This window comes from Oceanomicrobium pacificus, assembly GCF_009833495.1.
GTDB lineage: Bacteria > Pseudomonadota > Alphaproteobacteria > Rhodobacterales > Rhodobacteraceae > Oceanomicrobium > Oceanomicrobium pacificus.
The window spans coordinates 111373-1002172 of record NZ_WUWG01000001.1 but is presented as its reverse complement, the minus strand read 5'-3'; the positions used below and the strand labels follow the sequence as shown (position 1 = coordinate 1002172).

At 65.4% G+C, this 890800-nt stretch carries 870 protein-coding genes, 9 tRNA genes, 1 other RNA gene and 1 riboswitch (2 of these 881 running past the window's edge); of the genes, 508 read left to right on the top strand and 372 right to left on the bottom strand.

Going from position 1 to position 890800, the window contains the following annotated elements; genetic code table 11:
• The 3 genes in view from GSH16_RS04935 to GSH16_RS04925 are tightly spaced (each overlapping or abutting the next) and all read left to right on the top strand, a layout consistent with a single transcriptional unit that may run on beyond the window.
• Positions 1 to 1385, top strand: partial view of an L-fucose/L-arabinose isomerase family protein gene (locus GSH16_RS04935; RefSeq protein ID WP_160852477.1) — the 3' portion only. The gene continues 4 nt to the left of window position 1, outside the view; 1385 of the gene's 1389 nt are visible here — the last part of the coding sequence; the start codon falls outside the window, past its left edge; its stop codon occupies positions 1383 to 1385.
• A complete protein-coding gene (locus GSH16_RS04930; RefSeq protein WP_160852475.1) occupies positions 1382 to 2482 on the top strand; it encodes a Gfo/Idh/MocA family protein in 1101 nt (366 codons plus the stop codon). Before GSH16_RS04935 ends, GSH16_RS04930 begins: the two co-directional genes overlap by 4 nt.
• Entirely contained in the window at positions 2479 to 3408 is a 930-nt protein-coding gene (locus tag GSH16_RS04925; protein ID WP_160852473.1) for a hydroxyacid dehydrogenase, read from the top strand. Before GSH16_RS04930 ends, GSH16_RS04925 begins: the two co-directional genes overlap by 4 nt.
• Here GSH16_RS04925 and GSH16_RS04920 read toward each other — a convergent pair.
• Entirely contained in the window at positions 3405 to 4157 is a 753-nt protein-coding gene (locus GSH16_RS04920; protein ID WP_160852471.1) for a GntR family transcriptional regulator, read from the bottom strand. The two genes, GSH16_RS04925 and GSH16_RS04920, sit on opposite strands and share 4 nt — an antisense overlap.
• An 80-nt stretch (positions 4158 to 4237) precedes the next feature.
• Here GSH16_RS04920 and GSH16_RS04915 point away from each other — a divergent pair, with 80 nt between their 5' ends.
• From GSH16_RS04915 to GSH16_RS04905, 3 genes are all read left to right on the top strand, one after another.
• Positions 4238 to 4525, top strand: coding sequence for a UxaA family hydrolase (locus GSH16_RS04915; RefSeq protein WP_160852469.1), 288 nt, complete (start codon positions 4238 to 4240; stop codon positions 4523 to 4525).
• 10 nt (positions 4526 to 4535) lie between these two features.
• Positions 4536 to 5711 carry a UxaA family hydrolase gene (locus GSH16_RS04910; protein WP_160852467.1) on the top strand — a complete coding sequence of 392 codons (1176 nt, stop codon included), beginning with the start codon at positions 4536 to 4538 and terminating at the stop codon, positions 5709 to 5711.
• 79 nt (positions 5712 to 5790) lie between these two features.
• Entirely contained in the window at positions 5791 to 6792 is a 1002-nt protein-coding gene (locus tag GSH16_RS04905) for an Ldh family oxidoreductase (RefSeq protein WP_160852465.1), read from the top strand.
• Between the two features lie 15 nt (positions 6793 to 6807).
• On the opposite strand, the gene GSH16_RS16065 is transcribed toward GSH16_RS04905, so the two are convergent.
• From GSH16_RS16065 to GSH16_RS04890, 3 genes are all read right to left on the bottom strand, one after another.
• Positions 6808 to 7815: a BamA/TamA family outer membrane protein gene (locus GSH16_RS16065; RefSeq protein WP_160852463.1), complete on the bottom strand. Its 1008-nt coding sequence runs from the start codon at positions 7813 to 7815 to the stop codon at positions 6808 to 6810.
• Between the two features lie 100 nt (positions 7816 to 7915).
• A tRNA-Leu gene (locus tag GSH16_RS04895) sits at positions 7916 to 8001 on the bottom strand.
• Positions 8002 to 8046: 45 nt separating this feature from the next.
• Positions 8047 to 8793, bottom strand: a complete 747-nt coding sequence (locus GSH16_RS04890) for a competence/damage-inducible protein A (RefSeq protein WP_160853035.1) — start codon at positions 8791 to 8793, stop codon at positions 8047 to 8049.
• A 104-nt stretch (positions 8794 to 8897) separates the two neighbouring features.
• Between GSH16_RS04890 and map the strand changes: the two genes are divergently transcribed.
• Positions 8898 to 9713, top strand: a complete 816-nt coding sequence (gene map / locus GSH16_RS04885) for a type I methionyl aminopeptidase (protein WP_328803163.1) — start codon at positions 8898 to 8900, stop codon at positions 9711 to 9713.
• Positions 9714 to 9895: 182 nt separating this feature from the next.
• Positions 9896 to 10657 carry a RadC family protein gene (radC, locus tag GSH16_RS04880; protein ID WP_160852461.1) on the top strand — a complete coding sequence of 254 codons (762 nt, stop codon included), beginning with the start codon at positions 9896 to 9898 and terminating at the stop codon, positions 10655 to 10657.
• Between the two features lie 8 nt (positions 10658 to 10665).
• Here radC and GSH16_RS04875 read toward each other — a convergent pair whose 3' ends face one another.
• From GSH16_RS04875 to secA, 3 genes are all read right to left on the bottom strand, one after another.
• On the bottom strand, positions 10666 to 12240 hold the full coding sequence (locus GSH16_RS04875) for a phosphate ABC transporter substrate-binding/OmpA family protein (RefSeq protein WP_160852459.1): 1575 nt from the start codon (positions 12238 to 12240) through the stop codon (positions 10666 to 10668).
• Positions 12241 to 12312: 72 nt separating this feature from the next.
• Positions 12313 to 14370: a hypothetical protein gene (locus GSH16_RS04870; RefSeq protein ID WP_160852457.1), complete on the bottom strand. Its 2058-nt coding sequence runs from the start codon at positions 14368 to 14370 to the stop codon at positions 12313 to 12315.
• Between the two features lie 250 nt (positions 14371 to 14620).
• Positions 14621 to 17326: a preprotein translocase subunit SecA gene (gene secA / locus GSH16_RS04865; RefSeq protein WP_160852455.1), complete on the bottom strand. Its 2706-nt coding sequence runs from the start codon at positions 17324 to 17326 to the stop codon at positions 14621 to 14623.
• Between the two features lie 251 nt (positions 17327 to 17577).
• Here secA and GSH16_RS04860 point away from each other — a divergent pair, with 251 nt between their 5' ends.
• The 4 genes from GSH16_RS04860 (at position 17578) to GSH16_RS04845 (ending at position 20522) form a co-directional block, all read left to right on the top strand.
• Complete coding sequence (locus GSH16_RS04860; protein WP_160852453.1) at positions 17578 to 18435, top strand: peptidylprolyl isomerase; 858 nt, start codon at positions 17578 to 17580, stop codon at positions 18433 to 18435.
• Positions 18436 to 18446: 11 nt separating this feature from the next.
• A complete protein-coding gene (argJ, locus tag GSH16_RS04855) occupies positions 18447 to 19715 on the top strand; it encodes a bifunctional glutamate N-acetyltransferase/amino-acid acetyltransferase ArgJ (protein ID WP_160852451.1) in 1269 nt (422 codons plus the stop codon).
• Positions 19712 to 20110, top strand: a complete 399-nt coding sequence (locus GSH16_RS04850; RefSeq protein WP_160852449.1) for a (deoxy)nucleoside triphosphate pyrophosphohydrolase — start codon at positions 19712 to 19714, stop codon at positions 20108 to 20110. The genes argJ and GSH16_RS04850 overlap by 4 nt, the downstream gene beginning before the upstream one ends.
• A gap of 136 nt (positions 20111 to 20246) precedes the next feature.
• Entirely contained in the window at positions 20247 to 20522 is a 276-nt protein-coding gene (locus GSH16_RS04845) for a hypothetical protein (RefSeq protein WP_160852447.1), read from the top strand.
• A 4-nt stretch (positions 20523 to 20526) separates the two neighbouring features.
• Here the strand turns inward: GSH16_RS04845 and hemH are convergent, their stop codons facing one another.
• Both hemH and GSH16_RS04835 read right to left on the bottom strand, forming a co-directional pair.
• On the bottom strand, positions 20527 to 21642 hold the full coding sequence (gene hemH, locus GSH16_RS04840) for a ferrochelatase (RefSeq protein WP_205523961.1): 1116 nt from the start codon (positions 21640 to 21642) through the stop codon (positions 20527 to 20529).
• 144 nt (positions 21643 to 21786) lie between these two features.
• Positions 21787 to 22650: a methyltransferase domain-containing protein gene (locus GSH16_RS04835; RefSeq protein ID WP_160852443.1), complete on the bottom strand. Its 864-nt coding sequence runs from the start codon at positions 22648 to 22650 to the stop codon at positions 21787 to 21789.
• Positions 22651 to 22689: 39 nt separating this feature from the next.
• Here GSH16_RS04835 and GSH16_RS04830 point away from each other — a divergent pair, with 39 nt between their 5' ends.
• Genes GSH16_RS04830 through GSH16_RS04815 form a run of 4 tightly spaced genes read left to right on the top strand, consistent with a single transcriptional unit; the run spans position 22690 to position 25056 of the window.
• Entirely contained in the window at positions 22690 to 23439 is a 750-nt protein-coding gene (locus GSH16_RS04830) for a ComF family protein (protein WP_160852441.1), read from the top strand.
• Positions 23440 to 23495: 56 nt separating this feature from the next.
• Entirely contained in the window at positions 23496 to 23753 is a 258-nt protein-coding gene (grxC, locus tag GSH16_RS04825; protein ID WP_160852439.1) for a glutaredoxin 3, read from the top strand.
• 4 nt (positions 23754 to 23757) lie between these two features.
• Complete coding sequence (locus tag GSH16_RS04820) at positions 23758 to 24594, top strand: carbon-nitrogen hydrolase family protein (protein WP_160852437.1); 837 nt, start codon at positions 23758 to 23760, stop codon at positions 24592 to 24594.
• A 9-nt stretch (positions 24595 to 24603) separates the two neighbouring features.
• Entirely contained in the window at positions 24604 to 25056 is a 453-nt protein-coding gene (locus GSH16_RS04815; RefSeq protein ID WP_160852435.1) for a MarR family winged helix-turn-helix transcriptional regulator, read from the top strand.
• Positions 25057 to 25075: 19 nt separating this feature from the next.
• On the opposite strand, the gene ubiG is transcribed toward GSH16_RS04815, so the two are convergent.
• Positions 25076 to 25837 (bottom strand): bifunctional 2-polyprenyl-6-hydroxyphenol methylase/3-demethylubiquinol 3-O-methyltransferase UbiG, encoded by a 762-nt coding sequence (ubiG, locus tag GSH16_RS04810; RefSeq protein WP_160852433.1) that lies wholly within the window; start codon positions 25835 to 25837, stop codon positions 25076 to 25078.
• Positions 25838 to 25887: 50 nt separating this feature from the next.
• Between ubiG and pip the strand changes: the two genes are divergently transcribed.
• A complete protein-coding gene (gene pip, locus GSH16_RS04805) occupies positions 25888 to 26877 on the top strand; it encodes a prolyl aminopeptidase (RefSeq protein WP_160852431.1) in 990 nt (329 codons plus the stop codon).
• Positions 26878 to 26920: 43 nt separating this feature from the next.
• A complete protein-coding gene (locus GSH16_RS04800; protein WP_160852429.1) occupies positions 26921 to 27298 on the top strand; it encodes a VOC family protein in 378 nt (125 codons plus the stop codon).
• A gap of 10 nt (positions 27299 to 27308) precedes the next feature.
• Here GSH16_RS04800 and GSH16_RS04795 read toward each other — a convergent pair whose 3' ends face one another.
• From GSH16_RS04795 to GSH16_RS04780, 4 genes are all read right to left on the bottom strand, one after another.
• Positions 27309 to 29342, bottom strand: coding sequence for an NADPH-dependent 2,4-dienoyl-CoA reductase (locus tag GSH16_RS04795; RefSeq protein ID WP_160852427.1), 2034 nt, complete (start codon positions 29340 to 29342; stop codon positions 27309 to 27311).
• Positions 29343 to 29448: 106 nt separating this feature from the next.
• A complete protein-coding gene (locus GSH16_RS04790) occupies positions 29449 to 30084 on the bottom strand; it encodes a DUF6478 family protein (RefSeq protein ID WP_160852425.1) in 636 nt (211 codons plus the stop codon).
• An 18-nt stretch (positions 30085 to 30102) separates the two neighbouring features.
• A complete protein-coding gene (gene ilvD, locus GSH16_RS04785; protein ID WP_160852423.1) occupies positions 30103 to 31836 on the bottom strand; it encodes a dihydroxy-acid dehydratase in 1734 nt (577 codons plus the stop codon).
• A gap of 469 nt (positions 31837 to 32305) precedes the next feature.
• Positions 32306 to 33049, bottom strand: coding sequence for a LuxR family transcriptional regulator (locus GSH16_RS04780; protein ID WP_160852421.1), 744 nt, complete (start codon positions 33047 to 33049; stop codon positions 32306 to 32308).
• Positions 33050 to 33175: 126 nt separating this feature from the next.
• Between GSH16_RS04780 and GSH16_RS04775 the strand changes: the two genes are divergently transcribed.
• From GSH16_RS04775 to GSH16_RS04765, 3 genes are all read left to right on the top strand, one after another.
• Positions 33176 to 34093, top strand: a complete 918-nt coding sequence (locus GSH16_RS04775) for a CPBP family intramembrane glutamic endopeptidase (RefSeq protein ID WP_160852419.1) — start codon at positions 33176 to 33178, stop codon at positions 34091 to 34093.
• 73 nt (positions 34094 to 34166) lie between these two features.
• Complete coding sequence (accD, locus tag GSH16_RS04770; RefSeq protein ID WP_160852417.1) at positions 34167 to 35138, top strand: acetyl-CoA carboxylase, carboxyltransferase subunit beta; 972 nt, start codon at positions 34167 to 34169, stop codon at positions 35136 to 35138.
• A complete protein-coding gene (locus GSH16_RS04765; protein WP_160852415.1) occupies positions 35135 to 36418 on the top strand; it encodes a bifunctional folylpolyglutamate synthase/dihydrofolate synthase in 1284 nt (427 codons plus the stop codon). The genes accD and GSH16_RS04765 overlap by 4 nt, the downstream gene beginning before the upstream one ends.
• A 58-nt stretch (positions 36419 to 36476) precedes the next feature.
• Here the strand turns inward: GSH16_RS04765 and trxA are convergent, their stop codons facing one another.
• The 8 genes from trxA to regB all read right to left on the bottom strand — a co-directional run bounded on the left by trxA (position 36477) and on the right by regB (position 48289).
• Positions 36477 to 36797: a thioredoxin gene (gene trxA / locus GSH16_RS04760; RefSeq protein WP_160852413.1), complete on the bottom strand. Its 321-nt coding sequence runs from the start codon at positions 36795 to 36797 to the stop codon at positions 36477 to 36479.
• Positions 36798 to 36860: 63 nt separating this feature from the next.
• Positions 36861 to 40271: a double-strand break repair helicase AddA gene (addA, locus tag GSH16_RS04755; RefSeq protein ID WP_160852411.1), complete on the bottom strand. Its 3411-nt coding sequence runs from the start codon at positions 40269 to 40271 to the stop codon at positions 36861 to 36863.
• On the bottom strand, positions 40268 to 43261 hold the full coding sequence (gene addB / locus GSH16_RS04750; protein ID WP_160852409.1) for a double-strand break repair protein AddB: 2994 nt from the start codon (positions 43259 to 43261) through the stop codon (positions 40268 to 40270). Before addB ends, addA begins: the two co-directional genes overlap by 4 nt.
• Entirely contained in the window at positions 43258 to 43956 is a 699-nt protein-coding gene (locus GSH16_RS04745) for a nucleotidyltransferase family protein (RefSeq protein ID WP_160852407.1), read from the bottom strand. Before GSH16_RS04745 ends, addB begins: the two co-directional genes overlap by 4 nt.
• Complete coding sequence (locus GSH16_RS04740) at positions 43953 to 45020, bottom strand: aminoglycoside phosphotransferase family protein (protein ID WP_160852405.1); 1068 nt, start codon at positions 45018 to 45020, stop codon at positions 43953 to 43955. The genes GSH16_RS04745 and GSH16_RS04740 overlap by 4 nt, the downstream gene beginning before the upstream one ends.
• Entirely contained in the window at positions 45020 to 45502 is a 483-nt protein-coding gene (gene tsaE / locus GSH16_RS04735; RefSeq protein WP_160852403.1) for a tRNA (adenosine(37)-N6)-threonylcarbamoyltransferase complex ATPase subunit type 1 TsaE, read from the bottom strand. The genes GSH16_RS04740 and tsaE overlap by 1 nt, the downstream gene beginning before the upstream one ends.
• Before the next feature lie 41 nt (positions 45503 to 45543).
• A complete protein-coding gene (locus GSH16_RS04730; RefSeq protein ID WP_160852401.1) occupies positions 45544 to 46797 on the bottom strand; it encodes a PAS-domain containing protein in 1254 nt (417 codons plus the stop codon).
• A 46-nt stretch (positions 46798 to 46843) separates the two neighbouring features.
• Positions 46844 to 48289 (bottom strand): sensor histidine kinase RegB, encoded by a 1446-nt coding sequence (gene regB, locus GSH16_RS04725; RefSeq protein WP_160852399.1) that lies wholly within the window; start codon positions 48287 to 48289, stop codon positions 46844 to 46846.
• Positions 48290 to 48417: 128 nt separating this feature from the next.
• Between regB and GSH16_RS04720 the strand changes: the two genes are divergently transcribed.
• From GSH16_RS04720 to GSH16_RS04710, 3 genes are all read left to right on the top strand, one after another.
• Complete coding sequence (locus GSH16_RS04720; RefSeq protein WP_160852397.1) at positions 48418 to 49038, top strand: SCO family protein; 621 nt, start codon at positions 48418 to 48420, stop codon at positions 49036 to 49038.
• Positions 49039 to 49114: 76 nt separating this feature from the next.
• Positions 49115 to 49669 (top strand): ActR/PrrA/RegA family redox response regulator transcription factor, encoded by a 555-nt coding sequence (locus GSH16_RS04715; RefSeq protein WP_160852395.1) that lies wholly within the window; start codon positions 49115 to 49117, stop codon positions 49667 to 49669.
• Between the two features lie 7 nt (positions 49670 to 49676).
• Positions 49677 to 50117 carry a DUF1801 domain-containing protein gene (locus tag GSH16_RS04710; RefSeq protein ID WP_160852393.1) on the top strand — a complete coding sequence of 147 codons (441 nt, stop codon included), beginning with the start codon at positions 49677 to 49679 and terminating at the stop codon, positions 50115 to 50117.
• Between the two features lie 91 nt (positions 50118 to 50208).
• On the opposite strand, the gene GSH16_RS04705 is transcribed toward GSH16_RS04710, so the two are convergent.
• Positions 50209 to 50370, bottom strand: coding sequence for a hypothetical protein (locus tag GSH16_RS04705; RefSeq protein ID WP_160852391.1), 162 nt, complete (start codon positions 50368 to 50370; stop codon positions 50209 to 50211).
• 313 nt (positions 50371 to 50683) lie between these two features.
• Between GSH16_RS04705 and rimP the strand changes: the two genes are divergently transcribed.
• The 4 genes from rimP to infB are packed head-to-tail and all read left to right on the top strand — an operon-like array spanning position 50684 to position 56131.
• On the top strand, positions 50684 to 51259 hold the full coding sequence (rimP, locus tag GSH16_RS04700) for a ribosome maturation factor RimP (RefSeq protein WP_160852389.1): 576 nt from the start codon (positions 50684 to 50686) through the stop codon (positions 51257 to 51259).
• On the top strand, positions 51256 to 52896 hold the full coding sequence (nusA, locus tag GSH16_RS04695; protein WP_160852387.1) for a transcription termination factor NusA: 1641 nt from the start codon (positions 51256 to 51258) through the stop codon (positions 52894 to 52896). Before rimP ends, nusA begins: the two co-directional genes overlap by 4 nt.
• 41 nt (positions 52897 to 52937) lie before the next feature.
• Positions 52938 to 53588, top strand: coding sequence for an RNA-binding protein (locus tag GSH16_RS04690; RefSeq protein WP_160852385.1), 651 nt, complete (start codon positions 52938 to 52940; stop codon positions 53586 to 53588).
• An 8-nt stretch (positions 53589 to 53596) separates the two neighbouring features.
• Complete coding sequence (gene infB / locus GSH16_RS04685; protein ID WP_160852383.1) at positions 53597 to 56131, top strand: translation initiation factor IF-2; 2535 nt, start codon at positions 53597 to 53599, stop codon at positions 56129 to 56131.
• 71 nt (positions 56132 to 56202) lie between these two features.
• On the opposite strand, the gene GSH16_RS04680 is transcribed toward infB, so the two are convergent.
• Positions 56203 to 57174, bottom strand: a complete 972-nt coding sequence (locus GSH16_RS04680) for an endonuclease/exonuclease/phosphatase family protein (protein ID WP_160852381.1) — start codon at positions 57172 to 57174, stop codon at positions 56203 to 56205.
• A 121-nt stretch (positions 57175 to 57295) separates the two neighbouring features.
• On the opposite strand from GSH16_RS04680, the gene hslV reads away from it, so the two are divergent.
• The 5 genes from hslV to GSH16_RS04655 all read left to right on the top strand — a co-directional run bounded on the left by hslV (position 57296) and on the right by GSH16_RS04655 (position 62536).
• Positions 57296 to 57856, top strand: a complete 561-nt coding sequence (hslV, locus tag GSH16_RS04675; RefSeq protein WP_160852379.1) for an ATP-dependent protease subunit HslV — start codon at positions 57296 to 57298, stop codon at positions 57854 to 57856.
• On the top strand, positions 57849 to 58367 hold the full coding sequence (locus GSH16_RS04670) for a GNAT family N-acetyltransferase (protein WP_160852377.1): 519 nt from the start codon (positions 57849 to 57851) through the stop codon (positions 58365 to 58367). Before hslV ends, GSH16_RS04670 begins: the two co-directional genes overlap by 8 nt.
• Positions 58360 to 59667, top strand: coding sequence for an ATP-dependent protease ATPase subunit HslU (hslU, locus tag GSH16_RS04665; protein WP_160852375.1), 1308 nt, complete (start codon positions 58360 to 58362; stop codon positions 59665 to 59667). Before GSH16_RS04670 ends, hslU begins: the two co-directional genes overlap by 8 nt.
• A 106-nt stretch (positions 59668 to 59773) precedes the next feature.
• The gene (locus GSH16_RS04660; RefSeq protein ID WP_160852373.1) at positions 59774 to 61267 is read left to right on the top strand and encodes a DUF2125 domain-containing protein; all 1494 of its coding nucleotides are present in this window, start codon (positions 59774 to 59776) and stop codon (positions 61265 to 61267) included.
• Positions 61268 to 61309: 42 nt separating this feature from the next.
• Positions 61310 to 62536: an MFS transporter gene (locus GSH16_RS04655; RefSeq protein WP_160852371.1), complete on the top strand. Its 1227-nt coding sequence runs from the start codon at positions 61310 to 61312 to the stop codon at positions 62534 to 62536.
• On the opposite strand, the gene GSH16_RS04650 is transcribed toward GSH16_RS04655, so the two are convergent.
• The 3 genes from GSH16_RS04650 to GSH16_RS04640 are packed head-to-tail and all read right to left on the bottom strand — an operon-like array spanning position 62519 to position 64873.
• Positions 62519 to 63148 (bottom strand): Smr/MutS family protein, encoded by a 630-nt coding sequence (locus GSH16_RS04650; protein WP_160852369.1) that lies wholly within the window; start codon positions 63146 to 63148, stop codon positions 62519 to 62521. The genes GSH16_RS04655 and GSH16_RS04650 overlap by 18 nt on opposite strands.
• A 4-nt stretch (positions 63149 to 63152) precedes the next feature.
• A complete protein-coding gene (gene mltA, locus GSH16_RS04645; RefSeq protein ID WP_160852367.1) occupies positions 63153 to 64205 on the bottom strand; it encodes a murein transglycosylase A in 1053 nt (350 codons plus the stop codon).
• Positions 64202 to 64873, bottom strand: a complete 672-nt coding sequence (locus GSH16_RS04640; RefSeq protein ID WP_160852365.1) for a Tim44/TimA family putative adaptor protein — start codon at positions 64871 to 64873, stop codon at positions 64202 to 64204. The genes mltA and GSH16_RS04640 overlap by 4 nt, the downstream gene beginning before the upstream one ends.
• Positions 64874 to 64990: 117 nt before the next feature.
• Between GSH16_RS04640 and GSH16_RS04635 the strand changes: the two genes are divergently transcribed.
• Positions 64991 to 65500, top strand: a complete 510-nt coding sequence (locus tag GSH16_RS04635; RefSeq protein ID WP_160853031.1) for an FxsA family protein — start codon at positions 64991 to 64993, stop codon at positions 65498 to 65500.
• Positions 65501 to 65587: 87 nt separating this feature from the next.
• Positions 65588 to 66082, top strand: a complete 495-nt coding sequence (secB, locus tag GSH16_RS04630; protein ID WP_160852363.1) for a protein-export chaperone SecB — start codon at positions 65588 to 65590, stop codon at positions 66080 to 66082.
• A gap of 69 nt (positions 66083 to 66151) precedes the next feature.
• On the opposite strand, the gene dnaQ is transcribed toward secB, so the two are convergent.
• The 5 genes from dnaQ to GSH16_RS04605 are packed head-to-tail and all read right to left on the bottom strand — an operon-like array spanning position 66152 to position 69692.
• Entirely contained in the window at positions 66152 to 66850 is a 699-nt protein-coding gene (dnaQ, locus tag GSH16_RS04625) for a DNA polymerase III subunit epsilon (protein WP_160852361.1), read from the bottom strand.
• The gene (gene coaE, locus GSH16_RS04620; RefSeq protein WP_328803160.1) at positions 66843 to 67454 is read right to left on the bottom strand and encodes a dephospho-CoA kinase; all 612 of its coding nucleotides are present in this window, start codon (positions 67452 to 67454) and stop codon (positions 66843 to 66845) included. Before coaE ends, dnaQ begins: the two co-directional genes overlap by 8 nt.
• The gene (locus GSH16_RS04615) at positions 67451 to 68281 is read right to left on the bottom strand and encodes a shikimate dehydrogenase (RefSeq protein WP_160852359.1); all 831 of its coding nucleotides are present in this window, start codon (positions 68279 to 68281) and stop codon (positions 67451 to 67453) included. Before GSH16_RS04615 ends, coaE begins: the two co-directional genes overlap by 4 nt.
• Positions 68278 to 68877 carry a Maf family protein gene (locus GSH16_RS04610; protein WP_160852357.1) on the bottom strand — a complete coding sequence of 200 codons (600 nt, stop codon included), beginning with the start codon at positions 68875 to 68877 and terminating at the stop codon, positions 68278 to 68280. Before GSH16_RS04610 ends, GSH16_RS04615 begins: the two co-directional genes overlap by 4 nt.
• Positions 68874 to 69692 carry a pyruvate, water dikinase regulatory protein gene (locus GSH16_RS04605; RefSeq protein ID WP_160852355.1) on the bottom strand — a complete coding sequence of 273 codons (819 nt, stop codon included), beginning with the start codon at positions 69690 to 69692 and terminating at the stop codon, positions 68874 to 68876. The genes GSH16_RS04610 and GSH16_RS04605 overlap by 4 nt, the downstream gene beginning before the upstream one ends.
• 455 nt (positions 69693 to 70147) lie before the next feature.
• Here GSH16_RS04605 and hemJ point away from each other — a divergent pair, with 455 nt between their 5' ends.
• The 7 genes from hemJ to GSH16_RS04570 all read left to right on the top strand — a co-directional run bounded on the left by hemJ (position 70148) and on the right by GSH16_RS04570 (position 77670).
• Positions 70148 to 70603, top strand: coding sequence for a protoporphyrinogen oxidase HemJ (gene hemJ, locus GSH16_RS04600; RefSeq protein ID WP_160852353.1), 456 nt, complete (start codon positions 70148 to 70150; stop codon positions 70601 to 70603).
• 123 nt (positions 70604 to 70726) lie between these two features.
• A complete protein-coding gene (gene rho / locus GSH16_RS04595) occupies positions 70727 to 72010 on the top strand; it encodes a transcription termination factor Rho (RefSeq protein ID WP_407941048.1) in 1284 nt (427 codons plus the stop codon).
• Between the two features lie 77 nt (positions 72011 to 72087).
• Complete coding sequence (gene mnmE / locus GSH16_RS04590; RefSeq protein ID WP_160852351.1) at positions 72088 to 73404, top strand: tRNA uridine-5-carboxymethylaminomethyl(34) synthesis GTPase MnmE; 1317 nt, start codon at positions 72088 to 72090, stop codon at positions 73402 to 73404.
• Between the two features lie 2 nt (positions 73405 to 73406).
• On the top strand, positions 73407 to 75284 hold the full coding sequence (mnmG, locus tag GSH16_RS04585) for a tRNA uridine-5-carboxymethylaminomethyl(34) synthesis enzyme MnmG (RefSeq protein ID WP_205523958.1): 1878 nt from the start codon (positions 73407 to 73409) through the stop codon (positions 75282 to 75284).
• Positions 75284 to 75925, top strand: a complete 642-nt coding sequence (gene rsmG, locus GSH16_RS04580) for a 16S rRNA (guanine(527)-N(7))-methyltransferase RsmG (protein ID WP_160852347.1) — start codon at positions 75284 to 75286, stop codon at positions 75923 to 75925. The genes mnmG and rsmG overlap by 1 nt, the downstream gene beginning before the upstream one ends.
• A gap of 34 nt (positions 75926 to 75959) precedes the next feature.
• A complete protein-coding gene (locus tag GSH16_RS04575) occupies positions 75960 to 76736 on the top strand; it encodes a ParA family protein (protein WP_160853010.1) in 777 nt (258 codons plus the stop codon).
• Positions 76737 to 76758: 22 nt separating this feature from the next.
• On the top strand, positions 76759 to 77670 hold the full coding sequence (locus GSH16_RS04570; RefSeq protein ID WP_160852345.1) for a ParB/RepB/Spo0J family partition protein: 912 nt from the start codon (positions 76759 to 76761) through the stop codon (positions 77668 to 77670).
• Here GSH16_RS04570 and GSH16_RS04565 read toward each other — a convergent pair.
• The 4 genes from GSH16_RS04565 to rph are packed head-to-tail and all read right to left on the bottom strand — an operon-like array spanning position 77667 to position 80525.
• On the bottom strand, positions 77667 to 78032 hold the full coding sequence (locus GSH16_RS04565; protein ID WP_160852343.1) for a YbaN family protein: 366 nt from the start codon (positions 78030 to 78032) through the stop codon (positions 77667 to 77669). The genes GSH16_RS04570 and GSH16_RS04565 overlap by 4 nt on opposite strands.
• A complete protein-coding gene (gene hemW / locus GSH16_RS04560; protein WP_160852341.1) occupies positions 78032 to 79201 on the bottom strand; it encodes a radical SAM family heme chaperone HemW in 1170 nt (389 codons plus the stop codon). Before hemW ends, GSH16_RS04565 begins: the two co-directional genes overlap by 1 nt.
• A complete protein-coding gene (rdgB, locus tag GSH16_RS04555) occupies positions 79194 to 79808 on the bottom strand; it encodes an RdgB/HAM1 family non-canonical purine NTP pyrophosphatase (RefSeq protein WP_160852339.1) in 615 nt (204 codons plus the stop codon). The genes hemW and rdgB overlap by 8 nt, the downstream gene beginning before the upstream one ends.
• Before the next feature lie 3 nt (positions 79809 to 79811).
• Positions 79812 to 80525: a ribonuclease PH gene (rph, locus tag GSH16_RS04550; RefSeq protein ID WP_160852337.1), complete on the bottom strand. Its 714-nt coding sequence runs from the start codon at positions 80523 to 80525 to the stop codon at positions 79812 to 79814.
• A gap of 128 nt (positions 80526 to 80653) precedes the next feature.
• Here rph and hrcA point away from each other — a divergent pair, with 128 nt between their 5' ends.
• The 3 genes from hrcA to GSH16_RS16060 are packed head-to-tail and all read left to right on the top strand — an operon-like array spanning position 80654 to position 83480.
• Positions 80654 to 81724 (top strand): heat-inducible transcriptional repressor HrcA, encoded by a 1071-nt coding sequence (gene hrcA / locus GSH16_RS04545; protein ID WP_160852335.1) that lies wholly within the window; start codon positions 80654 to 80656, stop codon positions 81722 to 81724.
• A gap of 16 nt (positions 81725 to 81740) precedes the next feature.
• A complete protein-coding gene (gene grpE, locus GSH16_RS04540; RefSeq protein WP_205523956.1) occupies positions 81741 to 82358 on the top strand; it encodes a nucleotide exchange factor GrpE in 618 nt (205 codons plus the stop codon).
• 9 nt (positions 82359 to 82367) lie between these two features.
• Positions 82368 to 83480, top strand: coding sequence for an AAA family ATPase (locus GSH16_RS16060; protein WP_160852333.1), 1113 nt, complete (start codon positions 82368 to 82370; stop codon positions 83478 to 83480).
• Here the strand turns inward: GSH16_RS16060 and mutS are convergent.
• On the bottom strand, positions 83477 to 86167 hold the full coding sequence (gene mutS, locus GSH16_RS04530; RefSeq protein WP_235912930.1) for a DNA mismatch repair protein MutS: 2691 nt from the start codon (positions 86165 to 86167) through the stop codon (positions 83477 to 83479). The genes GSH16_RS16060 and mutS overlap by 4 nt on opposite strands.
• A 178-nt stretch (positions 86168 to 86345) precedes the next feature.
• Between mutS and GSH16_RS04525 the strand changes: the two genes are divergently transcribed.
• Positions 86346 to 88604 (top strand): NADP-dependent malic enzyme, encoded by a 2259-nt coding sequence (locus GSH16_RS04525; protein WP_160852331.1) that lies wholly within the window; start codon positions 86346 to 86348, stop codon positions 88602 to 88604.
• 63 nt (positions 88605 to 88667) lie between these two features.
• Here the strand turns inward: GSH16_RS04525 and dnaJ are convergent, their stop codons facing one another.
• Both dnaJ and dnaK read right to left on the bottom strand, forming a co-directional pair.
• Positions 88668 to 89819: a molecular chaperone DnaJ gene (dnaJ, locus tag GSH16_RS04520; RefSeq protein ID WP_160852329.1), complete on the bottom strand. Its 1152-nt coding sequence runs from the start codon at positions 89817 to 89819 to the stop codon at positions 88668 to 88670.
• A gap of 70 nt (positions 89820 to 89889) precedes the next feature.
• Complete coding sequence (gene dnaK / locus GSH16_RS04515; RefSeq protein WP_160852327.1) at positions 89890 to 91812, bottom strand: molecular chaperone DnaK; 1923 nt, start codon at positions 91810 to 91812, stop codon at positions 89890 to 89892.
• 271 nt (positions 91813 to 92083) lie between these two features.
• Here dnaK and GSH16_RS04510 point away from each other — a divergent pair, with 271 nt between their 5' ends.
• Entirely contained in the window at positions 92084 to 92695 is a 612-nt protein-coding gene (locus GSH16_RS04510) for an alpha-ketoglutarate-dependent dioxygenase AlkB family protein (RefSeq protein ID WP_328803189.1), read from the top strand.
• A gap of 9 nt (positions 92696 to 92704) precedes the next feature.
• Here the strand turns inward: GSH16_RS04510 and GSH16_RS04505 are convergent, their stop codons facing one another.
• On the bottom strand, positions 92705 to 93082 hold the full coding sequence (locus GSH16_RS04505) for an acyl-CoA thioesterase (protein WP_160852323.1): 378 nt from the start codon (positions 93080 to 93082) through the stop codon (positions 92705 to 92707).
• Positions 93083 to 93213: 131 nt separating this feature from the next.
• Here GSH16_RS04505 and GSH16_RS04500 point away from each other — a divergent pair, with 131 nt between their 5' ends.
• Positions 93214 to 93432, top strand: a complete 219-nt coding sequence (locus tag GSH16_RS04500; RefSeq protein WP_160852321.1) for a WGR domain-containing protein — start codon at positions 93214 to 93216, stop codon at positions 93430 to 93432.
• A gap of 15 nt (positions 93433 to 93447) precedes the next feature.
• On the opposite strand, the gene GSH16_RS04495 is transcribed toward GSH16_RS04500, so the two are convergent.
• The gene (locus GSH16_RS04495) at positions 93448 to 94272 is read right to left on the bottom strand and encodes an ABC transporter permease (RefSeq protein ID WP_160852319.1); all 825 of its coding nucleotides are present in this window, start codon (positions 94270 to 94272) and stop codon (positions 93448 to 93450) included.
• Between the two features lie 98 nt (positions 94273 to 94370).
• On the opposite strand from GSH16_RS04495, the gene cysQ reads away from it, so the two are divergent.
• The 7 genes from cysQ (at position 94371) to GSH16_RS04460 (ending at position 102174) form a co-directional block, all read left to right on the top strand.
• A complete protein-coding gene (cysQ, locus tag GSH16_RS04490; protein ID WP_160852317.1) occupies positions 94371 to 95171 on the top strand; it encodes a 3'(2'),5'-bisphosphate nucleotidase CysQ in 801 nt (266 codons plus the stop codon).
• Positions 95171 to 95971: a 3-deoxy-manno-octulosonate cytidylyltransferase gene (locus tag GSH16_RS04485; protein ID WP_160852315.1), complete on the top strand. Its 801-nt coding sequence runs from the start codon at positions 95171 to 95173 to the stop codon at positions 95969 to 95971. Before cysQ ends, GSH16_RS04485 begins: the two co-directional genes overlap by 1 nt.
• Positions 95968 to 97215, top strand: a complete 1248-nt coding sequence (locus tag GSH16_RS04480; RefSeq protein WP_160852313.1) for a glycosyltransferase family 2 protein — start codon at positions 95968 to 95970, stop codon at positions 97213 to 97215. Before GSH16_RS04485 ends, GSH16_RS04480 begins: the two co-directional genes overlap by 4 nt.
• Before the next feature lie 68 nt (positions 97216 to 97283).
• Positions 97284 to 98162 carry a UTP--glucose-1-phosphate uridylyltransferase GalU gene (gene galU / locus GSH16_RS04475; RefSeq protein ID WP_160852311.1) on the top strand — a complete coding sequence of 293 codons (879 nt, stop codon included), beginning with the start codon at positions 97284 to 97286 and terminating at the stop codon, positions 98160 to 98162.
• A gap of 31 nt (positions 98163 to 98193) precedes the next feature.
• Positions 98194 to 99402: a glycosyltransferase family 4 protein gene (locus tag GSH16_RS04470; RefSeq protein WP_160852309.1), complete on the top strand. Its 1209-nt coding sequence runs from the start codon at positions 98194 to 98196 to the stop codon at positions 99400 to 99402.
• Between the two features lie 34 nt (positions 99403 to 99436).
• A complete protein-coding gene (locus tag GSH16_RS04465; protein WP_160853004.1) occupies positions 99437 to 100447 on the top strand; it encodes a glycosyltransferase family 2 protein in 1011 nt (336 codons plus the stop codon).
• The gene (locus GSH16_RS04460; protein ID WP_160852307.1) at positions 100447 to 102174 is read left to right on the top strand and encodes a DUF5927 domain-containing protein; all 1728 of its coding nucleotides are present in this window, start codon (positions 100447 to 100449) and stop codon (positions 102172 to 102174) included. Before GSH16_RS04465 ends, GSH16_RS04460 begins: the two co-directional genes overlap by 1 nt.
• 77 nt (positions 102175 to 102251) lie before the next feature.
• On the opposite strand, the gene ptsN is transcribed toward GSH16_RS04460, so the two are convergent.
• The 9 genes from ptsN to GSH16_RS04415 form a co-directional block, all read right to left on the bottom strand.
• The gene (ptsN, locus tag GSH16_RS04455) at positions 102252 to 102716 is read right to left on the bottom strand and encodes a PTS IIA-like nitrogen regulatory protein PtsN (RefSeq protein WP_160852305.1); all 465 of its coding nucleotides are present in this window, start codon (positions 102714 to 102716) and stop codon (positions 102252 to 102254) included.
• A gap of 38 nt (positions 102717 to 102754) precedes the next feature.
• Entirely contained in the window at positions 102755 to 103330 is a 576-nt protein-coding gene (hpf, locus tag GSH16_RS04450) for a ribosome hibernation-promoting factor, HPF/YfiA family (RefSeq protein ID WP_160852304.1), read from the bottom strand.
• Positions 103331 to 103792: 462 nt separating this feature from the next.
• Positions 103793 to 104548 (bottom strand): LPS export ABC transporter ATP-binding protein, encoded by a 756-nt coding sequence (gene lptB, locus GSH16_RS04445; protein WP_160852302.1) that lies wholly within the window; start codon positions 104546 to 104548, stop codon positions 103793 to 103795.
• Complete coding sequence (locus tag GSH16_RS04440) at positions 104545 to 105057, bottom strand: LptA/OstA family protein (protein ID WP_328803158.1); 513 nt, start codon at positions 105055 to 105057, stop codon at positions 104545 to 104547. Before GSH16_RS04440 ends, lptB begins: the two co-directional genes overlap by 4 nt.
• Positions 105058 to 105092: 35 nt before the next feature.
• A complete protein-coding gene (locus GSH16_RS04435) occupies positions 105093 to 105719 on the bottom strand; it encodes a hypothetical protein (protein WP_160852298.1) in 627 nt (208 codons plus the stop codon).
• Positions 105720 to 105734: 15 nt separating this feature from the next.
• Entirely contained in the window at positions 105735 to 106709 is a 975-nt protein-coding gene (locus tag GSH16_RS04430) for a KpsF/GutQ family sugar-phosphate isomerase (RefSeq protein ID WP_160852296.1), read from the bottom strand.
• A 28-nt stretch (positions 106710 to 106737) separates the two neighbouring features.
• Positions 106738 to 107349 carry a ribonuclease D gene (locus GSH16_RS04425; RefSeq protein ID WP_160852295.1) on the bottom strand — a complete coding sequence of 204 codons (612 nt, stop codon included), beginning with the start codon at positions 107347 to 107349 and terminating at the stop codon, positions 106738 to 106740.
• A gap of 67 nt (positions 107350 to 107416) precedes the next feature.
• Positions 107417 to 107503: transfer RNA gene (locus GSH16_RS04420), tRNA-Leu, on the bottom strand.
• 82 nt (positions 107504 to 107585) lie between these two features.
• Entirely contained in the window at positions 107586 to 108164 is a 579-nt protein-coding gene (locus GSH16_RS04415; protein WP_160852293.1) for a hypothetical protein, read from the bottom strand.
• Positions 108165 to 108270: 106 nt separating this feature from the next.
• Between GSH16_RS04415 and GSH16_RS04410 the strand changes: the two genes are divergently transcribed.
• Positions 108271 to 109260 carry a complex I NDUFA9 subunit family protein gene (locus GSH16_RS04410; protein ID WP_160852291.1) on the top strand — a complete coding sequence of 330 codons (990 nt, stop codon included), beginning with the start codon at positions 108271 to 108273 and terminating at the stop codon, positions 109258 to 109260.
• Between the two features lie 12 nt (positions 109261 to 109272).
• On the opposite strand, the gene GSH16_RS04405 is transcribed toward GSH16_RS04410, so the two are convergent.
• Positions 109273 to 110076, bottom strand: coding sequence for an undecaprenyl-diphosphate phosphatase (locus GSH16_RS04405; RefSeq protein WP_160852289.1), 804 nt, complete (start codon positions 110074 to 110076; stop codon positions 109273 to 109275).
• A 203-nt stretch (positions 110077 to 110279) separates the two neighbouring features.
• Between GSH16_RS04405 and GSH16_RS04400 the strand changes: the two genes are divergently transcribed.
• The 8 genes from GSH16_RS04400 (at position 110280) to GSH16_RS04365 (ending at position 122946) form a co-directional block, all read left to right on the top strand.
• On the top strand, positions 110280 to 111722 hold the full coding sequence (locus GSH16_RS04400) for an NAD(P)-dependent oxidoreductase (protein WP_205523954.1): 1443 nt from the start codon (positions 110280 to 110282) through the stop codon (positions 111720 to 111722).
• A 62-nt stretch (positions 111723 to 111784) separates the two neighbouring features.
• Positions 111785 to 116317, top strand: coding sequence for a glutamate synthase large subunit (gene gltB, locus GSH16_RS04395; protein ID WP_160852287.1), 4533 nt, complete (start codon positions 111785 to 111787; stop codon positions 116315 to 116317).
• 164 nt (positions 116318 to 116481) lie between these two features.
• Positions 116482 to 117258 (top strand): monofunctional biosynthetic peptidoglycan transglycosylase, encoded by a 777-nt coding sequence (mtgA, locus tag GSH16_RS04390; RefSeq protein WP_160852285.1) that lies wholly within the window; start codon positions 116482 to 116484, stop codon positions 117256 to 117258.
• Positions 117259 to 117313: 55 nt separating this feature from the next.
• Positions 117314 to 117979, top strand: coding sequence for an FtsZ-binding protein FzlA (gene fzlA, locus GSH16_RS04385; protein WP_160852283.1), 666 nt, complete (start codon positions 117314 to 117316; stop codon positions 117977 to 117979).
• A gap of 1 nt (position 117980) precedes the next feature.
• Positions 117981 to 119036, top strand: coding sequence for a tRNA epoxyqueuosine(34) reductase QueG (gene queG, locus GSH16_RS04380; protein WP_160852281.1), 1056 nt, complete (start codon positions 117981 to 117983; stop codon positions 119034 to 119036).
• Positions 119033 to 119899, top strand: a complete 867-nt coding sequence (locus GSH16_RS04375; protein WP_160852279.1) for an SDR family oxidoreductase — start codon at positions 119033 to 119035, stop codon at positions 119897 to 119899. Before queG ends, GSH16_RS04375 begins: the two co-directional genes overlap by 4 nt.
• A gap of 186 nt (positions 119900 to 120085) precedes the next feature.
• On the top strand, positions 120086 to 122236 hold the full coding sequence (locus tag GSH16_RS04370) for a YjbH domain-containing protein (protein ID WP_160852277.1): 2151 nt from the start codon (positions 120086 to 120088) through the stop codon (positions 122234 to 122236).
• Entirely contained in the window at positions 122233 to 122946 is a 714-nt protein-coding gene (locus GSH16_RS04365) for a YjbF family lipoprotein (protein WP_160852275.1), read from the top strand. The genes GSH16_RS04370 and GSH16_RS04365 overlap by 4 nt, the downstream gene beginning before the upstream one ends.
• Positions 122947 to 123133: 187 nt before the next feature.
• Here the strand turns inward: GSH16_RS04365 and GSH16_RS04360 are convergent, their stop codons facing one another.
• Both GSH16_RS04360 and GSH16_RS04355 read right to left on the bottom strand, forming a co-directional pair.
• Positions 123134 to 123346 (bottom strand): hypothetical protein, encoded by a 213-nt coding sequence (locus GSH16_RS04360; RefSeq protein ID WP_160852273.1) that lies wholly within the window; start codon positions 123344 to 123346, stop codon positions 123134 to 123136.
• Positions 123347 to 123596: 250 nt separating this feature from the next.
• Positions 123597 to 124181 (bottom strand): L,D-transpeptidase, encoded by a 585-nt coding sequence (locus GSH16_RS04355; protein WP_160852271.1) that lies wholly within the window; start codon positions 124179 to 124181, stop codon positions 123597 to 123599.
• 168 nt (positions 124182 to 124349) lie between these two features.
• Between GSH16_RS04355 and GSH16_RS04350 the strand changes: the two genes are divergently transcribed.
• Complete coding sequence (locus GSH16_RS04350) at positions 124350 to 124826, top strand: CAP domain-containing protein (RefSeq protein ID WP_160852269.1); 477 nt, start codon at positions 124350 to 124352, stop codon at positions 124824 to 124826.
• Positions 124827 to 124900: 74 nt separating this feature from the next.
• On the opposite strand, the gene GSH16_RS04345 is transcribed toward GSH16_RS04350, so the two are convergent.
• Positions 124901 to 125404 carry a L,D-transpeptidase family protein gene (locus GSH16_RS04345; protein WP_160852267.1) on the bottom strand — a complete coding sequence of 168 codons (504 nt, stop codon included), beginning with the start codon at positions 125402 to 125404 and terminating at the stop codon, positions 124901 to 124903.
• A 213-nt stretch (positions 125405 to 125617) separates the two neighbouring features.
• On the opposite strand from GSH16_RS04345, the gene GSH16_RS04340 reads away from it, so the two are divergent.
• A complete protein-coding gene (locus GSH16_RS04340; RefSeq protein WP_160852265.1) occupies positions 125618 to 126646 on the top strand; it encodes an AraC family transcriptional regulator in 1029 nt (342 codons plus the stop codon).
• A 9-nt stretch (positions 126647 to 126655) separates the two neighbouring features.
• Complete coding sequence (gene cls / locus GSH16_RS04335) at positions 126656 to 128122, top strand: cardiolipin synthase (RefSeq protein WP_160852263.1); 1467 nt, start codon at positions 126656 to 126658, stop codon at positions 128120 to 128122.
• Positions 128123 to 128150: 28 nt separating this feature from the next.
• Here cls and GSH16_RS04330 read toward each other — a convergent pair whose 3' ends face one another.
• The 4 genes from GSH16_RS04330 to GSH16_RS04315 all read right to left on the bottom strand — a co-directional run bounded on the left by GSH16_RS04330 (position 128151) and on the right by GSH16_RS04315 (position 132853).
• Positions 128151 to 129269 (bottom strand): glycosyltransferase, encoded by a 1119-nt coding sequence (locus tag GSH16_RS04330; RefSeq protein WP_160852261.1) that lies wholly within the window; start codon positions 129267 to 129269, stop codon positions 128151 to 128153.
• A gap of 52 nt (positions 129270 to 129321) precedes the next feature.
• The gene (locus tag GSH16_RS04325) at positions 129322 to 130365 is read right to left on the bottom strand and encodes a glycosyltransferase family 2 protein (RefSeq protein ID WP_160852259.1); all 1044 of its coding nucleotides are present in this window, start codon (positions 130363 to 130365) and stop codon (positions 129322 to 129324) included.
• Between the two features lie 3 nt (positions 130366 to 130368).
• Positions 130369 to 131430, bottom strand: a complete 1062-nt coding sequence (locus GSH16_RS04320; protein ID WP_160852257.1) for a glycosyltransferase family 2 protein — start codon at positions 131428 to 131430, stop codon at positions 130369 to 130371.
• Between the two features lie 121 nt (positions 131431 to 131551).
• Complete coding sequence (locus GSH16_RS04315; protein WP_268893923.1) at positions 131552 to 132853, bottom strand: oligosaccharide flippase family protein; 1302 nt, start codon at positions 132851 to 132853, stop codon at positions 131552 to 131554.
• Positions 132854 to 133093: 240 nt separating this feature from the next.
• Here GSH16_RS04315 and GSH16_RS04310 point away from each other — a divergent pair, with 240 nt between their 5' ends.
• On the top strand, positions 133094 to 133588 hold the full coding sequence (locus GSH16_RS04310) for a GFA family protein (RefSeq protein ID WP_205523953.1): 495 nt from the start codon (positions 133094 to 133096) through the stop codon (positions 133586 to 133588).
• Positions 133589 to 133642: 54 nt separating this feature from the next.
• Here GSH16_RS04310 and GSH16_RS04305 read toward each other — a convergent pair.
• Positions 133643 to 133717, bottom strand: a tRNA-Gln gene (locus tag GSH16_RS04305).
• Between the two features lie 92 nt (positions 133718 to 133809).
• On the opposite strand from GSH16_RS04305, the gene GSH16_RS04300 reads away from it, so the two are divergent.
• On the top strand, positions 133810 to 135009 hold the full coding sequence (locus tag GSH16_RS04300; RefSeq protein ID WP_160852251.1) for a BaiN/RdsA family NAD(P)/FAD-dependent oxidoreductase: 1200 nt from the start codon (positions 133810 to 133812) through the stop codon (positions 135007 to 135009).
• Between the two features lie 15 nt (positions 135010 to 135024).
• On the opposite strand, the gene kdsA is transcribed toward GSH16_RS04300, so the two are convergent.
• The 3 genes from kdsA to GSH16_RS04285 are packed head-to-tail and all read right to left on the bottom strand — an operon-like array spanning position 135025 to position 137984.
• Complete coding sequence (gene kdsA, locus GSH16_RS04295) at positions 135025 to 135858, bottom strand: 3-deoxy-8-phosphooctulonate synthase (RefSeq protein ID WP_160853000.1); 834 nt, start codon at positions 135856 to 135858, stop codon at positions 135025 to 135027.
• Positions 135859 to 135867: 9 nt separating this feature from the next.
• A complete protein-coding gene (locus tag GSH16_RS04290; protein WP_160852249.1) occupies positions 135868 to 137310 on the bottom strand; it encodes a capsule biosynthesis protein in 1443 nt (480 codons plus the stop codon).
• A 20-nt stretch (positions 137311 to 137330) separates the two neighbouring features.
• A complete protein-coding gene (locus GSH16_RS04285) occupies positions 137331 to 137984 on the bottom strand; it encodes an ABC transporter ATP-binding protein (protein ID WP_160852247.1) in 654 nt (217 codons plus the stop codon).
• Positions 137985 to 138190: 206 nt separating this feature from the next.
• On the opposite strand from GSH16_RS04285, the gene GSH16_RS04280 reads away from it, so the two are divergent.
• Together GSH16_RS04280 and GSH16_RS04275 are read left to right on the top strand one after the other, a co-directional pair.
• Positions 138191 to 138805 (top strand): uracil-DNA glycosylase family protein, encoded by a 615-nt coding sequence (locus GSH16_RS04280; protein ID WP_160852245.1) that lies wholly within the window; start codon positions 138191 to 138193, stop codon positions 138803 to 138805.
• A gap of 47 nt (positions 138806 to 138852) precedes the next feature.
• The gene (locus GSH16_RS04275; RefSeq protein WP_160852243.1) at positions 138853 to 139638 is read left to right on the top strand and encodes an SseB family protein; all 786 of its coding nucleotides are present in this window, start codon (positions 138853 to 138855) and stop codon (positions 139636 to 139638) included.
• Between the two features lie 10 nt (positions 139639 to 139648).
• On the opposite strand, the gene GSH16_RS04270 is transcribed toward GSH16_RS04275, so the two are convergent.
• The 7 genes from GSH16_RS04270 to GSH16_RS04240 form a co-directional block, all read right to left on the bottom strand.
• Entirely contained in the window at positions 139649 to 140587 is a 939-nt protein-coding gene (locus GSH16_RS04270; protein WP_160852241.1) for an NAD(P)-dependent oxidoreductase, read from the bottom strand.
• 9 nt (positions 140588 to 140596) lie between these two features.
• The gene (rodA, locus tag GSH16_RS04265) at positions 140597 to 141736 is read right to left on the bottom strand and encodes a rod shape-determining protein RodA (RefSeq protein WP_160852239.1); all 1140 of its coding nucleotides are present in this window, start codon (positions 141734 to 141736) and stop codon (positions 140597 to 140599) included.
• Positions 141733 to 143685, bottom strand: coding sequence for a penicillin-binding protein 2 (mrdA, locus tag GSH16_RS04260; RefSeq protein WP_160852237.1), 1953 nt, complete (start codon positions 143683 to 143685; stop codon positions 141733 to 141735). The genes rodA and mrdA overlap by 4 nt, the downstream gene beginning before the upstream one ends.
• On the bottom strand, positions 143682 to 144221 hold the full coding sequence (locus GSH16_RS04255) for a rod shape-determining protein MreD (protein WP_160852235.1): 540 nt from the start codon (positions 144219 to 144221) through the stop codon (positions 143682 to 143684). The genes mrdA and GSH16_RS04255 overlap by 4 nt, the downstream gene beginning before the upstream one ends.
• Positions 144221 to 145123 carry a rod shape-determining protein MreC gene (gene mreC / locus GSH16_RS04250; protein ID WP_235912928.1) on the bottom strand — a complete coding sequence of 301 codons (903 nt, stop codon included), beginning with the start codon at positions 145121 to 145123 and terminating at the stop codon, positions 144221 to 144223. The genes GSH16_RS04255 and mreC overlap by 1 nt, the downstream gene beginning before the upstream one ends.
• Positions 145124 to 145187: 64 nt before the next feature.
• Positions 145188 to 146228 carry a rod shape-determining protein gene (locus GSH16_RS04245; RefSeq protein WP_160852233.1) on the bottom strand — a complete coding sequence of 347 codons (1041 nt, stop codon included), beginning with the start codon at positions 146226 to 146228 and terminating at the stop codon, positions 145188 to 145190.
• Positions 146229 to 146475: 247 nt separating this feature from the next.
• On the bottom strand, positions 146476 to 148050 hold the full coding sequence (locus GSH16_RS04240) for a 2-isopropylmalate synthase (protein ID WP_160852231.1): 1575 nt from the start codon (positions 148048 to 148050) through the stop codon (positions 146476 to 146478).
• Positions 148051 to 148287: 237 nt separating this feature from the next.
• Here GSH16_RS04240 and GSH16_RS04235 point away from each other — a divergent pair, with 237 nt between their 5' ends.
• Positions 148288 to 148974, top strand: a complete 687-nt coding sequence (locus GSH16_RS04235; protein ID WP_160852229.1) for an SDR family NAD(P)-dependent oxidoreductase — start codon at positions 148288 to 148290, stop codon at positions 148972 to 148974.
• The gene (locus tag GSH16_RS04230) at positions 148971 to 150497 is read left to right on the top strand and encodes a cryptochrome/photolyase family protein (RefSeq protein WP_328803157.1); all 1527 of its coding nucleotides are present in this window, start codon (positions 148971 to 148973) and stop codon (positions 150495 to 150497) included. Before GSH16_RS04235 ends, GSH16_RS04230 begins: the two co-directional genes overlap by 4 nt.
• Before the next feature lie 6 nt (positions 150498 to 150503).
• Here the strand turns inward: GSH16_RS04230 and GSH16_RS04225 are convergent, their stop codons facing one another.
• Positions 150504 to 151883 (bottom strand): MORN repeat-containing protein, encoded by a 1380-nt coding sequence (locus GSH16_RS04225; RefSeq protein ID WP_160852994.1) that lies wholly within the window; start codon positions 151881 to 151883, stop codon positions 150504 to 150506.
• Positions 151884 to 152158: 275 nt separating this feature from the next.
• On the opposite strand from GSH16_RS04225, the gene GSH16_RS04220 reads away from it, so the two are divergent.
• The 3 genes from GSH16_RS04220 to GSH16_RS04210 are packed head-to-tail and all read left to right on the top strand — an operon-like array spanning position 152159 to position 156651.
• On the top strand, positions 152159 to 153817 hold the full coding sequence (locus GSH16_RS04220) for an NAD+ synthase (protein WP_160852227.1): 1659 nt from the start codon (positions 152159 to 152161) through the stop codon (positions 153815 to 153817).
• A gap of 57 nt (positions 153818 to 153874) precedes the next feature.
• On the top strand, positions 153875 to 155203 hold the full coding sequence (gltX, locus tag GSH16_RS04215) for a glutamate--tRNA ligase (protein ID WP_160852225.1): 1329 nt from the start codon (positions 153875 to 153877) through the stop codon (positions 155201 to 155203).
• Positions 155204 to 155238: 35 nt separating this feature from the next.
• The gene (locus GSH16_RS04210) at positions 155239 to 156651 is read left to right on the top strand and encodes an MATE family efflux transporter (protein WP_160852223.1); all 1413 of its coding nucleotides are present in this window, start codon (positions 155239 to 155241) and stop codon (positions 156649 to 156651) included.
• 26 nt (positions 156652 to 156677) lie between these two features.
• Here the strand turns inward: GSH16_RS04210 and GSH16_RS04205 are convergent, their stop codons facing one another.
• Positions 156678 to 157334 (bottom strand): peroxiredoxin, encoded by a 657-nt coding sequence (locus GSH16_RS04205; protein ID WP_160852221.1) that lies wholly within the window; start codon positions 157332 to 157334, stop codon positions 156678 to 156680.
• A 95-nt stretch (positions 157335 to 157429) separates the two neighbouring features.
• Positions 157430 to 158686: a PP2C family protein-serine/threonine phosphatase gene (locus GSH16_RS04200; protein WP_160852219.1), complete on the bottom strand. Its 1257-nt coding sequence runs from the start codon at positions 158684 to 158686 to the stop codon at positions 157430 to 157432.
• Positions 158687 to 158839: 153 nt separating this feature from the next.
• On the opposite strand from GSH16_RS04200, the gene GSH16_RS04195 reads away from it, so the two are divergent.
• Positions 158840 to 160705: a glycosyltransferase gene (locus GSH16_RS04195; RefSeq protein ID WP_160852217.1), complete on the top strand. Its 1866-nt coding sequence runs from the start codon at positions 158840 to 158842 to the stop codon at positions 160703 to 160705.
• The gene (locus GSH16_RS04190; protein WP_160852215.1) at positions 160702 to 162045 is read left to right on the top strand and encodes a DUF3131 domain-containing protein; all 1344 of its coding nucleotides are present in this window, start codon (positions 160702 to 160704) and stop codon (positions 162043 to 162045) included. The genes GSH16_RS04195 and GSH16_RS04190 overlap by 4 nt, the downstream gene beginning before the upstream one ends.
• 25 nt (positions 162046 to 162070) lie before the next feature.
• On the opposite strand, the gene GSH16_RS04185 is transcribed toward GSH16_RS04190, so the two are convergent.
• A complete protein-coding gene (locus tag GSH16_RS04185) occupies positions 162071 to 163180 on the bottom strand; it encodes a hypothetical protein (protein WP_160852213.1) in 1110 nt (369 codons plus the stop codon).
• The gene (locus GSH16_RS04180; protein WP_235912925.1) at positions 163177 to 164784 is read right to left on the bottom strand and encodes a DUF3131 domain-containing protein; all 1608 of its coding nucleotides are present in this window, start codon (positions 164782 to 164784) and stop codon (positions 163177 to 163179) included. Before GSH16_RS04180 ends, GSH16_RS04185 begins: the two co-directional genes overlap by 4 nt.
• A 270-nt stretch (positions 164785 to 165054) precedes the next feature.
• On the opposite strand from GSH16_RS04180, the gene GSH16_RS04175 reads away from it, so the two are divergent.
• Genes GSH16_RS04175 through GSH16_RS04160 form a run of 4 tightly spaced genes read left to right on the top strand, consistent with a single transcriptional unit; the run spans position 165055 to position 168340 of the window.
• Positions 165055 to 166335 (top strand): acyltransferase, encoded by a 1281-nt coding sequence (locus GSH16_RS04175; RefSeq protein ID WP_160852210.1) that lies wholly within the window; start codon positions 165055 to 165057, stop codon positions 166333 to 166335.
• Positions 166336 to 166375: 40 nt separating this feature from the next.
• Positions 166376 to 166738 carry an STAS domain-containing protein gene (locus tag GSH16_RS04170; RefSeq protein ID WP_160852208.1) on the top strand — a complete coding sequence of 121 codons (363 nt, stop codon included), beginning with the start codon at positions 166376 to 166378 and terminating at the stop codon, positions 166736 to 166738.
• Positions 166735 to 167883: a sugar phosphate nucleotidyltransferase gene (locus GSH16_RS16055; RefSeq protein ID WP_160852206.1), complete on the top strand. Its 1149-nt coding sequence runs from the start codon at positions 166735 to 166737 to the stop codon at positions 167881 to 167883. Before GSH16_RS04170 ends, GSH16_RS16055 begins: the two co-directional genes overlap by 4 nt.
• A 1-nt stretch (position 167884) precedes the next feature.
• Positions 167885 to 168340 (top strand): ATP-binding protein, encoded by a 456-nt coding sequence (locus GSH16_RS04160; RefSeq protein WP_160852203.1) that lies wholly within the window; start codon positions 167885 to 167887, stop codon positions 168338 to 168340.
• A 13-nt stretch (positions 168341 to 168353) separates the two neighbouring features.
• Here GSH16_RS04160 and GSH16_RS04155 read toward each other — a convergent pair whose 3' ends face one another.
• On the bottom strand, positions 168354 to 168833 hold the full coding sequence (locus tag GSH16_RS04155) for a CAP domain-containing protein (protein ID WP_160852201.1): 480 nt from the start codon (positions 168831 to 168833) through the stop codon (positions 168354 to 168356).
• 146 nt (positions 168834 to 168979) lie between these two features.
• On the opposite strand from GSH16_RS04155, the gene GSH16_RS04150 reads away from it, so the two are divergent.
• Positions 168980 to 169055 (top strand) — tRNA-Ala (locus GSH16_RS04150).
• Between the two features lie 396 nt (positions 169056 to 169451).
• Here GSH16_RS04150 and GSH16_RS04145 read toward each other — a convergent pair.
• Positions 169452 to 170420, bottom strand: a complete 969-nt coding sequence (locus GSH16_RS04145; RefSeq protein ID WP_328803156.1) for a helix-turn-helix domain-containing protein — start codon at positions 170418 to 170420, stop codon at positions 169452 to 169454.
• On the opposite strand from GSH16_RS04145, the gene GSH16_RS04140 reads away from it, so the two are divergent.
• Positions 170379 to 171134 carry an amidohydrolase family protein gene (locus GSH16_RS04140; RefSeq protein WP_235912924.1) on the top strand — a complete coding sequence of 252 codons (756 nt, stop codon included), beginning with the start codon at positions 170379 to 170381 and terminating at the stop codon, positions 171132 to 171134. The two genes, GSH16_RS04145 and GSH16_RS04140, sit on opposite strands and share 42 nt — an antisense overlap.
• 196 nt (positions 171135 to 171330) lie before the next feature.
• On the top strand, positions 171331 to 172524 hold the full coding sequence (locus tag GSH16_RS04135) for a carbohydrate porin (RefSeq protein ID WP_235912923.1): 1194 nt from the start codon (positions 171331 to 171333) through the stop codon (positions 172522 to 172524).
• Between the two features lie 439 nt (positions 172525 to 172963).
• Here the strand turns inward: GSH16_RS04135 and GSH16_RS04130 are convergent, their stop codons facing one another.
• From GSH16_RS04130 to GSH16_RS04120, 3 genes are all read right to left on the bottom strand, one after another.
• A complete protein-coding gene (locus GSH16_RS04130) occupies positions 172964 to 173698 on the bottom strand; it encodes a hypothetical protein (protein ID WP_205523952.1) in 735 nt (244 codons plus the stop codon).
• A 66-nt stretch (positions 173699 to 173764) separates the two neighbouring features.
• Positions 173765 to 175231: a sensor histidine kinase gene (locus GSH16_RS04125; RefSeq protein ID WP_328803155.1), complete on the bottom strand. Its 1467-nt coding sequence runs from the start codon at positions 175229 to 175231 to the stop codon at positions 173765 to 173767.
• The gene (locus GSH16_RS04120; protein ID WP_160852195.1) at positions 175228 to 175899 is read right to left on the bottom strand and encodes a response regulator transcription factor; all 672 of its coding nucleotides are present in this window, start codon (positions 175897 to 175899) and stop codon (positions 175228 to 175230) included. Before GSH16_RS04120 ends, GSH16_RS04125 begins: the two co-directional genes overlap by 4 nt.
• A gap of 203 nt (positions 175900 to 176102) precedes the next feature.
• On the opposite strand from GSH16_RS04120, the gene GSH16_RS04115 reads away from it, so the two are divergent.
• Positions 176103 to 177557: a DegQ family serine endoprotease gene (locus GSH16_RS04115; RefSeq protein ID WP_160852192.1), complete on the top strand. Its 1455-nt coding sequence runs from the start codon at positions 176103 to 176105 to the stop codon at positions 177555 to 177557.
• A 111-nt stretch (positions 177558 to 177668) separates the two neighbouring features.
• Here GSH16_RS04115 and GSH16_RS04110 read toward each other — a convergent pair whose 3' ends face one another.
• On the bottom strand, positions 177669 to 178682 hold the full coding sequence (locus tag GSH16_RS04110) for an asparaginase (protein ID WP_160852190.1): 1014 nt from the start codon (positions 178680 to 178682) through the stop codon (positions 177669 to 177671).
• A 177-nt stretch (positions 178683 to 178859) separates the two neighbouring features.
• Here GSH16_RS04110 and GSH16_RS04105 point away from each other — a divergent pair, with 177 nt between their 5' ends.
• Complete coding sequence (locus GSH16_RS04105; protein ID WP_160852188.1) at positions 178860 to 179402, top strand: invasion associated locus B family protein; 543 nt, start codon at positions 178860 to 178862, stop codon at positions 179400 to 179402.
• A 111-nt stretch (positions 179403 to 179513) separates the two neighbouring features.
• On the top strand, positions 179514 to 180695 hold the full coding sequence (rlmN, locus tag GSH16_RS04100) for a 23S rRNA (adenine(2503)-C(2))-methyltransferase RlmN (RefSeq protein WP_160852186.1): 1182 nt from the start codon (positions 179514 to 179516) through the stop codon (positions 180693 to 180695).
• 5 nt (positions 180696 to 180700) lie between these two features.
• On the opposite strand, the gene GSH16_RS04095 is transcribed toward rlmN, so the two are convergent.
• The 4 genes from GSH16_RS04095 to GSH16_RS04080 form a co-directional block, all read right to left on the bottom strand.
• Positions 180701 to 181603 carry a DMT family transporter gene (locus GSH16_RS04095; RefSeq protein WP_160852183.1) on the bottom strand — a complete coding sequence of 301 codons (903 nt, stop codon included), beginning with the start codon at positions 181601 to 181603 and terminating at the stop codon, positions 180701 to 180703.
• Entirely contained in the window at positions 181600 to 182730 is a 1131-nt protein-coding gene (locus GSH16_RS04090) for a TauD/TfdA family dioxygenase (protein ID WP_160852181.1), read from the bottom strand. The genes GSH16_RS04095 and GSH16_RS04090 overlap by 4 nt, the downstream gene beginning before the upstream one ends.
• Positions 182731 to 182994: 264 nt before the next feature.
• A tRNA-Arg gene (locus tag GSH16_RS04085) sits at positions 182995 to 183071 on the bottom strand.
• 8 nt (positions 183072 to 183079) lie between these two features.
• Entirely contained in the window at positions 183080 to 183391 is a 312-nt protein-coding gene (locus GSH16_RS04080) for an ETC complex I subunit (protein ID WP_160852179.1), read from the bottom strand.
• Between the two features lie 309 nt (positions 183392 to 183700).
• On the opposite strand from GSH16_RS04080, the gene uvrB reads away from it, so the two are divergent.
• A complete protein-coding gene (gene uvrB, locus GSH16_RS04075) occupies positions 183701 to 185860 on the top strand; it encodes an excinuclease ABC subunit UvrB (protein ID WP_160852176.1) in 2160 nt (719 codons plus the stop codon).
• 22 nt (positions 185861 to 185882) lie between these two features.
• Here the strand turns inward: uvrB and GSH16_RS04070 are convergent, their stop codons facing one another.
• Both GSH16_RS04070 and GSH16_RS04065 read right to left on the bottom strand, forming a co-directional pair.
• Positions 185883 to 186230: a hypothetical protein gene (locus tag GSH16_RS04070; protein ID WP_160852174.1), complete on the bottom strand. Its 348-nt coding sequence runs from the start codon at positions 186228 to 186230 to the stop codon at positions 185883 to 185885.
• 30 nt (positions 186231 to 186260) lie between these two features.
• Positions 186261 to 186578 carry an antibiotic biosynthesis monooxygenase family protein gene (locus GSH16_RS04065; protein ID WP_160852172.1) on the bottom strand — a complete coding sequence of 106 codons (318 nt, stop codon included), beginning with the start codon at positions 186576 to 186578 and terminating at the stop codon, positions 186261 to 186263.
• 140 nt (positions 186579 to 186718) lie between these two features.
• On the opposite strand from GSH16_RS04065, the gene GSH16_RS04060 reads away from it, so the two are divergent.
• Positions 186719 to 186988 (top strand): hypothetical protein, encoded by a 270-nt coding sequence (locus tag GSH16_RS04060; RefSeq protein ID WP_160852170.1) that lies wholly within the window; start codon positions 186719 to 186721, stop codon positions 186986 to 186988.
• A gap of 73 nt (positions 186989 to 187061) precedes the next feature.
• Here the strand turns inward: GSH16_RS04060 and GSH16_RS04055 are convergent, their stop codons facing one another.
• From GSH16_RS04055 to GSH16_RS04045, 3 genes are all read right to left on the bottom strand, one after another.
• On the bottom strand, positions 187062 to 189356 hold the full coding sequence (locus tag GSH16_RS04055; RefSeq protein ID WP_160852168.1) for a glycosyl hydrolase family 28-related protein: 2295 nt from the start codon (positions 189354 to 189356) through the stop codon (positions 187062 to 187064).
• Between the two features lie 197 nt (positions 189357 to 189553).
• Positions 189554 to 189967, bottom strand: coding sequence for a DUF4864 domain-containing protein (locus GSH16_RS04050; protein WP_160852165.1), 414 nt, complete (start codon positions 189965 to 189967; stop codon positions 189554 to 189556).
• A 53-nt stretch (positions 189968 to 190020) separates the two neighbouring features.
• Positions 190021 to 191607 (bottom strand): lysine--tRNA ligase, encoded by a 1587-nt coding sequence (locus GSH16_RS04045; RefSeq protein WP_160852163.1) that lies wholly within the window; start codon positions 191605 to 191607, stop codon positions 190021 to 190023.
• A gap of 144 nt (positions 191608 to 191751) precedes the next feature.
• Here GSH16_RS04045 and GSH16_RS04040 point away from each other — a divergent pair, with 144 nt between their 5' ends.
• The gene (locus tag GSH16_RS04040) at positions 191752 to 192192 is read left to right on the top strand and encodes a tellurite resistance TerB family protein (protein WP_160852160.1); all 441 of its coding nucleotides are present in this window, start codon (positions 191752 to 191754) and stop codon (positions 192190 to 192192) included.
• A gap of 27 nt (positions 192193 to 192219) precedes the next feature.
• Here GSH16_RS04040 and dacB read toward each other — a convergent pair whose 3' ends face one another.
• Positions 192220 to 193746: a D-alanyl-D-alanine carboxypeptidase/D-alanyl-D-alanine endopeptidase gene (gene dacB, locus GSH16_RS04035; RefSeq protein ID WP_160852158.1), complete on the bottom strand. Its 1527-nt coding sequence runs from the start codon at positions 193744 to 193746 to the stop codon at positions 192220 to 192222.
• Between the two features lie 39 nt (positions 193747 to 193785).
• Complete coding sequence (locus GSH16_RS04030) at positions 193786 to 194385, bottom strand: nicotinate-nucleotide adenylyltransferase (RefSeq protein ID WP_205523951.1); 600 nt, start codon at positions 194383 to 194385, stop codon at positions 193786 to 193788.
• Between the two features lie 164 nt (positions 194386 to 194549).
• On the opposite strand from GSH16_RS04030, the gene ettA reads away from it, so the two are divergent.
• A complete protein-coding gene (gene ettA, locus GSH16_RS04025) occupies positions 194550 to 196205 on the top strand; it encodes an energy-dependent translational throttle protein EttA (RefSeq protein WP_160852154.1) in 1656 nt (551 codons plus the stop codon).
• A gap of 93 nt (positions 196206 to 196298) precedes the next feature.
• Here ettA and GSH16_RS16050 read toward each other — a convergent pair whose 3' ends face one another.
• Positions 196299 to 198761 carry a mechanosensitive ion channel domain-containing protein gene (locus GSH16_RS16050; protein WP_160852152.1) on the bottom strand — a complete coding sequence of 821 codons (2463 nt, stop codon included), beginning with the start codon at positions 198759 to 198761 and terminating at the stop codon, positions 196299 to 196301.
• A gap of 285 nt (positions 198762 to 199046) precedes the next feature.
• On the opposite strand from GSH16_RS16050, the gene leuC reads away from it, so the two are divergent.
• The 4 genes from leuC to GSH16_RS04000 are packed head-to-tail and all read left to right on the top strand — an operon-like array spanning position 199047 to position 203052.
• Positions 199047 to 200450 carry a 3-isopropylmalate dehydratase large subunit gene (leuC, locus tag GSH16_RS04015; RefSeq protein ID WP_160852150.1) on the top strand — a complete coding sequence of 468 codons (1404 nt, stop codon included), beginning with the start codon at positions 199047 to 199049 and terminating at the stop codon, positions 200448 to 200450.
• A gap of 12 nt (positions 200451 to 200462) precedes the next feature.
• Positions 200463 to 201068, top strand: coding sequence for a 3-isopropylmalate dehydratase small subunit (gene leuD / locus GSH16_RS04010; protein WP_160852147.1), 606 nt, complete (start codon positions 200463 to 200465; stop codon positions 201066 to 201068).
• 51 nt (positions 201069 to 201119) lie between these two features.
• Positions 201120 to 201926 (top strand): hypothetical protein, encoded by an 807-nt coding sequence (locus GSH16_RS04005; protein WP_160852145.1) that lies wholly within the window; start codon positions 201120 to 201122, stop codon positions 201924 to 201926.
• A gap of 10 nt (positions 201927 to 201936) precedes the next feature.
• Positions 201937 to 203052: an endonuclease/exonuclease/phosphatase family protein gene (locus tag GSH16_RS04000; RefSeq protein WP_160852143.1), complete on the top strand. Its 1116-nt coding sequence runs from the start codon at positions 201937 to 201939 to the stop codon at positions 203050 to 203052.
• Here the strand turns inward: GSH16_RS04000 and GSH16_RS03995 are convergent.
• On the bottom strand, positions 203009 to 203986 hold the full coding sequence (locus GSH16_RS03995) for an NAD(P)H-binding protein (RefSeq protein WP_160852140.1): 978 nt from the start codon (positions 203984 to 203986) through the stop codon (positions 203009 to 203011). The genes GSH16_RS04000 and GSH16_RS03995 overlap by 44 nt on opposite strands.
• 140 nt (positions 203987 to 204126) lie before the next feature.
• On the opposite strand from GSH16_RS03995, the gene GSH16_RS03990 reads away from it, so the two are divergent.
• The 4 genes from GSH16_RS03990 (at position 204127) to GSH16_RS03975 (ending at position 207019) form a co-directional block, all read left to right on the top strand.
• Positions 204127 to 205032 carry a LysR family transcriptional regulator gene (locus tag GSH16_RS03990; RefSeq protein ID WP_235912922.1) on the top strand — a complete coding sequence of 302 codons (906 nt, stop codon included), beginning with the start codon at positions 204127 to 204129 and terminating at the stop codon, positions 205030 to 205032.
• Between the two features lie 58 nt (positions 205033 to 205090).
• On the top strand, positions 205091 to 206200 hold the full coding sequence (leuB, locus tag GSH16_RS03985) for a 3-isopropylmalate dehydrogenase (protein ID WP_160852136.1): 1110 nt from the start codon (positions 205091 to 205093) through the stop codon (positions 206198 to 206200).
• Between the two features lie 153 nt (positions 206201 to 206353).
• Positions 206354 to 206430: transfer RNA gene (locus GSH16_RS03980), tRNA-Pro, on the top strand.
• A 118-nt stretch (positions 206431 to 206548) separates the two neighbouring features.
• The gene (locus GSH16_RS03975; RefSeq protein ID WP_160852133.1) at positions 206549 to 207019 is read left to right on the top strand and encodes a VOC family protein; all 471 of its coding nucleotides are present in this window, start codon (positions 206549 to 206551) and stop codon (positions 207017 to 207019) included.
• 6 nt (positions 207020 to 207025) lie between these two features.
• On the opposite strand, the gene GSH16_RS03970 is transcribed toward GSH16_RS03975, so the two are convergent.
• The 3 genes from GSH16_RS03970 to GSH16_RS03960 all read right to left on the bottom strand — a co-directional run bounded on the left by GSH16_RS03970 (position 207026) and on the right by GSH16_RS03960 (position 208323).
• Positions 207026 to 207520 carry an SRPBCC family protein gene (locus GSH16_RS03970; protein WP_160852131.1) on the bottom strand — a complete coding sequence of 165 codons (495 nt, stop codon included), beginning with the start codon at positions 207518 to 207520 and terminating at the stop codon, positions 207026 to 207028.
• Positions 207517 to 207894 (bottom strand): ArsR/SmtB family transcription factor, encoded by a 378-nt coding sequence (locus tag GSH16_RS03965; RefSeq protein ID WP_160852129.1) that lies wholly within the window; start codon positions 207892 to 207894, stop codon positions 207517 to 207519. The genes GSH16_RS03970 and GSH16_RS03965 overlap by 4 nt, the downstream gene beginning before the upstream one ends.
• 69 nt (positions 207895 to 207963) lie before the next feature.
• Positions 207964 to 208323 (bottom strand): hypothetical protein, encoded by a 360-nt coding sequence (locus tag GSH16_RS03960; RefSeq protein WP_160852126.1) that lies wholly within the window; start codon positions 208321 to 208323, stop codon positions 207964 to 207966.
• A gap of 123 nt (positions 208324 to 208446) precedes the next feature.
• Between GSH16_RS03960 and GSH16_RS03955 the strand changes: the two genes are divergently transcribed.
• The gene (locus tag GSH16_RS03955) at positions 208447 to 209469 is read left to right on the top strand and encodes an aspartate-semialdehyde dehydrogenase (protein ID WP_160852124.1); all 1023 of its coding nucleotides are present in this window, start codon (positions 208447 to 208449) and stop codon (positions 209467 to 209469) included.
• A 73-nt stretch (positions 209470 to 209542) separates the two neighbouring features.
• Here the strand turns inward: GSH16_RS03955 and GSH16_RS03950 are convergent, their stop codons facing one another.
• Positions 209543 to 210196 carry a carbonic anhydrase gene (locus GSH16_RS03950; protein WP_160852122.1) on the bottom strand — a complete coding sequence of 218 codons (654 nt, stop codon included), beginning with the start codon at positions 210194 to 210196 and terminating at the stop codon, positions 209543 to 209545.
• Positions 210197 to 210358: 162 nt separating this feature from the next.
• Between GSH16_RS03950 and GSH16_RS03945 the strand changes: the two genes are divergently transcribed.
• Complete coding sequence (locus GSH16_RS03945; protein WP_160852119.1) at positions 210359 to 211750, top strand: leucyl aminopeptidase family protein; 1392 nt, start codon at positions 210359 to 210361, stop codon at positions 211748 to 211750.
• A complete protein-coding gene (locus tag GSH16_RS03940; protein ID WP_160852117.1) occupies positions 211737 to 212579 on the top strand; it encodes a C40 family peptidase in 843 nt (280 codons plus the stop codon). The genes GSH16_RS03945 and GSH16_RS03940 overlap by 14 nt, the downstream gene beginning before the upstream one ends.
• Before the next feature lie 7 nt (positions 212580 to 212586).
• On the opposite strand, the gene GSH16_RS03935 is transcribed toward GSH16_RS03940, so the two are convergent.
• Complete coding sequence (locus GSH16_RS03935; RefSeq protein ID WP_235913015.1) at positions 212587 to 212937, bottom strand: DUF2794 domain-containing protein; 351 nt, start codon at positions 212935 to 212937, stop codon at positions 212587 to 212589.
• 613 nt (positions 212938 to 213550) lie between these two features.
• Here GSH16_RS03935 and GSH16_RS03930 point away from each other — a divergent pair.
• Both GSH16_RS03930 and GSH16_RS03925 read left to right on the top strand, forming a co-directional pair.
• Positions 213551 to 215134 carry a gamma-glutamyltransferase family protein gene (locus tag GSH16_RS03930; protein ID WP_160852113.1) on the top strand — a complete coding sequence of 528 codons (1584 nt, stop codon included), beginning with the start codon at positions 213551 to 213553 and terminating at the stop codon, positions 215132 to 215134.
• The gene (locus tag GSH16_RS03925) at positions 215134 to 215595 is read left to right on the top strand and encodes a GNAT family N-acetyltransferase (protein ID WP_160852111.1); all 462 of its coding nucleotides are present in this window, start codon (positions 215134 to 215136) and stop codon (positions 215593 to 215595) included. Before GSH16_RS03930 ends, GSH16_RS03925 begins: the two co-directional genes overlap by 1 nt.
• Positions 215596 to 215632: 37 nt before the next feature.
• Here GSH16_RS03925 and hspQ read toward each other — a convergent pair whose 3' ends face one another.
• Complete coding sequence (gene hspQ, locus GSH16_RS03920) at positions 215633 to 215959, bottom strand: heat shock protein HspQ (protein WP_160852109.1); 327 nt, start codon at positions 215957 to 215959, stop codon at positions 215633 to 215635.
• A 103-nt stretch (positions 215960 to 216062) separates the two neighbouring features.
• Here hspQ and GSH16_RS03915 point away from each other — a divergent pair, with 103 nt between their 5' ends.
• Together GSH16_RS03915 and GSH16_RS03910 are read left to right on the top strand one after the other, a co-directional pair.
• On the top strand, positions 216063 to 216944 hold the full coding sequence (locus GSH16_RS03915) for an AEC family transporter (RefSeq protein WP_160852984.1): 882 nt from the start codon (positions 216063 to 216065) through the stop codon (positions 216942 to 216944).
• Positions 216945 to 217023: 79 nt separating this feature from the next.
• Positions 217024 to 217593 carry a transglycosylase SLT domain-containing protein gene (locus GSH16_RS03910; protein ID WP_160852106.1) on the top strand — a complete coding sequence of 190 codons (570 nt, stop codon included), beginning with the start codon at positions 217024 to 217026 and terminating at the stop codon, positions 217591 to 217593.
• A gap of 39 nt (positions 217594 to 217632) precedes the next feature.
• On the opposite strand, the gene GSH16_RS03905 is transcribed toward GSH16_RS03910, so the two are convergent.
• Complete coding sequence (locus tag GSH16_RS03905; protein WP_160852104.1) at positions 217633 to 217926, bottom strand: hypothetical protein; 294 nt, start codon at positions 217924 to 217926, stop codon at positions 217633 to 217635.
• A gap of 90 nt (positions 217927 to 218016) precedes the next feature.
• On the opposite strand from GSH16_RS03905, the gene GSH16_RS03900 reads away from it, so the two are divergent.
• Complete coding sequence (locus tag GSH16_RS03900) at positions 218017 to 218934, top strand: LysR family transcriptional regulator (protein WP_160852102.1); 918 nt, start codon at positions 218017 to 218019, stop codon at positions 218932 to 218934.
• Here GSH16_RS03900 and GSH16_RS16045 read toward each other — a convergent pair.
• The 6 genes from GSH16_RS16045 to hemE form a co-directional block, all read right to left on the bottom strand.
• On the bottom strand, positions 218927 to 219877 hold the full coding sequence (locus GSH16_RS16045; RefSeq protein ID WP_160852100.1) for an OmpA family protein: 951 nt from the start codon (positions 219875 to 219877) through the stop codon (positions 218927 to 218929). The genes GSH16_RS03900 and GSH16_RS16045 overlap by 8 nt on opposite strands.
• The gene (locus GSH16_RS03890; RefSeq protein ID WP_160852097.1) at positions 219874 to 220449 is read right to left on the bottom strand and encodes a peroxidase-related enzyme; all 576 of its coding nucleotides are present in this window, start codon (positions 220447 to 220449) and stop codon (positions 219874 to 219876) included. Before GSH16_RS03890 ends, GSH16_RS16045 begins: the two co-directional genes overlap by 4 nt.
• Entirely contained in the window at positions 220446 to 221195 is a 750-nt protein-coding gene (locus tag GSH16_RS03885) for a GNAT family N-acetyltransferase (RefSeq protein WP_160852095.1), read from the bottom strand. Before GSH16_RS03885 ends, GSH16_RS03890 begins: the two co-directional genes overlap by 4 nt.
• 163 nt (positions 221196 to 221358) lie before the next feature.
• Positions 221359 to 222528 carry an NAD(P)/FAD-dependent oxidoreductase gene (locus tag GSH16_RS03880; protein ID WP_160852093.1) on the bottom strand — a complete coding sequence of 390 codons (1170 nt, stop codon included), beginning with the start codon at positions 222526 to 222528 and terminating at the stop codon, positions 221359 to 221361.
• A 37-nt stretch (positions 222529 to 222565) separates the two neighbouring features.
• Entirely contained in the window at positions 222566 to 223372 is an 807-nt protein-coding gene (locus tag GSH16_RS03875; protein WP_160852091.1) for an NAD-dependent epimerase/dehydratase family protein, read from the bottom strand.
• 3 nt (positions 223373 to 223375) lie between these two features.
• On the bottom strand, positions 223376 to 224410 hold the full coding sequence (hemE, locus tag GSH16_RS03870) for a uroporphyrinogen decarboxylase (protein ID WP_160852088.1): 1035 nt from the start codon (positions 224408 to 224410) through the stop codon (positions 223376 to 223378).
• A 145-nt stretch (positions 224411 to 224555) separates the two neighbouring features.
• On the opposite strand from hemE, the gene hemC reads away from it, so the two are divergent.
• The 3 genes from hemC (at position 224556) to GSH16_RS03855 (ending at position 226668) form a co-directional block, all read left to right on the top strand.
• Positions 224556 to 225485: a hydroxymethylbilane synthase gene (hemC, locus tag GSH16_RS03865; RefSeq protein WP_160852086.1), complete on the top strand. Its 930-nt coding sequence runs from the start codon at positions 224556 to 224558 to the stop codon at positions 225483 to 225485.
• A gap of 188 nt (positions 225486 to 225673) precedes the next feature.
• On the top strand, positions 225674 to 226234 hold the full coding sequence (locus tag GSH16_RS03860; RefSeq protein WP_160852084.1) for a cysteine dioxygenase family protein: 561 nt from the start codon (positions 225674 to 225676) through the stop codon (positions 226232 to 226234).
• A gap of 143 nt (positions 226235 to 226377) precedes the next feature.
• Positions 226378 to 226668: a DUF6150 family protein gene (locus GSH16_RS03855; protein WP_160852081.1), complete on the top strand. Its 291-nt coding sequence runs from the start codon at positions 226378 to 226380 to the stop codon at positions 226666 to 226668.
• 8 nt (positions 226669 to 226676) lie between these two features.
• Here the strand turns inward: GSH16_RS03855 and GSH16_RS03850 are convergent, their stop codons facing one another.
• Positions 226677 to 227138 (bottom strand): Lrp/AsnC family transcriptional regulator, encoded by a 462-nt coding sequence (locus GSH16_RS03850; RefSeq protein WP_160852079.1) that lies wholly within the window; start codon positions 227136 to 227138, stop codon positions 226677 to 226679.
• A gap of 147 nt (positions 227139 to 227285) precedes the next feature.
• On the opposite strand from GSH16_RS03850, the gene GSH16_RS03845 reads away from it, so the two are divergent.
• Genes GSH16_RS03845 through GSH16_RS03825 form a run of 5 tightly spaced genes read left to right on the top strand, consistent with a single transcriptional unit; the run spans position 227286 to position 231352 of the window.
• On the top strand, positions 227286 to 227588 hold the full coding sequence (locus GSH16_RS03845; protein ID WP_160852076.1) for a DUF2849 domain-containing protein: 303 nt from the start codon (positions 227286 to 227288) through the stop codon (positions 227586 to 227588).
• 3 nt (positions 227589 to 227591) lie between these two features.
• Positions 227592 to 229265 carry a nitrite/sulfite reductase gene (locus GSH16_RS03840; protein WP_160852074.1) on the top strand — a complete coding sequence of 558 codons (1674 nt, stop codon included), beginning with the start codon at positions 227592 to 227594 and terminating at the stop codon, positions 229263 to 229265.
• On the top strand, positions 229255 to 229998 hold the full coding sequence (locus GSH16_RS03835; protein WP_160852072.1) for a phosphoadenylyl-sulfate reductase: 744 nt from the start codon (positions 229255 to 229257) through the stop codon (positions 229996 to 229998). Before GSH16_RS03840 ends, GSH16_RS03835 begins: the two co-directional genes overlap by 11 nt.
• A gap of 31 nt (positions 229999 to 230029) precedes the next feature.
• Positions 230030 to 230485, top strand: a complete 456-nt coding sequence (locus tag GSH16_RS03830) for a DUF934 domain-containing protein (protein WP_160852069.1) — start codon at positions 230030 to 230032, stop codon at positions 230483 to 230485.
• Between the two features lie 54 nt (positions 230486 to 230539).
• Positions 230540 to 231352, top strand: a complete 813-nt coding sequence (locus GSH16_RS03825; RefSeq protein WP_160852067.1) for a ferredoxin--NADP reductase — start codon at positions 230540 to 230542, stop codon at positions 231350 to 231352.
• 35 nt (positions 231353 to 231387) lie between these two features.
• Here the strand turns inward: GSH16_RS03825 and GSH16_RS03820 are convergent, their stop codons facing one another.
• From GSH16_RS03820 to GSH16_RS03810, 3 genes are all read right to left on the bottom strand, one after another.
• Complete coding sequence (locus tag GSH16_RS03820; RefSeq protein ID WP_160852065.1) at positions 231388 to 233175, bottom strand: ABC transporter ATP-binding protein; 1788 nt, start codon at positions 233173 to 233175, stop codon at positions 231388 to 231390.
• Positions 233176 to 233330: 155 nt separating this feature from the next.
• On the bottom strand, positions 233331 to 234533 hold the full coding sequence (locus GSH16_RS03815; RefSeq protein WP_160852062.1) for an ROK family transcriptional regulator: 1203 nt from the start codon (positions 234531 to 234533) through the stop codon (positions 233331 to 233333).
• Entirely contained in the window at positions 234530 to 236203 is a 1674-nt protein-coding gene (locus GSH16_RS03810; RefSeq protein WP_328803152.1) for a CRTAC1 family protein, read from the bottom strand. Before GSH16_RS03810 ends, GSH16_RS03815 begins: the two co-directional genes overlap by 4 nt.
• Before the next feature lie 198 nt (positions 236204 to 236401).
• Between GSH16_RS03810 and xylF the strand changes: the two genes are divergently transcribed.
• From xylF to GSH16_RS03765, 9 genes are all read left to right on the top strand, one after another.
• Positions 236402 to 237433 carry a D-xylose ABC transporter substrate-binding protein gene (xylF, locus tag GSH16_RS03805; protein ID WP_160852060.1) on the top strand — a complete coding sequence of 344 codons (1032 nt, stop codon included), beginning with the start codon at positions 236402 to 236404 and terminating at the stop codon, positions 237431 to 237433.
• Between the two features lie 178 nt (positions 237434 to 237611).
• The gene (locus GSH16_RS03800) at positions 237612 to 238880 is read left to right on the top strand and encodes a sugar ABC transporter permease (protein WP_160852058.1); all 1269 of its coding nucleotides are present in this window, start codon (positions 237612 to 237614) and stop codon (positions 238878 to 238880) included.
• Position 238881: 1 nt separating this feature from the next.
• Positions 238882 to 239652, top strand: coding sequence for an ATP-binding cassette domain-containing protein (locus GSH16_RS03795; RefSeq protein WP_235912921.1), 771 nt, complete (start codon positions 238882 to 238884; stop codon positions 239650 to 239652).
• Positions 239649 to 240956 carry a xylose isomerase gene (gene xylA / locus GSH16_RS03790; protein WP_160852055.1) on the top strand — a complete coding sequence of 436 codons (1308 nt, stop codon included), beginning with the start codon at positions 239649 to 239651 and terminating at the stop codon, positions 240954 to 240956. The genes GSH16_RS03795 and xylA overlap by 4 nt, the downstream gene beginning before the upstream one ends.
• A 75-nt stretch (positions 240957 to 241031) precedes the next feature.
• Positions 241032 to 242213, top strand: coding sequence for a M24 family metallopeptidase (locus GSH16_RS03785; RefSeq protein ID WP_160852053.1), 1182 nt, complete (start codon positions 241032 to 241034; stop codon positions 242211 to 242213).
• A gap of 229 nt (positions 242214 to 242442) precedes the next feature.
• Entirely contained in the window at positions 242443 to 243402 is a 960-nt protein-coding gene (locus GSH16_RS03780) for a TAXI family TRAP transporter solute-binding subunit (RefSeq protein ID WP_160852979.1), read from the top strand.
• Between the two features lie 107 nt (positions 243403 to 243509).
• Positions 243510 to 246254 (top strand): TRAP transporter permease, encoded by a 2745-nt coding sequence (locus tag GSH16_RS03775; protein ID WP_160852051.1) that lies wholly within the window; start codon positions 243510 to 243512, stop codon positions 246252 to 246254.
• 12 nt (positions 246255 to 246266) lie between these two features.
• Positions 246267 to 246698, top strand: coding sequence for a universal stress protein (locus tag GSH16_RS03770; protein WP_160852049.1), 432 nt, complete (start codon positions 246267 to 246269; stop codon positions 246696 to 246698).
• 38 nt (positions 246699 to 246736) lie between these two features.
• Positions 246737 to 248062 (top strand): aspartate aminotransferase family protein, encoded by a 1326-nt coding sequence (locus GSH16_RS03765; protein ID WP_160852046.1) that lies wholly within the window; start codon positions 246737 to 246739, stop codon positions 248060 to 248062.
• A gap of 3 nt (positions 248063 to 248065) precedes the next feature.
• On the opposite strand, the gene GSH16_RS03760 is transcribed toward GSH16_RS03765, so the two are convergent.
• Entirely contained in the window at positions 248066 to 248968 is a 903-nt protein-coding gene (locus GSH16_RS03760; RefSeq protein ID WP_160852044.1) for a ribokinase, read from the bottom strand.
• Between the two features lie 80 nt (positions 248969 to 249048).
• Here GSH16_RS03760 and GSH16_RS03755 point away from each other — a divergent pair, with 80 nt between their 5' ends.
• The 11 genes from GSH16_RS03755 to GSH16_RS03705 all read left to right on the top strand — a co-directional run bounded on the left by GSH16_RS03755 (position 249049) and on the right by GSH16_RS03705 (position 261885).
• Positions 249049 to 249900, top strand: a complete 852-nt coding sequence (locus GSH16_RS03755; protein WP_160852042.1) for a YbaY family lipoprotein — start codon at positions 249049 to 249051, stop codon at positions 249898 to 249900.
• A gap of 147 nt (positions 249901 to 250047) precedes the next feature.
• Positions 250048 to 251193, top strand: coding sequence for an efflux RND transporter periplasmic adaptor subunit (locus tag GSH16_RS03750; protein WP_235912919.1), 1146 nt, complete (start codon positions 250048 to 250050; stop codon positions 251191 to 251193).
• Positions 251194 to 251198: 5 nt separating this feature from the next.
• Positions 251199 to 254375 carry an efflux RND transporter permease subunit gene (locus tag GSH16_RS03745; protein ID WP_160852038.1) on the top strand — a complete coding sequence of 1059 codons (3177 nt, stop codon included), beginning with the start codon at positions 251199 to 251201 and terminating at the stop codon, positions 254373 to 254375.
• Positions 254376 to 254442: 67 nt separating this feature from the next.
• Complete coding sequence (lspA, locus tag GSH16_RS03740) at positions 254443 to 254943, top strand: signal peptidase II (protein WP_160852035.1); 501 nt, start codon at positions 254443 to 254445, stop codon at positions 254941 to 254943.
• A 56-nt stretch (positions 254944 to 254999) separates the two neighbouring features.
• A complete protein-coding gene (locus tag GSH16_RS03735) occupies positions 255000 to 255533 on the top strand; it encodes a DUF3035 domain-containing protein (protein ID WP_160852033.1) in 534 nt (177 codons plus the stop codon).
• A gap of 71 nt (positions 255534 to 255604) precedes the next feature.
• Positions 255605 to 257488, top strand: a complete 1884-nt coding sequence (gene mutL / locus GSH16_RS03730; RefSeq protein WP_160852031.1) for a DNA mismatch repair endonuclease MutL — start codon at positions 255605 to 255607, stop codon at positions 257486 to 257488.
• Positions 257485 to 258663 carry a DNA recombination protein RmuC gene (locus tag GSH16_RS03725; protein ID WP_407941044.1) on the top strand — a complete coding sequence of 393 codons (1179 nt, stop codon included), beginning with the start codon at positions 257485 to 257487 and terminating at the stop codon, positions 258661 to 258663. The genes mutL and GSH16_RS03725 overlap by 4 nt, the downstream gene beginning before the upstream one ends.
• Before the next feature lie 218 nt (positions 258664 to 258881).
• On the top strand, positions 258882 to 259502 hold the full coding sequence (locus tag GSH16_RS03720) for an autoinducer binding domain-containing protein (protein WP_160852028.1): 621 nt from the start codon (positions 258882 to 258884) through the stop codon (positions 259500 to 259502).
• Positions 259503 to 260252: an acyl-homoserine-lactone synthase gene (locus GSH16_RS03715; RefSeq protein ID WP_160852026.1), complete on the top strand. Its 750-nt coding sequence runs from the start codon at positions 259503 to 259505 to the stop codon at positions 260250 to 260252.
• Between the two features lie 401 nt (positions 260253 to 260653).
• Complete coding sequence (locus GSH16_RS03710) at positions 260654 to 261274, top strand: class I SAM-dependent methyltransferase (RefSeq protein ID WP_160852024.1); 621 nt, start codon at positions 260654 to 260656, stop codon at positions 261272 to 261274.
• Positions 261271 to 261885 carry a sulfotransferase family 2 domain-containing protein gene (locus tag GSH16_RS03705; RefSeq protein WP_160852022.1) on the top strand — a complete coding sequence of 205 codons (615 nt, stop codon included), beginning with the start codon at positions 261271 to 261273 and terminating at the stop codon, positions 261883 to 261885. The genes GSH16_RS03710 and GSH16_RS03705 overlap by 4 nt, the downstream gene beginning before the upstream one ends.
• 84 nt (positions 261886 to 261969) lie before the next feature.
• On the opposite strand, the gene GSH16_RS03700 is transcribed toward GSH16_RS03705, so the two are convergent.
• Positions 261970 to 262045: transfer RNA gene (locus tag GSH16_RS03700), tRNA-Lys, on the bottom strand.
• A gap of 158 nt (positions 262046 to 262203) precedes the next feature.
• On the opposite strand from GSH16_RS03700, the gene dapF reads away from it, so the two are divergent.
• Both dapF and mtaB read left to right on the top strand, forming a co-directional pair.
• The gene (gene dapF / locus GSH16_RS03695; protein WP_160852975.1) at positions 262204 to 263040 is read left to right on the top strand and encodes a diaminopimelate epimerase; all 837 of its coding nucleotides are present in this window, start codon (positions 262204 to 262206) and stop codon (positions 263038 to 263040) included.
• Positions 263037 to 264311: a tRNA (N(6)-L-threonylcarbamoyladenosine(37)-C(2))-methylthiotransferase MtaB gene (mtaB, locus tag GSH16_RS03690; protein ID WP_160852019.1), complete on the top strand. Its 1275-nt coding sequence runs from the start codon at positions 263037 to 263039 to the stop codon at positions 264309 to 264311. Before dapF ends, mtaB begins: the two co-directional genes overlap by 4 nt.
• On the opposite strand, the gene GSH16_RS03685 is transcribed toward mtaB, so the two are convergent.
• Complete coding sequence (locus tag GSH16_RS03685; RefSeq protein ID WP_160852017.1) at positions 264308 to 264976, bottom strand: TetR family transcriptional regulator; 669 nt, start codon at positions 264974 to 264976, stop codon at positions 264308 to 264310. The genes mtaB and GSH16_RS03685 overlap by 4 nt on opposite strands.
• A 131-nt stretch (positions 264977 to 265107) precedes the next feature.
• Here GSH16_RS03685 and GSH16_RS03680 point away from each other — a divergent pair, with 131 nt between their 5' ends.
• Genes GSH16_RS03680 through GSH16_RS03665 form a run of 4 tightly spaced genes read left to right on the top strand, consistent with a single transcriptional unit; the run spans position 265108 to position 269154 of the window.
• Positions 265108 to 265560 carry a (2Fe-2S)-binding protein gene (locus tag GSH16_RS03680; RefSeq protein WP_160852015.1) on the top strand — a complete coding sequence of 151 codons (453 nt, stop codon included), beginning with the start codon at positions 265108 to 265110 and terminating at the stop codon, positions 265558 to 265560.
• A 3-nt stretch (positions 265561 to 265563) separates the two neighbouring features.
• Entirely contained in the window at positions 265564 to 267840 is a 2277-nt protein-coding gene (locus tag GSH16_RS03675; RefSeq protein WP_160852013.1) for a xanthine dehydrogenase family protein molybdopterin-binding subunit, read from the top strand.
• Between the two features lie 40 nt (positions 267841 to 267880).
• Positions 267881 to 268519: an FMN-binding negative transcriptional regulator gene (locus GSH16_RS03670; protein ID WP_160852010.1), complete on the top strand. Its 639-nt coding sequence runs from the start codon at positions 267881 to 267883 to the stop codon at positions 268517 to 268519.
• A 23-nt stretch (positions 268520 to 268542) separates the two neighbouring features.
• Positions 268543 to 269154, top strand: coding sequence for a glutathione S-transferase (locus GSH16_RS03665; protein WP_160852008.1), 612 nt, complete (start codon positions 268543 to 268545; stop codon positions 269152 to 269154).
• Here GSH16_RS03665 and GSH16_RS03660 read toward each other — a convergent pair.
• Complete coding sequence (locus GSH16_RS03660; RefSeq protein ID WP_235912918.1) at positions 269130 to 270446, bottom strand: mechanosensitive ion channel family protein; 1317 nt, start codon at positions 270444 to 270446, stop codon at positions 269130 to 269132. The genes GSH16_RS03665 and GSH16_RS03660 overlap by 25 nt on opposite strands.
• A gap of 80 nt (positions 270447 to 270526) precedes the next feature.
• Positions 270527 to 270811 carry a DUF1330 domain-containing protein gene (locus GSH16_RS03655; RefSeq protein ID WP_160852006.1) on the bottom strand — a complete coding sequence of 95 codons (285 nt, stop codon included), beginning with the start codon at positions 270809 to 270811 and terminating at the stop codon, positions 270527 to 270529.
• Positions 270812 to 270866: 55 nt separating this feature from the next.
• Between GSH16_RS03655 and GSH16_RS03650 the strand changes: the two genes are divergently transcribed.
• On the top strand, positions 270867 to 271829 hold the full coding sequence (locus GSH16_RS03650; RefSeq protein ID WP_160852004.1) for a LysR family transcriptional regulator: 963 nt from the start codon (positions 270867 to 270869) through the stop codon (positions 271827 to 271829).
• Positions 271830 to 271832: 3 nt separating this feature from the next.
• Here GSH16_RS03650 and GSH16_RS03645 read toward each other — a convergent pair whose 3' ends face one another.
• A complete protein-coding gene (locus GSH16_RS03645; protein ID WP_160852002.1) occupies positions 271833 to 273308 on the bottom strand; it encodes an NAD-dependent succinate-semialdehyde dehydrogenase in 1476 nt (491 codons plus the stop codon).
• A 193-nt stretch (positions 273309 to 273501) separates the two neighbouring features.
• Between GSH16_RS03645 and GSH16_RS03640 the strand changes: the two genes are divergently transcribed.
• From GSH16_RS03640 to GSH16_RS03620, 5 genes are all read left to right on the top strand, one after another.
• Positions 273502 to 273990, top strand: coding sequence for a hypothetical protein (locus GSH16_RS03640; RefSeq protein ID WP_160852000.1), 489 nt, complete (start codon positions 273502 to 273504; stop codon positions 273988 to 273990).
• Positions 273991 to 274035: 45 nt separating this feature from the next.
• Positions 274036 to 274467, top strand: coding sequence for a c-type cytochrome (locus GSH16_RS03635; protein ID WP_160851998.1), 432 nt, complete (start codon positions 274036 to 274038; stop codon positions 274465 to 274467).
• A complete protein-coding gene (locus GSH16_RS03630; RefSeq protein ID WP_160851995.1) occupies positions 274464 to 275000 on the top strand; it encodes a cytochrome c in 537 nt (178 codons plus the stop codon). Before GSH16_RS03635 ends, GSH16_RS03630 begins: the two co-directional genes overlap by 4 nt.
• A 318-nt stretch (positions 275001 to 275318) precedes the next feature.
• On the top strand, positions 275319 to 276227 hold the full coding sequence (locus GSH16_RS03625; protein ID WP_160851993.1) for a hypothetical protein: 909 nt from the start codon (positions 275319 to 275321) through the stop codon (positions 276225 to 276227).
• A 178-nt stretch (positions 276228 to 276405) separates the two neighbouring features.
• Positions 276406 to 277695: a metal-dependent hydrolase family protein gene (locus tag GSH16_RS03620; RefSeq protein ID WP_160851991.1), complete on the top strand. Its 1290-nt coding sequence runs from the start codon at positions 276406 to 276408 to the stop codon at positions 277693 to 277695.
• Positions 277696 to 277957: 262 nt separating this feature from the next.
• On the opposite strand, the gene GSH16_RS03615 is transcribed toward GSH16_RS03620, so the two are convergent.
• Together GSH16_RS03615 and GSH16_RS03610 are read right to left on the bottom strand one after the other, a co-directional pair.
• Positions 277958 to 278033 (bottom strand) — tRNA-Ala (locus GSH16_RS03615).
• Positions 278034 to 278118: 85 nt separating this feature from the next.
• On the bottom strand, positions 278119 to 278448 hold the full coding sequence (locus GSH16_RS03610) for a TIGR02300 family protein (RefSeq protein ID WP_160851988.1): 330 nt from the start codon (positions 278446 to 278448) through the stop codon (positions 278119 to 278121).
• A gap of 189 nt (positions 278449 to 278637) precedes the next feature.
• Between GSH16_RS03610 and GSH16_RS03605 the strand changes: the two genes are divergently transcribed.
• Together GSH16_RS03605 and GSH16_RS03600 are read left to right on the top strand one after the other, a co-directional pair.
• The gene (locus tag GSH16_RS03605; protein ID WP_160851986.1) at positions 278638 to 279891 is read left to right on the top strand and encodes a polyhydroxyalkanoate depolymerase; all 1254 of its coding nucleotides are present in this window, start codon (positions 278638 to 278640) and stop codon (positions 279889 to 279891) included.
• 20 nt (positions 279892 to 279911) lie between these two features.
• Positions 279912 to 280622, top strand: coding sequence for a M48 family metallopeptidase (locus GSH16_RS03600; RefSeq protein ID WP_160851984.1), 711 nt, complete (start codon positions 279912 to 279914; stop codon positions 280620 to 280622).
• A gap of 4 nt (positions 280623 to 280626) precedes the next feature.
• On the opposite strand, the gene GSH16_RS03595 is transcribed toward GSH16_RS03600, so the two are convergent.
• Positions 280627 to 281343 (bottom strand): SH3 domain-containing protein, encoded by a 717-nt coding sequence (locus GSH16_RS03595; RefSeq protein WP_160851982.1) that lies wholly within the window; start codon positions 281341 to 281343, stop codon positions 280627 to 280629.
• Positions 281344 to 281443: 100 nt separating this feature from the next.
• Between GSH16_RS03595 and GSH16_RS03590 the strand changes: the two genes are divergently transcribed.
• Complete coding sequence (locus GSH16_RS03590) at positions 281444 to 282094, top strand: GntR family transcriptional regulator (protein WP_160851979.1); 651 nt, start codon at positions 281444 to 281446, stop codon at positions 282092 to 282094.
• Positions 282095 to 282155: 61 nt separating this feature from the next.
• Here GSH16_RS03590 and lpdA read toward each other — a convergent pair whose 3' ends face one another.
• From lpdA to mdh, 7 genes are all read right to left on the bottom strand, one after another.
• Positions 282156 to 283544: a dihydrolipoyl dehydrogenase gene (lpdA, locus tag GSH16_RS03585; protein ID WP_160851977.1), complete on the bottom strand. Its 1389-nt coding sequence runs from the start codon at positions 283542 to 283544 to the stop codon at positions 282156 to 282158.
• 63 nt (positions 283545 to 283607) lie between these two features.
• Positions 283608 to 283994, bottom strand: coding sequence for a hypothetical protein (locus GSH16_RS03580; RefSeq protein WP_160851975.1), 387 nt, complete (start codon positions 283992 to 283994; stop codon positions 283608 to 283610).
• Positions 283995 to 283997: 3 nt separating this feature from the next.
• Positions 283998 to 285545, bottom strand: coding sequence for a 2-oxoglutarate dehydrogenase complex dihydrolipoyllysine-residue succinyltransferase (odhB, locus tag GSH16_RS03575; RefSeq protein ID WP_160851972.1), 1548 nt, complete (start codon positions 285543 to 285545; stop codon positions 283998 to 284000).
• An 11-nt stretch (positions 285546 to 285556) separates the two neighbouring features.
• Positions 285557 to 288502, bottom strand: coding sequence for a 2-oxoglutarate dehydrogenase E1 component (locus GSH16_RS03570; RefSeq protein ID WP_160851970.1), 2946 nt, complete (start codon positions 288500 to 288502; stop codon positions 285557 to 285559).
• Between the two features lie 110 nt (positions 288503 to 288612).
• A complete protein-coding gene (gene sucD / locus GSH16_RS03565) occupies positions 288613 to 289494 on the bottom strand; it encodes a succinate--CoA ligase subunit alpha (RefSeq protein WP_160851967.1) in 882 nt (293 codons plus the stop codon).
• A gap of 3 nt (positions 289495 to 289497) precedes the next feature.
• Positions 289498 to 290694, bottom strand: a complete 1197-nt coding sequence (gene sucC / locus GSH16_RS03560) for an ADP-forming succinate--CoA ligase subunit beta (protein ID WP_160851965.1) — start codon at positions 290692 to 290694, stop codon at positions 289498 to 289500.
• A 289-nt stretch (positions 290695 to 290983) separates the two neighbouring features.
• On the bottom strand, positions 290984 to 291946 hold the full coding sequence (gene mdh / locus GSH16_RS03555) for a malate dehydrogenase (RefSeq protein ID WP_160851963.1): 963 nt from the start codon (positions 291944 to 291946) through the stop codon (positions 290984 to 290986).
• A gap of 177 nt (positions 291947 to 292123) precedes the next feature.
• On the opposite strand from mdh, the gene GSH16_RS03550 reads away from it, so the two are divergent.
• Positions 292124 to 292876, top strand: coding sequence for a sulfite exporter TauE/SafE family protein (locus GSH16_RS03550; protein WP_328803151.1), 753 nt, complete (start codon positions 292124 to 292126; stop codon positions 292874 to 292876).
• Positions 292877 to 292879: 3 nt separating this feature from the next.
• Here GSH16_RS03550 and GSH16_RS03545 read toward each other — a convergent pair whose 3' ends face one another.
• Positions 292880 to 293191 (bottom strand): hypothetical protein, encoded by a 312-nt coding sequence (locus tag GSH16_RS03545; protein WP_235912917.1) that lies wholly within the window; start codon positions 293189 to 293191, stop codon positions 292880 to 292882.
• 214 nt (positions 293192 to 293405) lie between these two features.
• Here GSH16_RS03545 and GSH16_RS03540 point away from each other — a divergent pair, with 214 nt between their 5' ends.
• The 9 genes from GSH16_RS03540 (at position 293406) to GSH16_RS03500 (ending at position 300198) form a co-directional block, all read left to right on the top strand.
• On the top strand, positions 293406 to 294284 hold the full coding sequence (locus tag GSH16_RS03540) for an HpcH/HpaI aldolase/citrate lyase family protein (protein WP_328803150.1): 879 nt from the start codon (positions 293406 to 293408) through the stop codon (positions 294282 to 294284).
• A 42-nt stretch (positions 294285 to 294326) separates the two neighbouring features.
• Entirely contained in the window at positions 294327 to 294890 is a 564-nt protein-coding gene (locus tag GSH16_RS03535) for an NnrU family protein (RefSeq protein WP_160851958.1), read from the top strand.
• A gap of 15 nt (positions 294891 to 294905) precedes the next feature.
• The gene (locus GSH16_RS03530) at positions 294906 to 295109 is read left to right on the top strand and encodes a DUF1737 domain-containing protein (RefSeq protein ID WP_160851956.1); all 204 of its coding nucleotides are present in this window, start codon (positions 294906 to 294908) and stop codon (positions 295107 to 295109) included.
• Positions 295109 to 296143 carry a MaoC family dehydratase gene (locus GSH16_RS03525; RefSeq protein WP_160851954.1) on the top strand — a complete coding sequence of 345 codons (1035 nt, stop codon included), beginning with the start codon at positions 295109 to 295111 and terminating at the stop codon, positions 296141 to 296143. The genes GSH16_RS03530 and GSH16_RS03525 overlap by 1 nt, the downstream gene beginning before the upstream one ends.
• A gap of 211 nt (positions 296144 to 296354) precedes the next feature.
• Entirely contained in the window at positions 296355 to 296741 is a 387-nt protein-coding gene (sdhC, locus tag GSH16_RS03520; protein WP_160851951.1) for a succinate dehydrogenase, cytochrome b556 subunit, read from the top strand.
• 10 nt (positions 296742 to 296751) lie between these two features.
• Positions 296752 to 297132, top strand: a complete 381-nt coding sequence (gene sdhD / locus GSH16_RS03515; RefSeq protein ID WP_160851949.1) for a succinate dehydrogenase, hydrophobic membrane anchor protein — start codon at positions 296752 to 296754, stop codon at positions 297130 to 297132.
• 12 nt (positions 297133 to 297144) lie between these two features.
• A complete protein-coding gene (sdhA, locus tag GSH16_RS03510) occupies positions 297145 to 298953 on the top strand; it encodes a succinate dehydrogenase flavoprotein subunit (RefSeq protein WP_160851947.1) in 1809 nt (602 codons plus the stop codon).
• Between the two features lie 37 nt (positions 298954 to 298990).
• The gene (locus GSH16_RS03505) at positions 298991 to 299419 is read left to right on the top strand and encodes a hypothetical protein (RefSeq protein ID WP_160851944.1); all 429 of its coding nucleotides are present in this window, start codon (positions 298991 to 298993) and stop codon (positions 299417 to 299419) included.
• Entirely contained in the window at positions 299419 to 300198 is a 780-nt protein-coding gene (locus tag GSH16_RS03500; protein WP_160851942.1) for a succinate dehydrogenase iron-sulfur subunit, read from the top strand. Before GSH16_RS03505 ends, GSH16_RS03500 begins: the two co-directional genes overlap by 1 nt.
• Positions 300199 to 300255: 57 nt before the next feature.
• On the opposite strand, the gene deoD is transcribed toward GSH16_RS03500, so the two are convergent.
• From deoD to GSH16_RS03485, 3 genes are all read right to left on the bottom strand, one after another.
• Positions 300256 to 300966, bottom strand: a complete 711-nt coding sequence (gene deoD, locus GSH16_RS03495; protein ID WP_160851939.1) for a purine-nucleoside phosphorylase — start codon at positions 300964 to 300966, stop codon at positions 300256 to 300258.
• 63 nt (positions 300967 to 301029) lie between these two features.
• Entirely contained in the window at positions 301030 to 302400 is a 1371-nt protein-coding gene (locus tag GSH16_RS03490; protein WP_160851937.1) for a hypothetical protein, read from the bottom strand.
• Between the two features lie 188 nt (positions 302401 to 302588).
• A complete protein-coding gene (locus GSH16_RS03485; RefSeq protein ID WP_160851935.1) occupies positions 302589 to 304574 on the bottom strand; it encodes a protein meaA in 1986 nt (661 codons plus the stop codon).
• Positions 304575 to 304838: 264 nt separating this feature from the next.
• Here GSH16_RS03485 and ccrA point away from each other — a divergent pair, with 264 nt between their 5' ends.
• The gene (gene ccrA, locus GSH16_RS03480) at positions 304839 to 306128 is read left to right on the top strand and encodes a crotonyl-CoA carboxylase/reductase (protein WP_160851932.1); all 1290 of its coding nucleotides are present in this window, start codon (positions 304839 to 304841) and stop codon (positions 306126 to 306128) included.
• Between the two features lie 83 nt (positions 306129 to 306211).
• Positions 306212 to 307726 carry an AAA family ATPase gene (locus GSH16_RS03475; RefSeq protein ID WP_160851930.1) on the top strand — a complete coding sequence of 505 codons (1515 nt, stop codon included), beginning with the start codon at positions 306212 to 306214 and terminating at the stop codon, positions 307724 to 307726.
• Here GSH16_RS03475 and speB read toward each other — a convergent pair.
• A complete protein-coding gene (gene speB, locus GSH16_RS03470) occupies positions 307703 to 308668 on the bottom strand; it encodes an agmatinase (protein WP_160851928.1) in 966 nt (321 codons plus the stop codon). The two genes, GSH16_RS03475 and speB, sit on opposite strands and share 24 nt — an antisense overlap.
• Positions 308669 to 308752: 84 nt before the next feature.
• On the opposite strand from speB, the gene GSH16_RS03465 reads away from it, so the two are divergent.
• Both GSH16_RS03465 and GSH16_RS03460 read left to right on the top strand, forming a co-directional pair.
• Positions 308753 to 309490: an SDR family oxidoreductase gene (locus GSH16_RS03465; RefSeq protein WP_160851925.1), complete on the top strand. Its 738-nt coding sequence runs from the start codon at positions 308753 to 308755 to the stop codon at positions 309488 to 309490.
• A gap of 102 nt (positions 309491 to 309592) precedes the next feature.
• Entirely contained in the window at positions 309593 to 310393 is an 801-nt protein-coding gene (locus tag GSH16_RS03460) for an ion transporter (protein WP_160851923.1), read from the top strand.
• Positions 310394 to 310396: 3 nt separating this feature from the next.
• On the opposite strand, the gene GSH16_RS03455 is transcribed toward GSH16_RS03460, so the two are convergent.
• The 11 genes from GSH16_RS03455 to GSH16_RS03405 form a co-directional block, all read right to left on the bottom strand.
• The gene (locus GSH16_RS03455; protein WP_160851921.1) at positions 310397 to 311167 is read right to left on the bottom strand and encodes a TIGR02186 family protein; all 771 of its coding nucleotides are present in this window, start codon (positions 311165 to 311167) and stop codon (positions 310397 to 310399) included.
• Positions 311167 to 312081, bottom strand: a complete 915-nt coding sequence (locus GSH16_RS03450; RefSeq protein WP_160851919.1) for a sulfite exporter TauE/SafE family protein — start codon at positions 312079 to 312081, stop codon at positions 311167 to 311169. The genes GSH16_RS03455 and GSH16_RS03450 overlap by 1 nt, the downstream gene beginning before the upstream one ends.
• Before the next feature lie 93 nt (positions 312082 to 312174).
• Entirely contained in the window at positions 312175 to 312972 is a 798-nt protein-coding gene (locus GSH16_RS03445) for a purine-nucleoside phosphorylase (protein ID WP_160851917.1), read from the bottom strand.
• A 60-nt stretch (positions 312973 to 313032) separates the two neighbouring features.
• Positions 313033 to 314004, bottom strand: coding sequence for an ABC transporter permease (locus GSH16_RS03440; RefSeq protein WP_160851914.1), 972 nt, complete (start codon positions 314002 to 314004; stop codon positions 313033 to 313035).
• On the bottom strand, positions 314004 to 315101 hold the full coding sequence (locus GSH16_RS03435) for an ABC transporter permease (RefSeq protein WP_160851912.1): 1098 nt from the start codon (positions 315099 to 315101) through the stop codon (positions 314004 to 314006). The genes GSH16_RS03440 and GSH16_RS03435 overlap by 1 nt, the downstream gene beginning before the upstream one ends.
• Positions 315098 to 316687: an ABC transporter ATP-binding protein gene (locus GSH16_RS03430; RefSeq protein ID WP_160851910.1), complete on the bottom strand. Its 1590-nt coding sequence runs from the start codon at positions 316685 to 316687 to the stop codon at positions 315098 to 315100. The genes GSH16_RS03435 and GSH16_RS03430 overlap by 4 nt, the downstream gene beginning before the upstream one ends.
• A 15-nt stretch (positions 316688 to 316702) precedes the next feature.
• Positions 316703 to 317704 carry a BMP family lipoprotein gene (locus GSH16_RS03425; RefSeq protein WP_160851907.1) on the bottom strand — a complete coding sequence of 334 codons (1002 nt, stop codon included), beginning with the start codon at positions 317702 to 317704 and terminating at the stop codon, positions 316703 to 316705.
• 160 nt (positions 317705 to 317864) lie between these two features.
• The gene (locus GSH16_RS03420) at positions 317865 to 318320 is read right to left on the bottom strand and encodes a GNAT family N-acetyltransferase (protein WP_160851904.1); all 456 of its coding nucleotides are present in this window, start codon (positions 318318 to 318320) and stop codon (positions 317865 to 317867) included.
• Positions 318310 to 318963: a tRNA (adenosine(37)-N6)-threonylcarbamoyltransferase complex dimerization subunit type 1 TsaB gene (gene tsaB, locus GSH16_RS03415; RefSeq protein ID WP_160851902.1), complete on the bottom strand. Its 654-nt coding sequence runs from the start codon at positions 318961 to 318963 to the stop codon at positions 318310 to 318312. The genes GSH16_RS03420 and tsaB overlap by 11 nt, the downstream gene beginning before the upstream one ends.
• Positions 318953 to 319513 carry a NifU family protein gene (locus tag GSH16_RS03410; protein WP_160851900.1) on the bottom strand — a complete coding sequence of 187 codons (561 nt, stop codon included), beginning with the start codon at positions 319511 to 319513 and terminating at the stop codon, positions 318953 to 318955. The genes tsaB and GSH16_RS03410 overlap by 11 nt, the downstream gene beginning before the upstream one ends.
• A 105-nt stretch (positions 319514 to 319618) precedes the next feature.
• Positions 319619 to 320077, bottom strand: coding sequence for a universal stress protein (locus tag GSH16_RS03405; protein ID WP_160851898.1), 459 nt, complete (start codon positions 320075 to 320077; stop codon positions 319619 to 319621).
• A 214-nt stretch (positions 320078 to 320291) separates the two neighbouring features.
• Between GSH16_RS03405 and GSH16_RS03400 the strand changes: the two genes are divergently transcribed.
• On the top strand, positions 320292 to 320951 hold the full coding sequence (locus tag GSH16_RS03400) for an outer membrane protein (RefSeq protein WP_160851896.1): 660 nt from the start codon (positions 320292 to 320294) through the stop codon (positions 320949 to 320951).
• A gap of 123 nt (positions 320952 to 321074) precedes the next feature.
• On the opposite strand, the gene trpS is transcribed toward GSH16_RS03400, so the two are convergent.
• On the bottom strand, positions 321075 to 322103 hold the full coding sequence (gene trpS, locus GSH16_RS03395; protein ID WP_160851894.1) for a tryptophan--tRNA ligase: 1029 nt from the start codon (positions 322101 to 322103) through the stop codon (positions 321075 to 321077).
• Between the two features lie 84 nt (positions 322104 to 322187).
• Between trpS and GSH16_RS03390 the strand changes: the two genes are divergently transcribed.
• Positions 322188 to 322880, top strand: coding sequence for a rhomboid family intramembrane serine protease (locus GSH16_RS03390; protein ID WP_160851891.1), 693 nt, complete (start codon positions 322188 to 322190; stop codon positions 322878 to 322880).
• 3 nt (positions 322881 to 322883) lie between these two features.
• On the opposite strand, the gene murJ is transcribed toward GSH16_RS03390, so the two are convergent.
• Genes murJ through GSH16_RS03375 form a run of 3 tightly spaced genes read right to left on the bottom strand, consistent with a single transcriptional unit; the run spans position 322884 to position 328424 of the window.
• Positions 322884 to 324431, bottom strand: a complete 1548-nt coding sequence (gene murJ / locus GSH16_RS03385) for a murein biosynthesis integral membrane protein MurJ (RefSeq protein ID WP_160852967.1) — start codon at positions 324429 to 324431, stop codon at positions 322884 to 322886.
• Positions 324432 to 324433: 2 nt separating this feature from the next.
• Positions 324434 to 327232, bottom strand: a complete 2799-nt coding sequence (locus GSH16_RS03380) for a [protein-PII] uridylyltransferase (RefSeq protein ID WP_160851889.1) — start codon at positions 327230 to 327232, stop codon at positions 324434 to 324436.
• Positions 327233 to 327236: 4 nt separating this feature from the next.
• Positions 327237 to 328424, bottom strand: coding sequence for a penicillin-binding protein activator (locus GSH16_RS03375; RefSeq protein ID WP_160851887.1), 1188 nt, complete (start codon positions 328422 to 328424; stop codon positions 327237 to 327239).
• A 110-nt stretch (positions 328425 to 328534) separates the two neighbouring features.
• Here GSH16_RS03375 and rsmI point away from each other — a divergent pair, with 110 nt between their 5' ends.
• Genes rsmI through GSH16_RS03355 form a run of 4 tightly spaced genes read left to right on the top strand, consistent with a single transcriptional unit; the run spans position 328535 to position 331741 of the window.
• The gene (gene rsmI / locus GSH16_RS03370) at positions 328535 to 329395 is read left to right on the top strand and encodes a 16S rRNA (cytidine(1402)-2'-O)-methyltransferase (protein ID WP_160851885.1); all 861 of its coding nucleotides are present in this window, start codon (positions 328535 to 328537) and stop codon (positions 329393 to 329395) included.
• A gap of 7 nt (positions 329396 to 329402) precedes the next feature.
• A complete protein-coding gene (locus tag GSH16_RS03365) occupies positions 329403 to 329774 on the top strand; it encodes a YraN family protein (RefSeq protein WP_160851882.1) in 372 nt (123 codons plus the stop codon).
• 60 nt (positions 329775 to 329834) lie between these two features.
• Positions 329835 to 330782 carry a glutathione synthase gene (gene gshB / locus GSH16_RS03360; protein WP_205523950.1) on the top strand — a complete coding sequence of 316 codons (948 nt, stop codon included), beginning with the start codon at positions 329835 to 329837 and terminating at the stop codon, positions 330780 to 330782.
• A complete protein-coding gene (locus tag GSH16_RS03355; protein WP_160851880.1) occupies positions 330779 to 331741 on the top strand; it encodes an alpha/beta hydrolase fold domain-containing protein in 963 nt (320 codons plus the stop codon). Before gshB ends, GSH16_RS03355 begins: the two co-directional genes overlap by 4 nt.
• Here the strand turns inward: GSH16_RS03355 and GSH16_RS03350 are convergent.
• The 4 genes from GSH16_RS03350 to cobU form a co-directional block, all read right to left on the bottom strand.
• Entirely contained in the window at positions 331722 to 333224 is a 1503-nt protein-coding gene (locus tag GSH16_RS03350) for a YifB family Mg chelatase-like AAA ATPase (protein ID WP_160851878.1), read from the bottom strand. The genes GSH16_RS03355 and GSH16_RS03350 overlap by 20 nt on opposite strands.
• An 86-nt stretch (positions 333225 to 333310) precedes the next feature.
• Positions 333311 to 334024 (bottom strand): glutathione S-transferase, encoded by a 714-nt coding sequence (locus tag GSH16_RS03345; RefSeq protein WP_160851875.1) that lies wholly within the window; start codon positions 334022 to 334024, stop codon positions 333311 to 333313.
• Between the two features lie 104 nt (positions 334025 to 334128).
• On the bottom strand, positions 334129 to 334716 hold the full coding sequence (locus tag GSH16_RS03340) for a histidine phosphatase family protein (protein WP_160852963.1): 588 nt from the start codon (positions 334714 to 334716) through the stop codon (positions 334129 to 334131).
• Entirely contained in the window at positions 334716 to 335276 is a 561-nt protein-coding gene (cobU, locus tag GSH16_RS03335) for a bifunctional adenosylcobinamide kinase/adenosylcobinamide-phosphate guanylyltransferase (protein WP_160851873.1), read from the bottom strand. The genes GSH16_RS03340 and cobU overlap by 1 nt, the downstream gene beginning before the upstream one ends.
• Before the next feature lie 132 nt (positions 335277 to 335408).
• On the opposite strand from cobU, the gene coaBC reads away from it, so the two are divergent.
• Genes coaBC through GSH16_RS03320 form a run of 3 tightly spaced genes read left to right on the top strand, consistent with a single transcriptional unit; the run spans position 335409 to position 337842 of the window.
• The gene (gene coaBC / locus GSH16_RS03330) at positions 335409 to 336605 is read left to right on the top strand and encodes a bifunctional phosphopantothenoylcysteine decarboxylase/phosphopantothenate--cysteine ligase CoaBC (protein ID WP_160851871.1); all 1197 of its coding nucleotides are present in this window, start codon (positions 335409 to 335411) and stop codon (positions 336603 to 336605) included.
• Positions 336605 to 337090, top strand: a complete 486-nt coding sequence (dut, locus tag GSH16_RS03325) for a dUTP diphosphatase (protein ID WP_235912915.1) — start codon at positions 336605 to 336607, stop codon at positions 337088 to 337090. The genes coaBC and dut overlap by 1 nt, the downstream gene beginning before the upstream one ends.
• A 2-nt stretch (positions 337091 to 337092) precedes the next feature.
• Positions 337093 to 337842: a HesA/MoeB/ThiF family protein gene (locus GSH16_RS03320; protein WP_160851868.1), complete on the top strand. Its 750-nt coding sequence runs from the start codon at positions 337093 to 337095 to the stop codon at positions 337840 to 337842.
• A 12-nt stretch (positions 337843 to 337854) separates the two neighbouring features.
• Here GSH16_RS03320 and GSH16_RS03315 read toward each other — a convergent pair whose 3' ends face one another.
• Both GSH16_RS03315 and GSH16_RS03310 read right to left on the bottom strand, forming a co-directional pair.
• Positions 337855 to 338619: a phosphatase PAP2 family protein gene (locus tag GSH16_RS03315; RefSeq protein WP_160851866.1), complete on the bottom strand. Its 765-nt coding sequence runs from the start codon at positions 338617 to 338619 to the stop codon at positions 337855 to 337857.
• A gap of 17 nt (positions 338620 to 338636) precedes the next feature.
• Positions 338637 to 339623 carry a 2-hydroxyacid dehydrogenase gene (locus tag GSH16_RS03310; RefSeq protein WP_160851864.1) on the bottom strand — a complete coding sequence of 329 codons (987 nt, stop codon included), beginning with the start codon at positions 339621 to 339623 and terminating at the stop codon, positions 338637 to 338639.
• Between the two features lie 228 nt (positions 339624 to 339851).
• Between GSH16_RS03310 and GSH16_RS03305 the strand changes: the two genes are divergently transcribed.
• Positions 339852 to 340460 (top strand): SH3 domain-containing protein, encoded by a 609-nt coding sequence (locus tag GSH16_RS03305; protein ID WP_328803149.1) that lies wholly within the window; start codon positions 339852 to 339854, stop codon positions 340458 to 340460.
• Positions 340461 to 340485: 25 nt separating this feature from the next.
• Here GSH16_RS03305 and irr read toward each other — a convergent pair whose 3' ends face one another.
• Positions 340486 to 340926 carry a Fur family transcriptional regulator Irr gene (irr, locus tag GSH16_RS03300; protein ID WP_328803148.1) on the bottom strand — a complete coding sequence of 147 codons (441 nt, stop codon included), beginning with the start codon at positions 340924 to 340926 and terminating at the stop codon, positions 340486 to 340488.
• A 227-nt stretch (positions 340927 to 341153) separates the two neighbouring features.
• Here irr and fabA point away from each other — a divergent pair, with 227 nt between their 5' ends.
• Genes fabA through GSH16_RS03285 form a run of 3 tightly spaced genes read left to right on the top strand, consistent with a single transcriptional unit; the run spans position 341154 to position 343766 of the window.
• Positions 341154 to 341660 (top strand): bifunctional 3-hydroxydecanoyl-ACP dehydratase/trans-2-decenoyl-ACP isomerase, encoded by a 507-nt coding sequence (fabA, locus tag GSH16_RS03295; RefSeq protein ID WP_160851862.1) that lies wholly within the window; start codon positions 341154 to 341156, stop codon positions 341658 to 341660.
• 40 nt (positions 341661 to 341700) lie between these two features.
• Positions 341701 to 342927 carry a beta-ketoacyl-ACP synthase I gene (gene fabB / locus GSH16_RS03290; RefSeq protein ID WP_160851859.1) on the top strand — a complete coding sequence of 409 codons (1227 nt, stop codon included), beginning with the start codon at positions 341701 to 341703 and terminating at the stop codon, positions 342925 to 342927.
• 47 nt (positions 342928 to 342974) lie between these two features.
• Complete coding sequence (locus tag GSH16_RS03285) at positions 342975 to 343766, top strand: enoyl-ACP reductase FabI (RefSeq protein ID WP_160851857.1); 792 nt, start codon at positions 342975 to 342977, stop codon at positions 343764 to 343766.
• 83 nt (positions 343767 to 343849) lie between these two features.
• Here the strand turns inward: GSH16_RS03285 and GSH16_RS03280 are convergent, their stop codons facing one another.
• Positions 343850 to 344257 (bottom strand): Rid family hydrolase, encoded by a 408-nt coding sequence (locus tag GSH16_RS03280; protein WP_235912914.1) that lies wholly within the window; start codon positions 344255 to 344257, stop codon positions 343850 to 343852.
• Positions 344254 to 344640, bottom strand: coding sequence for a VOC family protein (locus tag GSH16_RS03275; protein ID WP_160851855.1), 387 nt, complete (start codon positions 344638 to 344640; stop codon positions 344254 to 344256). The genes GSH16_RS03280 and GSH16_RS03275 overlap by 4 nt, the downstream gene beginning before the upstream one ends.
• A 139-nt stretch (positions 344641 to 344779) precedes the next feature.
• Between GSH16_RS03275 and GSH16_RS03270 the strand changes: the two genes are divergently transcribed.
• Genes GSH16_RS03270 through GSH16_RS03255 form a run of 4 tightly spaced genes read left to right on the top strand, consistent with a single transcriptional unit; the run spans position 344780 to position 348354 of the window.
• Positions 344780 to 345472, top strand: coding sequence for a haloacid dehalogenase type II (locus GSH16_RS03270; RefSeq protein ID WP_160851852.1), 693 nt, complete (start codon positions 344780 to 344782; stop codon positions 345470 to 345472).
• Positions 345469 to 346302, top strand: a complete 834-nt coding sequence (locus tag GSH16_RS03265; protein WP_160851850.1) for an alpha/beta fold hydrolase — start codon at positions 345469 to 345471, stop codon at positions 346300 to 346302. The genes GSH16_RS03270 and GSH16_RS03265 overlap by 4 nt, the downstream gene beginning before the upstream one ends.
• Positions 346299 to 347276, top strand: a complete 978-nt coding sequence (locus GSH16_RS03260) for a threonine ammonia-lyase (protein WP_160851847.1) — start codon at positions 346299 to 346301, stop codon at positions 347274 to 347276. The genes GSH16_RS03265 and GSH16_RS03260 overlap by 4 nt, the downstream gene beginning before the upstream one ends.
• Positions 347269 to 348354, top strand: coding sequence for an NAD(P)/FAD-dependent oxidoreductase (locus tag GSH16_RS03255; RefSeq protein WP_160851844.1), 1086 nt, complete (start codon positions 347269 to 347271; stop codon positions 348352 to 348354). The genes GSH16_RS03260 and GSH16_RS03255 overlap by 8 nt, the downstream gene beginning before the upstream one ends.
• Here GSH16_RS03255 and GSH16_RS03250 read toward each other — a convergent pair.
• The gene (locus GSH16_RS03250) at positions 348351 to 350903 is read right to left on the bottom strand and encodes a GcvT family protein (protein ID WP_160851842.1); all 2553 of its coding nucleotides are present in this window, start codon (positions 350901 to 350903) and stop codon (positions 348351 to 348353) included. The genes GSH16_RS03255 and GSH16_RS03250 overlap by 4 nt on opposite strands.
• 154 nt (positions 350904 to 351057) lie before the next feature.
• On the opposite strand from GSH16_RS03250, the gene GSH16_RS03245 reads away from it, so the two are divergent.
• Positions 351058 to 353085 carry a M3 family metallopeptidase gene (locus GSH16_RS03245; protein WP_160851840.1) on the top strand — a complete coding sequence of 676 codons (2028 nt, stop codon included), beginning with the start codon at positions 351058 to 351060 and terminating at the stop codon, positions 353083 to 353085.
• A 4-nt stretch (positions 353086 to 353089) separates the two neighbouring features.
• Here GSH16_RS03245 and GSH16_RS03240 read toward each other — a convergent pair whose 3' ends face one another.
• Together GSH16_RS03240 and GSH16_RS03235 are read right to left on the bottom strand one after the other, a co-directional pair.
• Positions 353090 to 353962 carry a cation diffusion facilitator family transporter gene (locus GSH16_RS03240; RefSeq protein WP_160851838.1) on the bottom strand — a complete coding sequence of 291 codons (873 nt, stop codon included), beginning with the start codon at positions 353960 to 353962 and terminating at the stop codon, positions 353090 to 353092.
• Positions 353963 to 353966: 4 nt separating this feature from the next.
• The gene (locus tag GSH16_RS03235; protein WP_235912913.1) at positions 353967 to 354830 is read right to left on the bottom strand and encodes a hypothetical protein; all 864 of its coding nucleotides are present in this window, start codon (positions 354828 to 354830) and stop codon (positions 353967 to 353969) included.
• A 232-nt stretch (positions 354831 to 355062) separates the two neighbouring features.
• Between GSH16_RS03235 and GSH16_RS03230 the strand changes: the two genes are divergently transcribed.
• From GSH16_RS03230 to GSH16_RS03135, 21 genes are all read left to right on the top strand, one after another.
• Positions 355063 to 355497 carry a MucR family transcriptional regulator gene (locus GSH16_RS03230; protein WP_160851836.1) on the top strand — a complete coding sequence of 145 codons (435 nt, stop codon included), beginning with the start codon at positions 355063 to 355065 and terminating at the stop codon, positions 355495 to 355497.
• 105 nt (positions 355498 to 355602) lie between these two features.
• Complete coding sequence (gene miaB, locus GSH16_RS03225) at positions 355603 to 356925, top strand: tRNA (N6-isopentenyl adenosine(37)-C2)-methylthiotransferase MiaB (RefSeq protein WP_160851834.1); 1323 nt, start codon at positions 355603 to 355605, stop codon at positions 356923 to 356925.
• A gap of 110 nt (positions 356926 to 357035) precedes the next feature.
• The gene (locus GSH16_RS03220; protein ID WP_160851832.1) at positions 357036 to 357677 is read left to right on the top strand and encodes an OmpA family protein; all 642 of its coding nucleotides are present in this window, start codon (positions 357036 to 357038) and stop codon (positions 357675 to 357677) included.
• Positions 357674 to 357976, top strand: a complete 303-nt coding sequence (locus GSH16_RS15765) for a hypothetical protein (protein ID WP_205523949.1) — start codon at positions 357674 to 357676, stop codon at positions 357974 to 357976. The genes GSH16_RS03220 and GSH16_RS15765 overlap by 4 nt, the downstream gene beginning before the upstream one ends.
• Positions 357977 to 358085: 109 nt before the next feature.
• Positions 358086 to 359102: a PhoH family protein gene (locus tag GSH16_RS03215; protein WP_235912911.1), complete on the top strand. Its 1017-nt coding sequence runs from the start codon at positions 358086 to 358088 to the stop codon at positions 359100 to 359102.
• On the top strand, positions 359099 to 359608 hold the full coding sequence (gene ybeY, locus GSH16_RS03210) for an rRNA maturation RNase YbeY (protein WP_160851827.1): 510 nt from the start codon (positions 359099 to 359101) through the stop codon (positions 359606 to 359608). Before GSH16_RS03215 ends, ybeY begins: the two co-directional genes overlap by 4 nt.
• 39 nt (positions 359609 to 359647) lie before the next feature.
• Positions 359648 to 360553 (top strand): hemolysin family protein, encoded by a 906-nt coding sequence (locus tag GSH16_RS03205; RefSeq protein WP_160851825.1) that lies wholly within the window; start codon positions 359648 to 359650, stop codon positions 360551 to 360553.
• Between the two features lie 90 nt (positions 360554 to 360643).
• A complete protein-coding gene (lnt, locus tag GSH16_RS03200; protein WP_160851822.1) occupies positions 360644 to 362143 on the top strand; it encodes an apolipoprotein N-acyltransferase in 1500 nt (499 codons plus the stop codon).
• A gap of 59 nt (positions 362144 to 362202) precedes the next feature.
• Complete coding sequence (metK, locus tag GSH16_RS03195) at positions 362203 to 363369, top strand: methionine adenosyltransferase (RefSeq protein ID WP_160851820.1); 1167 nt, start codon at positions 362203 to 362205, stop codon at positions 363367 to 363369.
• Positions 363370 to 363459: 90 nt separating this feature from the next.
• A complete protein-coding gene (locus GSH16_RS03190) occupies positions 363460 to 364320 on the top strand; it encodes a bile acid:sodium symporter family protein (RefSeq protein ID WP_160851818.1) in 861 nt (286 codons plus the stop codon).
• Positions 364321 to 364377: 57 nt separating this feature from the next.
• Positions 364378 to 365145 carry a tRNA (guanosine(46)-N7)-methyltransferase TrmB gene (gene trmB / locus GSH16_RS03185; RefSeq protein ID WP_160851816.1) on the top strand — a complete coding sequence of 256 codons (768 nt, stop codon included), beginning with the start codon at positions 364378 to 364380 and terminating at the stop codon, positions 365143 to 365145.
• 31 nt (positions 365146 to 365176) lie between these two features.
• On the top strand, positions 365177 to 366526 hold the full coding sequence (gene aroA / locus GSH16_RS03180; RefSeq protein WP_160851814.1) for a 3-phosphoshikimate 1-carboxyvinyltransferase: 1350 nt from the start codon (positions 365177 to 365179) through the stop codon (positions 366524 to 366526).
• Entirely contained in the window at positions 366523 to 366888 is a 366-nt protein-coding gene (locus GSH16_RS03175; RefSeq protein ID WP_160851812.1) for a GFA family protein, read from the top strand. Before aroA ends, GSH16_RS03175 begins: the two co-directional genes overlap by 4 nt.
• The gene (gene cmk, locus GSH16_RS03170; RefSeq protein WP_160851809.1) at positions 366885 to 367529 is read left to right on the top strand and encodes a (d)CMP kinase; all 645 of its coding nucleotides are present in this window, start codon (positions 366885 to 366887) and stop codon (positions 367527 to 367529) included. The genes GSH16_RS03175 and cmk overlap by 4 nt, the downstream gene beginning before the upstream one ends.
• Positions 367530 to 367638: 109 nt before the next feature.
• On the top strand, positions 367639 to 369321 hold the full coding sequence (rpsA, locus tag GSH16_RS03165) for a 30S ribosomal protein S1 (protein WP_160851807.1): 1683 nt from the start codon (positions 367639 to 367641) through the stop codon (positions 369319 to 369321).
• 17 nt (positions 369322 to 369338) lie between these two features.
• Entirely contained in the window at positions 369339 to 370250 is a 912-nt protein-coding gene (gene sppA / locus GSH16_RS03160) for a signal peptide peptidase SppA (protein WP_160851805.1), read from the top strand.
• Between the two features lie 92 nt (positions 370251 to 370342).
• Entirely contained in the window at positions 370343 to 370624 is a 282-nt protein-coding gene (ihfB, locus tag GSH16_RS03155) for an integration host factor subunit beta (RefSeq protein ID WP_160851803.1), read from the top strand.
• 25 nt (positions 370625 to 370649) lie between these two features.
• Complete coding sequence (locus tag GSH16_RS03150) at positions 370650 to 370985, top strand: lipopolysaccharide assembly protein LapA domain-containing protein (protein ID WP_160851800.1); 336 nt, start codon at positions 370650 to 370652, stop codon at positions 370983 to 370985.
• Positions 370986 to 371058: 73 nt separating this feature from the next.
• Positions 371059 to 371697 (top strand): phosphoribosylanthranilate isomerase, encoded by a 639-nt coding sequence (locus GSH16_RS03145; protein WP_160851798.1) that lies wholly within the window; start codon positions 371059 to 371061, stop codon positions 371695 to 371697.
• Positions 371697 to 372923 carry a tryptophan synthase subunit beta gene (trpB, locus tag GSH16_RS03140; protein ID WP_160851796.1) on the top strand — a complete coding sequence of 409 codons (1227 nt, stop codon included), beginning with the start codon at positions 371697 to 371699 and terminating at the stop codon, positions 372921 to 372923. The genes GSH16_RS03145 and trpB overlap by 1 nt, the downstream gene beginning before the upstream one ends.
• Before the next feature lie 125 nt (positions 372924 to 373048).
• Positions 373049 to 373354, top strand: a complete 306-nt coding sequence (locus tag GSH16_RS03135) for a hypothetical protein (RefSeq protein WP_160851793.1) — start codon at positions 373049 to 373051, stop codon at positions 373352 to 373354.
• A 3-nt stretch (positions 373355 to 373357) separates the two neighbouring features.
• Here the strand turns inward: GSH16_RS03135 and GSH16_RS03130 are convergent, their stop codons facing one another.
• The 3 genes from GSH16_RS03130 to GSH16_RS03120 form a co-directional block, all read right to left on the bottom strand.
• The gene (locus tag GSH16_RS03130; RefSeq protein WP_160851791.1) at positions 373358 to 374578 is read right to left on the bottom strand and encodes a serine hydrolase domain-containing protein; all 1221 of its coding nucleotides are present in this window, start codon (positions 374576 to 374578) and stop codon (positions 373358 to 373360) included.
• 71 nt (positions 374579 to 374649) lie between these two features.
• The gene (gene pth / locus GSH16_RS03125; RefSeq protein ID WP_160851789.1) at positions 374650 to 375378 is read right to left on the bottom strand and encodes an aminoacyl-tRNA hydrolase; all 729 of its coding nucleotides are present in this window, start codon (positions 375376 to 375378) and stop codon (positions 374650 to 374652) included.
• Positions 375379 to 375479: 101 nt separating this feature from the next.
• A complete protein-coding gene (locus GSH16_RS03120; protein WP_160851787.1) occupies positions 375480 to 376139 on the bottom strand; it encodes a 50S ribosomal protein L25/general stress protein Ctc in 660 nt (219 codons plus the stop codon).
• A 251-nt stretch (positions 376140 to 376390) separates the two neighbouring features.
• Between GSH16_RS03120 and GSH16_RS03115 the strand changes: the two genes are divergently transcribed.
• Positions 376391 to 377554 (top strand): alpha-hydroxy acid oxidase, encoded by a 1164-nt coding sequence (locus GSH16_RS03115; protein WP_160851784.1) that lies wholly within the window; start codon positions 376391 to 376393, stop codon positions 377552 to 377554.
• Positions 377555 to 377584: 30 nt separating this feature from the next.
• On the opposite strand, the gene trpA is transcribed toward GSH16_RS03115, so the two are convergent.
• Together trpA and GSH16_RS03105 are read right to left on the bottom strand one after the other, a co-directional pair.
• Positions 377585 to 378376 (bottom strand): tryptophan synthase subunit alpha, encoded by a 792-nt coding sequence (gene trpA, locus GSH16_RS03110; protein WP_160851782.1) that lies wholly within the window; start codon positions 378374 to 378376, stop codon positions 377585 to 377587.
• An 81-nt stretch (positions 378377 to 378457) separates the two neighbouring features.
• Positions 378458 to 378859 carry a VOC family protein gene (locus tag GSH16_RS03105; RefSeq protein ID WP_160851780.1) on the bottom strand — a complete coding sequence of 134 codons (402 nt, stop codon included), beginning with the start codon at positions 378857 to 378859 and terminating at the stop codon, positions 378458 to 378460.
• Positions 378860 to 378998: 139 nt separating this feature from the next.
• Between GSH16_RS03105 and ychF the strand changes: the two genes are divergently transcribed.
• The 4 genes from ychF (at position 378999) to GSH16_RS03085 (ending at position 383375) form a co-directional block, all read left to right on the top strand.
• Positions 378999 to 380096, top strand: coding sequence for a redox-regulated ATPase YchF (ychF, locus tag GSH16_RS03100; protein ID WP_160851777.1), 1098 nt, complete (start codon positions 378999 to 379001; stop codon positions 380094 to 380096).
• Between the two features lie 75 nt (positions 380097 to 380171).
• Positions 380172 to 381668: a calcium-binding protein gene (locus tag GSH16_RS03095; protein WP_160851775.1), complete on the top strand. Its 1497-nt coding sequence runs from the start codon at positions 380172 to 380174 to the stop codon at positions 381666 to 381668.
• 150 nt (positions 381669 to 381818) lie between these two features.
• Positions 381819 to 383252 carry an MATE family efflux transporter gene (locus GSH16_RS03090; protein ID WP_160851765.1) on the top strand — a complete coding sequence of 478 codons (1434 nt, stop codon included), beginning with the start codon at positions 381819 to 381821 and terminating at the stop codon, positions 383250 to 383252.
• Positions 383253 to 383285: 33 nt separating this feature from the next.
• Positions 383286 to 383375: transfer RNA gene (locus tag GSH16_RS03085), tRNA-Ser, on the top strand.
• An 892-nt stretch (positions 383376 to 384267) separates the two neighbouring features.
• Here the strand turns inward: GSH16_RS03085 and GSH16_RS03080 are convergent.
• From GSH16_RS03080 to GSH16_RS03060, 5 genes are read right to left on the bottom strand one after another with little or no spacing between them, the layout of a single operon-like run.
• On the bottom strand, positions 384268 to 385026 hold the full coding sequence (locus GSH16_RS03080; RefSeq protein WP_160851763.1) for an SDR family NAD(P)-dependent oxidoreductase: 759 nt from the start codon (positions 385024 to 385026) through the stop codon (positions 384268 to 384270).
• 25 nt (positions 385027 to 385051) lie between these two features.
• Positions 385052 to 385873, bottom strand: a complete 822-nt coding sequence (locus GSH16_RS03075) for an ABC transporter permease (RefSeq protein ID WP_160851761.1) — start codon at positions 385871 to 385873, stop codon at positions 385052 to 385054.
• Positions 385874 to 385880: 7 nt separating this feature from the next.
• Positions 385881 to 386732, bottom strand: coding sequence for an ABC transporter permease (locus GSH16_RS03070; protein ID WP_160851760.1), 852 nt, complete (start codon positions 386730 to 386732; stop codon positions 385881 to 385883).
• Positions 386733 to 386769: 37 nt separating this feature from the next.
• The gene (locus GSH16_RS03065) at positions 386770 to 387933 is read right to left on the bottom strand and encodes an ABC transporter substrate-binding protein (protein WP_160851758.1); all 1164 of its coding nucleotides are present in this window, start codon (positions 387931 to 387933) and stop codon (positions 386770 to 386772) included.
• A 34-nt stretch (positions 387934 to 387967) separates the two neighbouring features.
• Positions 387968 to 389080 (bottom strand): ABC transporter ATP-binding protein, encoded by a 1113-nt coding sequence (locus tag GSH16_RS03060; RefSeq protein WP_160851756.1) that lies wholly within the window; start codon positions 389078 to 389080, stop codon positions 387968 to 387970.
• Positions 389081 to 389221: 141 nt separating this feature from the next.
• On the opposite strand from GSH16_RS03060, the gene GSH16_RS03055 reads away from it, so the two are divergent.
• Positions 389222 to 389983 (top strand): helix-turn-helix transcriptional regulator, encoded by a 762-nt coding sequence (locus GSH16_RS03055; RefSeq protein WP_160851754.1) that lies wholly within the window; start codon positions 389222 to 389224, stop codon positions 389981 to 389983.
• A gap of 99 nt (positions 389984 to 390082) precedes the next feature.
• Here the strand turns inward: GSH16_RS03055 and GSH16_RS03050 are convergent, their stop codons facing one another.
• Positions 390083 to 390991 carry an SMP-30/gluconolactonase/LRE family protein gene (locus GSH16_RS03050; protein ID WP_160851751.1) on the bottom strand — a complete coding sequence of 303 codons (909 nt, stop codon included), beginning with the start codon at positions 390989 to 390991 and terminating at the stop codon, positions 390083 to 390085.
• Positions 390992 to 391099: 108 nt separating this feature from the next.
• On the opposite strand from GSH16_RS03050, the gene GSH16_RS03045 reads away from it, so the two are divergent.
• The 7 genes from GSH16_RS03045 to GSH16_RS03015 all read left to right on the top strand — a co-directional run bounded on the left by GSH16_RS03045 (position 391100) and on the right by GSH16_RS03015 (position 397439).
• The gene (locus GSH16_RS03045; RefSeq protein ID WP_205523948.1) at positions 391100 to 391816 is read left to right on the top strand and encodes a FadR/GntR family transcriptional regulator; all 717 of its coding nucleotides are present in this window, start codon (positions 391100 to 391102) and stop codon (positions 391814 to 391816) included.
• Between the two features lie 14 nt (positions 391817 to 391830).
• A complete protein-coding gene (locus GSH16_RS03040) occupies positions 391831 to 393033 on the top strand; it encodes a mandelate racemase/muconate lactonizing enzyme family protein (protein ID WP_160851747.1) in 1203 nt (400 codons plus the stop codon).
• A gap of 26 nt (positions 393034 to 393059) precedes the next feature.
• On the top strand, positions 393060 to 394034 hold the full coding sequence (locus GSH16_RS03035) for a sugar ABC transporter substrate-binding protein (RefSeq protein ID WP_160851745.1): 975 nt from the start codon (positions 393060 to 393062) through the stop codon (positions 394032 to 394034).
• A 71-nt stretch (positions 394035 to 394105) separates the two neighbouring features.
• Positions 394106 to 395092, top strand: coding sequence for an ABC transporter permease (locus tag GSH16_RS03030; protein WP_160851742.1), 987 nt, complete (start codon positions 394106 to 394108; stop codon positions 395090 to 395092).
• A complete protein-coding gene (locus tag GSH16_RS03025) occupies positions 395089 to 395823 on the top strand; it encodes an ATP-binding cassette domain-containing protein (RefSeq protein WP_160851740.1) in 735 nt (244 codons plus the stop codon). The genes GSH16_RS03030 and GSH16_RS03025 overlap by 4 nt, the downstream gene beginning before the upstream one ends.
• Positions 395824 to 395833: 10 nt before the next feature.
• Entirely contained in the window at positions 395834 to 396595 is a 762-nt protein-coding gene (locus GSH16_RS03020; protein WP_160851738.1) for an SDR family oxidoreductase, read from the top strand.
• Positions 396573 to 397439, top strand: a complete 867-nt coding sequence (locus GSH16_RS03015) for an aldose 1-epimerase (protein WP_160851735.1) — start codon at positions 396573 to 396575, stop codon at positions 397437 to 397439. The genes GSH16_RS03020 and GSH16_RS03015 overlap by 23 nt, the downstream gene beginning before the upstream one ends.
• Before the next feature lie 231 nt (positions 397440 to 397670).
• On the opposite strand, the gene fcl is transcribed toward GSH16_RS03015, so the two are convergent.
• From fcl to GSH16_RS03000, 3 genes are all read right to left on the bottom strand, one after another.
• Positions 397671 to 398630: a GDP-L-fucose synthase gene (fcl, locus tag GSH16_RS03010; RefSeq protein ID WP_160851733.1), complete on the bottom strand. Its 960-nt coding sequence runs from the start codon at positions 398628 to 398630 to the stop codon at positions 397671 to 397673.
• A 4-nt stretch (positions 398631 to 398634) separates the two neighbouring features.
• Positions 398635 to 399756, bottom strand: a complete 1122-nt coding sequence (gene gmd / locus GSH16_RS03005; protein WP_160851731.1) for a GDP-mannose 4,6-dehydratase — start codon at positions 399754 to 399756, stop codon at positions 398635 to 398637.
• 388 nt (positions 399757 to 400144) lie between these two features.
• Positions 400145 to 400891 (bottom strand): glycosyltransferase family 2 protein, encoded by a 747-nt coding sequence (locus GSH16_RS03000; RefSeq protein ID WP_160851729.1) that lies wholly within the window; start codon positions 400889 to 400891, stop codon positions 400145 to 400147.
• A 335-nt stretch (positions 400892 to 401226) separates the two neighbouring features.
• Here GSH16_RS03000 and GSH16_RS02995 point away from each other — a divergent pair, with 335 nt between their 5' ends.
• From GSH16_RS02995 to GSH16_RS02930, 14 genes are all read left to right on the top strand, one after another.
• Positions 401227 to 402027 carry a GntR family transcriptional regulator gene (locus tag GSH16_RS02995; RefSeq protein ID WP_160851726.1) on the top strand — a complete coding sequence of 267 codons (801 nt, stop codon included), beginning with the start codon at positions 401227 to 401229 and terminating at the stop codon, positions 402025 to 402027.
• 91 nt (positions 402028 to 402118) lie between these two features.
• Complete coding sequence (locus tag GSH16_RS02990) at positions 402119 to 403924, top strand: ABC transporter substrate-binding protein (protein WP_160851724.1); 1806 nt, start codon at positions 402119 to 402121, stop codon at positions 403922 to 403924.
• A 58-nt stretch (positions 403925 to 403982) separates the two neighbouring features.
• A complete protein-coding gene (locus GSH16_RS02985) occupies positions 403983 to 404978 on the top strand; it encodes an ABC transporter permease (RefSeq protein ID WP_160851721.1) in 996 nt (331 codons plus the stop codon).
• Entirely contained in the window at positions 404971 to 406131 is a 1161-nt protein-coding gene (locus GSH16_RS02980; protein WP_205523947.1) for an ABC transporter permease, read from the top strand. Before GSH16_RS02985 ends, GSH16_RS02980 begins: the two co-directional genes overlap by 8 nt.
• Positions 406128 to 407123 carry an ABC transporter ATP-binding protein gene (locus GSH16_RS02975; RefSeq protein WP_160851719.1) on the top strand — a complete coding sequence of 332 codons (996 nt, stop codon included), beginning with the start codon at positions 406128 to 406130 and terminating at the stop codon, positions 407121 to 407123. Before GSH16_RS02980 ends, GSH16_RS02975 begins: the two co-directional genes overlap by 4 nt.
• A complete protein-coding gene (locus tag GSH16_RS02970; protein ID WP_160851717.1) occupies positions 407116 to 408126 on the top strand; it encodes an ABC transporter ATP-binding protein in 1011 nt (336 codons plus the stop codon). The genes GSH16_RS02975 and GSH16_RS02970 overlap by 8 nt, the downstream gene beginning before the upstream one ends.
• Positions 408127 to 408136: 10 nt before the next feature.
• A complete protein-coding gene (locus GSH16_RS02965; protein WP_160851715.1) occupies positions 408137 to 409120 on the top strand; it encodes a hypothetical protein in 984 nt (327 codons plus the stop codon).
• A gap of 105 nt (positions 409121 to 409225) precedes the next feature.
• On the top strand, positions 409226 to 410044 hold the full coding sequence (locus GSH16_RS02960) for a phytanoyl-CoA dioxygenase family protein (protein ID WP_160851712.1): 819 nt from the start codon (positions 409226 to 409228) through the stop codon (positions 410042 to 410044).
• A gap of 148 nt (positions 410045 to 410192) precedes the next feature.
• A complete protein-coding gene (locus GSH16_RS02955; RefSeq protein ID WP_160851710.1) occupies positions 410193 to 411005 on the top strand; it encodes an SDR family NAD(P)-dependent oxidoreductase in 813 nt (270 codons plus the stop codon).
• A 4-nt stretch (positions 411006 to 411009) separates the two neighbouring features.
• Positions 411010 to 412236, top strand: a complete 1227-nt coding sequence (locus GSH16_RS02950; RefSeq protein WP_160851708.1) for a Gfo/Idh/MocA family protein — start codon at positions 411010 to 411012, stop codon at positions 412234 to 412236.
• The gene (locus GSH16_RS02945) at positions 412236 to 413243 is read left to right on the top strand and encodes a Gfo/Idh/MocA family protein (protein WP_160851706.1); all 1008 of its coding nucleotides are present in this window, start codon (positions 412236 to 412238) and stop codon (positions 413241 to 413243) included. The genes GSH16_RS02950 and GSH16_RS02945 overlap by 1 nt, the downstream gene beginning before the upstream one ends.
• Positions 413240 to 414064 (top strand): sugar phosphate isomerase/epimerase family protein, encoded by an 825-nt coding sequence (locus GSH16_RS02940; RefSeq protein WP_160851704.1) that lies wholly within the window; start codon positions 413240 to 413242, stop codon positions 414062 to 414064. Before GSH16_RS02945 ends, GSH16_RS02940 begins: the two co-directional genes overlap by 4 nt.
• Positions 414061 to 414966, top strand: a complete 906-nt coding sequence (locus tag GSH16_RS02935) for a nucleoside hydrolase (RefSeq protein ID WP_160851702.1) — start codon at positions 414061 to 414063, stop codon at positions 414964 to 414966. Before GSH16_RS02940 ends, GSH16_RS02935 begins: the two co-directional genes overlap by 4 nt.
• Positions 414966 to 415946, top strand: coding sequence for an acetylxylan esterase (locus tag GSH16_RS02930; protein WP_205523946.1), 981 nt, complete (start codon positions 414966 to 414968; stop codon positions 415944 to 415946). The genes GSH16_RS02935 and GSH16_RS02930 overlap by 1 nt, the downstream gene beginning before the upstream one ends.
• A 6-nt stretch (positions 415947 to 415952) precedes the next feature.
• Here GSH16_RS02930 and GSH16_RS02925 read toward each other — a convergent pair whose 3' ends face one another.
• Positions 415953 to 416804: an aldo/keto reductase gene (locus GSH16_RS02925; RefSeq protein ID WP_160851698.1), complete on the bottom strand. Its 852-nt coding sequence runs from the start codon at positions 416802 to 416804 to the stop codon at positions 415953 to 415955.
• A gap of 338 nt (positions 416805 to 417142) precedes the next feature.
• On the opposite strand from GSH16_RS02925, the gene GSH16_RS02920 reads away from it, so the two are divergent.
• The 11 genes from GSH16_RS02920 (at position 417143) to GSH16_RS02870 (ending at position 430625) form a co-directional block, all read left to right on the top strand.
• The gene (locus GSH16_RS02920) at positions 417143 to 418162 is read left to right on the top strand and encodes a sugar ABC transporter substrate-binding protein (protein WP_160851695.1); all 1020 of its coding nucleotides are present in this window, start codon (positions 417143 to 417145) and stop codon (positions 418160 to 418162) included.
• A gap of 114 nt (positions 418163 to 418276) precedes the next feature.
• Complete coding sequence (locus GSH16_RS02915; protein ID WP_205523945.1) at positions 418277 to 419803, top strand: sugar ABC transporter ATP-binding protein; 1527 nt, start codon at positions 418277 to 418279, stop codon at positions 419801 to 419803.
• Complete coding sequence (locus GSH16_RS02910) at positions 419800 to 420825, top strand: ABC transporter permease (RefSeq protein ID WP_160851693.1); 1026 nt, start codon at positions 419800 to 419802, stop codon at positions 420823 to 420825. The genes GSH16_RS02915 and GSH16_RS02910 overlap by 4 nt, the downstream gene beginning before the upstream one ends.
• A 5-nt stretch (positions 420826 to 420830) precedes the next feature.
• Entirely contained in the window at positions 420831 to 421865 is a 1035-nt protein-coding gene (locus GSH16_RS02905; RefSeq protein ID WP_160851691.1) for an ABC transporter permease, read from the top strand.
• Positions 421862 to 422833 (top strand): sugar-binding transcriptional regulator, encoded by a 972-nt coding sequence (locus GSH16_RS02900; protein WP_160851689.1) that lies wholly within the window; start codon positions 421862 to 421864, stop codon positions 422831 to 422833. Before GSH16_RS02905 ends, GSH16_RS02900 begins: the two co-directional genes overlap by 4 nt.
• Positions 422826 to 423833 (top strand): aldo/keto reductase, encoded by a 1008-nt coding sequence (locus tag GSH16_RS02895; protein ID WP_160851687.1) that lies wholly within the window; start codon positions 422826 to 422828, stop codon positions 423831 to 423833. Before GSH16_RS02900 ends, GSH16_RS02895 begins: the two co-directional genes overlap by 8 nt.
• A gap of 59 nt (positions 423834 to 423892) precedes the next feature.
• Positions 423893 to 425605, top strand: a complete 1713-nt coding sequence (locus GSH16_RS02890) for a glycerol-3-phosphate dehydrogenase/oxidase (protein WP_160851685.1) — start codon at positions 423893 to 423895, stop codon at positions 425603 to 425605.
• The gene (locus GSH16_RS02885) at positions 425596 to 426438 is read left to right on the top strand and encodes a class I fructose-bisphosphate aldolase (RefSeq protein WP_160851683.1); all 843 of its coding nucleotides are present in this window, start codon (positions 425596 to 425598) and stop codon (positions 426436 to 426438) included. The genes GSH16_RS02890 and GSH16_RS02885 overlap by 10 nt, the downstream gene beginning before the upstream one ends.
• A complete protein-coding gene (locus GSH16_RS02880) occupies positions 426431 to 427948 on the top strand; it encodes an FGGY-family carbohydrate kinase (RefSeq protein WP_328803146.1) in 1518 nt (505 codons plus the stop codon). Before GSH16_RS02885 ends, GSH16_RS02880 begins: the two co-directional genes overlap by 8 nt.
• Positions 427945 to 428955: a zinc-binding alcohol dehydrogenase family protein gene (locus tag GSH16_RS02875; RefSeq protein WP_205523944.1), complete on the top strand. Its 1011-nt coding sequence runs from the start codon at positions 427945 to 427947 to the stop codon at positions 428953 to 428955. The genes GSH16_RS02880 and GSH16_RS02875 overlap by 4 nt, the downstream gene beginning before the upstream one ends.
• Before the next feature lie 17 nt (positions 428956 to 428972).
• Positions 428973 to 430625, top strand: a complete 1653-nt coding sequence (locus GSH16_RS02870) for a GMC family oxidoreductase (protein ID WP_160851679.1) — start codon at positions 428973 to 428975, stop codon at positions 430623 to 430625.
• Between the two features lie 134 nt (positions 430626 to 430759).
• Here GSH16_RS02870 and GSH16_RS02865 read toward each other — a convergent pair whose 3' ends face one another.
• On the bottom strand, positions 430760 to 431809 hold the full coding sequence (locus GSH16_RS02865) for a hypothetical protein (RefSeq protein ID WP_160851677.1): 1050 nt from the start codon (positions 431807 to 431809) through the stop codon (positions 430760 to 430762).
• A gap of 319 nt (positions 431810 to 432128) precedes the next feature.
• Here GSH16_RS02865 and GSH16_RS02860 point away from each other — a divergent pair, with 319 nt between their 5' ends.
• On the top strand, positions 432129 to 433271 hold the full coding sequence (locus GSH16_RS02860) for an efflux RND transporter periplasmic adaptor subunit (protein ID WP_160851675.1): 1143 nt from the start codon (positions 432129 to 432131) through the stop codon (positions 433269 to 433271).
• A gap of 33 nt (positions 433272 to 433304) precedes the next feature.
• Entirely contained in the window at positions 433305 to 436442 is a 3138-nt protein-coding gene (locus tag GSH16_RS02855; RefSeq protein WP_160851673.1) for an efflux RND transporter permease subunit, read from the top strand.
• A 21-nt stretch (positions 436443 to 436463) separates the two neighbouring features.
• Here GSH16_RS02855 and GSH16_RS02850 read toward each other — a convergent pair whose 3' ends face one another.
• From GSH16_RS02850 to GSH16_RS02840, 3 genes are read right to left on the bottom strand one after another with little or no spacing between them, the layout of a single operon-like run.
• Positions 436464 to 437735 (bottom strand): L-fuconate dehydratase, encoded by a 1272-nt coding sequence (locus GSH16_RS02850; RefSeq protein ID WP_160851671.1) that lies wholly within the window; start codon positions 437733 to 437735, stop codon positions 436464 to 436466.
• Entirely contained in the window at positions 437732 to 438790 is a 1059-nt protein-coding gene (locus GSH16_RS02845) for an aldo/keto reductase (RefSeq protein ID WP_160851668.1), read from the bottom strand. The genes GSH16_RS02850 and GSH16_RS02845 overlap by 4 nt, the downstream gene beginning before the upstream one ends.
• A gap of 11 nt (positions 438791 to 438801) precedes the next feature.
• Positions 438802 to 439503, bottom strand: a complete 702-nt coding sequence (locus GSH16_RS02840; RefSeq protein ID WP_160851666.1) for a GntR family transcriptional regulator — start codon at positions 439501 to 439503, stop codon at positions 438802 to 438804.
• A gap of 225 nt (positions 439504 to 439728) precedes the next feature.
• On the opposite strand from GSH16_RS02840, the gene GSH16_RS02835 reads away from it, so the two are divergent.
• From GSH16_RS02835 to GSH16_RS02820, 4 genes are read left to right on the top strand one after another with little or no spacing between them, the layout of a single operon-like run.
• Positions 439729 to 441204, top strand: coding sequence for an ABC transporter substrate-binding protein (locus GSH16_RS02835; RefSeq protein WP_160851664.1), 1476 nt, complete (start codon positions 439729 to 439731; stop codon positions 441202 to 441204).
• A 56-nt stretch (positions 441205 to 441260) separates the two neighbouring features.
• Entirely contained in the window at positions 441261 to 442349 is a 1089-nt protein-coding gene (locus GSH16_RS02830; protein WP_160851661.1) for a carbohydrate ABC transporter permease, read from the top strand.
• Positions 442346 to 443389: a carbohydrate ABC transporter permease gene (locus GSH16_RS02825; RefSeq protein ID WP_160851659.1), complete on the top strand. Its 1044-nt coding sequence runs from the start codon at positions 442346 to 442348 to the stop codon at positions 443387 to 443389. The genes GSH16_RS02830 and GSH16_RS02825 overlap by 4 nt, the downstream gene beginning before the upstream one ends.
• Before the next feature lie 4 nt (positions 443390 to 443393).
• Positions 443394 to 444473: an ABC transporter ATP-binding protein gene (locus GSH16_RS02820; protein ID WP_160851657.1), complete on the top strand. Its 1080-nt coding sequence runs from the start codon at positions 443394 to 443396 to the stop codon at positions 444471 to 444473.
• Positions 444474 to 444547: 74 nt separating this feature from the next.
• On the opposite strand, the gene GSH16_RS02815 is transcribed toward GSH16_RS02820, so the two are convergent.
• Genes GSH16_RS02815 through GSH16_RS02805 form a run of 3 tightly spaced genes read right to left on the bottom strand, consistent with a single transcriptional unit; the run spans position 444548 to position 447291 of the window.
• Positions 444548 to 445318 (bottom strand): 3-ketoacyl-ACP reductase, encoded by a 771-nt coding sequence (locus GSH16_RS02815; protein ID WP_160851655.1) that lies wholly within the window; start codon positions 445316 to 445318, stop codon positions 444548 to 444550.
• Positions 445319 to 445338: 20 nt separating this feature from the next.
• Positions 445339 to 446493, bottom strand: a complete 1155-nt coding sequence (locus GSH16_RS02810) for an acyl-CoA dehydrogenase family protein (protein ID WP_160851652.1) — start codon at positions 446491 to 446493, stop codon at positions 445339 to 445341.
• Positions 446494 to 446535: 42 nt separating this feature from the next.
• Entirely contained in the window at positions 446536 to 447291 is a 756-nt protein-coding gene (locus GSH16_RS02805) for an SDR family NAD(P)-dependent oxidoreductase (protein WP_160851650.1), read from the bottom strand.
• Between the two features lie 331 nt (positions 447292 to 447622).
• On the opposite strand from GSH16_RS02805, the gene GSH16_RS02800 reads away from it, so the two are divergent.
• The 25 genes from GSH16_RS02800 to GSH16_RS02685 all read left to right on the top strand — a co-directional run bounded on the left by GSH16_RS02800 (position 447623) and on the right by GSH16_RS02685 (position 476730).
• A complete protein-coding gene (locus GSH16_RS02800; protein WP_160851648.1) occupies positions 447623 to 448642 on the top strand; it encodes a LacI family DNA-binding transcriptional regulator in 1020 nt (339 codons plus the stop codon).
• 324 nt (positions 448643 to 448966) lie between these two features.
• On the top strand, positions 448967 to 450229 hold the full coding sequence (locus GSH16_RS02795) for an ABC transporter substrate-binding protein (protein WP_160851645.1): 1263 nt from the start codon (positions 448967 to 448969) through the stop codon (positions 450227 to 450229).
• 108 nt (positions 450230 to 450337) lie between these two features.
• On the top strand, positions 450338 to 451288 hold the full coding sequence (locus GSH16_RS02790; protein ID WP_160851643.1) for a carbohydrate ABC transporter permease: 951 nt from the start codon (positions 450338 to 450340) through the stop codon (positions 451286 to 451288).
• A complete protein-coding gene (locus GSH16_RS02785) occupies positions 451285 to 452166 on the top strand; it encodes a carbohydrate ABC transporter permease (RefSeq protein ID WP_160851641.1) in 882 nt (293 codons plus the stop codon). The genes GSH16_RS02790 and GSH16_RS02785 overlap by 4 nt, the downstream gene beginning before the upstream one ends.
• A 3-nt stretch (positions 452167 to 452169) precedes the next feature.
• Positions 452170 to 453357: an ABC transporter ATP-binding protein gene (locus GSH16_RS02780; protein ID WP_160851639.1), complete on the top strand. Its 1188-nt coding sequence runs from the start codon at positions 452170 to 452172 to the stop codon at positions 453355 to 453357.
• Positions 453358 to 453467: 110 nt separating this feature from the next.
• A complete protein-coding gene (locus GSH16_RS02775; RefSeq protein WP_160851637.1) occupies positions 453468 to 455057 on the top strand; it encodes a GMC family oxidoreductase in 1590 nt (529 codons plus the stop codon).
• 37 nt (positions 455058 to 455094) lie between these two features.
• Positions 455095 to 457188, top strand: coding sequence for an FAD-binding protein (locus GSH16_RS02770; protein ID WP_160851635.1), 2094 nt, complete (start codon positions 455095 to 455097; stop codon positions 457186 to 457188).
• A 100-nt stretch (positions 457189 to 457288) separates the two neighbouring features.
• The gene (locus tag GSH16_RS02765) at positions 457289 to 458293 is read left to right on the top strand and encodes a LacI family DNA-binding transcriptional regulator (RefSeq protein WP_160851632.1); all 1005 of its coding nucleotides are present in this window, start codon (positions 457289 to 457291) and stop codon (positions 458291 to 458293) included.
• A 406-nt stretch (positions 458294 to 458699) separates the two neighbouring features.
• Positions 458700 to 459680 carry a TRAP transporter substrate-binding protein gene (locus GSH16_RS02760; protein WP_160851630.1) on the top strand — a complete coding sequence of 327 codons (981 nt, stop codon included), beginning with the start codon at positions 458700 to 458702 and terminating at the stop codon, positions 459678 to 459680.
• A gap of 73 nt (positions 459681 to 459753) precedes the next feature.
• Positions 459754 to 460242, top strand: coding sequence for a TRAP transporter small permease (locus GSH16_RS02755; protein ID WP_160851628.1), 489 nt, complete (start codon positions 459754 to 459756; stop codon positions 460240 to 460242).
• A gap of 1 nt (position 460243) precedes the next feature.
• Entirely contained in the window at positions 460244 to 461527 is a 1284-nt protein-coding gene (locus GSH16_RS02750) for a TRAP transporter large permease (protein ID WP_160851625.1), read from the top strand.
• Between the two features lie 54 nt (positions 461528 to 461581).
• A complete protein-coding gene (locus GSH16_RS02745; RefSeq protein ID WP_160851623.1) occupies positions 461582 to 462238 on the top strand; it encodes an RraA family protein in 657 nt (218 codons plus the stop codon).
• A gap of 3 nt (positions 462239 to 462241) precedes the next feature.
• Positions 462242 to 463318: a glycoside hydrolase family 88 protein gene (locus GSH16_RS02740; protein ID WP_160851621.1), complete on the top strand. Its 1077-nt coding sequence runs from the start codon at positions 462242 to 462244 to the stop codon at positions 463316 to 463318.
• A complete protein-coding gene (locus tag GSH16_RS02735) occupies positions 463315 to 464088 on the top strand; it encodes an enoyl-CoA hydratase/isomerase family protein (RefSeq protein WP_160851618.1) in 774 nt (257 codons plus the stop codon). The genes GSH16_RS02740 and GSH16_RS02735 overlap by 4 nt, the downstream gene beginning before the upstream one ends.
• 3 nt (positions 464089 to 464091) lie before the next feature.
• Entirely contained in the window at positions 464092 to 465255 is a 1164-nt protein-coding gene (locus GSH16_RS02730) for a CaiB/BaiF CoA transferase family protein (RefSeq protein ID WP_160851616.1), read from the top strand.
• Positions 465256 to 465490: 235 nt separating this feature from the next.
• Positions 465491 to 467071, top strand: coding sequence for an ABC transporter substrate-binding protein (locus GSH16_RS02725; RefSeq protein ID WP_160851614.1), 1581 nt, complete (start codon positions 465491 to 465493; stop codon positions 467069 to 467071).
• A gap of 146 nt (positions 467072 to 467217) precedes the next feature.
• Entirely contained in the window at positions 467218 to 468783 is a 1566-nt protein-coding gene (locus GSH16_RS02720; protein WP_160851612.1) for an ABC transporter substrate-binding protein, read from the top strand.
• A 79-nt stretch (positions 468784 to 468862) separates the two neighbouring features.
• Positions 468863 to 469849, top strand: a complete 987-nt coding sequence (locus GSH16_RS02715) for an ABC transporter permease (protein ID WP_160851610.1) — start codon at positions 468863 to 468865, stop codon at positions 469847 to 469849.
• 38 nt (positions 469850 to 469887) lie between these two features.
• Entirely contained in the window at positions 469888 to 470808 is a 921-nt protein-coding gene (locus tag GSH16_RS02710; protein WP_328803188.1) for an ABC transporter permease, read from the top strand.
• On the top strand, positions 470805 to 471779 hold the full coding sequence (locus GSH16_RS02705; RefSeq protein WP_160851605.1) for an ABC transporter ATP-binding protein: 975 nt from the start codon (positions 470805 to 470807) through the stop codon (positions 471777 to 471779). Before GSH16_RS02710 ends, GSH16_RS02705 begins: the two co-directional genes overlap by 4 nt.
• A complete protein-coding gene (locus GSH16_RS02700; protein ID WP_160851603.1) occupies positions 471776 to 472741 on the top strand; it encodes an ABC transporter ATP-binding protein in 966 nt (321 codons plus the stop codon). Before GSH16_RS02705 ends, GSH16_RS02700 begins: the two co-directional genes overlap by 4 nt.
• A gap of 210 nt (positions 472742 to 472951) precedes the next feature.
• Positions 472952 to 473356, top strand: coding sequence for an SxtJ family membrane protein (locus GSH16_RS02695; protein ID WP_160851601.1), 405 nt, complete (start codon positions 472952 to 472954; stop codon positions 473354 to 473356).
• Positions 473357 to 473383: 27 nt separating this feature from the next.
• The gene (locus tag GSH16_RS15760) at positions 473384 to 473527 is read left to right on the top strand and encodes a DUF5989 family protein (RefSeq protein ID WP_205524025.1); all 144 of its coding nucleotides are present in this window, start codon (positions 473384 to 473386) and stop codon (positions 473525 to 473527) included.
• Positions 473528 to 473530: 3 nt separating this feature from the next.
• A complete protein-coding gene (locus tag GSH16_RS02690; protein WP_160851599.1) occupies positions 473531 to 475366 on the top strand; it encodes a carbamoyltransferase family protein in 1836 nt (611 codons plus the stop codon).
• A gap of 44 nt (positions 475367 to 475410) precedes the next feature.
• Entirely contained in the window at positions 475411 to 476730 is a 1320-nt protein-coding gene (locus tag GSH16_RS02685; protein WP_160851596.1) for an SGNH/GDSL hydrolase family protein, read from the top strand.
• A gap of 6 nt (positions 476731 to 476736) precedes the next feature.
• On the opposite strand, the gene GSH16_RS02680 is transcribed toward GSH16_RS02685, so the two are convergent.
• Positions 476737 to 477429, bottom strand: a complete 693-nt coding sequence (locus GSH16_RS02680) for a type 1 glutamine amidotransferase domain-containing protein (protein ID WP_160851594.1) — start codon at positions 477427 to 477429, stop codon at positions 476737 to 476739.
• A 268-nt stretch (positions 477430 to 477697) separates the two neighbouring features.
• On the opposite strand from GSH16_RS02680, the gene GSH16_RS02675 reads away from it, so the two are divergent.
• Entirely contained in the window at positions 477698 to 478627 is a 930-nt protein-coding gene (locus GSH16_RS02675; protein WP_160851592.1) for a BKACE family enzyme, read from the top strand.
• A 10-nt stretch (positions 478628 to 478637) separates the two neighbouring features.
• Here the strand turns inward: GSH16_RS02675 and GSH16_RS02670 are convergent, their stop codons facing one another.
• The 10 genes from GSH16_RS02670 to GSH16_RS02625 all read right to left on the bottom strand — a co-directional run bounded on the left by GSH16_RS02670 (position 478638) and on the right by GSH16_RS02625 (position 488424).
• Entirely contained in the window at positions 478638 to 479375 is a 738-nt protein-coding gene (locus GSH16_RS02670) for a proteasome-type protease (RefSeq protein ID WP_160851590.1), read from the bottom strand.
• Between the two features lie 13 nt (positions 479376 to 479388).
• The gene (locus GSH16_RS02665) at positions 479389 to 480198 is read right to left on the bottom strand and encodes a transglutaminase family protein (protein ID WP_328803145.1); all 810 of its coding nucleotides are present in this window, start codon (positions 480196 to 480198) and stop codon (positions 479389 to 479391) included.
• Positions 480191 to 481132, bottom strand: a complete 942-nt coding sequence (locus tag GSH16_RS02660; protein WP_160851588.1) for an alpha-E domain-containing protein — start codon at positions 481130 to 481132, stop codon at positions 480191 to 480193. Before GSH16_RS02660 ends, GSH16_RS02665 begins: the two co-directional genes overlap by 8 nt.
• 3 nt (positions 481133 to 481135) lie before the next feature.
• Positions 481136 to 482554, bottom strand: a complete 1419-nt coding sequence (locus GSH16_RS02655) for a circularly permuted type 2 ATP-grasp protein (protein ID WP_160851585.1) — start codon at positions 482552 to 482554, stop codon at positions 481136 to 481138.
• A 73-nt stretch (positions 482555 to 482627) separates the two neighbouring features.
• On the bottom strand, positions 482628 to 483416 hold the full coding sequence (locus GSH16_RS02650) for an HpcH/HpaI aldolase family protein (RefSeq protein ID WP_160851583.1): 789 nt from the start codon (positions 483414 to 483416) through the stop codon (positions 482628 to 482630).
• Positions 483398 to 484687 (bottom strand): metal-dependent hydrolase family protein, encoded by a 1290-nt coding sequence (locus tag GSH16_RS02645; RefSeq protein ID WP_160851581.1) that lies wholly within the window; start codon positions 484685 to 484687, stop codon positions 483398 to 483400. Before GSH16_RS02645 ends, GSH16_RS02650 begins: the two co-directional genes overlap by 19 nt.
• Before the next feature lie 19 nt (positions 484688 to 484706).
• The gene (locus GSH16_RS02640) at positions 484707 to 485894 is read right to left on the bottom strand and encodes a M24 family metallopeptidase (RefSeq protein WP_160851579.1); all 1188 of its coding nucleotides are present in this window, start codon (positions 485892 to 485894) and stop codon (positions 484707 to 484709) included.
• 13 nt (positions 485895 to 485907) lie between these two features.
• Positions 485908 to 486330: a cupin domain-containing protein gene (locus GSH16_RS02635; protein WP_160851576.1), complete on the bottom strand. Its 423-nt coding sequence runs from the start codon at positions 486328 to 486330 to the stop codon at positions 485908 to 485910.
• 28 nt (positions 486331 to 486358) lie between these two features.
• Positions 486359 to 487198, bottom strand: coding sequence for a phosphoenolpyruvate hydrolase family protein (locus tag GSH16_RS02630; protein WP_160851574.1), 840 nt, complete (start codon positions 487196 to 487198; stop codon positions 486359 to 486361).
• On the bottom strand, positions 487198 to 488424 hold the full coding sequence (locus GSH16_RS02625; protein WP_160851572.1) for a Tm-1-like ATP-binding domain-containing protein: 1227 nt from the start codon (positions 488422 to 488424) through the stop codon (positions 487198 to 487200). The genes GSH16_RS02630 and GSH16_RS02625 overlap by 1 nt, the downstream gene beginning before the upstream one ends.
• Positions 488425 to 488771: 347 nt before the next feature.
• Between GSH16_RS02625 and GSH16_RS02620 the strand changes: the two genes are divergently transcribed.
• The 6 genes from GSH16_RS02620 (at position 488772) to GSH16_RS02595 (ending at position 494487) form a co-directional block, all read left to right on the top strand.
• Positions 488772 to 490079 carry an ABC transporter substrate-binding protein gene (locus GSH16_RS02620; protein WP_160851570.1) on the top strand — a complete coding sequence of 436 codons (1308 nt, stop codon included), beginning with the start codon at positions 488772 to 488774 and terminating at the stop codon, positions 490077 to 490079.
• An 81-nt stretch (positions 490080 to 490160) separates the two neighbouring features.
• Complete coding sequence (locus GSH16_RS15970) at positions 490161 to 491066, top strand: carbohydrate ABC transporter permease (RefSeq protein ID WP_160851568.1); 906 nt, start codon at positions 490161 to 490163, stop codon at positions 491064 to 491066.
• Position 491067: 1 nt separating this feature from the next.
• On the top strand, positions 491068 to 492027 hold the full coding sequence (locus GSH16_RS02610; protein WP_160851565.1) for a carbohydrate ABC transporter permease: 960 nt from the start codon (positions 491068 to 491070) through the stop codon (positions 492025 to 492027).
• On the top strand, positions 492024 to 492317 hold the full coding sequence (locus GSH16_RS15755; protein WP_205523942.1) for a hypothetical protein: 294 nt from the start codon (positions 492024 to 492026) through the stop codon (positions 492315 to 492317). The genes GSH16_RS02610 and GSH16_RS15755 overlap by 4 nt, the downstream gene beginning before the upstream one ends.
• The gene (locus tag GSH16_RS02600) at positions 492317 to 493417 is read left to right on the top strand and encodes an ABC transporter ATP-binding protein (protein ID WP_160851563.1); all 1101 of its coding nucleotides are present in this window, start codon (positions 492317 to 492319) and stop codon (positions 493415 to 493417) included. The genes GSH16_RS15755 and GSH16_RS02600 overlap by 1 nt, the downstream gene beginning before the upstream one ends.
• On the top strand, positions 493417 to 494487 hold the full coding sequence (locus tag GSH16_RS02595; RefSeq protein ID WP_160851561.1) for an ABC transporter ATP-binding protein: 1071 nt from the start codon (positions 493417 to 493419) through the stop codon (positions 494485 to 494487). Before GSH16_RS02600 ends, GSH16_RS02595 begins: the two co-directional genes overlap by 1 nt.
• On the opposite strand, the gene GSH16_RS02590 is transcribed toward GSH16_RS02595, so the two are convergent.
• The 4 genes from GSH16_RS02590 to GSH16_RS02575 form a co-directional block, all read right to left on the bottom strand.
• Positions 494478 to 495476: an NAD(P)-dependent oxidoreductase gene (locus GSH16_RS02590; protein ID WP_160851559.1), complete on the bottom strand. Its 999-nt coding sequence runs from the start codon at positions 495474 to 495476 to the stop codon at positions 494478 to 494480. The genes GSH16_RS02595 and GSH16_RS02590 overlap by 10 nt on opposite strands.
• Before the next feature lies 1 nt (position 495477).
• Positions 495478 to 496167, bottom strand: coding sequence for a FadR/GntR family transcriptional regulator (locus GSH16_RS02585; RefSeq protein WP_160851557.1), 690 nt, complete (start codon positions 496165 to 496167; stop codon positions 495478 to 495480).
• 3 nt (positions 496168 to 496170) lie between these two features.
• Positions 496171 to 497340 (bottom strand): mandelate racemase/muconate lactonizing enzyme family protein, encoded by a 1170-nt coding sequence (locus tag GSH16_RS02580; RefSeq protein ID WP_160851554.1) that lies wholly within the window; start codon positions 497338 to 497340, stop codon positions 496171 to 496173.
• 80 nt (positions 497341 to 497420) lie between these two features.
• Complete coding sequence (locus GSH16_RS02575; protein ID WP_160851552.1) at positions 497421 to 498308, bottom strand: sugar phosphate isomerase/epimerase family protein; 888 nt, start codon at positions 498306 to 498308, stop codon at positions 497421 to 497423.
• 295 nt (positions 498309 to 498603) lie between these two features.
• On the opposite strand from GSH16_RS02575, the gene GSH16_RS02570 reads away from it, so the two are divergent.
• Positions 498604 to 499458, top strand: coding sequence for a sugar phosphate isomerase/epimerase family protein (locus GSH16_RS02570; protein WP_160851550.1), 855 nt, complete (start codon positions 498604 to 498606; stop codon positions 499456 to 499458).
• A 4-nt stretch (positions 499459 to 499462) separates the two neighbouring features.
• Here GSH16_RS02570 and araD read toward each other — a convergent pair whose 3' ends face one another.
• Positions 499463 to 501205, bottom strand: coding sequence for an L-arabinonate dehydratase (gene araD, locus GSH16_RS02565; RefSeq protein WP_160851547.1), 1743 nt, complete (start codon positions 501203 to 501205; stop codon positions 499463 to 499465).
• Between the two features lie 248 nt (positions 501206 to 501453).
• Between araD and GSH16_RS02560 the strand changes: the two genes are divergently transcribed.
• From GSH16_RS02560 to GSH16_RS02540, 5 genes are read left to right on the top strand one after another with little or no spacing between them, the layout of a single operon-like run.
• On the top strand, positions 501454 to 502710 hold the full coding sequence (locus GSH16_RS02560) for a metal-dependent hydrolase family protein (RefSeq protein ID WP_328803141.1): 1257 nt from the start codon (positions 501454 to 501456) through the stop codon (positions 502708 to 502710).
• A 16-nt stretch (positions 502711 to 502726) separates the two neighbouring features.
• Positions 502727 to 503119 carry a hypothetical protein gene (locus GSH16_RS02555; RefSeq protein WP_160851545.1) on the top strand — a complete coding sequence of 131 codons (393 nt, stop codon included), beginning with the start codon at positions 502727 to 502729 and terminating at the stop codon, positions 503117 to 503119.
• Positions 503116 to 504009: an efflux RND transporter periplasmic adaptor subunit gene (locus tag GSH16_RS02550; protein WP_160851543.1), complete on the top strand. Its 894-nt coding sequence runs from the start codon at positions 503116 to 503118 to the stop codon at positions 504007 to 504009. Before GSH16_RS02555 ends, GSH16_RS02550 begins: the two co-directional genes overlap by 4 nt.
• A 58-nt stretch (positions 504010 to 504067) precedes the next feature.
• The gene (locus GSH16_RS02545; RefSeq protein ID WP_160851541.1) at positions 504068 to 505405 is read left to right on the top strand and encodes a metal-dependent hydrolase family protein; all 1338 of its coding nucleotides are present in this window, start codon (positions 504068 to 504070) and stop codon (positions 505403 to 505405) included.
• A 16-nt stretch (positions 505406 to 505421) separates the two neighbouring features.
• Positions 505422 to 505805 carry a nuclear transport factor 2 family protein gene (locus tag GSH16_RS02540; protein ID WP_160851539.1) on the top strand — a complete coding sequence of 128 codons (384 nt, stop codon included), beginning with the start codon at positions 505422 to 505424 and terminating at the stop codon, positions 505803 to 505805.
• 3 nt (positions 505806 to 505808) lie between these two features.
• Here GSH16_RS02540 and GSH16_RS02535 read toward each other — a convergent pair whose 3' ends face one another.
• The 3 genes from GSH16_RS02535 to GSH16_RS02525 are packed head-to-tail and all read right to left on the bottom strand — an operon-like array spanning position 505809 to position 508842.
• Positions 505809 to 506954, bottom strand: a complete 1146-nt coding sequence (locus GSH16_RS02535) for an ABC transporter permease (RefSeq protein WP_160851537.1) — start codon at positions 506952 to 506954, stop codon at positions 505809 to 505811.
• Positions 506951 to 507880 carry an ABC transporter ATP-binding protein gene (locus GSH16_RS02530; RefSeq protein WP_160851535.1) on the bottom strand — a complete coding sequence of 310 codons (930 nt, stop codon included), beginning with the start codon at positions 507878 to 507880 and terminating at the stop codon, positions 506951 to 506953. Before GSH16_RS02530 ends, GSH16_RS02535 begins: the two co-directional genes overlap by 4 nt.
• On the bottom strand, positions 507877 to 508842 hold the full coding sequence (locus tag GSH16_RS02525; RefSeq protein ID WP_160851533.1) for an HlyD family secretion protein: 966 nt from the start codon (positions 508840 to 508842) through the stop codon (positions 507877 to 507879). Before GSH16_RS02525 ends, GSH16_RS02530 begins: the two co-directional genes overlap by 4 nt.
• A gap of 129 nt (positions 508843 to 508971) precedes the next feature.
• On the opposite strand from GSH16_RS02525, the gene GSH16_RS02520 reads away from it, so the two are divergent.
• Together GSH16_RS02520 and GSH16_RS02515 are read left to right on the top strand one after the other, a co-directional pair.
• Positions 508972 to 509424 carry a potassium channel family protein gene (locus GSH16_RS02520; RefSeq protein ID WP_160851531.1) on the top strand — a complete coding sequence of 151 codons (453 nt, stop codon included), beginning with the start codon at positions 508972 to 508974 and terminating at the stop codon, positions 509422 to 509424.
• 163 nt (positions 509425 to 509587) lie between these two features.
• A complete protein-coding gene (locus tag GSH16_RS02515) occupies positions 509588 to 510412 on the top strand; it encodes a bifunctional allantoicase/(S)-ureidoglycine aminohydrolase (RefSeq protein ID WP_160851529.1) in 825 nt (274 codons plus the stop codon).
• A gap of 240 nt (positions 510413 to 510652) precedes the next feature.
• Here the strand turns inward: GSH16_RS02515 and GSH16_RS02510 are convergent, their stop codons facing one another.
• From GSH16_RS02510 to GSH16_RS02495, 4 genes are all read right to left on the bottom strand, one after another.
• Positions 510653 to 512077, bottom strand: coding sequence for a uracil-xanthine permease family protein (locus GSH16_RS02510; protein ID WP_160851528.1), 1425 nt, complete (start codon positions 512075 to 512077; stop codon positions 510653 to 510655).
• Positions 512078 to 512135: 58 nt separating this feature from the next.
• Positions 512136 to 512621 carry an ureidoglycolate lyase gene (locus GSH16_RS02505; RefSeq protein WP_160851526.1) on the bottom strand — a complete coding sequence of 162 codons (486 nt, stop codon included), beginning with the start codon at positions 512619 to 512621 and terminating at the stop codon, positions 512136 to 512138.
• Entirely contained in the window at positions 512621 to 514042 is a 1422-nt protein-coding gene (gene puuE / locus GSH16_RS02500) for an allantoinase PuuE (protein ID WP_160851524.1), read from the bottom strand. The genes GSH16_RS02505 and puuE overlap by 1 nt, the downstream gene beginning before the upstream one ends.
• 112 nt (positions 514043 to 514154) lie before the next feature.
• Complete coding sequence (locus tag GSH16_RS02495) at positions 514155 to 515081, bottom strand: LysR family transcriptional regulator (protein ID WP_160851522.1); 927 nt, start codon at positions 515079 to 515081, stop codon at positions 514155 to 514157.
• Positions 515082 to 515191: 110 nt separating this feature from the next.
• On the opposite strand from GSH16_RS02495, the gene GSH16_RS02490 reads away from it, so the two are divergent.
• Positions 515192 to 516448 (top strand): urate hydroxylase PuuD, encoded by a 1257-nt coding sequence (locus tag GSH16_RS02490; RefSeq protein WP_160851520.1) that lies wholly within the window; start codon positions 515192 to 515194, stop codon positions 516446 to 516448.
• Here GSH16_RS02490 and GSH16_RS02485 read toward each other — a convergent pair whose 3' ends face one another.
• From GSH16_RS02485 to GSH16_RS02445, 9 genes are all read right to left on the bottom strand, one after another.
• Positions 516449 to 517690, bottom strand: coding sequence for a DUF2254 domain-containing protein (locus GSH16_RS02485; protein WP_160851518.1), 1242 nt, complete (start codon positions 517688 to 517690; stop codon positions 516449 to 516451).
• Entirely contained in the window at positions 517687 to 518625 is a 939-nt protein-coding gene (locus tag GSH16_RS02480; RefSeq protein ID WP_328803139.1) for a mechanosensitive ion channel family protein, read from the bottom strand. Before GSH16_RS02480 ends, GSH16_RS02485 begins: the two co-directional genes overlap by 4 nt.
• Positions 518626 to 518692: 67 nt before the next feature.
• Positions 518693 to 520099: a TRAP transporter large permease gene (locus GSH16_RS02475; protein WP_160851516.1), complete on the bottom strand. Its 1407-nt coding sequence runs from the start codon at positions 520097 to 520099 to the stop codon at positions 518693 to 518695.
• A complete protein-coding gene (locus GSH16_RS02470; RefSeq protein WP_160851514.1) occupies positions 520099 to 520782 on the bottom strand; it encodes a TRAP transporter small permease subunit in 684 nt (227 codons plus the stop codon). The genes GSH16_RS02475 and GSH16_RS02470 overlap by 1 nt, the downstream gene beginning before the upstream one ends.
• Before the next feature lie 86 nt (positions 520783 to 520868).
• Positions 520869 to 521876 carry a type 2 periplasmic-binding domain-containing protein gene (locus tag GSH16_RS02465; RefSeq protein WP_160851512.1) on the bottom strand — a complete coding sequence of 336 codons (1008 nt, stop codon included), beginning with the start codon at positions 521874 to 521876 and terminating at the stop codon, positions 520869 to 520871.
• Positions 521877 to 522028: 152 nt separating this feature from the next.
• On the bottom strand, positions 522029 to 523378 hold the full coding sequence (locus tag GSH16_RS02460; RefSeq protein WP_160851510.1) for a sigma-54-dependent transcriptional regulator: 1350 nt from the start codon (positions 523376 to 523378) through the stop codon (positions 522029 to 522031).
• A complete protein-coding gene (locus tag GSH16_RS02455; RefSeq protein WP_160851508.1) occupies positions 523375 to 525186 on the bottom strand; it encodes a sensor histidine kinase in 1812 nt (603 codons plus the stop codon). Before GSH16_RS02455 ends, GSH16_RS02460 begins: the two co-directional genes overlap by 4 nt.
• 8 nt (positions 525187 to 525194) lie before the next feature.
• Positions 525195 to 526538: an 8-oxoguanine deaminase gene (locus GSH16_RS02450; protein ID WP_160851506.1), complete on the bottom strand. Its 1344-nt coding sequence runs from the start codon at positions 526536 to 526538 to the stop codon at positions 525195 to 525197.
• A 67-nt stretch (positions 526539 to 526605) separates the two neighbouring features.
• Positions 526606 to 526935, bottom strand: a complete 330-nt coding sequence (locus tag GSH16_RS02445) for an ArsR/SmtB family transcription factor (protein ID WP_160851504.1) — start codon at positions 526933 to 526935, stop codon at positions 526606 to 526608.
• 194 nt (positions 526936 to 527129) lie between these two features.
• Between GSH16_RS02445 and GSH16_RS02440 the strand changes: the two genes are divergently transcribed.
• The 5 genes from GSH16_RS02440 to GSH16_RS02420 all read left to right on the top strand — a co-directional run bounded on the left by GSH16_RS02440 (position 527130) and on the right by GSH16_RS02420 (position 531138).
• Positions 527130 to 527993, top strand: coding sequence for an MBL fold metallo-hydrolase (locus GSH16_RS02440; RefSeq protein ID WP_160851503.1), 864 nt, complete (start codon positions 527130 to 527132; stop codon positions 527991 to 527993).
• A gap of 4 nt (positions 527994 to 527997) precedes the next feature.
• Entirely contained in the window at positions 527998 to 528423 is a 426-nt protein-coding gene (locus GSH16_RS02435) for a YeeE/YedE family protein (protein WP_160852939.1), read from the top strand.
• Positions 528423 to 528848: a DUF6691 family protein gene (locus GSH16_RS02430; RefSeq protein WP_160851501.1), complete on the top strand. Its 426-nt coding sequence runs from the start codon at positions 528423 to 528425 to the stop codon at positions 528846 to 528848. The genes GSH16_RS02435 and GSH16_RS02430 overlap by 1 nt, the downstream gene beginning before the upstream one ends.
• A gap of 13 nt (positions 528849 to 528861) precedes the next feature.
• A complete protein-coding gene (locus GSH16_RS02425; RefSeq protein WP_160851499.1) occupies positions 528862 to 529287 on the top strand; it encodes a TIGR01244 family sulfur transferase in 426 nt (141 codons plus the stop codon).
• 117 nt (positions 529288 to 529404) lie between these two features.
• The gene (locus GSH16_RS02420) at positions 529405 to 531138 is read left to right on the top strand and encodes a SulP family inorganic anion transporter (RefSeq protein ID WP_160851497.1); all 1734 of its coding nucleotides are present in this window, start codon (positions 529405 to 529407) and stop codon (positions 531136 to 531138) included.
• Positions 531139 to 531158: 20 nt separating this feature from the next.
• On the opposite strand, the gene GSH16_RS02415 is transcribed toward GSH16_RS02420, so the two are convergent.
• The 7 genes from GSH16_RS02415 to GSH16_RS02385 form a co-directional block, all read right to left on the bottom strand.
• Positions 531159 to 532304, bottom strand: a complete 1146-nt coding sequence (locus GSH16_RS02415; RefSeq protein WP_160851495.1) for an iron-containing alcohol dehydrogenase — start codon at positions 532302 to 532304, stop codon at positions 531159 to 531161.
• Positions 532301 to 533689, bottom strand: a complete 1389-nt coding sequence (locus GSH16_RS02410) for an aldehyde dehydrogenase family protein (RefSeq protein WP_160851494.1) — start codon at positions 533687 to 533689, stop codon at positions 532301 to 532303. Before GSH16_RS02410 ends, GSH16_RS02415 begins: the two co-directional genes overlap by 4 nt.
• 74 nt (positions 533690 to 533763) lie before the next feature.
• Positions 533764 to 535134, bottom strand: a complete 1371-nt coding sequence (locus tag GSH16_RS02405; RefSeq protein WP_160851492.1) for a glutamine synthetase family protein — start codon at positions 535132 to 535134, stop codon at positions 533764 to 533766.
• A 140-nt stretch (positions 535135 to 535274) separates the two neighbouring features.
• Entirely contained in the window at positions 535275 to 536309 is a 1035-nt protein-coding gene (locus GSH16_RS02400; protein ID WP_160851490.1) for a TRAP transporter substrate-binding protein, read from the bottom strand.
• A gap of 87 nt (positions 536310 to 536396) precedes the next feature.
• A complete protein-coding gene (locus tag GSH16_RS02395) occupies positions 536397 to 537719 on the bottom strand; it encodes a TRAP transporter large permease (RefSeq protein WP_160851488.1) in 1323 nt (440 codons plus the stop codon).
• Entirely contained in the window at positions 537719 to 538225 is a 507-nt protein-coding gene (locus GSH16_RS02390) for a TRAP transporter small permease subunit (RefSeq protein ID WP_160851486.1), read from the bottom strand. Before GSH16_RS02390 ends, GSH16_RS02395 begins: the two co-directional genes overlap by 1 nt.
• Complete coding sequence (locus GSH16_RS02385) at positions 538218 to 539060, bottom strand: N-formylglutamate amidohydrolase (protein ID WP_160851484.1); 843 nt, start codon at positions 539058 to 539060, stop codon at positions 538218 to 538220. Before GSH16_RS02385 ends, GSH16_RS02390 begins: the two co-directional genes overlap by 8 nt.
• 163 nt (positions 539061 to 539223) lie before the next feature.
• Between GSH16_RS02385 and GSH16_RS02380 the strand changes: the two genes are divergently transcribed.
• Positions 539224 to 540108, top strand: a complete 885-nt coding sequence (locus tag GSH16_RS02380; protein ID WP_328803137.1) for a MurR/RpiR family transcriptional regulator — start codon at positions 539224 to 539226, stop codon at positions 540106 to 540108.
• Here GSH16_RS02380 and GSH16_RS02375 read toward each other — a convergent pair whose 3' ends face one another.
• Together GSH16_RS02375 and gltS are read right to left on the bottom strand one after the other, a co-directional pair.
• The gene (locus tag GSH16_RS02375; RefSeq protein ID WP_160851482.1) at positions 540109 to 541590 is read right to left on the bottom strand and encodes an aminotransferase class V-fold PLP-dependent enzyme; all 1482 of its coding nucleotides are present in this window, start codon (positions 541588 to 541590) and stop codon (positions 540109 to 540111) included.
• Positions 541591 to 541720: 130 nt separating this feature from the next.
• The gene (gltS, locus tag GSH16_RS02370; protein ID WP_160851480.1) at positions 541721 to 542917 is read right to left on the bottom strand and encodes a sodium/glutamate symporter; all 1197 of its coding nucleotides are present in this window, start codon (positions 542915 to 542917) and stop codon (positions 541721 to 541723) included.
• 175 nt (positions 542918 to 543092) lie between these two features.
• Between gltS and argE the strand changes: the two genes are divergently transcribed.
• Together argE and GSH16_RS02360 are read left to right on the top strand one after the other, a co-directional pair.
• Complete coding sequence (gene argE / locus GSH16_RS02365; RefSeq protein WP_160851479.1) at positions 543093 to 544277, top strand: acetylornithine deacetylase; 1185 nt, start codon at positions 543093 to 543095, stop codon at positions 544275 to 544277.
• Between the two features lies 1 nt (position 544278).
• Complete coding sequence (locus GSH16_RS02360; RefSeq protein WP_160851477.1) at positions 544279 to 544875, top strand: DUF3726 domain-containing protein; 597 nt, start codon at positions 544279 to 544281, stop codon at positions 544873 to 544875.
• Between the two features lie 9 nt (positions 544876 to 544884).
• On the opposite strand, the gene truA is transcribed toward GSH16_RS02360, so the two are convergent.
• On the bottom strand, positions 544885 to 545691 hold the full coding sequence (gene truA, locus GSH16_RS02355) for a tRNA pseudouridine(38-40) synthase TruA (protein WP_160851475.1): 807 nt from the start codon (positions 545689 to 545691) through the stop codon (positions 544885 to 544887).
• 123 nt (positions 545692 to 545814) lie between these two features.
• Between truA and GSH16_RS02350 the strand changes: the two genes are divergently transcribed.
• The 4 genes from GSH16_RS02350 (at position 545815) to ileS (ending at position 551957) form a co-directional block, all read left to right on the top strand.
• Entirely contained in the window at positions 545815 to 547239 is a 1425-nt protein-coding gene (locus GSH16_RS02350; protein WP_160851473.1) for a YcjX family GTP-binding protein, read from the top strand.
• Entirely contained in the window at positions 547236 to 547841 is a 606-nt protein-coding gene (locus GSH16_RS02345; RefSeq protein ID WP_160851471.1) for a GNAT family N-acetyltransferase, read from the top strand. The genes GSH16_RS02350 and GSH16_RS02345 overlap by 4 nt, the downstream gene beginning before the upstream one ends.
• Positions 547834 to 548841 (top strand): YcjF family protein, encoded by a 1008-nt coding sequence (locus GSH16_RS02340; protein ID WP_160851469.1) that lies wholly within the window; start codon positions 547834 to 547836, stop codon positions 548839 to 548841. The genes GSH16_RS02345 and GSH16_RS02340 overlap by 8 nt, the downstream gene beginning before the upstream one ends.
• A gap of 209 nt (positions 548842 to 549050) precedes the next feature.
• Positions 549051 to 551957, top strand: coding sequence for an isoleucine--tRNA ligase (ileS, locus tag GSH16_RS02335; protein WP_160851467.1), 2907 nt, complete (start codon positions 549051 to 549053; stop codon positions 551955 to 551957).
• Between the two features lie 75 nt (positions 551958 to 552032).
• Here the strand turns inward: ileS and GSH16_RS02330 are convergent, their stop codons facing one another.
• The 6 genes from GSH16_RS02330 to fsa form a co-directional block, all read right to left on the bottom strand.
• The gene (locus tag GSH16_RS02330; RefSeq protein ID WP_160851465.1) at positions 552033 to 552740 is read right to left on the bottom strand and encodes a CDP-alcohol phosphatidyltransferase family protein; all 708 of its coding nucleotides are present in this window, start codon (positions 552738 to 552740) and stop codon (positions 552033 to 552035) included.
• Positions 552737 to 553591, bottom strand: coding sequence for an amino acid ABC transporter permease (locus GSH16_RS02325; protein ID WP_160851463.1), 855 nt, complete (start codon positions 553589 to 553591; stop codon positions 552737 to 552739). The genes GSH16_RS02330 and GSH16_RS02325 overlap by 4 nt, the downstream gene beginning before the upstream one ends.
• A gap of 46 nt (positions 553592 to 553637) precedes the next feature.
• A complete protein-coding gene (locus tag GSH16_RS02320; RefSeq protein ID WP_160851461.1) occupies positions 553638 to 554429 on the bottom strand; it encodes a transporter substrate-binding domain-containing protein in 792 nt (263 codons plus the stop codon).
• Between the two features lie 88 nt (positions 554430 to 554517).
• Positions 554518 to 555468, bottom strand: a complete 951-nt coding sequence (locus tag GSH16_RS02315) for a tyrosine recombinase XerC (RefSeq protein WP_407941043.1) — start codon at positions 555466 to 555468, stop codon at positions 554518 to 554520.
• Entirely contained in the window at positions 555465 to 556181 is a 717-nt protein-coding gene (locus GSH16_RS02310) for a DUF484 family protein (RefSeq protein ID WP_160851459.1), read from the bottom strand. Before GSH16_RS02310 ends, GSH16_RS02315 begins: the two co-directional genes overlap by 4 nt.
• Before the next feature lie 33 nt (positions 556182 to 556214).
• Positions 556215 to 556868, bottom strand: a complete 654-nt coding sequence (gene fsa, locus GSH16_RS02305) for a fructose-6-phosphate aldolase (RefSeq protein ID WP_160851457.1) — start codon at positions 556866 to 556868, stop codon at positions 556215 to 556217.
• A gap of 120 nt (positions 556869 to 556988) precedes the next feature.
• Here fsa and GSH16_RS02300 point away from each other — a divergent pair, with 120 nt between their 5' ends.
• From GSH16_RS02300 to GSH16_RS02285, 4 genes are all read left to right on the top strand, one after another.
• On the top strand, positions 556989 to 559178 hold the full coding sequence (locus GSH16_RS02300; protein ID WP_160852933.1) for a primosomal protein N': 2190 nt from the start codon (positions 556989 to 556991) through the stop codon (positions 559176 to 559178).
• 116 nt (positions 559179 to 559294) lie between these two features.
• Entirely contained in the window at positions 559295 to 560410 is a 1116-nt protein-coding gene (gene hisC, locus GSH16_RS02295) for a histidinol-phosphate transaminase (protein ID WP_160851455.1), read from the top strand.
• Positions 560407 to 561384, top strand: coding sequence for a prephenate/arogenate dehydrogenase family protein (locus GSH16_RS02290; RefSeq protein WP_160851453.1), 978 nt, complete (start codon positions 560407 to 560409; stop codon positions 561382 to 561384). The genes hisC and GSH16_RS02290 overlap by 4 nt, the downstream gene beginning before the upstream one ends.
• A gap of 52 nt (positions 561385 to 561436) precedes the next feature.
• Positions 561437 to 562045, top strand: coding sequence for an extensin-like domain-containing protein (locus GSH16_RS02285; protein ID WP_235912980.1), 609 nt, complete (start codon positions 561437 to 561439; stop codon positions 562043 to 562045).
• Positions 562046 to 562066: 21 nt separating this feature from the next.
• On the opposite strand, the gene GSH16_RS02280 is transcribed toward GSH16_RS02285, so the two are convergent.
• A complete protein-coding gene (locus GSH16_RS02280) occupies positions 562067 to 563080 on the bottom strand; it encodes a DUF2125 domain-containing protein (RefSeq protein ID WP_160851449.1) in 1014 nt (337 codons plus the stop codon).
• Between the two features lie 67 nt (positions 563081 to 563147).
• Between GSH16_RS02280 and GSH16_RS02275 the strand changes: the two genes are divergently transcribed.
• A complete protein-coding gene (locus GSH16_RS02275; protein WP_160851447.1) occupies positions 563148 to 563684 on the top strand; it encodes a gamma-glutamylcyclotransferase in 537 nt (178 codons plus the stop codon).
• Between the two features lie 23 nt (positions 563685 to 563707).
• Here GSH16_RS02275 and GSH16_RS02270 read toward each other — a convergent pair whose 3' ends face one another.
• Together GSH16_RS02270 and GSH16_RS02265 are read right to left on the bottom strand one after the other, a co-directional pair.
• Positions 563708 to 564181, bottom strand: a complete 474-nt coding sequence (locus tag GSH16_RS02270; protein ID WP_160851445.1) for an NfeD family protein — start codon at positions 564179 to 564181, stop codon at positions 563708 to 563710.
• A gap of 4 nt (positions 564182 to 564185) precedes the next feature.
• Positions 564186 to 565109: an SPFH domain-containing protein gene (locus GSH16_RS02265; protein ID WP_160851444.1), complete on the bottom strand. Its 924-nt coding sequence runs from the start codon at positions 565107 to 565109 to the stop codon at positions 564186 to 564188.
• Positions 565110 to 565314: 205 nt separating this feature from the next.
• Between GSH16_RS02265 and GSH16_RS02260 the strand changes: the two genes are divergently transcribed.
• The 4 genes from GSH16_RS02260 to GSH16_RS02245 are packed head-to-tail and all read left to right on the top strand — an operon-like array spanning position 565315 to position 569906.
• Entirely contained in the window at positions 565315 to 566625 is a 1311-nt protein-coding gene (locus tag GSH16_RS02260) for a biopolymer transporter ExbB (protein WP_160851442.1), read from the top strand.
• A 3-nt stretch (positions 566626 to 566628) separates the two neighbouring features.
• Positions 566629 to 568356 (top strand): peptidoglycan -binding protein, encoded by a 1728-nt coding sequence (locus tag GSH16_RS02255; protein ID WP_160851440.1) that lies wholly within the window; start codon positions 566629 to 566631, stop codon positions 568354 to 568356.
• 45 nt (positions 568357 to 568401) lie between these two features.
• On the top strand, positions 568402 to 568899 hold the full coding sequence (locus tag GSH16_RS02250; RefSeq protein ID WP_160851438.1) for a GNAT family N-acetyltransferase: 498 nt from the start codon (positions 568402 to 568404) through the stop codon (positions 568897 to 568899).
• A complete protein-coding gene (locus GSH16_RS02245) occupies positions 568896 to 569906 on the top strand; it encodes an NAD(P)-dependent alcohol dehydrogenase (RefSeq protein WP_160851437.1) in 1011 nt (336 codons plus the stop codon). The genes GSH16_RS02250 and GSH16_RS02245 overlap by 4 nt, the downstream gene beginning before the upstream one ends.
• Positions 569907 to 569982: 76 nt before the next feature.
• Here GSH16_RS02245 and clpA read toward each other — a convergent pair whose 3' ends face one another.
• Together clpA and gloB are read right to left on the bottom strand one after the other, a co-directional pair.
• Positions 569983 to 572301: an ATP-dependent Clp protease ATP-binding subunit ClpA gene (gene clpA / locus GSH16_RS02240; protein ID WP_160851435.1), complete on the bottom strand. Its 2319-nt coding sequence runs from the start codon at positions 572299 to 572301 to the stop codon at positions 569983 to 569985.
• Between the two features lie 174 nt (positions 572302 to 572475).
• Positions 572476 to 573243 (bottom strand): hydroxyacylglutathione hydrolase, encoded by a 768-nt coding sequence (gloB, locus tag GSH16_RS02235; RefSeq protein ID WP_160851433.1) that lies wholly within the window; start codon positions 573241 to 573243, stop codon positions 572476 to 572478.
• 68 nt (positions 573244 to 573311) lie between these two features.
• Here gloB and GSH16_RS02230 point away from each other — a divergent pair, with 68 nt between their 5' ends.
• The 9 genes from GSH16_RS02230 (at position 573312) to GSH16_RS02190 (ending at position 582429) form a co-directional block, all read left to right on the top strand.
• The gene (locus GSH16_RS02230; protein WP_160851431.1) at positions 573312 to 574136 is read left to right on the top strand and encodes a class I SAM-dependent methyltransferase; all 825 of its coding nucleotides are present in this window, start codon (positions 573312 to 573314) and stop codon (positions 574134 to 574136) included.
• Between the two features lie 309 nt (positions 574137 to 574445).
• Positions 574446 to 575006, top strand: coding sequence for a F0F1 ATP synthase subunit delta (locus GSH16_RS02225; protein WP_160852931.1), 561 nt, complete (start codon positions 574446 to 574448; stop codon positions 575004 to 575006).
• Positions 575006 to 576544 carry a F0F1 ATP synthase subunit alpha gene (atpA, locus tag GSH16_RS02220; protein WP_160851429.1) on the top strand — a complete coding sequence of 513 codons (1539 nt, stop codon included), beginning with the start codon at positions 575006 to 575008 and terminating at the stop codon, positions 576542 to 576544. Before GSH16_RS02225 ends, atpA begins: the two co-directional genes overlap by 1 nt.
• 30 nt (positions 576545 to 576574) lie before the next feature.
• Positions 576575 to 577450: a F0F1 ATP synthase subunit gamma gene (locus GSH16_RS02215; RefSeq protein ID WP_160851427.1), complete on the top strand. Its 876-nt coding sequence runs from the start codon at positions 576575 to 576577 to the stop codon at positions 577448 to 577450.
• Between the two features lie 19 nt (positions 577451 to 577469).
• Positions 577470 to 578894: a F0F1 ATP synthase subunit beta gene (gene atpD / locus GSH16_RS02210; protein WP_160851425.1), complete on the top strand. Its 1425-nt coding sequence runs from the start codon at positions 577470 to 577472 to the stop codon at positions 578892 to 578894.
• Between the two features lie 18 nt (positions 578895 to 578912).
• Complete coding sequence (locus GSH16_RS02205) at positions 578913 to 579311, top strand: F0F1 ATP synthase subunit epsilon (protein WP_160851423.1); 399 nt, start codon at positions 578913 to 578915, stop codon at positions 579309 to 579311.
• A 122-nt stretch (positions 579312 to 579433) separates the two neighbouring features.
• A complete protein-coding gene (locus tag GSH16_RS02200; protein WP_160851422.1) occupies positions 579434 to 580402 on the top strand; it encodes a DUF2332 domain-containing protein in 969 nt (322 codons plus the stop codon).
• A 109-nt stretch (positions 580403 to 580511) separates the two neighbouring features.
• Positions 580512 to 581432: a hypothetical protein gene (locus GSH16_RS02195; protein WP_160851420.1), complete on the top strand. Its 921-nt coding sequence runs from the start codon at positions 580512 to 580514 to the stop codon at positions 581430 to 581432.
• A gap of 43 nt (positions 581433 to 581475) precedes the next feature.
• Positions 581476 to 582429: a cation transporter gene (locus GSH16_RS02190; RefSeq protein WP_160851418.1), complete on the top strand. Its 954-nt coding sequence runs from the start codon at positions 581476 to 581478 to the stop codon at positions 582427 to 582429.
• 12 nt (positions 582430 to 582441) lie between these two features.
• On the opposite strand, the gene GSH16_RS02185 is transcribed toward GSH16_RS02190, so the two are convergent.
• Entirely contained in the window at positions 582442 to 583458 is a 1017-nt protein-coding gene (locus GSH16_RS02185) for a ribose-phosphate pyrophosphokinase (protein WP_160851416.1), read from the bottom strand.
• A 128-nt stretch (positions 583459 to 583586) separates the two neighbouring features.
• On the opposite strand from GSH16_RS02185, the gene GSH16_RS02180 reads away from it, so the two are divergent.
• Positions 583587 to 584183, top strand: coding sequence for a 2-hydroxychromene-2-carboxylate isomerase (locus tag GSH16_RS02180; RefSeq protein ID WP_160851415.1), 597 nt, complete (start codon positions 583587 to 583589; stop codon positions 584181 to 584183).
• Positions 584184 to 584186: 3 nt separating this feature from the next.
• Here GSH16_RS02180 and GSH16_RS02175 read toward each other — a convergent pair whose 3' ends face one another.
• The 5 genes from GSH16_RS02175 to GSH16_RS02155 all read right to left on the bottom strand — a co-directional run bounded on the left by GSH16_RS02175 (position 584187) and on the right by GSH16_RS02155 (position 588205).
• On the bottom strand, positions 584187 to 585239 hold the full coding sequence (locus GSH16_RS02175; protein ID WP_160851413.1) for a threonine aldolase family protein: 1053 nt from the start codon (positions 585237 to 585239) through the stop codon (positions 584187 to 584189).
• The gene (locus tag GSH16_RS02170; RefSeq protein WP_160851411.1) at positions 585239 to 585694 is read right to left on the bottom strand and encodes a YcgN family cysteine cluster protein; all 456 of its coding nucleotides are present in this window, start codon (positions 585692 to 585694) and stop codon (positions 585239 to 585241) included. The genes GSH16_RS02175 and GSH16_RS02170 overlap by 1 nt, the downstream gene beginning before the upstream one ends.
• 52 nt (positions 585695 to 585746) lie before the next feature.
• A complete protein-coding gene (locus tag GSH16_RS02165) occupies positions 585747 to 586691 on the bottom strand; it encodes a bifunctional riboflavin kinase/FAD synthetase (protein WP_160851409.1) in 945 nt (314 codons plus the stop codon).
• A 29-nt stretch (positions 586692 to 586720) separates the two neighbouring features.
• Positions 586721 to 587176, bottom strand: coding sequence for a MaoC family dehydratase (locus tag GSH16_RS02160; RefSeq protein ID WP_160851408.1), 456 nt, complete (start codon positions 587174 to 587176; stop codon positions 586721 to 586723).
• Positions 587177 to 587332: 156 nt separating this feature from the next.
• Positions 587333 to 588205, bottom strand: coding sequence for a TIGR01459 family HAD-type hydrolase (locus GSH16_RS02155; RefSeq protein ID WP_160851406.1), 873 nt, complete (start codon positions 588203 to 588205; stop codon positions 587333 to 587335).
• Between the two features lie 223 nt (positions 588206 to 588428).
• Between GSH16_RS02155 and groES the strand changes: the two genes are divergently transcribed.
• Both groES and groL read left to right on the top strand, forming a co-directional pair.
• On the top strand, positions 588429 to 588716 hold the full coding sequence (groES, locus tag GSH16_RS02150; protein ID WP_160851404.1) for a co-chaperone GroES: 288 nt from the start codon (positions 588429 to 588431) through the stop codon (positions 588714 to 588716).
• A 42-nt stretch (positions 588717 to 588758) separates the two neighbouring features.
• On the top strand, positions 588759 to 590411 hold the full coding sequence (gene groL / locus GSH16_RS02145; protein ID WP_160851402.1) for a chaperonin GroEL: 1653 nt from the start codon (positions 588759 to 588761) through the stop codon (positions 590409 to 590411).
• A gap of 72 nt (positions 590412 to 590483) precedes the next feature.
• Here groL and GSH16_RS02140 read toward each other — a convergent pair whose 3' ends face one another.
• Positions 590484 to 591155: an outer membrane protein gene (locus tag GSH16_RS02140; protein ID WP_160851400.1), complete on the bottom strand. Its 672-nt coding sequence runs from the start codon at positions 591153 to 591155 to the stop codon at positions 590484 to 590486.
• Positions 591156 to 591339: 184 nt separating this feature from the next.
• Between GSH16_RS02140 and GSH16_RS02135 the strand changes: the two genes are divergently transcribed.
• The 3 genes from GSH16_RS02135 (at position 591340) to GSH16_RS02125 (ending at position 592802) form a co-directional block, all read left to right on the top strand.
• Complete coding sequence (locus tag GSH16_RS02135) at positions 591340 to 591537, top strand: DUF3955 domain-containing protein (RefSeq protein ID WP_160851399.1); 198 nt, start codon at positions 591340 to 591342, stop codon at positions 591535 to 591537.
• Positions 591534 to 592379, top strand: coding sequence for a DMT family transporter (locus GSH16_RS02130; RefSeq protein WP_160851397.1), 846 nt, complete (start codon positions 591534 to 591536; stop codon positions 592377 to 592379). The genes GSH16_RS02135 and GSH16_RS02130 overlap by 4 nt, the downstream gene beginning before the upstream one ends.
• Positions 592380 to 592490: 111 nt before the next feature.
• On the top strand, positions 592491 to 592802 hold the full coding sequence (locus GSH16_RS02125) for a YegP family protein (protein WP_160851395.1): 312 nt from the start codon (positions 592491 to 592493) through the stop codon (positions 592800 to 592802).
• A gap of 67 nt (positions 592803 to 592869) precedes the next feature.
• Here the strand turns inward: GSH16_RS02125 and GSH16_RS02120 are convergent, their stop codons facing one another.
• The 3 genes from GSH16_RS02120 to GSH16_RS02110 all read right to left on the bottom strand — a co-directional run bounded on the left by GSH16_RS02120 (position 592870) and on the right by GSH16_RS02110 (position 594730).
• Positions 592870 to 593934, bottom strand: coding sequence for a 5-(carboxyamino)imidazole ribonucleotide synthase (locus tag GSH16_RS02120; RefSeq protein ID WP_160851393.1), 1065 nt, complete (start codon positions 593932 to 593934; stop codon positions 592870 to 592872).
• A complete protein-coding gene (gene purE / locus GSH16_RS02115; protein WP_160851392.1) occupies positions 593927 to 594412 on the bottom strand; it encodes a 5-(carboxyamino)imidazole ribonucleotide mutase in 486 nt (161 codons plus the stop codon). Before purE ends, GSH16_RS02120 begins: the two co-directional genes overlap by 8 nt.
• Before the next feature lie 99 nt (positions 594413 to 594511).
• Entirely contained in the window at positions 594512 to 594730 is a 219-nt protein-coding gene (locus tag GSH16_RS02110; protein ID WP_160851390.1) for a YdcH family protein, read from the bottom strand.
• A gap of 198 nt (positions 594731 to 594928) precedes the next feature.
• Here GSH16_RS02110 and GSH16_RS02105 point away from each other — a divergent pair, with 198 nt between their 5' ends.
• On the top strand, positions 594929 to 595345 hold the full coding sequence (locus tag GSH16_RS02105; RefSeq protein WP_160851388.1) for an Hsp20 family protein: 417 nt from the start codon (positions 594929 to 594931) through the stop codon (positions 595343 to 595345).
• 13 nt (positions 595346 to 595358) lie between these two features.
• Positions 595359 to 595583 (top strand): DUF1150 family protein, encoded by a 225-nt coding sequence (locus tag GSH16_RS02100; RefSeq protein ID WP_160851387.1) that lies wholly within the window; start codon positions 595359 to 595361, stop codon positions 595581 to 595583.
• Between the two features lie 86 nt (positions 595584 to 595669).
• Here GSH16_RS02100 and GSH16_RS02095 read toward each other — a convergent pair whose 3' ends face one another.
• Together GSH16_RS02095 and trxB are read right to left on the bottom strand one after the other, a co-directional pair.
• Positions 595670 to 597376, bottom strand: coding sequence for a bifunctional sulfate adenylyltransferase/adenylylsulfate kinase (locus tag GSH16_RS02095; RefSeq protein ID WP_160851385.1), 1707 nt, complete (start codon positions 597374 to 597376; stop codon positions 595670 to 595672).
• Between the two features lie 132 nt (positions 597377 to 597508).
• Positions 597509 to 598450: a thioredoxin-disulfide reductase gene (gene trxB, locus GSH16_RS02090; RefSeq protein WP_160851383.1), complete on the bottom strand. Its 942-nt coding sequence runs from the start codon at positions 598448 to 598450 to the stop codon at positions 597509 to 597511.
• Positions 598451 to 598644: 194 nt separating this feature from the next.
• On the opposite strand from trxB, the gene GSH16_RS02085 reads away from it, so the two are divergent.
• On the top strand, positions 598645 to 599142 hold the full coding sequence (locus GSH16_RS02085; protein ID WP_160851381.1) for an Lrp/AsnC family transcriptional regulator: 498 nt from the start codon (positions 598645 to 598647) through the stop codon (positions 599140 to 599142).
• Between the two features lie 24 nt (positions 599143 to 599166).
• On the opposite strand, the gene GSH16_RS02080 is transcribed toward GSH16_RS02085, so the two are convergent.
• From GSH16_RS02080 to lgt, 4 genes are read right to left on the bottom strand one after another with little or no spacing between them, the layout of a single operon-like run.
• Entirely contained in the window at positions 599167 to 600342 is a 1176-nt protein-coding gene (locus GSH16_RS02080; RefSeq protein WP_160851379.1) for a M24 family metallopeptidase, read from the bottom strand.
• Positions 600343 to 600350: 8 nt separating this feature from the next.
• Complete coding sequence (gene pgeF, locus GSH16_RS02075; protein WP_160851378.1) at positions 600351 to 601112, bottom strand: peptidoglycan editing factor PgeF; 762 nt, start codon at positions 601110 to 601112, stop codon at positions 600351 to 600353.
• Positions 601109 to 602161 carry a class I SAM-dependent methyltransferase gene (locus GSH16_RS02070; protein ID WP_160851376.1) on the bottom strand — a complete coding sequence of 351 codons (1053 nt, stop codon included), beginning with the start codon at positions 602159 to 602161 and terminating at the stop codon, positions 601109 to 601111. The genes pgeF and GSH16_RS02070 overlap by 4 nt, the downstream gene beginning before the upstream one ends.
• The gene (gene lgt / locus GSH16_RS02065) at positions 602158 to 603057 is read right to left on the bottom strand and encodes a prolipoprotein diacylglyceryl transferase (protein ID WP_456238552.1); all 900 of its coding nucleotides are present in this window, start codon (positions 603055 to 603057) and stop codon (positions 602158 to 602160) included. Before lgt ends, GSH16_RS02070 begins: the two co-directional genes overlap by 4 nt.
• Positions 603058 to 603245: 188 nt before the next feature.
• Between lgt and GSH16_RS02060 the strand changes: the two genes are divergently transcribed.
• From GSH16_RS02060 to GSH16_RS02035, 6 genes are all read left to right on the top strand, one after another.
• Entirely contained in the window at positions 603246 to 603497 is a 252-nt protein-coding gene (locus tag GSH16_RS02060) for an accessory factor UbiK family protein (RefSeq protein ID WP_160851374.1), read from the top strand.
• Positions 603498 to 603766: 269 nt separating this feature from the next.
• On the top strand, positions 603767 to 604270 hold the full coding sequence (locus tag GSH16_RS02055) for a type III secretion system chaperone family protein (protein WP_160851372.1): 504 nt from the start codon (positions 603767 to 603769) through the stop codon (positions 604268 to 604270).
• A 55-nt stretch (positions 604271 to 604325) separates the two neighbouring features.
• On the top strand, positions 604326 to 605150 hold the full coding sequence (gene proC, locus GSH16_RS02050) for a pyrroline-5-carboxylate reductase (RefSeq protein ID WP_160851371.1): 825 nt from the start codon (positions 604326 to 604328) through the stop codon (positions 605148 to 605150).
• Between the two features lie 90 nt (positions 605151 to 605240).
• The gene (gene phaP, locus GSH16_RS02045) at positions 605241 to 605702 is read left to right on the top strand and encodes a TIGR01841 family phasin (protein ID WP_160851369.1); all 462 of its coding nucleotides are present in this window, start codon (positions 605241 to 605243) and stop codon (positions 605700 to 605702) included.
• A 124-nt stretch (positions 605703 to 605826) separates the two neighbouring features.
• The gene (locus GSH16_RS02040) at positions 605827 to 606165 is read left to right on the top strand and encodes a tRNA-binding protein (RefSeq protein WP_160851367.1); all 339 of its coding nucleotides are present in this window, start codon (positions 605827 to 605829) and stop codon (positions 606163 to 606165) included.
• A 12-nt stretch (positions 606166 to 606177) separates the two neighbouring features.
• Entirely contained in the window at positions 606178 to 607146 is a 969-nt protein-coding gene (locus GSH16_RS02035) for a 2-hydroxyacid dehydrogenase (protein ID WP_160851365.1), read from the top strand.
• Positions 607147 to 607158: 12 nt separating this feature from the next.
• On the opposite strand, the gene GSH16_RS02030 is transcribed toward GSH16_RS02035, so the two are convergent.
• Entirely contained in the window at positions 607159 to 607761 is a 603-nt protein-coding gene (locus GSH16_RS02030; RefSeq protein ID WP_160851363.1) for a thymidine kinase, read from the bottom strand.
• 197 nt (positions 607762 to 607958) lie between these two features.
• Between GSH16_RS02030 and GSH16_RS02025 the strand changes: the two genes are divergently transcribed.
• Positions 607959 to 609110, top strand: a complete 1152-nt coding sequence (locus tag GSH16_RS02025; protein WP_160851361.1) for a Hint domain-containing protein — start codon at positions 607959 to 607961, stop codon at positions 609108 to 609110.
• A gap of 24 nt (positions 609111 to 609134) precedes the next feature.
• Here GSH16_RS02025 and GSH16_RS02020 read toward each other — a convergent pair whose 3' ends face one another.
• Positions 609135 to 609836: a hypothetical protein gene (locus GSH16_RS02020; protein ID WP_235912908.1), complete on the bottom strand. Its 702-nt coding sequence runs from the start codon at positions 609834 to 609836 to the stop codon at positions 609135 to 609137.
• Between the two features lie 146 nt (positions 609837 to 609982).
• Between GSH16_RS02020 and GSH16_RS02015 the strand changes: the two genes are divergently transcribed.
• Both GSH16_RS02015 and GSH16_RS02010 read left to right on the top strand, forming a co-directional pair.
• Positions 609983 to 610927 (top strand): DMT family transporter, encoded by a 945-nt coding sequence (locus tag GSH16_RS02015; RefSeq protein ID WP_235912906.1) that lies wholly within the window; start codon positions 609983 to 609985, stop codon positions 610925 to 610927.
• Between the two features lie 80 nt (positions 610928 to 611007).
• Positions 611008 to 611391, top strand: a complete 384-nt coding sequence (locus GSH16_RS02010; protein ID WP_160851359.1) for a DUF4870 family protein — start codon at positions 611008 to 611010, stop codon at positions 611389 to 611391.
• A 13-nt stretch (positions 611392 to 611404) separates the two neighbouring features.
• Here GSH16_RS02010 and GSH16_RS02005 read toward each other — a convergent pair whose 3' ends face one another.
• The 5 genes from GSH16_RS02005 to GSH16_RS01985 all read right to left on the bottom strand — a co-directional run bounded on the left by GSH16_RS02005 (position 611405) and on the right by GSH16_RS01985 (position 617822).
• Positions 611405 to 612988, bottom strand: a complete 1584-nt coding sequence (locus GSH16_RS02005) for an ABC transporter ATP-binding protein (RefSeq protein ID WP_160851357.1) — start codon at positions 612986 to 612988, stop codon at positions 611405 to 611407.
• On the bottom strand, positions 612985 to 614097 hold the full coding sequence (locus tag GSH16_RS02000) for an ABC transporter permease (RefSeq protein ID WP_160852925.1): 1113 nt from the start codon (positions 614095 to 614097) through the stop codon (positions 612985 to 612987). The genes GSH16_RS02005 and GSH16_RS02000 overlap by 4 nt, the downstream gene beginning before the upstream one ends.
• Entirely contained in the window at positions 614097 to 615179 is a 1083-nt protein-coding gene (locus tag GSH16_RS01995; RefSeq protein ID WP_160851356.1) for a microcin C ABC transporter permease YejB, read from the bottom strand. The genes GSH16_RS02000 and GSH16_RS01995 overlap by 1 nt, the downstream gene beginning before the upstream one ends.
• Positions 615180 to 615194: 15 nt before the next feature.
• Entirely contained in the window at positions 615195 to 617084 is a 1890-nt protein-coding gene (locus GSH16_RS01990; RefSeq protein WP_160851354.1) for an extracellular solute-binding protein, read from the bottom strand.
• 222 nt (positions 617085 to 617306) lie between these two features.
• Positions 617307 to 617822, bottom strand: a complete 516-nt coding sequence (locus tag GSH16_RS01985; protein ID WP_160851352.1) for a c-type cytochrome — start codon at positions 617820 to 617822, stop codon at positions 617307 to 617309.
• Between the two features lie 182 nt (positions 617823 to 618004).
• Here GSH16_RS01985 and GSH16_RS01980 point away from each other — a divergent pair, with 182 nt between their 5' ends.
• On the top strand, positions 618005 to 618880 hold the full coding sequence (locus GSH16_RS01980) for a prephenate dehydratase (RefSeq protein ID WP_160851350.1): 876 nt from the start codon (positions 618005 to 618007) through the stop codon (positions 618878 to 618880).
• 25 nt (positions 618881 to 618905) lie between these two features.
• On the opposite strand, the gene nudC is transcribed toward GSH16_RS01980, so the two are convergent.
• Complete coding sequence (gene nudC / locus GSH16_RS01975; RefSeq protein WP_160851348.1) at positions 618906 to 619871, bottom strand: NAD(+) diphosphatase; 966 nt, start codon at positions 619869 to 619871, stop codon at positions 618906 to 618908.
• A 128-nt stretch (positions 619872 to 619999) separates the two neighbouring features.
• On the opposite strand from nudC, the gene GSH16_RS01970 reads away from it, so the two are divergent.
• Together GSH16_RS01970 and ffs are read left to right on the top strand one after the other, a co-directional pair.
• Entirely contained in the window at positions 620000 to 621118 is a 1119-nt protein-coding gene (locus tag GSH16_RS01970) for an NAD(P)/FAD-dependent oxidoreductase (protein WP_160851346.1), read from the top strand.
• Positions 621119 to 621127: 9 nt separating this feature from the next.
• An RNA gene (gene ffs / locus GSH16_RS01965) (signal recognition particle sRNA small type) lies at positions 621128 to 621226 on the top strand.
• 14 nt (positions 621227 to 621240) lie between these two features.
• Here the strand turns inward: ffs and GSH16_RS01960 are convergent.
• A complete protein-coding gene (locus GSH16_RS01960) occupies positions 621241 to 622311 on the bottom strand; it encodes a rhomboid family intramembrane serine protease (RefSeq protein WP_160851345.1) in 1071 nt (356 codons plus the stop codon).
• Between the two features lie 104 nt (positions 622312 to 622415).
• On the opposite strand from GSH16_RS01960, the gene GSH16_RS01955 reads away from it, so the two are divergent.
• The 4 genes from GSH16_RS01955 to recR are packed head-to-tail and all read left to right on the top strand — an operon-like array spanning position 622416 to position 626343.
• Positions 622416 to 624233, top strand: coding sequence for a DNA polymerase III subunit gamma/tau (locus tag GSH16_RS01955; protein ID WP_160851343.1), 1818 nt, complete (start codon positions 622416 to 622418; stop codon positions 624231 to 624233).
• 3 nt (positions 624234 to 624236) lie between these two features.
• The gene (locus GSH16_RS01950; protein ID WP_160851341.1) at positions 624237 to 624584 is read left to right on the top strand and encodes a YbaB/EbfC family nucleoid-associated protein; all 348 of its coding nucleotides are present in this window, start codon (positions 624237 to 624239) and stop codon (positions 624582 to 624584) included.
• A 27-nt stretch (positions 624585 to 624611) separates the two neighbouring features.
• Positions 624612 to 625736 (top strand): beta-ketoacyl-ACP synthase III, encoded by a 1125-nt coding sequence (locus GSH16_RS01945; protein WP_160851339.1) that lies wholly within the window; start codon positions 624612 to 624614, stop codon positions 625734 to 625736.
• Between the two features lie 13 nt (positions 625737 to 625749).
• Positions 625750 to 626343 (top strand): recombination mediator RecR, encoded by a 594-nt coding sequence (gene recR / locus GSH16_RS01940; protein WP_160851338.1) that lies wholly within the window; start codon positions 625750 to 625752, stop codon positions 626341 to 626343.
• Here the strand turns inward: recR and GSH16_RS01935 are convergent.
• Positions 626340 to 627332: a DMT family transporter gene (locus tag GSH16_RS01935; protein WP_160851336.1), complete on the bottom strand. Its 993-nt coding sequence runs from the start codon at positions 627330 to 627332 to the stop codon at positions 626340 to 626342. The genes recR and GSH16_RS01935 overlap by 4 nt on opposite strands.
• A gap of 137 nt (positions 627333 to 627469) precedes the next feature.
• Between GSH16_RS01935 and GSH16_RS01930 the strand changes: the two genes are divergently transcribed.
• From GSH16_RS01930 to GSH16_RS01915, 4 genes are all read left to right on the top strand, one after another.
• Positions 627470 to 628318, top strand: a complete 849-nt coding sequence (locus tag GSH16_RS01930) for a peptidyl-prolyl cis-trans isomerase (protein ID WP_160851334.1) — start codon at positions 627470 to 627472, stop codon at positions 628316 to 628318.
• Positions 628315 to 629337 (top strand): HupE/UreJ family protein, encoded by a 1023-nt coding sequence (locus GSH16_RS01925; RefSeq protein WP_235912905.1) that lies wholly within the window; start codon positions 628315 to 628317, stop codon positions 629335 to 629337. Before GSH16_RS01930 ends, GSH16_RS01925 begins: the two co-directional genes overlap by 4 nt.
• Before the next feature lie 97 nt (positions 629338 to 629434).
• Positions 629435 to 629758 carry a TraR/DksA family transcriptional regulator gene (locus tag GSH16_RS01920; RefSeq protein ID WP_160851332.1) on the top strand — a complete coding sequence of 108 codons (324 nt, stop codon included), beginning with the start codon at positions 629435 to 629437 and terminating at the stop codon, positions 629756 to 629758.
• A gap of 12 nt (positions 629759 to 629770) precedes the next feature.
• The gene (locus tag GSH16_RS01915; protein ID WP_160851331.1) at positions 629771 to 629968 is read left to right on the top strand and encodes a hypothetical protein; all 198 of its coding nucleotides are present in this window, start codon (positions 629771 to 629773) and stop codon (positions 629966 to 629968) included.
• Between the two features lie 48 nt (positions 629969 to 630016).
• Here the strand turns inward: GSH16_RS01915 and GSH16_RS01910 are convergent, their stop codons facing one another.
• Positions 630017 to 630280: a spike base protein, RCAP_Rcc01079 family gene (locus GSH16_RS01910; RefSeq protein WP_160851329.1), complete on the bottom strand. Its 264-nt coding sequence runs from the start codon at positions 630278 to 630280 to the stop codon at positions 630017 to 630019.
• Between the two features lie 308 nt (positions 630281 to 630588).
• On the opposite strand from GSH16_RS01910, the gene gap reads away from it, so the two are divergent.
• Positions 630589 to 631584, top strand: a complete 996-nt coding sequence (gene gap, locus GSH16_RS01905; protein WP_160851327.1) for a type I glyceraldehyde-3-phosphate dehydrogenase — start codon at positions 630589 to 630591, stop codon at positions 631582 to 631584.
• A 64-nt stretch (positions 631585 to 631648) separates the two neighbouring features.
• Here gap and GSH16_RS01900 read toward each other — a convergent pair whose 3' ends face one another.
• The gene (locus tag GSH16_RS01900) at positions 631649 to 632128 is read right to left on the bottom strand and encodes a tetratricopeptide repeat protein (RefSeq protein ID WP_160851325.1); all 480 of its coding nucleotides are present in this window, start codon (positions 632126 to 632128) and stop codon (positions 631649 to 631651) included.
• A 16-nt stretch (positions 632129 to 632144) separates the two neighbouring features.
• Here GSH16_RS01900 and GSH16_RS01895 point away from each other — a divergent pair, with 16 nt between their 5' ends.
• A complete protein-coding gene (locus GSH16_RS01895; RefSeq protein ID WP_160851324.1) occupies positions 632145 to 633473 on the top strand; it encodes a cytochrome-c peroxidase in 1329 nt (442 codons plus the stop codon).
• Here the strand turns inward: GSH16_RS01895 and GSH16_RS01890 are convergent, their stop codons facing one another.
• Both GSH16_RS01890 and GSH16_RS01885 read right to left on the bottom strand, forming a co-directional pair.
• Positions 633474 to 634817 carry a GH1 family beta-glucosidase gene (locus GSH16_RS01890; protein ID WP_160851322.1) on the bottom strand — a complete coding sequence of 448 codons (1344 nt, stop codon included), beginning with the start codon at positions 634815 to 634817 and terminating at the stop codon, positions 633474 to 633476. It lies immediately after the preceding gene.
• A 34-nt stretch (positions 634818 to 634851) separates the two neighbouring features.
• A complete protein-coding gene (locus tag GSH16_RS01885) occupies positions 634852 to 635880 on the bottom strand; it encodes a LacI family DNA-binding transcriptional regulator (RefSeq protein WP_160851320.1) in 1029 nt (342 codons plus the stop codon).
• 224 nt (positions 635881 to 636104) lie between these two features.
• Between GSH16_RS01885 and GSH16_RS01880 the strand changes: the two genes are divergently transcribed.
• From GSH16_RS01880 to GSH16_RS01820, 13 genes are all read left to right on the top strand, one after another.
• Positions 636105 to 637373: an ABC transporter substrate-binding protein gene (locus tag GSH16_RS01880; protein WP_160851318.1), complete on the top strand. Its 1269-nt coding sequence runs from the start codon at positions 636105 to 636107 to the stop codon at positions 637371 to 637373.
• Positions 637374 to 637552: 179 nt separating this feature from the next.
• Positions 637553 to 638578, top strand: a complete 1026-nt coding sequence (locus GSH16_RS01875) for a carbohydrate ABC transporter permease (protein WP_160851316.1) — start codon at positions 637553 to 637555, stop codon at positions 638576 to 638578.
• An 11-nt stretch (positions 638579 to 638589) separates the two neighbouring features.
• Positions 638590 to 639756, top strand: coding sequence for a carbohydrate ABC transporter permease (locus tag GSH16_RS01870; RefSeq protein ID WP_160851314.1), 1167 nt, complete (start codon positions 638590 to 638592; stop codon positions 639754 to 639756).
• A gap of 3 nt (positions 639757 to 639759) precedes the next feature.
• Entirely contained in the window at positions 639760 to 641412 is a 1653-nt protein-coding gene (gene bglA, locus GSH16_RS01865) for a beta-galactosidase BglA (protein WP_160851312.1), read from the top strand.
• Positions 641413 to 641422: 10 nt separating this feature from the next.
• Positions 641423 to 642523: an ABC transporter ATP-binding protein gene (locus GSH16_RS01860; RefSeq protein WP_160851310.1), complete on the top strand. Its 1101-nt coding sequence runs from the start codon at positions 641423 to 641425 to the stop codon at positions 642521 to 642523.
• 169 nt (positions 642524 to 642692) lie between these two features.
• On the top strand, positions 642693 to 643604 hold the full coding sequence (locus GSH16_RS01855) for a carbohydrate kinase family protein (protein ID WP_205523937.1): 912 nt from the start codon (positions 642693 to 642695) through the stop codon (positions 643602 to 643604).
• Positions 643605 to 643608: 4 nt separating this feature from the next.
• On the top strand, positions 643609 to 645069 hold the full coding sequence (gene zwf / locus GSH16_RS01850) for a glucose-6-phosphate dehydrogenase (protein WP_160851307.1): 1461 nt from the start codon (positions 643609 to 643611) through the stop codon (positions 645067 to 645069).
• Positions 645066 to 645758, top strand: coding sequence for a 6-phosphogluconolactonase (gene pgl / locus GSH16_RS01845; protein ID WP_328803134.1), 693 nt, complete (start codon positions 645066 to 645068; stop codon positions 645756 to 645758). The genes zwf and pgl overlap by 4 nt, the downstream gene beginning before the upstream one ends.
• A 12-nt stretch (positions 645759 to 645770) precedes the next feature.
• On the top strand, positions 645771 to 647573 hold the full coding sequence (edd, locus tag GSH16_RS01840; protein ID WP_160851303.1) for a phosphogluconate dehydratase: 1803 nt from the start codon (positions 645771 to 645773) through the stop codon (positions 647571 to 647573).
• Positions 647561 to 648229, top strand: coding sequence for a pyridoxamine 5'-phosphate oxidase family protein (locus GSH16_RS01835; RefSeq protein ID WP_328803133.1), 669 nt, complete (start codon positions 647561 to 647563; stop codon positions 648227 to 648229). The genes edd and GSH16_RS01835 overlap by 13 nt, the downstream gene beginning before the upstream one ends.
• Before the next feature lie 43 nt (positions 648230 to 648272).
• Positions 648273 to 648920 (top strand): bifunctional 4-hydroxy-2-oxoglutarate aldolase/2-dehydro-3-deoxy-phosphogluconate aldolase, encoded by a 648-nt coding sequence (eda, locus tag GSH16_RS01830; RefSeq protein WP_160851301.1) that lies wholly within the window; start codon positions 648273 to 648275, stop codon positions 648918 to 648920.
• A 5-nt stretch (positions 648921 to 648925) separates the two neighbouring features.
• Positions 648926 to 650551, top strand: coding sequence for a glucose-6-phosphate isomerase (pgi, locus tag GSH16_RS01825; protein WP_160851299.1), 1626 nt, complete (start codon positions 648926 to 648928; stop codon positions 650549 to 650551).
• Complete coding sequence (locus tag GSH16_RS01820; protein WP_160851297.1) at positions 650548 to 651201, top strand: pseudouridine synthase; 654 nt, start codon at positions 650548 to 650550, stop codon at positions 651199 to 651201. Before pgi ends, GSH16_RS01820 begins: the two co-directional genes overlap by 4 nt.
• 3 nt (positions 651202 to 651204) lie before the next feature.
• On the opposite strand, the gene GSH16_RS01815 is transcribed toward GSH16_RS01820, so the two are convergent.
• From GSH16_RS01815 to rbfA, 5 genes are all read right to left on the bottom strand, one after another.
• Positions 651205 to 652107 carry an ROK family protein gene (locus GSH16_RS01815; protein ID WP_160851296.1) on the bottom strand — a complete coding sequence of 301 codons (903 nt, stop codon included), beginning with the start codon at positions 652105 to 652107 and terminating at the stop codon, positions 651205 to 651207.
• A gap of 141 nt (positions 652108 to 652248) precedes the next feature.
• Positions 652249 to 654369, bottom strand: coding sequence for a polyribonucleotide nucleotidyltransferase (pnp, locus tag GSH16_RS01810; protein ID WP_160851294.1), 2121 nt, complete (start codon positions 654367 to 654369; stop codon positions 652249 to 652251).
• A 220-nt stretch (positions 654370 to 654589) separates the two neighbouring features.
• Positions 654590 to 654859: a 30S ribosomal protein S15 gene (gene rpsO, locus GSH16_RS01805; protein ID WP_160851292.1), complete on the bottom strand. Its 270-nt coding sequence runs from the start codon at positions 654857 to 654859 to the stop codon at positions 654590 to 654592.
• Positions 654860 to 655046: 187 nt separating this feature from the next.
• A complete protein-coding gene (truB, locus tag GSH16_RS01800) occupies positions 655047 to 655961 on the bottom strand; it encodes a tRNA pseudouridine(55) synthase TruB (RefSeq protein ID WP_160851290.1) in 915 nt (304 codons plus the stop codon).
• A gap of 13 nt (positions 655962 to 655974) precedes the next feature.
• On the bottom strand, positions 655975 to 656406 hold the full coding sequence (gene rbfA / locus GSH16_RS01795) for a 30S ribosome-binding factor RbfA (protein WP_160851289.1): 432 nt from the start codon (positions 656404 to 656406) through the stop codon (positions 655975 to 655977).
• A 122-nt stretch (positions 656407 to 656528) separates the two neighbouring features.
• Here rbfA and dapB point away from each other — a divergent pair, with 122 nt between their 5' ends.
• On the top strand, positions 656529 to 657338 hold the full coding sequence (gene dapB, locus GSH16_RS01790) for a 4-hydroxy-tetrahydrodipicolinate reductase (RefSeq protein ID WP_160851287.1): 810 nt from the start codon (positions 656529 to 656531) through the stop codon (positions 657336 to 657338).
• Positions 657339 to 657353: 15 nt separating this feature from the next.
• On the opposite strand, the gene GSH16_RS01785 is transcribed toward dapB, so the two are convergent.
• Complete coding sequence (locus GSH16_RS01785) at positions 657354 to 657638, bottom strand: hypothetical protein (protein WP_160851285.1); 285 nt, start codon at positions 657636 to 657638, stop codon at positions 657354 to 657356.
• Positions 657639 to 657784: 146 nt separating this feature from the next.
• Between GSH16_RS01785 and GSH16_RS01780 the strand changes: the two genes are divergently transcribed.
• Positions 657785 to 658618: an SDR family oxidoreductase gene (locus GSH16_RS01780; protein ID WP_160851283.1), complete on the top strand. Its 834-nt coding sequence runs from the start codon at positions 657785 to 657787 to the stop codon at positions 658616 to 658618.
• Between the two features lie 21 nt (positions 658619 to 658639).
• Here the strand turns inward: GSH16_RS01780 and smpB are convergent, their stop codons facing one another.
• Genes smpB through dapA form a run of 3 tightly spaced genes read right to left on the bottom strand, consistent with a single transcriptional unit; the run spans position 658640 to position 660526 of the window.
• Entirely contained in the window at positions 658640 to 659119 is a 480-nt protein-coding gene (gene smpB, locus GSH16_RS01775) for an SsrA-binding protein SmpB (RefSeq protein WP_160851281.1), read from the bottom strand.
• 1 nt (position 659120) lies between these two features.
• Complete coding sequence (locus GSH16_RS01770; protein ID WP_160851280.1) at positions 659121 to 659651, bottom strand: AAA family ATPase; 531 nt, start codon at positions 659649 to 659651, stop codon at positions 659121 to 659123.
• Entirely contained in the window at positions 659648 to 660526 is an 879-nt protein-coding gene (gene dapA, locus GSH16_RS01765) for a 4-hydroxy-tetrahydrodipicolinate synthase (RefSeq protein WP_160851278.1), read from the bottom strand. Before dapA ends, GSH16_RS01770 begins: the two co-directional genes overlap by 4 nt.
• A 152-nt stretch (positions 660527 to 660678) precedes the next feature.
• Between dapA and GSH16_RS01760 the strand changes: the two genes are divergently transcribed.
• Positions 660679 to 662685: a lytic transglycosylase domain-containing protein gene (locus GSH16_RS01760; RefSeq protein WP_160851276.1), complete on the top strand. Its 2007-nt coding sequence runs from the start codon at positions 660679 to 660681 to the stop codon at positions 662683 to 662685.
• An 81-nt stretch (positions 662686 to 662766) separates the two neighbouring features.
• Positions 662767 to 662949: a hypothetical protein gene (locus GSH16_RS01755; protein WP_160851275.1), complete on the top strand. Its 183-nt coding sequence runs from the start codon at positions 662767 to 662769 to the stop codon at positions 662947 to 662949.
• Between the two features lie 6 nt (positions 662950 to 662955).
• Here GSH16_RS01755 and GSH16_RS01750 read toward each other — a convergent pair whose 3' ends face one another.
• Positions 662956 to 663885 carry a DMT family transporter gene (locus GSH16_RS01750; RefSeq protein WP_160851274.1) on the bottom strand — a complete coding sequence of 310 codons (930 nt, stop codon included), beginning with the start codon at positions 663883 to 663885 and terminating at the stop codon, positions 662956 to 662958.
• Positions 663882 to 664583 carry a tRNA (5-methylaminomethyl-2-thiouridine)(34)-methyltransferase MnmD gene (gene mnmD, locus GSH16_RS01745; protein WP_160851272.1) on the bottom strand — a complete coding sequence of 234 codons (702 nt, stop codon included), beginning with the start codon at positions 664581 to 664583 and terminating at the stop codon, positions 663882 to 663884. Before mnmD ends, GSH16_RS01750 begins: the two co-directional genes overlap by 4 nt.
• 52 nt (positions 664584 to 664635) lie before the next feature.
• Here mnmD and GSH16_RS01740 point away from each other — a divergent pair, with 52 nt between their 5' ends.
• A complete protein-coding gene (locus tag GSH16_RS01740) occupies positions 664636 to 665730 on the top strand; it encodes an NAD(P)/FAD-dependent oxidoreductase (RefSeq protein ID WP_160851271.1) in 1095 nt (364 codons plus the stop codon).
• On the opposite strand, the gene GSH16_RS01735 is transcribed toward GSH16_RS01740, so the two are convergent.
• Entirely contained in the window at positions 665715 to 666545 is an 831-nt protein-coding gene (locus GSH16_RS01735) for an FAS1-like dehydratase domain-containing protein (protein WP_160851269.1), read from the bottom strand. The genes GSH16_RS01740 and GSH16_RS01735 overlap by 16 nt on opposite strands.
• A 78-nt stretch (positions 666546 to 666623) precedes the next feature.
• On the opposite strand from GSH16_RS01735, the gene GSH16_RS01730 reads away from it, so the two are divergent.
• Positions 666624 to 667025, top strand: a complete 402-nt coding sequence (locus tag GSH16_RS01730) for a VOC family protein (protein WP_160851267.1) — start codon at positions 666624 to 666626, stop codon at positions 667023 to 667025.
• Between the two features lie 6 nt (positions 667026 to 667031).
• On the opposite strand, the gene GSH16_RS01725 is transcribed toward GSH16_RS01730, so the two are convergent.
• The 7 genes from GSH16_RS01725 to GSH16_RS01695 form a co-directional block, all read right to left on the bottom strand.
• Positions 667032 to 667604 (bottom strand): NADPH-dependent FMN reductase, encoded by a 573-nt coding sequence (locus GSH16_RS01725; protein WP_160851265.1) that lies wholly within the window; start codon positions 667602 to 667604, stop codon positions 667032 to 667034.
• Positions 667605 to 667676: 72 nt separating this feature from the next.
• Positions 667677 to 668285 (bottom strand): cob(I)yrinic acid a,c-diamide adenosyltransferase, encoded by a 609-nt coding sequence (gene cobO, locus GSH16_RS01720; RefSeq protein ID WP_160851264.1) that lies wholly within the window; start codon positions 668283 to 668285, stop codon positions 667677 to 667679.
• A 38-nt stretch (positions 668286 to 668323) separates the two neighbouring features.
• Positions 668324 to 668767 carry a GFA family protein gene (locus GSH16_RS01715; protein WP_160851262.1) on the bottom strand — a complete coding sequence of 148 codons (444 nt, stop codon included), beginning with the start codon at positions 668765 to 668767 and terminating at the stop codon, positions 668324 to 668326.
• Positions 668764 to 672522, bottom strand: coding sequence for a cobaltochelatase subunit CobN (gene cobN, locus GSH16_RS01710; protein ID WP_160851260.1), 3759 nt, complete (start codon positions 672520 to 672522; stop codon positions 668764 to 668766). Before cobN ends, GSH16_RS01715 begins: the two co-directional genes overlap by 4 nt.
• Positions 672522 to 672995, bottom strand: a complete 474-nt coding sequence (locus tag GSH16_RS01705; RefSeq protein WP_160851258.1) for a GNAT family N-acetyltransferase — start codon at positions 672993 to 672995, stop codon at positions 672522 to 672524. Before GSH16_RS01705 ends, cobN begins: the two co-directional genes overlap by 1 nt.
• Positions 672992 to 674074: a cobalamin biosynthesis protein CobW gene (gene cobW / locus GSH16_RS01700; protein ID WP_160851256.1), complete on the bottom strand. Its 1083-nt coding sequence runs from the start codon at positions 674072 to 674074 to the stop codon at positions 672992 to 672994. Before cobW ends, GSH16_RS01705 begins: the two co-directional genes overlap by 4 nt.
• A gap of 75 nt (positions 674075 to 674149) precedes the next feature.
• Positions 674150 to 674797: a HupE/UreJ family protein gene (locus tag GSH16_RS01695; protein WP_160851254.1), complete on the bottom strand. Its 648-nt coding sequence runs from the start codon at positions 674795 to 674797 to the stop codon at positions 674150 to 674152.
• Positions 674798 to 674905: 108 nt separating this feature from the next.
• Positions 674906 to 675124: riboswitch (cobalamin riboswitch) on the bottom strand.
• A gap of 204 nt (positions 675125 to 675328) precedes the next feature.
• Here GSH16_RS01695 and smc point away from each other — a divergent pair.
• Positions 675329 to 678787: a chromosome segregation protein SMC gene (smc, locus tag GSH16_RS01690; RefSeq protein ID WP_160851252.1), complete on the top strand. Its 3459-nt coding sequence runs from the start codon at positions 675329 to 675331 to the stop codon at positions 678785 to 678787.
• 84 nt (positions 678788 to 678871) lie between these two features.
• The gene (locus GSH16_RS01685; RefSeq protein ID WP_160851251.1) at positions 678872 to 679249 is read left to right on the top strand and encodes a hypothetical protein; all 378 of its coding nucleotides are present in this window, start codon (positions 678872 to 678874) and stop codon (positions 679247 to 679249) included.
• On the opposite strand, the gene GSH16_RS01680 is transcribed toward GSH16_RS01685, so the two are convergent.
• Positions 679215 to 679556: an ArsR/SmtB family transcription factor gene (locus tag GSH16_RS01680; RefSeq protein ID WP_235912904.1), complete on the bottom strand. Its 342-nt coding sequence runs from the start codon at positions 679554 to 679556 to the stop codon at positions 679215 to 679217. The two genes, GSH16_RS01685 and GSH16_RS01680, sit on opposite strands and share 35 nt — an antisense overlap.
• Positions 679557 to 679852: 296 nt before the next feature.
• On the opposite strand from GSH16_RS01680, the gene GSH16_RS01675 reads away from it, so the two are divergent.
• The 5 genes from GSH16_RS01675 to GSH16_RS01655 all read left to right on the top strand — a co-directional run bounded on the left by GSH16_RS01675 (position 679853) and on the right by GSH16_RS01655 (position 682443).
• Positions 679853 to 680209, top strand: coding sequence for an AtpZ/AtpI family protein (locus GSH16_RS01675; RefSeq protein WP_160851247.1), 357 nt, complete (start codon positions 679853 to 679855; stop codon positions 680207 to 680209).
• Between the two features lie 56 nt (positions 680210 to 680265).
• On the top strand, positions 680266 to 680979 hold the full coding sequence (locus tag GSH16_RS01670) for a F0F1 ATP synthase subunit A (RefSeq protein ID WP_160852919.1): 714 nt from the start codon (positions 680266 to 680268) through the stop codon (positions 680977 to 680979).
• A gap of 46 nt (positions 680980 to 681025) precedes the next feature.
• Complete coding sequence (locus GSH16_RS01665) at positions 681026 to 681262, top strand: F0F1 ATP synthase subunit C (RefSeq protein WP_160851245.1); 237 nt, start codon at positions 681026 to 681028, stop codon at positions 681260 to 681262.
• A gap of 110 nt (positions 681263 to 681372) precedes the next feature.
• Entirely contained in the window at positions 681373 to 681909 is a 537-nt protein-coding gene (locus GSH16_RS01660) for a F0F1 ATP synthase subunit B' (RefSeq protein ID WP_160851244.1), read from the top strand.
• A gap of 3 nt (positions 681910 to 681912) precedes the next feature.
• The gene (locus GSH16_RS01655) at positions 681913 to 682443 is read left to right on the top strand and encodes a F0F1 ATP synthase subunit B family protein (protein ID WP_160851242.1); all 531 of its coding nucleotides are present in this window, start codon (positions 681913 to 681915) and stop codon (positions 682441 to 682443) included.
• Between the two features lie 77 nt (positions 682444 to 682520).
• Here GSH16_RS01655 and GSH16_RS01650 read toward each other — a convergent pair whose 3' ends face one another.
• Both GSH16_RS01650 and GSH16_RS01645 read right to left on the bottom strand, forming a co-directional pair.
• Positions 682521 to 683306, bottom strand: coding sequence for an FCD domain-containing protein (locus GSH16_RS01650; RefSeq protein ID WP_160851240.1), 786 nt, complete (start codon positions 683304 to 683306; stop codon positions 682521 to 682523).
• A gap of 116 nt (positions 683307 to 683422) precedes the next feature.
• A complete protein-coding gene (locus GSH16_RS01645; protein WP_160851238.1) occupies positions 683423 to 684334 on the bottom strand; it encodes an amino acid ABC transporter substrate-binding protein in 912 nt (303 codons plus the stop codon).
• Positions 684335 to 684567: 233 nt separating this feature from the next.
• Between GSH16_RS01645 and GSH16_RS01640 the strand changes: the two genes are divergently transcribed.
• The 8 genes from GSH16_RS01640 (at position 684568) to GSH16_RS01605 (ending at position 693435) form a co-directional block, all read left to right on the top strand.
• Positions 684568 to 685632, top strand: a complete 1065-nt coding sequence (locus GSH16_RS01640) for a LacI family DNA-binding transcriptional regulator (protein ID WP_328803132.1) — start codon at positions 684568 to 684570, stop codon at positions 685630 to 685632.
• 48 nt (positions 685633 to 685680) lie between these two features.
• Positions 685681 to 687033: an ABC transporter substrate-binding protein gene (locus GSH16_RS01635; protein ID WP_160851235.1), complete on the top strand. Its 1353-nt coding sequence runs from the start codon at positions 685681 to 685683 to the stop codon at positions 687031 to 687033.
• Positions 687034 to 687094: 61 nt separating this feature from the next.
• Positions 687095 to 688333: a carbohydrate ABC transporter permease gene (locus tag GSH16_RS01630; protein WP_160851233.1), complete on the top strand. Its 1239-nt coding sequence runs from the start codon at positions 687095 to 687097 to the stop codon at positions 688331 to 688333.
• Complete coding sequence (locus GSH16_RS01625) at positions 688330 to 689562, top strand: carbohydrate ABC transporter permease (protein WP_160851231.1); 1233 nt, start codon at positions 688330 to 688332, stop codon at positions 689560 to 689562. Before GSH16_RS01630 ends, GSH16_RS01625 begins: the two co-directional genes overlap by 4 nt.
• 5 nt (positions 689563 to 689567) lie before the next feature.
• Entirely contained in the window at positions 689568 to 690827 is a 1260-nt protein-coding gene (locus tag GSH16_RS01620; protein WP_160851230.1) for an MGH1-like glycoside hydrolase domain-containing protein, read from the top strand.
• Complete coding sequence (locus tag GSH16_RS01615) at positions 690824 to 691882, top strand: ABC transporter ATP-binding protein (protein ID WP_160851228.1); 1059 nt, start codon at positions 690824 to 690826, stop codon at positions 691880 to 691882. The genes GSH16_RS01620 and GSH16_RS01615 overlap by 4 nt, the downstream gene beginning before the upstream one ends.
• A gap of 200 nt (positions 691883 to 692082) precedes the next feature.
• Positions 692083 to 692520, top strand: coding sequence for a hypothetical protein (locus GSH16_RS01610; protein WP_160851226.1), 438 nt, complete (start codon positions 692083 to 692085; stop codon positions 692518 to 692520).
• Positions 692521 to 692652: 132 nt separating this feature from the next.
• Positions 692653 to 693435, top strand: coding sequence for a DUF2189 domain-containing protein (locus GSH16_RS01605; RefSeq protein WP_160851224.1), 783 nt, complete (start codon positions 692653 to 692655; stop codon positions 693433 to 693435).
• Positions 693436 to 693475: 40 nt separating this feature from the next.
• Here the strand turns inward: GSH16_RS01605 and GSH16_RS01600 are convergent, their stop codons facing one another.
• A complete protein-coding gene (locus GSH16_RS01600; protein WP_160851222.1) occupies positions 693476 to 693925 on the bottom strand; it encodes a hypothetical protein in 450 nt (149 codons plus the stop codon).
• A gap of 138 nt (positions 693926 to 694063) precedes the next feature.
• Here GSH16_RS01600 and GSH16_RS01595 point away from each other — a divergent pair, with 138 nt between their 5' ends.
• Positions 694064 to 695215: a zinc ABC transporter substrate-binding protein gene (locus GSH16_RS01595; RefSeq protein WP_160851220.1), complete on the top strand. Its 1152-nt coding sequence runs from the start codon at positions 694064 to 694066 to the stop codon at positions 695213 to 695215.
• 11 nt (positions 695216 to 695226) lie between these two features.
• On the opposite strand, the gene choV is transcribed toward GSH16_RS01595, so the two are convergent.
• From choV to choX, 3 genes are all read right to left on the bottom strand, one after another.
• Entirely contained in the window at positions 695227 to 696273 is a 1047-nt protein-coding gene (gene choV / locus GSH16_RS01590) for a choline ABC transporter ATP-binding protein (RefSeq protein ID WP_160851218.1), read from the bottom strand.
• A complete protein-coding gene (gene choW / locus GSH16_RS01585) occupies positions 696270 to 697109 on the bottom strand; it encodes a choline ABC transporter permease subunit (protein WP_160851217.1) in 840 nt (279 codons plus the stop codon). The genes choV and choW overlap by 4 nt, the downstream gene beginning before the upstream one ends.
• A gap of 103 nt (positions 697110 to 697212) precedes the next feature.
• Positions 697213 to 698142: a choline ABC transporter substrate-binding protein gene (choX, locus tag GSH16_RS01580; RefSeq protein WP_407941042.1), complete on the bottom strand. Its 930-nt coding sequence runs from the start codon at positions 698140 to 698142 to the stop codon at positions 697213 to 697215.
• A 91-nt stretch (positions 698143 to 698233) separates the two neighbouring features.
• Between choX and betI the strand changes: the two genes are divergently transcribed.
• From betI to ureC, 12 genes are all read left to right on the top strand, one after another.
• Positions 698234 to 698806 (top strand): transcriptional regulator BetI, encoded by a 573-nt coding sequence (gene betI, locus GSH16_RS01575; RefSeq protein WP_160851215.1) that lies wholly within the window; start codon positions 698234 to 698236, stop codon positions 698804 to 698806.
• A complete protein-coding gene (betA, locus tag GSH16_RS01570) occupies positions 698806 to 700467 on the top strand; it encodes a choline dehydrogenase (RefSeq protein ID WP_160851213.1) in 1662 nt (553 codons plus the stop codon). Before betI ends, betA begins: the two co-directional genes overlap by 1 nt.
• 340 nt (positions 700468 to 700807) lie before the next feature.
• Positions 700808 to 702088, top strand: coding sequence for an urea ABC transporter substrate-binding protein (gene urtA, locus GSH16_RS01565; protein ID WP_160851211.1), 1281 nt, complete (start codon positions 700808 to 700810; stop codon positions 702086 to 702088).
• A 73-nt stretch (positions 702089 to 702161) separates the two neighbouring features.
• A complete protein-coding gene (gene urtB / locus GSH16_RS01560; RefSeq protein ID WP_160851209.1) occupies positions 702162 to 703772 on the top strand; it encodes an urea ABC transporter permease subunit UrtB in 1611 nt (536 codons plus the stop codon).
• Between the two features lie 3 nt (positions 703773 to 703775).
• Positions 703776 to 704900, top strand: a complete 1125-nt coding sequence (gene urtC / locus GSH16_RS01555; protein ID WP_160851207.1) for an urea ABC transporter permease subunit UrtC — start codon at positions 703776 to 703778, stop codon at positions 704898 to 704900.
• Complete coding sequence (gene urtD, locus GSH16_RS01550) at positions 704897 to 705640, top strand: urea ABC transporter ATP-binding protein UrtD (RefSeq protein WP_160851205.1); 744 nt, start codon at positions 704897 to 704899, stop codon at positions 705638 to 705640. Before urtC ends, urtD begins: the two co-directional genes overlap by 4 nt.
• 1 nt (position 705641) lies before the next feature.
• On the top strand, positions 705642 to 706337 hold the full coding sequence (gene urtE, locus GSH16_RS01545) for an urea ABC transporter ATP-binding subunit UrtE (protein WP_160851203.1): 696 nt from the start codon (positions 705642 to 705644) through the stop codon (positions 706335 to 706337).
• Positions 706338 to 706358: 21 nt separating this feature from the next.
• Complete coding sequence (locus GSH16_RS01540) at positions 706359 to 706661, top strand: urease subunit gamma (protein ID WP_160851202.1); 303 nt, start codon at positions 706359 to 706361, stop codon at positions 706659 to 706661.
• A 24-nt stretch (positions 706662 to 706685) separates the two neighbouring features.
• Positions 706686 to 706844 (top strand): hypothetical protein, encoded by a 159-nt coding sequence (locus GSH16_RS15750; RefSeq protein ID WP_205523935.1) that lies wholly within the window; start codon positions 706686 to 706688, stop codon positions 706842 to 706844.
• Complete coding sequence (locus GSH16_RS01535) at positions 706841 to 707146, top strand: urease subunit beta (RefSeq protein ID WP_160851200.1); 306 nt, start codon at positions 706841 to 706843, stop codon at positions 707144 to 707146. The genes GSH16_RS15750 and GSH16_RS01535 overlap by 4 nt, the downstream gene beginning before the upstream one ends.
• The gene (locus GSH16_RS01530; RefSeq protein ID WP_160851199.1) at positions 707146 to 707547 is read left to right on the top strand and encodes a lysozyme inhibitor LprI family protein; all 402 of its coding nucleotides are present in this window, start codon (positions 707146 to 707148) and stop codon (positions 707545 to 707547) included. Before GSH16_RS01535 ends, GSH16_RS01530 begins: the two co-directional genes overlap by 1 nt.
• A 16-nt stretch (positions 707548 to 707563) precedes the next feature.
• Positions 707564 to 709276, top strand: a complete 1713-nt coding sequence (gene ureC / locus GSH16_RS01525) for an urease subunit alpha (RefSeq protein WP_160851197.1) — start codon at positions 707564 to 707566, stop codon at positions 709274 to 709276.
• 79 nt (positions 709277 to 709355) lie between these two features.
• On the opposite strand, the gene GSH16_RS01520 is transcribed toward ureC, so the two are convergent.
• The gene (locus GSH16_RS01520; RefSeq protein WP_160851195.1) at positions 709356 to 710414 is read right to left on the bottom strand and encodes an ABC transporter ATP-binding protein; all 1059 of its coding nucleotides are present in this window, start codon (positions 710412 to 710414) and stop codon (positions 709356 to 709358) included.
• A 10-nt stretch (positions 710415 to 710424) separates the two neighbouring features.
• The gene (locus GSH16_RS01515; protein ID WP_160851193.1) at positions 710425 to 711225 is read right to left on the bottom strand and encodes an IclR family transcriptional regulator; all 801 of its coding nucleotides are present in this window, start codon (positions 711223 to 711225) and stop codon (positions 710425 to 710427) included.
• Between the two features lie 130 nt (positions 711226 to 711355).
• Here GSH16_RS01515 and GSH16_RS01510 point away from each other — a divergent pair, with 130 nt between their 5' ends.
• From GSH16_RS01510 to GSH16_RS01470, 9 genes are all read left to right on the top strand, one after another.
• Entirely contained in the window at positions 711356 to 712594 is a 1239-nt protein-coding gene (locus GSH16_RS01510; RefSeq protein ID WP_160851191.1) for an ABC transporter substrate-binding protein, read from the top strand.
• A 116-nt stretch (positions 712595 to 712710) separates the two neighbouring features.
• Positions 712711 to 713610 carry a carbohydrate ABC transporter permease gene (locus tag GSH16_RS01505; protein WP_160851189.1) on the top strand — a complete coding sequence of 300 codons (900 nt, stop codon included), beginning with the start codon at positions 712711 to 712713 and terminating at the stop codon, positions 713608 to 713610.
• Position 713611: 1 nt separating this feature from the next.
• Positions 713612 to 714460: a carbohydrate ABC transporter permease gene (locus tag GSH16_RS01500; RefSeq protein ID WP_160851188.1), complete on the top strand. Its 849-nt coding sequence runs from the start codon at positions 713612 to 713614 to the stop codon at positions 714458 to 714460.
• A complete protein-coding gene (locus tag GSH16_RS01495) occupies positions 714457 to 716544 on the top strand; it encodes an alpha-galactosidase (protein ID WP_160851186.1) in 2088 nt (695 codons plus the stop codon). Before GSH16_RS01500 ends, GSH16_RS01495 begins: the two co-directional genes overlap by 4 nt.
• On the top strand, positions 716541 to 717317 hold the full coding sequence (locus GSH16_RS01490; RefSeq protein WP_160851184.1) for an SDR family NAD(P)-dependent oxidoreductase: 777 nt from the start codon (positions 716541 to 716543) through the stop codon (positions 717315 to 717317). Before GSH16_RS01495 ends, GSH16_RS01490 begins: the two co-directional genes overlap by 4 nt.
• Positions 717314 to 718234: a 2-dehydro-3-deoxygalactonokinase gene (locus GSH16_RS01485; RefSeq protein ID WP_160851182.1), complete on the top strand. Its 921-nt coding sequence runs from the start codon at positions 717314 to 717316 to the stop codon at positions 718232 to 718234. Before GSH16_RS01490 ends, GSH16_RS01485 begins: the two co-directional genes overlap by 4 nt.
• A 1-nt stretch (position 718235) precedes the next feature.
• Complete coding sequence (locus GSH16_RS01480; RefSeq protein ID WP_160851181.1) at positions 718236 to 718847, top strand: 2-dehydro-3-deoxy-6-phosphogalactonate aldolase; 612 nt, start codon at positions 718236 to 718238, stop codon at positions 718845 to 718847.
• 5 nt (positions 718848 to 718852) lie between these two features.
• Positions 718853 to 720778 (top strand): beta-galactosidase, encoded by a 1926-nt coding sequence (locus GSH16_RS01475; protein ID WP_160852915.1) that lies wholly within the window; start codon positions 718853 to 718855, stop codon positions 720776 to 720778.
• 68 nt (positions 720779 to 720846) lie between these two features.
• Entirely contained in the window at positions 720847 to 721749 is a 903-nt protein-coding gene (locus GSH16_RS01470; RefSeq protein ID WP_160851179.1) for a DMT family transporter, read from the top strand.
• A 58-nt stretch (positions 721750 to 721807) separates the two neighbouring features.
• Here the strand turns inward: GSH16_RS01470 and GSH16_RS01465 are convergent, their stop codons facing one another.
• The 5 genes from GSH16_RS01465 to GSH16_RS01445 form a co-directional block, all read right to left on the bottom strand.
• Positions 721808 to 722977, bottom strand: a complete 1170-nt coding sequence (locus GSH16_RS01465) for a Gfo/Idh/MocA family protein (protein ID WP_160851177.1) — start codon at positions 722975 to 722977, stop codon at positions 721808 to 721810.
• Positions 722974 to 724032, bottom strand: coding sequence for a sugar phosphate isomerase/epimerase family protein (locus GSH16_RS01460; protein ID WP_160851175.1), 1059 nt, complete (start codon positions 724030 to 724032; stop codon positions 722974 to 722976). The genes GSH16_RS01465 and GSH16_RS01460 overlap by 4 nt, the downstream gene beginning before the upstream one ends.
• Before the next feature lie 77 nt (positions 724033 to 724109).
• The gene (locus GSH16_RS01455) at positions 724110 to 725060 is read right to left on the bottom strand and encodes a substrate-binding domain-containing protein (RefSeq protein WP_160851174.1); all 951 of its coding nucleotides are present in this window, start codon (positions 725058 to 725060) and stop codon (positions 724110 to 724112) included.
• A 108-nt stretch (positions 725061 to 725168) separates the two neighbouring features.
• Positions 725169 to 726194 carry an ABC transporter permease gene (locus GSH16_RS01450; RefSeq protein WP_160851172.1) on the bottom strand — a complete coding sequence of 342 codons (1026 nt, stop codon included), beginning with the start codon at positions 726192 to 726194 and terminating at the stop codon, positions 725169 to 725171.
• Entirely contained in the window at positions 726187 to 727716 is a 1530-nt protein-coding gene (locus GSH16_RS01445; RefSeq protein ID WP_160851170.1) for a sugar ABC transporter ATP-binding protein, read from the bottom strand. The genes GSH16_RS01450 and GSH16_RS01445 overlap by 8 nt, the downstream gene beginning before the upstream one ends.
• 136 nt (positions 727717 to 727852) lie before the next feature.
• On the opposite strand from GSH16_RS01445, the gene GSH16_RS01440 reads away from it, so the two are divergent.
• Complete coding sequence (locus GSH16_RS01440; protein WP_160851168.1) at positions 727853 to 728941, top strand: LacI family DNA-binding transcriptional regulator; 1089 nt, start codon at positions 727853 to 727855, stop codon at positions 728939 to 728941.
• Here the strand turns inward: GSH16_RS01440 and GSH16_RS01435 are convergent.
• Positions 728926 to 730098: an acyl-CoA dehydrogenase gene (locus tag GSH16_RS01435; RefSeq protein ID WP_160852913.1), complete on the bottom strand. Its 1173-nt coding sequence runs from the start codon at positions 730096 to 730098 to the stop codon at positions 728926 to 728928. The genes GSH16_RS01440 and GSH16_RS01435 overlap by 16 nt on opposite strands.
• A gap of 504 nt (positions 730099 to 730602) precedes the next feature.
• Between GSH16_RS01435 and GSH16_RS01430 the strand changes: the two genes are divergently transcribed.
• The 6 genes from GSH16_RS01430 to GSH16_RS01405 all read left to right on the top strand — a co-directional run bounded on the left by GSH16_RS01430 (position 730603) and on the right by GSH16_RS01405 (position 736950).
• A complete protein-coding gene (locus GSH16_RS01430) occupies positions 730603 to 732210 on the top strand; it encodes a peptide ABC transporter substrate-binding protein (protein WP_407941052.1) in 1608 nt (535 codons plus the stop codon).
• Positions 732211 to 732286: 76 nt separating this feature from the next.
• Positions 732287 to 733210 (top strand): oligopeptide ABC transporter permease OppB, encoded by a 924-nt coding sequence (gene oppB, locus GSH16_RS01425; protein ID WP_160851164.1) that lies wholly within the window; start codon positions 732287 to 732289, stop codon positions 733208 to 733210.
• Positions 733211 to 733243: 33 nt separating this feature from the next.
• Positions 733244 to 734152, top strand: a complete 909-nt coding sequence (locus GSH16_RS01420; protein ID WP_407941051.1) for an ABC transporter permease subunit — start codon at positions 733244 to 733246, stop codon at positions 734150 to 734152.
• Positions 734153 to 734161: 9 nt separating this feature from the next.
• Positions 734162 to 735148, top strand: a complete 987-nt coding sequence (locus GSH16_RS01415; protein ID WP_160851161.1) for an oligopeptide/dipeptide ABC transporter ATP-binding protein — start codon at positions 734162 to 734164, stop codon at positions 735146 to 735148.
• On the top strand, positions 735145 to 736122 hold the full coding sequence (gene oppF, locus GSH16_RS01410) for a murein tripeptide/oligopeptide ABC transporter ATP binding protein OppF (protein WP_160851159.1): 978 nt from the start codon (positions 735145 to 735147) through the stop codon (positions 736120 to 736122). Before GSH16_RS01415 ends, oppF begins: the two co-directional genes overlap by 4 nt.
• Positions 736123 to 736215: 93 nt before the next feature.
• The gene (locus GSH16_RS01405) at positions 736216 to 736950 is read left to right on the top strand and encodes a hypothetical protein (RefSeq protein WP_235912903.1); all 735 of its coding nucleotides are present in this window, start codon (positions 736216 to 736218) and stop codon (positions 736948 to 736950) included.
• Here GSH16_RS01405 and GSH16_RS01400 read toward each other — a convergent pair whose 3' ends face one another.
• Both GSH16_RS01400 and GSH16_RS01395 read right to left on the bottom strand, forming a co-directional pair.
• Positions 736951 to 737745 carry a glycosyltransferase family 25 protein gene (locus GSH16_RS01400; RefSeq protein ID WP_160851156.1) on the bottom strand — a complete coding sequence of 265 codons (795 nt, stop codon included), beginning with the start codon at positions 737743 to 737745 and terminating at the stop codon, positions 736951 to 736953.
• Between the two features lie 10 nt (positions 737746 to 737755).
• The gene (locus GSH16_RS01395; protein ID WP_235912901.1) at positions 737756 to 739249 is read right to left on the bottom strand and encodes a carboxypeptidase M32; all 1494 of its coding nucleotides are present in this window, start codon (positions 739247 to 739249) and stop codon (positions 737756 to 737758) included.
• Between the two features lie 123 nt (positions 739250 to 739372).
• Between GSH16_RS01395 and GSH16_RS01390 the strand changes: the two genes are divergently transcribed.
• From GSH16_RS01390 to GSH16_RS01375, 4 genes are all read left to right on the top strand, one after another.
• A complete protein-coding gene (locus tag GSH16_RS01390; RefSeq protein ID WP_160851154.1) occupies positions 739373 to 740101 on the top strand; it encodes a GNAT family N-acetyltransferase in 729 nt (242 codons plus the stop codon).
• Between the two features lie 64 nt (positions 740102 to 740165).
• Complete coding sequence (locus GSH16_RS01385) at positions 740166 to 740750, top strand: FMN-dependent NADH-azoreductase (protein ID WP_160851152.1); 585 nt, start codon at positions 740166 to 740168, stop codon at positions 740748 to 740750.
• A gap of 97 nt (positions 740751 to 740847) precedes the next feature.
• The gene (locus tag GSH16_RS01380; RefSeq protein ID WP_160851150.1) at positions 740848 to 741426 is read left to right on the top strand and encodes a nitroreductase family protein; all 579 of its coding nucleotides are present in this window, start codon (positions 740848 to 740850) and stop codon (positions 741424 to 741426) included.
• A complete protein-coding gene (locus GSH16_RS01375) occupies positions 741423 to 742145 on the top strand; it encodes an EI24 domain-containing protein (protein ID WP_328803131.1) in 723 nt (240 codons plus the stop codon). The genes GSH16_RS01380 and GSH16_RS01375 overlap by 4 nt, the downstream gene beginning before the upstream one ends.
• Here GSH16_RS01375 and GSH16_RS01370 read toward each other — a convergent pair.
• From GSH16_RS01370 to GSH16_RS01360, 3 genes are all read right to left on the bottom strand, one after another.
• Positions 742129 to 742395, bottom strand: coding sequence for a DUF1467 family protein (locus GSH16_RS01370; protein ID WP_160851148.1), 267 nt, complete (start codon positions 742393 to 742395; stop codon positions 742129 to 742131). The two genes, GSH16_RS01375 and GSH16_RS01370, sit on opposite strands and share 17 nt — an antisense overlap.
• A complete protein-coding gene (mce, locus tag GSH16_RS01365) occupies positions 742392 to 742796 on the bottom strand; it encodes a methylmalonyl-CoA epimerase (RefSeq protein WP_160851146.1) in 405 nt (134 codons plus the stop codon). The genes GSH16_RS01370 and mce overlap by 4 nt, the downstream gene beginning before the upstream one ends.
• Before the next feature lie 126 nt (positions 742797 to 742922).
• Positions 742923 to 743309 (bottom strand): DUF1761 domain-containing protein, encoded by a 387-nt coding sequence (locus GSH16_RS01360; protein ID WP_205523932.1) that lies wholly within the window; start codon positions 743307 to 743309, stop codon positions 742923 to 742925.
• A 330-nt stretch (positions 743310 to 743639) separates the two neighbouring features.
• Between GSH16_RS01360 and GSH16_RS01355 the strand changes: the two genes are divergently transcribed.
• From GSH16_RS01355 to GSH16_RS01345, 3 genes are all read left to right on the top strand, one after another.
• On the top strand, positions 743640 to 744107 hold the full coding sequence (locus GSH16_RS01355) for a (2Fe-2S)-binding protein (RefSeq protein ID WP_160851144.1): 468 nt from the start codon (positions 743640 to 743642) through the stop codon (positions 744105 to 744107).
• An 87-nt stretch (positions 744108 to 744194) separates the two neighbouring features.
• Positions 744195 to 746564, top strand: coding sequence for a xanthine dehydrogenase family protein molybdopterin-binding subunit (locus GSH16_RS01350; RefSeq protein ID WP_160851142.1), 2370 nt, complete (start codon positions 744195 to 744197; stop codon positions 746562 to 746564).
• Between the two features lie 12 nt (positions 746565 to 746576).
• On the top strand, positions 746577 to 747365 hold the full coding sequence (locus GSH16_RS01345; protein ID WP_160851140.1) for an FAD binding domain-containing protein: 789 nt from the start codon (positions 746577 to 746579) through the stop codon (positions 747363 to 747365).
• 56 nt (positions 747366 to 747421) lie between these two features.
• Here the strand turns inward: GSH16_RS01345 and GSH16_RS01340 are convergent, their stop codons facing one another.
• Complete coding sequence (locus GSH16_RS01340) at positions 747422 to 748015, bottom strand: TIGR04282 family arsenosugar biosynthesis glycosyltransferase (RefSeq protein ID WP_160851139.1); 594 nt, start codon at positions 748013 to 748015, stop codon at positions 747422 to 747424.
• An 88-nt stretch (positions 748016 to 748103) separates the two neighbouring features.
• Here GSH16_RS01340 and GSH16_RS01335 point away from each other — a divergent pair, with 88 nt between their 5' ends.
• The gene (locus GSH16_RS01335) at positions 748104 to 748682 is read left to right on the top strand and encodes a DUF4136 domain-containing protein (RefSeq protein ID WP_160851137.1); all 579 of its coding nucleotides are present in this window, start codon (positions 748104 to 748106) and stop codon (positions 748680 to 748682) included.
• A 21-nt stretch (positions 748683 to 748703) separates the two neighbouring features.
• Here GSH16_RS01335 and dapE read toward each other — a convergent pair whose 3' ends face one another.
• The gene (dapE, locus tag GSH16_RS01330; RefSeq protein ID WP_160851135.1) at positions 748704 to 749864 is read right to left on the bottom strand and encodes a succinyl-diaminopimelate desuccinylase; all 1161 of its coding nucleotides are present in this window, start codon (positions 749862 to 749864) and stop codon (positions 748704 to 748706) included.
• Between the two features lie 128 nt (positions 749865 to 749992).
• Here dapE and GSH16_RS01325 point away from each other — a divergent pair, with 128 nt between their 5' ends.
• Entirely contained in the window at positions 749993 to 751603 is a 1611-nt protein-coding gene (locus tag GSH16_RS01325; RefSeq protein ID WP_160851133.1) for a choice-of-anchor L domain-containing protein, read from the top strand.
• 87 nt (positions 751604 to 751690) lie between these two features.
• On the opposite strand, the gene GSH16_RS01320 is transcribed toward GSH16_RS01325, so the two are convergent.
• The 5 genes from GSH16_RS01320 to dapD form a co-directional block, all read right to left on the bottom strand.
• A complete protein-coding gene (locus GSH16_RS01320; protein ID WP_160851131.1) occupies positions 751691 to 752365 on the bottom strand; it encodes an HAD hydrolase-like protein in 675 nt (224 codons plus the stop codon).
• Positions 752358 to 752696, bottom strand: coding sequence for a hypothetical protein (locus GSH16_RS01315; RefSeq protein ID WP_160851129.1), 339 nt, complete (start codon positions 752694 to 752696; stop codon positions 752358 to 752360). The genes GSH16_RS01320 and GSH16_RS01315 overlap by 8 nt, the downstream gene beginning before the upstream one ends.
• Before the next feature lie 38 nt (positions 752697 to 752734).
• Positions 752735 to 753163 (bottom strand): thioredoxin family protein, encoded by a 429-nt coding sequence (locus GSH16_RS01310; RefSeq protein ID WP_160851128.1) that lies wholly within the window; start codon positions 753161 to 753163, stop codon positions 752735 to 752737.
• A gap of 27 nt (positions 753164 to 753190) precedes the next feature.
• Positions 753191 to 753937: a cytochrome c biogenesis CcdA family protein gene (locus GSH16_RS01305; RefSeq protein WP_328803129.1), complete on the bottom strand. Its 747-nt coding sequence runs from the start codon at positions 753935 to 753937 to the stop codon at positions 753191 to 753193.
• 64 nt (positions 753938 to 754001) lie between these two features.
• On the bottom strand, positions 754002 to 754829 hold the full coding sequence (gene dapD, locus GSH16_RS01300; RefSeq protein ID WP_160851126.1) for a 2,3,4,5-tetrahydropyridine-2,6-dicarboxylate N-succinyltransferase: 828 nt from the start codon (positions 754827 to 754829) through the stop codon (positions 754002 to 754004).
• 115 nt (positions 754830 to 754944) lie between these two features.
• On the opposite strand from dapD, the gene GSH16_RS01295 reads away from it, so the two are divergent.
• Positions 754945 to 755778 carry an LOG family protein gene (locus GSH16_RS01295; RefSeq protein WP_160851124.1) on the top strand — a complete coding sequence of 278 codons (834 nt, stop codon included), beginning with the start codon at positions 754945 to 754947 and terminating at the stop codon, positions 755776 to 755778.
• Positions 755779 to 755802: 24 nt separating this feature from the next.
• On the opposite strand, the gene GSH16_RS01290 is transcribed toward GSH16_RS01295, so the two are convergent.
• The 4 genes from GSH16_RS01290 to GSH16_RS01275 all read right to left on the bottom strand — a co-directional run bounded on the left by GSH16_RS01290 (position 755803) and on the right by GSH16_RS01275 (position 759580).
• The gene (locus tag GSH16_RS01290) at positions 755803 to 756702 is read right to left on the bottom strand and encodes an esterase-like activity of phytase family protein (protein WP_160851122.1); all 900 of its coding nucleotides are present in this window, start codon (positions 756700 to 756702) and stop codon (positions 755803 to 755805) included.
• Positions 756675 to 757556, bottom strand: coding sequence for a penicillin-insensitive murein endopeptidase (gene mepA / locus GSH16_RS01285; protein WP_160851120.1), 882 nt, complete (start codon positions 757554 to 757556; stop codon positions 756675 to 756677). The genes GSH16_RS01290 and mepA overlap by 28 nt, the downstream gene beginning before the upstream one ends.
• Before the next feature lie 24 nt (positions 757557 to 757580).
• Positions 757581 to 758915, bottom strand: coding sequence for an MFS transporter (locus tag GSH16_RS01280; protein WP_160851118.1), 1335 nt, complete (start codon positions 758913 to 758915; stop codon positions 757581 to 757583).
• 77 nt (positions 758916 to 758992) lie between these two features.
• A complete protein-coding gene (locus tag GSH16_RS01275) occupies positions 758993 to 759580 on the bottom strand; it encodes an acyl-CoA thioesterase (RefSeq protein ID WP_160851116.1) in 588 nt (195 codons plus the stop codon).
• 205 nt (positions 759581 to 759785) lie between these two features.
• Between GSH16_RS01275 and GSH16_RS01270 the strand changes: the two genes are divergently transcribed.
• Together GSH16_RS01270 and GSH16_RS01265 are read left to right on the top strand one after the other, a co-directional pair.
• Positions 759786 to 760073, top strand: a complete 288-nt coding sequence (locus GSH16_RS01270) for a YggT family protein (protein ID WP_160851114.1) — start codon at positions 759786 to 759788, stop codon at positions 760071 to 760073.
• Between the two features lie 17 nt (positions 760074 to 760090).
• Complete coding sequence (locus tag GSH16_RS01265) at positions 760091 to 760387, top strand: DUF167 domain-containing protein (protein WP_160851112.1); 297 nt, start codon at positions 760091 to 760093, stop codon at positions 760385 to 760387.
• Here GSH16_RS01265 and GSH16_RS01260 read toward each other — a convergent pair.
• Positions 760384 to 761025, bottom strand: a complete 642-nt coding sequence (locus GSH16_RS01260; protein WP_160851110.1) for a VOC family protein — start codon at positions 761023 to 761025, stop codon at positions 760384 to 760386. The genes GSH16_RS01265 and GSH16_RS01260 overlap by 4 nt on opposite strands.
• Before the next feature lie 77 nt (positions 761026 to 761102).
• Entirely contained in the window at positions 761103 to 761765 is a 663-nt protein-coding gene (gene msrA, locus GSH16_RS01255) for a peptide-methionine (S)-S-oxide reductase MsrA (RefSeq protein WP_160851108.1), read from the bottom strand.
• A 184-nt stretch (positions 761766 to 761949) separates the two neighbouring features.
• Between msrA and GSH16_RS01250 the strand changes: the two genes are divergently transcribed.
• Both GSH16_RS01250 and GSH16_RS01245 read left to right on the top strand, forming a co-directional pair.
• Positions 761950 to 762273, top strand: coding sequence for a chorismate mutase (locus GSH16_RS01250; RefSeq protein ID WP_235912899.1), 324 nt, complete (start codon positions 761950 to 761952; stop codon positions 762271 to 762273).
• A 68-nt stretch (positions 762274 to 762341) separates the two neighbouring features.
• Positions 762342 to 762677 carry a carboxymuconolactone decarboxylase family protein gene (locus GSH16_RS01245; RefSeq protein WP_160851106.1) on the top strand — a complete coding sequence of 112 codons (336 nt, stop codon included), beginning with the start codon at positions 762342 to 762344 and terminating at the stop codon, positions 762675 to 762677.
• 3 nt (positions 762678 to 762680) lie between these two features.
• Here GSH16_RS01245 and GSH16_RS01240 read toward each other — a convergent pair whose 3' ends face one another.
• The 4 genes from GSH16_RS01240 to GSH16_RS01225 form a co-directional block, all read right to left on the bottom strand.
• Positions 762681 to 762968, bottom strand: a complete 288-nt coding sequence (locus GSH16_RS01240; RefSeq protein WP_160851104.1) for an SCP2 sterol-binding domain-containing protein — start codon at positions 762966 to 762968, stop codon at positions 762681 to 762683.
• Positions 762969 to 763058: 90 nt separating this feature from the next.
• The gene (locus GSH16_RS15835) at positions 763059 to 763535 is read right to left on the bottom strand and encodes a GNAT family N-acetyltransferase (protein ID WP_160851103.1); all 477 of its coding nucleotides are present in this window, start codon (positions 763533 to 763535) and stop codon (positions 763059 to 763061) included.
• Positions 763532 to 764755 carry an argininosuccinate synthase gene (locus tag GSH16_RS01230; RefSeq protein ID WP_160851101.1) on the bottom strand — a complete coding sequence of 408 codons (1224 nt, stop codon included), beginning with the start codon at positions 764753 to 764755 and terminating at the stop codon, positions 763532 to 763534. Before GSH16_RS01230 ends, GSH16_RS15835 begins: the two co-directional genes overlap by 4 nt.
• A 102-nt stretch (positions 764756 to 764857) precedes the next feature.
• A complete protein-coding gene (locus tag GSH16_RS01225) occupies positions 764858 to 765088 on the bottom strand; it encodes a hypothetical protein (RefSeq protein WP_160851099.1) in 231 nt (76 codons plus the stop codon).
• A gap of 570 nt (positions 765089 to 765658) precedes the next feature.
• Between GSH16_RS01225 and GSH16_RS01220 the strand changes: the two genes are divergently transcribed.
• Both GSH16_RS01220 and GSH16_RS01215 read left to right on the top strand, forming a co-directional pair.
• On the top strand, positions 765659 to 766813 hold the full coding sequence (locus GSH16_RS01220) for an iron-containing alcohol dehydrogenase (protein ID WP_160852901.1): 1155 nt from the start codon (positions 765659 to 765661) through the stop codon (positions 766811 to 766813).
• A 78-nt stretch (positions 766814 to 766891) separates the two neighbouring features.
• Positions 766892 to 767674 carry an alpha/beta fold hydrolase gene (locus GSH16_RS01215; RefSeq protein ID WP_160851097.1) on the top strand — a complete coding sequence of 261 codons (783 nt, stop codon included), beginning with the start codon at positions 766892 to 766894 and terminating at the stop codon, positions 767672 to 767674.
• Between the two features lie 60 nt (positions 767675 to 767734).
• Here GSH16_RS01215 and GSH16_RS01210 read toward each other — a convergent pair whose 3' ends face one another.
• From GSH16_RS01210 to GSH16_RS01195, 4 genes are all read right to left on the bottom strand, one after another.
• Positions 767735 to 768913 carry an acetyl-CoA C-acyltransferase family protein gene (locus GSH16_RS01210; protein WP_160851095.1) on the bottom strand — a complete coding sequence of 393 codons (1179 nt, stop codon included), beginning with the start codon at positions 768911 to 768913 and terminating at the stop codon, positions 767735 to 767737.
• A gap of 100 nt (positions 768914 to 769013) precedes the next feature.
• Positions 769014 to 769940, bottom strand: coding sequence for an adenosylcobinamide-phosphate synthase CbiB (gene cbiB / locus GSH16_RS01205; RefSeq protein ID WP_160851093.1), 927 nt, complete (start codon positions 769938 to 769940; stop codon positions 769014 to 769016).
• Complete coding sequence (gene cobD / locus GSH16_RS01200) at positions 769927 to 770901, bottom strand: threonine-phosphate decarboxylase CobD (protein ID WP_160851091.1); 975 nt, start codon at positions 770899 to 770901, stop codon at positions 769927 to 769929. The genes cbiB and cobD overlap by 14 nt, the downstream gene beginning before the upstream one ends.
• 17 nt (positions 770902 to 770918) lie before the next feature.
• Positions 770919 to 771299 carry a DUF1636 family protein gene (locus tag GSH16_RS01195; protein ID WP_160851089.1) on the bottom strand — a complete coding sequence of 127 codons (381 nt, stop codon included), beginning with the start codon at positions 771297 to 771299 and terminating at the stop codon, positions 770919 to 770921.
• A 152-nt stretch (positions 771300 to 771451) separates the two neighbouring features.
• Here GSH16_RS01195 and GSH16_RS01190 point away from each other — a divergent pair, with 152 nt between their 5' ends.
• Positions 771452 to 771991 (top strand): hypothetical protein, encoded by a 540-nt coding sequence (locus tag GSH16_RS01190; RefSeq protein WP_160851088.1) that lies wholly within the window; start codon positions 771452 to 771454, stop codon positions 771989 to 771991.
• Here GSH16_RS01190 and GSH16_RS01185 read toward each other — a convergent pair.
• The gene (locus GSH16_RS01185) at positions 771988 to 772980 is read right to left on the bottom strand and encodes a glutathione S-transferase family protein (RefSeq protein WP_160851086.1); all 993 of its coding nucleotides are present in this window, start codon (positions 772978 to 772980) and stop codon (positions 771988 to 771990) included. The genes GSH16_RS01190 and GSH16_RS01185 overlap by 4 nt on opposite strands.
• A 317-nt stretch (positions 772981 to 773297) precedes the next feature.
• Here GSH16_RS01185 and GSH16_RS01180 point away from each other — a divergent pair, with 317 nt between their 5' ends.
• From GSH16_RS01180 to cobM, 7 genes are all read left to right on the top strand, one after another.
• Complete coding sequence (locus GSH16_RS01180; protein ID WP_235912897.1) at positions 773298 to 773552, top strand: DUF6732 family protein; 255 nt, start codon at positions 773298 to 773300, stop codon at positions 773550 to 773552.
• Positions 773549 to 774676: a sirohydrochlorin chelatase gene (locus GSH16_RS01175; protein ID WP_160851084.1), complete on the top strand. Its 1128-nt coding sequence runs from the start codon at positions 773549 to 773551 to the stop codon at positions 774674 to 774676. The genes GSH16_RS01180 and GSH16_RS01175 overlap by 4 nt, the downstream gene beginning before the upstream one ends.
• Before the next feature lie 959 nt (positions 774677 to 775635).
• Entirely contained in the window at positions 775636 to 776268 is a 633-nt protein-coding gene (locus tag GSH16_RS01170; RefSeq protein ID WP_235912967.1) for a precorrin-8X methylmutase, read from the top strand.
• 3 nt (positions 776269 to 776271) lie between these two features.
• Positions 776272 to 777471, top strand: a complete 1200-nt coding sequence (gene cbiE, locus GSH16_RS01165) for a precorrin-6y C5,15-methyltransferase (decarboxylating) subunit CbiE (RefSeq protein ID WP_160851082.1) — start codon at positions 776272 to 776274, stop codon at positions 777469 to 777471.
• Positions 777468 to 778172, top strand: a complete 705-nt coding sequence (gene cobI, locus GSH16_RS01160) for a precorrin-2 C(20)-methyltransferase (protein ID WP_160851080.1) — start codon at positions 777468 to 777470, stop codon at positions 778170 to 778172. The genes cbiE and cobI overlap by 4 nt, the downstream gene beginning before the upstream one ends.
• Positions 778169 to 779962: a precorrin-3B C(17)-methyltransferase gene (cobJ, locus tag GSH16_RS01155; RefSeq protein WP_160852895.1), complete on the top strand. Its 1794-nt coding sequence runs from the start codon at positions 778169 to 778171 to the stop codon at positions 779960 to 779962. The genes cobI and cobJ overlap by 4 nt, the downstream gene beginning before the upstream one ends.
• Positions 779959 to 780729 carry a precorrin-4 C(11)-methyltransferase gene (cobM, locus tag GSH16_RS01150; RefSeq protein ID WP_160851078.1) on the top strand — a complete coding sequence of 257 codons (771 nt, stop codon included), beginning with the start codon at positions 779959 to 779961 and terminating at the stop codon, positions 780727 to 780729. The genes cobJ and cobM overlap by 4 nt, the downstream gene beginning before the upstream one ends.
• 63 nt (positions 780730 to 780792) lie before the next feature.
• Here the strand turns inward: cobM and sbmA are convergent, their stop codons facing one another.
• Positions 780793 to 782079, bottom strand: coding sequence for a peptide antibiotic transporter SbmA (sbmA, locus tag GSH16_RS01145; RefSeq protein WP_160851076.1), 1287 nt, complete (start codon positions 782077 to 782079; stop codon positions 780793 to 780795).
• 190 nt (positions 782080 to 782269) lie between these two features.
• Here sbmA and GSH16_RS01140 point away from each other — a divergent pair, with 190 nt between their 5' ends.
• The 4 genes from GSH16_RS01140 (at position 782270) to GSH16_RS01125 (ending at position 785591) form a co-directional block, all read left to right on the top strand.
• Positions 782270 to 782623, top strand: coding sequence for a hypothetical protein (locus tag GSH16_RS01140; protein WP_160851075.1), 354 nt, complete (start codon positions 782270 to 782272; stop codon positions 782621 to 782623).
• Between the two features lie 140 nt (positions 782624 to 782763).
• The gene (gene dgcN, locus GSH16_RS01135; protein WP_160851073.1) at positions 782764 to 783765 is read left to right on the top strand and encodes an N-acetyltransferase DgcN; all 1002 of its coding nucleotides are present in this window, start codon (positions 782764 to 782766) and stop codon (positions 783763 to 783765) included.
• 3 nt (positions 783766 to 783768) lie between these two features.
• Positions 783769 to 784734, top strand: coding sequence for an N-acetyl-D-Glu racemase DgcA (gene dgcA / locus GSH16_RS01130; RefSeq protein ID WP_160851071.1), 966 nt, complete (start codon positions 783769 to 783771; stop codon positions 784732 to 784734).
• A 2-nt stretch (positions 784735 to 784736) separates the two neighbouring features.
• Positions 784737 to 785591 (top strand): D-amino-acid transaminase, encoded by an 855-nt coding sequence (locus tag GSH16_RS01125; protein WP_160851069.1) that lies wholly within the window; start codon positions 784737 to 784739, stop codon positions 785589 to 785591.
• A gap of 91 nt (positions 785592 to 785682) precedes the next feature.
• Here the strand turns inward: GSH16_RS01125 and GSH16_RS01120 are convergent, their stop codons facing one another.
• Positions 785683 to 785982 (bottom strand): DUF1244 domain-containing protein, encoded by a 300-nt coding sequence (locus GSH16_RS01120; RefSeq protein ID WP_160851067.1) that lies wholly within the window; start codon positions 785980 to 785982, stop codon positions 785683 to 785685.
• On the bottom strand, positions 785975 to 786739 hold the full coding sequence (locus tag GSH16_RS01115; RefSeq protein WP_160851066.1) for an N-formylglutamate amidohydrolase: 765 nt from the start codon (positions 786737 to 786739) through the stop codon (positions 785975 to 785977). The genes GSH16_RS01120 and GSH16_RS01115 overlap by 8 nt, the downstream gene beginning before the upstream one ends.
• Before the next feature lie 207 nt (positions 786740 to 786946).
• On the opposite strand from GSH16_RS01115, the gene pyk reads away from it, so the two are divergent.
• From pyk to GSH16_RS01090, 5 genes are all read left to right on the top strand, one after another.
• Entirely contained in the window at positions 786947 to 788395 is a 1449-nt protein-coding gene (gene pyk / locus GSH16_RS01110) for a pyruvate kinase (RefSeq protein WP_160852893.1), read from the top strand.
• Between the two features lie 131 nt (positions 788396 to 788526).
• The gene (rpmI, locus tag GSH16_RS01105; RefSeq protein WP_160851064.1) at positions 788527 to 788727 is read left to right on the top strand and encodes a 50S ribosomal protein L35; all 201 of its coding nucleotides are present in this window, start codon (positions 788527 to 788529) and stop codon (positions 788725 to 788727) included.
• Positions 788728 to 788741: 14 nt separating this feature from the next.
• The gene (gene rplT, locus GSH16_RS01100) at positions 788742 to 789104 is read left to right on the top strand and encodes a 50S ribosomal protein L20 (protein WP_160851062.1); all 363 of its coding nucleotides are present in this window, start codon (positions 788742 to 788744) and stop codon (positions 789102 to 789104) included.
• Positions 789105 to 789255: 151 nt separating this feature from the next.
• Entirely contained in the window at positions 789256 to 790329 is a 1074-nt protein-coding gene (pheS, locus tag GSH16_RS01095) for a phenylalanine--tRNA ligase subunit alpha (RefSeq protein ID WP_160851060.1), read from the top strand.
• A complete protein-coding gene (locus tag GSH16_RS01090) occupies positions 790326 to 790733 on the top strand; it encodes an ASCH domain-containing protein (RefSeq protein ID WP_160851058.1) in 408 nt (135 codons plus the stop codon). The genes pheS and GSH16_RS01090 overlap by 4 nt, the downstream gene beginning before the upstream one ends.
• A gap of 24 nt (positions 790734 to 790757) precedes the next feature.
• On the opposite strand, the gene GSH16_RS15965 is transcribed toward GSH16_RS01090, so the two are convergent.
• Positions 790758 to 791132, bottom strand: a complete 375-nt coding sequence (locus GSH16_RS15965) for a hypothetical protein (RefSeq protein WP_160851056.1) — start codon at positions 791130 to 791132, stop codon at positions 790758 to 790760.
• Between the two features lie 252 nt (positions 791133 to 791384).
• Between GSH16_RS15965 and pheT the strand changes: the two genes are divergently transcribed.
• Positions 791385 to 793793 carry a phenylalanine--tRNA ligase subunit beta gene (gene pheT, locus GSH16_RS01080; RefSeq protein ID WP_160851054.1) on the top strand — a complete coding sequence of 803 codons (2409 nt, stop codon included), beginning with the start codon at positions 791385 to 791387 and terminating at the stop codon, positions 793791 to 793793.
• A gap of 5 nt (positions 793794 to 793798) precedes the next feature.
• Positions 793799 to 794248: a YtoQ family protein gene (locus GSH16_RS01075; protein WP_160851052.1), complete on the top strand. Its 450-nt coding sequence runs from the start codon at positions 793799 to 793801 to the stop codon at positions 794246 to 794248.
• A 70-nt stretch (positions 794249 to 794318) separates the two neighbouring features.
• On the opposite strand, the gene GSH16_RS01070 is transcribed toward GSH16_RS01075, so the two are convergent.
• Positions 794319 to 795020, bottom strand: a complete 702-nt coding sequence (locus GSH16_RS01070; protein WP_160851050.1) for a glutathione S-transferase N-terminal domain-containing protein — start codon at positions 795018 to 795020, stop codon at positions 794319 to 794321.
• Positions 795021 to 795141: 121 nt separating this feature from the next.
• Positions 795142 to 796260, bottom strand: coding sequence for an alanine dehydrogenase (gene ald, locus GSH16_RS01065; protein ID WP_160851048.1), 1119 nt, complete (start codon positions 796258 to 796260; stop codon positions 795142 to 795144).
• Positions 796261 to 796399: 139 nt separating this feature from the next.
• On the opposite strand from ald, the gene GSH16_RS01060 reads away from it, so the two are divergent.
• Positions 796400 to 796861 (top strand): Lrp/AsnC family transcriptional regulator, encoded by a 462-nt coding sequence (locus GSH16_RS01060; RefSeq protein ID WP_160851046.1) that lies wholly within the window; start codon positions 796400 to 796402, stop codon positions 796859 to 796861.
• A gap of 18 nt (positions 796862 to 796879) precedes the next feature.
• Here the strand turns inward: GSH16_RS01060 and GSH16_RS01055 are convergent, their stop codons facing one another.
• Positions 796880 to 797203 carry an AzlD domain-containing protein gene (locus GSH16_RS01055; protein WP_160851044.1) on the bottom strand — a complete coding sequence of 108 codons (324 nt, stop codon included), beginning with the start codon at positions 797201 to 797203 and terminating at the stop codon, positions 796880 to 796882.
• Positions 797193 to 797915 carry an AzlC family ABC transporter permease gene (locus GSH16_RS01050; RefSeq protein ID WP_160851043.1) on the bottom strand — a complete coding sequence of 241 codons (723 nt, stop codon included), beginning with the start codon at positions 797913 to 797915 and terminating at the stop codon, positions 797193 to 797195. The genes GSH16_RS01055 and GSH16_RS01050 overlap by 11 nt, the downstream gene beginning before the upstream one ends.
• 72 nt (positions 797916 to 797987) lie before the next feature.
• Here GSH16_RS01050 and GSH16_RS01045 point away from each other — a divergent pair, with 72 nt between their 5' ends.
• Genes GSH16_RS01045 through GSH16_RS01030 form a run of 4 tightly spaced genes read left to right on the top strand, consistent with a single transcriptional unit; the run spans position 797988 to position 801275 of the window.
• Positions 797988 to 798857: a formate dehydrogenase accessory sulfurtransferase FdhD gene (locus GSH16_RS01045; protein WP_160851041.1), complete on the top strand. Its 870-nt coding sequence runs from the start codon at positions 797988 to 797990 to the stop codon at positions 798855 to 798857.
• On the top strand, positions 798854 to 799489 hold the full coding sequence (mobA, locus tag GSH16_RS01040) for a molybdenum cofactor guanylyltransferase MobA (RefSeq protein WP_160851039.1): 636 nt from the start codon (positions 798854 to 798856) through the stop codon (positions 799487 to 799489). Before GSH16_RS01045 ends, mobA begins: the two co-directional genes overlap by 4 nt.
• Positions 799486 to 799995 (top strand): molybdopterin-guanine dinucleotide biosynthesis protein B, encoded by a 510-nt coding sequence (gene mobB, locus GSH16_RS01035; RefSeq protein WP_160851037.1) that lies wholly within the window; start codon positions 799486 to 799488, stop codon positions 799993 to 799995. Before mobA ends, mobB begins: the two co-directional genes overlap by 4 nt.
• On the top strand, positions 799992 to 801275 hold the full coding sequence (locus tag GSH16_RS01030; RefSeq protein ID WP_160851036.1) for a molybdopterin-binding protein: 1284 nt from the start codon (positions 799992 to 799994) through the stop codon (positions 801273 to 801275). Before mobB ends, GSH16_RS01030 begins: the two co-directional genes overlap by 4 nt.
• Before the next feature lie 3 nt (positions 801276 to 801278).
• On the opposite strand, the gene GSH16_RS01025 is transcribed toward GSH16_RS01030, so the two are convergent.
• Together GSH16_RS01025 and greA are read right to left on the bottom strand one after the other, a co-directional pair.
• Positions 801279 to 802403: a hypothetical protein gene (locus tag GSH16_RS01025; protein WP_160851034.1), complete on the bottom strand. Its 1125-nt coding sequence runs from the start codon at positions 802401 to 802403 to the stop codon at positions 801279 to 801281.
• A 79-nt stretch (positions 802404 to 802482) separates the two neighbouring features.
• Complete coding sequence (gene greA, locus GSH16_RS01020) at positions 802483 to 802953, bottom strand: transcription elongation factor GreA (RefSeq protein ID WP_160851032.1); 471 nt, start codon at positions 802951 to 802953, stop codon at positions 802483 to 802485.
• A gap of 230 nt (positions 802954 to 803183) precedes the next feature.
• On the opposite strand from greA, the gene GSH16_RS01015 reads away from it, so the two are divergent.
• From GSH16_RS01015 to GSH16_RS01005, 3 genes are all read left to right on the top strand, one after another.
• Entirely contained in the window at positions 803184 to 804839 is a 1656-nt protein-coding gene (locus tag GSH16_RS01015; RefSeq protein WP_160851030.1) for an electron transfer flavoprotein-ubiquinone oxidoreductase, read from the top strand.
• Positions 804840 to 804934: 95 nt separating this feature from the next.
• A complete protein-coding gene (locus tag GSH16_RS01010; protein WP_328803128.1) occupies positions 804935 to 806647 on the top strand; it encodes a tetratricopeptide repeat protein in 1713 nt (570 codons plus the stop codon).
• Positions 806637 to 807503, top strand: a complete 867-nt coding sequence (locus GSH16_RS01005) for a 4-(cytidine 5'-diphospho)-2-C-methyl-D-erythritol kinase (protein ID WP_160851029.1) — start codon at positions 806637 to 806639, stop codon at positions 807501 to 807503. The genes GSH16_RS01010 and GSH16_RS01005 overlap by 11 nt, the downstream gene beginning before the upstream one ends.
• Here GSH16_RS01005 and GSH16_RS01000 read toward each other — a convergent pair.
• The gene (locus GSH16_RS01000; RefSeq protein WP_160852889.1) at positions 807500 to 808438 is read right to left on the bottom strand and encodes a polyprenyl synthetase family protein; all 939 of its coding nucleotides are present in this window, start codon (positions 808436 to 808438) and stop codon (positions 807500 to 807502) included. The genes GSH16_RS01005 and GSH16_RS01000 overlap by 4 nt on opposite strands.
• A gap of 114 nt (positions 808439 to 808552) precedes the next feature.
• Between GSH16_RS01000 and GSH16_RS00995 the strand changes: the two genes are divergently transcribed.
• The 3 genes from GSH16_RS00995 (at position 808553) to GSH16_RS00985 (ending at position 809990) form a co-directional block, all read left to right on the top strand.
• Positions 808553 to 808774, top strand: coding sequence for a putative signal transducing protein (locus GSH16_RS00995; protein ID WP_160851027.1), 222 nt, complete (start codon positions 808553 to 808555; stop codon positions 808772 to 808774).
• A gap of 12 nt (positions 808775 to 808786) precedes the next feature.
• The gene (locus GSH16_RS00990) at positions 808787 to 809560 is read left to right on the top strand and encodes a tRNA1(Val) (adenine(37)-N6)-methyltransferase (protein WP_160851025.1); all 774 of its coding nucleotides are present in this window, start codon (positions 808787 to 808789) and stop codon (positions 809558 to 809560) included.
• A gap of 259 nt (positions 809561 to 809819) precedes the next feature.
• Positions 809820 to 809990 carry a YdcH family protein gene (locus GSH16_RS00985; protein WP_160851023.1) on the top strand — a complete coding sequence of 57 codons (171 nt, stop codon included), beginning with the start codon at positions 809820 to 809822 and terminating at the stop codon, positions 809988 to 809990.
• Between the two features lie 3 nt (positions 809991 to 809993).
• Here GSH16_RS00985 and yddG read toward each other — a convergent pair whose 3' ends face one another.
• Genes yddG through gcvA form a run of 3 tightly spaced genes read right to left on the bottom strand, consistent with a single transcriptional unit; the run spans position 809994 to position 812574 of the window.
• The gene (yddG, locus tag GSH16_RS00980) at positions 809994 to 810839 is read right to left on the bottom strand and encodes an aromatic amino acid exporter YddG (protein WP_160851022.1); all 846 of its coding nucleotides are present in this window, start codon (positions 810837 to 810839) and stop codon (positions 809994 to 809996) included.
• Positions 810836 to 811576, bottom strand: a complete 741-nt coding sequence (locus tag GSH16_RS00975; protein ID WP_160851020.1) for a type 1 glutamine amidotransferase — start codon at positions 811574 to 811576, stop codon at positions 810836 to 810838. The genes yddG and GSH16_RS00975 overlap by 4 nt, the downstream gene beginning before the upstream one ends.
• A gap of 50 nt (positions 811577 to 811626) precedes the next feature.
• Entirely contained in the window at positions 811627 to 812574 is a 948-nt protein-coding gene (gcvA, locus tag GSH16_RS00970) for a transcriptional regulator GcvA (RefSeq protein ID WP_160851018.1), read from the bottom strand.
• Between the two features lie 119 nt (positions 812575 to 812693).
• Here gcvA and GSH16_RS00965 point away from each other — a divergent pair, with 119 nt between their 5' ends.
• Complete coding sequence (locus tag GSH16_RS00965; protein ID WP_160851017.1) at positions 812694 to 812870, top strand: hypothetical protein; 177 nt, start codon at positions 812694 to 812696, stop codon at positions 812868 to 812870.
• Positions 812871 to 812931: 61 nt separating this feature from the next.
• Here the strand turns inward: GSH16_RS00965 and phbB are convergent, their stop codons facing one another.
• The 4 genes from phbB to GSH16_RS00945 form a co-directional block, all read right to left on the bottom strand.
• Positions 812932 to 813657 carry a beta-ketoacyl-ACP reductase gene (gene phbB / locus GSH16_RS00960; RefSeq protein WP_160851015.1) on the bottom strand — a complete coding sequence of 242 codons (726 nt, stop codon included), beginning with the start codon at positions 813655 to 813657 and terminating at the stop codon, positions 812932 to 812934.
• Between the two features lie 105 nt (positions 813658 to 813762).
• Positions 813763 to 814938: an acetyl-CoA C-acetyltransferase gene (locus tag GSH16_RS00955; RefSeq protein WP_160851013.1), complete on the bottom strand. Its 1176-nt coding sequence runs from the start codon at positions 814936 to 814938 to the stop codon at positions 813763 to 813765.
• A 105-nt stretch (positions 814939 to 815043) separates the two neighbouring features.
• Complete coding sequence (locus GSH16_RS16040; protein ID WP_160851011.1) at positions 815044 to 816273, bottom strand: alpha/beta fold hydrolase; 1230 nt, start codon at positions 816271 to 816273, stop codon at positions 815044 to 815046.
• Positions 816274 to 816283: 10 nt separating this feature from the next.
• Entirely contained in the window at positions 816284 to 816502 is a 219-nt protein-coding gene (locus GSH16_RS00945) for a hypothetical protein (protein ID WP_160851009.1), read from the bottom strand.
• 123 nt (positions 816503 to 816625) lie between these two features.
• Here GSH16_RS00945 and phaR point away from each other — a divergent pair, with 123 nt between their 5' ends.
• Complete coding sequence (gene phaR, locus GSH16_RS00940) at positions 816626 to 817240, top strand: polyhydroxyalkanoate synthesis repressor PhaR (RefSeq protein WP_235912896.1); 615 nt, start codon at positions 816626 to 816628, stop codon at positions 817238 to 817240.
• On the opposite strand, the gene GSH16_RS00935 is transcribed toward phaR, so the two are convergent.
• Positions 817237 to 818028 carry an EAL domain-containing protein gene (locus GSH16_RS00935; protein ID WP_160851005.1) on the bottom strand — a complete coding sequence of 264 codons (792 nt, stop codon included), beginning with the start codon at positions 818026 to 818028 and terminating at the stop codon, positions 817237 to 817239. The two genes, phaR and GSH16_RS00935, sit on opposite strands and share 4 nt — an antisense overlap.
• Positions 818029 to 818290: 262 nt before the next feature.
• Here GSH16_RS00935 and GSH16_RS00930 point away from each other — a divergent pair, with 262 nt between their 5' ends.
• Positions 818291 to 818878, top strand: coding sequence for a DNA-3-methyladenine glycosylase I (locus GSH16_RS00930; protein ID WP_160851003.1), 588 nt, complete (start codon positions 818291 to 818293; stop codon positions 818876 to 818878).
• On the opposite strand, the gene GSH16_RS00925 is transcribed toward GSH16_RS00930, so the two are convergent.
• Positions 818857 to 819456 carry a TlpA family protein disulfide reductase gene (locus tag GSH16_RS00925; protein WP_160851001.1) on the bottom strand — a complete coding sequence of 200 codons (600 nt, stop codon included), beginning with the start codon at positions 819454 to 819456 and terminating at the stop codon, positions 818857 to 818859. The two genes, GSH16_RS00930 and GSH16_RS00925, sit on opposite strands and share 22 nt — an antisense overlap.
• 32 nt (positions 819457 to 819488) lie before the next feature.
• Between GSH16_RS00925 and argH the strand changes: the two genes are divergently transcribed.
• The 4 genes from argH (at position 819489) to GSH16_RS00905 (ending at position 825366) form a co-directional block, all read left to right on the top strand.
• Positions 819489 to 820880 (top strand): argininosuccinate lyase, encoded by a 1392-nt coding sequence (argH, locus tag GSH16_RS00920; RefSeq protein WP_160850999.1) that lies wholly within the window; start codon positions 819489 to 819491, stop codon positions 820878 to 820880.
• Between the two features lie 136 nt (positions 820881 to 821016).
• Positions 821017 to 821337 (top strand): DUF2834 domain-containing protein, encoded by a 321-nt coding sequence (locus GSH16_RS15820; protein ID WP_328803126.1) that lies wholly within the window; start codon positions 821017 to 821019, stop codon positions 821335 to 821337.
• 20 nt (positions 821338 to 821357) lie between these two features.
• Positions 821358 to 822626 carry a diaminopimelate decarboxylase gene (gene lysA / locus GSH16_RS00910; RefSeq protein WP_160850995.1) on the top strand — a complete coding sequence of 423 codons (1269 nt, stop codon included), beginning with the start codon at positions 821358 to 821360 and terminating at the stop codon, positions 822624 to 822626.
• Positions 822627 to 822663: 37 nt separating this feature from the next.
• Positions 822664 to 825366 (top strand): TIGR02302 family protein, encoded by a 2703-nt coding sequence (locus GSH16_RS00905; protein WP_160850993.1) that lies wholly within the window; start codon positions 822664 to 822666, stop codon positions 825364 to 825366.
• Between the two features lie 91 nt (positions 825367 to 825457).
• On the opposite strand, the gene GSH16_RS00900 is transcribed toward GSH16_RS00905, so the two are convergent.
• Entirely contained in the window at positions 825458 to 826585 is a 1128-nt protein-coding gene (locus GSH16_RS00900) for a zinc-ribbon domain-containing protein (protein ID WP_160850991.1), read from the bottom strand.
• A 176-nt stretch (positions 826586 to 826761) separates the two neighbouring features.
• On the opposite strand from GSH16_RS00900, the gene GSH16_RS00895 reads away from it, so the two are divergent.
• The 3 genes from GSH16_RS00895 to GSH16_RS00885 are packed head-to-tail and all read left to right on the top strand — an operon-like array spanning position 826762 to position 829115.
• Entirely contained in the window at positions 826762 to 827439 is a 678-nt protein-coding gene (locus GSH16_RS00895; protein WP_160850990.1) for a cell division ATP-binding protein FtsE, read from the top strand.
• A complete protein-coding gene (locus GSH16_RS00890) occupies positions 827436 to 828332 on the top strand; it encodes a cell division protein FtsX (RefSeq protein WP_160850988.1) in 897 nt (298 codons plus the stop codon). The genes GSH16_RS00895 and GSH16_RS00890 overlap by 4 nt, the downstream gene beginning before the upstream one ends.
• 12 nt (positions 828333 to 828344) lie before the next feature.
• A complete protein-coding gene (locus GSH16_RS00885; protein WP_160850986.1) occupies positions 828345 to 829115 on the top strand; it encodes a lysophospholipid acyltransferase family protein in 771 nt (256 codons plus the stop codon).
• 18 nt (positions 829116 to 829133) lie between these two features.
• Here the strand turns inward: GSH16_RS00885 and GSH16_RS00880 are convergent, their stop codons facing one another.
• Both GSH16_RS00880 and GSH16_RS00875 read right to left on the bottom strand, forming a co-directional pair.
• On the bottom strand, positions 829134 to 830093 hold the full coding sequence (locus GSH16_RS00880) for an acetyl-CoA carboxylase carboxyltransferase subunit alpha (RefSeq protein ID WP_160850984.1): 960 nt from the start codon (positions 830091 to 830093) through the stop codon (positions 829134 to 829136).
• 84 nt (positions 830094 to 830177) lie between these two features.
• Positions 830178 to 830615, bottom strand: coding sequence for an Lrp/AsnC family transcriptional regulator (locus GSH16_RS00875; protein WP_160850983.1), 438 nt, complete (start codon positions 830613 to 830615; stop codon positions 830178 to 830180).
• Between the two features lie 131 nt (positions 830616 to 830746).
• Between GSH16_RS00875 and rocF the strand changes: the two genes are divergently transcribed.
• The 3 genes from rocF (at position 830747) to GSH16_RS00860 (ending at position 833852) form a co-directional block, all read left to right on the top strand.
• Positions 830747 to 831679 carry an arginase gene (gene rocF / locus GSH16_RS00870; RefSeq protein ID WP_160850981.1) on the top strand — a complete coding sequence of 311 codons (933 nt, stop codon included), beginning with the start codon at positions 830747 to 830749 and terminating at the stop codon, positions 831677 to 831679.
• Between the two features lie 11 nt (positions 831680 to 831690).
• Positions 831691 to 832737: an ornithine cyclodeaminase gene (locus tag GSH16_RS00865; RefSeq protein WP_160850979.1), complete on the top strand. Its 1047-nt coding sequence runs from the start codon at positions 831691 to 831693 to the stop codon at positions 832735 to 832737.
• 104 nt (positions 832738 to 832841) lie between these two features.
• Positions 832842 to 833852 carry a DMT family transporter gene (locus tag GSH16_RS00860; protein ID WP_160850978.1) on the top strand — a complete coding sequence of 337 codons (1011 nt, stop codon included), beginning with the start codon at positions 832842 to 832844 and terminating at the stop codon, positions 833850 to 833852.
• On the opposite strand, the gene GSH16_RS00855 is transcribed toward GSH16_RS00860, so the two are convergent.
• Positions 833839 to 834798 carry an L-malyl-CoA/beta-methylmalyl-CoA lyase gene (locus GSH16_RS00855; RefSeq protein ID WP_160850976.1) on the bottom strand — a complete coding sequence of 320 codons (960 nt, stop codon included), beginning with the start codon at positions 834796 to 834798 and terminating at the stop codon, positions 833839 to 833841. The genes GSH16_RS00860 and GSH16_RS00855 overlap by 14 nt on opposite strands.
• Positions 834799 to 834909: 111 nt before the next feature.
• Complete coding sequence (locus GSH16_RS00850) at positions 834910 to 836085, bottom strand: MalY/PatB family protein (RefSeq protein WP_160850974.1); 1176 nt, start codon at positions 836083 to 836085, stop codon at positions 834910 to 834912.
• A gap of 112 nt (positions 836086 to 836197) precedes the next feature.
• Between GSH16_RS00850 and def (GSH16_RS00845) the strand changes: the two genes are divergently transcribed.
• Genes def (GSH16_RS00845) through GSH16_RS00830 form a run of 4 tightly spaced genes read left to right on the top strand, consistent with a single transcriptional unit; the run spans position 836198 to position 838428 of the window.
• Entirely contained in the window at positions 836198 to 836716 is a 519-nt protein-coding gene (gene def / locus GSH16_RS00845) for a peptide deformylase (protein WP_160852887.1), read from the top strand.
• On the top strand, positions 836716 to 837225 hold the full coding sequence (def, locus tag GSH16_RS00840) for a peptide deformylase (RefSeq protein ID WP_160850972.1): 510 nt from the start codon (positions 836716 to 836718) through the stop codon (positions 837223 to 837225). Before def (GSH16_RS00845) ends, def (GSH16_RS00840) begins: the two co-directional genes overlap by 1 nt.
• Positions 837225 to 838142 (top strand): methionyl-tRNA formyltransferase, encoded by a 918-nt coding sequence (fmt, locus tag GSH16_RS00835; protein WP_160850971.1) that lies wholly within the window; start codon positions 837225 to 837227, stop codon positions 838140 to 838142. Before def (GSH16_RS00840) ends, fmt begins: the two co-directional genes overlap by 1 nt.
• 43 nt (positions 838143 to 838185) lie before the next feature.
• On the top strand, positions 838186 to 838428 hold the full coding sequence (locus GSH16_RS00830) for a hypothetical protein (protein WP_160850969.1): 243 nt from the start codon (positions 838186 to 838188) through the stop codon (positions 838426 to 838428).
• Between the two features lie 2 nt (positions 838429 to 838430).
• Here the strand turns inward: GSH16_RS00830 and rnhA are convergent, their stop codons facing one another.
• The 5 genes from rnhA to GSH16_RS00805 all read right to left on the bottom strand — a co-directional run bounded on the left by rnhA (position 838431) and on the right by GSH16_RS00805 (position 841656).
• A complete protein-coding gene (gene rnhA / locus GSH16_RS00825; protein WP_160850967.1) occupies positions 838431 to 838904 on the bottom strand; it encodes a ribonuclease HI in 474 nt (157 codons plus the stop codon).
• Between the two features lie 14 nt (positions 838905 to 838918).
• On the bottom strand, positions 838919 to 839389 hold the full coding sequence (locus GSH16_RS00820) for a DUF3429 domain-containing protein (protein WP_160850965.1): 471 nt from the start codon (positions 839387 to 839389) through the stop codon (positions 838919 to 838921).
• Positions 839386 to 840336, bottom strand: coding sequence for a 4-hydroxy-3-methylbut-2-enyl diphosphate reductase (gene ispH / locus GSH16_RS00815; RefSeq protein ID WP_160850964.1), 951 nt, complete (start codon positions 840334 to 840336; stop codon positions 839386 to 839388). The genes GSH16_RS00820 and ispH overlap by 4 nt, the downstream gene beginning before the upstream one ends.
• Before the next feature lie 88 nt (positions 840337 to 840424).
• Entirely contained in the window at positions 840425 to 841081 is a 657-nt protein-coding gene (locus GSH16_RS00810) for a uracil-DNA glycosylase (protein WP_160850962.1), read from the bottom strand.
• On the bottom strand, positions 841081 to 841656 hold the full coding sequence (locus tag GSH16_RS00805; protein ID WP_160850960.1) for a LabA-like NYN domain-containing protein: 576 nt from the start codon (positions 841654 to 841656) through the stop codon (positions 841081 to 841083). Before GSH16_RS00805 ends, GSH16_RS00810 begins: the two co-directional genes overlap by 1 nt.
• Before the next feature lie 114 nt (positions 841657 to 841770).
• Here GSH16_RS00805 and folK point away from each other — a divergent pair, with 114 nt between their 5' ends.
• From folK to GSH16_RS00740, 13 genes are all read left to right on the top strand, one after another.
• Positions 841771 to 842379 (top strand): 2-amino-4-hydroxy-6-hydroxymethyldihydropteridine diphosphokinase, encoded by a 609-nt coding sequence (folK, locus tag GSH16_RS00800; RefSeq protein ID WP_160850958.1) that lies wholly within the window; start codon positions 841771 to 841773, stop codon positions 842377 to 842379.
• Positions 842380 to 842490: 111 nt separating this feature from the next.
• Positions 842491 to 842844, top strand: a complete 354-nt coding sequence (gene rpoZ, locus GSH16_RS00795) for a DNA-directed RNA polymerase subunit omega (RefSeq protein ID WP_160850956.1) — start codon at positions 842491 to 842493, stop codon at positions 842842 to 842844.
• 45 nt (positions 842845 to 842889) lie between these two features.
• On the top strand, positions 842890 to 845031 hold the full coding sequence (locus tag GSH16_RS00790; RefSeq protein ID WP_160852886.1) for a RelA/SpoT family protein: 2142 nt from the start codon (positions 842890 to 842892) through the stop codon (positions 845029 to 845031).
• A gap of 65 nt (positions 845032 to 845096) precedes the next feature.
• Complete coding sequence (locus tag GSH16_RS00785; protein ID WP_160850955.1) at positions 845097 to 845753, top strand: DUF2062 domain-containing protein; 657 nt, start codon at positions 845097 to 845099, stop codon at positions 845751 to 845753.
• Between the two features lie 51 nt (positions 845754 to 845804).
• Complete coding sequence (locus GSH16_RS00780; RefSeq protein ID WP_160852884.1) at positions 845805 to 846563, top strand: pyridoxine 5'-phosphate synthase; 759 nt, start codon at positions 845805 to 845807, stop codon at positions 846561 to 846563.
• Complete coding sequence (locus GSH16_RS00775; RefSeq protein WP_160850953.1) at positions 846560 to 847036, top strand: hypothetical protein; 477 nt, start codon at positions 846560 to 846562, stop codon at positions 847034 to 847036. The genes GSH16_RS00780 and GSH16_RS00775 overlap by 4 nt, the downstream gene beginning before the upstream one ends.
• On the top strand, positions 847033 to 847437 hold the full coding sequence (gene acpS, locus GSH16_RS00770; protein WP_160850951.1) for a holo-ACP synthase: 405 nt from the start codon (positions 847033 to 847035) through the stop codon (positions 847435 to 847437). The genes GSH16_RS00775 and acpS overlap by 4 nt, the downstream gene beginning before the upstream one ends.
• A 118-nt stretch (positions 847438 to 847555) precedes the next feature.
• Positions 847556 to 848341 carry a signal peptidase I gene (lepB, locus tag GSH16_RS00765; protein ID WP_160850950.1) on the top strand — a complete coding sequence of 262 codons (786 nt, stop codon included), beginning with the start codon at positions 847556 to 847558 and terminating at the stop codon, positions 848339 to 848341.
• Positions 848342 to 848367: 26 nt separating this feature from the next.
• Positions 848368 to 849027: a ribonuclease III gene (gene rnc, locus GSH16_RS00760; protein ID WP_160850949.1), complete on the top strand. Its 660-nt coding sequence runs from the start codon at positions 848368 to 848370 to the stop codon at positions 849025 to 849027.
• Positions 849020 to 849940, top strand: coding sequence for a GTPase Era (gene era / locus GSH16_RS00755; RefSeq protein ID WP_160850948.1), 921 nt, complete (start codon positions 849020 to 849022; stop codon positions 849938 to 849940). The genes rnc and era overlap by 8 nt, the downstream gene beginning before the upstream one ends.
• A 10-nt stretch (positions 849941 to 849950) precedes the next feature.
• Complete coding sequence (locus GSH16_RS00750; RefSeq protein WP_328803186.1) at positions 849951 to 850280, top strand: DUF1491 family protein; 330 nt, start codon at positions 849951 to 849953, stop codon at positions 850278 to 850280.
• 10 nt (positions 850281 to 850290) lie between these two features.
• The gene (recO, locus tag GSH16_RS00745) at positions 850291 to 851028 is read left to right on the top strand and encodes a DNA repair protein RecO (RefSeq protein WP_160850946.1); all 738 of its coding nucleotides are present in this window, start codon (positions 850291 to 850293) and stop codon (positions 851026 to 851028) included.
• 3 nt (positions 851029 to 851031) lie between these two features.
• Entirely contained in the window at positions 851032 to 851712 is a 681-nt protein-coding gene (locus GSH16_RS00740) for a DNA-3-methyladenine glycosylase I (protein ID WP_160850945.1), read from the top strand.
• Here the strand turns inward: GSH16_RS00740 and GSH16_RS00735 are convergent.
• Both GSH16_RS00735 and GSH16_RS00730 read right to left on the bottom strand, forming a co-directional pair.
• Positions 851700 to 852116, bottom strand: coding sequence for an META domain-containing protein (locus tag GSH16_RS00735; RefSeq protein WP_160850944.1), 417 nt, complete (start codon positions 852114 to 852116; stop codon positions 851700 to 851702). The genes GSH16_RS00740 and GSH16_RS00735 overlap by 13 nt on opposite strands.
• Positions 852113 to 853798: an acyl-CoA dehydrogenase family protein gene (locus tag GSH16_RS00730; protein ID WP_160850943.1), complete on the bottom strand. Its 1686-nt coding sequence runs from the start codon at positions 853796 to 853798 to the stop codon at positions 852113 to 852115. Before GSH16_RS00730 ends, GSH16_RS00735 begins: the two co-directional genes overlap by 4 nt.
• Before the next feature lie 186 nt (positions 853799 to 853984).
• Here GSH16_RS00730 and GSH16_RS00725 point away from each other — a divergent pair, with 186 nt between their 5' ends.
• Entirely contained in the window at positions 853985 to 854755 is a 771-nt protein-coding gene (locus GSH16_RS00725) for a sulfite exporter TauE/SafE family protein (RefSeq protein ID WP_160850942.1), read from the top strand.
• Positions 854756 to 854770: 15 nt separating this feature from the next.
• Here GSH16_RS00725 and GSH16_RS00720 read toward each other — a convergent pair whose 3' ends face one another.
• Entirely contained in the window at positions 854771 to 856306 is a 1536-nt protein-coding gene (locus GSH16_RS00720; RefSeq protein ID WP_160850941.1) for a gamma-glutamyltransferase, read from the bottom strand.
• A gap of 28 nt (positions 856307 to 856334) precedes the next feature.
• Entirely contained in the window at positions 856335 to 857939 is a 1605-nt protein-coding gene (locus GSH16_RS00715) for a phosphoenolpyruvate carboxykinase (RefSeq protein ID WP_160850940.1), read from the bottom strand.
• 326 nt (positions 857940 to 858265) lie between these two features.
• Between GSH16_RS00715 and GSH16_RS00710 the strand changes: the two genes are divergently transcribed.
• The 6 genes from GSH16_RS00710 to GSH16_RS00685 are packed head-to-tail and all read left to right on the top strand — an operon-like array spanning position 858266 to position 862778.
• Positions 858266 to 858970: a response regulator transcription factor gene (locus GSH16_RS00710; RefSeq protein WP_160850939.1), complete on the top strand. Its 705-nt coding sequence runs from the start codon at positions 858266 to 858268 to the stop codon at positions 858968 to 858970.
• Between the two features lie 5 nt (positions 858971 to 858975).
• Complete coding sequence (locus GSH16_RS00705; RefSeq protein ID WP_160850938.1) at positions 858976 to 860718, top strand: stimulus-sensing domain-containing protein; 1743 nt, start codon at positions 858976 to 858978, stop codon at positions 860716 to 860718.
• Between the two features lie 32 nt (positions 860719 to 860750).
• The gene (locus GSH16_RS00700) at positions 860751 to 861164 is read left to right on the top strand and encodes an HPr kinase/phosphorylase (RefSeq protein WP_160850937.1); all 414 of its coding nucleotides are present in this window, start codon (positions 860751 to 860753) and stop codon (positions 861162 to 861164) included.
• Positions 861165 to 861193: 29 nt separating this feature from the next.
• Entirely contained in the window at positions 861194 to 862108 is a 915-nt protein-coding gene (gene rapZ / locus GSH16_RS00695) for an RNase adapter RapZ (protein WP_160850936.1), read from the top strand.
• Complete coding sequence (locus GSH16_RS00690) at positions 862105 to 862521, top strand: PTS sugar transporter subunit IIA (RefSeq protein WP_160850935.1); 417 nt, start codon at positions 862105 to 862107, stop codon at positions 862519 to 862521. Before rapZ ends, GSH16_RS00690 begins: the two co-directional genes overlap by 4 nt.
• Complete coding sequence (locus GSH16_RS00685; RefSeq protein ID WP_160850934.1) at positions 862518 to 862778, top strand: HPr family phosphocarrier protein; 261 nt, start codon at positions 862518 to 862520, stop codon at positions 862776 to 862778. The genes GSH16_RS00690 and GSH16_RS00685 overlap by 4 nt, the downstream gene beginning before the upstream one ends.
• 19 nt (positions 862779 to 862797) lie before the next feature.
• Here GSH16_RS00685 and GSH16_RS00680 read toward each other — a convergent pair whose 3' ends face one another.
• From GSH16_RS00680 to GSH16_RS00665, 4 genes are all read right to left on the bottom strand, one after another.
• Positions 862798 to 863367 (bottom strand): YceI family protein, encoded by a 570-nt coding sequence (locus GSH16_RS00680; protein WP_160850933.1) that lies wholly within the window; start codon positions 863365 to 863367, stop codon positions 862798 to 862800.
• A 108-nt stretch (positions 863368 to 863475) separates the two neighbouring features.
• Positions 863476 to 864057: a cytochrome b gene (locus tag GSH16_RS00675; RefSeq protein WP_160850932.1), complete on the bottom strand. Its 582-nt coding sequence runs from the start codon at positions 864055 to 864057 to the stop codon at positions 863476 to 863478.
• Between the two features lie 21 nt (positions 864058 to 864078).
• Positions 864079 to 864669 carry a YceI family protein gene (locus GSH16_RS00670; RefSeq protein ID WP_160850931.1) on the bottom strand — a complete coding sequence of 197 codons (591 nt, stop codon included), beginning with the start codon at positions 864667 to 864669 and terminating at the stop codon, positions 864079 to 864081.
• Between the two features lie 155 nt (positions 864670 to 864824).
• Positions 864825 to 865700 (bottom strand): 3-hydroxybutyryl-CoA dehydrogenase, encoded by an 876-nt coding sequence (locus GSH16_RS00665; protein ID WP_160850930.1) that lies wholly within the window; start codon positions 865698 to 865700, stop codon positions 864825 to 864827.
• Between the two features lie 159 nt (positions 865701 to 865859).
• On the opposite strand from GSH16_RS00665, the gene GSH16_RS00660 reads away from it, so the two are divergent.
• The 6 genes from GSH16_RS00660 to GSH16_RS00635 all read left to right on the top strand — a co-directional run bounded on the left by GSH16_RS00660 (position 865860) and on the right by GSH16_RS00635 (position 874552).
• Positions 865860 to 866849, top strand: a complete 990-nt coding sequence (locus GSH16_RS00660) for an SH3 domain-containing protein (RefSeq protein WP_160850929.1) — start codon at positions 865860 to 865862, stop codon at positions 866847 to 866849.
• Positions 866850 to 866865: 16 nt separating this feature from the next.
• On the top strand, positions 866866 to 867135 hold the full coding sequence (locus GSH16_RS00655; protein WP_160850928.1) for a hypothetical protein: 270 nt from the start codon (positions 866866 to 866868) through the stop codon (positions 867133 to 867135).
• A 99-nt stretch (positions 867136 to 867234) separates the two neighbouring features.
• Positions 867235 to 870129, top strand: coding sequence for a zinc-dependent metalloprotease (locus tag GSH16_RS00650; protein ID WP_160850927.1), 2895 nt, complete (start codon positions 867235 to 867237; stop codon positions 870127 to 870129).
• 85 nt (positions 870130 to 870214) lie between these two features.
• On the top strand, positions 870215 to 870952 hold the full coding sequence (locus GSH16_RS00645; protein WP_160850926.1) for an ABC transporter ATP-binding protein: 738 nt from the start codon (positions 870215 to 870217) through the stop codon (positions 870950 to 870952).
• A 4-nt stretch (positions 870953 to 870956) separates the two neighbouring features.
• Positions 870957 to 873317, top strand: coding sequence for an ABC transporter permease (locus tag GSH16_RS00640; protein WP_160850925.1), 2361 nt, complete (start codon positions 870957 to 870959; stop codon positions 873315 to 873317).
• 2 nt (positions 873318 to 873319) lie between these two features.
• Positions 873320 to 874552 (top strand): efflux RND transporter periplasmic adaptor subunit, encoded by a 1233-nt coding sequence (locus tag GSH16_RS00635; protein ID WP_235912895.1) that lies wholly within the window; start codon positions 873320 to 873322, stop codon positions 874550 to 874552.
• A gap of 19 nt (positions 874553 to 874571) precedes the next feature.
• On the opposite strand, the gene GSH16_RS00630 is transcribed toward GSH16_RS00635, so the two are convergent.
• Positions 874572 to 875519: an MliC family protein gene (locus tag GSH16_RS00630; protein WP_160850923.1), complete on the bottom strand. Its 948-nt coding sequence runs from the start codon at positions 875517 to 875519 to the stop codon at positions 874572 to 874574.
• A 154-nt stretch (positions 875520 to 875673) separates the two neighbouring features.
• Between GSH16_RS00630 and GSH16_RS00625 the strand changes: the two genes are divergently transcribed.
• Positions 875674 to 877227, top strand: coding sequence for a phospholipase D family protein (locus GSH16_RS00625; protein ID WP_160850922.1), 1554 nt, complete (start codon positions 875674 to 875676; stop codon positions 877225 to 877227).
• On the opposite strand, the gene GSH16_RS16035 is transcribed toward GSH16_RS00625, so the two are convergent.
• Genes GSH16_RS16035 through GSH16_RS00610 form a run of 3 tightly spaced genes read right to left on the bottom strand, consistent with a single transcriptional unit; the run spans position 877187 to position 879678 of the window.
• The gene (locus GSH16_RS16035; protein ID WP_160850921.1) at positions 877187 to 878578 is read right to left on the bottom strand and encodes a sensor histidine kinase; all 1392 of its coding nucleotides are present in this window, start codon (positions 878576 to 878578) and stop codon (positions 877187 to 877189) included. The genes GSH16_RS00625 and GSH16_RS16035 overlap by 41 nt on opposite strands.
• A complete protein-coding gene (locus GSH16_RS00615; RefSeq protein ID WP_160850920.1) occupies positions 878575 to 879234 on the bottom strand; it encodes a response regulator transcription factor in 660 nt (219 codons plus the stop codon). The genes GSH16_RS16035 and GSH16_RS00615 overlap by 4 nt, the downstream gene beginning before the upstream one ends.
• Positions 879235 to 879258: 24 nt before the next feature.
• Positions 879259 to 879678: a PepSY domain-containing protein gene (locus GSH16_RS00610; protein ID WP_160850919.1), complete on the bottom strand. Its 420-nt coding sequence runs from the start codon at positions 879676 to 879678 to the stop codon at positions 879259 to 879261.
• Between the two features lie 383 nt (positions 879679 to 880061).
• Between GSH16_RS00610 and GSH16_RS00605 the strand changes: the two genes are divergently transcribed.
• The 3 genes from GSH16_RS00605 to GSH16_RS00595 are packed head-to-tail and all read left to right on the top strand — an operon-like array spanning position 880062 to position 882723.
• Positions 880062 to 880418, top strand: a complete 357-nt coding sequence (locus GSH16_RS00605; protein ID WP_160850918.1) for a TadE/TadG family type IV pilus assembly protein — start codon at positions 880062 to 880064, stop codon at positions 880416 to 880418.
• Positions 880418 to 881761: a TadE/TadG family type IV pilus assembly protein gene (locus GSH16_RS00600; RefSeq protein ID WP_160850917.1), complete on the top strand. Its 1344-nt coding sequence runs from the start codon at positions 880418 to 880420 to the stop codon at positions 881759 to 881761. Before GSH16_RS00605 ends, GSH16_RS00600 begins: the two co-directional genes overlap by 1 nt.
• Positions 881762 to 881805: 44 nt before the next feature.
• Complete coding sequence (locus GSH16_RS00595) at positions 881806 to 882723, top strand: hypothetical protein (protein ID WP_160850916.1); 918 nt, start codon at positions 881806 to 881808, stop codon at positions 882721 to 882723.
• A gap of 101 nt (positions 882724 to 882824) precedes the next feature.
• Here GSH16_RS00595 and GSH16_RS00590 read toward each other — a convergent pair whose 3' ends face one another.
• The 5 genes from GSH16_RS00590 to GSH16_RS00570 form a co-directional block, all read right to left on the bottom strand.
• Entirely contained in the window at positions 882825 to 883592 is a 768-nt protein-coding gene (locus GSH16_RS00590; RefSeq protein WP_160850915.1) for an HpcH/HpaI aldolase family protein, read from the bottom strand.
• Positions 883593 to 883622: 30 nt separating this feature from the next.
• Positions 883623 to 884534, bottom strand: coding sequence for an NAD-dependent epimerase/dehydratase family protein (locus GSH16_RS00585; RefSeq protein WP_160850914.1), 912 nt, complete (start codon positions 884532 to 884534; stop codon positions 883623 to 883625).
• On the bottom strand, positions 884531 to 885373 hold the full coding sequence (locus GSH16_RS00580) for a glycosyltransferase (protein ID WP_328803185.1): 843 nt from the start codon (positions 885371 to 885373) through the stop codon (positions 884531 to 884533). The genes GSH16_RS00585 and GSH16_RS00580 overlap by 4 nt, the downstream gene beginning before the upstream one ends.
• Before the next feature lie 17 nt (positions 885374 to 885390).
• A complete protein-coding gene (locus GSH16_RS00575) occupies positions 885391 to 886611 on the bottom strand; it encodes an NAD-dependent epimerase/dehydratase family protein (protein ID WP_160850913.1) in 1221 nt (406 codons plus the stop codon).
• Between the two features lie 217 nt (positions 886612 to 886828).
• The gene (locus GSH16_RS00570; protein ID WP_160850912.1) at positions 886829 to 887608 is read right to left on the bottom strand and encodes a methyltransferase domain-containing protein; all 780 of its coding nucleotides are present in this window, start codon (positions 887606 to 887608) and stop codon (positions 886829 to 886831) included.
• A 175-nt stretch (positions 887609 to 887783) separates the two neighbouring features.
• On the opposite strand from GSH16_RS00570, the gene GSH16_RS00565 reads away from it, so the two are divergent.
• Entirely contained in the window at positions 887784 to 888887 is a 1104-nt protein-coding gene (locus GSH16_RS00565; protein ID WP_160850911.1) for an AI-2E family transporter, read from the top strand.
• Positions 888888 to 888893: 6 nt separating this feature from the next.
• On the opposite strand, the gene GSH16_RS00560 is transcribed toward GSH16_RS00565, so the two are convergent.
• Positions 888894 to 889280, bottom strand: a complete 387-nt coding sequence (locus tag GSH16_RS00560) for a DUF302 domain-containing protein (RefSeq protein WP_160850910.1) — start codon at positions 889278 to 889280, stop codon at positions 888894 to 888896.
• A 145-nt stretch (positions 889281 to 889425) separates the two neighbouring features.
• Between GSH16_RS00560 and GSH16_RS00555 the strand changes: the two genes are divergently transcribed.
• On the top strand, positions 889426 to 890800 hold the 5' portion of the coding sequence (locus GSH16_RS00555) for an aldehyde dehydrogenase (NADP(+)) (RefSeq protein WP_160850909.1). The gene runs 137 nt beyond the window's last position; 1375 of the gene's 1512 nt are visible here — the first part of the coding sequence; its start codon is at positions 889426 to 889428; the stop codon falls past the right edge of the window.

Below are 890800 nucleotides of genomic sequence, written 5' to 3'. Positions count from 1 at the left end.
AGATCGGAGTGCTGCCGCTCGCGCGATCGACCTTCGATGTCGCCTATGCCGAGGACCGTCTTGCCGCGATGCTGGCACATCTGGATGGAACTGATCACGAGTTGACCGGATCACGTACGCTTCTGATGGAGCCCGATGCGTCCCGCGCCGCGCTCGACGCGCTTTTGGCCGATCCGCCAGACCTGATCCTTGTCCTGCAAGTCACCTTCACCGATGCCGCTTTCCTGATGGAGGTGGCGACGCGCACCGACCGGCCGCTCGCGATCTGGGCCGTGCCAGAGCCGCGGCAGGGCGGCAGGCTGCGGCTCAATGCCTTTTGCGGCCTCAACCTCGCGTCCCACGCGCTGGGACGGAACGAGCGCGGCTTTTCCTGGCTCTACACCGATCCGGACGCGCCGGACACGGGTGCCGCATTGGCCGAACTGCTCGCAGGCGAGCGACAGGTGCAACCGCGCGCGCTTGCCGACGCAGCACCGCCGGACGGAGAATTGCCGCGAGAGCTTCAAAATCTGCGGATCGGGCGGATCGGCGCCCATCCCGACGGGTTCGACACCTGTGCCTACGATGCCGATGCGCTGCGCAGCCTGATCGGGGCGGAGGTGGAACCGATTCCGCTCGACGGGCTGTTCGATGCCGCCAAGGCGCTCGCGCCGGAGGCGACCGCCGGGATGCAGGCGCGCGCCGCGGACGGCACGACCGGTCTCGACGCGCTCGACGCCGGTGAGTTGGACCGGTCGCTGCGTCTGGCAGAGGCCCTGCGCCGGTTCGGGCAAGACCGCCGCCTCGACGCGCTGGCGATCCGCTGCTGGCCGGAGACATTCACCGAATATGGCGCGGCGCTCTGCGGTCCGGCCGCGCTCATGGGGGAGGCCCGTCTGCCCTGCGCCTGCGAGGCCGATGTCTATGGCGCGGTCACGCAACTCATCCTGCAGCATGTGGCGGACGCGCCGGTCTTTCTTGCCGATCTGGTGGATGTCGACACCGCCGACGACAGCGCGGTCATCTGGCATTGCGGACAGGCCCCGCGCGACATGGCGGCGCCGTCGGGCGGCGTCTCCTCCACCGTGCACACAAATCGCAAGATGGCGCTCCTCTTCGAATTCGCGCTGAAACCCGGCCCTGTCACCGGTGTCCGGTTGAGCCAGGCACGCGGCCGCACGAGCCTTATCCTTGCGCGCGGGGAGATGCTCGACCGCCCGCCGGCCTTCACCGGCACATCCGGCACACTGCGCTTCGATTCCCCTGCAGGTGCAGTCATGGCCGACGTGATGGACAGCGGGCTCGAACATCACATGGCCTTTGCCTATGGCGATCATACAGCGGCGCTTGAGCATATCGCCGCCGCACTCGGCCTGCCGGTGACCTATCTGGGACACCGGCCATGAGCGGGCTGCGCTACGGGATCATCGGCGCAGGCATGATGGGGCAGGAGCATATCCGCAACATCGCTCTGCTCGAAGGCGCCACCATCTCGGCCGTGTCCGACCCCGACCCGGGCATGCGATCTGCGGCCCGCCATCTGGCTGGCGGGGCGGACGCCTTTTCCGACCACCGCGCACTCCTGTCGGCGGATGTCTGCGATGCCTACCTGATTGCCGCACCCAACGACCTGCACCTGCCGATCCTGCGCGACGTGCTCGCCACGCCGAAGCCGGTGCTGGTGGAAAAACCGCTCGCCATCCGGTCGGAGGATTGCCGGACCGTGATTCAACTTGCCGTGGGGCGCACGGCGCCGGTCTGGGTGGCGATGGAGTATCGCTACATGCCGCCGGTGGCCCAACTGATCGCGGATGTGCATCGCGGACGGGTCGGCGACGCGCGGATGATGGCGATTCGCGAGCACCGCTTTCCCTTCCTGTCCAAGGTCGGCGACTGGAACCGGTTCAACGCCCGCACCGGCGGCACGATGGTGGAGAAATGCTGCCATTTCTGGGACCTGATGCGGCTGGTGCTGCGCAGCGATCCGGTGCGGGTCTATGCCTCGGGCGGGGCGGATGTGAACCATCGCGACGAATCCTATGACGGTCAGCGGCCGGACATTCTCGACAACGGGTTCGTCACGCTCGACTTTGCCAATGGCAGCCGCGCGATGCTCGATCTGTGCATGTTCGGCGAAGGCAGCTACTGGCAGGAGGAAGTGAGCGTCACAGGGCCCTTGGGCCGGATCGACGCCCGTGTGCCGGGACCGGCGCGCTTTTCCGCCGACGGGGAGGAGCGCGCCTCGGAGGTCGAGTTTTCAGACCGTCAAACCAAACGGCAGGAGAAAGCTGTAATCGAGGTCGATCCGCGCATCCTGCAGGCGGGTGACCATCACGGCTCCACCTTCTACCAGCATCAGCGGTTTGCCGATCTGGTCCGCCGGGGCGACGGCCAGCCGGAGGTCGGGCTGGAAGACGGGTTCTGGTCGGTGCTCGTGGGCGAGGCGGCGGAGGAGAGCGCCCGCACCGGACAGGCCGTTTCACTGGAGGGGCGTGGCCCATGATCCTGATCACCGAATTCATGGATGACAGCGCCGTTGCCGCGCTGCGCAAGCAGCACAGCGTCGACTATGCGCCGGAACTGGCCGACGATCAGGCCGCGATTCCGGGCCGGCTGGCCGGATGCCGCGCGCTCATCGTGCGCAACCGGACACGGGTGACGCCGGCGTTGCTTGAGGCGGCGCCGGACCTGACCTGCGTCGGGCGGCTCGGCGTCGGGCTCGACAATATCGACCAGAGCGCCTGTGCCGCGCGCGGGATTGCTGTCTTCCCTGCCACGGGCGCCAATACACGGTCGGTCTCCGAATATGTGGTGACGAGCGCGATGATGCTCCTGCGCGGCGCTTACATGATGGGGCCGGAGATGCGGGCTGGTGACTGGCCGCGCGGGACGGCGGCGGGACGCGAGGTGGCGGGCCTGACGATGGGCCTTGTGGGTTTCGGTGCGATCGCGCGCGACACGGCGACACTGGCACAGGCGCTCGGCTTTTCCGTGGTTGCCCACGATCCGATGGTCGCGCCCGAGGACCCGGCCTGGGCGCAGGTGACATCCCTGCCGCTCGATGCGCTTCTGCACCGGGCCGATGTGCTCAGCCTGCACGTGCCCCTGACAGACGGGACGCGGCATCTGATCGACGGGGCGAAGCTCGACCGGTTGCCGCCACAGGCCGTGGTCATCAACGCCGCGCGCGGCGGTGTGCTCGACGAGGACGCGCTGGTAGCGCGGCTCAGGAGCGGGCGGCTCGGCGGGGCTGCACTCGACGTGTTCGAGGCCGAACCGATGACCGCGGAGACAGGTGCGGGCTTTCCCGACATGCCGAACCTCATCCTGACCCCGCATATTGCGGGTGTCACCAAACAGTCGAACAAGCGGGTCTCCGACCTGATCGCGCGCCGCGTGGCCGACCATCTGGCGGCGCTGCCGGACTAGCGGCTGAGGCTCACCGCATAGCGCCCGGCATCCGTCAGGTAGTAGCTGAGCCGCCGCTCCACCGGATCGCCGGCCGGATCGAAACTCGTGCGCCGCACTTCCAGAAGCGGCGTGGCGGCCGCGACACCGAGCGCCTGCGCCTGTTCGGACGTGGCGCAGACCGCTGCGAGCGCTTCATCCATAGCGGTGATCGACAGCCCGAACCGGTCCTGGAAATAGGGGTAGAGCGAATTGGGCAACGGTCCCTCGGGGAGCGTGAACGCACCGCCCGGACTGCCGCCGGCCAGCCGCCCGACCGGCAGCCAGATCAGTTCCAGCGCCAGCGGTGCACCACGCGCCTGACGCACGCGGCGGATATGGAAGAGCCTCTCCTCACCGGGCCAGAGCGCATGATCGGCTTCGGTGGGCGTGCTGAAGGCCAATGTTTCGCTGAGCGGTTCGGGCACCAGCATCCGGCCCTTGTCGTCGCGCATACGGAAGAAGGCGAAAAGCGCCTCCTCCTCGGTTGTGCGGGCCACGACCGTGCCGCGCCCGGGTGCACGGGTCAGCAGCCCGCGCGCTTCGAGCGCGCCCAGCGCCTTGCGGATCGTGCCCTGGCTGACGCCGAACTCCTCTGCCAGATCGAACTCGTTGGGCAACCGCATCCCCGGCGCCCAGATCCCCGAAGCGATATTTCGGATCATCAAGTCCGCCGCTTGCCGATAGAGCGGTTCCGCCGCCAGTTTCATGCTGCCTTCGCCGTTTGCCATGCACCCTCTCGACCGCGCGCGCCTTTTGCGCTACTTCTTATATAAGATATAAAAACTATCATCACAATCGGGAGGTGACGATGACCCATCCGCAACTTCTGGTCCATGACCGCGACGACAATGTGGGCGTCGTCGTGGTGGAAGGCCTGACCGCCGGCACCGACATGCTCTGCGTCGTGACCGCTGACAATTCCGACTTCCGCCTGACCGTTACCGACGATGTGCCGATCGGCCACAAGGTCGCGCTGGGCGATCTGTCCGAAGGCGACACGGTTATCAAATACGGCGCGGATATCGGCCGGATGGTCGGCCCCGCCGCCAAAGGCAGTCACGTGCATACGCACAATCTCAAGACCAAGCGCTGGTAAGGGGGCGATCATGGGCAATTCGGACCAGAAAATTCAGGCCTGGCGGCGCGAGAATGGCCGCGTCGGCGTGCGCAACCATGTCATCATCCTGCCGGTGGACGATATCTCCAACGCAGCCTGCGAGGCGGTGGCGAACAATGTGAAGGGCACGATGGCCCTGCCCCATGCCTATGGGCGGCTCCAGTTCGGCGCCGATCTGGACCTGCATTTCCGCACCATGATCGGCACCGGCGCCAACCCCAATGTGGCCGCCGTGATCGTGATCGGGATCGAACCGGACTGGACACAGGTGATCGTCGACGGGATCGCGGAGACGGGCAAGCCCGTGACCGGCTTTTCCATCGAGCAGAAGGGCGATTTCGAGACGATCCGGCAGGCGAGCTGGAAGGCCAAGGAATATGTCCATTGGGCGACGGAATTGCAGAAGGAAAGCTGCGACCTGTCGGAGCTGTGGGTGTCCACCAAATGCGGGGAAAGCGACACCACCACGGGTCTCAGTTCCTGCCCCACGGTCGGCAACATGTATGACAAGCTGCTGCCGCACGGCCTGACGGGCGTTTTCGGCGAGACCTCCGAGATCACGGGCGCCGAGCATATCTGTGCCAAACGCGCCGCCACGCCCGAAGCGGCCGAGAAATTCATGAAGACCTTCCAGGCCTATCAGGACGAGGTGATCGAGGCGCACAAGACCTCCGACCTGTCGGACAGCCAGCCGACCAAGGGCAATATCCTCGGCGGGTTGACGACGATCGAGGAAAAGGCGCTCGGCAATCTGGAAAAGATCGGCCGGACCTCGCGCTATATCGACGTGCTGGAACCGGCAGAGGCACCGGCCATGGGCCCGGGCCTCTACTATATGGACACCTCCTCGGCGGCGGCGGAATGCGTCACCCTGATGGCGGCGGCAGGTTATGTGATCCACACGTTCCCGACCGGTCAGGGCAATGTCGTGGGCAACCCGATTGTTCCGGTCATCAAGATTTCCGGCAACCCGCGCACCCTGCGCACCATGGGCGAGCATATCGACGTGGATGTGACGGGCGTGCTGACCCGCGAACAGACGATCGATCAGGCCGGAGATGCGCTTATCGACATGATCCGGCGCACCGCGAATGGCCGCCATACCGCCGCCGAAGCGCTGGGCCACCGGGAGTTTGTGATGACCAAGCTCTATCGCAGCGCTTGACCATTTCGACCGGTCCGCTACGACGCGGATGCGCCCCGAAGAAGACGGGGCGCATCACCAGAAAGGCGGATGCAGACGCATGGACACCGAGACCATCTTTCCCGACGAGGGCCGCGCGCTGATCGCCCGCACGCTGGTAGCCCATGATGTAAGCCCCGCCAATGCCGCCCGCGTGGCGCAGGCGCTCGTTCAGGCCGAGGCCGAGGGCCTGTCAGGCCACGGGTTTGCCCGTGTGGCGGCCTATGCGGCGCAGGCCCGGGCGGGCAAGGTGCGCGGGCAGGCCACGCCCGCCGTAACGCGCCCCCGGCCCGGCACGATCTGCGTCGATGCCGGCCTCGGTTTTGCCTATCCGGCGCTCGACGCGGCGCATGATCCGCTTGTGTCTGCCGCGCGCGAGCTTGGCATAGCCTGTGCGGCCATCGTCAATTCGCACCATTGCGGCGCGCTCGGCCAGCCGGTTGAACGGCTTGCCGAAGCCGGGCTGATCGGACTGATGATGGCCAATGCGCCGGCCTCCATGCCGCCCTGGGGCGGCAGCGAGCCGCTCTTCGGGACCAATCCGATCGCCTTTGCCGCCCCGCGCCACAACGGCGCGCCGCTGGTGATCGACCTGTCGCTCTCGAAAGTGGCACGCGGAAAGATCATGGCGGCGGCGAAGCTTGGCAAGCCTATCCCAGAAGGCTGGGCGGTGGACCGGGACGGCCGGCCCACGACGGATGCCAAGGCCGCGCTTGACGGGGCGATGCTGCCCGCGGGCGGCGCCAAGGGCGCGGCGCTGGCGCTGATGGTGGAGATTTTTGCAGGCGCACTTGCCGGTCCGCATTTCAGTTATCAGGCCGCGTCCTTCTTCGATGCGGAAGGTCCCGCGCCCGCCGTCGGCCAGTTCCTTATCGCGATAGACCCCGGCGCATCGCGCCCCGAGGCGCTCGACCGGATTACCGCGCTCTTTGCAGAAATCGACGCTCAGGACGGCGCGCGCCTGCCCGGACGGCGGCGTCAGGACGGACGCACGGATGCCGACCGCAACGGGCTTCAGGTCCCCAGGGCGCTTCTGGATGAAATCCGCCGGATGGCCGGCTGACCTGCCTGTGCGGCGTCAGAACCGCTGCCCGACATAGACATAGGTGGTCAGGTCGCCATCCACATTGGCCGCCGCGTCGATGGAGAAATCGAGGCCGAAATCCTTGGACAGGCGGAAGCGGAAACCCGCGCCGCCCGCCAGCGCCGGATCACGCGACCCGAAACTGCCAAAATCTGCCGCGGTCTGGCCCGCGCCGACAAAGGCTGTGAACCCGATCCGCTCGGTCAGGCGGCTGCGGAACTCGGCCTGCGCGGACAGAAGCGCATAGTCGCGGAACTGGCCGACCGGATAGCCGCGGAACCCGTCGGTTCCGCCGATGGTGCAAAGCTCGTAGAAGGGCGCGTCACCGTCGACGCCGCAGGCCGCAAGGCGTGTGGCGACCATCATGTCCGGCCCGAATGGCAGGTAGTTTTCCATCCGCGCCGAGGCGACGGTGAAATCGAGCGTGTCGCTTTCGAGCGGCGCGCTTTGCAGCAGCTCCAGATCGGCATGGAACCCGTCGGTCGGGTAGAAATCATCGTCGCGGAAATCAAGCTCCACCGTCGGCCCGGCCAGCAGGCTCTCCACCCGCGGGCGCAGATCGGGCGGCAGGCCGCTGCCGAGATCGAGGTCGATCTCGCTGTCAATATAGCGGGCCTTCAGGCCAAGAAGGATATCGGGGGTAAATCCGTAGGCCGCCGTCACCTGGGCAAAGAGCGCATCCTGCGCGATCGGCAGCCGCAGGTCACTGCGCCCGATACCGAAGAAATCATAGTTGACCTCGGCCTTCCCGAGCAGGAGGCCGAGCCGCCAGCGCCCGTCTCCGAACCCCGTCTGGGTGCCGAACCCGTACCCCTGACTGCCATTGTTAGTCCGGAACCCGCCAATGCCGAGATAGGATTTCGGCGAGTCCGCGTCGAGTTGGTAGAGATACCCCACCACCCCGGCCAGACCGGTGCCGATGGTCGGGTTGTTGATCGGGATCGGCGCGACGATCACGTCGCCCTGCCGGAAGCCGTACCGGCTTTCGTCGAGACTGCGCACCGTTGGCAGGGTGGCATTGTAGATCGCGTCATTGGCCTGCGCCGCCGGCGCCGAAATGCCAAGCGCCAGAAGCGCGGCGCCCAGCAGGCGCGTCAGGAATTGGTGCCCGCTGCCGGACTCGAACCGGCATGACCGAAGGTCGAGGGATTTTAAGTCCCTTGTGTCTACCAATTTCACCAAGCGGGCCTTTCGCTGACGGATCAGTGTCTTGGTGTCCTAGCCGGTGGCGGGTCAGGGGGCAAGCGCGGCAACATCGGCCGCCGCGGCCTCCACCGCGGCTTCTGGCAGGCCGCGCACAACGACAACTGCGCCGTAGCTGCCCTCACGGATATAAGGATAGGACCCGATCGACAGGGCCGGATGGCGCGCGGCCACCTCCGCCAATGGGCCGGCCAGTTCGCCCTCCGGCAGGGCGATGTCGACAGAACGCGACGCGACCGCCTGCCCGTGGCGCAATGTCGGCAACACCGCATCGAGCATCGCGTTGAAGACCTTGGGCACCCCGGCCATCACATGCACATTGCCGATCCGGAACCCCGGCGCCTTCGACACCGGATTGTCGATCAGCGTCGCCCCGTCGGGAATGCGCGCCATGCGCAGCCGGGCCGGGTTCAGGTCGCGCTCCGGATCGGCATAGTTGGTGGCCAGGATCGCGCGCGCATCCTCGCGCACATCGATGCCCACACCGAAGGCCGCCGCAATGGCATCCGCAGTGATATCGTCATGCGTCGGGCCAATCCCGCCGCTGGTGAACACATAGTCGTAGGACCCGCGCAGCGCCGTCACCGCCGCGACGATCGCCGGTTCCTCGTCCGCGACGACCCGCACCTCTGCCAGCCTGATGCCGGCTGCGGTCAACTGGCCCGCCAGATGGTGCATGTTCGCGTCCCGCGTGCGGCCCGACAGGATCTCGTCCCCGATCACCAGCATGGCCGCGGTCGGGTTGGTGCCGCCTATGCTCTGTCCCGTTTCCGTCATGTCCGCCCCTTTCGCATGGCCGCCATGCAGCCCGATGATGCCCATTTGATAAACCGCTCTGCGGGGATTATGTAGGCTTCCGGAACGCAAAAAGGAGAGCGCGCGTGAAAGGTCCGTCTCATGGCCGTCTGAACAAGGACGGGATCACCCTGCACGACCCCGAGGATTTCGAGGGTATGCGCCGCGCTGGCAAGCTGGCGGCAGAGGTGCTCGACATGATCGCCGATCATGTGCGCCCGGGCGTGACCACGGCGCATCTCGACCAGCTCTGCCATGATTTCATTCAGGATCACGGCGCGGTTCCGGCCACGCTCGGCTACAAGGGCTATGCGCATTCGAGCTGCATCTCCATCAACCATGTGGTCTGCCACGGTATCCCGTCGGCCAAGGTGCTCAAGGATGGCGACATCCTCAATATCGACGTGACCGTGATTCTCGATGGCTGGTTCGGGGACACGTCGCGCATGTATGTGGCCGGCAAACTGTCCCGCAAGGCTGAACGGCTGGTCGACGCGACCCATGCCGCGCTCTTCAAGGGGATCGAGCAGGTCCGCCCGGGCAACACGTTCGGCGATATCGGCGCGGCTATTCAGCGCTATGCCGAAGCGCAGGGCATGTCTGTCGTGCGCGATTTCTGCGGTCACGGGCTCGGGCGCGTCTTCCATGCCGCGCCCAACGTGCTGCATTACGGGCGCTGGGGCACCGGTCCGGAACTGGAACCCGGCATGTTCTTCACCATCGAGCCGATGGTCAATCTCGGCCGGCCCGACACCAAGGTCCTGTCGGATGACTGGACCGCCGTGACCAAGGACCGGTCCCTGTCGGCGCAGTTCGAACATTCGATCGGCGTGACCGAGGACGGGTGCGAGATCTTCACCCTGTCTCCGGCCGATCTCTTCCAGCCGACCAAACGCGGTTAATCCCCGATTAACCCCTGACCGCCACTCTGGGTGGCGGCCGGGTGGTCACCATTCCTGTGCACCACGCGCCGCTCTGCGTCCCGCTTATGTCTCGTTGGCATCAGCGCGGCTGCGGAACTGCGCACGCCCGGTCGTGATGCCTGATTGTTTGCCCGTTCGTTTGACAGTTGGAATGCCGCCTGATGGCCCGCTCCGGATCCGGATCAGACAGGACCGACCCGCCCCTGCCCGGTCTGAGCGACACCGGCGCTGCCGGATCATTTGCGTCCGACCCCCAGATGCACCAGCAGCATCGAGAACGGTTGCGGGCCAAGCTGATGCGTGCGGGGCCGGAGGCGCTTGCCGATTACGAGCTTCTGGAACTGGTGCTGTTCCGCGCCATTCCGCGCCGCGACGTGAAACCGCTCGCCAAGGTTCTGATGGGGCGGTTCGGCAATTTCAACCATGTGATGAGCGCGCCGGTGCGGCAGCTTGAACGGGTGCCGGGCGTCGGCCCCGCCGTCATCCGCGAGTTGAAGATCGTGGAGGCCACGGCACACCGGTTCGCGCAAGCCGGCATCCTCGGGCAGGAGGTCCTGTCCTCCTGGGATGCCGTCGTCGCCTATTGCCGCGCACGCATGGCCCACCTCCCGACGGAGGAGTTCCGGATCCTTTTCCTCGACCGGCAGAACGTGCTCATCGCCGACGAGGCACAGCAGAAAGGCAGCGTCGACCATGTGCCGGTCTACCCGCGGGAGGTGGCCAAACGGGCGCTGGAACTGAACGCGTCTGCCCTGCTTCTGGTGCACAACCATCCGTCAGGCGACCCGCGCCCCAGCCAGGCCGATATCAAGATGACGCGGCAGGTGGAACAGGCGCTTTCAGCGCTCGGCATCACGCTTCATGACCATCTGATCGTCGGTAAGGCCGGGGCCACGAGCCTGCGCAGCCTCGGCCATATCTGACGCCCGTCTCAGATCTTGTCGCGGATCCAGACCTCGACGCGGCGGTTTACGCTGCGCCCGCGCTGGGTCTCGTTGCAGCCGAGCGGCGACAGTTCGCCGAAAGCCTCGACCGACAGGGTCTGGTCGGCCAGCGTGCCCTCGCCCGCCGCGATCACCAGCCCCTCGCGCACAAGTTCGGCACGGGCCCGCGATAGCACGAGGTTGCGCCGCGCATCACCGACCGTGTCGGAGAAGCCGATCAGCATGACCTCTTTTTCCGCATAGATGCCCGTCGCCAGATCGGCCGCAAAACGCTTGATGTCGGCCTTGGCCTTGGTGTCGAGCACCGCGCCGCCGGGCAGGAAGCGGAACGTGTAGGACAGCCGGTCGGCACCGACGAGCGTCTCGGTCATCTGGCGCAGCCCGTCGAGCGAGACCGACCCCGTCCGGTCGAGGATGGCCGCGGCGAACCGGAACCCCTGATCGCCGGGCGAGGAGACCGTCACCGCCTGATCGACAAACCCGCTATCGGCAATGACCGGCTGGGCCGCATCCGACAGGGCATAGTCGACAAAGTCGCGCGCCGCAGCCGGCAGTTTCTCGTCCGGTCCGTAGATGTAGATGCGCCGTGTCAGCGGATATTCTTCGGTCTGGATGGTAAACGGCGTCGGCGCGGTGCGGATATCGCACACGCCGCGGATCGCCAGCGCCTTGGCATTGCGCTCGGCCGAGAAACTCGTCACGCCGATGCCGAATTCATCATTGGCCACGGCGTCCGACACGTCCTGATCGCTCGCCAGCGCCACGGCGCCCGCGGACACAACAGTGTTTTCCGGCGTCATGATCAGGTCGTTGAACGCCTCGATGAGGCCGCTGTCAAACTCCCGCACATAAAGGGTGATGGGCGCATCCGGTCCGCCCAGATCCGACCAGTTCGAAATCTGGCCCGAGAAGACAAGGGCGATTTCCTTCTCGCTGATCGACTTGAGCAGATTGTCCTGATGGGTGACGACGATCAGCCCGTCGAGCGCCAGCACGTTTTCACGTCCCTCGGCGGCGGGATTGCCCTTGCCGGCAGCCTCGGATGCGGCAATCTCCTTCTCCCGCACCGGGCGGGTCGTGATCGCCATATCCGCCTCGCCCGCTATCAGCGCCTCGATCCCGCCGGTCGAGCCGACCGGATCGATGGTGATCTGCGCGACCGGATCGGGCGCGGCGCCTTTCAGGTCGAAACGCGTGCGATTGCTGCCGGCTTCGGCCGTCTGCATCAGGTCCGTGTCGGACTGGAACGCATAATCCTCGGCCAGCGCGGGCAGGAGGCTGGCGCTGATCGACCGCGATCCGGCAATGGTGAAATCGGTGCGCTCGGGGATGATCTCGGGGCAGGGGGCGCCGGTACATTCGACCTGCGCGGCATCGATGGTGATCGTGCCGATCGCCGTATCGATCTCGTAATTCTCGCCGTCATAGCCAAGGAACTCGCCCGACACTTCGATCGTCCCGTCGAAGGACCGCAAGGTCACCGTCTCGGCCAGTGCCGGCATGGCCAGCGCCAGCGCGGCTGCGGCCACGGCGCCGCGCCATGTGGTGGAAATTCTGCTCATCTTAACCCCCAATAATCGTCAACTCGCGTTGCCCGCGATGTTCCGGTTCAGCGTGGGGGCGTTCTTTCCGGGTCAGCGACCGGCGACGCGGATATCCTTGACCGCATTGCGCACAACGAACCCGCTGGCCCCTTCGCCGCATTCCCGCAACGAGAACAGGATATCACGCTGGTCCGGTCCTGTCCCGTCCTCGACGCGGATCACGTTGATGCCGATCTCCTGACCGCAGGCCGAGCCGCCATTGGCGACCTGCAGGGTCATCGTCACCACGCCGCGATCCTGACGCGAGGAGAGCGGCAGCGTGTAGACCTGTGCGCGCTCCAGTCCCTCTTCGCCCAGTTCCATCAGGAAGCCACCACCGCTGCGGCGGGCTTCGCGGTAGGAACTCGGCTTACCGGCCCAGACATGGCCTTCGCTGTTCGGGCGGGCGCCAAACTCCAGCGCATGCAGGTCAAGCTGCGCATCGCCGTTCCACGCCACCACGACACGGGCCAGACGGTCGATATCGTCGATATAGACGTCGCGTTTGGCCGCCGCACCATCGTCGAAACGCACCGACACGGTGGCGTCCTTGGTGAGTGCGGGCAGGTCCATCGCCAGATGGCCCTTGGAATTGGTCCGCTCGGTGATGACCATGCCGGCATGTTCGATATGCAAAAGCGTCGAGGGCCGGCATTTGCTGTCGAGATCGAGCGCGATCATCCCGCCGGAAACGGCATGCAGGTCCAGATCGACACGGCAGTCGGGTGCATCGGCCACGGCATCGCGGGTCGGCAGCGCGTTGGGATCGACGGCAGCCACGTCAAAGCCGGCCTCAGAGGCGGGAATGATCTCGATCTCGATTTCCGGCTCGCCGGCATCGGCCAGTTCGGCATCCGCCGCGCTGTCCTGCACCAGCGCGCCACCCGGATCGGCCGGAGTTGCGGGCACGCTGTCTGACAGGGCGGCCACCTGCTGTTCTTCCGCTTCGGGCAGCGGGGCGGGCACCAGATCGGCCACGAAAAGCCCGTCCGTCTGGGACTGTTCCAGACCCGGGGTCTGGCTCATCCGGGCGCGGGCCTGCAATTCGTCGCGGGTCAGCGGCACGATGATCTGGGCAGCGGTTTCGGTCGGCATCGCCTCTTCAGGCAGTTCGGCCGCAGTCAGGCGCACGGCCTCGGTCCGCGCATTTTCGGAACTGACAGTGCCGGTGTCGAGCGCCGGCTCGTCATCGCCGAAGAACGAACCAAAGGCGCTGGCGGTGCGGGCGAAGAAGCCGCTTTCGGCCTCAGCATCCGCTTCCGGTGTCACGACATTCGATTCGCCCACGGATGCCATGACCGTCGGGCCGGCTTCCGCACTGTCGGTCGGTGCGATGACGGGGGACTGTTCGGGTGCGGGCTGCGCGGCGGCAAGCGCCTGCGGTGCAGCAGGCGGCGCAATGGCCGGCGCTTCGAGCGAGACGGCGCCGAAGCTCGGCGTGGCCATATCGTCGGGCGGCGCGATCAGGCCGCTTGCGGCGGCCGCCACCTGTGTCGGGGCCTGCGGGTTCTCCTGCTGCGCCACGGCCTGATCGGGCTGGTCGACCACGGGGGCGACCGTATCGGGGCGGGTCCGGATTGCCGCCATGGCTTCGGACGGCGAAATCTCACCCACGTTCGACGGCGCGGCGAGGCCCGGCGCGGCCGGGGCTGCGGCCTGCGCGCCGATCTGGACATTTGCGGTGGTCTCGGTCACCGGCGCGGCCGCCTTGGCCGAAACGTCGGCCGAGGCGACCTGCGTCGTGTCGGGAATGACATTGAGCACGACCTGTGCGGTCGCCTGACTGTCGCCGCTGCCGACGCCATAGGTCAGGACGGTACGGCCCTCACACCCGTCGGATTGCGAGAAGACGAGCGTGCCGTTCACGATCTGGGCCGTGCCACAGGCGGGACCATCGACGATCACCGGCTGCCCGCCGAGCAGGGCCATTTCCTCGCCATTGTCGTTGGAAAACACGTCGAGCTTGGCCTCGCGGCCCGCGCGAACGGTATAGGCATCATCGGTCAGAACACCCGGCGGCTCGTCCTGAAACGATGCCATGATCGGTTCGGAAAACTGCGCCAAGGTGCCGATCCCTACGGTCAGCACCAAGCCTGTCAGCAATGTCATGGTGCGATCGTCGAGGCGCACGGGGGGACTCCAAACCTGGTTCGGACCCTTCAGATACTAGTTAATTTATCGATCAGAAACAGGGGCCTAGTGCCATTGTGCGCTATGTGGGTGTTTGGTGCAACACACCGCAACACCTAGGGGACACAAGGGCGGTTCTTCAAGATTTAGTCGCAAACTGCGGCGGTTTCATGGCGGCGCGCCGAATCAGCGCACCACCCTGTTCATCGCCCGTTCACGCAGCCGGAGATCAGGCCGCGCCGTGGCAATGCTTGTATTTCTTGCCCGACCCGCAGGGGCAGGGTGCGTTGCGCGGCGTATTGGCCCAGGCCGGATCGGCCGGCAGGCTGGCCGGGTCGGCATCACCGCCTTCGGCCGCACCGCTGGCGGCGTCGGCGGCTTCGAGCGCGGCCGCGCTCTGGGCCGCAAGCATGGCACGCTGTTGCTCGATCAGTTCCTGCTGCTCTTCCTGCGTCAGCACTTTCACATGGCTCAGCTGGCCGGTCACATCGGAGCGCAGCTTGTTCAGCAGCCCTTCAAAGAGCGTGAACGCCTCGGACTTGTATTCGTTGAGCGGATCGCGCTGCGCATAGCCGCGGAAACCGATGACCGATCGCAGGTGGTCGAGCACCAGCAGATGTTCGCGCCAGTGCCGGTCTATCGTCTGCAGCAGAACCTGCTTCTCGATCACGCGCATCGTCTCCGGCCCGTAATGGGCGGCTTTCTGTGCCATCAGCTTGTCGGCCTCGCCGGTCAGGCGCGCGCGCAGCTCGTCCTGATCGACGCCATCTTCCGCAGCCCAGTCCTCGATCGGCAGATCAAGGGCCAGATGCTTCTGCACATCGGCCTTCAGACCCTCAACATCCCATTGTTCCGAATAGGTTTTCGGCGGCGCATGTTCGTCGACCAGATCCTCGATCACCTGATGGCGCATATCCTGCACCACCTCCGACAGGTCCTTCGATTCCATGATTTCGCGGCGCTGCGAGAAGATCGCCTTGCGCTGGTCGTTCATCACGTCGTCATATTTGAGCAGGTTCTTGCGGATGTCGAAGTTGCGCGCCTCGACCTTGCCTTGCGCCCGCTCAAGCGCCTTGTTCACCCACGGGTGGACGATGGCCTCGCCCTCTTTCATCCCGAGCCGCGACAGCATCTTGTCGAGCCGGTCCGACCCGAAAATCCGCATCAGGTCATCTTCAAGGCTGAGGTAGAAATCGGTCCGGCCCGGATCGCCCTGACGGCCTGAGCGGCCGCGCAGCTGGTTATCGATCCGGCGGCTTTCATGGCGTTCGGTGGCCAGAACGAAAAGGCCGCCGGCTTCCAGCGCCTCTTTCTTCAGACCGGCGATCTCGGCCTCGACCTGCTGGCGGATCGCGGCAGGGTCGGCGCCCTCGCCGGCCGCCTCGATCTCGTGCAGCACCTTCATGTCGGGGTTGCCGCCAAGCTGGATGTCGGTCCCGCGGCCCGCCATGTTGGTGGCGATGGTCACGGCGCCCGGCACGCCGGCATCGGCAATGATTGCGGCTTCCTGTTCGTGGTAGCGCGCGTTCAACACGTTATGCGGGACGCCTTCGGCTTCCAGCATCTTGGAAATCAGCTCGGACTTCTCGATCGAGGTCGTGCCAACCAGCGTCGGCTGGCGGCGCGCATGGGCGTCCTTGATCGCCTCGACGATCGCGGTGAATTTCTCCTGCGCGGTGCGGAAGACCTGATCGTCATTGTCCTGACGCTGGATCGGCTTGTTGGTCGGCACCTCGACCACGCCAAGCCCGTAGATTTCCTGAAATTCCTCGGCCTCGGTCATGGCCGTGCCGGTCATGCCGCCGAGCTTGTCGTAAAGGCGGAAATAGTTCTGGAAGGTGACGGAGGCGAGGGTCACGTTCTCCGGCTTGATCTCCACGCCTTCCTTGGCCTCGATCGCCTGATGCAGCCCGTCAGACAGGCGGCGGCCGGCCATCATGCGCCCGGTGAACTCGTCGATGAGCATCACCTCGCCGTTGCGGACGATATATTCCTTGTCCTTCTGGAACATCTTGTGCGCGCGCAGACCCTGATTGAGGTGATGCACCAGCATCGTGCTCTCGGGGTCGTAGAGCGTGGCGTCATCCTCCAGCAGGCCGGCATCCTTCAGACGAACCTCAAGGAACTCGTTGCCCTCTTCTGTCAGCGTCACGGCGCGGGACTTCTCGTCCATCTCGTAATGCTCTTCGGCAAGCTCGGGGATGATCTTGTCGATGGTGATGTAGAGCTGCGACTTGTCCTCGGTCGGACCGGAAATGATGAGCGGGGTGCGGGCCTCGTCGATCAGGATCGAGTCAACCTCGTCGACGATCGCGAAATAATGGTCGCGCTGCAGGATCTGGTTGAGCTCGGACCGCATATTGTCGCGCAGATAGTCGAAGCCCAGCTCGTTGTTGGTGGCATAGGTGATGTCCGCCGCGTAGCCCGCGCGCTTATCCTCTTCCTCCATGCCCGGCACGGCAAGACCAGTGGTCATGCCGAGCGCCGAATAGACCTGGCCCATCCATTCCGCGTCACGCTTGGCCAGATAGTCGTTGACCGTCACCACATGCACGCCGCGCCCGGTGAGCGCGTTGAGATAGACCGGCAGGGTCGCCATCAGCGTTTTGCCCTCGCCCGTCTTCATCTCGGAAATGTCACCGCGATGGAGGAAGATGCCGCCGATCAGCTGCACGTCGAAGGGCCGCATCCCGAGCGCCCGCACCGCCGCTTCGCGCGCATTGGCGAAGGCCTCGGGCAGCAGGTCGTCCAGCGTCTCGCCCTGTGCCAGACGATCCTTGAATTCCTGCGTCTTTTCCTTGATCTGCGCGTCGCTCAGCGCCTGGAACTCGGGCTCCAGCTCGTTGATCCGGGCCACCAGCGGGCGAACGGATTTGATCAGTCGGTCATTCGGTGTGCCAAAAACCGTTTTGGCGAGCGTTCCAAGGCCCAGCATCGAAACTCCGTTCCGCGTTCTAAAGACCCGTGGCGGCCGCCAACAGGCTGTTTCCGAACCGTGTCGCCCGCCTGCGGTCGCAAGACTGCTTGTGACCCCGGCCCGCCTGTCCTAGATGTGACAGGGTCCGCCGCACGGCCGTTCGTTCGCGAATGGATGTAAGCGGCAGGTCTGACAGTGTCAACGGCACCCTGCCGCGACGCTCCAAGGCAAAAACGCCCGCACCAGCAGGGCAGCAACAGGAGAACCCCATGCGCAACCTCATCGCGGCCGGCTGCCTTTGTGCCGCCACCGCCCTCGCCCTTCCGGTCACCGCACAGGATACCGACTATTCGGCCGACACGGTCCTTGCCACCGTCAACGGAACCGAAATCACGCTGGGCCATGTGATTGCGCTGCGCTCCAAACTGCCGCAGGACTATCAGAGCATCCCCGACGAGATCCTCTTTCCCGGCATTCTCGACCAGCTGGTCGACCAGACGCTCCTGAGCCAGAAAATCGAGGAAGAGCGCGGCGGCGTGCCGACCGGTGTGCGCCTCTCGACCGAGAACGAGCGCCGCGGCCTGATGGCGGCACTGGCACTGCGCGAGCTGGAACCGCCCGCGCCGAGCGACGCGGAACTGCAAGAGGCCTACGAGACCTACATCCTGTCCGAGGAGCCCACGCCCGAATTTAACGCCTCCCACATTCTGGTGGAGAGCGAGGACGAAGCTGCCGCGATCGTGGCCGAGCTTGAGGGCGGCGCGGATTTCGCGGAACTGGCGATGGAGAAATCGACCGGCCCCTCCGGCCCCAATGGGGGCGAGCTTGGCTGGTTCGGCCCGGGCATGATGGTGCCGCCCTTCGAGGAGGCCGTGATGGCGCTGGAGGCAGGCGGCATTTCCGCCCCTGTCCAGACCCAGTTCGGCTGGCATGTCATCAAGCTGAACGACCAGCGCATGACCGAGCCGCCGTCGCTCGAAGACGCCCGCCCCGAGCTTGAAAACCTGCTCCGTCAGGAAGGGGTCGAAGCGGCGCTGGACGAGATCCGTGAAGCCGCAGAGATCACCCGTGACCTCGAGGCCGTGCCCGCGGATGCATTCCGCAATACTGACCTGATCATCGACTGACGGGGCCGCAGATGGCGACGATCGACAAAGTCTCCCCACTTGCGCCGAAAGGCGGGTTTCCCGACCTGCCGGCAGTGGGCGGGGTCCGGTTTTCCACCGTAGAAGCCGGTGTGCGCTACAAGGGCCGCCCGGATGTGATGCTGGCGGCCATCGATGCGGGTGCGACCATGGCGGGTGTGTTCACCCGGTCGCTGACCCGCGCCGCGCCGGTGCTCTGGTGCGAGGATGCCCTCGCGCGCCTGCACCGCGACGGACCGGAAAGCGCGGACAAGGGGTTTGCGATCGTCGTCAATTCCGGCAATGCCAATGCCTTTACCGGCGCGCATGGCCGCAAGGGGGTCGAGGCCACGGCAGCTGCGGCGGCTGAAGCGCTCGACCTTCCGGCCAGCCATGTGTTCCTGTCCTCGACCGGCGTGATCGGCGAGCCGCTTCCGGCAGAGAAGATCACCGCGCGAATGGGCGATCTGGCCGCTGCACTGTCGGGCGACGCGATCGAACCCGCCGCGCGCGCCATCATGACGACCGATACCTATCCGAAAGGGTCGGGCGAGACGCTCTCGCTCGGCGGAACGGACGTGCGCATCACCGGTATCGCCAAGGGATCGGGCATGATCGCTCCGGACATGGCGACGATGCTCGTCTACATCTTCACCGACGCGGCAGTGGCCGCGCCGCTTCTGCAGGAGATGCTGCGCGACCTAACCGACCGCAGCTTCAACTGCATCACGGTGGACAGCGACACCTCCACCTCCGACACGCTCCTGCTCGCCGCCACCGGTGCGTCGGGCATGGACCCGATCACCCGGTCCGACGACCCGCGCGCACCGCATTTTAAGGCCGCGCTCGGCCGGGTCATGCTGGACCTTGCGCATCAGGTGGTGCGCGACGGTGAGGGCGCGACGAAATTCGTCGAGATCGACGTGACCGGCGCCGCGTCGGACGCGGAAGCCCATCAGGTCGGCATGGCCATTGCCAACAGTCCGCTGGTGAAAACCGCCATCGCGGGCGAGGACCCGAATTGGGGCCGTATCGTCATGGCAGTCGGCAAATCCGGCGCCGAGGCCGACCGCGACCGCCTGACCATCCGGTTCGGTGACCTTCTGGTGGCCGAGAAAGGCTGGGTGGCGGAGAGCTACCGCGAGGAAGACGGCGCCGCGATCATGCGCGAGGACGAGATCACGATCCGGGTCGATCTGGGCATCGCGGACGGCCATGCCACGGTCTGGACCTGCGATCTGACCCATGCCTACATCTCGATCAACGCGGATTACCGCTCGTGAAGATGCTGCTGGTCTCGGCCGTGGCGCTCATCGATGCGGACGGGCGGGTGCTGCTCGCCCAGCGCCCCGAGGGCAAGTCGATGGCGGGCCTCTGGGAGTTTCCCGGCGGCAAGGTCGAGCCCGGAGAGACGCCGGAAGCCGCGCTGATCCGCGAGTTGCACGAGGAACTGGGCATCGACACATGGGAAAGCTGTCTGGCGCCGCTCAGTTTCGCCAGTCATGCCTACGAGTCGTTCCACCTGCTGATGCCGCTTTTTGCCTGCCGCAAATGGAAGGGCACGATGCAAGCGCGCGAGGGCCAGACCCTCGCCTGGGTCCGGCCGAACCGGCTGCGCGACTATCCGATGCCGCCCGCCGACCTGCCGCTCATTCCGGTGTTGCGCGACCTCCTCTGACCGTGTCGCGATAACCACATGTGCGACCGGCTACAGAATATTAGCCAAATTGCAGCCACAATCATTTGCATAGTGAAGGCTGTCCCGTTGCGCGGCATGGGCCGGCGCGACACCCCCGAACGGGCTGAACCGACTGATGACACGTAATTTTCGCCTGATGGCCCTTGTCGGCCTGACGCTCTGCACCGGCAGCCTTGCCGGGGCCGCGCCGATTCTCCTGCCGGGCACGACGGGGGCGAAAACCATCACGGTCGCCACGGATGCCGACCCGACATCCGTTTTGCGCGCGGGTGTGGATGACCTGCATCTGCGGCTCGAAGACAGCCGGGGGGAAAGTGTGACCGCCGCCCGCGACGCGGTCGATTTCCTGCACCGCGCCGGCAACTGGCTCTTCGGTCCGGCAGAGGGCTGACTGCTCAGCCCGCTTTCGGGCTGACCCATCCGGACAATTCACGCGTCACGATATCCGCCATCATGGCGACATGCGCATCGCTGTCATTGAGGCAGGGGATGTAGGTGAAGCGGGTGCCACCAGCTTCCTCGAAGCTTTCCTTGATCTCCTCGTTGATCTCTTCGAGCGTCTCCACACAGTCGGAGGAGAAAGCCGGTGCGATGATCGCGATATCCTTCTTGCCCTCTTCCGCAGCGATCCGCGCCACCTCTTTCACCGTATAGGGTTTCAGCCACTCTTCGCGCCCGAAGACCGACTGGAAGGTCGTGCGCACCTCGCCCGTCTCCCATCCGAGCCGTTCGGTCAGAAGGCGCGTCGTCTTGGCACACTGGCAGTGATAGGGATCGCCCTGCATTAGGTATCGGATCGGCATCCCGTGGTAGGAGGCCACCAGCAGGTCGGGCCGCCGGTCAAGCTTGGCATAGGCCGCCTCCACCGACCGCGCCAGCGCATCGATATACAGCGGATTATCGAAATAGGCCGGGACGGTGCGGATCGCGGGCTGCCAGGCAAGCTCCATCAGAGCGCGGAAAGCCTGATCGTTGGCGGTCGCCGTCGTGGCGCCGGCATATTGGGGATAGAGCGGGAAGAAGAGGATCCGCTCGCAGCCGGCCTTCTGCATCTTCTCCATCACCGACTTTGTCGATGGATTGCCGTAGCGCATGCAGAATTCGACCATCACATCATCGCCGAACAGGTCCGCCATCCGCTCGGCCAGCCGGTCGCGCTGCGCCCGCGTCGTCGTCAGGAGCGGGCTTTCGTCCAGTTCCTCGTTCCAGATGCCGCGATAGGCCTCGCCCGAGGAAAAGGGCCGCTTGCTGAGGATGATCAGTTGCAGGAGCGGCTGCCATTTCCAGCGCGCGATATCGATGACGCGCCGGTCGGACAGGAACTCGTTGAGATAGCGCCGCATAGACCAGTAGTCGGTCGCGTCCGGCGTGCCCAGATTGGCGATCAGGACGCCTGTTCTGGCGCGCGGGACAGGCGGGTGGTCCGACGGGGCATGGGCCAGACGCCCCGCGCCCGGGTGATCGATCTCCGGCGTCGCCGTCTCGTGCTTCGGTCCTGTCTCGCTGTTCATGGTCATCCCGTCTCAGGCGCTTGTCGCGCTTTTCCTTGCCCTAGCATTGGTTGCCGGACCGTCAAAGCGGGTTTCGGACGGCAGGACCGCGCGGATCACTCTGGAGGGGTGCGCAAATGGCCGCAGGCGAGTGGACGGCACCTGTCAGCCGCCCGCCTTCTCGCCGCCAGATTGCTCGACCGTGCCCAGCGCATCGGCCAGCCGCGCCGTTGCGCTGCCCGGCCGCAGCGGTTGCGGCTGATCCGCCGACGGCGCCCAGCCAGTCAGGAACACAAGCTCGAATGTCGCGATGACCCGGCCCGAGCCACCCGGTTCGGCGAAATGCCGACCATAAATCTCGACCGCGCTGGCAAGTGTCGTGCGGCGCAGGAACTGCTTGCGCCGCGCGGCCATCACGTTTGTCTCTCCCATGGCGCGCAGGTCCTGCATCAGATGCAGGGCGGACTGGTAGCTCACCGTCAGCGTGTCGCTGTCCGCGACCGGCAGGGCCAGGCCCGCGCGCTGCAAGAGGCCACCCAGATCCCGCAATTCGCCCATCGGCGCGACGCGCGGTGACAGGCCGCCCTCGCAAAGGGTTTCCGCCTCGGCCATGGCACGACGAAGTTCCGACAGGGTCTGTCCACCGAAGAGCACGGCCAGTGCCAGACCGTCGGGGCGCAGCGCACGGCGCATCTGCACAAGCTGACCGACGGGATCGTTCGCCCAGTGCAGCGCCAGACCGTGGACGATCAGGTCCAGAGACCCCTCTTCAAGATCGAGCAGGTCGGTGTCCGACAGTGTCGCAACGGTGCCTACGGACGGAACGCTGCGAAGTTCGTCCGCCCAGAGCGCTGCCTTTGGGCCGATCACCGCGCAGTCCTGAAATGACTTGTTAACCTCGTTCAGTCTTTCTGAAACCTGCGCGGCAGCCGCCTCGTGCAGGAAAGTGGCAGACGCAGGGCCACGCGCCGCGCGGGCGCGGCGCTGATCCAGAAGGGTGCGGTCGAACAGATCGGGCGGTCGTGTCATGTCCCCCGTCTAGCCCGCGCCGATAGCGGAGGAAAGCCCATGCTGCACACGTTCGCGGGACCGGCGCGCCTGGGGCTGAACCTGATCTTCCCCCCGCGCTGCATGGCCTGCACCGCGCCGGTCGGCGGCCCCGGCGGGCTCTGTCCCTCCTGCTGGCGGGACCTGACGCTCCTGTCCGGCCCCACGTGCGACCGCTGTGCGGTGCCGGTTCTGGCCGATGCACGCGCTCCCGGGGACGCACCGCTGCTTTGTGACAGCTGCACCACCGCACCACCAGCGTGGGACCATGCGCGGGCGGTGCTTCTCTATGGCGGGACAGGGCGCGCACTGGTGCTGGCGCTCAAACATGCCGACCGGCTCGACATTGCGCCGGTGCTTGCCCGCTGGATGGCCCGCGCAGCACCGGACCTGCTCTCGCAGACCGACCTGATCCTGCCGGTGCCGCTCCACTGGCGGCGGCGGCTTGGCCGGCGGGCGAACCAGTCGGCGGAGCTTGCCCGCCACCTGTCGCGCGCAACCGGCTGCCCGTGGTCGCCTGACCTGCTCCGCCGGTGCCGCTCCACGCCGAGCCTTCAGGGTCAGGACCGCGCGGAACGGCAGCGCACGGTCGAAGGCGCTTTCGTCATCCGCGAACGGCAGGCGGGCCGGATCGCGGGCCGGACCCTCCTTCTGATCGACGATGTGATGACCTCGGGCGCGACACTCGCCGCCTGCACCCGTGTCCTGAAAGGCGCAGGCGCGGCGGGCGTCTCGGTTCTGGTCGCGGCACGCGTTGAACGGCCGGTCTGACGCCCTATATTGGCGATGGTGAGCCCGCACCGGGACCGGACCAGAGGACTGCCAGAATGAAATCCGTCGAGCTATATACAACGCCCATCTGCGGCTATTGCGCCGCTGCGAAACGCCTGCTGAACGGCAAGGGTGTCTCCTACGTTGAAATCGACGTCATGCAGAATCCCGAGGCACGGGCCGAGATGGTCCAGCGCAGCCAGGGTGGCCGGACCGTGCCGCAGATTTTCATCGGCGACATGCATATCGGCGGCTTTGATGACATGAACGCGCTCGACCGCGCGGGCAAGCTCGACCCGCTTCTGGCGGCCTGACGCGATGCGCGCCGGGCTCATCCAGCTGTCGAGCGGGGAGGAGCCGGCCGCCAACATCACCCACTGCACCGAACTGGTACGCGAAGCCGCCGCAGGTGGTGCTGAGGTTCTGCTGACGCCCGAAAACAGCAACCTTCTGACCGCCGACCGCGCGCTGCAGCGCCGGATCGTGCTGCCCGAGGGCGACGATCCTTTCGTGGCCGCCATGCGCGAATTGGCGGCGGACCTGTCGGTCTGGCTGCTTCTCGGCTCGGTCGCCGTGCGCGGCGATGATCCCGACCGCCATGCGAACCGGTCGCTCCTGATCGCGCCCGATGGCCGGATTGCAACGCGCTATGACAAGATCCACATGTTCGACGTCACCCTCGGATCGGGGGAGAGCTACCGCGAAAGCGATGCCGTGGCTCCGGGTGACCGGACCGTGCTGGCGCATGCCGCCGGTATGACGCTTGGCCTGACGATCTGCTACGACCTGCGGTTCGGTCTGCTCTACCGGATGCTGGCGCAAGCAGGCGCGCAGATCCTGACCGTGCCGTCCGCCTTCACCCGCCCAACCGGAGAAGCCCATTGGGAGGTGCTGTTGCGCGCCCGCGCGATCGAGACCGGTTCCTATGTGCTTGCGCCCGCGCAATGTGGCGTGCACCGGTCGGCCAATGCGCCGGACCGCAAGACCCACGGCCACAGCCTTGCCGTAGACCCGTGGGGGCAGGTGATCGGAGATGGCGGAACCGCGCCCGGCGTCACGCTGGTTGAAATCGACCGCCAAGCGGTGGATGCTGCCCGCAGGCGCATTCCCAGCCTGATCCATGACCGCCCGTTGCCCGCGCCGGAGGGCGTCTGAGGGACCCGCATGAACCAGACCACGGTCAATGACCCGCTCGTCATTGCACTCTTCAGCGAGATCGCCGCAACCGAGCAGCTTGCCCGCACGCGGCTTTCCCGCGCGCTGCCGCCGGGGATGGAACTGTCACATTTCATCGTGCTGAACCATTTCGCCCGGCTGCGCGGCGAGAAGACCCCCGCACAACTGGCGCGGATCTTCCACCTGACAAAGGGCGCCATGACCAACACGCTGAGCAAGCTGGAACGGGCGGGCTATGTGCATATCCGCCCCGACTGGGACGATGCGCGGCGCAAGCTCGTGTCGATCAGTCCCGCAGGCCTTGCGGCGCGGGAAGCCGCCGTGTCGGCCATCTCTCCGGTGTTCGAGGACATGATGCGCAAGCTCGGTCCGGAAAAGATCCGCGCGGCGCTGCCGTTCCTGCGCGAGCTGCGCGAACATCTTGGCGATGGTCTGGACTGACGACGCCTGATCGGGGGCGCTATGCGGCGGGCCGGGTGCTCGCGGTGACGTAATTCACGCTCAGGTCCCGGTCGGACAGGCGCCATGACCAACTGATCGGGTTGAAGACAAACCCGGTCCGGTCCTCGGGCGTCAGGCCCGCGCGGCGCAGCAGGTCGAACAACTCATCGGGCGTGATGAACTTGCGCCAGTCATGCGTGCCCTTGGGCAGCCAGCGCATCACATGTTCCGCCCCGATGATCGCCATGGCAAAGCTTTTGGGATTGCGGTTGATCGTGGAGCAGATCATCAGCCCGCCGGGCTTCAAAAGGTCGTGACAGGCGTTCAGGTAGCCCAGCGGATCGGCCACATGCTCGACCACTTCCATGTTCAGCACCACGTCGAACTGCTCGCCCGCCGCGGCCAGTGCCTCGGCCGTTGTATGGCGGTAATCGATCGCCAGACCCGACTGTTCGGCATGGACGCGGGCGACGGGAATGTTGCGCTCCGCCGCATCTGCGCCGACAACCTCCGCACCGAGCCGTGCCATCGGCTCCGACAGCAGCCCGCCGCCACAGCCGATATCGAGAATACGCAATCCTTCAAAGGGCTTGGGCGCTTTCGGGTCGCGCCCGAACTCGCCTGCAATCTGGGTCACGATATAGTCGAGACGGCAGGGATTGAGCATGTGGAGCGGCTTGAACTTGCCGTTCGGATCCCACCATTCCGCGGCCATCGCCTCGAACTTGGCGACCTCGGCCGGATCGACCGTGCCGGAATTCTGGGATTGCGTTGCGCTCATGGGTCCAACCTGCCATTCTTGATCCGTTCATTACAGGACATAGTGCATCCATGCGAGAAAACGCGCGCCAAATTGGCGCAGCCCTGCGCCGCACCGTCTATCCGCCCGTCGCACCGTTTCATCAGATGATGATGGATGTGGGCGACGGCCACCGGATCTATGTCGAGCAATGCGGCAATCCCGATGGCGTGCCGGTGCTCGTCCTGCATGGCGGGCCGGGCGGGGGCTGCTATCCCGGCATGCGGCGCTTTTTCGATCCAGACCATTACCGGATCGTGCTGTTCGACCAGCGCGGCTGCGGGCGGTCCACCCCCCATGCCAGCGTGGAGCACAACACGACATGGGACCTCGTCACGGATATCGAGGAGATCCGCGCGGCCCTTCGGATCGACGCCTGGCTCCTGTTCGGTGGGTCCTGGGGCTCAACGCTTGCACTTCTCTATGCGCAGGCCCATCCGGACCATGTTCTGGCGCTGGCGCTGCGCGGCATCTTCACCATGACACAGGCGGAACTCGACTGGTTCTACGGCGGCGGGGCCGGACGGTTCTTCCCCGAAGCCTGGGCCCGGTTCATCGCCCCGATCCCGGAGCAGGAACGCGGCGACCTGATCGCGGCCTATCACGCACGGCTTTTCGGTGACGATCCGCGCGAACTGATGCGCTGCGCGACGACCTGGTCGGCCTGGGAAAGCGCGCTCGCCGTGCTGGAGGGCGAGGGGCGGACCGCCGGTCCCGGCGGCGACTATGCCCGCGCCTTCGCCCGTTTGGAAAACCACTATTTCACCCATAATGGCTGGCTGGAGGAAGATGGCCAGATCCTGCGGGACATGGACCGGATCGCGCATCTGCCCGGCCATATCGTGCAGGGCCGATACGACATGATCTGCCCGCCCGCGACTGCCGTGACGCTGGCCGACCGCTGGCCGGCGGCACGTCTGCATATGGTGGGCGCGGCGGGCCATGCCCTGTCGGAGCCGGGCATCACGGCCGCACTCGTTGCGGCGATGGAGGAACTCAAAGGCGTGGCCGAGCGGGGCTGAAACGCCGCCGGTCCCGCCCGATTGCGTAGCGAAGGAGGGACCGATGGAAAAGGTAGACGGGTTCGGGGGACTGTTCTTCCGCGCGAAAGACCCGGCCGCGCTGGCCGCATGGTATCACGAGCATCTGGGGATCGATCCGGTCCCGTCAGACTATGAGAGCCGGGTCTGGGAACAAGCCGCGGGGCCGACCGTCTTCGCGCCGTTTCCTGCGGACAACGACTATTTCGGCAACCCTGCGGCGCAATTCATGCTGAATTTCCGCGTCCGCGACCTCGACGCGATGGTGGCGCAACTGACCGCAGCAGGCATCGAGGTTACGCCGCATCCCGAACCCCTGCCGAACGGCCGGTTCGCGCGGCTGGCCGATCCCGAGGGCACGCCCATCGAGCTTTGGGAACCGGCGGACCCGTCCGCCGGCTGACCCGCGCGGATCAGAGCGTGGCGGCGAGCCGGCTGCCCTGATCGATCGCGCGTTTCGCGTCCAGTTCGGCGGCCACATCCGCGCCGCCGATTACATGCACTTCCGTACCGCTGCCGGCCAGCGCGTCGGCGAGGCTGCGCTCCGACAGTTGCCCGGCGCAGAGCACGATCGTGTCGGCTTCGACGAGCGTCGGGCGCTCGCGGGCCTCGCCGAAGGAAATATGCAGGCCATCCGCGTCGATCCGCTCGTAATTGACGCCCGCGACCATCTCTACATCCTTCATTTTCAACGCGGCACGGTGAATCCATCCGGTCGTCTTGCCGAGCCGCTTGCCGGGCTTCTCCGCCTTGCGCTGCAGAAGCGTCACCTTGCGCGCCGGTGCCTCGGGCTGCGGCCCTTCGGGTGCAAGCCCGCCGCGCACTTTTGCCGGATCGCTGACACCCCATTCCGCGCGCCAGAGCGCCGGATCTTCGGTCGGCGAAGTGCCTTCATGGACGAGGAACTCCGCCACGTCGAAGCCGATCCCGCCAGCGCCAACGATGGCGACCCGGTCGCCCACCGGAACCTTGTGGCGCAGCACGTCGATGTAATCGACCACGTTGCTGCCTTCCTGTCCGGGGATCTGCGGGTCACGCGGCACAACGCCCGTGGCAATCACGACCGCATCGAAACCGTCCAGCATCTCTGCCGTGGCTTCGGTGCCAAGCTGCAATTCGATCCCGCGCCGCTCGACCATCGTGCGGTAATAGTCGACAAGTCCGTGAAACTCCTCTTTGCCGGGGATCTGCTTGGCCATGTTGAGCTGGCCGCCAAGCTCCGCTGCGCGGTCAAACAGCGTGACTGCGTGCCCGCGTTCCGCCGCGACGAGCGCGGTCGAGAGGCCCGCAGGCCCGGCGCCGACAATGGCAATCCGGCGCGGCGCTTCCACCGGCGCATAGACAAGCTCCGTCTCGTGGCAGGCCCGCGGGTTGACGAGGCAGGAGGTCAGTTTCATCGAGAATGTATGGTCAAGGCAGGCCTGATTGCAGGCGATGCAGGGCGCGATCTCGTCGGCGCGGTCCTCCGCTGCCTTGTTGACGAAATCGGGGTCGGCAAGGAAAGGCCGCGCCATCGACACCATGTCCGCGCAGCCGTCCGCCAGCACCTCTTCGGCCACGTCGGGCATGTTGATCCGGTTGGAGGTCACGAGCGGCACGGAGACCTTGCCCATCAGCTCCTTCGTGACCCAAGCAAAGGCCTTGCGCGGGACCGAAGTGGCGATGGTCGGCACGCGGGCCTCGTGCCAGCCGATACCGGTGTTGATGATGGTCACGCCGGCCTCTTCCACGGCGCGGGCAAGCTGGACCACTTCCTCATGCGTGGAGCCGTTCGGGATCAGATCGATCATCGACAGGCGGAAAATCAGGATGAAATCCGGTCCGACCGCGTCGCGGCACCGGCGCACCACCTCCACGGCCAGGCGCATCCGGTTCTCGTAGGACCCGCCCCAGCGGTCGGTCCGCTTGTTGGTGTGGGTGACGAGGAACTGGTTGATGAAATAGCCCTCGGACCCCATGATCTCGACCCCGTCATATCCGGCCTCGCGGGCGCGGGCGGCGGCGGTCGCGATATCGGCGATCTGCTTCTCGATCCCCTCTTCGTCCAGTTCCTTGGGCGGGAAGGGCGAGATCGGGGATTTGACGGGCGAGGGGGCAACCGCCTTCGGCGAGTAGGCATAGCGGCCCGCATGCAGGATCTGCATGGCGATCTTTCCGCCGGCTGCGTGGACCCGGTCGGTCACCTGCCGGTGATTGTAGATGTCGGTCTGCGAGAAGAGGCCGGACGCGCCGGGGAAGACCGCGCCTTCCTCGTTCGGGGCAATCCCGCCCGTGACGATCAGCCCGACACCGCCGGCAGCCCGCGCCGCGTAATATTCCGCGATACGGTTCCAGTCGCCCACCTCTTCGAGATTGGTGTGCATCGACCCCATCAGCACACGGTTCTTCAACGTGGTGAAGCCGAGGTCGAGCGGGGCGAGGAGATGCGGGTAACGGCTCTCGGTCATGGTCGGTCCTCCGATCAGGGTCGCGGGGCGGTTCTGGCGCCACCTTTCCCGAAATGCCCACCGGAGTCACGCCGGACGCGGCGTCAGACCGCGCAGCAACCCCACGTCAGAGCGTGGCGCGCGGATGCCGCTGAAGGGCAATATCCTCGACCGCCAGATGGTCCGCCAGCGGCGCCTCGAAGATCAGGTCGATCCACGCCTTGTCCAGAACCCGATTGTCGAATGCCATGTAGAACAGGTCGAAGGCAAATCGCGCGTCCGGTGCTCCTGCGGGCCAGGCTTGGGTCTGCTCCCCGACATTCGGACCCCAACCGAGGTTGAGCCGCAGGAAAACCGGCGCATCGGGGACAGTGCCAAGGTCCACATCGATGCTGAGGATATCATGCCGCGTGATCCGCGCCGCGTCGGCCAGTGGCAAAGCGCTGGATAGCGACAGGTAGCGCGCCGCGCCCGGGTCGGTGAGGTGCAGGTCGATCCCGAACGCGCCGCTCTGGGCCGGCCGCTGCGACAGGCTGGCGGTCAGTCTTGGATCATCGGAATGGAGCGTGACATCTCCCGACAGGGCCTGCCATGGCTGGAACCCGTCCTGAGCGGCGGGTTTGCGGGCAGCGGCCCAGAGGTCGGGCCGCCAGCCCCAGATCAGACCCGGAACCGGCGCACAGCCCGTCAAAGGCGCGGGCATATGCTCCGGATCGGGCACGGGCTGCGGCGGGCGACGCCGGGAAAAGGGCCAGAGCGCCACGCCACCGCCCTCCTGCGATCAGAGATCGGCGTAGACGTGTTTTTCGGCTGCGCCGCCCGGATGGGTCACCGCGCCGCGATAGGTCTCGCCCACCTGCTGGGCATATTTCCACAGCGCGCCGGACGCATAGATCGTGTCGCGCGGACCGCTCCAGGCGTCCTTGCGCGCGGCCAGTTCCTCGTCCGACAGCGCCACGGAAATCTCTCCGTTGCGGGCATCGAGCGTGATCATGTCGCCGTTCCGGATCAGGGCGATCGGACCGCCATGCGCCGCTTCGGGGCCGACATGCCCGACACAGAAACCGCGGGTTGCGCCCGAGAACCGGCCGTCGGTTATGAGCGCCACTTTCTTGCCCATGCCCTGACCGGACAGGGCGGCGGTGGTGGCGAGCATCTCGCGCATGCCGGGACCGCCCGACGGACCCTCGTTGCGGATGACGATCACCTCGCCTTCCTCATAGGCGCGCTCCTGCACGGCGGCGAACGCATCTTCCTCGCATTCGAACACCCGCGCCGGACCGGTGAAGGTCAGCTGATCCTCGGTCATGCCGGCGATTTTCACGATAGCCCCCTGCGGGGCCAGATTGCCCTTCAGGCCAACCACACCGCCCGTCTTGGAGATCGGCGTCTCCACCGGATAGATCACCTTGCCATCGGCTTCGCGCTCCACAATGTCGATCTCTTCCCCGATGGTGCGGCCGGTGACGGTCATGCACTCTTCGTGGATCAGACCCGCCTTGCGCAACTCCTTCATCACCACCGGCACGCCGCCGGCTTCGTAGAGGTCCTTGGCGACATAGGCGCCGCCGGGCTTGAGGTCGACGAAATAGGGCGTGTCGCGGAAGATCTCGCACACATCATCGAGGAAGAACTCGATCCCAGCCTCATGCGCGATGGCCGGCAGGTGCAGGCCCGCATTGGTGGACCCGCCGGTGCAGGCCACAACGCGGGCGGCATTTTCCAGCGACTTGAGGGTCACGATATCGCGTGCGCGGATGTTCTTCTCGATCAGGTTCATCACCGCGCGGCCCGAAGCCTCGCTATACTGGTCGCGGCTCTCGTAGGGCGCGGGCGCGCCCGAGCTGTTGGGCAGCGCCAGACCGATCGCCTCGGACACGCAGGCCATGGTGTTGGCGGTGAACTGGCCGCCGCAGGCCCCGGCGGAGGGGCAAGCCACGGCTTCGAGCTTTTCCAGCTCGCAGGTGGACAGGTTGCCGGCCTGATGCTGGCCCACGGCCTCGAACACATCCTGCACGGTCACGTCACGGCCCTCGTAGCGGCCCGGCAGGATCGACCCGCCATAGACGAAGACCGACGGCGTGTTGAGCCGCACCATCGCCATCATCATGCCGGGCAGCGACTTGTCGCAACCGGCCAGCCCGACGATCGCGTCATAGGCGTGGCCGCGCATGGTCAGCTCGACCGTGTCGGCAATCGCCTCGCGGCTGGCGAGCGAGGACCGCATCCCCTCATGCCCCATGGCGATCCCGTCAGTGACGGTGATGGTGGTGAATTCGCGCGGCGTGCCCATGGCGGTCTTGACGCCGAGCTTGACCGACTGTGCCTGACGGTTGAGCGCGATGTTGCACGGCGCGGCCTCGTTCCAACAGGTCGCCACGCCGACGAGCGGCTGGTGGATCTCGGTCTCCGACAGGCCCATCGCGTAAAGGTAGGACCGGTGTGGTGCGCGGGCCGGACCCTCGGTCACGTGGCGGCTGGGCAAACGGGACTTGTCAAATTTCGGGGCGTCCATCGCGCGGGTCTCCTGTCAGTCGGACTGTGCTGAGACGTGCTTAGGCGAGCCCATACCAAATCTCAAGGGAGATGGCGGTGCGGGACATGTATGGATGGGGTGTGATGACGGGCTCCGAAGGAAAAGTGGGGCAAAGGACCCAACGGAGCCCGCCACTGCTCGTGCCTCACTAACCTTGCGGCCAATGCGCACTGACAGGCGCGCCCGGCAAACGGGAACAGGGAAAACCCGCTTGCCGGTAAAGACGCTGGTCGGCGGCGCGAAGCGGGAGATCCTACCGAGGGGAGAGGCGGATCAATCCCGGTCCGGGCGAAAGTTCGCAGGCTGTCCGCCCGTCTGTCTTGCGCCCCGATCAGCGTCTTGCAAGGCGCATATATGGGCCGGGGGACCGGGCAGACAGCCCCGCGCATCGGGCCACGCAATCGCGTGACAGAACCATGGATGTCGGATGTCGGGAATTCGGGCCGGTTCAGACTTCGCCGTGGATCAGGCCGGAGCCGAGCCCGCGAATGGCCGCCGTCACCCTGTCGGACGTGCCGAGCTTGAGGAACACGCGCCGCAAATAGGCGTCGACCGTGTGGACCGATACGCCCAGGATCGTGGCAATGTCCATGTTGCTCTTGCCGCGCGCGACCCATTCGAGCACTTCATTCTCGCGCCGTGACAATTCCACCACATTGGGCCGGATCTCGTTCAGCATCTCGCAGTAGCGCAGGTGGCCAAGCTGGCAGACCCATTGCATCTCGCGCACCTGTTCGGGCGGATGCTCGGTCGGGTCTGCACCGAAGCCGAGCCCGAAATAGCCGTTGCGCCCCGCCGGTCCGAAAACCTGCACCGCCAGCCCGTCGCAATGGATATAGGCCCGAGCCTCCGCCAGATATTCGCGCTCCTCGGGACCGAGCTGCATCTCGGCCAGGATCTCGCTCCAGCGGGCGGGCCGGGTCGCGGTCTTGGCGAATGCCGGGATCGGATCGACCTGATAGAGCCGCCGCTGGGTGTAGATCCCGACCCATTCGGGCGGGAACCCCTCGGCCACGACCAGAACCTGCCCCTGATCGTCCGCGCCGACGGGCGGCAGGTGGTGGTAGCTGACCATGTCGATCCGCTGGGACGCGAAATAGGCAATGGTCAGGGACCACAATTCGGAAGGTGCCTCAGCGCTCTCCACCGCGGCGACATAGTCTTCCAGCGCAGTTCTGTTCGGCAAAGTCACCGGCGATCCCCTCATCGGCTCCGGACCCTGTATAGGGCAAAGGCTCGCCCGCTTCGAGTTGATTTGACCCGCCGGAAGTGCAACTCCTTGCGATGACGCTTTTTCCGTTCCGAAAGGCACCGCCCCTTGTCCTCGATCTTTCCCGGCCAATCCCCTGCCTTCGACGCCTATGTCGACCCCGCCCGACCCCGTGCCGAACTGTGGCGCACGCTGCTCGGGCTGGTGCTGATCGTCATCGGCTGGATCGCGATGGCGGCAGGGCTCGTGATGATGGCGCGGCTCGGCTCGCGGCTGCTGGGCACCGACGATCTGGTGGCGCGGATGATGACGGACGCGGACGGGCCGGGCGTGACGGCGGCCTTTCTGGCTTCCTTCCTCGCGCTGACCCTGTCGCTGATGCTGGTGATGCGGGTGCTCTTCCGGCGCAGCCTGCTGACGCTGATCGCGCCGTCGCGGCGGGTGAATTGGGGGCTATATCTCAAGGGTGTGTTCTTCGTGGCCGTCTTCGGGTTGCTGACCACGGGGCTTGCCTCGCTCGCCGATCCGCCGAACCAGCAGATGGCGTTCGGGCGGTGGCTTCTCTGGGCGCCCTTGGGTCTGCTGCTCCTGATGCTGCAGACCGGCACCGAGGAACTGCTTTTCCGTGGTTATTTCATGCAGCAGCTGGGCGCGCGGTTCCGCTCACCCTGGCTCTGGTGGGTCTTACCGTCGCTCCTCTTCGGGCTGCTGCACTGGAACCCCGGCACTTTCGGGGCCAATGCGCCGCTGGTCGTGCTCGCAGCATCGGTTCTGGGGCTGATCCTTGGCGATGTGACGGCCCGGACCGGCTCCCTGTCGCTCGCCATGGGCCTGCATCTGGCCAACAATCTCTCGGCGGTGCTGATCGTCGGGATGCCGTCGCAAATCTCCGGCATGGCGCTCTTTCTGGCCGATGTGGACATGAGCGACACGGCGGCTGTGCGCACCGGACTCCTGATCAATCTGGCGACTATTCTGGTCGCCTACGGGATTTACCTGATGGTCATGGCCCGCCGCCGGACCTGACGCGGCAGCGATTGCTTTTGCGCCTCTCAACGACTATCTACGGCCCGTCACAGGAAAGAAGAGACTGCCGGACATGAACTGGATTTCGAACTATGTTCGCCCGAAGATCAATTCGCTGTTCTCGCGGCGCGAGATCCCGGACAATCTGTGGACCAAATGTCCCGAATGCGGGCAGATGCTGTTCCACCGCGAACTGTCCGAGGCGCTGAACGTCTGCCCTTCCTGCGACCACCACCTGCACATTTCCCCGCGCGAGCGGTTCGAGGCACTGTTCGACGGCGGCGTTTTCGTCGAGATCGACGTGCCGCAGCCGATCGCCGACCCGCTTCAGTTCAAGGATCAGAAAAAATATCCCGACCGGCTGAAGGAAGCGCGGCGCAAGACCAACGAGGCCGAGGCGATGCTGGTCGCCGAGGGCAAGATCGGGGATCTGCAGATCGTCGCGGCCGGACAGGATTTTAGCTTCATGGGCGGGTCCATGGGCATGTATGTTGGCAATGCGATCATCGCCGCCGCCGAACGGGCGGTGAAGAAGAAATGCCCGCTCATCCTCTTCTCGGCCGCCGGCGGCGCGCGGATGCAGGAAGGTATCCTGTCGCTGATGCAGATGCCGCGCACCACGGTCGCGGTCGAGATGCTGAAGGAAGCCGGCCTGCCCTATATTGTAGTCCTGACCCATCCGACCACGGGCGGCGTCACGGCCTCCTATGCGATGCTGGGCGATGTGCAGATCGCGGAGCCGAACGCGCTCATCTGTTTCGCGGGACCGCGCGTCATCGAACAGACGATCCGTGAAAAGCTGCCCGAAGGGTTCCAGCGGGCCGAATATCTGCTCGACCACGGGATGCTTGATCGGGTGACCCACCGGCAGGAACTGCGGCGCGAGCTGATCACCATCGCGCGGATGCTGATGAACCAGCCGCCGGCGGTGGTCGCGAACCTGCCGAGCCCCGAAGTGGCGGCCGCCGTGCCGGCCGAACCGAAGGCCGAGGCGGCGCCGAAAGCCGCCGCGCCCAAGGATACGGACGCGAAGCCCGCATCGTGAGCAGCACCACCAGCGACGCCATCCTCGAACGGATGATGGCGTTGCACCCCAAAATCATCGACCTGACGCTCGACCGGATGCACCGGCTGCTGGCGGCGCTCGGCCATCCCGAGCGGAACCTGCCGCCGGTCATCCATATCGCGGGCACGAACGGCAAGGGCTCGACCCAGGCCATGATCCGCGCCGGGCTCGAAGCCGCGGGATTGCGGGTGCATGCCTATACATCACCGCATCTGGCGCGATTCCACGAGCGGATCCGGCTCGCCGGCACGCTCATATCCGAGCCGGACTTGCAGGCCGTGCTCGACGAATGCCTTGCGGCCAATGGGGACGCGCCGATCACCTATTTCGAGATCACGACCTGCGCCGCGCTGCTGGCATTCTCCCGCGTGGACGCCGACGCGACGCTGCTGGAAGTGGGGCTCGGCGGGCGGCTTGATGCGACAAATGTCGTGGACGCGCCGCGTCTGACGCTGATCACACCCGTGTCGCTCGACCACCAGCAATATCTGGGCGACACCCTGACCGAGATCGCGGGCGAGAAGGCGGGCATCCTGAAGGCGGGCGTGCCTACGCTCATCGGCCCGCAAGCGGCGGAGGCGGAGGACGCGATCCTGCGCCGCGCCGCAGCGGTGGGTGCGCCGGTGACGCTCGCGGGGCAGGATTTCCAGACATGGGAAGAACGCGGACGCATGGTCTATCAGGACATGGACGGGCTCCTCGACCTGCCATTGCCGGTCCTGCCCGGCGCACATCAGGTCGGCAATGCCGGCCTTGCCATCGCCGCTTTGCGCGCGCTGGGGCTGACCGACGAGCACGTCGCCGAGGCCGCCATCCGAAAGGCCGAATGGCCGGCGCGGATGCAGCGGTTGCGCAAGGGGCCGCTTGTCGACGCCGCCACGGCGGGCGGTGCCGATCTCTGGCTCGACGGCGGGCACAATCCGGCCGCCGGCATCGCGCTGGCGGAAACCCTGTCGCGGCTGGAACCGCGCCCGCTGCACCTGATCTGCGGAATGCTCAACACCAAGGATGTCACCGGCTACCTCGCGCCGCTGGCCCCGCTGACCGACCGTTTGCACGCTGTGTCGATCCCGGGCGAGGCGGCGACCCTGTCGGCGCGGGAAACAGCCGATGCTGCCCGCGCCGTTGGCATGGAGGCTGTTTGCGCGCCATCCGTCGCGGATGCGGTGGGCCAGATTGCGGACACGGCGCCGGGCGCCCGCATCCTGATCTGCGGATCGCTCTATCTTGCCGGTCGAATCCTGCGCGAAAACGGCTAGCCAAACGAAAAACGGGAGCCGAAGCTCCCGTTTCCCAAATCCACCGGTCTGACCGGGATCAGAGCGCGCTCTTGATCCAGTCGTTCAGCGCGGCCTTCGGGGCAGCGCCGGTCTTGTTGGAAAAGACCTGACCGTCCTTGTAGAGGAACAGCGCCGGAATGCCGCGGACGCCAAGCTGGCTCGGCGAGACCGGATTTTCATCGACATTGACCTTCACGACCTTGATCTGGCCTGCATATTCGTCGGACAGCTCTTCCAGAGCCGGACCGATCTGGCGGCAGGGGCCACACCACTCCGCCCAGAAATCCACCACGACGGGGATATCCGATTTGACGACTTCCGCCTCGAAACTGTCGTCGGTCACCTTGACCGTTGCCATGGGAGTGCCTCCTGCATTGCCCGTATTGCGTTGAGCCGAATCTAGGTATCCCGACTGAAAGGGTCAAGGAGTGGCAGCCTTGCGCAGGGCGCAGATCACATCTGCGTGCGGCAACGGCATCAGCGTGGCGGTCCGAGTCCAGAGGATGGCCGTCTCCACCCTGCGATCGGGATAGATCAGGCCGAGAGCCTCGGCATAGGCGCCCATCTGTCGCAACAGCGCGTCCGGTACCTCCGCCGCACTGTCCGGCACGTCCCGGTTGGTCTTGAAATCGACCGCCATGACGCGGTCGGACGCCACCAGAAGCCGGTCGATCCGCCCCAGGATCGGGGTGCCGCCCAATGTATCGAGCGGTGCGGTCACGGCGACTTCCGGCAGGCTGTCGGGGCCGAAAACCGCGCCGAGCGCCGGATCGGCCAGAACGGCCAGCGCCTCGTCCATGACCTGTTGCTGCCGGTCCTCCGGCACACCAGCGCGGGCAAGCAGACGCCGTGCCGCCGTTGCATGGGTGGTCCGCGCCTGCGGGTCGTGCGGCAGGGTCTCCAGAAGCAGGTGCACCCACGTGCCGTGATCAAGCGCGGCGGCGCGCAACTCCGGATCGGGCAGGGCACCGCCCGCGGCAATCACATGCGCGCCCCCCAGATCCGACGGCGCGCGCGGGGCCGGCCGGCCCGCAACAGGCGGAGCAGGCGCGTCGATCCAGCGCGGCAGAATCACAGGATGTTCATCCCCGCCGAGGGGCGGTGTGTCCTGCGCGGCAGGCGCGTCCCCGGCGGCATGTGTCTCCAGCAAGCGCACCGGCCCGTCGATGCCCGGCACCGGATCGGCCTCCACCGCGCCCAGCGCCGTCATGGCGGCCTCGACCAGCTGGTACCAGCCCGGTTCGGCGCTGGCGCTCTGCATCCCGCCACCGCAGACGATGAGCCAGTTCTCCGCCCGCGTCAGAGCCACATAGAGAAGCCGCAGCGATTCCCGCCGCTCGCGGTCGCGGCGCTCGACCTCCATGTCCCGCAGCGGCTGCGGACTTTGCGCATCGGCCATCGTCCAGACCGGCATATCCGCTGCGAGTCGCCCGACGGCCGGTTTGGACGAGGCCCGCCGCTGGGCGGTGTCCGGCAGGAAGACGATCTTCGATTCCAGCCCTTTCGCGCCATGCACCGTCATCACCCGCACCTCGCGCTGGGCGCCGTCCGACAGCCGCTTCACCTCGATATCGTCGGAGGTGATCCAGGCAAGGAATCCCGTCAGCGAGGGCGGCTCGACCTGCTCGTAGGCCAGCGCCTGGTTGAGCAGTTCGTCGAGCCCGTCAGCCGCGACCTGCCCCATGCGGGCCAAGATCCGCCGCCGCCCGTCATGATGCTGCAGGAGCCGGTCGATCAGGTCATAGGGCCGCTCGAAATCAACCCGGTCGCGCAGGTCGCGCAAAAGCGCATGCGCGGCCGGATAGCGGTCCTTCGCATCCTGCACAGCGCGCCAGAGCGTGCGCTTGCCGCGCCCATGTGCCAATTCAAACAGATCCCGCTCGTCCAGCCCCAGAAGCGGCGAACGCAACGCCTCGGCCAGCGCCAGATCGTCCTCCGGCAGGGCCGCGAACCGCAGGAGCGAGAGGATATCGCGCACCGCCAGTTCGTCGGTGATGCGCATCCGGTCAGCCCCCGCAACGGGAATGCCACGGGCCTTCAACTCGCGGATCAGGTCATGGAAGAGCGCCCGCCGTTTCTGCACAAGAATGACGATGTCGCCGGCATGGACCGGACGGCCCGCACCGGGCAGGGCCGTATCCTCCGCCAGCATGGCTGCAATCCGGTCCGCAACCGCGCGCGCCACGACACGCTCGGGCGCATTGCGCGGACGCTGATCCACCGGCTCGAACCACGGCGCCTCCTCCTCGGCATCGGGTTTCGGGACGAAAGGCCACAACTCGACCCGCCCGGGCCGGCTGTCATGGAACGCGCGATGCTCGATCTCGGCCTGCTGGACAGCGATATCCTGCCCTTCAAACACCCGGTCCACCAGGTCCAGCACCACCGGCGCAGAGCGGAAACTGTAGAGCAGATCGGTCAGTTGCAGCGTTTCCCCGATATCGTCGAGCGCTGCGCGGAACCGCTCCCGCTGCGCCCCGAATTCGACCGGATCGGCCCCCTGGAAGGAATAGATCGACTGTTTCTCGTCGCCGACGACGAAAATCGTGCGGGCAATGTCACGTGCACCGGCGCCGGCGAAGAAATCGGCGGTCACCGCCTGCACCACCTGCCATTGATCCGGGCTCGTATCCTGCGCCTCGTCGACAAGGATATGATCAATCCCGCCATCGAGCCGATAGAGCACCCATTCGGCCATGTCGGACCGGGTCAGCAGCGCCGCGGCGCGGGCGATCAGGTCGTCATAGTCGAGCAGACCCTGCCGCGCCTTCACCGCGTCATATTCCGCCACGAACGCCCCGCCGAACGCATGCAGGCAGAGCGTGCGCTCCACTGCGGACAGGGCCAGCCGGTCGGCGCGCGCGCGCTCCACCCGGTCCGCCAGCGCATCGAGCGCCGTCGTATCGTCCGGATGGGCATCGCGCAGCCCTTTGGTGGGAAATTTGCCGGCCTTGGAGCCGAAGGGCACTTTGGCGGACCCTCCGGTCAGCAGGATCCCCTCCAGCCCCTGCAATAGCCCCATATCCGAACCGGCGCCCAGCGCGTCGGCCAGTTTCGCACCCGCCTTGGCATCATTCGTGGAGGAGCCGAGCAGGCGCGTCTGCCACCGCGCGAGCAGCGCCCGTTCGCTGCCGTCAAAAACACCGCGGAGCAGGTTGTCTTCGGTCACGCCATCGGCCAGCCCGAAAGCGCGGCGGACCGTGGCCGGGTCTGGCAGGTCACGGAAGGCAGCGGCATGGGGCAGGATCGCGGCGATGAGCGCGTGCGGGTCGTCGCCCGACAGGTGCCGCGCCATGCCGTCGAAAATCGCGCGGCGGGCCGGATCGTCGGCCATCGCCTCCAGTATCTCGTCGCTGATCTGCACCTTGCGGCGCGGATCGATGAGCTGGAATTGCGGCGGCAAGCCGGCTTCGAGTGGGAAGCGCCGCAGGATGGCATCGCAGAAAGCGTGGATCGTCTGGATTTTCAACCCGCCCGGCGTCTCCAGCGCCTGCGCAAAGAGCCGCCGCGCCGCGTCGAGCGCATCCCTGTCGAGCGCCCTTGGGTCCTCGCCCAGTTCCACAAGTTCCGCGCGCAGATCGTCCTCGGACATCATCGACCAAGTGCCAAGCTGCCTGTAGAGCCGGTTCTGCATCTCGCCCGCGGCCGCACGTGTATAGGTCAGGCAAAGCACCTTGCGCGGATCGGTGCCGTTCAGCAAAAGCCGCGCCACCCGTTCGGTCAGAACGCGGGTCTTTCCCGATCCGGCATTGGCCGACACCCAACTCGACCGACCGGGTGTCGCGGCCACATGCTGGGCCAGCCGCGCGGCATCGGGTGCGGAGCGGGTCACAGCGGCACCTCCACCGGATCGTCGCCATCATCCCATTCACCGCGCCGCGACAGCTGATCATAATCGCTGTCATAGGTGATCTTGTGCGGACGCGTCCGCGCCGGATAGGGCTGTGCCGGGTCCTGATAGGCCGTCAGAAGCCGCACAAGGTCCGCCCGATGGGTTTCGATCTCGTCTGGCGATGCGTCGAGACGGCGGAGCGACCCCGTCCCGCCGAGCCCGATATATTCGAGCCGCCCGACCGGCGTCGCCGCCAGCGTGTCAAACCCGCCGGCCTGGGCGATCAGCGCTTCGAGATAGAGCTGCTTGTCGAACTGGCGCACCTGCGCGTCCGAGGGCGGCGTTCCGGTCTTGTAGTCGAAGATCGCGAGCGACCCGTCCGCCAGAAGGTCGATCCGGTCGACCCGTGCTTCCAGCGTGAAGGGCGCCGACAGGCCCGAGACCGCCCAGCGCCCCCAGACCTCCTGTATCAGGACCTTGCCGTCCGCGCGCCGCTCGGCCTCGGTCGCCACGAACCATGGCGCGATCCGGTCGAGCCGCGATTTCCAGATGCGGCGCACCGCGGGCCAGGGCACGATCTCTTCCAGTGTCTCTGCCGCGATCCGGCGGAACCGGTCCACCTCGACCTCGGGCGGCTCGTTCTCAAACGCCGCGACGCATTTCTCCAGCACCTCATGCAGGGTCGTGCCGCGTTCCAGTGCATCCGGCTCCTTGCCCGGCGGCGCCACCGCCCGCAGGTTCAGCACGTAGCGCGCATAGATCGAATAGGGGTCACGGATCAGCGCCTGAATGCGGGTGGCCGACAGCTTGTCGGGCCGCGCCGCGCGGGGGGGACAGGGGGCCGGGCGCGGTGCGGCGGGCACCTCGGCCAGCGGCCTGTCGACAGCGGCCGCAAGATCGGTCCAGACCCGGCCACGCGCGCGCAAATCATCCATATGGGACCAGGCGCCCGCACGCCCATCCGCGACGGCGATCCGGTCGATCCCGTCGACAAGATTGCCGAGCCGCACGAGCCAGCGCGCGGCCACACTCGGCGCCTCGGCCTCGCGGACCGATCGCGTCAGGACCACCTCCGGCGCATTGGCGGCCTGCTGGAAATCATGGGCCGCGAGCCCGATACGGCGTTCGGGCAGCGGCAGGTCCAGCTGCCGCCGCATGTCGCGGTTCATCCACGGATCGACACTCGTGCTGCCAGGCCAGACGCCTTCGTTCAATCCGCCGAGGATCATCACCTCCGCGGTTCCCACGCGGGCCTCCAGCGTGCCCCAGATCGACAGGAGCGGATGGGTCTCGAACGCTTCGTCGCGCACGTCCTGCGCCGACAGCAGCCGGTTCAGAAGCACATCGAAGTCGCCGGCCGACATAGGTGCCCCGCGGTCGCCTGCCTCCTCGAGTTTGCGCAGGACCTCCGCGGCGCGCGCGCCGGCCGCCTTGTCCCAGAGGCTGACAACCGCATCCGGACCGGGTTCCGCGCCGCGGGACAGTGCTTCTGCCGCGACCCGCAGGCGGGCAGCATGTCCGCCCACATTGAGCTGCGCATCACCGGCAAGCGGATCGAGGCTGGCCGCCAGATGCGCCGCCCAGGCGGGCGCTTCCTCCATCCGGGCCTTCGGACTTTCCGCCCAGGCGCGGAGCGCCGCGCCGTCGATGAAAGGCGGTCCGCCGCGCAGGAAACTCAAGTCCAGCCGCCGCGACAGGACGAGATGCCGCCGCCGCGCGTCGCGCAGGCCGCCGACCAGCGGACTGCCGAGGATCGGCAGGAGCGCGTTCGGCGTCAGCCGCCGGCCCGCCAGCGCGGCCAGTTCGCGCAACAGAAGGCCCGGCGGGGTCAGAGACAGGGGCCGCCCGGCGGAATCGTCGGGCACGATCTGCCAGCGGTCGAGCATGGCGGCCACTCGGCGTGCAAGAACACGGTCGGGCGTGATGAGCGCCGCGGAGCGCCCGTCCTCTGCGGCGGCCCGCATCCGGCAGGCAATCGCACCGGCTTCGAGCCTTGCGGTATCGGCCTCGACCAGCGTGACGCCCGACAGGCTCGCATCCAGCGCGTCCGCATGGGCCGGCCCGTCGCGCATCCACTGTTCGGTCACCGGCGCAGGCCGGAGCGACAGCGACAGCAGCGCCGCCCGGTCAGGCACAGGAGAAGCGACAGGCCCAAAGGCGGGTAGCGCGGCCATATCCACGCCGAGCCGCCGGCCGAGGCGGGCAAATCCGAATTGCGGATGGTCCTGCTCGCCATCGATGGCCTGCCACTGATCGGGGCCCTGTTGCATGTCCACGCCGGGCAGGATCACCGCGCCCTGCGGCAGGTTTGCGACGATTTCCATGAACCGCGCCGTTGCGCCGCGCGACCCTGTTGATCCGGCAATGAGGATCGGTGTGTCCGGCGGCTCTTCCGCCCAGATCCGGCCCAGCGCCTCGACCAGCCGGCGCTGGCGGTTCTGCCCCGACGGATCGGTTCCGGCCTCGTCGCCATCGTCCGAACCGGCAAGGATTTTCAGAAACGTCAGGCTGCGCTGCCAGTGACCCGACTGGTGGCCGACATCAAGGGTCTCGAGCCGTGACAGCGGCACGGCCTCTCCGCCCAGTTCGTCCTGAAAGAGCGCGATGCTCTCGGCCAGATCGAACCGCGCGGATTGCGGCGCCAGATCGGGTTCCAGATCCAGAAGCCGCGCCACCAATTGCGACATGTCGAGCATCCGGTGCAGCGGATCGGGTGGCGACGGCAGGTCGACAAGCAACGGCACATCCGCCTCGAGATCTTCCAGAACCCGGACCTGCGGCAAGAGCGCCGCGCCACCTGCGACGAATGCGGCTTCGAGCGCGCGGGCCGCTCGCCGCGTGTTGAGATAGATGCGCACCCGCGCCGCGGCTTCGGGCGGCTGGCCTTCGAGTCTTGACCGGAGCCCGTCATAAAGCGCCTGCGTCGGATCGCAACCAAGCGGCAGGCCGAAGAGGCGCGGTCCCTCCTGATCGGGGAACAGGCGGGTCATCGGGCCAGCTCCGCTTCGGCAAGCGCTATGCCCTCGGGCCGTCCGACATCGACCCAGCCGCCCTCATGGGTGATAGCCCGCAAGGTGCCGTCCGCGATCATCGAATCCCAGAGCCGGTTGAGCGAGAAGGCGCCCGGCGGCATCGCGGCGAGCCGCCCGGTCCGCAGAATCTGCGTGCCGCCATAGATAAAGGGGGCAGTCGGCGCATCGCCGCGCCGTCGTGGCAGGCCGTCATCGACAAAGAAATCCCCCGGCGCGACATGGCCTGCGGCGCGAGCGCGCGGCACGACCATGAGCACGGCTTCGGCTGCCGGATCGGCCTCCATCGCCGCGATCAGCCGCGGCAACGGGTTCGGACCGGTCCAGACCGTGTCGGGGTTCAGCGTCATCACCGGATCAGCTTCCAGAAGCGGCAGCGCCCGCTGCAAGCCGCCGCCGGTTTCCAGAATTTCGCCGCTCTCGTCAGAAAATCCGAGCGTCGGTGCGGCCCTGCCAGCCAGATGGTTGCGGATCATCTGCCCCTTGTAATGCAGGTTCAGAACGGCCCGCGTCAGACCCGCTTCCGTCACCAGATCGAGCGCATGGTCCAGAAGCGGTCGGCCGGCAACCTCGACAAGCGGCTTCGGCCGGTCGGCCGTCAGGGCGCCCATGCGGGTGCCGAACCCCGCGCAGAAGATCATCACCGGCGGCGTCATCCGGCCTCCGCCACGCGGCGCCGCGCGCGGATCCGGTCCTGCCGTTTTGCATCGGGCGGCGGGATCAACGCCCGGACCCGCGGCGCGAGGTCGCGCAGCACGGGATGGGCAAGGTCGGTTTCGATATGGGTCCAGACACGCGGCATTTTCGACAGGTAGCCCGCCTTGCCGTCGCGGGTCGACAGTCGCGCGAACAGACCGAGAATCTTGAGGTTCCGCTGCAGCCCCAGCACGGCCATGTCGGCCAGCACGTCCGCCTCTGACCGGCCGCTCCGGTCGAGATATCGGCGGATCATCCGGTCGCGCAGGCCCGGTGACAGGTCGCGCCGCGCATCTTCGAGCAGCGAGACGAGATCATAGGCCGGGTGGCCGGCCAGCGCGTCCTGATAGTCGAGCAGCCCAACGGCGGCGAGTTCGGACCGGTCCGGCAACCAGATCAGGTTCTCCGCATGATAGTCGCGGTAGATGAGCACCGGCGGCCTTGCCGCGCGTTCAGCCACAAGGTCCGACAGGGCGGCATCGAGCGCGTCCCTGTCGCCGGTGGAACCCCCGTCCTCCGGATCGAGATACCAGTCGAAGACGAGCCGCCATTCCCGCCGGTAGGTTGCCATATCATAGGGCGGCAACCTGTAGGCAGGTGCCGCGTCCAGCCCCGGCAGGTCCGGCAGGGGCAGGTCAACGGGGCATGGCCGGTCCTGCAGCGCGGCCAGAAGGTCGATGGCGCGGCTGTAGCTGGCCGCCTCGATCGCGGGATCCACGGCCACCCGCGCGACAAGCGCATCGCCCAGATCCTCCAGTAGCAGAAACCCGTTGTCCGGATCGACGACAAGCGGCGCGGGCACGCTCCAGCCGGTTTGCCCCAGCCATTGGCCGACCGCAAGAAAGGGCCGCAAGTCGGCCGCAATACCGTCTTGCGGCGGACAATCCATCAGGATCGCGCGGCGGTGCCCGTCCGACAGGCGCGCATATCGGCGGGTGGACGCATCACCGGTCATCGGATCGACGGTCGTCCCCGACCAACCGGCCTTCGACAGGAAGCGGGATTGCGCGGCCATGCGGTCCATCAACGGGCCCCTCCGGCAGTCAGGGCAGTGACCGCGGCGTCCCACCCCGGTCCGGTCGCCGTGATATCCAGCCCACGGCGCCCAACTTGCGCATCGATATCGAACCGCAGATCCAGCCGACGCGCGGGCAAGAGACCGCCCAACCGGTCTGGCCATTCGATCAGGCAGATCGCCGTATCGAATGCCTGATCGAGGCCCAGTTCGATTGTCTCGTCAGGGTCGGTCAGCCGGTAGAGATCGACATGCCAGATCTCTGTCTCCGCCAGATCATAGACCTGAACCAGCGTGTAGCTTGGCGAAGGCACATCTTCCCAGCGATCCTCGGCGTCCAGCCGCGCCTGGATGAGCGCGCGCGCGAAATGGGTCTTGCCGGCACCGACCGGTCCGGTCAGGCAGATCGTATCACCCGCACCCAATAGCGGTGCGAGCCGCACGGCGCGCGCGGCAGTGTCGTCGGCATCGGTCAGGGTGGTCTGCGGCACAGTCCGGTCCGGTCAGGGTTACTCCGCCCTTTGTGACCGTTTCACCGTGACGTTGCAACATTGTGCAGGGCCGCGACACGCACCGATCCGGTATCCCGGCGGCGCGGCGCAAACTGGCAGAGCAACGCCCCGTCAGGCAGATCCTGCATCCGCAATTCGAAACAGCGCTGGCCCGCCATGAGCCGCACATTGACCGGATGACCCGACCGGCCGCCGAGAAGCCGCGTCTCGGCCTGCTTGTCGAGCCGCTCGCCCGTGGCTTCCTGCAAGACGGTGAGCAGGTCCGTCGCCGTGGCGGTCGGCAGAACGGGATCGGTGCCGAGCAGCTGTGCCAGCAGGTCCAGTTCACCACCGGATTCGACCAACCCGCCGGTCTGGTCGAAGACGAGAAACGGCTGGCGCAAATGCGTCAGGATCGCCCGCAGCCGGCCGACCTCGCTGTTATGATGGCGCTCCGCGTCGATCCGTTCGGAAATATTCTCGAAATGAAAGGCCACCGCATCCTGCGGATGGGGCTGGCCCGAGACGCGCAGGATGCGCCCGTCCGGCAGGGACCAGTCCTCATTGTAGCGGCCCCGTTCGGCCTGCGACTCGAGCGCCAGCAACTGGTCGCGCCAGCCAAGGAAATCGCGCGGCTCCGGGATCAGCCGGTTCTGCCGCAGATTGTCGATCCAGTCCTCCAGCGTCGGGCGCTCCGCAAGCCAAACCGGATCGTGGCGGAACATCTCGGCCAGTGCCGGATTGAAGAGGCTGAGCCGCCGGCTCGCGTCAAAAATGGCCAGACCTGTATCGAGATGCGCGAAGGTTTCGGTGAGCGTGGTCATCATCTCGTCGAGATTGCGCTCCGCCCGCACCCGCGCGCTGATATCGACCGCGCGGTTGAGCGTGATCCCGTCGCGGCGGACATGGTTGCGCACCTGATAGACGCGCGCACCTGTCGGACCATCCATCTCCACCCGGCGACGTGTCTCTTCCGCAGAATCGGGCACGCGGCCCGCCGCGTCGAGCCGGTTCTGGTCCACGACCGGAAGGGTCCGCCAGGCCCGGTTGCCCCAGCCGACACTACCCCCCGAAGAGACCTGCCAGATCGGTTCGGGATAATTCTCGATCTCCTGCACCAGCACCGAGACGTCGATCATCCCGTCGGCGGTCCGCAGCGGCCGCTCCCCGCCGTTGAAAAGCAACAGAGCGGCGACCACCACCACAATGGTGATGGCAAGCACAAGCAGTCCGATCTGGGCATCGTTCAGGGTGGCCAGAACAGGCGGCCAACTTGATACAAGCGCGTGCGACATTTGCTGCCCCGAATGCACGTCGCCCCCACGGCTCCCACGGTCGGTCTCAAGTGTTAACGAAAGATGAACTCTCGTTGGGCGGGTTGTCGCCAAGGGCTGCGCGCGTGCGCTCCCGACCGGCCACGATCTGGTCAAGCGGCCAGAGCACTTCCACCACGGCACCGGGTGGCCGCGCGAGGTCCACCGGACCGGTCTGCATCTCGGCCGCCATGCGCGGGCTCTCCGCCCCGTTGGCAAAGGTCAGTTGCGCGCCGGTCCGCTCCAGAAGCGTCTTGGCAATGAACAGGCCCATGCCCATGCCCTCATAGCCCGGTCGGCGCTCGGACACCCGGCCGCGCCGCACCCTGCGCAGAAACGGCTCCCCGATCTGGTCGATCTGATCGAGCGGATAGCCCGGCCCGTCATCGCCGACGGTGATCCGCAACTGCGTGTCGGTCCAGTCCACGTCGATCCAGACGGTCGAGGCACTGAAATCGACGGCATTCTGGACGAGGTTGCGCAGCCCGTGGATCAGTTCGGGCCGGCGCGCGATCTCCGGTTGGTCGCGCCCGTCCTCGGGGCCCGGCACGGTCCCCGCGACACGGGTGACGATCTCTTTCCCGCGGTCGATATGGGGCTCGGCGGCTTCCTCGATCACCGCCAGTACGGGCGCATGGTGCAGGTGCGAATCATCCTTCCCCGACCGGCCCATGTCGCGCAGGATGTCGCGGCACCGGTCGGCCTGGCTGCGGATCAGCTCCGCATCCTCGCGCAGGTCCGGCCTGTCGGCCAGTTCCTCGGCCAGTTCCGCGCTGACCAGCTTGATCGTCGCAAGCGGCGTGCCGAGTTCATGCGCGGCAGCCGCGACAACGCCGCCCAGCGCCGTCAGCCGTTGCTCGCGGCCCAGCGCCATCTGCGTCGCGGTCAGCGCCTGCGACATGGAGAAAATCTCTGTCGTGATCTTGCGGGCATAGGACGCCACGAAAATCACCGAGATGACGAGCGCCACCCAGATGCCGTTGATGAAAAGGCCCGGCAGTTCCAGAACCGCACCCGACGCATCGACAAGCGGGCGGTTGTAGACCGCCAGCGCCGAGATGAGCAGGATCGCCAGCAGGCTGACCGCAACCGTCGGACGGGCCGAAAGCGCGGTCGCGGAGATGGCCACCGGCGCCAGCACCAGCATCGCGAACGGATTGGAAAGCCCGCCCGTCAGGTAGAGCAGCGCCGCCAGTTGCACGAGGTCGAACATCATCGACAGCATCGCATCGCGCTCGCGCAACCGTTTGGTGCGCGGCAGCAGCAGCGTCGCGATGATGTTGAAGGTCACGGATGCCAGCACCGCGATCAGGCAAAGGTCGAGATCGAGCCTGATGCCCACGATCTGGCTGGCCACATAAACAGCGGCCAGCTGGCCCGCCACGGCGAGCCAGCGCAACAGGATCAGGGTCCGCAATCGAACCCATTCCCCACGGGCGGCATTGAAGCTCGGTATGATCGTCGGTTCGGCCATCCGCCCTGTCTATCCGAGCGGTCCGCCTTCACAAAATGGTTTCAGCCTGCGACGCCGGCGCAGCTTGACCTCGGCCCGCGCATGTTGGAGAGCGGGCCCGAATGACACGCAGCCTGACGGAGGCCCCGATGACACGCACAGCAGCCCTGCTTGCCGGAACCGCACTTGTGGTGGGCCTCGCCGCGACGGCGGCGGTTGTCCTCTGGCCGCGCGACGCCGACCGGTTTGCCGACTGCCGCACGGCGGCCATCGCCGGCGGTGCAGCGATCGGAGGACCCTTCACACTCACCGACCATACCGGCCGCGAGGTGACGGAAGCGGATGTCATCACCGGGCCGACGCTGGTCTATTTCGGCTATACCTACTGCCCCGATGTCTGCCCGCTCGACACGACCCGCAATCTTGACGTGGTCGACCGGCTGGCCGAACGCGGAATGGAGGTGAAGCCGGTTTTCATCACGATCGACCCGGCACGCGACACGGTCGAGGCGCTGGCCGAATATGTGGGCTACCTGCATGAGGATCTGGTGGGTCTGACCGGCACGGACGACCAGATCGCAGCCGCCTCGAAAGCCTACAAGACCTATTACGCGAAAAACGGTGAGGGCGAGGATTACCTGATGGATCATTCCACCTTCACCTATCTGATGGATCCGGAAGAGGGTCTTCTTGCGTATTACCGGACGGCCGGGCAGGAAGAGGCGGACGCAATGGCCGAGAATGTGGCCTGCTACGTCGAACGCCTCTGAGGATTGCGATCACGCACAGGTTTGACCTGAACCCGCCCGCCGCCTATTGATGACGGAAGAAGATTTGAGGTGAGGCATGGCAGACCCTGCAGCCCTGGACATCGGTCCGGACCCGACACTCCTGTTGATGGATGATGACGAGCCGTTCCTGCGGCGGCTGGCGCGCGCAATGGAAAAGCGCGGCTTCGACGTGAAGACCGCGCTCAGTGTGGCCGAAGGCACCGCGATCGTGGAAGGTGGCGCTCCGGCCTATGCCGTGCTCGACCTGCGGCTCGAGGATGGCAACGGGCTCGACGTGGTGGAAAAGCTGCGCGAGAAACGCCCTGACAGCCGCATCGTCGTGCTGACCGGATATGGCGCGATCGCCACGGCCGTTGCGGCCGTGAAATTCGGCGCGACCGACTATCTGTCGAAACCGGCCGACGCCAACGACATTACAAACGCGCTTCTGGCGGGCGAGGAAGACAAGCCGCCGCCACCGGAAAATCCGATGTCGGCCGACCGCGTCCGCTGGGAGCATATCCAGCGCGTATTCGAACTGTGCGACCGCAATGTCTCGGAAACCGCACGGCGGCTGAACATGCACCGGCGGACCCTGCAGCGCATCCTCGCCAAACGCAGCCCGCGCTGACGGTTCGGTGGCCGGTCTCAAGACCCGCCCCACCGACCGGTCCGTGCCGGACTATCTGGCCGGCGTCGCCCATGCGGCGCGGCGCGCGGATGCCGAAGCACTAACGGCAGACATGGAAGCGGTCACCGGCATGCCGCCCGTCCTCTGGGGCGACAGCCTGATCGGCTTCGACCGCTATCTCTATGAACAGAAGAACGGCATGCGGGCGATCTGGCCGGTCACGGGGCTCGCGCCGCGCAAGACCAATCTGGTCGTCTATATCATGCCGGGATTCTCGCGCTATGGCGCGCTGCTGGACAGGCTCGGCCCGCACAAGACGGGGGCATCATGCCTTTATCTGGGGCGTCTGTCAGGGATAGACCGGGATGTGCTGAATGAGCTGGTCGCGCGCTCTGTCGAGGACATGCGCGCGACCTACCCCACCGGCATGACCCTCACCGCGGACTGAATGCAGTCGACCCCCGATGCGGTGCGGGGCATGCAAGGCCCGTCCGGTCGGGCCCCGAAATTCTCTGGATCGTTCGGAAACGGATCGCGGATCAGGCGCGCTCGGCGGCCGCGTCTTTCAGTTCCATCAGGCGCTTGGTCTGGGCCAGGCGATAGCTGAACTTGTCCAGCGCGGTCTGGTTGCGGCGGGCAAAGAGGATGCCGGACAGCATGTTGGTCGGTTCGGCGATCAGGGTTTTGACGATATGCGACATGACGCAAAGCCTTTTCAAATCTTGTTACTCACTGGTGTCGGCCCCCGTCGCCACCGTTTACAGCTTCCTTTTCGCTCCGGAATTGGCGCGCAATGGGATGAAATTGTGACCATTTCTGGATCGGGTCGCTTTTTGTCTGCCTGCGGCGCGGTTCCGTGGAAGGGGGGCGAGGCCAGCGCCCGCGCGTGATCCCCTTGTCTTCCGCGGGATTCGGGCGTATATGCCTTGCCAACAGCGGCGGGTGGCTTCCAACCCCACCCCCACCGGAACATGTCACGGGCCGCGGGCCCGTTTTTTTGTTTTTAGAGGATCCATGTCCGATCTGATCGCCAAAGCTGCCGTCGACAAGAAGCTCGCCGCGCTCGTCACCCCGACGATCGAGGGCCTGGGCTATGAGCTTGTGCGCCTGCGCTACATGGGCGGCAAGAAGCCCGTTCTGCAGGTCATGGCCGACAAGCCCGACGGCGGGATCGAGGTCGATGATTGCGCGAAAATCTCGCAAGCCCTGTCGGCGGTGCTCGATGTCGAGGACCCGATCGAGGCCGAGTATGCGCTTGAAGTGTCGTCGCCCGGCATCGACCGGCCGCTCACCCGGCTGAAGGATTTCGAGGCTTTCGCCGACTATGAGGCGAAGATCGAGACCGAGGAACTGATTGACGGGCGCAAGCGCTTCAAGGGCGTTCTGCGCGGGGTCGAGGATGACGAGGTTCTGATCGAGATCCCCGAGGGCACGATCGGACTGAAATTCGACTGGCTGGCCGATGCCAAGCTGGTCCTGACAGATGACCTGATCGCCGAGATGCTGAAGGCCCGCAAGGATGCCGGCATCATCGACGAAAACGCATTCGACGAAATAGAAACTGACGACAGCGAAGAGGACGCATCATGAGTGTAACGTCGGCAAACCGGCTGGAGCTGCTGCAGATCGCAGATGCCGTGGCCCGCGAAAAGCTGATCGACCCGGCACTGGTGATCGAGGCGATGGAAGAGAGCCTCGGCAAGGCCGCACGGTCGCGCTATGGCGCCGAATATGACATCCGCGCAAAGATCGACCGCAAGACCGGCGAACTGGCGATGACCCGCGTGCGCGACGTGGTCGAGGAAGTGGAGAACCACTTCACCGAGATGACCGTCGAGGAAGCCGGCGCCTATCTTGACGATCCGAAGGTCGGTGACCAGGTGATCGACCCGCTGCCGCCGATGGATTTCGGCCGGATCGCGGCCCAGTCGGCCAAGCAGGTCATCATGCAGAAGGTCCGCGAGGCCGAGCGCGAGCGCCAGTATGAAGAATTCAAGGATCGCGTCGGCACCATCATCAACGGCACCGTCAAGCGCGAGGAATATGGCAACGTCATGGTCGATATCGGCCGCGGCGAGGCGGTTCTGCGCCGCGACCAGAAGATCGGCCGCGAGGCGTTCCGCATCGGCGACCGCGTGCGCGCCTATGTCCGCGACGTGCGTTCCGAAGTGCGTGGCCCGCAGATTTTCCTGAGCCGCACGGCGCCGGAATTCATGGCCGAACTGTTCAAGATGGAAGTGCCCGAAATCTATGACGGCATCATCGAGATCAAGGCCGTGGCCCGTGACCCGGGCTCGCGCGCGAAGATTGGCGTTGTCTCCTATGACAGTTCCATCGACCCGGTCGGCGCCTGCGTCGGCATGCGCGGCAGCCGCGTTCAGGCCGTCGTGAACGAGCTTCAGGGCGAGAAGATCGACATCATCCCGTGGAACGAGGATGCCGCGACCTTCCTTGTGAACGCATTGCAGCCCGCCGAAGTGGCCAAGGTTGTCATCGACGAGGATGCGGAGCGGATCGAGGTTGTCGTGCCCGACGACCAGCTGAGCCTCGCCATCGGCCGCCGCGGCCAGAATGTGCGTCTGGCCAGCCAGCTGACCGGCTTCGACATCGACATCATGACCGAGGCCGAGGAAAGCGAACGCCGTCAGGCCGAGTTCGCCGAACGCAGCCAGCTGTTCATGGAAACGATGAATGTCGACGAGATGGTCGCACAGCTTCTCGTCTCCGAAGGCTTTGCAACTCTCGAAGAGGTTGCCTATGTAGAGCTTGACGAACTGCTCTCCATTGACGGGTTCGACGAGGCCACCGCAGAGGAACTGCAGGCCCGCGCCCGTGAAAGCCTCGACGAGATCAACGCCAAGGCACTCGAAGCCGCCCGCGAAATGGGCGTCGAAGACAGCCTTTTCTCTTTCGAGGGGCTGACGCCGCAGATGTTCAAGGCGCTGGCCGAGGACGGGATCAAGACGCTTGAGGATTTCGCCACCTGCGCCGACTGGGAACTGGCCGGCGGTTACACGACCGTCGACGGCAAGCGGGTCAAGGATGACGGTGTGCTGGAATCCTTCGACGTGTCGCTCGAAGAGGCGCAGGAACTGATCATGCGCGCCCGCGTGGCGCTCGGCTGGGTCGATCCCGAGGAACTGGCGGCCGAGGAAGCCGCACAGGCCGAAGGCGACCAGTCCGAGGCCGAAGGCGAAGGTGACGCCGCCGAGGGTGAGGACGCCTGAGCATCGCGACGGACCGGCAGAGCGAGGACGGGGATCGCGCGATGAGCCGCGGCGGACGGACAAAGGATCGCAGCACGCCCGAGCGGCGCTGCATCGCGACCGGAGACACGGCGCCCAAGGCGGGTCTGATCCGTTTCGTCGCCGCGCCTGACGGGCAGGTCGTGCCCGATCTGTCGGGCAAGTTGCCGGGCCGCGGGCTCTGGGTTTCGGCTGACCGCGCCGCGATCGACCTGGCGGTGCGCAAGGGGCTTTTTTCGCGCGCGGCGCGGCAGAAGCTCGACGCGGACCCGGATCTGGCCGACCGGGTGGAGTCGCTTCTGGCGCGGCGGGTCATCGATCTGCTGTCGCTCGGACGCAAGGCCGGACTGGCGGTGGCGGGGCGCGAAAAGACCCGCGATGCGCTCGTTTCGGGCGACGCGGCCCTGCTTGTGCAGGCCCATGACGGGTCGGCACGCGAAAAATCGGCATTCCGGCCCCCGAACGGGCCGGAATCCCACGTGACATGCCTTTCGGCCAAGGAATTGGGCTTGGCCTTTGGGCGCGAAACTGTGATACATGCCGCGCTGAAGGCCGGAGGGATCACGAAAACGCTCCGCGCCGAGGCCATGCGCCTCGCGGGACTGCGACAAGGCCAGGGCCAGGGGGCCCCGGCAGGACGGACGGACCGGACAGGCTCCGGCGATGAAGGATAGAGATACGCATGAGTGACAAGACCGGCAATGACGGCAAGGGCAAAACGCTCGGACTGCGCGGCGGTGGCACGGAAACCAGCCACGTCCGCCAGAGCTTTTCGCATGGCCGCAGCAAATCGGTGACCGTGGAGCGGAAACGCAAGCGCGTGGTCGTTCCCAAGCCCGGCGCGGCCGGGTCGGGTCAGGGTGGCGGCCGGTCCAAGGGCGGAAAGCCCGCGGTCCCGGACGTGGAAATGCAGCGACGCCTGAAGGCGCTCGAGGCCGCGCGCGCCGAGGAACAGGAGCGCAGCGCCCGCGAACGCGAGGAAGAAGAGCGTCGCAAGGAAGAGATGGACCGCCTGCGCGCCGAGAAGGAGCAGCGCGAGGCCGAGGAGCGTGCCCGCGAGGAAGCGCGTCTCGCCGCCATCGAGGAAAAACGCCGCAAGGCCCAGGAAGCCACGGCCGAGAAGGCCAGCGGCTCCGCCAAGCCCAAGCAGCGCCGCGCCCCGGCAGAGGAAGCCGCGCCCGATCCGGCAGCCGCCCAGGCCCAGGAAGCCCGCGTGGCATCCGGCAAGGTTGCGCCCAAGACCGGCCACGGCACCGCGCCGAAGAAGGAAACCAAGGAAGCCCCGCGCAAGCCGGCCCGTGGCAAGGGCGATGACAATCGCCGCCGCGGCAAGCTGACGATTGCGCAGGTCACCGGCGGTGCCGCCGGTGGCCGCCAGCGGTCCATGGCCGCGATGAAGCGGCGGCAGGAGCGCGAGAAGCGCAAGATGTCCGGCGGGAGCCAAGAGCGGGAAAAGGTCATTCGTGACGTTCAGATCCCCGAGGCGATCACGGTTCAGGAACTGGCCAACCGTATGGCCGAACGTGTCGCGGCAGTCGTGAAGGCGCTGATGACCAACGGCATCATGGCCACCCAGAACCAGACGATCGACGCCGACACGGCGGAACTGATCGTCGAGGAATTCGGCCACAAGCCGGTTCGCGTGTCCGACGCAGACGTGGAAGATGTGATCGTCACCGAGGAGGACCGGGAGGAAGATCTCCAGGCCCGTCCGCCGGTCATCACGATCATGGGCCATGTCGACCACGGCAAGACCTCGCTGCTCGACAAGATCCGTCAGGCCAATGTTGTCTCCGGTGAGGCCGGCGGCATCACCCAGCATATCGGCGCCTATCAGGTGACGACCGAGGGCGGGGCCGTGCTCAGCTTCCTCGACACGCCGGGCCACGCCGCCTTCACCTCGATGCGTGCCCGTGGCGCGCAGGTGACGGATATCGTCGTGCTCGTCGTCGCCGCCGATGACAGCGTCATGCCGCAGACCATCGAAGCGATCTCGCACGCGAAAGCGGCGGGCGTTCCGATGATCGTCGCGATCAACAAGATCGACCGGCCGGCCGCGGACGTGAACAAGGTCCGCACCGAACTGCTGCAGCATGAGGTGATCGTGGAAGCCATGTCGGGTGACGTGCTCGACGTGGAAGTCTCCGCCCATACCGGCGAAGGCATCGACAAGCTCTTGGAAGCGATTGCGCTGCAGGCCGAACTGCTCGACCTGAAAGCCAATCCCGACCGCGCGGCCGAAGGTGCCGTGATCGAAGCGCAGCTCGACGTGGGCCGCGGTCCGGTCGCGACCGTTCTGGTCCAGAAGGGCACGCTGAAGCGCGGCGACATTTTCGTCGTCGGCGAACAGTGGGGCCGGGTCCGTGCGCTCATCAACGACAAGGGCGAGCGGGTCGAGGAAGCCGGACCGTCGGTGCCGGTCGAGGTGCTCGGCCTGAACGGCACACCCGAAGCCGGTGACGTGCTCAACGTGGTGCCCGACGAGGCCCGCGCGCGCGAGATTGCTGCCTATCGCGAAGGTCTCGCCAAGGACAAGAAAGCCGCTGCAGGCGCGGGCACCTCGCTCGACCAGCTGCTCGCGCAGGCCAAGGCCAGCGAAAATGTGTCGGAACTGCCGATCGTCGTGAAGGCGGATGTGCAGGGCTCGGCCGAGGCGATCGTCCAGGCGATGGAGAAGATCGGCAACGACGAGGTGCGCGTGCGCGTGCTCCATGTCGGCGTCGGAGCCATCACCGAAAGCGACGTGACGCTTGCCGAAGCCTCCGGCGCGCCGATCATCGGCTTCAACGTCCGTGCCAACGCGCCGGCCCGTGAAAGTGCCAACCAGAAGGGCGTGGAAATCCGCTACTACTCGATCATCTACGATCTCGTGGATGACGTGAAGAAAGCGGCCTCGGGCCTCCTGTCCGCCGAGATCAAGGAAACCTTCATCGGCTATGCCGAAATCAAGGAGGTCTTCAAGATCACCGGCGTCGGCAAGATCGCAGGCTGTGTGGTCACCGAGGGCGTTGCCCGCCGCGACGCCGGCGTGCGCCTGCTGCGCGACAATGTGGTGATCCACGAAGGCAAGCTGAAAACGCTCAAGCGCTTCAAGGACGAGGTCAAGGAAGTCCAGTCCGGTCAGGAATGCGGTATGGCCTTCGAGAAATACGAAGACCTGCGCGAAGGCGACGTGATCGAGATTTTCGAGACCGAGGAAATCGAACGCGAGCTCTGAGCCCCGCGCGATACGAGATCAGGAAAGGCCCCGCCAGTGTGCGGGGCCTTTGTTGTTGCGCAGGCGGGCTGTCACAGGTCGAGCACCACCCAGGCCGGGTCATGGTCCGACCCGTCGCCGCCATGGCGCGTGCGGCGGTCGATATGGGCCGAGACGAGATGCGGCGCCAGCCCCTGTGACAGCCAGATCTGGTCGAACAGCTCATAGCGCGGCGGCTCCGGTCCGCTCGGGTTGAACCGGTGGGTCCATTGCGGCCGCGCCGGACCCGGCCCTTGCCCCGGCGTCTCGGGCTTCGGCGGGCGGGTTTCTGCGGCCGCGGCCAGCCCGTCGACGAGCGGCTGGCCGTCCACCACCAGCATCGGCGCAAGATCGGCGGAATCCTCGGGGTCGTTCATGTCGCCGGTCAGGATGAACTTGCCGCCCGCACGTTCCTGCCGGCTGATAATGTCGGCCACCATTTCTGCCTGTCGCCGCCGCCGTGCATTGGCCGCCGCCGCACCCGCCACGGGATCCTGATCGTGGGGCACGAAATGGCTTTTCAGATGCGTGTTGTAGAGCGTGAACGCCTTGGATCCGTCCGGTTTCCGGATTTCCACCTGCAAGAGGTCGCGGCCGAAGACGCGGCGGCCCGGATCACCCGGATGCCGCGCGGCCTGATGCGAGGTGATCGGGCCGATCGGCAGTTTCGACAGGATGCCAACATCGATCATGCGCGGATCGTTGCCTTCAACGAGCGCCACTTCCGCATAAAGCCCGTTCAGATTGTCGCGGTTGAACTGGCGCAGGATGTCGACATGCTCGACCTCCTGCACGGCCAGCACATCAAGATCCATGTCCAGGATCCGACGGGCCACTTCCGCCGTCGCATCCGCGGGTTTGGCCTTCACCAGCCGCCCCATGAAGGTGCGCACCGCCACCTGATCGGGCAGGAAGGTCAAAGCGATCCCACCCGCTTCCTGCGGCGGTATCCCGTCAATGTCGGCCTGAAAATTGAACCGTGAGAAGAGGTTGTTGAGGTTGAACGTCCCGACGCTGATCTGCATGTCTGCTCCTTCGCCTGATCCGTGAAGCCGGCAGAATATCACCCAATTGGGCCGGCTTATGTGACGCTTCTGGCAAATTGCGGACAGCAGACATATATCAGCCCGAACGAAGGAGAGGGACATGAGCGAAACGGATCGGTTTCCCGGTTGGCACGGCACCACCATCGTCGCGGTGCGCAAGGGCGGAGAGGTGGTCGTTGCCGGCGACGGGCAGGTGAGCCTCGGCCAGACGGTCATCAAGGGCTCGGCCCGAAAGGTGCGGCGCCTGTCACCCGGCGGGCAGGATGTGGTCTGCGGCTTTGCCGGATCGACCGCCGATGCGTTCACACTTCTGGAGCGGCTCGAAGCCAAGCTCGAAGCGACGCCCGGGCAACTGGCCCGCGCCTGTGTCGACCTCGCCAAGGACTGGCGGACGGACAAGTATCTGCGCAACCTCGAAGCGATGCTGATCGTGACCGACGGGACCGAGTTGTTCGTGCTGACCGGTGCGGGTGACGTGCTGGAGCCGGAAAATGATATCGCCGCCGTCGGCTCGGGCGGAAATTTCGCGCTGGCCGCCGCGCGGGCGCAGATGGACACGGACCGCAGCGCCGAGGAGATCGCCCGCCGCGCGCTCGAAATCGCCGCCGAGATCTGCGTCTACACGAACGGAAACATGGTCGTGGAACGGATCGGTGGCTGACAGGATCAGCTTCAAGCCGGTGCATCGGGATGATTTTCCGCGCCTGCGCGACTGGTTGTCCCTGCCGCATGTGCGCCGCTGGTGGGGCGACCCGGAGCGCGAGATCTCGCTCATCGAGGGCGATCTGGGCAATCCCGACTGCAACGGCTACCTGGTCTACGAGGATGACCAGCCGGTGGGCTATGTGCAGGCCTGGCGCGTCGGCGCCTATGCCGATGCGCCGGAGGAACCTTGGCTCGCCACGCTCGATCCCGATCTGGTGGGCATCGACATTTTCCTCGGCCCGGTCTCGGCGCTTGGTCGCGGGCTCGGACCCGAGGTCCTGAGCGCCTTCGTGGCGAAACTTGTCGACGCCGGCGCCGACCGGCTCATCATCGATCCGGATCTGGCCAACGGCCAGGCGGTCCGCGCCTACGAGAAAGCCGGCTTCCGCCGCTTTGCGTTGGTGGGCGAGGCCGAGGACACGCTCCTGATGGAGCTCAACAAGGAAACGGATAGGCAGAATGACTGATCTGACGCCCCGCGAAATCGTGTCTGAACTGGACCGGTTCATCATCGGCCAGAAAGATGCCAAACGCGCCGTGGCCGTTGCCCTGCGCAACCGCTGGCGCCGCCAGCGCCTGACCGACGAGCTGCGCGACGAGGTCTACCCCAAGAACATCCTGATGATCGGCCCGACCGGGGTCGGCAAGACCGAGATATCGCGCCGTCTGGCAAAGCTCGCCCGCGCGCCCTTCATCAAGATCGAGGCGACCAAGTTCACCGAGGTCGGCTATGTCGGCAAGGATGTGGAGCAGATCATCCGCGATCTGGTCGATGCCGCGCAGATCATGGTGCGCGAGCATATGCGCGAGGATGTGAAAGCCGCTGCCCACACGGCTGCCGAGGACCGCGTGGTCGAAGCACTGGCCGGCCGCGATGCACGCGACCAGACCCGCGACATGTTCCGCAAGAAACTGCGCGACGGTCTGCTTGACGACAAGGAAATCGAGCTTGAACTGACCGACACGTCCAACCCGCTCGGGATGATGGAGATCCCGGGCCAGCCGGGCGCAAACATGGGCATGATGAATCTGGGCGACATCTTCGGCAAAGCCCTTGGCGGCCGGAAGACGCGCCGCAAGATGAAGGTGGCCGACAGTTACGAAGTCCTGATTGCCGAGGAGGCCGACAAGCTGCTCGACGAGGAAAGCGTGACCAAGGCCGCGATCCATGCGGTCGAGCAGAGCGGCATCGTCTTCATCGACGAGATCGACAAGGTCTGTGCCCGTTCTGACGCGCGCGGTGCCGATGTCAGCCGCGAAGGCGTGCAGCGCGACCTGCTGCCGCTCATCGAGGGCACGACCGTCAGCACAAAATACGGGCCGGTGAAGACGGACCATATCCTCTTCATCGCATCGGGCGCGTTCCACATCGCCAAACCGTCGGACCTGCTGCCCGAGTTGCAGGGCCGGCTGCCGATCCGGGTCGAGTTGCGCGCCCTCACCGAAGAGGATTTCGTCCGCATCCTGACCGAGACCGACAATGCGCTGACCCTGCAATACAAGGCACTTATGGGCACGGAAGAGGTCACGGTGACATTCGCCGAGGATGGCATCCGGGCGCTCGCGCGGATCGCGGCGGAGGTCAATACGAGCGTCGAGAATATCGGTGCGCGGCGGCTCTACACGATCCTCGAACGCGTGTTCGAGGATCTGAGCTTCTCCGCGCCCGACCGCGGCGGCGAGAAGATCACCATCGATGCGGCCTTTGTCGAGGAACGTCTCGGCAATCTGGCCCGCTCCACGGACCTGAGCCGCTACGTGCTCTGACAGGCTCGACCCGCTTTCTCAAAAGAAACCGCCGCGGCAATTGCCCCGCGGCGGTTTGCGTTCTACGATCCGGCCAAAACCCGACATGGCCAACAGGATCGATCAGATGACACGAATTGCCGGCGCTCTTCTGGCGCTGTCCCTCGCCTTTCTGCCCGCCACCGCGCCGCAGGCGCAGGAACAGCTGGAACTGACGCTCGACGCCTATGTCGCGGTGATGAAAGCGCAGGGCAATCGCGTCGCTTTCGCCGACAAGTCGGTCGCCGACGATGACAGTGTCACCTATAGCGAATTTTCCTACACATCCGCCGACGGGCAGGTGTCGCTCGACGCACCATGGATCCGGTTCGCCCCGACCGGCACCGAATGGACGACCCGCATCACGCTTGCAGACATGGCAGAACTGACCGTCACGCCACTCAACCCCGACGGGTCGGAAGGTGCGCCGCTGGCGTTCGACCTGGCCAATAGCGGGCTGGAGATCGACACGAACGCGATCGTGCCCGACCCGACCATCCTAGACCGGATCGACGTGGCACTGCGTGCCGGCCAATTGAGCATTGCCGGCGACAATCCCGCTTCACCTTCGCTGAAAATGCTGCTGGCGAGCTTCGAAGCGCTGGAATCGAATTTCTCCTACGACGCGGTCGCGGACCGTGTGGCCGGTGAACTTGTCACCGACACGCTGGCGCTCGATTATGATTTCGCTTCCGAGGTGGAAGGGATGCGGTCGGTTTCCGCCAGCCGGACCGACGATGTACGGCTCGACTATGCGTTCGACATCGGTCGGACCGAGGAAGAGTTCAAGGACTACCTGACGGGCTACATGTCGGGCGAACTGTCGCTCGATGCGGGCAACAGCAGCTATACCGGCACGACCGAGCAGGATGGCAGCAGCTTCGCCTTCTCCGGCACGGCGACCGGATCGCAGCTCGAAGCGGCGATCAAGAATGCCGTCCTGACCTATGCCGGCACGTTCGGCCCTGCCAACTATGCCTTTACACAGACCGGGGGCACGATGCCGCTGCCGCCGATCGATGCGGATATTGGCGGCGGGTTTTTTGACCTGCGCCTGCCGCTGATGACCGGAGAGGGCAGCGACGAGATCCGGCTGGGTCTCGGCGTGTCCAAGGTGGCGCTGAATGACGAGATCTGGGCGCTCATCGACCCGTCGAGCGCAATCCCGCGCGAACCGGCCGATCTGGAACTGCGCCTGAGCGGCCTGAGCAAGATCAACGTGCCGCTGTCGGTCGAGGAACAGATGGACGCCGAGACATTCGGCGAGATCGAGAAACTCGACATCGGCGTGGCCACCCTGTCGGCGGCGGGTGCCAGCGTCGATGCGACCGGCGGTGTCACCTTCGACAATAGCGGCGATGTGCCGAAACCGCTGGGCGATGTGCGCGTCACATTGCGCGGGCTAACCACGCTTTCGCAAGCGCTGGTGCAGGCCGGGATCATCGACCAGATGCAGGCCGGCATGGCCATGGGCATGATCATGGCTTTCGGCAAGCCGGGCGACGGTCCGGATGAATTCGTCACCGACATTACCTTCACGCAGGACGGTATCCTCGCCAACGGCACGCCGATCCCGCAGTAACCCCGCGCCCGGTCCCGGGCGCTCCGCACACAGGCTGACGCCATGTCCTATTTTGCCTTTCTGCGGGCCAACCTCCGTTGGCTCGCGGCCGGCTTCATGCTCATGTTTGCCTCCAGTTTCGGGCAAACCTTCTTCATTTCGATCTTCGCGGGCGAGATCCGCGCGACCTTCGGGCTGAGCCACGGGGCCTGGGGCGGCATCTACACGATCGGCACGCTGGCCTCGGCGGGGCTGATGTTCCTGTCGGGCGGGCTGGCTGACCGGATCCCGCCGAAGCGCCTGACGCTGATGGTGCTGATCCTCTTCATTTGCGCCGCCCTCGCCATGGCGGCAAATCCGGTCGCAATGCTTCTGCCCGTCATCATCTTCGCTCTGCGCTATTGCGGGCAGGGGATGATGAGCCATATGGCCATCGTCAATGTCGGGCGCTGGTTTGCCGCGCGGCGCGGGCAAGCCGTGTCCGTCACCTCGCTCGGCTTTTCCGTGGGCGAGGCATTCCTGCCAATCATCTTCGTGCTCATCATGGGCGTCATCGGCTGGCGCGGCGGCTGGGTCGTGGCCGCGCTGATCCTTGTGGGGCTCTGGCCGGTGCTCGCCGTTCTTCTGCGCGCGGACCGCCAGCCGGTCGGGACCACCGGCGCGGAAGCCGACCAGACCGGTATGGACGGCCGACACTGGAGCCGCCACGATGCGCTCTCGCACTGGCTCTTCTGGATCTGCCTGCCGGCACTCATGGCGCCGCCCGCCTTCGGCACCGCCTTTTTCTTCCAGCAGGTCCACCTGACGGAGGTGAAGGACTGGCCGCTTGAGGGGTTCGTGGCGCTTTTCCCGATCTATACCGGCAGCGGGGTGGCCTCAATGTTTCTGTTCGGCTGGATCGTCGACCGTTTCGGGTCGAGTCGCATCCTGCCTTTCTTCCTTGCGCCGCTCTGCCTCGGGCTGGTGCTGGCCGCACGTGCCGACACACTCCTGTCGGTGCTGCCCGCCTTCCTGTTCCTTGGCATGATGCACGGGATGAACACGGCGCTTTTCGGCGCGTTCTGGCCGGATGTCTACGGCACGAAACATCTGGGATCCGTGCGCGCGGTCGCGAGTTCGCTCGGGGTGTTTGCCTCCGCGATCGGGCCGGGGATCACAGGGTTGATGATCGACCGAGGCATCGGATTCGAAACCCAGCTTCTGATGATGGCGGGCTATTGCCTGATCGTCAGCCTGCCGCTTTTCACCGCGATGATGCGGCTGAGGCGGCACCTAGTCCGTGCGGCGTAGATAGATGTAATAGGCGCCGCCGCCGCCATGCCGACGGTGCGCTGGCGCCAGTTGCAGAACGATCTGGGACAGGGGCGGCTGGTCCACCCAATGCGGCAGGTTGTGGCGCAACACACCGCGTTGCGGGCCGAGGTGATGCGCCTCCGGCCGTGCGGTGTTGCCCTTGCCGGTGATGACGAGCACCAGCCGCATCCGTTCCGCATAGGCGCGCAGAAGAAACCCCTGCAAGGCACTGTGCGCACGGCTCAGCGTCATGCCGTGCAGGTCGAGGCGCGCTTCGGGCCGCAGCTTGCCCTGCGACATCTGCCGGTACCGTTTGCGGTCCATCCCGATGGACGAGGGTGCGGGTGCGGCCATCGGGTCGGGCGCAAGGTTGACGCGCGTGCGCGGCTCCCGGCTGATCGGTGCGGGGCGCAGGCTGATCTGCGGCGGACGGGATTTCGGCTGCGGGTCGGGGATCGGCGGCGGCACGGGCGCGGCACCCGCGCCGGTTTCCGCGTCCGGCGCTGTCAGGCGATTTCGCTGCGCGTCCGAGAGGGGCACCGTGCTGTCGGCCACCTTCGACCAGAGCGCCCGGTCGTCGTCTGACAGTTTCTTGCGCCGGCGCCCCATCGGCTCATCCCCCGAGCCCGAGACGCGCCACCGTGCCGCGCGGCAGCAGAAGCACCATCCGTCCGCCATGCTTGATCCGGCCAGCACGCTGTCCGGCCTCGACACCCGTGCCGAAGAAGAGATCGGCGCGCTGCGGACCCTTGACGGCCGAGCCGACATCCTGCGCCACCATCAGCTGCCGGATCGGGTTGGTCGCGCGGTCAAGCTCGATCCAGACCGGCGCGCCGAGCGGCGTATAGGCCGGATCAACGGCCACGGAGCGCAATGTGGTGATCGGTTTGCCCATCGCGCCGAGCGGCCCGAGAGATTCGTCGAGACCCTTGATCTCGCGGAAGAAGATGAAGGAGGGGTTGTGATGCAGGATGCGGGTGCGAGCCTGCGGGTCTTCCGCCACCCAGGCGCGGATGGCCTGTGCCGAGCCTGACTGGATCAGGCCCTGGCGCAGCATTTCCTTGCCGACGGAGCGGTATTTGTGATGGTTGCGCCCGCCAAAGCCGAGCCGCATCGATCCGCCCTCGACCAGCCGGATACGGCCCGAGCCCTGCACATGGAGGAAAAACGCATCCACCGGATCGCGGAGCCAGACAAGTTCCAGCCCCTTGCCGACCAGCGCGCCTGCTTCAATCTCGGCACGCGTCTTCCACGGCTTGCGGTCCTTCGGCATGTCGGGCGGCAAACGGTAGACCGGATATTTGAACACCGCATCACGCTTGCGCGACCCTTGCAATTCCGGCTCGAAATAGGCGGTGAAAAGGGTGCGGGACGCATTTTCCAGCAGTATCGGCTGGAAGAGCGTCTCGAAAAAGGCTTTCGCATCCGTCACCGATTTGGCCGCCACGCAGGGCGCGGCCCAGTCTTCCGCAGGCACAAGCGCGGTCTTGCGCGGTTTCTTGCAAGTTATCCGGAAAGCGGCAAGCGCGGCGGCATGATCATCCGCCGCCCAGCCGCGCAGATCGTCGAAATCGAGGAGCGAAATCTCCAGATCACCCGCCACGGCGGGCAAACCCGTTCCGGCCAGCGCAGCCGCCAGCAGAAGGCTGCGCAGCCGTCGGATCATTCACCCGTGGCCGTCAGGAGCCAGTTGGGATCGTCGCTGCCCATCACGCGCGAGAAAGTCCAGATGTCACGCTGGCGCCGTGCCGTGGTGGCGTCACCCTCGACAACATTGCCTTCCGCATCGCGCACGACGGACGTCAGCTCGCCCACGAATTTCATCGTGATGTCAGCCTCGCGGCTGTCCTCGTCGAACTTCGCATCGACAAGACGCAATTCGCGAACGCCGATGAATGTCGCATCCACCTCAAGCCCCTTGTCGGCCCGGTCCTCGACCACGGCGCGGAAGCTTTCATAAACTTCCGGCGACAGGAAGGTCTCCAGCGTTTTCAGATCGCCGTTTTCGAAGGCCATCAGGATCATCTCATAGGCCGCCCGGGCGCCATGGGCGAAATCATGCACCCGGAACCCCGGTTCCACGGCTTTCATCTTGGTGATGGCCTGGCCGGCGGGGCCGTCAGCCTCGACATAGTCGGCAATATCATGGTCCACGCCGCCGCCGTCGATCACCTCGAACCGGCCATTGTCGGCGGGGCTTTCGGGGATGGCGGGTTTTTGTGCCTCGGGCGGCGCCTCGAAACCGTCGCGGGTGCCCAGAACACTGCGCAGGCGCAGCACCAGAAAGACCGCGATCGCGGCGAGAATAAGGATCTGGACCATTGCGGATCCCATCGAGAACCTCGTTATTTTGGTTTGCCCGTGGAAGATCGGGCCGTTGGGGCTTATGTAAGCACTCACCATCGGCAAGTCCAATGGATCCGGGGAACAGGAAACAGGAACAGACCCATGATATGGCTCTTTTTCGCATTTGTCGCGGTTCCGATCCTAGAGATCGCGCTCTTCATTCAGGTCGGCGGGCTGCTCGGCCTGTGGCCGACGCTCGCAATCGTGATCCTGACAGCCGTCGCCGGCACGGCGCTGATGCGGCGCCAGGGCCTGTCGACGCTCGCCGAATTGCAGGACAGCATGGAGCGCGGCGGCGATCCGACCGGACCGATCGCCAATGGCGCGCTCATCCTCGTGGCCGGTGTGCTTCTGCTGACGCCGGGCTTTTTCACCGATTCCATCGGCATCGCGCTGCTGATCCCGCCCTTCCGCAAGGCGCTGATTTCATGGGGGGCTTCGCGGGTGGCCGCGCAATCCTATGTCTACATGTCGCACCAGACGGGAACGGGACGCGCCGCGCCGCAGCCGCCGCGCGGGGACAGTTCCACCATCGACGGCGATTTCGAGATCCTCGACGATGTACCGCCTGATGCCCGCCGCGGCACCTCCGGCTGGACCCGCGACCCGCATTGAGCCTTTAAAAACAGGCTGCGCATTGTTCCCCGGCGCCGGGGATGATACACCCAGCGCTGAAAAAATGTTTTGAGCAAGGAACCATCCATGGCCGAAGAGAACGCCGCCCAGCCGGCACAGCAGACCCCGCCCCGCATGAAGGTGCTGACCCAGTATGTCCGCGACATGTCGTTCGAGAATGTCGCCATCCAGAAGGGCCTGAAGGTCGAGAACAATCCCGAGATTTCGGTGCAGGTCAGCCTTGATGCGCGCAAGCTTGCCGACGACCAGTTCGAGGTCATCAATCGCGTGAAGATCGAGAGCAAGGCCGGCGATGCAACCGTCTTCATCCTCGAGCTTGACTATGCCGGCCGGTTCGAGGTGCAGAACGTGCCCGAAGACCAGCTGCACCCGTTCCTGCTGATCGAATGCCCGCGGATGATCTTCCCTTATATCCGCCGCATCGTCAGCGACGTGACCCGCGATGGCGGCTACCCGCCGCTGAACCTCGACAGCATCGACTATCTGGCACTCTACCGTCAGGAACTGCTGCGCCGTCAGGCCCAGTTGCAGGAAAAACAGGCTGACGCGCCGGTCAACTGACCGTCCGCACCTAGACCAAACTCAACAAGGCCGGGCCGTATGGTCCGGCCTTTTGCGTAGCAGCGCCAGTTAACTCGCGGAGAGTTTCTTCCAGAGCGCACCGTCGCCCAGCCCTTCGACAAACGCCTCGTGAGCGGCCTGCTCGTCCGGCGAGAGCCGATCCGGCAGGGGCGCGGGTCGCGCTGGCGGTGTCCAGTCGGCGCTCGGCGCAGCACCCGTATCCGACCGGCTGCTGACGGCCAGTGTCAGGTCAGGCTGGCGGCCCCCGATCAGCTCCAGATAGACTTCCGCCAGAATTTCCGCATCGAGAAGTGCGCCGTGCTTTTCGCGCATGCTGTTGTCGACACCGAACCGGCGGCAGAGCGCATCGAGCGAGTTCTGCGCGCCGGGAAAGCGCCGCCGCGCCATGTCGAGCGTGTCGATCGCCTGATCCATCGGCAGGAGCGGAAGCCCCATCCATTTCAGTTCCGCGTTCAGAAACTTCATGTCGAATGCGGCATTGTGGATGACAAGCTTCGCATCACCCGCGAAATCACGGAATGCCTGCCCGACCTTGGCAAACACCGGCTTGTCGGACAGGAACTCTTCCGACAGCCCATGCACTTCGAACGCGCTTTGCGGCATGTCGCGTTCGGGATTGATATACTGGTGATAGGTGCGTCCGGTCGGCATGTGATTGACCAGCTCGACACAGCCGATTTCCACAATCCGGTCGCCGCCATCGGGGTCGAACCCCGTGGTTTCCGTATCGAGCACGATCTCACGCATCCTGTTGCCCCCCGATTTTTGCAATCACGTCCATTACCGCTTCCCGCGCCGCATTTAGGCCGCCTGACGTGTCGATCACAAAATCCGCCCGCGCCCTTTTTTCCGCATCCGGCATCTGGCGTGACAGGATGGTGTCGAACATCTCATCGGTCATGCCCGGACGCTCCAAAACGCGCTGTCGCTGAACCGCAGCAGGTGCCGTCACGACGAGCACGCCCGACATGCCGGCCTCTCCGCCGGTTTCATAAAGAAGCGGAATGTCACAGACAATGAGGGGCACGCCATCCGCCGCATGCCGGTCCACAAATGCCGCCCGGTCGGCGGCCACGAGCGGGTGCACGATGGCTTCGATCCGGGACAGAAGCGCCGGATCGCCCGCCATGGCGGCCTTCAACGCGCCACGGTCAATGCCCTTTTCGGTTGCCGCGTCCGGCACAAGCGCCGCAAGGGGCGCAACCGCCGCACCGCCTGCCGCGTAGAGCCTGTGAACAGCCGCGTCCGCATCCCAGACCGGCACACCAGCATCACGAAAGAACCCAGCCGTCGTGGATTTTCCCATGCCGATCGATCCGGTCAGCCCGAGAATATAGGGGCTGTCACTCACGCGCCGAGGATCTCGGCCCGAAGCGCCTCATCCACCTCCGGCCGCTTGCCGAACCAGCTTTCAAACCCCGGCACGGCCTGATGCAGGAGCATCCCGAGCCCGTCGACCACGGGCAGACCCTGCGCGCGCGCCTGCGCGAGCAGCGGGGTTTCGAGCGGGGTATAGACGATATCGGTGACGAGTGTCCCGTCGAGTGCGGACAGATCCACCGTCAGGTCCGGATTGCCGACCATGCCGAGCGTCGTGGTGTTGACCACCGTGGCAACCTCGGCCGGCACCGATTTGGCGGCATTCCAGTCCATCACCGTGACCTTCGCTCCGAACTGGTCCTTCAGCGTCTCGGCCCGGGTCCGTGTCCGGTTCGTGAGCAACACCTCCGGCGCGCCTTCGGCCAGCAGCGCCGACACGATGGCCCGCGCAGCACCGCCCGCGCCAAAGACAAGCGCCGGACCCGAGCGGGCCGACCAGTCCGGACTGGATTGCCGGAGATTCTGGATGAACCCGTAACCGTCTGTATTATCTGCATGAATTGAACCGTCTTCGCGAAAGACAATCGTGTTTGCCGCCCCGATCAGCGCCGCGCGGTCCGACACTTTCTGTGCCAGCGCCAAAGCGGTTTCCTTGTAGGGCACTGTCACATTCACACCCTTGAAGCCCAGTTTCGGCAGGACGTGCAGCGCTTCGGCGAAATCCTTCTGCTGGATGGCGAGCGGCACGTAATGGCCCGGCAAACCATAGGTCCGCAGCCAGTAGCCATGCAGTTGCGGCGACCGGCTGTGACCGATAGGCCATCCGATCACGCCGGCGAGGGGCGGTGCTTCGCTCATTCCACAATCACTCCACGCGTCCGCAGGAAGCCGAGCACTTCCAACAGGGGTAAACCAAGAACAGAAAAATAGTCCCCCTGCACCCGCGTGAAAAGCTGAGCGCCGCGCCCTTCAAGCTTATAACTGCCCACTGTGGCCAAGGTGCCATCGCCCTCAGCCGCCAGATAGCCTTCCAGAAACGCATCGGAGAAGGGACGCATCATCAGTTGCGCGCGGCCGATATGCCGCCAGACCGGACGGCCTTCCTCGAAAATCACGGCAGCCGAAAGCAACTCGTGGGTTTGGCCGCGCAAGGTGCGAAGCTGGTCCGCTGCTTCGTCGATCGAACCCGGCTTGTCGAAAATTTCTCCTTTGAAAACAAGTATCTGGTCTGCGCCAAGCACCAGGGCTTCCGGATGCTTGCTGGCCACCCGCATGGCTTTGGTTTCCGCCAGAGTGTCGGCGATGTCGCGCGCCGGGGCCCCTTCGGCGAGCATCGCCGCCTTGATCGCTGCCTCATCCACGCGCGCCACTTGCGTGTCAAACGTCAGGCCCGCGCCGCGCAGCATATCCGCCCGCGCGGCAGATCCGGAGGCCAGGATCAGGGGTCGTGTCATGAGCGGCTCTTTCTCTTGTGCAGCTCACCGCGGATCGCGGCGGCGGTTTCCTCGATCGACCGGCGGGTCACATCCACGACCGGCAGATCGTGGCGTTCAAAGAACAGGCGCGCATTGGCCAGTTCTTCCTGAATCCCCGCGCGATCGGCATAGGTGTCAATCGCCGTTTCCCCGAGCGCCTGCAAGCGGTTCTGGCGCACCTGCACCAGACGTGTGGGACTGGCGGTCAGCCCGATGACCGGAACACCGACCGCAATCGCATCCAGAAGCGCGGGCGGCACCGGCTGGCCAGGAACCAACGGCACGTTGGCCGCGCGAACACCCTGATAGGCCAGATAAATGCATGTCGGCGTTTTCGAGGTGCGGCTGACACCCACCAGAATGACGTCAGCGGTAGCCAGTCTGTCCGACCGCGTCCCGTCATCGGACGACATGGCATAGTCGAGCGCTTTCACCCGGTCGAGATACCCGCGATCCACCTTATACTGCTGCCCCGGCCGGGCCCGCGGCAGGTTTCCGGTCAGATCGGTCAGCGCTTCGAGGATCGGATCCAGCAGCGCCACCGTTCGGATGCCGCGCTGGCGCGCCCCGGTCTCGATCCGGTCAATCAGAACCGGATCGACAAGCGTATAGAGCACCAGATCGAGCGGCGTTTCGGCAAGGGCTGCATCCACCTGCGATCCGTGGCGGATGAACCGATGCACTGACAGGTTCGGCGCCTCGACCCCGAACTGGCTGAGCGCCGCCCGCGCCGCCGACTGGGCCGTGTCCGCGGTGGAATCCGACAAGACGAGGACATGCAAACTCTGGGGCAAAACCGATCCTGTGGACAGTTCCGTGGACATCCTGCGGATCAACTGTGAAGCCGGTGTGGACCAGATCCGCTTTTCTCGACAGTGACGATATTCTGTCGCCGGGTTTCAGACGAGTCCACCAGATTCATTCCTGTGAATCCGGACACAGGGGTCCGGTGTGAACAATTTTCATGTTCCAGAGTCGTTCTTCCCGCGGCGGCCGGAATAGCCCTGAGTCCCGTTTACGTAAGACCCGCTGTTTTTGCTTATAAATCTGACTCTGAACGAAATTTTCGGCTTGTGTTCGGCATCTGCACCCCGGCAGCGCGGAGATGTGAATATGTTGATAACTCGGTGGATAAAGACGGCAAAGGCGGTGATCCACAGGATTCACAGCACCTATCTACAACCACTTCCTTTCTCTCTCTTAGAGTCTGTATAGGTGGATGGGCACCACTTTCCCTAAAGGACCCCCGATGGGCGATTTTCTCAGCACGCTTTACCCTTGGACCAAGGCCCTTCACGTGATCGCGGTCATCTCCTGGATGGCTGGATTGCTCTATCTTCCACGGCTCTTCGTCTATCATGCAGAGAATGCCCCTGCGGGGTCAGAGAAGTCCGAACTCTTCAAAGTGATGGAACGCAAGCTCCTGCGGCTCATCATGAACCCTGCAATGATCGTGACGTGGGTGGCCGGGCTGATGCTGGCCTTCACGCCGGGCATTGTCGACTGGTCGTCCGACATCTGGTTCCATGTGAAATTCGCGGCCATTCTCGGCATGACCTGGTTCCACCACTGGCTCGGCTACCGGCGGAAGGAATTTGAAAGTGATACAAACACGCGCCCGGGCCGTAGATACAGGGTGATGAACGAAGTCCCGACGCTTCTGATGATCGTGATCGTCATCATGGTGATCGTGCGCCCGTTCTGAGCGTGAATTGACATTTCGGGTGATCGGTCACATATAAGGGCCAAGCATCGGGCGTTCTGCCCGCAAAGATGTATTCCCTGACAGTTGACCAGATGGCGCATGCCGCGCCACGAGAGGCACGCAATGGAAGAATTGATGGAGTTGTCGGAACTCTCTCTGGCCGATCTGAAGGCCAAGAGTCCGGCAGACCTGCTGAAGATGGCCGAGGTTCTCGAGATCGAGAATGCCTCGACCATGCGCAAGGGCGACATGATGTTCGCCATCCTGAAGGAAATGGCCGAGGAAGGCGTCGAGATCTCCGGTGACGGGGTGCTCGAAGTGCTTCAGGACGGGTTCGGGTTCCTGCGCTCGCCGGAAGCCAACTATCTGGCCGGGCCGGACGACATCTATGTCAGCCCGAAACAGATCAAGCGCTACTCCCTGCGCACCGGTGACACGGTGGAGGGCGTGATCCGCGCCCCGAAAGAGGGCGAGCGCTATTTCGGTCTGGTGAAAGTCAGCCAGATCAATTTCGAGGATCCCGAGAAAGCCCGCCACAAGATCCATTTCGATAACCTGACCCCGCTCTATCCCGACGAGCGGCTGAAGATGGAAATCGAGGATCCCACGATCAAGGACAAGTCTGCCCGCGTGATCGATCTTGTCGCGCCGATCGGCAAGGGGCAGCGGTCGCTCATCGTGGCACCGCCGCGCACGGGTAAGACCGTGATTTTGCAGAATATTGCCCATTCGATCGAGAAGAACCATCCGGAATGTTTCCTGATCGTCCTGCTCGTTGACGAGCGACCCGAAGAGGTGACGGACATGCAGCGTTCGGTGAAGGGGGAGGTCGTGTCCTCCACTTTCGACGAGCCGGCGACGCGGCACGTTGCAGTGGCCGAGATGGTGATCGAGAAAGCCAAGCGGCTGGTGGAGCACAAGCGCGACGTGGTGATCCTGCTCGACAGTATCACGCGCCTGGGCCGGGCCTTCAACACGGTGGTGCCGAGCTCGGGCAAGGTGCTGACCGGTGGTGTGGATGCCAACGCGTTGCAACGCCCCAAGCGCTTCTTCGGTGCTGCACGCAACATTGAGGAGGGTGGCTCGCTCACCATCATCGCGACCGCGCTGATCGAGACCGGCAGCCGCATGGATGAGGTGATCTTCGAGGAATTCAAAGGCACCGGCAACTCCGAGATCGTGCTCGACCGCAAGGTGGCCGACAAGCGCGTCTTCCCGGCGATCGACATCCTCAAATCCGGCACCCGGAAAGAGGATCTTCTTGTCGACAAGGCGGACCTTACCAAGACCTTCGTGCTGCGCCGGATTCTCAACCCGATGGGCACCACGGATGCAATCGAGTTCCTGCTCGGCAAGATGAAGCAGACGAAGACCAACTCGGAATTCTTCGACTCGATGAATACCTGACGCGGGCATCCGTGCTAGAACCGATACCCGGGCCTGCATGGGCTCGGGTATTTTCTTTTTGAAACAGTGAGTTGAACGTGAATCAGCCGGACACGATCTTTGCCAGGGCTTCTGCCGCCGGTGCCGCCGGCGTAGCGGTTCTGCGCCTGTCCGGCGGGGCGGCCAAGGCTGCTGCCGCGGAATTGGCGGGCGATCTGCCGCCGGCGCGGCAGGCGGGGTTGCGGCTTTTGCGGGACCCGGGGGACGGGTCCGCGATCGACCAGGCGCTGGTTCTTGTGTTCGACGCGCCGGCCTCTTTCACCGGAGAGGATGTGGTCGAGTTCCACCTGCACGGCTCGCCGGCCGTGGTCGCGGCCGTGGGCCGTATCCTGGCGGCGCAGCCCGGATTGCGGCTTGCCGATCCCGGAGAGTTCACCCGCCGCGCGCTCGACAACGGGCGGCTCGATCTGGCGCAGGTAGAGGGGCTTTCCGATCTGGTGGTGGCCGAGACGGAGGCTCAGCGGCGCCAGGCGCTTCGGGTGATGCGCGGTGCCTTGTCGGAGAAAGCAGGCCGCTGGCGGACCGATCTTGTGCGGGCGATGGCGCTCATCGAGGCGACCATCGACTTTGCCGATGAGGAAGTGCCCGAGGATGTGACGCCGGAAGTCGAGGCGTTGATGGCCGCGACCCGCCATGCGTTGGAGGCCGAACGCGACGGGGGGCGCGTGTCCGAGCGCATTCGTGACGGGTTCGAGGTCGCGATTGTCGGCAAGCCGAACGCGGGAAAATCAACGCTTCTGAATGCGATTGCGGGTCGCGATGCGGCGATCACCTCGGAAATAGCGGGCACGACGCGGGATGTGATCGAGGTCCGGATGGACCTGAACGGTTTGCCGGTCACGTTGCTGGACACGGCCGGACTGCGGGACAGTGATGACCGCGTGGAGCAGATCGGCGTGGCCCGTGCGCGTGACCGGGCGGATGCGGCTGATCTGCGCTTGTTCTTGTTGGAAACACCAGATGAGGTAGAGGAACTTGGTGTTTCCTCTAGGGATGGTGACGTGATGGTGCTTGGCAAGGCTGATCTGGGCGGGGAGCAGGTCACGGGCATCGCGCGTGTGTCCGGAAAAACCGGCCTTGGCGTGGATGACCTGCTCGACCGTTTGTCCGAAACCCTGGCCGCGCGGGCCAGCGGCGCGTCGGCAGCCATTCGCCAACGGCATCGCGATGCGCTGGATGCGGCAGCAGCATCTTTGGTTCGGGCCGAGAATCATGTAAGGAACGGCTCTGATTTCAGCGAACTGGCGGCGGAAGACCTGCGGCATGCGGTCCGAGCCCTTGATAGCCTGATCGGCCGTGTCGATGTGGAGCATGTGCTCGACGAGATTTTTGCCAGTTTCTGCCTTGGGAAGTAGGAATGTTTCACGTGAAACAATCTGATTGGGATGTGATCGTGGTCGGTGGCGGCCATGCCGGAGCAGAGGCCGCACAGGCCGCCTGGCGGATGGGTGCGCGCACCCTTCTCGTCACCCATCGCTTTGACCGGATTGGCGAAATGTCCTGCAATCCTGCGATTGGCGGCCTGGGCAAGGGCCACCTGGTGCGGGAGATCGACGCGCTCGACGGCGTCATGGGGCGTGTCGCCGACCGGTCCGGCATCCAGTTCCGTCTGCTCAACCGCCGCAAGGGTCCGGCGGTTCAAGGCCCGCGCACCCAATCCGACCGCAAGCTCTACAAGGCTGCAATGCAGGCCGAGTTCCGCGACCGCCCCGGTCTGACTGTTCTGGAGGGGGAGGTGCGGGACCTGATCCAGACCGGCGCGAAGGTGACGGGCATTTCCATGGCAGACGGATCGGAGCTGACGGCCGCCGCGGTGATCCTGACCACGGGCACCTTCCTGCGGGGCGTCATCCATATCGGTGACGAGACCCGCCCGGGTGGCCGGATGGGTGATGATGCCTCGGTGCCGCTCGCGGACCGGATCGACGCGATGGGCCTGCCGCTGGGCCGGCTCAAGACCGGCACGCCGCCGCGGCTCGACGGGCGCACCATCGCGTGGGACCAGCTCGACATGCAGCCCGGGGATGAGGATCCGGCGCTCTTTTCCTTCCTCTCTGACGCGCCCTTCGTGCGCCAGATCGCCTGCGGGATCACCCATACCAATGGGCGCACGCATGAGATTATTCGCGCCAATCTGGAGCGCAGCGCCATGTATGGCGGGTATATAGAAGGCGTGGGGCCGCGCTATTGCCCGTCGATCGAGGATAAGGTGGTCCGCTTCGCGGAGAAGGAGTCGCACCAGATTTTCCTTGAACCGGAAGGACTTGACGATCACACCGTCTATCCGAACGGGATTTCGACCTCCTTGCCGGTCAATGTGCAGGCGGACTATGTGGCCTCGATCCGGGGGCTTGAAAATGCGACGATCCTCCAGCCCGGATATGCCATCGAATATGATTATGTCGATCCACGCGCGCTGACGCACGGGCTTCAGGTCAAGGATGTGCCGGGCCTTTACCTGGCCGGGCAGATCAATGGCACCACAGGGTATGAAGAAGCCGCAGCCCAGGGTCTGGTCGCCGGACTGAATGCGGCGCGCGCCGCCAAAGGGGCGTCGCCTGTCATCTTCGATCGGGCGGACGCCTATATCGGTGTGATGGTCGATGATCTGGTGACGCGCGGCGTGTCGGAACCCTACCGCATGTTTACAAGCCGCGCCGAGTATCGCCTCGCGCTGCGGGCTGATAATGCGGACCAGCGCCTGACGCCGCTCGGCATCGAATGGGGTTGTGTCGGCGAGGCGCGTCGCGTTGCCTTTAGCGAGAAGCGTGAGGCGCTCGAGCACGCCCGGACCCGCGCGGCGGCCTGTCAGGTCACGCCGCGGGAAGCCGTCGCGGCTGGGATCAAGGTTAATCAGGACGGGGTCCGCCGTTCGGCCCTCGACCTTCTGACTTATCCGGACGTGGAGTTCGAAACGCTCCTGACACTTTGGCCTGACCTGACCGACACGCCGGATCCGATCCGGCGACAGGTCGAGATCGACGCGCGATACGCATCCTATGTCGAGCGGCAGAAACAGGATGTCGCGGCGATGCGCCGGGATGAAGCTCATGAAATTCCAGAGGATTTTTCCTATGAGGGGATTTCCGGCCTGTCGAATGAGCTCGTGTCGAAACTGTCGGCCATTCGCCCTCGGTCGCTCGGACAGGCGGGGCGGATTGACGGGATGACGCCGGCTGCGCTGACCCTTCTGCTCGCCAAGATCCGTCAGGCCGGCGCGCGGCGGAGCGCCTGATGGCCTCTAAGGGTCAGCCGGGCCGGGGGGCCTTCCTCACATCGCGGAATGTTTCACGTGAAACAATTGATCGGCTCGACACTTATGCCGCGTTGCTCGACAAATGGTCCCGCAAGATCAACCTCGTGGCCCCGTCGACGCTGGATGCGCTCTGGACCCGGCATTTCGAGGATAGCGCCCAATTGTTCGACCTCGCACCGGACAGGACCGGCCTGAACTGGGTCGATCTGGGGTCCGGAGGGGGGTTTCCGGGGCTGATCGTGGCGGCTTTGGCGGCGGATGCGGGGCGCGACTGGTCTTTCACGCTCGTCGAGAGCGACACGCGGAAATGCGTTTTCCTGATGACAGCAGCGCGCGAGATGGGCCTCGACGTCGCGGTCAAAACCGAACGGATCGAATCCGTGCCGCCGTTGCAGGCCGATATCCTGTCGGCAAGGGCGCTGGCGTCGCTCGACCAGCTGCTGGACTTTGCCGAACGGCACCGCAAGCCGGAGGGGATCTGCCTTTTCCCGAAGGGTGCGCAGCACGAAAGGGAATTGACCGAAGCGGGCGCCCGTTGGCATAGTTCGGTGACGACAATTCCCAGCACAACCGACCCCCGGGCGGTCATCCTGCGCATAGGAGAATTCCACCGTGTCTGAGGCACAGAAAACCGGTCCGAACGGGCCGCATGTCATGGCTGTTGCCAATCAGAAGGGCGGGGTGGGCAAGACGACAACGGCGATCAACCTCGGCACGGCCCTGGCGGCGGTCGGACGCAAAGTACTGCTCGTTGATCTCGACCCGCAGGGCAATGCCTCGACCGGACTTGGCGTCTATGCGCAGGATCGCGGGCCGACCACTTATGATCTGATCATCGGCGAAGCGGACTTGCCGGACGTGGCTGTGCCGTCGGGTGTGCCGAACCTCGATCTGGCACCTGCCACGGTGGACCTCAGTTCTGCAGACGTCGAACTGGTGACGGACCGGCAGCGCGTGCTTCGGCTGCGCAATGCGCTCGGCCGCGATACGGCTCTGGCGCAGGGCTATGACTATATCATCATCGACTGCCCGCCCTCGTTGAACCTGCTGACGGTCAACGCGCTGGTGGCCAGCGATTCCGTCCTTGTGCCGCTGCAATGCGAGTTTTTCGCGCTGGAGGGCCTGTCGCAGCTGATGCTGACGATCCGCGAAGTGCGACAGACGTTGAATCCGAAGCTGCGCATACAAGGTGTTGTGTTGACCATGTTCGACATCCGCAATAACTTGAGTTCACAGGTGGAAGAGGATGTGCGCGAAAATCTTGGAAAACTCGTCTACGAGACGAAGATTCCGCGCAATGTTCGGCTGAGCGAGGCGCCGTCCCATGCGGTGCCGGCGCTCATTTACGATCACACCAGCAGCGGTGCGGTTGCCTATCAGAAACTGGCGGCGGAACTGCTCCGCCGCATGAAGGACAGCGTGGCTGCCTGAGCAGCCGGCGCGAGGAGGGGGCATGAGCCAGAAACCAGCGAAAAAGGGTCTCGGCCGGGGTCTGTCGGCCCTTTTGGCGGATGTGGACCTTGGCGGGGATGCGGGCGCGAACACGCCGGCGCAGGCGACCGGCGGGGCTCCCCGTGGCGAGCTTCGTGTGCCGATCGAGCATCTGTCGGCCAATCCGGACCAACCGCGCCGCGACTTTTCCGAGGCCGATCTGGCTGACCTGACCGCGTCGATCAGGGAGAAAGGCGTCTTGCAGCCGCTGATCGTCCGCCCGGATCCGGGCGCGGAGGGGCACTATCAGATCGTCGCGGGCGAGCGACGCTGGCGGGCCGCGCAGCGGGCGCAACTGCATGACCTTCCTGTGCTTGTGCGCGATCTCGACGACACGGAAGTGCTCGAGGTCGGGATCATTGAGAATATCCAGCGCGCGGACCTGAACGCGGTGGAAGAGGCGATGGGCTATCGCCAACTGATGGACCGGTTCGGGCACACGCAGGAGAAGCTGGCCGAAGCACTCGGCAAGAGTCGGTCGCATATCGCGAACCTATTGCGGCTTTTGAACCTGCCGGAGCCGGTTCTTGCGCTTCTGCGCGACGGTCGGCTGTCGGCCGGTCATGCCCGCGCACTGGTGCCTGCTGACGACCCGCATGCGCTCGCGCGAGAGGTTGTGTCGCGGGGCCTGTCCGTGCGCCAGACCGAGCAGCTGGTGAAGGCCGAAGGGGCACCGAAACCGGCGCGCAAGACCGGCGGCGCGCCAGCCAAGGATGCCGATACGAAGGCGCTCGAAGAAACGCTGAAACTGTCTGTTGGCCTGCCGGTGGCGATCCATCACAAGCCCGATAGCGAGAAGGGCGAATTGCGGATCAGCTACAGTTCGCTCGACGAACTCGACGCGCTTTGCGACAAGCTTTCACAGGGCGGCTAGTTGCGCGGTTTTTCCGGGCGTGTCCAGATGAAGATGGACACGCCGGCCAGAACAACTATCTGAATTAAAAGTATTTTTACCCCTGCGCCGAAGATCGCAGCGAGCAGGAACGCCGCCAGGATGGACAGGCTGGCGAGCCATTTCACCCGTCTGCGGATAACGCCGTTCGCCCGCCAGTCATGGATCGGCGGACCAAGCTTCGGGTGGCCGAGCAGCCAGTCATGCACCCGCTCAGAGGAGTTTCCGAACCCGATGGCTGCCAAAAGCAGGAACGGCACCGTCGGCAGGAGCGGGAGCGCGATGCCGATGACGCCGAGCAGAAGTGCCACGCAGCCCAGCAGGAACCAGGCCGCCCGCAACATCAGGCCACCCGGTCGAGCATCAGCTCGCGCAGGATCGCGTTCAGGACAGGCCGGCCTGTATCGGTCGCCCAGAGCCGCGCGTTTGACCGGCCGATGAACCCCATCTCCTCCAGATCGCGCAGCACGCGGTCGTCGAGCGGTGCGCCGCGCAGCGCGTCGAGCCGGTCAAGTTCCACGCCCTCGCGCAGGCGCATGGCCATCATGAGATATTCGTCGGCGCAGTCTTCAGGCGACAGTTCCATCTCGTCCGCGACCGCACGGCCCGTCGATTCCACGGCGTCGAGCCAGGCCCCCGGTGCCCGCAGCGCGGCTTCCGCACGGCGCGTGCCGCCCGCACTCAAACGGCCATGGGCGCCCGGACCGATGCCCAGATAGTCGCCATAGCGCCAGTAGATCAGATTGTGCCGGCTCTCGGCACCCGGGCGGGCATGGTTCGACACTTCATAAGCGGGCAGGCCGGCAGCCGCACAGATGTCTTGCGTATCGTGATACATGTCCGCCGACAGCGTATCGGGCGGCAGTCCTCGCAAGCGCCCGCGCGCATGCAAGTCCCCGAAACGCGTGCCATCCTCGATGGTCAACTGGTAGAGCGACAGGTGATCGACCGCCATGGTCAGGGCCTCGCCCAGTTCCGTCCGCCACGCGTCGCGCGTCTGGTTCTGGCGCGCATAGATCAGGTCGAAGCTCACACGATCGAACAGGCCGCGCGCGATATCGAAGGCCGCGCGCGCTTCCGCCGCGCTGTGCAGCCGGCCCAGAGCCTTCAGATCGGCATCATTGAGCGCCTGCACGCCCATCGAGATCCGGTTGACGCCCGCCGCCGCATAGCCGCGGAACCGTCCCGCTTCGACCGATGTCGGGTTGGCTTCAAGAGTGATTTCAATATCTTCTGCGGGCGCGAAATGGCTGGTTGCCGCGTCGATGACGGCCCCCACGAGCGCCGGGTCCATCAAGCTCGGTGTGCCGCCGCCGAAGAAGATCGTATCGAGCCGGCGGGGGCCGATCCGCGCGGCTTCAACCTCCAGATTGCGCAACAGGGCGGCCTGCCACCGGCTTTGGTCGACCGTGGCACTGACATGGGAATTGAAGTCGCAATAGGGGCATTTGGCCTGACAGAAAGGCCAGTGGACATAGAGCCCGAACCCGGCCGCCTGCAAGTCCTCAGCCACGGAAACAGCCGTCAACGAGCAGGCGGAACGCCTCCGCCCGATGGCTCATCGCATGTTTCTGCGCCGGGTCCATTTCACCAAAGGTTTCCGCGTGGCCATCGGGCTGGAACACCGGGTCGAAACCGAACCCCTGTTCACCGCGCATCGGCCAGACGACGCGGCCCGACACCTGACCACGGAAGATTTCGTCATGGCCGTCGGGCCAGGCGAGGCACAGCGTGCAGACAAAGCGAGCGCGGCGCGGCTCGGGCGCAGCTTTCTCTTCCAGAAGCCGCCAGACCTTTTCCATCGCCATCGGAAAGTCCCGGCCGTTGCCTGTTTCCGCCCAGTCGGCCGTATAGACACCGGGCGCATTGTCGAGCGCCTCGACCTCGATGCCGCTATCATCCGACAGGGCGGGCAACCCGCTTTCACGGGCCGCAAAATGCGCCTTGATCCGCGCATTGCCGGCGAATGTGCTTTCGGTTTCCTCGGGTTCCGCCAGCCCAAGATCGCCCGCAGAGGTGCAGGCGACGCCGAACGGCTCGACGAGTGCCGCGATCTCTCGCAGCTTGCCGGCATTGTGCGAGGCAATGACCAGCCGGTCGCCGGTGAAGCGCCGCACCATGGCTCAGGCCACCGCGTCTTTCTGCGCGGCCACCAGAACGTCGCGCCCGGCTTCGGCCAGATCGAGCAGCTGGTTGAACTGGTCCCGGCTGAAGGTCGCGCCCTCGGCGGACCCTTGAACCTCGACCAGTCCGCCGCTGCCGGTCATCACGAAATTGGCGTCGGTGCCGGCCTCGCTATCTTCTGCATAGTCGAGGTCGAGAACCGGCGTGCCGCCATAGATACCGCAGGAAACAGCGGCAATATGATCGGTCAGCGGATCGGTTTTCACATCGCCCGCGTCCATCAACTTGTTCACGGCCAGCCGCAGCGCAATCCAGCCGCCGGTGATCGAGGCACAGCGCGTGCCGCCATCGGCCTGGATCACGTCGCAATCGACGGTGATCTGACGCTCACCAAGTGCGACCCGGTCAACACCAGCGCGCAGCGAACGACCTATAAGTCTCTGAATTTCTTGAGTTCTTCCGGACTGCTTGCCCGCTGTCGCCTCCCGCCGGTTGCGGCTGTGAGTGGCGCGGGGAAGCATGCCATATTCCGCCGTCACCCAGCCGAGCCCGCTGTTGCGCAGCCACGGCGGGACGCGCTCCTCAAGCGACGCGGTGCAGAGCACATGGGTGCCTCCCATGCGGATCAGGCAGGAGCCCTCGGCGTGGCGGGTGATCCCGGTTTCAACGGTGATCTCGCGCATGGCGTCGGGCTGGCGGCCGGAAGGGCGCATCGGTCTCTCCTTTGTCTGGACGTGCTCCTGCCTCTTATCGGGCGGGGCCGCGTTGGTCCAGCATTCCCTGTCTGGACGGCTGCGCCGGGGGATGGTCTAGTCGTTGGAAAATACCTATCTGATTGACCATGAGCACAGAGAAGACACCCCTGTCCGAGTTGAACGACCGCAGCCGCGAAGTGTTCCGGCGGGTCGTCGAAACCTATCTGGCCTCCGGCGAGCCGGTGGGCTCGCGCACCCTGTCGCGAGCGCTTGAAGAACAGGTCTCCGCCGCGACCGTCCGCAACGTGATGCAGGACCTGGAATATCTTGGCCTGCTCGGCAGCCCGCATGTCTCCGCCGGCCGCGTGCCGACCGATCTGGGCCTGCGCCTCTTCGTCGACGGGCTTCTGGAAGTGACTGACGTGAGCGGGTCCGAGCGCGACCAGATCGACCGTTCGCTCGGGTCGACCGGCCCCGACGCGGTGACCGACGCGCTCGACCGCGCCGGCACGCTTCTGTCGGGGCTGACCCAGGGGGCGAGCCTTGTGCTGGCCCCGAAGGAAGAGGCCCCGATCCGGCATATCGAATTTGTCTCTCTCGCGCCCGACCGCGCGCTCGTCGTGCTGGTCTTTGCCGGCGGTCAGGTGGAGAACCGGGTTTTCAAACCGCCGCTCGGGCTGACACCTTCCGCGATGCAGGAAGCCGCGAACTTCCTCAATACCGTGCTCGAAGGGCGCACGCTGGCCGAGGCACGCGGGATCATCGCGAAAGAGATCAAGAGCCAGCGTGCCGCGCTTGACGAGATCAGCCAGCGCCTGGTGGAAGAGGGCGTCGCCACCTGGGCCGATGCCGGAGAGGATCGCGACCGTCTGATCGTGCGGGGGCGCGCCAACCTGCTGGATGAGGCCCGCACCGAGCAGGACCTTGCCCGGATCCGGATGCTCTTTGACGATCTGGAACGCAAGCGCGACCTCGAACAGCTCCTGTCGCTCAGCGAAGGCGGCGAGGGGGTGCGCGTTTTTATCGGCTCGGAGAATAAACTCTTCTCACTTTCCGGTTCCTCTCTGGTCGTTTCTCCCTATATGAACACCGAACGCAAAATCATCGGCGCTGTGGGGGTGATCGGGCCGACCCGGCTCAATTACGGACGCATCGTGCCGATCGTGGATTACACCGCCCAGCTGATCGGAAAACTGGTTTCCCGGCAGAGCGGCTGACGGAAAGAGGCATCAGATGGCCAAATCGAAAGATATTGACGAGATGATCGAAGACGCGTTCCTCGACGCGATCGACGAAGAGGAACAGGAAGAGGATCCGGTCGAGGCTGCGGAAGAAGAAGCCGCGATCGAAGCGGATACGATCGAGGCGCTGGTCACCGAGCGGGACGAGTTGAAGGACCGGCTTCTGCGCGCCTATGCGGAATCGGAAAACATGCGCAAGCGTGCCGAACGCGACCGCCGCGACGCGGAGCTTTATGGCGGCTCGCGCCTGGCCCGCGATCTTCTGTCTGTCTATGACAATATGGGCCGCGCGCTCGACCTTGTGACAGACGAGATGCGCGAAGTCGCAGGTCCGGTGCTCGAAGGGATCGAACTGACCCAGCGCGAGCTTCTGTCGGTCTTTGCCAAGCACAAGATCGACCGTGTGGCTCCGGAACTGGGCGACAAGTTCGACCCCAAGAAGCATCAGGCGATGTTCGAGGCTCCGGTACCGGGCACCAAGGCGGGCGAAATCATTCAGGTGATGACCACCGGTTTCATCATCGGCGACCGGCTCCTGCGCCCGGCGCAGGTCGGGGTCAGCTCCGGCGGGCCGGACCTGCCCAAGGATGCCGGCGACACGGACGCCTGACCGCGGCGCGTGATCGGGCATCTCCGCATACGGGGCTATCGCTCGATCCGCGCGCTCGACCTGCCGCTGTCGCCGCTGACGGTCATCCTTGGCCGCAACGGGGTGGGCAAGACAAACCTCTATCGCGGGCTGGAACTGGTGCAGATGGCGGCATCGGGCCGGCTCGCGACCTCGCTCGCCGCCGAGGGTGGCATGCCGCTCGCGCTCTGGGCAGGTGACGGCCAGCATGCGGGAGAGGATGCCACCGAGAAAGCCCGCGCAATGCGCAGCGGGCCGCGCCGGATCGAGCTTTCTGTCGATATCGACCATCTGCGCTACGACATCGCCATCGGAATGCCGAACCGCATTTCCGATCCGGCTTTGCCGCTCGATCCGGTGATCCGTGAGGAACGGATTTCCGCGCGCGCCGGCGGGCGGCGTGTGACGATGCTGGAACGGAAAGGGCCGGCCCTGTCACTGCGCGACGGCGACGGCCGGATGCAAAGTTTCGCCAGCGACCTTCTGATGGGGGAAACTGCGCTTGCCATGGGCCTGCCGCCCGAAGCGCGCCCCGAAGCGCTGGCGCTCCAGAACGAGATCCGCGGCTGGCGCTTCTACCACCAGTTCCGCGCCGACCCGGCATCGCCCTTGCGCCAGCCGCAATTCGCTCTTTGTGCTCCGAGCCTCGACAGTGACGGCGGCAACTGGATCGCCACGCTGATGACGCAGGCCGATCTGGGCGAGCCCTATCCGATCGACCGGGCCGTCGATGCGGCTTTCCCGGGTAGCCGCCTGACGATCACGAGCGACGGCACGCGGGCGGAACTGTCCCTGCAGATGCCGGAGTTCCACCGGCCCTTCTCGGCGCTCGAACTGTCGGACGGGATGTTGCGCTACCTCTGCCTTGTCGCGGCGTTGACGGCCTATCGCCTGCCGCCGGTCATCGTGCTGAACGAGCCGGAGACGAGCCTGCACAGCGGTCTGATCGGGCCGCTTGCTGCGCTGATCGCCGAGGCGTCGGAACGGTCGCAGATCATCCTCGTGACCCACAGTCCGGAACTGGCCGAGCGGCTCGATCTGGACTGCGCGGCCGATGTGTTGCGGCTGGTGAAGGATCGCGGCGAAACGCGGCTCGACATCTAGCCGCCGGTCCCGCGCCCTTCGTCCGCATCGAGCGCGGCGCGCAACTCGTAGATCAGGTCGAGCGCCTCGCGCGGGCTGAGAAGGTCCGGCTGGATGTCGCGCAACCGGCTTTCCAAAGGTCCTGGCGCGGAGGACGCGGGCGCAGCAGGGGCCGCAGGCGGCGCGGCCGAGAAGAGCGGCAGGTCGTCCACCAATGTCCGCACCTTGCCACCGCCATCGCGGTCATTTTCTTCCAGCGCGTCGAGGATCGCACGGGCGCGGTCCACCACGGCGGGCGGCAGCCCCGCCAGCCGGCCGACCTGCACGCCGTAGGACCGGTCGGCGGCACCGGCACGCACCTCGTGCAGGAAGACCACATCGCCCTCCCACTCGCGCACGGCCACGGTCGCATTGTGGAGCCCGTCGAGCGTCTCCGCCAGCGCGGTCAGTTCGTGATAGTGCGTCGCGAAAAGCGCGCGGCACCGGTTGCCGTCATGCAGATGTTCCAGCGTCGCCCACGCGATCGACAGCCCGTCATAGGTGGCCGTGCCGCGGCCGATCTCGTCGAGGATCACGAGCGCTTTCGGCCCCGCCTGGTTGAGGATCGCGGCGGTTTCCACCATCTCGACCATGAAGGTCGAGCGGCCGCGCGCCAGATCGTCGGCCGCACCCACGCGCGAGAAGATCTGGTCCACAATGCCGATCCGTGCCGCGCGGGCGGGAACGAAACTGCCCATCTGCGCCAGAAGCGCAATCAGCGCGTTCTGGCGCAAGAACGTGCTTTTACCGGCCATGTTCGGGCCGGTCAGCAGCCAGATCGGGCGCGGCTCTGACCCGTCGGCGGACAGATCGCAATCATTGGCGACAAAACTCGCCCCCTGCCGCCGAAGCGACTGTTCCACGACCGGATGCCGCCCGCCCTCGATCTCGAAGGCGCGGCTGTCCTCCAGCACCGGGCGGGTCCAGTCCTCCGCCGCCGCCAGATCGGCCAGCGCGGCAGCCAGGTCAAGCTCGGCCAGCGCTCGGGCCGCATCAGCGATCCGGTCGGCATCGGCCTCCACCGCGTCGAGCAGCGTATCGAAGACCTGCAACTCCAACCCCAGCGCCTGACCGCCTGCATTCACGATCCGGGTTTCCAGATCCGACAGGTCGACGGTCGTGAACCGCACGGCATTGGCCGTGGTCTGGCGGTGGATGAACGTGGCCGAGAGCGGCTCGGACAGCATCTTCTTCGCATGGGTCGCGGGCGTTTCGATGAAATAGCCGAGCACATTGTTGTGCTTGACCTTGAGCGCCGACACACCGGCCTTGTCGGCATAGTCGGCCTGCATCGCCGCCACACGGGCGCGCCCGCTGTCACGCAGGTCCCGCGCCTCGTCAAGATCGGCCGAATAGCCCGCGGCGACGAACCCGCCATCGCGGGCCAGAAGCGGCGGTTCCTCGACCAGCGCGGAATCGAGCAGGCCGGTGATCTGCCCGTGACCGGTCAGGGCGCTTGCAATATCGGTCAGCCCGTCGGGCAGGTCGGCAAGGGCGGACAGGCGGTCCGACAGGATGCCAGCCTGTTTCAGCCCCTCGCGGATCGCCGCCAGATCACGCGGACCGCCGCGCCGCAGCCCGAGCCGCGACAGGGCGCGCTCGATGTCGGGCACTCGCCGGAGCGCGTCGCGCAGCGCATCGCGCAAGCCCGCGTCACCGACCAGATGGGCCACCATGTCGTGGCGGCGGGCCAGCAGACCGAGGTCGGTCGAAGGGCTTGTCAGCCGGCTTTCCAGAAGCCGCGCGCCCGCACCCGTGACGGTCCGGTCCACGGCCTGCAACAGGCTGCCGTCCCGTCCGCCGGACAGGGACCGCGTCAGTTCCAGATTGCGCCGCGTGGCCGCATCGATCTGCACCGCTTTCCCGGCACTTTCGCGCTGCGGCGGGTGCAATCGTGGCAACTGCCCGCGCTGGGTAATGTCGAGATAGTCGACCAGCGCGCCCATCGCGCCCAGATCCGCGCGGGAAAACTGTCCGAACGCATCGAGCGCGCCGGTGCCGAAGAGCGTGTTGAGCCGTCCTTCCGCCGCCTGGCTGTCGAAACTCGCCGGCGCCAGTTCGGTCAGCGTGGCGCCGGCCTCCTCGACCTGTTCGCGGATCTCTTCCGCCAGAGGCCCTGTCGCGAGAAGCTCGCGCGGGGACAGTCTTGCCAGCATCGGGCCGAGCATCGGGCGCGGGCAGGGTGCCACGTGAAACGCGCCGGTCGACATGTCGGTCCAGGCGAACGCGTGGTCGTCGCGGACCTTGGCATAGGCTGCGAGGTAATTATGGCTCCGTGCGTTGAGCAAACTGTCCTCGGACAGGGTGCCCGGCGTCACCAACCGCACCACGTCGCGTTTCACGACCGATTTCGAGCCGCGTTTCTTTGCCTCGGCGGGGCTTTCCAGTTGCTCGCAGACCGCGACGCGGAACCCTTTGCGGATCAGCGTGAGCAGATAGCCCTCGGCCGCATGATGGGGTACGCCGCACATGGCGATATCCTCGCCCCTGTGCTTTCCGCGCTTGGTCAGGGCAATGTCGAGCGCTTCGGCTGCGGCCACCGCATCGTCGAGGAAAAGCTCGTAGAAATCGCCCATGCGATAGAAGAGGAGCGCGTCCGGATAGCGGCTCTTGATCTCCAGATATTGTGCCATCATTGGGGTGACAGCGGAAGATTTGGTGGTTGCCATGGGTGTCCGGTGCGTCTGCTCTGTGCCTGTCCTGACTAGCAAATCCCGCGCCTGAAAGGAACCGAAAGCGCGGCCTGTCCGCCTCGGGCGGCGCTTGGTTAACCTTGCCCCGCGCAAAGGCCTTCACTATCCCTGACACAAGGCCGGTCAGCGGCCGCGACAGGGAGACGACAAGGCCATGGCCAGCAAGCAGAAATTCACCGCTGAAGAGGCGCTCGCCTATCACCGCAATCCCGCCCCCGGCAAGCTGGAGGTCAACGCCTCGACCGCCATGACCACCCAGCGCGACCTGTCGCTGGCCTATAGTCCGGGCGTGGCCGTGCCGGTGCTTGCCATCGCCGACGATCCGGGCACGGCCTATGACTACACGACCAAGGGGAACATGGTGGCCGTCGTCTCGAACGGGTCCGCGATCCTTGGGCTGGGCAATCTCGGCGCGCTCGCGTCCAAACCGGTGATGGAGGGCAAGGCCGTCCTCTTCAAGCGGTTTGCGGATGTGAACGCGGTCGATATCGAACTCGACACAGAGGACCCCGAAGCGATCATCGAGGCGGTGAAGCTGATGGGGCCGACCTTCGGCGGCATCAACCTCGAGGATATCAAGGCGCCGGAATGTTTCATCATCGAGCAGCGTCTCAAGGAAGAAATGGATATTCCGGTCTTCCATGATGACCAGCACGGCACGGCGGTAATCTGCGCGGCCGGCCTCATCAACGCGCTGAAACTGTCGGGCAAGAAGATCGAGGACTGCCGCATCGTCCTCAATGGTGCGGGTGCAGCCGGCATTGCCTGTATCGAGCTTCTGAAGGCGATGGGCGCGCGGCATGACAATTGCATTGTCTGCGACACGCGTGGGGTGATCTACCAGGGCCGCACGGACGGGATGAACCAGTGGAAATCGGCTCATGCCGCGCGAACGGAAGCGCGGTCGCTCGAAGAGGCGATGAAAGGCGCGGACGTGTTCCTCGGCGTGTCGGCCAAGGGTGCGGTGACGGCTGAAATGGTCGCCTCCATGGCGCCAGATCCGGTGATCTTCGCCATGGCCAATCCGGATCCGGAAATCACGCCGGAGGATGCGCATGCGGTGCGCGAGGATGCGATCGTGGCGACGGGCCGGTCGGATTATCCCAACCAGGTAAACAATGTGCTCGGCTTTCCCTACCTCTTCCGCGGGGCGCTCGACATCCATGCCCGCGCCATCAATGACGAGATGAAGATCGCCTGTGCACAGGCGCTGGCCGAACTGGCGCGGCTCGACGTGCCGGACGAGGTGGCAATTGCCTATGGCAAGAAACTGGCCTTCGGCCGCGACTATATCATCCCGACGCCGTTCGACCCGCGGCTCATCCATGTCGTGCCGCCCGCGGTGGCCCGCGCCGGGATGGATACTGGCGTGGCGCGGCGACCGATCGAGGATATGGACGCCTATGAACTGACGCTGAAGTCACGGCTCGACCCGACGGCGGCGATCCTGCAGGGCCTCTACACGCGGGCGCGGCGCGAACAGGCACGGATCGTCTTTGCCGAGGGCGATGACGAGCGCGTGGTGCGCGCCGCCGTGGCCTACCAGCGCGGCGGGCTGGGGCAGGCGGTCGTCGTGGGCCGCGAGGATGAGGTGGCGGGCTTTCTTTCCGCCGCCGGAATGCCCGAGGCCGTCAACGAGATCGAGATCGTCAACGCGGCCACCATTCCGAACCTCGACGATTATAAGGCGTATCTCTATGAGCGGTTGCAGCGCAAAGGCTATGACCAGCGCGACTGCCATAAGCTGGCCAGCCGTGACCGGCATGTCTTCTCGGCCCTGATGGTCGCCCATGGCGATGCCGATGGTGTGGTTACGGGCGCAACGCGCAAATCCGCTCATGTGCTGCGGCTCATCAACCATGTGTTCGACGCAACCGCCGGCGACGGCGCGGTCGGCGTCTCTGCCGTTCTGTTGCGCGGGCGGATGATCCTTATTGCCGACACGTTGGTGCATGAATGGCCCGATGCCGAGGATCTGGCCGATATTGCCGAGCGGGCGGTGGAAGTGGCGCGGAACCTCGGCCTCGACCCGCGCGTGGCCTTCGCGAGCTTCTCCAACTTCGGCTATCCGGTGTCGGAGCGGGCGGTGAAAATGGAACATGCGGCCCGTGTGCTCGACACGCGCGACGTGGATTTCGAATATGATGGCGAGATGACGGTGGACGTGGCGCTCAATCCGGACGTGATGGCGCAATATCCGTTCTGCCGCCTGTCGGGTCCGGCCAACATCCTCGTGGTGCCGGCCCGCCATTCGGCGTCGATTTCGGTCAAGCTGTTGCAGGAGATGGGTGGCGCGACCGTGATCGGTCCGATCCTGACCGGCATCCACAAGCCGGTGAAGCTCTGCTCCACCACATCGACCGTGAACGATATCCTCCAGATGGCGGTGCTGACGGCCTGCAAGGTCGGCTGACGGAACGCAAACGGCCGCACCCGTCGGGGCGCGGCCGTCCTGAATGTCAGTATCGCGTGGCGGTCAGGTTTTCATCCCGTCCCAGAACCCTTTCACGCGGGAAAAGAAGTCCTGGCTCTGCGGGCTGTTGTTGCCGCCAATCTCGTCGAACTTGCGCAGAAGCTCTTTCTGCTCCGCGCTGAGGTTGACCGGTGTTTCCACCGCCAACTCGATATAGAGGTCGCCCGTGCCTTGCCCGCGCAGGGCCGGCATACCCTTGCCGCGCAGGCGCAGCTGCTTGCCGGACTGGACGCCCGAAGGCACTTTCACCCGGCTGCGGCCGCCATCGAGTGTCGGGGCCTCGATCTCTCCGCCGAGCGCCGCCGTTGTGATCGCCACGGGGATCCGGCAATAGAGGTTCGGACCTTCGCGCTCGAAGATCTCGTGCGGCTGGACCTCGATGAAAATATAGAGGTCGCCCGACGGTCCGCCGCGCGCACCGGCCTCGCCTTCGCCGGCAAGCCGGATCCGGGTGCCGGTCTCCACCCCTTTGGGGATGTTGACGTTGAGCGTGCGGTCCTTCTGAACCCGTCCCGCGCCGGCACAGGCCGAACAGGGGTTCTTGATGATCTGGCCGCGGCCCGAACAGGTGGGGCAGGTGCGCTCCACCGTGAAGAAACCCTGCTGAGCGCGCACTTTGCCCATGCCCGAACAAGTCGGGCAGGTGCTCGGCTCCGCGCCGCCTTCGGCGCCGGTGCCATTGCACGTGTCGCAGGCGACGGAGCCGGGCACGGTGATCGTGGCCTGCTTGCCGTTATAGGCTTCCTCGAGCGTGATGCGCAGATTGTAGCGCAGGTCGGAGCCGCGCGTGGCCCGTTGGCCGCCGCCGCGACGCCCGCCGCCCATGAAATCGCCAAACAGGTCGTCAAACACATCCGAGAAGGCCGACGAGAAATCGCCCTGCTGGCCGTGGAAACCGCCACCCTGTCCCGCGCTCGCACCGGTGCCACCCTCGAAGGCGGCATGGCCGAACCGGTCATAGGCGGCCTTCTTCTCCGCGTCCTTGAGGATATCGTAGGCCTCGTTGACCTCCTTGAAATCCTCTTCGGCGGTGGGATTGTCGGAATTGCGGTCCGGGTGCAGGGCTTTCGCCTTGGCCCGATAGGCTTTCTTCAGCTCGTCCGCCGAAGCGCCCTTGGACACGCCCAGTACATCGTAATAATCGCGTTTTGCCATGCATCCGTCTCCTGGAAACGGCAGGCCGGTCCGCCGGAAAATGGCGGACCGGCCCGGTTACCTGTCCGGATCAGGACTTCTTGTCGTCGGACCCGAGATCTTCGAAATCGGCGTCGACAACATTGTCGTCACCATCTTCCGAAGCGCTCTCGCCCTCGGCCGCTTCAGCCGCCTGGGCTTCCTCGGCCTGGGCCTTGTAGATGGCCTCGCCGAGTTTCATCGCGGCTTCGGTCACATCCTGAGCGCGTGCCTTGATCTTCTCGGCATCGTCGCTCTCCATGGCCTCTTTCAGCACCTTGATCGACAGTTCGATCGCCTCGATCGTGGTCGGATCAACCTTGTCGCCATGCTCCTCCATCGATTTCTCGGTGGTGTGGATCAGGCTCTCGGCATGGTTCTTCGCCTCGACCAGCGCCTTGCGCTCGCGGTCGGCCTCGGCATTGTCCTCGGCTTCCTTGATCATCGACTGGATGTCGTCATCCGACAGACCGCCGGAGGCCTGGATGGTGATCTTCTGCTCCTTGCCGGTGCCCTTGTCCTTGGCGGACACGGACACGATGCCGTTGGCGTCGATGTCGAACGTGACCTCGATCTGCGGCAGGCCGCGCGGCGCGGGCGGAATATCTTCCAGATTGAACTGGCCGAGCATCTTGTTGTCGGCCGCCATTTCACGCTCGCCCTGGAAGACCCGGATCGTCACCGCGTTCTGATTGTCTTCGGCGGTGGAGAAGACCTGGCTCTTCTTCGTCGGGATCGTCGTGTTGCGGTCGATCAGGCGGGTGAAGACGCCACCGAGCGTCTCGATGCCGAGCGACAGCGGGGTCACGTCGAGCAGGACCACGTCCTTCACGTCGCCCTGCAGAACACCGGCCTGAATGGCGGCGCCCATGGCGACAACCTCGTCGGGGTTCACACCCTTGTGCGGCTCCTTGCCGAAGAATTTGGTGACTTCTTCCATCACCTTCGGCATGCGGGTCATCCCGCCAACGAGCACAACCTCGTCAATGTCGCCCTTGGACAGACCGGCATCCTTCAGCGCGGCCTGGCAGGGTTTCAGCGACTTGGCGATCAGGTCCGATACCAGCGATTCCAGTTTCGCGCGGGTCAGTTTCATGACCATGTGCAGCGGCTGGCTGGTTTTCGGGTCCATCGAGATGAACGGCTGGTTGATCTCGGTCTGGGTCGAGGAGGACAGCTCGATCTTCGCCTTCTCGGCGGCTTCCTTCAGACGCTGGAGCGCCATCTTGTCCTGCCGCAGGTCGACGCCGTTCTCTTTCTTGAACTCGTCCGCGAGATATTCGACGATCCGCATGTCGAAGTCTTCACCGCCGAGGAACGTGTCGCCGTTGGTGGATTTCACTTCGAACAGGCCGTCGTCGATTTCCAGGATCGACACGTCGAACGTGCCGCCGCCAAGGTCATAGACGGCGATGGTCTTGCCACCTTCCTTGTCGAGGCCATAGGCCAGCGCGGCCGCGGTCGGCTCGTTGATGATGCGCAGCACTTCCAGACCGGCGATCTTGCCGGCATCCTTGGTGGCCTGACGCTGGGCGTCGTTGAAATAGGCGGGCACGGTGATGACGGCCTTGTCGACCTTTTCACCGAGGTAGCTCTCGGCGGTTTCCTTCATCTTCTGCAGGATGAAAGCAGACACCTGGCTGGGGGAGAATTTCTCGCCGCGTGCTTCGACCCAGGCGTCGCCATTGCCGCCGTCTACGATCTTGTAGGGCACGAGGTCCTTGTCCTTCTCGACCATCGGGTCGTCGAGCCGGCGGCCGACGAGGCGCTTGATCGCGAAGAGGGTATTTTCGGGGTTGGTCACGGCCTGGCGTTTCGCGGCCTGGCCGACAAGGCGCTCGTCATCGGTGAAACCGACGATGGACGGGGTGGTGCGGGCGCCTTCGGAGTTTTCAACAACCTTGGCCTGGGTGCCGTCCATGATGGCGACGCAGGAGTTGGTGGTGCCGAGGTCGATACCAATAACTTTCGACATGTGTCTTCCTTTCTTGCGGCGATGTGAGGTGCCGGGTCCGGGTTCGGCCCCCGGCCTCCATCCCAAGGGTGGGCTGCGCTCTCGCGCAATTGTGAAGTTTGGACGGTATATAGGTGTCACAATTGAACGCTGCAACCGTGCGGACGCCGCGTCTGCCCGGGTTTTTTTGCTCATTTCGCTGCGCCGTCAGCATCTGTCGTGGCACGCGTGGCTTTCGACAGATTCAATGCGTGCCCGGGCAGCCGGGCGCAAGAAATCGGACCGGAAGGAGGTGCCCTTGTCTGACGCGATCGACCTCAATGGCGTGACGGTGCTGAAAGGCCGCCTCGATCGCGCGGCGCAGGCGTCCCTTGTCGAGGAGGTGCGCACTATAGCCCGCGCCGCACCGCTCACGGCCTACGAGACGCCCGGCGGGCGGCGCATGTCCGTCCGGATGACGGCGGCGGGTCGCGTCGGCTGGGTGTCGGACCGGAGCGGCTACCGCTATGCGCCAACCCATCCGTCCGGCATACCCTGGCCGCCGATCCCGGCATCCATCCTGTCGATCTGGCGGGCGGAAACCGGCGTGGATCGCGATCCGGATTGCTGCCTCGTCAACTATTATGCCGAGGGTGCGAAGATGGGCATGCATCAGGACCGGGACGAGGGCGACCTCTCATGGCCGGTCCTGTCGATCTCCTTGGGCGATACGGCCCGGTTCCGTGTTGGTGGCACGACGCGCGGCGGGCCGACGCAATCGCTACTGCTGGAAAGCGGTGATGTGGCGCTTCTGTCGGGCGCCGGGCGGCTCGCCTATCACGGGATCGACCGGGTGCTCGACGGGTCGAGCCGATTGTTGCCGAACGGCGGCCGGATCAACCTGACGCTCAGGGTCGTGGCCTGACCGCTCCGGTCAGGGCAGCGGGCGTTTCGCGCCGTTCTCGTCCACCGCGACGAAGACGAACCGCGCTTCGGTCACCTTCACTTCCCGTTGCGAGGGCTGGCGCGTGACCCAGACCTCGACCCCGATCTGCATCGAAGTCGTACCTTCGCCCAGAAGCCGCGCATAGATCGACACGACATCCCCGACATGGACGGGCTTGTGGAAGGTCATCGCCTCCACCGCGACGGTGGCCACACGCCCGCGCGCCCTTGCCCGCGCCTTGACCGAGGAGCCCAGATCCATCTGCGCCATCAGCCAGCCGCCGAAAATGTCCCCGTTGGCGTTGGTGTCGGCCGGCATGGCAAGGGTCTGGAGCGTCAATTCTCCGATCGGCGTGTCGGCGGTCATGTTCGGTCCTTCTGCTCTGGTCGGGCGCATGTCCCGCCACCCCGACGTTGCCACCGGACCCGCAGCCGATCAAGGGCGCGGGCTTGACCGCAGGAGGGGCGATTCCTAGACTCGCGCCCATGACCCGCTGCGTGCTACATTCCCCGTCAGACACGGCCCGTCCGCGCTTCGTTTCGGTGGAGATCATGCCGAACCTGTTCGGCGAATATTCGGTGGTGCGCGAAAGCGGGATCGTGGGCTGCATGGGCCAGCAGACAGCCGCCCTGTGCGAGGACTTGCTGACTGCATCCCGCCGTGCCGATCAGGTGCGCGAACGCTGCCTGAAACGCGGCTATGTCCGGCTGAACTGACAGCGCCAGTGCCGGTCAGATCGACCGCGCCCCCCAGCTCGCCGACACGTTCCGCCGCAACCAGAAATCCCCCAGCAGACCCAGCACCACTACCGTTGCGGTGAAGACCGCCGGATAGGTCAGGTTCGAATAGTGCGGGAAATAGTTCACGAAAGCCGCGCCGCGTGCCTGATCGATCGTGTGGAAAAGCGGGTTCCAGTCGAACCAGGCGACCATTTTCGCGCCCATCAGGTTCGCGGGCACCAGCTTGCCCGAGGTGATCATGTTGGCGCGGCGGTAGATCATGGAGATCATCGACACGGCGCGGGGGGCCAGCGGTTTGAAGGCGCGGAAGATCATTCCGATGGCGCAGCCGCTCGACCAGCTGAGCAGATAGGGCAGGATCAGACCGCGCGCGTCGTGAATTTCCAGCCCGCCGCGCAGCACATAGACCATCAGCACAAGCACGAGGAGCGCAATGGTCTGCTGATAGAGCACGCCGAGCGCGGCCGAGATCATCGAGATCAGGGTTGTCATCGGCGCGTGGAGCATCATGACCGACGTGGCGGCATCGGCCCCCATCATCGCCTGGATCGATTTGTTGTGGGTGAGGAAGAGGAATATCCCCGTGAGCAGAAAGACCACGAAATCGCCGCGGATCATCATGCCGCGCAGGCCAAGGAACGAATACATCGCAAAGAAGATCGCGACCATCAGCAGGGTCTGGACGATCGGGATGATGATGCCGAGCGTGGCATTGCCGCTCGACTTGCGCACGTCGCGCACGACGGAATGGTAGACAAGCTCCACCAGCGACACGGCGCTGTCGATCAGGTTCCTGTTTCTCAGCTTGCCTTGCATGCGCTATACCCTGCGGAAACGGCGGGCCGTTCGGTCCGCGAGTGTAGCTGTGCGGGCGTTAAAGGACAATTGCGCCGCATCGGAACGGGGAATTGCGGATGGATTATGCGGAGCTGAGCCGCGTGCTGCGGCGTCTGGCGCTTGAGGCCGGCGACCTGATCATGGAGGTCTATGGACGGGACGATTTCGACGTGCGGGCCAAGTCGGATGACAGTCCGGTCACCGAAGCGGATGAAGCCGCAGACCGGCTGATCAGCGCGGGCCTGCGCGCGGCCTTCCCCGACATCGCTCTCGTGACGGAGGAACAGGCGGCGAGCCATTCTGTCACCGCGACCACTTTCCTGATCGTGGACCCGCTCGACGGCACCAAGGAATTCATCCACCGCCGTGGCGATTTCACCGTCAATATCGCGCTTGTCGAGGAGGGCCGCCCGACGCGCGGCGTGGTCTATGCCCCGGCAAAATCCCGCATGTTCTGGACCGATGCGGAGGGCCGGACGGTCGAGGAACTGGGTCCGTTCGACAAGGACCGCGTCGGGGAAACACGTCCCTTGTCGGTCACCACGCCCGACAACGGGGCGCTCACCGTGGTCGCATCGAAGTCGCACCGCGATCAGGCGACGGACGATTATATCGCCAAATATGCGGTTGCCGATTTCACCTCGGCCGGATCGTCGCTGAAATTCTGCCTTGTTGCAGCGGGAGAGGCGGATCTTTATCCGCGGCTCGGGCGCACCATGGAATGGGACACGGCCGCCGGACAGGCGGTTCTGGCAGGCGCCGGCGGACAGGTCGTCCGGTTCGACGATCACAGCCCGCTCGGCTACGCCAAGTCCGGGTTCGAGAACCCGTTCTTCATCGCCTATGCGCCGGGCGTCGAGCTGAAGGCAGCAGGCTGATGCCGGTCCTCCTTGTCATTCCCGCCCGCTATGCCTCGACCCGCTATCCGGGCAAACCGCTGGTCGAACTGACCGGCGCGACCGGAGAGGCCCGCTCGCTCATCCGCCGCAGCTGGGATGCGGGCATGAGCGTCAGCGGGATCGACCGCGTCGTGGTGGCGACCGACGATGACCGCATCCGCAGCGCCGCAGAGGCGTTCGGAGCAGAGGTCGTGATGACCTCGTCCGATTGCGTGAACGGCACCGAACGCTGCGCCGAGGTCGCCGCGAAGCTGGGTGACGCCTACGAGATTGTCGTCAATTTGCAGGGCGATGCACCGCTGACACCGGCATGGTTCGTCGAGGATCTGGTGGCAGGTCTGCGGGCGGACGGTGCGGCCGAGGTCGCCACACCGGTTCTGCGCTGCGACGCAGATGCGCTCAACGGGTTTCAGGAAGACCGGGAGAACGGCCGCGTCGGCGGCACGACCGCCACTTTCGACGTGAACGGCCGCGCGCTCTATTTCTCCAAGGAGGTCATCCCCTATACCGGTCGCCGGTTCGAGGAGGGCGAGCTCTGCCCCGTCTTCCACCATGTCGGCGTCTATGCCTATCGGCGCGACACGCTCCTGAAATATCCGGACTGGCCGATGCGGGATCTGGAACGGTGGGAAGGGCTGGAACAGCTTCGGTTCATGGAACATGGCCACGCGGTGAAATGTGTCGAGGTGGAAGGGCGCGGCCAGAAATTCTGGGAGCTGAACAATCCGGTCGACGTGGCGCGGCTGGAAGGCATCTTCAAGGCTCAGGGCATCGCGTGACGCCGCTGCCGCCGGTCTCTCTGGTGATTGTCAGCCGGGACCGGGCGGCGGAACTGGACCGGCTCCTGTCGGCGCTGCGGTTCCAGACCGTCGGCAATGTGGATCTGGTCCTCGTGACCAACGGGCCTGCGCCCGACGGTCCGGCACCGGCATTCCGCCACATCCGGTTTGACGCGGCGAATATCGCTGCGGCGCGCAATCGCGGCTGGCAGGCGGCGCGCGGGGACCTCGTTTTCTTCATCGACGATGACGCGATCCCCGAGCCGCGCTGGCTGGAGCGGATGATCTCCGGCTTTGCCGACCCGTCTGTCGGGCAGGTGGGGGGCCGGACACTGCGCCGCAACGGGGTCGACATACAGTTCGATGCCGCGCTTGTCGGCCCGGGCGGGGCCGACCACCCCGCGCCGCGCGGCCGCGGCAAGGTGCGGGTCCTGAACCCGGCCAACGGGCTCTTTCCACGCGTCATGGGCACCAATATGGGATTCCGGCGCGACACGCTGCTGATGCTCGGCGGTTTCGACGAGGGCTACCGTTTCTTCCTCGACGAAACGGACCTGTCGCTGCGCCTCGGACGCGCGCGCTGGGCCACGGCCTATGTGCCGTCGGCGCAGGTCCAGCATTTTTCCGCGTCGAGCAACCGTCGCTCGCCCGCCCGTGTGCCGCGTGACCTGACCGAGATCGGCGCGAGCATGGGGCTTTTCCTTGCCCGCCATGCCGGCGCGCATGTCGATGCGGCACGGGACCATTTCCTTGACCGGCAGGAGGTGCGTTTGCGGCGCTTCTTCGCGCTGGGCTACATGTCGCCTGCCGCGCTCGCCGCGCGGCGGCGCGAATTGCGCGATGGGTTGAAGGCGGGTGCAGACAGGGCCCGGACGCCGCCGCCGAGTGCGCTGGACCTGCCAGCACCGTCCGGCGCCCGCCCGGCCACGATCCGCAACGTCCGCGAGGTTGCGCTTGTTCCCGCGGGCCCGCGGTCCCGCCGGGCGGCACGGGCCGAAGCAGCACGGCTGGCGGCGGACGGCATCGCGGTGACCTGTCTCGATTTCCGCCCGTCTCCGCTCTTTTTGCAGGTTCGTTTCGATCCTGCCGGATTTTGGTCACATCGCGGCGGTATCTGGGGGCGTGGGAATCGTCGCGATCCCCTCATCGCTGTTGGCGGCCGGACCGGACGGGTCCAGCGGGAATTGGCCCGCCTTGCCGGACAGCGGAAATTTTCGGAAATCCTAACGGATTTCGGCAATTGATGTCATGAGTAGGGGCAGCCTGTCCCGGCAGGGGCGGACGCCGCCGCGCGTTATTGGGGTTTGATAGAATGAAAAAAGTCACCAAGGCCATTTTTCCGGTTGCCGGTATGGGCACGCGGTTTCTGCCCGCCACGAAAAGCATCCCGAAGGAAATCCTTTGCCTCGTCGACCGGCCGTTGATCCAATATGCGATCGATGAGGCCCGCGCCGCCGGGATCACCGAGTTCATCTTCGTCACCTCGCGCGGGAAATCCGCGCTGGAGGATTATTTCGACGGCTCGCCCTATCTGGAAAATATGCTGCGCGAGAAGGGCAAGACGGATCTTCTGACCGCTCTGCAGGAAACCGACATGGAAAGCGGCGCCATCGCCTATGTCCGCCAGCGGGAAGCATTGGGCCTTGGCCACGCTGTCTGGTGCGCGCGGCGGCTGCTCGGCGACGAGCCGTTTGCCGTGCTTTTGCCGGATGACGTGATCTGCGGCGCGACCCCCTGCCTACAACAAATGGTGGAGGCCCATGCAGAGGTGGGCGGCAATATGGTCGCCGTGATGGAAGTGCCCGAAGAGCGGACATCGGCCTATGGCGTGGTGGACGCGAACGGCCATGACGGGACGGTCGTGCCGGTGAAGGGGATGGTGGAAAAACCGGCGCCCGGCACGGCGCCGAGCAATCTCGCCGTGATCGGCCGCTATATCCTGACGCCGGCGGTCATGTCGGCGCTCGACGCCAAGCAGACCGGCGCTGGCGGGGAAATCCAGCTGACCGACGCGATCGCCAAACAGGTGGACACGGCGGACGGCGTGACCGGCTTCAAGTTCGAGGGCCAGCGGTTCGATTGCGGCTCGAAAGCGGGGTTCCTGCAAGCTACGGTCGCTTTCGGGTTGGAACGCGCCGATCTGCGCGACGAGTTTGGCGGGTTCCTGAAGGACCTCGCCACGCGGATCTGACCGCGCGGTCGGCGCAACGCGCGGGGGCGGAATGCAGGGCCGGTTGCTCGACATCACGCGCATGGCGAACCGCGCCGACCTGCGGCACGCCACCGGCATCGACCGGGTCGAACTGGCCTATGCCCGACATCTGAGCGACGGCGCGGCACCGGCCTGTTTCCTCTGGCGCGGCCCGCGGCGCTGGGCGCTTCTCGACGCAAGCGGACTGGCGGCCATGCTGGCCGTTCAGTCCGGCCACATGGATATGGCACCGGACCTGCTCGGGCGGATCGACCGGCGGCTCGGGCGGCGCACGGCGCTGCGTGCGGCCGCGGAAAGCGCGGTCCGCCGGCAAGCGCTTTCTCTCGGACCACCGGACCGTGTGGCGCGGCAGGCCGGTCGCAGGCTCGGGCAGGGGTTCGAGTTTCTCTCGGTCGGGCACGCGCCGATCACGGCAGTTGCATATGCGCGATTGCGGCGGGCCGGCGCGGGGCGGATCAGCACCATGGTCCATGACCTCATCCCGCTGACCCATCCCGAAGAGTGCCGCCCCGGCACAGCGGAGAGGTTCCTGCGCTTTCTCGACCCCGCGCTTGCCGCCTCGGACCGGATCATCTGCAATTCGTGCGCCACGCGGGACGCGTTGCAACGCATGCGCGGGGCGTCGGGATTGCCGGACCTGACCGTGGCCCATCTCGGCACCGATCTGCCGCCGCGCGCCGCCGCTCCTGATCCGGGGGACCGGCCCCTGTTTGTCATCCTGTCCACCATCGAGCCGCGCAAGAACCACGCGCTGCTCCTCGACATCTGGGAGCGGTTCGCGGCAACACTGCCGGCCGACGCCTTGCCCCATCTGCACATTGTCGGCCGGCGCGGTTGGCGGAACGAGGACCTGTTTGCACGGCTCGATGCCTCGCCGCTCGTCGGACAGTGCATTTTCGAGCATGGCGACCTCGGCGACGCGGCGCTGGCGCAACTGCTCGACCGGGCAACAGCACTATTGATGCCGAGCCGGGCGGAGGGGTTCGGCTTGCCGGTGGCAGAAGCCCGGATGCGCGGCCTGCCGGTGATCGCGTCCGATCTGCCGGCTTTGCGCGAGGTGGGCGGCGATGCGGCGCTTTACATCCCGCCGGCGGAGCGCGACACTTGGGCAGCCGCCATTCTGGAGGCCGCGACGGCAGATCGCGGACCGGACATGGCCGCAGGCGGGTCGGGGGACTTTACCTGGGCCGCGCATTTCGAGCAGGTGTTCGGACCGTGACGGCAGCAGCGCCAAACGGGCCGGCCGGGTGGATGTGACGATGCTGCAAGCCTATTCCCTGCGCATGGAGCGCCGCATGCGGCGGCTCCGCTCAGCCCGCAAGTCCCGCGAGCTTTCGCTTGTGGCCGACCGGCGGGCCACGGTCGCGCGGGGCGACATCCTGCTCTTCGCCACGCTCCGCGACGAGCGGATCAGACTGCCCTATTTCCTGCAATATTACCGCGATCTCGGGATCGACCATTTTTTCATGGTCGACAACGGTTCCTCGGACGGCAGCGACAGCTATCTTGCCGCGCAGGAGGATGTGACGCTCTGGCGGACCGAGGGCAGCTACAAGAAATCCCGGTTCGGGGTGGACTGGCTGAACTACCTGCGCAACCGCAATGCCAGCGGACACTGGGTGCTGACCGTCGATGTGGACGAGTTCCTCGTCTATGCGCATAGCGACACAAGGCCCCTGCGGGCGCTGACCGACTGGCTTGACACATGCCAGCTGCGCGCCTTTGGCACGTTGCTCCTCGACATGTATCCGCGCGGCCGCGTGTCGGAAACCGTCTATCGCGAGGGTGACAATCCGTTCGCGCAGCTGCGCTATTTCGACAGCGGTAACTATCTCTACCGGCGCAACCCGCGCTACCAGAACCTCTGGTGCCAGGGCGGGCCGCGCCAGCGCGCCTTCTTCGCCGACGCGCCCGAAATGGCGCCTGCGCTCAACAAGGTGCCTCTGGTGCGCTGGTCGCGCGGCATGACCTATGTGAGTTCCACCCATATGCTGCTGCCGCGCGGGCTGAACCGGGTTTATGACGAATGGGGCGGCGAAAAACCCACCGGATGCCTCCTTCACGCCAAATTTCTGAACATTTTGAACGATAAATCCGTGGAGGAACTGGAACGCAGGCAACATTATGCGGCGAGCCGGGAATATCGGGCCTATCTGCGGCAGGACGGGCTTGGGCGCAGCCTCTGGACAGAGGAGTCCAGCACCTACAAGGGCTGGCGCCAGTTGGAAGAGATGGGCCTGATGTCGGCAGGCGGGTGGGTGTGATGCAGATCGGGATCGTCATTCTGGCGCATGAACGGCTCGACCGGGCGGCCGATCTGGCGCGCGCTCTCGCAGCCCAGGGCGCGGCGGTTGCGCTTCATGTGGATGCGGCGACACCGTCCCGCGATTTCGCTGCCATGCAGGATCGCGTGGCCGGATCCAACACCGTGCATCTGGTGCCGCGCCGCCGCTGCGACTGGGGGCAGTTCTCCATCGTGCAGGCCACGCTCGACAGCGTGGCGCATCTCTTCGAGCGCGCACCCGACGTCACCCATGTCTGCCTGATCAGCGGCGCATGCCTGCCGCTCCGGCGCCTGTCCGCGCTGGAGGCGCATCTGGCCGCGCATCCCGATACGGATTTCATCGAAAGCTATGCTGCGCGGGACGGCAACTGGGTGCTCTCGGGCCTGGGCGAGGAACGGTTCACCCTGCGGTTCCCCTTCTCGTGGCGGCGGCAGCGCTGGCTCTTCGACCGCAGCGTGGATGTCCAGCGAAAGCTGGGAATAACACGCCGCGTTCCCGATGGGCTCGACCCGCATCTCGGGTCGCAATGGTGGTGTCTGACGCGCCCGACGCTCGATGCCATCCTGTCGGACCCGCAGAAGCCGCGGTTCGACCGGTTTTTCCGCCAGTGCTGGATCCCCGACGAGGGCTATTTCCAGACCCTTGCACGCCGCCATGCCCGCCGGATCGCGGGGCAGAACCTGACATTCTCCCGCTTCGATGCCGAAGGCCGGCCGCATGTTCTCTATGACGATCATGAAGAGGCGCTGGCGCGCAGCGGTGCCTTTTTTGCTCGCAAGGTCTGGCCCGATGCGACGCGGCTCTATGCGCGGTTCCTTGCACCGCCGGCGGCAAATGTCAGCGATCCGGAGCCGGACGCGGCCGTCCGGCACGCCTTTGTCTCGGCCCTGCAGGCCTCGGCGCGGCGCCGTTGCGAGGGGCGCGACGGGCTGGTGATGATGGGGCGCTGTCCGGCCGGCGCAAGCCCGCACAGCAAGCGTCTGGCCGGACCGGTCGCGGCCTTTCTTGGTCATGGCGTTCTGTTCGAGGGATTTGACGGCTGGCTGGAAGCGCATAGCGGCACAGAAGCCCATGGCCGGATTTTCCGCCCGCGCGATGTGGAACTGAGCCACGGACGGCCGCGTGATGCGGGCGTCCTGCGCGCCTCTGCAGCTCAGCGGGATATCGACCCGCAGGCCTATCTGCGCGCGCTCGTCTGGAACGGCCGCGATCGACACCAGAGCCTGCAACTGGCAGCAAGCGACCTGACCGAAGGGCGGCTTTTTCTGGCGTATCTGCCTGATCTCGATCTGCATGCGTTGCACGGCGCGTGGCTTCTCGACATGCTGCAATTGCCGCGTTTGCCCGACGATGTGCTGGCCAGCCAGGCGCGCACCGCCCAGCGGCGAGAGAAACGGTTCCTAAGCCTTTGCGCCGACCTCACGCAGCAGCGGCAGCGCCGTCCGCGCATCCAGCCGCTCGCAGATGCGATCGCTGCACCCTATGACTGCCTGGCACCGCTGCCGGCCGCGATCCAGCGGAGTGGAGCCTTCCAGCCGATCCTGATGCCGGAATTGGCCGACATGTCAGGTCTGCCAGATCTGCTCGACCGCCTTCACCGGCTCGGGATCGACACGCGCGATGCGGGCGATTGCCGGGCTGCGGTCGCGTTGCGCCAGCGGACGCCGCAACCGGCGGCGCGCTGGCTCGCGGTGGCCGGCGGCTGATCAGGCCACATCAGCAGACACGAAAAAACCGGCCCGAATGGGGCCGGTTCTCCATGTTCTCGGCGGTTCGAACGGTGTCAGGCGGCCTGCGAAGCCTGCGGCTCGGTCAGGATCGCGAAGAGCGCACCCGCATCGTCGGTGGAGCGCAGCTTGATGCGGATATCGGCATCGCGCAGCGTCCGCGATACACGGGCCAGCGCTTTCAGATGGTCCGCGCCCGCATGCTGGGGGGCAAAGAGCGCGAAGACCAGATCGACCGGCTGGCGGTCGACACTGTCGAAATCCACCGGCTTGTCGAGCCGTGCGAAGACGCCGACGACACGGTCGAGATCGGGGATGCGCGCATGCGGGATGGCCACGCCATGACCCATGCCGGTCGGGCCAAGCGTTTCACGCTCCATCAGGGCGGCGCAGACGGTCTTCTCGCACAGTCCGTAGCGTTCGGACGCGATCTCCGCCAGCTCCTGCAGGAGGCGCTTCTTGCTGGTGGCCTTCAGATGCGGATGAATCGCATCCGGCGACACAATTGTCGTAAGCTCCATCGCTCGATGATCCTCGTCACACCCGTCTCGCGGGGTGCTTAGCTATTGTTGGGGTCGATCCAACCGATGTTTCCATCGTCTCTCTGGTATACCACATTCACGTTGCCAGAGGACTCGTTTCGAAACACCAGCATCGGGGCGCCGGCCAGTTCCATTTGCATGACGGCCTCGCCAACCGAGAGGGATTGGACCTGGGTTTTGGTTTCCGCGATGATGATCGGCTGGAGGCTTTCAGGCTCCTGGCTCTCTTCCTCGTGGCTGGTGCCGGCAAGGACATAGGCCGCCGCGTTCATCGCTTCGATCGGGTCGGGGCGCGACCGGTGATGGTCCTTCAGCCGGCGCTTGTAGCGGCGCAGCTGTTTCTCCATGCGGTCCAGCGCGCCTTCGAAACTGTCATAGACTTCGTTGGCGGCGGATTTCGCTTGGGCGGACATGCCGGTCGACAGGTGGACGGAGGCATCACAGATGAATTCGTGGCGGTCCTTGGAAAAGGTCACGACAGCTTCCACCGGGCGCTCGGCATATTTGCCGACCACTTCAGTAAGCCTGTCTTCCACATGGGTCCGCAACGCATCACCCACGTCGATCTGTTTTCCGTTAACCTGAATTCTCATGATCTCTCCCCGCGATGGTCCGAACGAATGCCCGGTTGGGTTTCTGGGATCGGTCCCGCGGCGCGGCGGAACCTATGAGCAGACCTTCCAACTGTCAACCGCGGGTGGATTTCGATCACGATCCAAGCCGCGGTGCCCGGAATTCCGGGTCCGTCAGTGTTTTGCCCGTCGGACAATCAGACTCAGTTTGCGCATAAGATGAAGGTAGTCACACCACCCCCGGAGCGCAATATCCCGCAGACCGCCGGCTGCACCGCGCCAGTTTGCTGCGCCTGCGCAGGCCGACGCGCAGGATTGTAACCCGCGCCCTGAAAACAAGTGCTCCAGACCTGATGCAGGTGCGAGCGCGACACCCCGGAAGGCCAGCGCGGGCCGTGCATAAATTTCGACTGAAACAGTCTTTCACCTGCCGGCACGGCCGCGTGTGCAACCGCTGCGCGAATGCGGACCGATGATTCGATCTCAGATGCGGAAACTGTCGCCCAGATAGACGCGGCGGACATTGGCATCCTCGACCACATCCTCGGGCGTGCCGCTCATCAGGACACAGCCGTCATGCAGGATATAGGCGCGATCCACGATCTCCAGCGTCTCCCGGACATTGTGATCGGTGATGAGCACCCCGATGCCGCGGTCCTTCAGGTGCGACACCAGCCCGCGGATCTCGCCCACAGCAATCGGATCGACCCCGGCGAAAGGTTCATCAAGCAGCACATAGCTCGGCTGGCCGGCCAAGCAACGGGCGATCTCCACCCGGCGCCGTTCGCCGCCCGAGAGCGACAGGGCCGAGGCGCGCCGAAGGTGGGTGATGGAAAACTCCGCCAGCAATTCGTCGAGCATCTCTTCCTGCCGGCTCTTGTCGGATTCCGACAGCTGCAGGATGGCGCGGATATTGTCTTCCACCGAGAGGCCGCGAAACACGGAAGCCTCCTGCGGCAGGTAGCCGATGCCGAGTTTCGCGCGGCGGTACATGGGCAGGAGCGTCACGTCGCGCCCGTCGATCGTCACCGTGCCCTTGTCGGGCGGCACCAGTCCGGCCACGGCATAGAAACAGGTGGTCTTGCCCGCGCCGTTCGGGCCCAGAAGCGCCACCACCTCGCCGCGGTTCAGGTCCATGCTCACATCGCGCAGAACGGGGCGCTTCTTGTAGCTCTTGCCAAGGTTGCGCACATGCAACCCGCCTTCACCGTCGGCGGCGACAAGCTGCGGGCGGCTCACTGGCTGTCCTCGTCCGATTGCGGCTGGAACACGGTGCGCACGCGGCCTTCCATCCGCGCGGTGCCGCTGTCGAGCTGGATCGTCAGCGCCTCGCCCGAGATCACGTTGGGGCCTTGGGTCAGGATCACCGCGCCTTCCATTGTCACCGTGCCCGCCGACACGTCATAGGTGGCGCGTTCCGCTTCGGCGGCTTCCGCACCATTGGTCAGTGTAACCGCACCGCTCGCCACCAGATGGGAAATGCCGCCCGCGCCTTCGGCCTCGGCCTCGTCGTCAGACAGGTAGAACACGTCGACCCGCGCGGCGCTCAGGACCATGTCAGCCTGCTGCGCGAGCACATTGCCGGTAAAGACAGCGGCACCGGTGGCTTCGTCCACCTCCAGCAGGTCGGCGGTCACCTCGACCGGCGCGGAAGCGTCATGGTCCTCCCCCCCAAAGCCGAGCTGGATGCCCTGCGCCCATACAGGTGCTGACGCGAAGAGCGCCGCGACGAGACCAATCAACTGCATCAGCCGCATCACGGGCTGTCCTCCGGAGCAAAACATCATCGGGACCGGTTCGGTGTGAAGACGAGCTTTACGTTGTTTTCGAAGCGAATCACATTTTTTTCTGCTTCGAAATCCGCCCCTTCGCCGGACCGGATGGAGAAGGCATCGGACGAGATCCTGCCCATCGGGGCCACGGCCGTGACCGGGTCCGGACCCGTGATGACCCCGGCCTCCAGATCCGCGTCAATGCGGTCTGTCGCCAGATCATAGCCCTCGTCCGTTGTCAGACGGACCGCGCCCTCAAACTGCGCCTTCTGGGTGCCGAGGTCGAGTTCGGCACTGTCGGTCCGCAGATCGAGCCCCTGACCGTTGGCGAAATCGATCCGGCCGCGCAGGTTGCTGGCCACAGCCCGCTGGACCATCAGACTGTCCGGCACCACCGTGTCCGCGGTGAAACGGAACAGATCGCCGCGCGCATTCTGTCCGGTCAGCACCGGTGAGGTGACGCTCAGGCCCTGCTGCATGGCTTCGAGGTCGGCTTCGGTGAAACTCAGCCCGATCCCGTCGAAATCGTCGCGGGTGGAGACAAGGAACAGGGTCGAGAGGATCAGGATCGCCAGTAGCGGCAGGCCGATCTTCGTCGCGCGGACGAAGCGGGAGTAGGCGCCGGGGCTTTGTCGCATGGCCGCGCCGCCGGCTCAGACGAGCCCGGCGCGCAGGCAGTCATGCACATGCAGGATGCCGGAGGCGTAGCCGGGCCGGTCCGGGTCCTCGGCAAAAAGCGAGGTGATCTTCTTCTCGTTCATGATGCCGAGTGCCTCGCTCGCCAGTGCGGTCGTGGCGACGGTGCGCGGGCCACGGGTCATGACATCGCCGGCCTTGCGATCGAGAAGCCCCTCCATGCTGCGCCGAAGGTCGCCGTCGGTGATGATGCCCGCCAGTTTTCCGTCCGCCGAAGTGACACCGGCCACGCCGAATCCCTTCTGGCTGATGGCGATCAGCACTTCGGGCATCGGCATGGTTTCGGGGACGAGCGGCAGCGCCTCTCCGCCATGCATCAGGTTCGCGACCGTGGCGAGCCGCGCGCCGAGCTGCCCGCCGGGATGGAAGGAGCGGAAATCGTCGGGTGTGAAATGCCGGTGGTCCATCAGCGCGACGGCCAGCGCGTCGCCGAGCGCCAGCGTCAGGGTGGTGGAGGTTGTCGGCGCCAGCCCGTTCGGGCAGGCCTCGGGCGCCTGCGGCAGCACGATGGCAATGTCGCTTTGTTGCAGAAGCGTGCTGTCGGCACGGCTTGCCACACCGATCATCGGGATGTCGAAACGGCGGGTGTGTGCAATGATGTCGGCCAGTTCCGGTGTTTCTCCGGAATTGCTCAGCACCATCACCACGTCGGCGCGCGTGACCATGCCAAGGTCGCCATGGCTGGCTTCGGCCGGGTGCACGAATTGTGCAGGGGTGCCGGTCGAGGCCAGTGTCGCGGCGATCTTGCAGCCCACATGACCCGACTTGCCCATGCCCGACACGATCACCCGTCCCTTGCAGTCGAGGATACATTCCACGGCCTGCACGAAACTGTCGCCCAATGCATCGGCAAAGGCGGACACGGCCGCGCCTTCGGTGGCGAGCACCCGGCGGCCGGATTCGATCAGGGTGGCGCTGTCGACCTCGGTCATCGGAAGCTCCTGCGGCTGGCGCGTCTGTTCAGTGGGAAAATATGTCCTCTTCCGGCCAGCCTTCAAGGTCAAGCCGGGCCCGGTGCGGCAGGAAGCGGAAACAGGCCGCTGCCAGTTCCGTGCGGCCCTCGCGTTCCAGACGGATGTCGAGCGCCTCGCGCAGCCGGTGCAGATAGAGCACATCGGACGCCGCATAGGCGACTTGCGCATCGGTCAGTTTTGCTGCGCCCCAGTCGGAGCTTTGCTGCTGTTTGGAAATGTCGATATCGAGCAATTCCTGCAGCAGGTTCTTCAGCCCGTGACGGTCCGTATAGGTCCGCACGAGTTTCGAGGCGATCTTGGTGCAATAAACCGGCGCCGCCAGCACACCGAACCGGTGCTGCATCACGGCAATATCGAAGCGGCCGAAATGGAAAAGCTTCAAGACGTTCTCGTCACCGAGCAGGCGGGCGAGATTCGGAGCTTCGGTCTGGCCCTGATGGATCTGCACCAGATGCGCGTCCCCGTCGCCGGCCGACAATTGCACGACGCAGAGCCGGTCGCGATGCGGGTTCAGCCCCATCGTCTCGCAGTCGATGGCGACCACGTTGCCGAGGTCGAGATCGTCCGGAAGGTCTTTCTGATGTACGAAATTTGCCATTGCACTTGGTCCTGCTGACGTTCCCTGATCGGAACCGCCTGTGCCAGTACTCGACCCTGAGGGAGGGTGGTGCCCAGGAGAAGACTCGAACTTCCACGTCCATACGGACACTAGCACCTGAAGCTAGCGCGTCTACCAATTCCGCCACCTGGGCAGGTGCCGTTTCGTAGCGGCGGATATATGCGGGGCGAAAACCGGTGTCAACGACCGAATTGGGCGGTTTGCGGCTTTTCCGGTCACGGGCCGTCCGGACCGGCGCGGAGCGCCTGCCGCCCCTTGCGGCCAAGATGGGCCGACAGGCCGGCAATGGCCAGAAGGGCCGCAAGGACGCCCGCCCATTTGGCGACGGTGAAGAGCGATGTCACGCCAAGGGGCACCATCGGCGCGTCCGGATAGGAGATGAGCAGCGCCGCGATCTGGGCATTTTCGGCAAGATCGAGCAGGAGCGGCACGAGCATCAACAGCTGACCCGCGTGGCGAACGCGGGCGCTGATCCCTGCGCGGCGCGCGAACCATGTCCAGACCGACCAGAGGGCGGCTGTGTAGATGAGCGGGAACGGAAGGTCATAGGCAAGGAACCGGCGCAGATAGATTTCGCGCCCCGTCTCGCCCAGACCGGAGAGGAGCGCCTGCACCTCGCGCGGGCTGTAGCCGGTCACCCGCTCGTCGAGAAGCGGCAAGCCGGCGATCCGGTGCAGCTCCGCCACGGGTCCGGTCAGCATCAGAACGGCCCAGATCGCGGTTATCCCGACGGAGGCCAGTGCGATTCGTCCCAGACGGCGCGTGGCGGGGGCTTCGGGTCGGGTCTGCGGCATCTCATGCTCCACTGCGGCAACAATCGCCGGGGCGCGGCGGAAAAGCGCCTTGTTCGCTTGGCCGGTCGGCTGTATCTGGAGGGCATCAAATGTTGCGGAGGCCCCAATGTCCAGTGCTGCCCCTCTCGTCACGATTTTCGGCGGGTCCGGTTTCGTCGGGCGCTATATCACCCAGCGGATGGCTCGTGCCGGCTGGCGCGTGCGCGTCGCCGTGCGCCGCCCCGAGGAAGCCGGCTTTGTCCGCCCCTATGGCAGCGTCGGTCAGGTGGAGCCCGTTCAGGCCAATATCCGCGACGAGGCATCGACCCGCGCGGCCATTGCCGGCGCGCAAGCGGTGATCAACTGCGTCGGCATTCTGGCCGAGGACAAATGGCAGAAATTCGAGACGGTGCAGGCCGAAGGCCCGGCCCGCGTGGCACGTCTGGCCGCTGAAGCCGGCGTTGAGCGGCTCGTGCAGATCTCCGCCATCGGCGCGGACGGGGACAGCGACAGCGCGTATGGCCGCTCCAAGGCCGAGGGCGAGGCTGCCGTGCTCGACGCATTCCCGGGCGCGGTCATCCTGCGCCCGTCCATCGTTTTCGGCACCGAAGACGGGTTCTTCAACAAATTCGCCGGCATGGCGCGCCTGTCGCCGGTCCTGCCGGTTGTCGGTGCGGACACGAAATTCCAGCCGGTCTTCGTCGATGATGTCGCCGCGGCCGCGGCTGCCGCCGCGCAAGGCACGGGCGCGGGCATTTACGAGCTTGGCGGCCCGGACGTGGAGACGTTCGATGAGCTGATGCAGCGGATGCTCAAGGTGGTCCAGCGCCGCCGCATCCGCCTGCATGTACCGTTTTTCGCGGCGCGGATCCTTGCCGGTCTGCTCGATTTTGCCCAGACGGTGACCTTCGGGCTTTTCAAGAACACGATGGTCACCCGCGATCAGGTCAAGCTTCTGAAGTCGGACAATGTGGCGTCGGGTGCGCATCCGGGACTGGAGGCGTTCGGTATCGAGCCGACGCCGATGGATGCGGTGCTCGACACCTATCTCTACAGCTACCGTCCCTACGGCCAGTATGCCGAGATCACCCGTTCGGCCAAGAACCTCAAGGCCTGACCGGCGCGCCGGTCAGCCGTAGGCGATCAGCAAGAGCACCGCGCCGAGCGCGAAACGGTAGATTACGTAAGGCGTGTAGCTGACGCTGCGCAAAAGCCGCATCATCAGGGACAGCGCGACGAGCGCCGCGCCGCAGGCCATGGCGGCGGCAATGGCCGCGTCGCGCCAGATCCCGGCATCGCCCTCTGCCGCCAGATCGGCGCCGAGCAACACGCCCGACGCAATGATCGTCGGGATCGACATGAGCATCGCGATCCGTGCCCCGTCCTCGCGCCGGTAGCCGAGCGCCCGTGACCCGGTGATCGCCGCGCCCGAGCGGGACGTGCCGGGAATGAGGGCCAGCGCCTGCCAGAGCCCCATGCGCCAGGCATCGCGCAGGCTCCAATCCTCCTGCCGTTTTTCCTGCGCGCCGCGCTGGTCCATCAGCCAGAGCAGCACGCCGAACAGGATCATCGCCCAGCCGATCACGGCAACGGAGCGCAGATGCAGGTAGAGGCCCGTCACCTTCAGGACCAGACCGCCGATCACCACGGGGATAGTGGCGATGACCAGCCCCAACGCCAGACGTGCGCCCGCCGTGCCGGTCCGGCCGCGCAAAAGATCAGCGGTGCCGCGCAGTGCCTGTGCCACCTCTGCGCGGAAGAACAGGATGACGGCGACGAGCGTGCCGACATGCACGGCCACGTCGAGCGCGAGACCCTGATCATCCGTGCCAAGCAGGCGCGGCAGCAGGATCAGATGGGCCGATGAGGACACGGGCAGGAACTCCGTCACGCCCTGCACCAGTGCGAGAATCAGCAGGTAGAGCAAGGACATCAGGGCGCGCTCCGGCGGTCGCGGAAAATTAGGTAAACTTTTATGACATAAAAAATTGGCAAATCTGCCATACTCTGCCCGATCCAGCCGGAATTATGATATATAGGTCAGTTTTGCTGACTTTTATTTGTCCGACCCGCAGAGTAAACACGGCTCCAAACGGGACACCCCCCTTCTACCATACCTTCGGGAGGACAGGCCATATGGGCCAGCAGCGGATGCTCAAATTCGTCGATGTCGAACGCGATATGCCGGAAAAGCGCAGCGCGGAAGACCGCCGCGACGACCATCACGAGATCTATCGCCAGTTTGCGGACGAGAAGGCCAAGGAGCAGGCCGCGCGCTGCTCGCAATGCGGCGTGCCCTATTGCCAGTCGCACTGCCCGCTGCACAACAACATCCCCGACTGGCTGCGGATGACGGCCGAAGGCCGCTTGCGGGAGGCCTATGACCTGTCGCAGGCCACCAACACATTCCCCGAGATCTGTGGCCGCATCTGCCCGCAGGACCGTCTGTGCGAAGGCAATTGCGTCATCGAACAGTCGGGCCACGGCACCGTGACCATCGGCGCGGTGGAGAAATACATCACCGACACGGCTTGGGAAGAAGGCTGGGTGCAGCCGGTTACGCCTGCGCAGGAACGCGCCGAGAGTGTCGGCATCATCGGCGCCGGTCCGGGCGGACTTGCGGCCGCCGACATGCTGCGCCGTCAGGGCATTCAGGTAACGGTCTATGACCGCTACGACCGCGCCGGCGGGCTGCTGACCTACGGCATTCCGGGGTTCAAGCTGGAAAAGGACGTGGTCATGCGCCGCAACGACCAGCTGGAAAAATCCGGCGTGAGCTTTGAACTCAATTGCGAGATCGGCCGCGACGTGAGCTTTGCCGAATTGCGCGACCGTCATGATGCCGTGCTGATCGCCACCGGCGTTTACAAGTCGCGGGATCTCGGCGGTCCGGGTGCCGGACTTCCGGGCATCGTGCGTGCGATCGACTATCTGACCGCATCGAACCGCGTCACCTTCGGCGACAGCGTGCCCGAATATGACAGCGGCGAGTTGAATGCATCGGGCAAGAAGGTCGTCGTGATCGGCGGCGGCGACACGGCGATGGACTGCGTGCGCACCGCCGTGCGGCAGGGCGCGACCAGCGTGCAGTGTCTCTACCGCCGTGACCGCGCGAACATGCCCGGATCGGTACGCGAAACCGCGAATGCCGAAGAGGAAGGCGTCGAGTTTGTCTGGCTCTCTGCCCCCAAGGGTTTCACCGGCGATGACAGTGTCATTGGCGTGAAGGTTGCCAAGATGCGGCTCGGGGCACCGGACGCATCGGGACGCCGCGCGCCCGAGGAAGTGCCCGGCGCCGACTGGACGGCCGAGGCCGACCTCGTCATCAAGGCGCTCGGCTTCGAGCCGGAGCCGCTGCCGAGCCTTTGGGACGCGCCGGGTCTGGAAGTCACCCGCTGGGGCACCGTGAAGGCCGATTTCCAGACCAAGCGCACCGCACTCGACGGCGTCTATGCCGCCGGAGACATCGTGCGTGGCGCCTCGCTCGTCGTCTGGGCGATCCGCGACGGACGCGAAGCGGCACAGAGCATCATCGACGATCTCGACCGCCGGGCCTCGGTGCCCGTGGCGGCGGAATAACAGGATAGCGGGCCGGGCGCGTCGCCGGAGGCGGCACGGCGCTCGGAACAAGAGGGTAGAACATGACCAAATTCGATCGCGACTGGGCGCTGCGCCACGAGGCCGAACGGGCAAAACTCGCCGAAATCGGCATGTACCGGCAGGAAGATGAACATTCCTCTTGCGGCGTCGGTTTCGTGGTGGCCGAGGATGGCAAGCCGCGCCGTCAGGTGGTGGAGAACGGGATCAACGCGTTGCGTGCAATCTGGCATCGCGGCGCGGTCGATGCCGACGGCAAGACCGGCGATGGCGCGGGCATCCATGTCCAGATCCCTGTCGACTTCTTCAAGGATCAGGTCCGCCGCACCGGCCATGAGCCGGGCGAAGAAATGCTTGCCGTCGGCATGGTCTTCCTACCGCGTGCTGATTTCGGCGCACAGGAACGCTGCCGCACGATCGTCGAATCCGAAGTGCTGCGGATGGGCTACTATATCTATGGCTGGCGCCATGTGCCGGTGAACACGACCGTGCTGGGCGTGAAGGCCGCCGCCACCCGCCCCGAGATCGAGCAGATCCTGATTGCCAACTCCAAGGGCGTCGACGAGGAAACGTTCGAGCGCGAGCTTTATGTCATCCGCCGCCGGATCGAGAAGGCCGCCGGACAGGCGCAGATCAACGGGCTCTATGTCTGTTCGCTGTCCTGCCGGTCGGTCATCTACAAGGGCATGATGCTGGCCGAGCAGGTGTCGGTCTTCTATCCCGATCTGGAAGACGAGCGCTTCGTCTCCGCCTTCGCGATCTACCATCAGCGCTACTCGACCAACACATTCCCGCAATGGTGGCTGGCCCAGCCCTTCCGGATGCTTGCCCATAATGGCGAGATCAACACGCTGAAGGGCAACTTGAACTGGATGAAGAGCCACGAGATCCGCATGGCCTCGGGGACGTTCGGCGACCTGGCCGAAGACATCAAGCCGATCGTGGCCAACGGCTCGTCCGACAGTGCTGCGCTCGACAGTGTCTTCGAGGTGATGGTGCGCGCCGGCCGGACCGCGCCGATGGTGAAGACCATGCTGGTGCCCGAGAGCTGGTCGCACAGCGAGACCTCCATGCCGAAAGCATGGCGGGACATGTATTCCTATTGCAACTCGGTCATGGAGCCGTGGGACGGCCCGGCGGCGCTGGCTATGACCGACGGGCGCTGGGTTTGCGCGGGGCTCGACCGGAACGGTCTGCGCCCGATGCGCTATGTGGTGACCGGCGATGGGCTCGTGATTGCCGGCTCGGAAACCGGCATGGTTCCGGTGGACGAGATGGGCGTGCGCGAGAAGGGCGCACTCGGCCCGGGCCAGATGCTTGCCGTCGACATGGTAGAGGGCCGGATCTGGCGCGATGGCGAGTTGAAGGATTCGCTCGCGGCCTCCCTGCCCTTCTCCGACTGGGTGGCGTCGATCACCGATCTCGAAGAAACCATGGCCGAGAAAGAGGAACTGGCGGAGTTTTCGGGCGCCGAATTGCGCCGCCGCCAGCTGGCCGCCGGCTATTCCATCGAAGAGCTGGAGGTGATCCTTCACCCGATGGCCGAGGATGCAAAAGAGGCGATCGCGTCGATGGGCGACGACACGCCCGCGGCCGTCCTGTCGAACCGTTACCGGCCGCTCAGCCATTACTTCCGGCAGAATTTCAGCCAGGTGACCAACCCGCCGATCGACAGCCTGCGCGAATATCGCGTGATGAGCCTGAAGACGCGTTTCGGCAACCTGAAGAACGTGCTCGATCAGGACAGTTCACAGACGGAGATCCTGACGCTCGACAGCCCGTTCGTGTCGAACGCCGGCTTCAAGGCGATGCAGGACTATTTCGGTGAGAGCGCCGAGGTGCTCGACTGCACCTTCCCCGCCGATGGCAGTTCTTCGGAGCTGCGCGAGGCGCTGGACGGTCTGCGCGCAGCGGCAGAAGAAGCCGTGCGCGCCGGGGCCGGCCACCTGATCCTGACCGACAAGGGCCAGAACGAGGACCGCGTCGCGATCCCGATGATCCTTGCCACCTCGGCCGTGCACAGCTGGCTGACGCGCAAGGGGCTGCGGACCTTCTGCTCGCTCAACGTGCAGTCGGCGGAATGTATCGACCCGCATTATTTTGCCGTGCTGGTTGGTTCCGGCGCGACGACGGTCAACGCCTATCTGGCACAGGATTCGCTCGCCGACCGGATCGAGCGCGGCCTGCTCGACATGTCGCTCGACGAAGCCACCGCGCGCTACCGCGAGGCGATCAACCAGGGCCTTCTGAAGATCATGGCCAAGATGGGCATCTCGGTCATTTCCTCCTATCGCGGCGGTCTGAACTTCGAGGCCGTGGGCCTCAGCCGCGCGATGGTCGCGGAATATTTCCCCGGCATGGTCAGCCGGATCTCGGGGATCGGCGTCGCAGGTATCCAGAAGCAGGCGCGCGCGGTCCATGCACGCGGCTGGAAAGGCGGCCAGGACGTGCTGCCGATCGGCGGGCTCTACAAGGCGCGCAAGTCGGGCGAAACCCACGCCTGGGAAGCGCAGACCATGCATATCCTGCAATCGGCCTGTGACCGTGCGAGCTTCGATCTGTGGAAACAATATTCCGCAGCGATGCGGGCCAACCCGCCCATCCACCTGCGCGACCTGCTCGATTTCAAACCGGCCGCGAAGCCGATTCCGATCGAGGAAGTGGAAAGCATCACCGCGATCCGCAAACGGTTCGTGACCCCGGGCATGAGCCTCGGCGCCCTGTCGCCCGAGGCGCACAAGACGCTGAACGTGGCGATGAACCGGATCGGCGCCAAGTCCGACAGCGGCGAAGGCGGCGAGGATCCGGCGCATTTCACGCCGGAAAGCAACGGCGACAACCCGTCCGCCAAGATCAAGCAGGTGGCCTCCGGCCGGTTCGGCGTCACGGCCGAATATCTCAACCAGTGCGAGGAACTGGAAATCAAAGTGGCCCAGGGCGCCAAGCCCGGCGAGGGCGGCCAGTTGCCCGGCATCAAGGTGACCGAACTGATCGCGCGGCTGCGCCATTCGACGCAGGGCGTGACGCTGATCTCGCCGCCGCCGCACCATGATATCTACTCGATCGAGGATCTGGCGCAGCTGATCTACGATCTGAAGCAGATCAACCCGCGCGCCAAGGTCTGCGTGAAGCTCGTCGCCCAGTCGGGTGTCGGCACGATTGCCGCGGGTGTCGCCAAGGCCAAGGCCGATGTGATCCTGATCTCGGGCCACAATGGCGGCACCGGTGCATCGCCCGCGACCTCGATCAAATATGCGGGCCTGCCCTGGGAAATGGGCATCACCGAGGCGCATCAGGTGCTGTCGATCAACAACCTGCGGGACCGCGTGACGCTGCGCACCGATGGCGGGCTGCGCACCGGGCGTGACATCGTGATCGCCGCGATGATGGGGGCCGAGGAATATGGTATCGGCACCGCCGCGCTCATCGCGATGGGCTGCATCATGGTGCGCCAGTGCCAGTCGAACACCTGCCCTGTGGGCGTTTGTGTGCAGGACCCGCGTCTGCGCGCCAAGTTCACCGGCACGGCGGACAAGGTCGTCAATCTCATCACCTTCTATGCGCAGGAAGTGCGCGAGGTGCTCGCCTCGATCGGTGCGCGGTCGCTTGACGAGGTGATCGGCCGCGCCGACCTGCTGACGCAGGTGAGCCGCGGGTCGGCCCATCTCGACGATCTCGATCTGAACCCGCTTCTGGTCTCTGTCGATGAAGGCACGGCCACGGTCTACGACCGCGCTCGCGACCGCCAGCATGTGCCCGACACGCTCGACGCGCAGATCGTCAAGGATGCCGGACCGTTCTTCTCCGACGGGGAGAAAATGCAGCTGAGCTATGCGACCCAGAACACGCTGCGCACCGTCGGCACCCGCGTGTCGAGCCATATCGTCAAGCGGTTCGGGATGCGCAACGACCTGCAGCCGGATCATCTGACGGTGAAGCTCGAAGGCTCCGCCGGCCAGTCGCTGGGCGCTTTCGGCGCGCCGGGGCTGAAGATCGAGGTCTCGGGCGATGCCAACGACTATGTCGGCAAGGGCCTGTCGGGGGCGACCATCGTCGTGCGTCCGCCGCTCGGCAGCCCGCTCATCCCGCATGAGAATACGATCATCGGCAATACGGTGCTCTACGGTGCAACCGCGGGCCGGCTCTTTGCCAATGGCCGCGCAGGCGAGCGTTTCGCCGTGCGCAACTCGGGCGCGGAGGTCGTGATCGAGGGCTGCGGCTCCAACGGTTGCGAATATATGACCGGCGGCACGGCGGTGATCCTCGGCTCCGTGGGTGAGAATTTCGGCGCCGGCATGACCGGCGGCATGGCCTTCATCTACGACCCAGACGGGAAGCTGTCGGAATATATGAACCCCGAAACGCTGGTTGACGTGCCGGTCACCGTAGATCATTGGGCCGAGCGGCTGAAAGCGCTGGTCGAGGCCCATTATGAGGAAACCGGCTCGCCCAAGGCGCGGGAGATCCTGCGCCACTGGGAGGAGGAACTGCCGGCCTTCCGCCAGATTTGCCCGAAGGAGATGCTCCATCGCCTGCCGGTGCAGATCACGCAGGAAGAAGCGCAGGCCAGCGCCTGATCTTGGCTCCGGACCTGGGACATTGTGGCCGCGCGGCATCGCTGCGCGGCCACTGTCGTTGGGGCGATTGCGGCCAGCGGTTCAGGCGCTAACCTGACCGCCTTGCCCACCGCTCCCCCGCGTTTCCCTTCCACCGATCAGTGACCGGAGATCCCGAACCGCCCATGGGCCGCGCCAAGAAAGCCCCGTCCCGCACGCATCGCAAGGTCGTGCAGCGCCGCCGCAAGCGCATCCGGCAATTGCGGGCGCGGCGCGGCTGGCGCGGGCTGTTGCGGTGCCTGCGGATCTGGCTTTTCCGTGTCGCGCTGGCGGTGTTCCTGATCGTGCTGGCGCTGCGCTGGATCAACCCGCCCGTCACATATCTGATGGTGCGCGACTATCTGGAGCATGACCGGCTGGAGAAAAGCTGGCGCAGTCTGGACGAGATGACGCCTTGGCTGCCCCTTGCCGCAGCCGCCGGAGAGGATGCCAATTTCTGCACCCATCACGGGTTTGACGTGGCCGCGATCCGCGCGGCACTGGCCGATGAGCGTCGCTTGCGCGGCGGCTCGACGATCAGCCAGCAGACGGCGAAGAATGTTTTCCTCTGGCCCGACCGGTCATGGCTGCGCAAGGGGCTGGAAGCCGGATTCACCGGTTTGATCGAGCTCTTCTGGCCGAAAGCGCGGATCATGGAGGTCTATCTCAACGTGGCCGAATTCGACGCGGGTGTGTTCGGCGTGGAGGCCGCTGCGCAGCATTATTTCGGTGTCAGCGCGGACCAACTCAGCCTGCGGCAGGCCAGCCTGCTCGTCGCGATCCTCCCGGCCCCCAAGGCGCGCTCCGCAAGCCGCCCGACCGATTTCATCAGCCGGCGCGCCCGCCAGATCGCCGCAGGGGCGGAAACCCTGCGAGTCGATCCGCGTGGCGACTGTTTGCGCATCCCCGACACATCCGGTTGAAAAGCCCTGCGGGCGTAGGCATTAAGGGGGTCTCAACCCCGGATCGGACCTGCCCATGCGCCGCCTCTACCACATGCCGCTCTCCCCCTTCTGCCGCAAGGTGCGCCTTGTTCTGGCGGAAAAGAAGATCGAGGTTGAACTGGTCGAGGAACGCCCGTGGGAAAAGCGCATGGATTATCTGCGCCTGAACCCGTCGGGGCAGATCCCGATGCTGCGGCTCGACGGGCTGACGCTGGCCGACAGTTCCGCCATCTGCGAGTATCTGGACGAGAAATATCCCGCGCCGCCGCTCCTGCCGCGCAACCCCGCCGACCGGGCCGAGGCGCGCCGGCTGGCCGCATGGTTCGACGACAAGTTCCACCATGAGGTGACGAAGAACCTGCTCTACGAGCGGGTCAACAAGCGGATTGCCAAGTCGGGCTATCCCGACAGTGCGGCAATCAAGGCCGGGGCGAAGAACATCAAATATCACATCGATTATATCGGCTGGCTGATGGACCAGCGCCGTTGGCTGGCGGGCGACGAGATGAGCATCGCCGATTTCGCCGCCGCGGCGCAGCTGTCCGCACTCGACTATATCAACGATGTGGACTGGGCGCGGTCGCCCGCGATGAAGGACTGGTATTCCAAGATCAAGTCGCGCCCCGCCTTCCGCACACTGCTTGCCGATCTGGTTCCGGGCTTCCCGCCACCCGCCCATTACGCGGATCTGGATTTCTGAGATGGCGGGCCAGCCGACACTGGCCGATCGCATCCGCGACGAAGCGCTGGCGCTGGGCTTCACCGACATGGGCATCTGCCGTCCCGACGCGATCCCGCAGGCGGCCGGTCGGCTGAAAGGCTTTGTCGAGGCCGGATATCACGGCCAGATGGGCTGGATGGAAGAGCGGATGGGCTGGCGCGGCGATCCGGCGGCGCTCTGGCCCGAAGCGCGCTCGGTCATCATGCTGGCGGAAACCTATACGCCCGACGAGGACCCGCTGACGCTGCTCGATATGCCCGAGCGGGGCAATATCTCGGTCTATGCGCGCAATCGCGACTATCATGATCTGGTCAAGAAACGGCTGAAGCGGCTCGGGCGCTGGCTTCTGGCGCAAGGGGAGGCTGACGGGGCTGCGATCAAAGTCTTTGTCGACACGGCACCGGTGATGGAAAAGCCGCTCGGCGCGGCGGCTGGCCTTGGCTGGCAGGGCAAGCATACCAATCTCGTGAGCCGGTCGCTCGGCAGCTGGTTTTTCCTCGGCGCGGTGTTCACGACGGTCGAGTTGCCCGTCGACGCGGCGGAGGTCGACCATTGCGGCAGCTGCCGCCGCTGCCTCGACATCTGCCCGACGGATGCATTTCCCGCACCCTACCGGCTCGATGCGCGCAAATGTATTTCCTATCTCACGATCGAGCATGATGGTCCGGTCGATCCCGACCTGCGCCCCCTGCTCGGCAACCGGATCTACGGCTGCGACGATTGTCTGGCCGTGTGCCCGTGGAACAAGTTTGCGGAAACCGCGCAGGAGGCCGGCTACTGGGCGCGGGTGGAACTGACCCGCCCGAAACTGACCCATCTGGTCGCGCTCGACGATGCGGGCTTCCGGCAGGTGTTTCGCGGCTCGCCGATCAAGCGGATCGGGCGCAACCGGTTCGTGCGCAACGTGCTCTACGCGTTGGGCAATTCCGGCGATCCTGCGATGCGCCGCGCTGTCCGCCCGCTGTGCGACGATCCCGACCCGGTGGTGGCCGACGCTGCGCGATGGGCCATGGACCGCCTCGGGGGGGATGCATGAGCCATCTCCTCTCGTTCGGCCACGGCTATTCCGCGCAGGCGCTCGACCGGATCCTGCTCGGGCGGGGCTGGCAGGTCACCGGCACGACCCGGTCGGCGGAGAAAGCTGCCACGCTGCGGTCGCGGGGCGTTGCGCCGGTCATCTGGCCGGGCAGTGACATGGGCGCGCATCTCGACGGCGCCACGCATCTGCTTCTGTCGGCCGCGCCGACCGAAGCGGGTGATCCGGTGCTCGGCGCATTGGGCGACGCGATTGCAGCCCGCGCGCCACGCCTCGAATGGGTCGGCTACCTGTCCACAACGGGCGTCTATGGCGACCGCGATGGCGGTTGGGTCGACGAAGGGTCGGACCTGCGCCCCTCCACCCGGCGCGGGCGCTGGCGGCAGGACGCAGAAGCCGGCTGGCAGGCGCTCGCCGCTCAAAGCGGGCTGCCGCTCCATATCTTCCGGCTGGCCGGCATCTACGGTCCGGGCCGCGGCCCGTTTGCCAAGGTGCGCGCGGGCACGGCGCGGCGGATCGTGAAGCCGGGCCAGGTGTTCAGCCGCATCCATGTGGAGGATATCGCCCAGGCGCTCGCGGCCTCCATCGACCGGCCGCGACCGGGTGCGATCTATAACCTGTGTGACGACGATCCCGCGCCGCCGCAGGATGTGATCGCGGAGGCCGCGCGGCTTCTTGGCTGCCCGCTGCCGCCCGAAGAGCGGTTCGAGGCGGCGGAGATGTCCCCCATGGCGCGCAGCTTCTATGCGGAATCCAAACGGGTTTCGAACCGTCTTCTGAAAGAGGAGCTCGGCGTGACCCTGCGCTATCCGGGCTACCGGACGGGGCTGGCCGCGCTCCTGAAAGCCGCTCCAGACGGCTGAAACCGTGGCAAAACGGCTCCGACTGTCGCGAAACTGGGACAGATCGCGCCGATCACGGACAAGTCGCTTGCCCCGGCGCGCATCGCGATGCCAAATGAGCGGATAACATTCGACCGGGCGCAGAGCAGGCGCGGCCCGGCTTGGGGAAACAGGCAGGAGCCCGGCGAGAACAGCCGGGACAGGGGCATGAACCATATGAGACGAAAATCCGCGTTGCGGGTGGCGTTCCTGACGACCGCCAGCCTTCTGGCCGGCACGGCGGTTGCGCAGAACAGTCTGACCGGCGTCCGAAACTCTCTCTCCCTGATGGGCAATACGGGTCTGATCGACATGCCCTCGGCCGAGGTGCAGCCCGATTTCGAGACCAGCTGGTCCTTTTCGGGATTTTCGAACACCCGCCGGGCGACGCTGAACTTTCAGGCGATCCCCAATCTGGAAACCACCTTCCGCTACACGCAGGTTGAAGAGTGGAACCCCAACGGGTCGCAGACCTTCCGGCCCGGCTTCGATCTGAAATGGCAATTTTTGGAAGAGGACCGTCAGGGATGGCGGCCGGCCATGTCCGTGGGCTTGCGCGACTTCATCGGCGAAAGCGTCTACGGGTCGGAATTTGTCGTGGCGACCAAACATGTGACCGACTCGCTGAAGGTCACCGGCGGCCTCGGCTGGGGGCGGCTCGGGTCGCTCAACGGGTTCGACAATCCGATCGGGCTGATCTTCCCCAACGCAAATGATCGTCCGGTCAATGACGGCTCGTCGGGCAGCGTCCGCTGGGACACGCTCTTCCGTGGCGATGCGGCCTTCTTCGGCGGCGTCGAATGGCGGACGCCTGTCGCGGGCCTCAACGTGAAGGCCGAATATTCGTCGGACGCCTATACGCAGGAGCAGCTCTATAGCGACTTCGAGCGTAAATCCCCCTTCAATGTCGGGATAGAATACCAGCCGGGCAACCGGTTCGCGCTCGGCGCCTACTATATGTATGGCAGCGCGGTCGGCCTGCGGCTGACCCTGTCGGGCAATCCAAATGATCCGGTAACGCTTCAGGATTTCGGTGCCGGCCCGCCGCCGATCAACCGCCGGAACCCCAAGGCCGTCAACCAGACCGACTGGGCGCAGAACCCGAAGTCGCAGGAACGGTTGATGAAAGCCCTGTCGGAGGCCGCGCGGTCGCAGCAGATCGCCATCGTGAAGGGTGACATCGGCGCCCGCGAGGCGGAAATCCAGATCGCCAATGGCCGGTTGCGCAACCATTCCGAAGCCATCGGCCGCGCTGCCCGGCTCATGGCTATCGGCATGCCGCCGTCGGTCGAAACCTTTCGGATCACCATGGTCGACAATGACGTGCCGATCACGACGGCTGTCATCAAGCGCAGTGACCTCGAGGCGCAGGTCGATACGCCCAATGCGGGGATCAAGAGCTGGGAGACAACGGTTCTTGAAGATGGCAAGACCCTCAAGGGCGACGATATCTGGGATCCGCGCGACTATCCGCGCTTCCGCTGGTCGTTCAACCCGCGCATTCCGCTGCAATTCGGCTTCGGGGACGAACCGGTCCGCTACGATGTGGTCCTCACCGGCCGCGCCCGGGTCAATATCGCTCAGGGCTTCTCCATCGCGGGCCAGGCGTCGCAGCGTGTCTTCGGGACGCTCGACAACCCGCCGGATGCCCGGCCGGAGGACAATCTCTATCCGGTCCGCTCCAACAGCTTCCTCTACCGTGCGCAGGCCGGCCCGTCGCTTGACCGGTTGACCGGCGACTATGTGTTCAAACTCGCACCGGCCATCTACGGCAGCGTCACCGGCGGCTATCTGGAACGCGGCTATGGTGGCATCGCGGGGGAGGTCCTGTGGAAACCGGTCAGCCAGAACTGGGGCATCGGCGCCGAGATCGCCTATGCGCGGGAACGCGACTATTACTCCAAGCTCGGCTTCAACGATTATGACACGATCACCGGCTTCGCCAGCTTCTACTGGGATCCGGATTTCTATGGCATCCAGACGCGCGTCGATGTGGGCCGCTATCTGGCCGAGGATTGGGGTGCGACCATTTCCGTGTCGCGCCGCTTCATCAACGGCTGGGAGGTTGGTGCCTTCTTCACCAAGACCGAGGCGTCGAAGGAAGAATTTGGCCGCGACGGGTTCGACAAGGGGATCAGGGTGCGTATCCCGCTCGGCTGGACCTTGCCGTTCGAGAGCCGCTCGACCATCGGCGCAACGCTCAATTCGCAGGATCGCGATGCGGGCGCCCGGCTGCGGACACCGAACAATCTCTACGGGATCGTGCGGGAATATGAGGCCGGCGATCTGAAACAGGGCTGGGGAGGGTTCTGGCAATGAGGTATCTCGCAACAGCGATCTCTCTGCTGGCGCTTGCCGCCTGTTCAAGCGGCGGCCGCGTCGATCCGGTCTATTCGGCCGTCGGTGGCGCACTTCTGGAGGCCACGGGCATCCGCGGCGAGGGTGGCGGCGAAGGGGGTGGCGGCGGCCAGCCCCGAGGCCAGCGTCTGACGCGGGCCAGCATCGAAGCTTCGGGCCTCGCCATGATCCGTATCCGGGTCGGCGAGGAGGAAGGCTTCAACATCATGCTGGCCTCGGCCAAGAACGGGCCTTATCTGACCCATGTGTCGAAGTTCCAGCAGAGCGTCACGCTCAACGGCGGCTGGGTCACCGGCACGCGCGGCATCGGGCATGACCTCATGTCGGCCACATCGTCGAAGAACGATCCGGTCAAGGGGCAGATGCCGCCGGGCCAGTGGGAAGCGCAGAAGATCGAACGCGAATATGAGTTCCCCGGCGTCGGACCGGCGGGGCGGCGCGTGCGCGTCGACTGTTCCTTCGAGGCGATGGATCAGGGCGAGATCACGATCGTGGAGCGCAGCTACTCCACCGTGCGCTTCATCGAGACCTGCGAGGGCGAGGAGATCACCTTCCAGAACACCTATTTCGTGGACGGGCGCGGCAGCGTCTGGCGGTCGCGCCAGTGGATCGGCTGGCGGCTTCCGCCGCTCGATGTGGATATTCTGGAGCCCTATACCGGGTCGCGCTGACCCGGAGCGGCCTCACTGCCGAACCAGATGCCCGGACGACCCTGTCGTGCCGGGCATTTTCTTTGCCTGCGCTCTGCCCGTTCATGTGCCTCTTGTGGATGCCGGCGCGCAGGTGCCTGACATGCAGGCACAAAAAAACCCGGGCTGCGGTACAGCCCGGGTTCTTCTATTCAGTGAGTCGAACGACTTAGGAGTCGTCGTCGTCGTTGTTCTGGGTCACGGCATAGGCCACAGCGGCCAGTGCGAGAACCGGGATAACCCAGCCCCAGGAACCAGCGGACGAACCTGCCGGCTCTTCAACAACAACCACTTCTTCCATCGGCTCTTCGAAGGTCATGTTGCCTGCCAGAGCAGAGGTAGCAACCAGAGCGGCTGCAGAGGTCAGAACGATTTTCTTCATCTCAATCTCCTGTTTTCTTGTGACATCGACAGCCAAAAAATAGACGGTCGCGGGTCGATCAAGTTTGCCTACGCATCAAATTCTAAAGCACGGAAACGCGTTTCACGCAAGAACCGGCTTCGACAGAAAACGCCAAACCGCCCTCTAAGGTCCCGATTTTGGCGCATTTTGCCCGGTTTTGGGCCAGAGCGTGATTTTTTTGCATCGGTTTTTCCACAGCCCTGCATCTGCTCCCCTGCCTCCGGCCTCTTCAGATGACGCGCACCTGTGTGCCGACTCCAACGCGCCCGAACAGGTCGGCAATATCCTCGTTATAGAGCCCGATACAGCCGTTCGACGATTGCCGCCCGATCTTGCGCGTGTCGTTGGTTCCGTGGATCCGGTAATAGGTCCATCCGAGATAGAGCGCATGCGTCCCGAGCGGATTGTCCGGACCGGGCCCGACATAGCGGGGCAGCGTCGGATCCCGACGCAACATGTTGGCGGTCGGCCGCCAGTCCGGCCCGACGCGTTTCTGCACGACCGAGGTCCGGCCGCGCTTCGTCAGGGACTCGGACAGCGGCACGCTTGTTGGGTAGATCTTGTAGAAACCCGGCGCCCAATAGTGGAGTGATCGGGTCTGGGTATCGACCAGAATTTTGCCGCTGCCGATCGAGCTGAAGTGATTCTGCCACCTGTGGGTGGAAAAGCCCGAGATCCGCCTTCGGATGGTTCCGGCCGACTGGGCCTGTGCGCCTGTCGGCAGGGCGATTTGCGTTGCGATTGCCAGAGCCGCTCCGGTCCGCAGAAAATTGCGGCGGCTGACTGCGGTCCGGGTGTCGGTGTCATGGACCATGATCCTGTCCCCCCAATACGGCAGTAAAGGCGCCATCTTAGGTTGCAGCCCCCCTTGTGGCAATTGTCACGCAGGTTGCACGGAACCGGCGGAAATCCCCGCGCGGGGTTTGTGTTTCCGCCAGCAACAGGCTAGACCCCAAGAAAATAAAGGATTTCGGGTGACGGTATGTTTTTGATTCGAGCCTTTCTCATCGCGTCCGCATTGATCCTCTCTGCCTGTGCCAGCGGCACGGGTGGCGGCATGATTTCCGGTGCGCAGACCGATTCGATCCGCATCAAGATGCAGGACAGTGTGAACGCGCTGCGCTCGGCTTCCGGGCTGACGCCGCTCACCTATTCCGCGGCGCTCAATGCCGCTGCGGCGACCCATGCGCGCGACATGTCGGTGCAGCAGCGGGCCTGGCACTTCGGATCGGACCGCACCTCGCCGCAGGACCGTGCAACCCGGGCCGGCTATCCGGGCCTCATCCGGGGCGAGGTGATCTCCGAGAGCTCCGACGCGGTGCTGACGCTTCTGGAAAGTTGGATGGCGACGAGCACCACGCGCAACATCATCATGGACCCGGCCGGCAATGCGATGGGCTTCAGCTGGTTCCAGGAAAGCAACGGCAAGATCTGGTGGGTGATGATGGTGGGCGGCTGACCGCCCCTTCCATCACCGCAGCAAAAAGGGGCCCCGTGCGGCCCCTTTTCTTTTTGTCTCATCTTTCGCCGGCGTCAGGGCTGGATGAAGACCGGTGTGCCGACCGGAACATAAGACCAGATTTCCCGGATCTGCCGGTCGCTGACGGCGATACATCCGGCCGTCCAGTCCGACCGGTCGCGGTCCGCGCGACGGTTCGGACCTCCGTGGATGAAAATGTCCCCGCCCGGATTGACGCCCTTGGATGCCGCCCGCGCCACGTCCATTTCGTTGGGATAGGAAATGCCGAGGCTCAGCCAGTAGGCCGAATTGGGATTGCGGCGGTCGATGATGTAGCTGCCCTCCGGCGTGCGCCCGTCGCCGCGCGCTTCCTTGTGCCCCTCGGGTGTGAAGCCCAGATGCATCTTGTACTTCTTGAAGGCCACACCGTCGCGCACCAGAAGAAGCTCGCGCTCGGTCTTGCGGATCAGCACCATGTCGGCGGGATTGCGCGACATGGGCGGCACGCGCTGGGCACAGCCTGCAAGGATGACGAGCGCAAGTGCGCTCAGAACGATGGATATACGGAACCTGCTCATGTCCTGCTCTCACTCAATAAACGCATGGCGGTTGATCCGCCTTTGTGGGCAAGAAAATGCCAGAATCCGCGCCCTTTCTCAAGCCGGCAGGACCCCGCGCCGGCCCCGAAACCGTTCACATTTTCAGCATCAGCGCCAAAGCGGCCCCGGCCCGTTGCGCTGGACAGGCGCAAACCAGCCCGTATTCTGACGCGGAAGCCTTGGGGGAAGTGCATGCAGGCCGACATTCGCGTCACCAACAAATGGCTGCTTCATGTCGCGGCTTACCTGCGCCGCGAGGGACAGGGTGCCGTGCACGAAGCCGCCCTTCTGGATGCCGACCTGTCGCCCGAGGAAGCGCAACTCGATGAGCCGCTCGCCATCCCGTTGCAAAAGGAAATCGCCTATTTCGAAAGTGTCGCGCGGCGGACGAGCGATCCGATCTTTGCGGTCAACGCCTCGCAGATGCCGTTCGACCAGCTGGAATTGCCGGGCTATGTGCTGAAATATTCGCAGGACCTGCGCAGCGGCATCCGGCAGGCCTCGCGCTTTTCCCGTATCGTCGACAAGTCGACCAAGGTCACGCTCGTCGTGGCGGGTGACGAGGAGATCGTGCGCCTCGACGTGATCAACGGCCTTCTGTCGCTGGCGCGGCACCATCGGGAGTTTCAGGTCTTCCTTGTGCTGGCCATGATGCGCCGGATCACCGGACAGCCGATCCGCCCGACAGAAATCACCTTCCGCCATGACCGCCGGACCGGTGTGGCCGAGATCGAGCGGATAGCCGGCTGTCCGGTGCGCTTTTCAGCCGGACAGGTCGAGATGCGGTTCCGGCCCGACACCCTGTCCACCCCGATCCGGTCATACGATCCGTCGCTCTGCGACATCCTGATCGCCCATGGCGAAACGCTTCTGGCCGAACGCCGCCGCGACCAGCCCGACCTGCGCTCCGAGGTCGAGGCGCGGCTGGTGGCCGCCCTGCCCGACAAGCTGCTCGATGCGGATACGGTCGCGGCCGACCTCGGCATGAGCCGCCGCACCCTGTCCCGCCGGCTCACGGCGCTGGGTCTCAGTTTCCGCAGCATCGTCGAAGAGCTGCGCTACGCGCTCGCGCGGCGCTATCTCACCGATCCCGGTTTCTCGCTGGCGGAAACGGCCTTTCTCGTCGGCTATACCGATCAGGCGAGCTTCACATCCGCCTTCCGCCGCTGGTCGGGCAGCACGCCCGGCCAATGGCGGCGCGAACTGGCCGAAACCGGATAGGCGCCGCCCATGATCGATGTCATCACCCATCCCTCGAGCCTGCTTGTCGTTCTGCAGTTTGCCGCGCTTGCGGCGGTCGTGATCCGGGTGATCATGCAGCGGCCGGGCCCGGGTGTGGCTTTGGCCTGGCTCCTGCTCGTCGCGATCCTGCCGCTGGTGGGCGCGCTTCTCTATTTCCTGATCGGCGAGCGGCGCATTCATGGAGACCGGCTCGCACGGATGGACGAGCTGCGCGCGGAATATGCCGCCCTGACGGAAGCGATGCGCACCTCTGGCATGCATGATGTGGACTGGTCTCGCCATCCGCCTGCGGCCAGACGGCTCGACCGGATCGGTGGGCGCATGACGAACCTCTTCGCGGTGACCGGCAGCGATCTTGTGCTTTATGACGACACGCAGGAGATCCTTGCGGCGATCGCGGCGGATGTGGATGCGGCGCAGACCAGCATCCTGATGGAGTTCTACATCTGGAACGAGGGCGGATCGGCCGACAATGTGCTCGAGGCCGTGAAGCGCGCCGCCGCGCGCGGCGTGACCTGCCGGCTCCTGATCGACGCGCTGGGCGCGCGGCCCTGGTGGCGCAGCGACCAGATCGAGGACCTGCGCAGCGCCGGGGTGCAGGTGCTGCAGGCCCGCCCCGTTGGCACCTTCCGCAAGTTTGTCGGCCGCACGGACCTGCGGTTGCACCGCAAGATTGTTGTCGTAGATGGCCGGGTCGCCTGGACCGGATCGATGAACATGGTCGATCCGGGTTTTTTCAAACAGGATGCCGGGGTTGGCGAATGGGTGGACGCGATGGTCCGCGTGCAGGGGTTCGCGGTCGCTCAACTGGCCGCCGTGATGCTCGGCGACTGGCTGCTGGAAAGCCCGGAATCGCTGTCCGAGACAGTGGCGGATGCGGGGCTTCACGGGCTGACCGGCGTGGGCGACACGGACCTGCAAGTCCTGTCATCGGGTCCGGGAGAGTCGGATGATGCGCTCCTTCTGATGCTCAATGCGCTCATCCACGGGGCGGAAGAAACGCTGACCCTGACCACCCCCTATCTGGTGCCTGACGAGTCGCTCCTGCGGGCGCTCCGCGCGGCCTCGCTCCGCGGCGTGCGGATCACCCTCATCCTGCCTGCTGCGGTCGACAGCGTGATGACCCGCTATGCGAGCCGCTCCTATTACGATGACCTGATGGACGCGGGCGTGGATGTCTGGCTCTACAATGGCGGGCTCCTGCACACGAAATCGATCCTTGCCGACGACCGGATGGCAATGTTCGGCACGGTCAATCTAGACATGCGCAGCCTGTGGCTGAACCACGAGGTTGCGCTCTTCGTCTACGGGCCGGAATTCGGAAGCGACCTGAAGGCGCTGCACGACAGCTACCTGGCCGACGCGACCCGCCTCGACCCGAACACATGGCTCCGCCGTCCGGGCTGGGAGAAGTTCAAGGAAAATGCCTTCCGGATCGCCAGCCCGCTCTTGTGAGGGGCGGGCTTCTCGATTGGCATGGCCCTCAAGCGAGGAGCGTATCTGCGAACCTCGACCAGGAATAGTGATCCGCATCAGCCGCGATGTTCGGCCGGAGCGCGCGCGCTGTCTCCGCCGTCACCTCTTTGTCGAGGATCTGCGTCAGCATCGGGACATCGCCATTGTCGAAAAGCCATCCGGTGTGTCCGTGCCGCACCCGGTCATTCAAGCCGGGAATGTCGCTGGAGATGATCGGACGCCGGTAATGTTGGGCCAGTGCATGCACACCGGACGCGCTCGCGCTGCGATAAGGCGTCACCACCGCGTCGCAGCGATGGAAATATTCGGCGGCCTCTTTGTCCGACACGTAGCGCGCGACCAGTTCCACCCGATCCGCGATCCCAAGCCGCGCGATCAGCGCTTCCGTCTCCTCGCGCCCGGACCAGAATTCACCGACGATCGACAGGTGGATATCCCTGTTTTCCGCGCGCGCCATTGCCTCCAGCAATAGGTCCAGCCCCTTGTAGGGCCGCACGATGCCGAAAAAGAGCAGCTCGACGGACCCGCGGCGCGCCAGCCGCCCCTTGGCTTCGGGATAGTCATCATAGAGCGGGTGCGGAGAGACGCGGGCCGGCACATCCGGAAACTGGGAATGAAGCGCTTTGAACAGGTTGGAATTGTGGGTCAGAAAGTAGCTTGATTGCGACAGCTGGAACCGCGAGACGCCCGCTTTCCAGCGGCTGGTCTCATGGTCCTCGGCATTGTGAACGATGGTGGCAATCCGCGTCCCGCGCCGCCGCAGAGATCGCGCGACATAGCCGAGGCCCGGCGCGACAAAGAACGTCCATGCGGGGAGAACCAGAAGCTCTGGCCGTTTCGCGGATATCTCCGCTGCCGTTCTGCGCCAGCTCAACGGCGAAACGGAATTGAGGCTGTATCTGGTGCCCAGCGGCGAGGCATAGGTGCGCACGTCCGCAAGCGTGTCCGAAGCGCCCGGAAACAGCAGCGGCGGATACTGTTTCGAGAAGGAAAACACCGAAAGGTCCACATCGGCGCGCGCGGCCAACTCGCGCGCCAGTGCCGTGCTGTGCCGCGCGATACCGCTCCGGTAAGGGGCCACGGGTGCAAGCAGGCACACGGGTCTGGGGCGTTTCGCGTCACTCATGTGCGCAATCCACAGACAAGCGTGTTGGCAATCGAATGTTGGCTGACCGGCATCAGGTCTTCGCTATGCCTTTCAATGATTTCAGGGCAAGGCGGGGTTGCCGCGCCACTTCCGAGACGAGGTAGGGAAGATGGCGCCGGCCGTGAAGCAAAAAAGCCTGAACGGTCGAGTATCCTCGGATACCTTCGCCGCGCGTCAGGCAGGCATCGGCAAGAAGGCTTGCGGTCATGCGCCGGAGCCAGCTCCGGTGGCCCGACGTCGGCGCGCTGTCCAGATCATGCTGCAAAAGCGCATCGCAGCCCGCCACCGCAGCCCTGATCATGTCGGGATCTGCCTTGCGCTGGTAGGTGAACATCTGCAGGAGCGGCTCGAGACCCTCGACCAGAGGAGCCGGCAGGCGTGCGTTCAGGTTCCCCAGGGACGTGACCCTGCTGTATTTGACCTGCTCGAGCCGTTGCAGCGCCGTATTGGCGTTTGCGTGGCGGCGATATTTCACGAGCGGTTCCCCGAATAGATGCATCTTCCCATGTGCGCTCAGGGTCGACCAGAAGGCAAAATCCTCGGCCGTCGGGAAGGACTCATCGTAAAAATGCCGGTCCCCGTTGCGCTTCACTCGCCTGAAGAAATAGGTCGGAGCTGCGGCCGGCGGATAGAAGCCGTTGACCCATCTGATCTGCCAATCGTCCAGCGTCCGGTTGCTGACGCGGATGGTGCGGCCGTTTGCGTCGATCAATCTGTACCCGCAGGCGACCGCTTCATGGTCCGGATGGTTTTCCAGAAATTCAACCTGACGCTCCAGCCGGTTTGGCAGGCACACATCGTCTGCGTCGAGCCGGGCGACATATTTTCCGGTGGCGGCATGCAGGCCGACATTCAACGATCTGGTAACACCAAGGTTCTTCTCGTTTTTCAGCAGGCGGATGCGGCGATCTGCCAATTCGAAATCCGCCAAAATCTCTGGGGTTGAATCTGTGGATGCGTCATCGACGACAATGAGTTCAAAATCCGAAAACGATTGAGAAAGAACGCTCTCCATCGCTTCGCGAATAAAGTCCGCACCATTAAATGCAGGTATAATTACAGATACAAAAGGCATGTATCAAAAGCTAAAATTTTTTGTGATTTTTCTCATACGGAAAAACAAAAACTCCCTCTCTTCAATAATTCTTGCCGTCAGCGACAGGACATATTCACGGCAATACCACAAGAAAGCTGCAAAGGTGGCCGGGTGACGAATGGCTTTTCCGCGGACGAGGAAAGCATCAGTCAGCAGTCCGGCTGTCAGCTTTTTAAGCTGTCTGGACTGTTCCTTCTGGTCGCCCGTTTCGATCCGGATCATCTGCCTCATGGCGACCGCACCGATCCGGATAGAGTTTGAAGTTGCCGCCTCTCCGAGAAAGTAGCTTTTCGAAACAGAGTCCCACCCTTCGATGGTTGAAGCCGGCATTGTGCTCATATGAAAATCCCTCGCAAATGCGTAGCCATTCTCGCGCTGAACGGTTCGGTTGTTGCTCGTGATGTTTGCATCATGCGTCCGGTAACTGATCAGCGTCTCCGGCAGGACGCAGGCCTTGCCCGCCGCTATGAGCCGCAAACAAAGTTCGTAATCTGCCGCCACCCTCAGGTCATCCCGGTACCGAACCGGCGTCCCGTCCGGAAAAGCGGCCCGGAAGCACATGCTGGGATGCTCGACCGCCATACGGAACCGAAACACCCACCGGACGAGCGGGTCTGCGGCGCCTTTCAGTTTCCGGTAGCGGACCGCGCCGTTCTCATCGATCGACTCGTAGCTGGACGCGACAAGCATGTGATCGGGATGCGCGTCCAGAAATCCGACCTGCTTGGCCAATCGGTCCGGTCGCGAGATATCGTCTGCATCCATTCGCGCAATGAGCGGCGCCGCGGCCAGTTCCAGGGCCCGGTTTGCACTGGCATAGGCCCCGACATTGCTATCATTGCGGATGACGCGAACGCGGTCATCGCGTGCCGCATATCCTGCGAGAATCCCCTGCGTCCCGTCGGTCGAACAGTCATCGACGGCAATGATCTCGAAGTCTTGCAGCGTCTGGGCCAAAAGGCTGTCCATCGCCTCCGGCAGGTACCTTTCGGCATTGTAGGCGGTCAGGATGACGGATACTCGAGGGCTCATGCCGGCTTTCACGTTCGTTCTGATTGCCTTTCAGGACGCTGTTGCCGCAGGAAATACAGCGGCTGTCCAGCCCTGCCTTTGCGGCGCGTGGGTCGCCCCTTGACGATGATGGAGACCGGGCAGGACCGTCAATTCATTTCTGGCGCACCATGAACTGCAACACCGACGGGTCGAACCGCAGCTGCGACCTGACGGCCGCATAGAGGAACAGGTTGGACGCTGCGATCCCCGCGACCAAGGCCCAAACCGCACCGGCGACGCCCATGTCCGGTATCAACAGGAAACCGACCAGTAGATGAACCAGCAACGCCACGAACTGGCCGGCGAGTGCCGTTTTCGTCGCGCCCGTCATGGTCAGCAGAATGGCGACGGGCCCGCAGGCGGCGCTGAAAACCTGCGCGGCGACGACAAGCCAAAGGAAGCTTGCGCTAGTGACAAACGCCTTGCCGAAGACCAGAAGCAGGATCGGGCCGGAGCCTGCGATGAGTATGCCGAGGACCGCCGTTACAACGGTGGTTGCGACCGTGAAATAGCGCGTGAGCTTCCGGAGTTGCTCATTGTCGCCCCGACTATGGCAGGCAGCGATGCGCGGCGCATAGCGCATGCCGACAGCCTGCACCCCGATCAGGATAAGCGGTGCGATGCGGGCAATGGGCTGGTAGAGGCCTGCAGCTTCCGCCCCGGCCAGAGATGCCAGCAGGATCGTATTCAACTCGATCTGCAAGATCGCCAGAATCGACAGTCCGGCGAACGGGAGCGCAAGTCGGATGTCTGACACCTCCACCTTGCCCGGCCAGCCGATCAGGCCTTTCGATTTCATCATCAGGAAGGTCGACAGCGCGACCAAAAGCAGAACCGTGGCAGAGGCCAGCAGGACCGAAATCGGTCCGAATTGCCGGCCGCTGGCGAGCATCGCCAGAATGACGAGCGAGACAAGCGCCGGGCGGAGAACGTCAATCGGACCCTGGGAGAGCAGGACATTCTGGTGGCCTTGGGACACGCCACGCAGAAACAGCAGAACCGCAATCGGCGTAACAAGAATTGCCGACAGCACGGACACAGCGCGAATATCGTCGTCGACAATGTCCGACCCGAGGAAGGTCACGGCAATCAAGGCGGAAACAACGATTGCCGAAACGAGTGTCGAGGACAGGGCAGACCCGAGAAACTTCGCCAGAGTCTGCGGGTCGCCTCTGACCTGAAGAAAGGCGATCTGTCGAACGGCCAGCTTCCCCAAACCGAGAGTTGCAACGGTCGCGGCCACGGTCGCGACCGACAGGCCGAATGCCAGCGTTCCGTATCCTTCCGGCCCCAACAGGCGTGCCGTCAGGACAGCCTGACCGAACAGGATGCCGATCGAGATCATACGCGTGACAATGCTCGTTATGGCCCCTCTGGCGATGGGCCCTTGAAGCAATTCCCGTGATCTCGACATTCTGGGCGTCATGCGTCTGGTATCATTGGCATCAGGATGGTGTGCGCTCCTGACTCACCTACCAGCTATCTGGGCGGAAATCGTTAGGCAATTTCGTGGCGGCCGGTATCCTCTTTTGTCCTTCCCCTTTGAAACCGGGCCATAAAGCCGGGCACAGAAACGGGACATTGGATGGCGCAGACCCTGCTAGAATGACCAATGCGCACGCGGCGTGTATCGGTCATTTTTGGAGGGGAAGAGATGGAAATCCATGAGGGCGGATGCCTCTGCGGACAGGTCCGGTTCCGGACAGCCGGCCAACCGCTTCGGGTGACGATCTGCCATTGCCGTTTCTGCCAGAAGGCGACCGGATCAGCCTATATGGTCGAACCGATCTTCAATGCGGGCGACCTTGCCATCACCGCGGGCGCGCCCAAGACGTTTGACCGGGTATCGGAAGGGTCGGGCCAGGCGGTTCACGTCCATTTCTGCGCGCGATGCGGCACCAAACTCTGGCTGAGCTTCGACCGGTTCGCGGACGTGGTGGGTGTCTATGCGGGCGTGTTCGACGACCCGTGCTGGTTCGAGATCAGCCCGGCCACGGCACGGCACATCTTCGTGGATGCTGCACGCGAGGATAGCGTCCTGCCGCCCGGCTTTCCGGTCTATCGCCAGCATGCCGTCACGAATGACGGCGCACCCTGTGAAGCAACCGTCCATGACGGATTTCACTTGGTCGGGAGAGGAGGTCGCTGATCGCTGTCTCCAACAGCCGCACCAGTCAACGCTGGAACCGATGCTCGGGAAAACTGGCTGGGGTGGTAGGATTCGAACCTACGGTACACGATACCAAAAACCGTTGCCTTACCACTTGGCTACACCCCAGCAGCAGCGTCTTCATAATCAAGTGCGGGTGCGGCTTCAAGCCGGAAACGGGGCGGCTTGCGGGGCAGGGCGCGGCGGTTTAGGCAGGGCGGATGGCACAAGCGCAGGCAGAAGCGGACAGGTTCGACGCGATCGTGATCGGCGCGGGTGCGGCCGGACTGATGGCAGCCGCCACGGCGGCGCAGCGCGGGCGGCGGGTGCTGCTCGTCGACCATGCCCGCAATCCGGGTGAAAAGATCCGCATTTCCGGCGGCGGACGCTGCAATTTCACCAATCTCGGAGTCGAACCGGCACGCTTCCTGTCGGGCAATCCGAAATTCTGCATCTCGGCTCTGAAACGCTACACCCAATGGGATTTCATCGATCTCGTGACGCGGCACGGGATCGCTTGGCACGAAAAGACGCTCGGACAGCTTTTCTGCGACGGCTCGGCCCGACAGATCGTCTCGATGCTGGTGGGCGAGGCGCAAGCCGCCGGCGTGCGGCTCATCCTCGGCCGATCCGTCTCGGATATCACGCAGAGCGACGGCACCTATCGCGTCACGCTGGACGGCGGCACCGTCTCCGCGCCGAAACTCGTTGTCGCCTGCGGCGGCAAGTCGATCCCGAAAATGGGCGCATCGAGCTTCGGATATGAGGTCGCTGCGCGGTTCGGCGTTCCGGTGACGGAGACGCGCCCGGCGCTCGTTCCGCTCACCTTCGCGCATCAGGAACTCGACCATCTGAAGCCGCTTGCGGGCCTGTCCTGCCCGGCGCGGGTCGGTTGCAACGGCACCACATTCGACGAGGCGCTCCTCTTCACCCATCGCGGCCTGTCCGGCCCGTCGATCCTGCAGATCTCCTCCTACTGGCGCGAGGGCGACAGCCTGCGGGTGCAACTTGCGCCCGAGACGGACATTGCAGATGCGTTGCGGCTGGCGCGCAGCCGGCGGGGCGGGCAGATGCCCGCGACCGTCCTCTCGCGGATCCTGCCCGAACGGCTCGCGCAGCATGTCTGCCAGCGCTGGGGCGGCACCGGCCGGATCGGGGACCAGAGCGAGACGCAGATTACAGCGCTTGCCGATGCGGCGGCCAACTGGGTCGTGACGCCGGTCGGATCAGAAGGGTACCGCACCGCGGAAGTCACGCTCGGCGGTGTCGATACGGATGCGCTCGACAGCCGCACGATGGAGGTCCGCACCGTCCCGGGGCTCCATTTTATCGGCGAGGTGGTGGACGTGACCGGCTGGCTCGGCGGCTACAATTTCCAGTGGGCCTGGTCGTCCGGCTGGGCGGTCGGGCAGGCGCTCTGACGCCGCGCCCGGCGCTCAGAGCCGCAGCGGGTCGGCTTTGGCGAGCGTGTCGAACTGCATCAGGCTGCCGACAAGCGCGTCCATCCGGTCGAGCGGGATCATGTTCGGCCCATCCGACGGCGCATTGTCCGGATCTTCGTGGGTCTCGATGAAGACGCTGGCGATGCCGAGGCTGACCGCGGCGCGCGCCATGACCGGCGCGAACTCGCGCTGTCCGCCCGACGAGCCGCCCTGCCCGCCCGGCTGCTGGACCGAATGGGTGGCGTCCATGACGACGGGAAAGCCGCTCGCCGCCATTTGCGGCAGGCTGCGCATGTCGGCGACCAGCGTGTTGTAGCCGAAACTCGTGCCGCGCTCGGTGAGCAGGATCCGGTCATTGCCCGAACCGGTGATCTTGTCGATCACGTTGGGCATGTCCCACGGTGCGAGGAACTGGCCCTTCTTGACGTTGATCGCGGCACCGGTCTTCGCCGCCGCGACCAGAAGGTCGGTCTGACGGCAGAGAAAGGCGGGGATCTGCAAGACGTCGATCGTGTCCGCCACGGTCGCGCATTGCTCTTCGGTATGGATGTCGGTGAGGACCGGGCAGCCAAGTTCCGCCTTCACGGCCTCCATGATCCGCAGGCCCTCGTCGATCCCGACACCGCGCTTGCCTGACAGCGACGTGCGGTTGGCCTTGTCGAAGGACCCTTTGAAGATGAACTGCGCACCGGTGCGGGCACATATCTCCTGCACCCGCGTCGCGATCATCAGCGCATGGTCACGGCTTTCGAGCTGGCAGGGACCGGCGATCAGGGTCAGGGCTTCGTCATTGCCGACCGAGACATTGCCGATGGCGACGGTTTTCATTTCCGGCATTCAGACACTCACTTGTTCGCGCAGGACCGACACGGTCAGGCTGACAAGAATGTAGATGGCAAAGAAGATCAGGAATGCCAAGAGCGTGTTTTCCAGCCGCTTCGGGTGGCTCGCCACATCGGGCGCGATCGGGGCGACCCCCATCGACAGGTAGAGCACCTGCCTGTTGGCTTCCACGCGGGAGGTTTCAAGCTGGGCCACGGCCTCCTGCAACAGAAGCTGGCGGGTGGCCAGTTCGGCCTCGGCTATGCGCAATTCCGCCGTCACGCGGGCGAGCGACTGGCTGCCCTCTCCGGTTTCCGTCAGCTGGCCGCGCAACGTGTTGATCCGGTTCTCCAGCCGCGCGATCTCCCCTTCGGAGAAGGCCACCCGAGCCGCATTGGGGCGGGCATTGGCCTGGATCTCCGCCAGGGTCAGATACTCCTGCTCCAGTTCCAGTTCCAGCGAGTTGATGACCGACATGCGCGCGGTCAGCTCCGCTTCCGAGCTGACGACGCCCAGTTCCTCTTGCAGGGACAGGACGCGGGCCTGCGCATCGCGCATGTTCTGCTCGGCCCGGTCGACGCTTTCCAGCGCGCCCTTCATCTGGTCGTCGCGCACCCGCTGAGAGCTCTGGTCGACCTTTTCCTCCGCATAGGTGATGAGCGCCTCGGCAAACTCCTGGCTTTTTTCGGGCGAGGCCGCTTTCACGCTCATCTTCACGATCCCCTCGGACGGGTCGAACCCGACGGTGACCGCGTCCTCATAGGTCTTGAACGCATCTTCCATCGACGCATCGGCCGGCAGGCGCTGGATCGGGTCGATGCTTTCCTGCTTGTAATGGTCGATGAATGCATGTTCCCCGTCGAGTCGCAGCATCGCCTCGCGCGAGGTCAGGTAGCCCTGCACCTGCATCGAATCCTTGGAATTGGCGAAACCGGTGCCCGACAGAAGGCTGGAAAACCCGGCAACCTGGTTCGGGCTGCCCGACTGGTGGATGACGAATTCGGTCTTCGTCTCGTAAATGTCGGTCGCGATGTTGAAATAGTAGTAGCCCACGACAGCCGTCGGCAGAAAGACGAAGAGCGTCAGGCGCAGCAGCATCCGCCGCAGACGGCTGCGCCGGCGCTTGACCAGATCGCGCTGGATGCGGGCTATTTCCGCCTCGCGCTGGGCGTCGGTCTGAAGAAGCGCATCGACCTTGTCCTGCGGCAGCATCACCTGCCCGGTCTCGGCCGTGCCGTCCTGCACCACGTCGGGCGTATGTTCGAGCAGATTGCGCCGTTTGGCCGACACGTCGATGCCGCGGTCGAGCAGCATCCGGTAGGCTTCCCGCCCGTTCTCTGGGTCGAGTCCGTTCTGGCGCGCAATCCGCAGTGCGCGGCGGAAATCGCGCGGTTTCAGGCCCGGCGGAAGGTCCTGCCGGGGCTGGTCATTTCCCTGCGGTTGCACATCATCGGGCATGGATACATCCCTGTCGTCTGTCACTGATCATACTGATACATGAGTTTGGCGCTACCAAGGCTGTCGAACATATGCAGCTTGCCATCCCGCAAGACGGCGGCAGTGCGGCAGAATTTCTCAAGAATATCAGCCTGATGGGATACGATGACCACCGTGGCGGTTTTCAGCCGCTGTTGCAGGATCTGCCCCGCGCGCTGGTTGAATGCGGCATCCGTGGTGCCGGGCATGCCTTCATCGATCAGGTAGATGTCGAAATCGAGGGCGAGCAGGAGCGAGAATGTGAAACGTGCCCGCATGCCCGAGGAGTAGGTGGCGATCGGCATGTCGAAATATTCCTCGATCGCGACGAGGTAGCGGCAGAAACTTTCCACATAGTCGGCGTCAAGTCCGTAGAGCCGCGCCACGAAGCGGGCATTTTCCGCCGCCGAATGGGCCGGGTTCACCCCGCCCATGAACCCGAGCGGGAAGGAGATGCGCGACGAGCGGATGATCTGCCCCTCATCCGGTTTTTCCAGCCCGGCCATCATGTTGATGAGCGTCGATTTTCCCGTGCCGTTGGGTGCCAGAATGCCCATCGAGCGGCCCAGTTCGATCCGGAAACTCGCCTGGTCGAGGATGACCTTGCGGCGGGTTCCGGTCCAGAAGGACTTGCTGACATTCTTGAACTCGATCATCGGGCGTCAGTCTATCGTTTTACAATCACGCGGTCAGGCTATCGGTCGAACCATTGCGGAAGCTTGAAGACCGGACCGGCCCCGTTGAACCCCGGTTCTCCGGCCTGACGGGCTGCATCCTGCACCGGACGCGGCGCGAAGGCCATGGCGCAATGCGCCGGCTTTCTCAGTTTGCACGGTCCTGTGGCCTCGCGTAGACCGGACGGATGCAGGGTGATCTTGACCATTTCGAAGCGGAGATATCCCGCTGCCGGATTTGTGCGGACCGGTTCGCCGCCACCCGCACGGCGCATGTGCCAAGGCCGGTGACGCGCCTGTCGGACCGCGCGCCGATCCTGATCGCGGGGCAGGCACCGGGCGCACGGGTGCATAACAGCGGTCTGCCCTTCGACGACCGGTCGGGCGACCGGTTGCGTGACTGGCTCGGCGTCGACCGCGCGACCTTCTATGATCGCGATGCATTTGCCATCCTGCCTATGGGCTTCTGCTTTCCCGGCTATTCAGCCAGCGGGTCGGATCTGCCGCCGCCGAAAATCTGTGCAGCCACCTGGCGGGACCGGGCGCTGGACCTGATGCCGCAGATCCGGCTGACGCTCCTTGTGGGCGGCTATGCGCAGGGCTGGCATATGGCGGGCGACCGGCGCAGTGTCACGGACCGGGTGGCAGGCTGGCGCGCGAACTGGCCCGCGCGGGTGCCGCTGCCGCACCCGTCCTGGCGCAACACCGGCTGGCTGAAGCGCCATCCCTGGTTCGAGGCCGAACTGGTTCCGGCCCTGCGCGACAGGGTCGCAACCCTGTTGCGGACCCCCGATAGGGGTTGATTGCCCGGCGGGCCTGCGGCATCGGTCGGGGGCAAGGAGCCCTGACCATGACCGACACACCGCTCGACCGCGCCCATGCCGCGATGGAGGCCGATCCGGCCAATGATGCCGCGCGGCTGCGCTTCTACGAACGGCTGGCCGACAGCGAATTGCACCTGCTGCTCGATGCCGAGCCCGAAGGCGACCGCGCGCGGCCGCTCGTCTTCGAGCTTGAAAGCGGCCCGACCGTGCTGCTCTTCGACCGCGAAGCGCGCATGGCGGCCTTTCTCGACGCGCCCGCGCCCTATCTGACGCTGTCGGGCCGCGCGCTCGTGACAATGCTCGCGGGGCAGGGCATGGCGCTCGGCCTCAACCTCGGTGTCGCGCCCTCCTCGATCCTGTTGCCGGCCGATGCGGTGGACTGGCTCGCCGCCACATTGCCGGATGCGGGGGAGGCCCTGGCCCTGCGTCCGGCGCGGTTCCTGCCGCCCGGCACCCTGCCTGAAGCGATCCTGACCGCGCTTGATACGAAACTTGCCAACATGTCCGCCGTGGCATCCGCCGCGTGGCTCGTGCAGGCCGAATATGAAGACGGGACGCGGCAGCATCTGCTCGCCCTTGTCGATGTGCCCGAAGGCGCGCAGGACGGCATTTCCAGCGCGGTGGCGGAGGCCTTGCGGTTTTCGGGTGTGGAGGCCGGCAGCCTCGACGTGACCTTCCTGCGCCGCGACGATCCGTTGATGGACCCGCTCGGACGGACCGGCTTGCGCTTCGACCTGCCGGAGTTGCACATGCCCAAAGCCGCCCCCCTGGCGCCCGGCATGGACCCGTCAAAACCCCCGAAACTGACCTGAAACGCGGCGATCAGTAACCGGCGCTGCGGTCGACCTGATGCGCCAGCGGCGCGCCGCGTTCATGGTTTGCAATATTGGCGATCACGCTCTGGGCCGCGGTATCGGGCCGGGTGGCCGACGCGATATGCGGTGTGACCGTGACGCGCGGGTGCGCCCAGAACGGATGGTCGGCGGGCAGGGGTTCGGTGCGGAACACGTCGAGCGTCGCATGGTCCATGCGGCCCGCATCGAGCGCGGCAAGAAGCGCCGCATCATCGACCACCGAGCCGCGCCCCGGATTGATGAAGACCGCGCCCTTCGGCAGCAGTGCCAGCGCATCCGCGTCGAGCAGCCCGTCGGTGGCCGCCGTGGCAGGCAGGAGCGAGACGAGGATCTGCGCCTCGGCCAGCGTTGCCGCCAGCCCGTCCGCGCCGTGGCGGCAGGTGATCCCGTCGAGCCTCTTTGCGCTGCGCGACCAGCCGTGGACGGGAAAGCCCAGCCCGACAAGCGCCCGACCCACAGCCGCGCCCAAAGCGCCGAGGCCGAGCAACCCGACCGGCCGGTGACGGGCCAGGGGCGGCACCACCTCGTTCCGCCAGACGCCATCCTGCCCGAGGATATGCCGGTCCATGCCGAGATGGTGGCGCAGCACATGGCCCGTCACCCATTCCACCATCCCCTCGGTCAGGCCGGGATCGACCATCCGGCAGAGCGGGACGGTCAGGCTCGGCGTGTCGACAATCGATTCGACCCCGGCCCACAGGCTCATCACCGCTTTCAGCCGCGTGTAGGGTGCGAAGTCGCGCAGGCCGCTGTCGGGCGCATAGATGATATAGTCGATCTCGCCGGGCGCGTCGGTGGCGGTGACCAGCCGCGCGTCGAGCCCCTCTTCTGCAATTGCAGCATCGAGGTGTGGGGCATAGTCGGTCCAAGCGTCGCCACCGGCGGCGAAAAGCAGGGTCAGGGTCATGTCGGGGGCCTATCTCGGTCGGTGGATATGGGCGCTTTGCACAAGGCCGAAAGCGCCAAGAAGCACCAGCATGGCCGACCCGCCATAGGACACGAGCGGCAGGGGCACACCGACGACCGGCGCCAGCCCCATCACCATTGCCATGTTGACGGCAAAGAAGAAGAAGAAGGTCGCGCCGAGCCCGCCCGTCAGCAGCGCGCCGAACCGGTCCCTGTTGGTCATCATCGACCAGATGCAGAAGATCACGATCAGCGCGTAGAGCGCCAGCAGGGTGATCCCGCCGGCGAAGCCGAACTCCTCGGCCAGCGTGGTGAAGATGAAATCGGTATGTTTCTCGGGCAGGAAATTGAGGCGGCTCTGCGTGCCTTCCATGAAACCGCGCCCCGTCATCCCGCCCGAACCGAGCGCGATTTTCGACTGGGTGATGTGATAGCCCGCGCCGAGCGGGTCGAGCGACGGGTCGAGGAACGTGTCGATCCGGCGATACTGGTAGTCCTTGATGAGCTGCCAGCTTGTCCCGCGGGAGGACATGACCGCCGACACGAGCCCGACACCGCCGATGATCGCGGCGCTGAAATACCACCAGCTGACCCCGGCGAGGAACATCACCACCGCGGTGCCGGCCACGAGCAGAAGCGCTGTGCCGAGGTCTGGCTGCGACAGGACTAGTGCTGTCGGCACGGCGGTCAGGACAAGCGGGATCAGGACCCAGAGCGGGCGCGACACTTTCTCCGGCGGCAGCCAGTCATAGTAGAGCGCCAGCACCATCACCATCGCGACCTTCATCACCTCGGACGGTTGCAGGCGCATGAAGCCGAGGTCGATCCAGCGCTGGGCGCCCATGCCGACCTCGCCGAACAGCGACACGACGACGAGCAGCCCCAGACCGCCGACATAGGCAAAAGGCGCCACACCGCGCCAGAACATGATCGGCGTCATCGCCACGATGAACATGATCACCATGCCCATGCCGAAGCGGATCATCTGCGGCCGCGCCCAGGGGTCGAAACTGCCGCCCGCGACCGAATAGAGCATCAGGAATCCGAAGGAGGAGACCGCCGCCAGCAGCAGCGCCAGCGGCCAGTTGAGGTAGAGGAGCTTGCGAAAGCCCGTGGGGACGCGCAACTGCTTGTGATCGAAATAGGTCATGCGCGGTCCGGATTGTCGGGCAGGGTTTCCGGATCGCTCTGCGAGACCGAGGGCGCGGCGTCCATATCCTCATGCATCTGGCGGATCTTGTCGCGCTGGCCGGCCGGATAGGCTTCCAGCGGCACCTCGCCCCCATAGAGCGTGCGCAGCATCACGTCGCGCGCGATCGGCGCGGCCGCCTTCGACCCGCCGCCGCCATGCTCCACCACGACCGAGATGGCATAGCGGGGGTTGTCGCTCGGCGCATAGGCCACGAACAGCGCATGGTCGCGGCGGTTCCACGGCAGGTCCTCGTTGCGGGTCACGCCGCGGCGGCGTTCGTCGGCGGTGATGTTGCGGACCTGGCTGGTGCCGGTCTTGCCGCTCATCATCATCGCCTTTTCCGCTATCCGCGATCCGTAGGCCGTGCCGCCCTGCTCGTTGGACACGGCAAACATGCCGTTGCGCACGGCAGACAGAACGCCCGGCGCCAGATCGAGCGGCTTCGGCTCGGGCGCCGGCACGCTCTGCCCGTCGACCGAGCGGATGATGCGCGGCGCCACATCTGTGCCCGATCCGATCCGCGCCGCCATGACCGCCAGTTGCAGCGGAGACGCCAGCACGAACCCCTGCCCGATGCCCGAATTGAGCGTGTCCCCGATCAGCCAGCCCTCGTCGCGGTTGGCCCGTTTCCAGCCCTGCGTCGGCACCAGACCGCGCGACACGGCGGGCAGGGGCAGGTCGTGCTTCACCCCGAGGCCGAGACGGTTCGCCATCTCCGCGATCTTGTCGATCCCGACACGGCGGGCAATGTCATAATAATAGACGTCGCAGCTTTTCTTCAGACTGTCCTTCAGCGCCACATGGCCGTGGCCGCCGCGCCGCCAGCAGTGGAAACGCCGGTTGCCGAGCTGGTAGTGACCCGGGCAGTAGACCGTGTCGCCGATGCCCACGACACCGGCTTCGAGGGCGGCCATCGCCACCACCATCTTGAAGGTGGAACCGGGCGGATAGCCACCCGAGACAGGCTTGTTGGCAAGCGGGCGATACTCGTCTTCCAGCAGCGCCTTCCAGTTCTTCGAGCTGATCCCGAGCACGAAATCATTGGGATCGAAACTGGGCGCGGCAGCCATGCACAGGATGTCGCCGTTCCGCACATCCATGACGACCGTCGCAGCACTTTCGCCCTTGAGCCGCTTCATCGCGTAATGCTGCAGGTCATGGTCGACGGTCAGCGCGGTGTTGGCGCCGGGCGTGCCTGCATTGCGTTCCAGCTCGCGCATGACGCGGCCTGCGGAATTGACCTCGATCTTCTTCGTGCCGGCCTGCCCGCGCAGCGCCGCTTCTTGATCCTTCTCCAGCCCGGTCTTGCCGATCTGGAATTTCGGGATTTGCAGGAGCGGGTCGGGATCGTCGAGCTGTTGCAGGTCCCAGTCGCTCACCGGCCCGACATAGCCCGCCACATGGGCATAGTCGCCGCCCATCGGATAGTGGCGCGACAGGCCGACCTCCGGCGTCACCCCGGGCAGGGCCGGTGCATTGGCCGCGACGCGGCTGAAATGTTCCCATTCAAGCTGTTCGGCCACGGTCACCGGCACGAAGGCGCTGCGGCGGTACATCTCCTTCAGCGCTTTTTCGCGATCGTCCGCATCCATCGGGATGAGCTGCGCCAGCCGGTCGAGCACAAGTTCCGGGTCGCGCGCCTGTTCGCGCACCATCACCACCCGCAGGTTCTGGCGGTTGTCGGCGATCAGGATGCCGTTGCGGTCGGTGATCAGCCCGCGCTCGGGCGGGATCAGCCGGATGGAGATGCGGTTCTCCTCGGCCAGAAGGCGGTATTTCTCCGCTTCCTCGACCTGCAACTGGCGCATCCGCCAGCCCAACAGCCCGACCATGCCGAGCTGTGCGCCGAGCAGGACGAGCCCGCGGCGCGTCACGGACGGGGCGGCGGGTCCGGTCTTCTTCTTCATGGCACCCGCCCCAGACGGTCCGGGCCTCCGACGGCGCCGGGTGTGCGCAGGCGCATGCCGAAGCGCAGCGCCAGCACCATCAGCGGATAGACAAGCGCGGTCTGGACCAGATGCCACAGATAGACGCTCATCGCCGATACCGGCGCGAAGGACAGTTTGAGCGCGATATAGCGGCCGAAGAGCATCGCCGCATAGACGAGCGCCACCATCAGCCACTCCAGTGCGAAAGGCCGGTCGGCCTGCGTGCGCGCCTGCATGCGCAGGAACTCGGTCCCGAGCAGCAATGTCGCCGCGCCGAGCCCCATCGGCCCGCCGAGCAGCACATCCGCGCCGATGCCCAGAAGCGCCACCAGCCAGAGCGGTGCCGTGTCGGGGCGGCGCAGGATCCAGGCGGCAAGAAGCAGGTAGAGCAGGTCCGGCAGCGCGCGGGCGTCGGCTGAGATGCCGAGCGGAGCGCTGTGCACCAATAGGGCGGCGATGCCGAGCGCCGTGACAGAGGCCGTCCGGACCAGTTTGCGGGACCGTGCGGTGGCCATCAGCGCCCCCCGCCGAGCGGACCCGCCCGGCTCTGTTCTTCAGACGGCGGCAGGATCAGATTGCCCGGCCCCTCGATCCGCGGCTGCTCCACGGTGCGCAGCACGCGCAGATATTCCAGCCGGCGGAAATCGGCCGCCGGACGCACCAGCAGCCGCCCGTCGGCGGCGCGCAGCACCTGTCCGACGAGCAGATCGGAGGGAAAGACCCCGCCATCGCCCGAGGTGATGACCCGGTCGCCCGCCTGCACCGCGCTTGCCTCTTCGAGGAACTCCAGCACCGGCAGTCCGCTATTGTCGCCCGACACGATCCCGCGCTGGCCAGACGGCTGCACCAGCACCGGCACGCGGCTGTTGATGTCGGTGATGAAGACGATCCGCGCCGAACGCTGGCCGATGCCCGATATCCGCCCCACAAGCCCCAGATCATCCATCGCGGCCATACCGTCCGAAATCTCGTCCTGCAGGCCGATATTGATAAGAGCGGACTGGTGGAACGGGCTGCCGCTGTCGGTCAGGACCTCGCCCGTCACATAGGACAGGCGCGGCGAGAGCCGCACATTGTTGAGCGCGCGCAGCCGGGCATTCTTCTGTTCCAGCTGGATCGCCACTTCCTGCCAGTCCCGCATCCGTTGCAATTCGCGGCGCAGTTCCTGGTTCTGTTCGTAGACCCGCGCATAGGACTGGAAGTCGCTCACGATGCCGGCCGCGAAGCTGAGCGGCGACAGGGTCCAGTCGAGCAGCGGCACCGCACGGTCCACCATCGCCATGCGGAACCGTTCGACACGCGGACTGTCGATGCGCCAGATCAGGAAGGTGCCGAGCAGAAGCAGGCACAGGCCAGCCAGGAGCAGCCGGCGCAAGACCAGCCAGAATCCCGGAATCGCCTCTGTCTTCGATGACAAGCCTGTCACCTCCTGCTTGCGGCACTGGATGCGGGCGGGCTGCCCGGCACCGGGCGGCCGCCTGTCAGTTGCCGAAGTCTATCACATGAGCGAGCTGTTTTTCGTATTCCAGCGACTTGCCGGTGCCGAGCGCGACGCAGTTGAGCGTTTCGTCGGCGACCGAAATGGCCAGCCCCGTCTGCTCGCGCAGGGCCAGATCCAGATCGCCCAGGAGCGCGCCGCCGCCGGTCAGCATCACGCCGCGGTCGACAATGTCGGCGGCCAGATCGGGCGGCGTGCTTTCCAGCGCCTGCATCACGGCCTCGCAGATCTGCTGCACCGGTTCGGCCAGCGCCTCGGCCACCTGGGCCTGGGTGATCTCGGTTTCCTTCGGCACGCCGTTCAACAGGTCGCGGCCGCGGATCTCCATCGCCTGCCCGCGCCCGTCATCGGGCATCCGCGCGACGCCGATCGAGGTCTTGATCCGCTCCGCCGTGGCCTCGCCGATCAGCAGGTTATGCTGGCGCCGCAGGTAGGAGATGATCGCCTCGTCCATCCGGTCACCGCCGACGCGGACAGAACGGGCGTAGACGATGTCGCCGAGCGACAGGACGGCAACCTCGGTCGTGCCGCCGCCGATATCGACGACCATGTTGCCGGTCGGATCGGTGATCGGCATGCCCGCCCCGATGGCCGCGGCGATCGGCTCCGCGATCAGGCCGGCCTTGCGGGCACCGGCCGACAGGACGCTTTCGCGGATCGCGCGTTTTTCCACCGGCGTCGCGCCGTGCGGCACGCAGACGATGATCTTCGGTTTGGCGAAATTGCCGCGCTTGTGCACCTTGCGGATGAAATGCTTGATCATCTCCTCGGCCACGTCGAAATCGGCGATCACGCCGTCGCGCAGCGGGCGGATGGCCTCGATCGAGCCCGGCGTGCGGCCCAGCATCAGCTTGGCATCCTCGCCCACGGCGAGCACCTGCTTCTTGCCGTCCTTGGTGTGATAGGCGACCACCGACGGCTCGTTGAGGATGATCCCGCGCCCCTTGACATAGACCAGCGTGTTGGCCGTCCCCAGATCGATGGCCATATCCGCCGAGAAGAGGCCCGAAAGTGCACCTAGCATTGATTGTTCGCCTTGTATTTCCTGACCCCCGCGCGGGGTCGCGACTGCTCGATCCTGTATACGGTTCACGCCCGACGAAGGACAAGGCCGGCCGGGGCCCTTCGGGGCCCGTGTGCCGCACCGTCAGGGTGCCGTTCGCGGGATTCTGCCTGTTCGGGGGCTTTTTGCCAAGGAAATAGCGCCCGGACGGGTCTTTGGACCGCCCCGCGCCACGGCAGGACGGCCCCAATTGCGACTCAGCCGCGAATCACTCCGCCGACAGCGCGTCCGGCGCGGTCTTCTCGCGGCGGACGAGCAGCTTGTTGAGCGCGTTGACATAGGCCTTGGCCGAGGAGACGACCGTGTCCGTGTCGGACGACTGGCCGGTGACGATCTTGCCCGCTTCCTCCATCCGCACGCTGACCGTGGCCTGCGCGTCGGTGCCTTCGGTGACCGCATGGACCTGATAGAGCGCCAGCCGCGCCTCATGCGGGAAGAGCTGGTTGATCGCGTTGAAGGTCGCGTCCACCGGACCGTCGCCGGTCGCCGTGACCTGATGGTCGGTGCCGTCGATGGTCAGCGTCAGGTCGGCCGATTGCGGTGCCTCGGTGCCGCAGATGACCCGCAGGAACTTCACCTTGATCCGGTCGTTCGCGCTGTTTGTCGACTGGTCGGTCATCAGCGCGATCAGGTCGTCGTCATAGACTTCCTTCTTGCGGTCCGCGAGCGCCTTGAACCGCACGAACACGTCGTTCAGCTGGTTGTCGCCCAGCTCGTATCCGAGGTCGGACAGTTTCGAGCGCAACGCCGCACGGCCCGAATGTTTGCCCATGGTCAGCGTGGTTTCGGTCAGGCCCACATCCTCGGGGCGCATGATCTCGAACGTGCCGGCATGCTTCAGCATCCCGTCCTGATGGATGCCGCTCTCGTGGGCAAAGGCGTTCTTGCCGACGATGGCCTTGTTGTACTGGACCTGGAAGCCCGACACGGTCGCCACCATGCGCGAGGCCTGCATGATCTTCGTCGTATCGATGCCGGTCCGGTAGGGCATGATGTCATTGCGCACGCGCATCGCCATCACCACCTCTTCGAGCGCGGTATTGCCGGCCCGTTCGCCCAACCCGTTGATCGTGCACTCGATTTGCCGCGCGCCGGCCTCGACCGCCGCCAGCGAATTGGCCGTCGCCATTCCCAGATCATTGTGGCAGTGGGTGGCGATCACGACCTCGTCCATGCCCGGCACACGCTCCAGCAGCATCCGGATGATGTCGGCGCTCTCGCGCGGGGCGGTATAGCCGACCGTGTCGGGAATGTTGATCGTGGTCGCGCCGGCCTTGATCGCGGTTTCCACCACCTGGCAGAGGTAATCCTCCTCGGTGCGGGTCGCATCCATCGGCGACCATTGCACATCGGCGCAGAGGTTGCGCGCATGGGTCACGGTCTCGTGGATCTTGGCCAGCATATCCTCCTTGTTCATCCGCACCTGAAACTCGCGGTGCAGCGGCGAGGTGCCGATGAACGTGTGGATGCGCGGCTTGTTGGCGTTGCGCACCGCTTCCCAGCAGCGGTCGATGTCGCGCAGGTTGGCGCGCGCCAGCCCGCAGATCACCGTGTTGGGGGCGGCCTTGGCGATCTGGGTCACGGCCTCGAAATCGCCGTCGGAGGCGATCGGAAATCCGGCCTCGATAATGTCGACGCCCATCTCGTCGAGCAGGCTGGCAATCTCCAGCTTCTCCTCGAGCGTCATGGTCGCGCCCGGCGACTGTTCCCCGTCGCGCAGCGTCGTGTCGAAGATCAGCACGCGATCCTGTTCGCGCGCGGTCGTGTTGGTCTGGTCGGTCATGTCCGTAAATCCTTAGCTTCTGTCCCGGAGGGTGTCCTTTGGCGCGTCACGAGGTCCCCTGAGCGCGCGCGCCAAGTCCCGGCACGCTCAGAGGCGGCTAAGGAATAGAAGAGCGGCGGCCGGGCGCTGGGCGTCCCGCCGGTCGGTCGTGCCGATATGCTCTTCGATCCACATGCGGGGCATCATACGTAGGAAAGTCGAAAGATAAAGCCGAACTTGACGCAACGGAGGGTGAAAATGACGGAATCCGCTGTGCTGCGCGGCCGCGCGCTGGTGATCGGGGCGTCGGGCGGCATCGGTCGCGCGGTTGCCGACGCTCTTCAGAATCGTGGCGCGGAGGTAACCGGCCTCAGCCGGTCGCAGGACGGGCTCGACCTGACCGATCCCCGATCCGTTGCGCGCGCGGCCCAAGGTCTCGACGGCAGGTTCGACCTGATCTTCAATGCCACCGGCGGGCTGGAAATCGGCGGCATCGGGCCGGAGAAGAGCCTTGCCCAAATCGAGGCGGATGCGATGGCGGCGCAGTTCGCGCTCAACGCCATTGGCCCCGCGCTCCTTATGAAACATTTCCACCGGCTTCTGCCGCGGGACCGGGCCAGCATCTTCGCCTCGCTCTCGGCGCGCGTCGGCTCGATCGGCGACAACCGGCTGGGCGGCTGGACGAGCTATCGCGCGGCCAAGGCGGCGCAGAACCAGATCATCCGCACCGCGGCGATCGAGATCGCGCGCAAATGGCCCAAAGCCGCCGTGGTCGCGCTCCACCCCGGCACGGTGGAAACGCCGCTCACGGCAGACTATGCCGCCCGCCATCCCACCGTGGCGCCCGCCGAGGCCGCATCCAACCTGCTGGCCGTGATCGACGGGCTGCAGGCGCGAGACAGCGGCCGGTTCTTCGCGTGGGACGGGTCGGAGATCCCCTGGTGACCCGGCTTGTCCTCGTGCTCGGCGACCAGTTGACGCCCGACCTGTCCGCGCTCGCGGAAGCCGACAGGGCGCGGGATGTTGTCGTCATGGCGGAGGTCGCGGCAGAGACGGAATATGTCTGGCACCACCGGCAGAAGATCGTCCTCTTCCTGTCGGCCATGCGCCATTTCGCACAGGAGCTGGAAGAGGCGGGCTGGAAGGTCGCCTATACGCGGCTCGACGATGAAGGGAACAGCCAGTCGATATCGGGCGAGCTTTTGCGCCGGGCCGAGGAACAGGGCGCCGGAGAGGTCCTGACGACGCTCTGCGGGGACTGGCGCCTGCGGACCGAGATCGAGGACCTGCCGCTTTCCGTCACCGTGCTGCCCGACCGCCGCTTCATCTGCGACCGGCCCCGTTTCGAGGCCTGGGCCGAAGGGCGCAAGTCCCTGCGGATGGAATATTTCTACCGCGAGATGCGCCGCGAAACCGGTCTGCTGATGGATGGCGACAAACCGGCCGGTGGCGAATGGAACTATGATGCGGAGAATCGCAAGCCCGCCTCGGACGATCTGTTCATCCCGAAACCCTTCACCGTCAGCCCCGATGCGGTGACGCAGGGGGTGATCGACATGATTGCCGACCGCTACCCGGACGGCTACGGCACGCTCGACGGGTTCGGTTGGGCGGTGACACGCGGCGATGCCGAAGCCGCGGCCGTGCATTTCTTCGCAGAGTGCCTGCGCGATTTCGGGACCTATCAGGACGCAATGCTGCAGGGCCAGCCGACGCTCTGGCACGCGGTCCTGTCGCCCTATCTGAACCTCGGCCTTCTGGACCCGCTTGACCTGTGCAAGCGGGCCGCGGCGGCGTGGGAAGCCGGCGACGCGCCGCTCAACGCGGCGGAGGGGTTCATCCGCCAGATCCTCGGCTGGCGCGAGTTCGTCCGCGGGGTCTATGACCTGCAGGGGCCGGACTATCTGACATCCAATGCGCTGGGCCAGAGCCGCGACCTGCCGGAGTTCTACTGGACGGCGGACACGGAGATGGCCTGCATGGCCGATGCGCTCGGCCAGACCCGCGACCGCGCCTATGCGCACCATATCCAGCGGCTGATGGTCACCGGCAATTTTGCGCTGCTGGCCGGGATCGACCCGGCGCAGGTCCATGCCTGGTATCTGGCGGTCTATGCCGATGCGGTGGAATGGGTGGAGGCGCCCAACACGCTGGGGATGAGCCAATTTGCCGATGGCGGGCTCTTCGCCTCGAAACCCTATGTCTCGTCGGGCAAATATATCGATCGCATGTCGGACTATTGCAGCGGCTGCACCTATGCCGTGGGTCAGCGCGCCGGAGATGGGGCCTGTCCGTTCAATGCGCTCTACTGGTATTTTCTCGACCGCCAGCGCGACCGGATGGAGGGCAATCCGCGCATGGCGATGATCTACCGGACATGGGACAGGATGGCGGAAAAAGACCGGGCCGATGCGCTGGCATCGGCCCGGGACATTCTCGACCGGCTCGACCGGGGGGACCCGGTCTGAGCGGACCTACTGGCTGTTGGCCGCCGCCGCGTCAGCTGCTTCGGCCTCTTCCTGCGTGGCCTGTTTGCCGTTCGCCCAGTAGCCGTCATATTCCTCGCCGGTGGCGTATTTCATGACGCCCTTGCCCTGACGCTGGCCCTTGGCAAAGCGGCCCGAATAGACGTCGCCATTGGGATATTTGGCTTCGCCCTCGCCGTCGATCTCGCCGCCTTTCCAGGCGCCGGTATATTCGAACCCGTCGGGCATGGTGATGGTGCCGACCCCGTCACGCTGGCCGTTGGAGAAGGCCCCCTTGTAGACCGTGCCGTCCGCATAGGTTGCGACGCCTTCGCCGTCGCGCAGACCGTCCTTCCAGTCACCGGAATATTGATAACCGTCCTCATAGGTCATCTTGCCCTTGCCGTGGTTCTTGGCGTTCTTGAACTCGCCTTCATAGACCAGACCGTTGGCATAGCGCGCGATACCGGTGCCCTCGATGATGCCGTTGTTCCACTCGCCTTCGTAGGAACCGCCATCGGGATAGGTGATCTTGCCGGTGCCATGGGCCACATCGTTGAGGAAGCTGCCCTCATAGACCGACCCGTCAGGATAGGTGACCTTGCCCTGGCCCTCGATCCGGCCGTCGACCCATTCGCCGTCATAGACATAGCCGTCCGCGCCGCGGAACACGCCCTGGCCGTTGCGCTTGTCACCCGAGAAGCTGCCTTCGTAGACGTCGCCGGACGCATATTTGGCAATACCCTGACCTTCGCGCTGGCCGTTGACGAGTTCGCCTTCATACGTGTCGCCATTGGCCTGCACGAGAATCCCCGTGCCATTGATCTGGCCCTCGCGCCATTCGCCGGTATAGCTCAGGCCGTCAGGCAGGGTCAGCGAGCCGGTGCCGGCGCGGATGTCGCCTTTCAGCTCGCCTTCGTAGATCGCGCCGTCGGGATAGACGATCTTCCCCGATCCGTCCTTCAGCCCGTCGACCCATGTGCCCTCGTAGCGGTAGCCGTTGGGGCTGGTCATCACGCCGGTGCCATGATGCACCGCATCCTTGAACTCGCCCTCATAGGTGACGCCGTTGGCATAGACGGCGATGCCGGTGCCGTTGATCTTGCCGTCGGCCCACTGGCCCTCATAGGTGCCGCCGTCGGAAAAGACGATCTTGCCCTGGCCCTCGGGCCGGCCGTTGACGAAGCTGCCCGTATAGACCGACCCGTTGGGAAATTTCGCGACGCCGTCCCCCTCGATGCGCCCCTCGACCCAAGTGCCGGTATATTCGTAGCCGTTGGGCAGCCGGTAGGTGCCCTGGCCATGCTGCTGTCCGTTCAGGAATTCGCCTTCATAGACACCGCCGGTGTCATATTGTTTGGTCTGAACCGTGGTCTCGTTCTGCGCCATGCCGGAACCGGCAGTGGCGAGCAGGACGGCAAGAACCACAGATGAAGTGGGGACTGGTTTTTGCACGTTTACTCCCTTGGGCCCGAAGGCCGAATTAGGTCTTGCTCGATACGGGGTCGCCGCTTTGGCCGGACTTTAGGGTCTGGGCTTGGGGCTGACAACGAATTTATCCTTTGTGAAAGGGTGGTTTCAGCGGCCTGTGTTGTAAATGCCTTGTCATTCCGCCCGCCACGATTGTATGCCCCAAGGCACGTCCCAACGGTCGGAGTTCCCGCGTGACCAACCGCTTCCGCATCCTGATGTGCCAGCTCAATCCGACCGTCGGTGATCTGGCGGGCAATGCCGCGCAGGCGCGCGAGGCCCATGCCCGCGGCACCGCTGCCGGTGCCGATCTGGTGGCCCTGCCGGAAATGTTCCTCTCGGGCTACCAGACGCAGGATCTGGCGATGAAACCGGCCTTCTGCGCCGCAGTCAAAGCCGGGCTGGAGGCGCTCGCCGCCGACGTCGCCGATGGCCCGCCGCTCACCATCGGCGGCCCCTGGATGGAGGGCGGGCGGCTCTACAACGCCTATTTCCTCTTGCGCGACGGCAGGATCGACGCGGTGATCCGCAAACACGAGCGCCCCAACACCCATGTGTTCGACGAGGTGCGTGTCTTTGACGAGGGGCCGATTTCGGGGCCCGTTTCCATCGGGCCTGTCCGCGTAGGCTTTCCGATCTGCGAGGATGCATGGCACCGCGATGTCTGCGAGACGCTGGCCGAGAGCGGCGCGCAGATCCTGATGGTGCCGAACGGGTCGCCCTATTATCGCAACAAGCTCGACCGCCGCGTGAGCATCATGGTCAGCCGGGTGATCGAGACCGGATTGCCGCTTGTCTATCTCAACATGGTGGGCGGGCAGGATGACCAGATTTTCGACGGCGGGTCTTTCGTGCTCAACCCCGGCGGGCAGCTGGCGCACCAGATGCCGGTCTTCGACACGGGCGACCGCTTGATCGCGTTCACCGAAACCGCCGAAGGCTGGCGCGCGGATGCCGGCGACCGGCTGACCTACCCGGACGAATGGGAGCAGGATTACCGGGTCATGGTCACGGGTCTGCGCGACTATTTGCGCAAGACGGGCTTCGGCAAGGTGCTTCTGGGCCTGTCCGGCGGCATCGACAGCGCGCTTGTGGCCACCATCGCCGCCGATGCAATCGGGGCGGAGAACGTGCGCTGCGTGATGCTGCCGTCCGAATATACCTCCGCCCATTCGCTGGAGGATGCGGCCGCACTTGCCGCTGCGCTGGGCTGCCGGCTCGACGAGGTGTCGATCGGAAGCGCGCGGGCTGCCGTCACGGAAACACTCGCGCCGCTCTTCGAGGGGCAGGAGCCGGGCCTGACGGAAGAAAACATCCAGTCGCGCCTGCGCGGGCTCTACCTGATGGCGCTGTCCAACAAGTTTGGCGAGATGCTGCTGACCACCGGCAACAAGTCGGAGGTCGCGGTCGGCTATGCCACGATCTATGGCGACATGGCGGGCGGCTACAATCCGATCAAGGACCTGTACAAGACCCGCGTCTTCGAGACCTGCCGCTGGCGGAACCGGAATTTCCGCGACTGGATGATGGGTCCGGAAGGCGCGGTGATCCCCGAGCGGATCATCACCAAGCCGCCTTCGGCCGAGTTGCGCGAGGACCAGAAGGACGAGGACAGCCTTCCGCCCTATGAGACGCTCGACGCGATCCTCGACCTGCTGATCGAGCAGGATGCGTCCGTTGCTGATTGCGTGGCCGCCGGGCACGATCCCGAAACGGTGCGCCGCGTGGAGCATCTGATCTATATCTCCGAGTATAAGCGGTTCCAGTCTGCGCCCGGCCCGCGCCTGTCGCACAAGGCCTTCTGGCTCGACCGGCGCTATCCGATCGTCAACCGGTTCCGCGACCCGTCCTGACCGTTCATTGCCCCGGCCCGCCGCGCGGCCGGACCGAACTCCCAAAGGGGACCCGCCATGACCACCACCCGTTTCGCCCCGTCGCCCACCGGCTATCTGCATGTCGGCAACCTGCGCGCGGCGCTCTTCAATGCGCTGATTGCCCGCAAAGCGCCGGGGGGGCGGTTCATCCTGCGCCTCGACGATACGGACCCGGAGCGGTCGACGGACGCGTTCAAGGATGCGATCCGCGAGGACCTGCGCTGGCTCGGGCTCGACTGGGACGAGGAAGTCATCCAGTCCGACCGGCTCGACCGCTATGCCGCGGCCGCCGACCGGCTGCGGGCGGACGGGCGGCTCTATGAATGTTTCGAGACGCCGGTGGAACTGGACCTGAAACGCAAGAAGCAGCTCGCGATGGGCAAACCGCCCGTCTATGACCGTGCGGCGCTGGCACTCAGCGACGCAGAGAAGGATGCGCTGCGGGCCGAGCGTCCGTCACACTGGCGTTTCAAACTCGATCATGACCGGATCGAATGGGACGATGCGATCCTCGGTCCGCAATCGGTGGATGCGGCGAGCCTGTCCGATCCGGTGCTGATCCGCGGCGACGGGCAGGTGCTCTATACGCTTGCCTCCGTTGTCGATGACAGCGAGTTGGGGATCACGGATGTGGTGCGCGGCGCGGACCATGTGACAAACACCGCCACCCAGATCCAGATCATGGACGCGCTGGGCGCAACCCCGCCGCGGTTCGCGCACCATTCCCTCCTGACCGGTCCGGGCGGGGAGGCCTTGTCGAAACGACTCGGCACGCTGGCGCTGCGCGACCTGCGGGCCGCCGGTGTCGAGCCGATGGCACTCCTGTCGCTGATGGCACGTCTTGGTTCCTCCGATCCGGTGGACCTGCAGACCGAACTGGCCGCGCTTGCCGACGGGTTCGACCTGTCGCGGTTCGGGGCGGCCCCGACGAAGCTCGACCCCGACGACCTGCCGGCCCTGTCGGCGCGGCTTCTGCACCAGTTGCCGCTGACGGCGGTCGCGGACGACCTGGCCCGTGCCGGCGTGCCGGACGATCTGGCCGCCCCGTTCTGGGATGCGATCGGAGAGAATGTCGCCACACGGGCCGAAATCGCGGATTGGTGGGCGCTCTGCCGCGACGGCACGGCACCGGTTGTGGCCGATGAGGACCGCGACTTCGTCGCAACCGCGCTGACACTCCTGCCCGAACAGCCCTGGACCGAGGCCACATGGTCCGACTGGACGGGTGCGGTGAAAGCCGCGACGGGCCGCAAGGGCAAGGGACTCTTCCTGCCGCTGCGCCGCGCGCTCACCGGACGCGACCATGGGCCTGACATGCGCAAGCTGATGCCGCTCCTGATGGCGCCGCCGCAACAGGCAGGCTAGGCTCGGCCGGACGCGCGAGCGAAAGGGGGGCGGTCATGGCGCAGGACGGACAGAGCGAACGGGCGGTCTTCTTGGACGGCAGCCTGATGCGCCACGTCTCCACCATGTCTTTCACAGCCTCGATCGGGCTTCTGGCGATCTTTCTGGTCGATTTCGTCGACATGATCTTCATCTCGATGCTCGGCAATGACGCGCTCGCCGCCGCCATCGGCTATGCCGGTGCGATCCTCTTCTCGACCACCTCCGTCTCGATCGGTGTCTCGATCGCGGCCGGCGTGCTGATCGCGCGGTCGCTGGGCGCGGGCGATCTTGAGCATGTGCGCCAGCGCGCGACAAACATCATGGTCTTCGGGGTGGTGGTCGGCATCCTCGTGGCAGGGCTCGTATGGCTGAACCTGCGGCCCCTGCTCGCGCTGGTCGGCGCGACAGGGGAAACCGCCGATCTGGCCCTGCGCTACCTGCGGATCATCATTCCCTCCATGCCGCTCCTGATGGTGGGCATGGCCGGCGGCGCGATCCTGCGCGCGCATGGCGATGCGCGGCGCGCCATGTATGCGACCGTTGCGGGCGGAGCGGTCAATGCGGTGCTCGATCCGATCCTGATTTTCGGGCTGGGGCTGGGGCTCGACGGGGCGGCCATCGCCTCGGTGCTGGCGCGGGTGACGATCCTGTTCGTCTCGCTCTATCCCGTTGTCCGCCACTATGGCGGTTTCGCGCGGTTCGACGGGGCGGCGCTCCGGGCCGATATCGCGCCGATCGCCGGTCTGGCCGTGCCCGCGATCCTGACCAATCTGGCAACGCCGGTCGGCACGGCCTATGTGACCCGCGCCATGGCGGCCTTCGGCGAGGATGCGGTCGCGGGCATGGCGATTGTCGGGCGGCTGACGCCTGTGGCGTTTTGCGTGATCTTCGCGCTCTCGGGCGCGATCGGGCCAATCGTCGGCCAGAATGCAGGTGCCGGCCAGTTCGACCGGGTGCGGTTTGCCTATCGCGAGGGAATCCTCTTCACCGGCCTCTACACGCTGGCCGTCTCGGCAGCCCTGTTTGCCCTGCGCGAGCCGCTGGCCGCCCTGTTTCAGGCCGAAGGGGAGACGCGGGTGCTGCTCTTCCTCTTCTGCGGGCCGCTGTCGCTGGCCTGGTTCTTCAACGGGGTGATCTTCGTCGGCAATGCGGGGTTCAACAATCTTGGCCACCCGTTCTACTCGACGCTCGTCAACTGGGGGCGGAACACGCTCGGCACGGTGCCGCTCGTCTGGCTCGGCGCGCAGTGGTTCGGCGCGCCCGGTGTGTTGATCGGCCTGATGGCCGGCGGGGTGATTTTTGCCGCGCTATCGGCCCTGATGGTCCGCCGCGTGATTGCGGAAAGCGCGGCTGGCGGGACGGCGGGGCCGAAACACCGCTTCTCTGCCCGCATCCGCTGGCTGCAGCTGTTCGGTCACCGGCGCTGACGCGCCGGTGCCGTGGCCCATGCCCGTCAGCCGGGCTGCTTGGTCTTGCGCAGGTAGGGCAGCACGGTCTCGAAATCGCCGAACCGCTCGGCCGCTTCCTCGTTCGATACGGCAGCGGTGATGATCACATCCTCCCCCTGCTTCCAGTTGGCGGGCGTTGCCACCTTGTGGTTTGCCGTCAGCTGGATCGAGTCGATCGCGCGCAGAAGCTCGTCGAAATTCCGGCCCGTGGTCATCGGGTAGGTGAGCGAGAGTTTGATCTTCTTGTCCGGACCGATCACGAAGACCGACCGCACCGTCTGGTTGTCCGCCGGTGTGCGGCCTTCGGACGTGCCGGATTCGCTGGCGGGCAGCATGTCATAGAGCTTCGCGACCGCCATGTCCGTGTCGCCGATCATCGGGTACCCGACCGCGTTGCCGGAGACTTTCTCGATATCATCCTTCCATTTGCGATGATCCTCCACCGGATCGACGGAAATGCCGAGGATCTTGGTGTTGCGCGCCTTGAATTCGTCATGCAGTCCGGCCATCACGCCAAGCTCGGTCGTGCAGACCGGCGTGAAATCCTTGGGATGGCTGAAGAGCACGGCGTAGCCGTCCCCGATCCAGTCGTGAAAACGGATCGGGCCATCGGTCGTATCGGCGGTGAAATCGGGAGCGGTATCGTTGATGCGCAGGGTCATGTGCGTCCTCCTGTCAGATGGCGGGCTACCGGCTGCGACGGCCGGCGCCCTTGGGTGTGTGTCCGATTCTCTAGGTGACCGTTCGCACCCGGCTTTCAAGGATCGCGCAGGAACAAAATCGCGGAAATATCATCGCTGTCTTCTGCCGCCGGGCAATGGTCGCGGAGCCGCGCATGGAGCCGGTCGAGCAGTCCGGGGGCGCGGAAATCCGCACCCGACAGCAGCGCGATCAGTCCGGCCTCTCCCAGTTCCGCGCCCTCCCGGTCGAGGCACTCCGTCATCCCATCCGAGACGAGCAGCAAACCGCCGCCCGGAGGCACCCGGGCAGTGAACATCTCGAACGGGACATGCTCCACCAGCCCGATCGGCGCGCCCCCGTCGCCGATCGGCGTGATCGCCCCGTCCGGGTGCAACAGGAGCGGGTGCGGATGCCCCGCCTGCACCAGCCGCGCCGCGCCGCTATCGAGGTCGATATCGGCATAGGCGAGCGTGAAATAGAGGTCCGTGTCCAGTTCCTGGAACATCCGCTCCGACAGGCTGCGGGCAATCGCGTCGGGGCGGCGCAACCCCGGCGTGCCGTCCGCCCTGATTTCCACCGCGATATTCTGGCGCCGATTGTTGGGGCTGAAATAGTTGGACAGGCGCGCGGTCAACAGCGCCGAAGGGATGCCGTGCCCGGACACGTCGATCGCATAGATGACGACCTGTTCGCGGGTGATCTCGAACGTGCCGACCAGATCGCCGCCGATATGGTGCGCGGGCTGCAATAGCAGTTCCACCCGCCCGCCGCGGACCTCGATCGCGCGCTCGGGCACCAGCGAATGCTGGAGCCGCGCCGCATCCTCCAGATCGCGGTCGATCCGGCGGTAGAGCGCCTTGACTTCATGGAGGGCCTTCTCTGCTTTCAGGCGCGCGGCCGACAGCGCGTCGCGCGCATCGAGAATGCGCAGCCCGGCCCGGACGCGGGCATGGAACTCCGACGGGTCCACCGGTTTGCGCAGGAAATCGTCCGCGCCCGCATCGAGCCCCATGGCCGGGTCTGACTTTTCCTCCCGCGCGGTGACGAGGATGACATAGCCCTGTTTCTCGGGCGGATGCCGGCGATAGGCGCGGCAGAAGTCGAGCCCGTCCATATCGGGCATCATCCAGTCGCTCAGCACCAGATCGACGGGCGTTTGCGCCACCAGATCGAGGGCGGCGCGTCCGCTCTCCGCCTCCTCCACGGCCAGACCGCGCCCCTCCAGCAGGTAGCGCATCATCCGGCGCTGCGAGGCGCTGTCATCGACGACGAGCACCCGGCGGGGCGCATGCGCCATGGCTGCCCCATCCTCCTCCTGCGTCTCATCCGACATGCATGCGCCGCTCCTGCCGCTCTGCCCGGCTAGGACCGGACCGCCCGCATCCTGCGGCGGCATCGTGAACAGGCGGTAAAACGACACGCGGCCTTAAATCTTGATTAGGAGATCGCGCGCCACTCTCGCATCAGGGAAGGAGGGCGCGACAGGGTGACCGAGCAGAGCGAGACACATCTTTATTGCCGCGCGTTCGAGGACCGGCGCCCCCCGCCGCCGCTGCGCTATTCGCGGCGGCATGAGGCCATCTGGCAGGTGCTGGCCGCTGCTGCGGGCGGGCTCGGGCTCTGGTATCTCGTCTGGCGCTGGACGGCGTCGCTGAACCCCGATGCGCTCCTTTTCTCGCTCGCGGTCGTGATGGCGGAAACCTGTGCCTTCATCGGCATGTGCCTCTATTTCCACAATCTCTGGTCGATGCGTGACCCCGCGCCTGCACCCCCGCCGGAGCGGCGGTCGGATCTGGTGCCCGGCGGGGGCGACGGTCCGGTGTCCGTCGATATTTTCCTGCCGACCTATGACGAGGCGCCCGAGTTGGTCCGCCTGTCGATCCGCGATGCCTGCGCGGTGGACCGGCCGAACGGGCTTCGGGTGACGGTTCATGTGCTCGATGACGGCAACCGCGCCGCCATGGCCGCCGTCGCGGCCGATGAAGGCGTGAACTACATCACGCGGGACAGCAATATCGGCTTCAAGGCGGGCAACCTGCGCAACGCGATGGAGCAGACCCATGGCGATTTCATCCTGATCTGCGATGCCGACACACGCGTCTTTCCCCCGATCCTCGCCCGGACACTCGGCTATTTTCGCGATCCTGATATGGCTTGGGTGCAGACGCCGCAATGGTTCTATGACCTGCCGCCCGGCCGCCCGCTTGATGTGGTCTGGGACGGGCTACTGGGGGCGTCCGGGCGCTGGGCGGCGAAGGGGCTTCAGGCGGTGGTCGGAACGGTACGGCTGGGGGAGGACCCGTTCATGTCCGATCCGAAGCTGTTCTATGACGTGATCCTGCGCCGCCGGAACTGCGTCTATGGCTCTTTCTGCTGCGGGGCCGGCTCGCTCCACCGCCGCGATGCTGTGATGGAGGCGGCGCTCCGCGCCTGGGCCGACCAGATCGAACAGAGCGTCAGTGCCGTCACGCGGGAGGTCGCGCATCCGGAACTGCTGGCCGACCTGGAAGGGTCGCTGCGGCAGGCCCATGCGCTCGACACAGAGATGACGCCCTACAAGTTCCACGTGTCGGAAGATATTTTTACGTCGCTCATCCTGCATGCCGACACCGATCGCGCCTGGAAATCCGTGCTCCACCCGGAACCGCTCACGCGCATGCTCTCGCCGCTCGACCTGCAAAGCTGGGCCGTGCAGCGGTTCAAATATGCCGGTGGCACCATCGACATCATGATGCACGAAATGCACCTGTTCCGGCGCGGCCTCTCCCTGCGGCGCTGGCTCATGTATGGCATGACCTTCTGGTCCTATCTCTCGCCGCTCTGGACGGTGGTCTTTCTGGCCGCGCCGATGATCGCCATGGCCACCGGCGTGGCGCCGGTCGCCGCCTATTCCACGACATTCTTCCTGCATCTTCTGCCCTTCCTTCTGATGCATGAACTGGCGCTTCTGGTCGGCACATGGGGGGTGGAAACGACGCGCGGGCGCAAACTTGCCATCGCCTTCTTCTCCTTCAACCTGCGCGCGCTCTGGACCGTGGCGCGCGGCCAGAAGATCAGCTTTCCGACCACGCCCAAGGAGCGTCAAAGCGGGGATTTCGTGCATCTGGCACTGCCGCAGATCGCGGTCATCTTCCTGACGGTTTCGGCCTTTGCGATCGGACTTGCGCGGGTCATGCACGACCCGAGCGGGGAAGCGGTTGCCAATCTGACGGTCAACGGATTCTGGGGTTTCAACAATATCGCGGCGGTCTGGGTGATCGTGCGTGCCGCGCTTTGGGTGCCGGAGCGGGACCCGGTGATGCAGGCTGCGCTCGCGCCCGCCGCGCCGGATGGGGAAAGGCTGGCTGCATGAGCTTTCGGGACGGGCTGTTGCGCGCGCGCGGGCAGATCACTTTCATCACCGGGCTCCTGCTCGCGGTGGCCGTCGTCTTTGCCATCGAAGCCGGGTCCCGGACCCTGCCATCCTATCTGTCGGCACAGCCCGAGATCGCACTGCGCGACGACCCGCTGCCCCTGCCGGCGCCGGCGCCCCTCTCCGCCCGCGACCGGGAAGCAGCGGCGCGCGCATGGCGCTATTTCGAGGCCAATATCCAGCCCGACACGGGGCTTGCCAATGCGGCGGACGGGTATCCGTCCGCGACGCTCTGGGATCAGGGGTCCTTCCTGCTGGGGCTCGTCGCGGCCGAGCGGCTTGGCCTGATCGACCGTGCCAGCTTTGATGCGCGGGCCGCACAGGCGCTCGACAGTCTCGCGCGGATGCCGCTTTTCGACGGGAAGCTGCCCAACAAGGCGTTCGACACCCGCACGCTGGCGATGACCGACTATGACAACAGCCCCGCGCCGGAGGGGATCGGCTGGTCCGCCATCGACGTGGCCCGGATTTCGGTCGTGCTGAACGTGCTGCTTTACGACTATCCGCAACATGCTGCATCGGCGTCGGCGGTGCTGGCCAGCTGGGATCTGCCGGCCATGCTGCATGGCGGTCAGTTGATCGGGACCCGCAGGGCGGAGGATGGCAGCATCGAATATGTGCAGGAAGGGCGCCTCGGATATGAGGAATATGCCGCCCGGGCGGTCGCGCTTCTGGGGCTCGACGCGCTGACCGCGCTCCGCGTCGACGATTACCTCAAACTGGTGGAGATTTCGGGGGAGGAGATTGCCGTCGATAGCCGTTCGCACCTGCTCTATGACGCGCACACGTATGTGGTGAGCGAACCCTATCTGCTGACCGGTGTGGAATTCGGCTTCGACCAGACGAGCCGCGAACTGGCCGAACGCGTCTATCGCGCGCAACTCGGCCGCTATACGGAGACCGGCATCCTGACCGCGGTGAATGAGGACAATGTCGATGAGCCGCCCTATTTCGTCTACAACACCGTCTATGCGGACGGGCAGGCATGGAACGCGCTGGGCGAGGACGGGTCGCCACAGGACGCGCTGCGCGCGGTCAGCACCAAGGCCGCATTCGGATGGGAGGCGCTCTACCAAACCGACTATGGCGCGCTGTTGCGGGACCATGTGGAGCCGACGGCCACGGAATACGGTTTTGCCTCTGGGATCTACGAGCGCAACGGCGCGGTCAACAGCGTGGTGACGGCCAACACGAACGGCATCATTCTGGAATTGCTGCTCTACAAGGCCGAAGGGCCGTTGATCGCGGGCCGGTTCGGGCGGCGGGGCGCGCCCGACTGACAGGGCCGGTATACGGTGTAGCCGGCTAGTTTTCCGTGTCCGGCGGGCCGCTTCCGTGCCACCGTCCCACGAGATCCTTCAGCAGATCGAAACTGGCAGCATCTTCCGCATCCGGCCAGAGGCGTGCTTCGAGCGGCGCGAGCGGGACCGGAGACGCACAGTCCGGATCGCCTGCCGGCCCGATCCGCCCTTCGGCATCGAAAACGAGCGGCGGTGGCGCGCAAGGCGCGGTGAGCGCATCCGTCGAGAGGTCCGGGTCGCGGGACAGGGGCGGCGCGCTCGGCGGCTGCGGTCGGGGCAACATGGCCAGCCGGCTCCGTTCCGGCTCCGCGCCTGCGCGCGACACGGTCAACCCGGCATGAAGCGCGTCCGACAGGTCCGGGACAGGTCCGAGCGTGACATGGAGGTCAGGCGCGTCCACCGGATCGGCGATCAGGGCCTGCAACCCGTCGGGCGGCGCGCCCTCCGGCTCTGGCGGATCGGCAGGCACACCGCCATCGAACCAGCCCGGCCAGGCACCGAACGGCGGCTTGCCGGAAACGGATTGCCCCGCCCCGGCCCAGGCCAGCCAGGCGAGTGCGGGCAGGAGCGCGGCCGGGTCGACCGGATCGTGGAGCCCCGGATCGGGCGCGGGCACCAATGCCCGCGCGGCCACCAGAAGGCTCAGGTCTGCCGGGTCGACCGGGCCGGCCGGCAGGATCCTGTCCGCCACACCGGGGATGTGCAGCCGCAGCGCAGGTGACAGACCATCGGCCACCGCAATGGCCCAGATCCCTTCGCCGTTGACCCGCACCCTGAGCGCGCCGAAATCGGCGGTGCACTGCCCGTCGCCACCCGCGCAGGTGAGCCTTGCCAGCGGCCGGTAAGGATCGTCGCGCCAGATGGCGCCGATCCCGTCTGCGCCGAACCGGTAGCTGAGCGCGCCGATGCGCCCCGTCTGGACGGTGGGCGCCCCGCGCGCGCCGCGCAATTGCACATCCTGTTCGACCGCGCCGGTCGCGAAGGGCAGGCCGGTGTCGAGGGCGGTTGCCCCGTCCGCTCCGCCCCCGTCATCGCCGCGGACCGGACCGGCCAGCAGGGCAAGAAGCGGCAATGTGGCCTGTATCAGTGGCCGGCGCCGGGCGCGTATGCTCATCTTGTGCGCGCAGCCGGACTGTCGGCCTGCAAGGGCTGCGGGGCCGAAGAGAGCCGTGCCGGCCCGGCCTCAATAAGTGGCAGGTTCCGGGCCTCCCGTATGCCGCGGCCGCGATAGGCGGTGTACCAGACCTCGGCACCATCGGAGCGCGGCGGCGTCAGGATCTTGCCCTGCGCCTTGTACAGGAGCGCGGCCAAGAGAATACCGTTATTGTTCGCGGTCTGCAGGATGATCGGCCCTTGCCCGCGTTCGTAGAGCCCTTCGTAGAAACCGCGCTCCGGATCGCGGAGCGAAATGGTCGCGCCATAGAGCGCATCCGTATAGGGCGTGTCCCAGAGCGCCCAGAGCCCGAGCGCCGCCTTGGTCGCAATGGCGGCATGGTCCGGCGCATAGTCGCCGCTCGGGGTGACCGTGTTCCACGCGTATCCGTCGGAAAAGATCGTGTCATAGGTGAAATAGGGCGGCCCTTTGACATTATGTTCGGACCGGGCGGTCAGGAACCCTTCCTGCTGGTAGCGCGCTTCCTGCACGCGGTAGATCCGGTCCGCAAACTCGGCTCGCCATCCGTCTGTATGGACGGCGTCCGAGCTTGTTTCATCCTGCGGCAGGTCCCAGTTCAGTTCCATCCCGTCGAGAATATAACCTTCCGTCACCACGTAATTCTGGGCATGGAAGACGCGGGGATCGCGCCCGTCATAGGGGACGTCGACCTCATAGATTTCGGCGGTCTGGTAGGGCTCGGGCCGGTGCGCCGCCGCGGCGTCGAAGCCCCAGAGCGCAAACCCCTTGGCGGCATATTCCTCATAGCCGAGGCGCCCCTCCTGGTCGTATTTCGTCTCCCCGCTGTTGCGGTCGACGCGGGCGCCGTAGAGCGTGCCTTCCGCATCGATGACGTTGGAATAGTCCCAGCGCAGCAGCACCGCGTCGATCGTGTTGCCGAAATGCGGATAGCGGTTCTTCACGATCCGCATCCAGACGAGGAACCGGCCGATATCGAGCGCGGAGAACCCGATCTCGCCCGCGGCATTGGTGTAGTCGACCTTGGCGCCGGTCTCGGTGTGGTAGACCTTGTTGGGCAGTTCGCCACGGAACAGATCGAGCGTCGCGAATGTGGCAAGGAGCTTGTACATCCGGCTGTCGAACTCGGCCCGTTCGATGATGCAGAGTTCATAGGCCGCGACGAGGCCCGAGATGTAGGAGGCCGTGTCCCAGAGCGTCGTCGACGGATAGCTGCCGACGGAATTGGCGAGGCCCGTCGACTCCTGGGTGAATGTTTCGAAATAGGTCCATGCGACGCGTGCGGCGGCCAGTTCCTCCTCCGTCAGGGGGCCGCTGCGGGACCGGTAGGGCCGGACATAGGCACCGTCGTCGCGATAGCCACCCGCCAGCCGTGAGCGCGCCGACCGGGCGGGCGGCGCGCCGCGGTCGCAATCCGCCGCCTGTGGGCTGCCAGCGGTGCCAGCGGGACCGCCCAGACCAAGAACCGGGGGGTGGCTGGCGATCGAGCTGGCAAGGAGCGACACCGTCCCCGCCGCGAGCAGCAGCAGGATCACGAATCCCACACCCAGCCAGACAAGGCGCGACATGTATCGAATGGCAGGCATCTTCCCCTCCGCCTTTCAGAACCCCGGTGACCGCGCCGTGGCGCGGACCGCCTACCCCTAGAGCCAGCGCTGCGTTCTGCGGCCACCGGGAGGACAAGACTGGCGCTGTGAGAGTAAAGGATCGGATAACGGCCGCCGGAGAAAGAGCGAAACAAGTTTATGAAAATTATAGATAAATAGAGGTCTCCCGCGGTGCGCGCGAAAGGGTTTGGTAACCGAAGAGCGGCAGCCTTGGTTGCCTGTTTCGTGAGCCGACCGAGGGAGCCATTCGTGCCGAAGCCCGGCCATATTCCGGACACCGACCCGCGACGGGGGGCAACTGCCGTGCCGGACAGTCTGATGGCCGCCGGCGCGGCGGGCGTGGCGCCTGATGCGCCGCCGGCGACAGCGCAGGGGCGGATGGTCTGGCTCGATGTGCTCCGGCTGATGGCCGGGATCTCGATGGTCGGCCTCCATGCAAGCTCCGACTTTGCCGGCCAGCCCTTTCCCGACTATCCACCGGATGAGCGCATCGTGCCGGTGCTTTTCCGCTCGCTGGTCTACATTGCACGGACAGAGCTCTTTCTGGTGATCTCGCTGTTCCTTGTCACGCTGGCGCTGGACCGCCGGCCGCGCCCCTATCGGGTCATGGTGGGCGAACAAGCCCGCCGCCTGCTCGTGCCCTTCGCTTTCTGGGTGCTCTTCTACGCCTTCTACCGGCTCATCAAGGCCGATGCGTTCGGATATGCAGACGCGATCCGCGCGCAACTGGCCGATCCCTGGTCGTGGCTCGGCTATGTCCTGCTGGGCGATGTGCAGTATCACATGCATTTTCTGCCGACGCTTTTCGGCCTGATGCTGATGGTGCCGCTCTACCGGGTCGCGGTGCGCATGCCTGCGGTCGGGCTGGCGATTCTGCTCTGCCTCTTCGCCAAGCGGGAGATCGAAATCTGGCTCTGGAGCAGCCTCGCGGACGCACCCTATTTCGACTATCTGCTGCGCTTCGTCAAAATCCTGACCTATGGCGGCTACGGCCTGGTCGGCGCGTCCTTCTATGGCATCATCCGGCGCGGATACACGCCGGACGCCGCGCGCGACTGGGCGCGGCTGGCGCTTTTCGCGGGGCTGCTGCTCTACGGGCTGAAGCTGGTCTATTCCGCCCGCGTCGTGGCCGCCGGCGACTGGCAATACGGGTATGCCCCGGCCTATTGGGCCGATTTCCTGATGCCGGCAGTGCTTTTCGGCGGGGTCATGGCCCTGTCGTGGAAAAGCTGGCCGCCGATCCTGCACCGGCTCGCGCCCTACAGTTTCGGCATCTATCTCGTTCATCCGGCCTTCATGGATCTGGTGGAAATCCGGATTGCCGGGCTCGACCTGACACCAACCGCGCAGGTGGGCGCAAAATTTTTCGGCGCGCTGGCCTGCACCAGCATCGCGGTCGCGATCATCGCGCGTGTGCCGCCGCTCGCCTGGACCATCGGCCTCGGTCCGCTGAAATTCTGGCCCTCGCCCGCGACCATCAAACCCGACCGGAACCGCCTGTCCGAGCCTGCGCCGCGGCAGGCCGAGTGACTGAGCCGGCCCTGCCGGTCGCCAATTGAAAGGAACATCCATGTATCTCGATCAGGAACATCAGGTCGACACGTTGATCCTGTCGCCGCGATTGGCCCGGCTCGATGCCTCTGTGGCGGTCGACGTGCGCAATGCCGCCCTGCCGCTCATCGATACGGCCACGGGCGACATCCTGCTCGATCTCAGCCAGGTCGTTTTCATGGATTCGAGCGGCCTCGGGGCGATTGTCGGCATGATGAAACGGGCTGGCCGCGAGCGTCGGTTCCAGCTTTGCGGACTGACACCGGGGGTGGAGAAAGTGTTTCGCCTGACGCGGATGGACCGCGTGTTCGAGATCAGCAGCACGAGGGCCGAGGCACTGTCCGGCGAAGCCGCCGCCGGTGCACCCGGCGCAGGCGGGTGAGGGCGGTCCTTCTTGCGGCAGGCGAAGGCAGCCGCGTCCGCCCGCTGACCGCGGATACGCCGAAGCCGCTCCTGCCGATCTTCGACCGTCCGATCGCGGATCATCTCCTCGGGCGGCTCGCGTCCTGCGGCGTCACGGAAGTGATCGTCAATGTCGCCCATCACGGCCAGCGCATCATCGATGCGCTCGGCACGGGGTCTCGGCACGGGCTCTCCATTGCCTATTCGCGCGAATATGGCTGGGCGAGCGGCGGCACCGTGCCGTCACCGCTCGGATCGGCCGGTGCGCTCCGCCGGATCCATGACCGGATCGCACCGTTCGACCAGCCCTTCATCGTGCTGTGTGCCGACGCACTCATCGATGCCGACCTGTCGGCTGCGATGGACCGGCACCGGGCCAGCGGCGCGCAACTGTCCATCCTCGCGCAGGAGGTGCCGGATTCGGATATTCCCAAATACGGGATCATCCGCGCGCGGCGCACCGGACGCGTGGAGGGATTTCAGGAGAAACCGAAGGTGGAGGATGCGGCCAGCAATCTCGCCAATGTCGGCATCTACATCATGTCGCCGGAGGTACTGTCGCATCTGCCGCAGGGCGGCACACCCGATATCGCGCAGGATCTGATCCCGGCACTCCTTGCCGCCGGCGTGCCGGTCAAGGTGGACCGAACGCCGTTCCAGTGGATCGATATCGGGTGCATCCGCGATTACGGGCAGACGATCGCGCGCGCGCTCCACGGCCGGATTGCGGGCCTGTCCCCGCCGGGCCATCAGGTGGGCGAGGGACTGACGCTGGCGCCTTTCGCGCAGGTCGACCCGGAGCGGTTGAACTGGCGCGGGCCGCTCTTTGTCGAGGCCGGCGCGCGGATCGACCCCGCGGCGCGGATCGAGGGACCGACATGGATCGGAGCGGATTGCGTCATCGGTCCGCGCTGCCACGTCTCGGCCTCGATCCTGCGGCCGGGCGTGCGCCTGTCACCCGGCGCCATCGTGGCCGACCAGCTGGTTGACCCGAACTGGAGCGTGACCATGCCGCTGGCGCGCGACGGCGGGGGACCTGCGCCGCCGCTCGACCGGAGCGGCCCTGTCTGGCGTGGCAAACCCGCCCGACCGTTACGGCTGGCCGCATCGGCGGCCAACGCCTGACATGCGCACTGATCCCGCCCTGCCGCGCCATTTCGACTGGCAGTTCCAGTCCGACCTGCGCCGGGTCTCCGAAATCGCGGCGGCCATCGGGCGGCTGATCGCGCGGACCCCGGCCTGGGCGGACCGGCAGGAAGAGGTGGAACTTGTCTCGGCGGAACTCCTCACCAACCTGTCGCGTCACGCCTATGGCGGAACCGCAGGGCCGATCGACTTGACGATGACGCTGGCTCCGTCCTTCCTGCGGTTGCGCAGCGAGGACAGGGGGAGGCCCTTCCGCGCACCGGACGCGAAACCTCCGGCGGAAAATCCAAACAGCTCTGGTACGGAGACCTTGCGCGAAGGGGGGTTTGGCCTGTCGATCATTCACGAGATCGCCGACACGGTCAGCTATGCCCGCAACGGCCAGCGCAACATCTGGACACTCACGCTGGTGCGCGAACGGGCAAAGGCAGGCTAGGGGAAAACCGGCGTCAGGTGCGCCCGAAGGTCTGGACCGCGTAGATCATCCCGTCCGCGATCATCACGCCACAGCCGAGGTCGCGCGCCTTGCGCGACGCCATGTTCTTGCGGTGGCCGGGCGAATTGATCCACTGGCCGACGAGCAATTGGCCGACATTCGGCTCCGGCGCGCCGCGATAGGTGCGTCCGGCGATGTTCTCGGCAATATACATGGCGCGATAGCCGGCCGCGCGGGCGCGCAGCATCGGCCGTTTCCCGTCGACCGAATGTCCGAACCGGTTGGTGCGATGCATATATTCTGCAAAATCCTGTGCCGAACGGGTCAGCGCGCGCGATTGGGCAAGGTTTGACAGCCCGTTCTTGCGCCGCCACTGGTTGGAATAGAGGAACATCTCCTGCGCTACGGCCCGCGCGGCCTCTGCCTCGGAGGCAAAGAGCGACAGCGCCGGCAGGGACAGCACACCTGTCAAAGTCTCGCGTCGGGTCAGCATGGGGGGCGGGGGTCCTCCTGTTGCATTGCGTTGAATATGGCGGCCGGAATCGACGAAACCAAGGTGCAAATGTGGCGCGCAGGCGGCATTCCGCCAACCGTGGCTGACTTGACAGCCCGTCAAGTTGCAGTGAAAAGGACGCTGTCGGGGCCGTAGCTCAGTTGGGAGAGCGCGTCGTTCGCAATGACGAGGTCAGGGGTTCGATTCCCCTCGGCTCCACCATCCACCCTAATAATTTCAATGACTTAATTGGTGTTTACTCGTTGCGCCCATCATGACACACCTCGTTTTCTGGGTGGTGTAGATAGTGGTCTGCTGTCAGCGCCATGATATCTGCGCCCCACCCTCCGGATCAGCTTAGATGCAGGGTCGGTTCTTTGGTTGGACTCAGTGACTGCAAAAAAAATTGCTTCCCGAATATTAAGGTGATAACAATAAATATTACATTCGTGAATTTATCAATGGATATCAATCTCAAATTTTGAATTACTTGATATATTTTCTATATACGTATACTTTTATTATTTTTTTCGCCGGCACGCTGAAAATTTCGCTGATTGAGTGCTTTCTAATTTGGTGTTTCGCCTCAATGATAGATTCTTATTGGATCTAAGATCTTCAATCACCTTCACGCCTCCACCGCGAAGGCGCCAAACCCGTCCACCGTCGGAACGCACGGGAAAAATTGGACACGTCGGTGTAGCCGAGCCTGTCCGATATCTCCTCTACTGACATGGCCTGCGCGTCCAGCAGCTCGCAAGCCAGTTTCTGCCGCTCTTCCTCGATCAGGTCGGACAGGCCGGAACCACGATCGCGGAGGTATTTCTGCACCGCGCGGCGGTTGAACCCCATCTGGGCAACCAGCGCCGGCACACCTAAACCGGGATCAGCCATGTTGGAACGGATGTTCGAGCGGATGGCCGCGATCAGCGACTCCGAAGGCGGTTTGTTGGTCAGGCGCGGCGATGCCGCGTCGCGGTCTTGACGGATGGGCAGCACCAGCCATTCGGACGGGAAGGAAAAAGCAAACTTCCGGGCATCCCCCTTCATCAGCGCGCACTGACCCAGTGCCGGTATGCGCGCCACCTCGGGGGCACAGACCCGGAAGAGCATCTCCCTGTCCTGAAAGCCGTCGCCCAATACAAGTCGGAAGATGTTCACGAAGAGGCCAACCGACAGAGCGTCGATCTGCGCTGGGCTGTCGGCCGGCATGAAGCCGCGGTCGCGCTCGAACCAGGACGTTTCCGCACCGATCCGGAGGTGAAACTCTACGCGCGTCGTGAACCTCTGCGCGTCGAGCAGAAACCGCGAGAAGAACTCGACCATCACGTTCGATGCCGAAAATGCATCCGCAATGACAGGCCATTTGACGATCCGCGGATCCAGTCCGAGCTTCACCCCCAGATGGGGATCGCCCAGTTCCTGTGCCGCCAGTTCCGCAAACCGGTAGATCGAATTGGCCGGCGCAAGGGCAGACGGATCGGCAAGCATGTCCGCCGTGCCGCGCGGCAGAATTTCCGTGCCGGCGCCACCCAGATCAAGGTGATGGCCGGCGGCGGGGTTGCCAGCCAGTTCGACCCGATCCACGCCACCCAAATGTCGGTCGAGGAACTGGAGGCCATTGTCGAGGTGGCGAAGGACTATGGCAGCTATGTGCTGGTCCATGCCTATCACGACCGGTCCGTGAACCGCGCCATCGACGCCGGGGTGCGCGTCATCGATCACAATTTTCTGGTTTCGGAGGAGACCATCATCCGGATGAAGGAGGAAGGCGTGGCGCTGTCGGCGCAAGCCGTCATGTCGCTCGAAGCCTTTGCCGACCCGGAAGGCATCACCTTCTTCAGCGCCGACCAGAAGGCCAAGGCCAAATCCGTGAATGCCGGTGCGCAGCAGATGTTCGAATGGGCGATCAAGCATGATGTGCTCATCGTGACCGGCGGCGACATGTTCGGCCCTGACGTGGTGCGGCAGGCCGAAAATGTGCTCTGGTTCAACAAGGTTGCGAACAACAACCTGCTCTCGCTCAAAACGGCCACGTCGAACGCGGCGGAAGTGCTGAGCTGGAGCGGCGGGATGAATCCCTACAAGGACGGGACGCTCGGCACGATTGCAGAGGGCGGCTATGCCGACATCATCCTTGTCGATGGCAACCCGCTGGAGGATCTGGACGCGATCCTGCGCCAGAATGTGGATTTCGTGATGAAGGACGGTCTGGTCTACAAGAACTGGCTGCCCGACGAGAACGCGCCCGCTTTCCAGCCGGCCGGTCCGCAACGCGATGCCTATTTCGGCAATCTGTGAGGTGGGCGGGCCGCGCTAGTTTCGGCGCGCCCGCCATTTCTGCCGAGTTGGGGGAACCGGCCAACGGTGAACATGTGTCCACCCGTCCGGATGTGGAGCCACGCGTCCGTCTCGACGGAGCCCGACTGTCTGGCCGGCAACCGATCCGCAGTCCCGAGGACAGTCTGCACCACGACGGAAACGAACTGGAGTGATGATGACCCAAAGGTTCCTTCTGGCCCTTGCCTTGCTCCCGGCGGCTCTCATGCCGGCGGCGGTCCAAGCGCAAGGCGGGCTTTCCGGCCCTTCCTCGGTCGCGGCGGACCTGACGCCGGGCGATGGCCTGACCGATCCGCAACCGCGCAGCGATTTCCCGCGAAGCGTTATGCAGGAGGGGTTTGCCTGGAAGGACGGGCTTGCGGAACAGGGTCTCCGGTTCAATCTCGATTATCTCGCGCTCGGCCAGTGGAGCGACAGCGACCTCGGGGAAGATCGCGCCGGCGGTGGCATCCTCCGGTTCTATGGGGCCTGGCAGGCGACGGACACCGGCAGCCTCACCTTCAAGGTCGAGAACCGGCAGGCCTATGGCGCGGTGGCGCCGCAGTTCCACGGCTTCGAGACCGGCGCGCTTTCCATTACCGGCACCGCGTTCAATGACAGTGGCACGATACTGACAAACCTGTTCTGGACCCAGCGCGACCCGGACGGACGCTGGACCCTGCAATTGGGCCAGATCGACGTGACGGATTTCCTTGATGTCTACGGAATGGTCAGCCCCTATACCGCCTTCCAGAACCTTGCCTTCAACACCAACCCCACGATCAACGCACCCAATCCGGGCCTCGGCATCGCCGGTGGGGCAAGGATCGGGGACAATTTCTATGCTGTCGGCGCAATCGCGGATGCCAATGGCAACCCGGCCGAGCCGGATGCACAAGTTTTCCGGACCGGCGAGACGTTCAAATCCCTCGAACTCGGCTACACGAGCGGGTCCGACCGGCTCTATTTCGACAATATCCACCTCACGGCATGGCAGTCGGATGCGGCCGAGGACGGCTCCCGCGCAGAGGATAAGGGGCTGGCCCTCTCAGCCGCCTGGTTCATCGACAACCAGTGGATGCCCTTCCTGCGCGCCGGCTGGTCGGACGGCACGGCGGCGCTCTACGAACGGTCCCTCTCGACCGGGTTGGGCTGGTATCGCCGCAACACGGACCTCGCCGGGATCGGCTTCAACTGGGCCGAAGCGCGCGGGATCGAGGACACACAGTTCACATCGGAGCTTTTCTATCGTTTCAACATCTCGCCCGATGTCCAGATCACCCCATCGATCCAGTATATCTCGAACCCGCTCCTCGATCCGGCGTCGGATAACCTGACGATCCTCGGTTTGCGGGCGCGGGTTGTTTTCTAGCGCCAACTCCGATCTTCGCTTGAGCTCCCTCCCACGAGGAATCCAATTCTGAACCGGGTAAGAAATGGTGATGCCAATTGATCGGCACGCTGGTTTTTTTCAGAATATTTCGTTTCAGAACGCAACGTGACGGCCAGATGGCCACGTGGGTGTGCAGAAGAGAATTTAGGGCGAGCCATGTCGCAAATCGGCCATGAAAGGCGCGAACGTTTATGTTGCGCATATTGGCTGGCGGAAATGTCGGATAATCCGTTTTGTTTTAGGCATCCAAATTCCGGGACGAGGCATGCTTCCGAATTTGCTGGCAATCCATAGTGAAAAGCTTGGTCGCCGGATCGTGGCTGCGCTCATGCAGGTGCGGCCTCTCAAGCCTTAAAATCCTTGTGTTGCCGGTACAGGACCGAAAGTTCGGAATGTTCCGACCAACCAACCGATCCCCTCAGAACTCGCGTCTGTAGGAGATGCCCAGCCGGTCGCGGCTGCCGAAACTGTTGTCGATGACGCTCGCGAAAACGGACAGGGTGTCCTGCTCCGTGAAATGGTAGGACAGGCCGGTGCCGAGCGATATGCCGGTGAAATCGTCGGTGCCCACAGTGCCCACGGCGCCGCTCAGAAGCGTGAACTGTTCGTTGAACGGATAGATCGCGAAGAGGCCGGTATAGCCGCTGCGGCTGTTCACATCGACGAAGAACGGGTCTTCGATGCCAAGGGCGGACACCACGACCTCGCCTTCCGTGTAGGTGTAGCCGAACGGTACGAAAACCTGCCAGTTGCCGGTCCGGACACCCATGGCCGTGACGGGGATGAAGCCGCCGAGCGAATAGCGCGTCTGCGACGCTTCATTGTCGAACTCCAGGCTGGAGGCCGAGAAGGTCACGATGCCGAACGGAAAGAGGTAGGACGCGCCGAGCGACCATTGCCCGCTCTCGGAGATGCGCGCATTGACCTTTGTGGCCGGACCGAAGGCCAGTGACCCGGAAATCGCCGCCTCATCGGTGTAGGAAATGCCGGCCTTCGTGGCGATCTTCGTCGGATCGTCAGAGGATTTTTCCTGCTCTTGCGCGGACGCGGTCGTCGCGCAGATGGCGCCGGCCAGCGCCAGTGCCGCGCAGCGACCTGATACCGCTGCGATAGGAACATCTGGACGACATGCGAAAGGCTTGTTGCTGGACACGGGGACGCACCTTTGATCTGTTGCCGGGGTCGGGGGAGTGTGCACGCAGGCAGTGACCCCACCTTGTCACAAGTTCGTGCCCGCCGCCAATGCATCGCGGCCTGCCGCCCGGTCGGGTGGGTGCGCCCCGCCGAACCGCACGGTCACGCGCAGGCCCGGCCCATTGTCCGACAGGTTGATCGTCGCATCATGCAGCCGCAGGATCGCCGCAACCAACGCAAGACCCAGGCCGCTGCCTTCGGTCGAGCGGCTCTTTTCCAGCCGGAAGAACCGGCGGAACACATCGTCGCGTGCCTCCGCTTCGATGCCGGGGCCCGTGTCGGCCACGCTGACCTCGACCGCATCGCCGGTGCGTGCCAGCGCCAGAGTGATCTCCGCGGGATCGGGGCAATGCCGGATCGCGTTCTCCACCAGATTGGTGATGGCCTGCGCGAGCATGTCGCGGTCGCCGGTCACATGCATGTCGCCCGTGCCATCCGCGAACCGGAACCGGTGGCCCTGATCCTCGGCCACCGGCAAGAGCATCTCATGCAGATCGGCGCAGAGCTGCCGCAGGTCCACCGCGTCGAGGCGCGGCCGTGCCCGCCCGCTCTCGATCTGGCTGATCCGAAGCACCGCGTTGAAGGTGCGCACCAGCGTGTCGAGTTCGGCCACGGCCAGATCCAGTTCCTGCGCCGCGCCTTCGGGCAGGTCATCGCGCACCAGAAGCGGCTCCAGCCGCGCCCGCAACCGCGTGAGCGGCGTGCGCAGATCATGCGCCACATCGGTGGAGACCTGCCGCAAACTGTCGACTGAGCGGCCCAGACGGTCGAGCATGTCGTTCATCGCATCCGCCACCCGGCTGATATCGTCGGGCCAGCCCGGGTCATAATCGAAGCGCAGTGCCATATTGCCCGCCGCCACCTGATCGAGCATCGCGTTGAGCCGCGCAATCCGCCGCTCCGACCGCCGCCCCAGCCAGAGCGCGATCAGGACCGACAGGGCCAGCGCCGCCCCGAGGCCCCAGGCCAGCGTCTGGATCACGATGCGGCGCGTGTCGGCGATCCAGCGCGTGTTGCGTGCGGTCAGGATCCAGCCGGCCGGAATCTGCAGACCGTAGGCGGCAAAATTCTGCCCCTCGATCCCCGGCGGGGCGCCGACAAGCGAGATGTCCCGCCCGGCCACGAGGTCGCGGGAACCGGTGAAGGGCTGGCGGACGGAAAAATTGCCGAAGACCGCCGCGCCGCTGCGGTCGATAAAGAGGTAGAGGTTGCTGAAATCCCGGGTCGTGATGACGTTGGTCGCGATCTGGGCATGCAGTTCCGGCAGGCCCGCCACCTGATAGGTGGCGGCCAGATTTTCCGCCATTTGCTGCGCGTCCGCGCGGTGCCGCCCCGCCAGTTCGCCCGACAGGAGCAGGAAGGATACAGCCGCGGCGGTCAGGGTGGAGACGACGAAAAGCGCCGACAGGGTCAAAGCCAGCCGCATGGAGGACGAAGCCGCCCAGGCGGGCACGCGCGTGCGGCGGCCGCCCGCCTCCGCCGTCCCGCTCACGCGCGCACCATGTAGCCCGCGCCGCGCACCGTGTGCAGGAGCGGCGTGTCGAACGGTTTGTCGATCTTGGCGCGCAACCGGCTGATATGCGTCTCCACGACCGATGTCTGCGGGTCGAAATGGAAGTCCCACACGGCTTCGAGCAGCATCGTACGGGTCTGCACACGCCCCGCATTGCGCATCAGATGTTCCAGAAGCCGGAATTCACGCGGTTGCAGGTCGATCTCCTGCCCCTCGCGGGTGACCTGCCGGCGCACAAGGTCCATCCTCAGCGGCCCCACTTCCAGCACCGTCACCTCGCCCTGTAGGGCGGGCCGGCGTGCCAGCGCCTGAATGCGCGCCGACAGTTCGGCAAAGGCAAAGGGTTTGACCAGATAGTCGTCGGCTCCGGCCTGCAGCCCCTCGACCCGGTCATCCACCCCGTCCATCGAGGTGAGGAACAGGATCGGCACCGCGACCTTGGCCGCGCGCAGCGCGCGCAGCGCGGCCAACCCGTCCAGTTCCGGCATCATCCGGTCGAGCAGGATCAGGTCGTAATTCTGCAAGGTCGCCTGCACCAGCGCGTCGCGCCCGGTGCCCACCACATCGAGCGCGTGGCCCTCGGCGGTGAGCCCGTCGCGAATGTAGCGCGCGGTCTGCGCATCATCTTCGGCCAGCAGGATCTTCATGGGAATTTGCTAGCATGTCCGCGCCCGATTGCGAGCGAATTTCCCGCGCTTTCCATGGCGAAACCGTGCGGAAACGGCGAAATCGGGCGTTTCTTACGAAACTGTAATCCTGCGGACAGGACGGCGAAACCTCGGCGGCGCATCTATCAGCCAAAGCCGGGATGACACCCGGTCCGTCTGACGCAATGAGGAACCAGATTCAGATGACACAGATCCCGACCCTGACCAAATCCGTGCGCGCGCTCGCCGTGGCCTCGGCACTCGGCCTGACCGCGCTGACCAGCACCACGGCCATTCCGGCCTATGCCCATGTGCCTGAAGGCGGTTATGCCGACCTTGTGGAACAGGTCTCCCCTGCCGTGGTCTTCATCGAAGTGACCTCCACCAAGCCGACCCCGGCGGCCGGTCGCGCCATTCCCGATCTTCCCTTCCCGCCGGGTTCTCCGTTCGAGGAGTTTTTCCGCCAGTTCGGCAATCCCGGCATGGGCCAGCCCCAGCAGCCTGCCCCGGCCCGTGGCCTCGGGTCCGGTTACATCATCTCCGACACGGGCGAGATCGTGACCAACAACCATGTGGTCGAAGGCGCGACCGAGCTGAAGGTGACGCTCGAGGACGGCCGCGTGTTCGAGGCAACGCTTGTCGGCTCCGACCCGATGACTGATATCGCCCTCCTGCAGATCGAAGGCGCGGAGGACCTACCGACCGTGCCCTTCGGCGACAGTGACGAGCTGCGTGTGGGCGATGCGGTCGTGGCGGTGGGCAACCCGTTCGGTCTGGGCGGCACCGTGACTTCGGGCATCGTCTCCGCGCTTGGCCGGAACATCAATTCCGGCCCCTATGACAGCTACATCCAGACCGACGCAGCGATCAACCGCGGCAATTCCGGCGGCCCGCTCTTCAACGAGGATGGCGAGGTCGTGGGCATGAACACCGCGATCTTCAGCCCGTCGGGCGGCTCGGTGGGCATCGGTTTCTCGATCCCGGCCAAGACGGTGCAGGGCATCGTCGACCAGCTGCGCGACACCGGCACGGTCGAACGCGGCTGGCTCGGGGTGCAGATCCAGACGGTGACGCCGGACCTGGCTGGTGCCATGGGCCTCGACACGGCGCGCGGCGCGCTCGTCTCGGACGTGCAGCCCGACAGTCCGGCCCTGAAGGCCAAGCTGAAATCGGGCGACCTGATCGTCGCCGTTGACGGCCAGCCCGTCGAAGAGATGAGCGACCTGCCCGGTCTCATTGCCGCGATCCGTGCCGGCACCACGGCGGAGCTGACCATCATTCGCAATGGCGAGGAGATGGTCCTGCCGGTGGAAATCGGGAAACTTGCGGCTGCGGAGTCCGGCGCCCCGGCGCAGGTCGAGCCGGCCAGTTCGCCGCTCGGCATCACCGTGGAGCCGCTGACAGCCGATCTGGCGCGGCAGATGGGCCTCGATGAGGACACGTCCGGCGTGCTTGTTGCCTCCGTGGCGCCCGATGGGCCGAACGCGGGCAAGCTTCTGCCCGGCGACGTGATTGAGGAAGCCTATGGCAAGCCGGTCACCTCGCCCGCCGATCTGGCCGCAGCGATCAAGTCGGCCGATGCACAGGACAAGGTGCTCCTGCGGGTGAACCGTGGCGGGAACGCGCTCTATGTCGGTGCCGAAGTCGCCGTGTCCTGACGCACCCGGTACCGGCATCGGGCCGGATCCGGAGCAGGGATCCGGCCAGCGACCGGGTCGGCGGGTCAGTCCCGTCGGCCCGGTTGTCGTTCCAGCAGGCGGCGAGGCCCCTCAGAGCGCCGCGCCGCCTGCGAAAATTTCCTCCGACGCGGTGACATGACCGACAAGCAGGTCGCGGCGGTTGCGCAACTCGGCCTTCATCCGGCGCTGCACCGCCGGATGGTCGGCCTCGATCTGGCTGAGCCGCACCAGAAGCGCCGCAATGGCCGCTTCGGACGCGCGGGTCGCGCCATCCTCCACCTTCAGCGCAATCCCGAGCCCGCGGTCGGGCAGGATGCCCAAGTAGACCCCTTCCGCGCCCGTCTTGATGACCGTGCGCCCGTCCATCGCCGCAACCAGTTCCGAACAGCCGCGCCCCTCGCCCGCGATCAGGAGCGGGTGCCGCCCCATGGCCGCAACCAGCCGTTCGGCCGCTGCCGCGCGCACAGGGCGCAGGCCCGACGTGTCGGCCATCCGCGCGGCGGCGCGCGCAAGACCGGTCAGGCTTGTCGTGAAATTGGGCGCCGAACAGCCATCGATCCCGTAGCCCGCGCTGCGCTCGCCGGTCATGTCCTCGAACGCGTCGCGGACCGCCAGCTGCACCGGATGGTCCAGTTCGCAATATTCCGGTCCGGCCTGAAGATGCTTCGACAGGGTCAGGAAGCCCGCATGCTTGCCCGAACAGTTGTTGTGGCACTGGCAGGGGGCGGTGCCGTCGGCACGCAGCCGGTGGCGCTCGGTCCGATCGCCGGGCATCTGGATGCCGCAGCGCAGGTCCGCCTCGCTCATGCCAAGCCCCTTCAGCCAATCCTCGACACGGGTGACATGCATGGCCGCACCGCTGTGCGAGGCACAGGCGAGCGCCAGATGTTCCGACGTCAGCCCCGCCCGGTCCGCCGCGCCGCTTTCCACGAGCGGTAGCGCCTGGATCATCTTGCACGAGGAGCGCGGATAGATCACCGCTTCCGGGTCGCCCCATGCAGCCACCGTGTCCCCGCCTGCCGTGCAGATCACCGCATGGCCGCGGTGCCGCGACTCGATCCGGCCGCCGCGCCAGACATCGGCCAGTATCACGGGTTCGCTCATCTCGTCTTCCTTTCGATCGCGCTTCACAAGCCTGCCAGCAGGTGCATTGGGGGTGGAAACATCTCTTGCTTTCGGGGTAAATACAAGCAGGCAAGACATGGCGCGCCGGTCCGGCAAAGACCCGATCACGGGCAGGGACCCCAGCACGCAACCGAACCTCTGGAGGCTGAGTAGTAGATGACCCGATCCACCCGCAATCCGGCCCGTTCCCTGTTCCGCACGCTGGTGCTGGCTGCCGGTCTCGGCCTTGGCGCCGGGGCCGTGTCCGCGCAGGACGCCACCCAGTTCAACGATTGGTACGCCAAGAAAACGGGCGCGCCGGTGGAATGTTTCATCGTTTCCGCACCCTCGTCGAGCACCGCCAAGCGCAACGGTTCCACCGTGTCGGTGCGGCGCGGCGATATCCGGCTCTATGTGGTTCAGCGTCCCGGCAGCAACGTGACGGAGGTCAGCTTCGCCGCCGGCTACCCGCTGCGGCAGGGCAGCACCGTGAAGATCATCATCGATGACGAGGAATATTCGCTTTATCCCGACAGCAGCGTCGATGCCGAATGGGCCTGGGGCGACCCGAACCGCGAAGCTGCGCTCATCGCCAAGATGAAAGCCGGTATCACCGCAAGAGTTGTCGGCGTGTCCTCCCGCGGGACCACGACGACCGACAGTTTCTCGCTCAAGGGCTTCACCGCCGCGATCGAGAATGCCGCGAACATGTGCAAATAGGGCACCTCTGGCATCTGCCCGCCGTCAATGCTATATAGATGGCTGTTCACGCCCTCCGGCATCCGGGGGGCGTCGTCATTTTCACGCTTTGAGATCCGCCGGAGCCCCGCCATGTCCGCCACTGCACCGATCACGCAGGACCTTCTGACCATTCCCCGCAAGTCGGAGGAGGGCGCGCGCCCGAACCTGATCGGGATGACCCGCGACCAGTTGCGCGCGGCCCTCATCGAAGCGGGCACGCCAGAGAAACAGGCGCGGATGCGCGCGGGGCAGATTTGGCAATGGCTCTACGTGCGCGGCGTGCAGGATTTCGACGAGATGACGAACCTCGCCAAACCGTATCGCGCGCTGCTTTCTGAGGCGTTCGACATTGCCCGCCCCGAGATCGTCACGCGTCAGATTTCCGAGGATGGCACCCGCAAATACCTTCTGCGGATCGCCGGCGGGCACGAGGTGGAGGCCGTCTATATCCCCGAGGAGGATCGCGGCACGCTCTGCATTTCCAGCCAGGTCGGCTGCACGCTCACCTGTTCCTTCTGCCACACCGGCACGCAGAAACTGGTGCGCAACCTGACCGCCGCCGAGATCGTCGGCCAGATCCTTGTTGCGCGCGACGATCTTGGCGAATGGCCGAAAGCGGGCGAGCGCCCGTCGGACCGCCGGCTTGTGTCCAACATCGTTCTGATGGGGATGGGCGAGCCGCTCTACAATCTCGACAATGTGCGCGATGCGATGCAGATCGCGATGGACAATGAGGGGATTTCCCTCTCGCGCCGCCGGATCACGCTCTCGACGTCGGGCGTCGTGCCCGAGATCGCCCGCGCGGGCGCGGAAATCGGCTGCCTGCTCGCCGTCAGTTTCCACGCGACCACCGACGAGGTGCGCGACAGGCTGGTGCCGATCAATAAGAAATGGAACATCGAGACGCTGTTGCAGGCATTGCGCGACTATCCGCGCCTGTCCAATTCCGAGCGCATCACCTTCGAATATGTGATGCTGAAGGATGTGAATGACAGCGATGCGGATGCGCGGCGTCTGGTGAAACTGATCGCGGGCATTCCGGCCAAGATCAACCTGATCCCCTTTAACCCGTGGCCCGGCGCGCCCTATGAGCGGTCGGACTGGGACCGGATCGAGGCCTTTGCGGAGATCGTGAACAAGGCCGGCTATGCCTCGCCCGTCCGCACGCCGCGGGGCGAGGATATCATGGCGGCCTGCGGGCAGCTGAAAAGCGCGACCGAGCGCGCGCGCAAAAGCCGCGCCCAGATTGCCGCGGAAACCGGCGCAGCCTGATCCCGTCAGCTCTGTCGTGCGGCCCTCTGGGCTGCCCGGCGCTCGAAATGCAGAACGGCGAGGCCGGACCCGGTGATGAGCGCCGTGCCCGCCAGCGCCCGCCAGCTCGGAAAATCGCCCCAGACCAGGTAGCCCAGCAGGATCGCCCAGACGATCGAGCTGTACTGGAACGGGGCGACCAGCGACGAGGGCGCGATCGAGACCGACTGGTTCATCAGATAGTGTGCTGCCAGCGCCACCACGCCCAGCACCGCCATCTGCCCGAAGACCAGCGGTGATGCGGCGACATAAGCAAAGGGCAGGGTCGCGGCACCGGCCAGCCCCACGACCAGAGTCTGGAGCGCGAGCAGCCCAACCGCATCGCTGTGGCGCAGCATCCGCGTGAGCACCAGCATCCCCGCGAGCGACAGCGAGCCTGCAAGCGCCACGAGCGCCGGCAGCGACAGGGCCGCGCCCGAGGGCGGGAAGACAAGCACCACCCCGACCAGCCCGAGGAGCACCGCCGTCCAGCGGCGCGGTCCCACAGGCTCGCGCAGGACCACCGCCGACAGGATCGTCAGGAAGAGCGGCGAGGCCATGTAGAAGGCGAACACATCCGCGAGCGGCAGGTAGCGCACCGACCAGTAGAAGCAGGCCGGCTCCGCCGCGACGAGCGCCAGCCGAAGGGCCGACAGGGCGGGATCGGCCTTGATCTGGGCCACCAGCGCGCGCGGCTTCAGACGGCCGATCAGCGCCAGCAGGGCCAGCGCGGCGGCACTGCGCACGGCAAGGATCTGGCCCACCGGCATATCCGCCACCACCCATTTCCCGAGCGCGTCATTGGCGGTGAACAGGAACATCGCGAGCAGCATGAACGCGATCCCGATCTCCGCATCACGACGGCTCGGCGTGGCGGGCAGGTCGCTCATGCGGCGGCCGGCCTGTTCAGCGCAGCTGTCAGGATACGCAACCGGCTGTCCCACTCGCCGCGGTCGACATAGGCGCCCCGCAGGTGCCGCCGCCCTGTCGCGGGGTCAAACGCGCTCCGCCCGTGCAGCACGCGGCGATTGTCGAACACGACCATCTCGCCCGCGGCGAGCTTCAGTTCCAGCCGGAAAGCCGGGTCGCGCGTCAGCGCCATGAACCGCCGGTAGGCGGGGTAGAAGCGTGTCATCTCGTCTAGGCCCATATCGGCTATATCTGCGATATGGGCGTTGTAGCAGACCTCGCGCAGCCTGCCATCCCGGTCGCGCACCAGCACCGGCTTGCGGCTGCGAATGTCGAATTCCGAATCGTGGAACCGGAACGGAATGGCGATGTCGGCGAGCGCATCGGCGGCGTCTGGTGCCGCATTTGCCAGCGCTTCGGCCAGCGCGAACCCGTCGGCAAAGACCGATCCGCCGCCTTCGGCCTCGTTGGCGAGGCAATGCAGGAACTGCATGCCGGGCGGCAGATCCTGATTGGGCAGGTCCGTGTGCAGCGGCAGCGCATCGGCCGTGTAGGCCAGATTGTTGGGATCGGGTTTCGACATGACCTCGAAGGTCCGGCCGAAATTCGTCTCGCGCAGGAAACCGACCCGCCGTGCCACATCGAGCCCGGCCTCCCGGTCGTCGGCAAGCCCGGTGACAAGCGCCAGCCCGACCCGCTTGACCGCAACGATCCAGTCGAGAAGCGCCGCATCATCGGTGAGCAGGTCACAGGCCGCGGCGCGCGGAATGCCCGCCGGGGTCAGATCTGCCGTCCAGACATGCGGGGCGACATCCGCCGGATCGGGGCGCCTGTGCCCGGGCCTATGCGCGGCCAGCCAGTCGAGTGCGACACGTGTCTCGGCCCCGTCCGGCCAGAACAGGTGCAACATCCCGTCCGCCACCGAGGCCGTTTGCGGCGCCAGATCGGGCGGCACGCTCAACAGATCGAAACTCCGCTCGCCGGTCTGCGGATGGAAGCCGGCAGGGTCATTGTCCCGCAGCCAGAGATAGGGGTAGGCATCGGCCGTGCCATCGGGCCGGATAAGGCGCAGGCATCCCTGCGCTGGATCGAAGCGAATTTCCGTCATGGTCGGTCTCACATCCCGTGGCCCGCGCGGGGGCAACCCCGGCTGCGGGCGGTCAGTATCACGCGCCCGCAGGCGCGGCGAACCGGGTTGCGGGCGGCGGCCACCAGTCATGGACCTTGCGGTGCGGCGCGCCGGGATGGCGCCCAATGGCCGCGGCCTCTGTGTGCGACATAGACATGGGGCCCATTGGAGGGCGCGATCGGCGGTCGCGCAAGCTTTTTGCGCCCTGCGGGATGCGCGGTCAGCGGCTAGGAATCTGGGAAATGGCGACCCCTGAAGGACTTGAACCCTCAACCTGCTGATTAGAAGTCAGCTGCTCTATCCAGTTGAGCTAAGGGGTCGCAGACCGTCAATGCGTCCAGGCGTTGCGACGGTTGGAGGCGAAATTGTCACCATAGCCGGCGCGGCGCAGAATGTGCTTGCGCGGCTTCGGCTCCTCGATCCGGTAGGCGATCCCGTGCCGCTCGGCATAGGTCACCGCGGCATCCTTGCTGTCGAACCGCAGCGTCACCTGCCGGTTCATGTCGCCTGAACCGGTCCAGCCCATCAGCGGATCGATGCGCTTGGCCTGCTCCGGCACGAATTCGAGAAGCCAGACATGCGTCTTGGCCTGACCGGATTGCATGGCGGTTCTGGCGGGCTGGTAGATACGGGCGAGCATGGGACGGAATCCTCTCGGTCAATTCTGACCGCTTATCGCCAATTTGTGGGGCTGTTTCAAGCGGCGCGGAGCCGCATCCGCGGGCTTTCGGGTCCGCCGGTCGACCACGCTATGGGTGCGAGGTGTGCTTGGTGTGGACTGCGCAACCAACCGGCGGAATCCGACTATGCGAACAGATTGCGGTTAAATCAACCTAAAAGTGTGCGCTCCTGCCAGACCCTGTCAGTAGACCGCCTTCCGGTTGCGCGCATCGGCCTTGAAAATCGGCGCGTCGGGCCCAACTATGGGGCTTCGGAACAGGGGGTGAACATGGCGAGCGACACGGCTTTGGCGGAACCGGCACGCAGCAAGCTCGAGGGCGGCCGCGAGATTGTTCTGCATACCGAGTTTTCCCCTGCGGGCGACCAGCCCACGGCGATTGCCGAACTGACCGGCGGCATCCGCGACGGCGAGCAGAATCAGGTGCTGCTCGGCGCGACCGGCACCGGCAAGACCTTCACCATGGCCAAGATCATCGAGGAGACCCAGCGCCCCGCGATCATCCTTGCGCCGAACAAGACGCTCGCGGCCCAGCTCTATGGCGAGTTCAAGGGCTTCTTTCCCGACAATGCGGTCGAGTATTTCGTCAGCTATTACGACTATTACCAGCCGGAAGCCTATGTGCCCCGGTCCGACACGTTCATCGAGAAGGAAAGCCAGATCAACGAACAGATCGACCGGATGCGCCATTCGGCCACCCGGGCGCTGCTGGAACGCGACGATGTGATCATCGTCGCCTCGGTCTCCTGCATCTACGGCATCGGTTCGGTGGAAACCTATACCGCCATGACGCAGGACCTTGTGCCGGGCCGTGACTATGACCAGCGCAAGATGATGGCCGATCTGGTGGCGCAGCAATATCGCCGCAACGATCAGGCGTTCCAGCGCGGCAGCTTCCGCGTGCGTGGCGACAGTCTGGAAGTGTGGCCCGCCCATCTGGAGGATCGCGGCTGGCGCTTCTCCTTCTTCGGCGACGAGCTGGAAAGCATCACCGAGTTCGACACGCTGACAGGCCAGAAAACCGACGAGCTGGACAAGGTCCGCATCTACGCCAATTCGCATTACGTCACCCCGCGTCCGACGCTGCAGCAGGCGATCAAGGGCATCAAGGCGGAGCTGAAACTGCGCCTCGACCAGCTGATCGCCGAGGGCAAGCTTCTGGAGGCCCAGCGGCTGGAGCAGCGCACCAATTTCGATCTGGAAATGCTGGAGGCGACCGGCTCCTGCAACGGGATCGAGAACTATTCGCGCTACCTGACGGGCCGTGCTCCGGGCGAGCCGCCGCCGACGCTGTTTGAATATATCCCCGATAATGCGATCGTTTTTGCCGACGAAAGCCATGTGTCTGTGCCGCAGATCGGCGGCATGTATCGCGGCGACTACCGGCGCAAGTTCACGTTGGCCGAACACGGGTTCCGCCTGCCCTCCTGCATGGACAACCGGCCGCTCAAGTTCGAGGAATGGGACGCGATGCGCCCGCAGTCGATCTTCGTCTCGGCCACCCCGCAGAAATGGGAGCTGGAGCAGGCGGGCGGCGTCTTTGCCGAACAGGTGATCCGCCCGACGGGCCTCCTCGACCCGGAGGTGGAAATCCGCCCCGTGGACACGCAGGTGGACGATCTGCTCGACGAGATCCGCAAGGTGGCGGCGGCGGGCAACCGCGTGCTCGTCACCACGCTGACGAAACGGATGGCAGAGGATCTGACCGAATATCTGCACGAACAGGGTATCCGCGTGCGCTACATGCATTCCGACATCGACACGATCGAGCGGATCGAGATCCTGCGCGACCTTCGGCTCGGCGCGTTTGACGTGCTGATCGGGATCAACCTCCTGCGTGAGGGGCTCGACATTCCCGAATGCGGGCTGGTGGCCATTCTCGATGCGGACAAGGAAGGGTTCCTGCGCTCCGAGACCTCGCTCGTCCAGACGATCGGCCGCGCCGCGCGCAACGCGGACGGGCGGGTCATCATGTATGCCGACCGGATCACCGGATCGATGGAACGTGCCCTGTCGGAAACCAACCGCCGGCGCGAGAAGCAGATGGCCTACAATGCCGAACACGGGATCACGCCCGAGACGGTGCGCAAGAATGTCTCGGACATTCTGCAGGGACTGTACGAGGGCGACACGGATCAGGCCCGGATCACCGCCAAGGTCGATGCGCCGCAGGTCGGTGCGAACCTGCAGGCCCATCTCGACGGGCTGCGCAAGGACATGCTGAAGGCGGCCGAGAATCTCGAGTTCGAGGAAGCCGCGCGGCTGCGCGACGAGATCCACCGGCTGGAAGAAGTGGAACTGGCCGTCGCCGACGACCCGCTCGCCCGTCAGGCCGCCATCGCCGCCGTGTCGGAAAGCAAACCGTCAGCCCGCTCAACCGCCGGCCGCCCCGGCCAGCGCGGCGGGAACGTGAAGCGGCGGAAACGGTAGGTGATCCGCTCTCCGGAGCGCCCTACCTGATCCAGTCGTCCACGATGCCGATGGCCTCGACGACCGTATTGGTATCGTCGATCACCTCGTAAATCTCGTTGTCGAGCCGGACATATTTGTGCCCGGGCTTCAGCGGATCGAGCTTCCATTTCGACAGATCGTCGATTGTCACCCAGTCGAGGTCGGCGGGCAGCACGTCGCCCTTCAGCCATTTCTTCGCCTGCCCGGGCGGGATCGGTTTCGCGCCGCTCGGGGTGAGTTGCCGTTTCACCTGGCCGGGCGGCACCGGCTTGTTCTTCTTGTCCTTGGCCAGAGCTGCCGGTCCGGCGGCCAGTGCCACCATCAGCAGCGGTGCAATCCATTTCAGCATGGCAATTTTCCTCCGTAATACGCTCAAAGCCTAGAACACCGCGCCCACGTCATACATGACCGGCTCGAAGCTCTTGCACAGTTCATTGAAGCTGCGGTTGCGCTTGCGCATTTCCGCGCTGCGCAGCATCGCCAGAAAATCCTCCCGCTTCTGCCATTGCGAATAGTTGGCGATGCGGGTCTGGGCGTCGTTCACATGCAGGCCGGCCCCGATGAAGCCCGGCTGATGCCGGATGAAGGCGTCATAGGCGTCCTTCAGCGCGTCGAGCAGATCCTGACAGGTGCCTGGCGTCACTTCGAAGGTCGTGATCACTGTCTGGCAGTCGCGGTCGGTCGAGATCGAAAGCATGGGCGTCCCTCCTCTGGCCGGCAGAATAGCAGCTTTTTAACCCTATTGCGTCTTTCCGTCACTGGTGCGTCAACCAAAGGTGACTTGGCGGCGGGCGGCGGGCGCGGATAGGTTGAAGCGAACCGCGAAAGGAGAGCGCCATGCGCAGACCGATCCTTCTGACCCTGTCCGCCGCCGCCTGCACCGCCTTCACCGCGCCGGCATCCGCCCAGTCGTGGCAATGCACGCAGCTGGAAATGACGATCAAGCTGAAGCCGCAGGAATGCGGGCTCTACTCGCTCAGCCAGCAGACCCATATCAAGGGCATCATCGAGAACCCGAAATTCGGCTACAATGACAAGAAGCGGCGCGTCGACAGGATCAAGGCCGACCCGCAGGGCCCGCGCGCGACCGGACAGCCGGCGGGCTGACCGGCGCCAAACGACGGCCGGTCAAACTCTTGGCGGAACCGCCCGCGCGACATCCGCGTGGGCGGTGTCCGTTCTAGCGGGCGAGGTCGCAGCGCAGTTCCACGAGCGCGCGCCCCTTCACCGCTTCCGGCCAGCGCAGGGTTGCATCCTGCCCGCCCGCACCGGCTTCAAGCTCCAGCGCGGGGGACAGGAACCGGTCCTGATTGCCGCCCGTCTGCAGAATGCCCACAACCGTGACAGCCCCCGCCGACCGGCTGCGGCCAAGGAACGGCAATGCGCCGAAACTCGGAACCGTCCAGCTGGTTTGCGCCACCGTCTGCGTCACGTTGAGTCTCAGCGGCGAGGCCGAGCGCGTATCGACGCCGGAGAAGCTGTTGGAATGCATCTCCAGATTGCGGGTCAGCGTCACATCGACCGTGCCGCGGCTGTCGTCGATATCGTCCACGCGCGCGATGGTTGTGGTGAGCGACTTGAACGCGTTTCCGGTGATCGTCAGCCCGTCGATACGGTGGCCGGTTCCGTAGGGGGCCAGCCGGATGAAGGTGAACCAGTTCGGTGCGCCATTGGCGGTGAAGATGTTGCCGGTGATGGCCAGCGACCCGATGGATTCGGTGTTGGAGCCATAGTTCGGCGTGCTGTCATGCTCGTTGTTCACCTCGATCCAGCTGTTGTCGATATAGTTGCCGCTCAGGATCGTCTTGGAATTGACCGCGTGCAACAGCAGCCCCGCCGTCCGGTCGGGCGTGCCGCTCGCGTCATTCTGCCAGAAATGGTTGCCCTGGATGATATGCCCGCCGCCCAAGATCGAGGCAAAATGGCGGAACCGGACGGCGCGGTTGCCGCGGATCTTCATATCGTTGCTGTTGGTGTTGAGCGCCACGCTGGAGCGGTTCGCGACATCGACATCCATCTCGTCGGACAGGAACTCGTTATGGTTCACCGACATGCCGTTGCAGCCCGATCCGATCGAAGTGATGCCGCGGTCCTTCACGCCGGCGAACCAGCAATGTTCGATATGCCAGGCGATCCCGTCTTTCGGCAGCATCAGCGCGCTCGCCCGCCCGTTGCAGGCAAACTCCACCCCGTCGATGGTGAAGCGGGTCAGCCGCGTGAAGCCGGAGAAGTCGAGCAGGTAGCGGAACCGGGTGAACGTGTAGCTCTGGCTGCCGGCGGCCCCGTGCAGGCGGCGCGACAGGGTGACGGTCTGGGCGGCGACATTCTTGTCGGTCACATAGACCTCGCGCCCGACGCCCTGACCGGTGACGAGCGACCCGATCTCGATATTGGCGACATTGGTGACATTGGTGATCTGGTAGCTGTTCGACACGGCATAGCTGCCGGTGGAACTGGTCGAGCCCACGGTCCAGCCGCTGCCGTTCACCGCCTCGATCTGGCCGTTCACCAGGGCGCGGCGGCTGTTGAAATTGTCGACATTGCCGACGGCAGCATGCACGTCGAGCGGGGCGGAGAGCTGCACGCGGCGCCCCGACAGGTCGAGCGACGCATGGTCGGAATAGTTGAACAGCGCCTGGAAGGCTTTCTTCAGCGCCAGCGTCTCGTCATCGAACGCCTCGACATATGTGGCTAGGTCGAGGTTGCGGGTGAGGGAGAATACCTCTGCATCGGGCATCGAGATCGTGCCCTGGAAACGCACCGGCGCCGTCATGGTCACCGACTGGGTGAGCCGGAACGTGCCGTCAGGCACCAGCACCGTGCGCCCGTCAGCGGCCGCATCTGCGGCAAGAAAGGCGGCGCTGTCATCCGTCACCCCGTCGCCGAGCGCGCCATAGTCGCGCACATCCACCCAGTCCATCAGGTCACGGTGGAAGACCGAGGTCAGGTCCTCGACCCGGATCGATTCGATGCGGATGATCCCGCCATTGGCGCCGGTCAGGTCGATCCCGAAATGCCCGTATTCGGGCGTGACGCCCCAGGGCATATCGACGCCGCCGCGCGCGCCCGACCCGATCAGGGCCGAGACGGTGAAGACCTTGCCATAGGCGTCAAGCTGGACCGACGGACCCGATTGCGGGATGCCGCCGACCATCGATCCGCCGCTTTGCCCGGGCCAGCCGCCGATGCGCACGGCCGGCAGGGGCCCGGAAATGACTTTCAGCCGGGCCGACACCCGCAGATAGCAGCCGGCGGCAATGGGAATCTCGCCCTTGTAGCGCACGCCTTGAACGGAATCGGTCTTTTCCAGTTCCAGACAGGTGCCGAAATCGGCGTCTGCTGCGACAAGACCCGCATCGAGGTCCATGTCGTAGGCGGGCGATCCGGGCGTGCCATCGGTGCGGGACCAGTCGGCAAGGCCGGCGGAAAAGGGCGGGGGCATCAGGTCGAGACCATCGGTCACGGCTTTGTTCATCTGGGCAGACCTCCTTGGTCGGTCCCCGGGAACAGATGGCCGGATCAGCCGCGCGATTGCGGTTTCCGCCCGCCTCCCGGGCGGACCGGAATGGGTGGGAAACTCGCATATGCGTTTGGCGCGCGGCCAACGGGGGCGGGCGCTACCACAAATTGCGTTAAATTGGAGTTAGTCAGGCAGCGATACCTTGCCCGAGATCAGACGCCCTGCTGCGCGTCGCGTTCCAGCGCCACCCCGTCGATCCGCCATGCGCCGCCGTCACGGATCATCTGGTAACGCGCGATGTGCAAGCGTCCGTCCGCGTCGGTGAAGAGCACGCGCTGCACCCATCCGTCCGGCGCCTCGATCAGCGGCGCAAACTGCACGGACGCCGGACGCCAGACCATCGGATAGCCCTCGCGGACCATCTGCCCGAACCGGTCGGGTGTGCGGAAAATGCGCCGGATGTTGGGAGAAGCGAAGGTAAAGGCCGTGTCGAAATCATCGGCACGGAACGCGTCGATCTGCGACAGGATCACGGCTTCGATGGCCGCCGGATCGTCGGCGCGGGCCGGATGGCTGAAGCTGAGGCCCGCCAGAAACAGCATGGCGGCAATCATCGGTCGAAACATGTGAACCCCCTGTCTGGCGCAGAAATCTGCCAGACAGGGGGCACACAGACAATTCACGCTTCGGTGCGCAGGCTCCCGTCGAGGCCGCGGTCGATGAGCGCCATGGTCTCGGGCAGGCCGTAAAGCGCGATGAACCCGCCGAAGCGCGGCCCCTGGCTGGCGCCGAGCAGCACTTCGTAGATCGCCTTGAACCAGTCGCGCAGCGGCTCGAACCCGTGCTCCTTGCCGACCGCAAAGACCATGGATTGCAACTCTTCGGCGTCGAGCGGGCCGGTCCACTGGCCGAGCCGTTCGCGCAGGTCGAGAAGTGCCGCCGTTTCCTGTTCGGTCGGCGCGCGGAACTGTTTCGCGGGCTTCACGAAGTCATGGTAGTAGCGCACCGCATAGCCCGCCGCCGCATCAAGGCCCGGATGGGTCTCGGGGGAGGCGTCGGGCGCATATTTGTTGATGAACCCCCACATGGCGTCCTTGTCCTCGGCCGAGGAGGCAGAGGCGAGGTTCAGCAGCATCGCGAACGGCACCACCATGTCGCTCTGCGGGGGCTGGCCCGCATGGATGTGCCAGGCCGGATTGGTCAGCCGTGCCTTGTCATCCTGATCGGGGAAGGCCCGCAGGTGCTGGTGATATTCGTCCACCGCCTTGGGAATCACATCGAAGAAGAGCCGCTTGGCGGTCTTGGGCTTCTGGAACATGAACAGGCTGAGCGATTCCGGGCTGGCATAGGTCAGCCACTCCTCCATCGACAGGCCATTGCCCTTCGACTTGGAGATTTTCTGGCCCAGTTCATCGTTGAACAGCTCGTAGGTCAGCGTCTCGGGCGCAGGCTTGCCGAGCGCGCGGCAGATCTTCTTGGCCTGCGTCACGCTGTCGATCAGGTCCTTGCCCGACATTTCGTAATCCACGCCCAGCGCGGCCCAGCGCATCGCCCAGTCGGGCTTCCACTGCATTTTCACGTTGCCGCCGGTGACCGGAACTTCGACCCGCTCGCCGTCCGGCTCCTCATAGACGATCGTGCCCTTCTCGACATTGCGCTCCAGCGTCGGCACCTGCAGCACGTGGCCGGTCTTGGGGCTGACGGGCAGAAAGGGAGAATAGGTCGCCTGCCGCTCCGCGCCGAGCGTGGGCAGCATGATCTCCATGATCTTTTCATATTCGGCGAGCGCCTTCAGAAGCATCTCGTCGAACCGGCCCGCCCGATAATATTCCGTCGAGGAGGCAAATTCATATTCGAAGCCGAAACTGTCGAGGAAGGCACAGAGGCGCGCATTGTTATGCGCCCCGAAACTGTCATGCGTTCCGAACGGGTCGCGCACATCGGTGAGCGGCAGGTTCAGGTCCTCGGCCAGCGCCTCGCGGTTCGGCACGTTGGTCGGCACCTTGCGCAGCCCGTCCATATCGTCCGAGAAACACAGGAGTTTGGTGGGAATGTCGCTGATCGTCTCGAAGGCGCGGCGCACCATCGTGGTGCGGGCCACTTCGCCGAACGTGCCGATATGCGGCAGGCCGGACGGGCCGTAGCCGGTTTCGAACAGCACATAGCCCTTCTCCGGGGTCTTGCCCTGCACGCGTTTGAGCAGCTTGCGCGCTTCTTCGAAGGGCCAGGCTTTGGACTGCATCGCAAGATCACGTAGATCGGACATTTTTATCCCCGCAGGAATCACCCCCGGATGCCTATCATCCGGCGTTCATGATCGCCGCTTCCTATTGAACCGCTTGGGTCGGGTCAATATTGTCGGGCGCAACAGGCGGGCCAGCGGCACCGCCCATTTGCGAAGGGACACGCCATGGCCGACACCCAGTCTCCGCCGATCATTTTCACCGCGCAGGATGCGCTGATCGCCATCATGATCGCCCAATCCGCCTCGGACGAGGACATGACCGCCATCGAGCTCGTCTCGATCAACCGGATCGTGGAATATCTGCCGGTCTTCATCGGCTATGACACGGACCGCATCCGCACGGTGGCGCAGGTCGTGTTCGACCTGTTCGAGGAAGAGGACGGGCTCGACGCGCTCTTCGGCCTGATCGGGCCGGCCCTGCCGGGCGAACTGTCGGAAACGGCCTATGCGCTGGCCTGCGACGTGGCCGCGTCCGACGGCGAGTTGCACGAGCCGGAGATCCGTTTGCTGGAGGAAATCCGCTACGCGCTCAATATCGACCGGCTGCATGCTGCCGCGATCGAGCGCGGCGCGCGGGCCCGCCATCTGCCGATGCCCGCATCCTGATCCATCCTGCCCCCGTCACAGACGGCGTCAGCCATACATGTCGATCCAGCGCCGCAGGAGCAGCTGTTCCTGCCCCTTGGCCTTGCTCGACCAGCTGCGCGACCCGCGCGGGCGGAACCCTTCCTGAGAGGGATTGGCCGCCCGCAGGTCGAGATCGGCGGCAAAGATCGCGAAACCGAGCGTCTTTTCGCCCGACCGGATCAGCCCCGACAGGCCGCGGGTAAAATGCATCGTGCCGGTCTTGGCCTTCACGAAGGCCCGACCGGCCGCATATTCGCCGCCCGATCCGTCGGACACGCGATGCGTCCGCATCAGCTCGATCAGCGCCGCGCGGTCTGCGGGCGACTGCATCGAGCGGACCATATCCATCGCGGACAGGCGGCTCTGGTCGGACAGGCCGGAATGGTTGACGAGCCCGACATTGGCGCCGCCGAGCCGCGTTGCCATCCAGTCCGACATGGCCGCGCCGGATTCCGCGATGCTGGTGATCCCGGCGCCATTGTTGATGCTGGCGCTCATCCCCACGACCTCGGCCGTCAGGTTGGTCGAGTAGATCAGCATCGAGCGCAGGATGCGCGAGAGCGGGATCGAATGGTGCTCGGCCACAACCTCGCCGCCCATGGCGACCGGAGACAGGATCGCGTCGGGCAGGCGCAGCCCGTACTGGCTGGCGACCGCGCGGAACGTCTCTCCGGCGTAAAGCTCGGGCGTGCGCACCGGCAGCCACTGGCCGCCGGCCGATTTCAGGGCGGGCCGCGCCACCGTCCAATGGTCGCGGCCCTCGATCGAGCGGTAGTTGAAGACCGGCGACGCCCGGTCCACCGCGTCGATCCGCACGGTGCGGATGTCGGGCTGGTGGCGCTCGGCCTGCGCCTTCAGCGTGAGAAGCAGGTCCGCGCCGGGTTTCCACTGGAAAAACACCCGGTTGAAATTGAGGTTCAGCCCGCCAACGGACGGGTTGTAGCTCGCTGATGCAGGCTGGGTCGGGTCGATATGGCGGCTGAAGGGCAGGGCCGAGCCGATGACGATGAAATGACCGTTCACGCCATGGATGCCATTGGCCACCACCTGCCGCGCCAGAAGCGCAAGGTGGTCGCTGTCGAGATGTGGGTCCGCGCCGCCCACCAGCACCAGATCACCGTTGACCCGCCCGTCCTGCACCGGACCGGTGGCGAGGATGCGGGTGCGGAACGTGTGGTCCGGCCCGAAACTGTCGAGCGCATACATGGCCGTCACCGCCTTGGCGACGGAGGCCGGTGGCAGGGTCTTGGCGGGCTGGTGGGTTTCGAGGATCTCGCCGCTGTCGAAATCAATGAGCGCCACGCCGGTCTTGTCGGCAAGGCCCAGCCCCTCCATCACGCTGCCGAGCATTTGCGGCGCAGCTTTCGGACCACCGCCGCGCGGGATCGGGCGGTCAAACCGGAGGCTGGCCGCCGATGCCGCACCGGGCAGGGCCACCGTAGCGGCCCCGAGGCCCGCCAGAACATGTCGACGGGACAGGCGGCGCTTGCGGCCGGGCTGTTTCTGGTCGGGGGCGGGTCTGGATCGCGTCATGGGACCGGATAATGCGCCCCGTCCGCAGCCCTGTCCAGTTCAGCGGGGCCAGTGTCCGGCGTCACGAATCCGTGTGGAGCTTTCCTGCACCATCCGCCCGGTCAGCAGGGTCCAGGCCGGCGCCTCGGCAAAGGGCAGGCCGCGGGCGCGGCGCGCATCGCGGCGGTAGCGGGCGTATCGGCGCGCGGCGGGCGACAGGCCAGCCCGGATCTGTTCGCCGGGACGCGAGAGCACACCGATCGGCACATTTTCCATGATCCAGTCCCAGCTGTCCCACTTGTGGAACTGCACCAGATTGTCGGCCCCCATCAGCCAGACAAAGCGGGTGCCGGGATAGTGCCGGAATATCCGGTCGAGCGTCTGGGCGGTGTAGCGGGTGCCGATCCGGGCCTCCAGATCGGTGATGACGACCTTGGGATGGTCGATGATCGCGTGACAGGCCGCCATCCGGCGCTCCAGGCTTGCCGGCCCTTCCGCTTTCAGCGGGTTGCCGGGTGACACGAGCCACCAGACCTGATCGAGATCGAAACGCCGCAACGCCCAGCGGGTGATATGCACATGTCCCGAATGCGGCGGATCGAAAGATCCCCCCAATAGGCCCACGCGCAGGCCCGGCTCAGCAATGGGAAAGCCGTGCATCACGGGTCCGCCCTGGTTCTCGTCTCGTGCCGCCGATGGGCGGATAACCCCTCTTACGGTCCCCGCGGCTGCTGTCAATGCGCAGCCGCGTTGCGCCCGTGCGTGGCTTTCGCTAAAACGCGGCCACTTCTTCACCCGATCGCATGGCAAAAGGACGTAGTTTCATGGCCGCTTACCAGTATGTCTATCACATGGACGGGGTCTCCAAGACCTATCCCGGTGGCAAGAAATGCTTCGAGAACATCCGCTTGTCCTTCCTGCCCGGCGTGAAGATCGGCGTCGTGGGCGTCAACGGCGCGGGTAAATCCACCCTGATGAAGATCATGGCGGGGCTCGACAAGGATTTCACCGGCGAGGCCTGGGCCGCCGAAGGCGCAAAGGTCGGCTACCTGCCGCAGGAGCCGAAACTCGACGAGAGCCTGAATGTGCGCGAGAACGTGATGCTCGGCGTGGCCGAGAAGAAGGCGGTGCTCGACCGCTACAACGAGCTCGCGATGAACTATTCCGACGAAACGGCGGAAGAGATGGGCAAGCTGCAGGACGAGATCGACGCGCAGGATCTGTGGAACCTCGACGCCAATGTCGACATCGCGATGGAAGCGCTGCGCTGCCCGCCTGATGATGCCGATGTCTCGACCCTTTCGGGCGGTGAGAAACGCCGCGTCGCATTGTGCAAGCTGCTCCTCGAAGCGCCTGACATGCTGCTCCTCGACGAACCGACCAACCATCTGGATGCGGAAACGATCGCCTGGCTGCAGAAGCACCTGATCGACTATAAGGGCACCTGCCTGATCGTGACCCACGACCGCTATTTCCTCGACGATATTACCGGCTGGATTCTGGAACTCGACCGTGGCCGCGGCATCCCCTACGAGGGCAACTATTCCGCCTGGCTGGAGCAGAAGGCCAAACGGCTGGAGCAGGAAGCGCGCGAGGACAGTTCCCGCCAGAAAACGCTGGAGCGCGAACTGGCCTGGATCCGGCAGGGCGCTAAGGCGCGGCAGGCCAAGCAGAAGGCCCGTATCAACGCCTATAACGAACTGGCGAGCCAGTCCGAACGCGAGAAGGTCGGCCGCGCGCAGATCGTCATCCCCAACGGGCCGCGGCTCGGCTCCAAAGTGATCGAGGTGGAGAACCTCTCCAAAGGGTTCGGTGGCAACCTGCTGATCGACGACCTGTCCTTCTCGCTGCCGCCCGGTGGCATTGTGGGCGTGATCGGGCCGAACGGCGCGGGCAAGTCGACGCTCTTCCGGATGCTCACGGGGCAGGACGCGCCCGACAGCGGCGAGATCAGCTATGGCGACACGGTGAAGCTGTCCTATGTCGACCAGTCGCGCGATGCGCTCGATGACAAGAAAACCGTCTGGGAAGAGATTTCCGACGGGCAGGACATCATCAAGCTGGGCGACGCGGAGATGAACAGCCGTGCCTATTGCGGGGCGTTCAACTTCAAGGGCGGCGACCAGCAGAAACCGATCGGCCTTCTGTCGGGCGGTGAACGCAACCGCGTGCACATGGCCAAGCTGCTGCGCTCGGGCGGCAATGTGCTCCTGCTCGATGAACCGACCAACGATCTTGATGTGGAAACGCTGCGCGCGCTTGAAGATGCGCTGGTGGATTTCGCGGGCTGTGCGGTTGTCATCAGCCATGACCGGTTCTTCCTCGACCGGATCTGCACCCACATGCTGGCCTTCGAGGGCGACAGCCAGGTCGAATGGTTCGAGGGCAATTTCGAGGATTACGAGGCCGACAAGGTCCGCCGACTGGGGCCGGATTCGATCGAGCCCAAGCGGATCAAATACAAGAAATTCGCCCGCTGATATCCGGTTCCGCACGCGCTGCCGGAAGGGTGCTGTCAGCCTGACCGGGGCGCCGCCCGGCCCGGATCGACCGGGCCCGGCCGGCGGGCGGGCCTAGCGCCCGCCATCGCCCCCGTCCCCACCGTCGTCGCCCGGCGCGTCGGTCGCTTTCGACACATTCGGCTTCTTCGACTTGCCGGGCCGCGGCTGGGTGGCGGTGACCTCCGTTGCCGGATCGTCGCCATCGCCGGCCAGATGGGCTTCCAGCTGGATCGGGATCGGCGGCATCGCGTCCTTGTCGTCGGCGCGATAGTAGATCGTCCGGTGCGGATAGGGGATTTCGATGCCGCGCTCGTCGAATATCTTCTTCAGCCAGCCGTTGTAGGCCCGCCCCGTAGCCCATTGCCGCCCGGGTACGGTCTTGATGCGCGCCCGCAGTACCACGGCGCTGTCGCCGAAGGTTTGCAGGCCAAACCATTCCATTTCGTCGAGGATGTCGTTGCCGACATCGGGGTCGTTGCGCAAGTGCTGGAACGCGTCGATCATCGCGGTCTTCACATTGTCCACTTCCTCGCCATAGGCGACGCCCATGTCGCAGAGGAAATAGGAGAAGTCCTTGGTGAAGTTGGTCACGAGGTCGACCGACGAGAAGGGGATGATATGGAAGGCCCCTTCGACGTCGCGCAGGCTGACCGACCGCACCGTCAGCCGTTCCACCGTGCCGGTAATGCCGGCCACCTGCACCACGTCACCCACATTCATGGAGTTTTCCAACTGGATGAACACACCGGTGATGATGTCCTGAACCAGCTTCTGCGCACCGAAACCGATGGCGAGGCCCAGCACACCGGCCGAGGCAATGAGCGGCGCGAGGTTGATGCCCATCTCCGACATGATCGACATGAGCGCGAGCACGACGATGGTGATCGTCGCCGCGTTCTTCACGAGGCTCAGGATCGTCATCCGTCGCGAGGAGACGATATGCCCGTCAGACGGGTTCAGCCGCGCGTCGATGAAGGCATTGACCGCAGCCCAGATCGCCAGCGACGTGATCAGGATCATCGCAATGCTGAAGATCGACCGCGACACTTTCTGGCCGATGGCCGAGGAAAGCCAGCCGCTGAGGTCGATCAGCCCGAACACGTCGAGCGCGATGCCGAAGACCAGCAGAAGCACGACCGCCCGCAGGATGCGCAACGTGCGCGGGATCAGGTAGTTGAGCTGACGCTCCAGATTGGGCGCCACGTCGCGGACCGTATGCGGGATGCGGACGCCGCGCTCGATCCATGTCGTCATGGCGGTCAGCACGTTGATACCGATGATGAGAAGGAACAGGTTGGTGAACGTGTTCCCGATCATGTTGCCGATCACCTCGTCGGACTGGGTGAGGATGATGAGGACCCCACCCACCAGATAAGCCAGCGCGAACCAGTGCCAGTGGGTGGCGAACCAGTGGGTCAGCTTTTCCTGCGGCTTCTCCACCTTTCGCGGCGACATCCACGCCGCCACATCCTCGCGGTATTTCAGCACCCGCTGCATCACGATGAAGGTGACGACGAGCCCGGCAAGGATGGTCACACCGCGTCCCGTCTGCGGCAGGCCGCGTTCATTGAGGAACGGGACCAGCATCATCCGCGTGTAGCCCATGATGTAGATCATCTGGCTCACCAGCCGGAACAGGACCGAAGCCGCCGCGGTGGGGATGGTGAAGAGCCGCAGGCCCGGCAACGACGGCGCAAGGATCATGCGGGCGAAGGCCCGCATCAGTTCGACAACGAAGAAGGCGATCGTGAAATGGACCTGCACCGGATAGAGGTCGCCGTTCGCGTCCGTATTGGTGAGCGCGCCGAGGAATCCCGCCATCGTCGCGACCGTCACGGCAATCACGGTCAGAAGTGCCGCGACGATGCTGATCAGGAAGGTGATGATGATCCCGTGCTTCTTCGCCTTCTCGTTGAGCCAGGCCCGCGCGCGCCGGTTGATCCGCGTCAGCGGAAAATAGACCGCGAAAGCCGCGAGGGCCATCGGGCCGAGCCGTGACAGCGTGTCCTGGAAGAATTGCGCGTTCAGTTCGCTGACGATATCGGCGGCGGCTTTCGGGGCGGCGAGCAGGGTCGCGATCGCATCGGTAACGACATCGCTTGTTGTCGTCAGGGCCGTAAAGAGCCGTTCGCGCAGCACGGTGCCGACCTTGCGGAAGAGCTTCTCTGCCGGTGGCTCATAGTCGCCGGCGGCTGCGTCGCCGGAGCCGGAACCGTCACTTGTCTGCTGTTCAAGCTCGTTGATCAGTTCCTGCCGCGCCTGATCGTCCTTGAGGATGTCGAGCAGCTGTTCGGTCGGCGTCGCGGCACTCTCGCCCGATCCGAGCTCGCCCGATGCGCCGTCGCCTGATCCATCCCCGGATGCGCTGCCGCTGCCGCTTTCGCCGCCCGCTCCATCGCCGGATCCGGATTGCGAACCGCCGCCGGTCAGTTGGTCGAGCCCGGGAATCGGGATCTGGGCGGAGGCGCGTTCCGGCGCAAAGCCCGCGCCGGCAGCAAGGATGATCAGCAGGCAGAAGAGGCGGAAAAGCACCACAGGACGCGGCTCCGGTCAGGTTGTCGATTGCCGTCCTGCATGGCCCAAAGCCCCCGCCGCGTCAATTGCGCGGCCATGCGCGACCGCTTGCCCCTAGGGCCAAACGGCGCTAGATCATCCCCATGAGACCGGTATTTGACCTTGATGACAGGCAGCGGCTCCCTTGGCGGTTCTATGCGCAGGGGCTGGCGCCCCTCGCCGGTGCGTGATGCGTCGCGCGCCCATGGCGGGCGCGCATCCGATCCCGATTGACCCAGAAGACACACGGATTCCACGGAGACTTCCATGTCCAGCCCGAAAACCCTCTATGACAAGATCTGGGACGCGCATGTCGTCTCTGAAGCCGATGACGGCACCTGTCTGCTCTATATCGACCGCCACCTCGTGCATGAGGTCACCAGCCCGCAGGCCTTCGAAGGTCTGCGGATGGCCGGCCGCCCGGTCCGCGCACCGGAGAAGACCGTCGCGGTTCCCGACCATAACGTGCCCACCACGCCCGATCGCGTGAACGGCATCGACAATGAGGAAAGCCGCATCCAGGTCGAAGCGCTGGAAAAGAATGCCGAAGAGTTCGGCATCGAATATTACGGCGTGAACGATGTGCGTCAGGGCATCGTGCATATCATCGGCCCCGAGCAGGGCTGGACCCAGCCCGGCATGACCATCGTCTGCGGCGACAGCCACACCGCGACCCACGGCGCGTTCGGCGCGCTGGCGCACGGGATCGGCACCTCGGAGGTCGAGCATGTGCTCGCGACCCAGACGCTGATCCAGAAAAAGTCGAAGAACATGAAGGTCGAGGTCACGGGCGAGTTGCCCGCAGGCGTCACCGCGAAGGACATCACCCTGTCGATCATCGGCGCGACCGGCACGGCCGGCGGCACCGGTCATGTGATCGAATATTGCGGCGAGGCCATCGAGGGCCTGTCCATGGAAGGGCGCATGACGCTCTGCAACATGGCGATCGAGGGCGGTGCCCGCGCCGGTCTGGTGGCGCCCGACCAGAAGACCTACGACTATCTGAAGGGCCGTCCGCACGCGCCGTCGGGCAGCGACTGGGACGCGGCTCTGGCCTATTGGAAGACGCTCTATTCCGATCGCGGTGCACAATATGACCGCGAACTGGTGCTCGACGCGGCAGAGATCGCGCCGGTCGTCACCTGGGGCACCAGCCCCGAGGATGTGCTGCCGATCACCGCGAAAATCCCCGCGCCCGAGGATTTCGAGGGCGGCAAGCGCGATGCCGTGGCCCGGTCGCTCGAATATATGGGTCTGACCCCGGGCACCGCGCTCGAGGATGTGGCCATCGACACCGTCTTCATCGGGTCCTGCACCAATGGCCGGATCGAGGATCTGCGCGAAGTGGCGCGGATCGTGGAAGGCAAGAAGGTCAAGGATGGGCTGCGCGCGATGGTCGTGCCGGGATCCGGCCTCGTGCGCCAGCAGGCCGAGGAGGAAGGCATTGCCGAGATCCTCAAATCGGCCGGCTTCGAATGGCGGATGGCCGGCTGTTCCATGTGCCTAGCAATGAACCCCGACCAGCTGGCTCCGGGGGAGCGCTGCGCCTCCACCTCCAACCGCAATTTCGAGGGCCGGCAGGGTCGGGGCGGACGCACGCATCTGCTCAGCCCCGCCATGGCCGCTGCCGCCGCCCTGACCGGTCGCCTGACCGACGTTCGCGCGCTCTGAGGAGATCGGAAAATGGACAAGTTCACCACGCTCACCGGGGTTGCGGCACCGATGCCGCTGATCAATGTCGACACCGACATGATCATCCCCAAACAGTTCCTGAAAACCATCAAGCGCTCGGGTCTGGGCAAGAATCTCTTTGACGAGATGCGCTATGATGATGACGGCAACGAGATCCCCGATTTCGTGCTCAACAAGCCGCAATACCGTAATGCGCAAATACTCGTCGCCGGAGAGAATTTCGGGTGCGGGTCTTCGCGTGAACATGCGCCCTGGGCACTGTTGGATTTTGGCATCAGGTGTGTCATTGCCCCCTCGTTCGCGGATATCTTCTTTAATAACTGCTTTAAGAACGGTATCTTACCCATCGTCCTTCCTCAGGAAGAGGTGGACAAGCTGATGGCGGATGCCGAACGGGGCGCCAACGCCGTGCTGACGGTCGATCTGGAAAACCAGACGATTCAGGGGCCGGACGGTGGCGAAATTGCCTTCGAGGTCGACGCTTTCAAGAAAGAGTGCCTGTTGAACGGGTTGGACGATATCGGTCTGACCCTGCAAAAAGTCGATCAGATCGACGCGTTCGAGGCTCAGTACGCCAAACAGGCACCCTGGCTGTAAACCGGTCGCGACAACAACGCCTGTCGTGACCCGAGGGATGGGGAGCGACAGGTGTTCAAGCGTCTACCGGGCGCATTTGCCCGCGCCGTGCTGGTGGTCATCGTCCTGTCGATGCCAGCCTTCCTGCTGCCGGACATCAGCCGTGCGGCGCAGGAAATCTCGCTCATCATCGGCGGGATCGTCGCGGCATTCACGCTTTTCGAATATGCCTCGACCCATCCGGGTCTGGTCGATTTCCGCTTTGCCCCGCCCTACAACCGGATCCGCTTCTTCACCTTCTCGCTGCAGGTGCTGCTGCTGGTGTTTCTGGCCCGCGCGACGATGGAGCTCGATCCGTTCTCGCCCGACATTATCGCCTTTGCCGACTGGTGCGCCTCGCTCCTGAACTTCCCGCTCTCGCCCGTGAACATTGCCGTCGCGATGGTGGGGGATGACGGGGATGCCGATTTCCGCCTGCTGATCGAGCGGGCGGCGGCCCTGTCCTATGCGGTCGCCTTCTCCTCGATGATCTTCTTCGCGCTGGTGCTCTGGCTCTTCAAATGGCCGGTCGGGCGCGACAATTTCAACCTGTGGGTCAACCTGCCGACATTCGAGCCGGCTTCGGGCCATGATGTGGAGCGCCGATTGAACCGCGACGGGATGATCAACATCCTCGTCGGCATCGGCCTTCCCTATGTGATTCCCGCTTTCGTCTCGCGGGCATCGGGCTGGTTCGACCCGTCGGTGCTGGACAACAGCCAGCCGCTGATCTGGGGCTGCACGATCTGGTCCTTCCTGCCCGCGAGCCTCGTGATCCGTGGCGCGGCGCTGCTGAAAGTCGGCTATCTGGTGCGCCGGTCGCGCCCGACAGGCGGCTAGGCGGCCCCGGATGGTCCTGCGGGTCGGGCATCTGCTGCGCGGCCTGCTGCTTGCACCGTTCCTCCTGTCGATCGATCCGGTCAACGCCGGCGCCGACACGCTGCGCGTCGCCACGTTCGATGCCGGCCTGTCACGCGCAGGACCGGGGCGCTTGATCCGCGATCTCCAGCGCGATGAAAATCCCGCGCTGGCGGCGCTCTTCGAGACGATCGAAACGGCAGGGGCCGACATTCTCCTTCTGACCGGCACGGATCATGATTTCGAAGGTCGCGCCGCCGCGCTTATCGCCCGGCGTGCGGGCTTTCCGGTCCATCTGTCCGTGCCGCCCAATGCAGGTGTGCCAAGCGGCCATGATCTTGACGGCGACGGATCGGTGACCGGCGCGGCGGACGGGTGGGGCTACGGGCGGTTCCCCGGCCATGGCGGGATGCTGCTCCTGTCGCGCCATCCGTTCGTGGCGGGCAGCCTGCGCAGCTATCAGACCTTCCGGTGGGCCGATCTGCCGGATGTGCCGATGCCGGTGCAGGCGGACGGGACGCCGTTTTTCACTGCGGAAGCGGACGAGGCGCTGCCGGTCAGTTCCAACGGACTCTGGACGGTGCAAATCGACCTGCCGGCCGGTCCGGTGACGCTGGTTGGCATCTCTGCCAGCACGCCGGTCTTCGACGGGCCGGAGGATGCGAACGGGCGGCGCAATGCGGCCGAACTGACGCTCTTGCGGCAGATTCTCGACGGTGCGCCAGTGCCCGATGATGCCGGCAGCACGGCACCATTGGACGGTGGACCTGTTATTCTTGCGGGAAAACTCAATCTCGACCCGCTGGACGGGGCCGGCCAGCGCGCGGCGGTGCAGGCCCTTCTGAGCCATGCGCGGCTTCAGGATGCCGGACCGGAAGGGCCGCCACCGGCGGTACCCGACAAGGACCATGCGGGCGATCCGCGCCGGGACACGGCGCGCTGGGCCGCACCGCCGGACGGACCGGGTGCGCTGCGGGTCGACTATGTGCTGCCCGACCGTCGCCTGTCCGTGGCGGGGGGCGGCATCGTCTGGCCATCGAGACCAGACGATGCCGGTCCGCGTTTCACGCGGCACGGGCTCCTGTGGCTCGATCTTGTGCTTCCGTGACCGGCGCGCTGTCGAGACGCGGGGCAATCGCGTCCGCCAACGCCGTGACGAGGGGCGTCGGGCGGAACCCCGGCAGGGCAGTGGCGAGCGGGTCCGGCGACAGGCGGTGCGGCACACGCCAGAGATAGCGCATTTCCAGCACTTCGCGCATCATCCGCGAGAAGGGCGCGGCCGCGTAGAGCGCCGGCCAAGGGAAAAGGCGCCGCCGCACCAGACGCCCTGCGGCATCCTCGAGCGCCGCGCGCAATTCTTCCCCGGTCAGCGTGAAACCCGCAAACGGCATGTCGGTGAAAGGGGCCCAATCGGCATGATCGCGCGCCAGCGCTTCGGCGGCACGGGCCAGATCTGGCAGATAGGCCCAGGCATGGGCGCGGCCCATCGGTCCGGGATAGGTGAAGCGGCCTGCGCCGATCTGTTTGGTCAGGATCGAATCGAACCAGTTGCCTGTGGTCTCGGCCTCGATGAAGTCACCGGCGCGCAGGATGAGTGTGCGCAGGCCCGGCGCGCGGCGGAATCGCTCCTCCATCTCGACGCGCAAACGTCCTTTGCGGGTGGTCGGGGCGTGCGGCGTGTCCGGTCCGAGCCGGTCCGGCATCCCGGCGCCGAAATTGTAGACATTGCCGGGGATGAGCACTGCCGCGCCGCTGGACTGGGCGGCCGCGATCACCGCTCCGGTGATGGCGGGCATCTGACGTTCCCATGCGGGATAGGGCGGGTTGATCGCATGGACGATCACGTCCTGACCCGCCGCCGCGCGGGCAAGGGCCGGCAGGTCCGTGACGTCGGCCGTGACCGGCGACACCCCGGCGGGCAGCGATGCGCGGGCAGGGTCGCGGACGAGTGCGGTCACGGTCCAGCCGCCGTCGAGAAAGGCGCGGGTGGTAGCACGGCCGAACCGGCCGGCAGCACCGAGAATGAGGACATTGCGGGTCATGGTGTGGCTCCCTTGATGAGCGTCGGGGCTGCCCCCGACCTGATACATCCAGAGTTGTCCATTCATCCAAGAATAGAAATTGCCGTGATGTGACGATATGATATTCAGAAATGAATAAGTACGAGCCGATAGGAGCCGCGATGGACTGGAATCTCGTGCCGGCCTTCCTTGCCGTTCTCGACGAAGGGTCGCTCTCGGGCGCGGCTCGGCGGCTCGGGGTGAGCCAGCCGACGCTCGGGCGGCAGGTCCGCGCTCTGGAACAGGGGCTCGGAACCACGCTCTTCCGCCGCCATGCACGCGGCCTGTCGCCGACAGATGAAGCGCTCGATCTGCTGCCGCAGGCGCGCCGGATGGCGGATGCAGCGGCGCGGCTTGCGCGCGCGGCGGAAAGCCGCGAAACGGCACTGACCGGAACGGTGCGGATCACCGCGAGCGTCTTCGTCTCCCACCATATCCTGCCGCCAGTAGTCGCCGGGATCCGTCGGTCCCTGCCCGAGCTGGAGCTGGAAATCGCCCCGTCCGACAGTTCGGAGAACCTGCTGTTCCGCGAGGCCGATATCGCGCTGCGCATGTATCGTCCGACACAACTCGATGTGGTGGCACGGCACTTAGGCGACCTGCCGCTGGGGCTCTTCGCGCACCGCTCCTATCTGGACCGGCGCGGACGGCCCGAGGACCCCGCGGCGCTCTCCGGCCATGACCTGATCGGCTACGACCGCTCGACGCTGATCATCGACGGGATGCGCGCGATGGGCTTCAATGTGGACCGCAACTTCTTCGGCCTGCGCTGCGACAGCCAGACCGTCTATTGGGAACTGGTGCGGGCAGGTTGCGGCATCGGCGCCTGCCAGAGCGGCGTGGCGATGCGGACCGACGGGATCGAGCAGGTTCTGCCGGAACTGGTCATCCCGCCGCTGCCCGTATGGCTGACCCTGCCCGAGCCGCTCCGCCACGTGCCGCGAATCCGCGCGGTGGCCGATGCGCTGGCGGACGGTCTGGCGCCCTGGTGTGCGCGCACGGGAGCGTCAGGCGGGCCTGCGGCTTGACCCGACGTGAGCGACGGGCTAGGCGGTTTGCAACTTAGTCCAGCTGACGAGGCATCCCATGAGCAACCCCTCCCTCCTGATCCTGCCCGGCGACGGGATCGGACCCGAAGTCATGACCGAGGTTCGGCGCGTGATCGACTGGTTCGGCGCCAAGCGGGGGCTTGCTTTCGATGTGACCGAGGACCTTGTGGGCGGCGCGGCCTATGACGCGCATGGCACGCCCCTGACCGACGAGACGATGGCCAAGGCGCAGGAGGCCGACGCGGTCCTGCTCGGCGCTGTCGGCGGCCCGAAATATGACGAACTGGACTTTTCCGTGAAACCCGAGCGCGGCCTTCTGCGGCTGCGCAAGGAAATGGACCTGTTCGCCAACCTGCGTCCGGCACAATGTTTCGACGCGCTCGCCGACTTTTCGTCGCTGAAGCGCGATGTGGTGGCGGGGCTCGACATCATGATCGTGCGCGAACTGACCTCCGGCGTCTATTTCGGCGAACCGCGCGGCATCACGCCCGACAATGAGGGCGGACGCATCGGCGTCAACACCCAGCGGTACACGACGGACGAGATCCGCCGCGTGGCGCGGGCCGCGTTCGAACTGGCCCGGCGGCGCAACAACAAGGTCTGCTCGATGGAGAAGGCCAATGTGATGGAGAGCGGCATCCTCTGGCGCGAGGAAGTGCAGCATGTCCATGACGAGGAATATCCCGATGTCGAGCTGAGCCACATGTATGCCGACAATGGCGCGATGCAGCTTGTCCGCTGGCCCAAGCAGTTCGACGTGATCGTGACCGACAATCTCTTCGGCGACATCCTGTCCGACTGCGCGGCGATGCTGACAGGCAGCCTCGGGATGCTGCCCTCCGCCAGCCTCGGCGCGCCGCAGGAGAACGGTCGCCCCAAAGCGCTCTACGAGCCGGTACACGGCTCCGCGCCCGACATTGCGGGCCAGGGCAAGGCCAATCCGATCGCCTGCGTGCTCAGCTTCGCGATGGCGCTGCGCTATTCCTTCGACCAGGGCGCGGAAGCCGACCGGCTGGAAGCGGCGGTGGAGAAGGTTCTGGCCGATGGCGTGCGGACCGCAGACCTGATGCAGGCCGAGGGCGGCAGCCCGGTCTCGACCACCGGCATGGGCGACGCGATCCTCGCCGCGCTCGACGCGAGCCTCTGACACGGAGTGTGGCCGGAGCCGGCATCGCGCCGGCTCTGGCCACCTGTGCCCTGCAGGGCGCGGGACATGGGCGGCCGCTGACAGGAATCCGCAGGCCGGTCAAAAAGAGGATTGAACTCGGGGCGAAAGCAGCGTAGATGCTCGCCTCGGTCACGGAGTGTAGCTCAGCCTGGTAGAGCACTGTCTTCGGGAGGCAGGGGCCGGAGGTTCGAATCCTCTCACTCCGACCATTTCATTCGACATGTTGGGTTTCCGCAGGCGATACAATCATCGCCTTTCGGCGGGATTGCGCGGGGTTCGCACTTTTCCGCTATGCTGGATGGACCGGACGCAATTGCGGAGGATCCCATGGCCATCACCAGCGGCGCGCATCACCTGACGCTCTTCACCGCCGATATCGGGCGGCTGATCGCCTTCTACGAGACCCATTTCGACGCCGAGACGCGCTTCGACATATCGGAGCCCGGGCCGGGTGGCGCAGCGGTGCGCCATGCGCTCATCGACCTCGGGCAAGGGTTTGCGCTGCATCCGTTCCAGATGCCGCAGCCGACCGGTTTCGAGGCCGGCTCGACGGAACTTGGCCGGCGCGGCCATATCGACCATCTGGCGCTCAAGGTCGATGACGAGGAGAGCCTGCAGACCCTGCGCCGCCGGCTGGTGGAGGCCGGTGCTTCGGACGGGAAGATCACCGATTTCGGCGCGGTGCGCCTGATCACCTTCACGGATCCCGACGGGATGGAAGGCGAGGTTGCGCTCTGGACCGGAGCGGAAACGGTGCTGGGGTTTGGCGAGAAACGGGAGGAGCCGTTTCTGGGGTGAGGGGGTTTACTCCATCAACTCCGCCAGAACGTCCGCCAAGATCTCCATCCCTTTGCCCCAGCCCTGGTCGAGGCCGGACATGGCGCCGGCGAAGCAGGCGATTTCGGCGTCTGTGGCCTTATGCGGTGTCCAGGTCAGGCGCAGGAAGGTCTTGTCGCCGCGTGCTTCGAAGGTGACGACCGTCAGGAGGGTGCGGGGCCAGTCGGGCATCATCGGGTTCGGCGCGGGCTGCCAGTCGGCATCCGTCACCGTGTGCAGCCAGACGAGCCGTTCGGGCTCCACCACTTCGGTATAGTCCGCACGCTGGAAATTGGCATTGTCGCCCCAGCGCATCTCGCAAAGCCACGCACCACCCTCGCGCACCGAAAGCGCATGGATGATCGTCTCCACCCCCGGCCCGTACCAGCGGGCGAGCAGTTCCGGATCGGTCCAGGCTTTCCAGACCAGCGCCCGCGGCGCGTCGAAATTCCGTTCAAGCACATAGGTCGGCACGTCGGTCATGTCCCTGTTCCTTCCTCGGTCGGGTCGGTTGTTGCCTTCAGTTCTTCAAGCAGGTCATCGAGCCGGTCGAGCCGGCCGGTCCAGACCCGCTCCAGCGCCTCGATCCAGCCGATGGCGGGCACGAGCGGTGCGGCATCGAGTGTCGCGGGGCGGCGCTGACGGTCCTGCCCGCGGGTCACGAGGCCGGCTCCTTCCAGCACCTTGAGATGTTTGGATACAGCCGGCTGGCTCATCGGCAACGGCGCGGCCAGTTCGCTGACGCTGGCGCTGCCGCGGGCAAGACGTTGCAGGAGCGCGCGCCGCGTCGGGTCGGCCAGCGCCGCGAAAACAGCGTCGAGCTGGTCGTCCTTCTTGTGATGGCTTCCGCTATTCATAACCATACGGTTATATAAAAAACCCGCCAAAGTCAACCGTGGTCGTTGTCCAGTGCGATGGGGCAGGTGTCAGTCGGGCAGGGTCAGGCGGAAGCTTTCTTCCGCCCAGCCGTGGACCGTGTCGCGGGCGCGGATGATCAGATGGTCGGCCCCGTCGGGCACCATCACGCCGATCAGCGACCGGGTGAAGGGCTGTTCGTCCACATGCGGGTGCAGGAGCTTGCGCTGGCCGAGCCCGGTGCCGTCGGGCGCTTCGACGCGCCACGCATCGGCATAATGGTCCCAGCCCGTATCGGCATGTTCAAGGGTGACGGAAATGGTCCAGCCGGCACCCTGCCGCTTGGCGGATGCGTCTAGGATGCGGACCGTGTCGGCAAGGCAGGCGGTGCCCGTTGCCGCCAGAATTGCGGCGGCCAGGAATTGTCTCATTTCGGCACCTCCGCCCCCACTATGGACCGAACTTGCCCTTGCGTCACCCGAGCGCATTTCACAATCGCGAAAGGATAGGTTAGAAGCGCGCGTCCAAAACCCTTATTTCAGGAGAAAACGGAGATGGGTTACCGAATCGTCATCGCGGGCGCCACGGGCAATGTGGGCCGCGAAATGCTGAACATTCTGTCGGAACGCGCGTTCCCGGTCGACGAGATTGCCGTGCTTGCGTCGCGCAAGTCGCTGGGCACCGAATGCAGCTTTGGCGAGACCACCCTGAAGACCGAAGACCTGGACACCTTCGACTTCACCGGCTGGGACATGGCGCTGTTCGCGGTCGGCTCGGAAGCGACGAAGAAATATGCCCCGAAGGCCGCGGCCGCCGGGTGCGTGGTGATCGATAACAGCTCGCTCTACCGCTACGATCCGGATGTGCCGCTGATCGTGCCCGAGGTGAACCCGCAGGCCGTGCACGGCTATGCCAAGAAGAACATCATCGCCAACCCCAACTGTTCGACCGCACAGATGGTCGTGGCGCTGAAGCCGCTCCATGACCGGGCGCGGATCAAGCGCGTCGTCGTGTCGACCTACCAGTCGGTCTCCGGCTCGGGCAAGGGCGCGATGGACGAGTTGTGGAACCAGACCAAAGGCAAATATGTCCCCGGCCAGGAGGTCGAGCCCGACGTCTACACCAAGCAGATCGCCTTCAACGTCATTCCGCATATCGACGTCTTCATGGACGACGGCTCGACCAAGGAAGAGTGGAAGATGGTGGCCGAGACCAAGAAGATCGTCGACCCGTCGATCAAGGTCACGGCAACCTGCGTGCGTGTGCCCGTCTTTGTCGGCCATTCCGAGGCCGTGAACATCGAGTTCGAGGATTTCCTCGACGAGGACGAGGCCCGCGACATCCTGCGCGAGGCGCCCGGTATCCTCGTCGTCGACAAGCGCGAGGACGGCGGCTACATCACGCCTGTCGAATGTGTGGGCGACTATGCGACCTTCATCAGCCGCATCCGTCAGGACAGCACGATCGACAATGGCCTGAACCTCTGGTGCGTGTCGGACAACCTGCGCAAGGGCGCGGCGCTGAACGCGGTGCAGATCGCCGAACTGCTTGGCCGCGAGGTCCTGAAGAAAGGCTGACGTGTGTCAGCCGTACCAATGCAAAAGGCGGCCCCATCGGCCGCCTTTTTTCGTGTCGTCATGTCGCCGGGCGTCAGACGCGCGTAAATTCCTTCTTGTCGGCATCGTAGCATTCAAGGCTGCCGGATCCGATTTCATGCCAGAGCCCGTGGAGCGACAGCTGGCCTGATTCCACGGCCTCCTTCACGAAGGGGAAGGTCATCAGATTCTCGAGGCTGACGAGGATGCTTTCATGCTCCAGCGCCGTCAGCTTCGCCTGCTTGTCGCCCTCGTTCTTCTCGATCCGCTCGAAACCGGGTTTGAGGATGTCCATCCAGCGGCCGACGAAACTGCTTGCTTCCTGCAATTGCGGTGCCTCGCCGGTGCACATCTCGTAGCAGCCCTGCACGCCGCCGCATTTGGAATGGCCGAGCACCACGAGGTTCGACACCTTGAGCGCCGTCACCGCATATTCGATCGCGGCAGAGGTGCCGTGGATCGTCTTGCTCACCTCGAACGGCGGGACAAGGTTGGCGATGTTGCGGTGGATGAAGAACTCACCGCTGTCGGCGCCGAAGATGGAGGTCACATGCACCCGGCTGTCACAGCAGGAAATGATCATCGTGCGCGGGCGCTGCCCCTCGTCGGCAAGTCGCGAGTACCAGGACTTGTTCTCTTCGAATTGCGTGGCCTTCCAGCCCTTGTAGCGCTGGACGAGGAAGCGAGGCAGCGGTTTTGCATGATGCATGGTGCACGGGTCCCTGTATTGAAGTCGGTTCTTGTTGGGCGAAGTAAAGCCCCGTGACAAGGGTTTTCAAGGCCGGTCCGGCGCTCCGCGCGCTGTCGTGATGCGGATTTTCAATCCCCGCCGGAGCAGATACTGTCGGCGCGAACGGCTCAGGAGAGAAGCATGACCCCGACATTCGCACCGGCATCCGCGGACGCGATCCCCCTCACCGCGCTGGCGCCCGATGCGCTGGACGGTTGGCTGGCAGAGGCACCTGACACGCAAGCCGCATGGGTCCGTGCAAGCGGCTTCACCGCAACGCCCGGCAGCCGGATCGTGCTGCCCGCGCCCGATGGCGGGATTGCCGGTGTGCTGGCTGGTCTCGGCGATGCGGCGGCACGGGCGCGGAGCCGCTTTCCGCTCGCCGATCTGGCCAACAGCCTGCCCGAGGGCACCTATGCGCTGGGCGGCGTCGAGGATGCGGCACTGGCGCGCGAGATTGCGCTCGGCTGGCTTCTGTCGAGCTACCGGTTTACCCGCTACAAGCAGGCCAAGCCGGCGCCTGCACGGCTCGTCGCGCCGGACGGTGTCAATGCGGCCGAGACCGAGGCGATCGCCGCTGCGGCGATGCTCAGCTTCGATCTGATCAACACGCCTGCCAACCAGATGACGCCGGCCGCACTGGAGGACGCCGTGACATCGCTCGCGTCCGAATTCGGCGCCACCTGCGCGGTCACCAGCGGCGATGCGCTCCTGACTGAAAACTTCCCGATGATCCACGCGGTCGGACGGGCCTCGGACGTGGAGCCGCGGCTTCTGGACCTGCAATGGGGGCCGGAGGACGCGCCGAAGGTCACGCTCGTCGGCAAGGGCGTCTGTTTCGACACCGGCGGGCTGAACCTCAAGCCCGGCGGCTCGATGGCGTTGATGAAGAAGGACATGGGCGGGGCTGCGAACGCGATCGGTCTGGCGCGGATGATCATGGCGCTGCGGCTGAACCTGCGGCTGAGGTTGCTTGTGCCGGCGGTGGAGAACAGCGTCTCGGCAGGCGCGTTCCGTCCGGGCGATGTGCTCATGTCGCGCAAGGGGCTGACGGTCGAGATCAACAATACCGATGCCGAGGGACGGCTGGTGCTCGCCGATGCGCTGGCGCTGGCAGACGAGGAAGCGCCCGCTGCGATCTTCTGCCTCGCCACGCTGACAGGTGCCGCGCGGGTCGCGCTCGGGCCGGATCTTATGCCCTTCTACACCGATGATGAGGGGCTGGCCGATGCACTCGGCGCGGCATCGCGCGCGGTGGCCGACCCGCTCTGGCGGATGCCCTTCTGGGATCCGTACGAGCCGATGATCGAGCCCGACATTGCCGATCTCGACAATGCGCCAAAGGGCGGGATGGCTGGATCGGTGACGGCCGCGCTTTTCCTGCGCCGGTTCGTCGAGCGGGCCGAACGGTTCGCCCATCTCGACATTTACGGCTGGACGCCCGCGGCCGCGCCCGGGCGCCCGCGCGGCGGCGCGAGCCAGGCGGCGCGCGCGATCCTGCACCATCTGGACGCCACCTATGGCCGGCAGTGACCCGCGCCTGACGGTCGCGCGGCCGGACCTCGCCGCGGCCAGCCTGCGCGGGCTGGTCGACGCCGACCGCTACGTCACGGGACGCCCTGCAATGGTGACGGTGCCGCTTGCCGATCTGCGGGACCGGCCCGACGCGCCCGCCCTGTCGAGCCAGCTTCGCGCCGGTGCGATGGTGACGGTCTACGAGGAGGATGAAAGCACCGGCATGGCATGGGTTCAGGCGGGGGCGGACAGTTATGTCGGCTATCTGGACCGGACCGCGCTCGGCGTGCCAGTGGAACCGACCCACATTGTCCATGTCCGCCAGACCCATGCCTATCCCGAAGCGAATATGAAGCGGCGGCCCGCCCTTGCGCTCAGTCTCGGGGCTGCCGTGACGGTGGTGGGGGAAGAAGGGGATTTCCTGCGCACGGGCTTCGGCCACGTGCCACGCCAGCATCTGGCGCCCATGGGCGCGCTTCCCGACAGCGATCCCGTCACGGTGGCGGAGCGTCTTGTCGGCACGCCCTATCTCTGGGGCGGGACATCGGCCTTCGGCATAGACTGTTCGGGGCTTGTCCAGCTGGCGCTCGCGATGGTCGGGCGGGACGGCCCACGCGATGCCGACCAGCAGGAAGCGGCGGTAGGTGTGCGTCTTGACCCGGACGCGCCGCTGCGGCGCGGCGATCTCGTCTTCTGGCGCGGTCATGTCGGCTGGATGGCGGACGACAGGACGCTGCTCCACGCCAATGCCCACGCGATGGCCGTCAGTTTCGAGCCGCTGCGGGATGCGATGGCGCGGATCAGGGATGCGGGAGAGGGCGACGTGACGGCGGTCCGGCGGCCTTGAGCGGCCCTCAGTCCGCGACGGCGCGGATCAGCTTGCGTTCCAGCACGCGCAGGACGGTCGGCAGATCGTGGCCGCGCTTCAGGATCCGCCCGTCCATCCCGATCACCGCATAGATGCCCTGCCGCTGCGCAAGTTTGGGGCGTTTCTCGATCCGGTAGATCGGATGTTCCGCCGTGTGCCGGAAGATGGAGAAGATCGCCACGTCCCGCAGGGCGGAAATCCCGTAGTCGCGCCATTCCCCGGCGGCGACCATGCGGCCATAAAGCCCGAGGATCACCGCCAGTTCCGTTCTGTGAAAACTGACCGGCAGGGGCGCGGAAGGAAATGTGCTGACGGTGCCTGTTGTTCCGTGATGCATGATCGAAGTGTGCGGAATGCGCCGCGTCATTGCAAGGTCAACATCTGTTGCAGCTTTGCCGCGCCTTCCGATCAGTTTGGAAAGACTGGATTTTTGCCGATGACAGCCGGAATCCGTGGCTGTACCAGTTTGGCCTGTAGCTTTTAAAGCTTCAGACCCGGTGTCCGCCGTCAGCCCCCACCTTGACTGGCAGGCACCGGGTAATTTCTTGGGCGCGACTGCGGCTATTGATTCCCAATAGATTCGCAGTCCCCGTTTCAGCCCCGCTTGGGGCAGGAATTACCGGAAATTGGGCAAAAAAGACCTGAGAACACTGTCAGGTTCACGCTGCGTTCACCTGCGACCACAAAATGACCACAATTTCGGCGCGGTTCGGTCCTGATTGAACGCAATAACTTTCCAAGCAGTTTTCTGCACCGGCGTCGTTTCGTTTTTGCCCCCACCCTAAACGTCACGACGCCGGAATTACCCCCCAACCCCCTCCCCCACACCCCCCTGCCGATAAGCGCCTGTTGCCGGTCTTCACTGCGCCGACGCTTCGGTGTGTTTCGCGTCTGGAAATCGCCCGCCCGCGCCGATACGGTGAGCGCGATTTTTCAAGGATGCCCGACCCATGCGTGATTTCCACCTCCCTGGACGTTCCGTCGTCCTGTCCACCAACGGCATGTGCGCCACTTCCCACCCTCTTGCGGCCAAGGTCGCAGTCCAGATGATGGAGCAGGGCGGCAACGCCATGGATGCGGCCATTGCGGCTGCGGTGCTTCTGGGCTTTTGCGAACCGCAGATGACCGGGATCGGCGGCGACCTTTTCGCACTTGTCCAGCCCGCGGGGGAGGACCGGATCGTCGGGCTGAACGGGTCGGGCCGCGCACCGGCCGGGCTCGACGCCGCACGGCTGCGGGACGCCGCCCACACGACCATGCCGGCCTTTTCGGCCGATGCCGTCACCGTGCCGGGCGCGGTGGATGCTTTCGTGCGGCTCTCGGCAGATTGGGGGCGGCTCGGTCTGAAGACGGCGCTGGCGCCCGCCATCCACTATGCCCGCGCCGGCGTGCCGGTCGGCCCGCGGACGGCGTTCGACTGGGCGCTGGCGGCGCCGGACCTGAAGGGCGCGGCGCGGGATTTCTATCTGGTGGACGGTGCGGTGCCGAAGGTCGGCACGCTCTTCCGCGCCCCGAAACAGGCCGAGGTTCTGGAAAAGATCGCCATGGACGGGCGCGCCGGTTTCTATGAGGGCGAGGTGGCCGACGATATGGTCAATTCGCTGCGTGCGCTCGGCGGCACCCACACGCTTGACGATTTCGCGGCGACGGCGTGCGACTATGTGGAACCGGTGAGCGGCGACTATCGCGGTTATGAACTTGTCGAACTGCCGCCGAACGGACAGGGCGCGACGGCGATCCTGATGGCAAATATCCTCAAGCAGTTCGATATCGGGTCGCTGCCGCCGCTTGGCGCCCGCCGCGCCCATATCGAAGCCGAGGCGGCGAAGCTCGCCTATGACGCCCGCAACCGGTTCATGGCCGAGGCCGACGCACCGGGCGCGCGGCTCGATCACCTGCTGTCGGAAGACACAGCCAAGGCTTTGGCAGGGCTCATCGACCCCGAACGCGCCATGCGGTCGCCGGCTGCGCTTTCCGAACAGGTGCACAAGGATACGGTCTATCTGACGGTTGTGGATGCGGACCGGATGGCCGTGTCACTCATCTATTCCATCTTCCACAGTTTCGGCTCCTGCCTCGCGTCGGAGAGGTTCGGCATCGGCTTCCAGAACCGCGGCGCGGGCTTCACGCTGGAGCAGGGCCACCCGAACGAGGCGGGCGGCGGCAAGCGGCCGCTGCACACGATCATCCCTGCGATGCTGCGCAAGGAAGGCAAGCTTCTGATGCCGTTCGGCGTGATGGGCGGGGCCTACCAGCCGAACGGGCATGTCCGGCTTCTGTCCAACCTTGTCGATTACGGTATGGAATTGCAGGAAGCGGTCGATGCGCCGCGCAGCTTCAACCGCGACGGGTCGATGGAGGTCGAGCGCGGCTATCCCGAGAGCGTGCGCGAACAGTTGGAAGCCATGGGCCACTCGGTGACCATTCCCGAGGTGGCGCTCGGCGGCGCGCAGGCGATCTGGATCGATCCCGATACCGGCCTGCTCAGCGGCGCCTCCGACCCGCGCAAGGACGGTTGCGCGCTGGGCTACTGATGGCGGGCGCGGCTGAATTGCGGGTGGCGGGACCGGCTGATCTGGCGGCCGTTCTGGCCATAGCCGAGGCCGCCTACACGCCCTATGTGGCGCGGATCGGCCAACGCCCCAAGCCGCTCGATATCGACTATGCCGCGCAGGTGGCGGCGGGCGAGCTGCGCGTGCTGGACGGACCGGACGGGCGGCCGCTCGGCTTCATCACCTGGCATGTCCAGCCTGATGGAGACATGCTGCTTGAAAATGTGGCCGTGCATCCCGACGCCCGTGGTCAGGGGCGTGGGCGGCAGATGATCGCCGCTTGCGAAACGGCCGCGCGGGACGCGGGCTGTCCGGCCGTCACGCTCTACACGCATGCACGAATGACAGAGAACCGCGCGCTCTATGCCCGCCTCGGCTACACGGCCATCGCCCGGCGCGAGGATGAAGGATTCGACAGGGTGTTCTTCCGCAAGCCGCTCTGACAGGCATCACCGCCCGTCCAGACTGGCCAGTTGCAGGTCAGTGGTAAAGGGTCGACGAATTGTAGTGGCCGCCGGCCATCTCCCCGAACAGTTCTTCGACCTCGGGATGTTCCACCGGCTCGCCCGACGGGTCGGGCAGCAGGTTCTGCTCCGACACATAGGCGATGTAGTAGCTCGTCTCGTTCTCCGCGAGCAGGTGGTAGAAGGGCTGGTCCTTGTGCGGGCGGATTTCCTCGGGGATCGACTCCCACCATTCCTCGGTGTTGTTGAACTCCGGGTCCACGTCGAAGATGACGCCACGGAACGGGTGCACGCGGTGCTTGACCACGTCACCGATTCTGAATTTTGCCCGTGTTTTCAGCATTTCTATTCAGGACCTTCCTTCTTCGACCTGCCTACTTATCCGCTGGTTGACATATTGTCCACAACGCGGGATTCCAACGGGTGGCGAACAGGGCGGACGCATGCTGGCACTCTTTCTTCAGGTCCTTGAAATCGTGGCCCCCGTGCTGGTGCTGGCGGGCCTTGGCGTGGGCTGGGTGAAGCTCGGCTGGGACTATGATGTGGCCTTCGTCACCCGGCTCTCGATGACCGTGGCGGTGCCCTGCCTGATCCTGACCGCGCTCATCCGGACCGAGATCGACCCTGCCGCTCTGCAAGCCACGATCTATGCCACTATCGCGGGCTACGGGCTGGTGACGGTGGGGGCGCTTCTGCTTGTCCGGCTGGCGCGGCTCGACATTCCGACATTCCTGCCGCCTGTCATTTTCGGCAATACCGGCAATATCGGCCTGCCGCTGGCGCTTTTTGCCTTCGGGCCGGCAGGGCTCGACTATGCGGTGGTGATCTTCGCGCTCATGGCGATCTATTCCTTCACCATCGGCGTCTGGATCGTGTCGGGCGGCGGATCGATCCGGCCGGCGCTGCGTGAACCGATGGTCTGGACCACCGTGCTCGGGCTGGGCTTCATGTTCACCGGCACGGGCCTGCCGACATGGTCAATGAACGCGCTCGACCTGATCGGGCAGATGGGCATTCCGCTGATGCTGGTGACGCTCGGGGTGGCGCTGGCGCGGATGGAGATGCGCGCCTCGGGGCTTGCGCTTCTGATCGCGCCCCTGAAGCTGCTGCTCTGTTTCTCGGCCGCCGTGTTTGTCGGGCGCTGGTTCGATCTGCCGGACCTCGCTTTCGGCGCGCTGGTCTTGCAAATGTCGACGCCGGTGGCGGTCACCTCCTACATGCTGGCGGCGAAATACGGGGCCGGATCACGGGATGTGGCGAGCCTTGTCGTCGTCTCCACGCTCATGTCGATTGTGGCCCTGCCGCTCATACTCGGACTGTTGATCTGACACAGGCTTGATTCGTCAGCCGCTTTTCCGCACAATTGCCTCATAAAAAGAACATCGAGCAATAATTGAGGCAGATGACATGCGACGCATGGCAATCCTTCTGGTGCTTGCCCTCGCATCCTGTGGCGCATCCGGTCCACCGAGCAATCTGGACAATGCATGTGCCATCAAGGACGAGCGACCTGGCTGGCACAAGGCTATGACCCGGACGGAACGCAAATGGGGCGTGCCGGTCGAGGTCCAGATGGCGACCCTCTATCAGGAATCGAAATATGTGCATGATGCGCGCACGCCGCGCAAATATGTGCTCGGGTTCATTCCCAACGGGCGGCGGTCCACGGCCTATGGCTTCTCGCAGGCCATCGACGGGACGTGGGACTGGTATCAGGACGATACCGGCAAGCGGCGCGCGAAACGGACCGACTTTTCCGATTCCTCCGACTTCATCGGCTGGTATATGCACAAGAGCTGGGAAAAGAACGGCATCGCCAAGAATGATGCCTATAATCAGTATCTTGCATATCACCAGGGTCACGCAGGCTATGCCCGCGGCAGCTATCGCAACCAGCGCTGGCTGATCAACGTGGCGCGCAGCGTGCAGGATCGGGCGGTGATGTACGGAACCCAGCTCAACTATTGCAACGGTTGAGCCGGTCGCAGGGCGTCAGGTGACGGGAACCGCCGGGGATCAGCTCCGGCGGAAGAAGTTGCACACGCCGAAGAGGATGAGCGCGTTCAGCAGGATGCAGCCGCCGATCGCCGCCGTGTTGACGATCACATTGTCGCCGAGCACATCGGACAGAAGGATTGTCCAGGGCATGGCCACGGTCACGGCAAAGATGGCCGACAGCGGATCATCGCCCGGATCAATGAAGATCAGGGCCACCGCAACAGCGGAAATCACGAGATAGGCAATGGTCACGAAACGGCACATGCAGGCAGCATGAGTCGCACCGCCGCCCTCTGGCAAGAAAAAATTCACCAAGATTTCATCTTCCGCGACGGTTGTCGTCGGTTGACAATAGGCCGCTCGAAACCATGTTGACGCCATGATGGAAACGAAAGGCTAAGCATGGACCGTTTGAGCGAGATGGAAGCCTTCGTTTCCGTGGTGGATCAGGGCGGCTTCACCGAGGCCGCGCGGCGGCTCGGCATGTCGAAGAGCGCCGTATCCAAACATGTCGCTTCGCTGGAGGACCGGCTCGGCGCGCGGCTTCTCAACCGGACCACGCGCCGCGTCAGCCCGACGGAGATCGGCCTCATCTATTATGACCGTGCGATGAGCGTCCTCAACCACGCGCAGGAGGCCGACGATGTCGTCACCGCCCTGCAGGAAGCGCCGCGCGGGACGCTCCGTCTCTCGGCACCGGTGTCCTTCGGCACCAGCCACATCGCGCCGCTTGTCGGGCAGTTCCTGCTCGACCATCCGGAAATGAAGATCAACATGGAGCTGAGCGACAAGTTCGTCGATCTGGTGGACGAGGGGTTTGACCTCGCGATCCGGATCGGCAGCCTGCCCGACAGCAGCCTGCGCGCCCGCAAGCTCGGTGAGGCGGGCGGCCTGCTCGTCGCGGCGCCCTCCTACATTGAAAAGCACGGTGCGCCGGAACGGATCGAGGACCTCGCCTCGCATACGCTGCTGCACTATTCCAACATGTCGACCGGCAATTTCTGGCGCCTGACCTCGCCCACAGGCGAGGAACGGCAGGTCCGGGTCGGCGGTCCGCTCACCGCGAACAACGGCACGGCGCTGCGGATCGCGGCCGAGGCGGGCCTCGGCATCGCCATGCAGCCGAGTTTCATCCTTGGCGATGCGCTGCAGACCGGCAAGCTCGTGCAGGTTCTGCCCGACCTCGCCAACCCGCTGATCAGCATCTATGCGGTCTATCCGGCGGGCCAGTTTGTGCAACCGAAGCTGCGGGTCTTCATCGACCATCTGGCCGCGGCGTTCAAAGGCCGGACGCCCTGCGACTGGTTCATGCCTATCTGACGACGATCTCCACACGCCGGTTGCGGGCGCGGCCCGCGTCCGTTGCATTGCTGGCCACCGGCGACAGGAATCCTGCCCCTTGCGCGTCGAGCCGCGCGCCATCGATCCCGTGATCCTCGATCAGGGCGCGCCGCACGGCCTCGGCCCGGGCGCGCGACAAGGCGATATTCTGCTCCAGCCCGCCCTGATTGTCGGAATGACCGACCAGCAGGAGCCGCGCATCGGGATTGGCTTCGAGCCACGCGGCCACCGCGCCGAGCCGGTCCTCCGGATCATCGAAGCGCAGCGCTTCTCCGGCGATGAATGCCAGCCCTTCGAGCACGGCAAATCCGTCGCGCGCCAGCTGCTGGTCGAGCGTCGGTGTTTCGACCTCCGCCGGGGCCGTGTCGGCAAGCGGCAGGGTTTGCACGGCCTGCGGTCGGATCTCGGTCGCCTGCGTGTAAATCCCGCGGGGAGAGCGGCTGATGACCACTTCCAGATAGGATGTGCCGCCCGCAAAGGGACGCTTCGCGCTCAGGTAGCGGAAATCGGATATGTCGCTCTCGAACCGCGGCGGCGATTCCACGTCGAGTGCGAAACGGAAATCGAATCCGCCGCAATTTTCCGTGTCACATTCGAAAAGGATCTCGTAGCCGAGCACCCGGGCCTCGTGCCGGGCATATTGCAGCGCCGAGAGCGTGGATCCGTCGCCGCCCTCTCGGCGCCAGATGCGGCGCAGGGTCTGGCCCTCGACCCGTTCCCGCGGAAGCGTGCCGGCCTCGAACGGGCCGGTAGCGAGCGCGTAGCTGTCGAGCCCGCTGTCATGGGACCATGTCTGGACTGACCCTTCCACGGGCCGAAAATCCTGAGCCCGGACCGGACCGACAGCTGCAAGAAGCCCGCAGGTCAGGGCGGCGGCCAGACCCGCCAGCCCCCGCGCCAGTGCCGCGCGATGGCGCGTCACGTGGTCCGTGCCTCGGCGTGATAGTCGCGGTTCGGGCGCATGGCGGTTGCAGAGGCAACGCGGTTCGACATGTTGAAGAAGCCCGCCACATTGGCCACGTCCCAGATCTCCCGGTCGGACAGGCCGGCCTCGCGCAGGCGCGCGCGATCCGCTTCCTCGATCGTGGCCGAGGCGCGGGTCACCAGCACCGCGAAATCGAGCATCGCCTTCTGGCGAGTGTTCAGGTCGGCCATCCGGTAGTTGGTGGCCAGTGTCTCGCCAAGAACCGGGTCGCCCGACAGGCCCCGCACCGCCGCACCATGGGCCACAAGGCAGTAATGGCAGTGGTTCTCCGCCGAAACGACGACCGCGATCATCTCGCGTTCCAGTTTGCTGAGCGGGCTGTCGCCCAGCATCAGCGCATTGTAGAGCGCGGTGAACCCGTCCAGTTGCGCGATGTCATGCGCATAGGCGCGCAGCACGTTCGGCACCAGCCCCAGTTTCTCGGCGCAGAGGTCGAAATAGGCCTGCGTCTCCGGCGGAAGCGGGTCGAGCGGCGGCAGATCTAGGGCGGTCGTCAGGCGGTCGGTCATCGGTCCCGGGGCGGTTGCGTCTGGCGCTGACGATAGTGGTACTGGGCCGCCGCTTCCATCCCCATCGCCCGGTAGAGCCCGTTGGCGGCGGTGTTGGCGCGTGTTGCCAGCAGGCTGAGCCAGCCCGATCCCTGCTCCATCGCCCATTCTGCTGCGGCGGCGGTCACCAGACGCCCCAGCCCGCGGCGGCGGAACCGCGGCGCGACCTCCATCGCGTGAAGCATGGTCACGTCGCCATCGGCAGCGATGAAGGCGCAGGCGGCGGGCTGGTTGTCGCACCGCGCCAGCAGGAAGGTTTTCGGCGCGGTCACCCGCTCCATCGCGGCGATCCGTTCCGGCCCGACACCGCCCGCGGCCCAGATATCGCGCTGGATCGCCAAAGGCGCGTCGCAGCGGATCACGCTGTGATCGGGATGGTCCATCCGCGACAGCCGGTCGGCACTGGCCACGAAAAGCGTGACCGGATCGACGATGCGATAGCCGATCGCGCCCAGCCGCGCGTCCAGCAGCGCATCGCCGTCGCGGATCATGAAGAGCGGTTCCTGACCGATGCCGGACATGGCCTCTTCGGCCTGTTCGATCGCGCGGCTCAGGTCATCGATATCGCGGCGGTTCAGCGTCGCGGCGGAAACACGTTTGCCGCCGCCTTCGCCGCGCCGGATCGTCCAGGGGCCTTCGGTGATCACGTCAGCCGGCGCCCAGGTCCGGTCCACGGCGCGATACAGTTCTTGGGGCGTCGGTGCCATGTCAGGCCCGGCGGCGGCGCGGGCCGCGTCCCTTGGCGGTGTGCATCACGTCGCACATGACGATGATCCTTGCGTTTTTCCCTGATGTTATGCCGCGTTTGCCATGTTGCAAAGCACCATCTGCGCGCTGCGGGATGCGACAAAATCAGCCCGCATCTGCGGTTCAGATGATGTTGCGCTCCACGAGCAGGTCGCCCGCCGCAATCCGGTCGGGGCGGAGCGGCGACAGATCGAGGCTCTGCCAGGTGCCGGTCGCCAGATGTTCCGCAAGCCCGCGGCCGACGGCCGGTGCCTGCTGCAACCCGTGGCCGGAGAAGCCGCAGGCGACATAGAGGTTCGGCACCTCCGCCAGAGGTCCGACCAGCGCATTCGCATCCGCCGTGCACATGTCGTAATGCCCGGCCCAACCCGAGGCGACGCGCAGCCGCTCGAAAGTCGGGATCCGGTGGGCCAGCGCGGGCCAGATGGCTGCCTCGAACTGGTCCCAGTCCGGATCGAAATCGTCCGCTGCCACATCCGGGTCCGGATCGGGCGCGGTGCCGCACAGGAATCCCGTGCCTTCCGGCCGCACGAAAGTGCCCGACGGATCGACGATGAGCGGCAAGCCGGCGGGCACCGGATCGGGGCAGGTGACGAGGAAATTGGTGCGTTTGCGGCGCCTGACCGGCAGGTCGATGCCAAGCGGCGCCAGCAGTGCGGCGGATGCCGCACCCGCCGCGACCAGAACCTGGCCGCAGTCGAGCGCAGCGCCGCCGTCCCGCGTGACGGACACGGCCCGCCCGCCGCGCAGGGTGATCCCTGTGGCGCTGTCCTTCAGGTAGGTGACGCCGGCGGCGCGGGCCTGTGTGCGGAAGAGCGACAGCAGCCCCATATTGTCGAACCAGCCCTCGCCCGTCGCGCCCCAGGCGCCAAGCCGGATATCCGCAACATTCATATGTGGCCAACAGGCGGCGATCCTGTCCGGCTCGAGCAAGCGAATGTCGCCGCCATGCGCCGTCTGCACGCGATGGTTCGCGCGCAGCAGGTCCGCGCCCGCCTCTGTCGCGGCCAGCGTCAGGTAGCCGTTTTCGTGGAACATCAGGTCCTGACCGAGCCGCTCCGGCGCTGCGCGCAGGAAGTCGCGCCCGAAGACCCCGATCGCGACATTGACGGGCTGGGAAAACTGCTGCCGCAGCCCGCTCGCGCTGAGCGCGGTGGCCGCGCGGGCATAGGTCGGGTCGGGCTCCAGCACCGTGATCCGCCCGCGATAGCCCTGTTCGCAGGCCAGGAACCAGGCCGTCGCGCTTCCGGTGATCGCACCGCCGACAATGACAATGTCGGGTGCGCCGCTCATGCGCGGCGCCCTATGCAGGTGTGGCCGGCCCTGTCGCTCACTCCGCGTCGTCGGGATGCGGGAAGTTGGTGAAGAAACCGCCCACATTGCGCACGAGGTCGCTCTCATGGTCGGCCAGCGGCTGGGCCTCGATCTCGTCCCGGAACGCGTCGGCAGTGTCCTGCGGGTCGTAGCCGATATGGGTCGCGTGCGCGTTCGACACGGCCTGCATGCTGTTGGCCGAGGTGCCGAAGATGATCGAATGGCCCGTGCGCGGCGCGGTCAGCGACCGTTCCACCAGCCGCACCGTGTCGGGGAAGCTGAGCCAGGACCAGAGATTGCGCCGCTCTTTCGGAGCATCGAGCGCCGAGCAGATGCGCAGACAGACCGATTCCACGCCGAACTTGTTCCAGTAGAGGCTTGCCAGATCCTCTCCGAAACATTTGGCCATGCCGTAGAAACTGTCAGGCCGGTGCGGCTGGCGCGTGTCGGGCACCTCTTCCAGCCGGTAATAGCCGACCGCATGGATGGAGCTTGCGAAGATGACCCGCTTCACGCCGTTCTTCCGGGCGCCCTCGAACATGTTGTAGGTGCCAGGAATCGTGTCGGTCATGATCTCGTTGAAGCTCTGCTCGCGCGCGACACCGGCAAAATGGACGATCGCGTCCACGTCGCGGGTGATCTCCATCCCGACCTCCGGGTCAGACAGGTCGCACTGGACGAGTTCCTCATGCGCGGCGGCCGTGCCCATGTCGGCCCGGTCGGCCAGACGCAGGTGGGTGGTCAGATGCGCCAGACCGGACCGCAATTCGCGGCCGAGGCTGCCGGCCGCGCCGGTCAGGAGAATACGATTGAACTGCGGCATGACCTACCCCCGGATGGTTTCCAGCATGATGGAGACATGGTCGGGATCGGCGTCGGGCGTGATCCCGTGACCAAGGTTGAAAATATGCGGACCGCCGGAGAAAGCGTCCACGATGGCGCGGGTTTCGCGGCGGAGCGCGTCGCCGCCTTCCACCATCAGAAGCGGGTCGAGATTGCCCTGCACGCAGACATGGGGCTGGAGCGTCGCCGCAGCCCATGCCGGATCGACGCTCGTGTCGAGCGCCAGCCCGTCGACCCCTGTGGCTTCGGCAAAGCCGATCGCATGCCCGCCCGCACCACGCGGAAATCCGATCACGGGCACATCGGCATGCCGCGCTTTCAGTTCGCGCGTGATCCGCGCCACGGGCTCCACGCAGTAGCGCGCGAAATGGCGGCCGGGCATGGTGCCGGCCCAGCTGTCGAAGATCTTCACCACTTCCGCACCTGCCGCGATCTGGCGTGACAGATATTCGATCGTCGCATCCGTGATCCGGTCGATCAGCCGGTCGAACGTTTCCGGATCGCCATAGATCATCCGCCGCGCGGGGGCCTGATCGGGCGTGCCGCGGCCTGCAATCATGTACGTGGCCACGGTCCAGGGCGCGCCGGCGAAGCCGATGAGCGCGGTCTCCGCAGGCAGGGCCGCGCGCAGGTTCGACACGGTCTCGTAGATCGGTGACAAGGTCTCGTCGATCGTGTCGACGCCGCGCAGCTGGTCCATGTCGGCCTTGCCGGTGATGGTGGACAGGCGCGGGCCTTCGCCTTGCACGAAAGTCAGGTCGGCCCCGAGCGCCTGCGGGATCAGCAGGATGTCGGCAAAGAGGATCGCCGCGTCGAACCCGTAACGGCGGATCGGCTGGAGCGTCACCTCGGTCGCGAGATCGGGGTTGTAGCACAGATCGAGGAAGGACCCGGCCTGTTGCCGCGTGGCGCGATATTCCGGCAGGTAGCGCCCGGCCTGACGCATCATCCAGACCGGCGGCACCGGCAGCGTTTCCCCGCGCAGGGCTCTCAGAAGGGTCTTGTCGGCGCTCTTCATCGGCGGCTCCCCATATCATGTCGGGCCGGACCCTACCTGTTGCGCCGCGCGGGCAAAAGGGGAGATTGGGCGCAGACTTCCCCGCCCGGCCTTGCGGCGTGATAGCCCATTGCCGCTTGGCGGTGGCGCGTCTAGGGTCCGCGCCATGACCGACCGACCCGACATATTGCGCATCGGCACGCGCGGATCGCCGCTGGCGCTCGCCCAGGCGCACGAGACCCGCGACCGGCTGATGGCCGCCCATGACATTCCGCAAGAGGCGTTTGAGATCGTCGTCATCAAGACGACCGGCGACCGCGTCCTTGACCGCCCCTTGGGCGAGATCGGCGGCAAGGGGCTCTTCACCAAGGAAATCGAGGATGCGCTGCTGGCGGGCGAGATCGATCTGGCGGTCCATTCGATGAAGGACATGCCGGTCGCGCAGCCCGCGGGGCTGTTGCTCGACTGCTACCTCCCGCGTGAGGATGTGCGCGATGCGTTTGTCGCGCCGCATGCCGGCGCGATTTCCGATCTGGCGCAGGGCGCGACGGTCGGGACCTCGTCTTTGCGGCGGCGCGCGCAGCTTTTGCACCGGCGGCCCGACCTGAAGGTCGTCGAGTTTCGCGGCAATGTGCAGACGCGCATGCGCAAACTGGCCGACGGTGTGGCCGAAGCCACCTTCCTTGCCATGGCGGGTCTGAACCGGCTGGGCCTCAGCGATGTGCCGGCCGCGCCGATCGAGGTGACGGACATGCTGCCGGCGGTCGCACAAGGCGCAATCGGAATCGAGCGGCGGCAGGACGATACCCGTATCGCCACGCTGCTGGCGGCGATTCATGACACGCCGACGGGCCACCGTCTGGCCGCGGAACGCGCGTTCCTAGCCGGTCTCGACGGCAGTTGCCAGACGCCGATCGGCGGGCTGGCGGTGCTCGATGGCGACCAGGTGCACTTGCGCGGCGAGATCATCCGCCCCGACGGGTCCGAATGCTTGACGGAAAGCGGGGCTGCGCCTGTTGCGGATGCAGCACGTCTCGGGGCGGATCTGGCCGCCGCGTTGCGCGGGCGCGCCGGACCGGGCTTTTTCGACGGCTGAGCGAAACGGCCCGCAAACCGGTTGCAGTCGCCGGTGGTGGAGAAGGTCGAATTTGCTCACATCCCGAGGTGTGGGAAATTCGGGATTGCTCCAAGAGCGCCCGACAGCGCGAAGGCCGCGAGCGCCGGCATTGGTTTTCGTGGGTTTCAGGGTACCCTGATGGGCGTTCCAAAGGGGGAGGAGCGTTCATGCCTGCATATTCGGTTCAGGATTATGTCGAGGACATTCGCGCCATCGTCGCGGAAGAGACGGAAGTCGGCGTGATCACCGAGAAGATCAAGCCTCTCGCTTTGCGGCTCGCGTCCGATCGAAGCTGGTTCAAGGACAAGTACCGCTTCACCGACCCTGAACAGGGCGTTGGGCTGCACCTTCTGCATGAAGAGGACAATCACGACCTTGCGGTCTTCGCCATCGCATGGGCACCGGGTCGCGGCGTCGAAGCCCATAATCACAAGACCTGGGCCGTCGTGTCCGGGATCGAAGGCCAGGAACATGAAATCAACTACAAGCGGCTCGACGATGGTTCCAAACCCGGTTTCGCGGATCTTGTTCCGACCAAGGAAGAGACGCTCTATCCCGGAACCGCAGTCTGCTGTCTGCCCGAAGACATACACAGCGTGGTCAACAACGGGGACAAAGTGGCGGTTTCGCTTCATACCTATGGCCGCCACCTGAACCATACGGGGCGCTCAACCTTCGATGTGGACGCGAAAACCGAAACGCCGCTGATCCTCAAGGTCGAGCCGTAAACGTCCGCCGCGTCCCGCACACGAGACATAGGCCCCCGAGCAGAATCCGAGCGCCGATCCGGTCCGTTTTGGCGCGAGCGCGGTCCCGTGTTACCCTTCCCCCGAGGCAGCGTGTCGACCCGGCGAGCATAGGGGGGAAACGGATGACATTGGTCTGCGCGGTATCCAATCCGAATTACGCGGATTTCACGGTGAAAGTGGTGGATGAACCGGCGCTGGCCGACCTGCTCGTCTATCGCGACACGAGCCAGGCGGCGGCGATGAATGACGAGGGGCTCTGGTGTTTCCTGCCGAGCCGCATCTCGGCCAAGACGGCCGTGCATTTCTCCGACCACAATGATTTCGCCGATCTGCGGATCTGCTATGTCGCGGACCGCCACCATGCGGGCTGGCTGAAGAATCACCCGCTCGCGGGGCAGTTGCACCCCGGCTGAGCGCCGCGTCAGAGCGGCAGGGCGGTGGTCGACTTGATCTCTTCCATCGACAGGGTTGCGGTGACGTTGAAGAGCTTCACCTCGGAGATGAGTTTCTGGTAGAATTCGTCATAGCCCTTGGCGTTCGGCACCCGCACTTTCAGGATATAGTCAATGTCGCCCGCCAGCCGGTGCGCTTCCATCACTTCGGGGCGATTCCTTATGACATTCAAGAACTTGTCCTGCCACCCCTCCTCATGCTCCGAGGTCCGGATCAGCACGAAGAAGCAGCTCTCGAACCCCAGCAGGTCCGGGTCGAGGATGACCGTCTGCTTGCGGATCACACCCTGATTGCGCATCTTGCGAATCCGGTTCCAGACCGGGGTCTTGGAGGCCCCCACCCGGCGGGCGATCTCGTCGAGCGGCAGGCTGGCATCCTGCTGCAGTTCCGAGAGGATTTTCCTGTCGATCGCGTCGAGTGAGACTTCCATTGTGCGGCTCCGCCGTATTTGAGAACTGTGTTTTCTTTTCCGGCTTATCCCAGAACAAATCTGCTTATTCAAGGCCGATATGGTGAAAGATTCGGAACAAAGTTCTATATCTGAGGGACTGAACAAGAGCATTTCCGAGGACCCGCCATGGCCCGCGCATTCAAGCCCGCCGTCATCACCGCCAATGACCTTCTGGAAGGGGACGTTGTCTACCTGACCGCGGATTGCGGCTGGACCGGTGACATCGAGGAGGCGTTCGTCGCCGCCGAGGAAGAGGTGGCGCGCCGAATGCTTGCAACAGCGGAAAGCCAGCATTCCCGCGTCGTCGGCGCCTATCTGGCTGAAGTGTCGGTCGGATCCGACGGCCGGCCGAGCCCGGTCCATTTCCGCGAAGCCTTCCGCACCCGCGGCCCGTCCAACTATTTCCACGGCAAGCAGGCGGAGGTCTGACCCATGTATCGCTACAATGATTTCGACCATGATTTCGTCCGCACCCGTGTCGACCAATTCCGCTCGCAGGTGGAGCGCCGCCTTGACGGGTCGCTGACCGAGGACGAGTTCAAGCCGCTGCGGCTGATGAACGGTCTCTATCTCCAGCTTCATGCCTACATGCTGCGGATTGCCGTGCCCTATGGCACGCTCAACGGCCGCCAGATGCGCCAGTTCGCCTATATCGCGGACACGTGGGACAAGGGCTATGGCCATTTCACGACGCGCCAGAACATCCAGTTCAACTGGCCGAAACTGAAGGATGTGCCAGAGATTCTGGACGCGCTCGCCGATGTCGAGATGCACGCCATCCAGACCTCGGGCAACTGCATCCGCAACGTCACCGCGGACCATTTCGCCGGTGCCGCGGCCGATGAGGTCGAAGACCCGCGCCCGACCGCGGAACTGTTGCGCCAGTGGTCCACCGACCATCCCGAATTCCAGTTCCTGCCGCGCAAGTTCAAGATCGCCGTCTCCGGCGCGTCCGAGGACCGCGCCGTGACGCGCGCCCATGATATCGGCCTCGTGCTGAAGCGTGATGATCAGGGCAATCCGGGCTACGAGGTGATCGTGGGTGGCGGACTCGGCCGCACGCCGATGGTGGGCAAGACGATCCGCGAGTTCCTGCCCAAGGCGGACCTTCTGCCCTATCTCGAAGCGATCCTGCAGGTCTACAACCTCAACGGGCGCCGCGATAACAAATACAAGGCCCGCATCAAGATCACGGTGCACGAAAACGGCATCGACAAGATCCGCGCCCAGGTCGAAGAGGTGTTTGCCCGCAATCGCGACGTGTTCACCGGTCCGCCGGCCGACCTGCTGGCCGATATCGAAGCCGCATTCGAGCCGCCGGAGTTCGACAATACGCGCTCTGCAACGCTGGAGGAGGCGCTCAACAGCGACGCGATCCTGCGCAGCTTCGTCGACACGAATGTGGCCGAGCACAAGAACCCGGCCTATGGCATCGTCACCGTGTCCCTGAAACCGGTCGGCGGCACGCCGGGCGATGCCACGTCGGACCAGATGCGCGTGCTCGCCGATCTGGCCGAGCGCTACAGCCATGACGAGCTTCGCGTGAGCCACGAGCAGAACATCATCCTGCCGCATGTGCGCCGCGCCGACATTCCCGCGGTCCACGCCGCGCTGCGCGAAGCGGGGCTCGCAACCGCCAATATCGGGCTGGTGTCGGACATTATCGCCTGCCCAGGCATGGATTACTGCGCTCTGGCCACGGCGCGCTCCATTCCGGTCGCGCAGGAGATTTCGCAGCGGTTCGACGAGTTGAAACTGGAACAGGATATCGGTCCGCTGAAGATCAAGATCTCGGGCTGCATCAATGCCTGCGGTCACCATCATGTCGGCCATATCGGCATCCTCGGCCTCGATCGTGCAGGCGTGGAAAACTACCAGATCACGCTCGGCGGCGACGGGACGGAAACAACCGCCATCGGGGAACGGGTCGGTCCCGGTTTCTCGGCGGAGGCGATCGTGCCGGCCATCGAAACGGTCGTGAACACCTATCTGGCAGAGCGTGAAAGCCCCGAGGAAACCTTCCTTCAGGCCTATCGCCGCCTCGGCGCCGCGCCGTTCAAGGCGGCGCTCTACCCCGATCAGGGAGTGAAGAGCCATGCCGCGTGATACACAATTGGAAACGCCGGTCGCGGACCGCGTCGCCGCGCTGAACCTGAAGGCCAAGGAAGAGACCGCGCTGCAGCGGCTCGACGAAGTGCTGAACGGCAACGCGGTTGGTCGGGTGGCGCTTGTCTCCTCTTTCGGGGCGGAATCGGCCGTGCTCCTGCATCTGGCCTCGCGCCTGCGCAAGGATGTGCCGGTCATCTTCGTGGACACGCGGATGCTCTTTCAGGAAACGCTCGACTACCAGCTGGAACTGGCGGAAGCCTTCGGGCTGACGGATATCCGCCGCATCACGCCGGACAGCGAAGCCGTGCGTCGCGACGATGTGTTCGGACGCCTGCACCTGAAGGACACGGATGCCTGCTGCGCGTTGCGCAAGGTGGCGCCGCTCGACGCCGCTCTGGATGGGTTCGATGCCTGGATCACCGGCCGCAAGCGCCACCAGACGGATGCGCGCCGGAACATGGACCTTTTCGAGGATGAGAACGGCCGCCGCATCAAGGTCAATCCGCTCGCCTTCTGGCAGCCCGAAGATTTGCGCGCCTATATGGACGCGCATGACCTACCGCGCCATCCGCTGACCCGCCGGGGCTTTGCGTCCATCGGCTGCGCGCCCTGCACGCGGCCCGTGGCCGAGGGCGAGGACCCGCGCGCTGGGCGCTGGGCGGGCAGCGACAAGACCGAATGCGGCATCCATTTCGACGAAAACGGGAAAGTCGTGCGTCCGGCGGCCTGAGGCCGCGGCGCACGAGACGAGGAGCAAGACGATGAGCATCATCGTACGGGACGACGGGTTCCATGACGACAATCTGGCCGCCGCGACGGAAGCGGGCGCCTATCTTCTGGTGCCGCTCGAAGAGGTGAAGGCCGCGAACCGCGCCAAGGTGGAGGCACCGTTCGGCGTGATCGTCGACAATGCCACCCCGGCCGCCGAGCTGGTCGATGTGTTCGACCGCGCGGACACTATCCACATTCCCTTCCCGAGCTTTGCCGACGGGCGCGGATTCAGCCTTGCGCGCCAGTTGCGGGCGCTGGGCTATCAGGGCCGGTTGCGCGCCGTGGGCCACGTGATCCCCGACCAGTATCCGATGGCCCGGCGCTGCGGCTTCGACGAGGTGGAAATCTCCGACGATCTGGCCAAACGCGCGCCGCAGGACCAGTGGCTCGCCCGGTCCGACTGGGACCGCACCAGCTATCAGGATGTGGTGGGCCGCGCGGTCTGAGCGCCGCTCCGCCAGATCCGAATGACACGCCCCGCGCAAGCAAGGACGCATCAGATGAACGACCAGACCCCGATCGCCGCAGCCGCGCGGCCGCAGCCCGTATTGCCCGATGCCCAGACCGTGACGGAAGTCACCCACTGGACCGACCGGCTCTTTTCCTTCCGCGTGACACGCCCGCGCAGCCTGCGGTTCCGCTCGGGCGAGTTCGTGATGATCGGCCTTCTGAAGGACGACGGCAAACCGCTCCTGCGCGCCTATTCCATCGCCTCGCCCGCCTGGGACGAGGAACTGGAATTCTACTCGATCAAGGTGCCGGACGGGCCGCTCACCTCGAAGCTCCAGAAAATCGCGGTCGGCGATCAGGTGATCGTGCGGCCAAAGCCCGTGGGCACGCTGGTGCTCGACGCGCTCCTGCCCGCGCAACGCGTCTATCTGGTCGCAACCGGCACCGGCATTGCGCCCTTTGCCTCGCTGATGCGCGATCCTGACATTTACGAGCGGTTCGACGAGGTCATCCTGACCCACACCTGCCGCACGGGTGACGAACTGGCCTACGGGCGCAGCCTGATGGACCGGATCGCAGATGACCCGCTTATCGGTGAGGAAGCGGCCGAGAAGCTCCGCTACTATCCCACGACCACGCAGGAAGACAGCGCGGTGCGCGGCCGCGTGACCGACCTGATGCGGTCGGGCAAACTCTTCGACGATCTGGGCCTGCCGCCCCTGTCGGCGGAAGACCGGGTGATGATCTGCGGCTCGATGGGGCTCAATACCGAAGTGAAAGCGATCTGCGAGGCGGCCGGACTGGAGGAAGGGTCCAACAGCCAGCCGGGCGGATTCGTTCTGGAAAAAGCCTTCGTCGGCTGACGGCGGGCAGGACCGGCAATCGGACGGCGTCGGGGTCAGGCCTCCGGCGCCGTTTTCGTGTCGGCCGCCGGTTCCGCGCCCGTTTCCGCCTCGGCCAGTCCGAGGAAGAGCGACGCATAGAGGGGCGAGCGTTCCGACAGTTCCGCATGGGTGCCCGTCGCCACGATGCGCCCCGCATCGAGCACGATGATCTTGTCGGCCTTCTCGATCGTGGACAGGCGATGCGCGACCACCACGGTGGTGCGGTTTTCCATCAGGCTGTCGAGCGCGCCCATCACGGCGGTTTCCGATTCGCCGTCGAGCGCGGACGTGGCCTCGTCCATCAGGAGGATCGGCGCATCCTTGATGAGCGCGCGCGCGATGGAGATCCGCTGCCGTTGGCCGCCCGACAGAAGGTCGCCGCTGTCGCCCACTTCCGCATCATAGCCGCCCGGCAGGCGTTCGATGAAATCATGTGCGTTGGCGGCCTTTGCAGCGGCTTCCACCTCTGCGTCTGTTGCGTCCGGCCGCCCGAAGCGGATGTTCTCGCGCACCGTGCCTGAGAACAGAAACGTGTGCTGTGCCACGAAAGCCGTGGACCGGCGCAAGCTGTCGAGCGTGACCGTATGGATATCGGTGCCGTCGATGGAAATGGTGCCCGCATAATCCTGCATCATATGCAGAAGCAGGTTCACGATCGTGGTTTTCCCCGCGCCCGACCGCCCGACGAGCGCCACGCGTTCGCCGGGTGCGATGTCGAAGCTCACATCGGTCAGCACCGCGCTCTGGCCGGGATAGGTGAAGGACACATTCTCGAAGCGGATCGCACCTTCGGGGACCTGCAGTTCCGCTGTGCCCGCAAGCGCCGCTTCCGGCTCCATCGTGTCGAGCACCTCATACATCTGCTGCACCGGCACGATGGCCTTCTGCACCTGAAGGTTCATGCGCGCCAGCCGCTTGGCCGGTTCATAGGCGAGCAGGAAAGCGGTGATGAAGGCGACAAACTCGCCGGGGCTCTTGCCGAGCGTCAGGCTCTGCCAGGCCGCATAGACGATGAAGGCCGCGATCAGGATGCCGCCCAAGGTTTCCATCAGCGGGCTGGAAATCGCCTCGGTCCGGGCGAGCTTGTTGATCCGCGCCTCGCGCGCTCGGATCGCCTTGCCCACGCGGCGCATCACCTCGCTTTCCAGAAGGAAGCTCTTGACCACGCGGATGCCCTGCAGCCCTTCGGTGGCCGAAGAGATCACATTGGCTTCCAGATCGCGCTGGGCAGCGGCCAGCTGCTTGATCCGTTTCATGATCCGCGACAGGCCGCCCATCACCAGCGGCGCGATCACAAGTGCGAAGACCGACATGATCGGGTCCTGCGACACCATCACCGCGATCAGCCCCGCAAGCGTCAGCCCGTCGCGCACGAGGTTTGTCGTCACCGTCATCAGGACCGTGCTGGCCGAGGCGGCCGACAGGTTGATCTTGGCCATGAACTGAGCCGGGCTGGCGCCCGAGAAGACAGATGCGCTCTGTGCGAGATAGGCGGCGAACTGGCGTTCCTGCAGGCTGGCGACGATGGCCGCCCTGATCTTTGTCATCAGCACGGTCTGGCCGTAGGTCGCGAAACCGCGGATGATCGACAGGCCGATCACGGCCCCCACCACACCGCCGATCGCGGCCTTGTTTTGCGCCACGAACACGTCATTGACGATTTCCCGCGTCAGCAGCGCCAGCGCGGATGTGGAGGCCGCGATGAGAACCATGGCCACCACAGCCAGCGCATAATTGCGTTTGTGGGCGGGCATGTTTTCGCGCAACAGCCGCATCACGGTCTGCCGGAAACCGGTGTCCATCAATTTGGGGCGATCCGTCGGGGCCACGCGCAGCCTTCCTGTTCCAAAAGGGCGTCCGGCGGTCCAATCTGCCGGACGGTCCGGTCTATTAAGGGCTTTCGTGCGGCCGGTTCAACCTGTGGCAGGCTGCGGCACTGACCGCGCCGGGGCATTGTTCAGCCGGCGGGCTCCTGCAGGATCCGGTCGGTCAGCCCCTCCATGGCGAGCGCGGCAGCCCCTTTGGCCCAGAGCAGATCTTCCCATGTGTGCACGGTGATCCGCGCCGGATCGCGGTCGATATCGATGATGTTCTGTGCCAGCCGCTGGCGGAACGTCTCCTCGAAATAGCTGAAGAAGCGCATCCGTTCGCCCGACAGGATGATCAGTTCGGGATCAAAGATATTGATCACATTGGCGACCCCGAGCGAGAACATTCGCCCCGCGCGGTCGATGATCGACTGGGCGGCGTGGTTGCCGCTCTCGGCCAGTGCGATCAGGCTGTCGATCTGTTGCGGCGCGCCGGTGCCATCCATCTGGTCGGCACCGATGGCCGCCCCCGCCTCGCGCAAAAGGGCATAATCGGCAATGTAGGCCTCCAGGCATCCGCGCTGGCCGCAGCGGCAGAGCGCGCCGTCCAGTTGCACCTTGATATGGCCGAACTCGGCCCCAATGCCGCGCGTGCCGCGGAACAGGCGGTTGTCGAGCACGATCCCCATGCCGACGCCTTCCTCGATCGTCAGTACGATGAAATCCGACATGCCGCGTCCGGCCCCGAACCACAGTTCCGCCAGCGCGGCGAGGTTGGCGTCATTGTCGATCTGGACCGGCACACCGAGCCGGTCGGTCAGAACGTCGCGGAAGGGCACGTTGCGGGTGCTGAGCGTCGGGCTCCAGTGAACCTCGCCGCTTTCGGCATCGACGAAGCCTGACAGGCCGACCCCGATGCTGGCAAGGTCGGCCACATCCTTGCCGATGGGCGCCAGCGTCTCTGTCAGGGCGGCGTGGACGTAATCGGCCATATCGCGCGCGGTGCCGCGTGCCCGGGGCAGGGGCATCACATGGTCGGCCACCAATTCGCCGCCGAAATCGATCACGGCGACGGTGATATGGTTGTTCGAGATTTTGGCCCCTGCGAGCAGAAAGGCGTCCGAGTTGAGGGCGAGCAGCACACGCGGCCGGCCGCGCTTGGTGCCGCTGTCCGGTTCGGCCAGAACCTCGGCCACCAGCCCCTTAGCAAGCAGTTCTGCGGTGACCGTCGTCACCGTGGCCGGGCTGATGCCTGTGTCACGGGCAATATCGACGCGGGCAATGCCCGAGCGCGCGCGGATATGCGCCAGAATGGTGCGGCGCGACCCGCGCGTGTCGGTGCGCGGGCTCACTGGGACACCGCCTGTTTCGCGCCGTCGGGTGCTGCACGCTTGTCAATCCGATGGACCTGTCCGGCCTCCAGTTCCACCCAGTCGCCAAATGTCCCGTCGGGCCAGCGGATCCGCAGGCGTGCCGACCGTGCGTCGCCCAACCCGATATGCAGCGGCAATAGGCTGCCGCCCGCATGGCCCCCGCCGACAAGGCGGGTCCGGCTGCGCGGTCCGAGCGCCGTTTCAACCTCCACCCGCGCGCTCACCGCGAACGGGTTGGTCCCGGTCTGGCGCGGGTCGATGGCAATCCAGTTGCCCAACGCTGTCCGGTTGGCGAAGAAGCGCACCGGCTGGTTGCGGTTCACCGTCAGAATGTCGAGCGCGCCGTTGCCCGTCAGATCCTCGAAAAGCCCGCCGCGCCCTTTCGTATCGACGGCAATGCCAGCCTCGAAGCCGGCCTCAACAAACCCGTCCGGTCCGCCGAGCAGAAGGTTGTCCGGGTCGAAATTGGCCATCTTCGGCATTTCGTCCACATTGCCCTTCACGATGAACAGGTCCGAGTATCCGTCATTGTTCGCGTCGCCGAAGGCCGTGTGCCAGGCGGTGGAGGGGCGCGCATCGGGTCCGGCATAGGGGCGCTGGGCGGTGCTGTTGAGGTCGCGGGCGATATTCTCGAACTTGGGCTGGCCGGAGTCGGGACTTGTCAGCGCCTCCAGCCGGTTGTCGGCCATCGAGGTGACGAGCATCTCGGGCCGGCCGTCACCGGTCAGGTCGTCCGCCGCGATGCCCATGCCCCAGAGCGAGACATCGTCCCAGCCCTCTGCCTTGCCGAAGGCGCGCGCGGTGCCGCCCTCGACCGTCCAGAGCTGTTCGCTCAGGCCGCGGTCGTAATATTCGCGGTCATTGGCGAGCCGCAGGTCGAACCGGCCGGTCCCGCTCCAGTCCACAAAGAGCGCCGAGAGCGTGCAGGCACCGGGGCCGAGCGGTTCGGGCGCGCCGTAGGTCGCAGCGTCCGGTCCCGACGGGCGCAGCAGGTAGTTTTCCTCGCAATTGCCGCTCTTCTGAAGCGGGCGGTCGCGGGGCACATAGTTGCCGATAAAGAGCGTCGGCATCCGGTCGTCGCCGAACCAGTGCGCGGCAAAGGCCGTCGTCCAGTCGGCGCGATCGGGCAGGCCGAATGCCGATGTCGCATCGGTAAAACGGCAGTTGCCGAGCCCGTGCAAGATCATGTTCTGCCCGAAGCGCAGCACGAACAGGTCGAGCTTGCCGTCGCTGTCCATGTCGAGCGGATAGACGCCGGTCGCCCCCGTCACCGGGCGGCGCAGGGCACGGTCGAGCCGCGTGAAGGCCGGGCGGCCGGGCGCGGATGCGTTGCGATAAAGCGCGAGCGGTTCCTCGGCGCCCGCCAGCGCGAGGTCCGCGCGACCGTCATCGTCGCAATCGAACGCCGCCGCGCCGCCGCCGACCACATAGTCGGTGCTGCCGCTGTAGCTATGGGACAGACCTGCGACGCCCGTAGCATCGACATAGTGGGGCACGGCATAGAGCGTGCCGGCCGTGTCCTCATTGGCCGATCCGGGCGTTGAGAGGGTTGCGCACAGCGCAAGCGACAGCAAGGCCGTCCTGCGGGCGCGGCCCGCACGCGCCTGCGCACGCCATTCCTTTTGCAGCGAGTGTCCCCCTCTGGCCACGCTGTCGGTCCTCCCGGTCTGCCGGGGTTCGATGCCCCGGTCTCCGATCAAGACTAGCGCCGGAACCGACGCAAGGTCAAAATAAATTTGACAACCAAATTAAATGGCGCATGCTAGGTGCCGCAGCAATGCAGAATACAGATTCGAAAGAAGGTCCGAAGCATTGCCGTCGCGATTATCGCAACTGGAGGAACAAACATGAAATCCCTGAAGTTTCTGGCAGCAGCCATGCTGTCGGGCGCTGTGGCTACGGCTGCGTTCGCCCAGGATATCACCGTCGGCGTGAGCTGGTCGAATTTCCAGGAAGAACGCTGGAAGACCGATGAAGCCGCCATCAAGGCCGCACTGGAAGCCGCCGGCGCCGAGTATATCTCCGCCGATGCGCAGAGCTCGTCCGCCAAGCAGCTGTCCGATGTGGAATCGCTCATCTCCCGCGGGGCCGATGCGCTGATCATCCTCGCGCAGGACAGCGCCGCGATCGGCCCGGCCATGGATGCCGCTGCCAACGAAGGCATTCCGGTGGTTGCCTATGACCGCCTGATCGAGGATCTGCGCACCTTCTACCTGACCTTCGACAATGTCGAAGTGGGCCGCCTGCAGGCTGCTGCCGTGCTCGAAGCGGCGCCGGAAGGCAACTATGTCATGATCAAGGGCTCTCCGACCGACCCGAACGCGGACTTCCTGCGTGGCGGTCAGCAGGAAGTGCTGCAGGAGGCCATTGATGCCGGCAAGGTCAACATCGTGGCCGAAGCCTATACGGACGGCTGGCTGCCGGCCAACGCCCAGCGCAACATGGAGCAGATCCTGACCGCGCAGGACAATAATGTCGATGCGGTCGTGGCCTCCAATGACGGCACCGCCGGTGGCGTTGTCGCTGCGCTGACCGCGCAGGGCATGGAAGGCATTCCGGTCTCCGGTCAGGATGGCGACCATGCCGCCCTGAACCGCGTGGCGCTCGGCACCCAGACCGTGTCGGTCTGGAAAGACGCCCGTGAACTGGGCCGTCAGGCCGGCGAGATTGCTGTCGAACTGGCCAAAGGCACGCAGATCACCGAGATGGACAACACGGTGAAATTCGTGTCGCCGGGCGGCAACCAGCTGACCGCGCGCTTCCTGGCGCCGAACCCGATCACCCGCGACAACCTCAATGTCGTGGTGGATGCCGGCTGGATTTCCAAAGACGCGCTCTGCGCCGGTGTTCCGGCCGGTACGGTCGAAGTCTGCGGCTGATCCGCTGAACCTCCGGTCCCTGCCCAGGGCCAAATCGGGCAGGGACCGCTTACGCAGGGCGCGGCGGGATCCGACCGGGCCAACCTCCCGGACCGGACCCGTCCGTCCCTGCGTCACTATCAGAATCTAGCGCGACGCACCCCGGTGCAGACCCCAGCCACAGGCGGAGGAACAATTCATGGCGCGCGGCCTCAAATCCTTTTTCCGGCAGCTTCAGATCGACACGCGCCTGCTCGGCATGGTCGGCGCCCTCGTGGTGCTCTGGATCCTGTTCGATCTCGTCACCGGCGGGCGCTTCCTGACGCCCCGCAACCTCTTTAACCTGTCGGTCCAGACCGCGTCCGTGGCCGTGATGGCCACCGGCATGGTCTTCGTGATCGTCACCCGCCATATCGACCTTTCCGTCGGCTCGCTTCTCGGACTGCTCGGCATGATCATGGGCACGCTGCAGCTCAATATCCTGCCCGACATTGTCGGCTCCGGTCACTGGAGCATCTGGATCATCACCTGCCTTGTGGGCATCGCGGTCGGCGCTCTTGTCGGCGCCTTCCAGGGCTGGCTGATCGGCTATCTGGCGATCCCGGCCTTCATCGTGACACTGGGCGGGCTTCTGGTCTGGCGCGGCGCGGCCTGGTGGGTCACCTCCGGCCAGACGGTGGCGCCGCTCGACCCGACCTTCAAACTGCTCGGCGGCGGGGCTGAAGGCACGCTCGGCGCCACCGGCAGCTGGATCCTCGCGATCATCGCGGCGGTGGTTGCGGTCGTGCTGATCTTCCTGTCGCGGCGGCGCAAGTCGACCCACGGGTTCGCCGTCAAGCCGCTCTGGGCGGAATATGTGCTGGCCGGGGTCAGCGTCGCGGTGATCCTCGGCTTTGCCTTCGTGATGAACAGCTACCCGATCCCCGAACGCGCCGCGATCCGGATGATGGAAGCACGCGGCGAGGTGATCCCCGAGGGCGGGCCGACGCTGGTGCACGGGATCGCCATTCCGGTGGTCATCCTGCTCGTCATCGCCATCGCCATGACCGTGGTTGCAAGGCGGACCCGGTTCGGCCGCTATGTGTTTGCCACCGGCGGCAATCCGGATGCGGCGGAACTGTCGGGCATCAACACCAAATTCCTGACGGTCAAGATCTTCGCGCTGATGGGCGCGCTGACCGCCGTCGCGTCGGTGATCGCCTCGGCCCGCCTCGGCGCGGTCGGCAACGACCTAGGCACGCTTGACGAACTGCGCGTCATCGCGGCGGCGGTCATCGGCGGCACGGCGCTCTCGGGCGGGATCGGCACCATCTACGGCGCGATCATCGGGGCGCTCATCATGCAGTCCCTGCAATCGGGTATGGCCATGGTCGGCGTCGATGCGCCGCTCCAGTCCATCGTCGTGGGCGTCGTGCTGGTGCTCGCCGTCTTCATCGACATTGTCTATCGCAAGCGCACCGGAGGCTGACATGGCGACACCACTCGTAGAAATGCGCGACATGCAGATCTCGTTCGGCGGGATCAAGGCGGTCGATCACGTCTCGGTCGATCTTTATCCGGGCGAGGTCGTGGGCCTCCTGGGCCATAATGGCGCGGGCAAGTCGACGCTGATCAAGATCCTGTCCGGCGCCTACAAGGCCGATGGCGGCGAGATCCTGATCAACGGCGAGAAGGCCGTGATCAATTCGCCCCGCGACGCCCGCGCCTACAATATCGAGACGATCTACCAGACGCTTGCTCTGGCGGACAATCTCGACGCGGCATCGAACCTCTTTTTGGGGCGCGAGATCGTCACCCCGCTCGGTTTTGTAGACGATGACAAGATGGAAGCCGAAACGCGCGAGATCATGGGCCGGCTCAACCCGAACTTCGAGAAGTTCTCGGCCCCGGTCTCGGCCCTGTCCGGCGGGCAGCGCCAGTCGGTCGCGATCGCGCGCGCGGTCTATTTCGATGCGCGCATCCTGATCATGGACGAACCCACTGCCGCGCTCGGCGTGCACGAGACGCAGATGGTGGCGGAACTGATCGAACAGCTGAAGGCGGAGGGGATCGGCATCTTCCTCATCAGCCACGACATTCAGGACGTGTTCAAACTCTGTGACCGCGTTTCCGTGATGAAGAACGGCCAGCTCGTCGGGACCGAGCGGGTGGAAGACGTGACCGAGGATGATGTGCTCGGCATGATCATTCTTGGCAAACAACCGGACAAGAACAGAAAAACGGAGGAACCGGCGACATGAGCGACTTCTTCAAGGGCATCGACCCGATCAAATATGAAGGCCCGGACAGCAGCAATCCGATGGCCTTCCGCCACTACGATCCGGACCGGGTGGTCATGGGCAAGCGGATGGAAGACCATCTGCGCTTCGCGATCTGCTACTGGCACAATTTCTGCTGGCCGGGCAGCGACCCGTTCGGCGGCCAGACCTTCGAGCGGCCGTGGTTCGACGACACGATGGAGGCCGCCAAGCTGAAGGCCGATGTCGCGTTCGACATGTTCACCACGCTGGGCGCCCCCTATTTCTGCTGGCATGACCGCGATATCGCACCCGAAGGCGCGACGCTGGCCGAGAGCAACCGCAACGTGGCCGAGATTGTCGACCTGTTCGGCGAGAAGATGGACGAGACCGGGCTGAAGCTCCTCTGGGGCACGGCCAACATGTTCTCCCACCGCCGGTTCATGGCTGGCGCCGCGACAAACCCCGACCCGGACGTGTTCGCCTATGCCGCCGCGCAGGTGAAACATGCGATGGACATGACCCACAAGCTGGGCGGCGAGAACTATGTGCTCTGGGGCGGCCGCGAAGGCTACGAGACGCTCCTCAATACCAACATGCAGGCCGAACTCGACCATATGGGCCGCTTCCTGCAGATGGTCGTCGAGTACAAGCACAAGATCGGTTTCGAGGGCACGATCCTGATCGAGCCGAAGCCGCAGGAACCGTCCAAGCACCAGTATGATTTCGACGTGGCAACGGTCTACGGGCTGCTGAAACGCGCAGGCCTCGAGGATGAGGTGAAGGTCAATATCGAGGTCGGCCATGCCGTGCTCGCCAACCATAGCTTCGAGCATGAGATCGCGACCGCGCAGGCGCTCGGGATCTTCGGGTCGGTGGATGCGAACCGCAACGACTACCAGTCGGGCTGGGACACCGACCAGTTCCCCAACAACGTGCCGGAAATGACGCTGGCCATGTATTACATCCTGCAGGGCGGCGGCTTCACCACCGGCGGGTTCAACTTCGATGCCAAGCTGCGGCGCCAGTCGCTCGACGCGGAGGATCTGATCCTCGGCCATATCGGCGGCATGGATGTCTGCGCGCAGGCGCTCACGGCTGCCGCGGCCATGATCGAGGACGGCACTTTCCCGCGTTTCGTCGAGGACCGCTATGCCGGCTGGCAGAGCCCGGAGGCACAGAAGATGCTCGACGGCACCCACGGGTTCGAGGAAATCGCCGACCGTGTTCATGCCGAAGGGATCAATCCCGAGCCGAAATCCGGAAAACAGGAATATCTGGAAAATATCGTCAACCGCTTCTGCTAAAGCGACTAGGCGAACGGCAAACAGCGGAATAGGCTGGGCAGAAATGCCCGGCCTTTTTCTTTGGAGCCCACGCCAGTGACTGCGCCCGATCTGCCGTTCGACCGTCCGGAATACAACCGCCGCCTGCGCCTTGTGCGGGCCGAGATGGAAGCGCGCGAACTGGACCTCCTGTTCATCGAGGACCCGTCCAACATGGCCTGGCTCACCGGCTACGACGGCTGGTCCTTCTATGTCCATCAGGGCGTGATCGTCCGCCGGACCGGCAACCCGATCTGGTGGGGCCGCGCGATGGATGCAGCCGGCGCGCGGCGCACCGTCTGGATGGGGGAGGAATGTATCGCGGGCTATGATGACAGCCATGTGCAGAACCCGTCCAAACACGCGATGGAGGATCTGGCTGCACGCATCCACGATCTGGGCCTGTCGGCGGCGCGGATCGGGGTGGAAATGGACAATTACTATTTCTCCGCCCGCGCCTTCCTGACCCTGCAGCGCGACCTGCCGAATGCGGTGCTGGTGGACGCGACGGGGCTGGTGAACTGGCAGAGGCTGGTGAAATCGCCGGCCGAAATCACCTTCATGCGCCGGGCGGCGGCGATCAGCGAACATATGGTCGATGGCTGGCTGGACCGTGCCGAACCGGGCATGGCGAAGAACGATCTGGTTGCGGGCATCCTGTCGGATGCGGTCCGCGGCGCGGACGGGCACTGGGGCGACTATGCCGCCATCGTGCCGATGCTGCCGAGCGGGGCCGATGCCGCCGCACCGCATCTGACGTGGAACGGGGCCGCATTGCAGCCGGATGAGGCCACATTCTTCGAACTGTCGGGCTGCTACCGCCGCTATCACGCGCCGCTGTCGCGCACGCTCTATTTCGGCACGCCGCCTGACGAGATGCGCCGCGCCGAAGCGGCCGTGGTGGCCGGGCTGGAGGCCGGCATTGCAGCGGCGCGTCCGGGGGCGACCGCAGGTGACGTGGCCGCCGCGCTTTTCGACACGTTCGCCGCCCACGGGATCGAGAAGGACAGCCGCTGCGGCTATCCCGTCGGCCTGTCCTATCCGCCCGACTGGGGGGAGCGGACAGCATCGTTCCGGCGTGGCGACGGAACGGTGCTTGAACCCGGCATGACCTTCCATTTCATGCCCGGTGTCTGGAGCGACAGTTGGGGGCTGGAGATCACCGAAACCATCCTGATCCGCGAGGACGGCCCGGCGGAGGCGCTCTGCGACCGGCCACGTGCGCTTTTTGTGAAGTAAAGCGGCCCGACGGGGCATTTCACGTCACTTGATCGGGCGGCTAAAGGCTTCTAACGTAAGGTCATCTGCGGCTGACGCAGGAATCTCTGACCCGGCGCAGACCGGGCGTGACACAACAGGGGGATGCGGATCACGAGAATCCGAACAGGCGACCGGCGCGCCCCGCGGGGCACACGGTCTTTCGCCGCATGACTTCCAAGACCGAACATAAATTGCAGGAGAGAGAATGATGAAGCATCTGAAATCACTCGCCCTCGCGACCACATTGGCCGTGTCCAGCACGGCCGTTTCGGCGCAGGAAAAGTTCATCACTATCGGCACAGGCGGCCAGACGGGCGTCTATTTCGTCGTCGGCCAGTCGATCTGCCGCCTCGTCAACCGGGGCACGGCGGAGCACGGGCTGAAATGCACCGCACCGTCGACCGGCGGGTCGATCGCCAATATCAACGCAATCAAGGCCGGCGATCAGGATATGGGCGTGGCCCAGTCCGACTGGCAGTTCCATGCCTATAATGGCAGCTCGCAGTTCGAGGGCGACAAGTTCGACAAGCTGCGCGCGGTCTTCTCCGTGCATGGCGAGCCGTTCACCGTCGTGGCCCGTGCCGATGCCGGCATTTCCAGCTTCGACGACCTGAAGGGCAAGCGCGTGAACGTGGGCAACCCGGGCTCCGGCCAGCGGGCGACCATGGAAGTCGTGCTCGATGCGCTCGGCTGGTCGATGGACGATTTCTCGCTCGCTTCCGAGCTGAAACCGGCGGAACAGTCGGCCGCGCTCGGCGACAACAAGGTGGACGCGATCATCTACACGGTCGGCCATCCGAACGGGTCCATCCAGGAAGCCACGACGACCGTCGACGCGACGCTCGTGCCGGTGACCGGCGCGGCGATCGACACGCTCGTGGCCGACAATCCCTACTATGCCACCGCAACCATTCCGGGCGGCATGTACAAAGGGTCCGACGAGGATGTGCAGACCTTCGGTGTGAAGGCGACCTTCGTCACCTCCGCCGATGTGGATGAGGAAGTTGTCTATCAGGTGGTGAAAGCGGTCTTCGACAATTTCGACCGGTTCAAGCGCCTGCACCCGGCCTTCGAGAACCTCAAGGAAGAGGAAATGATCGCCGACGGCCTGTCCGCACCGCTGCATCCGGGTGCGGAGAAATATTACAAGGAGCGCGGCTGGATGTAAGCCGCGCCGCCGGACCGCAGGCGCGGTCCGGCCAGCATCACGCGGTGCGGCGGCTCTGACCGGCCGCCGCACCGCAGTCGACCAGCCAGCCAAGCAGGAGACAGGCGATGCAGGACACGACCGACCATTCCAAGGACGGGCAGCTCACGCAGGAGGAACTGGACGAACTGGTTGCGGCCTCCGACACTGGCGGGCGGTCGCCCTCGGGGCCGATCGGCACCTTCATCATGCTGGTGGCGCTGGCCTGGTCGCTGTTCCAGCTCTGGTTCGCCTCGCCCATCCCGTTCATGGTCGGGTTCGGCGTCTTCAACGACACAGAGGCCCGGTCGATCCATCTGGCATTCGCCATCTTCCTTGCCTTCTGCGCCTATCCGGCGGTCCGCAGCCGCGGCCAGCTTGTGCTTGGCATCACCGTCCCGGTCGTGCTCGGCATCCTTTTCATGATCGGTGCCAAGGACGGGGTCTCGACCTGGTGGATACCGGTCATCTCGCTCCTGATGGTGGCCGCCGTCATCCTCGGTTCCCCGCATGACAAGATCGCGCCCTGGGAATGGCTGCTCGCCATCGCGGGGGCAGGCTGTGCGCTCTATCTCTATGTCTTCTACCGCGAGATTTCGGGCCGCGTCGGTGCGCCCATCCCGCAGGATTTCGTCGTGGCCGTGGCGGGGCTGATGCTGCTGCTCGAAGCCACCCGCCGTTCGCTCGGGCCGGCGCTGATGATCGTGGCCTCGGTGTTCCTTGCCTATACGTTTCTCGGCCCGAACATGCCCTCGATCATCGCTCACAAGGGCAACAGCCTGTCTGAGGTGGTGAACCACCAGTGGATCACGACCGAGGGCGTCTTCGGCATCGCGCTGGGTGTTTCGACGAGCTTCGTCTTCCTCTTCGTCCTGTTCGGGTCGCTGCTCGACAAGGCGGGGGCCGGCAACTACTTCATCCAGGTCGCCTTCTCGCTGATGGGGCACCTTCGCGGTGGCCCGGCCAAGGCGGCGGTCGTTTCCTCGGCCATGACCGGCCTGATCTCCGGCTCATCCATCGCCAATGTGGTGACCACCGGCACATTCACCATTCCACTTATGAAACGCGTGGGCTTTTCGTCCGAGAAGGCGGGCGCGGTCGAAGTGGCCTCCTCCGTCAACGGGCAGATCATGCCGCCCGTGATGGGGGCCGCGGCCTTCCTGATGGTGGAATATGTCGGCATTCCCTATTTCGACGTGGTCAAACACGCATTCCTGCCCGCCGTCATCTCCTATATCGCGCTCGTCTATATCGTCCATCTGGAGGCGATGAAGGCCGGGCTGGAAGGGTTGCCGCGGGCCTATGAACCCAAACCCATCTTGCAGCGCCTGATCGGGATCGCGTTCGCGGTTGCCGTCATCTGCGCCCTGTCTTTCGGCGTCTATTACGGGATGGGCTGGATCCGACCGACCTTCGGGGCGGCCGCGCCCTATATCATCTTCGCGATCCTGACCGCGGTCTATGTCGGCCTGCTCTATGTGGCGAGCCGCGAGGAGCCGCTGGAACTCGACGATCCCAACGAGCCGGTGACCGCCCTGCCGCTGCCCGGCCCGACGGTGCGTTCCGGCCTGCATTTCCTGCTGCCGGTCGTGGTGCTGGTCTGGGCGCTGATGGTCGACCGTCTGTCGCCCGGTCTCTCGGCCTTCTGGGCCGCAGCCTACATGATCTTCATCCTCGTGACCCAGCGCCCGCTTCTGGCGCTCTTCCGGGGCGACATGTCCTTTGGCGCGGATGTGATGGAAGGGATGCGCGATCTGCTCGAAGGGCTGGTCGCCGGCGCCCGCAACATGATCGGCATCGGCATTGCCACGGCAACAGCAGGCATCATCGTCGGCGTGGTCAGCCAGACCGGCGTCGGTTCCGCGCTTGCCGATGTGGTGGAGGTCCTGTCGGGCGGCAACATCCTTGCCATCCTCTTCCTGACCGCGATCCTGTCTCTGATCCTTGGCATGGGGCTGCCGACAACGGCGAACTATATCGTCGTCTCGGCCCTGCTCGCGCCGGTGATCGTGACGCTCGGCCAGCAGAACGGGCTGATCGTGCCGCTCATCGCGGTGCATCTCTTCGTCTTCTATTTCGGCATCATGGCGGATGTGACCCCGCCCGTGGGTCTGGCGAGTTTCGCCGCGGCCGCCGTCTCCGGCGGCGATCCGATCCGCACGGGTCTCGTGGCCTTCTTCTATTCGCTGCGCACCGCGGCGCTGCCCTTCCTCTTCATCTTCAACACCGAACTGCTGCTGATCGGGGTCGGATGGGTGCAGGGCATTTTCGTCTTCATCGTGGCCACGGTGGCGATGCTGCTCTTTGCCGCCGCCACACAGGGCTTCTTCTTCGCCCGCAACCGGATCTGGGAGACGGTGGCGCTGCTGCTCATCGCCTTCACCTTCTTCCGTCCCGGCTTCTGGATGGACATGGTTTCGCCGCCCTATTCCGAGGAGGATCCGGTCGAACTGGTCCAGACCGCTGCCGACACGCCGGCCGGTTCGGACCTGCGCATCCGCGTGGCCGGTGTGGACGATGTCGGGGAGCCGATCGAGTTCGTGGCGATCCTGCCGATTTCCGACGGCGCGACGGGCGAAGAAAAAATCGACGCAGCCGGCATCCTTCTGCGGGAGGAAGGCGACCAGATGTTCATCGACGATGTGGCCTTCGATTCGCCCGCTGCCAAGGCCGGGTTCGACTGGGACCAGGAGGTGCTTCAGGTGTTGCGCCCGGTCGACCAGCCAAGCAAATACCTGATGTTCCTGCCTGCGCTTCTGGTGCTGGCGCTCATCATCTGGATGCAGCGGCGGCGGGTGGCCGCCACGCCGCGGTCTGACGCGGCCGCAGCCTGAGGGAGGGATCGCATGTTCAAGGATATCCTGCTCGCACTCGACCTGACGCATGAGGAAAGCTGGGACAAGGCCTTGCCCATCGCGGTCGATCTGACCCGCGCAGGCGGTGGCACGCTCCGGGTCTTCTCGATCGTGCCTGATTTCGGCATGACCATCGTGCGCGACTTCTTCCCCAAGAATTTCGAGGAAGACGCGCTGCGCCACGCCAAGGAGCAACTGGCCGAACTGGCGGCGCAGAACATTCCCGATGGTGTCGACTACACGGTCCATATCGGCCACGGCTCGATCCCTGAGCGGATCATGGCCAAGGCTGCCGAACTTGGCGTCGACCTGATCGTCATGTCGGCCCACCATCCGGACCATCATCGCGAGTTGCGCGTCGGCAGCCATGCCGACCGGATTGCGCGCCGCTCGCCCGTCTCGGTGCTTGTCGTGCGCGACTGAGCGTCGGGGCCTCCGCGCCCGGGGGAGGGGCGCAGCCCATGAGCCACGTCTTTCCACGCCATTGCCATGCCGACCTGCCGGCCGCCACGGGCGGCGCGGGCTGCTACATCCATGATGCCGCAGGACGGCGCTGGCTCGATGGTTCGGGCGGCGCTGCCGTCTCCTGCCTCGGCCACGGCGACAGGGCCGTGCTGGACGCGATCAAGGCGCAGCTCGACGCGCTGGCCTACGCCCATACCGGCTTTTTCACCTCCGAGCCGGCCGAGGCGCTCGCCGACCATCTGATCGCCCGCGCGCCCGAGGGGCTGGAGCGGGTCTATTTCGTCTCCGGCGGGTCGGAGGCGATCGAGGCGGCGCTGAAACTGGCACGGCAATATTGGGTCGAGCGCGGCGAGCCGGACCGGCGGCATCTGATCGCGCGGCGCCAGTCTTATCACGGTAACACGCTCGGCGCGCTGGCCGCGGGCGGCAATGAATGGCGCCGCGCGCAATTCTCGCCGCTCCTGATCGACGTGCGGCACATCGCGCCGTGCTACGCCTATCGTGACCAGCGGCCGGACGAGCGTGCCGAGGATTATGGCCGCCGCGCCGCCGACGAGCTGGAAGCCGAGGTTCAGCGCCTTGGCCCCGAGAATGTGATCGGGTTCATCGCCGAGCCGGTCGTGGGGGCCACCGCAGGTGCGGTGCCGCCCGCACCGGGCTATTTTGCCCGCATCCGGGAGATCTGCGACCGGCACGGGCTTCTGCTGATCCTCGACGAGGTGATGTGCGGCATGGGACGCACCGGCACGCTCTATGCCTGCGAGCAGGACGGGATCCGGCCCGACATCCTGTGCATGGCCAAGGGCCTCGGGGCGGGCTACCAGCCGATCGGGGCGATGCTCTGCTCGGGCACGATCTACGACACGATCCGTGACGGGTCGGGCTTCTTCCAGCACGGCCACACCTATCAGGGGCATCCCACGGCGGCAGCCTGCGGTCTTGCTGTGGTGCAGGCGATCGAGGAACGTGGGCTGCTCGACCGTGTGCAGACGCAGGGCGCACGGCTGCAAGCAGCTCTGGAGGACCGGTTCGGCCAGCACCCGCATGTGGGCGATATTCGCGGCCGCGGGCTCTTCCGCGGACTGGAACTGGTCGAGGACCGGGAGACCAAGGCGCCGTTCGACCCTGCTCGGCGGATCGCCGCGCGGATCAAGTCCACCTGTTTCGACGGCGGGCTCGTCTGCTACCCGATGCCCGGAACGATCGACGGCAAGCGCGGCGATCATGTTCTGCTCGCACCGCCCTACATCATCTCGGATACGGAGATCGACGAACTGGTGGACAAGCTCGCGGCGGGAATAGAGGCCGCCCTGTCGGCCTGACGATCAGCCTGCGGCGCGCTGGGCGGCGATCTGGCCCGCCGTCGGGCTGGAGGTCTGCGCGCCTTCGGTGAGGCAGGCAAGGCTGCCGCCGATGATGCCGGTGCGGATCGCCTCCTCCAGTCCCGCACCGCTGCTGAGCGTCGCGCAGAGCGCACCGACGAACGCGTCGCCTGCGCCCGTTGTGTCCACCGGTGTGATCGTGGGGGCGGGGAAAGGCGTCAGCGCGCCGTTTTGCGCCAGAAGCGCGCCCTCCGGCCCGAGGGTCATCACGATGGCCGCGCCGAGCCGCCGCGACAGCGCTGCGGCCACCGCATCGGGCGCGCCGGTCTCCAGACCCAGTTGCGCGGCGACCTGCTGGCCTTCGGTCTCGTTGACGATCAGCACATTGACTAGATCGTAGATCGCGGGGTCGAGCGCCTTGGCCGGCGCTGCATTGTGCACAACCGTCAGCCCTGCATCGCGGGCCAGCGCCAGCGCCTTGCCGATCTCCGCCTCCGGCACTTCGTTCTGGATCATCAGAATGTCGCCCTCGCCTGCAGCGGACAGGTCAAGCTGGCTGGCGGCCACATGGGCATTCGCGCCGGGCGCGACAACGATGGAATTCTCCCCCGATGCGGCAACCGGGATGAGCGCGATACCGGTCGGCGCATCGACCCGCGCGACCGCGCCGAGATCGGCGCCGGACTGTTCCAGCAGCGACAGGGCGATGTCCGCGAACGCATCCTGCCCGACCGCACCGGCAAACCGCACGTCGCCGCCTGCGCGGGCCGCCGCGACGACCTGATTGGCGCCCTTGCCGCCCGGGATCAGGCGATAATCGCTGCCCGAAACGGTCTCTCCCGGTCCCGGAAGATGGTCGACGCGGGTGACGATATCGACATTGATCGATCCCAGCGCATGGATCATCGGGCTGCTCCTCGGATGGCCTGTGGTTCGGGAGCGCACAGTAATGCCACGCCGCGATCGGCTGCAAGAGCTTGAATTTCATGGCCGCGCCCACAGCTATTCTGGCAGACTGGCCCGGGACCGACACCGGAGCCAAGATGGAGGAGATGCAGATGAAACGGATATCGAACCTGTTGCGCGGCGCCTGTATCGCGCTGGCCGGACTGGGCGCGACCGCCGTCCCGGCGCTTGCGGAAATGAGCGAGATCACCGGCAGCGCTGCCTATCGCGAGCGGATCGCCCTGCCGCCGGAGTCGCTCCTGCGGGTCGAGTTGCGCGACGTGTCGAAGGCCGACGCGCCGTCCACGCTGATCGCGGCGCAGACCGTCTATACCGACGGGCGGGTGCCGATCGCTTTCAAGCTGCCCTATGATACGCGGCTCATCAATGACCGCCATTCCTATGCGGTGAGCGCGACGCTGTCCCATGACGGGCAGGTCCTGTTCCGCACCGACACGGTCTATCCCGTCATCACTCGCGATGCTGGCGAGGAAGTGGATCTGCTGCTCGTGAAGGCCAGCGCACCTGCACCTGAAACTGATGCCGCGGCCGGTTCGGCCGCCGACTTTGCCGGCACCTGGCTGGCCGAGGATCTGATGGGTCAGGGCGTGATCGACAATCTGCAAAGCACCCTGGAAATCCAGGCCGATGGCACGGTTGGCGGTCTGGCCGGCTGCAACCGGTTCCGGGGTGACGTGGATATCGAGGGCGCGACCTTCCGCGCCGGCCCGATGGCGCTGACCCAGAAAGCCTGTATTCCGGCCGTGGGCGAGCAGGAACAGCGGTTCATGAAGGTGCTGGGTGCGGCCAACCGGATCGTCATGGACGGTCCCTACATGAAGCTTCTGGCCCCGAACGGCACGGAAATCGGCCGGTTCACCAAGATGAACTGACGGACGCTCGGCGTGCAATCGACTGATGCGGCCAGCTTTTTCGCGCCTCGGGGCGGAAAAGTCTGGCCGCAAACCTGCCTGAACCGTTAGACTCCACCCCGAACGGTCGCAATTTCGGCCAGACTGACGGGGATGGGATTCAGGAAGATGCGGAACAGGATTGCCGGGCTGGCCAGCGCCGGATTGCTTGCCTTTACACTTGCCGCTTGCGATGGCGAGGATGACAGTGCCCAGCAGGAAGAAGCCGCGCCGCCGAAAGTGACGATCGCGGCCGCGTACACCCAGGACGTGAACGAACAGATGAGCTTCATCGGCCGCGGGGAGGCGATCGATGCGGTTGATATCGTGGCCCGCGTGGAAGGGTTCATCCTCGAACAGCCCGGCATCGAGGGCGAATATATCAAGCGTGGCGAGCCCATTTTCCGGATCGAGCGCGACCAGTATGAGGCGACGCTCACCGCGCGCGAGGCCGATCTGGCCCGGGCCGAAGCCAATCTCGACCTTGCCGGGATCGAACTGGACCGCAAGCAGCAACTGGTGAGCAAGGGGGCCGCGCCCGAAAGCGAATTGGATGTCGCGCGCGCCAACGAAAAAGGGGCCGAGGCCGATATTCTGGCCGCGCAGGCCGCCATCGATCAGGCCAAGCTCGACCTCTCCTATACCGAGATCGTCGCGCCCTTTGACGGGCGGCTTGGCCGCGCGCAGCACAGTGTCGGCGATATTGTCAGCCCGACCTCCGGCCCGCTCATCTCGATTGTCCGCGAGGCGCCGATCTACGTCACTTTCTCCTTGTCGGAAAAACAGCTGACCACCGTGCTCGAACAGCTCGACGTGGAACTGGCGGACCTGCATACGAACCGCGCCCAGCCGGATGTGTTCGTCACATTGCCCAACGGCTCGCTTCTGGACGAGGCCGGCAAGGTCGTATTCGCCGACAACCGGATCGACCCGCAGACCGGGACGATTTCCATCCGTGCACAGTTCGAGAACGATCGCGGGCTTATCGTTGACGGCAGCTTCCTCAATGTCTCGATCCAGGCGATCGAGCCGGAGACCAAGCTCCTTGTGCCGCAGGCGGCGGTGCAGCGCGACCAGAAGGGCGATTTCGTTCTGGTCGTGAACCAGCAGCAGATCGTCGAGCAGCGCTATGTCGAGCTTGGCGGCCAGGTGGAGACCAACAGCGTCGTGCGCAACGGCCTGCAGGAGGGTGAAAGCGTCATCGTCGAAGGCCTGCAGCGCGTGCGGCCCGGCGTGCCGGTCGAGACTGTCCTCAACGCGACCCCGACGGAGTAGGCGCGATGTTCTCCTCGATCTTCATCTCGCGCCCGAAGACGGCTCTGGTCATCTCGCTGGTGCTCTCGATCATGGGGGCGATCGCCTATATCGTCCTGCCGGTCGAGCAGTTCCCCGAAATCACCCCGCCCGTGGTCAATGTGAGCGCCAACTATACCGGCGCCAACGCGGAAACCGTGGAAAATACCGTGGCCGCGCCGATCGAGGCGCAGGTCAACGGGGTGGACGACATGATCTACATGTCGTCGGACAGTTCCGCGAATGGCAGCTATTCGCTCAACGTCACATTCGAGGTCGGCACCAATGCGGATATTGCCTCCGTCAATGTGCAGAACCGCGTGGCGCAGGCCATGGCGACCCTGCCCTCGGAGGTGACGGCGAACGGCGTCGTGACGCAGAAAAGCTCGACCAACATGCTGCTGATCGTCGTTCTGACCTCGCCCGAGGGCACCTATGACGAGGTTTTCCTGTCGAATTACGCATCCATCAACCTCAAGGATGCGCTGGCCCGCGTGAAAGGCGTCGGCCGCGCCGACGTGATGACCAACTTCGCCTATGCGATGCGCATGTGGATGAACCCCGACAAGATGACCTCGCTCGGGATCTCGCCGGGCGACGTGATATCGGCGATCCGCGAACAGAACATCGAAGTGTCGGCGGGTCAGCTCGGTTCCAATCCCGCGCCCGAAGGGCAGCAGTTCCAATATACGATCAAGTCGAAGGGCCGTCTGACCACGGCCGAGGAATTCGGCGATATCGTGATCCGGACCGGCGATGCGGGCTCGATCGTGCGGGTGCGCGACATTGCCCGGGTCGAACTGGGCGCCAACTATTACGATGCTTCGGGCCGCTATCAGGGCAAGCCTTCCACCGTGCTCGCCATCTATCAGGCGCCGGGGGAGAATGCGCTCGCCGTCTCCGAAGGTGTGCTGGCCGAACTGGAACGGCTCTCCATCGCCTTCCCTGATGATGTGACCTACGAGGTGCCGTTCAACACGACCGATTTCGTCGAGGCATCGCTGAACGATGTTGTCACCACGCTGATCATGACCTTCACGCTGGTGGTCGCGGTGGTGTTCATCTTCCTTGGCTCGCTGCGTGCGACCGTCATCCCGGCCGTGGCCATTCCCGTGTCCCTGATCGGGACATTTGCCTTCCTTCTGCTCTTCGGCATGTCGCTCAACACCATCTCGCTCTTCGCGTTGGTGCTGGCCATCGGGATCGTCGTCGATGACGCGATCGTGGTGGTGGAAAACGTGGAGCGGATCATTGCCGAGGAGGGGCTGTCACCGGCCGATGCCACACGCAAGGCAATGGGCCAGATCACCGGACCGGTGATCGCGACCACGCTGGTGCTGCTCGCGGTTTTCGTGCCCGTCACATTCATGCCGGGGATCACCGGGCGGCTCTTCTCGCAATTTGCCGTCACCATCTCCACCGCGGTTGTCATTTCCTCGATCAACGCGCTGACCCTGTCGCCGGCGCTCTGCGCGCTGGTGCTGAAGCCGCGCTCCGGGCCGCCGACCGGCTTGCTCGCCAAGTTCGAGGACGGGATCAGCTTCGTGCGCCGCGGCTATGTCGGCATCGTCACCCGTTTCGTGCGCGTGGCGATTTTGTCGCTCGTGGCGATCGGGGTCGTGGTCGCGGCCATGGGCGGGCTGATGAAAGCCACGCCGGCCGGCTTCCTGCCGCTGGAGGATAACGGGTATCTCTTCGTCGACTACCAGTTGCCCGATGCGGCTTCGCTCGGCCGGACCGAGGAAGTGACCGCGCGGGTCGAGGAAAGGATCCTGCAGATTCCGGGCGTCAAGACGACGGTGACGGTGAACGGGTTCAGCCTGTTGAACGGGTCGGGATCCAATGGCGGGATGACCATCGTGTCGCTGATCCCGTGGGAGGAACGCCAGACGCCCGAACTGTCGGCCGACGGGATTCTGATGCAGATACTGGGGCTCGCCAATCAGGAGGTCGCCGCGAGCATCATTGCCTTCAACCCGCCGCCCATTCCCGGACTCGGGATGAGCGCGGGCGTGGAAATGAAGGTGCAGCAGACCGGCGGCGGCACGGCACAGGATCTGTCCGCCGCGCTGGGCTCGCTTGTCTATGCGGTGAACCAGCGTCCCGAGATCAGCCATGCCTATGCCACCTTCCGGGCGAACGTGCCGCAGGTCTTCGTCGACCTCGACCGGGAGAAGGCCAAGACGCTGAACGTGAGCGTGTCCGAAGTGTTCCAGACGATGCAGGCGCATCTTGGGTCCGTCTACGTGAACGATTTCAACCTGTTCGGCCGCGTCTACAAGGTGATGATCCAGGCCGACGGCACCTATCGCGACAAGATCGAGGATATCGGCAACCTCTATGCCCGCAGCACGACAGGCGAGATGGTGCCCCTGTCCACGCTCATCAACGTGGAACGGGTGCTCGGGCCGATGCTGCTCAACCGCTACAACATGTTCCGCGCCTCGACGGTGACGGCGGTTCCGGCGGAGGGCTATTCCACGGGCGATGCGATCACCGTCCTGCAGGAGGAGGCCGAGACTGCGCTGCCGCCGGGCTATGGCTATGAATGGACCGGCACCGCGCAGCAGCAGCTGGAATCGGCGGGGCTGGTCACGATCATCCTCGGGTTGGCGATCCTCTTCGGCTATCTGTTCCTCGTCGCGCAATATGAGAGCTGGACCATGCCGGTGGCGATCCTGCTTTCGGTGACGGTGGCGCTGTTCGGAGCGGTGGCGGCGGTGGCGGTCACCGGCAGCGACATCAACCTCTATACGCAGATCGGGATGATCATGCTGGTGGGGCTGGGCGCGAAGAACGCGATCCTGATCGTGGAGTTTGCGATGGAGCGCCGGCGCGAGGGGCTGAGCATCGCGGAGGCCGCGGCCATGGCGGCGGAACAGCGGTTCCGGGCGGTGATGATGACAGCCCTGTCCTTCCTGCTCGGCGTGGTGCCGCTTCTGGCCGCCAACGGCGCGGGGGCGGCGAGCCAGAAGTCCATCGGCATTGCCGTGTTCGGCGGCATGCTGCTTGCGACCGTCGTGGGCGTGATCCTGATCCCGGTCCTCTATGTGGTGATGCAGTCCGCACGCGAATGGGTAAAGGGCGGTGGCAAGACGCCGCCCGAGACACCACAGGCCGAGGCGACTGCTGCGGACACAAGCCCGGCCTCAGGCAGCGCCTGACCGGTGTGCCTGATTGACCATGCGGCGGGGCTTGCGGGCCCCGCCAGCCACCGCTAGCGTGCGCGCCATGTCCCGCTCCGACCGTCCTGAACGCCCCTATCTGCGCATCGGCCTGATGGCCCTCTTCATCCTCGTGGCCGACCGGATCACGAAACTCTGGGTCGTGGAATGGATGGAACTGGACCGGTTCGGCGTGATCGACGTCTGGCCGCCCTACCTGCGCTTCACCATGGCCTGGAACCGGGGGATCAATTTCGGCCTGTTCGATTCGGACGGCGATATGGGACGCTGGATCCTGATCGGCGTTGCGCTGGCGATCACCGCCGTGCTTCTGGTCTGGGCGCGCTCGGTCCGGGGCTGGCTTGTGCCGCTCTCGATCGGGCTCGTGGTGGGCGGAGCGATCGGCAATGTCTGGGACCGGATTGTCTATGGCGCGGTGGCGGATTTCCTCAACATGAGCTGCTGCGGCATTTCCAACCCTTACGCGTTCAACATTGCCGATATCGCGATCTTCGCCGGCGCCGCAGGTCTGATCCTCTTTTCCGGCAAGGAGGCGAAGGGGGCGTGACCTCGGGCGCAAAAGGCACTAAAGCTTCCATGCTGGAACGCGGAGGAGAAGGCGGCATGCGCGGCGCGAAGCTCTTGGGGCTGATACTGGTGGGGGCGACCCTTATCCTGTCGGGCTGCGACCGCAACGACCCCAACAACAAGCGATTCCTGAAATTCCGCGGCGCGGAGGACAATTCGCCGGACGAGTTCCTTGTGATGCCGCAGAAACCGCTGGAAATCCCCGCCGACCTGACCCGCCTGCCGCCGCCGCGACCGGGGGCGCAGAATCGCGCCGATATCGACCCGATCGCGCTGGCCCAGTCGGCCCTGTCGGGCGCGCCGGCGCGGCCCATCGCGGGCACGTCTGCCGATGCGGCTTTCGTCGCTGCCGCCAGCCGGAACGGTGTCGGGACCAACATCCGTCAGGTGACGGCGGTCGAGGATCAGGCCTATCGTCGCGACAATCCGGGCCGCGTGCTGAACCGGCTCTTCAGCACCTATGACGAATATGAAATCTATCGCGATATGGCGCTCGATCCGGTGGCCGAACTGGCCCGCCTCCGGGCGCTGGGCGTCTACACGCCAGCCGCCCCGCCCTCGTCGCGCTAAGCGGGCTGCGGGTCGTACGCGACCCAGAAAGAGATTTCAGAATCGCATGATCCCATGCTAATTCTTGTGGAATGAACGCATCCACCCACAAGATAGAGGTTTCCCGCGCCCCGATCCGCCAGCTTGACGAAGCGGCGGCGAACCGGATTGCGGCCGGTGAAGTGGTCGAGCGGCCGGCCTCGGCGGTCAAGGAACTGGTGGAGAATGCGCTCGATGCCGGCGCGCGGCGCATTTCGGTCGACTATGCCGATGGCGGCAAGACGCTGATCCGGGTGAGCGATGACGGCACCGGGATACCGGCCGAGGAATTGCCGCTTGCGCTGTCGCGGCACGCCACCTCCAAGATCGACGGAACGGACCTTCTGAACATCCACACATTCGGTTTCCGGGGGGAGGCGCTGCCCTCGCTCGGCGCTGTCGGCCGGCTCGGCATCACCTCGCGCCCGCCGGGCGCGGCGTCGGCCTGCCGGATCACGGTGGATGGCGGGCGCATGTCGGACGTGCTGCCGGCAGCGGGCAATCCGGGCACTGTCGTGGAGTTGCGCGACCTTTTCCATGCCACGCCGGCCCGGCTGAAGTTCCTGCGCACCGACCGGGCCGAAGCGCAGGCGATCGGCGATGTGGTGCGGCGGCTCGCCATGGCGGAGCCGGGTGTCGGCTTCACGCTGCGCGATCGGGGCTCCAACCGCACGCTGTTCCGCGCAGACCCGGAGACGGGAGATCTTTTCTCCGCGCTGCACGGCCGGCTGCGGCAGGTGCTTGGCCCGGAATTTGCCGACAATGCGGTTCGGGTCGATGCCGAGCGCGACGGGGTGCGCCTGACCGGCTTCGCGGCGCTGCCCACCTATTCGCGCGGGGCAGCCGTGTCGCAGTTCCTCTTCGTCAATGGCCGCCCGGTGAAGGACCGGCTGCTGCTCGGCGCGTTGCGGGCCGCCTATTCCGACGTGCTGAGCCGCGACCGCCATCCCGCGGCGGCGCTGTTCGTGACGGTCGATCCCGAGCGGGTCGATGTGAATGTCCACCCGGCCAAGTCGGAAGTGCGCTTCCGCGATGCCGCTTTGGTGCGCAGCCTGCTCATCAACGGGGTGCGTGCGGCGCTGGCAGACGCGGGTCACCGCGCATCGAGCACGGTCGGCACCGCGATGCTGGGCGCGATGCGGCAGGAACCATCCGCCGCGCCGCAAGCGGACGACCATCCGGACACGGCGCCGCGCCGCTACCAGATGCCGCTGGCGGCTCAGGAGCGCCGTGCAGCCCCGCTCCGCCCCGTGCGCGAGGACATGCCGGGCTTCGGCGATGGCGCGGCGCTCTGGTCCGCGCGCGTAGAGCCGGACGGCGCGGACGAAGCGGTGCCGGATACGGATGCGGAGGCCCGTCCGCTCGGCGCAGCGCGGGCGCAGATCCACGAAAATTACATCATCGCCCAGACGCCGGACGGTATGGTCATTGTCGACCAGCATGCCGCGCATGAGCGGCTCGTCTACGAACGGCTGAAAGCCCAGCGGGCGGAGCATGGCATCGCCGCGCAGGCGCTGCTCATCCCCGAGATCGTCGACCTGCCGGAGGCCGACCGGACACGGATTCTCGATCATGCGGAAGAGTTGGCCGCGCTCGGCCTTCAGGTCGAGCCGTTCGGCGGCGGCGCGGTCTGCGTCCAGTCGGTGCCGGCGCTCCTCGGCAAGGTCGACGCGGGAGCGCTTCTGCGCGACATGGCGGATGAACTGGCCGATGCGGGCCGCAGCCAGCTCCTGTCGGACCGGATCGACGCGGTGTTGAGCCGGATTGCCTGCCACGGATCAGTGCGGTCGGGCCGCCGGATGAGCGCCGACGAGATGAACGCGCTTCTGCGCGCCATGGAGGCGACGCCGAAATCGGGCCAGTGCAATCACGGGCGCCCGACTTATGTGACGCTGGGCCTTGCGGATATCGAGCGACTGTTCGGGCGCAGCGGATGACGGGGGTCCTGGACATGATGCGGGCCGATCCGGTGCTGGCCGCGCTCACGCTTGGCGGGGCGGTCCTTTTGTTGCTGTTCCTGATGGTCTGGCTCGTTCTGCGCGCGCAGATCCGTGCCACCTCTGTGCTCACGCCGATGCAGGGCGAGATGCAGGCGCAGATGCAGGCGCTGGGCGAGACGGTCCGCAGCCTGTCGATGGGCCAGCAGCAACTGGCGGGAGGATTGCAGCAGGTGGCCGAAGCGCAGACCCGTGCGCAAAGCCATTTGCAGCAGAATATCGACAGGCGGCTCGAAGAGGTGCAGCGCGGCATGGCAGAGACGCTGCATGGCAGTTCCACCCGGACCGCGCGCTCGCTGGGCGAGTTGCAGCAACGGCTCGAAGTGATCGACCGCGCCCAGTCCAATATCGAGAAACTGTCGGGCGACGTTCTGAGCCTGCAGGATATCCTGTCCAACAAGCAGACCCGTGGCGCGTTCGGGGAAATCCAGCTGAATGACATCGTCTCGAAAGCGCTGCCCGCCGACAGCTACGCGTTCCAGGCGGTGCTCGGAAACGGCAAACGGGCGGATTGCCTGATCCACCTACCGAAACCGCCAGGTCCCATCGTCATCGATTCGAAATTCCCGCTGGAGGCTTACGAGGCCCTCCGCGCGGCGGGATCGGAGGCCGAACGACAGGCGGCGGCGCGGGCGCTGCGCACGGCGGTGCGGACCCATATCAGGGCGATTTCCGAACGCTATATCATCGAAGGCGAGACGGCCGACGGCGCACTGATGTTCCTGCCCTCGGAAGCCGTCTATGCCGAGCTGCACGCGAATTTCGGCGATGTGGTCCGCGAAGGGTTCGCGGCGCGGGTCTGGATCGTGTCACCGACGACCTGCATGGCGACGCTCAACACGATGCGGGCGGTGCTGAAAGACGCGCGGATGAAGGAACAGGCGGGCGCGATCCGCCGTGAGCTCGGGCTATTGCACAAGGATGTGGACCGGCTGGAGGCCCGAGTGGGCAATCTCGACCGCCATTTCGCGCAGGCCGCGAAGGATGTGGACGAGATCAAGATTTCCGCCGGCAAGGCGGGAAAACGCGCCCGCGCGCTCGACCGGTTCGAGTTCGAGGACCTGCCGGGCGCGGACGAGGCCGTGCGCCCGCTGCGGTTGACCCCGCAGGACTGAGTGCAGGGTTGACGGGCGCGGAAACTGTGCAACAGTCTGATCTGCAAGGCCGCGCAAGCGAAACCAAGCTTGCGGCAACGCGTTTCCGCGTCCTAAGGTAGCAAAGACTTAACCAAAAAATTGCAACTTGCCGTGCCTCATGTCCCTTTCCGGCCGGTAGATGCAATGGCAGGTCGCCCCGGTCGATGCCGGCGGACAAGGCCACGGAGCGAAGGTGCATGGACCGACAGGCACTCAAAAACGACTGCTTGGAGATCGTCGCGGCAGCGGCGGATCGCGGCTATGTGCTCTATCTGGGGCACGAGACCGACATCCGCAATGCGCTGTCGACCTATCCCGAGGCCTGGACCGACCGCTATGTGGCCAAGGGTTATTTGGCCGTCGATCCGGTGCTGCAATGGATGAGCGCGCATATCGGGCAGGCGACCTGGGCGCAGTTGCAGGACCAGCAGATCGAGGCTCAGGCCGCCTTTTTCGAGGATGCGGCCGCGCACGGGCTCCAGAACGGCACGATCATCTCCGCGGCGCTCAATGGCGACAAGGTGGCCTGTTCGCTCAGCCACACAGCGGATGCGCTGCCGCAAGACGTGTGTGACGAGATCCGCCGCGCGCTGCTTCTCTACCTCGCCCTGTCGCCCGCGCCGAAACCGCCGTCCGAAACCAAGCCGGAGATCTATTTCCTCAGCGCCTGCTCGCAGGGGCTCACCGACAAGGAGATCGGCCAGATGATGGGCCTCTCCTCGGTCAAGCTGCGCCAGCTCAAACAGGCTGCGATCGAGAAATTCGACGCGAAAAGCCTCGGCCAGGCCGTGGCCTTTGCCGTGGGGCGGATCATCTGAATGTCGTTTCTTGGCCAGAACAGCTTCGCGCTCGACCGCTTCCAGGTGGAATATGGGGACGGCACCGTCTCGCGGGTGATGAGCTTCGATGAGGTGATGGCCTGCCCCGTATCCCGCCACTATTTCCAGCTGCGCCGCGAGGTGTTCGTGGAGGCGATGGAATGGGACCTGCCGGTCACTGAAGCCGGTGAGGAAATCGACCAGTATGACGGCGATGACGCGATCTATGTCATCACCACAAAGGGCGGGGAATGTGTCGGCGGGTGCCGCCTGATGCTCACCAATGCAGTGCGGGTAGGCGACGACGGGCAGCCGGTCACCTACATGATCCGCGATGCGCTGGAAGGCCGCCTGCGCGACATTCCCGAGGATGTCAGCCAGATCAAGCCGGTCGATCCCGGCGTCTGGGAAATGACGCGGGTGATTTCGCAAAATCCCGTGACCTACAAGCTGTTCATGGCTTTCGTGATCGACTTCATGCGCTCGCGCGGGGGGGAGATCTGTATCTTCCTCAGCCGTCCGGCCTCCGCGCCACTTTGCAACCGCTGGGGCTACGAGGTCTATGAGGTCGGCCCGCGTGTCGGGCTCGGACGTGCGCAATTCGTGGCGGTCTGCTGTTTTCTCGCGCGGCCGGATGTGCGTCAGCCTTACGAGGCCTACAAATGCCCGCCGCGCAGCCTGATCGAGCGGTTCGGCACGCCGGTTGCGCAGGCAACACTGGACCGGCTCTACGCGCAACCGGCGGAATAGGTTCCAGACAGGTTTGACAGACAGACAGCGCTGTTGCGTGCTGCGTCACGCTCAGGACACGGACCGGAGAGGGGTGCGTCAGGGCGCAATGCGGTGCCGTTATGCCTCCGGCATTGACGGGCGGCAGGTCTCCGCTCGGAGCGGATCCGCCGGGCAAGCGTCCTTGCTGAGATTTGGTGGCGCGTCTGGCGGAGGCGCGAGCGGTCTGACAGGTTGCGCGGGTGGCCTTCCGAAACGTGGGACTGCCAGATCGCGAAAATTCAAGGGGAGGCGTTTGAAAGGCATCAGTCCGTTGCTTGTCCACGCGCCAATGGGTTTTGTGCGTCTGGCGCGGCACTTTGCCTTGTTTTTTTGCGGCAGGGGTGCCTTCCTGCGGGGGGCAACCAATCCGGGCTTCGATCATGCGGCTTCCTTTCAATTTTTTGCTCATTCGGCGGCGACGACCGTTTTATTCCGGCCCGGAAGTTGCCGAACTGGAACCGGGCATGCTGGAGGGTGCACGGTTGCTGCCGACCCGTGAGGAACTGATTTCGCTCCTGCCGCCTGACGCCGTGGGGGCGGAGATTGGCGTGGCCTTCGGCGATTTCACGAAACGCCTGCTTGAAATCGCCCGCCCGTCGGAACTTCATCTCATCGATCTCTGGCAGGGAGAGCGCTATTCGGCCGGACGGGAAAGCGTGGAGAGACTTGCGGCGAAAGAGCCTGATGGCCGCTGCCGGATCCACATCGGTACGTCGCTGGAAATGCTTGAAAAGCTGCCGGACCGGTCATTGGACTGGGCCTATCTCGATACAGATCACACCTATGCAACGACGGCGGCTGAACTGGCCATTCTGGCCCGAAAGCTGAAGCCTGACGGCATCCTTGCCGGCGACGATTACAGCCATGGAAACCCTGGCGTTGCGTTTGAGTACGGGGTTCGGCCAGCAGTGAACGAATTCTGCCTTCGCGAGGGGTGGAAATTCATTGCCCTGACGATGGAACATGACCGGTTTCCGTCATTCGCACTGAAAAAGATGTGACGGCACTGTTGGACAATCGCTGGTCCTTGTCGCGCGGCAGGCTGCATCTGACCTTCCGGTTGGGCGACAGGACAATAGCCTATGCCTATATTCGCAAGAACGGCTGCTCGACCTTCAAGCAGGCTCTTGGCTACACTTGGGACCAGAGAATAGACGCAGTTTCAGAGGCTTACCCTTACGGTCCGCATGACATCGCGATTTTTGTCTACCGCTGCCCGATGGACAGGCTGGTCAGCATCTGGCGGAACAAGATCCTGACCGATGCGCCCCATGCTGCCGACCTTCAGGCAGATTACCGGTCGACGATGGGGGAAGCGCCAACCTGTTTCGAACGCTTTTGCGACTATGCTGCACGGGGGCGCGATCCGCACCTCTGGCCCCAGTCCGCGCACCTGAAGCGCCTTCGCTATCGACCGATCGCGCTGGCACGTCTCTATGAAGATATGTGCGATCTTGTCGGGCGCGATGCAGCGGCGCCGTTCCGTCACAGGGCCAATGTTTCCAGGAAGGCGCCGGTCCAGATCACCGAGCGGTCGCGCAGCCTTGTCCGGAAGATCTATGCCGCCGACTACAAGCTGGTTGATGCCTGCGAGCGGTTGAGGAACAGGTAGCAGGTCCTCGGGGGCATCGCAGATCATTCGCGCCCGATCACTCGGGTGCTTGCGGCATTTTGCGTGTGCATGCTTTGAAGGAAATGGTGAGCCCGACAGGATTCGAACCTGTGACCCACTGATTAAAAGTCAGTTGCTCTACCAACTGAGCTACGGGCCCGACCGAGGCCGTGATCTAGGCGGTCCTTCCGATGGGGTCAAGAGCGTTTTTTCCGATTTCGGTGAAATCCCGGGCAGCCGGGCCGGTGACGGCGCGGCAGGGGCCCGATGTCGCGGCACTGGCAATCTGCGGGGGGCAGGCGTATATAGCCGCGCATGATGGACCGGAGCACCCAAGCTGGCCTGCCCTTTCGCAAGATGCACGGGCTGGGCAATGATTTCGTCGTGATCGACGCCCGAGTGGGCGACGATCCGATGACGCCTGCGCGCGCGCGGGCGATCGGTGACCGGCATTTCGGTGTCGGCTTCGACCAGCTTGCTGTGATTCTGCCCGACGAGACGGCGGCGGCGCGCGTCGTTTACTGGAACGCGGACGGGACGACGTCGGACGCCTGCGGCAACGCGACCCGATGCATCGCGCATCTTCTGATGGCGGAAAGCGGTGCGGACGCGCTTCTGTTGCGGACCGGGCGCGGGCTTCTGGAATGTGCGGATGCGGGCGGCGGTCTGGTGCGGGTCAACATGGGGCCGCCGCAGACCGGATGGCGCGACATCCCGCTGGCCCGCGACGTGGACACGCTCGCCCTGCCGCTCGACGGGGCGCCCGTGGCGACCGGCATGGGCAATCCCCATTGCAGCTATTTCGTGGAGGCCGCGGATGCGATCGATCTGGCCACACTCGGGCCGGAGACCGAACATCACCCGCTCTTCCCGGAGCGCACCAATGTGCAGGTCGTGCAGGTCACGGGCCCCGACCGGTTGCGGGTCCGGGTCTGGGAGCGCGGTGTCGGGCCGACGCTTGCCAGCGGGTCGAGCGCCTGTGCCGTGACGGTTGCGGCCGTCCGGCGGGGCTTGACCGGGCGCGAGGTTGCTGTGGAACTCGACGGCGGCACGCTGCAGGTCGCGTGGCGCGAGGATGGCGTCTGGATGACCGGGCCGGTGGCCACCGTGTTCGAGGGGCGGCTCGATCCGTCGCTGATGGAGGCGGGGCAATGACCGCGCGCCCGCCGATCTTCGAGACCTTCGGCTGCCGGCTCAATGCCTACGAGACCGCGGCGATGAAGGAGCTGGGCGAGGGCGCCGGACTCGACAATGCCGTCGTGGTCAACACCTGCGCGGTCACCGCCGAAGCCGTCCGTCAGGCACGGCAGCGCATCCGGCGCCTGCGGCGTGAAAATCCCGAAGCGCGGCTCATCGTGACCGGTTGCGCGGCGCAGACCGAGCCCGAGACCTTTGCCGCGATGGACGAGGTCGATCTGGTGATCGGCAATCTGGAGAAGATGCAGCCCGGCACCTGGCAGGAGCTGGGGCGCGGTCCCGATTTCATCGGCGAGACCGAGAAGGTCCGGGTTGACGACATCATGGCCGCGACCGAGACGGCGGGCCATCTGATCGACGGGTTCGGCACCCGCGCGCGCGCCTATGTTCAGGTGCAGAACGGCTGCGATCATCGCTGCACCTTCTGCATCATTCCCTATGGCCGCGGCAATTCGCGCTCGGTGCCGGCAGGCGTTGTGGTCGAGCAGATCACGCGGCTGGTCGCGGCGGGCTATCACGAGGTGGTGCTGACCGGCGTGGACCTGACCTCCTGGGGGGCGGATCTGCCGGCGCAGCCGCGGCTCGGTGATCTGGTGCAGCGGATCCTGAAGCTCGTGCCCGACCTGCCGCGGCTCCGGATCAGCTCGATCGATTCGATCGAGGCCGACCCAGCGCTCATCGAGGCGATCACCGGCGAGCCGCGCCTGATGCCGCATCTGCACCTGTCCTTGCAGGCGGGTGACGACATGATCCTGAAGCGGATGAAGCGGCGGCACCTGCGCGACGATGCGATCCGCTTTTGCGCCGACATGCGCGCGGCGCGCCCCGATATCGTTTTCGGGGCGGATATCATCGCGGGTTTCCCGACCGAGACCGAGGCGATGTTCGAGAACTCGCTGAAACTGGTCGAGGAATGCGGGCTGACCTGGCTGCACGTCTTCCCCTATTCGCCGCGCAAGGGCACACCTGCGGCGCGGATGCCGGCGGTAGACGGGGCAGCGATCAAGGAGCGGGCAGCGCGGTTGCGCGCGCTCGGCGCGGAACGGGTCGCGGCGCATCTGGCGGCGCAGGTGGGGCGGGTCCAGCCGGTCCTGTTCGAGAATCCCCGCATGGGCCGGACCGAAAGCTTCGCCGAGGTGCTGTTCGATGCGGACCAGCCGGTGGGAGAGATCCGGCCGGCGGAGATCCTGTCGGTCGCGGGCGAGCAGTTGCAGGCCCGCGCCGCCTAACCTGTCCGGTCCGGTCCGCTTCCAGCGATATAGCCGCGCAGCGCGGCCAGCGCCGCGCTATGGAACTGGTCTTCGAAGGGCAATTTGAAAGCGGCAAACTCGGGTGCTTCCAGAACGCGGGCCAGCGCTGGTCCGGGATGGGTCATCGGCCAGAGGCCGGCCGCCAGCACAAAGACCATATTCGTCCATTCCGCCGCCGCGTCCGGGCGCAGATCAGGGCAGCGCGCGCAGACGCTGGCGACCGCGCGTTTCTGTTCGGACAGAAGCTGCAGCTTGATGGCCCGCAGCCGTTCGGGCGAGATATTATGTTCCAGCGTCGGCGCAAGGAGCGAGACGAGCAGGCAGAAGCGGGGCCGCGCGACGAACGCGTCCGCGATGCAGCGCGCGGTGGCCTCGGCGCCCCGGTCGGCACTGTCCATGTCGGCCAGCGCGTCGTTCATCTCCGCCATGTCGCTCAGGAGCAACTCGACAAGAATGTCTTCGCGGCTCTCGAAATAGCGGTAGATGTTGGACTTCACGATGCCGGCCCGGGTCGCGATTTCCTGAAGCGTGACCGCTTCGCTGCCCTCCTGGTCAAGAATCGCGCGCGCTGCCGACAGGATATCTGCACGGCGGCGGGCCTTGGCCTCGGGCGAACGGGCGCGCTGGAACGGGGCATCGGTCATGGCTCCGGTCTAGCCCGCGCTCACGAAAAGATCAATAAGTGACCCGCAGTCTCTTATTGACAGGCGCGTGATCGCCGCTAGGTTACATGACCGATGGTCACTTAACCGATTTTCAACCGACGGGGACGCCGATGAAACTGACCGTGAACGGAACCGAGCGCGAGTTCGACGCTCCGGCCGATATGCCGCTACTCTGGGCGCTGCGCGACATTCTTGACATCAAGGGGCCGAAATTCGGCTGCGGCGTCGCGGCATGCGGGGCCTGCACGGTGCTGGTGGACGGGGCGCCCGTGCGCTCCTGCTCTTACGCTGTGGGCGATGTAGAGGGCGCGGTGACGACGATCGAGGGCCTGCCGCAGGATGACCGGTTGCATGCGGTGCAGGAGGCGTGGATGCGCCATGACGTGCCCCAGTGCGGCTATTGCCAGTCCGGCCAGATCATGGCCGCGGTGGCGCTGTTGGAGGAAACCCCCCAGCCCACGGACGAGGATATCGACCTCGCCATGACGAACCTGTGCCGCTGCGGCACCTATCCGAAAATCCGCGCGGCGATCAAGGATGCCGCCGGCATCGTGGAGGGCTGAGCCATGGGTCGAGCCGGAAAGATCACCCGCCGCGTCTTTCTGGGCGTTGGTGCGGTTGCCGCAGGTGCGGTGGCCTTCGGGTACTACAAGTACAAGAAACCCTATGCCAACCCGCTGGAGGCTGCGGCCGCCGAAGGCGATGCGGTCTTCAACCCCTATGTGGTGATCGCGGAAGATGGCACCGTGACCATCATCGCCCCGCGCGCGGAGATGGGTCAGGGTGTGCAGACGACGCTCGCGGCGCTTGTGGCCGAGGAGATGGACCTGACGCTCGATCAGGTGAGTGTCGTGCACGGTCCGGCCAGTGCGGCCTATTACAACGAGGCGATGCTGGTCGAGGGCGGCCCCTTCCCGGTTTTTGACGAGGGCTGGATGGCGGAGATGACACGCTCCACCATGCGGATCATGTCGAAATTCCTTGCCTTGCAGGTCACCGGCGGATCGTCGGCCACCGTGGATGCGTTCGTGAAAATGCGCGAGGCCGGGGCCGCGGCGCGGATCATGCTGGTCGAGGCCGCAGCGGCCGAATGGGGCGTGGCGGCGGACGGGCTTGTCACGGCAGACGGGCAGGTGACCGATCCGGCCAGCGGACAGAGTTTGGGATATGGCCCGCTGGCGCAGGCCGCCGTGGCGCTGGCGCCGCCGGCCGATGTGCCGCTGCGCCCGCGCGCGGACTGGAAGCTTCTCGGACAGTCGCAACCCCGTGTCGATCTGCGCGAGAAGGTCACGGGCGCGCCGATCTTCGGGATCGACGTGGAATTGCCCGACATGCTCCACGGCACGGTGAAAATGTCGCCCCGCTTCTGGGCCGGTGCGGCATCCGTCGATGACAGCGCGGCGCTGGCTGTGCCGGGCGTGCGGGCGGTCGTGCCGATCGAGACGACAACGGGCCGGGGGTTCGGGATCATCGCGGACAATACCTGGGCCGCCTTTCAGGGCGCCGAGGCGCTCGACGTGACATGGGAGGACGCCGCCTATCCGGCCGATACCGAAGGCCAGCGCGCCGCACTCGACGCGGCCTTCGCGGCCGATCCGTCTTTCTCGCTTGGCGGGTCCGGCGATGCCGAGGCGGCGCTTGGTGCCGCGGCTGAGGTGATCGAGGCCGAATATGAAGTGCCCTATCTCGCCCATGCGACAATGGAGCCGATGAACGCAACGGCGCAAATCACCGACGGCAAGCTGGAGATCTGGACCGGCACACAGGCACCGGGCATCGTGCAGATGGCCTGTGCCGGGCTGCTCGGGATCGAGAGCGAGGATGTGACCGTTTACACGACCCGTCTGGGCGGCGGCTTCGGACGCCGCGGGGAGGTCGATTTCCCGCTCTATGCGGCGGCGCTGGCGCGCGAGACCGGTGGCCGTCCGATCAAGGTCACCTGGACCCGTGAGGAGGATACCCGCCACGACACATATCGCCCGATGGCAAAGGCACGCTATCGCGGCGCGCTTGGCGAGGACGGGACGCTGGCGGCGATGGAGGTGCGCGTGGCCTCCCCCTCGATCCTGAAAAGCGTGATGGCGCGGACCTTCCCCAGCCTGTCGGCGGGCGGGCCGGAAAAGATCGTGCTCGAAGGCGCGTTCGACCAGCCGGTCACCGTGCCTGACAGCGCCTATCACGCGCATCTGGCCGATCTCGACATTCCGGTCGGGTTCTGGCGCTCGGTCGGCAACAGTTTCAACGGGTTCTTCCACGAGAGCTTTCTGGACGAGGCCGCGCGGGCCGCGGGCAAGGACCCGCTCGATTTCCGCCTCGCGATGATGGGCGACCCGGCCCATGCACCGGCGCGCGCCGTGCTGGAACGCGTGGCCGACATGTCGGGCTGGGGCGGACCCGCCGTCCCGGGGCGCGGGCGCGGGATCGCCCATACCCTGTCCTTCGGGACATGGGTCGCACAGGTGGTCGAGGTGGAGATGCAGGATGAGGCGGTGAAGATCGACCGCGTCTGGTGTGCCGCCGATTGCGGTCTGGTGCTTGATCCGCAGAATGTGCAGGCGCAGATGATGTCGGGCATCGTCTTCGGCCTGAGCCAGGCGCTCGGGCAGGAGATCACCTTTGTCGATGGCGAGGTGGAGCAGGGCAATTTCTATGATTTCGATGCGATGCGGATGCATCAATGCCCCGAAATCGAGGTGGCGCTGCTGGAGACCGCACCGAAGATGGGGGGTGCGGGGGAACCGGGCACGCCGCCTGCACCGGCGGCACTCGCCAATGCGATCTTCGACGCGACGGGCTTGCGCATCCGCCGCATGCCGCTGTCCCACGAGATTGATTTTGTCTGACAGGCATGGCACCTCCTGAGCATGACTTCAGGAGGTGCCCGTGCATCCCAATCCGATATTCCGCCGCCGTGACCGCGCCGCGCATCTGGAGATGGCGCGCGATCGCGGCTTCGGCGTCCTGACGCTCGGGCAGGGCGACCGCCCGCTTGCCGCGCATCTGCCGTTTCTCCTGTCCGATGACGGGCTCTGGCTCGAAGCACATATGGCCCGCAGCAACCCCGTCCTGCGGGAACTGGATGAACCGCGCGAGGCGCTGCTCGTGGTCAATGGACCGGATGCCTATATCTCGCCCGACTGGTACGGGGTGGAGGATCAGGTCCCGACCTGGAACTACACGGCCGTCCATCTGCGCGGTCCGCTGGAGCGCTGCCCGCAGGAGGAGCTGCGCCCGCACCTGCGGCGGCTTTCCGACGCGTTCGAGACACGGCTCGGGCCGAAGCCGGTCTGGCGGCTCGACAAGGTCGGCGCGGAGGCGCTGGCACGGCTGGAGCGGATGATCGTGCCGGTCCGGATGCATGTGCGCGAGGTCGACGGCACATGGAAACTGTCGCAGAACAAGCCCGATGCCGCGCGGCACGGTGCAGCTGACGGGGTCGCCGGCGGCACACCGGGGCTGGAGACGGGCCGGATTGCCGAAATGATGGCCGACCTGCCGCCCGACGCGACCGACCCTGCCTGAGCGAACCCCGAAAGGAGCCCGACGTGATCCTCTATCACAATCCCGCATCGCCCTTTGTGCGCAAGGTGCGCATGCTGCTTGCCGAAACCGGACAGACGGCGTCGGTCGATCTGAAAAGCGCGGTCGGCACGCCAACCGACAGTGGCACGCTGCCGCTGGCCGAAAACCCGCTGGGCAAGATCCCCTGCCTGGTGCGCAATGACGGGCCGGCGCTCTATGACAGCCGGGTGATCTGCCGCTATCTCGACACGCAGCATACCGGGGCACCGCTCTATCCCGGCGCGCCGCGGCTCTGGGACACGCTGGTGCTCGAAGCCACGGCAGACGGGATCATGGATGCAGCCGTGCTGATGATCTACGAGGGCCGCACCCGCCCCGAGGATCGCCGCCACGCCCCGTGGGTGGAGGCACAATGGGCGAAAGTCACGCGCGGGCTCGACGCGCTCGAAGGGCGCTGGATGGCGCATCTGCGCGGACCGCTCGATATGGGGCAACTGGCCGTGGCCGCAGCCCTTGGCTATCTCGATTTCCGTCATGCGGACCGGGACTGGCGCAGCGGACGCCCGGCGCTGGCCGCATGGGAAGAAGAATTCCGTGCCCGGCCCTCGGTTCAGTCTACGATCCCCGAAGGCTGAGCCTGCGCGCCCTCCGGGAAGACATGCACATCGCGGCGGGGGAAGGGAATTTCCACCCCGTCGCGCTTCAGCGCATCCCAGAGCGCCAGATAGACGTCGCCGCGCACATTGGTGAGTCCCTGCGCCGGATCGCGGATCCAGAAGCGCAGGATGAAATCGATCGAACTGTCACCGAACCCGACAATATGGCAGACCGGTGCCGGACGGGACACGACGCGCCCGACCGTGGCCGCGGCTTCCCGCGCCAGCACACGCACCTGATGCGGATCGCTCGCGTAGGACACGCCGAAATATATATCGAGCCGGACATTGTCATCCGAATGGGTCCAGTTCACCACCTGACCGGTGATCAGGTCCTCGTTCGGGATCAGGAATTCGCGCCCGTCGCGGGTGACGACGGAGACATAGCGGGCGCCGAGCGATGATATCCATCCGAATGTCTCGCCGAGCGAGATAACGTCGCCCGGCTTGATCGACTTGTCGACCAGCAGGATGAGGCCCGAGAGCAGGTTCGACACGACCTTCTGCAGGCCGAGCCCGATGCCCAGTGCCACCGCACCCGACAGGAAGGTGAGCGTCGTCAGGTCGAAACCGATCGCGCCCATCGCGATGAAGAAGGCGGTGACATAAAGCGCCAGCGCGACCAGTTTCTCGGTCAGTACCTTCATCGAGGGCGACATGTCGCCCACGCCCTGCAGGCGCCGGTGAACAAGCTTGCTCAGCCAGTTGGCCAGCAGCATCAGGAGCGCCAGCGTCACAATGCCCTGAAGCACCAGAAGCGCCGTCAGCCGCACCGACCCGAAGCTGAAGGAGATGCTGTCGAGCAGCATCTCGATCTCGCCCCGCAGGTTCAGGATCGCAATCGTCGCCACGATCAGTGCCGTCCATTGCACGACCTTGCGCAACAACCGGTTGCGGATGAGCCGCGAGGCGATGGCAATGACCAGCCATGCGGTGGTCAGGTTGGCGACCAGCACGATCAGGTAGGACCGGCTCGGCCAGGTCACCTCCAGCATGATTGCGGCGAGGATCCAGACAAGGATCACGAAGAAGATCATCCGCAGGCGGCGGGCAAAGACGAGCAGGAACCGCAACTGTGCGGGGCGCATGCCTTTCAGGCTGCGCATCCAGGCGTCGGCCTTGGGGCTGAGCCAGCCTGCGAGCAGGTGCGCCACGGCATGGCAGCCGAGCAGCATCAGCACCTGATAGAGCGGCCAGGGACGGAACAGGCCACGCACGAAGATTTCCGCTTCGTGCCAATAGGGCTGCAACTGGGCGATGATGCTGTCCAAGACGGGCCACTGCTCCTTTCGGCCAATCTTGGACGAGCCGCCGCGTTTGTCCAGTCACATGCGCGGGTTGGACGGCCGGATCAGGCCAGCAGAAGGATCGCCGACTGACCGCTGTCGCGCCGCAGGGCATGAACCTCCGCCAGCGCCGGATCGGCATGCCACGCGCGGGCTGCCGCCGCATCGGGGAATTCGAGCACCGCGGCCAGATCGGCGTCGGGCAGCGCCCCTTCAAGGGTTGCAGGCTTCGGCGCGGCAGAGGCCAGTTTCCCGCCATGACGCGCCAGCGCGGCGGCGGCGTGTGTGCGATAGGCGGCGAGCTTCTCGGGGTCGGAAATCACCATGTGGACGAATGCATGAACGGTCATCTGTCTCTCCTGTTTCGGACTGGATGCAGGATGGCGTCAGGGTGTCCGTGTGAAAATGGACGATTGTGAAGAACATCTGTGCAATAATGAACGGATGGAGAAATGGGATGACATGCGGCTGGTGCTGGAGGTGGTCCGCGCCGGCAGCCTGACGGAGGCGGCCGCGCGGCTCAAGGTCAGCCACGCCACCCTGTCGCGCCGCATTGCGGGCTTCGAGGCACGCAGCGGGCGGCGGTTGTTCGACCGGCAGCGGTCGGGTGTCGTGCCGACGCCCGAAGGGCGCGCCGTGGCCGAAGCCGCACTCCGAATGGAGGATGCCGCCGACCGGCTCGACCGCCTGATGGCGGCCGGGGATCACCGGCTCGAAGGACCGATCACCTTCACCGCGCCGCAACTCCTGATGGAGACCCATCTGAACCGCATTTGCGGCCGGTTTCTCGATGCGCATCCCGGGATCGAACTGACCGTCCTTGCGTCCAACGACATGCTCAATCTCGCAAAGCGGGAGGCCGATGTGGCGCTGCGGGTCACGGCCAAGCCGCCCGACACGCTGGTCGGGCAGCGGCTTTGTCCGCAGCGGACGGGCATTTTCGGCCGACGCGACTATGTCGAGCGGTTGCGCAGTCCGGGCAACCGGCGGGCGGACTGGATCGGGTTCACATGGTGGGGCGGTGTGCCGCCGCGGTGCCGCACTATCTGGCCCGACGCGCGGCTGCACATGCGGTTTGACGATATGGTGGCGGCGCGGGCGGCGATTGCCGACGGGCTCGGGATCGGGCGCATGCCCTATTTCCTCGGAAATGCCACGCCGGGTCTTGTGCCAGTGCCGGAACTCGGGTCCGAGGACTATCCCGATGTCTGGCTCCTGACCCATCGCGACCTGCGACGGGTGGACCGGTTGCTCACCTTCCGGCGTTTCGTGGCCGATGCGATGCGCGCGGTCCGTCCGGCATTCGTTGGTCCGGTCGACAGGGCGGCGGATGCCGCCCCGACAGATGCCGGGGCCGCAAGCGCCTGAGCCTCAGACGCTCATGCAGAGATATTTCATCTCGATATAGTCCTCGATCCCGTGGCGCGAGCCTTCACGACCGAGGCCCGACTGTTTGACCCCGCCGAACGGCGCCACTTCGGTGGAGATGAGGCCCGTGTTGATCCCGACCATCCCATATTCCAGCGCCTCGGCCACGCGCCAGACACGGCTCAGGTCGCGGGCGAAAAAATAGGAGGCCAGACCGAAGATCGTGTCATTGGCCTGAGCGATCACGTCGGCCTCGTCCTCGAAGCGGAAGAGCGGCGCGACAGGGCCGAAGGTTTCGTCCGTCGCCACCTGCATCTCGCGGGTCACGCCGGTCAGGATGGTCGGCTCGAAGAAGGTGCCGCCAAGCGCGCTGGGCTTGCCGCCGGTGGCGACCTTGGCGCCCTTCGACACAGCGTCGGCAATATGTTCCTCGACCTTCTCCACCGCGTCGCGGGAAATGAGCGGACCTGTCGTGACCCCGTCCTCGAACCCGTCGCCGAGCGTCATCTCCTGCACCTTGGCGGCGAGCTTTTCTGCAAACGCGTCATAGACGCCGGCCTGCACATAGATGCGGTTCGCACACACGCAGGTCTGCCCGTTGTTGCGGTATTTGGAGATCATCGCCCCTTCGACAGCCGCGTCGAGATCGGCATCGTCAAAGACGATGAAGGGCGCGTTGCCGCCCAGTTCCATCGACATTTTCATCACCTGCTCGGCGCCCTGCCGCAGCAGGATGCGCCCGACTTCGGTGGAGCCGGTGAAGGTCAGCTTGCGCACGGTCGGATTCTCGCAGAACTCCTTGCCGATCTCGGCACTGGAAGAGGAGGTGATGACCGAGAAGAGGCCTTTGGGCAGCCCGGCGCGTTCCGCCAGAAGCGCCATGGCAAGGGCCGAGAGCGGCGTTTCGGCCGCCGGTTTTGCCACGAAGGCGCAGCCCGCGGCCAAGGCCGGTCCGACCTTGCGGGCGATCATCGCGTTGGGGAAATTCCACGGCGTGATGGAGGCCACGACGCCCACCGGCTGCTTGATGACGATGAGCCGCTTGTCGGGCTGGTGGCCGGGGATCGTCTCTCCATAGACGCGCTTGGCCTCCTCGGCGAACCATTCGATGAAGCTGGCGCCGTACAGGATCTCGCCCTTGGCTTCGGCCAGCGGTTTGCCCATTTCCGCGGTCAGGATCGCGGCCAGATCGTCGGCATTCTCCACCATCAGATCATGCCAGGCGCGCAGGATCGCGGCGCGGTCCTTGCCGGTGCGCGCGGCCCAGTCGGCTTGCGCGGCTTTGGCCGCGTCGATGGCGCGCGCGGTTTCGGCGCGGCCCATATCGGGCACGGTCACGATCACGTCGCCCCGGGCCGGATTGGTCACATCGAAGGTCGCCCTGCTGTCGGCCCCCACCCAGTCGCCGCCCAGATAGGCCGCGTCGCACAGAAGCGTCGGGTCTTTGAGACTGGTCTTGAGATCGGTTTTGTCGAGCATGGGAACCTCCGCTGTCCGGGCGCCGGTCGGGCGCCGTGTTGCCCCCTGTCTAGACCCGCCCCGAAGCGGTTGCAAACGCTGTCGATCACAGCCCCGCGAAGGCCTTGTGTTCACGGCCGAAACGGCTCAAGTTAACGGCACTGTGCCGGGCCTGTTGCCCGCGGTTTCAACAGGATGGAGTTCGCCCGTGTCGATGACTGCGCCACTGATCATCTCGGTTGTCGGTCTGGTGGGGCTGGCGCTCTATATCCTCCTGCGCCGCGAATCGGAGAAGGACGAGGCCGCAATGGCCGATCGTTCCAAACTCTCCAAGGAGGAGAAGGCGCTCCTGAAAGCCTATGCGATGGATTATATCCTGCCGCCGGGACATGAGGATGTGCCGGTGCTGGAACGCGACGGGTTCGCGTTCCGCGACGTGGCCTGGATGGCGACCGAAGCGCCGCTTGACCCGCCCGCCCCGCGGCTGGCCGCGCTGGAGGGTCTTGGCCATGGCAACGGCGTGTCCTTGCTGGCCCGCCTGCCCGACGGGCAGGACGTGACGGTTCCCGCGCGGATCATCGAGCCGGTCGAAGATGGCTATCTGCGGGCCGAAATCCTGCAGAGCGTGAACGAGGCTGTGGGGCTCGAACGCGGTCGCGGCGTGACCATACACCGCAACAATGTGCGGGCGTTGCTCGCGTAGCATTGGTGCCGGGCTGGGTCAGCCTGTCCGGCGCAGGGGACGAAGATGAAAAAAACACTGGTCGGACTGGTGATCCTTGCCTTGGTGGCGGGCGCGGTCTTTCTGGTGCGCGGCGGATCGACGCCTGAAACCGGTGCGGCCAACGCCGCGGGCGGACCGATCGTGGCGGATATCGCCCTGCCTGCGGACCTGACCGAGCTTCAGGCGCGCGGAAAATCGGCTTTCGATGCGATCTGTGCCGACTGTCACGGCGCGAACGGCGCTGGCGTGGACGGCGCCGGACCGCCGCTCGTCCACAAGATCTATGAGCCGTCGCACCATGGGGACATGTCCTTCCTCGTGGCCGTCCGCCGCGGCGTGCGGGCCCATCACTGGGATTTCGGCGACATGCCGGCGGTGGGCGGCCTGTCCGATGGCGACGTGGCGGCCATCGTGGCCTATATCCGCCGCGTCCAGAGGGAGAACGGGATCGAATGATCGGGACACACCGAAAATCCATGCGCCTGCTGGCGCTCGGGCTCTGCCTCTCGGCCGGTCTCGCGAGCGCACATCAGGGCGCGAGCGGGATCGTGAAAGAGCGGATGGACGCGATGAAGGCCATGGGCGCCGCGATGAAGGCGATGGCCCCGATGGCGCAGGGCAACGCGCCCGTGCAGCCGCGCGCGGTGGCTGAACTGGCGGCGCTCCTGCGGGAAAATGGCGGCGCGGCGCTGGTCGCGCAATTCCCCGAAGGCAGCATCGACCATCCGAGCGAGGCGCGGGAAACGATCTGGGACGATCCGGAGCGGTTCGCGGCGCTGGCAGACAGCCTGACGGTGCTGGCAGACGAGCTCGACCGGCTCGCCGGACTGTCAGATATCCCCGTCACCCGCACCATGGCCACGCTGCCCGCACCCGCCGAGCTGGCTAACAGCCGCGGCCAGATGGCCAATGCGAGCCTCGGCGATCTCTTCGTCCAGATAGGCCGAAGCTGCATCGCCTGCCACGAAGATTTCAGGATCAAGAAATAAGGCAGGGAACGGCTTCCGGATCTGGCAGGTCAGCGGCATCGGGGGACGGTGAAGGACAAGGTGCCTTTGACCGGTCCCTGCGACGGGCCTCCTGCCACGGCGCCCATTCGCTGGTGGTCTTGTCACTAACGGACAAGTGATCGCGGTAGACGGGCAGAGCGGGATAGGGTCGCATCTGACGTCGGGGTGGCTGCCAAGGGGCGTTGCACCCTGCTGATAACTCAATAAACTGAACTGACGTGCCGCAATACGCAGCTTGATCCCGTCACACGCCCGAACCGAGCGGTCGAGCGTCGTCCCAAGGAGTTTGATCAGACCGTGACCCAACCAACCGAAGCATCGCGCACCGCACGCAGCGCAACACGCCTGCTCGGCGCCAGCATGAAACACGCAGTTCCGGCCTGCGCTTTGGCTGTTTCCATGCAGGCGGCACCGGTGTTTGCGCAGGACGGGTCGAATCTGCCCCAACTCCAGCGCGAACTGGAGGAGGTCAACAACGGGACCAATCCGACCTTGCTGACCACGCAGACCGGGCTCCAGTACCAGTTCAACAAGATCAATCCCAATCTGGATACGGGCTTGATGGAAGCCTTCTATACCCAGCCCTTCGGCGACGGCACCCGCGCGTTCCGGTTCACGGTTCCCTGGTCGGACAGCGAGTTCAATGCGAACCCGTTCTTCGGCGATGCGACGGCATCCAACGCTGCCAATCCGGATGTCGGGTCGGAATTCGCGCTCGGCGATATCAGCATGACCTATATCGACGTGTTCCACCTCACGGAGAAGAACGGCGCCGCTTACACGGTCGAGCTCTTCCTCGACACCGCCAAAACGGACTTTGCCGGATACGGACAGCTCGCCGCGGAAACGTCGCTCTTCTATGCGTGGTTTCGCGAGGACGGATCGATCTTCGCACCGGCCTGGGTCCAGACATTCGGGCTGGAGGGCGGTAATGACCAAGGGGAAGACGTGAATGTCACGACGGTGGATTTCTATTATGTCCCGAAGCTGCCCAACCCGAGATATTTCTTGACCTTCGATCCGGCCATCATCCACGACTGGGAAAAAGGCGACACATTCGGCAGCCTTCAGGTGACTGCGGGGATGATGACAGGCCGCCTTTTCGGCGGGGATAGTCAGGTCTTCATCAAGCCTGGCGTGCTGATCGGTGGAGAGGCGCCGGCGGACTGGTCGGTTCAGGTCGGCTTCAAGATCCTGAATTTTTGACATCTACTCGGCTATCGGTACCAGAATGACTAGCAGCGACCATTTCAAACGAACCATTTAGGGGATTTCAGATATGAAAAACAAAGCGCTATCATTGTTGCTCTGCAGTACGATCGCGGGCGCGCCGGTCAGCGCAATTGCCCACGATGCAAATCACAGCGTCATCCCGGAAGGTGTGGTGGGTGAAATCGAAACCACGACCACAAAGATCAAATTCGACAATGTGCTCATTCGCGGCGCACAGGTGTTCAACGGCTGCGACGAAGAACTGTCGGATCTCGATGTTCTTGTCAGCGGCAACCTGATTTCCGCCATTGGCACCGATCTGGAAAAGCCTGAGGGCGCGATGGAAATCGATGCCGAAGGCCACACGTTGATGCCGGGCCTGATCGATGCACACTGGCACGGTGTGTTCGCTGAAGCCACGATCGGACAGCTCGCCCTGACCGGAGAGGGGTACTGGAACCTGCTGGCGGCCAAGGCGCAGAACAATGCGCTGTCCCGCGGGTTCACCACCGTACGAGACGTGGCCGGACCGATGTTCGACATTGCCCGCGCGACGGATGAGGGCCTGATAGACGGACCGCGGGTGTTCCCCTCTGGTCCGGCCCTGTCCATCACCGCCGGACACCAGGATTTCCGCATCACGCGCGATGTTCCGACACCGAGCGGCGTCTTGCACTCGTTCGAGCAAGGCAACATGTTCTACCTCACAGATGGCGTGCCGGACGTGCTCAAGCGGACGCGTGAAAACCTGATGCAGGGCGCAACGCATATCAAGCTGATGGCCGGCGGTGGCGTAACCTCGTCCTATGATCCGATCCACACGATCCAGTTCACGAATGAGGAATTCAAGGCAGCGGTCGAAGCCACCGAAGCCTGGGGCACCTATGTCACGACGCATGCCATCAACAACGAAGCTGTGGTCCATTCCATCGAGAACGGGGCAAGAAGCGTCGAGCATGCGCATATGGCCACCCGCGAAACCCTTGAGCTGTTCAAGGAAAAGGACGTCTGGCTGAGCATGCAGCCGTTCCTCGACGATCAGGACGCGCCCGCGCTGAACGATTTCCAGAAAGAGAAATACAAATTTGTCACCGACGGCACGGATTTCGTCTATCGCACGGCCAAGGAACTCGGATTGAAGATCGCTTTCGGGACCGACACGCTCTTCAGCGCCGATCTGGCCAAGCGGCAGGGCGCGGTGCTCGCCAAGATGCAGCGCTGGTTCACGCCCTACGAGACATTGAAAATGGCGACGTGCGACAATGCCGAACTGCTCAAGATGTCGGGCAAGCTGACGCCCTATCCGCTCGGCCCGCTCGGTGTGATCGAGGAAGGTGCCTACGCTGACATCATTCTGGTGAACGGCAACCCGCTGGAAAACCTTGACCTGATCGGCGATGCCAAAGCGAATTTCGGCATGATCATGAAAGACGGGATCATCTACAAGTACGACATGGACTGACCTGTAGAGTTTTGAAAATGGAAGCCGCCTCGGGAAACCGTGGCGGCTTCTTTCGTTTTAGGGCTGTGGTTCTTCTTGGCGCGCCGTCAAAGGCGGACACACAGCACCGCACGCGTCAATGCAATACGGTTCCTCGCCCGTCTTCGGTTCGGTGAAGGGGCACGACGGTCCGGCCGGACCGTTTGCGACGACGTGTTTCCGGCAAAAACATCGGCCATCGACGCCCGAAAGGCGAGCAGGCTGGCGAATTTAGAAGGGTGGATGGTGGAGCCAAGGGGAGTCGAACCCCTGACCTCTTGCATGCCATGCAAGCGCTCTCCCAACTGAGCTATGGCCCCTTCCGACCGCGCATCCGCGCGGTGCGTGTGCTTCTATTTCCGGCCCAAGCGGAGTGCAAGCAGAAAATGCACCCCGCCGCCGAAATCAGGTGTCGTCCTCGTCGTCGCCGGCGACGTCGCTGATCTCCTCGAGATCGACCGTATCGTCATCGTCGTCATCGTCGAGCAGATCATCGTCCAGATCGACATCCGTATCGTCATCATCAACGACCAGATCGTCATCGGTGGACGCGGCCTTGCTGTCATCGGCAACGGCCGAGCCCGTGTCCGACCCGCTGGTCTTGGCTTTGGTCAGCGTGGCCACGTCAAAAACCGACCCGCAGGCGGGGCAGGTCATCGGATCCTTCTGGAGGTCGTAGAATCGCGTCGCGCATTCGGGGCAGGCACGTTTTACACCCCATTCTTCTTTGGGCATGGAACCCCCCAAGTCATTTGCAAAGAGTCGAAAATCCGCTGCGACGTGCCATAGCACGGGCGGATTGTCAAAGCCTTTGCCGTTGTTTTTTTGTCCCGCACGCGCTTGTGCTGCCGCAGCAAACTTGCCGCAGTGCAAAATGCGCTCTAACCTGCACGTAACATTGCTGACATATATCCGGAGCATCGGATGCTGTACCACGCCTATGAACTGACACATGCGGCCATCGGCCCGTTCCGCGCCGCCGCGCGAATGGGGCAGGAGGCGTTCAGCAGCCCGTTCAACCCGCTCTCGGAAACCTATGGCGCACGCGCCAGCGCTGCGGCCTGCGAGATGTTCATCAATGCCACCCGCCGTTACGGCAAGCCGGAATTCGGCATCGAGGATATCGAGGTGGACGGGATCCTGACCCCGATCGTGGAGGATGTGGTCTGGTCCGCGCCCTTCTGCGACCTCGTGCATTTCCGCCGCGATTCCAAGGCGGCCGAGAAGCGCAATGACCCGAAGGTGCTGATCGTCGCGCCGATGTCGGGCCATTATGCGACGCTCCTGCGCGGGACGGTCCAGTCGATGCTGCCCGACCATGATGTCTATATCACCGACTGGACGGATGCGCGCGACGTGCCGCTGGCCGAAGGGCCGTTCGATCTCGACGATTATACCGACTATCTGATGGACATGTGCCGCTTCCTCGGCACGGACGGGGCGCGGCCCTCTGTCATGGCGGTCTGCCAGCCCGGTGTGCCGATGCTCGTGGCCGCCACGCTGATGGCGGCCGACAAGGATCCGGCGCGGCCGGCCTCTGTGGTGCTGATGGGATCGCCCATCGACACGAGCCGTAACCCCAAGCAGCCCAACGAGCTTGCGGTCAGCCGTCCGCTCAGCTGGTTCGAGAACAATGTCATCACCACCGTGCCCTGGCCGAACCGGGGCTTCATGCGGCGCGTCTATCCGGGCTTCCTGCAGCTGTCGGGCTTCATGTCGATGAACCTCGACCGCCATGTCGAGAGCCATATGGACCAGTTCCGCCACCTGATCGAAGGCGACGGGGACAGTGCAGCGGCGCACCGCAAGTTCTATGACGAATATATGGCTGTGATGGATCTGACGGCGGAGTTCTACCTGCAGACCATCGAACGGGTGTTCCAGAAGCGGCTCCTGTCGAACGGCAGCTACATGTACCGCACGCGCAAGGTCGATGTCGGCGCGATCCGCGATATCGCGCTGATGACCGTCGAAGGCGAGAAGGACGATATTACCGGTCTCGGCCAGACCGAAGCGGCGCATGATCTGGCCGTCAACCTGCCCGATGCGCTCAAGACGCATTACGTGCAGGAAAAGGTCGGCCATTACGGCGTGTTCAACGGCTCCCGCTGGCGCCAGCATATCCAGCCGAAGGTCGCAGCCTTCATCGCGGAGCATCGCAAGGACCGTCCGAGCTGAGAGCCGGGCGGGGTCGTGCCGTGACCACCAGTTTCACCATCGGACAGCCGCCGATCCCGATCAGGGTGCGGCGCAATGCACGGGCGCGGCGCCTGACGCTGCGCCTGTCGGCGGCCACCGGTGAGGCGGTGCTGACCATGCCGAGCCGCGCGAGCGCCACGGCCGCGCGGGATTTCGCCATGCGGCAGGAAGGCTGGCTGCGGCGCCAGTTGGCGGACCAGCCGATGCAAGTGCCCGTCCTGCCCGGTGCCGTCCTACCGGTCGCGGGCCAGCCCTGCCGGATTGTCTCCGGCACCGGGCGGCGGATTGTCCATGATGCGGAAGCCGGGACGCTGGCCGTGCCGGGGCCGGACCATCTGGTCCCGTCCAAGGTGAAGGGCTGGTTGAAGGCGCAGGCGCGGACGGCGCTCGATGAGGCGAGCCAGACCTATGCGGCGCGGATTGCCCGGTCCTACACGCGGCTCACCTTGCGAGATCCGGTGTCCCGCTGGGGGTCCTGCACCAGCGACGGGGGGCTCATGTACAGCTGGCGGCTGATGCTGGCGCCCGACCATGTGCTCGACTATGTGGCCGCACACGAGGTGGCGCATCTCGTGCATATGAACCACGCGCCGGCCTTCTGGGACCTCGTTGGGAAGCTGCGGCCCGACTATGCGGGCAGTCGGGACTGGCTCCGCACGAATGGCCGCGCGCTGCACCGTTACAGGTTCACGGCGGACGACGTGGTCTGATCCCTTACTGAGCCGCCGTCAGCAGCGGCGCAGCAGCGGCATCGCCGGTGGTTGCAAGCGCCGTCAGGCCCTGACCGGCCGTGGCTGCGGGCAGTTCGCGCAACTCGGCAAAGCCGCCATGGATCCACATCGGCGTGGAAAGCGGGTCGGTGCGCACTTCGATCCAGACACCGTCCATCAGACCTGTCGGCTCCAGCATGTCGCCACGGCTGGCTTGACCGACGCGTGCCGTATCGACGCCCGGTCCGGCGCGCAGGTTCACGGTCGAACCGGTCACGGCAACCATCTGCTGCGGCTCGTCGAGCGTCTTGCGCGGGGCGTCCAGTCCGACCGACTTGGTGGACAGGGTCAGGATGGAAAGATTCTGCTCCGACGGCTGGCCGGCTTCGGGAATAGCCACACCTTCTGCGGCAGCGAGCGCCAGCATTTCAGGGTCGGACTGAATCTGCGGGAGTTTCGAGGACGGGCGCTTCAAAGGCGCGACCGGCGTGAAGCCTTTGGTCGGCTCGGAGGCGAGTTTCACTGGGACAACATCGGTCGGCTGGCCGGCATCCGCGGACGCGCCACCGGTGGTCGACCCGGCATGGGCCATCCGGTAGAGCCAGGTTTCCGTCTGCGGCACATCCTCAAAGGCGCCCTGGTTCTGGGCTGTCAGGATCAGGGCGAAGAAAATGCCCAGTGCAGTGCCCCATGAAAAGAGATCTGAATAAAAGTCACGCATAATACCACCCAAACAATAAAGTCCTCATGGTATCACAACGCGCCGATTCGGAGTCGGTTCCCGGTCTTGACAATCCCGAATTTGTGATCACAGTCCGGCCATGTCCTTGAAAGAACGCCTACCCGACCCGCAAATTCCGGCCCATGAACGTGTTTACCGCGCCCTCCGGGCACGGATCATGCACGGGGAACTGGCGCCTGCTCAGGCCATGACCCTGCGCGGGATCGCCGGCGAGTTCGACGTCAGCATGACCCCGGCGCGCGAAGCGTTGCGGCGGCTCGTGGCCGAAGGCGCATTGACCGTATCCGCCAGCGGGCGCGTGGCGACCCCGCAACTGGCGCCCGAGCGGATCGAGGAACTCGCGGCCCTGCGCGCCCTGCTGGAGCCTGAACTGGCAAGCCGCGCCCTGCCGCGCGCGCACATCGCACTCATCGACCGGATGCAGGCCATCAACGCGACCATCGGGCAGATGATCACCAATGGCGATGCCACCGGCTATATCCGCTCCAATCTGGAGTTTCACCGCGCGCTCTACCTGCGCGCGCAGGCCCCGGCGATGCTGGCGCTGGTGGAAACCGTCTGGTTGCAGATGGGGCCGCCGATGCGGGCGCTCTATGCCCGCACCTCCACCCCGCAGGCGCCTGCGAACCACCGCAAGATCATCGGCGCGTTGCGCGCGGGGGACGAACCGGGCCTGCGGCTGGCGATCCGGATGGATGTGACGAACGGGCTGCGGATGCTGGTCGCCTGACGGCAAAGCAAAAGCCCCGCCGCTTGCGCGACGGGGCTTCCGGTTTTCGGGACTGCCCTGCTCAGGCGTGGATCGCGCCGTCACCGCAGGCGAGCGCCGCTTCGCGCACCGCCTCGGAGAAGGTCGGATGCGCATGGCAGGTGCGGGCCACATCCTCGGCCGCCGCGCCGAATTCCATCGCCACGCAGATCTCGTGGATCAGGTCGCCCGCGGCCGGTCCGATGATATGGCAGCCGAGCACGCGATCGGTTTCCTTGTCGGCGAGGATTTTCACGAACCCGTCGCCGGCGAAATTGGCCTTGGCGCGGCCGTTGCCCATGAAGGGGAACTTGCCCACCTTGTAGGCGCGGCCCTCGGCCTTCAGCTGTTCCTCGGTCTTGCCGACATTGGCCACTTCCGGCGCCGTGTAGATGACGCCCGGGATCACATCGTAATTCACATGGCCCTTCTGGCCGGCGATGGTCTCTGCCACGGCCATGCCCTCATCTTCGGCCTTGTGGGCGAGCATAGGGCCGTCGATCACGTCACCGATCGCGTAGACGCCATCGACATTGGTGCGCCAGTGCGCGTCGGTCTTGACCTGTCCGCGCTCCGACATCTCCACCCCGAGATCGGCAAGTCCCAGCCCGTCGGTGAACGGTTTGCGGCCTGTGGCCACCAGCACCACATCCGCGTCGAGCACGGCGTCGCTCTCATCCTTGCGCAGCTTGTAGTGGACCTTGGCCTTGCCGCGCGCTTTCTCCACCTTCTGGACGGCCGCGCCGAGGATGAATTTCATCCCCTGTTTCTTCAGGATGCGCTGGAAGGTCTTGGAGACCTCGGCATCCATGCCCGGCGTGATATGGTCGAGATATTCCACCACGGTCACTTCCGCGCCGAGCCGTGCATAGACCGAGCCCATTTCCAGACCGATCACGCCCGCGCCGATCACGACGAGCTTGTTGGGAACCTTCTTCAACTCCAGCGCACCGGTGGAGGTCACGACGGTTTTCTCGTCCACCTCCACATTGGGCAGCGACGCCGCTTCCGAGCCGGTGGCGATGACGATATTCTTCGCCGTGTGGGTCTCCTCGCCCACCGTCACCTCGCCCTTGGCGCTGATCTTGCCCCAACCCTTGATCCAGTCGACCTTGTTCTTCTTGAACAGGAATTCGATGCCTTGCGTGTTGCCGTCGATGACCGACTGCTTGTAGTCGAGCATTTTCGGCAGATCGACCGACGGGCTTTTGCCCATCAGGCCCATCTTGGCGAAATTGTGCTCGGCCTCGTGATAAAGCTCAGAGGCATGCAGCATCGCCTTGGACGGGATGCAGCCGACGTTGAGGCACGTGCCGCCGAGCGCATCGCGCCCCTCGACACAGGCGGTCTTCAGACCCAGTTGGGCGCAACGGATGGCGCAGACATAGCCGCCCGGTCCGCCCCCGATGATGATCACGTCGTAATTGGCCATGACTGTCTCCTCGATCTTGCCCGGGCGGCCCGGCGGCACGCCCCTGTCAGGCTCCGTTCAGTGTTACGTCAGATAGTCTTCCCGCCGAAGATAGGCCAGAACCAGCATCGGCGGGATGAAAAGGACCGCCATCGCAAGGATGGACGGGGTGAGGGGCCGTGCGGCCTCGGCCGCGAGCAGGACGTGGCGCAGCCCGAAATCGAGCGCGAGGCAGGCATACATCCAGAGCGCGAACGCATTGTGTTTCCACATCATGGCAAGGAACAGGAACACCAGCACCGGCGATTGCAGCTTGCCCCAGACCCAGAGCGACTTGGTGGCCCAGTGCGACATGGCATGCATTTCCGCATAGTCGCGCCAGATGGCCGCAAGCGTCCAGACGAGCAGCAGGACGGTCACCGCGATCGTGCCCCGGTAGAGCAGGTTCGCCAGCGACCGTCCGGTCTGCATGGCTCAGAGGTCCATCAGCAGGCGGCGCGGATCCTCCAGCGCCTCCTTGACCCGCACGAGGAAGGTCACGGCACCCTTGCCGTCGACGATCCGGTGGTCATAGCTGAGCGCCAGATACATCATCGGCCGGATCACCACCTGACCGTTGATCGCCATCGGACGTTCCTGGATCTTGTGCATGCCGAGGATGCCCGACTGCGGCGGGTTCAGGATCGGCGAGGACATGAGCGAGCCGTACACGCCACCGTTCGAGATGGTGAAGGTGCCGCCCTGCATGTCGGCCATCGACAGTTTCCCGTCGCGGGCCCGTGTGCCGAGGTCGGCAATCGTCTTCTCGATATCGGCGAATGACATGGCATCCGCATCCCGCACCACCGGCACCACAAGGCCCGACGGTGTGCCCACGGCCACGCCCATATGGACGAAGTTCTTGTAGACCACGTCGGTGCCGTCGATCTCCGCATTGACCTCGGGCACTTCCTTCAGCGCGTGGCAGCAGGCCTTGGTGAAGAAGGACATGAAGCCGAGCTTCACGCCGTGCTTCTTCAGGAACAGGTCCTTGTACTCGTTGCGCAGTTCCATCACCGCGGTCATGTCCACCTCGTTATAGGTGGTCAGCATGGCTGCGGTGTTCTGCGCATCCTTCAGGCGGCGCGCGATGGTCTGGCGCAGGCGGGTCATCCGCACCCGCTCCTCGCGGTCGGCATCCTGTGCGGCGACGGGCGCACGCGGCACGGAAGCCGGCGCTGCCGGAGCGGCTGGGGCTGGCGCCTTGGCGCTGGTTCCTGCGGCAATCGCCTTCTGGACATCTTCCTTCATGATCCGGCCGTCGCGACCGGTGCCGGTGATCTGATCGGCCGACAGACCGGCTTCGGCCATCATCTTCTTGGCCGAGGGCGCGTCCTCGACATCGCCCTTGGCGCTGCCGCCGGACGTGGCGCCGGCCGCGGCTGCGGGCGCTGCCGCCGGGGCGGAGGCCTTGGCCGCGCCGCCGGCCTCGATCACGGCCAGCTGGCCACCCGCCTGCACGGTCGCACCGTCCTTAGCGAGGATCTTGGTCAGCACGCCGGGTGCGGGAGCCGGCACCTCGACCGACACTTTGTCGGTTTCCAGCTCGCAGAGCATCTCGTCCTGCGCGACCGTGTCGCCCTCGGCTTTGAACCACGTCGCCACGGTGGCTTCTGTGACGCTTTCGCCGAGCGCAGGCACCATCACGTCGACAGCCGCGCCGTCGCCGCCCGATGCGCTGTCGGCGGGGGCTGCGAGTTTTTCTTCGGCAGGGGCCGTGTCCGCCGCCTTGACCGCGCCGGCACCGTCGCCCTCGCTCAAGGTCGCGAGCAGCGCGTCGACGCCGACCGTGTCGCCTTCCTTGGCGACGATCTCGGCCAGAGTGCCGGCGGCAGGCGAGGGCACCTCGACCGTCACCTTGTCGGTTTCCAGCTCGCACAGCATCTCGTCCACCGCGATGCTGTCACCGGGTTTCTTGAACCAGGTGGCGACCGTGGCTTCCGTGACGCTTTCCCCCAGAGTCGGTACGCGAATTTCCGTCATGTCTCGGTTCCTCAGGCTGTGAGCGCGTCGTTCACGAGCGCCTCTTGCTGTTGCTTATGTTCACGGGCGAGCCCGGTTGCGGGCGAGGCGGCGGCGGACCGGCCGGCATAGACCGGGCGGCCGTGCTTGGCCTTGATACGGTTGAGCACCCACTCGATGTTCGGCTCGACAAAGGACCAGCCGCCCTGGTTCTTCGGCTCTTCCTGACACCAGACGATCTTCGCATCCTTGAAGCGCGACAGTTCCTTGGTCAGCGAATGGGCCGGGAACGGGTAGAACTGTTCCAGACGCAGCAGGTAGGTGTCGGTCAGGCCGCGAGCGTCGCGTTCCTCCAGCAGGTCGTAATAGACCTTGCCCGAACAGATGACGACGCGCTTGATCTTCTCGTCCGCCACCAGTTCCAGATCGGAATTGCCATATTGCGCATCGTCCCAGAGGACGCGGTGGAAGCTCGATCCGGTCGACATCTCGTCGAGTTTGGACACGGCGAGCTTGTGGCGCAGGAGCGATTTCGGCGTCATCAGCACGAGCGGCTTGCGGAAGCTGCGGTGCAGCTGCCGGCGCAGAATGTGGAAATAATTGGCCGGCGTGGTGCAGTTGGCCACGATCCAGTTGTCGCCCGCGGACATTTGCAGGAACCGCTCCAGACGTGCCGAACTGTGTTCGGGGCCCTGGCCCTCGTAGCCGTGCGGCAGCAGCATCACCAGCCCCGACATGCGCAGCCACTTGGCTTCGCCCGAGGAGATGAACTGGTCGATCATGATCTGCGCGCCGTTGGCGAAATCGCCGAACTGGGCTTCCCAGAGCGTGAGCGCGTTCGGTTCCGCCAGCGAATAGCCATACTCGAAGCCGAGCACGGCATATTCCGACAGCATCGAATCGATCACCTCGTAGCGCGGCTGGCCCTCTTCCATGTGGTTCAGCGGCTTGTAGCGGCGTTCCGTCTTCTGGTCGATCCAGCCGGAATGGCGCTGCGAGAAGGTCCCGCGCGTACAGTCCTGACCCGACAGGCGCACCGGATAGCCCTCGAGCAGCAGCGTGCCGAAGGCCAGCGCCTCGGCCGTGGCCCAGTCGATCCCTTCGCCGCTTTCGATCATCTCGCGCTTCTGTTCCAGAATGCGCAGGATGGTCTTGTGGGCGTTGAACCCGTCCGGCACAGCGGTGAGCGCGTCACCCACCTTGCGCAGTTGGGTCTTTTTGACGGCCGTCTTGCCGCGCTGGTATTTCTCACCCTCTTTCGACAGGCCCGACCAGCGCCCGTCGAGCCAGTCGGCCTTGTTGGGCTTGTAGACTTTGCCGGCCTCGAACTCCTCGTTCAGATGGGCCTGGAAGGCGGCCTTCATATCCTCGATCTCGCCCTCGGGGATCAAGCCGTCCTTGACCAGCCGCTCGGTATAGAGCTGCAGCGTGGTCTTGTGGCGCTTGATCGCCGTGTACATGGCGGGCTGGGTGAACATGGGCTCGTCGCCCTCGTTATGCCCGAAACGGCGGTAGCAGAAGATGTCGATCACGACATCCTTGTGGAACTTCTGCCGGAACTCGGTCGCCACGCGCGCGGCATGGACGACCGCTTCGGGATCGTCGCCGTTGACGTGGAAGATCGGTGCCTCGACCATCAGCGCGATGTCGGTCGGATAGGGCGAGGAGCGCGAATTGTGCGGCGCCGTGGTGAAGCCGATCTGGTTGTTTACGACGATATGGATCGTGCCGCCGGTGCGATGGCCCTTCAGGCCCGACAGGCCGAAACATTCCGCAACCACGCCCTGACCGGCAAACGCCGCATCCCCGTGCAGGAGGATCGGCAGGACCTGGCTCCGGTCCTCATCATTCAGCTGCGCCTGTTTGGCGCGCACCTTGCCGAGCACGACCGGGTTCACCGCTTCCAGGTGGGAGGGGTTCGCGGTCAGCGACAGGTGGACCTCGTTGCCGTCGAACTCGCGGTCCGAGGAGGCCCCGAGATGGTATTTCACATCGCCCGAACCCTCGACCTCGTCGGGTTTGTAGCTGCCGCCCTGGAACTCCGAGAAGATCGCGCGGAACGGCTTGCCCATCACGCTGGCCAGCACATTGAGCCGGCCGCGATGCGGCATCCCGATCACGATTTCCTTCAGCCCGAGCGCACCGCCGCGCTTGATAATCTGTTCCATCGCGGGAATGAGCGCCTCGCCGCCATCAAGGCCGAACCGCTTGGTGCCCATATATTTGACGTGGAGGAACTTCTCGAACCCTTCGGCCTCGACAAGCTTGTTCAGGATCGCTTTCCGTCCGCGCTGGGTGAAGGCGATTTCCTTGCCGAGCCCTTCGATCCGCTCCTTCAGCCAGGCCGATTCCTCGGGGTCGGAAATATGCATGTATTGCAGGGCAAAGGTGCCGCAATAGGTGCGTTTGACCAGCGCGAGGATCTCGCGGATCGACGCGGTCTGGAGGCCCAGAACATTGTCGATGAAGATCGGCCGGTCCATATCGGCTTCGGTGAAGCCGTAGGATTTCGGGTCAAGCTCGGGATGCGGCTCCGGCGGGTCCAGACGCAGCGGGTCGAGATCGGCGATCAGGTGGCCGCGGATCCGGTAGGCGCGGATGAGCATCAGCGCGCGGATGCTGTCGAGCACCGACTGGCGCAGCTGCTCTTCGGACACGGCGGCGCCCATATCCTTGGCCTTGGCCTGGATCTTGTCGCCGATCGCCTTGGCGTCGGCCGGCCACTGGCCGTCAAGGGCTGCGGTCAACTCGTCGGTCGGCGCCGGCGGCCAGTCGGCCCGCGCCCAGGAGGGGCCGGACGCTTCGGCGCGCACCGTGTCGGCACTTTCCTCCAGCTCCGCGAAGAAGCGCTGCCAGCCCTCGTCCACCGCGTTGGGATTGTCCGCGTATCGGGCGTAAAGCTGTTCGATGAACTCCGCATTGTGCCCCTGGAGAAAGGAGGATGCGTGAAAGACCTGGTTCGGACTCTGGTCTGTCATGTCATTGACGGGCGTCGTTGGCGGCGTCCGCTCCCTGAAACGACCCTCTGCGGGCCATGAATGGGTGTCAGGCTGCGCGAAAACGCGCCGCGCAGCCAGTCAGGTATCTGTTACCCGATCGCTTTCAAGACCGCCTCGCCCAGACCGGCAGGGCTGTCGGCGACGACGATTCCGGCGGATTTCATCGCCTCGATCTTGTCCTCTGCGCCGCCCTTGCCCCCGGCGACGATCGCGCCGGCATGGCCCATGCGGCGGCCCGGAGGTGCCGTGCGGCCGGCGATGAAGCCAGCGGTCGGTTTCCAGCGGCCCTTCTTCTTCTCGTCGGCAAGGAACTGCGCGGCTTCCTCTTCGGCCGAGCCGCCGATCTCGCCGATCATGATGATGCTCTCGGTTTCCGGATCGGCCAGGAACATCTCCAGCACGTCGATATGTTCGGTGCCCTTGATCGGGTCGCCGCCGATGCCGACCGCCGAGGACTGGCCGAGGCCGAGGTCGGAGGTCTGTTTCACGGCCTCATAGGTCAGTGTGCCGGAGCGCGAGACAACGCCGCAGGAGCCGCGCTTGTGGATATGGCCGGGCATGATGCCGATCTTGCAGGCGTCCGGCGTGATCACGCCCGGGCAGTTCGGCCCGATCAGGCGCGAGGAAGATCCTTCGAGCGCGCGCTTCACCTTCATCATGTCGAGCACCGGGATGCCCTCGGTGATGCAGACGATCAGTTCCATCTCCGCGTCGATGGCCTCCAGGATCGCGTCGGCCGCGAAGGGCGGTGGCACGTAGATCGCGGTCGCGTTTGCGCCGGTCTGTTCACGGGCATCGGCCACGGTGTTGAAGATCGGCAGGCCGATATGGCTCTGGCCGCCTTTGCCCGGGGTCACGCCGCCGACCATCTTGGTGCCGTAGGCGATGGCCTGTTCGGAATGGAAGGTGCCTTGCGAGCCGGTCAGGCCCTGGCAGATCACCTTGGTGTTTTCGTCGACGAGAACGGCCATGGCTCAGGCTCCCTTCACTGCTTTGACAATTTTCTGTGCCGCATCGCTGAGGTCGTCAGCCGCGATCACGTTGAGGCCGGACCCGTTGATGATGTCCTTGCCCTTCTCGACATTCGTGCCTTCGAGCCGCACCACGAGCGGCACCTGAAGGCCCATTTCCTTGACCGCGGCCACCACGCCCTCGGCGATCACGTCACAGCGCATGATCCCGCCGAAAATGTTCACGAGGATGCCTTTGACGTTCGGGTCGGAGGTGATGATCTTGAAGGCTTCGGTCACCTTCTCCTTGGTCGCACCGCCGCCCACGTCGAGGAAGTTGGCCGGTTCCGCGCCGTAGAGCTTGATGATGTCCATCGTCGCCATGGCAAGGCCCGCGCCGTTGACCATGCAGCCGATCTCGCCGTCGAGCGCGATATAGTTCAGGTCGAACTTGGAGGCCGCGAGTTCCTTCGGATCCTCTTCGGTCTCGTCGCGCAGCGCCATGATGTCGGGCTGGCGGTAGAGCGCGTTGCCGTCGAAGCCCATCTTGCAGTCGAGGCATTTCAGATCGCCGCTGTCGGTCACGATCAGCGGGTTGATCTCCAGCATCTCGCAATCCTTCTCGACGAAGAGCTTGAAGAGCGTGTTGATCAGCTTGACGCACTGTTTGACCTGCGCGCCTTCAAGGCCGAGCGCGAAAGCCACGCGGCGGCCGTGGAACCCCGAGATGCCGGAGGCCGGATCGACGGAGAAGGAGAGGATCTTGTCCGGCGTGTTGGCGGCAACTTCCTCGATATCCATGCCGCCCTCGGTCGAGCAGACGAAGGAAATGCGCGAGGTCTGGCGGTCGACGAGCAGCGCGAGGTAAAGCTCGCGCTCGATGCCCGAGCCGTCCTCGATATAGATGCGGTTGACCTGCTTGCCGGCGGGGCCGGTCTGGTGGGTCACCAATGTGCGGCCGAGCATCTTCTGGGCTTCTTCGGCGGCTTCGGAGACCGACTTGGCCAGACGCACGCCGCCCTTCTCACCGGCTTCCGCTTCCTTGAAGCTGCCCTTGCCGCGACCGCCGGCATGAATCTGGGCTTTCACGACCCAGAGCGGACCGTCCAGTTCGCCCGCGGCGGCCTTGGCCTCTTCGGCCTTCAGAACGACGCGGCCGTCCGAGACAGGCGCACCATACTCTTTCAGCAGTTTCTTGGCTTGATACTCATGAATGTTCATGGAGCCGGTTCCTCTTTTCGCGCAGGCCCCGCCTGCGGTTCCGTTCCGCCCGGTCGGGCGTCTCGCACGAGCCATAGGCGCGTTGCGCGGACCGGGCAAACGAAATACCCCGAAAAACCAAGGAAAGCGACAGGATCGGCAGGTTTGTGATCACAGCAGAAAATCATGTGATCACATAATCAGGGCGCGACAGATCGGGTGATTCGCGCCTTGATGCAAAACGCCCGGCACATTGGCCGGGCGTTGCATTTCTTCGGGTCCGCGCCGGGCATACCGGCGCAGAGGGCGATCAGGCGAGCGAGCCGTCGATGCCCTTGCAGGCTTCCACGAGGCCTTTGACCGCGTCGACCGACTTGTCGAACATGGCCTGCTCTTCCTTGTTGAGCTTGATTTCGACGATTTTTTCGATGCCGCCGGCACCGATGACCGTCGGCACGCCGACATAGAGGTCGCTCTGGCCATAGGCGCCGTCCACATAGGCCGCGCAGGGCAGAACCCGCTTCTGGTCCTTGAGGTAGGCTTCGGCCATCTCGATTGCGGAGGCCGCGGGGGCGTAGAACGCGGAGCCGGTCTTCAGGAGGCCCACGATCTCGGCACCGCCGTCACGGGTGCGCTGCACGATCGCGTCGAGCTTGTCCTGCGTGGTCCAGCCCATGTCCACCAGATCAGGGAGCGGGATGCCCGACACGGTGGAATAGCGGGTCAGCGGCACCATCGTGTCGCCATGGCCGCCGAGCACGAAGGCGGTCACGTCCTTCACCGAGACGGAGAATTCGTCGGCCAGGAAATGGCGGAACCGCGCACTGTCGAGGATGCCTGCCATGCCGCAGACCTTGTGGTGCGGCAGGCCGGAGAATTCACGCAGCGCCCAGACCATCGCGTCGAGCGGGTTGGTGATGCAGATGACAAACGCGTTCGGCGCGTTGTCGCGGATGCCTTCGCCCACGGATTTCATGACCTTGAGGTTGATGCCGAGCAGGTCGTCGCGGCTCATGCCGGGCTTGCGGGCGACACCCGCGGTCACGATGCACACGTCGGCATCGGCGATATCGGCATAGTCTGTGGTGCCGCTCATCGCCGCGTCGAACCCGTCGACCGGCGCGCTCTCGGCAATGTCCAGCGCCTTGCCCTGTGGGGTGCCGTCGGCGATGTCGAACAGGACGACGTCGCCCAGTTCCTTGAGGGCCGCCAGATGGGCCAGGGTTCCGCCGATCTGGCCGGAACCGATCAGGGCAATTTTCGCTCGTGCCATTTTCTGAAGTCTCCCGTGAGCGTGAAAATCGCGCTTGGCGTAGCGGCAAACGGGAATTTTCGCAAGAGCGCGACATGGCGCAGCCGCCGCGCGGCGGATTTGATCTTGACGCAGGGTCAGGATAGAGAAGGGCAAAATCGCCCCGGCAGACCGCCATTTTTTCAGGACATCATCCCCGTGGAACTCGACGCGACCTTCTTCGCCTTCGCGATTCCTGCCGTGCTCTTTGCCGGCATGTCGAAAGGCGGCTTCGGCGGCGGTGCGGCCTTCGCCGCGTCCCCCTTGCTGGCGTTGATTCTGCCGCCGCAATACGCGATCGGGGTGATGCTGCCGCTGCTGATGGTTATGGATGTGACCGCGATCCGCGCCTATTGGCGGCTCTGGGACTGGCGCAATGCCCGCGCACTCATGGCCGGGGCCGTGCCGGGCATCCTTCTGGGCAGCGCGATCTACTCCATCGCCGACCCTGACCTGTTCCGGCTGCTTATCGGGCTGATCGCGGTGGGATTCGTCTGTTTCCAGATCGCCCGGGGCCGGGGCTGGATTTCCGTCGCGCCGCGGCCCTTTTCTGCCATACGCGCGGGCAGCTGGGGCGGTGTGGCCGGTCTGACCAGTTTCATCAGCCATGCCGGCGGCCCGCCGGCGGCGGTGCATCTGCTGGGCCAGAATCTTGGCAAGACCACCTATCAGGCGACGACCGTGCTCACCTTCTGGTGGATCAATCTGGTGAAAGTGCCGCCCTATGCGATGCTCGGCATGTTCAGCCGCGAGAGCCTGACCGCGAGCCTGATGCTTGCGCCTGTCGCGATTCTGGGCGTGCTTGTCGGCGTGGTGGCGCACCGGGTCGTGCCGGAACGCCTCTTCTTCCAGATCACCTACACATTCCTGCTGATCACCGGCAGCAAGCTGATCTTCGATGCACTGACCTGAGGGTCAGACGCCCGGCGTGGTCGGGCGTGCGGCCGTGTCCGTCCAACCATTGCCCGAGGCGACAAGGCAGGACCGGCCGTCGGGGGCCGAGACAAGCAGCGTCCAGCTGCCGGTGGTCGCGGAGGCAAACAGTTCCAGCATCTGCCCGCGTGTCAGGCCCGCACCGACCCGCGCCTCGCCATAGCGGTCGTGAAGCTGGGTGACGATGTCGGTCCGGTCACCGCATTGCCCGCCCTGGGCCTGCGCGGCACCGTGCCAGAAGGCGAGCGCCCCGAATCCGAGCGACAGGGCCAGGCTCATGTGCAGCTTGTTCATCATCGGTCCATCCTTTCCCGCGCGACGTCGAGGCGACGGCACAGGCAAGGAGGTCCGGACCGGCTGCGACCTCGCAATTGCATGTGGCGGCCGGACCTAACAGAATCGGGTTAAGAAATTGCATGTGCAGAGCAGCAATTTTGTGTTGCGACGCAACATCGGTTATGGTTTACAGGTCCTCACGCAATAATATTTCGCCGAGGAGTCTCGTCCTGTGTCGGTTCTCAATCGCCCCCTCCGCTCACTGCTCTACATGCCCGGCTCCCGGGCGCGCGTGCTGGAAAAGGCGAAGGGCCTGCCGGCGGACGGGCTGATTTTCGATCTGGAAGACGCGGTTGCCCCCGACGAGAAGGCGGCCGCGCGCACAACCGTTGCCGAGGCCCTCGCGGCCGGTGGCTATGGCGCGCGCTTGCGGCTTGTCAGGGTGAACGGGCTCGACACGGAATGGGGCGCGGCGGATCTCGATGCGGCGGCCACGATGGCGTGCGATGCGGTGCTGTTGCCTAAGGTCGGCGCTCCCTCTGAGCTGGACGCGGCCGCCGCGCGGCTCGATGCGGCCGGCGGGGAAGGGCGGGCGCTCTGGGCGATGATCGAAACCCCGCAAGGCGTGCTCAATGCCGCTGCGATCGCTGCCCATCCGCGCCTTGAAGGCTTCGTGCTCGGCACCAATGACCTGCTGAAGGATCTGGGTGGACGGGCGACGCAGGACCGGATCGCCCTCATGCCGGCGCTGGCCATGGCGCTTCTGGCGGCCCGCGCGCATGGGGTTGCCTGCATCGGCGGGGTCTATAATGCGTTCCGCGATCTCGACGGTCTGGCGCAGGAATGCCAGCAGGATCGCGACATGGGATTTGACGGAAAAACGCTGATCCATCCCGGACAGGTGGAGGTTGCAAACAGCGCTTTCGCGCCCGACGCGGCGGCGCTTGACGAAGCACGGCGCCAGATCGAGGCCTTTGACGAAGCGGTTGCATCGGGCTCCGGCGTGGCGGTGCTCGACGGGAAGATCGTGGAAAACCTCCATGTGGAAACCGCGCGGACGCTCATTGCACGCGCAGAAGCTATTGCCAAATCGGCTGCGGAAACCGCCTAATGCGCCCCGAGAAACCATAGAAAATATCCGGGGAGCGGAAACATGATCTATCTGGTGGCGGGGCTGATCCTCTGGAGCGGCGCACATCTATTCAAACGCGTGGCCCCGGGCGCGCGCGACGGGCTGATCGAACGGATCGGCGCTGGGCCGGTGCGCGGTGTCGTGGCGCTGTTGCTCCTTCTGTCGGTCGTGCTGATGGTCATCGGCTATCGCAGCTATCTGGCCCCGCAGGTCTATGTGACGCCCGGCTGGACCGTGCATCTGAACAATCTGCTGATGCTCATCGCCGTCTTCCTGCTTGGCATGGGCTCGTCCAAGGGCCGGGCGCGGTCATGGCTAAGGCACCCGATGCTGACCGGTGTGCTCGTCTGGAGCGTGGCGCATCTGCTGGTGAACGGCGATCTGGCCTCGATTCTGCTGTTCGGCTGGCTCGGCGTCTGGGCCATTGTCGAAATGCTGGTCATCAATGCCGCAGAGGGCGCTTGGGAGCGCCCGGCGCCCGGTCCGGCCTCGGGCGATCTGCGGCTCGTCATCATCTCGGTGGTCGTCTTCGCCGTGATCACCACCATCCACTATTTCATCGGGCCATCGCCCTTTCCGACCTGACCGAGAGGAGCTTCCATGCTTGCCTACCGCCTGCTGACCGAGGATGACACATCCGCCTTCTGCCACAAGGTGACCGAGGCGCTCGACAAGGGCTGGTCGCTCCATGGCAGCCCGACCTATGCATTTGACGCCAAGCGCGGCGTGATGCGCTGCGGTCAGGCCGTCGTGAAGGAGGTCGAGGGGCGCTACGATCCCGAACAGAAGCTGGGCCAGCTTTGATGGCGGGCAGCGCGGCAGGCCTGTTTTTCGAGGATTACAGCGTCGGTCAGCAGTTGCATCACGCGGTGCCGCGCACCGTGACGGCGGGGGAGCGCGCGCTTTATACCGCGCTCTACCCGACGCGCGTGGCGCTCTATTCCTCCGACGAAGTGGCGCGGGCGAGCGGTCTGCGCGAAAGCCCGATCGAGGATCTGGCAGCCTTCCATATCGTTTTTGGCAAGTCGGTGCCCGATGTGTCGCGCAATGCCGTGGCCAATCTGGGCTATGCCGAGGGGCGGTTCCACCGGCCGGTTTTCGCGGGCGACACGCTGTCCGCGCGGTCCGAGGTGATCGGGCTGAAGCAGAACAGCAATGGCAAGACCGGGATCGTCTGGGTCCGGACCGAGGGACAGAACCAGCATGGCGAGACGGTCATCGATTTCTGCCGCTGGGTGATGGTGCGAAAGCGTGACCTGGACGCGCCGGCACCGCAGACGGTCGTGCCCGATCTGGCCGGTGCCGTCGCTGTGAGCGACGTTCCGGTGCCGCAAGGGCTCGATTTCACGGGGTTCGACACGGCTTGGACGGGCGATGCGCGGCGCTGGGCCGACTACAAGACCGGCGACGTGATCGACCATGTGGACGGTGTGACCGTCGAGGATGCCGAACATATGATGGCGACGCGGCTCTGGCAGAACACGGCCAAGGTGCATTTCGACAGAAGCGCGCGCCCCGACGGACGGCGGCTCGTCTATGGCGGCCATGTCCTGTCGATGGCCCGCGCACTGGCCCATGACGGGCTGGCAAACCTGCAGATGGTGGCTGCGATCAATGGCGGCGCCCATGCCAATCCCTGTTTCGCCGGCGACCGGATATCCGCTTGGTCGGAAGTGCTCGATGTGGCCGAGACCGGCGCGCCGGGTGTCGGCGCCCTGCGCCTGCGGCTGGTCGCGGTGAAAGATGAAGGACCGGCGGGGGCGTTGCGCGACCCGGACGGGCGCTATCGTGACGGTGTGCTGCTCGATTTTGATTATTGGGGCCTCATCCCGGTCTGAGCGGTCGGAACGGCAATCTGTGATCACAAGAAAAAATCTGTGATCACAGATTGGATCACATTTGCCCGATTCCCGGTGAAAATCCCCGAACCCGCTTGTGTTAGGGGTAGGACTCGTGGGCCAAGCGCGATATTCTCGCGGCGATTTCTGGGTGTCTCCGGTGTGACGGACGGACCCGATCGCAGCGCTGCTCAAACTGGAAGGACAGCATATGGCTGACGTCAATCGCGGAAACCGGCCCCTGTCGCCCCACATGACCGTTTGGAAGTTCCGGGCCAATGATATCACCTCGATCCTGCACCGGATCACCGGGTCGGCCCTGACGCTGGGCGCGGTGCTGATCGTCTGGTGGTTCCTGGCAGCGGCCATCGGGCCGGACTATTTCGCAGTCGCCGACTTTGTGATCACAAGCTGGATCGGAACATTGGTGATGATCGGATCGCTCTGGGCGCTCTGGTACCATACCTGCACCGGCATCCGGCACCTGATCTGGGACACGGGCCGCGGCTATGACCCGGAACTTGTCGCCCGTTCGGCCTGGATCGTGGTCGGCACGTCGCTGGGCCTGACCCTGATCACCCTGATCATTGCCATCTGAGGAGGCGGAGATGAGCTACAAGACAGATCGCGCCCGTGTGTCCGGCCTCGGCTCGGCCAAGGACGGCACCCACCATTTCTGGAACCAGCGTCTGACCTCGGTCGCGCTCATTCCGCTGACGGTGCTTTTCGTCATTCCGCTGGCCTACAATCTGGGCGGCGATCATGCCCGCGTGGTCGAGGCCTATTCCCACCCGTTCAACGCGCTTGTCGCCGTGCTTTTCCTGGTCACCGGCTTCCTGCATCTGCAGCAGGGTCTGCAGGTGGTGATCGAGGATTATGTCCATGGTCCCGCGCTCCGCACCGCGCTCATCGTGGGCAACACCCTGTTCTGCTGGCTCTTCGGCCTGACCGGCGTTTTCGCTGTTGCCAAGATCGCCTTCGGCGCCTGATTGGAGAGATTGATGTCCGCTTACGATCTGATCGAACATGAATATGACGTGGTCGTCGTCGGCGCCGGCGGCTCGGGCCTGCGGGCCACGCTCGGCATGGCCGAGCAGGGGCTGCGCACCGCCTGCGTGACCAAGGTCTTCCCGACCCGCAGCCACACGGTGGCCGCGCAGGGCGGGATTGCCGCGAGCCTCGGCAATATGGGCCCCGACAGCTGGCAGTGGCATATGTATGACACGGTCAAGGGCTCGGACTGGCTGGGCGACACTGATGCGATGGAATATCTCGCCCGTGAAGCGCCGAAAGCCGTTTATGAGCTGGAACATTACGGCGTGCCCTTCTCCCGCACCGAAGAGGGCAAGATCTACCAGCGCCCGTTCGGTGGCCACACGACCGAATATGGCGAAGGCCCGCCGGTGCAGCGCACCTGTGCCGCCGCCGACCGGACCGGCCATGCGATCCTGCACACGCTCTACGGCCAGTCGCTGAAGAACAACGCGGAATTCTTCATCGAATATTTCGCGCTCGACCTGATCATGTCGGAAGACGGCGCCTGCCAAGGTCTTCTGGCATGGAAGCTCGATGATGGCACGCTCCACCTCTTCAACGCGAAGATGGTCGTGCTTGCCACCGGCGGCTACGGCCGCGCCTATTTCTCCGCCACCTCCGCCCATACCTGCACCGGTGACGGGGGCGGCATGGTCGCGCGGCAGGGGCTGCCGTTGCAGGATATGGAGTTCGTCCAGTTCCACCCGACGGGCATCTACGGATCGGGCTGCCTGATCACTGAAGGCGCCCGCGGCGAGGGTGGCTATCTGACCAACTCCGAGGGCGAGCGGTTCATGGAACGCTACGCGCCCACCTACAAGGATCTGGCCTCGCGCGATGTGGTGTCGCGCTGCATGACCATGGAGATCCGGGAGGGCCGCGGCGTCGGACCGGAGAAGGACCATATCTTCCTGCACCTCAACCATCTGCCGCCCGAGACGCTTGCCGAGCGCCTGCCCGGCATCTCGGAATCGGCGCGCATCTTTGCCGGTGTCGACCTGACCAAGGAGCCGATTCCGGTTCTGCCGACGGTGCATTACAATATGGGCGGCATCCCGACCAATTACTGGGGCGAGGTGCTGAACCCGACGGCCCGGTCGCAGGACCGCGTGCAGCCCGGCCTGATGGCCGTGGGCGAGGCCGGCTGCGCCAGCGTGCACGGCGCCAACCGCCTCGGCTCCAACTCGCTGATCGACCTTGTGGTCTTCGGCCGTGCCGCGGCGATCCGCGCCGGCGAGGTGGTGGACCCGAACAGCCCCAATCCGGCGATCAACCGCAAGTCGGTGGACAAGGCGCTCGAGCGGTTCGACGCGATGCGCCACGCCGATGGCGGCACGCCGACGGCGGACCTGCGGCTGAAGATGCAGCGCACGATGCAGCAGGATGCCGCCGTGTTCCGCACCGACAAGACGCTCGCCGAAGGGGTGGAGAAGATGAAGGAGGTCGCTGCCGGTCTCGACGATCTGAAGGTCACCGACCGGTCGCTCGTCTGGAACTCCGACCTGATGGAGACGCTGGAACTGGCCAACCTGATGCCGAACGCGGTGGCGACGATCACCGCCGCCGAGGCCCGCAAGGAAAGCCGCGGCGCCCATGCGCACGAGGATTACCCCGACCGCGACGACGAGAACTGGCGCAAGCATTCGCTGGTCCGCTTCGACGCGAAGGGCAAGGCCAAGCTGACCTACCGGAACGTGCATCTTGATCCGCTGACCAAGGAAGACGAGGGTGGGATAGACCTCAAGAAGATCGCGCCGAAGGCCCGCGTCTACTGACCGGGCCGCCCCCGCGCGGCGACAGGGAGAACCGAGGATGACGAAGACCGCTCTTGCATTGTCCGTGGCCGCCGTGGCGCTGGCCGCCTGCACCGAAGGTGCCGATCCGTTGCCGACAACGATGGCCGAGGTGCAGCGCTACTGCCTGAAGCAGGCCGAGAAGGAGGCCGAGGCCCGCCTTGGCACCGATGTGACGGTGGCGCTCAATTCCAAGGGCCAGTTTGTCGGCACCCAGCGCATCGACGGCATGTCGCGCGCCACGGTGAGCAGCGCCTATTACGAAGCCTGCTACGCCCAGCAGGGCCGCATCGTCCGGTCGGGCGGCGGGACCGAAGTGGCGCCGGGTGTCTTCCTGACCCCGGCCGAGCTTGAAACCTACAACAGCCTGACGCCTGCGCAGCAGCAGCGGGCACAGGAATTCATCCGCAATGGCAGCACGCTGAGCGCGTCGCTGGGAGACAAGTAATGGTGGAACTGACCCTTCCGAAAAACTCGCGCGTGGTGGTGGGCAAGACCTGGCCCAAGCCCGAGGGCGCGACCAACCTGCGCACGTTCAAGATCTATCGCTACGATCCCGATTCGGGCAGCAATCCGCGCGTCGACACCTATTTCGTCGACCTCGACACATGCGGGCCGATGATTCTGGACGCGCTCATCAAGATCAAGAACGAGATCGATCCGACGCTGACCTTCCGCCGTTCCTGCCGGGAGGGGATCTGCGGCTCCTGCGCGATGAATATCGACGGGATCAACACGCTGGCCTGTATCTACGGGCTCGACGATGTGGATGGGGACGTGAAGATCTATCCGCTGCCGCATATGCCGGTGGTCAAGGACCTGATCCCCGACCTGACCCATTTCTATGCCCAGCATGCCTCCATCATGCCGTGGCTGGAGACCAAGACGAACCGTCCGGCCAAGGAGTGGCGCCAGTCCATCGAGGACCGCAAGAAACTCGACGGGCTCTATGAATGTGTGATGTGCGCCTCCTGCTCCACCTCCTGCCCGAGCTACTGGTGGAACGGAGACCGCTATCTGGGACCGGCCGCGCTTCTGCATGCCTATCGCTGGATCATCGACAGCCGGGACGAGGCTACGGGCGAACGGCTCGACGAGTTGGAGGATCCGTTCAAACTCTACCGTTGCCACACGATCATGAACTGCGCGCGGACCTGCCCGAAGGGGCTGAACCCCGCCAAGGCGATCGCCGAGATCAAGAAGATGATGGTCGAACGGAAAATGTAATCGGCTGACCGCCAGAACGATTGAAAAAAAGGGGCCCGTCGCGGCCCCTTTTGTCTGTCAGCTGTCTGCGAAGGCGGCTTCGAGGGAGATCTCGACCATCTCGCCGAAAGACCGCTCCCGCTTGTCTGACGGCAACGCCTCTCCGGTCTTGAGGTGGTCGCTCACGGTCAGCACGGCCAGAGCGCGGGCCTTGTGACGCGCGGCGAGCGTGTAGAGCTCGGCCGCCTCCATCTCGACCGCCAGAACGCCATGCCGCTCCATCTGTTCGTTGAGGTCGGGGCGTTCGTCATAAAAGACGTCCGATGAATAGATATTGCCGACATGGACCGGCCGGTCACGGCGCTCGGCCGCAAGGACAGCGGCCCGCAACAGCGGCCAGTTCGCTGTCGGGGCATATTGCAGTTCGCGCAGGATGCCGCGCGACGGCGTGGAAATGGAGGTACAGCTCATCGCGACCACGATGTCGCGGATGCCCACATGATCCTGCATGCCGCCGCAACTGCCGATCCGGATGAGCGTCCGGGCGCCATAGTCGCGGATCAGTTCGTTCACATAGATCGACAGGGACGGCATGCCCATGCCGGTGCCGTGGATCGTGACAGGGTGGCCCTTCCAGGTGCCGGTGAACCCGAGCATCCCGCGCACCTCGTTCACGAGCCGCGCATCGTCGAGAAACGTCTCTGCCGCCCAGCGGGCGCGATAGGGATCGCCCGGCAGCAGAACGGTTTCGGCAATATCACCCTGCTTGGCGCCGATATGTACGGTCATGATGCGGTCCTCCCTGATGAACCGCTCCAGTCTGCCCGCAGGCGGGCGCGAGGGCCAGTGCGATCAGCGCCCGGCGCGGCCCCGGTCGGTCGTGTCGTCGCTATATGGAATATCGGGCAGGGGCTGGCCTAGCCGCACGAAGCGACCGCCATAGGTCTCGTCGGTCACGAAGAGCCGCATGCGCTGGCCGTTCTCCAGCGGGGCAACCTCCTCCTGCGGCAGGTCGCACACCCGCCAGCGGCGCGGGTCGGCCGGCGGCACACTGTCAACGATCACGACATTGGAACAGCCCCGGCGGCGGCCGAGCACGCGGTCATAGACGGTGACGGGGATGCCCTTTTCCTCGCCCGGCTGCACATAGCTCATGGCCATCGGGACGCCGTAGACGAGCATCGGGCGCAGAAGATAGGCGGAGACAAGGAAGCAGACCGCAAACACCACTCCAAGCCGCACAAACGGGCTTTGCATCGGACCGGTGATGCCGTTCGCGTTGCGCGGCAGCACGGCAATCCCGCAATAGAGGCCAAGCCCCGCGGCAATGTACCAGCGGTTCTCCGCGATGAAGCGGGCATGGTCGGGATCGGGATAATATTGCCCCAGATAGCGGTGGCCGATCGCAACGCCGACGAGCGCGAACCAGGGCAGGAGCAGCAGATTCGACAGGCGCGATCCACCCTTGCGGACCTTCGGCTTGCGGGCCTTTTCCGCACTGATCTGGTGCTGCTGGGACACCCAGCTGTCTACGGCGGTCGACCCGTAGCGTTTCACGTTCCGATCTTCGGTCTGGACGAGATAGCTCGGCTCCCCGTCCGCGCGCGGAACGGTCGGATCGACGGTCACCGGGGCGGACAGGTCCTCGAACCCTTCGGGAATTTCGGTCAGCGACGGATCGGGTTCGGCCGCCGTTGCTGCCGATGCCGCTCCGTCCGTGGACGGGTGGCTCGTATCGACAGTGGCTTGCGGTGCCGTGTCCGCCTTTTTTGCGGCAGGGGCGGTTGCAGGACCCGCGAGACGGCGGGCATAGAAGCCCGGCAGCACGAAAAAGAGCGCTGCGAGAAGCCAGAGCCCGCCCAGTCCCATCAGGATATCGGACCCGGCAAGCGGCAGCGGCGCAAGCGGTTGCAGGGCTTTCAGCGCCAGCAGAGCAAAGACGAAGACGAGCGCCAGCCACAGGAGCAGCGCGAAGCCGAAAACGAGGTCGGAGGAGATTTCACCACGTTTGGCCAGAATCCGCCGCGTCGCGCGCGGGCTGAGGAAAATGGCCGCTGTGATCATGAGCGCGATGCCGAAGCCAATGGCGAGCGGGCTGTCGGGCAGGGCCACCTGTTCGCTCGACAGGAAGGTCAGCGCAAGTGCGCCGAGCAGGGGAACAAGCGCGGCCAGCCCGACAAGACGGGCCAGAAGTGCACCAAGGAAATCGATCAGTCGGGACATGCACCACCAGGGTCGGACTGCAACAAACGGCTTTTGCGCGACTGCCGCCCCACGGCCCGACGGGCCACCCCTGGCATTCGCAGATGCAGCGAAACTAAGCGATTACGGTGATTCCGGCAATGGCAGAGCATGGCGGCAACAGGGCCTGTGGCCGCTGTGCCGCAGCCGTCGGTTCCGACCTTGCCCGGTCAGGCCGCCGCACGGGGCGGGCGGGTGACCGACAGGATGTCGAGCATGATCCGGTTCAGATCGAAATCCTTGGGCGTATAGACCCGCGCGACCCCGCCCGCGCGCAGCGCCTCGGCATCCGTGTCAGGGATGATGCCGCCCGCGACAACCGGCAGATGCCCGAGCCCCGCCGCATCGAGCCGTGCCAGCACGTCGCGGATCAGCGGCACATGGGAGCCCGACAGGATCGACAGGCCGATCACATCGACATCATGCTCGGCGGCGGCCGCCACGATGGCCTCGGGCGTCATACGAATGCCTTCATAGATCACCTGCATGCCGCAGTCCCGCGCCCGCACCGCGATCTGCTCGGCCCCGTTGGAATGGCCGTCGAGCCCCGGCTTGCCGACGAGGAACCGGATCGGACGGCCGCGCGTGTCGGCATCCGCCCCGACGGCCGATTGCACTTCTTCCAGCCCTTCCGAGCGGTTCGACCGGGCGGTACCGACACCGGTCGGCGCACGATACTCCCCATGGACGGCGCGCATGGCCGCGCCCCATTCACCGGTCGTCACGCCCGCTTTGGCGCAGGCGATGGAGGCCGGCATGATGTTGCGTCCGGCCTCGGCATCCGCCCGCAGCTGGGCCAGTGCACCTGCCACGGCTGCATCTTCGCGGGCCGCCCGCCATGCATCGAGCCGGCCGATCTGTTCCGCCTCCACCGCCGGATCGACAACGAGAATGCCGCCGCCGCCATGCAGAAGCGGGCTTGTCTCCCCTTCGGCGAAGCGGTTGACGCCGATCACGACCGTTTCCCCCTGTTCGATCCGCGCGATCCGCGCGGCGTTGCTGTCGACAAGCTGGGTCTTCATATAGTCGATGGCCGCGATCGCGCCGCCCATCGCCTCGATCTGTTTCAACTCGCGCCGCGCGCCGTCGGCCAGTGCGGCCACCTTGGCGTCGACCGCCGGATTGCCGTCAAACAGGTCGTCATATTCCAGAAGGTCGGTCTCCAGCGCCATGATCTGCTGCATCCGGAGCGACCATTGCTGGTCCCACGGGCGGGGCAGGCCGAGCGCCTCGTTCCAGGCCGGCAGCTGCACCGCGCGGGCACGGGCGCGTTTCGACAGGGTCACGGCCAGCATCTCGATCAGGATGCGGTAGACATTGTTTTCCGGCTGCTGCTCGGTCAGGCCGAGCGAGTTGACCTGCACCCCGTAGCGGAAGCGGCGCAGTTTCGCATCCTCCACCCCGTAGCGCTCGCGGCAGATCTCGTCCCACAGGGTGACGAAGGCGCGCATCTTGCACATCTCGGTCACGAACCGGATGCCGGCATTCACGAAAAAGGAGATGCGGCCCACCACGGTCGGGAAATCCTCGGCCGGCACCCGCTCGCGCGCATGGTCGAGCACGGCGATGGCCGTGGCGAGCGCGAAGGCCAATTCCTGATCGGGCGTCGCGCCGGCCTCCTGCAAATGGTAGGAGCAGACGTTCATCGGGTTCCAGCGCGGCACCTCGCGATAGCAATATTCGGCAATGTCGCCGATCAGACGCAGGCTCGGCTCTGGCGGGAACACATAGGTCCCGCGCGAGAGATATTCCTTGATGATGTCGTTCTGGACCGTTCCCTGCAGCTTGGTGATGTCCGCGCCCTGCTCCTCGGCCACAGCGATATAGAGCGCCAGCAACCACGCCGCGGTGGCGTTGATCGTCATGGACGTGTTCATCTGCTCCAGCGGGATCTGGTCGAAGAGCGCACGCATGTCGCCCAGATGGCTGACCGGCACGCCGACCTTTCCGACCTCGCCCCGTGCCAAAACATGATCGCTGTCATAGCCCGTCTGGGTCGGCAGGTCGAAGGCGACCGACAGGCCCGATTGGCCTTTCGCCAGATTGGAACGGTAGAGCGCGTTCGACGCGGCCGCGGTCGAATGGCCCGCATAGGTCCGGAACAGCCACGGGCGGTCGGCCTTCCGCTGGGTCTGCGCGTCGGTCTCTGCGGTCATCCTGTCCTCCGTCCGGCGAATCGATTTTGCACTGCATCCAACATTCTTGCCCCATTTCTATTGCAGCGCAGAAAAATCTTCCAGCAATAAAATTACCAATGATTGCACAGATCTTTCCGCAAATTTCCGCAATGGCAGTCAGATGGGTGCGAAAAAGCCCCTTGCAGCACCCACCGTAAAATGTAATGACAATTTCAGACTTGGAAACGACAGAAAATTACTCAAAATTTTCGCCACAGCGGATTATTCTGGAAGGAGAGCAAAATGGCGCCCCTGGATACGGAGATCACTTCCATGGCCTATGATGCAGTGCAAAAGGACCTGTACGAGATCGGGGAGATCCCGCCGCTCGGCCATGTGCCGAAGCAGATGTATGCCTGGACCATCCGCCCCGAACGGCAGGGCGAGCCGGAGCAGGCCTTTGCCTGCGAAGTGGTCGACGTCCCCAAGCTGGACAGCCACGAGGTTCTGGTCCTCGTGATGGCGGCGGGCGTCAACTACAACGGCGTCTGGGCCGGTCTCGGCAAGCCGATTTCCGTTTTCGACGTGCATGGCGCGCCCTTCCACATTGCCGGTTCCGATGCATCCGGCATTGTCTGGGCGGTTGGCGACAAGGTGAAACGCTGGAAGGTCGGAGACGAGGTCGTCATCCATTGCAATCAGGATGATGGCGATGACGAGGAATGCAACGGCGGTGACCCGATGTATTCGCCGAGCCAGCGGATCTGGGGCTACGAGACGCCCGACGGTTCCTTTGCCCAGTTCACCAATGTCCAGTCGCAGCAGCTGATGCCGCGGCCCCGGCACCTGACATGGGAAGAAAGCGCCTGCTACACGCTGACGCTCGCCACGGCCTACCGGATGCTCTTCGGCCATGAGCCACATGACCTGAAGCCCGGCCAGAATGTGTTGGTCTGGGGCGCATCGGGCGGGCTCGGATCCTACGCGATCCAGCTCATCAACACCGCGGGCGCCAACGCGATCGGCGTGATATCCGAAGAGGACAAGCGCGACTTCGTGATGGGGCTCGGCGCCAAGGGCGTCATCAACCGCAAGGAATTCAACTGCTGGGGCCAGCTGCCCAAGGTCAACACGCCGGAATACAAGGACTGGTTCAACGAGGTCCGCAAGTTTGGCAAGGCGATCTGGGACATCACCGGCAAGGGCAACAATGTCGACATGGTGTTCGAGCATCCCGGCGAGTCCACCTTTCCGGTCTCCACCTTCGTCTGCAAGAAGGGCGGCATGGTCGTCATCTGTGCCGGCACAACCGGATACAACCTAACGATGGACGCGCGCTATGTCTGGATGCACCAGAAGCGCATCCAGGGGAGCCATTTCGCCCATCTCAAGCAGGCGAGCGCTGCCAACAAGCTGATGGTGGAACAGCGGCTCGACCCCTGCATGTCGGAGGTTTTCCCCTGGGCGGAGATCCCGGCGGCCCACACGAAGATGATGCGAAACGAGCACAAGCCCGGCAACATGGCCGTGCTCGTCTCCGCGCCCCGCACCGGTTTGCGCACCTTCGAGGATGTGCTCGAAGCCCGCGGGTGATTGGCCCCACCCGCGCACTGGCGCCCCGCCGCCCTTGCCTTTAGACAGGGCAGACGGGCAGCGGGGCGACCAGGGACGGGTGCATGAAATTTTCCGACGATCAGGCGACCGCGCATGACGCGATCGCGGGCGCGCTCCGCAGTGCCGGTGTCGATATCGACGAGGGTGTCAGCCTGCCCGCGACCGATGGCAAGGCCCGCGTTCTGGCGGTCATGGGCAAGGCCGGATCGGGCAAGACGGTGCTGCTGGCCGAACTGGTGAAAGCCGTCACGGACGCCGGGGTGGACCTTGTCTCCGGCGATTATGAGAACCGCAAGCGCAAGGACCGCCGCACGCTGGCGGTGCTGGCCCCGACAAACAAGGCGGCGAGCGTTCTGCGCGGGCGCGGTGTGCCGGCGACCACGATCCACCGGATCCTCTATACGCCGATCTACGACCCCGATTACGAGAAGGTCGCCGAATGGCTCGCGGGCGATGCCGAGCGGCCCAAGGTCGAGGGGCTGACCGATGCCGCGCTCGACCGTGCGGCGGAATTCTACAAGCTGCACAAATCGATTCCGGGCGCGCTCGCGGCCGCCGGACTGCGCGGGTCGGACTTCATCACCGGCTGGAAACGGCGCGAGGATCCGCTCGATATCGGGTTCGTCGACGAAAGCTCGATGCTCGATGACACGCAGTTCGAGGATCTGCGCGAACTGTTCGACACGCTGGTGCTCTTCGGCGATCCGGCACAGTTGGCCCCCGTGGGGCAGAGCGGGTCCATGTGTTTCGACAAGCTCAAGGACAGCCAGAAGCTGGAACTGCACCGCATCCACCGGCAGGCGGCGGACAACCCGATCCTCGATCTCGCCCATGCGCTGGGCGACGATGCGCTCGATTTCTCGACATTCGAGGATATGGTCGCCGATGCCGCGTCGCGGGACGACCGTGTCGTGCTGGCGCCGCGTGTGGATGCCGATCTGATGGCCCGCTCGCCGGTTCTGGTCTGGCGCAATGCGACCCGCATCCGCCTGATCCATGCTTTCCGACGCGCCTTCGATGCCCCCGAGACCGAGCTTCTGCCCGGCGAGCCGCTCATCTGTGACGGGGTGGAACTGCCGCTCAAGCACCGCAAGAAGCGGATCGATCTGGAGGCGCGCGGTCTCGTGAAAGGGGCGCAGACCATCTATCTCGGGCCGGGGCGAAAACCCGGTTTCAGCCGGTTGCATGTGATCGGCATGGAAGATCCGCGTGTCTCGGTCGCGACCATCATCAAGATCGAGATGCCCGACGAGGAAGAGCCCTTCATCCCTTCGGCCGCGCGGATGGGGGCCGCCTTCCTGCACGGGGCGGCCTGCACGATCCACAAGGCGCAGGGCTCGCAATGGGGCGAGGTGCAGGTGTTTGCGCCCGACCTCTATGCCGCGTCCCGCGCGGGCCGCAGCGAGGCGGGCATCCCGCTTTGGCGGCGGCTCGCTTATGTCGCGATCACACGTGCCGAGCGACGGCTTCACTGGGTGCGCCGCTACGCGCTGCAACGGCCCTCGGCGCCGCTTACCGTCGCGGACCTGCCAAGCGAGCCGGCAACGCTCGAACTACGTCCGACGGATGGCGGCTGACAGGATGCACAGCCATTCGAACAGGAGCGAGGCCGCCAGATAGGCGGTGCCGCCCGACGCATCGAAGGGCGGGGACACTTCGACCAGATCGAAGCCGACAAGGTCGATCCCGTCGAGGGCCCGGATCACCTGTTGCGCCTGAAAGCTGGACGGGCCGCCGATCTCCGGCGTGCCGGTGCCCGGAGCATAGGCCGGATCGATGAAATCAATGTCGAAACTGCCATAGACGGGGCCGGTGCCGATAATGTCCCGCGCCTCGGCCATGACGGCATCCGGCCCGCGGTCGAAAAACTCCTCGATCGTCACGATCCGCACCCCTGCCGCGCGCCCGAAGGCGATATCCTCGCCATCATAGCCGGTGCCGCGAATGCCGATCTGGACCATGCGTTTCGGATCCAATAGCCCTTCCTCGATCGCGCGGCGGAACGGCGTGCCATGCGTGTAGCGGAACCCGCCGAAATAGCTGTCATAAAGGTCCGTATGCGCGTCGAAATGGATCAGCCCGAGCGGCCCGTCCTGTGCGAGCGCCCGCAGGATCGGCAGGGAGGTCAGGTGATCGCCGCCGACCGATGCGGGGCGGATGCCGGCATTTGCAAGCTCGGCATAGAAAGCCGTGATCCGGTCGAGACTGTCCTGAACATCCGCCGGATTGGGGCCGACATCGCCAAGGTCCGCGCAGGCGGTCTGGCCGAACGGGTCGGCCCCCGTCACCGGATGGAGCCTGCGGATCATGGTGGAGGCATCGCGCACCTGCCGCGGCCCGTGGCGCGCGCCGGGGCGGTTCGTGGTGCCGCCGTCCCACGGCACGCCGACCAGACCGATTTGCACGTCTTTGAAGCGCGGATGGCCGGGCGGGACATGGGGCAGGCGCATGAAACTGGGCACGCCCGCGAAGCGCGGCAGCTGGTCGCCCGGCTCCGGCAGGAAGAAACTGTCGGTCATTTCCGTCCTCTGCTGTTGACGTGAACCGGTTTAGCATTGCAGCTTCGCGGCAAACGGCAAGACCGAACAGGGATGGAGTAGACGATGGACAAGGTGGCATTGGTAACCGGCGCAGGGTCCGGGATCGGGCGGGCGGTGACGCGCCGCCTGCTGGAAGATGGCTGGCGTGCGGTGCTGGTCGGCCGGCGGCTGGAGCCGCTGCAGGAAACCGCCGCAGGCAGCGACCGGGCGCTGTGCCTGACCTGCGATGTGTCGGACCCGAGCCAGGTCGAGGACACGTTCGCACAGGCCGTGGACCGGTTCGGGCGGCTTGACCTTCTGTTCAACAATGCCGGCGGCAACGTGCCCCCCGCGCCGATCGACGAAATCTCGGTCGAGGACTGGTACAAGGTGGTCGACGTGAACCTGAACGGCGCCTTCCTCTGTGCCCGCGCCGCCTTCGGCCAGATGCGCAAGCAGTCGCCGCAGGGCGGGCGGATCATCAACAACGGTTCGATCTCGGCGCAGGTGCCGCGCCCCGGATCGGTGCCCTATTCCACGACCAAATTCGCGATCACCGGCCTGACCAAGACCCTGTCGCTTGACGGCCGCCCCTATGACATTGCCTGCGGGCAGGTCGATATCGGCAACACCGCCAGCGACATGACGACGAAAATGGCCGGCGGCGTCCCGCAGGCCGACGGCTCGATCAAGCCCGAACCGGTGATGGATGTGAAGAACGTGGCCGACACGGTGGCGCATATGGCTTCCCTTCCGCTCGACGCGAATATCCAGTTTGTCACGGTGATGGCGACGAAAATGCCCTTTATCGGCCGCGGTTAGGCTTGCCTTCCGCGCCCGGCGCAATCATATCCGCTGCAACGGTGGCGCGGTCGCGGATCGCGGCGGCGGCGATGGGCAAGTGAACGGAAGGGCAGCACAGGCATGACAGCGCGGGAGACGGTGGCACTCTGGCTCGACAGGGCGCAGGTGCGGTATTTCATCCTCGGCGTCATCCTGTTCAATGCGGTCATTCTGGGGCTGGAAACATCCGACGCGCTGATGGCCGATTACGGTCCGGTGCTGAAGGCACTCGACCGCGCCTGCCTCGTGATCTTCATCCTCGAGATCCTGCTCAAGCTCTTTGCCCACCGTCTGGCCTTCTTCCGCAACGGCTGGAACCTGTTCGATTTCACCATCGTCGGCATTTCCATCTTCCCTGTGGGCGAGGGCCTGTCGGTGCTGCGTGCGCTGCGCATCCTGCGCCTGTTGCGCGTCGTCTCGGTGGTGCCGAGCCTGCGCCGTGTGGTCGAGGGGCTCTTCAACGCGCTGCCCGGCATGGGGTCGGTCTTCATCCTGATGGCGGTGCTGTTCTATATCGGCTCGGTCATGGCCACGAAAATGTTCGGTGACGCCTTCCCCGACTGGTTCGGATCGCTCGGGCGCAGCGCCTATTCGCTCTTCCAGATCATGACGCTGGAAAGCTGGTCCATGGGCATCGTCCGCCCGGTGATGGAGGTTTACGCCTGGGCCTGGGCTTTTTTCGTGCCCTTCATCATGGTCACCACTTTCGCGGTGGTGAACCTTCTTGTCGGCCTCATCGTGAACTCGATGCAGGAAGCCCATGCGGAAGAAACCGATCAGGCAACGGGCGCCTATCGCGATGACGTGCTCCACCGGCTCGACGGGATCGAGAAGCAATTGTCGGATATCGCGCGCGCCACGGATGCGGGCGCGAAGAAATAGCGGTCAGCGGCGCAACAGCCGGAAGGCCTCGGACGCGCCCCAGCCGGCCAGCAGCGCCACCGCGAGCGACAGGAGCCCGTAGAGCAGCGGCTGTTCGTGCGCCAGATTGTAGATCCAGCGCTCCAGCCCCGATTTGCGCACCGCGATAACCCGTTCGCTCACGTCCACCACCTCGCCGCCGCGCGCGAGGAAGATGCGCGTGCGATAGTCGCCCTCGACCAGATTGGCGGGCAGGGCGATGTCGGTCCTGAAGAGCGTCTCCTCGGTCAGTTCCACGCCCTCGCCGCTTTCAGAATAGAGCCCGTCGCGGGTCCGGATGCGCACGAGTGCGTCGGTGAAGCTCGACGTGTCGGCCACTTCGGGCGGCGGACCGGCCACCCGCACCACCTGATCCGTGCCGACCCCGTAGCGCAGCTGTTCGGCCGGTGAAATCACCTCGTCGAGCGGGCCGGTCGTGGCGAGCGAATAGAAGCTCGGTGCAAGGTTCACGTCCACCGCGTCGCGGTTGGCCCAGATCCCGAGCACACGCTCCTTGCGCCGCACTGTGACGGGGTTCGACGGCCCCGTGACCTCCACGATCACGTCGAGCGGCCCGTCCTCTACCGGGGCGGGGGCCTCGCGCCCGACCGCACCGAAGACAAGGATTTCCGACCCGTCGAAATTGGCGGTGATCGCGACCCGGTTCTGGCTCAGGCCTGACACAACCCGCTCGGACGCGCCGAGGCCGGAGCCAAGGGCAAGGAGTGCCGCTGCGATGATCCACACACCGCGCATCAGTGCCCCCCGCTGCCGAGCGTGTAGAGCTCGCTCGGCGTCACCACAAGGTCGAACAGGAGCTTGCCGCAGACCGCCAGCACCATGAGCGCCAACAGGATGCGCAACTGTTCGGCCTTCAGCTTGATCCCGATGCGCGTGCCGATCTGCGCCCCCACGACCCCGCCGAGCAGCAACAGCACCGCCAGCGCCATGTCGACCGTATAGTTCTGGGTCGCGTGCATCAGCGTGGTGAAGGCGGTGACGAAGATGATCTGGAAGAGTGAGGTGCCGACGACCACCTTGGTCGGCATGCCGAGCAGGTAGATCATCGCGGGCACCATGATGAACCCGCCCCCGACACCCATGATCGCCGCCAGAATGCCGACGACGAAGCCCACCATCACCGGCGGGATGGCGGAGATATAGAGGTTGGACGCGCGGAACCGCATCTTCAGCGGCAGCCCGTGCACCCATGTGTGGCGCGTGCGCTTGGGCGGCGGGCCGGGGCGCTTGCTGCGCCGGATCGCGTTCAGGCTCTCGATGAACATGAGCGTGCCGATGACGCCAAGGAAGACCACATAACAGAGCGAGACGAGCAGCTCGACCTGGCCGATCTCCTTCAGCGCCTTGAACAGTTGCACGCCAAGCGCCGCCCCGGCGAGGCCGCCGATCAGCAGCACCCCGCCCATCTTGAAATCCACCGTTCGCCGCTTGAAATGCGCCAGCACGCCGGAGAAGGAGGAGGCAACGATCTGGTTCGCCTCGGTCGCCACGGCCACGGCGGGCGGAATGCCGATGAAGAACAGCAGCGGCGTCATCAGGAAGCCGCCGCCCACGCCGAACATGCCCGACAGTACGCCCACGATCCCGCCGAGACCGAGCAACAGGAACGCATTGACCGAAACTTCGGCGATGGGAAGATAGATCTGCATGAAACACCCGCGGTTCGGGATTCGGTCTAGCCTATATTCGCGCGGGCGGTCAGGCCAGCCATGTGCGACAAATCGGAGCGGCGGACGTGCCGCTCAGAGCGCGGCGAGGAAGCCGCGCAACACCTTTTCCAGCTTTGCCGCACCCAGCGGTGCCATGGCCTTGGTATGTTCATGGCTGATCGCCTCGTCGCTCATGCCGGCGGCCATGTTGGTGATGGTCGAGATCGCCGCCGCCCGCAGGCCGAGGAACCGCGCGAGGATCACCTCCGGTACGGTCGACATGCCGACCGCATCGGCGCCCAGCCGGTGGATTGCCCGGATCTCGGCCGGGGTCTCGAAGGACGGGCCGGAATACCAGGCATAGACGCCGGATTTGAGCTCGATGTCGGCCGCATCGGCGGCCGCGCCCAGCTGCTTGCGCCAGTCCGGGTCATAAGCGTCGGTCATGTTGACGAACCGCCGGTCCGTCGGCTCGCCGATCAGCGGGTTCAGGCCCGAGAAATTGATATGGTCGGACAGAAGCATCAGGTCGCCCGGGGGAATGTCGCTGCGGAAACTGCCCGCCGCATTGGTCGCGATCACGCCTTCGGCGCCCAGCCCTTTCAGGACTTCCAGCGGTGTGCGCATTACGTCGGCCTTGCCGCTTTCATAATAGTGCGCGCGCCCGCCGAACACCGCGACGCGCTGGCCTTCCAGCGTGCCGATCACCAGTTTCGGATTGTGGCCCGACACGCCGGCATGGGGGAACCCCGGCAGGTCGCCATAGTCGATGGCGACACCGTCGACAGCGTCCGCCAGATGCCCGAGCCCCGAGCCGAGGATCAGGCCAAGGCGCACCGGCGCATCACCGGCACGGTCGCGGATCAGGTTGAGAAGCGCATCGGTCGACATGGGTCCGGTCTCCGGCAATAGGGCAGAGGCACCGCCCCGGCAGGTCCGGGACGGTGCGGCTCAGCGTTCTTTGGTATAGGGCACGCCGCCGGCTTTCGGCGGGATCGCCTTGCCGACGAAGCCGGCGAGGATCACCACGGTCAGGATGTAGGGCAGTGCCTGCATGAACTGGACCGGGACGATGAAGAGCCCGAAGAAATCGATGTTCTGGTACTTGTTGCCGATCGCCTCCAGCAGGCCGAAGAGCAGACAGGCCCAGAGCGCGTTCCACGGTTTCCACTTCGCGAAGATGAGCGCGGCGAGCGCGATGAAGCCCTTGCCCGCCGTCATGTCCTTCACGAAACCCGCCGCCGATGTGCCGAGCGACAGGTAAGCGCCGGCGACACCGCAGAGCAGTCCGCAGATCAGCACCGCCGAATAACGCAGCCGGATGACCGAAACGCCGGCCGTGTCCACCGCGCCCGGATTTTCACCCACGGCGCGCAGCCGCAGACCGAAGCGGGTCCGGTAGAGCACCCACCACGTGGCCGGAACGGCCAGAAAGGCGACGTAGACCAGCAGGTTGTGCCCCGAGATCAGGTCCGAATAGATCGGGCCGATCAGCGGCACGTCGGCCAGCGCGGATGCGCCCGGCCAGTCGAGCGACTGGAAGCGCGCGTCGCCGCGCAAGGCCGGTGTCTGGCCGCCCTGACGGAACCAGTTCTGCCCGATCAGCGCGGTCATGCCAGAGGCAAAGAAGTTGATCGCCACACCGGAGATAAGCTGGTTGCCCTTCAGCGTGATCGAGGCAAAGCCGTGAATGAGCGCAAGGAACAGCGACGTGCCCACGCCGGCCAGAAGCCCGATCCAGGCCGAGCCTGTGACCGCCGCCACCGCGCCCGCCATGAAGGCTGCGCCCAGCATCTTGCCCTCCAGCCCGATATCGAAAATCCCGGCCCGTTCGGAGAAGAGCCCCGCAAGGCAGGCGAGCAGGAGCGGCGTGGAGAGCCGCATGGTCGAATCGAGCAGCTGGATGATGACATCGATATCCATCACGCGCTCCTGCGGTCGAGTTTCAGCCAGGCCCGGGCCACTGGAATGCGGACCATGTTTTCAAGCGCACCGGTGAACAGGATCACCAGCGCCTGAATGACGACGATCATGTCGCGCGAGATCTTGGGCATCTCGAAGGCCAGCTCCGCGCCGCCCTGATACAGGATCCCGAAAAGGATTGCCGCGAGCAGCACGCCCACCGGATGCGACCGGCCCATCAGCGCCACCGCGATCCCGACAAAGCCCGCGCCCTGCACGGCGTCGAGCACCAGACGCTGCTGGTCGCCCATGACCGTGTTGATCGCCATCAGGCCCGCCATCGCGCCGGACAGGAGCATCGCGATCATCGTGATCTTGACCGGATTGATGCCGGCATAGACCGCTGCCGGTTCGGAGAAGCCGAAGGCGCGGATCTCGTATCCGAGCCGCGAACGCCAGATCAGCAGGTAGGTGAAGACACAGCAGATGAGCGCGAGGAAGAAGCTGATATTCATTGGCGTGCGTGCCATTTTCAGCCCGAACCAGCCCGCCATTTCATGCACGAAGGGGATCTGCGCCCCTTCCTGGAACTTGCGGGTTTCGGTCGCCATCGACCCTTCGACCTTCATCACGTTGACGAGCAGGTAGACCAGCAGCGCCGAAGCGATGAAGTTGAACATGATCGTCGTGATGACGATATGGCTGCCGCGCTTGGCCTGCAGATAGGCCGGAATGGCCGCCCAGGCCGCACCGAAGAGCCCGCCCATCACGATCGCCGCGGGCAGGGAGATCAGCCAGTGTGTCTGGTCAAGCGTCAGCGCCGCGAGCGCGACCCCGATCCCGGCAATGCTGGCCTGCCCCTCGCCACCGATGTTGAACAGGCTCGCATGGAAAGCGATGGCCACGGCCAGACCGGTGAAGATGAAATTGGTCGCGTAGTAGAGGGTGAATCCGATCCCGTAATCGGAACCGAGCGCCCCGCGGATAAGGATCTGGACCGCGCGGATCGGGTCCTCGCCAATGAAGATCACGACAAGGCCGGCCACAAACAGCGCCAGCGCCAGGTTGATCAGTGGGATCAGGCCTATATCGACCCATCTGGGAAGCGTGGTGTTCATGCGCTCTGCTCGGAATTGGGGTCGACGCCGGCCATCAGCAGGCCGAGTTCCTGTTCATTCGTCTCGGAGGTGATGCGCTCACCCGAGATCGTGCCGTCGAACATGACAATCACCCGGTCGGACAGGCCGAGGATTTCCTCCAGCTCGACCGAGACGAGCAGGATCGCCTTGCCCGCGTCGCGCAGCGCCACGATCTGCTGGTGGATGAACTCGATCGCGCCGATATCGACACCGCGTGTCGGCTGGCCGACGAGCAGCACGTCGGGATTGGCCTCGATCTCGCGTGCCAGCACGATCTTCTGCTGGTTGCCGCCCGAGAAATTGGCGGCCTTGAGATAGGGATCGGGCGGGCGGATATCGAACCGCTCGATCTTGCCGCGCGCATCCTCCATCATTGCCGCCTGGTTCGCGAGCCCCATCGGACCGCGGAACTGTTCGGCATTGTGGTAGCCGAAATTGGTGTTTTCCCAGGTCTTGAAGGGCATCACGAGCCCCTTGCGGTGCCGGTCCTCGGGCACATGCCCGATACCGCGCCGCCGCCGTTTGGCGGAGTTGGCGCTGGGCGTGATGTCGATCGGATCGCCACGGAAGCGGACCTCGCCGCCCTGTGCCGCGCGCGTGCCGCCCAGAACTTCGAGCAGTTCCGACTGGCCGTTGCCCGCCACGCCCGCAACGCCGAGGATCTCGCCCGCCTTCAGGTCGAGCGAAATGCTCTTCAGCTTGGCCACACCATTGGCGCGCACGTCGAGATCGCGCACCGACATGATCGTCTCGCCGGGCTGGGCCGGCGTCTTGTCGACCCGCAGAAGCACGCGCCGGCCGACCATCAGTTCGGCAAGCGCGGACGGGTTGGTCTCGGCCGTTGGCACGGTGGCCGTCATCTCGCCGCGGCGCATGACGGAAACCGTGTCGGTCACGGCCATGATCTCGCGCAGCTTGTGGGTGATCAGGATGATCGTCTTGCCCTGGTCCTTCAGGTTGCGAAGGATGCGGAACAGGTGATCGGCTTCGGCCGGCGTCAGCACACCGGTCGGCTCGTCGAGGATCAGGATTTCCGCCTGACGGTAGAGCGCCTTGAGAATTTCCACGCGCTGCTGCAGGCCGACCGACAGATCGCCGACGATCGCGTCGGGATCGACCTCCAGCTCATATTCGTGAGCGAGGTCCTGCAGAATGCCGCGCGCCTTGGCGAGCGAGGGTTTCAGAAGCGCGCCATCCTCGGCCCCGAGGACGACATTTTCCAGCACCGTGAAGGGCTGGACGAGCATGAAATGCTGGTGGACCATCCCGATCCCGGCATCGATCGCATCCTGCGAGCCGGTGATATGCTTGAGGTCCCCGTTGATCCGGATATCCCCGCTGTCGGCGTGGTAGAAGCCGTAGAGGATCGACATGAGCGTCGATTTCCCTGCGCCGTTCTCCCCCACGATGCCGTGGATCGCGCCCTTGGCGACGGTCAGCGAGATGTCCTTGTTCGCTTGAACCGGACCGAAGCTCTTGGAGATGCCGGTCAGTTCGATGGCAGGGGCGACAGGGGCGGGCGCAGCGGCCCGCCCCTGAAGCGTGGTATCGGTCACGTCGGACATGGATCCTGCCGGGCCTTAGCTGACCGGGCAGGAATTGTCGGACATGAAGTCATGGACCGTGATCTCACCGGAGATGATCTTGGCCTTCGCGTCTTCCACGGCGGCACGCATCTCGTCGGAAATCAGGGCTTCGTTATGCTCGTCAACGGCATAGCCGACGCCATCTTCGGCCAGACCCATCACCTGGATGCCCGGGGTAAATGCACCCGCTTCCACATCGGCAAAGGCCTGGTAGACGGCATTGTCGACGCGCTTGAGCATCGAGGTCAGGACCGAACCGGGCTGCATGTAGTTCTGGTTGCTGTCCACGCCGATCGACTTGACGCCGGCATCGGCAGCTGCCTGCAGAACGCCGCGACCGGTGCCGCCGGCGGCCGCGTAGATCACGTCAGCGCCCTGGTCGATCTGGGCTTTGGTCAGTTCACCACCGCGCACCGGGTCGTTCCAGGCCGCAGCCGTGGTGCCGGTCATGTTCTGGAACACTTCCGCGTCCGGGTTGGTGTCCTTCACGCCCTGCACATAGCCGCAGGCGAATTTGCGGATGAGCGGAATGTCCATGCCACCGATAAAGCCGACCTTGCCGGATTCGGAAGCCATCGCGGCCAGAACGCCGACGAGGTAGGAGCCTTCATGCTCGTTGAAGACGACCGACCGCACGTTGGGCTGGTCGACGACCATGTCGATGATCACGAAATCCGTGTCGGGGAATTCGGACGCGACCGTGTCCATCGCGGCGCCATAGGCGAAACCGGCGACGACAACGGGGTTGTTGCCCTGCTGGGCGAAGCGGCGCAGGGCCTGCTCACGCTGGGATTCGGACTGGATTTCGAATTCGCGATATTCGACGCCCTTTTCCTCTTTGAAGCGCTCGGCGCCGTTATAGGCGGCTTCGTTGAAGGATTTGTCGAACTTGCCGCCCATGTCGAAGATGACTGCCGGGTTGAACTCCTCGGCAAAAGCGCCCGTGCTCAGGCCGAGAAGCGCTGCGGCTCCGACGAGTGTTTGGGTGAATTTCATGTGTACGCCTCCACTGCGTGTCAGATTATCTTCTGTTCCAGAGTCATCGGCCAGTTTGACCAAACGGTCAAGGACCAGAAGAGAAAGGGACTTTCCGGCGAGGAGTAAAGCGGGATGGACTTGCAACGGTCAATCTCTTTTTCCCCTCGGGGCCGCAGCGTCAGTTGGGGACGTCGCTCATGTCGCGGGCCGGTGCGGCTGGCGCAATATCCTTGCGCAAAACCAGCGCATCATGGCGCGTGCCGTCTGCCGGGTCGCGGAAATAGCCCGGTCGCAGGCCCGCTTGCGTGAAACCGGTCGCCCTGTAGAGCGCAAGCGCTTCCCCATTGCCGGCCGCCACTTCGAGGAAAATCTGTACAGCGCCTGACGCGCCGAGCCTGTCGAGCCCGTCCAGCAGTATGGCCTGCGCCAGCCCTTGCCGCCGCGCGTCCGGTGCGACGGCGATGGTCAGCAACTCGGCTTCCGTTCCGGTCTGCCGGAACAGGGCAAATCCCTGCGGGCGGGTGATGGCAAGGACGGCCGGGTCGGCAAGAAGGCGGGCGAATTCCGCGGCGCTCCACGGGCGCGGCACGGTGAAGCTGGCTGCGTGGATCGTGGCCATCGCCTCAGGCGTCATCGAGGATCACCGGCGGCGGATCGGCGGGCAGGGCGGCATCGGGTGCGCGCAGGTAGAGCGGCGCTGGCGCCGGCGCATCTGCGGGCGCGCGGCGCGCCAGCCGGACAAGATCGGCCGGCGCGGGCGTGATACAGCGCACCGGGACGGGCCAAATGTCCGCTATGGTCGCCGGAGCATCCGTCAGCCTGAGGCCGGCAAAACCGGGGTCGAGCGAGACTAGCGCGGTCTGGCGCGGATCGCCCGTCGCGGCGCCATCCACGAACGGTTGCACGAACACACGGTCCTGCCGCGCATCGACCATCGCCTCGACGGGGCCGTGCGTGCCATGCGCAATCCAGTCGAGCCGCGAGACGCCGACAGCGCGGCAGCCGAGCGACAGGGCCAACCCGCGCGCGGCGGCGACGGAAATCCGGATGCCGGTGAAATTGCCCGGTCCGGTCCCGACGGCGATCAAGTCCAGATTACGCCATGCGGCGCCTGCTTCGGCAAGCATCTCTTCGAGCATCGGGAAAAGCCGTTCGGCCTGTCCCTTCATCATCGGCTCGATCCGTTCCGCGAGCACCCTGTCCCCCGACAGCAAAGCGGCCGCGCAATGCGCGGCCGATGTGTCGAAGCCGAGGGCGAGGGGCGCGTCAGGTTGCAACGGGCCGGACCTCCAGCACTTCGGGGATATAGTGGCGCAGAAGGTTCTCGATGCCCATTTTCAGGGTCATGGTCGAGGAGGGGCAGCCCGCGCAGGCCCCCTGCATGTGCAGGTAGACCACGCCGCGGTCGAACCCGTGGAAGGTGATGTCGCCGCCGTCCTGCGCCACGGCAGGGCGCACCCGCGTGTCGAGCAGTTCCTTGATCTGGTTCACCACCTCGCCGTCCGGCCCGTCATGTTCGGCATGGCCGACCGCGCCGGACTCGTCCTCGATCACCGGCTGGCCGGACTGGAAATGTTCCATGATCGCGCCCAGCAGCGAGGGTTTGATATGGTCCCACTCAGCCCCATCTGACTTGGTCACTGTCACGAAATCCGGGCCGAGAAACACGCCCGTCACGTCACCGGTCTGGAACAGACGATGCGCGAGCGGCGATTTTTCCGCAGCTTCCGCCGTGGGGAAATCTGCCGTGCCCGCAGGCAGGACGGTCTGCCCGGGCAGGAATTTCAGCGTTGCCGGGTTCGGCGTGGATTCGGTCTGGATGAACATGGTGCGCGAGCCTTTCTTGCGTGAGGTTTAGATGCGCTTTCCGAACAAAAAAGTCAAGTTATCTGGAATCTTTCTAAATCGCCGCGGGCAGAGCGCGCCCGCCCGTCAGGATACGGCGATGATATCTTCTTTGCTCATGCTGCCGGGCACCACGGTCACGGGCACTTTCATGTCGGCGGCCATGCGGCCGGCAAGCTGGCTGACAAGCGGGCCGGGACCGTCGCCGCGCGCGCCAGCGCCGAGCACCAGCACGCCGATTTCGGGATCCTCGCGGATCTGGGCGAGCACTTCGGTCACTTTCTCGCCCTCGCGGATCACCAGTTCGGGGGTCAGCCCCTCCTTGTCCTGCATCCATTTCGCGAAAACGGTGAAATGTTCCTCGATCCGCTCGCGCGCTTCGGCGCGCATGGTTTCGGCCACGCCGATCCAGTGCTGGAACTCCTCCGGCGCGATGATCCCGAGGATCTCGACCGCGCCGCCGGTCTTGTTGGCGCGGATTGCCGCGAACCGGAGCGCATTCAGGAACTCCGGGGAATCGTCCATGACGACCAAGAACTTACGCACAATTTTCCTCCCGCTCGTGCGGGGCGAGTGTGCCGGATCGGTCCTGTCCGATCAAGCGTGCCGCACGGTGGCTTGCCGTCGCAGGCGGCGGGTCCGGTGGTTCACGGATCGCTCAACCCAACGTCACAAGGGTGTGAGGCACGAAACCGAATGGAGGCTGGGGCGTATTGGTTCCATTCGATCCCATTCCGATCCAACTTCGCGGAGAGTTAAAATGTTGAAACCCATTCTGGCGATGACGACCGCCGCTGCGCTCATGCCGGCCGTCGCATCGGCCGATCCGCTCTTCTACAACGGCTTCTATGCCGGTGTGCAGGGCCAGCTGACCTACAAGAATTCGCAGGACTTCACTTTCGCGCCCGGCGCGGACATCAAGACCGACCTCGACACCGGCTATGGTGCGGGTCTCGTGCTCGGCTACGGCTTCGGGGATTTCGGGGCCGGTGGCGCCCGTGGTGAACTGGAACTGGCCTACACCAAGGCTGATGTGGAAAGCCACGCGCTGAACGGCGCCAAGCAGGACGGGTCGCGCGGTACGGTCACGACCACCGCGGCCTTCCTGAACGGCTATTACGACTTCCGCATCGCCAACCCGCGCGTTTCGCCCTACCTCGGCGCCGGTATCGGCTATGGCGAGGTGAAATTCGACGATTACGGGATTCCGGGCGTCCAGGCGCTGAACGACAGCACCCGGACATGGGGTTACCAGCTGATGGGCGGTGTCTCCTATGCGCTGAACGACCGTTCCGCGCTCTATGGCGATATCCGGTTCAAGTCGTTCCCCGGCACGTCGGTCACGTCCGAAGGCGGCGTGAACAATGATATCGACGTGAACTCCACGTCGCTCAATATCGGTGTGCGCTTCGGCTTCTGATCCGCAAACCGTTCGGAGCCGGTTCGCCTGAACAGCCTGCGCAGGCACACCGGTCCAAAGAGTTGCGCCCGCTCCGGTTCCCCCGGGGCGGGCGCATCTTGTTCGGGCGGCGCAGGCGCCGGATCAGATCTGTCGCGGACGCACGAAGCCGACAATGTCATAGGTGCGGTCGAGGATCGGGTCGGCAATCGCCCGAGCCTTGTCCGCGCCCATCGTCAGGATGCGGTCGATCTCTGCCGGGTCCTGCATCAGGTCGGCCATCCGGGTCGAAATTGGCTCCAGCTTCGCGACGGCCAAATCCGCAAGCTTCGGCTTGAACTGGCCGAACTGCGCGCCGGCAAACTCGCCGAGCACCGCGTCGGGCGTGCTGTCGGAGAGCGCGGCATAGATCTCGACCAGATTGCGCGCCTCGGGGCGGTCGTCCAGCCCCTTCACCGTGTCGGGCAACGGGTCGGGATCGGTGCGGGCCTTGCGGATCTTCTTCGCGATCGTGTCGGCATCGTCGGTCATGTTGATCCGCTCCATGTCCGATTCGCCCGACTTGGACATTTTCTTGGTCCCGTCGCGCAGGTTCATCACCCGCGTCGCCGGGCCTTCGATGATCGGCTCGGGCTGCGGGAAGAAATCCGGCACGCCATAGTCGGTGTTGAACTTGGCCGCGATGTCGCGGGTCAGTTCCACATGCTGCTTCTGGTCCTCGCCCACCGGCACGTGGGTCGCGTGGTAGATCAGGATGTCGGCCGCCATCAGCGACGGGTAGGCATACAGCCCGAGCGAGACCTTTTCGCGATTCTTGCCGGCCTTGTCCTTGAACTGGGTCATCCGGTTCATCCATCCGACCCGCGCCACGCAGTTGAAGATCCAGCCCAGTTCGGCATGGGCCGCGACCTGGCTCTGGTTGAAGAGCGTCGAGCGCGTAGGATCGATCCCGGCGGCAAGATAGGCGGCGGCCAGTTCGCGGGTCGCATGTTTCAGGTCGGCCGGGTCCTGCCAGACCGTGATCGCATGCATGTCGACGACACAATAGATCGTCTCCATCTCTCCTTGCATGTCGACAAAGCGCTTGATGGCGCCAAGATAGTTCCCCAGTGTCAGGCCGCCGGACGGCTTGATCCCGGAAAAGACACGAGGCGTGTGGACCGCATCGGTCATGGTGTGGACCCTTTCAATACTGCAACTCGCGACCTTATCGCCGCAGGACGGGACAGCGTCAACAGACGGCGGAGCAGGGGAGTCATGGACGCACAACGCCAGCCGATCTTTCTGCCGGTCCCGTGGCCGGTCTGGCTTCTTGTGGGGCTGATCCTTGTCCCCGAGATCATTCTCTCCGGTGCGGGTTTCGGGCTATGGGGCGGGGCCGAAGGGATCGGCTGGCGGAGCGAGGCGCTCGTCCGGTTTGCCTTCTTCGATGCGCATTTCGAACATGTGCGGCAGACCGGAAGGGACATGGCCGGTCTCGTCACGCGGACCTTGAGTTACAGTTTCGTTCATTTCGCACCGCTCCATGCCGGGCTGGCGGCGGCGATCGCGCTGGCGCTCGGCACCGCCGTGGCGCGTCGGTTTGCGCCCCTGCCGTTCCTGATGCTCCTGATCCTTTCGGCGGCCGCCGGGGCGATGGCCTTCGGGCTGGCCACGCAGGCGCGCGTGCCGCTCGCCGGCGCCTACCCGATGATCTACGGGCTCATCGGCGCCTATAGCTGGACGCTGTTCCTCGCCGCCGGAACCGACCGGCGCAAGCAGGTGGCGGCCTTCCGTCTGATCGGCGTGCTGGTGGTGCTGCAATTCATCTACCGCGCGATCCTTGGGGGCGGGCCGGACTGGGTGGCCGATCTGGCGGCCTTCGGCGCAGGGTTCCTTTTGTCCTTCGGGCTGGCCGATGACGGGCCGGACAGGTTGCGCGGCTGGCGCGACCGGCTGCGCCAGCGCTGAGCGTCAGCCCTTGCGGCGGCGCAGGGCCGTGGCCAGTGCCGCGCGATCGAGACCGCCCAGGGCGATCGCGAAAGCCGCATAGCCGGCCATGCCCGCCGCCACGAGGATCAGGAGCGCCGGGTAGCGCAGCACCGCATCCGCGAGCCATGGCGCGAGCAGCCGTGCGACAGCGAGGAGCAGCCCACCCATCAGCAGGCTTGCCAGCGCAAGGCGCGGCGCACGTCGTCGCAACTCATCGTCGATGCGCGCCGCGTCCCCCATGCCGCGGGCGTTCCACCACAGAAGGCCGGTATTGATCCAGCCCGCAAGACTCGTGCCGACGGCGGCGGCGGTATAGCCGATCACCGGGGCAAGCCCGACGGCCAGCACCACATTCACCAGCATCGCAACCAGCGCGAAATAGAACGGGTGCTTCGTGTCCTCGCGGGCAAAATAGAGCGGCGACAGCACCTTTTGCAGCACGAAGGCCGGCAGGCCCACGCCGTAGATCGCAACCGCAATGGCGGTCTTGACCGTGTCGTCTGCGCTGAAGGCGCCCCGCTCGTAGAGCGTCGAGACAAGCGGCGTCGCGACCACCACGAGCGCGACCGCAGCCGGCAGGGTCAGCGCAAGCGAAAATTCCGCCGCGCGGTTCGCGGCCCAGCGGCTGCCCGGCACGTCATCGGCCTGCAGCCGGCGTGACAGATCGGGCAGGAGCACCACCCCGACCGCGATGCCCACCACGCCGAGCGGCAACTGGTAGAGCCGGTCGGCATAGTTGAGCCAGGCGACTGCCCCGTCGAAATAGGAGGCGACCTGCCGACCGACCACCAGATTGACCTGCACGACCCCGCCGGCAAGCGCGGCCGGCGCGGCGATGATCGCGAGCCGCTTCAGGTCGGGGGTAATCTGTGGCAGGCGCGGGCGGATGCGCAGGCCGATCTTCTCCGCCCCCCACCAGACCAGCGCCAGTTGCACGATCCCGGCCACCGGCACAGACCATGACAGGGCCCAGCCCGTGTCCCAGCCATAGCGGCGGGACATCAGGATCGCCGAGATCAGGATGAGGTTGAGGAACACCGGCGCGGCGGCGGCGAGCGCGAAGCGTCCGGCGGCGTTCAGAACGCCCGACAGAAGGGCCGCGAGCGAGATGAAAAGGATATAGGGGAACACCACCACCCCGTAGCCGACGGCCAGCCCGAACCGTTCGTCGCCGGCAAAGCCGCTCGCGAGCAGCATCACCATCCAGGGCATGAAAAGCTGCGCCACCAGCGTCAGCAGGATCAGGATCATCGCCAGTCCCGACAGGGCGTCGGAGGCAAATTCCTCGGCATCCTTGCCCGCCTCCAGTTTCTTGGAGAACATCGGCACGAACGCCATGTTGAACGCGCCCTCGGCAAAGAAGCGACGGAACATGTTGGGCAGGGTGAAGGCGACAAGGAACGCCTCTGCCACCGCGCTCGACCCGAGTGTGCCCGCGATCAGAACATCGCGCAGAAACCCGAAGAGCCGGCTTGCGAGCGTCCAGCCGCCCACGGTCAGGAACGCGGGCAGAAGGCGGATGCCCCGCACGCTCACGAGATCATCATCTCCACACCCCGCGCGATGGCCGAGCGCAGCCGCTCTTCGATCATCTTCTGTTTCGCCTCGGAATGGATTTTCAGACCGAACAGGTCCTTCACGTAGAACGCATCCACTGCCTGTTCGCCATAAGTGGCGATGATCGCGCTGGAAATGGAGATGTTGCAGTCGGTCATCGTCCGCGCAAGGTCATGCAGAAGCCCAGGCCGGTCGCGCGTGTCCACCTCGATGATGGTGAAAATATCCGATCCCTGATTGTCGAAGGTGATCGCCGTCGGCACTTCGAAATCGCGTTCGCGCTTCTTGACCTTGTCGCGGCTGCGCAATTCGTCGCGCGGCACCACCTCGCCCAGCAGCGAGCGGTCGATCATCCGCCGCAGCCGGTCGAGGCGCTGGGCCTCATAGGGGTGGCCCTCGCCATCCTGGATCCAGAACACGGCCGTCGCCAGCCCGTCATTGGTCGTATAGGTCCGTGCATCGACCACGTTCGCGCCGACCAGCGCGAGCGCGCCTGCGAGCCGCGCGAAGAGGCCCGGATGGTCCTGCATCATGAAGCAGATGCGGGTGGCGTCGCGGTCGAGATCGGGTTCGATCGCGGAGGCAAAGCCGCTGTCCGCCAGCTCCTTCTGGAGCCGCGCGAAGACCAGATGCGTGCCGCCATCCAGCCCGAGCCAGTAGGGCGCGTAATGGCGCTCGATCTCGGCCTCGATCTCGGGGTCCGACCAGTCGCCGTCCAGCTTGGCCCGCAGGTCGGCCTTGGCCTCGACCTCCAGTTCCTTGCGGGTCTGGCTCTCGTGCCCGTCGGTGAGCATGTCCATGGTCTGGGCGTAGAGGTCGCGCAGGAGCATGGCCTTCCAGTTGTTCCACACGCCCGGTCCCACGCCGCGGATATCGCAAACGGTCAGAACGGTCAGAAGCTTCAGCCGCGCGGGGCTTTGCACGATACGGGCAAAGTCGCGCACGGTGCGCGGGTCCGACAGGTCGCGTTTCTGCGCCACGTCCGACATGAGCAGATGGTTGCGCACCAGCCAGACCACCGTGTCGACCTCATGCTCGTCGAGACCGAGCCGCGGGGCGAGTCGTGTCGCGATTTCCGCGCCCACGACCGAATGGTCCTGCGGCAGGCCCTTGCCGATATCGTGGAGCAGGAGCGCCACATAGAGGATGCGGCGATTCACGCCCTTGCTCAGAATGTCGGAGGCAACGGGCAGTTCCTCCACCAGATCGCCATGTTCGATCTCGCTCAGCGTCGAGATGCAGCGGATCGTATGCTCGTCCACCGTGTAGTGGTGGTACATGTTGAACTGCATCATCGCGACGATCCGGCCGAACTCCGGCAGGAAGGTGCCGAGCACGTTCAACTCGTTCATCCGCAGGAGCGCGCGCTCGGGATTGCCGTGGTCGAGCAGGAGCCCGAGGAAGATGCGGTTGGCCTCGGGATCGTCGCGCACCGTGTCGTCGATCAGGTCGAGATTGGCCGCAACCAGCCGCATCGTGTCGGGATGGATCAGGATGCCGGTGCGCAGCGCAACCTCGAAGAGCCGCAGAATATTGACGGGATCGGCCAGAAACGCGTCCGGATCGGCCACGTTGAGCCGCCCGTGCAGTTCCTCGTAGCCTTTCGGCATCTGGTTGCGCCCGAAGCCGATGGCCCGCGCGATCGAGCGGGTCAGGTTCGGGCGCTGCTTCACGTGACGAGCTTCAAGCGCGGCCAGGAAGATGCGGGTCAACTCGCCCACATGGCGGGCATGCGTGTAGTAGAGCTGCATGAACCGCTCGACCCCGCGCTGCCCGTCGGCATCCTCGAACCCCATCGCGGCGGCGACCTCGACCTGCGCGTCGAAAGTCAGTTGCTCGTTGGCGCGGCGGCTCATCAGGTGCAGGTTGCAGCGCACCGCCCAGAGGAACTCCTCGGCTTCGGCAAAGATGCGGAACTCGTCTTCGGTGAAGACGCCGCTGTCGATCAGGTCGGTCGGTTCCTTGACCTGATTGATGTATTTCGCGATCCAGAACAGCGTCTGGAGGTCGCGCAGTCCGCCCTTGCCCTCTTTCACATTCGGTTCGACCAGATAGCGCGATCCGCCCGTGCGCCGGTGGCGTGCAGCCCGTTCCTCGAGCTTGGCCTCGACAAATTCGGGCCCGGTCTTGAGGAAAATCTCGTTCCAGAGCCGCTTGTCGAGGTCGCGGGCAAGCCCTTCGTCGCCGAGCAGGAACCGCTGTTCGAGGAGCGCCGTTCGGATGGTGATATCCTCCCGCGCGAGGCGCAGGCAGTCTTCCACCGTGCGGGTCGCATGGCCGACCTTCAACCGCAGGTCCCACAGCGTGTAGAGCACACTCTCGATGATGCTCTCGCCCCAGGCGGTCTGCTTGTAGGGCGTCAGGAAGAGCAGATCGACGTCCGAGAAAGGCGCCATCTCGCCGCGCCCGTACCCCCCCACAGCCAGCAGGCTGATCCGCTCGCCCGCCGTGGGGTTCGGGTTCGGGTGCAGCCAGCGTTCGGCCAGTTCCATCGTCAGCAGCACGATCTGGTCGGTTAGCCACGCGTAGGAGCGGACAACGGGTGCTGCGTGGAACGGATGCGCGGTCACATAATCCGCAATCATCGCCCGTGCGGCCGTGTTGGCCGCGCCAAGGATTTTCACCGCCGCCGTGCGCAGCGCGGTCAGGTCCTTGGCATCCTGAGCCGCGGCCTCGATCTCGGCGCGCAGCGCGGCACTGTCGAACAGGATGTCAGGCGCCGCGACCAGATCGAAAGGCGTGGGCGGCGACGCCGTCTGGTGGATCGGAGCCATCGCGTCAGGACGCTTCCGCGGCAAAGCTGCGCGGCGCGGGAGCAATCACGGTGGCGATGCCGCCTTCGCCGACCTGCATCACGGCAAGACCCCGCTCGTTGCCGCCATTGTCGCGGAAGCGGAAGATGCCGGTGACACCCGCAAAGCCGGACGGATCGGTGATCCGGTCGGAGGAGAAGGGCGTCTGGTCGCCAGCCGCGCGCGCGTCGCGCAACATGGTGCCGATTGCCGCGATCCCGTCATAGGCCAGACCCGACAATTCATGCGGCGGCACACCGAACTGGCCCTCGTAGCGGGTCGCAAACGCCGCGCCGAGGCCCGGATCGGGCAGGGCGAACCAGCCACCGCGCAGACTCGGCTGCTGCATCACCTCGCGGCTTGCATCCCAGCGGGTCAGGCCGAGATATTGCGCGTCGCGCGGGCTGAGCCCTTCGGCCCGCAGGCTCGATGCAATGAAGGGCAGGCCACCTGTGGGCGTGTCGGTCAGCACCACGGCCTGCGCGCCCTGTGCGGTCAGGCCGGCCGCAATGGACCCCGCAGCGGAACTGATTCCGTTGAAGCTGAGCGGATAGGCGCTGGCGCCGGTGAAGGTCGCGCCCGACCGTGCTGCCGCGGCCTCGACCGCATCGCGGCCAAGCCGGCCTTCCAGACTGTCGGGATGGACCGCGGCCACGCGGCTCAGGCCTTGCCCGACGCCATAGCTGACAACGCGGTTGGCCACGTCCTCGAAGGTGACGCCGAGCAGGTAGAGCCCGTTGCCCGCGATCGCGCTGTTGTTGGACAGGCTGAAGACCGGGATGCCCTTGGGCCGGGCCACCTCGGCCGCGGCCGGTGCAGCGCTGGAGAAGAGCGGCCCGAGGAACACGGTCGCGCCCTCCTCTACCGCTTTCGTCGCCGCCGCGCGCGCGCCTTCGGCGGTGCCTTGGGTGGAATAGGTGGTCAGCTCGATCTCGACGCCCGACAGGTCGGATTGGGCCATGCGCGCGGCATTGACGAGGCTTTGCGCAAGCTGTTCGCGGCTCACATCGTCACTGCCGAGCGGCACCAGAAGCGCCACCTTGACCGGTTTCGCCGGATCGACCCGCGCGCCCGACGTGGGGCCGGTGGCGACATCACATCCCGCAAGGCCGAGGGTGGCCAATGCCAGAAGGGCCGGAACGAGCCGGAAAGGGCGGAGCAGGGTCTGTTTCATGATGCCTCGTCGGTGCTTGCAAGCCCGGGCCGGAGCCCGCAAACTGTGCGCCGCACACTAGTCGGCACCCCCGGTCAAGTAAACGGGCGCCGCGCAGCGAAAGGCCAAGCGTGACCATATCGACACCCGAGCTGACGCCCGGCCTCTATCTTGTGGCAACCCCGATCGGAACCGCGTCGGATATCACGCTCCGCGCGCTCGATATCCTGCGCCATGCCGACGTGATCGCGGCCGAGGATACGCGCAACACGCGGCGGCTGCTCGACCTGTTCGGCATTCCGCTCGGCGACCGCCCGCTTCTGCCCTATCACGACCATAACGGCGCGGCGCAACGGCCGAAGCTGCTCGCCCATATCGCGGCGGGCCGGACGGTGGCCTATGTGTCGGATGCCGGCACACCGCTCATTGCCGATCCGGGCTACCAGCTGGCACAGGCCGTGCGGGACGCGGGCCATCCGGTCACGGCAGCGCCGGGCGCATCGGCGCTGCTGGCCGCGCTTTCGGTCGCGGGGATGCCGACCGACCGGTTCATGTTTGCAGGCTTTCTGCCGAACAAGGGGGCCGCGCGGCGCAGCACGCTGGCCGAACTCGGGCCGGTGCCCGCTACACTCGTCTTCTTCGAATCTCCGAAGCGCCTTGCGGCCACGCTGCGCGACATGGCGGAGGTGTTCGGCCCCGCGCGCGAGGTCGCGATCTGCCGCGAACTGACAAAACGGTTCGAGGAGGTGCGCCGCGGCCCGCTCGGCGACATGGCGGGCGAACTGGCGGAGGTACCGGCCCCGAAAGGGGAGATCGTGCTCGTCCTCGGCCCGCCTGTCGCGCGTGAGGTGACGGATGAGGTGATCGACGAGGCCCTGCGCACAGCGCTTGCAACCGCCCGCGTGAAGGATGCGGCGGCGCAGGTGGCAGCGGAGCTCGGCCTGCCGCGCAAGACGGTCTACAGCCGGGCGCTGGCCCTGTCGGGCAAGTGAGCCGCGCGTGACCGGCACGGGCGCGCATCTGACCGGGGAGGCCGCCGAACGGGCGACCTGCGCGGCCTATGAAGCCGAGGGATATCGACGCGAGGCCGCGCGCTGGCATGGCGGCGGCGGAGAGATCGACCTGATCGTCTCGCGCGGCCCGCTTCTGGTCTTTGTGGAGGTGAAGGCGCGGCGCAGCCTGCGGAAAGCCGCCAACGCCCTGACTGCAGCGCAGAAGCGGCGCATCCTGCGCGCCGCACAGGCCTACCTGACCCAGCGCGACGCCGACCCGGACGAGATCCGGTTCGATCTGGTTGCGGTCGACCCGTCCGGGCGCTGCGCGCGGATCAAAGCGGCGTTTGATGCCGGTGAATTGGGTCTCGACAGTTGAAACATCGCGGCCGCTGGTCCAAGTGAGATCGGAACGGGATAGGCCAAGGACGGACAGATTATGGGATTGAAGGTTGCGTTTCAGATGGATCCGATCGACCGGATCGACATCAATGCCGACAGCAGCTTCCGGCTTGCCGAGGAAGCCGCCGCCCGCGGCCATGAGCTTTTCTACTACACGCCCGACCAGCTGGCCTATCAGGAAGGGCGCATCACCGCGCGCGGCTGGCCGCTCACCGTCCGGCGCGAGGTGGGCAACCATTTCACACTTGGCCAACGGCAGGAGGTCGATCTGGCCACGATGGATGTCGTCTGGCTGAGGCAGGATCCGCCCTTCGACATGGGCTATATCACCACGACCCATCTGCTCGACATGCTGCGCGGCTCGACCCTTGTGGTGAACGACCCGTTCTGGGTACGCAACTATCCCGAGAAGCTGCTGGTCCTTCAGTTTCCCGACCTGACGCCCCCGACCACCATCGCCCGCGATCTCGACACGCTGCGTGCTTTCAAGGAGAAGCACGGCGATATCATCCTCAAGCCGCTCTACGGCAATGGCGGGGCGGGCGTGTTCCGCCTGACGCCGGAGGACCGGAACCTCAATTCGCTGCACGAGCTTTTTGCCGGCATCAACCGCGAGCCGCTCATCGCGCAGAAATTCCTGCCCGACGTCTCGGCAGGTGACAAGCGGGTGATCCTTGTCGACGGGGAGCCTGTCGGCGCGATCAACCGTGTGCCGGCCAAGGGGGAGACCCGGTCCAACATGCATGTGGGCGGCCGGCCCGAAAAGGTCGGCCTGACCGCGCGCGACCGCGAGATCTGCGACCGGATCGGGCCGCTCCTGCGCGAGAAAGGCCAGATTTTCGTCGGCATCGACGTGATCGGCGGCAATCTGACCGAGATCAACGTGACCTCGCCCACCGGCATTCAGGAACTGGAGCGGTTCGACGGGATCAACGTGGCCGCGCAGATCTGGGAGGCCATCGAAGCGCGTCGCGCGACGCGATGAGCTTCCGTCTCGAAACCCTCAACCTCTGGCTTCGCTTCATCCAGAAGCCGCAGCTGATGCGATTGCGCGATCCCCAGCGGTCGCGCGACCTGTTCGAGCGGCAGGCGCGGCGCTATTTCCGCCCGCCCGCGGACATGCATGCCCAGGAGGATGCGCTGCGCCATGACGGGCGGCAGGTGCCGCTCCTCTGGGTCAGCGCCGGGCGGCCCGACCGCCGGCGGGTGCTCCTCTACTTTCACGGCGGGGCCTTCGTGACCGGCAGTCCGCGCACCCATGCCGCGCTGGCCGGTGCCCTGTCGGTGGTGAGCGGTATGCGTGTGGCGCTGCCCGCCTACCGGCTGGCGCCCGACCATCCTGCGCCTGCCGCGCTCGACGATGCGGAGGTCTGCTACCGCGCGCTGCTCGATGCGGGCTATGCGCCGGCCGACATAGCCTTTGCGGGCGATTCCGCGGGGGGCGGGCTGGCCTTGGCGCTCCTGCACCGGCTGCTCGCGCGGTCGCTGCCGGTGCCCGCCGCGCTTCTGCTCCTGTCCCCCTGGACCGATCTGACCGGATCGGGCGACAGTGTCCGGCGCAACGCCTTCGCGGACCCGACTCTGCCGTCCGCGCGCCTGCCCGATATCGCCGCGCTCTATGCCGCTGGGCGGGACCTGACCGATCCGGACCTGTCGCCGCTCTTCGGAACCTATACCGGCGCGCCGCCGGTCATGGTGCAGGTCGGCAAGTCGGAGATATTGCTCGATGACAGTGTCCGGCTGGCGCGGCAGTTGCGCCATGCAGGCGTCGATGTGCGGCTCGATATCTGGCGCAAGGCCCCCCATGGCTGGCAGCTCTTTTGCGGCTGGCTGCCCGAGGCTGACGAGGCGGTGGCACAACTGGGCGCTTTCCTGCGCGACCGGGTGGGTGCACCGGCGTCTTCGCGTGCGGAAGCTCCCACAGCTAGAGCGACCGGTAGCTGATCGCCTCGGCCACATGGGCGCGGTCAACCATCTCTGCCCCGTCGAGATCGGCAATCGTCCGCGCCACCCGCAAGACCCGGTGATAGCCCCGCGCGCTCAGCGACAGGCGCGCGCAGGCGTCCCGCAACAGGTGCAGCGCGGCCTCGGTCGGATCGGCGATGCGCGACAGAAGTTCCCCTTCGGCATCGGCATTGAGCCGCACATGGCTGCGCTCGGCAAAGCGTGCCGCCTGCCGGTCGCGAGCGGCGGCGACCCGCGCCGCAACCTCTGCGCTGCCCGGCCCCTCCGGCGCGGCAGCGACCAGATCGTCGGGCGACAGGGCCGGCAGGTCGATTGTCAGGTCGAACCGGTCGCGCAAAGGACCGGAGATGCGGGACAGATACTGTTCCGAACAGGCCGGCGCGCGGCTGCAGGCGCGTTCGGGATCGCCCAGATGCCCGCACCGGCAGGGGTTGGCCGCCGCCGCCAGAAGGAAGCGGCAGGGATAGCGCAGCCGGGCCGCCACGCGGGCGACTTCCACTTGCCCGGTTTCCAGCGGCTGGCGCAGCGTGTCGAGAATCTCCCGCCCGAATTCCGGCAGTTCGTCGAGGAACAGCACCCCGTGATGGGCGAGCGATATTTCCCCCGGCCCGGCCTTCCGTCCGCCGCCGATGAGCGCCGCGGCGGACGTGGTGTGATGCGGCGCGCGATAGGGTCGGGTCCGGCTCATGCCCGCGCGCGGCAGCTTGCCGGCCACCGACAGGATCATCGACAGTTCCAGCATCTCCGCTGCTGAAAGGGGCGGCAGCAGGCCCGGCAGGCGGGCGGCCAGCATCGATTTTCCGGCCCCGGGTGGGCCCATCATCAACAGGTGGTGGCGTCCGGCCGCGGCGATCTCGAGCACACGCTTCGCGCGGTCCTGCCCGCGCACGTCGCGCAGATCGGGCAATTCCGCGCCATCGGCAAGGGCCGAAGGCTCGGCTGGCGCCAGCGGTGCCTTGCCGGAGAAATGGTTGAGCAGCGCCAGCAGACTGTCCGCCCCGATGACGGATGTGCTGTCGATCCACGCGGCTTCGGCCCCGCAGGCGGCGGGGCAGGCAAAGCTCCGCCCCTCACCTGCGGCTGCGAGTGCCGCAGGCAGCGCCCCCGCGACCGGCAGCAGCCGCCCGTCGAGCGCCAGTTCGCCCATTGCCACGGTCTCGGCCACCAGTTCCGGCGGAATGACCTCCATCGCGGCGAGGATGGCGAGTGCGATCGGCAGGTCGAAATGCGCGCCCTCTTTCGGCAGATCGGCAGGGGCCAGGTTGATCGTCACCCGTTTCGCGGGCATGGCGATGCCAAGCTGGCCGAGCGCGGTGCGCACCCGTTCGCGGGCTTCCGACACCGCCTTGTCCGGCAGGCCCACGACATGGAAGGCCGGCAGCCCGCGGGTCAGCGAACATTCCACGTCGATCAGGCGGGCATCAATCCCGTCAAAGACAACCGACCGCGCCGCCGCGACCATGATCCACTCCCTCTCTCCGCCCGTCCTGACCGCCAAATAGGGGCAAACATGGCAAAGAAAGGGTTAACCGAACGGGCGTATCGGGGTCATATCGCGGGGCAGGGCTCGGGCCAGGGCTGCGGTTCGAGGTCAAGATCATAGCCGGGCTGAACGTATTTCTCCGCCAGTCCGGCCTCGCGCCATTCGCGGAAGGGACCGCTTTCGATCACCCGCGTCACATAAGCCGCGGCTGGCTCGGAAACAGGCAATGCATAGGTGGTGATCCGGCTCGCAACTGGTGCGTAGAACACGTCCGCCAAAGAATAGGCGCCGAAGAGCCAGTTGCCCTCCATACCGGCTGCGTCCCGCGCCGCAAATGCACCGGTCCAGAGCCGGTCGATCCGCTCCACATCCGCCATCACCGCCGCCGACGGGCGGAAATCGGGATAGGTGTGGCGCAGGTTCATCGTGCAATCGGTGCGCAGGTCGGTGAAGCCCGCATGCATTTCGGCCACCATGGACCGGGCCATTGCGCGGAGCGCCGGATCCGCGGGCCAGAAGCCGCGCTCGGGATGCCGCTCCGCCAGTGTCTCGGCCATGGCGAGACTGTCCCAGACCACGCTGCTCTGCCCGCCCGCGTCGATCCGCATCGCGGGCACGAGTTGCGCTGGCTTGTAAGCGTCCAGCATGTCCCGGAAGGCTTGTGATTTCATCCGTGCCCGGTCGATCTCCACCGGCAGGCCGAAGCCCGCGAAGAGGAGCCAGCCGCGCAGCGACCAGCTTGAATTGGTGCGATCCCCGATCGCGAGATGATAGGTCATCATTGGTCCTTTCCCTGTTGCGCCAGAGGCTAGCCGCAGGGCGCGGCACCGGTCCAATCAGCTTTTCTGGTCTTTCGGATCACGCGCCATGATCGGCGTGGCGGTCAGGGGCAATCGTTGACGCGTGCCACACGCCATTGGCCGGGACCGAGCGCGTCGATCCGCGTTACCGACAGATTGTCGATCCGGAAGGAGAAGACCGCAGCGGGCGGCATGCCGGTCGCGATCTGGAGCGCGGCAAGGATGGTGCCGAAATGGGCGTGGACCACAAGGTCCTCTGCTTTGTCTGTCCGGGCGTCGAGCGCGGAGATGCCCGCGGCCACACGGTCTCGGAACAGGTTCCAGCTTTCCCCGCCGGGCGGTGCCGTATCACCGGGCATTTCCCAGAAACGTCGCGACAGATCGGGCGCGTCCCGCGCCACATCGGCGAAGCTCCGGTTTTCCCAGTCGCCGAAATGCATCTCGCGCAGGTCGGGCAGCCGGAGCGCCAAATCGGGTGCCTGCCCGTGGGTCGCTGCTGCTGTCTGGATGCTGCGCTGCAGGGTGGAAGAGGCGACAGTCGCGCCGCCGGGCAGGGCGGCCGCCAGCCGTGCAATCCGGTCCCGGTCGCTCAGATCAGCGGGCAGGTCGGTCCAGCCGACCATGTTGCGCACGCCGGTCGGACCATGCCGCACCCACCACCAGCGGCGCATCAGGTCCACATGGCCGGGTCCGGCCCCTTGAGTGCGATCGGCAGGCCCGCAGCCACGAAGACGACGCGCTCGGCGGCTTCGGCAACCTGCTGGTTGAGCCGCCCTTGCGCGTCACGAAATGCGCGTCCGAGTGGAGTTTCGGGCACCAAACCCATCCCGACCTCGTTGCTGACGCAGATGACGGGCGCACCGGTGCGGCGGGCTGCAGCGGCAAGAAAGGCGTCGGTTTCCCGTGCGATATCCGCCTCGGCAAACATCAGGTTCGACAGCCAGAGCGTCAGGCAGTCGATCAGCACCGGCTGGTCCGGCGCGCAGGCATCCAGCGCGCCCGCCAGGTCGCGCGGCTCTTCGATGGTCACCCAATCCGGACCCCGCCGTGCGCGGTGTGCCGCTATCCTGTCGGACATCTCTCCGTCGAGCGCCGCGCCAGTGGCGATATAGGCCGGTCGCGGTCCCATGGCCGCCACGCGCGTCTCGGCCCAGCCGGATTTGCCGGACCGCGCGCCGCCAAGCACCAGCCCGAGCCGGAAACCGGCCTGTCCGTCCGCGTCGCTGCCCATGATCGCCTGTCCTCTCCCCGTCCGGTCCGCCCCTTTCTGCTAGCAGGTTGGCGGCGGGGCCGGAAGCCCGCGTGCTTGTGTCGCCCTGTCCGATCCCATAGACATCAGGAGAAGTGTCGCAAAGGACGCAGCATGCTGAACGGACGCAGAATTCTTCTGATCATCGGGGGCGGGATCGCGGCCTACAAGGCGCTCGACCTGATCCGGCGTCTGCGCGAGCGCGGCGCGGCGGTCACGCCGGTCCTGACCCGCGCCGGGCAGGAGTTCGTCACGCCCCTGTCGGTGTCCGCGCTGGCCGGCGAGCGGGTCTATACCGATCTGTTCGACCTGACCGACGAGGCCGATATGGGTCATATCCAGTTGTCCCGCGTGGCCGATCTGGTTGTCGTTGCGCCCGCCACGGCCGATCTGATGGCAAAGATGGCGCAGGGGCATGCCGACGATCTGGCCTCGACATTGCTGCTTGCGACCGACACGCCGGTGCTGGTCGCGCCCGCAATGAATGTGCGCATGTGGGACCATGCCGCGACGGCGCGGAACCGCGCGCAACTGGCCGCCGACGGCGTTGCTTTCGTCGGCCCGAACGAGGGCGACATGGCTTGCGGCGAATATGGTCCCGGGCGGATGGCGGAACCGATGGAAATCGTCGAGGCTGTGGGCGCGCAACTGGGCACCGGTCCGCTGGCCGGCCGCCATGTGATCGTGACCTCCGGTCCGACACATGAGCCGATCGACCCGGTGCGCTACCTTGCCAACCGCTCGTCGGGCGCGCAGGGCACCGCGCTGGCGCAGGCGCTTGTCCGTCTGGGCGCGCGGGTCACCTTCGTGACCGGTCCGGCGCGGGCCGCGCGGCCCGTCGGCTGCACGGTGGTGGAGGTGGAAACCGCGATCCAGATGCAGGACGCCGTGACCGCAGCCCTGCCGGCCGATGCGGCCATTTTCGCGGCGGCTGTGGCGGACTGGCGGATGCAGGCGGAGACCGGCTCGAAGATCAAGAAACAGGCGGGCGGTGCGCCACCGTCGCTGGACCTGACCGAGAATCCCGACATCCTGAAGGGCATTGCCGGGCTGGAGTCCGGCCGGCCGCAACTGGTTGTCGGGTTCGCGGCCGAGACCGACGATGTGGTCGCCCATGCCACGGCGAAGCGCGCGCGGAAAGGGTGCGACTGGATCGTCGCCAATGACGTGCGGCCGGAAACAGGGATCATGGGCGGGACCGACAATGCGGTGACCCTGATCACGGAGGACGGGGCCGAGGACTGGCCGCTCATGTCGAAGCGTGACGTGGCGCGCCGGCTCGCCGACCGGATTGCAAAGGCGCTCGGCTGATGCGGGTCGTGCCGGCCCCGATGGATCAGGCCGTTGCCATCGCGCGGCTGCCGGAAGCCGATCCGGCCGTGACGTTGCCCGACTACCAGACGGGGGGCGCCGCCGGCATGGACGTGCGGGCGAATTTCCCGCCGGCCGACCGAGATGCGGGTCTGGTGCTGGCGCCGGGTGCACGCGGGCTGGTGCCGGCAGGCTTCAGGGTCGCCATTCCGGACGGGTATGAGCTGCAAGTGCGTCCGCGCTCGGGTCTTGCGCTCAAGCAAGGGGTGTTCCTGATCAACGCGCCCGGCACGATCGACAGCGATTATCGCGGGCCGGTCGGCATCCTGATCGGCAATTTCGGGGACGCGCCGGTCGCCGTGACCCACGGGATGCGGATCGCGCAACTGGTGCTGGCACCCGTCACCCGTTGCCGCTGGCAGGAAGCCGCCTCGCTTGACGAGACCGCGCGCGGCAGCGGCGGTTTCGGCTCGACCGGCGTCTGACCATGGGATTTACCCCCGAAGAACTGGAACGCTACGCCCGCCATATCGTCCTGCGCGAGGTGGGCGGGACCGGCCAGCAGCGGCTGCGCGACGCGCATGTGCTGGTGATCGGCGCAGGCGGTCTCGGGGCGCCTGCGCTGCTCTATCTGGCGGCGGCAGGTTTGGGACGCCTCACCCTTGTCGATGACGACACGGTCAGCCTGTCGAACCTGCAGCGGCAGGTTCTGTTCCGCACCGGTGATATCGGCCGGCCCAAGGTGGAGGCAGCGGCAGAGGCGCTTGCGGCGCTCAATCCGCATCTGACGCTCCGCGCCGTGCCGGAGAGGTTCGGGGCGGAGACTGGCAAGGCGCTTTTTGCCGGGGTGGATCTGGTCATCGACGGGTCGGACAATTTCGCGACCCGACATGCGGTCAATGCGGCGGCGGTCGCGGCGGGGGTGCCGCTTCTGTCGGGTGCGATGAGCCAGTGGGAGGCGCAACTGTCGCTCTACGATCCGGCACGCGGCGCGCCCTGCTATGCCTGCATCTTCCCCGATGTGCCGGCAGACGGGCTCGTGCCCTCCTGCGCCGAGGCCGGGATCATCGGGGCGCTGCCGGGGGTCATCGGCGCGATGATGGCGCTTGAGGCGATCAAGGCGATCAGCGGTGCGGGCGAGGACCTGCGCGGCACGCTCCTGCTCTATGATGCGCTGGGCGCATCGATGCGGCGGATTTCCGTGGCGCGCCGCGCGGACTGTGCGGTCTGCGGTTAGGGGCGACCTGCCTCAGCCGCGTCGCGGCACCAGTCGCGCCAGATCGCGCCAGAATCCGGCCAGATCCCCCTTGAGCGCGGCCCATGTCAGGCGCGGCATCAGCGCTTCGATCTTCATCAGCCGGTAGAGCGCCCAGATGACAATGGTCGCGATGACCACGGCAAAGATCGTGTCGGACAGGAAATGCCGACCCTTCAACACCCGCAGGCCCGCGCCGAGCAGGGTCAGACCCGTCGCGCCGGCGACCAGCCAGAGTTTCGCGCTGCGCGTTGCCAGCATCGGCGCGATCACGATCACCGCGAGCAGGCAGAGCGTCGCGATGCCCGAGCCTTCTCCGGAGACGAAGGAGCAATTGTGCCCGCACTGGTCGCTCATCACGATCGGCGGCGTGAAGCGCAACTCTCCGCCGAACGCTTCCACGTCGGCGGGACGGGCGCGGCCCCAATTGTTCTTCAGGATCACGTTGACGATCAGGCCGGGGCCGATGGTGAAGGCCAGCAGCACTAAGCCCCAGAGCCGCGCCGGAATGTTGGTCGGGCGCAGGCAGGCGCGCAGGAACAGCGCGAGCGCTGCCGCGATGGTCAGCCCCATGGCCCAGCCGAAAATGGCGCGCAGATGTTCGGCCCATCCGGCGGTGGCGACCGGAAAGCCCGCGCCCTCCCGGTAGAAGAGCCGCGCGACAGCTATGTCGATCTGCGGCAGGGCAAGGAAGAGACACGCGGCCAGAAGTCCCGCGATCACGGCGGCGCGGGCGAGGCTGTCGAGATGGTGCTGCATCAGGTGGCGCTGCGCTGTCAGAGCATCGCCGGCACGACCTGATCCGGCGGTCGGTGGCCATCGGCGAAGGTCTTGATGTTGACGATCACCTTCTCGCCCATCTCGACGCGGCTTTCCTCGGTCGCGGAACTCATGTGCGGCAGCAGAAGGACATTGTCGAGTTCGCGCAACCGCGGATTGACGCTGGCCCCGTGCTCGTAGACATCGAGGCCCGCCCCTGCGATCTGGCCCGCCCGCAGCATGCGGGTCAGCGCATTCTCGTCGATCACCTCGCCGCGCGACGTGTTCACGATATAGGCCGTCGGCTTCATCAGTTGCAGGCGGCGGGCATTGAGCAGGTGGAAGGTGCTCGGCGTATGCGGGGCGTTGACCGACAGGATGTCCACCCGCGCCAGCATCTGGTCGAGGCTTTCCCAGTAGGTGGCTTCCAGTTCCGCCTCGATCTCGGGGCGCAGGCGCTTGCGGTTGTGATAGTGGATCTGCAACCCGAAGGCGCGGGCGCGCCGCGCCACGGCCTGCCCGATCCGCCCCATGCCGAGGATGCCGAGCCGCTTGCCGGTGATCCGGTGGCCCAGAAGGGCCGTGGGCGACCAGCCCTCCCAGTCGCCATAGCGCATCAGCATCGCGCCTTCCTTCAGCCGGCGCGGCACGCCGAGGATCAGCGCCATGGCCATGTCGGCCGTGTCATCGGTGAGCACGCCGGGCGTGTTGGACACGAGAATGCCGCGCTGCAGCGCGGTCTGCACGTCGATATGGTCGAACCCCGCGCCGAAATTGGCGATCAGTTTCAGCCCGTCACCGGCCTGTGCCAGCAACGCCTGGTCGATCCGGTCGGTCAGGGTGGGCACCAGCACATCGGCCCGCGCCATCGCGTCGGCCAGAGCTTCACGCGTCATCGGCGTGTCGCTGTCGTTCAATTCGACGTCGAACAGTTCGCGCATGCGCGTTTCGACGGGTTCCGGCAGGCGCCGGGTCACAATCACCTTGGGTCGCGAAGCGGCCATGATCTTTCCTGATTCACCTGATGTGCCGGGTCTGCTAGGATGCCAGCATAGTCAGACCGGGCGGGGCATAAAACCCGAAAATCCGGCACAAGCAGCAGAGGCAGCCAGGGGAAGCAGGGTCGCGTGAAACAGTCGTGTGCGTCGGGCAGCGTATGCCGCAGCAATGCGGGGGCCACGGGGGCAAATCCAGATCGAAGGAGCGGGACGATCAGTCGCGGCAGTCTGGCGGTGGCCGCGCTGTGCGCGGTTGCGTTTGCCGGGATGTGCGGTGCCTCTGCGTCCGCCCAATCCGACACGCAGGCCGCGGCACCTGCGGCGGAGACCGCGCCCGAGACCCGCCCGATCGCACGGCCCGAGTCGGACGGGTCTGCCGACGCCGCGACCGCTCCGGCCGAAACGGCGCCGACGCGCGGTCCCGTCACCAACCTGCCGATGCCGCGCTATGTGTCGGTCAAATCCTCGCGCGCCAATGTCCGCCGCGGTCCGAGCCGCGCGCATCGGGTCGACTGGATTTTCCGGCACCGAAACACGCCGGTGCGGATCACCGGTGAATACGGGCACTGGCGGCGGATCGTGGACGTGGACGGGGCCGGCGGCTGGATCCACTATGCGCTTCTGAGCGGCACCCGCAGCGCCATCGTTTTGCGCGACGGTCAGCAGATCCTGTCCCAGCCGGGGCAGGGCGGCACGCCGGTGGCGCTTGCCGAACAGGGCGCGCTCCTGCGGCTTCAATCCTGTGACCGGGACTGGTGTTCGGTGCGGGCGGAGGGCATCGACGGCTGGATCGAGAAGGCCGCCATCTGGGGCGTTGATCCGGGCGAGACGTTCGAGAAATAGGCGGGCGCGACGCGCCGCTTCGGGTTCAGCCCTTGCGGCGCAGGCGGATCACGACCTCGATCTTCGCAATCTCGGTGCCCGCGGGCGCGTCCATCATCTGGTGGATCTGCACGGCACCCGCCGGCGCGTCCGTCAGCAGGTTTTCATCTTCCCAGAAATAATGGTCATGCGCGTCCATGCGCGTGTCGAAATAGGAGCGTGTGCCCTCGATCGCGATCTCGCGCATGATCCCGACATCACAGAAGGTGCGCAGCGTGTTGTAGACCGTGGCAAGCGACACGGGCGTTTCGCTGTCCTGCGCGGCCTCATAGAGGCTTTCGGCGGAGACATGGCGGTTCTGCCCGTCGCCGACCAGAAGTTCGGCAAGCGCCAGGCGCTGGCGCGTCGGGCGCAGACCGGCATTCACGAGCCACGCCGAGGCAAGGCGGGTGCTGTCGCCGGAGCGTTTCGCATGCATGTCGGTCATTCAGGCCCTCCCTTCCATCGCCTGCCGGTCCGTGGCGGTCGCCGCGACACCGGACCCGGCACGGGACCGGCCCGCACCGCCTTCTGCGCGACTTTCGCAGCAGATTATGCGATTTTGACGCGGAGGTGAACCTGTGGCGCGGTCGCAGGCACATCCGGCCGCTATTGCGCCCTGTCACGGCGGGGTGATAGGGGTGTCCGATCACGAGATAAGCAGGAGCAGAGCCCATGTCCGATCGTCCCACCAGCATCGATTACGAAGGTCTGATGCAATGCGCACGGGGCGAGATGTTCGGCCCGGGCAACCCGCAGCTGCCGGCGCCGCCGATGCTGATGATGGATCGCGTGACCGAGATTTCCGCGGATGGCGGCGAGCATGGCAAGGGCCATGTGGTGGCCGAATTCGACATCAAGCCGGACCTCTGGTTCTTCGCGTGCCATTTCCTCGGCGATCCGGTAATGCCGGGCTGCCTCGGCCTCGACGCGCTCTGGCAGTTGACCGGTTTCAACCTTGGCTGGCGCGGCATGCAGGGCAAGGGCCGTGCGCTGGGCGTGGGCGAGGTCAAGTTCACCGGCATGGTCACGCCGGACGTGAAACTCGTCACCTATCATGTGGATTTCACCCGCGTCATCGACCGCAAGCTGAAACTCGGCATGGCCAACGGGGTTATGAAAGCCGATGGCGAAACCATATATACCACCACGGACATGAAGGTCGGCCTCTTCCAGGAGTGAAGCAGGCCGGACGGACACAGACTTAGGACAGGAGCCCAGGATGCGGCGAGTCGTCATTACCGGGATCGGGATCATTTCCTCGATCGGAAACAATCAGGAAGAGGTCGCGGACGCGCTCAAGGCCGGCAAGTCGGGGATCGTTTTCGCGCCCGATTATGCCGAGCACGGGTTCCGCTGTCAGGTGCATGGCGCGCCGGATATCGATCTGGCGGAGAATATCGACAAGCGCCAGTTGCGCTTCATGGGCGACGGGGCGGCCTACAACTTCCTGGCCATGCAGCAGGCGATCGAGGATAGCGGGCTGGAAGAGAGCGACGTGTCCAACGAGCGCACCGGCCTCGTGATGGGGTCGGGCGGACCGTCCACCCGCAACTTCTTCGACGCGCACAAGATCGTGGTGGAGAAAGGCGCGCCGAAGCGCATGGGGCCCTTCATGGTGACCCGCTGCATGTCCTCGACCAACTCGGCCTGTCTGGCGACGCCCTTCAAGATCAAGGGTGTGAACTATTCGATCACCTCGGCCTGTTCGACCTCGGCCCATTGCATCGGCAATGGCGTGGAGCAGATCCAGTTCGGCAAGCAGGATATCGTCTTTGCCGGCGGCGGCGAGGAACTGGACTGGACCCTGTCCTGCCTCTTCGACGCGATGGGCGCCATGTCGTCCAAGTACAACGACACGCCCGAGACGGCCTCGCGCCCCTTCGATGCGACCCGCGACGGGTTCGTGATCGCCGGTGGCGGCGGTGTCGTCGTGCTCGAAGAGCTGGAGCATGCCAAGGCGCGCGGCGCCAAGATCTATGCTGAGGTGACGGGCTATGGCGCGACCTCGGACGGCTATGACATGGTCGCCCCGTCGGGCGAGGGCGGCGAGCGTTCGATGAAGCTTGCCCTGTCCACCATCGGCGACCGCAAGGTCAGCTACATCAACGCGCATGGCACCTCCACGCCTGCGGGCGATGTGACGGAAGTGGAGGCGGTGCGCCGCGTCTTCGGCGCGGACAATGTGCCGCCGATCTCGTCCACCAAGTCGCTCACCGGCCACTCGCTGGGCGCGACCGGCGTGCAGGAGGCGATCTACAGCCTGCTGATGATGCGTGACGGGTTCATCGCGGCCTCGGCCAACGTCACCGAGCTCGACCCGGCCTTGAAGCCGGAGGAAATCGTCACCGAGCGGCGTGACAATGTCGCTTTCGACACGGTGATCTCCAACAGCTTCGGCTTCGGCGGCACCAACGCGACGCTGGCGATGAGCAAATACGAAGACTGAGACCACCAAGCGCAACACGGCACAGAAGACCGGAAAGGCTGAGGGACATGGCGGATCTGATGAAGGGAAAACGGGGTTTGGTCACCGGCGTGGCCAATGACCGATCCATCGCCTGGGGCATCGCGAAGGCGCTTGCCGGACAGGGGGCCGAACTGGCCTTCACCTATCAGGGCGAGGCGTTCGGCAAGCGGGTCAAGCCGCTGGCCGAGAGCCTTGGCTCCGATATCGTGCTGGATGCCGATGTGCAGGACGAGGCGTCGCTCGACCGGGCCTTCGACACGCTGAAGGACCGGTGGGGCGGGCTTGATTTCCTTGTCCACGCGATTGCCTTTTCCGACAAGGAGGAACTGACGGGGCGGTTCGTGAACACGAGCCGGGCAAACTTTGCCCGGTCGCTCGACATTTCCTGCTATTCCTTCATCGACCTGACCCGCCGCGCGGTGGAATTGATGCCCGAAAGCGGTGGTTCGGTCATCACCCTGACCTTCCAGGGGTCGCAAAAGGTGACGCCCTTCTACAATGTCATGGGCGTGGCCAAATCGGCGCTGGAAAGCTCGGTGCGCTACCTTGCAAACGATCTCGGGCCGCAGCATGTGCGGGTCAACGCGATCAGCCCCGGCCCGATGAAGACATTGGCCGGCGCAGCGATCGGCGGCGCGCGCAAGACCTATCGCGCGACCGAAGCCAACGCGCCCCTGCGGTCCAATGCGGCTTTGGAAGATGTCGGAGGCGCGGCGGTCTACCTCTTGTCCGACCTGTCAGCCAGCACCACGGGCGAGATCATCCATGTGGATGGCGGCTACCATGTGCTCGGGATGGCGCAGCCGGAGAACCTCTGACGCCGTCTGACAGGCCCCACCAGATCGACATGCGGCCCGGCTTCTGCCGGGCCGTTTCTATTCGGGACGCCGGGTCTGCACCCTCAGCCCGGTGGCACGACCGCGTCCACCTCGATCTCGATCAGCCATTCCGGGTTCACGAACCCGGTCACACCCATGATCGTGTCGACGGGTTTGGCATCAAGACAATAAGTGCGCCGGACCTCCACCGCCTCCCTCCAGTGGCCGAGATCGGTGAGCAGGAGGCGGGTGCGGATCACATGCGCCCAGCCGCTGCCCGCGTCGCGGAGCGCCTGATCCGCAATTTCGAAACAGCGTGTGGCCTGCGCCCGCATGTCGCCCGGACCGACGGTGCGCCCGTCCGCATCGACAGGCGCGGTGCCGCCGATGGCGAGCACGGGACCGACCCGCACCGCGCGCGAGAACCCCACCACATCTTCCATCGGATTGCCGTTGGAGACGCGCTGGCGGTCCCAGAGCGGGCCTGTCATCCGTCGTCGGACGGGGTCATCAGGCCGATCGCGGCGCCGGTCGGGTCCTTGATGATGGCGATGCGACCGACGCCGCCCACATCCCACGGCTCGCGCATGACGGTGCCGCCGCCGCTGCGGGTCTGGTCGACCGCCTTGTCGACATCATCGACCGCGATATAGGAAAACCAGTGCGGCGGGACATCTTCCATGCCCGGCATCTCGGCCATGTTCATCATGCCCGCAACCATGTCATCGCCTTTTTTGGCGACGTAATACATGCCCTCGGGCATCTCCATTCCGTCGACGGACCAGCCGCAGACCTTGGTGTAATAGTCGATGGCCCCCTGCACATCGCGGGTCATCAGTTCCGTCCAGTGTATGCGTCCATGCAAGTCAGACATGTTCAGATCCCCCTTTGGTTTGTACATCCACGCTAGCAGGGTCGCATGAGTCGCACCAAGCGGCTTGATCCGGCCTTGCACAGGGCCGCCGCCCGATGTTGAGTGGGCGCGACCGGAACGAGCGGCACGGGAGTGAGGCATGACAATCACCACCTGCGTATTCGATGCCTATGGCACGCTGTTCGACGTGGCGGCTGCCGCGCGGATTGCGGCGGCGGAGCCGGGGCGTGACGCTCTGGCCGGTGCCTGGCCGCAGATCGCCCGGGACTGGCGGCTGAAACAGCTGCAATACACATGGCTGCGGGCCGTCGCCGATGCGCATGCGGATTTCTGGGACGTGACGGCAGACGGGCTGGACTATGCGCTCGAAGCGGCGGGGTTGGATGGTGACGCAAGCCTGCGCCAGCGGCTCCTCGACCTTTACTGGGAACTGCCCGCCTATCCCGAAGTGCCGCAGATGCTGGCCGCGCTCAAGGCATCGGGCCGGCGCGTGGCGATCCTGTCGAACGGCTCGCCCGGCATGCTGGACGGCGCGGTGAAATCCGCCGGCGTGGGCGCGCATCTCGATGCGGTCCTGTCGGTGGAGAGCGTGGGCGTCTTCAAGCCGCACCGCAAGGTCTACGAGCTGGTCGGCGAGCAGTTCGGCACAGAGCCGGAAGAGGTGCTTTTCGTGTCCTCGAACGGCTGGGACGCAGCCGGTGCCGCGGGCTTCGGCTTTCGCACCGTCTGGGTCAACCGCGCCGGCGAACCGGTCGACCGCCTGCCCTGGCGCCCGCACGCGCAACTGCCGGACCTGACCACGATCCCCGATCTGGCGGAGGTCGGCCTGTGAGCCGCTTCGTCACGCCCGACGGGATCGGGTTGCACTGGGAGGAGGCGGGCGAAGGGGTGCCGGTGCTCTGTCTGCCGGGTCTGACCCGCTCGCTGGAGGATTTCGACGAATTCACCGCTGCCGTGAACGACCGGGCGCGGGTCATCCGCCTGACTTTGCGCGGGCGGATGGGGTCCGACCATGCGCCGGACTGGCGGAGCTACAATATCGGGCAGGAAACGCAGGATGTGCTGGCTTTCCTCGATCACCTCGGGCTCGACCGGGTGGTGGTCGTTGGCACCTCGCGGGGCGGTCTGGTGGCGATGACACTGGCGATGGTGGCGCGCGACAAGCTGGCCGGCGTGCTTCTCAATGATGTGGGTCCGGAGATTGACCGGACCGGATTGCACCGGATCGTGGACTATGTCGGGCACAATCCGCCCTATGCCGACCATGAAGAGGCCGCACGCGGCATGGCCGCGACATTCGGACCGGCCTTTCCCGACTTTACCCATGACCGCTGGCTGCATTTCGTGCGCCGCTGGTGGCGGCAGGGACCGGAGGGGCTCGAGATCACCTACGATCCGAAAATGCGTGACGCGCTGGTGGAGCAGATGCAGGACCTGCCGGACGATATCTGGCCGGTGTTTGATGCGCTCGCGGGCATCCCGCTGGCCATCCTGCGCGGTGAACATTCCGATATTCTGAGCGCGGAAACCTTCGCCCGTATGCAGGCGCGCCGCCCTGACGCGATCGCTGTCACGGTGCCGGATCGAGGCCATGTGCCGGTGCTAGACGAACCCGAGGCGCTGGCCGCCTTCGACCAATTGCTTGAACAGGACATTGTATGACCGACATCCGGATGATCGAGGCCGCCGCCGCGCGGCTGGACGGACACGTGCGGAAGACCCCGCTCCTCACCTCGCCCTTTCTCGACGATCTTGCCGGGCGGCAAGTTTTCGTGAAAGCCGAATGTCTGCAGCATACGGGCAGCTTCAAGTTCCGCGGCGGCTGGTCGGCGATCTCGGCGCTGTCCGATCAGGCCCGCGCCCGCGGCGTGATGGCCTACAGTTCCGGCAATCATGCACAGGGCGTGGCGCTGGCCGCAAAACGCCACGGGGTTGCCGCGACGATCCTGATGCCGGCCGACGCGCCCGCGCTCAAGATCGCCAATACCCGCTTCTACGGCGCCGAGGTCATCACCTATGACCGCGAGACAGAGAGCCGGGAGGAGATCGGAGAGGCGATCGCCGCGGAACGCGGATTGACGCTGATCCGCCCCTATGACGAACCGCTGGTCATCGCGGGTCAGGGCACCTGCGGGCTGGAAATTGCGGCACAGGCGCATGCGGCGGATGCAGGTATCCGCGATGTGCTCGTCTGTTGCGGCGGCGGCGGGCTGACGGCCGGGATCGCGCTGGCGCTGGAAGCCCGTGCGCCTGATTTGCGGGTGCGTCCGGTGGAACCGGACGGGTTCGATGACACGGCCCGGTCGCTTCAGACCGGCACCCGCCAGCGCAACGCGAAAATGGCCGGGTCGATCTGCGATGCGATCGTCACGCCCGAGCCGGGGGAGATCACCTTCCCGACGCTCAGGCGGCTTTGCGGGCCGGGGATCGTCGTGTCCGACGACGAGGTGCTGCGCGCCATGGCGCTCGCCTACCAGCGGCTGAAGATCGTGGTGGAGCCCGGCGGCGCGGTGGCGCTGGCCGCCGCTCTGTTCCATCCCGACGCGGCCGAGGGCGACGCCGTTCTGGCGGTCGCCACTGGTGGCAATTGCGATCCGGCAATCTTTGCCCGCGCATTGGCGACACTCGATGCCTGATAGGTGCGACATCCTGATCCTTGGGGGCGGGATCGCGGGCATGAGCCTTGCGGCACATCTGCCCGGCGGGCTCGATGTGCGGCTCTGGGAAGCCGAGGACCATCTGGCGACCCACACGACGGGGCGCTCGGCGGCCATGTTCGAGCCGAATTACGGCAATCCCGACATCCGCGCGCTGGCCGAGGCCAGTTTTCCGGTGCTCGAGCGCCTCGGCGTCCTGTCCCCGCGCGGCGTGCTGATGGTGGCCAATGACACGGAAGTCGGGGACTTCGAGGCGGAGTTGCAAAAAGGCGTGCTCGACGAGATCAGCCTCGACGCGGCCTGCGGCCATGTGCCGATCCTGAACCGTGATGCCATTGTCCGCGCAGGCTACTCGGCACAGGCGCGCGATATCGACGTGATGGGGCTCTTCGGCCATTTCCGGAAGACCGCGCGTGACCGGGGCGTGATCATCGAGACGGGATGCCGTGCCACGCGGATCGAGGCCGGGTCCGATGGCTGGACCGTCGAAGCGGGCGACCGGGTGGTGACGGCGGGCAAGCTCGTCAACGCCGCTGGCGCATGGGCCGACGATGTGGCCGAGATCGCGGGTGTCGCCCGCAAGGGGCTGCAACCGCTGCGGCGCTCCATCGCCGTGCTTCCACCGCCCGGCGGCCATGATGTACGGCGCTGGCCGATGCTGCTGTCGGCCAGCGAAAGCTGGTACGGCAAGCCCGAGGGCGGATCGTGGCTAGTCTCCCCTGCCGAGGAGATGCCCGTCCCGCCGCATGATGCCTATGTGGAGGATCTGGACCTTGCCGAGGGGTTGGACCGATACGCGGCCCATGTCACCGTGCCGGTCACGCGGGTCAATGCGAGTTGGGCAGGCCTGCGCAGCTTCCTGCCCGACCGGCGTCCGGCGGTGGGGTTCGAGCGCGGCGCTCCGGGCTTTTTCTGGCTCGCCGGACAGGGCGGCTACGGGATCATGACGAGCCCAGCGCTGGGCGCATTTGCCGCCGCTTGCCTGACGGGTGGGAGCCTGCCCGATACAGTCGACCCGGCGGCGCTGGCGCCCGAGCGCCTCGGCTGGACCGCCTAGCCGTCGACGCGAATGCGCGCGTTGGTGGGGTCGTAGGGGCAATCTTCCAGGACGGTCGCAGGCCAGAGTTTGCCCTGCATCATCACCTGCAACGCGGTGCCGGGCGCGGCACGGTCGGGCGTGACATAGCCCATGCCGATGGACTTGCCGAAATGGACGGAATAGCCGCCCGAGGTCAGCCGCCCGACCCGCGTGTCCCCGTCGAACAGCGCCTCGCGGCCCCAAGGGTCGGCATCGTCCGGCCCGTCGACGAGCAGCGTGACGCAGGTCGAGCGAATGCCCTTGGCGAGCATGGCGGCCTTGCCGAAGAATTCCTTGTCGAGGTCGATGAACCGGTCCAGACCGGCCTCGGCCGGTGTCGCGTCACGGCCCAGTTCGGTGCCGAAAGCGCGGTAGCTCTTCTCCTGCCGGAGCCAGTTCTGCGCCCGCGCCCCCACAAGACGCATCCCGTGTTTCTCGCCCGCCTCCAGAAGCGCGTTCCACAGGTAACGCTGCATTTCGATCGGGTGGTGCAATTCCCAGCCAAGCTCGCCCGTATAGGCCACGCGGATCGCGTTGACCGGGCACATGCCAAGCTCGATCTGCCGGGCGGACAGCCACGGGAATCGCTTGTTGGAGAGTGCCGTGTCCGGGTCCGCGTCGCGGATCAGTTCTTTCAGCACGTCGCGGGATCTGGGGCCGGCGATGGCGAAGACGCCATACTGGCTGGTGACATCCTGTACGATGACGGGCACGCCATGCTCGGCGCTGAAATCCTCTGCCGCCTTGCGCAGGTAATCCGCATCATAGGCGGACCAGGCGCCCGCGGAGACAAGGTAATATCTGGTCTCGCCCTGCCGCACGATCGTGTATTCCGTGCGCGTCGTGCCGGCTTCGGTGAGCGCGTAAGTCAGATTGATCCGGCCGACCTTGGGCAGCCGGTTGCAGGTGAACCAGTCGAGGAATGCCGTCGCGCCGTCCCCTGTCACCACGTGCTTGGCGAACGCCGTGGCATCGATCAGGCCGACACCGTTGCGGATCGCGTCGGCTTCCTGACGCGCGAAATCCCACCAGCCGCCACGGCGGAAGGACCGGCTGTCATGGTCTGAAAAATCGGCAAGCGGCGTGCCATATGCGGCAAATGCGTCGGGCGCGTCATCGCCTGACCTGTCGAAGGTGACCGCATAATAGTTCGGACGTTCCCATCCGTTCACGCAACCGAACCGCGCCCCGCTTGCGGCTTGGGCGTCATAAGCCGGTCCGGTGCGCAGCGGACGGCAGGCTTCGCGCTCCTCGTCGGGATGATGCAGCACATAGACATGGGCGTAACATTCCTCGTTCTTGCGCGCTGCATATTCGGTCGTCATCCAGTCGCCGTACCGTTTCGGGTCGAGGCTCGCCATATCGATCTCGGCCTCGCCCTCGACCATCATCTGCGCCAGATAATAGCCCGTTCCGCCGGCTGCCGTGATGCCGAAGGAAAAGCCTTCCGCCAGCCACATGTTGCGCAAGCCCGGAGCCGGGCCGACGAGCGGATTGCCGTCGGGCGTGTAGCAGATCGGCCCGTTGTAATCGTCCTTCAGCCCCACCGTTTCCGACGAGGGAATGCGGTGGATCATCGACATATATTCCTCCTCGATCCGGTCCAGATCGAGCGGGAAGAGGTCGGCGCGGAAACTGTCGGGCACGGCATATTCGAACCGCGCCGGCGCGCCCTCCTCGTATGGGCCGAGGATCCAGCCGCCGCGTTCCTCGCGCACATACCATTTCGCATCCGCATCGCGCAAGACCGGATGCTCGCCATGGGCTTCGCGGTATGCGACGAGCGCCGGGTCGGGTTCGGTGACGATATACTGGTGCTCGACTGGAATGGCCGGGAACTTGATGCCGAGCATCTGCGCCGTGCGCTGGGCATGGTTGCCGGTGGCGGTCACGACATGCTCGGCATGGATCTCGAACGTCTCCTCGCCGGCGAGCAGGTTGCCGCCCTTCTCCACCATGCGACGGCCGCTCACGACCCATTCCGAGCCCGTCCAGCGCATGGCATCGACCTGACAGCGGCGGTGGATCTCCACCCCGCGCTGCCGCGCGCCCTTGGCCATGGCCTGGGTCACGTCCGCCGGATTGATATAGCCGTCGGTCGGGTGGTAAAGCGCCCCGCGCAGATCCTCGGTCCGAACCAGGGGCCAGCGCGCGCGGATCTCGTCGGGCGAGAGCCATTCATAGGGAATGCCGACGGTCTCGGCCGTCGAAGCGTATAGCTCGAATTCGTCCATTCGTTCGCGGCTCTGCGCCATGCGCAGGTTGCCCACGACGGAAAAGCCCGCGTTGAGGCCGGTTTCCTCTTCCAGCGTCTTGTAGAACTTCACCGAATAGTCGTGGATGTGGCTGGTCGCGTAGCTCATGTTGAAGAGCGGTAGCAGACCCGCCGCGTGCCATGTGGAACCGGCGGTCAACTCGTCGCGTTCCAGCAGCATCACGTCAGACCAGCCGGCCCGGGCGAGGTGATAGGCGATCGACGCGCCGATCACGCCTCCGCCGACGACAACTGCGCGCGCATGGGTCTTCATACCGGGTCTCCGCCTCTCATGGTCAGATACCGTTCTAGCGCCCAGAGGCGCCGCAGGTCACCATCTGCCGACAGATCGGCGCACAAATCCGACGCCGCCCCATGGCAAAGCCACCCGGCAGGGGTTACATGCAGGTCAAAGCGAGGAGCACCAGATGACCGCACTTCTGTCCGATTGGGATACACCGTTCGAACTGCCGCCGTTCGACCGGATCGAGACCGCCGATTTCGCCCCGGCCTTCGATGTGGCCTTTGCCGAGGCACGGGCCAATATCTCGGCGATTGCCGACAATCCCGCTGCGCCGACATTTGCCAACACGATCGAGGCGCTGGAGCAGGCCGACGCGACGCTCGACCGTGTCGGCGGCGTGTTCTTCAACCTCGCGAGCGCCCATACCTCGCCCGAGATCCAGGCGCTGCAGCGTGATCTGGCGCCGCGGTTCGCGGCCTTCCGGTCCGAGGTGATGCTCAACAGCGCGCTTTTCCGCCGGGTGGATGATTTGATGCGCGACCGCGCGAAGCTGGGGCTGAGCGCGGAGCAGGACCGTGTGCTGGAGCTGACCCACCGGATGTTCGTACGTGCCGGCGCGCGGCTGGAAGGCGCGGACCGCGAACGTCTGGCGGAGATCATGGGCCGGCTCGCGACGCTTGGCACGGCGTTCTCGCAGAACGTGCTGTCCGACGAGAGCAACTGGTCGATGGCACTGGCGGAGGCCGATCTGGACGGGCTGCCGCAGGACCTGATCGACGCGGCTGCAGCGGCGGCCGCCGAGCTCGGGCAGGAGGGGCATGTCATCACCACGTCGCGCTCGCTCATCATGCCGTTCCTGGCCGCCTCGCAGCGCCGTGATCTGCGGGAACAGGCCTTTGCGGCCTGGACTTCGCGCGGGGCGCGCGGCGGCGAGACCGACAATGGCGCGATCGTTGCCGAGACGCTGGCACTGCGCAAGGAACGCGCCGCGCTCCTTGGCTATGACAGTTTCGCCGCCTTCAAGCTGGAACCGGAAATGGCCGCCCGGCCGGACGCGGTCCATGACCTCCTCTCAGCGGTCTGGACGCCAGCGCGCGATGCCGCCCTGCGCGATGCGGAGGCGCTGACCGAACTGATGCAGGCGGACGGGATCAACGACGCGCTCGCGCCATGGGACTGGGCCTATTACGCCGAGAAGCTGCGCCAGCAGACTTTCGATTTCGACGCCGCCGAAGTGAAACCCTATTTCCAGCTCGATGCGATGATCGAGGCCGCGTTCGACGTGGCGGCCCGCCTGTTTGGGCTGAACTTCCGGCCGCTTGATGTGCCGCTTTACCATCCCGACGCCCGCGCATGGGAAGTGCGCGACGGCGACCGCCACATGGGTGTTTTCATCGGCGACTATTTCGCGCGTCCGTCCAAGCGCAGCGGTGCCTGGTGTTCGCGCTTCCGCGACCAGTCGCGGATCGACGGGCAGGATGTGCGGCCCATCGTGCTGAACGTCTGCAATTTCGCCAAACCGCCCGCCGGCAAGCCCGCGCTCCTGACCTATGATGATGCGCGCACGCTGTTCCACGAGTTTGGCCACGCGTTGCACGGGCTCCTGTCGGATGTGACCTATGCCAGCATTTCGGGCACCAGCGTTGCGCGGGACTTCGTGGAACTGCCGAGCCAGCTCTACGAGCACTGGCTAAGCGTGCCCGATATCCTGAAGACCTATGCCCGCCATGCGGAGACGGGCGAGGCGCTGCCCGACGCGCTTCTGGCCAAGCTGGAAGCGGCGGAGAATTTCGGTCAGGGTTTTGCCACGGTGGAATATGTGGCCTCCGCGATGGTGGATCTGGCCTTCCATTCCGGTCCGGTGCCGCAGGATCCGATGGCGCGGCAACGGGAGGTTCTGGCCGAGCTCGGCATGCCCGATGCGATCGTGATGCGCCACGCCACGCCGCATTTCCAGCATGTCTTCTCGGGCGACGGCTATTCCTCGGGTTATTATTCCTACATGTGGTCCGAAGTGATGGATGCCGATGCCTTCGCGGCATTCGAGGAAACCGGCGATCCGTTCGATCCAGCAATGGCAGCAAAGCTGCGCCAGCATATCTATTCGGCGGGTGGCTCGCGGGAAGCGTCCGAGCTTTACACCGCCTTCCGCGGCGCGATGCCGGGGGTGGAAGCGCTCCTGCGCCAGCGCGGGCTCGACAGGGCAGCCTGACCGCTCAGGCCGGGTCTTTGTGAATGATGACCTCGGCGTCCGGCAGGGCGTCGAGGATATCCTGACGCAGCGCCGCTCCGGTCGCATGGGCGTCGTGCAGCGACCGCGACCCGTCAAGCTCGATATGCATCTGGATGAAGATGCGCGTGCCGGCGCGGCGGGTTTTCAGGTCGTGAAAGCCGAGCACGTCCGGCCGGGCTGCGACCAGCCGCGCGACCGTGTCCTGAACGTCGCGTCCGGCGCCGCGATCCATCAGCGCATCCACCGCGTCGCGGCCGATGGTCCATGCCCCGCGCAGCAGGATCCCCGCAGTCAGCAGCGCCACGACCGCGTCGATCTGCGCCCAGCCGAAACGGCGTGACAGGGCCAGCGCGGCGATCGCCCCGATGCCGGGCAGCAGGTCCGACAGATAGTGCAAACTGTCCGCGGCGATCACTTTCGAGCCGGTCCGCCGCGCCGTGGCCCGCTGGACGAGAACGAGTCCGAGCGTGAGCAGAACAGCCGCCAGCATTGCCAGGATGCCCTCGGTTTCGGCTGTCAGGGGGGCGGGCGCACCCAAAAGCCTGCGAAAGGCCGTGAGCGAGATGGCGATGGCCGACAGGGTCACGAAGGCGGCCTGAGCCAGCGCCGCCAGATCTTCAGCCGAACTGTGCCCGAACCTGTGTTCGTCGTCGGCGGGCCGCGCGGCATAGAGGATTGCGGCCAGCCCCGCACCCGAGACGATGAGGTCGAGCAAGTTGTCGACAAGGCTCGCCGCCACCGACAGGGCTCCGGTCACCCACCAGGCCCAGAGCTTGAGCAGCACGAGCAGCGCCGCGACACAGACCGCCAGCAAGCCGACGCGGGCGTTCAGCCGGTCTGCCGCCTGCCGGTCCATCGGCTCAGAACCACTGGCCGGGTTCCATGAACCCGTGCTCCATCAATTGCATCGAGGACCAGCGGAACGGCTCCGACCCGCTCCAGCGGAAATTGGTCACATGGGCGCGCGAGCCAGGATTGTGGCGCAATGCCTTGGCAACGCGGAACGAGCAGACGCACATGGTCATATTATGGTGCCACGGGCAGGATACTGTATCATGTTCAGGGGTGCGCAGCTGGAAATCCGTGTCGAGTTGCAGGTCCGGGGCGGCGATGAAAAGCGAAATCCGGTCGATGCGCCGCCGGTCCCACGGGATATGTTCCTCGAACCGCCAGCGCAGCCCCCCGTACACGTCCACCTGCTGCGGCAGCGGCACGCCGTCCGCGTGCCGTGTCTGGGCGTAATAGCCGCTCTTGTCGAAACAGGCCCGCGCCCGGTCGACGCCGCCCGGTGCAACCGACAGGTCGTCCGCATAGAGGTCGATCGCGCAGGTGAAGACCGACTGCCGGCGCTCTTCCTCTACGAATGTCAGCGCGTCGCTGATCGAGCGGGTTTCAAGAAACGGGAAGTAGAGATACTCGGCGTTGAAACAATAGTGGATCCAGCGGCCTGCAACGGCGGGAATCACCCTGTTGAGGAGCGCGATACTGTCCTCCAGCCGGGTCAGCCGGTGCGGAACCGACAGGAGCGACACGCCCTCCGGTGCGTCCGGCTCGGGCTGGACCGCCCCGAGCAGCAGGATTTCGGTGAAACCGATCCGGGCAAGATGGTCGAGACTGCTTTTCAGTTCGACCCGGTCTTCCGCCAGCAGAACCGCCAGCGGCGTGCGCGTCGTGGAAGCGGACAGGTGCGACAGCGCCGCGTCGAGGGTCGAGTAAACGGTCATGCTTCCCTGTTGGCACAAGCCGGCATGCCTTGAAAAGAGCGGAGCTTCAGGCGGCTGTTCGGCTGAAATTCGCGCGTTCACAATCACGTTCCGAACAACGTTATTGCTTGGCAGTTGAAATATTCTAGTTCAGACAATATTAGTGACTTAACGAAGAAACATTTTTCAACTTCGTTAATAACCGCAGGGCTATTTTTCCAACCTGCATCGGATAACACGGGAAGGGGTATCCATGGAGACAGAAATCGCTATCGAGAAGGCCGACCTTCTGGCGCTCACGTCAGAAATCGTTTCATCTCACGTTGCCAACAATGCTGTAGATGCAGCACAGCTGCCGGACGTGATCCGGTCGGTCTATGACGCATTGAACGGTCTGGCCGATGTCGGCGCCGAAGAGCCGGTGGAGCTTGTGCCGGCCGTACCGATCAAGAAATCGGTGACCGACGATTACATCATCTGCCTTGAGGACGGGAAGAAGCTGAAGATGCTCAAGCGGCATCTGATGACCGCCTATGGCATGACGCCGGACGATTATCGCGCCAAATGGGGCCTGAAGGCCGACTATCCGATGGTGGCGCCGAACTATGCCAAGCGCCGTCAGGAACTGGCCAAGAAGATCGGACTGGGCCGCAAGCCCGCCAAGGGCGGCCGCAAGAAGGCCAGCTGAGGACGCGCCGCGGGGCTGATTGCCCTTTGCGGCCAGTTTGTGTAGAAGGCGGCGGCCCCACCGATGGTTGGGGCCGTTTCCTTTTCCAGCGCCACGGAGCCGGTCATGTCGGACGCCAAGAAGCTCTTTGTCAAAACCTACGGCTGTCAGATGAATGTCTATGACAGCGAGCGCATGGTCGCGGCCATGGGGGCCAAAGGGTATGAGGAAACCGACCGGCCCGAAGAGGCCGACATGATCCTGCTCAACACCTGCCACATCCGCGAGAAGGCGGCGGAGAAGGTCTATTCCGAGCTTGGCCGCTACCGTGGCCTGAAAGAAGCAAGGCCCGATCTGAAGATCGGTGTGGCAGGCTGTGTCGCGCAGGCCGAGGGCGAGGAGATCATGCGCCGCCAGCCCCTGGTGGATATCGTGGTGGGCCCGCAGGCCTATCACCGTCTGCCGCAACTGACCGATGCTGCAGCGAAGGACGGGCGGGCGATCGATACCGACTTCCCTGAAGAGGACAAGTTCGACCATCTGCCGCGCGGCCCCAAAGCCCGGCGGGCCCCGGCGGCGTTCCTGACGGTGCAGGAAGGCTGTGACAAGTTCTGCGCCTTCTGCGTCGTGCCCTATACGCGCGGGGCGGAAGTGTCGCGCCCGGCAGACCGGATCCTTGCCGAAGCCCGCGATCTGGTGGAGCGCGGCGTGGTCGAGATCACCTTGCTCGGCCAGAATGTGAACGCCTATCACGGCGCGGCCGCAGACGGTGACTGGTCGCTCGCACGGCTCATCCGTGAACTGGCTGCCGTCGACGGGCTGGAGAGGATCCGTTTCACCACCTCGCATCCCAACGATATGGATGACGACCTGATCGCAGCCCATGGCGAGGTCGAGAAGCTCATGCCCTACCTGCACCTGCCGGTCCAGTCGGGCAGCGACAGGGTGCTGAAGGCGATGAACCGCAAACACACGGCGGAGGATTACCTGCGCCTGCTGGAACGGATCCGTGCCGCACGGCCCGACATCGCGCTCTCGGGCGATTTCATTGTCGGGTTCCCCGGCGAAAGCGATGCCGATTTCGAGGACACGCTCGCGCTTTGCCGCGAGGTTGCCTACGCGCAGGCCTATTCCTTCAAATATTCACCCCGTCCGGGGACGCCTGCTGCTGATCGCGCCCATGTGGACGAAGATGTGAAATCGGAACGGCTCCAGCGGTTGCAGGCGCAACTGACAGCCGATCAGGTGGCGTTCCAGCAGTCGATGGTGGGCAAGACCCTGCCCGTTCTGGTGGAGAAACCGGGGCGCGAACCGGGGCAGATGGTCGGACGGTCGCCCTACCTCCAGGCCGTGCATTTCCAGGCTGATCCCGCGCTGACGGGACGGCTCCTTCCGGTCGAGATCCGCGCTGCGGCACCAAACTCCCTGAGCGGAGCGCTTGCAGAATAATCCCCTCGGCTGTTGACCGATTCGCGCCCTCAAATTAACAAATTTGCAGGGGAAGACTGTTCCCGTGGCCGAAACCGGCCATGAGGGATGGGATGTGCAGGTGGGGACCAATGAATTTTTCCAGAAAAGCGAGCCGAGTCGCGCTGACATTTGGCGTGGCCGGAGCTCTTTTATCCGGGGCCGGAGCCACATTCGCAGGCGAACGGATCGCGCCAGGCGGCGTGTCGGCCAAGGCGACAGCCGCCGCGCCGGATCAGGTGGTCGATGAAAATGTCCGCGCGGGCATCTGGGTCGACCCGCAGGGCTGCGAGCATTGGGTGATCGACCGCGGCGCGGAAGGGTACATGTCTCCGCGGCTGAACCGTCAGGGGAAACCCGTCTGTTCCAGCCAGTCAGCCGCCCGGTGCGAGAAAATCGGCCAGAACGCCCTCTTCGACACCAATATCGACGAAGTGTCCGCGGCGGATGTGGACCGGCTGCGCGCTTTCATCACGGCCGGGCTTGGCGGGCGCAGCTGTGCGCTTCTCGTCGATGGCCACACGGACAATGTGGGCAGTGCCAGCTTCAATGAGGACCTGTCGATGCGCCGGGCGCGCGCCGTGGCGGCACTGGCCACGGCACTCGGCCATACGGCAACCGCACGGGCCTTTGGCGAAAGTTCGCCAATGGCTTCCAACGATAACGAATCCGGTCGGGCGATGAACCGCCGGGTAGAACTGTACTGTGCTTGTGAGGGGAGTTCGGGCGAATGAAAAATCTGGTCAAAGGGGCGGGGGTCATGCTGGGCCTGACGCTGGCAGCGGCGGGCTGCACGCCATCCAATTCGGCAAGTGACGCCTATATCGACGGGGACGGGCCGAGCCGGACGCTCGATGCCGGTGTCTGGACCGATCCGGACGGCTGCGATCACTGGATCGCCGATGACGGGGTCGAGGGGTACATGTCGCCGCGGCTGAACAAGGATGGCACGCCTGTCTGTCGTCCTGAAGCGGTGCCGGGCCAGATCACCGGCAACTATCGCGACCTGCTCTTCGGGCGCGCCAACAACTGACCGGCAGCTTGCGGGAAACTCGACCGGCGCACGGGGATTTGCCTTGCGCCGGGTCGCCTGCATGAGGCACCATGATGTCAGGCATTCGAAACCGATCGGGACATTGACATTGGCGCCATCTGCCCTGCCACCGGCCCTCGCTGACGCGGACTCCTCTGAATTCGTCGTCGACTTTCCTGACAATCGCCTGCTGATCGAACTTTGCGGAGAATTTGACCGCAACCTCGCCCAGATCGAACAGGCCCTGTCCATCGTCATCACCCGGCGCGGCAACCAGCTGGCGCTGCATGGCGAACCGGCAGCCTGCCAGCGCGGGCTGGCGGCGCTGAACGCGCTCTACCGCCGGCTCGAACAGGGGCGGCAGGTGGAACCGGGGGACGTGGACGGTGCGATCCGCATGGGCGGCTCAGACGAAGGCACGGGCGCACAGGCCGGCGACCAACTGGAAATGTTCCGTGGCGGCGAGATCGAGATCCGCACCCGCAAGAAAGTGGTCGAGCCGCGGACCAAGGCACAGAAAGCCTATGTGCGGGACCTGATGTCCCATGAACTGGTCTTCGGGCTCGGGCCCGCGGGCACCGGCAAGACCTATCTGGCGGTCGCGGCCGCCGTGGCCATGTTCATCGACGGCTATGTCGACAAGATCATCCTGTCGCGTCCGGCGGTGGAAGCGGGCGAGCGCCTGGGCTTTCTGCCCGGCGACATGAAGGACAAGGTCGATCCCTACATGCAGCCGCTCTACGATGCGCTCAACGATTTCCTGCCTGCGCGCCAGGTCGCCAAGCTGATCGAGGAAAAGCGCATCGAGGTCGCGCCGCTGGCCTTCATGCGCGGGCGCACCCTGTCGAACGCCTTCATCGTGCTCGATGAGGCGCAGAATGCCACGACCATGCAGATGAAGATGTTCCTCACCCGTCTGGGCGAGGGGTCGCGCATGGCGATCACCGGCGACATGAGCCAGATCGACCTGCCGCGCGGCGTCGACAGCGGTCTGGTGGAGGCCGAGCGCGTGCTGCGCAACGTGGACAGTATCAAATTCACGCGGTTTACTGCGGTGGATGTGGTCCGGCACCCGATGGTCGCCAAGATCATCGAGGCCTATGACGCGGATGCGCGCAAGGCATGACACCCCCGCTGGTCGAGATCGACCTGAGCATCGAGGATCCGCGTTGGGACGCCTATGACCTGCCGGCCCTGTGTGCGACAGCGGCGTCGATGGCGCTTGCGGCCGCGCGGGTGCCGGATGCGGGGTATCTTGTTTCCGTCCTTGCCTGTGACGATGCGCGGATCACCGAATTGAACGGCACGTTCCGGGACAAGCCGCGCCCGACGAACATCCTGTCATGGCCGGCCACGGAACTGGCGGCCGGTGCGCCGGGCGACTGGCCGGCACCGCCGCCACCGCCCGACGATTTCGACAATGAATTGGGCGATCTGGCGCTGGCCTTTGAAACCTGCATCGCGGAGGCGGAGGCCGCCGGGCTGCCCGTGGCGCATCACCTAACGCATCTACTGTTGCACGGATGCCTCCATTTGCTCGGCTTTGACCATGAAACCGAGGCGGATGCCGCGCTGATGGAGGGGCTGGAGATCAAGGCCCTTGCAAGCGCGGGCATCGCGAACCCATATTAAAGGAGCCGGCGTCTGGCCGGTCTATTCGGATAAGGAGCCATGGGCGACACGACGGACGGATCTTCTAGCGCAGCGCACAGCGCGCAGCAGGAGACTATCACCGAGGACGGGACGCGCGGATTGCTGAGCCGCGTCTTCGGATTTTCGCAGCCGGAGGACGAGGATCCGGCCCCTTCCACAGGTCAGGTCAACGGCGATCGCGCCGCCCCGCAGGACATGTTCGGCAATCTGCGCCGGATGCAGGACCAGCGGGTCGAGGAGCTTTATGTCCCGAAGGCCAGCATCGAGGCCGTGGAAGTGTCCACGCCGCTCCCCGAGATCGTGGAAGCCTTCCGCCGCAGCGGTTTCACCCGCCTGCCGGTGTTCGAGGACCGGCTCGACAATCCGCTGGGCTTTCTCCACCTGAAGGATCTGGCGCTCAATTACGGGTTCGACGCAGGCGCGCGCGAATTCGACATCCAGCCGCTGATCCGCACGGTGTTGTTCGCGCCGCCCTCCATGCCGTCCTTCGCGCTTCTGCAGAAGATGCAGGCGAGCCGCGTGCACATCGCGCTCGTCATCGACGAATATGGCGGCGTAGACGGCCTGATCACCATCGAGGACCTTCTGGAACAGATTGTGGGTGAAATTGTCGACGAGCATGACACGACCGAGGCCGAGCCGTGGATCATCGAAGCGCCGGGTGTATTCCTCTGTCAGGCCCGCACCCCGTTGGAGATGTTCGAGGCAGAGGCCGGCGTCGATCTGCTGGCCGATGATCTGGATGAGGAAGTCGACACGCTCGGCGGCCTTGTCTTCATGATGACCGGTGCCGTGCCCGCGCGGGGCGAGGTGATCGTGCATCCGGACGGGCACGAGTTCGAGGTGGTCGATGCCGATCCGCGTGCCATCAAGCGGTTGCGTGTGCGCCTGAAACCCGCCGTGCTCGATCGGGCGGCGGAATAGTCGCGCACGGTGGCGGTCGCCCCCAAACCTGACCCAACCGAGAAAGAGACCGGCCCGGCACGGGCCCGCAGGACAGCGGGCGCGCGCCTTGTGGGATTTCTCGGCCCCGTGTTCACTGGTGCGCTTCTGGGCCTCGTGCAGGCGCCGTTCGGGCTCTGGCCGTTCTTTGTGGTGGCCCTGCCGCTTGCCTATGTCGCGATAGCGCGGACAGCGCGCGCGCGGTCGGCCGCCTGGACGGGCTGGCGGATCGGACTTGGCTATTTTGCAATCACCCTTTTCTGGATCGTCGAGCCGTTTCTGGTCGATCCGGTGCGGCACGGCTGGATGGCCCCGTTCGCGCTTGCCGGCATGGCGGGCGGGCTGGCGCTGTTCTGGGCGGCGGGGTTCGCACTGGCGCGCGCCGTCGCGCGGCCCGGCCCGTGGCTGGCGCTGGCGCTGGCCGCCGGATGGGCGCTGTCGGATTTGGGCCGCGCCTGGCTCCTGACGGGCTTTCCGTGGGCATTGCCCGCCTATGGCTGGATCGGGGTGCCACCCGCGCAAATGCTGGCGCTGGCCGGACCGCACGGGCTTGGCCTCCTGACCCTGCTGGCGGGGCTTTTGCCGGCGAGCTTTGCGTTGCGTCGCACCCGACTGGCGGCCGCAGCCTGCGCGCTTGCCTGCGTGGCGCTGCTTTGGGGCTGGGGTGCCGCGCGTATCGCGGACACGCCGGAACCCGCCACGGACGCGCCCGTCTTGCGCATCGTCCAGCCGAACGCGCCGCAGCGGCTGAAATGGGATCCGGACTGGATCCCGACCTTCTACGGCCGACTGCTCGACCTGAGCGCGGCACCTGCCGATCCGCCGCCCGATCTGGTGATCTGGCCGGAGACGGCGGTGCCGGTGCTGCTGGGCCGCAATCCGGAGGTGCAGGCGGAAATGGCGGCGGCGACCGGTGGCGCGCCGCTGGTGACGGGCATCCGGCGGGTCGAGCCAGCGGGCGAGATCTATCGCTGGTTCAACACGCTTGCGGTGCTGGGCGAGGGCGGCGCGGTTCTGACCCGGTTCGACAAAGCGCATCTGGTGCCGTTCGGCGAATATATGCCCTTCCGCCGCACGGCCGAGCGTGCGGGTCTCGGCGCGCTCGTCGGTCTGGCGGGCTCCTTCTCTGCCGGGCCGGGTCAGGCGCGGATCGACCTGCCGGGCGTGCCGCCCTTCCAGCCACTCATCTGCTACGAGGCGATTTTCCCGCAGGAGATGCTGCGCGGGCCCGAGCGGCCGGACTGGCTGCTGCAGATCACCAATGATGCCTGGTTCGGCACCTATGCCGGCCCGTTCCAGCATCTGGCGCAGGCCCGCGCACGGGCGATCGAGCAGGGATTGCCGCTGGTGCGGTCCGCCAATACCGGGATTTCCGCGGTCATCGACGCGTCAGGTGTGCTGGTGGACGAACTGCCTCTGGGCGAGGCGGGGCGGATCGACGCGCCCCTGCCGCCCCCGCGCGCGCCGACGCTCTATGCGCGGGCTTCGGACCTGCCAATTCTCGTCCTGATGCTTCTTCTTCTCGGCCTTTCCGGTGCCATGTCGCGAAAAGCGGTCGCGCGGTCGCGATAGAGCGTTGACGCTTTAATTTTAACTGCGTTACGCATGAGGCCTATCATTGAGGGGATTGTATGACCCGTAAGAACTATTTCTTTACCTCCGAGAGCGTCTCGGAGGGCCATCCGGACAAAGTTTGCGACCGAATTTCCGACGCCGTGCTCGACGCGTTCCTTGCCGAGGATCCCGAGAGCCGCGTGGCTTGCGAAACCTTTGCCACGACCGACCGCGTGGTCATCGGCGGCGAGGTGCGCGGCCCCGAAAGCGTGGTGCTGCACGTGGAGGATATCGCCCGCGAATGTGTCCGTGACATCGGCTACGAGCAGGACGGGTTCCATTGGGAAACCGTCGACATCCAGAACTACCTGCACGAGCAATCGCCGGAGATCGCCATCGGCGTCGATGCGTCCGACACGAAGGACGAGGGCGCGGGCGATCAGGGGATCATGTTCGGCTATGCGGTGAACGAGACGCCGGAACTGATGCCGGCGCCGATCCACTATGCGCATGCGATCCTGAAAAAGCTCGCCGAAGTGCGCAAGAACGGCAGCGAGCCGAAGCTCGGCCCCGATGCCAAGAGCCAGCTGACCCTGCGCTACGAGGATGGCCTGCCGGTGGAGGTTGCCTCCATCGTGCTCTCTACCCAGCATCTCGACGGGTCGATGAGCTCGGGCGATGTGCGCGATCTGGTGGAGCCCTATATCCGCAGCGAACTGCCCGCGGACTGGCTGACCGACAAGACCGTCTGGCATGTGAACCCGACCGGCAAGTTCGTCATCGGCGGTCCCGACGGGGATGCGGGCCTGACCGGACGCAAGATCATCGTGGACACTTATGGCGGCGCGGCCCCGCATGGCGGCGGTGCCTTTTCCGGCAAGGATCCGACCAAGGTGGACCGGTCCGCGGCCTATGCGGCGCGTTATCTCGCGAAAAACGTTGTGGCCGCCGGTCTGGCGGAACGCTGCGTGATCCAGCTGAGCTATGCGATCGGCGTGGCCGAGCCGCTCTCGATCTATGCGGACACATACGGCACCGGCACCGTGTCCGAGGCCGAGATCGAGGCCGCCATCCCGCAGATCATGAACCTGACGCCGCGCGGCATCCGGCAGCATCTGAGCCTCAACCGGCCGATCTACCAGCGCACCGCGGCCTACGGCCATTTCGGCCGCCAGCCCGATGCGGATGGCGGGTTCAGCTGGGAACAGACCGACCTTGTGGAAGCGCTGAAAAAGGCCGTCTGACCGTCGGGTTAACCCTTCGGAAAGGCAGTTAAAACTTTCCAAGACGCCACGCGCATGACACCCTCCCAAAAAGACTTCGGGAGGGTGTTCATGTTGGTCGATGTCGGATTGCCACTGTCGCTGGCAATCATCATGTTTTCCTTGGGCTATGGTCTGACCTTCGGCGATTTCGGCCGCGTGCTGACCATGCCGCGCGCGGTGCTGACGGGGATCGTCGGACAGGTCGTCCTGATCCCACTGGTGGCCGTCGGCCTTTTACAGATCTTCGACCTGCCACCGGCGCTCGCCTTCGGCCTGCTGCTCCTGTCTTTCGCGCCCGGCGGCGTGACCTCGTCGATCCTGACGAAACTGGCGGGCGGGACGGTGGCGCTCTCGATCACGCTGACGGCGGTGGTCAGTCTCCTGTCGGTGCTGACCGTGCCGTTCCTCGTGGCCTGGGCCGCAAGCACGACGCTGGGGGCGGCCGCGCCGCCCATCGACGTGGCCGGCATCGGCATCGCCATGTTCGCGATCACCGCGGTGCCGGTGCTTCTCGGGCTGCTCGTGCGCCATTTCGCGCCCGGTTTCGCAGCACGGACCGAGCGGCTCGTATCGGGCATCGCGCTTGTTCTCTTCGTCCTGATCGTGATTGCGGCCCTCGCGGCCAACTGGACAATCTTTGCGACCAATTTCCCGAAGCTCGGGCCGGTGCTGATGCTGATGAACCTCATCCTGCTCGGTCTCGGGCTGGGGGTTGCACGGCTCCTGCGCCTTGGCGGCGGGGACGGCATGTGCATCTCCATCGAGATGGGGGTGCAGAACGCAACTTTGGGCATCGCGGTGGCGGGGCTCGTCGCGCAGACGGGCGGCATTCCGGACTATGCGCTGCCCTCGGCGGTCTACGGGATCACCATGTATCTGGTTACGGTTCCCGCCGTGCTGATCCTGCGGCGGATTTTCAGCGGCGCTTGACCCGGCGGCCCGCAGGGTGCATTCCGCGGGCCGTCAACAAACGAAGCGGAACTGTCCATGTCCGAAGGATCACACCCCTCCGGCGCCCCGTGGCGCAATTTCTACGGCCGCCGCCACGGCAAGAAGCTGCGCAAGGGCCAGATCGAACATCTGGAGACCACGCTGAAGCGGCTCTCGCCGCCCGGTGTGACGTGGGAGGACAATCCTGACCGCACCCTTCTCGATCTGAATACGCTCTTCGGCGATGACCGGCCGGTCTGGCTGGAGGTCGGGTTCGGCGGCGGCGAGCATATACTGCATCAGGCGAAGGAAAATCCCGATGTCGGCCTGATCGGCTGCGAGCCGTTCGTGAACGGGGTCGCCATGCTGGTGCCGCGCATCGCCGAGGACGGGGTGGAGAACATCCGCGTCCATATGGGCGACGCACGCGACATGCTCGACGTGCTGCCGCTGGCGAGCCTCGACCGGGCGTTCCTGCTCTATCCCGATCCCTGGCCGAAGAGCCGGCACCATCGCCGCCGCTTCGTCGTGCCGGAGAATATCGACCAGCTGTCGCGCGCGCTGAAACCCGGTGCCCGCTTCCATGTTGCGACCGATATTCCCGACTATGTCCGACAGACGCTGGAAGTGGTCGTGCCGCGCGCCGATTTCGAATGGCTGGCAGACGGGCCGGAGGACTGGCGCGAACCATGGTCGGACTGGCACCGGACCCGCTACGAGGCCAAGGCGGTGCGCGAAGGCCGCACGCCGCACTATCTGACCTTCCGGCGGACCGATGCACCGGCGCCGCCCGCGCCGCTGGCCTCGGACGGTCAAACAGGCTAAACCGCTGAAAACTTCGGATACAGGACACTCTATGTCAGGTCACGGTCCCGCGCGCCCCATGTCCGCGCTCGCCTCTCCGCCGCTGCGCGGCACAGCGCATGTTCCCGGCGACAAGTCGATTTCGCACCGCTCGCTGATCCTTGGCGCGCTGAGCGTCGGCGAGACCCGGATTTCCGGTTTGCTGGAAGGGCAGGACGTGCTCGACACGGCCAAGGCCATGCAGGCGTTCGGGGCGGATGTGGTGAACCATGGCGGTGGTGACTGGTCGGTGCACGGCGTCGGCGTAGGCGCGCTGGCCGAGCCAGAGAATGTCATCGATTGCGGCAATTCGGGCACCGGCGTGCGGCTCATCATGGGGATGATGGCCACCAGCCCGATCACCGCGACATTTACCGGCGATGCCAGCCTGCGGTCCCGCCCCATGGGACGGATCACCGACCCGCTGGCGCTCTTCGGTGCCACGGCGCATGGCCGCGATGGCGGGCGGCTGCCGCTGACGCTCGTCGGTGCGGCCAACCCGGTGCCGGTCCGTTACACGACGCCCATGCCCTCGGCGCAGGTGAAATCGGCCGTGCTGCTGGCCGGCCTGAACGCACCCGGTGAAACCGTCGTGACGGAGACCGAAGCCACGCGGGACCATACCGAGCGGATGCTCGCAGGGTTCGGGGCCGATATCACCGTCGAGGAAGACGGCCAGTCCCGCATCATCCGCCTGCAGGGCCAGCCCGAATTGCGGCCGCAGACGATAGCCGTGCCGCGCGACCCGTCCTCCGCGGCCTTTCCGGTCTGTGCGGCACTTCTGGTCGAAGGGTCGGACGTGCTCGTGCCCAATATCGGTCTCAACCCGACGCGGGCCGGGCTCTACACCACGCTCAAGGAAATGGGCGCGGACCTGACTTTCGAGAACCTGCGCGAGGAGGGCGGCGAGCCTGTGGCGGACCTGCGTGCGCGGTTCGGACCGCTCAAGGGGATCGAGGTGCCGCCCGAGCGGGCCGCGAGCATGATCGACGAATATCCGATCCTGTCCGCACTTGCCGCCACGGCCGAGGGCAAGACCGTGATGCGCGGCGTCAAGGAATTGCGGGTCAAGGAAAGCGACCGGATCGACGCGATGGCGCGCGGGCTGGAAGCATGCGGTGTCACCGTGGAAGAGGATGAGGACACGTTCATCGTCCACGGGATGGGACCGGGCGGCGTGCCGGGCGGGGCAACCTGCGAAACGCGGCTCGACCACCGGATCGCCATGTCCTTCATGTGCCTTGGCATGGCGACGCAGAAGCCGGTCAAGATCGACGATGCGGGCGCGATCGAGACGAGCTTCCCGATTTTCATCGACCTGATGGGCGACCTTGGCGCGGTGTTCCGGAGGGAGAATGCGTGACCCATCGCGGCGGCTGCATCTGCGGCAGGGTCCGCTACGAGGTTGACGGTCCGCTCCGTCCGCCCGTGGCGTGCCATTGCGAGCAGTGCCGGCGCGGCAGCGGCCACTACACGGTCTGCACCAGTGCGCCGCGGGATGCGGTGACGATCACCGGCAAACTCAGCTGGTATCAGTATAATGACACCGCGAGCCGCGGCTTCTGCCCGACCTGTGGCGCGCAGCTTTTCTGGTCGAGTACGGCGGATGATACGCTCTCGATCCATATGGGGTGCCTCGACCAGCCGACGGGGCTGGCGCTGTCCGGTCACATCTATGAGACCGAGAAGGGCGACTATTACGAGATCGCGGAGGGGCGCAGATGACACGGTTCACGGTTGCCATCGACGGGCCGGCCGCATCCGGCAAGGGCACAATTTCCCGCGCAGTGGCCGAGACGTTCGGCTTTGCGCATCTCGACACGGGACTGCTCTACCGCGCGGTGGGCAAGAAGGCGCTCACCTTCACCGACGGGCCGCTCGATCCCGACTTGGCAGGCAATCTGGCTGCCCATCTGACAGAGGCCGATCTGGCAGCGGATGACCTGCGCACCGCGCCGGTGGCGCAGGCGGCCAGCCGCGTCGCGGCGATCCCGCAGGTGCGCGCCGCTTTGCTCGACTTCCAGAAACGGTTTGCGCGGCGCGAGGGTGGCGCGGTGCTCGACGGACGCGATATCGGCACGGTCATCTGCCCCGATGCAGAGGTGAAGCTCTTCGTCACCGCCAACGACCGGACCCGCGCGGAACGCCGCTTTGCCGAACTGACCGCCAACGGGCACGAAACCGATCTGGACACGGTGCTTGCAGACCTGCGTGCTCGGGACAAGCGCGACGCGTCGCGCGATGCAGCGCCGCTCAAGCCTGCGCCAGATGCGCACTTGCTCGATACCACGGAATTGTCTATAGACGCCGCTGTCGCCGAGGCGGTGACCAAGATCAAGAAAAGAATCGGGCAGGGTCGGGACTAATCCGGCCCTTGTTTGTTTCTTGAACGGACTTATCTCCGCCTCTGACCCGTGAAATCAAAGACCGGCGGACCCAACCGCACGGCCAGAAAAACATGACAAAGGAATGTGAATGTCTGCAACTGCAAGCATGGACGAGTTTGAAGCTCTCCTGAACGAAAGCCTGGAACTGGCAACGCCCGACGAAGGCGCTGTCGTCAAAGGCACCGTCCTGGCCATCGAAGCCGGCCAGGCCATCGTCGACATCGGCTACAAGATGGAAGGCCGCGTCGACCTCAAGGAATTCGCGAAACCGGGCCAGGATCCCGAGATCGAAGTCGGCGACACCGTCGAAGTCTATCTCGAGCGGGTCGAGAATGCCCGCGGTGAAGCCGTCATCTCGCGTGACAAGGCCCGCCGCGAGGAAGCCTGGGACCGCCTCGAAAAAGCCGCCGAGAAGGAAGAGCGCGTCGAAGGCGCCATCTTCGGTCGCGTCAAGGGCGGCTTCACTGTCGACCTCGGCGGTGCCGTGGCCTTCCTGCCGGGCAGCCAAGTCGATGTGCGCCCCGTGCGCGATGCCGGCCCGCTGATGGGCATTCCGCAGCCGTTCCAGATCCTGAAGATGGATCGCCGCCGCGGCAACATCGTCGTTTCCCGCCGCGCGATCCTCGAAGAGTCGCGTGCCGAGCAGCGCGCCGAAATCGTCGGCAAGCTGAAAGAAGGCGACACGGTTGACGGCGTGGTCAAGAACATCACCGAATACGGCGCCTTCGTCGATCTCGGCGGTGTGGACGGCCTGCTGCACGTCACCGACATGGCCTGGCGCCGCGTCAACCACCCGTCGGAGATCCTGTCGATCGGCGAGACCGTGAAGGTCCAGATCGTCAAGATCAACAAGGAAACCCAGCGCATCAGCCTCGGCATGAAGCAGCTGCAGGCCGACCCGTGGGAGAATGTCGAAGAGAAATACCCGCTGGAATCGCGCCACACCGGCCGCGTGACCAACATCACCGACTACGGCGCCTTCGTGGAACTGGAGCCGGGTGTCGAGGGTCTCGTCCACGTCTCCGAAATGTCCTGGACCAAGAAGAACGTCCACCCGGGCAAGATCGTCTCCACCTCTCAGGAAGTGGAAGTCGTCGTGCTCGAGATCGACACCGCGAAACGCCGCGTGTCGCTGGGCCTCAAGCAGACCCAGGGCAATCCGTGGGACAACTTCGCTGCGTCGCATCCGGCCGGCACCGAGGTCGAGGGTGAAGTCAAGAACATCACCGAATTCGGCCTGTTCATCGGTCTGGAAGGCGATATCGACGGTATGGTTCACCTGTCGGACATCGACTGGAACCGCTCCGGCGAGGAAGCGATCCAGGACTTCCGCAAGGGCGACATGGTCAAAGCCGTAGTCACCGATGTCGACGTCGAGAAGGAACGCATCTCGCTCTCCATCAAGGCGCTCGAAGGCGATCCGTTCGTTGACGCCACCACCGGCGTGAAGCGCGGCGCGGTTGTCACCGTCGTCGTCACCGCGATCGAAGATGGCGGCATCGAGGTCGAGTATGACGGCATGAAGTCCTTCATCCGCCGCTCCGACCTGAGCCGTGACCGTGCCGAACAGCGCCCCGAGCGTTTCTCGGTCGGCGACAAGGTCGACGCCCGCGTCACCAACATCGACAAGAACGCCCGTCGTTTGGGCCTGTCGATCAAGGCACGCGAGATCGCCGAGGAGAAGGAAGCCGTGGCTCAGTACGGTTCCTCCGACAGCGGCGCGTCGCTCGGCGACATCTTGGGCGCAGCGCTCAAGAACAAAGAAGAGTGATGGCGGTTTGAAGCTCGATGAGCTTTGAACAGCAATATCTGGAGGAGCGGCGTCGCAAAGGGCGCCGCTCCGCCTTTATCTGGGGGTTTGTCGCGGCGATCGCGCTCGGCATCTTCCTGTCCGTCCTGGGCGTGATGATGGCCCCGGACGAGACCGAGGGCGATCACATCGCCTGGTATGGCGTGGGCGGGCTCATCACCGATGACCCGTCGCGCGACGATCTTTTTCAAGACATGGCCGAAAGCGACGCCAAGGCGCTGATCCTCCGGATCAACTCGCCGGGCGGCACCACGGCCGGGTCAGAGGCGCTCTTCGCCTCCATCCGCCGCGTGGCCGAGGACCGGCCCGTTGTCGCCGTAATGGGCGAGGTTGCGGCATCGGGCGGCTATATCGCCGCGCTCGGCGCGGACCATATCATTGCCCGCGGCAACACAATCACGGCCTCCATCGGCGTCATCATGGAAGTGCCGGACGTGACCGAGGTGATGGACCGGATCGGCATCGACATGTGGACGCTGCGCTCGTCGGAACTGAAGGCCGAACCGGCCCCATACCGCCCCTACAATCCACGCGCGCGCCAGCTCGATCAGGAGATGATCGAGGAAGGTTATGAATGGTTTCGTGGGCTTGTGGGCGAGCGGCGCGGGCTGGACGATGCCGCGCTCGACGCGGTGGCGGACGGGCGGATCGTCAGCGGATTTCAGGCGCTCGATGCCGGTCTGATCGACGAAATCGGCGGCGAGGCAGAGGCGCTGGCGCATCTCGAATCACTCGATGAGGCACTGGCCGACCTGCCGGTCGTTGTCTGGGAAGTGCCGGTCGAGGAGGGTGCTTTGAGCCTGCTTCTGGGCAAAATCCCCACCGCAGAGGGCCTGTGGCAGCGCTTTTCCACCCTTGCAGGACCGCGGCTCTATTCCATCACCCGGTGATTTCTGCCACAATGCCCGATACTTGCAGGGGAACGGCAGGCAATTTCAAGGCCTCTGGGCAAGTGGGGGCCAATCAGGGAGAGGTGCGTGGAATGATCAAGTCCGAGCTGATTCAGAAAATAGCCGACGAGAACCCGCATCTGTACCAGCGCGATGTCGAGCGCATCGTGAACACATTCTTCGAAGAGATTATCGGCGCCATGTCCGAGGGGCATCGGGTCGAACTGCGCGGCTTTGGCGCCTTCTCCGTGAAGAAGAGAAATGCGCGCACCGGACGGAACCCGCGCACGGGTGCAGCCGTTCATGTCGAAGAGAAGCATGTCCCGTTTTTCAAGACTGGTAAGCTTCTGCGCGACAGACTAAACGAGAAATAACGGATCTAAGTCGGAAAGGGCGCCCATGCGGTACCTGCGGATCGGCCTTCTGGTCGTGGTGATGCTGTTCGTGATCTTCCTCGCGGTGGCCAATCGCGGGATGGTGACGCTGGTGCTGGTGCCCCAGGCGCTGAAATCCGTCTTCCCCTACGACGTGACGCTGCCGCTCTTCCTCGTGATCCTCTTCTCGGTGCTGCTCGGGCTGATCTTGGGCTATCTGCTGGAGTGGCTGCGCGAGCACAAGCACCGCCGCGAGGCTTCGCAGCGCAAGCGCGAGGTGAAGAAGCTTGAAAAGGACATTGACGGTCTGAAGAAGAAGACCGGCCATGAAGAGGATGATGTCCTCGCCCTTTTGAACTGACGGCCGGCGGGCGCAGGACGCGCCCGCAGAACTGGGCCGAAGCGCCCCCGACGGCCACGACAGGAAGACCCCAATGCGCGTGAAAATCTGTGGACTGACCCGTGAAGACACGGTCCTGCATGCGGCCGCGGCTGGTGCGGCTTATCTGGGCTTTGTCTTCTTCCCCCGCTCGCCGAGGAATATCGACCCGGCCCACGCGGCGGATCTGGCGGGCCATGTGCCGCCGGGCCTGTGCAAGGTGGGTCTGGTCGTCAACGCCTCCGATGTGGAATTGGAGGCGCTTCTGGAGACCGTGCCGCTCGACATGCTGCAACTGCACGGCACAGAGACGCCCGAGCGGGTGGGCGACATCCGTGCGCGGTTCGGCCTGCCGGTGATGAAGGCGGTCGGTGTCGCGGACGAGGAAGACCTGCCTGCGATCGCGGACCATGCGGCGGCGGCCGACCAGCTTCTGATCGACGCCAAACCGCCGCGCGATGCGACCCTGCCGGGCGGCAACGGGCTCGCCTTCGACTGGCGGCTGTTGCAGGGCCGCCGCTGGACGAAACCGTGGATGCTCGCCGGTGGACTGACCCCCGATAATGTGGCAGAGGCAATAGGCCTGACCGGTGCGGAACAGGTCGATGTGTCTTCGGGCGTCGAATCCGCGCCGGGCATCAAGGACAATGAGATGATTACCCGCTTCATCGCGGCGGCAACGGGAGACGCCTGATGGCATCCGACATGCGCAATTCCTTCATGACCGGTCCCGACGAGCGCGGCCGGTTCGGCGATTTCGGCGGGCGGTTCGTGTCGGAGACACTGATGCCGCTCATCCTCGATCTGGAGGCCGAGTATGACCGCGCGAAGGAGGATGACAGTTTCTGGGCCGAGATGGACGATCTGTGGAAACACTATGTCGGCCGGCCCTCGCCGCTCTATTTCGCGGAACGGCTGACCGAGCATTTCGGCGGGGCGAAAATCTACCTCAAGCGCGACGAACTGAACCATACCGGCGCGCACAAGATCAACAACGTGCTGGGGCAGATCCTGCTTGCGCGGCGCATGGGCAAGACCCGCATCATCGCGGAAACGGGCGCCGGCCAGCATGGCGTGGCGACGGCGACGGTCTGCGCGCGGTTCGGGCTGAAATGCGTGGTCTTCATGGGCGCGACGGATGTGGAGCGTCAGGCCCCCAACGTCTTCCGCATGAAACTGCTCGGCGCGGAAGTCGTGCCGGTGACTTCGGGCCGCGGCACGCTGAAGGATGCGATGAACGAGGCACTGCGCGACTGGGTCACCCATGTCGACGAAACCTTCTACTGCATCGGCACGGTTGCAGGCCCGCATCCCTATCCGGCCATGGTGCGCGATTTCCAGTCGATCATCGGCAAGGAAACCAAGGAACAGATGCAGGCGCGCGAAGGCCGTCTGCCCGACAGTCTGGTGGCCTGCATCGGTGGCGGCTCGAACGCGATGGGGCTCTTCCATCCGTTCCTCGACGATCCGAGCGTGCGCATCATCGGCGTGGAAGCCGGTGGCCACGGTGTGGATGAGAAGATGGAGCATGCGGCCTCGCTGACCGGCGGGCGTCCGGGCGTGCTGCATGGCAACCGGACCTACCTTCTGCAGGACGATGACGGTCAGATCATCGAGGGCCATTCGATTTCCGCCGGGCTCGACTATCCCGGGATCGGGCCGGAACATGCCTGGCTGCACGATATGGGCCGGGTGGAATATGTGTCGGTCACAGATACGGAAGCGCTCGACGCGTTCCAGCTCTCCTGCCGGACCGAGGGGATCATCCCCGCTCTGGAGCCGAGCCATGCGCTCGCCCATGTCACCAAGATCGCGCCGGACCTGCCGTCCGACCATCTTCTGGTGATGAACATGTGCGGCCGTGGCGACAAGGATATCTTCACGGTGGCCGAGGCGCTCGGCGTCGACATGTCCTCCTGACGGGCGCGCTTACCGGTCGGAACGAATTCGCTGCCGCCGCACGGCGCTTGCACGAATCCGCTTTTCACGGCGGGCCTGCAGGCGTATAGGCAGCGCTTCCGTCAGTATGAGACAAAGGATTCATCATGTCGAATTTCGAGATCGGCGACATTGTCGTCCTCACCGCCGGCTCCATGCGCATGGCGGTCGAAGCAGTTGAGGGCGACGAGGTCAAAACCGTCTGGGCCCATGAAGGCTCGGTCGGACGCGACAGCTTCAACGCGAAGCTGCTGCGCAAATGGGAAGCACGCGAAGATGATCGCGGCGGCCGCTCCGGCGGACGCGACTTCGGCAACAAGGGCGGTGGCGACCGCCGTCCGTCCGACAAGCCGCGCGGCAAGCCCGGCTGGGACGGAAAGCCGCGCGAGAAGAAATTCTTCCGCAAGGACTGAGTGTCAGTTGGTTGCTGCGCCGGATCCGTCCGGGGCAGCAGCCCCTGCCAGCGCGCGGAACGCGGCCATGTTCTGCGCGAAGGCCCCCGGCTCGCGGAACCCGCGATCCGCACTGTTGATCGCGACGACGACCCCGCGGTCGCGGTTGATGTAGATGAACTGCCCGTAAATCCCGCGGGCCAGAACCTCATCCTCGTCGCTGTCCTGCGGCACCCACCATTGATAGCCGTAGCCGATCTCTCCGGGCGCCGTTTTGGCGCTGGGGGCCGTGCTCTCTGCCAGCCAGTTGGCGGGGATGATCTGCGCCGGCCCGCGCCGCCCCTTCTGCAGCACAAGCAGTCCCATCCGGGCATAGTCGCGGGTCCGCAGGTTGAGCCCGCCGAGCACGAAGGCCACCCCCTCGCCGTCCGTCAGATAGACCGGACCGGCCTCGAGGCCGAGCGGGCGGATGAGTTTCTCCTCCATCAGGTCGGGCACGCTGCGGCCGGTTGCACCGCGCAGCACCATCCCGATCACATGCGTGTCGATGGAGACATATTGCCAGGCCTCGCCCGGCGGGCGGTCCTGTCCTTCGAGGCCGGCGGCGAACGCGTCCATCGAGCCGCCAAGGGCCAGCACGCGGCCCATCTTGTTGATGTCGGAATGGAAGTCGAGATAGTCCTCGTTGAAGGTGACGCCGGATTCCATCTGCAGCACGTCGCGGATCGTGGCGTCGCGGTAGGCGCTCTTGGCAAGCAGGGGCGCGTAATCGGTAACCGGCGCATCGAGGCTCTCGATCGCGCCTTCCTCCACCAGGATGCCGGTCAGGGCCGACAGGAAGCTCTTGGCGACCGACCATGAGATGCGCAGATCATCGGCGTCTGTGCCCTGGAAATACTCTTCCGCGACAATCTCGCCATCCTTCAGCACCACAAGGGCGGTGAGGCTGCGTTCAGCCGCCCAGGCGGCAATGTCGAGCGTGCCGCCCGTGCCATCCGGCACCTGCGCGGGCAGGGGCGTGGCCGCCTGTGGCAGGTCCCATGGCAGCTCATTGCCGTTGGTCATCTGCTGGTGGAAGAAGAGCGACGGCATGTCGGAGAAATTCGCGACGATATGCGCCTCGTCGAAGAGCGTGTTGACGGCGAGCAGCCGTTCGATCCGGTCGCGCTGCCAGATGGCCAGAACCGCCAGAAGGGCAAGTGCGGCCAGAAGCACGACAAGCGTGCGCTTGATCCACCGGGGCATGGATCATCCTCCCAAAGATGTTTTGACGGAGCCTAGTCGTCGGAGGGGGGCACCCCAAGCGTGACGCAGCGTCAGGAGAACTTGTCGACCAGCCGCTGGAGCGCCGAACGCGTGTCAGGCTCTGGCTCCGGGGCTTTGGCCGGGCGCGGGTCTTTCGACAGCCGCTTTTCGCCACGCGGCTCATGCGCGCCCGTGTCGGCCTTGTCCGGCTTTCCGCCCGTCGAGGGGCGGGCCGGCGCCAGCCGCCGCGCCACGGCATTCATGAAACGCCCGCCATCGCCTTCGGCCAGATCCGGCGCACCATCGGAAATGCCGCGCAGCAGGTCGTCGAGCCAGGCCTGATCGGCCTTGGTGAAATCCTGCAGCACCCATGCGGAGACAAGTTCCTTGCGACCGGGATGGCCGACGCCGATGCGGACGCGCGTGTAAGCGTCGCTGACATGCTGGTGGATCGAGCGCAGCCCGTTATGGCCCGCATGGCCGCCGCCGGTCTTCACGCGGCATTTGCCGGGCGCGAGGTCAAGCTCGTCATGCAGCACGATCACCTCGTCCGGCCCGAGCTTGTAGAAGCGCATGGCCTCGCCCACGCTTTGCCCGCTGAGGTTCATGAAGGTGGTGGGCTTCAGGAGCAGCACCTTCTCGCGCCCAAGCCGCCCCTCGGACACAAGGCCCTGAAACTTGGCCCGCCATGGTGCGAACCCGTGATCTTCGGCGATCCGGTCGACGGCCATATACCCGACATTGTGCCGGTTGCCTTCATATTTGCCGCCCGGGTTGCCAAGGCCGACCATCAGTTTCATCGCGCGGGGTCCTTCCAGCAGTCGCAAAGAAAAAGGGCGCATCCGCAGATGCGCCCTTGGGGTAGCACGAATGGGCGGCGCCGCAAATCCGGCGCCGGCGCTCAGCCCTCGGACTCTTCAGCCGCCTCTTCGGTGGCCTCGGCCTCGGTGGCTTCGCCTTCACCAGCATCCTCGTCCTCTTCGGAGCGCAGGCTCGACGGGGCGGAGATGTTCGCGATCACGAAATCGCGGTCGGTGATCATCGGGCGGGTGCCTTCGGGCAGCTCGATGTCGGAAATGTGGATCACGTCGCCCACGTCGAGACCGGTCAGGTCCACGGTCAGGTGATCGGGAATGTTGCCCGCGGTCACTTTCAGTTCGACCTCGGAGCGCACGACGGTCAGAACGCCGCCCTTGCGCAGGCCAGGTGCCTCTTCCTCGTTCACGAACTCGACGGGGATATAGAGGTTGATGCGGCTCTTCTCGGTCAGACGCAGGAAGTCGATATGCGTCGGCAGATCCTTGACGACGTCACGCTGCACGGCGCGGCAGATCACGCGGTTGTCCTTGCCGTCGACCTTGACGTTCTGCAGGGTGGACAGGAACTTGCCGGCCCGCAGGCGGGTCAGCAGGACGTTGAAGGGGACGTTGATCGCTTGCGGGTCCGCATTGCCACCGTAGATGACGCCGGGAACCATACCTTCACGGCGTGCGGCGCGGGCGGCCCCTTTGCCCACTCCTTCGCGTGCCGTCGCTTCGAGAATCGGAAGCTCTTTTGCCATTGGCTTTCTCCTAATTGCACAGGCGGGACGATCCTCCAGGGGTGTAAGCGCCCGCCGAAGCCGCGCGTATAGGGGATTCCCGGCCTGTTGGGAAGCCCTAAAACCCTTGATGCGCTGGGCCGCGGCGGGGTGGGGCCGGGCAAGTGCGCGGTGGTGCGGGCTTGATTTGCGATCCTCCACCCGCTATTCGCTGTTTTGGTAAGGTTTCCGAACCAATTTGACCTATTTGCCCCGAACAGGATTTCCCCGACATGAGACCGATCGCCTGTATCGAAGACCTGCGCATTCTGGCCGAGCGGCGCGTGCCGCGCATGTTCTACGACTATGCCGACAGCGGCTCCTGGACCGAACAGACCTACCGCGAAAACGAGAGCGATTTCGCCCGTATCCGGCTGCGCCAGAAGGTGGCGGTGAACATGGAAGGGCGCACGACGGAAGCCACGATAATCGGCCGCAAGGTGGCGATGCCGGTCGCCATCGCGCCGACCGGGCTGACCGGCATGCAGCATGCGGATGGCGAGATCCTCGCGGCCCGCGCGGCGGAGAAATTCGGCATTCCCTTCACCCTGTCCACCATGTCGATCTGCTCGATCGAGGATGTGGCCGAGGCGACGAACACGCCCTTCTGGTTCCAGCTCTACGTGATGCGGGACCGCGAGTTCATCTACCGGCTGATCGACCGTGCCAAGGCCGCCGAATGCGAGGCGCTGGTGCTGACGCTCGACCTTCAAGTGCTGGGCCAGCGGCACAAGGACGTACGCAATGGCCTGTCCGCGCCGCCGAAGTTGACGGTGCGCAACATGCTCAATATGGCCACCAAGCCGCGCTGGTGCATGGGCATGCTCGGCACCAAACGGCGCGAGTTCCGCAACATTGTCGGCCATGTGTCCAATGTCGACGATATGGGAACACTTGCGGAATGGACCCACAGCCAGTTCGATCCGCGGCTCAGCTGGGATGATGTGAAATGGATCAAGGACCGCTGGGGCGGCAAGCTGATCATCAAGGGGATCAACGATCCCGACGATGCGGAGAAGGCGGTCGAGTCCGGGGCCGATGCGATTATCGTCTCGAACCATGGCGGGCGGCAGCTTGACGGGGCGCTGTCCTCCATCGCCATGCTGCCGGAGATTGTGGAACGGGTCGGCGACCGGATCGAGGTGCATTTCGACGGCGGCATCCGTTCGGGTCAGGACGTGCTGAAGGCCGTCGCGCTCGGGGCCAAGGGCACCTACATCGGGCGCGCGTTCCTCTACGGGCTCGGCGCGATGGGCGAGGAGGGCGTGACCAAGGTGCTGGAGATCATCCACAAGGAACTGGAGACGACCATGGCGCTCTGCGGCCGCACCAACATCGCCGATATTGACCGGTCGAACCTGATCCTGCCCAACGAGCGGACCGACATTTTCGCCTGATCCCCGACTGCGCCGGGGCGCGCGCGGCCGTCAGGCGGCGTGCGCGCCGTCGGCAAGGCTGCGCACGAAGCCCAGCACCTCGTCGGTGGATTTCCCGTCACCGACCATCGAGACAATGGCCGAGCCGACCACCGCCCCGTCTGCGACAGAGGCAATGTCGCGCGCGCTGTCGGCGGTCTTGATCCCGAATCCCACGCAGACCGGCAGGCCCGACGCATCGCGGATTCGCGCCACTTCCGGCGCAACGGCATCGGCATTGGCACTGGCCGAACCGGTGATGCCGGTGATCGAGACGTAATAGACGAAGCCGGACGTGTTCTGCAGCACGCGCGGCAGGCGCCGGTCGTCTGTCGTCGGGGTTGCCAGCCGGATAAAGTTGAGCCCCGCCTTCTGGGCCGGGATGCAGAGTTCCTCATCCTCTTCGGGTGGCAGGTCGACGACGATCAGCCCGTCCACGCCAGCGGCGCCGGCTTCGGCCAGAAATCTGTCCACGCCTTTGGAATAGATCGGGTTGTAATAGCCCATCAGCACGATCGGTGTATCGCTGTCCCCCTCGCGGAAGCGGCGGACCAGTTCGAGCGTCCGGTCGAGCGTCATGCCCGCTTCAAGCGCACGCTGGCCGGCCAACTGGATCGCCGGTCCGTCGGCCATCGGGTCGGTGAAGGGCATGCCGAGCTCGATGATGTCCGCGCCGGCACCGGGCAGGCCCTGCACGATCTCCAGCGAACGGTCGAAATCGGGGTCGCCCGCCATCACGAAAGTGACGAAGGCGCTGCGGCCTTCTGCCTGCAGCCGTTCGAACGTGGTGGTGATACGTGTCATCGGGGACCCTCTTTCTGCCTTTGGTTCCACATGCAGAAAGATCGGGGGAAAATCAATCCGGCAGCGCGGGCGCAGCCCGGTTTAATCGCAATTGATCATCCATTGGATGCCGAACCGGTCGCGGCAGGACCCGAACCCCCGTGCCCAGAAGGTGGGCGCGAAGGGCATCTCGACGCTGCCGCCCTCTGCCAGCGCATCGAAGGCGCTTCGGGCCGCTCCAGGGTCCTCGAAGGGCACCTGAACCGACACCGCGCGCGCCGCACCCGTCTGGCCGCTCGGGTCGTCCGATGCCATCAGGAGCGCATCACCGACCCGCAGCCGCACATGCATGACAAGCTCATGCGCGGCTTTCGGCACATGGTCCTTTATTGGCCCTTCCCCGAAGGTGGAGAGCATTTCCAATTCGCCGCCGAAAATCTCGGCATAGCGGGTCATGGCCGCACGGCAGGTTCCCGGGAAAGTCAGGTAGGGATTGAATTGCATCGGATCGCCCCCGTCATGCGTGTCAGAGCCGCCATTCTAGCAGAATGTGAGGGATTCGCGGCCGGTGTCCGCCCGGCACCGCTTGCAAGCCTGCGCCTGCGGGCCTAGAAGCGGCCCGACACGAGACGAGGATCAGGTCATGGGTTTCAAAATGGGTATCGTCGGGCTGCCGAATGTCGGCAAATCGACGCTCTTCAACGCGCTGACCCGCACGGCGGCGGCACAGGCGGCCAACTTTCCCTTCTGCACCATCGAGCCCAATGTGGGCGAGGTGGCGGTGCCCGATACGCGGCTCGACCGGCTGGCGGGCATTGCCAGTTCCAAGGAGATCATCCCCGCGCGGATGACCTTCGTCGATATTGCGGGCCTTGTGAAAGGCGCGTCGAAGGGCGAGGGGCTTGGCAACCAGTTTCTGGCCAACATCCGCGAATGCGACGCCATTGCCCATGTGCTGCGCTGTTTCGAGGATGATGACGTGACCCATGTGGACGGGCGCGTCGATCCGATTGCGGATGCCGAGGTGATCGAGACCGAACTGATGCTCGCCGACCTGGAAAGCATCGAGAAACGGCTGCAGAACCTGTCCCGCAAGATCAAGGGCGGGGACAAGGAAGCCGTGGCGCAGGACCGCCTCCTGCGCGAAGCAAAGGCCGTGATCGAGGATGGCCGTCCCGCCCGCACGGTGGAGGTCGCGGCCGACGATGCCAAGGCCTGGGCCATGCTCCAGCTCCTGACCGCCAAGCCGGTCCTCTATGTCTGCAATGTCGAGGAAGACAATGCTGCCGACGGCAATGCGCTGTCGGCCAAGGTGGCCGAGATGGCCGCCGAGCAGGGCGCGGGCACGGTCGTGATCTCGGCCGCGATCGAGGAGGAGATCAGCCAGCTGGAGGATGAGGAACGCGACATGTTCCTGAGCGAAATGGGGCTGGAGGAAGCCGGCCTCGACCGGCTCATTCAGGCGGGCTACCAGCTTCTCGGCCTGCAGACCTATTTCACCGTCGGCCCGAAAGAGGCGCGGGCCTGGACGATCCGCACCGGCACGACCGCGCCGCAGGCGGCCGGCGTGATCCACGGCGATTTCGAGCGCGGGTTCATCCGTGCCGAGACCACGGCTTACGAGGATTTCGTCGCCTGTGGCGGGGAGCAGAAGGCCCGCGAGGCCGGCAAGCTGCGCGCCGAGGGCAAGGCCTATGTCGTGCAGGATGGCGACGTGATGCATTTCCTCTTCAACACCTGATCCTCTGCGGCGCCGTCCCTTGACGGCTTGTTAACCAGGATTGCCCCACCCTGACCGGATCAGGCGGGGGTGGGGATGGCGCTGCAGTTCACAGCCGGTCAGACGGTTTTCGACGATCACACGCTCCTTTTGGAAGGGGCGAATGCGCTTGGCTTCGCGCGGCGCGGCGGCAGCGACTATCTGATCGTCGGCGCGGGCGCTGTCGGGGCTCTGTCGGTGCTGGAACGGCTGGCCGACGGCAGTTTCGTGCTAAAGTCCGAAATCCCCTACAGCAGTGACAGCGGCACGCGGGTGCTCAACGACATTGCGACCTTTTCCTTCGGGGCGGCGCTGCATGTGCAGGTGGCCGGACGGCGGGATGACAACAGCACGACCTACCGGCTGGAGGATGACGGCTCGCTCACGACGCTGGGCCAGTTTGGCGGCGTGGCGGCCGCGATCAAATGGTCGGAGCTGGCGCTGAGCGGCAGCGGCACGTCAACGGTGCTGACGGTGGCGCAATGGGGCATAGCGGGGTTGCAGCGCTTCACACTCGATGCCGACGGCGTGCCGGAGCATCTCGACACGCGGCCGGACGCGGCCGGGCCGTATCTCGGCGACGTGACCGCGATGGAGGTGGCGACCCTGTTCGGAACCGAGTTCCTCGCCGTGGCGTCGGCGCTGGACAGCGGGCTGCAGCTGTTCGCGCTTGACGGCACAGGCGTGCCGGAGTTGCGCGGCAGCATAGCACCGGGACCTGACAGCCCGTTCGGCCAACCCACGGCGCTCGATCTGGTCGACCATGGTCCGCGGGCCTTCGCCATCCTTGCGGCACATGGCACCGACTCGCTCACTGTTCTGCGCGTGTCCAGCGGCGGCAAGCTGAACCCGGCCGACCACCTTCTCGACGATCTGGTGACCCGCTTCGGCGCGCCGTCGGTGCTGGACCATGTCACCTATCAGGGGCGCGTTCTGGTGGTGGCCGGTGGCGCCGATGGCGGGATGACACTTCTGGAACTCTCGCCGCTGGGCGACCTGTTTCCGCATGCGGTTGTCATCGACGATTTCGATCTGGCGCTGGGCGGTCTGTCGGACATGGTGCTGGAACTGCGCGGCAGTCTTCTTCACATCTGGGTCACGAGCGAGACGGAACACGGGCTGACGGAGTTGCGCGTCGACCTGTCAGGGCTGGCTGCGCCGATCCGCGGGGGTACGGGCAACGACGTGCTTCACGGCAGCGCATCGGATGACTTCATCTTCGGGCACGGCCACAAGGACATGATCTACGGCCACGGCGGCGATGACATGCTGGTCGACGGGCGCGGGCGGGATGCGCTCTGGGGCGGACCGGGCGACGACCTGTTCATTTTCGTGCCGGACGGCTCGATCGACCGGATCCATGATTTCGAGATCGGGCGCGACCGGATCGACCTGTCGGACTATGGCCTGCACGGTATGGGCAGCGTCGTGATCGAGGACCGGCCGCTGGGCGTGTCGATCTGGGCTGACGGCGATCTTCTTCGGGTTGATGCGGCACCGGGGACGGACTTGACCCCCGGCCTTTTCGAGGCCGACGATTTCATTTTCGGATAACAAGTGACCAGGGGCGTATGCCGCGCCGCCCCTTGCCGGGAACGGTTTCCTGTGGCAGAGCCGCAGGGAGGCGACCTGTCCGGGTGATCCGGCCATCGTGCGCCCCCGCGTTCAACCGTTCCCTGACCCCCACGCAACCGGAGCCGGACCATGGCCTCGACAGCAGAAGCACCGCGCACGGCGCCCCATGTCATCGAATCGCCGCTTGGCTGGCGGCGCGAGCTTGCCGCCACATTGCGTCTGGCATGGCCGCTGATTGTGGCCCAGCTGGCCCAGATCGGCCTTGGCACGACCGATGTGGTGATGATGGGCTGGCTCGGGCCGGAGTTTCTTGGCGCCGGGACTCTGGCCAACTCGCTCCTGCATGTCGTCCTCATCATGGGGATCGGCACGGTGCTGGCTGTCTCGCCGCTCCTCAGCCAGGCCATTGGCGGGCGCGACTACCGGTCCGTGCGCCGCACGACGCGGCAGGGGCTCTGGGTGGCCATAGCCTTCACGGCGGTCTTCACGCCGGTCCTGATGCAGCTGGAGATGATCCTGCGGCTCTTCGGACAATCCGAGGATGTGGCGGCCCTTGCCGCGACCTATTCCACCGCGGCGCTCTGGCTGCTCTTGCCCGCTTTGTCCTTCATCATCCTGCGCTCGCTGCTGGCCGCGCATGGCGAGAGCCGGATCGTGCTCGTCGTCACGCTGGTGGGCCTCGTGATCAATGCGCTCGGCAATTACGGGCTCATGTTCGGAAATTTCGGTCTGCCGCGGCTGGAGTTGCGCGGCGCGGGCATCACGACCGTCTTCGTGAACCTCGCCATGTTCCTGTGCCTGCTGGCCTATATCCTGACCCACCGGCGCTACCGCCGCTACCACATCCTCGTGCGGTTCTGGAAACCGGACTGGCCGCGCTTCCTGACGGTGCTGAAGCTCGGGATGCCGATCGGGATGATGCTGCTGGCCGAGACGGCCATGTTCGCGGCTGCCGCGCTCTTGATGGGCTGGCTGGGGGAGGACCATCTGGCCGCCCATGCCGTGGCGCTGCAACTGGCGGCCATCGCCTTCATGGTGCCGCTCGGCCTCAGCCAGGCGACGACGGTGCGGGTGGGGCTTGCCTATGGCCGGCGGCATGAGGCCGATGTGCGGATGGCCGGCTGGGTGTCGATCCTGGCCTGTCTGGGCTTCATGTCCTGCACGGCGCTCCTGTTCTGGACTCGCGCGCCGCAGCTTGTCGGGCTGTTTCTCGATCCGGCAGACCCTGCGGCGGCAACCTCGATCGCGCTCGCGACCGGGTTCCTCGGCGTCGCGGCGCTGTTCCAGCTGGTGGATGGTGCGCAGGTCGCAGGCGCGGCGGCCCTGCGCGGAATGAACGACACGAAGATCCCGATGTTCGTCGCCTTCTTCGGCTATTGGGGCGTCGGCCTGCCAGCGGCCTATCTGCTCGCCTTCAAGGCCGGGCTGGGAGGCACCGGCATCTGGTTCGGACTGGCCGCTGGCCTGAGCGCGGCGGCCGTTATCCTCCTGTCCCGCTTCGCGATCCTGTCGCGGCGGCTCGAATTTGGTCCGGTTGCACCCAAGAGCGCAGAATTGCCTTGAACTTCCCGGCCCACAAGCGATAGACCCGTCCGCGGAGACGTGGCCGAGTGGTCGAAGGCGCTCCCCTGCTAAGGGAGTAGGCGGGAAACCGTCTCGAGGGTTCGAATCCCTTCGTCTCCGCCACTATCTTTCGTCTCAAATCCTTATGTCCAACTCGTGTCGATTTCTGGCGCAACTCCCGTGGCTTACCTCATCGCCATGCGACCAGAGACGCACTTCTCTGGCCGGAAATCACGATCATCGGGCGAACTTCGTTCGCGTTTCTCCGCTGCGCTTCAGTAAACCAGCGGAAGTTAATAGGCGCCAAGGCGTTCAGGGAGAGTTGATCTGCGCGTATCGTTGCCTTGCCTGAGAAATTGTGCGCCAAGGTTTCCTAACATTTTTGCGTTGTGTGTCTCTTCGGCGCTATTTATTTTCTGATCAGCGTTTTAAAATTTCATATATTATAATTAGAAGGGCAAATTTATTATGCTAAAAATAATAATAATGCTTCCTAAAGATTATATAAGTTCAAACATACGCGTAATAATTTTAGCGATAGCAGTTTGGTTATTCATTTACTTTATGCTTTCCGAATTCAGCCATCTAATCGATGTGGAGCGATACAAAGCCCCCCTCGAGTTTTGCCTCTATATCTTACTACCGATCACCTTTGCGATTGATTTCATACAGTTTGCTATTAAGCGCTGGTCAAAATGAAGCTGAAGGCTAACTCGAAGTCTTTCAGGCTGCTGAAAATAACCCTGATATCGATGGAAATCTCCCTTTCAATTCGGCGCAGTCATGTCCGACACAAATACGGTAACGTTTTCATTTTCCGAACCACAAACAAATACCTTCGTCATTGATGCCTCCATCGGGACAATCCCGACCGCAATGTCTGAGTTCGATGCCGAACACAATTCAGGTAAAATTTTTGGCAAAACGCCCGTTTGCCACCAACCGCACGTGACTTTCTTCTGGCTCGACCTGCCAACGGGCCCCATTCAGCGGTCGGCGGGACCCATCTCCCGTCTCAAAGAAACTCGCCGCCGTCGATCACGAAGGCCTGTCCGGTCATGAATGCGGATTCGTCGGATGCCAGATAGACGATCCCGGCGGCGATTTCGTCTGTCGAGGCCCAGCGGCCCATCGGAATGGCCTCGCTGATGTATTTTTCCAGCGATGCGCGGCCGCCCATCTGTTTCTCGAATCCCGCATTGAACGGCGTATCTACGAAACCGGGGCAGAGGGCGTTGAACCGGATCGCCTCGGCCGCATAGTCGGCCGCCATCTGGCGCACCATCGCAACGGCCGCATGTTTGGTCGTGGCGTAGGCGATCATGCCGCGGTCATACTGGACGCCGGAATTTGACGCCGTGACGATCACGCTGCCGCCGCCCTGCGCCCGCATATGCGGGACAGCAGCGCGCGCCGCGATGAAATGGGCGCGCACATTGAGCGCCCAGGATGCATCCATGCCGGACGGGTCCACGTCTTCGAGCGTTCCCTCGACCTGAAGACCCGCATGCGAGTGCAGGATATCGATCCGCCCCAGTTCCCGGACCGTTTCGTCGATCGCAGCTTGCAGGGCGGTGTCGTCGGTCACGTCGAGGGGCAGGGAACGGGCCCGGTGGCCGGCGGCGGTGATCTCCGCCGCGGCGGCATCCGCCAATGCCACATCGCGGTCGGTGACGACCACATGCGCGCCTTCCCGCGCCATGGCCAGAGCGCCCGCCCGCCCGATTCCCGACCCCGCGCCCGTCACGAGCGCGACCTTGCCTGCAAGTCGCATGGTTCCTGTCTCCCTTGTTCTGATTTTATGCGGGTGGCTTCGATGCGCCGCGCCGGAGCAACAGTTGCGCCATCACGAGCAGCAGCAGAGATGCCGCCATGACCATCGTGCCGATGGCATTGATCTCGGGCGTCACACCGCGCCGGATGGATGAGAATATGTAGATCGGCAGTGTCGTTTCCGAACCGGCCACGAAAAAGGCGATGATGAAATCATCGAACGAGAAGGTGAAGCTGAGCAGAAAGCCCGCGAGGATCGCGGGGGCGATCAGTGGCAGCGTGACCTGCCGGAACGTGCCCCAGGGGGTCGCGAACAGGTCCGCCGAGGCTTCGACAAGCGCGCGGTCCATACCCGCAAGACGGGCGCGGACGATGATGATGACGAGCGACATGGTGAACATCGTGTGCGCGGCAACCAGCGTGGGCATGCCCATTGACAGCTGTGGCGGGGTCGCGCCATCGGGCCAGAGCGCGGCCAGAAGCGGATTGAGCCAGCCGAAGACCGTGACGAGCGCAATCAGCGTGGCGATGCCGATGACGATGCCCGGGATCATGATCGCGATGTAGATCAGCGCATCGAAAAGCGTGCGCAGCCATCCCCGGACACCTTGCAGCGCAATGGCGGCCATCGTGCCCAAGGCAGAAGCGAGGCAGGCGGTCAGGAAGGCTGCGATCAGGCTTGTTTCCAGCGCATCCATCACGAACGGGTTGTTCAGCGCCTTGCCATACCATTTGGTGGAAAAGCCCGTGAACTGGCTCGCATGGCGTCCGGCGTTGAAGCTGAACAGCGCGATGATGCCAATCGGGATGTAGAGGAACAGGTAGACGCAAAGTGCGTAGAGGCGCATCGGATCCTCACATCAGGGAGATATCGTCGCGCTGGCCACCCAGACGCGAGATGAATTTCATGTAGACCGAAACCGTGACCAGCATCACGGCAACGAGGGTCATCGCGACGGCAGAGCCGTAGGCCCAGTTGCGGGACTGCAGGAACAGGTCCACGAGCGCATTGCCGACAAAGAACACCTTTCCGCCGCCCAGGATCGAGGGGATCAGGAATTCGCCCATCAGCAGGATGAACACCAGCATGCAGCCGGTTGCGACCCCGGGGATAGAGAGCGGCAAGGTCACCTGAAGGAAGGTCCGCCACGGGGTCGAGCCCAGATCGGCCGACGCTTCGAGAAGCCGTTTGTCGAGCTTGTCGAGGCTGACAAAGATCGGGAAGACCATGAGCGGCAGGTAGCCGTAGACGATCCCGACCAGCACCGCGAAGGGCGTGTTGATCAGGCGGACATCGTCGAGCCCAACCGTTTCGAGCAGCGCCGGCAGCCCGCGGCCGCCCAGGATGAAGATCCATGCGTAGGACCGGATCAGGATCGAGGTCCAGAACGGGACGATGACAAGGATGAGCAGCGATGTGCGCCAGCGGGGCGCACATCGCACGGCCAGAAAATAGGCGAGCGGGTAGGCGATCACCAATGCGGCAATCGTGCCGAGCGGCGCGAGGATCAGCGTGTTCTTGAACGCCGTCCAGCGCGCCGGCAGGTTGGCATATTGCTCCAGTGTGAAGGCGGGAACATAGCCGCCTGCAGCACCGCGTTCGCCAAAGGAAAAGACGAAGACCACCAGCAACGGCAACACCAGCATGACCAGCAGCCAAAGTCCTGCCGGCGTCAGCAAGAGCGCGTTTCTGCCCTTTTGGGTCATATGGTCTTCGTCCTTTTCCCTGTCTCGGCTGGCGGCGTCAGGCCGACTTGAACCGTGCGAGCAGTTCCGCGCGGTTCGGGTCGGTGAGCGTCGCAGCGGCGCCGAATTCGAGCGCGTTCAGGAGGTCGGCGGCCGGGTAGAGGATCGGGTCTTCCAGCAGGTCCGTCGGCAGCAGCGCATTGGTGCGGGCATCTGCGGATGGGTAGCCGTGGGCCAGAACCTCCTTGGCGTTGACTTCCGGGTTGAGCAGGAAGTCGATCAGCGCATAGGCCGCGTCCAGATGCGGGGCGCCTTTCGGGATCGCGTAATAGTCCGACCAGAGCTCGCCACCTTCCTTGCCGAGCACATAGGCGATTTCCGGCATGTCGGTGTTCAGCTGTTTGCCGTCGCCGGTCCAGCACATGGTCATCCAGGCGTCGCCATTGCGCATCGGCGGCTGGTAGTCCGACGAGATCGCGAACAGGTGCGGCTTGGCTTCAAGCAGCAGTTTCTCCGCGTCCGCCAGCTCGTTCGGATCGACCGAGTTGAAGGAGTATCCGAAATATTTCAGCGCGTTGCCGATGGTGGTGAGCTGGTAGTCATGGACCATCGTGCGGCCGGAATAGCCGTTCATGGTCAGGTCCCAGAATTCTTTCCAGGTGGTGGGGACAGGCGCGCCGTCAAGCTTGCTGGTGTTGACCGCGAAACCAGTCGTTCCCCAGTTCTTCGGAACCGCATAGAGCGTGCCGTCGACGGTGCCGGCGTCGGAGAAACGCTGCTCGAACGCAGAGGCGTCGTAGTTCGGCAGGCGCGCGGTATCGAGCGGCGTGATCAGGTCTTCGCCGACATAGGTCGTGATCGTGTAGTTGGTCGGGACGAACACGTCCCAGCCCGATCCGCCGGCCTGCAGCTTGGCGAGCATCTCCTCGTTGGAGCCGAAGACATTGACCTGCACATGCGCGCCGGTGGCTTCGGTGAAAGCCTCGAAATTCATCTCGTCATGATAGTTCGGCCAGGTGGCGAGGATCACGCGGTCGCCAATGTCACCGGCCGCGAAAGCCGGGCGCGGGCGAAGGCCGGGCATGGCAGCGCCGAGCACGGTGGTGGCCACGCCAAGGCCGGTCACGCCGAGGAAGTGCCGCCGCGACACCGAGCCTTTCTGGTAGCGGCGAAGCTCTTCCATGAACTTCTGTTTTGAAATGGTCCCATTATCCTTGGTCATCGAGAGCCTCTCTGTTGTCTGATGTCGGGAGTTTTCATTTTTCCAGGACAAGCTGGGCGGTATCGTTCCAGGAAACGAATGCCTGCTCTCCTGCATTGAACGTTCCCTCGTTCAATTCCGCTTGGCGCGGCACCAGCACGAGGATGTCTCCAAGTGCATCGCTGTGCGCCAGATACTCTGTATGTTCGCCAAGGAAGATCCGGTTGCGGATCGCGACCGGGAAGGCGCTGCCCGTGGCCGGCGCAGCCCGGGTCAGGGCAATCTGTTCGGGCCGGATGCTGACGCAGACTTCTTGTCCGGGCGAGAAGAGCGTGTCGCTTGTGCCCTGAAGGGTCGGTCCGCCCTTGAGCGTCAGTGTGACGCTGTTCCCGGCCGTGTCGGCAACCGTCGCGTCGAAGAAATTGGAGGTGCCGACGAAGCCCGCAACATAGCGGCTGCGCGGCGCGTCATAGAGATCGCGCGGACTGCCGACCTGTACGATCCGGCCACCCTCCATCACGCAGATCCGGTCGGACATGGACAGGGCTTCTTCCTGATCGTGGGTGACGAGGACGAAGGTGATTCCCAGCTGCCGCTGCAGATTTTGCAGCTCGAACTGCATTTCCTTGCGCAGCTTCCGGTCGAGCGCGGCCATCGGCTCGTCGAGAAGGAGCAGTTTGGGCTCGTTCACGATGGCGCGGGCCAGAGCGACACGCTGCTGCTGGCCGCCGGACATCTCCCAGATGCGGCGCGGTCCGAAATCGCCGAGCCGGACTGTTTCCAGCGCCTGTTCAACCTTGGTCGAGATTGTCGAGCGGTCGATCCGGGGGCGGCGCTGGCGCAGCCCGTAGGCAATATTGTCGAACACGCTCAGATGCGGAAACAGCGCATATTGCTGGAAGACCATGTTGACCGGACGGTGATGCGCGTCGAGGTCGTTCACAACCTGACCATCGAGCAGCACCTCGCCCTCGGTTGGCTTTTCAAACCCGGCAAGCATGCGCAGCGCGGTGGTTTTCCCGCATCCCGAGGGGCCGAGGAATGACAGGAACTCGCCTTCGCCGATGGTCAGGTTCAGGTCTTTCGCCGCGACAACATTTCCGAATGTCTTGGTTACTGCGCGGAGTTCCGCGATGTGGCGCGTGGCGGCGCGGTCTTCAAGGCCCATATATATTGCCGTTTTCCCATTGTCTGAATTTCGGGCGCCGGACGGCATACCACTTCAACGGAAAAAAATTAGCAGTTTTCCGAAAGTAATGTATATACCACAAATAGGGTATACGGGGCAGAACCGGGCAGGGAGCAGGAAGTGTACGAGTGGATGGACGAGGCCGGCCGTATCGTCTCGCAGATCGATGATGCCACCTTTCCGAACCAGTTGTCAGCGGGGTTGCGCGCCGTCGCGCCCTTTGACTTCACAGTGGTGTTCGGCCATGTGGGCAAAGAGGCGCCGATTGATCTCCATGACGATTTTCCGCGCAGCAAGCGCCGCATCTTTGTCGAGGATTATCAGGCCGGTCCCTATGTGCTCGACCCGTTCTTTCTGGCAGCGACCGAGCCGGTTGAGCCCGGGCTCTACAGGATGCGGGACATTGCTCCGGACCGCTTCTATCAGGGCGAATATTTCCGGAGCTACTACAAGCGCACCGGCCTTGCCGAGGAGGTTGGATACTTCATCGATGTGCCGCGTGTCGGGATGGTTGTCGTTTCGCTCATGCGGGCGGCAAAACCGTTTTCCGCCAAGGAGATCCGCAACCTGCGCGCGCTGTGGCCGTTTGTGCGCGCCGCCTGCCAGAAACACTGGGCGGACTTTCCGAACATGGCGGATGGACATGGAAGTGTTGACGGGCGCGTCGACCATGCGTTTCAGGCGTTCGGCAAAGGCGTGCTGACGCCCCGCGAACGGGAGGTTGTCGAGTTCACCCTGAAAGGCCATTCCGCCGACGCCGTTGGGGACATTCTGGGGATCTCGCCGGGGACCGTGCGCATCCACCGCCGGAATATCTACGGCAAGCTGCGGATCAATTCGCAAGGCGAACTCTTTTCCCGATTCATCGAAACGGTTCTGTAGAGGACGTGCGCCTTTCCGCCAATGCGCTAAAGGGCTGTGGCGGCGGGTCCTATCTGTCAGGTTCCCCCCGACGGCAGTCGACGCCAGATCAGTCCCGCGTCAGGCGGGCACCGACACGCCGAACTGATGTGCAAGACAGCCTTTGGCGCCGACATCGACCGCGACCAAGGCGCCTTCGGCCGGGCGGTCGCGGAGCGCGTCCGGACCCATCGTGAAACGGGCAGACGTGACGAAGAGCCGGTCAAGGCCGGGACCTCCGAATGCGCAGCTTGTCGGCCAGGTCACGGGCAGATCGACCTCCGACAAAACGGTGCCGGCGGGTGTCATGTGCAGAAGGCTTGCCCCACCCACCACGCGGCAGTTCCAGATATTGCCATCGGCATCCTGAGCCGACCCGTCAGGCAAGCCGCGCGGGTGATCCTCCAGAAGGATTTGGCGGTCGGAGAGCACGCCTGTCCCGGGGGCGCATGCGAAGGAATAGATACAGTTGGTCAACGTGTCGGCAGTGATCAGGCGTCCGTTCGACCAGATCAGAGTGTTGGTGATCCCGAAGGACGGTTCGGAGATTCGCGTCACCCCGCCATCTGCCGTCACTCTGTAAAGGGCGCCGGTCGATGCCGTCAGATCCCTCGGTGAGCCGTCGCGATTCAGGTTGTTCTGCATCGTCCCGACCCAGAAGGCGCCGTCCGGTCCGACAACCCCTTCATTGAGGCGGTTGTCCGGCTTGTCGGGCTCGGGGCGGGCAAACAGTGCGAAGGCCAGATCTGGATGCCAGCGCGCGATGTCGCGGCTGAGGCCGACGACGAACCCGCCATCCGCGGCCAGCCCGATCGAGGTGACGAAGTCCGGCGCAGGCCATGTCCGGTGCCGCGCCCCGTCCGGATCGCAGGCGTGAATCGCCCGGCCCACAATATCGACCCAGAACAGCTGGTTGCGGCGGTGGTCCCAGATGATGCTCTCACCAACCGTATTTTCCACCGCCAGCAGGATTTTGGCGTCTCCGTCCATTCAGGGCCTCTTTTCGAAAGTTTTTGACAGACAGGTATACGGTAACTTATATCCGAAAATATGCAAACCTGTATGATAGGTTTGATCGAGCCAGAAAGAGGAGCGGCGGTGCAAGCAGAGGTGCCACAGGCGAAGGGAAATACCGGACTTGTCGGCGGAGCGATCAGCGCGATCACGGCGCATATCCGCGACGGCGAGCTGTCGCCGGGGGACAAGCTGCCCTCGGAAAGCGTCTTCGCCCGGGACCTGGCGGTCAGCCGGACCGTGGTGCGGGAGGCTTTCCGCAGTCTGGCTGCCATGCGCCTGATCGAGGTCAGCACCGGCAAACGGGCAACGGTCGCCAAACTGGATCACACCGCGATTTCGCCCCTCATCGAACATGGGGTCTCGACCGAGCAGATTTCGATCCTTCAGGTCTATGATGTCCGGCGGACCATTGAGACCCGCACGGCGACGCTGGCCGCCCTGCACCGGACCGGCGCGCAGTCGCGTGAGATCGCGGCCCTCGCGGAGACGATGCAGAACAGCTTCCTCGACCCCGCGGCGATGATGGAGGCCGATATCGGCTTCCATCTGGCCATTGCCCGGGCCGCGAAGAACCCGATCTATCCGCTTATCGTCGGCGCCTTCGAAGGCGTGACCCGCCAGACATGGCCGGTCGGCTGGAAGAGCCGCAGCAGCGAAAGCGAGCAGCATCACATGCTCGACATCCACAGCGATCTGGCGTCGGCCATCGCGGCGGGCAATCCGGAACAGGCGGCCGAACTCATGGCCCTGCATTTTGACGCAAGTGTGCGCGCCCTGCTCGCCGCGGGCATCTCCTGAAGGCATTCGAACTGATGAAGATCACCAAGATAGAAACCATTCGCATCGAAGAGCGGCCCAATCTCTTGTGGGTTCACGTCCATACTGACGAGGGGCTGGTCGGCCTCGGCGAGACGTTCTTCATCGCCGAGACGGTCGAGACCTATCTTCACGAATATGTCGCGCCGCGGGTCATCGGCCGCGATCCGCTGCAGATCGACCTGCTGGCCAGCGAGTTGGTGGGCTATCTCGGTTTCCGGTCGTCCGGAGCGGAAGTGCGCGGCAACTCGGCCTTCGACATCGCCTTGTGGGACCTGTTCGGCAAGGTGACAGGCCAGCCGGTCGCCCAACTCCTTGGCGGGTTCTCCAAGCCCGAAATCCGTACCTATAACACTTGCGCCGGAACCGAATACATCAAGAAGGCGACAGGCCAGCAATCGGACAATTACGGGCTGGCGGCCAGCACCGACTATGACGATCTGAACGGCTTCCTGCACCGCGCCGACGAACTGGCCCTGTCGCTCTACGAGGAAGGCATCACGGCCATGAAGATCTGGCCGTTCGACATGGCCGCCGAAAAGTCGCGCGGACAGTATATATCGGGACCGGACCTTGATGCCGCGCTGGAGCCGTTTCGCAAGATCCGCGAAGCGCTGGGCAACAAGATGGACATCATGGTCGAGTTCCACTCGATGTGGCAGCTGCTGCCGGCCATGCAGATCGCGCGCGAGCTGGCGCCGTTCAAGACCTTCTGGCACGAAGACCCGATCAAGATGGACAGCCTGAGCAGCCTGAAGCGCTATGCAGAGGCCAGTACGGCCCCCATCTCCGCATCCGAGACACTCGGTTCGCGCTGGGCGTTCCGCGACCTTCTGGAAACCGGTGCCGCGGGCGTGATGATGCTCGACATTTCATGGTGCGGCGGGTTGAGCGAGGCGCGAAAGATCGCCGCCATGGCAGAGGCGTGGCATCTGCCCGTGGCCCCGCATGACTGTACCGGACCGGTGGTGCTTGGCGCCTCGACGCACCTGTCGCTGAACGCGCCGAATGCGCTGGTACAAGAGAGCGTCCGGGCTTTCTACAAGACCTGGTACCGCGATCTGGTCACCGCCTTGCCCACCGTCACCAACGGCATGATCACGGTTCCGCCCGGCCCCGGGCTGGGTATGGATCTCAATCCCGAACTTGACAGGGCCTTCACCGTCCTGCGGCGGGAAACAACCGCGTCCGACATCTGACGCATTACTCTGGGAGGAGAAAACTGATGAAGAAACTGCTCGGTGCAACAGCGCTGGCCACCGCGCTTCTGGCGGGGCCGGTCGCGGCGGAGGGGCCGATGAACATCGTGTTCACGCACCATTCCTCTGCATCCAACCCGTTCTGGCAGGCCGTGAAGAAGGGCTTTGACGATGCCTGTGCCAAGATCGAGGCGAACTGCCAGATGATCTTCACCCAGACGGAAGGTGCGATCGACCAGCAGGCGGCGAACATGATGGCCGCGCTGGCCGGCAACCCTGACGCGCTCCTGACCTCGATCGTCGACAATAACGCGTTCGACGACATCATCCAGCGGGCCGTGGACAATGGCGTCATCACCATGGCGGTCAATGTCGATGATACAGAGGGCGCGGACGGCAATGCGCGCGCATCCTTCGTCGGTCAGGGCTTCATTCCGGCCGGCTATTCGCTCGGCAAGAAAATGTCCGAATTCTTCCCCGCCGAAGGGCCGATCAAGGCCGTGGTGGGCATTTCCGCCCCGGGCCAGAACTGGTCCGAGCAGCGCGGTGCCGGCGTGATGCAGTTCCTGGAAGAATTCAAGGCCGCCAACCCTGACCGGGAGGTCGAGATCGTCCGCCTCGACACCGGCACGGACGGTGCTGTCGTGGCCGAACGTGTCGGGGCCTACCTGAACGCAAACCCCGACACGACCGCTTACTTCGATACAGGCCTCTGGCATGCCTACGTCGCTCAAGTCCTGGCAGACCGCGGCGTGGAACCTGGCACAGTCCTGATGGGCGGTTTCGATATCGTAGCCGAAGTGCTGCAGCAGATGGAAGCCGGATACATTCAGGTCCAGGTTGACCAGCAACCCTACATGCAGGGCTTCATTCCGGTCATGCAGGCCTATCTCGCCCATACCGTCAACCTGTCGCCGGCTGATGTCGACACAGGTCAGGGCATTGTTCTTGCAGAAGATGTCCCTGCGCTTTGGGACCTTGCCAAGCAGGGCCTCCGCTGACGGACCGGCCGGACCGCAGGCTGTCTCCGTTGCCTGCGGTCCGGTCCCGCTTTCCCAAGGACCAACCTTTCATGAAACGTTTCCTGAAAATCTATCTGGAGAAGCCGGAGCTGGCCGGCGTGGCGTTCCTTCTTCTCCTGACCGTTGTGTTCCAGGCGCGCTCCGGCGGCGTCTTTCTGAGCGCGGCAAACCTGCAGGGTATTCTCGGCCTGTTGCCCGAGGTCGCGCTCGTCGCCGTAGGCGTGACGCTTCTGATGATCTGCGGAGAGTTCGACCTGTCCGTCGGATCTGTGTTCGCCCTCACCCCGATGGCGATGGCGGTGACGCTGGAAGCGGGTTGGCCGTTCTTGCCCGCCTTCGCACTCGGTCTTTGCGTGGCGCTGCTCGTGGGGCTGGTGAACGGTGTGCTGACGGTCCGCTTTGCCATTCCGAGCTTCATCACGACGCTTGGTATGCTTTTTGTCGCCCGCTCGATCACGGTCGTGATCTCGGGGGGCTTTCCGCCGCTCCTGCCGAACGGCGCCTTTCCCAAATGGCTCTTTGTCGCCTATGTCGGACCGGGCGACATGTTCCGCATGTCGTTCCTCTGGTTCGTGGCGATTGCCGTGCTGGTCACGCTTCTGCTGTCGCGCACGAATTTCGGAAACTGGGTCCGGGCCACGGGCGGTTTCCTTCCGGCGGCGGAATCCATGGGCATTCCGACAAAGCGGGTGAAAGTTGCCTGCTTCATGATCTGTTCGCTGCTGGCCGGATTTGCCGGCTCCTTGCAGGTGATGCGGCTGGGCGCACCGCTGCCGTCGATCGGCGAGGGACTTGAACTGCAAGCCGTCGCGGCGGCCGTTATCGGAGGCACGGCCCTGACCGGCGGGATCGGGACGATCTTCGGCGGCATTATCGGCGCGACGCTGATCCGCGTGATCGACAACGGGCTGGTCCTGTCGCAGGTGGATGCGAACTGGTTCAAGATGGTGCTCGGCGCGCTGACGGTCTTTGCCGTGATCCTGAATGCCTGGCTCCGGCGCAAGGCGAAATCCATCAAGGTGGAGACGGGCAAGTGAGCAACGAACCGATCATCCGGGTCAGGAACCTGCACAAATGGTATTCGGGCGTTCACGCGCTGAAAGGCGTGGATCTGGACTTCCATCGCGGCGAAACCGTGGGCCTTGTCGGGGACAATGGCGCGGGAAAATCCACCCTCATCAACATCCTGTCGGGCACGCAAGCGCCAACGGAGGGAGAGATTTTCTTCGAGGGCAAGAAGGTCCGGTTCAAGGGACCTGCCGATGCGATGGAAGCCGGGATCGAGACGATCTACCAGTACAATTCGATGGTCCCGACAATGTCGATCGCGCGCAACATGTTCATCGGGCGCGAGCCGTTGAAATGGTCAGTTGGCGGGATCGGCATCCTCGACACCAAGAAGATGGCGGCGGAGTCGGTTCAGGCCATCGCGGATGTGGACCTGCATCTGCGCAGCCCCGATGCGCTCGTCGGCGAACTGTCCGGCGGCCAGCGTCAGGGGGTCGCAATCGCGCGGGCGATGCATTTCAAGTCCAAGGTGATGATCCTCGACGAGCCGACCAACCATCTGGCGGTCAAGGAGACACAGAAGGTGCTGGGCTTCGTCAAGTCACTGAAAGAATTGGGAATACCCGGCATCTTCATCAGCCACAACATCCACCATGTCATGGAATGCAGCGACCGGATCGTGGCGATGGCGCGCGGGGAAGTGGTGCTCGACAAGCGCGTGGACGACACGAGCATGGATGAAATTCTGGATGTGCTTTGAGGGAGGGGACATGTCACGACATCAAGGGCGGAAGGTACTTCTGACAGGCGGGCTTGGCTCGCTGGGGCGGGCACAGGCCGCCAAACTGGCCGCGGATGGCGCAAGGGTCACGGTTCTGGAGCATCCCGATATCGAGGATGGCGCGCGGCGCGCCAGCGCGCTCGGGGCCGCGTTCGTCCCCTGCGATCTGAACGATCTGGACGCCGCCAGCGAAACGGTCCGTGCGGCGGCGCGGGATGCCGGCGGGTTCGACATTCTCATCAACAATGCCGCGCTCATCATCAACCGGCCCTATGATGCGTTCACCCTCTCGCAATATGAGGACCAGATCCGGGTGAATAGCTCGGCCGCCTTTGCGCTCACCACCGTCTGTGCGGAACATATGAAAGCGCAGGGGTGGGGCAGGGTGATCAATTTCACCTCCGTGACACTCAAGGGGATCCTTGACGGATATGTGCCTTATGTTGCGTCGAAAGGTGCGCTCCTGGGGCTGACGGTGACGCTGGCACGCGAGCTCGGGGCACACGGGATCACCGTGAACGGCGTCGCGCCGGGTGCCGTGGTCAGCGAGGCCGAGGCACGGGTTTTTGCCGACAAGGCACAGGACTATTCCGACTGGGTGCTGGAACAGCAATGTCTCAAGACGCGGATCGAGCCGGAGGATATTGCCGATCTGGTGTCGTTCCTCGTATCCGACGAGGCACGCCATATCACCGGGCAGAATATCGGCATCGACGGAGGCTGGCAGGGTGGCCGCGCTCCTGGAACTTGAAGATGACCGGTCGAAGGTCGCGCTTGCGCCCGAACTGGGCGGCGCGGTGGCCGGCATGTGGGCCAAGACAGGCGGGCAGGCGGTTCCGGTCCTCCGGTCGCTGGCTGGTGCTGCGTCTTTCGACCTTGCATCGAATGTCCTTGTGCCCTTCTCCAACCGGATCGGCGGCGGAGCATTCACATTTGAAGGCCGCACCTACGATGTGGCTCCGAATCTGGAAGGCGAGGCCTGTCCGATCCATGGCGACGGGTTCCAGCGCGGCTGGCAGGTCGTGCAGACGAGTGCGGCGCACGCCGTGCTCGTTCTCGACAAGGGTGACATCGGACCGTGGCGTTACTCGGCACGCCTCGACTACAGGCTTTCGCACGGTGCGCTCAGTGCCAGTCTGGCCGTGACCAACACCGGCGAACGGCTGCCCTTCGGTGGCGGGTTTCACCCTTGGCTGCCCCGGTATCAGGACACGCGCCTTGCGTTCGAAGCGAAGACCGTCTGGTTGCAGGATGTCCGATATCTGCCAACTGAAGAAGTGCCCGCGGCGGGCGATTGGGACTATGCGCAGGGACGCGCTCTTCCCGAAGGCCTGATCAACAATGCCTTCTGTGCGTGGTCCGGATCTGCCTGTGTGGAGCAACCGGCGCTCGGCATCGATGTTGCGATTACATCGCCTTTGGACACGGCCATCGTCTATTCCCCGTCATCGGCGGCGGATTTCTTCTGCTTCGAGCCGGTCAGCCATCCGGTCGATGCCCACAACATGCCGGAATTGCCGGGGCTGACAGTTCTGGAGCGCGGCGCGTGTCTGAGCCTTGTCATGGAGATAAATTGGGCCGGTCGTGACGCGTGATGATCGGGTGGCCGACCGGCTTGGAGGTGATCCCAAGCGTGCGGTTCCGGCCGATTGACGTGGCTTCATGCGTATCTAAGCCGATGGTTGGTCGAAATTGGGTATTCAACTGACCGGCCGCGCCCGTCACGAGCGTTTTTCACGACAACAAAACCTGCGGCCCAGTCGGGCATTCTCAACCAGACTAGAGGTCGAAGGACATGGCGGTTTTTTGCAGAACCGATGGAAGACCTATCCGGATTGACGTGTGCTCACGGTGTTCAAATACCAGTTGTAGGTCTCGGCGATACCCTGTTCCAAACCAATGTCCGCGCTCCAGCCAAGGCGCTTCAACCGGCTGACATCCAAGAGCTTGCGCGGGGTGCCGTCGGGTTTGCTGGGGTCGGTTTCGATCTTGCCGTCATAGCCAACAATCCGCGCAATCATTCGAGCTAGCTCCAGTATCGTGACATCTTTGCCGCTGCCCACGTTGATGTGGCTGAGCATCGGGTCCGTTTCGCGATCGTATGTTTCCTTGGGCAAATCCAGTACGAAGAGGCTTGCCTTCGCCATATCGCTCACATGGAGAAATTCACGGCGGGGCGTGCCGGTGCCCCAAATCTTAACCTCCGGCAGACCGGACATTTTCGCTTCATGGAAGCGGCGAATGAGCGCGGGCAGAACATGTGAGTTTTCAGGATGGAAATTATCGCCGGGGCCGTAAAGGTTTGTCGGCATGACCGAACGGTAGTCACGTCCATATTGCCGGTTGTAACTTTCGCAGAGCTTGATGCCGGCGATTTTTGCAATCGCGTACGGCTCGTTCGTGGGTTCGAGTTTGCCCGTCAGCAGCGCGTCCTCGACCATCGGCTGAGGTGCGAACTTGGGATAAATGCACGATGACCCAAGCTGCAAAAGCGTCTGGACGCCTGCCTCATGAGCCTGATGGATCACGTTGGCCTCGATCATCAGGTTTTCATAAATGAATTGAGCCGGATATCTTGTGTTGGCGTGGATGCCGCCGACCCTGGCAGCGGCGAGGATTACCTGATCGGGGCGTTCCGAAGCCATGAAATCGCGGACGGCCGCTTGGTGGGTCAGGTCCAACTCTTCGCTCGTTCGGGTGATGATCTTTACCCCGTCGCGCAACGCCAATGCCTGACATATCGCGTTGCCGACCATGCCGCGATGACCCGCTACATAGACCTTCATGTGCTTACCCTTCTGTGCTCACGGGCGTTTCCAGCCCATGGTCCCTCAGGAGCGCATGGCGGCGGGCGGTCTTTAGATCCTCGGCCACCATTTCGGCACACATTTCCCGGGCGGTGATTTCCGGCGTCCAGCCTAGACCTTCCTTGGCTTTGGTTGGGTCGCCGAGGAGCGTGTCCACCTCGGCGGGTCTGAAATAGCGCGGGTCGATACGCATTAATATGTCGCCGACCTTCACCGCCGGTGCCATGTCGGATGTCACCGCTGCAACCGTTGCGATCTCCTCTACGCCGGTGCCGCTGAACGCCAGTTCGATGCCCAATTCGCGCGCGGCCCAGGTGATGAACTCCCTTACGGAATATTGCACACCCGTCGCGATCACGTAATCTTCGGGCTGGTCCTGCTGGAGCATCAGCCACTGCATGCGAACATAGTCTTTGGCATGCCCCCAGTCGCGCAAACTGTCTATGTTGCCCATGTAGAGGCAGTTCTCGATCCCCTGAGCAATGTTGGCGAGCCCGCGTGTGATCTTGCGGGTGACGAACGTCTCCCCGCGCCGGGGGCTCTCGTGATTGAAGAGGATGCCGTTGCAGGCGTAGAGCCCATAGGCTTCCCTGTAGTTCACGGTGATCCAATAAGCATACAACTTGGCCACCGCATAGGGCGAGCGCGGGTGGAACGGCGTGGTTTCCTTTTGCGGAGCCTCCTGCACCAGACCGTAGAGTTCCGACGTGGAGGCCTGGTAGAATCTCGTTTTCTTTTCCAGCCCGAGAAACCGGATCGCTTCCAGCAAGCGCAATGTGCCGAGCGCGTCCACGTCGGCGGTGTATTCGGGAGCCTCGAAACTCACTGCGACATGGGACTGCGCGCCCAGATTATAGACCTCATCCGGTTCCACCTCCCGCAGAATGCGGGTGAGGTTAGACGTGTCCGACAGGTCGCCATAGTGCAGACGGAACCGCGCATTGACGGACTGCGGACCTTCGTAAATGTGGTCAACCCGGCCCGTATTGAACAACGATGCCCGCCGTTTGATCCCGTGAACCACGTATCCTTTTTCCAAAAGGAGTTCGGCGAGATAGGAGCCATCCTGACCGGTGATTCCCGTAATAAGCGCACATTTGGACATTTTTGAATATTCCCAAAGTGATGAGTTCGCTGAATGACAAATGCTACATCTGGAACTGCGAAAAGTATTGCGGAAAGGAGCCGCACGGACTTTCTGAAATAGGAAACCGAATTGAGCAGCGGCATTGTGTTTGGTGCACGTCCGTTCGAATTTGCGATTGTTCTGTTCAGGATTTGACGGTGATTTAAGTGAATCTTGTCCTAACCCGGATCTACGAAACTCGGACTTGAGACGCTCTGAAGCCAAGTCCGATCAGCTGTTCTTGATGGTCAGGGTGGAAAGCGTCGTTGACCGCAACGGCGTGACGGAAGCTTTCCAACCGGCTCAGAGGCAAGGCACGGTTTCAGCTCCCCCTCGGGCCAGACCGTTAAGTCTGATTTGCTCGGAGTTATCGCGGCAAGAATTGTTTCAGCTTTGACACGTTCTTCATCATCAAGGTGATCGGCCCACCCACCCCATTGCGGCGGATCGCGCGATAATCCTCTGTCGATTTGCGCATGATCCGCCCGACGTCGCGGTTGCTTTCGCCGCCGAGCCGCATCTTGTAGAGCACCTCCGGGATGTAAGCGGATCCGGATCCTGTCTGCGAGAAGTACCGCAAAATGAAATCGTAATCCGCAGCGATCCGGAAACCTGTGTCGAACTGTCCGAACCGATCGTAGACCGAACGGCGCAGGTAGAGCGTGGGATGCGCTGGCATCCAGCCCCATTTCAGGCGTTTCGGTGAATAGGGTCCGGTGGCCCAGCGCCGGACGATGCGTGACGTATCTGATTGAGAGACATAGTCGAGATCGCTGTATACAGCTTCGACGGCGGGGTCGGAAAAAGCCTCTGCGATCCGCGACAAGACACCTGGATGTGCCAGATAGTCGTCGCTGTGCAGGAACCCAACCACATCACCGGACGCCTGCGCGATCCCTTTGTTCAAAGCGTCGTAAATGCCCGTGTCCGGTTCACTGACCAGAACCATCCGGTCATGCGCGGCGGCGTCTATGGCCGCCAGTGATCCGTCTTTGGATTTGCCTTCTATGACCAGATGCTCGACGTCCCGATAGTCTTGTATCGCGACACTGCTAATGGCTTCGCCTACGGTGCCCTCGGAATTGTAGACCGCTGTGACAATCGATATTTTCATCGTGCGCGTTCCAAAAGTCGGTTCACCCCAAGACCGAAGTCCATAATGCGTGATCCTCTCACCGTCTGAACCAACTCTAGCCGGTTTTCACGTGAGGCGGGATTGCGAGTGCCAAACTCCTTTGGCGCATTTTCGGGGTGCCTTCTGTAAACCGTTCGGACCGTGTTCTATTTCTTTCCCGACTAAAATTTGGTTTCCGCCGTGTAAAACGCGCGTTTGACCATTGCTTTTGTGTCCAACGTCCCTGCTTTCTCACTGGGAATGATCGCTCCTCCCCCCTATCCCTCCCAGCGCCGATCTGCTAAAGGCATAATGTTATAAAGTGGAGAGTCGCGTTGCCCGACCTGCAAACCGTGGATACGTCGCCGGACATCGAGGTTCGGGCTCTGGACCGCAAGAGCGCGGTGCCGCTTTACCACCAGCTCTTCATCGACCTGCGCCGCCAGATCCTCGACGGGCGCTGGAAGCCGGGGCATCCGTTTCCGAAGGATAGCGACATCGAGGCCGCCTATGATGTCAGCCGTATCACTGTGCGGCAGGCCGTGTCGCAGCTGGTTGATGCGAACCTCGTTCTGCGGTTTCGTGGGCGGGGATCGTTCGTCTCCAGCCTTATCCGCTCTGACGCGCCGGTGAACCACCGCCTGGTGCGCGACGAGATCCGCGCGCTCGGCATGAAGCCGAGCCACAGGAACCTCGGCCCGATCGAGATTTTCGAAGTGTCCGACCTGACCGCCAAGCAGATGCATTGCGAGATCGGCGACGAGGTGCAGATCCTGCAGCGGCTCCATCTGGCTGATGACCGGCCGTTCTGCACGGAATCCATCATGCTGTTGAAGGACCGTTATGACGGGATCTTCGATCGCGTCGTGAGCGGCAAGGAAGAACTGACCGACGCCTACAAGCGGTTCGGTGTGAATGTCGTGAAGAGCGAACAGACCGTCAACGCGATGATGCCATCCGAGGAGCGGCGCGAAAAGCTCGGCATGCCCGATGGTGTGCCGGCGCTGGTGGTGGAGCGAATCGGCTTCCTCGACACCAACGAACCGGTGGATGTGCGCCGACTTTATTATCGCGGGGACCGGTTCTCGCTGCGGCAGGAAGTGCTCTGGCCGTCACCGGAAGACACTCGAATCTAAGCAAAATTCGCTCCCTGAGGATCCTCGGACTTTGGGCTTTAAAAGATATAACTTTATATCTAATATAAGTTTTAGATAAGGGAGGACCACCATGATAAAATCCACGAGCTCGCTGCTCGCCATCCTTGCATTCGCGGGGACTGCCGTTGCGGCCGATTTCAACGAGGCGCCGATGCTGGCCGAGCAGACGGCGTCGGGCGCGCTGCCGCCGGTCGAGGAGCGGCTGCCTGCCAACCCGCGCGTGCTGGAGCCCGTGTCCGAGGTCGGCGTCTATGGCGGCACGCTCACGCGCGGCACGGCCTGGCTCGGAGCCTACCTGACCGAGAACTTCACCCGCGAGCCGCTCTTCATGTGGCAGCTGCCCGACACGTCCGTCGGGGCCCCGGTTCCCAACCTTGCCGAGAGCATCACCTATTCCGAGGACGGCTCCTCGGCCACCGTCAAGCTGCGCGAGGGCATCCGCTGGTCGGATGGCGCGCCGTTCACGGCCGCCGATATCGAGTTCTACTGGAACGACATCATGCTGAACGAGAATGTCGCGGAAAGCTTCCCCGGCATCCTGCTCGTCGACGGCGAGGCGCCGAAGCTGACGGTTCTGAGCGACACCGAAATCCAGTTCGACTTCGGCAAGCCCTTCTATTTCTTCGAAGAGGCGATGGCCTCGATCTGGGAAATCGCATGGCCGAAACATTACATGGGCCAGTTCCATCCCGATCATACGGATGGCGCGACCTATGACGATCTGAACCAGCGGCTCGAATTGCAAAGCGGCCGTGGCAAGGTCACGCTGCAAGCCTGGATGCTCGACGACTATGTCGAGGGCGAGCATTACCGGCTCGTGCGCAATCCCTACTACTGGAAGGTCGACACGGCCGGCAACCAGCTGCCCTATTTCGACCGGGCCAATGTGGAAATGGTCGAGGACCGTCAGGCCGTCGCGCTCGGCAACACGACCGGCAAGTTCGACCTCGACAGCATGTGGGTCGGTCCGCAGCATCTGGGTCTCTTCAGCCAGGCGATCCAGTCGGGCCGCGACATCTCGGTCATCTTCGGTGACGTGCCGGGCATGGCGATCTACTTCAACTTCGACCAAGAGGATGAAACGCTCCGCAACCTGTTCCGCGACGTGTCCTTCCGGCGCGCCGTGTCGGTCGCGATCGACCGGGACGAGATCAACAATGTCTTCTACAACGGGCTCCTGTCGCCCGGCGGCTCGGCCTTCAGCCCGGTCACGCCTTACTTCCGCGAAGAGGACTATGCGCTCTGGGCAAGCCATGACACCGAACAGGCCAAGCAGCTTCTGGCTGATGCCGGCTACAAGGATCTCGACGGTGACGGGTTCGTGGAAACGCCGGACGGCGAGAGCTTCAACATCGTCGTCGATGTGGCGCAGCACGACCTGTATACCGGGATCGTGGAACTGATCGTGACCGACCATCTGGCCGATGCCGGGATCAAGGCCACGATGAACGTGCAGGACCATACCGCCACGCGCGACCGGTTCGACGCGGGCGAGTTCCAGATGCATGTCTGGGACTATGAGGGCTCGTCCTTCCCGCTGGCGCAGAATTTCGACGAGCTTGCCCCGGGGGCGCCCAACATGCCACCGTTCCATCCCAAGGCGAGTTCCGATCCGGTGGATCCGCAGTTCGTGACCTTCGGCGAGCTGATGAACGGCGCGACGACCAAGCCCTTCGAGGAGCGCAAGGTCGACATGCAGGAAGCCAGCCGCCTGATGGCTGACAATGCGTGGATCGTGCATCTGGGCTATTTCGAGCGTCCGTTCATCCACAACAACCGGTTGGGCAATGCGCCGAAACGGCTGACGCGCTCCGATCAGGTCAATGACCAGCCGGCATGGCAGGCCATGATGCTGTTCGACGCGACGCAGAAGTAAGTTCCTCCCTGTCCGTCCGCCCTGCAAAGGGGCGGACGGAACCCAGTCAGGACGCCCAATGTTCAAGAATCCGGTCATCAATCGCATCCTGTCCGCGCTGTTCACGCTCTGGCTGATCTCCGTCATCAGCTTCATCGTGATCCAGCTGCCGCCGGGCGATGTCGTGTCCAACTTCGTGCGCCAGCAGGAACTGATCTCCGGCGCGAGCGTGCCGCCCGAGACACTCGAATTCCTGCGCCAGCGTTTCGGGTTCGGCGAACCTGTCTATGTCCAGTATCTCAAATGGATCGCGGGCTTCCCCAAGGGCGATTTTGGCTTCTCCGTCATCTATGACGGGGCCGAGGTGGCCGATATCGTCGCGCGGCGGATCGGCATGACCCTGCTGCTTGCGATCCTCGCGCTGTTTCTTTCCTGGGGGCTGGCCATTCCGCTTGGCATCTATGCCGCCACCCACAAGAACCGGTTCAGCGACTACCTGATGTCGAACGTGGCACTGTTCGGTCTGTCGATCCCCGACTTCCTGATGGCGGTGGTCTATCTGTTCATTGCGATCTTCGTGATGGGCAGCGACTATACCGGCGGGCTCTTCTCCGAGGCATATGTCGATGCCGCATGGAGCGTCGAGCGGTTCTGGGATTTCCTCAAACATCTTGCGGTGCCGCTCCTCATCCTGTCGATCGGCGGGATGGCCGGCACCTTCCGGATCATGCGGGCCAACCTGCTCGACGTGCTGGGCCAGCAATTCGTGGAGACGGCGCGCGCCAAGGGGCTGCGCGAGCGGGTCGTCATCTACAAGCATGCCGCCCGGATCGCGATCAACCCGCTCATCTCGCGGCTCGGCATGCAGCTGCCGGTGCTCCTCAACGGCACAATCATCATCTCGATCGTGCTCGACCTGCCGACGCTCGGTCCGCCCTTCTATCGCGCGCTCATCGCGCAGGACATGTATCTGGCCGGCACCGTTCTGATGCTGCTCGCCGTGATCCTTCTCATTGGCAACCTGATTGCCGACCTGCTGCTCGCATGGTCCGACCCGCGGGTGCGTGATGGCTGACACTATGACCGATACCGTATCCAACACCCCGGCCACCGCGGCCCCTGCCGCAGAAGCGCCGCTCGCCGAGCACAATTACCAGCTTCTGTCGGTGCGCCAGCTCATGTGGCGGAAGTTCCTCGCCAACCGGCTCGCGGTCCTCTCTGCCCTTGTGCTGATCCTGCTCTATCTGGCGACAATCTTCGCGGGGTTCGTGGCGCCCTACGGACCGCAGAATGGCAAAAGCCGCCTGTCCTATGCGCCGCCGACGCCGATCCAGTTCTGTGACGATGCGGGCTGTTCGCTCCGGCCTTTCGTCCATCCGGTGAAAGCGGAACGCAGCCCGGTCACCTTCCTGCTTGAATTCGTCGCAGATGAGGAGGTGCGCGAATATATCTACTTCTTCGAGCGTGGCGACAGCTACAAGGTGCTCGGCCTTGTGACCTCCGACCTGCACCTCTTCGGATTGCGCAGCGATGATGCGCGCATTGCGCTGCTCGGCCACGACCAGCGCGGCCGCGACCTGTTCAGCCGCATCGTCTATGGGGGGCAGGTGTCCCTGACCGTCGGTCTGATCGGCGTGCTCATCATGGTGATGCTCGGCGCGGTGATCGGCGCCCTGTCGGGCTACTATGGCGGCTGGTTCGACAATTTCGTCCAGCGGTTCATCGAGACATTGCGGGTCTTTCCCGAAATTCCGCTCTGGATGGCGCTGTCGGCTGCGATCCCGCCGCTCTGGCCGCCGGAATGGGTCTATGCGGGCATTGTCGTCGTGCTGGCATTCCTCGGCTGGACCGGGCTGGCGCGCGAGGTGCGCGGCCTGACCCTGTCTCTCAAGAAGCGCGATTTCGTCATGGCGGCGGAAGCCTCCGGTGCCTCGACCGGCTGGATCATGCGCAAGCACCTGATCCCCAATATGCTGAGCCATATCATCGTGACCGCGACCCTCGCAGTGCCGGTGACGATCCTGGGCGAGAGCGCGCTCTCGTTCCTCGGCATCGGGGTGCGGCCGCCGATGATCAGCTGGGGGCTCCTGCTCTCCGATGCGTTCAAGGTGCAGGTCATCGCGCTCTATCCGTGGATGCTCTTCCCGGCCGCCTTCATCTTCATCACGGTCCTTGCCTTCAACTTCCTCGGCGACGGGCTGCGCGACATGGTGGATCCGTTCTCATGACCCTACTCAGCGTGCAGGGACTGCACACCCATTACCATGTCGAACAGGGCACGTTGCGCGCCGTCGACGATGTGAGCTTCGAGATCGCCGAAGGTGAAACCGTCGGGGTGGTCGGGGAATCGGGCTGCGGAAAATCGGTGACGGCACGGTCGATCATGGGCCTGCTGCCCCGCCGCATCGGGGAAATCGCCGCCGGAGAGATCCGCTTTGCCGCACGGGGCGGCACGCTCGATCTGGCGCAGCAGGACCCGCTCGGTCCGGTGATGCGCGACATTCGTGGCAACGACATCGGCATGATCTTCCAGGAGCCGATGACCTCGCTCAATCCGGTCTACACGATCGGGGCGCAGATCGTGGAGGCGATCCGCCTCCATTCCGACCTCAGCAAGGCCGACGCCTGGGCCAAGGCCGAGCAGCTGCTGGAGCGGGTCGGGATCAACGAACCCGCGCGGCGGGCCAAACAGTACCCCCATGCCTTCTCGGGCGGGATGCGCCAGCGCGCGATGATCGCGATGGCCCTGTCTTCCGATCCGCGCCTGCTGATCGCCGATGAGCCGACCACGGCCGTCGACGTGACGGTGGAGGCGCAGATCCTGGCGCTTCTGGAAGAGTTGAAGCGCGAGCGCAACATGGCGCTCATGCTCATCACCCATGACCTGAACGTGGTCGGGGAAATCGCCGACCGTGTGATCGTGATGTATCTCGGCCGCGTGGTCGAGACGACGACCGCCGCGCGGGTCTTCGACGATCCGAAACATCCCTATACGCGCGGGCTTCTGGCCTCGCTCCCGTCGCTGGGGCGCCGCACCCGATTGACCCCGATCGAGGGCACGGTGCCCGGCCCGCACCAGCGCCCGGCCGGCTGCCCCTTCGCGCCGCGCTGCGCGCAGGCGACGGAAAAGTGCAACACCCAGCCGCCTACGTTCAGGATCGATGCGGAAACCTCCGTTGCCTGCTGGCTCTACGATGACGCGGAGGCCGGCCATGCGTGACGAGCAGATCCTTGACGTGACAGACCTGACCCTGCGTTTCGGTGCGGACAAGTCCGGGCAGGGCGGCCTTCTGGCGGTGAACAATGTCAGCTTCGGGCTGAACCGGCAGGAAACCCTGTCGATCGTGGGCGAAAGCGGTTCGGGCAAGACCACGATCGGCCGCTGTATCGCGCGGCTCTACGAGCCGAATGCAGGGCAGATCACCTTCCGGTCGGAGGGCGGTGAGGTCGATCTGACACATATGTCGAAGGCAGAGCTTCGCCCGATCCGGCAGCAGATCCAGATGCTGTTCCAGGACCCCAATGCCTCGCTCAATAGCCGGATGCGGATCGGGGATCTCGTTGCAGAGCCGCTCAACATCCACCGGATCGGCACGCCTGCCGAACGCCGCGACCGGGTTGTCTCGCTCCTCGAGCGGGTCGGGCTTGGCGCGGATACCGTCAACCGCTATCCGCACCAGCTCTCCGGCGGCCAGCGCCAACGGGTCGGGATCGCGCGCGCGCTGACCGTCTCGCCGCGGCTGCTCATCTGCGACGAACCGGTGAGCGCGCTCGACGTGAGCGTTCAGGCGCAGGTCCTGAACCTGTTGCGCGATCTGCAGGACGAGATGGGGCTGTCCTACATTTTCGTCAGCCATGATCTGGGCGTGGTCGATTACATCTCCGACCGTGTGATGGTGCTCTATCTCGGCACGATCATGGAACTGGCGACGCGCGACGACCTGTTTGCCGCCCCGGCGCACCCCTACACGCGCGCGCTGCTCGACGCGATGCCCTCGCGGCGCGACGGACGGCACCGCAAGCGCAAGGTGCTGACCGGAGAAATCGCCGGTCCGACCCTGAAGCGACAAGGCTGCGTCTTTGCCGGACGATGCCCGCACGCGACCGATCTTTGCCAGCGCGAAGCGCCCGTGCTTCGCCCCTGGGCCCGAAACCCTGCGACCAGCGTTGCCTGCCATCACGCCGACGCGCTGGACCTGAGCACAGAAGAAACGACGATTTAGGAACGAGAAAATGACAGTAGAAATCAAACGGGGTTCCGGCTCCGAACGGTGGATCATTGCCGAACTGGGCGCCGCGACGCTCGACGGTCTGGGGCGTGCATTGGTGGTCGAGGATGCGGCGGGCCGCACGCTTCCCAGCCAGCTCGACCTGTTGCCGGACGGATCTGCCGAACTGGTTGTCGATGCAGATGGGGCTGCCGACGGACCGCTCCGCGTGAAACCGGGGCAGGCGCAGACCAAGGCACGGATCGCGGTCGACACGATCGCGGACTATGAGGGGCAGGAGACGCTGCGCTTCCAGATCGACGGCAGCAGCTGGTACTATCACAAGGCCGGCGGCGGCTTTGCCTCGATCATCGATGCGGACGGCAAGGACTGGCTGAGTTTCCGCCCCTGGGGCGGCAGCGACGGGATTTATCGCGGTATCCCGAACCTTGCCTATCCCGACAATGTCTACCACCCCGGCCATTTCAACTGCGAGACGAGCGCACCAATTGTGGGGCCCTTGCGCGCCACGTTCGAGACCTGGTCGAAGGATGAAGTCTGGGGCTGCCGATGGCATATCTTCCCCGACCATGCGGAACTGACGGTGCTGAAGGTCGGCCATCCTTACTGGCTCCTCTATGAGGGCACGCCATCGGGCAAGCTCGACGAGGCGGAAGATTTCTGCATCCGCTCCGACGGGCTCAAGCGGCCGCTGTCGGAAAGTTGGGACGAAGTGCTGCCCGATCCGAAATGGATTGCCTTCGGCAAGGAGGGTCGGGGGCGCTGCCTGTGGCTCTGGAGCCAGAGCCCTGAGAATGCCGGTTGCCGCGACAGTTTCTGGCCGATGGAAAAGAACATGACCGTCTTCGGCTACGGGCGGCACGACATGAACATCTACATGGAACATGTGCCGGCGCGCTTCGCCTTCGGTCTGACCGAGACGCAGGACGCGGTCCGTTTGCGAGCGGCGATCCTGTCGGTCGGTCAGAGCAAGACGGTCTCGCTCTGACCCCGTTCAACCATATGACTCTTGCAAAAGACATAAAGTCATAACATTATACAAAGCATGTCATGATTCGACGCACAGATTGACGAGGACATCATGGAATCCGCAGTGAAAACCCCGGTCATCAGCCATTTCAAGGCCGACTATGCCAATGACGGTGTGGTCATGTCGCCCGAGCAGGTGATCCGCCCCGACGTGGCGGCGGCTGCCCGCGACGCGCTTCTGGCCGTGTCCCGCGGGGAATATGCGACCGGCAAGCCGCCCCTGCCGATGCACGGCTGGACCCCGGATCAGGATCCGACCCACATGGCCACGATCCAGGAGGCCCACCGCGCCAACAAGGCGATCCTTGCCGTGGCCGAGGAGCCTGCATTCGTGAAATGGCTCTGCGATGTGCTCGACGCGGAATGGGTTCAGGTCTGGGGCATCCTTGGCACAATCAAGCCCGGCAAAGGCAGTAAATCGACCTTCGGCTGGCACCGCGACGGACCCTATTGGCGCTGGTTCAAGAACCCGATCGAGACCAATGCCGTCTTCGTGGCGCTGTCGGATTGCGAGGAAGAGCGCGGTGCGCTGCGCTATGTGCCGCGGTCGCATCTCTGGGGCGCGGGCAAGGATGGAAACTTCTTCCACGACCGCGAGGATAGCGACCTTGAATCGCGCCGCAATGAATTGCGCGTGCCCGATGGCGAGACCTGGACGGAATCGGTTGCGGCCATGGGGGCGGGCTATGCCGCCGTTCACAATGCCTACACGCTCCATGCAAGTGCCGCGAACACGCTCGACGAGCCACGCGTCAACCTGACGGTGACGGTTCGGACGAACCGCTCCGAGTTGAACGGGTTCGAGCCGGAGGAGGAAGATGTCTACAACTGGATGCGCGAACAGTGCGATCCGAGCGAATTCTACCCGCTGCTCCGGCCGTGATGCCGGAGGTGCGCGCGATGATGCGAAACACCGGTCGGATCCCAGGGCCGGTTCCTTCGGGGCAGGGGGTGCGTAGTCTCCCCTCTGTGCGCCGCCTGCCCCTTCTTTTCATTTCTTCTGCCACCCTCTGCCACCGGATCGGACACACATGCCAACCGCTTATGTAACCGGCGCTGCCGGCGGGCTCGGAACCGCGATCACAGATGCGCTCGTGAGCGACGGGTATTCCGTTGCCATGTTCGACATCGACCGGTCCCAGTTGCAGGACCTCGCCACCCGTCACGGAGACGCGGTGCGTGCCTTCGAGGCGGATGTGTCCGATGCGGCCAGTGTCGATGCGGCTGTCACGGCAGCCGAAGCGGCCTTCGGTCCATGCGAGTTGCTCGTCAACAATGCCGGCACATTCAGTGTTTGCGCGCCCATGTGGGAATGCGATCCCGACCTCTGGCAGCGCGATGTGCGGATCAACCTGATCGGCACGTTTCTCATGTGCAACCGGGTCACCGGCGGCATGGTCGATCGCAAGCTGGGCCGGGTCATCAACATCGTATCCTCTGGCGGCGTGCTCGACGGCCATCCCTATGGCACGTCCTACGCGGCGTCGAAGACCGGCACCACGCGGATCACCGAAGGACTGGCCATCGAATTGGCCGAGCATGGCTGTCAGGCCTTTGCCGTCGGCCCGCCCGCGGTGGCCACCGCCATGACGAAATGGCTGGTCGAGGACGGGCAGGCGCGGACCTACCGTCCGCTCATCAAGGAGATATTCGAGCGCGGAGAGGACCATCCGCCCTCGGTCGTGGCGGACTGCGTGCTGGCGCTTGCGTCGGGCCGCGCCGACCGGCTGTCGGGGCGCTATTTCCTGCCGCACGAAGATTATGAGGCCGTGATCGACGCGGCGGACGAGGTGCTGGACCGCGACCTTTGGGCGTTGCGCATCACCGGACATGAGAAAGGATGATCCCATGGCGGACAGGAAAGTGAAAATCGGGGTCGTGGGATGCGGCGTGGTGGCTTCGGCCTATTACCTGCCCTTCCTGATGGACCATGAACCGGCCGATCTGGTGGCGGTCTGCGACCTGACCGAGCAGCGGGCTAAGGATTGCGCGCGCCTCTTCGGCGCGAAGGAAATCTACACCGACTATCACGACATGCTGGCGAAAGCCGATATCGAGGCGGTCTGGATCCTGACCGGACCCGGCACGCACAAGGCGTTCGCCGTGGCTGCCGCGGAAGCCGGCAAGCACATCCTTCTGCAAAAGCCGATGGCGACCACAAAGGCCGATGCCGATGCCATCCAGGCCGTCGTGAAAAAGGCCGGGGTCCATTGCCTTGTGGAACCTTCGCAGCAATCGCCCCTTCAGCCGCCATATCCGCGCCTGCGCGAGCTGGTGAAACAGGGCGCGCTCGGCGATCCCTACTGGTTCTCCTTCATCTGGACCGGTCCCGACCATGACAATGGCGGTTTGGGCCACAACCCCTACGGCGCGGCGGCCTTCCTGACCAAGGAAAGCGGCGGGATGCTCTATGACTATGCCTACGGGCCAAGCCAGATCGTGTCGGTGCTCGGGACCTGCAAGTCCGTCATGGCCATGGCGGCGCTTCAGGTGCCCGACCGCCCGATCGTGCCGGAAAGCGACTATACCAACTACCTGTCCAAGGCGACCGACCCGTGGGACGCCAACTACTGGGACGCGGTGGTGAAGGCGCCGAAAACGGATTCCGCCCGCACCGAAGCGCCGGACGTCTACAATATCCTCTACGAGATGGAAGAAGGCTGGATCGGCATGTTCCATGTCGGCCGCCCGTTCCAGCCGATCCCGAAAGGTGTGCGCGGCGGGTCCATGGAAGTGTTCGGCACCGAAGGGAATATCTATTTCGACCCCTATCCGGGCATCCATTCGACCGTGTCCTCGACCAACCGGTCGCTTCTGAACAATCCGGATGAAAACGGCTGGGAGACGCATCCGAAGGATGGCGACCTGTCCAAGGCCAAATGGCCCAAACCGGTGCCGGGCGGGTTCAACTATTACCACGAATCCAGCCGTGAATTGATCGACTGCATCCTCACCGGACGCCGCACCATGATCGACGAAGACTGGGGCGCGCATATCAACGAGATGTTGACCGGCGCGCAGGAAAGCGCGGAGACCGGCCGCAAATACGAGATGCAGACACGGGTGAACTGGTAATGGCTCTGCGCGTCGGAATTGCCGGACTCGGCTTCGGCATCAACCATCTGCACAGCTGCCTGACGCGGGATGATTGCGTCGTGGTCGCTGTCGCGGATGGAGCCGCAGACCGGCGCGCTCCGGCCGAGGCGCTGGGCATCGCGGGCTTCGACCGGGCCGAGGATATGGTCGAGACCGCCGGTCTCGACGCGCTCATCATTGCGACGCCGCCGCACACGCGGGCGGGCACCATCGACGCGGCCAAGGCAAAGGGCGTGCCGCTTTTTCTGGAAAAGCCGATTGCAGGCACGCCGGCGGCGGCCGAGGCCGTGGTTGCCCAACTTGACGGGCACCGGGCCATGATGGGTTTCTCCTTCCGCTTCCACGCGCCGGTCCAGACGCTGCTCGCGCGCATCAAGGGTGCCGACCTTGGCGCGCCGCAGCTCGGGTTCGGCAGTTACATGTTCAACTGGCTGCCGCCGTCGGGCAACTGGCTCTGGGACCGCGAAACCGGCGGCGGGTTCTTCAACGAGAATTCCTGCCACCTGATCGACATTGTCGAAGCGGTCATGGGACGGATCGAACGGGTCTATGCGGAGCCGTTTTATGGCGGCGACCGGCCCGGACCGACCGGTGCGTCGGTCACCTTCGCGATTGAGGGCGGGGCATCGGCTGCGGTGACGATCGGCGGGCATGGCGTTTCCGGTCAGTCGCGCTTCCCGCTTCTCGACGTGACCTTCGAACATGCTCGCGCCCGGCTAATCGGCGCTGACCATAAATGGACAGGGCTGGAACTCGCGGTGGGTCAGGGCGACGTGATGTCGTTCCATGCCGATCCCGAAACGCTCGGGCGCACCCGCTACTCGGCGGCGCTCGACCATTTCTTCGGCAGTGTCCGCGATGGCCGGCCGTTCGAGGCGACGCCCGAGGACGGGGTGCGCGCGGTCAGGGTGGCGGATGCGATCTACCGGTCGATCGATGCGGGCGCTCCGGCAGCGGTTCTTGATACAAAGGAGACCGGCAGATGAGACTTGGGATCGAAGCGGGCGCAGACACAATCGAAGCCGCCGTCGAACTTGGCATCCGCGGCGTGCCCGTCGATGCGGCCGAGCTTGCATCGAAAGGGGTCGGGGCGACCCTGTCAACGTTGAAGAAGCACGGGCTGGAGGTCTGCCAGATCGGCGCTTTCGGGTTCAACCCGCTGTCGGAGGACGAAGCGGCGCAGGAGACCCAGAAGGACCTGCTCAGGGAAGTCATCCCGATGGCCGCGGACACCGGCTGCCCCTATATCGTCATTTGCGGCGGCAACCATCACCCGTCCGGCTTCGGGGATTTCGACCCGCGCAACTGGACCGAAGGTGCGTTCGACGAGTTGGTCGTGACGCTCCAGCCCTTTGTCGCGCTCGCGGCACGGCACGGGGCGAAGATCGCGATCGAGCCCTATCTGAAAACCGCAATCAACCATCCCGAACGGTTCCACCGCCTGCGCGAACGGCTGAGCCACCCCGAGGCGCTGGTGGCCAATGTCGATGTGACGAGCCTCTATGATTTCCGCGACTATGCCCGCCCGGACCAGATCTGCCGCGAGGTCTGCCAGGGTTTCTCGGGTGTCTACGGGCTCGGCCATATCAAGGATATCGGGCTGGAACCGGGCTTTCACCTGCAGATGGGGCTGGCGCCGCTCGGCACCAGCCCGACCAACTGGATCGAGGTTCTGCGGATGATGGAGCCGCATATGCCGAAAGACAGTTGGCTCATCCTCGAACATCTATCCGACATCGAAGAGGCACGGCGCAGCACGGCGAAGCTGCGCGACTATGCCAAGGAAGCAGGAGTGAGCCTGACATGACCCATCGCGCGGCACCCGCCCACCCCGGACGCAAGGTCCGGATGGTGCTCGACACCGACACGTTCAACGAGATCGACGACCAGTTCGCGCTGGTCTACGCGCTCCTGTCGCCGGAGGCCGTGACGGTCGAGGCGATCTACGCCGCGCCCTTTTCAAACAGCCGCGCCGCGACGCCGGGCGAGGGGATGGAACAGTCCTATGACGAGATCCTGCGCCTCCTCTCCCGCCTCGGCCGGGACCATGACGGGTTCGTCTTCAAGGGTGTCACGGACTATGTCGGCCCTGCGAAAGAAGCCCGCGAAGCCCCCGCCGTCGACGATCTGATCGCGCGCGCACGGTCCGCCACGCCGGACGATCCGCTCTATGTCGTGGCGATTGCCGCGATCTCGAACGTGACTTCCGCGCTTCTGAAAGCGCCCGAGATTGCAGGCCGGATCGTGGTTGTCTGGCTCGGGGGGCATGCGCTCCACTGGCCGCACACGCGCGAGTTCAATCTGCGGCAGGATATTGGCGGCGTTCAGGTGCTGCTCGATTGCGACGTGCCGCTCGTGCTCGTCCCCTGTGAAGGGGTCGTCACGCACCTCACCTCCACGCCGGCGGAGATCGAGCGCTATGTCGAGCCGCACGGCGACATCGGTGCGTTTCTTGCGCAACGGTTCAAGGATTACTCCGACGACCATCTGGGCTGGGCGAAAGAGATCTGGGACATGGCGGCTGTCGCATGGCTGGTCAATCCCGACTGGTGCCCGGCGGTGCAACGGTCGCGCCCGATCCTGTCGGACAATGGCACCTGGTCCTATGATGATGACCGCGCGCCGATGCGCTATGTGCGCCATGTTGACCGCAATGCGATCTTCCGCGACTTTTTTCTGAAGTTGCGCGATTTCGCCGGAGTGGAGTGATGCAGTACGACCTGCCGCTGGAGGAACTGCGCCGATACGCGCCGGACCTTTCGGGCATCGTCGCCCCCGACTTCGACACATTCTGGACCGCGGCATTGTCGCGGGCCGAACAGATGGCCGCACCGCCGGTGCTGGAACCGGTCGAGACCGGCATGCCGATGATCGAGGCTTACGACCTGACCTTCTCGGGCTTTGACGGCCAGCCTGTGCGGGGCTGGTTCATCCGTCCGGCAGGTTTGGTCGGGCCGCTGCCCTGCATCATCCAGTATCTCGGCTACGGCGGCGGACGCGGGCGGCCGGAGGAATATCTCCACTGGCCGGCGACGGGCTATGCCTGCCTCGTGATGGACCTGCGCGGGCAGGGGGCCGGCTGGACCGGCGGGCGTGGCTCGACGGGGGCGACGGACGATCCGTCCGGCTCTGGCGGGCCGCAAACGGCGGGCTTCCTGACGCGGGGGATCCGCGCGCCGGAGACGAGCTATTACCACCGGCTTTTCGTGGACGCGATCATGTGTGCCCGTGTTGCATCCCGGATCGACGGGGTGGACCCCGACAATATCGTTGCGTCCGGCGCCAGCCAGGGCGGGGCGCAGGCGCTTGCCGCCGCGGCCTTCGCGCCCGTGGCCGCCGCGCTCGTCGACGTGCCGTTCCTGTGCCATATCGCGCAGGCGATCACGATGGTGGACAGCGATCCCTATTTCGAACTGGTGCGCTACCTGCGCTGGCAGCGCGGGGCCGAGGCGGATGTGATGCGCACCCTGTCCTATATCGACGCGGTCGGCTTCGCCGCGCGGGCAAAGGCCCCGGCGATGTTTTCCGTTGCGCTGATGGACCGGATCATTCCGCCGCGGACGGTATTCGCGGCCTACAATGCCTATGCCGGTGCGAAAGAGATCGAGGTCTACCCCTACGCCGACCATGAGGGCGGCGAGGCGGACCAGTTGCAAAAGCAGCGGCGCTTTCTCTCTGCGCTTCTCTGAACCCGCTCAGCTTTTCGTCGGCAGGGCGACGGGGCCAAGCTCCTGCGGGTGCGGCCCGATCCGGCCCTCCGCGCCCTTGTCGAGCGTCGCGATCCGGTCCATGTCGTCCGCATCGAGTTCAAAGCCGAAAATATCGCGGTTGGCGGCGATGTTCGCGGGCGTTTTCGAGCGCGGAATGGCGACGAGCCCCTGTTGCAGATGCCAGCGCAGGATCACCTTGGCCGCCGTCACGCCATGTTTCGCGGCAATGTCGGTCAGGATCGGGTCCTGCATCATGTGACCCTGTCCCAGCGGGCTCCAGCTCTCGATCGCGATCCCGTTGTCGCGGTGGAAGTCGCGCACGTCGCGCTGCTGGAAATTGGGGTGGAGCTCGATCTGGTTGAGGCTCGGCGCAACGCCGGTCTCGCCGATCAGGCGCGTCAAATGCTCGGGCTCGAAATTGGACACGCCGATCGAGCGGATCCGGCCCTCGTCGCGCAAACGGATCATCGCCTTCCAGCTGTCGACATAGAGGTCTTCCATCGGCACCGGCCAATGGATGAGGTAGAGGTCGAGCGTCTCGAACCCCAGCCGCTCCATCGTCGCGTCGAAATTTTCCAGCGCGCGGTCATAACCGTGCCGGTCGTTCCAGAGCTTCGAGGTGACGAACAACTGGTCGCGCGGGACGCCACAGTCGCGCAGATAGGCGCCGAGCGAGGCTTCGTTCAGATAGGCATGGGCCGTGTCGAAATGCCGGTAGCCCTCCTCCAATGCGCAGCCGATCACGTCGGGCACGCGGTTGTCGGGCAGTTGCCAGGTCCCGAATCCGAGCGCCGGAATGTCGACACCATCGTTCAGCCGGATCGTCGGAATGCGCATCTCTCTACACCATATGTTATAAAGATATAATCTTTAATCTGTATAGCTCGAGCCAACGACAAAGCCAAGCAGATTAGTGGCGGCATCTCTAAGTTATTGAAGTATATGCATTCGTGATCGAAATCTCCCCGCGCTTGAGAGATCGACGCCGTATATGCTGCTTTCCGATTGCTGCCAGAACCGCATGAAATATATTTCAATTATTGACATATAAATCGATTCGCGTGAGCCTCTTTCGTGCGACGCAAGAAATCACGACTCAGGTCATGTCCCTTCTTGTGATGCCAAAAGCGCGCAGGCGAGGAGGCCTGCCGGTCCAGAACAGTGGAGGAAACAACATGCGGACCCAGGGAGTGAAACGGCTGCTGGCAGGGGCGATTGCCTCGACAGCGCTTGTAGCGGGCACGGTCGCGATGGCGGATGACGGCAAGCGGATTGCCTTCTTCGTATCGGACCTGTCCAACGTGTTCCATCAGTCGCAGGCGGCCGAGGCCGAACGCTACGCGAAGGAAAAATACGGGGCCGAGGTCGTCGTCTTCGACGGGCAGGCCGATTCTGCGGTGATGACCCAGAATGTCGACCAGATCATCGCGGGCGGCTTCGACGCGGCCACGCTGCATATCTGGGACGCCGAGGCGGCGACGCCGGGCGTCACTGATGCGCTGAACGAGGGGATCGTGATGACCTCCTTCTTCAGCCCGATCACCGAAACGGGTATCCCGACCGCGCGCAGCGACGAGGCGGCCGTGTCTTTCGAGATGGGTGCCCAGATGGCCAAGGCCTGGAAAGAGGCGCATCCCGACAAGCCGATCGTGATGGTGCAGCTTGGCTGGCCCAACCACACGGAAGTCAATTCCGGCCGCACCGCCCCCTTCGTCGAGGGTGTGCTCTCGGTCGATCCGGATGCGGAAAATCTCGGCGCGCTCGATTCCAGCGCCGGCCAGGAAGCAGCCAAGCAGATCATCGTCGACCTGCTGACCCAGCGCCCGGAAGTGAACCTGATCTATTCCGAAGCGTCGAACCTGACGGTTGGCACCATGGCCGGCCTGTCGCAGCTCGGCCGCGGCAAGTTCGAGGATGGCAAGCCGCTGACCGAGATCGTCGCCAGCGTCGATTTCGACGCGGTGGAGTACGAGCAGGTCTTTGATCCCAATTCGAGCCTGAAAGTCTCCATGGGTCTGCCGCCGGTGGAAACCGCGCAGGGGCGCATCGATCTGATCATGGATGTTGTCGACGGCAAGGTCGCCCCGTCCAATGATCCGGCCGAGGAGTTCTTCTACAAGGCCTACACCATCTCCTACTGGTCGATGGAGCAGGACGAGGCGAAGGCCTGGCTCGAGCAGCAGTTCGGCAGCTAAGCTGGACACGGCAACCGGTCCGGCGGTGACAGTGGCAGTCTAGCCGCAACACCGCCGGGCCAACCGGGACTCCGCGCGCGGCACCGCGCTGCGCCACCGAAGGATCAGGGATCCATGCAAGAGACACCGATCTTGGACAGCGACGGGGCCGCACCTGTCCTGCGCGTCGACAGCCTGACACGGGACTATCCGGGCGTCCGCGCGGTCGACACAGTGAGCTTCGACATCGCTCCGGGAACCGTCCATTGCCTTGTGGGCGAGAACGGCGCCGGCAAATCGACGCTGGTCAAGATGCTGACCGGCGCACTGGAGCCGACGAGCGGCACGATGCAGGTTCTGGGCCGCGACTATGCGCCGGCCAACCCGCAGGAGGCCCGAGACGGCGGCCTCGCAACGTTATTCCAGGAATTGCACGTGGTGGAGGAACTCACGGTTCAGGAGAACCTGACGCTCGGGATGGAGCAGAGCCGCTTCGGCTTCCTCGTATCGAGCGACCTCGACCGCCGGGTGGTGGAGACGTTGAAGGCGATCGAGCCCTCCATCGACCCCAAAGCCCGCGTCTCGGCGCTCAGCGTCGCCCAGAAACAGATCGTGGAGATCGCCCGCGCGGCCTCATCCGGGGCCAGCATCATCATCATGGACGAACCCACCGCCGCCCTGTCGGAGCGTGAAGTGGAACGGCTCTTCGGCGTGATCCGGCGGCTCAAGGCGTCCGGCGTGACGGTGATCTACATTTCCCACAAGCTCGACGAGATTTTCCAGCTGGGCGACATGGTGACAGTGCTGCGCGACGGCAAGCATATCGCCACACAGCCGCTCTCGGAGGTGGACGGCCGGTCGGAGCTGATCGAGATGATGATCGGCCGGACGGTCTTTCAGACCTACGAGCCGCGCACGGCCGTGACCGACGAGGTGATGCTGTCGGCCGAGGGGTTGAGCAACAGGCTCCTGAAAGACGTGTCATTCGCGATCCGCAAGGGCGAGATCGTCGGTTTCTACGGCCTGATCGGCGCCGGCAAGACCGAGATCGCCCGTGCCATTTTCGGCGCCGACCGTGTCTCTGGGGAGATCCGCTTCAAGGGCGCGCCGGTTGCGGCGTCCCCGAAAAAGGCGCTTGCGGCCGGCATTGCGCTCGTGCCCGAGGAACGGCGCACGCAGGGGCTCTTCACCAGCCTGTCGATCCGCGAAAACATCCCCGTCATGAACCTGCGCAACATGTCGGAGGCCGGGCTCTACCGGTCGGGGCTGGAGCGCGACGCGGCGGACGACTACGTCCGCCGGCTCAACATCGCGACCAGTTCGATCGACAAGCACACGGAAAAGCTGTCGGGCGGCAACCAGCAGAAGGTCGTCTTTGCGAAATGCCTCTTCTCCGAGGCGGACCTGCTGCTTCTCGACGAACCGACGCGGGGTGTCGATGTCGGCGCCAAGACCGAGATCTATGACATCATCCGCGACCTCGCCGATGCCGGCAAGGCGGTGGCTGTCTTCTCCTCGGAACTGGAGGAGGTTCTGGGCATCTGCGACCGGGTGTTCCTGCTCTTCGACGGCGCGGTGCAGGAAGAGATCACGAACGGACCGGATGTAGACATTGCCCATATTCTCAACGTCGTCACAGGTGGTCAGGGAGCGGTCCAATGATGAGCGAAACCGTGCCCCGCCCCGCACCCCACACGCGCCGTCGGATGAGCGACGAGAGCTTCATCACGCTGCTTGTCGCGGGTGTCGCGGTGGGGCTGTTCCTCTTTGCATCGCTGATGGTCCCGAACTTCTTTCAGGTCCAGAACATGATCAATCTGGTGACCAACAACTGGGCGGTGATCTCGCTCGGCATTGGCGTCACCTTCCTGCTCGTGTCGGGCAATTTCGACCTGTCGGTAGGCGGCATCGTGGCCCTGTCGGGCGTCTTGTCGGTTTGGTTCGCGCAGGCCGCGGGCGACGGAAACCCGCTCTCGGTCGGGCTCGGGCTGCCCTATCCGCTGGCACTGGCCTGTGCGCTGGCCGGTGCGATGGCGATCGGCGCGCTCAATGCGCTCTTCGTCGTGCGCTTCGGCATCCCGTCGATCATTGTCACGCTCGGCACGATGATGGTGGCCCGCGGCATCGCGCAGGTCATCACCCACGGATCGCAGCGCAACACCAACCTGCCTCCGGAGTTCGGCTATCTTGGCAATCTGAGCATGTTCGGCACATCCGTGAAATTCGCGGTGGTGCTGATGGCGGTCCTGCTGCTCGTCGCGGTCTTCATCGAGAAGCGCATGGTCTTCGGCCGGATCACCTATTGGATCGGCACCAACCCGGTCGCAGCCACCCTGTCAGGGATCGACCGCGGCTGGCACATCACCAAGCTCTACCTGTTCAGTTCGGCCATCGCCGGGATCGTGGGCATCCTGCTCGCCTCGGAATTCAAGTCGGGCTATTCCAACCGCGGCACGCTGATGGAGTTCGACGCTCTGGTGATCGCGCTCCTCGGCGGGGTGGCGATTGCGGGCGGGTTCGGATCGGTCATCGGCATGTTCTTCGGGGCGATCATTCTCGCGGTCGTTACATCGGCTGCGACCGGTCTCGTCCTGTCGCCCGACTGGCAATATATCCTGAAGGCCATTGCCGTTTTCCTTGCCATCGTGGCGCAAACCTGGGCGCTTGCCCGCAGGAACCGGTGAGGCCCATGTCGGACATCCAGACCAGCACCCACGCCCAAACGGGCCTTCTGCCGAAGGTCGGGGCCTTCCTGCGGGACTATTACATCTACTTCGTGCTCGTTGCGGTGGTCCTGCTCCTCAGCACGGCCAATCTCGACAAGTTCGACCTGTTCGAGCGGGGGAATTTCCTCAACAAGAACAACATCATCAACATCTTGCGTGTCTCCGCGCCGATCCTCGTGATCGCGGGTGCATTCACCATGCTGATGATCTCGGGCTATATCGACCTGTCGGTGGGCAGCGCGATGAGCCTCAGCGCGGTCGTCTATGCGTTGCTGGCGATCAACGGCGTGCCATTCCTGCTCGCCTTCGTGCTGACGGTCGTCGTCGGCATCGGGCTCGGCGCGATCAACGGGTTCCTTGTCGTGCGGCTGAAGATCACGCCGGTCATCGCAACGCTGATCACGCTCAGCCTCTACAAGGGTGTGGCGCTCTTGCTGGTCGAGGATGGTGTCTCGGCGATCAAGTCGGGCGGCGGATTGAAGATGCCGGGCTGGTTCAACGGCTATGGCCGTTCGGGGATCTTCCTCGGGCTGCCCGCGGCCTTCTGGGTGGCCATCGCCGTCACGATTGCCTTCGTCGTGATCCAGCGCCGCGGCGTGCTCGGCAAACATGCGGCGGCCACGGGCGGCAACCCGACCGCAGCGAAACTGAGCGGCATCAATACGGGCCGCGTGGTGTTCCTGCTCTATATCCTTGTCGGCGTCACAGCCGCGCTCGCGGGGATCGCCCGGTCGAGCTTTATGTCGCTCGGCGACCCGCTCTCGGGCGACGGGATGGAACTGACCGCGATCCTGGTCGTGCTACTCGGCGGCACCGCCTTCAGTGGCGGCGAGGGGCGGGTCCTGCGGTCGTTCGTGGGGGCACTCATCATCATGGCCCTGACGGTCGGCATGCTGACGCTGGTGCCCGCCTATTACCAGACGCTTGTCATCGGCGCCGCGCTCCTGGCCGCGGCGGCCTCCAACCATGTCATCACCCGGAAAGGCCGAGCAGAATGAGCGCCGCCATGCTGACACCCGAACAGACGTTGCTGATCGCCAAGGTGCTGAAACTGCACTATGAGGAAGGCCATCCGCAGTCCGAGATCGCCAAGGACCTGCGCCTGTCGACCGCCAAGGTGAACCGCCTGATCAAGCAGGGGCGCGACCTCGGGATGGTGCAGATCACGATCAAGACCCCGCTCATGCGGCTCTTCGATCTCGAAGCCCGTCTGACCGAACGCTGGAAACTGCACAATTGCATCGTGCTGCCCGCCGTGACCGGAAGCCCCGAGACGACGCTCAACGAGGTCGGGCGCGGCGCGGCGAGCCTGCTGCTCGACAATCTGCGCGACGGCGACCAGATCGCGATCTCCGGCGGCAAGACGCTGAGCGCGATCATCGCCAACGTGGCGCCGAACCGGACCTATGACGTGAATGTCGTTCCCGCCACCGGCGGGGTGCAGGGGCATCACTATACCGATGTGAACCATATCGCGACCGAGTTGGCGAACCGGCTGTCGGCCCGCGCCACGCTCATCCACGCGCCGCTGCACGCGGAATCGCCCAAGGAGAGGGACATGGTCATGTCGGTCAAATCCGTCCAGTCTGTGATGGACCAGGCCGGGCAGGCGGCGGTCGCGCTGGTGGGCGTCGGCGCCGTGGCGGGCGAGAACCCGACCTATTACGAGGCGCATCCGGTTTCCGCGAGCGAACGCAAGGCGCTCTATGACGGCGGGGTGCGGGGCGAGTTCCTCGGCCATCTGATCGAGGCAGACGGGGCGCTCTCTGCCCACCCGTTCAACTCCCGTCTGGTGGCCCTGTCGCCCGCGCGGTTGAAAAATGTGCCCGTGGCAATCGGTGTCGCCTCGGGACGGGAGAAAGTCGAGCCGATCCGCGCCGTTCTGAACGGCGGCTATATCAACGCGCTCGTCACCGACGAAAACACCGCTACAGCGATTTTGGAGAAGGAACCCGAAGATGCTTGAGACCGTGCGTGACACGCAGTTGAAACGCCCGATCGGCCGGTCGGGGATCGAGGCGACGGCGGTCGGGCTCGGAACCTGGGCGATCGGCGGCTGGATGTGGGGCGGGACCGACGAGGCCGCGTCGATCCGCGCGATCCATGCTGCCATCGATGCCGGCATCACGCTCATCGACACGGCGCCGGCCTATGGTCAGGGACTGGCCGAGGAGATCGTCGGCAAGGCGCTCAAAGGCCGCCGCGACAAGGTCGTGCTGGCCACCAAATGCGGACTGGTCTGGCACACGCAGAAGGGCAACCATTTCTTCGATTGCGATATCGGACCGGTGCACCGCTATCTCGGCCGCGACGGGATCATCCACGAGGTGGAGGAGAGCCTGAAGCGGCTCGGCACCGACGTGATCGATCATTATATCACCCACTGGCAGGACCCGACCACGCCCATCGCCGAGACGATGGAGACGCTGTTGATGTTGAAGGATCAGGGCAAGATCCGCTCGATCGGAGCGAGCAATACGGCGCCCGACGAGGTGCGCGCCTATCTGGCCGCGGGCCAGCTCGATGCGGTGCAGGAGGAATATTCGATGGTCAAGCGCGACCTCGAAGCCGAGATGCTGCCGCTCTGCCGTGAAAACGGTGTGTCGGTGCTGAGCTATTCCTCGCTCGCGCTGGGGCTTCTGAGCGGCAAGATGGGGCCGGAGCGCAGATTCGAAGGCGACGACCTGCGCAAGGACAATCCGCGCTTCTCGCTGTCCAACCGTGAGAAGGTCGCGCGCCTCATGGCGGCGATCACGCCGGTTGCCAGCGCGCATGACGCCTCGCCATCGCAGATCGTGATTGCCTGGACGCTGCAACAGCCCGGCATCACTTTCTCGCTCTGCGGCGCCCGCAACGAACAGCAAGCCATCGAGAATGCCCGCGCAGGCTGTCTGCGCCTGTCCAAGGAGGAGATCGCGGCGATTGACAGCGCCGCCGCCACGCATCTGACCGACCTCGACGGCTAGACCCCGTCCCGACCGACCTTTCAACGCCACCGGACCGCGATCCGGTGAACAGGAGCCCTATGTCTGACACGCGACAGGACAGGATTGACCGGATCGACGCCGATGGTGCGTTCGACGTCGTCGTCGTGGGCGGTGGCGTCAACGGGATCGGGGTCTATCGCGATCTGGCGCTGCAGGGTCTGCGGGTGCTTCTGGTGGAGCGCAACGATTTCAGCTCCGGGTGCAGCGCCGCGCCGTCGCGGATGATCCATGGCGGGCTGCGCTATCTTGAAAATGGCGAGTTCGATCTGGTGCGCGAGTCGCTTGGCGAACGTGACGCGCTGCTGCGCAACGCGGCCCATATGGTGCGGCCTCTGCCGACCGTGATCCCCGTCGCGAGCTATTTTTCCGGTCTGCTCAATGCGCCTGCCACCTTCTTCGGCTGGACCGACCGGCCTTCGGCGCGCGGGGCGGTGCCGATCAAATTCGGCCTCGCGCTTTATGACTGGGTGACGCGGAAGCGGCGGATGCTGCCGCCGCACCGGTTCCTGTCAGCCGCCAAGGCACGGGCCCGCTGGCCGGAACTGACCCGCGACCTGCGGCTCGCGGCGATCTACCACGATGCGTGGATCTCGCATCCCGAGCGGCTCTGCATCGAGATGGTGCAGGATATGGAGACGGCCGCGCCGGATTGTGTCGCGCTCAACTATGCCGAACTGCAACCCGACGGGGCGGGATACATGCTCCTTGACCGGCAGACCGGCAACCGCCTCGCGCTGCAACCGCGCGCCATTGTCAACGCCACCGGCGCCTGGCTCGATGCGACCCGCGCGGCGCTGGGCGCGCCCGAGGGCGACCGGATGGTGTCCGGCACCAAGGGCTCGCACCTCATCCTCGACAATCCGGCGCTGCACGACGCGCTCGCCGGCCATATGGTCTATTTCGAGAATGCGGACGGGCGTGTCTGCATCGTCTTTCCCTATCTGGGGCGCGTGCTGGCAGGATCGACTGATATCAGGGTCCGCGATGCCAGCCGTGTGCGCTGCGAGCCCGAAGAACTGGACTATATCCTCGACAGTCTGCGCCTGATCTTCCCCGGCCTGCCGATCGACGCCGGACAGGTCGTCTTCAGTTTCAGCGGCATCCGTCCTCTTCCCAAGAGCGACCATGATTTCACCGGCCGGATTTCACGCGGGCACTATACGCGCAAGCTCGACGGTCCGGTGCCGCAATTCTGCATGGTGGGCGGGAAGTGGACGACCTTCCGGGCCTTCGCCGAACAGACGTCCGATGAGGTGTTGGCCACGCTTGGCCGCGATCGTCTGGTCTCGACACGCGACCGCGCCATCGGCGGCGGAGCGGGCTATAACGGGGATACCGAAGCGCATCTGGCAGAAACCGGAACGCCGCCCGCGCGGGCCGCGGCGCTCGTCGCCCGCTATGGCGCGCGCGCCGGACAGGTTCGGAATTTCTGCGCGAGTATGCCCGACGACGCCCCGCTTGCGCCGGACTGTGCCTACACAGAGGCCGAAATCGTCTGGCTGATCCGCCACGAATTTGTCGAGTCCCTGTCGGATATCATCCTGCGCCGCACCGACCTTGCGATCACGGGCGCGGTCTCGGCAGAGATCATCGCCCGAGCAGGTGCCATACTGGCGCGGGAACGCGGGATTTCGCCGTCTGACCTGGCGGCCCAGTCGGAGACGCTGATCGGCGATCTGGAGACATATCACGGAGTGTCGCGCGACACTCTCAACGACCGCAACAAGGAACGGAGATTGCAGTGCGTGTAAGTTCGAAAGCCCGGATGAACCGGATGTTCACCAACGGCGGATGCCTCGACGTGGCGGTCGATCACGGGGTCTGCAACGAGCCGAGCTTCATGGTCGGGCTGGAGGATATGGCCGCGGTGATGGACACGCTGATCGGCGCGAAACCGGACGCGATCCAATGTGCCTACGGTCAGGCCGATCTGCTGCAGAGCCGCCCCGAGAAGGACAAGCCCGCGCTCGTCATGCGGATCGATATGGGCAACCCCTACAATGACCAGCGCCACCGCGAGATGTGGTCGATGTTGCAGAACCATGACGAACCGATCATCGGTGCGCTGGAAATGGATGCGGCCGCGGTTGTGGTCAACCTCTTCATGTTGCCCGACGAGCCGGAACTGTTCCGCCAGTGCGTGGAAAACATCAGCCGCGTGCGTGATGCCTGCCAGCGCTATGGCATGCCGCTCATGATCGAACCGCTTGTGATGCTGCCCAACGAGGTCCGCGGCGGCTATCAGGTGGACGGCAATGCGGAGAAGATCGTGACCCTGGTGCGGCTCGCCAGCGAGATGGGCGCCGACATTATCAAAGCCGACCCGACGGAAAATCCGGAGGATTTCAACCGTGTGATCGAGGCGGCCCGCGTGCCGGTGCTCGTGCGCGGCGGCGGCAAGGAAGACCTGAAGACCGTGCTTCAAAAATCCGCGGCCCTGATGGCACAGGGCGCCAAGGGCATGGTCTACGGGCGCAACATCTACCAGCATGACAATCCCAAGGCGGTCGTTGCCGCGCTCATGGCGATGATCCATGACGGTGCGGATGGCGAGGAAGCCTGGGACATTTACAACCGTGTCTGAGGCCGGCGCATATTTCCTTGGCCTCGACGCGGGCAACACGGTCATAAAGGCGGTGCTGTTCGACGGAGAGGGGCGGCAGGTGGCGCGCCACGGGCTCGACGGCCAGTCCGCGACGCCTGCACCGGGCCATGTGGAACGCGACCTGAACGAGCTCTGGGCGAATGCGGGCACGGCGATCCGGTCCTGCATCGCCGCTGCCGGTGTCGATCCGGCACAGATCAGGGCGGTCGGGTGCGCGGGCCACGGGAACGGGCTCTACCTGCTCGACCGGGCCGGTGCGCCGCTTGCGGGGATCCAGTCGCTCGATACGCGGGCCGCCGGACTGGCGGCGGAACTTGTCGCAGACGCAGGCGACGCGCTGCACGCGATCTGCCTGCAAAAGCCCTGGCCCGCGCAGACGCCGAACCTGCTCGCCTGGATCAAGCGCAACCGGCCCGAGGTCTACGCACAGGCCGGCACGCTCCTTCTGTGCAAGGATTTCATCACCTACAGACTGACCGGCGAGCGGGTGAGCGACCTTTCGGATATGTCAGGCTGCGGACTGCTTCAGATGGCTGACGCGACCTATGACGATGCGTTGCTCGACCTCTACGGCCTGTCGGATGCTTCCGCACTTTTGCCGCGTCTTGTCGCACCGCACGAGATCGCGGGCACCGTGACGACGGAGGCGGCGGAGGCCACCGGGCTCGCCGCCGGCACGCCGGTGATCGGCGGCTATTTCGACGTGGTGGCCAGTGCGCTCGGCTCGGGCGTGGTCCGGCCGGGCGAAGCGTCGGTCATTGCCGGCACCTGGAGCATCAACCAGGTCTTTTCCGACACTGCCGTTCGCGACCCGTCCATGTTCATGGTGTCGGCCTTTGCGCCGGACCGGTTCGTCAACATCGAGGCAAGCGCGACCTCGGCCGCCAATCTCGAATGGTATGTGCGCGAACTGGTCGAGCGCGGCGGCCATCACGATGATCCGTTCGGCCAGTGCAACAAAGCGGTCGGCGAAGTCACGCCGCGCCATGACGACCCGATCTTCCACCCGTTCCTCTACGGCTCGGGGGAGGATGCGGGCTTTCGCGCGGGCTTCTACGGGCTGGCGGGCTGGCACGGCGAGGGACATCTGTTGCGCGCAGTGTTCGAGGGCGTGATGTTCGAGCACCGCCGCCATATCGATGTGCTGCGCGGAGCCGGGCTTGCCTTCGATCGTGCGATCCTGTCCGGCGGCGGCTCGCGCAGCCCGCACTGGCCGCAGATCTTCGCCGACGGGCTGGATGTCCCGATCTCGGTGGCCGAGGCTCAGGAAACCGGCGCGCTGGGCGCAGCCATCGGCGCCGCCGTCGCGACGGGCCATGTCGCGGGCTACGAGGACGGGGTCGCGCGGATGACACGGCAGAAGACACATCACCAGCCCGATCCCGCGATGCGGGACCATTATGACCGGCGCTTTGATGCCTATCGTGCAACGACCGAGGCAATGCGGGGCATCTGGGCGCGCCTGCAATCTCAAGGAGCAGCGCCATGAAAGCTGTCGGGTTCCTTTCCTCCAAGCCGGTCAGCGACCCGGACTGTCTGCAGGTGTTCGATCTGCCGGAACCGGACCTCCGGCCGACCGATCTGCGCGTCGCGGTCGAGGCCGTTTCGGTCAATCCGGCAGATGCCAAGGTCCGCCAGCGCACCGCGCCCGATGCCCCGCTCGACGCGCCGCGCATCCTCGGGTTCGATGCGGTCGGCATCGTGGAGGCGGTCGGCGCCGACGTGACCGGTTTCCGGACAGGCGACCGCGTCTGGTATGCGGGCGACGCGAGCCGTCAGGGCAGCAACGCCGAATTGCAGGCCGTGGACCACCGGATCGCAGCGCTTGCGCCGACATCCGTTTCCCCCGAAGCCGCGGCATCCCTGCCGCTTGTGTCGCTCACCGCGTGGGAGATGCTTTTTGACAGGTTGCAGGTGCCGACCGGAAACAGGCCGGGCACGCTTCTCGTCATCGGCGGGGCCGGCGGGGTCGGGTCGATCACGCTGCAGCTTGCACGGCGCCTGACCTGCCTCGATCTGGTGGCCACGGCCTCGCGCAAGGAGAGTGCCGACTGGTGCCGGGAGATGGGCGCCCATGCCACCGTCGATCACCGCGACCTCTTAGCGGCCTATCGCGCATCGGGCCGGAACTATGCCGGGTTCATTGCCCAATATGCGGACCTGTCGCAGCATTGGGCGGCCATGTGCGAGCTTGTCGCCCCGCAGGGCCGGATCGGCACGATTGTGGAGACGCCCGACAGGATCGATATCTCCGCGCTTCAGGCGAAATCCGCTGCACTGATGTGGGAGCTGATGTTCACCCGCTCGGCATTCGGGACGCCGGACATGGCCGAACAGGGGCGTATCCTGTTCCGCGTCGCGCGGCTCGTCGACGACGGGGTCATCCGCACGATCGACACGGACCTGCGTCATGGTCTGACAGCGGAAACATTCCGGGCAGCGCACGAGACGGTCGAAATCGGCGCCATGATCGGTAAGCTGGTCGTGAAATACTGAAAGCGCGGACAGGCATCATGACCGAAGAAGCGACGCTCGAAGGGCGGTACGATTACATCATCGTGGGCGCGGGCACCGCGGGCTGCGTGCTCGCCAGCCGCCTGACCGAGGACCCGGGCACCCGCGTGCTTCTGCTCGAGGCGGGCGGCAGCGACACTTACCACTGGGTGCATATTCCGGTCGGATATCTGTACTGCATCGGCAACCCACGCACCGACTGGATGATGAAGACCGCGCCGGAGCCGGGGTTGAACGGGCGCAGCCTTGTCTATCCGCGCGGCAAGCTTCTGGGCGGCTGTTCGTCGGTCAACGGCATGATCTACATGCGCGGGCAGGCGGCCGACTATGACCAGTGGCGGCAGCTTGGCAATCCGGGCTGGGGCTGGGACGATGTGCTGCCCTATTTTCTGAAGTCGGAGGACCATCACGGCGGCGCAAGCGACATGCACGGCGCGGGCGGCGCGTGGAAGGTTCAGAAGCAGAAGCTCGACTGGGAAATCCTGCGTGCTGTGCAGGAAGGCGCGCGCCAGTTCGGGATCGAACCGCGGGCCGATTTCAACGATGGCAACAATGAAGGGTCGGGCTTTTTCGAGGTCAACCAGAAGGACGGGGTGCGCTGGAACACGGCCAAGGGCTTCCTGCGGCCTGCGATGAAGCGGCCCAATCTGCGGGTGCTGACCCATGCCCATGTCGACCGGCTGATTCTGGAGGACCGGCAGGTCAGGGGGGTCCGCTTCGAGCGTCAGGGCCGGATCTTCGATGCGCTGGCCGAGGCAGAGGTTCTGCTCGCCGCGGGTGCGATCAACTCCCCGAAGATCCTTGAATTGTCGGGCATCGGGCGCGGCGACATCCTGTCCGCGCACGGGATTCCGGTCCGCCATGCGGCACCCGGCGTGGGCGAGAATCTTCAGGACCATCTGCAGATCCGGACCGTCTTCAAGGTGCGGAACACGGCGACGCTCAACACGCTTGCCAATTCGCTCTGGGGCAAGGCGCGGATCGCGATGCAATATGCACTGACACGGTCGGGCCCCATGTCGATGGCTCCGAGCCAGTTCGGCATGTTCACCAAATCGGCGGACCATCTGGAAACACCCGATCTGGAATATCACGTCCAGCCGCTCTCGACCGACCGGCTGGGCGACCCGCTGCATCCGTTCCCGGCGATCACCGTCTCTGTCTGCAACCTGCGGCCCGAAAGCGTCGGCTCCTGCCATATCGCGAGCGGCGCGCGCGCGGCCCAGCCCGACATCCGGCTCAACTACCTCTCGGCCCCGCGCGACCGCGATGTGGCGCTCGCCGCCGTGCGGCAGGCGCGCCGGATCATGACCGCCGACGCGCTCGCCCCCTATGCGCCCGAGGAGATCCTGCCCGGACCGAAGGTCGAGAGCGAGGCGGACCTGCTCGCCGCGATCGGTGATATCGCGACGACGATCTTCCACCCTGTCGGCACCTGCCGGATGGGCGTGGATGCAGAGGCCGTGGTTGACCCCGAATTGCGGGTGCGCGGTCTGGACGGGCTGCGCGTGGTCGACGCCTCGATCATGCCGCGCATCGTGTCGGGCAACACGGCCTCGCCGGTCGTCATGATCGCGGAAAAAGCCGCTGACATGCTTCGCGACCGGACGCGGCAGAGTTCGGCACCAACGCCGCGTGCCGTTCCGGCCTGAGCCGCGGAACCGCGCCCCACTCGACATCACGAGAGGTTCTAGCCGCGCATTCGAAGCGGGATTCCGCGGACGAGATCATCAAGGCCGGCGGCACATTGGCGCGTGCTATACTCCCAGTCGGGACAAGCGCTCCGTCAGAAGCTGTACTTGACAGCGACCTGAAGGCGGCTCGTGTTGAAGCTCGCACCGTCATCCTGTTCGCGGTCACCGACGAAAACCTCGGCCATGAAGGTCGTGTTCTCGATCGGCGTGTAGAAGGCGGACATGTGCAGCGTCGTCAGCGTTTCCGTGTCGACCCCGACGGCTTCGGGAAAATCGACCCAGGTGGCCGTCAGGGCACCGGTCAGCGTGTCGGTGAAATCATGCGTGGCCGACAGCATCGCTGCGTTGACGCGCCCGTGGTCCGCATCGCTCGTCAGGTCGGATTGCGAGAAGCCGACCGACAGGTAATCCGCGATCCCGTCACCGGTGGAGGCCGTGGCCCGCAACGATCCGCCGTCCCATGCGTTCCAGACGCCCGACAGGTTCACGCCCCAGCCGCTCACCTGATCGCCGGCAATTTCCGTATCGCGGGTGATAGCGGACGCGAAGACCGATCCCTGATCGAGCGCATATTTGGCCGACAGGGCGAAAGCCGGATCGCCGTTTTTCTGCACATCCTCCTCCAGCGCGGCGGAGACGGTCACGCGATCGCCGGCCGGCACCGTCACGCGGAACATCGGCACGCGGGCAAAAGGCGTCGCGGCCGATCCCTGAAAGTCGACCGTCTTCGGCAGGACGGCGGTCGACATGAAAGTCGTCCAGTCCTGACCGATGCGCAGCCAGCGCCAGTCGAGATAACCCAGACGCAGGCGCAAACTGTCATCCTCGCCGTAGAAATCGCCTTCGAGCTTGAAGAGCGCCTCTCCGGCATCGACATCCACGCCGATCCGGGTCTCGTTGAGGAACGCATCCTCGGCCGGCCCGTCTGCCGGCCCGTCGGCAAGGCCGATGTCGCGGATCGGGGCGGTGGTGCGCCCGAGCACATACTCATCGTCACCCACGATATCGAGCTTGATATAGCCGTAGGGTGTGACGGTGATACCTTGCCCCACATCGAAGGCGAGCGGCGACCGCCCGTCCTGCGCCTGCACGGCGGTTGCGGCGGCGGTGACAAGAACAAGACTGCTGAGATAGACCTTCATCGCGCGGCTCCCTTGCGATCCGGAAAGGTTGTCGGGAATTAGAGCAAAGCGCGGCCGCATCTTCAAGTTTTCCGGCAGGGGACAGCCCGAAGCGTCGTCGGGCGTTGCGTCCGGGCCACCGGGCTTTGACCGGCTTTGTGACTTGCCGCATTTCGGGTTGGCGGCCATACTCGCCTGACAGAACAGGGGTTTTGAGCGGTGGGCCGCAGGTGCCGATGCGTGTTGTGCCTGATGCGGCCGCCCCCCCGACCGACGCCTTTGAAGACCTGACGGAGAAAGACAGCCGACCGACCACCAGCCGCGGATAGGGGGATGATCCATGACCGCCAGACGCATTTTGCCCAGTGCCGTGATGAGCCTGTTGATCGGTTTCGGGTCCCTGTCCGCGCCGCTTCTCGCCCAAGATGCTGCACAGCCCGCACCTGTTGCGCTTGTCCAGACGGTGGAGGTCGTCAGCCTGCGGCCGTCCTTCAGCCATCCGGCGCGGATCGAGGCGATCGACACGGCCTCCGTCCGGCCCACGATCAAGGCGATCGTGACGGCCCTGCATATCGAGGCCGGCAGCATCGTGGAGGAAGGCGACCTGCTCGTCGAACTGGACGATACGGATTTCCGGATCGCGCTCGCCACGGCGGAGGCCAACCTCAAACAGCAGGAAGCCGCCACGCTGAAAGCCGATCTCGATCTCGACCGCGCGCAGCAACTGGTGAAGAACAACACGGTCTCGCAGCGGGAGGTCGAATATGCGCAGGCGCAGGCTGACGTGGCCCATGCCCGGGTCGATGTGGCCCGCGCGCAGGTCGATCAGGCCGAGGCCAATCTGAAGGATACGAAAGTCTATGCGCCGTTCGGCGGACGGATTTCCGCCGCCCAATATGCGGTGGGGGACCTCTTTTCCCCCGGTGACCCGACCCAGCCGCCCTATATCGCGACCATCGTGCGGCTCGACCCGATCTACGCGGTCGGGCTGGTGGATCAGGCCAACTATTTCACCTTTCTTGCCCGGCGGGTGGCGTTTCTGGAATCGGGCCGGTCGATCCCGCCGCTCGAGATCGATCTGATTCTGCCAGGGGAGAATGTCTATCCGCTCAAGGGGCGGTTCCAGAACTGGGACAATACCGCGGTGTCGAGCACCGGCACGATTGCCGCCCGGATCGAGTTTCCCAATCCCGACGGGGTGCTGCTGCCCGGCCAGACGGTGGTGATCCGCGGGCAGGTGATCGAGCCGATCGAGGCGCCGCTGGTGCCGCAACGCGCCGTGTCGCTCGACCAGCAGGGGCATTTCGTCTGGGTCGTGGACGGGTCGAACATGGTGACGCGCCGCAACATCCAGGTTGGTATCCGCAGCGGTGCCGACTGGACGGTGCAAGAGGGGCTGGATGCCGGTGACAAGGTGGTGGTGGAAGGGCTGCAAAGGATGCGCGAGGGCGTGACCGTCGACCCCAAGCCTTACGAAAGCTGAGCCCGCAACCGGCAACCAGTAGCGGAGACACGCATGGGACCGTCCTTCTTCATTCGCCGACCCAAATTCGCTTTCGTCATCTCGATGTTGATCACGCTCTTCGGTGTGCTGTCGCTGGTCGTGATGCCGGTCGACCAGTATCCGGACATTGCCGCGCCGAAAGTGCTGGTGAAGGCGGTCTATCCCGGTGCCGACGCGCAGACCATTCTCGACACGGTCGGCACGCCGATCGAGGACCGCGTAAACGGCACGGAAGGCATGGTCTACATGTCCTCCAAGGCGGCATCGGATGGCACCTACACGCTCACTGTGACCTTCGAACTCGGCACCGATCCGGATCTTGCCAAGGTGGATGTGCAGAACCGGGTGGCCTCGGCTGAGGCCGGCCTGCCGCCCGAAGTTCGCCAGCGCGGCATTCAGGTCTTCAAGAGCAGCCCCGACATGCTGATGGTCGTCAATATCGTCTCGCCCGACGAGCGGTTCGACGGGGTCTTCCTGTCGAATTTCGCGACGATCAACGTGGAAGGGGAGCTTGGCCGTGTGCCCGGTGTCGGCGTGGCCGAGGTGATCGGCGCGCTCGACTATGGTCTGCGGGCGTGGATCGATCCGTTGAAGCTGGCCAATCACAACCTGACGATCCAGGAGGTCGTCGCCGCCATCCAGGAACAGAATGCGCAGGCAGCCGTCGGCCAGTTCGGCGCGCCGCCGCTGCCCGACGACACCCAGTTCCAGTATGTGCTGACGAGCCAGGGCCGTGTGCAGAATGAGGAACAGTTCGGCGACATCATCCTGTCTGCCACCGATGCGGGGTCGGTCGTGCGCCTGCGGGACGTGGCGCGGATCGAACTCGGCGCGGCAGCCTACAAGGGCTATGGCGAGGTCAACAACGCGCCCGGCGTGTTGCTGGCCATCTACAAGATCTCCGGCTCCAACTCGCTGGAAGTGGCCGAATCCGTGCGCGAGAAGATGGAGGAGCTGAAGGAGTTTTTCCCCGAAGGCGTCGACTATATCATCGGCCATGACACGACGCTCTTCATCGAGGTGTCACTGGAAGAAACCATCCTGACCATGTTCTTCACCATCGCGCTGGTGATTGCGGTGACCTATCTCTTCCTTGGAACGGTCAGGGCGACCCTTATCCCGACCATCGCGGTTCCGGTCTCGATCCTCGGCGCGCTGGCGGTGCTGTTTCTGGCCGGCATGACGATCAACACGGTGACGCTGTTCGCGCTCATCCTCGCCATCGCGATCGTGGTGGATGACGCGATCATCGTGGTGGAGAATGTCGAGCGGATCATGCACGAGGATCCGTCGCTCGATCCGTCCGACGCGGTCGGCAAGGCCATGTCGGAGGTGACGGGTCCGATCGTCGCGACCTCGCTCGTGCTCGTTGCCGTGTTCGGCCCGACGCTCCTTCTGCCGGGGCTGACGGGCCGCATGTTCAGCCAGTTCGGCGCCACGCTGACGATCGCGGTCCTGATTTCCATGGTGAACGCCCTGACGCTGAGCCCCGCGCTCGCGCGCGTGCTGATGCGGCCGGGGCATCACAAGCCAAACATCGTGATCCGGGGATTCAACGCGGTCTTTGCGCGGATCACCGACGCCTATGCGGCGCTTGTCGATTTCCTCTGCCGGTTCATCTGGCTGGGGCTCGCGATCAGCGCCGCGCTCTTTGCCGCGCTCTACCTGCTCTTCACCACGATCCCGTCGAGTTTCATCCCGACCGAGGACAAGGGCTTTTTCATGGTCGATGTGCAACTGCCGAGCGGCGCGTCGCTCAACCGCACCGAAAAGGTCATGGACCGGATGACCGAGATGCTGGGCGCAGAAGAGGCCGTGGAAAACGTATTGTCCGTCAACGGTTTCTCGCTTCTCAACAAGGCGCTGCAATCCAATGCGGGCATGATCATCGTCAAGCTGAAACCCTGGGACGAGCGCGTCACAGAGGAAACGAGCCAGGCCTATCTGCAGCAGAAGTATCAGGGCATTTTCGGCGCCATGCCGGAGGCGCAGGCAATCGTCTTCGGCGCACCCGCAATCCCGGGGCTCGGTGCCGTGGAAGGCTTCTCCTTCGTGCTGGAAGATACGCAGGGCCGCCCGCCCGAAGTGATGGAGAAGGCGCTCGGCACATTGGTGGCAGAGGCCAATGCGACGCCGGAGATCACGCGGGCCTTCTCCACCTTCCGGGCCGATGCGCCCCAGTTCGACCTGCAAGTGGACCGGGTGCGCGCCAAGACGCTCGGCGTCCGCATCTCGGACATTTTCCTGACCCTGCAGGCGCAACTCGGCGCGCTCTATGTGAACGATTTCAACCTGTTTGGTCAGACGTTCCGGGTCATGCTACAGGCTGACAGCCAGTTCCGGCAGGATGAGCGCGCGCTCGACACGCTTTATCTGCGGAACGCCAAGGGCGAGATGGTGCCGATCTCGGCGCTGGTGCGTCCGGTGCCGAAGGTCGGGCCGGATGTGCTTTATCGCTACAACACCTACAATTCGGCGACGATCAACGGGTCGCCCGACACGTCGGCGGGGTTCAGTTCCGGCGCCGCCATGGACAAGATGGAGGAGGTGGCCCGCGCGGTAATGCCCGACGGGTTCAAGTTCGAATGGACGGGCTCGTCTCTGGAAGAGCGGGCCTCGGGCGCGGCGGTGCCGATCGCGCTCGGCCTCAGCCTTGTCTTCACCTTCCTGTTCCTAGCCGCGCTCTACGAGAGTTTTCTGACACCGGTCGCGGTGCTCCTGACCGTGCCCTTTGCCGTTCTGGGGGCGCTGGCCACCCTGATGATCGCCGGGGCGCCACTCAGCCTTTACGGGCAGATCGGCTTGCTCATGCTGATCGCGCTCGCCGCCAAGACGGCCATCCTGATCGTGGAATTCGGCAAACAGCAGCGCGAGGCGGAGGGGCTGGAGTTGCACGCAGCCGCGATGCAGGCTGCGCGGCTCCGGTTCCGGCCTGTGATGATGACCGTTCTGGCCTTCGCGGTCGGGGTCTTCCCGCTGGTGATCGCCACAGGTGCCGGGTCGGCCAGTCGCGTGTCTCTGGGGCTTGCCGTCTTTGGCGGCTCCATTGCCTCGGCTGTGGCCGGATCGATCTTCGGACCGGTCTTCTTCAAGGCCATTCAGGGCCTGCGGGAACGGCTCCACGGCGGGCCGACACCGCCCGTCACCTGATCCACGGCCCCCGCGTGCCCTCTACGCGAACCGGTAGCGGTCCAGACTTTCAGGCTTCATCTCGATGGAAAAGCCCGGTGCCTGCGGTGCGCGGTAGGCGCCGTCCTCCACAATGCAGGGGTCCAGGAAATGCTCGTGCAGATGGTCGACATACTCGATCCGCTTGTCGTCCTTTGTGCCGCTGATCGCGACATAGTCGATCATCGACATATGCTGCACATATTCGCACAGGCCCACGCCCCCGGCATGGGGCCAGACTGGCAGCCCGTGCTTGGCCGCCAGCAGTTGCACAGCCAGCACCTCGTTCAGCCCGCCCATGCGGCAGCTGTCGATCTGAACGATGTCGATGGCCCCTGACGTTATGAACTGTTTGAACATGACCCTGTTCTGGCACATCTCGCCGGTCGCGACCTTGACCGGCGCGACACCCTCGCGGATCGCCTTATGGCCGAGCACATCGTCGGGGCTGGTCGGCTCCTCGATGAAGAAGGGTCTCGCGAAGGCCAGTTCGCGCACCCAGTCGATCGCCTGCGGCACTTCCCAGACCTGATTGGCGTCGATCATGATGACCATTTCCTCGCCAAGCTCCTCGCGCGCGATGGTCAGGCGGCGGATATCGTCGGCCAGATCGCGGCCGACCTTGAATTTCGTGTGCGTGAAACCGGCGGCCTTGGCCTCGCGGCAGAGCCGGCGCAGCTTGTCATCGGGGTAGCCGAGCCAGCCGGCCGAGGTGGTGTAACAGGGATAGCCTTCGGCCTTGAGCGTGGCGATCCGCTCGGCCTTGCCGGCGGCGGCGGCCTCCAGCATCGCACGGGCCTCGTCTGGCGTCAGCGCGTCATGCATGTAGCGGAAGTCGATCAGACGGACGATCTCCTCGGGCGACATCTCGGCCACCAGTTGCCAGACCGGCTTGCCGGCCTCTTTGGCCCAGAGGTCCCACGCCGCGTTGACGACGGCGCCCGCGGCCATATGGATCGCGCCCTTCTCCGGCCCGATCCAGCGCAGCTGGCTGTCGCCGGTCACAAGACGCCAGAACCGCCCCATATCGGCAGCGATCCAGTCAAGCTCCAACCCTGTGACGAGCGCGCCAAGTGCCTCCAGCGCGGTCACGCAGACCTCGTTGCCGCGCCCGATGGTGAATGTCAGGCCGTGGCCTTTGTGCGGGCCGTCGGTTTCCAGCACGACATAGGCGGCGGAGTAATCCGGATCGGGGTTCATCGCGTCCGAACCGTCCAGTTGCGCGGATGTGGGAAAGCGCAGATCGACGGTGCGGAAACCAGTGATGCGGGTCATGCTGCACCTCCCGGGTGCGAAGCGACGGGCAGCGGCGCATCGGCGCGGATCAGCCCTTCGCCCTGCAGATCGGACCAGAGGCCGGACGGGATATCGGTTTCCAGAACCGCCACATTCGCGGCGACCTCCTGCGGGGTCATCGCGCCGGGGATCACGGTTTTCACGGCCGGATGGCCGAGCACGAACTGCAGCGCGGCCGCGATGATCGGTGTGTCATGGGATGCGCAGACCGCCGCGATCCGGCGCACCCGGTCGAGGATTTCCGGCGGCGCATCCGCGTAATTGTACTTGGCGCCCGGCACCGGCCCGGTGGCGAGGATGCCGGAATTGTAGGGGCCGCCCAGAATGATGCCGACATCGCGCGCCACGCACAGCGGCAGGAACGTGTCGAGCGCCTCCTGTTCGAGCAATGTGTAGCGGCCGGCCAGCAGGAACCCGTCGAAATCGGCAAGGCCCAAAAGCCGTTCGCAGACCTGCCATTCATTGACGCCCGCGCCGATCGCGGCGATCTCGCCGGCGCTGCGCAACTCGTCGAGCGCGCGGTAGCCGCCAGCGTCGAACAGTTCGCGGACCCGCGCGTCGCTCGCCTCTTGGCTGCCATGGCTGAACACGTCGACATCATGGACAAGCAGGATGTCGGGTTTCGCCCCGCCCATCCGCATCTGGCTGTCCTCGAAGGACCGCATCACCCCGTCATAGCTGTAGTCGAACTGGATGCGCTTCTGCGGCACGTCGACAAAGCCGCCCGGCGTTGCCTCTTCCGGCAGACAGTCGAGCAGGAGCCGCCCGACCTTGGTGGAGAGCTGCACCGTGTCGCGTCCGAACCGGTCGAGCGCCGTGCCGAACCGCATCTCCGACAGGCCGAGCCCGTATTGCGGCGCCGTGTCGAAATAGCGGATGCCTGCATCATAGGCGGCCTGAAGGGTCGCCTGTGCCTCCGCGTCCGTGATCTTGCGGTAGAGATTGCCCAGGGGCGCCCCCCCGAAGCCCATCGCGGTCAGGGTCACGGGCCGGGCCGTCCGGCCGTTCAGGGTGCGGGTGTCGGTCACGTTCATTGCAGGGACTTTCAGCTGGAAAACAGGTCGGGATAGGCTTCGGCCAGCGGCACGAGCCGGGCCGGCAGTTCGCGCACATGGCGGCGCATCGCCTCTTCGGCGGCGGCAACATCACGGTTGCGGATCGCGGCCACGATCTCGCTATGCTCGGCCACGGTTTCGGCGAGCCGGCCTTCCTCAGGCAGGAGCAGGCGCCGCGCGCGGTCGACATTTTGCGAGACGGCGCGCACGGTCGGCCAGAGCCGCGAGACATTCGTGGATTGCATGATGATCTCGTGGAACGCCGTGTCCGTGGCAATGAACGTGTCATCGTCCATCTCTTCGACCATCTCCAGCTGCACGCCGATATTGCGGTCGAGCGCGTCGAGCATCGCGTCCGTCACATGTTCGGTGGCATGCCGCACGGCGGCGACCTCGAGCGCCTCGCGCAGAAAAGAATCCTCATGGATGGCCGCCACCGAGAGCCGCGACACGCGCGACCCGGACTGCGGATAGATATCGACGAGCCCCTCTCCGGACAGGCGCGACAGCGCGTCCGAAACAGGAGAGCGCGACAGGCCCAGATGCGTGCAGACAGAGGATTTGCGGATCGTTTCCCCGGGCAGGAAATCGAGCCGCAGGATTGCCGATTTCACGGCATCATAGACCCGGTCGGCAAGGGGGCCGTCGAGTTCCTTCACATCCTTCAGCTTGTTTACATCTGCGTCGGGCATCGGATCACTTCGATTTTTCAACTGACATGTTAGTTGACAGAAGATGTTGATACAAGTAGCGTTTTTTCATCGGCGCCGCATATGCCCTTGAAAATCTCCGTTCCGGAGGCGGTAGGACAGAAGCACTGCCCAACATATTGCACGGCGGAAAAACCGTCGGCGACAAGCCCTGTCGAGCACAAGAATCGAAGGGTTTCGCATTGCGAAAAACAGTGGAGGAAGAAGATGTTGAAAAAGCTCATGACAGGGTCGGCGCTGGCGCTGGCGACAGCCCTGACGCCGACCGTCGGGTCGGCTGATGGCCATTATGACGGGGTGGTGATTAACATCCTGACCCGTCCCGGTCCGGTGATCGCCGGCCGAATCGCCGAGCGCGGCGAGGAATTCAAGGAAATGACGGGTGCAGAGGTCCGCGTGGCCGAGGTGCCCTTCTCGGAACTGTTCCAGAAGATCCTGACCGACTGGGCCACCGGCACCAACTCGATCGACGTGGGCGTCTTTGCCTCCGGCTGGGGTGTGGAGCTTGTGTCCGGCGACCTTGTGGCCAATCTCGACCCGTTCATCGAGGCCGATGACAAGATCGACCTGCAGGACATCGCGCCCTATTTCCGCGATTTCAACCAGAAGGTGCAGGGCTCGACCTATTTCATCACGCTCGATGGTGATTTCCAGATGCTCTACTACCGCACGGACGTGCTGGAAGAAGCCGGTCTGGAGCCGCCGAAAACCTGGGAAGAGTATCTCGAGGTTGCGGCCGCGATCCATGGCAAGGACATGAACGGTGACGGCGAGGCCGATTTCGGCTCCTGTATCTTCAAAAAGCGCAACGCGCAGTCCTATTTCGCCGTCCAGTCGATGGCGGCGAGCCGGGTGCAGACCAAGGGCACGTCCGAGGGGCTCTACTTCGACCCCGAGACGATGAAGCCGAAGATCAACAACGCCGCCTGGAAGAAGGCGTTCGAGATCTACAAGGCAACCGGTGAATACGGCCCGCCCGAGGAACTGAACCACGATATCGGCGACACGCGCGCGCTGGCGATCGGCGGCCGCTGCGGCCTGATGATCGACTGGGGCGATATCGGTCCGCTCTCGATCGAAGAGGGCAGCCAGATCCGCGACAAGGTCGGCGCCGTCATCATGCCGGGTTCGACCGAAGCGCTCGACGTGGAAACCGGTGAGTTGAAAGCCTGCGATGCGGATCTCTGCCCGCATGCGGTTGACGGGATCAACTACGCGCCCTTCGCCGCCTTCGGTGGCTGGACCGCCGCGATCTCGGCCACGGTCGACGACCAGAAGAAACAGGCAGCCTATGACTTCCTGAGCTACATGAACCAGGCGGCACAGTCGAATGTCGACGTGACGCTCGGCTGGACGGGCTACAACCCCTACCGGAATTCGCAGCTCGAAAGCACGGCGGCATGGGTCGAAGCCGGCTTCAGCGAGGAAGCGGCCGAAAACTATCTCGGTGCGATCAAGGAAAGCCTGAACCATCCGAACATGGCGTCCGACTTCCGCATCCCGGGTGCACAGCAGTACACCGGCGTTGTGCTCGATCGTGAACTGGCCCGTTACCTGGCGGACGAGATCACCGTCGAGGAAGCGCTCGAGAATATCGAGGAAGGTTGGGAAGAGATCACCGAAGATTTCGGTCGTGAGGAACAGGCCGAGATCTACGCCCTGTCTCTCGGCATCACCAACTAAGAAAACGGGCGCGGGCGGGTCTGTCCGCCCGCGCCCTGATTGCAGGAACCCCGGACATGAATGAATGGCTCGACCGGCATATGGGACGCCTTTTCCTGGCGCCCGCCGTCACCCTCATCCTCATCTTCTCGATTTTCCCGCTGGTGGCGTCGCTGATCCTTGCCTTCTCGCGGCTGCGGCTGCGCGGCGGCGGCTTCACGATGCGCTGGGTCGGATTCCGGAATTTCGAGAAGCAGCTGTTCGGGTCCGAACAGTTCCATCTGCTGGGCACGTTCACGACCGTCTCGATCCTCGGCTGGATCGTCGGACTGGCGGGCACCGGCCTCCTCATCTGGTGGATGGTGCGCTATGCGCGCACCCGGTTCCACTGGGTCGGGTTCCTTGGCCGGATGATCACCTTCGGCATTGCCGTCGGTCTGCTCTGGCTTTTCTGTGCGACGCTCCTGAGCGGCAATCCGTTCGGCACCGTCGGCACCACGCTTTTCTACGTCTTTGTCGGCTGCGGCATCCAGTTCCTGATCGGAACCGCGCTGGCCTTCGCCTGCAGCCAGAAATTGCGCGGGCGCACGACCTTCCGGGTGATTTTCTTCGTCCCGATGATGGTGACGCCGATCGGTGTGGGCTACACGTTCCGGATGCTCGCCGATGTGACCAAGGGCCCGTTCGCGGGCGTCTGGCAATGGGCGGGTCTTGGCGATTTCGCCTGGGCGACCGACCCGTGGGCGGCGCGGATCTTCATCACCGTGGCCGACAGCTGGCAGTGGATCCCCTTCGTCTTCATCATGATGCTGGCCGCTTTCGAGAGCGTGCCGCGCGATCTGGTCGAGGCCGGCGATCTGGACGGTGCGAGCCCGTGGCAGAGCTTCCGCGAGATCACATGGCCGCATGTGATGCCGATTGCCGCCACGGTCATGCTGATCCGCGCGATCGAGGCCTTCAAGATCGTCGATCTGCCCAACATCATGACCTCCGGCGGTCCGGGCATTGCGACCGAATCCGTCAGCCTTCAGGCCTATTACGCCTGGCGGTCCCTCGACCTCGGGCAGGCCTCGGCGGTCGCCTATATCCTTCTCTTCGTCACGGTGGTGATCTGCGTGAGCTTCTTCAACCTTGTCGTCCTGAGCCGCGTGAGGGCCCAGAAATGAGCACGCGTCGACCCGGCCTGTTCGAGCCCCGCGCCATCGGCCAGATGGCGCCGGCCACGAAAATCCTGCTCTACACGATCCTGATCGTCTGGGCGGCTTTCGTGCTCTTTCCGATCTACTGGCTGCTCATCACGTCGGTGAAGACGCCGGCAGCGGTCAATCAGGGGCCGTTCTTCTTGCCCTTCATTGATTTCGAGCCGAGCCTGCACGCGTGGAAGGAACTGTTCGTCATCGACTACGAGGACACGCTCCGCGCTTATATGAATTCGATCATCATCTCGCTGTCGGCCACCGCTCTGTCGGTGCTGGTGGGCTCGATGGCGGCCTATGCGCTGAGCCGCGTGGACTATGCGCCGAACCTGATCACGATCCTCTATTTCGTGGCGCTTCTGGCTGGTGTCGGCGTGGCGGTGGGCATCTATGATGTGGACTGGATGCTGGCGACGGCCGTTGCGGTCGCGCTCTTTTTCCTGCTCGCCCGCGCCGTGGGGCGCATCTACGAGGTGCGGCTGGGCAACGGGGATATCCTGTTCTGGATCATCTCGCAGCGCATCCTTGCGCCTATCGTCGTGGTGGTGCCGATCTACATGATGTTCCAGTCGGTCCGGCTTCTGGACACGCATCTGGCGATCATCCTGACCTATGCGGTGGTCAACCTGCCGATCGTTGTCTGGCTCATGTACGACTTCTTCAACTCGATCCCCCGCGATCTGGAGGAAAGCGCCCAGATCGACGGGGCCACGATGATCGGCACCTTCCGGGAAATCATCCTGCCGCTGTCACGGGCCGGTCTGGCGGCCACGACGCTGCTGGTGATGATCCTCAGCTGGAACGAGTATCTGCTGGCGCTGTTCCTTTCCACGACCAAGGCCCAGACCATGCCGATCCTCGTCGCGGCGATGAATGCCGGCGAGCGCGGCGTGCTCTGGTGGACCATGTCGGTGACCATTGTGGTGATGATCATCCCCGTGGTCGTGCTGGCCGTCATCTTGCAGAAATACATAACCAAGGGGCTCCTCGTCGGGGCCGTCAAAGGGTAGGACCATGAGCAGCGACCACGCAGCCAAAACGATCTCCATCCGGGAGATGAACAAATATTACGGGAACTTCCATGCGCTGAAGGGCCTGTCGCTGGAAGTGGAGGCGGGCGAGTTCCTCGTGCTGCTCGGCCCGTCGGGCTGCGGCAAGTCCACGGCATTGCGGATGATCGCGGGGCTAGAAAGCATCTCCTCGGGCGAGCTTCTGATCGGCGATCAGGACGTGACCGAGGTGCTTCCCAAATATCGCGACATCGCGATGGTTTTCCAGTCCTACGCGCTCTATCCGCACAAGACCGTGGCCGAGAATATCGGCTTCCCGCTCAAGATGGCGAAGGTTCCGCAAGCCGAGATGGACGAAGCGGTGCGCGCCGCTGCTGCGCAGGTGGAACTGGACGGGCTGCTCGACCGGTTGCCGGGGCAGCTTTCCGGCGGCCAGCGGCAGCGCGTGGCGCTTGCCCGCGCGATCATCCGGCGCCCCGCCGTCTTCCTGATGGACGAGCCTCTGTCGAACCTCGACGCGAAGTTGCGGGGCAACATGCGCGCCGAACTGAAACACATGCAGAACGAGCTCGGCATCACCACGATCTATGTGACCCACGACCAGATCGAGGCGATGACGCTCGCGCATCGTGTGGCGATCATGAAGGATGGCGAGCTGCAGCAGCTCGGCACCCCGAAGGAAGTCTATTCCAATCCCGCCAACCTGTTCGTCGCGGGCTTCATGGGCTCTCCGCCGATGAATTTCGTCGAAGGGGAGATCAGCAGCGGCCAGTTCCGCGCGGCGGGCATGTCGCTGCCGGTGACGGGCTTTGCCGACAATGCAGCGGTCACGATCGGCTTCAGGCCGGAAGACTGTCAGGTCGTGGAAGCGGGCACGGGGCAGGTGGATGCGTCCGTCTACACGTTCGAGATGACCGGCGACCAGTCGCTGGTCACGTTCGAATATGAGGACCGGCATCTGGTGGTGAAGATGCCCAAGGATTTCGAGATCGCTTCCGAGAGCCGCGCGGCCATCGCTTTCGATCCGGCCGAGGCCAACTTCTTCGATACCGCATCGGGCAGGCGGCTTCTGCCCGCCGCCTGATTGTTCGCAATCAGAACAAAAAAGGGCTCCGCCACGTGGTTGGAGCCCTTTCCTTTCCAGGGTGTTCCCGGGATCTAAAGTCTTTGCAGCGTCAGCCCGCCATCGGGCCGCAGCGTCTGGCCGACGCAATAGGGCAGTTCGCCATTGGCCGCCGCCGCCACAGCCTTGCCGACCTCTTCAGGCTGGCCGAAACGCGGGATGAGCGTGATCCCGTGATCCTCGATCAGCTTGCCATAGGCTTCGAGCACCGGGCGCGACAGGTCGGTCTCAATGATGCCCGGCTGGATGTCGAACACCTGAATGCCCTCTGGCGCGAGTTTCTGCGCAAAGCTCTTGGCGACCATCCCAGCGGCGGCCTTGGAGATGCAATATTCCGCCTTGTCATGGGAGGCCGCGAAGGCGCTCACCGACGAGATGACGGAAATGGTCCAGGGCAGTTCCGGGTCACGCGCGCGCGCCAGAAGCCGGTTTGCGAAGCACTGGGTCAGGAAGAAGACCGCCTTGGCATTCTTGTCCATCACATGGTCCCAGCTGTCGGCCTGGGTGTCCAGAATGTCGGCCTTGCGCAGGGGGCCGACGCCGGCATTGTTCACCAGCGCACAAAGCGGCCCGCCCAACGCGTCTTCGGCCGCGTCGAGAAGTGCGGCATGGTTGGACGGATCGGACACGTCGCCCGGCACTTTCACCGCCCGCACGCCAAGCGCCTCTATGGCGGCGCATGTGTCCGCCATTGCCGCGCCGTCGCTGCGCCCGTTGACCGCGACATTGAACCCCTTGGCCGCGAGCGCGAGTGCGATGCCCCGTCCGATCCCGCGGCTCGATCCCGTTACGAATGCGTTTTTCATGGTTCCTCCCTTGGGCCCGTTCAGGCGCCGTTCTTGAGCAGTTCGCGCCCGATGATGGTGCGCTGGATCTGGTTCGTGCCCTCGTAGATCTGGGTGATCTTGGCATCGCGATAGAGCCGTTCGACCTCGAACCCCTGAATGTAGCCCGACCCGCCGAACACCTGCAGCGCGTTGGCGCTCTGGGCGACGCACATGTCGGAGGCGAAACATTTGGCAATGGAACAGGCTTTGCCTGCGGGCACCTCATTGTCGAGCCGCAACGCCGCGTCGCGCACGAGCGCGCGTGCGGCCGCGATCTCTTTGGCCATATCGGCCAGCATCCATTGCAGTCCCTGATTGTCGACGATTGGCTTGCCGAACTGCTTGCGCTGCTGTGCATAGTCGAGCGCCGCCTCCAGCCCCGCCTGCGCGATGCCGGTGGCAAGCGCGGCAATGCCGACGCGGCCCTTCTCCAGCACGCTCATCATGATGTAGAAACCGCGGTTCAACTCGCCCAGAAGCGCGTCCTTGGGCAGATGCACATCCGTGAAAGTGAGCGCGCCGATCTGGCTCGCGCGCTGGCCGAGCTTGTGCTCTTTAGGGCCGCGTTCGACGCCGTCCGCGTTCAGATCGACGATGAAGATGCTCATGCCGCGATGGCCGAGGTCGGGATCCGTCCGGGCCAGCACGAAGCCGAGATCGGCCACGGGTGCGTTATGGATCCAGAGTTTCGAGCCGTTCAGCACCCAACCATCCGCCGTCTGCGTCGCGGTGCTGCGCAGGCCCGCCACGTCCGATCCGGCCTCTTCCTCGGTGATGCAATAGGCAATGACCGTCTCTGCCGACAGGACACCGGGCAGGTGCCGCGCCTGCTGGTCTGGCGTGCCGTAGCGGGTCAGAAGCGTGCCGATCAGTTCCACCACGCCGCACTGGTCTGCGACAGATGCATAGCCGCGCGACAGTTCCTCCATCACGATGGAATAGGCGAGCGCGTCCATGCCCGCACCGCCCAGTTCTTCGGGAACGGTGATCCCGAACAGTCCAAGTTCGCCCATCTGCCGGTAGAGGTCGCCCGGGAAGGCCGAACTCCGGTCCAACTCTTCGGCGATGGGGCGGATCTCGCCATCTGCGAAACTGCGCACGCCGTCGGCAAGCTGGGCGTAGGTCTCGGCGTCGTTCTTGGGGAAAAGGATCATTCGTTCACCTGTCGGGCATGGGTCGTCGGGTCAGGGCGGCGCTCAATTGTGCGCGCCGCCGTCGATGAGCAGGGCCTGCCCCGTCATGAAAGCGGATTCGTCGGAGGCAAGATAGACGTAGAGCGGCGCGATCTCCTCGGGTCGGGCTTGCCGGCCGAGTGGCACGCCTTGCGCGATCGCGGCCATCTGCGCCTCGGTCCCGCCGAGATTGGCGATGGCGGCGGCGTTGAACTGCGTGTCGACCCAACCGGGGCAGAGCGCGTTGACGCGGATATTGTCGGGCGCCAGTTCCAATGCAAGCGCATTGGTGAAGGCAACGACCGCGCCCTTGGAAGAACAGTAGGCCGCCAGACCCGCGCCGCCGCGTTTGCCCGCGTTGGACGACATGTTGACGATCGCGCCACCCTGTCCGTGGGCGCGCAGATGCGGGATTGCATGTTTGGCGCCAAGGAACTGGGCGCGGATGTTGATGGCGAAAATCCGGTCCCATGTCTCGACATCGAAGCTGTCGGTCGGTCCGGCGCGCTGCAGGCCGGCATTCTGGCAGAGCACGTCAAGACCGCCAAGCCAGGCGACACCATCGTCGACGAAGCGGCGGATCGCCTCTTCCCCGGCCACGTCGACGGGCAGGAAATGCGCGTTCAGGCCAAGACTGTCCGCAAGGGCCTGCCCGTCCGCGGCGTTCACGTCGCCGATGACCACGCGGGCCCCTTCGGCGACAAAAGCCTCCACCGTCGCGCGGCCGATATTGGTCGCTCCACCGGTGAAGAGCACACGTTTTCCGTCCAGCCGTCCCATGGTTCCGTTTCCTTCCCGATGTCGCACCGTTTCCCGGCGCGCCTGTCTGTTGTGGTTTTTCCCTGCATAGACTTAAACGATTAATCAATCCAGTCTAGAATTGATCTCCAGGTGCGCGGCACGCTCTGTAGACTGCAATTGCGGGACTTTTGCAGAATGCCTGAGCTGTTGAGGCTTTGGCGAATTCGAGACTCGCAACCGAAACGGCCCATAATTCACTAAATTGTTTTATCGATCGATCCCGCGATTCGGACCTCTGCCCGACCTGGCCGTGCGGCGCCTGTTACCGCCGGACTTGTGCGGCGGCCGGTCGCGCCGTAACAGTTAAGCGATGAAAAAGCGTGTCAGTATCAAAGACGTGGCCGATCATGCCGGCGTATCCGTGGCCACCGTCTCGCTGGTGCTCAACGACAAGGGGCGCATTTCGGAGGCAACGCAGCGGCAGGTGCACAAATCCGTGGCCGCGCTGGGCTTCATCCCGAACAAGAGCGCCTCGCGCCTGCGCTCCGGCCGCTCGCTTCTGATCGGGCTCATCGTCAACGACATCTCCAACCCGTTTTTCGCCGAACTGTCGGCGGATGTGGAAAAGGAGGCTTCCGCCAAGGGGTTCCTGCCGGTCATGGCCAACACCGGCGAGGACCTGTCGCGGCAGCAGAAGGTCATCGAGACGATGATCGGGCAGGGTGTCGCCGGCTTCATCATCAGCGCGGTGACCGGATCGGATGCGCAAAGTTTCGCGCTCATCCGCGAGCGGGGCATCCCCTATGTGCTCTGCGTCCGCGACGTGCAGGATTTCGACGCGGATTTCGTCGGGTTCGACAATTTGCAGGGCGGCCAGATCGCGGGTCAGCATCTGGTGGATCTCGGCCACCGCGAGATCGGCTTCATCGGCGGCGAGGCGGCGAACATCAACCGGATGCGCCGTCTTGAGGGCGTGCGCAGTGCCATGGCCTCGGCAGGGGCTGATTTGCCGTCCGAACGGGACATATCGGGCGCGGCCACACAGACTTTCGGGGTCGCTGCGGCCGGGCGGCTGCTCGATGCGGACAGGCCGCCGACCGCGATCGTCTGTTTCAACGACAGTGTCGCTGTCGGGGCCTTTGCCGCCGTGGCGGAGCGGGGGCTGAAGGTCGGGGTGGATGTGTCCATCGTCGGCTTTGACAATGTGCCGGAAGCGGCAGCATGGTCGCCGCCGCTGACAACGGTGGAGCTGTTCCCGCGTGCGGTCGGCGGGCGGTCCGCCCGCGCGTTGCTCGACCGGATCGCCGACCCGTCGGTTGCGGCCGAGCGGGTCTATCTCTCGCCCAAACTCATCCTGCGCAAGTCGACCGGGTCTGTCGCTGACAGTTGACTGGCGCTCCTCGCGGAGGATTCGTCGCGGAGCGATCTAACCCATAGATTCGATCAAACGATTTAACCATTTTATCGCATTGCTGCCTTTGACCAGCCTGCGTCAGGCTTGGTCTTGGCCATCACCCCAATCCGCGCCTGTGCGTTCGGGGGTTGCCATACCCACTTTAAAATAAGCGCTTTCTGTGCCGGAAATGCTACGCGCAGCCTCGCTGGCCGCGTTTCCTGGCCCGATCGCGGTGCTCAATGCGGCTTGACAGAAATCCGACTCAGTTGTTTAAACGTTTTATCGCGCCATTGCGGCGACGACCAACGGGAGGACAAAATGAAATTCTTGCGGACAACCACCGCGCTTATCGCATCCGGCACCATCGCCCTGAGCGCTGCGACGAGCGCCATGGCCGAGGGCAAGCTCGACATCATCCACTGGTGGACATCGGGCGGAGAACTGGCCGGGATCGAACTTCTGCGCAGCAACATCGAAGCCCAGGGCATCGAATGGATCGACGCGGCCTCGGCCGGCGGCGCGGGCACCAACGCGCGCACGCTCTTCCGCACCCGCGTGCAGGCCGGCGATCCGCCGGCAGTGATGCAGGCGCTCGGCACCGAGGTGAACGAATGGGCCGAGACCGGCATTCTGGGCGATCTGACCGCTCTGGCCGAGGAAGAGGGCTGGTACGACCTGGTGCCCGAGCCGCTGCACCCGTTCATGAATGTGGATGGCAGCACCGTGGCCGTGCCCGCCGTCTGGTCGCAGATCAACTGGGTCTGGGGCAACAAGGCGATTTTCGACGAACATGGCGTGGCCGTGCCGCAGACTTGGGACGAGCTTGTCGCCGCGGCCGAAACCTTCAAGGCGGCCGGCATCACGCCCATTGCCCATGGCGGACAGCCCTGGCAGGACACGGCGATCTTCGACGGTATCCTTGTCAGCTTCGACGACCCAGACTTCTACCGCAAGGTGGCGTTCGAGCAGGATCGTGAAACCCTCGAAGGGCCGATGTTCCGCGAGGCGATGGAGCGCCTGCGCTGGTATTCCCAGCAGCTCGACGAAGGCTCGCCGGGCCGCGAATGGACCCAGGCTCAGGCCATGGTCCTGAACGGCGAGGCGGCCATGTCCTGGATGGGCGACTGGGCCAAGGGCTGGCGCGTGGCGCAGGGCCAGCAAGCCGGTGTGGATTTCATCTGTTTCCCGACGCCCGGATCCAACGACATGTTTGTCTGGCTGGCCGACTTCTTCTTCTTCCCCAAGATCGAGGGCGAAGCCGACAATGCCGCGCAGCAGGCTTTTGCCTCCGCCGTCATGGAGCAGCAGTTCCAGCATGATTTCAGTCTGATCAAGAACGGGCTGCCGGTCCGGACCGATGTGGACAATGCCGACTGGGACGATTGCACCCGCGACTCGATCGCGCGGGCCGAACGGGCCAATGCGCGCGGCGGCCTTGTCGCCTCGCTCGGCTTCGCCCATTCGGCGCGCAGCGACGTGCAAGGTGTCTTCCGTGACACGCTGTCGGAATTCGTCAACACGCCCGACATGAGCGTCGATGAAGGGATCGAGATCCTGATCGACGGGCTCGACAGCCTCTGACGCTTCCCCCGGGGCGCCGCCCTCCTGCGGCGCCCTTCTCCTGACCGGGCCGGTGCGGTTCCCTAGGCGCGCTGGTCCGGTTCACGACTTTCCAGCGAAGCACGGACAATGGCAATTTCTGAGCATCTCCCGGCCGCGGCAAAAGCGGCCCCGAAGCCCCGGACCCTGCGCACGGGCACAACATGGGTCGGCCGCAACCTGCCCTGGCTGACGCTCCTGCCCACGGGCATCCTCGGTGCGGTGTTCATCTACGGGTTCATCGCGCTGACGATCTATACGTCTATGAGCGCATCGAAGCTCATCCCCGACTACACGTTCGTGGGGTTCGAGCAGTGGGTGAAGCTCTGGTCGATGCGCCGCTGGGGCATCGCGGTCAACAATCTCTTCGTTTTCTCGGGCCTTTTCATCGCCATCGCGACCGTGATCGGGCTGGTCCTTGCGATCCTGCTCGACCAGCGCATCCGGCATGAAGGCACGATCCGCACGGTGATCCTCTACCCGATGGCGCTCAGCTTCATCGTGACCGGGACGGCATGGAAATGGATCCTGAACCCCGGGCTGGGGATCGAATCGCTCCTGCATGACTGGGGTTTCGTGGAGGCGCAATTCGACTGGCTCGTGCGGCGCGACAGGGCGATCTACACGGTCGTTCTGGCCGCCGTCTGGCAAAGTTCCGGCTTCATCATGGCGATATTTCTCGCGTCGCTGCGCGGCATCGACCCTTCGATCATGCAATCGGCGATGATGGACGGGGCCAGCACATGGCGGATCTATCGCCGGATCATCATTCCGCAGTTGCGCCCGGCCTTCTTCACCGCCGTCGTGATCCTGCTGCACATGGCCATCAAGAGCTATGACCTTGTCATCGCGCTGACCAATGGCGGGCCGGGCACGGCCACCGATCTGCCGTCGACCTTCATGTACGACTATGCGTTCGACCGAAGCCGCATCGCGATCGGCGCGGCCAGCGCCACGATGATGCTCTTCACCATTGCGGCCGTGATCGTGCCCTATCTCTACAGCGAGCTGCGCTCGCACAACCGGAGCCGCACGTCATGAACGATATTGTGCTTGGCCAACGCAGCCTGACCGACCGGCTTTTGCGCGTGGCGCTCTACGGGGTGCTGATCGGCTTCATGCTTTTCTATCTCGCGCCGCTCTACGTGATGGTCGTCACCTCGGTGAAGAGCCTCGAGGAAATCCTTGCGGGCGGATTGATGAACCTGCCGAAGAAACTCGATTTCTACGGCTGGTCGGAGGCGTGGAACAATGCCTGCGTCGGCACGGAATGCCGGGGCATGGCGCCCTTCATGTGGAATTCGCTCATCGCCTCCACCGCGGCCACGATCATCCCGACCGCGATCGGTGCGCTCAACGGCTATGCGCTCTCGCTCTGGCGGTTCAAAGGGTCGGAGCTCTTCTTCGGGCTGCTGCTCTTCGGGGCCTTCATCCCGTTCCAGATCGTGCTCCTGCCGATGGCCTCCTTCCTTGGCTGGATCGGCTGGTCTTCCTCGCTCGTGGGGCTGACCTTCACCTACATCGTCTACGGTCTGCCCTTCACCACGCTCTATTTCCGCAACTTCTTCGTCAGCTTCCCGATGGATCTGGTGAATGCGGCCAAGATCGACGGGATCGGCTATTTCCGCTTCTTCTGGCGGGTCGCGCTGCCCAGTTCGGTGCCGATCATGATCGTCAGCATCATCTGGCAGTTCACCAACACGTGGAACGATTTCCTGTTCGCGAGCACCATGACCAAGCTGGAAAGCGCGACGGTCATGGTTGCACTCAACAATTTCGTCGAGGTCGCGAACGGGGTCAAACGCTACAATGTCGATATGGCGGCAGCCATTATCGCCGGTCTTCCAACCCTCGCTGTCTACCTTGTCGCAGGACGTTACTTCCTGCGCGGGCTGATGGCGGGCGCAGTCAAGGGCTGAACCATGGCTACTCTTGAAATTGTCAATGTACGCAAAAGCTTCGGATCGGTGGAGGTGCTCAAGGGCATCGACATCGCGGCCGAGGATGGCGAATTCCTGGTCCTTGTCGGGCCGTCGGGCTGCGGGAAGTCGACGCTTCTGAACGCGATTGCCGGACTGCAGGCCAATGACAGCGGCGAGATCCGGATCGACGGGCGGGACGTGAGCGGGCTGCACCCCAAGGACCGCGACATCGCCATGGTGTTCCAGACCTACGCGCTCTACCCGAACCTGAGCGTGTGGGAAAACATCGCCTTTCCGCTCGAAGCGCGGGGCGTCAGCAAGGCCGACCGCCGGGCCGAGGCCGAACGTGTGGCGGAGCTTCTGCACCTGACGGACTATCTCGACCGCAAGCCGCGGCAGCTCTCGGGCGGGCAGCGCCAGCGCGTGGCGATGGGCCGTGCGCTGGTGCGCGATCCCCAAATCTTCCTGTTCGACGAGCCGCTCTCGAACCTCGACGCCAAACTGCGCGTCGTGATGCGGACCGAGATCAAGAAACTGCACCGGACGCTCGGCACGACGATGGTCTATGTCACCCATGACCAGATCGAAGCCATGACGCTGGCGACCAAGATCGTCGTGCTGCGCGGCGGCGAGGTGCAACAAGTCGGCGCGCCCGATGACGTCTACAACCTGCCTGCCAACATGTTCGTGGCCGGGTTCATGGGGTCGCCCTCGATGAATTTCATGGAAGGGGTGCTGGCGGCGGATGCCGGTGGCGCGACGCTCGGGATCACCCGGCCCGACGGCGGGTCTGTCAGTCTGCATCTGCCGGTGCCCGATGCGCTTGCCGCCCGCTATGACGGCAAACGCGTCGTGATCGGCGTGCGGCCCGAAGCCATGGTGGATGCGGAATCGGAGACCCGCGACGGCACCTACCAGCAGATCGAATGGCCGCTCGAAATCCTGGAGCCGACAGGCGCCGACACAATCGCGGTGCTGCAGTCGAACCTCACCGGAGGGGAGGAGGAAATGGTCGCGCGCTTTTCCGCCCGCACATCGGCGCGCCCCGGAACGGTGGTGCCGCTCAACGTCGACACGCGCGCGGTGGTGCTTTTCGATCCGGACAGCGAGGAGGCGATTTTCCATGCCGCAGCCAGTGGCTCGGCCCCGCCCGTGGCCCTTGCCGTCGCCAACGGGAGCGGCGCCTGAACGGGTATGGCTGCGCAGCCGCGGGCTTGCCGCGAAGGGGGCTTGTCTGCGACACCGGAGGCAGGGCTATCCTGCCTGGCAGGTGAAGGGCGACGACAGGAACGCAGAGCGTGACACAGGATTATGATTTCATCATCGTGGGCGGCGGCTCCGCCGGGTCGGTTCTGGCCGCGCGCCTGTCGGAGCGGCCCGAGGCCCGCGTGCTTCTACTCGAGGCCGGACCGCGCGACCGGCATCCCTACTACCACCTGCCTGCCGGTTTCGCGAAAATGACGAAGGGCATCGGCAGCTGGGGCTGGAAGACAGTCCCCCAGCGCCACATGAAAGACATGGTGATCCCCTTCACCCAGGCGAAGGTTCTGGGCGGCGGTTCGACCATCAATGCGCAGATCTACACGCGCGGGAACGCGCAGGATTATGACGATTGGCGGCAGATGGGCTGCGAGGGCTGGGGTTATGAGGACGTGCTGCCCTATTTCCGCAAGTCCGAAGACAATGACACGCATGACAACCGCTATCACGGCACGGGCGGGCCGCTCGGCGTCAGCCAGCCGGCAGCCCCGCTGCCGATCTGCGAGGCGTTTTTCGAGGCCGCGGCCGCGCTCGGCATTCCGCGCAATCACGACCTGACCGGCGAAAGTCAGGATGGGGTGGGCTATTACCAGCTCACCCAGCGCAACCGTCGCCGCTCGTCTGCCGCCGTGGCGTTTCTTGGTCCCGCACGGCACCGGCCGAACCTGACGATCCGCACCGGCGCCCAGGTCGCGCGGATCGTGGTGGAGGACGGCCGCGCCGTCGGCGTCGAACTGGCCGGCGACGGCGTGGTCCGCGCCACCGGCGAGGTGATCCTCTCCTCCGGTGCGTTTGGCAGCCCGCGACTCCTGATGCTGTCCGGTATCGGGCCGGCGGACCATCTGTCGGCGCTCGACATTCCGGTGCGCTTCGACCAGCCGTCCGTGGGGTCGAACCTGCAGGACCATCTCGACCTGTTCGTCATTGCCGAATGTTCCGGCCCGCATACATACGACCGGTTTGCCAAACCACATCTGTCTGCGCTGGCAGCACTGCAATATATCTTCACACGGTCCGGTCCCGTGGCCTCCAGCCTCTTCGAGACGGGGGGCTTCTGGTATGCCGACCCGGACGCACGCTCGCCCGACATCCAGTTCCATCTCGGCCTCGGGTCCGGGATCGAGGCAGGTGTCGCGGCCATGCCCGACGGCGGGGTCACGCTCAACTCAGCCTTCATGCGCCCGCGCTCGCGCGGCACAGTGCGGCTGGCATCCGCCGATCCCGCCGCAGCACCGCTCATCGACCCCAATTACTGGCAGGACCCGTATGACCGTGACATGGCCATCCGCGGGTTGAAACTCGCGCAGGAGATCATGGCCCAGAAACGGCTGGCGCCGTTCGTGAAGCAGGAACGCCTGCCGGGGCCGGATGTGCGAACGGATGCGGACTATTTCGACTATGCCTGCGCGCATGCAAAGACCGACCACCATCCTGTCGGCACCTGCCGGATGGGCATCGATGATGCCGCGGTCGTCGACACCGCGCTGCGCTTCCGTGGCATTGACGGGCTGCGGGTGGCGGATGCGTCCATCATGCCCGCGCTCATCTCCTCCAACACCAATGCCGCCACGATCATGATCGCGGAAAAGGCTGCCGACCTTGTGCGCGCAGACCACGGGCTCCAATGACCGGGCGCGCGCCCGCACGACCAGAAGGTTCCGACACGTGACCAATGCCGTTCCCCAAGAGATCCTCGACGCGCTGACCGATGTGGACATGCCGCGCCTGCCGCCGGAAGCGGGGTTCGATGACACGGTCGAGGTCGGTGGCCACAGGCTGCCGGTCCTGTCCTGCGATTGTGTCGTGGTGGGCAGCGGTGCGGCGGGACTGCGCGCCGCTGTCGAAATGAAGCGCCGCGGGGTCGACGTGGTGGTGGTGAGCCAGAGCGCCTGGGGCGGGACCTCGGCCTGTTCGGGGTCGGACAAGCAGACGCTGCACACGGCCAACACGGCTGACCGCGGCGATGACTACAAGGCCATGGCCCGCGCGATTCGCGCAGGTGGTGCGATGGATGAGGACACGGCCTATATCGAGGCGGTCGGATCCGGCCGCGCCATGGCCTCGCTGCAATATCTGGGCCTGCCCCTGCCGCAGGACCGGCTCGGCGGCACGTTGCGCTACCAGACCGACCATGACGAGGTGGGCCGCGCGACAAGCTGCGGGCCGCGCACCTCTCGCCTGATGGTCAAGGTGCTGGCCGAGGAGGCGCTGCGTCTGGGTGTGCCGATCTTCAACCACACGACCGGGCTGACGATCCTGACCGAAGGGGAAGGGGAGGCGCGCCGCGCCACCGGCCTTCTGGCCGCGCGACCGAAAAACCGGTCGGAGGACAATCTCTTCGGGCTGGTGCTGTTTCAGGCGCCGACCTTGGTTCTGGCGGCGGGCGGGCCCGGGGAGCTTTACCGCGACAGCGTTTTTCCAAACAGCTGTTTCGGCTCTCTCGGCATGGCGCTGGAAGCCGGGATCACCGTCACCAACATCACCGAGGCACAGTTCGGGATCAGCACGCGCCGCGAAGGCTTCCCGTGGAACCTGTCGGGCACCTATGTGCAGGTTATCCCGCATGTCTACTCGGTCGATGCGGACGGCGTGGAGCACCATTTCCTCGGCGACTATTACCGGACGACGCAGGAATTGGCCTCCAACATCTTCCGCAAGGGCTATCAGTGGCCCTTCCATGCCTCGCGTATGCTCGATTTCCAGTCGAGCCTCGTCGATCTGGCCATCGCGCGGGAAACGCAGGCCGGCCGGCGGGTCTACATGGATTTCAACCGCAACCCGGAGCCGGTGCCGGGCGACATGCCCTTCAGCCTCGACCGGCTGGATGATGACGTTGCCGCCTATCTCGAAACGGCCGGTGCCGGACAGGCGCTGCCGATCGACCGGCTGCGCCACATGAACCCGCTCGCGATCGAGCTTTACCGCCGCTACAAGGTCGACATTGCGGCCGAACCGCTCGAATTTTCGGTGAACAACCAGCATATGAACGGCGGCGTGAAGGTCGATATCTGGGGGCGCTCTTCCTTGCCGGGCGTCTATGCCGTGGGCGAGGCTGCCGGCACGCACGGGGTCACACGTCCGGGGGGTTCGGCGCTGAATGCCGGACAGGTTTTCGGCACGCGCGCGGCGGAACATATTGCCGGCACGCTGGATGGCGATGCGCCATACTCGGGCGACCCAGTGGCCTCGGCCGGTCCGGCGGTGGCCGCCGTCGAGGCGCTCGTCAATCCCGCCAGTTCCCATTCCGTCCGCGCCGTCCGAGCCGCGGTGCAGGCCCGGATGAGCGACAGGGTCGGCATCATCTGCACACCGGACGGGGTGCGCGCGGCGCGCGACGCGGCGCGGGCGCTGATGGGGGAGATCCGCCGCGATGGGATCAAGATTGCCCGCCCGTCCGAGGTTGGCCGTGCCGTGCAATGGCGGCAAATGGCGCTCGTGTCGGAAGCGGTGACGACCGCGCTCGACCATTACATCGAACAAGGCGGTGGCAGCCGCGGGGCGCGGGCGATCTGTTCGGACGATGGCGATGCCTTGCCGGAGGGGCGTCTCGGCCCGCTGACAGATGTGCGCTTCCGGTCCGAGCGGACCGAAGACCAGAGCGAGCAGATCACCCTGCGGATGGTCGGAGACGGTTTCGAGCTTCGCACCCGCCCGAACCGGGCGTTTGACGAAGAGGCAAAAAGCTTCTTCGAGCGGGACTGGCCCGCCTGGTTGACGGGCGCCATCCATAGCGACCCGGGCGGAGCAGGTGACGGATGAGTGCCGCGCGACACCTGACTGTGCATCGCGCATTTGCCTTTGCGACTAAAAGGTTTAAGTCGTGGGGCCATGACCGCGCGGCGCGGTCCGGAGGCGCGACGTGCAGAAGAAACGGGTAAGCATCAAACAGGTGGCGGAACATGCCGGCGTGTCGGCGGCCACCGTTTCGCTGGTGCTGAACGACAAGGGCAGCATTTCCGAGGAAACCCGCCGTCAGGTGCGCCGCTCCGCCAAGGCGCTGGGCTTTATCCTCAACAAGAATGCCGCGCGCCTGCGATCCGGCCGGTCCTTGCTGATCGGCCTCATCGTCAATGACATATCGAACCCGTTCTTCGCCGAACTGTCGGCCAATGTGGAACTGGAAGCCGCGGGCGCGGGTTACCTGTCGGTCATGGCCAACACGCAGGACGACCTCGCCCGCCAGCAATCCGTGATCGAGACGATGATCGGGCAGGGGGTGGCAGGGCTCATCATCTCGGCTGCGACCGGATCGGACGGGTCTGCCTTCGACGTGATCCGCGAACATGGCATTCCCTTCGTGCTGTGCGTGCGTGACCTGCCCGGATATGGCGCCGATTTCGTCGGTTTCGACAATTTCGAGGCCGGTGTCCTTGCCGGGCGGCGCATTCTCGGTGCGGGGCGGCGCAACATCGCCTTCATCGGCGGTGCCGCGGACAATACCAACCGGATTGGGCGGTTCGAGGGTGTGAAATATGCGATGCGCCAGGCGGATCCCGACCTGACGCTTCTGGCCGATCTGGCCGGACCGGCGACGCGCCAGTTCGGGGACGAGGCCGCCACCGACCTGCTGAACCGCATGCCTGACGTCGAGGGGATCGTCTGTTTCAACGACTATGTGGCCATCGGCGCTTATGCGGCCATCCACGCGGCAGGCCGGAAAGTCGGTTCCGATGTGGCCGTCATCGGATTCGACAATGTCCCGGAGTCCGCGGCCTGGAACCCGCCGCTCACGACGGTTGAACTGTTTCCGCGCGCCATCGGCGGGCGAGCGGCGAAGACATTGCTCGACAAGATCGCGCATGAGAACGCCGCGCCGGAGCGTGTGCGCCTGACGCCGCAACTCTTTCCGCGCAAGTCTGCCTGAACCATTCTGTTGTGGAAAGTGAACGTTTAACTGGATCACGGATTCGGGTGCGCGCACGCGATCCTGGGGGCAGCGCGATTGGCCCGCATCAGTTTTTCGTCGACCCATCCAGTACGGCACGTAGTCGGATATGGCGGCAGTAGTCTGATTTTATTTGATAATATTTCACACAATCGTGCCCCGTCTCGACCGGCCCGACCAGCGCCAATGCGCAATCTTTTCCTTGACTTCAGGCGGGTGATGGAGAATAAAACGTTTAACTAAAACGTTTGAGGGCCATATCTGACAGGCCGCGTTCCCCGCCGGCATCGCATTCCACACATGCATCGCCCCGAATCCGACCGGAACGCCACGCCGTCTGACACGCACATCATCCTGACGAAAAATGAACGCAAGGGAGGAACTCATGTTCATGAAAGTCACCGTCACCGCCGTTGCACTTTGCGGCACGCTCATCGGCGGGTCCATCGCCGCACAGGCCGAGACGCTCCGCGCCTCGCTGATCGGGCCGATCGAGACCGCACAGGGCCAAGGGCTCCAGAAATTCGCCGAACTGGTGAAGGAACGGTCCGGCGGCGAGCTGGAAGTCGAGATCTACCCCGATGGCCAACTCGGCAACCTCGCCGAGAGCGTCGAGCAGGTGCAGAGCGGCATCATCGACATGACCACGGCCGTCCCGAGCATTCTGGCCGAATTCGTGCCCGAGCTTCAGGTCTTCGGCGTGCCCTTCCTGTTCCGCGACTATGACCACTGGACCAAGGTCGTCGACGGCGAGATCGGGGCCGAATTTTCCGAAATGACGACGGCCAAGGCCGACACGGTGATCCTGGGCTATTTCGGCGGTTCGGTGCGCAACCTCGTGACCCGCAAGAAGGTGGAAACGCTCGACGATGCGGCCGGTCTGAAAGTCCGCCTGCACCCGACCGAAGTGCTCTCCGCGGCGTGGAGCTCGGTCGGCATCCAGCCCACCGTTCTGGCCTATGGCGAGATCTATAACGGCCTGCAGCTCGGCGTTGTCGACGGGCTGGAGAACGAGCCGGAATGGGTCAAGCGCATGAAGTTCTACGAACAGGCGCCCTATATCACGCTCACCCAGCATGAAATCGTGACGCGGCCCTTCATCTTCAGCGCCAAGACGATGGACCGCCTGACCGACGAGCAGAAGCAGATCATCCTCGAAGCCGGCGCGGAAGCGGCAGCCTATGAGCGCGAGATCGAGCACGGGCTCGATCAGGAGACGCTCAACGAGCTGATCACCGAGCTTGGTGCCGAGGCGCAGGAGATCGACAAGGACAAGTTCCAGGCCACGGCTGCTGCCGCCCTTGAACCGGTGCTTGAAAATGCCGGCCTGACCGCCACCGTCGAGAAGATCAAGGCCGTCGAGTAAACGTGCCTTCAGGCGAAGCGGCGCATGCCCCGCGCCGCTTCGCCCCCGTCAATTCCTGCAAGCGAGGTCCGTCATGTATGCGGCCACCCTGTCGCTGTTGAAATGGCTGCTGGTCATCGTGCTTGGCCTGCTTGTCATCCTGATCAGCGCCCAGATCATCTTCCGCCAGCTGCCGGTCGGCGCGTCGCTCGGCTGGACCGAGGAGGCCTCCCGCGGGCTTTTCGTCTGGATGGTGATGCTCGGCGCCGCGCTCGGCGTCGCCGAACGGTCGCATTTCGCCATTCAGGCCATCGCGAAGCTCTTTCCCGAGAAGCTCGCCTTCATCCCCCGCGTGATCCGCTTCGGCTGCATGGGTGCGGTGGCGCTCATCTTCGTCATCAAGGGATGGCCCTTCCTCGTGAAGGGGCTGGCGCGTGTGTCGCTCGTCACCGGCCTGCCGCTGACCTGGACCTTCGCCGCGATTTTCGTATCCGGCCTGATGATGTGCATCTTCCTTGTGCACAACCTGTTCCACCCCGCCCCGGACACCTCCGCCGGCGACCCGACCGACAAGGTCTCCTGACATGTCTTTTGAAGTTGTCCTTCTGATCGGCGGCCTGATCGGTCTCGTTGCGCTCGGCGTGCCGATCGCCTTCGCGCTGGCCGTCGCCTGCCTGCCGCTGATCCTGCTCGACCCGCGTCTCGATTTCGGGATCGTCGTGCACCGCTCCTACAATGCGCTCGACAGTTTCCTCTTGCTCGCCGTGCCCTTCTTCCTGCTCGCCGGAAACCTGATGAACGAGGCCCGCGTGACCGAGAAGCTGGTCCGCATGGCCTACGGGTTCGTCGGCCATCTGCGCGGTGGGCTTGCGCATGTGAACGTGCTGGTCTCGATGCTCTTTGCCGGCATTTCCGGCTCCTCCACCGCCGACACGGCGGGCGTTGGCAGCGTGCTCATCCCGGCGATGAAGGAAAAAGGCTATGACGTGCCCTTTTCAGTCGCGATCACGGCGGCATCCTCGGTGATGGGGATCATCATTCCGCCAAGCCTCGTGATGGTGGTCTGGGGCGCGATCACCGGAACGTCCGTGTCCGCGCTTTTTGCCGGCGGCATCCTGCCCGGCATCCTTGTCGGTGTAGGCCAGATGGCGGTGATCGTCTGGCTGGCCAAGCGGCGCGGTTATCCGACCGAACCGCGCCAGAGCCTGCCCGAGGTGGCGAGCAACACCCGCCAGGCGATCCTGCCGCTTTTGATGCCGCTCATTATCCTTGGCGGGATCATGTTCGGCATCTTCACACCGACGGAAGCCTCGATCCTCGCGGTGCTCTACGCGCTCTTCCTCGGTGTTGTCGTCTATCGCACGATCAAGTTCCGCAACCTCTATTCGGTGCTCCTGAACACGGTGCGGATCTCGAGCCTGTCGCTCTTTTGCGTGGCCACGGCCGGCGTGTTCGGCTGGATGTTGGCCTATTACCGCGTGCCCTACGAAATCGCGCAGCTCTCCTCGACCATCGACAACCCGATGCTGCTGCTTGCCGCCATCGCGCTGACCTTCCTCGTGCTCGGCACATTCCTCGACGGGCTGGTGGTCGCGATCATCATCGGGCCGATCTTCCTGCCCTCGATCGCGGCGCTCGGCATCGATCCGGTCCAATACGGGATCATCGCCACCGTGTCAGTGTCGATCGGGCTGGTGACGCCACCCTACGGGCTTTGCCTGTTCCTTGCCTCCACCATCGGCGGGATCGAGGTGGAGGATGCGCTCGCGGACACGCTGATCCTTGTGGGGGTCATGATCGTGATCCTCGCGCTGCTTATCATCTTTCCGCAAATCACGATGTTCCTGCCCGGATTGCTGCTGGGCTGAGGGCAGGCGTGCCGCCCCGGCGTGGCGCTGGAAACCAGAAGAAGGATCTGACCAATGTCTGACGGTGATGCCCCCCGCGTGGCGGCGCTCAAGACCAAATTGAACACGGCGCTGATCGGAGATGTGCTCGACGCGATGGGCCTCACGCACCAGTTCCTGCCGCCGCATATCCGGCCGCTGCGACCCGAGGACAAGCTTGTCGGGCGTGCCATGCCGCTTCTGGAAGCCGCCGCGTTCGACGATGCGAAGCCTTTCGGGCTGATGTTCGATGCGATCGACGATCTGGAACCGGGCGAGATCTATCTGGCCACCGGAGCGCCCTTGCCCTGCGCCATGTGGGGCGGGCTGATGACGACGCTGGCCGCCCGCAAGGGCGCGACGGGGGCTGTGCTGAACGGCTATTACCGTGATACGGCGGAAATCCTGCAGATGGACTTTCCGGTCTTCGGTCACGGCCCCTATGCGCAGGACCAGCGTGTCCGCGGCCGCGTCATCGACTACGGGGTGCGGGTCGAACTGGGCGGCGTCACGGTCGATCCCGGCGACATGCTGGTCGGTGATATCGACGGTGTCGTGGCGATCCCGTCGGATCTTGTGGACGAGGTGATCGAACGCGCGCTTGAAAAGCAGGCCACGGAATCGGCCGTCCGGCAGGACATCCTGTCGGGCATGGGCGCCGCCGAAGCCTTTGAAAAATACGGAGTGATGTGACCCATGCCGGCAGATGTGCAGGACAAGACCCTTTCCCATACCGACCTTGCCCGCCGCGTGGCCGACCGGCTTGTGCGGGACACGGCGAACAGCGACATCATCACCGACTGGGGCGAGGCACTCGCCATGTTCGGCCTGCTCGAATTCGGGCGTCGCCTCGACAACCGCACCTATGTGGACACGGTCGCGGGCTGGGTCGACGGGCACCTGAAGGGCGGTATGAGCCTGCACGACCACTGGCGCGACGCGCTGGAGATCAAGCAGGGCATCCCCGTGACCCATTTTTGCGGCAGCTGGGGGATCATGCTGCTCGCCAAATCCCTGCACGAGGTGACGGGCGACCCGCGCCTTGTGGACCTTGCAAAATTCATCGGTGATTTTGTCACCGACCGCGCGCAGCGCACCTCCGTCGGTGGTCTGAAACATACGGAGGACATTCCGTGGCTCTTTGCCGACACGGTCTACTATTCGATCCCGGGGCTTGTCGCGGCGAGCGAGCTCACCGGTGATCCGCGATATCGGACCGAGGCGCTCAAACAGCTCGATATCCACCTTTCGCATCTGGCGGCCAAAGGGTCGGACCTGTTCCACCAGTCCTTCAATCCCGAAACGGGCGAAACCAGCCCCGGATACTGGGGGCGTGGCAACGGCTGGATCGTGATGACACTGGCGGAGATTGCCGACCGCGTGCCGGAACCGCAGAACGGGCAGATCAAGGCGCAGCTGCAACGCATCTTCGCGGATATCTGGCCGCTCCAGACCGAAAACGGGCTCTGGCGCACGCAGATGGAACGGGCCGACAGCTACGAGGAGACATCCTGCGGGCTGCTCTTTGCCTATGCTGCGCAGCTGGCGTCGTCCAAAGGCGTCGATCTGGGCGAAATCGTACCCGCGTTCGACCGCTGCTGGGACGGGACGCGCCCCTATTTCACCGCGGATGGCGAACTGTTGCAGGTGTCGGGTGAAACCTGGCTTCGCTGGCAGGACCCGAACGGCTATGAATGTATCGAGACCGGTCATCGCCCCTGGGGCACGGGCGCGGTCCTTCTGGCCGCCGCGACCGAGAAAGAGGTGCAATGACCGACAGGCTGCAAATCGAGACTACGGATGGCATCGTCACGATCCGGCTGAACCGGCCGGAGAAACTGAACGCGATCGACCCCGACATGATGGCCGCGCTCGACACTGCCGTCAGCGCAATCGAACGCGATGCCAGCGCCCGCGCCGTGATCGTCACCGGCACCGGCAAGGCCTTCTCGGTCGGGGCGGATATCGGCGCCTTCAGCGCGCTCGGCCCTGCGGATACGTGGCGCGACTGGGTGCGCGGCGGTCACGCGCTCATCGACCGGATCGCCTCGCTCCGCGTGCCGGTGATCGGGGCGCTGAACGGCTACACGCTTGGCGGCGGTCTGGAACTGGCGCTGGCATTCGATTTCTGCATTGCCGCGGACACGGCGGTCTTTGCGAGCCCCGAAGTCCGGATCGGCACGGTCTGCGGCTGGGGCGCGACGCAGCGCCTGCCGAAACTGATCGGCCGCGCGCGCGCGTCTCAGATGATCTATACCGGTGACACGATCCCTGCCGGACAGGCCCGCGACTGGGGGCTGGTGACGGAACTGCATCCGGCCGACGCATTGATGGACCGCGCGCAGGAACTGGCACAACAGATCGCCGCCAATGCGCCGCTTTCGGTGCAGGTGTCCAAACAGCTTGTCGACGGGGCCGGCGGTGTCCTGCTCGGTGCGACGCTTGAAAGCCTCGCCGGCGGGTTCTGCAAGGCCACCGAGGATGGGCAGGAGGGTCTTGTCGCCTTCCTCGAGAAACGACCCCCCAATTACAAAGGGCAATAAGACATGTACGACATGCTCAAGGATATTCGCATCGTGGATTTCACCCATGTCTGGCAAGGGCCGGTTGCGACATTGCTGCTGGCCGACCTTGGCGCGGACGTGATCAAGATCGAACGGCCGGGACGGGGCGACTGGTCGCGCGCCTGGGGGCCTTTCGTCGGCGATGTGAGCATGCCTTTCGCGGGGCTGAACAGGAACAAACGCTCCATCGTGCTCGACCTGAAGGCCGAGAGCGGGCAGGCGGCGCTCGATCGCCTGCTGGAGACGGCCGATGTCGTCGTGCACAATTTCCGCCCCGGCGTGGACCGCAAGATGGGCATCGACTTCGAGACGCTGCACGCGCGCTTCCCGCGGATCGTCCATGCTTCGGCCTCCGGCTGGGGCGAGCAGGGACCGGATGCAGAGCGCGGCCGTGCCGGCCATGCGCAGATGGCCGCGGCCGAAGGCGGGCTCTTCTCCGCCGGTGACGCGAACCGCCTGCCCGCACCGCCGACCGTGTCGGTCGATCACGTCGCAGGACTGGTGCTGGCCAATGCGATCCTCGGGGGGCTGGTGAGCCGCGCCAGCACGGGCAAGGGCTGCCAGGTCTTCACCGATCTGCACAGTGCCGCGCTCACCGCCCATGTCTGGGACGGGCCGCAGGCGCTCAACCCGGCCGCAGCCGATGCGGGCGACGTGAACCTGACCCTGACCGAAAAGACCCTGCCGCATGCCTGGCGGACCGCGGACGGCTATATCGAGATCTCGCCCGTCTTTACCGACAATCCGGTGCAACTGATCTGCAAGGGTCTTGGCCTGCCGGACCTGACGCAGGAAGACCGGTTTGCGACGCCGGTCCTGCAATATGAGAACCGTGACGCCCTGCGCGCCGCGATTGCCGAGCGGCTGGTGCAGAAATCGACCGGCGACTGGCTGCCGGCGCTGGAAGCGCAGGGCATCCTGTGCGCGCGGATCGTCACGCCTGCGGAGGCGCTGACCCGACCCGAGGCGGGCGTGAACGGCATGATCGTGGACGTGACCCATGCCGAAGCCGGGCCGATGAAACTGATCGGCTGTCCCATCCGCACCAACGCCGCGCCGCGCGCCTCGACCCCGCCGCCGATGCAGGGTGAACATACCGAAGAGGTCCTGCGCGAACTGGGTCTGGCCGAAGCCAAACGCGCCTGATTTCCGCGGTTGAGCCCGTCCGGCACAGGCCCTTTGCGAACCACACCGCGCCCCGATACGGGCGCGGTGTTTTCGTTTCAGGGCCTGTGTGTGGTGCGAAACCCAAGCCTGCAAGGCGCGGACCGGGAGGGGCTGCTGGCCGTTACGTAAGGGGAAGGTAAATCTCCGGACCGGGTCTTGTGATTCCTGAAAATTTGGCGAACAGTGTCCGCCGATAACAATAATGGGAGTTCTCATGAAAACCGTATCAAAAGCCGTCATTGCGTCTTTCGCAGTCGCGATGGCCGTTCCCGCAAGCGCCGAAACCCTGCGCTGGGCCCGGGCCGGCGATGCGCTCACCCTCGACCCGCACGCACAGAACGAAGGGCCGACCCATACCATCCGCCACCAGATGTACGAGCCGCTCATCATCCGTGACACCACGGGTGCGTTCGAGGCCGCGCTGGCGACCGAATGGGCGCCGAGCGAAGCCGACCCGAATGTCTGGGTGTTCAAGCTGCGTGAAGGCGTCAAGTTCCACGACGGTGCCGACTTCACCGCCGAAGACGTTGTCTTCAGCTTCGAGCGCGCCAAACAGCCGAACTCGGACATGAAAGAGCTGATCGGCTCGATCACCGAAGTCCGCGCTGTGGACGACTACACGGTCGAAATCGTCACCGATGGTCCGAACCCGATCCTGCCGTCGAACCTGACCAACCTGTTCATGATGGACAAGGGCTGGACGGAAGCGAACGACACGGTCAACGTGCAGGACTTCGAGGGCGGCGAGATCACCTTCGCGACCACCAACGCGAACGGCACCGGTCCCTATGTGCTCCAGAGCCGCGAGCCGGACGTGAAAACCGTCATGGTCCGCAACGAGGATTACTGGGGTCGCAACGACTTCCCGCTGGAAGTGAGCGAGATCGTCTACACCCCGATCCAGAACGCCGCGACCCGCGTCGCAGCACTTCTCTCCGGTGAACTGAACTTCCTTCAGGACATGCCGGTGCAGGATCTCGACCGCGTCGAATCCGCGGACGGTCTGACCGTGAAGCAGGCGCCGCAGAACCGCGTCATCTTCTTCGGCATGAACCAGGGTGCCGACGATATCGAAGCTGACAATGTCGACGGCGCGAACCCGCTCGCCGACGTGCGCGTCCGCAAGGCCATGTCGATGGCGATCAACCGCGACGCCATCCGTCAGGTCGTGATGCGCGGCCAGTCCCAGCCGGCCGGCATGATCGCGCCGCCCTTCGTGAACGGCTGGACCGAAGCGATGGATGCCGAAAGCACCACCGACATCGAGGCCGCCAAGGCCCTGATGGAGGAAGCCGGTTACGGTGACGGATTCTCGATCCGCCTCGACTGCCCGAACGACCGCTACATCAACGATGAAGCGATCTGTCAGGCTGCCGTCGGCATGCTCGGCCAGATCGGTATCACGGTGAATCTCGACGCCAAACCCAAGGCGCAGCACTTCCCGCTGATCACCGACAGCAAGACCGACTTCTACATGCTCGGCTGGGGCGTTCCGACCTACGATTCGGAATATATCTTCAACTTCCTCGTGCACGGTCGTGAAGACGATATCGGCACCTGGAACGGCACCGGTTTCGACAATGACGAAATCGACGCGAAGATCGAATCGCTGGCCTCCAACACCGATCTGGAAGCCCGGAATGCCGACATTGCCGCCATCTGGCGTGTCGTTCAGGACGAGCAGCTCTACATCCCGATCCATCACCAGGTCCTGAACTGGGGCATGGCCGAAGGTGTCGGGATCGAGGTCGATCCCGAAGATCAGCCGAAGGTCAAGTACTTCACGATGAAATGACGTTCATCGCGAAGCGACTGGCATAACATCTGTCCCGGGGAAGCTTGCCTTCCCCGGGATGGTTTTTTCGGGTGGAAGCCCGGAACGGCTTGAATTACACCGCTGCCCCGGTCCGGGTGGTCACTCAACCGAACAGGATGAATCTTATGAAACGAACGATCTTCGCCTTTCTTGCGTCAACCGTTGTCGCGCTGCCCGTCGGGGCGGCGGAATTCACCTGGGCTGAAACCACCGATCCGCAGACGATGGACCCGCATGCCGTCAACTCGACGCCGGTGCTGGGATTCCTCAACAATGTCTATGAAGGGCTGGTGCGCCGCGGCAAGGACATGAGTGTCGAACCGGCGCTCGCCACCGACTGGGAGCCGATCGGCGACGGCGAAGGCTGGCGCTTCACGCTCCGCGAGGGCGTGACCTTCCACGACGGGGCGGAATTCAATGCCGACGACGTCATCTTTTCCTACGAGCGCGCGTCCGACGAAGGGTCCGACACGCGCAGCTGGTTCGCGCCGATATCCGAGGTCGTGAAGGTCGACGATTACACCGTCGATTTCATGACCAGCGCGCCGAACCCGATCTTCCCCTCCTCGATCGCCAACTGGATGATCATGGACAGCGGCTGGGCCGAGGCCAACAATGCCACGCTGCCCGACAAGGAGAATGGCAACTACGCCACGATCAATGCCAATGGCACCGGGGCCTTCAAGGTCACGGCCCGCGAGCCGGGCCTGCGCACCGAACTGATGCCGCATGACGGCTGGTGGGGCGATGTCGAGCACAACATCACCAAGGCCACGCTGACCCCGATCCAGAACCCCGCGACCGCGCTGGCCGCGCTCCTGTCGGGGGATGTGGATTTCATCAACCCCGTCCCGATCCAGGATGTGGCGCGCCTGCAGAGCGATCCGGACGTGAATGTCATCCAGGGCATCGAGGCCCGGATCATCATGCTCGGTTTCCCGCATGAGGCCGACGCGCTGAAATATTCCGCCGAAACCAGCGACAAGAACCCGTTTGCCGATGTCCGCGTCCGGCAGGCCGTGGCCCATGCGGTCAATGTGCCGGCGATCCTGCAGACCACCATGCGGGGCAATGCGGAGCCTGCGAGCCAGCTCGTCTCTCCGGCAATGAATGGCTATTCCGAAGGCCTGTCCGAACGTCCGGCCTATGACCCGGAAAAGGCCAAGGCGCTGCTGGCGGAGGCCGGCTATCCCGACGGGTTCTCCTTCGGGCTGAAATGCCCCAACAACCGCTATCTGAACGACGAGGCCGTCTGCCAGGCGATCACCGGCATGCTGGCGCAGGTCGGCATCACCGCGACGCTCGACGCGATGCCGGTGCAGAACTACTGGCCGGAACTGCGGGCCGACAATTACGACATGTACCTGCTGGGCTGGTCGCCGGGCACGTTCGATGCCGAACATCCGATCCGCTTCCTTGCTGCCACGCCGAACGAGGAGAAGAAACTCGGCTCCTGGAACTTCGGCGGCTTTTCCAACGCGCGTGTGGACGAGCTTCTGCCGATGATCCAGTCGGAGATCGACGCGGACAAGCGGCAGGCGATGCTCGACGAGACGGCCAAGATCCTGCAGGACGAAGTGGCCTATGTGCCGCTTTACGTGCAGCCGCTCGTCTGGGGCACCCGCAGCAATATCGAACTGACCCAGCGGCCGGACAATTTCTTCATCCTGCGGTGGGTCACCGTCAACTGAACATGAAAACCGGTGCCCCGGTCCTGCCGGGGCATCCGCCGGGCGCCTGTCCGGCCTCAAGGAAAGGCAAAACACCTCAATGCTGGCCTTCGTCATCCGCCGCGTCGGGCAATCGATCCTCGTATTGCTGATCGTCGGCCTCGTCGCCTTCTCGATGTTCCGCTTCGTCGGCGATCCGATCGACAACATGCTCGGTCAGGAACGCACCATCGAGGATGTGGAGCGTCTGCGCGCGCAGCTTGGGCTCGACCAGCCTTTCCCGGTGCAATATTTCCGGTTCCTCGAAGGGGCGATCCAGGGCAATTTCGGCGTCAGCTACCGGCAGGGCCGCGAAGTGTCCGAGATCCTACTGGAACGCGCGCCGGCAACGCTGGAACTGGCCTTCGTCTCGGGCGTTCTGGCGATTGCGATCGGGATCATGCTCGGGGTCTTCACGGCGATACGGAGGAACGGCGCCACGGCGCATATCATCATGGCCGCGTCGCTTATCGGCGTGTCACTGCCAACCTTCCTGATCGGAATCCTGCTCATCTACCTCTTCTCGGTGGAGCTGGGCTGGCTGCCTTCCTTCGGGCGGGGGGAGACCGTTTCCATAGGCGACTGGTGGACGACCGGATTCCTGACCGAAAGCGGCCGCAAGGCGCTGATCCTGCCGGCGATCACGCTCGGGCTCTACCAGATGACGCTCATCATGCGGCTGGTGCGCTCTGAGATGCTGGAGGTCTTGCGGCAGGATTACATCCGCTTTGCCCGCGCCCGCGGCCTGAAGGAACGCGCCGTCAACTTCCACCATGCGCTGAAGAACACGATGGTGCCGGTGGTGACCGTGATCGGCCTGCAGCTCGGCGCAATCATCGCCTTCGCGATCATCACCGAGACCGTGTTCCAGTGGCCGGGCGTCGGCCTGCTCTTCATCAACGCGATCCAGTTCGTCGACATCCCCGTGATGGCGGCCTACCTGATGCTCATCTCCGTGATGTTCGTGGGCATCAACCTGCTGGTGGACATTCTTTACGTATTCATCGATCCCCGCTTGCGGGTCGATCGGACAGGGGGCCATTCGTGACCGATACCCAAACAAACCAGGCCGCCCCGCCGGAGGCCGTGGACAAGAGCCTCTGGCAGGATTTCCGCGAGAGCGATTTCTTCTACGCGTTCAAACGGTCGCCCGTGGCGCTCGTTTCCTTCGCGGTGGTCTGCATCCTTGTGCTGTCGGCGGTCTTCGCGCCGCTCATCGCACCGACCAATCCGTTCGACCCTGCGAGCCTGAACCTGATGAACGGCTTCACCCCGCCGCTGGAGCCCAATGCCTTTACCGGCGACGCGTTCCTGATGGGGACCGACGATCAGGGGCGCGATGTTTTCTCCACGATCCTCTACGGGATGCGGATCTCGCTCTTTGTCGGGGCGTCGGCCGTGCTTTTCGCGATGGTGCTCGGGATCACGCTGGGCCTCGTCTCGGGCTATTTCGGCGGCTGGACGGAAACGATCATCATGCGCGTCGCCGACGTGCAGCTGACCTTCCCCTCGATCCTTGTCGCCATGCTGATCTTCGGCATCGCCAAAGGGTTCACGCCGGTCGAATATCGCGACCAGATGGCGATCTGGGTGCTGATCCTGGCCATCGGCCTGTCGGATTGGGTGCAGTTCGCGCGTGTCGTGCGCGGTGCGACACTGGTCGAGAAGAGCAAGGATTACGTGGCCGCGGCGCGGTTGATCGGGCGCAGCCCCTGGGCGATCATGCTCAAGCATATCCTGCCCAACGCGCTGTCCCCGGTTCTGGTCATCGCGACCATCTCGCTGGCGCTGGCGATCATCGCAGAGGCGACGCTCTCTTTCCTCGGTGTCGGCGCGCCGCCGACCCAACCTTCGCTTGGGACCCTCATTCGCATCGGGCAGGGATTTCTGTTCTCCGGTGAATGGTGGATCCTCTTCTTCCCCGCCTGCACGCTGCTTGCGCTGGCGCTGAGCGTCAACTTGCTCGGCGACTGGCTGCGCGACGCATTGAATCCGAGGCTCCGGTGACCACGCCCGTTCTGTCCATTCGCAACCTGTCGGTCGAGATCCCGACCCGGCAGGGCATCCTGAAACCCGTCGACCGCGTCAGCTACGACATTGCCGCGGGCGAGATCCTTGGCGTCGTGGGCGAGAGCGGCGCCGGCAAGTCGATGGCCGGCAACGCGGTGATCGGCCTGCTCAACCGTCCGGCCCACATTGCCGGCGGCGAGATCCGGCTGAACGGCGCGCGGATCGATCCGCTGGAGGGCGAGGAGATGCGCCGGATGCGCGGCAAGGAGATCGGCATGATCTTCCAGGACCCGCTCACCTCGCTCAACCCGCTCCTGACGATCGGCGACCAGCTGACCGAGACGATGCTGACGCATCTGCCGATCGGCCGCAAAGAGGCCGAGAAGCGGGCCGTGGCCGCGCTTGACGAGGTCGGCATTCCCGGTGCGAAGGAGCGTATCGACAGCTATCCGCATGAGTTTTCGGGCGGCATGCGGCAGCGCGTTGTGATCGCGCTCGCGCTCTGTGCCGAGCCGAGCCTTGTCATTGCCGACGAGCCGACCACCGCGCTCGACGTGTCGGTGCAAGCCCAGATCATCGCGCTTCTGAAACGGCTCTGCCGCGAGCGGGGCACGGCGGTCATGCTCATCACCCATGATATGGGTGTGATTGCGGAAGCCGCCGATCGTGTGGCGGTCATGTATGCCGGCCGTCTGGCCGAACTCGGACCCGTCCGTGAGGTTCTGACGGAACCGCGCCACCCGTACACGCATGGCCTGATGGCTTCGACGCCGCTCGCGTCGCAGGGCCAGACCCGCCTGCACCAGATCCCGGGATCGATGCCGAAACTGAATTACATGCCCGACGGTTGCGCCTTCCATCCGCGCTGCCCGCGGGCCGCTGACAAATGCCGCACGGCACCGGCGCCGACGCTCACGGACGGGCGTGCCGCCTGCTGGTTCCCCATGGTGACGGAGGCCGCCGAATGACCGCTCATGTGACTGTTCGCGGCCTGACGCGCATTTTCGACGTGTCGAAACCGCTCCTGAACCGGATTCTGGAGCGGCGCGGAAAGGCCTTCCTGACTGCCGTGTCGGAGGTTGATTTCGAAATCGAGGAACGCACCACCTATGCGCTCGTCGGCGAAAGCGGGTCGGGCAAATCGACCATCGGCAAGATGCTCGTCGGGCTCCTGAACCCGTCGGGCGGTGATGTCGAGGTGGAGGGCGTGAACCTCGCCAAGGAAACCGACGGCGACAAGGTCGCGGAGGTCCGGTCGGACATCCAGATGATCTTCCAGGACCCCTATGCCTCGCTCAACCCGCGCTGGCGGGTGCGCGACATCATTGTCGAACCTGTGGCCTCGAAAGGCGGCGACACGAAGGGGCTGGCAGAGAAACTTCTCGAACAGGTCGGGTTGCATCCGTCGGATGCGGGCAAGTTTCCGCACGAATTTTCCGGCGGCCAGCGGCAGCGCATCTGCATCGCGCGGGCGCTGGCGTCGAACCCGCGGCTGATCGTGTGCGACGAGCCGACCTCGGCGCTCGACGTGTCCGTGCAGGCGCAGGTTCTGAACCTGATGAGCGACCTGAAGGACGAGCTTGGTCTGACCTATCTGCTCATCACCCACGACCTGACGGTCGTGCGCCACATGGCGGACCGGATCGGCGTGCTCTATCTGGGTCGACTGGTCGAGGAAGCGGACCCCGAGACGCTCTTTACCGACCCGAAACATCCCTATTCGCGGATGCTGCTCGACGCCGCGCCGCGGATGGACGGGTTTGGCCGCGAGGTGCCGCCGCCGACGGGCGAGATCCCCGATCCGATCGACCCGCCGTCGGGCTGTGCCTTCCATCCGCGCTGTCCGCTGGCCGCGGATATCTGCAAGGCCGAACGCCCGCAGATGCGGCTGATCGGCACCAGCAAGGTCGCCTGCCACCTGGCCGAGTAGGCGCGCTCCGACGAGGGCATTTGACCCCCCGTGGCCGGACGCTGCGGGGGTGATCTTTTCGTTCGTAGGCCTGCCCCAAGGCTTTTGACTATCGCCGCGGGGCACCTTGGACAGTATGCAATGAGGCACTAAAAAGCGTTTGAAAGCAGGTCTATTCAAAGCGGCTTTTCTGCTTTAAGTTGTTTTCTGCTGTGTTGGGGAACACCTGCTATGAACGACCACAAATCGAACGTGACTGTAGATATGGGATCGGAACGAAACTTCGGTTTTGTTTTTGCGGTTGTCTTCAGCCTGTTTGCTTTTTTTCCCGTGTTGCGCGGCCATGATCCACGCTGGACACTTGCGGCAATCGCCGCGCTGTTCGCCCTTCTGGCCCTCTTTGCGCCGGCGGCCCTCAAATGGCCGAACCGCATCTGGTTCCGGTTCGGATTGATACTCGGGGCCATCATTGCGCCGATCATCATGGCGCTTGTCTTTCTTGTTGCCTTCATCCCGACCGGCCTTCTCCTGCGCCTGACGGGAAAGGACCTCCTGTCGCTGCGGCTGGAACCGGAGGCGGAGAGCTATTGGATCGAGCGGACCACGCCGCCCATGTCGATGCGTCTGCAGTATTAACGAGTAGGATTGAGGTGTTTCATGTCGATGTTCGCTGAACTTTGGGGATTTTTGAGGCAGCGCAAGAAGTACTGGCTCTTCCCGATCGTGATCGTGTTGGCCGTCTTCGGCGCGCTGATCGTTCTCAGCCAGGGCTCTGCCGTGGCGCCGTTCATCTACACGCTCTTCTGATCGATGACCTATATCCTCGGGGTTTCGGCCCTCTACCATGACAGCGCCGCTGCCCTCCTGCATGATGGGACGATCGTCGCGGCGGCCCAAGAGGAACGGTTCACCCGCGTCAAACACGACCCGCGGTTTCCGGCCGAGGCGATCCGCTACGTGCTTGCCGAAGCGGGGATCGGGCTCGAAGACGTCGCGCATGTGGCTTTCTATGACAAGCCGTTCCTGAAGTTCGAGCGGCTGCTTGAGACCTACCTCGCGGTAGCACCGCGGGGCTTCAATTCCTTCCGGATGGCGATGCCGGTCTGGCTGCGGGAGAAGCTGTTCCTGAAGGATCTGATGAAGAAGGAATTGCGCCGGATCGATCCCGGTTTCGACGATGCCAAACTCCTGTTCACGGAACACCATATCAGCCACGCGGCCAGCGCCTTCTATCCCTCGCCGTTCGCGGAAGCCGTGGTCCTGACGATGGACGGTGTCGGGGAATGGGCAACCGCAAGTGTCGCCATCGGGCGCGGCAACGGGCTGGAGATCGTCAGGGAACTGCATTTTCCCCATTCGCTCGGCCTGCTCTATTCGGCTTTCACCTACTATATCGGTTTCAAGGTAAATTCCGGCGAATACAAGGTGATGGGGCTGGCCCCGTACGGCGTGCCGCGATTCAAGGATCTGATCCTTGAGAAGGTGATGGACCTGAAACCGGACGGATCCTTCCGGCTCGATCAGCGCTATTTCAACTACACCGCCGGGCTGACGATGACGAGCAAGGCGATGGAGGACCTGTTCGGCGAACCCGTGCGCCAGCCCGAGAGCGACAGGCTGACCCAGTTCCATATGGATGTGGCCGCCTCGATCCAGGCCGTGACCGAGGAGGTGATGCTGCGCATGACGCGCGCGCTCGCCGCCGAATATGGCATTGCGAACCTGTGCATGGCGGGCGGGGTCGCGCTCAATTGTGTCGCGAATGGCAAGATCTTGCGGGACGGCGCGTTCGAGCATCTCTGGGTCCAGCCCGCATCCGGCGACGCGGGCGGCGCGCTCGGCGCGGCACAGGCGGCGTGGCACATGGAACTGGGCGAGCCGCGTCAACCGGTTGCACCTGATGCGATGCGGGGCAGCTATCTCGGACCCGCCTTCTCCGATTCCGAAAGCGCGGCGGAGTTGTCCGCGGCCGGTGCGCGGTTCGAACAGATGGACGAGGATACGGCGCTCGCCCGTGCGGCGGCCGCACTGGCCGACGGCAAGGCGATCGGCTGGTTCCAGGGGCGGATGGAATATGGGCCGCGGGCGCTCGGCGCCCGGTCGATCCTCGGCGACCCGCGCTCGCCCTCCATGCAGAAGGTGCTGAACCTGAAGGTCAAGTTCCGCGAGAGTTTCAGGCCCTTTGCGCCTTCGGTTCTGCGGGAGGATGTCGCCGACTGGTTCGAGATCGACGATGACAGCCCCTACATGCTCCTCGTCGCCGACGTGCAGGAGGAGATCCGCCGGCAGATGAGCGCGGAAGAACAGGCGCTCTTCGGGATCGAGAAGCTGAATGTGGCCCGGTCCGACATCCCGGCTGTTACCCATGTGGACTATTCCGCCCGCGTCCAGACCGTGCACCGCGACACCAACCCGAAATATCACGCGCTCATATCGCGCTTCAAGGCGCTGACGGGCTGCGGGCTGGTGGTCAATACCTCGTTCAACGTGCGCGGCGAACCGATCGTTTGCACGCCGACGGATGCATTCCGCTGCTTCATGGGCACCGGTATCGACGCGCTTGTCATCGGCAACCTCTATCTTGAAAAATCGGCCCAGGATCCGGCACTCATGGAGAGCTATGAGGAGAAGTACGAGCTTGATTGAGCGGTTATCGGACCGAAGGGCGCTGTCACGGAAACCGGCCACGGATGGTTAGGGACGGCGCGCCATCCCGCGCGGCGCTCTGGCTGTGCCTGCTGCCAGCCGCTTATTTTGCGCTGGTCGCGCTTTATGCCGCCCTGAATTTTTCCGACTACGCATCCGACACGCCGCGCCTGTTGCGCTACATTGTCGGACCGCTCGCGATTTCGGCCATGCTTGTGCTGTGCGCATTTTTCCTTTCATCGGAAGCGGCGCTCAGCGTCGGGATCACGGCCAGTTCGATCCTCTTTGCACTTTTCCTCTTCGAAGCGGTGATGACCTATCGCCTCCTGCCGAAACAGGCCGGACTGGCGGGGATCGTTGACGGGGAACTGGACGCCGATCGGTTTGCCGACGGCTATCCGCCCGCCGTCACGGTGAAAGCCATGAACCGGGACCTCGGCGTCGAGACCCTGTCCGACGCCATCCTGACCGGCATTCCGGAGGCGGAGGTGCTCCTGTGCAGCAAGAATGGTGCGCCTGTCTCCTACCGCGCAGATGCACTGGGGCTTCGCAATCCGGCACCCGAGGCAGACGCGCCTGTGGAGATTTTGCTGCTCGGGGACAGTTTCGCGGAAGGGATCTGCCTGCCTGACGGCACCCATCTGGCGGACCGGATGCGCGCGTCGGGCCTGTCGCTGGTGAATACCGGCAGCCGTGGCATGGGCCCGTTGCTTGAACTTGCAGTGCTCAAACGGTTTGGACCGCATTTCCGGCCTGACATGACCCTGATGCTCTTCTTTGAGGGCAATGACTGGACCAATCTGGAGAACGAGTTGCAGCGATCCTGGCTGTCCTCCGTGCTCGACGGGGACGTGGATGCCGGCCCCGTCAGGATGACCGATGCGCAAGAGCAGGCGGCCCGCGACATGGTCGGCCGCTGGTGGGACGGGTCGGCCGCGTCCATAGGCAGTTTCCTCAAACGCCAGTCGGTGTTGCGGAATTTTCTGGCGCTCCACCACGTCGCAACGGCGCTGGGCCTGCATTATCCGAAGGCGCTGCCCGAAATCCCCGCCTTTGCTGATGTGCTTGTGTCCGCGAAAGAGACGGCGGCGGTCTGGGGTGGCGAGTTCACCGTCATCTACCTGCCGGCTGTCGACCGGTTCGGCGGGCTCCTGCCGCATGATTTCGTGCATGACCCGTTGCGGGAGATGGTGGCGGATGCGGCGGCAGGGGCAGGTGTCGGACTGATCGACCTTGTCCCGCCGTTCGAGGCCACGGGTGCGCCGCGGGACCTCTATGCGGCGGACGCGCATTTGAACGCCGCAGGCGCGCAACTGGCTGCGGACCACATTCTGCGCGCCCTGCGGGACCAGCCGACCAACTAACCGACGTCAGCTCTCGCCGAGCGCCTCGACCATCAGGCGGGCGACCGCGTCGCTCGACATGGGGTTCTGGCCGGTGATGAGGCGTCCGTCGCGGACCGCTTTTTCCGTGAACGTGTCGCCGGCCTCGAAATGCGCACCAAGCTGGCGGAGCCGGCTTTCCAGAAGGAAGGGCACCACCCCGTCCAGTTCGACGGCGCGTTCCTCCGCATCGGTGAAACTGTTGACGCGGCGCCCCTCGACCAGCGGCGCGCCGTGGGCGGTCTTGGCATTCACGAGACCGGCAGGCCCGTGGCAGACGGCGGCGACGATCCCGCCTTGATCGAACACCTGTCCGACCCGCTCGGCCAGTGCATCGCTTTCGGGAAAGTCGAACGCCGTGCCGTGCCCTCCCGGCAGGAAGATGGCGTCGAAACCGGACACATCCGTGTCCGCAATCGCCTTCGTCTCCGCAAGTTTCGTCATCGCGGCTTTGTCGGCAAGAAACCGGCGGACGGGGGCCGGCCGTGCGTCCTCATCCGCGTCGAGGCTGCCCGGGTCCGGGTCCGGTGCACCGCCCGCGATCGATGCGAGCGTGACCTCGTGCCCCGCATCGGTGAGCGCATAATAGGGCGCGGCCATCTCCTCGAAGTAAAAGCCCGTGGGCTTGCCGGTGTCGCCCAGATCGGTGTGCGAGGTGAGGACGAAAAGTATCTTCTTCATGAAAGCCTCCGTTTGAAATCCAAGGGTGCCGCAGGGCAGCTTTCCCAACCAACAGAGCGGGGGCCGGCCAGGTTCCGCCGCGCCCTGTCACAAGCGTGCGATCCCGGCTGGCCTGTCGGAAACCGTTGACGTGGGTGCGTCAAAGCCCTTGACGCAAAAAGGAAACAGCCCGCAGGCTCGGGCAGGATCGGAGGGAATGCCATGACCAGATTGACGGGCAGGAAAGGAATGACCATCGGACCGGACGCGCAGCGGGACGGCGCCAGCCGTGGCTGACCCGCGCAAGGTCATCGTCAGTTGCGCGCTGACCGGCGCCATCCACACGCCGTCCATGTCGCCGCATCTGCCGGTAACGCCGGCGCAGATCATCGCGGAGGGCCGGCGCGCGGTCGAAGCCGGCGCGGCCATCCTGCACCTGCACGCGCGCAACTCCGACACGGGCGCGCCCGACCAGTCGGTGGCGGCCTTCCAGGCGATCCTGCCTGCGCTGAAGGAAACCGGTGCGGTCATCAACATCACCACCGGCGGCAGCCCCTACATGACGGTAGAGGAGCGCACCGCGCCGGCCCGCCATTTCGCGCCTGAACTGGCATCGCTCAACATGGGGTCGATGAATTTCGGCCTCTATCCGATGCTGGCTCGCTACCGCGACCTGTCACAGGCGTGGGAGCGCGAGCATCTGGAAAAGTCCCGCAGCCTTGTCTTCCGCAACAGCTTTGCCGACATTGCCACGATCCTGAACACCGTCGGGGCTGGTGGCACGCGGTTCGAATGCGAATGCTACGATATCGGTCACCTCTATACGCTGCACCATATGATCGCCGGCGAAGGGCTGACCCCACCTTTCTTCGTGCAATCCGTCTTCGGGCTGTTGGGCGGGATCGGCGCCCATGCCGAGGATGTGCAGATGATGCGGCGCACGGCCGACCGGCTCTTCGGCGACCGCTACCTCTGGTCGGTGCTCGGCGCGGGTGCGCACCAATTGCCGCTGGCGGCCATGTCAGCCGCGATGGGCGGGCATATCCGCGTCGGGCTGGAGGATTCGCTCTGGGCCGGTCCCGGCCGGATGGCCAGATCATCCGCCGAACAAGTGGCAGCGGTCGCGTCGATCCTGTCGGGCGTCGGCCATGTGATGGCCACGCCGGACGAGGCCCGCGACATGCTTGGGCTGAAAGGCGACGATCAGGTCAATTTCTGATCCGGAAGGGTCAGGTGTCGATTTCGAGATCCGGCAACTGGTCGAGCGCGGACTTGAGCGCGTCGCCCCATGTGGCCGATATGGTCGCGAGATAGGGATCGTCCGCCTCGAACCGCATTCGGTGCCCCTCGGACAGGCTGTCCTCCTCATAGACCATCAGGTCGAGCGGCGCGCCCACCGACAGGTTGGCCTTGATCGTGCTGTCGAAGCTGACGAGCAGGAGTTTCACCGCCTGCGCTACGCTCATGTCCGGGTCGAAGGCCCGCACGAGGATCGGGCGGCCATATTTGGTCTCACCGATCTGGAAGAAGGGCGTCTCCAGTCCGACCTCGATGAAATTGCCCTCCGGATAGATCAGGAAGAGCCGCGACGGACCGCCCTTGATCTGGCCGCCGAAGACGAGCGTTGCGTGAAAGGCGCTGTCCGCCCGCTGGCCGGTGGCGGCATTCTCGTCGATCACTTCCTTCAGGGTCTGGGCTATGATCCGTGCCGCCTGGAACATTGTCGGCGCCTCGAGGATCGACGGCGCCCGTTCGGCTGGGGCCTTGGTGCGTTCCGCAAGCATACTGACGCAGGCCTGCGTCGTCGCGAGGTTGCCCGCCGTCAACAGCGTCATTGTCCGGTCCCCCGGCACGTTCCAGGAAAACATCTTCCCGAAGGTCGAGATGTTGTCTACGCCCGCATTGGTGCGCGTGTCCGACATGAAGACCAGACCGCGGTTGAGCCGCATCCCGACTGCATAGGTCATTCGAAGGGTTCCGTTACTGCTGCGACACCTCGAGCCGCACCGACAGGTCTTCGCCCGCGGTGCCGGTCCGGCTGCCTATTATCGGTGCGGCCTCGCCATAGTCCAGCCCTGTTGCGACGCGGACGTAGCGGGCATCGGGTGAAATGCCGTTCGACACGTCGAACCCGACCCAACCGATCCCGTCAACATGGGTCTCGGCCCAGGCGTGGGTGGCCTCCTGCACCTCGCGGTCGTTCATCATCAGATAGCCCGACACGTAGCGCGCGGGGCAGCCGAGCGCGCGCGCAGCGCTGATAAACACATGGGCATGGTCCTGACAGACGCCGCGACCGGCTTTCAGCGCATCCTCCGCCGTCCAGTCCGGGTCTGAGGCACCGGTCTCGTAGGTTACGGCCTCGTGGATGAGGTGCGACAGCGCATGCAGGCGGTCGAGCGTCTCGCCTTCGGGCAGGTCGCGCAGGAGCGCCTTCACACCGGCACCGGCCGCCGTCCGGTCGGTTTCGCGGTCGAAGAGCCAGAGCGGCACGGCACCTTCATGCGGGCCGACGATGCCCGACGTGTCCGCAATTTCCACGATGCCGGAGGAGACAAGCTCCACATGGTCGGTGTTCGGTTCGAAACTGACCAGTTCCACCGTGTTGCGGTGGCAATCCTCGAACGCCAGTTCCTTCCGGCCGCCGGTGACCTCCGTCGTCCATTCCAGCACCTTCTGGTTGCGGAAACTTTTCGGCGTCTTGCGCAGCTGTTGCAGGCCGAACGGCACAGGCGCGTCGAAATCATAGCGGGTCACGTGGCGGATGCGCAGTTGCATGGGATCACTCATAGAAACGGTAATCCACTTCGATCTGGCGGCCGAGCTGGCCCAGATCGGAGAGGAACTCCTCGATATATTCGTGCAGGCCGCGCTCGAAGATCGCGTCGATCGACTGGCCCTGGAACCGCTCGTAGAGCGCGGTCGCAAGCCCGGCCGAGGGCGGTTCTTGCCCGTAATCCTTCGTCAGGTAGCCCAGATTTTCGACAATTGAGCGGCAGCAGAAGCTGAGGCTGCGCGGCATCCGCTCATCAAGGATCAGGAACTCCGCGATCTGGCGCGGGGTGGTGCGCTGCCCGTGGGTCATCCGGTAGCCGCCACCGGCCCCGACCGAGCGCAGGATCACTTCCCATTGCACATTGTCGAGCGACGATCCGACGGAGAAGGCCGTCGGCAGCAGCACATAATATTTCACGTCGAGGATGCGGCCCATATTGTCGGCCCGTTCGATGAAATTGCCCAGCCGCAGGAAATCGTAAATATCGTTGCGGAGCATGCTGTTGATGGTTGCGCCGCGCACCAGCGTCGAATGTTCGCGCACCAATTCCAGCACCGCGGGCAGGTCGCGTTCGCCGACCTTGTGCGCAAGGGCCGCATCGATCCGCATCCAGGCGGAATTGACCGCGCTCCACACCTCGTAGGTCAGCGCCGTGCGCACCAGACGCGCATTGTCCCGCGCCTGCTTGATCGAGGCGCGGACCGACGAGCCGTTGGCCGGATCGCGCAAGAGCCAGTCAATCGCATGATCCTTGGTGACCTCGCCATGGCGGGCCGTGTAGCCCTGAAGCGCGCCGGCGGTCTGCAGCACCGACCCCCATTCCTCGTCACTGTCATTCGCGCGTGTCAGCGCCATACGCTGGCCCGTTTCCAGAAGCCGCGTCGTGTTTTCGGCCCGCTCGAGATAGCGCGCCATCCAGAAAAGCCCTCCGGCTGTCTTGCCCAGCATCGCTCAGTCCTCCAGCACCCATGTGTCCTTGGTTCCGCCGCCCTGGCTCGAATTGACGACAAGCGAGCCCTTCTTGAGCGCGACCCGCGACAGGCCGCCCGGTGTGATCTTCACGCCCTCGGGCGAGACGAGCACGAAGGGGCGCAGGTCGACATGGCGCGGGGCCAGCCCGGACCGGGTGAAGATCGGCACCGTAGACAGTGCCAGCGTCGGCTGGGCAATGTAATTGCCGGGCCGCGCCTTCAGCTTGGCGCGGAAGGCCGCGATTTCCCGCTTGCTGGCGGCCGGGCCGATCAGCATGCCGTAGCCGCCGGACCCGTGCACTTCCTTGACCACCAGTTCGGTCAGGTTGTCGAGCACATAGGCCAGCGAGTCCGGATCCGCGCAGCGCCATGTCGGCACATTCTGAAGGATCGCCTTCTCGCCGGAATAGAATTCCACGATGTCGGGCAGATAGGAGTAGATCGCCTTGTCGTCGGCGATCCCGGTGCCCGGCGCATTGGCGATCGTGATCCCGCCCGCGCGGTAGACGTCGAAAATGCCCGGCACGCCGAGCGCGCTGTCGGGATTGAAGTTTAGCGGATCGAGAAATTCGTCATCGACGCGCCGGTAGAGCACGTCGATCGGCTTGTAGCCCTGCGTCGTGCGCATGCAGACCCGCCCGCCCGTCACCCGCAGGTCATGCCCTTCCACCAGTTCCACGCCCATCTGGTCGGCAAGGAAGGAATGTTCGTAATAGGCGGAATTGTAGATGCCGGGTGTCAGCACAGCGACCGTCGGATCGCCTTCGGTCATGGCCGGCGCGGAAGCCGCAAGCGACCGGTGCAGGTTGCGCGGATAATCCGACACGGCCTGCACCTTCGTGGCGCTGAACAGTTCGGGGAACATCTTCAGCATCGTCTCGCGGTTCTCCAGCATGTAGCTGACACCGGACGGCGTGCGGGCATTGTCCTCCAGCACGTAGAACTCGTCCGGTCCAGTCCGCACAAGGTCGATGCCTACGATATGCGTGTAAATGTCACCCGGCGGGGCAACGCCGAGCATTTGCGGCAGAAACGCCTCGTTGCGGGCGATCATCTCGGCCGGAACACGGCCCGCGCGGATGATCTCTTGCCGGTGGTAAATGTCATAGAGGAAGGCGTTGATCGCCTGCACCCGCTGCTCGATCCCGCGCGACAGTTTCTGCCACTCGCGATGCGAGATGATGCGCGGGATGATGTCGAACGGGATCAGCCGTTCTTCGGCCTCTGCCTTGCCATAGACGTTGAAGGTGATGCCGGAGAGCCGGAACACCTCCTCCGCCTCGCGCTGCTTGGCGCGCAACCGCGCCACATCTTCCTCGCCGAACCAACGGCCGATTTCCCGGTAGGGCGCGCGGAGCGTCCCGTCCGGTGCGGTCATCTCGTCAAAAAATTCTGTCATTCTCTCAGCATGGCCAACTTCTCTCCTATTTCAACAGGCGAGTCGGCGGATCGTTCCGAAACCGGTGGATGTTTCAGGTCGCGGTGGCCGCGCGGATCGCTGCGAACCCGTCCCGAAGCGCCTTCTGCAGGAGCCAGATATCGCCCAGATAGGCGACCAACTTGCAGCCCTGCGCATGCACGGCGGCGGCTTCTTCCGCGCTGCCGACCAAGCGGCCCACGGGCACGCCTGCAGCCTGGGCGGCGGCCATGATCCGGTCGACCGCGCCCGTGAAGGCCGGGTCGTCAAAGGCGCCCGGACAGCCGAGCGATGTGCTAAGGTCGAGATGCCCGATCCAGATCGCGTCGAGACCCGCGGTCGCGGCAATATCCTCGCAGGCTGCGACACCCTCGGCCGTTTCGATGAGCGCGACCAGACCGGTTTTCGCGTTGGCCGCGGCCAGCGCGTCCGCCACGGGCGCGGCGCGGTAATCGTCATGGGCCAGTCCGAGCGCGACGCCGCGCCGGCCCTCGGGCGGGTATTTGATCCCGGCGACCGACCGCGCGGCCTCCGCCGCCGAGCCGACCATCGGCACGATCACGCCTTGCGCGCCGATATCCGCAGCGCGCTGCAGGTTTTCCTGGCTGCCCGACGGCACCCGCAGCATGGTCGCAAGCCCGGCCCCGTGCAGGTTCCGCAGGACCTGCGCCGCCGTCTCGAAGGTGAAGCCGCTATGTTCCATGTCGACGAAGACGAATTCGCAGCCCGTCGCGGCAAGGATGTCCCCGATCCCGGGCGTGGCAAACTCGCCGATATAGGTGCCGAGTTTCAGACCATCAGCGGCGACAAGATCGCGAAACCCGCTCATTGCGCGGCCAGCCATGACCGGCCGCCCGCTTCGGCGGTCTGCCCGTTGCCGGTCGCGTGGATCAGCCCGTCCTTCATGATCATGGTGAGCTTCGACTTGTCCTGAAAGAGCGTGATGTCTGACAACGGGTCCCCGTCGATGAGCAGCAGGTCGGCCAGAAAGCCCTCGCGCACCTGACCGATACTGTCGGCCATATCCATCGCACGGGCGCCGATCATCGTCGCGCAATGCAGCGTCTGCGCTTCCGAGAACCCGTAATGTTTCACGAAATGCTCCAGATCATTGGCATTGGTGCCCTGGGGGTTGACCGAGAAGCCGTAGTCGCCGCCGACCACGATCGGTATGCCGCGTTTCATCATCTCGCCATGGGTCCAGCAATTGTCGTCATAGAGGGTCTGCAACTCGTCGATCTGCGGTTGCAGGGCAGGATCGTCGGCAGCCTTCAGCATCTCCAGCGACTTGATGATGACGCCGATGGCCGGGCCGGTCAGCACCCAGTCGCGGGCCTCCTCCAGCATGTCGAGCGCCTCTTCGTCCGCATGGTCGCAATGGTAGATCATGTCGACCCGGTTGCGCACGGCGCGCTTGACCGAATCCGCCGCGCGGCAATGGGCGGCGACCCGCTTGCCGTGGGCATGGGCCGTCTCCACCGCTGCGCGCACCTCCGGGTCCGCCATGACTGTCGAAAAACTGTCCGCGTTGGGCATGAACACGTCGCCCGAGATGTTGAGCTTGATATTGTCCACCCCCTCGCGGATGCACATGCGGACCGTCGAGACGACCTCGTCCACGCCGTCGACCACCAGCCCGAACGTATGGAGCTTCACATGCATCCGGTTGGCATCGCCAAGGCCGCTTGTCACGGTGATCTCGGGGCTGGCGGCGCGGAGCCGCGGGCCGGGGATGCGCCTGGCCTCGATCTCGTCGCGGATCACCGCATCGAGCCGCACCTTGGCGGATGCCGCGCTGTTCACGCTGGTAAATCCGGCCTCCAGCAACTTGCGGGCATTGTGCATGGTCGCGAGCGTGTGTTCTTCCACACCGATCACGGCCAGGTCCATCAGGTCGGCCTGATCGATAAAACTGATATGGCCGTGCCCTTCGATCAGGCCCGGCATCAGAAACGCGCCATCGGCGTCGATCACCTGCGCACCTTCCTGCGGCACCTCATCCGTGCCCCGCATCACGGCCGCAATCCGGTTGCCCGAGACCCGCACATGGCCACGGAACGGCGCGTCGCCGCTGCCGTCGAAGATCATGGCGTTGCGGATGAGTATGTCGGTCATCTGTGCTGCCTCCCGCCGGTCACGCCGGTTCGCTGACGGTCCATCCGCGCCCTTCGGCGCCGAACAGTTCGAACCCATCTTCGGTGACCGCGAGCGTATCTTCCAGCTTTATGAAACCGCGCGTCGGGTGGAGCATGGTCGTTTCCACCGACAGGACCATCCCGGCTTCAAGCGGCCTGTCGGCATCCGTGCCTTCATAGGCGACCGGATGGTTGGTCATCAGGAAGGGCGCCTCGTGCGAAATGAGCCCCATCCCGTGGGCGAAGAAATCGGTCGAGTTGGCATTGGGCTGGCTGGCCATATGGTCGGTTGCAAAGGCGATGGCCTCGCCTCCGCTGGCGCCGGCGCGGATTTTCGAGAAGGCCGCCTGCTGCGTGCTCTCGACCTCGTCGAGCAGGTCCTGCAGTTCGGCATCCGGCTCGCCCAGCACGCCCATGCGGCAGATATCCCCGATATAGCCGTGCAGGTTGCCGCCGGAATCGATCGACAGCACCTCTCCCTCGGCCCATGTCTGCGGGCCGGCGGCGCGGTTGTGGCTCGCGCCGAGCGTCAGCAGGCAATATTCGAACATCAGTTCGCGGCTGGTTTCCTCCTGACGCAGCCGTTCGATGATCTGGTATTTGCTGTCGCCCGCACCCGCGCCGCGGATCGTGGCCTGCATCGAGGCCGAAATCCGCTCCGTTGCCTCACGCAGGAGCGCCAGTTCCCCGGGGCTCTTGCGGGCCCGCAGCCGTTCCAGAACATGGGTCGCATCGGCAATCCGCGCGTCGGGGAATGCATCTCGCAATGTGGCGCCCGCATCGGACGGCAGGAAGGGCGGCTCGACGCCGATCGCGGACGGCGCCACGCCCTGCGCCTTCAGATGGCCGATCGCCGCGCCCATCGCATCAACCGAACCCCAGGCCACGGGCAGGAAATGCGGCACCCAGAACGGATGGTTCTGATGTTCCCCACCCTCCATCTTGTTGGCGACATAACCGGTCTTGTCCGACTGGCCGCGCACATAGGCGAAGACCGGCATGTAGCGGCTGTGCCCGATGGCATCCATCGCGGAGAAGAAGATGAACTGGTACCCGCCGAGCAGGTAGCGGACATTGTGCTTGGACGTGGCCAGAAGCACGTCGATACCGGCTTCCTCCATCAACCGGTCGAGATGGTCGAAATCATAGACGAGCGCGTCGGCGCTGCTGGCGTGCAAGGGTCTCATCGGATGGGCCTCTTCATGTCAGGTCGGCGGCGGGAATGATGTGGAAGTCGGGCAGGTCGCGCAATGCGAGCTCCGGCCCGGCAGGCGCATAGACAAGGAAAATCCGCATTGTCTCGTCGCCAGTATTGAGCGTGGAATGGAAGCGGCTTTCGGGCACGAAGACCGAACAGCCCGGACCGACCTCCCGCGTGACGGGCGTGCCGGTCTCGTCCTCTACCATCTGTTCGCCGCGCCCTTCGAGGATGAAGATGATCTCCTCCGCGCCGGGATGGTTGTGGCGCGCATGGCCCTGTCCGGGCGGTACGGTGACCACACCTGCGGAAAACTGGGTGGCGCCGTTCACCTCCGGCGCGACGGTCAGCGCGAGCCGCCCCCAGTCGAAGCCGAAATTGTCGACATCCTCGGGGTAGTGGAAATAGCGGTCTGTGTCGGGCATGGTCTGTCCTCCTGTGGACTTGGGCCGGTCACGAGCCGTCCGTCGTGATCGACTTGAAAGCTCGGATCTGGTCGCGGATCGCCACCTCTGCGGGCAGGCGTTCGGCGGAACTGGCGCCGTAGAACCCGTGGCACCGGTCGCAATGGCGCAGCACATGGGCCGCGTCCTCGGGCATGGAGATCGGCCCGCCGTGGCACAGGATGATCACATCGGGGCGCACCTCGCGCGCGGCGGCGGCAATGGCGTCGATCTCGGCCACGCAATCGTCCAAACTCTTGGCCGACGTGGCGCCGATCGCGCCCCCCGTGGTCACACCCATATGTGCGACGACAATATCCGCTCCGGCGCCGGTCATCGCGCGGGCCTCCTCGGGGTTGAACACGTAAGGAGAGGTCAACAGGTCCTGCCGGTGGGCTTCCGCGATCATGTCGACCTCCAGCCCGTAGCCCATGCCGGTTTCCTCGAAGCTCTGCCGCATCGTGCCGTCAAAGAGCCCGATCGTGGGAAAGTTCTGGATGCCCGAGAATCCCATCGCCTTCAACTCGGACAGGAACTGCGGCATCAGCACGAACGGGTCCGTGCCGTTCACCCCGGCCAGAACCGGCGTGTCGCGGACCACCGGCAGGACCTCGACCGCCATTTCGCGGACGATCTCGTTGGCATTGCCATAGGCGAGCAGCCCGGCGGCCGAGCCGCGTCCGGCCATCCGGTAGCGGCCGGAATTGTAAATGATGATCAGGTCGATCCCGCCGGCTTCTTCCGATTTGGCGGACAGGCCGGTGCCGGCGCCGCCACCGATGATCGGGCGGCCGGCGTCGATGATCGCGGTCAGGCGGGACAGTATCTCGGCTCTGGGAATGGCGGGCATCAGGTCTGGCTCCCTGTGATCTCGTGATAGGCGGCAAGGGCGGCTGCGGCGAAGTCCGGGTCGTTGATGTGGCAGGGCAGGACTGCCACACGGCGATTGTCGGTCTGCTCCACACTGCGCAGGACGGCGGTAAAGAGCGCCTCGTCGGCAGCGGGGTCGGAGAAGGGCCCGCCCTCCACGTCGAGCGCCGAGACGCCGTTCTGCGGGATCAGGAACCGGACCGGCCCGTCGCAGGCATTGAGCTTCTGCGCGATCCAGGACCCGATCCGGTCGCATTCGGCCGGCGTCGTGCGCATCAGCGTCACATTGGAATTGTGAACGTGGAAGCGGCGCGCGCTGAACCGTTCCGGAACCGTCTCCTGCGCGGCGAAATTCACCATGTCGCACGCCCCGAGCGAGCCGATATAGGGGATGCCCGTCTGCGCCACCACGTCGAGCCGGTCGGGCAGGGCGGGCAGCACGCCGCCGACGAGCAGGTCCGCGATCTCGGTCGTCGTGATGTCGATGAGCGCGTCGATCTGGCCGTCGCGCACCAGCCGTTCCATGATCTGGCCGCCGGTGCCGGTGGCATGGAAGATCATCGGTTCCGCCGCCTCGCCGAGGCCGGCGGCGATGGATGTCACGGCCTCGGTCGTGACACCGAACATCGACAGGCCGACTGTCGGGCGGTCCGTATCGTCGGCCCGCGGTTCGGGAGCCGCGAGCATGCCAGCCAGCGCGCCCGCGCCATTGGCGAGAATCGTGCGTGTCAGCCGGTTCAGGCCGGAAATGTCGGTGACGGAGGGCAGCATCGCGATGTCGGACATGCCGACATAGGGCGCGACATTGCCCGACGCGAGGGTCGAGACGATGAGTTTCGGGACACCATAGGCCAACTGCCGGAATCCCGCCGAGACCATGGCTGTCCCGCCACCGCCCCCGAGCCCGATCGCGCCGCCCACGCGAGGGCCGTTCTTCTGCACATAGGCCTCGAACGCCTGCTGCATCGCGCCGACCGCCGCGCCGCGGTCGGGCGCGCCGAACACTGCCGCCGCGCCGTCCGGGTGGTGCGCTGCCACGTCCCCGGCCGCAATATCCGCCGGCCCGTCATGAGAACGGGTGGACAGATCGACCAGTTGCGCGTCCCATCCGGCGCGCGCCAGCCGGTCGCGCACATAGGCCATTTCCGCGCCTTTCGTGTCGGCGGTGCCCACAACCCAGACATCAGAGGCACTGCTCCGGCTCATGCGGCTGGTTCCTTCTGGCTGATCGTCACGAGATGATTCCCAATCTGGTCCGGCCAGTTTCGATCAATTTTGAACTTCGATCAAGCGGTCCGAGATCAGGTGAAAGGCGCGCAGGCCCTTGTGCATATGCGAAAAACGGCGATGTATGGGCAAATCGAAGCGCTGCGCCCTGTTTCCCCTGCGTCAAGAATCCGTTGACAGGTCGTCCGGATGCACGCTTAATCTGGTCTTACCAAATATGGCACGGAAGCCGAAAAGAGCCCGATGTCCGGATGTCCCGGCATCAGAGGTGGCACAGTGATTTGGTGTTTCTCGGCATTTCATGTCGAAACGGGAGGAGATGAGGAATGAATGCGAAGATCAAAGGGGTGGCCGCCGGTGTCGCGCTGACAGCAATGTCCGCAAGCGCCGCTATGGCCGAAGACCTCGTAATTTTCTGGGCCGAATGGGACCCTGCCAACTTCCTTCAGGAACTGGTCAACGAATATGAGGCCGAGACCGGCATCTCGGTAACGGTGGAAACCACGCCCTGGTCGGACTTCCAGACCAAGGCCTTCACCGAGTTCAACGCCCGCGGGTCCGCCTATGACATGATCGTCGGCGACAGCCAGTGGCTCGGCGCGGCCAGCGAAGGCGGCCATTATGTCGACCTGACCGACTTCTTCGCCGAACATAATGTCGGGGAGATCATGGCCCCCGCGACGGTGAAATATTACGCCGAATATCCGGGCAACTCGGGCAAGTTCTGGGCGATCCCTGCCGAGGGCGATGCTGTCGGCTGGTCCTATCGCAAGGACTGGTTCGAAGATCCCGACGAGATGGCGGCCTTCAAGGACAAGTACGGCTACGACCTTGCAGCGCCCACGACATGGGCCGAGCTGCGCGACATTGCCGAGTTCTTCCACCGTCCCGACGAGGACCGCTACGGCGTCGCGATCTACACCGACAACAGCTATGACGCGCTCGTCATGGGTGTGGAGAACGCGATCTTCTCCTATGGCGGCGAACTGGGTGACTTCGAGACCTACCAGGTCGACGGTATCCTGAACTCCGCCGAGAATGTCGCCGCGCTCGAAGCCTACAAGGAGCTTTACAGCTTCACACCTCCGGGCTGGGCCAAAACTTTCTTCGTGGAAAACAACCAGGCGATCACCGAGGGCCTTGCGGCCATGTCGATGAACTATTTCGCCTTCTTCCCGGCCCTTCTGAACCCCGCCACCAACCCGCATGCGGAAAATACCGGCTTCTTCGCCAACCCGGCGGGTCCGACCGGTGCACAGCATGCCGCGTTGGGCGGGCAGGGCATCTCGATCGTCAGCTACTCCGACAATATCGACGAGAGCTACAAGTTCCTTGAATGGTTCATTCAGGAAGACGTGCAGAAGCGCTGGGCGGAACTGGGCGGCTACACCGCACACGCCGCCACGCTCGAGAGCGAGGAATTCCGCAACGCCACGCCTTACAACGAGGCCTTCTACCAGACCATGTTCAAGGTGAAGGACTTCTGGGCCGTGCCGGAATTCGCGGAGCTTCTGACGGCAGCGAACCAGCGGCTCTATCCGTTCATCGTGGGCGACGAGGGCACCGCGCAGGAAACGCTCGACGCGCTGGCTGCGGACTGGAACGAGACCTTCCAGCGCTACGGCCGCCAGTAATCAGGCTCGACCTACTGAAGGGGGCGGCAGGTCCGCCCCCTTCATCCCCAGAATGACAAGTCCCGGACAGGAGCAGGCACCGTGACGGACAGTGTGATGACCCGGCTCGACCCCAATTCGCGGGCGGCTGCGCGCGGATGGAGCGATCTGACGATCCGCAACCTTTTCATCATCCCGACGATCGCATTCCTGATCATCTTCAACATCTTCCCGCTGCTCTACTCGCTGGGCTATTCCTTCACCGATTTCCGCGCCTCGACCAATGCGCCGGCCAAATTCATCGGGTTGCAGAATTACCGCGAGCTTCTGAACGACGAGTTCATCTGGCGGAATTTCACCATCACGGCAAAATATGTGATCGTGTCGGTCGCGGGGCAGGTGATCGTGGGCTTCGGCCTGGCGATGCTGCTCAACCGCGACATTCCGATGAAGGGCCTGATCACCACGCTTCTGCTTCTGCCGATGATGCTGTCGATGGCGGTCGTGGGCCTTTTCTGGAAGCTGCTTTACGACCCGAGCTTCGGGATCATCAACTACGCGCTGGGCTTGGGCAAATTCGAATGGCTGGCCGATCCGGACATGGCGCTTTACGCGATTGCCATCACCGACATCTGGATGTGGTCGCCCTTCGTGATGCTCCTGTCGCTCGCCGGCCTGTCCGCGGTGCCGAAGCACCTGTACGAGGCCGCCGAGATCGACCGGGCCGGGCCGTTCTACACGTTCTTCCGCATCACCCTGCCGCTGGTGCTGCCGATCCTGATGATCGCGATCATTTTCCGCACGATGGAAGCGTTCAAGACCTTCGATCTGGCTTACATCATGGCCAGCCAGCCGACGACGGAGCTGATCTCCATCCGGCTCTACAAGATGGCCTTCCTCGAATGGCAGACCGGCAAGAGCTCGGCCTTCGCCTATATCGTGCTCGTGATGGTGGTGGCGATCACCAACATCTACGTCAAGTATCTCAACAAGGTGAAGGAGCGCTGAGATGTCGGCCGTTCGCACCCCGCGCGAGGTCCTCCTGAACCGGGTCGCCGTTGTGGCGGTCTTTGTGGCGCTGTTCATCATGCTGGCGCCGATTTACTGGATCGCCTCCACCTCCTTCAAACCCCGCAATCTGGCGACCACCGTGCCGCCCACGATCCTCTTCGAGCCGACGGTCGCACCCTATGTGAAGACCTTCGTCAAGCGCAGCCAGCTGCGCGGCCCGGTGGAGGAAGAGGTCTACGAGGCCGCACCCTGGTGGGAGCAGCTGGTCCTTGACGGTGGCGAGAAGGTCGTCCGCAGCCCATCCGGAGAAGTCAAGCCGTCCGGTTACGGGCAGCGGTTCATGAACTCGCTGATCGTCGCCGTTGTCTCGACCATTTTCGCGGTCTCGATGGGCACGCTGACGGCCTATGGCTTCTCGCGCTTCAAGGTGGCGGGCAAGGATGACTGGCTCTTCTTCATCCTCTCGACCCGCATGCTGCCACCGGTCGTGGTCGCGATCCCCATGTTCCTCATGTATCGTGTTGTCGGCCTCAACGACACGCATCTGGGGCTGATCATTCTCTACACCGCCTTCAACCTCTCCTTCTCGGTCTGGATCATGAAAGGGTTCATCGACGAGATCCCCCGCGAATATGAGGAAGCGGCGCTTGTCGACGGCTACACGCGGATGCAGGCATTCTTCAAGATCGTCCTGCCCGAGGCGATGACCGGCATCGCCGCCACGGCCGTCTTCTGTTTCATCACCGCATGGAACGAATATGCGTTCGCGCTCATCATGACGAACCGCAACGCCCAGACCGCGCCGCCCTTCATCCCCTCGCAGATCGGATCGGGCCTGCCGGACTGGACCGTCATCGCGGCCAGCACGGTGCTCTTCCTGATCCCGGTCGCGATCTTCACCTTCCTTCTGCGCAACCACCTTCTGCGCGGCATGTCCTTCGGAGCGATCCGCAAATGACCTTCAAGGAGATCAACCAGGCCTATCTGGTCCCGCTCGCGCAATGGACGATGATCTTCGGGATCGTGGCACTCTGCCAGCCATGGAGTTCGCTCCTGCACCGCTACGGGCTGACGATCACGCTGATCGGGCTCGTCGGCTTCCTGATCGTGATGCACATCCCGCCGGAGCCGGAGGCCGATCACGGCGACGCGGATGATGATGACGGGATCGACGGACCGATCGACATGCTGGAAATCAACGGAAATGCCCCCGACACGGGGCCGGACAATCGGTCGGGGATCGTCTGATGGCTGAAATCGCGCTGCGCGACGTGCAGAAATTCTTCGGACCGAACCAGGTCATCAAGGACATGAACCTCGTGATCGAGGATGGCGAGTTCATCGTGATGCTGGGCCAATCGGGCTGCGGCAAGACCACCACGCTGCGCGCCATTGCCGGTCTGGAAACCGTGACCGAGGGCACGATCACCATCGACGGGGAGGAGGTGCAGGACCGCCGCGCCGCCGATCGCGACATTGCCTTCGTCTTCCAGTCCTTCTCGCTCTATCCGCATATGACGGTCTACGAGAATATCGCCTTTCCGCTCCGCGCGGTGGGCATGAGCACCGAGGAACGCGACCGCGAGGTGCGCGAGGTGGCCGAGGTCCTGCGGATCACGCCGCTTCTTGACCGCCGCCCGTCGGCCCTTTCGGGCGGAGACATGCAGCGCGTCGCGATCGGGCGGGCACTGGTGCGGCGGCCGAAGGCGCTTCTGATGGACGAGCCGATCGGTGCGCTGGACGCCAAGCTCCGCGAGGAGATGCGCGCCGAGATCAAGCGGCTGCACATGGCGCGCAACTCCACAAGCGTCTACGTGACCCATGACCAGATCGAGGCCATGTCGCTCGCCGACCGGATCGTCATCATGCATGACGGCGTCCTCCAGCAGATCGGCGCACCCGACGAGGTCTACCTGCGGCCGGCCAACCTGTTCGTCGCGCAATTTGTCGGCTCGCCGGTGATGAATGTCGAACCGGTGCAGCTGTCCGCCAATGGCGACGGGGCGCATGTGCATCTGGCCGGCGACGGCACGGGCTTCCATTTTGATGAAGGCCTTCTGTCTGCGGTGCCGCGCGACGCAGGGCGCGTATCGCTCGGCATCCGCCCCGAGGCGGTGCATCTGTCGCATGAGGAGAGCGCGGGCGCGCTCGGCGGCGTGACGACGAATATCGAACCGCTCGGAAGCCATGATATCGTCGATGTGCGCATCGGGGAGGCGCGGCTCCGCGCCCGCACGCCCGCCGGATTCGTTGCCGCCGAAGGCGCGCCGGTCTGGGTCTCTCTCGACACGGGCGAGGCGCATTTCTTTGACAATGAGACGGGCCTGGCCCTGCGGGAGGCGCACTGATGGCCAGCATCACGCTCAGCGGAATCACCAAGTCCTTCGGGGGCAACAGGGCCTTGCGCGGGCTCGACCTCGACATTGCCGATGGCGAGTTCTTCGTGCTGCTGGGTCGCACCGGCGCGGGCAAGACGACGACGCTGCGGATCATCGCGGGGCTGGAGCAGCCCGACAGCGGCACGGTCGCGATCAATGGCCAGGATGTGGGCGGGCGCAATGCGGCGGAACGCGACGTGGCGCTCGTTCTCCAGCAATATTCGCTCTATCCGCGCCTGACGGTGCGGGGAAATCTCGAATTTCCGCTCCGCTCGCGGATCCGCAAATTTTCCGAGGATGAAATCGCGGCACGGGTCGAAAAAGCCGCCCGCACGCTCCAGATCACCCCGCTTCTCGACCGCAAGGTGGAACGCCTGTCCGGCGGCGAGATGCAGCGTGTCTCGATCGGGCGCGCCATCGTGCGCGAGCCACAGGTCTTCCTGATGGACGAGCCGCTGTCCGCGCTCGATGCGAAGCTGCGCGAATCGCTGCGGGTGGAGTTGAAAGCCCTTCATGCCGACCTCGGCGCGACGTTCCTTTATGTGACCCACGATCAGGTCGAAGCCATGTCGATGGGCGACAAGATCGGGGTGTTGCGCAACGGGCAGCTTGTACAGGTCGGCACGCCGACAGAGGTCTATACCCGCCCGCGCAACACGTTCGTCGCCCGCAGCGTCGGCACGCCGCAGATGAACCTGATGCATGCCACGATGGGCGCGGGCAGTGCGCGGATCGACGGGCAACCGGTCGATCTGCCGGTCGCGGTCGGGGAAGGGGAGGCCGGCCGCGCGCTGACGCTCGGCATCCGGCCCGAAGATCTGGTGCTGGAAGGTGGCGCGCCGCTCGAGGCCCGTGTCTTCGACGTGGAGGATCACGGTGTCATCAAGATCCTGACGCTCGATATCGGTCCGGCGCGGCTGCATGCGACCGTGTCGGCCAAGACCCATGTGGCGCTCGACGAGGTCGTGCGGCTGGGCTGGCGTCCCGACAAGGTTCTGCTTTTCGACCGGGCGACCGGCGAAAATCTGGCCTATGGCTGAGCCTTCGGCACGTCGCGGCGGGCCGCGTAGCGCGGCCAGACGTCTGGGTTGACCAGATTGTCCGGCCGTTCGCCGGCTTCGAGCCGCCGGATCTCAGCGACGACACCCTGACCCATGCGCAGCATGCTTTCCTCTGTGATGCCCGCCATATGGGGCGTGAGGATCACCGTGTCGCGGTCAAGGAGCGGGTGATCCGGCGGCAGGGGCTGCCGGTCGAACACGTCGAGCGCGGCCCCCGCGAGATGGCCGCTGTCGAGCGCGGAGAGGAGCGCTTCCTCCACCACCACCGGCCCGCGGGAGACGTTGACGAGCACCGACCCGGGGCGCATCGCGGCCAGTTCCGCCGCGCCGATCAGGCCGCGCGTCGCATCGTTGAGCGGGCAGGCCAGCACAAGCACATCCGATGCCGCAAGCAGGTCCGGCAGCGAACAGGCAGTGACGCCGTCGGGCACCTTGTCGGGACTGCGCGTGTGGCTCAGCACCTGCATCCCGAACCCCTGACCTGCAATGCGGGCAAGTTCACGCCCGATATTGCCCATGCCGACAATTCCGATGGTCCGCCCGGCCAGTTCGCGTCCGGCGTCCGAATGGCGACGGGCGGCCTCCCACCCGTCGCGCCGCAGACCGGCATGGACCTGCGGATAGCGCCGCAGAAGCGCCAGCGCGGACCAGATCGCATGTTCGGCCACTGTCACCGCATTGGCACCGGGCACATTGGCAACCACGATGCCTGCCTCCGTTGCCGCATCGACCGGGATCATGTCGAGACCGGCGCCGTGGCGGACAAGCGCCCGCAAGCCGGTCTCGCGGGCGATGATCTCGGGCGCGATCGGGGCGCGGACGACGATGTACTGGGCGCCCGCACTGTCGCGGGCGATGGCCTCGGGGGTCGGGCGTTCGGCGACGCGGTAGCGGCCGATCTCCTCCAGCGCGGCGGTGACCTGCGGATGCAGGAGGTGGGTGGAGAAGATGACCGGCCGTTCGCCCATGTCAGCTGGATCCGCTCGTGTCGAGCAGTTCCGTCCAGTAGCTCAATGCCCCGCGCAAATGGCTTTGCATCAGCGCCTTGGCCAACTCGCTGTCACGGCGGTAGAGCGCGTCGAAAATCTGCTGGTGCTCCGCATGGCTCTGGGCGTTGCGCTCGGGCTTGTCGAAATAGACCGGCAGGCGCTGGCGGCTCAGCCGGTAGAAAGTCGAACAGATCTCGTAGAAAATCGAGTTCTGCGTGGCGCGCACGATTTCCAGATGGAAGGCATGATCGATCTCGGCCAGTCCGGTGCCGTCCTTGATCCGCTCCTCGGACTGGGCGAGCAGGTCCCGCAGCCGGTCGAAATTTTCCGTCGTGGCGCGTTCGGCGGCAATCTCGGCGGCCTTGATCTCGTGGATCTTGCGAACCTCGACCGCCTCGAACACCTGACGGCGCTCCAGCGGAATTCCGGCCTGCGCATAGAAGGCGAGCGTCTCCAGCCCGGTGCCCTCGGGCGTGAGGTAGATGCCCGACTTGGCGCGCCGTTCGATGACGCGCACCGCTTCGAGGATGGCCAGCGCCTCCCGGATCTGGCCGCGGCTGACGCCGAAATGATCCGCCAGTTCCCGCTCCGACGGGGCCTTGCCGTCGCGTTCCTTGGCCACCGCGACGATATGGGCGGTCAATTCGGGAATGAACTGGTCATGCTGCATCTGTCATCCGGTCCTGGCAAATTTCCGGACCAGATCCCCGGCCATGTCGAGCCCCAGTCCCGGCCCCTCCGGTATCGCGATCTCGCCGTCCGAGACAAGCACCGGCTGCTGCGACAAATCGTGGATCATCGGATTGGCGCCGAGCGAGAACTCCACCGTGAAGCTCGCGGGCGAGGCCGCGCAGACATGCAGACCGGCAAAGAAGCAGGGCGCCCCGGCCCAGAGATGCGGCGCAAGCCGCAGGTTGTGCGCATTTGCGATGGCGCCGATCCGCATCGCTTCGGTGATGCCGCCGCAATAGGCCGGATCGGGCTGGAAGATGTCCGCCGCACGCATGGCGGCCAGACGGGCGAAATCGAACCGTCCGGCCTCGCTTTCGCCAATGGCAACGGGGATGTGGGTGGCCGCGCGCAACTCGGCGATGCCGGCCGGATCGTCGGCCGTCACCGGCTCCTCGAACCAGGCAATATCGCTGTCGGCGGCCAGATGTGCGAAACGCTTTGCCTCGGCCACGGTAAAAGTGCCATGCGCATCGACCATGATCGCCACATCTGGCCCGAGCGCCGCCCGCGCAGCCGCCACACGGGCTGCCGAATGGGCCGGCGAGCGGTCCATCGCGCCGACCCGCATCTTGACCGCGCGGAACCCGCCCGCGTCGATATAGGATTGAAGCTGGTGGCCGATCCCGTCTACATCGGCCCATCCGCCGGACGCATAGGCCGGCAGCCGGTCGGCCTTGCGCCCGCCCAGAAGCCGCCAGACCGGTTCGCCCTGCGCCTTGCCCGCAATGTCCCAGAGCGCGATGTCGATGGCGCTGATCGCGGCCAGCGTCAGACCACGCCGTGCCAGTTCGGGCATCGGGTGGCCCAATCGCCGGGCCTTGTCGGCGCGCACGCCGTTATAGAGGTCCTCCCAGATCCAGGTGATGTCCCGCGGGTCCCGGCCGATGATCTTCGGTCCGAACTCGTGGTTGAGCAGGTGGACGAGCGTGTCGTAATGGCCCGCGCTCCCGGCGGCATTCTTGCCCTCGCCCCAGCCGACGATACCGGTGTCGGTCTCGATGCGCAGGATCGCGGCATCGAAGGTCCGCAGCCGGCCGAAATCGCTGACATGCTGCTTGTCGTCGGCAATGGGGATCTGCACCCACCAGGCCTGCACTGACTTGATCTGCATACGCCCTCCTTGACCGGGCTGCGGCCGGCATGGCCGGACAGGCCGCCGCCCCCGGTCGGGTCCGGGGGCGGGGTGTGCCGCTACTTGATGAGCGGCAGCAGGGTTTCGGCGGTGATCCGCATCTGGTCGGCGTAGAACTCCTCGGTCAGGAGGCTCGACCCGTGATCCTGAATGAACTTCAGCTGCTCGGGCGAGATGTCGACCGGGTTGGTCTCCACCATGTTGGGATAGGGCGCTGCCGGCGTCCGGTCCACAGGCGCGACGAACTCGTTGGTCAGCGCACCGTCATAGCCGATGGATTTCAGCGTCTCGACGATCTTCTTCCAGTCCAGATGCCCGAGCCCCGCGGCAAAACGGTTATTGTCGGCCACGTGGAAATCGAAGAGCCGGTCACCGGCGAGCCGGATCGCATCATAGATGTCATCCTCCTCGATATTGAGGTGAAACGCATCGAGGCAGACGCCGCATTCCGGGCTGACCGCATCGGCCAGCGCAAGGGCCTGTGCCGCGCGGTTGAACAGATAGGTCTCGAACCGGTTGAGCGGTTCAACCGCGATTTTCACGCCGAGTTTTTGCGCATGGCCGAAACATTCTTTGGTCGCGTCGACCACCCAGCCCCATTCTTCCTCGGGCGTGGCGTCGGGCACGACCTTGCCGACAGTGGCGGGGACAAGCGTGACGATCTCCCCCTCCAGTTCCGACACCATGGTGATGACGCTTTTCACATAATCGACCGAGCGGGCGCGTTGGCCCTCATCCTTGGCGGCGAGGTTGCGGTCGCCCAGCGTCAGCGTGACCGCCCCCCAGCAGCGCATTCCGGTTTCCTTCAGAAGCGCCCGCGCTTCCTTGGTGTCATACTGGTCCGGCTCGCCGGAAATCTCGATGCTTTCATAGCCGAATTTCTTGATCCGCCGCACCGTGGTTTCCAACGGTTCGGCGCGCATCCAGTTGTGAGTGGACAGGTGCACGCGCGTTCTCCCTGAATTGTCTCTGTTGGGCGACGGTCGAAATTGCGGCTTTGCGCCCTCCGCCGCCATCTGGCCGGACCAGATTGCGCCAGACCTGTGCGGGCGTCAAGATTCTTCTGCCGGGCGGGACCACGGGGCTCCAACACGCCTCGCTTGACCATGGCTCAATGATTGCGGGGATTTGAAATCCAGTCTGTGCGCCCGGAACTGGCAGGGCGCTAGGCGGCGCAGGAATATTTTGGTATGACCAGATCAGGCGATTTTGGCAGCGCTCTGTGACGCGTGAGGAGGGACCATGAAGATCGGCATGTGCATGTTTCTCTGGACGACTTCGGTCGGACGGGACCACGAACCGCTTTTGCGCGACATTGCAAAAACCGGCTTTGACGGGGTGGAAATCCCGATCTTCGACGGCACGCCGGAGGACTATGCCGCATTGGGCCGAATGCTGGATGATCTGGGTCTGGACCGAACGGCCGTGTCGGCCAACGGTGATCCGGCGCAGAACCTTGTCTCGGCGGATGCGGCTGAGCGGCGGGCGGGCGTTGATCACGTCAAACGGGCCATCGACTGCGCGCAGGCGCTCGGCGCGCCGAAGCTGAGCGGGCCGCTCCATTCGACGCTGGGGCATTTCTCCGGCACCGGTCCGACAGAGGCGGAACTGGCGCGGTCCGTCGCCGCGCAGCGCGAGATCGGGGATCATGCGGCCGGCGCTGGCGTCACAGTTTGTCTGGAGGCGCTCAACCGGTTCGAATGTTACCTTCTGACCACCATGGACGGGCTGGCCGCCCATCTCGACGACATCGGCCACCGCAACATCCGCGCCATGTATGACACGTTCCACGCCAATATCGAGGAACAGGACCCGCTGGAGGCGCTGATCCGCAATGCCGGCCATGTGGCCCATATCCACATATCGGAGAATGACCGCGGCGTGCCGGGGCGCGGTCATATCAACTGGGATGCGACCTTCGACGCGATCGCGGAATCGGGCTATGATGGCTGGCTGACCATCGAGGCGTTCGGGCGCGGCCTGCCGGATCTGGCGGCGGCGACCAAGGTCTGGCGCGACTTTGCCGAAAGTCCCGAGGCCGTCTATCGCGAGGGCTACCAGATGATCCGCGCGCAGCTCGACCGGATCGGCGCCTGACCGGTCAGAAAATGTCCGGCTCGCCCGCCGCCGGTCCGAATCCGGATTCGAGGAAATCGAAATCGCAGCCCTTGTCGGCCTGCGTGACATGGGCGGAGAACATGTAGCCCCAACCCCGTGCGTAGCGCGGTTCCGGCGGGGTCCATGCCGCGCGCCGCGCCGCCAGTTCGGCCTCATCCACCAGCATGTCGAGCCGCCGGTTCGGCAGGTCCAGCCGCACCGTGTCGCCGGTGCGCAGGAGCGCAAGCGGTCCGCCGACATGGGCTTCGGGCGCGACATGGAGCACGCAGGCGCCATAGCTTGTCCCCGACATGCGCGCGTCCGATATCCGCAGCATGTCGCGATGCCCCTGCGCGATGAGCGCCTTGGGGATCGGCAGCATTCCCCATTCGGGGAAGCCCGGTCCGCCCAGCGGGCCGGCATTGCGCAGAACCATGACATGGTCGGGGGTCACGTCGAGCGTTTCATCATCCACCGCGGCCTTCATCTCGGGGTAGCTGTCGAAGACGAGCGCCGGACCTTCATGCACATGGTAGGCCGGGTCGCAGGCGGCGGGCTTGATCACCGCCCCGTCGGGGCAGAGGTTGCCGCGCAGCACGGCGAGCGAGCCTTCGTGATAGACAGGGTTCGACAGGGGCCGGATCACGTCGTCATTGTAGACCTGTGCCCCGTCGAGCCCGGCGCCGAGCGTCTCGCCGGTCACTGTCAGGCAGGACAGGTCGAGCCGGTCCTCCAGCTGTTTCATCAATGCCCGCAAGCCGCCCGCATAGAAGAAATCCTCCATCAGATAGTCCTTGCCGGAGGGGCGGACGTTGGCGATGAGCGGGGTGACGCGGCCAAGGGCGTCCAGTTCGTCCAGCTGAAGGGTGATACCCGCGCGCCCGGCCATCGCGATCAGGTGCACGACCGCATTGGTGGAACATCCGGTCGCCATGGCAACGATCGCGGCGTTGCGGACCGAAGCGTCCGTCACGATCCGGTCGGGCGTCAGGTCTTCCCAGACCATGTCGACGATGCGGCGCCCGCAGGCGCTGCCCATGCGCTGGTGGCCTGCATCCGCCGCCGGGATCGACGAAGCGCCGGGCAGCGTCAGCCCCATCGCATCGGTGATCGCCGTCATGGTGGAGGCCGTGCCCATCGTCATGCAGGTGCCAACCGACCGCGCGATCCCGCCCTGAATCCCGTTCCATTCCACGTCGCTGATCTTGCCCGCGCGGCGTTCGTCCCAATATTTCCAGGCATCCGATCCGGAGCCGAGGATCTGCCCCGCATAATGGCCGCGCAGCATCGGTCCGGCCGGCAGGTAGATCATCGGCACGCCGGCCGAGATCGCGCCCATGACCAGCCCGGGCGTGGTCTTGTCGCAGCCGCCCATCAGCACCACCCCGTCGAGCGGGTGGGACCGGATGATCTCTTCCGTCTCCATCGCCAGCAGGTTGCGGTAGAGCATGGAGGTCGGCTTGGTGAAGCTCTCGTCCACCGACAGGGCCGGCATCTCGACCGGAAATCCGCCCGCCTGCAACACACCGCGTTTCACGTCCTTGACCCGTTCGGGGAAATGGCCGTGACAGCTGTTGAGTTCCGACCATGTGTTGAGGATGCCGATGACGGGGCGGTCGCGGAATTCCTCCTCCGCATAGCCCAGTTGCATCATCCGCGACCGGTGGCCGAAGCTGCGCAGATCGTCGGGCGCGAACCAGCGGGCGGAGCGCAGGTCGGCGGCGGTCTTGCGCGGGCGGTCGGACATGGTTTTCTCCGTTAGGTCAGGATCATGGCCTACGTGATAGCCCGCCGCCGCGCGGCCGGTCACGCAAAAATGCGGCTGCGTTGCCCGCGCGACCTGACGTTGCGCTTTCCTGCGGAATGCGGCGAGGCTATCGTCGGGCTGTTTCCCGATGAATGCATTGGACCAAGGGATAACCCCATGAAACCTGCTTTGTTTGCAACGCCATTGGCGCGGTTTTTGCCGGTTCGGCCCTCGCACAGGATGTTTCGGTGACCGCGATCACCAACGTGAATGTCTTTGACGGCACGTCGGAGGCGCTGGTCGAGGGGGCCACCGTCACGGTGACAGGAAACCTGATCTCCGGCATCGAGGTGGGCGGCGCAGTGCCCGAGGGCGCCACGGTGATCGACGGCGGCGGGCGGACGATGATCCTGGGCCTCATCGATGTGCACTGGCACACGCTCTATTGCTGCGCGGCGCAGAGCACGGTCGTGACCGGCGATATTCTGGAGGTGGCGATTCGCGGGGCAAACGGTTCGGAAGACACTCTGATGCGCGGGTTCACCACGGTGCGCGACGTGGGCGGCAACCCGTTTGCTACCAAGAAGATGATCGATGCTGGCGAACTTGTCGGTCCGCGCATCCAGCCGTCCGGTCCCCCGATCGGCCAGACGGGCGGGCATTTCGATTACCGGCCCTATCAGGCGGTGCCGACCAATCCGGGGGATTCCCAATGGTATTGGTATTCGGTCGGCCTGATGGCGATGGCGGACGGCGTGGACGAGGTGACGCGGCGGACACGAGAGGTGATGCGCATGGGCGCGAGCCAGTTGAAAATCTCCGGCGGAGGCGGCGTCTCGTCGGTCTATGACCCGCTTGACGTGCGGCAGTATACGAAGGCCGAACTGGAGGCCTTTGTCGAGGTGGCCGATACGTACAACACCTATGTTGCCAGCCATATCTTCACCGATGAGGCAGCGCAGATCGCGATCGAGGCCAGTATCAAATCGATCGAGCACGGGTTACTGATGAGCGAGGACACCCTGCAGATGATGAAGGAGAATGACGTCTGGCTTTCGATCCAGCCGCTTCTGGATGACGCGGACGGCTTTTCCTTCGACGATCCGGTCAGCCAGGCGAAATGGATCGCGGTGACCGACGGCACCGATGAGATCTACAGGCTGGCCAAGCAGGTCGGCGTGAAGATCGCATTCGGCACCGACATATTGTTCGACCCTGCGCTGGCCGAACGTCAGGGTGCGTTTCTGGCCAAGCTGCAGCGCTGGTTCAGCCCGTTTGAGACGCTGAAGATGGCAACCTCTATCAATGCCGAACTGCTGGAACTGTCCGGCCCGCGTCATCCCTTTCAGGAAGGGCCCTTGGGCGTGATCGCGGAGGGCGCCTATGCCGATCTGATCCTTGTCGACGGCAACCCGCTGGAGGATATCGACCTCGTGGCCGATCCACATGAGAATTTCGACCTGATCATGAAGGACGGGACGATCTTCAACTACAGTCTCGACTGACGGAGGGCGGTCCGGAATGTCATTCAAAAGGTTGCTCGCGGGCCAGTTGCTGTTCGGCCTCGCCGCCCTTGCCTTCCTGACGGCGAGCCTGATCTGGCGCCAGACCACGGGCGCGCCGCTGAGCGTGGCGCCCGTTTTGCCGTCGATGGCCATGTTCCTCGTCTATCTCGGCATTCTCGATCTCGGGCGGCGCGGATATGTGGGCTGGTACCGGATCGGGATGATCCCCGCGCTGCTTGTCTTTGGCGGCGGGGGTGTCATCGGCAATATTCTGCGCTATCTCGAAGCGGGGCTGGCGGATTATGCCAGTTTGCCCGTATTCGTCATCGCCGTCGGCATCAACAGCTTTGGAACATTGCTGAATCTGTGCGCGGCACTGGGGCTTTTTCAGAAGGACGACCCGTTATGAAAACTGCACTCCCTCGACAGGCCGGATGCGCCAGACCTGCCAACATCGCCGTTCGGCTGCTTGCGGTTCTTGCCTTTGCCGCTCCGGTTGCGGGCGGCCTGTTTGCGCCGGACAGCGCCCGCGCTCAGGACAGGTCTTACGATCTGGTCGAGTTCGACGGCACCGTCGTGCCCGCGCGCGAAGCCGTGGTTACGCCGCTCGTAGACGGCTGGCTGCAATCAATCACCTTCACGTCCGGCGAAATGGTCAGCGAGGGTGATACGCTCTTCGAATTCTTCGAACTGCCGGCGCAGCTGGAGCTCGATCTGGCCAAGGCGCAGCGCGATGCGGCCACGGCCCATCTGCACGAAGCGGAAGCTGACCTGAAACGCGCCGAAGCGCTGAAGGACCGGGACATCGTGGCGCGGGTTCAACTGGAGAAGGCGGAAGCCCAACGCGATATTGCAACCGCCAACCTCGCCGAAGCCGAGGCGCGGGTCGGCTTGGCCGAGCTTGTGCTGACGCAAATGGTGCTGAAAGCCCCCTTCACCGGGATCGTCAGCGCGCCGATGGTGCGTGAAAACGGCTGGCAGGAAGCGGACACTGACAATGTGATGGCCGTGGTCACACAGCTCGATCCCATCCATGTGATCGGCGAAGTGCCCTATGACATCTATGCTGCCCGCAAGCAGATGTTTGACTCGGATGCGGACCTGATCGACGCTGTGGTCCTGTCGATCGTGCTGCCCGACGGCACCCTTTTCGAGCATGAAGGCAAGCTCGTTTCCGGCGGCCATACGTTCGACGAGGAGACGCAGAAAGTCACCGTCTGGGGCGAATTCCGCAATCCTGACCGGTTCCTGCGGCCGGGTCTGAAGGTGTCGCTCCGGTCCCGCGTCGACACGGAATGAACCAAAACGGCCCCGTCGCAAACGGGCGGGGCCGGCACCTGAACCGAGGAGAGACACCATGCTGAAAAACACCGTCATCGCGGCAGGGCTTGGCGCCTGTCTTGCCGCCGCGCCCGCGCTCGCGCAGGACGATGCCACCGGCACGCTCATCACCAACGCGCGCATCTTCGACGGGGTCAATGCCGACCTGATCGAGGGGCAGGACCTGTTGGTGCAGGAGGGCAGGATCGCGGCGATTGGGGCGGACCTCGACGTGCCCGATGGGACCAGGGTGATCGACGCGGATGGCAGGTTTCTGATGCCCGGCTTTGCCGACATGCATGCGCATCTGATGTTCCAGATGCCCTTCGGCGTCGCATTCACTTCGGACCGCGAATATTGGGCCTATGTCGCCTCGACCAGCGCGAAACAGTATCTGATGCAGGGCTTCACGACCGTGCGTGACGTGGGAGGCAACTCCTTTTCTCTCAAACGCGCCATCGACGAGGGCGTTCTTGTCGGCCCGCGCGTCTATCCGTCCGGTCCGATGATCTCGCAAAGCTCGGGTCATTCCGACCACCGGACCGACGCGGAACAGCCGTCTACGCTGGAATTCGACCCCAGCACGCCGATGAAATATTTTCAGGCGGCGATCGCCGACGGTCGCGCCGAAGTTCTGCGCACAGTGCGCGAGGTGTTGCGCCGGCGGGCCTCTCAGATCAAGATTTCCGTAGGCGGCGGGACAGGCTCCTATGCCGACCCGCTCGACACGCTGCAATATACGGCTGACGAGATCCGCGCCGCGGTGGAAGCGGCCGAGGACTGGAACACCTATGTCACCGCGCATGCCTATAATTCCGATGGCATTATCCGCGCGGTCGAGAATGGCGTGAAATCCATCGAACATGGCAACCTTATGAGCGAGGAAGCCATGCGCGTGATGATGGAGAACGACACTTGGCTGTCACCGCAGGTGATCGTCTACACGTTCCATCCCGATGGCTATAACGAGGAGCAGAAAGCCCGGCACGACGAGGCCTATGACGGCATCGACCAGATGTTCACCATGGCCAAGGAACTGGGGTTCGAAAAGATCGTCTTCGGCACGGATGTCATCACCTCGCCCGAAATGCTTGCACGCGCGAACGAGGAGTTCATCTTCCGGACCGAATGGTTCGACAATCTGGAAATCCTGCGGCAAGCCACATCGAAATCGGCGGAACTGCTGAAACTGTCTGGCCCGCGCAATCCCTATCCCGGCGATCTGGGTGTCATCGCGGAAGGGGCCTATGCGGACCTGCTCCTGATCGATGGCAACCCGCTTCAGGACATGTCGGTGATGACCGAATATGAGGAGCGGTTCGACCTGATCATGAAAGACGGCGTGATCTACAAGGACACGCTCGCCGACGACTGAACGGAAGGGAAGGGCAATGTCGGACCCGGCGCGCAACAAGGCCAACGCGATTGCCTTCTACGAGATGATGTTCAACGACTGCCGGCCGCGCGACGCGGTCGCGCAGTTCGTGGGCGACACCTACATCCAGCACAATCCGCATGTGGAGAGCGGGCCGGACGGGTTTATCGCCTATTTCGAGCGCATGGCGCGCGAGCATCCGGGCAAACGGGTCGAGGTAAAGCGCGCCATTGCCGAGGGCGACCTCGTGGTCCTTCATTGCCACCAGATCTGGCCGAACGGGCCGGACTATGCCGGGATCGACATTTTCCGCTTCGACGCACAGGGCCGCGTGGTCGAGCATTGGGACGTGCTGCAGGAACTGCCCGCGACCAGCCGAAATCCCAACGGGATGTTCTGACCGTCAGTCGAGCCGCTTGCGGAACCTCAGCGACGCCACGATCAGCCCCACCAGCGTGAAGGCGCCGAGCCAGATCAGCCCGTCGGCCATGTCCATCAGGGCCGCGTCGCGCAGCACCACGCCCCGGATCATAAGCATGAAATGGGTGGCGGGCAGGAACTGCGCCAGCCATTGCGCGGGCACCGGCATCCCGTCGAAGGGAAACATGAAGCCCGAGAGCAGGATCGAGGGCAGGAGCACGAAGACCGTCATCTGCATTGCCTGCAACTGGTTTTTCGCGATCGTGGACAGGACCAGCCCGAGCGACAGGCTGGCGCCGATGAAGGCCAGCGTGACCACGAACAGCACCCAGAGGCTGCCCTGCACGGCCACGTCGAATAGCACGTAGCCGAGCCCCAGAATGATCGCCACCTGCACCAGCCCGATCAACAGATAGGGGATCACCTTGCCCACCATCAGTTCGATGGGGCGCACCGGCGTGTTGATGAGCATCTCCATATTGCCGCGCTCGCTTTCGCGCACGATGGCGGCGGATGTGAACATGATCATCGTCATGGTCAGGATGATGCCGACGAGGCCCGGCACGATATTCACCTCCGAGCGTTGCTCGGGATTGTAGAAGAGTGCCACCTCGAAGGTCGGCACGGGCGTGTTGACGGACTTGCGGAACAGTTCGCCGAGCGGCATGCCGCGCAGGCCGCGGATGCCGGCCGCGATCATCGTGTCGGACCCGTCGACGATCCATTGCGCGACGGGACGCGCGGCGGGCATGTCGGTCGCCGGCGGCGGGGCGGCGCCGATCGAGGGGCTGCGCACCGCGCGCGACAGCAGGTCGGGCGGGATGATCAGAACGGCCCGCACTTCAGAGACGGTGAGCGCCTTCTCGGCCTCTTCGGGCGTGGCATAGACATGGGTGAAATCCACAACCTGCGTGGCCTCGACCATCTGGGCCAGCGCCCGGCTGAGGCCGGTACGGCTCTGGTCGACAAGCCCCGCAGGGATATGCCGGATGTCGGTGTTGATCGCGTAGCCGAAGAGCAGAAGCTGCACGAGCGGGATCATGATGACCATGCCGAAGGTCATCCGGTCGCGCCGCAATTGCAGCAGTTCCTTCTTCATGATCGCGAGGATGCGGCGAGGCGAGATCATGCGGCCAGCTCCGGCGTTGTGGCGGCCACGAACACATCTTCCAGATTGGGATCGACCTGTTCGGCTGAAACATCTTCACGCGCACCGAGAATTGTCCGCACCACGGCTTCCGGCCGGTCGAGATCGGGCCGCAGCAGCACCCGCAGCCGCGCGCCGATTTGGGCGGTGGACAAGACCTCGGGCGCCGGATCGAGCCGCGCCTTGGCCCCCCGCATGTCGCGGCCTGTCACCTCCACCACCTGCGCGGGCAGGTCGCGCATCAGGGCGGGCGGCGCACCGTCGATCCGCTTCACGCCACGTTCCAGAATGGCGATGCGGTGGCAGCGTTCGGCCTCGTCCATGAAATGGGTGGAAACGATGATGCTCGCGCCCTCATCCACCAGATCGAACAGCTGTTCCCAGAAATTCCGGCGGGTCTCGGGATCGACCGCCGATGTCGGCTCGTCGAGAAAAAGAAGCTTCGGGCGGTGCAGGACAGCCGCGGCGAGCGCCATTTTCTGCCGCTGCCCGCCGCTCATGCCGCCGACCCGCTGGTCGGCCTGCCCGACAAGGTCATAGGTGACGAGCAATTCGTCGATCCGCGCCGACAGGTCCCGCCGCGGGACACCATAGATATTGCCCACGAAGCCGAGATTTTCCCGCACCGTCAGGTCGCGGTAGTGGGAGAAATTCTGCGTCATGTAACCGATCGCCTGTTTGAGCGGCTCCGCATTGCCCGGCAAGTCGGTGCCGAGCACGGTCGCGCTGCCCTCTGACGGGGTCAGAAGTCCGGTCATCATCCGCATGAGCGTCGTCTTGCCGGATCCGTTGGGGCCGAGGAAACCGTAGATCTCGCCGGGCGCGATGCGCAGGTCCACATGGTCGACGGCGGTCTTGTCGCCGAAGCGTCGGGTCAGGCCGCGGGTTTCGACAACCGTCCCGGTCAAGGCATGATCGCCTGTGCCGGCATGCCCACGGGCAGGTCCGCCGCGCTCTCGGGCAGGTCGATCTCGGCCAGATACATCAGGCGGCTCCGGTCCTCCTGATTGAGCGCGTAATAGGGGGTGAAGGCCGGCTCCAAGCTGATCCAGCGCACCGTGCCCTCGAACGGCGCGTCTATCCCGTCGACCCGAACTTCCAGCCGGTCGCCCTCTTTGATGCTGGCGCGGAACGGTTCCGGTACATAAACCCGCGCATAGGGCACCGCGCCGGCCAGAATGATCGCCACGGGGCTGCCGATTGTCACCCGTTCGCCAAGGTTCCACGGCAGGCTGTCGAGCATTCCGTCGCGCGACGCGGTGACGACCAGATCTTCAAGCCGGCGTTCCTCGGCGTTGACGGTTGCCTTGGCGGCGGCCAGTTCGGCCTCGGCGATGCGGATATCCTCGGGGCGCGCGCCGTTGATCAGTTCCTGCAACTGTTCGCGCGCACCGTCCAGTTCGGCCTGCGCCTGATCGCGGCGTGCAAGGTCGCGCAAGAGCCGCGCCTCGGAAATCGTGTCGCGTTCGGCCAGGATGCGGTTGCGCTCGTAATCGTCCTGCGCCTCGGTCAGCGTGGCCTGCGCGCCGGCCACGCGGGACCGCGCAATGGTGATTTCCTCGGGCCGCGCGCCGGTGCGCAGCTTCTCCAGATTGGCCTGCGCGCGCGCCAGTTCGGCCTTGGACCGTTCCACCTGCGCCAGCTGAATCCGGTCGTCGAGCCGCACCAGAACGTCGCCACGCGACACCTTGCTTCCTTCGGCCACCGGCAGGTCGACGACGGTTTCGTTGGCGGTGGCGGTCAGCGCGACACGTTCGCGCGCGAGGATACCAAGTGCCTGGTTCCCGTTCTGCCAAATGCACTGGTCGAGCACGAGGGCAGGCAGAAGGAGCGCCAGCGCAAGACCTGTCGGTGCGAGGGGCAGAGCCATGTCGGAATTCCATGCTTTTGCTTCACTGTCCGGGCAGCGTAGACTGGCGCTGCCTGATCCCGCAAGCCGTTACGATGGAACGGTCTTGCGGGCCTCAAACGGGTGGCGTCCGGACAGGAGACTTTGAACATGATGTCGTTTTTCATCACGCTGGGGCGGCTCCTGTCGGCGATCAAGGCCAGCTGGTCGCGGCCCTATTTCCGGGCCTCGCTCCTGCTCGTCATCGCGGCACTTGTCTCGGCCACGATCTTCTACAGCACGGTCGAGGGATGGGCGCCCGTCGATGCTTTCTATTTCGCGGTGATGACGGCCTCCACGGTCGGCCAGTCGCAACTGGAACCCGCAACCACCATCGGCAAGATCTTCACGACGCTCTATGTCTTTGCCGGGGTCGGCGTCTTCGTCGTTCTCTTCGCCCATTTCGCGCGGGCGATGCTGCATTACGATGGGTCCGATGCAACGGAGCCAAAGGGCAATGGGACCGACCTGCCGGATGAGACCGGCTCAGCCGACAGCCCTGTTGCGCCACGCGCCGGGCCGGCCGGCGGCGATGACCCGGGTGATGGTGACGGCAAATCCTGACCCGCTCCGCGCGACGCTCGCGGCGGGCGGGTGGTCTTCGGTCGGACCGCGCTTGAGACCCGACTTTTCGGCTTTTCAAGCAGATGCTCCGGTCCCCGTGCTGTGGCCTTCTGGTTGCGCCAGCGCCGCCTGCGGCGTTCAATAGGCGGGCAGGGAGGACCCGATGACCGATCACCGCTACCACGTGCCCGCAGGCGGCCTGCCGCCGCAGAGCCAGCTTCTGACCGACCGCGCAATGTTCACCGACGCTTATGCGGTGATCCCGCGCGGCACGATGACAGACATCGTGACGAGCGCCCTGCCGCATTGGGAGGGCGCGCGCTTCTGGGTCATCGCCCGCCCGCTGACCGGTTTCGCGGAAACCTTTTCCCATTATATCGGGGATCTGGAACCGGGTGGCGGGTCCGACCGGCCCGAGACCGAAGCCGGCGTCGAGGCGGCGCTTTTCGTCACGCAAGGCACGCTGGAACTGACGCTCGGCGCCGACGTGCACAGGCTGGAGCCGGGCAGCTTCGCCTATCTGCCCCCGTCGCAGGCCTGGCGCCTGCGCGCGACCGGAAAGGTGCGCGCGGGTTTCCACTGGATCCGCAAGGCCTGGCGCGCGGTGGACGGTCTGGACGAGCCTGCCGCCTTCGTGACACGCGATCAGGATATCGCGCCCACACCGATGCCGGATACAAATGGCGCCTGGGCGACGACGCGGTTCATGGACCCGTCTGACATGCGCCACGACATGCACATCACTATCGTGACCTTCCAGCCCGGCGGCACGATTCCGTTCGCTGAAACCCATGTGATGGAGCACGGGCTCTATGTGTTGCAGGGCAAGGCAGTCTACCGGCTCAACCAGGATTGGGTGGAGGTGGAGGCCGGCGATTACATGTGGCTCCGCGCCTTCTGCCCGCAGGCCTGCTATGCCGGCGGGCCGGAGCCGTTCCGCTACCTGCTCTACAAGGATGTGAACCGGCACATGGCGCTGGGCCTCTGACCCCAACCGGGGCCAGCGGACCGGGCCAGTGACCTCGCCACATCCGACCCGATCCGCCGCACCCGGCGCCCCTCAGCATGGCTTCGGGGAACCTTTGATCACGGTTTCGTGAAGTTAACCGCAAACAGATCATTTTGTTCCGGAGTTTTTCGGACAAGGTTCCGCAGGCGTCGCGTGCGGACATGAAAATGCCCCCGCAACTTTGGTTGCGGGGGCCGGTATTGAACGCTGCGAGCGGGATCAGCCGGGCAGAGAGCCCTTGCTGTCGCCGGCCAGACCGCCGGAGACTTCCTCGGTCGATTCCGCGCTCAGTTCCTGCGGCAGGACGAGGTTCAGCACGATGGCAAGGAAGGCGGCGGGCAGCAGGCCGCTCGTCATCAGGATGCGCAGCGTATCAGGCAGGTACTGCACCGCACCCGGTTCCAGCTGCAGCCCGAGACCGACCGAGAGGGAGATCGCGAAGATCACCATGTTGCGCCGGTTCCAGTCCACGTCCGACAGCATCGAGATGCCCGCGGCCACGACCATGCCGAACATCACGATCACGCCGCCGCCCAGCACCTCGATCGGCACCGTGCGGATAACGCCGCCGACTTTCGGGATCAGGCCGCAAATGATCAGGAAGATCGCGCCGATGGTGACCACATGGCGGCTCATGACGCCGGTCATCGCGATCAGTCCGACATTCTGGCTGAACGAGGTGTTGGGCAGGCCGCCGAAGATACCGGCCACGGCCGTGCCGAAACCGTCGGCATAGGTCGCGCCCTTGATCTCTTCCTCGGTCGCTTCGCGTCCGGCGCCGCCCTTGGCGATCCCGCTCACGTCACCGACCGTCTCAATGGCCGAGATGAAGGCCATAAGGCAGAAGCCGATGATTGCGGCTGCGGACATCTCGAACCCGTATTTGAACGGCATCGGAAGCGCGAAGGCAGAAGCGTTGTTCCACGAGCCTGCGATGCTCGCCACCGGCAGCATGCCGACAAGGATCGCATAGACATAGCCGACGATCAGGCCGACCAGCACGGCCGAAACCGACAGCATCCCGCGGGTGAAGAATTTCAGCCCCAGCGTCACGATGATGACGATGAGCGCAGCCGACCAGTTCAGGAGCGAGCCATATTCCGGTGTGCCGATCGCCGGAACACCGCCGGCGGCGTACTGGATGCCGACCTTCACGAGCGCGAGCCCGATCATCGTCACCACCAGCCCGGTCACGAGCGGCGGCAGCGCGAAACGGATCTTGCCGATCACGGTGCCGAGCGCGGCATGGAAAAGGCCGCCGATCAGGACGCCGGTGAAGAGTGCGGCGAGTCCGTCAACGCCCTTGCCCGCCACCAGTGGGATCATGATGGGCAGGAAGGCGAAACTCGTGCCCTGCACGATGGGCAGCTTGGCCCCGACCGGCCCGATGGACACGGTCTGCAAGAGCGTGGCGACGCCGGCAAAGAGCATCGACATCTGGATCATGTAAAGCAGTTCGGGAAAGTCCGGCGAGTTGGAGCCGAAACCGAACCCCGCCGCGCCCGCAACGATGATCGCGGGCGTGACGTTGGAGACGAACATGGCCAGCACATGCTGGATGCCGAGCGGCACGGCCCGCCCGAGCGAGGGTGTGTAATTGGGATCCTTCAGCTGTTCTGCGGTCCCGATCGATTGATCTGTCATGGGTGATGGTACTCCTGTCCACTGTTGGTGTGCCGGCCGCTTCTTGCGGCGGCCTGCATCAGTCCGGTCCGACCTCCCTTGGTGTATCGAACCAGTATTCCTCGAGATTGCTGCCCGGGCCGATCCGGTCGACAACGGCATAGATCCCGCGGAATTGCAGCGGGGCCAGCACGCCGTGCCAGACCCCGCGATGTAGGTTGATGCCCTGCGCCGCGCCGGTGACGAAGGCCGACACCGGGCCGGGCCGGGCGCCTGCGTCGGGCGCCACGGTCACAAGGAACGGCACCCCGTTCATCGGCACGAAGGCCTGGCTGCCGAGCGGATGGCGCTCCATCATCTCCAGCCGGTAGGGCAGGTGGCGGGGTTCGGCGTCGAAGATGCTGATGCCCGCACGCCCGTCCGCAAAGTCAAGCTGTGCGCGGTCGTGATGGCGACCGCACAGGCCCTGATTGATCATCTTGTCGGGCTGGCCTGCCACCTCCAGCACATCCCCGAAAGCCGCGAATGCGGCTGCGGTGAGCGGCTGGGGGGCGATCCGTGCCATCAGTCGGGCAACAGGCTCTGGAGCCGCAACTGCGCGATCCGCTCCACCTGACGGCAGGCTTCGGCAAATTCGGTCGCGCTGTCCTGATCGAGCCGCCGCTCGAAGGCCGCGCGGATCGACGCCTTGTCATGGTCGCGCACCGCGATGATGAAGGGAAAGCCGTGCCGGTCCACATAGGCTGCATTGAGGCGGGTGAAGGCGTCGCGCTCCGCGTCTGTCAGTGCGTCGAGCCCGGCACTGGCCTGTTCCGACGTGCTCTCGGCTGTCAGACGCTGGGCCTGCGCCAGTTTTCCCGCCAGATCGGGATGCGCATTGAGGACCGCAAGGCGTTTCTCGTCCGGCGCGGCGCGGAAGACGCGCGCCAGCGCGTTGTGCAATCCGTCCGCACTGTCATGCGCTGGCCCCAGTTCCAGCGCATGTGCGCCCTCCGCGATCCACGGCGAATGCTCGAAAATGCCGCCAAATGCCGCGACAAAGGCGTCGCGGTCCATCTGCGACGGGCGCAGCGCGGGCTTCGCGGGCGGATGGGTGCGCGCCCAATGTTCGGCAATCTCGATCCGCCGGGCGAACCAGACATCTGCATGGGACGCAGCGTGGTCGAGGAACCGTTCCAGCGCGCGGATCCGCCCCGGCCGCCCGACAAGGCGGCAATGCAGACCGACCGACATCATCTTCGGCTGTCCGGCCGTGCCTTCGGCATAGAGCGCGTCGAACGTGTCGCGCAGGTAGGCAAAGAACTGGTCGCCGGAATTGAACCCCTGCGGCGTGGCAAAACGCATGTCGTTGCAATCGAGCGTGTAGGGCACGATCAACTGGTCGCGGCCGCCTGCCTCCACCCAGTAGGGCAGGTCGTCCGCATAGCTGTCGGCGACATAGGCGAAGCCGCCCTCTTCCGCGGCGAGCGCTACGGTGTTGGCCGAGCAGCGGCCCGTATACCAGCCGGTCGGGCGCGTGCCCGTCACCTCCTGATGGAGCTTGACCGCGGCAAGCATGTCCGCGCGTTCGGCCTCCGGTTCCGCGTCCTTATATTCGATCCATTTCAGTCCGTGGCTCGCAATCTCCCACCCGGCCGCCTGCATTGCGCCGACCTGTTCGGGGCTGCGTGCAAGGGCTGTGGCGACGCCATAGACGGTGACGGGAATATCGCGGTCGGTGAACAGGCGATGCAGCCGCCAGAAGCCGGCCCGCGCGCCATATTCATAGATGGATTCCATGTTCCAGTGCCGCTGGCCGGGCCAGGGTGCCGCGCCGACGATTTCAGACAGGAAGGCTTCGGATGCGGCATCGCCATGCAGCACGCAATTCTCGCCGCCTTCCTCGTAATTGACGACGATCTGAACGGCGATCTTCGCGCCGTTCGGCCATTTCGGGTCCGGCGGGACCGGCCCGTAGCCGCGCATGTCACGCAGATAGCGGGGCAAGGCAATCTCCTTCGTTTTTAAGGTTATAGACGATGAAAACGGTTTCGGTCTTCTTGATTTTCCGAAAACTCCTGTCGCACCGCAGCGCAGATGACGCCGCTGGCAGCGCCCGTCAGGCCGCGGGGCGCGGTGCCGTTCTGGCCAGTTCCGCGCCGATATGGGCAACCACATGGTCGATGAAGAGCCGGCTCTTCGGATCCTGCTGGCGGTGGTGGCTGAAGAGGCAGGCCAACTGGATCGGCACCGGCGGCGTGTCGGGCAGAACCGGCACGAGCGCGCCGCTGTCGAGATGGTGGGCAACCTCGAACACGGGCTTGAGGATGATCCCGTGCCCGTCAAGCGCCCATTGGGTCAGCACATCGCCATCGTCGCTTTCAAAGGGGCCGGACACCGGCACCTGCCGCACCTGACCGCCCTCCTGAAGCGGCCACTGTCCTTCCGGAGCGCCGGGGTAGCGGAGCGTCAGGCAGACATGGTCGCCGCCTGCCAGATCGTCAGGCGAGCGCGGCGTGCCGTTGGCCGCCAGATAGCGCGGCGCGGCGCACAGGAGCCGCGGACAATCCGCGATCTTGCGCATCCGCAGGCTCGAATCCTCGGGCGTGCCGAGAAAGAGCACCAGATCCAGCCCCTCGGCGGCCGGATCGAGCTTGCGGTCCGACAGGCGCAGCCGCACCGATACGCGCGGATAGGCGGCCTTGAAAGCGGGGATGAGCGGCGCGACGAGCCGCCGCCCGAGCCCCAGTGGCGCGGCCACATGCAGCGTGCCCGAGGGCGCTTGCGTCACCGCACTGATCTCGGCCTCGGCCTCCGCCACACGGTCGAGGATCCCACAGGCCCCGCGGTAGAAGATCTGTCCGGCTTCCGTCGGGCTCAGCATCCGCGTGGTGCGCTGGAAGAGCCGCACAGACAGATGGTCCTCCAACTGCGCGATCCGGGCGGAGGCAACGGCTGCAGAGATGCGCTGGTCGCGGGCCGCGGCAGACATGCTGCCCAACTCGTAGACGCGGACGAATGTGCGGATATTGTCGAGATAGGCCATCGGGGCTGCGCGCTGTTTTATCGGCTTTTTTTGAAGCTGAATGGAGATTTTCTCCATACACTGAAAGCTCGCGCTGCGCTAGCGTGGCGCTGACCGGAACGGAGTGCCGCATGTACGAATTTGCCATCATCTGGGACTGGATCGGCTTTGCCGTCCGCTGGCTGCACGTGATCACGGCGATCGCGTGGATCGGCAGTTCCTTCTATTTCGTCGCGCTCGATCTGGGGCTGCGCAAGGCCCCCGACCTGCCGCCCGGCGCGCATGGCGAGGAATGGCAGGTGCATGGCGGCGGTTTTTACCATATCCGCAAGTTCCTCGTGGCGCCCGAGGCGATGCCCGAACATCTGACATGGTTCAAATGGGAGAGCTATTCAACCTGGCTGAGTGGTGCGGCGCTCCTGATGATCGTCTATTGGGCGGGTGCGGAACTGTATCTGATCGATCCGGCCAAGGCCGATCTGGCGGTCTGGCAGGCGATCCTGATTTCGGCCGCGTCGCTGACCGTGGGTTGGATCATCTATGACCGGCTTTGCAAGTCGGGGCTGGCGGAACGGCCGACGGTTCTGATGGTGCTGCTCTTCGTGCTGCTCGTCGCAATGGCCTGGGGCTATGACCAGATTTTCACCGGACGCGCGGCGCTCCTGCATCTGGGGGCCTTCACCGCGACGATCATGACGGCCAATGTCTTCTTCATCATCATGCCGAACCAGCGGATCGTGGTGGCCGACCTGCAGGCCGGCCGCAGCCCCGACCCGAAATATGGCAAGATCGCCAAGCTGCGTTCTACGCATAACAATTACCTGACGCTGCCGGTCATCTTCCTGATGCTGTCGAACCATTACCCGCTGGCCTTCGCCACCGAGTACAACTGGCTGATCGCGGCGCTCGTCTTCCTGATGGGTGTCACCATCCGGCACTATTTCAACACCCGCCACGCGCGCGCCGGCAACCCGACATGGACATGGGCTGCGACCGTGATCCTCTTCATCGGGATCATGTGGCTCTCGACCGCACCGTTGATGCAGGACGAGCCGCAGGAGGACCTATCCGTGCTGACCGGGGCCGCGCAGCATTTTGCCGAAGCGGACGGGTTCGAGGATGTGACCGATATCGTGCTCGGCCGCTGTTCCATGTGCCATGCCCGCGAACCGGTCTGGGAGGGAATCCACCGCGCACCGAAAGCCGTGCTGCTGGAAACGCCCGTCGATATCGCCCGTGCAGCCGGACCGATCTTCCTGCAATCGGGCGCGAGCCATGCGATGCCGCCTGCGAACCTGACCTACATGGAAGAGGAAGAGCGCCGCGCGATCCGTGACTGGTATCGGGCAGGGCGGTCCACAATGCCATTCCTGATGGCCAGCGACTGATCAGACGGGCGCGTCGGCCTTCGGCGGCGCCGCGATCCGCAGCCCCGCGATCCGGTCGGCCAGGTCTCCCTGGCCGGTGCGATCGAGCAGCCGGTCGAGCAGCATGTTGAAATGATCGGTCGCCAGACGGTCACCGGCCACATAGGCGCGGCTCGCCCCGAGCCCCGCGTCCAGCAGGATGGCCGCGTCGAGCTGGCGGTGGTGCACGCGCCCCGCCGGTGGCACCGACAATCCGCCGCGATGGCAAATTGCGGCCTCCGTTCCGGCATAGAGCCAGTCGAGGCAGGACATGGCGGTGAACGGGTCGTTGACCCCGGGCGAGAGGGCCCGGGCCAGCATCTCCACCAGTTGGGCGACGATGAATTCGAGATTCTGCGCCTCGGTCTGGATATCGCCGAGGATGAAGCTGCCGCGCAATTCCTCCAGCGGATCGTCACCGGGCGCGCTGGCCGTCCAGAGCCGCGCAACCGGCGTGTGGGGGCTGACGAACTGGCCCGGATCGGCGGTGATCTCGACGATCCAGCCTTCCTCCTCCGCCAGCCGGTCAATCCGGTCATGGTCCAGCGTCTGCACATAGCCTGCGCGGTCGAGGCGGACCTCCCTGTCGGGTGCGCGGTCCGGCAGCGCGACGGGTGCGGTCTCCGCCCGGTCGCGGCGGCTGTCGATCAGGGCGCGCACATCCGCGCAGAGCGCCTTGCCGAGTGCTGCGGTGATATTGGCGACATTGATTGTCTCGGGCACATGGTGGACGAAATAGATCACCGTGCCGACCGAAACGAAGGTGAGGCCGAGCGCCACGATGAGCGACAGTTGCGGCACGAACAGGTCCACATCCTCGCCCACCGGGCTCTGGACCGCGCGCAGGATGATGAGCGCATAGACGAAGGTCGAGATCAGGATGCCCAGCGACCATTGGTTTCCCCGGTCGCGCATGAAATTGCCGATGAGCCGCGGACCGAAATTGCCCGACGCGAAGGACACGGCCACAAGCGTCATGGAAAACATGACCCCGGTCACGCCGATCACCGATTGCGAGATGACCGCGAGCGTGGTGCGCGCACCCTCGGCCTGCGTGTCGCTGGCGCTGTCGGGCAGGAGCGTGTCCATCAGTTCCGTATCATGGTCGAACCAGATCGAGAACTGCGCCGCGACAATGGCAAGCACCGTCAGGACGGAGGGGATGAACCAGTAGCTTGCACGGATGTCCTGTGCGAGCTTCGGCAGCCAGCTGAGCGGGTTCATCCGTTGCCCGCCGCCGTGGGTGCGGGCGCATCACCGCCAGACCCGTCCGCGCCATCGCCGCCGCCCGCACCTTGCGCTTCGGGGCGCAGGGGCAGGGGCTCTTTGAAGGTGAGGGTCGTGTAGGGGAAGGGGATCTCGATCCCGGCTTCGTCGAGCGCACGTTTCACGGCGGCCACCACCTGGTCGCGGGAGCGGCGGATATCGACGGGCTTCGACCCCGTCCACCAGGACACTTCAAAGTCGATCGAGGAGGAATTGAAGGTCTTGGCGAAGACCTGCACATCCTTCACATCGTCCCGCACGCTGTCCACGGCCTCCACCGCGTCGCGGATGACGGTGCGGGCATCGTCCACATCCTCGCCATAGGCGACCCCGACAATGATCGTCGTGCGGCGCAATTCGCGATCCGTGCGCACGGTCACGGGGTTCTGGAACAGTTCGTGGTTCGGCATCACGACCAACTGGCCGTCGGTGCGGCGGATGCGGCTGTCACGGATGGTGATTTCCTCGATCTGGCCCTCCACATCCTCGCATTCCACATGGTCGCCGATGGCGAACGGTTCGCGGATCAGGATGAGCAGCCCGGCAAGAAAATTCTCGAACGTGTCCTTGAAGGCAAAGCCGATCGCCACCGACCCGAGGCCGAGCGTGGTCAGCGCGCGGCCGGGTGTGATCGACGGGAAGACAACCGTCAGCGCAACCAGCGTGCCCGCGATCCAGATCAGCAGACCGCTCAACATGGTGAGCACATCGACGAGATTGGTGCGGAACCGCATCCGGCGCGTGATCCGCTCCACCAGATATTTGACGGCACGTGCCGCAAGCCAGGTGATCGCCAGCAGGACAAGCGCAACCGCGAGCCGTGGCGAGGCTTCCACCGCGGCGATCCAGTAGCCTTCCACCTGCTCCTGCAATGTCAGTGCGGCTTCTTCCACCGGGCCCTCCTCCGCGCAACGTCGCAAGACAACGCGCGGAGGGTCGCAGTTGTTCCCTGACAGGCCGTTACCCGATCAGGAGCCCCGGCAGGAAGAGCACGATCTGCGGTAGTGCGATCAGGGTCGCGATGGTGAGCGCATCGGCCACGAAGAAGGGCGAGGCACCCTTGAACACATCCTGCACCGATATGTCGGGTCGGACACCGGCCACCACGAAACAGTTGAGCCCTATTGGTGGCGTGATGAGGCAGAGCTCCGCCATTTTCACCACGATGATCCCGAACCAGATCGCACAGCCGACGCCCGAGACACCGAAGGCGCTGTCCGCCGCGGTCACATCCGGCCCGCCATTGAGCGCGATGACCGCCGGATAGACGACCGGCAGCGTCAGGAGCAGCATCCCGATCGCGTCCATGAACATGCCGAGCACCGCATAGGCGAGCAGGATCAGGATCAATGTCAGCATCGGGCTCTGTTCCAGCCCAGAAATCCAGTCGGCGAACGCGCCCGGCAGGTTGGCAAAGCCGAGGAACCGCACATAGATCAGCACGCCCCAGATGATGGTGAAGATCATCACCGACAGTTTCGCGGTCTCCAGAAGCGCGTCGCGCAGCTGCGGCCAGCGCATCCCCCGCCAGAGCGCCATGCAGAAGACCACGAATGCCCCGAGCGCCCCGCCTTCGGTCGGTGTGCCCCAGGCATCGCCGCCGAACGGGTTGTAGATGAAGAAGATGATGATCACGACGACGAAGAGGATCGGCAGGGCCGGCGGCAGGGAGACGAACCGCTCCTTCCAGCTGAACCCGCCGACCGGCGGACCGAATTTCGGGAAGACGAGCGCCATGCCCACGACCAGCCCGCCATAGATGAGCGCCGAGACCGCACCGGGCAGGAAGCCTGCGAGCAGCAGCATGCCGACATCCTGTTCGACGATGATTGCGTAGATCACGAGGATGGCCGAGGGCGGGATGAGCGAGGCGAGCGTGCCCGCAGACGCCACGACGCCGGCTGCGAACCGCTTGTCATAGCCTTCCTTCAACATCTCGGGGATCGCGATGCGGGCAAAGACGGCGGAGGTCGCGACAGATGCGCCCGAGACGGCGGCGAACCCCGCCGTGGCGAAGACGGTCGACACGGCCAGCCCGCCCGGCAGCCAGCCGACCCAGCGCTTGGCCGCCTCGAACAGCGCCTTGGTCAGACCTGCATAATAGGCCAGATAGCCGATCAGGATGAAGGTCGGGATGAGCGACAGCGCCTGGCTCGCAATCTTCGAATGCGGTACCTGTCCGGCGGTCTTCACCGCCACGCCGAGCGCCCAGGTGAATTGTGCCGGGTCGTAGCCTTTCTTGGCCCAGAAAATCCAGATGAGGCCGGCAAGCCCTGCTCCGGCGGCGGCAAACGCGACGCGCATGCCGAGCACCACGAAGACGAGCATCACGCTCGTGACGACAATGCCGATATCAATCGAGTCCATCAGTCGGCTCCCCGTCCGTCACGCCGGTCACCAACCGCATCCGGCTCTTCGGCTGCCTCGAAGCCCGACACATGGGCGGCCTCGTTGGCCGCGACGGTCGCGGCATCCTCTATGAGCGGCACGGCCACAGGGGCCGGATCGCCCGTCAGGATCGCGCGGCCGTAGCCCCAGAGTTGCAGGACCAGCCGCGCGCAAAGCACCGAGAAGGCCACCGGCACCAGCAGTTTTGCGGGCCAGAGCGGCAGGCGGATGTCGAAGCTGCTGTCGCGGCTCCAGAGCGGTGCGTTGAAATCGAAGCTGCGCTGGAAATGCGCCCAGGAGCCCCAGACCAGCAACACCATCAGAAGAAGAATGACAGCCGTGGTCAGGAACTCGGTGATCCAGAGGGCGCGTCCGCGCAACTGGCCCACCAGAATGTCCATCCGGATATGCCCGCCAAGCCGCTGGCAATAGGCAATGCCGAGGAAGGCGATCAGCGGCATGGCCTGCTCGATCCAGTCGACATAGCCCGGCAGTGGCTGATTGAAGATGTTGCGCCCGCCGACGCTCACCACGGCAAGCAGCATGAGCGAGAATACGGCAAGGCCGCTGATGAGCGCGAGCAGGGTCTCGACACGGAACAAGGCGCGGTCGAGCCGGCTCAGAAGGGTGTCGTCCGTACGGACGGCGGATGCGCCGGCCATGGGCCACCTCCGGTTGGATCGGGAAAGGGGAAACGGCGCCCGGCAGCAAAGGGCCGGGCGCCGCAGTCAGGTCAGACGCCGTGCGATCACTCGCCGATCGTCGCGATCACCAGATCGTAGAGTTCCTGCGCGGGCAGATTGCGGGCGCTGTTCTCCTCGATCCAGGCGGCGGCGGCCGGTCCGGCTACAGCCTCGCGGAAGGCGGCCAGTTCCTCGTCGGAATAGGTGATCTGCTCGATCCCCTTCTCCTCAAGCAGCGGCCCCCAGGCCTTCATCGTCTGGTTGTTGTAATAGTCGACATAATGGGCGAGCGCCTCGTCGACGGAGCTCATCAGCGCTTCGCGCTCCGCGTCCGTCAGGGCGTTCAGCGCGTCGGTGTTCACCACGACCGGGCAGTTGACCGTGCCGGGGTTGAGGTTGGTGGTCCACCAGGTCGCGTTTTCCACGGTGCCGAAGGACATATGCGCGTGCGGGGCGAAGGACACGGCCTTCACCACGCCGCTGTCCATGGCCTGCCGGACCTCGGAGGCGGACATGGAGGTCGGCACCGCGCCGACAGCTGCCATGGCCTTGCCGATGCCGCCAGTGGCGCGCACGGTCAGGCCCTCATATTCGGACAGGGTCTTCGGACCGTCGCCCACGCCGACAATATTGTACTGCGGCAGCGGCGAGGGCATGAGCAGCGTGGCGTTCCAGCGGCCCAGATCTTCCTGTGCGGCGGGGTGGTTGTAGACCGCCATCGAGGCCTCGATCTCCTTCTCCAGCGAATCAACGCCGAGGAAGGGCAGCTCCAGCACGGTGATGGAGGGGTTCTTGTCGGCATGGTAGCCGGCGCAGAACTGGGCCATCTCGAAGGCGCCGATGGAGATGCCGTCGAGATTCTCCGTGTTCTTGGACAGGCCGCCATAGGAGATGTTGAGCGTGAACTCGCCGCCCGTCTTCTCGCTCACCAGTTCGGCCAGCTTTTCCACATGTTCCGTGAAGGCGCGGCGCTTGCCCCACAGGGACACGTTCCATTCGGTGGCCATCGCCTCTGTGGCGAAGCCGAGCGTCAGCGCGCCGATCGCGGCGGTCTTGAGCCAGGTGTTCTTCATTCCGTTTCTCTCCCTTGCAGTCATTGCCGGTCCGCGCGTTGGCGGACGGATGGCCAGACTTTAACCGCAAAACGGCCGGTGCGCGCATGAGATATTCCGCCTGCGGATTTCCGCAGGGCCTGCGGATTTCCGCAAAGTGCCGTCGCGCGGTGTCAGAGGAGTTCGTCTTTGTGGAGCCCGAGCTTCACAATCTTCTCGTTCAGCGTCCGCCGTCCGATGCCGAGCGCATCCGCCACCGCGTCCATGCGCCCGCCCTCGGCACGCAACGCACGGGCGATCATCTGCCGCTCGAAGGCGGCGACGGCCTCGCGCAGGGTCGCGGGCATGTCGCCGAGGTCACCGCCGGGCGACAGGATGTCGGCCACAGGCACCGCCGCGCGGCGGCGCGCCAGCACGGTCCGTGCCGCCACGTTGCGCAACTCGCGCACATTGCCCGGCCAGTCATGGGCCAGCATCGCGGCAATGTCCTCTGGCGTCAGTTCGGGCATGTCGCTGCCCAGCACCTCGGCCTGTTCGGCCATGAACCGGGTGAACAGGAGCACGATATCGTCGCCGCGCTCGCGCAGCGGCGGCAGGTGCAACTCCACCGCGTTCAGGCGGAACATCAGGTCCTCGCGCAGCCGGTTTTCCGCAACTGCACGGTCCAGCGCTTCGTTGCTGGCCGACAGGATGCGGATATCCACGCGTCGTGGGCTGTCGCTGCCGACGGGTGTGACCTCCTGCGTGTCGAGCGCGCGCAGCAGTTTCGGCTGCAGGTCGATCGGGCAGGCGGTCACCTCGTCAAGGAAAAGCGTGCCGCCATCGGCGCGGGCGAACGCGCCCTGTTGCGGGCTGTCGCCACCCACGCGCCCGAAAATACCGGCCTCGAAATGGTCGGCGGGCAGGGCGGCGCAATTGAGCGCGATGAACGGCCCCGCCGCCCGGTCCGACAGGTCATGGAGCGCCCGGGCCACCAGATCCTTGCCCGTCCCTGTCTCGCCCAGAACCATGACCGGCAGCGGCGCATCGGCCAGATCGAGCACTTCGCGCCGCAGATCGCGGATCGTGGGGCTGTCCCCGACAAGCAACCGGTCGAGCCCGCCGAGCCGTGCGAGCCGCGCCCGGAGCCGTGCATTGTCGCGCCCCAGCCGCGCCTGATCGGCGGCATGGTCGAGCACGGTCAGAAGGCGGCGCGGATCGAAGGGCTTTTCGAGGAAACTGTAGGCCCCGGCCTGCATCGCCTCGACGGCCAGCGGAATGTCGCCATGGGCCGAGATCAGGATCACAGGCGGCACGGCGGACGGTGCGTCGCGCAGGCTCTCCAGCAGATCAAGCCCGCTGCCGCCCGGCATCCGCATGTCCGACAGGATCACGTCCGGCGGGTCTGACGGCAGCGCCCGCGCCGCTTTGTCGATGCCTGCAAACAGGGTCACCTTCCAGCCGGCTGAGGTCAGCAGGTCCTCGAGCGCACCGCGCATCGCGCGGTCGTCGTCGATCACGAAAGCGTGGCGGATCATGCTCATGCCGTTGCCCCTTCCTGCTTGTCCCGCTGCGGTGCGGGATCATCCGCCACAGGCAAGGTGACGGTGAAAACAGCGCCGCCATCGGGGCGTTCGGCGGCGGCGAGGTGCCCGCCATGTTCCTTCAGGATCGCCGTCGAGATCGCCAGCCCGAGCCCCATCCCCTCACCCGAGGCGCGGGTGGAATGGAAGGGCTCCTGCAGCCGGTCGAGCGGCTGGTCCTGCAACCCGTGGCCACGATCCGCGACCCGTGCCAGAACAGTGCGGCCGTCCTGCGCCACCTCCAGATCGATCTGCGGATTGTCCTGCCCCCCCATCGCGTCGCGGGCATTGCGCAACAGGTTCACCAGCACCTGTTCCAGCCGGAAGCGCGACCCGCGAACGGCGGCCTGCACCGGCGCGCCGCTGCGCCGGATGGTGACACCCTGCGTCGCGAAATCGGCTTCGACCAGGTCCCGCGCACCGGCAATCACGTCCTCGAAGGGGACCGCGCGCATCGGATCGGTATCGGGTGCGGCGAAGAAACGAAGCTGGCGGGTGATGGCCTCCATCCGGGTCGCGATGCCCGACAGGCGGTCGAGCAGGCGGGGCGTATCGAGCCGGTCGCGCGCCATCTCCGCCGCCGCGATCTGGGTCTTGAGCGCCGCGATGGGCTGTCCCAACTCATGCGTGACGGAGGCCGAGACCTGCCCAAGCGCCGCAAGCTTGCTCGCGCGGTCCAGATCGGCGCGGGTGCGCGCCAGCGCGGCTTCCGCGCGGCGGCGGTCCTCCACCTCCTGCCGCAGGCGCATGTTGACGCGGCTCAGGTCCTGCCGGTCGCGGTCGGAGACGCGGAGCGCCGCGGCGATCCGCTCGGAACGCAGGAAAAGGCCAAGCGCCAGCAGCAGCGCCATCACGACCGCCGCGGCGATGGTCAGGCTCGCGGCCTGCTGCCAGACGCGCGCGCGGTCGGTCAGGAAATGGAGTTGCCAGTCGAGCCGCCCCACAGGCACGCTTGCCTGCAGGTAGCGCCGGCCTTCGACGGTCGGGCCCGTCCGGCCGGGCGTCCAGTCGAGCGGCGCCAGCGGTTCCTGTCCGAACTGGCGTTCCGCGGCGATGTCCGCCCGCCGGGCGGGATCGAGCGGCGTGATGCTGCGATAGGGCCAGTCCGGTTCCGTGGCGAGCACCACGATTCCGTCGCGGTTGGTGACAAGGACCGTCTCGCCCCCTGCCGCCCAGGTGTCGGTCAGCGAACTGAGGTCAAGCTTCAGCGCGATCACGCCCTGAATGTCGCCGGTCGGTCCGCGCACCGGATCGGCCACGAAATAGCCGGGCTGAGAGGTGGTCGCGCCGATGGCGAAAAACTCGCCATGGCCGCCTGCCGCGGCCTCTTTGAAATAGGGCCGGAACCCGTAATTCTGGCCCAGAAAGGTCAGCGGCTCGGCATGGTTCGAGGCGGCGATGGTCAGGCCCGACAGGGACATCAGGTAGATCGCGTCGAGGTCGGACTGGTCGGAAAATGCTGCAAGCCGTTCGTTCAGAATCGTCCGGCTGCGCTCGGCGCCAGTGGCGGCGGCGATCACGAACGGGTCGCGGGCCAGAATGAAAGGCAGGTGCTGGAACCGGTCGAGGCTGCCCAACAGCGTCGAGCGGTAGAGCGAGGCGCGGCTTTCCGCCCGCTGCGTCTCGGCCCGCAGCACATAGAGATAGGCCCCCCAGAAGAAGACGGCGAGCAGCAGAAGCGCGACCGCACCAAGCCCGGCAAACCGCCAGCGGCGGCGCCGTGTCGGGTCTTGCACCGCGCTTGTGGCACTGTCGGACGGCCCCCCCATGCGACCGGCTAACCGGCGAGCCGCGCGACCGCGTCGCGGGCCTGTGCGGCCAGCGCGCGCGGGTCGACGGTGGTGATCCGCCCGTCGGAGACGATTTCCCGCCCCTCGACAATCAGGTCGCGGACGGTGAAGGGCCCGCACAATACAAGAGCTGCCACCGGGTCCCATTGGCCCGCTGCCGCGACCGTGTCGCGCAGATCCCAGACGGCAATATCGGCGCGTTTGCCAACGGCGATCCGGCCGCAGTCGGGCCGCCCGAGCACATCCGCGCCGCCGCGCGTCGCGATCTCCAGCGCCTCGCGCGCGGCCATGGCGTCGGCCCCGTGCGCCACCCGTTGCAGGAGCATCGCCTGCCGTGCCTCCGACAGAAGGTGGGCCGCATCATTGGAGGCCGACCCGTCGACGCCGAGCCCGACTTTCACGCCTGCGTCGCGCATGGCGCGGACCGGCGCGATACCCGAGCCGAGCCGGCAGTTGGAGCAGGGACAGTGGGCGACACCGGTGCCGCTGCGGGCAAAAAGGTCGATCTCCGCCGCGTCGAGCCGCACGCAATGGGCGTGCCAGACATCCGCGCCCGTCCAGCCCAGTTCCTCGGCATAGTCGCCCGGGCGGCAGCCGAATTTCTCCAGACTGTAGGCGATATCCTCCTCGTTTTCGGCCAGATGCGTGTGCAGCATGACGCCCTTTTCGCGCGCCAGAACCGCACTGTCGCGCATCAGTTCGCGGGACACGGAGAAGGGCGAGCACGGAGCGAGCCCGATGCGCAGCATCGCGCCGTCGGCCGGATCGTGATGGGCGGCGATGAGCCGCTCGCTGTCCTTCAGGATATCGGCCTCGCGTTCCACGAGCGCGTCGGGCGGCAGGCCGCCGTCGCTTTCCCCGATGCTCATCGAGCCGCGTGTCGCATGAAACCGCAGACCGACCTGCACCGCCGCCTCGATACTGTCCTCCAGCCGGGTGCCGTTGGGAAAGATGTAAAGGTGATCGGAGCTGAGCGTGCAGCCCGACAGGGCCAGTTCCGCCAATCCGATCTCGGTCGCCAGCCGGAAATCTTCGGGCCGCATCCGGCCCCAGATCGGATAGAGCGTCTGTAGCCAGCCGAAGAGCAGCGCATCCTGCCCGCCCGGCACGGCGCGGGTCAGGCTCTGGTAGAGATGATGGTGCGTGTTGACGAGCCCCGGTGTCACCACGCAGCCGGACGCATCGATGATCCGCGCATCCGCCGCGGTCAGGTCCGGCCCGATTTCAGCGATCACGCCGTCGCGGATCAGGATGTCGAAATCGGCCAATTCGCGGCGGTCATCGTCCATCGTGACCAGATGGGCGGCCTTGCGGATCAGGAGGGTGGTCATGGGATTGCGCGGCTCCGGTTCGTGCTCGCGCGTCAGGAAACCAGCCCGTGGCGGGGCTGGCAAGCGGTCATGCCGGATCGCAGAAGATTTCGTAAAGCGTGGAGATCAGTTTGGCCACGCGCGGATCGGCAAGGCTGTAGAAGATCTGCCGCCCGTCGCGGCGGGTGGAGACGAAGCCCTCCTGCCGCAGCCGCGCCAGATGCTGGGACACGATGGCCTGGCGCGCGCCGGTCTCGGCCTCCAGTTCCGACACGGTGCGCTCGCCTTGCGAAAGCAGACACAGAAGCATCAGCCGCCCCTCATGCCCGAGCGTCTTGATGAATTCGGCCGCCTCCGCCGCTTGCGCGGCCATGGCCGGAGCCTTGTCCTGAATGTCGAGCGCAGCAGAATCGCGCATCGGATGCCTTCCTTTCCTGTGGCGCACACATGCGCCTCTGGGGCGACCGGCGCCCGTCATCGGGACATCACATAGAGATTTCGCTATGATTTTCAATGCCCGCGTTGTGCCGAGCATATTCTGCAAATTTATATATTGCAATATTTCTATCTATGACCATATTGGATCGGGACAGACAACCCATGGAGAGTGACATGGCACCTGAAGTTACCGCCTTTTTCGATGAGGCTACCAACACCGTTTCCTTTGTCGTGAAGGACCCTGAAAGCACGTCCTGCGCGATCATCGACTCGGTTCTCGACTTTGACCACGCTTCGGGCCGGACCGACACGGCCTCGGCGGACGAAATCGTCGCCTATGTGAAAGAGAAGGGTCTCACCGTCGACTGGATCCTGGAGAGCCACGTCCATGCCGACCACCTGTCGGCCGCGCCCTATCTGCAGGAGCGGCTGGGGGGCAAGATCGGCATCGGCGAGAAGATCACCGTCGTGCAGGACACGTTCGGCAAGATCTTCAACGAGGGCACGGAATTCCAGCGCGACGGCTCGCAGTTCGACCAGCTTTTTGTCGAGGGCGACACGTTCACGATCGGTGGGCTTGAAGGTGCGGTCCTGCACACGCCGGGCCATACACCGGCCTGCCTGACCTATGTGATCGAGGATGCCGCTTTCGTGGGCGATACGCTCTTCATGCCCGACTTCGGGACGGCACGCGCCGATTTCCCCGGCGGCTCGGCAGAGATGCTCTACGATTCGATCCAGAAGATCCTCGCCCTGCCGGACGAGACCCGGATCTTCGTCGGCCACGACTACAAGGCGCCGGGCCGCGACGATTATGCATGGGAAACCACCGTGGGCGCGCAGAAGGCCGCGAATGTCCATGTCGGGCAGGCCCGCGACAAGGACGAGTTCGTCAAGATGCGCACCGCGCGGGACGCCCAACTGGGCATGCCGAAACTCATCATTCCCTCGTTGCAGGTGAACATGCGCGCGGGCCAGATGCCCGAACCGGAAGAGAACGGCACCTCCTACCTGAAACTGCCTGTGAACGGACTTTGACATGATCGAGATCGACTGGATTTACGGCCTGATCGGCGGCCTGATGATCGGCGCCGCCGCGGCCACCTTCCTGCTCTTCAACGGGCGGATCATGGGCGCGAGCGGGCTGCTCGGCGGCCTTGTGGACGGCACCGGCCGCGGCAACTGGACCGAGCGGGCGGCCTTTATCGGCGCGCTCGTCGCGGTGCCGGCGGCGGTGACGCTTTTCACCGGTCAGCCCGACACGCATCTGACAAGCAATGTCGCGGTCATCATCGCGGCGGGCCTGCTCGTCGGCATCGGCACGCGCCTCGCCAACGGCTGCACCTCGGGCCACGGGGTCTGCGGGATCTCGCGCCTGTCGCTGCGCGGCATCGTCGCGACCGTTTTCTATCTGCTCGGCGGCGGCCTGACCGTTCTGGCCTTCCGCCATGTTCTGGAGGTGATCTGATGCGCCTGTTGATTTCCGCATTTTCCGGCGGCCTGTTCGGCCTCGGCCTGATGGTGTCGGGCATGACCGACACGACCAAGGTGCAGGGCTGGCTCGACATTTTTGGCAACTGGGACCCGACGCTGGCCTTCGTGCTGGGCGGGGCGATCATCCCGATGTTTTTCGCCTGGCGCTTCGCCGCGAAACGCGAAACGGCCGTGCTCGGGACACCCATCCCGGCGATGCCCGATCCTAAACTCGGGCGCAACCTGACCCTCGGGTCCTTCCTCTTCGGGATGGGCTGGGGTCTGGCGGGCCTGTGCCCCGGACCGGCCATGGCCTCGCTGAGCTACGGCGGCTGGAACGGCGCCCTCTTCCTCGTGGCGATGATCGCCGGTATGGTCGCGGCGGTGCCGGTCAAGTCCCGGCTCGAAGCCCCTGTCTGAGAAAGGAATCCCCATGCTTGTGAAATCCCTGACCGAGACGTTCAGCGTCGCTCCGCAGATCGCGGCGGAAGAGGTGTCGCATGTGGCCCAGACGGGCTTCACCACGCTGGTGAACAACCGCCCCGACGGCGAAGTGCCTGACGGTCTGCAAAGCGCGGACATGGCAGCGGCGGCCGAACGTGCCGGCCTTGCCTACCACTATATCCCGATCGTGCCCGGACAGATGGGCCCGGCCGAGGTGGCGGCACTGCGCGACGTGATCAAGGGCGCATCCGGTCCGATCCTCGCCTATTGCCGGTCGGGCACGCGCTCGGCCACGCTCTGGGCGCTGGCCGAAGCCCCGACCCGCGAGGCGGGCGAGATCGTCGACCGCGCCGCGAAAGCCGGCTACGACCTGAGCGGCATGCAGCCCATGCTGGCCGCGCAGGCCGCCGGCTGAGCCGCTGAGACCGGGCTGCGCCCCTCGCGCGGCCCGCCCCTGACAGACCAAGATATTCCGGCCGGCGCCCGTTCACGCGGCGCCGGACCGCCCCCGCTTTGCGCTGAGGAGCCTATCATGCGCCGTTTCTTTCCCATCCTCGACTGGGCGCCGGGCTACAACCGGCCCGCCTTCGCGCAGGACGCGATGGCCGCGCTCATCGTTACGATCATGCTGATCCCGCAATCGCTGGCCTATGCGCTGCTCGCGGGTCTGCCCGCGGAAGTCGGGCTCTATGCCTCGATCGCGCCGCTCCTGCTCTATGCCATCTTCGGCACCTCGCGGACGCTGGCCGTGGGGCCGGTCGCGGTCGTGTCGCTGATGACAGCGGCGGCGGTCGGCAACCTCGTGGCCACCGGCACGCCCGAATATCTGGGCGCGGCCATTGCGCTGGCGGCTCTTTCGGGCCTGATGCTCGCGGTGATGGGCATGTTGCGGCTGGGCTTTCTGGCAAACTTCCTCAGCCACCCGGTCATCTCGGGCTTCATCTCTGCCTCCGGTCTGCTGATCGCGGCGAGCCAGCTGGCCCATATCATGGGCATCTCTGCCCACGGCCATTCCCTGATCGAACTGGGCGGCGACCTGATCGCGCATCTCGGCGACATCAACCTGCCGACACTCGCCATCGGCGGCGGGGCCGTGCTGTTCCTTGTCTGGGTGCGCGGTGCGCTGAAACCGCTCCTGATGCGGTTCGGCCTGTCTGACGCGATGGCCGGCGGACTGGCCAAGGCCGGTCCGGTGCTGGCGGTGATCGTGACGACCGGGCTTGTCTGGATGCTGGGGCTCGATGCGCGCGGCGTGGCGATTGTGGGCGACGTGCCGTCCGGCCTGCCGACCCCGGCCCTGCCGCCGCTCGATGTGGCGCTCTGGCGCGATCTTGCGGTGCCGGCGCTCCTGATCTCGGTCGTGGGCTATGTGGAAAGCGTCTCCGTGGCCCAGACGCTCGCCGCAAAGCGGCGCCAGCGGATCGATCCCGATCAGGAACTGGTGGCGCTCGGGGCGTCCAACATCGGCTCGGCCCTGTCGGGCGGGTTTCCGGTCACTGGCGGCTTTTCCCGCTCGGTGGTCAATTTCGACGCCGGCGCGCAGACGCCCGCTGCTGGGGCTTTCGCGGCCGTAGGCATGGCGCTCGCGACGCTGTTCCTGACGCCGCTCCTCTTCTTCCTGCCGAAGGCGACGCTCGCGGCCACCATCATCGTGGCGGTGCTGACGCTCGTCGACCTCGGAGCGCTCAAGCGGACGTGGGTCTATTCCAAGGCCGATTTCTCGGCCATGCTTGCGACGATCCTCCTGACGCTCGGGATCGGGGTCGAGGCGGGCATTCTGGCGGGCGTGGTCCTGTCGCTGATCCTCTATCTCTGGCGCACCTCGCGCCCGCATCACGCCGTGGTTGGCCGGGTGCCGGGGACCGAGCATTTCCGCAATGTGGCGCGTCACAAGGTGGAGACCGTGCCGGGCCTGCTGTCGATCCGCGTCGACGAAAGCCTCTATTTCCCGAATGCGCGCTATCTGGAGGATCTGGTCAACGATGCCGCCGCGGCCGACCCCGCGTTGCGCGACGTGGTGCTCATGTGTTCGGCGGTGAACTTCATCGACAGTTCCGCGCTCGAGAGCCTCGAGATGATCGACCACCGTTTGCAGGATGCCGGCATCCGCCTGCACCTGTCGGAGGTCAAGGGCCCGGTGATGGACCGGCTGGAGCGGACGGATTTCCTGTCACATCTGAGCGGGCAGGTCTTCCTGTCGCAGCATGAGGCCGTGACACGGCTGGGTGCGGCCGGTGCGCCCGACCTGAAACTGGCCGGGGCCTGAACGGCCCCGGCGCATGTCGGTCAGATCGACGCCTTGAACAGGTCGCGCGCCGCGTCGAGCGTCAGCTCGACCGGGTTGCCGCCGGCGCTCGGGTCCTCGATGGCCATGGCGGCCATTTCGTCGATCCGGTCGGTGCCCACGCCGAGCGCGGCGAGCCGGTCCGGAATGCCAAGCTCCGCATTCAGCGCCACGACATAGTCGTAGAACCCGTCAAACCCGCCCGCGATGCCCAGATAGGCTGCAGCCTGCGCAATCCGGTCCTCGATCGCGGGCCGGTTGAAGCGCAGCACCGGCGGAATGACGACGGCATTGGTCGTGCCGTGATGGGTGTTGTAGACCGCACCCACGGGATGCGAGAGCGCGTGCACCGCACCCAGCCCCTTCTGGAATGCCACGGCGCCCATCGCGGCTGCGCTCATCATGTGGGCGCGCGCCTCCAGGTCTGTCCCGTCGGCGAAGGCGCGGGACAGGTTCTCCTTCACGAGCCGCATCCCCTCAAGCGCGATGCCCTGGCTCATCGGATGGTAGATGGGGGAAGAGAAGGCTTCCAGACAATGGGCAAACGCGTCCATGCCCGTGCCTGCGGTGATCGCCTTCGGCATGCCGACCGTCAGTTCGGGGTCGGCGATGACGATGGTGGGCAGGAATTTGGGGTGGAAGATGATCTTCTTCACATGGGTTTCGGAATTGGTGATGACGCTGGCGCGCCCCACTTCCGAGCCGGTCCCCGCCGTGGTCGGCACAGCGATAATCGGGGCAATCGCGTCAGCATTCGCGCGCGTCCACCAGTCGTCCACATCCTCGAAATCCCAGACCGGGCGGGTCTGGCCGGCCATGAAGGCGACCGCTTTCCCAAGGTCGAGCCCCGAGCCGCCGCCGAAAGCCACGACGCCGTCATGCCCGCCCGCCTTGAAGGCGGCGACACCGGCGGCGAGGTTCTTCTCGTTCGGGTTCGGGTCGACCTCGGAGAAGAGCGCACGCCCAAGGCCTGCCGCGTCGAGAATGTCGAGCGCGGTGGCGGTGACCGGAAGGCTCGCAAGCCCCCTGTCGGTGACAAAGAGCGGGTTGGAGATGCCTGCGGCCTTGCAGGCATCGCCCAGTTCCTTGATCCGCCCCGCGCCGAAGCGGATGGCGGTGGGATAGGACCAGTTTCCGACCAGATTCATGCGGTGACTTTCTTCAGGTGATAGGATTTCGGACGGGTGAGGTTCTGGAACCCGATGACCGACAGCGAGCCGCCGCGGCCGGTATCCTTGCAACCGGTCCAGCAGAGCGCAGGGTCGAGATAGTCGGCGCGGTTCATGAAGACGGTGCCGGTCTCGATCTGTGCGCCGATCGCGGCGGCGCGCGCGGCATCCTGCGTCCAGAGCGACGCGGTCAGCCCGTATTGGCAGTCGTTCATCAGCTCCAGTGCCTCGTCATCGTTCGACACTTTCATGATGCCGAAAACCGGGCCGAAGCTCTCGTCGCGCATGACCCGCATGTCATGGGTCACGCCGGTCAGGACCTGCGGCATCAGATAGGCACCGCCATCATCTTCGGGGAAAAGCGCGGGGTCGATCATCGCCGTTGCGCCATCAGCCACGGCTTCGGCCACCTGCGCGCGCACCTCGGCCGCGAACCGCTTGTGGGCCATCGGGCCGAGCGTCGTTGCCTCGTCGAGCGGATTGCCAAGCTTGTAGTCAGACACGGTGGCCACGGCCTTCTCGACGAATGCGTCATAGAGCGACTCGTGGACATAGATCCGCTCGATCCCGCAGCAGCACTGGCCGGAATTGTACATGCCGGCATCCACGAGCGTGGCCACGGCCGCGTCGAGATCGGCATCCTCCATCACATAGGCCGGGTCCTTGCCGCCAAGCTCCAGCCCGAGCGGGGTGAAGGTGCCTGCCGCCGCGCGCTCCATCGCCTGACCGCCACCGACAGAGCCGGTGAAGTTGATGAAGTCGAAAGCCCGTGCGCCGATCAGCGCAGACGTGGTCTCATGGTCGAGGAAGAGGTTGATGAACACATCTTCCGGCACGCCGGCTTCGGTAAAGGCCTGCACCATTCGCTCGCCCGCCAGAAGCGTCTGGCTGGCATGTTTGATGACGACCACATTGCCCGCAATGAGCGCCGGTGCGACGGTGTTGATCGCGGTGAGATAGGGGTAGTTCCACGGCGCCACCACGAAGACCACGCCATGCGGTTCGCGGATGATCCGGCGCTCGAACTGGTCGCTCTTCTCGATCACGATGGGGGCGAGCGCCTCGGCCGCGATCTCGCCCATATAGTCGGCACGCTCGACAACGCCGCCGAACTCGCCGCCATAGCGGACCGGGCGGCCCATCATGCGGGCAATTTCAGGCACGGCCTCATCGGTCATCTCGACCAGCCGCGCGACGCCCTTGTTCACGAGCGCGACACGGTCGGCCAGCGGGCGGGCGGCCCATTCTTTCTGGGCGGCGCGGCAATCCGCAATCGCGGCGGCGGCCTCGTCGAAGGGCAAGGCGGGCCGTTCGGCAAAGACGCTGCCGTCAACGGGAGAAATGCAGGTGATGGTCTTGGTCATGGTGACAGTCCTGGATGGGCCGGATGCCTGACATGTGCAGGCAGACGGCGGTCTTTAATTAATGTCGGTCGGGGTCAGCCGCGGTCAAAGCCGCGCAGCCGGTCCCAATCCGTGACCGTGCGGTCGGTCTCTGCCTGTTCCCAGCGCGCCGCATGGACATAATGGTCGATCACATCGTCGCCGAAAGCGGCGCGCAACATGTCGGACCGGTCCAACGCGACGGTGGCATCCCGCAGGGTGCCGGGAATCTCGCGCACGTCCCGTGCTTCATATGCGTCGCCCGAATGGGGCTCTTCAAGCGCCAATTCCTGCTCGATCCCGTCGATCCCGGCGGCCAGCTGGGTGGCCAGCGCCAGATAGGGGTTCAGATCGGCGCCGCCGATCCGGCATTCGATGCGGATCGCCTTGGAATTCTCCCCGCAGAGGCGGAAGCCAGCAGTGCGGTTGTCGTTCGACCAGATCGCCTTGGTCGGCGCGAAAAGGCCAGTGGTGAAGCGCTTGTAGCTGTTGGCATAGGGCGCGAGGAACCATGTGTTGGCGGCCGCATGTTTCAGCAGGCCCGCCACATAATGTTCCATCAGTTTCGACATGCCGAACCGGCCGTCCGGGTCATGGAACAGCGGCGTGCGCCCGTCGTCGGACCAGAGCGACTGGTGCACATGGCTCGAAGAGCCGGCGACCTCGGTGTCATATTTCGCCATGAAGGTGACGGCGCGACCATGCTGCCACGCAATGTCCTTGCAGGCGGTCTTGACGATCGTATGGAAGTCCGCCGTATCGAGCGCGGCGGCATAGCGGATGTTGATTTCCTCCTGCCCGGCATAGGCTTCGCCTTTGGAGTTTTCCACCGGGATACCGGCGCCGAAAAGCCCGTTGCGGATGTCGCGCATCACGGCATCTTCGCGTGTGGTCAGGTGGATCGCGTAATCCTGATTGAACATGCTGAGCGGCGTCATGTCGCGATAGCCGTTGTCGAACAGTTGCTCGAAGCTTTCGCGGAACAGGTAGAATTCAAGCTCGGTCGCCATCATGGGTTTCATGCCCATGTCGGCGAGCCGCGCGATCTGACGCTTCAGCATCTGGCGCGGCGAATGGGGCACCGGCTGGTGGCTGTGATGGTCGAGCATGTCGCACAGGACCATGGCCGTGCCGTCCAGCCATGGCAGGCGGCGCAGCGTGGACAGGTCGGGCTTCATCACATAGTCGCCATAGCCCGATTCCCAGCTGGTGGACTTGTAGCCCTGCACGGTTTCCATCGGCAGGTCGGTGGCAAGCAGATAGTTGCAGCTGTGGGTTTCCTCGTGGCCCGTATCGAGGAAGTTCTGCACGTGGAACCGCTTGCCCATCAGCCGGCCCTGCATGTCGACCTGGCAGACGAGCACCGTATCGATCTCGCCCGCGGCTGCGGCCGCTTTCAACGTGTCCAGAGTCAGGGTGCCGGTCATGGATTGTCTCGCTTGTCAGGGTCGGTATGGGTCCCGCATCGGAACCGTTCGGTGCGGAGGCCCGGCCAAGGCCGGACCTCCGGTTGCTGTGGTGCCTTCGCGCCCCCGCCATCGCAGACGTGGGGGTGCAAGGCTGCCCGTCAGGAGTAGCGGTACGGGCGGCCGGCTTTTTCCATCGAGGCGTTGTAGTCCTTCAGGATCTGCACGATCTTCGCTTTGGTTTCGCTTTCCGCGGCGATCTCGTCCCAGAACACTTTGGCAGCCGATTCGACCTGTGCCCATTCCTCGTCGGGGATAGTGGTCAGTTCCATCTTGGTGCCTTCGGTGCGCAGTTTTGCCTCGCCACCCCAGTACCAGTGCTGGCGGTAATAGTGCGAGCTGTCCATGGTCAGCTTGAGCAGTTCCTTCAGATGCTCGGGAAGCTCCTCGTACCGGTCCATGTTGGCGAAGAAGGAGCCGCACCATGCGCCGGAGATGTTGTTGGTGAGGAAGTAGTTGGTCACGTCGGCCCAGCCGACCGTGTAATCCTCGGTGATCCCCGACCAGGCGATGCCGTCAAGCTCGCCCGTCTGCACGGCCACCTCGATATCTTCCCACGGCAGGGTGACAGGCACCACGCCGAACTGGCTGAGGAACCGGCCCGCGGTCGGGAAGGTGAAGACGCGCTTGCCCTTCAGGTCCTCCAGCGAGTTGATCGGGTCCTTGGTGGCGAAGTGGCACGGATCCCATGCGCCGGCTGACAGGTGCTTCACACCGACCTTGGAATATTCCTCGTCCCAGATCTCGCCCAGACCCCACTGGTTGAAGAGCACCGGCACGTCGAGCGAGTAGCGGCTGGCGAAGGGGAAATAGCCGCCGAACACGGTCACTTCGGTCGGCGAGGCCATGCTGTCATCATCGGACTGCACCGCGTCGATCGTGCCGCGCTGCATGGCGCGGAACAGTTCGCCCGTCGGCACCAGCTGGTCGGCATAGTAGAGCTCGATTTCCATCTGCCCTTCGGCGACCTTGTTGAAGCTGTCGATGGCGGGCTTGACCACATGCTCGGCCAGCGCCGGGCCGGCATAGGTCTGCATGCGCCACTTGATGACGGACTGGCTGTGCACCGCCGGAGCGGCCAGCGTGGCGGCGCCGGCGATCCCGGCGGTTTTCAGGAATTGACGTCTGTTGGTCATTTTTACTCTCCTTGTTGGGTGGGGTCGCCCCCGGGGATTGCGTCGATCCTCCTTGTCGGGCGGCTCCGGTCCGTGCCGGGCTGCCTCTTATTTTCCATAGACGGTCTCCGGCAGCCAGAGCGCGATCTGCGGAAAGACGGTGACCAGCACCAGCCCGAGCAGCATCACCAGCACGAAAGGCACGATGGACCGGTAGATGTCGCCCAAACTCACTTCCGACGGCGCCATGGCGCGCATCAGGAAGAGGTTATAGCCAAATGGCGGGGTCATGTAGGCAATCTGGCAGGTGATCGTGTAGAGCACGCCATACCAGATCAGATCAAAGCCGAGCGCGCCGACAAGCGGCACATAGAGCGGGGCCACGATCACCAGCATCGCCGTATCATCGAGGAAGGTGCCCATGATCAGGTAGCTCAGCTGCATCAGGATCAGCACTTCCCACGGGCCGAGTCCGAGCCGGTCGAGGAAGAAGCCCTCGATCGCGCGCACCGCACCCAGCCCGTCGAAGACGGCGCCGAAACAGAGCGCAGCAAGGATAATCCACATGAACATGCAGGATATCGCGAGCGTCTGGCGGACGGTGGTCTCGAACACCTCCCGCGTCAGGCGGCGCTTGACGATGGCCGCGATGGTCGCGGTCAGCGCCCCGATGGCCGAGCTTTCCACCAGCGAGGTCCAGCCGTTGACGAAGGGCACCATCATCGAGGCGAAGATGATGATCGGCAGAAGGCCCGCGCGCAGCAGGCGCAGCTTCTCCGACAGAGGCACATTGCGTTCCTCGGGCGGCAGGGCGGGGCCAAGCTCCGGCTGGATGCGGCAGCGGATCACGATATAGAGGATGAAGAGCGTCGCCATCATCAGGCCCGGGAAGACGCCCGCGAGCCAGAGCTGGCCGACCGGCTGGCGCGCGATCATTGCATAAAGGACCAGCACGACGGACGGTGGCACGAGGATGCCGAGTGACGAGCCCGCCTGTATGACGCCGGTCACCATCCGCTTGTCATAGCCGCGGCGCAGAAGCTCGGGCAGCGCAATGGTGGCGCCGATCGCCATGCCCGCCACCGACAGGCCGTTCATGGCCGAGATCAGCACCATCAGCCCGATCGTCCCGATCGCCAGACCGCCGTTGAGCGGCCCCATCCAGACATGGAACATCTTGTAGAGATCGTCGGCAATCCGGCTCTCCGACAGGATGTAGCCCATATAGATGAAGAGCGGCAGCGTCAGCAGCGGATACCATTTCATCAGCTTCATCGCGGCGGTGAAGGGAATATCCCCGCCACCGGTGCCCCAGAGCAGGAGCGCCGCGCCGGTGCCGACGAACCCGATCGCGGCAAAGACCCGCTGGCCGGTCATCATCATCAGCATCATCGATGCGAACATCAGAAGGGCGATCATCTCGTAGGACATCAGATCTCGTCTCCGCGGATCTTGGCGATGTCCCGGAAGAAGACGGCGAACGCCTGCAGGATCATCAGGAATATTCCGACACACATCACGATCTTGATGGGCGCCATGTAGGGCCGCCATGCCGAATAGCTGCGCTCGCCATATTCAAGCGCATAGGCGGTCGAGGTCAGGCCGCCATAGAGCAGCACGACAAGATAGAAGATCAGGCACAGGATGGTGATCGCATCCGCCCAGGCCTTGGTCCGGTCCGACCAGCTGCCATAGAGCAGGTCCATCCGCACATTGCTGCCAAGCTGCAGCGAATAGGGGCCGCCGAGAATGTAGTAGGCGACCATGGTGAACTGCGCCATCTCCAGCGTCCAGAGCGAGGGGACGAAGAAGGTCTTGGAGATCGAGGAGTAGAGCAGGATGCCCATCATCACGAAGATCAGATACATCGCGGCCCGGCCCACGGCGCGGTTCACGCGCTCGGCCACGCGGACATAGCTCTTGATCCACTCAGGCATTTCCAGGCTCCGGTGACGGGCTGTCCTGACGCGTCGGCGGCGCCTTGGCGGCAGCTGTGGCAGTGAGGGCCGCTTGCGCGGCGGCGAGCGCAGGCGCGATCAGCCCGGCCATGGCATAAACCGCATCGGCATCGCCCAAGAGGTCGTTGCGGACCTCCAGCATCACGTTGGGCAGGCGGCGCGGCAGCGCGTGGCGCAGGAGCGTATGGGTCACGCCGTCTTCCGGTCCGTAGGGCGCGTTGCGGCGCACGATCCGGCCCTGCCAGTCATGGGCCAGCATCAGGTCCGCTGCACGGCTGTCCGCATCATGGAGGATGCCGATCTCGACCTCGCGCGGCGCGCCGTCATAGACCGGTGTGAAACTGTGCACGGTGACAAGAAGCGGGGTCTTGTGGGCGGCGGCGATCCGTTCGGCGGCGGCGCCGACCGCGGCCTCGAACGGACGGTACACCTCGGCAATCCGCGCCTCGCGGTCCTCGGCGCCAAGATGTGCATTGCCGGGCACGGCATGGATTTCGCTATGTGCCCGCATCGCCTCGGGCGACTCGGGCGGCCGGTTGCAGTCATAGACGAGCCGCGAATAGCTCTGTGCGACGAGGGGCGCGTCGAGCATGGCCGACAGGTCCTGTGCCAGCGCCATCGCGCCCGGGTCCCAGGCCACATGGCTCATCCGGGCTTCGGCCGACAGGCCCAGATCGCCCAGCGCGGCCGGGATCTTGCGGCCCGCATGTTCGCAGACGAGCAGGACCGGCGCGCGCCCCGTCTGGCGCACGATCTGCACCGGTGGCGGGTCCCCGCGACCGAGCAGGCCGTGGTTCGCTTTCTGGCTGTCCATTCCGCGCATGCTGTCCCTTTCGCCCGCAGGTTTCTTCAGCCGGGGTGCCGGTGTCAATTGGTTTCTGAAACTTTCATTACATTTTTCAGGCAAGTGAAAAATATTTGACATCCGTGCACTTCGGGTCGACGCTTCTGGGGTGAAACCACGCGAAGGCGAACCCGTGACAGGCGACCAGATTGCCAGCGAACAGACCATATCGGAAGCGATCCGCAGCCTCATGCCGACGCTGACGCGGGCGGAAAAACAGCTCGCCCATTCGCTTCTGGATAACTATCCCGTCTCCGGCCTCGGCAGCATCACGACCGTGGCCGACAATGCCAAAGTGTCCACGCCGACGGTCGCGCGGATGGTCAAGAAACTCGGATGTTCCGGCTTTCCGGAGTTTCAGGCCCGGTTGCGGCAGGAACTGGAAGCGGCGATTTCCAATCCGATCGCGAAACATGACCGCTGGGCCACGGATGTGCCCGACGCGCATATCCTCAACCGGTTTGCCGATGCGGTGATGGCCAACATGCGCCAGACGCTGGCCCAGCTCGACCCGAAGATGTTCGACGCGGCCGCCGACCTGCTTGCCGAAGAAGCCCATGCCGTTCACGTGGTGGGCGGGCGCATCTCACGCGCGCTGGCGGATTATTTCTTCACCCATATGCAGGTGATCCGTCCCGGCGTGACGCTGGTCGCGAGCAACTCGAACGCCTGGCCGCATTATGTGCTGAACATGCAGCCCGGCGATGTGCTGGTGATGTTCGATGTGCGCCGCTACGAACATGACATCCTGAAACTGGCGGAAATGGCGCAGGCACAGGGCGTGCGCATCATCCTTCTGACCGACCAGTGGGGGTCACCTGCCGCGCGGCATGCCGAATTTTCGTTCAACATCCGCATCGAAGCACCATCCGCCTGGGACAGTTCGGTGGTGACGATGACCGTCGTGGAGACGCTCATCGCCGCGGTCCAGAACCGGCTCTGGGATGACAGCCGCGACCGGGTCAAACGGCTCGAGGACCTGTTCGACCAGACCAAGATGTTCCGCAAGTTCGTCTGATCAGCCGAGGCTGGCAAAAAACCCTTCGGCAAATCCGGTATCCGCACGCAGCGGCTCGGCACGATGTGACCAGCGTGCCGTGCGCGGGTCGAACCGGTACTCATCGGCAAGCGCGGGCGCGATGCGGCTCAACTCGTTCACGGCTGCAATGACGCGCTCGGCGGCGGCATCGCTCATCGCGTAGCTGAGGTTCAGCCGCACCCAGCCGGGCTTGCGGTCTTCTGCCCCGGTCATGATGGCACGGCGGATATCTTCGGACACATCCTGACCGAGCCTGAGAAGCGTATGCGCATACGGTCCGGCGCAGGCGCAGCCGCTGCGCACCTGAATGCCGTAGCGGTCGCTCAGCATGCGGGTGAAAAGCTGGTGATGCACATGGCCACCGGCCCCGTCACGCACGCGGAACGAGTAGATCGGCAGCCGGTGTGCGTAGCCACTGCCGAAAATCTCCAGCCGCGCATTCTGCTGCCAGACCGCATTGGCCCGCGCCATCAACTGCGCCTCGCGCCGGTCGATCGCGGCCTGCCCGATCCGGTCTTTCAGGCCAAGCGCCAGCGCTGCCCGGATATCACCGAGGATGTTGGGCGTGCCGGCTTCCTCGCGCACTTCGAGCGACTTGGAATAGTCATGCGCCCAGGGCGAGACATAGGTCACCGTGCCGCCGCCCGGTGCGGTGGGCTTCAGCGACCGGGCAATGGCCGATTTCACGACCAGAAGGCCCGATGCGCCCGGGCCGCCGACGAACTTGTGCGGCGACAGGAAGACGGCATCCTTTTCCGCCCCCGGCGGGTTCATGTCGATCTCCAGATAGGGTGCACCGGCCGCATAATCCCAGAAGGACAGGGCGCCGTGTGCCTTCAGGATGCGGGTCACGGCATCGACCTCTTCGAGAACGCCGGTCACGTTGGACGCCGCAGAAAAGCTGCCGATCTTCAGGTCCGCGTCGCTGTGGTCGAGAAGTGCGGCGGTCAAGGCCGCCTGATCGAGCCCGCCCGATGGCAATTCGGCAATCTCGACAACCTCTGCGCCCGATTCGCGCCACGGCAGGATGTTCGAGTGATGCTCGTAGGGTCCGATGAAGACGGTCACGCGGCGTCCGCGGGCCAGCATTTCGCGCAGGCCCGACAGGGCGACCAGCCGGTTGACGGCAGCCGTCGCGCCGGCGCCCGTGAAAATCACCGCGTCGCGCGGCCCGGCATTGACGATCCGCGCAATCTCGGCGCGGGCGCTTTCACGCAGCCGCGTGGTCGCCGCACCGCAGCGGGACGCCTCCGAATGGGTGTTGGCATAGAGCGGCAGCACCGCGTCGCGGATGTGATCCTCGATCATGTCGAGCGCGCGGCCGGACGCGGTATAGTCGGCATAGGTGAGAGGCACCGGCCCGAAGGGTCCGTCGAGCATCCGGCCTTCGCCGATCACGCCGGACTGGATGCGGCTCAGGAGCGGGCGGGCGTCGGATGTGGTAGCGGCTTCGGGGTGCATGCGGGTCTCCGGGGCAGTCTGGGTTCAGGTGACCCGACAATGCCGCATGACTGCGCAGAGCATGTCCCAAACATTGGTGGGATTGCCGATTTATTGGGATGAAATCTTTCGTTTCGAAAATTTTCCGGGATTAAAGTATCGCCTGCAGAACAATCGCGTTGGCGATGTCCACGAAGAAGGCGGAGACCAGCGGCAGGATCAGGAACGCCTGCGGCGCCGGTCCGTGCTTCTCTGTCACCGCAGTCATGTTGGCGATTGCTGTCGGCGTCGCGCCAAGGGCGAACCCGCCGAAACCGGCGCTCAGGACCGCGGCATCATAGTTGCGCCCCATCAGCGGATAGACGAGCAGCAGGATGAAAGCGGCCGTCATAACGACCTGCGCGCCGATTGCCATCAGCATGGTCCCGGCCAGATCGGCAATGGTCCAGAGCTGCATCGCCATCAGCGACATGCTGAGGAACAGGCCGAGCGAATATTGGCTGACCAGATTGAGCGCCGGGCTGTTCGCGGCCCGCCCGGACGCCGGCAGCCAGCGCCCGAGCGTGTTGGACAGGAGAATTGCGCAGAGCAGGCAGGAAACGAAGAGCGGCAGGCGGATGCCCGCATATTCGAGTGCCTCGTTCAGGAAAGACCCCGCGATGATCGCGAGATGGAGCGCCAGAAGCGCCCGGAAGAAATCGTCGACGGAAATCACCCGGTCGGTCCCGCCACGGGCTGTCGGTTCCTCGGTGATCGGGTCGAGGTCCGGGCCGTTGAGCCGGTTCCGTGCAATCAGGAAGGTGGCAATGGGCCCGCCGATCAGGCTGGCTGCGACCAGCCCGAGCGTCGCGGCGGCGATGCCGATTTCCATCGCGTTGGGCACGCCGGTGAGCCGTGCCACTTCGGGCGCCCATGCAATCGCCGTGCCATGCCCGCCGAGAAGCGCCGCCGATCCGACAAGGACGCCAAGCTCGCGCGGCTGCCCCGAGACGCCCATCACGGTGATGCCGACAATGTTTTGCGCCACGATGAACGTGACCGTCAGCCCGACGAGGATCGCCAGCGCCTTGCCGCCCGCCAGCAGGTCGCTCACCTTGGCGTTCAGCCCGATGGCGGAGAAAAAATAGAGCAGGAGCAGGTCGCGCGTTTCCATCTCGAAACTGACGGAGATGCCGGTCACAAGGTAGAAGCCGAGCATCGCCAAAGCGGTCAGAAGCCCGCCCGAGACCGGTGCAGGAATTGTGAAGCGGCGCAGGACGGCCAGCCGGCTGTTCAGCCAGATGCCCAGGAAATAGACGACGATCCCGAGCGTCATCGCCATGAAATCGTCCACGACCCATTCGGTCATCCTGTCCTCCGGTCCGATCTTCCTGCCCGCCATAAGGCGGCAGCTTCCCGATTTTGGCAAGGGTGGCGGCGGGTTGCGCTTGCGCCGCCCGGCAAAGCGCCTAACATCGGTCCCCAGACGCGCCCGCTTTCGCGGACCGGCGCGACCCGATTGCCAGCCAAGCCCCGGACCCAGAATGCCTGCTTCATCCGCACCGACCGATCCCGATGCCCGTGCGGCGGCGTTGCTCGCCCATCTGGTGGCCTTTCCAACCGTTTCGGACCGCAGCAATCTCGACCTGATCGCCTATGTGGAGGACTATCTGGCCAGCCACGGGATCAGCGCGACGCGGGTGCTCGACGAGACAGGCGAGAAAGCCGCGATCTACACCCAGATCGGCCCCGACCTGCCCGGCGCGACGGTCCTGTCAGCCCATAGCGACGTGGTGCCGGTGGAGGGGCAGGACTGGAGCTCCGATCCGTTCACGCTGGTGGAGCGGGACGGGCGGCTCTACGGGCGCGGGGCCTGCGACATGAAAGGGTTTCTCGCCTGCGTGCTGAGCCGGGTGCCCGACATGGCCGCCGCCGGTCTGCGCCGCCCGATCCGCATCGCGCTCAGCTATGACGAGGAGGTGGGCTGCCTCGGCGCGCCCCCGATGATCGCCCATATGGCGGCTGCCCTTGGGCCCGCGCGGGCGGTGATCGTGGGCGAGCCGACAGAAATGCGCGTGGTCAGCGCGCATAAGGGCATTGCCGAAATGACGACGCATCTGCGCGGCTACGAAGTGCACAGCTCGCTTGTGCACAAAGGCGTCTCTGCGGTCATGGAAGCCGCCCACCTCATCACATGGCTCGAAGCGCGGATGGCGGCGCTGGCCGCCGCGCCGATGGCTGCGGGCAACGCGGATTTCGATCCGCCCTACTCGACGCTCCATGTCGGCAAGATCCATGGCGGGACCGCGCACAACATCACCGCGCGCGATTGTGCCTTCTCGACCGACATCCGGACCGTGCCGACCGACCGGATCGACGATCTGCTGGCGAAATATCGCGCCGAATGTGCGCGGGTCGCGGCGCGGATGCAGGCCATCCACCCCGAAACAGGCGTCTCGATCGACCTGCATGCCACCGTTCCGGGCTGCCGGCCGGAAGAGGGCGGCGCGGCCGAGGAACTGGCCCGGCGGCTGACCGGTGACAACAGCCGCAACGTCGTCTCTTACGCGACCGAGGCGGGGCAGTTCCAGGAGGCGGGTTTCAGCACCGTTGTCTGCGGGCCGGGGTCGATCGCGCAGGCCCACCAGCCCGACGAGTTCATCACCCGCGCCCAGATGGCGGCTTGCGGCGCGTTTCTCGACCGGCTGATCGCCGATCACGCGGCCTGACATGCTCAAATCTGTTTCCGACATCGAGGCGATGCTGGCGGCGGCGGGCCGCGGCGCGGGCATGACGGACCCGGCCGCGGATTATCTTGCCGCGGCTGTCGGCTGGCTGGCGGCGCGGGATCTCGACGGGGTCGCCGCGGCGGTGACCGCGCTCCAGCCGCGTCCGGCCCCGCATCGCAGCGACAGTGCCGAAACGGTCCGCTTCTCCCCCGCGCCGATCCTGCACACCGCGGGTGTCGCGCTCAACGCGCTCTCGGATGCGGCCCGTTCGGGGCGCACGCTGGAACTTGTGGATGTGGACGCGCCGCTTCTGCTTCTGGGCTATGCGGGGGTGGCCGCATCGCGGCTCGGGCGCGGGCTGGCGCTGCGCTCGCGGGCCTTCAACGCGATGATCGCGCCCGACGGCACCCATTATGTGAGCGGTCCCTACGTGCTGGTGCTCGATCCGATCCGGATCGAATACTGGACGCCCGAGCCCTGGCTCTCGCCGGTGCGGATCGTGACGGAAACGGAAGTGGATCCGCTCGACTGGCTGCGCGCCTCACGTCTCGCCGGTCTGGCGGAAGACATGGCCCCGCCGGACGGGCCGCGCCACTGATGCGGGCGTTCAGCCCGCCGCTGGGTCCGGCGGATCGCCGGAGGGGAAGCCGCTGAAGACCGGATCGGGATAGCGCACCTCGGCCAGATATAGCCCCTGCGGCGGGCTCACGGGACCGCAGGCACGGCGGTCGCGGGCGGCCAGTATTTCCGCCACCTTTTCCGGCGGCCATGAGCCGGAGCCGACGCGGGCCAGCGTGCCGACGAAGCTGCGCACCTGATTGTGCAGGAAAGACCGCGCCCGCACGTGGATCCGTATCTCCTGTCCCTGCGCGAGCGGTACCGCTTCCACGTCGAGCGCATCGAGGGTCTTCACCGGTGACGCCGCCTGACAGAGCGTCGAGCGGAAGGTGGTGAAATCATGCCGGCCGATGAGGTGGTTCGCGCCCGCCTGCATCGCTTCGGTGTCGAGCCTGTGGCCGATCCGCCAGACCCGCCCGGCCTCCAGCGGTGCGGGCGAGCGCCGGTTGATGATCCGGTAGAGATACTGCCGCTCGACGGCGGAGAAGCGGGCGCTGAAATCGTCGGGCACGATGGCGAGGTCGAGCACGGCAACACCGGTGTTCTTCAGATGCGCGTTCAGCGCTTCCATCAGACGGAACGGTGTCCATGGGCGGGCCAGATCGACATGGGCCACCTGACCGGTCGCATGCACGCCCGCATCCGTCCGGCCCGCGGCCGTCACGCCCGCATGGCCCGGTTCGAGCTTCGACAGGGCCGTTTCCAGCGCCGTCTGGACGCTCGGATGATCGGCCTGTTTCTGCCAGCCGGCATAGCCGGTGCCGTCATATTCCAGTTTCAAAGCATATCGTGCCATGCCGCCCCCGTAGCCCGACAGGACCGGTTTGCCAATCCCAAAGCACCGGGGCGCCTGCCCCTGTTCATTGCCGGGGGGCGGCCCTATGTTTGGAACTTCAATCACGGGGAGGCCGCGCAAAACGTGGTTCTGGGACGGGTTACAGATCAGATCGTGCGCGTCATCGAAGATGCGCAGGGCGGGGTGGAGGAATTGCTCTTCGAGCCGGTGATCCGTCTCGGCGTGACCGGCCTGTCGCGGGCGGGCAAGACGGTCTTCATCACCTCGCTCGTTGCCAACCTGATCGATCGCGGGCGGATGCCGCACCTGTCGGCGGCCTCTTCGGGGCGGATCGAGGCGGCCTTCCTGCAACCCCAGCCCGACGATGACGTGCCGCGGTTCGACTATGAGACCCATCTGCGCGACCTGACGGGCAAGGCGCCGCGCTGGCCCGAATCGACGCGCGCTGTCAGCCAGTTGCGGCTGTCGCTCCGGGTGCGGCCCCGCGGGATGCTCTCGGGACTGACGGGCGCCCGGACGGTGCATCTCGACATTGTCGACTATCCGGGCGAATGGCTCCTCGACCTGCCGCTTCTCGACCAGAGTTTCGCCGACTGGTCCGCAAGCGCGCGGGCGCTGGCCCTGTCGCCGGGGCGGGCCGACCATGCCGCCGACTGGATTGCGGTCGATGCGACGGCAGATGGCAGCCAGCCGCTCGACGAGGCGCAGGCGCAAATCCTTGCCGCCCGGTTCCGCGATTATCTGCGCGAAAGCCGCGCTGCCGGTTTTTCGGCCTGTGCGCCGGGGCGGTTCCTGCTGCCCGGTGATCTGGACGGGTCGCCCGCGCTGACCTTCGCGCCGCTGGCGCCACTCGATCGCGCACGTTCGGGCACGCTCTACCGCGAATTCGAACGCCGGTTCGAGGCCTACAAGAAAATCGTCGTCAAACCGTTCTTCCGGAACCATTTCGCGCGGATCGACCGGCAGATCGTGCTGATCGACGCGCTGGGTGCGGTCCATGACGGACCGCAGGCAGTGAACGATCTGGCCGAGGCGATGCAGGATATCCTTGCCTGTTTCCGGCCCGGCCGCAGCAGCTGGCTCGCCTCGATCCTTGGCCAGCGCCGCGCTGACCGGATCCTGTTTGCCGCGACAAAGGCCGATCTTCTGCATCACAGCCAGCATCCGCGTTTGACCCGGATCACCGAGGCGCTGGTGCGCGAAGCCCGCGCACGGGCCGATTTCAAGGGGGCACGCACCGCTGCGCTGTCCTTGGCGAGCTTGCGGGCGACGGTGGAGCAGACTGTGACCCATGACGGGGCGCAACTCGATTGCGTGCGCGGTATACTGGAAGAAGAAGGCACCCCCGCCGCCATGTTTGCCGGCGATCTGCCCGAGGATCCGGCCCATCTGCTGACGCCGGCCGGGCAGGGGGCGGACAGTTGGCTCGATCAGGATTTCACCCTGATGCGCTTTGCCCCGCCGGTCCTGACCCTGCCGCCCGATATGGGTCCGCCGCATATCCGGCTCGACCGGGCGGCCGAATTCTTGCTGGGAGACAAATTGTGAGCCGTTCGATCCGAATCCGCGACGCCATCCCTGAAGATGTGCGCGCCTGCGCCGGTATCCTGCGCGACTGGGCCGATGACACGCCGTGGTTTCCCCACTGGTATACCCATTATGAGGACCGCGCCTTCGTCGCCCGCCATATCGCCGAGAACCGCGTGCGGGTCGCGATGCGCCCCGACGGAATCGCGGGCTTTCTGGTGCTCGAAGGGCAGGAGGTGCCGTGCCTTTACGTCGGGCGTGGCCTGCGCGGGCGTGGCATCGGCGCGGCGCTGATCGACGATGCCAAGCGCCTGTCGCCGGACGGGCTGGAACTCTGGTGCTTCCAGGCCAATCTCGGGGCGCAGAAATTCTATACCCGCGAAGGGTTCGCGGAGGTGGAGCGCACGGATGGGGCGCGGAACGCGGAAAAACTGCCCGACATGCGGTTTCGCTGGGCGCCGGAGCGGCCGAAGGCGGGTGATGGCAAAAAGGACCAGACCGGCAAGGACAAAGCCGCTGGGCCGGATGTGAAACCCGACGGTGAGAAGAAGCAGACGGCACCGGACAGCGGCAAACCCTCGGCACCCGCCAAGCCCGACAGTGGAGCCAAGGGCGATGGCTGAGGCCCGCAAGCCGGTCGTCCTGACAGGCGAGGCGCTGGGCGACACGCAAGGCGTCGATCCCGGCGCCGCGCCCGCAGTGCCCGATCTCGACGGCGCGGATCGGGGCGCGGCCATGGTGGCCGTGACCCGGATCGCGGCCCGCAGGCCGAACCGGTTGGCGCGGCTCTTCTGGGCCAGCCTGTCCGGGCTTCTGGTGATGATGATCGGGCTGGCCGCCTTCGATTTCGTCGCAACACTTCTGGCGCGCAACATCTGGCTCGGACGGCTCGCGCTCCTGCTCGGCGCCGCCGCCGCCGTGACCTTCGTAGCGCTTGTGCTGCGCGAACTGGCGGGCCTCTGGCGTCTGTCGCGGCTCGACGGGCTTCGGCGCGAGGTGGAGGCCGCCACACGGGACGGGGACAAGGCGGCGGCGGAGGCTGTGGCGCGAAAACTGTCGCATCTCTACGAGGGGCGGCCGGACCTGCGCTGGTCGCGGCAGGATCTCGACCGGATGCTGGAGGACCAGTTCGACGCCGATGGGGTGCTGTCTGTTACCGAGACCCGGCTCATGGCCCCGCTCGACGCGATGGCGCGGCGCGAGGTGGAGGCCGCCGCGCGGACCGTCGCCGCCGCCACGGCTCTGGTGCCGCTTGCCCTGGCTGACGTGGCCGTGGCGATGGGCGCCAACATCCGGATGATCCGCCGGCTGGCCGAGGTCTATGGCGGACGGGCGGGCACGCTCGGATCGCTGCGGCTCCTGCGCGCGGTGGCCGCCCATCTGCTGGCCACCGGGGCCGTTGCCGTGGGCGACGACATGATCAGTTCCATCGCCGGCGGCTCGGCGCTCAGCCGCGTGTCGCGCCGCTTCGGCGAGGGGGTCATCAACGGGACGCTGACCGCGCGGGTGGGCGTGGCCGCGATCGAGGTGTGCCGCCCGATGCCCTTTGCCGCCCAGAAGCGCCCGAGCGTGACGGGCATCGTGAAGCGGGCGCTCACGGGGCTTTTCAGCCGAGAGGCGTGAGCCGTACGCCGGCCTGCATCGCCCGCGGCAACTCCACGCTGGAATATCGGGCAGGGGCGGTCTATACAGCCGCCCATGTGGACAGGAACCGGCATAGATTTCCGAATTACTGGCCCGGCGCTCAGCCTCTGAGCGACCGGGGAACAGGCGCATGGGCCGACCGCGCCGACCAACCACCTAGAATTCTCCAGTGACGAGAGAGCCTTGCCATGTGTGCCGACACACCTGATTACAAAGACACGCTGAACCTGCCCCAGACCGAATTCCCGATGCGCGCGGGCCTGCCCAAACGCGAACCGGAATGGCTGGCGCGCTGGGCCGAGATGGACATTTACGGCCGCCTGCGCGCCAAGGAGGGCCGGACCCCCTTCATCCTGCATGACGGCCCGCCCTATGCGAACGGCCATCTTCATATCGGCCACGCGCTCAACAAGATCCTGAAGGACATGGTCGTCCGCTCGCAACAGATGATGGGCCATGACAGCCGCTATGTGCCCGGCTGGGACTGCCACGGTCTGCCGATCGAGTGGAAGATCGAGGAACAGTACCGCTCCAAGGGGCAGGACAAGGACGAGGTGCCGATCAATGATTTCCGCGCCGAGTGCCGGAAATTCGCTGAAGGCTGGGTCGATATCCAGCGCGAGGAGTTCAAGCGGCTCGGTGTCACCGGCAACTGGGACGATCCGTATCTGACGATGAACTATGATGCCGAGGCGGTGATCGCCGAGGAATTCATGAAATTCGTCATGAATGGCAGCCTCTATCAGGGCTCGAAGCCGGTCATGTGGTCGGTGGTGGAAAAGACCGCGCTGGCCGAGGCGGAGGTCGAGTATCACGACCATCAGAGCCACACGATCTGGGTGAAATTCCCGGTCATCCGCGCGGTGGAGAAGACCGGCGCGCGTTCGGACCTGCTCGGCGTCAATGTGGTGATCTGGACGACGACGCCATGGACGATCCCGTCCAACCGTGCCGTCGCCTTCAACCCGGGCCTGTCCTACGGGCTCTACGAGGTCACGGAAGCGCCCGAGGACAATTGGGCGAAGACGGGCGACCGCTACCTGCTCGCCGACAATCTGGCGGCGGATGTGTTCGGCGCGGCACGTGTCGAGAAATACGCGCGCCTGCGCGATGTGACCGCCGAGCAGCTCGACCTTCTGACCTGCGCGCATCCGTTCCGCGGTGTCGAGGGCGCGGATGGCGAATGGGACTATGACGTGCCGATGCTGCCGGGCGACCATGTGACCGACGAGGCCGGCACCGGCTTCGTCCATACCGCGCCGAGCCATGGTGCCGACGATTACATCCTCGGCGTCAAGCACGGGCTGGTGATGACGCACAATGTGCTCGAAGATGGCAGCTTCCGGGAGGATATGCCTTTCTTCGGCGGGCTGAAAATCTTCGACCACAAGGGCAAGGAAGGCAAAGCCAACCGCGCCGTGATCGACAAGATGGTCGAGGGCGACGCGTTGATCGCGCGCGGGCGGATCAAGCACAGCTATCCGCACAGCTGGCGCTCGAAAGCGCCGCTCATTTTCCGCAACACGCCGCAATGGTTCGTGGCGATCGACCGCGAACTGGGCGACGGGCGCGACGAATATGGCAAGACCATCCGCGCCCGCGCGCTGGCATCCATCGACGAACTCGTCACATGGACACCGCAGAGCGGGCGCAACCGGCTCCATTCGATGATCGAGGCGCGCCCCGACTGGGTGCTGTCGCGCCAGCGCGCCTGGGGTGTGCCGCTCACCTGTTTCGTCAAGCGCGGCGCGAAGGGCGCGGTGGAGATCCTGCGCGACCCGGATGTGAACGCGAAGATCGTCGCCGCCTTCCGCGAGGAAGGCGCCGATTGCTGGTTCGACGCGGGCGCCGCCGCCCGCTTCCTGTCGCCCGAGCAACTGGCCGAGGGCTGGGAGAAGGTGACCGACATTCTCGACGTCTGGTTCGACAGCGGCTCGACCCATGCGTTCGTGCTGCGCGACCGCGTGGACGGCACGCCGGACGGGATCGCGGACCTCTATCTCGAAGGGACCGACCAGCATCGCGGCTGGTTCCACTCCTCGATGCTGCAATCCTGCGGGACCAAGGGACGCGCGCCCTACAAGGGCGTTCTGACCCACGGGTTCACGCTCGACGAGAAGGGCATGAAAATGTCCAAGTCGCTCGGCAACACCATCGTGCCCGAGCAGGTCGTCAAGCAGTATGGCGCGGATATCCTGCGGCTCTGGGTGGCGCAGTCGGACTATACGGCCGACCAGCGGATCGGGCCGGAAATCCTGAAAAACGTGGCCGACAGCTACCGCCGCCTGCGCAACACGCTGCGCTTCATGCTGGGCAACCTGTCGGGCTATGATGCGGCCGAAGCCGTCGACCCGTCCGAGATGCCCGATCTGGAGCGCTGGGTGCTGCACCGGCTGGCCGAACTCGACGAGACGGTCCGCAAGGGCTACGCGGCCTATGATTTCCAGGGCGTGTTCCAGAGCCTGTTCCAGTTCTGCACCGTCGACCTGTCGGCCTTCTATTTCGACATCCGCAAGGACGCGCTCTATTGCGACGCGGACGGCAGCCTGCGCCGCCGCGCCGCGCGCACGGTGCTCGACATCCTGTTCCACCGCCTGACCACATGGCTCGCGCCGATGCTGGTCTTCACGATGGAGGATGTCTGGCTCGACCGGTTCCCCGGCAATGACAGTTCGGTGCATCTGGTGGACTTCCCCGACACGCCGCAGGACTGGCGCGATGACGCACTTGCCGCCCGCTGGGCCGCAATCCGCGACGTGCGCCGCGTCGTGACCGGCGCGATCGAGATCGAACGGCGGGAGAAGAATATCGGTGCGTCGCTCGAAGCCGCCCCGGTGGTGCATGTGGAAGATGCCGATGTGCTGGCACAACTGCGCGGGCTGGATTTCGCTGATATCTGCATCACGTCAGGCATCCAGCTCTCAAACGATCCGGTGCCGGGCAATGCGTTCCGCCTGACCGAACAGCCGGGCGTCGGCGTGGTTTTCGAACGCGCGCAGGGCGAGAAATGCCAACGCTGCTGGAAGATCCTGCCCGAGGTCGGCCATACGGCCCATGCAGGCACCTGCAAACGCTGTTCGGATGCGCTCGGCTGACACCGGGCGTCTTCGACCCCGAAAACAGATAGACCGGCCCGATGCGGCCGGTCTTTTTCGTCGTAGAGAGAAATCTTACTCGGCGGCAGTCGGTTTGCGCGCCGGCACAACCTGCATCGCGATGCCCGCAAATGTCAGGTAGAGCGTCGTTGCGATCAGTCCGGCAGCCGCAAGAGGCGGGGTCTCGAAATCCTCCAGCCCGATCCAGAGCGCGATCATGCACCATGCGAGCATCACGGGCAGGGACAGGCGTCGCCAGCGTTCCGTCCGCACCGGATGGATGAATTTCAGCGGCACGAACTGTGCCACGCAGAGCGTGCCGACGATCCCGATGATCGCCCATTCGCTCGGGCGCAGGGCGAAGATCACCAGCATCACCATGTTCCAGCAGCCCGGAAAACCCGAGAAGCTGTTGTCCTCGGTCTTCATCCGTGTGTCGGCGAAATAGACGACACCCGTCGTCACGATCGCGATCGCACAAAGCCATCCGCCCCAGGCCGACATCAAACCGGCCTGCGCCAGCGCATAGGCCGGAATGAACACGTAAGTCAGGAAGTCGATGATCAGGTCGAGCAGCACCCCGTCCCAATGCGGGGCAAACTTCTTCACATGTGCCCAACGGGCGAGCGGTCCGTCGATCCCGTCCACAATGAGCGCGAGGAGCAGGAAGAAGAACATCATCTTCCAGTCGTTTGCACCGGCTTCGAGCATGGCAAAAAGCGCGAGCGCGGCGCCCGAGGCGGTGAAGAGATGGACGCAGAAGGCAAGGGTCTGGCGGGTCATTCGGCAAGCTCTACATGTTGGGCCGCATTCGGGCCAGCCTTATTGCGCCGCGCGGTCCGGTCGCGCAGCCGCCGCTCCAGCGCGCGCAGTCCGAGCGACAGGCCGACCGTCATGATCAGGTAGATGAACGCGACGATATTGTAGGTCTCGAAAAAGCGGAAGGAGCCTGCAGCATAGACCTTGCCCATCTGGGTAATGTCGGCGACGCCAAGCACGGACACAAGCGCGCTGTCCTTGATGAGCGCGATGAAATCATTGCCGAGCGGCGGCAGGATCATCCGGATCGCCTGCGGGAAGACGATGTGCCGGAACCGCTGCCAAGGGCCGAGCCCGAGCGCCTTTGCGGCTTCGATCTGGCCGCGGTCCACGGCCTGAATGCCGGCGCGGAACACTTCCGCGATGAAGGCCGCATAGCCGATGGTGAGCGCAAGGATTGCCCGCCACATGAGCGACAGGTCGCGGGTGCGGATCGGGTCCAGCCCGAGCGGTTCCGCCAGCGCGTTCCAGCCCGCCACCAGTGCCGGCGCGCCGACAAAGGCGATGTAGAACAGGAGCACGAGGATCGGGATGCCGCGCACGATCTCGATATAGAAGCGCGCGATCTGGCGCAGCAGGAGCGAGGGCGACAGCACGCAGACTGCAAGCAGGAGGCCAAGTGCGGATGCCAGCGCGAAGGCGGTCAGCGTGACGAAGATCGTGATGCCCACGCCCTTGCCGACGATCTCCAGGATCTGGGTGTAGATCGGGTCGGACAGGATTTTCCACGTCAGGAACGCGCCGAGCGCGAGCGCGGCGACGAGCCACCATGGAAAGTCACGGTTCGGATCGGAAGGAGAGGGAGACGGCGCCATATCATGCGCCCGGCCACGCGTCGCGGCCGGGCGCTATCCTGTCAGTTCAGCCGCCGAGCTTGTAGTCGAGGAACCATTTCTTGTTCAGCGCGTCGAGCGTGCCGTCGGCCTTCATGTCGGCAATCGCGGCATTGATCGGCGCGACCAGATCGGAACCTTTGGGGAAGATGAAGCCGAAATCCTCGGTGCCCATCGCGTCGCCCGTCAGCTTGAACGTGTCGGGATTGGCCCGCACATAACCCTCGCCGGCCGTGCCGTCGGTCAGCACCACGTCCACGTCGCCCGCCTTCAGGGCCTGCACCGACGCGCCGAAAGTCTCGAACAGCTTGATGCGCGGGTTGGCCTCGTCCCCGTCGAGCATGTCGTAGACCGCGACGTAGAAGGGCGTTGTGCCCGCCTGTGCGCCCACAAGCCCGTCCTCGAACGCGGCGAAACTCGCGCCATCGGTGAACCGGTCCTCGTCCGCGCGCACCAGCATGAACATTTCCGAGCGCATGTAGGCGTCCGAGAAATCGACCTTCTCCTTGCGGTCGTCGCGGATGGTGATGCCGGTCATGCCGACATCATACTGGCCCTCGCTCACCGCTGGGATCATCGCGTCCCAGGAGCTGTTCTCGATCACCACGGTCATGTTGATCCGCTTGGCGATCTCTTCCATCGCATCATATTCCCAGCCGATCGCATCGCCGGTCGCCGGATCGACAAACTGCAGCGGCGGGTAGGCGTTTTCGGTCACCACGACCACTTCGCGCCCCTCCAGATCCGGCAGGTCGGCGGCCAGCGCGGGGCTGAACATCATGAGCCCGGTCAGGGCGGAAAGAATGGGGAGGGTCTTCATCGGAGCGCTCCTTTTGACTGCGTGATGAACCGGGCGCGAGGATGGCAAAGCGCCGTGATCGCGTCCAGCGGCAAATGCTGCTTCGGGCCTATCCGGCGCCCTTGGGGTGGGCGCGTGCATAAATATCCATCAGTCGCGCCTGATCCACGGCCGTGTAAGCCTGCGTGGTGGACAGAGAGGCATGGCCGAGCAGTTCCTGGATGGCGCGCAGGTCGCCGCCCGCTTCCAGAAGGTGGGTCGCGAAGGAATGGCGCAACGCATGTGGCGTGGCCGAGGCGGGCAGGCCGAGTTGCATCCGCGCCTGTTCCAGCACTTTCTGCACCAGCCGGGGGTTCAGCGCACCGCCACGCTGGCCGAGGAAGAGCGGCCCGTCCGGACCCGGATCATGCGGGCAGAGCCGCAGATAGGCATCGACCGCGTCGCGGGCGGCCGGCAGGACCGGCACCATCCGCTCCTTGCCGCCCTTGCCGCGGATCGTCAGCGCTTCGGGCAGCGGTGCGGCGCGGCGGGGCAGGCCGAGCGCCTCGGAAATGCGCAGCCCGCAGGCATAAAGGAGCGTGACCACCGCCACATCGCGCGCGGCGATCCAGTCCTGCGGGTTTTGCAGTTCCACACGGTCGATCAGGGCGCGTGCGGCCTCGGTATCGACCGGACGGGGCAGACGGGCGGCAGGCCGCGGGGCACGGGTCGCGGTCACGGCGGGATTGGTGATCCCCTCGGCCGTGTCGAGCCAGCCGTAGAAGCTGCGCACCGCCGACAGGGCGCGCGCGACCGAGCGCGCCGACAGGCCGCGTCCGCGCTCGCGTGCCAGCCAAGCCCGCATGTCCTGCGTCGTCACTGCCGACAGGGCCGCGCGGCCGGGCCGTGCGCCGTGATGGTCGGTCAGAAAGCCCAGAAATCCCGCCACGTCACGGCGATAGGCGTCGAGCGTGCGGGGCGAGGCATCGCGGGTGCCGGCCATGGCACGCAGCCAGCGGTTCAGGAAATCGTCGGCCGCGTCGGCGGCCGGATGCGGTGCGGGGTCGCCCGGGCCGGTCACGCCAGCCAGCGGCGCAGGACGCGCTCGAAGACCCCGGCAAAGAAGGTCAGAAGATCGCCCCCCTGATCGGGGTGGAACCGGTGCGGGTCTTCCGATCCGAAGGCCAGCAGGCCGGGCTGGAAATCCGGTCCGAGGTCAAGCTGAAGAAGCGCCTCGGACTTGATCCATGTCGCATCGCGCCCGTAGACCGAGCTCTGGTCGGGCGCGCATTGGCGCAGCGTGACTTTGCGGCTGACCACGTCGCGGTCCTGCGTCAGGTAGGCGTCGACGCCGCCGCGCGCCAGCGCGACAACGGTGGATTGCATGTCGCCCTTCGGGCCGAGCGGCGTGCCGGGCGCGACGGCGGGGCTTTCCAGCCCCAGCCGGATCACGTCGACCGACAGGATGTTCGTCACATCATGGCTGAGCGCGGTCAGGAACCCGTTGAAATCCGCCGGGTCGAGCACCGCGAGCACCGCACGGTGCACCTGGTTGGTGCCCGCGAGATTCTCATAGGCAGCGGCAATGACGTTGCGATGGGTGTCTTCCAGCCGGTCGAGCCGGTCTTCCAGCCGGTCGACCAGCACGCCGCGCAGGTCCACGACATTGCGCGCATCGTCGCCGCCCTGTGCCTTGAGGAGCGCCCGCATGACATCCCGATCCTCCAGGATCATGTCGGGATCGGAGAGAATATGCGCGCGGATGGCGCGCAACGCCTCGTCTTTGTCGGCCATGCCTGTCTCCTCGCTGCCCTTCGTCGGCGGGGCTTACAGGATCTTCTGTCCCGTCTTCGCCCAGTCGGCCAGGAAGCTTTCCAGCCCCTTGTCCGTCAGCGGATGATCCGCCAGTTTCTTCAGCACGCCTGGCGGTGCGGTGATGACGTCAGCCCCGATCCGCGCGCTGTCGGTGACATGATTGACGGTTCTGATCGACGCCGCAAGGATTTCTGTGTCGAACCCGTAATTGTCGTAGATGGTGCGGATGTCGGCGATCAGTTCCATCCCGTCGAGGTTGATATCGTCGAGACGGCCGATGAACGGGCTGATGAAGGTGGCGCCGGCCTTGGCGGCGAGGATCGCCTGGTTGGCGGAGAAGCAGAGCGTGACATTGACCATCTGGCCCTCGTCCGACAGCACCTTGCAGGCTTTGAGCCCGGCCCAGGTCAGCGGCACTTTCACGGCGATGTTGCTCGCGATCTTGGCCAGCTTGCGGCCCTCCGCGATCATCTCGTCTGCCTCGGTCGCCGTCACTTCCGCGCTCACCGGACCGTCGACAATGTCGCAGATTTCCTTGGTCACTTCGAGGATGTCGCGACCCGATTTCAGGATCAGCGACGGATTGGTGGTGACGCCGTCGACCATTCCGGTATCGTTGAGTTCCTTGATGGCGTCGATATCGGCCGTGTCTACGAAGAATTTCATGATGTACTTTCCATTTGGAGTTGCCCATCGGGCCCATCGGGGCGGTCCCGCGCGCGCGCACCTTAATCGAAGCGCCGCCGCGATGGAACCGCCCTTGGCAGGGGGGGCGCCTGCGTGAGCATGCCGATCCATTTCGAGGAAGGCGCTCTGGTCGCGGTGCTGACCACACAGCCGCTCGACCGCACGCTCGACTATCGCGCACCGGCAGGCGGGGTGCGGCAGGGCGCCTTCGTCGAGGTGCCGCTCGGGCCGCGCCGGGTGCTTGGCACGGTCTGGGGGCCGGGGGAGGGCGGTTTCGATCCGTCGAAGATCCGCGCCGTCCACCGCGTGCTCGACCTGCCGCCGATGCGCCCCGAGATGCAGACCTTTCTGACGCAGGTCGCGGATTACACGCTGAGCCCGTTGCCCGCGGTGCTCCGGCTGGCGACACGGGTCCCGGGTCTCGGCGACGCGCCGGGGGCGCGCAAGGTCTACCAGCTGGCCGAAGCCGAGCCTGATCGCTGGACGGACGCGCGTCGCCGTGTGGTCGAGACGATGAAAGAGTATGGCAATCTGGGCTTCGCACCGGGCGAATTGGCATCGCTGTCCGGTGTCAGCAGTTCGGTCCTCAAGGGGCTGGAGGCGCAGGGCGTTCTGATGCGGATCGACCTGCCGCGCGACGCGCCGTTCCCGAGGCTCGATCCTGCCGCCCCTGCGCGGGACCTGTCCGAGGATCAGGCGCGGGCCGCGCGGATCCTGCGCGAAGCGGTGCGCAGCCGCCGCTATGGCACGACGCTTCTGAAAGGGGTCACCGGATCGGGCAAGACGGAGGTCTATCTCGAAGCCGTGGCCGCGGCGCTTGAACAGGGCCGGCAGGCGCTGGTTCTGTTGCCTGAAATCGCCCTGACGGTGGAGTTTCTCGACCGTGTGGAACGCCGCTTCGGCGCGCGGCCGGTGGAATGGCATTCGGGCGTGACGCAGGCCGAACGCCGCCGCGCCTGGAAAGCCGTGGCGTCGGGCGAGGCGCAGCTTGTCGTGGGCGCGCGGTCGGCGCTTTTCCTTCCCTTCACCGATCCCGGCCTCATCATTGTGGATGAGGAGCATGACGGTTCCTACAAGCAGGAGGATGGCGTGCTCTACAGTGCCCGTGACATGGCGGTGCTGCGCGCATCCCTGTCGCGCGGGCAGGTGGTTCTGGCCTCGGCCACGCCGTCGCTGGAAAGCTGGACCAATGCGCGGGCGGGAAAATATGCGCGGCTCGACCTGACCGAGCGGTTCGGCACCGCAAGCCTGCCCGACATGCAGGCCATCGACATGCGTGCCGAGACGCTGGAGACGGGGCGCTGGATATCGGAACCCCTCGCGGCAGAGGTCGGCCGCCGGATCGCGGATGGCGAGCAGGCGCTTCTTTTCATCAACCGTCGCGGCTTCGCACCGCTCACCATTTGCCGTGCCTGCGGGCATCAGGTCGGCTGCACCGATTGCGACGCGCGGATGGTCGAACACCGGTTCCAGCGCCGGCTCATGTGCCACCAGTGCGGGGCCACGGCGCCGATTCCGGAAACCTGCCCCAGTTGCGGCGTGGCCGGGCGGCTGGCCGCCATCGGTCCGGGGGTCGAGCGGCTGGCCGAGGAAGCCAGCGGGCTCTTCCCCGATGCGCGGATCGCGGTCCTTTCCTCCGACCTTGCCATGTCGGCCCGCGCGATGAAGCAGCGGATCGACCAGATTGCGGGCGGCGAGGCCGACCTGATCGTGGGCACGCAACTGGTCGCCAAGGGGCACAATTTTCCGCTCCTGACGCTTGTCGGCGTGATCGACGCCGATCTGGGGTTGCAGGGGGGCGACCTGCGGGCGGCGGAGAAGACCTATCAACTGATCCGGCAGGTGGCGGGGCGCGCAGGCCGTGCGGACAAGCCGGGGCAGGCGCTCATCCAGACCCACCAGCCGGACCATCCGGTGATCCGCGCGATCCTGTCCAATGATGACGAAGCCTTCTTCACCGCCGAAGCCGCAATGCGGGAAGCTGCCGCGACGCCGCCCTTCGGGCGGATGGCCGGCGTGGTCGTCTCGGGCACGGATTTGCCGCAGGTGACCGCAGTGGCACGCGAACTGGCACGCCGTGCGCCCCTGCTGTCTGGCGTGGGCGCAACGCTCTTCGGTCCGGCGCCCGCGCCCGTGGCGCGCATTCGCGGGCGGCACCGGATGCGGCTTCTGGTCAAGGCCCCGCGCGGCACACGGCTGCAACCCGCGCTCCAGACATGGCGTGCGGGTCTGAAACTGGGCGGCACGCTGCGCGTCACCATCGATATCGACCCCCAGAGCTTCTACTGAGGCGCGGCGCCCGGTCGGCATCCGTCTGCCGACCGGAGGGCCTTGCGCGCCAAAATGCTGGCCTTGCAGGCGCGGCTTGGCTAAAACCGCGGCAACACCCTCTGAGGCAGAGTAAAATGGGCACGCCGCATCGGACCATCCGGCCGCAACCGGGCATTCTGGATATCGAGCTCTATGTGAGCGGCGAATCCAAACTTGCTGGCGCGCAGAACAGCGTCACCAAACTCAGTTCCAACGAAAATCCATACGGCCCCAGCCCGGCGGCCAAAGCGGCCGTGATCGCGGCGGCGGAGTCGCTGGAGCTTTATCCCGACAGCGGCCATGCGGCACTGCGCGGCGCGATTGCCGAGGTCCACGGGCTCGATCCCGCGCGGGTCATCTGCGGCGCCGGATCGGACGAGATCATCGCCTTCCTCTGTCAGGTCTATGCCGGTCCGGGCGACGAGGTCGTCCATACCGAGCACGGGTTCGCCATGTATCCGATCTCGGCCCGTGCGGCCGGTGCAACGCCGGTCGAAGCGCCGGAGCGCGTGCGGGTCACGGATGTCGATGCGATCCTGTCTGTCTGTACGGACCGCACGCGGCTCGTCTTCATTGCCAACCCCAACAATCCGACCGGCACGATGATCGGGCCGGAGGAGGTCGCGCGGCTGGCCGAGGGCCTGCCGGAGGCAGCACTTCTGGTGCTTGACGGGGCCTATGCGGAATATGTGCGTGACCCGGACTTCGATGCCGGTCGCGCGCTGGTGGAGGCGCGGGACAATGTCGTGATGACACGCACCTTCTCCAAGGTGCACGGGCTGGGCGGTTTGCGCGTCGGCTGGGGTTACGGTCCGGCCCATGTGATCGAGGCGCTCAACCGCGTGCGCGGGCCGTTCAACGTCTCCGCTGCCGGGCTGGCTGCGGGCGAGGCTGCGATCCGCGACCGCGACCATGTCGCGCGCTCGGTGGCGCTGAATGCGCAATGGCGCGACTGGCTGGCGGCAGAACTGGACGCGCTCGGCATTCCGTCCGACCGGTCGGAGGCGAATTTCATTCTGGCCCGGTTCGACAGTCCCGACCAGGCCGGCGCTTGCGATATGGCGCTCCGCGAAGGGGGCGTGCTCGTCCGGCGCGTCACCGGCTACAAGCTGCCTGCCGCCCTGCGCATCACCATTGGCGACGAACTGGCCTGCCGCCGCGTCGTCAGCATCATTGCCGATTTCCTCGGCCGGTCGGAGCCTGCCGCATGAGCCGCCCCCCTTACGATCACGTTGCCTTCATCGGGCTCGGGCTCATCGCCTCCTCCATGTGCCACGCGATCCGCGCCGCCGGGTGGGACTGCACGATCACCGGCACGGCCCGCAGTGCCGAAACCCGCGACATCGCGCGCGAGATCGGGCTCTGCGACCGGGTGACCGACAGCGCCGCCGAAGCGGTAGAGGGCGCCGACCTCGTGGTGCTCTGCGTGCCCGTGGGCGCAATGGGCGGCGTGATGGAGGAGATCGCCCCGCATCTGAAACCCGGCGCCACGGTCAGCGATGTCGGGTCGGTCAAGGGCGCGGTGATCGAGGCCGTGACGCCGCATCTGCCCGACGGGGTCTGGTTCATTCCCGCCCATCCGCTGGCCGGCACCGAACATTCCGGTCCACGCTCGGGGTTCGCAACGCTCTTCCAGAACCGCTGGTGCCTGATGACCCCGATCGAGGGCACGCCCGAGGCAGAGGTCGCGCGTCTCGACCGGTTCTGGACCGGCATCGGCGCCAATGTCGACATGATGGATGCCGATCACCACGATCTGGTGCTCGCCGTCACCAGCCACGCACCGCACCTGATCGCCTACACGATGGTGGGTGTGGCCGATGACTTGCGCCGCGTGACCGCATCCGAGGTGATCAACTATTCCGCTGCGGGCTTTCGCGATTTCACGCGCATCGCGGCCTCCGACCCGACCATGTGGCGGGATGTGTTCCTCAACAACAAGGCGGCGACGCTGGAAATCCTCGGCCGGTTCACCGAGGAATTGTTCGCGCTGCAACGGGCCATCCGGACCGGCGATGGCGACCATCTTTTCGATTATTTCACCCGCACACGCGACATTCGCCGCGGGATCATCGATGCGGGGCAGGATACGGATGCCCCGGATTTCGGACGTGTCGGCCCCGACACGTCCAAAGCCGCCCCGGCGGCAGACACGCCGCCGGCGAAACGATCGCAGGGCGGCTGAACATCTGACGCGGCCGGCGCCAGTCCGGCCCGCAGGACGGAGGAGAGTGACGATGAAGACGGCTTTAGTTTGGCCCCTGCTCGCTGTGCTGGCGCTGGCCGCCTGCGGTGAGGATGACGATTATGCCAGTCGTGATTCGAACGGCCCGATCTGCGGCAACAAGCAGATCCGAGGTGTGAAGGTCGACCCGATCGGCACTGGCGGCGGCTGCGGCATCGCCAATCCGGTCAAGGTCAGTTCGGTGTCCGGCGTGATGCTGCAAATGCAGCCGGTCCTCAATTGCGAGGCCGCGACCGCGCTCAACACCTATGTGCGGGAGGGCGCCAAACCGGCGATCGGCAAGACCGGCGGCGGGCTGCAGAGCATCGATATCGTGGCCCACTATGCCTGCCGGCGGCGCAACAACCTGCCACAGGGCAAACTGTCGGAACATGCGCGTGGCAATGCGGTCGACATTGCCGGCTTCAACCTGCGCAACGGCGAGACGCTGACCGTGCTGGGCGACTGGGCTTCGGGCAAACATGCCAAGACGGTTCAGGCGCTGCACAAAACCGCCTGCGGGCCGTTCGGGACGGTGCTCGGGCCGCGATCGGACCGGTTCCATCGCGACCATTTCCACTTTGACGTGGCGGATTATCGCAGCGGCCCCTACTGCCGCTGACGGATGGAGACCGGGGGCAGCCTAGCGCTGCTGGATGAGGCGCGGCGCCGGGCCGATCGGTACCGGCCCGAGCCGCATCAGCCCGTTCTCGAAGACAAGCGGTGCGTCGAGCGTGTCGGGCCGCCCCGACAGGCGCGCCACGAGCCCCAGTCCGGTTTCGAGCGTCCCCGCAGTGCCGCCGGGGATGGCGCCTGCATCGACCATCAGTTCCAGCATCTGCTTCCACTGTTTCGCCCGCACCGAGAGCGATCCGGTCGGCACGCCGGCGGCATCGAAGGTCAGGCTGCCCTTGGCTTCCAGTTCCAGCTCGCCCCAGATGATCGAGAATTCGTTCACGTCGAGTGCGGTCAGTCCGGGTGCCACGGTTTCTACCGCCTTGCGGTCCCACGGGCCGGTGAAACCGGCTGTGACGAACAGCTTGGCTGATGACAGGGTATCGGGCAGGCGGCCCTTCCGGTCGATGATCTCCATGATCCGCGACGGGAAGCGCAGGTCTGCCGCGTCGAACCCGATATCATGGGCAAAGTCGGTCTCGTAGCGGTCGGGATTGCGTCCGGTGGCGAGTTTGGCGGTGGCAAAACCGGCCGCCCAGCCGTCCGGTGCGGCAATGTCGACCTTGTCCATCTCGATGTTCATCCGCTCCAGCGCCAGACCGGTATCGGGCGTGAAGATCACCGAGCCGCGCATCAGGTCCGAGCGGATATCGACCGGCCCTTCGGGCACCGTGACGCGCTGCTCGTTCGGCCAGACGGCGATCACATGGGTGGGTTTGTAGGCCAGCGACAGGATCTGGAAGAAGGGCGCTTCCCAGAGCCAGCCCTGCGCCGGATCGCCGAGTTTCAGGCCGGTCACGGTTGTGTCGAACCGGTTGGGATAGCCGTTCACGTCGAGATCCTCGCGCTCGGCCACCCAACCGCGCGCGGCCTGTGCGTCGAGCCAGCCGTCGAGCGCGCGCTGATGTGCGGTCGAGCCGATCAGCCACCAGGTGCTCCAGCCGAGCGCCGCCACAAGAACCGCGATGATGAGTGCGCGCATTTTGATCTCCCGCTTGCCTGCCCGACGGACTATATCAGGTGTTCTTCGATAACCATCGGGTGACGGTATGGATGGATTCTGGGTGTTTGGCTACGGCTCTTTGATCTGGCGGCCGGGCTTTGCCTATGCGGAGCGGGAAATCGCACTTCTCACCGGATATCATCGGTCCTTCTGCATGCGCTCGATCCATTATCGCGGCACCGCAGAGGCGCCGGGCCTCGTGCTGGCGCTCGACCCCGAAGCGGGGGCCACCTGTCAGGGTGTCGCCTACCGTGTGGCCGAGCCCGAGGCCGAAGCCGCGCTGGCCTACCTGCGGGCGCGGGAACTTGTCTCCGACGCCTATCGGGAGACGCGGGCGGCCGTGACGCTTGCATCAGGCGCGGAGGTGGAAGCGGTCTGCTACGTGATGGACACGGCGCATGACCAGTATGCCGGCCGTCTGCCGCTCGAGGATCAGGCGGAGATCATCTGTCGCGCGCATGGCTCGGCGGGGCCGAACCATGAATATCTGTCCAACACGGTGGCTTCGCTGGAAGGACTGGGAATCTCCGACCCCGACCTGCACCGCCTGCGGGATCTGGTGGAGGCGCGGCGCGGCGGCTGACCGCCGCGGCGCCACAGGATCTGTCAGGCGGGCAGGGCGCTGACGGTAAGGGTCATGCCGCTTGCTGCTGTGACCTGAACCGTCTCTCCGGGCTGGCTGCCGCCCGCATCATCCCAGACCGCGCGCCAGCGGATGCCGTCGATCTCCACGTGGCCTTCCGCGCCGTCACAGGCGATGACCCGCGCCCGACGCCCGACCATCTGGCCGCTGCGCTCGTTGAGCGCGGGGGACTCGCTCCGGCCGGTGCCGAACCGTGCCACCAGGGCGCGGCCAACGAAGGTGAGCGCCAATGCGCTCAGCGCGAAGATCGTCAGCACCATCTCGCCCGACAGGTCCGGCACCAGCGCGACCACGAGCGCGGTCAGAAGGGCAGCGAGCGCCGGCCAGATCAGGAAGAAGGACATGGTCAGCATCTCCACCGCGCCGAGCGCGATGGCGAAGGCGACCCACCACCAGGGCGAGATACTGGCCAGAGCGGAAAAGAAGCCCGGTTCCATCGCCTTACTCCGACTTCAGGCCGGTGGCCTTGGCGATCTCGGCAATGCCGGCGACCGAGCCGATCAGGCTCGCCGCTTCGAGCGGGATCATCACCGTCTTGGCATTGGGCGATGCGGCCACATTCTGCAGTGCCTCGGTATATTTCTGCGCGACGAAATAGTTGATCGCCTGAATGTCGCCCTTGGCGATGGCCTCGGACACCATGCTCGTGGCGCGGGCTTCGGCTTCGGCCGACCGTTCGCGCGCCTCGGCATCGAGGAAGGCCGCCTCGCGCCGGCCCTCGGCCTCGCGGATCTGGCTTTCGCGCTCGCCCTCGGCTTTCAGGATCGCGGACTGTTTCAAGCCTTCGGCGATCAGAACCTCGGCGCGCTTCTCGCGCTCGGCCTTCATCTGGCGGGCCATGGCCTCGTTGATGTCCGCCGGCGGGGCCAGATCCTTGATCTCCACGCGGGTGACTTTCACGCCCCACGGATGGGCCGCTTCATCGATCACGGTCAGCAGTTTGGAGTTGATCACGTCGCGGTTCGACAGGCTCTCGTCGAGGTCCATCGCACCGATCACCGCACGGATGTTGGTCTGCGCGAGGTTCGACAGGGCGCGTTCCAGATTGCGCACCTCATAGGCGGCCTTGCCCGCGTCGATCACCTGATAGAAGGCCACCGCGTCGGCCAGCACCATCGCATTGTCGCGGGTGATGACCTCCTGGCTGTCAATGTCGAGCACGGTCTCCATCATGTTGATCTTGGTGCCGACCTTGTCGATCAGCGGGATCAGGAACCGCAGACCCGGTTTGAGGGTGCGGACAAAGCGGCCAAAGCGTTCGACAGTCCAGTGCTCGCCCTGCGGGACGGACTTGACCATCAGGAAAATCATCAAAATGGCGAAAACAGCTATGGCAATCGCCGGTGCTCCGAATGCGTCAATCATCCCTACAACCCTCTATTTTTGTTCCATTTACTTTGTATACTTGGGTATTCAATGGCGAATATTCAAGATGCTGCCCCCGCCACGGGGCAGCGCGGGCTTCTCAACCGGCCCACCGGCGTTATAAACTTCCCCCAGACACAATGCTGCCAAAAAATCAGGGCAGAAGAGGCAGGACCACCGAGCGGTCCGGACGACAGGCAGGCAGATGAAACTCGACACACACCACGAGCCGCAATTTTCGCAGCCGATCCGCCAGATCGTGATCATGCTCATGATCCTTGGCGCGGTGACCTTCGGAGGGGTGCTGGCCTATCCCAGCATCGCACCGGTGTTCCTTGCCTCGCCCTACCTGAACGGCGTGATCGTCGCGGTGTTCGTGCTCGGCGTGCTGGCCTGTTTCGCGCAGGTGTTCCAGCTCGTCTCGTCGGTCAACTGGATCGAGGGGTTCGCGCTCAACCGACCGGGCCACGAGTTCATCAAGGCGCCGCTTCTGCTGGCCTCGCTGTCCGCGCTCCTGTCGGACCAGAGGGCGCGCAATGCGCTCACCTCCACCTCGACACGCTCGATCCTCGACAGTGTGGCGACGCGGCTCGACGAGGCGCGCGACATCACGCGCTACATCATCAACCTGCTGATCTTCCTCGGCCTGCTCGGCACATTCTACGGCCTCGCCACGACCGTGCCTGCGGTGGTGGACACGATCCGCACGCTCGCCCCGCAGGAGGATGGTAACGCGCTGGGCGGCTTCTCCATGCTCATGAACGGGCTGGAGCAGCAGCTGGGCGGCATGGGCACCGCATTTGCCTCCTCGCTCCTCGGCCTTGCCGGGTCGCTCGTGGTGGGGCTTCTGGAACTGTTCGCCGGCCACGGGCAGAACCGGTTCTACCGCGAGTTGGAGGAATGGCTCTCCTCGATCACGCGGATCAGCTTCTCGTCCGGTGACGGGGATGACAGCGTGTCGAGCGTGGGAGACCTGATCGAACAGTCGGCCTACCAGATCGAGAGCCTGCGCGACTTCATCCAGCGGGCCGAGGAACGGCGCATCCAGACCGACGGCAAGCTCGGGTCGCTGGCAGACGCGGTCAACGCGCTGGCCATGCAGATGCAGTCCGCCCCGCAGAACCAGCCGCAGTCGGGCCAGCCCGTGGACGCACAGCTTGTGTCGCGGCTGGCAGAGTCTCAGGACCGTCTGGCGGCAGGGCAGGAGCGGTTCTCGGTCGCGCTGGAACGGCTGATCGAGGGGCAGAGCCGGATGGTTGCCGGTCAGGACCATGTCACCCATCTAGAGGATCGTGGCGTGCAGGCCATGGAACGCGTGGCGCGGGTGCTGGAAACCCAGGGCGAGGATACGGGCGCGCTCGACAGCGAGATGCGGATGCGCCTGCGCAATATCGACGTGCAGCTTCTGCGTATACTGGAGGAAATGTCCGCCGGACGGCAGGACACGCTGGCGGAGTTGCGTCAGGACATGGCCGCGCTGGTGCAGGCGCTGCGCAGCGGGCAGACGGGGGGCTAGGCCATGGCGCTCAGCCGCCGCGCGGGCAGCAGGTTTACCGCCAATATCTGGCCGGGTTTCGTGGACGCGATGACCGCGCTCCTGCTGGTGCTGATGTTTGTCCTGTCGATCTTCATGATCATCCAGTTCGTGCTGCAGGAAACGATCACCGGCAAGGATGCGGAGATCATCACCAAGGATCAGGAACTCGGCGCCCTGTCGGACCAGCTTGCCGGACTGGCACAGGCGCTCGGACTGGAACAGCAGCGAACCGACCGGCTGGAGACAGAACTCGGCGGCGTGAACGACGCGCTCGCCGCGTCGGAAGCCGAACGTGCGGCGCAGGCGACGCTGATCGCGACACTGACGCGCCAGACCGAGGAGCAGGCCGGACAGATCGCCAGTTTCGAGGATCAGGTGGCGGGGCTGATCGCGCAGAATGCCGATCTCGACGCGCGCAATGCAGGGCTTGTCGCGGATCTCGACGCAACCCGGTCCGATCTGGCCGAGCGGGAGAGCGACTTGTCTGGCGCGGTGGCGCGCATTGCCGATCTCGAAGCGCTCAATGCCCGCGAGATCTCGCAGAAAGAGGCGCTGCAACTGGCGCTGGCGCAGGCGCGCGCGGAAATCGACGAAGGTGTGGAGGCAGCGCGTCTCGCTGCCGCCCGGCGCGAGGCGCTTGAAGCGCTGGTGGCCGATCTGGAATCCGAGGCCGCCGATCTGGAAACGCGGCGCGCGGCGCTCGACGCGGAACTGGACGAGACCAAGGCCGCGCTGACTGACGCGGAAGCGGCCACGTTGGTCGAGGCTGCCGCGGCCGAGGCGCTGCGGGCGCGGCTGGAAAATTCCTCCGCCGAACTGACCGCCATGACCCTGCGGCTGGAAGCCGAGCGCAAGAAGGCCGAGGAAACGCTCGAACTGTTGGCCGCCTCCCGCGCGGCGGAGGCGGATTTGCAGGCCCTGCGTGACCGCGAACTGACTGAAGCGGAGCGGCAGGCGGCGCTTCTGGCCGAAGCGCAGCGTCTGCTGGCCGAGGAACGCGACATTTCAACCGACAGCGCCCGTCAGGTGGAGCTTCTGAACCAGCAATCGGCGGCCCTGCGCACCCAGTTGCAGGAATTGCAGGGATTGCTGGATGCGTCCGAGGCGGCCGAAGCGGCAGCGCAGGTGCAGATCCAGAGCCTCGGCTCGAACCTCAACGCGGCGTTGGCCCGCGTGGCCTCCGAGGAGCGCAAGCGGGCGGAACTGGAAGCACGCGAACGTGCGCGGCTGGAGGAAGAGGCCAAGGACCTGCGCAAGTTCCGCTCCGAGTTTTTTGCCCGCCTGAGCGAAATCCTCGGCACGCGAGAGGGCGTGCAGATCGTCGGCGACCGGTTCGTCTTCTCCTCCGAAGTGCTCTTCGCACCGGGATCGGACGAACTCGGCCTAGCCGGCCGGCGTCAGGTCAGCCAGGTGGCCGGGCTTCTGCGCGATGTGGCGGCCGAGATACCCGACGGGATCAACTGGATCCTGCGGGTCGACGGCCATACCGACAAGACGCCGCTGGGCCGTGGCAGCCCGTTCGAGGACAATTGGGAGCTGAGCCAGGCGCGTGCGCTTTCGGTCGTGCGCTACCTGATCGAGAATGAGGGCATCCCCGCGAACCGGTTGGCGGCGACGGGCTTTGGCGAGTTCCAGCCGATCGACCCGGGCGACAGCCCCGCCGCGCTGGCGCGCAACCGCCGGATCGAATTGAAGTTCACCGAAAAATAGCCGCAACGCCATTCAGGCGCGCGCGGCAGAAGCGGAGGATGGAGGATGCCTGACACTGCGGTTCGCGCGGCGCGCTCAGACGATGTGGCGGCGTTGCAGGCGCTCTTGGAAACGGTCGATCTGTTTCCGCCGGAGATGCTGCCCGACATGATCGCGCCGGCCCTTGCAGGGGCCGATGAAGAGGTCTGGCTCGTGGCCGAAGGCACAGTCAGTCTGACCGGCCTGTGCTTTGCGCGGGCCGAGGAGATGACCGACGGCACATGGAACATGCTGGCGCTGGGCGTTGGCGGGTCCGCGCAGGGGCAGGGCGTCGGCCGCGCACTCGTCGCCGCGATGGAGGCCGAACTGGCCGAACGTGGCGCACGGCTCCTGATCGTCGACACATCTGGCACCGCCGCATTCGATCCGGCCCGGCGGTTCTATGCACAGGCGGGCTATACCGAGGCGGCCCGCATCCGCGATTTCTGGGCCGAAGGGGATGACAAGGTGACGTTCCTCAAGCCGCTTGGTGCGGGCGTGCCCGGTCAGGCGCACAGGCCATGAAGGCCGCCGTCCATGATGCCTATGGCGGGCCGGAGGTGCTGCGGCTCGACGATCTGCCGGTGCCCGAGCCAAAACCGGGCGAGATTCGCATCCGCGTGATGGCCACCACGGTCAACCGCACCGATTGCGGGTTCCGCGCCGCCACGCCTTTCATCACCCGCGCTTTCACCGGGCTGACGCGGCCCAAATTCCGCGTGCTCGGCAACGAGGTGGCGGGAATTGTCGACAAGCTCGGCGACGGCGTGACGGGCTTTCAGGTCGGGCAGGCGGTGGTCGGCATGACGGGTGACCCCGGCGGCGGACAGGCGGAATACCTGTGCATGAAGGCGAAGGGCGCCGTGGGGCCGAAGCCGCGCGGGCTCAGTTTCATCGAAGCGGTGACGCTGCTCGACGGACCGATGCTGGCCCGCGCCTATGTCAGGGCCATCGCGCCCGCGCGCGGTATGGCGGTGCTGGTCAACGGCGCATCTGGGTCGATCGGGCTCAACGCCGTGCAATGGCTGCGCCACCTTGCGCCAAAGGGCGAGGGGATGGTGCTCGACGCCGTCTGCAAGACCGGCACGGTCGACCTGCTGCACGATCTCGGGGCCGAGCGCGTCTATGACTACAAGCGGGAGGATTTCACCGCGACCGATGCCCGTTACGACGTGATTTTCGACGCGGTGGGCCGCAGCCGCTACCGCTATTGCCGACCGCTTTTGAAGGATGGCGGCACCTATATGTCGACCGAATTGGGGCCGGGCTGCGAAAACCCGCTGCTGGCTTTGCGCAGCGCCGCCTTTGGCGGGCGGAAAAAGATCCGCTTCCCGCTGCCGGGAGCGAACCGCAAGGTGCTCGACGAGATCACTGCGCTGGCCGAAGCGGGTGCGCTCCGCCCGATGATCGACCGTGTGCTGCCGCTGGAGGAGATCGTGGCGGCGACCGAATATGTGGAGAGCGAGGAGAAGGTCGGCACGGTGGTCATCCTGCCCAACCCGCTCGACGAGGATGCAGGCCGCGAAGTCTGAAAAGGCGGCAAGCATCCAATGCAAAAGGGCCGGTCGATGTCGACCGGCCCTTTCGCATTCTTCGGTGCAACTGCCCTCAGTCGGCAGCCAGAAGCGGCGGTCGCTTGGTGGAGATGCGTTTCTGGTCCGGCTTCTCGATCCGCAGATCGAGCGCCCCGTCCTTCACGCCCACCTTCACCAGCCCGCCCTTGGCGAGCTTGCCGAAGAGCAGCTCCTCCGCCAGCGGTTTCTTGATGTTCTCCTGGATCACGCGGGCCAGAGGCCGCGCGCCCATCCGCTCGTCATAACCCTTGTCGGCGAGCCATTCGGCGGCAGCACGGGTCAGCTCGATGGACACGTTGCGATCCATCAGCTGGGCTTCGAGCTGGAGCACGAATTTCTCCACCACTTGCAGGATCACCGGTTTCGGCAGCGCGCCGAAGCTGATGATCGCGTCCAGCCGGTTGCGGAACTCGGGCGTGAACAGCCGTTCGATGGCGGCCGTATCCTCACCCTCGCGCCGGTCTTTGCCGAAGCCGATCGCCGCACGGGCCTGTTCGGCCGCGCCCGCGTTGGAGGTCATGATGAGCACCACATTGCGGAAATCCACCGAACGGCCGTTATGGTCGGTCAGCTTGCCGTGATCCATCACCTGCAGAAGGATGTTGAACACGTCCGGATGCGCCTTCTCGATCTCGTCGAGCAGGAGCACGCAATGCGGATGCTGGTCCACACCGTCGGTCAGCATGCCGCCCTGATCGAAGCCGACATAGCCCGGCGGGGCGCCGATCAGCCGCGAAACCGCATGCTTTTCCATATATTCGGACATGTCGAACCGCAGCAGTTCCACGCCGAGCGTGTCGGCAAGCTGGCGGGCGACTTCCGTCTTGCCGACGCCCGTCGGCCCGGCAAACAGATAGTTCCCGATCGGCTTTTCGGGTTCGCGCAGGCCGGCACGGCTCAGCTTGATCGCGGAGGCCAGCGCCTCGATGGCCGCGTCCTGACCGAAAACCACGCGCTTCAGGCTGCGTTCCAGATCCTTCAGCACCTCCGCATCGTCTTTGGAGACGTTCTTGGGCGGGATGCGGGCGATCTTTGCGACCACGGCCTCGATATCCTTGGCGCCGATCGTCTTGCGGCGCTTCTTCTCCGGCAGGAGCATCTGCGCGGCACCGGCCTCGTCGATCACGTCGATCGCCTTGTCGGGCAGCTTGCGGTCGTTGATGTAACGGGCGGACAGGTCCACCGCCGTCTTGATCGCATCCGCCGTGTAGCGGATGTCGTGATGGTCCTCGAAATAGGGTTTCAGCCCCATCAGGATCTTGGTTGCATCGTCGACCGACGGCTCGACAACATCGATTTTCTGGAACCGGCGCGACAGGGCGCGGTCTTTCTCGAAATGCTGGCGATATTCCTTGTATGTGGTCGACCCCATGCAGCGCAGCTTGCCGCCCTGCAAGGCGGGTTTCAGCAGGTTGGACGCATCCATCGCGCCGCCCGAGGTCGCGCCGGCTCCGATGATCGTGTGGATCTCGTCGATGAAGAGCACCGCGTTGGGATGCGCCTCCATCTCGGTCATCACCGCTTTCAGCCGTTCCTCGAAATCGCCGCGGTAGCGGGTTCCGGCCAGGAGCGCGCCCATGTCGAGCGCGAAGATCACCGTTTCGGCCAGCACGGCGGGGGTTTCCTCATCCACGATCTTGCGCGCAAGCCCTTCGGCGATGGCCGTCTTGCCGACACCGGGGTCGCCCACGAGGATCGGGTTGTTCTTGCGGCGGCGGCACAGCACCTGGATGCAGCGCTCCACCTCATGCTCGCGGCCGATCAGCGGGTCGACATTGCCCTGACGGGCCTTGGCGTTGAGGTCGACGCAATATTTTTCCAGCGCCGTTTCCTCACCCTTGGAGGGATTGTCCTCCACCTGTTCGCCGGTCTCCTCGGTGCCCTGCACAGGACGGGATTCGCCGTAGCTCGGGTTCTTCGCAACGCCGTGCGAGATATAGTTCACCGCGTCATAGCGGGTCATGTCCTGCTGCTGCAGAAAGTAGGCGGCATGGCTTTCGCGCTCGGCGAAGATCGCGACGAGCACGTTGGCGCCGGTCACTTCCGTCCGGCCCGAGGACTGGACATGGATCGCGGCGCGCTGGATCACCCGCTGGAAACCGGTTGTCGGCGCGGCTTCGGAGCCTTCGATGTCGGACACGAGAGCGTCCAGTTCGTCATCGATGAAGGTGGTCAGCGACTTTCGCAGCGCGTCGAGATCCACGTTGCAGGCGGTCATGACGCGTGCGGCATCCGGCTCGTCCACCAGTGCGAGGAGCAGATGCTCCAGCGTGGCGAGTTCGTGGCGGCGCGCGTTGGCGAGCCCCAGCGCCGAATGGATTGCCGATTCAAGTGTGCTCGAAAATGAGGGCATCAAATCTGCCTTTCTATCTTTCCGCGCCCGAGGAATGCCGGGCGCCGGAGGGCATTGTAGCCGGTCCTTATAGACTTCGGATTTATCCCGCCCTCTTCAAGAGAGACTATCACGAAAATGACCTTATTGTGTGCAATTCTCGCGCCACTCGTGCATCGGGCGGCGCGCTGTCGCTCAAAAATTGTTCTTGCGGGTTCGGATTTCTGCAAAGGCATCCGCGTCGCTTGCGTCGGGCATCCCCAGATAGGCCTTCACCTCCGGTGCGACGGCGCGCAGGAAGGGATTCGTGGCCCGCTCCAGCCCCAGAAGCGAGGGCACGGTCGGTGTGCCTTGCGCACGGGCGGCGTCGATCTCGGCCACGCGGGTCTTCAGGGCTGCATTCTCCGGGTCCACCGTCACCGCGAACCGCGCATTGTTCTGGGTATATTCGTGGCCCGAACAGACCAGCGTGTCGTCAGGCAGGGCCGCGAGCTTCGCAAGGCTCGCCCACATCTGCGCCATCGTGCCCTCGAACACCGCGCCGCAGCCCATTGCCATCAGGCTGTCGGCGGTGAACACCACCTTCGAGCCGGGGAAGTGGAAAGCGACATGGTTGATCGTGTGGCCTGACACATCGATGACGGTGCCGGTTTCCGACCCGATCGCGATCTCGTCCCCATCGGCGAGCGCAATATCGAGCGGCGGCAGCCGGTCCGCATCGGCCTTGCAGCCCGCGACCTTGGGGCTATAGGCGTCGCGCAACTCCGGCAGACCGTCCACATGGTCCCAATGATGATGGGTCAGAAGCACGAGGTCGAGCGTCCAGTCGCGGGCGTCCAGCTCTGCCTTGATCGGACCCGCTTCGGGCGCATCGACCAGTGCCGTCGTGCCCGTCCCGGGATCATGTGCGAGATAGGCGTAATTGTCCTCCAGGCACGGAATGGTGACGATTTCCAACGGCATGGCGTGCGTCCTCTCTTTGGTGTAGGTCTGTTCGATACGCGAGCTTAAACTCTTGCCGGGCGGACGCAATGCACCTTGATGTCGTCGATTTGCGCAGCTTCTACTACCGCACGAAACTGGGACGTGCGGTGCAACGCGACCTGCGCTCCGCGCTCGCGGCCCTGATCGGGGAGGATGCGGGCAAGACGGTCGTGGGGTTCGGCTTCGCCGCCCCGTTTCTTCGCCCCTATCTCGAAGCCGGCGCGGCGACGCTCTGCTTGATGCCAGGCCAGCAGGGCGTCATGCCCTGGCCGCCGGGCATGGACAATGTGTCGGTGCTGGTGGAGGAGACCCACTGGCCGGTGGACAGCGGCAGCGTCGACACGCTCATCGTCGCCCACGGGCTGGAAACCTGCGAGCAGCCCGCGATGCTTCTGCAGGAAATGTGGCGGGTGCTCGCCCCCGGCGGGCGGGCCTTTTTCATCGTCCCCAACCGCGCCGGATCCTGGGCGCGGAGCGAACAGACCCCGTTCGGCTATGGCCGCCCCTACAGTTTCCAGCAGCTTGAACGCCAGTTGCGCGACAACCGGTTCGAGCCGCAGACCCACGGGGTCGCGCTCTTCGCGCCGCCGAGCCAGAAACGGTTCTGGCTCAGGGTGGGCGGCCTGTGCGAGCGGATCGGGCGGGGCATGGATTCGAGCATCCTGTCGGGGGCGCTCCTGATCGAGGCCACGAAACAGGTTTATGCCGGCACACGCGACGGCAAGCGCGATCTTGTCCTGTCGCCGCTCGACGTGCTCGAAGGGCTGACGAAACCGCGCCCGAAACCGGCACTCGGGCGGGTCGGCCCGCCTGCAAGCGCGCCGCGCCCGGCGGCCCGCGCGACGCTGCGGCGCGGCTCGGCCACGGGCTGAGCGGACCGCCCCGACCGGTGCCTGGGGACGCGGATTCGCTCCAATTCGCGCCCATATGCGGCAAAAGCTGCCGGAAAACCGGCCCCGTTTGCCCAAAAAAGCCGGTGCAAAGCGTCGCATCCGGCCCGATTCCGGATGAATTTCTATTTTTAACAGTAGGTTAATCGGACAGGAGACGCGCGGGGCAGGGCCTTGCCCGATGCCCCGCCCTCTGCTATCACCGCGCCGAATTTCCCGCGTGAGGCCATCCTCGGCGCGGGTCTCTATTGCCCGCCCGTTCGGTGCGGGTTCAGAATTCGGAAGGTGCGCGTGTCTGATACAGCCTCGATGACGTCTGGAATTGCCGGTCGCTACGCCGCTGCCCTGTTCTCTCTCGCCCAGGAAGAGGGCAAGCTGGAAACGGTGGAAGCAGATCTCAACGCTCTGGCCGAGGCGCTCGACGCCAGCCCCGAGCTGCGCGACCTGATCGCGTCCCCGGTCGTGACCCGCGGAGAACAGACCGCCGTCATGAGCGAACTGGCCAAGAAAATGGGTCTGTCGCAGGAAACCACCAACACGATCGGGCTGATGGGCGCCAAGCGCCGGCTCTTCGTGCTGCCGCAGCTCATCTCCGAGATGAAGGCGCTTCTGGCGGACGCCCGCGGCGAAGTCACCGCCGAGGTGACCGCAGCCAAGAAGCTGACCGCCGCCCAGCAGAAATCGCTCTCCGCCGCGCTGAAGAAGGCCGTCGGCAAGGACGTGACCGTGAATTTGACCGTCGATGAGAAGATCATCGGCGGTCTCGTCGTCAAAGTGGGTTCGAAAATGATCGACAGCTCGATCCGCTCGAAACTCAACAATCTTCAAAATGCAATGAAAGAGGTTGGATAATGTCGATCCAGGCAGCAGAAATCTCTGCGATCCTCAAGGACCAGATCAAGAATTTCGGCAATGACGCCGAAGTCGCCGAAGTGGGCCGCGTGCTGTCCGTTGGTGACGGTATTGCCCGCGTCTACGGTCTGGACAACATCCAGGCCGGTGAGATGGTCGAATTCCCCGGCGGGATCCGCGGCATGGCGCTCAACCTCGAGCAGGACAATGTCGGTGTCGTGATCTTCGGGTCGGACACGGCCATCAAGGAAGGCGATATCGTCAAGCGCACCAACGCGATCGTGGACGTGCCCGCAGGCGATGCCCTGCTTGGCCGCGTCGTCGACGCGCTGGGCAACCCGATCGACGGCAAGGGTCCGATCGAGGCGACCGAGCGCCGCGTGGCCGACGTCAAGGCCCCGGGCATCATCCCGCGTAAATCCGTGCACGAGCCGATGGCCACCGGCCTGAAGGCGCTCGACGCACTGGTGCCGATCGGCCGTGGCCAGCGCGAGCTGATCATTGGCGACCGCCAGACCGGCAAGACCGCCGTGGCGCTCGACACGATCCTGAACCAGAAATCCTACAACGAAGCCGCTGGCGACGACGAGAGCAAGAAGCTCTACTGCGTCTATGTGGCTGTTGGCCAGAAGCGGTCCACCGTGGCGCAGCTGGTGCGCAAGCTCGAAGAAACCGGCGCGATCGAATATTCCATCGTCGTCGCCGCGACCGCATCCGAGCCTGCTCCGATGCAGTATCTCGCGCCCTACGCCGCAACGGCGATGGCCGAATATTTCCGCGACAATGGCCGCCACGCGCTGATCATCTATGATGACCTGTCCAAGCAGGCTGTGGCCTATCGCCAGATGTCCCTGCTTCTGCGCCGTCCGCCGGGACGTGAAGCCTATCCGGGTGACGTTTTCTACCTCCATTCGCGGCTTCTGGAACGTTCCGCCAAGCTGAACGAGGACAATGGCGCCGGCTCGCTGACCGCGCTGCCCGTCATTGAAACCCAGGCTGGCGACATCTCGGCCTACATTCCGACCAACGTGATCTCGATTACCGACGGCCAGATCTTCCTCGAGACGGACCTGTTCAACCAGGGTATCCGCCCGGCCATCAACGTCGGCTTCTCCGTGTCCCGCGTTGGTTCCGCCGCGCAGACCAAGGCGATGAAGTCGGTTGCCGGTTCGATCAAGCTGGAACTGGCCCAGTATCGCGAGATGGCGGCCTTCGCCCAGTTCGGCTCCGACCTCGACGCCGCGACCCAGCGCCTGCTGAACCGTGGTGCCCGCCTGACCGAACTGCTCAAGCAGCCGCAATATTCGCCGCTGACCAACGCCGAGCAGGTCATGGTCATCTACGCCGGTACCCATGGCTATCTCGACAAGATCGCCGTGTCCGACGTGGGCCGTTTCGAATCCGGTCTGCTGACCCATCTGCGGGCCAACAATCAGGATCTCCTCGATTTCATCCGGGACAATGACCAGAAGGTCGCCGGTGAGCTGGAAGAGAAGATCAAGGCGGCCATCGACGCCTTCGCGAAAGACTTCGCCTGATAGTGCCGAGACGAGAAAGGGGATAGGCGCATGCCGAGCCTCAAGGACCTTAAAAACCGGATCGAGAGCGTCAAGTCGACGCGCAAGATCACCAAGGCGATGCAGATGGTCGCCGCCGCAAAATTGCGGCGGGCGCAGGAATCCGCTGAAGCCGCCCGGCCCTATGCCGAGCGGATGGAAGCGGTCCTGGGCAACCTCGCCGCCGGCGCGGCCAACAGCCCGTCGGCACCGCGGCTCCTGAAAGGGTCGGGGTCGGACGAGACCCATCTGCTGATCGTCGCCACCGCCGAGCGCGGCCTGTGCGGCGGCTTCAACGCCTCGATCGCCAAGCTGGCGCGGACCCATGCGGAATCGCTGCTGGCGCAGGGCAAGACGGTCAAGATCCTGACCGTCGGCAAGAAGGGCCGCGAACAGCTGAAACGGACGCTGGCGGATCATTTCGTCGGCCATGTGGATCTGTCGGGTGCCAAGCGCGTGGAATATGCCCATGCGCATGACATTGCCCACACTGCGCTGAACGGCTTTGCCAAGGGCGAGTTCGACGTCGTGACCATCTTCTTCAGCCGCTTCCACAGCGTGATCAACCAGGAGCCGACCGCGCTCCAGCTGATCCCCGCCGTGTTCGATGCGGATGCGGATGTCGGTTCGGCAACGAACTACGAATACGAACCCGAGGAAGAGGCGATCCTGGCCGATCTTTTGCCGCGCTCCGTGGCCACGCAGGTCTTCACGGCCCTGCTGGAAAACGGCGCGTCCGAGCAGGGTGCGCGCATGTCCGCGATGGACAATGCGACGCGCAATGCCGGCGAGATGATCGACAAGCTGACCATCGAGTATAACCGCTCGCGTCAGGCTGCGATCACCAGCGAACTCATCGAGATCATTTCGGGCGCGGAAGCGCTCTGACGACTGGAGAAACATTAAAATGGCAAACGCTGTTGGTAAAATCACACAGGTGATCGGCGCCGTCGTCGACGTGCAGTTCAACGACCACCTGCCCGAGATCCTCAACGCGCTCGAGACCGACAATAACGGTCAGCGTCTCGTGCTCGAAGTCGCCCAGCATCTGGGTGAAAACACCGTGCGCACCATCGCCATGGACGCGACCGAAGGCCTCGTCCGCGGCGCTGAAGTGACGGATACGGGCGGCCAGATCGCCGTGCCCGTCGGTGACGGTACGCTGGGTCGCATCATGAACGTCGTCGGCGAGCCGGTCGACGAGAAGGGCCCGATCGACTCCACGAGCACCCGCAACATCCACGGCGAAGCTCCGGACTTCTCCGAACAGGCGACCGAGACCGAGATCCTCGTCACCGGCATCAAGGTGATCGACCTTCTCGCGCCCTATTCCAAGGGTGGTAAGATCGGCCTCTTCGGCGGCGCCGGTGTGGGCAAGACGGTTCTCATTCAGGAACTGATCAACAACATCGCCAAGGTGCACTCGGGCTACTCCGTGTTCGCCGGCGTGGGCGAGCGGACCCGTGAAGGGAACGACCTCTACTACGAATTCATCGAATCCGGCGTTATCAACGCCGACGACCTGACCAAGTCGAAAGTGGCACTGGTCTACGGTCAGATGAACGAACCGCCGGGCGCGCGTATGCGTGTGGCCCTGTCCGGCCTGACCATGGCCGAACAGTTCCGCGACCAGTCCGGGACCGACGTTCTGTTCTTCGTCGACAACATCTTCCGCTTCACGCAGGCAGGCTCCGAGGTGTCGGCGCTTCTGGGCCGCATCCCCTCCGCTGTGGGCTACCAGCCGACGCTGGCCACCGACATGGGTGCCATGCAGGAACGCATCACCTCGACCAAGAACGGCTCGATCACGTCCGTGCAGGCCATCTACGTGCCCGCCGATGACTTGACCGACCCCGCACCGGCAACCTCCTTTGCCCACCTCGACGCGACCACGGTTCTCAACCGTGCGATCTCCGAGCTTGGCATCTACCCGGCCGTGGACCCGCTCGACAGTTCGTCGCGCATCCTCGACCCGGCGGTTGTCGGCGACGAGCACTATCAGGTGGCCCGCGACGTGCAGCAGATCCTGCAGCGCTACAAGTCGCTTCAGGACATCATCGCTATTCTCGGGATGGACGAACTGTCGGAAGAGGACAAGCTGACCGTGGCCCGTGCCCGTAAGATCCAGCGCTTCCTGTCCCAGCCGTTCGACGTGGCCGAGGTCTTCACCGGTTCGCCGGGCGTGCAGGTGCCGCTCGAAGACACGATTGCCTCCTTCAAGGCGGTTGTGGCCGGCGAATATGATCACCTGCCCGAGGCAGCCTTCTACATGGTTGGCGGCATCGACGAAGTGATCGCCAAGGCCGAGAAAATGGCCGCGGAAGCGGCCTGATAGAAAGGCTCTGACCCCATGGCTGACAAGATGCAATTCGACCTGGTTTCCCCCGAGCGCAAGCTTGCGTCGCTCGAGGCCGATCAGGTGCAGCTGCCGGGCGCCGAAGGCGACATGACGGCCATGCCGAATCATGCGCCCTTCCTGACCACGCTGCGCCCCGGACTGGTGCGCGTCGTGGCCGGGTCGGAGGTGACGGAATATGTCATCACCGGCGGGTTCGCGGAGATCTCGCCCGAAGGTGCCACGATCCTCGCCGAGGAGGCACTGCCCAAGGCCGAGGCCACCAAGGAAAAGCTCGAAGCATTCCTTGAGAAGGCCAAGGCCGATCTGGAGCAGGCCAGCGACGAGGCACGCGAGGCCGCCGCGCTGCGGGTGAACGACCATCACGAGCTGTTCATCCGCCACGCGGTCTGACCGCAGCGGACATTGACAGATTGGACAAGCCCCGCTCCGGCGGGGCTTTTCTTTTCCGCCGACCTCCGTAGTGCCGGTCCAACGTGACTGGAATCGGCCGGCTGTTGCGGCTAGTCAGACCTATGGACGCGCTTTCAGATCGCTACCGGCGGTTCGCCGAGGTGGAGGCGGACGGGGTCTCCCCGCTCTATGCGCGGCTCGCCCGCCATGTGGCCGGATCGCCGTCGGCTCTTTCGTTCCTGATGCAGCTGCCGCCGCCGCGCCGCCAGCCGAACCTCTTCTTTGCGGCCATGCGCCATGTGGCCGGCACGCCTGAGTCTCCGGAAGCCTTTGACGCTGTCCTTCGCGCCCATGGGCCGGAGATCGGACGGATCATGCAGGCGCGCACCACCCAGACCAACGAGCCGGGGCGCTGTGCCGCGATTCTGCCCTCCCTGTCCGCGTTCGCGGGGCCACTGGCACTGATCGAGATCGGCGCGTCGGCCGGGCTGTGCCTTCTGCCCGACGCTTACGGCTATGACTGGCAGCTGGGCACAGGGGAGGCGCACCGGCTTGATGCGCCGGAGCCGGACCTAGCGCCCTGTTTTCCTTGTGATGCGGCAGGGTTTAACGCCTTGCCTGACCGCCACCCACAGATCGTCTGGCGGGCGGGGCTCGACCTCAACCCGCTCGATGTCACCGATGATGCGGATTGCGGCTGGCTGGAAACCCTGGTCTGGCCCGAACAGACCGCGCGGCGCGACAGGCTGCGGGCAGCCATCGCCCTCGCCCGAACGTCGCCGCCACGCATCGAGAAAGGCGACCTGCGCCATGATCTCGACGCGCTGGTGGCAGAGGTTCCGCGCGGCGCAACCTGCGTCATCTTCCACACGGCTGTGCTCTCCTACCTGCCGGACAGGGATGACCGCGCCGCCTTTGGCGCACGCATGGCCAGCCGTGACGCGGTCTGGATCAGCAACGAAGCGCCAGGCGTCATCCCGGGCATCGATCCGGGGCCACCGCCGGTCAAGGGGCAGTTCTGCCTGTCGGTGAACGGCACACCCGCGGCCTGGACCGGACCGCATGGCCAGGCGGTGACGCGGATCGGGTGACAGGCCTGTGGCCATGCGGTCACAGACCCGCGTCGGCCCGCAAATTTTCTTGCCCGATTTGGATCGGAGCCGCAGCCTGATGCGTATGACGGGAAAAAGGATGTCACACATGCCCCTCTCTCGCCTGCTCCTCGCCGCTGCCCTGTTTCTCGGCACTGCTGCGCTGACCGCACAGTCCGGCCGTGCCCAGCCCGCCAATATCGGCCCCTGGGGCGGCGCCTTCCGCCTTGGCACGGTCGCCCAGACACCGGCCGGTCTCGATGGCGGCGGCAGTTTCTCGGTCAACCGCACCTTCATCGAACCTTCCTACGGCTATGCCTGGGACCGCGATACGACGCTCGGCTTCGCGGTCGGGCTCGGCCAGTCGCGCTACGATTTTTCCGACAGCGTGAACGGCGGCGGCGCGCAACCGTGGGAGCGGATCGACGATCTGCGTCTGAGCGGTGTGTTGCGGTTCAAGCCGACAGACAGCACCAGCGCCATCATCATTCCCAGCATCCGCGCCAACTATGAGACAGGTGCCGAGCTTAAGGATGCGACCACCTACGGCGCGATTGCGGGCATCTCATGGGACCTGGGACCGTCGCTGCGGATCGGCCCGGGCTTCGGCGCCTTTTCCGAGATCGGCGGCGGCACCAGCCTCTTCCCGATCCTGCTCTTGGACTGGGACATTACCGACCGGCTGAATTTCGGCACCGGCGGCGGGCTGGCGGCCTCGCAAGGGCCGGGGCTGGCGCTCAACTACAGCGTCAATGACGACTGGACGGTCGGCGTTGGCGGTCGGTACGAGAAGATCCGATTCCGTCTCAACGATCGCGGACCCGCGCCCGGCGGCATCGGCGAGGATGAAAGCTTCCCGCTGTTCCTGACCGTCGAACGCGCGCTCTGGCCGACCGCTGCCATCAGCTTCGTGGCCGGGGCTGAACTCAATGGGCGGTTGCGGTTGGAAGACAGCGCGGGCAATCTCGTGGACGAACAGGAGTATGAGACAGCGCCCTTTTTCGGCCTGACCTTCCGCACCCGCTTCTGAACCGGGGCGGTGGGGCAGCCGGACCGGCGCAGGGCAGGGCCGCGTGACCGACAGATATGAACAGCGCTCGCTGACAGCGGCCAAGTGGATCAACCTGCTGATGGCCATTGCGGGCATCGGGGCGGCCTGGCTCTCCAACTCCTCGGCGCTGCAACTGGACGGGCTCTATTCCGGCGTCGGGTTCATCTCTGCCATTTTTGCCGCGCGGATCGGGGCCAACGCGCTCCGGCCGGCAACACGGCAACGGCCCTACGGCTTTTCCGCCGACGAGGCGATCTATCAGACGTTCCGCACGCTCATTCTGGTGGTGCTGATCGTGGTCAGTTTCGTGTCCGCTGTGACCAACATCGTCAACTACATCCTGAACGGGGAGGGGCGGGACCTCGTCTACGGGCCGATTATCGTCTATTTCATTGGTATCGTGATCCTCTGTTTCGGGTTGGCGGCGTTCCATGCGTACAATCTGCGCAAGTCGGGCGGTCGCAGTGCGATCCTGAAGGTTGAGCGCCAGTCGGCGATTGTCGACGGGCTCCTGTCCCTGGCGACCGGTGTGGCGCTTGTCGGGCTGCCCTATCTCGTCGGCACACCGCTGGAGGTGATCATCCCGGTGGGCGACAGCGTGATCCTCGTCATCCTTGCGCTTGCCATGATCTCCGTGCCGGTGACCGGGTTCCGCGACGGGTTACGCGAACTGGCGAGCATCTCGGCGGCACCGGCCAACGTGCAGGCGATGCGCCGCGCGGCGCGGGCGCCGATGGATGCCGCGGGCATGAAACTCGTTGATCTGTCGGTGACGAAGCTTGGCCGCAGCTTCTTCGTCGCGGCCTATGTCGATCCCGGCGCACCGGTCACGGCCGCGGAGGTCGACCGTCTGGCGCGCGCGCTCGAAAGCGCGGCGGGCGAGGCGATCGGCCCGAGCAAGGTCTATGTGCTGGTGTCCGAACATGGCCGTGCCATGCCCGATCCGGAACCGGAAGCGCCTGCCACCGGCGCCTGATAGGCGGATCCGTCAGGCGTTGGGGTAGAACCGCTCGTAGACCGGACCCAGCGTCTCGTCGTCGAAGAGCGAGGAGACCGAGGTACCCTTGGCGATGTTGAGGATCGCCTGCCCGAAGATCGGCGCGGTCGGCACGATGCGGATGTTGGGCGCGGCTGCGACCGCTTCGGTCGGCTCGATCGTGTCCGTGATGACGAGCGATTTCAGCGCCGATTTGGTGACGCGTTCCACCGCGGGTCCGGACAGGACCCCGTGCGAGATATAGGCGTGCACCTCGGTCGCGCCGCTGTCCTTCAACAGGCCCGCCGCCTTGCAGAGCGTACCGGCCGTGTCGCAGATATCGTCGATGATGATGCAGACGCGGTCCTTGACCTCACCGATGACGGTCATGCTGGCAACCTCGCCGGGCGCGGAGCGTCGCTTGTCGACGATGGCCAGATCGGCGCCGATCCGTTCGGCCAGTTCGCGGGCCCGGCCCACGCCACCGACATCGGGGCTGACGACCGTAATCTTGTCGAGCTTTTTGAAATTGTGCCGGATATCGAGCGCAAAGACCGGAGAGGCATAGAGATTGTCGACCGGCAGGTCAAAGAAGCCCTGAATCTGCGCGGCATGGAGGTCCATCGTCAGGACCCGCTCGATGCCCGCGCCCGCGATCAGGTTGGCGACCAGCTTGGCCGAGATCGGCGTCCGTGCCTTGGTCCGGCGGTCCTGACGGGCATAGCCGAAATAGGGAATCACGGCGGTGATCCGCGCGGCCGAGGACCGGCGCAGCGCATCCGTCATGATCAGCAGTTCCATCAGGTTGTCGTTCGCGGGGTTCGAGGTCGACTGGATGATAAACATGTCCTCGCCGCGGACATTCTCGTAAACCTCGACAAAGACTTCCTGATCGTTGAACCGCTCAACGCGGGCATTTACCAGGCCGACCTGCGTGCCGAGGTGGAAGGACATCCGCTTGGCGATGGACTGGGCAAGGGGCCGGTTGGCATTCCCCGACATCAGTTTCGGTTGAAAGCCTACATTCATGCTCGACTCCTTGGGCCGCGTGATCACGATCGCTTGTGCAGCCCATAGCATCCGGATACCCCCTTGCAAAGTCCAACGGTCGCGCCATTCTGGCGCGGTTGATCAACTCTGGAAGGCAGGATGGCCGCATGGCGCATATCGACTACTATCTCTTCACCCTTTCCCCTTTCACCTACCTTGCTGGCGACGGGCTGGAAAAGGTTGCCGAAAAACACGGCGCGACCATCACCTACAAACCGTTCCAGCTGATGAAAGTGTTCGAGGAAACCGGCACTGTGCCGGTTCCGCAGCGCCATGAAAGCCGCAAGGCCAACCGGCTGCAGGAACTGGCGCGAATCGCCAAGCGCAACAAGCTGCCGATCAACCTGCAGCCGGCGCACTGGCCGACCAATCCGGTGCCGAGCTGCTCGGCCATCATCGCCGCGCAGGAAGCCGGCGGCGGCAATGTCGGCGGTCTGGCGCAGGCGCTCCTGCGGGCCTGCTGGGCCGAAGAGAAGAACATCGCCGAAGACGAGGTGGTGAAGGCCTGCCTCGCCGACAACGGGTTCGATCCCGCAATCCTCGACAGCGCGATGCTGTCTGCCGTGGGCACGTTCGAGCGCAACACCGAAGAGGCGCTGCGTGCCGGTGTCTTCGGCGCGCCGACCTATGTGGTGGACGATCAGGTCTTCTGGGGGCAGGACCGGATCAGCTATCTCGACGATTACCTCGCCGAGCGCGGCTGACCCTCAGCCCGCGAAAGCCGCAAGGGTCCGGTCGATTTCCGCATCGGTCTTGGACCAGTCACAGACGAGCCGCGCCGCAAGAGGCGCGGCTTTTTCGTCCGGCGTGCGGGTGAGATCGGGCCAGCTGTAATAGGTGACGCCGCCGGCTTCGGCCGCGGCGTTGCGCGCTTCCGACAGGTGCAGGAAGATCATGTTGGCCTCGACCGGCGCGAGCAGGGTCACATCCTCCATCGCGCCAAGCCCCGCGGCCAGCCGCGCGGCGGCGCGGTTGGCGCGCGCCGCCAGATCGAGCCAGAGCCCGTCCTTCAGATAGGCCGCCATCTGGGCCGACAGGAACCGGTGCTTGGAGAAGAGATGCGCCCCGCGCTTGCGGCGCAACTCGAACTCCCACGCCAGATCGGGGTCGAAAAGCACCACCGCTTCCACCCCCATGCAGCCGTTCTTGGTGCCGCCGAAGCTCAGCATGTCGACACCGGCCTTCCAGCTCAGTTCCGCTGGGCTGCAGCCAAGCGCCGCCACGGCATTGGAGAAGCGCGCGCCGTCAAGGTGCACGCGAAGGCCCGCGTCTTTTGCCAGCGATGTCAGGCGGCCAAGCTCGGCCGGCGTGTAGAGCGTGCCCATCTCGGTCACGTTGGTGAGCGACAGGGTCGATTTCTGCACATGATGCACGTCAGGCACCCGCGCGGCGGCCAGTTTCAGCGCCAGCGCATCCGGATCCATCTTCCCGTCCTGCCCGTCGACCAGAACGAGTTTCGCGCCGCCCGTGTAGAATTCCGGTCCGCCACATTCGTCGATCTCCACATGCGCCAGCGGGTGGCAGTAGATCGCGCCCCATGGCGGGGTCAGGCAGGCGAGCGAGATGCTGTTGGCCGCCGATCCGGTGGCGACAAGGTAGACCTTCGCATCGGGCGCCTCGAACTGGTCGCGGATCTGCGCCTCGACCTCGGCCATTAGCGCGTCCTCGCCATAGGACCAGGCAAAGCCCTCATTGGCAGCCTGAACAGCCGCCATCACCTCGGGCGCGGCCGGCCCGGCATTGTCCGACGTGAACCACATCAGAACTCTCCTTCGATCACGTAATCTTCGAGGTCTTCCTCATCGACCTCATATTCCGGCACGATCCGGCCCGCCATGGACATGCCGCTCTCGTGCACGCTGTCGGGCGACCCGCTGACCAGCGGGTGCCAGTCGGGCAAGCGCGCGCCGTTGGCCCGTAGCCGGTAGGCGCAGGTTTGCGGCATCCAGTAAAGGTGCCCTTCGAGCGTGTCGGGAGTCAGTTGGATGCAGGTCCGCACCAGTTGCTTGCGGAGCGGATAGTTGCCGCACCGGCAAGTGTCCGGGTCGAGCAGGCGGCAGCCGACATTCGTGTAGGCGACCTCGCCCGTATCGGCATCCTCGAGCTTCAGAAGGCAGCATTTCCCGCAGCCGTCGCAGAGCGCCTCCCATTCCTCGGGGGTCAGCTCGTCGAGCGGGTATTTCGACCAGAAGTCCTTGCGCATCGCCTGTGCCATGGGCGCAGACTGCCCCGCTGGCTGGCGAAGTTAAACCCCGATTCGCGCCGGTTCACGCGCCGGCTGCGTCGAGTGATGCGCGGCAGGCGTCCACATCGGCATTCATCTGTTCGATCAGCGCATCCAGCGTGTCGAACTTCTCCTCCGGCCGCTCGTAGGCCACGAGCGCGACGGAGAGGTCCGCGCCATAGAGGTCGCCTGCAAAGTCGAGCAGGAACACTTCGAGATTGGGCTTGTGGTCGCCGAAAGTCGGACGGATGCCGATCGAGGCGGCTCCGCGATAGCGGCCGGCATTCGGACCGTCCAGCACATCGACCAGCACCGCATAGACCCCGAATTTCGGCAGGTGCAGCCCGTCGAGCGCGATGTTGGCAGTGGGGAAGCCGAGGTCGCGCCCGCGCTGGAAGCCCTTTTCCACCCGTCCCTCGATCCGGTGCCAGTGGCCGAGCATCCGCGCGGCATCGGCGGGCCGGCCCTCGCTGAGCGCGGTGCGGATCGCGGTGGAGGAATAATCCCCGCGCGCGTCGGAGACGAGCGGGGCGGCGGTCACGCCGAAGCCGAGTGCCGGCCCCTTGTCCTGCAGGAGCGCAACATCGCCGGTGCGGCCCTTGCCGAAGCGGAAATCGGCCCCCACCACCAGATGCCGGATGCCGAGCACGCCCGACAGGATGTCTTCCATGAAGGCCTCTGCCGTGAGGCCCGCAAGCGCGCCATCGAAGGGGAGCTCATACAGTTCTTCCACGCCGAGCTTTGCCAGCCGGTGCGCACGGCTGTCCGCATTCATCAGCCGGAAGGCCGGCGCGTCGGGCTGGAAGAAGCTGCGCGGATGCGGCTCGAAGGTGATCGTGCCGAACGGCGCGTCGCGCTCGACGGCGGCCGCGCGCGCCAGCGCCAGCACCGACTGGTGCCCCAGATGGACCCCGTCGAAATTGCCCATCGCGACCGCGGCACCGCGATGCGCGGCGGGCAGGGGATCGAGGGTCGTGTGTCTGTGCATGGGCTGCCCGCGGACCGGGCCCGCGCCTCTCAGTCGAACTTGCGGCTGGGCGCGAGGACAAGCGCCGCACCCTTGAGCACCACCGTATCGCCCACGGCGCATTGGCAATCAAGGGTCACGCGGCGGCGGCCGTGATCGATGGCGGCCACGCGGACCGTGGCCTCCACCCGGTCGCCGGGCCGGACAGGCGCGAGAAAGGCCAGATCCTGCTTGAGGTAGACCGTGCCGTGACCGGGGAGCTGCTCCCCGATCACGGCGGAAATCAGACCGGCAGTCAGCATCCCGTGGGCGATCCGCCCGCCGAAGATCGTGTCCTGCGCATAGTCGTCATCCAGATGCACCGGATTGTGGTCCGTCGAAAGCGCGGCGAACTGTTCGATCTCGGTGTCCCCAATCACCTTCGACAGTGCGCGGCTCATGCCGATCTCCAGATCCTCGATACAGATCGTTCCGACCGGCAGATTGTGCCCTCTCTGGTCCAACATCAGTTCTCCTCCCCAGACACCGCCCGGACCGGGCTGCGACGGCACCACATTTGTGCAACGCACAATGCCTAGCATCGATTCGACGTTCACGCAACAATCTTGCGCAATTTATTTGCGCAAGATTGAACTACCAAGAAATTTTGTGTCGGGAAGGCTTCAGCGAAGGAAGCCGATCGCCGCAGTCGGGGACAGCGAATGAGCCGACAGGAACTGGTCGAGCAGGTCGGCTTCGGGCCGCCCGGCGATCGTGCCGGTTTCGCTGGCGGCCAGGCCGCCGGTGACGAAAAGCGTGTCGAGCCCTTCGCCCACGCCGCCGCGCACATCCGTGGCGATCCCGTCGCCAAGGCAGAGAATGCGGTCATCCTCGACCCCGCCGCCGGCCTCCGCCAGTTTCTGCCGTGCCAACTGGTAGATCGGGGCATGCGGCTTGCCGTAGTAGAAGCTCTCGCCACCGGCCTCGGTATAGGCCGCCGCAATCGCGCCGGCACAGAAGATCCGCTTCTCGCCCACGTCGACCACGATGTCGGGATTGGCGCAGAGCAGCTTCAGCCCGCGATTGACCCCGGTCGCGATGGTCAGGCGGTAATCTTCCGGTGTCTCGGTCTGGTCGTCGAAAAGCCCGGTGCAGATGATCCCTTCGGCCTCCGCCAGTTCGACCCGCTCCACATCGTAGGGCGTGCCGTCGGGCGCAGTGAAGAAGGGCAGGTCTCGCGCAGGCCCGATATGGTAGACGCGCCGGCCGAACTGGCCCGCGGCCATTGCAGCCTGTGCCGCATCGCCGGAGGAGACGATCAGGTCATAGGCATCACGGGGCACGTTCATCCCGTCGAGCTGGGCTTCCACCTCGCGGGCGGGGCGCGGCGAGTTGGTCAGGAGCACCACACGGCCGCCCGTCGCACGGAAGGCCTGAAGCGCGGCGACCGCATCGGGAAAGGCGCGCCGTCCATTGTGCAGGCAGCCCCACAGGTCACAGAAGAGGGCGTCATATTGGCCGGAAATGTCGGCAAGCCGGTCGATGATCCGGGTCATGGAAATCCTTTCCAGAAGGCGCGGTTGCAATGGCTGTTCCAGCACATAGATGCTGCGCGGGGCCATTGCAAAGCGAGACCGGCGATCGGGACGCGAAAACCTGCCCCGCTTTCCCTTGACTCGGGCTTTCACCCCTCCTACTTACCGGCTGTTAGCACTCAAGGGTGGAGAGTGCTAACAGATGACTTTCCACCTGAACGGAATACTCGGAGGAGCAATTTCCATGGCATTCACTCCCTTGCACGATCGTGTACTGGTTCGCCGCCTGGAAGGCGAAGAGAAAACCGCTGGCGGCCTGATCATTCCCGACAGCGCCAAGGAAAAACCGTCTGAGGGCGAAATCGTCGCTGTTGGCGCCGGCGCCCGTGACGACGACGGTGATCGGATCGCGATGGACGTCAAGGCCGGCGACAAGATCCTGTTCGGCAAATGGTCGGGCACCGAGATCAAGCTGGACGGCGAAGATCTGCTGATCATGAAGGAAAGCGACATCCTGGGCATCATCGCCTGAAGTCGCAGACCCCATTCACACACACTATAGGAGCACATGAACATGGCTGCTAAAGACGTCAAATTCGATACCGACGCCCGCAACCGCATGCTCAAGGGCGTGGACATTCTGGCAAACGCCGTGAAAGTCACCCTGGGCCCGAAAGGCCGGAACGTCGTTCTGGACAAGTCCTTCGGCGCACCGCGCATCACCAAGGACGGTGTCTCTGTCGCCAAGGAAATCGAACTGGACGACAAGTTCGAGAACATGGGCGCGCAGATGGTGAAGGAAGTTGCTTCCCGCACCAACGACGAAGCCGGTGACGGCACCACCACTGCGACCGTTCTGGCCCAGGCCATCGTCCGCGAAGGCATGAAGTCGGTTGCCGCCGGCATGAACCCGATGGACCTCAAGCGCGGCATCGACACCGCGGTTGCGACCGTCGTGGCCAAGATCAAGGACAGCGCACGTCCGGTGAACGACAGCGACGAAGTCGCACAGGTCGGCACCATCTCCGCCAACGGCGAAGCCGAAATCGGCCGCCAGATCGCCGACGCGATGCAGAAAGTCGGCAACGAGGGCGTCATCACCGTCGAAGAGAACAAGGGCCTGGAGACCGAGACCGAGGTCGTCGAAGGCATGCAGTTCGACCGCGGCTACCTGTCGCCCTACTTCATCACCAACCCCGACAAGATGGTGGCCGAGCTCGACGACGCGCTCATCCTCCTGCACGAGAAGAAACTCTCCTCGCTGCAGCCGATGGTCCCGCTGCTCGAAACCGTCATCCAGTCCGGCAAGCCGCTCATCATCATCGCTGAAGATGTCGACGGCGAAGCTCTGGCAACGCTGGTGGTCAACAAGCTGCGTGGCGGCCTGAAGATCGCTGCCGTCAAGGCACCGGGTTTCGGCGATCGCCGCAAGGCCATGCTGCAGGACATCGCGATCCTGACCGGCGGCCAGGTCATCTCCGAAGACCTCGGCATGAAGTTGGAAAATGTCGGCATGGAAATGCTCGGCACGGCCAAGAAAGTCCGCATCACCAAGGACGACACCACGATCGTCGACGGTGCTGGCGAGAAGGCCGAGATCGACGCGCGCGTCGCTCAGATCCGCCAGCAGATCGAGGAAACCTCCTCCGATTACGACCGCGAGAAACTGCAGGAACGTCTGGCCAAGCTGGCTGGCGGTGTTGCCGTGATCCGCGTCGGCGGTTCGACCGAGGTCGAAGTGAAAGAGCGCAAGGACCGTGTCGATGACGCGCTGAACGCGACCCGTGCGGCCGTTCAGGAAGGTGTCGTCGTGGGCGGCGGTGTCGCTCTGGTTCAGGCGGCCAAGGCTCTGGCCGACATGACCGGCGAAAATGCCGATCAGGATGCGGGTATCTCCATCGTGCGCCGTGCGCTCGAAGCCCCGCTGCGCCAGATCGCCGAAAACGCCGGCGTCGACGGTGCCGTTGTGGCCGGCAAGGTCCGCGAATCCTCCGACGCGGCCTTCGGCTTCAACGCCCAGACCGAAGAATATGGCGACATGTTCTCCTTCGGCGTGATCGATCCGGCCAAGGTTGTCCGCACCGCTCTGGAAGATGCGGCGTCGGTTGCCGGCCTGCTCATCACCACCGAGGCGATGGTTGCCGACAAGCCGGAGCCGAAAGGCGCGGCTGCTGGCGGCGGCATGCCCGACATGGGTGGCATGGGCGGCATGGGCGGCATGATGTAATCAGCCGCTTCCGCAAGGAACAGGGAAAGGGCTGCCTTCGGGCGGCCCTTTTCTTTTGTCCGATGCGTCCGGTCAGAACCGGTAGCTGTATCCCAGCGTGATCGCGTGGGCCGCATAGGGCGCGTTCACGAAATCGGTCGGAATGAATGTCTGTGTGGTGGAAAAGCTGAGGTCCCGTGTCATCCGGTACCTGTAGCCCAGATCGACAGCACCGGACGGACCGACATCAAATTGCAGGCCGAGGCCAAGTTGCCCCGCAAGCGCCGTGTCGCTGTCGTCGACGAGCGTCACACCGGTTTCGCTCTTGCCGAGATGGCTGACCCGCGCAAAGCCGATCCCGCCGCCCGCATAGGGACGCACCGTCGCGCCGACCGGGAAATCGTACCAGAGGTTCACAGTGCCGAAGAGCGCCGTGAAATCACCGTCATAGGTCGCATAGGGGCTGCCGATCTCTACCGTGTTGTTGCGGCTGTAGGACAGTTCCACCTCCGCCCGCAGGTCGGGTGTGACCCGTGCGCCGAAAGCTGCACCGATCGTGCCGCCGTTGTCTGTCGTGATCGTGCCGTTTCCGACGATCACGTCCGGCACGGTCTGCAGCGCGTCGAAGTCGAAGTCCGGCATGCGCGTCGCGCCGATATAGAGCGTCGCATATGTGTCTGAGAAGCCGAGCGTCTGCGCGGTTCCCGGCGACGGGACTGCCAGTCCGATCGCTGCCAGCGCGGCATATCCGATGGATCGAAACATCTTGAATCCTCCGCTGTTGGGTTGCGGACAAGGCTAGCCCTGCTCTGATCGCACTTCAATCCTCAGGTTGAGCGGCATTCAGACAATTCGCCCGAAAACTGGTCCACGACAGCGTCGCCCTTCCGTCCGGCCGCCGGTTCGGTTACCCCTGCAGTACCCGCAACCGGCCGTAAGAGGTGCCCCGATGTTTTTGCGACTCCTGACGATCCTCCTGCTCGTGGTCGGGCTCCTGTCGGCCATCATCGAACGGCGCTTCGTGAGCGGCATCGACGAAAATGGTGTGGTGCAGGAAAGCTTCTTCCTGCCGCTCTCCTTCATCGCGGGCGGTCTGGGGCTGGTGCTGCTCGTCGTCCTGATCGTGCGCGGACGGGGCCGGGGATGAGCCGAGCCGCGCTTGCCGGCCTGACGGCACTGGCGCTCATCGCCTTTGCTGCCAATTCCGTGCTGACCCGCGCGGCTCTTGTCGGAGGCCAGATCGGAGCACCCGAATTCAGCGCGATCCGGCTCGTGTCGGGCGCGGTGACGCTGGCGCTCCTGCTGGCTCTGCGCGGCAACTGGAACCCGGGCCCGCTGCCCGTGCGGCCCGCTCTGGCGCTGCTGGGCTACACGCTTGCATTCACTTTCGCCTATCTGGCGCTCGATACCGGCACCGGTGCGCTGATCCTCTTCGGCATGGTGCAGATGACCATGTTCGCGGGCGCGGTCCTGTCGGGCGACCGCCCGCCACTGCTCCGCTGGTGCGGGGCGGTGCTCGGCTTTGCGGGGCTGGTCGTGCTCTTCCTGCCCGGCGCCGCCGCGCCCGATCCGCTCGGGTTCGTGCTGATGGCGCTGGCGGGCCTGTCCTGGGGGATTTTCAGCCTGCTCGGCCGCGGGGTGAAGGACCCGCTCCGGGTCACCGGGCTCAGCTTCTGCCTTGCCGCGCCGGTCTCGGTTCTGGCGTGGGCGCTGGCGCCCTCCGGCCTGCCGGTGAGCGGCGCAGGCCTCCTGCTGGCGATCCTCTCGGGCGCGGCAGCTTCGGGTCTGGGCTATGCGCTCTGGTACGCGATCCTGCCCGCGCTCGGCGCCACCCGCGCGGCCGTGATGCAACTGGTCGCGCCGCTCTTGGCGGTTGCGGGCGGGATGCTGTTCCTCTCCGAGCCGCTGACGCTACGGTTCATCATCGCCGCCCTGATGGTGCTTGGCGGCGTTCTTCTCGCCACGCTCGCTGGTCGCCGCGGCGCCTGACACGCAGCGGCTTGCGCTTTCGTCCGGCCCGCGCAATCCTGTGCGCAGGGCAGGGCCGCAATTTCGGCCGCCCGGTGGGGAGTATCAATTTATCAATCAGGGACAAAGCTTATGGCCGGAGAGAATGACAAGTTCGAGGTTTATCAGGACAAGCGCGGCGAATATCGCTGGCGCCGGATCGCCAGCAACGGGCAGATCGTCGGCGCGGCCTCCGAGGGCTACACAAAGAAGGCCGATTGCGAGGCCAACATGAACCGCGGTGCGGTGGCGTCCGACAAGTGGGAATTCTACACCGACAAGAAGGGCGAGCATCGCTGGCGGCGCAAGGCCAGCAACGGCCAGATCGTCGGTGCATCGAGCGAGGGCTACAAGGCCAAGTCCGATGCCGAGGCCAATGCCGCCCGTCAGGGCTATACCGGCTGATCCCGCGTCCGGTCCGGCGCAATAGGCGCCGGGCCGGCGTTTCGCGCAGGCGGCCCCGGTGACGGGGTCAGCCCAGCGGGCGCACCCGGTTGACGTGACCCATCTTGCGCCCGTCGCGGATATCCGCCTTGCCATAGAGGTGGATCGCATCCTGCAGATACTGTTCCAGCCCGTTCAGGTCCTCGCCGATCAGGTTGATCATCTCGACATTGGCAAAGCGTGATCCGTCGCCCAGCGGCATGCCGGTGATGGCGCGGATATGCTGCTCGAACTGGTCGATGGCACAGCCGTTCTGGGTCCAGTGGCCGCTATTGTGCACGCGCGGCGCGATCTCGTTGACGACCAGTCCACGGTCGGTCACGAAAAGCTCCACCCCCATCACGCCGACATAGTCGAGCGCGTTCAGGATCCGGCCGGTGAGCAGCACGGCGTCGAGCTTCAGCGCCTCCGGAATTTCCGCAGGCACCAGCGTGCGGCGCAGGATCCCGTCGCGATGCATGTTCTCCCCGGGGTCGAAACAGACGGTCTGTCCGTCGGCGCCGCGCGCGCCGATGACGGAAATCTCCCGCTCGAAATCGACGAACCCTTCCAGCACGGCCGGCTGGTGGTCGAGCAGTTCCAGCGCCCGCTTGGCCTGATCCGGCCGGTCGATCCGCATCTGGCCCTTGCCATCATAGCCCATGCGCCGGGTTTTCAGGATCGACGGGGTGCCGATCACGCCGAGCGCAGCCTCCAGCATTGGCAGGTCGTCGATCCGCGCATAGGGCGCGGTGGTCAGGCCGATCCCGGTCAGGAAATCCTTCTCGTCGATCCGGTCCTGGCTCACGGACAGCGCGCGACGGCCCGGGCGCACCGGCACGATCGCCTCGATCGCGTCAAGCGCCTCGGCGGGCACATTCTCGAACTCGAATGTCACCAGGTCGACTGCGCGTGCGAACCGCTCCAGTGCGGCGATGTCGGTCCAGGCCCCGCAGGTGACATCGGGCACGACCTGACCGGCGGGCGGCGCATCGGCCGGGTCGTAGATGTGACAGCGATAGTCGAGACGGGCCGCTGCCATGGCGAGCATGCGCCCGAGCTGGCCGCCGCCGAGGATGCCGATGGTGCTGCCGGCGGGAAGGATCTCACTCATCGCGCGGCTCGTCGGGTACGGCGGCGGTCTGGGCGGCGCGCCAGGCGGTCAGCCGTTCGGCCAGTTTCTCGTCCGTATTGGCAAGGATCGCGGCGGCGAGCAGTCCGGCATTGGCGGCACCCGCCGGACCGATGGCCAGCGTGCCGACCGGCACGCCCTTGGGCATCTGGACGATGGAATGGAGCGAGTCGACCCCGCTCAGCGCCTTCGACTGCACCGGCACGCCGAGCACCGGCACCCGCGTCATCGCGGCGAGCATCCCCGGCAGGTGGGCGGCGCCACCGGCACCGGCGATGATGACATGCAGGCCGCGCCCCGCGGCGCTTTCGGCATAGTCCGCCATACGCTGCGGCGTGCGGTGGGCAGACACGATTTTGGCCTCGTAGGGCACCTGAAGCGCGTCGAGCACGTCGGCGGCCTCCCTCATGGTCGGCCAGTCCGACTGGCTGCCCATCACGATCCCTACGCGGGTGACCATAGTCTGCCTCCTTGGCTGTCGCCGGTCCGGGTCCGGCCCTGTCTCTCGGGGCGCACTATAGGCACCGCGCCCCGCGCTGCAAGCGCGCGAAATGCCCGTTCAGGCAATGATGTCCGGGGTCAGTTCATCCTCGATCCGCGCCAGCCGGTCCTTCAGGCCCAGCTTGCGCTTTTTCAGCCGCCGGAGCGCCAGCGGATCGGCGCGGCCCTCCGCGTCCAGCGCGGCAATCGCCTGATCGAGATCACGATGTTCGGCCTCGAGCTGTTCCTTCTCCATCAGCAGGATTTCCTTGCGGTCGAGAATGGGCGGCTCGGTCATGTTCGGGGACGTGTCCTTCTGGTCGTAAGGGCGAAAAAATCCGGCCCGTGGCGGAGGATAGCAACGGCGGCGCCTTTCGCCTAGAGTTGAATGGCGCGGCCCTTGTTTTTCGGGCTGCAAACGCCATATCAGACCCAAGCCGGTTTGCTGCAAAAGCGGGGACCGGACGACCAGTCGCTTCTTGAAAGGACTAGACACATGACGAAGGTTTCCTTTGCGTCTCACCCGTTCCTTCTGGGCTTTGAGCAGCTCGATCGGCTGGTGGAACGAACCGCAAAGACGGGGGCGGATGCCTACCCGCCCTATAATATCGAACAGACCGACCAGAATGCCTACCGCATCACGCTGGCCGTCGCCGGGTTCTCCGAAGACGACCTCTCCATCACGGTGGAGGACAGCCAGCTTGTGATCCGCGGACAGCAGAAGGATACGGGCGAAGGGCGCGTCTTCCTGCATCGCGGCATTGCCGCCCGGCAGTTCCAGCGCAGTTTCGTCCTTGCCGATGGCGTCGACGTCACCGGCGCCCGGATGGAAAACGGATTGCTGCACGTGGATCTGACCCGGCAGGCACCGAGTTCCGTCGTCCAGAAGATTGAAATTCGGAAGAGCCAGTGAAAGGAGGCACTTCATGACCGATTTTGCCACTGATACAGGCCGGCTTGCCGACCGCATCGTCTATGTCCGCGTGGCGGACAATGAACTGATCCCCGACGAATTGAAGCCAGTTTCGGAATCGCAGACGCTCTACACGATCCATGACAGCGTGGGCACGCAGCTCGCCATTGTCTCGGACCGGTCGGAAGCGTTCCGCGTCGCCCGCTTCAATGACATGATGCCGGTCAGCGTGCACTGACTACGCGCATCTGCCGGTAGAGACGAAAACGGGGCCCTGCGGGGCCCCGTTCTGCTTTGGATGGTCGGCTTCGGGCCGCACGTGCGTCAGGCTTTCACGAGCCCCATGCTTTCGAGCTTCAGAAGCACCTGCTGGGCGCAATAGTCGACGTCGAGATTCTCGGTATCGACCACCAGTTCCGCCTGCGTCGGTGCCTCATACGGGTCGGAGATGCCGGTAAATTCCTTGATCTTCCCGGCCCGCGCCATCTGGTAGAGCCCCTTGCGGTCACGGCGCTCGCATTCTTCGAGCGAGGTGGCGACGTGGATTTCCACGAAGGCCCCGTATTGCTCGATATCCTCGCGCACCGCACGCCGGGTCGCCGTGTAGGGCGCGATCGGCGCACAAATCGCGATGCCGCCATTCTTGGTGATCTCCGACGCGACATAGCCGATCCGGCGGATGTTCAGGTCGCGATGCTCCTTGGAGAAGCCAAGCTCCGACGAGAGGTTCTTGCGCACCACATCGCCGTCAAGCAGCGTCACCGGGCGGCCGCCCATCTCCATCAGCTTGACCATGAGCGCGTTGGCGATGGTCGACTTGCCCGAACCGGACAGGCCGGTGAAGAAGACCGTGAACCCCTGTTTGGAGCGCGGCGGCTTGGTGCGGCGCAGTTCCGTCACCACTTCGGGGAAGGAGAACCATTCGGGGATCTCCAGCCCCTCCTGCAGGCGGCGGCGCAACTCGGTGCCCGAGATGTTGAGCACCGTTGCATCCTGCGCCACCTCGTCTGCCGGCTGGTATTCGGCGCGTTCCTGCACGTAGACCATATGCTTGAAGGGCACCATCTCGACGCCGATCTCGCTTTCATATTCGCGGAACAGGTCCTGCGCGTCATAGGGCCCGTAGAAATCCTCGCCCGCGCTGTTCTTGCCGGGGCCGGCATGGTCGCGGCCGACGATGAAATGGGTCACGCCATGGTTGGCGCGGATCAGCCCGTGCCAGACGGCCTCCCGCGGGCCGGCCATCCGCATGGCCAGATTGAGCAGGCTCAGATGGGTGGTGGCCGACGGATATTTGTCGAGCACGGCCTCGTAGCAGCGGACGCGGGTGAAATGGTCGATATCGCCCGGCTTTGTCATGCCCACGACCGGATGGATGAGCAGGTTGGCCTGCGCTTCCTTGGCTGCGCGGAAGGTCAGTTCCTGATGCGCGCGGTGCAGCGGATTGCGGGTCTGGAAGGCGACGATGCGGCGCCATCCCATCTTGCGGAAATAGGCGCGCAATTCGTTGGGCGTGTCGCGGCGGCCGCGATAGTCGTAATGGACCGGCTGCTGGATGCCGGTGATCGGACCGCCCAGATAGACCGGTCCGGCCTGATTGTGCAGATAGTTCACCGCCGGATGGGCCAGATCGTCGGCGCCGAAGACCTTTTCGGCCTCGCGTGCCTTGTCGGGCGTCCATTTGTCGGACACGGACAGGATGGCAAGGATCACGCCTTCCTGATCGCGCAATGCAATGTCCTGGCCCGGTTCGATCGTGTCGGCGAAACTCTGGCTGACATCGAGCGTGATCGGCATCGGCCAGAGCGACCCGTCGGTCAGGCGCATCGTGTCGACCACACTGTCGTAATCGGCTTCGGACAGGAAACCCTTGAGCGGGTTGAACCCGCCATTCATCAGGAGTTCCAGATCGCAGATCTGGCGCGGGGTCAGATCCCAGGAGGGCAGTTCGGCCGCCTCCTGCTTCAGTTTCGCGGCGCTGTCATAGGACACGTAGAGTTCGGAAATCGGTACAAGATTGGGACTGGGCATCACTGCTCTCGCTCTGGTTCGGAGGTCCTGTTTATCGGTCGCCGGCGTAATGCACCCATTTCCGGCCTGCTTCAACCGAAATCAGGGACAATGTTCCAAACACAGGCCCTGATTTCGGCAGATTTCGGGAAATTATTCTTCTTCCGACAGGAAGTGCTCTGCGTCGAGCGCCGCCATGCAGCCCATTCCGGCCGAGGTGACCGCCTGGCGGTAGACCGGATCGGTCAGGTCGCCGGCCGCAAAGACGCCCGGGATCGAGGTGCGCGTGGACCCCGGCGTGACCTTCACATAGCCGCCCATATGCGTCTCCAGCTGGTCTTTCACCAGTTCGGAGGCCGGTGCGTGGCCGATGGCGACGAAGACACCCTTGCAGGGGATCTCCTGCGTTTCGCCGGTCTGGGTATGGCGGACGCGAACGCCGGTGACACCCAGCGGGTCATTCTCGCCCAGCACCTCGTCCAGTTCATGGAACCAGAGGGTTTCGATCTTTTCGTTCTTGAACAGCCGCTCCTGCAGAATTTTTTCCGCCCGCAACTCGTCGCGGCGGTGGATGAGCGTGACCTTGGAGGCGAAGTTGGTGAGAAAGAGCGCTTCCTCCACGGCCGTGTTGCCGCCGCCGATCACGACGATTTCCTGCCCACGATAGAAGAAGCCGTCGCAGGTGGCGCAGGCCGAGACGCCGAAGCCCTTGAATTTCTCTTCCGTCTCCAGCCCCAGCCATTTGGCCTTGGCGCCGGTCGCGAGGATCACCGCATCGGCCGTGTAGGTCGTGCCGGTGTCGCCCTGCGCCGTGAAGGGGCGCTTCGACAGGTCGAGCGAGGAGATATGGTCGGAAATGATCTCGGTGCCCATCGCTTTCGCATGGGCTTCCATGCGGACCATCAGGTCGGGACCCTGCACTTCCGTATCGCCCGGCCAGTTTTCGACCTCGGTCGTGGTTGTCAGCTGGCCGCCCGGCTCGATCCCCTGAACGAGGATCGGGTCCAGCATCGCGCGGGCGCCGTAGACGGCGGCCGTGTAGCCGGTCGGGCCGGAACCGATGATGAGCAGGCGGGTGTGGCGGGTGGTGGACATGAAACACTCTCTTTGCGGCTGTGGTGCTGCCTATATAGGCGGCGCGACCACGCGGGGAAACCCGCCGCGGACGCGCGGGCGGCAGGCTTGCGGCGGGTGCAGGTCTTCTTGTCGAAAGTTGCGGGATTGCGAAATATTGTTGCGCATGACGGCGGTCGTTTGTAAGAAGAGGGAAAGCAGCCAAGGACATGTTGATGCCAAGCACCAAACTCGATCCGATCGACCGCAAGATTCTCGCCGAACTGCAGGCCGACGGGCGCATGACCAATGTCGAACTGTCGCGCCGTGTGGGCATTTCGGCCCCGCCCTGCCTGCGCCGCGTCCGCGCGCTGGAGGAGATGGGGCTTATCACCGGCTACCATGCCTATGTCAACGCCCGCGAATTGGGGTTCGAGGTGCAGGTTCTGGCCATGGTCGGGTTGAACTCGCAGGCCGAATCGGACCTGTCCGCATTCGAGGAACAGGCCCGTGGCTGGCCCCTCGTGCGCGAGTGCCACATGCTCAACGGCGAGATCGATTTCATCCTGAAATGCGTGGCGCCGGACCTGTCCACCTTCCAGCGTTTCCTGACCGAGGACCTGACCGCCGCGCCAAATGTGGCGAGCGTGAAGACCTCGCTCGTGATTCGCTGTGCCAAGGACGAGCCGGGTGTGCCGTTCGACGTGCTCGAGGAACGCGCGCAGCGCAGTTGAGCCGCCGCCGGAGCGGGTCGGCTATCAGCAGATCAGAAGTTCGGTCCCGTGGCGGGATAGCGGTTCCGCGCCCGCCCCGGTGATGACCGAGGTGCGGCCAAGGCACATGGCCTTGCCGCGCGCGCTGTCCATCAGGATCATGTGCAGGAAGAAGACCATGCCGGGCGCCATCACCGTCGGCGCGCCGTCATAGAACATCTGGTCTTCCATCCAGCTCGGCGCGAAGCGCGCGCCGAGCGCGTAGCCGCAGGCATTGAGCCGGTGCGCCCCGAGCCCGGCCGTGTCGAGCACGCTTGCATGAGCGTCAAACACACGGGACATCGGATCGCCCGGGCGCAGAGCGGCCTCGCAGGCGAGCAGCGCATCCTGCGCCGCGGTATGCAGTTCCAGATGCGCCGGGTCGGGCGCGCCGACCACCAGCGTGCGCATCATCGCCGCGTGATAGTGCCGGTAGACCCCGGCCCATTCGAGCGTCAACTGGTCGTCGCCGTCGAGGCTCCGTCGCCCGGTGCGATACCGGCAGAGCAGCGCATCAGGACCCGAGCCGATGATGAACGGATTGCCCGGATAGTCGCCGCCGCCCTGAAAGACCGCACCCTGCATATGGGCAAGGATATGTGCCTCGTCCGCGCCGGCGCTGGTCACGTCGAGGGCGGCATCGAGCGCCTCGTCGGCAAGCGTGGCGGCGGTGCGGACGCAGGCCAGTTCCTCTTCCGACTTCACGAGCCGAAGCGTGGAGACAAGGTCCGATGCCTCGACAAGCGTCGCATGCCCGTCGAGTGCGGCGGTCAGCCGGATATGGTTCGCCGCCGTCAGCCCGTGGGTGTTCGTCTCGATCCCGAGCCGCTTGCCGGTCAGGCCGAGCGTGTCCAGCATCGCCGCCAGATCTGCCGCCGGGTCGGCATCGACGCCGTCGCGCCAGACGCGGATGTCGCGCAGGGTGGACGTCCGCTCCGCCTGCCGCAGATCGGCCGAGCGGGTCAGGAGCGCAGGCGCGGCACCGCCGACCACCAGACACTGGAAGAAACAGTAGCCGAACGTGTCATGGCCGGTCAGCCAGTACTGGCTTTCGGGCGCGAAGATCAGCATGCCGTCGAGCCCGCGCCGCTCCATCTCGCGCGCCAGCAACCCGTTGCGGCGGGCAAATTCGGCATCGGAGAAATGGGTGCGCGGGGGCAGGGCGGTCGGCGCGTCTGGCATCTTGGTCCTCAGATCCGGATGACGGAGATGAGCCGGCCGTAATCGGCCTCTCCGGCATGGGTGGTGCGGCGGTAGGAATAGAACCGGTCCGGATCGGTGAAGGTGCAATGGCCGATCCAGGTCGCGTCCCCCACATCCGCATCGCGGAGCCGCGACAGGCAGAAACCGGGCAGATCGAACATCAGCCGGTCGCCCTGACCACCGGCGAAGAACCGTTCCGCTCCGTCGGCCTCGGCCATGACCGTGTCGAAAAATTCCGGTCCGACCTCATAGGCGCGCTGGCTGATGCAGGGGCCGATGGCCGCCGAGGTCCGCGCGCGGTCCGCGCCCAGATCCTCCATCGCTGCGAGCGTTGCTTCGATGACGCCGCCCACGGCACCCTTCCAGCCCGCATGGGCGGCGGCGACGATCCCGGCATCGGGGTCTGAGAAGAGGATCGGCGCGCAATCGGCGGTCAGGATGCCGAGCGCCATGCCCGGCCGGTCGGTGACCATGGCGTCGGCCTTCGGCTTGCCATTCACCCAGCCGCCGTCCGGCACGACGGCCACGGTCGGGCTGTGGACCTGATGGAGGGACAGAAGCTGCGCGGGCTCCACCTGCATCGCATCGGCGACGCGCTTGCGGTTGACGGCGACAATGTCGCTTTGGTCGCTCGACCCTTCGCCACAGTTTAGGCCCGAAAAAATGCCGGAAGAGGCGCCGCCGCGCCGGGTGAAGAACCCGTGCGGGACCCCGTCAAGCAGATCGGAGGTGAGGATCTCCAACGTCATGGTGCAAAACCTGCCAGCCGGTCAGGCGCGAGGGATGTCACGGCCTGAACCTTGAACAGGTTTCCCATTTCCGCCGGATGGGTCAAGCGCCGATGTTCCGAGGCGATCGCCGCGGACCGGTCCGGCCGGGCGGCTGCCAGCGCCTGCGCGCGCGCCGTGATCCCCAGCCGTTCGAGGAAATGCCCCTGCGTCGTGACCGGCGTGGCCCGCGCCGGTGCAGCGGCAGCGGCGAGCGGTTTGAACCGCACATGCGCGGTCAGGTCGGCATCGCCGGGATGGGCGAAGACCGGCTCCGGCTTATGGTCGCGCAACGCCTGCAGCGTGTCGCCAAGCCCGTCCTCCGCGCCATAGTCGATCCAGAGCGCAGCACCACCCTGCGCCGCAATCCGGGCGCCGGTATTAGCAGCAATCGCCTCCCCCGCCGGGCAGGTCTCGAGGATGCGCCCCTCCGGCTCGATCAGCAGCGCAGGATCCTGTTGCACCGCCGGACCCAAGGTGAAGCGGAACGATACCCCGTCACTGGCAATGCGCCGTTCCTGCCAGCCGAGATCGGTTTTCTGGAATTGCCGGATCGGCAGCGCGTCGAAAAACTCGTTGGCAACGAGCAGCAACGGCATGTCGGGCAGAGTTTCGACATGATCATGCCAGCGAACCTGCCGGTCCCCCAAGGCCTCTTTCTGACGCGCGCGCAGGGCCGGGCTTGTTTCCACCAGATGGACCTGCACCGCTTCGGCAAATCCGGGCACGGCGCGGGCGACGCGCAGAATGTCGGCCATCAGGGTGCCGCGGCCGGGCCCCAGCTCGACCAGTGCCACCGGATCGGGCCGCCCCAGCGCGTCCCATGTCTCCGCCAGCCAAAGGCCGATCATCTCTCCGAACATCTGGCTGACTTCCGGCGCTGTCGTGAAATCGCCTTTTGCGCCGAGCGGGTCCTGCTTACGGTAATAGCCATGTTCGGGATGGCCGAGGCAGAGCGCCATGAACAGGTCCACACCGATCGGCCCGTCTGCCGCGATCCGGTCATGCAGGAGCCGCGCCAGCGCCGTCATGCGGGGCGTTTCGCGGAGACGATGAGCGCGATGCCGATCAGGATCATCGGCAGGGACAGGATCTGGCCCATGGTCAGGCCGAGCGCATCGGGGCCTGTGCCGAACTGGATCGCGTGGCCGAGCGGATTGCCGGCCGACTGGAATTGCGCATCCGGTTGGCGGAACAGCTCGACGAAGGAGCGCGCCAGCCCGTAGCCGAGGAAGAACAGCCCCATGATCCGTCCCGGCCAGTGCAGCCAGTGTCGGCGCAGGATCAGGACGGCCATCAGCGCAAACAGGAGCGCCCCTTCCAGCAGCGCCTCGTAAAGCTGCGACGGGTGACGGGTGCAAATCCCGATCCAGTCGGGCGGGCACAGCTGCGCCGCCGGATCGGGAAAGGCCACCGCCCAGGGCAGATCGGTCGGCCGCCCCCAAAGCTCGCCATTGATGAAGTTCGCCAGACGCCCGAAGAAAATCCCGATGGGCGCCGCGAAGGCCACGGCATCGGAAACCTGCAACAGCGGCACGCCGCGCAGCCGCGCCCAGAGAGCCACCCCGACGATGACGCCCAGAAACCCGCCGTGGAAGGACATGCCCCCGTCCCAGACCCGCAGGACCTGCATCGGATCGGTCCACAGCATCGCGGGCTGGTAGAAGAACACATAGCCGAGCCGGCCGCCGATGATGACCGACAGGATCATCCAGGTCAGAAGGTCTTCGGGCTGTTTCGGTGTCATCGGCGCGGTTGCACCGGGCCAGAGCGCGGGCCGTTTCACCAGCGCCACGATCAGCGCCCAGCCGAGCAGCAGACCAGCAATATAGGCCAGCGCGTACCAGCGGATCGCGAGCGTCATCCCGAACAGGTCGACGGAGAAGAGCACCGGATCGATATCGGGAAAGGGCAGGGCAAGCAGCATGGCGCGGGGCTCCGGTCTGGCGCGGTCGGGTTCCCCCCGTGCTTCCCGTCTGGGCGCAGCAAAGTCAACGCCGGATCGCGGCGCTTGCGGGGGCGCTCCGGTGCCGGCTGCGGCACGTTGCAGGCGGAGTGTCTTGGCATTTGGCGCCGCTGCGCCCATATAGGGAGCATCGGCGCAAGGAGGTTCGCATGCAGACCCGCAACAAATTTTTCGACGATATGTCCCAGCTCATGACCAACGCGATGGGCGTGGCGCAGGGGGCCAAGGATGAGGCCGAAACAGCCATGAAAAGCCTCATGGACCGGTGGCTCGCCGACCGGGATTTCGTCACCCGCGAGGAGTTCGACGCGGTGCGGGCTATGGCCCAGAAAGCACGGGAAGAAAACGAGGCGCTGAAGGCCCGTATCGAGGCGCTCGAAGCCGGATCGAAGGCCGGCTGACCGGCCGGTTTGCGGGCCGGAACCGGCCCCGCCGGACGGCCCGTAGCGAGCGGTTTGAACGATGGTGCGGCGCGCAGGATTGCGTGCCGTTTTTTTGTGCAACGCACCCCCTGTCGTGAAGCTTTCACGAAGTTTGTGCTTTACAGGCGCCAGATTTGCTCCCACCATATCTCGTATGCAGCGGGCGTTCGCCCCTGCTATATAGATAGGCTCCCAGCCCCTAGCGGGGTCCGCTCCGCCTCGGTGCTACAAATTGAGGGGAACCCGGCATGGCAAGCGTTGAGCACTACCTGAACTCCGAAGATCTTCATCCGATCGACATTGTCGAGACACTCGCGGAACATCACGAGTGGGACTTCGACCGTGTGGCGGATGACCAGATCGCGATGGCAATCGAAGGGTCGTGGCGGACCTATTCGCTGTCGCTGGCCTGGTCGGCCTATGACGAGACGCTGCGCCTGATCTGCACGTTCGACATGGACCCGCCGGCGGAGAAACTGGCGCTGCTCTACGAGGCTCTCGACCGTGCCAATGACAAATGCTGGACCGGCGCCTTTACGCTCTGGCGCGAACAGAAGTTGATGGTGTATCGCTACGGGCTGAACCTGTGCGGCGGGGCCTCTGCCTCGGCGACGCAGATCGACGACATGGTGCGCGCAGCGGTGCTGGCCTGCGAGCGGTTCTACCCGGCCTTCCAGCTCGTTTGCTGGGGCGACGAGAGCCCGGCCGACGCGATGGGCGTTGCCATGAACGAAGCATACGGGCGCGCCTGACCGCCGGTCCCTTCCGGCGGCGCTTCGAGGGTGCGCCGCCAACGGGAGCGACCTGATGACCCTCGACCTGATTGCCGACAAAGGCATCGTTCTTCTGGGATGCGGAAAGATGGGATCGGCCATGCTGAAAGGCTGGCTCGATGCCGGTCTGTCGCATGATGCCGTCACCGCCATCGATCCCTATCCGTCAGACTGGCTGAAGGACATGGCCGCCAAGGGCCTGCATCTCAACTGGGACCTGCCGCGCGAACCGGCGGTCTGTCTGCTCGCGGTCAAGCCGCAGATGATGCGCGATGCGCTGCCGCGGCTCGCAGCACTTGGCAATGGTCCGACCCTCTTCATCTCGATCGCCGCAGGCACCACCATCCTGACGCTGGAGGACCTGCTCGGTCGCCGCACGCCGATCGTGCGCGCCATGCCCAACACGCCTGCCGCGATCGGGCGCGGGATCACGGCACTTGTCGGCAATGCCGGTGTGGACGAGGACCGGATGGCACTGGCCGAGGCGCTACTGTCGGGCATTGGTCGCACCGTCCGCCTCGACGGGGAGGCGCAGATGGATGCGGTCACCGCCCTGTCCGGCTCCGGTCCGGCCTATGTGTTCCACCTGATCGAGACGATGGAAGCCGCCGGGATCGCCGAGGGCCTGCCGCCCGCCATCGCCCGCGAACTGGCCGTCGCCACGGTGGAGGGAGCGGGTGCGCTTGCCGCCGCTGCCGACGAGCCGCCGGCAAAACTGCGGGAGAATGTGACCAGCCCCAACGGCACGACAGCCGCCGCGCTGGGCGTGCTGATGGACGAAGAACGCGGGTTCCCGCCGCTTCTGCGCGCTGCCATTGCCGCTGCGCGGAAACGGTCGGAGGAGCTCAGCCTCGAATGATTTTTTGTGCAGTGCAGCATAGGCCTTGAAATATATGTTGCGCTGCACCATATTGAGCCTATCAAAATGATTGGTTCAGGAGACCACCCGATGTTCGACAAAAACAGCTTTCCGTTCGATGCGGAGAAAATGACCGCGTTCTTCAAAGAGAACGATTTCACCAAACACTTCGCCGACGCCAAATTTCCCGGTGTCGATCCCGAAGCGCTGATGGCCGCCCAGAAGAAGAACATGGACGCGCTGGTGGAGGCCAACAAGGCCGCCGCAGCCGGCTATCAGGATCTCTTCGCCAAGCAGGTCGCGCTCTTCGACGAGACCATGGCCGAGGCCCGCAAGCAGATCGAATCCTTCGACGCCAAGGCGCTGAAGCCCGAAGCCGGCGCGGAACATGCCGAGGTCCTGAAGGCCGCCTTCGAAAAGGCGATCGCCAACATGACCGAACTGGCCGAAGCCGCCGCGAAAGCCAACAATGACGCCTATGCGGTCGTGTCGGCCCGTGTGAAGGATTCCGTGGCCGAACTTCAGGCCATGATGGAAAAGTCCGGCAAGTAACTCCCGGAACACACATTGCGCTTTTCGCGCATCAGCCGCTTGCCCTTTGCCGGGCAGGCGGCTTTTTTGTGCGCGTAGAACCGGGCCGCGTCGTCTTGCGTGGCCTGCCCCGGGGGAGCGCGTCATGTCAGAGATCAGCTACGACCAGTTCCAGGCCGTCGACATCCGCGTCGGCACCGTGATCCGCGCCGAACCCTTCCCAGAGGCCCGCAAGCCCGCGATCAAGCTCTGGGTCGATTTCGGCCCCGAGATCGGAGAGAAGAAATCCTCCGCCCAGATTACCGGACATTATGATCCCGACACGCTGCCCGGCCGCCAGGTGATGGCCGTGGTGAATTTTCCGCCGCGCCAGATCGGACCGATGCGCTCCGAAGTGCTGGTGCTCGGCCTGTTCGACGCGGACGGGGAGATCGTGCTGATCGGCCCCGACACGAAAGTGCCGAACGGGCAACGTATGTGCTGAGCCGCCCCTGACATGACCAAGCCCCGCCTGATCGTCACCCGCAAGCTGCCCGATGCTGTCGAAGACCGGCTGAAGGCGCATTTCGCCGTCGCGTTGAACCCGTCCGACCAGCCATTTTCGCAGGAACGGCTGGTGGCCGCGATGCAGCAGGGCGATGCGATCCTGCCGACCGTGTCGGACCGGATCGACGCGCAGGTGATCGAGGCCGCCGGGCGACGCCGTTGCAGGATCATCTCCAACTTCGGGGTCGGGGTCAGCAATATCGACCTGCGGGCCGCCGAATTTGCCGGCCTTCCTGTGACCAACACGCCCGGCGTGCTCACCGATGCGACGGCCGACATCGCCATTCTTCTGATGCTGAGCGTCACCCGCCGCGCCTGGGAGATGGAATCGATGCTGCGCGCCGGCAAGTGGACCGGCTTCGCGCCTGCCATGAACCTTGGCAGCGGGTTGCAGGGCAAGGTGCTCGGGATCATCGGCATGGGCCGGATCGGGCAGGCGGTGGCCGAGCGGGCCTATTTCGGTTTCGGAATGAAGATCGTCTATGTGAACCGCTCCGCCCGCGACCTGCCGCAACTGCCGACAGCGACCGCACTTGGCACGGTAGACGAACTGATGGAACTGTCGGATGTGGTGTCGCTCCATGCGCCGGGCGGGGGGGAGAACAGCCACCTGATCGGCGAGGCGCAGCTGAAACTGATGAAGCCCGGGGCCTTCCTCATCAACACCGCGCGCGGCGACCTGATCGATGAACGCGCGCTGACCAACGCGCTTGTGGAACGCCGGATTGCCGGTGCGGGCCTCGACGTGTTTGCCGAGGAGCCGCGCGTGCCTGCCGTTCTGCGGCGGCTCAACAATGTCGCGCTCCTGCCGCATCTGGGCAGCGCCACGCTCGAGACACGCACCGCGATGGGAATGAAGGCGGCGGACAATCTGATTGCCTTCTTCGACGGAAAGTCGCCGCCCGATTTGGTCGGCTGAAGGGCCGTCCCGTCAGCCCTTGCGCGCGGATTTCGGCAGGTCGCCCGTCGCTTCGCGCCAATGGCGGCGGCAGAGGCTGACATAGGTGTCGTTGCCACCCACGAGGATCTGCGCCCCTTCGGTCAGCGCATTGCCATCCTCATCCTGCCGGATGACCATGGTGGCCTTCTTGCCGCAATGGCAGATCGTGCGGACCTCGCGCATCTCGTCGGCGAGCGCCAGGAGCGTGGCCGACCCGGGAAACAGCTCGCCCCGGAAATCGACGCGCAGCCCGTAGCACATGACGGGCACCCGCAGATCGTCTGTGACGCGGGCCAGTTGCCAGACCTGTTCCTTGGTCATCCACTGCGCTTCGTCGACGAGCACGCAGGCGACGGGACCGTGTTCGAGCCGTCTCTCGATCATGGCGAAAAGGTCGTCGCGCTGGCTGAACGTGTCGGCCTTCTGGCTGATTCCGATCCGCGATCCGATCCGCCCCGGCCCCGACCGGTCGTCGAAATCGGCGGTCAGCAGGTAGGTCTGCATGCCGCGTTCATTGTAATTGTAGGACGCTTGCAGAAGGATCGTCGACTTGCCGGCGTTCATCGTCGAGTAGTTGAAGTAGAGCTTGGCCATGCCTGCGATTTGGCACAGGGCGCGCGACCATGGCAAGCGCTACGGGCGCCAGGCCAGAAATCACCCCGCGCGCGACAAATTTCTGTCCCATTTTCCGGCGATTGGGATACACAGTTCGGAAAGAACGACCGTGCAGAGTTGATGTGCGGCAGTGTGTGTAGAGCGGGTCCTGCGATGGCCTGCGAGTGGGGAAGAGCATGGCAGTCATCACCCTCAATGCCCTTGTGTGGGACATTGACGATTTCACCCTCGTCAGCAACGGCAACCCGGCATTCACGAACACCGGCACGACACCGGCCAACACGCTTGTGAACGGGACGAGCACCGGCGCGTTCCAGCTCGACGCAAGCGCAACGCCCGAAACCGCGAAATTTCGCGATCTCGACGATGATATCGTTGGCAATGCGGATGATAATTTCGGTGACGGCTATCTGGAACTGGCCGGCAGCGGAACGAACTCGAACCTCTATCACATCACGCTGGACGAGGCGCTGACCATCGGGGGGGAGACCTATCCGGCCGGCACCAAGGTGGAGGTGGAGACCCGCTATGTCATCCGCCCCGCAGGTGGCACCGCTGCGGATGACATCACCATCTACACGCTGCGGCTCGATACGAATTTCGATCCGAATTCGGGCACGGGCACGTCCAATTCCGGCACCAACGAGTTGATCGCATCGAGCGCGCCGCTCATCCCCGGCACGACCTACAACGTGCAGTCCGGCTCGGATGGGCCCTATATCGGCGGTGCGAATGATCCGGTCGTGCCCTGTTTCACGCCGGGCGCGCGGATCCTGACCGAGGCCGGTTGGCGCGCGGTGGAGGAGATCCGCGTCGGCGACCGGGTGCAGACCAAGGATAACGGCTTGCAGACGGTGCGCTGGATCGGGCGGCGCGATCTGGGCCGGGCAGAGCTGGCGCGCGACATGGCGCTGGCGCCGGTCTGCATTCCCGCAGGCGCGCTGGGAGCCGGTTTGCCGGAGCGGGACCTGATCGTCTCGCCCCAGCACCGGATGCTGATCGCGGGCCCGTCGAGTGATCTCTATTTCGGAACTCGCGAAGTGTTCGTGCCGGCCAAGGCGCTGCTGGCGACGGGCCGGGCGCGGATGGCGCTGCCGGCGGGCGGCGTCAGCTACCTGCATCTTCTCTTCGACCGGCACGAGGTGCTCTTTGCCGAGGGCAGCGAGACCGAGAGTTTCCACCCCGGCGAGTTCGGCCTGCAGGCGGTGGATGCGCCTGCGCGGGCCGAACTGTTCGCGCTCTTCCCCGAGCTTGATCCGGCGGGGCTTGCCGCTGTGGCCACGGCCCGCACCTGTCTGACCGTGCGCGAGGCGCTCGTCCTCGTCTGATCCGGTCGCGGTCGGCGCCTTGGCTCAGCCCGCGCTGGCAGCCTGCGCAGCCGTGGCGGCTTCGGGGCTGCGGCGCGTCTGCCCCGCTGCACCCGCCCGATGCGGATGTGCCCGCGCGGCGGGGGCGGGCGCCTCGACCAGCTTGCCGCCCTGCCAGCTCAGATCCCAGGATTTCGGCGGCGCCATCCGGGCGCGCAGCCGCGTGACCCGCAGCCGGGCCGGACCGTTCGCGGCCCAGCCGGGGATCGGGTCGGTCTGCCAGCGTGATTCCACCCCCTGCGCGCCCCCGTCACCGGGGGTGAGCAGCAGCCCGAGCGGGGGCAGGGGCGCCAGCGCTCCGCCGGCCTCGGCCGCCAGATGCAGGCGCCGCACCGGGGTCAGCGGCGGCGGTTCGGGCAGTTCGGCCACCACCAGCGGCACGCAACCGGCGCGCAGCGCCTCTTCCATCGACCAGAGCAGATCCTCGGGGCGGCGCGCATCGACGAAGAGCAGTCGCGCGGGGTCGAGATAGGCCCGCATCCCGTCCGCGTTGAGCTTCTCCGCGTGCCAGCCGAGCCGGATCCACAGGACCGGCCCCGTCATCCCGGCAGCGAGCGCCAGCGCCAGCACATGCCGCGCGCGGCCGCAAAATTCATGCGCCCGGCCCGGCGCCAGCGCGCAATCGCCAAAGAGCGGCACTCCGGCAGGCGTCCGGGACAGACGGCGCGACAGGGTCGGTGCGGGCATGGGCGACTCTCCTTCATGTTCGCTAAATGTTCTCATTTTTGACACCCGAAGGCAAGCCGCGCGGAAGCCGGGCAATGCGCAGGAAACGGGATGACAGCTCGCCCGCCTTGCGGCATCACCGGACGAGACCCGCGCAAGGACCGCCAATGACCGAGACCGCTCGCCGCCCCGCCGCACCACCGCCCGCCCGGATGAGCGGCAGCGACTGGGCAATCCTTGCGATCCTCTCGATCCTCTGGGGCGGCTCCTTCTTCTTCAACGGCGTCGCGGTCGCGGCCCTGCCGCCGCTCACCATCGTGATCTGCCGGACCGGATTGGCGGCGCTGATCCTGATGGCGGTTCTGCGGCTCCGCGGCCAGAGCCTGCCGCGCGACGCGATGGTCTGGCGGGCCTTCCTTGTCATGGGGCTTCTGAACAATGTCATCCCCTTCGGCCTGATCGTCTGGGGGCAGGGGCAGATCGCTTCGGGGCTCGCCGCCGTCCTGAACGCGACCACGCCGCTCTTCAGTCTGACCTTCGCGGCGCTCCTGGGCCGCGAGGCGCTGACACCGGGGCGGGTCTGCGGGCTTGCCTTCGGCATCCTCGGTGTTGCCGTGATGCTCGACATCCGCGTCTCCGGCCTTGGTGCGGACCATCCGCTTGCGCAGATGGCCATCCTCGGCGCGGCGATCAGCTACGCCTGCGCCGGGCTCTACGGGCGGCGGTTCGCGGCGCTGGGCGTCACGCCGATGGCGACGGCCACGGGGCAGGTGACGGCGGCGACCCTGCTGCTGGTGCCGCTCGTGCTCTGGGTCGACCGGCCCTGGACGCTCGACCTGCCGGGCACGGGCGTGATCCTGTCGCTTCTGGGGCTTGCCTCGCTCTGCACGGCGCTGGCCTATATCCTCTACTTCCGGCTTCTGGCCTCAGCCGGTCCGACGAACCTTCTGCTGGTCACACTCCTTGTGCCGGTGAGCGCGATCCTCCTCGGCATCGCCTTCCTCGGAGAGGCGCTGACACCGCGCCAACTGGCGGGCATGGCGCTGATCGGCTGCGGGCTTCTGGTCATCGACGGGCGGCTGCCTGCGCGGCTCTTGCAAGGCCTGCGCTGACAGGCGGTGCCGCCGCGTGCTTGCGTGACGGGGCGGCCTTGCTATGCTGCGCCGAAATTCCCGGACAGGAGAGACACGCCGTGACCGACCCCACACCGACGCCGCCCGCATCCGCACCGGACGGGGGCGACTGGTTCGACGCCACGCCCAATAATGCAAAGCTGAACTATATTCTCTATCTGGTGAGCTTCATCCTCGGCTTCACCGGGCTTGTCGCGCTGGTGTTCGCCTATCTGAACCGGAAGAAAGCGCCCGAATGGCTGCAGAGCCACTACACCTACCAGATCCGCACCTTCTGGATCATGCTCCTCTATACACTCATCAGCATCATTCTGGCGTTGGTCGTGATCGGGATGTTCCTGCTCGTCGGCGTGTCGATCTGGTTCATCGTGCGCTGTGTGAAGGGGCTGCAGGCCGTCGGCCGCGGCGAACCGCTGCCCAACGCCAAGACCTGGTGGATCTGAGCCTGACGGCCCCTCAGAGATAGGCGGCGTCGAGCAGGCGCCGCGTATAGTCCGACTGCGGCGCCTCGAAGAGCGTCGCGGCCGGGCCCATTTCCACCATATCGCCCGCGCGCATCACGATCACCTGATGGCTGAGCGCCCGCACAACCCGCAGGTCATGGCTGATGAACAGATAGGCCAGCCCGTATTTCTGCTGGAGGTCGCGCAGAAGGTCCACGATCTGCACCTGCACCGTCATGTCGAGCGCCGAGGTCGGCTCGTCGAGCACGACCAGTTTCGGCTTCAGGATCATCGCGCGGGCAATCGCGATCCGCTGCCGCTGGCCGCCGGAAAACTCGTGCGGGTAGCGGTCCATCATCGCGGGGTCGAGCCCGACCTCGGTCAGGCTGGCGGCGGCCATCTCGCGCGGGTCCTGCCCGGCATCCGTGCCATGCACGCTCAACCCCTCGGTCACGATTTGCTCCACGGTCATGCGCGGTGACAGCGAGCCGTACGGGTCCTGGAACACCATCTGCATGTCGCGCCGCAGCGGCCGCAACGCCTTGTTGCGCAGTCCCTGAATGTCGCGCCCGTCGAACCGTATTTGCCCTTGCGAGGAGATGAGCCGCATCAGCGCGAGTGCGACCGTCGTCTTGCCCGATCCGCTTTCGCCCACGATGCCGAGCGTCTCGCCCGCGCGGACCGACAGGTCGACCTTGTTGACCGCCTTGATATGGCCGGTCGTGCGGCGCATCAGCCCCGTGCGCACCGGAAACCAGACCCGCAGGTCGGGGGTGGAGATCACCTCCGCCGCATCGTCGGGCACCGGGTCGGGACGACCGGCCGCTTCGGCGGACAGGAGCTTCTGCGTGTAGGGATGCTCGGGCGCGTCGAAAATGGCGGCAGTCGGGCCTTCCTCCACGATCTGCCCGTCCTTCATCACATAGACCCGGTCCGCGATGCGGCGCACCACCGTCAGGTCATGGGTGATGAAGAGCATCCCCATCCCCTCTTCCTTCTGGATTTCCGCCAGAAGGTCGAGGATCTGCGCCTGAATGGTCACGTCGAGCGCGGTTGTCGGCTCGTCCGCAATCAGGATGTCGGGTCCGTTGGCAAGCGCCATGGCGATCATCACGCGCTGGCGTTGCCCGCCCGACAGCTGGTGCGGGAAGGCGCTCAGGCGGTCCTCGGCATCGCGGATGCCGACCCGGTTCAGCAGGTCGAGGATACGCGCCCGCGCCGCCTGTCCGGTCAGCCCCTGATGCAGCGCAAGGCTTTCGCCCAACTGCTTGCCGATCGTGTGCAGCGGATTGAGCGAGGTCATCGGCTCCTGAAAGATGAAGCTGATGTCATTCCCGCGCACGCGGCGCAGCGTGCGCTCGTTGGCGCCCAGCAGGTCCTCGCCGCGATAGCGCACCGCGCCAGAGACCTCGGCGCTGTCGGGCAGCAGCCCGACGGTGGACAGCGCCGTGACCGACTTGCCCGAGCCGCTCTCGCCCACGATGGCGACGGTTTCACCGGCATCGACATGGAAGGTGACACCGCGCACGGCCGCGCTGCGGTTGCCGCCCTGCACGAAGGCCACGTCGAGCCCCTCGATTTCCAGAACCGCGCTCACCGGAAGGTCTTCCTCGGGTCGAACGCGTCACGGACACCTTCAAAGATGAAGACGAGCAGCGACAGCATGATGGCGAAGGTGAAAAAGGCCGAGAAGCCGAGCCACGGCGCGTTCAGCCGGTTCTTGCCTTGCAGCGCCAGTTCGCCGAGCGACGGGTAGGAAGGCGGCAGGCCGAAGCCGAGGAAATCGAGGCTGGCCAGCGTCGAGATCGAGCCGGTGATGAGGAAGGGCAGTAGCGTGACCGTCGCCACGATCGCATTGGGCAGCACATGCCGCCAGATGATCGCCGCGTCGCGCACGCCGAGCGCGCGGGCCGCGCGGACATATTCGAAATTGCGGGCGCGCAAAAATTCCGCCCGCACCACGCCCACCAGCGCGGTCCAGCTGAAGGCCACGATCAGGAGAGTGAGCAGCGTGAAATTCATCGTGAAGATCGCGGCCAGAATGATAATGATGTAGAGGCTCGGCGTGCTTTGCCAGATTTCCACGACGCGCTGGAAGATCAGGTCGATCCAGCCGCCGAAATAGCCCTGCACCGCCCCGGCCACGATCCCGATGACCGACGCGCAGAAGGTCACGACCAGCGCGAAGAGAACCGAGATCCGGAACCCGTAGATCACGCGGGCGAGCACGTCGCGGGTCTGGTCGTCGGTCCCGAGCCAATGGTCCGCATCGGGCGCAGAGGGTGCGGTGCGCACCCCGTAATTGATCGTATTGAAACTGTAGGGCACCGGCGGCCAGAGGATCCATCCGGCCTCGGCCTCGGGCGCACCCTCGACCGCGCCGGTCTCGGCCATTTCCGCCATCACGCCTTCGGGATCGTCGAAACAGAGCTCCACCCCGCCGGTGCGGATCAGGCAGGCGACTTCCGGCGCGGGGTATTCGGCCTCTGTCTCGAACTCACCGCCGAAGGCCGTCTCGGGATAGAAGCGGAAGACCGGCATGTGCAACTCGCCGCGATAGGAGACGAGGATCGGCTTGTCGTTGGCGACGATCTCGGCGCAGAGCGAGATGCCGAACAGGATGCAGAAAACGACCAGCGACCAGAAGGCCCGCCGGTTGGCGCGGAAATTCTGCCAGCGGCGGCGCTGGAGCGGGCTCAACCGGATCATGTCTCGCGGCTCTCGAAATCGATGCGGGGATCGACCCAGACATAGGTCAGGTCGGAAATCAGCCCGATCAGCAGGCCGATGAGGGAAAAGAAATAGAGCGTGCCGAAGAGCACCGGATAGTCGCGGTTGACGGCTGCCTCGAACCCGAGCCGCCCGAGACCGTCGAGCGAGAAGACCGTCTCGATGATGAGCGAGCCGGAGAAGAAGACCGAGATGAAGAGCCCGGGGAAGCCCGCAATGATGATCAGCATCGCGTTGCGGAACACATGGCCGTAGAGCACGCGGCTCTCGCTCAGCCCCTTGGCCCGCGCGGTGACCACATATTGTTTCTTGATCTCGTCAAGAAAGCTGTTCTTGGTCAGGAGCGTCAGGGTCGCGAAGCTGGATATGGTCGCAGCCGCCACCGGCAGCGCGATATGCCACAGGTAATCCCCCACCTGCTGGAGGAAGCTCATCTCCGCGAAATTGTCCGATGTCAGGCCGCGCAGCGGGAAAATCTTCCAGTAGGACCCGCCCGCGAAGAGCACCAGAAGCATGATCGCGAAGAGAAAGCTCGGGATCGCATAGGCCACGATCACGACGCCGCTCGTCCATGTATCGAACCGCGATCCGTCGCGCATGGCCTTGCGGATGCCGAGCGGAATGGAAATCAGATAGGCGAGCAGCGTCGACCAGAGGCCCAGTGATATCGACACGGGCATCTTTTCAAGCACCAGATCGACAACCGATATAGACCGGAAGTAACTCTCCCCGAAATCGAAGCGCACATAGTTCCAGAGCATCAGGAAGAACCGTTCCGCGGGAGGCTTGTCGAACCCGAACTGGCGTTCCAGATCGGCGATGAAATCCTCCGGCAGGCCGCGCGCGCCCTGATACTCGCTTTCCCGCGCACCGCCACCGCCGCCGAAATCCCCTCCGCCGCTGATCCGGTCGGTCGCGCTCGATTCCTCGTCCAGCTGGGCGATGATCTGTTCGATCGGGCCGCCCGGCACGAACTGCACCAGAACGAAGTTGATCAGCATGATGCCGAACAAAGTCGGCACGATCAGCAACAGACGGCGGAGAATGTAGGCGGCCATTGGCGGGAACTACTCTTAGAAGGCGCCTTCGGCTTTCAGGGCGTCGAATTTCTCCGCATTGGCCCACCAGATGTCGAGGCTGCCGAGCGCATAGGGCGGAAGCGGGTCGGGATGCTCGTAGTAATCGTAATAGGCCACCGTGTGGACCGACTTGTACCATTGCGGCACCCAGATCCGTTCGGCGCGGAGCACACGGTCGAGCGCACGCACCGCGACCGTCATCTCGTCACGGCTTTCGGCATCGAGCACCTTTTCGATCAGCGCATCCACGGCCTCGGACCGGAGGCCTGCTTTGTTGAAGACACTCTCGTCCGACACTTCGCTGCCGAAATACTGTTTCAGCCCCGAGCCCGGCGTCAGGCTCATGCCGTAAATGTCGGTCAGCATGTCGAAATCGTAGGTGCGCTCGCGGTCGGTCATCTGCGCATTGTCGATCCGGTTGTGCACCGCGTCGATGCCGATGCGGCGCAGGTTCTCGACAAACGGGTTGATGATCCGGTCGAAGCTCGGGCTGTCATTGAGGATCTCGACCGACAGGAGGTCGCCATCCGCGTTGCGGCGCTGGCCGTCCACGACCGTCCAGCCGGCCGCGTCAAGCAACTGGCCTGCGGCGCGCACCAGCTTGCGGTCAAGCTGAGACGGCGCGGAGACGGGCGGCACCACGGCCTCTTCGGTGAAGACGCTGTCCGGCAGCATGTCGCGCAGCGGTTCCAGAAGCGCCAGTTCCGCGGCGTCGGGCAGGCCGGTCGCCTTCAAGTCGCTGTTCTCCCAGAACGAGGTCACGCGGTCGTAGAGCCCGTAGAAGAGCGTCTGGTTCGACCATTCGAAGTTGAACATCATCCCGATCGCCTGACGCACACGCGGGTCCTGGAACTTCTCCCGCCGCAGGTTGAAGAAGAACCCCTGTGCCAGCCCCAGCCCGCCATCATCCAGTTCCACCTTCACAACCTGACCGTTCTGCACGGCCGGGAAGTCGTACTCGGTGCCCCAGATGAGCGAGGAAGCTTCGGTGCGGAATGTGTAATCGCCGGCCTTGAACCCTTCGAAGGCGGCATTGTAGTCGGCATAATATTCGAGCCGGATCGTGTCGTAATTGTGCCGCCCGCGATTGATCGGCAGATCGGCCCCCCAATAGTCGGGATTGCGGCGGTAGACGATGGTCTGGCCCACGTCGATCCGGTCGAACATGTAGGGGCCAGAGCCGATGCCGGGCTCCAGCGTGCTTTCGGAGAAATCCTTCCCCTCCCAGTCGGCGCGGGAGAAGACCGGCAGCGTGGCAGCCGTTGTCGACAGGTCCTTGGTGGCCGATCCCTCACGGAACGTGTAGCGCACCGTGTCGCCGTCGAGCGCCTCGACAGTCTCGAAATCCTCGAACACGACCTTGAGCGAAGGCAGGCCCTTGTCGCGCAGGATCTCGTAGGAAAAGACCACGTCATCGGCCGTGACCGGGCTGCCGTCGGAGAAGCGGGCCTCGGGGCGGAGGTCAAACTCGATCCACTGCCGGTCTTCGGGATAGCGCACCGTTTCGGCCAGAAGCCCGTAGAGCGCGTCCACCTCGTCGGCCGAGGCTTCCATCAGCGTTTCGAACATGATCGAGGAGAGCCGCCCGGCCCGGCCCTTGATCGTATAGGGATGCATGCTGTCGAACGAGCCGAAGGCCCAGCTCGAATATTCGCCGCCCCTGGGTGCGTCGGGGTTCACATAGTCGAAATGTTCGAAATCGGCGGCATATTTCAACTCGCCATAGGTCGAGATGCCGTGGCTTTCCGTGACGTGGCCATCGGCGCGGGCGTCTGTGGCCAGAACGAGCGCAGCGAGAGCCGAAACACCGAAGAGGAACAGGCCCGGCAAGGCCCTGTCGTGGGCGGGGTCCGGGCGGGTGCGGGCTTGGGTCTGCGCGATCATCTGAAACGCCTCCTGCTGGGCTTTCTTTTGCGGATGATCGTAGGGCGCTGCGGGAAGCGGGGCAAGGCGCGAAAATGTCAGCTGCGCGTGAAAAGCGGCAGGGCGGGGCAGGGTGGCGAGCTGCTGCCGGTGGCGGCCTGGTCCGGCAGGTGCAGGGGCTTCAAATGAAAACGCCGCGCCCCCTGTCGGGACGCGGCGTCAAATTCCAGTCTGTCGCGCGGTTTACTGGACGGTTTCCAGATAGGCGATCAGGTTGGCGCGGTCTTCCGGCTTCTTCAGGCCGGCGAAGCTCATCTTGGTGCCCGGAACCTCGTCCTTCGGGTTTTCCAGGAAGCTGTTGAGCGTTTCCACGTCCCATGCGCCGCCATGGCCGGCCATGCCGTCGGAATAATCATACCCCGATACAGCCGCCACCTGACGGTTCACCACCGCAAAGAGGTGCGGGCCGGTGGCGTTCGCGCCATCCTCGAGCTTGTGGCAGGCCTTGCACTTGCCGAACACGCGCTCGCCCTTGCCCACGTCGGCAGAGGCGAGAAGTTCCTCGATGCTGACTTCGGGCGCATCGGTCGCAGCCGCGTCGCCGTCGCTCTCGACCTCGATCACATAGGCGGAATGCGCCTCGTCCCCATGGCCGTCGCCGGTGTGATAGAGCGTCTCCGCGCCCCACTTGGCGAGCAGGAAGATCAGGAATGTGCCACACAGGCCACCGACGACCTTGGTGATTTCCATCGTGTTCATGCGTGTATCCACCTTGTTTCCGTGCCGGCCACCCACAGGTGCGCCGTGTTGGAGACGGTTCTATCCGCTTCCCCTGCACTAGCGCAAGGTGTAGAAAGCGCGACGAAACGCCCGAATGCGGAGGAAAATGCCGCCCGGTCGGACACGGCAAGACACACGGTTAGAGACGGGGCCATAGCGGCATGCACGACGCCATCAAGACGATCTCCTTTCAGGGCGAACCCGGCGCCTATTCGCATCAGGCCTGCACGGAAGTGTTTCCCGGCGCCGAAGCGCTGCCCTGCCACAGTTTCGAAGGGGCGATCGCGGCGGTGACCGAGGGCCGGGCCGATCTGGCGATGCTGCCGGTGGAAAACTCGACCTATGGCCGCGTCGCGGACATCCACCAGCTTCTGCCCCAGTCACGGCTGCGGATCATCTCGGAACATTTCCTGCGGGTGCATATCAACCTGCTGGCGCTGCCCGGCGCGACGCTCGACAGCATCACGGATGCGACCAGCCACACAGTGCTGCTTGGCCAGTGCCGCGACTTCCTGCGCGCCCACGGCATCCGGCCCCATGCGGGCGCGGACACGGCAGGCTCGGCAAAAGCGGTGGCCGAGGCCGGCGATCCGAAGATGGCGGCGCTCGCCTCCGAACTGGCGGGCGACATTTACGGGCTCGATGTGCTGGCCCGCCATATCGAGGATCAGGGCAACAATACGACCCGCTTCCTTGTGATGGCGCCGGAAGAGGCCGAGGCGCCCGTGCCCGAAAGCGGCGAGGTGATGACCTCTTTCGTCTTCCGGGTGCGCAACATTCCCGCCGCGCTCTACAAGGCGATGGGCGGGTTCGCGACCAACGGTGTCAACATGGTGAAGCTGGAAAGCTACATGCTGAACGGCTCCTTCACCGCGACCCAGTTCTATGCCGATATCGAGGGGCATCCGGACGATCCGGCCGTGCGCCGCGCGATGGCGGAGCTCGACTATTTCACGTCCTACAAGAAGATCCTCGGCGTCTATCCGGCCCATCCGCTGCGCAAGACGCTGGTCGGCGCGGTCGAGGGTGAGGGCTAAGCGCCACGTCTGACCGTGCGTTCGGTCAGTCGTCCAGCCGGTCGCCGAGCCAGGCTTCGATCAGGAACCGTGCGATGGCCCCCTTGCGAGCCGGCAACAGGTCGGGGTGGCGGCCGTCGAGCGCGCGCAACACCTCGTCCTTGTCGACCCATCGGGCATCTTCCAGTTCCTTCGGGTCGAGCGTGATGGCCTCCGTCTCGGCCAGCCCGTGGCAGCCGATCATCAGCGATGCCGGGAAGGGCCAGGGCTGCGAGGCGAGATAACGCACCGGGCCCACGGTGATGCCCGCTTCCTCCCAGACCTCGCGGCGCACGGCAGCCTCGATCGTCTCGCCCGGTTCCATGAAGCCTGCGAGCAGCGAATACATGCCGTCGGGCCAAGCGGGCGACCGGCCGAGCAACAGGCGGTCGCCGCGCGTGACCAGCATGATGACCACGGGGTCGGTGCGAGGGAAATGGAAGCTGCCGCAATCGGTGCAGGTGCGCCGCCAACCGCCGAGCGACGGGACCGAGGGCTGGCCGCAACGGGCGCAGAATCTGTGCGTGTCGTGCCAGCCGAATATGCCGCGCGCCGCCGCTGCATTGCCGGCATCCTGCGGCGTCAGTTCGCCCATGATCGCGCGCAGGTCCACGAAGCGCCAGTCTTCTGGCAGGCTCGGATGCCAGTGCCGCGACCCGTCGATGAACCCCTGGCCGGGATCCTCGTCCGCGACCCATGGCGACACATCGACCGCGAAGCGCGGCGCCCCGTCGATGCAGCCAAGGAAAATGGGCGCGGTCTCCGATTCGGCCAGAACCGGCGCGGACATCTCCATCCAGCCGAGCCGCGGCGCGGGACTGTCGAGGTCGAAAAGCGGCTTCAGCCGCCAGACCGGCAGCGCGCGGGCGGCCGGATCGCGGGCGAGGTTTGCCAGCGTGGCCTCGTCCTCGCGCAATTCCGCGCACCGGTCGAGGTCCGATCCTCCGAAAGTTACCAGTTCCGCATCGCGCATCGCTTGCTCCTGCCCCTGCGCCCCGCCCCAGATGGCGCCCGTCTGACGCCGCGACCTTGCAACAGGACGGGCGGCTCTGCAATCTCGGCGCGAAACGGGACGCGCCGTCGGGCGCAGGAGGATCACCCATGCCGAAGGCCGTCATTGCAGGTGCTGGAATCAACGGGCTGTCGACGGCCTGGGCGCTCGTTCAGACCGGCTGGACGGTCGAGATCTGCGAGAGCGGCCCCCTGCCGAACCCGCGCGCCGCAAGCTGGGACCGGCACCGGCTGATCCGCCCGCATTATGCCGAATCGCCCGGCTATGCCGCGCGGATGCCCGATGCGTTCGCCGCGTGGGACAAGCTCTGGTCCGATCTCGGCACCAGCCACTATGTCGAGCGCGGCATCCTTGCCCTGAGCCGCGTGCCGGGCGACTGGACCGAGACCTCCCGCGCGGCATTCGATGCCAGCGGCCAGACTTATGATCTTCTGTCGGCCAGCGAGGTCGCCGAGCGCTACCCGATGCTCGACCCGGACGGTGTGCGGTTCGGGCTGATGACAGACCGGGGCGGCGTGCTTCTGTCCGACAGGATTATCGCGGATCTGATTGCATGGCTGCGCGTGCGGGGCGTCACGTTTCACGACAAGCGGCCCGCCACAGGCGTCGATCCGGCATCGGGCCGGCTCGATACGGTCGCGGGGCCGCTTCAGGGCGATCTTGCGATTGTCGCGACCGGTGTCGGCCTGCCGGCGCTCTTGCCGCCGGACCTGGACCTGCCGCTGGAGCCGCGCCGGACAGTGGTGGTCTATCTCGACCCGTCGGACGATCTGGCGGCGCTTTGGGCGGATGCGCCCTGCTGGGTCGATCTGGGCGGAACGGATGACCTCTGGGGCATGGCGCCGGTCGGCGATATCCCGATGAAGATCGGCTACGGGCTGCATACCGGTCCGGGCGATCCGGTAAAGGGGCGCACCGTCACGCCGGCGGACACGGAAGCGATTCTCGCCGCCTATCGCGGCCGGTTCCGCGGCATCGATCGCTTCACGGTGCGCGAGACGATCGCCAATTTCTACCTGATGGCGCCCGACGCCCGGTTCCTGTTGCACCATGACCGCCGCGCGGTATGGCTGAGCGCCGATTCAGGCCACGGGTTCAAATTCGGCCCGCTGACGGGTCTCGATGTGGCACGCGCGGCCGAAAGCGGCACATGGGACGCGACCGCCCGGCGCATGGCCGGTCTTGAATTGCCGGGCGCAAGCGTCTAAATGCCGGGGCGAGAGGTTGGCGCGGGCGAGCGCCTCGCCAACCCGGTCAGGTCCGGAAGGAAGCAGCCGTAACGAGCCCCGCTTGGGTCGTTGTCCAACCTCTCACTTCCCGCACATTCCGCCTATGCCTGGCGCTGCCAGCCTTCCGCCCGCCGTTCTGCGGTGCGCAGCGGCGGCAAGGGCAGGCTCCCGGCAAAGCCGCGCGGCCAGAGTTTCGGCTGCCGGAGCCAGGTGATGTCCCGCATCCTGTGCGACCGCGCGGCGAGCGACGCGCCTGTGGTGAAGAAGAGCGGCCCGAAAAGAAACCCGAACAGGGCCCCGCCGATATGCGCCTCGCCCGAGATGAAGCTCTGGAAGAGGATGAAGACCAGATTGATGACGGCCAGATTGATGAAGACGCGGCCCAGATAGCGGGCCGGCGTGATCGCCCGCTCCGCCACAGGCTGGCGGCGGATCCGGTCGAACTGGATGCGCAGGCATACGGCCCAAAGTGCGAAGACGACACCGGACATGCCGACAAGGGCGGTCCGCGCGATGCCCGTGTCGGGAGCGGCCCGCACGCCGAGGCCGACGAGCACGCCGTCGATCCCGTAGCGCAGCCCGATATGTGCCAGACCGCCCGCCGCCGCGGCGCCGGCAAAAAAGAAGAGGAACCGCGCCGAGCCCATCCGCCGCAGCACCATCGGCACGAACAGGATGAAGGCGAAACTGTTCATCAGCAGGTGGAACCAGCCCGCATGCAGAAGGGCATGGGTCACAAGCCGCCACGGCTCGGCCGGGATGTCTATTTCGGCAAGGGCTGCGCGCAATTCGTAGCAGGCGTCGCGCAGGTCGCCCTCGAAGATGCGCGGCCCGTCCCGCAGGCAGTCCTGCGCCCAGACATGGTCGCCCAGGTCCGGCACCGGCACGAAGCCGAAGGCCTGATAGGGCGTCAGGCCGAACTCGAACACCATCCAGTTGTGCAGCACATTGACCTCGGCCGAGGCCCATTCGGGCGGGAAAAGGCCGAGCCCCTGACCGATCGGCCAGCCGAGCGAGGTGAAGGTCTGGATAAGGACCATGACGAGCACCAGAAGCACCGCCGCATTCCGCCAGACCGGCGGCGCATAGGCCCGCAGCGCCCGCGATTCGCCGTGCCGCCCGCTGCCAAGGATCTGCGCCGCGCCGGGGCGCATCTGCTGTGCGTCATTCATGCCCTGTCCTGCTTCTTCCGCCTGCCTGCTGATGCCTTGCCGCTCGGGGTCCCGGGGGCTAGGGTGACCCCCTGTATCTCATTTTGCCGGAAAAAAGCGAATCCATGACCGAAGAGAGTGTTGCCGCGTCGGAGAAGCGATCCGGATATCAGGTTCTGGCGCTGAAATACCGGCCCGCCACCTTCGCGGACATGATCGGTCAGGATGCGATGGTCCGGACGCTGAAAAACGCGTTCGAATCGGACCGGATCGCGCATGCATTCATCATGACCGGCGTGCGTGGGGTCGGGAAAACGACCACGGCGCGGATCATCGCCAAGGGTCTGAACTGTATCGGGCCGGACGGGCAGGGCGGTCCGACAGTGGCGCCCTGCGGGGAATGCGACCCCTGCCGCTCGATCGCTGAAGGCCGCCATGTCGACGTGATGGAAATGGACGCCGCCAGCCGCACCGGCGTGGGCGACATCCGCGAGATCATCGACAGCGTGCATTACCGGGCCACGTCGGCGCGGTTCAAGGTCTATATCATCGACGAGGTGCACATGCTCTCCAACAGCGCGTTCAACGCGCTCTTGAAGACGCTGGAAGAGCCGCCCGAACATGTGAAATTCATCTTCGCCACGACCGAGATCCGTAAGGTGCCGGTCACTGTCCTCTCGCGCTGCCAGCGGTTCGATCTGCGCCGGATGGAGCCCGAGGACACGATGGCTTATCTGGGCGATATTGCCGCGAAGGAGGGCGCGCAGGTGGCGCCCGACGCGCTCGCGCTCATCACCCGCGCCGCCGAAGGGTCGATGCGCGACGCGCTGTCGCTTCTCGATCAGGCGATTGCCCATGGCGCAGGGGAAACGACCGCGGAACAGGTGCGCGACATGCTCGGCATCGCCGATCGCGGCCGGGTGCTAGACCTGTTCGAGACGGTGATGCGGGGCGATGCCGCGGCCGCGCTGGAGGAACTGTCCGCGCAATATGCGGGCGGCGCCGATCCGCTCGCCGTGCTGCGCGATCTGGCCGAGATCACCCATTGGGTGTCGGTCGTCTCGATCTCGCCCGAGGCGGCGGACGATCCGACCATCGGCCCCGACGAGCGCGCCCGCGGCCGCGATTTTGCCGAGCGGCTGCCGATGCGGGTTCTGGCCCGCAGCTGGCAGATGTTGCTCAAGGCGCTGGAAGAAGTGGCGCAGGCCCCGAACCCGATGATGGCTGCCGAGATGGCGCTCATCCGGCTGACCCATGTGGCCGACCTGCCGACGCCCGAAGACCTTGTGCGCCGCCTGCAGGAGGGCGGCGGTCCGGCCCCGTCACCCGGTCCGGGCAGCGCGGGCCCCGGCGGCGGCACCGGTGCCCCGAATGGCCGATTGCACGACCGCGCGCCGCAGGGTGCAGGCGGGGGCGGCGGCGGCACCGTCACCGCATCGCTGGCGGAATCCGTGCCGGCACCGCAAGCCGGGGCCGTGCCCGCGACCGAGGCGCTGGCCCGCTATGCGCGGTTCGAGGATGTCGTCCAGCTGATCGCCAAGCGGCGCGACATGAAACTCCTGATGGAGGTGGAGAACCATATCCGCCTTGTCAGCTATACACCGGGCCGGATCGAGTTCGAGCCGACCGGTGATGCGCCGCCCGATCTGGCCGCACGGCTGTCGGGCCGGTTGCAGGGCTGGACCGGCGTGCGCTGGGGCGTGTCCATCGTTTCCAGCGGTGGCGGGCAGACGATTGCCGAGGAGCGCAACGCCCATCGCAACGACCTGCAGGGCCGGGCATTGGCCCACCCGATGGTGCAGGCCGTGATGGCGGCCTTTCCCGGCGCGCAGATCAAGGACGTCGGGACAGGGGTTGAACCCGATGACGGGAACGAAGATATCCTGCCCATAGACCCAGAGGCCATGGCCGACGACTGGGACCCGTTCGACGAGGAAGGATGAGCAATGCTCAAAGGTTTGGGAAATCTTGGCGACATGGCCAAGATCATGAAGCAGGCGCAAGCCATGCAAAGCAAGATGGAAGAGGCGCAGGCGCGGCTCGACACGATCACGGTCGAGGGTGAGGCCGGGGCCGGCATGGTAAAAGTGACCGCGACCGCCAAGGGCGAATTGACGGCCGTGTCCATCGATCCGTCGCTCTTCACCGCCGAGGACCGCGAAGTGGTCGAGGATCTGGTGCTGGCCGCCGTCAAGGACGCACAGGCCCGCGCCGCGGCCGCTGCACAGGCTGAAATGGCGGGTGTGACCGCAGGCATGGACCTGCCGGAAGGCATGAAAAACCCGTTCGGCTGACGCCGCACGGCACGGGAAGGACAGCGCATGTATCAGGCTGCGATCACCGGAAGCGGCGTCTTCACGCCGGACGCGACCATCACGAATGATGAGCTTGTCGTGGCCTTCAACGCCTATGTCGACCGGTTCAATGCCGAACATGCGGCCGAGATCGCCGCGGGCACGGTCGAGGCCAAGGAACATTCCTCGGCCGAGTTCATCTTCAAGGCCAGCGGAATTGAGCAGCGCCATGTGATGGACAAGTCGGGCGTGCTCGACCCTGCGGTGATGCACCCGGTCCTGCGCCAGCGCAGCGATGAAGAGCCGTCGATCATGGCGGAAATGTCGCTCAAGGCCGCCAAGGTTGCGCTCGATCAGGCCGGGATCGGTCCGGGCGACGTGGACGCGGTGATCGTCGCGGCGTCAAACCATGAACGCCCCTATCCGGCGATTGCCGTGGAGGTGCAGGACCTGCTCGGGATCGACGGGTTCGGGTTCGACATGAATGTCGCCTGTTCCTCCGCCACATTCGGCATTCAGGCGGCGGCGGACATGATCCGCTCCGGCTCGGTCCGCTCGGTCCTGATGCTGAACCCCGAAATCTGTTCGGGCCATCTGGAATGGCGCGACCGGGACTGCCATTTCATCTTCGGCGATGTCTGCACCGCGATCGTGCTGCAGCGGGCCGAGGATGCGACAGGCGCGCATTTCAACATCCTCTCGACCCGGTGCGAGACGAAATTCTCCAACAATATCAGGAACAATAACGGCTTCCTGCGCCGCTCGCGGCCCGACGGGCTGGCCGACCGGCGCGACATGCAGTTCATGCAGGAGGGCCGGAAGGTGTTCAAGGAAGTGCTGCCGATGGTCTCGCATCACATTCTCGACCATCTGGAGGATGCGGGCCGCGGGCCGGACGAGCTGAAACGGCTCTGGTTGCATCAGGCAAACAAGACGATGAATGATTTCATCGGCCGCAAGGTGCTGGGCCGGGAGCCGGAACCAGGCGAACAGCCCAACATCCTGCAGGATTATGCCAACACCTCCTCGGCCGGATCGATGATCGCCTTTGCGAAATATTCGCAGGACCTCGCACCCGGTGACCTTGGCCTGATCTGCTCCTTCGGGGCGGGCTATTCGGTCGGCTCCGTCATCGTCGAACGCGCGGCCTGACGGGGCGCGGCGCGTGACCGAGGGCGGCAAGGAAATCGAGCGGCTGATCGACCTGATGGCCCGCTTGCCGGGTCTCGGACCGCGGTCGGCCCGCCGCGCTGTCCTGCAGATGATCAAGAAAAAGGAGCTGCTCCTGACGCCGCTCGCCCGCGCCATGGTCGAGGTGGCCGAGACCGCGCGGCTCTGCCAGACCTGCGGCAATATCGGCTCGGCCGCGGAATGCGACATCTGCCGCGATCCGAACCGCGACGGCGCGGTGATCTGCGTGGTGGAGGATGTGGCCGACCTCTGGGCGCTGGAACGCGCCGGCGTGTTCAAGGGGCGCTATCATGTGCTGGGTGGCATCCTGTCCGCGCTCGACGGTGTCGGACCGGAGGATCTGCGCATCCCGCAGCTGGCCGAACGCGTGCGCGACAGCCAGGTATCGGAGGTGATCCTGGCGCTTGCGGCCACGATCGACGGGCAGACCACCGCGCATTATATTGCCGACCAGCTGGACGGGGTGACAGTCACCTCGCTCGCTCAGGGCGTGCCGATCGGCGGCGAACTGGACTATCTCGATGACGGGACCATCACGGCGGCCCTGACGGCACGCAAGAGCTTCTAGTCCGGGGTCTTCGCCTTGCGCCGCCCTGCGCGGCTCTCCCGATGGGTGATGACGAGCGTGGCGGTCACGATGATCGCTGCTCCGACCAGGGTCGGCCCGTCAGGCACCTCCCCGAAAAAGATAAATCCCGCCGCAGCGACGACCACGAGCCGCAGGAAGGCCACCGGGGCGAGCACGGCGGCCTCTCCCATCTGGTAGGCGCGGATGTCGGCATAGCCGCGCATGCCGCCGGCAATGACCAGTATCGCCAGCACGAGCCAGGCAAGCGAAGTGCCGGGCAGGTCATAGACGCCCCAGGCCAGCGGGACGGAGAGGAGGAAAGTCACGAGCACCGAGGAAGCGAAGGCGCTCACCGCCCCGTCGACCGCCGCGACACCGCGTGACAGGGTCAGCGCACCGGCGAATAGGACCGACGAACCCAGTGCCGCGATCATGCACGGATCGAGCCCGTCGACCCCGGGACGCAGGATCACCACCGCACCGAGGAAGCCGGCCGCCACTGCCGACAGGCGCACCGGACCGACACGCTCGCCATGGACGGGCATGGCCAGAAGCGTCGCGAAGATAGGGGCGGTAAAGAACAGCACCGTCGCGGTGGCGAGCGGCAGCACCGACAGAGTATAGAAACCCAGATGGGTCGACAGGCCGATGAGCAACCCGCGCAGCAGGTGCAGGCCGGGCCGCGTGACCCGCAGCCGCGCGCGGATGCCCGGCAGCAGAGGCAGTGCCATCAGGATCAGTGCCAGTGTCGCACCAGCGCGCAGGAGCACGATCATCCGGCTGTCGATCGTGTCCGACAGGCCCCGCACCGCGACCGTCATCGCCGAAGAGGCCACCACGGACAGGAGCAGCCAGAGCATCGCGCGCAGGTTGTTGCGCTCGGTCGCCGCTCCGGCGGCACCAGCAGCGGCAGGTCCGATCGCCACGTCGACGGGTTCGATCAGCGGACCGCCGTCGGGCAGGCGCGGGGAGGGCGGGACGCGGGTCATGGCGGGCTCCGGGGTGGATAGCGCGCACCCTGAGCCGTCGGAGCGCACCGGTCAAGGGGCGGTGCCGGTGGAACTTGCGTGCTTGACGGGTGCGCAGGGCATTGGGACAAGAGATGAAAACAGGAGCACGCCTGCCCATGTCCGTTCTGAAATCGCCCTTCCTGCATTTCCTTCTGATCGGGGCTGGTCTGTTCCTGCTGTTCGACATTGTCGGCGGGGACGAGGGGCCGGACCCCGATCGGATCGAGATCACGGACGCCCAGTTCCAACGCCTGCAACAGCAGTTCGAGGCCAGCTGGAACCGCCCGCCGACCGAGGCCGAGGCCACCGGCATTCTGGCCGACCATCTGCGGGAGGAACTGCTCTACCGAGAGGCGCTGAAACTCGGGCTCGACCAGAATGATGCGATCATCCGGCAGCGGCTGCGGCAGAAGATGGACTTTTTCACCGAAGCCGGCGTGCAGGCCACCGATCCGGGCGACGAGGAATTGCGTGCCTATCTCGCGGCCAATGAAGAACGCTATATCCGGCCGCCACGATTTGCACTGGCGCAGGTGTTCCTTGGCACCGACCCGGAACCGGACGCGGTCGCGGAGGTGCTGGCCGCGCTCGAAGGCGGCGCCGAGCCCGGCACGGTGGGCGAGCCGACACTCCTGCCGCCGAGCCTGTCACCCGCCGATGTCGGACTGATCGCCAACCGGTTCGGGCGCGATTTTGCCACCGCGCTGCCCGGCCTGCCGCTCGAAGAGTGGGCCGGACCTGTCCCGTCGAGCTACGGCCAGCATCTGGTGCGCATTGCGGCGGCCGAACCGGCTGGCACGCCCGATTTCGAGGCGCTGCGCGGACGGTTGTTGCGGGACTGGCGCTATGAGGCCGCCCAGACCGCGCGGCAGGATGCGGCCCTTCGGCTCGCGGAAAACTACCGGATCGACCTGCCGGGCGGGCAGGCGGCGGCCGACTTGCTGCGTCCGGGTGCTCAGGAATGACCCGCGCCGCCCTTGGCCGAATGGCGGCCGCGCTGCTCCTGTGGCTGTCGCTTGCGGGCGGTCTGTCGGCCCATGCGCTGGAGCCGGGGTTCCTCGACATCCGGGAAACCGCGCCCGACCAGTTCCTGCTCATCTGGAAGGTGCCGCAAGTGTCGGGCACGCCGATGGAGATCACCGCGCGCCTGCCTGACAGCTGCACCCAGCCGCGCCCGCCACAGGTCAGTTTCGCCCAGTCGGCCTTTATCACCAGCTGGCAAACCGACTGTCCGGGCGGATTGACGGGCCAGCCCATCACGATCGAGGGGCTGGACGCGACGCGCACCGATGTGCTCGTCCGGCTGGAACCGCTGACCGGTGCGCGGCAGACCCTGCGCATGACGCCCGGTGCGGCCAGTGCCGCCTTTGCCGTGGAGCCGAGCCTCGGGCAGGTGGTGCAGACCTATCTCTATCTCGGCATCGATCACATTCTCGTCGGGATCGACCATCTGCTCTTCGTGCTGGCGCTGGTGCTCCTGGTTCCGGGGCGCTGGGCGCTTCTGAAGACGGTGACCGCTTTCACGCTGGCCCATTCCATCACCCTGTCGCTGGCAACGCTCGGCTTCCTGACCCTGCCCGGACCCCCGGTGGAGGCCGTAATCGCGCTGTCGATCACGTTTCTGGCGACGGAACTGTTGCGTCTGCGGCGCGGGGAACAAGTGCTCTCGGCGCGCAAACCGTGGCTTGTGGCCTTCACCTTCGGTCTTTTGCACGGGCTTGGTTTCGCCGGTGCGCTGGCCGAGACGGGCCTGCCGCCGTCCGATATTCCCGCAGCGCTCCTGATGTTCAACATCGGGGTAGAACTGGGACAGATCCTGTTCATCGCGGTTGTGCTGGCGGTCATATGGCTGGTGCGCCGTATTCTCGACCGGATGCCGGAGGGCGCCCGCATCGCCGCGCTTGGCCAGCTGACCGTGATTTATGCTATTGGTGGTGTGTCGGCCTATTGGCTCCTGGAGCGCGTGGCCGGGTTCTTCGCCTGACCCTTTGACCCGCATCCGGACTGGTTGATGCACATCAAGGGGCGCAACGGCGGCCCGGTCTAGGCTCCGGTCCAACGCATCATGAAGGAGCATGCATATGGTTGATCTATCGGCCCGCAAGGCCCAGCTCGAAACCCGTCTCGCGGAACTGCGCGGACGGCTGGAACATATCGAGCATGATCTCGACCAGCCGGTCAGCAAGGATGACGAGGACCGCGCCACCGAGCGCGAGGATGACGAGGTGCTCGAAGGGATCGGGGAGGCCGGCCTGCAGGAAATCCGCAGCATCGAAGCGGCGCTCCAGCGGATCGCTGCGGGCAGCTACGGCGAATGTGTCTCCTGCGGCGAAGAAATCGACGCGGCGCGGCTCGATATTGTGCCGCACACGCCGCTGTGCAAGACCTGTGCCGCGAAACGGTAAAGGAACCCGCCCATGGCATTCGAAGCGCTCAAGGTCCAGATCATGATGCTGATGGAGCAGATGACCCATCAGCCCGAGGATGCGCATGAAATTCAGGAAAGCCTGCGGGAGAAGCTGGCCGAGATCAAGGCGCTCGGCATGCCGCTGCCCGAGGATCTGGTGGAACTCGAAGAGGCGCTCGAACAGGACCTGAACCTGCCGAAACGCTGACGGGCGACGCGCGGCGCAGGTGCCAAAGCCCGCGCCGCGCCCGGGCCATCACCACATGGCAACGATATCCGTCGCCGTCGTGCCGGTCGCCAGCACCCGCTCGACGCGAAGCGCATATTGCGTGCCCGCGCTGGCATTGGCGAGCGTCACGTCCGTGCCATCCTGCATCCGCACCCGCAGATCGCCGCCGCCGCCCACATAGAGCGCGCGGGTGATCCACGGCAGGTCAGTCGCGTCATCGGGCACCACGGCAAGCGCGTTCTGCGGCGGGGCGGTCAGGTTCTGGTTGTGGTTGCGGAACAAGTCGGCCATCTGGATCTCCTGCAATCGGGGCCGCCGCCGCGCGATTGGACTGCGGCAGGGCGGACCGGGGGCACATCTCGGGAAAGGGCAGCGCGTGCACCGCGCAGGGCGAATCGCAGCTGCGGCGCAGGGCATACAGGAACAAGGTTAACCGGGCCTTTCCGGGCCGCCCGATACGCGACCGATCAGCGCCACCCACGCTTATTTCCGCAACCTGTCTTTGCAAGCCTGCCGGAATGTGATTGAACCCGTCTCGAAGCGTGCCGCAGCGTCAGGCCGCGCACGTGCCCCGTGATGGTTCAAAGGAGGGTGAGACCTTGGTGAAAGTTGCAATCAACGGATTTGGCCGGATCGGCCGCAACGTGCTGCGCGCACTGGTCGAGAGCGGCCGCACCGACATCGAGGTCGTGGCGATCAACGATCTGGGCCCGATCGAGACCAATGCCCACCTGATCCGTTACGACAGCGTGCATGGCCGCTTCCCGGCCGAGGTCAAAGTGTCCGGCGACACGATCGACGTGGGCCGCGGCCCGATCAAGGTCACCGCGATCCGCAACCCCGAGGAACTGCCCTGGGGCGATGTGGACATCGCGCTCGAATGTACCGGCATCTTCGCCGACAAGGAAAAGGCCTCCGCCCACCTGAAGAACGGCTCGAAGAAGGTTCTGGTTTCCGCACCGGCCGGCGGCGCCGACAAGACGATCGTTTTCGGCGTGAATGACGATGCGCTGACGGGTGAGGATATCGTTGTCTCCAACGCCTCCTGCACCACCAACTGCCTCGCGCCGGTGGCCTATGTGCTCAACAATGCGATCGGGATCGAAAAGGGTTTCATGACCACGATCCACAGCTATACCGGCGACCAGCCGACGCTCGACACGATGCACAAGGACCTCTACCGGGCCCGCGCCGCCGCGCTCTCGATGATCCCGACATCGACCGGCGCCGCCAAGGCTGTCGGCCTCGTGCTGCCGGAACTGAACGGCAAGCTCGACGGCGTGGCGATCCGTGTGCCGACCCCGAACGTCTCGGTCGTCGACCTGAACTTCATCGCGGCGCGCGACACCAGCGTGGAAGAGATCAACGACGCGATCCGGTCGGCCGCCAATGGCGAGTTGAAGGGCATCCTCGGCTATACGGACGAGAAGCTCGTCTCCACCGATTTCAACCACGATCCGCACAGCTCGATCTTCCACACCGACCAGACCAAGGTCATGGGCGGCACCATGTGCCGGATCCTCACCTGGTATGACAATGAGTGGGGCTTCTCGAACCGGATGCTCGATACGGCCGTGGCCATGTCCAAGGTCTGAAACAAGACATGAAACCAAGTGAACCGGCGCCCCTTGCGGCGCCGGCTTCCGTTTCAGGGCACCGTCAGCGGAACGGGTAGAGCCAGACCTTGTAATCGGCCACCATCAGAAGCGCCTGATCGATCTCTTCGCGGGTCATCTTCTTGACCACTTCCTCCAGGCTGATCGCGGCATCCGGATCGCCGCCGATGGCCGACAGCGTGTACCACATATAAGCCCGCACAAGATCGGGCGCCGGCATGCCGCGGCCGATCTCGTAATACCAGCCGACGCCCGATTGCGCGCCCGGATGGCCCTTCATCGAGGCCCGCAGATACCAGTCGAAGGCACGCTGGTCGTCACGCTCGACCCCGAGCCCCATCGCATACATGACGCCGATCAGTTCCTCGGCATCCGCATTGCCCGAGCGCGCGGCGGGCCAGAGCTCCTCGAACGCTTCCTCGAACCGGTCGGCATCGAGCAATTTCTTCGCATGCTGAATATCGGCTTGGGCCGTGCCGGCAAACGCGATAGTGAAAAGACAAAAGAGGGAATGTCGGAGCATGGGGAGGCCTTCGGGAATGGATTTGCGCGCAGTCTGCACCGCCGCGGCGGCGATCTCAACATGGATTGCCACGGGGCTCGGCGCACAGGAGCGCGTGCCGGTGACGGAGGCCGATTTCCTGCCCTTCAACGAGAAGGCGGCGGCTATCGGGCAGCTGCTCTTCTATGACCCGATCCTGTCGGGAAACCGCAACATTTCCTGCGGAACCTGCCACCATCACGACCTTGGCACCGGCGACGGGCTGTCGCTCGGCATCGGAGAGGGCGGCTTCGGCCTTGGGCCGGAGCGCCGCGCGGGCACGGGCGCATCGCGGATCCGCAAGCGGGTGCCGCGCAACGCGCCGGCGCTTTGGAACCTCGGCGCGTGGGAGGTGGAGATCCTGTTCCACGACGGGCGGGTGTCGATATCCGACGATTTCGGCAACGGGTTCAACACGCCCGCGGGCGGCGACCTGCCGGACGATCTGGATACGATCCTTGCGGCACAGGCGCTCTTCCCGCTCAATGCCCAGTTCGAGATGGCGGGCAATCCGGGCGAGAATGACATTGCCGGCGCTGCCCATGACGAGATCGAGCGCGTCTGGGACATTGTCTCCAAGCGCGTGCGCACCATTCCCGCCTATGCGGACATGTTCATCGAAGCGTTTGACGATGTGGACGGCCCGCTCGACATCACCATCTCGCATATCGGCACCGCGCTCGGCGATTTCGAGAACAGCGAATGGCGGAGCTATGACAGCCCCTATGATGCCTGGCTCGCGGGTGACGATGCGGCGCTCGGCGACGCGGCCGACCGGGGGCGGCAGCTCTTTTTCGGGGAAGCGGGCTGCGCGGACTGCCACTCGGGTCCGTTCCTGTCCGACCAGCAGTTCCACGCGCTCGGCCTGCCGGCCTTCGGTCCGGGACGCACGCGGGTGTTCGACCCGACCGCGCGGGACGTGGGCCGGATGGCCGAGACAGACCGGCTGGAAGATGCCTACCGGTTCCGCACGCCGCAATTGCGCAATGTCGCGCTGACCGCGCCCTACGGGCACAATGGCGCCTATGCCACGCTCGAAGGGATCGTGCGGCATCATCTGGACCCGAAAACCATGCTGGCGGCCTGGATGCCTGCGGATGCCCGCCTGCCGCGGGCCGACTGGCTGGCCGACACGGATTTCGTGGTCATGGATGATGCACGCGAGCGCGACCGACACGCCGCCGCGCTCGATATCGTGCCACGGCCGATGGATGACACGGATGTGGCCGCGCTCGTGGCCTTTCTGGAAAGCCTGACGGGGACCTATTCGATCACCGGGCGGCTGGGCCGCCCGGACAGCGTGCCATCCGGGTTGCCGGTCGACTGATCAGCCCGCGAGCATCGCCTTCAGCGCGTGATAGCTGTCCTTCGGCGTGCGCTCCAGCGTGTCGAAATCGACATGGACGAGGCCGAAACGTTTCTCGTACCCCTCTGCCCATTCGTAATTGTCCATCAGCGACCAGGCGAAATAGGCCTCGACCGGCACGCCCTCGGCTTTCGCGCGCAGCACGGCTTTCAGGTGTCCGTCGAGATAGTCGAGCCGCTGCGGATCGGACACGCCGTCCGGCCCGACCGTGTCATAGGAGGCCAGCCCGTTCTCGGTGATGCGGATCGGCAGGTCGCCGGTCTGCTCAGCTTTCAGCCAGGTCAGGATGCGGTAGAGCCCTTCGGGGAAGACCTCCCAGCCCATCGCGGTTTTCGGCAGGTCGCCCGGTGCGGGCTCCATCGCGGGGAAGATCGGGCTGTCGGTCGCCCGCAGGTTCTGGCGGGTGTAGTAGTTCACCCCGAACCAGTCGAGCGGTGCGCCGATCAGGTCGAGATCTGCCTCCCATCCGGCGGGCATATGCGGCCCGAGCAGGTCGAGCACATCCTCGGGATAGGTTTTCTGCATCATCGCCTGAACGAACCAGCGGTTGTAGATGCCTTCATAAAGGCGCGCTGCCGCCCGGCTGGCCTCGCTCTCGTCGGCCGCCGAGACATATTCGAAATTGTTGACCGCGCCGAGGTTGGTCTGGCCCATGGCGCGCATCGCGGCGATGGAACGGCCATGGGCCAGGAGCACATGGTGCATGGCCCGCGCCGTGGCGCGGATGTCGCGATGGCCCGGCGCGTGGATGCCGAGGAAATGGCTGAGGAAGGAGACGCACCACGGTTCGTTGACGGGCGCGACCGATGTCAGCCGGTCGCCCAGACGCCCGATCACCACTTCGGTGAAATCGGCGAACCAGTTCGCCACGTCGCGATTGGTCCAGCCGCCGAGATCGGCCAGCGCCGCGGGCAGTTCCCAATGGTAAAGCGTTGCATGCGGCTGCAGCCCGCGCGCGAGCATCCCGTCCACGAGCCGGTCGTAGAAGTCGAGCCCCTCCGCATTCACCGCACCGCGGCCCTCGGGCATGATCCGCGCCCAGGAGGTGGAGAAGCGATAGGCGGACAGGCCGGCATCGCGGATCAGGTCCAGATCCTCCTCCCAACGGTGGTAGTGGTCGCAAGCGACCGCGCCATCCTCGGCCCGCACCACATTGCCTGCGGTGGCGGCGAACGTGTCCCAGTGGGTCGGGCCGGCGCCCCCGAACGTGTGGCCCTCGATCTGGTAGCTCGACGTGGCAACGCCGAAGGTGAACGCATCGCCGAAATCGGCGCGCTTGACGGAAAGGCGCGGGGAAGAGGTCATGGAAAGTCCTTGGGGCTGGTGTCTGTCGTAGCTGTCAGCGCGTCTGCGGCGCCGGACCGGTCGAGCCGCCGACCGTGAGCACGGCTTCCCACAGTTCATGGGTCTCGGGCAAGCCCGGATCCTGGATCTTGGCGATCAGCATCTCCGCCGCGCGGCTCCCGGCGGCCTGCATCGAGGATCGGGTGGAGGTGAACATCGGCACGTCGCTTTGCGCCTGCAGGAAGCTCAACTCGTCATCATGGGTGATGACCGACAGGTCTTCCCCGAGCCGCAGGCCGAGGTCGCGCGCCGCCCGCGCGACACCGAGCGCCACGATGATCGAGGAACAGAGGATCGCGCTCGGCGGCGCCGCGCTGCGCAGTAGCTGGGTTCCGCGCGCATGGCCATAGGGCTCCACCATCTCCTCCGAGAAGACGAGCGCGGGATCGACCGCGACACCGCGGGCGGTGAGCGCCTCCTCGTAGCCCATGCGGCGGCGGATCGCGAAGCTCATATGGTCCAGCCCGTTCAGGAGCGCGATCCGGCGGTGGCCGAGGTCGAGCAGGAAATCCGTCGCCCGCCGGAAGGCGCGCTTGTTGTTCACATCGAGCCAGGAATAGCCGTCCATATGTTCGGGGAACCGCCCGTGCACGACGAAGGGCAGGCCGATCTCGCGCAGGATGTCGTAGCGACGGTCCCCGGCGACCGGCCCGTGGATCACCACCCCGTCCACCGAGCGGCGCGAGGCCATCTTGCGATAGGTGGCTTCTTCCTCCGTGTCGGGCACGACCGAGATGACCATGTCATAGCCGAGCCGCGAATAGACCCGACCGGCGCCAGAGATGAAATCCGAAAAATGCGGGTTGATCATCTCATGCGCAGAGAGCGGCACCACATGGCCGATCGCGTGCGACCGGCCCGTGGCGAGTTGCTTGGCGAAACTGTTGGGCGCGTAATTATGCTCGCGCGCGGCGGCGAGCACCCGGCGGCGCGTGGCCTCGCTGACTTCAGGATAGCCGTTCAGCGCCCGCGACACGGTCGTGGGCGACAGTTTCAGCAGCGCGGCCAGTTCCTTGAGGTTCACGGATTCGCCCCGAGTGTTCCAAAGCGGTTTGAAGTTAGGCGAGACTGCACTGGAAAAGCAATTCAAATGTTTCCGATTAATCGTTTCGTTTCTTGACAGCAGACAGGCATCGTCGCATTGTGCCGCCCATTCAAACCGCTTTGGTTCATGGCAGGCGATTCTGTTGTGCCTCGGCGGGCAAGGGGAGTGCGGCGTCGCAGGGCCGCAATTTGGGAGGACCATCCATGAAACAGACTTTGATGATCGGTGCAGCCAGCCTCGCGCTGTCAGCGGGCGGTGCATTTGCCGAAGAAATCACCGTGTTCGGCCCGTGGCTCGGCCCGGACCAGGAGAATGTGGAGACCGTGCTGCAGGGCTTTGCCGAAGCCACCGGGCATGAGGTGAGCTATGTCGGGTCCGACAGTTTCGAACAGCAGATCCTCGTCGATATCGAAGCCGGATCCGCGCCGAACGTGGCCGTCTTCCCGCAGCCGGGCCTCGCGGCGGATCTCGCCTCGCGCGGGTTCCTGACCCCGCTGAAGGACGGCACCGGCGACTGGATCCGTGAAAACTATGCGGCTGGCCAGTCCTGGGTCGATCTGGGCACCTATGCTGGATCCGACGGGGCCGACAACCTGTACGGCTTCTTCTACAAGGTCGATGTGAAATCGCTCGTCTGGTACGTCCCGGAAAACTTCGAGGATGCGGGCTATGAAGTGCCCACCTCTATGGAAGAGCTGAAAGCGCTGACCGACCAGATCGTGGCCGATGGCGGCACGCCCTGGTGTATCGGTCTGGGATCGGGCGGTGCGACCGGCTGGCCGGCGACCGATTGGGTCGAGGATATGATGCTGCGCACGCAGAGCCCGGACGTCTATGACCAGTGGGTGACGAACGAACTGCCCTTCACCGATCCCGCCGTGATCGGTGCGATCGAGGAGTTCGGCTGGTTCGCGCGCAATGACGATTATGTCGCCGGCGGCGCTGGCGCCGTGGCCTCTACCGATTTCCGCGACAGCCCGAAGGGTCTCTTCTCCTCGCCGCCGCAGTGCTACATGCACCGTCAGGCGAGCTTCATCCCGGCCTTCTTCCCCGAAGGCACCGAAGTGGGAGAGGATGCGGACTTCTTCTACTTCCCCGCCTATGAGGGCAAGGATCTGGGCAGCCCGGTGCTCGGTGCCGGCACCGTCTGGGCCATCACCAACGAGAACCAGGCCGCGCATGACCTGATCGCCTATCTGCAGGAGCCGGCCGCGCACGAGGCGTGGATGAAGCTGAAAGGCTTCCTGACCCCGCATAAAGGTGTGGACACGTCCGTCTTCGGTGACCCGACGCTGCAGAAGATGAACGACATCCTTCTTGGCGCCACCACCTTCCGCTTCGACGGCTCCGACCTGATGCCGGGTGGCGTGGGCGCGGGGTCCTTCTGGACCGGCATGGTCGACTATGCGGGCGGCAAATCCGCCGAGGATGTCGCGGCCGAGATCCAGGACAGCTGGGACGCGCTGAAGTAAGCGACAGGGCGGCCCCGGAGCCACCGGTTCCGGGGCCGCCTGCACGACTTGCGGTCCGGCCGTCCTGAGCGGCCAGACCCATCGGCGCCACGGCGCGCCACCTGCGGGACCTGACAGGCGGCACAGGCCGCAAGCCCGCGACAGATGACACCGCATCGGGGTTCTGGGGAGGATCGACCATGCATCCGGCATTGCAGGGACTGCTGACCATCGCGCTCGGAGTGGGCGGATGCGTGGCTTACTTCTACCTCTCGAACCAGTTTCTCGACCGCGTTCTCTTTCCGCCCCGCGGACCGAATGCGGGCCGCAACATAAACCGCGCCAACATGATCCGGCCATGGCTCTTTCTTGGGCCGGCGCTGATCGCGCTGGGCCTCTATCTGGCCTATCCGGTCGTCGAGACGCTGCGCCTGTCGCTCACCGAGCGGGTGCCGGTGCCGGGCGGGCAGCCGGGCGAATATGACTATAATTTTGTCGGCTTCGCCAATTACGCGCAGATGATGGACGAGCCCAAGTTCTGGGAAGCGATGCGCAACAATTTCATGTGGCTCCTCGTGGTGCCCGCGCTGTCGACCGCCTTCGGCCTGCTCGCCGCGCAACTGACCGACCGGATCCGCTGGGGCAATGCGGCCAAGTCGATGATCTTCATGCCGATGGCGATCAGCTTCGTCGGCGCCTCGGTCATCTGGAAGCTCGTCTATGATGCGCGGCCCATCGATCAGGAGCAGATCGGCATCCTCAACGCGCTCTGGGTGGGGCTCGGCGGCGAGCCGCAGACCTGGCTGACCGTGCCGCTGTGGAACAATTTCTTCCTGATGATCGTGCTCGTCTGGATCCAGACCGGCTTTGCCATGGTGATCCTGTCCGCGGCCCTGCGCGGCATTCCGGAGGAAACGGTGGAGGCCGCGATCGTCGACGGGGCCAACCCGTTCCAGATCTTCTTCAAGATCAAGGTGCCGCAGATCAAGACGACGATCATGGTCGTCTGGACGACCATCACGCTCGTCGTGCTCAAGGTGTTCGACATCGTCTTCGCGATGACCAACGGCCAGTGGCAGACGCAGGTTCTGGCCAATTACATGTTCGACAAGCTCTTCCGCGCCAATGACTGGGGCGTCGGGTCCGCCAGCGCCATGGTCATCATGCTGCTGGTGACGCCGATCCTCGTCTGGAACGTGTGGAACGCGCGGCGCGAGATGCGCTGAGGGAGGCCGAGATGGACAATATCGCCGGACAGAAATCGGGGCTCATGTGGGCGGTGCACCTCTCGGTGCTGGCGCTGGTGCTCCTGTGGCTCTTCCCGACCGTGGGGCTCTTCGTCTCCTCCTTCCGCACCGCAGACCAGATTGCGACGACAGGCTGGTGGAAGGCGCTGACCGCGGCCGAGCAGAACCTGCTGATCCGCGCGGCCGATCCGGATGACGAGGGCGTGCAACAGCAGGTGGACGGGGTCTGGACCATCTCCGGCAACCTGTTCGAGGAGGACGGCCGCCCGCCCGCCACACTGTCGGTCTGGGGCACAAGTTCGCGCGAGATCGACGCCTATACGGCGGGCGAGACCGCGGATCTTGGCGACGGCGAGCAGATCACGGTCGAGGCCAATGGCGACTATGTGCTGACGGCACAGGAGCAAATGAGCGGCCGCGGCCAGCGTGTTTTCCTGACCGCGGTGATTGCGCCCGAGTTCACGCTGGAGAACTACCAGAACATGCTCTTCGATCCGAAGAATGTGGACGGGATGAGCCGCGCCTTCTTCAACACGCTCACCGTAACCATTCCGGCCACCGTGATCCCGATCCTGATCGCCGCATTTGCGGCCTACGCGCTGGCGTGGATGGAGTTTCCGGGCCGCGCGCTCCTGATCGCGGCGGTGGTGGCGCTTCTGGTCGTGCCGCTGCAACTGGCGCTCATTCCGCTTCTGAAATTCCACAACGGCATCGGCATCGGCAAAGGATACATGGGGGTCTGGCTTGCCCATACCGGCTTCGGCCTGCCGCTCGCCATCTACCTGCTGCGCAATTACATGGTCGGCCTGCCGCGCGACATTATCGAGAATGCCAAGGTGGACGGCGCGTCGGACTTCCAGATCTTCACCAAGATCGTGCTGCCGCTCAGCTTCCCGGCGCTGGCCAGCTTCGCGATCTTCCAGTTCCTCTGGACGTGGAACGATCTTCTGGTCGCCAAAGTGTTCCTGATCGACGCCACGGGGCGGACCTCCGTGATGACCAACCAGATCGTGGAACTGCTCGGCACGCGCGGCGGCAACTGGGAAATCCTTGCAACGGCGGCATTCGTGTCGATCGCGGTGCCGCTGCTCGTCTTTTTCGTCATGCAACGTTATCTGGTCCGCGGTCTGTTGGCCGGATCGGTCAAGGGAGGCTGAGCCATGCAGGCATCAGCAACACACGCAGCGGCACCCGATAGAGCGGTGGACCGCGACTGGTGGCGGGGTGCCGTCATCTACCAGATCTACCCGCGCAGCTATCAGGACAGCGACGGCGACGGGGTGGGCGACCTGCGCGGGATCATCGCGCGGCTGCCCTATATTGCCGATCTCGGCGTGGATGCGGTCTGGATCTCGCCCTTCTTCACCTCGCCGATGCTCGATTTCGGCTATGACGTGTCGGACTATCGCGATGTCGACCCGATGTTCGGAACCTTGCAGGATTTCGACGACCTGATCGAGACCGCCCACGGGCTCGGCATCAAGATCATCATCGATCTGGTGCTCAGCCATACGTCCGACCAGCATCCGTGGTTCGTGGAAAGCCGCGCCAGCCGCGACAATCCGAAAGCCGACTGGTATGTCTGGGCCGAGGCGGCCGAGGATGGCACGCCACCCAACAACTGGCTGTCGATTTTCGGCGGATCGTCCTGGGAATGGGACACGGAGCGGTGCCAGTATTACCTGCACAATTTCCTGCGCGAGCAGCCCGACCTGAACTTCCACAACGAGGAGGTGCAGACGGCCCTTCTCGACGTGGCGCGCTTCTGGCTCGACCGCGGGGTGGACGGGTTCCGCCTCGACACGATCAATTTCTATTTCCACGACCAGCTTCTGCGGTCGAACCCGGCGCTGCCGCCGGCCGAGCGCAATGACAGCATCGCGCCCTCGGTGAACCCCTATAATTTCCAGAACCATGTGTTCGACAAGAACCGGCCGGAGAATATCGCCTTTCTGGAGCGGTTCCGCGCGCTGATGGACGAATATCCCGCGATCACGGCCGTGGGTGAGGTGGGCGATGCGCAATACGGGCTGCAGATCGTCGGACAGTATACGGCGGGCGATGCGCGCATGCATATGTGCTACGCGTTCGAGTTCCTCGCTCCCGAGCGACCCGATGCCGCCCGCGTGGCCAAGGTCCTGTCCGACTTTGATGCCGCTGCACCCGACGGCTGGGCCTGCTGGGCCTTTTCAAACCATGACGTGGTGCGCCATGTGACGCGCTGGGGGCTCGATGACCGGGCCTACCGGCTCTACCTTGCGCTCATCCTGTCGCTGCGCGGGTCGGTCTGCCTCTATCAAGGCGAGGAGCTTGGCCTCGGCGAAGCCGAGATCGGGTTCGAGGATCTGCAGGATCCGTATGGCATCCGCTTCTGGCCGAAGTTCAAGGGCCGGGACGGCTGCCGCACGCCGATGGCCTGGACATCGAACAGCCGCAATGGCGGTTTTTCCGACGGCAAGCCGTGGCTGCCGGTCGCGACCGACCATCTGGCGCGGTCTGCCGTCCAGCAGGAGGCGGACGAGGGGTCGATGCTCGGCCACTACCGCCGGATGATTGCCTTCCGCCACGCCCATCCGGTACTGGCCAAGGGCGATAGCGTGCAGGTGGAGGGCCTGCCCGAAAGTGTGCTCGGTCTGATCCGCTCGGATGCGGAGGCCAGGATGCTGTGCCTCTTCAACCTGTCCGACCGGCCCGCGCTGGCAACCCTGCCCGACGGGGACTGGCAACCGCTCGACGGGCACGGGTTCAATGCCGACCGGCAGGATCGCAGCGTGATGCTCCCCGCCTATTCCGCCTATTTCGCCGCCGGCTGAGGAGAGAGAGATGGCTTCGCTGACACTCACGAATATCCGCAAATCCTACGGTCCGGTCGAGGTGCTGCACGATATCAACCTCGAGATCGAAAAGGGCGAGCTGGTGGTCTTTGTCGGCCCGTCGGGCTGCGGCAAGTCCACGCTCTTGCGGATGATTGCAGGTCTGGAACAGATCACCGGCGGCACGCTGGAGATCGAGGGCACGGTGATGAACGACGTGCCGCCGAGCCAGCGCGGCATCGCGATGGTGTTCCAGTCCTACGCGCTCTATCCGCATATGACGGTGCGGGACAATATGGCCTTCGGCATGAAAATCGCCAAGGCCAGCAAGGCGGAGATCGAGGAACGCGTCTCGGCGGCGGCGGAAATTCTGCAGCTGACACCGCTGCTCGACCGGTTGCCGAAAGCGCTGTCGGGCGGCCAGCGGCAGCGTGTCGCCATCGGCCGCGCGATCGTGCGCGACCCGAAAGTGTTCCTGTTCGACGAGCCGCTCTCGAACCTTGATGCGGGCCTGCGCGTCGCGACCCGGATCGAGATTGCGCAGCTGAAGGAACAGTTGCCCGAAAGCACGATGATCTATGTCACCCACGATCAGGTGGAGGCGATGACGCTCGCCTCGCGGATCGTGGTTCTGAATGGCGGCTATGTGGAACAGGTGGGTCCGCCGCTGGAGCTTTACGAGCGGCCGGCGAATGTCTTTGTCGCGAAGTTCATCGGCTCGCCGGCGATGAATGTCTTTGCCGCGACCATCGACGCGACCGGGGCAGCCACGACCGCCACGCTGGAGACCGGCGGTCAGGTGCATATCCCTGTCGAGAGCCGCGCCGAGGATGCCGGCACGGCGGCACATTTCGGCGTCCGGCCCGAGGATCTGGTGCTGGCCGAAGGCGATGCGGAGGTGCTCTTCGAGGGGACGGTGGAGATCGTCGAGGGGCTCGGCGAGGTCACGCAGGTCTATTTCAAGGAGAAAGCGGGCGAGTCGGCGGTGGTTGCGAAACTGCCCGGGATCCGCGCGTTCAAGCGGGGCGACCGGCTGAAACTGGCCGCGGCGCCCGAGAAACTCCACCTGTTCGACGCGAAAGGCCGCAGTTTCCTCTACCGGAACGGCTGATACGGTATTTAATTTGGATACCAAATAAAATATATGGCATCCGGAGAGCCGGATTCCTTGCCAAAGGCTTTACGCGTCGTCAGCAACGCAATAGGAAACGCAGGGAAGCCGGCCTGGGTAGGATGGTACAGCGTGGAAGGGGCCTATGTATCTGGTATGCGGAGAAGCCTTGTTCGATTTCTTCCTCGATGAGGAAGACGGTCCGGGCGCGGCCACCTATCAGGCCCGCGCGGGCGGGTCGCCCTTCAATGTCGCCATCGGACTGAGCCGGCTCGGCCAGCGCTCGGGCCTGCTCACCGGCATGTCGACCGACATGCTCGGCCAGCGGCTGCGTCAGGTGCTGGAGGCCGAGGGGGTCGAGACGGGCTATCTCGTCGATACCGACCGCAAGACCACCATTTCGCTCGTCGGCCTCGATGCGGAAGGCAGCCCCGCCTACCAGTTTTACGGCCAGAACAGTGCCGATGTGAGCCTGACGATCGACGAATTGCCGCCCCTCGGGGACGAGGTAATGGGTCTGCATCTGGGCTCCTATTCCATTGCCGCACGCCCCGTTGCCGACGCGCTGGAACAGGCGGTCAGCTGGGCGCGTGCGCGTTTCATCTCGCTCGACCCGAATGTGCGCCCCACCGTCGAGCCGGATATGGAAATCTGGGCCGACCGGATTGCCCGCTTGCTGCCCTATGCGGACCTGATCAAGATCAGCCGCGAGGATATGGACATTGTCTATCCCGGACGCGCGCCGGCCGATCTGGCGGCGGACTGGATGGCGGCGGGCGTGCATGTGGTCATCGTGACGGATGGCGGCGACGCCGTGCACGGCTGGACGCGTGACGGGTCGAACGTCAGCGTGACACCGCCGAAAATCAAGGTGGTCGACGCGGTGGGCGCTGGCGATACGTTCCAGGCGGCGATCCTGGCCGAGCTTGGCATCGACGGCGACCCGCTGGGGGCGATTGCCGCGCTCGATGCCGAGCGGTTCGAGACGCTTCTGCGCTATGCCGCCACGGCCGCCGCCGTCACCTGCACCCGGCGCGGGGCCGACATGCCGCGCCGCGACGACATCAAGATTGAAGGATAGGCCCATGGTTGCCCGCATCATCCCCGTCGACCCGTTCGATCTGGTCATTTTCGGCGCCTCGGGCGACCTCGCGCAGCGCAAGATCCTGCCCTCGCTCTATCACCGGATGATCGCCGGCCAGATGCCGCGCGAGGCACGCATCTTCGGCGCGGCGCGCTCCAAGATGAGCCGGTCGGAATTTCAGGACTATGTGGCCGACGCGCTTCGGAAATTTGCCCCCGAAAGCGCCAAGGACGAGGAGAGCCTGAAGGCCTTTCTCGACTGTCTCGACTATGTGGCGATCGACGCAACCGGAGAAGGCGGCTGGTCCGATTTGAAGGCGAAGATCGAGGATGGTGCAAACCCGGTCCGGGCCTTTTACATGTCGGTCGCGCCTTCGCTTTTCGGCGCCATTTCCGAACGCCTGTCCCAGACCGGTATCGCCACCGAGGACAGCCGCATCGTCGTGGAAAAACCGCTCGGGCATGATCTGGAGTCCGCCCGCGCGCTCAACGCACAATTGTCGGCCAGTTTCGACGAGAGCCAGATCTACCGGATCGACCATTATCTCGGCAAGGAAACGGTCCAGAACCTGATGGCGCTGCGCTTTGCCAACGCGCTCTTCGAGCCGCTCTGGAATGCCCAGCATATCGACCATGTGCAGATCACCGTGGCCGAAAGCATCGGCGTGGCCGGGCGCGGCGGCTATTACGACAAGTCGGGCGCGATGCGGGACATGGTGCAGAACCATATCATGCAGCTTCTGTGCCTGACCGCGATGGAGCCGCCCTCGCGCTTCGATCCCGACAGTGTCCGCGACGAGAAGCTGAAGGTGATCCGTGCGCTCGATCCGGTGGAATTGAAAGACACGGTGCGCGGCCAGTATCGCGCCGGCAACGGCGAGGCCAGCTACAAGGAACATGCGGAAAATCCCGACAGCAAGACGGAGAGTTTCGTCGCGCTCAAGGTCGGCATTTCCAACTGGCGCTGGACCGGCACGCCCTTCTACCTGCGCACCGGCAAGCGCCTGCGCGCCCGCATGTCCGAGATCGAGGTCCAGTTCAAGGAACCGCCGCACAATATCTTCCGCGGCAGCGAGCGGGTGCCCGGTAACGCACTGGTGATCCGGCTCCAGCCGAACGAGGGCATCACCATGCTGATGACCATCAAGGAGCCGGGGCAGGGCGGGATGCGCCTGCGCCGGGTGCCGCTCGACATGTCCTTCGCGCAGACGCTCGACATCGACACCAGCGAGATGGCCGACGCATATGAGCGGCTCATCATGGATGTGATCCGCGGCGACCAGACGCTGTTCATGCGCGGCGACGAGGTGGAGGCCGCCTGGGCCTGGACCGATCCGATCCTGCAGGCCTGGGCCGAAAGCTCGGCCAGCCCGGAGCCCTATGATGCCGGCGGTTCGGGACCCGACGGGGCGCTTGCGCTGATGCATATGGACGGCCGCAAATGGCGGGAGATCGAAGCGTGATCCCGGTCATTCTCCATTATCCGGACGCCGCCAGCCAGATGTCCGATCTGGCAGAGATCGTGGCGGGCGATTTGCGCGAGGCGCTGGCCGCGCGCGGGCGGGCCACGCTGGCCGTGCCGGGTGGCACGACGCCGGGGCCATTCCTGACAGCCTTGTCGCAGGCCGATCTGGACTGGGCCAATGTCGCGGTCATGCTGACCGACGAGCGGTTCGTGCCGGAAAGCTCGGACCGCTCCAACACCGCGCTTCTGCGCGCCACGCTCTTGCAGGGACCGGCCGCCGCTGCGACGCTCCTGCCCTTCTACAGAGAGGCGGAGGCGCCCGAGCATGTGCTGGACGAGATCGCGTCGGGCATTGCGCCACACCTGCCCATCGACAGCTGCGTGCTTGGCATGGGGGCGGACATGCACACTGCCTCTCTCTTCCCCGGTGCCGACCGGCTGGCCGAAGGGCTTGATGCAGAGGGCAATGCCACGGTGCTGCCGATGCGGGCGCCCGGCGCGCCCGAACCGCGCCTGACCCTGACCGCCCCTGTGCTGCGCGCGGCGCGCAACCTGCACCTGCTCATCAAGGGGCCGGAGAAGAAGGCCGCGCTCGAGACCGCGCTTGCGGGGGATGACTGGGCCGAGGCGCCGGTCCGCGCCGTCCTCAAGGCACCCGCCCCCATCCAGATCCATTTCAGCGACTGATCGGAGACCAGAATGCACCTCAACCCAACCGTTGCACAGGTGACCGAGCGGATCGTCGAGCGGAGCCGGGCAAGCCGGGGCGAATATCTCTCGCGGATGCAGCGGATGATGGACGAGGGACCGGCGCGGGCGCATCTCTCTTGCGGCAACCAGGCCCATGCCTATGCCGCGATGGGCGCGGACAAGGACCGTCTGGTCGAGGCGAGTGCCGGCAATATCGGCATCATCACCGCCTATAACGACATGCTGTCGGCGCATCAGCCGTTCGAGACTTATCCGGCGCTCATCAAGGATGCCGCGCGGGCGGTCGGCGGGACGGCGCAGGTGGCGGGTGGCGTGCCGGCCATGTGCGACGGGGTCACGCAGGGCCGCGCGGGCATGGAACTGTCGCTTTTCTCCCGCGATGTGATCGCCATGGCGGCGGCCGTGGGGCTCAGCCACAATTGCTTCGATGCCGCCATCTACCTTGGCGTCTGCGACAAGATCGTGCCGGGTCTGGTGATCGCGGCGGCGAGCTTCGGGCATATCCCGTCGGTCTTTGTGCCGGCCGGGCCGATGACGTCGGGCATTCCGAATGACGAAAAGGCCAAGGTCCGCCAGCAATTCGCGGCCGGAGAGGTGGGCCGCGACGCGCTGATGGCGGCAGAGATGGCCTCCTATCACGGGTCGGGCACCTGCACCTTCTACGGCACGGCCAACACCAACCAGATGCTGATGGAATTCATGGGGCTGCACCTGCCGGGCGCCAGCTTCGTCAATCCCGGGACGCCGCTGCGCGACGCGTTGACGGCCGAGGGCGCGCGGCAGGCCCTGTCGGTCTCCGCGCTCGGCAATGACTTCCGCCCCACCTGCGAGATCCTCGACGAGAAGGCTTTCGTGAACGGGATCGTCGGCCTGATGGCGACCGGCGGATCGACCAACCTGCTTATCCATCTGATCGCGATGGCTGCGGCGGCAGGCGTGCAGCTGACATGGGAGGATTTCGCCGATCTGTCAGACGCGACGCCGCTCATGGCGCGGGTCTATCCGAACGGTCTGGCGGACGTGAACCATTTCCACGCCGCGGGCGGGCTCGGCTACATGATCGGCGAGCTGCTCGAAGCGGGCCTCCTGCACCCCGACACCAAGACCATCGCGGGCGAGGGGCTGGCCGACTATACCAAGGAGCCGAAGCTGCGCGACGGCGTGCTCGTCTGGGAGGACGGCGCGCGCGAGAGCGGCAATGACAAGATCCTCCGTCCGGCCTCCGATCCGTTCCAGGCCACCGGCGGCATGGCGCTCCTGCGCGGCAACCTCGGCACCGGCGTGATGAAAGTATCCGCCGTGAAGCCGGAACGGCACGTGATCGAGGCCCCGGCTCGCGTCTTCCACAGCCAGGACGATGCCAAGGCGGCGTTCCGGCGGGGCGATCTCGACGGGGACATGGTGCTTGTCATCCGCTTCCAGGGCCCGAAAGCCAACGGGATGCCGGAATTGCATTCGCTGTCGCCCATTCTGGCCGTGAAACAGGATCGCGGGGAGAAGGTCGCGCTCGTGACCGACGGGCGCATGTCGGGCGCATCGGGCAAGGTGCCATCGGCCATCCATGTCTGCCCCGAAGCCTGTGACGGCGGTCCGATCGCCAAATTGCAGGACGGTGATCTGGTGCGCGTCGATGCCATCGCCGGCACGCTCGACATCCTGACCGACGGCGTGCTCGACCGGCCGGCGGTGACGGCCGACCTGACCTCCAGCCAGTCCGGCACGGGACGCGAGCTTTTCGAGGTGTTCCGCCGCACCGTGGGACGCGCCGAAGCGGGCGCGTGCAGCCTGTGAGCGGCGACGGGCAGGGCGCGGGCGGCACCGGCGCTGGTCCGGTGGGCTGGGACTATCTGCCCGACACGGAGGCGCTCGAAGCGCTCTATGGCACGCCGAGCCTCGCCGCCACGATCAAGGTAGCCGACCATCTGACGCCGGAATATCGCGCCTGGGTGGAGGCCGCACGCTTTTGCGCGCTCGCCACCTCCGGCCCCGAGGGGCTCGACTGCTCCCCGCGCGGCGATGACGGCCCGGTGCTGACGGTGCTTGATCCGCGCCATATCGCGCTGCCCGACCGGCGCGGCAACAACCGGATCGACAGTCTGCGCAACATCCAGCGTGACGGGCGCGTCGCGCTCATGTGCCTCTATCCCGGATCGGGCACGGTGATCCGGATCAACGGGCAGGCACGGATCACGGCTGACGCGGATGCGCTCGCGCGGTTCGAGATGCGCGGCGCGCTGCCCCGCAGCCTTGTTGTGATCGCTGTCGAAGAGGTCTATTTCCAATGCGCACGCGCCGTGATGCGCGCCGGGCTCTGGTCCGGAGCGGAGGCCCCGCTCACGGACCTGCCCAGTGTCGGCCAGCTGCTCGACAGCATGTCGAAGGGCGAGATCGTCGGCGCGGACTATGATGCAGCCTGGCCCGCACGGGCGGAAAAGAACATGTGGTAGGCCGACCGGCCGCCCGACACGAGGACAGACGAGGAGACCCACCATGCCCATCACCGCAGCCGAGGCGAGCCGCCGCAACCGCGAGGTCTGTGCACTGGCGCCGATCGTGCCCGTGCTCGTGGTCGAGGATGCAACGACCGCCCGCCCGCTCGCCGAGGCACTGGTTGCCGGCGGTCTCCCGGCGTTGGAAGTGACCCTGCGCACGCCCGCTGCCCTTGATGCGATCAAGGCGATGGCGGAGGTGCCGGGCGGCCGGGTCGGCGCGGGCACGCTTGTCACGCCCGATGATGTGCGGGCCGCCAAGGAAGCCGGCGCGACCTTCGGGGTCTCGCCCGGCGCGACCGACGAGCTGATCGACGCCTGCGAGGCCGAGGGTCTGCCGCTTCTGGCCGGCGCGGCCACCGCGAGCGAGGCGATGCGGATGCTCGCGCGCGGCTATGACATGCTGAAATTCTTTCCCGCCGAGGCATCCGGCGGCGCGCCCGCGCTCAAGGCGCTGGGCGGCCCGCTGCCGCAGATCAGCTTCTGTCCGACAGGCGGGGTCAGCCCATCCAACGCGCGGGACTATCTGGGCCTGTCGAACGTGATCTGTGCCGGCGGCTCCTGGGTTGCACCGGCCGACAAGGTGCGCGCGGGCGACTGGGCCGGGATCGAGGCGCTGGCCCGCGAGGCGGCAAAACTGAAGGAGTGACCGACATGTCCGAGCAGATCTGGGCCGCGCTTCAGGCGCATCGCAAGGCCACGGCCGGCCGCCCGCTGATGGACCTGTTCGCGGACGATCCGGACCGGTTCGACCGGTTCTCGGCCCGGCTGGAGGATATGCTCCTCGACTATTCCAAGACATCGCTAGACACGACGGCGCGGGACCTTCTCTTCGATCTTGTGCGCGCCACGGGCGTCGAGACGCTGCGCGATGCGATGTTCGCGGGCGAGAAGATCAATGTCACCGAGGACCGCGCCGTCCTGCACACCGCGCTGCGCCGTGCCGAAGACCGCCCCGTCACCGTCGACGGGCGCAACGTGATGCCCGGCGTCGCCGACACACGCGCGCGGATGGCGCGCTTCGCCACCGGACTCCGTTCGGGCGAGATCGCGGCCGTTGACGGACGGCCCTTTACCGATGTGGTCAATATCGGGATCGGCGGCTCTGACCTGGGTCCCGTCATGGCAACGCTGGCGCTCGCGCCCTACCATGACGGGCCGCGCCTGCACTATGTGTCGAATGTGGACGGGGCGCATATCGCCGACACGCTCGACGGTCTCGATCCGGCGCGGACGCTGGTGATCGTGGCCTCCAAGACCTTCACGACCATCGAGACGATGACGAATGCGCAGAGCGCGAAGCGCTGGATGGAAGCGACGCTCGGCGCGCGTGCAGGCCAGCATTTCGCAGCCGTTTCCTCGGCCACGGACCGGACCGCTGCCTTCGACATCGCGCCTGACCGCGTCTTCGGCTTCGAGGATTGGGTCGGCGGGCGCTATTCCGTCTGGGGGCCGATCGGCCTGCCGGTGATGATCGCCGTCGGTCCCGACCATTTCGAGGCCTTCCTGCGCGGCGGGGCGGAAATGGACCGCCATTTCCAGGAGGCCCCGCTGGCGGAGAACCTGCCGGTCCTGATGGCGATTGTGGGCATCTGGCACAACAATATCTGCGGCTACCCGACGCGCGCGGTGCTGCCCTATGACCAGCGGCTCCTGCGCCTGCCGGCCTATCTCCAGCAGCTTGACATGGAAAGCAACGGCAAGCGGGTGGCGCGTGACGGCACGCCGCTGGACCGGTCAAGCGGTCCTGTGGTCTGGGGCGAGCCGGGCACCAACGGGCAGCATGCCTTCTACCAACTGATCCATCAGGGGACGGAGGTTGTGCCTTGCGAGTTTCTTGTCGCGGCGCAGGCGCATGAGCATGACCCGGCCATGGCTGTGCATCACACGCTTCTTCTGTCCAATTGCCTGGCCCAGTCCGAAGCATTGATGCGCGGGCGAAGCTACGAGGAGGCGCTCGCCATCGTGCGCGAAAAGGGGCTGGAGGATGAGGAGATGCAGGCGCGTCACCGGGTCTTCCCCGGCAACCGCCCGTCGACGACGCTGCTATACCGGGTGCTCGACCCGCTCTCGCTCGGCCGGATCATTGCGCTCTACGAGCATCGCGTCTTCGTGGAAGGGGCGATCTGGGGGATCAACAGTTTCGACCAGTGGGGCGTGGAGCTTGGCAAGGAACTGGCGACCGCGATCCAGCCTCTGGTGGAGGCGCGTCTGGACATGTCGGGCAAGGACGGCTCCACCGCCGGACTGTTGGGCGCGGTGCACGACCTGCGCGCGTGACCCCCTTCACCTACCGCCCGCCCGATGGACCGCTGCGGGTCATCCATAGCGACGCGGCGCTCCTGATCCTCGACAAGCCGCCCGGCCTTCTGTCGGTGCCGGGCAAGGGGCCGGACCTGGCGGACTGCCTTCTGTCGCGGGCGGTCGCGATGGACCCTGCGGCGCTTCTCGTTCACCGGCTCGACCTCGACACATCCGGCGTGATGGTTTTTGCCCGAACACCCGCAGCGCAACGCCATCTGGGCCTGCAATTCGAGCGGCGGCACGTGTCCAAGACCTACATTGCCGAGATCTGGGGCCATCCGGAAAGGGACAGCGGCGAGATCGACCTGCCGCTCATCTGTGACTGGCCGAACCGGCCGAAACAGATGGTCGATTTCGAGCGCGGCAAGGCCGCCCGGACCGGATGGGAGGTGCTGGAGCGGGGCGCGGACAGGACGCGGGTGCGGCTCAGCCCGCAGACCGGGCGCAGCCACCAGTTGCGGGTCCACATGCAGGCCATGGGCCACCCGATCCTCGGCGACAGGTTCTATGCAGACGGGGCGGCGCTGGCGGCGTCGGACCGGCTCAGGCTGCATGCGGCGCGGCTGGACCTCTATCACCCTGACGGCGGCACACGGGTCGCCTTCGAGGCGCCCTGTCCCTTCTGACCCTCAGAGCCAGGCTGCGCCGCGCACGCCCGAACTGTCGCCATGCATGTTGCGCAGGAGCCGGGTGTTGAACTTCTCCCCGAACACATGCGGGCGGATCTTGTCGGGCACGGTGTCGTAGAAGCGCTGCACGTTGGACAGGCCGCCGCCGAGCACGATCACGTCCGGGTCGAGCAGGTTGACGATGACGGCGAGCGACCGGCCGAGCCGGTCCTCGAAGCGGCGGAGCGTTTCTTCTGCCGTCACATCGCCATGCTCGGCCATCCGGATCACGTCGGGCGCTTTCGGCCCGTCTACGGGCGCCAGGCCGGCGCGGCGGGCGAAATCGGCCGCAAGGCTCGGACCGGACAGCCAGGCTTCGGTATGGCCCGGCACACCGCAGGAACAGACCGGGCCGGGGCGCTCGTCATCGGCAGGCGTCGGCAGCGGGATATGGCCCCATTCGCCGCCGATCGCGTTGATCCCCTCGACCAGCCGTCCGTGCACGACCACACCGCCGCCGACGCCGGTGCCGAGGATCGCGCCGAAGACGACCTTGGCGCCCTCACCGGCGCCATCCACGGCCTCTGACAAGGCGAAACAGTTGGCATCATTGGCGATCTTGACCGGCCGGCCGAGCGCCTCGGTCAGATCGCCGCGCAGGTCCTTGCCGTGCAGCCAGACGGAATTGCCCATCGACACGCGGCCGGTTTCGCGGTCGACCGACCCCGGAACCCCGATGCCGACACTGTCCGCCTGAGCGCCGCAGCTCTGTTCCAGATGGTCCATCAGGCCGCGGATGGCGCGGATGCAGCCCTCATAGTCGTGGCGCGGGGTGGGCACGCGCGCCTCGGCCCGCTCCGCCCCGTCGGGGCCGAGCATGACGCCGGCAATCTTGGTGCCTCCGAAATCAAAGCCCAGCCGCATCGGTGCTCCTGCTCTTCGGGATGGTCGCGCTCCAAAGCGCTTTGAGTCCGAAATCTATATAATTTTGACGGTGAAATAAATAGGGAAAGAAAAACCCCGGCGCGATGGCCGGGGTTTTCCGAGAGTGCATGATGGCGGCGATCAGCCGTTGGCGATTTCTTCGCCGGTTTCCTGGTCGACCACTTTCATCGACAGGCGGACCTTGCCGCGATCGTCGAAGCCCATGAGCTTCACTTTCACTTCCTGGCCTTCCTTCAGGATGTCCTTCGGATGGTTCACCCGCTCGTTGGCGAGCTGCGACACGTGCACAAGGCCGTCCCGTTTGCCGAAGAAGTTCACGAAGGCGCCGAAGTCCATCAGCTTCACGACTTTGCCGGTGTAGATCTTGCCTTCCTCGGGCTCGGCCACGATCGCGTGGATCATGTCATGGGCCTTCTGGATGGCTTCGGCATTGGCCGAGGCGATCTTGATGATGCCGTCATCGTTGATGTCGACCTTGGCACCGGAGGTTTCCACGATCTCGCGGATCACCTTGCCGCCCGAACCGATCACTTCACGGATCTTGTCGGGGTTGATCTGCATGGTCTCGATGCGCGGGGCGTGGGCGGAAAATTCCGACCGGCCCTCGGTCAGTGCGTTCGACATCTCGTTGAGGATGTGCATCCGGCCGTCCTTGGCCTGTGCCAGGGCCTGCTCCATGATCGCGGGCGTGATGCCGGCCACCTTGATGTCCATCTGCAGCGAGGTGATGCCCGCTTCGGTCCCGGCCACCTTGAAGTCCATGTCGCCGAGATGATCTTCATCGCCAAGGATGTCGGTCAGGACGGCGAAGTCGGACCCTTCGAGGATCAGGCCCATGGCCACACCGGCAACCGGTGCTTTCAGCGGGACGCCCGCATCCATCATCGACAGCGAGCCACCGCAGACCGACGCCATCGAGGAGGAGCCGTTCGATTCGGTGATCTCGGACACGACGCGGATCGTGTAAGGGAAGTCGGTCGCGGCCGGCAGCACGGCCTGAAGCGCGCGCCATGCGAGCTTGCCGTGGCCCACTTCGCGACGGCCCGGGCCCATCATCCGGCCGGCTTCACCCACCGAGTAGGGGGGGAAGTTGTAGTGCAGCAGGAAGTTGGACCGGTAGGTGCCTTCAAGCGCGTCGATCATCTGCTCGTCGTCGCCGGTGCCCAAGGTGGTCACGACCATCGCCTGCGTCTCGCCGCGGGTGAAGAGGCTCGACCCGTGGGTGCGGGGCAGGATGCCGACCTCGGACACGATCGGGCGGACGGTCGTCAGATCGCGGCCGTCGATGCGTTTGCCGGTTTTCAGGATGTCGCCGCGAACCACTTCGGATTCGAGCTTCTTGATGCAGGCACCAAGCTGCTTGTCGTCCTGATCTTCTTCGCTGAGCGCGGAGACGATGGTCTCGCGGGCGGCCGAGATGGCGGCCTGACGCTCCTGCTTGTCGGTCAGGGCGAAGGCGGCACGCATGGCGTCCTCGCCAGCGGCTTTCACCTTGCCGTAAAGCTCCTCGCGCGCCGGAGGCGAGAAGTCGAACGGCTCCTTGGCGGCTTCTTCGGCCAGGTCGATGATCATGTCGATCACCGGCTGCATCTGCTCGTGGCCGAACTTGACCGCGCCCAGCATCTCTTCCTCGGACAGCTCGTAAGCTTCCGATTCGACCATCATCACGGCGTCCTTCGTGCCGGCGACGACCAGATCGAGGCGCTGCTCGGGATTTTCCCGCAGCTTGGACATGTCGTCCACATGCGGGTTCAGCGTGTATTCGCCATCAACGAAGCCGACGCGTGCGCCGCCGATCGGGCCGAGGAACGGCGCGCCGGACAGGGTCAGGGCGGCCGAAGCGGCGACCATGGCGACGATGTCGGGGTCGTTTTCCATGTCGTGGGACAGAACGGTACAGATGACCTGCGTCTCGTTCTTGAACCCGTCGACGAAGAGCGGACGGATCGGACGGTCGATCAGGCGCGAGGTCAGCGTTTCCTTCTCGGTCGGCCGTGCTTCACGCTTGAAGAAGCCGCCCGGGATCTTGCCGGCTGCGTAATATTTTTCCTGATAGTGAACGGTGAGCGGGAAGAAATCGAACCCCTCTTTCGGTTTCTTCTCGAAGACGACGGCGGCGAGCACCGAGGTTTCGCCCAGCGTGGCGACCACGGCAGCGTCGGCCTGACGCGCAATCTTCCCCGTTTCGAGCGTCAGCGTTTCACCGCCCCACTCGATGGATTTCTTGAATTCTTTGAACATTCTTTTTCCTCTCAGACGATCCGGCCCCCTGGCGCGGATCGCGATACGTATTCACCCGAATACGGACCCCGTTTCGAAACATCCTGCGCCGGTCCCGGGGTCGGGGGGCGGCGCTTGCGGACAGCGTGCCGGCTGTCGGGCCGGTCCGGCCCGCCCCGCCAGCGGGGGAGTAGATGCGAAAACCGCGCGCCCGGTCGGGGCGCGCGGTTTCAGGTCCGGATCAGCGGCGGATGCCGAGACGCTTGATGAGTGCCTGGTAGCGCTCTTCGTCCTTGGCCCGGGTGTAGTCGAGAAGCTTGCGGCGCTGGGCCACCATCTTCAGCAGACCGCGACGCGAGTGGTTGTCCTTTTTGTGGGACTTGAAATGCTCGGTCAGGGTCGTGATGCGCGAGGTCAGGATGGCAACCTGGACTTCCGGCGAACCGGTGTCGCCTTCAGTGGTTGCGAATTCCTTGATCAGGCGCTGTTTTTCTTCTGCAGTGATCGACATCGTGGTCTCCTATATCGAAAGGTTTGAAGCGATTTCGAAGCGGCAAGGCCGGGATGTCGTCCAGCAGAGTCGCAACAAAAAAGGCTGTGCCCGGGAGAATCCCCGTGCCCAGCGCGTGCCTTATGACCGAAATCGGCCAATGGTGCAAGGGTGGGCGGAACGCGACGGCGTGACCGGCGGCGGTGCGTCAGGCGCTCTCCTCGACGATCACCCGGCGCGGGTGGAGCATGCCGGCCTTGTAGGTGCCGATGGCGACCGCGCGGCCCATGTGGCTCGCCCAGGCATCCTCGCCGAATTCGGCATCGGTTGCGATCACCTGCGCGGGATTGCCGTTGCGCAGCCGCGTGGCGGCTTCGGCCGAACAGCGGCATTCGGCGATCTCGGTCAGCCCGGCCTCCAGCGGCAGGAGCCGGTCACGCAGGGCCGGATCCTTGGCAAGCGCGTCGACCTCGGCGAACGGCATGGCGTCGCTTTCCTCGAACGGACCCGACCAGACCCGACGCAGGGTCGCGACATGGCCGAGGCAGCCGAGCGCACGCCCCAGGTCGCGGGCGATGGAGCGCACATAGCCGCCCTTGCCGCAGACAAGTTCCAACACCGCCGTGTCGCGGTCGGGCATGTCGACGAGCGTCAGGCTTTCGACCCAGAGCGGACGGGCAGCCAGTTCCATTTCCTCTCCGGCGCGGGCGCGGGCATAGGCACGTTCGCCGTCGATCTTCACGGCCGAGAATTGCGGCGGCACCTGTTCGATGTCCCCCTCGAAGGCGGGCAGGGCGGCGCGGATCGCGTCAGCATCGGGGCGGTGTTCGGATGTCTCGATCACCTTACCTTCGGCATCGTCGGTGTTGGTGGCCGCGCCCCAGTTGACGGTGAACCGGTAGGCTTTCAGCGCATCGGTGATATAGGGCACGGTTTTCGTCGCCTCGCCCAGCGCCACGGCCAGAATGCCGGTCGCCGCCGGGTCGAGCGTGCCTGCGTGGCCGGCCTTGCGCGCATCGAGCGCCCAGCGGACCTTGTTGACCACATCTGTCGAGGTCGGGCCGGCCGGCTTGTCGATCACCAGCCAGCCGCTGATCGGCAGGCCCTTCTTGCGTCGCGCCATCGGATGCGCCCCGTCAGCTGTCTTGATCGGGCAGCGCGTCGCCGTCCGCGCCGCGCGCCACGTCGCGCTGGACATCGTCGCTGTCGAGCAGGCGGCGCGTCGCATCCATCTGGTCGAAGCTCGTATCGGCGCGGAACCGCAGCTCCGGCGCATATTTCAGCGCGACCTTCTTGCTGACCATGCGGCGCAACTCGCCTTGCGAGCGGGCCAGCGCCTTGATGACCAGATCGGTGTCCATACCGCCGAGCGGCAGCACGAAAACGGTCGCGATCTTCAGATCGGGGGAGGTGCGCACCTCGCCCACGGTGATCGAACGGCCCGACAGGTCCGGGTCGTGCAGGTCGCCGCGGGCCAGAATGTCCGAAATGGCACGGCGCAGCAGTTCGCCGACGCGCAGCTGGCGCTGCGTCGGGCCGGGGCCGGTGTGAACGGATTTGGCTGCCATGGTTTGCCTCTTCGATCGGGAAGCGCGTCACCTACGCCTTTTGCCCCGGTTTTTCAATGGGGCTTTGCCATGTGCGGCGGCTCGGTCTAAACCGAGCCGGAAGGACAGCAAGGGACGCCGCCATGACCAATATCATCGCCACCACCATCGTCGGGGCTTCGGGCCGCATGGGCCAGATGCTCGTCAAGGCGGTGGCCGACCATCCGGAGATGGATCTGGCAGGCGTCGTGGACCGGCCCGGCTGCGACTGGATCGGGCGCGACGTGGGCGTGGCGATGGGCGGGCCGGAACTGGGTCTGACGGTCGAAGAAGATCCGCTGCCCGCTTTTGCCCGCAGCCAGGCGGTGATCGATTTCACGACACCCGAGGCCACGGTGGCCCATGCGGCGCTGGCCGCGCAGGCGCGGCTCGTCCATGTGATCGGAACGACCGGCCTGTCGGACACGGATCTGGAGAAACTGTCCGCTGCCGCGCGCCATGCCACCATCATCCGCGCGGGCAATATGAGCCTTGGTGTCAACCTGCTGACCATGCTCACCCGAAAGGTGGCGGAGGCGCTCGGCCCCGAGTTCGATATCGAGATCGTCGAGAGCCATCACCGCCACAAGGTCGATGCGCCCTCGGGCACCGCGCTGATGCTGGGGGAAGCCGCAGCGGACGGGCGGGGCATCTCGCTGGCCGAGAATTCCGAGCGCGGCCGCGACGGGATCACCGGGGCGCGCGCGCCCGGCGCGATCGGTTTCGCCGCGCTGCGTGGCGGCGACATTGTGGGCGAACATGACGTGATTTTCGCCGGCGCAGGCGAGCGGATCAAGCTGAGCCATATCGCAACCGACCGGATGCTGTTTGCGCGCGGCGCCTTGCGTGCGGCGATCTGGGGCCAGAACCGCAAGCCGGGCGAATATGACATGATGGATGTGCTGGGGCTCTGACGCGCCCGTGCGCCGTCAGCGGCGGCTGGCGATGTCGCGCAGAAGGCCGACCAGCGTGCTGAGCGCACCGCCGCCCGCCGCGCCCGCGATCATGGCCATGAGAACCGCCTGAGGATCGGCATTCGACGCCAGTTGCCCAAGCGCGCCTGCCCCGTCGAGGTCGAGCAGGAGCGTGACGGTGCCTCCGCCGATCAGGCCCGCGACCGTATTGGCCGTGAGCCCCAGATTGTATTTCTTGAACACGCCGCCGGCGATATTCCCGCCAATGGCACCGGCGACAAGACTGACAAAAAACTCCATGCTGCCTCCGCAGCTGTTTCAGGTCGGTGCGGGGACCATAGCAGAGTTGCCCCATGGCCCGCAGCATTTTGTTGTAAATCCGTCATTTGCCCCCCTATCCTGCGGTTCGGGCGGGACCGGCCCCGCGTCGGAACGGAGCGAAACTCATGGCGCAGAACCCCTATTTGCAGGCGCTTTTCGGGCTGGAGGGCCGAGTGGCACTGGTCACGGGCGGCAGTTCGGGCATTGGGCGGATGATTGCCGAGGCACTCACCGCCGCCGGCGCGCGGGTGCTGATCGCCTCCCGCAAGGGCGAGCGGTGCGTTGCGGTTGCAAATGAAATCAATGCACAGGGCGGGCCTGGGCAGGCGGAAGGGTTTGCGGGCGATGTGGGCAGCGAAGCGGCCATTGATGCGCTCGGGGTCGCGCTACGCGACCGGACGGACCGGCTCGACATTCTGGTCAACAATGCCGGCATTTCATGGGGTGCGCCGCTCGACAGTTTCCCGCACGCGCAATGGGCGCGGATCTTCGAAGTGAATGTGGCCGGTCTCTTCACCCTGACCCGCAACAGCCTGCCGTTGCTCGGTGCCGCCGCGACGCCGGACCATCCCGCCCGGGTGGTCAATCTCGGCTCGGTGATGGGCACCGTCCCGGTGACCGAGGGCGCCTGGTCCTACACCATGTCGAAAGCGGCGGTGCATCACATGACGCGCGCCCTGGCCGCCGAACTGGCGCCGCGCCACATCACCTGCAATGCTCTGGCGCCCGGACCATTCCCGTCGAAGATGACAGCCTTTGCAACGGGAACGGACGCGGGCGCGGCGCGGGTCGGGGCCAATGTGCCGCTCGGCCGGATCGGCAGGCCAGCGGACATAGCGGCGGCGATGCTCTACCTCTGCGGGGCCGGGGGCAGCTATGTCAGCGGGGCGATCCTGCCCGTCGATGGTGGGATGAGCGCCGAGGTGCCGACGAAACTCTTCGCCAACACGCTCGACTGAGCGCGGGCCACGCGGGCCCGATCAGCCGCGTTCGCGCAGCAGGCGGGCCTTCTGCTTCTGCCAGTCGCGCTTGCGTTCGGTCTCGCGCTTGTCGGCTTTCTTCTTGCCCTTGGCGATGCCGAGCAGCAGTTTCGCGCGCCCGCGTTCGTTGAAATAGACCTTGAGCGGCACGAGTGTCATGCCCTCGCGCCCGATCGCCTGCCAGAGCTTCGCAAGCTCGCGCTTGCTCACCAGCAGCTTGCGCCTGCGCCGTTCCTCATGGCCGAAGCTCTTGGCCTGGGCATAGGCGGGCACATAGGAATTGATAAGCCACAATTCCCCGTCCTCGACGCTGGCATAGCTTTCGGTGATGTTGGATTTGCCGTCGCGGAGCGATTTCACTTCCGACCCTTCGAGCACGATCCCGCATTCCAGCGTATCCTCGATCGCATAGTCGTAGCGCGCGCGGCGGTTCTCCGCCACGAGCTTGCTGTTGGGGTCGCTTTTCTTGGCCGCTGCCATCTCAGTCCGTAATCCTCAGCCCGTTCATGCGGGCCATTTCCTCTGCATCCGGGGCTTCCCAGATGGATTCGATAAAGTCGAACATGCCGCGATCGACCTCGAAGGAGAAGGTCGCGCTGCGGTTCGCATTGCGCTGCTGGACACGCGCCCAGCGGGTTTCGGGATCGACGTCGATCCAGTGAAGCCGGACCGGGAACCCCTGTTCCGCGGCCCAATCCTCGAATATGCCGCGCTCCTTGCGGTCGGTCAGCCCGACATCGAAAATGGACGGCACGCCGATCGGGCCAAGCTGTTCGGCCACGGACCGCATGCGGCTGCAAGCGCGCTGCACCCGTTCGTAGAACCAGTCGAACCCACTGTCCAAAGCGCCGTCGGGCAGGAAAAGTTCCGCCAGCCATTCGTCGATCGAGAAGCGGACACCGCCAATGTCGGTCGCGAGTTGGCGCGCATAGGTCGATTTGCCGGCGCCCGTGGCCCCGCAGATCAGGTGCACCAGCGCCCGGTCTGCGTCGCTGTCGGGCGCGGGGCTCATCCGTCCAGCAGGCCGGCCTGCTCCATCGCGGCGCGGATCGCGGCCTTGGTGCCGTCGGTCGCGGGCAGAAGCGGCAGGCGCACCTCTTCGGAGCAGCGGCCGAGAAGCGACAGGGCGTATTTGGCGCCGACAAGGCCGGGTTCAAGGAAAATCGCCGTGTGCAGCGGCAGGAGCAGGTCCTGCAGTTCCAGCGCCCGCGACCAGTTGCCGGACAGGGTGGCGTTCTGGAATTCGGCACAGAGTTTCGGCGCGACATTCGCGGTGACCGAGATGCAACCGACCCCGCCATGGGCGTTGAAGCCGAGCGCGGACGCATCCTCGCCCGAGAGCTGGCAGAAATCGGTGCCGCAGGCGGCGCGCTGTTCGCTGACCCGCACGATATCGCCTGTCGCGTCCTTCACGCCGACGATCCGCGGCAGTTTCGCCAGTTCGCCCATGGTGGTGGGCGTCATGTCGATCACCGAGCGGCCGGGGATATTGTAGATGATGATCGGCAGGTCGCAGCTGTCATGCAGCGCGGTGTAATGCGCGATCAGGCCGGCCTGGGTCGGCTTGTTGTAATAGGGCGTCACGACGAGGCCGGCCGCCGCGCCGACCTCCTGCGCGAACTGCAGGAAGCCCTTGGCTTCTTCGGTGTTGTTGGACCCCGCACCGGCAATCACCGGCACGCGGCCGCCGGCCATCTCCACCACCAGCTTGATCACATGCTCATGCTCGGCATGGGTGAGCGTCGGGCTTTCGCCCGTCGTGCCCACCGGCACCAGTGCCGAAGACCCTTCGGCGATCTGCCAGTCGACAAGGTCCTTCAGCGTCTTCTCGTCCACCTTGCCGTTGGCAAAGGGTGTGACAAGCGCCGGCATCGAACCTTTGAACATGATGATCTCCATAAATATCTGGTTGGCTCCGGGGACCGGAGCGGCGCGACCCTATCCGCGAATTCACGCCGTCGCAAGCAACGTTGATGTCCTTCGCTCCGGCTTTCATGCTATGTTTCGGGCACAATTTTCGAGCAGGCAGACAGATTGACATGATTCTCATTTCCAAGACGCGTGTCCGGGCGGCGGCCCTGGCTCCGCTGGCGCTTGTGGCGGTTCTCGGCACTGCACCGGTGGCGAAATCCCAATCCATTGAAGAGAAAGGCGATATGCTCGCTGCGGCGCTGAATGCGACGAAAAGCGAGGATTGGTCCGGCGCGCAGGCGCTGGTCGATCGCGCCCGTGACCCTGTCGCGAGTGACATCATCCTGTGGAAGCGACTCCGTGCCGGGGAAGGGACCTGGGCCGAGTATCGCGACTTCCTGAGCCGCAACAGCGACTGGCCCGGCCTGAAATACATGCGCCGGCAGGCAGAGGCCGTGATCCCCCTGACCGTCGCACCGGCGGAGGCGCTGGCGTTTTTCGAGGTGGATGGCGCGCAGACCGGCGAGGGGGCGCTGGCACTGGCCGCCGCCCTTCAGCAGCTTGGCCGCACCGCCGAGGCGCGGGACACGATCCTCAATGCCTGGCTGACCATGCCGCTCGGCAGCGACGCGTTCCGCCGCATGCGGGAAGGGTATGGCGGGGTGCTTGCCAATGCCAATGTCGCGCGGCTCGACCGGATGCTCTGGGACGGGCACCTGAAATCGGCCGAGGCCATGCTGCCGCTTGTCGATGCCGGCCATCAGGCGCTTGCGCGAGCGCGGATCGGTCTGCGCCGGGCCGAGGCGGGCGTGGACGGGTTGATCGCCCGCGTGCCCAATGCGCTCGCCGGTGATCCCGGTCTGGCCTATGAGCGGTTCGCCTGGCGGATCAAGAAGGATCGCTGGGACGACGCGCAGGAGCTGCTCCTGTCGCGGGGGGCCGACCAGTTGGGCGACCCGCAGGGCTGGGCCAATTACCGCCGCGCCCTTGCGCGCCGCGCGATGCGCCGTGACCAGAACAGTGAAGCCTACCGGATGGCGAGCCGCCACGGGCTGACCGAAGGCTCGGCCTTTGCCGATCTGGAATGGCTCTCGGGCTATCTGGCTTTGCGCCGGCTGGGCGACCCGGAAACCGCCGTGCGCCATTTCGCGGCTTTCGCGCGGGCGGTGGAATCGCCGATCTCGCGCGGGCGGGCCGGATACTGGCTCGGGCAGGCCTATGCCGCTGCGGGCAATGCGCTCGGCGCGCAGGAGGCCTATAGTCTCGGGGCGACCTACCAGACGAGCTTCTACGGTCAGTTGGCGGCCGAGGCCGGCCAGTTGCCGACCGACCGCAGCCTTGCCGGCGCGCCGCAGGCCCCGGCTTATGAAGGGCGCCCCTTCATGCAGTCTGAATCTGTCCGCGGCGGGCTTCTGATGCATTATGCGGATGAAAGCTACGAGGTTCTGCGCTTCTTCTCCCACGCGGCGGAAACGCTCGACCCCGGCGATCAGGCGGCGCTCGCGCAGCTGGCGATGGATCTGGGCCGCGAACATGTGGCGCTGAAGATCGGCAAGCTGGCCGCCAGCATGGGCCGCGTGCTGCCCGAACCCTATTATCCGGTGACCGATCTGGCGGCCTATGCCGTCGATGTGGAGCCGGAACTCGCCATGGCGATTGCGCGGCAGGAATCGGAACTGAACCCGATGGCCGTGTCGCCGGTGGGGGCAATGGGGCTGATGCAGGTCATGCCGGCGACGGCGCGCAAGGTCGCCGACGAGCTTGGCGTCGATTATTCCAAATCGCGGCTCGTGAATGACTGGCGCTACAATGCCAAGCTCGGCACCTATTACCTGTCGGGCCTGCTGGAGCGCTATGACGGCTCGCTGGTCCTGTCCATTGCCGCCTACAATGCCGGGCCGGGGCGGATCGACAGCTGGATCGAGCTGTTTGGCGATCCGCGCCTGCCGCAAGTGGACGAGGTGGACTGGATCGAAACCATCCCGTTCCGCGAAACCCGCAACTATGTGATGCGGGTGATGGAGGCGCTCCATGTCTACCGGGCGCGGATCAACGGGCAGGCGGAAGATCTGCGCCTTACGCTGGATCTGAGCGGTGGCACGACCACCTTCGCCCGCCCCGTCGCGCGGCAATAGGCGGAATTTGCGTCCGATCAACCGGCCCTTTTGCGATTCGTGTTAAGGTCAGGGACCAACGCGCATCCAGAGGAGGGGACGATGCGGATCGAACAAATCGGCGAACATGCCCGGAAACTCTACGCGGCCCGCGGCGATGCGGCGGAAGCCTGCGCGGCTCAGAAAGCCGCGCAATGCCGCGATGAAGGCCGCGAAACCGAAGCGGATGACTGGCTGAAGATCAGGGCCGCCATTGCCCAGTTGCGCGGCCCGAACGAGAGCTGAGCGGGATCAGCGGGCAGGACCCGAAGCGCTCCGGGCCTTTGCCGGTGCGGTGGTGCCGGTCGCCGGCGCCGGGCCCGATTTGCGGCTCCGCAGCAGGGTGAATATGCCGGCGCCGATGATGAGTGCGGCTCCGGCCATCGTGACCGGGTCCAGCGCCTCGCCGAAGACCGACACGCCGATCATCGAAGCGAAGACGAGCTGGAAATAGGCGAAGGGCTGGATCGCGGACGCCTCGGCCACTTCGAGCGCGCGGATCAGCAGGAAATGGCCCGAGGCCCCGAAGACGCAAAGCGCCGCCATCCATGCCCAGTCCATGCCAACCATCGGTTCCCAATAAAAAGGGCCGACCAGCGTGATCGCCGCCGCGCCCGCCACGCCCGTCCAGAAGAAGCTGGTCTGGGCCGTGTCGCGCCGCGCGGCAAACCGGGTCAGGAGCCCGTAGAGTGCGAACATGAAAGCCGCGAGGAGCGGCACCAGCGCTTCGGGCTGGAAGACTTTCAGCCCGGGCCGCAGGATGATGAGCACGCCGATGAACCCCGTCGCGATGGCCACCCAGCGCCGCCAGCCGACATGCTCGCCCAGAATGGGGCCCGACAGGGCCGCGACCAGAAGCGGGTAGCAGGCAAAGACGGCATGGCTTTCGACGAGACCCAGCAGCACGAAGCCCAGCACCATCACGCAGATCTCGGCCGCGAGCAGCACCCCGCGCAGGATCTGCAGCCCCGGCTGGCTGGTGCGCGCCGCAGCCCGCACGCCGCCCGCCCGCGTGGCCGAATAGGCGATCACGAAGAGCGCGAAGAACCAGTAGCGCAGCATCACGACCATGATCGTGTTGTAATTCTCCGCCAGATAGCGCGACACGCCGTCCTGCAGGGCGAAAACGAGCGTGGTGGCGCACATGAGCGCGATCCCGTGGCGGGTGTTGTTGCCGGTCATGCCGCTGATCCGGCGGCCGGTCGCAACCGTCCGGTGCTCATATGGCGTTTCGATCCGAAACCGGGGCGGCGGGACACGTCGAACCCGGCCGCGTCAAGGGCGCGGCGCACATGGCCCGCAGCGGTGTAGGTCGCGAAACTGCCGCCGGTGCGCGTGTGGCGGCCGACCGCCTGCATCAGCTCGGGCGACCAGAGTTCGGGATTGCGGTTCGGGCTGAACCCGTCGAGGAACCAGGCGTCTGCCGCCCCGTCCCAGCCCGGCAGGCTGTCGCGTGCATCCCCGATCCGCAGGTCGAGGTCTATGGACCCGATGGCGCCGCCCTGCGGCTGCCTGTCGAGCAGATCGGCCAGTGCCGTTGCCTCTGCCTCCAGTTCGGGCCAAGCGGCGAGCGCGCGCTGGCGGTCGTCGCGGGTCATCGGATAGGCTTCGAAACTGACATAGCGGAGCCGCCCCTGCGTGCCCGACGCCGCCCATGCCATTTGAAGTGCCAGAAAATTCAGACCCGTCCCGAAGCCCAGTTCGGCGACCGTGAACCCGTCCGTGAACCGGGCGGGCAGGTCGTTTCCATCCAGAAAGACATAGCGGCTTTCGGCCAGACCGTCCGTGACCGAGAAATAGGGATCGTCGAACCGGGCGGAGACGGGCGTGCCGTTGTCGCGCCACAGCAGTTCGGGGTTTTGCGTGCCGCCCTGATCCATGATCTACCCTGTTGCAATGGCCGCACAGTGCGGCAGCGGCAAGGGCTTGGCAATGGCAAACTCCGGACGGGTCACGGTGATCGGCGCGGGCATTTTCGGGCTCTGCGCCGCGTGGCATCTGCGCGCGCGCGGGCGGGATGTAACGGTGGTGGACAGGCGCGGTCCCGGCGCGGGCGCAAGCGGTGGCCTCGTCGGGGCGCTGTCGCCCCATGTGCCGGACCGCTGGAACGCGAAAAAACAGTTCCAGCGCGATGCGCTTCTGGCGGCTGCCGGTTTCTGGGCAGAGGTCGAGGCGGTCGCGGGCCAGTCGTCGGGCTACGGGCGCACCGGTCGGCTGCTTCCGCTGCCCGACGCCCATGCGCGCGCCATCGCGGAGGAACGGGCCGAGGGCGCGGCCGAATTCTGGGCCGGCGTGGCAAGCTGGACCGTGTTGCCACCCGGTGAGGATCATCCGTTCGCGCCTGACGCGGCAGCGGCGGGCATCGTGCATGAAACCCTGTCGGCCCGGATAGCACCCGCCCGCGCCTGTGCAACGCTGGCCCGTGCGCTGGAGCGCCGCGGTGTCCTGTTCCAGACCGGAACCGTCATGGCCGAACCGGGTGGCGCACTCTCGCTCGACGGGGACGCGATTGATGGCCCGGCGGTGATTGCTGCCGGCACCGGCAGCTTTGATCTGCTGCGCGGGCTGGGGCGCGCCAATCGCGGGCGGGGCGTGAAAGGGCAGGCGGCGCTTCTGCGCCCATCCCGGCCGATGAATGGGCCGATCCTTTATGATCGCGGCATCTATGTGATCGGCCATGCCGACGGGACGGTGGCGGTCGGGTCCACCAGCGAAACGGAGTTTGACGACCCGTATGGGACCGACGCGTTGCTCGACCGCGTCATTGCGGATGCGCGCGTGCTCGTGCCGTCACTGGCCGATGCGCCGGTGATCGGGCGCTGGGCCGGTCTGCGTCCGCGCGCGCCCGAACGCGACCCGATGGTCGGCCCGCTGCCGGACCGGCCCGATCTCATTGTCGCGACGGGCGGGTTCAAGACCGGACTGGCGCTCGCGCCCCGGATCGGGGATGCGGTGGCAGCTTTCCTGTCTGGCGAGGTGCCCGACCTGCCCGACAGTTTCGCGCCGGCGCATCACCTGAAGGGCTGATTGGCTGTGGCCTGCATGGCGAGCCGTCCGTCCGCGCCGCGGATCCAGAGCGCCAGCCCGTCCCCCTCCGGCCGGTGGCAGACCTCGAACGGCTCGCCGTCGAAAACGGGAGCCATGGCGCGGAAGGCGAAGCTTGCCAGACCGCCGAGCGTGGCATCCGCGCGGTCGACCAGCATCTGGGCCAGAAGCGGCCCGTGCACGACAAGGCCGGGATAGCCCTCCACGTCGCGGCAATAGTCCCGGTCATAGTGGATCCGGTGTCCGTTGAAGGTAAGCGCGGAATAACGGAACAGCGTCACCGGATCGCCCTTATGGCGGGTTGCCTGAACCTCGTCTGTCGGGGCGGCTGCCGGTTGCGGCTGTGGCGCGCCCGGGACCGGGTCTTCGCGGTAGACAAGGTCCTGTTCTTCGGTCAGGGCCACCCGATCACCCTGCATGATCCGGTGTTCCACCGTCACGAAGGCGAGCGGGCCGCTGCGGCCGGTTTTTTCCGCGATCTTCAGGATGCGGCTCGCGCGCGTGGCGGCTTCTCCGATCCGCAAGGGACCCAGAAACCGCAGGCGCCCGCCGGCCCACATGCGCCGTGGCAGGCCCAGATCGGGCAGGAAGCCGCCAAGCGCCGGATGACCGTCGCGCCCGAGCCTGTCCGGCGGCTGGCAGTCCCAGAAGCCCGCCCAGTGCCAGAAGGGCGGCAGGGCATCGCCTGTGGCGGGCGGCGGACCGTCGCGGCCGAGCGTCGCGTGCATCGCGGCCACCCGCATCGGGTCGATCCGGTCATGGATGGTCTGGCGGGTCATGTTGGCTGTGCGGCTCATGCGACCTGATTGTCAGGGCGGGGGCGAAATGGCAAGTTGCGCCCGATATTCACCCGGACAAGCCGGAGGCCACGACCCATGCCCCAACCGAAAATTGCAGCACTCGACCACCTTGTCCTGACGGTGCGGGACATCGGTGCCACCTGCCGCTTCTACGGCGATGCGCTCGGCATGGAGGTGCAGAGCTTCACGCCGTCCGACGGCACCGTGCGCACCGCGCTCAGCTTCGGGTCACAGAAGTTCAATCTGCATGAAGCCGGACGCGAGTTCGAGCCGAAGGCAGATACGCCAACCCCGGGCAGTGCGGATTTCTGCCTGCTGACGGACGCGTCGCTTGATGACTGGATCGCCCACCTGTCCAACCATGGCATCGGGATCGAGGAAGGGCCGGTCGACCGGACCGGCGCCACAGGGCCGATCCGGTCGATCTACATGCGCGACCCGGACGGCAATCTGGTGGAGATTTCGCGCCGGCTCTAGGACCGGTCAGGCCGGCAGGCCGGTGGCCACCGGTTCGGTCTGCGCCAGCGCCTTCAGATCATCCATCAGGATTTGCAGGAACGCGGTGCTGCGCTCGTCGATGAGCCGCCCGTCCGTGTCGAAGGCCTTGCCGGAATTGGCGATCATCACTTCCGGCCCCTGAAGGATGCGCGGATTGAAGGGCGTCATGCAGTGGCGGAGCGAGAATTGCGCCCGTTCGCCACCGGCCCGCCCGGCCGCCGCCGACATGATGGCGACCGGTTTTTTCAGCCACGGGGTTCCATCGGTCCGGCTGACCCAGTCGAGCGCGTTCTTCAGCCCGCCGGGCAGGTTCTTGTTATATTCAGGCGTCGAAATGATGATCGCATCGGCGGCCAGGATCTGGTCCGCGAGTTCCTCCACCGCAGCGGGAATGCCTTCGTCGGCCTGAAGGTCGGCATCGAAGAGCGGAAAGCGGATATCGGCAAGTTCGAACCGGTCCGGCGCGAAGAGCCGAGCGGCCTCTCGCACCAGGAGCGTGTTCGTCGATGCGGCGCGCAGGCTGCCGGAGATGCCGAGCAGCGACAAGGATCTGGTCATTGAAATCTCCCTCTCTGTGCGACGACATGTAAAAACTGCGCCGCAGCAGGCAAGGGAGACCTCACGGAAAGGTCAGTACTCGACGCCGATCTGTGCCTTGATGCCGGAGCGGAACGGATGTTTCACCAGTTCCATCTCGGTCACCAGATCGGCGGCCTCGATCAGTTCGTCCTTCGCGTTGCGCCCGGTCAGCACGACATGGGTCATGGGCGGTTTCTCGGTCTTCAGGAAATCCACCACTTCGGCAATGTCGAGATAGTCATATCGGATCGCGATGTTGATCTCGTCGAGCAGCACCATGTGATTGGCCGGGTCGCGGATCAGGTCCTTGGCCTTGGCCCATGCGGCCTGCGCCATTTCCGTGTCGCGGGTCTTGTCCTGCGTTTCCCAGGTGAAGCCCTCGCCCATCGTGTGGAAGGCACAAATGTCCTGAAACCGCTCCAGGATCATGTCCCGCTCGCCGGTGCTCATCCCGCCCTTGATGAACTGGACCACCGCGCATTGGCGGCCGTGGGCGATGTGGCGGAAGATCATGCCGAAGGCAGCCGTCGACTTGCCCTTGCCCTTGCCCGTATGGACGATGATGAGGCCCTTCTCCTCGGTCTTGGTGGCCATGATCTTGTCGCGTGCCGCCTTTTTCTTGGCCATTTTCATTGCGTGACGGTCGGGATCATCGGTCATCTCTGGCGTCCTTTCGGGGCTGGTCAGGGCTGGTTGGCTCAGGGTTTGACGGCGGGATCTTCCGCGCCGGGTGTCTGGTGCAGGAACTTGTGGTGGCGTGGCAACTCATCCGTGGTCTCGAACCACGGCAACTGGTCGACCGTGAAGACATGGAAGGCGGGCGGCAGCGCCTCCGGTGCGTCGAGCGTGGCGGTCAGCAGATGGATTTCGTCGGGAAAGATCTCGTGGCTGAAGGCCAGTTGCGTGCCGCATGTGCCACAGAAGCGCCGCGTGGCGCGGGCGGACGATTTATAGGTCTGGGGCGCGGTGCCGGTCCAGTCGAACCGGTCGAGCGCAACACCAAAATAGGCCGTGACAGGCGAGGCCGTGATCCGGCGGCAGTCGCTGCAATGGCAATAGCAACTCCAGCGCGGCGGGCCGGAAAACCTGTAGCGCACGGCGCCACAGTGGCATCGGCCGGTCTGCGTGACGCCGGCGCTCATGACCGGACCCCGCTTGGGTCGACATGTCCCGGTGCGCGGTCGCGCAGTCGCGCGAGCCGGTCGCGGGCGCTGTTCGATCGCGGCGTCCAGAGGTTGCGGTCGAGCGCTTCCTGCAGCCGGTCGGCCATTTCGCGCAGCGCATCGGGATTGTGTTCCTCGATGAAGCTGCGCACCCGGTCATCTTCCAGATAGGCTGTTTCGATCAGGTCGAAATGATGCGACCGGACGGCCCGCGTGGTTGCCGCGAAGGCAAAGAGATAGTCGAGCGTTGCCGCCATCTCGAAGGCGCCCTTGTAGCCGTGCCGCATCACGCCATCGATCCATTTCGGATTGACCACGCGCGAGCGCATGACGCGGCCGATCTCCTCGTCCAGCGTCCGGATAACGGGGCGTTCGGGGCGGGAATGGTCATTGTGGTAGATCGGGCGGGCGCAGCCCTGCAACGTCTCAACCGCCGCCGAAGCGCCGCCCTCGAACTGGTAATAGTCGTCGCTGTCGAGCAGGTCATGTTCCCGATTGTCCTGATTCTGCACGATCGCGTCCACCTCTGCGAGCCGGGCCTGAAGCGCGTCGCGCTTCGGCGCGCCTTCCGCCCCGCCGCCATAGGCATAGCCGCCCCATGTCAGATAGGCATCCGCCAGATCGGCGCGGTCGGACCAGAGCCGCTCGTCGATCATCGCTTGCAATCCGGCCCCGTAGGCACCGGGTTTCGAGCCGAAGACGCGGTGCTGGTCCGCGCCCGCCCGCGCTCGGGCAGCGGCCGGGTTGATCTCGTCCGGTTCGTCGAGCGCCATGACCGCGCGGGCGGCGCTGTCGACCAGATCCATCTGCTGCGGGAAGGCGTCGCGGAAGAAACCGGAGACCCGCAGGGTCACGTCCACCCTTGGCCGGTCGAGCACCGATGCGGGCAGGATCTCGAATCCTGTCACCCGCCGGTTTGCGCTGTCCCAGACAGGCTTCACGCCCATCAGCGCAAGTGCCTGGGCGATATCGTCGCCGCCGGTGCGCATGTTGGCTGTACCCCATGCCGTCAGCAGCATCGCACGCGGCCAGTCGCCATGGTCCTGCAGGTGGCGCTCGATGAGGAGGCAGGCCGATTTCCAGCCGAGCGCCCAGGCGGTCGGCGTCGGCACCGCGCGGCTGTCGACGGAAAAGAAGTTCCGGCCGGTCGGCAGCGTGTCGATGCGCCCTCGCGTCGGGGCGCCTGACGGGCCGGGCGGCAGGGCACGACCGTCGAGCCCCGCGAGCAACCCGTCCATCTCGGCCGGACCACAGGCCGCGACCATCGGCGCGACCGCGGTGCGGGCCGCATCGAGCACCGGCGCCGCGGCTGGCAAGTCGGCGTCCGTCGCGCCCTCGATCTTCCGGCCGTCCAGCAGCGCGGCGGCCAGCAGTTCCACCCGTTCCACCGCGTCGCCGTTGCTGCGCCAGCGGTCGTCGGTCAGGCCGGTCAGGCAGGCGGGTCTGGGGCCGTCATAGGGCGCGCCAAGGTCGCAATCGAGCGGATCGATGCCAAGCTCCAGGTCCGCGGCCAGAGCGCGTTGCAACGAGGCATCCGCCCCCTTGCCCGTGCCGCGCGGCACGCGCAGAAGCGCCTGGACCAGGTCGCGCGCGAGCCGCCCTTCCGGCGCTGTGCCGAACACGTGCAGCCCGTCGCGGATCTGCGCCTCTTTCAGATCGCACAAGTACGCGTCGAGCGTGGCCAGCGCCGCGTCGCTGTCGCCGACATCCGCTATCCCTGCATCGATATCGAGGCCGGAGGCCGCGCAGAGCGACAGGATCTCTTTGCGCAGATGGGTCACACGGCGTGGGTCGACGCCCGCGGCTTCGTAATATTCGTCCACCAGCGCTTCGAGATCGCGCAGCGGCCCGTAGCTTTCGGCCCGCGTCAGCGGTGGCGTCAGGTGGTCGACGATCACCGCCGCCGCGCGCCGCTTGGCCTGCGTGCCCTCGCCCGGGTCATTGACGATGAACGGGTAGAGATGCGGCACCGGACCGAGCACGGCCTCCGGGAAACAATCTTCCGACAGGGCCACCGCCTTGCCCGGCAGCCATTCCAGATTGCCATGCTTGCCCATATGGACGAGCGCGTGCGCCCCGAACGGGCGGCGCAGCCACGCGTAGAAGGCGAGGTAATTGTGCGGCGGCACGAGGTCCGGCGCGTGATAGCTGTCCTTCGGGTCGATATTGTAGCCGCGCGCGGGCTGGATGCCGACCGTGACATTTCCGAACCGCAGGATTGAGAGGGCAAACGCCCCCCCGTCCTTATCACCGTCCACGAAGAACGGATCGTCCTCCGGCGCGCCCCAGCGGTCTTCGATCTCGCGCCGCAATCCGTGGGGGAGGGTGGCATAGAAAGCGCGATAGTCGTCGAGCGAAAGCCGTTCGCCCCCTCTACGGTCCGCGCGATCGGTGAGCCAGTTGGTCGGCCCGGCCAGAACGGCCTGCATCAGCGCGTCGGAATCGTCGGGCAGGTCAGCGGTGCCATAGCCCGCATCCGCCAGCGCGTGGAGCAGATTGACCGTCGCTGCCGGCGTGTCGAGGCCGACGCCATTGGCCAGCCGTCCGTCCTTGTTGGGATAATTGGCAAGGATCACGCCCACCTTGCGATCGGCTGCTCCGGTCCGGCGCAGCCGGCACCATGCGGCGGCCAGATCGCAGGTGAAGGCAATGCGGTCGCCTTCGGCCTGGTAGCTAGCGATCGCGCATTGGGTTTCTGCGTCGAAATAGGCTTCGCCCTTGAAGCTGACCGCGCGGCCGAGCAGGCGGCCGTCCACTTCCGGCAGGGCCACATTCATCGCGATATCGCGTGCCGACAGACCGGCTGTGCCCGCGCGCCAGCTATCCGCGCTGCCGGCGCTGAAAATGGTCTGGATGACCGGCGCGCCGTTGGCAGCGGCACCGGCAAGCGGGTTTTCCGGCCCGCCCGTGCCGTGCGGCGTGCCCACGGCGAAGCTGGTGGCGTTGAGGATCAGATCTGGCGGCGCGGCACGGAACAGATCTTCCAGCGTTGCGACCGAGACCGGATCTTTCAGCGAGGCCACGAAGAGCGGCATCGGGTTCAACCCTGCGCGCGACAGCCCGCGCACCAGCCGGTTGACCGGGTGCAGGCCCGCGCCCTGCACAAGCGCGCGATAGAAGACAAGCGGCACGGTCGGCGCGCCCTCGGTCCAGTTCGCCCGCAGATCGTCGAGACCCGGGCGGTCCAGCCCCGGCCAGTAGAGGCCTGCACGCAAGAGCGGCGCGGCGGCAGGCGGTGTCGGACCGCCATCGAGCATCGACCGCGCATGAAGCAGGAAATTGCGCATGTTTTCCGGCCCGCCCTCGACGCAATAGGACCAGAGCGCGTCCCAGTCCGCACGCGACACGGTGGACAGGCGCCACAATTCGTCATCGGGCCTGTCGTCGCCCGGCAGGAGCGCGAAGGGCACCCCGGCCTCGGCCAGCCGGATCGCATATTGCTCGACCCCGTAGGGCCAGTAGGCGCGCCCGCCGAGCAGCCGGACCACCACCAGCCGCGAGCCTGTCGCGCAGCGATCGAGATGCAGATCGACCGACAGGCTGTGACGCAGGTGGGACAGGTTTGCGAGGCGCAGGCCCGGCGCGGCATCGCCCAAATCCGCCCGCGCCGCCGACAGGGCGGCGATTTCGGTATCTGCGGCCGATATGACCAGCAGATCGGACGGGTCCTGGCCCAGATCGACCGGTTCGGACCCGTCATCGATCGTACCCGGTGTGGCGGCCAGAAGATGCATCAGTTGCCCCCGTCCGCGCCCACCGCGCGTTCGAAGAAAAGGCTGTGCGGTCCGGCTTCATAGGCGCCGAACGGTCCGCACGGGGCAAAACCGTGCCGGCGATAGAAACCGTGTGCGCGGGTCAGCCTGTCGCCCGTTTCCAGCCGCAGGCGCGGCAGGCCGGCGGCGCGCGCCGCGGCAAGCAATTCCGCCATCAGCGCGTCCGCGGCCCCGCTGCCGCGCGCGTCCTCAGCCACGAACATCGATTTGATCTCGCCATAGTCGCCCTTGTCGGCGAGCGCCACGCAACCGGTCGCAGTCCCCGCCGCATCCCGCAGGATCCAGAAACGCATCCCCGGTCCCGCCAGTGCCTCGGCCTCCAGATAGTGGTTGGCTTCCGGCGGGAAGAGGCTCCGCATGAGCGCCTGGCTTTCCGCCAGAAGGTCCCGCGCCTCGTCAGAGGTCGGGTCGGCCGGCGCGACGCTGTAGCTCATGCGCGGAGAGCGGTTTCGATCGCAGCACGGTCGAGCCCGGCCTGACCGATCACCACAAGGCGGGTCTCGCGCGCATCACCGGCACCGAAGGGCTGGTCGAAATAGCTGTCGACCCGCGGTCCGACGGCCTGGAACGTCAGTCGCATCGGCTTGCCCGCCACCGCGGCAAAGCCCTTGAGGCGCAGGATGTCATGCGCCGAGATCACCTCGGCCAACTGCCGGGCGAAGCGCGCGTGATCGGTGATTTCCCCGCGGGTCACGACGAAGCTCTCGAACGCATCATGGTCGTGATCGTGGTGATGGTCGTGGTCCGCATGGTGGTCATCGCCATCCGCATCATCATCATGGTGGTGATGGTGATGGATTTCGTGGCGCGCTTCCGTGTCGCCCTCGGCCGCCATGTTCTGGCCAAGCAGCACATCGACCGGCATCACCCCCATGGCAGTGCGCACCACCTGCACGCCGGACCGGCTGCCGGATTTCAGCTGCGCGACCAGCGCATCGGCCGAGTCCGGTTCAAGCAGGTCCGACTTGTTGACCACGATCATGTCCGCGCAGGCAATCTGGTCCTCGAACAGTTCCGACAGCGGCGTCTCATGGTCGAGATTTTCATCCGATCGGCGCTGGGCATCGACGGCGGCCACATCATGCGCGAACCGGCCGTCGAACACGGCGCGTCCGTCCACCACCGTGACCACCCCGTCGACCGTGACGCGGGTGGAAATTTCCGGCCAGTTGAACGCCCGCACAAGCGGCTGCGGCAGCGCAAGGCCCGAGGTCTCGATAACGATATGGTCGGGCGGCGTCTCGCGGGCGAGCAGCGCCTCCATCGTGGGGACGAAATCCTCCGCCACGGTGCAGCAGATGCAGCCGTTCGACAGTTCTACAATATCTTCGTCGGCGCAGGCCTCGTCGCCGCAGCCGCGCAGAATGTCGCCGTCGACGCCAAGGTCGCCGAATTCATTGATGATGAGCGCGATCCGCTTGCCCCCGGCATTGGCCAGAAGGTGGCGGATCAGCGTGGTCTTGCCGGCCCCGAGAAAGCCGGTGATGACGGTTGCGGGGATTTTGGCTGGCATTGGATCTTTCCGCTCTACAGGAAAACGGCGGCCGCCCGGGATCCGGGGAGCCGCCGCGATAGGGTGGTCGGTCGGTCAGATGCCGAAGGCAGCGGCGAGCAGTGGGCCTTCGATCGTCTCCAGCGTCAGGAAGAGGCCGACGCCCGCGACGACAGCACCGGCAAGGCGCGCATTCATCGCCTGTGCCTCGGTCGCGCCGAGCAGGCGCTCCACGCACCAGCCGGCGCCGAGCGCGATGGCATATTGCACGGCGCCGAGCCCGATCAGGTAGCCCAGCAGAACCGGCGCGCCCATGGCGGCTTCCTGTCCGGCGATGGAATCACCGAAGGCCGAGCCGTGGAACAGGCCGAACCCCGCGAAGATCAGGAGCGCCGGGGTCAGGGTCAGCGCGCGGCCCGACAGGACAATGCCGCCGAGCGCAAGCAGCGAGACCGCGATCATCGCTTCCTTGGCCGGCAGGCCGAAGCCGAAGCTCATGGCGAGGCAGCCGAGCAGCATCGCGGCGATATAGGCTGCCGGTGCGCTACGGCGGTGGCCGGTATAGACGGCGGCAATGCCGACAAGCGCCACAAAAAACAGGTGGTCGAAGCCCAGCACCGGATGGCCGACGCCCGACAGGAGCCCGTGGGCGAAGGTTTCCATCGGCATCCCGCCGAGCGGGTGATGGGCGAGCGCGGGCGTGGCCGCGAGGCTTGCGCCAGCGAATGTCAGAAGCTTTTTCATTTTGTCCCCTTCGGTTCGTTCCAAAAGGGGGGTCACGTCGAAGGCAGGGCCGTCCTGCGGCCTTTCCCTTCCCGGAACACCCCGTCCGTTTATCAGGTCGCACCGGCGAGCGCCGGTCCGTGCAGGGCTGGTCTCCTGGCTCGCGGGTCATTGCGCGTCACCCCCTTCCCGGCCGGGCGGCCAGTGGTGTCGGGTGGGCGCTCTCCGCATACAGTCGCGGGGGCGGCTGCGGCTTTGGGCCCCGGTTTGGGTCAACCCTCATCGCATTCCCATTTCATCCCCCCGCGCTCGGCACGGATACGGGGAACCTTGCTCGGCCACAGTGATCGCAAAGGCAGGCGGCGGTCAAGGTGAAACGGGCGGTCCCGTTGCGGAAATGCCGCCCCCGGACACGGTCGCCGCGGGCGGATTTCAGCCATATCTGGTGTATTTGACGGAAAGGCCCGCCATATCCTGTGGTGTTTTCTTGACTCGCCCTGCCGCGCGCCCGATCCTGAAACCTACGGGGGAATCACAGGAGCAGTCCGTCAGGTGCAATTCACCAAGCTACGTCTTCTCGGCTTCAAGAGCTTCGTCGATCCGACGGAGCTTGTTATCGCGCCCGGCCTGACCGGCGTGGTCGGGCCGAACGGCTGTGGCAAGTCGAACCTGCTCGAAGCGCTGCGCTGGGTGATGGGGGAGAACCGTCCGACTGCGATGCGCGGCGGGGGGATGGAGGATGTGATCTTCGCCGGCGCCTCGTCGCGTCCCGCCCGCAATTTCGCCGAAGTGACCCTGACGCTCGACAATAGCGAGCGGCTTGCGCCCGCGGCCTTCAATGACAGCGACGGGCTGGAGATCGTGCGCCGCATCACCCGCGATGCCGGCTCGGCCTACAAGACGAACGGCAAGGAAAGCCGTGCCCGCGACGTGCAGATGCTGTTTGCCGATGCGTCCACCGGGGCGCATTCGCCCTCGCTGGTCGGGCAGGGGCGGATCGCGGAACTGATCAATGCCAAGCCCAAGGCCCGCCGCCGCATCCTTGAAGAAGCGGCCGGGATTTCGGGGCTCTACCAGCGCCGACATGAGGCGGAGTTGAAGCTGCGGGGCGCGGAAACCAACCTTGCGCGCGTCGAGGATGTGATCGAGCAGCTTGAAAGCCAGTTGAACGCGCTGGCGCGGCAGGCCCGGCAGGCCAAACGCTATCGCGAGATCGCAACGGAGTTGCGCCGCTCCGAAGGGCTGTTGCTCTATCGCCGCTGGCGCGAGGCGGATGTGGAATGGTCCGAGGCGCAGGACAGGTTGCGGGCCTCCACCAGCGACGCGGCCACCGCCCAGGCCGCGGCGAGCGCGAAGAGCCGCGAGCGGGTCGCGGCAGAAGATGCGGTGCCGCCCCTGCGCGAGGAGGAGGCGATTGCCGCGGCGGTCCTGCAGCGGCTTCAGGTCGAGCGCGACACGTTGCGCGATCAGGAGGACCGCGCGCGGCAGACGATCGAGACCCTCACCGCGCGGATCGACCAGCTTGAAAAGGACGCCGAACGCGAGACCGCGCTCAATCAGGAAGCGGGCGAGATGATTGCCCAGCTCGATTGGGAGCGGGAGGCCATCGACAAGGCTGCCATCGGCCATGACGAGAAGCTGGCATCTGCCAATGCGGCGGCGAGCGATGCGGCGGAAGGGCTGAAGGAGGCCGAGGCGCAGTTGGACCGTGCGACCGAGGATTCGGCGCGGCTCGCAGCCCGCCACCAGTCCGCGACGCGGCGGCGCGACGATGCGCAGGGCGCCGTGAAACGGCTGACGGACGAATTGGAGGCCGATCGCACGACGCTGGCGCAATCGGCCGAGCGGCTTGATACAGCCAAATCGGCCTTCGAGGCTGCCGAAGCTGCGCGGACGGCAGCCCAGACCGCAGCGGCCGCAGCCGAAGCCGCGTTGGCAGACGCCGAAGCCGCCCGAAGCGCGGCACAATCGGCCGAGAGCGAGGCCCGCGCCGCCCTCTCGGAGACGCAGGGCGAGGCCAAGGCGCTCCGGGCCGAACATGCCGCATTGGACCGGTTGATCCAGCGGGACTCTGCGGGCGGCGAACAGTTGCTCGACAGGGTGACGGCCAATCCGGGCTACGAGGCCGCGCTCGGGGCAGCGCTTGCCGACGACCTGAAGGCGCCGGTGGTCGGTGCGGGGGATGCATCCGGCTGGGTGGCGCTCCCTGACTATGATGACGCGGCGGACCTGCCGGACGGGGCATCGCCGCTGGCCGATCACGTGACGGGTCCGGATGTGCTGCGCCGCCGGCTGTCCCAGATCGGGGTCGTTTCGGCTGCCGACGGGCCGCGCCTGCAAGAGGGTTTGCGCCCGGGCCAGCGCCTCGTCAGCCAGAAGGGCGACCTCTGGCGCTGGGACGGATACCGCGCCGGAGCGGAGGATGCGCCTTCTGCCGCAACGCTGCGGCTGCAACAGACGAACCGGTTGAAAGAGCTGGCCACGGCGCTCGCCAAGGCGGACGCGGCTGCGGCGGCCGCTGACAGCGCGCATGGTCAGTGCCGCGCCGCGCTTGATGCCGCGCAGGCAGCGGAACAGACCGCACGTGCGGACCGCCGCGCCGCCGACACGGCCCTCTCGGACGCGGCCCGCACCCTGTCCCGCGCCGAGGCTGATCGCGACATGCTGTCGGGCCGGATCGAAACGCTGCAGGAAACGGTGGCCCGCCGGCAGGACGATGTGGCCGGCGCCGAGCGTGAATTGAAGGATGCCGTGGACGCGGTCGCCGAGCTTGGCGATCTGGAGGCTGCGCGTACGGTTGTCGAGCAGGCGAAACTCGCTGTGGAGGCCGCGCGGCTTGCCATGATGAGCAAGCGCGCCATGGCCGACGAGTTGCGCCGCGACGGCGAGGCCCGCGTCAAGCGCCAGCAGGAAATCACCAAGGCCGTGTCGGGCTGGAAGCTGCGGCTCGACAATGCCGAGAAACGAGTGGCGGAGTTCGAGGAACGGATCGCGGGCACACGGGCGGAACTGGCGGCAGCCACCGCCGCGCCCGAGGAACTGGCCGCCAAGCGCGACGAACTGGCCAACGCGATCGACAAGGCCGAGGCGCGGCGCAAGGCCGCCGCGGACGCGCTGGCGGCGGGGGAAACCGCGCTGCGCGAGGCCGAGGCGGCCGAGCGTGCCGCCGAACGGGCTGCGGGCGATGCGCGCGAGGGCCGCGCCCGCGCTGAAGCCGTGACCGAGGCCGCCGCCGCGCGGCGCGATGTCTGTGCCGAGCGGATCCGCGAGGAACTGGAGGTCGCGCCCGAGGAACTGCTGGAACGGCTGGAGGCCGATCCCGACGCGATGCCGTCGGCCGAGATGATCGAACAGGATGTCCAGCGTCTGCGCCGCCAGCGTGATGCGCTGGGCGCGGTCAACCTGCGCGCCGAGGAAGATGCCAAGGCTGTGCAGGAGGAATATGACACCCTGTCGACGGAAAAGACCGATCTGGAAGAGGCGATCAAGACCCTGCGCACCGGAATTGCCAGCCTCAACCGTGAAGGCCGCGAGCGGCTGCTTGCCGCCTTCGACGTGGTGAACCGCAATTTCACGCGGCTTTTCAAGCTGCTCTTCGGGGGCGGTGACGCCAATCTGGTGCTGGTGGAAAGCGACGATCCGCTCGAAGCCGGGCTGGAGATCATGTGCCAGCCGCCGGGCAAGAAACTGTCGACGCTGTCGCTCTTGTCGGGCGGCGAACAGACCCTGACGGCCCTGTCGCTCATCTTCGCGGTCTTCCTCGCCAATCCGTCGCCGATCTGCGTGCTCGACGAGGTGGATGCGCCGCTCGACGATGCGAACGTCACGCGCTTCTGCGATCTGCTCGACGAGATGACCCGCCAGACCGACACGCGGTTCCTGATCATCACCCACCATGCAGTGACGATGGCGCGGATGGACCGGCTGTTCGGCGTGACCATGGCCGAGCAGGGTGTGAGCCAGCTTGTTTCGGTCGATCTGCGGCAGGCCGAGGAAATTGTCGACGCCTGAGGCCCGGCCGTCGACACGGAACTGTGACACCGGTCCGGCGGCCGGGCGCCCTAAACTGGCATGGCCCCGACCGGAGACATGCCGATGCGACCCGCACTCCTGCTTTTCACCTGCCTGATGCCCCTGCCGCTCGCCGCGCAGGACGAAAGCCCCGGCGCGGATGGCTGGGCCGTTGCGGCGGGCGATCGGCGCTTTGGGGCCAGCGACCTGGCGGACCGGCTCGCCGGGCAGGTGGTGGAATTCATGGATGGGTCGAAATCCCATTACCGGGACGGAAACCGCTATGCCTACACCTACGAGGATGGCGGGCCGGAGTTTACCGGCGCCTATGCGGTCGGTGCGGACGGCACGGTCTGCGTGACGTTCGACAATGATGCCCGGCGCTGCGACCTTTATGTGCTGAACGCGGACGGGGTGCTTACGCTCATCACGACGGACGGCTATCGGTTCCGGACCCGCTAAGGTCCAGTTGCAGGTCAACCAGTTCCTCGATCCGGTCGAGATCGAGCCGCGCGAACCGGCCGAAACTCTCCATCCAGATCGCGGCGTCCTGCAGGGCCTCTGTGTCGAGCCGGCACCAGCGGACACGGCCTTCCGCCCGCTGGGTCACCAGTCCGGCTTCAGTGAGGATGCGGATATGCTTGGACACCGCCGCGAGCGACATGTCGAAGGGGGCCGCCAGGTCCGACACGGTGGCGTCGCCGTCGAGCAGGCGGCTGACGATCGCGCGCCGCGTCGCGTCCGCCAGCGCGGCAAAGGTGCGGTCCATGCGCGGTCCGTCCGCTTCTGTCTCTCTGTCCGTCATCGGGCCAGCTAAGCCCATGTCCGTGAATCGTCAACCATTTGGTTGAATGAAGGGCAGGGCTTGAAAAGCGGGTGGGGCACCCCAAAAGTTTTTCTGCGCCCATCGGTCGCGGTTTAGTTAAAGTGTTATATTTCAGTGTGTTGCGCTATTCCCGACCCGCCATTCCGGCGCTTGACAGGGGCAGGGGCCACACATAGTGTCCGCCGCAACGCGCCAAGCCGTCCGGCCCGGCCGGATCTCCACGGGGAGCCCGTTTCGCGATGAGCGAAAAAGATTTCTCGAACCGGCTCGCGGAGCTCGAAAAGCGGATCACGGCGGCCAAGACCTCCCGGGTCGAGCCGCCCCGCTCGGAGAGCAAATACGAGAAGGCCAACCTGGCCTGGCGCATGGTGATTGAGCTCGTCGTCGGCATGGCGATGGGTGTGGGCATCGGATACGGGCTCGACAGCCTGTTCGGGACACTCCCGATCTTCCTGATGCTCTTTGCGCTTCTGGGCTTCGCGGCCGGTGTACGCACGATGATGCGGACCGCCGAAGAGGTTCAGAGAGGAAAACGAACCGGGGACGCTCCCGGGGATGAGGATGCAGCCGGCCCCTCGGGCCGCGACAGTGAATGAGGTAGACCGTGGCAACCGGGCAAGACGAAGGCGCATCGCCGTTCAACATCCACCCGATGGACCAGTTCCAGATCAAGCCGCTCTTCGGCGGGACCGAGATCCACTGGTACACGCCGACGAACGTCACGCTGTGGCTGTTCCTGACCGTGGCGGTGATCAGCTTCCTGCTCGTCTTCCTGTCGCGCGGCCGGGCTGCCGTGCCGAGCCGTGGCCAGTCCATGGCTGAAATGACCTACGGGTTCGTCCGCAAGATGGTTGAGGATGTCGCCGGCAAGGAGGGGCTGAAATACTTCCCCTACATCATGACGCTCTTCACCTTCATCCTGTTCGCGAACCTCTTGGGCCTTCTGCCCTACAGCTTCACCACGACCTCGCATATCGCCGTGACCGGTGTGCTGGCGCTGGCCGTGTTCCTGACCGTGACCGCCATCGGCTTCGTCAAGCATGGCGCCGGTTTCCTCAAGCTCTTCTGGGTGGCTTCCGCCCCCACGCTCGCGCTGCGCCTCGTGCTCGCGATGATCGAGCTGATTTCCTATTTCGTGCGCCCCGTCAGCCACTCCATCCGTCTGGGTGGCAACCTGATGGCCGGCCACGCCGTTATCAAGGTGTTCGCAGGCTTTGCCGGCGCGCTTGGTGTGGGAGCGGTTGTTCCCATCTTCGCGATCGTGGGTGTCTACGGTCTCGAACTTCTTGTGGCCTGTATCCAGGCCTATGTCTTCACGATCCTGACCTGTGTCTATCTCAACGATGCGCTGCATCCGGGGCACTGAGGTCGAGATCATCTAATCCAGCCATTCCAATTCAAGGAGCATCACCATGGAAGGCGATATCGCAGCAATGGGTCAGTACATCGGCGCAGGTCTCGCATGCATCGGCATGGGCGGCGCAGGCATCGGTGTGGGCCACGTGGCCGGCAACTTCCTGTCCGGCGCCCTGCGCAACCCGGCAGCTGCCGGCGAGCAGACTGCTACTCTCTTCATCGGCATCGCATTCGCCGAGGCACTGGGGATCTTCTCCTTCCTCGTCGCTCTGCTGCTGATGTTCGCTGTCTGATCGACGCGACCCACGACAGAAGAGGCGGCCGCGGTTCCCGCGGCCGAGGACCAGGAAAAACGGATCACCCCGCCCGCGGTGCGTGATCCGTCCTGCCACCGGAGAGTGACATGGCAACCACCACAGAGGCGGCCAACGGCGCAGCGGATGCTGCCCCCGGCATGCCGCAGCTCGATTTCTCAACTTTCCCGAACCAGATTTTCTGGCTCGTGGTCGCACTGGTTGCGCTCTATCTCATCCTGAGCCGCGTGGCCCTGCCGCGGATCGGTGCCGTGCTGAGCGATCGGCATGAAACCATTTCCAACGACCTCGAACAGGCGCAGGAGCTCAAGCAGCGCGCCGAAGAGGCCGAGGAAGCCTACAAGACCGCTCTGGCCGACGCGCGCGCCGAAGCCCAGCGGATCGCCGCAGACGCGCGGGCCGAGATCCAGAAGGACCTCGACAAGGCCATCGCCAAGGCGGATGCCGAGATTGCCGCGAAATCGGCTGAATCGGAAAAACGGATTGCCGAGATCCGCGACTCCGCGGCCGACGATGTTGCCATCGTCGCCAAGGATGTGGCGGCTGCGCTCGTCGGCGCGGTTCTGCCCTCGGCTTCCAATGACGCCGACATTGCGTCGGCTGTCACCGACCGGACGAAAGGTTAAGCCATGCTGTACACGATGGTTCCCCTGGCCGGCGACTACCCGTTCCTGAGCCTGAACAACACCAACACCGTTGTCCTGATCGCGTTCGTGATCTTCGTGGGCGTGCTGCTCTACTTCAAGGTTCCCGGCAAGGCGGCCGAGGCGCTCGACAAGCGCGCCGAAGGCATCCGAAAGGACCTTGAGGAAGCTCGTGCCCTGCGGGACGAGGCGCAGGCGCTGCTCGCCTCCTTCGAGCGCAAGCACAAGGATGTTGCCAAGCAGACCGACGATATCGTCGCGGCTGCGCGGACCGAGGCCCAGCTGGCCGCGGACGAGGCGCGCTCCAACCTGACCGACACGATTGCCCGCCGGCTGAAAGCGGCCGAAGAGCAGATCGAGGCGGCCGAGGCCCGCGCGGTGCGCGAAGTTCGGGATCAGGCGATTTCCGTGGCCACCGCAGCGGCGGCCGACGTGATTGCCAAGAACCTGTCCAAGGACGAGGCCGACGCACTGGTCGATGCCGCGATCAAGGATGCGGGCGCCCGGTTGCATTGACCGGTTACGCCTGACCAGCAGAATTGGAAAAGCCCGGCAATCGCGCCGGGCTTTTTCTTTTGTGCCGGAAGCGGTGCCTAACGCGGGGCAGGGACCGGACGCTCGGCCTCATGTGCGAGGCGCAGGCGGGCCGTATCCTCGTGCCGTTCATGGGCCTTCAGGTCGCGCATCGCCTCTTCGATGAAGTCGAGATGTGCCGAAACGGCGCGGCGGGCCGCAGACGGGTCGCGGGCATGGATCGCATCATGGATCGCGCGGTGCTGGGCCAGCAGTTCGTCGCGCGTGTCGCGCACCCCGAAGAGGATGCGGCGGTTGTAGAAAACGCCCTCGCGGAGCATCTCGAACATCGAGCGCATCATGTGGAGCATCACGACATTATGCGCCGCCTCCACGATGGCCATGTGGAAATCGGCATCAAGGCTGCTTTCCTCATCGGGATTGCGCTTGCCATGCGCCGCTTCCATCCGGTCCATCAATGTCGCAATGACCTTCAGGTCGCTTTCGGTCGCAAAACGGGCGGCTCGTTCCGCGGCCAGCCCTTCAAGATCGCGACGGAACTGAAGATAGTCGAAGAGCGCTTCCTCATGGGTGGAGAAAAGCCGTACCAGCGGCGGCGCGAAGGCCGACCCGAGCACGCCCGCCACGTAAGCGCCAGATCCTTTGCGAGTTTCCAGCAGGCCGTCGGCTTCCAACCGGGCCAGCGCTTCGCGCAGGCTGGGCCGGGACACGTCGAGCCGCGCCGCAAGATCACGCTCTGACGGCAGCCGCTCGCCGGGCCGCAGGATGCCGCGCAGGATCAGGCCCTCGATCTGTCGGGCGACCGCATCGGCGAGCTTTTCCTGTGTGACTTTCCGGTAGGGCATCGGCGCTTCCTCTGGCTGGTAAACTAATATGACCAGTTCAGGCGCCGGGTCGAGGGCAAATCGGCCGGACCCGCGATGTGCAGGCCCGGCCGATTCAAGGGTTCCGGTCGATCAGATCACTCGGGCAGGGCGTTGGTCGCGTAGAAAAAGGCGATATGCTCGTCCACCGGCCCGAAATGGGCCTCGAACATGCGCAACACCAGACCGGAGCGGTAGATCTCGCTCAGCGCCCGGTCGACCGCGAGCCGCAATTCGGCATCGCCCTTGGGCAGCGCGATCGCATAGGGCTCGCTCGTGAAGGTGCGTGGCGAGAGCACCAGATCACCGGCGCGCTCATGGTCCCGCAGCACCCCGATCAGAATCGCAAGGTCCGCCACATAGGCATCGACCTGCCCGTTCAGGACCGCCTCGACGCCGGAGATATGCAACTCCATCGGTTCAACCCCGATGGCCGGATCATTGGCGATTACCGCATCGTTCAGCCAGGCTTCGGCCGTGGTGTCGCGCCGGACACCGATGGTCCGGCCGGCAAAAACCGTGCGGAAATTGACCAGCGATTCCGCCGAGCGACCGCTGCCGAGAATCGCGTTGGTCACATCCTCGGCCGCATCCTTTCGGGTCAGGGCGGCGACGCCCGTGGTGAAGGTCGGGATCGAGAAATCGACCAGTTCGCGCCGCGACAGGGTGGCGGTCGTCGCGCCGCAGAGCATGTCCACCTCGCCCGAAGCGATCAGGTCGAACCGCTGGCCGGTGCCCATGGGCGTCAGTTCCGCCTTCAGGTCGGGATTGCCGCTCTGGTTTTGCATCGCCTGTCCGATCGCCATGCACAGTTCGATGGCGAACCCCGCGGGCTGGCCGTCGACGAGAGAGGAGAAGGGCGGCGCGTCGGTGCGGAAGCCCATGCGGATCGTGTTCGTTTCCGTAATCCGGTCCATGGCCTCGCCCGCCGGGGCGGGGGCAGGGGCCGTGGTCAGAAGGGAAAGGGCAGCAAGGGCCGCGCCGAGGCGGGCGGGCATCATTCTGGTCATGGAAATCACCTGTCGGACTGTCTGTTCTCGTTGTCGGTGATGATGGCCGAGCTTGCGGGACCTGTCCATGCCGCCGTTGCGGGCCGATTTGACGACCGGCACATGAATTTCCTGAACCCTGTTGCCGAAACCGGTTTCGGTGACGCAAATGGACGCAAGGAGATCGCAGAATGTCCGAATCAGCGCCGGAAACGGCCAAAAACACAGTCAGGGAGGCTCAGACGGAGCGCCGGGTGACGATCAATGATCTCGCCGACGCGCTCGGGCTGACAAAAGGCACGGTTTCGCGCGCCCTGAACGGCTATACGGACATTTCCGAAACCACACGGCACCGGGTTGCGGCCATGGCCGAAACCATGGGCTACCGGGCATCCGCACAGGCGCGCGCGATCCGCACCGGGCGGGCGCACTCGATCGGACTGGTGCTCAACGTGGATGCAGGCAATGCGCACAAGCCTTTCCTCACCGATTTCATAGACGGTATTTCGCGGGCCGTGAGCGCCGAGAACTGGACGCTGACGGTGGCGACCGCGATTTCCGAAACCGACGAAATGGCCACCTACCGCCGCCTTCTGGACGAGAAGAAGGTGGACGGGTTCATCCTGCCGCGTACACGGATCGTGGATCCGCGGGTCGATCTGCTGCTGCGGGCCAACATGCCCTTCGTGCTCTACGGCCGCACCGGAGAGATGGAGGGCTGCGCCTCGGTCGATGTCGCGGGCGAACTGGCGATGCGGCACGCGGTTGAACTGCTCTCGGGCCTCGGGCACCGCAAGATCGGCTATGTGGGCGGCGGCGCGGTCTACAATTACGCCCCGTTGCGGCTTGAAGGATTTCTGGACGGGATGCGCCGCTGCGGGCTGGCGGTCGATCCCGACCTCATCACCAGCGGGGCCATGACGCCGGACGAAGGCCATGCGCTCGCGATGCGGATGCTGACCCGGGACGCGCCGCCAACGGCGATTGTCGCCGCGCTCGACCAGGCGGCGCTCGGGGTGTGTGCGGCCGCGCAGGCCTGCGGACTCGATGTCGGGCGCGACCTGTCGGTCATCGGCTATGACGGCATCCCGGAAGGGGCCTATGCCCGTCCGCCGCTGACGACATTCGCCGTCGACAGGCGCGCCGCCGGATCGGCGCTTGCGGGCATGCTGCTCGCCCGTATCCGCGGCACCCGCGCCGAAGACCTGCGCCAGCTTCTGGAAGCGCAACTGGTGTTGCGCGGATCGCATGGGCCACCCGCGGGTGACAGTGCGGCGCTGGCGGCGCGGATCGAAGCTGCCACGCCCGCCACGGCCTGACCAAACGACCTCAAGAACCAAAATATGGAACCAACGAAAGGGAGAAACATGACACAAACACAGATGGGACGGCTTCTGGCCGGAACGGTCCTGAGCTTCGGGCTCGGCGCATCCGCGCTGCACGCGCAGGAACTGCGCTTCTGGACCACCGAAACCCAGCCCGAGCGGCTGGCGAAACAGCAGGAAATGGCAGCCGCCTTCGAGGCCGAAACCGGGGCATCGGTCGAGGTGATCCCGGTCGAGGAAAGCGACCTCGGCACACGCGCCACGGCTGCGTTCGCGGCGGGCGACCTGCCGGACGTGATCTATCACACGCTGCAATATGCGCTGCCCTGGACCGAGGCCGGCATCCTCGACACCGACGCCGCGACCGAAGTGGTCGAAGCGCTCGGGCAGGATACGTTTGCCAGCGGCTCGCTTGATATGGCCGCGGTCGAGGGCGGATTTGCCTCCGTGCCCGTGGATGGCTGGACGCAGATGATCGTCTACCGCAAGGACCTGTTCGAGGAAGCCGGTCTGGAGGCACCCAACAGCTATGCCAACGTGCTGGCGGCCATCGAGGCGCTGCACAATCCGCCCGAGATGTTCGGTTTCGTCGCCGCGACAAAGATCGACGAGAATTTCATGAGCCAGGTTCTGGAACATGTGTTCCTCGCAAATGGCGTCTCTCCGGTGGACGAAAACGGCTTCAAGCCGCTGGACGAAGCCGCGACGATCGAGGTGCTCGATTTCTACAAGGCGATTGCCGAAGCCTCCCCGCCGGGCGAATTGTACTGGAAACAGTCGCGCGAGCTCTATTTTGCCGGGCAGGCCGCGATGATCATCTGGTCGCCCTTCATTCTCGACGAACTGGCCGGTCTGCGTGACAGCGCCCCGCCGACCATCAACGACGATCCGACCTCGCCGGAACTGGCGTCCAAGACCGGCATCGTGACAAGCTTCGCGGGACCGTCCAATCCCGACGGCGCGGCCTGGGGCGACGTGCGCTATTTCGGGATCACCACCGATGCGGATATCGATCCGGCGATGGAGTTCGTGAAATTCTCCATGGATGAAGGCTACACCCAGACCCTGTCGATCGCGCCCGAGGGCAAGTTCCCGGTGCGCCGCGGCACTGCGGACGAACCCAACAAGTTCTCCGAAGCCTGGGCGCAACTGCCGGTTGGCGTGGACCGCAAGGCCCCGCTGTCGGAGCTTTATGCGCAGGAGATGATCGACGAGATTGTCGGCGGACTGGACACCGCGCAGCGCTGGGGTGTGGCCGAGGGGCAGCTGTCGCTCGCGTCCAAGATCATCAACAGCCAGGTCATCAACCGTCTGGTGCGTGAATATATCGACGGTGTGAATGACGGGCCGGCGACGGTCGCGGCGCTCAACGACGAACTGTCGAAGATCGAGTGACCCATCTTCCGGGCCGCGCGCATCCCTGCGCGGCCCGGACCATCCATCGGGACAGCAACCCATGACATCCACCACCCCGCCCGTCGGCGCGGGGCCCCTTCAGCGGCGCGAGGCGCGGCTGGCCTGGGGGCTTCTCAGCCCGACACTGATTTCCGTCGCGCTCGTCGTGATCCTGCCGCTGCTCGCGATCTTCTGGATCAGCGTGAAGCCGGTGGAACTGGCCGACCTGCGCGCCCCTGCTCCGGTCGTGCGGGACGCGCTGCGCGGCAGCGGCGACGATCTGCGGCTGGAATACCGGCTGCGCAATTCCAGCCAGGAGCAGGAGGTGCGCAATGTCGTGCTGACCGCGACCTTGCCCGACGGCGTGCTGCCAGCCGGCGACCTGCCGGACGCCTGCACGCTCGAAGCGGATCGGCTCACCTGCCGTTTCGACCTGTTCGAACCGGGGCACCGGGACCGGCTCGCGCTGCCTGTCACGCTTGACGGGACAAGCGCGGATGCCGCCAAGGACGCCCTGCGCGCCGCACCGGCCACGGCCACGGGCGAGAGCGACAATGTGCTGACCGACACGACCTTCACGCTCGACAATTTCCGCAAGGTGTTCGACGGCGGCGAGTTCTGGTCGGTCCTGTGGGTGACGCTGTTCTATACCGTTTTCGGCACAATCGGGGCGCTGCTCTTCGGCATGTTTGCCGCACTCCTGCTCAACAAGAGCTTTCGCGGGCAGGGCGTGCTGCGCGGGCTCTATCTCTTCCCTTATGTCGCGCCGGTGATCGCGGTGGCTTTCACCTGGGTGACGCTCTTCGACCCGTTTTCCGGCTCGATCAACGCGCTCTTGCTGCAAATGGGCGCGACCGAGGCGAGCATCAATTTCTTCGGGGAAAAGCCGCTCGCGCTCATCATGGTGACGGTCTTCGAGATCTGGCGCTATTTCCCTCTGTCCTTCCTCTTCATCCTTGCGCGGATGCAGTCGATCGACACGGACATGTATGAGGCCGCGGACATGGACGGAGCCTCGCCCTTCCAGCAATTCTGGTATCTCAGCCTGCCGCAACTGCTCGGCATCCTATCGGTCCTGTTCCTTCTGCGCTTCATCTGGACCTTCAACAAGTTCGACGACATTTTCCTGCTCACAGGCGGCAATGCGGGCACCCGGACGCTGACGGTCAATGTCTATGAACAGGCGTTCGCGCTCAGCAATATCGGGGCCGGCGCGGCTGTGGCGGTGGTGATCTTCGCCTGCCTGATCCTCTTCGCGGTGCTCTTCTTCCGCTTCCTGTCGCGGGAGGAGGGGCTATGAACCTCCTGCGCAAAGGTGGCGTGACGGCCTGGATCATCGGGGCGCTCTGGGCGGTCACGATGAGCATCTGCGTCGCGATCGTGATTTCCTTCTCCACTGGCCGTCCGCTGGCGCCGACGCTCCTGTCGGCCGCCGCGCTTGGCGGTCTGGCGGGGCTGGCGCTCGTCGCGCGCAAGGGCGAGGGGCTTGCGCTTGGCCGCTGGCTTCCGGTGGGGGGTGCGTTCCTCGTGGCCATCGCCGCCCATATCTGGGACGGGCCCGCGATGCGCGGCACCGCCGAGACGGGCGCGCTCTGGATGGCCGTGGCCTGGGCCGGGTTCGCCGCGACCGTTGCTGGCCCGCTTCTGGTGATGCTCAAGGAGCTTCAGCCCGGCCCGAACAGCCGGCATGATTTCGAGGCCGCCGTGATCCGGTTCCTGACCGGCTTCGGCTATGTGTTCTTCACCGCGATCGTCGCCATTCCCTTCTATGTGATGGTGATGACCAGCCTGAAAAGCCAGCAGGCGCTTCTGGCCAATCCGCTCGACTTCTCCATCGACCTGAGCCGCGGCACGGACCTGTTCCGCTCTTACGTGGAACTGTTCCGCGACTTCAACTTCGGGCGCTACATGGCAATTTCGGCCTTCGTGTCGGTTGCGACCGTGGCGATCACGATCCTGTTCAGTGTGCCCGGCGCCTATGCGGTGTCGCGGCTGCGGTTCAGCGGCCAGGCGGTCATGTCGCGCTCGATCCTGCTCATCTACATGGTGCCGATGATCGTGCTGGCGCTGCCCATCTATATCGGCTTCTCGATGCTGGGCCTGCGCAACTCGGTCTTCGGGCTGCTGCTCATCTATCCGGTGACCACGATCCCGGTCGCGCTCTACATGTTGCAGGGCTATTTCCGCGGCATTCCGGCAGAGATCGAGGAGGCCGGGCTGATGGACGGGCTGAGCCGCCTGAAGGTGATCTGGAAGATCACGCTGCCGCTGTCGCTGCCGGCGCTGGCCTCCGTATCGCTCTATGTGTTCATGATCGCATGGAACGAGTTCCTGCTCGCCTTCATGCTCCTTGATGACCCGAGCAAGTTCACGCTCACGCGCGGCGTGGCCATGCTCAATTCCTCCGAAATTCCCCGACAGCACCTGATGGCCGGCGCGGTGATCGCCACCGTGCCGATCATGGTGCTGTTCCTCGGGCTCGAACGTTTCATGACCCGCGGCCTGACCGCCGGGTCGGTAAAAGGATGACTGCCATGAAAGACCGCACGCTCGACCTTCGCGCCGTCGAGATCCTGCAGAAGAACGACCGCGGGCTCTACACGGTGCCCACTTCGGGGCTCTATCCCTACCAGTGGAACTGGGACAGCGCCTTTGCCGCACTGGGCTTTGCGGAGTTCAACCTCGACCGCGCCTGGACCGAGATCGACACGCTGTTCAACGCCCAGTGGGACAATGGCATGGTGCCGCACATCATCTTTCACCGGCGGGTGGACGGCTATTTCCCGGGGCCGGACGTGTGGGGCACAAACAGCGTGCCGGCCAGTTCCGGCATCACCCAGCCGCCCGTGGCTGCGAGCATCGTGCGCCATATCTACGACCATGATCCGGGCATCGGGCGCGCGCATGTGGAGCGGCTCTTGCCGAAACTCGTCGCTTGGCATCGGTGGTTCCACGACTATCGCTGCGAGGCGGGCCCCTGTGCCGTCACCCACCCGTGGGAATCGGGGCGGGATAATGCGCCGGACTGGGATGCGGCGATGGCGGCGATCGACACGTCCGGTGTCGGCGAATATACGCGCCGTGACACGGCCCATGTGGATGCGTCGATGCGCCCGACCAAGGAAGATTACGACCGCTATCTGGCCATCCTCTATTTCGGACGGGACCATGAATGGGACGAGGCAGCAATCCGCGACCGTGGACCGTTCCGCGTGGCCGACCCGGCGATGAGCTTCATCCTGATGCGCGCCAACCGCGATCTGGCAGACATGCTGGAACGGTTCGGGCAGGACCGCGCCGAGGTGGACGGCTGGATTGCCGAACTGGAGGCCGGCGTCGAAGACCTGTGGAACGCCGATCTCGGGGCCTATGATGCGCGCGACCTGCGCACCGGAGACTTTGCCGGCAGCCTGTCGAGCGGATCGTTCCTCAGCTGGTATGGCGGCTTGCGCGATGACCGGATGCTCGACTGGTACGACAAGGTGGCCGGTGCGCTGCCCTACGGCGTGCCGAGCTACTATCCGCAAGGAGCGAAGTTCAACGCCAAACGCTACTGGCGCGGGCCGGTCTGGGGGATCGTCAACCGGCTGATCGCCGTTGGACTTGCCGATGCGGGCCATGCGGACCGTGCCGAACAGTTGCGCGAGCGGACGGCCGAATTGATCCGCAAGGGCGGTTTCCACGAATATTTCGACCCCGAGGACGGGTCGGCCGCCGGCGGTGGCACTTTTACCTGGACGGCGGCGATCTGGCTCGCCTGGGCGTCCTCCAGTTCCGGGAGGGCCGCAGCATGAGCAGCGCCATCGAATTGCGGGCGGTCGAGAAATGGTTCGGCGATGTGCAGGTCATCAAAGGGATCGACCTTGCCATCGAGGAGGGCGAGTTCGTCATCTTCGTCGGCCCGTCGGGCTGCGGGAAATCCACGCTTCTGCGCATGATCGCAGGGCTGGAGGAGGTGAGCCGCGGGCAGGTGATCGTCGGTGGGCGCGATGCCACCGCCGAGCCGCCTTCGAAACGCGGGCTGGCCATGGTGTTCCAGTCCTATGCGCTCTACCCGCATATGAACGTGCGGGAGAACATGGGCTTCTCGCTCAAGACCGCCGGGCGCCCGAAAGCGGAGATCGCGCAGATGGTGGACGAGGCCGCGCGGGCCCTCCGGCTGGAAGAGTATCTCGACAGGCGGCCGAAGGAACTGTCGGGCGGACAGCGGCAACGCGTGGCCATCGGCCGCTCGATCGTGCGTGACCCGACCGCGTTTCTCTTCGACGAGCCGCTGTCCAATCTCGACGCCGCATTGCGGGTCGAGATGCGCTACGAGATCGCCAAGCTGCACCAGACGCTGGATGCGACCATGATCTACGTGACCCACGATCAGGTGGAGGCGATGACGCTCGCCGACCGGATCGTGGTGCTGCAGGGCGGGGTTATCGAGCAGGTGGGCCGGCCACGGGAGCTTTACGAGCGACCCGCCAACCTGTTTGTGGCCCAGTTCATCGGCAGCCCGAAGATGAACATCCTGCCCTGCACGACGGAGGCTGGCGAGGTCGTTGTCGACGGGCGGTCGACGGGGCTTAAGACCCAAAGCGCGGCCGCGCATCTGGGCGTGCGGCCTGAGGCCATCCGGACGGTGCCTACTGCGGCGGAGGCCCATTGTTCGGGCCGCGTTGACGTGCGCGAATATCTCGGTGCGGATACGTTCGTGCTCGTCGATTGCGGCGCGGCCGGAAAGGTGAACCTGCGCCTAACGGGCGATGCGGACCCGGCACCGGGGACGGAAATGCACCTCGCCTTCGATCCCGAACGGGTGCATCTTTTCGATGCGGCGGGACAGGCGACCAACAGTGGGTGAAACACCGGAAAGATCGTCTGCCGCATTTTCAACCTTTTCTCGGCAAATTCACGGTTTATAGACAGTTTAGGTAGATTTGAGTAAACTGTTCTTACCGTCGGTCGTGGGGAATCGGCGGTTGGCAGAAGCCGGATGGGTGTACCTGCTCGTGTGCTGAGCAAGTGTGGTCGGTGGATGCCGCGTAACGAGGAGACATGTGTATGTCTGATCAGGTGGGGAAACTGGTCGCCGTGGCGATCAGTACCGAGAATGTGGAGGAAGCCGTTTCGGCTCTTCGCATGGCGCGCAAGAAGCAGCCGCATGGCGTGCTCGACGCCGATATCAGCCCGAACTGGACGAAATTCCACCGCGAGAAGCAGGAGTTGAGCGACCGTGTCGCCGCCTTCGAGGAAGAGCGCAACGCCTTCCTGCGCCGTGTCACGGCGGAGGAGGACGGCAAGACCCGGCGCGGCAGCGGCTGGTGGCGAACGGCACCGCGCAAACTTGCCGTGCTGACGATCCTGACCGGCGTGACCATCGCGGGCACAGGCTATGCGACCGGCGCGCTGAACCGGGATATTCCGATGTCGAAATTTGCTTCGGTGGAGTCGATCTGCGGACATCTGGTCAAGGCGGGCATTGTCGCCTGCGGGCGCTGAGGACCGGCCGGCCGCAGGACCGGTCCCGTTTGCGGCTGGCGCGGCTGACGTTGCGTCAGCAAATCTCTTGCCTGTCTGACCGTTCCTTTCCTATCCTCAAGCGATGACACGCAGATGTCCGGGAGGATAGACATGACCGACACGACCGAACCGCCCGTCATTCCCGACGCGCAGGCCGTGACCACGGCGGACCTGACGGCGGCGCTCGCTGCAGGCTGGCGGGATTTCCTGAAAGCGCCCATGTTCGGGATTGTCTTCGGCGCGCTCTTCTCGGTGATCGGGATCACGATCTACCTGCAACTGGTCGTGCAGGGGTCGAGCTACTGGATCCTGCCACTGGCCTGCGGTTTCCCGCTGGTAGGTCCCTTCTTGGCAGTAGGGCTCTACGAGGTCAGCCGCGAACTGGAAGCCGGCCAGAAACCGACCTGGCCGCGCATCTTCCGCACAATTCTGGGTCAGAGCCAGGGGCAGGTGCCGTCGATGGCATTCGTGGTGCTCTTCTTCTATCTCGTCTGGGTCTATCTGGCGCATCTGGTCTTTGCGCTCTCATTCGGGCTGCGTCCGCTGACCAATGTGATGACATCGGCCGACCTGCTCTTTTCACCACAAGGGATCACGATGCTCCTCGTCGGTACGATCGTGGGCGGCGCGCTCGCCGCGCTTCTGTTTGCCGTCACGGTCATGGCGGTCCCGATGATCGTCGACCGCGATGTGGATGTGGTGACGGCGATGATCCGCAGTTTCACCTTCGTGCGCGACAATGCAGGCACAATGGCGCTCTGGGCGGTGATCGTGGTGGTGCTGAGCATCCTCGGCAGCCTGCCCGGCTTCCTCGGGATGATCCTCGTCTTCCCGGTGCTGGGTCATGCGACCTGGCACTTGTACCGCCGGGCCTATCCGCGCGGCGACGGGTGATGAAGCGCGCGGGCCGGTCCGGCCCGCGCCGTTCGTTCCGCTATTCCACTTTTGGAGCAACGGTGGAGAAAGCCTCCCCGTTCCAGACAACGGCCTCGTAGCAGCGGCGCAGGTTGGTGCCGCCGCAATTGGCGCCATGGATGGCGAAGAGCAGGATCCGGTCCTCGCCCCATTCAACGACCTTCCAGCCCTTGGCGAGCCACTTGCCCTCGGTCCCGCCGACGAGCGCATGGACCATGCAGCCACCCGTGCCGCAGTAGAGCGACGCGGCGGATGAGCAAGCGAACCTGCTTTCGTCGACGATCGTGTCCTCCGTGCCGTCCCCGTCGAGGTCGACCATCGTCACCGCGTCACCGGCGTCGAACGTGCCGTTCTCGAAACTGGTGCAGGCCGCTTCTGCCTCGCCCAGAATGTCGGCAATATGGCCGTCGGCCTGTGCGGCCGTGGCGCCAAGCGCGATGGCCAGAAGGGTCATGAAAATCCGTGTCATCTGTGCCTCCTCCGATGAAAATCCCTGCGCCCAGACTGGGCGGCACGCGTGGCTTTGGCAAGTCCACCGGAGAAAGCACTTGATATGTTATACTATAACAATTACGGATGCGGCTCTCACCATGTAGGAGCCCGTTTCATGTCCAGATTCCGCCGATCCCTGTCCACTGCCGCCATTCTGGCCGTCATCGCCCCGGTTGCGGGTGCTGCGGCACCGAAAGTCGTGACCGATATTCGCCCCGTTCATGCGCTTGTTGCGCGCGTGATGGAGGGGGCAGGGACACCGGACCTGCTGTTGCAGGGCAGCGAGGATCCGCACCACCAGTCGCTCAAGCCCTCGCAGGCGCGCAACCTGCAGGATGCCGACATGCTGGTCTGGATCGGGCCGGCGATGACGCCATGGCTGGCCGAGGCGGCCGAAGCGCTGGGCGACGGGCAGTCGCTTGCGCTTCTTGACCTCGACGTGACGGCGCAGCGCGAAACCCGCGACGGTCCCATCTTCGACCATGACCACGATCATGAAGACGGGGATCATGACGACCATGGTCACGACGATCACGATGACGAAAAGCATGGCGATGAAGACCATGACGACCATGGGGACGAGGCGCATGACGATCATGCGGACGACGAGGATCATGCAGAGCATGATGACCACGACGATCATGATGATCACGATAGCGAGGAACATGCCGAAGGGCATGACGAGCATGACGACCATGCCGATGAAGACGGCCATGATGATCATGACGACCATGCCGGACACGATCACGGACCGATCGACCCGCATGCCTGGCTCGACCCGGCCAATGCAGCCGCATGGACCGGCGTTTTGGCTGAGAAACTGGCCGAGCTTGACCCCGAAAATGCGGATCTCTACCGCGCCAATGCCGAAGCCGCACAGGCGGAACTGGCGGCGCTCGCCGAAGAACTGAACGCGCAACTCTCAGACCTCGATGCGCCTTTCGTCGTCTATCACGATGCCACGCAATATTTCGAAGAAGCATTCGACCTGCACGCGCTTGGTTCGATCGCGGTGAGCGACAATGCCAAGCCGGGGGCGGCCCGCCTGCGCGACATCCGCACCGAGATGCAGGAGGGTGACCTGCATTGCGTCCTGTCCGACACGAGTGCATCTGAGAGCGTGCTCCGCACGGCGACCGAAGGCATGGATGTGGAGGTCGTGACCCTCGACCTGCTCGGCGTGGATCTGGAGCCGGGGGCGGCGCTCTACGGTCAGATGCTGCGCGCGATGGCCGACGATATCGCCGGCTGCCTGTCCCACGACTGACGGGGGCGGGCTCAGTCCGCGGCGGGCGCCTGGCTCTTGCGCAGCGCGGCAAGAATGTCGCGCGGCGTGATCTGGCCGACAATGGCCCCGTCGCGGCCGGTCACCCCGACCGGCCCTGACGCATCGTGACAATCGCGGATGACACGGTCCATCCGCTCGTCTTCATGCACCGTTCCGGCGGTCACCAGATCCGCCGGAGCGGGCTGCATCACATCGCCCGCGCGCAGGACGCCGAGCGGGTTCATATGCGCCACGAAATCCGCCACATAGTCGTTTTCCGGCGCGGCTATGATCTCCCGCGGGGTGCCGCACTGGACGATCCGACCGCCTTCCATGATCGCGATCCGGTCGCCGATCTTGAACGCCTCGTCGAGATCGTGGCTGACGAAAATGATCGTGCGTTTCAGCCGCGCCTGCAGGTCCAGCAACTCGTCCTGCAGCCGGGTCCGGATGAGCGGGTCGAGCGCGGAGAAAGGCTCGTCCATCAAGAGGATCGGCGCTTCGGTGGCAAAAGCGCGGGCAAGGCCGACGCGCTGCTGCATCCCGCCGGACAGTTCGCCGACGCGCCGGTCGGCCCAGTCCTGCAGGCCCACGAGTTCCAGCTGTTCCGCGATCCGGGCCTCGCGCTCGGACCGTTTCAGCCCCGCCAGTTCCAGCCCGAGCCCGACATTGTCCGCGACCGAGCGCCAGGGCAGCAGGCCGAATTGCTGGAACACCATCGCGACCCGGCTGAGCCGCAGGCGACGGAGCGTGCGCGCGTCCGTATGGCTGACGGGCACCAGCCCCGTGCCGTCATGGACGCGGACCTCGCCGCGGGCGACCGGGTTCAGCCCGTTCACGGCCCGCAAGAGCGTGGATTTGCCGGAACCGGACAGTCCCATCAGGACGAGAATCTCGCCCTCTTCGACCTCGAGGCTGGCATTGTGGACGCCCAGCACCTGACCGGTCCGGTCCTGAATCTCTGACCGGCTCATGCCTTTGTCCATCAGCGGCAGCGCGGTTTTCGGCGCATCGCCGAACACGATATTCACCGCATCGAAGGCGACCATCACCGTCATTTCTTCTGCCCCCGGATGCGCAGCATGCGGTCGAGCAGGATCGCCACCACCACGATGATGAAGCCGCTTTCGAAGCCAAGCGCGGTATTGACCTGATTGAGCGCGCGCACCACCGGCACGCCGAGCCCGTCAGCCCCGACCAGCGCCGCGATGACCACCATGGACAGCGAGAGCATGATCGTCTGGTTGAGGCCCGCCATGATCTGCGGCAGCGCGTAGGGCAGTTCCACCTTCCAGAGCTTCTGGCGCGGGGTCGCGCCGAAGGCTTCGGCAGCCTCGATGAGCGCGCGCGGCGTGTTGGACACGCCCAGATGGGTCAGCCGGATCGGCGCGGGCAGGACGAAAATCACCGTTGCCATCAGCCCCGGCACCATGCCGATACCGAAGAAGACGATGGCGGGGATCAGATAGACGAAGGTCGGCAGCGTCTGCATCAGGTCGAGGATCGGCCGCATGACGGTGTAGAGCCGCGGCCGGTGCGCGGCCGCAATGCCGATGGGCACGCCCACGGCCATGCAGACCATGCAGGCGGCCAGCACAAGCGTCAGGCTTTCGGTCGTCTCGTCCCAATAGCCTTGATTGATGATGAAAAGCAGCCCGGCAAGCACCAGCAGGCTCGTCTGCCAGCTGCGCTGCAACAGCCAGCTGAGGATCACGAAAACCGCGACGACGACGAGCACCGGCGGGGTCTGCATGGTCCAGAGGATCGCGCCGATCAGCGCATCAAGTCCGTCGGCCAGCGCGTCGAAGAGCCATTCGGCATTGTCCTGAAGCCAGTCGAAAAAGGCCGCAGCGGTCTTTCCGACCGGGATCTTGTTCTCGGTGAGCCAGTCCATGCCGTTCCTCTGCCGCGCGGGGGCAGGGCACGCGCCCGGTGTCGGGCGCGTGCCCCCGGTCTGTCAGGCGCCGCACGCAGGGGTGCGGCGGCGCCGTTCTTCCTTACTGCAGAGCAGCCTTGGCCGCGTCGATGGCCGGTGCGCCATCCTTGGTCGTCACGCCGTCGAGCCAGGCGTCGAGCGTGCCGGGATTGGCGGCAAGCCATGCCTTGGCGGCTTCGTTCGGGTCGGTGCCCTCATCGAGGATCGCGCCCATGATCTCGTTTTCCATGGCGAGCGAGAATTCCAGATTGTTGAGAAGCGCACCCACGTTCGGGCATTCCTCCACATAGCCGGCGCGGGTGTTGGTATAGACCGTGGCACCGCCAAGGTCCGGCCCGAAATAATCGTCGCCACCCGTCAGGTAGGTCAGGTCGAAATTGGCGTTCATCGGGTGCGGTTCCCAGCCGAGGAAGACGATCGGCTCGTCTTTCTTGCTGGCCCGCTCGACCTGCGCAAGCATGCCTTGCTCGGAGCTTTCAACCACTTCGAAGCCCGACAGGCCGAACGCGTCGCTGTCGATCATGTCCTGGATCAGGCGGTTGCCGTCATTGCCCGGCTCGATGCCGTAGATCTTGCCGTCGAGCGCGTCCTTCTGCGCGGCGATATCCGCGAAATCGGCAATGCCGGCGGCCGCAGCCGCGGCGTTGACCGCGAGCGTGTATTTCGCGCCTTCGAGGTTCGCGCGCACCGTGTCGACCGTGCCGGCGTCGCGATATTTTGCAATGTCGGCTTCCATGGTCGGCATCCAGTTGCCCAGGAACACATCCACGTCACCCTTTTCGAGCGACACATAGGTGACCGGGACGGACAGGACCTTCACATCCGTCTCGTAGCCGAGCGCCTCGAGCACCACGCTCGTCGCGGCGGTGGTGGCGGTGATGTCGGTCCAGCCGACATCGGAGAAGGTCACCGTATCGCAATTGGCATGCGCCGCGCCGGCAAGGCTCATCAGAACGGTCAGGCTCGCAGCGGTTCGGATCATCGGGGTCATCTCGGTCTCCTGTTGGTGAGATTTTTTCTTGATTGACGGGTCAATTAAAAACATAAGATTCAGTTTAGCAAGACTTTCAGGGAAAGCCCACATGCCGAAGCTCGGAATGGAACCGATCCGCCGCCGTGCGCTCATCGAGGCGACGATCCTTGAGGTCGGGCAGGCCGGCTCGCTCGACGTGACCGTTGGCCAGATCGCCAAACGGGCGGGCATGTCACCGGCGCTGGCGCACCATTATTTCGGCGGCAAGGAGCAGATTTTCCTCGCCGCGATGCGCCAGATCCTGAGCGATTTCGGCACCGGTGTTCTGGAAGGGCTGAAATCCGCCCGCAGCCCGCGCGAACGGATCGAGGCGGTGATCGCGGCCAGTTTCGCGCCGCGCAATTTCGCAACCGAAACCGTGGCGGCCTGGCTCACCTTCTATGTGCAGGCCCAGCATGCGCCCGACGCGCAGCGGCTCTTGCAGATCTATGCCCGCCGCCTGAACGACAATCTGGTCCATGACCTGTCGGCCCTGATCGACCGCGACGCCGCGCAACGTCTCGCGCAGGGTATCGGCGCGATGATCGACGGCTTCTATATCCGGCAGGCCCTGCACCGGAGTGGCCCGGCGCCCGCCGAAGCCGTGGCCATCATCGGCGCCTATATCGACCAGAACCTGTGATGGAGGCCGATTTCGTCATCGTCGGGGCCGGTTCTGCGGGCTGTGCGCTGGCCTACCGGCTGTCGGAAAATCCGGCCAACCGGGTGATCCTGATCGAATATGGCGGCTCGGATGCGGGGCCGCTCATCCAGATGCCGGGTGCGCTGTCCTTCCCGATGAACATGGCGCGCTACGACTGGGGCTTTGCGACCGAGCCCGAGCCGCATCTGGGCAACCGCGTGCTCGCAACCCCGCGCGGCAAGGTGATCGGCGGGTCCTCCTCGGTCAACGGGATGGTCTTCGTGCGCGGCCACGCGGAGGATTTCAACCATTGGGCGGAAAGCGGGGCCAGCGGCTGGTCCTATGCCGACGTGCTGCCCTATTTCAAGCGGATGGAAACCTGGCACGGGGGCAGCGCCCATGATGACGCGCCCTATCGCGGGCGTTCCGGCCCGCTCCATGTCACCCGCGGCCCGCGCCGCAATCCGCTCTACCATGCGTTCGTCACGGCCGGGTCGGAAGCCGGCTACCCGCTGACCGACGACTATAACGGCGCCCAGCAGGAAGGGTTCGGGGCTTTCGAGCAGACGGTCTGGCGCGGGCGGCGCTGGTCGGCCGCCAACGCCTATCTGCGCCCTGCGTTGAAGCGCCCGAACCTGACATTGGTGCGGGGCCTCGCACAGCGCGTGACCTTTGATGGCAGTCGTGCCACCGGTGTGGAGATCGCGCGGCGCGGCCGGGTCGAGGTGATCCGCGCACGGCGCGAGGTTGTGCTCGCCGCCAGTTCGATCAACACGCCGAAACTTCTGATGTTGTCGGGCATTGGTCCGGCCGCGCATCTGGCCGAGCATGGCATAGACGTGCGGGCCGACCGTCCTGGCGTCGGGCAGAACCTGCAGGACCATCTGGAAGTCTATTTCCAGATGCGCAGCCTGAAGCCGGTGACGCTCTATTCCTACTGGAACCTGCCCGGCAAGGCGCTCGTCGGGGCGCAGTGGCTGTTCGCGCGGCGCGGCGTCGGGGCGTCGAACAATTTCGAGAGCACGGCCTTCATCCGGTCGGCCGCCGGCGTGTCCTATCCCGATATCCAGTATCACTTCCTGCCGCTCGCCGTGCGCTATGACGGGCGGACGGCCGTGCGCGGCCACGGGTTCCAGGCCCATGTCGGGCCGATGCGCTCGGCCTCGCGCGGGGCGGTCACATTGCGGGATGCCCGTCCCGAAACGCCACCCGTGATCCGGTTCAACTACATGTCCGAAGCCTCCGACTGGGTCGAGTTCCGGACCTGCCTGCGCCTGACGCGGGAGATTTTCGCCCAGCCCGCTTTCGACGCCTATCGCGGGGAAGAAATTCTGCCCGGCGCCGATGCCACGAGCGACGACGCGCTCGACGATTTCATCCGTGCCCATGCAGAGAGCGCCTATCACCCGTGCGGGACTGCGAAGATGGGGGCGGCGGATGATCCGATGGCGGTGGTCGATCCGGCCTGCCGCGTGATCGGGGTCGAGGGGCTGCGGGTCGCGGACAGTTCGATTTTCCCGCGCATTACCAATGGCAATCTCAACGCGCCGAGCATCATGGTGGGCGAGAAGGCGGCCGACCATATCCTTGGCGGAGACATGCTGCCGCCCGAGAACCTCGCGCCATGGCGGCATCCCGACTGGCAGAACAACCAGCGGTAAGGGCGCATTTCGCGACCTGTTGACTATTTTGTGACCAGTAGCGGCAAAAGCCGTGATTTGCTGGTTAAAAAATAGACAGACATGCCCTTCAAGTCGAAAAACAGGGCAAACCGTTTGACCCGAACAGGGGAATCCCAACACGATCCGGCTGCCAGATGGTCCGAGATGCCAAGGAAAGATGGGGATCGGTTCGGAAGGTGTGCGGCAGCGGGAGGCTTGGAAACGCCCGCCGCCACACGGGTTGCAACGCTAAGGTCGCACCTGAAACCTATGACGCCGCCCCGGCTTCGGCAAGGTGGCGGCCACAGATTTCAGCGACCGTTTGAACGGAGAATTCACAATGACGAAACTGTCGCTTCTGGCAGGTGCCGCGATGACCGCACTGGTCTCCGCCACCGCAGCGCAGGCCGAGGATACGATCAAGGTCGGCATCCTGCACTCCCTGTCCGGGACCATGGCCATTTCCGAGACCACCCTGAAAGACGCCATGCTGATGCTCATCGAGGAGCAGAACAAGAATGGCGGCCTGCTCGGCAAGCAGCTTGAAGCCGTGGTCGTCGATCCGGCCTCCGACTGGCCGCTCTTCGCCGAAAAGGCCCGCGAGCTTCTCGAAGTTCACGAAGTGGCCGCCGTCTTCGGCAACTGGACATCCGTGTCCCGCAAATCGGTCCTGCCGGTCTTCGAAGAGCTGAACGGCCTTCTGTTCTACCCCGTCCAGTACGAGGGCGAGGAATCGCAGCGCAACGTCTTCTACACCGGCGCCGCCCCGAACCAGCAGGCCATTCCGGCGGTCGACTATCTGCTGGAGAACGAAGGCGTGGAGCGCTGGGTTCTGGCCGGGACCGACTATGTCTACCCGCGCACGACCAACAAGATCCTCGAAGCCTATCTGAAATCGCTCGGCGTGGCCGAGGAAGACATCATGATCAACTACACGCCCTTCGGTCACTCCGACTGGCAGACGATCGTGTCCGACATCAAGGCTTTCGGCTCCGCCGGCAAGAAGACGGCCGTGGTGTCCACCATCAACGGCGACGCCAACGTGCCCTTCTACAAGGAACTGGGCAACCAGGGTGTCTCCGCCGAGGATATTCCGGTCGTTGCCTTCTCCGTGGGTGAGGAAGAACTGGCCGGTCTCGACACCGCGCCGCTCGTCGGCCATCTCGCGGCATGGAACTACTTCATGTCTGTCGACACCGAAGAGAATGACGAGTTCATCGAAGCATGGCACGGGTTCATCGGCGACGAAGACCGCGTGACCAACGACCCGATGGAAGCGCATTACATCGGCTTCAACATGTGGCTGAAAGCGGTCGAGAAGGCCGGCACCACCGACGCCGATGCGGTGATCGACTCGATCATCGGCGTGTCGGTTCCGAACCTGTCGGGCGGCTTCTCCGCCATGATGCCGAACCACCATATCACCAAGCCGGTGCTCGTCGGTGAAATCCAGGATGACGGCCAGTTCGACATCGTCTGGGAAACCACGGGCCTCGTCGCAGGTGATGCATGGTCCGACTATCTGCCGGACAGCGCGAACCTGATCGCCGACTGGCGCGCGCCCATGTCCTGCGGCAACTTCGATGTTGCCAAGGGTCAGTGCGGTGGCGTGAGCCAGTAATCCGCCGACAAGGCCCGGAACCCGATATTTGCCCCTCGGGTTCCGGGCCGCCTCTTTTCCGAAAGACCGGATCATGACCCGCCTGACCTCCCTATTCGCCCCGATCCTGATGCTTCTCGCGCTCGTGACCGCCCTGCCGGGCGCCGCCGCGACGCTGGAGGAGCTGATGCAACGCCTGCCGCAGGGCAGCTATGACGACCGCGCCGCGCTGGTCATGGAGATCGCCGCGACCGGCGACGAGCGCGCCGTGCCGCTTCTCGAGGCGCTGGGCGAGGGGGACCTGCAGGAACTGAAGTCCGACGGGACGCTGGTGCGCGTCGTGAAGGAGGGCAAGACCTACACCGCCTATGACCCGCTCACGGGCGAGTCGCTTGGCGAGATCGGCCGCCGGGACGGCAAGAAAGTTAAGGTAAACAACGGATTGCGGCGTGCGATCCGTTCCGCGCTGGGCATCATGACATTGCGTCATCCCGACCCGGCGAAGAGACTTGAGGCGGCAGAAGCCGCTTTCAAGAGCGGTGATCCGGACCAGTTAGAAGCACTGGACGCCGCATTGTTGGCCGAGTCCGACAGGGAAGTCGCCACGGTTCTGGGCGCGGCCCGGGCCGTGGCGATGCTGAACAGCGACGCGACCGAGGCGGATCAGTTCGAAGCCGTGACCACCATCGCAGCCATGGGCAATCAGGATGCCCTTGGGGTCCTGCTGCCGCTCGCCGCCGGCGAGGGGCCGGTGGCCGAAGCTGCCGCGGATGCGGTCGCGGATATCGAACGTTCCCAGAAGGTCTGGGGGCTGGCACAGAATGTCTGGTACGGCCTGTCGCTCGGGTCGGTTCTGATGCTGGCCGCGATCGGGCTGGCCATCACCTTCGGGGTGATGGGTGTCATCAACATGGCCCATGGCGAACTGATCATGGTCGGCGCCTACACCACATTCGTCGTGCAGGAATTCATCCGCAACACCATGCCCGAGATGTTCGGCTGGTCGCTCCTGATCGCGGCCCCGCTCGCCTTCCTGACGGCCGGCGCCGTCGGCGTGGCCATCGAACGCGGGATCGTGCGGCACCTTTACGGGCGGCCGCTTGAGACGCTTCTGGCCACCTGGGGCGTGAGCCTCATCCTGCAGCAGACGGTGCGCTCTATCTTCGGGCCGAACAACCGCGAGGTGGGCAATCCCGACTGGATGTCGGGGGCCTTCGAGCTGGGCCAGCTGACCATCACCTACAACCGGCTCTGGATCCTCGTCTTCTCTCTGATTGTCTTTGCCGGGCTGCTGGCGCTGTTGAAGCGCACGCCGATGGGGCTGCAGATGCGCGCCGTCACGCAGAACCGCGCCATGGCGGCCGATATGGGCATCCGCACCGGATGGGTGGACGCGATGACCTTCGGGCTTGGCGCCGGCATTGCCGGGCTGGCCGGGGTCGCGCTCAGCCAGATCGACAATGTGTCGCCCAATCTCGGCCAGAGCTACATCGTGGACAGTTTCATGGTCGTGGTCTTCGGCGGCGCGGGCAACCTCTGGGGCGCATTCGCGGGCGCTTTCACCCTCGGCGTGGCCAACAAGTTCCTTGAGCCGGTCGCGGGTGCGGTGCTGGCCAAGATCCTCGTGCTCGTCTTCATCATCCTGTTCATCCAGAAGCGGCCGCGGGGGCTTTTCGCCCTCAAGGGCCGCGCGGTGGAGGCCTGAGCCATGAGTTTGACCAAGCTGATCGACCGCCGGATGGGCATTTTCCTCGGCCTTCTGTTCCTTGTCACCGTCTGCGTGCCGCTTGGCAATTTGGTGATGTCGCCCGACAGCGCGCTGCATGTGCCGAGCTTTGCCGTCGCGCTGATGGGCAAATATCTCTGCTACGCGCTCCTCGCCGTCGCGCTCGACCTTGTCTGGGGCTATTGCGGGATCCTCTCGCTCGGCCACGGCGCCTTCTTCGCGCTGGGCGGCTATGCGATGGGCATGCATCTGATGCGCGAGATCGGCGACCGCGGCGTCTATGCCAACCCGGACCTGCCCGATTTCATGGTCTTCCTGAACTGGGACAGGCTGCCCTGGTTCTGGCACGGGTTCGACATGTTCTGGTTCGCCGCGATCATGGCGCTGGTCGTTCCGGGGCTTCTGGCCTTCGTCTTCGGCTGGTTCGCCTTCCGGTCGCGGGTTACAGGGGTCTACCTGTCGATCATCACGCAGGCCATGACCTATGCGCTGATGCTCGCCTTCTTTCGCAACGAGATGGGGTTCGGCGGCAATAACGGGCTGACCGACTTTAAGGATGTGCTGGGCTTCGACCTGCAATCCGATGCAACGCGGGTCGGGCTGTTCGTCTGCTCGGCTCTGGCGCTGGCGGGCGGGCTGCTCCTGTCGAAATGGATCACCGCGAGCAAGCTTGGCAAGGTGCTCGTCTCGATCCGCGATGCGGAGAGCCGGACGCGGTTTCTGGGCTACCGTGTGGAGGGCTACAAGCTTTTCGTCTTCGTGGTCTCTGCCATGCTGGCCGGGTTGGCCGGCGCGCTTTACACGCCGCAGGTCGGCATCATCAATCCCGGTGAATTCAGCCCGGCCAACTCGATCGAGATCGTGATCTGGGTGGCGCTGGGCGGGCGCGGCACGCTTGTGGGCGCGGCACTTGGCGCGATCATCGTCGCCCTGTCGAAGACACTCCTGACCGGCTGGATTCCCGAAATCTGGCTCTTCGCGCTGGGCGCCATGTTCATTCTGGTGACGCTCTACCTGCCCAAGGGCGTGCTCGGCTTCATCGAGGCGAGCCGCGACCGGCTTCGCCCGAAAGCCAAGGCAGCACCGGTGAAGGAGGCCGAGGCATGAGCGAGAAGACGCAGCTTTACCTCAACGGCGTCAGCCGGAGCTTTGACGGGTTCAAGGCGATCAACAACCTGTCGCTCATCATCGAGCGCGGCGAAATGCGCGCGGTCATCGGTCCCAATGGGGCTGGCAAGACCACGATGATGGACATCATCACCGGCAAGACCCGCCCCGATACAGGAGAGGTGATCTGGGGCGAGGATACCGACCTCACCAAGGTCGACGAGGCCGGGTCCGCGCGGCTCGGCATCGGGCGGAAGTTCCAGAAACCGACGGTCTTCGAGACCCATACGGTGGAGGACAATCTCCATCTGTCGCTGAAAGCCGACCGGTCGGTATTCGGCACGCTCTTCCACCGCACCACCGATGCGGAACGGGCCCGGGTCGATGAGTTGCTGGACCTCGTGCGGCTCACCGCGCAGCGCGACGATCTGGCGGGCGACCTCAGCCATGGCCAGAAACAGTGGCTGGAGATCGGGATGCTGCTTGCCCAGGATCCCGAACTGCTGCTCGTCGACGAACCGGCCGCGGGCATGACCGATGCCGAGACGATGCGCACGGCCGAGCTGTTGCGCGACATAGCCGGCAAACACTCGGTGGTCGTGGTCGAGCATGACATGGAATTCGTGCGCGCGCTCGGCTGCAAGGTCACCGTGCTGCATCAGGGCGCGGTTCTGGCCGACGGGTCGCTCGACCATGTGTCGGCCAATCCCGAAGTGATCGAAACCTATCTGGGGCGCTGAGATGCTCGACGTTCAATCCATCGACCTCTCCTATGGCGCGGCGCCGACCCTGAAGGGGATCAGCGTGGCCGCCCGTCCGGGCCGTGTGACCTGTGTGCTCGGGCGCAACGGCGTCGGCAAGACCTCGCTTCTGCGCGCGGTCGTCGGGCGCGAGCCGATCACCGCAGGCGCGATCATGTGGAACGGCGAGGATATATCCCGCCTGCGGCCCGACCAGCGCGCGGCGCGTGGCATTGCGTCTGTGCCGCAGGGGCGGGAGATATTTCCGCTCCTGACGGTGAAGGAAAATCTGGAGACCGGCTATGCCAACCTGCCGCGGTCCGAGCGCTATGTGCCGGGCGAGGTGTTCGAGCTGTTTCCCGTCCTGAAAGATATGCTGGCGCGGCGCGGCGGCGACCTGTCGGGCGGGCAGCAGCAGCAGCTGGCGATCGGCCGGGCGCTGGTGACGCGGCCGAAACTTCTGGTGCTCGACGAGCCGACCGAAGGCATCCAGCCGTCGATCATCAAGGATATCGGTCGCGCGATCACCTATTTGCGCGGACGCGGCGACATGGCGATCGTGCTGGTGGAGCAATATTTCGAGTTCGCCCGCGACCTGGCCGACGATTATTGTGTGATGGACCGCGGAGAGATCGTATTGTCCGGCACAAGAGACACGATGGTCGAGGACGACGTGCGCCGCTGGCTCACCGTCTGAGCAGGGAAGGAGAGGACAGGCATGAACCTGACCCCACGCGAGAAAGACAAGTTGCTGGTGTCGCTGGCCGCCATGGTGGCGCGGGGCCGGCTGGCGCGCGGCGTGAAGCTCAACCACCCCGAGGCCATCGCGCTCATCACCGATTTTGTCGTCGAGGGCGCGCGTGACGGCCGCTCGGTCGCCGACCTGATGGAAGCGGGCGCCCATGTGGTCACCCGCGACCAGTGCATGGACGGGATCGCAGAGATGATCCACGACGTGCAGGTCGAGGCGACATTTCCCGACGGCACCAAGCTCGTCACCGTCCACCACCCGATCCGCTGACCCAGACCCACCGGAGGTTCATCCATGAAAACGCTTGTTCCGCTCGCCGCCCTGTCGCCCAGCATCGCCTTCGCCCATGAGGGCGCGCATCTGCACCCGCACGGGATCGACGCAGGTTGGGCGCTCCTGTCGGTGGCGCTCCTCGGCGGGGTCGTGGTCGCGGTTGCACGGGCGCGGAAATGATCCCCGGCGAACTCCTGCCGGCGGCTGGCGAGATCGAGCTGAATGCCGGCGCGGAGCCGGTGACGCTGACCGTCAGCAACACCGGCGACCGTCCGGTGCAGGTGGGCAGCCACTACCATTTTGCCGAGGCCAACAGCGGGCTCGATTTCGACCGCGACCGCGCGCGCGGGCTCCGGCTCGACATTGCCGCGGGGACCGCCGTGCGCTTCGAGCCGGGCCAGACGCGCGAGGTCACGCTGGTGCCGCTTTCGGGCAAGCGCCGTGTCTACGGGTTCAATCAGGCCGTGATGGGTGATCTCTGATGCGCCGCGCCGCCGCGTCCCTGCTCGTGGCGCTCGCCGCCTTGCCCGTTGCGGCGCAGGAGGCGGATGTCGACTGCAACAACCAGCTGACCACGTTTGACATGCGGGTCTGCGCCGACCGCGCCTACAAGGCCGCCGACGAGGATCTGAATGTCGACTACAGGCGGGCAATGGAGTGGATGACGTCGCTCGATGCCGACCTGCCGGATGACCAGCGCGGCGGTGCCGAGGCCCTGCGCGACGCGCAACGGGCATGGATCGATTTTCGCGACAAGGCCTGCCTTGCGCAGGGCTTCACCTATCGTGGCGGCACGCTGGAGCCCGTCATCATTCTTTATTGTCTGGAAGACCTGACCCGCCAGCGCAGCGAGCAGCTGCGCATCATCTGGGAAGAAAACTGAGCCCCGAGAGGTCCCGATGCCCACCAAGATTTCCCGCGCCGCCTATGCCGACATGTACGGCCCGACCACCGGAGACCGGTTGCGGCTGGCCGATACCGACCTGATCATCGAGGTCGAGCGCGACCTGACGACCTATGGCGAGGAAGTGAAATTCGGCGGCGGCAAGGTGATCCGCGACGGGATGGGGCAGGCCCAGACGACCCGCGCCGAAGGCGCCGTGGATACCGTCATCACCAATGCGCTGATCGTCGATCATACCGGCATCTACAAGGCCGATGTGGGTTTGCGGGACGGGCGCATCCACAAGATCGGCAAGGCGGGCAATCCCGACACGCAGCCGGGCGTCGATATCGTCATCGGACCTGGCACCGAGGCCATTGCGGGCGAGGGCCGGATCCTGACCGCGGGCGGGTTCGACAGCCATATCCACTATATCTGCCCCCAGCAGATCGAGGATGCGCTCCATTCGGGCCTGACGACGATGCTTGGCGGCGGCACCGGCCCGGCGCACGGCACGCTGGCGACCACCTGCACGCCCGGCCCGTGGCATATCGGCCGGATGCTGCAATCGGCGGACGCATTCCCGATGAACCTCGCCTTTGCGGGCAAGGGCAATGCCTCTTTGCCCGCCGCGCTCGAAGAGCAGGTGGCAGGCGGCGCCTGCGCGCTGAAGCTGCACGAGGATTGGGGCACCACGCCGGGCGCCATCGACTGCTGCCTGTCGGTGGCGGATGCGATGGACGTGCAGGTGATGATCCATACCGACACGCTGAACGAGAGCGGGTTCGTGGAGAACACGATCGCCGCCATGAAGGGCCGGACGATCCACGCCTTCCATACCGAAGGCGCGGGCGGCGGCCATGCGCCCGATATCATCCGCGTCTGCGGAGAGGATCACGTGCTGCCCTCCTCGACCAACCCGACGCGGCCCTACACGGTCAACACGCTCGAGGAACATCTCGACATGCTGATGGTCTGCCACCATCTCGACAAGTCGATCCCCGAAGATGTGGCCTTTGCCGAGAGCCGCATCCGCAAGGAAACCATCGCGGCGGAGGATATCCTTCACGATATGGGGGCCTTCTCGATCATCGCCTCCGACAGCCAGGCCATGGGCCGTGTGGGCGAGGTGCTGATCCGGACATGGCAGACCGCCGACAAGATGAAAAAGCAGCGCGGCCGCCTGGCCGAGGAAACGGGCGACAATGACAATTTCCGGGTGCGCCGCTATATCGCAAAATACACGATCAACCCCGCCATCGCGCATGGCCTGTCGGCCCATATCGGGTCGATCGAGGAGGGCAAGCGCGCTGATCTGGTGCTCTGGTCACCGGCCTTCTTCGGTGTGAAACCCGAAATGGTGCTGATCGGCGGCAGCATTGCCTGCGCGCAGATGGGCGACCCGAATGCCTCCATCCCGACGCCGCAGCCGGTCTATAGCCGTCCGATGTTCGGCGCGTTCGGCCGTGCGGTCGAGCAGAGCGCGGTGACCTTCGTTTCCGGAGCCGCGCAGGATGCGGATATCGGCGCGCGTCTCGGCCTCGCCAAGCGGACGCTTGCAGTCGAGAACACGCGCGGTGGGATCGGCAAGCGCTCGATGAAGCTCAACGACGCGACGCCCGAGATCGAGGTCGATCCCGAAAGCTACGAGGTCCGGGCGAACGGTGAATTGCTGACCTGCGAACCGGCCAGCGAACTGCCGATGGCGCAACGCTATTTCATGTTCTGATCGACCGGTCACTTGAACGGTAATGGCCCGGGACGGAGATGCCGTCCCGGGCCTTTTCATGTCGCGCGTAGCGCTTTCGTCAGCGCAGGCGTTTCTGCGACGTGGCGTCGAACAGGAACACATTTGCCGGGTCGACCGACAGCGATGTTTTCATGTCATGTTTCAGGCCGCGCGCTTCCTTGCCTTCGACGATGAGCCGCTTGCCGCGCGCATCGTTGAGATAGAGGTAGGACACCCCGCCCAGATGCTCGATCAGATCGACCGTCAGGTCGCTGCCTTCAGCCAGCATGAAATGCTCGGGCCGGATGCCGACGGTCACGGCGCTGCCTTCGGCGGGCAGCTGGGCCGCAACGGGGATCACCGCATTGCCGAGCGCCTCGACCGCGACGCCGCCGGCCGTCACGGTGCCGTCGAGGAAATTCATCGCCGGCGAACCGATGAAACCCGCGACGAACTGGTTGTCGGGATCGTCGTAAAGGTCGAGCGGGGCGCCCACCTGTTCGACCACGCCTGCGCGCAGCACGACGATCTTGTCGGCCAGCGTCATGGCCTCCACCTGATCGTGGGTCACGTAGATCATGGTGGCGCCGATTTCCTGATGCAGGCGCGCGATCTCGACCCGCATCTCGACACGCAATTCGGCATCGAGGTTCGAGAGCGGCTCGTCGAAGAGGAACACTTTCGGCCCGCGCACGATGGCGCGGCCGATGGCGACGCGCTGGCGCTGGCCGCCGGACAGGGCTTTCGGCTTGCGGTCGAGATAGGGTTCCAGCTTCAGGATCTCGGCCGCGGTGCGGACCTTCTCCTCGATCTCGGCCTTGGGCACCTTGTTCATCTTCAGCCCGAAGCCCATGTTTTCCGCCACCGTCATGTGCGGGTAGAGCGCATAGGTCTGGAAGACCATGGCAACGCCGCGTTCGGCCGCGTCCACACGGGTGACGTCGGTGCCCTCGATGACGATATTGCCCGACGTGGTTTCCTCCAGCCCCGCGATCATCCGCAGGAGCGTGGACTTGCCGCAGCCCGAAGGGCCAACAAAGACGCAGAACTCGCCCTCGTCGATTTGCAGGTCGACCCCGTGGATGACCTGCGTATCGCCGTATTTCTTGATCACATTGCTTAGGGTGACTCCGGTCATTCCGGTCTCCTCAGGCTGAAACTGTTCTTGATTCGGTGGGCGAGACCCAAGGGTCCGCGTCGCGTGCGATGGCGGTGGCACAGGCTTTCAGGTCGGGGGCAAGCGCCTCCAGATCGTCGAGCGAATGCCGCAGCGTGGTGGTGGTGACCGAAAGCGCGCCGAGCGGGCGCAGCCCCTGGCCCAGGATCGGCACGGCCACGCAGATGATCTGCGGCTCATGCTCCTCGCGGTCGAAGGAAATGCCGGTCTGCCGGATCTCGGCCAGTTCAGCCTCCAGCGCCTCGGGCGTGGTCAGCGTATGTTCGGTGTGCCGGTAATAGCTCTGCTTGGCGAGGGCGACGGTGCGTTCGCTGTCGGGCAGGAAGGCCAGCATCGCCTTGCCGACGCCGGTGCAATAGCCCGGACCGATCTTGCCCGCATCCGAATACATCGGGATCGGGCGCGTGGCGTTGCGCTTGTCGATGTAGAGAACCTGCCCGTCATCGAGCTGTGCCAGATGCACGGTTTCGCCGAGCCGCAGCGACAGGGCGTCGATATGCGGACGGGCGAGCGGGCCGAGGGAGCCGGCCTGCCAGGCCGCATGGGCGAGCCGGATCAGCCGGCCGCCAAGCGTGTAATAGCCGCTTTCGGCATCGAAGCTCAGCATGTTCTGATTCGTGAGCGTTTGCAGGAGCCGGTAGAGCGTGGCCTTGGGATAGGCCCCGTCCGCGAGCAGTTCCTTGAACCGGACCGGACGGCCATAGGCCGCGACGGCATCCAGCACTTCAAGCGCTTTGCCGACCGTCCCGTCGCTATGTCCTGACTTGGTCATTGTCCTCCCGGTGCCGGAATTTCGATCCGGCTTATCCTGTCTCTTGACAGGTGTAACCGTAGTCGACATAGTTTTCAATAATCAAAACCTAGTTTCATTATTTGGAACTATCTAGCTTCGGGAGGTATACATGCTAGATCTTTTGAAACCGTCCATGCTGCTGGCAGCAGGGACCATGTTGGCGACTGGCGCTTTCGCGGACACGCGTGAGCTCGTCATCAACTCCAACCTGTCGGATCCCGCGCCCAAGCAGGCGCTGGCCGATGTGGTGGCCGACTTCGAAGCGGCCAACCCGGACGTGGACGTGACCGTCAACACGTTCGACCATGAGGGCTACAAGACCTCGATCCGCAACTTCCTGAGCGCCGATGCGCCGGATCTGGCGCTCTGGTTCGCCGGTAACCGCATGCTGCCCTATGTCGAAGCAGGTCTCTTCGAGCCGGTGGATGATGTCTGGGAAGAAAACGGCCTGAACGATTCGCTGAAATCGGCAGCCTCGGCCATGACCATCGACGGCAAGAAATGGGGCGTGCCCTATACCTACTACCAGTGGGGCGTCTACTACCGCAAAGACCTGTTCGAACAGGCCGGTGCCGAAGTGCCGACCACCTGGGACGAGTTCCTTGCCGCGGGTGAAGCGCTGAAAGCGGCCGGCATCACACCGATCACCATCGGCACCAAGTATCTGTGGACCGCTGCGGGCGTCTTCGACTACCTGAACCTGCGCACCAACGGCTACGAGTTCCACATGGACCTGACCGCCGGCAAGGTGGAATGGACCGACGATCGTGTCCGCGCGACGATGGAAAACTTCAAGCAGCTGGTCGAGGCCGGTTTCTTCCTGGAGAACCACGCCGCCTATTCCTGGCAGGAAGCGCTCGCGCCGATGGTGCAGGGTGAAGCGGCCATGTATGTGATGGGCAACTTCGCCGTCGCGCCGCTGAAAGAAGCGGGTCTGACCGACGACAATCTCGGCTTCTTCCAGTTCCCCGCGATCACCGAAGGTGTGCCGCTCGCCGAAGATGCGCCGACCGACACGATCCACATCGCGGCCAACGCGAAGAACAAGGACGACGCCAAGGCGTTCCTGGCCTTCATCGCCTCTGCCGACCAGCAGACCAAGATGAACGCCACGCTCGGCCAGCTGCCGGTCAACAGCGGCGCATCGGTGAATGAAGAGGATCCGTTCCTCGTCGCCGGGTTCGAAATGCTGTCGAACGCCCATGGTCTGGCACAGTTCTTCGACCGTGACGCGCCGGCCGAAATGGCCAAGGCGGGCATGGAAGGGTTCCAGGAGTTCATGGTCAAGCCCGAGCGGCTCGACGCGATCCTCGAGCGCCTCGAGAAAGTGCGCCAGAAGGTCTATTGATCTTCGCCTGACAAACGGACGGGTCAGGGCCAAATCGACCCGTCGCCTTTCCCTTCCCCGGCCAACTCCGGGGGAGGGATTTTCCACCCGACACAGTATCCCAATCGGAGCGCGACATGTCTTCGCTTGCCGCCTATTGGAAAGCCAACCAGCTGCGCCTGACGCCGTGGCTTTTCCTCGCCCCGGGCATGTTCATGTTCGCGGTCTATGTCATCATCCCGATCTTCCAGTCCTTCTCGATCTCCCTTTACGACTGGGACGGTCTGGGGGCCCGGACATTCATCGGTTTCGACAATTATGTCGAGCTGACGGACGATGAAGCCTTCTATACCTCGTTGAAAAACAACGTGATCTGGCTTCTTCTCTACCTGCTTGCCATCCCCGCCGGTCTGTTCGTGGCGCTGTTTCTGAACCAGACCGTGACCGGTATCCGGCTCTACAAGTCGCTCTTCTTCTTCCCCTTCGTCATCAGCCAGGTGGTTGTCGGCCTTGTCTTTGCATGGTTCTACGACCCGAGCTACGGGCTGATGAACGTGGTGCTCGGGCTCTTCGGGGTGGAGCCCATCGCGGTGCTCGCCGACGAGCGGTTCGTGACCTACGGGATCATCGCCGCCGGCCTCTGGCCGCAGACCGCCTATTGCATGATCCTCTACCTGACCGGCCTGAACGCCGTGGACCCCGAGCAGATCGAAGCCGGGCGGCTCGACAATGCCAAGGGCTGGCGGATGCTCTGGTATGTGATCCTGCCGCAGCTGAAGCCCGCCACCTTCATCGCCATCGTGGTGACGGTGATCGGCGCGCTGCGTTCTTTCGACCTTATCTCCATCATGACCGATGGCGGGCCCTACGGCACCTCGCGCGTGCTGGCCTTCTACATGTACGAGCAGGCCTTCTCCGAATACGGGTTCCGCATGGGCTACGGTGCGGCGATCGCGGTGGTTCTCTTCCTCATCATGATGATCTACATCGCCTATTTCCTTCGCCGGATGTGGCGCGAAGAAACGGAGGGGCTCTGATATGTTCCCGACCCCGATCGAACGCACCTCTCCGGGTGTCCGCATCGTCTACAAGATCGCCCTGCCGATCGCGCTCATCCTGTGGCTTCTGCCGCTGATCGCGGTCGCCGTCACGTCGATCCGCTCGGCGGGCGATATCACGGCGGGCAACTACTGGGGCTGGCCGACGAGCTTCAACCTGCTGGAAAACTACACGGCGGTCTTCACCAAGTCGCCCATTGGCCAGTACATTCTGAACAGTTTCAAGGTGACGATCCCGACCGTGATCTTCACGCTGGTGCTGAGCTGCATGACCGGCTTCGCGCTGGGCATCTACCGGTTCCGCTCGAACCTGATCATCTTCTTCATCTTCGTGGCGGGAAATTTCATTCCCTTCCAGATCCTGATGGTGCCGGTGCGTGACCTGTCGATCAATCTGGGCGTCTATAACACGTCCTGGGCGCTGATCCTGTTCCACACCGCCTTCCAGACCGGCTTCTGCACGCTCTTCATGCGCAACTTCATCCGGGCCTTGCCCTATGAGCTGATCGAAGCCGCGCGGGTCGAGGGCGTGTCGGAAATCCGGATCTTCTGGTATGTGGTGCTGCCGCTGATGCGGCCGGCCATTGCTGCGCTGGCGGTGCTGATCTTCACCTTCATCTGGAACGACTATTTCTGGGCCACGGTCCTGACCCAGAGCGCCGAGACGCAGCCGGTGACGGCGGGGCTCTACTCGCTCAACGGCCAGTGGGTCGCGGCATGGCACCTCGTGTCGGCGGGCTCGATCATTGCCGCGCTGCCGCCGGTGCTGATGTTCTTCCTGATGCAGAAACACTTCATCGCCGGCCTGACGCTCGGAGCCGTGAAGTGACGCAAAGCTGGCGCCTCGACACACGATCCCAGACCCTTCTGCTCGGTGCCGATGCCGGACAGATGGCGCGGGTCGTCTATTGGGGCGCCCGTTTGCCGGGTGATGAGGACGCGGCCGCGCTGGCCGCGGCAGGGCGGCGGGATGTCACGGGCGGCATGCTCGACACGGTCGCGCCGCTCGACCTCTGCCCCTTGCCCGCGACAGGGTTCCAGGGCCAGCCGGGTCTTGTCCTGCGCGATGCCGTCGGGGTGCTGCTGGCGCCCGAATTCAGCTTCGAGCGCGCAGAGGAAGAGGGCGGATCGCTAGCGCTCATCCATCGCGATACGGCGCGCGGGCTGACATACACCGCGCGGTTCAGCCTGCCCGAAGGCACGGATGTGATCGTCGCGGAGGCGCTCCTGTCGGCTGATGACGCGCTGCGCGTCGACTGGCTGGCGGCACCTGTGATGCCGGGGCCGGAGGATGGCGGCGAGATCCGGGACTATACCGGGCGCTGGTGCGGCGAATTCCAGCCGGTGCAGACGCCGTGGCAACCGGGGATCCGGATGCGCGAAAGCCTGTCGGGTCGCACGGGCCATGAAACGCCGCCTTTCGCGATCCTGTCGACACCCGGCACGACCAACAGCCGGGGCCTGGCCTTCGGGCTCGCCTATGGCTGGTCGGGCGGCCACCGGATGATCGCCGAGGAACTGAGCGACGGCCGCCGGCAGGTCCAGATGGGCCATGCCGGTCGCGCGCACTTGCCTGCGGCGCGGACATTCGCCAGCGCACCGCTGGTGCTGGCGGCCTCGGGCGATGGCCTGAACGGCGTCGGTGCGGCGCTCGTCGGCCATGTCCGGCACAATCTGCTCGATTTCCCGGAGGCCGCCTTGCCGCGCCCCGTGCACTACAACTGCTGGGAGGCGGTCTATTTCGACCATGATCTCGACCGGCTGAAACAGATCGCGAGCCGCGCCGCGTCCCTCGGGGCAGAGCGGTTCGTCCTTGATGACGGCTGGTTCGGTCGGCGCGATGATGATCGGTCGAGCCTGGGCGACTGGCGCGTCGACCCGCGCAAATATCCCGACGGGCTGGCGGCGCTCGTCGACCATGTCCGGTCGGAGGGCATGGGCTTCGGTATCTGGTTCGAACCGGAAATGGTCAATCCCGACAGCGATCTGTTCCGTGCCCATCCCGATTGGGCGCTCGGACCGGCCGACCAGCCGCTGGGGCGGCACCAGATGGTGCTCGACATGTCGCGGCAAGACGTGCGCGACCACCTGTTCGACGCGCTCTCCGCGATCCTGTCCGGTGCCGAGATCTCTTACGTGAAATGGGACCATAACCGCGTGCTGCCGGTGGCCGATCCGGCGCAGGCGGCAGGCACCTACGCGCTGCTGGAGCGGCTTCGTGCAGCCCATCCGGGTGTCGAGTTCGAAAGCTGTGCCTCGGGCGGCGGCCGGATCGACTATGGTATTCTGGAACGCTGCACCCGCGTCTGGCTGTCGGACAGCAATGACGCGCTGGAACGGTTGCGCATCCAGCATGAGGCCGCGCTCTTCCTGCCGATGGAAGTGACGGGCAGCCATGTCGGACCGCGGGTGTGCCACACGTCGGGCCGGATCCTGCCGATGGCCTTCCGCGCCTGGGTTGCCGCGAGCCGCCACATGGGGTTCGAGATGGACCCGATGGAACTGACGGATGACGAGGCCGAAACGCTGCGCGCGGTCACAAGCTGGTGGAAGGCGAACCGCGACTGGATGTGCCGCGCCACCATCCACCGGCTCGACAGCATGGACCCGCAGGTGATCGCCGAGGCGCAGGTTGCCGAACGCGCGGACCGGTTCGTGGCCTTTGTGGGTCAGACCGGCGCGTCGGCTCAGGTTCTGCCACGGCCTGTGCGGCTGGCCGGGCTCGATCCCGCGCGCCGCTACGAGGTCCGCCTGCGCAATCCGCACGACCGTGCGCCCGTGTCGCGCGGCGCAGTCGCGCTCGATGATGGTCCGCTCACTCTCAGCGGCGCGGCACTGATGGCCCACGGGGTCCAGTTGCCGGTCGCATTCCCCGCCACACTGTTCGTCCTTGAAGGAAAGGCCCTGCCATGACCGCCACGCCCTATGCCACGTTTCACGATCTGAAAGATGCGAGCGTCTTCATCACCGGCGGCGGCTCCGGCATCGGGGCGGCGCTGACCGAGGGGTTCCTCGCGCAAGGTGCGCAGGTCGCCTTCGTCCAGCGCTCCGATGCAAGCGGGTTCGTCGCCGAGATGGAGGAAAAGCACGGGCGCGCGCCGCTCTTCATCCCGTGCGACATCACCGATCTGGGGGCGCTGAAATCCGCGATGGAACAGGCCGCCGCCGCCCACGGTCCAGTCACTGTTCTGGTCAACAATGCCGCCAATGACAGCCGTCACGGCCTGCAGGATTACGACGAGGAGGCCTGGAACCGCTCGCTCAACATCAACCTGCGACCGCATTTCTTCACGGCACAGCAGGCGGCACCCGGCATGAAGGCCGCGGGCGGCGGTGCGATCATCAATTTCTCCTCCGTGTCCTACATGATGGGCAATGCGGGCTATCCGGCCTATGTGACCGCGAAGGCGGGCATCACCGGCCTGACCCGCGGTCTGGCGCGCGAACTCGGGCCCGACAATATTCGCGTCAATGCGCTGATGCCCGGCTGGGTGCTGACCCAGCGCCAGATGGACCTCTGGGCCACGCCCGAGGGATTGAAGGCGCATCTTGAACAGCAGTGCCTGCCCGAGCATCTGGTCGAGCAGGATATCATCGACGGGACCCTGTTCCTGGCGTCCAAGACCTCCCGGATGATGACCGGTCAGGCGCTGGTAATCGACGGCGGCGTGGTGGTTACGGGATGAGCGATCTGGCCGACAGATGCCGCTGGATCGGCGTGGACTGGGGCACGTCGAACCTCAGGATCTGGGCCATGGACGCGGCCGGGCAGATGCTCGGCGAGCGGCGTTCCGACAAGGGGATGGGCACGCTGACGCGGGCGGAATTCGAGCCGGCATTCCTTGACCTCGCGGGCGACTTGCTGCCCGAGGGGCGGGTCACGCCGGTCTGGGTCTGCGGCATGGCGGGCGCGCGCACCGGTTGGGCGGAGGCCGGTTACCGGCCCGTGTCGACCCGCGCGCTGCCCGATGCCGCGCCGATCCCGCTCGATGGGACCGACAGCCGCATCCGGGTGCGTATCCTGCCCGGCATCAGTCAGGACAACCCGCCCGACGTGATGCGGGGGGAGGAAACCCAGATTGCTGGCTATCTGGCCGGTGCGCCGGAATTTACCGGCGTGATCTGCCTGCCCGGCACCCATTCCAAATGGGTGCAGATCGAGGGTGGCGACGTGTTCCATTTCGCCAGTTTCATGACCGGCGAGATCTACGACCTTCTGGCCCACAAATCCGTTCTGCGCCTGACGCTGGACGATATGGACTGGTCCGACGAAGCATTTCGCTCGGGCATCGACGATGCGCTGGCGCGGCCCGAACGCGTGTCGGGCTACCTGTTCGCCATGCGCGCGGGCGCGCTCCTGAACGGCGCGTCGCCCGATGTCGGCCCCGCGCGGCTTTCCGGCCTGCTCATCGGGGCGGAGCTTGCGGCTGCGCGGCCCTACTGGCTGGGGCAGGAGGTCGTGCTCATCGGTGCCGGACGGCTGGCGGAGATTTATCGCGCCGCACTGGGCCATGCCGGGCTCGATGCCCGCATCGCCGACGGCGCGGAGATGGCGCTGGCCGGGCTACGGGCCGCGGCCGACGCGTTCGACAAGGGAGACTGACATGACCCGCAACCTGATCGCCATCCTGCGCGGCGTCCGCCCGGAGGAAGCGGTGGAGATCGCCACGACCATTGCCGAAGCGGGGATCACCCGGATCGAGGTGCCGCTGAACTCGCCCGATCCGCTCGACAGTATCGCGCGGATGGCCGCGGCCCTGGCAGGGCGGGCCGAAATCGGCGCCGGCACCGTTCTGACAGAGGCGGAGGTCGACGCCGTTGCCGACGCGGGGGGCCAGTTCATCGTGTCGCCCAATTGCGTGCCGGCCGTGATCCGCCGGACCAAGGCGCGCGGTCTCGGCTCCTATCCCGGGGTCTTCACGGCCTCGGAATGTTTTGCGGCGCTCGACGCGGGCGCGGATGCGCTGAAGCTCTTTCCCGCCGAAGTGCTGGAGCCGCGCGGTTTGAAGGCGCTGCGCGCGGTGATGCCGTCGGGCACGCTCATGCTCGCCGTTGGCGGGGCGGGTGCGTCGAATTTCGGGGAATGGATGGCTGCGAGCGCCGATGGGTTCGGGCTCGGCTCCGCGCTCTACAAGGCCGGCCGCGGTGCGAGCCAGGTGCGCCGCGCGGCAGAGGATATCGTTGCGGCCTATGATGCCGCCAGCAAAGGACAGTGACTATGGTGAAACGCGCGCTTGGGGTTTGCTACTATCCCGAACATTGGCCCGAGGAAATCTGGGCCGAGGATGCGGTCCGCATGGCCGAAACCGGCCTGACATGGGTCCGGATCGGCGAATTTGCATGGTCGCGGATGGAACCCGTGCCCGGCACGCTCGATCTCGACTGGCTCGACCGCGCGATCGAAATCCTCGGACAGGCAGGGCTGAAGGTCGTAATGGGGACGCCCACCGCGACCCCGCCGCGCTGGATGCTGGAGCGCCACCCCGACATGCTGGCGCTTGACGCAGAAGGCCGCCCGCGCGGTTTCGGCTCGCGTCGGCACTATTGTTTCTCCCACGAGGGCTATCGCGAGGAAAGCGCGCGGATCACCCGGATCCTCGCCGAACGCTACGGGCAGAACCCGCATGTCGCCGCGTGGCAGACCGACAATGAATTCGGGTGCCATGACACGACCTATTCCTATTCCGACGCGGCGCGGGCGGGCTTCCGCAACTGGCTGTCGGACCGCTACGGACAGATCGACAACCTCAACAAGGCGTGGGGCAATGTCTTCTGGTCGATGGAATATCGCACCTATGGCGAGATCGACGTGCCGAACCTGACCGTGACCGAGCCGAACCCGGCACATGTGCTCGACTTCAAGCGTTTTTCTTCGGATCAGGTCGTCGCCTTCAATCGCATTCAGACCGAGATCATCCGCGCGCACAGCGCCGCGCCGATCATCCACAATTTCATGGGCCGCACGGTCGAGTTCGACCACTTCGCGGTGGGCGAAGACCTCGATATCGCGAGTTGGGACAGCTATCCGCTCGGCTTCCTCGACCTGCGCTCCGACGAGGGTGACGCGTGGAAACGCCGGTACATGCGGCAGGGCGATCCGGACTTTCAGGCCTTCCACCATGACCTCTACCGCGCGACCGGCAAGGGGCGCTGGTGGATCATGGAACAGCAGCCCGGTCCGGTGAACTGGGCGCCGCACAACCCCGCCCCGTTGAAGGGCATGCCGCGGCTCTGGGCCTGGGAAGCCTTTGCACACGGGGCCGAAACCGTCTGCTATTTCCGCTGGCGGCAGGCCCCTTATGCGCAGGAGCAGATGCATGCCGGCCTGTTGCGCCCCGACAGCGCGCCCGCACCCGCGCTCGCCGATGCCGCGCAAGTTGCCAGGGAGTTGCAGGATGCGCCCGAGGCGGGATGTGCGGACGCGCCGGTTGGCCTCGTCTTCGACTATGAGGCCGCATGGGCCTGGGCCACGCAGCCGCAGAGCATCGAGTTCGACTATTTCCGGCTGGTCTTCGAGACCTATCGCGCGCTGCGCCGCGCGGGCCTGTCGGTCGACATCCTGCCGCCCGATGTGGCCGATCTGTCGGCCTACAAGATGGTCGCCGCACCCGGCATGCTCCACTGGCGCCCGGCGTTCCTCGACGCGCTGGCGACGTTCGAGGGGCAGGCGCTGCTCGGCCCGCGCACCGGGTCGAAAACCGCTGAAATGTCCATTCCGGTTCCGCTGCCGCCCGCCTTGCCGGGCATCGACGTGACCGTCTCTCGGGTGGAAAGCCTGCGGCCCGACGCACCTGTCGCGCTGGCCGACGGCGGTGCCTTCCGCTTCTGGCGCGAAGAACTGGAAGGCACGGCAGAGGTCGTGGAACGTGCCGAGGACGGCCTGCCCGCGCTGATGCGCAGCGGCAACCTCTGGTATTGCGGCGGCTGGGCCGATCCGGATGCGATGCGCCGCATTGTCGGGCGCGTTACCGATGCCGCAGGGCTTCAAACGCTCGACCTGCCCGAGGGGCTGCGTATCCGCGACAGCGGCGGACGGCGCTACCTCTTCAACTACGAAGCCAGCACACAATCTCTGAGCGGGATTGCCGGTCTTGACGGGTTCGGCACCGAAATCGCCCCGGCGGGCGTGGCCTGGACCGACCTCTGAGGAGAAGAACCTTGCCCTTGGGGCAGGGGCGGCGGTAAATCGACCGACCCTGCCCGAAAGGATGCCCCTTGGAACTCTGGATTCCGATCACCATCGCCGCGGCGTTCTTCCAGAACCTGCGGTTCGTGCTGCAGAAAATCCTCAAGGGGCAGCTGAGCACATTGGGCGCGACATGGTCGCGGTTCCTCTATGCCGCGCCGCTCGCAGTGCTGTTCCTGATCGGCATGATCACCATTGGCGGCTACGCGATGCCCGGTCTGAACGGCCGGTTCTTCGCCTTCGCGCTGACGGGCGGACTGGCGCAGATCGTGGCAACCTCGCTCGTGGTCTATCTGTTCGGGCTGCGCAATTTCGCGGTCGGCATCACGCTGAAGAAAACCGAGACGGTGCAGGCCGCGATCATCGGCGCCGTCGTGCTGGGCGACAGGGTGGGGACGGCGGGCATTTTCGCGATCATTGTCAGCCTTGTGGGCGTGATCCTGCTGTCCGGTCCGTCGGAGCGCCCGGGCCTGCGTCACATGTTCAGCCGCTCCGCGCTCGTCGGGCTGGCGGCCGGAGCGATTTTCGGGGTCTCGGGGATCGGGTATCGCGGTGCGGCGCTGGCGCTCGACGGCGGGGACAGTTTCATCCGTGCCGCCGTCACGCTGGCCTTCGTCACCACCGCGCAGACGATCGGCATGTTCTTCTGGATGCAGTGGCGCGAACCGGGGCAGGCACGCAAGGTCCTGTCAGTCTGGCCGAAAGCCTCGCTCGTCGGCCTGACCGGCATGCTCGGTTCGCTTGGCTGGTTCACTGCGATGGCGATGCAGAACGTGGCCTATGTGAAGGCGCTTGGGCAGATCGAGCTCGTCTTCTCCATCGCGGCCTCCTACCTGTTCTTCGGCGAGAGGATCAGCCGCAACGAATGGTTCGGGATGGCGCTTATCCTGTCAGCGATCCTGATCCTGATCGGGCTGAAGGCCCCGGGCTAGGGCATAAGAAAACGCCCGCCGGAAACCGGCGGGCGCATGTGCCGAAACACTGTTCGGTTCAGACCGAAATCCAGGCCCCGTTCCGCTTGGACGAGCGGACGCAGGCATCGACGAAGAGCATGCCCGCAAGCCCGTCCTGAACCGTGGGGAAGACCACATCGTCGGGCTGCGCCTCGCCCGCATCATGGGCGCGGATGGCACGGGCGGCTTCCGCATAAATGGTCGCGAACCCTTCGAGATAGCCTTCGGGATGGCCACCGGGGATGCGCGACACGCGGGCTGCCGCGTCACCGGCCCCGGCACCGCCCCGCGTGATGAGCTGTTTCGGCTCGCCAAGCGGCGTGTACCAGAGGTAGTTCGGGTCCTCCTGCTTCCACTCCAGACCGCCATTTTCGCCATAGACGCGCAGGCGCAGGCCGTTCTCGTTGCCCGGCGCAACCTGGCTCGACCAGAGCATGCCCTTGGCGCCGCCCTTGAAGCGCAGCATCACATGGGCATTGTCGTCGAGTTGGCGGCCCGGCACGAATGCGTCGAGATCGGCCGCCAGACTGTCAAGTTCCAGCCCCGTGACGAAACAGGCGAGATTATAGGCATGAGTGCCGATATCGCCGGTGGATCCGCCCGCACCCGACTGGGACGGATCGGTCCGCCAGTTGGCCTGCTTGTTCTCGCCACCCTCTTCCTTGCGGCTCAGCCAGTCCTGCGGATATTCCGCCTGCACGACGCGGATCTTGCCGAGCTTGCCAGACGCGATCATCTCACGCGCCTGCCGGATCATCGGGTAGCCGGTGTAATTGTGCGTGAGCACAAAGACCGCATCCGAGTTTTCCGCCAGTTTCACGAGCTTGCGCGCGTCGGGCAGGGTGGAGGTCAGCGGCTTGTCGCAAATCACGTGAATGCCGCGTTTGAGGAACTCGCGCGCGGCCTCGTAATGGACATTGTTGGGCGTGACGATTGCCACCGCGTCGATGCCATTCTTCAGCCGCGCCTCGCGGATCGCCATTTCCTTGTAGCTGCCATAGATCCGGTCTTCGGCCAGCCCGAGATCCCGACCCGATGCCAGTGCCTTTTCGGGCGAGGAGGAAAGGGCGCCCGCGACCAGTTCGAACTCGTCGTCGATCCGCGCCGCGATCCGGTGGACGCCGCCGATAAACGCGTCGCGGCCACCGCCGACCATGCCCAGCCGCAGGCGCGGCGGGCGGGTTTCGCTTTTTCCTGTGATGCTCATCTGTCGATCCCCAACATGCGGCGGTTGGCGGCTTCGTCGGTGCCGCCATCGGCGAAATCATCGAAGGCGCGCTCGGTGACGCGGATGATATGGTCCTTGACGAATTGCGCGCCTTCGCGGGCGCCGTCCTCGGGATGTTTCAGGCAGCATTCCCACTCGACCACGGCCCAGCCGTCGAAATCGATCGCGGCCATCTTGGAGAAGATCGCGGAGAAATCGACCTGCCCGTCGCCGAGGCTGCGGAACCGTCCTGCCCGGTCGACCCAGCTCTGGTAGCCCGAATAGACACCCTGCCGGCCGGTCGGATTGAACTCGGCATCCTTGACGTGGAACATTTTGATCCGGTCGGCATAGATGTCGATATTGTCCAGATAGTCGAGGCACTGCAGCACATAGTGCGACGGGTCGTAGAGCATGTTGCAGCGGGCGTGATTGTCGAGCCGTTCAAGGAACATCTCGAAGGTCGCGCCGTCATGCAGATCCTCGCCCGGATGGATCTCGTAGCAGACGTCGACGCCCATTTCCTCGGCATGGTCGAGGATCGGGCGCCAGCGTTTCGCCAGCTCGTCGAACGCGGTTTCCACAAGGCCGGCGGGACGTTGCGGCCAGGGATAGATATAGGGCCAGGCGAGCGCGCCGGAGAAGGTCGCATGTTCAGTCACACCGAGGTTGCGGCTGGCGGACAGCGCCTTCTTGACCTGATCGACCGCCCATTCCTGCCGCGCGGCGGGGTTTCCGCGCACTTCGGGGGCTGCAAATCCGTCGAACGCATCGTCATAGGCGGGGTGCACGGCGACCAGCTGACCCTGCAGGTGGGTGGACAGTTCGGTCACCTCGACCCCGTTGGCCGCGGCGACGCCCTTGATCTCGTCGCAATAATCCTTGCTTTCGGCCGCTTTGGCGACGTCGAAAAGCCGTCCGTCCCAGCTGGGGATCTGCACGCCCTTGTAGCCGCACTCGGCCGCCCACTTGGTGATGCTGTCCCACGAATTGAAGGGCGCTTCATCACCGGCGAACTGGGCCAGGAACAGTCCCGGTCCTTTGATGGTTTTCATTCTGTCCTCCCATTTATCATTGAAATACCGGAGGCGGGACAAACCCGCCTCCGGCCGAGTTAGGTTCTGGAGGAACCTTAGAACGGAGAATCGGGGAAGTAGAAGTCTTTTGCGTTCTCCGGGGTAATCAGCGGTGCACCAAGCACATACCGGCCCTGGACCGGCGCGTTGGAGAAGAATTTAAGCGCCGTGACATCCATTGCGGTCGCGATCATTGCCGGCGGGTAGAGCACATCGACGGGCACCAGCTCGTCGCCGTCCATCACGCGCTTGATGACATCCTTCATGCCGGCGCCGCCCACGATGAACAGCTCGTCCTCGCGGCCGGCCTGCTTGACCGCCTCGATCACGCCGAGCGCGATATCGTCATCCTGCGCCCAGACCGCGTCGATCTTGGGGAAGCGGGACAGGAAATCCTGCATGACGGTGAACCCGTCGTCGCGGTTCCAGTTGGCGTGCTTCATGTCGAGCACGTTGATGCCGGAGCCTTCGATCTCGGCCTCGAACGCTTCCACACGCTCGTCGTCGATCACGGTCGGAATGCCGCGCAGCACCACGATGTCGCCGCCATCGGGCAGGCGGGACTTGATATACTCGCCCGACACGCGGCCAAGCTCGGGATTGTTGCCGGCGACATAGACATCCTCGATGCCGTCCTGCGACAGTCCGCGGTCAACGACCGTGATGAAAGCGCCGCTTTCCTTCACGTTGAGCACCGGACCGGTGAGCGGCTCGGATTCGAAGGGCAGGATCACGAGCGCGTCGATCTGGTGCACGGACACGAGATCTTCCAGCGCGTTGGCCTGCTCGGTCGGGTTGTTGGCCGTGACCAGCACAACTTCCAAATCGGGATAGGCCGCTTCGAGGCGGGTCTTGGCTTCCTGGGCGTGCCAGTTCAGGCCACCGGCCCAGCCGTGGGTCGCTGCGGGGATGGATACGCCCATCTTGACCTTCTCGGCGCTCGCGGCACCGGGCAGGGTCAGACCGGCGGCAACGGCAAGGGCCGTCAGGGTCGACTTGAGGTTCATTTCACTCTCCTGGTTGCAAATGTCCGCCCCCTTGGCGGGGATCTCTTTGTTGGTTGTTGCTCGTAAGTCAGGCGTCGGCAGGCAGGGACCCGCGACGGGGAGGGGAGGTCAGCCCCCGTCGCCGGATCGCCCGCGCCGTTTCCACTGGCCGCGTTGCAGCCAGACCGCCACGATGATGATGACGCCCTGCACCGCTCCGTTGAGATAGTTGGAGATCAGGTCCGTCAGGTTGAGGATATTGCCGATCGTCGTCAGCATGATCGCGCCGACAACGGTGCCGCCGATCCGGCCATAGCCGCCCTTCAGCACCGTGCCGCCGATGATGACCGCAGCAATGGCTTCCAGTTCCCACATCACGCCGGTCTGGGAGGAGGCCGAGCCGAGCCGCGGGACATAGATGATCGTGGCGAGCGACACGCATAGGCCCTGGATCACATAGGTCAGCGTCTTCACGCGGTTGATCTTCACCGCCGAGTAGCGGGCCACGCTTTCACTCGACCCGATGGCGACGCAATGGCGGCCGAACGCGGTCCGGTTGAGCAGCACCCAGCCGAGGATTGCGACAATGGCCAGCACCAGCACCGGGACGGGCACGAAAAGGACCTCGCCGTAATAGACCGGGCGGTAGAGGCTGCGCAGATCGAAGTTGAGCGACAGGGTTCCGCCATCGGCCAGATAGGTGACGAGCGAACGGTAGATGCCCATTGTGCCCAGCGTCACGATGAAGGCTTCGATCTTGCCGCGTGTGGTCAGAAGCCCGTTTGCCAGCCCCGCCATCGCGCCGAGAAAGACCGACAGGCCGACGCCCACAAGGATCGTCGCGACGCTGACACCCATCGTCTCCACCAGCCCGTTCATCACCATGATCATCACGCCGGAGATGAAGGCCGCCATGGACCCGACCGAGAGGTCGATCCCGCCCGCCGTGATGACGAATGTCGCCCCGACCGCGATGACGCCGATGAAGGCCGAACGGGTCAGGATGTTGGAGATATTGCCCTCGCTCGCGAATGCGGGGTTCAGGATGAAGCCGAATATGCAGAGCGCGGCGAGCGCCAGCAGCGGCCCCCAGGCCTTGAAATCGATCGAGAAGCCGCCGGATGCGGGGCGCGCGGATGTGGTCTGGTCAGTCATGGGTGGTCCGGCCTTTCAGTCCCGAGGCATGGAGCATGATTTCGTTTTCCTCGATGGCGGCGCCTTCGAGCAGGCCGGTCACATGGCCCTCGCGCATCACCACGACGCGGTGACACATGCCGATCACTTCGGGCATCTCCGAGGAGATGAGGACGATCGACTTGCCCTCTGCCGCCAGCGCGGCGATGAAATGGTAGATCTGCTGCTTGGTGCCGACATCGATCCCGCGGGTCGGTTCGTCGATGATGACGACCTGCGGATCGCTCTCCATCACCTTGGCGAGCAGGAGTTTCTGCTGGTTGCCGCCCGACAGGTCGCGGGCGCGCACTTTCGGGTCGCGGGCGCGGATGTCGAACCGGCGCGCGGCCCGTTCCATTCCGGCCTTTTCGGCGGCGCGGTCCAGAAGGCCCCGCCGCACGAAGCGGTCGAGCGCCAAGAGCGTCAGGTTCGGGGTCATCTCAAGGTCCAGAAGAAGCCCTTTCTCCTTCCGGTCCTTGGTCAGGTAGACGATGCCTGCGTCGCGGGCCTCGGCCACATCGTGGAACCGTGCGGGCGCACCGTCGAGCGTGACGGTGCCCGCGGATGTGGGAGCAAGGCCGCAAATGGCTTCGAACAATGCGGTGCGGCCGGAGCCGACAAGTCCGGCAAAGCCGAGGATCTCGCCGCGGCGCAACTGGAAGCTCACATCCCGCACGCCGGCCGGTGACGACAGCCCTGCCACATCGAGCATGACCGGCGCGTCGACATCGGGTTCGCGCATCGGCGGGTAGAGGTCCGACAGCTCGCGCCCGACCATCAGTTGCGCCATGGCGTCCGGCGTGAGTTCGGCCGCGTCCTGCGTCGCGATCCACTGGCCGTCGCGCATGATCGTCACACGGTCGGCCAGCGCCTTCACCTCGCCCAGCTTGTGGCTGACGAAAATGATCGCAACGCCCTCGGCCTTCAGCCGCTCGATCTGGCGGAAGAAGGTCTCGGTCTCCGCGCTCGTCAGAACCGCTGTGGGTTCATCCATGATGAGGATGCGCGCGTTGCGGCTGATCGCCTTGGCGATTTCCACCATCTGTTTCTGGGCGATCGACAGGTCAGAAATCCGGTCCTGCGGGCGGATGTCGAGATGCAGCCGGTCGAGCAGGGCGGCCACATCGGCGCGCATTGCCGCGCGGTCGAGAAAGCCACGGCGGCGGATCTCTCGCCCGAGGAAGATGTTTTCCTCCACGGTCATCATTTCAGCGAGGTTGAGTTCCTGATGGATGAGGACGATGCCAAGGTCTTCGGCCAGCCCGTCGGGGGGCAGGGTGACCGGCGCGCCGTCGAACAGAATCTGGCCGGAGCTTGGCTGGTGATAGCCCGACAGGATCTTCATCAGCGTCGATTTTCCGGCGCCGTTTTCCCCGATCAGCGCATGCACCTCGCCGGGGCGGATGTCGAAGCTGACACTGAAAAGAACCGGAACGGTTCCGAAGGATTTGCTGATACGCTCGGCGTGCATCAGCACGTCCGGCGCTACGCCGCCGTCAGGCATTGTCTTCTCCCTGTCCTCCCGGCTGTTTCCGCCGGGTTTTCTGATTCTGTAAACCTTTTCATCTTTCATGTAAACCTTTTCATTCGGTTGGTTTCGGCGCTATTCTCGGGTCTTCTTCGGAAGGATGACCGAGCAGATGGCAGACAGCGAGGACCGGGAGACGCCCGCACCCGACGCCGCGAAACCCGCGACGATCGAGGATGTTGCGCGCATCGCCGGGGTCTCCATCGCAACGGTGAGCCGCGCGGTCCATGCGCCTGACAAGGTGGCGGAGAGCACGCGGCGAAAGGTCCATGCCGCGATTGCGCGGACCGGCTACACGACCAATGTCATGGCGCGGAACCTGCGCATGAAACGCTCGCGCATGGTGCTGGTGCTGGCGCCCTCCATCGGCGACCCGAATTTTCCCGGCATCCTGATCGGGTTGGAAAAGGCGGCCGCCGCGCGCGACTATGCGGTGCTGATCGGAAACACGGATGGCGATAGCGGGCTGGAGGAAACCTACCTGCGCTTCCTGTCCACGGGGCAGGCGGACGGGCTGATCCTGCTCACCGGACATCTGCCGGTCGCCGGCTGGGGGATGAGCCCCGCCCGGCACTTCCCGCCGATGGTGACCGTGTCCCGTCCGCTGAACGACCCCGGCGTGCCGCATGTCGGCGTGGATGATGCCGCCGCTGCCCGCGTGGCGACGGAATATCTGCTCGCGCAGGGCCACCGCCAGATCGCCCATGTGCGCGGTCCCGAAGGCGACATCCAGTCCGAGCGGCGCGAGGCGGGCTTCCGCGCCGCCATTGCCGCGCATCATGCAACGGCTGCCGCCGATCCGTGGGTGCTGGCCGGTGACGGGACGAGCGAGAGCGGCCGTGCTGCGGTGGAACGGCTCTTCATCCGCGACACGCTGCCCACGGCCTTCTTCTGCTACAATGACGATACCGCCATCGGGGTCATGGCCGCTTTGTCGGCCCGCGGGCATGATGTGCCCGGACGTTTTTCCGTCGTCGGTTTCGACGATATCCCATTTGCCAGCAACACGAGCCCTGCACTGACCACGATCCGGCAGCCGCGCCGCCAGATCGGCGAGCGCGCCATGGGGCTCCTGCTCGACCGGCTGGAAGCGCCGTCAGCGCCGCAGGATGCAACCGCGGTCCTGATGCATGGCGATCTGGTGATCCGCGATTCCGCCCTGCCGCCGGACAGCCCGAGCCCCGGTCAGAAAAACGCCTGAAGGCCCGTCTGCGCGCGGCCGAGGATCAGCGCATGGACGTCATGCGTGCCCTCGTAAGTGTTGACCGTCTCCAGATTGACCATGTGGCGGATCACGTGGAACTCGTCGGAAATCCCGTTGCCGCCGAGCATGTCGCGGGCGTTGCGCGCCACGGTCAGCGCCTTGCCGCAGCTGTTGCGTTTGACAAGGGAGATGTTTTCCGGCGGGCAGTTGCCCTCGTCGAGCATCCGTCCGACGCGCAGGCAGCCCTGAAGCCCCAGCGTGATCTCCGTCATCATGTCCGCAAGCTTCAGCTGCACGAGCTGCGTCTGCGCCAGCGGCTTGCCGAACTGTTTGCGGTCGAGCGTATATTGCCGCGCCTGATGCCAGCAGGCCTCCGCCGCGCCGAGCGCGCCCCAGCTGATCCCATAGCGTGCCTTGTTGAGGCAGCCGAACGGCCCGCCAAGACCCGACGCGCCGGGCAGCAGGTTCTCGGCCGGAACCTTCACGCCATCCATAACGATCTCGCCGGTGATCGAGGCGCGCAGGCTCATCTTGCCCTTGATCTCGGGGAAGCTCAGGCCGGACATGCCACGTTCCAGAATGAAGCCGCGAATGGCCCCGTCGAGCTTCGCCCAGACGATTGCGATATCCGCGATCGGCGCGTTGGTGATCCACATCTTTGCGCCGGACAGCTCAAATCCGCCCGGCACTTCTCGGGCGACGGTCTTCATGCCGCCCGGATCGGAGCCGTGATCCGGCTCGGTCAGGCCGAAACATCCGATCAGTTCGCCGCTTGCAAGCTTCGGCAGGTATTTCTGCTGCTGCTCTGGGCTGCCATAGGCGTGGATCGGGTGCATCACGAGCGAGGACTGCACCGACATGGCCGACCGGTAGCCACTGTCGATCCGCTCCACTTCGCGCGCTGCCAGCCCGTAGCAGACATGGTTGAGGCCCGCGCCGCCGAATTCTTCGGGCAGGGTCGGGCCGAGCAGGCCCGCCGCCCCGAATTCGCGCATGATGGCGGGGTCGAACGTGCCCGACCGGTTCGCCTCGATCACCCGCGGGGCAAGATGGGCGTCGGCAAAGCTGCGCGCCGAATCCCGGACCATCCGCTCCTCTTCGGAAAGCTGGCTGTCGAGGGCGAAAGGGTCGTCCCAGGTGAAAGCGGTGCGCATGTCGGCCACTCCATGTTCCTATGTCGCCCTCTTGTGGCAGGCGCGGCGCGGGAAGAAAAGCCCGCGCGTGCGGATGGGACGAGCGGCCGCGTCCGGCCGCGTCCGGGACGGTGCGACCGGTTAGCCTGACCGGGGACATGAAGGGCCGCAAGCGGGCATGCAAGGGGCATGCACGGGGCAGGGGCGGGGCATAAGCACCCCGTTCGGACCGGCGGGAGGCAGGGTGACAACGAGGTGATTCTCTGCCCGCCGCAGCTTGCGATTTCGGCGCCTTTAACTTTGTTGCGTGTGACGCGACGTCAGATTTTGGGAAGTTTCATTTGCCACCGAGTTCCGTGACATAAGCCGCGTTGGGCCATGTTTAAAAGGCCGTTGCAGTGACTCGGAACCTGTGAGACGTTTTCGCATCGTTCGGCGGGCAGTGCCCAAAACAACAAGATAGCTGCCCTTCGACTGACACTTGTTCTCAGAGGAGGAACACACATGCGTTACGCAACCACCAAGATGACTGCAGCCCTGCTCGCGGCATCCTTCCTGTCCGGTCCGGTTCTGGCCGCCGGCACCCACCCCACCACCGGCGAAGCCCTGGCAGACGACCAGACCTTCACCTATCGCGTGCTCGACGAGCACAGCTCGGTCGACCCGCAGATCGTCGAAGACGTGTCCGGCGCCGAGATCGTGCGCGACCTGTTCGAAGGTCTCTACAACCAGGACGAAGACGGCAATCTCGTGCCGGGTGTGGCGCTCAGCCACGAAGTGTCCGATGACAAGCTGACCTACACGTTCAAGCTGCGCGACAATGCGAAATGGTCGAACGGCGAGCCGGTGACCGCGAATGATTTCGTCTTCGCCTGGAAACGTGCGGTGAACCCTGAAACCGCGTCCCCCTATGCGTGGTATATGGAACTGATGTCGATCGCCAACGGCGCGGACATCATCGCCGGTGAGAAGCCGGTCGACGAACTGGGCGTGAAGGCCGTGGACGACCTCACCCTCGAGGTGACCCTGTCTCAGCCGCTGCCCTACTTCCCGCAGATGGTCACCCATTCCACCACCTTCCCGTCGCCCGAAGCGGTGATCGCGGAACATGGTGCCGACTGGACCAAGCCGGGCAACATCGTGTCGAACGGTGCCTACATCCTGACCGAGCATGTGCTGAACGAACGTTCGGTGCGTGAGCGCAACGAGATGTACTGGGACAATGAGAACACGATCCTCGACAAGGTCGTGGCCGTTGTCATCAACGACGAGAACCAGGCGCTGACCCGCTACATGGCCGGCGAACTGGACCGCACAGAAGTGCCCGCAGGCCAGTTCCCGCGCCTGAAGGAAGAGAACCCGGACGAAGCGATCAACTTCCCGCGTCTGTGCAACTACTACTACACGTTCAACCTGTCCGACGGTGGCCCCGAAGCGTTCAAAGACGTCCGCGTCCGCAAGGCGCTCGCCTATGCCGTGGACCGCAACGTGATCGTGGAAAACGTGCTGCAGGGCGGCCAGTTCCCGGCCTACACCTTCACCCCGGGCGCGACCGCCGGCTTCGAAGTGCCGGAAGTCGATTATGCCAACTGGAGCCAGGCCGAGCGTGACGAGAAGGCCAAGGAACTGCTGGCAGAAGCCGGCTACGGTCCGGACAACCCGCTCTCCTTCGACATGCTCTACAACACGTCCGAGGCACACAAGAAGATCGCCACGGTCATGTCCCAGATGTGGAAGCAGAAGCTCGGCGTCGAAGCCACGCTCAACAACATGGAGTGGAAGACCTTCCTCGACGTGCGCGGCAAGCAGGACTTCGAACTGGCCCGTGGCGCATGGTGCGGTGACTATAACGAAGCGTCGACCTTCCTCGACCTCGTGACCTCGCCCTCCGGCTACAATGACGGCAAATACTCCAACGCGACCGTCGACGAGCTGATGACCGGCGCGCGCACCGCGGAGAACCCGCAGGAGAACTACACCCAGGTCGAAATGACCCTGGCTGAAGAAATGCCTGTTATCCCGGTCTACCACTATGCCGGCGTCTACATGCTGAACGACCAGCTGAAAAACTGGCCGATCAACAATGTGGAGCAGAACTGGTACTCCAAGAACCTGTACAAGGTCGCCGAATAATCCGCGACCCTGACCCAGAGGGCACCGCGCCGCGACGGCGCGGTGCCCCGTTTGCTATTAGGCAAGGCTCGATCCGATGTTGAATTTCATCCTGCGCCGGGTGCTCGTGGCTATCCCCACGATCCTGGTGCTGATCATATTCTCGTTTCTTCTGATGCATTCCGCTCCGGGCGGACCCTTCACCTCCGAGCGCCCGCTTCCCCCGGAAGTCATGGCGAATATCGAGGCGAAATACGGTCTCGACCAACCGTTGTGGAAGCAGATGTATGACTATGTCATCGGAATCGTGACACAATTCGATTTCGGCCCGTCCTTCCGCTACAAGGACCGGTCGGTCAATGACATCATCGCCCAAGGGTTCCCGGTGACGCTGACCTACGGCTCGATCGCCTTCGTGGTCGCCGTTGTCTCGGGCGTGACGCTGGGCGCCGTCGCGGCGCTCCGCCAGAACACATGGCTCGACTATTTCGCCGTCGGCGTGTCGATCGGCGCGCAGGTGCTGCCGAACTTCGTCATGGCCCCGCTGCTGGTGCTTGTCTTCACGCTCTATCTCGGATGGCTGCCGGGCGGTGGCTGGGAAGGCGGGCAGATCCAGTTCATCATCCTGCCGGTGATCGCGCTGGCGACCTCCTACATGGCGTCGATTGCGCGCATCACGCGCTCCTCCATGCTTGAGGTACTGCGCTCGAACTTCATCCGCACCGCCAAGGCCAAGGGCCTGCCGTCGCGCAAGATCATTCTCGGCCACGCGCTGAAACCCTCGCTGCTGCCGGTCATCTCCTATCTCGGGCCGGCCTTCGTCGCGATGATCACCGGGTCGGTCATCATCGACGTCTATTTCTCCACCGGCGGGATCGGGCAACTCTTCGTCAACTCGGCGCTGAACCGCGATTATTCCACCATCATGGGCATCACCATCCTGACCGGGGTGCTGACCATCAGCTTCAACACGCTTGTCGACATCCTCTACGCCTGGATCGACCCCAAGATCCGCTACTGAGGGAGGCAGACCATGGTTATTGATCAGACAAAGATGGCCGATCTGGCCGACAATCTCGCCCAGATGGACGAGGTCAAGGGTCGCTCGCTGTGGCAGGATGCCCGGCAGCGCTTCTTCCACAACAAGGCGGCCGTGGGCGGGTTGATCTGCCTGACGCTCGTCGTGCTCTTCGCGATCATCGGCCCCTATTTCGCCGTCTGGTCGAACGAGGAGATCGACTGGGCGATCATCGGCAATGCCGCGACCATGGGCGCGCCCTCGATCGCCAATGGCCATTATTTCGGCGTCGACGATCTGGGCCGCGATCTCTATTCGCGGGTCATTCAGGGCACGCAGATCTCGCTCATGGTGGGCATCGTGGGCGCGTCGATTTCGGTCGTCGTGGGCACGCTCTACGGCGCGACCGCGGGCTATTTCGGTGGCCGGCTCGACGGCGCGATGATGCGCACCGTCGATATCCTGATGTCGATTCCCTACATGTTCGTGCTGATCCTGCTCTTGGTCATTTTCGGCCGGTCGATCTCGCTGCTTTTCATCGGGATCGGGCTGATTTCCTGGCTCGACATGAGCCGCATCGTGCGGGGCCAGACGCTGACCATCAAGAACAAGGAGTTCGTCGAGGCTGCACTCGCGACCGGCGTCTCGTCCTTCACCATCATCCGGCGGCACATCATCCCGAACCTGCTCGGCGTGGTGGCGGTCTATGCGACGCTTCTGGTGCCGCTGATGATCCTGACCGAGAGCTTCATCTCCTTCCTCGGCCTTGGCGTGCAGGAGCCCAACACGTCCTGGGGCGCGCTGATCTCCGAAGGCGCAGGCACGATGCAATATGGCACGATCTGGCAGTTGGGCTTCCCGCTCTTCTTCTTCGTCGTGACGCTCTTTTCATTCTTCTTCATCGGTGACGGTCTGCGCGACGCGCTGGACCCGAAAGACAGGTAGGGCAGGGCCATGGCACTTCTCGACGTCAAGGACCTCTCGGTCGAGTTTGACACCAAGGACGGCACGGTGCACGCCGTGTCGGGCGTGGATTTCTCGCTCGACAAGGGCGATACGCTCGCGATCGTGGGCGAATCCGGTTCCGGCAAGAGCCAAACCGTTTTCTCGATCATGGGGCTGCTGGCCAACAATGGCCGCGCCTCGGGGTCGGTGACCTATAACGGGCAGGAAATCCTCAACCAGCCGGACAAGCAGCTGAACCGCATCCGGGCCGAGGAGATCGCGATGATCTTCCAGGACCCGATGACGAGCCTGAACCCCTATGTCCGCATCTCCGACCAGCTGGCCGAGGTGCTGATGGTCCACAAGGGCATGTCGAAAAAGGCCGCGCTGGCGGAAAGCCTTGCCATGCTCGAAGCGGTGAAGATCCCGGACGCGAAGAACCGGCTCAACATGTATCCGCATGAATGTTCCGGCGGCATGCGCCAGCGCATCATGATCGCGATGGCGCTCCTGTGCCGCCCGAAACTGCTGATCGCCGACGAGCCGACCACCGCGCTCGACGTGACGGTGCAGGCGCAGATCATGACGCTGCTTGACGAGATCCAGAAGGAATTCGGCACCGCCATCATCCTGATCACCCATGATCTGGGCGTGGTCGCCGATTTCTGCCGTGACACGATGGTCATGTATGGCGGCCGGGTCATGGAATATGCCCCGACGGTGGAAATATTCGACGCGCCGACGCATCCCTACACGCGCGGTCTGCTGCAGGCGATCCCGCGGCTCGACATCGAGACCGAGCAGCTGAACGCCATTCCGGGCAACCCGCCCAACATGATGTCCGACATGACGGGCTGCCCCTTCTGCCCGCGCTGCGGCTTCGCCCGCGAGCGCTGTTCGGTGGAACTGCCGGAACTGGTTCAGGCCAGCCCGACCGTGAAACGGGCCTGCCACCGGCCGGTCGATGAACTTGTGACCGAGGAGGCGCCGGCATGAGCGAGCCCATTCTCGATGTGAAGAACCTGAAGGTTCACTTCGATATCCGCCCCTCGGGCGCCATGCCCTGGACCAAGTCGCGCAAGCTGAAGGCCGTCGACGGGGTCGATTTCAAGCTCTTCCCCGGCGAGACGCTGGGCATCGTGGGCGAAAGCGGTTGCGGCAAGTCCACGCTGGCGCGCGCCGTCATCCGGATGATCCCGGCCGCCGACGGCACCGTGGTGATGTTCGGCCGCGACGTGCTCGGCATGGGCAAGCGCGAGCTGCAGGACGTGCGCAAGAGCTTCCAGATGATCTTTCAGGATCCGCTGGCCTCGCTCAATCCGCGCATGACCATCGGCGAGATCATCGCCGAACCGCTGCTGACCCATTTCCCCAAGACGCCGAAGGCCGAAGCACAAGCCCGCGTGCGCGAGATGATGGAAAAGGTGGGTCTGCTGCCGAACCTCGTGAACCGGTATCCGCACGAGTTTTCCGGCGGCCAGTGCCAGCGCATCGGGATCGCCCGCGCACTCGTGCTGCGGCCGAAACTCATCATCTGTGATGAGCCGGTTTCCGCTCTCGATGTGTCGATCCAGGCGCAGGTGGTGAACCTGTTGAAGGACCTGCAGGCCGAAATGGGCCTGTCGCTCATCTTCATCGCGCATGACCTGTCGGTGGTGAAACATATCTCCGACCGGGTGATGGTGCTCTATCTCGGCCGCGCGGCGGAAGTGGCGCCGGCGGCGGAGATCTATGCAAACCCGCGGCACCCCTACACGCAGGCGCTGATCTCGGCCGTGCCGATCCCCGATCCGCACCGGACGCAGGAGCCGGAACTGCTGGCGGGCGACCTGCCCTCGCCGCTCGATCCGCCGTCGGGCTGCGTCTTCCGGACGCGCTGCCGCAAGGCTCAGGCCCATTGCGCAGAGGTGCGCCCCGAGTTGGAAGGCCCCGAAGAGGGGCATCAGGTGGCCTGCCACTATCCCGACTGACACCGGTCTGCCCCGCTTGCGGGGCGGGCGGCTTCGTGACAGGCTCCGCCCGTCATGTCAGGGGCCGTCCGGCCCCCTCGATCGGGAGCAGGGATGGCCAGACGCCGCAAAAGCCGTTTCGAGCAGTTCTTCTCGCTCAACCAGCATCGCCGCCGCCGCGGCGCGGCCGGCGTGGCCGTGCCGGAGGGTGATTTTGCCGAACTGAAGCACAAGATCGTGGAGGCCGGCGCTCCCGCCCAGACCCGTGGATCGGTCAAGGATCTGCGCGAACATCTGGACAATCTTCGGCGCGAGTTTTCCGGCCGGTCCGAACTGGAATATGAACATGCGCGCCTGATCGTGCTGATCCGGCGCGGCGCGGATCTGGCCGGCAATGTGGCGCGGTTCGAGGCGCTCTGGGCGGCCGAAACGGATTTCCTGTGTGACAGCCTCAACCTGCGCTGGCTCGTCTCGGCCACCGACACATTTGCGGATCATGCGACCGATCCCTTGGACCGGAGCATCGCGCTCACCGGGTCGGTCCTCGTCAACACCGTGAAAATGGCCGAGAGCGAGCGCTACCTGACCCACGGGGCGGATGCAGAGGTCGACCCTGCGCGGGTGGAGCATCTGCAAACCGAACTGGTGCCGCTGCCCGACGGCCTGTCGGTCTTTACCGTCGGCACGGATGACACGCTGCGCAACCTGCGCTGGCGGATCGACGCGCTGCCGGCCGGACACAGTCCGACAGCTATCGTGCAGACCATGTTCGCCCGCCTGCAGGAGGTGGACAGTGTCTTCGCCCGATTCCGCGCCCTGCACTGGCGCGACCGCACCGGCTGGTGGTGATCATTCAATATTGAACTGTTTGGGTTCGGGCCGGATCTCGACCCGTTCGGCACCGGTTGCATGGACCAGTTGCTGCCATCCCATTGCGCTCTGAGCGCGCAGGCGGCGCAGCTTCTGGGCAGCGGTCGCCCGCCGCTGGTCCGTGCCGTGGCCACCGGCAGGCAGGATGGTCGAGCGGGTCTCGATGGGCGCGGGAATATCGTAGCGGTCGCACATGTCGATCTGGATCGCGAGCGGCGGGTCGCTCTGGTAGCGGGCCATGTCGAAGGCCGCGCAGATCGCCGCATCGGCGAGCGCGGGTGCACGGTCCGTCCGCGCGACAAGCCTGGCCGCGCCGGCCGGCCAGAGGATGTAGGCCGCCGCCCCGCTCCGGTCGAGGATCAGCCGCCGCAGGGCGATTCCAGGCACGCCGCTCTCCGTGGCCGGGCCGAGAAGCTTCTTCCGCCCGCGTGTCTCGAGGCTCAGATGCTCGATCCCGTCGCGCGCTGACATGGCGGACAGAAAGGCAGGCACCTGGTCCGACAGGAGGGCGTCATCTTCGAGCACCAGCGCAGGTGCCGTGCCCGATGCGATCCGGTCCCAGACCCGGCGGTGGCTCAGCAGGCAGGCCTTCTCCACATCGCGGAGCGGGCGTTCCCACCCGTCCCACCAGCGCGCGGGGCGCGGATCGCGGGCCAGATCGGCCACCGTGCAGGCCGGCACGTGCGTGAGTGTCAGCCCGAGCCGAGCCGCCTGCGCGGTCTGGAACGCCATTCGTTCCGCCGCACTGTCGAGATTGATCACGAAGACCTGCATCGGGGTGCCGTCAAAGCCCGTAGAGCGCGCCGAACTTGGCCGACAGATAGTCTGTCAGCCGCGCTCCGTCGGCCTCGGCCCCGCAGGCATCGGCCACGATCCGGTCCGCAGGCACAAGCCGGCCGCGCCGGTGGACATGGGTGCGCAGCCAGTCGAGCGCGCCGGACAGTTGCCCGCGGCGGATCTCGTCCTCCAGCGCCGGGCGCGCGCGCTTGAGCGCATCGAAGAGGTTCGCCGCATAGATGTTGCCGAGCGAATAGGTGGGGAAATAGCCGAACAGGCCTGCCGACCAGTGGATATCCTGCAGGACGCCGCGCGCAGCATCGGGCACCGTGACCCCGAAATCGGCAAGGAACCGGTCGTTCCACGCGGCTTCAAGGTCCGCCACCGCCAGATCGCCCGCAATGAGCGCGCGTTCCAGATCGAAGCGCATCAGCACATGCAGGTTGTAATGCACCTCGTCGGCCTCAGTACGGATGAACCCCGGCGCGACGGTGTTGAGCTGCTGGTAGAGCGCTGTCGCGCCGCCCTCGACAGCGCGGCCCGTCACCGTTTCGATCTCGCCCGCGAGCCAGTCCGCATAGGCGGCGCTCCGCCCGATCTGGTTTTCCAGAAGCCGCGACTGGCTTTCATGCGCGCCCATGCCTGCATGGTTGCCCGCCGGCATGAAGGCCAGCGCCGGATCCTGCCCTTGTGTATAGAGCGCGTGGCCGGTCTCGTGCAGTGTGCTGTAGAGGCAGTCGAATGGATTGGTCTCGCTCACGCGGGTGGTGATCCGGGCGTCGCCCGCGCTGCCCAGACAGAAGGGATGCAGGACCAGGTCGATCCGGCCCGCCTCGAAATCATAGCCCGCTGCTTCGGCCATCCTTCGGGCCAGTTGCATCTGCGCATCCGCGCCAAGCTTGACGGGCGGGCTGACCGGCAGGGGCGGCGCGGCGGCAATGACCTCTCGCAGTGCGACGAGCCCCGGCCGGACGCTGCCCAGAAGCGCGGCCAGCCGGTCGGTCTTCATCCCCGGCTCGAACGCGTCGAGAAGCGCGTCATAGCGGTCCGTGCCTTCGTCAGTCAGACAGGCCGATTCCTCCCGCTTCAGATCGACGATCCGCGACAGGGCAGGGGCGAACTGCTTGAAGTCGCTGGCGTCCCGCGCATCCGCCCAGACCTGCTGGGCGAGCGCGGCTTCCCGTGCCAGTTCCTCCACCAGCCGTTGCGGCAGGCGTGCGGCGCGGGCGGCGTCCCGGCGCGCTTCGGCCACGTTTCGCGCTGCCACCGGATCGAGATCCGCGCCGTCGAGCGCGTCGAGAAGGTCGGCAAGCGCCGGATCGGTCTGGCGGCGGTGGAGCGTCGCGCCGAGCGCCGCCATCTGTTCCGCCCGGAACGGCGCGCCCTTGGGCGGCATCATGGTTTCCTGATCCCAGGACAGGATTTCGGAAACCTGCTCCAGCGCCTCTGTCTGGCGCAGATGTGCAAGAAGCGCCTCGTAGGCGGGCAGGTGGGTCGACATGGGCATCGGTCCTGTTTCGAAAGTCTGTTGTCCGGCGCACAGTCGCACAGAGCGGCAGGGGGTGAAAGGGTGGCCGGACCGGCGTGACTTGCGCCCGTCGCGTTCGGGCGGCACAAGGGCGACATGAGCAACCGAGATTTCCCCGTGGGCGCGCCGTTGCCCGACTGGACCCCGCCGCCCGCCCCGGACTTCACCCGTCTGGAGGGGCGGACTGTCAGGCTGGAGCGCCTTGACCCGGACGCGCATGGCGCGGGGCTGTTCGATGCCTATCGGGCGGCGGCGGATGCCGGCGACTGGGCATATCTGCCCTACGGTCCTTTCGACGACCGCGCCACCTTCGACCCGTGGCTGGTTGGAATGGCAGCCAAGTCCGACCCGCGTTTCTATACCATTTGCGTGGCGGACAGCGGGGCGCCGCGGGGGCTTCTGTCGCTCATGCGGATCGCGCCGGAGGCCGGGTCCATCGAGGTCGGCCATATCCATTTCGCGCCTGAGCTGCAGGGCACGGCCGGCGCGACAGAGGCAATCTGGCTTTGCATGAATTGGGTCTTCTCTGCCGGTTACCGCCGGTTCGAATGGAAATGCGATGCGCTGAACGCCCGCTCGCGCAACGCTGCCGCGCGGTTCGGTTTCACCTATGAAGGCACGTTCCGGCAGGCCGGCATTGTGAAGGGCCGCAACCGCGACACGGCATGGTTCGCGATCATCGACCGCGACTGGCCCGCGCTCGCCTATGCCTATCGCCGCTGGCTGTCGCCGGAGAATTTCGACAGTGACGGACGGCAGCGGCAGAGCTTGCGTGATCTGACAGCTCCTATTGTTTCCGAAGCCGACACGGACAGTATCAATTGACATGAATTGTGTCTGATTAGTGAGGGTCTATCTACAGGGTCAACCTGATCGAGGAGAAACCCGAATGACCCACACACTCATCATCCATTCCAGCGCCCGCAAGACCGGATCCGTGACCCGCGACCTGTCGCGAACACTGGCTGAGACGCTCGGCGGCACCGTGACCGAGCGCGACCTTGCCGACGGGATCGCACTGATCGACGAACCGTGGATCGGCGCGAATTTTGCCGGCGACGCAGCGACAGATGCCGACCATGCCAGACTGGCCGGATCGGAAGAACTGGTGGCTGAACTGGAGGCCGCCGACACGATTGTCATCGGCCTGCCGATCTACAATTTCTCGGTGCCTGCCGCGCTCAAGGCCTGGGTGGACCAGGTGGCGCGGGCGCGTCGCACCTTCCGCTATACCGAAACCGGGCCCGAGGGCCTGCTGACCGGCAAGAAAGCCTATCTGGTCGTTGCCTCGGGCGGTGTGCCGGTCGACAGTCCGGTCGATTTCGCAACGCCCTATATGCGCCACCTGCTCGGGTTCATCGGCATCTCGGACGTGACCGTCATCGGGGCGGATGCGGCCATGGTGCGCGGCGATGCGGCCCGCGCGGAAGCCGAAGCCGCCATCGCGGCGCTGGCGCCCGCGAAAGCCGCCTGAGCCGCGATTGCTTGACAGTCCGGGCCTCAGGGCCGATGTGAACAGGGTCCGGGCGCGCCTGCGTCCGGGTCCTTTTCGTCACGAGCCCGAGACTTTCATGCCCGATCCCAGCCCAGAGACGCTTGCCTTCCTCCTGTCCCGCCGGTCGCGTCCGGCCAAGACGCTCGGCCTGCCGGTCCCCGACCGCGCGGCGCTCGACCCGATCCTGACGGCAGCGGCCCGCACGCCTGATCACGGCAAGCTGGAACCATGGCGGTTCATCGTGCTGGAACGCGGCGCGCTCGAACGGCTGGCGGCGCTTTGCGGGGAACGGGCAGAGGCGCTCGGCCTTGATGCGGACGCGCGCGACAAGGCGGTGGCGCAGTTCGGTGCGGCGCATCTGGTCGTGGCGGTGATCGCCTCGCCGGTGCCGTCAGAAAAGGTGCCGGAGGTGGAACAGACCCTGTCCGCGGGGGCGGTGTGCCTTGCGCTTCTCAACGCGGCGCTGGCGGCGGGCTGGGGCGCCAACTGGCTGACCGGCAAGATGGCACTCGACCGGCCGTTCCTGACAGACGGGCTGGGTCTTGCGCCCCATGAATATGTCGCCGGTTTCATGCATCTGGGCACCGAACGGATGGCCCCGCCGGAGCGTCCGCGCCCCGATCTGGGCACCAAGGTTGCGTGGGTGGCGGAATGAGCCTGATCGACGATCTGGGCCGCGCCATCGGACAGTTGGGCGATCCGAAATTCACCCGCGTTCTCTGGCGGTCGCTGGCGATTACGCTGGCCGTTCTGGTTGCGGCCTTTTTCGGGATGAACTGGATCATCGGCGCGCTCTTGCCCGACACGATCACGCTGCCCTGGGTGGGTGAGGTCGGCTTCCTCGACGGTGCGATCTCAGGCGTGGCGATGGTCGCGCTTCTCGCCGCTTCGGCCTTCCTGATGTTCCCCGTCGCCTCGGTCGTGATCGGCTTCTTCCTTGAAGATATTGCCGGTGCGGTGGAGGAAAAACACTATCCGGCCCTGCCGCCGGCGGACCCGCTGCCCTGGTCGGACACGCTCATCGATGCGGCCAAATTCCTGCTTCTGATGATCCTTGCCAACGCGGTGGCGCTGGTCATCTACCTCGTCTCGACCATTTTCGCGCCGGTGATCTTCTACATCGTCAACGGGCTGCTGCTCGGGCGGGAATATTTCCAGCTGGTGGCCGCGCGGCGGCTCGGCATGGTGCAGGCCACCGTGCTGCGCAAACAGCATTTCGCGCAGATCTGGCTGACCGGCATCGTGATGGCCGTGCCCCTGTCGATTCCGGTGGTGAACTTGCTGGTGCCGCTTCTGGGCGTTGCGGTCTTCACCCACCAGTTCCACCGGCTGGCTGCCGGTGGCGCAGGACGCGGCGTCAGCCCATCCGGTTGAAAAAGTCGATATCGCGGATGGTGATCCAGCCCGACGCGATGACAAGGCAGATCGGCACCCAGATCAGGAAGGTCACGATTGTGACCCAGATGAGCTTTTTCTTCATCATCGGGTCGATGGGTGCGGAAGCCGGCGTGCCGGGCACGACCTCGCCATCCTCTTCCTGACTGGTCTCGCCGATCGGCAGCGCGACGAGCAGCCCGAGGAACCAGAGGACCGCGAAGATGACAAGGGCGCCTGTAATGGTCATGCCTGCTCCAGTTCGACAAGCGTGCCGGTGAAATCCTTCGGGTGCAGGAAGAGGACCGGCTTGCCATGTGCCCCGATCTTGGGCTCGCCCGAGCCGAGCACCCGCGCGCCGCTGGCTTTCAGCGCGTCGCGCGCGGCAAGGATATCATCGACCTCGTAGCAGATATGATGGATGCCGCCCGAAGGGTTCTTCTCCAGAAAGCCGTTGATGGGCGAGTCCGCGCCCAGCGGGTGCAGAAGCTCGATCTTGGTGTTGGGCAGCGTGATGAAGACGACCGTCACCCCGTGATCCGGTTCCGGCTGCGGCGGACCCACCTCGGCACCCAGCGTGTCGCGATATTGCGCGGCGGCGGCGTCGAGGTCCGGCACAGCGATGGCAACATGGTTCAGGCGTCCGATCATGCGGGGTTCCTCCGGTCCGGGCGGTTCGGTTGCGGCTCCAGACCTAGACCGCGCGGGCGGCAGCGGCAAGGCCGCCGCCCGCGTGTTTGTGACGCAATCCGTCCGATACGGGCGGGTGACGCGGGGTCAGAAAATACCCTGCGCGGCGATCATCACGATCCCCATCACGATGATATATCCCGCCTCTGTATTTCGGGCGTAGGCGCTCTTCTGCGCGAAATAGCCATTGGCGATGATCAGCACGGCAATGGTCACAATGATCAGGATGCACAGGAGCAGCGAATTGGCCGCCGCCGTGATCCCTACCACCCAGGAAAGCAGGAATATTCCCACCACCTGCGTGATCATCGCGGGCGCCTGCACGCCGGTGATTGTCGTCAGGTCCAGCCCCACACCTTCAGCCCATTTGGTGCCGAAGAGTTTGGGCGAATACCAGAGCCAGCCGATCAGGAAAGCGACCACCGCTCCCACTATGACCGCGATCCAGTTTACACCGCTCGTCAGTTCCAACATCTGTTCCCCCGTTTCCCTTTTTGGTTAGGGGATTGAGTTTACTACAGTTTCGCTTTTCGATCCAATCAGGGCGGCGGCAAGCCGATCGTGCATCACCCGCGCAGGCCCGTCATTGAAAATTCTTGCCGCGTGGGTGGAGGAAGTCCTTGCAACCCGGGCGCCTGTCGCTCCAAACTTCCCGCAGGGTAAACCGGGCGGGAGACTCGCCTTGCCGCGGCGCGACCGCAGCATCGTCCGCCGCCCGAAGGCCGCGTTACGGCCGACACTGAAAAAGCCAAAGGCCGCGCCGCGGCTGATAATGAAAAAGACTGACACGATAGGGAGAGAATGATGCCATCAGTTTCCATGACCGTGAACGGCAAGGCCGTCAGCGGGGAGGTCGAGGGCCGCACGCTGCTGTCGCAATTCCTGCGCGACGATCTGCACCTGACCGGCACCCATATCGGGTGCGACACGTCCCAGTGCGGGGCCTGTGTTGTCCATGTCGACGGCAAGGCGGTGAAAGCCTGCACCATGCTCGCGGCCGAAGCCGAAGGCACCGAGGTGCGTACGATCGAGGGCATGGCCAATGCTGACGGGTCGCTCGGCGTCATCCAGCAGGCGTTCCAGGACCATCACGGCTTGCAATGCGGTTTTTGCACACCCGGCATGGTCATGTCGGCGGCCGACCTGCTCGCCCAGAACAAATCGCCTACCGAGGCCGAGATCCGCGAATATCTCGAAGGCAATATCTGCCGCTGCACCGGCTACCACAATATCGTGAAATCGATCCAGGCCGCCGCCGAACAGCTGGCCTGACGCGCTGCCCGTCGTTCCGGCCCGCGCCGGGACGGTTCCATCACCGAACGCCCCGGCAACAGGGGCGCGGATATCAGGGAGAAGAAGATGCCGAAAGATGAAGGGATCGGTGCCAGCACCAAGCGCCGCGAAGATGTCCGGTTTCTGACCGGAAAAGGCCGCTACACCGACGATATCAATGTGGCCGGACAGGCCTATGTCTATTTCCTGCGCTCCAACATCGCGCATGGCACGATCAACGGGATCGACACATCCGCCGCCGAAGCCGCGCCGGGTGTGATCAAGGTCTTCACCGCCGCCGATTTCGAAGGTGTGGGCGGGATGCCCTGCGGCTGGCAGGTCACCGACCGCCATGGCGAGGCGATGCAGGAGCCCAAGCACCCGATTTTGGCCGAGGGCAAGGTCCGCCATGTGGGCGAGCCGGTCGCCGCGGTCGTGGCAGAAACGCTCGCTCAAGCCCGCGACGCGGCGGAGAAGATCAACCTCGACATTGCCGAACTGCCGGCCGTGATCGATATGGTTGCCGCCACCAAGGACGGGGCCACCAAGGTCCATGACGATCTGTCTTCGAACCTCTGCTACGACTGGGGATTCGTGGAAGAGAACCGCGACGCCGTCGCCGAAGCCATCGACGGCGCGCACCATGTGACCGTGCTGGAGCTGAAGAACCAGCGGCTCGTGGCCAATCCGATGGAGCCGCGCGTGGCGCTCGGCGATTTCAATGCCGCCACCGGTGACCACACGCTCTACACGACGAGCCAGAACCCCCATGTGATCCGGCTCCTGATGGGCGCTTTCGTGCTCGGCATCCCGGAGCATAAGCTGACCGTCATCGCGCCAGATGTAGGCGGCGGGTTCGGCACCAAGATCTTCCACTATCAGGAAGAGGCCTTCTGCACCTTTGCCGCCAAAGCGGTGGGCCGGCCGGTCAAATGGACCGCGGACCGGTCGGAAGCCTTCATGTCGGACGCGCATGGCCGCGACCATGTGACGAAGATCGAACTGGCGCTCGACGAGAATGGCAAGTTCCTCGCCCTGCGCACGGACACCTATGCGAACATGGGTGCCTATCTCTCGACCTTCGCACCTTCGGTGCCGACATGGCTCCACGGCACGCTGATGGCCGGCAACTACACCACGCCGCTCATCTATGTTAACGTGAAGGCGGTCTTCACCAATACGGTTCCCGTCGATGCCTATCGCGGCGCCGGCCGGCCGGAAGCCACGTTCCAGCTTGAGCGGGTGATCGACAAGGCCGCGCAGGAAATGGGGATCGACCCGATCGACCTGCGCCGCCGCAATTTCATCCAGCCCGACCAGTTCCCCTATGCCACGCCTGTGGCGGTCGAATATGACACGGGCAACTATGGCGCGACGCTCGACAAGCTCATCGAGATTGCCGACATCAACGGGTTCGACGCGCGCCGCGCGGAGAGCGAAAAGCGCGGCAAGCTGCGCGGGCTTGGCGTCAACTGCTATATCGAGGCTTGCGGTATCGCGCCGTCGAACCTCGTGGGGCAGCTCGGTGCCCGTGCGGGCCTTTACGATGCCGCCACCGTGCGGGTGAACGCCACCGGCTCGATCTCGGTCATGGTCGGCGCACACAGCCACGGGCAGGGGCACGAGACGACCTTCCCGCAGGTGATCGCGGAGATGCTCGGCATCGGCGCCGATCAAGTGGAGATCGTCCACGGCGACACGTCCAAGGTGCCGTTCGGCATGGGCACCTACGGGTCGCGCTCGCTCGCGGTCTGCGGCTCGGCCATGGTCCGCGCGACCGAGAAGGTCATCAACAAGGCCAAGAAGATCGCCGCCCATCTGATGGAGGCTTCGGAATCGGACGTGGAGTTCGCCAATGGCGAGTTCTCCGTGGCCGGCACCGACAAGAAGGTCGCCTGGGGGGATGTGACGCTCGCGGCCTATGTCCCGCACAATTATCCGCTGGAGGATATCGAGCCGGGGCTGGAGGAAACCGCCTTCTACGATCCGGCCAACTTCACCTATCCCGCCGGCGCCTATGCCTGCGAGGTGGAAGTCGATCCCGACACCGGCAAGGTGCAGGTCATGTCCTTTGCCGCTGCGGATGATTTCGGCAATGTCATCAACCCGATGATCGTTGACGGGCAGGTGCACGGCGGTATCGCGCAGGGCATCGGACAGGCGCTTCTGGAAAGCTGTGTGTATGACGATGACGGCCAGCTTCTGACCGGCTCCTACATGGATTACGCCATGCCGCGGGCGGATGACCTTCCGTCCTATGTGGTGGACCATTCCTGCCAGACGCCCTGCACCCACAACCCGCTCGGCGTGAAAGGCTGCGGGGAGGCCGGCGCGATCGGCTCGCCGCCGGCGCTCGTCAATGCCGTGGTCAACGCACTCGCCGACCGTGGTGTCACCCATATCGATATGCCGCTCTCGCCCGCTCGGGTCTGGGCCGCCATGAACAAAGCTCACTGAGGAGGTCCCGCAATGTACAGTTTCGACTTCGTGCGACCGAAAACCATCGACGAGGCCGTCTCGGCGCTCGCGGCAGAGGACGCGCAGGCGCTGGGCGGGGGTCAGACCCTGATCCCGACGCTGAAACAGCGTCTCGCCATGCCGTCGGCGCTGGTCAGCCTGACTGGCATTCCCGACATCCAGGGCGTCTGCACCGATGATGACGGGCGCGTCTGCATCGGTGGGGCCACCAGCCACGCGCGGGTGGCGGCCGAGGCGACCGCCTATCCCGCGCTCGCTGAACTGGCGTCCCATATCGGCGATCCGGCGGTGCGCAACCGCGGCACGATCGGCGGCTCGCTGGCCAACAATGACCCGTCGGCCTGCTATCCCTGCGCGGCGCTCGCATCGGGTGCTACCATTGTCACCAACAGCCGGGAAATCGCAGCGGACGACTATTTCCAGGGCATGTTCACGACCGCGCTCGACGAGGGCGAGATCATCACGGAAGTGAAATTCCCGGTGCCGGAGAAGGCGAACTACCAGAAGTTCGTCCAGCCCGCCTCGCGCTTTGCGCTTGTGGGGGTGATGGTCGCCAAATATGCCGATGGTGTGCGGGTTGCGGTGACCGGCGCGTCCGAGGACGGCGTGTTCCGCTGGGCGGAGGCCGAGGCGGCGCTGTCGGGAAATTTCGCGCCCGAGGCGCTCGACGGGCTCAGCGCAAGCGCGGACGGGCTCATCGGCGATATTCACGGCACGCCGGACTATCGCGCCCATCTGATCGGCGTTCTGGCCAAACGTGCGGTGGCGGCGGCCGCCTGATCCGGCAGGCCACTGTAAGAAAAATCGGACGGTCCCCTTCGGGGGCCGTTCTGCGTTCAGGGGTCAGCCAGCGCTTTCAGGTCGGACAGCTCATCCACATCGCGCAGCGTCGCCAGTTGGGCCACCCGGTCCGTGCCGAGCGTGGCAAGCGTGTCCGTCATCGCATGCGGACCTGACCATCGCACGCCCGCAAACAGCCCCGGCGGCGGGGCCTGCCGCCGCGCCAGCCCGATCAGCCAATAGCCGCCATCGGGCGCCGGTCCGATCACCGCATCGCGGCGTCCGAGCGCGCGAAACCCGCCGTCGATCAGCGACGGTGTGATGCCCGGAATATCCGCGCCGATCACCATGGCCGGGCCTGGCGGGGCCGCTTTCAGGAGCCGCCCCATCCGGTCGCCGAGCGAGCCCCGACCCTGTGGCACCCGCGCGATGTCGGGCGGCCAGACCCGGCTCGCCAGCCCCTCCTGGTCGGGAGCGACGGCCAGCACGGTTTGCCAGCGCGGATCGCGCCCGAGCCGCCGGATCAGGGCCCGGGTCTGGTGGCGGAACCACCAGGCCGCGCCGACCGCGCCAATCTCTGCGCCGAGCCGCGTCTTGACCCGTCCGGGGCGCGGTTCCTTGACCATGATGATGAGTGTCCGCTGCCGCATGTGCCTGCCTTCACGTCGGTGGCGCGTGCCGTTGATCCCGCGCGCTGCATCCCCTAGCCTTGGTGTCCCGTTATCAAGGAGTTGCCCGATGATCCGAGGATTCGCCGCCGCCCTTCTGAGCCTGACCCTGCTTGCCTGCACGCCCAGCGTCAATGGGGGCGGGGACCTCAATCCGGCCGTGGATGTGAGCCGGTTCCAGACCTTTTCCTGGGCGGCCAATCCGCCGCTCGTCAGCCGGCAGGGCGACGGGATCGCCAATCCGGTCTTGGAGGCGCAACTGGAGCAGACCGTCGCCGCTGTGCTGCGCGGCAAGGGTTACCGGTTCGTCAGCAACCCCGCGCAGGCCGATTTCGTGGTCGGCTACACGATCGGCGCGCGGGAGCGCACACGGGTCAGTTCCGCGCCGAGCTACGGGCTCTCCACCGGTTTCGGCGGCTATTATGGCGGTTTCGGGCTCAGCTACTACCAGCCCAACATCATCACCACCAACTATACCGAGGGCCAGTTCGCGATCGACATTCTCGACCGCCGCGCGCGCCAGCCCGCCTATCACGGCGTGGCGACGCGCAACATCTATTCCGGCGAAAGTGGCGCCTCGGCCGAGATTGTCCAGTCAGTGGTGCTGACGGCGCTGCGCGATTTCCCGAGCCGCGCCGCGCCTCAATAAAGTCTCAGGCGCGCGTCTATTTCAGTCTGCGCCGATCGCGCCCGAGAAATATTGCGCCAGAATGCGGGCGTAGATCGCCTTCAATGCGGTGATCTGGGCAGCTTCCACCCGTTCGTCCACCTGATGCATCGTCTTGCCGACAAGACCGAACTCGACGACCGGGCAATGATCCTTCACGAACCGCGCGTCCGATGTGCCGCCGGAGGTGGAGAGCGCGGGACGGCGGCCGGTTTCGGCCTCCACCGCGTCGGCCACGAGGTCGGACAGCGGTCCTGGCGGGGTCAGGAAGCTCTCGCCCGAAATCTGGTAGTCAAAATGGAATTTCACCCCGCTCCGCGCCGTCTCGGCGGCGGCCGTGTCCTCCAGCCAGCGGCAGAGCGAAGCGCTGTCATGCGCATCGTTGAAACGGATATTGGCCATCGCGCGCGCCTTGGCGGGGATCACGTTGTTGGCTTCATTGCCGGTCTCGAAGCCGGTCACGGCCAGTGTCGAGGCGTCGAAATGCTCGGTGCCGTCATCGAGCACATGGTTCGACCAGAGCGCCACCAGCCGCGCCAGCGCCGGCACCGGATTGTTGGCGCGGTGCGGATAGGCGGAATGGCCCTGCACGCCCTCGGCGGTGACATAGGCGGTCATCGAACCGCGCCGACCGATCTTCATCATGTCGCCCAGTTCCTCGGGGCTTGTCGGTTCGCCCACAAGGCAATGGTCCATCCGCTCGCCCTGTCGCTCCATCCAGTCGAGAAGCGCGATGGTGCCGTCTGTTGCCTCGCCTTCCTCATCGCCGGTGATGGCGAGTGCAATCGCGCCCTCGGGTGCGGTCTCGGTGACAAAGTCGATCGCTGCCGCGACAAAGGCCGCAACGCCGGATTTCATGTCCGTCGCACCGCGGCCCAGAAGCCAGCCGTCGCGCAATTCTCCGCAGAACGGGTCGAAGCTCCAGTCGTCCCGGTTGCCGACGGGCACAACATCGGTATGGCCGTTGAAGCCGAAACAGGGGCCGGGGCCGCGCGTGCCCCAGCGGGCGAACAGGTTCGGCGTGCCGTTACGGTCGACCCGCGTGCAGGTGAAACCCGCCGCCGCCAGCCTTGCTTCCAGCAATTGCAGCGCCCCGCCCTCGGCCGGTGACACGGTCTCGCAGCGGATCAGGTCTGCTGTCAGCGCAATCGGGTCGGTGGTCATCGGCGGGTCCTCTTGGTCCGGTGGTCTTCTCGGTCCCGTGGATACGCTGCAACAGGGGCGGGGGCAACCGGAGGGGTTAAGGGCTCTGCAACCTTCTTCCGGCAGACCGGAGCGGAGGGGAGACGCCAATGGTCGCTGCATCGAAACTGCCTGTGAACACCAATGTCACTGCCGAGCAGATGGCGGAGGAGATATTTGGCGCGGGCATCAGCATCGAGAGCGCAAGCTATACCGGCGATCCGGTCGCGTCAGGCATCTATTCTGACGGGCTTGCCACCTCTCCGGGTGTGGCGCCGTCCGACACGGGCGTGATCCTGTCGACCGGCAAGGCCACCGACTTCACGCAGGAAAGCGGAGACTCCAACCAGGCCGCCTGGACGACCACGAACACGAGCGGGCCGGACGGGGTGTCGGACCTCAACCAGATCGCGGGCATGAAAACCTTCGACGCCGCGATTTTCGAGGCCGAGTTCATCCCCGAGGGCAATACGCTCTCGATGCAGATCGTTTTCTCCTCGGAGGAATATCTCGAATATACCAACAGCGGGTTCAACGACGCGGTCGGCATCTGGGTCAACGGCACCAAGGCGGAGATGACGGTCGGAGACGGGGAAATCTCGATCGACAATATCAACGACACGTCGAACCAGAACCTCTTCGTCGACAACACCTCCGGCATCTTCAACACGGAGATGGACGGGTTCACCGTCACCATGACCTTGAAGGCGCCGGTCAATCCAGACGAGATCAACACGATCCGCATCGGGGTCGCGGATGCCGGCGATGCATCCTACGATTCCAATCTGCTCATCAAGGGCGACAGCATCCAGACGGCCGTCGTGGCCGGTGATGACGAACTGGAAGTGCGGCAGGGGCAGGAGGCCGTGGTCGACCTTCTCGACAACGATTTTTCCTCCTCCGGCAGCAGCCTGACCATCACCGCGATCAATGGCGTCCCGGTCGTCGCGGGCACGCAGGTCGCCTTGCCAACGGGGGAATTGATCACGCTCAATCTCGACGGCACGATCACCGTCACCGGCAATGACACGGAAGGGGAGAACACCTTCTCCTATATGGTGGAGGATGAAGCGGGCAATACCGACACCGGCTTTGCCACGGTCACAACCATTCCCTGCTTCAGTGACGGCACGCTGATCGAGACCGTGCGCGGCGCTGTGCCGGTGGAGGCGTTGCAGGTCGGCGATCTGGTGCACACGCTCGACCACGGGCCGCAGCCGATACGCTGGACCGGCAGGGTAGAGGTCGCGGGCACGGACCGTTTCGCGCCGGTGGTGCTGCCGGTTTCGGGCAACCGACCGCCGCTGCGTGTCTCGCCACAGCACCGGCTCTTTGTCTCTGCGACGCAGATGCTCTTGCTCCATGAGGTGCGGGAGGTTCTGGTGAGTGCACGCGATCTAGTGCGGACCGGCCTCGCGGCGGAGGATCCGGTGCCTCGCCTGCGCTACCATCACATCCTCTTCGACCGGCATGAAATCGTCTGCGCGCACGGGCTCTGGAGCGAGAGCTATCACCCCGGCGCCACTATCCTGTCGGATATGGATGCCGACGTGCGGGCGGAGCTTCTGGCGCTCTTCCCTGAACTGGGGCGTCCGGCCGGGCAGGGCGGTCGCGTTCCGGCGCGCCCGATCGTCAAGGCGGCGGATATCGGGGCGGCCTGTGCACTCGGCACCGTCGCGCCCGGCGTGACCGGACCGGGGCCGGCACCAACACGGCATTGACGGCAGGCCGAGGGTCGCGGTGTCCTGTTTGAATGGTCATTCACGGGCCGTCGGTCGCGACAGTCGTGTCCCGATCTGCTGCGCGATTCAGGCGTCGGGGAACAGGAATTCCTCCGCCGATGGGCCGACCTCCTCGGGCGCACCGGCCAGCGCATCGGCCTCTGCCATGTGCAGCTCGTTCGGCTCGCCATAGCCCCAGAGCGCCCCGATCGACACGATGTCATTGTTGCGCGCGCCGATAATGTCATGGCGGCGGTCGCCGAGCATCAGGCTGCGTTCAGGATCGGCACGGCTTTCGGCCAGCGCATGGGCCAGAAGCTGCGTCTTGTCGGAATTGGTCCCGTCCAGTTCCGAGCCGAACAGCCCGTCCACATAGGAACTGATGCCGAAATGGTCGAGGATCGTCTGCGCGTAGACGTGCGGCTTCGACGTGGCCACGTAGAGCGCCGCGCCCAGGTCCTGAAGGTCGATCAGCATGTCGCCGATCCCGTCATAGACATCCGCCTCGTAGACGCCTTCCTCGGTGAATCGTTCGCGGTAGAACCCGATCGCGGCTTCGATGTCCGCGCCTTCGCCGAGCAGGACCGGAAAGCTCTCCCACAACGGCGGACCGATGCACCATGTGAGTTCGTCGGCGCTGGGGATGTCCTCCATCCCCATTTCCGTCAGCGCGTGACGGATCGAGCGGGTGATCCCCTCCCGCGGGTCGATCAACGTCCCGTCAAGGTCGAGGAACACGGTGGGCTGGTTGCTGTCACTCATCGAAGAACGGGGTCATCTGGGCTACGATCACGGCATTCTCGGCGCGCGCGCGGTCCATCAGGTCGCGCTCCTCCTGCGAAATGTCGTGGCCTTCTTCGAGCCGTTCGTCGAGCGTGCCATAGCCGGTTACGTCAAGGGGGGCCAAGTCGGCCTGTTTGAGGACCGCCACGGTCTCGCGCACGGCCTCTGCCTCGTCGACGCCGCTGGCATAGACCATCAGCGCGCCGCCGGTCGCGCCCTCGGGCAGCCCGTCGCCATCCTTGCGGCCGATCTGCACGAGCAGCGTATAGACCTGCTGCGGGCGCTTCTGTTTCTTCGGTTTATCGCTCATGGGCCGGGTATAGACCGGGGCCGCGCGCGGCGAAAGGGTCAAGACGCGGCAGCCAGTCCCCGGTCCAACAGGGCCTTGATCTCGGCCTTGGACGTGCCGGCGACGATGCGGCCCAACTCGTCATTGCCTTTCAGCACAATCAGCGTCGAGCGGCGCGGGATGCGGCGGCTGCGTGTCACCTTGTCCTTGGACCAGCGGTCCCAGTCCACAACGACGAATTTCATCGCCTTGTCATAGGCCGGATTCTCGGAACGCAGGGCGTTGATCACCCGTTCCTGCGCCTTGCAGGTCGAACACCATGTTGCCGAATAGTCGACGAATACGGTGTGCCCCGCCTTCAGATAGGCGTCGATCAGGCCCGGCTGGTAGGCCTCTCCGGCCCGCGCGGCCGTGGCCCAGCCACCAAGTCCAAACAGTGCCCCGCCTGCCGTGGCGCATCCGGTTTTCAGCAGTTCGCGTCGGTTCATAGGTCAGTCCTTTCAATATCGCCCCGCTCAATAGCGGACGGAGAAATCCTGCAGCCAGACCGGCATGGTTTCCACCAGCCAGCCCTCGGCCATGTGGGTGATGCCGGTCAGGGTGGCGATGCCGAGGCCGAGAAACAGAAGCCCGAGGATCGGTTTCGAGCGCTGGGCCACCGCCTGCAACCAGCCGCGATGGCGCGCGAGCAGGTCCTGCGCGCCCAGTCCGAAGATCAGGATCAGGGTCGAGACACCGGCGCTGAAGGCCAGCATGATCGCGGTGGCCCAGCCCAGATTCTGCCCCTGAGAGGCCAGCGCGATGGCACCGCCCAGCGTTGGCCCGATGCAGGGGGACCAGACGGTGCCGAGCAACAGCCCGCCGAAGAACTGGCTGCGCGGATCGGCGCCGGGTGCCCCCATATGTGCGTCCGCTCGCCCCGCAAGCCCCGCCGTTGCCAACTCGAAACGGGCCGACAGCGCCGGCGTCAGCAGCATCAGCCCGAAGCCGATCATGGCCACCGCACCGACCGTGGCGAGCACATCCGGCGTCAACCCGATCGCATAGCCAAACGCGGTGACGAGCACGCCGAGGATCACGAACGACAGGGACAGGCCCGCTGCCAGCGCAACCGGTCCGCGCCGGTCGCCGCTCGCCGCGCTGCCAAGCACCAGCGGCAGCACCGGCAGGATGCATGGGTTGATGAGCGTCAGAAGGCCCGCAAGATAGGCAAAGATCAGGTCCATGGCATGCCAGAGATGGAAAACGCCCCGATCCTGCATGGATCGGAGCGCGATCTCAATTCAACAGCGCCTGAAGCGCGGTCACTTGGCTGTCAGGGATGTTTCAGTCGCGCAGCAAATCATTGATGCCGGTCTTCGAGCGCGTCTTGGCATCGACACGTTTCACGATCACCGCGCAATAGAGGTTCACGCCGTTTTTCGACGGCATCGACCCGGCGACAACGACCGAATAGGGCGGCACTTCGCCGTAGAAGACCTCACCCGTTTCCCGGTCGACGATCTTGGTGGACTGGCCGATGAAGACCCCCATGCCGAGCACCGAGCCTTCGCGGACGATCACGCCCTCGACCACTTCGGAGCGCGCGCCGATGAAGCAATTGTCCTCGATGATGGTCGGTCCGGCCTGCATCGGCTCAAGCACGCCGCCAATGCCGACCCCGCCCGACAGGTGCACATCCTTGCCGATCTGGGCGCAGGACCCGACGGTCGCCCATGTGTCGACCATGGTGCCGCTGTCGACATAGGCACCCAGATTGACGAAGGACGGCATCAGCACCACGCCCGGCGCCACATAGGCCGATTTGCGCACCACGCAGTTCGGCACGGCGCGGAACCCGGCGGCGCGCCATTCCGCGTCCCCCCAGTCCTTCCACTTGCTGTCGACCTTGTCCCACCATGCGCCGCCCTGCGGGCTGCCGGACTGGCGTTCCATGTCTTTCAGCCGAAAGCCCAGCAACACGGCCTTCTTCGCCCACTGGTTCACATGCCACTGGCCGTCGGCGCCGCGTTCCGCCACCCGCAGCGTGCCGCTGTCGAGGGCGTTCAGCGTCTCCTCGATCGCTGCGCGCGTGTCCCCGCCGGTCTCTGGCGTGATCTCTGCCCGGGCGTCCCAGGCGGCTTCGATGGCGGTTTCCAGCGCGGCATTCGACATGTCTGTCCCCATTTCGTGATTGGTTTCGCGAACAAGCAGGCTATAGAGCGGTTGATCTCCCGGCGCAATCAACGTTGCATGGGGGCGCATCAGACAGTCGCAACCGGAGGACAATATGGCAGGCGGATCACGCAAACAGGTCAGATTTCCCGACGCGCAGCGCGATATCAGCGCTTGGGAAGGCACGCCGGACACGCCGCAAACCCTCTCTCCGGCCTACCGGTTGGCCTTCGACGATCCCGATTTTCTCTGCCGGCCGGAATTGCGCCCCGTCCGGCTGCAGCTAGAACTTCTGAAACCCGAACTGACGCTGGCCGAAATGGGCATCGACAGCACGGTGGTTCTGTTCGGGGGCGCGCGCATTCCTGATCCCGAGCACAAGGAAAAGGCCCGGACCGAGACGTTGAAGGACCTGTCGCGCTACTATGACGAGGCGCGCGAGTTTGCCCGGCTCTGCACCCGCCATTGTGTCGAGGCGCAGGGCCGCGAACTGATGGTCGTGACCGGTGGCGGTCCGGGCGTGATGGAGGCCGGCTCCCGCGGGGCGGCGGAAGCCGGCGGCAAGTCCATCTCGCTCAATATCGTGCTGCCGCACGAACAGGCCCCGAACCGCTACGCGACGCCGGAACTGTGCTTCAACTTCCACTATTTCGCGATCCGCAAGATGCATTTCCTGATGCGCGCCAAGGCGATCACGGTCTTCCCCGGCGGGTTCGGCACGCTCGATGAACTGTTCGAGACGCTGACGCTGGTGCAGACCGGCCGGATGGAGCCGCTGCCGATCCTGCTTTTCGGGCGCGAATTCTGGGAGAAGATTGTCAACTGGGAGGCGCTGGCCGACGCAGGCACCATCTCCGACAGCGATCTGGACCTCTTCACTTTCGTGGACACGGCAGCGGAAGCCTGGGACGTGCTGCGGACGTGGAAGAAACCCGAACGCGCGGCCTGACGGCTGCGCGGCCCTTAGGCCGGCCTAGCTGCCGGCTTCGTTCAGCACGAACTCGACGATCTGCGTCTGCTGGAAGACCGAATAATTGTCATCCGAGATCAGCGTGAGGCGCAGCCGCCCGCGGTCGTCCTGCCAGACGGAAATGCCTTCCAGATTGTCATAGGTGCCGTAGGAGGTCGTCAGCAGCGTCTCGCCCGCATCGAACCCGTTCGGCCCGAGCGTGAAACGGCGGATGCGGCTCGTGAACCCGCCGAGGAAGGTGAAGTCGCGTTCCAGCAGATAGAGCTTGCCGTCCGGCCCGATATCCGCGCCGGAAACAAGGTAGCGCCCCTCGCGCCGCACCGACAGGCTCTTGTCCCACGTCCCGTCGCGAAAGCGGTAGACCGGGAAGGGCCGATCGAGCTTTCCCGACCGTTCCGGGATCGTGTAGACGGTGCCCGCCGCATCGACCGCCAGCGCTTCGAGCGAACTGTTGTTCTGCAGGTTCGGGAAATCGCGATGCCGCGGCAGCAGGTCCGGCGCTGCCGCAATGTCCCGCAACCGTGTCACGCGATGGTTGGATTCGTAGGACACGTAGATCGACCCGTCGGGCGCAATGGCGATCCCCTCGGCATCGACGTTGCGCGCGTCGAGCGGCTCGCCCTTGGTCGTCAGGAGCGGTCCGCGCGCTGTCACGGTGACGTCGGATATGCCGTCCCCGTCGCGCATGACCCGCGCCCGCAACCATGTGCCACGGTCCGATATGGCAAGGAAACCGTCGCCGCCATCGGTGACTTCGATGCCCGACAGGCCGCCGAAATCCCCGAAGCTCTCGGACCAGACATAGCGGTTGATCTCTTCGAGCCGTGGCTCGGCCCAAGCCGGCAGGGCCAGTGCGGCGAGCCCGAGGCTCAGGATCAGCGGGATTGCAGAACGGATTGGCATTGCTTCGGCAGGTCGGCAAGTGTGATCGCTTTGGGTTTCGGTTTGGGCTTCGGCTTCGGGGCCAGCGGGTCGGGTTTTTGCGGCTCCAGTGCTTCGGTAACCCACCAGATCGCCTCCTCGCAACCGTCACCGGCCGGGATCGGCGCCTGATTGGCGCAGACCTGATTGCCCTTCGGGCAGTTCAGGCGCACGTGGAAATGGTAGTGATGCCCCCACCAGGGCCGGATCTTGCGCAGCCATGCGCGATCATGCGCGGGCGCCTCCTTGCACATCCGCAGCTTCACAGGCGCCGTCACGAAAATCCGCGCGACCGCCGGGTCCTTGGCGGCGGCCCGCAGGATCAGGTGATGGTCGCGGCTCCAGTTGCCGTTGATGTTGCGCTGGTCGGCACTGCGGACCGAGATGGAGGAGATATTCTCCCGCGCGTTGCGGCTCAACGTCAGGTCCATTGCGGGTTTCATCCAGATATCGGCATCAAGCCCGAGCTGGTGGCTTGCATGGCCCGACAGCATCGGCCCGCCGCGCGGCTGCGCGATATCGCCGACATAAAGGCCGTTCCAACTGGTCTTGGCAGCGGTGTAGCTACTCAGCCGTTCGATGAAGCGGATCATCTCGGGATGGCCCCAGTTGCGGTTGCGGCTCAGCCGCATCGCCTGCCAGGTGGGGCCGCTTTCGGGCAGCATCTCGGCCCCGGCAAGACAGCCGCGGGAATAGCTGCCAAGAGCGGCGGACCGTTGTTCGGATGGCGTGGCTTTCGCGCCGAACAGCTGTTTGGCCGGCTGCGCGGCATGGGTCGGAGACAGGATGGCGACGCTCAGGATCGCCGACAGGCAAAACTTCGATAGGCGGGACATGGCACTGCTCGCATGGCGCCCGTCTTACGCGGGTTTGTGTTTTGGGTGCACCCAGAATAGCAGAACGAGCCCAAGGAGGAAAAGCGCGATCACCGGAGAGACCCCGACGCGCTGAGATCCGCTCAGATCGGTGGCCAGCGCGATGGACAGCGGCGCGAGGAAGGCCGTGGCCTTGCCGACGAGCGCATAGAGCCCGAAGGTCTGGGTCATCCGCCCGGCCTCTGCCTGATCCACCAGAAGCGTGCGCGACGCGGCCTGAAGCGCGCCACCCGCGGCCCCGATGAGCGCGCCGCAGACATAGAAGGTGATATCGGGCAGGGCCGACCCCGCCGCGACCGGCATGCCGAGCACGCTGTCGCGCGAGGTCATGACGATGATCAGGCAGATGAGCGCCAGCGCGGTGATGCAGGTCGCGATCAGTGGCTTGGGGCCGAACCGTTCATCGGCAAAGCCGCCGACCCATGCGCCCACCGCGCCGGTCGCGGCTGCAAGAATGCCGAAAATGCCGATATCGACGATCGACCAGCCTAGAACACCGGCCGCATAGATACCGCCGAAGGCGTAAAGACCGTTTAGCGCGTCGCGATAGAACATCGACGAGCCGAGATAGGCCATCAGGCTTCCGTTTTGCGGCAGCGCCTTCACCGTGCGCGCAAGATCCGCCAGACCGGCTCGCACCGCGCCAGCGGTAGAGGCCCGCCGCGGCGCGTCGGGCACCCAGAGGAAGAAGGGGATCATGAAGATCACATACCAGATCGCGGTCAGCGGCCCGGCGCTGCGGGTGCCTTCGCGCATCTCCGGATCGAGGCCGAGGATCGGCGCCTGCCCGATCAGGGTGACGCCGGCCTCGTTCTCGGCCAGGAGCGTCAGCATCAGGATGAGCGACACGAGCCCGCCGACATAGCCGAGCGCCCAGCCGGAGCCGGACAGGCGGCCCACCTGCGCGCGCGGCACAAGATCGGGCAGCATCGCATTGGTGAAAGTGGTCGCGAACTCGACGCCGATCAGCCCGAGCGCGAAGGCGAGCAGCACGATCGTAGGGTCGCTCATGCCCGGCACGGCGAGCCACAGGAGCGCGGCGCCGGTGACATAGGCCACGGAGAAGAGCGCAATCCATGGTTTGCGCGGTCCCGACGTGTCGGCCATCGCGCCGAGCACCGGCGCCATCAGCGCGATCACGATACCGGCGGCGGCCGTCATGTAGCCCCATGTCGCCTGACCCGATGCGGGATCTGCGGCCACGGCGGAGGTGAAGTAGGGCGCGAAAATGAAGGTGATGAGGAGCGTGTGATAGGGCTGCGACGCCCAGTCAAACAGCATCCAGCCAAATCTGGCCCGTTTCGGGGTGCCTGCGTCCATGATCCGTCCTGCCCGTTATCTTGCCGATCATAAAGCACGGGGCTTCGCGATCTGGCAAGAAAATGCAGGCCTGGGGATCAGGCGGCGCGGTGGTCGAGTTTCACGTCCGCCACACCCGCATCCGGCGCACCGCCGTCCCGCTCGGGCGGCCAGACGCGTTCCGCTTCCGCGTCGATCCAGGCCTGAACCCACGCCGGCAGGGGCGGGTTCCAGTCGGGCTGGCCGAGCGCCTCGGCCACGATCTGGGTCGGCACGATGCCGTTGCGGTCGGTAACGGCAGAGCGGTAGAGAATCGAGTTGGCAGCCTCGTCGCCGCGCCACATGCTCTGTTGCAGGTAGAGGAATTTTTCGTCCCGTCCGATGCAGCGGGAATGCATCTCCACCTTGTCGAAGGCGCGGACCCGGCGGCGGTAGCGCACTGACGCGCCCGCCATGGTCAGCCCCCAGCGGTTCTCCCGCAGCACCTTGATGAGCCCGACACGACCCGCCAGCGGAATCCGCCCGAGATCAAAGAGCGTCAGGGTCCGCCCGTTGTTCAGCTCGCCCCAGATGTCGATGTCCCACGGCATGCAGCGATGGGTGCTGACATGGGTGCCGTCGAGCGGCAGCGGCTCTTCCTTGCGGGCAAGCCAGAGTTCGGTGGCAAATCGGATCAGCGGATACATGTCTGGGCGGCCTCGTCTGCTCGGGGTCTGCTTCGGGTCCAGTCCCTTCGCATGTAGGCGCGCCGGGGCGGCGGGGGAAGGCCGACGCGACGTCAGCCCGGACAGGGGGCACAGGGACAGCCCGGGCCGGTCGATGCCCCGCAACCGCTTGATCCGGCGGGCAACCCGCCTTAAGTCTGGCCGGAACCAAAGCGGACGGACCTCCATGGCCTCACTATTGCAAATCCTTCTCCTGCTGCTCGACGTGGCCTGGTACATCGTGATCGCCCATGTGATCATGAGCTGGCTCATCAGCTTCCAGATCCTCAACCTGCACCAGCAATTCGTGGCGCAGATCTGGTACGGTCTGAACCGGATTCTCGAACCGGTCTACGGGCCGATCCGGCGCTTCCTGCCGCAGATGGGCGGGCTTGACCTCGCGCCGCTCGTCGCGCTGGTCGGGATCATGATCCTGCGGATCGTCCTCATTAACAACGCGGCGCTCTTCCTGTGACGGGCCCGGCCCGTCGCATGGCGGACGGGCTGGAACTGAGCGTGAGGGTCACGCCGCGCGCTGCGCAGCCGGGCCTGCGGCGGGTCGATACGGACCCGGACGGCGCGGCTGTTCTTGCCGTGCATGTTGCCGCGCCGCCGGCTGACGGGGCCGCCAATGCGGCACTGGTCAAACTGCTTGCGAAACTTTTCGGCGTGCCGAAATCGGCGGTGACCATTGCGGCGGGGCAGACCGGGCGGCGGAAACGCATCCTTGTTGCCGGTGATCCCGACGCGCTGGCAGCGCGCGCTGCGGATCTTGTCGCAGCGCTCTAGCTTTCGAATATGAAGACCGCGCCTGTGCGACCCTCGGACAGGCGCGCAGTCAGCTTCGGGCGCGGCGCCTCGCTAAGGGCAACCAGACGGTCGAGGCCGGACGCGTGCAGGCACTCGCAAAAGGGCGGGGGTCCGTCCAGTTCGAGCCGGTCGAGCGCCAGCCCCTGATCGGGCAGGCTGAGGCCCGGACGCGCTGCATCTTCCGGCCAGGAAATCAGGTAGGGCGCCGCGCCGGATGCGCGCATCTGCCCGTCGTCCGGCACGGTCAGGCGCCAGTTCAGATCGCCGCGATGCAAGTCGAGCACCGGCCAGTGCCCCAGCGCCTGCGCCTCCGGTCCGTTCACAGGATCGGGTACCTCGGCAACCCATGTCGCAAGCCGCACCGGCGCATCCGTGTCCAACTCGTCAAGCGCGAACCAGCGCGGCCGGCCGGGCGGCGGGGCGTCCGGATCGATTGCGATCACTTCGAGATAGTGATCACCGATCCGCCAGAGCGCATTGTGGGTGCCCATCTGCGGGTGCTGCCCGCCGCCGCAGGGCGGGCGGGCGAGCCGGTCACTCATCCAGTCCCGGCCCGCGGCCAGCGAACCGGCGGTGAAGACGAGGTGATCGATGCGGGGAAGCGAAGGTCCGGTCATGGGCCGCAGGCTAGGCGCGCTTGCGGCGCGGGACAAGCCGCGCCGCGAGGGAATTTGCTGGTCGGATCAGGACGCGCTCAGGAGCCGAGCCGGTTGACGAACGCATCCGCGCCCCAGAGCGCCTTGACCCGCGCATCGCGCCCGCAGGCGTCGCGGTAGCCCTTGTAGGCTTTCGCCTTGGTCACATAGCCGAACCGGGTCAGAACCTTGTCCTGGCTGCGGTAGTAATTCTGGTGATAGGCTTCGGCCGGATAGAAGGTCTTGGCGGCTGCGATGGGCGTCACGATCGGGCCGGGCAACCGCCCTTTCAAGGCGGCTTTCGAGGCCAGCGCCGCATCAGCCTGCGCCTGCGTGGTGGCGAAAATCGCGGTGCGGTAGCTTTCGCCCCTGTCGCAGAACTGGCCGCCCGCATCGGTCGGATCGACAGAGGTCCAGAACACATTGAGCAAGGTCTCGTAGCTTACCTGATCGGCGTCATAGACGATTTTGACGGCCTCGTAATGGCCGGTGCCGCCGCGCGTCACCTGCTTGTAGGTCGGGTTGGCCACCGTGCCGCCCGTGTAGCCGGAGGTGGTTTCCACCACGCCCTTCACCTTGTCGAAATCCGCCTCGACGCACCAGAAACAGCCACCGGCGAAAATCGCCGTCTGCAGGTTGCGCGCGTCGGCCGCCTGTCCGAGCATCAGCCCGCACACGATGGCAACGCCAAGAAGGAAAGGGCGGATATTGGCAAAACGCATGGTCGTCACTCCGTCTGGTCCGAGGCCTAGAAGTGCCAGCCAAGGCTCTGAAATACAAAGCACGAAGCGGTGACGAACCGGTGAAGGGGCGTTAAGCCCGTGATCCGGTCCGCTTCAATTTGCCTATTGAACCACGGCGCGTGCCACGGCATCACATGGCTCCGGATCCAAGCGGAGGTGGCCCATGGCGCGCGCGCCCCAAGATTGCCAGTCGATGACGGAATTGCGAGTCGAGATCGACCGGCTCGACGCCGAACTTGTCGCGGCGCTGGCCCGCCGTGCGGCCTATATCGACCGTGCCGTGGCGCTCAAGCAGGTCGAGGACCTGCCCGCGCGCATCACCTGGCGCGTGCAGGAGGTGCAGGACAAGGTGGCTGCCGAAGCCGCGCGCCACGGCCTGCCCGAAGCGCTGGTGCGCGACCTCTGGGGGCGGCTCATCGAATGGTCGATTGCGCGGGAATCGAAGGTCTTGCACCCCGAGGCGAAGGAGGCCGGTCCGAACGCTTGATCTGGCGCAATGCGCGAAATCGAGCGAGCATGTGATCTCAGACCGTCATGCCAGAGGGGAGAGGGATCATGGACTGGACCGACACGATGAAGGACACGCGGGCCGATCTGGCGAAGCTGCGCCCCGAGATTCCGGAGGTCGCCGCGGCGTTCAACACGCTGGCCAATGCCGCCACGGCTGAAGGTGCGCTCGACACGAAGACCAAGGAACTGATCGCGATCGCGATCGGCGTTGCCAAACAGTGCAACGACTGTATCGGGTTCCACACGCGCGCCGCGATCCGTGCCGGTGCCACGCGGGAGGAACTGGCCGAGGTCATCGGCATGTGCGTCTATATGGGCGGCGGCCCGTCGCTCATGTATGGCGCGAAAGCTATGGCCGCTTTCGACGCGTTCAGCGACTGAGGGTCAGCTTTTCAGGAGCTTGCTCAACTGCAGAGCCGCCGTGGCGTCGCCCGACAGTTTGAGCTTGCCCATCATCACACCCGTCATCGGGTTGAGCTTGCCGCGCAGGAGCTTGTCGAGATTGTCGGCCGAGATGCGGATCGTGCAGTCGGTCGGCTGGTCGTCGCGCAGAACCTGCGCGCCGGTCAGGACGAGCACGCCATCCGCGCCGCAATCGAACTTGATGGAACTCGGCAGGCCCTGCGGGGGCATGCCTTTCTGAAGGCTTTCGGCAATCCGGGACAGCGGCATCTGTGGGCTCCTTTGGCGACCGGCTGGAAACGCGGGAAGCCTAGGCAGAGGTGCCGCCGCCTGTCTTGCATGACCCTACGGAATGCGCGCTCAGGCCGCAGGGGCAGGCGGTACAGGGCCGACAAGGAGCCGTTCACCCTCTTCCACGATATCTGTCGGTCGCAGACCTGCCCGGATGTAGAGGTCGAGCGCGCTGTCCTCGCGCTCCACCACGTGAACGGCCAGTTTGGAGCGGCCCCAGACGCGGGCCTGATCGAAGGCCAGCGCGAGGGCCGCCGCGCCATAGCCCTTGCCCTGCTCCGTATCCGCGATCATCAGCCGCCAGAGATAGGCCGCATCCTCCGGATCATGGGGCTGTGTGTCGGGGTGGCCGGGCATGTCGATCATCGCCATGAGCCCGACCGGGCGGTCGCCCTCATAGAGCCCGCGGACCCAGGATTGCGGCTCGTAAGCCGCCTGCGCGATCGTCACCGGGTTCGGCGCGACCAGCCCGTCCTGATCGGGGCGGACCTTCAGCCGCAGAAGGGCGTTGACGCCCTCCCGCGTGATGGCGCGCGCTTCGATCACGACCCGCGGCGGTTGCGGTCGGCCAGAAGCCGCAGGCGCAGCGCGTTGATCTTGATGAATCCGGCGGCATCCTTCTGGTCGTAGGCGCCGGCATCATCCTCGAAGGTCACATGCTGTTCGGAATAGAGCGACTTGTCGGACCAGCGGCCCACGGTCTGGACCGAGCCTTTGTAGAGTTTCAGCCGCACCGTGCCCTCGACATGTTCCTGGCTCTTGTCGATGGCGGCCTGCAGCATCTCGCGCTCGGGCGAGTACCAGAAACCGTTGTAGATCAGTTCCGCATAACGCGGCATCAGCTCGTCCTTGAGGTGGGCAGCACCACGGTCGAGCGTGATCGACTCGATGCCGCGATGCGCTTCGAGCATGATCGTGCCGCCCGGTGTCTCGTAGATGCCGCGCGATTTCATGCCGACGAACCGGCCCTCGACCAGATCGAGCCGGCCGATCCCGTGCGTGCGGCCATATTCGTTGAGCGCGGTCAGCATGGCGGCCGGCGACAGGGCTTCGCCGTTCAGCGTGACCGGATCGCCCTTTTCGTAGCCGATCTCGATATATTCGGGCGTGTCGGGTGCGTCCTCGGGGTTCACCGTCCGCTGGTAGACGAAATCGGGCGCTTCCACGGCCGGATCCTCCAGCACCTTGCCCTCAGACGAGGTGTGCAGAAGGTTCGCGTCGACGCTGAAGGGCGCCTCGCCGCGCTTGTCCTTGGCAATCGGGATCTGGTGCGCTTCGGCAAATTCCAGAAGCTTCGTGCGGCTTGTCAGGTCCCATTCGCGCCAGGGCGCGATCACCTTGATGTCGGGGTTGAGCGCATAGGCGCTCAGTTCGAACCGGACCTGATCATTGCCCTTGCCGGTCGCGCCATGGGCGACGGCATCGGCGCCGGTGGCCTCCGCGATTTCGACGAGACGCTTGGAAATCAGCGGCCGCGCGATCGAGGTGCCGAGCAGGTAAAGCCCCTCATAGACCGCATTGGCGCGGAACATCGGGAAGACGAAGTCGCGGACGAATTCCTCGCGCACATCCTCGATGAAGATGTTTTCCGGCTTGATCCCGAGCAGTTCGGCCTTCTTGCGCGCGGGTTCCAGTTCCTCCCCCTGGCCGAGATCGGCGGTGAAGGTCACCACCTCGCAGCCATATTCGGCCTGGAGCCATTTCAGGATGATGGAGGTGTCGAGGCCGCCGGAATAGGCAAGCACGACTTTCTTCGGTGCGGACATGGGAAACCCTCTGAAACTCGGCGTTCAGTCGCGCGGTTTACGGGGTTTTCAGTCGTGCCGCAAGGTCAGGCGGCTGGGCACGTTCCGGCCAGCGGTCGGGTGTCAGCTGGCGAGTTCGGACGGGTCGGGCTGGGCGAGCACGAGTTCGGTGCCGGCGGCCACGCAGCGGCCCTCGATCACCGGCCATTCGGCAGGCGTTTCCAGCATCAGGCGGTTAAGCTGTTCCTCACAATGGCTTTCCGCGCCGAGAAAGGGCTGCGATGCCTCCTGCACCTGGCACGTGCTCAGGTCGTGACTGCAACCGGCAATCAGAATGAAGAAGATATGTTCCATCTTCGCTCCCCCTATCTGCCGCAGTGTCCCCTGCGGCATGCCGACACGTCTGTGACGATGGGCACCCATGCCCTGTCCGGTCGGCGAAATGATGCCGGTCCATCCGGCAGGTCTGAAATCGTCTTCGTTTCAAATCGGGTGCCGGACCAAAATTTCCCGACATTTCAGCGTCGAACCGGCCAGACACCCACGCAATTCACGAAACCGTGTGTTGGCCGGCTTCGTGTGATTCAAACGCCCGATGCGGCGATTCCGTTCCGAAAAAGTCACATTCCCCGCCGTTGGTCCCGTCTCAAATCGGGCGGTTTGCGCCATCGGCCGCCGCCTTGGGGGAACCGATTCGCACTGGCAAGGGGTCAGGTCGGGACCAAAAACCGGTCCGCTTTCCGAAGTGTCCGACCGGCGCTCTGGGCCGGCCGGACCGATCTGACAAACGCAACTCCACAGACAGACACGCGCTACTTAGGGCTACTCACGAGGAACACGATACCCGTCCATTGTGGCGGGAATTTGAACGAAAAGAGGTCAAGATGCTTGACGAAAGGTGAAGGCTGCGGCCCGATCCCCATCATGCAGTTCAGTTTCCACACCCCGCCCGCCATTCTGTCCGGCCCCGTCACCGATCCCGAGCGGGTGCGGCGTCTGGCCGCCTGCCTCGGCCCCCGCATTCTGGCCGTCAGCGACCCCGGACTGACCGCGCTCGGGCTCGGAGATCCGCTCTTCGACGCGCTGGGCACAGATGCCGAGGTGACGCTCTTCGATGCGGTCGAGGCCGATCCGTCCCGTGCTACGCTCGACGCGGCCATCGAGGCCGGGCGGTCGGTCGGCGCAACCGGTGTGCTCGGGTTCGGCGGCGGCTCCTCGCTCGACGTGGCGAAACTGGCGGCGCTGGTGCTCGGCAGCAACGAGGATCTCGACGCGGCATGGGGCGTCGGTCAGGCGCAGGGGCCGCGCCTGCCGCTCGCGCTGGTGCCAACGACGGCGGGCACCGGGTCGGAGGTCACGCCGGTATCGATCATCACGGTGGGCGGGGAGGAGAAGCGCGGCGTGTCCTCGCCGGTCATCCTGCCCGATCTGGCGCTGCTCGACGCCACGCTGACACTGGGCCTGCCGCCGGCAATCACTGCTGCGACCGGGATCGATGCGATGGTCCATGCGATCGAGGCCTATGCCTCGGCCTCGCCCAACAACAATCCGGTGTCCAAAGGGCTGGCGCGGCAGGCGCTGCGGCTGCTTGGCGGGCATCTGCACAGGGCGGTCCGGACGGGCGACGATCTCCCGGCACGGGAGGCCATGCTGGCCGGCTCGATGCTGGCTGGCATGGCGTTTGCCAATGCCCCCGTTGCGGCCGTTCATGCGCTCGCCTACCCGATCGGGGGCATGTTCCACGTGCCGCACGGCCTGTCGAATGCGATGGTGCTCGCGCCGGTGCTGCGGTTCAACGCGGTCACCGCACCCGGTCTCTATGCCGAGATCGCGCGGGATGCGTTTCCCGATCTGGATGCGGGCGATGGCGCACAGGCGGTTGCGTCCGCCTTCATCGACCGGCTGGCTGCCCTGCCGTCCGACCTGGGCCTGCCGGAACGGCTCCGCGACCTTGACATCCCGCGTGACGCGCTGCCCCGCATGGCCAAGGCCGCGATGCTGCAGGAGCGGTTGCTCGTAAACAATCCCCGCCCCGTGACAGAACGCGACGCGCTGGCCATTTATGAACAGGCGTGGTGACAGGCGGGCCATTTACGGGCGGCCGCCGCTCTGCCAGAAGGGGCGGCGATCAAAGGTGACCGACAGGGAAGATCAGGAATGACCGAGCTTTTGGAACGGGTGCGCGCCGGAGAGGGGCAGGGCAAACCGCTGGTGATTGCCCACGGGCTTTTCGGATCGGCGCGGAACTGGGGTGTGCTCTCAAAACGGCTCTCCGACCTCCAGCCGACGGTGACGGTCGACATGCGCAATCACGGGCAGAGCTTTCACGCGGCGGACAACGACTATCCGTCGATGGCGGCCGACCTCGGCGCGGTGATCGCGGCCGAGGGCGGGCGCGCGGACCTGCTCGGCCATTCGATGGGCGGCAAGGCGGCCATGGTGCTTGCGCTCCAGGCGCCGGAGGCTGTCGACCGGCTGATCGTGGCGGATATCGCGCCGGTCGCCTACGGTCACAGCCAGCGCCACCTGATTGCGGCGATGCGCGCTGTGGACCTGAGCCGGGTGTCCCGTCGTTCGGACGCCGACGCCCAGTTGCAGGACAGCGTGCCGGAACCGGGCGTGCGGGCCTTCCTTCTGCAAAGCCTCGATCTGGGTGAGGGCGGCCCCCGCTGGCGGTTCAACCTCGACGCGCTCGACCGCGACATGGACCTGATCACCGGTTTTCCGGAGGTCTCGGGACGGTTCGACGGGCCCACCCTGTTCCTGTCGGGCGGCGCGTCGGACTATGTGGCAGATGATCACCGCGCGAAGATTCTCGACCTTTTTCCGAATGCCAGTTTCAAGGCGATGCCCGGTCTCGGGCACTGGCTTCATGCCGAAGACCCGCGGGGGTTCGAGGCCGAGGTGCGGGCGTTCCTGTCCGACACGCCGGACGGCTGATCTGACAAAAAAAGGCAGGCCGCCGGGCCTGCCTTCATTTCCGCCGGTCCGGCGTCGCCGTCAGATCCGCTCGATGGCGAGCGCGATGCCCTGACCGCCGCCGATGCACATGGTGACGAGCCCGCGCTTGCCGCCGATCCGTTCCAGTTCCGCCAGTGCCTTGACGGTGATGATCGCGCCGGTTGCACCGACCGGGTGGCCAAGCGCAATCGCCCCGCCATTGGGGTTCACCTTGGCCGTGTCGAGGCCAAGCCCCTTGTTCACGGCGCAAGCCTGCGCGGCGAATGCCTCGTTCGATTCGATCACGTCGAAGTCGCCCGCCGACAGGCCGATGCGTGCGAGCAGGTTCTCCACCGCCGGCACGGGACCGATCCCCATGACTTCGGGGCGCACACCTGCATGGGCATAGCCGAGCACACGTGCGCGCGGCTTCAGTCCGGCCTTTTCGGCCGCGCCGGCGCGCGCCATCACGATGGCCGCAGCCCCGTCATTGATGCCCGACGCGTTGCCTGCTGTCACGGTCCCGTCCTTCTGGAAGGCGGGCCGCAGGCCGGCCAGCGCTTCGGCGGAGGTGTTCTTCGGATGCTCGTCCGTGTCGAAGCTGACCATCTCACGGCCGCGTTTCACCTCGATCGGCACGATCTGGTCGGCAAAGCGCCCTTCGGCGATGGCGCGGGCGGCGCGGGTCTGGCTTTCCAGCGCGAACGCGTCCTGGTCGTCGCGGCTGATCCCGTGCTCGGCGGCGACATTCTCCGCCGTGACGCCCATATGGCCGGTTCCGAACGGGCAATTGAGCGCGCCAAGCATCATGTCGAGCGTCTTCACGTCGCCCATTTTCTGCCCCCAGCGCGCCTGCTGCAGAAGATAGGGGCTGCGCGACATGTTCTCGGCCCCGCCAGCCAGCGCGAAATCGGCGTCGCCGAGCGCCAGCGCCTGCACGGCAGAGACGATCGCCTGTGCGCCCGACCCGCAGAGCCGGTTGACGTTCATCGCGGGCACCGTGTCGGGGATGCCCGCGTCGATCGCGCCCACGCGCGACAGATACATGTCGCGCGGTTCGGTGTTGATGACATGGCCGAAGACGACCGTGCCGATCTGCCCCGGTTCCACGCCAGCGCGGTCGAGCGCCGCGCGGCTGACATGGGCGGCGAGTTCCGTTGGCGGGGTGCCGGCAAGGCTGCCGCCGAACGTGCCGATGGCGGTCCGTGCGCCGTCGAGGATGACGATATCGGTATCCATGAAAATCTCCCTTGATGCTGCCGCGACAGTGCCACTGCCGCCCCCGCGGCTCAAGATCGCCAATGTCGCGGCGACGCGGCGTCAGCCGGAGGCTGCGTGGTCAGGCCAGCCAGACCAGGAAGCTGAGGAGCGCCGCGATGGCCAGCAGGATCGCCCAGGCCCGCCAGAGCACCGTCACGGAGGCCCGGACCTCCAGCGCACCGATGTCGCGCTCGCCGCCGAAATTGATCCACGGATCGTCATGCAGCCCGTCGGCATAGGTGCGCGGTCCGGCCAGCCGGATGTCGAGCGCGCCCGCCATGGCGGCTTCGGGCCATCCGGCATTGGGGGAGCGGTGGCTGTCCGCATCTTCCCGCATCACGGCCCATGCCTCGCGTCCGCGGCTGGCCGCCGCGATCGTGCCACCGGCGATGCGCGCCGGTATCCAGTTCAGCAGATCGTCGAGCTTCGCCGAGGCCCACCCGAACGCATGGTGGCGCTCGCTCATGTGCCCGATCATGCTGTCGGCCGTGTTGACCGCCTTGTAGATCAGGATGCCCGGCGCGCCGAAGAGCAGGAACCAGAAAGCCGGCGCCACGACCCCGTCGCTGAAATTCTCCGCCCCGCTCTCGATCGCGGCGCGTGCGACGCCGCTCTCATCAAGCATGTTCGGATCGCGCCCGACGATCCGCGCCACCGCGCGGCGGCCCGCGTCGAGCGACTGTTCAAGCGCCGCGGCCACGTCGCGCACATGGTCGACCAGCGACTTCTGCGCCAGCAGGATCGCGGCGAGGAGCATTTCGAGAATGCCGAAATCGGGAATCACGGCGATGACGAGGCCGACCAGGCCCGCGGCGACCACGAGCCCGATGCAGGTCAGGACGCCGGCGGCCCGCTGGAACCGGCCGCGGTTAAGCGTCCGGTCGCACCAGTCGACAGCCTGCCCCATCAGGACAGCGGGGTGCGGGACACGGGTCCAGATCCGCGCGGGTTCTCCGAGCGCGGCGTCGAGCAACAGGGCAATGAGCAGCATTTCAACATGGGTCATGGGGGGGCTCCATGGTGCTGAGGGCTGCGTCGAAGCGCGCCCAGTCCGCCTCCGGTCCGGGCAGGCCGATCCGCAGCCAGGTGGGGGTGTGGGCGAATGGCCGTGTCAGGATATGCTGTCGGGCAAGCCGCGTGAAGAGCTGTTTCGATTCAGCATGTTCGCAGAGGTGGAACAGGGCTGTGCCACCGATCCTGTTCAATCCGTGGCGGGCCAGCAGGGCGACCATGCGCGCGCTGTCTGCCGCAAGGCGCGCGCGGGTCGCCGTGATCCAGTCATGGTCTTCCAGTGCCGCGGTGCCCACTGCAAGGGCAGGCCCCGAGACAGGCCAGGGTCCGAGCATCTGTCCGAGCCGGTCCAGAAGGTCCGGGTCACCGACCGCCGCGCCGAGCCGCAGACCCGCAAGTCCCCAGAATTTTCCCAATCCGCGCAGGATGATCGTGCCGGGGCGTGCTGCTTCGGCCATCAGCGCCGGTGTTGCCTCGAGATCGGCAAAGCTGAGGTCGAGAATGCGCAAAGGCAGGTCGGGCAAGTCATCTGCGGCCCAAATCCGTCCGGTCGGATTGTCCGGGCTGACCAGAACGGCGGCCGTCGCATTCGCGGGGCAGGTGTCGCCCTCGGCCACGGTCCAGCCCGCGGCGCGGAAACTTCGTGCATGTTCGCTGTATGTCGGGCCCGGTATCCAGACGGTGCCGGGGTCGTCCAGAGCGGGCAGTCGGGCGATCAGGGCCGAGGTGCCGGGTGCGGGCAGGAGCGCCGCCCCTGCCGGTGCGGTCCAGGCGGCCCGTGCAGCGCGGAGAAGGCGTTCCTGCGCGGCGCTGTCAGGCAGACGGGTCCAGACCTCTGTGTCGAGCGCCGGCAGCGGATAGGAAACCGGGTTTATGCCCGTGGACAGGTCGAGCCAGTCTGATCGTGCGCCCCCGAACCGCGCCATCGCGGCATCGAGCCCGCCCCCGTGGACCATCGCAGGGTCCGGGCCGGTCACGGCGTATCGGACCCTGTGTCGAGCGCGGGGATGCGGGCACGGAAATGCCCTTTCACGCCCTGCGGCCATGTCCGGTAGGGCACGACACCCGAGTCGCTTTCGCCGTGAAGGCGCGCATAGTCGACAATGGCGTCCGCGGCCTCCGCATCCGGCGTGAATGTGCCCATCACATAGGTCAGCTTGCCCGGTGCCTGAACCGCGACATTGCAGCCATGCTCGCACCCCATCAGGCAGGAGACGCGGCGCGTCGGCACACCGGCTTTTTCCGCCGCAGCCTCCACCAGATCGGCCAGCTTCGCGCCGTCGCGCGGCCCGTCCAGATCGGGCAGGGTGCCGGGGGCGCGACAGGTGTCGCAGATGGTGATCGTGCTGGACATGGGCGGCCGGCTCCTTCGCTGCAGGTCCGGTCTGACTAGCGGCTGGCGGCGGGCTACTCAAGGGGCGACCTGTCGACAAGATACTGGTTTCGCGACCGAACCCGGCCTAAGTTCGGCACGTGCCGCAGGGCGAGGAACAGGGGGAACCGACCATGACCGAAGAAGCGGAGACCGGGTCGCGCTGGGGACGCGCCTTTCGTGATCTGGGGTTGGCGCTGGTGAATGCCACGTTGATGCTGGCGATCATCCTGACCGTGGCCGGGATCGTGCTGGCGGTGAAGCTCGACCGGCTGAAATCCATGCTGGAGTTGAACCTGCGCACGGCGATCGTGGATACCGGCCTCGACCGTCTGTCCGAGCGCCTGCCGGAGCCTGGTTTCGTCGACCGGCGGCTGGAGCAGATCGGCGCGGATATTGCCGAACTGCGCGAAGCCCGCGCCGATGATCCGCTGGTCGGGCGTAGGATCGAGGCGCTGACGGCGGAACTGGAGGAGATCCGCACCCTGCTTGCCGATCTCGCGGACAGCCGCGACACGGTGACGGTTGCGATCTCGGGCGCGATCTCGCAGGGGTTTGCGACAGTTGCGGGCGAGCTTGCGGGCTGCACGCTGCCCGATCTCGCCCCCGATCTGACGGGTCCCGACCTGACGGACGGGACCGGAGCAACACCGGAGGGCGCCTCAGACGGTTAGCTTGCCAGTTTCAGGCGCTCGCGCCCGTGCGGCGCGTCCCAGTCGATCCGCGGTCCGATCGGCACGATCCCGAGCGGATTGATGGAGGAATGGCTGCGTATGTAGTGCTGCACGATATGGTCGAAATTGACCGTCTCGCGCACACCCGGCCACTGGTAGAGCTCCCGCGCATAGGCCCAGAGGTTGGGGAAATCGACGAGCCGGTTCCGGTTGGTCTTGAAATGCTGGACATAGACCGGATCGAAGCGGAAGAGCGTGACCGCGAGCCGCCAGTCGGCCTCCGTCAGCCGGTCGCCCATCAGGTAGCGTCGCGATGACAGCCGGTCTTCCAGCCAGTCCATCGTGTCGAAAAGTGCCGCCGCGGCCTTGTCATAGGCCGTCTGGCTGCGGGCAAAGCCGCATTTGTAGACACCGTTGTTGAGCGTGTCGTATATGCGCGCATTCACCGCGTCGATCCCCTCGCGCAACTCTTCGGGGTAGTAATCGTCCCGGTTGCCGGTGATCCCGTCGAAGGCGGAATTGAACATGCGGATGATCTCGGAGCTTTCGTTGGACACGATCGTGCCGGTCTTCTTGTCCCACAGGATCGGGACGGTAACACGGCCGGAAATCTCCGGATCGGCATCCAGATAGACCTCGCGCAGGTAGGACCGGTTGCCCAGACTGTCGCCGGTCGCGCCCGGAAAATCCGTCTCGAAGGTCCAGCCATCGTCGAGCATCAGCGGGTGCACGACATCGACCGAGATATGCGGCTCCAGCCCTTTCAACTGCCGGAAGATGAGCGTGCGATGCGCCCAAGGGCAGGCATATGAGACATAGAGGTGGTAGCGCCCGCTCTCGGCCTTGTATCCGCCGGTGCCGGTCGGACCCGCAGCGCCGTCAGGCGTGATCCAGTTGCGGAAACTCGTGTCCGCGCGTTTGAAGCTGCCGTCCTTGCTGGTCGGGAAGATGGGATTCGTTTCCCATTTGCCGTCGATCAGTGCGCCCATGGTCTGTGGTCCTTTCGGGTCCGGTTCCGGTCTCCATCCGACCTAATCATTCCCGATACGGACAAAAGCCCGGCGTGGATGCACATACTGTCGAGAAGGGCGAAACAGTGGGCGCCCGGTGCCGCCGCGGCCCGCCGCCGGATCGGCGATTGTTTCCCGCAGGCGGCCCGTCTATACCGGAGGCGACGACGCCCCGGAGCGGGGCCGGAAAGGGGGTTTGCCCGCCATCGACCCAGACAGGGGATGAAAGGCAACATCGTCAGCGAGGGCTCACCGCGCCCGCTTTCCGTATTCTGTTGGCAGGAGGAGAGTGCGCGATGGTCCGGAAATTCATGCAGGCAATCGGTTTGTCGACGGGGGCGCTGGTCATGCACGCCGCACCGGCCGCGGCCCATGCAGGGCATCTGGCCGATGCGGCCGGACATGACCATTGGGTTGCGGGCATCGCGCTCGGTGCCGCGGTGGCGACCGCCGCATGGGCGATCCTGAAGGACCGGAAGGCCAAGGGCGCGCAGGACGCGGCCGAGAGCGCGGAGAGCGATCAGGACAGTGCGCAGGAGGCCGAAGCATGAGCAAAACCGGTGTGATGATTTGCGGCCACGGGTCGCGCAGCCAGGCGGCGGTCGACGAGTTTGCCGTTCTGGCGGAGAAGTTGCCCGCCTATCTGCCGGACGACTGGATGGTCGAATATGGCTATCTGGAATTTGCCAATCCGGTGATCCGCGACGGTCTCGACCGGCTGCGGGACGCGGGCTGCGACCGGATCCTTGCCGTGCCCGGCATGCTCTTTGCCGCGATGCATGCAAAGAACGATATTCCCTCGGTGCTCAACACCTATGCCAAGACGAACGGGATCGAGGTCAACTATGGCCGCGAACTCGGGGTCGATCCGAAAATGGTCGCGGCGGCGGGCGCCCGCATCCAGGAGGCCGTTGACCGCGCCAATGCGGAACTGGGCGACTTGCCCCTGTCGGAAACCTGCCTTGTGGTGATCGGTCGCGGAGCGTCCGACCCCGATGCGAACGGCAATGTTTCCAAGGTCGCGCGGATGCTCTGGGAAGGGATGGGCTTCGGCTGGTGCGAGGTCGGCTATTCCGGCGTGACTTTCCCGCTGGTCGAGCCCTGCCTCAGCCATGTCGCCAAGCTCGGCTATAAGCGGGTCATCGTCTTTCCCTATTTCCTGTTCACCGGCATCCTGATCGACCGGATCTACGGGTTCACCGATCAGGTGGCAGCCGAACATCCGCAGATCTCGTTCGTGAAGGCCGGATATCTGAACGACCATCCCAAGGTGCTGGAGACATTCGCCGAGCGGATCACCGAACAGGTGGGCGAGGTTCCGCCGCCCAACTGCGCCACCTGCAAATATCGTGTGCAACTGCTCGGGTTCGAGGATGAGGTCGGCCTGCCGCAGGAAAGCCATCACCACCATGTGGAGGGGCAGGGGGCGTCTGCGCCCGGCTCGAATGTCGAGGACTGTTCCCTGTGCGACACGTTCTGCACCGGCGAGTGCCGGCTCGTGATGGCCGAAGAGGGCAATCACCACCATCACCACCATCATCATGACGGGCATGACCATGGCCACGACCACGCGCACGGCCACAGTCACGGGCACGATCACGGGCATGATCACCACCACCACCCCTATCCGCATGCGGACCACCCGCACGGGCCGCGGAGCGTGCGCAAGACATGAGCCCGCGCCTGTTCGACACGGTGCTCGTGATCGACTGGTCGGCACGCGCCACGCCGAGCCCGGCGCGCCCCTCGAAGGACGCGATCTGGATCGGGATCTGGCGCGACGGCGCGGCTGTGGAACCGGTCTATTGCCGCACGCGGGCAGAGGCCGTCGGCTGGCTCGCCGACCGGCTGGCGGATGAACATGCGCGGGGCCGCCGCGTGCTCGCGGGGTTCGATTTCCCCTTCGGTCTGCCTGTGGGTGCGCAGGCGAAAATCACCGGCGCAGACCGGCCCGGCGCGTTTCGCGACTGGCTGGCCGCACGGATCACCGACCGGCCGGACAATCGCTCGAACCGGTTCGAGGTCGCGGCGCTGATGAACCGCTCATTCGACGGCACGGGACCGTTCTGGGGCCGGCCGTCGACCGAGGATCAGGCGGATGTGCCAGAGCGCGCCCGAGACCGAAGCGGGCGGGACCACCCGCCGGAGCATCGCGCGACGGAAGGGGCGGCAAAGGGCGCCAAAAGCCCGTTCCAGCTGGCCTATGCCGGCGCGCCCGGCTCCCAGATGCTCCTTGGCCTGCCCGCAATCGCCGCCCTGATGGCTGATCCGCGGCTTGCAGGCGCGGTCGAGATCTGGCCCGAACGGGCGGGCATTGTGCTGCCGGAATGTCCGATCACGATTGCCGAGGTCTATCCCTCGCTCCTGTCCGACGCCGTGCGAGAGGCGCAATCCGAGGCGGAGCCGCTCGACCGGGTGCAGGTGCGCCTGCTGGCCGCCGCATTGGGACGCCTTGATGACGCGGGCAGTTTGGCCGATCTTTTTTCCCGCTTCGGCGATGCCGACATGGTCGCGGAGGCGCAGGTCCGTGAAGAGGGCTGGATCCTCGGTACGGGCCATGCAGCGCTTTTGCGCGACGCCGCGACGGCAACCGAGGGTGATCGACCGACCGCCGCGCCGCACCCCGCACGCCGGTTGCACTACGAGCGCGATCCGGCGGCCATCTACCGCGCCAGTTTCGCAACCGTGCGGGCGGAGGCCCGGCTCGACAGGTTCACGCCCGATCTGGCGGCGGTCGCGGTCCGGCTCATCCATGCCTGCGGGATGGTCGACGTGGCCGACCGGCTGGCCTTTTCCCCCGATGTCGCCGCGCGCGGCCACGCGGCGCTGGCTGCGGGCGCGCCGGTTCTGTGCGATTGCGAAATGGTCGGCGCAGGGATCATCCGCCGCTACCTGCCGGCGGAGAACGACATCATCGTGACACTGAACGACGCGCGCGTGCCCCGGATGGCGCGCGACATGGGCACGACGCGGTCGGCGGCGGCCGTGGACCTGTGGCGCGATCGGATCGAGGGTGCCGTGGTCGCGGTCGGCAACGCGCCGACAGCGCTTTTTCACCTGCTGGAGCGGCTCGACGCGGGCTGGCCGAAACCCGCGGCGATCCTCGGCTTTCCGGTCGGGTTCGTCGGGGCCGCGGAAAGCAAGGCGGCGCTGGCCGCAGACCCGCGCGGCTGCGCCTATCTCGCGCTGCGCGGGCGGCGCGGCGGTTCTGCCATGGCCTCGGCCGCGGTCAACGCGCTCGCGGCCGGTTTGCCGGAGGAGGGCTGAGACATGGATCCGTGGCTGCATATCGTGGGCATTGGCGAGGATGGGATGGACGGGCTGACCCCGGCCACCCGCGCGGTTGTGGAAGCCGCCGACGTGATCGTGGGCGGCGACCGGCATCATGCGCTGTCACCCGCGATCCGGGCCGAGCGCCTCTCTTGGCCCTCGCCTTTCGATGCGCTGATCGACCAGTTGCAGGCGCTGAAAGGGCGGCGGGTCGTCGTCCTCGCGACCGGTGATCCGCTCTGGTATTCGGTCGGCGCGCGGATCGGGCGGGCCATCCCGCCCGGCGAGATCACCTATCACCCGCAGCTTTCGGCCTTCCAGCTGGCGGCCGCGCGGATGGGCTGGTCAATGGCCGATCTGGAAACGTTGACCGTGCACGGGCGGCCGGTCGCCCAGATGATCGCCTTCATCCAGCCCGACCAGCGGCTTCTGATCCTGACAACCGGCGCGGAAACCCCGGCCCAGATCGCGGCCTTCCTGACCGCGCGCGGTTTCGGCCGCAGCCCGATGACCGTGCTGGCCGCCATGGGCGGCCCCGATGAAGCCCGGTTCGAAGGGCTGGCGGAAAGCTGGGACCACAAGGTGCCAGCCTTCAATACGCTTGCGGTGGAGTGCGTTGCCGCGTCCGATGCGGCGTTGATGCCGCGCGTGCCGGGGCTGGAGGACGGGCTGTTCCGCCATGACGGCACGATGACCAAGCGCGAGGTGCGGGCGGCGACGCTTGCCAAGCTCATGCCGATGCGCGGCGCGCTGATGTGGGACGTGGGCTGCGGCTGCGGGTCGGTTGCCGTGGAATGGATGCGCGCGGCCCGCTATGCCCGCGCGATCGGTATCGAGCCGCGCCCTGACCGCCGGACGATGGCAGCCGACAATGCGCAGGCGCTCGGCACGCCGCGGCTTGAACTGGTGGAGGGCGAGGCGCCAGACGCGCTGGCGGGGCTGGAGGCGCCGGACGCGATTTTCATCGGCGGTGGCCTGAGTGCGGCAACGATCGACGCCTGTTGGGATGCGCTGCGCCCGCTCGGGCGGCTGGTTGCCAATTCGGTGACACTGGAAAGCGAGGCGCTGCTCCTCGAGGCGCACAAGGCCCGCGGCGGCGATCTTGTGCGCCTGTCGGTCGATCGCGCGGAACCGCTCGGCGGGTTTACAGGCTGGCGGCCGCAGATGCCTGTCGTGCAATGGAGCCTCGTGAAGCGATGACCGGACGGCTGATCGGTGTCGGTCTGGGTCCGGGGGATCCGGAACTGGTGACGCGGCGGGCGTGGCAGCGGGTCTCGGAGGCCCGCGTGATCGCCTATCCGGTGCTCGAAAGCGGCGACAGTTTCGCCCGCAGGATCGTGGCCGAAGCGATTGCGCCCGACGCGCGCGAAATCGCGATCACCGTGCCGATGACGGTGGCGCGCGCCCCCGCGCAAGCCGCCTATGATGCCGGTGCAGCGGAGATTGCCGCCGCGCTCGACGCAGGCCAGGACGTGGTGCTGCTCTGCGAGGGCGACCCGCTCTTTTACGGCTCCTTCATGTATCTGATGGCGCGGCTGGAGGACCGGTTCGAGGTGGAGGTCGTGCCGGGCGTGACGTCGATCACCGCCTGCGCCGCGGCGCTGCGGCGCCCGCTGGCGGCGCGGACCGACACGCTCACCATCCTGCCCGGCACCTTGCCCGAGGCCGAGCTGGAAGCCCGGATCGCCAGCGCGGACGCGGTCGCGGTGATGAAGCTCGGACGGCATATGCCCAAGGTGCGCCGGGTGATCGACCGGCTCGGCCTGACCGCAAAGGCGGGCTATGTGGAGCGTGCGACCCTGCCCGAAGGCCGGGCCTGCGCCCTGTCCGATGCGCCCGACACTGCCCCCTATTTTTCAATGATCCTGCTGACCAAAGGTGCCGATCCGTGGCTGAACTGACCCCGATCATCGTCTGTATCTCCCGCGCCGGAGAGGCGCTGGGCCATCGTCTGTCCGGGGCGCTCGGCCTACCGTTGCACGGGCGCGCGGGCCGGGTGAACGAGGCCGATGTCCATTTCGACAATGCACTGACCCATGTGCGCGACCTCTTCCTTGCGGGCCATCCGGTGATCGGGGTTTGCGCGGCGGGCATCCTGATCCGGGCGGTGGCGCCGGTTCTGGGCGACAAGAGGGACGAACCGCCGCTTCTGTCTGTGCCGGATGACGGGTCGACGGTGATCCCGCTCCTCGGCGGGCATCGCGGGGCGAACCGGCTCGCGCGGCAGGTGGCGGAGGCGCTCGACGCGCCGGCCGCCGTCAGCACTGCCGGCGATCTGGCGCTCGGCGTGGCGCTGGATGCGCCGCCTGCCGGCTGGCGGCTTGCCAATCCGGACAATGCCCGCGCGGTGATGGCGGAGCTTCTGTCCGGCGACGGGCCGCTGATCGAAGGCCAGCCGATTTGGGACATGGCGCCCGGTGCCGGTCCCGCACGGCTCGTGACGAGCCTCGCGCCGGTCACACCGGGACCGCTCGATCTGGTCTACCACCCGCAACGGGCGCTGCTGGGCCTTGGCTGCGCGCGCGGATGCGACCCCGACGAGCTTTGGGACCTCGTGAAAGGCGCGCTGGCAAATTCCGGCGTGGCGCCCGGTTCGGTCGCAGCTGTAGGGTCGCTCGATCTGAAGGCGGATGAACCGGCCATGATCGAGGTCGCGAAGCGGCTCGGCGTGCCTTTCCGGCTCTTTACCGCGGATGAACTGTCGGCCGAGGCGCCGCGGCTCGCCAACCCGTCCCAAGTGGTGCAGGCCGAGGTGGGCTGCCCCGGCGTGTCCGAAGGGGCGGCGCTGGCGCTTGGCGGCGCGGCGGCGGAGCTTGTGGTCCCGAAACGGAAATCGGCCAATGCCACTTGTGCGCTGGCGCTCGCGCCTGAACCGGTGACAGAGCTTGCGGGACGGGCTCGCGGGCGTCTGTCGGTCGTCGGCATCGGGCCGGGCCAGTCGGGCTGGCGCACGCCCGAAGCCTCCCGCCTGATCGCCGAGGCGGACGAACTGGTCGGCTACGGGCTCTATATCGATCTGCTCGGCCCGCTGGCCGCGGGCAAGCGGCGCACCGACTTTCCGCTCGGCGGGGAAGAAGACCGCTGCCGCTATGCGCTGGAAGCGGCGGGCGCGGGGCGCAACGTGGCGCTCATCTGTTCGGGCGACGCGGGCATCTATGCGATGGGCGCGCTCGTCTTCGAACTGCTCGACCGCGGGCCCGAAGCGCTTGGCGTGAGCGATGCCGCCCGCCGCGTCGAGGTCGTCTGCACACCGGGCGTTTCCGCCCTGCAGGCGGCTGCGGCACGCGCGGGTGCGCCTCTGGGCCATGATTTCTGTGCGATTTCCCTGAGCGACCTGCTCACCCCGCGGGAGGATATCGTGCGGCGCCTGCATGCCGCCGCCGAAGGGGATTTCGTGATCGCCTTCTACAATCCCGTCTCGCGCCGCCGCCGCACGCTGCTCGCCGAAGCGCGGGACATCCTGCTCGGTCACCGCCCGGCCGATACGCCGGTGCTGCTGGCCAGTTCGCTCGGCCGTCCGGAAGAGGAATTGCGCTACCGGCGTCTGGCCGATCTGGATGTGGACGAGGTCGATATGCTGACCGTCGTGCTCGTCGGCTCCAGCCAGTCGCGTCTGGCCGCGCTCGGTGAAGGGCCGCGCATGTTCACCCCCCGCGGCTATGCCCGCAAGATCGACGGAGACCTCGCATGACCGTGCATTTCATCGGCGCCGGACCGGGCGATCCGGACCTGATCACGATCAAGGGCCGCCGCCTTATCGAGACCTGCCCGGTCTGCCTGTATGCGGGCTCGCTTGTGCCGGAGGCCGTGGTGGCTTTCGCGCCGGAGGGTGCCCGCGTGCTCGACACCGCTCCGATGACGCTCGACGAGACCCATGCCGAGATCGTGGCAGCCCATGCGCGGGGGCAAGACGTGGCGCGGGTCCATTCCGGCGATCCTTCGCTCTACGGTGCGATCGCCGAGCAGATCCGCCGGCTGAAGGCCGAGGGCATCCCCTATGACATTACGCCCGGCGTGTCGGCCTATGCCGCCGCGGCGGCAGCGATGGGCCAGGAACTGACCATTCCGGAAGTGGCACAGAGCATCGTGCTGACCCGCATGTCGATGAAGTCGACCGGTATGCCCGAGGGCGAGACGCTGGAGAATTTCGGCCGCACCGGGGCGACACTGGCGATCCATCTGGCGATCCGGAACCTGCGCGAGATCGAGCGCCAGTTGAGCCCGCTCTATGGTGCCGACTGTCCGGTCGTGGTGGCCTACCGCGTCGGCTGGCCGGATGAGCTGTTCATCCGCGGCACCCTGTCGGACATTCACGCCAAGGTGCGCGACGCAAAGATCACCCGCACGGCGCTCGTCTTCGTTGGCCGGGCGCTGGCAGAGGAGCAGCAGTTTGTCGACAGTGCGCTCTATGATGGCGCCCGCCCGCACGTGCTGCGCCCGAAAAAGCGCGCCACCTGATCCCGCCACGACAAAGGGGCGCGGCCGGACCGGTCGCGCCCCTTTCCTGTGCCGGTGCACCACTTATTCGGTGATGCCGGCCTGTTTCACCTCATATTCGATATCCGACAGCCGGTCGCCGTCGATCACGGCCTCGAAGGCCGCCAGTCGTTTGTAGATCGACATCAGTTCCACAATCGTCGGCCAGCTGTTGATGAGGAACTGGAACGAGTTCTCCACCCGGCCGAAGGCGCGCAGGATCTGCTGCATCACGCCGAAGGTGAAGCCTGCCGACACAATTGTCGGGCCAAGCGCGAAATAGGGCACCAGCGCGCCCATCTGCAGGTAGCTGTAGCGGAAGATGTTGAAATAGAGATAGTTCAGATAGAGCCTGAAATAGTTGCGCCGGACATTGCCGAACAGCTCTGCGAGGGTCGGCGGCTGGGCGCGGTCCTCGTAATCCTCGCCCAAGACCAGTTCCTTGCGATAGGCGGCCTCGACCCGCTGGTTGCGGAACTCGAGCCCCGGCAGCCGGATGCCCGCGGCCGCCACGATGGCCGTGCCGATGACCGACCACATGATCGCGGTGAAAACGAGCGGCTGCGGCACCTCGCCGAAGATCGGAATGCGGGTCACATAGGCCGACAGTTCCCACAGGATCGGGATGAAGGCGATGAGCACCAGAAAACTGTCGATGATCGAGATGCCGAGCCGTTCCACGGTCCCGGCAAAGCGCATCGTGTCTTCCTGGATGCGCTGGGACGCGCCTTCCACATGGCGGACCCGCGGCCAGACGGATGTGTAATAGTCGTTCATCGCCGTGCGCCAGCGGAACACATAGTGGCTGACGAGGAAGGCGTTGAAGACCGCGATCAGCATCCATGTCATCGCGATCTTGAGGAAGGTCAGCAATAGCCCGTTATGATAGGCGAGCGAATAGGTCTCGTCGCCGCTCAGCGCGATCTGGATATAGTCGTAAAAGTCGCCGAACCACTCGTTGATGAGCACGTCGAGCTGGACCATGAACCAGTTGATGAACAGGATGACCGCCGAACCGAAGACCGACCAGCGCCCCCATTTGTGGGGTGACCAGATCATCCAGAAGCCGACGAACAGCGCGTAGCAGACCAGCATATACTGGTAGAACCAGAAATTCTGGGCCGATTCCGCGGCGGCCGCAAAGGCGGCTTGCGCCTCCTCGGTCGCATCCTCGCCAAGAGCCGCGGGGAAGTCGAACCCGACGAGCGGACCGAGGCTGAACGTCTCCCCCCAATGGGTCGCGCCGAGGAACCACAGAAGGACGCAGCCGATCCCCCACAGGACGAAGGAGCCGAAAAACAGCTTCGGTTTCGGAAAGAAGGAATGAAACACGCTTGGAAGGCTCCGCCCTGTTGTTGGTCTTGGTTTTCGGCTGTGACGCTTTCACACTCCGCGCCCTGCTGGCAAGCCTTTCGGCCTTACGTTTCCGTAACAATCCTTGACGAGAATCGGCTGATGCCCTGAAATATGGGAACAAACGAGTGTTGTTTGGGGCCAATGTTGCGGCCCCGCGGGGGATATCATGGACGCTTTCCTGTCGGATGAAGTGCTCGAAGGGCTGCGGCGTGCACGCAAGCGTGCAGCCGCGAAGCAGAGCCGTTTGCGCGTGCAGGCGGGTGACCGCGACTATCGCGTTCTGCGGGACTGGGATGGCGGCTTCGCGCTTCAGGCGAGCGACGCACCGAACCTGCGCGGCGTGGTCGACCTCTATGACGGGCCGCGCCACCTGTCGCGCTGCCTCATCATCCATGCTGTGCCGGAAGGGGACGAGTTGCGCTACGAATATAAGTTGCGCGCCGATGTCCGCAGCCAGCCGCCGCGCGATTTCGCCAGCGACGACCCGCAACCCGCGGCCCTGATTCCGAATTTCGACTGACGGATCGAAGAACCTTCTGCCAAACCGGGCATTGATCGAAGAATCTTCCGTCTGACGGTGCGTTCACGCGTGATGATCACGAGAAAATCCCGATCCGGCGCGGGCATTGTTGCGTGTCACTTCAATTTCAGAGGTTCACGATGATCCAGACGCCCTATCTCCTGTTTCTCGGCGATGCGCATGACCCGCTCGCAGCCAAGGTTGCCCAGGGCATCAAGGACTGGCGTCCGGAATATGCGTTGGGCCAGTTCCGGCTCGAAGGCTGCCAGGCCGACCTGGGCCTGCCGGACATGTCGATCGAGGAGGCCGTGGCCGCCGGCGTGAAAACGCTGGTGATCGGTGTGGCCAACCGCGGCGGGGTCATCGCGCCCAGCTGGATCGCCGTCCTCAAAGAGGCGCTGGCCGCCGGGCTCGATATTGCGTCGGGGCTGCACAATCTCCTGAGCGACGAGGGCGAGCTTGTCGCGGCCGCCCAGATGCACGGCCGTACGCTGCACGACGTGCGCATCCCGACGGTTGCCTATCCGATCGCCAATGGCGAGAAGCGGCAGGGCAAGCGCTGCCTCGCCGTCGGCACTGACTGTTCGGTCGGCAAGATGTACACCGCCATCGCCATGGAGCGCGAAATGGTGGCACGCGGCATGAAAGCGACCTTCCGCGCCACCGGCCAGACCGGCATCCTGATCACCGGCGGTGGCGTTCCGCTCGACGCGGTGATCGCCGATTTCATGGCCGGTGCCGTGGAATATCTGACGCCCGACAACGACCCCGACCATTGGGATCTGATTGAGGGGCAGGGCAGCCTCTACCACGCCTCCTATTCGGGCGTGACGATGGCGCTGATCCATGGCGGCCAGCCCGATGCGCTGATCCTCTGCCACGAGCCGACCCGGACCCATATGCGCGGTCTGCCCGGCTATGGCCTGCCGTCGCTCGAAGACCTGCGCGACCTGTCGCTGCAACTGGCTCAGGTCGTGAATGCCGATTGCAAGGTCGTTGGCATCTCGGTCAACACGGCCAAACTGTCCGACGCCGATGCCGAAGCCTATCTGGCCGAGGTGGAGGCACGGATGGGCCTGCCTGCGGTCGATCCCTACCGGCAGGGCGCCGGTCGCCTCGTCGACGCGCTCGCAGCGGTCTGATCCATGGTTCTGACCGTTACGGCAGACACATTCCCGCTCGCGCAGGTCTTCACGATCTCGCGCGGGTCGCGGACCGAAGCGCATGTCCTGACGGCGACCGTCAGCCGCGACGGCGTGACCGGGCGCGGCGAATGCGTGCCCTATGCGCGCTATGGCGAGACGCTGGAGAGTGTCACCGCGCAGATCGAGACGCTGCCGCAGGATGTCGACCGCCGCGCATTGCAGGGCTTGCTGCCGCCCGGTGCGGCGCGCAACGCGGTGGACTGCGCCCTGTGGGACTGGGAAGCGAAATCGGCGGGCAAGCGCGTCTGGGACCTCGCGGGCCTGCCCGCGCCCGGACCGGAGCTGACGGCTTTCACTCTGTCGCTGGATGCGCCGGAGAAGATGCGGGCCGAAGCCGCCCGCCAGGCCGCGCGGCCGCTCCTGAAGATCAAGCTCGGCGGCGAAGGCGACATTGCGCGGCTGGAAGCCGTGCGCGCCGGAGCACCTTCGTCCCGGATCATCGTCGACGCGAACGAGGGCTGGACCACTGACCTTTATGCGGAAATCGCGCCGGTCCTGCTTGATCTGGGGGTCGAGATGGTCGAGCAGCCGCTGCCCGCAGGTGCGGACGAGGCGCTCGCCCATATCGACCGGCCGCTGCCGGTCTGCGCCGACGAAAGCTGCCATGACCGGTCGAGCCTGCCGTCGCTCAAGGGCCGCTACGACATGGTCAACATCAAGCTCGACAAGACCGGAGGCCTGACCGAGGCGCTGGAGTTGCGCGCGGCGGCGCGGGCCGAAGGCTACACGGTCATGGTCGGTTGCATGGTCGGCTCCTCGCTCGCCATGGCGCCGGCGCACCTGGTCGCGCAAGGCGCGGACATCACCGATCTCGACGGGCCGCTCCTTCTGGCGCGCGACCGCGATCACGCACTCACATTCGATGCGGCCGGCGTGCATCCGCCCGTGGCCGCGCTCTGGGGATAGGTATGAGCAGAACAGTTTACGTCAACGGCAAATACCTGCCGGAAGAAGAGGCCATGATCTCGGTGTTCGACCGCGGTTTCCTGATGGCCGACGGGGTTTACGAGGTGACGACCGTGCTCGATGGCAAGCTCATCGATTTTGACGGTCACGCGGCGCGGCTCGAACGCTCGCTGGGGGAACTCGACATGGCCGCGCCCTGCGACCGGGCCACGCTGCTTGCCATCCATCGCGAACTGGTCGCCCGCAATGCCGTGACCGAGGGGCTTGTCTACCTGCAGGTAACGCGCGGGGCGGCCGACCGCGATTTCGCCTATCCCGAAGGGGTTGCGCCAAGCCTCGTGATGTTCACGCAAGCGAAATCGCTTATCGACAGCAAGGCGGCGAAGACGGGGATGAAGGTCATTTCCGTGCCCGACATCCGCTGGGCGCGGCGGGACATCAAGACGGTGCAACTTCTCGCCCCCTCGATGGCCAAGATGGCCGCGAAGGCCGCCGGCGCCGACGATGCCTGGCTGGTGGAGGACGGGCAGGTCACGGAAGGCTCGTCGAACAATGCCTATATTGTCACAGCCGACGGCACGCTCGTGACGCGGGACCTGTCGAACCGCATCCTGCACGGGATCACCCGTGCCGCCGTGCTGCGCTTCGCGCGCGAAGCGGGGATCAAGGTGGAGGAGCGCGCCTTCACCATCGAGGAGGCCAAGGTGGCGCGCGAGGCTTTCATCACCTCAGCCTCCACATTCGTGATGCCGGTGGTGGAGATTGACGGCGCACGGCTCGGCGATGGCGCGCCCGGACCGGTCGCGACGCGCCTGCGCGAAATCTATATCGAGGAAAGCCGCAAGGCCGCGGTCTGAGCGGCACGGCGCGCAATCACGGATCAAAAGAAAAGGGGCGCATCCCGGCGGATGCGCCCCTCTTGCTTGGCTGGTCCGACCGGCCAACCTGTCAGTCGTGGGCCGGCGCGTTTTGGGCGAATGCCGCCTTCTGCGCATCGCTTGCCTCGGTCTGGTAGCGGTCGCGCCACTCGGTATAGGGCATGCCGTAGACGAATTCCCGCCCCTCTTCCTTGCTCATCTCGATGCCCTTTTCTGCCGCGGCTTCCTGATACCAACGGCTCAGGCAGTTCCGGCAGAAACCGGCAAGGTTCATCATGTCGATATTCTGCACGTCGGTCCGCTCGCGCAGATGGGCGACGAGGCGCCGGAAGGCTGCGGCTTCCAGTTCGAGCCGGGTCTGGTCATCCATGGGTCACTCCTTCGGTCAGTCCGCAGGTCTCGGCGAGGATCGGCGCGAGCCGCCGTGCCCAGGCTGTCTCCCCTGCTGCATCAGATATCAGGTCGTTGCGCAGTTCGATCAAGGCGTGCGCGATGCCACGCTGCGTGCCGTGGGTGAACATGCAATCGCCGCGCAACTGCCCGCTATAGGGTTCATTGTCGCCCACGCACAGGTCCGGTTCGCGCATCAGACGGTCGATGAGCGGCCGCGCGATCCGGGCATCCTCGTCCCACAGGACGCCGACATGCCAGGGGCGGGGCGCCCGTCCGCGCAATTGCGGCGTATAGGAATGGATCGACAGGATCTGCGGCGCCTCGCCCCGCGCGATCATGGCATCCAGATGTGCGGTGATCGCGTCATGATAGGGTCGGTGATAGGCGGCGAGGCGGCGCGCGACCTCGGCCTCGTCCACGGCGCGGTTGCCAGGAATGATCGACCCGTCATAGAGCTTCATCACCAGCGTCGGGTCATCCTCGCCCCGGTTGGGGTCGATCACCAGCCGCGAGGTGGTCGACAGGATCGCCGTTGCACCGAGAAGCTCTGCCAGTTCCAACGTCAGCCCGCGCGCGCCGACGTCAAAAGCGATATGGCGCTCCATATCCTCCCGCGGGAGGCCAAGCGTGCCGCCAAGCGCCGCAGGCACGGCGTTGGACGCATGGTCGCAAACCAGCAGGAGCGGCACGCCGGGGCGGCCGGGGACAAGCTCAAAGGCGGGATGGTCAGCCATGAATCGTGCGGGGTCCTTCTTCTGTCGCGGCCCGGTCGGGGCGGCGCACGCTGCCCGATCTGAATATCGCCCCCGGTTCGAAGGAGCCACCGCTAAACCCCAAAAAGACAGGAAATGTCCCGATTTTTGCCGGACATTTCCCCTTGGCTGCGCTAAGAGAGCCGCAAAACGCCCCGTAGAGCATGACCAGAGGATCCGATGACAGGCTTGAGACGCAACCGTAACGTGAAAATCGTCGCCACCTTGGGGCCGGCCTCCGACGGGTACGAGATGATCCGTGACCTGTTCCTTGCCGGTGCCGATGTGTTTCGCCTGAACATGAGCCACGGGTCACATGACGATATCCGGCAGCGCCACAAGCTGATCCGCCAGATCGAAGAGGAAATGGAGCGCCCGATCTGCATCCTTGCCGATCTTCAGGGGCCGAAACTGCGCTGCGGCGAATTTGCCGACGGGCCTTATGAACTGGAAGAGGGCGCGAGCTTCCGTTTCGATCTGGACGAGGCGCCGGGCGATGCCAGCCGTGTCCGCCTGCCGCATCCCGAGATTTTTGCGGCACTCCAGCCCGGCTCGACGCTTCTGGTCAATGACGGGAAGATCCGGCTGAAGGTCACCGACTGTTCGCCCGAACATGCCGACACGGTGGTCGAGGTCGGCGGCGAGATTTCCAACCGCAAGGGCGTCAATGTGCCCGACGTGGTGCTGCCGCTCGCGGCGCTGTCCGACAAGGACCGCAAGGACCTCGAATTTGTCTGCGAACTGGGTGTCGACTGGCTGGCGCTCTCCTTCGTGCAGCGGGCCGAGGACATGCACGAGGCCCGCGAACTGGCCGCAGGCCGCGCCGCCGTGCTCGCCAAGATCGAGAAACCGGCCGCCGTGAAAGCCTTCCCCGAGATCCTCGATGCGTCCGACGGGATCATGGTGGCGCGCGGCGATCTCGGCGTGGAACTGCCGGTGCAGGCCGTGCCGCCGATCCAGAAGCGCCTTGTGCGGGGCTGCCGCGCGGTGGGCAAGCCGGTCATTGTGGCGACCCAGATGATGGAAAGCATGATCGCGGCCCCGGTGCCGACGCGCGCCGAAGTGTCCGATGTCGCGCAGGCCATCTATGAAGGTGCTGACGCGGTGATGCTGTCGGCCGAAAGTGCCGCCGGCGACTATCCGGTCGAGGCCGTGCGCACCATGAATGCGGTCGCGGAAGAGGTGGAATCGGACGAGATCTACCGCCAAATCCTCGAAGCCGCCCGCACGCCGTCGCGCGAGCGCGTGGCCGATGCGATCACCGTTGCCGCCCGCGAGGTGGCCGAGACGACCAACGTCAAGGCGATCTGCTGCTTCACCCATTCCGGCACCACGGCCAAGCTTGCCTCCCGCGAGCGGCCGCGCGTGCCGATCATCGCGCTCACGCCGATGATCGACACGGCCCGCCGGCTGACCCTGACCTGGGGCCTGCATTGCGTTGTGGTCAACAACCGCGTCGAGCGGTTCAAGATGGCCGTGGTCAACGCGGCCCGCGCGGCGCGCAACTACGGGTTCGCGAGCGAGGATGACCGGATCGTCGTCACCGCCGGCATTCCCTTCAACACGCCGGGGTCGACCAACATCCTGCGTGTGGCGCCGGTGCAGGAGCGCGCGATCTACGAAGGCGAACCCGAGTAAGGGCGCAGGACACGCAATTTCGGGCTTGCAGGGCTGCCGTTGCAGTCCTATAAGCCCGCTTTCACCGGTGTGGCCGGCCGATAGGGCTGCCGAGTCGCACCAGACGACCACATCCTGAGAAGGAGATGGAAATGCCCAAGATGAAGACGAAGTCGAGCGCCAAGAAGCGCTTCAAGGTCACGGCCTCCGGCCGCGTCAAGGCAGGCCAGGCGGGCAAGCGCCATGGCATGATCAAACGGTCCAACAAATTCATCCGCGACGCGCGTGGCACCACCACGCTGTCCAAGGCGGATGAGGCGATCGTCAAAACCTACATGCCCTACGCGCGTTAAGAGGAGCCAGACCCATGTCCCGAGTTAAAGGCGGTACCACCACCCACGCCCGTCACCGCAAGGTCATCAAGGCGGCCAAAGGTTATTACGGCGCCCGCAGCCGCAACTTCCGCACCGCGACGCAGGCTGTCGACAAGTCGATGCAGTATGCGACCCGCGACCGGAAGGTTCGGAAGCGGAATTTCCGCGCCCTGTGGATTCAGCGGATCAACGCAGGCGTGCGCGCGCATGACGAAGCCATGACCTATTCCCGCTTCATCAACGGCCTGACCAAGGCCGGCATCGAAGTGGACCGCAAGGTTCTGGCCGATCTCGCCGTGCACGAGCCGGCGGCGTTCAACGCCATCGTCGATCAGGCGAAAGCCGCGCTGGCCTGAGCCGCGACGGATCGCTGACAGATCAGCCGCGGGGGCCGGACCGGCCCCCGCGGTTTTTTTGTGCCCGGGCGCTGGCCCGGTGCGGCTGGCCTGCGGTTGCAATCCGGCAAGCCTGTGGTAACAGGACGCAACAGAGTTTCGAGAGGGTCCGATGGACGAGCTGAGACAGAAATTTCTCCAGCAGATTTCCGATGCCGGCGACGAGGCCGCGCTTGAAGCCGTGCGCGTCGCCGCGGTCGGCAAGAAGGGTGAAGTCAGCCTGAAAATGCGCGAGTTGGGCAAGATGACGCCCGAGGAGCGCCAGACCGCCGGACCCGCGCTCAATGCGCTGAAGAACGAGATCAACAGCGCGCTCGCCGCGGCCAAGGCCGCGCTCGCGGATGCCGCCCTGGAAGAGCGTCTGAAATCCGAATGGCTCGACGTGACGCTGGCGCCACGGCCGGCGCGGACAGGCACGATCCATCCGGTCAGCCAAGTGACCGAGGAAGTGATCGCGATCTTTGCCGATCTCGGATTTGCCGTGGCCGAAGGCCCGCAGATCGAGACGGACTGGTACAATTTCGACGCGCTCAACATTCCGCCGGAGCATCCCGCACGGCAGGAGCATGACACGTTCTACATGCATCGTGACGCGGGCGACAATCGACCGCCCAACGTTCTGCGGACCCATACTTCGCCGGTGCAGATCCGCTATCTGCAGGAGCATGGCGCGCCCTGCCGGATCATCGCGCCGGGTCGCGTCTACCGCGCGGACTATGACCAGACCCACACGCCAATGTTCCACCAGTTCGAGGGGCTCGCGATTGACCGCGATATCTCGATGGCGAACCTCAAATGGGTGCTGGAGGAATTCTGCCGCGCCTTCTTCGAGGTGGACGAGGTCGAACTGCGCTTCCGTGCCTCGCACTTCCCCTTCACCGAACCGTCGGCCGAGGTCGATATCCGCTGTTCCTGGGACAAGGGTCAGCTGAAGATCGGCGAGGGCGACGACTGGATGGAAATTCTTGGCTCCGGCATGGTCCACCCGAAAGTGCTGGAGGCCGCGGGCGTCGACCCGTCTGCCTATCAGGGCTTTGCCTTCGGCGTCGGCATCGACCGGATCGCCATGCTGAAATACGGTATCCCCGACCTGCGCGCTTTCTTCGACAGTGACCTGCGCTGGCTGCGCAATTACGGGTTCGCCGCGCTCGACCTGCCGACCATCCACGGTGGCCTGAGCCGGTGAGGGACCTGAGGGACACATACCCTCAGGCCGAAACCTTCACTTTCGGCGACAGCCGCGCACTGTGCGACCAGCTTCTGGCGCTTGTCCTTTCGGGGCGCAAGACCGCGACCTGCGGGGCCTTGCGCGATTTCGAGGACGAAGGCGAGGCCATGCCGGTGGTCGGCCGCCGCGACATTGCGCTCGACTGGGACGGGCGGGGCGTTGCCCTTATTGAAACCGTGTCGGTGGAGATGAAGCGCTATTGCGACGTGGATGCGGATTTCGCACTGGCCGAGGGCGAGAATGACAGTCTCGACGGGTGGCGTGCAGACCATCGCGCCTATTTCGAGCGCAATGGCGGCTGGTCGGACGACATGATGCTGGTCTGCGAACGGTTCCGCCTCGTCGACCGGGCCGACAAGTGATTCAGACGTTTCGTTTATTCAGAGTCAGTTGACGCTCGTGTCCGTGCATCCTTGCGTGGCCGAAAGACCTGCGCTGCCGCTGCCTGCGGTTGCCGTACAGGCATCATCGGTGCCGGATGCGGACGGGGCGCCGGAATAGCCGCCACCACCCCCGCCACCGGTGCCGGTCAGGCCCGGCCCGCCGGTATTGGTGGCCACTTCGTCCTCTTCCTCATCCTCTCCGAGCGAGACAGTGCCGCCGGAGCCGAGCCCGCCACCAGTGCCGGTCGCGATTTGCGGAATCACGGCTTCGGTGCGCGCGGCAACTTCGCCGGAGCCGGCAACGGCTTCGGTAATCTCGCCACCTTTGGAGAAAACGCCCGACTGGACGGAAATCATCGTCGCGGTGGAAATGCCCACGAGTGATGCTGCAAGAACGGTGAACTCAACAGTCAAAGCCCCGGACATGTCCGAGTAAAATCGCTTGAAAAATGTCATGGTACGCCCCCACACGTACAAAAACGCAAAACACCAGAAGGGCCAAAATACGCGGCCCCGTTGGATGAACGTAGCATGAACGGCAAATGTGGCGCAAGTTTGGCCCCGCAAACCCTTTCACCGCGCGGATGAATTGGGTATGGAGGCGCGGACGAGAAACAAGGTTGCGAACCCATGAAATTCACCCTGTCCTGGCTCAAGGAGCATTTGGAAACCGACGCCACGCTGGAGGAGATCCTCTATGCCCTGACCGATCTCGGGCTCGAGGTCGAAGGGGTCGAGGATCCGGCCGAGCGGCTCGGCACGTTCCGCGTCGGAGAGGTGATCGCCGCGGAGAAACATCCCGACGCCGACAAGCTGAAGGTCTGCACCGTGCGCACCGCCACCGGCGACCAGCAGATCATCTGCGGCGCCCCCAATGCGCGGGCCGGCATCAAGGTCGTGGTGGCCCAGCCCGGCGACTATATCCCGGGCATCGACACGGTCATCAAGGTCGGCAAGATCCGTGGTGTGGAAAGCTTCGGCATGATGTGTTCGGAGCGCGAACTGGAACTGTCGGACGAGCATGACGGGATCATCGAGCTCGGCGCCGATGCCGAGGTCGGCCAGCGTTACATCGACTATGCCAAGAAAGACGATCCGGTCATCGAGATCGCGATCACGCCGAACCGGCCCGATGCGCTCGGGATCGAGGGGATCGCGCGCGACCTTGCCGCCCGAGGGCTGGGACGCAAGGTCTCGCCCGCGCCGGAGCCGGTCGAGGGCACGTTCGAGAGCCCGATCAAGGTGCATCTGGACCCGGCCGTGGCCGACAAGGCCTGCCCGCTCTTCGTCGGCCGCCTGATCCGCGGCGTGAAGAACGGCCCCTCGCCGCAATGGTTGCAGGACCGGCTGCGTGCGATCGGTTTGCGGCCGATCTCCGCGCTTGTCGACATCACCAATTACCTGACATACGACCGCAACCGCCCGCTTCACGTCTTCGACGCGGACAAGGTGAAGGGTGACATCACCGTGCGCTTCGCCAAGGCCGGAGAGACGCTGACCGCGCTCGACGAGAAGGACTATACGCTCGACGAGACCATGCTCGCTGTCTGTGACGAGGGCGGCGCGGAAAGCATCGGCGGCATCATGGGCGGGCTCGCCACGGGCTGCACAGAAGAGACGGTGAACGTCTTTGTCGAGAGCGCCTATTGGGACCCGATCACCATCGCGCAGGCCGGTCGCCAACTGCGGATCAACTCCGATGCGCGCTACCGGTTCGAGCGCGGGGTGGATCCGGATTTCACGCCGCACGGCATTGACATGGCCACGAAGCTGATCCTTGATCTGTGTGGCGGCACGCCGAGCCATGTCGTGTCAGCCGGCGCGGTGCCCGACACGTCGCGGGCCTACAAGCTCGACCCGACGCGGGTCGTCTCGCTTGTCGGTATGGACATCCCCGAGGCCGAGCAGGTTCGCATTCTGACCGATCTGGGCTTCGGCGTGGCCGGCAGCGGCGACCGGATCGAGGCCTGGGTGCCAAGCTGGCGCCCCGACGTGCTGGGGGAGGCCGATCTGGTCGAGGAAATCGCCCGCGTGGCGTCGCTGACCAAGCTGAAGGGCCAGCCGATGCGGCGTGACCCCGGCGTGGCGCGCCCGGTCCTGACGCCTGCGCAGCTGCGCGAGCAGGGCCTGCGGCGCACGCTGGCGGCGCTGGGCTACAATGAATGCGTCACTTATTCCTTCATCGACGCGGCAGCGGCCGGACATTTCGGCGGGGGACAGGACGCAACCAAACTGGCCAACCCGATCAGTTCGGAGATGAGCCACATGCGGCCCGACCTGCTGCCGGGCCTGTTGCAGGCCGCGGCCCGCAACCAGGCGCGGTCGGCCGGCGATCTGGCGCTCTTCGAGGTCGGCCCGGTCTTCTCTGGCGGGGAAGCGGGCGAGCAGGCGCTGCAGGGCACCGGCCTGCTGGTGGGGGCAAGTGCGGCACGCAACCCGTTCGGCACCCGTCGGCCGGTCGATCTTTATGATGCCAAGGCCGATGCGGAAGCGGCACTGGCTGCGGTCGGTGCGCCGGCAAAGCTCATGGTCATGCGCCGCGCACCCGACTGGTTCCATCCCGGCCGTTCGGCCGTGCTGAGCCTCGGCCCGAAGAACGGGCTGGCCGTGTTCGGCGAATTGCACCCGCGCATCCTTGATGCGTTCGGTGTGAAGGGACCGGCCGTGGCTTTCACCATCTTCCCCGACAATGTGCCCGCGAAACGGTCCAAATCGACGACGCGCCCCGCGCTCGACATCTCCGACTTCCAGCCGGTTGACCGCGATTTCGCATTCGTGGTGGATGCGGGTGTCGAGGCCGAGCAGATCCTGCGCGCCGCGCAGGGCGCCGACAAGGCGCTGATTGCCGATGTGTCGACGTTCGACGTGTTCGACGGTGAAAAGGCCGCGGCACAGATGGGCGCGGGCAAGAAGTCCGTCGCCATCACCGTGCGCCTGCAGCCGCGCAAGGCCACGCTCACCGACGCGGAAATCGAAGCCGTGTCCGCCAAGATCGTTGCCGGTGTGACCAAGGCGACCGGCGCCAGCCTGAGGGGGTAACAGCGATGGAAGTCTACCTGTCCGGAGAGATCCATACCGACTGGCGCGACCAGATCGTGCGCGGGGCGGCGGCCAAGGGGCTCGATGTCACCTTCACCAGTCCGGTGACCGACCATGACGCGTCGGATGATTGCGGCGTGGCGATCATGGGGGCGGAAGACCAGAAGTTCTGGCACGACCATAAGGGCGCCAAGCTGAACGCGATCCGCACCCGCGCGGCCATCGCTGCGGCGGACGTGGTCGTTGTGCGGTTCGGGGAAAAGTACCGCCAGTGGAACGCGGCTTTCGACGCGGGCTATGCCGCGGCGCTCGGCAAGTCGCTTGTCATCATGCACGGGGCCGATCACCAGCATGCGCTGAAGGAAGTGGATGCGGCCGCGCTCGCCGTGACCGAGACGCCCGAACAGGTGGTCCAGATCCTTGATTATGTGCTGAACGGCGCGCTGCCGGGTTGATCCCCGCACCGGCCGGACATGAAAAAGGCGGCGCCCGCAGGTGCCGCCTTTTCTGTGTTGCGGGGGACGCTCAGCCGTTCCGGTCGGGCACGTTCAGCCCCGCCTGGCTTGCCGGCCGCGCGAGACAACGCTCCAGCCAGTTCATCACGTTGGTGTAGCTCTTCAGGCCCAGTTCCTCGCCCGCGCCGTAGAAGAGGTCGAGCGTGCGCACCCACGGGAAGATGGCGATATCGGCGATGGTATAGTCATCGTCCATGATCCATTCGCGGCCCTCCAGCCGCTGGTCGAGCACCCCGAGCAGGCGCTTGGCCTCGCCCAGATAACGCTCGACGGGGCGGCGGTCCTCGATCTCCGAACCGGCGAACTTGTAGAAATAACCAAGCTGGCCGAACATCGGCCCCACACCGCCCATCTGGAACATCAGCCACTGGATCGTCTCGTAGCGCCGCGCCGGATCCTGCGGCAGGAGCTTGCCCGATTTCTCCGCCAGATAGATCAGGATGGCGCCGCTCTCAAAGAGCGGAAGCGGTTTTCCGCCGGGGCCGTCGGGATCGACAATCGCAGGGATCTTGTTGTTCGGGTTGAGCGCCAGAAATTCGGGGCGCGTCGTGTCGCTGAGCGGCACGAGATGCGGCTCGTAGGGCAGGCCGATCTCTTCAAGCGCGATGGAGATTTTCACCCCGTTCGGCGTCGGGAAGGAATAGAGCTGAAGCCGGTCGGGATGCTCTGCCGGCCAGGCGTCGGTCACTTTCGGGGCGCTGTCATATGCCATGGGGATCTCCTGTTGAGCGTGTTTCCCCAGTGACCTAATGGCCCGCCGCCCGCGTGCAACAGCGGGCGGCGGTGCGAAGTCTGTTTCCGTCGCGGCAACAGTCGACCGCGACGGGAACCGGTCAGGACTTGAGCGCGATCTGCGGCGACACCACGTCGATGCCGAGCGCCTTGCCGACCGCGTAATAGGTCAGCTTGCCGGCATGGGTGTTGAGCCCTTCGAGCAGGTGCGGGTCGGCCTCGCACGCGGCGCGCCAGCCCTTGTCGGCGAGGGCCAGCATGAAGGGCATGGTCGCGTTGCCGAGCGCCAGCGTCGAGGTGCGTGCCACCGCACCCGGCATGTTGGCCACGCAGTAATGCATCACGCCGTCCACCTCGTAAATCGGGTCGTCATGGGTGGTGGCGCGGCTGGTCTCGAAACAGCCACCCTGGTCGATGGCCACGTCGACGATGGCGGCGCCGGGCTTCATGCCCGACAGTTGCGCGCGGCTGACGAGCTTTGGCGCAGCCGCACCCGGGATCAGCACGGCGCCGATGACCATATCGGCCTCGGCCACCAGTTCCTCTGTGTTCCCGCGCGAGGCATAGCGCGTCTCGAACGTGCCGGCGAAGACATCGTCGAGATAGCGCAGCCGCGGCAGCGACATGTCGAGGACAGTAACCCGCGCGCCCATACCCGCGGCCACACGCGCGGCATGGGTGCCGACGACACCGCCGCCGATCACCGCGACCTTTGCGGGGGACACACCCGGCACGCCGCCCATCAGGACACCGCGGCCGCCATTGGCCTTCTGCAACGTCCAGGCGCCGACCTGCGGGGCGAGCCGGCCGGCCACTTCGGACATAGGCGCCAGAAGCGGCAGCCCGCCATTGCGGTCGGTCACGGTCTCATAGGCGATCGCGGTCACGCCGCTGTCGAGCAGGTCACGGGTCTGTTCCGGATCGGGGGCGAGATGCAGATAGGTGAAAAGGATCTGGCCCTCGCGCAGCTGCTTGCGCTCGACGGCCTGCGGCTCCTTCACCTTCACAACCATCTCGGCGCGGGCGAACACTTCCTCTGCCGTGTCGACGATGGCCGCGCCAACGGCTGTATAGTCGCTGTCGGCAAAACCGGCACCGGCACCGGCGCCGGTCTCGATGATGACCTCATGGCCGTGGCCGATCGCTTCCTGCGCGGCGGCCGGCGTCAGCCCGACGCGATATTCCTGGTTCTTGATTTCCTTGGGGCAGCCGATGAGCATGGTGTCCTCCCTCAACAACGGCGGTATTGTGCCTCTCTAGGCAGCTTCAACCGCAATGTGCTTGCAAAGTTCCGCGCAACATGGTGCTGATCGTGCAAGCTTCTTCTGAATTTTGCCTGAATGTTCGAAGGTTCTGCACATGGCGCGACTCGATGCGCTTGACGTGAAAATCCTGAACGCGCTCCAGAAACAGGGGCGCATGTCCAATGCTGATCTGGCGGATGCGGTTGCGCTGTCGGCTTCGGCCTGTCACCGCCGTGTCCAGCGGCTGGAGGCAGACGGCATCATCCGGGATTATGTGGCGCTTCTGGATCCGCGCAAGGTGGACCGCCGCACCACGGTCTTTGTCGAGATCACGCTCTCGGGTCAGAGCGACGAGATCCTCGACGCGTTCGAGCAGAGTGTGAAACGCATTCCCGACGTGCTGGAATGCCACCTGATGGCGGGCACGGCGGATTACCTGCTGAAAGTCATGGCGCGCGACACGGATGATTTTGCCCGCATCCACCGCCGTCATCTCGCGCGGTTGCCCGGCGTGGCGCAGATGCACTCGAGCTTCGCCCTGCGCACCGTTCGGCGCACCACAGCCCTGCCGCTCTGAACCCAGTGCGGTCCGCCGTCAGAAGATGAGCGGATAAAGAAGCAATGTGCCGAAACCGGCCACGATCGACCAGAGCGGCGAACGGGTCAGGACGCCCGCCAGAAGCGCCGCGCCGGCCGCCGCAAGGCGGGAGGCTTCGGGCGTGCCGCCGGTGGCATCGGGCCAGAGCACCAGCGGCGCCACCAGCCCCGGCATGACCGCAACGGCCACGTAGCGCAGGTGCCGCAGCACCCATTCGGGCAGATCGCGGTCACCGATGATCCCGATGAAGGAGAAGCGCACCAGAAAGGTGCCGACCCCGAGGCAGAAGATCACCAGCCAGATATTCGTGTCAGGCGGCATCGGAACCTCCTTCCGCCCGGCGGGTAAGCCAGAGTTCCAGTGCCGCGCCGCTCGCCATGGCGATGAGCGCCGCGATGATGAGACCGAGATTGTAGGGCACCCAGCCGAGCGCCAGTGTCGCCACCACCGATACGAAGGCCGCGCCCAGATGGGGCAGGCTCCGCAGGGCAGGCGCAAAGAGCGCGATGAAGGTGATCGGGACGGCGAAATCGAGCGGATAGCCCTCGGGGATCAGGTTGCCAGCAACCGCGCCCACAACGGTGAACCCGTACCAGAAGATCACCAGCGGCGTCGCGCAGCCGTAGAAATAGGCATATTTCTGCGTGCCGGTCATGCCGGTCAGCGTCTCGAACCGCTGGATTGCCATGCCATAGGTCTGGTCGAAGAGCAGATAGCCCGCAAGCGCGCGTTTCCAGAGCGGCGCGTCGCCCAGATGCGGAACCAGCGCGGCGGAATAGAAGAGCATCCGCAGGTTGACGGCCAGTCCGGTCAGGATCACGGCGGCGAGCGGCGCGCTTTCGGTCAGAAGCTGCAGCGCGACAAATTGCGCCGCGCCCGCGATCACGATCACCGAGAAGGCGGTCGTTTCCACGCGCGTCAGTCCCGCCTCGGTCGCCAGAACCCCGAAGAGCAGGGCAAACGGCCCCATGACGAGCAGGAAGGGCAGGGCGGTGCGCACACCCTGCCAATAGGATCGGGTCACTTGCGACATGAAATCACTCTGGATACGGACCGGTCGGGTCTATACCGTGAACCGCGGAATTGCCAACCCCGGGGAGCGTGCGTGCCACAGGATTTCCTCATCGGTCCGGACCCGGAAGCGGGGGGACTGACCCGCAGCGTCACCGGCACCGACCAGACCGGTGCCGCTGTCAGCCTGCCGGTGGTGGAGGAGCGTCCGCTGACCATCTACCTGAACCGGCAGGAAATCGTGACCGCGATGACGATCGGGGACTATCCTGATTATCTGGCGGTGGGCTATCTGGCGAACCAGAACATGCTGCTGCCCGATGACCGGATCACGGCGATCGACCATGACCCGGAAACGGAAACGGTCGTCGTCCGCACCGAACGCGAAACCGACTATGAGGCCAAGCTGCAACGCAAGACGCGCACCTCGGGCTGCGCGGTCGGCACGGTGTTCGGCGACGTGATGGAAGGGCTGGAAGGGCTGGAACTGCCCCAGACCGAGTTGCGGACTTCGTGGCTCTATGCCTTGGCGAAACGGATCAACACCGCGCCAAGCCTCTACCTGTCGGCGGGTGCGATCCACGGCACGGTGCTCTGTCAGCAGGACCAACCCCTCGTCTATATGGAGGATGTGGGCCGCCATAATGCCGTGGACAAGATCGCAGGCTGGATGCGGATGGAGCAGGTCGGGGCCGCCGACAAGATCCTCTATACGACCGGGCGGCTGACCTCGGAGATGGTTATCAAGACCGCGCAGATGGGTATCCCGATCTTGGCCTCGCGGTCGGGCTTCACCGCATGGGGTGTGGATCTGGCGCGGCAGGTCGGGCTGACGCTGATCGGGCGCTTGCGGGGCGAACGGTTCGTCTGCCTGAGCGGCGAAGACCGGCTTGTGCGCGACGCGGATCTGTCCGGCGTATCGCCGGAGCCGGCCCGAGCGCGGCGCAAGGGGGCATCCGCATGACGGGCGTGGCCGGTGTCATTCTGGCTGGCGGGGCGGCGCGGCGCATGGGCGGCGGCGACAAGGGGCTGCTGGCGCTCGGCGATCGTCCGGTGCTGGCCCATGTGATCGACCGGCTCGCCCCCCAGGTGAAACGGCTCGCCCTGAATGCCAACGGCCCGGCTGAACGGTTCGCGTCCTTCGGACTTCCGGTGGTCGCGGACAGTCTGCCCGACAGGCCCGGGCCGCTCGCTGGCGTGCTTGCGGGGCTCGACTGGGCGGCAGCGGCCGGGTTCGGGCAGATCGTGACCGCGGCAGCCGACACGCCGTTCTTGCCCGCGCATTTGGTCGACGCGCTGCGCATGGCACAAGTGTCCAAGGGCACACCCATCGCCATGGCCGCGACCGAGGGGCGCGATGCGGATGGTGCGCCGCGCCATGACCGGCATCCGACCTTCGCGCTCTGGCCCGTGGCCCTGCGCGATGATCTGCGCGCGGCGCTCCTTGGCGGCACGCGCAAGGTGATCGAATGGTCGGACCGGCACGGCTGCGCCGAGGTCGTGTTCCACGGCGATGCCGACCCGTTTTTCAACATCAACCGCCCTGCCGATCTCGAGGCGGCGCGGGCGAGGCTCGCGGACGGGGAAACCGTATGAATATCTATGGTGTGGTGGGCTGGAAGAATGCCGGGAAGACAACGCTGATGGAGCGGCTGGTGGCTGAATTCTGTGCCCGTGGCGCGCGGGTCTCCACCATCAAGCATGCGCATCACAGTTTTGACGTGGACCAGCCCGGAAAGGACAGCCATCGGCACCGTCAGGCGGGCGCGCAACAGGTTCTTCTCGCCTCGCACACGCGCTGGGCGTTGATGAGCGAGTTGCGCGACCGGCCGGAGCCGACGCTGACCGACATGCTGGCCAAGCTCGATCCGGTCGATCTGGTGCTGGTCGAGGGCTACAAGCGCGACAGTCACGCGAAGATCGAGGTCTGGCGCGACACGCCCGGCCGGACGTTGCTTGCGCCCGAAGACCCGACCATTCGTGCGGTTGCGAGCCCCAGGCCGATCGACGGGCTGCATGTGCCGTGGCTGCCGCTCGACGAACCCGCCGCAGTGGCCGATTTCATCGCCGCGGAACTGGCGCTGACGCCGGGGGTGGCATGACGGACGGCGACCGGCCAGCGGGTGATTGCTACGGGCTGCCGCGCGGTGTGCACTGGACGCCGGTCGACGCGGCGCATGCGGAACTCCGGAAACAGTTGAGCCCGGTGGTTGGGCAGGAGCGCGTGCCTGTGGCTGACGCGGCGGGCCGCGTGCTGGCGGCGGATGTGGCGGCCGTGCGCCCGAACCCGCCGGCGGCCAATGCCGCGGTTGACGGATACGGCTTTTCTTATGCGTCGGTCTCTCCCACCGCGGATGGCAGCGCCCTGTTGCAGCGTGTCGCGGGGCGCGCCGCTGCCGGACACCCGTTCGACGGTTCGGTGCCGGCCGGAGCGGCTCTGCGCATCCTGACCGGCGCGCCGGTGCCTGCGGGTGTCGACACGATCATCCTGCAGGAAGATGTGACTGAAGACGACGGCAGCTTGCGTTTCGCGGCCGTGCCGAAACCCGGCGCCAACCTGCGCGCCGCGGGCGAGGATGCGCAAACCGGCGCGACGGTGCTGACCGCGGGCACGGTAATCGGCGCTGCGGAAATCGCGCTTCTGGCCGCGGTCGGCCCGTCCGACATCGCCGTCTACCGACCCCTGCGGGTCGCGATCCTGTCAACGGGGGACGAGCTGCGCCCCGCTGGCGCGCCGCTGTCGCCCGGTCAATTGCCCGACAGCAACCGCCCGATGCTCGCCGCCATCCTGCGCGACTGGGACTGCCAGATTGTCGATCTGGGCTGCGCGCCGGACGACCCCGCGGCCATCCGGGCAGCGCTTGACCGCGGCGCGGCGGAGGCCGACCTGATCCTGACCTCGGGCGGGGCCTCCACCGGCGACGAGGACCATGTCTCGGCACTCTTGCAGGCCGAAGGGGCGCTCATGGCCTGGCGGATCGCGATGAAACCGGGCCGGCCGCTCGCCCTGTCGCGCTGGCGCGGCGTGCCGGTTCTGGGCCTGCCCGGCAATCCGGTGGCGGCTTTTGTCTGCACGCTGGTCTTCGGCTATCCGGTGCGCGGGCTCCTGTCGGGGCGTGGCTGGCACGTGCCGCAGGGGCTGATGCTGCCGGCGGGCTTCGCGCGGACCCGCAAGATCGGGCGGCGGGACTATCTGCGCGCGCGGCTCGATGCGGACGGCAGCGTCGTGCCGTTCCGCTCCGAAGGGTCGGGGCTCATCTCGGGGCTGGGCTGGGCGAGCGGTCTGGCCTGTCTGGAGGAAGACCGCCGCGAGGTGATGGCGGGCAGCCCGGTGCGGTTCCTGCCCTATGCGGCTTTCGGCCTGCGCACGGGATCGGCCTGAGGCTCAGTCGAGCGCGCCGCTGATCCGCGCAAGGATCATGAAGGCCCGGCCGGTCCGCGTGTCCGCCAGATCGAGCAGGTCACGGTCAGAGGCACCGGTTGCGAATTCTTCAAGCAGCGTGTCGAACCGGCGCTGGAAATGGAGCGCCGTGTCGCGGAACACCTCGTCCGATTTCATCCGGCCGCGCGCCAGCGTGAGCGCGGAGATATCCTCGATCGCGCCGATGCCGGTCACCGCGCTGCCGCGCTGCCCGCTTGCAAAGGCCCGCCAGGCGGCGGCATCGGTCGGACGCGGCGAGAGGTCGTCCATGTAGATCCCCTCCTGAGAGAGGAGGTTCAGCATATCTTCTGCTGCGCGCAGCACGAGCGCGGCCGGGCGGTGCTGCATCGCCTTGCGCATGACGGCAAAGCCCGCGCGGTCGTCGGCATTGGCGGGGAAGTTGAGCGCGCGGATGATGTCGCCATGGGTGAGCGGTGCGTCCGGTTCGGGCATTTCGGCCGCGAGCGGCAGGCTCGGCTGGCCCGAGCTCGTGGCCGGACCGGTTGCCGCGTCGGGTGCGGCAGCGGCAGCCACGGGCGGCGTCGCCGCCGACACGGCGAGGGTCACGAGTTTCGACAGTTCCGCCCGGTCGTCCCGGCGCGCTGCGGTCAGCTTGTGCACCGCCGCTTCGAGATGGCGGATCTGGTCGGAGAGCGGTTCGATCTGCGCGGCCTGCTGGGCCCGTTCCTGATCGAGCGTGGCGCGTGTGGCGAGCGTGACGGCGCGGGTCACATCCTCCATCGCGGTGGGGCCGTGGAAGGCCAGTGCCTCGATCAGTTGCGCATTGCTGGTCCTTATGTCGGCCTGCTCCTCGCGCAAGCGCGACAGTTCGCGCGCCATGTGGGCCGTGATCCAGAAAAGCGAGAGCGGCAGAACGAGCGTCAGCAGGAAAAGCGCGACGTGGAGCGCCGTTCCGCTGCGCGTGCCTGCGTCGACCTCAGCTGCGAAACCGGCCCCGTAGGCGGCCAGGGTCGCGACCCAGAACAGGCTCGCCCCTGCGGCGAACACAAATTCCCGCCTTTCGGCCCAGAGCCGTTGCAATCGTGCCGGAAAGTCCACCCCCCAGGAGGGGTTCGTCTGTACTGCCATGGCCCGCTTGCCTCCGGGTCCGATGTTCCGCCTGTCCGGGTTGGCCCCGGTTGGTTCTGCCCCGCCGTTGCGGGTCGCCTCAGATAAATTTCACCGCCAGGATTTCATATTCCTTAAGACCGCCCGGCGTGCGCACCTCGACAGTGTCACCTTCTTCCTTGCCGATCAATGCTCTTGCCAGCGGCGACTTGATGTTGAGCAGGCCCTTTTCGATGTCCGCCTCGGCTTCCCCGACGATCTGGTAGCTGCGCTCTGCATCCGTATCGATATCGACGAGATCGACGGTCGCGCCGAATTTGATCGTGCCCGACATTTTCGCCGGGTCGATCACATCCGCCCGGCCGAGGATACCTTCCAGTTCCTTCACCCGGCCCTCGATGAACCCCTGTTTCTCGCGCGCGGCGTGATATTCGGCATTCTCCGACAAGTCGCCATGTTCACGCGCCTCGGCAATTGCCTTGATGACGGCGGGCCGTTCCACGGTCTTGAGCGTTTTCAATTCGCTATCGAGCCGCCGGAAGCCGGCGACCGTCAGGGGGATCTTTTCCATGCTTGGTCTGCGTCCTTTGTCGTCGGGCCGGTTCGGTTGCCGCCCTCGGCTTTTCTGTTTCGCCAAATCTAGACCGCGAAACGGGGGAGTTCAACAAAGCCCTTGCGGGCCGCGCGGGGACCTGCCGGCGCAGCGTGTGGACCGCAAGTGACGTTGTGTCCCGATTGACCCGCCGCCCTTGCCACGTTAGGCAACATCAGTCCGAAACCGAGCCTGCGAGGAGAGCGCCCGTGTCCGAATTCGAACGTGAATCCATGGAAGTCGACGTGGTGATCGTCGGGGCCGGGCCTGCCGGTCTGTCGGCCGCGATCCGGCTCAAGCAGCGCGATGCGGACCTCAATGTCGTCGTGCTCGAAAAAGGGTCCGAGGTTGGCGCGCATATCCTGTCGGGTGCCGTGCTCGACCCCAGCGGTCTCGATGCGCTGATCCCCGACTGGAAAGAGAAGGGCGCGCCGGTCACGACCGAGGTTGCGAAGGACAATTTCTACCTGCTCGGCGAAGCGGGGCAGATCCGCATCCCCAACTGGCCGATGCCGCGCCTGATGAACAATCACGGCAATTACATCGTTTCGATGGCCAATGTCTGCCGCTGGCTCGCAGAACAGGCCGAAGCGCTTGGCGTCGAGGTCTATCCCGGCATGGCCTGCTCGGAACTGATCTATGACGAGAGCGGCGCGCTGAAGGGCGTCGTCGCCGGCGAGTTCGGGCGCAACCCCGACGGCACACCGGGCCCGGGCTTCGAGCCGGGCATGGAGTTGCATGGCAAATATGTCTTCCTTGCCGAAGGTGTGCGCGGTTCCCTGTCGAAACAGGCGATTGCCAAGTTCAACCTGCGTGACGGGCATGACGTGCCGAAATACGGGCTCGGCATGAAGGAAATCTGGGAGATCGACCCGGACAAGCACAATCTGGGCGAGGTCACGCACACGATGGGCTGGCCGCTCGGCGGCAATGGCGGCGGTGGCGGATTTGTCTACCATACCGAGGGCAACCAGATCTTCCTCGGCTTCGTGTGCCATCTGAATTACCGCAACCCGCACCTCTACCCGTACATGGAATTCCAGCGCTGGAAGCACCATCCGAAGATTGCCGAACTCCTGAGGGGCGGCAAGCGGGTCGCCTATGGCGCGCGGGCCATCTCCGAGGGCGGCTGGCAGTCGATCCCGAAACTGACCTTCCCGGGCGGCGCGCTGCTCGGCTGTTCCGCGGGGCTCGTGAACGTGCCGCGCATCAAGGGCAACCACAATGCGATGCTGTCGGGCATTGCCGCGGCGGACGCGGCGGCCGATGCGCTGGCGGCGGGCCGGTCGGGCGACGAGCTGGAGGCCTATGAGAGCGACCTGCGGTCCGGTCCGGTCGCCAAGGACCTCAAGCGGGTGCGCAATGTGAAGCCGATCTGGTCGCGCTGGGGCCTGACGGCCTCGCTCGCGCTCGGCGGGCTCGACATGTGGGTGGCCAACATCACCGGCCGCACGCTTTTCGGCACCATGAGCCATGGCAAGACCGATGCGGAAGCGACGGGCAAGGCGGCCGACTATCCCGAAATCGACTATCCCAAGCCCGATGGTGTGATCAGCTTCGACCGACTGACCAATGTCAGCTTTTCGGCCACCAACCATGCCGAAGAAGCGCCGTGTCACCTGAAGCTGGCCGATCCGGACATCCCGGTGAAGGTGAACCTGCCGCTCTATGACGAGCCGGCGCAGCGCTATTGCCCGGCGGGGGTCTACGAGATCCTGACCGATGATGACGGGTCCAATCCGCGGTTCCAGATCAACGCACAGAACTGCGTGCATTGCAAAACCTGCGACATCAAGGACCCGAGCCAGAACATCACCTGGGTCACGCCGCAGGGCGGCGAGGGGCCGAATTACCCGAACATGTGAACGCGTGTGCCGTGCAGGGCAACCTGCGCGGCGTTGCATCCCCCGCGTTGCCCCCATAGATTGCCCCAACAGGCAAAGATAAAGGATATGCGCGCGTGACACGGTTTACCTCTGGGCTTCGCTCGGCCGGCCTGGCCCTTTTCCTGCTGGCCGCTCCGGCGACGGCGCATGCACAGGGTCTCGCAGGCCCCTATCTGAGCGCGATGCAGGCCGATATCCGCAACGACTATGCCAATGCGGCGGACTATTACGTCCGCGCGCTGGCGCGCGATCCGAAGAACCCGATGCTCTTGCAGAACGGTCTGGTCACTTTCATCGGGCGCGGTGATGTGGACGGGGCCGTGGCCCTGGCCCGCCGCCTGCGCGAGGTTGAGCCGGAAAATCCGATCGCGACGCTGGTGATGGTCGCCGACGCTTTCGCGTCCGAGGAATACGAGACCGCGCTTGCCGATGTGACGCGCGAGGGGATCGAGCTCAATACGCTGCTCGCGGGCCTTCTGAAAGGCTGGGCCGAAGCCGGGTCGGGCGCGTTCAGTGATGCCGCCGCAACCTTCGAGACCTTGCGCCAGAATGATGCGCTCGCCGCCTTCGGACAGTTCAACAAGGCGCTGCTTCTGGCCAGCGCCGGTGATTTCGAGGGCGCGGAGGACATTCTGGCGCGCACACCGGAAGCCGCCGCGGTCGTCGGCCGTGTCGGACTGGTGGCGCGGGCGCAGATCCTCAACCAGCTCGACCGGACCGCGGATGCGATTGCACTGCTCGACGAGGGGCTGGCCAACGGGCTGGAGGATGCGGTCATCCTCGACCTGCGGGACCGGCTGATGTCGGGCGAGGATATCGCCTTCGACGTGCTCGACGATCCGCGCGACGGGGCAGCGCAGGCGGTTCTGTCGATTGCCGCCGCGCTGGGGCGGGAAAATGCCGAACGGTTCGCGCTCGTCTATGCGCGGCTTGCCAGCCATCTGAACCCCGAACTGGTCGAGGCGCAGCTTCTGCAGGCCGAGCTTCTGGGGCTTCAGGGCCAGTTCGAACTGGCCTCGCAGGCCTATCTCGACGTGCCGCGCGACTCGCCGCTCTATCTTGCGGCCGAGATCGGGCGTGCCGACGCGCTGGCCGCCGACGGTCAGGCCGATGCCGCAATCGAGGCGCTGAACCGGCTCACGGCCGATTTCCCCGACAGTTTCATGGCCCACACCGCGCTTGCCGATGCGCTGCGTGGCGAGGAGCGGTTTGCGGAGGCCGCCGAGAGCTACAGCGACGCGATTGCACAGGTGGAGAACCCGACGCGCGGACACTGGTTCCTCTTCTATTCGCGTGGCATCTCCTATGAGCGGTCCGACCAGTGGGAACTGGCGGAGGCCGATTTCCGGCGCGCGCTGGAACTGTTCCCCGACCAGCCGCTGGTGCTCAACTATCTGGGCTATTCGCTGGTGGAATTGCGCCGCAACCTCGACGAGGCGCAGACCATGATCGAGAAGGCCGTGGCGGCCCGTCCGACGGATGGCTACATCACCGACTCGCTGGGCTGGGTGCTCTACCGGCTCGGCAAGTATGAGGAAGCGGTCGCGCCGATGGAACGCGCCGTGCAGCTTCTGCCCGATGACAGCGTGATCAACGACCATCTGGGCGACGTGCTCTGGATGGTGGACCGCAAGCGCGAAGCCCGCTTCCAGTGGCGGCGTGCCCTGTCCTTCGAGCCGGAAGAAGAGGAAGCCGAGCGGATCCGGCGCAAGCTGGAGGTCGGCCTCGACCAGGTGCTGGAAGAAGAAGCGGGCGAGAGCACCGATACGGCGGCCAATGGCGGCTGACCGGCTTTCGGGCATCGCCCCGGCCAAGATCAACCTCGCGCTTCATGTCACCGGCCGTCGGGATGACGGCTACCACCTGCTCGACAGCCTCGTCGTTTTTGCGGACCACGGCGACCGGATCAGCGTTGTGCCCGATGACCGGTTGCAGATGACAGTGGAAGGGCCGTTTGCCGGTGCTGTGCCGCCGGGCGCGGACAATCTTGTGCTGCGGGCCGCGGCGCTCCTGGGCGCGGAGCAGGGTGCGCATGTCACGCTGGAAAAACATCTGCCGCCCGCGTCGGGCATCGGCGGAGGGACGTCCGACGCCGCCACTAGCTTACACCTGCTCGCGCGGCTCTGGAAAAAATCAATGCCAGATATGGCCGCCTGCCTGTTGCTCGGCGCGGACATGCCGGTCTGCGTCGCCGGACGCGCGGCCCGGATGGCAGGCATCGGAGAGCGGCTCTCGCCCGTGGCTGATCTGCCGCCGGTCTGGGCGCTTCTGGCCAATAGCGGTGTTCCCGTTTCCACGCCGGACGTGTTCGGTGCGCGGTCAGGCAGGTTTTCCGACCCTTTGCCGGACCTGCCGGCACGGTGGCGGGATGCGGATGCGCTTTTCGCTTATCTGCGGTCGGTACGGAACGATCTGGAAGCGCCCGCCTGTGCGCTCCATCCCGGAATCTCTGACCTGCTTGATGCGCTGCGGCGAATGGAGGGGGCCGCGGTCGTCCGCATGTCGGGATCGGGGGGCACCTGTTTCGCCCTCTTTGACAGCGAAGGGGCTGCGACAGATGCGCAGCGCCTGATGGCCGCCGCCCGTCCTGATGTCTGGTCGATGGTGGCGCGGCTCGGCCACGCGCCGGAACTGCCCGCTTAGCGGACCCGCGCGACCACGAATCCGGCGAGTCGGTCAAGCAGGTCGCGCAACTCGCCTGCCGGCAGGGGGGCAAGCGCCGCGCGTGCGCGGTCGGCCCAATCAAGCGCGATGTCCCGCGTCTTTTCCAGTGCACCGGTCTCGGCAAGCCGCGTCAGCGCGGTGTCGAGATCGCCGTCCTGCTGGTCACCCTTGTCTATCACCCGCTTCCAGAAGGCGCGGTCCTGGTCGCTGCCCGCCGCAATCGCGAGGATGACGGGCAGGGTCATCTTCCGTTCGCGGAAATCGTCACCGACATTCTTGCCAAGCGACACTGTCGCTCCGCCATAGTCGAGCAGATCGTCCACGATCTGGAAGGCGATTCCGAGCGCGTCGCCGTAATCGTGCAACGCCTTCACCTGATCCTCGGGTGCGCCGGCCACCACGCCGCCCACTTCGGTCGCGGCGGCAAAGAGTGCGGCGGTCTTGCCGCGCACCACCTGCATGTAGGTGTCCTGCTTCGTGTCAGTGTTCTGCGCGGCGGACAGTTGCAGCACCTCGCCCTCGGCGATCACGGCGGACGCATTGGCGAGGATGTCGAGGATGCGCAGGCTGCCGCACTCGACCATCAACTGGAAGGAGCGGGAGAAGAGGTAGTCGCCGACCAGAACCGAGGACTGGTTGTCCCACAGGAGGTTGGCGGTCGGACGCCCGCGCCGCTGGTCGCTTTCGTCCACCACATCGTCATGGAGGAGCGTGGCCGTGTGGATGAACTCGACCGTGGCGGCGAGCTTCACATGATCCTGACCGTCATAGCCGCAGAGCCGCGCCGCGGCGAGCGTGAGAAGCGGGCGCAGCCGCTTGCCGCCGGCCTCGACCAGATGCGCGGTCACTTCGGGGATGCGGGGGGCGTGTTCGCTGGCCATGCGGGTGCGGATCAGGCCGTTCACCGCGTCCATATCCTCGGCCAGCAGCGCCTGCAGCGCCTCGAATGGTCCCGGTTCGCTCACTTTTGATCCTCAGTCATCCGACCGGCCTCGACGCTGTCCCGGTGCTCTACTAAACTTCTCATCATGCAGGAAATTTTACGCACCAATGATCCGGTTCTCATCTCGTTCTGCACAGCGATGCTGCAGGCAGAGGATATAGAGGTGTTTGTCTTTGACGTCCATATGAGCGTGCTTGACGGATCGATCGGCATATTGCCGCGCCGCCTGATGGTGGACAGGGATGAATATGCGCGCGCGCGGAAGGTCTTGATCGACAATGATGTCGATCTGCCGGCCGAGGTCTGAGGCGGGTTCGCAATGGACGGTGCGGCACTCACCCATGACCGGTTCCTGAACGGGCGGTTGCGGATCTGGCAGCCGCGGCAGGGCTACCGCGCGGCGACCGATCCGGTTTTTCTGGCCGCGGCCGTGCCGGCCCGGGCGGGCGAGCGGGTGCTGGAACTGGGATGCGGTGTCGGGGCCGCGACGCTTTGTCTGGCCACGCGCGTGCCGGGGCTCGCGCTGACGGGTCTTGAGCGCCAGCCGGCCTATGCCGAACTTGCGCGGCGCAATGCGGCCGAGGCTGGCATGGCCGTGGACGTGGTCACGGGCGATCTGACCGACATGCCGCCTACGATCCGCGCGCAGAGTTTCGACCATGTGATGATGAACCCGCCCTATTATGCGACGCGGGATTTCTCCGCGCCGCGCGACAGCGGCAAGGATACCGCGCATCGGGAGGTGGCGGGCACGCTGGCCGACTGGGTGACCGCTGGGCGGAAACGCCTTCGGCCCGGCGGGCGTCTGACAATCATCCAGCAGGCCGACCGGCTCGACGATATGCTGATGGCCTTCGGGCGGCAGTTCGGGGACGTGATGATCCGCCCGCTTGCCCCGCGCGCCGGGCGACCCGCGGGGCGGGTGCTCGTTACGGCGCTCAAGGGCCGCTCCGGTCCGCTCCGGCTTCTGGCGCCGCTCGTGCTCCATGACGGGCCGCGGCACGAGCAGGACGGCGACGACAGCAGCGCGGCGGCGCGTGCGATCCTGCGTGACGGGGCCGCGCTCGGTTGGGGCGATCTGAGTGCGGGGTAGCCACCCGCCGGCCCGCGGGCGGCCTGATATGTCATGTGCATTGACTGATTCTGTGGATGAGCTTGGCCGCTTTGCGACGCAGCCGGTCGTGACCGGTGGTTTCCGCCGCGAAACCGCACCGGAAAAAACTGCAAATTCACCTGCTTGAAACGCAGCTGTTTCAAGACGTGGTTCGTTAGAATTTTCGACAATGAGTGTGAGATGACAACCCGCCGCTTCTGTGGTCTCATGAGGTCCCATCAATAGAAGGAGACGTGCAATGAGCCTGAGTTCGCATCTCACCGAACTGCAGAAGAAGCATACGATGCTGTCCGAAAAAATCGAATTCGAACAACGTCAGCCGGCCTCCGATGATCTGTCGATCCACGAGTTGAAAAAGCAGAAGCTTCGTCTGAAGGAAGAGATCGAGCGCATCAACGCTCAGATGTAACTGTCAGGCCCGCGCGGCCCAGAATGCGCCGCCGGCAATCAGACCGGCGGCCAGCAGAAGGCCCGGGCTCGGTTCCGCGAGCCCGGCACCGATGAGGACAAGCGTCGACAGGAGCGGTGCCGCATAGGCCGCGACCCCCAGAAGCTGAATGTCCCCCCGTTTGACCCCGATATCCCAGAGGTAGAAGGCCAGCCCGATCGGGCCGAGGCCGAGTGCGAGCATGGAGAGCCAGCCGGTCAGCGTTTCCGGCCAGACAGTTGCCTCGAACATCAGATGCGCGGCGGCGGCAAGGAGCGCCGACAGGAGGCAGAAAACCGCAACCGAGGCGGTCGGCGCGGTGCCCGCGCGCCGGCTCAGGACCGAATAACCCGACCAGATGAAGGCGCAAGCCATTGCCGCCGCATATCCGGCCCAGGGCGCCGCGGCCGGCCCCGATGCGCCGCGCCCCACAATGAGCGCCGCGCCCGCGAAAGCGACCAGCGCGCCGAGCACATGGCCGCGCCGCAAATGTTCGCCCGGCAGGAGGCCGGAGAACAGCACGATCAGGAGCGGCCAGAGATAGGCAATCAGGCTTGCCTGCGCCGGCGGTGCGAGCCGCAGCGCCATCACATAGGCAAAATGATAGCCGAAGATCCCCGCCACACCCATCAGCCAGACGGCCGGGCGAACGCGACCGAGTGCCGTCCGGTCTCGCCAGAGCCAGGGCAGGCCCACAAGCCCGCCGGTCAGGAAGCAGACCGCCAGCAATTGCAGGGGCGGGACCTCTGTCGCGCCGACGGTAAAGAGCGCCAGCACCGCCCAGAGCAGGACCGCACCGAAGCCGAGTGCCGTGGCGCGGGTGCGGCTCACGCGGCGGCGCGCCGGGCGGTCGCCTGCTGGAAAAAGTCCACGATCCACCTGGCCCAGGCGGTATTGTCGACAGGCCGGTCAAGCCCGGCCAGCGCCTCGTCGCTCCGGTCCTCCGGCATGGCAATGCCGCGCCGCTCGGTGATCAGGTCACGCACGAAAGCGCGGGTGAATTCCGGATGCGGCTGGACCGACAGGGCCACCGGCCGGTCAGGGTCGCCATAGGCCAGTGCGGCATAGGGGCAAAAGGCGCTCGATGCGAGCACGGTCGCACCCTCTGGAAGCGTCTGGACCTGGTCCTGGTGGATCGCGAAGCCCGAAAACCCGTCACCCGCGCCGGCCATCCAGGCAGGCGTGCGGTCGAACCGGTACTCATGGACGCCAAGGCCCCAGCCCTGCGGCGCTTTCGACGAGGCGCCGCCCATCGCTTCGGCCAGAAGCTGGTGTCCGAAACAGATGCCGACGACGGGAATCCGCGCAGCAACGGCGTCGCGAAGGAAAGCCTTGGCCGGCTCGATCCATGGAAGGTCCTCATAGGTGCCGTGGCGCGAGCCGGACACGAGCCAGCCATCGGCCGCGTCCACCGCTGGCAGTGCCTCGCCATCAACGAGCGAAACGCTCAGGGTCTCGATCTCCGGCGCCGCGCTGTGCAGCATGGTCCGGTACATCGGGGCATAGGTGCCGTGCGCGTTTGCCAGCGGGCCGTTGATATGGCCGGCCACGAGAATGCCGATTCGCATGTTCGTCTCCTTGATCTCCGGCACAGGTAAAGCATGGGTGCGCGGGGGGTTCAATCGCGGGCGATGCTCGTCACATGGACACAAGTTCGCCCGTCGAGCGACACCCGGTCACGGGCCAACTCGTCCAGCAGCCATGTCCGGAACTTGGCGAAAGCGGGCTGGCTTTCGACCGCATCCGTGGTCACCAGCCGGTAATGCGCGTCGATCGTGAGAGTGAGGGGAAACGGTGCGACCAGCGTGCCCTCGCGCAGGGGACCGGAGACAAGCGACAGGCGCCCCATCAGCACACCGCCGCCGGCGAGCGCCGATGCAATGGCCTGATCCGCACCGCTGAAATGCGCGCCGCGCGAGCCGGGCGGCTCCAGCCCGGCGGCGGTAAACCATGCGGCCCAGTCCGGCGGCGGGGACAGAAAACCGAGGCTTTCATCGTGGATGAGCGGCGCGTCGCGCAGGCTCTCAGCCGTCGGATAGCGCGCGGCCAGTTCCGGCACCATCACCGGGGTGAGCGCCTCGCTGTTGAGCCGCTCGGACCGGAAACCGTCATCGCCGCCAAGCCCGAAGCGGATCGCGACATCCACATCGTCGCGCTCGAAATCGAGCAGGCGCAGCGTCGCCACGAACCGCAGTTCAATTTCTGGATGGGCGGCGGAGAAGCCGAAGAGGCGCGGCGCCAGCCATGTGGCGGTGAAGGCCGGCCCTGCGGTGACGGTCAGCACCGACCCGTCGCGGCGGCGGCGGACGCTGCGCCAAGCGCGGGTGAGCGACTCGAACCCCTGGGCAACGCCCGGCTGCAAGCTGCGCCCCGCCTCGGTCAGTTCCACGGCCCGGTTGAGCCGCCGGAAGAGCGGCGCGCCCAGATGCTCCTCCAGGTTCTTGATCTGGTAGCTGAGCGCCGCCGGCGTGACATTCAACTCCGCCGCAGCATCGGCGAAACTCATATGTCGTGCGGCGGCCTCGAAGGCGCGCAGGGCGGTCAGGGGTGGCAGACGATCTGGCATATTCAGTTAAATAAAACTTATCTGAAGGAAAAGAAAGACTCGTTTGTAGAATTAATCGGGCTCACCCATATTCACTTCATACCCCGAACGGGTCGGGGTCGGACAAAAGGAATTTAACAATGTCGGATGCCTACAGCTACACCGCGGGCTCGGCCCGCATTGCCGAAGCCACACGCCGCGCCCATGTCGAGCGCGCCCAAGCCTTCCGCAAGCTTCTTGCCTTGCCGAAACGTCTGTTCACCGGGCGCGAGCCGCAGGTCCATGTGACCCGCACGGCCGCCAACTGCGCCGCCTGAACAGAAAAGGGCCGGAGGAAACTCCGGCCCTTCGAGTATCGAATGTCATTCGGGGCAGGCGTCAGACGAAGAACTGGCCGCCATTGGCCGAGATGGTCGACCCGGTGATGAACCCGGCCTCGTCAGAGGCCAGAAATGCCACGCAGCGCGCAATCTCTTCCGGCTCGCCCAGACGGCCGACGGGGATCTGCGGGATGATCTTCTCGTTCAGCACCTTCTCGGGGATCGCACGGACCATTTCCGTGCCGATATAGCCCGGGCAGATCGCGTTGACGGTGATGCCCTTGAACGCGCCTTCCTGGGCCAGCGCCTTCGTGATGCCGAGGTCCCCGGCCTTTGCGGCCGAATAGTTCGCCTGGCCGGCCTGGCCCTTCTGCCCGTTGATCGACGAGATGTTGATGATCCGCCCGAAGCCACGGTCGCGCATGCCCGACCAGATCGGATGGGTCATGTTGAAGACGCCGCTCAGGTTCGTGTCGATGACTTCCTGCCACTGTTCGCGGCTCATCTTGTGGAACATCGCGTCGCGGGTGATGCCCGCATTGTTGACGAGCACCTCGACCGGGCCGAGATCGGCCTCCACCTTCTGGATGCCGGCGACGCAGGCATCATAGTCGGCGACCGACCATTTGTAGGTCGGGATTCCGGTGTCGGCGGTGAAGGCCTCGGCTGCGGCGTCATTGCCGGCATAGTTTGCCGCGACCTTGTAGCCCGCGGCTTTCAGCCCGTTGGAAATGGCGGCGCCGATTCCGCGGCTGCCCCCGGTGACTAGTGCTAGACGTCCCATGGATGTTCCCTCTCTGGATGGCCGACCCGCCTGCGCCGGGTCGGTATTTCTGGTTGATGCGGGTGCGCCGGACTGCCGCGCGGCAGGTGACCGGCGCGCCGTCTGTCAGTCGCGCTCGAGGCACATGGCCACGCCCATGCCGCCGCCGATGCACAGCGTGGCGAGGCCCTTCTTGGCGTCGCGGCGCTGCATCTCGAAGAGAAGCGTGTTGAGGATCCGGGCACCCGACGCGCCGATCGGATGGCCGATAGCGATGGCGCCGCCGTTCACGTTCACGATCTCCGGATTCCAGCCCATTTCCTTGTTCACCGCACAGGCCTGTGCGGCGAAGGCTTCATTGGCTTCGACAAGGTCGAGATCGGCCGCCGACCAGCCGGCTTTCTCCAGCGCCTTGCGCGAAGCGCCGACCGGACCGATCCCCATGATCGAAGGATCGACACCGGCCGTGGCATAGGAGGCGATCCGCGCCATCGGCGTGATGCCGCGCGCAGCCGCCGCGTCGGCCGACATGAGCACGGCCACAGCCGCCCCGTCATTCAGGCCCGACGCGTTGCCGGCCGTCACCGACCCGTCGCGGGAAAAGGCGGGGCGCAGCTTCTGCATCGCGTCGATGCTGGCGCCGTGGCGGATATACTCGTCGCTGTCCACGACGATGTCGCCCTTGCGCGTCTTGACGGTGAACGGCGCGATCTCGTCCTTGAACTTGCCGGCTTTCTGCGCGGCCTCGGCCTTGTTCTGGGATGCCACGGCGAATTCGTCCTGCGTATCGCGGGAGATCTGCCATTTCTCGGCGACATTCTCGGCCGTGGTGCCCATGTGATAGCCGTTGAACGCGTCCCAGAGCCCGTCCTTGATCATCGAGTCGGTGAAGGACATGTCGCCCATCTTCTGCCCCGACCGCAGGTTGGAGACATGGGGGCTCATGCTCATGTTTTCCTGACCGCCGGCCACCACGATATCCGCGTCCCCGAGCTGGATATGCTGGGCGCCGAGCGCCACCGCGCGCAGACCCGATCCGCAGACCTGGTTGATGCCCCAGGCGGCGGATTCGATCGGCAGTCCGGCATTCACATGCGCCTGGCGGGCGGGGTTCTGCCCCTGTCCGGCGGTCAGAACCTGCCCGAGGATCGTTTCCGACACGTCCGCCGGAGCGACGCCTGCGCGTTCGAGCGCCGCGGTGATGACCGCCGCGCCAAGGTCATGGGCCGGCGTGTTCGCAAACGACCCCAGAAAGCTTCCGACGGGCGTGCGGGCCGCGCCTGCGATTACGATGTTGGTCATGGCGTCTCCTGTTGTTCTTCCGGTCCGTCCGGGCCGGCTTTGTTGCGGCGCAACATAACAGAGTTGGTACGTCCCGTCAGTGACAGGTCGTCGCAGTCCCGCGCCTCAGCCCCCGAGGCCAAGCAGGAAGTCCCGAACCGGTTCCCAGACCTGTGTTTGCGCGTTGCGCCCCACGATCATTCCTACATGCCCGGTGTCGGCGATCAAGTGGTCCGCGTCAGGCAGGCGCGCGGCGAGCGCGGCGCCCATCGCCGGCGCGGCGATATGGTCGCGCCGGCCGGACACGAGCAGCGCGGGCGCAGTCAGGCGCGACGGATCGACCGGCCCGCCAAGGAAGGACCAGCGCCCCGCAGGCAGGTCATTTCGAAGGTGCCAGTCGACGATCAGGTCGCGGGCGGCCGGCGCGGCCATCGGTCGGCCGTCGGCCAGCCAGTCCTCGAGCGCGACGAAGCGCACGGCCTCGGGCGAGGTCGGGTCGAGCGTCGCGAAATGGCGGAATTTCGCATTGGCCTGAAACGGGTTGAGGGCGGCGAAGATCGACTGGAACAGGTCGACGGGGATCGCGCCGAATGTGGTGCCGAGCGCATCGAGCGTGCGCGCCACAGCGTCCGGGCCCGCGGCGCACATGGCGGTGCGCAGCGTTTTCAGGTGGCCATCGGCGAGCGCGAAATCCCAGGGCGCGCCGAGGGTCGCGACCCCCGCAACCGCGTCCGGGTCCCGAGCGGCTAGACCCAGTGCCAGCGTGCCGCCCATGCAATAGCCCAGAAGGGCGGGCTTGCGGCCCGCCAGCGCACCCGCGACGGCCAGCGCGGGCATCAGGCGGCGGGCACCATAGTCGGCAAGACCGAAATCGCGCTCGGCCGGGCCGGGCGTGCCCCAGTCGATCAGGTACGGGTGCAGCCCCTCCGTCGCCAGCCAGCGCAGGAGCGAGCAATCCTCCATCAGGTCGAGAATGGTTGCACGGTTGATGAGCGAGGGGACGAGCAGCACGGGTTGCCCGGCCGCCCCCGGCGCCGCGTCGCGCAGATGGGTGGAACCGGAAGACCAGACAGACGGGAAGTCGGGCAGGGTGCGGCGGTAGGGATGCGCCTGCCACGCGGCGATCCCGTCCGACAGCGCGCGCAGGCGTTCGGCGGACATCTGAGCCAGATCGAGGCCGGTGAACCGCCCGGCCAGCGCCGCGCCCTCCGCGCGCACCGACGGGTGCCACGGAAAGGCCGGATCGTCGGCCCGCGCGAAGGTGGCAAGCGCCGTCTGGCAACTGAGCGCTGGCAGGCCCAGATGCGCCAGAAGCGGGCTCGGCTGGCCTATACGGTGCGGGGCAGGCGACGGCACGGACGGGTCCTCAGCCCCGGTCGCGCCGGGCCGTTGCGGGCAGGGGCAGGCCGTCGCGCATCCCCCGCTCCAGCGAGGTTTCCCACAGATCGAGATAGGCCTCCGCGGCCGCGCGGCCCGACAGGTGCTCTTCCGCATCCTGACCGTCGGCCGCCGCGGGTCGGGCACTCGCGGCAGGGTCCGGCCCGGTGTCTATCCCGCGCAACTGATTGGCTCTTTTGCGTGTCATCAGGCACCGATTTATCATGCCGGATCACTTTCGCGTATGCGAAAAATTCGTTGCGACGCAGAAAAACGGGGCTAAGGTGTTGCCACTGCTTGAATAGCTGGCATGTCCAGTAGGGAGGCGACTTTGGCCGCAAAAGAAGCAAAATCGGGCGAACCGATTGTCATCAAGAAATACGCCAACCGGCGCTTGTATCACACGGAAAAATCCAGCTACGTGACGCTCGAACATCTGGCCGAGATGGTGCGCGAAGGTGTGGATTTCGTCGTGAGGGATGCCAAAAGCGGGGAGGATATCACCCGCTCGGTCCTGACCCAGATCATCTTCGAGGAGGAAGCCAAGGGCCACAACATGCTGCCGACGAAATTTCTTCGGCAGTTGATCGGGCTCTATGGCGACACGCTGCAGGGGTTCGTGCCCGGCTATCTCGAAGCGTCGATGGACACGTTCGCCTCCAATCAGGAGGATCTGCGCAAGCAGGTCAGCGCGGCGTTCGAGGCGAACCCTGCCATGGCCAATTTCGAGGCGCTCGCGCGCTCCAACATGGAGTGGTTCGAGAACACGATGCGCATGTTCGCGCCCTTTGCTGCCGGTACCATGGGCCAGACCCGCCCCGGTGAGGCCGAAGCGGAAAAACCGGCGGAGAAAAAGGACGCGTCGCCGGACGTGGAGCTTGACGATCTGAAGGCGCAACTGGCCGAGATGCAGAAACAGCTCTCCACCCTCGTCAAAAAATCCTAGCCCGTGCGGCGCAGGGCGGCGGGCGCCGCCGGGTCCGACAGGGCCGGGGCGCCGATGTGGAATCCTTGCAGGCCATCCACCCCGAGCGCGGTCAGGCATCCGGCACAGTCCGCATCTTCCACCCCTTCGGCGACCGTCAGCAGGTCCAGTTGCCCCGCCATGCGAACCAGACCGCCGAGCACGGCGCGGCGCGCAGCGTCGCGGGCCGCCACTGTGCAGAGCCGGCAGTCGAACTTCACCATATCGACCGGCCAGTCGATCAGGTGGCGCAGCGCCGTGCGTCCGGCCCCGAAATCGTCGATCGCCAGCGCCGCACCGCGGCTGTGCAAAGCGTCGAGCGCGGGTTTGAGGGATGCCGGGTCAAGCGGAAGGCGCCGTTCGGTCAGTTCCACGATCAGCCTGGACCAGGGCCCGTCCCCGAGCCGCGCACAGGTCTGCCGCCAGAGCCCGTGTTCCAAAGTCGTCGGCTCCACGTTGACGGACAGGCGGGCGAGCGGATTGGCCCGAAGGTGGGCGAAGGCGCGCTCCAGCACCGCGCAGTCCCAGACGGCGCAGGCGGCCGGCGACGTGCTGCCGGACAGGAGCGCGGGCGGAACTGCCATATGCCCGTCCGGTCCGCGCTGGCGCAAAAGCGCCTCACAAAAGAGGATGCGGGCGGCGCCTGCCGCCCGCACCGGTTGCAGGGCCAGAGCGAAAGGACCGGTCTCTTCCGACGCGCCGGGCCCCCACTGGCCGGCACCATCCACACGGGCAAAGCCCCCACCTGCCTCCTGTCCGTGTTCCGTCATTGCTGGCCCCCCGGCGCTGCCCCTGATCCGGCCACTCTGGCGTCAGGATGGTTAACCGTTGGTTAATTTGAGAACATCCATAAGATATTGAAAATGTATATTTTTTCTTTCGTATCCGTTGATCTGTCTGGAGTTTTGCCCCCTTTTCGTTCATGTTTTGATCCAAAGCGCGATTCGTTGTCCGACTGTCTGGACAGCAAGAGAGTGTCGACGGAAGATGGACCGCCGGACAATCCGCGTCGGGCACGATCGGGAGGGGATGATGGCAGACGGCGAAGCGCAGAGCGGACGCTGCGACTGGTCCGGGACCGACCCGCTCTATGTTGCCTATCACGACACGGAATGGGGCGTGCCCGAACGCGACAGCCGCGCCTTGTGGGAAAAGCTGGTGCTCGACGGGTTTCAGGCCGGGCTCAGCTGGATCACCATCCTGCGCAAGCGGCCGGCTTTCCGCGAAGCATTCGCGGGGTTCGATCCGAACGTGGTGGCCGAGTTCGGCGATGCGGATGTGGCGCGCCTGCTTTCCGACCCCGGGATCGTGCGCCATCGCGGCAAGATCGAGGCTGCGATCCGCGGCGCGCGCCTCTGGCAGGAGATTGAGGCCGCAGAGGGGTTCGACACCTATCTCTGGTCCTTCGTCGATGGGACGCCGATCCAGAACCGGTGGCAAAGCATGGCCGAGGTGCCGGCCCTCACGCCGCTATCGACCGCGATTTCCAAGGACCTGAAGGCGCGCGGGTTCAATTTCTGCGGGCCGACGATCGTCTACGCCTTCATGCAGGCCGTCGGGATGGTCAACGACCATCTGGTCACTTGCCCGCGCCATGCTCAGCTGTCGAGCGCGGCCTGAAGCGCGTCGAGCACGGCGAGCGTCTCATCCGCAAACCAGTCGGCCTCTCCCTGCAGGCGCGCGATTTCCCGCCCCTCCGCATCGAGGATGAGGGTTGTCGGCAGGCCAAGCACGCCGAGGCTGCGCGCGAGCGCGCCCTTCGGGTCGAGGAGGATCGGCAGATGCTCCACTCCGGTTTCCGCGTTGAAGCTTTTCAGGCCGGACAGCGTGTTGCGGCCGGTCGCAATCGCCAGCACCGATCCGGGCCGCGCTTCGGACAGGCGGTCGAGCGTCGGCATTTCCGCGCGGCAGGGTGCGCACCATGTGGCCCAGAAATTCACCACCCGCAGCTGGCCGTTCGTGTCGTTGAAATGGAGCGCATTGCCCGCTTCGTCGGTAAAGCCGATCTCGGCCGGCGCGCGGGGCTCCTTGTGGATCACCAGCTTGCGCATGTCGCCCGTCCGCATCTCGATGATCGCGTCGCGGTCCCCGGGCGACAATCCGGCGGCGCCCGCGGGGTTTACGCTGGCGGGCAGGGCAGCGTATAGCATCAGCGCCAAGGCAGTTGTGAAGAGCGGGCGTGTCCGCAAGCGGGTCATGGCGTCACCGAGTGAAAGAAGACGGGTCATCAATGTCTGACAGTTCCAAATCCAATGCAATGTGGGGCGGCCGGTTCGCCGCCGGTCCCGATGCCATCATGGAAGCGATCAACGCGTCGATCGATTTCGACAAGCGCATGGCCCGTCAGGATATTGAAGGGTCGCGCGCGCATGCCGCCATGCTGGCCGAACAGGGCATCATCAGCAGTAGCGATGCGGACGCGATACGGGAAGGCTTGCTCACGGTCTTGTCAGAAATCGAGGCCGGGGATTTCCCCTTCTCCCGCGCGCTGGAGGACATTCACATGAATGTCGAGGCGCGGCTGAAGGAACTCGTCGGCGAACCGGCGGGGCGGCTTCATACCGGTCGCTCGCGCAACGACCAGGTGGCAACGGATTTCAAGCTCTGGACGCGCGACCAGTATGATGCCGCGCTTGCGGGGCTCGATGCACTCATCGCGGCGCTGCTCGATCAGGCAGAGGCCGGCGCCGACTGGATCATGCCGGGTTTCACCCATTTGCAGACCGCGCAGCCGGTGACTTGGGGCCACCATATGATGGCCTATGTGGAGATGTTCGCCCGTGACCGGTCGCGCTTCTCAGACGCGCGGGCGCGGATGAACGAATCCCCCCTCGGGGCGGCGGCGCTTGCCGGCACCTCCTTCCCGATCGACCGGGACATGACGGCCCGCGCGCTCGGGTTCGACCGGCCGGCGGCCAATTCGCTCGACGCCGTGTCGGACCGCGACTTCGCACTGGAATTCCTGTCTTGCGCCTCGATCTGCGCGACGCACCTGTCCCGCTTTGCCGAGGAGCTGGTGATCTGGTCATCGGCACAGTTCCGTTTCGTGACCCTGTCGGACCGGTTTTCCACCGGCTCGTCGATCATGCCGCAGAAGAAGAACCCGGACGCGGCCGAACTGGTCCGCGCGAAGGTCGGGCGGATCAACGGGGCGCTGGTCGGGTTGCTCACGGTGATGAAGGGCCTGCCGCTCGCCTATTCCAAGGACATGCAGGAGGACAAGGAACAGGTCTTCGATGCGGCCGACAGCTTGATGCTGGCGCTTGCCGCCATGACTGGCATGGTCGGCGATATGGCGGCCAACACGGACGCGTTGCGCGCGGCGGCCTCCTCCGGCTTTTCCACCGCGACCGATCTGGCCGACTGGCTGGTGCGCGAACTGGGCATGCCGTTCCGTGACGCGCATCACGTGACCGGTGCGCTCGTCAAACTGGCAGAGGACAAGGGCTGCGATCTGCCCGACCTGACCCTGGCCGAGATGCATTCCGTGCACGGCGCGATCACCGAAGCCGTCTTCGATGTGCTCGGCGTCGACAATTCGGTGGCGAGCCGGACGAGCTACGGCGGCACCGCGCCGGATCAGGTGCGGGCGCAGATCGCCCGCTGGCGGTCCGGGGCATGAAGGCGGCCGCGCTCGCCTTGCTGGCGCTGCTCGCGGCCTGCGGGATCAAGAGCGCGCCGGAGACCCCGCCGGGGCCCGACGGCGCGCCGGCGGTGCCTGCGGCGGACCCGTTGCCGCCGGGACCGGAGTCGCTCCTGTGACCCGCTCGCCGCTCCGCCTGACCTATCTGGCGCTCGCGATCATCGGCGCCGTGGTGCCGATGCGCTATTTCCTGCGCTGGTTCTTGGAAAACGGCTGGTCGCTCTCGGGCATGGTGGAGGCGTGGCACGCAAATGACGCCACTTCCGGCCTGACCTATGACCTGACGATCGCCGCCGTCGCGCTGACGCTTTTTGTCATTGTCGAATGTATCGCCAAGCGGGACTATCTGCCGCTTGTCGCGATCCCCGCCACCTATTGTATCGGCGTCTCCTGCGGGCTGCCGCTCTACCTCTACCTTCGTTCCCGCCCCCTCTAGCCGCCACCGAGAGCCGACCCATGGACCATTTCCTTTATCGCGACGGTATCCTGCATGCCGAAGATGTGCCCCTGACCGAGATCGCGGCGCAGGTCGGCACGCCCTTCTATGTCTATTCGACCGCCACCCTGACCCGGCATTACCGGGTTTTTCAGGAGGCGCTCGATGGGCTTGACCATCTGATCTGCTATGCGATGAAGGCCAACAGCAATATGGCCGTGCTGCGGCTCTTCGCCGATCTGGGCGCGGGGATGGATGTTGTGTCGGGCGGCGAGTTCCGCCGGGCCATTGCAGCCGGTGTGCCGGGCGAGCGGATCGTTTTCTCCGGCGTCGGCAAGACGCCTGGTGAAATGCGCCTCGCGCTCGAACATGGCATCCGCCAGTTCAATGTGGAGAGCGAGCCGGAGTTGCAGGCCTTGTCTCAGGTTGCCGTCGCCACCGGCACCACCGCCCCGATCGCCATCCGCGTGAACCCGGATGTGGACGCGCGCACCCATGCCAAGATCGCGACCGGAAAGTCGGAGAACAAGTTCGGCATCCCGATCGCGCGGGCGCGGGAGGTCTATGCGATGGCGGCGGCCCTGCCGGGGATCGACGTGATCGGCATCGACGTGCATATCGGCTCGCAGCTGACCGAACTGGAGCCCTACCAGAATGCCTTCCGCCTTGTCGCAGAATTGACCGAAGCCCTGCGCGCCGACGGGCACGATATCCGGAGGCTCGATCTGGGCGGCGGGCTCGGCATTCCCTACGAGCGGGCCAACAGCGCGCCGCCGCTGCCCTTCGACTATGGCCGGGTCGTCAAGGAGACGGTTGGCCATCTGGGCTGCGAGATCGAGATCGAGCCGGGGCGGCTGATTGCCGGTAATGCCGGGCTGATGGTGGCCTCGACCATCTATGTCAAAGAGGGGGAGGGGCGCAGCTTCCTGATCCTCGACGGGGCGATGAACGATCTCATCCGGCCTGCCATGTATGAGGCGCATCACGACATCGTGCCGGTGGTCGAGCCGGTGCCGGGAACGGAACAGCAGCCGATCGACATTGTCGGCCCGGTCTGCGAGAGCGGCGACACATTCGCCAAGCAGCGGCTGATGCCGCCTGTGGCGGCGGGTGACCTTGTGGCCTTCCGGTCCGCCGGCGCCTACGGGGCTGTGATGGCCTCTGAGTACAACTCGCGCCCTCTGGTGCCCGAGGTGCTCGTCCACGGCGATCAATTTGCCGTGGTGCGGGCACGGCCCACCTATGAAGAGATGATCGAACGCGATAGCATCCCCGCTTGGATGGACTGAACGGCTGCGGCTGACGCGGCCGCAGGCGGGAGGGCCGATGGCCACAGGCAAGCGCGACGCGACGGCAGGACCGGTTCCGGACGGGACCGGGCCCGAGGCGCGTCTGGCCGCGCTCGACGCGACGCTGGCCCGCCAGTTGCGGCGTACCCGAATGGTGATAGCCGCCGAGCGGGCGGCACGGCTGCTCTGGCCGGTCTGGACCGCGCTTCTCGTTCTACTTGCGCTCATTGCTTCGGGCAGCCTCGTGCGGGTGCCCGCCGAACTGGCCTATGGCCTGCTCGGCCTGACGGCGATTGTGATCCTCGGCGCGCTCGGACGCGCGGCGCGCCTGTTCGAGATGCCAGATCTGGCAGAGGCCGCGCGGCGGCTCGATCGCGGCAGTGCCGATCACGCGGTGGCAACGCGGCTCGACCGGCAGGCATCGGGGCGGGATGATGCGGCAAGCCGCGCGGTCTGGCAGGCGCATCAGGAGCGCATGGCCGCAGCTGCTGCCGGCCGCAGGGTGCCTCGGCCCGAACCCGATCTGGCGAAATCCGACCCTTGGGGTCTGCGGCTCATGGCGCTGACCGCTGCCGCGGCGGTCCTGATCTTCCTGCGCCCCGGCGCGGACGTGCCCCTGTCCGACGTTCTGCCCTCGGGCCCTGCCGGCACGACTGTTGCCAGCGGACCGGCCTTCGAGGCCTGGGCCGAGCCGCCCGACTATACCGGCAAGCCGGGCCTTTATCTGGTGGAGGCCGAGGCCGGAAAAACCCTGTCCGTGCCCGAAGGGACGCGCTTCACCGTGCGTGCCTATGGCGATACCGACCTTGAACTCACGGAAACCCTGTCCGGAACCGATGCAGCGCTCGCACCTGTCTCGCAAGGCGTGCTGGAAGGGACATTCATCGCCACCGGCAATGGTGAGATGATCCTGTCCGAGGGCGGCGAGACGTGGGACTGGCGGTTCAATGTGCTCGACGACCGCCCGCCCGTGGTCGAGGTGGAAGGCGATCCCGAACGCAGCGTCGGCGGCGACATGGAACTGACCTTTGCCGCGCGCGACGATTACGGCGTGGTCTCGGGGCAGGCACGGATCACGCTCGACATGGCCGCGCTCGACCGCCGCTACGGGCTTGCGCCGGACCCGGTGGAGCGGCCCGCGATCGAGATCGACCTGCCGCGCCCGCTGACCGGCGCACGCGACGATTATACCGAGAGCTTCACCGAGAATTTTTCCGAACATCCCTGGGCCGGCCTGCCAGTCGAGCTGACCCTCTCCGTGACCGATGCGGCAGGACAGACCGGAGAGGTCACGCGTCCGCTCGATGAATTGCCGGGGCGGCGCTTCCTCGACCCGCTCGCGGCCGCTGTGGCCGAGCAGCGGCGCGACCTCCTCTGGTCACCCGAGAATGACCGCCGCGTCGATCAGGTTATGCGCGCGATCAGCCACCGGGCGGAGGATCTGGAGTTTCCGCAGAAACCCTATCTGCTCTTCCGCATCGCGCTGCGGCGGATGGGCTATGCCCGGACCGAGGGCGGCGGGCTCGACGCCGCCGGGCGGGAGGAGATTGCCGCCATGCTCTGGCGCGTGGCCAACATGATCGAGGATGGCGATCTGGCCACCGCCGCGGAACGTTTGCGGCAGGCGCAGGAACGACTCAGCCAGGCGATCGAGGACGGGGCCTCGCCCGAGGAGATTGCCGAACTGACCGAGGAACTGCGTCAGGCGATGGACGCCTATATGCAGCAGCTGGCCCGCGAGGCGATGGAGGACCCGAACGGCCAGCAGGCGCAATCGGACCAGAACCGGATGGAGATGACCCAGCGCGACCTGCAGGAAATGCTCGACCGGATTCAGGAACTGGCCGAGCAGGGGGAGACCGAACTGGCCCAGCGTCTGCTCGAGGAACTGCGCCGGATGATGGAGAATATGCAGGTCACCATGCAGCCGGGCGGCGAGGGCCAGCAGGGCGACCAGTCGTTGCAGGAACTGGCCGAGACCCTGCGCCAGCAGCAGGATCTGGCGGACGAGAGCTTCCAGGAGATGCAGCGCCAGTTCCGCGAGTCGCGGCGCAATCAGGACCAGCAGTCCGGCCAGCAGCCTTTCGGCCAGCAGCCGGGTCAGCAACAGGGGCAGCAGCCGGGCCAGCAGGACGATGGCCAGCAACAGGGTGAGCCGGGTGGCGAGCAGGGGAGCGGTCAGGGCCAGACCCCGCAGGAGGGCGAGGGCGAGGCGCCGGGCGGCAGCCGCCCGTCCGATGGCGGCCGTGCGCTGGCCCAGCAGCAGGAGGCGCTGCGCCAGATGCTCGAAGGGCTGCGGCAAGGGCTGGGTGACGCTCAGAACGAAAGCGGGATCGGCGGGCGCGAAGCGCTTGACGAGGCCGAGCGCAGCATGAACGCGGCCCGCGACAGCCTGTCGGAGGAAGATTTCGGCGCCGCGCTCGACCGTCAGGCGGAGGCCATCGACGCGCTGCGCGACGGGCTCGACCAGCTCAATCAGGAACAGCGGCAGGCGAACGGCCAGAGCCAGCCGGGTCAGGCGCAGGATGGTGGCGAGGGGCAGGCGAGCAGCCAGCAGGACCCGCTGGGCCGCGCGCTCGGCTCCACCGGTGGGATCCAGACCGACGAGTCGCTCCTGCCGGAACTGGACAGTCTGGAACGCGCGCGGGAGATCATCGACGAGATCCGGCGCCGCGCCGGTGAGGCCGACCGGCCGAAACCCGAGCTGGACTATCTGAAGCGCCTGCTCGACCGGTTCTGATCCCGCGCAGAGCGCGGCTTCGGTCGGCTTTAAAACGAAACGGACCGCCGGCGGGTGCCAGCGGTCCGAACTGTTTCAGCAGGTTCGCCGGTTACTCGGCCGGTGCGTCCCCTTCATCCGTCGCGAAATCCGTGACGCCTTCATAAAGCTGGATCACGATGACACGGGCATTGTCGACGCCGGCTTCATAGCCCTGCAGATAGGGCGCGGCCTCGGGCACGGCTTCTGCGATCGGCGCGCGCGCGACATAGATGCCGAGCGCCACGAGGAAGAGCAGAAGCGCGGTCATTGCACCGGGCCAGAAGCTGCTTTTCTTCTTCACCACGGGCGCGGACAGGTCCTCGAATTCCCGTTCCTCGCGAAGCGACGCGCTCAGGTCGTTCGCATCGGGCAGGTCGCCCTTGGCGCGGGCCAGTTCGGCCTCATCATCCTTGCTGATGACGCCCGAACGTGATGCGGCCTCGGCCACGGTGGCGCGGCGGCCGGTGGACGGGTGGCTGTTTGCGGCGTCATCCGCAGGTTCGGCAGCGGACAGCTCGTTGCGAAGCTTCGCCATCAGGTCATCGTCTTCCGCGGCGGCCGGCGCAGGGGCTGCGGCCTGCGGGGCGGCGGCTTGCGCCGTTTCTGCCGGTTCGACGGGCGCTGGCGCGGCAGGGGACGGTGCGGGATCGGCCCTGGGCGGCTCCACCGAAGCCGGGGGCGGGCCGGGATCAGCGGCTGCCGGCTGCGCCGGTTCCTCCGCGCGCGGTGCGGCGACGGCCGCGGCACTGGCGGCACGGGCCGCGGCCAGTTCGGCATCGCTCGGTGCCGGCGGGGCGGTCGGCGGCGCGGTTGCGCCCTCCTCCTCCTCGAAGGAAAAATCAGTGGACCGGTCCGGCTCGCTGGCCGTGCGGGACGCGGGGCTGTCACCGGTCACACGGTCGGCACCCATCTCGGGCGCAGGTTCGGCCGGCGCCTGCGGCGTGTCACCGGCCCCGTCTGAGACTTTGTCGAAATAGTTCGGCGGGGTGTATTCCGGCTCTGCCGCCGGCTCCTGAGCCGCAGGCGGTGCGGCCTGCCCGCCGATCGGATCGCCCAGCGGCATCGGCGCTTCGGCGCTGCGCTTGTCCTGGAACCATGTGGTCGAACAGGTGCCGCACTGGACTTCGCGCCCCTCCTCGGGGATCGCATTGTCATCGACCTCGTATTGCGCGGAGCAGGACGGGCAAATGATCCGCATGGCTCACCTCTGTTCTTGTTTTTTGACCCCACATCCGCGAATCGCGGTTGGTTAGTTGTAACCACGGACCCAATTCATTCCAAGTATTGCCTTTTCCGGCGCGCCTTTAAAACAGGCGTTGTGTCCATTCTGACCTTCTGCGATTGTCCGCGCGGAACCGGAAAGGGCCGAGCGCGGTGATCGAATTTGAACAGGCGGGATTCAGCTATGGCGGCGGGCAGATCCTGTCCGAACTCGACCTGTCGATCCGTCCCGGCTCGTTCCATTTCCTGACCGGCCCGTCGGGGGCCGGCAAGACCACCTTCCTGCGGCTCTGCTATCTGGACCTGAAACCGACGCAAGGCCGCATGGCCGTATTCGAGCAGGACGTGGCCCGCGCCGACCGCGACCGGGTCGCGCGGCTCCGCCAGCAGATCGGCGTCGTGCATCAGGACTGCCAGTTCCTCGACCACCTGTCACTGCGCGAGAATGTGGCGCTGCCCCTGCAGGTCGCGGGCCGCGACGCGCGCCGTTTCGACGACGATATTGACGATCTCCTGTCCTGGGTTGGCCTCGATGCACGGTCGGACGCGCTGCCCGCCGAATTGTCGGGCGGGGAGCGCCAGCGGGCGGCACTTGCGCGCGCCGTCATCATGGCGCCCGAGATGATTGTGGCCGACGAGCCGACCGGCAATATCGACTGGGAAATGGGCCTGCGGGTGCTCGATCTGCTGATCGAGCTGAACCGGATGGGCAAGACCATCCTGATCGCCACCCATGACCTGAATCTGATCCGCAGCGCCAAGAGCCAGGTGGAAGCGCATGTGCTGCGGCTGCGCAGCGGGCGGCTGCAACAGGCCGAGGTGGCTCTGTGAGCCGTGCGGGCGTCCTTGATCTGCTGGTCGGCGACCGGCAGGCGGAAAAGGTCGTCCCGCGGCGCGGACACACGGTCTGGCTGACCGGGCTTGCGGCCGGGATCATGGCCTTCATTGCGGTGCTTGTGCTCGTGCTGGCGCTTGTCGGCAACGCGCTGGCCGCGCGCTGGACCGCGCAGTTGGACGGCACCGCGACCCTGCGTGTGTCGGCGCCCGCCGATCAGGTGGCGCTGCAGACCGAGGCTGCGCTGGGCATCCTTCAGGTCACGCCAGGCGTCACGTCTGTGCGGCGCGTGCCCCAGGGCGAACAGCTGGCATTGCTGGCCCCGTGGCTTGGCACCGACCTGCCGCAGGATCTGCTCGATCTGCCGGTGATGATCGACGTCACGCTCGACGATCCCGACGGCGCGGCGGTGCAAACGATCCGCCAGCGCCTCGCGGCAGAGGCGCCGGGCGCGATGCTCGACCTGCATGACCGGTGGCGCGATCCGCTCGTCGATGCAGCCTCCACATTGCGCGGATTGTCGATGCTGGCGCTCGTCCTGATGCTCGTTCTGACGGCCGCGATGGTCAGCCTGTCGACCCACGCGGCGCTGTCGTCCAACGCGCAGGTCGTGTCCACGCTGCGGCTGATCGGGGCGCGGGATGCGTTCATCGCGCGGGCCTTCGTGCGCCGGTTCACGCTGCGCGCGGGTGCGGGCGCGCTTGTCGGCATGGTGGCGGCGCTTGTGCTTCTTCTAATCGCCCGGCCGGCCGGCGATCATGTTTTCGCCGGCACCGGCCTGACGGGCTGGCAATGGCTCTGGCCCTTGCTGGTTCCGCTGCTGATTGCCATTGTGGCCCTGATCACCACCCGCCAGACCGCGCTCGCGCGGCTGCGCAAACTGCCCTGAGGTTCGCCCGCCATGCTGCTCATCCGGTCCCAGTTCGTGAACCTGCTCATGTATGTCCTGATGGCCGTCATGGGTATCCTTCTATCGCCCGCGGCCATCTGGTCGCGTGACGGGGCCTACTGGGCCTGCAAACTTTATTGCAAGATCATGTTCTGGCTGCTCGACAAGATCTGCGGGCTGAAGATCGAGATCCGCGGCGAGGTGCCGAGCGACGAGGTGATCGTCTGTTCCAAGCACCAGAGCTTCCTCGACATCATGATGCTGATGCATGCGCTGCCGCGTGCCCGCTACATCATGAAGGCGCAGTTGAAATGGGCGCCGGTCATCGGCTGGTACGGCATGCGCATCGGCTCCGCGCCGGTGTCACGCGGCAAACGCGGCGCGGCGATGAAGCAGATGGTCGAGAATGCCGAGAAGAGTCAGGCGACCGATCCCGGCCAGACGATCATCTTCCCGCAAGGCACGCGTGTGTTGCCGGGTGCCAAGCTGCCCTACAAGGTCGGGGCCGGGGTGCTCTACCAGCGCCTCGGTCAGGATTGCGTGCCGGCGGCCACGAATGTCGGTGTCTTCTGGGCACGGCGCAGCCCCTATCGCTATCCCGGCACGGCGGTGCTCGAATTCCTGCCGCGCATCCCGGCGGGCAAGAAGATCGAGCCGTTCATGGCCGAACTGGAAGAGGTTGTGGAGACACGCTCCAACGCGCTGATGGAAGAGGCGGGCTTCACCCTGCCGCCGGAGGAGCCAGCCGCCGACATTGACGATGCGGGGAAAACCCGCGCCTGAGCGGCGCGGGGCCGCGCGTCAGACCAGCGCTTTGGACCCGAGGTCGAGGAATTTCTGACGGCGGGCCTTGCGCAGCGCCTCTCCCTTCTTGCCGTCAAGTTCCGACAGCATCTGTTCGAGCGCCTTGCCGACCCGGCGGATCGCTTCCTTCCGGTCGCGCTGGGCGCCGCCCTCGGGCTCGGGGATCACAAGGTCGGTCACGCCGAGTTTCTGCAAGTCCTGCGCGGTCAGGCGCAGCGCCTCCGCCGCGTCGCGCATCTTCTCCGCATCCTTCCACAGGATCGAGGCGCAGCCTTCTGGCGAGATGACCGAATAGATCGAATGTTCGAGCATGGCGAGCCGGTCGCCGCAGGCAAAGGCCACCGCACCGCCCGATCCGCCCTCGCCGATGATGACGGAGACCATCGGCACCGTCACGTTGAGGCACTTCTCGGTCGAACGGGCAATCGCTTCGGACTGGCCGCGCTCTTCCGCCCCTTTGCCGGGATAGGCGCCGGCCGTGTCGATCAGCGCCACGATCGGCAGGTTGAACCGGTCGGCCAGATCCATCAGCCGGACCGCCTTGCGATAGCCCTCGGGCCGCGCCATGCCGAAATTCCGCTCGATCCGCGATGATGTGTCGTGGCCCTTCTCATGGCCGATGACGACCACCGGACGGTCCCCCAGCCGCGCGAGGCCGCCCATCACGGCGGGATCGTCGGCAAAGTTCCGGTCGCCTGCAAGCGGTGTATATTCGGTGAAAAGCTGCTTGATATAGTCCGCGCAATGCGGCCGGTCGGGATGGCGCGCCACCTGGCATTTCCGCCACGGCGTCAGGTTCTTGTAGAGGTCTTTCAAAAGCTGTTCGGCCTTGCGGTCGAGCGCCTTGGCCTCCGCCTCGACATCCATTTCCTCGTTCTCACGGGCCAGCGACCGCAATTCCGCGGATTTGCCTTCGATTTCCGCCAGTCCCTTTTCAAACTCGAGATAGTTCTGCATGTCGTCCAGCCCTCAGATTTGTTCCGCGATATATGGCGTCCGGTGGCGTGGAATGCAACGGAAATGGCGGCGGAACCGCGCGTGTCAGTTCCAGGCGGCGGCGCTCCGGCGGGTGGCCAGAAGCAGGTTGGTCTCGCTTGCGGAAATGCCCTCGATCAGGCGGATGCGACGCAGGATATCGTCAAATTCCGCCAGCGTTTCCGCGCCCAGTTCCACGATCAGGTCCCATTTCCCGTTGGTGGTGTGAATAGCGCTCACTTCCGTCATGCCGTTCAGCCGCGCGATCACCCGCTCGGCCATATGGCCCTCGATCGCGATCAGCATCAGGCCGCGGATCGGCAACTGCCCGATATCCGACCGTAGAACCGCCGTATAGCCGACCAGTTCGCCGCTTTGCTCCAGCCGTTCCAGCCGGTTGCGCACGGTGGCCCGCGACACGCCGAGATCGGCCGCGAGCTTGGCCACGGGGCGGCGCGCGTCGCGGCGCAGGATGGCAACCAGCCGTTCGGTCAGAGTGTCCATACGTTTTGATAATATACGCTTGCCGGTTTGGCAAATATTGGTCCCGTTTCGCGCACTTTTGGATCTTTTTGGCTCCATCTCACCGGGGGAGACTGAACGTGTATCAATCAAAGCGGCGGAAAGGGACCGACATGGACGCACGTGACTGCCTGCTGATCGGGGCGCCTGTGCAATCGGGGGCGAGCCAGCCAGGATGTCTGATGGGACCGGATGCGCTGCGGACCGCCGGGCTGGCGGAGGCGCTGGCCGATCTTGGTCATCGGGTCACCGATCTGGGCAATGCGGCACCGGTGGACATGTCGCCGCCGGCGCATCGCAACGACGCGATCCATGATCTCGGTGAGACGGCCGGCTGGTGCGCGAGCCTGCAGGACAGGGCGCGGGCGGCCATGGCGGACGGGGCGCTGCCGGTCTTCCTTGGTGGCGACCACAGCCTGTCGCTCGGCACGGTGCCGGGCGTCGCGGCCCATGCCGCGTCGGACGGGCGCCCGCAATTCGTGCTCTGGCTCGACGCGCATCCCGATTTCCACACGCTCGACAGCACCCGGTCGGGCAACCTGCACGGGACACCGGTCGCCTATTTCACCGGCCAGCCCGGGTTCCAACCCTGGTTGCCCGCACCTGCCGCGACCGTGCCCGCCGCCCATGTCGCCATGCTTGGCATCCGGTCGGTCGACGCAGCCGAGCAGACCGGCCTGCGCGAGGCGGGCGTGACTGTTCATGACATGCGGTCGATTGACGAGCTTGGCATCATCCGTCCGCTGACCGCCTTTCTTGACCGCGTGCGGGCGGCCGACGGGGCCCTGCATGTCAGCCTCGACGTGGATTTCCTCGACCCCGGTATTGCGCCCGCCGTGGGCACGACCGTGCCCGGCGGCGCGACCTTCCGCGAGGCGCATCTGGTGATGGAGCTTCTGCATGACAGCGGCCGCGTCACCTCGCTCGACGTGGTCGAGCTGAATCCGTTTCTCGACGAGCGCGGCCGGACCGCCGCGCTCATGGTGGACCTTGTCGCGAGCCTGATGGGCAAACGCGTCATGGACCGCATGACCCGTTCCTACTGAAGGAGACAGACATGTCGACCGAACCCTCCGCTCTGGCCATGGTGCCTTTTGTCAGCGTCGATCACATGATGAAGATCGTGCATGGCACGGGGCTGCAGACCTTCCTGACCGAACTGGCGGCCTATATCGAAGAGGATTTCCGCCGCTGGGAACTGTTCGACAAGACCCCGCGCATCGCGTCCCATTCCGCCGAAGGCGTGATCGAGCTGATGCCGACCAGCGACGGGGAGGTCTATGGGTTCAAATATGTGAACGGGCATCCGAAGAACACGAAGCAGGGTCTGCAGACGGTCACGGCCTTCGGGCTGCTGGCGGATGTGTCGAACGGCTATCCGGTGCTCCTGTCGGAGATGACGATCCTGACCGCCCTGCGCACGGCGGCCACCTCGGCGCTTGTCGGGCGCTATCTGGCGCCCAAAGGGTCGACAACGATGGCGATCATCGGCAATGGCGCGCAGTCGGAGTTTCAGGCCCACGCGTTCAAGGCGATCTGCGGGATCGAGCGGGTCCGGCTCTATGATATCGACCCGGCCGCGACCGAGAAATGCGCCCGCAACTTGCAGGGCTCCGGTCTGGCGGTGGAGACATTCCGAAGCCCCGAGGAGGCCGTGGAAGGCGCGCAGATCATCACCACGGCGACGGCCGACAAGCAATATGCCACGATCCTGACGGACAACATGATCGGCTCGGGCGTGCATATCAACGCGGTCGGTGGCGACTGTCCGGGCAAGACGGAACTGCATCGCGACATCCTTCTGCGCTCGGATATTTTCGTGGAGTTCCCGCCCCAGACCCGGGTGGAGGGCGAGATCCAGCAGCTCGACCCCGAACATGGCGTCACCGAACTGTGGCAGGTGATGACCGGCGCAGCCGCCGGACGGCGTGACGCGGGCCAGATCACGCTCTTTGACAGCGTCGGTTTCGCGATCGAGGATTTTTCCGCCCTGCGTTACATCCGGTCGAAACTGGAGCCGGGGTCGAACTGTATCGAGCTTGACATGCTGGCCGATCCGGATGATCCGCGCGACCTGTTCGGGATGCTGATGCGCGCCGGCTGATGCCATGATCCGGCCGGTCTGCGGGGGCTGGCCTTTTCAGGACAACCTGCTAGGGAGGGGGTGACCCCGGGTCACGCCCCCCGTCAGAAGCAGGAACGGCCAGCATGTCCACCCCACGCCAGAACAATCCGCTCGCAGGCATCGGACTGGCGGTGGCGGCCTTCGGGCTTTTCGCCACCCATGATGCGATCGTGAAATTCCTTGGCGCGGGCTATTCGACCTTCCAGATCGTCTTCTTCTCCGTGCTCTTCGGCTTCGTGCCGGTGGCGCTGATGATGACGGCCGACCGCGCGGTGGACAATTTCCGCCCCGCCAACCCGTTCTGGGTCTTCCTGCGCACGGGCATCAGTGTCGTGACCATGTCGGCGGCCTTCTATGCCTTCACCGTGCTACCGCTCGCGGAGACCTATGCGATCCTCTTCGCCACACCGCTCCTCATCACCGCCCTGTCGGTGCCGATGCTCGGCGAGACCGTTCGCGCCCGACGCTGGATCGCGGTCCTTGTCGGCCTTGCGGGCGTCGTGATCGTGCTCCGGCCCGGCTATTCGGAATTTTCGCTGGGCCATCTGGCCGCACTTGTGGCGGCGATCGGGTCTGCGGTTGCGTCTGTCATCGTGCGCAAGGTGGGCGCAACGGAACGGTCGGCGGTGCTGATCCTCTTCCCGATGTTTGCCAATATCATCTGCATGGGGGCGATCCTGCCCTTCGTCTACGAGCCGATGCCGCTCGGTGATCTGGGACTGATGGCGGCCATCGGCGGGCTGGCCTTCATCGCGCAAGTGTCGATCATCGCGGCCTACAAGGCGGCCTCCGCCGCGCTGGTCGCGCCGATGCAATATAGCCAGATGCTCTGGGCGACGGCCTATGGTGCGCTCTTCTTTGCCGAACAGCCCGACCGTTGGGTCGGCGTCGGCGCCGCGATCATCATCCTGTCGGGCCTCTACATTGTCTGGCGCGAGAGCCGCGACAATGTCTCGACCCAGCGTCCGGTGCTCCGGATGAGCAACCTGCGCTACGATACCGGCCCGTCGCCCAAGCCCAAACAGGGCCAGCAGGGCGCGGACGGGCAGGACCTTGGCGCAACCGCGCCCGACGCGGAACCTAAGTCGAAATAAGTTCCGCCTGGCGCACGATCACCTGCGCCTGCCGGATCGAGGCCAGGTCCACAAGCCGGCCCTTGTAGACGGCCGCACCCTGACCAGCGCGCTCGGCTTCTTCCATGGCGGCGAGGATTTCGCGCGCCTCGGTGATCTGGGCGTCGGAAGGTGTGAACACCTCGTTGGCGAGCGCCACCTGCTTGGGGTGGATCGCCCATTTCCCGACCATGCCGAGCGTCGCGGAACGTTTGGCCTGCGCCATGAAGCCGGCCTCGTCGGAGAAATCCCCGAACGGACCGTCCACCGGCAGGATGCCATGCGTCCTGCAGGCGGCGACAATGGCCGTCTGGGCCATGTGCCACGGGTCGGACCAGTGCTGCGCCCCGTCGGGTGCCACCATGTAATAGCCGGCCTGCGTGCCGCCGATGCCGGTTGTCTGCATCCCCATGGAGGCGGCAAAATCGGCCGCGCCGAGGCTCATCGCCTGCAGGCGCGGAGAGGCGGCCGCGATCTCGTTCACATGGGTGAGGCCGGCGGCGGTCTCGATGATGACCTCCAGCGCGACCGGCTTTGTGCGGCCCTTCGCCGCTTCCACCGCCGAGACGAGCGCATCGACGGCATAGATATCCGCCGCATTGCCGACTTTCGGGATCATGAACTGGTCGATCCGGTCGCCCGCCTGTTCCAGAATGTCCACGATGTCGCGATACCAATAGGGCGTGTCGAGCCCGTTGATCCGGACGGACAGGGTCTTGGTGCCCCAGTCGATCCCGTCGATCGCCTCGATCACCGCCTTGCGGGCGCTGTCCTTGTCCGCAGGCGCGACGCTGTCCTCAAGGTCGAGGTTGATCACATCCGCGGCGGACGCGGCCATTTTCTCGAAAATGGCGGGGCGCGATCCGGGTCCGAACAGCTGGCAACGGTTGGGGCGGGCAGGGGCGGCGGGCTGGACCTTGAAGCTCATGCGATTTCCTTGCGACATTTAATTGCGCTGACAGGGCAAGAGAGATCACAATCTTGCCCTGCCTTGTCAATTGCTTTCGTGCTGCAGGCGCGAAAACGCCACGGCAGCGCGTCATTGCAGATCGTCGAACGCCTTGTGCAACCGTTCCACCGCTTCCACGACCAGCGCGCGGCGCGTGGCGAAATTGAAGCGCAGGAACTGTTCCCCGCCCGCGCCGAAGGTCGCACCATAGGACGGGGCAACCTTGGCATCATCCACCACGCGCTTTTTCACCTCGTCGGGCGTGAGGCCGGTATTCTCGAAATCCGCCCATCCCAGATAGGTCGCATCGAGCGGCATGGAGCGGACGCCGGGAATGGCGTTCAGCCCGTCATGCAGGATCTGTCGGTTGCCCTCCAGATAGGTGCAAAGCGCGTCCACCCAAACGTCGCCGTCAGAATAGGCCGCGGTGACAAGCCGCGCGCCGAACCCGTTGAGCCCGATACCGTTGGCCGTGAGCGTGTGCGCGAACCGGCGGCGAAGTGTGGCATCGGCAATGATGACATTGCCGGTCAGGGCGCCCGCCATGTTGAAGGTCTTGGTGATCGCGTTCATCACCACCAGCCGGTGCGACAGGTCGGGCAGGGCCAGAGGGGCGGGCAGATGGGTGCCGCGTCCGAAGGTGATGTCCTGATGAACCTCGTCGGAGACGAGCATCAGGTCATGGGTCTCGCAGAAGGCGCCGAGCGCGGCGATTTCTTCCCTGCGCCAGACGCGCCCGCCGGGATTGTGGGGCGAACAGAAGATGACCATCTTCTCCGACCCGTCGAGCGCGGCCGCGGCGGCGTCGAGGTCCATCTCGTAGCGGCCATCGACCTGCACCAGCGGGCATTCCACGACCCGTCGGCCCGAGGCTGTGATGACGCGTGCAAACGCATGGTAAACCGGCGTGAAGAGGATCACCCCGTCGCCCGGCTCGGTGAAGGCCTGAAGGCACATGGAAGTGCCGTTGACCAGCCCGTGGGTGGACAGGATCCAGTCCGGATCGACGGTCCATCCATGGCGCCGTTCCATCCAGCCGGCGATTGCTGCGTGATAGGCGCCCTTGTCGCCCGGATAGCCATGCACACCATGTGCCGCGTGCGCCTGAAGTGCCTCGTTGACGGCGGGCGGCGCCTTGAAGTCCATGTCGGCAACCCACATCGGGATCGCGTCCGACGGGTCCAGTCCGTAGACGCTGTGGAGATCGTCCCACTTGTTGCAGTGGGTTCCGATCCGGGGGATCACTTCGTCGAAGTCGAAAGGCATTCATGGTCTCCTGCTCGGTGCGCGCTGCAGGCTAGCGGATCGCGCGGCGGTGGCAAGGGACAAAGGCGCCGCCCGTCTTGCGCCAGAAGGGCAATTCCCCTACATGGCGGGCATGAGCACGCGCCCGATCCTGATCCATCCCGACCCGCGCCTGAAGAAGGTGGCCGCCGAAGTGACGGCATTCGACGCCGATCTGCAGGCGCTTGCCGCAGATATGCTCGACACGATGTATGACGCGCCGGGCATCGGTCTGGCCGGTCCGCAGATCGGCGCGATGCAGCGCATTTTCGTCATGGACTGCGCCGCCAAGGAGGCGGAGCCGGAACCGCTCGTGCTCATCAACCCGCAGATCGTGGCCGCGTCGGACGACCTGTCCGAATATGAGGAAGGCTGCCTGTCGATCCCCGATATCTACGAGACAATCACCCGCCCCGCTGCCGTGCAGATGCGCTGGCAGGATCTCGACGGGCAGGTGCAGGAGGCCGAATTCGGCGGTCTGGAAGCGACCTGCGTCCAGCATGAGCTCGATCATCTGAACGGCAAGCTCTTCATCGATTACCTCTCGGCTCTGAAACGCCGGATGATCACCTCCAAGATGCAGAAGCTGAAGAAGGAAAGGCTGCGCGCCTGATGGCCGTGCGCCCTTTCCTGATCTATCCCGACAAGCGGCTCCGGTCTGTCTGCGTGCCCGTTGACGCTGTGGATGATGCTGTGCGCGCCGTCTGGCAGGACATGCTCGATAGCATGTATGCGATGCCGGGCGTCGGGCTGGCCGCGAACCAGATCGGGGTGATGCAGCGGTTGGCGGTGGTCGACTGTTCCGAGGCGCAGGACGCGCCCGTCCGGATGGCCAATCCCGAAATCCTGCACGCGTCGGTCAAGCTGCGCGCCCATCAGGAAGGCAGTCCGAACATCCCCGGCCTCTGGGCCGAGGTAGAGCGCCCGCGCGCCGTCACGGTCGCCTATCTCGACGAGACGGGCACGCGGGTCGAACGCGATTTCGTCAATCTCTGGGCGACGAGTGTGCAGCACCAGATCGACCATCTGAACGGCAAGCTCTTCATCGACCACCTGAAACCGGTGAAGCGGAAGATGCTGCTTGCGCGCCACGCAAAATTGCAGAAACGGAAGGGCGGCTGATGCGGATCATCTTCATGGGAACGCCCGATTTTTCCGTGCCGGTGCTCGACGCGCTGCACGAAGCGGGTCACGAGATTGCCGCCGTCTACACACAACCGCCGCGCCCTGCCGGCCGTGGCAAGAAGGAACGCCCGTCGCCTGTGCAAGCCCGCGCCGAAGCGCTGGGCGTCGATGTCCGGCATCCCGTGTCGGTGCGGAGCGACGCGGAAATCGCACGTTTCGCGGCGCTCAAGGCCGATATCGCGGTCGTGGTCGCCTATGGCCTGATCCTGCCGCAGGCGCTCCTCGATGCGCCCGCGCGCGGCTGCCTTAACATTCATGCCTCGCTCCTGCCGCGCTGGCGCGGGGCGGCCCCGATCCAGCGGGCGATCATGGCGGGCGACGCGGAGTCCGGTGTCTGTATCATGCAGATGGAAGCCGGGCTCGACACGGGGCCTGTGCTCTTGGAGCGCCGTATCCCGCTCGCCCGAGACGAGACCGCGGGCAGCCTGCGCGACCGGCTCTCTGCGCTGGGTGCCGCGGCCATCGTGGAAGCGCTCGACCGGATCGACGATCTGGTGCCGCAGCCGCAGCCCGACGACGGCGTGACCTATGCCGCCAAGATCGACAAGGCCGAAGCGGCGGTCGACTGGACCCGTCCGGCCGAGGAGATCGACCGGCAGATCCGCGGCCTGTCTCCGTTCCCGGGCGCCTGGACCGACTGCCGCGGTGCGCGGCTGAAGCTCCTCAATTCCGAACCTGTGGACGGGCAAGGCGAACCGGGACAAGTACTCGATGACCGGCTGACGGTGGCCTGCGGCGCTGGCGCGGTGCGGCTGACGGAAGTGCAACTGGCCGGACGGGCGCGGCAGGATGCGGATGCGTTCCTGCGCGGCACGCCGCTTGCCAAGGGCGACAAGCTCGGCCCTTCGGCGTAGACTGCGCTGCACGCGCGGCGGCAGGCAAGGAGGCAAACCCCCGATGTTCTTTTCCTTTTTCGGATCGATGGTGATTGCCGGGATCGTCGGCTACCTGTCGGAGCGCTGGGATCTGACCCGCAACGGCATCCTGCCAAGCATCATCATCTGTCTTGGCGGGGTGTTCCTCGTCTACATGATCCGGATCATGTTCCACCTGAGCTTCGGATCGCCCGGACTCGATGCGATCATCGGCGCGGCCGGGGCGCTGATCCTCGTCCCCACGGCCGGTCGCGGACGGCGCTGATCCTAGTCGGATTTCGCCGGTTTTTCGGGTTTGAAGGGCGCCATGCCCGCGCGGGCCAGTTCGTCGGCCCGCTCGTTTTCGGGATGGCCGGCATGGCCCTTCACCCATTCCCACGTCACCTGATGCCGCGCCTGCGCCTCGTCGAGGCGCTGCCATAGATCGACATTTTTCACCGGCTTCTTGGACGAGGTGCGCCAGCCGTTACGTTTCCAGCCGTGAATCCAGCCGGACACGCCGTTCTTCACATAGGCGCTGTCGGTCACGACGGTGAGCGCGCTCGGCCGCTCCAGCGTCTCCAGCGCGGTGATCGCGGCCATCAGTTCCATGCGGTTGTTCGTCGTCTCTGCCTCGCCGCCCTTCAACTCGCGCGATTTCACGATCTTGCCGTCACGGGTCGCCTGCAGAAGCACGCCCCAGCCACCGGGGCCGGGATTGCCGGAACAGGCGCCGTCCGTATAGGCGGTCAGGGTCGTCATCGTGCGGATATCCTTCAGGAAAAGGCGCCGAACAGCAGCGCAAACACCACCGCCAGCGTCAGCGGCAGGCGCAGTGCCAGCCACCAGGGAGGCGCAATTTCCTCATTATGAGCCCAGAGGTCAATGGCCAGTAGTGCCAGAAACCCGGCCGCCAGCAGGGCGCAGGACCATTGCGGTGTCGGGCCGAAATAGAGCGGCGCGAAAAAGGCCCAGAGCGCCGGCAGTGTGGTCGCGAAGAGCACCCAGAACCCCGGACCGAGCCGCCGCCGCGGATAGCAGGCAAACCCCCAGAGGCAGCCGCCCATGAAGGCAAGGATCACCATGCCGTAACGTTCAAGCAGCAGCGCGCCCGTGTCGCGCGGGACGGCAAAGATCTCGCCACCGGAGCCATCGTTTGCAGGAAGCAGCGTGAGCACGACGCCAAAAGCGAAGGGCAGCAGCCCCGCCACCCCGAGCCAGAAGGCTGCGCGCGGGATACCCGTCACGCAGCGGCCTCGCGCAGGACACGCGGCACCTTGAACTCCACATCCTCGCGCGCCGTCTCCACCCGCTCGACGGTCAGTGCATAGCGGGCGCGAAACGCGTCCACCACCTCGTCGACAAGGATCTCGGGCGCGGATGCGCCGGCCGTGATGCCGACCGAGCGGATGCCTTCGAGCGCCCGCCAGTCGATATCGGCCGCGCGCTGGACAAGCTGGGCATAGGAACAGCCGGCCTTCTGGCCGACCTCGACCAGACGCCGCGAATTGGAACTGTTCGGCGCCCCGATCACCAGAAGCGCGTCGATCTTCGGCGCCATCGCCTTCACCGCAGCCTGCCGGTTGGTGGTTGCGTAGCAGATATCTTCCTTGTGCGGCCCCACGATGTCCGGGAACCGCGCCTGAAGGGCGGCCACGATTTCCGACGTGTCATCGACACTGAGCGTCGTCTGGGTGATGAAGGCAAGCTGCGACGGATCGCGCGGCGCCAGCCCTGCCACATCGGCGACGGTTTCCACCAGAAGCACCTCGCCCGGCGGGAGCTGGCCCATGGTGCCGACGGTCTCGGGGTGGCCGGCATGGCCGATCATCACCATCTGCAGGCCGTTGGCGTGATGGCGCTCGGCCTCGATATGGACCTTGGAGACCAGCGGGCAGGTCGCGTCGACATAGAGCATGTTGCGCGCCTCGGCCGCGGCGGGCACCGATTTCGGCACGCCATGGGCGGAGAAGATGACCGGCCGGTCGGTCGGGCAGTCGTCCAGTTCCTCGACAAAGACCGCGCCCTTGTCCTTCAGCATGTCGACCACGAACCGGTTGTGCACGATCTCGTGGCGCACATAGACCGGTGCGCCCCATTTCTCGAGCGCCATCTCGACGATCTTGATCGCGCGATCCACACCGGCACAAAAGCCGCGCGGCGCGGCCAGATAAAGCGTCAGGGCTTCGGTCATTCAGGGTCTCCGGACTGTCTCTTCCGGATATAGCCGGATTCGGGCGCGATGTGCAGCCCCGCCGTGGGACCGCAAGCGGAACCGGTCGCTAGGCGTCGAGCCAGGCCCGGACATCGGCAAAGACGGCGGCAAACATCTCGGGCGTCAGACGGCCGGTATTGGTGTTGTAGCGCGAGCAATGGTAGCTGTCGAAAATCCGCAGATCGCCGATCCGGTGCTGCGCCTGATGGCCGAACGGATGGTCGGCCAGACGCGCGCCCAAGCCCCGCACCAGCGTGTCATGCGCGATCCGGCCAAGGCAGACGACGGCACGCAGGTTCGGCATCTGCGCCATGCGCGACAGCATGAACGGGCGGCAGGTGCGGATCTCGGCCCCGGTCGGCTTGTTCTGTGGCGGCACGCAGCGCACCGCGTTGCAGACAAGCGCGTCGGTGAGCGCGAGCCCGTCATCGGGGCGGGCATCGAACCGGTCATTGGCAAAGCCGAACCGGGCCAGCGTCTGGTAGAGAAGCCCGCCTGCATAGTCGCCGGTGAAGGGGCGGCCGGTGCGGTTCGCACCGGTGACACCGGGCGCGAGCCCCAGAACCAGAAGCCGCCCGCCCGTGTCGCCGAAACTCGGGACGGGCGCGTTGAACCATTGCGGCTCCTTCGCGGCCACCTGCGCGCGGTAGGCCACGAGGCGGGGGCAGAGCGGGCAGTCGAGCGGTGCTTCGGGGGGCGCCGCATCGGGCGCAGCGGCAGCCATCAATCGTCGACTTCGGCCTCGACCGGCTGGGCAGCGTTCTCGGTCACGCGGGCAGGGCGGCCGATCACGTCGCGCAGGTCTTCAAGCTCGATGAAATTGTCGCACTGGCGGCGCAGCTCGTCCGCGATCATCGGCGGGCTGGACCGGATGGTGGAGACGACGGACACGCGGTTGCCGCGGCGCTGCAGGGCTTCCACAAGCGACCGGAAGTCCCCGTCGCCGGAGAAGATCACGATATGGTCCACATGCGGGGCCAGTTCCATCGCGTCCACCGCCAGTTCGATGTCCATATTGCCCTTCACCTTGCGGCGGCCGGAACTGTCGGTGAACTCCTTGGCCGGTTTGGTGACCATGGTGAACCCGTTATAGTTCAGCCAGTCGACCAGCGGCCGGATCGGGGAATATTCGTCATTCTCCAAAAGGGCAGTGTAGTAGAAGGCGCGCAGCAGTTTGCCGCGCCGCATGAACTCCGTGCGGAGCAGCTTGTAGTCGATGTCGAAACCGAGGGCTTTCGCGGCTGCGTAAAGATTGGCTCCGTCGATAAAAAGGGCGAGCCGCTCATCGCGATAAAACATACTATGTTCTCCGAACAAAAAACGAGTCACGACGCCGGATTGGAAATTGACGCCGCTGCTGTTGCCCCACCGGCAGGATAGGGGGGAATCGCGCATCTGCAAGGCGCAAATATTATGAAAAAACAACGTTTTTGCCTGATTGCGCTCGGATCGAACCTCGCCAGCACCACCTCAGAGGCGTTTGCAATATGCAAACACGCGCTCCGGTTGCTCAACCATGAGGGTATCCGAATCACGGATGTGAGCCGGTTTTTCCGCTCGCCTGCCTATCCGCCCGGCAGCGGCCCGGACTTCGTGAATGCCGTCGCACGGGCCGAAACGGACCTGCCGCCGAATGCCGTGATTGCGGCACTGCACAAGGCCGAGGCCGCGGCCGGGCGGACCCGGCCCGCGCGCTGGGCGCCGCGCATCCTCGACCTCGACCTGATCGACCATGGCGGCGCGATCCTGCCCGACCGCGAAACCGCGCTTGGCTGGCGCGACTTGCCGCCTGAGGACCAGAAGGCCCATGCACCGGCGCAACTGATCCTGCCCCATCCGCGGGTTCTCGACCGCGGTTTCGTGCTTGTGCCGCTGCGCGAGGTCGCGCCCGACTGGACCGATCCGCTGGGCGGGCAGGGGATCGACGCGCTGGTCGCCGCCCTGCCACCGGCCCAGCTTGATCTGACCCCGATCGGGCGGCTCGACCTGACGACGATGGCAGCGACCGCGGGCGAGGCGTGACCGGAGCCGCAAAACCGCGGCCCGCCCCCTTGTTTTTCTGGCCTTGCCTTTCCCCGTCGCGCCCTATAGGTATGCCTTTTCCGAAGTCTGATGCTGATACAGGAGCGTCCAATGGCCCGTGTGACCGTCGAAGATTGCGTGGACAAGGTCCCCAACCGTTTTGAGCTGGTGCTCCTTGCGTCCCATCGCGCGCGCGAGCTTTCTTCCGGTGCCGCCCTGACGATCGACCGCGACAATGACAAGAACCCGGTCGTTGCCCTGCGCGAGATTGCAGACGAAACGCTGACGGCCGACCAGCTGCGCGAGGCGGCGATCGAGTCGCACCAGCAGCAGATCGAGGTGGACGAGCCGGAAGAAGATCAGATGGCACTCCTGATGGGCGGCGAGTCGCCGGACAAGGCCGAGGACGACATGTCCGAGGAAAACCTGCTCCGCGCGCTGATGGAAGCCCAGGAAGAGAAGTAAAACGTGGCCGGGGCGCCCGTCAGGGATGTCGAGACCGACGATGCGATCCGCCCCGCCGACGCACTTGTCGCGCTTGTCGAAAGCTACAATCCCCGCTGTGACAGCGCGCTGATCCGCGACGCCTACGAATATGGGCGCGCGATGCATGAGGGGCAGTATCGCAGTTCCGGCGAGCCCTATTTCTCCCACCCGGTCGAGGTGGCGACGATCCTGACAGAGCAACGGCTCGACGATGCCACCATCGTGACAGCGCTCCTGCACGACACGATTGAGGACACAAAGTCCACCTATGCCGAAGTGGCCGGCCGTTTCGGGGACGAGGTGGCGCAACTCGTTGACGGCGTCACCAAGCTGACCAATCTGGAACTCTCCTCCGTCGAGACCAAGCAGGCGGAGAATTTCCGCAAGCTTCTGATGGCCATGTCCAAGGACCTGCGGGTGCTTCTGGTCAAGCTTGCCGACCGGCTCCACAACATGCGCACCATCCGATCGCTTCCGATCGAGAAACAGAAGCGCAAGGCGCGCGAGACGATGGACATTTTCGCCCCGCTCGCCGGCCGGATGGGGATGCAGTCCATGCGTGAGGAGCTGGAGGATATTTCCTTCCGCATCCTCAATCCTGAGGCGCGCAATTCGATCATGCGCCGCTTCCTGACGCTGCGCAGCGAAACCGGCGACCTGATCCCCCAGATCACCGAAGACATCAAGAAGGCGCTCGCAGGCGCCGGGGTCGAGGCCGAAGTGCTGGGGCGCGAGAAGCGGCCCTATTCGATCTGGCGCAAGATGGAAGAGAAGAAGGAGGGCTTCAACCGGCTCTCCGATATTTACGGCTTCCGCATCATCACCGGCAGCGAGCGGGACTGTTACCTCGCGCTCGGAGCCGTGCACCAGCGTTGGAACGCGGTGCCGGGCCGGTTCAAGGACTATATCAGCCAGCCCAAATCGAACGGCTACCGGTCGATCCACACCACCGTGTCGGGACGCTCGGCCAAGCGGGTGGAGATCCAGATCCGCACGCGCGAAATGCACGAGGTCGCGGAATCCGGTGTTGCGGCGCATTGGTCCTACCGCAACGGCGAGCGGTTCGAGAACCCGTTTGCCGTCGATCCGTTCCGCTGGCTGTCGAGCCTCGCCGAGCGGTTCGAGGCGTCGGACAATCCCAACGACTTCCTGGAACATGTGAAGCTGGAAATGTTCACCGACCAGGTGTTCTGCTTCACGCCCAAAGGGGAAGTCATCAAGCTGCCGCGCGGCGCGACTCCGATCGATTTCGCCTATGCGATCCATACCCGCATCGGCCATTCTTGCGTCGGCGCAAAGGTGGACGGGCAGCGCGTGCCGCTCTGGACGCGGCTGCGCAACGGCCAATCGGTGGAGATCATCCGCGCCGAAGGCCAGCGCCCGCAGCCGGTCTGGGAGGAGATCGCCGTCACCGGGCGCGCGAAATCGGCCATCCGCCGCAGCTTGCGCGAGGAACATCGCGCGGCCCATATCCGGCTGGGGCGCGAGATCGCCCGCGTCGCGATGGAGAAGGTCGGCAAGAAGGCGACCGACAAGGCGCTCGACACGGCGGCCAAGCTCTTGGCGCTCGGGTCGCGGGACGATCTGCTGGCGCTGCTCGGCGCGGCCGAATTGCGCGGGCAGGAGGTCGTGCGCGTCCTCTATCCCGAACTGCTCCGCGACGCGCAGGAGGCCGAGGAGGGCGAGGAAGAGGCCGCCTCCCGTCCGGTGATCGGGCTGGAAAGCGGGCAGGCATCGCATCCGGCGCCCTGCTGCAATCCGCTGCCGGGCGAGCGGATTGTCGGCATCACCTTCCGCGGACACGGCGTTGTGGTGCATGCGATCGACTGCACGCAACTGGCCGAGGTCGAGGACCAGCCCGAACGCTGGGTCGACCTGCGCTGGGCGGACGGACCCTACCGCACGGAGCATCTGGCCCGCGTCGAATTGACGCTGGCCAACGATGCCGGCGTGCTTGGCCGCATTTGCACCCTAATCGGGGAGCATAATGCCAATATCGTGGACCTGGCGTTCACGGATCGAAAACCCGATTTTTATCGCATGGTCATTGATCTGAATGTGCGCGATGTGGAACACCTCTTGCATGTTCAGACGGCTCTGGAAGCCGATTCGGACGTGGCGGAAGTGCACCGGTTCAGGGACGCGTCGCGCCACCCCGACAGCTGAACAGCCGGGGCAGACCTGTTTTGATCCGTGTGCCGGGTTGGAACAAATGAGGCGACGCTGAGCAGATGGTATTCAAGCGCCGGGACCAACCTTCGCTGTGGCAGCGGCTGCAGGAAGCGTTCTACCCCCGCAAAGGGTGGCGGCGCGGGATCGAATATGTCGGCCATCGGGTCCGGCGGCTTCCCGACAGTCCGCACAAGATCGCGCTCGGCCTGTCCTGCGGGGTCATGGCCTGCTTCACCCCGTTCTTCGGTCTGCAATTCTTCTATGCCGCCCTGCTGGCCCGCCTGTTGCGCGCCAATTTCCTGGCCTCGCTGCTCGGCACCTTCTTCGGCAATCCGATAACCTTTCCGATCATAGCCATCGTGTCGCTGAACCTTGGCCGGGTGATGATGGGGCAGGGGCGGCACGGGCGGGATGTGGTCGGCCTGCGCCAGAGCTTCGGCGACGCGCTGTCGGGCATCTGGACCGCGATCCGCAGCCCGTTCACCGGCGAGCCGGTGCCCTGGGCGGCGCTCAGCCAATTCTGGGAATATATCTTCCTGCCTTACTGGCTGGGCGGCTTGTTGCCCGGCATGCTGACCGCGGGCCTGATCTATATGCTGTCGCGCCCGCTCATCGCGGCCTATCAGGCCCGCCGGCGCGGACGGCTTCTCGAAAAGGCGAAGCGAAAACTGTCCGCGGCACAAAGAAAGGCTGACGGGCTGCGCGAATTTCCCTAAGTTCGCGGCAGATCGAGCCTGCGGAGAATGATCGTGACGAGCAGCAGCAAGATGTCCGCCCCCCGCATCCGTCTGGGGGTCAATATCGACCATGTGGCGACCGTGCGTAACGCGCGTGGCGGCGACACGCCCGATCCGGTGCGCGCCGCGCGGCTGGCCGAGGCGGCGGGCGCCGACGGGATTACCGCGCATCTGCGCGAGGACCGCCGCCATATCACCGACCGCGACATCGACGCGCTGATGCAGAGCCTGTCCGTCCCGCTCAATTTCGAGATGGCAGCGACGCAGGAAATGCAAGAGATCGCGCTCCGTCACACGCCCCATGCCGTCTGCATCGTCCCCGAGAAGCGTGAGGAACGCACGACCGAAGGCGGGCTCGAGGTCGCGCGGGAGGAAAACCGGCTCGCCCATTTCATTGCACCCCTGCGCGATGCGGGCTGCCGCGTGTCGATCTTCATTGCCGCCGACCGCCGCCAGATCGAGGCTGCGCACCGGATCGGGGCGGAAGTGATCGAACTGCATACCGGTGCCTATTGCGATGCGCATGCCGAAGGCCGGTTCGACGCGCGCGACCGCGAGCTGGACGCGCTGCGCGACATGGCCGCTTTCGCCTACGATCTGGGGTTGGAGGTCCATGCCGGCCACGGGCTGACCTATGACACGGTCCAGCCGGTGGCGGCCTTCCCGCAGGTGCGGGAACTCAATATCGGCCATTTCATCATCGGGGAGGCGATCTTCCGCGGGCTGGAACCGGCCATTGCCGAGATGCGGGCGCTGATGGACGGCGCGCGGGACGGGGCGGTCACATGACCCAAACGGCCAAATCGTCCGCAATGGCGGCCCTCGCCGCAATTGCAATGACTGCCGGTCTGTCCGGCATGGCGACGGCGCAGGCCGTGACCGAATGCGACTGGCGGACACGGGCGGTCAACCTTGTCGAGCCCTGGGAGCGGTTCAGCCGCAGTTTTTCCAACGGCGCCGTGCGCGTGGCGCTGATCGACACGGTCGAGCCTGCCGCCGCCGCGTTCCACCTGATGATCATATCCCCGCCCTATAGCGAACAGGGTGATCCGCAATGTGTCGTGATCAGCCGCAACGCGAGCGGCGGCGGGTTTTCCGGTGCCTATTTCGAGGAACTCGTGTCCGATTACGACCCGTCGGTGGGCCTGACATTCAGCTTGCCGGTTCAGGTGATGAACCAGGACGCCACGAAGTTCTTCCGGGCGCAGCTGGACCTGACACTCAATCAGGCGACGGGCGACATTTCCGGCCGGTTGCAATGATCCTCGGCGTTGGCACCGATCTGGCCAATATCGAGCGTATCCAGGGCACGCTCGACCGGTTCGGCGACCGGTTCCGCAACCGCGTTTTCACCGACGTCGAGCAGCGCAAGGCCGAGCGGCGTGCAGATGTCGCGGGCACCTATGCCAAGCGCTGGGCCGCGAAGGAAGCCTGTTCCAAGGCGCTCGGAACGGGTCTGCGGATGGGCATCGCCTGGAAGGACATGTCGGTGAGCAACCTGCGCACGGGGCAGCCGGTGATGCACCTGACCGGCTGGGCGGCGGAGCGGCTTGCGTCCATGACCCCGCCCGGGCATGAGGCCATCGTGCATGTGACCCTAACGGACGATCACCCATGGGCGCAGGCCTTTGTCGTGATCGAGGCCCGTCCCACCGGCGCTTGACTCTGCACGGGGCAGGCGCGACAAGGCGCGGCAACACCGGCACCCGATGGGTGCTGCAGGCAATACCCGGCCGGACTTCCGGCGCGACAGACAACAGGCAGACGAGGCAAGAGTGAGCATGGCAGCCAAGGCCGAGAAGAAAGAAGGGTTTCTCGAAACCGTCAAGACGATCGTCTATGCGCTGCTCTTGGCAGCGGTGATCCGAACGCTCTTCTTCCAGCCCTTCTGGATTCCGTCGGGCTCGATGAAGGACACGTTGCTGATCGGCGATTTCCTCTTCGTCAACAAGATGGCCTATGGCTATTCGCGCCATTCCTGCCCCTTCTCCATCTGTCCGTTCTCGGGCCGCATCCTCGGCTCCGAACCGGAGCTTGGCGACGTGGTCGTGTTCAAGCATCCGCGCGACAATACCGACTATATCAAGCGGCTGATCGGCCTGCCGGGTGACCGGATTCAGGTGCAGGACGGCCGGCTCATCATCAATGGCGAACTGGTCCCGCAGGAGCCGCTGCCCCCGTTTGTCGAGGAAATGGCCGCACAGGGTCCGATGAAGAACCTGCCGCGCTGCACCAACGCACCGGTCGGCATGGGCGGGACCTGCGAAAAAGAGCGGTTCCGCGAGACCCTGCCCAACGGCGTTGCGCATAATGTCTTGAACATCGAGACCGGCTTTGCCGACAATACCGGCGTCTTCGTTGTGCCGGAGGGCCAGTATTTCTTCATGGGCGACAATCGCGACAACAGCCAGGACAGCCGCTTCCCGCGCTCGGTGGGTGGCGTCGGCTTCGTGCCGTTCGAGAACCTGATCGGCCGCGCCGATCGGGTCGTCTTTTCCTCCGCAGGGGCGTCCATGCTCTATTTCTGGACCTGGCGGAGTGACCGGTTCTTCAAGGCGATCGATTGAGCGGGTCGGAGAACAGAAGCGCCTTCATGGCCCGGCTGGGCCATGAATTCACCTCTCCGGACCTGCTGCGCGAGGCGCTGACCCATGCGTCGCTGAGCGCACCCACCCGTGCTTCCAACCAGCGGCTCGAATTCCTCGGCGACCGTGTGCTCGGCCTGATCGTGGCCGAAGCGCTCCTGAAAGCCGATCCGGAGGCCAGCGAGGGCGAGCTTGCACCCCGACTGAATGCGCTCGTGCGCAAGGAAACCTGCGCGGCCGTCGCCGAGGCGATTGCGCTGGGCGATTTTCTGATGATGGGCCGGTCGGAGATGCTGTCGGGCGGACGGCGCAAGACCGCGATCCTCGGCGATGCGATGGAGGCGGTGATTGCCGCCATCTATCTCGATGCCGGCATGGAGCGGACGCGAAAGCTCGTTCTGAAGCTCTGGGAGCCGCATCTGAAGGGGGTCGAGGGCCGTGCCCGTGACCCCAAGACCGCGCTTCAGGAATGGGCGCAGTCGCGGTCCATGCCGCCGCCGGAATATGTGGTGGTCGACCGGTCCGGTCCCGACCATAAACCGAATTTCACCATAGAGGTGCGCCTGCGCGACGGGTCGAGCGCGCGGGCCACCGCCGCGTCCAAACGCGCGGCACAGCAGAGCGCGGCCAAGAGCCTGCTCGCCGTCAAGGAGACAGAACATGGCTGAGGATCACGCCACCCGCTGCGGCTTCGTCGCCCTGATCGGGGAGCCCAATGCCGGCAAATCCACTTTGCTGAACCGCATGGTCGGCGCGAAAGTGTCGATCGTGACGCACAAGGTGCAGACGACGCGGGCGCGCATCCGCGGCGTGGCGCTGGAGGGCGATGCCCAGATGATCTTCGTCGACACGCCGGGCCTCTTCCGGCCGCGGCGGCGGCTCGACCGGGCGATGGTCACGGCGGCCTGGACCGGGGCCGCGGATGCCGACATCGTGGTCCTGCTCGTCGAGGCGCATCGCGGGCTCACCGACGGCGTGCGCAAGATCCTCGACAGTATGGCCGAGCATGGCGCGGACAAGCACCCGACGGTGCTTGCGATCAACAAGATCGACCGTGTGTCGAGCGACGGGCTGCTGGCGCTCACCGCAGAGATCAACGAACTGCACGATTTCGACGCCACTTTCATGATCTCGGCCCAGAAAGGCTACGGCGTGGACGATCTGCGCGGCTGGCTGGCCGAGCGCCTGCCCGAGGGCCCGTGGCTCTATCCCGAGGACCAGATCGCCGACCTGCCGATGCGTATGATCGCAGCAGAGATGACGCGCGAGAAGCTGACGCTGCGGCTGCATCAGGAACTGCCCTACCAGATGACGGTGGAGACCGAGAGCTGGGAAGAGCGCAAGGACGGGTCGGTGCGCATCGACCAGATCGTCTATGTCGCACGCGACGGGCACAAGGGCATCGCGCTCGGGCCGAAGGGCGCGACGATCAAGGCGATCGGTCAGGATGCGCGCAAGGAACTGGAGGAGTTCCTCGGCCGCCGTGTCCATCTGTTCATTCAGGTGAAGGTCCGCCCCAACTGGCTCGAGGAGCCGGAGCGCTATGCCGAGATGGGGCTCGACTTCTCCGACGGCGGCTGACGCGGCCGCCGTGGCGCGTCTGGCGACCGAATTCTGGGTGCAGGCCTATCTGGCGGTCCTGCGCCAGTCCGATATCCCCGCTTTCGTAACCGCCCATGGCGACGACACGGCAGGGGCGGTCTTCGTCAAGGTCAACAGTCTCGACGGGCAGGCGCGCGCGATGCAGCGCAGCTATGATCTGGATGGCAACCGTGTCTGGGTGACGCTGGCGGACGGCGCAGAAGCAGAGGTTGACGCCGCGCTCGACCGGCAGCGCGGGTTCGATCCCGATATCTGGATCATCGAGGTGGAGGACCGCGCAGGCCGCGCGCTGCTCGACCTGCCGGGCCTCGACGGTTAGGCTCGGACCCATGGAATGGCGCGACGAAGGGATCCTCGTCTCGGTGCGCCCGCATGGCGAGGGTTCGGCAATTCTGGAGATGTTCACCGCCGAGCACGGGCGGCATTTCGGGCTGGTCCGGGGCGGCGGGTCGCGCCGGATGGCGCCTGTCTTGCAACCCGGTGCCCAGCTCTCCGTAGAATGGCGCGCGCGGCTGGAAGAACACTTGGGCAGCTACACGGTCGATCCGATCCGCTCGCGCGCGGCGCAGATCATGTCCGACCGGGCGAGCCTGGCTGCGGCGTCGGCGGCTGCGGCGCTGATCTCCCTCTGCCTGCCGGAGCGCGAGGCGCATCGCCGTTTCTATGCTCGCACGCTCCACCTGATGGATGCGATCGGCGCCGACCCGCACTGGCGCGGCACCTATGTGCGCTGGGAACTGGCGCTTCTGGCAGAGATGGGGTTCGGCCTCGATTTCACTGAATGCGCAGCAACGGGCGTGCAGCAGGACCTGATCTATGTCTCACCCAAATCGGGCCGCGCCGTCAGCCGGCGCGGCGGCGAGGACTATGCCGACCGGCTCTTGCCGCTGCCGCGCTTCCTGCACCATGATGATCCGCAGCCGGTATCGGAGGCCGACGCTGCCGCGGGCCTGCGGATGACGGGCCATTTTCTGCGCCACTGGCTGCTGCCGGCGCTCGGACGGGACGGCCTGCCACCGGCGCGCGAACGGCTCGACCGCGCGATGCGCGCTACAGGAGCGGAGTAGGAGATGCAGAGTTTCGCAACGATCCGGGCACGGGCCGAAGACCGCAAGGGCGGGGCCGGGGCGCTGGAAGACCTTCTGGCCGCCCATCCGGGTCACGGGCCGGGCAGCGATGCGGCGATTGCCACGCTGGGCGATGACCGGATCCTGTCGGAATTCAGCCGGAAAGTGTTTCAGGCCGGGTTCAACTGGTCGGTGGTGGACAAGAAATGGCCGGGCTTCGAGACCGCGTTTCACGGGTTCGATCCGGCCCGCTGCGCGATGATGTCGGACGAGGATCTGGACCGCCACCTGTCGGACACGGAGATTATCCGGAACGCGGCGAAAATCCTGTCGATCCGCGACAATGCGGTGTTCTTCACCGATCTCGCCAAGGAACATGGATCGGCGGCAAAGTTCCTTGCCGACTGGCCCGGTGACGATCTGGTCGGGCTCTGGGATGTGCTGAAGAAGCGCGGCAGCCGGCTCGGCGGGCTGACCGGGCAACTTGCGCTGCGCTGGATCGGCAAGGACAGTTTCGTGCTGGGCGGCGACGTGGTGGAAGCGCTCCGGCGGGCCGGCGTGGTTGACGGGCCGACAGGGTCCAAACGCGCGCAAGCCGCCATTCAGGCCGCGTTCAACGACTGGAAGGCCGAGAGCGGCGAGAGCTACACGCGGATGAGCCGGATTCTGGCCTATTCCGTCTGAGCCAGCCGCAACTCGATCGAACCTCCGGCATCATCGGTCAGAAGGATCGTATCGCCCGCCCGTTCGGCCAGCCGCATATGTGGCAGCCGCGCGGCAAAGCGGGCCGCATCGGCACCGAGCGTGCATCCCGTGGCCGCGCTGCGGATGTCGTCCGCGCGGAACCACGGCAGCGGCAGGCTCTGTTCAGCGGTCAGTTTCAGGCAGGGGCCGGCGGCGCTGATCGCCCGCCCGGGGCCGAAGGTCACCAGAACCGGATCGTTCACGGCTCGGTCGTCAATCGCGGCGAGCCGCCAGCGCGTTTCCGGATCGGTCTGCCCGCCCAGCCCCTCGCGCGGGACCGCGTCGCAGGCGGACAACCAAGCCAGAGCCAGCCCCGCCACCAGCCAGGCGGCCAGGCGGATCAATTGCGCCCCGTCTCGAGCAGGCGCCGCGCGATCACCTGAGCCTGGATCTCTGCGGCACCCTCGAAAATATTGAGAATACGCGCGTCGCAGAGCACACGGCTGATCGGATATTCCAGCGCGAACCCGTTGCCGCCATGGATCTGCAGGCTGTTGTCCGCGCAGGCCCAGGCGACCCGCGCGCCGAGCAGTTTCGCCATCCCGGCTTCGAGGTCGCAGCGGCGGCCCGCATCCTTTTCGCGGGCCGAATGGTAGGTGAGCTGGCGGGTGATCATGATCTCGACCGCCATCATCGCGAGCTTGCCATAGATGCGCGGGAAGGTGGCGAGCGGGGTGCCGAACTGGACCCGCTCGGTCGCGTAGCGCAAGCCGAGTTCGAACGCGTTCTGAGCGACGCCAATGGCCCGCGCGGCGGTCTGGATACGGGCGCTTTCAAACGTCTGCATCAGCTGCTTGAACCCCTGACCCTCGACCCCGCCAAGCAGGTTGGCGCGCGGCACCGTGAACCCGTCAAAGGCCAGCTCATATTCCTTCATGCCGCGATAGCCGAGCACCTCGATCTCGCCCCCCGTCATACCGTCGGCGGGGAAGGGCAGGCTGTCATCGCCGCGCGGCTTTTCCGCCAACAGCATCGACAGGCCGGAATAGTTGGACGTGTCGGGGTCGGTGCGGACCAAAAGCGTCATCAGGTCGGTGCGCGCGGCATGGGTGATCCATGTCTTGTTGCCGGTCACGCGGTAGCTGTCGCCCTCGATCGTGGCCCGGGTGCGCAGGCTGCCCAGATCGGAGCCGGTATTGGGTTCGGTGAAAACGGCGGTCGGCAAGGTTTCGGCGCTGGCAATGCGGGGCAGCCAGTCCTGTTTCTGGGCCTCGGTGCCGCCGCCGAGGATCAGTTCTGCCGCAATCTCCGACCGGGTGCCGAGCGAGCCGACGCCGATATAGCCGCGGCTCAGTTCCTCCGACACGACGCACATGGCCGTCTTGGACATGCCGAACCCGCCATATTCTTCGGGGATCGTCAGCCCGAAGACGCCCATTTCGCCCATCTCCGCGATGAGGTCCATCGGGATATAGGCATTCTCCTGATGCCAGCTCTGGGCAAAGGGCTCGACCTTCTCGTCCGCGAACCGGCGGAACTGGTCGCGGATCATGTCATATTCCTCATCGAGCCCGGTCGCGCCGAAACTCGGTGCCGGTCCCTGCGCCTGCAACAGCGTCACCAGCCGCTGGCGGGCCGCATCGCTGTTGCCGTGCCGGAGCAGGTCGGCCAGCCGCAGGTCGGAGGCGTCGGGTGCCGCGATGCCAATGTCGGCGGGGCGGGTCAGTTCGCCCTGCGACATCGGGATGCCACCGGCAATCTGGTTGAGATATTCGCCAAATCCGATCTGCAGGATGAGCGCCTCGGCCTCTCCGAACCGGCCGTCGGCCTCCAGCCGCGCGGCCCAGCCCTGCAACTGGCGCAATGCCTCGACCGTCGTGGCGAGCCACGAGAGGCCATGCAGCGCGGATTGATGCGCATTGAGGGCGGTACCGTACGCCCGCCCGTCGGGCGCGACGCGGGCCGCGAGGGCCACGCGGGCGGCGCGCAGATGGTCGTCCGCCGCTTCAAGGGCGCGGGCGGTGCGCGCGGTCAAACTGTCGAGCAGGATCGTCTGGGTCGGTGCGGCGGCCTGGGTCTGGGTCAAGGGGATCTCCTGTCCTGCGGCTGTTGCGCTGCGGAATCATTTTCGCATTTGCGAGAAACCTATGCCAGCGCGCCATGGGCGTCAATCGCTGCGCAATAAAAGTTCGCAGGGGCACCTTGATGTGATTTTTTATTAGCATTGAATTGCGCCCCGCCGGATGCCACACCCGGGAAAGCGGAGGGCGGAATGCACGCAATCATCGATAGTTACGGGATCTGGCTCTTTGCCGCCGCCTTTGGCGTGATGCTGCTCGCCGGCTTCACGAAGGGCGCGGTCGGCTTTGCCCTGCCGATGGTCACGGTCAGCGGCGTCGGGTCGATCATGTCGATCGAACTGGCCGTGGCGGCGATCCTTTTGCCCGGTCTGGTGACAAATATCTGGCAGTCGATGCGCAACGGATCGGCGGCGGCACTCGGGTCCTTGCGCAAATATTGGCGGCTGAACCTCGTCCTGCTGGTGATGATCTATCTTTGCGCGCAACTGGTCACGCGCCTGCCAGCATCCACGCTGTTCCTGATCCTCGGGGCAGGGGTGACGGTTTTCGGCACATTGCAACTGGCCGGATGGCGGCTGACAATCCCTGACCGGATCAAAAACCGGGCGGAGGTGGTGGTGGGCCTCGTGGCCGGGTTCTTCGGCGGGATTGCCGGCGTCTGGGGGCCGCCGATCCTGATCTATCTGGTTGGGCGCGACACGCCCAAGGCCGAGCAGGTCCGCGCGCAGGGCATCAGCTTCCTGATTGGCTCGATCGTGCTGGTCGTGGCGCATCTCGGCTCGGGCGTGCTCGACCGTGCGACGCTGCCCTGGTCGGCGGCCATGGTGCTGCCGGCGCTGGCGGGCATGGCGCTCGGCTACCGGGTGCAGGACCGGCTCGATCAGGCGAAGTTCCGCAAGGTGACACTGGCGGTTCTGGTGCTGGCGGGTCTGAACCTGCTGCGCCGCGGTCTGACCGGCTGACGGGCAGGGCGGCGGTCAGCCCGTGCGCGCGGCCCCGTCGCGGCGCGGGTCGCCGAACGCATCCACATGGCCGCGCCGGTCGCGCCGCACCGCATGAACGCCGCCGAAAAAGATCGACCGGTCGGGCCAGAAACGGGCCTCCGGCCAGTGCGGTTTCAATTGCGCCTCCAACTCCTCGCTGAACGGCCCCTCGACGTCGAGCAGATGCTCGGTGCCGGCTTCGAAATGGATCCGCGGACGGGTGATCGCGGCTTCCAGCCCTTCGCCATGGTCGATGAGGCGCAGGGCCACCTGTGTCAGGGCCGAGCGGATTCGGTTCGAGCCGCCCGATCCCATCATCACCAGCCCGTCTTCACGGTCGCGCAGCGCCATCGGGCACATCATCGACGCGAGCCGCCGGTCCGGCTGCCAGCTTTCCGGACCGTCTGGCAGAAGGTCCTCCTCGCCCAGCATGTTGTTGGGCATGATCCCGGTGCCGGGCGCCATCCGGCCACAGCCTTCGCCATTGGTGAGCGTCAGCGCGGCGCCGTTGCCCGCCGCATCGATGGCCGAAATATGGGTGGTGCCGCGCATGGCCGGGCGGTGGGTCGCGAGCGTCTCTGCCAGTAGCCTGCGGAACCGGTCGGTCCCACGCTCCGACAATAGCGCGCGGTTCGCCGCCGCAGTGTCGGCATCGAGGCCGCTGTCGCGGCGCAACCTTGCGGCGGCCACTTGAGCCGCGGCAATGGCTTCGGGCGCGGGCGCATGGTCAAGGCCCGCGAGCGACAGGGCGATCATCGTGCCGCCCAGCCCCGGCGGCGGATTGAGCGCCACGCGGGTGCCCTGCCGCGTCAGGTCGAGCGGGTCGCGCCAGACCGGCGCCTGCCGCCGCAGGTCGAGCGCGGACAGCGCCCCGCCCGGCAGGGACAGAAGCGCCTGCGCCACTTCCCCTTCGGAGAAGAAGCGCGGCCCTTCGATTGCGAGCACTTCGAGACAATCGGCCATCTGGCTGTTGGCCAGCGGTGCGCCTGCCTGTTTCAGGGGCGCATCCGCCCCGGCCTCCGCGTCGCCGTAAAGGGCTGTCACAGCCGGATCGGCGGTGAAGATCGGCGCGACAAGTTTCAAGACCCCGGCCTGGAAGGTGCTGAGCGGCACGCCTTCGCGCGCGGCGCGCACTGTCGGTGCCGCCAGTTCGGCAAGCGGGATGCGCCCAAATTGCGCGTGCGCGTCGAGAAGCCCCTGCACGAGGCAGGGCGCGGCGATCGTGCCCGCGCCGATATGGAAGTCCTGATGCGTCGTCCCGAAATCGACCGTCACCGTGGAGAGGTCCAGTTCCCCGCCGGGCCGATGCCGGCGCGGCGTCTGAACGAACGCGTCGAGCAACCGTGCCGGTCCGCGGGCGGGTGCGACCATCATCACGCCACCGCCAAGCAGGCCAGCGAGCACCGGTTCCACCAGACAGGCCATGAAGCCGGCCGCAACCACGGCATCGACCGCGCTGCCCCCCGCGGCCAGCACATCGGCCGCGGTGTCTGTCGTCATCTGGTGGCCGGCCGCAACGGCATGGGACATGGGTCTTGCTCCGTTGCGGCCGGCGGGATCAGGCGGCGGTGACGGCGGCGGCCATCACATCGTCGCCGACATAGGCTTCATACTGGGCGAAATTGTCCGCAAACATCCGCGCCAGCTTGGCGGCCTGCCGGTCATAGGCGTCCGGATCGTCCCATGTCCGACGCGGGTCGAGCAGCAGGTCGGCCACGCCATGGACGCTCACCGGCACATCGAAGCCGAAATTCGGGTCTCGGCGATAGTCCGCATCCTTCAGCGACCCGTCGAGCGCGGCGGTCAGGAGCGCGCGCGTCGCGCGGATCGGCATGCGCGAGCCGGTGCCGTAGGCACCGCCGGTCCAGCCGGTGTTCACCAGCCAGCAATCGGCCGACTGTTCAGCGATCCGGTCCCGCAGGAGCGCCCCGTACACCTCGGGCCGGCGCGGCATGAAGGGCGCCCCGAAACAGGTGGAGAAGGTCGGCTGCGGTTCGGTCACACCCTTTTCCGTCCCCGCCACCTTGGAGGTGAAGCCCGAAAGGAAGTGATACATGGCCTGCGCCGGCGTCAGCTTCGCGATCGGGGGAAGCACGCCGAATGCATCGCAGGTCAGCATGATGACATTGGTGGGCTTGCCCGCAACCGAGCTTTCGGAGGCGTTGGAAATATAGTCGAGCGGATAGGCGCAGCGGGTGTTCTGCGTCAGGCTGTCATCGTCGAAATCGATCACGCGCGTGTCAGGGTCGTAGACCATATTCTCGATCACCGTCGCGAACCTGGTGGTCGTGTCATAGATCTCCGGCTCCGCCTCGCGGCGCAGGTTGATCGTCTTGGCGTAGCAGCCGCCCTCGAAATTGAACGTGCCGTGATCGGACCAGCCATGCTCGTCATCGCCGATGAGCACCCGGTCTGGATCGGCCGAAAGTGTCGTCTTGCCGGTGCCCGAGAGACCGAAGAAGATCGCCGTATCATCGGGGTTGCCCTTGGCATGGTTGGCCGAGCAATGCATCGCCATCACGCCCTTGGCGGGCAGCAGGTAGTTCAGGATCGAGAAGACGGATTTCTTGTTTTCGCCCGCGTAGGACGTGCCGCCGATGAGCACGAGTTTCTGCTCGAAGGAAATGGCGATCACCACCTCCGAGCGGCAGCCGTGGCGCTCGGGATCGGCCTTGAAGCTCGGGCAGTTCAGGATGGTGAATTCCGGATCGAACGTGTCGAGTTCGTCCCGCTCCGGACGGCGCAGCATGTGGCGGATGAAGAGCCCGTGCCAGGCCAGTTCGGTGATCACCCGAACGTTGAGCCGGTAGAGCGGGTCGGCCCCGCCGAACAGGTCGGACACGTAAAGCTCGCCGCCCTGAACATGCGCCAGCATGTCCTGATGCAGCCGCTCGAACGCGTCGGGCGCCATCGGCTTGTTATTCTCCCACCAGATCGAGTCCTCGACCGAGGGTTCGCGCACCACGAACTTGTCCTGCGGCGAGCGGCCGGTATGTTTCCCGGTGCTCACGAGGAACGCCCCGCCGAGGCCGATATCGCCCTCTCCGCGGGTGACGGCGGCCTGCATGAGCGCCGCCTCGTTCAGGTTGTAATGAATGGATTCCACGCCGGAAAACCCGGTCTTTTCCAGCGTTTTCGCTGGATTGACCTTGCCAGAAATCATGTCGGGCCAACTCCCAATATCGGCCATCAGCACTGGCGCGCCGATGGCATTTCCCTAGTGCCAGGGCTGGACGCTCCGAAGGGCCAATTCCGGGCGGTCGGCAGAAACCGGACCGCACCCCTCCCCGACTCTGCTCGGTATAGCATGACGTTTTCGTGAATCCATTTTTTTAAGGTGGTCATTCTGGCGCAGGTTACGCGTGCGTCATTTGTTCGGTTTTTCTTGCGATTTTCGGCGTAGAGCGGCACCTATGGGGACGCGGGGGCGCGACAGAACGGCCCTTCACGGCGCAGCAGCGTCGACCGAGGCACAGCAGGAGGACAAAAATGGCAACGATTGCCCTTGTCGACGATGATCGCAACATTCTCACTTCGGTGTCGATGACGCTGGAAGCCGAAGGCTATGAGGTCATTACATATAATGACGGGGCCAGCGCATTGATCGGCCTGACCGACACGCCGCCGGACCTCGCAGTGCTCGACATCAAGATGCCGCGGATGGACGGGATGGAACTCCTGCGCCGCCTGCGCCAGAAAACCGACCTTCCGGTGATCTTCCTGACCTCCAAGGATGAGGAGATCGACGAGGTTCTGGGCCTGCGGATGGGCGCCGATGATTATGTGAAGAAACCTTTCTCCCAGCGGCTTCTGGTGGAACGCATCCACGCGATCCTGCGCCGCCGGGAAGCCCTGTCGAGCGACAAGGGCGCGGACGAGGATGAGGGCGAGACCGTGATGAAACGCGGGTCGCTGGTGATGGACCAGCTGCGCCACACCGTCACCTGGAAGGGCAACAATGTCACGCTGACCGTCACTGAATTCCTGATCCTGCAGGCGCTGGCCAACCGGCCGGGCGTGGTCAAGAGCCGTGACCAGTTGATGGACGTGGCCTATGATGATCAGGTCTATGTGGATGACCGCACGATCGACAGCCACATCAAGCGCGTGCGCAAGAAATTCCGCGTGCATGACCCTGATTTCGCCTCAATCGAAACGCTTTATGGCATCGGATACAGATATAACGAGGCCTGACCTGCATGATTGACCTCACCCCGAGACCGAGGCCGCCGCGCAAGGAACGCAGCGGGATCATCCTTGGCGGGGGCTGGTCGGACGATCCCAATGATGACGGCCGCAGGCAGGCGGGCGAGAGCATGGGGTTCTGGAGCCGGGAGGGTAGCAAGCCCTTCGGGCACCGCTCGCCGCTTGCCCGCAAGATCATCACCTTCAATCTCGTCGCGCTCGGCGTGCTCGTCGCGGGTGTGCTCTACCTGAACCAGTTTCAGGATGGGCTGATCTCGATGCGCGAGCGGTCGCTGGTGGCCGAAAGCCAGATGATCGCGCAGGCGATTTCCTCCAATTGGTCGGAGACCGACACGAAGTCCGAGAACGAGGCCCGCGCGGTGGAAACGCTCGACAGTCTCGGGGCCAACACGGCCGCGCGCGCGCAATTGTTCGATGCCGACGGCGGGCTTCTGGCCGACACGTTCTTCCTGCAGCGCGGCGGGGATGCTCCGGCACCCACCCAGATCACGCCGGAGGACGGGCCGCGCACCAGCGCGATGACCAACATCATGAACGAGGTCTGGACCCGGTTCGCGAGGCTCTACCAGCGGGTCGAGGAGGCCGAGGACGCGCCGTCGAGCCTGTTTTCCAACGAGCAGGCCCTGACCGCGATCGAGACCGGAGAGGTCACGCCCGAGCGGCGCAACAACCGCGCGGGGCAGATCCTGTTCTCGGTCGCGGCACCGATCACAAGTGGTGACGCGGTGACAGGCGCCGTCGTGCTGACGACGCAGGGCGGGGAGCTTGACACGATCGTCCGCACCGAGCGCGAGCAGATCCTGCAGGTCTTTGCGCTGGCCATGATCTCGTCCATCGCGCTGTCGCTGGTGCTGGCCAACACGATCGCGCGGCCGATCCGCAAGCTCGCCGAGGCGGCGGAGAAGGGCGGGGCCACATCGTCGCGGCGGCTCAACCCCGAACGGATCCGCATTCCCGACATGACGGCGCGGCCGGATGAAATCGGCTATCTGTCGGGCGCGATGCGGATGATGACCGCCGCGCTCTACGACAGGATCGAGGCGAACGAGGTTTTCGCGGCGGATGTGGCGCACGAGATCAAGAACCCGCTCACCTCGCTCCGCTCGGCGGTGGAGACGATGCGCTACGCCAAGACCGAAGAAAACCGCGAGAAGCTCCTGAAGGTGATCGAGCAGGATGTGAACCGGCTCGACCGGCTGGTGACCGACATTTCCAATGCCTCGCGGCTCGATAGCGAACTGGTGCGCGACGAGATGGTGCCGTTCGATCTGGGCAAGATGCTCGGCAACCTCGTCGAATACAACATCCCCAACGCGGAAAAGGTCGGCGGACATTTGCAGGCGGATCTGCCCGACACGCCGCTGATGATCAGCGGGCTCGAAGGGCGGCTGGCACAGGTGTTCGTGAATCTCATCACCAATGCGATCTCCTTCACGACCGAGGGTGGCGTGGTCACCGTATCGGCGCGGCGCGGCACCAACGGGCTGGTGCGCGTGATGGTCGAGGATACCGGCCCCGGCATTCCCGAAGACAATCTGAAGGACGTGTTCAGCCGTTTCTATTCCGAACGGCCCGATCAGGAGTTCGGCAACCATTCCGGGCTCGGGCTGGCCATTTCCAAGCAGATCGTCGAGGCGCATGGCGGGCAGATCTGGGCGCAGAATGTCCGCGACGCGGATGCCGATCCCGACAGCCCGCCGCAGGGCGCGCGCTTCGTGGTGGAGTTGCCGGATTGACCGATACCCCCCGATCCCGGGACGCGGAGGGCATGACGCTTCTACACGGCTCTTGCGTGGCCGTGGGGGCCGCGGGCTGCCTGATCCTCGGCGCGTCCGGGTCCGGCAAGTCGCGGCTTTGCCTCGCGATGATGGCGCTCGGTGCGGATCTGGTCGCGGACGATCAGGTCGCGCTCGAGGTGACCGAAGCGGGTCTGGTCGCCCGTGCGCCGGCGCGCCTGTCGGGGCTCGTCGAGGCGCGCGGCATCGGGCTTTTGCGCGTGCCGAGCCTGTCGGCGGCGACGCTCGGGCTGGTCGTGGATCTGGATGCGGCCGAACCTGACCGCCTGCCGCCACGGCGTATGCGGTCGATCGAAGGGATCGACCTGCCGCTTGTGTGCGGGCAGGGGCATCCGGACCTCGCGCCCGCCCTCCTTGCCCTGTTGCGGGGCTGGCGGGAATGCTAGATGCTGCGTGAAGGCGCGCAGGAGTGACCATGGTCGGTGAGAGCGAACAGCAGCAGGTGGTTCTGGTAACCGGCCCCTCCGGCGCGGGGCGCTCGACCTGCATTTCCATCCTCGAGGATCTGGGGTTCGAGGCAATCGACAACCTGCCCCTGTCCTTCATTCCGCGCCTTCTGTCCGCCGAGCACGGGCCGCGACCGCTGGCGCTGGGCGTCGATGTGCGGACACGCGATTTCAGCGCCGCCGCCCTGACCGAGACGCTCGACGATCTGACGATGATCCCGGGGCTGGATGTGCGGCTGCTCTACCTCGACGCGCGGCAGGAGGTTCTGATCCGCCGCTACAGCGAGACCCGCCGCCGGCATCCGCTCGCACCGACCGAGAGCGTGCAGACCGGGATCGAGCGCGAGCGCCTGCTGCTCGACGACCTGCGGGCGCGGGTCGACATCCTGCTCGACACATCCGACCTGACGCCGCATGACCTGCGGGCGCAGCTGACGGACTGGTTCGTGACGGAGGGCGGCGATGCGGTGCCGCTGGCCGTGTCGGTCCAGAGCTTTTCCTACAAGCGCGGGCTTCCGGCAGGTGTCGACATGGTCTTCGACTGCCGGTTCCTGCGCAATCCCCACTGGGACGCGGACCTGCGGCCGCGCGACGGGCGTGACCCGGAGGTTGGCGCCTATGTGCAGGCCGACCCCCGATTCCCTGCGTTCCTACAGCGACTCTCCGATTTGGCGACTTTCCTGCTGCCCGCCTACCGCGATGAGGGTAAAGCCTACTTCGCGATCGGTCTGGGCTGCACCGGGGGCAAGCATCGGTCGGTCTACACGGCCGAAAAGCTGGCAAATGCGCTTGAACTCGACGGATGGCGGGTGTCTATTCGTCACCGTGAACTGGAACGTCGAACGGGGCCCGACGTCTCCGCTAGAGGAACGGATCAGCGTTGATCGGTATTGTGATTGTCGCCCATGGAGGTCTGGCCAAGGAGTACCTGGCCGCCATGGAGCATGTTGTCGGAACCCATGAAGGCACGCGGGCCATTTCCATCGGCCCGGACGATGATCGTGCCGCCAAGCAGGCCGAGATCGGCGCCGCCATCAAGGCGGTCGATGCGGGCGACGGTGTTGTCGTTGTGACAGACATTCACGGCGGCACACCGTCGAACCTTGCCGTGGCCGCCTGCGGTCGTGCCGACCGTCAGGTCCTGTGCGGTGCCAATCTCCCCATGCTCGTGAAGCTCGCCAAGGCGCGCAACATGAAGATGAAGGATGCGGTGGACACGGCGATCAGTGCCGGCCGAAAATATATCAATTCCATGGGAATGCCGATCCCGCCGGTCGGCGGCGCACCCGGCGCATGATCCTCGACATCAAGAATGAAAAGGGCCTGCACGCGCGGGCATCGGCCAAGTTCGTGGAAACGGTCGAGAAGTTCGACGCCAAGGTCACGGTCAGCCGCGACGACATGCATGTGTCGGGCGATTCGATCATGGGGCTTCTGATGCTCGGGGCGTCCAAGGGCACGAGCATCGAGATTTCCGCCTCGGGCACCGAGGCTGAGGCGCTTGAAGCCGCACTGAAGGCGCTCGTCGACGACCTGTTCGGCGAGGGCGTCTGACCAGACGCACCGCCCGCGCCTATTTCGGCACCAGCACCAGATCGATCAGGACCGGAAGGCCCGGCGCGATCGTGTCGCGCGCCGCGACCATGCCGAAATCGTTGCGGTCGACCTGACCCGTCAGACGGAACGCAATTTCCCGGTCGGTCGCCCGTGCCGCGTCGGGGCGGTAGCGCACAACTTTGGCGTCCAGCCGGAGCGGTTGCGTCACGCCCCGTATCGTGACCTGCCCGTCGATCACCGCGTCGCTCGGTCCGGTCTGGGTCAGCCGGTCCATCTCGAACCGGATGCCGGGGAAGCGCGCCGCGTGCAGATAGTCCTGCCCGCGCACGATCAGGTCGACAGGTGAAAGTCCGGTTTCGGCCCGCGACGCGTCGAGCGTGATCCGCGCCTGCGTGGCGTCGAGCCTGTCCGGATCGAAGCGCAGCGCAGCTTCATAGGACGGAAAGCGCACCGCGATCCGGCCCTCACCGATATAGCTGACCGTCACGCTGATCGCGGTACGGGACGGGTCGATGCGCCATGTTTCAGCCGCCGCCGCCACGGGCAGCAGAAGGACAAGACACAGAAGTTTCAGCATGGTGCGCATGGGGCGGTTCCTCTCACCCCATATGCGTAGCGGGAAGTCCGGCCCCTTGGAATGCACAAAGCACGGCGCGAAACGTGAGATCGGGAGGATTTCGCGGCGCTGGGTCTGTCACCGCCCGCGCACCATCCGGCGCAGGATCGCATCACGGTCGACGATCGCATGTTTCAGTGCGGCGGCCACATGGACCAGCAGGAGCGCGATCAGGAGCTTCACCCCGGTTTCGTGCATCGTGTGGAACAGTGCGGACAGGTCCTTGTCGCCGCTTTGAAACGGGTCGGGCATCTCGAACAGGCCGAAGACCATGTTGGGCACGCGGAACGGATAGGCGCCCTCGTCATTGAGCGGCGAGGCCGAGGACATCAGCCAGCCTGTCAACGGGATGAAGAGCATCAGCGCATAGAGCCCGACATGGGAGACATGGCTCGCCATCACCTGCCAGCGCGGCATGGTTTCCGGCAGGGCCGGCGTCCGGCGCTGCACCAGCCGCCAGACAATGCGCAGGAGCGCCAGCACGAAGACGGTGAAGCCCACACTCTTGTGGGTCTGCACCAGTTCGAACTTGGCAATCAGGTCATCGAGCCCCGACATGTAGAAGCCGAAGCCGATCATCGCGAAGATCATGAGCGCCATGACCCAGTGGAAAAGGCGGGCCAGCCAGCCCCAGCCGTCGGTCGTGTTCCAGACGCTCATGATCCTGTCTCCTTGGCCCGGTTACTGGGTGCTCACCTGATCGGACGGGCTCAGTTCCAGATCGACGCGGACGGGAATCACCGTCCCGATGGCCGGAGCACCATAGCCCATGTCGAACGCGGTGCGGTCGATCTCGCCGGTCACCACGAAACCGGCGACCGTCAGGTCGGGGTTGAACGGGCTCGGCGCGATCTGACGCAGTTCCGCCTGGAAGGTGACGGGCTTGGTGATGCCGAGCATCGTCAGGTCGCCGGTCACGTCGGCGGTGCCCTCACCGGTCTGGGTGACGCCGGTCGAGATGAAAGTGATCTCGGGATATTCCTCGACATTCAGGAAGTCTGCACCGCGCACGTGATTGTCGCGGGCCTCCAGGTTGCTGTCGAAGCTGGCCGCGTCGATCGTGAAGGCGACCTGTGCGGCTTCGATATTGTCCGGATCGAAATCGACCTCGGCCGACACGGTGCGGAACTGGGCCTGCGTGGTCGAGAAGCCCAGATGGTCGATCGAGAAGGTCACATGCGTGTGGCCAGTGTCGAGCGTCCAGGGCGCGGCCAATACGGCCAGCGGCGAAAGGGCGAGGGCAGAGGCAAGGGCGAGAGAGCGGAAGGGCATCGGGAAGGCTCCTGTTTTTCAAATGGAGCCTTTGACCTAATGTGTTTCCCGCTGCGGAACAGACGGAAACGGTTCCACAATTTGTCGCCGAAACAGGGACAGTCGATGCGGAACCGAAAGCGGCCTGGTGCGTTTGGGCGACCCGTGCCGCCCCGTCAGCGGGTCGGGACGGGGGTCTCGCCGCGATAGTCGTAGAAGCCGCGCTGGGTCTTGCGGCCGAGCCAGCCGGCCTCGACATATTTCACCAGAAGCGGGCAGGGGCGGTATTTCGTATCCGCCAGCCCCTCATGCAGCACGTTCATGATCGCAAGGCAGGTGTCGAGACCGATGAAATCGGCCAGTTCCAGCGGTCCCATCGGGTGGTTGGCGCCGAGCTTCAGCGACACGTCGATGCTCTCCACCGTGCCGACGCCCTCGTAGAGCGTGTAGATCGCCTCGTTGATCATCGGCATCAGAATGCGGTTGACGATGAAGGCCGGGAAGTCCTCTGCGCTGGCCGATGTCTTGCCGAGCTTCTCCACCACCGCTTTCAGCGTCTCGTAGGTCTCCTCGTCGGTGGCGATGCCGCGGATCAGCTCCACAAGCTGCATCACAGGCACCGGGTTCATGAAGTGGAACCCCATGAACTTCTCCGGCCGGTCGGTGACGGAAGCCAGCCGCGTGATGGAGATGGAGGAGGTGTTGGAGGTCAGGATCGTGTCCGGCCCCAGATGCGGGACGAGCGCCGTGAAGATATTGCGCTTCAACTCCTCACGCTCTGTCGCGGCCTCGATCACCAGATCGGTCTGGCCGAGCGCGGACAGGTCGCCGTCGGTGCGGATGCGCCCCAAAGCGGCGGCGCGGTCTGCTTCCGCCACGAGCCCGCGGGCCACCTGGCGGTCGATATTCTCCGCAATGATGCCGGGCGCGCGGTCGAGCGCCTCGGCCGAGACATCGTTGATCACCACGTCATAGCCCGCCAGCGCGAACACATGCGCGATGCCGTTGCCCATCTGCCCGGCTCCGATTACGCCGACGGATTTGATGGCCATCATGCCTGTCCTTCAATTGCTTGTTTGCAGCGCACAATAGGCAGCGGCTGACCATGCGGCAAGCGCTTTCGCCCTGTCGGGAAAGGGGATGGGCCGGCACCTGCGGCGGGAACGGGCGGCGTGGTTGACAGCGGACTGCCCGGCGCGTCAACTGGACCCATGCAGGGACTACGGATCATCTCGGGGCGCGGCTTGGCGCTGGCGCTTGGCCTCTTATTCGCGGGGCCGGTGCTGGCCGATGACATCCGCACCGTGCTCCTCGACCCGGCGTCTGCCGACGGGGTGGTGGTGCTCGAGGATGCGGTGCGCGGCTACGAGATTACCGACTATCTGGTGCCGCTCGCGGAAGGCCAGACCCTGCGCGTGACGGCGGAGGCAGGCGATCCGCCGGCCTATATGAACCTGATCGCGCCCGGGCAGAAGGACGTCGCCTTTTTCATCGGCGCGTCGGAAGGCGACAGCTATGAGGGCCGGACCGACCGGACCGGCAATTACAAGCTGCGGCTCTACCAGATGCGCAGCGCCGCCCGCCGTGGCGAGGTCGCGCCCTACACGCTGCGGCTGGAAACGGAAGGCGCACCGCCTGAACTGTCCGAGGATCACCTGATCGTGGCGGGGCTGTCGGGCCGTTTGGCGCTGCGCGAGGCGCCGGAAAAGGACGCGCCACTCATCACCAGACTGGGCGCGGGCCTGACGCTCGATAGTCGCGGATGCAAGGACGAGGGCGGCCAGTGGTGGTGCGAGGTGGCGCTGCCGCAGGATGCCGGCATCTCCGGCTGGGCGTCCGCGGATTACCTGTTCCCGGCCATCGCCCCGCCCGACATGAAGCAGGATGCGCGAGTCGAGGGCGGGCCCTTTCATGCAACGGGCGCAGTAAGCTGCGGCCGCAGGCGCGACGCGCTCTCCGCGCAATGCGACTTTGGCGTGGTGCGCTTCGGCGACGGGAACGGGCTGGTGAGCCTGACCCTTCCGGATGGCAAGGCAACAGGGCTTTTGTTTGAGGAAGGTGCGCCGGCGGGCCTCGTGCGGCTCGATGCGTCTGCCCCGGCCCTGCCGCCCCTGTCGGTCGAACAGCAGGGCGACCTTTTCCGTGTCACCATCGGGCTCTACGCGTTTGAGATTCCGGAGGCCGTGATCCGTGGCGGGTAGGTGCAAACCGGTTCTCATGGCATTGGCCTTGCCGTGGCTCGCCGCCTGCGCGGGCAGCGATCCGGTGCCGCAGGATATCGTCGCCTTCCACGACCGCGCCTATGCGCCTGCCAACAGCTGCACCAGCCGGATGCAGGCCCGGACGGGCGCCGCACGCAGCGCGATCCAGGCGGAACTGACGGCGCAAGGCCGGTCCGAACTGGTCTATCTGATGACGGCCGGTGGCGCGCGCGCGCTGTGCCGCGTGTCGCGGACCGGAGAGATTTCCGACTTCACGGCAGCGTGACGCGGGCGCGCGCGCAACTGCGCCATACTCCGCCCCCGGGTCCGCTGACCCTGACGTGCCTGCCCCAGTCTGAATCGATCCTAGTCGAAAGGAAGTTCCATGCCGTCTGTCGCCTTTCTCCTTCGCTCCGTGACCGCCCTGTCGCTCGCGGCGGGCGGGGTCGTCCTAGCCGCGCCTGCCATGGCGCAATCTTCGGGCGACGCGCCGACGGCGGAGGCTGCCGAGCAGCTCCTGCGTGATCTGCTGCCTGCAGATGCGCAGCCGCTTCTCGATGCGCTGACCGGAGCCGCGTCGGCCGATCAGGGGGAGAGTGACGCGCCGGTTGAGGAGGAAGCGCCTGCCGGGGATACGCCGGCGGAGGAGGCGCCTGCAGAGGAGGTGCCTGCAGAGGATCCGCCTGCAGAGGAGGTGCCGGCTGAAGATCCCGATACGGAACCGCCGGCAGAGGATGCCCCGGCTGGCGAAGCGGCACCGGAGACGGCACCTGCCGCTGATGAAGCGGCAGCGGAGGCACCAACCGACGCCACACCCGATGCGCCCCAGACCATCGCGGAGTTCCTGGAAGCGGCCGGGGCTGAAGCGCGGGGCGAGGGTCCGGCGCAGATATACACCGCATCCGGCAACACCTACCTGCATGTGCCGTCCGGGCTCTTCAACACCATGTTCCACTGGTATGCGGAGGCCGTGCAGCTGCCATCCGACGCGGTCAGCATCATCGGCAATGCGGTCGGGGAGACGCTCGCGCAATTGGAGCGGCGCGGACCTGTCGTCTTTGTCCGCGACCTTGGTTCGGGGCTCGACAAGCGCACCGCGCGCACGGAATTGCCCGATGAATTGCCCGCCGGCGATGACGCGGCCGCGGAGGCGGAGAACGGGATCGACGGGCGCCATGGAGAGGCCAAGCTCGACCCGCTGGAGGCGAGCCTCTCGGATGCCGGCCTCGGCCCGATCATCCTGGCCCTGCCGGTGCTGGCCGAGGATGAGGACGGATCGGTTCTTGTCGATCTGACCGCGGCCTTTTCTTCCGACATTCCCGGGCGGCTTTCGGCGCAGAACCACCTGACGCGGATCGGCGAGCAGGTGATCGCGCCCGACCCGACGCGCTCCTATGTGGACCGCGCCCTGTCATTCCCGGAAAACCTGTCGATCCGCTCGCACCTGACATTCGCCGGTCCGGCGGGGCCGGTTTCCATGGTGGTCGGCCACGCGCTTGCTGCCCTGCCCGCGACGCCGATGGCCGCGCGGGAGTTCAATCCCGAGGTCGGCTATTTCAAGACGAGTTTCGTCGAATATGGCGGGCCGAATGTGGTGGAGGACCGCGCGATCATCCTGCGCCACCGGCTCGAACATGCGGACCCGGACGCCACCGGTGCACGCGACCCGAAGGTACCGATTGTCTACTATGTCAGCCGCGAGGTGCCGGAGCGCTGGCGCGACGCGATCAAGGCCGGGGTCGAGATGTGGCAGCCCGCCTTCGAGGAAGCGGGCTTCACCAATGCGATCATCGCCCGCGATGCGCCCACGGTCGAGGAAGACCCGGACTGGTCGCCCGAGGATACGCGCTACAATGTGATCCGCTGGATTGCCCAGCCCTTCGCCAACGCGATGGGACCGGTCACCTATGATCCGCGATCGGGGGAGATCCTCGGCGCCCATATCCTGCTCTGGCCGCAGGTTCTCGATGTCTTCTCGCGCTACTATTTCGTGCTGCATAGCAGTGTCGACCCAGAAGCCGCGAGCTACCCCCTGTCGGAGGAGCGGATGCAGGACCTGATGACCTATGTGGTCGCCCATGAGGTCGGGCATACGCTCGGCCTGCGGCACAACCATCTGGCCTCCACCGCCTACACGGTCGCTGAGTTGCGCGATCCGGTCTTTGCCAACGAGAACGGGCCAAATGCGTCGATCATGGCTTACGGGCGATGGAACCAGGCGGCGCAGCCGGGCGACGGGGTAACCAAGTTTTTCCCCGGCCTCGGCCCCTATGACCTGTTTGCGATCAAATGGGGCTACCAGCCGCTTGAAGGGCTGGACGAAGCGGCGCGCGCCGCGCGCCTCGCCGAGGAAGCGGATGCCGCCAGCCGTGACCGGCGCCTGCGCTGGGCCGCCGTGGAGGCGCCTGACGAGCAGATCGACCAGTTCGATCCGCGCGTCCAGCGGGAGAATGTGGGGGCCGACCGGATCGAGGCCACCCGCCTCGGGATTGCGCGCCTCGCCGACGCGCTGCGCAATGCGGAGGTGACGACCGGCGGTGATCTGGACCGGATCCGGCAGATCTATGACGAGGTGATGAGCCGCCAGGCGACCTTCATCAACAGCGTCGCCACGCTGGTCGGCGGGGTGGAACGGCACCCGGGCGAAACCCCGCTTTTCCGGCCCGTGCCAACCGGCATGCAGGCCGAAGCCGTGCGGTTCCTGATGACCGAGGCGCCGGCGAGTTTCGACAGGTTCACCGAGCCGAACTTCCTTTTTGCGTTGCAGCCGGCGGGCCAGTTCCGCCGCGCCGACGGGTACCGCGCGCTCATCATCGACGAATTGCTCTCCGGTCCGCGTCTGGCGCTTCTGGAGATGCAGGAGCGGGCCGATCCGGAAGCCTATGGCGTCAGCGATCTGGCCGATGACATGCTCGCGGCGCTCTTTGACGACCCGGACGCGGCCGACCTGTCGCGGCGCAAGATGCAGCGCATTTTCCTGGAGGAAACGCAGAAGCTGCTCGCCCCCCCGGAGATCGACACGGAAGTGATGGCGACCATCGTCGGCATGCTGACGGGCGGCGACGCCTACCAGTTGCAGATCGAACTGGCGTCGGGCCGCAACACAGGCTTCCCGGCCTGGGCGACCGACCGGCTGCCGGATCTGGCGCGACGTCTGGATCTGGCCGCACGCGAGACAGAGGGCGACCTGTCGCGCCATTATGCCTATCTGGCGGACTGGATCGGTGACGCGCTCGACAGCCCGCCACCGGCGGAAGCGCCGCAACTGCTGGCCGAATAGGCGCCAAAGGGGCTTGGCGGCAGCGCCGGGCAACGCATAGGCTTGGGGCGTCGGGCTTATTCGCCCGGCGGACAAGGACACGCACATGCCCCTCGCCGCCAAAGCCGCACCGGAACCGGGCCAGCCGATCTACACGGTCCGCGGGCTGACCAAGGTCTACGGATCGGGGCCGGCGGCCGTCCATGCGCTGGCCGGTGTCGATCTGGATGTGGCCGAAGGGGAAATCATCGTGCTGCTCGGCCCCTCGGGCAGCGGCAAGTCGACGCTCCTCAACATCATCGGCGGACTGGACCGTTGCACAGACGGCACCGCGCGGTTTCAGGGAGCGGAACTGACGGATATGTCGGATGCGGCGCTGACCCGCTACCGGCGCGACCATGTGGGCTTCGTCTTCCAGTTCTACAATCTCATGCCGAGCCTGACGGCGCGGGAAAATGTCGAACTGGTCACGGAAATCGCACCCGACCCGATGCCGGCGGGCGATGCGCTTGCCATGGTGGGGCTCGATGCGCGCATGGACCATTTCCCGGCGCAAATGTCGGGTGGCGAGCAGCAGCGTGTCGCCATTGCCCGTGCCATCGCCAAACAGCCGCGTGTGCTGTTCTGCGACGAACCGACCGGCGCGCTCGACAGCAAGACCGGAAAGGCCGTCCTGTCGGTGCTGCGCGACGTGAACGAACAGACCGGCGCGACCGTGCTCATCGTGACCCATGCCGCGGCCACTGCCGCCATGGCCGACCGGGTGATCCATTTCAAGGACGGCCGGATCGAACGGATCGACCGCAACGCGACGCGCCGCGATCCCGCAGAGATCGACTGGTGATCTGATGGCGCCGCTCGACCGGAAACTGATGCGCGACCTCTGGCGGATCCGGAGCCAGGCGGCGGCCATCGGCGCGGTGATCGCGGTCGGCGTCCTGCTTCTGGTGATGATGACCGGTCTTGTGGCCACGCTCGACGAGACGCGGCGCGCCTATTACGAGCGCTACCGGCTTGCGGATATTTTCGCGCCCGTCACACGCGCGCCCGATCACCTTTTGCCGACGGTTGCGGCGCTGCCCGGCGTCGCCGGGGTGGAGGGGCGCGTGCAGGGCGCGGCGCTTGTCGATCTGCCCGGGGTGGCGTTGCCGGTGCAGGCGGTGGCCCTGTCGCTGCCCGCCGATGGCGCGCCGCGGCTCAATGCCGTGCGGCTGACCGCGGGGCGGATGATCGCGCCGTCGCACCCCGACGAGATCCTGCTCCTTGACGGATTTGCCGCCGCGCACGGGCTTGGACCGGGCGACATGCTGCAGGTCACGATGAACGGTGCGCGCAAACGGCTCCGGATCGTCGGGCTGGCGCAGTCGCCGGAATTTCTCTTCTCCACCGCGCCGGGGGAACTGGTGCCCGACGATGCGCGGTTCGGCGCGATCTGGATGGGCCGTCCGGCGCTCGCCGCCGCCTATGACATGGACGGGGCCTTCTCCGAACTGCTCATCGGGACGGGCCGCACTGCATCGGAGCCCGCGATCATCGCGGCGGTGGATCGGCTGCTCGCGCCCTTTGGCGGGCAGGGGGCCTACGGGCGCGCGGATCACGCGTCCGACAGGTTCGTCACGGAGGAGATCAACGGGTTGCGCCAGTCGAGCCGCGGCGTGCCGCCCATCTTCCTCGCGGTGGCGGCCTTCCTGCTTTACATTGTCATTGCGCGGATCGTGCAGTCCGAGCGCGAGCAGATCGGGCTGCTGAAGGCTTTCGGCTATACCAGCCGCGAAATCTCGGGCCATTACATGAAACTGGTGCTGGTGATCGCGACGGCGGGCGCGGTTCTGGGCGGCGCGCTCGGCATCCTGTCGGGCCGGGCGCTGAGCGGGGTCTACCTGATCTATTACAAGTTTCCCTTCCTCGTGTTCCAGATCTCGCCGGGGGCGCTCTTCATTGGCATCCTTGTCAGTGTGGCGGCTGCTTCGGCCGGGGCGATGTTCGTGCTGCGGCAGGTCTACGGGCTGACGGCGGCCGCCGCCATGCGCCCGCCGGCACCGGAAGATTTCAGCCGTTCGGCCCGCATCGGGCGGCTCACCGGCTGGATGGACCAGCCGACGCGGATGGTCTGGCGCCGGATCACGCGCCAGCCCTGGCGGATCGCGGGCGCCGTGCTGGGGGTCGCCGCCGGCATGGCGCTGTCTGCGGCGATGACCTCGATCATGTCGGGCTTCGACCGGACCATCGACCTGTCTTTCGACGTGATGGACCGGAGCGACATGGCAGTGAGCTTCAAGGCGCCGCTGTCCGACAAGACGGTGCTGGAACTGCAGCGGATCCCGGGCGTGCTGGCGGTCGAGCCCGCGCGGATCGTGCCCGCGATCCTGTCAAATGGCACGCGAACCTATCGCGGCGCTGTGTCCGGCCTTGTCGCCACGCCGGACATGAACCGCCCGCTCGACGCCGCGATGCGCCCGATCCACATACGCGGCGACGGGCTTGTCCTGTCGGCGGGGCTTGCGGACCTGCTGGACATCCGTCCCGGCGACCGGCTGACGGTCGATGTGCGCGAGGGGCGCCAGCCCGTCCTTGAACTGCCCGTGGCCGGGATCGCCGAGACGCTGCTGGGGGCACCGGCCTATCTTCGGATCGACGCGCTTAACCGCGCGCTGGGCGAAGGCGGGCGTGTCTCTACGGCCTACCTGCAGATTGACGAGGCTGCGGCTGCTGCGGTTCACGCGGCTCTGAAAGCCATGCCGGGTGTGGCGGGTGTCAGCGTGAAGGCGGAGGCCCGCGACGCGATGCAGGAGATGATGGACAGTGGCGCCGGCGCGACCCGCTATATCATGCTGCTGATCGCGGCCATCATCACTTTCGGGATTGTCTATAACACGGCGAGCATCGCCTATGCGGAACGGTCCCGCGATCTGGCGAGCCTGCGCGTGATCGGTTTCTCGCGCGCCGAGGTCGGCTTCGTGCTGCTGGGCGAATTGGGCGTCATCGCGCTGCTTGCGGTGCCGCTCGGGGCCGCGGCGGGCTACCTCATGTCCTTCGGCATTGCCGCGGGCTATAGCAATGACCTCTACCAGATCCCGGCGGTCTTCACGCCCGCCAACTACGGGGCGGCGGGGCTGGCGGTGTTGCTCGCGACGCTGGCTTCGGGCCTGATCGTCAACCGAAGGCTCGCCGCCGCCGATCTTGTCGCCAGCCTGAAAACGAGGGAATGACCATGGCCAGACGCCGCTCCCGTTCCATCCTGATGCTTGTCGCGGCCCTGCTGGTCGCGGGCGGTCTGGCCTATGCATTCTGGCCGCGACCGATGCTTGTCGATATCGGCACCGTCACGGTCGAACCGATGCGCCTGACGATCAATGAGGAGGGGCGCACGCGGGTGCATGATGCCTATACCGTCTCCACCCCCGTCGCGGGGCGGCTCCTGCGGGTGGAGGTCCATCCCGGAGATCAGGTGGTCGAGGGCGAGACCGTGGTGGCGCGGATGCTGCCGACCAATCCCGCCGCGCTCGACATCCGGACCCGCGAACAGGCGCGCGCGCTGGTGGCCGCGGCCGAGGCGGCGCTGCGGGTCGCCCGCGCCGATCTGGCCAAAGCGACCGCCGATCGCGACCTGTCGCAACTGGACCTGAACCGCGCCCGTGAACTGGCCGAGCGTGGCGCGATCAGCGAGGCGGCCCACGACCGGGCAGAAACGACCGCCCGCGCGGCCGACGCGATCCTCGATACCGCGCGCGCGGCAATCACCATGCGGGAGGCGGAACTGTCGAACGCGCGCGCGCAATTGATCGGGATCGAGGATCAGGGGCTTGCCACTGCTATGCGGGTCGGCGAGGGCGACGCTTTCCCGCTGCTTGCGCCGACCACGGGGCGCATCCTGCAGGTCATCCAGCAAAGCGAGACGACCCTGCCGGTGGGCGCGCCGATCATGGAGATCGGCGATGTGGACAGCGACCTCGAGGCGCTGGTGGAGCTTCTGTCCACCGATGCGGTGCAGGTCAGCGCCGGCGATCCGGTGGAGATTGCCAATTGGGGCGGGCCGGACATTCTGAACGGCGTGGTGCGGCGCATCGATCCCTGGGGTTTCACCAAATATTCCGCCCTCGGGGTGGAGGAACAGCGGGTCAACGTGGTGGTCGATTTCACCGATCCGCCAGCCAAACGCGCCGCGCTCGGGCATGGCTACCGTGTGGAGGCACGGATCGTCATCTGGTCCCGCGACAACGCGCTGACCGTGCCGTCGAACGCGATCTTCCGCGACGGGACCGGATGGGCTGCATTCCGCGTGGAAGACGGGCGCGCCCGCCACGTGCCGGTCGAGATCGGGCAAAACAACGGCCAGAAGGCGGAGGTTCTGTCCGGACTGGCAGAGGGCGACGCGATCATCCTCTACCCGTCGGCCACGCTGGGCGACGGGCAGGCCGTGGCGCAGCGCCAGCTGGACGGCTAGGCGCTGGCCGGGGCAGTGACTAGCCGATCTCTTCCTGTGCGCAGGTCATCGTTTCCTGACCGGGCAGGGTCAAAAGGGCCTCCGTGCCCTTGGTGAAGAACTCGTAACGCCCGTCAAAGCTCTCGACCCCATATTTCGCGCCCGAAGCGCTCGGCTCGGACACGGGCACGATCACCGTGTCGCGCCAGCGCAGGACCGCCATCGGCGGATCGGCATTGATGAAACTGGCCGAAACGAGCGCATCGAGCCCCTCGCAGGCATAGGCATAGGGGCCGGTCGTGATCCCCGCACCGTCATCACTGCGGGCATTGGCATAGCCGACGCGAAGTTCTTCCAGCCGCAGGGCGTAGTTTTCCGCCACGCAGCGCTCCAGCCCGTCGGTTGCCTTCCAGCAATCGTCGCGGCCCTTGATCCAGCCGCGCTGCATGGCCTTCAGTTCTGCCGCGCGGTCCGCATCGAGGTTGGGGCTGTCGACAGCGAGCCTGTAGAGCCGTGCCATCTCCCGGTCGAGCGCGGCCAGCACGGGCGTCGTACAGACCAGCTCCTCGGCCGCGCTTTCGGCCTTGGCGCAATCGAAGCTCGGGCCCTCGTCCGCCGCCATCTGCGCCGGTGCGCTGCCCTCGCCAAGGAACCAGCCCGCGACATAGCCCTCCTGCCCCTTGTAGGACACTTTGCACCAGCGGGTCTTGGCGGCTTTCTCGCGTTCTTCCGCGCTGGCTTTTTCCCACTCGGCATAGCTCATCCCGCCTTCGCAGCCGAGATTGGCCAGCCCGTCCGCATCGTGGGGGATTGTGCCGATCTTCGCTGACGCGGCGCTTGGCCCGTCGCGCAGGTTGAGCACATCGTCGCTCGCCACGCCGGTCACCTGGAAATAGTCCGGTCCGCTTGCCTCCGCCCCGACCGGCAGGGCAGGGAGGCAGAGGGGTAACGTGAGCGCCAATGCGCGCACGGCTTCTGAAAATCGCATGGGTCAAATGCTCCGCAATGAAAAGAATGGTCCGACCATGCCACGGTTTTGCGCGCCTGTCGCCTGTGGCAGCGCGCGGCCAGCATGCGCCGAGGTTGTCGGACGCGGGAACTGCGGCTAGGCTCGCCGGAAAACAGCGGGGGGATAAGATTTTATGAAATTCTTTGCCGGTCTGCTTTCACTCGTTGCCGTCATCGTGGCAGCGGTTTTTATCGCCCGCGCCGTCTATGCCCCGCCGTCGCTCGATGGCCGGACCGAGAGCACGGCCCTCCCGGTATCAGAAGACACGATGCTCGGCCGCGAACTGGCCCGCCGGAGCGCGTCGCAATCCGAGCCTTCGGCCATGGTGCCGCTGCGGGCGGGCTCCACGGCGCTCGCCACCCGGGTTCTGCTCGCCGATGCGGCCGAAGCTTCGATCGATGCGCAATATTACATCTGGCAGAATGATGTGACCGGCATTCTGCTGCTCGATGCGCTGCGCCGCGCGGCCGAACGCGGCGTGCGGGTGCGCCTGCTCGTCGACGACAATGGCACGCCCGACCTCGATCCCTATCTGGTCGCACTGAACGCGCTGCCCACGATGGAGGTGCGGCTCTACAATCCCTTCGTCCTGCGCCAGCCGCGTGTCCTGTCCTACCTGTTCGATTTCAGCCGTCTGAACCGCCGGATGCACAACAAGAGTTTCACCGTGGACGGGGCGATCACAGTCGTCGGCGGGCGCAATATCGGCGACATCTATTTCGCCCGCGACAGCAAGGTGAACTATTTCGATCTCGACGTTGTCGCGACGGGCGCGGCCGCGGCCGAGGTCGGGACGGATTTCGACGGTTACTGGGCCAGCGGGTCGGCCTATCCGGTGGACCGGATCGTCGACCTCCACCCCGATGGATTGGCCGTGCTCGACGCGCGGGTGCAGGAACTGGCCCAAGATGAGGATGCGGTGATCTTCGCCAATGCGATCCGCGAGACGAAGATCGTGGACAGGTTCCTGTCAGGCGAATTGCCGGTGGAATGGGTGCCGATGGACCTTGTGTCCGATGATCCGGCCAAGGGGCTCGGCCCGGTGCCGGCCGAGGATCTGATGATCGGGCGGCTGGCGGAGATTCTGGAACAGCCGACGGAGTCGCTCGATCTCGTGTCGGCCTATTTCGTGCCCGGCGACCTGTTGACGGAGATACTTGTCAAACATGCGGCCAATGGCGTCCGGGTGCGCACGCTGACCAATTCGCAGGACGCGACCGATGTGCTGCCGGTGCATGGTGGCTACATCCAGTATCGTGACGCCCTGCTCGATGGCGGGGTGGACGTGCGCGAATTGAAATCGGATGTCGAGAACCGCCGGATTGTCGACCAGCTTGGCCTGCTCGGCGAATCCGCATCGAGCCTGCATGCCAAGACCTTCACCATGGACCGTAACCGGACGTTCATCGGCTCGTTCAATTTCGACCCGCGTTCGGCGCTCCTCAACTCCGAGATGGGGTTCCTGATCCACAGCCCGACGCTCGCGGCGGATATGGTCGACGGGTTTGACGCCGACGTGCCGGAAGCGGCCTACAAGGTGGAGCGGACGCTCAAGGGCGGCACGGTCTGGCTGGAGCAGATGCCCGACGGGCAGACAATCGTCCATGACACCGAGCCGAACACGACGGCCTTCGGACGGTTCCTCGTCAGGCTGATCGGCTGGCTCCCCGTGACCTGGCTCCTGTAATGGCCTGCCCGCGCACGCGCGGCAGGGTGATCCGCGCCGCCAGCCCGCCCAGATCGGCCGAAGCGCCAAGTGTCAGCGTGCCGCCATAGGCTTCGGCAATATCGTGGACGAGGGTCAGCCCGAGCCCGGCGCCCGGCCGCCCGACATCCAGCCGGCGCCCCGGTGCCAGAACCTCTGCCACCTTGTCCTTGGGCAGCCCGTCTCCATCATCCTCGACCGTCAGGGACAGCATGTCGCCGGTGTCCGCTCGCGCCGTGATCCGCACGCGACCATGGGCAAAGCCGGTGGCGTTCTCGACAAGATTGCCGAGGCATTCCTCCAGATCGCCGGGGTCGGTGCGGGCGACAAGACCGGGCTCCAGATCGCTCTCGAACCGCAGGTGGCCTTCGGGCCGGTCGAAGGCGCGCAACAGCCGCGCAACGGAGGCCTCGACCTCGGCCCGGGCGGCGCGCGGCCCCTCGCCGCCCAGTTGCATTCGGCCAAGGCCGCGCGCGACGAGCGCGTCGATCCGGTCAAGCGCGGCCCGCGCATCCGACAGGTCGGCGGCGTCCCCTTGCCGGTCGATATCGTTGCGGATGATGAGGCTCGGCGTCTTCAGCGCATGGGCAAGGTCTGCCGCCTGACGCCGCGTGCGGGTCAGGATCGCGCGATTGCGCTCCAGCAAATGGTTGAGTTCGCCCACCAGCGGGCCGACCTCCGCCGGGAAGCGCGACGGGTCGATATCTTCCCCCGAGGCCAGTCCACGGTTGATGTCCTCCGGCAATTGGCTGAGCGGCCGGAACAGGAGGTTCAGCACCAGCAGCGTGCCGATCACGGCCAGACCGCCCATCACCAGATAGGCAAGGGCAAAGCCGCGGATGATCGTCACCCGCGCGTCCGACAGCGCCACCGTGCTCTGGGCCACCGCTACCGTCCAGACCGTGCCGTCATCGCGCCGGATGGCCTGCACGCGCGCCAGAAGCGGTGATTGCGGCCCGTCGAGCCGGACGATCGCAGCTTGCGTGCCGGCCGCATCCGGCCAGCGCAGCTGGAAATCGAGAAGGGACGGCGCGCTGAGGATCGTGCCGTCGGGCCGCTCCACCTGCCAGTAGACGCCGGAAAAGGGCTGGCTGTAGACCGGGTCGGTCAACCGCTCGGACAGGGCACCGGGCATCTCCGCCTCGACGTCGAGCAGCGCCAGAACCGCACCGAAGCGCGAGTTGAGCTGGCTTTCGAACTGCCGGATCAGGATACGTTCCACGCTGAAGAAGAGAATCAGCGCGCCAATGGTCAGGATCAGCGCGGCCCAGATCAGGCTGCCTGCCACCACACGGCTGCGCAACGATCGCGGCGCGTGGCCCCCGTCGGTCACGGGCCGGGCACCTGATAGCCGCGCCCGCGGGACGAGCGGATCAGGTCCGCGCCGAGTTTCTTGCGCAACCGTGCCACGAAGACGGCGACCGTGTTGCTGTCGCGTTCGCTGTCATATCCATAGATATGGTCGGCCAGTTCATGGGTTGAGATATAGCGCCCGGCATTGCGCACCAGATGGGCGAGCAGGCTGTGCTCGTGCCGCGTCAGGTCCACCGGCAGCCCGTTGCGGAACACGGTCCCGTTCGACAGGTCCACACTGACGTCGCCGAGTTCAAACATGTCGGACACGGCTCCCTGGCTGCGCCGGACGAGCGCGCGGATCCGGGCCATCAACTCGGCCATATGGAAGGGTTTGACGATATAGTCGTCAGCGCCCGCGTCCAGCCCGTCCACCCGTTCGGTCCATCGCGCGCGCGCTGTCAGAATTGCCACAGGGACGCTGTCTCCGGCGTCGCGCAGCGCCCGCAGCACGCTCAACCCGTCGCGCACCGGCAATCCCAGATCGAGCACGATCGCGTCGTAGACCTCCGTCTCTGCCAGATGCAGCCCGTCCTCGCCATTGTCGGCCGTGTCGGTGACCATGCCCTGGCCCTTGAGTGCCTGCACGATCTGGTTGCGCAGGACCGCGTCATCTTCGATTACGAGAATGCGCATCGGGTCCGGTCCGGCTGGCGGAGGCTACTTGTTCTTGCCATTGGGCTTGTCATCCTGACGCCGTTCCTGCGAGCGGGCCGAGCCGCCGGCATTGTTCGACTTGGCACCCTTGGAACTGGCGGCGTTGCCGCCGTTGCCGTTTCCAGCATTGCCCTGGCCGTTCTGGCCATAGGCATTGCCGCCCGGCACGGCACTGGTGGTGCCGTTTTTCAACGAGGCTTCGGACAGGCGGTTCGCGGGCAGGGCCCTGATCGCGCGTGCCGTGCGGCTGTCTGACGGCAGCAGCAGGCCGGTCGCCCCGTCGACGATCACGTTCACGAGCGATCCGTTCGGTTTCAGGATGATCACCTGATAGGCGACGATCTCCCCGCCGAAGGCGCGGATGTCCACCACCTCGCCGGGGACGTTGCGGGCGATCCGTGGCAGGACCTGATTCACGCGCATGGCCCGGCCATCACTTTGGGCCTGCACAAGCCCGTCCCGCGACAATGGTTGCATTGCCGCGGCGTCCAGGGCTGGCAGGCTCGCAAGACCGGCTGCCAAGAGCCCGAAACGGAACCATTTTCTCATACCGGAACGGTAGCACAATCAAGGTGAACTGAAAATGAACAAGCTGTTCTGCCGTCGTTCATCCAGCTTGTGCGACACTGCTCTATGCGGACGTGTGTGTGTCCGCTTAATGGGCCGCGCGGGCAACCTGACGCGCGGCTCCGCGCCAAGAAAGGGGCAAAGTCGGTATGTGTTACAGGGCCTGGTGGGGGAGCGTGCGGCTCGCGCGTTCTGGCAAATCGTCTGTAGATTCATTTTCGCGCGACCGGGACGGATCCGTGACGGTCGAATATGTTCTGTGGTTGCCGCTGTTCGTGGCGATCCTGATGCTGGTGGTCGACGTGTCGCTGCTCTTCCTGACCCATGCCAACATGTATGATGTGGCGCGCGATACCTCGCGGCGCACGGCGCTGGGCGAGTTCGCGAACTTCAGTGCAGCTGAAACCTATGCGGAAACCCACGCGCTCGTGGGCGGGCATACCTACACGGCGGATGTGGATTACACCGGCATTGGCGAGGAAGTGTATACCGAAGTGTCGGTCCCGATGGCCGATGTCGGTTTCTCGCGCATCTTCGCGGTAGTCTTCAACGGCACGCTGCGCGCCCGCGTGACCCAGCGCGTGGAGCCGAGCTGATGGTGGCCCGCTGGATCACCGACCGCGTCGGACGCGCGCTGGCCAAAGCCCGCGCGTTTGGTGCAGAGGAAGACGGCACGGTGACGGCCTCGGCCATCATCTGGTCGGTCCTCTTTCTCGTGCTCGGCGGCCTGTCGGTCGACATGGGCAATGCGTTGCGGGAACGCGCGCGCCTGCAGGCGGCCGCGGACAGTGCTGCCCTGTCAGGCATCATCGACATTGACACACCGGCAACGGCCGAGTCGGTGGCGCTCTACTATGGAAACCTCAACTATGACGGCACCACGAAAGCCGGCTATGTCGAGAGCGGCATATGGGCCAACGGGGCCTTCACTGCGACCTCGACATCCCCCGACGCGATCCGCGTGGCGACCATGCGCAACGAGTTCAACGGCAATTCGGTCGGCACCTATCTGCTGCGCCTGATCGGGATCGACGAGGTCGGTGTTTCGGTCGATGCGGTCGCACACCGCCGGATCGGGGAATGTTTCCTGAGCGGCATGGTGGCGCGCAAGGACGTCAAAATCTCGTCCAACAACAGTTTCATCGACGATTACTGCATTCATGGCAGCGAAGAGGTGGAAATTTCCCGGAACAACAGATTCGAGGAGGGTGTGAAGGTCACCTCCAGCAGCCGGGACAATATCCGCACCAACGGGTCCACGCTCGACACGGACCTCAACCCCGGTCTGGAGCAGGCTGTTTATCCCGGCGTCAACACGCTGATGGACCGCACCATGATGATCGACGAGGTGGCGAGCATCGTGGATGCCGCCCGCGCGGTGGCGGACTACACGATGAACGAGACGGATTTCGAGGCGCTGATCGAACAGCCCGAATTCCTGAAGGGCGCGCATCGCGGCACCTATTACCAGACCACGCCCACCACCTATTCGGTGCAGTGTCAGGGCAATGGCAAGCGCATCCGCGTGCCCGATGACAGCGAATGGCACAATGTGGCCGTCTATACCAACTGCCCGATCGAGGTTGGCCGCGGGTCGGTCCTGTCGGGGTCGGAGATTGCCACCACCAACAGCGGCCAGAACGCGGTCAAGATCGGACAGGATGTGCAGGTCGGCGACGGTGACGGCTGCCTGCCCGGTGGCGGGTCGCAGATCCTGGCCGAGGGCGATGTGCATTTCGCCTCCGGCACCAGCTTTGACGGTGCGCAGGTGATTGCCGGCGAAACGATCCATATCGCCGCCCAATCGTCGGGCATGCGCGGCGCGACCTTCCAGGCGGAAAGCATTCAGCTGACCGCGCTCGGGGACGATTTCGCGCCGAACTGCACCGACAATACCGATGTAAAGTATTTCAAATGGATATACCGATTGGTTGAGTAGCGTCCGGTATGTCCGCCTCCCCCGCAATTTCAAAGGATAAGATGATGAAACGCCCCTCACTAAAAACCGCACCGAAGCTCGCCTGCACGGCGCTTCTGGGTGCCGGATTGCTCTGCGCGCCTGCCGCCCTCGCACCTGTCGACGGGGTCGCCGGATCTGCGGCCTTCGCCAAGGACAAGGACGACAAGGCGGGCAATTCCGGCAACAAGGGCAGTAGTGGCAATCGCGGCGCCGGCAAGGACAAGGATCGCGACAACCGCGGCAACGGCAACCGGCAGGCGCGTAGTTCGGATGGCGACGAGGTGAGGCCGCCGCTCCGTCCGAACGAGAAAGGGCGCTGGAACGCGTCCAATGCCAGCCAGAAGGCGCTCGATGCCCATATCCGCAACCAGAATTTCAACGGCACGATCGGGGCGCTGGCGCAGTATCAGCTGGCCGCGCGGGCCGCTGCCGGGGAAGAACTTTCGGACGCGGAGCGCGATGCGCTGGGCGCCTTCGTCATGCCGCGTGACAGCGACCTGACAGATGACGATCTGGCCGAAGCGATCAACGATGGCGGCGACGGTGCACCGGTCTTTTCGGTATCAAGCGGAACCGTCAGCTGCGTCGACAATTGCCCCGAGGATCCGGTGGAGAAAGCCGCGCTCGTGGCGATCGCCCAGGCGGAAGTGGACGCGCTGAACGCCGAGCGGGAGGATGATTTCCTGCAAGCCGATCTCGACAGGTTCCTGCTCGATTCCGAGCAGCGGATCATCGACGACAGCAACAAGCGGCTGACGCCTGAACGCAATGAGGATCTGCTCGACGGTCTGGCCGATGACCTCGGCGTCGTGCGCCAGACGGTGGCAAACGATCTGCAGGAAGCCGGGCAGGAGGTTCAGGAAGGGTTGCAGCAGGCAGGCCAGCAGGTGGAGCAGGTCGGCCGGTCCATCGGCCGCGCGCTCGGCAACATTTTCAAGTGACCCAAAGGTTGGCTGGGACCGTGTGAGAGCACCAGGTGCACGGTCCCTAGCTCAAGGGCGCGGTCAGGACATGCCGCGCCCTTACTTTATCACGCAGGCGCTCAGCGGGGAAATGCGGACCGCAGCCGGTCCACAGCCTGCGCCACCATCAGCAGATCGAGCCCGACCGCGACGAAGCCCACGCCGCGCTCCAGATAGGCGCGGGCCTTCTCCGGATCGAGGGCCAGAATGCCCGACGGCACGCCGAGCGTTTTGAGCCGGTCGAGCGTGTGGTCGATCGCCTCCTGCACCTCCGCATGGCCCGGATTGCCCGGATGGCCGAGGCTGGCGGCGAGGTCCGAAGGGCCGATGAAAACCCCGTCCACACCGGGTGTGAGCGCGATCTCGTCGAGATGGTCGAGAGCGCTTGCGGTTTCGACCTGCACCAGAAGGCAGATTTCCTCGTTCGCGCGGCGCGCATAATCGGTGATGCGTCCGTAGCGGCTGGCGCGGGTCATGCCCGCGACACCACGGATGCCCGCGGGCGGGTAGGCGCAGGCCAGAGCGGCGGCCTCTGCCTCTGCCCCGGTCTGGACGAAGGGCACGAGCAGGGTCTGCGCACCCATGTCGAGATGGCGCTTGATGAGCGGCGCGTCGTTGGAGAGCGGTCGGACGAGTGCCGCGACCTCGGGGTAGCCGTTGAGGATCTGCAGGGCCACCTGAACCTCGCCCGGCTCGATCACGGCATGTTCCGTGTCGATGAGCACCCAGTCGAAGCCGCCGCCCGCGATGATGTCGGTCACGGCGGTGCCGGCGATGGAATTCCACAGCCCGATCTGCGGGCGGCCTTCCTTCACGGCGGCTTTGAACCTGTTTCTTATCAATTCCATAGCGGATCCTCCGACTTTGTCCGGACCACGCTAGTCGATCGGGCAGGGACCACGCAACGGCCGGATGCCGAGCGTGTCTGCATGGTCGCGGAGCGCCGCTTCCAGCCCCGCCTGACCCTGCGGACGCCATCCGAGAGCGCGCGCGCGATCCGTGTTCATCACGTTGAAATCCTTCGGGTCGCAGCGCGGGGGAAGCGGACCGGTCTGGCCCGTCAGCCGCGTCCAGAGCGCCAGCAGGTCGCGCCGATCCAGAAGCAGGTCGGAGATGTTGAGGCAGGGCGGCAGGTCGGCCGGCGCGCGCCGCAAGAGGAGGTCGACGGCCGCCGTCAGGTCGTCCAGATGCAGTTCGGTGCCCTGTCGCGGCGCAACCGGAACACCATGAGCGTATGCCGCGATCAGGTCGGCCCATTTGAACAGCTGGCCGGGTGGCGGCGGGCCGTAGATGCCGGTCGCCCGCAGGGCAACGCCGTCGAACGCCCGCCCGCGCAGAAGCGCTTCGCCCGCCAGCTTGACCTGACCGTAGAGCGTATCGGGCACACAGGGCGTGGCCTCGGTCAGGCGCGCGCCGCGCGGCTGTGGTCCGTAGACGGCGCGCGAGGACAGGAAGATCACGCGCGCGACGCCCGCCGCTTCGGCAGCGGCGAAGAGCCGCGCAGTGCCGTCGCGATTGCGGCGCAGGAACCCGGCCGGATCATCGCCCTCGCCGCCGCGATAGCGCCCGGGCAAATGGTCGAGCGCCAGATGGACGAGCGCGTCGCAGCTTGACAGGTCGGGCGGCGTCTCGTGGCCAAGGTCGAAAGGACGGGTGGTTGGTCCGAACCGGTCCGGGCGCCGCGCGAGCGGGATTACCGTCCAGCCGCGTGCGGTCAGACCGGCGCACAGCCCGTGTCCGATCCGCCCGCCCGGTCCGGTGACCGCGATGCGTCTTGTGCCGGTGCTCACGCCGCGCTGGCGCCGGGCGGCGCGGGCAGGGTGGCGAGGTTCGGGACCGGCGCGCCCGCGTCGAACGCATTCCAGAGCGCGATGAGCGGCGCAAGTTCACGGGCCCGCTCGTGGTTTGCATGCCACGGTTTCTCATACTGATAGTGCAGGATGTGTATGGCGTCCCAGTCCCAGAGGTCGGGCAGCGCGAACCATACATATTGCAGCATGTTGTAGGTGACGGGCAGCCCGTGCCAGTCGGGAAAGAAGTCCTGCAGGAAACTCTGGTCGGTGCGCCGCCAGAACCGGCCGGGTCCGTCGAGCGCCGCGAGCATCCGGTCGAAAGTGGCCTCATCCGGGCGCGCCGTGAAGACCCCGCTGTTCATCCGGTGGAAGTCACGCATGCTTTCGTAGACATTGGGCGCGGCGCAAAATTCCGGATAGTCGAACAGCCGGTCGCTGTTGCGCAGCATCAGCATGTCCGCATCGAGGAATACGGCCGTGCGGTATTCCGTCAGTTGCCAGAGGCGCAGCTTGGCGAAATTGTCGAGCGGCGTGTGGAAGGGCGGCTTGCCCCCTTTGGTGAAAGGCGCCCTGGCATGGAGCCTGTCGCGCGCATGGCGTTCATTGAACGCGTCGGATGTGGGCAAAAGGTCCACCGCGACAGGGCGCGCGCCTTCCTCCGCCAGTTCCGCCAGCGCCGCATCGGGCACGCCGCCCGTGTGCAGCACCACACGGTCGGCGGTGCTGCCCGTGGCCCGGACCGAGCGCAGAAGCGCCCGCGCGCCGCGCGCATAGTCGGCATTGGTCACCAGCGTCACCCAGGCCCGGTCGCTCCGTGCGGGCGCGGCCCGTCTGATCCCTTCGGTCTCCAAGGTCAGGAGACCGAGCGCAGGCGTGTCGCTTCGGGATCCGGCTCGACCTGTGCGGCCAGGTCGCGCGTCCAGGCCGACACGGCCGGCACGCGTTTCCGGTCGATCCGGTGGGCGAATTTGCCTGCGACCTCGACGATTTCATCGAGCAGTCCGGCTTCCAGCCGGATCGGGTCGAGCCCGAGCGCGAGGAACTGGTCATTGCGCACGACAAGCTCGTTCTCCTCCGCCTCCTTGCGGGGGTTCGGCAGGTAGGCGATTTCCGCCCCGGTCTTGTCCGCCACAAGTTGCGCCAGATCGCGCACGCGGTGGGTTTCGGTCATCTGGTTGAAGATGCGCACCCGTTCGCCGCGCACCGGCGCGTCGCTCAGAGCCAGTTCGATACAGCGCACACTGTCCTGGATATGGATGAAAGCCCGGGTCTGGCCGCCCGTGCCGTGGACCGTCAGCGGATAGCCGATCGCCGCCTGGATCAGGAACCGGTTCAGCACGGTGCCGTAATCGCCGTCATAGTCGAACCGGTTGATCAGTTGCGGATGGCGGCGGGTCTGGTCCGTATGAGTGCCCCAGACGATCCCCTGATGCAGGTCGGTGATCCGCAACCCGTCATTCTGGGTGTAGAACTGGAACAGGATCTGATCGAGGCTCTTGGTCATGTGATAGACCGAACCGGGCCGCGTCGGATAGAGGATCTCCTGCCGCGCGGTCTCTCCCGTCAGGGTTTCGATGCCGACATCGAGATAGCCTTCGGGAATGGCGGCACCCACTGAGCTGTAGCCATAGACCCCCATCGTGCCGAGATGCAGCAGATGTGCGTCGATGCCGGTTTCCACCAGCGCGGTCAGCAGGTTATGCGTCGCGTTGACGTTATTGTTGACCGTGTAGACCTTGTGCCGGTCCGATTTCATCGAATAGGGCGCGGCCCGCTGTTCGGCAAAATGGATGACTGCATCAGGCGCAGCTTCCGCCAGCCAGGCTTTCAGCCGCTCATATTCCGCGGCGAGGTCGAGCAGGTGGAAATGGATGCGCCGTCCGGTTTCCTCATGCCAGATTCGGCAGCGCTCCTGGATCGAATCCATCGGGGTCAGCGACTGGACGCCAAGTTCCGTGTCGATCCAGCGGCGCGACAGGTTGTCGATGATGTGGATATCGTGGCCCTGGTCGGACAGGTGCAGCGCGGTGGGCCAGCCGACGAACCCGTCGCCTCCGAGAATGGCGATTTTCATACCGTCTCCTTTGTCATCCTGAAGCGCCGGGGCCGGAACGGCCCGCCAGGCGCGGGTCTGCGCAAAGTAGATGCCGGTTCGGTAACGGATTTGAGACAGGCGCATGTCAGCGCCATGTCATGTGACACCACAGGGGCAGGCCGGTGCCACGCAATCGTCATCAACCCGGGCGCGGCCACTATGGCACGGACGGCGCGCAGCACCAAAAGCCGCAGCATCAGCCGGGTTTTCGGGCGGGCTGGATCACATGGGTCAGGCTCCAGAAGAAGCGACCCGCGGCGTCGAGCGCATGCTGCTCGTCGACCCACGCGTCAACCTCGGCGGTTGCGATCTCGTCCCGGCTGCGGGCAAAATTTGCCATCAGGTCGAGCATCATGCGCGCCAGTCCGGTTTCACTTAGCGACTGGTTGACGAAAGGAAAGGGCTGCGCCGGATCGGGTGCGAGACCGGCGCGCGCCATTGCGTCCGCGAGCCATGCCGGCAGGTCCGTATGGCGGACATGGTCCTCCCACAGGCGGCACATGCGGTCCATCCGGTCGGGATCGTCGCTGAACCAGTGGAAGCTTGGCCAGAGCATGTTGCCGAGCACGACGCGGCCGCCCGGTTTCAGCACCCGCGCAATTTCGGCCAGCGCGGCGTCGATGTCCGGCACATATTCAAAGACCTGCACGGCGATCACTCGGTCGAGGCTGGCACTGTCGGCGGGAATGGCGCTCGCGTCTCCTTCAAGGATCGCCACCTGGTCCAGCCCTTTGCAGGTCATTGTGGCCGCTTTGCGCATGTCGGGGCTTGGGTCGATGGCCAGAACCTTGCCCGCTGGCCCGACGATGCCGGCCAGATCGACCGTGAGCAGCCCTTGACCGCATCCGAGGTCCAGCACGTGATGGCCGGGGCGCAGGTCGAGCGCCCGGAGATTGGCCAGCCGCCGCGCCGTGACATCCGGCCCCTTGTAGGCGCGGTTGAGCCGCTTCACCATTGCATCGTCAAACGTGAGCATCTTCTCCTCCTCCGGTCAGGGGGCGAACTTAGTCAGGGGCAGGCAGGTGCAGGGGCGTGCAGATCAGACTAGCATGATTTGCGCCGTCCGCGCGCTGCTGCTGGACAAGTCGCGCCGGTTTCGGGTTCACTGACAGGCGAACAGGTCCGGACGGGGCCGGCAGGGAGCAGGCAGCATGAGCGACGGTCCAAAGCGCAATCTTTTCGCGATATCGGTGCTGGTTGCCGTCACGCTTGCCTTTCTCATCATCCTCACGCCCTTCTGGAAGTCGATCTTCTGGGCAGCGGTCTTCGGCATTCTCTTTCGCGGCGCGCAGGAACGGTTGGCGGCGCGGATGAATGGCGGGCGCAACCGTGCGGCGGGGTTCCTTGTGGCCGTCATCCTCTTCTGCGTGCTTCTGCCCGCGCTCCTGCTCGTCGGGCTGATCGCGGGCAGTGCGCTCAATGTCTATGAAAACCTGCAGAACGGGCAGCTCGATCCGGCACAGTTCCTGCAGCGGGTGAGCGATGTCGTGCCGCGCCTCGCCTCGCGGCTGGAGCCGTTCGGGATCGAGATCGACCAGCTTCTGTCACGCCTGAGCGAGGTCGCGCTGAAGGGCAGCCAGTTCGCGCTATCGCTTCTGGTCAATGTCGGGGAGAATGCGGCGATCGTCGTCGTGCAGATTTTCCTGATGCTCTACCTGCTCTTCTTCGTGCTGCGCGACGGGCCGTCCATGTTCCGGTCCCTGTTCGACGCCGTGCCGCTGCCGCATGCCGAGAAGGAGCGGTTCTTCAACCAGTTCGCGACCGTATCCATCGCCACGATCAAGGGCACGGTGGTCGTGGGGGCGGTGCAGGGCACGCTCGGCGGGATCGCCTTTGCCGTGCTCGGGATCGACGGCGCGGTCTTCTGGGGCGCGGTGATGGCGCTCATCTCCGTGCTGCCGGCCTTCGGCGCAACCCTGATCTGGGCGCCGGCGGCGATCATCCTGATGGCCACCGGCGACTGGATGAAGGGGCTGATCCTGCTGGCCTTCGGCACATTCGTCATCTCGATGGTCGACAATGTGCTGCGCCCGATCCTTGTAGGGCGCGACACGCAGATGCCGGATTATCTGGTGCTCTTCACCACGCTGGGCGGGCTCAGCCTGATCGGCCTGACCGGTTTTGTCGTCGGTCCGGTCATCGCCTCGCTTTTCCTTGTCAGCTGGTCGATGTTCGCCGCCCGCAACGCGCAGATCGAGGCGGCGGGCGGTATGGGCGATGTCACCGCCGGCGAGGGATCGTCCGACAACACCTGACCCCGGTCAGACCGCGGCGATCACCCGTTCCAGCCGGCTGCGCACGTCGCGTGCCAGATCAGCGAGGCCGGGATTGTCGATCGCCTGCATCGACGCCGCCGGGTCCACCGCACTCACCATCACGCCCTCGGGCGTCTCGCGCAGGATCACGTTGCAGGGCAGCATCGCGCCGACGCGCGGCTCGGCCCCGATCGCGGCGAAGGCCAGTTTCGGGTTGCAGGCCCCGAGGATGCGGTAGCCCGCCATATCTTCCCCGATCTTGGCCTTCATCACCGACTGGACGTCGATCTCCGTCAGGACGCCGAACCCTTCTTCGGCGAGGGCCGCGCGCACAGCCTCGTCCACCTTGTCGAGCGCCGCGCCTGAAATCACCTTGTCGATCGTGTAGTTCATGCTCTGTCTCCGTCTCGGACACCCCGTTTCCAATCCAGAGATAGGAATTGCCGCGGCGTGTCCCAAGTTGACGCTGGGCAAACCGCCGGTCAACTGGCATATCAGGGGCACCGGGACGCAGACCAATCATTGGAAACAGGAAATCATGATAATCGGAAAACACTTGATCGCCGGCGAATGGGTCGGGTCGGACCAGAGTTTTGAGAACATGCCGGTGAGCGGGGAGGCCCAGAGTTTCGCCGTCGGCACTCCGGAACTGGTCGACCGCGCCGCCAAGGCGGCAGAAGCGGCGTTCTGGAGCTATTCCGCGCTGAGCCGCAGCGCCCGGGCTGCCTTCCTGCGCAAGATTGCCGACGAGATCGAGGCGCGCGGCGCCGAGATTACCGAAATCGGCACCCGCGAAACCGGTTTGCCGGCAGCCCGACTTGAGGGCGAGCGCGGCCGCACCACCGGCCAGCTTCGGCTCTTTGCCGACCATATCGAGGCGGGCGACTATCTCGACCGCCGCCATGACGAAGCACTGCCCGACCGCGCCCCGCTGCCGCGCCCGGATCTGCGCATGATGCAGCGCCCGGTCGGTCCGGTCGCTGTGTTCGGCGCGTCGAACTTCCCGCTCGCCTTCTCGACCGCGGGTGGCGACACGGCGGCCGCACTGGCTGCCGGTTGCCCGGTCGTGGTCAAGGGCCATTCCGCCCATCCCGGCGTGTCGGACATCGTGGCGCAGGCCATCGAGGCGGCGATCCGCGCCTGCGACATCCACCCCGGCGTATTCAGCCAGATTCAGGGCGGCAACCGCGCCGTCGGACAGGCCGTGGTGCAGCACCCGCTGATCAAGGCGGTCGGCTTCACCGGCTCTCTCGGCGGCGGGCGCGCGCTTTTCGACCTGTGTGCCGCGCGGCCCGAACCGATCCCCTTCTTCGGCGAGCTTGGTTCGGTCAACCCGATGTTCCTCCTGCCGCAGGCGCTTTCTGCCCGCGGGGCCGAGATCGCTCAGGGCTGGGCCGGGTCGCTGACCATGGGCGCTGGCCAGTTCTGCACCAATCCCGGCCTCGCTATCGTGATCGACGGTCCCGACGCGCAAGCCTTCATCGAGGCCTCCAAGGCGGCGCTGGAAGCGGTCGATCCGCAAGTCATGCTGACCGACGGAATCGCGGCGGCCTATCGCGCCGGTCGCGACCGGATCCGGGCCGAGGCCAGTGTCCGCGAGGTGCTGACCACGACCTGCGATCTGCGCATGGCAACGCCCTATCTCTTCGTGGCCTCCGGTGACGAATGGCTGGCCGAAGAGGTTCTGGGCGAGGAGGTGTTCGGACCGCTCGGCATGGTGATCGTCGCAAAAGACGCGGATCAGGTCGAGGAAATCGCCCGCAGCCTGCAAGGGCAGCTGACCTGCACGCTCCATATGGATGGTGGCGATGCGGAAGCAGCGCGTGCGCTTCTGCCGATCCTCGAGCGCAAGGCCGGACGCCTGCTGGCCAACGGGTTCCCGACCGGCGTGGAAGTGAGCGACACGATGGTCC

What these genes read in the sequence shown, in the direction of transcription:
- GSH16_RS03455 (WP_160851921.1), bottom strand. Translation starts at nt 311,167, where the DNA reads ATGCGCGGTGTGTGGATCATCGCAGCGGCACTCCTTGCCCTTGGCTCC.
- GSH16_RS03675 (WP_160852013.1), top strand. Translation starts at nt 265,564, where the DNA reads ATGGGTCGAGCCGGAAAGATCACCCGCCGCGTCTTTCTGGGCGTTGGT.
- GSH16_RS02630 (WP_160851574.1), bottom strand. Translation starts at nt 487,198, where the DNA reads ATGCCCGCCATTCCCAGAGCCGAGATACTGTCCCGCCTGACCGCGATC.
- GSH16_RS01760 (WP_160851276.1), top strand. Translation starts at nt 660,679, where the DNA reads ATGATTCTCATTTCCAAGACGCGTGTCCGGGCGGCGGCCCTGGCTCCG.
- GSH16_RS01605 (WP_160851224.1), top strand. Translation starts at nt 692,653, where the DNA reads ATGACCGACACGACCGAACCGCCCGTCATTCCCGACGCGCAGGCCGTG.
- GSH16_RS02320 (WP_160851461.1), bottom strand. Translation starts at nt 554,429, where the DNA reads ATGAAGACCCTCCCCATTCTTTCCGCCCTGACCGGGCTCATGATGTTC.
- GSH16_RS01060 (WP_160851046.1), top strand. Translation starts at nt 796,400, where the DNA reads ATGGCGCGACTCGATGCGCTTGACGTGAAAATCCTGAACGCGCTCCAG.
- GSH16_RS00660 (WP_160850929.1), top strand. Translation starts at nt 865,860, where the DNA reads ATGCAGGGACTACGGATCATCTCGGGGCGCGGCTTGGCGCTGGCGCTT.
- xylF (WP_160852060.1), top strand. Translation starts at nt 236,402, where the DNA reads ATGAAATCCCTGAAGTTTCTGGCAGCAGCCATGCTGTCGGGCGCTGTG.
- GSH16_RS02215 (WP_160851427.1), top strand. Translation starts at nt 576,575, where the DNA reads ATGCCGAGCCTCAAGGACCTTAAAAACCGGATCGAGAGCGTCAAGTCG.
- GSH16_RS04040 (WP_160852160.1), top strand. Translation starts at nt 191,752, where the DNA reads ATGGCCGACACCCAGTCTCCGCCGATCATTTTCACCGCGCAGGATGCG.
- GSH16_RS02610 (WP_160851565.1), top strand. Translation starts at nt 491,068, where the DNA reads ATGTCGGCCGTTCGCACCCCGCGCGAGGTCCTCCTGAACCGGGTCGCC.
- gmd (WP_160851731.1), bottom strand. Translation starts at nt 399,756, where the DNA reads ATGTCCAAATGTGCGCTTATTACGGGAATCACCGGTCAGGATGGCTCC.
- GSH16_RS04905 (WP_160852465.1), top strand. Translation starts at nt 5,791, where the DNA reads ATGGACACCGAGACCATCTTTCCCGACGAGGGCCGCGCGCTGATCGCC.
- dapD (WP_160851126.1), bottom strand. Translation starts at nt 754,829, where the DNA reads ATGTCGAATGCCGCGCTGGAAACCGCCATCGAAGCCGCCTGGGACGCC.
- GSH16_RS01920 (WP_160851332.1), top strand. Translation starts at nt 629,435, where the DNA reads ATGGTTGATCTATCGGCCCGCAAGGCCCAGCTCGAAACCCGTCTCGCG.
- GSH16_RS02105 (WP_160851388.1), top strand. Translation starts at nt 594,929, where the DNA reads ATGACGAAGGTTTCCTTTGCGTCTCACCCGTTCCTTCTGGGCTTTGAG.
- GSH16_RS03505 (WP_160851944.1), top strand. Translation starts at nt 298,991, where the DNA reads ATGACGAAGACCGCTCTTGCATTGTCCGTGGCCGCCGTGGCGCTGGCC.
- GSH16_RS01815 (WP_160851296.1), bottom strand. Translation starts at nt 652,107, where the DNA reads ATGCGGCTGGGCTTTGATTTCGGAGGCACCAAGATTGCCGGCGTCATG.
- GSH16_RS02460 (WP_160851510.1), bottom strand. Translation starts at nt 523,378, where the DNA reads ATGAGCATGATCCGCCACGCTTTCGTGATCGACGACGACCGCGCGATG.
- dgcA (WP_160851071.1), top strand. Translation starts at nt 783,769, where the DNA reads ATGGTTCTGACCGTTACGGCAGACACATTCCCGCTCGCGCAGGTCTTC.
- GSH16_RS01355 (WP_160851144.1), top strand. Translation starts at nt 743,640, where the DNA reads ATGCCATCAGTTTCCATGACCGTGAACGGCAAGGCCGTCAGCGGGGAG.
- GSH16_RS00935 (WP_160851005.1), bottom strand. Translation starts at nt 818,028, where the DNA reads ATGACGGAACACGGACAGGAGGCAGGTGGGGGCTTTGCCCGTGTGGAT.
- GSH16_RS01005 (WP_160851029.1), top strand. Translation starts at nt 806,637, where the DNA reads ATGGCGGCTGACCGGCTTTCGGGCATCGCCCCGGCCAAGATCAACCTC.
- GSH16_RS02920 (WP_160851695.1), top strand. Translation starts at nt 417,143, where the DNA reads ATGCGGACCCAGGGAGTGAAACGGCTGCTGGCAGGGGCGATTGCCTCG.
- GSH16_RS01450 (WP_160851172.1), bottom strand. Translation starts at nt 726,194, where the DNA reads ATGACTGACCAGACCACATCCGCGCGCCCCGCATCCGGCGGCTTCTCG.
- GSH16_RS04355 (WP_160852271.1), bottom strand. Translation starts at nt 124,181, where the DNA reads ATGGTCCATGACACCGACACCCGGACCGCAGTCAGCCGCCGCAATTTT.
- trpA (WP_160851782.1), bottom strand. Translation starts at nt 378,376, where the DNA reads ATGACACGTATCACCACCACGTTCGAACGGCTGCAGGCAGAAGGCCGC.
- GSH16_RS02600 (WP_160851563.1), top strand. Translation starts at nt 492,317, where the DNA reads ATGGCTGAAATCGCGCTGCGCGACGTGCAGAAATTCTTCGGACCGAAC.
- GSH16_RS01645 (WP_160851238.1), bottom strand. Translation starts at nt 684,334, where the DNA reads ATGACCAGAATGATGCCCGCCCGCCTCGGCGCGGCCCTTGCTGCCCTT.
- GSH16_RS03275 (WP_160851855.1), bottom strand. Translation starts at nt 344,640, where the DNA reads ATGTCTGACTTGCATGGACGCATACACTGGACGGAACTGATGACCCGC.
- GSH16_RS03745 (WP_160852038.1), top strand. Translation starts at nt 251,199, where the DNA reads ATGTTCTCCTCGATCTTCATCTCGCGCCCGAAGACGGCTCTGGTCATC.
- GSH16_RS02185 (WP_160851416.1), bottom strand. Translation starts at nt 583,458, where the DNA reads ATGAATGTAGGCTTTCAACCGAAACTGATGTCGGGGAATGCCAACCGG.
- GSH16_RS02925 (WP_160851698.1), bottom strand. Translation starts at nt 416,804, where the DNA reads ATGCGCATTCCGACGATCCGGCTGAACGATGGTGTCGACATTCCGGCG.
- GSH16_RS02860 (WP_160851675.1), top strand. Translation starts at nt 432,129, where the DNA reads ATGACCGCCAGACGCATTTTGCCCAGTGCCGTGATGAGCCTGTTGATC.
- leuC (WP_160852150.1), top strand. Translation starts at nt 199,047, where the DNA reads ATGTCCAGCCCGAAAACCCTCTATGACAAGATCTGGGACGCGCATGTC.
- GSH16_RS02950 (WP_160851708.1), top strand. Translation starts at nt 411,010, where the DNA reads ATGGCGGACAGGAAAGTGAAAATCGGGGTCGTGGGATGCGGCGTGGTG.
- GSH16_RS02970 (WP_160851717.1), top strand. Translation starts at nt 407,116, where the DNA reads ATGCGTGACGAGCAGATCCTTGACGTGACAGACCTGACCCTGCGTTTC.
- GSH16_RS04460 (WP_160852307.1), top strand. Translation starts at nt 100,447, where the DNA reads ATGCAGATCGGGATCGTCATTCTGGCGCATGAACGGCTCGACCGGGCG.
- GSH16_RS03435 (WP_160851912.1), bottom strand. Translation starts at nt 315,101, where the DNA reads ATGAACACCACGCTTCCCAGATGGGTCGATATAGGCCTGATCCCACTG.
- grxC (WP_160852439.1), top strand. Translation starts at nt 23,496, where the DNA reads ATGAAATCCGTCGAGCTATATACAACGCCCATCTGCGGCTATTGCGCC.
- nudC (WP_160851348.1), bottom strand. Translation starts at nt 619,871, where the DNA reads ATGCGCGATGCGGAACTGGTAACTTTCGGAGGATCGGACCTCGACCGG.
- oppF (WP_160851159.1), top strand. Translation starts at nt 735,145, where the DNA reads ATGAGCGAGCCCATTCTCGATGTGAAGAACCTGAAGGTTCACTTCGAT.
- GSH16_RS03860 (WP_160852084.1), top strand. Translation starts at nt 225,674, where the DNA reads ATGCCTGCATATTCGGTTCAGGATTATGTCGAGGACATTCGCGCCATC.
- GSH16_RS02625 (WP_160851572.1), bottom strand. Translation starts at nt 488,424, where the DNA reads ATGAGCCGGAGCAGTGCCTCTGATGTCTGGGTTGTGGGCACCGCCGAC.
- GSH16_RS01490 (WP_160851184.1), top strand. Translation starts at nt 716,541, where the DNA reads ATGACCGCCACGCCCTATGCCACGTTTCACGATCTGAAAGATGCGAGC.
- GSH16_RS04030 (WP_205523951.1), bottom strand. Translation starts at nt 194,385, where the DNA reads ATGCACGGCTTTCCCATTGCTGAGCCGGGCCTGCGCGTGGGCCTATTG.
- GSH16_RS01660 (WP_160851244.1), top strand. Translation starts at nt 681,373, where the DNA reads ATGGCAACCACCACAGAGGCGGCCAACGGCGCAGCGGATGCTGCCCCC.
- GSH16_RS00635 (WP_235912895.1), top strand. Translation starts at nt 873,320, where the DNA reads ATGGCCAGACGCCGCTCCCGTTCCATCCTGATGCTTGTCGCGGCCCTG.
- GSH16_RS02635 (WP_160851576.1), bottom strand. Translation starts at nt 486,330, where the DNA reads ATGCCCGACACAGACCGCTATTTCCACTACCCCGAGGATGTCGACAAT.
- GSH16_RS04350 (WP_160852269.1), top strand. Translation starts at nt 124,350, where the DNA reads ATGTTTTTGATTCGAGCCTTTCTCATCGCGTCCGCATTGATCCTCTCT.
- GSH16_RS01960 (WP_160851345.1), bottom strand. Translation starts at nt 622,311, where the DNA reads ATGAATGACGCACAGCAGATGCGCCCCGGCGCGGCGCAGATCCTTGGC.
- GSH16_RS00680 (WP_160850933.1), bottom strand. Translation starts at nt 863,367, where the DNA reads ATGCGCACCATGCTGAAACTTCTGTGTCTTGTCCTTCTGCTGCCCGTG.
- GSH16_RS03850 (WP_160852079.1), bottom strand. Translation starts at nt 227,138, where the DNA reads ATGGAAGTCTCACTCGACGCGATCGACAGGAAAATCCTCTCGGAACTG.
- GSH16_RS04415 (WP_160852293.1), bottom strand. Translation starts at nt 108,164, where the DNA reads ATGCCGCAGACCCGACCCGAAGCCCCCGCCACGCGCCGTCTGGGACGA.
- groL (WP_160851402.1), top strand. Translation starts at nt 588,759, where the DNA reads ATGGCTGCTAAAGACGTCAAATTCGATACCGACGCCCGCAACCGCATG.
- GSH16_RS04610 (WP_160852357.1), bottom strand. Translation starts at nt 68,877, where the DNA reads ATGACACGACCCCTGATCCTGGCCTCCGGATCTGCCGCGCGGGCGGAT.
- GSH16_RS00900 (WP_160850991.1), bottom strand. Translation starts at nt 826,585, where the DNA reads ATGCGGATCATTTGCCCGTCCTGCTCCGCGCAATACGAGGTCGATGAC.
- GSH16_RS01895 (WP_160851324.1), top strand. Translation starts at nt 632,145, where the DNA reads ATGGATTTGCGCGCAGTCTGCACCGCCGCGGCGGCGATCTCAACATGG.
- GSH16_RS02415 (WP_160851495.1), bottom strand. Translation starts at nt 532,304, where the DNA reads ATGAATCTGGTCGGAAACTGGTCCTATCCCACCGCCATCCGCTTCGGC.
- GSH16_RS01465 (WP_160851177.1), bottom strand. Translation starts at nt 722,977, where the DNA reads ATGAGCATCACAGGAAAAAGCGAAACCCGCCCGCCGCGCCTGCGGCTG.
- GSH16_RS02450 (WP_160851506.1), bottom strand. Translation starts at nt 526,538, where the DNA reads ATGACCACCCTCCTGATCCGCAAGGCCGCCCATCTGGTCACGATGGAC.
- dapB (WP_160851287.1), top strand. Translation starts at nt 656,529, where the DNA reads ATGACCAATATCATCGCCACCACCATCGTCGGGGCTTCGGGCCGCATG.
- GSH16_RS04325 (WP_160852259.1), bottom strand. Translation starts at nt 130,365, where the DNA reads ATGCCTTTTGTATCTGTAATTATACCTGCATTTAATGGTGCGGACTTT.
- GSH16_RS02955 (WP_160851710.1), top strand. Translation starts at nt 410,193, where the DNA reads ATGCCAACCGCTTATGTAACCGGCGCTGCCGGCGGGCTCGGAACCGCG.
- GSH16_RS02390 (WP_160851486.1), bottom strand. Translation starts at nt 538,225, where the DNA reads ATGCCTGAGTGGATCAAGAGCTATGTCCGCGTGGCCGAGCGCGTGAAC.
- deoD (WP_160851939.1), bottom strand. Translation starts at nt 300,966, where the DNA reads ATGACCGTACATATCGGCGCCAAGCAGGGTGATATTGCCGAAACCGTT.
- ettA (WP_160852154.1), top strand. Translation starts at nt 194,550, where the DNA reads ATGGCCGCTTACCAGTATGTCTATCACATGGACGGGGTCTCCAAGACC.
- GSH16_RS03950 (WP_160852122.1), bottom strand. Translation starts at nt 210,196, where the DNA reads ATGCATCATGCAAAACCGCTGCCTCGCTTCCTCGTCCAGCGCTACAAG.
- GSH16_RS03060 (WP_160851756.1), bottom strand. Translation starts at nt 389,080, where the DNA reads ATGGGCCTTGAAGACCGCGCCGCCACGCGCCACATCGCGGAACTCCGC.
- GSH16_RS01180 (WP_235912897.1), top strand. Translation starts at nt 773,298, where the DNA reads ATGGTCCGGAAATTCATGCAGGCAATCGGTTTGTCGACGGGGGCGCTG.
- GSH16_RS01195 (WP_160851089.1), bottom strand. Translation starts at nt 771,299, where the DNA reads ATGTCCAGCACGATCACCATCTGCGACACCTGTCGCGCCCCCGGCACC.
- argE (WP_160851479.1), top strand. Translation starts at nt 543,093, where the DNA reads ATGCCTGCTTCATCCGCACCGACCGATCCCGATGCCCGTGCGGCGGCG.
- GSH16_RS00705 (WP_160850938.1), top strand. Translation starts at nt 858,976, where the DNA reads ATGATTGACCTCACCCCGAGACCGAGGCCGCCGCGCAAGGAACGCAGC.
- GSH16_RS02155 (WP_160851406.1), bottom strand. Translation starts at nt 588,205, where the DNA reads ATGACCCGGATCATCGACCGGCTTGCCGACATTTCCGGCCAATATGAC.
- GSH16_RS04690 (WP_160852385.1), top strand. Translation starts at nt 52,938, where the DNA reads ATGAGCCGCGGCGGACGGACAAAGGATCGCAGCACGCCCGAGCGGCGC.
- GSH16_RS01390 (WP_160851154.1), top strand. Translation starts at nt 739,373, where the DNA reads ATGAGCAACCGAGATTTCCCCGTGGGCGCGCCGTTGCCCGACTGGACC.
- betA (WP_160851213.1), top strand. Translation starts at nt 698,806, where the DNA reads ATGGAGGCCGATTTCGTCATCGTCGGGGCCGGTTCTGCGGGCTGTGCG.
- GSH16_RS02060 (WP_160851374.1), top strand. Translation starts at nt 603,246, where the DNA reads ATGCAGACCCGCAACAAATTTTTCGACGATATGTCCCAGCTCATGACC.
- GSH16_RS03070 (WP_160851760.1), bottom strand. Translation starts at nt 386,732, where the DNA reads ATGACCCAAAAGGGCAGAAACGCGCTCTTGCTGACGCCGGCAGGACTT.
- rpsO (WP_160851292.1), bottom strand. Translation starts at nt 654,859, where the DNA reads ATGTCGATCACTGCAGAAGAAAAACAGCGCCTGATCAAGGAATTCGCA.
- GSH16_RS04410 (WP_160852291.1), top strand. Translation starts at nt 108,271, where the DNA reads ATGTCCAGTGCTGCCCCTCTCGTCACGATTTTCGGCGGGTCCGGTTTC.
- rocF (WP_160850981.1), top strand. Translation starts at nt 830,747, where the DNA reads ATGGACGCACGTGACTGCCTGCTGATCGGGGCGCCTGTGCAATCGGGG.
- GSH16_RS04730 (WP_160852401.1), bottom strand. Translation starts at nt 46,797, where the DNA reads ATGTCGCACGCGCTTGTATCAAGTTGGCCGCCTGTTCTGGCCACCCTG.
- sdhC (WP_160851951.1), top strand. Translation starts at nt 296,355, where the DNA reads ATGGCTGACGTCAATCGCGGAAACCGGCCCCTGTCGCCCCACATGACC.
- GSH16_RS03000 (WP_160851729.1), bottom strand. Translation starts at nt 400,891, where the DNA reads ATGAAAATATCGATTGTCACAGCGGTCTACAATTCCGAGGGCACCGTA.
- GSH16_RS03845 (WP_160852076.1), top strand. Translation starts at nt 227,286, where the DNA reads ATGGCCCGCGCATTCAAGCCCGCCGTCATCACCGCCAATGACCTTCTG.
- GSH16_RS01890 (WP_160851322.1), bottom strand. Translation starts at nt 634,817, where the DNA reads ATGACCTCTTCCCCGCGCCTTTCCGTCAAGCGCGCCGATTTCGGCGAT.
- GSH16_RS01510 (WP_160851191.1), top strand. Translation starts at nt 711,356, where the DNA reads ATGCTAGATCTTTTGAAACCGTCCATGCTGCTGGCAGCAGGGACCATG.
- GSH16_RS02760 (WP_160851630.1), top strand. Translation starts at nt 458,700, where the DNA reads ATGTTCATGAAAGTCACCGTCACCGCCGTTGCACTTTGCGGCACGCTC.
- ychF (WP_160851777.1), top strand. Translation starts at nt 378,999, where the DNA reads ATGGGTTTCAAAATGGGTATCGTCGGGCTGCCGAATGTCGGCAAATCG.
- GSH16_RS01880 (WP_160851318.1), top strand. Translation starts at nt 636,105, where the DNA reads ATGAAACAGACTTTGATGATCGGTGCAGCCAGCCTCGCGCTGTCAGCG.
- GSH16_RS02535 (WP_160851537.1), bottom strand. Translation starts at nt 506,954, where the DNA reads ATGATCTCGCCTCGCCGCATCCTCGCGATCATGAAGAAGGAACTGCTG.
- cobD (WP_160851091.1), bottom strand. Translation starts at nt 770,901, where the DNA reads ATGGTCCACGGGGGCGGGCTCGATGCCGCGATGGCGCGGTTCGGGGGC.
- trpB (WP_160851796.1), top strand. Translation starts at nt 371,697, where the DNA reads ATGGCATCCGACATGCGCAATTCCTTCATGACCGGTCCCGACGAGCGC.
- GSH16_RS02670 (WP_160851590.1), bottom strand. Translation starts at nt 479,375, where the DNA reads ATGACCTATGCAGTCGGGATGCGGCTCAACCGCGGTCTGGTCTTCATG.
- GSH16_RS02815 (WP_160851655.1), bottom strand. Translation starts at nt 445,318, where the DNA reads ATGAAAAACGCATTCGTAACGGGATCGAGCCGCGGGATCGGACGGGGC.
- GSH16_RS02680 (WP_160851594.1), bottom strand. Translation starts at nt 477,429, where the DNA reads ATGAAGAAGATACTTTTCGTCCTCACCTCGCACACCGATCTGGGCGAC.
- GSH16_RS02195 (WP_160851420.1), top strand. Translation starts at nt 580,512, where the DNA reads ATGCCCCTCTCTCGCCTGCTCCTCGCCGCTGCCCTGTTTCTCGGCACT.
- cobN (WP_160851260.1), bottom strand. Translation starts at nt 672,522, where the DNA reads ATGCATCTTCTGGCCGCCACACCGGGTACGATCGATGACGGGTCCGAA.
- GSH16_RS02525 (WP_160851533.1), bottom strand. Translation starts at nt 508,842, where the DNA reads ATGGCTCTGCCCCTCGCACCGACAGGTCTTGCGCTGGCGCTCCTTCTG.
- GSH16_RS03235 (WP_235912913.1), bottom strand. Translation starts at nt 354,830, where the DNA reads ATGACCGTTTACTCGACCCTCGACGCGGCGCTGTCGCACCTGTCCGCT.
- GSH16_RS01455 (WP_160851174.1), bottom strand. Translation starts at nt 725,060, where the DNA reads ATGAACCTCAAGTCGACCCTGACGGCCCTTGCCGTTGCCGCCGGTCTG.
- GSH16_RS04045 (WP_160852163.1), bottom strand. Translation starts at nt 191,607, where the DNA reads ATGTCCGATCTACGTGATCTTGCGATGCAGTCCAAAGCCTGGCCCTTC.
- GSH16_RS01730 (WP_160851267.1), top strand. Translation starts at nt 666,624, where the DNA reads ATGCCCCAACCGAAAATTGCAGCACTCGACCACCTTGTCCTGACGGTG.
- GSH16_RS01755 (WP_160851275.1), top strand. Translation starts at nt 662,767, where the DNA reads ATGCGGATCGAACAAATCGGCGAACATGCCCGGAAACTCTACGCGGCC.
- GSH16_RS03890 (WP_160852097.1), bottom strand. Translation starts at nt 220,449, where the DNA reads ATGACCGACCGCCTGACGACCGCCCTAGATCTGCCGCCGCTCGACCCG.
- cobM (WP_160851078.1), top strand. Translation starts at nt 779,959, where the DNA reads ATGACCGTGCATTTCATCGGCGCCGGACCGGGCGATCCGGACCTGATC.
- sucC (WP_160851965.1), bottom strand. Translation starts at nt 290,694, where the DNA reads ATGAACATTCATGAGTATCAAGCCAAGAAACTGCTGAAAGAGTATGGT.
- GSH16_RS02985 (WP_160851721.1), top strand. Translation starts at nt 403,983, where the DNA reads ATGTTCAAGAATCCGGTCATCAATCGCATCCTGTCCGCGCTGTTCACG.
- choW (WP_160851217.1), bottom strand. Translation starts at nt 697,109, where the DNA reads ATGGACTGGCTCACCGAGAACAAGATCCCGGTCGGAAAGACCGCTGCG.
- phbB (WP_160851015.1), bottom strand. Translation starts at nt 813,657, where the DNA reads ATGGGACGTCTAGCACTAGTCACCGGGGGCAGCCGCGGAATCGGCGCC.
- GSH16_RS02080 (WP_160851379.1), bottom strand. Translation starts at nt 600,342, where the DNA reads ATGCCAGACGCGCCGACCGCCCTGCCCCCGCGCACCCATTTCTCCGAT.
- GSH16_RS03880 (WP_160852093.1), bottom strand. Translation starts at nt 222,528, where the DNA reads ATGAGCGGCGCACCCGACATTGTCATTGTCGGCGGTGCGATCACCGGA.
- rnhA (WP_160850967.1), bottom strand. Translation starts at nt 838,904, where the DNA reads ATGACGACCCTGACCGCCTATACGGACGGCGCCTGTTCCGGCAATCCC.
- GSH16_RS01955 (WP_160851343.1), top strand. Translation starts at nt 622,416, where the DNA reads ATGACCGAAGAGAGTGTTGCCGCGTCGGAGAAGCGATCCGGATATCAG.
- GSH16_RS03590 (WP_160851979.1), top strand. Translation starts at nt 281,444, where the DNA reads ATGTCCTTGAAAGAACGCCTACCCGACCCGCAAATTCCGGCCCATGAA.
- GSH16_RS03825 (WP_160852067.1), top strand. Translation starts at nt 230,540, where the DNA reads ATGAACGACCAGACCCCGATCGCCGCAGCCGCGCGGCCGCAGCCCGTA.
- GSH16_RS00700 (WP_160850937.1), top strand. Translation starts at nt 860,751, where the DNA reads ATGACGCTTCTACACGGCTCTTGCGTGGCCGTGGGGGCCGCGGGCTGC.
- GSH16_RS02845 (WP_160851668.1), bottom strand. Translation starts at nt 438,790, where the DNA reads ATGAACGTGACCGACACCCGCACCCTGAACGGCCGGACGGCCCGGCCC.
- GSH16_RS02795 (WP_160851645.1), top strand. Translation starts at nt 448,967, where the DNA reads ATGAAATTCTTGCGGACAACCACCGCGCTTATCGCATCCGGCACCATC.
- GSH16_RS03255 (WP_160851844.1), top strand. Translation starts at nt 347,269, where the DNA reads ATGCCTGATAGGTGCGACATCCTGATCCTTGGGGGCGGGATCGCGGGC.
- GSH16_RS04185 (WP_160852213.1), bottom strand. Translation starts at nt 163,180, where the DNA reads ATGAGCATACGCGCCCGGCGCCGGCCACTGATACAGGCCACATTGCCG.
- GSH16_RS01685 (WP_160851251.1), top strand. Translation starts at nt 678,872, where the DNA reads ATGCGACCCGCACTCCTGCTTTTCACCTGCCTGATGCCCCTGCCGCTC.
- GSH16_RS00675 (WP_160850932.1), bottom strand. Translation starts at nt 864,057, where the DNA reads ATGAGCGTCTGGAACACGACCGACGGCTGGGGCTGGCTGGCCCGCCTT.
- GSH16_RS03120 (WP_160851787.1), bottom strand. Translation starts at nt 376,139, where the DNA reads ATGGCAAAAGAGCTTCCGATTCTCGAAGCGACGGCACGCGAAGGAGTG.
- GSH16_RS01980 (WP_160851350.1), top strand. Translation starts at nt 618,005, where the DNA reads ATGCACGACGCCATCAAGACGATCTCCTTTCAGGGCGAACCCGGCGCC.
- GSH16_RS00575 (WP_160850913.1), bottom strand. Translation starts at nt 886,611, where the DNA reads ATGAAAATCGCCATTCTCGGAGGCGACGGGTTCGTCGGCTGGCCCACC.
- GSH16_RS02650 (WP_160851583.1), bottom strand. Translation starts at nt 483,416, where the DNA reads ATGGCTGGCCGCGCAATGAGCGGGTTTCGCGATCTTGTCGCCGCTGAT.
- GSH16_RS04050 (WP_160852165.1), bottom strand. Translation starts at nt 189,967, where the DNA reads ATGTTTCGACCGATGATTGCCGCCATGCTGTTTCTGGCGGGCCTCAGC.
- hemH (WP_205523961.1), bottom strand. Translation starts at nt 21,642, where the DNA reads ATGAACAGCGAGACAGGACCGAAGCACGAGACGGCGACGCCGGAGATC.
- GSH16_RS00780 (WP_160852884.1), top strand. Translation starts at nt 845,805, where the DNA reads ATGTCCGCCCCCCGCATCCGTCTGGGGGTCAATATCGACCATGTGGCG.
- GSH16_RS03355 (WP_160851880.1), top strand. Translation starts at nt 330,779, where the DNA reads ATGAGCTTCCGTCTCGAAACCCTCAACCTCTGGCTTCGCTTCATCCAG.
- GSH16_RS04930 (WP_160852475.1), top strand. Translation starts at nt 1,382, where the DNA reads ATGAGCGGGCTGCGCTACGGGATCATCGGCGCAGGCATGATGGGGCAG.
- GSH16_RS02540 (WP_160851539.1), top strand. Translation starts at nt 505,422, where the DNA reads ATGTCGGACCCGGCGCGCAACAAGGCCAACGCGATTGCCTTCTACGAG.
- GSH16_RS04235 (WP_160852229.1), top strand. Translation starts at nt 148,288, where the DNA reads ATGACGGAATCCGCTGTGCTGCGCGGCCGCGCGCTGGTGATCGGGGCG.
- GSH16_RS04225 (WP_160852994.1), bottom strand. Translation starts at nt 151,883, where the DNA reads ATGGCGCAGAACGAGACCACGGTTCAGACCAAACAATATGACACCGGC.
- rpsA (WP_160851807.1), top strand. Translation starts at nt 367,639, where the DNA reads ATGTCTGCAACTGCAAGCATGGACGAGTTTGAAGCTCTCCTGAACGAA.
- GSH16_RS04820 (WP_160852437.1), top strand. Translation starts at nt 23,758, where the DNA reads ATGCGCGCCGGGCTCATCCAGCTGTCGAGCGGGGAGGAGCCGGCCGCC.
- GSH16_RS02170 (WP_160851411.1), bottom strand. Translation starts at nt 585,694, where the DNA reads ATGGCACAGGCGATGCGCAAGGACTTCTGGTCGAAATACCCGCTCGAC.
- GSH16_RS03925 (WP_160852111.1), top strand. Translation starts at nt 215,134, where the DNA reads ATGGCGGGCGCGGCTGAATTGCGGGTGGCGGGACCGGCTGATCTGGCG.
- GSH16_RS02590 (WP_160851559.1), bottom strand. Translation starts at nt 495,476, where the DNA reads ATGGGCGAACGGCCGGTCATCTTCTCCACCCACCTCCTGCATCCGCAG.
- gltB (WP_160852287.1), top strand. Translation starts at nt 111,785, where the DNA reads ATGACCAAATTCGATCGCGACTGGGCGCTGCGCCACGAGGCCGAACGG.
- GSH16_RS04135 (WP_235912923.1), top strand. Translation starts at nt 171,331, where the DNA reads ATGACCCAAAGGTTCCTTCTGGCCCTTGCCTTGCTCCCGGCGGCTCTC.
- GSH16_RS03755 (WP_160852042.1), top strand. Translation starts at nt 249,049, where the DNA reads ATGGCCGCGCCCACAGCTATTCTGGCAGACTGGCCCGGGACCGACACC.
- GSH16_RS03645 (WP_160852002.1), bottom strand. Translation starts at nt 273,308, where the DNA reads ATGCTCGACAAAACCGATCTCAAGACCAGTCTCAAAGACCCGACGCTT.
- dut (WP_235912915.1), top strand. Translation starts at nt 336,605, where the DNA reads ATGCGGGTCGTGCCGGCCCCGATGGATCAGGCCGTTGCCATCGCGCGG.
- GSH16_RS02900 (WP_160851689.1), top strand. Translation starts at nt 421,862, where the DNA reads ATGAGCGCCGCCATGCTGACACCCGAACAGACGTTGCTGATCGCCAAG.
- fabA (WP_160851862.1), top strand. Translation starts at nt 341,154, where the DNA reads ATGTCCGATCGTCCCACCAGCATCGATTACGAAGGTCTGATGCAATGC.
- GSH16_RS01025 (WP_160851034.1), bottom strand. Translation starts at nt 802,403, where the DNA reads ATGGCAGTACAGACGAACCCCTCCTGGGGGGTGGACTTTCCGGCACGA.
- def (WP_160852887.1), top strand. Translation starts at nt 836,198, where the DNA reads ATGAGCACGCGCCCGATCCTGATCCATCCCGACCCGCGCCTGAAGAAG.
- GSH16_RS04400 (WP_205523954.1), top strand. Translation starts at nt 110,280, where the DNA reads ATGGGCCAGCAGCGGATGCTCAAATTCGTCGATGTCGAACGCGATATG.
- GSH16_RS04180 (WP_235912925.1), bottom strand. Translation starts at nt 164,784, where the DNA reads ATGCCTGCCATTCGATACATGTCGCGCCTTGTCTGGCTGGGTGTGGGA.
- GSH16_RS01715 (WP_160851262.1), bottom strand. Translation starts at nt 668,767, where the DNA reads ATGAGCGCCGGCGTCACGCAGACCGGCCGATGCCACTGTGGCGCCGTG.
- GSH16_RS04255 (WP_160852235.1), bottom strand. Translation starts at nt 144,221, where the DNA reads ATGGCCACCGCACGGTCCCGCAAACTGGTCCGGACGGCCTCTGTCACG.
- mnmG (WP_205523958.1), top strand. Translation starts at nt 73,407, where the DNA reads ATGTTTCACGTGAAACAATCTGATTGGGATGTGATCGTGGTCGGTGGC.
- GSH16_RS04615 (WP_160852359.1), bottom strand. Translation starts at nt 68,281, where the DNA reads ATGAGCGAAGCACCGCCCCTCGCCGGCGTGATCGGATGGCCTATCGGT.
- GSH16_RS03820 (WP_160852065.1), bottom strand. Translation starts at nt 233,175, where the DNA reads ATGGACACCGGTTTCCGGCAGACCGTGATGCGGCTGTTGCGCGAAAAC.
- GSH16_RS00945 (WP_160851009.1), bottom strand. Translation starts at nt 816,502, where the DNA reads ATGACACGCAAAAGAGCCAATCAGTTGCGCGGGATAGACACCGGGCCG.
- lepB (WP_160850950.1), top strand. Translation starts at nt 847,556, where the DNA reads ATGGCAGCCAAGGCCGAGAAGAAAGAAGGGTTTCTCGAAACCGTCAAG.
- GSH16_RS04310 (WP_205523953.1), top strand. Translation starts at nt 133,094, where the DNA reads ATGGAAATCCATGAGGGCGGATGCCTCTGCGGACAGGTCCGGTTCCGG.
- leuB (WP_160852136.1), top strand. Translation starts at nt 205,091, where the DNA reads ATGAGCAACCCCTCCCTCCTGATCCTGCCCGGCGACGGGATCGGACCC.
- purE (WP_160851392.1), bottom strand. Translation starts at nt 594,412, where the DNA reads ATGGTCACCCGCGTAGGGATCGTGATGGGCAGCCAGTCGGACTGGCCG.
- GSH16_RS04440 (WP_328803158.1), bottom strand. Translation starts at nt 105,057, where the DNA reads ATGCAGTTGATTGGTCTCGTCGCGGCGCTCTTCGCGTCAGCACCTGTA.
- cbiE (WP_160851082.1), top strand. Translation starts at nt 776,272, where the DNA reads ATGGATCCGTGGCTGCATATCGTGGGCATTGGCGAGGATGGGATGGAC.
- GSH16_RS01335 (WP_160851137.1), top strand. Translation starts at nt 748,104, where the DNA reads ATGATCCGAGGATTCGCCGCCGCCCTTCTGAGCCTGACCCTGCTTGCC.
- GSH16_RS01210 (WP_160851095.1), bottom strand. Translation starts at nt 768,913, where the DNA reads ATGGATACCGATATCGTCATCCTCGACGGCGCACGGACCGCCATCGGC.
- mrdA (WP_160852237.1), bottom strand. Translation starts at nt 143,685, where the DNA reads ATGAAGAAGAAGACCGGACCCGCCGCCCCGTCCGTGACGCGCCGCGGG.
- GSH16_RS03765 (WP_160852046.1), top strand. Translation starts at nt 246,737, where the DNA reads ATGAGCCACGTCTTTCCACGCCATTGCCATGCCGACCTGCCGGCCGCC.
- mtaB (WP_160852019.1), top strand. Translation starts at nt 263,037, where the DNA reads ATGACCGCGCGCCCGCCGATCTTCGAGACCTTCGGCTGCCGGCTCAAT.
- GSH16_RS02725 (WP_160851614.1), top strand. Translation starts at nt 465,491, where the DNA reads ATGAAAACCGTATCAAAAGCCGTCATTGCGTCTTTCGCAGTCGCGATG.
- GSH16_RS04280 (WP_160852245.1), top strand. Translation starts at nt 138,191, where the DNA reads ATGCAGGGTGATCTTGACCATTTCGAAGCGGAGATATCCCGCTGCCGG.
- hrcA (WP_160852335.1), top strand. Translation starts at nt 80,654, where the DNA reads ATGAGCACAGAGAAGACACCCCTGTCCGAGTTGAACGACCGCAGCCGC.
- GSH16_RS02300 (WP_160852933.1), top strand. Translation starts at nt 556,989, where the DNA reads ATGCCGATCCATTTCGAGGAAGGCGCTCTGGTCGCGGTGCTGACCACA.
- aroA (WP_160851814.1), top strand. Translation starts at nt 365,177, where the DNA reads ATGTCAGGTCACGGTCCCGCGCGCCCCATGTCCGCGCTCGCCTCTCCG.
- GSH16_RS04105 (WP_160852188.1), top strand. Translation starts at nt 178,860, where the DNA reads ATGACCCGATCCACCCGCAATCCGGCCCGTTCCCTGTTCCGCACGCTG.
- GSH16_RS03400 (WP_160851896.1), top strand. Translation starts at nt 320,292, where the DNA reads ATGTTGAAACCCATTCTGGCGATGACGACCGCCGCTGCGCTCATGCCG.
- GSH16_RS00860 (WP_160850978.1), top strand. Translation starts at nt 832,842, where the DNA reads ATGTCCACCCCACGCCAGAACAATCCGCTCGCAGGCATCGGACTGGCG.
- fcl (WP_160851733.1), bottom strand. Translation starts at nt 398,630, where the DNA reads ATGAAGGTCTATGTAGCGGGTCATCGCGGCATGGTCGGCAACGCGATA.
- GSH16_RS04140 (WP_235912924.1), top strand. Translation starts at nt 170,379, where the DNA reads ATGGCCGGCGGCGGGGTTGCCAGCCAGTTCGACCCGATCCACGCCACC.
- trmB (WP_160851816.1), top strand. Translation starts at nt 364,378, where the DNA reads ATGTCCGAAGGATCACACCCCTCCGGCGCCCCGTGGCGCAATTTCTAC.
- GSH16_RS01225 (WP_160851099.1), bottom strand. Translation starts at nt 765,088, where the DNA reads ATGGAACATATCTTCTTCATTCTGATTGCCGGTTGCAGTCACGACCTG.
- ald (WP_160851048.1), bottom strand. Translation starts at nt 796,260, where the DNA reads ATGCTCATCGGCTGCCCCAAGGAAATCAAGAACCAGGAATATCGCGTC.
- GSH16_RS02855 (WP_160851673.1), top strand. Translation starts at nt 433,305, where the DNA reads ATGGGACCGTCCTTCTTCATTCGCCGACCCAAATTCGCTTTCGTCATC.
- GSH16_RS01740 (WP_160851271.1), top strand. Translation starts at nt 664,636, where the DNA reads ATGGCAAACTCCGGACGGGTCACGGTGATCGGCGCGGGCATTTTCGGG.
- GSH16_RS02890 (WP_160851685.1), top strand. Translation starts at nt 423,893, where the DNA reads ATGTCTGACACGCGACAGGACAGGATTGACCGGATCGACGCCGATGGT.
- GSH16_RS03910 (WP_160852106.1), top strand. Translation starts at nt 217,024, where the DNA reads ATGCGACGCATGGCAATCCTTCTGGTGCTTGCCCTCGCATCCTGTGGC.
- GSH16_RS00850 (WP_160850974.1), bottom strand. Translation starts at nt 836,085, where the DNA reads ATGCCTTTCGACTTCGACGAAGTGATCCCCCGGATCGGAACCCACTGC.
- GSH16_RS02425 (WP_160851499.1), top strand. Translation starts at nt 528,862, where the DNA reads ATGCTTGTGAAATCCCTGACCGAGACGTTCAGCGTCGCTCCGCAGATC.
- GSH16_RS00630 (WP_160850923.1), bottom strand. Translation starts at nt 875,519, where the DNA reads ATGCGATTTTCAGAAGCCGTGCGCGCATTGGCGCTCACGTTACCCCTC.
- urtA (WP_160851211.1), top strand. Translation starts at nt 700,808, where the DNA reads ATGACGAAACTGTCGCTTCTGGCAGGTGCCGCGATGACCGCACTGGTC.
- GSH16_RS01175 (WP_160851084.1), top strand. Translation starts at nt 773,549, where the DNA reads ATGAGCAAAACCGGTGTGATGATTTGCGGCCACGGGTCGCGCAGCCAG.
- GSH16_RS03280 (WP_235912914.1), bottom strand. Translation starts at nt 344,257, where the DNA reads ATGACAGGCCCGCTCTGGGACCGCCAGCGCGTCTCCAACGGCAATCCG.
- regB (WP_160852399.1), bottom strand. Translation starts at nt 48,289, where the DNA reads ATGGCCGAACCGACGATCATACCGAGCTTCAATGCCGCCCGTGGGGAA.
- GSH16_RS03145 (WP_160851798.1), top strand. Translation starts at nt 371,059, where the DNA reads ATGCGCGTGAAAATCTGTGGACTGACCCGTGAAGACACGGTCCTGCAT.
- GSH16_RS02690 (WP_160851599.1), top strand. Translation starts at nt 473,531, where the DNA reads ATGACCTATATCCTCGGGGTTTCGGCCCTCTACCATGACAGCGCCGCT.
- GSH16_RS01140 (WP_160851075.1), top strand. Translation starts at nt 782,270, where the DNA reads ATGGACGCTTTCCTGTCGGATGAAGTGCTCGAAGGGCTGCGGCGTGCA.
- GSH16_RS01115 (WP_160851066.1), bottom strand. Translation starts at nt 786,739, where the DNA reads ATGGCTGACCATCCCGCCTTTGAGCTTGTCCCCGGCCGCCCCGGCGTG.
- GSH16_RS02085 (WP_160851381.1), top strand. Translation starts at nt 598,645, where the DNA reads ATGCCAAGCACCAAACTCGATCCGATCGACCGCAAGATTCTCGCCGAA.
- GSH16_RS03065 (WP_160851758.1), bottom strand. Translation starts at nt 387,933, where the DNA reads ATGACCAAGGATAATGGGACCATTTCAAAACAGAAGTTCATGGAAGAG.
- GSH16_RS01515 (WP_160851193.1), bottom strand. Translation starts at nt 711,225, where the DNA reads ATGACCAAGTCAGGACATAGCGACGGGACGGTCGGCAAAGCGCTTGAA.
- GSH16_RS04485 (WP_160852315.1), top strand. Translation starts at nt 95,171, where the DNA reads ATGCCGGTCCTCCTTGTCATTCCCGCCCGCTATGCCTCGACCCGCTAT.
- lgt (WP_456238552.1), bottom strand. Translation starts at nt 603,057, where the DNA reads ATGCTGCTTGCCCTGCCCTTTCCCGATATCGATCCGGTGCTCTTCTCC.
- GSH16_RS03240 (WP_160851838.1), bottom strand. Translation starts at nt 353,962, where the DNA reads ATGGACCGGCAGGCGGCAGACCGGCTGAACGCCCGCGTCGGCTTGCTG.
- trxA (WP_160852413.1), bottom strand. Translation starts at nt 36,797, where the DNA reads ATGGCAACGGTCAAGGTGACCGACGACAGTTTCGAGGCGGAAGTCGTC.
- GSH16_RS02015 (WP_235912906.1), top strand. Translation starts at nt 609,983, where the DNA reads ATGACCGAGACCGCTCGCCGCCCCGCCGCACCACCGCCCGCCCGGATG.
- GSH16_RS02730 (WP_160851616.1), top strand. Translation starts at nt 464,092, where the DNA reads ATGTACGACATGCTCAAGGATATTCGCATCGTGGATTTCACCCATGTC.
- GSH16_RS02800 (WP_160851648.1), top strand. Translation starts at nt 447,623, where the DNA reads ATGAAAAAGCGTGTCAGTATCAAAGACGTGGCCGATCATGCCGGCGTA.
- GSH16_RS01930 (WP_160851334.1), top strand. Translation starts at nt 627,470, where the DNA reads ATGTCCGTTCTGAAATCGCCCTTCCTGCATTTCCTTCTGATCGGGGCT.
- GSH16_RS01875 (WP_160851316.1), top strand. Translation starts at nt 637,553, where the DNA reads ATGCATCCGGCATTGCAGGGACTGCTGACCATCGCGCTCGGAGTGGGC.
- GSH16_RS04815 (WP_160852435.1), top strand. Translation starts at nt 24,604, where the DNA reads ATGAACCAGACCACGGTCAATGACCCGCTCGTCATTGCACTCTTCAGC.
- GSH16_RS01190 (WP_160851088.1), top strand. Translation starts at nt 771,452, where the DNA reads ATGACCGAAGAAGCGGAGACCGGGTCGCGCTGGGGACGCGCCTTTCGT.
- GSH16_RS02905 (WP_160851691.1), top strand. Translation starts at nt 420,831, where the DNA reads ATGTCGGACATCCAGACCAGCACCCACGCCCAAACGGGCCTTCTGCCG.
- zwf (WP_160851307.1), top strand. Translation starts at nt 643,609, where the DNA reads ATGGTTGCCCGCATCATCCCCGTCGACCCGTTCGATCTGGTCATTTTC.
- GSH16_RS00925 (WP_160851001.1), bottom strand. Translation starts at nt 819,456, where the DNA reads ATGACCCGCTTGCGGACACGCCCGCTCTTCACAACTGCCTTGGCGCTG.
- GSH16_RS03270 (WP_160851852.1), top strand. Translation starts at nt 344,780, where the DNA reads ATGACAATCACCACCTGCGTATTCGATGCCTATGGCACGCTGTTCGAC.
- GSH16_RS03475 (WP_160851930.1), top strand. Translation starts at nt 306,212, where the DNA reads ATGAAATTTTCCGACGATCAGGCGACCGCGCATGACGCGATCGCGGGC.
- GSH16_RS01055 (WP_160851044.1), bottom strand. Translation starts at nt 797,203, where the DNA reads ATGCCGCCTGACACGAATATCTGGCTGGTGATCTTCTGCCTCGGGGTC.
- GSH16_RS03115 (WP_160851784.1), top strand. Translation starts at nt 376,391, where the DNA reads ATGAGACCGATCGCCTGTATCGAAGACCTGCGCATTCTGGCCGAGCGG.
- GSH16_RS01985 (WP_160851352.1), bottom strand. Translation starts at nt 617,822, where the DNA reads ATGAACACGATGGAAATCACCAAGGTCGTCGGTGGCCTGTGTGGCACA.
- GSH16_RS03445 (WP_160851917.1), bottom strand. Translation starts at nt 312,972, where the DNA reads ATGTCGACCGATGCGCTTCTCAACCTGATCCGCGACCGTGCCGGTGAT.
- GSH16_RS04110 (WP_160852190.1), bottom strand. Translation starts at nt 178,682, where the DNA reads ATGAGCGAACCCGTGATACTGGCCGATGTCTGGCGCGGCGGCCGGATC.
- pip (WP_160852431.1), top strand. Translation starts at nt 25,888, where the DNA reads ATGCGAGAAAACGCGCGCCAAATTGGCGCAGCCCTGCGCCGCACCGTC.
- GSH16_RS02285 (WP_235912980.1), top strand. Translation starts at nt 561,437, where the DNA reads ATGAAGACGGCTTTAGTTTGGCCCCTGCTCGCTGTGCTGGCGCTGGCC.
- GSH16_RS03720 (WP_160852028.1), top strand. Translation starts at nt 258,882, where the DNA reads ATGGACCGACAGGCACTCAAAAACGACTGCTTGGAGATCGTCGCGGCA.
- GSH16_RS02255 (WP_160851440.1), top strand. Translation starts at nt 566,629, where the DNA reads ATGGCGCTCAGCCGCCGCGCGGGCAGCAGGTTTACCGCCAATATCTGG.
- GSH16_RS01615 (WP_160851228.1), top strand. Translation starts at nt 690,824, where the DNA reads ATGAGCAGCGCCATCGAATTGCGGGCGGTCGAGAAATGGTTCGGCGAT.
- GSH16_RS02975 (WP_160851719.1), top strand. Translation starts at nt 406,128, where the DNA reads ATGACCCTACTCAGCGTGCAGGGACTGCACACCCATTACCATGTCGAA.
- gltS (WP_160851480.1), bottom strand. Translation starts at nt 542,917, where the DNA reads ATGACCGAATGGGTCGTGGACGATTTCATGGCGATGACGCTCGGGATC.
- GSH16_RS03465 (WP_160851925.1), top strand. Translation starts at nt 308,753, where the DNA reads ATGGACAAGGTGGCATTGGTAACCGGCGCAGGGTCCGGGATCGGGCGG.
- GSH16_RS04155 (WP_160852201.1), bottom strand. Translation starts at nt 168,833, where the DNA reads ATGCTGACCCGACGCGAGACTTTGACAGGTGTGCTGTCCCTGCCGGCG.
- GSH16_RS02465 (WP_160851512.1), bottom strand. Translation starts at nt 521,876, where the DNA reads ATGAAGAACACCTGGCTCAAGACCGCCGCGATCGGCGCGCTGACGCTC.
- GSH16_RS02040 (WP_160851367.1), top strand. Translation starts at nt 605,827, where the DNA reads ATGTCAGAGATCAGCTACGACCAGTTCCAGGCCGTCGACATCCGCGTC.
- GSH16_RS02395 (WP_160851488.1), bottom strand. Translation starts at nt 537,719, where the DNA reads ATGTCCTACGAGATGATCGCCCTTCTGATGTTCGCATCGATGATGCTG.
- infB (WP_160852383.1), top strand. Translation starts at nt 53,597, where the DNA reads ATGAGTGACAAGACCGGCAATGACGGCAAGGGCAAAACGCTCGGACTG.
- GSH16_RS01240 (WP_160851104.1), bottom strand. Translation starts at nt 762,968, where the DNA reads ATGCCGCTGTCCCGGATTGCCGAAAGCCTTCAGAAAGGCATGCCCCCG.
- argH (WP_160850999.1), top strand. Translation starts at nt 819,489, where the DNA reads ATGTCTGACAGTTCCAAATCCAATGCAATGTGGGGCGGCCGGTTCGCC.
- GSH16_RS01305 (WP_328803129.1), bottom strand. Translation starts at nt 753,937, where the DNA reads ATGCAGGATCGGGGCGTTTTCCATCTCTGGCATGCCATGGACCTGATC.
- GSH16_RS01625 (WP_160851231.1), top strand. Translation starts at nt 688,330, where the DNA reads ATGAACCTCCTGCGCAAAGGTGGCGTGACGGCCTGGATCATCGGGGCG.
- pheS (WP_160851060.1), top strand. Translation starts at nt 789,256, where the DNA reads ATGGACGAGCTGAGACAGAAATTTCTCCAGCAGATTTCCGATGCCGGC.
- GSH16_RS01435 (WP_160852913.1), bottom strand. Translation starts at nt 730,098, where the DNA reads ATGCGCACCGCTTTCACCTGGGACGACCCTTTCGCCCTCGACAGCCAG.
- GSH16_RS04290 (WP_160852249.1), bottom strand. Translation starts at nt 137,310, where the DNA reads ATGCCCGATGATGTGCAACCGCAGGGAAATGACCAGCCCCGGCAGGAC.
- GSH16_RS01405 (WP_235912903.1), top strand. Translation starts at nt 736,216, where the DNA reads ATGGCCAGACGCCGCAAAAGCCGTTTCGAGCAGTTCTTCTCGCTCAAC.
- GSH16_RS04240 (WP_160852231.1), bottom strand. Translation starts at nt 148,050, where the DNA reads ATGACCGACCAGACCAACACGACCGCGCGCGAACAGGATCGCGTGCTG.
- GSH16_RS02965 (WP_160851715.1), top strand. Translation starts at nt 408,137, where the DNA reads ATGACAGTAGAAATCAAACGGGGTTCCGGCTCCGAACGGTGGATCATT.
- GSH16_RS03390 (WP_160851891.1), top strand. Translation starts at nt 322,188, where the DNA reads ATGGACGCACAACGCCAGCCGATCTTTCTGCCGGTCCCGTGGCCGGTC.
- GSH16_RS02430 (WP_160851501.1), top strand. Translation starts at nt 528,423, where the DNA reads ATGCGCCTGTTGATTTCCGCATTTTCCGGCGGCCTGTTCGGCCTCGGC.
- GSH16_RS01270 (WP_160851114.1), top strand. Translation starts at nt 759,786, where the DNA reads ATGGCCTCACTATTGCAAATCCTTCTCCTGCTGCTCGACGTGGCCTGG.
- GSH16_RS00615 (WP_160850920.1), bottom strand. Translation starts at nt 879,234, where the DNA reads ATGCGCATTCTCGTAATCGAAGATGACGCGGTCCTGCGCAACCAGATC.
- GSH16_RS04715 (WP_160852395.1), top strand. Translation starts at nt 49,115, where the DNA reads ATGGCAGACCCTGCAGCCCTGGACATCGGTCCGGACCCGACACTCCTG.
- GSH16_RS03840 (WP_160852074.1), top strand. Translation starts at nt 227,592, where the DNA reads ATGTATCGCTACAATGATTTCGACCATGATTTCGTCCGCACCCGTGTC.
- GSH16_RS02475 (WP_160851516.1), bottom strand. Translation starts at nt 520,099, where the DNA reads ATGGACTCGATTGATATCGGCATTGTCGTCACGAGCGTGATGCTCGTC.
- GSH16_RS04275 (WP_160852243.1), top strand. Translation starts at nt 138,853, where the DNA reads ATGACCGACACACCGCTCGACCGCGCCCATGCCGCGATGGAGGCCGAT.
- GSH16_RS03285 (WP_160851857.1), top strand. Translation starts at nt 342,975, where the DNA reads ATGGCGGATCTGATGAAGGGAAAACGGGGTTTGGTCACCGGCGTGGCC.
- mdh (WP_160851963.1), bottom strand. Translation starts at nt 291,946, where the DNA reads ATGGCACGAGCGAAAATTGCCCTGATCGGTTCCGGCCAGATCGGCGGA.
- proC (WP_160851371.1), top strand. Translation starts at nt 604,326, where the DNA reads ATGACCCTCGACCTGATTGCCGACAAAGGCATCGTTCTTCTGGGATGC.
- GSH16_RS04525 (WP_160852331.1), top strand. Translation starts at nt 86,346, where the DNA reads ATGGCCAGCAAGCAGAAATTCACCGCTGAAGAGGCGCTCGCCTATCAC.
- era (WP_160850948.1), top strand. Translation starts at nt 849,020, where the DNA reads ATGGCTGAGGATCACGCCACCCGCTGCGGCTTCGTCGCCCTGATCGGG.
- GSH16_RS03990 (WP_235912922.1), top strand. Translation starts at nt 204,127, where the DNA reads ATGGACTGGAATCTCGTGCCGGCCTTCCTTGCCGTTCTCGACGAAGGG.
- GSH16_RS03020 (WP_160851738.1), top strand. Translation starts at nt 395,834, where the DNA reads ATGTCACGACATCAAGGGCGGAAGGTACTTCTGACAGGCGGGCTTGGC.
- GSH16_RS04570 (WP_160852345.1), top strand. Translation starts at nt 76,759, where the DNA reads ATGAGCCAGAAACCAGCGAAAAAGGGTCTCGGCCGGGGTCTGTCGGCC.
- GSH16_RS02785 (WP_160851641.1), top strand. Translation starts at nt 451,285, where the DNA reads ATGAACGATATTGTGCTTGGCCAACGCAGCCTGACCGACCGGCTTTTG.
- GSH16_RS03780 (WP_160852979.1), top strand. Translation starts at nt 242,443, where the DNA reads ATGAAGCATCTGAAATCACTCGCCCTCGCGACCACATTGGCCGTGTCC.
- mutS (WP_235912930.1), bottom strand. Translation starts at nt 86,167, where the DNA reads ATGGCAACCACCAAATCTTCCGCTGTCACCCCAATGATGGCACAATAT.
- urtE (WP_160851203.1), top strand. Translation starts at nt 705,642, where the DNA reads ATGCTCGACGTTCAATCCATCGACCTCTCCTATGGCGCGGCGCCGACC.
- GSH16_RS04340 (WP_160852265.1), top strand. Translation starts at nt 125,618, where the DNA reads ATGCAGGCCGACATTCGCGTCACCAACAAATGGCTGCTTCATGTCGCG.
- pnp (WP_160851294.1), bottom strand. Translation starts at nt 654,369, where the DNA reads ATGTTCAAAGAATTCAAGAAATCCATCGAGTGGGGCGGTGAAACGCTG.
- GSH16_RS03595 (WP_160851982.1), bottom strand. Translation starts at nt 281,343, where the DNA reads ATGCGTGACTTTTATTCAGATCTCTTTTCATGGGGCACTGCACTGGGC.
- GSH16_RS02485 (WP_160851518.1), bottom strand. Translation starts at nt 517,690, where the DNA reads ATGAACCCGCTCAGCTGGCTGCCGAAGCTCGCACAGGACATCCGTGCA.
- clpA (WP_160851435.1), bottom strand. Translation starts at nt 572,301, where the DNA reads ATGCCCTCATTTTCGAGCACACTTGAATCGGCAATCCATTCGGCGCTG.
- GSH16_RS02825 (WP_160851659.1), top strand. Translation starts at nt 442,346, where the DNA reads ATGAGCACGCGTCGACCCGGCCTGTTCGAGCCCCGCGCCATCGGCCAG.
- GSH16_RS02735 (WP_160851618.1), top strand. Translation starts at nt 463,315, where the DNA reads ATGACCGACAGGCTGCAAATCGAGACTACGGATGGCATCGTCACGATC.
- phaP (WP_160851369.1), top strand. Translation starts at nt 605,241, where the DNA reads ATGTTCGACAAAAACAGCTTTCCGTTCGATGCGGAGAAAATGACCGCG.
- cmk (WP_160851809.1), top strand. Translation starts at nt 366,885, where the DNA reads ATGACACGGTTCACGGTTGCCATCGACGGGCCGGCCGCATCCGGCAAG.
- GSH16_RS03680 (WP_160852015.1), top strand. Translation starts at nt 265,108, where the DNA reads ATGAAACTGACCGTGAACGGAACCGAGCGCGAGTTCGACGCTCCGGCC.
- cls (WP_160852263.1), top strand. Translation starts at nt 126,656, where the DNA reads ATGATCGATGTCATCACCCATCCCTCGAGCCTGCTTGTCGTTCTGCAG.
- GSH16_RS01000 (WP_160852889.1), bottom strand. Translation starts at nt 808,438, where the DNA reads ATGGACGCGGTGAACGGCCTGATCCGCACCCGCATGGCCAGCGAACAC.
- groES (WP_160851404.1), top strand. Translation starts at nt 588,429, where the DNA reads ATGGCATTCACTCCCTTGCACGATCGTGTACTGGTTCGCCGCCTGGAA.
- GSH16_RS02930 (WP_205523946.1), top strand. Translation starts at nt 414,966, where the DNA reads ATGCAGTACGACCTGCCGCTGGAGGAACTGCGCCGATACGCGCCGGAC.
- GSH16_RS03315 (WP_160851866.1), bottom strand. Translation starts at nt 338,619, where the DNA reads ATGCAGCACCATCTCGACAGCCTCGCCCGCGCCGCCGTGATCGCGGGA.
- GSH16_RS02790 (WP_160851643.1), top strand. Translation starts at nt 450,338, where the DNA reads ATGGCAATTTCTGAGCATCTCCCGGCCGCGGCAAAAGCGGCCCCGAAG.
- GSH16_RS01460 (WP_160851175.1), bottom strand. Translation starts at nt 724,032, where the DNA reads ATGAAAACCATCAAAGGACCGGGACTGTTCCTGGCCCAGTTCGCCGGT.
- GSH16_RS04435 (WP_160852298.1), bottom strand. Translation starts at nt 105,719, where the DNA reads ATGCGACAAAGCCCCGGCGCCTACTCCCGCTTCGTCCGCGCGACGAAG.
- GSH16_RS00565 (WP_160850911.1), top strand. Translation starts at nt 887,784, where the DNA reads ATGAGCGACGGTCCAAAGCGCAATCTTTTCGCGATATCGGTGCTGGTT.
- GSH16_RS03940 (WP_160852117.1), top strand. Translation starts at nt 211,737, where the DNA reads ATGGCCGGCAGTGACCCGCGCCTGACGGTCGCGCGGCCGGACCTCGCC.
- GSH16_RS00640 (WP_160850925.1), top strand. Translation starts at nt 870,957, where the DNA reads ATGGCGCCGCTCGACCGGAAACTGATGCGCGACCTCTGGCGGATCCGG.
- mltA (WP_160852367.1), bottom strand. Translation starts at nt 64,205, where the DNA reads ATGATCCGACGGCTGCGCAGCCTTCTGCTGGCGGCTGCGCTGGCCGGA.
- GSH16_RS03525 (WP_160851954.1), top strand. Translation starts at nt 295,109, where the DNA reads ATGGCGGGCAGCGCGGCAGGCCTGTTTTTCGAGGATTACAGCGTCGGT.
- GSH16_RS04200 (WP_160852219.1), bottom strand. Translation starts at nt 158,686, where the DNA reads ATGTCGGATGAGACGCAGGAGGAGGATGGGGCAGCCATGGCGCATGCG.
- GSH16_RS02250 (WP_160851438.1), top strand. Translation starts at nt 568,402, where the DNA reads ATGCCTGACACTGCGGTTCGCGCGGCGCGCTCAGACGATGTGGCGGCG.
- GSH16_RS02715 (WP_160851610.1), top strand. Translation starts at nt 468,863, where the DNA reads ATGCTGGCCTTCGTCATCCGCCGCGTCGGGCAATCGATCCTCGTATTG.
- GSH16_RS02340 (WP_160851469.1), top strand. Translation starts at nt 547,834, where the DNA reads ATGGCTGAGGCCCGCAAGCCGGTCGTCCTGACAGGCGAGGCGCTGGGC.
- GSH16_RS02990 (WP_160851724.1), top strand. Translation starts at nt 402,119, where the DNA reads ATGATAAAATCCACGAGCTCGCTGCTCGCCATCCTTGCATTCGCGGGG.
- GSH16_RS01430 (WP_407941052.1), top strand. Translation starts at nt 730,603, where the DNA reads ATGACTGCAGCCCTGCTCGCGGCATCCTTCCTGTCCGGTCCGGTTCTG.
- GSH16_RS15750 (WP_205523935.1), top strand. Translation starts at nt 706,686, where the DNA reads ATGAAAACGCTTGTTCCGCTCGCCGCCCTGTCGCCCAGCATCGCCTTC.
- GSH16_RS00710 (WP_160850939.1), top strand. Translation starts at nt 858,266, where the DNA reads ATGGCAACGATTGCCCTTGTCGACGATGATCGCAACATTCTCACTTCG.
- GSH16_RS03795 (WP_235912921.1), top strand. Translation starts at nt 238,882, where the DNA reads ATGGCGACACCACTCGTAGAAATGCGCGACATGCAGATCTCGTTCGGC.
- gloB (WP_160851433.1), bottom strand. Translation starts at nt 573,243, where the DNA reads ATGCCGTTGGAAATCGTCACCATTCCGTGCCTGGAGGACAATTACGCC.
- GSH16_RS01075 (WP_160851052.1), top strand. Translation starts at nt 793,799, where the DNA reads ATGGAAGTCTACCTGTCCGGAGAGATCCATACCGACTGGCGCGACCAG.
- GSH16_RS02130 (WP_160851397.1), top strand. Translation starts at nt 591,534, where the DNA reads ATGAGCCGAGCCGCGCTTGCCGGCCTGACGGCACTGGCGCTCATCGCC.
- GSH16_RS01770 (WP_160851280.1), bottom strand. Translation starts at nt 659,651, where the DNA reads ATGAGCCCCGCGCCCGACAGCGACGCAGACCGGGCGCTGGTGCACCTG.
- GSH16_RS01360 (WP_205523932.1), bottom strand. Translation starts at nt 743,309, where the DNA reads ATGTTGGAACTGACGAGCGGTGTAAACTGGATCGCGGTCATAGTGGGA.
- choV (WP_160851218.1), bottom strand. Translation starts at nt 696,273, where the DNA reads ATGACGGTGATGGTCGCCTTCGATGCGGTGAATATCGTGTTCGGCGAT.
- GSH16_RS04300 (WP_160852251.1), top strand. Translation starts at nt 133,810, where the DNA reads ATGGCACAAGCGCAGGCAGAAGCGGACAGGTTCGACGCGATCGTGATC.
- GSH16_RS02895 (WP_160851687.1), top strand. Translation starts at nt 422,826, where the DNA reads ATGCTTGAGACCGTGCGTGACACGCAGTTGAAACGCCCGATCGGCCGG.
- GSH16_RS00655 (WP_160850928.1), top strand. Translation starts at nt 866,866, where the DNA reads ATGGCATTGGCCTTGCCGTGGCTCGCCGCCTGCGCGGGCAGCGATCCG.
- GSH16_RS00625 (WP_160850922.1), top strand. Translation starts at nt 875,674, where the DNA reads ATGAAATTCTTTGCCGGTCTGCTTTCACTCGTTGCCGTCATCGTGGCA.
- mtgA (WP_160852285.1), top strand. Translation starts at nt 116,482, where the DNA reads ATGGGCCGCGCCAAGAAAGCCCCGTCCCGCACGCATCGCAAGGTCGTG.
- GSH16_RS03090 (WP_160851765.1), top strand. Translation starts at nt 381,819, where the DNA reads ATGGCCTCGACAGCAGAAGCACCGCGCACGGCGCCCCATGTCATCGAA.
- GSH16_RS15755 (WP_205523942.1), top strand. Translation starts at nt 492,024, where the DNA reads ATGACCTTCAAGGAGATCAACCAGGCCTATCTGGTCCCGCTCGCGCAA.
- GSH16_RS04910 (WP_160852467.1), top strand. Translation starts at nt 4,536, where the DNA reads ATGGGCAATTCGGACCAGAAAATTCAGGCCTGGCGGCGCGAGAATGGC.
- cbiB (WP_160851093.1), bottom strand. Translation starts at nt 769,940, where the DNA reads ATGACCCATGTTGAAATGCTGCTCATTGCCCTGTTGCTCGACGCCGCG.
- GSH16_RS02835 (WP_160851664.1), top strand. Translation starts at nt 439,729, where the DNA reads ATGTTGAAAAAGCTCATGACAGGGTCGGCGCTGGCGCTGGCGACAGCC.
- GSH16_RS03735 (WP_160852033.1), top strand. Translation starts at nt 255,000, where the DNA reads ATGCGCGGCGCGAAGCTCTTGGGGCTGATACTGGTGGGGGCGACCCTT.
- GSH16_RS02685 (WP_160851596.1), top strand. Translation starts at nt 475,411, where the DNA reads ATGGTTAGGGACGGCGCGCCATCCCGCGCGGCGCTCTGGCTGTGCCTG.
- GSH16_RS03380 (WP_160851889.1), bottom strand. Translation starts at nt 327,232, where the DNA reads ATGGCTCCGATCCACCAGACGGCGTCGCCGCCCACGCCTTTCGATCTG.
- GSH16_RS01705 (WP_160851258.1), bottom strand. Translation starts at nt 672,995, where the DNA reads ATGAGCTACAGCGTCGCGCCGGCCGACCCGACCTCTGACGAGGCGCGG.
- cobO (WP_160851264.1), bottom strand. Translation starts at nt 668,285, where the DNA reads ATGACCGATGATCCCGACCGTCACGCAATGAAAATGGCCAAGAAAAAG.
- GSH16_RS03245 (WP_160851840.1), top strand. Translation starts at nt 351,058, where the DNA reads ATGACCGCACTTCTGTCCGATTGGGATACACCGTTCGAACTGCCGCCG.
- rsmG (WP_160852347.1), top strand. Translation starts at nt 75,284, where the DNA reads ATGGCCTCTAAGGGTCAGCCGGGCCGGGGGGCCTTCCTCACATCGCGG.
- GSH16_RS04170 (WP_160852208.1), top strand. Translation starts at nt 166,376, where the DNA reads ATGTATCTCGATCAGGAACATCAGGTCGACACGTTGATCCTGTCGCCG.
- dapE (WP_160851135.1), bottom strand. Translation starts at nt 749,864, where the DNA reads ATGACCACCGACCCGATTGCGCTGACAGCAGACCTGATCCGCTGCGAG.
- ubiG (WP_160852433.1), bottom strand. Translation starts at nt 25,837, where the DNA reads ATGAGCGCAACGCAATCCCAGAATTCCGGCACGGTCGATCCGGCCGAG.
- ilvD (WP_160852423.1), bottom strand. Translation starts at nt 31,836, where the DNA reads ATGGACGCCCCGAAATTTGACAAGTCCCGTTTGCCCAGCCGCCACGTG.
- GSH16_RS02805 (WP_160851650.1), bottom strand. Translation starts at nt 447,291, where the DNA reads ATGGGACGGCTGGACGGAAAACGTGTGCTCTTCACCGGTGGAGCGACC.
- GSH16_RS03655 (WP_160852006.1), bottom strand. Translation starts at nt 270,811, where the DNA reads ATGACCGTTCATGCATTCGTCCACATGGTGATTTCCGACCCCGAGAAG.
- GSH16_RS02745 (WP_160851623.1), top strand. Translation starts at nt 461,582, where the DNA reads ATGTCTGACGGTGATGCCCCCCGCGTGGCGGCGCTCAAGACCAAATTG.
- GSH16_RS02095 (WP_160851385.1), bottom strand. Translation starts at nt 597,376, where the DNA reads ATGCCCAGTCCCAATCTTGTACCGATTTCCGAACTCTACGTGTCCTAT.
- GSH16_RS01260 (WP_160851110.1), bottom strand. Translation starts at nt 761,025, where the DNA reads ATGACCGGACCTTCGCTTCCCCGCATCGATCACCTCGTCTTCACCGCC.
- GSH16_RS01230 (WP_160851101.1), bottom strand. Translation starts at nt 764,755, where the DNA reads ATGTCCGCACCGAAGAAAGTCGTGCTTGCCTATTCCGGCGGCCTCGAC.
- GSH16_RS00930 (WP_160851003.1), top strand. Translation starts at nt 818,291, where the DNA reads ATGGCAGACGGCGAAGCGCAGAGCGGACGCTGCGACTGGTCCGGGACC.
- GSH16_RS00740 (WP_160850945.1), top strand. Translation starts at nt 851,032, where the DNA reads ATGCAGAGTTTCGCAACGATCCGGGCACGGGCCGAAGACCGCAAGGGC.
- GSH16_RS03105 (WP_160851780.1), bottom strand. Translation starts at nt 378,859, where the DNA reads ATGCAATTCAATCCCTACCTGACTTTCCCGGGAACCTGCCGTGCGGCC.
- GSH16_RS03960 (WP_160852126.1), bottom strand. Translation starts at nt 208,323, where the DNA reads ATGAGACAATTCCTGGCCGCCGCAATTCTGGCGGCAACGGGCACCGCC.
- cobW (WP_160851256.1), bottom strand. Translation starts at nt 674,074, where the DNA reads ATGCCAGCCAAAATCCCCGCAACCGTCATCACCGGCTTTCTCGGGGCC.
- GSH16_RS02030 (WP_160851363.1), bottom strand. Translation starts at nt 607,761, where the DNA reads ATGGCCAAGCTCTACTTCAACTACTCGACGATGAACGCCGGCAAGTCG.
- nusA (WP_160852387.1), top strand. Translation starts at nt 51,256, where the DNA reads ATGAGTGTAACGTCGGCAAACCGGCTGGAGCTGCTGCAGATCGCAGAT.
- irr (WP_328803148.1), bottom strand. Translation starts at nt 340,926, where the DNA reads ATGACCGACATGCATGCGAAACGCTCCGGCGACAGCACCCGCCTTGCC.
- GSH16_RS04205 (WP_160852221.1), bottom strand. Translation starts at nt 157,334, where the DNA reads ATGACCCTGCGCATCAACGATACCGCTCCCGATTTCACCGCCGATACG.
- GSH16_RS02755 (WP_160851628.1), top strand. Translation starts at nt 459,754, where the DNA reads ATGTATGCGGCCACCCTGTCGCTGTTGAAATGGCTGCTGGTCATCGTG.
- GSH16_RS04845 (WP_160852447.1), top strand. Translation starts at nt 20,247, where the DNA reads ATGACACGTAATTTTCGCCTGATGGCCCTTGTCGGCCTGACGCTCTGC.
- rbfA (WP_160851289.1), bottom strand. Translation starts at nt 656,406, where the DNA reads ATGGCAGCCAAATCCGTTCACACCGGCCCCGGCCCGACGCAGCGCCAG.
- GSH16_RS01600 (WP_160851222.1), bottom strand. Translation starts at nt 693,925, where the DNA reads ATGACACGGATTTTCATGACCCTTCTGGCCATCGCGCTTGGCGCCACG.
- GSH16_RS03970 (WP_160852131.1), bottom strand. Translation starts at nt 207,520, where the DNA reads ATGACCGACGTGCCGACCTATGTGCTTGAACGGAATTTCGACGCGCCG.
- xylA (WP_160852055.1), top strand. Translation starts at nt 239,649, where the DNA reads ATGAGCGACTTCTTCAAGGGCATCGACCCGATCAAATATGAAGGCCCG.
- GSH16_RS02750 (WP_160851625.1), top strand. Translation starts at nt 460,244, where the DNA reads ATGTCTTTTGAAGTTGTCCTTCTGATCGGCGGCCTGATCGGTCTCGTT.
- GSH16_RS03605 (WP_160851986.1), top strand. Translation starts at nt 278,638, where the DNA reads ATGCTGTACCACGCCTATGAACTGACACATGCGGCCATCGGCCCGTTC.
- GSH16_RS04870 (WP_160852457.1), bottom strand. Translation starts at nt 14,370, where the DNA reads ATGACATTGCTGACAGGCTTGGTGCTGACCGTAGGGATCGGCACCTTG.
- GSH16_RS03040 (WP_160851747.1), top strand. Translation starts at nt 391,831, where the DNA reads ATGAAGATCACCAAGATAGAAACCATTCGCATCGAAGAGCGGCCCAAT.
- GSH16_RS01870 (WP_160851314.1), top strand. Translation starts at nt 638,590, where the DNA reads ATGGACAATATCGCCGGACAGAAATCGGGGCTCATGTGGGCGGTGCAC.
- gcvA (WP_160851018.1), bottom strand. Translation starts at nt 812,574, where the DNA reads ATGCCAGATCGTCTGCCACCCCTGACCGCCCTGCGCGCCTTCGAGGCC.
- GSH16_RS02810 (WP_160851652.1), bottom strand. Translation starts at nt 446,493, where the DNA reads ATGATCCTTTTCCCCAAGAACGACGCCGAGACCTACGCCCAGCTTGCC.
- GSH16_RS01310 (WP_160851128.1), bottom strand. Translation starts at nt 753,163, where the DNA reads ATGAACCGACGCGAACTGCTGAAAACCGGATGCGCCACGGCAGGCGGG.
- GSH16_RS02260 (WP_160851442.1), top strand. Translation starts at nt 565,315, where the DNA reads ATGAAACTCGACACACACCACGAGCCGCAATTTTCGCAGCCGATCCGC.
- GSH16_RS03630 (WP_160851995.1), top strand. Translation starts at nt 274,464, where the DNA reads ATGATCGGGACACACCGAAAATCCATGCGCCTGCTGGCGCTCGGGCTC.
- GSH16_RS02945 (WP_160851706.1), top strand. Translation starts at nt 412,236, where the DNA reads ATGGCTCTGCGCGTCGGAATTGCCGGACTCGGCTTCGGCATCAACCAT.
- GSH16_RS04430 (WP_160852296.1), bottom strand. Translation starts at nt 106,709, where the DNA reads ATGACCGAGGTCGACAGCGCCACCCTGATCGAATCCGGCCGCCGGGTG.
- GSH16_RS04245 (WP_160852233.1), bottom strand. Translation starts at nt 146,228, where the DNA reads ATGCTAGGTGCACTTTCGGGCCTCTTCTCGGCGGATATGGCCATCGAT.
- GSH16_RS00685 (WP_160850934.1), top strand. Translation starts at nt 862,518, where the DNA reads ATGATCCTCGACATCAAGAATGAAAAGGGCCTGCACGCGCGGGCATCG.
- GSH16_RS04920 (WP_160852471.1), bottom strand. Translation starts at nt 4,157, where the DNA reads ATGGCAAACGGCGAAGGCAGCATGAAACTGGCGGCGGAACCGCTCTAT.
- GSH16_RS03725 (WP_407941044.1), top strand. Translation starts at nt 257,485, where the DNA reads ATGACGGGGGTCCTGGACATGATGCGGGCCGATCCGGTGCTGGCCGCG.
- GSH16_RS04800 (WP_160852429.1), top strand. Translation starts at nt 26,921, where the DNA reads ATGGAAAAGGTAGACGGGTTCGGGGGACTGTTCTTCCGCGCGAAAGAC.
- GSH16_RS03800 (WP_160852058.1), top strand. Translation starts at nt 237,612, where the DNA reads ATGGCGCGCGGCCTCAAATCCTTTTTCCGGCAGCTTCAGATCGACACG.
- galU (WP_160852311.1), top strand. Translation starts at nt 97,284, where the DNA reads ATGAAAAAAGTCACCAAGGCCATTTTTCCGGTTGCCGGTATGGGCACG.
- GSH16_RS02280 (WP_160851449.1), bottom strand. Translation starts at nt 563,080, where the DNA reads ATGCGCGCACTCATCATCGCGGTTCTTGTGGCGGCGCTCGGCTGGAGC.
- GSH16_RS04365 (WP_160852275.1), top strand. Translation starts at nt 122,233, where the DNA reads ATGAGGTATCTCGCAACAGCGATCTCTCTGCTGGCGCTTGCCGCCTGT.
- GSH16_RS00775 (WP_160850953.1), top strand. Translation starts at nt 846,560, where the DNA reads ATGACCCAAACGGCCAAATCGTCCGCAATGGCGGCCCTCGCCGCAATT.
- GSH16_RS02580 (WP_160851554.1), bottom strand. Translation starts at nt 497,340, where the DNA reads ATGCAGATCAAGTCAGTGCAGGCCTGGTGGGTGCAGATCCCCATTGCC.
- ileS (WP_160851467.1), top strand. Translation starts at nt 549,051, where the DNA reads ATGTGTGCCGACACACCTGATTACAAAGACACGCTGAACCTGCCCCAG.
- GSH16_RS03580 (WP_160851975.1), bottom strand. Translation starts at nt 283,994, where the DNA reads ATGCAGACCGGACGGTCGCTGGCGAACCTGCTCTACCGGGGCACGATC.
- GSH16_RS04425 (WP_160852295.1), bottom strand. Translation starts at nt 107,349, where the DNA reads ATGGCAAATTTCGTACATCAGAAAGACCTTCCGGACGATCTCGACCTC.
- GSH16_RS03075 (WP_160851761.1), bottom strand. Translation starts at nt 385,873, where the DNA reads ATGCGCCTCTACGCACTTTGCGTCTACCTGTTCCTCTACATCCCGATT.
- GSH16_RS03080 (WP_160851763.1), bottom strand. Translation starts at nt 385,026, where the DNA reads ATGCGACTTGCAGGCAAGGTCGCGCTCGTGACGGGCGCGGGGTCGGGA.
- GSH16_RS00985 (WP_160851023.1), top strand. Translation starts at nt 809,820, where the DNA reads ATGAGCCTGAGTTCGCATCTCACCGAACTGCAGAAGAAGCATACGATG.
- sdhA (WP_160851947.1), top strand. Translation starts at nt 297,145, where the DNA reads ATGTCCGCTTACGATCTGATCGAACATGAATATGACGTGGTCGTCGTC.
- GSH16_RS01650 (WP_160851240.1), bottom strand. Translation starts at nt 683,306, where the DNA reads ATGCCCTACCGGAAAGTCACACAGGAAAAGCTCGCCGATGCGGTCGCC.
- GSH16_RS00610 (WP_160850919.1), bottom strand. Translation starts at nt 879,678, where the DNA reads ATGCGCGTGAATCAGGTCCTGCCACGGATCGCCCGCAACGTCCCCGGC.
- eda (WP_160851301.1), top strand. Translation starts at nt 648,273, where the DNA reads ATGCCCATCACCGCAGCCGAGGCGAGCCGCCGCAACCGCGAGGTCTGT.
- dgcN (WP_160851073.1), top strand. Translation starts at nt 782,764, where the DNA reads ATGATCCAGACGCCCTATCTCCTGTTTCTCGGCGATGCGCATGACCCG.
- rplT (WP_160851062.1), top strand. Translation starts at nt 788,742, where the DNA reads ATGTCCCGAGTTAAAGGCGGTACCACCACCCACGCCCGTCACCGCAAG.
- GSH16_RS04115 (WP_160852192.1), top strand. Translation starts at nt 176,103, where the DNA reads ATGACACAGATCCCGACCCTGACCAAATCCGTGCGCGCGCTCGCCGTG.
- GSH16_RS00905 (WP_160850993.1), top strand. Translation starts at nt 822,664, where the DNA reads ATGGCCACAGGCAAGCGCGACGCGACGGCAGGACCGGTTCCGGACGGG.
- GSH16_RS01375 (WP_328803131.1), top strand. Translation starts at nt 741,423, where the DNA reads ATGAGCCTGATCGACGATCTGGGCCGCGCCATCGGACAGTTGGGCGAT.
- GSH16_RS01275 (WP_160851116.1), bottom strand. Translation starts at nt 759,580, where the DNA reads ATGTATCCGCTGATCCGATTTGCCACCGAACTCTGGCTTGCCCGCAAG.
- rapZ (WP_160850936.1), top strand. Translation starts at nt 861,194, where the DNA reads ATGGTCGGTGAGAGCGAACAGCAGCAGGTGGTTCTGGTAACCGGCCCC.
- GSH16_RS00670 (WP_160850931.1), bottom strand. Translation starts at nt 864,669, where the DNA reads ATGCCCTTCCGCTCTCTCGCCCTTGCCTCTGCCCTCGCCCTTTCGCCG.
- GSH16_RS03650 (WP_160852004.1), top strand. Translation starts at nt 270,867, where the DNA reads ATGGACGATTGTGAAGAACATCTGTGCAATAATGAACGGATGGAGAAA.
- GSH16_RS03610 (WP_160851988.1), bottom strand. Translation starts at nt 278,448, where the DNA reads ATGCCCAAAGAAGAATGGGGTGTAAAACGTGCCTGCCCCGAATGCGCG.
- accD (WP_160852417.1), top strand. Translation starts at nt 34,167, where the DNA reads ATGAACTGGATTTCGAACTATGTTCGCCCGAAGATCAATTCGCTGTTC.
- GSH16_RS02495 (WP_160851522.1), bottom strand. Translation starts at nt 515,081, where the DNA reads ATGGCCTATCTCGACAATATCCGCACATTCGTCCGCGTCTACGAGTTG.
- GSH16_RS02640 (WP_160851579.1), bottom strand. Translation starts at nt 485,894, where the DNA reads ATGAGACCCTTGCACGCCAGCAGCGCCGACGCGCTCGTCTATGATTTC.
- hslU (WP_160852375.1), top strand. Translation starts at nt 58,360, where the DNA reads ATGACTGATCTGACGCCCCGCGAAATCGTGTCTGAACTGGACCGGTTC.
- GSH16_RS01530 (WP_160851199.1), top strand. Translation starts at nt 707,146, where the DNA reads ATGCGCCGCGCCGCCGCGTCCCTGCTCGTGGCGCTCGCCGCCTTGCCC.
- GSH16_RS04270 (WP_160852241.1), bottom strand. Translation starts at nt 140,587, where the DNA reads ATGACCCTGACCCTGCTTTTCGCCGCCGGTGGCGACGCTTGGACCGAC.
- fzlA (WP_160852283.1), top strand. Translation starts at nt 117,314, where the DNA reads ATGCGCCGCCTCTACCACATGCCGCTCTCCCCCTTCTGCCGCAAGGTG.
- GSH16_RS03640 (WP_160852000.1), top strand. Translation starts at nt 273,502, where the DNA reads ATGACTGCGCCACTGATCATCTCGGTTGTCGGTCTGGTGGGGCTGGCG.
- GSH16_RS04070 (WP_160852174.1), bottom strand. Translation starts at nt 186,230, where the DNA reads ATGCTGAAATGGATTGCACCGCTGCTGATGGTGGCACTGGCCGCCGGA.
- GSH16_RS01925 (WP_235912905.1), top strand. Translation starts at nt 628,315, where the DNA reads ATGACCCGCGCCGCCCTTGGCCGAATGGCGGCCGCGCTGCTCCTGTGG.
- GSH16_RS02230 (WP_160851431.1), top strand. Translation starts at nt 573,312, where the DNA reads ATGCACCTTGATGTCGTCGATTTGCGCAGCTTCTACTACCGCACGAAA.
- GSH16_RS01620 (WP_160851230.1), top strand. Translation starts at nt 689,568, where the DNA reads ATGAAAGACCGCACGCTCGACCTTCGCGCCGTCGAGATCCTGCAGAAG.
- GSH16_RS04080 (WP_160852179.1), bottom strand. Translation starts at nt 183,391, where the DNA reads ATGCTCGCCCGTATCTACCAGCCCGCCAGAACCGCCATGCAATCCGGT.
- GSH16_RS03320 (WP_160851868.1), top strand. Translation starts at nt 337,093, where the DNA reads ATGGGATTTACCCCCGAAGAACTGGAACGCTACGCCCGCCATATCGTC.
- GSH16_RS01245 (WP_160851106.1), top strand. Translation starts at nt 762,342, where the DNA reads ATGGACTGGACCGACACGATGAAGGACACGCGGGCCGATCTGGCGAAG.
- GSH16_RS02550 (WP_160851543.1), top strand. Translation starts at nt 503,116, where the DNA reads ATGAAAACTGCACTCCCTCGACAGGCCGGATGCGCCAGACCTGCCAAC.
- GSH16_RS01445 (WP_160851170.1), bottom strand. Translation starts at nt 727,716, where the DNA reads ATGCCTGACGGCGGCGTAGCGCCGGACGTGCTGATGCACGCCGAGCGT.
- GSH16_RS02595 (WP_160851561.1), top strand. Translation starts at nt 493,417, where the DNA reads ATGGCCAGCATCACGCTCAGCGGAATCACCAAGTCCTTCGGGGGCAAC.
- kdsA (WP_160853000.1), bottom strand. Translation starts at nt 135,858, where the DNA reads ATGAAAACCGTCGCCATCGGCAATGTCTCGGTCGGCAATGACGAAGCC.
- GSH16_RS03430 (WP_160851910.1), bottom strand. Translation starts at nt 316,687, where the DNA reads ATGTCCGACGTGACCGATACCACGCTTCAGGGGCGGGCCGCTGCGCCC.
- hemC (WP_160852086.1), top strand. Translation starts at nt 224,556, where the DNA reads ATGACCGACCGACCCGACATATTGCGCATCGGCACGCGCGGATCGCCG.
- GSH16_RS01485 (WP_160851182.1), top strand. Translation starts at nt 717,314, where the DNA reads ATGAGCGATCTGGCCGACAGATGCCGCTGGATCGGCGTGGACTGGGGC.
- GSH16_RS00720 (WP_160850941.1), bottom strand. Translation starts at nt 856,306, where the DNA reads ATGTCCCATGCCGTTGCGGCCGGCCACCAGATGACGACAGACACCGCG.
- GSH16_RS01635 (WP_160851235.1), top strand. Translation starts at nt 685,681, where the DNA reads ATGACACAAACACAGATGGGACGGCTTCTGGCCGGAACGGTCCTGAGC.
- GSH16_RS01385 (WP_160851152.1), top strand. Translation starts at nt 740,166, where the DNA reads ATGACCCACACACTCATCATCCATTCCAGCGCCCGCAAGACCGGATCC.
- edd (WP_160851303.1), top strand. Translation starts at nt 645,771, where the DNA reads ATGCACCTCAACCCAACCGTTGCACAGGTGACCGAGCGGATCGTCGAG.
- GSH16_RS04210 (WP_160852223.1), top strand. Translation starts at nt 155,239, where the DNA reads ATGGCGCAGGACGGACAGAGCGAACGGGCGGTCTTCTTGGACGGCAGC.
- grpE (WP_205523956.1), top strand. Translation starts at nt 81,741, where the DNA reads ATGGCCAAATCGAAAGATATTGACGAGATGATCGAAGACGCGTTCCTC.
- GSH16_RS03530 (WP_160851956.1), top strand. Translation starts at nt 294,906, where the DNA reads ATGCTTGCCTACCGCCTGCTGACCGAGGATGACACATCCGCCTTCTGC.
- GSH16_RS04065 (WP_160852172.1), bottom strand. Translation starts at nt 186,578, where the DNA reads ATGCTTTCGATCTCGACCGACCGCGACTGCCAGACAGTGATCACGACC.
- atpA (WP_160851429.1), top strand. Translation starts at nt 575,006, where the DNA reads ATGTCGATCCAGGCAGCAGAAATCTCTGCGATCCTCAAGGACCAGATC.
- GSH16_RS02700 (WP_160851603.1), top strand. Translation starts at nt 471,776, where the DNA reads ATGACCGCTCATGTGACTGTTCGCGGCCTGACGCGCATTTTCGACGTG.
- GSH16_RS02870 (WP_160851679.1), top strand. Translation starts at nt 428,973, where the DNA reads ATGACCGAAGAAGCGACGCTCGAAGGGCGGTACGATTACATCATCGTG.
- GSH16_RS02310 (WP_160851459.1), bottom strand. Translation starts at nt 556,181, where the DNA reads ATGGCCGACAAAGACGAGGCGTTGCGCGCCATCCGCGCGCATATTCTC.
- GSH16_RS04330 (WP_160852261.1), bottom strand. Translation starts at nt 129,269, where the DNA reads ATGAGTGACGCGAAACGCCCCAGACCCGTGTGCCTGCTTGCACCCGTG.
- GSH16_RS03485 (WP_160851935.1), bottom strand. Translation starts at nt 304,574, where the DNA reads ATGACCGCAGAGACCGACGCGCAGACCCAGCGGAAGGCCGACCGCCCG.
- GSH16_RS02125 (WP_160851395.1), top strand. Translation starts at nt 592,491, where the DNA reads ATGGCCGGAGAGAATGACAAGTTCGAGGTTTATCAGGACAAGCGCGGC.
- GSH16_RS01610 (WP_160851226.1), top strand. Translation starts at nt 692,083, where the DNA reads ATGTCTGATCAGGTGGGGAAACTGGTCGCCGTGGCGATCAGTACCGAG.
- GSH16_RS03975 (WP_160852133.1), top strand. Translation starts at nt 206,549, where the DNA reads ATGGCCATCACCAGCGGCGCGCATCACCTGACGCTCTTCACCGCCGAT.
- GSH16_RS03775 (WP_160852051.1), top strand. Translation starts at nt 243,510, where the DNA reads ATGCAGGACACGACCGACCATTCCAAGGACGGGCAGCTCACGCAGGAG.
- GSH16_RS02620 (WP_160851570.1), top strand. Translation starts at nt 488,772, where the DNA reads ATGAATGCGAAGATCAAAGGGGTGGCCGCCGGTGTCGCGCTGACAGCA.
- GSH16_RS04795 (WP_160852427.1), bottom strand. Translation starts at nt 29,342, where the DNA reads ATGACCGAGAGCCGTTACCCGCATCTCCTCGCCCCGCTCGACCTCGGC.
- GSH16_RS03750 (WP_235912919.1), top strand. Translation starts at nt 250,048, where the DNA reads ATGCGGAACAGGATTGCCGGGCTGGCCAGCGCCGGATTGCTTGCCTTT.
- fmt (WP_160850971.1), top strand. Translation starts at nt 837,225, where the DNA reads ATGCGGATCATCTTCATGGGAACGCCCGATTTTTCCGTGCCGGTGCTC.
- GSH16_RS02865 (WP_160851677.1), bottom strand. Translation starts at nt 431,809, where the DNA reads ATGAAGGTCTATCTCAGCAGTCTTGTTCTTGTCACCGCCGCCGCAACC.
- GSH16_RS03685 (WP_160852017.1), bottom strand. Translation starts at nt 264,976, where the DNA reads ATGACCGATGCCCCGTTCCAGCGCGCCCGTTCGCCCGAGGCCAAGGCC.
- GSH16_RS03715 (WP_160852026.1), top strand. Translation starts at nt 259,503, where the DNA reads ATGTCGTTTCTTGGCCAGAACAGCTTCGCGCTCGACCGCTTCCAGGTG.
- GSH16_RS02325 (WP_160851463.1), bottom strand. Translation starts at nt 553,591, where the DNA reads ATGGCGCCGTCTCCCTCTCCTTCCGATCCGAACCGTGACTTTCCATGG.
- GSH16_RS02645 (WP_160851581.1), bottom strand. Translation starts at nt 484,687, where the DNA reads ATGACCGACATACTCATCCGCAACGCCATGATCTTCGACGGCAGCGGC.
- hpf (WP_160852304.1), bottom strand. Translation starts at nt 103,330, where the DNA reads ATGAGAATTCAGGTTAACGGAAAACAGATCGACGTGGGTGATGCGTTG.
- GSH16_RS04370 (WP_160852277.1), top strand. Translation starts at nt 120,086, where the DNA reads ATGAACCATATGAGACGAAAATCCGCGTTGCGGGTGGCGTTCCTGACG.
- GSH16_RS03855 (WP_160852081.1), top strand. Translation starts at nt 226,378, where the DNA reads ATGACATTGGTCTGCGCGGTATCCAATCCGAATTACGCGGATTTCACG.
- rdgB (WP_160852339.1), bottom strand. Translation starts at nt 79,808, where the DNA reads ATGGTGCGGCGCTTCACCGGCGACCGGCTGGTCATTGCCTCGCACAAT.
- trxB (WP_160851383.1), bottom strand. Translation starts at nt 598,450, where the DNA reads ATGTCCACCACCCGCCACACCCGCCTGCTCATCATCGGTTCCGGCCCG.
- rph (WP_160852337.1), bottom strand. Translation starts at nt 80,525, where the DNA reads ATGCGCCCTTCCGGCCGCCAGCCCGACGCCATGCGCGAGATCACCGTT.
- GSH16_RS01630 (WP_160851233.1), top strand. Translation starts at nt 687,095, where the DNA reads ATGACATCCACCACCCCGCCCGTCGGCGCGGGGCCCCTTCAGCGGCGC.
- GSH16_RS03345 (WP_160851875.1), bottom strand. Translation starts at nt 334,024, where the DNA reads ATGACCTATCATCTCGCGATCGGGGATCGCACCAATTCAAGCTGGTCG.
- GSH16_RS03535 (WP_160851958.1), top strand. Translation starts at nt 294,327, where the DNA reads ATGATCTATCTGGTGGCGGGGCTGATCCTCTGGAGCGGCGCACATCTA.
- GSH16_RS02440 (WP_160851503.1), top strand. Translation starts at nt 527,130, where the DNA reads ATGGCACCTGAAGTTACCGCCTTTTTCGATGAGGCTACCAACACCGTT.
- GSH16_RS03930 (WP_160852113.1), top strand. Translation starts at nt 213,551, where the DNA reads ATGCGTGATTTCCACCTCCCTGGACGTTCCGTCGTCCTGTCCACCAAC.
- secB (WP_160852363.1), top strand. Translation starts at nt 65,588, where the DNA reads ATGGCCGAAGAGAACGCCGCCCAGCCGGCACAGCAGACCCCGCCCCGC.
- GSH16_RS00830 (WP_160850969.1), top strand. Translation starts at nt 838,186, where the DNA reads ATGTTCTTTTCCTTTTTCGGATCGATGGTGATTGCCGGGATCGTCGGC.
- GSH16_RS02660 (WP_160851588.1), bottom strand. Translation starts at nt 481,132, where the DNA reads ATGCTGGGCAAGACAGCCGGAGGGCTTTTCTGGATGGCGCGCTATCTC.
- GSH16_RS02515 (WP_160851529.1), top strand. Translation starts at nt 509,588, where the DNA reads ATGACCGATCACCGCTACCACGTGCCCGCAGGCGGCCTGCCGCCGCAG.
- choX (WP_407941042.1), bottom strand. Translation starts at nt 698,142, where the DNA reads ATGACCCCGATGATCCGAACCGCTGCGAGCCTGACCGTTCTGATGAGC.
- GSH16_RS01990 (WP_160851354.1), bottom strand. Translation starts at nt 617,084, where the DNA reads ATGATCGCGCAGACCCAAGCCCGCACCCGCCCGGACCCCGCCCACGAC.
- GSH16_RS02175 (WP_160851413.1), bottom strand. Translation starts at nt 585,239, where the DNA reads ATGTGGTTCACGTCGGACAATGCCGGGCCGGCCGCGCCCGAGGTGATG.
- GSH16_RS01215 (WP_160851097.1), top strand. Translation starts at nt 766,892, where the DNA reads ATGACCGAGCTTTTGGAACGGGTGCGCGCCGGAGAGGGGCAGGGCAAA.
- GSH16_RS03220 (WP_160851832.1), top strand. Translation starts at nt 357,036, where the DNA reads ATGAATTTTTCCAGAAAAGCGAGCCGAGTCGCGCTGACATTTGGCGTG.
- GSH16_RS01400 (WP_160851156.1), bottom strand. Translation starts at nt 737,745, where the DNA reads ATGCAGGTCTTCGTGATCAATCTCGACAGTGCGGCGGAACGAATGGCG.
- GSH16_RS01655 (WP_160851242.1), top strand. Translation starts at nt 681,913, where the DNA reads ATGCTGTACACGATGGTTCCCCTGGCCGGCGACTACCCGTTCCTGAGC.
- GSH16_RS02035 (WP_160851365.1), top strand. Translation starts at nt 606,178, where the DNA reads ATGACCAAGCCCCGCCTGATCGTCACCCGCAAGCTGCCCGATGCTGTC.
- oppB (WP_160851164.1), top strand. Translation starts at nt 732,287, where the DNA reads ATGTTGAATTTCATCCTGCGCCGGGTGCTCGTGGCTATCCCCACGATC.
- GSH16_RS00810 (WP_160850962.1), bottom strand. Translation starts at nt 841,081, where the DNA reads ATGGCTGCCGCTGCGCCCGATGCGGCGCCCCCCGAAGCACCGCTCGAC.
- dapA (WP_160851278.1), bottom strand. Translation starts at nt 660,526, where the DNA reads ATGTTCAAAGGTTCGATGCCGGCGCTTGTCACACCCTTTGCCAACGGC.
- speB (WP_160851928.1), bottom strand. Translation starts at nt 308,668, where the DNA reads ATGACCGACAGTTTCTTCCTGCCGGAGCCGGGCGACCAGCTGCCGCGC.
- GSH16_RS02875 (WP_205523944.1), top strand. Translation starts at nt 427,945, where the DNA reads ATGAAAGCTGTCGGGTTCCTTTCCTCCAAGCCGGTCAGCGACCCGGAC.
- queG (WP_160852281.1), top strand. Translation starts at nt 117,981, where the DNA reads ATGGCGGGCCAGCCGACACTGGCCGATCGCATCCGCGACGAAGCGCTG.
- GSH16_RS04890 (WP_160853035.1), bottom strand. Translation starts at nt 8,793, where the DNA reads ATGACGGAAACGGGACAGAGCATAGGCGGCACCAACCCGACCGCGGCC.
- rpoZ (WP_160850956.1), top strand. Translation starts at nt 842,491, where the DNA reads ATGGCCCGTGTGACCGTCGAAGATTGCGTGGACAAGGTCCCCAACCGT.
- GSH16_RS03935 (WP_235913015.1), bottom strand. Translation starts at nt 212,937, where the DNA reads ATGCATCACGGAACAACAGGCACCGTCAGCACATTTCCTTCCGCGCCC.
- GSH16_RS01350 (WP_160851142.1), top strand. Translation starts at nt 744,195, where the DNA reads ATGCCGAAAGATGAAGGGATCGGTGCCAGCACCAAGCGCCGCGAAGAT.
- GSH16_RS01670 (WP_160852919.1), top strand. Translation starts at nt 680,266, where the DNA reads ATGGACCAGTTCCAGATCAAGCCGCTCTTCGGCGGGACCGAGATCCAC.
- GSH16_RS04190 (WP_160852215.1), top strand. Translation starts at nt 160,702, where the DNA reads ATGAGCTTTCGGGACGGGCTGTTGCGCGCGCGCGGGCAGATCACTTTC.
- GSH16_RS01440 (WP_160851168.1), top strand. Translation starts at nt 727,853, where the DNA reads ATGGCAGACAGCGAGGACCGGGAGACGCCCGCACCCGACGCCGCGAAA.
- GSH16_RS03375 (WP_160851887.1), bottom strand. Translation starts at nt 328,424, where the DNA reads ATGAAACAGACCCTGCTCCGCCCTTTCCGGCTCGTTCCGGCCCTTCTG.
- rho (WP_407941048.1), top strand. Translation starts at nt 70,727, where the DNA reads ATGGAAGAATTGATGGAGTTGTCGGAACTCTCTCTGGCCGATCTGAAG.
- GSH16_RS02505 (WP_160851526.1), bottom strand. Translation starts at nt 512,621, where the DNA reads ATGGCACGGATCGCCCCCCAGCCGCTCACCGCAGCCGCATTCGCGGCT.
- GSH16_RS03450 (WP_160851919.1), bottom strand. Translation starts at nt 312,081, where the DNA reads ATGCAGATCTATCTTCCCATCGCCGAAGTTTCGGTCAATGCGTTCCTG.
- GSH16_RS00595 (WP_160850916.1), top strand. Translation starts at nt 881,806, where the DNA reads ATGAAACGCCCCTCACTAAAAACCGCACCGAAGCTCGCCTGCACGGCG.
- GSH16_RS03635 (WP_160851998.1), top strand. Translation starts at nt 274,036, where the DNA reads ATGAAAAAAACACTGGTCGGACTGGTGATCCTTGCCTTGGTGGCGGGC.
- GSH16_RS01500 (WP_160851188.1), top strand. Translation starts at nt 713,612, where the DNA reads ATGTTCCCGACCCCGATCGAACGCACCTCTCCGGGTGTCCGCATCGTC.
- secA (WP_160852455.1), bottom strand. Translation starts at nt 17,326, where the DNA reads ATGCTGGGCCTTGGAACGCTCGCCAAAACGGTTTTTGGCACACCGAAT.
- GSH16_RS02245 (WP_160851437.1), top strand. Translation starts at nt 568,896, where the DNA reads ATGAAGGCCGCCGTCCATGATGCCTATGGCGGGCCGGAGGTGCTGCGG.
- GSH16_RS01725 (WP_160851265.1), bottom strand. Translation starts at nt 667,604, where the DNA reads ATGACCAGATCCTTGTCGCTGCTCGGCATCTCCGGCAGCCTGCGCGCC.
- truB (WP_160851290.1), bottom strand. Translation starts at nt 655,961, where the DNA reads ATGGCGCGACGCAAGAAGGGCCTGCCGATCAGCGGCTGGCTGGTGATC.
- metK (WP_160851820.1), top strand. Translation starts at nt 362,203, where the DNA reads ATGACCCGTAAGAACTATTTCTTTACCTCCGAGAGCGTCTCGGAGGGC.
- GSH16_RS00865 (WP_160850979.1), top strand. Translation starts at nt 831,691, where the DNA reads ATGTCGACCGAACCCTCCGCTCTGGCCATGGTGCCTTTTGTCAGCGTC.
- GSH16_RS01320 (WP_160851131.1), bottom strand. Translation starts at nt 752,365, where the DNA reads ATGAGTGACAGCAACCAGCCCACCGTGTTCCTCGACCTTGACGGGACG.
- mobB (WP_160851037.1), top strand. Translation starts at nt 799,486, where the DNA reads ATGAATATCTATGGTGTGGTGGGCTGGAAGAATGCCGGGAAGACAACG.
- GSH16_RS00650 (WP_160850927.1), top strand. Translation starts at nt 867,235, where the DNA reads ATGCCGTCTGTCGCCTTTCTCCTTCGCTCCGTGACCGCCCTGTCGCTC.
- GSH16_RS03490 (WP_160851937.1), bottom strand. Translation starts at nt 302,400, where the DNA reads ATGTCCCGACTGATCGATTTCCTTGGTGCACTTCTGGCCCGTCTTGTC.
- GSH16_RS02135 (WP_160851399.1), top strand. Translation starts at nt 591,340, where the DNA reads ATGTTTTTGCGACTCCTGACGATCCTCCTGCTCGTGGTCGGGCTCCTG.
- GSH16_RS03230 (WP_160851836.1), top strand. Translation starts at nt 355,063, where the DNA reads ATGGAGACAGAAATCGCTATCGAGAAGGCCGACCTTCTGGCGCTCACG.
- GSH16_RS00570 (WP_160850912.1), bottom strand. Translation starts at nt 887,608, where the DNA reads ATGCTCACGTTTGACGATGCAATGGTGAAGCGGCTCAACCGCGCCTAC.
- ybeY (WP_160851827.1), top strand. Translation starts at nt 359,099, where the DNA reads ATGACACCCCCGCTGGTCGAGATCGACCTGAGCATCGAGGATCCGCGT.
- GSH16_RS01935 (WP_160851336.1), bottom strand. Translation starts at nt 627,332, where the DNA reads ATGACCCGCGTCCCGCCCTCCCCGCGCCTGCCCGACGGCGGTCCGCTG.
- GSH16_RS03310 (WP_160851864.1), bottom strand. Translation starts at nt 339,623, where the DNA reads ATGGCCGCTTCGCGACCCAAGGTGATTGTGACCCGGCGCCTGCCGGAA.
- GSH16_RS01280 (WP_160851118.1), bottom strand. Translation starts at nt 758,915, where the DNA reads ATGGACGCAGGCACCCCGAAACGGGCCAGATTTGGCTGGATGCTGTTT.
- GSH16_RS00560 (WP_160850910.1), bottom strand. Translation starts at nt 889,280, where the DNA reads ATGAACTACACGATCGACAAGGTGATTTCAGGCGCGGCGCTCGACAAG.
- GSH16_RS02405 (WP_160851492.1), bottom strand. Translation starts at nt 535,134, where the DNA reads ATGACCGGCACCCTGACTCTGGACACGTTGAAAGCGGCCGCAGCCGCG.
- GSH16_RS00645 (WP_160850926.1), top strand. Translation starts at nt 870,215, where the DNA reads ATGCCCCTCGCCGCCAAAGCCGCACCGGAACCGGGCCAGCCGATCTAC.
- hemJ (WP_160852353.1), top strand. Translation starts at nt 70,148, where the DNA reads ATGGGCGATTTTCTCAGCACGCTTTACCCTTGGACCAAGGCCCTTCAC.
- GSH16_RS04655 (WP_160852371.1), top strand. Translation starts at nt 61,310, where the DNA reads ATGTCCTATTTTGCCTTTCTGCGGGCCAACCTCCGTTGGCTCGCGGCC.
- sdhD (WP_160851949.1), top strand. Translation starts at nt 296,752, where the DNA reads ATGAGCTACAAGACAGATCGCGCCCGTGTGTCCGGCCTCGGCTCGGCC.
- GSH16_RS03710 (WP_160852024.1), top strand. Translation starts at nt 260,654, where the DNA reads ATGCGGCTTCCTTTCAATTTTTTGCTCATTCGGCGGCGACGACCGTTT.
- GSH16_RS01030 (WP_160851036.1), top strand. Translation starts at nt 799,992, where the DNA reads ATGACGGACGGCGACCGGCCAGCGGGTGATTGCTACGGGCTGCCGCGC.
- GSH16_RS04375 (WP_160852279.1), top strand. Translation starts at nt 119,033, where the DNA reads ATGAGCCATCTCCTCTCGTTCGGCCACGGCTATTCCGCGCAGGCGCTC.
- GSH16_RS02940 (WP_160851704.1), top strand. Translation starts at nt 413,240, where the DNA reads ATGAGACTTGGGATCGAAGCGGGCGCAGACACAATCGAAGCCGCCGTC.
- dnaQ (WP_160852361.1), bottom strand. Translation starts at nt 66,850, where the DNA reads ATGCGTGAGATCGTGCTCGATACGGAAACCACGGGGTTCGACCCCGAT.
- mepA (WP_160851120.1), bottom strand. Translation starts at nt 757,556, where the DNA reads ATGTCCCGCCTATCGAAGTTTTGCCTGTCGGCGATCCTGAGCGTCGCC.
- GSH16_RS01380 (WP_160851150.1), top strand. Translation starts at nt 740,848, where the DNA reads ATGCCCGATCCCAGCCCAGAGACGCTTGCCTTCCTCCTGTCCCGCCGG.
- GSH16_RS03410 (WP_160851900.1), bottom strand. Translation starts at nt 319,513, where the DNA reads ATGTTCATCCAGACCGAATCCACGCCGAACCCGGCAACGCTGAAATTC.
- cobU (WP_160851873.1), bottom strand. Translation starts at nt 335,276, where the DNA reads ATGGGCAGCGACGCGGACGGACAGGCCGGTTTCCGGCTCGGGCTGGTG.
- GSH16_RS00875 (WP_160850983.1), bottom strand. Translation starts at nt 830,615, where the DNA reads ATGGACACTCTGACCGAACGGCTGGTTGCCATCCTGCGCCGCGACGCG.
- smpB (WP_160851281.1), bottom strand. Translation starts at nt 659,119, where the DNA reads ATGGCAGCGGCCAAGAAAAGCGACCCCAACAGCAAGCTCGTGGCGGAG.
- uvrB (WP_160852176.1), top strand. Translation starts at nt 183,701, where the DNA reads ATGGCGAGCGACACGGCTTTGGCGGAACCGGCACGCAGCAAGCTCGAG.
- GSH16_RS01505 (WP_160851189.1), top strand. Translation starts at nt 712,711, where the DNA reads ATGTCTTCGCTTGCCGCCTATTGGAAAGCCAACCAGCTGCGCCTGACG.
- GSH16_RS04055 (WP_160852168.1), bottom strand. Translation starts at nt 189,356, where the DNA reads ATGAACAAAGCCGTGACCGATGGTCTCGACCTGATGCCCCCGCCCTTT.
- hspQ (WP_160852109.1), bottom strand. Translation starts at nt 215,959, where the DNA reads ATGCTGAAAACACGGGCAAAATTCAGAATCGGTGACGTGGTCAAGCAC.
- GSH16_RS00805 (WP_160850960.1), bottom strand. Translation starts at nt 841,656, where the DNA reads ATGTTTTATCGCGATGAGCGGCTCGCCCTTTTTATCGACGGAGCCAAT.
- GSH16_RS02910 (WP_160851693.1), top strand. Translation starts at nt 419,800, where the DNA reads ATGATGAGCGAAACCGTGCCCCGCCCCGCACCCCACACGCGCCGTCGG.
- GSH16_RS03875 (WP_160852091.1), bottom strand. Translation starts at nt 223,372, where the DNA reads ATGCCGCAGTTCAATCGTATTCTCCTGACCGGCGCGGCCGGCAGCCTC.
- mutL (WP_160852031.1), top strand. Translation starts at nt 255,605, where the DNA reads ATGAACGCATCCACCCACAAGATAGAGGTTTCCCGCGCCCCGATCCGC.
- GSH16_RS02740 (WP_160851621.1), top strand. Translation starts at nt 462,242, where the DNA reads ATGCCGGCAGATGTGCAGGACAAGACCCTTTCCCATACCGACCTTGCC.
- truA (WP_160851475.1), bottom strand. Translation starts at nt 545,691, where the DNA reads ATGGCACGATATGCTTTGAAACTGGAATATGACGGCACCGGCTATGCC.
- GSH16_RS01070 (WP_160851050.1), bottom strand. Translation starts at nt 795,020, where the DNA reads ATGGCATATGACAGCGCCCCGAAAGTGACCGACGCCTGGCCGGCAGAG.
- GSH16_RS04875 (WP_160852459.1), bottom strand. Translation starts at nt 12,240, where the DNA reads ATGAGCAGAATTTCCACCACATGGCGCGGCGCCGTGGCCGCAGCCGCG.
- GSH16_RS04680 (WP_160852381.1), bottom strand. Translation starts at nt 57,174, where the DNA reads ATGCAGATCAGCGTCGGGACGTTCAACCTCAACAACCTCTTCTCACGG.
- bglA (WP_160851312.1), top strand. Translation starts at nt 639,760, where the DNA reads ATGCAGGCATCAGCAACACACGCAGCGGCACCCGATAGAGCGGTGGAC.
- GSH16_RS00885 (WP_160850986.1), top strand. Translation starts at nt 828,345, where the DNA reads ATGCTGCTCATCCGGTCCCAGTTCGTGAACCTGCTCATGTATGTCCTG.
- GSH16_RS04095 (WP_160852183.1), bottom strand. Translation starts at nt 181,603, where the DNA reads ATGAGCGACCTGCCCGCCACGCCGAGCCGTCGTGATGCGGAGATCGGG.
- GSH16_RS03835 (WP_160852072.1), top strand. Translation starts at nt 229,255, where the DNA reads ATGCCGCGTGATACACAATTGGAAACGCCGGTCGCGGACCGCGTCGCC.
- ptsN (WP_160852305.1), bottom strand. Translation starts at nt 102,716, where the DNA reads ATGGAGCTTACGACAATTGTGTCGCCGGATGCGATTCATCCGCATCTG.
- GSH16_RS01785 (WP_160851285.1), bottom strand. Translation starts at nt 657,638, where the DNA reads ATGGAGTTTTTTGTCAGTCTTGTCGCCGGTGCCATTGGCGGGAATATC.
- GSH16_RS01220 (WP_160852901.1), top strand. Translation starts at nt 765,659, where the DNA reads ATGCAGTTCAGTTTCCACACCCCGCCCGCCATTCTGTCCGGCCCCGTC.
- gshB (WP_205523950.1), top strand. Translation starts at nt 329,835, where the DNA reads ATGGGATTGAAGGTTGCGTTTCAGATGGATCCGATCGACCGGATCGAC.
- GSH16_RS02585 (WP_160851557.1), bottom strand. Translation starts at nt 496,167, where the DNA reads ATGCAGCATGACCAGTTCATTCCCGAATTGACCGCCCATATCGTCGCG.
- GSH16_RS04470 (WP_160852309.1), top strand. Translation starts at nt 98,194, where the DNA reads ATGCAGGGCCGGTTGCTCGACATCACGCGCATGGCGAACCGCGCCGAC.
- pgi (WP_160851299.1), top strand. Translation starts at nt 648,926, where the DNA reads ATGTCCGAGCAGATCTGGGCCGCGCTTCAGGCGCATCGCAAGGCCACG.
- GSH16_RS03350 (WP_160851878.1), bottom strand. Translation starts at nt 333,224, where the DNA reads ATGGTCGCGGCGGCGCGGTCGGTTGTCTTTGACGGGATTGATGCCCGC.
- miaB (WP_160851834.1), top strand. Translation starts at nt 355,603, where the DNA reads ATGTCGGACGCCAAGAAGCTCTTTGTCAAAACCTACGGCTGTCAGATG.
- GSH16_RS02470 (WP_160851514.1), bottom strand. Translation starts at nt 520,782, where the DNA reads ATGGCCGGCGCATCCGCCGTCCGTACGGACGACACCCTTCTGAGCCGG.
- GSH16_RS03900 (WP_160852102.1), top strand. Translation starts at nt 218,017, where the DNA reads ATGGACCGTTTGAGCGAGATGGAAGCCTTCGTTTCCGTGGTGGATCAG.
- lpdA (WP_160851977.1), bottom strand. Translation starts at nt 283,544, where the DNA reads ATGGCCAATTACGACGTGATCATCATCGGGGGCGGACCGGGCGGCTAT.
- GSH16_RS02445 (WP_160851504.1), bottom strand. Translation starts at nt 526,935, where the DNA reads ATGCGCGATTCTGCTGCGCTCGACATTCAGGACAAGGCTCCGGCCATG.
- odhB (WP_160851972.1), bottom strand. Translation starts at nt 285,545, where the DNA reads ATGACGGAAATTCGCGTACCGACTCTGGGGGAAAGCGTCACGGAAGCC.
- GSH16_RS01315 (WP_160851129.1), bottom strand. Translation starts at nt 752,696, where the DNA reads ATGAGCGATAAACCGAAGAAACAGAAGCGCCCGCAGCAGGTCTATACG.
- lspA (WP_160852035.1), top strand. Translation starts at nt 254,443, where the DNA reads ATGTCCCGCTCCGACCGTCCTGAACGCCCCTATCTGCGCATCGGCCTG.
- GSH16_RS02360 (WP_160851477.1), top strand. Translation starts at nt 544,279, where the DNA reads ATGCTCAAATCTGTTTCCGACATCGAGGCGATGCTGGCGGCGGCGGGC.
- GSH16_RS15765 (WP_205523949.1), top strand. Translation starts at nt 357,674, where the DNA reads ATGAAAAATCTGGTCAAAGGGGCGGGGGTCATGCTGGGCCTGACGCTG.
- urtB (WP_160851209.1), top strand. Translation starts at nt 702,162, where the DNA reads ATGACCCGCCTGACCTCCCTATTCGCCCCGATCCTGATGCTTCTCGCG.
- GSH16_RS00590 (WP_160850915.1), bottom strand. Translation starts at nt 883,592, where the DNA reads ATGGAATTGATAAGAAACAGGTTCAAAGCCGCCGTGAAGGAAGGCCGC.
- GSH16_RS01415 (WP_160851161.1), top strand. Translation starts at nt 734,162, where the DNA reads ATGGCACTTCTCGACGTCAAGGACCTCTCGGTCGAGTTTGACACCAAG.
- GSH16_RS03190 (WP_160851818.1), top strand. Translation starts at nt 363,460, where the DNA reads ATGTTGGTCGATGTCGGATTGCCACTGTCGCTGGCAATCATCATGTTT.
- GSH16_RS03945 (WP_160852119.1), top strand. Translation starts at nt 210,359, where the DNA reads ATGACCCCGACATTCGCACCGGCATCCGCGGACGCGATCCCCCTCACC.
- GSH16_RS04090 (WP_160852181.1), bottom strand. Translation starts at nt 182,730, where the DNA reads ATGACGGAAATTCGCTTCGATCCAGCGCAGGGATGCCTGCGCCTTATC.
- GSH16_RS01595 (WP_160851220.1), top strand. Translation starts at nt 694,064, where the DNA reads ATGTCCAGATTCCGCCGATCCCTGTCCACTGCCGCCATTCTGGCCGTC.
- hisC (WP_160851455.1), top strand. Translation starts at nt 559,295, where the DNA reads ATGGGCACGCCGCATCGGACCATCCGGCCGCAACCGGGCATTCTGGAT.
- GSH16_RS04505 (WP_160852323.1), bottom strand. Translation starts at nt 93,082, where the DNA reads ATGACCGCCGACACGCCGATCGGAGAATTGACGCTCCAGACCCTTGCC.
- dacB (WP_160852158.1), bottom strand. Translation starts at nt 193,746, where the DNA reads ATGACGCGATCCAGACCCGCCCCCGACCAGAAACAGCCCGGCCGCAAG.
- pheT (WP_160851054.1), top strand. Translation starts at nt 791,385, where the DNA reads ATGAAATTCACCCTGTCCTGGCTCAAGGAGCATTTGGAAACCGACGCC.
- GSH16_RS04660 (WP_160852373.1), top strand. Translation starts at nt 59,774, where the DNA reads ATGACACGAATTGCCGGCGCTCTTCTGGCGCTGTCCCTCGCCTTTCTG.
- GSH16_RS01900 (WP_160851325.1), bottom strand. Translation starts at nt 632,128, where the DNA reads ATGCTCCGACATTCCCTCTTTTGTCTTTTCACTATCGCGTTTGCCGGC.
- GSH16_RS04925 (WP_160852473.1), top strand. Translation starts at nt 2,479, where the DNA reads ATGATCCTGATCACCGAATTCATGGATGACAGCGCCGTTGCCGCGCTG.
- cobI (WP_160851080.1), top strand. Translation starts at nt 777,468, where the DNA reads ATGACCGGACGGCTGATCGGTGTCGGTCTGGGTCCGGGGGATCCGGAA.
- GSH16_RS00600 (WP_160850917.1), top strand. Translation starts at nt 880,418, where the DNA reads ATGGTGGCCCGCTGGATCACCGACCGCGTCGGACGCGCGCTGGCCAAA.
- pgeF (WP_160851378.1), bottom strand. Translation starts at nt 601,112, where the DNA reads ATGACGTTGGAGATCCTCACCTCCGATCTGCTTGACGGGGTCCCGCAC.
- GSH16_RS01680 (WP_235912904.1), bottom strand. Translation starts at nt 679,556, where the DNA reads ATGGACCGCACCTTTGCCGCGCTGGCGGACGCGACGCGGCGCGCGATC.
- GSH16_RS04640 (WP_160852365.1), bottom strand. Translation starts at nt 64,873, where the DNA reads ATGGGATCCGCAATGGTCCAGATCCTTATTCTCGCCGCGATCGCGGTC.
- GSH16_RS00990 (WP_160851025.1), top strand. Translation starts at nt 808,787, where the DNA reads ATGGACGGTGCGGCACTCACCCATGACCGGTTCCTGAACGGGCGGTTG.
- GSH16_RS02935 (WP_160851702.1), top strand. Translation starts at nt 414,061, where the DNA reads ATGACCCATCGCGCGGCACCCGCCCACCCCGGACGCAAGGTCCGGATG.
- fabB (WP_160851859.1), top strand. Translation starts at nt 341,701, where the DNA reads ATGCGGCGAGTCGTCATTACCGGGATCGGGATCATTTCCTCGATCGGA.
- GSH16_RS04160 (WP_160852203.1), top strand. Translation starts at nt 167,885, where the DNA reads ATGCGCACTGATCCCGCCCTGCCGCGCCATTTCGACTGGCAGTTCCAG.
- GSH16_RS15760 (WP_205524025.1), top strand. Translation starts at nt 473,384, where the DNA reads ATGTTCGCTGAACTTTGGGGATTTTTGAGGCAGCGCAAGAAGTACTGG.
- GSH16_RS03830 (WP_160852069.1), top strand. Translation starts at nt 230,030, where the DNA reads ATGAGCATCATCGTACGGGACGACGGGTTCCATGACGACAATCTGGCC.
- GSH16_RS04345 (WP_160852267.1), bottom strand. Translation starts at nt 125,404, where the DNA reads ATGAGCAGGTTCCGTATATCCATCGTTCTGAGCGCACTTGCGCTCGTC.
- GSH16_RS02980 (WP_205523947.1), top strand. Translation starts at nt 404,971, where the DNA reads ATGGCTGACACTATGACCGATACCGTATCCAACACCCCGGCCACCGCG.
- radC (WP_160852461.1), top strand. Translation starts at nt 9,896, where the DNA reads ATGGCCCGCTCCGGATCCGGATCAGACAGGACCGACCCGCCCCTGCCC.
- GSH16_RS04575 (WP_160853010.1), top strand. Translation starts at nt 75,960, where the DNA reads ATGGCTGTTGCCAATCAGAAGGGCGGGGTGGGCAAGACGACAACGGCG.
- ccrA (WP_160851932.1), top strand. Translation starts at nt 304,839, where the DNA reads ATGGCGCCCCTGGATACGGAGATCACTTCCATGGCCTATGATGCAGTG.
- GSH16_RS02555 (WP_160851545.1), top strand. Translation starts at nt 502,727, where the DNA reads ATGTCATTCAAAAGGTTGCTCGCGGGCCAGTTGCTGTTCGGCCTCGCC.
- GSH16_RS00665 (WP_160850930.1), bottom strand. Translation starts at nt 865,700, where the DNA reads ATGGCCATCAAATCCGTCGGCGTAATCGGAGCCGGGCAGATGGGCAAC.
- rnc (WP_160850949.1), top strand. Translation starts at nt 848,368, where the DNA reads ATGGCCCGGCTGGGCCATGAATTCACCTCTCCGGACCTGCTGCGCGAG.
- GSH16_RS02695 (WP_160851601.1), top strand. Translation starts at nt 472,952, where the DNA reads ATGAACGACCACAAATCGAACGTGACTGTAGATATGGGATCGGAACGA.
- GSH16_RS01535 (WP_160851200.1), top strand. Translation starts at nt 706,841, where the DNA reads ATGATCCCCGGCGAACTCCTGCCGGCGGCTGGCGAGATCGAGCTGAAT.
- GSH16_RS02820 (WP_160851657.1), top strand. Translation starts at nt 443,394, where the DNA reads ATGAGCAGCGACCACGCAGCCAAAACGATCTCCATCCGGGAGATGAAC.
- GSH16_RS03030 (WP_160851742.1), top strand. Translation starts at nt 394,106, where the DNA reads ATGAAACGTTTCCTGAAAATCTATCTGGAGAAGCCGGAGCTGGCCGGC.
- GSH16_RS01950 (WP_160851341.1), top strand. Translation starts at nt 624,237, where the DNA reads ATGCTCAAAGGTTTGGGAAATCTTGGCGACATGGCCAAGATCATGAAG.
- GSH16_RS00975 (WP_160851020.1), bottom strand. Translation starts at nt 811,576, where the DNA reads ATGCGAATCGGCATTCTCGTGGCCGGCCATATCAACGGCCCGCTGGCA.
- GSH16_RS04000 (WP_160852143.1), top strand. Translation starts at nt 201,937, where the DNA reads ATGGTCCTGCGGGTCGGGCATCTGCTGCGCGGCCTGCTGCTTGCACCG.
- GSH16_RS01265 (WP_160851112.1), top strand. Translation starts at nt 760,091, where the DNA reads ATGGCGGACGGGCTGGAACTGAGCGTGAGGGTCACGCCGCGCGCTGCG.
- GSH16_RS02510 (WP_160851528.1), bottom strand. Translation starts at nt 512,077, where the DNA reads ATGACAGATCAATCGATCGGGACCGCAGAACAGCTGAAGGATCCCAAT.
- hemE (WP_160852088.1), bottom strand. Translation starts at nt 224,410, where the DNA reads ATGAAGAGCGCCGACAAGACCCTTCTGAGAGCCCTGCGCGGGGAAACG.
- GSH16_RS04915 (WP_160852469.1), top strand. Translation starts at nt 4,238, where the DNA reads ATGACCCATCCGCAACTTCTGGTCCATGACCGCGACGACAATGTGGGC.
- GSH16_RS04740 (WP_160852405.1), bottom strand. Translation starts at nt 45,020, where the DNA reads ATGGACCGCATGGCCGCGCAATCCCGCTTCCTGTCGAAGGCCGGTTGG.
- GSH16_RS01250 (WP_235912899.1), top strand. Translation starts at nt 761,950, where the DNA reads ATGGCGCGCGCGCCCCAAGATTGCCAGTCGATGACGGAATTGCGAGTC.
- GSH16_RS01675 (WP_160851247.1), top strand. Translation starts at nt 679,853, where the DNA reads ATGAGCGAAAAAGATTTCTCGAACCGGCTCGCGGAGCTCGAAAAGCGG.
- GSH16_RS03150 (WP_160851800.1), top strand. Translation starts at nt 370,650, where the DNA reads ATGCGGTACCTGCGGATCGGCCTTCTGGTCGTGGTGATGCTGTTCGTG.
- mnmD (WP_160851272.1), bottom strand. Translation starts at nt 664,583, where the DNA reads ATGGATCAGGGCGGCACGCAAAACCCCGAACTGCTGTGGCGCGACAAC.
- GSH16_RS02400 (WP_160851490.1), bottom strand. Translation starts at nt 536,309, where the DNA reads ATGACCAACAGACGTCAATTCCTGAAAACCGCCGGGATCGCCGGCGCC.
- GSH16_RS03770 (WP_160852049.1), top strand. Translation starts at nt 246,267, where the DNA reads ATGTTCAAGGATATCCTGCTCGCACTCGACCTGACGCATGAGGAAAGC.
- trpS (WP_160851894.1), bottom strand. Translation starts at nt 322,103, where the DNA reads ATGACCGATGCGGTCCACACGCCTCGTGTCTTTTCCGGGATCAAGCCG.
- GSH16_RS02275 (WP_160851447.1), top strand. Translation starts at nt 563,148, where the DNA reads ATGGATGGATTCTGGGTGTTTGGCTACGGCTCTTTGATCTGGCGGCCG.
- GSH16_RS03340 (WP_160852963.1), bottom strand. Translation starts at nt 334,716, where the DNA reads ATGCGCCGCTGGTGGTGGGTGCGGCATGGTCCGACCGGCGTGCGCAAC.
- GSH16_RS02120 (WP_160851393.1), bottom strand. Translation starts at nt 593,934, where the DNA reads ATGAGTGAGATCCTTCCCGCCGGCAGCACCATCGGCATCCTCGGCGGC.
- GSH16_RS03500 (WP_160851942.1), top strand. Translation starts at nt 299,419, where the DNA reads ATGGTGGAACTGACCCTTCCGAAAAACTCGCGCGTGGTGGTGGGCAAG.
- sppA (WP_160851805.1), top strand. Translation starts at nt 369,339, where the DNA reads ATGAGCTTTGAACAGCAATATCTGGAGGAGCGGCGTCGCAAAGGGCGC.
- GSH16_RS03965 (WP_160852129.1), bottom strand. Translation starts at nt 207,894, where the DNA reads ATGAATAGCGGAAGCCATCACAAGAAGGACGACCAGCTCGACGCTGTT.
- GSH16_RS03095 (WP_160851775.1), top strand. Translation starts at nt 380,172, where the DNA reads ATGGCGCTGCAGTTCACAGCCGGTCAGACGGTTTTCGACGATCACACG.
- GSH16_RS01665 (WP_160851245.1), top strand. Translation starts at nt 681,026, where the DNA reads ATGGAAGGCGATATCGCAGCAATGGGTCAGTACATCGGCGCAGGTCTC.
- GSH16_RS01945 (WP_160851339.1), top strand. Translation starts at nt 624,612, where the DNA reads ATGTATCAGGCTGCGATCACCGGAAGCGGCGTCTTCACGCCGGACGCG.
- GSH16_RS01340 (WP_160851139.1), bottom strand. Translation starts at nt 748,015, where the DNA reads ATGCGGCAGCGGACACTCATCATCATGGTCAAGGAACCGCGCCCCGGA.
- GSH16_RS02290 (WP_160851453.1), top strand. Translation starts at nt 560,407, where the DNA reads ATGAGCCGCCCCCCTTACGATCACGTTGCCTTCATCGGGCTCGGGCTC.
- GSH16_RS00785 (WP_160850955.1), top strand. Translation starts at nt 845,097, where the DNA reads ATGGTATTCAAGCGCCGGGACCAACCTTCGCTGTGGCAGCGGCTGCAG.
- GSH16_RS01735 (WP_160851269.1), bottom strand. Translation starts at nt 666,545, where the DNA reads ATGAGCCGCACAGCCAACATGACCCGCCAGACCATCCATGACCGGATC.
- GSH16_RS04120 (WP_160852195.1), bottom strand. Translation starts at nt 175,899, where the DNA reads ATGAAGATCCTGCTGGCCGAAGATGATGCGCAGACCGCGCGCTACATT.
- GSH16_RS02265 (WP_160851444.1), bottom strand. Translation starts at nt 565,109, where the DNA reads ATGATTGACGCATTCGGAGCACCGGCGATTGCCATAGCTGTTTTCGCC.
- dapF (WP_160852975.1), top strand. Translation starts at nt 262,204, where the DNA reads ATGGACCGGAGCACCCAAGCTGGCCTGCCCTTTCGCAAGATGCACGGG.
- GSH16_RS03545 (WP_235912917.1), bottom strand. Translation starts at nt 293,191, where the DNA reads ATGAACAAGCTGCACATGAGCCTGGCCCTGTCGCTCGGATTCGGGGCG.
- GSH16_RS01910 (WP_160851329.1), bottom strand. Translation starts at nt 630,280, where the DNA reads ATGGCCGACTTGTTCCGCAACCACAACCAGAACCTGACCGCCCCGCCG.
- ureC (WP_160851197.1), top strand. Translation starts at nt 707,564, where the DNA reads ATGCCCACCAAGATTTCCCGCGCCGCCTATGCCGACATGTACGGCCCG.
- gltX (WP_160852225.1), top strand. Translation starts at nt 153,875, where the DNA reads ATGACCACCACCCGTTTCGCCCCGTCGCCCACCGGCTATCTGCATGTC.
- ispH (WP_160850964.1), bottom strand. Translation starts at nt 840,336, where the DNA reads ATGACCGAAGCCCTGACGCTTTATCTGGCCGCGCCGCGCGGCTTTTGT.
- GSH16_RS00725 (WP_160850942.1), top strand. Translation starts at nt 853,985, where the DNA reads ATGCACGCAATCATCGATAGTTACGGGATCTGGCTCTTTGCCGCCGCC.
- GSH16_RS00715 (WP_160850940.1), bottom strand. Translation starts at nt 857,939, where the DNA reads ATGATTTCTGGCAAGGTCAATCCAGCGAAAACGCTGGAAAAGACCGGG.
- GSH16_RS01540 (WP_160851202.1), top strand. Translation starts at nt 706,359, where the DNA reads ATGAACCTGACCCCACGCGAGAAAGACAAGTTGCTGGTGTCGCTGGCC.
- GSH16_RS04315 (WP_268893923.1), bottom strand. Translation starts at nt 132,853, where the DNA reads ATGTCGAGATCACGGGAATTGCTTCAAGGGCCCATCGCCAGAGGGGCC.
- GSH16_RS03885 (WP_160852095.1), bottom strand. Translation starts at nt 221,195, where the DNA reads ATGGCACCGACGCCCCAAGAACTGTATCGCGCCGTGGACCGGACCTGG.
- GSH16_RS01480 (WP_160851181.1), top strand. Translation starts at nt 718,236, where the DNA reads ATGACCCGCAACCTGATCGCCATCCTGCGCGGCGTCCGCCCGGAGGAA.
- GSH16_RS00965 (WP_160851017.1), top strand. Translation starts at nt 812,694, where the DNA reads ATGTCGGATGCCTACAGCTACACCGCGGGCTCGGCCCGCATTGCCGAA.
- GSH16_RS01915 (WP_160851331.1), top strand. Translation starts at nt 629,771, where the DNA reads ATGGCATTCGAAGCGCTCAAGGTCCAGATCATGATGCTGATGGAGCAG.
- mce (WP_160851146.1), bottom strand. Translation starts at nt 742,796, where the DNA reads ATGATCGGACGCCTGAACCATGTTGCCATCGCTGTGCCGGACCTCGAC.
- GSH16_RS01325 (WP_160851133.1), top strand. Translation starts at nt 749,993, where the DNA reads ATGGTCGCTGCATCGAAACTGCCTGTGAACACCAATGTCACTGCCGAG.
- GSH16_RS02270 (WP_160851445.1), bottom strand. Translation starts at nt 564,181, where the DNA reads ATGGAACCGGGCTTCTTTTCCGCTCTGGCCAGTATCTCGCCCTGGTGG.
- urtD (WP_160851205.1), top strand. Translation starts at nt 704,897, where the DNA reads ATGAGCGAGAAGACGCAGCTTTACCTCAACGGCGTCAGCCGGAGCTTT.
- GSH16_RS04060 (WP_160852170.1), top strand. Translation starts at nt 186,719, where the DNA reads ATGCGCAGACCGATCCTTCTGACCCTGTCCGCCGCCGCCTGCACCGCC.
- GSH16_RS02655 (WP_160851585.1), bottom strand. Translation starts at nt 482,554, where the DNA reads ATGACAGAATTTTTTGACGAGATGACCGCACCGGACGGGACGCTCCGC.
- GSH16_RS03425 (WP_160851907.1), bottom strand. Translation starts at nt 317,704, where the DNA reads ATGAAATTCACCCAAACACTCGTCGGAGCCGCAGCGCTTCTCGGCCTG.
- GSH16_RS04745 (WP_160852407.1), bottom strand. Translation starts at nt 43,956, where the DNA reads ATGACGCCGCCGGTGATGATCTTCTGCGCGGGGTTCGGCACCCGCATG.
- GSH16_RS03760 (WP_160852044.1), bottom strand. Translation starts at nt 248,968, where the DNA reads ATGATCCATGCGCTGGGATCGATCAATGTCGATATCGTCACCCGCGTC.
- GSH16_RS01345 (WP_160851140.1), top strand. Translation starts at nt 746,577, where the DNA reads ATGTACAGTTTCGACTTCGTGCGACCGAAAACCATCGACGAGGCCGTC.
- rlmN (WP_160852186.1), top strand. Translation starts at nt 179,514, where the DNA reads ATGTCCGCCACTGCACCGATCACGCAGGACCTTCTGACCATTCCCCGC.
- GSH16_RS03420 (WP_160851904.1), bottom strand. Translation starts at nt 318,320, where the DNA reads ATGACGCCTGAGGCGATGGCCACGATCCACGCAGCCAGCTTCACCGTG.
- GSH16_RS02140 (WP_160851400.1), bottom strand. Translation starts at nt 591,155, where the DNA reads ATGTTTCGATCCATCGGATATGCCGCGCTGGCAGCGATCGGACTGGCA.
- GSH16_RS01750 (WP_160851274.1), bottom strand. Translation starts at nt 663,885, where the DNA reads ATGACCGGCAACAACACCCGCCACGGGATCGCGCTCATGTGCGCCACC.
- GSH16_RS02200 (WP_160851422.1), top strand. Translation starts at nt 579,434, where the DNA reads ATGGACGCGCTTTCAGATCGCTACCGGCGGTTCGCCGAGGTGGAGGCG.
- GSH16_RS00880 (WP_160850984.1), bottom strand. Translation starts at nt 830,093, where the DNA reads ATGCAGAACTATCTCGAGTTTGAAAAGGGACTGGCGGAAATCGAAGGC.
- GSH16_RS01290 (WP_160851122.1), bottom strand. Translation starts at nt 756,702, where the DNA reads ATGCCAATCCGTTCTGCAATCCCGCTGATCCTGAGCCTCGGGCTCGCC.
- folK (WP_160850958.1), top strand. Translation starts at nt 841,771, where the DNA reads ATGAAAAAACAACGTTTTTGCCTGATTGCGCTCGGATCGAACCTCGCC.
- atpD (WP_160851425.1), top strand. Translation starts at nt 577,470, where the DNA reads ATGGCAAACGCTGTTGGTAAAATCACACAGGTGATCGGCGCCGTCGTC.
- GSH16_RS04705 (WP_160852391.1), bottom strand. Translation starts at nt 50,370, where the DNA reads ATGTCGCATATCGTCAAAACCCTGATCGCCGAACCGACCAACATGCTG.
- GSH16_RS04360 (WP_160852273.1), bottom strand. Translation starts at nt 123,346, where the DNA reads ATGAAGAAAATCGTTCTGACCTCTGCAGCCGCTCTGGTTGCTACCTCT.
- GSH16_RS02520 (WP_160851531.1), top strand. Translation starts at nt 508,972, where the DNA reads ATGATGTCGTTTTTCATCACGCTGGGGCGGCTCCTGTCGGCGATCAAG.
- GSH16_RS02850 (WP_160851671.1), bottom strand. Translation starts at nt 437,735, where the DNA reads ATGACCCGCATCACTGGTTTCCGCACCGTCGATCTGCGCTTTCCCACA.
- GSH16_RS01970 (WP_160851346.1), top strand. Translation starts at nt 620,000, where the DNA reads ATGCCGAAGGCCGTCATTGCAGGTGCTGGAATCAACGGGCTGTCGACG.
- def (WP_160850972.1), top strand. Translation starts at nt 836,716, where the DNA reads ATGGCCGTGCGCCCTTTCCTGATCTATCCCGACAAGCGGCTCCGGTCT.
- GSH16_RS04495 (WP_160852319.1), bottom strand. Translation starts at nt 94,272, where the DNA reads ATGCAAGGCAAGCTGAGAAACAGGAACCTGATCGACAGCGCCGTGTCG.
- GSH16_RS02665 (WP_328803145.1), bottom strand. Translation starts at nt 480,198, where the DNA reads ATGAGTGATCCCATGCAACTGCGCATCCGCCACGTGACCCGCTATGAT.
- mobA (WP_160851039.1), top strand. Translation starts at nt 798,854, where the DNA reads ATGACGGGCGTGGCCGGTGTCATTCTGGCTGGCGGGGCGGCGCGGCGC.
- GSH16_RS00955 (WP_160851013.1), bottom strand. Translation starts at nt 814,938, where the DNA reads ATGACCAACATCGTAATCGCAGGCGCGGCCCGCACGCCCGTCGGAAGC.
- GSH16_RS02780 (WP_160851639.1), top strand. Translation starts at nt 452,170, where the DNA reads ATGGCTACTCTTGAAATTGTCAATGTACGCAAAAGCTTCGGATCGGTG.
- dnaK (WP_160852327.1), bottom strand. Translation starts at nt 91,812, where the DNA reads ATGTCGAAAGTTATTGGTATCGACCTCGGCACCACCAACTCCTGCGTC.
- GSH16_RS04405 (WP_160852289.1), bottom strand. Translation starts at nt 110,076, where the DNA reads ATGTCCTTGCTCTACCTGCTGATTCTCGCACTGGTGCAGGGCGTGACG.
- GSH16_RS03955 (WP_160852124.1), top strand. Translation starts at nt 208,447, where the DNA reads ATGGGTTACCGAATCGTCATCGCGGGCGCCACGGGCAATGTGGGCCGC.
- araD (WP_160851547.1), bottom strand. Translation starts at nt 501,205, where the DNA reads ATGTCCGACCGCCCGCGCAAGACCGCCGCCGACCTGCGCTCCGCCCGC.
- GSH16_RS02420 (WP_160851497.1), top strand. Translation starts at nt 529,405, where the DNA reads ATGCGCCGTTTCTTTCCCATCCTCGACTGGGCGCCGGGCTACAACCGG.
- GSH16_RS02570 (WP_160851550.1), top strand. Translation starts at nt 498,604, where the DNA reads ATGAAGATCGGCATGTGCATGTTTCTCTGGACGACTTCGGTCGGACGG.
- GSH16_RS02545 (WP_160851541.1), top strand. Translation starts at nt 504,068, where the DNA reads ATGCTGAAAAACACCGTCATCGCGGCAGGGCTTGGCGCCTGTCTTGCC.
- GSH16_RS02165 (WP_160851409.1), bottom strand. Translation starts at nt 586,691, where the DNA reads ATGCACAGACACACGACCCTCGATCCCCTGCCCGCCGCGCATCGCGGT.
- GSH16_RS03205 (WP_160851825.1), top strand. Translation starts at nt 359,648, where the DNA reads ATGGGCGACACGACGGACGGATCTTCTAGCGCAGCGCACAGCGCGCAG.
- argJ (WP_160852451.1), top strand. Translation starts at nt 18,447, where the DNA reads ATGGCGACGATCGACAAAGTCTCCCCACTTGCGCCGAAAGGCGGGTTT.
- GSH16_RS04830 (WP_160852441.1), top strand. Translation starts at nt 22,690, where the DNA reads ATGCTGCACACGTTCGCGGGACCGGCGCGCCTGGGGCTGAACCTGATC.
- GSH16_RS03130 (WP_160851791.1), bottom strand. Translation starts at nt 374,578, where the DNA reads ATGCCCCGGTGGATCAAGCGCACGCTTGTCGTGCTTCTGGCCGCACTT.
- GSH16_RS02455 (WP_160851508.1), bottom strand. Translation starts at nt 525,186, where the DNA reads ATGGGGGGGCCGTCCGACAGTGCCACAAGCGCGGTGCAAGACCCGACA.
- GSH16_RS02055 (WP_160851372.1), top strand. Translation starts at nt 603,767, where the DNA reads ATGGCAAGCGTTGAGCACTACCTGAACTCCGAAGATCTTCATCCGATC.
- rodA (WP_160852239.1), bottom strand. Translation starts at nt 141,736, where the DNA reads ATGACCTATTTCGATCACAAGCAGTTGCGCGTCCCCACGGGCTTTCGC.
- GSH16_RS01050 (WP_160851043.1), bottom strand. Translation starts at nt 797,915, where the DNA reads ATGTCGCAAGTGACCCGATCCTATTGGCAGGGTGTGCGCACCGCCCTG.
- recO (WP_160850946.1), top strand. Translation starts at nt 850,291, where the DNA reads ATGGAATGGCGCGACGAAGGGATCCTCGTCTCGGTGCGCCCGCATGGC.
- GSH16_RS01395 (WP_235912901.1), bottom strand. Translation starts at nt 739,249, where the DNA reads ATGTCGACCCACCTGCCCGCCTACGAGGCGCTTCTTGCACATCTGCGC.
- GSH16_RS02490 (WP_160851520.1), top strand. Translation starts at nt 515,192, where the DNA reads ATGTACGAATTTGCCATCATCTGGGACTGGATCGGCTTTGCCGTCCGC.
- GSH16_RS01995 (WP_160851356.1), bottom strand. Translation starts at nt 615,179, where the DNA reads ATGGCCGCCTACATTCTCCGCCGTCTGTTGCTGATCGTGCCGACTTTG.
- lysA (WP_160850995.1), top strand. Translation starts at nt 821,358, where the DNA reads ATGGACCATTTCCTTTATCGCGACGGTATCCTGCATGCCGAAGATGTG.
- GSH16_RS01125 (WP_160851069.1), top strand. Translation starts at nt 784,737, where the DNA reads ATGAGCAGAACAGTTTACGTCAACGGCAAATACCTGCCGGAAGAAGAG.
- GSH16_RS03050 (WP_160851751.1), bottom strand. Translation starts at nt 390,991, where the DNA reads ATGGACGGAGACGCCAAAATCCTGCTGGCGGTGGAAAATACGGTTGGT.
- greA (WP_160851032.1), bottom strand. Translation starts at nt 802,953, where the DNA reads ATGGAAAAGATCCCCCTGACGGTCGCCGGCTTCCGGCGGCTCGATAGC.
- GSH16_RS02020 (WP_235912908.1), bottom strand. Translation starts at nt 609,836, where the DNA reads ATGCCCGCACCGACCCTGTCGCGCCGTCTGTCCCGGACGCCTGCCGGA.
- hslV (WP_160852379.1), top strand. Translation starts at nt 57,296, where the DNA reads ATGAGCGAAACGGATCGGTTTCCCGGTTGGCACGGCACCACCATCGTC.
- GSH16_RS02385 (WP_160851484.1), bottom strand. Translation starts at nt 539,060, where the DNA reads ATGGACAGCCAGAAAGCGAACCACGGCCTGCTCGGTCGCGGGGACCCG.
- GSH16_RS02840 (WP_160851666.1), bottom strand. Translation starts at nt 439,503, where the DNA reads ATGCCCGACGCAGATGTAAACAAGCTGAAGGATGTGAAGGAACTCGAC.
- GSH16_RS02100 (WP_160851387.1), top strand. Translation starts at nt 595,359, where the DNA reads ATGACCGATTTTGCCACTGATACAGGCCGGCTTGCCGACCGCATCGTC.
- rimP (WP_160852389.1), top strand. Translation starts at nt 50,684, where the DNA reads ATGTCCGATCTGATCGCCAAAGCTGCCGTCGACAAGAAGCTCGCCGCG.
- GSH16_RS01185 (WP_160851086.1), bottom strand. Translation starts at nt 772,980, where the DNA reads ATGGGCGCACTGATCGACGGCAAATGGGAAACGAATCCCATCTTCCCG.
- coaBC (WP_160851871.1), top strand. Translation starts at nt 335,409, where the DNA reads ATGCTGAACGGACGCAGAATTCTTCTGATCATCGGGGGCGGGATCGCG.
- GSH16_RS01295 (WP_160851124.1), top strand. Translation starts at nt 754,945, where the DNA reads ATGGCAGGCGGATCACGCAAACAGGTCAGATTTCCCGACGCGCAGCGC.
- GSH16_RS01120 (WP_160851067.1), bottom strand. Translation starts at nt 785,982, where the DNA reads ATGGATGACCAGACCCGGCTCGAACTGGAAGCCGCAGCCTTCCGGCGC.
- GSH16_RS00995 (WP_160851027.1), top strand. Translation starts at nt 808,553, where the DNA reads ATGCAGGAAATTTTACGCACCAATGATCCGGTTCTCATCTCGTTCTGC.
- GSH16_RS01370 (WP_160851148.1), bottom strand. Translation starts at nt 742,395, where the DNA reads ATGACCATTACAGGCGCCCTTGTCATCTTCGCGGTCCTCTGGTTCCTC.
- GSH16_RS02110 (WP_160851390.1), bottom strand. Translation starts at nt 594,730, where the DNA reads ATGACCGAGCCGCCCATTCTCGACCGCAAGGAAATCCTGCTGATGGAG.
- GSH16_RS04285 (WP_160852247.1), bottom strand. Translation starts at nt 137,984, where the DNA reads ATGATCGAGTTCAAGAATGTCAGCAAGTCCTTCTGGACCGGAACCCGC.
- GSH16_RS02720 (WP_160851612.1), top strand. Translation starts at nt 467,218, where the DNA reads ATGAAACGAACGATCTTCGCCTTTCTTGCGTCAACCGTTGTCGCGCTG.
- cysQ (WP_160852317.1), top strand. Translation starts at nt 94,371, where the DNA reads ATGGATTATGCGGAGCTGAGCCGCGTGCTGCGGCGTCTGGCGCTTGAG.
- addB (WP_160852409.1), bottom strand. Translation starts at nt 43,261, where the DNA reads ATGACCCGCCTGTTCCCCGATCAGGAGGGACCGCGCCTCTTCGGCCTG.
- GSH16_RS04565 (WP_160852343.1), bottom strand. Translation starts at nt 78,032, where the DNA reads ATGTTGCGGGCGGCCTGGTTCCTGCTGGGCTGCGTGGCACTTCTGCTC.
- GSH16_RS01860 (WP_160851310.1), top strand. Translation starts at nt 641,423, where the DNA reads ATGGCTTCGCTGACACTCACGAATATCCGCAAATCCTACGGTCCGGTC.
- urtC (WP_160851207.1), top strand. Translation starts at nt 703,776, where the DNA reads ATGAGTTTGACCAAGCTGATCGACCGCCGGATGGGCATTTTCCTCGGC.
- GSH16_RS02830 (WP_160851661.1), top strand. Translation starts at nt 441,261, where the DNA reads ATGAATGAATGGCTCGACCGGCATATGGGACGCCTTTTCCTGGCGCCC.
- dnaJ (WP_160852329.1), bottom strand. Translation starts at nt 89,819, where the DNA reads ATGGCAAAACGCGATTATTACGATGTACTGGGCGTGTCCAAGGGCGCT.
- GSH16_RS01420 (WP_407941051.1), top strand. Translation starts at nt 733,244, where the DNA reads ATGGCCGATCTGGCCGACAATCTCGCCCAGATGGACGAGGTCAAGGGT.
- GSH16_RS04835 (WP_160852443.1), bottom strand. Translation starts at nt 22,650, where the DNA reads ATGACACGACCGCCCGATCTGTTCGACCGCACCCTTCTGGATCAGCGC.
- GSH16_RS03260 (WP_160851847.1), top strand. Translation starts at nt 346,299, where the DNA reads ATGACCGACATCCGGATGATCGAGGCCGCCGCCGCGCGGCTGGACGGA.
- GSH16_RS03250 (WP_160851842.1), bottom strand. Translation starts at nt 350,903, where the DNA reads ATGAAGACCCATGCGCGCGCAGTTGTCGTCGGCGGAGGCGTGATCGGC.
- GSH16_RS00855 (WP_160850976.1), bottom strand. Translation starts at nt 834,798, where the DNA reads ATGAGCTTCAAGGTCCAGCCCGCCGCCCCTGCCCGCCCCAACCGTTGC.
- GSH16_RS02070 (WP_160851376.1), bottom strand. Translation starts at nt 602,161, where the DNA reads ATGACGGCGCTGGCGCGGCTCCTGCATGACCGGATCGCGGCAGACGGG.
- GSH16_RS03995 (WP_160852140.1), bottom strand. Translation starts at nt 203,986, where the DNA reads ATGACCCGCAATGTCCTCATTCTCGGTGCTGCCGGCCGGTTCGGCCGT.
- GSH16_RS04650 (WP_160852369.1), bottom strand. Translation starts at nt 63,148, where the DNA reads ATGGGGCGCCGGCGCAAGAAACTGTCAGACGACGACCGGGCGCTCTGG.
- GSH16_RS03570 (WP_160851970.1), bottom strand. Translation starts at nt 288,502, where the DNA reads ATGACAGACCAGAGTCCGAACCAGGTCTTTCACGCATCCTCCTTTCTC.
- GSH16_RS03135 (WP_160851793.1), top strand. Translation starts at nt 373,049, where the DNA reads ATGTCGAATTTCGAGATCGGCGACATTGTCGTCCTCACCGCCGGCTCC.
- betI (WP_160851215.1), top strand. Translation starts at nt 698,234, where the DNA reads ATGCCGAAGCTCGGAATGGAACCGATCCGCCGCCGTGCGCTCATCGAG.
- GSH16_RS01695 (WP_160851254.1), bottom strand. Translation starts at nt 674,797, where the DNA reads ATGAAAAAGCTTCTGACATTCGCTGGCGCAAGCCTCGCGGCCACGCCC.
- GSH16_RS01780 (WP_160851283.1), top strand. Translation starts at nt 657,785, where the DNA reads ATGGCGCAGAACCCCTATTTGCAGGCGCTTTTCGGGCTGGAGGGCCGA.
- GSH16_RS02025 (WP_160851361.1), top strand. Translation starts at nt 607,959, where the DNA reads ATGGCAGTCATCACCCTCAATGCCCTTGTGTGGGACATTGACGATTTC.
- GSH16_RS04720 (WP_160852397.1), top strand. Translation starts at nt 48,418, where the DNA reads ATGACACGCACAGCAGCCCTGCTTGCCGGAACCGCACTTGTGGTGGGC.
- GSH16_RS02205 (WP_160851423.1), top strand. Translation starts at nt 578,913, where the DNA reads ATGGCTGACAAGATGCAATTCGACCTGGTTTCCCCCGAGCGCAAGCTT.
- GSH16_RS04860 (WP_160852453.1), top strand. Translation starts at nt 17,578, where the DNA reads ATGCGCAACCTCATCGCGGCCGGCTGCCTTTGTGCCGCCACCGCCCTC.
- GSH16_RS02330 (WP_160851465.1), bottom strand. Translation starts at nt 552,740, where the DNA reads ATGACCCGCCAGACCCTTGCCTTCTGCGTCCATCTCTTCACCGCCTCG.
- GSH16_RS02180 (WP_160851415.1), top strand. Translation starts at nt 583,587, where the DNA reads ATGGCGCATATCGACTACTATCTCTTCACCCTTTCCCCTTTCACCTAC.
- GSH16_RS02915 (WP_205523945.1), top strand. Translation starts at nt 418,277, where the DNA reads ATGCAAGAGACACCGATCTTGGACAGCGACGGGGCCGCACCTGTCCTG.
- GSH16_RS02160 (WP_160851408.1), bottom strand. Translation starts at nt 587,176, where the DNA reads ATGTTGGACCAGAGAGGGCACAATCTGCCGGTCGGAACGATCTGTATC.
- ihfB (WP_160851803.1), top strand. Translation starts at nt 370,343, where the DNA reads ATGATCAAGTCCGAGCTGATTCAGAAAATAGCCGACGAGAACCCGCAT.
- acpS (WP_160850951.1), top strand. Translation starts at nt 847,033, where the DNA reads ATGATCCTCGGCGTTGGCACCGATCTGGCCAATATCGAGCGTATCCAG.
- leuD (WP_160852147.1), top strand. Translation starts at nt 200,463, where the DNA reads ATGGACAAGTTCACCACGCTCACCGGGGTTGCGGCACCGATGCCGCTG.
- GSH16_RS03440 (WP_160851914.1), bottom strand. Translation starts at nt 314,004, where the DNA reads ATGGATATCGATGTCATCATCCAGCTGCTCGATTCGACCATGCGGCTC.
- GSH16_RS03035 (WP_160851745.1), top strand. Translation starts at nt 393,060, where the DNA reads ATGAAGAAACTGCTCGGTGCAACAGCGCTGGCCACCGCGCTTCTGGCG.
- rpmI (WP_160851064.1), top strand. Translation starts at nt 788,527, where the DNA reads ATGCCCAAGATGAAGACGAAGTCGAGCGCCAAGAAGCGCTTCAAGGTC.
- GSH16_RS03460 (WP_160851923.1), top strand. Translation starts at nt 309,593, where the DNA reads ATGACAGCGCGGGAGACGGTGGCACTCTGGCTCGACAGGGCGCAGGTG.
- GSH16_RS01520 (WP_160851195.1), bottom strand. Translation starts at nt 710,414, where the DNA reads ATGACCGGAGTCACCCTAAGCAATGTGATCAAGAAATACGGCGATACG.
- fsa (WP_160851457.1), bottom strand. Translation starts at nt 556,868, where the DNA reads ATGAAATTCTTCGTAGACACGGCCGATATCGACGCCATCAAGGAACTC.
- GSH16_RS02375 (WP_160851482.1), bottom strand. Translation starts at nt 541,590, where the DNA reads ATGCACCCCGAAGCCGCTACCACATCCGACGCCCGCCCGCTCCTGAGC.
- sucD (WP_160851967.1), bottom strand. Translation starts at nt 289,494, where the DNA reads ATGGCCGTTCTCGTCGACGAAAACACCAAGGTGATCTGCCAGGGCCTG.
- GSH16_RS02410 (WP_160851494.1), bottom strand. Translation starts at nt 533,689, where the DNA reads ATGACCAAGACCATCACCTGCATTTCTCCCGTTGACGGCAGCGTCTTT.
- msrA (WP_160851108.1), bottom strand. Translation starts at nt 761,765, where the DNA reads ATGCGTTTTGCCAATATCCGCCCTTTCCTTCTTGGCGTTGCCATCGTG.
- pth (WP_160851789.1), bottom strand. Translation starts at nt 375,378, where the DNA reads ATGAAACTGATGGTCGGCCTTGGCAACCCGGGCGGCAAATATGAAGGC.